Source organism: Rhodohalobacter sp. SW132, from assembly GCF_003390325.1.
In the GTDB taxonomy this organism is placed as follows: domain Bacteria; phylum Bacteroidota; class Rhodothermia; order Balneolales; family Balneolaceae; genus SW132.
Genome location: NZ_QUOK01000001.1, coordinates 461,369 through 1,110,707 on the forward strand (window position 1 = coordinate 461,369; position 649,339 = coordinate 1,110,707).

Consider the following 649,339-nt stretch of genomic DNA (forward strand, 5'->3'; position numbering starts at 1 on the left):
AGGCTTCAATTCAGAGTGGAGTTTGTTGCGCTATTATCTCAAAAATTTGAAGATCTGATATCAGCCTGGTCCTTTTATCTTAGCCGTGCAGTCAATGCACCTGCAGATCAGCGAGGTCTTCGAGAAACTTTTTGAAGGCCGGCGTATCATATTTGGCCATTCCCTGCTTTTCCATGGCTATTTTTCCGTCCGGAGTGATCACATAAGTGGTGGGCAGCAGATCACTCTGAAAAATGTCACGGTCCCGACCCCGGTAGTGATAGATCGGCAGATCAAGATCGCGGCTCTCCATAAATCTTTCCGCTTCAGAAAAATCTTCATCCATTGACACCAGGATAAAACTGTAGCCTTCCCGGTCTTTGAAGGTTGAATAGAGATTGGCAATCGACGGCATTTCTGCAATACAAGGGGGACACCAGCTTGCCCATACATTCAGAAAAACTACATTTCCCTTGTGTTCGGCCAGGCTTTGCGTTCTATGGTCTTTATCAGCAAAGTAGAACTCCGTACCGGCATCCCTCATCTCATCATAATCGATACTCAGAGAGGGTGTAATCAAACCTGTCGCCAGAAAGGCACGCTGTACGGTTCCGATTACCTGTGTATGATAGCCAGTGAGATAGAGCGTCAGTGCCGCGATCACTATTACACTCCACTCAATCAGTGATCGCCTGAAGCTCTTCTCTTTCTTTTCTGAAGATTCTTTATTAGCCATAATCTAATTTCCGGCGCACCGGGTTAATCCGGAATCAGGGGCGAATATTAATCTCTATTTTCTCGGGATCTTTATTTAGAGTAATCAGTGCATTTTTCACGCGCTCCCCAATCTGCAGAAACGATTTTGCAGCCGGCGAATCGGGCTGTGCTTCAACGACCGGCGTTCCGCTGTCTGATGTTTCCCGGATATTTTCCTGCAGTGCCACTTCCCCAAGAAATGGAACTTCGAGTTTCTGTGCTAATTTTCGTGCTCCGTGTTTTCCAAATATGTAATATTTTTTCTCGGGCATATCGGGCGGTGTGAAATAGGCCATATTTTCGATGATACCCAGCACAGGAACATCTACTTTACCAAACATTGCCACTCCTTTACGAGCGTCGTCAAGTGCTACCGTTTGAGGTGTAGATACAATCACAGCGGCGGTAAGCGGAACTGTCTGAACAATGGTAAGCTGAATGTCGCCTGTGCCGGGTGGCAGATCGAGAACGAGGTAATCCAGCTCCCCCCACTTCACCTCTTGCATAAACTGTTTTACTGCGCTCGTCACCATCGGTCCGCGCCAGATCATCGCCTGGTCGGTATCCACAAGAAAACCCATCGACACGAGGTGAACGCCGTGTTTATAAATGGGGACAAGTTTTTTATCTGTGGTGATATTCGGCCGTTCAGTTACACCAAACATCGTTGGAACGCTGGGACCGTAAATATCGGTATCAAGCAGTCCCACGGAATGTCCCGCTTTGGAGAGGGCAACCGCAAGATTTGCCGCAACTGTAGATTTACCAACGCCACCCTTCCCGGATGCCACAGCAATTATATTTTTCACACCCGGAAGTACAGGCTGCTGCTGACCTGCATTTTGTTGCTGAGGTTGAGGAGCTGCATCATCCCCATCAAGCTCACGCTTTTTGGAAATATTGATCCCCACCGTGATGTCGAGAACAGCCTCTTTATCCACAAATTTATGAACAGCTTCCGTGCACTGCTTTTTCAGATCAGCAGCAAGCGGTTTATTTTCGGAAGGCAGCTCCAGAGTAAAAGAAATATATTTTTCCTGGACGATCAGATCCTGGATCAAGTCCAGTGTGATCAGATCTTTTTCATATTCAGGATGCAAAACGTGTGTTAATGCGGTAATTACCTGCTCTTTTCGTATCGCCATCAGATTGTTTTCAACTTCAATTTCAGTTGCAACAAAAATAGGGAATATTCACGGTTTTATAAACGCGAGTTCAAACAGTTTGATTTGATTTATTTCTTACAGATGCAGTTTTGTATTGATAAATTGAGCAACTTGTTTTGTTAAGCAGAAACATTTTTGATTTACACATCAAATGTTCAATTAAGTATAAAATTGGTTAACTTTTGTGTTTAACCAATTTATCATTCGTATTGAGTAAACATCCCCAGAATTTTACACTGGTTACTGATCCGGCCATCATTCCGGTTCCGGGAAATAAGGTGATTGAAGAGTTCATCGGAAAGATCAATACCGGAACCGAATCTGTCTCTGTTGCACGGATGGAAGCTCCCTCCGGATGGGATGAGCCTGAACAGACACCGGAATTTGATGAAATCACCATCATGGTGAAAGGCCGTATAAATGTTCAAACAGAGCATGAAACTGTCACGCTATCAGAAAATCAAACGATCCTGATTCATAAAAACAGCACTGTGAGATATAGTAACCCTTTTGACGAAACTGCTGTATATTGGGCCGTTTGCATTCCCGCATTTTCAAATGAAATCGTAAATCGACGAACAGATTCACCCGATGTCTAAAAAGACCGTTTTCTACCCAAAACATAAAAAAGCCGGAGCAAAACTTATCGATTTCGGCGGATTTTTGATGCCTGTTCAGTACGCCGGGATTAAACAGGAACATCATGCGGTGCGGGAAAAAGCCGGAATATTTGATGTCTCACATATGGGGGAATTTTTTGTGAACGGTCCGAATGCGCTTCCCCTGATTCAAAAAATTTCGATAAACGACGCTTCAAAGCTGAAGCCGGGGAAAGCTCAATACACGGCAATGTGTTATGAGAATGGCGGAATTGTGGATGATCTGCTGGTATATATGCTCAATGATGAATCGTATATGCTAGTGGTAAACGCTTCAAACATCGAAAAAGACTGGGATTGGATCACAAGTCAAAATGATCTGAATGCAGATATTGAAAACCGATCTGACGATATTGCGCTGATAGCACTTCAGGGGCCGGAATCTGCAAACATTCTCAGCCAGATTACAGAAGAAGATCTTGTTAACATCGGCTTTTACAGCTTTAAAACCGGAATTGTTGCCGGAGAGAAAGATATCATTATATCAGCAACCGGATATACCGGTGAAAAAGGCTTTGAACTTTATATCGACACGCGCAGCGCAGATCCATTGAAAATCTGGGATGCAATTCTGGAAGCAGGGACTCCGCACGGACTGGAACCTGCCGGACTTGGCGCCCGTGATACTTTGCGGCTGGAAATGGGTTTCGCTCTGTATGGAAATGATATCACCAAAGACACACACCCTCTTGAAGCGCGTATGGGATGGCTTACAAAACTTGAAAAAGATTATTTTGTAGGAAAAGATGCGATCCTCAAAGCCAAAGATAACGGACTTCATCGAAAACTCATGGGATTTGAAATAAACGAACCCCGCAAGGTACCGAGAGCCGGGTATGACCTTGTTAACGGTGATGGAGATAAAATCGGTTATGTTACAAGCGGAACTCAATCCATTACCCTTGGTAAGGGTATAGGTATGGGTTACATTCAATTACCATATACTGAGCCGGGAACAGAAATTCATGTTGTAATACGGAAAGATCACGTTCCGGCAACAGTTACCAAACCACCATTTTTAAAAAAATAATCTGTAAGACAGCTACTAATGGCAAATTTGAAAACGTTAGATGTATTTTTTTCATCCCAGTCTTTTCACGAGGAAGAGCTGAGAAATAAAGTTGTGGTAGTGATTGATGTGCTGCGAGCCTCCTCCACAATTATTACTGCGCTTATGAACCAGGCGAAAGGAATTATCCCCGTTGAGGATATGGGTGAAGCGAGCAGAATCTCACAAAGTGTGGGTTCCGACAACCTTCTGCTGTGTGGTGAAAAAGACGGCATTAAAATTGAAGGCTATGATCTTGGAAACTCTCCTTTTGAGTACAACTCTGATACTGTAAAAAACAAAACGCTCATTCTAAATACCACAAACGGTACAAAAGCGATTAAAAAAGCGGTGGGATCAGCCGAACTCTACGTCGGTTCTTTTTTGAACCTTTCTACTATTGTTCAAACATTACACGAAGAGGAAAAAGATATTGTGCTTGTATGTGCGGGATGGAGACGCCGTATGGCAATTGAAGACCTCCTGTTTGCGGGTAACATCGTTCACAAATTAGGGAACGGTTCCCTGCACCCAGAGGCTCGTGATGGAGCAAAGGTAGCATTCGGTCTTTACGATAAGTTCCGGGATAATATCCCCGAGGTAATCCATAGTTCAAACCACGCCGTGCGCCTGAAAGATCTTACGGACGAAAAAGATGTGGATTACTGCTCACAAACCGATATCTGCGATATTTTACCTGTATTAAACGACGGGATCATCACAAATTTTTATGCCAAAAAAGAAGTCTAAAAATTCGTTTTTAAGTAATTTCGACACCACCCGAAAGCTGGAGGTGGCGGGCATTCTTATTATTTCAGTTGCGGTATTGCTGCTTTTGAGTATCGCATCATATAATCCGAATGATTACGGGATTGTTAAATCCATGAGTCCCGGTGCTATATTCTCTGTAGACCAGGGCCCGGCATTGAACATCAACAACTGGCTTGGTGTGGTAGGAGCTTATATCTCCCATTTTCTCGTTCATTCGCTTTTCGGATTCACCAGCCTGATTCTCCCTGTAATGATCGCCTCATTCGGCTGGTATCTATTCCGGCAAAATGACCTGCAAGAACTCGGATGGCCACTGGCCTATGGTGTTTGGGTTATGCTGCTCTTTTCCACACTGTTTGGCTGGTTTCATAATGAACTTGAGCTGCTTACGACCATTTGGAGCGGTAATTTCGGCCTTGGAACTGCGGCCATCCTTCAGAATATCCTTGGAATTGGTTCTATTGTCATACTTTCTGTACTGATTTTTGTATCTGCACTGATACTCGTTGACAGAGATTTACAGAAAACCATCGATACATTTAAAAGCTGGACCGGCGGCATGCGCGACGACCTACAGGAGCGCAAAGAGGAGAAGCAACGGAAAAAAGCCGCGCGAAAAGAACAGAAAGAGAAGGAGAAAAAAATTCGTCAGCAGCAAAAAGCTGAGCGGGCCATGAAGAACAGTTCGGCCATTAATGAGAACTCCGTATCTGAAGAATCATCCATTGATGATATTGTAGAACGTTCACAGCAAGAAGACCTCGAGCGCCGGGAGAACCAGAAAAAAGAGAGCGCCGAACTCGAAAAGAAACCACCTCGTGCAATTCTCGATAAGGGAGATTCAGCAGATATTTCTGAAGAAGATGATGATGTAGAAGTCTCTGTTTTTATTGGGGAAGGTGAAGAAGAGGCAAGTGATAGAGAATTGGATCGCCAAAACAGGAAGAAAGCCAGGGAAATTCCAGTCATCAAATATAAATTCCCGGGCATCGATCTGCTTGATTCACCTCCGAATGAAGGAAACGAAGTGGACCTGGAAGAGATCAAGCTCAACAAAAAAATTATTCTTGATAAGCTGAAACGCCACAAAATTGAGATTCTTTCAATTAATGCAATTGTAGGCCCAACAGTTACACTCTACGAACTTGAACCTTCGCCGGATGTAAAGATCAGCAAAATTGAAAGTTATGCCAACGATCTGAAAATGGCCACTGCCGCGCACGGACTCAGAATTATGGCGCCCATCCCCGGGCGGTCTGCTGTGGGTATTGAGGTACCGAACAGCTCTCGTGAAACGGTTTACATCAAGTCGGTTATTAATACCCGAAAATTCGTGGATACCGATATGGATCTGCCCGTGGCATTTGGTAAAACGATCGAAAATGAAGTCTTTATGATCGATCTCACTAAAATGCCCCACCTGCTGATTGCCGGTGCCACCGGGTCGGGTAAATCGGTTGGAATAAATACCATCATCACCTGCCTGCTTTACAAATGCCACCCGGATGATGTAAAGTTTGTGCTGATCGATCCTAAGAAAATTGAACTTTCGCTCTACCGAAACATTCAGAATCACTTCCTGGCCGTTTTACCCGGTGCTGAAGAGCCGATCGTCACCGATACCAGCAAGGCACTCGAAACACTGGAAAGTGTAACGCATGAAATGGACGAGCGCTATGAGCTGTTGAAGATGGCGATGGTGCGCGACATCAAATCGTACAATGAAAAGTTTAAAGATGGTGAACTGGATGAAGATCTTGGCCACAGACATCTCCCCTACATTGTTGTGATTATTGATGAACTTGCCGACCTGATGATGACTGCAGGTAAAAAAATCGAAGAGCCGATTGCACGCCTGGCACAGCTTGCCCGGGCGATCGGGATTCACTTGTGCGTGGCAACGCAGCGGCCTTCCGTTAACGTAATTACCGGTACCATCAAAGCAAACTTCCCGGCACGAATTGCCTACCAGGTAGCTTCAAAGGTCGATTCACGCACGATTCTGGATACCGGAGGTGCCGACCAGCTTGTGGGCCGGGGCGACATGCTTTTCACCAACGGAGCGGGAATGACCCGGATCCAGAATGCGTATGTATCCACAGAAGAAGTTGAGAAGATCACCCAGTTTATCGGAGTTCAGCAAGGCTTCAAGCAACCTTTTCACCTGCCCAGAGTAGAAGATGAAGAGTCGGGCATACCCGATCCGCTCGATGATATCGATGACCTGTTTAAAGATGCCGCTAAAATTGTAGTGCTTCACCAGCAGGGATCGGTTTCACTGCTTCAGCGAAAACTGAAGATTGGTTACAACCGTGCCGGAAGAATCATTGATCAGCTTTACAATGCGGGCGTAGTAGGGCCGTACCAGGGAAGCACCGCACGGGATGTCAAATTAACTGAAGAGGACGAACTCGAGGAGATTTATGAAGAACTTGGCCTTTAATAAACAACAATTACCGTTTGCCTTTATCCTCACCTTAATTTTTCTGGCCGGCGGATCTCTATTCGCCCAGGGGCAAAATACACCGGAATTTGACCGCCTGAAGGCAACTTTCGAAGATGGCCAAATTTTGCATGCTGATTTTTCACATCGCTACGAGGATTCATTCACCGGTGAAGTTCAAAGCAGCGAAGGTGAAATTTGGATAGGTAAAGAGCAGTACAAAATTGAAGGCTCCGGACAGATTATGGTAGTAGACGGCGACATTTCGCGCGTTTATGACAGTTCGAAAAACCGTGTGATTATCAGCGACTATATTGAAGAAGAGGATGATTTTGCCCCTTCCCGAATGCTACAGGGCGTGGATGAGAGCTATGTGGTGGAAGAATCCGCAACGGGTGATGGTCAGACTGAAATCATTCTGGTTTCTGATGATCCCTTTTCTATATTCGAACGGGTAACTATCCTGCTGAATCAAAGTGGCATGCCTGTAGAAATATTGGCTATTGACCAGGCCGAAAACAGGCTGATTACCCGCTTTTCCAATGGTTCATTTACGACACCATCAGACCAGCTTTTTCAAATTGATCCACCGGAAGACGCTGAACAGATCGATCTGCGATACAACTCACAATGAGTAAACGGGCGTTAAATGTTCTTATCTCACTTATTGTAGCCATATTGTTTATATGGCTTGCAGCCAGGAATGTAGATGCTGCAGAGTTCAGGGATCAAGTTGCAGCCGTTACTTTTTACTGGCTACCTTTTTTCATTCTTGCACTCTTGTTTAGTCACTATTTACGGGCTGAACGATGGCGGCTTCTGCTCAGCGAAGAAATCCGCGAGCAGACGCCACGATCTTCACTATTTGCCGGCGTAATGTTTGGCTATATGATGAACAATATTTTCCCCCGTTTAGGTGAAGTTTCCCGGCCGGTATACGTAGCAAAAAAACACGGGCTTAGTTCCGGTAATATGCTTGGTACCATCGTCCTGGAGCGATTGATTGATATTTGCAGCATGCTTGTTTTGATGGCCATTGTAGCGATATCGCTCAGCGCCGATTTTGAACTGCTTGAACAGTTGCTGGGTATAGACGGATGGGCCTGGTATACCTATTTAATCCTTCCGGCAATCTTAGCCGGTATTATTTTCTCGATCTGGTTTTTCTACAAAACACTAATGTATCTCGATCAAAAGAATACAATTTCAAACCCGCTTTTCCAGAAAGTTGTTAAATTAGGACGATCTTTTGGAGAGGGAATGATCTCCATCAGGCATATAAAAAACTGGCCGCTTTTTATTTTACTCACATCCGGGATCTGGATTGGTTATATCGCAATGACCTACATTCCGTTCTGGATGCTCAATCTGCAAGCCGATTTTGGACTTACGGTACAGTCTGCCATTGTCTTAACGATAGTTTCATCCATTGGAGTGAGTATTCCCACACCTGCAGGAATCGGATCCTACCACCTGCTGATACAGCAATCAATGTGGCTGCTGTATGGTGTGCCGCTCGCAACAGCACTCACATTTGCGACAGTTGCGCACGGAGTTACAATCCTGCTGATTTTTTTAATTGCACCTGCAGCACTCTGGTTTGATAAATATTATACACTCAAAACCGGGAACGTCCGTTGATAACCGGGAACATAACTTTCAGTTTCGGTACATGTTTTACGAACCTTTGATAAAACATCGCCTGAAAATTCATATTTTACCTTATTGTAACTTTCGATCAACCGCATATATGCTACGCACAGCCGCCACCGCATTTTTCTCATTATTTATTTTGTTTGGTACTGCATCAATCCTCCACGGGCAGGAGGCTGCAGAACAGGCACCGCAAAATCTACTCCCCGAAATTGATCCCCAGGATATTGAGATTCGCAGCCAGTTTCAGGCTCGGTTTCCCGGTTTAAGACGACAGCCTATTTTAGGTTTCAACCCAAGTCCGCGTGTCTTTCAAATCGACCCGAATCGCACCCCCTTTATTGAATCTGAAGAAGCTGTGGCTGCCTCGTTGCCCGTTGGCGAACTTGACCGGCCGGATGCCCCCGGCTACACTCCGCTCTCGTATGCTAACCCTCAGAGGGGATTTGCCCGTCTTGGAATCGGATCATACATCACACCCGAAGCTGATATTTACATGATCCAGGGACTTGGGAGCGGAAACTGGGTTTCCGGGAATATGAATCATCGCTCATCAAATGGACATTTGGATGATTTTAGCAGCTCATTTCGGGAGTTCGATACGTCGGTCCGCTCACAATTCCGGCCCACAGAACGTACCCAGATTCGATTGAATACCGGTGTGTTTTCTAATTTCAACTATCTTCCGCCTGACGAAGCGGACCTCGATCCATTTTCCCCGACTTCTGCACGATCCAGTTATTCCGGATTCAGATTGGGGGGGAACATGAATTATAACAGAACTGCAATTAGCGGATTCAGTTCGGTATTTAATTTTTATACCCATCAATTTGATATAAACAGCGGTGAGAGCGCCGTAACCGGAGGTGAGGCCGGCGAATGGGGCGGAAATATTGGATTAAACTACGCTTGGGCGGGTTCAAGAGTTGAGGAAGTTTACTCGATATCTGCCAAACACAATATGGGCGGTATCGAAATGATCGGAAGAGACCAGGATAATTGGAGTATCACACAAGCAGGAGTAACCTATGAACGGCTTCTGAACTATCAAACCGATATTGAGGCCTCTTTAGGAGGAGCTTATGTTTCGGATGCATTTGATGAATCAACCTTCTACATCACCCCTAAAATTGATATACGTCATACGCTGTTAGACGGGATTGACGTAAGAGGACGATTTTCAGGCCAGCCGGAGCATCGTTCATTAAAAACGTACAGGCAAATGAACCGGTTTATCGGGCTGACCGATCCGGTTTCACATCAGTACAACACGGATGTACGCGGTGAAGTAATCATGGAACCGCTAAACGGAACCATGTTTACCGGTGGCGTGCAATTTAAGCACATTCGCAATTATGCATATTTTACCAGAACCGAAGATTTGGTTACCTTTCCCGAAGAAACTGCAGAAGCCCGTTTTTCATACCAGCCAAACTTTGAAAATGCATCCTTCCTGAAGGTTTACGGTTCATTTTCACAACAGCTTGCTGCTGAAAAGTTCTGGGTTGGTGCCGATGCGTACTGGCAGCGTCCGCGGCTCTCAGGAAACAATCAGATTCCATTCGTTGAGGCTCTGGGATTGAAAGGAACTGCATCTTTCCGCCCGATTCGTGATCTTGTGGTTGAAGGATGGGCCGATTTTAAAGGCAGCCGTCACAATCCGAACGGATATGATCTCAGCTCTTTCTTGCTGATTGGAACCCGTTTCGAACTCGCACTCACAAGCAACGCGGGGATCTATGCCAAACTTCTGAATATCAATGACGTTAACTACGAGATTTGGCAGGGTTATGAAGAGCGTGGATTCCAGGCATACGTGGGAATTACATATCTATTTTAAACAAAGTTAATGGAACCACTTTTTATAAAAAAACTTAAGGATGTCATTCGTGAACAAGTGGCAATCGATAACAGTGTGCAGATTGATGGGATTGGTAAGTTTTATAAAGTCCATCACAATCAGACCCAGAAAAAAGCTGAAGATGGAAGTGTTGTGATTATGCCGCCAAAAGATTCCATTGAATTTAAATCTCAAATAAATCTGCCGCATGACGATTAACAGAGAAAAGCTGATAAGTCTGCTGGTCGAAAAAACCAAGATGGAAAAAGCTGACGTTGAAGCTCAGCTTGATGAGCTTACTCAGCGGATTATGGATGCGGCTAATCGTGGCAAAGCATTGGAAATTAAAGGGCTTGGCCTGTTCTATTTTGATGAGGATGGAGAACTCGCATTTAAAGCTTCGGACCAGTTAAATACAGAGATTAATTTTCAATATGCCGGAATGGAACCGGTGGAAATTAAGCCCTCAAAAAAACAGAACCTTCCTCCTGCTGATGAACCGGCAGATGATGAAAATGTTGAAGATAAAAAACCGGATATTGAACCCGACCCGGAGTCGGACGATGACGTATTCGGAATTGGCAAAACTTTAAAAGCGTCTGAGACAGAATCTAACGATTCCAGTGAAGGCGGTCCCCCCTCTGACCCATTTGGAAAGCTTTTCCAGAATCCGTCCGATGAAATTAAACCGAAACCTGAAGAAAAACTTACCAAAACGGGAACAACGTCCGATAAAAAGACTACAGGAACAAATCAGCCGAAATCGAAACCTGTGCGTAAAAAGCGCGACCCTATGGTAACCATTATCGTAGTGATAATGGCTGTTGTGCTTTTAGGTATCGGCTATATTGCAATTAATGAGTATCTTGTTGCACCGGAACCCGAATCGACAGTTGCAGAAACAGAACAGCCGGTTGAACTGGAGGAGCCTCCCGTATCAGCAGAACAGGATCTTACCGAACCCGAGGAACCTGAAACCCCCGATGAAGTAGAAACCGATGAATCAACTACGAATCTGCCTGATCAAGCGGATGAAACGCAAGATGCGACCGATCAGGATCGATACGGACTTTACGGTGAGTATCAGGAATTTACAGGCTCTGAATTTACCATTGTAGTACATTCCATTCGTAACAGAAACACCGCAGAACAGACGGCCGGTGAACTCGCACAAGATGGATATCGATCGAACGTTACTGAACGTACCATTGACGGACAGGTAGTTTACAGAGTTGGAATTGGTCAGTTTGAATCGATCCAGGATGCTTTAAATGAGGCAGAAACCCTGCCTGAACCCTATAGAAACCAAAACTTTATTCAACGCATACAGTAAATATCATCTACATGAAAATTAATTTAGGATTTCTCTTCCAGGACACCGACGCAGACACCCTGGCTCAAATGCTCGAAGACGACACATCAATGTCTTTTTTTGAAATATTAGCTCAGGGTGGTGTCCTGATGATTCCCCTGTTTCTTCTCTCCATTTTGGCCATTTATGTAATTGCTGAACGCTGGAGAACACTTGAAAACTCGAAGATGGATATTGCAGCCATGCTCAATAACATTGAGTCACTGCTTAAATCCGGCAGTCAGCAGCGTGCTATTCAATATTGTGAGGAGTTTGATAAACCACTGGCACGAATTCTGAAGTCTGGAATCCGCCGCCTGGGTCGCCCCATTCGCGATATCGAGGAGTCAATCCGGAATGCGGGGAAAAAAGAGATCTATATGCTTGAAAAAAGGATGAATTGGCTGGCAACTATTGCAGGTGTTGCACCGTTAATAGGGTTCACGGGAACGGTTACTGGTATGATTCGCGCATTTATGGATATCCAGTCGCTTCAGGGCAACGTTAATCCGAGTGTCTTGGCCGGTGGTATCTGGGAAGCATTGATCACAACAGCTGCCGGGCTTATTGTGGGAATCATTGCCTATGGATTTTACAATTTCCTTCTGGGCAAGATCAACCGAATGATTTTTGAATTAGAGAACGCATCGGCCGATTTCATCGACCTGCTGCAAACACCATCCCGCAAAAGAAAAGAGGATTAATAGATGAATTTCCGTAAAGACAGCAAAACGATGGAGCCACTGACGGATTTTTCGCAGTCAGGGCTGACCGACATCATTTTGTTGCTGCTGATCTTCTTTCTGCTGACTTCTTCGTTTGTATCGAATTTTGGCATCCGGGTAAATATCCCCCAGGCCGAAGCCGGAACAACCACAGAAGCTTTGCAAATTTCGGTAGCAATCACCAATGAAGGTAATTTCTTTGTAGATGGCGAACAGGTAGCTCGCGGAAATTTATCAAATGCTATACGACAGGCAGATCAGGCTCGCCCGAACAGTACCCTGGTGGTTCGAGCCGATCGCGATGCACGAGTGGAAGATGCCGTCCAAGCGATGAATATCGGCAGGGCACTTAATTTAAATATTGTAATGGCAACGGAGCAGCAACACAACTAAATGCTCAACTGGTTTAAAAATATCAATAAAGAAGATCGCTTTGGATTAAGCATTACGGGTGTTCTGCATCTGATTTTGCTGATTTTTGCGCTGCTGTACTATGTCAGTTTTGATGTAGATAACCGTCCAGCTTATATGGAGGTTACCCTCGGTGAGTTTCAGAGCGGTACCGTGGCTGAATATGCCGAGCAGCAGGTAGAAGATGTGGCAACACGGCCAAATCCTGCTGAAGAGCAGCCCGAAGATCCTGATCCTGAAATCACACAGCCTGCAGAAGAACCTCAGCAGCCTGAAGAAGAGGCTACGAAACCTGTAGACCTTACCGAACAGATTGAAGAGATTATTGATGATGAGGTAATTGAAACCCCCGAGACTGAGGTCATCGATCCACAGGCGACTGAAACAACAGAAGAAATTGAAGAGATCGACATCCCACCGCAAACGCAGGAAGATGAACAAGTTCAGGAAGGGGTTGCCGAAAGCGGTGATGAACGAGGTGCACAAGGTGATGTAAATGTCGATCAGGGTACGGGTGCGAATCCAGATAGATCCGCTCCATATGATCTTCAGTGGGAAGGTGATTTAGACCGCTCCCCGATGGTTCAGCCACTGCCTTCCAATCCAACAAATGAAGAAGCTACAATTACAGTACGATTCGAAGTAAATCCTGATGGTTCTTTGGGTCGTGTATTTCCGCTTAGAAAGATGAACCCCGAACTGGAAAGGGAAGTCATGCGAACTCTTCGCAGCTGGCGATTCTCCCGCCTCCCCTCAGGCGTGCCGCAAGAACCACAGTGGGGAACCATCACATTTAGGTTCGTTCTGGACTGATTCTACCCATCACATCGATTTACTTTAAAAAATCGCTCCACCCGGGGCGATTTTTTTTGCCTGAAAGTGCCGGTTACTGGTTTATTTAAACCGGTCATTTCTTCATTTCCATACTATTCCACCGAGTAATCCACTTACTGAGAGCTTTGAGGCAATACTGACCCGTCTGCACGCTGTTTTTGCACACGCAGACGGCAGGCGTGTATTTCCTCATGAGATGCTCTTGGCACAAAACCTTACTTACCTAATAGAAAAAATAGATTTTCCCAATATTGTGGCACGAGTAGATTTATAAAGCTATACTTGAAAAAAAGCTTTATGGCGTCAATTAAATTGTCATGTGTTGGATCATAGAAAACGGAATACATTTTGCCATTACGGCGTCATAGTGCGGGTTATTGTGGCTCATTTGCTCGCGGGGGCTCGTGCAATTGCACAAGATGTAAGCTTCCGATACCTCACCATGGATGACGGCCTCTCCCAAAATGCCGTGTACTCCATCCTGAAGGATAGCCAAGGCTTTATGTGGTTTGGGATCAGTGTTCAGTTTGTCAGAGAGCAGTGTGTCAGAGGGATGTCTGCCAAAACTTACAATCCAGAAGAGGAAAGGGGTGCAGGGGACCGGCTTGGGCTGAGTTTAACCATTGAAATTATTTAAGCCCACAGGGCCAATTCACTATAGAAACCAAAGAACAATATAAGACACCAAATATCCCATTGAATTGCCAATTTAACCAGACAACTATATTGTCACCTGCCAGGTGTTTGGGGATCCTGATGATACTCCTGCCATTGATTTTATTGGCGGCCTGCACCAAAACGTCCGGAGATCGGGACGCCTCGCTCCCACCACCGCTTTACCCTCAACCTCAAACGGTTGAACTAAAAGCAGGTGTTTCCATCACTGCCACACCAAAAATCATCCACCCCGACAGCGTAGCTAAACCCCAATCTTTTATAGTTGACCAAGCAGCATTAACCAGAATAAATGCCCATCCCAACCGGCGACAGATACCCAACGAGCTAACCACCATACCCATCGATCAAAACCAACTCAACACCATACCTTTGAGGAAAGGCAACCCCGATTTCGTCTTGCGTAATTCCATTGGTGACACGATACCCACCGGTGTTCCTATTCTCGCTAAGGGTAAAGTGGTAAAGGCTATTCGTTCTAAACCCACAAAAGCCTTGCCACCCGTTACCAAAGATGCCGCCATTGCCCACCTTCAATATTTAAATATGGAGCAAGGGTTGGCTTCATCATTCGTCAGGGCTGTTTTAGAAGACAGAAGCGGAAATATCTGGCTGGGGACCCGGAGAGGTGTGAGTGTATACAATGGAGAGAGCTTTACTCATTATAGTGAAAACGAAGGATTATCCAATAATTTCATCAGGGCCATCGCAGAGGATCAAAGCGGAAATATCTGGCTGGGAACCGAAGGTGGTGGGGTGAGCGTATTTGATGGAGAAAACTTTACCCATTACACTGAAAGAGAAGGCTTTTCCAATAATTTAGTCAGAGCCATCCTGGTGGACAAAATTGGAAATATTTGGTTGGGTACTCGGGGCGGCGGGGTGAGCGTCTTTAATGGAGAAAGCTTTACCCATTACACCGAAAACGAAGGATTATCCTATAATGATGTCATGTCCATCGCTGAGGATAAAAACGGAAATATCTGGTTGGGGACTTTTTATGGTGGGGTGAATGTATTTGATGGAGAAAGCTTTACCCATTACAGCGAAAACGAAGGATTATCCAATAGTAACGTCGTGTCCATCGCAGAAGATCGAAGAGGAAATATCTGGCTGGGAACTGATGGCGGTGGGGTAAGCGTATTTAATGGAGAGAGCTTTACTCATTATAGTGAAAACGAAGGTGTATCCAATAGATTCGTCTGGTCCATTCTGGAAGATAAAAACGGAAATATATGGTTGGGGACTCGGGGTGCCGGGGTGAGCGTATTTACTGGAGAAAACTTTACCCATTATACCGAAAACGAAGGATTATCCAATAATACCGTATTCTCTATCACAGAGGATCATAGTGGAAATATCTGGGTAGGGACCGAAGGCGGAGGTGTGAGCGTATTTACTGGAGAAAACTTTACCCATTACAGCGAAAACGAAGGATTATCCAACAATATCGTTAGGGCCATTTTAGAGGATCAAAGCGGAAATATCTGGCTGGGAACCGAAGGTGGTGGGGTGAGCGTATTTGATGGAGAAAACTTTACCCATTACACCGAAAATGACGGATTATCCAATAATGACGTCATATCTATTTTGGAGGATCAAAGCGGAAATATCTGGCTGGGAACTGAAGGCGGAGGTGTGAGCCTGTTTAATGGAGAAAACTTTACCCATTACAGCGAAAACGAAGGTGTATCCAATAGTTACATCAGGGCCAGTCTGGAAGATAAAAGCGGAAATATCTGGCTGGGCTCTCGGGGAAGGGTGACCGTATTTGATGGAAAAAGTTTTATCCATTACATCGATAAAGAAGGTGGATCCAATAGTGTTGTTTGGTCCATTCTGGAGGATCAAAGTGGAAATATCTGGCTGGGGACTGAGGGCGGCGGGGTTAGTGTATTTGATGGAGAAAACTTTATCTATTACACAGAAAATGACGGATTATCCAATAATTTTGTAAGAACCATAGCAGAGGATAAAAGCGGAAACATCTGGTTGGGGACCTGGGGTGGAGGGATAAGCGTCTTTAATGGAGAAAACTTTACCCATTACACCGAAAAAGAAGGCTTATCCAATAATACCGTATTCTCCATCATAGAGGATAAAAGTGCCCCTTTAGATGAAGTCATCGTTTATATCGGAACGGAAAACGGGCTGTCAAAAATTTCATTAAAAGAAGATGAAACTTCCGGGGATAAGGAATTTGCGTTTAGTATTCAAAACTTTGGCAAACAAGATGGATTGAAGGGCTTGAGATTTACAAAAGGTGCCACTATAGACAGTAAAAACCGCGCCTGGTGGGGCACCGGTAATGGGTTAGTAATGCTGGATTTGAATACACTTACATTTTCTGATAAAATACCTCAACCCCGGTTATCCCAATTAGAAATTAACGAGCAGTTTATAGACTATCGCAATATTCCAGATAGCCCCGATAGCGATCTGAATCAGATCACATTTAGTGGAGTGCAAAAATTTGAGAACTATCCCCTCAGTTTACAATTGCCCTACGATAAAAACCACCTCACCTTTTATTTTGCAGCCATCGATTGGGCAGCACCGCATAAAATCCGGTACAGTTACAGGATGGAAGGCTTACATACAAATTGGAGCCAACCCACCGCCGACCCGGTGGCCGATTACCGTAACCTGCCCTTTGGCTCCTACACCTTTCAAATCCGGGCCATAGGTGAGAGTGGAGTATGGAGTGAGCCGTTTAATTACTCATTTGCCATTCTCCCCCCCTGGTGGCACACATGGTGGGCGTATGGATTGTATGGTTTTCTGTTTCTTTCCGCCATCTATTCCCTGCGGCGTTACGAGCTGACCCGGTTTAATTTGAAAAATGAGCTGCAGCTTGAAAGAGTAGAAATTGATTCTCTAAGGAAGCTTGATCATCTTAAATCACATTTCTTTGCAAATATCTCTCATGAATTCAGAACGCCGCTGACGCTGATTATCGGGCAGATTGAAACCCTGCTTAATTCTGAAGATGACCGGAATAGAAAAAAGAAATTGATTTCCGTGAACAATAACGCCGAACAGCTACTTGCATTGATTAATCAGCTTCTGGACCTGTCGAAGCTGGAAGCTGGCAAAATGGAGTTTTCTCCTGAAAAGCAGAACATCGTTTCGTTTTTAAAAAACCATTTGTTTTCGTTTGAATCCCTAGCAGAGACAAAGAATATCAGCCTGAATTTTACGTCGGCCCGAGCCACAATACCGGTAGGTTTCGAAGCCGACAAAATGGAAAAAGTATTTTTTAATCTGTTTATGAATGCCTTCAAGTTCACGGAAGCCGGCGGACGAATCGATGTGTCTGTTGAAACTCCGCAGCCTGATGTTGTTGAAATACGGGTAAAGGATTCCGGGATCGGCATATCCAAGGATCGTCTGCCCTACATTTTTGATCGGTTTTACCAGGCTGACCCATCCAGCACACGAAAATATGAAGGAACCGGTATTGGGCTGGCACTGGCGAATGAGCTGATAACACTTCATAGTGGAACGATTGATGTGGAGAGCGAAGAAGGTGTTGGTACTGAATTTATCATCCGGCTTCCATTTCAGGAAGATCACGTTTCAGACTCTTATGATGCCGTTATGAATGAGCATGTAAACGGAGAAAACGTTTCGCCTGCCTCTGCCCTTCCCGATTTTGAAGCTCTCCTTTCAGATCATGATGAACTGGTTCTGATTGTGGAGGACAATGATGATGTGCGATCTTTTATCAGGGAACAGCTCGAAAACGATTATAAAATCCTGGAAGCCGCTAACGGCCTGGAGGGAATTGCCGTATCGCAGGGCACCATCCCGGATTTAATTATCACCGACTTGATGATGCCGGAAATGGACGGATATGCGTTCAGTGAGAAAATCCGCAGCGATGAAAAAACCAGCCATATCCCCATCATTATGCTGACTGCCAAGGCCGGGCTCGATCCCAAAATTGAGGGGCTGGAAGCGGGAATTGACGCCTGGCTGACCAAACCGTTTCATGTAAAAGAGCTGCAAATAAGGGTGAAAGCTCTCATTCAGCAGAGAAAGAATTTAAAGCAACAATTTAGTACGGCCACGTACTTTAAACCTTCGGTGATTGCGAAGACCCCTGTCGATCAGAGTTTTCTTGGAAAGGCCATAGAAATGATAGATTCTCATCTCTGCGAAGAATCTTTTCTGGTAGAAGATTTTGCAGCATCACTGAATATGAGCATCTCCCAGCTCAACAGAAAACTGAACGCCCTGGTTGATCAGCCGGCCGGAAACTTCATCCGGTCCGTGCGTCTGCAGCGCTCGGCAGAACTACTGAACCAAACCGATAAAACCATCGCCGAGATCTGCTACGACGTCGGATTCAACGATCAGGCGTACTTCTCTCGCGCCTTCAAAAAACAGTTTGGTAAGAGTCCGTCGGCATTTCGGAAGTTGTCTATTTGAGTAATTCCCCTCTGCCTGTGCATTTCTGGTCCCGACCCATCGGGAAGAGGGGACCGAATTGAGAAAGCATGCGAAGCGGGACTTTCGAGATTCAGGGGTGTGTTCCTCGAGACCTCGATTTGAGTTCGAAGCAGAACTCATTCTCCTGCCCCATTCAACACACCCCTCGGTTTGAAAATCTGCGATTTCGCAGTTTTCAAATCCTTTTCCCCTCTCAAGAGGGGATTAGTCAACTCAAGCTCTGCAATGTGCCAATCAAATTTGGCTCTCATTTCCCAAGAATCAATGAGGGTATTGAAAAACGTTGTTCAAGTTAGTTCTATGAACAGGGAGATTTCTCGACTCCACACCGGCACCGAAGGCATCCCGTTGGGAAAAAACCCCGGCGTTTCGCTCGAAATGACAGGGCTTTGGGTGTATTGGAGGGCGGCGTATTACACTCCCACTCTTGCAAAACGCCCTTTGACGCCGCCATCTTCGTTTTATTCGCGGCGCAGCAACAAACCTGGTTCGAAATCTGAGTTTTGCGCGCCGCGCTTCCTAACCGAATGCCCATTATCATCCTGACCGAAGGTGTGTATTTCACCTGAGCGGAAGGATCTCCTTGTTATCGGCAGGAGCTCTGAAAAGCATTGGTCTTCTCCGTTTACCATTTTTTGACCCAATAATCCAAATAAATGCGTGGTTTCTACAAGAGTTTGACTCTTCGCTGTCATAGTTTTTGAAAGGAATCATTCAACTATCAACCGGTACATCAATGAAAAGCTGACTGATATTCAAGGAAAAATCAGTTGTGCATAGGTAATCATTGTCACGTTTACAAAACTCAAACCCGGGGAAAACACACATTATGAAAACTAAGCCGACCAACCTCTTTTTAGCCTCTCTATTAATAGTTTCATTTTTAATGACATCATGCACTCAAACGCAAAATCAAACCCAAACAAGTAATCCAAATGTGGAGGTTGTTCAGGGAATATATGATGCGTTTGCAGCCGGGGATGGTGGGGCCGTACTGGCAACTTTTTCACCCGATATCGTTTGGAATGAAGCCGAAAGCAATTCCCTCGCGGATGGCAATCCTTATGAAGGCCCGCAGGCTGTTGCTGAAGGTGTATTTGGACGAATCGGCCAGGAATGGGAAATATTTACTCTCACCGATCAAACCCTGTACGGGGTTGGTGAAGATATGGTAATGGCTACAGGAAAATACCAGGGAACGCATGCTGTAACCGGAAAGTCGATCAATGCACAACACGTCCACATCTGGTGGTTTGAAAATGGACTGGTGACACAATTTCAACAATACGTGGATACCAAACAGCTTGCTGATGCGGAGTCGGAATAAATCAAGACAGAGAGAGCCCCGGAATGAAGTTTTTGAGAACAGCTTTGTCTCGGGGCTTTAATAAAGGTTCTAATGGAAAGTTTTGGGTTGTGTGTTGAACTGTCTAATTGTGAACTGTTGAATCGATTCTCCAACGACAAACAGATCCACAGCTCATCAGTTCAACGTGAGCCACCTGCGCTATAGCTACGGATGACAGGCGAAGCGAGCACTCGACAAATCAACTCGCGGCAAAAGCCCCAAAATCGCCCAAAAAGTCCAAACATTTGCGCGGATAATCCAAAAGTTTGACATCACCTTCAATTACATTCAAAGGAGCAGAAAAAACTTAACCATCAACAACAAATCTACACAACTATGAAAACAGCAGGCATTATTGGCGGTTCAGGATATATCGGCAGCTACGTCACGAAACGATTTCTCGAAGAGAACTACAGCGTGAAGGTGACTGCAAGAGATATCTCTAAAAAGAAAAAATACGAGCATTTAAAGCAGCTTCAGAGTGCAGAAAACCTGGCCGTTGTTCAGGCCGACGTAACGGACATCGATTCCCTGAGGGCGTTTATGGATGGATGTGATATTGTAGTTCACACCGGAACGCCGTTTCAGCTGGACGTAAAAGATCCAATCAAAGAGCTCTTTGAGCCCACCATCAAAGGCACCGAGAATTTCCTGGCGCTCATCCAGGAATCCGGCACGGTAAAGCAAGTGGTGGTTGTGGCGTCCGTTGCCGCATTTAATACAGGGTATCCGTTGCCGGTTGAAGGGCTCCCGGCCGATCATCTTTACACCGAAAGTGATGAACCACACCTGAATGAAGAGGGGCATCCATATTGTCAGGCGAAATATTACGCTGACCAGGTTGTCCGGAAATTTGTAGTCGACCACCCGCAATCCGATATCGACATTGTAAGCGTGTACCCAACAGGAGTGATGGGTCCGGCTCTTTCACAGCGGGATGATTCCACATCCATGGGCCTGCAGTATCTGTTTAAAAACAAAATTGCCCCCAACCCATTTATGCAGATGCTTTATGACAGCGACATGGAATTTGCCATCGTGGATGTCCGCGATGTAGCCGAGGGAATTTTCAGAGCAGCCACCAAGGGGGGACTGCACGGCAGGCAATACTACCTGAGCAACGAGAGCTGGAAGGTGTCGGATATTTCAAGAATGCTGAACAGCGCGCCGGTTCAGGAGAAATGCAGATTTGTGTACAGCGGCAAACGTGCAGAGCAGGAGTTGGGCATTACGTATAAAACGGCGGCGGCATCTTTTAATGATTATGCGGCGGGTATTTAAATCACTGTCAACCGGCCATTTTACCGAAAAGTGCAAACATTCGTGTGAAAAGTCCTAAGATAATACAGGTCTATTCTCTACACTTAAAAAGCTTAAAAGATGATTTCTTAAATATGTGTCGTATTAAAAAATTAATGCAATTGATACTGTTACAGTTTAAAAAAATAAATCATATTATGATATATCTTCCCTTGATTTTTATAAGATTTAAAACTATACACGCTGTGCTGCTGTATTTCATTCTTCAAATCAACAATCAGTAGATCCGTGGAGTCGATTTACAAACCGCATGTTGACTTTATAGTAGATTCATGAAACAAAACAATTCCCATAATATGCTGACGGACGACCAGAAACGTCTTGAAGAAGAAAACAGACGCCTCAGGGGGGCCGTGGATGAACTGGCAATCCTGAACGATCTTGCCCTGGCTATCGGGGGTAGTCTGGATAGCGAAAAAATTATGCGGTCTATCATTGGCAAATCAATACGGGCACTTGGAGCTGAACAGGGGGATATTACGCTCATTGACGAAAATCAGGCAAATCCAACACAGACGCTCGTCAGAAGCATGATTACCACGAGCGAGCATTCTCCCCTGCACCTGAATCAGAATCTTCTGGGCTGGATGCAAATCAACAAGAAACCGCTGCTAATAAACGAGCCGGAAAACGATTCCCGGTTTCGAAGCGTGGAGTGGGATAACACTATCCGCTGCCTGTTAAGTGCTCCCCTGATGGCGAGGTCAAAATTGATTGGAATTCTTACCGTTTACAATAAGCGTGCTGAAGGCGACGCGGGGTTTTCAGAATCTGACCAGCGACTGCTTTCTATCATTTCGGCCCAGTCGGCCCAGGTCGTTGAAAATGCACGGTTCTACGAGGAGGAACAGGCGTATCAGTTTATGCGGAAGGAGCTTGAATTGGCGTCATCTATTCAGAAAAAGATGCTTCCAACGGCCCCGCCTCAACTCGAAGGTTACTCTATCGCGGGAAAAAATGTAACTGCCCAGGAGGTTGGCGGCGATTATTTTGACTACATCCAAATGGATGAACACCGATGGGCGATTTGCCTGGGGGATATCAGTGGTAAGGGCCTGCCCGCATCACTGTTGATGACAAACCTGCAGGCCATACTCCGCGGACAGACCTTTCACCTGGTCAAACCGGGTGAAATTCTTAAAAATGCCAACAGACAGCTTTATCAAAGCACAAATACTGAAAAGTTTGCGACCCTTTTCCTCGCCATTTTGGATACTTCAAGCCATACGATTCATTACTCAAGCGCCGGCCACGACTATCCATTTTTGATGAAAAATAACGGCACACACCTGAGGCTTAAAACAGGAGGCCTGCCGCTCGGAATGATGGACGGAGTGGAGTATGAAGAAGAGACGATACACCTCGAGGAAGGAGACCTGCTGTTTATATTTTCAGACGGCGTGACAGACGTTTCTAATATGGAAGAGAAACCGCTGGGTGAGGAGTCTGTTTTTAAATTGCTTCAAAATTCACATAGGCTCAGTGAATCGCCTGACAGCCTCATCAAACATGTGGTAGATACGTGCCTGAACTACTGCGGAAAGGCACAGCTTTTTGATGATGTCACTGCTGTTGCATTAAAGAGAACTGTAACCGGATAGGAGGAATGCTATGCACTTACGAATGGTAGAAGCTGCCGTTAATAAAGATGGTGACCTGAGCCTGGAGCATCTTTATGCTGAAAAAATTATTCCGGCTCTTGAACATACGGCCGGGTGCATTTTTGCCGGACTGCTGCAGCGAGAGGACCAACCATCTCATTACATCTCTTTAACACTTTGGCGCAATGAAAACGATGCAGATAGCTATGTTCACTCCGGTGAATACCAAAAAAATTTACAGATAATAGAGCATACACTTGAGGAAAGTGATAAATGGAAAATTCAACTCTCCAAAGACAATATAGTCGAATACACCCCGGTAGAGATCGAACCGGAAGTAAAATCATTTACAGTCGCCAAACATCAGGATGTTCTGCCTCCCCATCTAGCGGCTAAGAGCAGCTACCTGAGAATTCTTTCTCTGAAAATTAAGTCAGGTCAGGAAGATGAGTTTAAAAAAATCTACAGTGATGAAATTTTGCCCCAATTGGAATCAGTCAATGGGTGTCAGTTTGCTTTTTTACTGGATAATTCCAGCCATAACGGGGAGATGATTTCCCTTACGATTTGGGATGATGCTGCTTCGTTAGATTACTACGAAAAAGAAGGGTTGTTTAATGCTTTTATGGGCCGGCTTAAGCACACGCTTGGCGACCTTTACAGGTGGAAAATGGCGCTCAAAAACCGCACGAAATCTGCTACAGCAGTAACCAGTCAGGATATTGGCGTGAGTAAATATACAATGATCACCGGCAAAAAATTTGAGTAATGGACTTGACTGACACAGCCATATCTCACTACACCATAACCGGAAAAATCGGTGCAGGTGGTATGGGCGTAGTTTACAAAGCGCGCGACACCAAACTCAACCGTGACGTTGCCCTAAAGTTTTTACCGGACACATCCACCGTTGATGCAGAATCCCAAAAACGATTTTTACAGGAAGCGCAATCCATCGCCCAAATCAACCATCCCAATATTTGCCAGATTTATGGTATAGAAGAGGATGACCACGGCGGCAGGTTTATCGTGATGGAGTATGTTGATGGCGTAAATCTTGACGAAGCCTTTATCAGTTCGTCCGGTCTCCAAACAAGGCAGCCGAAAGGAGGCTCAGAAAATACCGGCACGCAAAAAAAGCCTGAAACAAGATCTGAACTGATTCTGGATTTCGCGATTCAGATCGCTAGGGGTCTGGATGCGGCCCATCAGAAAGGAGTGATTCACCGCGATATCAAGCCGGCAAACATCATGATAACGGACACCGGTCAGGTAAAAATTCTGGATTTTGGATTGGCAAAACCTTCCGGAGTCGACGACATAACCCGGGTAGGTGCCACGCTGGGCACAATCTCCTATATGTCGCCTGAGCAGATTAAAGGCACCGGGGTTGATAAGCAATCAGATGTTTGGTCTTTTGGAGTTGTATTGTATCAGATGGTTACCGGGCGTCTGCCTTTTGGCGGAGATTACGAACACTCCATCATGTATTCGGTTATGAATACTGACCCGCCTCCCATACCAAATAGTGATCATCAGCTGTCCGAACAATTTATAAAGCTAATTGAACGATGCCTCTCAAAAGATGTGGAAGGCCGCTACCCATCAGCAACAGAACTGCTTGAAGAGCTGCTTGAGATTGCAGGTTATTCAACAGTGAATGTTAAGTTATCATCTAATGAACCGAAGAAGCCCAGTTCCGGAAAACCTGCTCTTCGAACAAGGAAAGTACTATTCGGATCAGGCGTTCTTGCAATTCTGTTTTTAACTGTATTTATGCTGTTCAATAGGTCTGACCTGTTGCAATCCGGTTCCGGTACACCCGGCACAGAGTTAATCCATGTGGCAGTTCTCCCTTTTTCCAACATTGGGGCTGATCCCGGACGCCAGGTATTTGCCGATGGTCTTGTGGAAACAATTACAAGCCAGCTCTCCCGTCTGGAACAGTTCCAGACCGATCTCTGGGTGGTGCCGCCCGGAGAGTTGCGAAGCCATAACATCACGAGCGCCGGAGAAGCCAACCGGATGTTTGGTGTGAACTATGCAATTGCCGGAAGTCTCCAGCCTATTAGTGATCGGCTTCGGCTGACAATTACGCTAATCGATTCAAAAAATCTTCGACAGATAAATTCGGCGGTTGTGGACGTTGATGCTTCCGAGGTTTTAGAACTGCATAACAAGTCTGTAGAAAACCTTTTGACTATGCTTAACCTCGAGCTGAACCAGGAAACCATCGGGGTGATAAACGAAGGTAAGACCACAGTCCCTGCTGCATTTGAACTCTATGTTCAGGGTCTCGGCTATCTTCAAAAATATGAGCAAAAATCAGAAAATATAGACAACGCCATCAATGCCTTCAATGAAGCTGTTGCGATAGATAACGATTTTGCACTTGCACACGCCGGTCTGGGACAAGCATACTGGAGTAAGTATGAAAATACCAGAGAGCGGACCTGGATTAACAGGGCTGTTGAGGTGAGTAAAATTGCCTATGACCTGAACAATAAACTCTTGCAGGTGAATATTACAAGGGGAATGATCAGTTCAGGAACAGGAAACTACGAAGAGGCAATACAATATTTTAATGACGCCCTGTCGACCGACCCCACCAGCGCCGATGCTCTTCTTGGGCTTGCCGAAGCTTATGAATATACAGGGAATTATGAGCAGGCCGAATCAACGTACAAGCGTGCCATTCGCCTGAAACCAGACTATTGGGCCGGATACAATTATTTGGGGGCTTTTTATTATCGAAACAGCAACTACGATAAAGCGAAGGAGCAGTTCAGGCGCGTGATAGAGGTCACACCCGATAATTACCGTGGCTATATGAACCTTGGCAGCATGCACTATTTTACTGAACAGCTTGAAGAAGCCCGGGCCATGTATGAAAAATCCCTTGATCTCGAAAAAACCTATAGCGCCGCTTCAAACCTTGGCACACTTTATTTTATAGAAGGGAAGTATCCGGAGTCGGCTGACATGTATACCACGGCTATTGAAATAAACGATGGTAATTATGTTTTGTGGGGGAACCTCGCAAGTGCCTACTATTGGTCTCCCGGTAAACGGAATCAATCGTTTTCCGTGTATGAACGTGCGCTTGAGTTGGCAAAAGAGCAGAATGAAATCAACCCCAACAATCCGGACATTATTATAAACATGGCCGGATACGAAGCCCGGCTCGGAAACAAGAAACAGGCAATAACACATGTGCAACAGGCACTTGAATATGCCCCTGAAAGTGCAACGATCATGTACCTGGCAGGCAGCGTTTATGAACAGCTGGGTGTTAGATCGAAAGCTCTGACATGGATCAAAAGCGCAATGGATGCCGGCTATTCGAGATCTGACATTGTAAATCAACCTGAACTTCAGGAGTTGATAAGAGATCCGCGTTTTCAGGAGATTTTAAAAACGGAGCCTCGCTGAAGAGGCAGAATGTATGTATACACATCAACTAAAACCAAGTCTAATGAGGAGAATGTTATGAAGATAAAATCGATAATTACAATTGCAGCAGCACTCGTGCTGTTTTTTATTTCCAACGTGCTATATGCACAGTCACCGCCTAATGATAATCGATCCGTTCTCCATGAAATGGTTGTGAAAATGGTTGACGAAGAGTGGCGGGTAGTTTACAAAAACGACGAGACGAAAAGCACTATTGTCGCGAAGAAAAATGACAGGGTCAGCTGGACTGCTGAAGGGTCCGATATCTCATTTCAGTTTGACGAGAGTCTCTTTGGTGGAAGTTCTTTTGAGATTGCGGACGGAGACTCACTAATGCGTCCGTTAGCACCCGGTGCCAAAGTCGGCGAGTATATCTATGCTGTTTTTGTTCGCGGTGCAGGAGTGTTTGCAAAAGGAGAATCGCCCCCGAGAATTATCATTGACAGGATGTAATTGCAGGCATGCTATTCGTTCTTTCAAAATGGCTATCTCATTTCATAATTATTAAGCCTCCGGCTCTGTCTGCACACTGTTAATCTTATTTTCCGGTAGGCAGTCCCGGAGCGATGGTTTTGGTTTCAAAGTTTATCAAACCAGCTGGTGAAAGACGCCAAATCGATATATACATATCCATTTTAGCTTTATGCTCCTCGAAGAGAGTATTACCAGCGTAAATAAATAAACAACGGATTTCGTGATATTCGGAGTAAAATGAAAAACCGGCTTTTATCAAAAATTCTGCCGTTTAGTCAAAGTGGCAAGGCGGAATCACAGCTTCTCGAACAGCGATACGTTGATTTGCATACGACGTATGAAAAAATCAGGCTTGAAGAGGAAAGGATTAAACAGTTTGCACCTTTAGTTGAAAAGATCGATAAACTTTTTGAACTCCCGAAAAGCTGGGACAATGCCAATCATATTGAGCAGTTTCTGGTTCCTATTTATACCCCACCCGAGCTGGATTTAGAAATCAAAGTGAAGCTTTTGCATGCGAAGAGAAGGCTTCGCGAAGATTCATGGAGGTTTTATGATTCTGAATTCGGTGAACTGGATGAAGAGCAGAAACAGAGTCTGCTCAGCAGATTATACAAAGATCTGCACTGGGCGTATGATGTTGAAGAACTTGGAAAAGATTATACAACGAAGACACGAATCAGAACCAGTATTCTATTTATCGTTTCAATCTTTATGTTTTTCATGATTGATCAGGTAACATTCATAGCTGATTTACTATCGATTACATCCGGTGACAGAGGTGATTTTATCGTGACTGCCATGGCAGCCGGCTGGATGGGTACTTCCTTCAGTATGCTAATCAGTTTAAAAAATCGTATCGAAATTAGCTCGATCTCTGACTTAAAAGTGATCCACCGTTTCGATTATCTATTATCGAGAGCACTAATTGGAATGGTAAGCGGCCTGCTTCTTTTTTACGCTTTTGAGTCAGGCATTCTGACCGGAATATTTTTCCCGGATTTTAGTACAGAGAATACCGACTTATTCAGCGGCGAAAGAAATGCTGCCCTTTTAATAGTCTGGTGCTTTGTCTCAGGATTTTCGGAAAAACTAGTGCCGGATCTTCTCAATAAAACGGAGCAAAACATCACTCAAAACAACATCAAATAGGTGTTCAAACTCAATTTGGGAGAACCCTCTGCAGATGCAACGATACTTCTACCGTCTTATCAGATACGAAGTTAAAGTTTAGTCTTGGCTCCGTAAAATATGATCCTTTATACTTTCCGGAGCCGGAATTGTTGGGTACCTTAGCAGAAACGCAGTCGGGGCGAGTCAGGAACTACCTTATAGCAGCTGCATACTTGTCTAAAATTCAGAATTTCCCTTCTCACAGTTCCTGGAAAATCCAGCAAAGTGGACCTTTTAGTAATTCCAGAGCTTTTTTGATGGCCCCGTGATCTTGAGTGTTTTGTGTAAATTACGCACGCTTTAGAGCATTCAATCCGGCATCTGTGTCAGACAGGCCCGGAAAACCAGAAAAGACAAATTGCTGACAGAGCATACGGCAGGCCAACTACCTTTTTTGCAACAGCTTGTAAAAAAGCACTTGCCAATTACGGCATCATTAGCCTTTCCGTCTCTTCTTCATCCAGTTCACGTTTTCTCATCAAAAATCACTATTATAGCCCCGCTTTACTTTCAGGAATTTTATTGAACCGAATCCAGCTATCTGCCTTATGAGTTTAGATTTTACGGATAAAGAATTTGAAAAGTATCTCCGGCATGCATCCGAAATTATCCAGGAGATCTACGCCGACAAACTCAACCGGTCAGTATTCGCGGGACAGACACCGGCTGATATTCAATCCGTTTTCAGTGAAGAACTGCCTGAACTGGAAGGAGACGTGGAGAGGATTCTTGAAAAAGTGAGGCGTGATGTTGTAGGTGCTGCAACGATGAATATCGGCCCGCGATATTACGGATATATTACCGGTGGTGGAAACCAGGTGGCCATCCTGGCTGATATGATAAGCACCGCACTCAATCAAAACAGTTTGAAGTGGCACTCCTCCCCTATCAGCACCGAATTGGAGAAACTGGTGCTTAAATGGGTATGCCAGTTTATTGGCTATCCTGACATTGCCGCCGGGGCAATACTGGATGGAGGATCTACTGCAAATTTCAACTGCCTTGCCGTAGCCAGAAAAAACATGGCGCCGGATCATATTTCTGAAGAGGGGTTATACGGCCAAAAACCGATGACCATCTATGTCTCTAAAGAGGGACACTCGAGCTTTGATAAAGCAGTTGACATGCTGGGGATCGGCAAAAAATACCTGCGTAAAATAGATACCGACAGCGAGTTCAGGATCGATCCGGTGAAACTTGAAAAACAGATAGTTGAGGACAAGAACCGTGGACTGCAGCCGATCTGTGTGATTGGAATTGCGGGCACTACCAACACCGGGGCTGTTGACGACCTAAAAACGCTTGCTGAGGTTGCTGAACGTCATCAGCTATGGTATCATGTTGACGCGGCCTACGGTGGCCCTGCAGCGGCGCTCAGCTCGGTTAAGGAGTTGTTCACCGGGCTGGAGCAGGCTGATTCCGTGGTTATCAATCCCCATAAATGGCTTTACGTTCCTTTTGAAGCTGCATGCATTCTGGTAAAAGATGCAGAACAATTAAGAAAAACGTTCAGCACCATCCCCGACTATCTCAAATCAGATGACAAGAGTGACGGTCGCACAGACCTGATGGAGTACCAGCTTCCGCTCACTAAAAGTTTCAAGTCGCTTAAGGTGTGGATGACATTGAAAGCATACGGAGCACAGCGCTTGCGAGAAACCATTCAGACGGATATCGACAATGCTCAATATCTGGTCAGGCTCATCAACAGCTCGGATCGTTTTGAACTCATGGCGCCGGTTCCTCTTTCTATTGCATGCTTTCGGTGCATCTCTGCTACAAAGTCAGAATCAGATACGGAGCAACTCAATAAAAAGCTGATAAAAGCAGTAGAGCAGGACGGACGTATCTTCCTTACGGGAACTCAGATTCATGGCAAAACAGCTCTCCGAACCTGTTTTATCAACCCCAGAACTACCCGAAATGATGTTGAGCGAATTCCCCGGGTGATTCTTGATCTGGCGGACACGCTTTAGCCCGGACTACAATCTCTCAGAGAGCATGCTGTATACTATTGAAGAATTTTATCCGTATTTTAGGAAGCTATCGAAGAAATATTTTGTTGTGTCGATATAATGCCGGTGATTTCTAGTCAGGTTAAGTAATGTTGATTTCTTCGCACAGTTTTTTTACAAAAAAAAGCATCACCTTCGGCTGACAGGTTTAGACCAATATTTCATATCTGACTTTACACAAGCTTGTTTGATCTAATAAAATTAATTGTCATCTAATAAGAGTCTCGGGTACAAACGTTATGTCGCTTAAAGAAGAATTTCAGTTCAAAGATCGGTTAATTAAAGGAATTGATCTGGATGGAGCTTTTAAAATATCGGTTGTGAAAACAACAGATGTTGTGAGAACTGCTCGCAAAAATCACAAGTTATCCCTTTTAAACACCGTGTTGCTTGGCAGGGCGCTGACAGCCTCCATGCTTCTGGCATCTGAGCTGAAGGGTGAAGAACGGATAAAGCTTCGCTTCGAGGGTAAAGGTCCATCTGGCATGATTATAGCCGAGGCTAATCGAGTGGGTGAAATCCGCGGATATGTCCAAAACCCGGCTGCAGAACTGATGTACAGCGAACCCGACACCCAGCTTGGCGACGGACTTGGTCTCGGTTTAATGACCGTATCGAAAATTCTGTATAACGAAGCCGAGCCAAAAACCAGCACCATTGAGCTCATTCAGGGTGATATTATTTCTGATGTGGCTCACTACATGGCGCAATCAGAACAGGTGCTTTCTGCGCTTCTGCTTGATGTATCCATCAACGATGACGGAAGCGTAAAAGAGTCCGGCGGAGTGTTGATTCAGCGATTGCCTGATGCAGAAGACTCCGTTATGTCTACACTGCAGGAGACGGTAGAAAAGCTGCCTCCCGTTGCCAAATTGCTTGAAGATGGTAAGTATATAGATGAGATTATGATGATGGCGGGCCGCCCCTATTCGGTAAAAGAGCTGGATCGCCAGCCCGTGGATTTTTTCTGCCGCTGCTCGCCCGAACGGTTCAAAGATGCGCTCTCTATGCTTAGCTATGAAGAGCTGAAAGATATGAAAGGTGAAAGCCAGGAAGTTGTGTGTCACTATTGCGGCAACCGCCTTACAATTTCTAAAGATGAGATACGTGATTTGGCAGAATCAGCAAAGGCAAAACTGAATTAACCGCTTGAAGATATATGGCCACTAATGGAGTCGGACAGGTGTTCTCATGCTAAACAGCGAACGATGAGCCGCAACCACACGCTTCACTTGCGTTTGGGTTTTCAAATGTAAATCCGCGAGCATCGAGACCGTCGGGGTAGTCAATTTGGATACCGTTCAGGTAGATGATGTGCTTCGGGTTTACGATCACCTCCATTCCCTGCGATTCGTACACATTATCTTCATCTGTCCTGACATCAAAGCCGAGCTTATAGCTAAGTCCGGAGCAGCCACCTCCCTCCACAGCAACACGAAGATAGAGTTCCTCATCTAAATCTTCATCAGACTGTATTTTGTTGATTTGCCGGGCTGCCCGTTCTGTCAGTTGAATCGGATGCTCACTCACCTCTCCCGAAACTTCCGGAAATCCGGGTAAACCTTCATGCGATTGCTGATCGCCATCCGGATCTTCATCGATTAGTGAGGAGATTACATCGTCTAAATTATCATCTTCAAGTGCCATTCTGTTCTTTACTCTTTTGTTCTGTTAGAAAACGTATAGTAGTCCACATCATTTTTGGTAAACAAGTTCAATACACCGGCACTAACAAGGTTTACCAAAATCCTGGATGCCCTGTATGAGGTTTGGTTGATCAGGTTCGCAAAGTTGGAAACCGTAATTTCGCCATATTCATTCAGATAACGAAACAACATCTGTTCATTTTTTCCATATTCAAATGTCACCCCTTCAGAAGAATACTGCTGTTTGAGAACTTCTGTAACTTCATCGCTGGCAACTACACTGGAATCCCCGCGTCGTACATACACAAGGCGCTTTTTTTTGTTTTTATTATAAACCGGCTTTACTTCTGCTTCCGGCACATGAACAACCATTACATCAACGGGTCCGGCATGGACGAGTTCAATTTTAATTTCAGCTTCCGGAACGCAGAGGTCCTGGGCTGCTTTCATCAGCAGAAATTCTTCCTCAAAATACTCCCTGATGCCGGGAATCGTACCGTTATCATCAACCCCAACCAATATGGTACCGCCCTTGGTATTTGCAAATGCTGCAATTTCACGGGCAATTTTTTCAGCAGTTGGGATGGTACGTTTAAATTCAAGAAAGCGCCCCTCACCGGTTTGAACAAGGTTTTTCAGGTCTCCGGGGGTCATTCGGGAGATCGCTATTTCACCATTTGGTAACTTCATCAATATGTGATTTGGTGTTTAAGATCCCTTCACAATTTGAACGCACTGTGAAGAATCTCAAATCATCTTCTCTTCTTTGGGATTACGTGTCATGAGCTCATATAGTGCATCACTTGGGTCTACATTTTCAAACAGCACTTTATGGACAGCTTTTGTTATCGGCATTTCCACGTTATTCTTTTCCGCCCATTGGTTCACCGAATCAGTAGTTTTAACCCCTTCCGCAACCATATTCATTCCATCGACGATTTCATCCAGTTTTTTTCCTTTACCGATATTGAATCCAACAAAACGGTTCCGGCTGTGTTCACTTGTGCAGGTAACTATGAGGTCGCCCATGCCGGTTAGCCCTGCAAATGTATCCTGCGACGCCCCCATTGTGGCTCCCATGCGTTTCATTTCGTGCAGACCCCGGGTGATGAGCGCTGCTTTTGCATTATCACCAAGTTCGGCGCCGTCCACAATTCCTGCAGCAATAGCCATAATATTTTTAAGCGCCGCGCCGATCTCCACACCCACAATGTCGTGATTCAGGTAAACCCTGAACATAGGGGTCATAAACGTATCCTGTATAATACGCGCCACACGCTTTGAATTTGCCGCTGCAACCACGGTTGTGGGTTTAAACTTACTTACCTCTTCTGCATGGCTCGGTCCGCTCAGAACGCCAATCTGATCTTCAAGTGTCGTACCATCCAGAACACTTACAAGGATTTGTGTTGGGGTTAAAAAGGTATCTTTTTCAATCCCTTTAGAAACGGTGACAACAATTTCCTTGCCTGTCAGGTGAGGCTTCACTTCTTTAGCTACAGAACGCAATGCGTGTGTTGGGGTGGCAAACAGAACAAGGTCTGCATTCTCTACGGTTGCTTTTAACGAGCTCGAAGCCTGTACAGATTCAGGCAGCGATACATCGCTGATATAAGAGGGGTTTTTATGACTTTTGTTGATCTTTTCAACAATTCTTTCTTCTCTCGCCCATACAGTTACCGGAAATCCGCCGTGCCCCAGTACAACTGCAAGTGCGGTTCCAAAACTGCCCGCACCTATTATTCCAATCTTTTTCAAACTACTCCTTCTTCGTTTAGTCGCCCTTTTGATGGTTTAAACGATTCAATTCTGTTTTCATTACCGTTCATGAGCCGGTTTATGTTTCCTTTGTGTTTTATAATAATACCAAGTGCAATCACACTGCTAAAAATGATAATACTGCCATCGATATGCCAATCAAATCCGTATCGCAAAATCAATTGTGAAAAAGGGTATACAAACGCGCCGACTATAGAGGCAAGCGATACGTACCGGGTAGAAAACATAATGATTAAAAAGAGTGCCAGTGTAATGGATATCGATAAAGGTTCAATTCCATAAAGCATACCACAAGCTGTTGCAGCACCCTTGCCCCCGCTGAAATTTGCATACACCGGAAACATGTGCCCAATAACAGCAAAAACCCCACTGAGAATCAACACCATTGAGTTTATGTCCCAATTCTCATAAAGTACTAATGGCCCGCTTCCCACATGAAACGCCAGCTGGCTCACAAAAAGGGTGCAGAAGAGTCCTTTTCCAAAATCAAAGAGCAGCACGAGGGTTCCTGCCTTCCAGCCAAGAATTCTGAATGTGTTTGTAGCACCGGCATTTCCGCTACCGTGTTCGCGAATGTCCACATTCCGGACAAATTTACCGTACCAGAGCGAGCTGGGAATAGCCCCGATCAGGTAGCTGATAACAATAACAGTAAGTAGTGATATCATTGAAAGCGATTCCAAATAGATTTCAATTCAACTACATTATAAGAAATTGCCGAATGAATCGAGAGATAAGTTTTACATACCGACTCATTTCAAAACAAAAAAACCGACACCTAAATGTCGGTTCTTATTTGTGAAATTTTAAACAACTGCCTAAACGTGTCGTTCTGCGTGATAGGATGATCGAACGAGCGGCCCGCTCTCTACGTGTTCAAGACCAAGATTTTCGCCGATCTCTTTATATTCGGCAAACTGGTTGGGATGCACCCACTCCACTACCGGATGATGCATTTTGGTTGGCTGCATGTATTGGCCGATCGTAAGCACATCCACATTGTGATCCACACAATCCTGCATCAGTTCAATAACTTCTTCTCGGGTTTCACCCAAACCTACCATAATCCCGGTTTTTGTCCGCAACCCCTGGTCCTTACAGCGCTGCAGAAGCTCCAGAGAACGCTCATATTTCGCCTGAGGCCGCACGGATCGGTAAAGGCGGGGAACGGTCTCGAGATTGTGACTCAAAACGTCAGGCGGAGTATCAATCACGATTTGTAGTGCGTCATCCCACGCACCTCTGAAATCGGGAATCAGTGATTCTATGGTTACTCCCTCAATCATTTCGCGAAGCACTTTATGACACTCTGCAAATATCGGTGCACCGCCATCTTTTCTCTCATCGCGGTTTACAGAGGTAAGCACCACATGTTTCAGTTTCATTTTTGATGCGGCATCAGCCACACGCCGCGGCTCATCCCAGTCGAGACCCTGCACCGGACGCCCGGTTTTAATGGCACAGAAAGCGCACGAACGGGTGCATATATCACCCAGAATCATAAACGTAGCCGTTCCGGCACCCCAGCATTCGCCCATATTCGGGCAGCGGGCCTCAGAACAAACGGTATTCAGATTGTTCTTCCTGATGGTATCGGAAACTTCTTTAAACTTCTCTCCGGATGGAAGTTTTACACGGAGCCAGTCCGGACGTCTCTGCCCGGGTGTGGAATCTTCTAATACGTTTAATTCTTTAATCATTACGCTTCTTTTAAAATTTGATCAGAATGATATTCTTTCTACCTGAAGATAGTGTGAATTTTGGAAAGGTGTTACCCAACCGTGCCGACTGATTATCCGAGTTGAACATATTACCCGCTTACAGCCACCGAACCTGATAGTTTCTGTTTGAGATCGGAGAGTGTCTTTCCGGAAACGGCATGTGCACCAAATTGATTGGCAAAGTGAACTGCAATTCGCTCTTTTACTTCGGTTATATCCAACGACCGACCGGCTAACTCGGATAACCCGGAAACTTTCTTGTCTGATATGCCGCACGGTACGATGTGATCAAAGTAACTAAGATCCGTGGATACATTCAGAGCGAAACCATGCATGGTAACCCAGCGCGAGCAACGAATTCCCATTGCACAAATTTTTTGCTGACCTACCCACACTCCGGTCAAACCATCAATTCTTCCCGCTTTAATACCAAAATCACTGCAGGTTTTTATGATAACCTCTTCCAGGTAGCGCAGATATTTGTGCACATCCGTAAAATGTCTGTCCAGGTCCAAAATCGGGTAGCCGACAATCTGTCCCGGTCCGTGATAGGTAATATCTCCGCCCCGGTCGTTTTCTATAAATTCTGCTTCAATCTCATTCAGTTCAGCGGCACTTTTCAATAGGTGGCCCGCATCGCCGCTTTTCCCAAGCGTGTACACGTGGGGGTGTTCTACAAACAGAAGGGAATCGGAGACTGGTTTTCCCTCCTCAGGTGCAGCTCTGAACCGTAGTTTTTGATCGATCAGTTGCTTTTGCAGGCGGCGCTGCAGATCCCAGGCTTCACGATATGGTATTCTGCCGATATCGAATATTTCTACCGATTTACTCATGCCTGAAGATAAGGAAAAGGAAGCATAATGCCCATACGCACACTGCCCGTCAAAGCTCAACGGGCAGTGTTAAAGGTGAACGATCTTACCGGGCTGATTGCCAGGTATTTATCAGCGAAGTGTAAAGGTAATCGGCATGGTATATTGAACCCGAACCGGTCGGCCGCGCTGCATCCCCGGCGTAAATTGCGCATTTCTTATAACCCGAAGGGCTTCTTCATCACAACCTCCTCCGATTCCCCGAATGACCTGGGGGTTTTCTACTTCACCCTTCTCGTTGATGATAAACTGCACAATGACCCGCCCCTGAATGTTCGCACGAGCTGCAAGTTCGGGATAGCGGACTTCCTGCTGCAGTGCGGAAACACCGCCTTTCAGCTGCGGCATATCCTCGACGAAAACGAAGAAATCCTCTTCCGGTTCATCCGCATCTTCACGTTGTGGGGGCGGTGGTGGTGGTAGATGTCCGTCACTAAAGAGATTCAGCTCTGAATCGATCATGATTTCCACATCATCAATAATCACATCGTTGGGCACTGCAACCGGAACCGGCGGCCGCGGTGGGGGTGGTACCCTCTCCTGCTGCCGGGTCTGTATAATCTCCTCCATCTCAATAATTTCCTGCTCGTGAAAAACAATATCCTGCTGGCCTGATGGCTTGATCGTAATTTTTGTGAGTCCAATCAAAATCGCTAACGAAAGTATCAATCCAATTTGTAAAAAAATCGTGTAATACCTCCGGAGATCTACTTCCGGTCTTCTCTGATTAGTGAATCTGATTTCGTTATTTTTTGTTTCTTTTTTCATAGTTAACCTCCCGTCACCGTCTCCTTTTATCTCGGTGTTTTCTTTATTAGAAAGCTATAATAAAATTATGAAGGAGATATGTTTTTTGGTGCAGGATAGAATTGGAAAAGCGCTTTATCATCAGATAAAAAAAGTGCAGAATAGAATCTTGCAGCCGTTTTTTAATATGGCAATATACATTTTATAATATTAGCCAGTGCACTACAATCTAAAACGTTGAGTCTGCTAACGAGAATGGATGAAGTGTATTTCTGCCATATATTTATTCGCGCAAAGTTTCTCTGATTGTAGCAGATAGTATTCTTTTTATTCAGGACTTATCAGCGAGAATCTGTAAAAAAAGAGGTGGATTGATTTTCCATTGTGAGAGCACAGCTTCTTTATTAAGGGGGATGAGTGGTTTGATTGCCCTCTCAATTTTATAGAATTTCAATGCAGCCGGACACAAAAAAGGCAGGTTTTCACCCGCCTTTTTTCACAATTCATCCGCTATGTAAATCGGTTGATTATTTCTTCTTCGGCTTTGAACCAAGATGTACTCCTTCGCCATACGCTTCAGCTACAGCTTCCATTACCGCTTCGCTCATCGTGGGGTGAGGATGCACTGCGCTAATGATTTCGTGCCCGGTGGTCTCGAGATCCCGCGCAACCACTGCTTCTGCGATCAGTTCTGTAACGTGTGAACCGATCATGTGGCAGCCAAGCCATTCGCCATACTTCTTATCAAAAACGACTTTCACAAAGCCTTCTTCATGGCCAAGGCCTGCAGCTTTACCGCTGGCTGAAAATGGAAATTTTCCAACCATAATATCGTATCCCTCGTCTTTTGCCTGTTGTTCAGTATATCCAACAGATGCGACTTGCGGCTCACAATAGGTACAACCAGGAATGTTATCATACTTAATCGGGTGCGGGTTTTCACCAGCAAGCTGTTCAACAAGAACAGTCGCTTCATGTGATGCTTTGTGTGCCAGCCACGGCGCACCGATTACATCGCCAATTGCGTAAATATTATCTGCAGAAGTTTTGTAAGTGGATTTATCAACTTTAATAGCACCTTTCTCGTGCTCAACACCGGCTTCTTCCAGCCCGATATCCTCCACATTTCCGGTAACTCCTACGGCTGAGAGAACAACATCCACTTCGATCTCTTCTTTGCCATTTTTAGTCTTAATCGTAACCTTCGCTCCTTTCCCTTTCTTCTCAACTTTCTCAACAGTGCTTTCGGTAAAGATATTCACACCTTTTTTCTTGTAAATCTTGCCCAGCTCTTTGCCAACATCCTGGTCTTCTACAGGTACAAGTGTTTTCTGCAGCTCTACAAGCGTTACTTCCGTGCCGATAGAGTTATAGAAATAGGCAAACTCAACTCCGATGGCACCGGCACCGATAACCAGTAATTTCTTCGGCTGTTTTTCGAGCTGCATCGCTTTTTCTGAATCGATGATCAGCTTACCGTCAATCTCCAGGTTTGGAAGCTGCCGCGGCCGGGCTCCGGTTGCGATAATAAAATGTTTTGCTTTTATCGTCTCATTCTCTTTTCCTTTATCATCCTGCACCGCAAGTTCTTTGGCTGATTTAAACACGCCGGTTCCTCTCAGAACTTCGATGTTGTTCGCCTTCATAAGAAACTGAACGCCTTTACTCATCTTGTCGGCAACTTTTCGGCTTCTTTTGATCATTCCATCAAAATTCACTGAAAAATCTTTCACATCCACACCGTAGTCGGAGGCGTGGGTGATCGATTCAAAAACCTCAGCGGATCGCAGCAGTGCTTTGGTGGGAATACAGCCAATATTGAGGCAAACGCCGCCCAGTGATCGTTTCTCTACAACAGCGGTTTTAAATCCAAGCTGGGAGGCGCGTATTGCTGCTACATAGCCGCCGGGCCCGGTTCCAATTACACAAACGTCAAATTCTTTAGCCATCGGTTCGGTGATTTATAATAGTTGGTTTACGATTGGCAGACATTCGTTGCTGTTTGTCTGCGTGATTTTCTGATTTAGTCTTTCAAAATAAGAGATTTACATCAGATAAGTAAATCTGCAGGGTGATTAGAACAACCGTTTATTTGGCTCCCTTCTGCGGATGCTCGTCCCGCTTTTTTGAGTCCACCGGAAGGGCTACGGACGATCGTACATGAAGATCGCGCTGGGGAAATGGAATTTCGATATCCAGTTCATCAAACTTTTTCACAATCGCCTGGTGAAGCTCGTTCCTTAAAATATACCGGTCTTTCACATTCGAGATCCAGGCCCGAAGCTGCATATCCCAGGAAGAATCTCCAAATTCAATCAGATGCACCTGGTGCGCGGGGATTTTCATCACCCGCGGATGTTCCTCAGCTACCTCATTCAGCGCTTTCAAAACAATTTCCAGATCAGACGAATATGATACACCCACGTTGATATCGAGCCTGAAAGTAGGCTCGCCGTGGGAGTAGTTGATTACGTTATTCGATACAAACTCCGTATTCGGCACGATAATCGACACATTATTGAGCGTGCGGATTTTTGTTGATCGAATGTTGATCTCCGTTACATCACCTTCAATTCCTGCAACATCCACACGATCTCCAACACTGATCGGCCGCTCAAACATCACAATCAAACCAGAAATAAAGTTTGCCGTGATATTTTGCAGGCCAAAACCGATACCCACAGACAGAAGCCCGAAAATAACGGCGAGGCCGGTCAGATCAATCCCAACGAACTGGAAAGAGATCAGCACACCAATGGTAACGATCAGGTATTGTGAAACCCTGGCCAGCGTATATTGAAGGCCCGGATCGATCTCAAACCGATCGAGCACTTTGCCGTGCAGTACTTTTCTGACGAATGCTCCCAGGAACAGAAAAAATATCAGAAATACCAGGAATATCACCATCGACATAATGGTGACCGGCGTTTCCTGCAGCTCAAATAGGCGCATATTCAGGAAATCCTGCAACGCCGTCAGAAATTCATTCAATTCCATGGTCTGATATTAAAAAACTCCGGCCGTGATGACCGGAGATAATTCTGCTATTGTTCAGTGAAAAGTCACCGCACGTTTTGTGCCAATTATCGATCAACTTTCACATCCCAGATCTCTTCAGCATAATCGCGGATGGTTCTGTCGGATGAAAATTTACCAACACGTGCCGTGTTAAGCAGTGCTTTGCGGTTCCACTCTTTCTGATCTTTAAAGAGTTCATCCACTTCCCCCTGCTCCTTAACATACGCTTCGAAATCTGCCAGAACCAGGAAGTAATCCCCTTTTTCGAGCAGAGACTCAATGATCGGCTGGAAAAGTTCTTTATCGGAATTAAAGAATCCATCGCGAATCTGGTCAATCGCTTTCTTCAGTTCGGAGTTGGAGTTGTAATAATCCCACGGGTTATACCCTTCGCGGCGGAGAGTGTCTACATCATCCACGGTATTTCCGAAAATAAAGATGTTTTCATCGCCCACCTCTTCTTTAATTTCAACATTGGCGCCATCGAGTGTACCGATTGTGAGCGCTCCGTTGAGGGCAAATTTCATATTCCCGGTTCCGGATGCTTCCTTCCCGGCCGTTGAAATCTGCTCCGAAAGGTTTGCGGCAGGAATCATTTTCTCGGCCAGTGTTACGCTGTAGTTCTCCAGAAAGAGAAATTTGAGTTTATCGCCCACATCAGGATCGTTGTTGATCTTCTCTCCAACATCGTTCATAAGCTTGATAAACAACTTAGCGAGCGTATACCCGGGAGCAGCTTTTCCAGCCACCAAAATGGTCCGCGGAACGAAATCTCCATCGGAATTTTCCTTTATCCGGTTGTACTGTGTGATCGCATAGAGCGTAAGCATAAGCTGACGTTTGTATTCGTGAATCCGCTTAATCTGGATATCGAACATGGATTCCGTATTGATTTTCACATCCCGCTTATCTTCGATGTAATCGGCCATACGCTGCTTGTTGTTCTGTTTAATCTGAACAAACTTTTTCATGAACGATTTGTCATCTGCAAACTTCTCGATTTTTTTAAGCTGATCGAGATCGGTTACCCAACCCTCGCCGATTTCACCAGTAATCAGATCGGCCAGTTCACGGTTACACTGCCGCAACCAGCGCCGGGGTGTAATTCCGTTCGTCTTGTTTGTAAACCGTTCCGGGTAGATATCGTGAAAATCCCGGAAGAGTGTTTTCTTAATCAGGTCACTGTGTAGGGCGGCCACACCGTTAATTTTGTGTGATCCGACGATTCCAAGTGATGCCATGTGCACCACAGGATCCTCGCCTTCGCCCACGATAGAGAGCCGGCTGATCTTGCCGCGGTCATCACCAATATCGGCACTTACTTTCTGCAAAAATCTTCGGTTGATCTCATAAATAATTTGAAGGTGACGCGGCAGGAGATTTCTCATCAGTGATACGGGCCATTTCTCAAGCGCTTCGGGCATGAGCGTGTGATTAGTGTACGCCATGGTTTTTACGGTGATATCCCACGCTTTATCCCAGTCGAGGCCCTCTTCATCAATCAGAATGCGCATCAATTCCGGGATTGCCAGGTTTGGATGGGTATCGTTACACTGAATGGCAACCTTTTCAGGAAGTTTCGTCCAGTCATCTTCCGTTTTTTTGAACCGGCGGAGGATATCATTCATAGAAGCGGAAACCAGGAAAAACTCCTGCTTCAGCCGGAGCTCCTGCCCCACAAACATTTTATCGTTCGGGTAGAGCACCCTCGAAATATTTTCATTCAGCTGTGTATCCCGGACAGCATCGATATACTGACCCTGGTTAAAGCTCTTCAGGTCGATTGATGAGGATGATTCCGCTTTCCAGAGGCGCAGGTTATTCACCACATTGTTTTTAAAGCCTGGAACGGGCGTATCGTAAGCCACAGCTTTCACGGGGTGCGTATTCTCAAGTTTGAATCGAACATTCCCGTTTTCGTTCTGATAAGCTACCGAATCGCCATAGAAAGGAACGGTATACTGAATTTTTGGGCGGACAACATCCCACGGATTTCCGTATTGCAGCCAAAGGTCAGGCTTTTCAATCTGGAATCCATTCTCGATCGACTGATAAAAAATCCCGTAGTCGTATCGAATTCCGTAGCCGATAGCTGGAATGCCGAGCGTTGCCATCGAATCCAGGAAACAGGCCGCCAGCCTTCCCAGGCCGCCATTTCCGAGACCCGCATCCCATTCAGCATTACGGACCTTATCATAATCGAGGCCCATCTCTTCCATTGCCTCGGCAGCTTCATCCTGCATACCCAGGTTCACCAGCATGTTATCCAGAAGCCGGCCGATCAGGTACTCCATGGAAAGGTAATAAACCCTTTTTTTATCCTGTTTGTAGTAGCTCTGCTGAGTTTCAATCCATCGGTCGTGCAGACGGTCCATCACGCTGAGCACCACGCTCCGATAATTATCCCATCCTGTCGTTGAAAATTCGTCTTTGGCCAGTGTGTACCTCAGATGCTGCTTGATATCTTCTCTGAAAGAATCCGCATCCATTCCGCTACGTATGTTACTCTTCGTTTTTTTTGCCATAATTTGAAAATCCTAAAACTATTCGGTTTGTGTGATGTATTCTTTTAAACTTTATCTGCCATCCAATTAATAAACAGGCTTATACCGGCCTGCAGGTTTTTGGCTACTCTTTAACATAAATTCCATAATCGGGCTGAAACTTAGGGCGGGTCAGTTTACTCGCCAAACCCAGTTCATGAAACGATTCATAGGCATTAATTGCAACAAAATCTTGGTCAAAAATGCCAAAAACTGTAGAACCGCTACCGCTCATGGCTGCATAATCTGCACCAAAATCGAGCAGCTGATCTTTGATGTTCCCAACCATTTCGTGCTGCGGTATCACCGCCTGTTCCAGGTCGTTCTGCAGCAAGTACTGCCACTCTTCCAGCGGCTCTTCCAAAAGAACGCCTTTCAGCGAAAATCCGGGGTCGGGATTGGGAGCACAGTGCCGGTACGCTTCTGCCGTTGAACTTTCAAATCCGGGAAATACCGTTACGATCCAGGCGTCGGGCTGAATATCCGCAAAATCAATATCCTGACCAATCCCGCTGCCAATACCTGTTTTTCCGTATACAAAAAATGGAATGTCTGCGCCGAGATCTCTGCAAAGATCTACAATTTCATCATCCGATAATCCGGCATCTTCCATTTTATTGAGCATCCTGAAGGTCAGCGCCGCGTTACTGCTTCCGCCGCCCAATCCTGCCCCGGCGGGAATCTGCTTCGATACGGTAAAATGGTAGTTTCGCTTCAGTCCAACGTACGTATTAAAAGCGTTATAGGCCCGGGAAATCAAGTTGGTACCGTCAGTTGGAATGTCCGATCCGGTTATTGTTAATTCGTATTCATCAGAAATACGAACTTCAAAGCGATCGCTCCATTCAATAAATGCAAACCCGGTTTCTATCCTGTGATATCCGGTCGGGAGTTTTTCAAGTACATGAAGACCCAGGTTTATTTTTCCGTACGAATCAGCAATCCAGCGTTTATTGCTCATAGTTGCGTTCAGACCTAATCTTTGAATGTCAGTTTAAAAAAGAGAATGCTCAGCGCCAGTACCAGGGTGACTACGTTGGTTAGAATAATCGGTAAATCACCAATCATAATTCCATAGGTTAGCCACAACCCAACTCCCGTACAAAAAATCAGGTACATGCCGAGTGAGATATCTTTCGCAGATTTTGTTTTCCATGTTTTCATCACCTGCGGAAGAAAGGCAACGGTGGTACAAAACCCAGCCATCAGCCCGATAATTGTAAATGTCTCCATAAATTTTTCGGTTTTCTTTCAGTTAATTGTGTTGGATGAACCTACTCTTTTTCCCCGACATCTTCTTTCAGTTTCAGAAGATATTGATATGCTTCATCCCGGTCATTCGGTATTTCACCGTCAAATATTGCATTTTTGATTTTATCTTTCACTTTTCCAACGATTGGGCCGGGTTTCACATCAAAAACCTCCATAATATCTTCTCCTGAGATTGGATTGGTCCAGTTCCGGATTTTGTCTTTCTTTTCAACCGTTTTAATCTTCTTTTCCACGCGGTCGAAATTATTACGGTATTTTTGCACCCGCCACTCATTTTTACTGGTGATGTCGGCCCGACAAAGCGTCATCAGATCTTCAATATCATCGCCCGCTTCATAGATCAGCCTTCGCACGGCGCTGTCTGAAACCTCATCGGAAACGAGAGCGATAGGTCGCAGGTGGAGGCGCACCAGTTTCTGCACATATTTCATGCGGTCATCGAGCGGCAAACCAAGTCTGCGAAATATTTTTGGCGTCCATTTTGCACCCAGTGCATCGTGCCCGTGAAAGGTCCATCCCGCCGATTTTGAAAACCGTTTTGTAGGCGGCTTGGCGATATCGTGCATGATTGCAGCCCAGCGAAGCCAGAGATTATCACTTACCGCTGCAACATTATCGAGTACTTTCAGTGTGTGCCAGAAATTATCTTTATGGCGCTGACCGTTTTTCACATCAACTCCCTGCAGCTTCACCATCTCAGGGAAAAATTGCTCCAGGAGACCTGATTTTAGCAGAAGTTCGAATCCGTAGGAGGGTTTATGAGTCAGAACTATTTTATTCAGTTCCTCAATGATTCGCTCTTTGGAAATAATTGAAAGCCTGTGGGCCATTTTCTGGATGGCACTGAACGTTTCATCCTCTATTGTAAATTTTAGTTGAGCAGCGAATCGCACAGCGCGCATCATTCGGAGCGGGTCGTCCTCGAAGGTCTTCTCCGGGTCGATTGGTGTGCGGATGATCTTATTTTTCAGATCCTGCACTCCGTGAAAGGGATCCTGCAGCAGCCCGAATGTCTCTTCGTTCAGGCTCCACGACAGGGCGTTTATTGTAAGATCCCGGCGGAGCTGGTCATCTTTCAGCGTGCCGTTTTCAACAATTGGCTTGCGGGAATCGCGCCTGTAGCTCTCTTTACGGGCGCCCACAAATTCCAGGTCGAGCCCGTTATGCTTTACCTGCGCGGTGCCGAACTTTTTAAATACGGTAACATCCTTTGAGCCGAGTTTTTTCGCAACCGATTTAGCGAGCTGAATTCCAGATCCGATCGTTACAAAATCGATATCGGTTGTATCATCTGTATCGAGCCTGCCCAGGTAAACATCCCGAACGTATCCGCCCACAACGTAAGCGGATTGATCGAGCTCATCCGCAGCTTTGCCGATCGTTTTAAAGAGAGTGGTATGTTGTTGAGGTATATCGATCTGAGTATTTTTATCCATCAAAAAATTAATACTGCTGAGAAATTGCCATTCTGCCGGCTGATGTCTGTAACGGGAAGGAGTTTATCAGAAAATGGATTCCAGCTCCCGGCAGATCTGTTCACATAGTTCTTTGTGTTTGGTAGTGATCGCGTCTTTGGTATGCGAATCGATATCGAGCTGGGCAACAAATTCGCCGTCTTTCATAATCGGCACTACAATCTCGGATTTCACATCCATGCTGCATGCCAGGTAATTATCCGCTTGCGAAACATCCTGCACAACAAACGTTTCGTGCGATTCGGCAACCTGTCCGCAAATCCCTCTGCCGTAGGGGATTTTTGTGTGATCTGTAGACTCGCCCACATACGGACCAAGCTCCAGCATGCGATCTTCCTCTTCCGATGCGAGATAAAATCCTGTCCAGTTAAATACATCTACATTACGATCGAGCAGCCCGGCTATGTCGCGAAGAATTTCATCCCGCTTTTTTCCGGATTGTATTGCAGATTTCGCCTCTTCTAAAATCGCGTTGATTTCCATGACTTCCGTTTTACATTATTTTTGCGATGCCAAGTCCCGGGACACGCAGATTCAAAATTCCTACAGAACAGTTAAAATACAAATTTTCACAAACCGATATTGACCATTTCAAAGTCAACCAAAGCTCTCTATCTTTGGGGCTATGTTTGAATTTTTTACAGATCTTAATCCGGAATCCAGCTCCTACTTTATTGGTGCATTTGCCTTGCTGGTTGCGAGCTTCACTTCATTATTCTCTGTTGTGAATCCGCTTGCCGCAATGCCTGTATTCCTGTCATTAACCAACCGATTTACTCATGAGGAGCGAAAACGCACCGCTTTTAAATCGTGTTTATACATGTTTGCACTGTTGGTTGTTTTCCTGCTGATCGGCACATACGTTCTCAGTTTTTTCGGAATCAGCCTGCCGGGTGTGCGAATTGCCGGCGGACTTATTATTATGAGAGCGGGATATTCAATGCTCAATCCAAAAGATCCGGGTAAAAAATTAACCGAGGAAGGTGAAGCCGCAGCGCTCGAAAAAGAAGATATCTCCTTCAGCCCTTTGGCGCTGCCTCTTTTATCAGGGCCCGGCAGCATCGCTGTTGTGATTGGGTTTGCATCACAGGCGGCTTCTCCAACAGATTACCTGGTAAACGCAATCTCCATTTTCCTGGTGGTGCTTACGACTTTTGGCTTCTTACGACTTGCTCCGATTTCCGCAAAATATATCGGGTACACAGGCCTGAATGTCATGACCCGCCTTATGGGATTCATCGTACTCGCTATTAGTGTACAGTTTATTCTGAGCGGTATTTCGCAATATTTTAACATCGGGGTCTAATTCTATGGATAACCGTCAGTCGATACAGCAGCTTTTTATTTTTGATCTGTGGTGCTCACGAAAACTAACCGACTTTATTCGTGAATCGGGTGAATTCAGAGAGCAGGCTTCAACAACAGCTTTTCTCTCGCATATCATCAATGCACAGCGCATCTGGTTCAACCGGGTGATTGATATTAAAACTGCAGATACCGATCCCTGGCATGAATACCCCATTGACGATATCAAACAGGAGGCAAAATCGGTTCACAAGCTCTGGATTGATCTCATTGGCGATCACGATATGGATATGGATGCCCGGATTGTATACCAAAACAGCGCCGGAGTGAATTTCGTAAACTCATTCTCTGAAATTTGCCAGCACCTGATACTTCACGGGCAGCATCACCGGGCGCAGATATCGCTGCTTCTCAGCCGCTCGGGCATCAAACCACCATCGATTGATTACATCCATTATTTGCGAACCTGATAATTTACAATTGAATCATCGCTGTCTAAAAAATTATTCAGGACGAAATACATCATCCATTTCCCAATTACAGAAACAGTTGCATTCGCATTTATACGATCAATCTCAGCTCTTTTTTTCGCAGATTTCCGCTGTGTAGACCGCGGAATATCGCTGATATGCCCTGACTGAATTGATTCCTTTTTGCGAAAATCAGCGGATTAAGGAAATTTCCTCATCCGCTGACTCCACGTCATCGGATGAGCGGACAGGGCTACATGTTATTCTATAAGATTATGAACTGGTTAATATAAAGGTCGGACAATTCACCGGATGAAACGAATTCATCCGGTGAAGAGATGCACTAAACATCTCCGTCGACACATTCATGGCACGACAGTAGGTTCCGAAAATAAATCAGCACAGTTTTTATTTGTATTAATCTTGGGGATTCAATTTCTTGATCACTTACGTTAACGAAACGGCACAGCTCTGGATTTACTCGAACAGATTTTAATTAATTTTGCCAACTATGCCTGGGGAACTCCCCTGCTCTTTCTGCTGGTTGGCGGCGGTATCTTCTTTCTTCTCTATTCCCGGTTTATGCCGTACCGGCACTTTAAACACGGCCTGGAAGTTCTCACCGGAAGATATGACGACCCGAATGCACCCGGTGACATCAACCATTTTCAGGCGCTTTCGAGTGCACTTGCTGCAACCGTGGGGATGGGTAACATCAGTGGTGTTGCGATTGCGCTCGGCGTGGGCGGTCCCGGCGCAATTTTCTGGATGTGGATTACCGCAATTGTGGGAATGGCCACTAAATTTTTCTCCTGTACACTCTCCATCCTCTATCGCGGTAAAGATTCCAGTGGTAAAATTCAGGGCGGACCCATGTACTACATCGTGGAAGGTCTGGGTAAAAAATGGAAGCCGCTTGCTATGTTTTTCAGTTTTGCCGGCCTCATTGGGTGTACTCCTATGTTCCAATCTAACCAGCTTACACAAATTATTCGCGACACCATTCTTGCCGATCGCGGCTGGCTCGGCTATGACACCATTTACCTGGCTGACTCCGCACTCACCGTAACAGGCTTCAGGCTCTCGGATATCATTGTTGGTATTATCCTGGTGATCCTGGTCTCTCTCGTAATCTTTGGCGGTATTAAACGGATCGGCCTCGTGGCATCACGCCTGGTTCCGCTGATGGTTGTAATCTACGTCCTCACTGTTCTCTATATCATTTTCAACAATCTTGTTGATGTACCGTATTATTTCTCGCTGATTGTGACGGATGCCTTTTCGGGCGAAGCGGCAGCCGGCGGCGTACTGGGTGTTGTGATTTCAAACGGAATTCGCCGAGGAGCTTTTTCAAACGAAGCCGGTATCGGGATGGAAGCGATGGCACACGGTGCGGCAAAAACCAAAGAGCCGGTACGCGAAGGTTTGGTAGCCATGCTCGAGCCCGCTATCGATACACTGCTTATCTGTACCATGACCGCCCTCGCGATCCTCATGACCGGAGCCTGGCAGCTCTCCGATGTTGACGGCATCACCATGACAGCCGTTGCTTTTGAACAGGGCGTTCCTGTTGTTGGAGCCTATCTGCTGATACTTTGTGTGCTGATTTTCAGTATCACCACCATGTTCACCTACAGTTACTACGGCTCCAAATGCCTCAACTTCCTGGCGGGCGCGCATAACAAGCACTACTACAACTACTTCTACATCTTCACCATCTTTTTCGGATCAATCACTACGATTGATATGGTCATCAACCTGATTGACGGGTTTTTTGCGCTGATGGCAATCCCAACCATGACCGCATCCATTCTGCTGGCACCGAAAGTGATGGAAGCCTCCCGCGATTATTTTGCAAGGAAAAATCGCGGTGATTTTGATCACTATTGATGGTGAACCATTTCAAGTAGTATACCAACGCACAGTAAATAAGTTTTTTAGCACAAAAACTTAAATAATTTTTGCCAAACCCCTTTGCAACCGCGTAATTACTTTAATCACCGGGGAAATGGAAGCGGTTTTACTTAATTATTTAGGATCCGGTATATTACTTTTTTACTGCGTTTCATCACCCCGAATTACTTTATTCAGAAGGTGAATTCCCTCCTTTTCAGCCGAAACCTTCCGTATCTTTAAATCGTTATAACAACCGAATTTAGAGGCCGGATAAATACAACAAAAAAATGCCTGAGAAAAACCCGGCATAATTTAATAATCAGGGAAAAATAAGAGTAAAAACAAATACAGTTATGAAAACGCTAACCGTAACAATAATCTCAGCCCTGTTTGCTATGTTTGCTGTTGTAGATACAGCACAAGCAGAAAACAGTGGAACAAACGAAGTTGTTGTTGCAGAAAATATCATCGAAGCAGTAAATAAAATCGACATTATCAGCCTGAATGTACTTCTCGCTGAAGGTGCCGCTATCGACACCGTTGACGATGCAGGAAATACACCACTGATGCTTGCAGCTAAGATCGGAAACCCAAGAATGATTGACATTATTCTGGCACACGAACCTGAAGTAAATAAGCGCAACGAAAGTGGCGTCACCGCACTGATGATTGCATCAGAAACCGGAATTCTCTCTATCGTCCAGGACCTGAAAAACGCAGGTGCTGATCCCGAAATGAGAAACAGTGCCGGGTACAGCGCAGCACAAATTGCTCAGCGAAACGGACACGGTTCAATAGCCGAATTCCTGAAAGTGAGTAACAGTGTATCATTCAGCAGATAATAACTGACTAAATACACCTTTCTAAAGCCTTGCCGCTTCATTGCAGCAAGGCTTTTTTATTTCCATCACCCGGATGGAACTCCATCTAAAACATCCCTTCTAAAATCTCTTTCCTTCTAACCGCACAATTTTGTTTCTTTTGGTCAACTCCTCAACATTACACCAGGCCCTATGAAATTAAAATTACTGCTGCTGCCCCTCCTGTTCTTACTCACAACTATCTCTTCACTTGCTCAATCGGACATCGATTCATTTACGAATGAAATGGATGCTTACGAAGGGTATTTTAATTTTTGGTGGGATGATGAAGCCGGAAAAATCTGGCTGGAGATCGATAAGCTTGATGAAGAAGTACTCTACGTAAATTCTCTTGCTGCCGGGATGGGTTCGAACGATATTGGACTGGATCGGAGTCAGCTTGGCGATTCGCGAATCGTTACATTCCAAAAAATTGGCCCTCGCGTGCTGATGGTTCAGCCCAATTACGATTTTCGCGCCAGTTCAGATAACGAGCTGGAACAAAAATCCGTGGAAGAAGCTTTTGCACAGTCTGTGTTGTGGGGTTTTGATGTTGAACATACAGACGGTGACCGGGTTTTAGTGGATGCAACGGATTTTCTGCTTCGGGATGCGCATGATGTCACCGGCCGGCTGCAAAGCCAAAATCAGGGTAATTACTCCCTTGACGGAAGCCGCTCGGCCATCTATCTGCCCGGTACCTTCAATTTTCCAAAAAACAGCGAGTTCGAGACGATCCTCACATTTACCGGAAGCAACCCTGGCGGCCAGGTCCGGTCCGTTACGCCTACACCGGAAACCATCACGGTACGGCAGCACCATTCATTTGTTGAGTTGCCGGATGATAACTACACCCCGCGAAAATTTGACCCGCGTGCCGGATTCTTTGGCATTTCGTACCAGGATTACAGCGCACCTATCGGCGATGAATTCACAAAACGCTACATCGCCCGTCACCGGCTTGAAAAGAAAGACCCGGATGCAGAAATGAGCGAAGCGGTTGAACCAATTGTTTTTTACCTCGATAATGGTACTCCCGAACCGATCCGTACAGCGCTGCTTGATGGAGCCCGCTGGTGGGCCGAAGCATTTGAAGCGATCGGCTATGAAGATGCCTATCGCGTAGAAATTTTACCTGATGATGCCCATCCGCTCGACATTCGCTACAACGTCATTAACTGGGTACACCGCTCAACGCGAGGCTGGTCTTACGGCTCATCTGTGATCGATCCGCGCACCGGAGAAATCATCAAAGGAAATGTGCTGCTGGGATCACTGCGGGTCAGGCAGGATTACATGATCGCCGAAGGGCTGCTTTCACCGTACGAAAACGGGGAAGAACCTGATCCCGAAATGCTTGATATGGCGCTCGACCGAATTCGCCAGCTTTCCGCCCATGAGATTGGCCACACTCTCGGAATTGCACACAACTTTGCCGCAAGTGTTGACGATCTCGCCTCCGTTATGGATTATCCGCACCCGATGGCCACCATCCGCGAAGATGGCACCCTCAGCCTGGAAAATGCGTATGATATCGGTATCGGGGAGTGGGATAAACGCGCTGTGGCCTACGGATACCAGGATTTCCCCGACGGAAGGGATGAAGAGCAGGAACTGAACAATATTATCGAAGAGACGCTCGATATGGGACTGATGTATATTTCGGATGAAGCGGCACGTCCGCAAGGCGGAGCACATCCATATGCTCACCTGTGGGAGTACGGCAGCGATCCTATTGCACAGCTCGATCACATTCTTGAAATCCGGGAAATTGCGCTCCGAAATTTTGGTGAAAATACAATCCGTGAGGGGCGAATGATGTCTGATCTCGAAAACGTACTGGTACCCATCTATCTCTATCACCGGTATCAAACCGAAGCGACTGTTAAACTGCTTGGCGGAGTGGATTACAGCTATTCTGTGCGCGGTGATCAGCAACCCGGTCCGGTTACTGTCGATGGAGAGATTCAGACGAATGCTCTTCAGGTACTATTGAAAACTTTAGATCCAGAGGTCCTGGCACTCCCCGAACATATTTCCGATTTGATTCCGCCGCGACCCGCCCGGATTCCGCAAACACGTGAACATTTCCGGGGTTACACAAATCCTATTCTTGATCCCGTTGCCATGGCGGAGGTTGCAGCAAATCACTCCGCTTCGCTGATTTTCAATGAAAACAGAGCCGCGCGGCTGGCTCATCAGCATGCCCGAAACAGTTCCTATCCCGGCCTCAGCGAAATCATCGACACTGTGCTGGACGCCACCCTTTTTGCCGACAATCAAACCGGGTATGAAGGATCTATCCAGCGGGCAATTAATGTGGCCGTACTGAGAAATCTTCTTCAGCTTGCCGGAAATACCGATGCCGCACCCGATGTACGGGCCATCACATCGCTTTATACCGAAGAACTGGCAACCGATCTGCTTCGAAAACGAGCCGATACTGACACCCGGGCCTGGGAAGCACACTACAAATACCTTGCGGATATGGTTGAGTCGTTTGTGTTTGACCCTGATACATTCGAACTGCCAGAAGCACCTTACACTCCGCCGGGAGCGCCAATCGGCAGCGGGGGATTCCACCTGCCCGTTTCGTGCACTTTTTGAAATGTATAGTACGGCATCGATGGTTCTTTGATTTGATGCGGATACAATTTCTGAGTAATGAAATACACCGAAACAGAGCCATCGAGAAATCAACTTGAAACCTATTAGTTTTTATCTGTATATGAATTTTTCAACAAGTGTCCCTTTTGAAGGCAATGTCACTAACTTTGATAACTATCTTCCAAATGAAACCTAATATACTTTTGCGCGATAGATATTGTGTCGATTGTGTAATTCTTCCGGCCTTTGATTACTGAAGGAGGTGCTTGGTTTGCGGGGAGTGCATGCGATGTTTGTAAAAACTACCGGCCAAATCGATGATTACTGTCACGAAGTGATATGGACCTTTGTTTTTACGTCGCAAAACGGACCGCAAATCCCGACTGAAGGAATCACCAGCCCGGCGGGTTTTGGATACTTTTGTCCGTTCAAAAGTATCAGGAGAATAAACCATTTATGATTAAGCAGCGCTAATGGCTTTTACATTTAAGAAAAATGAGCGAAACATATCGGGTATCACGTTTCCGTTTATGCGGAAAACCATTATCCCGGTTTCGCGTTTTCTTTTTTCACCTGTTGTTACCAACCCGGAAAACATGCCGCAAACCGGGCCCTGTTTTATTTATGGAAATCACAGCAACTACTTCGACCCTTTTTTCCTGAACCTGGATATGACAGCCGAACCGACCGCCGGTGTCATGACCCGCGATCAGTTTCACAAAACGATCCCAAGAATTTTCATGGACAGCATCGGGATTGTTCCCACAAGTAAATACGTACCGGAGCCGGGAATTGTGCGGGATGTAATCCGGATGATCGATAATCGTCGCATGATTGTCATTTTCCCGGAAGGCGGCCGGCGGTGGGATGGAAAACCAAAGCCGGTGATCGAAACCACTCTAAAACTTTTCTGGAAGATGAAAATCCCGGTGCACCCGGTGCAGATTCACGGATCATATCTCTCCTGGCCGCGCTGGGCGGACTACCTGAGAAAAAGCACCATCGAAATTCGCTGGATGAAACCGATGCTCCCCTCAGATTTTGATGACTACGAAACGTTTGCTGCATCCTGTAAAGAAAAAATCGCCTTTGATGAATATTCACCGCCTGATACAGTCCGTATTCACTCCGCTTACAAACCTGCATCGGGTATCAGCCGGTTTCTCTATCGATGCCCCGAAAGCGGCGTTTCCGGCTCGATTTTTTCACCCGACGGCAGATCAGTTTACAGCCGAACATCAAATCTCTCTTTTACGATGGATACGGAATCACGGCTGATCGACCCCCAAGGCATTTCTCATTCGCTTCCCGAAATATTTGCAAAAATTGGCAGGATGCCGATCGGGGCCGCCCGGGATTCTGTGATTCTGCAGGATTGGGGTTCCAACCTATTTAAAATCGACAAATCACATCAGCTCAAACACATCGGACGCGGATACACAGAACTGAAAGAAAACCATATTTTCATCTCCACCGGATCAGACCGATTTACCATTCCGCTGGAAGATGTTCAGTATCTATCCGTTGAACAGAATCATAAAATTACCGTTACATCCAGCCGGCATATTTTCCAGGTGGAGTTCAATGATACAAGCGCTTTACAGTGGAAAAACTATATCCTTCGGCTTAAAGAGGGTGAACAGACCGTGAGGGAGACTTTTTGATATTCTGGGAAGCTGATATATCCGCCGGCCGCTTTTTCCTCGATTTTGCCTGGCTCGGGCTGCTCCTGGTTGCCGGGTTATTGTTGAGAAACAGAATCTCTCTGTTCCGCCGATACCTGATTCCCGCCAACCTCATCGGCGGCGCGCTTGGGCTGGTTTTAGCCGGAAACGGACTCGGCTGGATCGATCTCACATCAGAGCGCCTCGGTATTTACGTTTACCATCTGCTTGCCCTGCTGTTTATCGGCCTCAGTCTTCGGGCACCCAGAAAAAAAATTGGGCTATCATCCGTAAAAACAGGAATTCTATTTATCTGCACATACCTTGTGCAGGGCATTATCGGTCTGATCATCGCATTTTTACTCATTTTCACTATTATGCCCGATCTCTTTGCCGGAATTGGTCTTCTTTCGCCGCTGGCATTTGGCATGAATCCCGGTATCGCTTATACAATTGGCCAGAACTGGCAGGCGTACGGATTTGAATCTGGCGGAATCGTTGGACTCACCTTTGCAGCAATTGGGTTTCTTTGTGCATATACCACCGGAGTATGGATGGTAAAAAACGGTATCCGAAAGGATCAGGCAGCCTATATTGACAAAGAATCATCTGAAAAACTACAGAAGTCTGATCCGGCAAGCCTGAAAAAAGATTCTGCTGATGCCGGCCGGCTGACGTCACACTCCGGCATTCTTGAATCACTCTCCCTCCACATAGGATTAATTGGAGGCACATACCTGCTCACTTACGGATGCATGAAAATTTTTGAAGCCGGCCTGGTTTTTCTCGGAGCTGAAAATGAAGCCTCAACACTCTGGTCATTTCACTTTGTTTTTGCAGCAATTATCGCACTTGCCGTTCGCAGATTCATCGATGTTACCGGACAATCCATACTCGTTGATGATATCACAATGACCCGTATCTCCAATTTATTTATGGATCTGATGATCGCCGCCTCCATTGCCGCAATCAGCCTGGCTGTCGTTGGGATGTACTGGTTTCCGCTGCTGCTGATTTCCATCAGCGTGATTGCTGCTACCTGGTGGATGATCCGGAGATTATGCAATTCACTATTTGCCGATTTTCAGCTGGAACGTACCGTAGCTATTTACGGGAATATGACCGGAACATTACAATCGGGGCTTCTGCTGCTGCGTATTTTGGATGAGCGGATGCAGTCTCCCGTCAGCTATAACCTGGTGTATGGAAGCGGCCTGGCACTTCTGCTCGGTTTTCCGCTTTTGCTGCTGATTAACGCGCCGGTGCACTATTTCAGCGATGTGAGCACAGGGTTTGGAATGGTTCTCCTGGCGATGGCTGCCTACCTGGTGCTCTTACTGACAGCATTATATTATTTGAATGGAGAGAAGTGATGAATGTTGAAGTGCCACATTCGAAATTCAGCGTTTGTCATTCAATATTCGATATTTCAGTAGTTTTGTAACTCGGACGTATCACAATTAATTTTCCATGTTTTTTAATGGCATCCAATATGGAAAACCATTCTCCGATGCCAATAAAAAAACCCGGATAGCTACTGCCATCCGGGCTTTAAATTGAATCTCAGTAAAAGTTATTATGGATTAGTTCACAATGAGCGTACCAACCATTCCGCCGCTAAAGTGGCCAGGGAATGTACAGATGTAGTCGTACTCACCGGTTTCATCCGGCACGGTAAATGTAATGGTATCTGATTCGCCATCACCAAGCATTGCGGTTGTTGCAATTACCCAGTCCTCATATTCCGGTGCGATATAATCGTTATCTCTGGCTTGGAGTGATGCCCTGGCAAAAGCTTCTGTATCCGCATCCAGTGTTAGAACTGCAAGGTTGTGCGACATTGCTGACGCAGGCAGATTACTTACCGTTCGAAGAGTAATTCTGATTTCTTCCCCGGGTGAAGCTTCGATTGATTCAAGTTGAATGTACTGTCCTGCAGCGCCACCAGTTACCAGGCCATCCTGGGCTTCAGCAACAACAAATCTCATATCATCAGTACCAATAACTTCAATGGTGCGTACTCCATCATCTGCAGCGGCGGTCTCCTGTGCTTGTTCCGTAGTATCTTCACCGCCGCAAGCGACAAGTAAAAACACCATAGAAAGTAGTAGTGAACTTAATATTACGTTTTTCATTGGTATGGTTGAATTTTTGAATTTGAGTTATTAGCTATTCCTGTGAAACTATTTAAAAACAGTGTTTTAATTTACAGAAAGGTAGTAAAAAGTTACCTTGTTTGTTCCCATCTTTCTGCTAAAACACGTTCTAATTTATCATCATTCACGCTAAACTATCAATTTTCCATTAACAGCGTGTGAATATCGTCAACAATTTCTTCGGTGTTCATTTCACTCCCCGGGTATGTATTCCGAATATTCCCGCTCCTGTCGATTAATGTCACTTTATCGGTGTGATCAATAAAATATTGCGGGCGTCCGTCATCGGTGAATCGTGTTGGAGTTTTCAGCGTTCTGATTTCGAGATCATTCAATGCCTGGTCGATCACTTTTCGGTCTCCCGTTAGAAGTCGCCAGTTGGATTGATCGAGCCTGTAATTATTTGCGTAATCGTACAGAATTTCAGGTGAATCACGTTCCGGATCAAACGAAATGCTCACCATCATCAGCTCTTCCCGGCCTTTAAATTCATCCTGAATATCACGCATATTATACGTGATCAAAGGACAAATATCCGGGCAGTGCGTATACACATAACCCACGAGCATTACTTTGCCCTGATATGAATCGGGAAAGCTGATCTTCTCGCCATATTGATCAAACATAGTATACTCAGAACCGGCCATCGACTTTTGAACCGATAGCCGGTCACAGGCTGAAATCAGTACAACCGGCACGAGAAATAGTGCCAGCTGTACCCGTTTTTTTAATTTTCGATCTGCATCAAAACTCATATCCTGCATCAATTATCTGAGTGGAACCGGACTATCTGGTGAATATGGAAGTGAACCGCCATAAGTTGCCTGCAGCACATCATAAATTACCGGCGCGTAAGACAGTACAATCAAAATAATTGCAATGATGATGTATGGCTTAAAGTTTCTGAGCCATTTTGCCTCTTCATCATGCAGCGACTCTGATATCGGGAAAGTCACTTCCACACTGCCATCTTCTGAAACCGTGCCGGGTTCACTCTTCGAAAACACCGTTGTGAAGAAGGATGCGATGAACATCACAATTCCGATGAACATAATCACTCCGCCGATAACGGTCAGATCGATGTACAACATCCAATCGGGCTGATACAGCAAACTATCAGGATTTGCATAGGAAGCGCCGGTGTTTGTTCGTCGCGGCATGCCCTTCAATCCGCCAACTTTCAAACCGTACGACATAATGAACAGACCAATTGTATAAATGTACGGCATGATCATCGCCGTGCCTTTCAGCCGGATTTTCTTATTCATGAACTGACCGATCAGGTATAAACTTCCCCCGAGAAATGCCAGCAGCACCGGTCCGGCAACCGTTAAGTGGAAATGACCCGGTACCCACGCCGTATTGTGAATTACGGTATTCATCTGGTAAGAAGCGTTGATAATCCCGCCGATACCACCAAATACAAAAATGAAAAGACCCGTAATCAGGTAGGCGAACAGCCATTTGTTTTTATCGAAATAGGGTAGTTTACCCATCCAGTTGAAGAGTCCTGTCGCTCCTTTTCGGCGCCCGGCATGTTCAAGTGAGGCTGCGATTGTAAATGCTGTGATCAAACTTGGAAGGGCCACTGCAAATGTAAAGATACCGTGCAGAAGTTTCCATTGAGAGCCGATAGCCGGATCCATGTACTGGTGATGCGTACCCACCGGAATGGAAAACAAAATGAACATCATAAAAACCAGACGGCCTGCCATATCAGAATAGAGTTTACCCCCGGCAATTTTCGGCATAAACACGTAGTACATCACATAAGCCGGTAACAGCCAGAAATATACCAGTGGATGGCCGAAAAACCAGAACAGCGTCCGGGCCAGCATCACGTTTATTTCATCTACGAGTCCGAGTGACCACGGCAGAAGCATAAACAGAATTTCAACGGCAACGGCGAGTGAAGCAATGAACCAGATAATAAACGTGGTAAACATTCCAACAACCGCCAGCGGCGTTTTCTTACCTTTGTTTTCGCGGCGCCATTCAAGATACATCGGCACCCAGTTATAGGCGGCAACCCACGAACCAACCACAAGCAGCGTCAGCCCCACATAAAACATCGGGTGAGCTTTCAGTGGCGGATAAAAGGTGTAAAGTACCGTTGCCTCACCCATCAAAATAAAGACAGCGGCAAGAACCGATCCAACGAGCATTAAAATACCCGATAACCAGGCTATTTTACTATTTAATGGTTTTCTGAGTGAATACGGCACGAGAGCATTTCCCAGTGCTACGGCAAAAAATGTAGTAAATACAATTGCGTTAAGTACCCCGTGGAATGTGAGCCCTTTGTAGTAATCTCCGCCCACGAACGGATCGCTCTGAACAATACCTGCGCGAAACAGGGTTTGCATTAAGCCGCCATAAACCCCGATAAACAGCAGAACCATCGGAATGATGAGCAAGACTGCATTCAGATATTTTGATGACTTTGTAAACCGAAAAGAGTAGTCGTTTGTAATCATTTATTTCCCCTAATCCTCAGTTTCAGGTTCGTCAATTCCTTCTTCGATAATAAATCTGCCGGCCATAGTGTGATGAGCAGCGCCGCAGAATTCGTGACAGGCAAACAGATATTCGCCCGCTTCATCGAAGGTTACCCGCATATAATTGATTGCACCCGGAACCGCCATAAGGTTCAGGTTTTTGCGTTCCACCTTAAATCCATGGATGATATCCTGTGAGGTTACGTATAAGTCGACAGTGGAACCCTTCGGAAGGCGAATTGTGGAAGGCGCAAATGCCCACATCCGGGCAACCATCTGTAATTCGTATGTATCAGGCCCGGTTTGAAACAGCGTATCGCGCAGAAACGGATCAAAATCGGTGATACAGGTTGGCACGTCGATATCTTTTGCTGTAGATGCATAGATGATTGACGCAAAAAACACTCCCAGCAGGAGAGCACTCAGGGTCAGGGCAAGCTTTTCTGATTTATCCATCCCTACCCCCTGCTTAACATTTCAAAATACATGGCGAAGTAGATCACCAAAAAAAGTATCATCAGCACGATGAAAAATGCTGTAGCTCCCTTCGGTTTAAACTCCTCCTCCGTAGTTTCATCCTCATTTACCATATTAAATCCCCCGTTAAATTGAAGTTACGGTTTATAATGAAGCGAAATTATATGGAAAAAGAAAGCCGGAAACTGTAATCATAAAACCTCAGGCCCGTGTAGGGGAATGCCCTACAGCTCAAAAAAAATTATATCAGCCAACTGTTTTGTAGTTGTGATCAAATTCTATGTTACCAGCCCGGAGTAGAACATTTTCAAATGTTTACTCAAATTTCCGGAAGGTTTTTTCTCATTGAAGTTCTATATTTAACTTTCCTTTATATCAACACCTCAACCACACGTTCTTTATGCCTTCATTTGATATTGTAAACGAAATCAACGCACAGGAAATTGATAATGCAGTCAACAACACATTAAAAGAGGTATCTACTCGATATGATTTCAGGGGGCTGCATACGGAAGTGGAATTTGCACGAAAAGAGAACCGGATTGATATAGTGGCTGCTGAATCTATGAAACTTCAGGCCGTAAGAGATATGCTGATTAAGCATTTCATCAAACGAAACCTGGAGCCAAAAGTACTCGAATTTGGAGATACACAGGGAAGCAGCTCTGGTGCGGTTAAAGTGAGTGCTCAGATTAAAGAGGGGATCGACAGGGAGACTGCAAAGAAGATTGTGAAGGAGATTAAAGCAACTAAACTTAAAGTTCAGCCGGCCATACAGGAAGACCAGGTCCGTGTTACCGGTAAAAAAATTGATGACCTGCAGGAAGTTATCCAGGTTCTGAAATCAAAGAAATTTTCGGTCCCGCTGCAGTTTGTCAATATGAAATAAAGGTCGTTTCACCCGGAAATCAAACACTGCAGTTTTTTTATGAACATATCCCGTTGCAAGCTACTGCAGTGCTTCCTGCAACCAGTTTTCTGGGTTTACAAATTCGTTGCCTTCCCGAACCATAAACAACAGCACTTCTCCCCGGATGTTATCTTCATCACCTGAAAGGCCGATTACATCGTTCTGGTTAACCACCTGGTTTCTGCGGACATAAATGTTGCTTAAATTTCCATAAGCGGTGTAATAAGAGCCGTGTTTTATGAGTACCACATCGCCGAAATCCGAAACCGGTACGATTTCAAACACGAAACCATCACTAACGGCTCTGACATTAGAACGTGGAGATGCGGCAATATCCACACCCGGTACGTTCGTACGGGTTCCAAACACAGGATGAATCCGTTCACCGAACCGCTCAGTAATCAATCCGTTATCCACAGGCCAGGGCATACGGCCTCTTAAATTTTCAAATTCCGACTCAAAAACAGCCAATTCATCGCCGGTAACCGGACTCACCCTGCCGATAGGTGCAGAATAGCGCGCTTCGGCGGCACGGCGCTCGTCATCATCTTCAATTCGGGACGCTGCCTCCAGCCTTCGCAGCCTTTCCGCTTCAGCTTCCTCAAGACGCTGCTCCTCGGCGATCAGTGAATTCAGAGTTTCTGTCAGTTCATCGAGCTGGTTCTGGCGAATCTGTACCTGGGATTCCAGGTTATCCCTGTCGCGCTGGAGCAATTCCACATTTCGTTTCTGCTGCTCCTCCTGTTCAAACAGTTCCTCCGTTTCCCGTTCGATGGAAACGAGCGACTCCCTGTTTCGCTCCCTGGCATTTTCTAAATCGTTGTAGGCCTGCTCCATTTCCCGCTGTGCATCTTCGATCTCTTCAGCCTGCTCCTGCCTGTGCTGATCAAACCTGCGTAAATAGTACGATCGCACCATCAGCTGGTTAATGGATGAAGATGTTAAAAGAAGAGCCAGTTCAGTAGTGCGGCCATGTTTATAGATATACGTTAGCGTTGATTTGTATTCATCAATCAGCGCAGTTAGCTCGGCCTCAAGTTCATTCAGTTCATTCTGGACCAGGTTAATCTCCTCCTGGATTTGTGACTGCTCACGCCTCATTTGCCGGAGTTTTTCCTCCTGCAGCGCAATCACACGGGTCAGCTCTTCGTATTGGCGATACATCTGATCGTATCGCTGGGAGGCATAACCCAGTCTCTCGCTGTAGTTTTCAATCTGCTGTTGCAGATCCTCAATCTGGCTGCGGGTTGTCTGCTGCTGCGTGTTTATGGTGGATCGCCGTTCTTCATAGTTCGACTGTGCCTCGCTCTCCAGGCAGAAAATCAGAATCAAAAAAAATGTTAGAAAAGTAGCTCTGAACATTATGGTCTCTGTATTGGAATTCCTTCGGGTAAATCGATTACAAGTGGTGGAAGTTTACCATTTACATGGAGCTGCTGGACCAGAAAGGTAGCCCTGGAACGGCCATCTGCACTATAAATGGTGATTTTTCTTGGCAATTGAAAGCCATTAATCTCGGCATATCCTTCGTATTCGATCGTGCGATACGGCACCGGGGGATCCGACCTGGAACGATCCACGCGGCGAATCAACCCGGTTGATTTTTCAAGTTCAATTGCTGCCTGGTTATCCAGCAGAACAATCAACGTGCTGCCGCTGTCAAATATTTGATTAATTTCGCTTTCCGTGATACGAAAATTAAACAAGTCGAGCATATTCAGCGAAGCGATGGAACCCACACTGCTGAGTGTACTTTGCTCAGGTGAAACTTTTTGGGCAATATTATCCACTTTGTTATAGATCAAGAGTGAATCGGAATCGATGAGAATTTGTCCACCCTCAATTCCAATACTGGTTCGTATCGTGAGCAGGCTTCGATCCCGGTCTGATTGGAAATCTACCGAAACCCGTTCGCTGTTTCCCGGTTCACTTACCAGGGCCCGCCCGTGACCGGTCATGGTATGGAGCTCCTCACTGTAATCCGGAATCAGCCGGATTAATGAATCCGGCGTGATTGCTGCCGGTTCCATTCCTTCAAAATCTGCCACTGTTTGCTGGGTTCCGCAGCTGATAATCATTATGGCGGAGAGTATTAGTAAAACAAGCGGCTTCAAAAATTTCACGACTGCGCAGATTGAATTCGTTCATTCAGATACTCTCTATCGGAGTCTTGATCCAGCGCTTTGTTCCAGTATTTAATCGCATTTTCGTTTTCGTTCAGCGCTTTATAGACATCGCCCATATGTTCATACACTTCCGCACTGGCGTCGCCCGTTTCAAGTGATCGTCTGATATACTCTTTGGCCTGCTCATACTCACCAAGTTTATAATAAATCCATCCCACGGTATCGAGGTATGCGGCATTTTCCGGTTCGTAGGAGATTGCTTTTTCAGCAAGTTCTTTTGCGTAATCGAGCCGTTCCTCCCGCACCGACATAAAATATGCGTAGTTGTTCATGGCATTGTGGTTGTTCGAATCCAGTCTCAGCGCCTGCTCATACGCGTCCCGGGCATCCTCCCAGCGGTCCAGATCCTGGAGTACATCCCCGAGCGTGCCGTTTATAACCGATCTGAAATTCCGGTTTGATGGCGCATAGCTCGCCTGTTCGAGCCATATTTCAGCCTCTTCCGGACGGTTATTCAGCATATAGGAAGCACCGGTAAAAAACTGAATGAACGCATCATCCGGGGCATGATGGTCTGCAGAATCGGCCAGTTCAATCACATCATCATACCTTTCCATTGAAAAAAGAACCTGTATTCTCTGGCGCCATGCTTCCGGCTGTTCGGGCATCACACGGTTTGCCTGCTCCAGCTTTTCAAGAGCGGCCTCAAGATTGTTCTGCTCAAGGAAAAATTCTGCTGCGATAATCTGCGCCGGCCCATAATCCGGTTCATTCTCGCTAAATGCCATCAGCACATCGGCCGTCTGTTCCGCGAGAGAGGATTCAGCCGGGTTTCGCTGATGCTGAATATAAATAAACCGAACCAGTTCCTGTTTTTGTGAAGGATAGATCAGCGGGTCTTCGAGCATGGTTACAAACACCTTACCAAGTTCCTCCCACTCGGATTGATTGACATATATTTCAGCCAACAGCAGCAGAGTTTGAGGATCGCGGGAATTTCTCTGTCTGGCATCATCCAGAACCTCCACAGCCATTTCTGTTTCGCCAAGTTCCATATAATACTGACTGATTGTACGGAGTGTGGTCAGATTTCCTGGATCAATTTCACGCATCTGTTCCAGCTCTACCAATGCTGAATCGCGCATCTGCAGTGCGTTGAAATTTCTGAATTTTCGAAGATGCAGGTTGAAATCAGAACCGCGCCGTTCCATAATCCGGTTGTAAATACGGTTTGCCTTCAGAAGTTCGCCATAATCCACATACACTTCAGCCAGCTGAAACAGCAGATCCGCATCATCGGGATGGTACTCCAGGGCATTGGTAAAGGCGTTAATTGTCGCCTCATTTCTTCCGGCACGATTGTAAATCTCGGCAAGTTTCAGGTGGTACCATTTATTTTCGGGATCCAGATCTACAGCATTTTTCCCGTAATACGCTGCGTTTGTAAGATCGCCGGTAACCAGGTAAACATCCGCAAGAGCAAAATTAACGCCCGGTTCTTCGGGCATTTTCATGTGCGCGTAGGTGAGCATATCGAGTGCCTGCTCGTACTCCTCCTCCTCAAAATGGGTTATCCCATCAATAAACGCCCGAGTGGCCGAAGCCTGATCTTCCGTCATATCTGATCTCTCTTGCGCAAGCAGAGTGTTGACCGGGAAAAGCATCAGGCAGAGCAGTATAAGCTTTAAAAAACATTTCATGCTGAAGAATTTTTATCTGTAATAACGTAATATACGATCTTTATGATACGATAGAGAGTTATTATCTGATCCAATTTTAAGATATCGCTTTTCTGAAAGCGTTTAACTTGCGAAATGAAGGAAGCATCCTGGAGCCGTACCAGCTAAACCATTCGCCATCCACCAAAAGCACACGGGCTCCCGGGTACACCTTTTCTATCTCTTTCTGATGTTTTTCTTTAAACGGATACGGCTCGCTGCTGAGCAGAATCCAATCCGGGTTTTTCTCCGACAGCTCATTCAAAGATGTTTTCGGATAGCGTGAATCCATTCCGTAGACATTTTCAAGATTCCAGAGATTCAGAACCGAATGAATGTAGGTATCATGGCCGATTGTCATCCACGGGTCACGCCAAATGAAATACGCTACACGCTGAACGGGTTCATCAGGGATCTGCTCCATCTCATCGCGAATTTTTTCAATTAAAAGAGCTGCTTTCTCTTCTCTGTCTGTGCATTTTCCGATTTCATACATCACAAGCAGGGCGTCTTCCACAGAACCGATATCTGTAAGCAAAATATCGCAACTCTCTTCCAGTATCTCGATATCTTCTTTCCGGTTTTCTTCACGGCTCGCAATGATAAGATCCGGTGCAATCTCCAGAATTTTTTCCAGGTTAGGATTTTTAGTCCCGCCAACTATTGGAACTTTGGAAACTTTTTGTTCAGGATGAATGCAAAAGCGTGTTCTGCCGCGTATCTGATCATCCAGATCCAGATCAAACAGAAGCTCTGTAAGTGACGGCACAAGACTTACAATCGTCAAAGAGTCAGACATCGTTTTGTCCTTTCATAATCAATATTTATACCCTTTTTTTTCTTCCCCGGTAAACTCAACATCCAGTGCAAGTACCATCCGGTTGACGAAATTAAAGTATGCAATCACCTGCACGGCATCTAAAACGGCCCGGTCATCAAAATGGTGCTGCTTCAACTCTGCCACATTCTTTGTAAAGCCTGAACCCGGTTTTACTGTTAATTTTTCAGCCAATTTACACAGCAGCAGATCTTTTTCAGATAATTCAGCCTCCCGAAAATCATTTTTCAGGGCTGATATTCGCTTTTCATCTTTCCAGTACGCCATTAGCGCCTGCTCATGATGTTCAATACAATATTGACACTCGTTAGCCAGAGATACCACAACAGCCATCATTTCCCGCTGATACCGTTTCAGCGGAGATTTACCAAACATCACGGTAAGATAGAACTCCATGTGAGTCAACAGAGCATCCGGGTTGAGGCTTTGAATTTTATGGACTTCAGCCAGTTTCCCCCGATCACTCACAACCTGGTCGTACACTTCCCGCAGGCGCCCTTCCGATTTTTCGTACGAAATCGTTTCAATATTTGGCATCCGTTTTATTTTTTAAGACCTGAATTCTATTTAAAACTATAATCTTATTAATCGAAATCAGGTTTAACCCGGATTATTCACCAAGAAATTATGTCGAGAGCAAGGCGTAGGGGAAAAAGCGACGGAAGAGTACTTGACGTACTCTGAGTACGCTTTATTTCCATACAACGAAGTTCTCGGTAGAATTTCGCCGCAAAACCTGTAGCTCAAATTTAGGCTCCTATCCATTTTATATATATGCAATATTTTTTTTAGTGCTTTACATTGATTCACACTTATCTGTGTGAATAATTCGGGTTAAGGGTTTATCGGCATAAGCTCAGAATTTTTTCAGGAAACGGCGGCAATCTAATGTGTAATGTCCGTCAAACAGGTTCACATGAACAAGCAGCGGGTAGAGATTATACACCTGGATTCTGTCTTTAAAATCAGCCTCAATCTCAGTTATGGAACCATATCCATCATAAAAAGCGGGATCAAAACCGCCGAACATTTTTGTAAATGCAAGATCCATTTCCGGGTGTCCGTAATAGACCGCCGGATCAATCAAAACTACCCTTCCATCCTCATCGAACAGGTAATTTCCACCCCAGAGATCGCCATGCAGAAGGGACGGTTCTGTTGGCGGGATGATCGCATCCAGTCTTTTAAGCAGCCCAAACCAGTTTTTCTGGATGGAAGGCTCCATTTTCCCGGAATCAACGGCCCGCTTGAGCTGTGGGCCAATTCTCTCATCTGCAAAAAAAGTAAGCCACTTCGCATGGTGCTTGTTAGACTGTGGCAGGCTCCCGATGTAGTTATCCGAATTCAGCCCAAAACGTTCTGCTTTGGTTTGATGCAGCCTTGCAAGTTGTTCTCCAAATTGAAAAGCATCCCCGGTACTGCCGGGATTGATCCACTCCATCAACAAAAAGCCCGGGCGGTCGCCGTGTGGAGCTGCTGATTGGATAACTTCCGGAACACGAAGTTCGGTTGATCCCGCTTTCAATAACTCCAGCCCTTCCGCCTCTTTCAGGAAAAAGTCATCCGGCGCGTTTGCATTCCACTTCAAAAATAATGTGCTGCTGCCACAATGCAGTTTCAGCGCATGATTTATACTTCCGCCAGAAACAGATTCCGCACTGTCCACGCTGATGTCACAGGATTCAATAATTCTGGTACGAATTGTTTCGGGGAGCATCGTATAAATATCAGGTTTTGTGAAGTATATTTTAAACAGCGTTTCTCAACTAATATAGATTGATAAGACTTAGAATTTCATCACTTAATCTGATTTTCCAATTCATCGAGCAAAGCCTCACAACTTCTGTAGACAATATCAAACACATTTCTGAAACCATCCATGCCGCCATAATACGGATCAGGTACATCGCCGTTTTCAGGCTGAGGATCATAATCACGCATTTTTATGATTTTATCACTGTAGCTTCCGTTATCATCGAGACTTACAATATTTTGATAATTTTCGCTGTCCATTGCCACCACGATGTCAAACTCATCCAGATCTTCCGCTTCAAATCTCCGGGCCCGGGATTTAAGCTCTACTCCGTTTTTTTCAGCGATCTGGCGGCTTTTACTGTTTGCTCTTTCTCCGATGTGGAAAGCTGACGTCCCAGCAGAATCGACATAAAAATACGGTTGCAGGCCCTTTTCGTTCACAAGGTGCTGAAATATTCCTTCAGCGGTAGGGCTTCTGCAGATATTGCCAAGACAGACAAAACAGATTTTGAATGGATTCTCTTTTGAAATGGTGTTTTTCGGGTTCATTTAGCTGCTGATTTAAGACAAATTTTCCGATATTATGATCGGCTAAAGATTCATTGAAATAAACGGATTTTCAAGAGAGTGTCGGTGATTATCCAAGAAACTCCCTTCTTTTATGAAACATAGACAATCCATCGGCAGTTACAGTTCGTATATCTAATTGTCCCCCAATTATTATGGGGATTACACGTAATAATAATTGAATACAGGATCCGTAAAAAAGCACTCAATGATTTAATATATCTGAATGTACAGCCGATAATACAGGTTACCGAATGTAGCGCCGCCAATAATAAATATTTTTTAATATTAATATTTTTTAATATTATTGATGACAAACAAATCAACAGAAGACATGAACAGCGACAAAAAAGGGAACATATTCATAGTAGAGGACGACATGCTGCTTTCACTCGTGGAAGAACGTCTGCTCATCAAGCTTGGATATAACGTTATTGGCAAGGCAGTTTCGGGAGAAGAAGCCGTAAACAAGATTAAATCTGCTAAACCCGATGTGGTTTTGATGGATATTTCGCTCAACGGCAGTATGGATGGTATTGAGACTATGACAGAAGTACGGAATTTTTCATCCGTACCCGTTATCTACTTATCGGGGAATTCTGACCAGCTGAATCTCGAGCGAGCGAAAAAAACCAGTTATGTGGATTATCTTGTGAAGCCGGTCACTGAACAGGATCTTGTAGATCCGCTGAAACAGGCAATGAACTCTATTAAAGGCGGGCGACGCCCCAGCCGGTCGATCAATCACGCAGGATAAGAACGACCCTGCCGGACTGATTTCCATTTAGAATCTTTTCGATTTCTGCAGGCAGCTCCTCTATCCTGCAAATTTTGCTAAGATTATGCAGCAGAGCTTTATCCGGTTTCCAGCTGCCGGAAAGTCTGTCCCAGATCCGTACCCGGTCTTTCATCAGGCAAATTCCCGAATCCACCCCCATCAACGCCACACCGCGCAGAATAAACGGGTAGATACTCGTATTCAGCTCTCCGCCCAGAATATTTCCGCAGCAGGCAACGGTTCCATTATGTGCCGTCTGGCGAATAATCGCATCGAGCATCTCTCCGCCTACGGTATCTATCGCGCCGGCCCAACGGGCAGAAAGCATCGGAGAATTGCCAACACCGGTAATCTCTTCACGCCCTAAAACCCTATCAGCGCCGAGCATTTTCAGAAATGGATGCTTCTCTTTTTTACCGGTCACCGCAATGACACTGTACCCGAGATGTGATAAAATTGCTACGGCCAGTGAGCCCACTCCGCCAGTCGCGCCGGTTACTAAAATTTTACCGCTGTCCGGCTGGAGATTCTGATCTGCCAATTTCTCTACTCCATAGGCAGCTGTAAAGCCGGCGGTACCAAGAATCATACTCTCCTTGAGTGTCAAACCTTCAGATAGAGGCACAATCCAATCTCCCGGAACAGAAATGTACTCCCCAAATCCACCCGGTGTATTTTGTCCGAGATCGTAACTCGTTACAATCACTTTATCTCCCTCAGAAAAGCGGGAGTCCTTGCTCCACTTCACCACTCCTGCCGCATCAATGCCGGGAGTGTGCGGGTACGCTTTTGTAACACCAGGGTTTCCGCTTGCAGAGAGTGCGTCTTTGTAATTCAGCGATGAGTAGTGAACATTTACAAGAACATCATGAGCCGGCAGATTTTGTGTATTCAGCTCTTGTACAGATAGTTTCATTTCACCGTTCTCCGGCTTATCTGCGACAAGCGCCCTGTATGCTATATCCGGCCTCTTCATCAACCTACCTCAACAGAAGTTTTCTCAGCAGAAAAAGTTTTTTGCCGTATGGCGGATACCGAAACGAGGGATCCGGCCACACATTTCTTCTCATTACAGCCTGTGGCCGGGTGAAGCACTCAAAGCTGTACTCTCCATGATACTGCCCCATTCCGCTGCTTCCCGCACCCCCAAAGGGAAGATTGGGATTGGCGATATGCATCACAACATCATTGACACACGCCCCGCCATGAGGCACGCTGGCAATCACACGCTCCACAAACTCATCGTCTTCAGAAAAAATGTAGAGAGCGAGCGGTGTCGGCATCTGGCGAAGCTGAACTCCGGGTGTTTTCTGATCGCCATATCCAATAATGGGCAGTACCGGACCAAAAATCTCTTCTTTCATTATCGGGTGGCCCCAGTCCACATCTCCAACAATTGTGGGTGCAATAAACCGTTCGGCTGCATTGAATTCCCCTCCATGCAAAACGGTCGTATCCGTCATCAGATTGGTGATCCGCTCAAAATTCTGCTGATTGATAATCCGTCCGTAATCGTCTGATTTTTCAGGGTTTTTACCGTAATATTTTTTGACCGCTTTTTTAAGCTGATCGATCAGTTCAAGTTTCGCTTCGTAATGGACGAGTACAAAATCGGGAGCGATGCAGGTTTGGCCCGCATTCATAAATTTGCCCCATGCAATTCGCCGGGCTGCCGTTTTGATATCGGCATCTTTATGCACCACAGCCGGACTTTTACCACCCAATTCCAGCGTAACCGGAGTTAGTTTTTGCGCCGCCTTTTCCATCACAATTTTTCCAACGCGTGTGCTTCCGGTAAAAAATATTTTATCAAACGGCTGATCGAGCAGCTCCTGGTTCACATTCACCCCGCCTTCAACTACGGTGATGTAATTCGGATCAAACGTTTTGCTGATCAGTTTCCGAAGCAACGCTGACGTTGCCGGTGCAAGCTCCGACGGCTTCAGCACAGCGCAATTTCCGCCGGATATCGCTCCGACAAGAGGCGTAAGCAGCAGGCCAATCGGGTAATTCCATGCGCCGATGATCAGTGTAACGCCATACGGCACCCGTTTCACCTCATTTTTTGACGGCATCGAAAGAAGATTTGCCCGTACCTTTTTCGATTTCGTCCAGCCATACACCTTCTTCAGATGAAAATCGATCTCCTCGATCACCATTAAAATTTCCGCACTCACCACTTCCATAGCAGGCTTGTGCAGATCTTTTTGAACGGCGGAACATAGCTCTTTTTCATTCTCCAGAAGCATATCCCGTAATTTCTGCAGATTCTCCTTCCGTGCGGTTACACTAAGGTGAGATCCCTTTTCAAAAAATGCGCGCTGTACCTGAACCAGTCTGTCGGTTTGCATAATCTTTCTCAGTCTGACGGTTATTGGATTAATTACATCTTATACAACGAATAGCAAAATCTGCCTCCGTCCGGGTTCCATTTTTTATGATTTAAATAATAATCACCCACCCTGCCGGCGGCCGGAAAAGGAATCCATCGAACGATAGACTCCCAGCACATTTCCTGCTACCCAGTCGAATGCACCGGCGGGAAGCAGAGCTTTAATCAGCGGCACAAAACGGACCATAAATGGTGCCTGGATTTTATTTTTCCGCTTCGATATACCCTTTATCATCCGCTCTACCATCTGGTCTGTCTCCAGCAAAGGAACCATCAGTGGCGGCTTCACACCATCAAACATACCTGTTTTGATGTAGCTCGGAATTACCGTTGTAACCTCAATTCCTGTCTTGAGTTTCTTCATTTCAAGCCTCAGAGATTCCGACCACCCGATCACCGCCCATTTACTTGCAGCATAGACGCTCATTCGCGGATTTCCGATATAACCCGACGCCGATGCCAGGTTCACCACGTGGCCCGTTCCCCGGGTGATCATCTTCTCCAAAAAAAGCTGAACCACCCACATGCTTCCCAGTGCGTTAATTTGCATAGTGTTTTGTGTATCCTCCAGGGTGTGTTCATGAAACATCTTGCCAACCACAATGCCGGCACAGTTTACAATCACATCCGGCACGACTTGCAGTTCGTCCAGCTCCCGGGCAGCGGCCTCCACATCTGACCGGTCCGATACATCCACACCGCGGGAAATAATCCGCACATCATCCGGCAGGCTGGCCCTGTTTTCGATAAGGGTATCCGGATTCCGGTCCCACAAAATCAGGGTCAGGTTTTTCGATCCGGAAATCATCTCAGCAAAACGTTTTCCGATCCCGCTTGCCGCGCCGGTTATCAGAACAGATTTCCCGTTAAAATAGTCGCTCATTACGTGTAGTTTGATTCAATCCGGCAACCTGAATTGACTGAAGATGACCGGCAGACATTTTCATTCATTTCCCGTATTATAACCGTTTTGCCACAAATATCAGAACCGAACATCAACCCTCTATAATTATGTTTAAGCGAATCAATTTCCTGCCGGTCGTAATAGTATTGATTTCCCTGCTTTTTTCTGCTTGCGATGATTCCTCAACCGAATCGTTCGACCGTGCGGAAGAGTCGATTACCGGTGAATCACTGCTGAACCACATCGAAATTCTATCCTCGGATGAATTTGGAGGTCGCGCGCCTGCCACGAGGGGTGATACGCTCACTGTCAACTACCTCGCAGACCAGCTTGAAGAGATTGGAATTGCCCCGGGGATGCCCGACGGCTCCTACACCCAGGAATTTCCGCTGCTTGGTCAGCGGGTTGATGGATCCTCCGCACAATTTAATATCCGCACAAATGGAAACATTGCGGATGAACTCCGTTACGGCACCGATTTCATGGCGTGGCCCAGCAATGAAGAAGAGCGCGTTCAGATTCAAAATGCCGAGTTACTTTACGTGGGATATGGAATCCAGGCTCCGGAATTTGGCTGGGACGACTACAAAGATGCCGACGTGGAGGGGAAAATCCTGGTCTACAAAAATAGTGATCCATCACACGATCCTGATATTTTCGATGGTGATTCACGACTTTATTACGGGCGATGGAGCTACAAATTTGAGAAAGCTGAAGAGATGGGAGCACTTGGCGCCATCATCATTCACACCACGCCAACTGCCGGTTACGGGTGGTCCGTTATTGAAACGAGCTGGGGCGGCGAGCGGTTTTCCCTGGAGGGCGGAGATTCAGAAAACGGTGATCGGCCAGAATTTAACAGCTGGCTGACCGAAGAGAGCAGTGAAAATCTGTTTGAACAGGCCGGGCTGGATCTGCACGAGATGCTGGATGCTGCCGCTGACCGTGATTTTGAACCCGTACCGCTGACTGGTGTAACCGTTGATGTGGATCTCACAGCAAGCTACAGCGATATGGCATCGCGAAATGTACTCGGCAAACTTGAAGGAAATGATCCCGAATTAAGAGATGAATACGTGATTTTTTCAGCACACCACGATCATCTTGGCATTGCCCCGGAGCCTGTGGACGGCGATTCTGTCTACAACGGCGCGTGGGATAACGCCTCCGGTACGGCTGCCGTACTCGAGATTGCCAATGCGATGAAACAGGTGGAAGATGATCTTCGGCGTTCGGTGCTGTTCATTTTTGTTGGTGCTGAAGAGATGGGGCTGCTCGGCTCACAATATTGGTCACAAAACCCAACCGTTCATCCCGGTAACGTATCCGCAAATTTCAACCTCGACAGCATGCAGATTTTCGGTGAAACGCGCGACATGACGCTCGTTGGTTACGATCGAAACACGCTCACCGATCTTTTCAGAGAACATGCTGAAGAGAGGGGACGCGAAATCACGCCTGATCCGCAGCCGGAACAGGGCTTTTTCTACCGCTCTGATCATTTCTCATTCGCAAGAGTGGGCATTCCGGCGATCTACCCGAATCCCGGCCGGGACTATATCGATAAACCGGAAAATTTCACGGAAACCGCTGACAGCGTAAGAGCAGCAAACTACCATCAGCTCACTGATGAAATCAATGAATATTGGGATATGAGTGGAATGACATCAGATACGCGCTTTATTTTCCGTACATCACTTGAAGCGATTAACCGCGATGAAATGATGGAATGGTATTCCGGAGATGAATTCGAAGCCGTTCGCGACCTGATGCTCCGTGAGGCAGAGTAATCTTTACCATCCGTTCATATTAAAAATGTAGCTTGGTCTCTGTCAAAAAATTGAATTATACATCACTCCAAACCCGATAAACACATTCTAAATGAGTCACTCTCAGTTTCCTTACTCACGTCCCCGGCGGCTTCGCGCATCTGAAAATATACGGCGGATGGTGTCGGAGCACAGCCTGTCGGCCAATGACTTTATCGCACCGCTTTTTGTGATGGAGGGGGAGAAGGGAAAAGAAGAGATCACATCCATGCCGGGGCAATTTCGTTTTACGCTTGATCTTCTTCTGAAGGAGATTGATGAAATTCAGAGCCTTGGAATTCCATCTGTGCTGCTGTTTGCGAAAGTTCCTGATGACAAAAAAGATAACAAAGGAACCGAAGCGCTCAATCCAGATGGGTTGATGCAGGTTGCGGTAAGGGCGATCAAAAAGGAATTCCCGGATCTTGTGGTGATGACCGATGTGGCGATGGATCCCTACAGCAGCTACGGACATGACGGAATTGTGGAAGATGGACAGATATTGAATGACGAAAGTGCGGAGCTGCTTGCCAAAATGGCGGTCAGCCATGCAGAGGCAGGGGCCGATTTTGCAGCCCCCTCAGATATGATGGACGGTCGCATTATGTTGATGCGTGAAGCTCTCGATGAGATGGGATATCACAACACAGGCATCATGGCGTACAGTGCAAAATATGCTTCAAGCTACTACGGACCGTTTCGCGATGCACTCGACTCCGCTCCCGGTTTCGGGGATAAAAAAACGTACCAGATGGATCCGTCAAACGTCACTGAAGCAGTAAAAGAGGCGATTTCTGATGAGCAGGAAGGTGCTGATATTGTAATGGTAAAACCCGGCTTGCCCTACCTTGATGTCGTTCGTGCAGTGAAAGAATCGGTGCATGTTCCGGTTTCGGTTTACAATGTCTCCGGAGAATATGCGATGATTAAAGCGGCTGCAGAAAAAGGTTGGCTGAACGAAGAGCAGGCAATGATGGAAGCACTAATTGCGTTTAAACGTGCCGGCGCTGATCTTATCGCAACCTATTTCGCAAAAGATGCGGCACGGTTTTTGAGGTCATAACATAAAAAAAATCCACACCTCAATCTGATATCAGTGCTCTGCACTGATACCGAGCAATTCGGAGCTCCGCTCCAGAAAATACATTGATACACAACACATAACGAATTACACAAATGAAAAGAATACTTCTGTTTTTAGCCACTAACTTCGCAATACTCATTGTTGCAAGTATTACGATGTCCCTCCTTGGAGTTGGATCCTTTCTTGACGAAAGCGGTACAAATCTGAACCTTCAGGCTCTGCTTGTTTTCTGCCTTGTTTTTGGTATGGGTATCTCTCTTGTATCACTCCTTCTATCCAAAAAAATTGCAAAATGGACGACCAAGGTTCAGATTATCAAGGAGCCCAGATCAGACCGGGAGCAGTGGCTGATGCGCACGGTTGAAGAACAAGCTCGCGCAGCTGGAATCGGGATGCCGGAAGTTGGAATTTTCCCTGCTCAGCAGGCAAACGCTTTTGCCACTGGTGCAAACCGGAATAAAGCACTTGTAGCGGTTAGTGAAGGGATGATGCAGCGGTTTGACCGCGAAGAGATCCGTGCGGTAATGGGACACGAAATTGGTCACGTTGCCAACGGCGATATGATTACACTGGCTCTCATCCAGGGCGTTGTGAACGCATTTGTGATGTTCCTGGCTCGGATTGTTGGATTTGCCGTTGACCGCATGATCCTTAAAAATGAGCAGGGGCTTGGAATTGGTTACTTCATCACAACAATTGTTGCAGAGATTGTACTTGCCTTCCTCGCCTCCATGATCGTATTCTGGTTTTCACGCCGCCGTGAATTTGTGGCCGATGAAGCCGGTGCCAGACTTGGCAGCCGCAACGGCATGATTGCCGCACTGCAGAGACTGCAAAAAGAGTCGCAGGTACCCAACCAGCTGCCCGATTCCATGCAGGCATTTGGAATTACCAGTGGAAAGAAAAAAGGCATTAAAGCACTTTTCACCACACATCCGCCTCTGGAAGATCGTATCGCAGCACTGAATAACATGACAGATTAAAAAAGATAACAAGTAGCAGGTAGTGAGTATTAAGTACCTACTACCTGTTACCCAATACCTGATACCTAATATTCACTATCCAAAATCATTAAAGATGCTTCTAAAAAGCGAATACCTGTACGAGAGAGCCAAAAAATTCATTCCCGGTGGTGTTAACTCTCCGGCCCGGGCATTTAAATCTGTAGGCGGAGTTCCGGTTTTTTTTAAGAAAGCGAAAGGTTCGATCATCACCGACGAGGATGGAAATGAATATATCGATTACGTAGGCTCGTGGGGACCGATGATCCTCGGCCACGCCTACTCTCCCGTTGTGAAAGCCGTACAGGATGCCGCTTTTAATTCAACATCATTCGGCGCTCCAACCATCACTGAAATTGAGATGGCCGAACTGGTGCAGCAAATGGTTCCTAATGTGGATAAAGTCCGCATGGTAAACTCCGGCACCGAAGCGTGCATGAGCGCCATCCGGATCGCACGAGGTTATACGGGCAGAGATAAAATTATTAAGTTCGAGGGAAACTATCATGGACATGCTGATTCGTTTCTAATCAAAGCGGGTAGTGGTGCACTTACCCTGGGTGAGCCGAGCAGCCCCGGCGTGACGGAAGGAACCGCTAAGGATACTCTTAACGCGGATTACAATGACCTTGAGAGTGTAGAGAAACTTCTCAAAGAGAATAAAGACAATGTTGCAGCAATCATTCTCGAGCCGGTTGCCGGTAACATGGGTTGCATCCAACCCGCGCCCGGTTTTCTTGAAGGGCTGCGAAAATTGTGCGATGAGCACGGTAGTGTATTGATTTTTGATGAAGTGATGACCGGATTCCGGCTTTCTCGCGGTGGCGCCCAGGAGCGATACGACGTCTGGGCCGACCTGATCACATACGGTAAAATCATCGGTGCCGGACTCCCCGTTGGCGCATATGGCGGTAAGCGTGAAATTATGGATATGGTTTCACCTGACGGCCCCGTTTACCAGGCGGGTACGCTGTCCGGAAATCCTCTCGCGATGAGTGCCGGAAAAACATTGCTGTCCACACTCGACAGGCATCCGGAATATTACATAGAGCTCGAAGAGAAAACCGGGTATCTCAAAAAAGGATTACGTGAAGTTCTGCTGAAACACAAAATTACACACACCATCAACCAGGTGGGATCGATGATAAGTATTTTCTTTACCGATCAGATGGTTACGAACTTCAAGACCGCCAATACAACCGATAAAGAATTCTTTGGCAAATTTTATCACCAGATGCTGGAGCGCGGAATCTACTTGCCGCCCTCACCATTTGAGAGCTGGTTCCTGTCTACTTCTTTATCCTATTCGATGTTAGACAAAACTATTGCGGCGGCGGATAAGTCGTTAGATGCAATAGCAGGGCATTCATAACACGCTTTTACGCTTTAGCAACACATACCTGCTGACGTCATTGCGGGCCATGACCCGCAATCTCCCATTTTGGCAATGAGAAATGCCTTGCCATTGGTAATGTTCTCAGATTGAGCATAAATGGGAGATGCCGCATCGGTGTGCGGCATGACTTCGACATCAACAAGTTCACATATCAAGCAGCGCCATTGCGGGAAATGATCCGCAATCTCCCAGCAGCCTTATGAATGTGTAATTGGGTTAAAGAGCAGAACTCCGGAACCAGATGTAAACCAGATGCATCGCGGGTCAGCGACCCGCGGTACGTTTCCTACTGCTTCAGAATGGAGTGATCGCCGATATGGATCTCCCCTTTGGCGCCGCTCGCATCTGCGTGGTTCCCAATCGTTGAGCGATTGAGATCGCAACCATCAAGGTTTGCATTGCTCTGAATAATTGAGTTTTTAAGCGTGCTGTTTTTGATCGTTGTTCCGGCTTCAACCGTCACGTTCGGACCAATTTCACTTCCGCTGATTTCCACGCCTTCTCCAAAATATACCGGCGGATGGATTGTGGTATTTTCATATTCCTTGTAGGAATGATCCTCTTTTTTCATGATCTCACCCGTAGTATCCAGCCAAGCCGGCAGGGTTCCGCAATCGAGCCATTCATCAACAGTTGCTTTCTTGAACACATTCCCATTTTTCAGGAGACGGTCGAGCGCATCGGTAAGCTGAAATTCACCGCCGTGTCCGCGCACATCGTTATCAATCAGGTACTGAATCTCTTTCATCAGTTTCTGTCCTTCGCTGAAATAATACACACCGATAATGGCAAGGTTGGAAATCGGTTCGCTCGGTTTTTCCACAAAATCAGTGATTTTATCACCTTCATGAACGGCCACACCAAACCTGGATGGATCTTCAACTTCTTTCAGCCAGATTACGCTGTCTGCTCCTTCAACGGATACGGTTTCTTTTGTATCGAAAATGGTATCTGCAAAAACGATGATAATCTCCCCGTTCAGGTGATCACCGGCACAGGAAACGGCGTGTGCGGTACCTTCAGCTTTTTCCTGAACACCAAATGACGCTTTTGCATCGTGCCGTTTACTCATTTCTGTAAGGCGATCTTTGATATCCTGGCTAAAATCCGGACCGAGAATGTATACAATCTCATCGATTTTTTTGTCAAGCGTGCGTGCAAATGTCTCTACAATCCGCTCAACAATCATTGTGCCGACTACCGGAAGAAGCGGCTTGGGAGTTGTATGAGAATGTGGACGCACTCTCGTGCCTCGTCCTGCCATGGGGATAATTAATTTCATATCTTGAATGCTATTTTGATTTTAAGAATGTTTGGAACCAATATAACAGATCGTTGGTAATGTTTCGAGAAGAACAGACAATTAGACCATTAAACCCCTTTAATTAATTGGATTTATACACTTTTTCCCTAAACAGCGCGATCGTGTTAATGTGCGTAATCTTTTTACGCCATTCATTCATTCGTTCACGTTACTTATTACAAATGTTTCAGCAGCATGGGTACAAAACTCATGAGTTCAGAAGCTGGGTTGCGACTCATTTTTCTTCAAAAATTATTACTGCTGAGCACTTGTTGTACAATACGGTTATCCTGGCAATCATCACCTTTTTTGCCGAACAGTTAACATTTTTGAGCGGCATCATCATCATGACTGTTCTTACCCTATTCTGGTTTGGTCCGGCCGGCAAGTTCAGATCAGACCGTGAAAAAAAACCGCTTGTTTTCACACCCAGAGTGAAACGTCTTACCGCAACACTTGCTGTCCTCATACTTCCGCTGTATTACTTTTTTGGCGGGTTCATTTTTTCAAGTGAACTATTTATTCTATCCCAAAATATCCAGGATCCTGCCGGTAATTTTTTCACCGCTGACCCTTATTTCCTCGGTTTTTTACTCTGTTTTGTTGATATACTCATCCCTTTTCTCATTTTTCCTGCAGCATGGATCATGAAACCTGTAGAAAACTCCATTCAAAACGGATTTAAAAAACAGGCGCGTGAAAAAATTGCGTCCATGCCTCACCTGAAAGTGATTGCCATAACCGGAAGCTATGGCAAAACAAGCACCAAGTTTGTGATTGATTCATTTTTAAAGGAGCGGCTGAACGTGTGCGTAACTCCCGGCAGCTACAATACCCCGATGGGAATCTGCAAGGTGATCAATAACGACCTTGAGTCGCATCACCAGGTTTTAATTCTTGAGATGGGTGCCCGGTATGAAGGAAACATCCGCGAGCTTTGTGCCATTGCAAAGCCCGATATTTCTGTGATCACCAATGTGGGGATTTCACATCTTGAAACGTTCGGAAGCCGGGAGGCTGTGGCGCGGGAAAAATCAACACTTGCAAGAGCGCTTGATCCCGGCGGAACCCTGATTCTCAACGGCGAAGATGAGATTGTGAAAGAGATGGGAGCCGAACGTTCTGAATTAAAACGTATTCTCATCGGTGAGAACCATCAGCAAGTCTGGGCAACAAACCGATCAGTTGACGCAGATGGAACCCAGTTTACGATGAACTGGCAAAATGGCAAACTCCAATCTGCAGATATAAAAACACGAATACTTGGAGATCATCACATCCAGAATGTACTGCTTGCAGCAGCTGTAGCCCGTGAGTTTGACATACGGATTGAGACTGTGGCAATTGCCGCATCAAATATGGAACCGGTGGAACACAGGCTTGAACTGAAAAAACAGGGTGACCTGACAATCATCGATGATGCCTTTAACTCAAATCCTGTCGGGGCACGAAACGCCGTGGATATTCTGGCATCGTTTGATACGGGCCGGAAAATTATCATCACGCCGGGTATGATTGAGCTTGGTGATCTTGAGGAAGAGGAAAACAGGGCGTTTGGAGAATATATCGGAGCATCTGGTATAGATCTGGCAATTCTTGTGGGTGAAGAGCAGACCCAGCCTATCCGGGAGGGGATCGAATCCAATCAAACCGAGTCAAAACCGGAAGTCAGAACTGTGCCTACACTCTTTAAAGCAAATGATCTGTTGAGTGAATACGCCCGCCCCGGCGATGTGGTTTTGTATGAAAATGACTTGCCAGACAGCTATAACGAATAAATCCGGTTACACCTGCACCATCTTCTGATTATTGCTGAACACGCTTTCAAGGCCTTTTTCAAGCTGGTCGAGCATATGCTCAAACTGGACCATATCCTGCTCAAGCAGTGTGAGCCGCAGACCTGCAACCGGAGTGTTGAAACCGCTTAAAGGCACTGTGCACACGCCTGTGCCGGCAAGCAGATAATAGGTGAGAAAAAGATCGGGATTGGCCTCTAAATTATCTGTCCACTTAAGATAAAGAGATCTCTCCACATCACCGAGTAATTCCGGTTTCATATCTGATTTGTGCAGTTCAGAATTAAAATGAATGGCCGCATAAAAAGCTCCTTGCCCGCCTTTGCACTCCACATTCTCCAATACATTGATGCGCTCTTTCAGCATGGACATTTTTTTTGCCAGGCTGGAAATCCTGCTATCAAGAAATGCGCTGTAGGCAGGGTTTGACATAATCCCCGGAATTACTTTTTGCGGAAGTGTTGTACTGCAAACTTCCGTCATTTTGCACTGATCAATCCTGTCGCAAAACTCACTGAATTCGTGATCGCTTTTCCGGTTATAGTATTCGAGCCAGCCGCAACGGCTTCCGGGCCAGGGAATCTCTTTGGATATTCCTTTCATCGCAATACCGGGCACATCACCAATCACTTCAGAGAGCCGGACCATTTTGCCATCGTAAACCAAATTTTCATAAATTTCGTCAGCAATGATGAACAGCTCGTATTCCCGTGCAATCTGCACCAGTTCCAGTAGAACATTTTTCGAATACACTACTCCCGTGGGGTTATCGGGATTCACAATCAGAATTGCAGAGACATCCGGGTTCTCTTCCACAGTTTTTCTGATTTCATCCGGTTGCGGTAACCACCCGCTTGAGGGATCCAGTGTGTAGGTTAGTGGCTGCTTGCGTATCCGGAGTTTTTCGGCCCCGGTATGGGCCGGATAAGCCGGTGACGGGAGCAGAACCCGTGCGTCATCTGATAAGAGGCTATATAACCTGGCAATTGCATCACCCAAACCGTTGAAAAAAGTGATATCATCAGCCGAAATCTGGCATCCGCCGAAATCATTCGTTCGCTGAGCCAGGTATTCGCGTGTATCGGGGAGCCCTTTGGAATCGCAATATCCAAATGTTGAATTATCCTGAATTACCTCGGTGATAATGTCTTTCATCCAGTCCGGCAGTCGCATACCTTTCTGAACAGGATCACCAATATTTTCCCAAATCACAGGATAACCAAGTTTCTCTCTTTCAAAACCCTTCCCTACAATTTGGCGGATTCCGTAGTTGATTTCCGGCAGTCCGGATGGCAAAAGTGAATTTCTCATAACGGGTCGTAGAATTACATTATTTATTTATGGCTACGGAAACCTCTTAATTATTTCATCAAAAATGAAATTAATAATTAGTAATTAATGAAAATAAATGAATTTGTATTAATTATATTCATTTCAAAACTTTTCTTCCTTAATAAATTTAGAAGAAAGGCTTCCTTCCATACATATTAATAGTATCGGCGATGGCAGAAGTTTCATAACCATAAAAAAATAGCCCGCAAAAGCGAGCTATCTATAAAATATAAACCATTTGCTGAGATCAAAAACAGATTAATTACTCATCATGTACAATTACAGTTCCTTCATACTGCTCAGCAAGGTGAACCGGGCGTGGAAAGGTAATAATGAAAGCGTCCCCCATCACAGCAGATGCAGTTGGCAGAATGTTTTGAGCGTTTGAGAATTCATTAAATACACCGATCAGCACTTCATAAAATTGTCTGCGCTGAATAATAAAGACTTCATCAGCCGCATCGTTCAAATCATCACCAAGTTGTTCACGGAATGAATTGCGAACCTCAATGGCATCGTTAAGGCTCATTGCTGCATAAACTTGTATATAATGACCCGCTGCAACCGTTCGTCTGATTTCACTTTCGGGGTAACTTACCTCTTCTTCAACATCTTCAACTCGTTCACATAAGCAGTTTGTTTTTGCTTCAAGCGAATCCACACGATCCTCAAGAGCTGCGAGACGTTCATTCATTTCTGCAAACCTGTCGCTATTATCGCTGTCCAACTGGTTGATTTGATTTTCGAGCGAATCCACACGATCGGAAAGGTTATCCACATCACGAGCACGGGCAAAAATATCCTCATATTCAGTATCACTGATAGTTCGGGTAGCCGGTCTCAGGTTTACTGGCCTGCGGTCACTGCGTCCAAAATGAAATCGAATACCACCCGAGGCCATCCCGATTTGGTCATACGGATAACCCTGATTCTGCAGATCGAGATGATTGGAGGAAAGTTTGATTTCGTGCTGGCCAAAAATCTCAATTCTGTCATTTAACCTGAAAGCGACTCCTAATCCACCAATCAAACTTGCTTCACTTCTGCTAAATTCATCAGCTGGTCCTTCAGCAGTAAACCAATCCTGTTCGACGCCAAGAATAACATAAGGGTTAACATATTCAGACAATGAACTTCTTCTGTAAAATCGGTTCAGGTTGAATGTATTTTTAATGGATGCTGTATGAATGGTGGTCTCAAACCCAACACCCTCAAGTGTTGTATAACGATAACCCGTTTCAAGGGACCAGAATGAATTTAGAGCGTATCTAATATCTCCACCGGCTGCCCAGCTTGGCTCAGACACCACATTGAAGCGACTTACAAAAATTTGAAGACCGCGGTCATTCTCTCCAAAAACATATCCGCCATACAGAGATGCACTCCAGCGGTTATACTCTTCAGTATCCGGAGTGGTGGGAACAGTTTGAGCAAATGAGATTAATACTGAAAATTGAAATATCGAAAGCAACAGTAGTATAATTTTCTTCATAGTAAATGATCATGTACATTTTTTGAGTTTCTTTTCAAAAAGAAACTTTCTTTATTTATTAGTAAAAGTACCGTCTATGTTTTATTTAAAATGTAGAAAAAAATAGAATTACTTCTTAGAAGATACTATTTAGATGTTCTAATTTTCACTGCATTGAAATCGTATTTTTTAAAATTTCTAATCTGATAAATTCTAATTAAAATATATCACTAACTGTTATTAAATCAGGATTTCAAAGTTCATTTATTAGAGTAACACTTTGCCAAAAATTCACCCGGCGACTTGTAACCACCCAAACATTAAGATTAATTAATTTTAAAACACCTGTTGATGCTCATACTAACGGCCTAACATCTCCATTGATCTCATATTTCTAAACTCTGCAGCGCATAGAGCTATCATTCACCTTTTTGAGATCGCCCTCCGTATTGCGATATTCCATTTTACATTTTGCAGAACAATGATCTACAATTAATTAAATGTACCGTATTTCAATAGCTCAACTTTACAAGGATATTGATACAAGCCTGAAATTTCTCAGGGAGAATTCTGCCACTGTAGCATCCTCCAGAAAACGCGTTGAGACTGCCATGGCCGACGGTAGCACCTATTATGGCATAAATACGGGATTCGGCGCTCTTGCCAACCAGCGAATCAGCAATGAAGACCTGAAGCAGCTTCAAAGAAACCTGATTCTTTCCCATGCAGTGGGTACCGGTGAGCTGATTCCCAAAGAGATCTGCCGGCTGATGCTGCAACTAAAGGTTCACGCACTCGGCATCGGAAATTCCGGTATCTCTCCGGATACCTTCAAACAACTGCTTCTTTTTCTTGAAAAAGATCTGATCCCGGCCGTTCCGGAAAAAGGAAGCCTGGGCGCATCGGGTGATCTCGCACCTCTTGCCCATATGTCGCTTCCACTGCTGGGATACGGCGAATTCTGGAATGATGAAGGAACCGGAACCCTGCCTGCAAGCCGCGTCCTTCAGGAGCACAACCTTGAGCCGATCGACCTTCAGGCTAAAGACGGCCTCTCACTGATTAATGGAACTCAAATGATGAGTGCCTACGGCGCCTATATTCTTGAAAAATCACTCCGTTTGCAGAAAATGGCAGACCTGATCGGTGCCATGAGCCTCGAAGCGCTTCAGGGGAGCATCACCCCGTTTGACAAAAGAATTCATGAATTGCGTCCGCATACCGGACAAAAAATAGTCGCCGAAAATGTAAGAAACTTACTCGAAGATAGTGAGATCCTTGAATCCCACCGTCATTGCGGCAAAGTACAGGATCCCTACTGCCTTCGCTGCATTCCACAAGTTCACGGAGCAAGCCGCAACGCGATCGATCACGCAATCAGCACGGTGGAGACTGAAATCAACTCCGTAACCGATAATCCGCTCGTTTTGGAAAATGGCGATATCCTCAGCGGAGGAAATTTCCACGGTCAGCCTCTCGCACTGGTTCTCGATTATTCTAAAATAGCACTGGCAGAACTGGCCAGTATTTCTGAACGCCGCACCTATCTCCTGCTGGAAGGGCACGACGGATTGCCCAAACTCCTGATGGAAAAGACGGGAATTAACTCCGGTTTTATGATTCCACAGTACACATCCGCAGCACTTGTTTCTGAAAATAAAGTATTGGCCCACCCTTCATCGGTCGATTCAATCCCCACCAGTCTGGGTCAGGAAGATCACGTGAGTATGGGGAGCATCAGCGCGCTGCACCTCTACAAAATTTTAGAAAATGTGGAGCAGGTGTTAGCGATTGAATTATTTACAGCTGCCCAGGCACTTGATTTCAGAAAACCGCTGCGGCCGGGCAAAGGAGTTGAAACTGCGCACGCTTACATCCGCTCTGCGATCCCGCACGCTACAGAAGATCACTTTTTTAAAGATGAGATCACTGTTGCTGCCGATATCGTATCCGGGGGCGACTTGTTGACAGAAATCGAAAATCAGTCCATTTCCCTGCGTTAATCCACGGAGATTTAGGTTTTTTTCATTATTCTGCCTTCAGCTGATAATATGTCTGATTGAGATCAAACCAACATGACCCGATTCCTTCTATTTCTCCTGCTGTCTCTTCTTTTTTCGGGCTGTTACTCTGCCGCTGACACAGAACAACAGAACCATGACCGGATGGTCGCTGTACTCGACAGCATTAACACCGATGCCAAAAACGATCCCCTGAAATATTTCTATGCCAACGAGTATCGAATCGCCTTCCTTGATTCCATTGTTCAGGCCAACCCGGGGGATGTCCGCCTGATGTATCATTTTGCTCTTGAGCATCAAAACTCCGCGAATGTTGAAAACTCCATCCCGATATTGAAAGAGCTTGAGGAGCTGGTTCCCGATCAGAATTCTCAGCAGATAATCTGGGAGGCACTGGCAATCAGCTATTTAAGGCAGGCTGAAGTTCAAAACTGCCTGGAAAATTACACACCTGCAAACTGTATCCTCCCGTTTGATGAAGATGCCATTCATGCAGAAAAAATGTATATCGAATCATCGCGGGAGTATCTCGAGAAGCTGCTTGATGCCGATCCGGAAAATTACAGCTATCACTGGATGTATAATATCGCACATATTGCCGGAGGCAGTTATCCGGACCAGGTGAATCGTGATTTTTTAATTCCGGGATTGCAGGATTCCGAAACTCTGCCGGATGGTTTAAATGCCCCGCAATTCAGAGATATTGGCATGATGAGCGGTTCGGGAGATAACCGGATTTCAGGCAGTTCATGTGTGGATGATTTCAACGGAAACGGCCACCTCGATATTTTTGCAACATCGTACGGATTTGGTGAAAATGTAACCCTGTATATTTCTGATGAAAACGGAAATTTTTCTGATCAAACTGCCTCTGCCGGCCTCAATGGCATAACAGGCGGACTTAACGTGGAGTGCGCCGACGTCAACAACAGCGGATTCACTGATATTTTAATCCTCCGTGGAGCCTGGCTCGGTGAGAATGGAACACATCCTAATTCGCTTCTTCGAAATAACGGTGACGGCACATTTACCGACATCACCTATTCATCCGGGCTTTTTGAAACATTACCCACCCAGGTCGCTGCGTTTGCAGATATCAACCGAAACGGGCACCTCGATCTATTCATTGGAAATGAATCAGCCTCGGGATGGCAAAATATTTTTTCGGGCGGAAGCGGACAATCTCCACCCTATCCTTCCGCAATTTTCCTGAATAACGGAAATGAAACCTTCACTCGTCACGATTCACTTTCCGGTTTTCACGTTGATGCATTCGTCAAAGGGGCTTCCTGGGGTGATATCAACGGTGACGGCTACCCGGATCTTTTTATTTCCGTGATGGGTGGCAAAAACCTGCTCTTTGTTCATCGCGGCTTAGATGAAAACCAGCTTCCGGTTTTTGAAGAAATTGGTGAAAAAGCCGGTGTTCAGAATCCTCAATTCAGCTTTCCAGCGTGGTTTTTTGATTTCAATAATAACGGCCTGGATGATCTTTTCATCGCCACGTATGATGTGAGGGCTATCAACCGGGTGGCAGATGAAGTCGCCCGTGAGAAACTTGGACTGGAAACATCCACGGAGTATTCCCGGCTCTACAAAAATTTAGGAGACGAAACCTTCCTGGATATCACCGAACATACCGGGCTAAACACAGTGATGTTCGGGATGGGCGCCAACTTCGCAGACCTGAACAACAACGGCTATCCTGATATCTACATCGGGACCGGCGCTCCGGATCTATCATCTATCATTCCAAACCGCCTTTTTCTGAATCACAACGGGGAATCATTTCATGAATCAACCGCATTGAGCAGAGTTGGGCATCTGCAAAAAGGTCACGGCGTTTCGATGGCGGATTTTAAAAACAATGGCCGGATCGATATATACACCGTTCTCGGCGGTGCGGTGGAAGGAGATTTTTATCACAACGCACTGTTTGAAAACAGAAGTGATCACGGCAACTGGCTGGCAATTGAGCTGGAAGGCACTTCATCAAACCGCCAGGCGATCGGAACAAAAGTTGAAGCGGTCATTTCTGATGGAAATGAACTTCGTAGTCTGCACCGTACCGTTTCTACCGGAGGCTCATTTGGAGCAAACCATACTCGCGTACATTTTGGGCTTGATCAATCGACTCAAGTCAATGAAATCATCATCCGGTGGGCTGGGTCGGATGATGTTCAGACAATCGACCGCCCTGAAATCAACACGCTTCATCATATTCGCCAATCGCATTAATCGTTTAATTTTAGGTGCAATGAGTAAGGTGTTTTGTGATTGACATCCCCTCTCAATCTGATGTACATTACTGATGGTATCTAAATTAAATCTATGGGAGCCATGAAAAAACCGGTCAAAAACATACGCGCACCACACGGAACTGATCTGAATTGCAAAGGGTGGCACCAGGAGGCCGCCATGCGGATGCTGATGAATAATCTTGATCCGGATGTGGCCGAACGTCCCGACGAACTGATTGTTTATGGCGGGGGCGGAAAAGCGGCACGAAACTGGGAGAGTTATCGCAAAATCATCGAAACCCTGAAGAGGCTTGAAAATGATGAAACGCTGCTCATCCAGAGCGGAAAGCCTGTAGGTGTGTTCCGGACGCATGAGGAAGCTCCGCGGGTGCTTTTGGCAAATTCACATCTCGTGCCGCGGTGGGCCAACTGGGATGAGTTTCGAAAGCTTGACAAAATGGGGCTGACCATGTACGGCCAGATGACCGCCGGTTCCTGGATCTACATCGGCTCGCAGGGAATTGTGCAGGGCACATACGAAACGTTTGCAGAATGCGCACGACAGCATTTTGATGGATCAATGAAAGGAAAACTCGTAGTCACGGCCGGACTTGGCGGTATGGGCGGAGCACAGCCGCTGGCAGCGACAATGAACGGCGCAGCATTTTTAGGAATCGAAGTGGATGAAAGCCGGATCGACATGCGGATCAAAACCGGTTATTGCGACCTGAAATGTACCGATCTGGATGAAGCTCTCGAAAAAGTACTGGAAGCGAAAGAGAAAGGTGAAGCCCTTTCAGTTGGCCTGTTGGGCAATGTGGCTGAAATTCTGCCAAAACTCCTCGAACGGGATGTCAATCCTGATGTGCTTACCGATCAAACCTCTGCTCACGATCTCCAGCTCGGCTACATTCCCGCCGGGTATTCACTGGATGAAGCCGCCAAAAAACGGGAATCGAATCCGGATGAGTATCAAAAAGATGTACTCGATTCAATGGTCACGCATGTGGGAACCATGCTGAAAATGCAGGAACGCGGAGCTGTCACGTTTGATTACGGGAACAATATCCGCGGCCAGGTTGCTGATCACCGTGGAATGAAGGAGGCATTCGACTTTCCTGGTTTTGTACCCGCCTATATCCGCCCGCTTTTCTGCAAAGGTTCAGGTCCGTTTCGTTGGGCGGCACTCTCGGGTGATCCGAACGATATCGCCGTGACCGACAAAGCCCTGCTCGAAACCTTTCCTGAAAAAGAAGCGCTGCATCGGTGGATTCATCATGCACAGGAAAAAATTCATTTCCAGGGATTGCCGGCGCGAATCTGCTGGCTGGAATATGGCGAACGTGCCGAAATGGGGCTCAAATTCAACTGGCTGGTCAAAAAAGGGAAAGTGAAGGCTCCGATTGTGATCGGCCGTGATCACCTCGATACCGGATCAGTAGCCTCTCCCAACCGCGAAACCGAATCGATGAAAGACGGCTCTGATGCCATTGCCGACTGGCCGCTGCTCAACGCCATGCTCAATACCGCAAGCGGAGCGAGCTGGGTGAGCCTGCATCACGGAGGCGGAGTTGGAATCGGTTATTCCATCCACGCCGGAATGGTATGTGTAGCGGATGGCACCAAAATGGCCGATCGAAGATTGGAACGCGTACTGACGAACGATCCCGGCAGCGGAGTCATGCGTCACGCCGATGCGGGTTATGAACTGGCAGAGCAGATCGCAAGAGAACGGGGTATAGATTTGCCGATGATTACGTAACGCGGATCGCCGATCCGCTAAAATAGAAAAGAAGCACCCTCTCTTTTTAGTTGTTTAGAAAAAACTTCATAACAAGTTGTGATCAAATTTGTAGATGATACTGTCACTTCTATTAATCAGAGTTCACATCAAAAACAGGGAGTTCAATTTCAACGATTTCGCCTGAAACCCGTTGAACCTTTGCCCCCAAACCGATCAGCCACTTTACCAGCTTGCGCCGTTCGGTGTGCAGGTAAATTTTAAATGAACGGATTCCGCGGTCATATGCCAGCCGGTGAAGCTCATTCATCAGGATGGTTCCGATTCCCTGCCTTTGATATTCATCGAGTACCGTGATGGCCATTTCAGCCATCGATGGATTTTGCTTCAGGCGAATATATCGCGCCACTCCTATTCCCGGTTTTTCATTGTTATCAAGATCAATCGCCCCGATCGCAACATGGTTTTCCTGATCAACTTCCGTAAAATAACCCAGGTCGTGTTCACTCAGCTCATACAATGGACTGTGAAACCGGTAGTAAGTCGATTGCTGAGATAATCGTTTGATTCCGCTTCTAAAGTGATATTTATCATCAGGTGTAATGCCCCGAACGAGCAGACGCCTGCCATTATGAAGCGTAAAATAGCGGGGTGATATTTCTATGTTTGTATCATGAGCCATCCGGTTGTTATGATAGATAAAATTTTTAAAAATTGAAGTCTCAACCTGAATTTACTCTATCCAAAATGCAGGTAAGGTTTAAATCTTAACTTTATGTTCAAGTTTTGTATAATTTGAATTCAATTGAAGAGTAAAAATTGGTTAGAAGCTCTCCATATTCAATATTTTCAGCATTGAAAATGATAGTAGTATAAGATGATAGGCGTGCATTTACATTGTCGAAATTAATCCCGGATCTGTTTTATCGCTGATTTACGCTGTGTATATCGCGGAGTGTCGCTGAAATATTCTTAACCAAAAAAAGTATTAACTGCGAAAATCAGCGGATTAATCAGCGCTACTCTGCGTGAATAAAATAAAAGCCGTAAATACAATTAACCTTTAACCTTATTGGAACCAACGTTTTCGGCCGTTGTGATAAATTCATGATAAACAGTTGTACATTAAAGTATTGAAATCGAGGTAGCCGGCTCGATCAAATATAATTTCATAAGCGCTCATGCCCATACTCAAAAATATATCCACTTTATATACCTGCCGGGATGAGGGCGGGCAAGCTGAAGTCCATCCGATTCACAACGCAGCCATTGCATGGGAAGATGATGTGCTTTCATGGGTGGGAAAAGCGAGTGATCTTCCGGAAAAATTTAGCGGCCAGGAATTTCAGGATGCCGGCGGAAAGATCGTCGTACCTGGCCTTGTGGATTGTCATACTCACCTCTGTTTCGGTGGGTGGCGATCCGAAGAGTTTGAGATGCGGATCCTGGGAAAAAGTTATCTCGAGATTGCAAAAGCAGGGGGCGGAATTTTGTCCACCGTAAAACATACGCGGGAAAGATCGGAGGCGGACCTGTACAAGAAAGCTGCCGGATTACTGGATGAGATTATCTCAACCGGTGTAACTTCCATTGAGTGCAAAAGCGGCTATGGCCTTACGGTTGAGGATGAACTGAAACAGCTTCGGGTGTATAAACGTCTGGCTCAAAATTATCCGATCCACCTGAAAGCCTCCTTTCTTGGCGCTCACACCATCCCGCCGGAGTATAAGGATGATCGCGACGGATATATTGATCTCGTAATCAACGAGATGATTCCGGCTGTTGCCGAAGAGAATCTCGCTCAATTTTGCGATATTTTTGTTGAAGACTCAGCTTTTACCACCGAAGAGGCCCGGACTATTTTTGAAGCCGGCAATAAACATGGCCTCACCCCAAAACTGCATGCTGATCAGCTTTCATCCGGCGGCGGTGCGGAACTGGCGGCGGAGGTTGGTGCAATCAGCGCCGATCACCTGGAGCAGATTTCGGAAACCGGCATTGAAAAAATGGCTGAAGCAGGAGTGATTGGCGTCACGTTGCCAATCGCCTCACTCTACACACAACAGCCGTACCTGAACTGCCGGAAACTTGTGGATGGTGGTGTTCAGGTGGCCGTGGCTACAGACTTCAACCCGGGATCCGCTCCAAGTTATGATCTCCGCCTGGCACTGATGCTCACCTGCAACCACGGACGCCTCACCCCGGCCGAAGTTCTGAAAGGAGCAACCATATACGCCGCCAAAGCAATGGGTGTTGAAAATCAAACCGGATCAATCGAGCCGGGAAAATCCGCCGATTTTTTACTGCTTGATGAACCTTCCGTCAATTTCTGGCTTTATCATCACCGGCCCAACTTGCCTGACACCGTTTTTCTGAAAGGCAAACAACAATCATCAAACCAATAATAAAATTTTTTATGTCTGATAAAAGACTGCGAGAGTTTATCAAACCGGGAGATATTCAAACCGGATCGGTTTACCTGGTTCGGTTTCCGTCTGATGAGGGAGTGAGCCGAAACAGCGGGAGGCCCGGAGCATCGGAAGCGCCGGAACAGATTTTGCAGCAGCTCTTAAATCTCACACCGCATCCCGCCTATTTTGACAGGCATACAGCGTTCCTGAAAAATGTAAAGATTACCGATTCGGTGCCGTGCAGCGGCGATGTGGAAGCGGACCAGCAGGCACTCGGCCGAATCGTAAAAGAAATTTTCAGCAATCAATCCGTACCGGTTATACTTGGAGGCGGGCACGAAACATCATTCGGACATTTTCTTGGGTATGCTGGAGCAAAACTCCCGGTTTCGATTCTCAACATCGATGCGCATGCTGATGTTCGTCCGCTGAAAGATGGGCTGGCACATTCGGGCTCCCCTTTTCGTCATGCGCTAGAACATCCCTCCAATTACTGTGAGAGCTATTCTGTTTTTGGCCTCAATCCATCTTCCGTATCGGCTGAACATTTTCGTTATGTGAACCGGCACGGCAAAGCACTATTTGACAGGGATCTGAAACTGAAAGCCGTCAAAACCTACCTGGATCAGTATCAGCAGAACATGATTATGGCTACAATGGATATGGATGTTGTTCGCCAGGCAGATGCACCCGGGGTAAGCGCTCCAAATCCATCAGGCATCAGCAAAAAAAAATGGCTGGATATTGCCTTTGAACTCGGTAAATCTTCATCTGTTCGTTCGTTTGATCTGTGTGAAGTGAACCCCCGTTTCGACCGTGACCAACAAACCGTGAAGCTGGCAGCTCTCACCGTTTGGTACTTTCTGCTTGGTTTATCGTTTCGGTGATGAAACAATCTAATGTCTGTTTTTGACTCAGATTCATGGTGGTTGGCCAGGCTTAGAATTGTTTTTTCAAAATATAACACCAAACAATACTAATAGAGATTTTGGTAAGGATCATAGCTATATTTTTCATTCCGTTTTCAATATTCCCGAACCTTAACGCATAATCTTAGTCTGAGTGGCGCTTACCATCTTCTGGTTTATAGCCGGACTCACATTACTCATTTTTGGTGCTGAATTGCTTGTGCGGTCTTCATCAAGACTGGCCGCATCTGTTGGAATATCTAAACTTGTAATCGGGCTTACCGTAGTTGCTTTCGGGACAAGCGCCCCTGAACTGGCGGTTGGTATCGAAGCCGGGTTAAACGATCAGTCGGATATTTTACTGGGAAACGTTATCGGCAGCAATCTTACCAATACGCTTCTTATTCTTGGCTTATCAGCCCTGATCATCCCGCTAAAAGTTCACAAAAACCTGATTCGCTTCGACCTGCCGGTCATGATCGGCTCAACGATTTTGTTAATTTTTCTGGCGTACAACAATGTTCTCTCTACCTTTGAATGCCTGGTACTCATCTTTTTCCTGTTCGCTTACCTTGTTGCACTCGTTCGGTTTAGCGGAAAAACCGATTTTACCAAAAAGGAAACACTTCAAGCCGGTTCTCCGTGGCTGAATCTTCTGTTTACTGTAATTGGTCTTGTTATGCTCATCGCCGGGGCACGCTGGCTGGTGGAATCCGCAACCATTTTTGCTGAAATGGCCGGAGTAAGTGAACTGGTGATAGGCTTAACGGTTGTTGCTATCGGAACATCTTTGCCAGAGATTGTAACATCGGTCTTTGCAGCCTTGAAGGGAGAAAAAGACCTGGCTGTAGGGAGTATCGTAGGAAGTAATATATTGAATATTTTATCCGTAATTGGCATCTCCGGATTGTTCATCCCTGAAATCCCCGTACAGGAAGCATTAATCCGGGTAGATCTGATGGTGCTGCTTGGCATTTCAGTTCTCTGTTTGCCGTTTTTCTACAGCGGGAAAATCATTAACAGAACTGAGGGAGCCATTTTATTTACCTCTTATTTACTCTATCTCGCTTACCTCTACCTCGATTCAGTTCAAAGCAACCTCTTGGAAATATTCACTGACTTGATTTTTTATGCAGTGATTCCAGCAGTAACCATTTACGCTTTAGGTGCGGTTGTATTGGAGGTGTGGAGGAGGGGAAAGGTGAGAAGTGAAAAGTGAAAAAACAGCTGCAGTAATTTCACTTTTGTGATGTGTCATCGGATGAGTTTTTTCGAAAAATCGAGTCGCTCTGAATCAATATTTGATTCCTTCATGACTCAATTCATTCATGACTCATCCGATGACTGTTCATGGATATTAACTTTTGACACAGTGCCAGTCTAAATCCTACTTTTCGATGAGGATCCAGCCATCTTCGTTTACCATTTTTTTGGCGTATTTCCACTTCACTTCTTTGGTTTCGCCGCTGCCCATATTCTGAACTTTCACGTAATCGTTACGGCCCGGTTCATCTTCTACAGTAACCGGCTGGCGTTTTTCACCGGGGGCACGTTTCTGTTGCTGATCGCCGTTGCTATCCTGTCCGGCTCCGCGGAAGCCCATGTTTGTGGCGTCTGCCTGCTGGGCCCTGGCCCGTTCGAGGTCAATCCGGCTCTTGGATTTCTCTGCCTGCTGCATCTGCTCGGCACGATCTTGCTGCATTTCGGGAATGGCCTTCCAGATCACAGAAATTGTATCCCTGTTGATTTCTGAAATGAGGTTTTTAAACATCTCAAACGCTTCTTTCTTGTACTCCATGAGCGGATCTTTCTGCCCGTATGAACGCAGCCCGATACCCTCTTTTACGGTATCCAGTTCACGAAGGTGTTCCATCCATTTGTTATCAATAGTGCTGAGGATGGCGGTTCGTTCGAGGGAACGCGCAACTTCACGCCCTTCATTATTCGACGCTTTTTCCACGTCAACAATTACACGCATACGCCGAATACCATCAGAAAAAATCACCTGGATTTTGGTCGGTTTTTTCTCTGAATCAGATTCCTGAATCTGTTTCACAATCCGGTAAAGCGGTTCGGATACAAGTTTCTCTTTCTTTCGGTACACTTCATACGCCCGCTCCAGGATTAAATCGATCATACCGTCATCGCCAAGTATTCCCCATTTATCTCTGTCAAGCTCAAGGTCTACCGCAAGCTGACGAAGCACATCATCACGAATCTGTTCATAATTGCCCTGAAAATAGTGTTCTTCAACAATTTCCACGATCAGGTCTTCGATCATATCAAAAATATCGCTCTGCAGCTGATCCCCAATCAGGGCGTGTCGTCTTCTTGAGTAGACTACATTTCGCTGATTGCTGAGCACATCATCATATTCAAGCTGCTTTTTCCGGATACTGAAGTTGTTCTGCTCTACTTTTTTCTGAGCCCGCTCAAGAGACTTTGAAATCCAGGGATGCTGGATCACTTCACCTTCGTCAAAATTGAGCTTATCCATAATATTGGCGATCCGGTCTGATCCGCCAAACAGGTCCATCAACTCATCTTCGAGAGAGACGTAAAACTGAGTTTCACCGGGATCACCCTGGCGGCCTGCACGACCGCGAAGCTGGAGGTCAATTCGCCGGGATTCGTGACGCTCGGTACCCAGAATTGCAAGTCCGCCGGCTTCTTTAACTTCCGGTTTCAATTTAATATCTGTACCACGGCCCGCCATGTTGGTAGCCACCGTTACGGCACCGGGGCGCCCCGCTTCTGCCACAATTTCACTTTCACGCGCATGCTGCTTTGCGTTCAATACGTTGTGCGGAATTTTCTGACGCTTGAGCATCCGGCTGATCTTCTCCGATTCATCCACGCTTACCGTACCCACCAGAACCGGCTGGCCGTTTTCGTGGTACTCTTTAATCTTGTTGATGGTAGCGTTGAACTTCTCGCGTTTGGTCTTAAAAATCAGGTCGTCCTTATCATCCCGGATGATGGGGCGGTTGGTCGGAATTACGACGACATCCAGGTTATAGATTTCATTAAACTCACCCTCTTCCGTAGCCGCCGTACCGGTCATACCCGAAAGTTTATGATACATTCTGAAAAAATTCTGAAGGGTAATCGTAGCGTAAGTTTGTGTAGCGGCTTCCACCTTCACATTTTCCTTCGCTTCAATCGCCTGGTGGAGTCCGTCGGAGTAACGCCGGCCGGAAAGCACACGGCCGGTATGCTCATCCACAATCTGCACTTTACCATCCTGTACGATATACTCATCTTCACGCTCGAAAAGAGTATACGCTTTCAGAAGCTGGTTAATCGTGTGGATTCGTTCACTGCGTTCGGCAAACACGCGGTGGAGTTCGTTGAATTTTTTCTCACGCTCCTGCTGAACTTCCTGCTTCGCTTCCTCAATTTTCTTCTCTTTATACTCTTCGCTGAAATCGTCTTTCGCCTTTATTTCTTCAATACGCTCTTTTTCGAGTTCTTTAATCTCCTCTTCAAGCTCCGAAGTTTCCAGGCCAAGATCAGGGATAATAAAAAATTCTGTGTCTTCATCACCTTTTGTGAGAAATTCACGACCTTTTTCCGTCATTTCGATCGACTTCATCTTCATGTCAACCGCATAAAAAAGGTATTCATCCACAAACGGCATGTTTTTGGCGTTATCTGCCAGGTAGATTTTTTCCGTTTTTTGGAGGAGCTTCTGCATTTGCGGCTCCTGCATCATTTTTTTGAACTTCGCGTTCTTTGGGAATCCACGATACGCCCTGAAAAATGCCAGGCCGGCGTCATCGTAATTATCCTCTTTCAGATGTGCTTCCGCTTCATTTACCAATTGTGCCACGAGAGATTTCTGTGCATTCACCAGTGATTCTACACGTGGTTTCATCTCTTCAAACTTCTGTTGATCTCCGCCCTGCGGAATCGGACCTGAGATAATCAGCGGAGTTCTTGCCTCGTCAATAAGAATAGAATCAACCTCATCAATAATGGCAAAGTGATAGCCGCGCTGAACAAGCTGCTCTTCCTCGGCCACCATGTTATCACGCAGATAATCGAAACCGAATTCGTTGTTCGTACCGTATGTAATGTCTGCGCGGTACGCTTTTCTGCGTGGCTCTGAGTTGGGATCGTAATGATCCACGCAATCCACGGTGAGTCCATGGAAATTAAAAATCGGCTCATTCCATTCAGCATCCCGTTTAGCGAGGTAGGTGTTTACTGTAACCACATGTACTCCGCGACCTGCGAGTGCATTCAGATAGGCTGGAAAAATAGCGGCAAGGGTTTTACCTTCACCCGTTTTCATTTCGGCAATGGCACCCTGGTGCATAGCAATAGCGCCAACAAGCTGAACATCGTAGGGAACCATATCCCACTCAATTTCGGTGCCTGCGACATCCCATTTTTTCCCGACAAAACGACGGCAGGTGTCTTTCAGAACGGCGAATGCTTCCGGCATAATCTCTTCGAACACCTCTTCGAGGATCTCAAGCCACTCCTCTTTCAATTCTTTTAGCCTGTCAGCCAGCTCCCTTCGCTCTTCGAAGGTGATCGATTCGTCATTTGAATCCATTTTTCGTTTCACTTCGGCAATCTGCTCATCCACCTCCGCGGTCTCATCTGCTATTTTCTGGCGAAAGGATTCCGTTTTTTGCTTGAGTTCATCATCACTCAAGGCTTTAATATCATCTTCGAAACTCTTGATTTCATCTACAATCGGCCAGATCTTTTTCAGATCGCGTTCGCTTTTGGTTCCAAATATAGATGTAAGAAACTTGGATATTTGATCTAACATGAAGGGAATTACTGCATTAAAAGTTTAGTCTAACAATGTAAGGCTTCAGCGGTGCCTGTTCAACAGTCCGGGTCATTCTTTTGTGCAATTATCATACCACGGTTATAAACCCTGACAATCTAACGATACAAACCGGGATTCATTGAATGCAGGCGCAGGATATTTTACCAAATAAATTCATTAGATTTTTACGGAAATCTTCGTATTTTTCGGGTCTATCAAAAAACTGATTTTATATTTTTGAATACAACACCAGGTTATGAAACGCACATATCAACCCAGTAAACGGAAGAGATCAAATAAACATGGATTTCGCAAGAGAATGAAATCCAAAAACGGACGTGATGTTCTGAAACGCCGGCGTGCCAAAGGCCGACATAAGCTTACAGTTAGTGACGCAGGAAAAGGCGCGAAATAGAGTAAGGATCCATCAGAATCCTGACCGTACCCTGCCCCGCTCAAAAATTTTGCGGGGCAAGCTAAATTTCCAGCGTCTTTTTGAGCGCTCCTCTGTCATAAAACAGTCTCCCCTTTTGTGCCGGTATCGCATCGACTCCAATATAGACTCAAGGTCGATGTTCGGATTTATCGCTCCTAAAAAAGTTTTCAGGCGGGCCGTAGATCGTAACCGCACGAAGCGACTTTTACGAGAGGCTTTCCGCTTAAACCAGCACCTGCTGCCTGAATCTGTCAGGAATAATAAAATCGGCTTTCATGCAGTATTTATCGCAACCGGCAATAATCTCTCCTTTTCTGATACCGAGAAACGGATGATCTCCATTTTAAATGAAATTTCACGAAGGTTAACGTCCGGCAGCACCTCTGAATCAGACAATAACCCACAAAAAACAGATTAGATTTGGACAGAAACACCATAACCGGGCTCTTACTGATTTTCTTGATTACCATTGCCTGGGCTTTTTACACGATGCCAAGCGAAGAAGACCTCGAGCGGCAGCGTGCAGAGCAAGCCCGGCAGGATAGTATTGCCGCAGCACAAGCCCAGGAACGCGGAGTTGACGAACTCCCCCCTCCCGACGAACCGCGCGAAACCGACCCTTTTACCGATCAGGTGGAGGATGAGGAAGAGGAACCTGCCGAGCTTGGCGCTTTTGAGAGTGCCGGGATAGCCGATACAGTGCGAACCATCGTTCGAACGCCTCTCTATGAAATTGAACTGACTAATCTTGGTGCAGGCCCATCCAAGCACACGCTGCTTGGACACAAAACCTGGGATCAGCACCAGATGCAGATGATTCGGGATACCACCCGGTCTACATATTCTCTCGGGTTTTTGTCATTCCAGAATTACAACATTGAAACGCAGGATCTCCTTTTTGAGCCGCTCTTTGATCATTCAGAGATTGAGCTCGATCTTGAAGAATCGGAACAGCTGAGTTACCAGCTGCAGCTCGATGAGAATTCGAGAATTGTTTTTACCTATACATTTTATGCGGATCGTTACCAGTATGACCTGGATATCCGCTTTGATGACATGATGGACTACATCAGCGACAGTAATGTCGATTTTATGTGGACATCGCCTCTAAATCTCTCTGAACGAGACATTGCCCAGGATGCCCAGAACTCAGCTGCATATGTTTATGCAGGTGGCGAACTTGAAAAATTTCAGCTTACGGAGACCGGCACCCGCGAACAATTTATAAACGGCACGATCGACTGGGTCACCACTCGTACACGTTTTTTCGGGCAGTATATCAAACCCACAGCCAATTCCAACGCAGCCATTTTACGTGGTGAAATTATCGGGACACCGGGTCAGCCCGACGCCATCCATCACTATCAAGCCGGTGTTACCTCAAACATTGCGACGGACAACACGCTTACCTACGAATTTTATTCCGGGCCGCTGCGCTATTACGACCTGCGTGAATTTGATTCAAGCGCATACGATGTGATTGAAATCGGGTACGCGCTGATTCGCTGGTTTGCCGATCCGATTGTGCGCTTCCTGGTTATTCCATTCTTCGGCTTTGGAAGTCTGTTTATTGCCAATTACGGCGTATTGATTATTCTTTTTGGTGTGATTGTAAAGCTCGTTCTCTTTCCCCTCACCCAGAAAAGTTTTAAAAGTATGGCGGCGATGAAAGAACTTCAGCCGCAAATGCAGGAGATAAAAGAGAAATACAAAGATGATCCCCAAAAGCAGCAGAAGGAGACGATTGCGCTTTATAAAAAAGCCGGTGTAAATCCGCTGGGTGGATGTTTACCAATGCTCCTGCAGTTCCCGATCCTTATCACGCTATTTTTCTTCTTCCAGAACTCGATGCTGATCCGGCAGGAGCCATTCCTGTGGGCAGACGATTTGTCTGCGCCGGATTATATCATCAATCTGCCATTCAGCATTCCGTTTTTGGGTGACCAGATTGCAGGTTTTGTACTGCTTATGACAGCCGCCATGTTTGTTCAAACCAAAGTAATGGGTGGAATTGGCGGCATGGGTGGAGGTTCATCACCAGCTGGTGCGCCTAATATGAAGGCATTTACCTATATCCTTCCATTTATTCTGCTCTTTGTATTTAATAACTTTGCAGCGGGACTAAGTCTCTATTACCTCGTTTACAATGTGCTTTCTGTTGCTCAGCAGGCGATTATCAAAAAGCAAATTGATCCGCCGGAGGTAAATACCTCAGGGAAAAAAGGATCTAAACGAAAAGGAAAGAAAAAGAGTAAGAAGTAATTTCTTTTAAGAACCAGTGATAGAAAAGGGGATTCAACATTTTGAATCCCCTTTTTTTATTTTTCCAAACATGCACACATTTTCCTGTACACATTTCCCGCAGATCCGGTTCAGTAACGGAGATAAGTTTCTTTATAATTCCATACTGAAAACACGGTTCAAGAATCGACCGGAGGAGCGCGTGAGGCTTCGTTATGTGGAATATCTTCTTAACGAGGCGGGATTCAGCAAAAACCGCATCGCTTTTGAAGCCCCGGTTGAAATCCGTCAATCGGAACAAATGCTCCGGGCCGATCTCCTTCTCTATAACCGGAAAATGGAACCGTTTGCGCTGATTGAGTGTAAATCAGAAAAAATTAAACTATCGGAGAAAGCGGCGGAACAGATCGCCCGGTATAACCAGAACTTCCGGGCTCCCTACCTGATGATCACCAACGGAACCGAATCACTCTGGTTTCATCACACCGAAAGTGAAATTAAGCCGATCGAATCACCAATCAATGGCGGTAACACAGCTGATATTACGCGCAATTCTGTTTATTGGGCCGACCGCGGATTTATAGCACCCGATTCCGCTCCGATCACCCGGCAGCTTGCCGAAACAGTTTTGAACAGCATAATTACAACGGCTGATCCGAAATCGATTCATTATCTGGATATTCCAGCCGGAATCACTCCGTTCCCTGCAAACCACTACTACCGGGTGTATCCTGCAAAATCAACCATGAAAGTCGCGGTTTCACTACTCAATAATGGGCTTGGTGATACACTCCTGACCTCACTGCTCAATCATAACGGGAAAACACGATCTATACTATGGATGCAGCTGGACGACCTCATTGAATCGAAAGATCAAACCTACATGCTTTTGACAGAAAATGGTCCACAGCAGAAACCACTGCCGGATCATTTTCGGAATCCATTGAAAAACAGAGATGAAAATTTCATGAAAAATTTGGCGAAAGAGCTTCTAAATTTTTTTGATTAAACCCATCATCTGCTAACTTCACTTCACTACTAATATAAATTTAATCCACGACTGATCATGCCGGCACAACTTCACAGAAAAAAACTACTCTCACTTTTTGATGAATCCCAGGAAGGTGCGGTATATATAAAAGGCGGTGAGTTAATGTACCGCTACCAGACCGACTATGAGTTTCCTTTCCGGCAGGAGAGCAATTTCTGGTATCTGACCGGCGTGGATGAACCCGATTACCACATGATTCTGGACCTGAAAACCCAGACCTATCACCTCTTTGCGCCAAAACGGGATGCACAGTTCGCAGTTTGGCACGGCCACGTAAAAACGATGGATGATATTAAAACCCTGTATGAGCCTGACGAACTGCATTTTGAAAATAAACTTCTCTCAGTGCTGAAGGATATCAATCCATCAACCATTTACTGCCTGAACGAAGAGCAGGCGGAGTTCCTGGAAGATCTCGATCGAAATTTCAGCGTAGATACGGAATCGCTCGTTGATGCGATAACATACTGCCGTTCGATTAAAACTGATGATGAACTGAATATGCTTCGCGAATCAGCATCCATCAACAATATATCCCACCGAAAAGTGATGGAATCTGTGAAGCCGGGAATGTATGAGTACGAACTGAAAGCAATTTTTGATTTCCATCAGCAATCGCGCGGTCTGCTTTTTGATGCGTATAACGGGATTCATGCAGCGGGCCGAAATAGCTCCGTTCTTCATTATACTGACTGTGACAGCCGCCTGAACAACGGTGATCTCTACCTGATTGACGCCGGTTTTGAGTATGAAGGGTATGCCTCTGACGTCACCCGAACCTACCCGTGCAACGGCCGATTCACCGGGGATCAGGCTAAAGTGTATCAAACCGTTCTGAATGCGCTGAACGAAGTGATTAAAGCGACAAAGCCCGGTGTAAAAATGGAAGATCTGCACATGATGTCTGCTGAAATCATTATCCGCGGACTGAAAGATATGGGGCTTGTGAAAGGGAGTGTGGAAGACCTGATGGAGAACGATATTTTCGCTCTCTTTTTCCCGCACGGACTTGGCCATTTTCTTGGGCTCGACACCCACGATGTTGGCGGATATCCCAAAGGAGTAGAACGAATCGACCGGCCCGGAATCCGGTTCCTTCGTGCACGGCGCGAACTGCAAACCGGTATGGTGATCACCGTGGAACCCGGCCTCTACTTTATCCCCGCTTTACTAAAACCGGCATTTGAGGATGAGGAAAAATCAAAATTCCTTAACCAGTCAAAGCTTGAAGCTTTTTTCGATTTTGGCGGTGTTCGGATTGAAGACAACCTGGTCATCACAGAGGATGGCTACGAAAATCTGACCGACGTACCTAAAGAAATCAAAGAAATTGAGGATCTGATTAAAGGATAAATAGTCTGATTTTTTAACTTTTGATATTAACTGGCGGACCGCATCTGCAGCCCGCCAGATTTCATTCTATTCACAACTCGGGCATATTTTGCTCAGCAGCGGATCTGTCGGGCAACCGTTCATATCCCCGGATTTTACCTGGTCAACCACCTCATCCCCGTGCTTTTTCCGGGCTTCGGCTTCGAGTTCAGCCACGGATTTTTCAGAGTTCACGGTCTTTTCGGCCGCCTTACCGAATCCTATTCGCTTTGCTGATCCGTTCTTCTCCTCAGCTTTACCTGCCGGTTTGCCAAACCCTTTCCGCGTTCCCCGTTTATTTACATTCGAGGTGTATTTCTCGCCTTTAATCACTTTATCCACAAAACAGTAGTAGGTTGATTTCAGCCTCTTTTTCCATGCGTAGATATAGATTTTTTCCATCTCGCTGCGGTACCGCTCATCCAGGTAGATCGATTTTGACACCGCCTGATCAATTGATTCCTGGAATGCTGCGGCGATATCAATCTGCCGGTTTGGGTGAATTTCATAGGCCGATTTATAGAGATCCTTATCGATTTTTCCATCCAGCTCGCGGATCGGCTGTATTGAACCGTTGTTGGCTTTGATCTCGTTCGCCATTTCTTCACTCCACAATCCTTTCGCTTCAAGATCACGAACCAGTTGCTGGTTGATCACAATATGCTTTCCGGAGAGTGTATCACGGGAATAGACATTGCTGAAATAGCTATCGATGGATGACGTGGTTCCGGCGATGATCGAAATGGTAGCCGTTGGCGCAATCGCCAGCAGCACCGCATTTCGGCGGGGCTTGTAGTCATACGATTTGCCGGCTGCTTTCATCTCATCATAATGAGCAAATGCGCCCCGCTCTTCCGCCAGTTTTTCAGACTGATCGTAGGCAATCTTTTTAGTAAACGCCCCCAGTTGCCGGGCGGCCATCACCGCTTCTTCCGAATCGTACGATATGCCGAGTTGAACCAGTGCCTCAGCAAATCCCATCACGCCAATACCAAGTGGGCGAAGGTCGGTGGTGTTTCGCTTCGATTCTTCGGATGGATAGAAATTTTTATCGAGGATCGTATCCAGCCCGGTTACCATCAGCCTGACAGACTCTTCCAGTTTATCCCAATCAAAACCCGAACTATCCTGTTTGATGTGTTTCGAAAGGTTGATCGATGCCAGCGTACACACAGCGGTGGAATCCGGCCGGTTGGGGATGGAGATCTCCGTGCAGAGATTTGAACTGTTAATGACGCTGTACTCCGGGCAGGGATTTGTATCGTTATGGCGATCTTTAAACGTAAGCCACGGATGGCCCGTTTTAGCCAGTTTAAAGAGGTATTTTTTGAAAAATGTACGGCTCTCCACTTTTTTAAACTGAACCAGTTCTCCATCTTCAGCCTGCTGAATGCGTTGTTCATATTTTTCTCGAAACTCATCTCCGCAGGCGTCCACCAACTCCGGACATTCGCCCGGATCAAACAGGTAGATCGGTTCATCCTGTTCAATTCTCCGCATCATCTCATCGGGCATCCAGAGTTTTGTATTGAGTGACGGCGTTCGGAAATAAGCGTTACCGGTGGTTTCGCGCAGATCGAGAAATCCATCGATATCGAGGTGCCACGGCTGCATCGACACAACCTGCGAGCTCCGGCGGCGGCCGCCCTGCTGGATAGAGTTGACAAGCGTATCAAACACTTTCAGAAACGGGATCACGCCGGATGACTTTGCATTCAGTGATCGGATCATCGACCCGGTGGATCGTATTCGGGTTACATCTGTCCCCACTCCGCCGGCATATTTCGCCAGGAATGCGGTTTCACGGGCTTTGTCCATGATCGATTCAAGCGAATCATCCACCACGCTCACGTAACAGGAGGAGTATTGCGAAACCGGGGTGCCGGAGTTAAAAAGCGTAGGTGTGGAGTGAAGGTATTCCAGGCGCGATAGTTTGTTGTACATTTTGATCACCTCTTCGTTGGATGATCCGATGCCCATCGCCACACGCATAAAAAACCACTGTGGTTTTTCAATGGTCTGATTGTCCCGGTTTTTTGCGAGATATCGATCCTTTAGCGTTGTGAGGCCAAAATAACCGAACTCGTGATCTCTGTCGTGATCGATCGCGGAACTCAGCAGTTCAATATCAAACTCTTTGAGTTCTTCACTGATGAGGTTCTGACCGATTGAGTGATCCAGGTAGCTGCTGAACGAATCCAGCCTTCGTTCGATATCGGTGTGAATCAATTTCAGAAGCTGACGGGTGGCCAGCGTATCGTAGATGGGATGGCGCGGAATGAGCTGCTCGATCGCCTTCAGCACAAGCTGATCCAATTCTTCGGATGAGACCCGTTCCGGCACTTTCAGGTCCAGTTCCTTCATAATCAGGAAAACCAGCTCGTAGTCATCTTCCACCTCAAGCCCCTGGATGATATTAAAAATTGCGTTGATAATTTTCTGTGTCTGGAAAGGCTCTTCCTTACCGTTTCGTTTAATGACCGTTCGTTTCATTTTGTTGGATATATTTTGTTTGGATTATGAATGAGTTGTTAGAGGGAAAAGTGAAAGGGCAAAAGTGAGAAGAAAAGTCCCTTACCCCCCGAGGGACGTGCCTTTGGCAAAAGGGGTGTCCAATAAAATCTTTCCAGATCTTGAAAAACATCCCCCTAAATCCCCCTTTAATAAGGGGGGACTTTTCACCTTTCACATTTGCCTTTTCACTTCTCGCCTCAGCCCTAATAATTTGTATACTCTGTCGAGGAGACCTCAAAGAAATTGATCAGTTTTTTCACGTCCTCTTTTTGCAGAAACCGGAGCGGATTCTCGGTGATATGAAACTCAGGCTCAAACCCAAGCTCCTGGAGCCTGCGATCGGTGATATATTTCAGGTAGCGCTCCAGCTCACCGAACGAGATTCCCAGGATGGTGTGATCTCCGAATTTGTGCTCTACATATTCGATTTCGAGTTCGGCGCCTTCCAGGATCAGATCCCGGATTTCGTTCACAAACGCCTCATCTTCTGTGATTTCCGGGTTTTCGTCCAGCATGATCAGGATCGCTTCAATTCCGTTCTGCAGGTGAAGGGATTCATCAATCAGCACCAACTCCACTCCGGAAACCACATTATTCATTTTCCCCATATCCTTGAGGGCGAAAAAATGGGCAAATGAGGAATAGAAAAAGATTCCTTCCATCACGATGTTGTTCAGCAGTATCGCTTTCAGTATCTGTTTCTGACCGGCAATTGTATCCGGATCGATCCCGTCCTGGCTGATTTTATCGATTGCATCCACAATCAGCGACTGCTTCTTGCGGAGAATCGGATCTTCAAACGCCACTTCATACATCTTGTCGCGATCCATGCCGAAGGATTGCAGCACAATTTCAAAAAAATCACTGTGGATATTTTCCATGAAGAGTTGTGTACTGAAACTCATTTTTGCGTGGGGATCGGTAAGCAGCGGGAAAAAGGTGTTCACCAACACGTTTTGCACCAGCAGTTCGGAAGAGCAAAAATATCCCACGGCAGTATCGAACAGATCTTTTTCATTCTCTGAAAGAGATTGGTAATCGAGAGCATCCTGCTGGATGTTCAGCTCTTCGGGAAACCAGATCGCTTTTTTCTGTTTTTCGTACAGCTCTTTGAAAATCGGGTAGGATGGATCTTCCGTGAGCTTGATGTTCTCTCGCACAGAGGTTTTGCCGGTTAATTTCATAAGTCTTCGTCTATTTTAATCAATTAGGCGGGCGCTAAAATAGAACAGGAGAAAAGTTAATCCGGGCGGGCTGATTCTACGAATACGGATACAGGACAGCCACAAAACGGGTTCATGATCTTTTCAACTGCACCTTAACTCCCGAAGGTTTGTTTACTTGATCTAAGGCAGGTCTCCTGGCTCATTGGAATCTTCGGTCCGCCTTCCCGCTTATTTTTGGGCTTAAGCAGTGGCACCGGGCCGAAGTCGTCAATTTACAGTTGCGGGTACAGCTCCCGTTTTTCACGGGATTCCCTTTTCATTCCGAAGCCGCACAATTGCCGGCACCGAAACACCTTATCTCACACGTATAACTTGATGAAAATTAAGTCGCTAAACAATCTTACTTTTCCACAAAATGGCGAAGTTGTCCACAATATTCAGGAGAAATAGGAAATTTCAGAGATCGAAAAAGCAGAAACCTACCGTTTGTGTTTCCTGAGATTGGTAAATATCAGTGATTCTCAACCAAGATTTTGCCCCCAGACGCTGACGATGAACCGCATTCATATGCTATGTTTTGGCCCTCGTGATGTAACTATGTTATAAGTGATAGCCATTATTCGGACAAATTTAATCAATCACCAAAATGATGAGGAAATTGAACGGTCTCATAGCCCTGGCGTTCATTTTTGTGATAAGCGCTCTTGTTCTTTCCTCGTGTTATACACAGGTGAAACCCTCGGTTTCCAAATTTAGTAATCCTGCCTATCCTCCACTGCCAGACCGTATTTTGCAGCTTGCCCCTGAGAACTCCGACCTTATCCAACTTGGAATAGAAAAAGAAAAAACTTTGAAAGATATTGCAATGAGGCTGGAATGGGAGGGATTTTCCATCTGCCATATCGATGAGGAGATTCAGACACTTGCCGCTCAGCAGCGATTCAGGAATGAACGGTTTACGCTGCAAATCAACCTTATTAAGTCAGGTGATATTTTAGAAGGCATTATCATCTGGAGTCCCCCACGGTCATTTCCACATCCTATGTCACCCAGAAAAAGTAACCCACAACGCTGGCACAAAGCTTATCGTGATAGAAATCTCTCGTCAAAGAATGCCAAAGCATTTGCAATTGGAACCTTTCACCTGCTGCACATTCCGCATCATTCCCTTACATTTGAATCAGGATATCAGCTAAACGTTGGCACCGCTGGTTTTTGCAGGTAATGCAAGATCATCGTTTATTACACAGATCAAGCTTTATCTATTCTTGCATCGCTTTCTTATATTTGGACGAAACAAATCGTTACGCGATCGATAAACCCATATCAGCTTATTTACCTAACTGAGATCGACCGGAACGGACAGAACATTTTTAGCCATATTTCATGTACCAGCAATTTCATATCAACATCCAGTATAAATCACGCGAACGCCGAATTCTGAATGCCGTGCTTGCGCTGGCTACAGGTGTACTGACGCTCATCTATCCCAGCTTTCTCTACCTGATTGCCGGCGGATACCTGATTGCTCTCGGTTTGATGTTTCTCTATTTTAAAATTCCTGCTATTATCGCCGCTTTCCCCATTCTTTTCGGTGCACTGATTTTTGCCATGCCCGACCTGATTCCGATCTCATTTGCCGCATTTCTCGGGCTTTTTGGCTTGCTGCTGCTGCTGAGTTTCGGATTTATGTTTATGGGGGTTCTTACCCTCATTTTAGCAGCGCTGATCTTGTCAAATCCTGATTCTGTCGCTTATTTAATTGCCGCATTTCTCCTGCTCTACGGTTTTTCAAACCTGATCAAGCTTTTCCAAAAAAAGAGCGGCGGCGGGCAAAATCCAAACAAGGGACCTGAACCCTTAAAACCCAGGGACAGGGAAGAAATTGTGATCGATGATTAATGTCGCCTTTTTGGTAAGCTATTCAGATTGTGTCAGCGGATGAGTCATCCATAAATCATTATTGATCCAGCGTGACTCGAATTTTTGAAGAACTCATCTGATGACGGTACGACATTTTATCGATCGCGCTACGCCAATGTCATGTAATTGATGTAGTTACGGATATGTTGGATGAGAATCTTCACCAGAGAAATTCGCTTCATCTGGTGAATTGTCCGGCCTTCACATTATTCATTGTATACCAGTATAAATTAACCTTTAGCCCTCTACACTCATCCGATGACGAGAAGTCATCGGATGAGGATATTTTTAAGCCCATAAATCAGCATTGAGATGACACTAATCTGAAACGTTTGCTCAGTTCAAATCATCCAGCAGCTCACGGGCCTCTTCCAGCTTACGGGGATCATCCATCGTCCGGGGCTCCATCTCAATAATTTTTTCGAGAACCTCTTTGGCTTTCTCATCCTCTCCCACTTCCAGGTAATATCGGGCGAGATCGAGACGAATGAGGATATGGTTATCATCAAGGTCAACAGCTTTCAAAAGATACTCCTCTGCTTTCTCATTACTTGCATCCGGTATCCCTCCGGATATAAATCTCGCAGCGATTCGTTCTGTCCGGCCGACATTTGCCACATCCCGGTGCCAGACACCCCAAAAGTGCCACACAGGAGCATAATCCGGTATTAACTCGGCAGCTTTTTCGATCACATCCCGAATTTCATGTGCTGTGCGGATCCGGTCACGGTTTCCCATAACATCGGTCATCCGCCCTTTTGCTACCGCATAGGCATAATGGGAAAAACCTTCATCCGGATGATGTTCAACTGCTTTTTCCGCAAGTTCCAGTGCCTTGTTATACTTTTGTTCCTGTTCTGACTCATCTTCCAGTCGAAATCCTGCTCTCGCATAGAGAAGACTGGCATTCCAGAGCGCATCAAAGTTTTCAGGATCCTGCTCCAGTACTCTTTCATACAATTCGAGAGCTTCAGGCTCATTACCGCTGTCAAACTTCTCTTTTGCCTCTTCATTCCACTCTTCTACAGAACTACTTTGTGCAATGGCTGCGGAATGGATCACAAAAAGAAGACACACCAAACAGTAAAATATCTGTTGAATTTTCATGGGATGGAACCTTGATTTTTAATTTAACGGCAGTTGACATCAGCCTCATTCTGTTGACATAACAGAATATACGCCAAATCCGTTGATCTTTATCGTAGGGTATGAACGTTTAACTCACAAATGCCAGCTATCCGGATTGATACGGAGGTTGCGCAATACGCCGAAATTCTCTTATTTCCATCAGAAACTCAATCGCTGGAATTTCGATTTCACTCAATCTTCTTGTCTTGCCATCAAGTATAGTTGCTGCACTTTCACTCCTTCTTTTTTTCATCGGATACCGATACTATTCGCGGTTTTTGGCAGAGAAAATCTATCAGCTCGACCCTGACTACATGACTCCGGCTCACCGGTTTAATGATGGTGTTGACTATGTTCCGGCCAATAAATTTGTGCTGCTGGGGCACCATTTCACATCCATTGCGGGTGCGGCTCCCATTGTAGGGCCGGCCATCGCGGTTTACTGGGGCTGGCTGCCGGCGATGCTCTGGGTGGTATTCGGAACCCTCTTTGCCGCCGGCGTGCACGATTTCGGAACGATGGTACTTTCGGTCAGGAACAGGGGCCAATCCGTTGGGATTTTGGCGGATAAGCTGGTGGGGCACCGCGCTAAGCTGCTCTTTCTCTTTATCATTCTGATCCTGGTGTTGATGGTAAACGCCGTGTTTGCCTGGGTGATCTCCAGCCTCTTTATCAGTTTTCCATCGAGTGTGCTCTCCATTTTCATTCAGATTCCTCTTGCTATCTGGATCGGTTTCCGGGCCTACCGAAAAACCGGCAGCATGGTGATACCCTCAGTCATCGTTCTGGTTGTGATGTACGCCACTGCCGTTATCGCCAGCTACGTGCCGCTGCTGCAGATCGACCTGGTCAGCTATTTTGGCGGCGAGGAAGCAACGTCATGGTTTGGTTTGTCGGCCACCGAGTGGGCTTTTCTTACCTGGATCATCATCCTGATGACCTATGTCTATTTTGCCTCCACACTGCCGGTATGGATGCTGCTGCAGCCGCGCGATCTGATCAACGCGTACCAGCTTATTTTTGGCCTGGTTATTCTATACCTGGCGTTGTTCATCACCAGCCCCGAAATTACGGCCCCCGCCACAAATCCCAACACCGGTGATGTGAGCTGGTTTCCACTGCTCTTTATTACCATCGCCTGCGGGGCGATATCCGGGTTTCACGGACTGGTCTCCTCAGGTACTACGGCCAAACAGCTCGACAAAGAGACTGATGCACGATTCGTTGGATACCTGGGAGCCATCGGGGAAGGATCGCTGGCGCTGATCACCATTGTGGCGATCGTCACCTATTTTAATACCACCGGTGAGTTCCTGGAACACTATCACTCCTTTGAAGCTGCCGGGGCAACCGGACTCGCCATTTTTGTTGAAGGCGCCGCGTACCTCGCAACAGGGTTGATGATTCCGCTCCAGGCTGCAGAAACGATTATTGCCGTGATCGTCATCAGTTTTGCCGCCACCACGCTCGATACCTCCGTTCGCCTGATGCGCTACATTATCAACGAACTGGGAGAGGAGTACTCCATCAAACCGCTGAAGCAGATGCATCCATCCACCATGATAGCGGTTGGTTTGAGTGCGGCTCTTGTTTTGCTGCCTGAGGGACCCCGCGGGCTTGGCTCGGGGGGATATCTCCTTTGGCCGCTTTTCGGCACTTCCAACCAGCTATTGGCGGGAATCAGTTTGTTGCTTGTCACCATCTGGCTGAAAAGAAAAGGGCGCAGCATCATATACACGCTGATCCCGATGCTCTTTGTGCTGTTTATGACCCTATGGGCGATGACCGAGCAGGTGGTGTTTCAGTGGTCGGGCTACGGAGAGGCGGACGCCAACCTGCTGCTCTTCAGCTTCGGGGCGCTTATTCTTGGATTTACAATCTGGATCTTTTTGGAGGCGATAAACTTATTCAGAAAAGAGAGCCAGCAGAACTCATAGCCCACATCTGCTCCCCCGAGCTTGTTTTGATTGCCTACGTCATCAAAACTGTACTTCCCCATCCGTGGAGGGTAGAAATCCCTGACCTACCGGCCACACTTGGTCCCGGTTTTATGGAAATGAGACACCTTCCAAGCGATTTCCGCAGGCAAAGCAGAGGTGGTGCGACCAAGCTTTAACTTGCTTATGATTTTCGAGCACCGTTCGGGAAGCTCGTCAATTACACTTCTCCCCTTCATGCAGCATGCTTTTCCCTGGAGGAACTGGAGGAAGGGGAAAATGAGAGGAGTGCGGCCCCAACTTACTCCTTCACCGCAAACGACACCAGCGTATCCAGGTCTACGATTTCCAGTGTTTTTTCATGAGTCGCTTCCAGTTTTACTTTCGGCGCTTTTCCAGCCCGATACGCCTCCAGCCATCTGGGAGCACATAAACACCAGCGATCACCCGGTTTTAATCCCGGGAAATTCCACTGTGGCTTTGGCGTTGACAGGTCATTACCTTTCGATTTAGAAAATTCCAGAAACTCTTCTGTCATTACCGCACATACGGTATGAATACCGTGATCCTGCGGACCCGTATTGCAGCATCCATCGCGATAAAAACCGGTCATCGGGTCTTCGCTGCAGGCGATCAGTTTGGTGCCAAAAATGTTTTTCTCAGGTTCCATAGGCTATTTCTTAGTCTGTCAATTTCATTATAAAAATTCGAAGAAGTATTTCTTCAAAGATGATCTGTTATACCAACATAATCAATTATCCTTTGGAAGAGTTGCCTGTCGACGTAATTCAGACGAACGTTGTCGCACTACTGACTCGTTACACTATTTCGCAAAGATCCGTAATTCAGAATCAAAGCAATTATTCGTATCTTAACTGTTTAGTCAACACTACATTTATCACTGCATGAGCAACCCCAAAGCGGAACCAGCTGCCCCATCAAAAAACGGAACTCCCGCACAAGAGCGGCCCATTGTTGTAAAAGGAGCACGTGTCCACAATCTCAAAAATATTGATGTTGAGATCCCTCGTAATAAATTAACCGTCATTACCGGCGTATCGGGTTCGGGTAAATCGAGCCTGGCATTTGATACGATCTACGCCGAAGGACAGCGCCGGTACGTGGAGAGCCTTTCGAGCTATGCACGTCAGTTCCTGGAGCGGATGGACAAGCCCGATGTGGACTACATGCACGGCATCTCGCCCGCCATGGCGATTCAACAGAAAACCACTTCCTCCAACCCGCGGTCAACAGTAGGAACCACCACCGAAATTTATGACTACGTCCGACTGCTTTTTGCACGGATCGGCAGAACCATATCCCCAAAATCCGGAAAAGAAGTTCAAAAAGATTCCACAAAAACCATCCTCAAAGAGCTTTATGAGCAGTTTGATGATGGAACGAAATTCTACGTTCTATTTCCGATCGATCTGCGCGAGGGGCGAAAAATAGAGGAACATCTCGCCGTTCTGAAAGAGAAAGGTCTCACGCGGATATTGAATGTGAAAGATGAATCCATGACCGATCTATCGCGTGATGAAGTGGATCCAAAAAGTATCAAACCGAAAACACACCGGGTGCTGATCGACCGGCTTGCGCTTAAGCAGGATGACGGTACCCGCAGCCGGATTGCAGATTCTCTTGAAACGGCCTTTCGTGAAGGAAGCGGGCGATGTTCCGTATTGATTCGCGGCGGAGAGGAACTGCCGTTCAGCGAGCGCTTTGAGCGCGACGGTATGGAGTTCCTGGAACCCTCACCACAGATGTTCTCCTTTAATAATCCATTTGGCGCATGTGATTCATGCGAAGGATTTGGAAAAGTATCCGGGATTGATGAAGACCTGGTGATTCCCGATCACGATAAATCACTACGCAATGGCGCCATCGCCCCGTTTGATTCGCCCAAATTCAGCAGCAACCTGAAGGATCTGATCAAAGTGGCGGCTAAGTACCAGCTGCCGATTGATGTTCCCTATAAAGATCTCGATAAGGAGACGAAGAAAATCATTTGGAACGGGAAAGATCAATACGTTGGAATCCGCGGGTTTTTTGAACAGGTGAAGAGTCAGTTTTATAAAGTTCACATGCGGGTTTTTTACTCACGCTATCGCGGATACAGCCGCTGCCCGGAGTGTGAAGGATATCGTGTGAGGAAAGATGCGCTCTACGTTATTGTAGGCGGACTCCATATCGGGGAAGTTACCGAAATGACGATCGGGCACGCCCGTGAGTTTTTTGATGATCTGAAGATCACCGATTTTGAGCAGGAAGTGGCAGGACAGATTTTATATGAGATCCGCAAGCGGCTGAAATACCTGGATGAAGTCGGGCTGGACTACCTGACGCTCGACCGGCTGACAAATACGCTCAGCGGCGGTGAATCGCAGCGTATCAGCCTGGCGAACTCACTCGGCAGCTCGCTTATCGGAAGTCTCTATGTGCTTGATGAACCGACCATCGGGCTTCATCCACGCGATAACGACCGGCTGATCAACATTCTGAAATCACTTCGTGATATCGGAAACACCGTTTTGGTGGTTGAGCACGATCCCGAGATGATGAAAGCCGCTGACAACATTATTGATATCGGACCATTTGCCGGTTCACACGGTGGCGAAGTTGTGTTTAGCGGATCGTATGAGAATCTATTGAAAGCCAAAACCCTGACCGGCAAATACCTGAGCGGACGGATGGAGATTCCGATTCCTGAGAAGCGCAGAAAAGGAAACGGAAAATCGATCTCTATTACCGGAGCAACCGAACACAACCTGAAGAGTATTGATGTGGATTTCCCGCTCGGGAAACTGATCTGTGTGACGGGTGTTTCAGGATCGGGTAAATCCACCCTGGTGCACGACACACTTTACGCACACATTCAGAAGCAGCTTGGCACATGGAAAGAGAAGGTTGGGCGAAACCGCGGAATTGACGGCGTTCGAAATGTTGAGGCTGTTGAGATGGTGGATCAAAGCCCGATCGGGCGTTCCACGCGTTCCAATCCTGCTACCTATACCAAGGCGTTTGATGGCATCCGTGATCTTTTTTCCAATACACGTCAGTCAAAGATCATGGGCTATACACCCGGTCACTTCTCCTTCAATGTGCCGGGCGGGCGATGTGAAAGCTGCCAGGGCGAGGGCGTTCAGAAAATTGAGATGCAGTTTATGGCTGACATCGAACTGGTGTGCGAGGAGTGCAGCGGCACACGCTTTAGGAAAGATATTCTGCAGGTAAAATACCGCGGACATAACATTCACGATGTGCTGGAGATGAGTGTGAGCGACGCGATTGAGTTTTTTGTGGATGAAACATCCATTATCAGTAAGCTGCAGCCACTTGAGGATGTTGGGCTTGGCTACCTGAAACTGGGTCAGAGTGCCACAACGCTATCCGGCGGGGAGGCACAGCGGGTGAAGCTGGCCAAATTCTTATCCAAAACGAACACCGATCAAACCCTCTACTTTTTTGATGAACCGACCACCGGCCTGCATTTTGAAGATATCTCCAAGCTGCTGAAATCGTTTAACGAACTTGTGAACCAGGGGCATTCGGTGATTATCATCGAACACAACCTGGATGTGATTAAAGCGGCCGACTGGCTGATCGATATCGGTCCTGAAGGCGGGTTCAGAGGCGGGCAGATTGTAGGTACCGGCACGCCTGAAGAGATTGCGGAAATTGAAGAGAGCCATACGGGACGTTTTTTGAGGGATGTTTTGGGTTAGGGGAAGGCAAATGAGAAATAAAACTGTACGGGTGGTGCTCGCAACGGCGCGAAGGCGCAGCTTGTAGATTGATGGATGTGACTTTATCTTCGCCATCGGGCTCGCGGCGGCGCAATGGCGCAGTGTTGGGGTGAGTGGGTATTCAATTCTGTTTTGATTAATGAAAGATTGATGTGCCTTTCATTAAATTACGTTCATTTTAGTACTTTAAATTAATTTGTAACAATCATCTTGCTAAAGCCTCTTGTAGTCAGGAGCATTCTATTAATCCGGCAGTCTTCTGCTCCGGGAGTGATGAACATGTGCCAGGTCGTTATGCCTTTTGGGGTGTTTCGGGTTGATTAAGCGCTTATCTCAAAATCGGTTCGGATTCTGCAAAAAAAGCTAACTGAAAAACCTTATTCAATTTATTATGATGAAAAAACTAACAACTGCTGTCCTATCGATCTTCGTGATCGTTTCATTCGGGCTTACACATCAAGTAAATGCGCAAAGTCCGATTGATTTTGGGGTCAAAGGCGGACTCAATTTTGCAACCTTATCCAGTGATGATGATGTGGACTCAAGGTCCGGATTTCATGCCGGACTCGTCCTGGACTTTTCCCTTCCCATGCTTCCTTTGGGAGTGGAATCGGGCCTTTACTATACGCAGAAAGGTGCGGAGTTTACAGAGGAAGGAATCACAATCACTGGAAAACTCGACTATATCGAAATTCCCGTTCTTGCTAAGATCAGTGTGGGCCCTCCGGGACCATTTAGTCCACATATAGTAGCAGGGCCATATGCTGCCTATAATATTAATTCTGAATTGGAAGCTTCCAGCGGATCCGCATCATTCTCTGAAGATTTTAGTAATGAGACAACCGATCTTGATTTTGGTGGTATCGTAGGAGTAGGTGCTGATTTCAATTTTGGAATCACCAAACTGAATGTATCTGCACGCTACAGTTTTGGGTTTTCAAACATCAACGACACTGAGTTTGAAGTAGACGACGAAAAAAACCGTGTCTTTATGATTTCTGCAGGAATCATGTTTTAAACTTCTCTCATATAAAGTGATAGGTTATTACTGCCGATAATAACCTATCTTTTTTATTGCAGTGCACTTCATTCTAAACCATGATCCCCCGACTCTTATACCTGAACTGGAAACTTTTCCTGGCTCGCTTAACACGGCTTCAGGCGGCGCTTTTTATCGGGTATACCCTTTTCCTGGTTGGCATGTTTATTAATATTCTTGGAACTGCGGTTGTGGTTATTTTTCTCGATTCCACCACCACTCAGCTTGAGATGGATCTCCCATGGCTTACGGCCGAGATGCATCATCTAATCTTACTTACATTTGCCAATGTTTTCTGGCTGATCCATTTTTCGTTCACGAACACCCGCCTCATCAACATCGAAGAGAACAGAAAGCTTCTCGCTTTCGGATATCCGTCCCGAAAACTGGCATGGCACCTCAACCTGATGAGCCTATATCACCCCGTGAATGTCATCTATAATTTCACATGGTTGGTTTTTCTGGGTCTGCAAATCCATTCCGGAATCAATATACCGCTGATGGTGGCCGCACTTCTGCTGAATTATGGTTTAATCTATTCCGTCAAACAACGTTTTCTCAGGCTGATGGAACAGAGGTTTCGGCTGATCATCGGCAGCGGACTGTTCATCTTTTTTGGAGTTATCCTCGCTGTAGCAATCATTTCACGCGATCCCGAAGCAATTCTGGGGCCGCTCGCTATTCAGCTTTCACAGGTGATGAACGTGCTTTATTGGCTCCCTGGCGGAATTCTCTATCAAACCGCAACCTATCCCTTTATTTTCACTGAAGCTGCTGCCATAATGCTTGCTGTTTTGGCTGCAACCTGGGTGATTTTTTTAGATCATTACCGGTTGACTCGCAGCGGTTTACAGAATCCATCGGCCAGAAAGAGCGGAAATCGTCAGTTCAGCTCATTGTGGGCGTTTCTTAAAAGATGGCTCGGTCCCAATGCCGGTAAATATTTATACTACGTGATCATTCACCCCTATAATAAACTTCAACTTGTAGCTATTCTGATCATCCCGCTTGTGTACATTCCGATCCTTCTGTTTATGGATTTTGGTGTGATCACACAGGTTTTGGTTCTCACAATGCTTGCGGCTATTCCGGTTGCGCTGCTTGCCATGGGAATGGCGAACATGTTCGGTTATGAACATCGCGAGATGCTGCTGCACCTTCAGTTTCCCGTTTCGCTGAAGCACCAGCTGCAAGAGCGATTTCTGGGCGTCATCACTCTGCCGATCATTATCTTCTTTGTGATTACGGTACTCGAAATTATCTATCTGCCGCAGCTCGGTACGGTTTACGGCATCTACATCGCCAATACCTTCTTTTTTCTCTGTTTTATGCTCTTTTTTATGTGGAGCTCCTTTTATCAATATCAAACCGCACAATACAGTACATTCAGTTATAAACACCCGATTGTGCCGCAGAAAGTTACATTTACAATTTCGCTGATGATATTTATTCTTGGCTATGCGGTTTTTATCCCGCTAGGAGACTGGCAAATTCACAGACTCTGGTTTATGGGTGCATTGATAGGAATTATCTGCGTATACCTGATGGCAAATATCGAACTGCTGGCCAACGCTTTTCGAAAAAAGATTCTGCTTCAACTTTGGAATGATTTTTAACCCGGCCGATGACCTATGCAAAACCGATCTTCAGATACCCGACATGCACTCCGCGTTACCGACCTCCGGAAAAGCTATGAAGGCGAACCGGTACTCCAGAACCTGAACCTTGATGTTCCGGCCGGTACCATCTTCGGGTTGATTGGTCCGAATGGCGCTGGAAAAAGCACCTTTATTGGTCTTTTAACCGGGCTTTTAGAACGAGATTCCGGAGATATTTTCATCAATGACCGTGAACTGACCCTAGACAACGAACTGGAAATTAAAAATGAGATCGCGTCTGTCCTTCAGCCGCCGCTCTTATTTGAAAATTTCACCAGTTACGAGTTTACCACCTATGTTTGTGAGATGTATGGAACGTCCGGGCCGGATCTTAATGATAAGATCAAATCGCTGTTTACCTATTTTGAGATCGAGGAATATCTCTATGTAAAAGTACGTCAGCTCTCCTCCGGAAGCCGAAAAAAACTGGCGTTCTGCACCGCCATTTTAACCGAACCGAAACTGCTTTTTCTGGATGAACCATTTGAAAGCGTGGATGTGATATCCATCGGTCGAATGAAAACCGTAATTCGAAAACTTAAGGATAAAGGGACCACCATTTTCATTACCAGCCACATCCTTGAGGTTGTCGAAAATTTGTGTGATGATATCGCCATACTGCACCAGGGAAAAATCCTCGCCTACCTCGACGCCAAATCACGACACGAACTTCAAAAAGACTCCAACCTTAACGAAATCTTCGAAAACTATATCGACATACACGATAAAGGAGATGAGTTGTTGAATTGGTTTTAGATAAGTCTCAGTTAGCTTTCCCGTTCGGTGAACCACGTACCGCGGTTCGCTGAACCGCTACTCAAATTTCAGCAAAAAGAGCAGAGTTAACTTAAGCCAAAACACCTTTTCCAGCCAACATCTTAAATCCATGTTGAAGGCATCCAAAAACCAGATGAATTCGTTGGTAGCAAAATTATGTATGAGTAAGTCTGTCTCCATTGCCAACTTTCAACCCTTCCGGTTCGGCGAACAGGCGTACGTACCGCGGTTCGCTGAACCGCTACTCACATTTTAGCAGAAAGAACAGAGTAACTTAAGCCAAAACACCTTTTCCACCCTACATCTCAATCCATTTTACAGGCATCCAAAAACCAGATGAGTTCGCTGGTGGCACGACGTTGAGTGAGTAAACTTGTCTCCATTGCCAGCCTTCAGCCATTCCCGGTTCGGCGAACCGGCGTATGTACCGCGGTTCGCTGAACCGCTACACAGATTTTAGCAGAAAGAGCAGAGTAACTTAAGCCAAAACACCTTTTCCACCCTACATCTCAATCCATTTTACAGGCATCCAAAAACCAGATGAGTTCGCTGGTGGCACGACTTTGAGTGAGTAAACTTGTCTCCATTGCCAGCCTTCAGCCATTCCCGGTTCGGCGAACCGGGGTACAAACGCTATTTGTATTGATTTAGGATCTCTTTGAGGCGTTCCCAGGATTTGTCTCTCGCTTCTTTGTTTTCGGGGGAAGCATCGGGGCTGTCACCACTGCGCATGTATGCGTGGCCGGCTCCGTCATAAATTTCATAATTGAATATCTTATCGAACTGATCCATCCGCTCTTCAGTTGCAGGGATTGTAGCATTTATCCGCTGATCGTTTTCCCCATAAAAGCCATAAATCGGAGCGTTGATATATTGATATACCTCTTCTTCATCCGGTGCGCTTCCGTAAAAAACGAGTGAAGCCTCAATGCCCTCGGTGTAGGTTGCAAAACGGAATGTTTGAGAACCGCCCCAGCAAAATCCGGCAACAATAACCTTCCCATTTGATGAGCTTAACATACCTGAGTAGTTCTGAACAGCAATCAGATCATTGATAATCTGATCAGGATCCAGCCGGTAGAGTGCATCACGGGCAGCATCTGAGTTTTCAAAATCGGAAGTGCGCGCATGATCCTCATCAAAACCTGAAAGCAGGTCCGGTGCGATAGCGATATATCCCGCTTCGGCTATTTGATCTGAAAAACTCCTCACCCAGTCCGTCAGTCCGCGGTTTTCGTGGATAACAATCACAACGGGTACATTTTCCGATACTTCCGGATAGGCTACAAAATTGTAGAGCGTGCGATCATTTATTCCCAGCTCAATCCACTCGTGATGACGGGGCGAGTTTTCGAGCTGCTGCACGGCAAAATCCTGGGCTAATGCTGTTTGAAACAGAAACAGGAAGCAGATTAAAACAGGGATGGTTTTCATATCAGAACTTTATTTTTTTATTCATGTCCCCAGGGCGCCGGCGGATTTTCTTCAAGAGGTTCAGTCAGGTCAAAATCTACGCGCCAGCTCCAGGTTGTATCGCGAATGGTGCCGTATGTGTAGCGCACTCCCGGCACGATTTCAATCCGCCAGCCGCGGAAATGCCCCATCTCTTCGCTTCTCTCGACCGACTGAAACTCCTGTCTCATCGCCGTTCCATCGCCAACAGAGTGGCCGCCGTACATCGTCAGGTCATCTTCGGTACCGTCCGGTTTTCGATGGTCGTGACGAATCTCAAGGCCGTCATCATGTCTCGTGTAAATCCATGTTCTGGACCGGTCCCAGTCGTTTTCATCTTCGAGCTCAATATGGAACGGGAGTTTTAGCTGATTTTCATCACATTCGCGGAAATGGACGATCAGCATTTCTGTTCCGGTCAGCATTTCATCGCCTTCCGGTTCTAGGGTCAATCCACCCGGATAGGCGTTGCCGCACTGTTCTGCCAGCTGATCAAAAAACAGATCGTAGGGTTTCGGTTCCGAATTGCACGCGGCAATAAATAATATCATCGAAAAAAGTAGAAAGGATCTATTCATACGTTTCAGAAGCTGTGTTAATTTTTTCCTGAACTAAAGTATCATAAAGAAACTCAATAATAAAACGATATTACGATAGCCCAGATATTGAAGAGTGATCGCAGATTATGCGGATGAATCAGCTGAGTTTCGCAGAGGGAAGATTCAGCATCAGCGAAAATCTGCGTGAATAACTGTAAGGTATTTATCTTTTTCAGATCGTATAAGTAAAACACCTATATATCAAAAAGAGAGGATACTATGCATGAAAATGATTTGAGCTACAGAATTCGAGGAGCTGCATTTACTGTTCACACCGAATTGGGTCCGGGGCTATTTGAATCTGTTTACGAAGTTGCGTTAGCGCATGAGTTACAAAAAGACGGATTGGATGTAAAAAGGCAGCTGGGCATTCCCGTACATTATGATGGTTTAAGGATGGATCAGGGATACCGCGCGGATCTTCTTGTGGTCGGAAAAGTAATCGTTGAAATAAAATCTGTAGAAACGTTACAGGATGTACATTACAAGCAGTTGCTCACCTATATTCGACTGGCCGATATACGTTTAGGTTTGCTGATGAACTTCAACTCTGTATCTCTTAAGGATTCCATTACCAGGATTGTAAATGACCTTTAAGGATAACTCGCAGATTACACAGATGAAACGCTGAGTTTCGCTAAGGGTAATCTCAACTCTGCGAAACTCAGCGGCATACTCGGCGAAAATCTGCGTGGTAACCAGCGTCAATCCAGGTGATCGGGAATATTATAATCCACTCCGTCTTCCCGGTAATCCAGCAGGTGTTCGGCAAAATAATCCCAGAGCATCCGTTCGAAGTAGCTGGAGTAACGGCCGAACCCATGGCGTGCTTCAGGGAAAATCATCATATCAAACCGCTTGCCTGCGCGAATCAGAGCATCTGCCATTCGATAGGTGTGAGCGGGGTGAACATTGTTGTCCATCTCCCCGTGAACCAGAAGCAATCTCCCCTGCAGATTATCAGCCAGTTCCTGGTTTGCAGGAATACGCGAACTGAACGTGGTTTTTTCCTCTTTCACCTCTTCACCATCCTCATTTTCCACGGTTACAGAGTCTGTCGATGCGGTTACGCCGTGATGAAATTCACTCCACCAGATGTTATAAACGTTATTGTCGTGATTTCCGGCAGATGAAACCGCTACTTTAAAAAATTCGGGGTAGGTCAGCAGTGCGGCCGTGCTCATAAATCCACCGCCGGAATGACCGTAAATTCCTACGCGGCTGAGGTCGATATAGTCACGGCGGGCACCGAGCTGTTCAATTCCGTAGCGGTTATCTGCCAGCGCGTAATCCCGCAGATTATCGTAACCATAGCTGTGATACCATTTTTCCCGCAACGGGCTTCCTCCACGGTTCCCCATCGCGATCACCACAAATCCAACTTGCGAAAGTGAGTGAGCTCTTGCTGCCGTTCCGCCTACCGAAAACCCTCTCGGATAGGGCTCAACCTGCGGACCCGGATAGACGTACGAAATGATCGGGTACGATTTAGAAGAATCAAAATCAGCCGGTTTCCACATCACACCGAACAGATCTGTGGTGCCATCTGCAGCTTTCACACTGAACTCTTCCGGCAGAGTGTAGCCGACCTCATACATTTTGGTGAGGTCCACCTCTTCAAGATCCATTATCGTCCGGCCCTGATTATCTCTCAACACAGCTTTTGTCGGCAGATCGGGACGTGAAAAGTTCTGCACAAAGTAATCCCGGGAATCACTCATACTCACGGAATGGTTTCCGTTTTCGGATGTGATGAGTTCCTGGCCTGATCCGTCAAATTCAACCTTGTAATAATGAGCATGGAACGGATTTCGATCTTCTTCCAGACCAAACCCTTCAAAATAGATGGTGCTCGCGGCCGTATCGATGGCAGCCACATCAGCTACCATAAAGTGTCCGTCCGTAATTCGGTTCACCAGGTTGCCTTCGCTGTCGTATCGATAAAGCTGTCCCCAGCCGGTGCGTTCGCTCCACCAGATGTACTCCTCGCCGTTGTTAATGACCCCAAGATAGGAGTTCATCACATTAAAATAGGGTTCACTTTTTTCCGACCATAACACTTCCGTTTCACCCGTTGTGGTATTGGCTTTTACGACGTCAATTTCATCCCACGTTCGGTTTCGCCGTAAAATCCACAGATAGTCCGATTCATCCGATGTATAAACTCCGCCGCCGCTGACGTAAACTCCGCCAAGGGACTGATCGGGCCATTTATCGGTATCGAGCCGGATTCCTTCGTGGGTTTCCATATCAAACACCATAATTTCATCCTGGTAATGATTTTCCTCACCCGGCAGATTGTATTTGTAGGTCTCCAGTTCCGGACGCTGCGCGATGGTGTTTATCACCCAAAGTTCATCCACATCGCGCCAGTCCTGACGCTTTACATACAGTTTTTGAGAATCTTCAAACCAGCTGGCACGGGATCGCAGTCTTTCTGTGGATGTTGTATCGCCGTGATCGGCCTGGTAGCTGTACCAGCGTTCCCCGTCGTTCGTCAGGCGGATTTCCGTACTATCCGGGTCATCGGCCTGCATCACATAGAGATCGTGCTCACGGGAAAATGCGATCCAGGTACTGTCGGGCGAGAAACTTTGCCAGCTCTCACTTTCATCCGGTTTCAGCGAATCACCCCGAACCAGCTCATCCCGGTCGATGTGATATTTGAATTCCAGGCTATCGATATGAAAGGTGAAAAAACCGCGATCGGTATCGTAATCAAATTCTTTGAGATCGAGGTCTTTTGCATTGAATCCCCGGCTGAACTCTTCAGAAAGCTGAGCGGCCATTTCATCCCGATCGAAAAGCGGGCGCCGGGTTTGGTTTCCTGCATCCACAAACTCCCATCGTTTCCCGTTTGTATCTTCCCATTCGTACCAGAAACGGTCTTCATCTTCAATCCAACGGGTACGCAAAAAAGTGTTGCCCGTCATTTTTTGCATTTGTTGAGAAGTAAACTGCTCGGCGAGTTCAAAGTTGGCGTCCTGGGCAATTGTATCAGATGAGAAGAGTGCAAATGTGATAAAAAGGGAGATTGAAATCGAAAGAGAGTAGCGTAAGATCATAAGACTGCGTAGTTACTTGTTTTAATAATCAGGATAATATCATAAAACATACGCACGGATGCACGGGCCTTTACAATATTTATCTCTCTCATAAAAAAACCGCCCTCATGTTAAAGGGCGGCTTTAAATAACGCGGTAATAAATAGTGACTACGTTTTATTAATCATCATCCTCAGGTTCTTCTTTTTCAATTGTGAGACTCAGATCTTTCAGATTGACTGCAGCTCTAAGCTCATTCCCATCCTGCAGCTCCAGTATGGTTGAGACGCTTTCACCATTTCCAATGTTTGACGCCAAAATTTGAACCTCCACAGTACCGCTGCTACTATTTGCAGGGATCACTACTTCATTATTTGAATTGAGGATTTCAAAATGCTGACCTTCTTCGGCATCTCCATCTTCAGAAACTGCAACACCAACTATACGGTCTGAACCGGTTTGTGCACCAATAAGCTGCACCTCCAGAGTTATCGTTACATTTTCTGACTGATCTGCTTCCAGCGTTGCCGTATAGGAAAGGGAGCTTGAGGATCGGTCTGGCGGAGCCCATTCTACCTGATTTACATCATCGAGATGAAATTGAGATGCGTGATCTTCAAAACAACCCCACAACAACAATGGAAGTGCGAGCAATATGAAAAGTTTGGAAATTGTTTGATATTTCATAGCTATTGTCAGTTTTAATTTTTTGATAATCTTGATTGAATTAATATCCGGGGTTCTGATCCAGATTAGGGTTATTATCTACCTCGGATTGGGAGATAATAGACAATAACCTGTAATCAGTATAGGGCACAGTTGTCGCACCCGCCTGTTTTGGAATATCCATCCCTCGACGCTTCAGATCAAACCATCTGTGACCTTCGAAATGAAGCTCACGACGTCTTTCAACCATGATCTCTTCAATGATCTCATCCTTGTCCGCAGACACAAATGGCGAGAGTCCCCGTGCTGTCTGAAGCTCTTCAAGATTGGAAAGAGCATCAGATAACTGATCGAGCTCGGCATGAGCTTCTGCCTTAATCAGATAGAGTTCGGGTAATCGGATAATCGGCACATTGTCATCAAACGGACCTGTAGAACATGCCCATTTCAAGGTATAAGGAAACCCATCCGAATGAACCGCAAAAAGATTCAACCGATAGTCATCCTCGTCAAATGTTTCCATCAGGTTTTCAGATATAGTAATGTCGAACCAGTGTGTTGGGTTGGTCCACGGACAAAGCCCAACATTTGACCCAAGGCTCTCTTCAACAGGATCTATATTGAGTTCCCAAAGAGATTCCGGGTTTGGAACACTATTGAATGGATTTGATTCGAAATCGGATACATCATCAAGAAGCTGAATACTTGTATTGGCAAGTGCTTCGTCAGCATATTCAATGGCTTCTTGCCAGTTTTCAAGGTAAAGGTGTACTCTTGCCATTAATGCATTTGCAGCAACATAATTGGCAAAATATACTCCCCGATCATCAGAGGATAGCAACTGAATTGCTTCATCAAGATCATCTACTACCTGCTGATATATAACGGTGTTACTTTCACGGCCTCTATAGTCAGCATCGTTCACATCACGAGTTGGTTCTGTGCGAAGAATGGCACTTTGCGTCCATCCATCAACTTCACGCCCAGGCTCATACCCGTACGTTCTTGCAAGGTCAAAGTAAGCAAGACCTCTTTGAAACAGGGCTTCGCCACGTAATCGGTCGCGTGTTGACTGTGGCACGTTTTCAACTTCTGAAGAACCTGCAATAACATAATTGGCCTCATTTATGGTAAGATATGCAGTGTTCCAAAAGGAGATGTGTGATCCCTGACTGTTCACTGCATAATTATCACCGCGACCGGATGTCGTCGGGTGCTGATCGGTATTATCTGCTAAAATATCCGGGGTGAGAACAAGTTCTCTGCCATAACGGAATTCGCTTTGCAATCGGTTGTAAACTGAGGTTAGAATCGCCTCAATTCCCTGGATATTCTCCTGTGCCGTTACCGGATCCACATTGGTGGTTGGACTGGTATCCAATAAACCGTCACAGCTCATAAACAACACCACGCCGAACAAAGCGATAGTAATTTTACTTGCTAATTTATACATAGTATTAAATTTAATTTTTTTAAAAATGATTTCTGAGATGGTTTAGAACCTGATTTCAGCCCCAAATTCTAATGAACGGGGTAATGGATATCGTGTCTGATTATGGGCGAATACCTCAGGATCGAGACCAGGGTAGTTTGTCCATGTAAGCAAGTTTTCCGCTCTCGCAAAAACTGAAAGTGAGCTCAGACTCATCCTTTGAACCAACCCTGCAGGTAAATTGTAGCTTACGTTAATGCTCTTCAACCTTATATATGAACCATCATACAGTCTTCTGTCAGAGAACAAGTTATGCCCTGTTCCTCCCGGGAAAGAAGACAAAGTGTATGGCTTTGGAATATCTGTAATGTCACCAGGTTGTTGCCAACGCCTGAACATATCAGGTGAAAGGTTACGACCTCTATGGGGAGCGAGATGGAAGTTGGAGTACTGTTCATCCAGAATACGGCTTCCGAATTCATACTGGAAGAAAATATCCATAGATACCGGGCCATAAGAAAACTGGTTACTCCAACCGCCATAATAGTCCGGTTCAATACTACCAGCGGTAAAGTAGTCACTGCCGCCAACTGAATAGGTTAGTTCCCCATCCGCGTCATAAAACAAAGCACGCCCATCTGCAGGGTTAACACCGGCATAATTACGTACCCACCACTGATGGCGCTGCTGGCCGACATAAATTCTGGAGGAGGTAATGTTCGGATCACTCATCCATTCCTGGTCTCCTTCAAGTGATAGAACTTCACTTCGGGGAAAAGTAATATTGAAATCGGATGACCATGAAAATTGTCCGTAACTCAGAACTACAGCTCCAAGCTCGATTTCAAGACCTTCGTTTCTTACAGATCCTACGTTTTCAGTGATACTGCTGAAGCCACTATCATTAGGCAGATTTCTGTTTAATAACAGGTTTTCATTATCGGTTCTGTAAGCACCAAAACTACCGTAAACCCGATCTTCAAACAGAGCAAAATCAACTGCGATATCGGTACTTCTTGCTTGCTCCCAGCCCAAATTGGCATTACCCAATTGAGAAGGTCTCAGGCCTGTACTGCCCATATATGTTCCGCCAGAACCAAAAAGCGCGAGGCTGGAAAAATCATCGATACCAGCATTTCCGGTAATTCCATAGCTGACACGAGGTTTCAATTGGTTAACCCAAGCGACATCCTGCAAAAAGCCTTCCCGTGCAGCATCCCACGCGAAAGCCATGGAGTAAAAGAGCCCCCACCGTGTATCAGAACCAAACCGGGAGTGTCCATCATACCTCAGATTAAAGCTGGCAAAATAGCGCTGGTCATAGTTGTACTGAAACCTTGAGAACGCTCCAGCTGTTTTATACTGTGTGGTACGTCCCGCAACAGCGGATGCAACACCAGCCAGATTTAATTGACCTAATAAAGGGTTTGGTATCATTTCACCTGTTGCTGAGTGAAACCGGTAATCGCGCACCCTGTACTCAGTGCCACCTACAACACTTATATTATGTACAGCCTGAAAGCTGGTAATGTAATCAGCAACAATGTTACCGCTGAAATTCTCATTCTCAGTTGTGCGCTCAAAAACAGACCCGCCATAGTTATTGTATCTTGGAATACTTGGATTATTATACCTGCGGTCCCGTGAGAGTCGAATATCGGTGTTAAATTGACCTCTGAAGGCGAGATTTTCATTAACATTGTATGTAGCAGCAAGGTTACCGATTAATTGGAATTCCCGGCCAATTCGTTCTTCTTCTCTAAGTACCTGCAGCATATTGTAGGTAATGGCAGGAATATCCTGATTATAGGTCCCGTCTTCATTGAAGATTGGGGTTGTAGGCCGGGTAGTAACCGCACCATGAAACGGACTATTGATAAAATTACCGCCGGTTTCACTTTGTCCAGTCATTGTTGAACGGGATAGATTAACATTGGAAGTAAAAGATAATCTATCTGATGCGTCGTGATCGATATTGACACGAAGGGTAGTTCGCTCATATGATGAACTTAAAATGGCTCCCTCTACATTATTATATCCACCGGAAACGAAAAAGCGAGTTGTTTCACTGCCACCTGCTGCAGAGAGATTATAGTTTGAATTTGTCCCGGTTCTCGTCATTGCATCAAACCAGTCGTAAGTACCCACTTCATCAGGATGTCCATATGTATTAATGGCACTTTGGCGTGCTGCTTCCGGATCATTTCCAAGATCTAAAGCCCGGTTTACAGCTGCTTCCTGCATAAATTCAACAAATTGAGGACCGGTCATGAGATCATATGTACTATTTAACTCTTGGGTGCCAAATCTTACATTTGCCGTGAACTGAGTAGCCCCCTGCTGTCCTCTTCTTGTGGTAATAAGAACTACACCATTGGCACCCTGAGCACCATATATAGCAGTTGCTTCAGCATCACGAAGAACATCGATAGATTCTATATCAGAGGGATTTAATCCTGACAATAATGCTGTATTGGTAGTGGCAATGTTAGAGCGAAAATAATCTTCGAGCGGAACGCCATCTACTATATAAAGAGGTGTATTACTGGAGTTGATCGAACCTGTACCGCGGATCAAAATTTCTGCCTGAGATCCGGGAGCACCACTCGAACCAACAAATTGCAACCCCGCTGAGCGTCCCTGAAGGGCTTGATCAGGTGTTTGAATAGCACGAGAAGTAATTTGATCAGCCCTGACCGAACTTATTGCACCGGTAACTTCGCGTCTTTGACGAATTCCATACCCGGTTACAACGAGTTCATCAAGCCCAATCTCTTCGGGTGATAGCTGGAGATCCAGCTGCAGCATTTCTCCGGAAGATACTGAAATTGACTGCTGGAGTTGATTATACCCGATAAAAGAAACTTGTATCGTGTAATCTCCGGGGTCTATTCCGGTAAGTTCGAATTCTCCATCGACATTTGTATTCGTACCCTGTTCGGTTTCCAGGATAAAAATTGTCGCTCCCACAAGGGATTCATTTGTGATTTCGTCCGATACCGTTCCCTGCAACCCGGTTTGTGCAGAAACTGCCAATGGGATTGACATGCAGAGTGCAATAAAAAGTGAGCAGAACCATCCTACTCTCGGTTTTTTAAATGTTGTATCTCTATTTATCATAGTTATCTACATTTAGTTGATTAGGTGAGGTTTTAATTCTGATTGAGCAATTGTGATTGTATTTATGAAAAGCGATAGCTTTACCACTTCGGTCAATGTAAGACAATTAAACTATTTGATCCAAGCTTAATTATTTGATTATTTTTGTAGGAGTAATGTCATATTAATTTCAAAAAATAAAGCTATTATTACGCTGATAGTTAAATTTTTAACAAATGAAAAGCTATGTATTCATTAAATTTTATTTGAGTTTGAACAACACGTATCGCCCCCTTTACCGTATAAAAGATCAACCATTAATTGGAAAATTAACTTCCAGAATACTTGTACGACTATATAGTTTAGAAGCTCAAAAATACGCCTCAACTAATTTAAACGAGCCTCGTGAAAACTATTAGAATAAAGTTATTCCAAAAGAACCTGGCATTTAGCTCACTTTCCAAATCAGGTTGGGTATCTTCTACAAGTCACATAATTACGCCTACATGTTTAAACTGGAAAAATCTGAATTTCAAATAATGGTTATGCTTGTAAGTGAAAGAAAAAGTGACCCAGATCGAATAGAGATTTCAAACCCTTTAATTAACGCAGAAATATGGATGAAATAGTTATATATAACTGATGAATTCTCAGGTAAAACATCAGTCATGCCTGATGGATATCTGGCTCAAAAAAATATTCTTAAACTAAAAATACCATTTATGAAAAAGTTGATACTGTTCGCAGTACTTTTTGCCATTCCATTTACTGCTTTATCTTTGCAAATGGAAACAAAAACGGATGACTATCGGGTAGCGGTTGTCCGCTTTTCTCATGAAACCTGCACCTTCTGTCCCGGGGGAGATCCGGGCATTGAAGACTGGACCCATCGCGGAGAGCCGGCCGTTGGGGAAGAGGTATTCGGTATGAGTGGATATATGCGCGGATTTGTTTCCCAGTCTGAAGAATTTGGGGATATCAACCTGATTGGCCTTTCAACCCCAAGAGGTGTTTTTGGCGGAACGTCCAGAAGCTGGAACCAGGAAGAGGCGTTCGACCACTTTGTAAATCTCATGCTGGAAGACCTGAAAGAAGCGATGCCGGTGGATGGGGTTTACCTGTCACTTCACGGAGCCATGGCTGTAAGAAATATCGAACGTCCCGAGGCAGAAATTGCGAAACGGTTTCGAGAGGTAGTTGGCCCCGATGTACCGATTGTAGGAACATTTGATCTGCACGGAAATGAAGATGAAGAATTCCTTAAGTGGGCAGACGGTGCTTTTGTGACCAAGCGCTTTCCGCACTATGATGCCTTTCGCCAGGGCCAAAGAGCTTCCCGCTATCTTCGAAGTGTAATGAGAGGCACCTATGAGCCAACAACAGCATCACGCCGCCCGCCAATTCTGACAGCAACCGTACTGCAATGGACGGGTCAGTCGCCGATTATGGATGTAATGGAACGTGCCCGCCGCTGGGAAGATCGCGAGCCGGGTGCATATGTAAATGTATTTTTAGGGTTCCCATGGTCGGATGCACCAACAGTTGGGACCAGTATCCATGTGATGACTAACAACGACCAGGAACTGGCCGATGAGATCGCCACCGATATGGCAGAGTTTATCTGGCGGGTTCGCAGCGACTGGGCTCATGGAGAATATCCCATGCCTGAAGAAGCTGTTCGGCTAACCCGTCAAGCCATTGCTGCAGGAGAAACACCTGTAGTATTGGCCGACTATTGGGATCGGCCCGGGGATGCTACCTGGACTCTTCAGGAATTGATTAACCAGAGCGTGAGTAATGTTCTTATATCTGCCCTGACAGATCAGCCCGCACTCGATTATATCTGGGAAGAAGACCTTCAGCCGGGCGATGCGTTCGACCGTGAAGTTGGGGGGTACACCGGGGAGCAGGCAGGCTCACCCGTTCGCATTCAGGGTGAACTTGTCTGGAGGGGTTCCCGGTGGGGATATGACCGGACAGCTGCCATTTCATTCGGTGATGGAAATATGCTTCTTCTTGCCCCAGGTTATCAGCAAAACAGCACACTCGCCAGTTCAAGGGTGGGCCCTGTTGATCCGTACGATTACGATGTGTATGTACTCAAAACGAGGGTGCATTTCCGCAGAGGGTATGATGAAACCGGGTATGCAAAAACCATCCACATCGTGGATGCACCGGGCGATTGGTTCGGAACCATCCGGCTGGAGGCTCTCGACTATCAAAATGTAAATATCGAGGAATTTTATCCCTTTGGAAATCCTGAATACGATCCTGCTGAAAAGTAAAATTTAAAGTCCCCCTTTGAAGGGGGAGAGTGAACGAAGTGAGCAGGGGGATGACGGTGATGAGTGTTGTTTTGATTCAAATAAATTATTTAAGCATGAAATACACTTCTTTTCATCCCCCATTGCCCCCTTCGAAGGGGGACACTCCTTAAATCAGCTCTTAACTCGAACTCACGTTATTTAACCATTACACTCAAACTCTTATGAAAACCCAAACATCTCTTTTAAGTAGTGCCATTTTTGCTGCCATTTTATTCGTCTCATGCACATCAACAGAAACATCAGAAATGGCTTTCCCGGGGTCAGAATGGGAATGGATGTCTGATGTAACAGAATATGGCTGGTCGGAAGAAGGTTTACAGGCCGCCCGCGATTTGACCGACGAGCTTCATACATCGGCCGTAATGATAGTCCACAAAGGCAAAGTTGTGGATGCCTGGGGTGATCTTGACTACAAACATCGATGCCATTCCATCCGTAAAAGTTTCCTGAGTGCTCTCTATGGTATACATATTGAAAACGGAACTATAAGCAGGGATGCGACTATTGAAGATCTGGGTATTGATGACAATGAAGGCTTGTCCGATCTTGAAAAGCAGGCAACTGTTCAGATGATACTGCAGGCCCGTTCAGGAGTCTACCATCCTGCACTTTTTGAAACGGCAGCAATGACTGCGGCCAAACCAGATCGCCATTCTGCTGCGCCTGGTGAGCAGTATCACTACAACAACTGGGATTTTAATGTCGCGGGGACTATTTATGAGCAGGAAACAGGTGAAGCAATTCACCAGTCATTTATGGATCGTATAGCAATGCCAATTGGAATGCAGGACTATGCCCCTGAAGATGGGCGCTATGTAACTGGTGAGGAATCTCGGCATGCAGCCTATCCGTTTGTGATGAGCACACGAGATATGGCACGTTTTGGCCACCTTTTTTTAAATTATGGTTTATGGGATGGAGAATATGTTTTACCGGAGGGCTGGGTTGAAGAAAGCACTGCTGTGCACTCTGCCCTGGAAGAAGAACGGACCGATCGAGGAGGCTACGGCTACATGTGGTGGGTTGAAGTAGATGGCCGGCATTTTGGCAGTGTGGATCGGGTACCGGAAGGAACCTACACCGGGCGAGGTGCCAGAGGGCATGTACTTGCAGTAGTACCAAAACTTGACCTTGTTTTCGTTCACAGAACCAATACGGCAGTTTCAGGTCAGCGAACTACCTATGATGACATCGGCAGGGTTTTTGAACTTGTTGTTGATGCCCTCGAAACATCCAATTAAACCGAATTACTAAATATATGTATAAGCTTTCAACAATCACTTCCTTCCTGATTTTCCTCTTTATATCAATGAGTGTACATCAGAGCTTTTCCCAGAACCTGGTGATTGCAGGAGGAGGAGGCCTTTCTGATGAAATTCGTCTCCATCTCCTGTCCCTTAGTGAAAAGGAACAGCCAAATGTACTGATTATTCCACATGCCACTGCTGAGGACAACTGGACTGCCCGCGGTGAACAGCAAACGGAAGTGTTCAACACATTAGGAGCTGAACATGTTTCGGTTTTGGAGCTGGATAACCGGGAAGAAGCGATAAGGCTGATTGAAAGGAGTGACGTGATCTGGATGCCGGGCGGAAGCCAGCAGCGGCTGATGAACGCATTGGTTGAAGCCGGTGTGGCCGATGCCGTGAGGCAGCATGTGGCATCGGGGATCCCAACGGGAGGAACCAGTGCCGGTGCGGCAATAATGAGTAAAACGATGATCGCCAACAGCGAGCGTGATGAGGAGACAGGGGCTCTCTTGCCAGTGATGTCGGAAGGGCTGGGATTTTGGGAAGAGGTGATCATCGATCAGCACTTTTCAGAACGAAACCGTCTCGAACGCCTGGAGTATGCTGTTGAAAACCATCCCGGGTATGTTGGGATCGGTATTGATGAAGGCACTGCTGTTGTGTTTGATGGAAGCCAATTTAAGGTGATTGGAGAAGGCACGGTTACGGTGGTTTCCAATACAGGCAGCAGTGTTGATGTCAGGGTTTTAGATAGCGGAGTAACGGTCAATACGGAAGGTTTTTCAGGGCTTCAAAAACCATTCAAAGATGAAGTTTTTGCTTTGGCCGACAAAGAGATAGTTCAGCAGGCATTCCGTTTTATAAAAGAGTATGACGATCAAACTGTGGCCAACCAGATTCACATCACGGAAATACCTGCACCCCCTTTTTCGGAAGAACGTCGTGCGGCAAGGTATGCGGAAATGATGCGTGAATTTGGCCTTACTGATGTAACCATTGATGAAGAGGGTAACGCCCTTGGCAGGCGCCCGGGCCGATCGGGTGACCGAACCATCGTCTTTTCTGCCCATCTCGATACTGTTTTCCCTGAGGAGACCGATGTGACCGTAACCGTTCGCAACGATACACTTTTTGCGCCTGGAATTTCCGACGATGGAAGGGGGCTTACTACGCTGCTCACTGTGCTAAAAACCATGGAAGAACTGGGTATCGAAACCGAAGATGATATCCTCTTTGTCGGTACAGTGGGCGAAGAGGGTCTCGGTGATCTGAGAGGTGTGAAATACCTGTTCAGGGAAGACGGCCCTCAAATTGATGCGTTTATTTCTGTGGATGGAAGCCACGGCACGCGAATTGTTAACCAGGCCCTCGGGTCGTACCGGTATCGGGTTACCTTTAATGGCACCGGCGGACACTCCTGGGGTGCTTTTGGCACTGCAAATCCGGCGCATGCCCTCGGTCGTGCCATACATCATTTTGATGAAATGGCATCCGAATATGTAGCTGAGGGTCCGCGCACAAGCTATAATGTGGGCCGGATCGGGGGAGGGACTTCCGTCAACTCCGTACCGTTTTCAAACTGGATGGAGGTGGATATGCGCTCGGTTGATCAGGCCCGGCTGTATGATATGGATGAAATTCTTAAAACAGCGGTTCAGCGTGGAGTTGATGAAGCCAATGAAGTTCGTACCCGGGGTGGTGAGTTGTCTGCTGATCTGGATATGATCGGAAAGAGGCCTTCGGGAGATATTGCCCCGTCTGTTCCATTTATCCAGAGAGCCAAAGCAGCAACCGTCTATTTTGGTGATGACTATGTATTACGCCGCTCTTCAACCGATTCGAATGTATCGATTTCTTTGGGAATCCCATCCATGACACTTGGCGGAGGTGGCAGCAGCGGTGGCGCTCACTCCCTTGATGAATGGTGGTACAATAATGAAGGACACAAAGGTATTCAAAGAGCCTTTTTGATTCTACTATCTGAAGTGAAATTGGCTGAATAATAAGATCATTTATGTGGGTAATAAATGAGTTACAGATACGATAAATAGGTTTTCCGCTAATTCTCTAAGGTCTGGTAATACAAAAAAAGTCCCTGAAACTAAATAATGATATCAGAACTGATTCTACTTTATGATATATATTTTTTCAAATAACCGAATGTATTTTAACTACTTTCTGAGAGTTTGAAAATGGAATTGCGTTAATTGTTTCTTTTTAAAACTACTTCCATTCACTTTCATTGGTTACAGAATACCGTCCTGATAAAGGATGAATCCCAGTTATAATTATCAACTTATTACTATAACAGATCATTGAAGAAATCCCGGCTTACATCCTACCTAAAATTCCTGCGCTTGCTTGCAATCGCTTTATGTTCAGGACTAGTTTTGACAGGAATTCTCTATTCAAACATACATGCCAAAACAGACCAATCAGAAAATAACACCGTTTATGATGAACCATTCGATATCCTCATCAAAAACGGACGAATCTTAGATGGCACTGGCAATCCCTGGTATTATGCTGATATCGGGATTAATGAAGACCGTATTGTTTGGGTTGGAAAGTCAGATGATGTAACAGCCAATGTAACTCTCGATGCAGAAGGACTTTACGTATCCCCCGGTTTTATTGATGTTCATTCACACGCAGGGTCCGGACTGGCATCGGAATCACTTAGCCATGGTCAGCCACTCCTTGCACAGGGTATTACTTCAGTGGTCGTCAATCCGGACGGCGGCGGAAGTATCGACATTGCAGGTCAGCGGGAAAGCCTTGAAGAACACGGTATCGGGGTGAATGTGATGCAGCTTGTACCCCACGGGACAATTCGGAGAGAAGTGATTGGCAATGATAATCGCCAGCCAACCGAACAAGAGCTTGAAGAGATGAAATCGATCGTGAAAAAAGGAATGCAGGAAGGAGCATTCGGACTTTCAAGCGGGCTTTTTTACACTCCGGGAGCCTACGCGGAGACCGAAGAGGTAATTGAGCTGGCAAAAGTTGCGGCACAATATAATGGCGTATACAGCAGCCATATTCGGGATGAATCGGATTATGATGTGGGGCTTATTGCGTCGGTTGATGAAGTAATTCGCATTGCTGAAGAGGCCAAACTTCCCGGGATTGTTTCTCATATAAAAGCGCTGGGGACCGGGGTCTGGGGATATTCATCGGCTGTGATTAATCGAATAGATCGTGCGCGCGATGAAGGAATTGAAGTTTTTGCTGATCAGTATCCATACCCGGCTTCATCTACAAATCTTACGGCTGTGCTGATACCGGCCTGGGCGCGTGAAGGCGGACGAGCAGACATGCTCCAGCGGCTGGATGACCCGGAGTTGCTGGAGGAAATAAAAACGGAGATGGTGGCGAACCTGGAACGCCGGGGCGGTGCGGAAAGCATTCAGATTGCTGACTATTCTGCCGATGTTGATCAGGAAGGAAAAAGATTGAGTGAAATCGCCGCGCAGATGGACGAAGATGCAATTGATGCCGCCATCAGTTTGATCAAAGTTCAGAACCCAAGAATTGTATCGTTTAATATGCTTGATGAAGATGTAAACCGATTTATGCAGCAGTCCTGGACGATGACAAGCTCCGACGGCGGCCTGGTTGAAATGGGGGAAGGCGTTGTCCATCCACGGAATTATGGTTCATTCCCACGAAAAATCCATCACTATGTTCAAAACGAAAATGTCATCGAACTGTCGTTTGCAATCCGAAGTATGACCAGCCTGCCGGCATCCGTATTTGGCCTTTACGATCGCGGGTTACTCAGGGCCGGTCAGATTGCGGATATCACCATTTTTAACCCCGAAACAGTCCGGGATCTTGCCACCTACAGCGATCCCCATCAGCTTTCTGAAGGTGTGGAGCATGTGCTGATCAATGGAAAGTTTGCGGTAAAAAATGGGGAATTCCAGAATGAACTCACCGGCAGGGTACTTTTTAATCAAAGAGATTGATCCTTTTCACTTCAGTAAAATTATTTCAGCACAAAATTATGCGATACCTCATACTGCTCACTTTTATCACTTTTTCCTTTTACTCCTGCGGCTCGGCCGAACCGGCAACGGAACCGGCTGAAAATGTTATAGAAACCAGGGTATCGAATAATGATCTTTCTGAACGGGTTGTTGTCCGCCGCGCTCAACACGGCGTACCTCATATTTATGCAAATGATATCGAAGCAGCCGGTTATGCGATGGGATATCTGCAGCTGGAAGATTACGGTGAGCAAGTTGCCGAACTGCTGCTGAAAGCGAGGGGAGAATGGGCAAAATACAACGAATTGTCCGGGCCGGAACGCACGAGTGCCATCAACAACGATGCCGTAAACCGCCTGGAATATCGCCGTGCTGTTGAAACGTGGCAGAAGCTTGAACCCGACACTCGCAAGATGCTCAGCGGATTTGCAAAGGGTGTTAACCGCTACATTGAACTTCACCCGGATGAGTTTGACGATTGGGTGGAACCGCACTACACCGGCTATGATGTCCATGCCCGCGATATCGTCTCTCCGAGCGGAGGATCGATCCGGAGGTTTCTTGCAGCCCATGAACGCAGAATGCGGGATGAAGATCGCAATGAATCGATCGGATCAGCAGAACAACAAAATTTTTATGAAAATCAAACCGTTTGGGCGAGTGTAGCGTCTGAAACAGAAGAGCCACATCACGACGCTGGTTCCAACGTCTGGGCTTTCTCCCCGGAGCGGACCACATCCGGAAATGCCATTCTTATGCGAAATCCGCATCTTTCATGGGATGCCGGCTACTACGAGGCAAGGATCCACATCCCGGGAAAACTGGATTTCTATGGCGATTTCAGGATTGGCCGAGCGCTCGGAATCATCGGCGGTTTTAATGAACGCCTGGGCTGGTCAACCACCAACAACAATCCGGATCTGGATGAAATCTACGCCTTCGAAGCTGACCCTGACCGCCCGGACCATTTCTTGCTGGATGGGGCTTCCATCCCGCTTACCCATGAATCTTTGCGAATTGAATTTAAACACGGCAGCGCACTCGGAACGGAAACCCGCGAGTTCTGGAGTACACCATTCGGACCGGTTATCCATCGCGGGGAAGGAAATATCTACATCATAAAATCTGCAGGTGATGGCGAATTCAGAACCGGAGAGCAGTTTTTTAAAATGATGAAATCTCAATCACTGGAAGAGTGGAAATCGGCGATGCAGATTCGGGCACGGATTTCATCAAACCTGACCTATGCAGATGCAGACGGAAATATATTTTATGTATGGAATGCCTCCCTGCCTGTCCGTCCCCATGAATCGGGAAATGATACAACCGCTATTTCAGTCACTCAGTCAGACGAAATGTGGCAGGATATTATTGATTGGGATGATCTGCCTCAGCTTTTGAATCCCGAAGGCGGCTACCTTAGAAACGAAAATGACACCTTCCACTTTACCAACCTGCACGAAATCCTTCACCCCGACGATTTTTCTGATGATTTTCCAGAGCCGCAATTCAGGCTCCGAAGCCAGCTCTCACACGAACTGATTCATAACAATCAAACCTTTTCCCTCGAAGATGTTGTGGAACTGAAACACAGTATGCGCATGCTGATGGCTGATCGTGTGCTGGAAGATTTGATTGATGCCGTCGAGAATACAGATCCACACGGCGAAATTGCCGACGCCCTGCAACTGATGAAAAATTGGGATAGTACCGTTGCCCGGGAAAGCCGCGGCGGCGTCCTGTTCAAAACCTGGTGGAGCCGGTATGTCTCCACTGCTGATACCATTCGTACAGATAGTTCTCCCGCTTCGGTTGGCTACTCTGCCGATGCCGAAAAGCTATTCCGTCAGCCCTGGTCATTCGAAAATCCTGAAACAACCCCTAACGGTCTTGCTGATTTCGATCGTGCTGCAGAAGCGTTTGAATGGGCTGTAGAAGAGGCAAAAGAAAGGTATGGTCACTGGAACCTCCCGTGGGGTGATGTTCATCGTGCAGTAATCGGGGATACAGATGTTGCCGTAGGCGGGTGTACCGGCCTTCTCGGGTGTTACCGCGTGCTTTGGTTTACGGATCATCGTGATGATGATAAAAAATATGAAGTCCGCGGCGGTGACGGTTGGGTATCTGCGGTAGAATTTGGTGAAACTCCCCGGGCATATACGATCCTTGCTTATGGACAAAGTTCTAAAGAAGATTCTCCGTTCTATAACGATCAGCTAACGCTATTCGCAAACAATGAAATGACACCTGCCGCCTTTTCCCTGCAAGAGGTAGAAAGTCAGCTGATCCGTGAATACCGGCCGGGAGCTGATCATTAACAAACCGCTGTAAATGGTAAATTTCGTATCCGGAATTTTAACCCGTATCTTTTGTGTTAAGCTATTGAAAAACAACCTACAAATAATCAAACGTTTATAATGAAATTAGTAGATCCATCAGGTAAAGAAGTAACAAGTAAAGAGAATAAAGAAGCCGGTCAGCTCGAAAAGCAGCTCACTCAGAAAATTGAAAAACTTCTCGAGCCGGTTATGAACAAAATTAAACTTGCCGGAGGACAGGTTCCTCAGCAACAGCTCATGCAGCTTTCATCTGCTGCACACCAGATGCTATTCAACCGAATGGTTTACAATCTGGCCGTTAAAGTAGGTGTGGAAGACATCAGTGAGCTGGTCAGTGATGATGATGTGGATGAGTTACAGACATCACTCAACAATCAGCTGCAGTTTGTAGATCAGCCCCAGGAAGGTCAGAATCCGGGACAAGCAGATAAGGATAATAAAGAGTAGAATTATTGGTGACATAAAAGTAGAATGGCTTAGAAGGTTTCAACCAATCTAACGGGCCCATCCGAAAAGGCAGCAGAAACAAAGGAACTGCTGCCGATGTCACACAGACTTAAAATTTGGTAATCACCAACCGATTTATATCCGGGATTCCAGACGAAATGGAAATTGATATCCTGTATGGCTCTTTAAAAATGTTTTTAATTCTTTGCGATGTTAATGGCAGAACCGGTTACATTTATGATTAAGGCAATCTGCCACCAATCAAAACAACCTATTAACCGGATTTTATTATGATCTCTTTCTTTCGTCATGCTGCTGTTGCACTGGATCTCTCCGAAGCGAGCGACCTGATTGTTGAGTGCGTCTCAACTTTTCATAATCTGGGAACGAAAAAAATTACGCTTGTTACCGTCCTGCCGGTGCCTTATGAAAAAGAGGGCACAGAACTGGATACAAGTAAGGAGAAGAATCAACTTGAGGAATATCAAAAAACGCTTGAACAAGCCGGTTTTGAAGTTGATATCCGCATTCGGTCCGGACTGAATTATTACCCTCCTACCGAGATTCTGACTGCGGCAAATGAGGTAAATGCAGATTTTGTTGTGATCAGCAACCGGGGGCAAAGCAAGGTTCTTGAGCTATTGTCTGGCAGTATCTCCACAGAGTTGCTGCAGCGATCAGAACTGCCGGTTTACCTGATTAATCTTGATTTGATTGAAAATCCGGAAAAATCCGGCGGCCGATCCCTTAAACTTCCACAGCCTTGCAATGAAGCTGTAAAACATGTTCTGTATGCCACTGATTTCTCAGATAGCGCATATAGAACTTATAAAGTCCTCAGAGATATGGAGGGCGCCGGAATTGTGGATAGAATTTCGATGATCCATGTACAGGGACATCATGCTATTGCGATTAAAGACCCGGTAAGCCGCGACCGGTTAACAGAGCAAAATCGTGAACAGCTCGATCGTATCCGCAATAAACTATCGGACCGGACGAGAGAAGAAACTGAACTGATTATAACATATGGCACCCCTGCAAAAGAGATTGTTAATACAGCCAAAGAAAGAAATGCTACCATGATTATGATGGGAAGTCAGGGTGAGGGATATGTAAAAGACTTATTCCTGGGAAGTGTCAGCAGTAAAGTCACCCGGCTTAGTGATATTCCGGTCTTACTGATTCCTGCAGAACGAGTAGATGAAGAATCCTGATCTATAGTTTTTCGGTTATCGCTGGAGTTCGCCTTCACTTTATCACATGCTGTATAACTTCACACTGATGCGATTCGGATTATCCCATTTCCTATGAATTTCCAACCGCTCAAAGATATCCTTGTTGTTAGCGTAGAACAGGCCGCCTCTGCTCCGCTTGCCAGCTGCAGATTAGCAGATGCCGGCGCACGCGTGATTAAAATTGAGCGGGATACCGGTGATTTTGCCCGACAATATGATGAAGCAGTAAAAGGGCTGAGCACCTATTTCGTTTGGCTGAACCGGGGAAAAGAGTCCATAAGGCTGGATTTAAAATCAGATGAAGGGAAAGACCTTTTTCTCAGGATTGTTGACAAAGCGGATGTGTTTATTCAAAATCTTGCTCCCGGAGCAATGAATCGCCTGAAACTGAATAGCGAAAGGCTCAGGAAGCGAAATGAAACGCTGATCACCTGCGACATCAGCGGTTACGGCGAGGAGGGTGAATACTCTCAGATGAAAGCGTACGATAACCTTGTGCAGGCGGAGTCAGGGCTAATCGATGTGACAGGGAGTGGTGATACCCGTGCAAAAGTTGGGATTTCCATTGCCGATATCAGCACAGGCATGCACGCTTATTCCGCAATTCTTGAAGCGCTCATTCAACGAGGGAAAACCGGTGAGGGAGTCTCCATCAAACTTTCCATGTTCGATTCAATGGCCGACTGGATGATGGTGCCGTGGCTGCATCAGGAATACGGAGGAGCAGCTCCAGAGCGCACCGGTGTTCATCACGCCTCTATCTCACCCTATGGATCGTTCAAAACGCGCGACGAGAAAGAGATCATGATCGGCATCCAGAATGAAAGAGAGTGGAAAAGGTTTTGTAAAGAGATACTCAACGGCGCGATCGCTGAAGATGATGATCGATTCAACCGGAACTCGAAAAGAGTAAAACACAGGAAGTTATTGAACCAAATTATTCAAAAAACGTTTATCAAACAGAGTCTTGATGAACTCGTTGAAAAGCTGGATGAAGCAAAAATTGCCTATTCAAGACTCCGGACCATTCATGAGTTTTCAAAACATCCGCAGCTTCGGTTAGCGGATCTTGAAACCGAAAATGGTACCATTCGGATAGCTGACCGGCCGGCCCGGTTTAAAGGTTTTGAATCTGATTTTAAGCCCGTTCCAAAACTGGGTGAGCACGATTATAAAATAAAAAAGGAGTTTACCTGATATGGACTACAACGAATGGATCGGAAAATCGATGACCCGCCAGGATTCACTGGCACCTGAACAGCTTCGCCGGTTTGAAGCGATGCTGAATCGGCGCCCTGATAGTATTGATGAAGGTTCTGAGCTAAGTATGTGCGCGCACTGGGCTTATTTTACACCGGTTCACACGCGGTCTGATCTCACCGTGCAGGGATATCCGCGTGAAAACACATTTCTGCCGCCTCTTGAGTTATCAAGCCGTCTCTGGACCGGCGGTAAACTCACATTCAAATCGCCCCTCACAATCGGAACTCCCGCCAAACAGTACTCCACAATTGTGGCACTGGAAGAGGCTGCGAAAGAAGGCCAGAATCGTGTAAAGATGACGCTTCAGCATCAGATTAGCACCAGGGGATCTGTTGCGATACAGGAAGATCAGAAATTCATCTACAGAAACCCCTCAGAAAAAGGAGCACATCCCACCCGGAACCGGGCCATGGATTTGGATCCCGACTGGGAGAAATCAACCAAACCGGACTCCATTCTTCTCTTCCGGTTTTCAGCTCTCACATTCAACGCCCACCGTATCCATTTTGACCAGGATTATGCGCGTGATGTTGAGGGATATCCCAATGTAATGGTTCATGGACAGCTGCTTCTTTTACTGGCACTCGAAGCCTTCCGCAGTCAGTTTGACGGAAAAGTTCTGGAAGAGGTGGAATACAATATCAGCGGGCCTGTCTACCTGGGCGAACAGATTTCGATTTCAGGAAAAAGCGTGGACAATCACCGGTCGGAGCTCAGAATATGCGGACATGAAAACAATATTGCGCTCAGTGCTTCGGTAAAATGGGGTTATAAATGGTAGACGTTTCGAGATAAAAGGCAGGGCTCAAGACAACCTGGCAGAGCACTGAGCGGAGCGAAGTTCCTGCCAGAGTTGGCGATTCAGGGTACCTCGGCGTTCGCCCAGACACCAATAACCTCAGCTTCTAGACCTTGAAACGCGGGTCAGCGACGCCGCGCTACATATTCCCTAAACTCTTTTAAAGATAACCCCCTCACCCGCCATTTCTTACCCTGTCGATGACTTCCATATTTCCGATGGTATCATCCAGTGAAATCAATTCCGGTTTGTCATCCAGAACGGATTCTGCAAATGAATCAGCCTGTAGCGAAAATTGATTGCACGGGGCAAACCGCTCTACTGTCTCTTCATCCCCGACAGACATTTGCAGGAGAGTCTCCTTATCAAAATCGTAGTTAAACGACCAATCGAGCTTTAACGCACCTTTGGTGCCGTAAATTTTCACGTATTGATCGTGCTGACTCTGTGTTGAACAGCTGAATACGGATGTTCCGGATCCAAAATTGAGCAATCCGGAGGTCAATCTGTCTGTCCCGAACTTCGGGTCTTCTTCTGAATATGCCGATACTTCATCCGGTTCACGTCCGTAAATCATTCTGGCTACCGAAATGCAGTAACACCCGACATCCATCAGGGCTCCGCCCCCCTGCTCCGGGTTGTTCCGATAGTTATCAGGATCATCATTATAGAAAGCAAAAAATGAGTGAACCGCTTTGATATCTCCCAGCCGGCCAGACTGAACAAGTTCTATTGTACGTTTCCATCTCGGGTGATGACGATACATGAACGCCTCCATCACCTTCAGATCAGGATATTTTTCTGACTCCTCTTTCAGTTTCCGGGCATCATCTGCGTTCATCCCAATCGGCTTTTCACAGAGTACATGTTTTCCCGCCTCCAGGGCTTTAATAGCCCATTTCACATGCAAATGATTCGGCAGCGGAATGTAGACGGCAGCGATATTTTCATCCTCAAGCAGTTCCTCATATGAACCGTACGATCTCTTAATTCCCAGTTCCCGGGCAACCTCACCGGCCCTATCCGCCTTTCTGGACGCGATCGCATCAACCACACACCGCTCTGATATTTGAATTGCCGGGATCACTTTTTCACGTCCGATTTTTGCAGTGCTAAGCACGCCGAATCTGAGCTTTTTCATCGTTTTAACCGATTGAAATTCAACATTTTAATGTATTAGATGATAACGCTTTGCCTGAATATATCAAGAGATAAACAGCGATAAATTTTGACCTAATCAGACGAATAACAGATCTGATTTCTGATATCTCCTTAAAGAGATTGGCATCAGGAATGTTCCGTGTGAAGCGAAGTCATGAAAGTCGAATCGAAAATCAAAAAGCGCGGTGCTGCCCGTTTTCTTCAGGGCCAATATAAAACAACAGTAACTTCTCGTTGTATTTCGTTTGATTTACCCCTAATTTTCAATTCTGTTAAAAACGGGACGTGGCTCAGTTAGGTAGAGCGCTCGGCTGGGGGTCGAGAGGTCGCAAGTTCAAATCTTGTCGTCCCGACTTAAAAAAAGCTCATCGAATGTTCGGTGGGCTTTTCTCATTTCTCCCCCGGACGAAATGCCTTACCATATTCCGGTTCAAACTCCATTCGCGGGCCTTCAATCAAATCAATACAGTAAGGAATTGCCCCCAAAACTCCATCCAGGCACTCGGCAATCGCTTTCGGCTTGCCCGGCAGATTGATAATCAGGCTGTTGCCTCGAATGCCGGCCGTCTGACGGGACAAAATTGCGGTGGGCACGTATTGGAGGGACACCTTCCGCATCGACTCGCCGAAACCGGGTAGCATCTTTTCGCACACCGATTCTGTGGCTTCAGGGGTTACATCCCGTTTGGCCGGACCGGTTCCGCCCGTTGTACAGATCAGCGAACAGCCGGATTCATCACACATGGAGATTATCGTTTTTTCGAGCATTTCCTGTTCATCAGGGATCACTTGCTCTACCCATTCAATCTTGTTTTGCAGTCTTTCGCTCCAGTATTTCTTAATCGCAGGGCCCGAGCGGTCTTCATACTCTCCCTTGCTTGCACGGTCTGATGAAGTTATTATGCCTATTCGGATTGTGTCCATTGTAATATTTATGTGGTAATTGAAGTTAACAGATAGAACGAAACGTGCTTGAACCAAGACGTTTACATTTCAACTCATATTTTCAGTTTGATGCCTCAATATTGAAAACAACTTTCTAAACTAAAAACCAGACTCTTATGGAAACCGTTAAGATTTCAGAAAATTTCGAGGTGAAACTACCTGACAAAATCAGAAAGGCGCTTAATCTGCAACCTGGACAAAAACTGAGAATTATTACCTATCAAGACCGAATAGAATTAATACCTGACATTGACACAAAAAAAACTCAGGGTATGTTGAAAAGGATCAACACAGATTTTGAAAGAGAAAATGATCGCGTATGAATGTATTAGATTCATCCGCGTGGCTCGCCTTTTTTGCAGATGAAAAAAACGCAGAAATTTTCAGACTGATTGTCTTGGACACAAAAAAATTATTCGTACCAACTATATGTATCTACGAAGTATTTAAAGTGATTTTACGAGAAAGTGACGAATCGTCTGCTCTCTTCTTTATAAGTGTCATGCAAAAAGCGAGGATCATTAATATAGATTTTGAAATTTCTTTGAATGCAGCAAAGTTAAACAGCTCGTTAAAGTTACCAATGGCAGATTCCATGATACTCGCATCGGCAAATAAGGTGAATGCAACTTTATGGACTCAAGATTCTGACTTTAAAGAAATTGAATCCGTTAGGTATTATCCTAAAAAATAAAAGTCTTCCGATTTTTATGAACTCACCCAAATCAAATCATTTCACCCCTGACGAACTCCGCCACTACTCCCGGCAGATGGCGATGCCGCAGTTTGGTGGAGAGGGTCAAAAGAAACTGAAGCGTGCAAAAGTTGCCGTGATTGGTGCGGGCGGTCTGGGTGCGCCGGTACTTCAATATCTCTCCGCAGCCGGTGTGGGAACCATCGGCATTTTTGATTTTGATGTGATTGAAGAGAGCAATCTTCATCGTCAGGTATTGTTCAACACGGAGGATATCGGCAAATCGAAAGCAAGAGTGGCATCGAAGCGACTTGAGAAACTCAATCCGCATATCAACATTATCGCAAACCAGGTCCGCATCACCCCTGAAAATGTGATAAACCAGTTTCGGCTCTATGATCTGATCGTTGACGGAAGTGACAATTTTCAAACACGTTATATCGTGAATGATGCCGCCCTGCTTCTCGATCTTCCACTGGTGTATGGATCTATCTACCGTTTTGAAGGTCAGATTACCGTTTTTAATTATGTTGATGAAGAAAAAAAGCGCGGTCCGGATCTTCGCGATCTCTACCCCAAACCGCCCGACACCGGGTTTATCCCCGATTGCAGCACAGCCGGCGTTCTTGGAGTCTTGCCCGGCGTGATTGGATCCATCCAGGCCACGGAGGCGATCAAAATTCTTGCTGACATTGGTGATGTGCTCAGCGGAAAGCTTCTTGTGATGGATTTGCTGAATATAGATACCCAGATGATTACGTTTGCGCAACCGGCTCAAAAAAGAACCATTGATCGCCCAGCAATTGAAGAGAGACTCAAAAGTTACCGGAATGATTATGATGCTCCCCGGGGAGTATCAGCCCAAACAGTTTCAGATTGGATAAATTCATCAGAAAAAATAAACCTGGTCGATGTTCGCTCACCTGAAGAGCACGAACGATTCAACATCGGCGGGACACTCATTCCATTGGACGAAATTGAATTACGGTCTAATGAGATTAACACCGAAACCAAAACCGTAATCTACTGCAAGAGCGGTCAGCGCAGTGCAGAAGCGATCCGCAGATTAAGTGATCATAAGGAGACCGATCTGCTATACAATCTTGATGGAGGCGTCGACTCGTGGAGAGATTTGTTTAACAGGAGGGAAAGGTGAAAAGTTGGAAAACCTCCCCTTTTGGGAGGGGAAAGTGAAGTCCCGATAGCGAAGCAGATCGGGACAAGCTCGGGGTGGGCCCGGAGTGTTGATTTGGTTTTATGTACTTTCGACGATCATAAACGTCACGGACCCACCTCTGGGCAGTCGCTTTCCGTCAGCCGACGGATCGTTTTGTGCTCTGCCTCCTCCGGCGGAGGAGAGTGATTCACGACGAGACCTCCAAGGTTTTCAAAACCTTGGAGGTCTTCGGAATCACTCTATCTTCCTCAACTTCCCTTTATTCATCATTCGCAGCGCGTGCTTTAATCCCGGAAACAGCGCATGTACACTCTCTTTTGCGCCTCGCGAACTGCCGGGCAGATTGATGATGATGGTTCCTCCCCGAACACCTGCAGCGGTTCGGGAGTAGTTGGCATACGGCGTCCGGTTTCGGCCAAATTCCCGCATTGCTTCCGGAATGCCGGGTACCTCATATTCGATCAGCTTTTTTGTGATCTCTGCCACAATATCACCATGGTCCAGCCCGGTGGCTCCAATCGTAAAAAGAAGGTGATAATCGTTGCTGTCAGCAAGTTCCTTTATTTTTTTTGCGACCTCTTCCCTGCCGGACCGTATCACCACTTCCTTAGCGACTTCCACATTGAAGTGATCTAAAACGTCCTCTACGGCGCTTGTACTGTTATCCTCCCGCGTTCCATCCGCAACATTGTCTGAAATACGAACCAGGGCTGCTTTTACGGGATGATCGAATTCATCATCAAAATCACTCTTCCCGCCTGTTTTCTCCAGCAGGCGAATCGAAGAAATTTCCATCTCTTTATCCAGCGGTTTCAGCATGTCGTAAATATTCAACAACGCAGTGCTGGCCGCAGTAAGCGCCTCCATCTCTACACCCGTTCGTGCGATTGCCTCCGCTTCTGCTTTTACGTGAATGGTATCTCCATCGAGATGAAAGGTTATATCCACCCACTCCAGGGGCAGATTATGGCAGAAAATCAGCAGTTCGGATGTCTTTTTTGCCGCCTGAATTCCTGCAACACGGCTGACTTCAAGCACATCTCCTTTTTCAATTTCATCATCCACAATCTTCCGGATAACATCTTCTCGTGTTTTTATCGAACCGCCTGCGCGGGCAAATCGAAGCGTGCTGATTTTGTTGCTTACGTTGATCATACAATCTCATTTAAATTAAACTATGCGATCACAATAGGAAGTTTCGGGCTGCAACTCAACAGAATTTCTATCTTCTTATTCTTTTCGTATTCATTGATTAGATTTGGCCCATCGATCCACAATTATGCTAAAAAAAGTTCCGTTCATTACCGGTTTTACCTTGTTTGCCATACTGCTTATCTGGCTTATCTGGCAAACCGTCTATCCGGATATTCCACGGGGCGGCCCTCTCCATATTTCCGGGCAACTCCTGGTTTTATCCGGACTTCTTACCGTCTCAATGTGGCTCTATCTCCGTTCAAGGCCAAAGACTCCTCTGCAAATGTCTCACCGGACAGAGTTCCAGGTCTGGGCATGGCTGATTTTAATCCTGATCCTCATCCAGGTATTCTGGGGCGGAATTACTTCCGGCCTCCACGGCGGACATGTCTATAATACGTTCCCGAAGATGAATCAAAACTGGATTCCGCCTGAGATTTTGATCATGGAACCGGTCAGGCTCAATTTTATTGAAAACGCAGCTACCGCACAGTGGATGCACAGAGTATTTGGAACGGTCTTGGGAGTGTTGATTGTCATCACCTGGGTTCGCTCATTTGTTGCTGAAACTCCATTCACCACTAAAAAATGGCTGCTGGCGATATTTGCACTTTTCCTGGTGCAGTACGCCCTCGGTGTGTTTGCATTAATCTATCACGTTCCCCCGTTAATGGGATTATCACACCTCTTGCTGTCGTTCCTGCTCATCGCGGTCTCAACGCGCCTGCTTTATCACGTCCAATCAAAACGATCGTAGTGAATCTCTCTGATTTTTAGAATCTGGTACATACGCACATTATAAAACGTCTCACCATCCGTCTTCAGGTGAGTTTGAACACGGATGATGTGACGCACAGGACATTAGCTTTCAAGCTCAATTTCGAGCTCAATCTTTGCTGCTGCCAGAACTTTCGATACCGGGCACCCTTCCTTGGCACCGTTCGCTATTTCCATAAATTCATCCTCATCGATTCCCGGCACGTTCGCTTTGGAAATCAACCGGATGGTTGTGATTTCAGGACCGTCATCTTTCATCTCCAAAACAACTTCTGCTTTGGTGTGAACCGATTTCGGATCGTGTCCGGCACTGGCCAGTTCGTTCGACAGCGCCATAGAAAAACAGCCTGCATGGGCTGCTCCTATCAGCTCTTCCGGATTTGTTTTGCTGCCGGTTTCAAATCTAGAGGCGGAATCATAATCTGTCTTAAATGCTCCGCTCTCAACTTTTATCGTTCCCTTTCCATTTTTTAAATCTCCTTTCCATTCGGCTTCTGCAGATCGTGTTGGCATAATATTTATTTGGTTTTATTGATGTTCGTAATTCATTTACCTCAATGCATTTATACGCATTTCCGTTCGTCGTGTCAATCAAACCACTCACTTTATTTTTATAAAAAATTTAAACTGATATGTTTGATCTTTATTATACGCGCGTCCACTCACAATATAAATTTCTGCATGTCAAAACTGCTAACAGTTCTACTCGTTTTTTTAATGATTACGCCAACTCTTGCCGCGCAGGATCTGGTTCACTGGCAGGATCTTCTTGATGCGGAAACCACACGATCTTTCGAACGGATTCAGGTTGGGACCGACTCTCTGCAATTTGCCGATCTCTGGCTGCCGGATGGCGAAGGGCCTCACCCGGTTGTAATCTTGATTCACGGCGGATGCTGGCAAAGTATCTACCCTGGTGTCGCTCTCACAAATCCGATGGCGGACGCACTTGCCCGAGATGGATTTGCGGTTTGGAATGTGGAATACAGACGGCTGGGAGACGATGGCGGTGCCTACCCCGGAACGTTTCTTGATGTGGCACAGTCAGCAGACTTTTTGCGGGAAATTGCCGAAATAAACCATTTAAACCTCGATCTCGTCATTGCTTCCGGCCACTCTGCGGGAGGACATCTCGCCACCTGGCTTGCTTCACGAAAAAATATCAGTCCCGAAAGTCCGCTTTATAAATCCAATCCGCTGCAAATTCATCAATCCATATCCCTTGCCGGAATCAACAACCTTGAAGAGTACGCCCGCTATGGATCAGCGCCATGCGGCGAAAAAACCGTTGAGAAATTAGTGGATTATCTGAACCGTGAATCCCCTTTTCTAGATACATCTCCAGCTGAACTTTTACCTTTCTCAGCATCCCATGTTGAAATATCTGCAGCTTTTGATTCACCTGTTCCGCCTTTTTTCGGACGCAATTTCGTCCGGCAGGTTCAAAACTCCGGCGGCAATGCATCATTAATTCTTCAACCCGAAGCCGGACACTACGAGATGACCGCACCCTGGACCCACGAATGGAACCAGGTTTTAGACCTCTTCAGACAATCAATAATTCCAATCCCTGAATAAAAAAATTTCACCCCTGTCCCCTGTCCCCTGTCCCCTGTCCCCTGTCCCCTGTCCCCTGTCCCCTGAAAAAATCTTTACAAAATTCACCTTTTATATCAGACGATCAGTCCTTAAATTTCCGAAACTTTAAAAACGACAAACGGGTGAACCACCAATCAGACGTTTTCACATACCAGAATTTCTTATCCAGATCCGACACGGTTTCCGTAGTCGGATTTTTTTTGGCCTCGCAAACCCGTTATTTAAATCCACATCCTATCCGTATTTATGAGTCCCGACACTAAAAAACCTTGTATCCTTGCTCTGTCAGATGGCACCGTTGTTCGCGGTAAAGCGATCGGAAAAATCGGCACAACCGGCGGTGAACTTTGCTTTAACACCAGTATGACCGGTTACCAGGAAATTTTTACAGACCCAAGCTATTATGGCCAGCTTATGATGATGACCTATCCCCACATCGGGAATTACGGCACCATGAGCCGCGATGATGAAGCCAACCGGGTAATGATTGCCGGACTGATTGTCCGGTCTTTTTCTGATGATTTCAGCAATCCCATTGCCGACGGAAGCCTGCAGGAGTACCTTGAACGTAATAATGTAGTTGGAATCACCGGGGTTGATACCCGGCGTCTTGTCCGCCATATTCGCACCGAAGGTGTGATGAACGCCGTCATCAGCAGTGAAACTACCGATGAAGATGAGCTGGTGAAACAAGCAAAAGAGTGGGACTCCATGATGGGCCTGGAACTTGCCACAAAAGTCACACGGAAAGAAGCGCAAACCATCCCATCCGACGGGCCTTATAAACTTGCTGTTTTTGATTACGGAGTGAAAAAGAGCATTCTCGATAATTTCGTTAAACGAGGATGCACGCTTCGGGTATTTCCCGCAGAAGCTGAGCTCGACGAGGTTAAATCCTGGGGTGCCGACGGTTATTTTTTCAGCAACGGCCCGGGCGATCCTAACGCTTCAGCAGATTACGCACTACCGATTATTGAATATGCTAAATCAACCGGCAAGCCGCTCTTCGGCATCTGCCTGGGACATCAGCTGATCGCAATGTCGGAAGGAATAGAAGTGAAGAAAATGTTTGTAGGTCATCGCGGGGCAAATCAGCCAGTCAAAAATATTGAAACCGGCCTCGTAGAAATATCCACCCAAAATCACGGGTTTGCAGTAGATGAAGATAAAATGGACGAATCAGTAGCAGATATCAGCCACATCAACCTTAATGATCAAACAATTGAAGGGTTAAAGTTCAAAAACTTCCCCGGAATGTCCGTTCAATATCACCCCGAAGCCTCCCCCGGCCCGCACGATTCACAATATCTGTTTGATCAGTTTCTGGAGATGGTGAAGGAAGGCGCAGGTGACAAGGTCCAAGGTTAAGGGCGCCGACTAATAAAAAATCTCAGACATACTCAACACTCCTCCTCACGCGAAATTCTTGCGGGGAGATTTACTCAACATTCAAAACTAACAACTCAATAGATGCCACGTCGCGAAGATATCAGTAAAATTCTCATTATCGGGTCCGGTCCAATCGTAATTGGCCAGGCCTGTGAATTTGATTACTCAGGAACCCAGGCATGCCGTTCATTAAAAGAAGAAGGGTATGAAGTGGTTTTGATTAATTCGAATCCCGCCACCATCATGACCGACCCGATGATGGCAGACTCAATTTACCTGAAGCCGCTCACTACCGAATCGATCAAAGAAATTGTTGAGATCGAGAAACCCGATGCCGTTCTGCCCACAATGGGCGGCCAGACGGCGCTGAACCTTGCCGGTGATCTGCAGAAGGAGAACTTCTGGGTGAATAACGGCATCAAAATCATCGGGGTGAACATGGACGCGGTGGAGATTACCGAAGATCGCCAGCAGTTCAAAGACCTGATGGATTCCATCGGTATTGACCAGTGCAGAAGCCGCGCGGCAAACTCACTGCTTGATGCTAAAGAGATTGTGGAAGAGCTTGGCGGCCTGCCTATTGTGATCCGCCCTTCGTTCACTCTCGGAGGGTCAGGCGGCGGCATCGTCTGGAATGAGGATGAATTTGAGCGAAAAATCCTGCGGGGACTTGAACTGAGCCCGGTTCACCAGGTGCTTATCGAGGAGAGTATCTTTGGATGGAAAGAGTTTGAACTGGAACTTCTGCGTGATAAAAATGATAACGTGGTGATCATCTGTTCGATCGAAAATCTCGATCCGATGGGTGTTCATACAGGCGATTCAGTTACTGTGGCACCCACCCAGACTCTAACGGACAAGCAGTATCAAAAAATGCGGGACGCTGCCATCAAGATGATGCGGTCAATTGGTGATTTTGCCGGAGGCTGTAATGTGCAGTTTGCGATGGAGCCCGGCAGTGACCGCCTGGTTGCCATTGAAATCAACCCGCGAGTAAGCCGCTCATCAGCACTTGCATCCAAAGCAACGGGTTACCCGATTGCAAAAATTGCCACAAAACTCGCGGTTGGCTACTCGCTTGATGAACTCCCCAACCCGATCACACAAGTTTCATCGGCCTGTTTTGAGCCGTCAATCGATTATGTGGTCGTGAAAATCCCGCGGTTTAATTTTGATAAGTTCTCTGCCGTTGATGAAGAACTGACCACGCAAATGAAAGCTGTGGGTGAAGTGATGTCTATTGGACGAAACTTTCCCGAAGCGCTGAATAAAGCGTGGCAATCGCTCGAAGTTGGCCGATCTGGCCTGGGTGCTGATGGATATGCAAACCCCGACCGAAAAGAGATTCGCCAGCGGCTGATGAAACCGTATTGGGATCGCACCATGCAAATCAGGAACGCTTTTAAGATGGGTGCCTCTGTTGAAGAGATTGCAGATATCACAAAAGTAGACCCCTGGTTTCTGCAGCAAATCCGGCACATGGTTACGCTCGAAAACCGCGCTGAAGGAGAAACTCTTGACAGCATCTCCCGTGAGTTGCTTTATGAAATAAAACAGGCCGGTTTTTCCGATGTGCAGATCGCCTGGCTGCTGAGTAAAAGCGGCAAAAAGTTTACAGAGGGTGATGTCCGCAAAAAACGTCATGAGCTGAATATGAAACCCGTATTTAAGCTTGTTGATACCTGTGCTGCTGAATTCCCGGCAAAAACACCTTATTACTACTCCAGTTACGAGTTTGAAAATGAGAGTGAAGTATCCGACCGCAAAAAAGTGATGATTCTTGGAAGCGGCCCGAACCGGATTGGTCAGGGCATTGAGTTTGATTACTCCTGCGTTCATGCCGTCTTTGCCGCCCAGGAGATGGGGTATGAAGCGATCATGGTAAACTGCAATCCCGAAACGGTATCTACCGATTTTGATGTAGCAGATAAACTCTATTTCGAACCTGTTTTCTGGGAACGCGTGCTCGACATTTATGAGCACGAAAAACCGGAGGGTGTGATTCTGCAGGTGGGCGGACAAACCGCACTCAAACTTGGTAAAAAGTTTGTTGAAGCTGGAATCAAAATCTTCGGTACAGAGTTCGAAAAAATTGATTTTGCAGAAGATCGCGGCGAATTCTCTCAGTTTCTCAAACGGCTCGATATCACCTTTCCGGAATACGGCACCGCACGAAATGTGGAAGACGCGCTGAAAATTGCTGATCGGATCAAATATCCTGTCCTGATCCGACCCAGTTATGTGCTTGGTGGACAGGGTATGCGAATTGCCGTGAAAGAAGAAGAGCTTAAAAAATATGTTACAAACATCCTCAAAACCCACCCGGAAAACGATTTCCTGATCGACAAATATCTGGATAAAGCGGTTGAGGTGGATGTAGATTCCGTTTTTGATGGCGAAGAACTTCATATAGCGGGTATTATGCAGCATATCGAACCGGCAGGAGTTCACTCCGGGGATTCAACAGCTGTGCTACCGCCCTACTCCCTCAGCGAGGAAGTCATTCGCACAATTGAAAGCCACCAGTACCGTATCGCAAAAGAGATGGGAATTCTCGGCTTTTTAAACGTACAATATGCCGTGAAAAATGAACAGGTCTATGTACTCGAAGCCAACCCCCGTACCACGCGTACCATTCCTTTCCTGGCAAAAGCCACACAGCGGCCCGAAGCGAAAATTGGTGTTAAAGTGATGCTTGGAGCAAAGCTGAGTGAATTTGACCTGGTATCAAAACTGGAGCACTGGGCGATTAAAGAGCCGGTATTCCCGTTTGATAAATTTCCGGAAGTAAAAAAGGAGCTCGGTCCCGAAATGAAGTCTACAGGCGAAAGCATCTACTTTATGAAAGATTTCAACGACGAGCGATTCAAGAAACCGTATGAGTTTAAGAATCTGTACCTAAGCAAGTAGGTCAAGTCAATTTTGATTTGTCAGGTGAAGGAAATAGCCTCATCCGCTGACTTCCCGTCATCGGATGAGTGGTAGGGCTACATGTTACTCTGTCATTTTATGCGATGAAGAATGTAAAGGTCAGACAAATCACCGGATGAAGCGAATTCATCCGGTGAAGATTTACACCAAGCATATTCGCCCCTACATCAATGACACGGCAGTAGTTCATAGATATGAAATTTTAGGTGAACGATAATAGATAAATGATAGCGGTATAAGCCACTAACTCTGTCTATTATCGGCTGATTTTCGTATTATACTATTCGACTTTCAACCGAATTCATCTATGAAAAAACCAACCGTAGTTGTTGCTTTTGGCGGTGTTTCTCCAGAACACGAAGTCTCTGTCTTAACCGGCGTGCAGGCACTTTCTGCCCTTGAAGATTCTGAGTACCACACGTTACCGCTTTATATCTCGAAATCTGGCAAATGGTTTACAGGGGAGCCTCTTCGTGATCTGAAAAATTACGAAAAACTCGATACACTCATTGGCAGCTCAACCCCCTGTGTGCTAACCCACAACAGAGACGGTGCACCGGTCATTAAAACTCTCCCGGATGGATTGTTTTCAAAATCATCCGAATTTCCTGTCTACGCCGTTTTGACCTCATTTCATGGATCAGCCGGGGAAAACGGTTCCTTCCAGGGAATTTTCGAGGCATACAATATCCCCTATACCGGCAGCGGGGTGATGGCATCCGCCATCGGCATGGATAAAGTTACAGCCAAACGATTATGCGCATCTGAAGAGATTCCGGTAGTTGAAGACATCGATTTTACTGAAAAAGATTGGATTGAAAACAAAGATGTTCTTCTTCAGAAAATCTCCGCTTTAGGGGAGTCTGCTGTTGTAAAACCGGTACATCTCGGCAGCAGTATTGGCGTTGAAGTGGTAAAAAGCACCGAAGAGACTATAACAGCTGTGGAGACCGCATTCAGGTACGATGACCACCTGATGGTTGAAAAAGCAATCTCCCCTCTCATGGAGATCAATTGCTCCGTTCTTGGCACTGCGGATAAGTGCAGGGCAAGCGTTTGTGAACGCCCGGTTGGACGTGAAGAACTCCTCTCATTCACTGATAAATATCAAAATGATGAAGCCGCGAAAGGTATGGCCGCGGCGGATCGCATTATCCCCGCCGATATACCTGATGAGCTCGCTGAAAACATCCAGGAAACGTCAGTTCGCGTTTTTAAACTGCTCCAATCCTCCGGGCTTGCTCGCCTGGATTTCCTGGTCAACGCAGATACCAATACCTTTTACTTTAATGAAATCAATACAATTCCGGGGTCTTTCTCCTTCTATTTGTGGAAAGAGAATGGAATTGATTTTAAAGATTTACTTGTGGAGCTCATTGAAATTGCGATTCAACAACACCAAAAAAAGAATGGGCGCGTTCAAAGCTACGAAACAAACTTACTGAGCCAAAAAGCCGTTAAGGGTATGAAAGGTTTAAAAAGATCAAAATAGCGAATGGCACATTCTATAAAATTTTCCGGAAATCTACTTTTATTCATTTTATCTCTTCTTCTGCTGACATCCTGTGGCACAACCGAAGAGGTTCGTACTATTGAGGAGGGGCCCAGAACGCCCGGCGATCGAACAGCCGAAGAGACAGATACGGATCAGCTCTTCCAGGAACTCACCGTGGGTATGATTGATCCCGTGGATAACCTGGATCCGCTTTTTGCAAACAATCTGAGCACTATGCGGATTCTGTCCTTAATATATGACGGCTTATTTACAATAGACCGTGATGGGGAGGTAGTACCCGCCATTGCCGACAGTGTAAATATTTCAGACGATGAACGAGTCTACACAATCACACTAAATAACGACCTGTTTTTTCATGATAGTTCCGCTTTCATGAGCGGTATTGGCCGGCGGCTGCAGGCAGCAGATGTGAAGTGGGCATTTGAACGCACCGCACGCGCAAATGTACCAACCCGGGCCTCTGAGCTTTTAAAGAACATTCAGGGATATGAGGAATATTTCGAAGATCAGCGTAATATATATGACACTGAACGACGCACACGCGGTGAAGTAACCGGGATCAGAGTTCTGGATTCCAGGACCATTGAATTTCGTCTTCACGAACCGGATTCCGATTTCTTAAGAAAACTCGCGTCACCCTATTTATTTATATATCCGCGGGAAGTTATCCAGCGAGATGGATTCTCTCTTAAATCGAACCCGGTAGGTACCGGCGCATATACATTTATCAATCGGTCTGAGAATTCAATCGAATTGTCAAAAGACAATTCAGACCGGATGGCCGACCGTTTAACCCAGCCGAATCTCAATAGAATTGAATTTGTGTACTACCCCAGTGAAAGTGATCTGTTCCAGGCGCTTGCCCAAAATAATATCGACTGGATCCCGGAAGTCGGTCCGGAAACGTACTATACAGCTTTTACACCAGAAGGTGACCTTGAACCCGGGTATCAAAATGAGTATGTAATTTCAAGCGGAGGGGAACGTCAGGTAGATTTATATCTCAATCAGACACGAAGAGTTAATATAAACTGGCTGCATTACCGCCTTTCAGAGATTGAAGTCGATACTGCTACAACAGGCAGATATTTAACCATCAATCAGCCACCTCCTGAGGTAGATTCCGATCAGATTGGTGAGCCCGACGACCGATACCTGGTCACATTTACGAGTGATCTGTTTGCAAGAAACCTTCTCTCTAATATTCAGGCTCAATATCTTGAACCGGACTCTGAATTTAATTTGTCTGATTTACGAACACCAGTATCACGTTCCTCAATTTACACCATCTCAACAGACTCTTTTCACCGACAGATTGTCCGTCCGCGTCCATCATGGATCACCTACGTTACCCCGGTTTATGGTCTTCACCATCAAAATATTGATGGAATCATTAATCATCAGACACCCTGGAAGTTGTTTGTTGAGGATATACGGGTTGAAAATGGAGATCAACCATGAAACTTGGTGTGATCGCCAATCCTGAAAAATATTCCATAAAAGAACCTCTGAACCGATTGCTGAACTGGTGTAGTGAAAATGATCACCAGATAACGGTATCCAAAGAATTCAAACAGTCTGTATCCGGCGTTGAATTTAACAGTGAACTCCATGTCGCTGAATCGGAAAAAGAGTGTATTTCCGAATCTGATTTTATCATTGCCATTGGCGGCGACGGAACCATGCTGCACACAGCCAAATATGTTCGATACTCCGATTCCCCCATCCTTGGCGTAAATACCGGAAAGCTCGGTTTTATGGCTAATGTTCAGCCCGACCAGATTGAATCCGCCCTGCACGACCTCCAAAGCGGCAATTTTGATATCGATAAACGAGCCATGCTTCAGGGGGTATCACGGGAAGGTGACATCTATTATGCGCTGAATGAATTTCTTTTTACCAAAAAGGATACTTCTTCCATGGTATCCCTGAAAGCATCTTACGACGGATACCTGCTGAACCATTTCTGGGCGGATGGCCTGTTAATATCCACTCCAACCGGATCTACGGCGTATAATCTTTCTGCAGGCGGTCCCATTGTAATGCCCGGCACTCCCGTAATGATCGTTACACCCATCAATCCGCATACGCTAACAACACGACCGCTCGTGCTGCCCTCCGATAAAAATCTGGTAATTGAAGTTGAAGACCAGCCGGATCATATCTTATTTTCAAGTGATGGCAGGATGTCCGATCAAACACTTTCAGATATGACCATCTCTAAGAGTGATCTGTCCGTAAATCTGGTGATGCTAAAAAATCAAAACTATTTTAAAACATTGAGAAATAAGTTGATGTGGGGTCTTGACAGCAGAAAAGCACCGGGGGATTCCTGAAAAATCTATTTTAAACGAAGAACAATTCATAAAAAGATAAATCAAATCAATACGTAGATATGAAAGTAACTGTAGTAGGAGCAGGTGGTAATGTAGGATCAACCGTGGCACTGAGCGTGGCACAACGTGATTTTGCCAAAGAAGTCGTAATGGTTGATATTGAAAGAAAAGAGGATGACAAAACATTTTACCCCTCAAAAGGACGTGCACTCGATCAGTGGGAAGCTTCTCCGATCCACGGATTTGATACACGCCTGACCGGAACGGTAGATTATGCAGACACCAAAGATTCAGATGTATGTGTAATTACAGCAGGTGTTCCCCGAAAACCCGGAATGAGCCGTGACGATCTCCTCGAAATCAACGCTAAAATCGTCGATTCAGTTTCAAAAGAACTGGTAAAGCATTCACCCGATACAATCATCATTGTGGTTTCAAATCCGCTTGATGTGATGACTTATGTTGCACATGCAGCAAGCAGTCTTGATGACAGCAAAGTGATGGGTATGGCGGGAATCCTGGATACGGCACGTTACCGGTCTTTCCTCGCTGAAGAGCTGAATGTATCCCCCAAAGATATTCAGGCGCTGCTCATGGGCGGGCACGGCGATACGATGGTCCCCCTGCCGCGTTACACCACTGTAGCCGGAATCCCTGTAACCCAGCTGATCGATTCCGATAAACTCGACGCAATTGTGGACCGAACCAAAAAAGGCGGTGGTGAGATTGTAGGGTTGATGGGTACATCAGCCTGGTACGCACCCGGAGCTGCTGCAGCACAAATGGTTGAGGCGATTATGCTCGATCAAAATCGCATTTTCCCATGTGCAGTGAAACCGTCAGGACAATACGGAATTGACGATATTTTCATCGGACTTCCCGTAAAACTGGGCCACGGCGGAATCAAAGAGATCATTGAGGTTGACTTAGATGAAAAAGAACGAGATCTTTTAGATAAGTCAGTTACTGCAGTCCGCTCCACGATGGGCGACTTCAACAAACTGATGGATAACTAAATCGCAAATAAACGAAGACTGGTTCTTCACTACTTGCACTTAACCCCGTTTCGGTCTCCGATTCGGGGTTTTTTATTGACTTTTCTTTTTTACGCTCCTCTGCCTCTCCCCATATTTTCTCTCCGCCGCACCGCAGAACATTAGGATTTGTAACAATGGCGCTCCTTTTTTCTCTTGTAAATAGGCGGTTAGCCAACCGGGCATTTTCTAATTCGTAAATATTAGAAAATTTTAATATTTTAATAAGACAACCCTTCTTAAAGGACTCTGATGATAGGCTACAGTGAGGTCATACAAACAATGGCGGCGATGATCATCTTCTCGATGATTCTGATTAATGCCAACTACATGATCCAGCGCAATTCTATAATGCAGATTGACGCGGAACTTGAGCAAGAGGTCATTTCTTTAGGCCAGGAAATTATTGAAGAAGCTCGCGCCAAAGCTTTTGATGAAGTGACCCAGGGAGAAATGCCTCCTACTATAATTCCAGGCGGCTTTACACCTACTTCTGCATTTCCTACCGAGGAAGAACAGCAATTGGCTATTCGGTCAAATTTTTTAGCTTTTGAAGATTTTCATAACTGGAGTGAGGTTATTACTACTCCACATGGTGATTTTCATATAAGCGTGGAAGTGTATTATGTAGACGATATCAATTTTGAAAGAGTAGAAGCTCAGACAACATTCAAAAAAATTGATGTAACGGTAAGAAGTGAATTTCTGAGGGGGATCAATGAGCCCCGAAATTATCAGTTAGAGTTTATTCGAAATTACTACGCTGAGTAGTGTAACAAGGAATACTGTCCATGAATTTAGGAATCGTAACAAGTTATATAGTAGCCGGGGTAATACTTTTAGGTATTGTTATGATGAATATACGCGTTCAAAACAGTGGTGCTGAATTGACTATCTCTCAAATGAACAGACAATATGTAACCGATATTTCGGACATGCTGAATGATGATTTATCTAATATGGGATATGATGTAAATAGAATCACCCGGGATCCCGAAACAGATGTAGTACGAATTATGGATTGTGCACAGTCTCACAGAATCAGGTTTTATAGAAATTTGTGTGAAACTGAGGCAGAGTGCAATGATCCGAATCGAATACCTGAACGTATTGAATGGCGATTTTTGCTTGATAATGAAATCTCTGCAACCAACCCCGCCCACAGGACATTGTTGAGAACGGTAACCGAATTTGACCCTTCTACCGGAGATCCCCTTGCCGTTAATACCCAGGAAATAAATGTAGGCGTAACACAATTCAATATCGAGTACTACGAGACGGTAGGCTCAAATAGCAATATATCACCTGGATGCGGGTCAAATGTGACAAATGTCAGACAGTTTAAAGTTACACTTGAAGTACAAAGTGCTGAAAAAATATATAGTCGTTCATTGGCTGAAGGTCGTTATGTCCGATCGGTTTGGGAAAAACGATTTACTCCTGCAAACTTGCAGATCAATACAAACTAACAGGCAGAGTTATGGGCAGAGCAATGTTAATTATTTGTGCAGGCGTTCTTGTATCACTGGGTATCACCAGTATAAGTACATCCAATCAAGGTAAAATGCTTAACCAAAGCACGGTTAATTACGCAGAATATACCATGGCCAAGAACTCGGCGCACACAGCTATCCAAATAGCGACACAACACATCAACCAGAATGAAGACTGGCCAAACCAATATAATAGTGAAACAAATTACTGGAATCCCACAATTCAGGGACTGGAAGTACGGCTACATACGGAATTCGAGGATAATGATTTCTGGGAAACAGGAGAGCACGACCTGCTCTGGTTTTATTCCAAAGCACAAATTGGAGAAGAATTTGGAAACAAAATTGTAGAAGTCATTAGTCATTATCGAAAACGACCATTTTTTGAATTAGTACCCGATTTTAGAGGAGCCCTTCAATTACCAACAGATATTGGAGAATTTAATGTAGATGGGAATGCTCACAATATTAGTGGAATTCCGCCCGCTTCAAGCGGCTGTGATATTGGTGATGTAAAACCACCTGTAGTTGTTAATTCACAGGAAACTAAAGATAAACTGATAAATGCCGGTGTAAATCTGGAAGGCAAAGAAGGAGATACAAATCCGGATGAGATTGAGGTAGATTCTGATTTGAACTACGAACCAACAGATGAACTCATTGAGCGCCTCTACCATGCAAATAATACAGTTACAGTTAATTCCGATTACAGTGCCACATTAGGTACCGCTCAGAACCCCGGCGTATTCTTTATTGAAGGTCATGTAAGACTCACCGGACAGCAAACTGAAGGGTTCGGAATTATGGTAATCAGAGCGGATGCCAGCATGGAAATGGAAGATCCCAGTTTAAGCGTTGCGGGTAACTTTGAATTTAATGGATTAGTTATTTTTGAAAACGCTTATGCTTTTGATGGCCGCGGAACACCAACTATAAATGGATCTGTTTTAGTTGGCGAAACACCGGATCATACCGGAGATAAAATCGACATCGACCTGGGTGGTAATATTAACATCAACTACGACTGCAAAGGCGAGATGTATGCTAAAATGGCCGCTGATAATGCCGTGCAGCAGAATAAGTACACTTTGGTGGTTTCATCAGAAAATCTCAAATTCAATTAACATATTTTTGAACCGGCAAAAAAATTGCAGATCGTTTTAACCTCATCTGCTATTTACTGATTTTTATATCCCTCTCTTTAAAATCGTCATCAAAATAGTTGTACCATTTTCTGAATGGCCGGAACGCATTATCTGCATTAAAGGGGCGCCGATATTCGCTGTTCATGCACTCTTCGCTGCAGCATCCTTTATATTTTTCGGCTCCCTCCTCGGAGCAGACAAACAGTTTATTACACTCCATATTGGCACAATTGATAAAACTGTCTGCCGGTTTTCCAGTGATCTCACAATGCGCAATCGGCTGCAGATCCCCTTTGTTTACAGGCACTACCAGCCGGTCATCAAATACAAAACATTTTCCTTTAAAATGCTTTCCATCTTCTTCTTTCGCATAATTTAAAATCCCGCCGTGCAGCTGATTCACGTCATCCCAGCCTTTCTGCTTCATCAAAACAGAAAATTTTTCGCAGCGAATCCCGCCGGTGCAGTACATCAGCACTTTTTTATCTTTGGGTATATCAGACTCATCAAGCCACCTTGGGAAATCATAAAAATTCTCAACCTGCGGTTTGATAGCTCCCTCAAAATGTCCGACTTCACTTTCATAGTCGTTTCGCACGTCGATCATCACATAATCCTTGTTCGACTCCATCGTTTCGCGCCACTCCGATGGCGACAGATGCCGGCCGCCCTCTTCCGGATTAAGTCCGTCGACATGAATCGAAACAATCTCCTCCCGAACTTTACAGGTAAGGCGCGGAAATGGAATCGTATCCGCTTCTTCGGTTTTAAATTCGGTCTCTTCAAATCCATCCAGCGACCACACATACTGCCTGTAGGCTTCCATCTGTTCAGGTGTGCCGCCGAGCGTACCGTTCAGGCCCTCTTTGCCGATATAAACCCGGCCTTTCACATCCAGATCCTGCAGAAATGCTTTATGCGCTTTACAAAACTGCTCAGGCTCCCGGATTTCTTTAAACTTGTAGTAGAGAATGACTTCGTAACTCATAAAAAAGAGACGATAAACTTTATTGATCCGTTATTTTTTGCTAACCCGTTAAATTACGATCTTTTTAACCCTTTTCGTACCCAAAAATATCCCTTTGTTTAGATTTCCCGCACTTTCCATTCTATTGGTTTTGATCTCAGTGATGATCTTTACCGATCGTGCATCCGGTCAGCAGAGTGCCTTTCACTCAGGCCACCCGGTGTTGGATCAGATTCGTGCAGCAGAATCAGCCGGTGAAATCAGTAAGGATGAATCGGTACTGCAGATGTTTTACGCAGGCTATAGCCCCGAACGACTGAATGACGCATTTACACCCGCTGATGGAGGTTCGCCAATAAAATGCATGGTGCCATTTTATCAGCACTATAACGAGGTGAAACCTGAACTCTCTTCAGCCACTATTGCAGAAATTGAAGAACTCACCTATCACTCCCGAACGGCAACGGAGTTCAGTTATGTCACACCATCTGGTAAGTTCATTCTCTATTACGATACCACCGGCACGGATGCTGTTCCTGCTGAACAGACATTGCAGGAAGCCGTGGACGAAAACATCCCCGATTATATATGGCATGCCGCTTTTGCCGCTGATTCATCCTACAGGCACCAGGTAGAACAGCTCGGTTTTACCGATTTTATACTCAGCTCTCCCTACGAAATTGATTTTCAAAATTTTGGTTTTTACGGAACGACAACACGGTCTGGCTCCACATCATATATCACCCTTCATTCCAACTTTAACGGATTTCCGTTGAATACGCACCCCCTTGGCAACCGGATCGGCGCACTGTATGCCACTATTGCCCACGAAATCAAACATGCCATCCAGTATGCAGCAAACCGATGGAGAGGCAGTGCCGGATCTTTCAACTGGATAGAAATGGATGCCACCATGATGGAAGAGATTGTTTTTGAAGATGTAAATGACTACTACAACTATATCCGATTCTCCTTTAATTCTGATCAGCCGAGCAACAATTCTATTTTTGGAAATCCACAAGACCCAACTCCCGGCGCCTACTGGCACGTAACCTGGATGCTCTTTTTTGCTGAAAAATTTGGCATGGATTTCTGGGTGGATGTCTGGGATGATGTGGCCCATCAGCCTGAAATTCTCTTTACGGATGCTATCGAACTTCAGCTTGGTTCCCGCGGCGAAACGTTTGAATCTAATCATCTCCAAAACTTAACGTGGCATCTGGGATCCGGTCAGCGTTTTGGCGGTGCTAATTTCGGTTTTGAAGACAGGGTGAATTATCCTATTCCGTTCATACAATCTGAACTATCTGCCATACCCGACAGTGCATCAAATACCTCACTTCGATCCCTGGGCGCCCATTATTTCCATGCGTCCGCTTCCGGACCCGCCCTTGGATCACCGCAAATTCTGTTAAATTCCCCCACGCCCGGAGTTGGTGTGGGCGTGATCGGTATTTTTCACGATGGTTCATCCGAAAAGCGAATAGCTACCCAGAGCAATCAAAGCACACCAACAAACCTCGAGCTTGTTACCGGCTGGAACTGGAGTGATCTGTCAGATCTTTATATATCCGTCGTGAACACGAACCGCACCCGCACGGCCGACTATACCGTTGAAGTCCGCTCAGCTCTCCCTCAGCAGTCTCTGCTTGCAAATAACTACCCAAACCCGTTCCGCACAGCAACAACGATCGAATTTTCACTGCTTTCAGAGCAAAAAGTTCGGCTTGATGTATTTGATTCTCTTGGCCGACGGGTTTCTACTCTACTTGACAGAACCCTGGATGAAGGTGTTCACCAGGCTGATTTTAACGGCTCAGGCCTTGCTTCGGGCGTTTATTTTTATCGCCTGATTACGGATAGTGATATTACTACAAATAAAATGCTGCTAATCAAATAAACCGGATTTCTCAATTCTCCCCTCTTGAGATCAGCTCAAGTACGATATAATCCGCAAGTTTAAGTCCCTTTTCAGTTAAACGAAGCTCCGATTGTTCGTTATCAATTTTCTGCATGAATACGCAGTTTCGCTCTTCCTGAATTCTCAGCCAGTCCCGCTGACGATCATTCAGCTTATAACCATATTTCCCACTCAGCTCTTCCGTCGTGATACCTGATACGGTTCGCAGCCCAAGCATTAATCGTTCTTCTGCCAGGGTGGTGAGAGTCAGATCTTCCACTTCATCCTGAAGTGAATCCCAATTCTTTTCCAGGTACGGTTTGATATCCGGTCGATTTCTCCAGCGCCGGGCACCATTTTTATTCCAAAGCAGAGAGTGAGCAGACGGGCCCAGCCCAAGATAGTTCACATGTTTCCAGTAGTTACTGTTGTGAACTGCCTCTTTTCCCGGTTTGGAAAAATTGCTGACTTCGTAGCGCTGAAGCCCGGCCATCCTCAGTTTATCCTGCACAAGCGTAAAATGAGCTTCTACAGTATCATCTTCCGGGGGCTGAATTCGTCCCAGTTCCACCTGTTTCCCAAGTCTTGTTTTCGGTTCAATTGTGAGGGAGTAAGCTGAAATGTGCGGCGGATCGAAACTTAGCAGCCGGTCAATGTCTTTCTCCAAAGCCTGCAGGCTCTGACCGGGGTTGCCATAAATAAGATCTGCCGTAAATGATGAGAACCCGGTTTCGCGGATCAATTCCAGCGCACGTACAGCCTCGTCCTTTGTATGGGCGCGGTTCATGAATGAAAGCAGATCTGGATCAAAAGACTGCACGCCCATGCTTACCCTGGTAAACCCAAGATTTTTCAGTTGATGCAGATATTCCTTCGAAACGTCATCCGGGTTCATTTCGATGGTCGTTTCGTCAGACTCAACATCAAAAACATCATCCAAAACAGTGAGAATATCGCTGAGCTGCGCTGAAGTGAGGAGTGATGGGGTGCCGCCGCCAAAGTAAATAGTTCGGATTTTTTGTGCGGAAAATGGTTTATCCCGATAAGATTTGATCTCTTCAATCAGTGCATCTACAAACGGCTGGCGGAGCTGATCGCGGGTAAGAAAGTAAAAATTGCAGTAGCTGCACGCCTGTTTACAGAACGGAATATGCAGATAGATTCCAGCCATACCGATTTGAATGAGATTTGAAATGGATCACTTAGTCAGGCAGGTTCAACATCCGCTGATGACCTCAGGATGTTTACGCCATCTATTTTGAATCGGCCTTCTCTTCAGGTGTGTAAAATGGATTCGATTCGTAGGTATCCACCTGCCGGTATGTTCGCTGATATTTCACATAATTTTCTGCGGATGTTTTGATCGACTTCATCTCCTCATCCGTTAATTTCCGTGCTTTTTTAGCGGGTGAACCCATGTACAGGTATCCCGATTCAAGTGTTTTACCGGGCGGCACAAGTGTTCCTGCGGCAACGATCACATCAGATAGAATAACCGCCTCATCAAGTATCGTTGCGTGAATTCCAATCAGTACCCGATCGTGGATTGTACAACCATGAACCATCGCATTGTGGCCAATGGTCACATCATCACCAATGACCGTCGGGCCGGTCTGGTTCATTACGTGAATAGAAGCGTTGTCCTGAACGTTCGTGCGCTCCCCGATCCTGATATAGTTAACATCACCCCGGATGGTTGAGTTGAACCATATGGAACTATCCGCACCGATTTTCACGTCACCAATGATATCGGCACTGGGTGCTACGAAAACCGAATCATTATACTCAGGGGAGCGGTCTAAAAACTGGTAGATCATCTTTTTTAGTTGGTGCGATACATTTGCAGCTCAACAATAGACTTAAACTGCTCGTAGCTTTGAGGGTTCTGCTGAAGTTTTCGTCCGTTCACAAAAAAGGTTGGCGTTGAATTCACTGTTCTCCGCAGTCCTTCCTGTCTTTGATATTCCACACGTTCTGCAATTTCATCTGACTCTACATCTTCGCGAAACTGATCCATATCCAGACCAATTTCTTCGGCATATCCTTGAAACAGCTCCCATGCATTACCTCGCGACCACTCCGCCTGGTTCTCAAAAATCAGGTCGTGCATATCGTAAAAATGTCCTTGTTCCCGCGCAGCTTCGGCAGAATGAGCAGCCAGACGGCTAAACTGGAATCCGCTCAGCGGAAAGTGACGGTAGTTAAATTCCACCATATCGCCGAACTCATCTTTCAGCCTTTGTTCTAAAGGCACAAAATCTCTGCATGCCGGGCATTGAAAATCGCTGTATTTCAATATTTCAACTTTTTGTGCTGTTCGCTCCCCTTGAGCAGAAGATGAGCTGTTATCGGAATTCCCGGACAAACCATAATAAAGTGCTCCGCCGGCGATGAGCAGAAAAGCAGCAAACAGAGCAATTTGTACATTTTTGTTATTCATAGAATCGATTTTTTAGAAAAAATATTAGATTTAAAGATACTCTGATTTCGGGTAAATATCACCGCCGATGTGGTATGATTTTATCCCGAAAATTACCTGCAGGTGCGTTAAAAGTTAACAGTCCTTCAAAGTCATCGGATGAGTCACACACAAATCGTATATTGATCCGGAATGACTCGATTTTTCGATAAACTCATCCGATGACTTCATAACATTTAATCGATGATCCACCACTACGCTTGATTTGCCAATTTCGCCTTGTAAGCCATAGCGTAAATTTTCATCTGTTTAATCATAGATGCAAGGCCATTAGATCGTGTTGGGGATAGATGCTCCTGCATACCGATTTTTTTTATGAACTCAGGATTGGTGGCCAATATGGTATCGGGTTCTTCACCGGAATAGAAATTAACCATCAATGCAACAAGGCCTTTCGTAATGGCAGCATCGCTATCAGCCCTGAAAATCACCTTACCTTCATCAAGCTCTGTAGTCAGCCACACTTGCGATTGACATCCACGCACAAGGTTTTCTTCTATTTTATGTTCATCTTCAAGCGGAGAAAGTTTTTGACCTGTTTTTATGATGTACTTATAACGTTCCTGCCAGTCGGACAGTGCTTGAAATTCCCGGATAATTCGATCCTGCTTTTCCTTTATAGTCATTGTAAAAAATCTGAACTGATAAAAATTGATTCCTTTATGGAAGATATAAAATATTACGGGAAATCTGTCCCATGATCTCAACCAGGGTATGTTCAGATATGATCAGGAATAGCCAAATCAGGGAAGCCCAAAACAGAAAACGCCGGGCTATACCGGCACTTTCTGGTGATGCTGTGATAAGAAAACTGGTTAATGGTTACGCGCGTTTTTCAGAAGATACTTCTGTTGAAGTTGCCCCTTTAATCGCTTTCACAGAGGTGCTTTCGGCATCCCAATCAGGCTTTGCGTAATCAATAACTTCAACATAATCGCCCTCTTTGGTTTTAATCCGGAATTGCTCCGTATTGGGTTTTCCATCCAATACCACTTTGAAATGGTTGATTACTTTTCCGATATCACTTTCGTGAATAAAGTCTGTGAGATCTGTTTTGTTAATCTCGGAACCTGTAATTCCCGTAATCTTGGAAAAATTGTCCGTAACGTATTCAAATTCAAACTGACCCTCATCAACAGGCACCAGTTTGTAGCTAAAATCCCGCGCCTGGTCAAACATACTTTCTATACCCTCACCCTTGCCAGACAGCATGGATAGAATTCTTTTTTGGAGTGATTTATTCTGAAACGCTATCCGAATTATTTTTTGCCCGTTTGCTGATAACAGACGTGCTTTCGCTTCTACTTCAATATTTGTTCCTTTTTTGTTGATAATTTCAAGATCGTAGGTCTGATCATCAAAATCACTTGGCTTAAATACATCAAATTTATGGCGAAAATTTTCTACGAGTTCATCCGAAAGAATCTCCCATATTTTTTTCTTCTTCAGCTCTTCTTCATCAAAACCTGTAAGATCACGAAACGCTTTATTTGAGGTTACAATATTTCCCTGCTCGTCGAGATCAACAAGTGTTTTCTTCGATTCTTCCGTAAGTTTATCAAATTCAACTTCGGTATCCACGATCCGTTTCTCTGAACGTTTTCGCTCTGTTATATCGTGCTGATAGGATACCCAGTGCGTGATTTCGCCATCGCGATTTGTTAGCGGATGAATATCCCACTGGTTGATGAATTCAGTTCCGTCTTTTCTGTAATTTACGGTGTGCCCAAAAAAGGATTGACCATCTTTAAGTCTCTTTTTCAGCTTATCAAGAACTGCGCGGTCTGTTTTTTCACCTTGCAGCATCCGTGGTGTATTTCCGATTGCCTCTTCACGAGTATAACCCGTCATACGAGTAAAACCATCATTTACGTAGACGATCTCAGGTCCCGGCTTCTCAAGATTCAAGTTTGTAATTAAGATTGAGTCATAATCACTTCGAATTGAATTTTCGAGTAGCTGCAGATGATTTTCAGCCTGTTCTTTTTTTGCTGTTATTTCCTCAAATAAAGCCTGTAGTTCTTCAGCTGATTTTTGATTTTTTGCATATTTCTGTATGGCATCTTTAATATGCTGATCCATAAAACTCTTCTTAGGTTAAAAATAAACTCACAGGAAGCTATAGCTTGTCACCTGCACAATTTTCTACATACTGAACACGACAGATTTGCGCTATAATTCCGTGTTTACTCAAATTTTTGAAATTATATATTTACTACACAAGATTAGTAGAAACAATAAGATAGCCTATGATATAAAATGAAAAATCCAATCTCTCCCGATATTTTAATCTTTTTAACCGGGAGCTCTGAGAAGGAAACTAAGATCAACCCTCCATAAATGTAAAAATGCCGGCATACTTTTTACCGGTATTTTTTATTCAAAGATTAGCGCAATATGATTTTAGCAATCGTATTCAGCTGCATATTGGAGGTGCCCTCGTAAATTTTCCCGATTTTTGAATCACGAAAATACTTTTCCACCGGGTACTCTTTTACATACCCGTAGCCGCCAAAAAGATCAACAGCCATTGAACTTAGATTTTCAGCTACTTCAGAACTGTAGTATTTAGCCATCGCTGCTTCTTTTAAAAAGGGTTGATTATCCTCTTTCAAACGAGCCGCATTGTAAACCAGAAGCCTGGCCATTTCAAGTTCAGTTGCCATTTTCGCAAGCTGAAACTGGACGCCCTGGAAGTCTGAAATTGCCTGATCAAACTGTTTTCGTTCTTTTGTGTATGAAATAGCCGCATCGAGCGATGCCTGGGCAATTCCAATCATTTGCGCACCAATTCCAATCCGACCCTCATTAAGAGTTTCAATGGCTACTTTATATCCTTTACCCACGGTTCCAAGTATATTCTCTTTCGGCACGCGAACATTTTCAAGCAGTATTTCACAGGTAGAACTTGCACGTATTCCAAGCTTGTTCTCTTTTTTTGATACCGAGAAGCCCTCCATATCCCGCTCAACTATGAATGCGGTTATACCTTTGTATCCGGCGGATGAGTCAACAGTTGCGAATACCAGAAAAATATCTGCCTCATTCGCATTTGTAATCCATAACTTGGTTCCATTCAGGATGTAATCATCACCGTCCTCTTTGGCCGCACATTTAAGAGCAAACGCGTCGCTTCCTGAACCGGCTTCCGACAGGCAGTACGCACCCACTTTTTCAGTTGCCAGCTGGGGTAAAAATTTCTCCTTCACTTCATCAGAACCCCACCGGATAAATGCGTTGTTCACCAATGTATTCTGAACATCCATAAAAACCCCCACGGATGCATCCACTCTGGAAATCTGCTCAATGGCAACAATACTCATCATAAAAGTGCCGCCGCCGCCCTGGTACTTTTCCGGAATTTCAATCCCCATCAGGCCCATTTCAAAAAACTGTTTGATCAGGCCCGGGTCAAGTTTAGCATTCTCCTCCATCTCCTGAACTTTCGGCTGAATAATGGTATCCGCAAAATCGGCAGCTGCCTCTTTCAGCATCTGTTCGTCTTCCGTGAGTTTTGTCAGGGGCGGCATTTTTGAGTCTTCGAGAGTCATATTCTTTTAATGCTTGATAAAATTTTCTTTTTTGAGCCGGGTACAGCTCACTGTCTGTGAATGTATGGATTTTGGAGCAGAGTCTCTTTCCGATACATGTCGCAAAGATAGTGAATAGGAAGCGCTTTTATTACCTGTTTCAAAATTTTAATGAAGTCGCCCTGTCGAAAATTACCTGTGACCGGAACGTTTTCTGCAGAATTGATTTAACACAATCATTGTTTACAAGCGGAACCCTTATGATTATATTAATAAGATATGTCAAAATTCAAACTTCATTCTCCCTGGGAACCTGCAGGCGATCAGCCAAACGCGATCAAAGAGCTCACCCAGGGCATTGAGCACGATGATAAATTCCAAACATTGCTTGGAATAACCGGTTCCGGCAAAACGCGTACAATCGCAGGTGTGATTGAAAACGTGCAGAAGCCTACGCTTGTAATGAGCCACAATAAGACGCTTGCCGCTCAGCTTTATCGTGAATTCAGTGATTTCTTCCCTGAAAACCGGGTTGAATTTTTTATCTCATACTACGACTACTATCAGCCGGAAGCCTACATTTCGAGCCAGGATAAGTTTATTGAGAAAGATTTATCGATTAATGAAGAAATTCAGCGGCTCAGGCTCCGGGCAACCAGCTCGCTGCTATCCGGCCGTAGAGATGTGATTATTGTCTCCTCGGTTAGCTGCATTTACGGAATCGGCTCTCCATCAGAATATGAAAAACTGATCGTAACTCTGAAGACCGGCATGGAGATTCCAAGAAACACACTTCTCTACGATTTTGTGGATCTGCACTACAGGCGAAGCGACCGCGATTTTACCCGCGGCACGTTCCGCGTACGCGGCGATGTGATTGATGTTTACCCCGCTTATTCCGAAGAAGGACTGCGCATTTCCATGTGGGGTGATGAAATCGAAACCCTGGAAGTTTTTGATATCGATACCGGGAAGATTCTGGACAGTGTTGAAGAGTTTCGAATTTATCCTGCATCTCATTATGTAACGTCCAAAGACCGCCTGAGTGATGCGATCGAACAAATCCGACAGGAGATGTACTGGCGGGTGGACATCCTGAGAGATGAACAGAAATTTCTGGAAGCCAAGCGGCTGGAGCAGCGCACTACGTTTGATATTGAGATGATGCAGGAGATCGGGTATTGCTCTGGAATTGAAAACTATTCCCGCTACCTGAGTGCGCGAAAACCGGGTGAGCGCCCCTACTGCCTCTTCGACTATTTTCCGGATGATTTCATGCTGGTTGTGGATGAGAGTCATCAAACCGTACCGCAGATCGGAGCGATGTACGGCGGTGATCGCTCCAGAAAAGTTGAGCTTGTTGAACACGGGTTCCGCCTGCCATCCGCACTCGACAACCGTCCGCTTACGTTTGAGGAATGGGAATCGATGATCAAACAAGCTATTTTTGTGAGCGCCACACCGGCTGATTATGAACTTGAACAATCAGATGGTGTCTACGTAGAACAAATTATCCGGCCAACCGGACTGATGGAACCCGAAATAGAAGTCCGTCCGCTTGGAAACCAGGTCGATGATCTTTTAGATGAAATTCAAAAGCGGGTAGAAAAGAATGAGCGCGTCTTATGTATCACACTTACAAAACGCCTGAGTGAAGAACTCAGCGAATACCTGAAAGGGCTTGGAATCAGCGCTGCCTATATGCACAGTGAGCTCGACGCCATGCAGCGGGTTGAAGTGCTGTACAAGTTCCGGCGAGGTGATTTTAGCGTGCTCGTTGGAATTAACCTGCTCCGTGAAGGAATTGACATCCCGGAATTAAGCCTGGTTGCTATCCTGGATGCTGATAAAGAAGGTTTCCTCCGATCAGAGACGTCGCTGTTTCAGATCGTGGGTCGTGCTGCCCGTAATGTTAAAGGGAAAGCCATTCTTTATGCTGATAAAATGACCAAAAGCATCAAAAAAGTTGTTGAAGAGACAGATCGCCGGCGAAAGATTCAAAAAGAATACAACGAAAAACATGGTATTACACCAAAAACAATCGTTAAAGAACTGAAGCCACTGGTTGATCCTTCTCTTATTTCCACTAAAGATTTTGATCTCGATTCAGGCGTAAAAACCGATGATGATTACCTTGAAGTTGTAAAAGTTGCTGAAGATGGCATCCAATACAAGCCAAATCCTGCAATGAAAGAAGTTACATTTGAAAGCAAGGATAAATTTATCGATTATTTGCGTGACTCGATGTTGCAGTCAGCGAAGAATATGGAATTCGAAGAAGCTGCCCGCATCCGCGATCAAATTGAAAAACTTGAAAAAGAACTCTGAACCCAACATACACCCATGAGTAAAATCGACTTTTTTAAAACCTTTATTAAAGATCGCGACGTAGCATCTGTTATTCCCACTTCTATGAGGTGCGTAAAAAAAGTGTGTACCCATATCGATTTTTCCCAAGATTTTACCCTTGTTGAATACGGCCCGGGAAATGGAGTGTTTACCAAATATCTTCTGGATAAGATGACAGAAGGGAGCCGCCTTATACTTATCGAAGCCAATGAAGATTTTGTGACTGAACTGAATGAAACCATTAAAGATCCGAGGGTTTCCATCAACAATGTACTTGCCGGTGATGTAGAAACCGTTCTGGATCCCGATCAGGTCGGAAATGTGGACTATGTACTTTCAGGTATTCCCTTCTCCTTTCTCAAAAAAGATCGTAAACGGGCGGTTCTAATTGCCACAAAACGAATTTTGAAGGATGGGGGAAAATTTATCGCCTATCAAACCAGCGGGCACCTGAAAAAACCGGTTATGGAGGTTTTTGGCAATTACGATATCGAATTTGAGATGCTCAATATTCCGCCCTACCTGATTTACGACGTAGTGAAAAACAGCAACGGAGCTGAATCAGCTGCAGGTAAAACGGGAAGCTGAACCTGGAATCTGTCACCATAAAAAAAGCCCTGAATGAATGTATTCTTTCAGGGCTTTTTTGTAGAAAATAGTTAGTACAGCTTCCTGCCTTTCACGATCCGATAGGATTGTAGAAATCTTAATTCTCTTCGTCAGGATCGTCCTGCTGAGGAATTGCCGGCTGTGACTGCGAAGGCGCCGTAAAATCATTCATTTCGCCAGGTTGTTCCTGCTGCAGGCCTGGTACTCCCTGCTGCTGGATTGTGCTTTGCCCGGATCCTCCGCGATCGATGGCAAAATTTGCAAGGACACTCAGTGCCAGAAAAAGTGTTGCAAGAATCGTTGTGGTTTTTGAAAGTAAATCTGCGGTTCGTCTGGCTCCCATTGCAGCACCACCGGCCATACCCGCGGCAAGACCACCGGTGAGCCCCTCTTTCTGACCCGGCTGCAGCAATACAACTACAATCAATAAAATTGCGATGAGCGTGATCAGTGATATGATAATTCCGTAAAGCATAGGTTTTTTGTAAATTTGTTGAACAATCTATAGAACCATAAAAATATCACTATTTAAGCTTTTAAAAAAATCGTATCTCACGAAAAGAATATTTCACAAATAATGAATCCTTCGCCAGTCACCCAATTCCAGCTATATGGATGATTTTCAGCAATATTTAGAGCAGCTTTTATCGCAAACACCGCTGCAGATGGGTAACATCATCGAAACGATTATAATTATCCTGGTTCTCATTGTGATTCGTTTCGTAATTGTTCGAATTGTATACCGGCAGGCAGAGGATACATCCACACGGTATCGCTGGCGTAAAAACGTTACATACACAATTGTATTCATCGGTTTTTTGCTGATTGGCAGAACCTGGATTGAAGCAATCGGTTCACTTGCAACGTTTCTGGGGCTGCTATCAGCCGGTTTAGCAATCGCATTGCGCGATCCTGTTACCGACATGGCCGGGTGGGCTTTTCTGATGTGGCGAAAACCGTTCAATGTCGGAGACCGTATTCAGATCGGGGAAAATAAAGGAGACGTTGTGGATATCCGTTTTTTTAAATTCACGATCCTCGAGATTGGAAACTGGGTACACGCCGATCAAAGTACCGGCCGGTTGATTCACATTCCGAACCACCTGGTGCTTCGGGACCCGATCGCCAATTACACCAGTGACTTTGAATTTATCTGGAACGAGATCGAGGTGATCTTCACCTTTGAGACCAACTGGCGAAAAGCGAAATCAATCATTGAAAAAATTACAAACGATCATCTGAAGGATTACGTGAACGACGCAGAACAGCAAATTCGCCGGGCAACGAAATCATATCTCATCCACTATCGTAACCTCACTCCCATTGTGTATACGGATGTGGTGGATGACGGAATCAAAATGACGATACGCCACCTTAGTAATCCAAGAAGCCGGCGCGGTATTAATCAGATGATCTGGGAAGACGTTCTGGATGCAGTAGCAAATGAAAATGATATTGATTTTGCGTATAAAACGGTGCGAATATATCAAAATCAGATCGAGGGTAAAGAGAAGCTGAAACCGGCAAAAGACGATTTAGAGCATTCATCAGAACAATCTATTTCGGGATCGGCTGAATAAGAGCAGGATCGTTTTTAGATTCGTCTTTCACCTCTTTTGTTACCCTGTGAACGGTGAGTTCGGTTATAATAAATTGTGCCGACACCTCATCAACAATCTCTTCCAGGTCCACGCCCTGCAGCCACTTTTTCCCAAGGGATCGTTTCATAATCATAGGCATTGCCTCGCTGATGGGCTTTATGAGCGTGTTCGATTCGGTCATTAACATTTCTGTATACGGTTCTTCATCACCCTTAAAAATGTGGGCGGCTGCATAGAGCAGCGTATTATCTATCTTTCGCACAAAAAATGGATGATCTTTCTTTTTCTCATCCTTCCAGATATAAAATCCACTCAAAGGTATCAGCGCTCTTTCATTTGCATCTGACTCAAGCTTTTTCAGCTCATCCAGATCTGTAATGCCGGGTGGCGCACTGCTCTTTTCCATGCTTTTCCCCCAGCGAACTCTTTTAATCACAAACTCATCTTCGCCAGATTTTGCAGTAATAACCGGGATATGATATCCCCGAGACAGATTGTAATGCGGATCGAATATTACCTCTCCTGAAGGTTCCAGGTTAAAGTGTTCCATCAGGATTTCCCCATCCGCAAAAAAAGCAATTCGGTTTGACATAAGTGTATCGGGCATTTATAGTTTTGTTCGAAGTATCTCTATATATACATTTATAAACAGTTCTCTTCAAGAAGCGTTCACATTCTCCATTGCAGAAAAATCTTATCCATTCAAAAGTGTACCAAGGCTGTTTTAATACCGTTACTAAATCGGTATGTATATATGCTACAGTTTATATATTTTACGTGAGTCTTGTTACTGTTCAACGAATGTGTTTCATTTATTTAAGGCGCCCGGATTATACCGGAATTTAAAACGCTTTCTTTTATGTTAACAGTAGTTTTTTGAACTGTTATTCATTGAACAGATCGGGCACACTTTTTTAGATATGCTTGTTCTTTGTTAATTGAAATATTGATTATTAAACGAAAGAGGTACAAAGTTGTCGTTTCATCAATTTCGACTAAGTTCTGATATTTTGAAGGGGTTAAAAGATGTTCAAATTGAAAGCCCCTCATTGTTGCAAAAGAAAATTTTTAATGAAGTTGAGACAGGAACTGATTTAGTTATCAATACCACCTCCGAAGATAAACCGGAGCTGGGATATTTACTGTCACTGTTAAATTCAATTTCAAAATCGGACCGGCGCCAGGGCACACGCGCTATCATTTTAGCTTCGGATGCCAAAAGGGCGAAGGAACTGGATGAGTGGGTATGGGCCATCGGCTATCATGCGGGTATTGAAAGTGCCTGCCTGGCGGGTGAAGGCGATACTAAAGAAGATCTGGCAAGTCTCTCTGCCGGCCCGGTTATCGTCATCTCCACGCCAAAACGGCTCGCGGATATTCTGGAGACCGGCCGTATGGTATTCCGTGAGGTAGAGAAGCTGATTGTGGATCAGGCTGATCAGATTGAGGATTGGGACCCGGTTGAGATTATCTCCAAAAGAATTATCAACAGTAAGTGCCAGAAAATTCTGGCCGCCGCAAAAGACAGCCAGGCACTTCGCGATGCCGAAGAAAATCTGCTTACCGATCCTAAGCTAATGACTCCATCTGAAAAGGCAGAGGCTAAAAAAGGGAATTTAACACAAGATGTGATCAAGAAAGATCTTACGCAGTACTACATCAATGTCCCACCTCGTTCAAAAATCTCGATCTTAATGGCTCATCTTGATGAGAATAAAAAAGATACGGTTGTGATTTTTGCTGCCTCCCGCCGAACTGCAGACAGACTCTACAAAATATTGAGGAAAAGCGGCCGCAGGGCTGTCAGCGTGCATGATAAGGTTGATGAGAATACATTTAAACAGCGCTTTGGAATGTTTACGGACGGAAATGTTCAGCACCTGATTGTAGGAGAACTTTCCGCCAATGACATCGATCTGGAACACGCCACAAAAGTAATCAATTACGATGTTCCTGAAGATGTTAATGAATATAAGCTCCGGGCTGAGCTGGTAGGTGATGGGAAAGCCACCAAAATCTTATCGCTTGTTTCCAAGCAAGACCGTGGGGATATAAAAGAAATTTGCAATTCTCTTGGTTATGCACCGAAAGAGCTACCCGTACCCAATGAGATAAAAGAGCAGCGCAGTAGTTCAAAAAACAACGGGCAATCGGGCAAAGAGAAAACGAAATCGCGAAGTAAAAGCAACCGGGGATCAAAGAAAGACAAATCGAAGAGCAAACAGAAAAAAGCGCCCCGCAGAAATAAAAAAAGTGAACCTGAAGGCCTGCCACGCCCTACATTCGATCAACTCAGCGGCGGCCGCAAAGGAAAGCAAAAAGAAGAAAAAAGCGGTGTGATTGGTTTCTTCAAAAAACTTTTTTCCTGAACCATTCTTTGAACGTGAGTTCGATTCTTAAAAACACCAGATTTCACAAATTACGAACCGGTCGATTTTTGATTGAACAGTCACCTGAAAAAATTCCGGGATGGTTACTTTAATGGATGAGGCGAATGAAGATTAACAGCGTAACCTATGCTCGATTGTTAAATTGGATGTGTAAAAGTACTGTTTCTCAGGGAGATGCAGTTCCGAATACATGAGAATATCTATAAAACGAACTGAGCAGTGAAGTATTAAAGCGAAGTGATCTAAAACGGATTTTCAGTGGTCAAAAAACGTTTTATACTGTCGGGATATTTGGAATTACTCTCTGAACCGGATATAAATTTGGTAACGGTATTTACTAATACTTGTATTGAAAATAGATAAGCGGCCCGACAAACGGGAAAAGCAGAAATACGAATACCCACCAAAGTTCAAATTTATCTCCCTTTTTGATCTCCATAAAAAGATCAATTGTGGCCCATATAGAGAGCACACATATGATAAGTAGTAAAAGACTGATTGCTGACATCGATTTGATTCCTTCTAAATAAATTGTAAAAGTCCTTGATTTCTCTACGCAAAATCCGGCCTTATCGGGTAAGATCCGAGTTAGAGTCTTCTTAATTTTGATGTACGCGTTATTCTGGCAGGTCACGTCCGAAAAGCATCCCGCTAAAACGGGTTCGTATCTCCTCGCCTGAGTCTCTGAAGTAGAGAAATGGAAGATGCGTATCGGTATTGGTAGTATCAGTTTCAACGCCCCAGAGTGGAATCAGTGAAGTGGGGAGCATAGAATAGCGGGCATCGCCAATCACATCCGGTTTATCCGGGTGACGTATGAGGTAGGCTTCAGATAGTCGTTCAAAACGCTGGAGGTCTGAATAGAGAGTTCTACCTTGAAATTCACTGAACTCATCTTCAATAAATACAAGCGGTTCACCCTCTCCGGGGAAAACGGTGATACCGGAAAAATATCCTGTTCGGACACCATCCGTAAAAACGGAATCTCCGGAAATGTAGGTTGTGCGCCATAAGACCTGGTTTCCTATGGTGGGTTTCACAACGGAGCGCTCAATGAAGTGACCGCGTTCAGCCGCAGTCTGAGTCATTGCGCCTTCCGCACGGTTGTTCTGCATCCAACCCACAGCCAGAATGATTGCCATCCAGGCCCAGGCTACATATATCAGCCATTTTTTGTTCAGCCCGATAGCAAGGGCGGTGAAAAGAATCAATCCGGCAGAAAAAACCGGGTCAACTACAGAGACAAGATTCCATGCAAAACGCGTATCCACAAACGGCCAGAAGAGTTCAGTTCCGTAGCTGGTAATCACATCCATAAACCAGTGCGTTGCATACCCCGCCAGGGAGTAGAGATAGAGATCCCGGAAAGTGAGGTGCCTTCGCAATACCCACCAAAAAAGGGCGGCTGCAATCAGGGCCCCTACAGGAATAAAAACCAGTGCATGGGTAAACTGGCGATGCACCTCCAGGTTGAAAAGAGGATCTGAGGGTAGATGGATAAAGGTCTCCACGTCGGCAATCAGCGCGGCCCCGGCCCCGGCAACTACAGCCGGTTTTCTGTTTTTTTCGCTCGAAACTGAGTAGGCCGCCATTGCGCCGACTACTCCGTGTGTTAACGGGTCCATCTGTTAGGAATGATCTGTTATTTTAGATTTTTATTTAAAGCTGGTATGAAAGCCACAACGTCTTTTGGCAGACATTGATCTGTCCTCAAAAACAAACTACCCTCAAATCCGCCGGATTTCAAAAGGAAGTTCGAGCTGTTCACCAAACGATCCGCCCTCGTGTAAATTGAGCGAAGAAACAGAAATGCCCAGAAGACGCACTTCACGCTCGCCGGCTTCCGTTTCGTCAAGCAGACGAATTGCCGTTTGTGATATTTCACTGGCACTGCTGACAAACTGAGGATATGTGTAACTGCGGGTAACCGTTTCAAAATTTTTATATCGCACTTTCAGTGTTACGGTTTTGCCGGCTGCGTTGAGTTTGCCCATCGAATTTGAAATCTTTTCAGAAAGTTCAGTCAAAAATGTGCGAATCCAGTTGAGGTCAGAAACATCCTCGGAGAATGTACGCTCTTTTCCGATCGATTTACGGGTTCGGTGGGATTTAACTTTCCGGTTGTCGATTGCACGTGCAATCCGGTAGTAGTGGTGACCCGATTTGCCAAATTGCTTCACCAGGTCAACTTCCTCCCACTTTTTCAGATCGGCTCCGGTACGGATACCCAGCGATTCCATTTTCTGCTTAGTGGCTTTGCCAACGCCGTAAAACTCACCAATTGCAAGATTTTCGATAAAGGCTTCGGCTTCATCAGGGTGAATTACACTGAGGCCGTCAGGTTTATCCAGATCTGATGCGATTTTTGCGAGGAATTTATTGAATGAAACACCTGCTGATGCAACCAGGCCGGTCTGCTCATAAATCTCTTTTTTGATGGCCCGGGCGATCAGTGTACCGGATGGAATTCCTTTCAGATTTTCAGTGACATCCAGGTATGCTTCATCAAGCGAAAGAGGCTCCACAAGTTCGGTGTAGCGGTAAAAAATCTCACGGATTTGGTGCGATATCTCCCGGTAGACTTCAAACCGGGGCTTTACGAAAATGGCGGACGGACACTGTTTGACGGCCCTTGATGCCGGCATGGCCGAGTGAATTCCATACTTTCTTGCTTCATAACTGGCAGCAGCCACCACACCGCGCCCTTGCGGCGAACCTCCCACCACTACCGGTTTTCCGCGATATTCCGGATGATCGCGCTGCTCTACAGAAGCGTAAAACGCATCCATGTCTATATGGATAATTTTTCTGGGGTCTGTTTGAATCACTTCAGAAATTTTTTGGCGCGGGGAAGCAATAAAAAATCATTTTTTGTACCTTTAGCCACAATGTAAGAATCTTGTAAAGACAAAATTGAATTATCGATGGAAGAATTGAATGGTGTAACGATTTACTGGTTAATTTCAATCGGGCTGTTGGTTGGGTTCATTATTGATCTTCTGATGATGAAAAAAGGGATTGGCATGATCGGCAATGTAGTTTGGGGTGCGATTGGTTCGATAATTGTGGGTGTTTCCATGATTCTTCTGGGTGTTTTTGCACCGCTCATTTACGCTACTCTCGGGTCCATTGCATTCCTGTTTTTAATCAATGTGTTCAGTTTTGATCAGGAGCACAAAAATTCTGCCCAGACAAGTCAATAATATATCCAACGTTTAAGTGTAGGGCCGCGCTATTCAACGATCAGAAAAGAAACTTCCGCCGCTATCCGGTAATGTGCTTTGGCTGATTCCATCTGATCCGGCCAGGCAGTTGTACCGGAATGCGATTGACCATTTTTCTGCTCTGTACGGTACTCCCGAATTTACTCCTCACCTCACGTTTGGCTCCCTGCCTGAAATCTCCTCAGAAAAACTGGAGTCAATTCTCAAAAAGTATTCTTCTCAAATCAACAGTCTTGAACTTGAAGCGGATTTCCTGCGATGCAGCAGCAATCCGTTTCGCAACCTGGTACATCAGCTTACTGTAAGTGACCGATATCGTGAGTTGGCAGAAGGATTAGTATCAGAAATCCCGGATTTTAGGCCTAAAAGAGAGCTGCATATTAGTTTAAAGTACGGTTATGATCATTGTGCAGAACTGGATCGGGTGTTTGGGGAATCAAATCTTCAGCTACCGGATAAAATCAGATTTTCTGCTATTGAAATGATCAGCCTTGGCAGTACTGTCGAAGATTGGAAGGTCCTCTTTCGCAAAACGATATAGAGATCAGGCGTGTTTCATTTGGTAGTGTCGGTCAGATTCACGAACCTTACACACAACCGTTAAATCACTTAATAAAATATAGAGCTATGGAAGGGTATAAATTTTTTGAACAGGTCAATAGTGCATTTGATCAGGCAGCTTCTTACACAGATTTTGATAAAGGGCTGCTATCACAGATGAAAATTTGCAATGACGTGCTGCATATTACCTTTCCTCTTGAGAAAGATGACGGAAAAATTGAGGTGATTGAAGCCTGGCGGGTAGAACACAGTCATCACAAGCTGCCAACAAAAGGCGGAATTCGATATAGTATGACGGTAAACGAAGATGAAACGATGGCGCTTGCCGCACTGATGACCTATAAATGCGCAGTGGTAGACGTGCCGTTTGGCGGTGCTAAAGGCGGAATCAAGATAGACAAATCAAGATATTCAGAATCGGAGCTTGAGCGCATTACGAGAAGGTATACGTATGAGTTGATGAAAAAAAACTTCATCGGGCCGGGAATTGATGTGCCGGCACCGGATTACGGAACCGGTGCCCAGGAAATGGGATGGATCCTGGATACATTTCGTCAAATGAGCACCGATATCAATGCAGAAGGGTGTGTAACAGGAAAACCTGTGGAGATGGGCGGAATCCGCGGACGTACAGAAGCTACCGGGCGTGGCGTTTATTTTGGAATTAAAGAAGCGTGTGACAATAAAGAGGATATGAAAAATCTTGGCCTCGAACCCGGTCTCGAAGGCAAAACATTTGTGGTACAGGGACTCGGAAACGTTGGCTATCACGCCGCAAAATATATGGCAGAAGCAGGCGCAAAAATGGTTGGCGTTGCTGAAATTGGCGGTTCAATCTATAGCGAAAAGGGTATCGACCTGGATAAGCTGATGGAATACAGAAAAGAGAAAGGGCTTATCGCCGGGTTTGAAGGAACGGAAACGCTTGAGGATAACAGTTCAGTTCTTAAAAGTGAGTGCGATATTCTGATTCCGGCAGCTCTCGAAAACCAGCTGAACGAAAAAAATGCGGACAAGATACAGGCAAAAATTATTGGTGAGGCGGCAAACGGTCCCACAACGGCAAAAGCTCATCAGATCATAAAAGACCGTGGTGCCCTGATTATTCCCGATAATTATCTGAATGCGGGTGGTGTAACAGTTTCTTACTTCGAGTGGCTGAAAAACATTCAGCACATGCGGTTTGGGAGAATGGGTAAACGTTTTGAAGAGAACAGCTACAAAAAAATACTATCGGTCATCGAAACCATATCAGACAGAAAATTTACGGATAAAGAACTTGGATTTTTAGCCCAGGGTGGCGGTGAATCAGAACTTGTGGATTCCGGCCTCGAGGAGACGATGATTAATGCGTATAATCAAATCAATGAAATTCGGAAAAAACATGGGGTTGATTTGAGGACGGCGGCATTTATCAGCGCCATTAATAAAGTAGGTATTATCTACGGCCGAATGGGAATTTTCCCGTGATAGGCAGGCATATAAAAAGACCTCTGCAGTCTTTCAAAACTGCAGAGGTACTATGTTTAAAAAGCATGATATTAACCAAAACATCATACAAAACGGTACGTGCCCACTTCAGGATTGTTTCAAAACTGTTAGCAAATTTTCTGTTACATCAGATGAGTTGAAACAAACTCAATCAAGAATGGATTTCACGCCTCATCTTTTACAGCTATAAATTTTTAATACCGCACAACCATGTGGTGCAGATGGTTGGAGTATTTTGAAAATTAGATAAAATCAAACTACACCAGCGACACCTTGAACAAGTGATCCTGGATAATGTGAGTGGCTTTTTATTTAATAATCAAATGATACTGATGGCTCCCCATGCGAATGAAATTGTAGTCGGTTTTGTGCGTACTGTAGCGCCTCTTCCACTGATTACAAACGATACGGAATCGATGCATGTACTGCAGAAAGAGAGATTTGAGTTAGAGCCTTCAAACCATGTTTCATCATCCAGCAGTAACCGTATAAGTATCGATGGGTTTAATAGCAGCGATCGGCTTGTTGAGCAGATCGCTGAAAATTCTCCCGATGTGTTAATCACGGAGTCTAACCTCAGCAGCCAGGATGACATAAATCTTCTTAAAAGATTGAGAACCTGCAGCAAATCCTTGAAAATATTGCTGATCGTGAAACGGTACAAAAGTAGTATTATAGAGAAAGGCAGAGAACTTGGAGTCAATGGCTATCTGCACTGCAGCTATAATGAAGCTGCTTTTAAAAAAGCAATTCACAGCCTCAATAATGGGATATTTTATGTTTGCCCAAAACTCAGGTCGCAGTTTCAACTGAATTGTAAAAACCCATTTGATAATCTTACAAAGCGGGAGAAAGAGGTGGTGAAATTATCTGTTGCCGGAATATCTGCCAGTGAAATCGGTGAAGAACTTTCGGTGAGCATGAATACCATAAAATCACACCGCAGACGTATTTATTTAAAACTTGGATTAAAAAATTTAAAAGAGCTTCTTACCTTAGCCGATTTCGCTGGAAACCCTTAGTGCAATCAGCCGATTGTTGATTGTACACTCAACACAAAACTAAATTTAAATAGAAGTAGTTTTTATCCTGTCGAATCGAAACTGTTTTATTCGTAATAGTCTGCAGAACAAGGATATCGAAGTGTTCGTAAAGAAGAGAGGGTAACACAGACATGGGGCGTTTCCTGGCGGGCAAAGTCGCCTGAGCCCGATATAGCCTTGATTATCGTGTCTGAATTGGTGCCGGGTAGTGTTAAAAAAATATAGGCCTTCAAATAAATTTTTCAAATGGTATGAACCCAAAATCAACCAAAATGCGTATGGATTCCGATAAAAAGCATGAATTTGAGTATTACTTTAAGAACCCAAAATTAACAGACGATGAAAATGATGATGATAAAGAAGAACCTCGGGATGTTGATATTCGGCATCCTGACCAGTAAGGTTGTTCGGGGCAAAATTTGATCTACCTGAAATCGAACGTGAATCTTCGGCCTTAATGAGTACATTTGAAGGATCAGTTAATCATTCAGAAAGTGATGATGACCCCATTGATGTTAATGTGAAACACCCTATTGAAGAAGGCTAATCAGTAAACGGGTTTTTTAGATTTACTGAATTGGTTACATTCGGGAATGCTACGAATTTTTATTGCACTATTATTGGCTTCAATTCCGCATCAGGTTTTCGGTCAGGGTGTGCCCCTGATGACTCATTTCAGCCCTGAGGAGTATGATGCACATCGTCAGAACTGGGCTGCTGCGCAAGGGCATGATGGCAAAATGTATATTGGAAATTCAGCCGGAATTTTAATTTATGACGGTTCCAATTGGCAGCATCTGAGTGTTAGCACTGGAAACATTGTGCGAACTCTTAAAGTGGCCTCCGATTCATTAATTTACTATGGGGGGCAAAATGAATTTGGAGTTGTTCAGCACGATTCACTCAACAACCCAATTGTGAGGAGTTTGCGGAACACCCTGGTTGCAGACACCCTGGAACTTGGTCCGGTTTCAAGTATAAAGGAACATGACAATGCGATCTATTTTCAGTCAAGTAACCATATCTTTATATATACTGAAAACCGTATCGATGTGATTGAGGCCGAGACCTCTTTTACACCTATGGTTACACTTGATAATGAGCTGCATGTCCACCAGCGTGGCATCGGAATAATGAGAGTGGATGGAGCTACTCTGTCAGCAATACCGGGAGGTGAACAGTTTAGTGGTAGTGAAGTATACGGAGGGGTGTCATTTGATGATAAAAATCTGATCTTTACAAGAGATTTTGGGATTACCGTTTATGAAAATGGAAATTTTGAAGATGCTGACAATGAATGGATCAGTCAGATTTCAGACCAACTGGTTTGGAGGGTAGCAAAAATAGATAGTGCTACATTTGCTATAGGAACGCTGTTAGGGGGAGTGTTTATTGCGGATAAGGATCTGAATCTGCTGAATGTTGTAAACGAACAGAAAGGGTTGCAGACCAATCTCGTCTATAACCTCTTTACCGATCACGAAAATAATATCTGGGCAGCACTCGATAATGGAATAAGCATTATTCATTATGGCCAGCCACTATCAACCTATGGTGAAAGGTCGAATTTATACGGCGGAGTAACAGGCCTCGAGAAAATCGGCAGCCGTATCTATGCCGGAACAACCGAGGGGCTGTTTGTGATGGATACTGAAGTGGAAGATGAGTTTCGACGGGTGGATAATGTCAGCCGGGTAGTGGGTATGGGCCGTATAGCGGATGAGATACTTTTATCAGAAAGTAACCGGACAATCCGGGTGTTTGATGAGCATACCGAAATTGTGAGTGATCAAAACTTTCACAATGTGTACTATCAGCCGGGACAGGATTCGGTTTATACAACAAATGGCAGTGGAATCTACAGATCACCTGTGAAATTTCCAGAGAGTACCGAATACCTTTTTGATGCAGGTTCAAGAATTGCAGAACTGCTTCTGTATCAAAATGAGATTTGGGTTCTGACGGATACAGAAGTACGAACATTCAGTAAACAAGGTGAGACTTTACATATATTTTCACTTGAGCATGATAGCGGGGTAACAAGATTTTTGAAAAATATTGGAGGCAGGATTGTAGCCGGAACAGATTGGGGGATGTATATTTATGATGAAAATGAGGGTTCTTTTATAAGACAGAGGCGTCATGATGGTTCGGGGTTTGGCCAGACTTATATGATGTCAGAGTGCCAGGAGCAGGATCTCTGGCTTCGGGCACGCGGAAAAATGATGAAGGCATCCCTGAATGATGACCCTTGGGAATTTACGGATACACCCTATCAGCTGATTGGCAGTAAAGCTAACGACACTATTTATAAAATTATTTGTGATGATGATAATACCTGGTTTGGCGGAGCATACGGACTATACTACATGCCAGGGAGGGATTGGAATTATCAGACCGAATTCAATACAAGCATCACTCGGTTCTACGTAAACAGAGACTCATTGATATATGGTGGTTTTGGAACACCTGAGGAGTCTATAGTTCTGCCGTATGATGATAATCAGCTGCGATTTACATTTGCGGGTGCAAGTTATATCAAACCGGGGGATACAGAATACAGCGTGATGCTTGACGGGTTTGATAACGACTGGGGGAACTGGACAACCGAAGATTTTAAAGATTATACAAATATTCGCGAAGGCTCATATACACTGCGGGTGCGAAGCAGAAATATCTATGGGATTGAAGGGAATGAAGCCTCATTCGCGTTTTCCATTCTCCCGCCATGGTACAGAACCTATTGGGCTTATTTTCTATATCTTATGGCCATCGGAGCGGTATTATTTACAGCTCACCACATTCGTGTACGCCAGATTTTGAAAATTCAGAACATCAGAAATCGGATCGCCGATGATCTCCACGATGAGGTAAGTGCTACTCTCAGTAGTATCAGTTATTTTGCAAAAGCCGTTGAAAGACAGCCGGCTGAAAAACGAGGGCGCTTCGTTTCACTGATTTCTGAAAGCGCGGATGATGCCAAGGATAAAATCACAGATATCATCTGGGCGATAAACCCCAAACACGATGACTGGCAAGGCTTGATGGCGAAGTGCCGGCGGTTTGCTTCAGACCTGCTGGAGAGTAAGGAGATCCGGCATCATATCGATATAACGGAAGAGTTGGTCGGCAAACCCGATGTTGAGGTGAGGCAGCATTTTTGGCTGATTTTTAAAGAAATTATCACAAACTCGACTCGTCATTCAGAAGCTACACAGGTCAATATTTCGATCAAAAAGACCGGGAAAAAAATTCTTTTGATCGTGCAGGATAATGGCAAGGGGTTTAATACGAACCTTGTCGAAAAAGGCAATGGTTTGCATACTGTATTTCAGCGCGCAGAAAAAATCGGTGCAAAGGCCGAGTTGAAAACTGAAGAAGAATTTGGTGTGCGCTGGTCTGTTCATGTTGATCTTTAACCACATGTGCATGTGGTGAGTAAGGGTTCAGAATGCCTTACATTTCATGGAGGGTAAAGAATGAGTCCGGAATAAAAAAAACGATCAACCTATTGTATCTAATAGCAAATCCCCGGGCTAAAGCTGCAAAATTTTAGAAAAAAATTGAATGAGTAAGGAACTGATTAAAGTATCGATCATTGAAGATAACGCCTATATGCGAGAGGGCTGGGAGACATTTATCGATTTCGAAAAAGATATGTGTGTTGTGGGATCGTTCGACTCGTGTGAAAAAGCATTCGAAGACAGTGAATTTCAAAAATCAGACCTGGTGTTACTGGATATTAACCTGCCCGGTATGGATGGAATTGAAGGTCTTGATCATATCAGGAAAAAAGATCCCGAAAAAATTGTAATCATGGTTACCGTACATGATGATGACGATCACATTTTTGCAGCACTGAAAGCAGGGGCGGTCGGGTATCTCATGAAAAAAGTAACTCCTGATGAACTTGTGGATGCAGTTCGGGATGCGTACAAGGGCGGATCACCTATCACACCCAATATTGCCCGTAAAGTAATTCAGACTTTTCATAGGTCGGAAAAACTTGAAGAAGAACTGAGTGACCGTGAACGCGAAATATTAACCGAACTCGCAAGAGGATTATCGTACGCTGCTATCGGTAAAAAAATATTTCTGTCGGTTGATGGAATCCGTCACCACATCCGGAATATCTACCGGAAACTTGAAGTGAACTCAAAGTCAGAAGCTGTTGCAAAAGGGTTGAAAAACAGACTGATAGATCTTTAAACCTGAGTTTGATGCACAGAGTAATACTCAGGTAGTTTCATTGAAAAAAGATTATTTAATCGTCGTATTTGTTTTTTGAGAGTCAAACCCAACCCGGGTCAATATACGATACATATCTGACTGACCCATTCTCCCCTTGAATAGTTCACCACTTACACGAAAGCAGAGAATCAATGAACAATATTTATGCCTACGCATATATACCTATGATTTTTTAAATACCACATGTTTATGCGGTGACAAACTCTCAGTAATTCCTGATATTATTGTGAGAGCTAATTAGATGTTTTAGGATTAGAGATGCCTAAAATGTGATAAGAGAGGAAAAGTGCTCCTGCTGTTAATCGGCAGGGGCACTTTTTGCTTATGAAAGATATTCGTAAAAATACTTAGATGCGGGTATTGCAAATTTCAGAATAATGAATAAAATTATAGGAAAGACTTAGTTTATTTTACTCAGGAATATTTGAATAGAGTTTAGGATTGTGTGGTGTATTAAATTTCGTTTGGTTCTGATGACTATTGAAGGACTGATCACCTTTTACACCACGCAGTCTCATGATCAAATCGAGAGGCAGAAAAACAGGTGTTCCGGCAGGCGCGGTGATGGTCGGCCGGGGCCCCTGTTTTTATTTTTAAAATGAACGAATCTTACCTTTAAGTAAGAAGCTACCGTCTTCAACTTGTTAAAAGCCAAAGTCTACTAAAGCGAAATAAAAAAGCCTGTAGTGATTGTTGCAGGCTTCGCAGAATAAAGTGCAGTCAGAACCTGAGCATTCGATTTAAAAAATAGCAAAAAGAAGTCCGATAAGGACGTCATCTCGCATTCCGAAGCCTCGGGGCGTGACCTACTATCCTTACCAAAAGTCAGGAGATGCCACACCGGGGCGGGGCATAACATAACTGTTGACAAGTATCCTTAACTGACGACCTTATTGAACTGCTATTGGTGAAATCTGACAAATTTAAAAATCGTACTCACGTTTAAAACTATTCTTCCCTCTGCATCGTCTTATCTGCAGAACATATAACTGCATTACGGATCCACGCCGATTATCCTTAATTACATAAATGGACGACGTTCTACTAATTAAAAAAGTACAGCAGGGTGATACCCGGGCTTTTTCCGAACTGGTGAACCGGTGGCACGAACGTATACATCGTTTTGCGTATCGATTTTTTTCGGATGAAGATGAGGCAAATGAGATCGCCCAAAAAACGTTCATAAAAATGTATCAAAATGTGAACGATATCGACAATCCGGAGAAATTCGGGTCGTGGATGTACCGGGTGGCCAATAATCTCTGTCTCGATGAACTGAAACGGGCCGGACGAAGAAAAGCCACTCCACTTGAAGCCTGGGTTGAGCAGAGTGGCGGTCTTGAATCGGATACAATTTCACCGGCTGCTGAACTGGATCGCAAAGAACTTGGGGATATCCTTCAGCAGGCGCTGATGCTGCTGCCGGATGAGCAGCGAACCGTCATTATCCTGAAAGAGTATGAAGGTCTGAAATTCAGGGAAATCGCCGAAATTTTGGAAGAACCCGAAAGTACCGTCAAATCGAGGCTCTATTACGGGCTTAGATCAACGCGTAAAATTTTACTGAAATGGAATATTCAACATCACTTTTTGAACAATGACTGAACAGGAAGCAAAACTAAAGCTAATGGACTATCTCTACGATGAGATGGACGAAGGCGAACGTATAGAGTTTGAAGAGGCGCTGATGATTAACCCGGAGCTTCAAAAAGAGCTCGATAGCCTTCGGTCTACCCGCAGTCTGCTCCAGACCGAATCAAAAGAGATACCGCACCGGGAGATGCTTCTGCTGAAAATTCCCGATGCCGGGACGGATTCAGCAAAAGAGTCGCATCAAACTCACAAAACAGGAGCCAAAAACTCAAATCGGCTTAGTTACACCATATTAGCTGCGGCCGCTGCACTACTCCTTACCACACTTCTTGTAACGTGGAGTAACCTGCACATTACTCGCACTGATACGGGAATGGAAATCACCTTTGGTCAGACTTCGGTTCAGGCTCCCGCTGATCGATCCGACTCCATTTCAGAAGAAGAAATCATCACGCTCATCACTCAGTTACAGCAGGAAAATGCCCTTCTGTTTTCTGAACTGTTGAACGAATCACGGCTTGAACAGCAGCAACAGCTCGAAAATGTGGTTACCGATCTCGCAACGTATTACGAAGAACAGCGCAGGCAGGATCTGATGCTGATTAGCGAAACACTGCTTCAGATGGAAGAAGAAACGTACTTCCGCCTGATGCAAACCGATGAAACCATTGAGGACCTGATATTTGCCCTCACATACCCCGCCAATCCATAAATTCAAAAGAATATGAAACGCCTTAATATAATTTTAGCTGTATTGTTTATTACTGTGCTGCCATTGCACGCATCGGCCCAAACCGGTATCGATAACGACCGGATGGACCGCGATCTGAGAATCATGGAAAATGTGCTTTCCGAACTATTTCAGGTTGACACCGGAGACGAGAATATCCGGATTCGGATTGCCGGAACTCAATTCAACAGAAGTTCCCGGGGGGTCGATGTATCGGGAACATACTATCCCGACTATGGCGTAGTATTTTCAATATCCAACCAGGCGCTGCGAATGCTTTCTGTCCGGTCAGACAACAATGATATCGATCTTGTTTTTCGATATGGAGCGGGAGGTGAAAACGGGTCCACCGAAATTACAGAAGAAAATGTAAGAGCCCGAATTTTGGAGTTTTTCAAGGAGTATGCACCAAATATCGGGCAGTTGCAGGATAACGACCGGGTAATGGTTGCAATTGGCCAGGCCCCAGCCAATCGTCCCAGAACTCCGGGTATTATGATTCAGACCAGCCGACCCGCCACCGACCCGATGATACCTGAAATGATAATCTGGACAGATGCCGTCTCACTGAAACAATACCGATCAGGAAGCCTGAGCAGCACTCAATTTGAAGATCTGCTGCAGACGGGAAGTATAAAAAGCAGATCTGAATTGAGAGATTTCACCATTTTTGCTTCTGTCATCAAAACTTCCCTTGAACATCCGGATTTAAAAAACATGGTCGTTCGGCGTGATCCGTCATTCCATTATCTGCCGGGAATGGGCGTGCATTTTAATGCTGAAATACGCACACACGGACTGGGCTCACCACAGGACAGGGATCAGATCTGGGGCCGGCTCGACTCGCTGTCCGGTAATTTTGAAATGCTGGCTGAGCAGCTGGAAGAGTCTCTTGCACCTCTGGTGGCGCGGCTTGACAGCAACTACAACTCCGTCCGATGGGACTTTGACAGGGATAGCCTTGCCGCTCTTTGGCGAGGTGACAGCCTGAACGTACGTATTCGGGAACTGCGTGACCAGGCGATGGACCATCATCGATCCCATAACCGGCAGAACAGACCGCGTATTAGTGCTATTGAAATTGATTTTAATGAAGAAGGTTCGGAAGAAGAGATTCAGGAGCAGATTGAAATCGTGCATCGTGAGATAACTGCCGCAATCAAAGATTACGCCTCCACACTACGTAACCTTCCGGATGATGAACTTCTGATTGTAACCCTTTACTGGAACAGCAGACACCCTGCAACCCCCTATCAATCGGAAATCCGAATCCGTAAATCAGACCTCCTGAATGGCAGTGAACCCGAAGTGGTGATCACCTCAAGATCGTAACTCCTACACATACAACACCTCAAATATGTAACCTAAAGCTGCACGGCCTGATCGCCGCTGCAGCTTTTTTATTTTGCCCATTTTGCAAAAATTTCTGTTCATGCAGTCTCAATCCTTTACCTTCATTAAAATCCAGTCACACCAACACTCTTCATGAAACATCTCCTCATACCGGTTTTCGTTCTTTTTGTTTTAGGTACTGCGTGCAGTTCTGACCCTCAGCCTGAATCAACCGCAAGCTTCACATTTGACTCCGTTTCAGCCGAACAGGCAGGCTTGCACCCTGACTCACTCCACAGAGTAACTGAGTTTCTTCGGGATGGTGTGGATACCGGAAAAATTCCAGGTTCTGTTTTGACCATCGTAACGGACGGGGCAATCGTTTACAGCGAAGCCGAAGGCATGGCCGACATTGAGGCTGAAATTCAAATGGATCAGCATCATATTTTCAGGATGGCATCCATGACCAAGCCGGTAACTTCTGTAGCTGTGCTTATGCTTGCCGAAGAGGGTAAATTGAGTGTGAATGATCCCGTTTCGAAATTTATTCCAGAGTTTTCAGAACCTGCCATTCTCGAATCGGTCGATTTGACGGATACAACCTGGAGTTCCAGGCCTGCGGAAAATGAAATTACCCTTCATCATCTGCTCACGCATACGTCCGGGGTTGCCTATGGTTTTATTGATGAAGAGCTTGGACCCATTTATCAAAAAGCTGATGTACCCGACGGAACCGTCATGGATGGCCGAACCCTCGAACAGACAATGAGCCGGCTGGGGGATCTTCCCCTGAAGCATGAGCCCGGCTCAGCGTGGACATACGGCCTCAGCACTGATATTCTGGGCCGGGTTGTGGAAGTCGCTTCAGAAATGCCGCTGGACCAATTTTTTCAAGAGAAGATTTTTGAACCGCTTGGCATGCACGATACCGGCTTTAACATTCAGCCTGAAGAACGGGAACGTATCGTGGCACTTTACCGAAACACCCGGCCAAATGAGCTCCAAAAAATTCCCCGGTTATCTGTTCAGAGTTCTGATACCCTGTCAACGGATACCGGGCAGATGCCGCACGTGGGGTATTTTTCCGGCGGATCCGGCTTGTTTGGAACTGCTGAAGATTACCAGCGATTTCTGCAGACCATCCTGAATGACGGGCAGCTGGGGGATGTCCGGCTTTTTAGTGAAGAGACCGCCCGTTACCTGAAAGAACATCAAATTAATGACCTTCGTCTTGGAAAAGACGGATTCAGTTACGCTTTCCAGGTAACGCTGCAGGATGGAGATTTAAAGAATAACCGTCGGCCCGGCAGGCTTCAGTGGGGCGGACTATTCCAGACCCATTTCTGGCTCGATCCAGCCCGAAATACCACCGTGGTACTCATGACGCAGGTGTACCCTTCCATGCACCAGCAGGAACTGTATGATGAAGTGGAGCTAAGGGTAAACCGCTCATTCACAGAATAACGTGCACTATTTTCAAGCCGGATTTTTTTAGATATGCTGACCGAAGTATGGGAGCGCTTGCAATACTGAACCCGTAGCGATATACTTATTTTAAGTGTGTTATATACACTCAGATCATATTTTTATGAAAGTTCGTTTATCACTTCATTTTCCTGCATCCGTTCAAATGTCACAACCATATAACCAATCAGCCTTAATCCTAATCCTGTTACTTTTCACATTCGCGTTGATTTCCGGTTGTGATCCCACCTCCTCCGACGAACCTGAACAGGAACCAGATGATCAGAATCAGCAATATGATCCGGGTGTTCCAGATGATTATTCCGATATTTCACATATCGACAATTTCTCGAGCTGGGGGCATTACAACGTTCACGACCCATCCATGATCAAATATGATGACTACTACTATATTTTTTCTACCGATGTGTTTTTTGGCGGCGGCGGAGTTGATGAAGATGATCCGCGGAGAGACCCTAAAATTCCGATTCGTAAATCTGATGACCTGGTAGACTGGCAGCCGATTGGCCATGTATTTGACGAAATGCCGGGTGATGTCATCGATTTTATGCGGGAGATTCAGCCAGATTATCGTCCGCTTGCCGTTTGGGCACCGTTCATCAAACAGGTTGGCGATGAGTTCCGGCTCTACTACTCCGTGCCCGCCAATAATGATTTGCAAACTGCTTATCTCGGGCTGGCTACAAGTCCGCATCCCGAAGGTCCGTGGGAGAATCAAGGGCTTGTTTTGGCAACGTATGACGGGGATGAACACAACGGAATTGATCCCGCGCTGATGATCGATCGTGCAACCGGCAGGCACTGGCTTTTCCACGGCTCCTGGCAGGCTGGAATTTTTGTTGTTGAAGTGGACCCTGAAACCGGGTTCCGTCTCGATGAGCAGGATAAAGGGGAAATCGTCGCCACGCGTCCGCTCTCCAACGGAAGTGCCGCAATGGAGGGCGCTGAAGTCCTTTATCGTCCGGAAAATGACATGTATTATATGTTCGTAACCTACGACTGGCTGATGGAGCCGTATAACGTTAGGGTGGGCCGTGCTGAACAACCGCAGGGTCCCTACCTCGATATGTTTGGGAAAAACCTGGCGGATCACACCAACAACTACCCGAAAATTACGGCTCAATACCGGTTTTCCGGTCACTACGGCTGGAAAGGAGTTGGCCACACCGGCCTGCTGAACGACGATGGCGACTATTATCTTGCGAGTAACGGAAGGCTTGGCGGACCGTCTCCAAATGAACACCTGATGCTGCTGCACCTGCGCCGAATATTCTGGACAGATGATGGCTGGCCAATTCTCTCACCACAGCGATACGCCGGTGTGCCGCAGATCGACCTTCAGAGTGAAGATGTGCACGGCCGGTGGGAATACATTTCATTGAATGAAACATTTTCAAAAAACGACCCGCTCTTTATCACCCTTTCATCTGACGGAACTGTAAATAACAATTCGAACAGCACATGGAATTTTGATGGAACTGATCTGATCCTGAATCTCGAAGGGAGGGAATCGTTTACCGCGAAAGTAATTCGTGGATGGGATTGGGAAAATGACCGGGTGACACTTCTGTTTTCCGGCTTGAGTTCGGACGGGATCGGGCAATGGGGTAAGAAATCTGACTAAATACCCTTTGTCGGATTACTGAAACTGATTCATGAAATGTTCATTGAAAGCGCCTATCTTAACCGGTCTTTCAACCCCCAAAACCATTCATGAATAAACCGGCTCTTGCGACAGTATTTTTGGTAGTGATGATCGACCTGCTCGGGTTCGGCATTGTGCTGCCGCTGCTGCCGTTTTACGCACAAGAGTTTGCCGCCTCAGCCGTGACCATCGGGCTGCTTTATAGCGTTTATTCCTTTATGCAGCTCATTTTTTCACCGATCTGGGGAAGCCTCTCCGACCGAATCGGGCGACGGCCTATCATGCTGCTGAGTACGTTCGGTGCCGTTCTTGCCTACATCATTTTTGGCCTTGCAGAAACGCTGGGCGTGCTCTTTTTCTCACGAATCATCGCCGGTGTGATGGGGGGTAATATATCAACCGCGCAGGCCTATATCGCCGATGTGACCGATAAAGAGAACCGCGCCAAGGGAATGGGGCTGATTGGTGCGGCGTTTGGTATCGGGTTTGTCGTGGGACCGGCATCCGCCACTCTGCTAATTCACTCCTCCTTTCACGATTTTATAGCCGGTATCGGGTTTGTGGAGTTTGCCGACTGGATGCGCGCCAATAAATTTGCCCTGCCCGGATTCTTTGCCGCTGCCCTATCATTCTGCAGTTTTCTGATGGTGCTTTTTAAGCTTCCCGAAACGGTGGATACGTCTAAAGAGAAACCCGCAGGTATGAGCCGGCCAAGTGTATTCACCCCGCGGTTCTGGCGTGAACTCTCCAGGCAGAAGAGCCTCACCTCACGCGGATTTCTGATCCCGCTGATCATCGGCTTTTTCCTGCTCTCCTTTGGCGAATCGAGCCTCTACAGCGCCTTTCCGCTTTTTGCCGAACAGGAACTAAACCTGACGGCCGAACAGGTGGGGATCCAGTTTTTCTATATCGGTATTGTAGCCGTTGTGATCCAGGGGTTTCTGATCAAACCGCTGACAAACCGCTTCAACGAAGAAAAACTCTTCCTGACCGGAAATATCCTGATGATCATCGGCCTGGCCTGTATTCCGCTCGCCGGCTCCATGACCCAGCTCGCCCTGGCGCTCTGCCTGATGGCGGTGGGCAAAAGCCTCAACACACCCACCATCACCAGCCTGATCTCCCAGGAAGCCGATGAAGAACATGTGGGCGCCGTAATGGGAACTGCCCAGGGGATGTCGGGCCTCGGACGGATGATTGGCCCTACCTGGGGCGGCGCACTCTTTGCGATCTATTTCGGTCTTCCGTTTGTCGCCACCGCAGCCATTGTTGGCGGAACCCTCTGGATCGGGTGGAGACTGCTCGGCACAGGAGACAAATAGGACGCGGAACTGTTGAGAGCTGACTTCGTCAGCGTGGAACTTTTGAATTGTCAAATTGCAGATATGAAAACTGCCTTTTGAGTAATAATCATTTTCGTAACGCTCCGAAATTAAAATTTTTACAGTTCAACATCACGTTGAGCGTAGTTAAAAGACCGCGGATCCCCCGCATAGATCCCTTTTTAAAAATCCTCGACAACTTTGCCGCGATTTATGGGTCCGTAATATAGGTTGATATCAATTTTTTCATTTAATTCGATTACTTATATCTAAAAATATCATCGGTGACACCGAATCATTTCATCTGCCATACGCAAAGAAGTCGTGGGGTTGATTAAATCCGGTAAACTCAGTAAGCGGCTTCTTCGTATTATTACCGGGTTTTAAAGATCACAATTTACCTGTTTGAAAATTTGAGTACATTTCACCCAGTCAACATACCCTAAACCACTGCGTGACGGTGCTTTTTAACTGAACGCAGCCAAAAAACTTTTAAAAAACTGATTATGAATAAAACTCTATTCGGCTTTGGCGTACTTCTTATAGTATTAGCAGTGGGCATGACAGGTTATTCCGAACAACAATCTTCAGCTGAGATCATCTATATCGGAACGTTCTCCGGCCAGGGCAGTGAAGGTCTATATGTGTATGAGTTCGACAGAAGCACAGAAAAAATGATGGAAATTCAAATCGTCAGTGACCGGGAAGGCCCAAATTTCCAGGCAATCCATCCAGATGAAAACTACCTCTATTCTGTCAGCGGTCAACCTTTTTCCGAAGATACAGATTATGGAACTGTATCCGCTTATGAGATTGATGAACATTCTGGTAAACTCACTCTGATAAATGAGCAATCTGTTGAAGGCAGGGGCACCGCTCATGTAAGTGTAGATCCAAAAGGAAGGTTTGTATATGTATCAAATTATGGTGAAGGAAATTTAAGCGTCTTTTTGATTAATGATGATGGCAGTCTCACAGAAGCTGTTGATGTCGTGCATCATGAAGGAAGCAGTGTAAATGAGCAACGGCAGAACAGGCCGCATGTTCATTCAGTCATTCCCTCAGCTGACGGCCGGTTTATCTATGTTCCAGATTTAGGAATCGATAAAATCATGATTTATGAAGTAAATGAAACCACAGGAATTCTAACACCTGCCGAAACACCTTATGCTGAAAGCACTCCCGGATCGGGGCCGAGGCATTTCACGATTCATCCAAATAACGAATTTGCATATTCAGCCGAAGAACTAAGCTCAACTGTGGCTGTTTATACCATTGACCCGTCTTCCGGGGCATTAAATGAAATACAGCGTGTGAGTATGCTGCCTGAGGGTTTTGACGAATCCAGTTCGGCAGCTGACATTCATATTTCGCCCGATGGACGATTTCTTTATGCATCCAATCGCGGGCACGACAGCCTGGTCATCTTCGAGATCGATTCCTCAGACGGAGAACTTTCCTTGGTCGGCCATGAGTCAACCAGAGGCGGGCATCCCCGAAATTTTATGATGGATCAGCATGGTGAGTTTGTTTTTGTAGCAAACAGGGATAACAATAATGTAGTTGTATTCGCAAGAGACAAAGAAACAGGTAAACTAAATTATACGGGTGAAGAAGCCTCTGTTCCCAGGGCTGTCTGTGTGACTCAGTTTTTTTTACGTTGAATTGGGAGATCGCAGATCGGAGTCCGCGATGACTTTACAGGTATTGATACACTCTCACTTTTCACTTCTCACTTTTGCCTGTTAAGCAATTCCCGATCTCTCTTCGGCATTCCTGCCACTACCAGGTTGTACGAATCAGTGATCCATTCTTTGATCAGCTCATCCGGCAGATTATCCTGCATACTCACTGTATTCCAGTGTTTCTTGCTCATATGATAGCCCGGAACCACCAGTCCGGGATACATCTCCCGAAGCTCTATCGCTTTCACCGGATCACACTTCAGGTTGATGCTCTCAAACTCTTCGATATCACAAATCGAAAAAATCTTGCCCATCACTTTAAAGCAGAGGGTATTTTCATCAAACGGCAGATCTTCCGCTGCGCCGGAGAATGAAAGGCAAAAGTTGCGATACTCTTCAATATTCATCTCAAATATGATATTTAGATTTTAACTTCTGACAATAATTAAGCAAAAAAAATGCTTCCCATGATTATACAATTCCTTCTTTATATTAATCACTTGAGATTCAGAAATTTCTACACATAAATCAAGCAGATCCAAAACATGAAAAAACGGCTGAAAGAGATTGTTGAGCAAGATGAAAGTTCTGCAGGCAGAATCTTCAATCTGTTTATCATCGCTTTAATTCTCCTTTCTGTTCTCAGCATCTCCATAAAAACACTGCCCGACCTTGATGAATCGATCGTCCGCTTTCTCGAAATTTTTGAGCTTGTGGTAGTGATCATCTTTACGGTTGAATATGTTCTACGCATATATGTTGCCGACAAAAAACTGGGCTACATCTTCAGTTTTTATGGGGTGATCGACCTGATCGCTATTCTTCCATTTTATATCGCCACTGGCATCGACCTAAGGTCGCTGCGAATTTTCCGCGTATTACGCCTGCTTCCAATTCTCAAACTTGTACGGTACAGCGAGGCTGCTTCACTCCTGATGCGGGTTTTTAAATCCATCAGACGAGAACTGATCGTTTTCCTGTTTGTAACAATTTGCATGCTGTATGTTGCAGCAATCGGCATTTACTATTTTGAAAATCCCGCACAGCCCGAAGAGTTCAGTTCTGTTTTTCACAGCCTATGGTGGTCTGTTTCTACTTTTACACTACTTGGTTATGGTGATGTTTATCCTGTTACCTTAGGCGGGCGTATTTTTACTTTTTTTGTATTGATAACAGGCATTGCTATGATCGCTTTGCCGACGGGATTGGTTGCTGCAGCACTAAGAAAAGAGATCGATCTTGAACCAGAGGAATAAAAACATTTGTACTTCAAATAAAAACACCCTACTCAATTGAAGCAAAACAATATCTTTAGTATTGTTAAGTCTTTGATAAAAACATTTTATTGATTCTGCATTCATCCTTTACCGGGTACATTATAACCATAACCAAAATCACTGCATATGAATTGTGATCGTAAAACCTTCCTGAAAATGTCTGGCATGATGGCTTCCGGGCTTGCCGTTGGAACTCTGCCATTCTTAAAATCATGCGCCCCTGCCGAACAACAGGCCGACACTGCATTTGGCCTGCAACTCTATACTCTGCGGGATGTCATCACTGACGACCCTGAAGCCACGCTGCGACAGGTTGCCGAATATGGCTACACCGAAATTGAAAGTTACGAAGGCCCGATGGGTATGTGGTGGAATATGGGAAATAACGGCTTTAAAGATTTGATGGATGAGCTGGGAATGACCGCCATTTCAACCCATGCAAATGTGTTTGAAGATTTTGAACGCAAGGCAAATGAAGCAGCCGAAATCGGCCTGAAATTTATTGTATCTCCATGGATTGGTCCACAGGACTCCCTGGACGATTATCGCGAAATTGCGGATCAGTTTAATGAGATGGGTGAGATTGCAAACAGCGCCGGCATACGTTTCGCCTACCATAATCACGCCTACACATTTGAAGAGCAGGATGGCCAGATGCCGCAGGATGTTTTGATGGAAAATACCGATCCCGACCTGGTAGAGTACCAGATGGACATCTACTGGGTTGCTCTTGCCGGTGAAGATCCCGCTGCGTGGATTGAAAAGTATCCCGGAAGATTTACAACCTGCCACGTGAAAGACCTGAGTAACGGTGCCAATCCGGAATCAACGATTCTCGGGACCGGTTCTATTGATTACCAGGAGCTTTTGCCCTTTTCAGCCGAGCACGGAATGGAAAATTTCATTGTAGAGCAGGAAGCATACACAGGTACCACGCCGATGGATGCCATTCGCGAAAATGCCGAATATATGCGCGGTATTGACATTTAACTCAAATATCTGCCAATCCTGAAACCGGAGTGGCTCAGTTTATATTTTATTTCACTGAGCCTTCCGGTTTTTTTATCAAAAAAAGATTCACATTCCGTTAACCGGCCGGATCAGCCATCGGTTTTTGGTTCCTTCTGTACTTTTTCTTCAGAGTCTCTCTTCAACTTCTCCCGATATCGCTTCAGCCTGAAACTTGCCCAAATCCCCACGATCAGAATAAAAGCGAGCCCCCAAAAAAGACTCCAGAAAAGCGACAAGTTCAGTGCGAAATAATTGAGCGCAAAAATAATCACAAAAGCTACCACCGCCTGGATGGTGAATATTAACTTTAACTGTGTGTTCATCAACTGTGAAAACCGGTTTAGCATTCTGGTTTATGCCCGCTTGTAGCGAACGGGCTTATTAAGTCTTACCTTCAAAAAATATGAAAAACTCAGCAAAATATATTGCAGATCGCATTCGGCTGATGATTGCCACCAAGCAGTTCCAGGTCGGAGAGATGCTGCCCTCCACGCGGGAACTCGGCAGGCAGCTTGAAGTCAGCTTTCACACAGTGCGGAAAGCGTACGGCCATCTTGAAAATGAGGGATTGATAACCGGCGAGCAGGGGCGCGGATTTATCATCAACCGGCAGAATACATCCTTAGATAAATCACAACGTCTGGAAATCGGAGCAGAAAAACTAAAGGAAGTTCTTGAGGAACTGGTCGGATACGGACTGGATGAATCTGAAATTGAAATGCTTGTTGCCGAACAGGTTAGCTACATGGAGTGGCCCGACAGAATTCAGAGCTGCGCCACGATCGGCGAAACCCGAGAGCTGGCAACCATTTTAGCCAAATCTATCCGCGAACAGGTTGGCGTAAAAAGCGACACGCTCAGCCTGGCCGACTACGACAAAGCGCTCACTTATGATGCGCTCTTCATCCCTATTCAGCTTGTGAGTGAATTTCACGGTGCATCCGACTCCACCCGGATTATGCCGGTGGTCTACCATTATGATGCCGATGTTCTCATCTCCATTGTTACCCGCGCATCGCTGGACGCCATTGGTCTTGTGACAGCTGAAGAAAATTCGATTCAGAAAATCATCAAACAGTTAAAATCTTCCATCAACTTTAGCGGATCATTCGTTGCGGGCGCTACATACGGAAAATCGCTGCCCCTCTTTGTGAGAAACACCGATCTTGTGGTTTACACTCCTGCGTGTGCCCGGCTCGTAGAACAAAAAGTGCCGGAAAAAAAGCGTCTTAAACTGAATTACATCCTCTCTGATAAAAGCGCTGATATGATACGTGCTGAACTTTGGGATCAGTAATCCATTTCAGAAAAAAATTTTCTGTTTTGGCTGATGTTGTCCGCCCTGATCTGATATATTTAAAACTGCCGCCTGGAAGATAGGACACACCAAACACACTGTGATCTGTTCCAGTATACTGTAAACCGAGGGCTGCACGACAAAAAGCACCGGGATTTTATTGCAGAAAAAAGTCGACAGTGCTTCATTAAAATCTTAATTTACTTTGTTTCTTTTCGCAATCGGGCAGCCGGAATTTGTCGATGCCTTCTGTAAATAAAAGTTATGTCAGATATTCACGATTTGCTGGACCGGGCCTATGAAGCTCTTGAATCGGAGATCAAAGCCGTTCAGGAGAAACCTTCGAGTGACCTGCTGTTTAACGGGGAGAAAAGCAGCGTTCAGCCGCCCGATAAAGAGGTGGATTACAAATTTGAGTCTCACCAGCCTTCCATCCGGTTTGCAGAAGAGATTCGTGCTAAAATTGATGGTAAAGAGTATACCGTTCATCCGATCTCATTTGAAAATAACGAGCTGATTCTCCGTTTTCCGGAAGATGCAGGGCCTTCGATCAGCGAGTGCAGCGTGGAATGGGAAAATGATTTTATCCTGAAAAAAACGCTGCTTGAAATTGAACGGATCACAGATGCGGGCAAAGGTGTGCAGGAGCGAATTAAACGTCTTTTTAAGCCTGAAGAAAATTCTTTACCTGGCGATACAGAAATCAAGGAAGATGGCTACCGCAACCAGGCACAAATTGACGCCATCAAAAAAACGATGGTAAATCGTACTGTATTTATCTGGGGGCCGCCCGGAACCGGGAAAACAGCTACCCTTGGCTACATCATCGCAAATTACCTTAGAAACGGTAAATCTGTCCTCTTTGCTTCCAATACCAACCGCGCGGTGGATGTTGGCCTGCTTAGCACGCTGAGCGCCATTCGGGAAGTTGAAACCGGAATTCAGCCGGGAGAAATTTCCCGGTTCGGCGAAATCGCGCTTCAGGATTCCGGCCTGGAACCGTACGTTTTTGAGGACCAGGTTGACAGAAAGGTGAAAGAGAAAAAAGAGTCGGCCAGTGAATGGGTGGATCTGCTTGAACGCCGCGAAAAAACACTCCGTGCAACAAAAGAGCGGCTTCAATCCGGGAAAAAACTATCCGGAAAACTGGAACTTGAACTCAAATTGATTGACCAGAAAATTGAAGATCTCGGCGGGCGGGATGAACTTGAAATAAAAATTGAAGAACAAACGCGCATCAGCGAACGGAATGAACTGCGCCAGCGCCGGCTAGTGGCAACAACACTTGCCAAAGTGTGCACTTCGGACCTCTTTTTCGATCTCGATTTCGACGCCGTAGTCGTTGATGAAGGATCGATGGCCTCCCTGCCTTACATGATGGCGCTCGCCTCGCACTGCAAGTGGCATATGGTGGTTGTCGGGGATCCGATGCAGCTCCCGCCCATTGCACTCACCACCAACCGGGAGTCTCGCGAGTTTCTCGAAAAAGATATTTTCACAACCGTTTCGGGGGCTGAATCTACCGAAGAGCTTTTCCGGTGGCATGACGAAAATCCCGGAATTACCGCTTTTTTTGATACTCAATACCGCCTCGAACAATCCCTTGCGGATGTGATCAGCACCGTTTTTTACGAGGGCAGATTAAAAACCGGGAAACAAAGTGATGAACTTCAAGTGAATCAAAATGGGAAAGCATTTCACCTGGTTGACAGCTCCCGATACGGCGCCTACCTGGAACAAAAATCCGGCGAACGCGGATTCAAACCCGTTAACCTGGTTCACCAGGAGGTTGTAGAACGCCTGATTCAAAAGCTTGCAACACGCGGAGTTTCCATGAACCAGATCGGCATCATTGTGCCGTTCCGCAGTGCCGTTTACGATATGCGAAACAGGCTCTATGAATCGGGGATCCGAAGCGTTGAAGTTGGAACCATCCACACGTTCCAGGGCCGGGAAAAAGATTACATCATTTTTGATACTGTGATGAGCGGTGAAAAACAGCGCGGCTCGATCCGCCACTACTCGGTCCGCCCGCTGGATGAAAGTAAGAACGGACTGAGTGTTCCGCGACTGCTGAACGTGGCGTTTTCAAGAAGCCGGAAAGAGCTGGTTGTAATTGCTGATATGACTCATATCAAACGCGTGTATGGCGGTAAATTCCTGGGCCGCCTGCTGGATAGAATTAAATCGTAAAACGACCGGGGTTTTACTTCGGCAAAACTTCCTATACCGCAATTTCATATACCCTGATGGAATCTCCCACCTCCGGATCTTTATGAATGGAGTAGATTGTATTGTTGATGATTTCCTTTACATCGTCAAATTCAGATAATAAAAATCGCCCAACGGGGTTTCCCTGCAGATCCAATATCACAAACTCTTTTCCTTCTTCACGGTTATCAGTATGTAGCCAGATCTTATTTTCTGATACCCATGCATCAAGAAATGGTGGTTTCAAATCGTGAACCCGCGGCTCTACACCGCGCCGGTCATCTCTGTCGGTATCCCTGAAAGCATAATCAAGATCCTCTGCCGTCACCGGGCGATCCTCGACATCAAGGGTGATTGTACGATCGAGTGAGTGGTTTAAATCGTAAAATTCAATAGTGGAGAGTCCGGGCCTGGCTACAAGGTATGTACCATCGGGCCTCACCAGAAAACGGTCTGTATTTCGGTACGGAATGGTATTGATCCGGAATCCTCCATTCATCATAACGATATGAGGATTGGGGTTTTGAAGCAATTGCAGTGAATCCCGAACAATCTCACCGTTGAAATCAGCAATTTGAATGGGATACGACCGGTAATCTTCCGGATTTGTTACCAGGCTCTGAATATCCCGAATGACATTTCTGGGAGTTACATAATATTCATTCTCTGGCCGATAGCCAATCACGTTATTCCCATATTGATCATTTTGATCCGTTGAACGGGTTGATTGATATCTGAAAATGGAATTTTCATCAGGGCCAAATATATCGCGCCGGGCTCCCTGATGCTCTACCATAAGCTGGCCCTGCCCCGCATCTTTAATGAAGAAAAAGCTGGAAAGCTCTCCGGGACCTCCCCCTTCCGTTGCCACAGTTTGAAGGTGTTCACCCGATGCTGAAAATTGCTCCAGCGTAACACTTCCCCAGTCAGATACAAGAATTGAACCGTCTGAAGCCACATACAATTCATTTAATTGAGCCGGAAAATAGTTCTCACTTTCACCGGCTTCCATAATAAGCTCGAAATCAATTTCCGGTACGTTCGAATAAATGAGCTGATCATCCGACGGCCCCTCTCCGCTGCAACTGATAAAAAGTGGAACCCATAGGAAAAATGCGATGACAGAATAGTTTTTCATATAAGTTAAATGGCTTTTTACTAAGTAAGTAGTGAGGTTGATTATACATCTATTCCATAATTTTTGCAATTGAAGAATTCTCTTCAACTATCATTAAACGATCTTTGAATTTCAGAATTAGCTCTGAATTCAGTTTCTTATCAGAACTGCATATCAAAACTGTTCTAAACTCTTCAACCATGAAATTTTTACTACCCTTCATTATGCTTTTTGCCCTCTCAATTGATCATTCCAGCGCCCAGGATCGTGAACGGGTTCGTGATCTTGGGATTTCCCCCGGTATTTTACCGACCGGCCCTTTGAACGCAATCACAGATGTTGAAGGCGTGAAAGTGGGGCATTCTACAAAAATCGAGGGAGACGAGATTCGTACCGGTGTTACGGCCATTCTGCCTCATAGCGGAAATCTTTTCAGAGATCGCGTTCCGGCTGCGGTGTATGTTGGGAACGGGTTTGGAAAAGCGCTCGGCTTTACCCAGGTGCAGGAACTTGGTGAGCTTGAAACACCGATCGGGCTCACAAATACACTCAGCATTCATACCGTTGCCAACGGAATTACAGATTATGTACTCAGTCAGCCGGGCAATGAAAATGTCCGGTCCGTAAACCCGCTTGTTGGTGAAACCAATGATGGATATCTGAACAACATCAGGGCACGGGCTCTCGGCATTGAAGATGTGCACAGCGCCATTGAATCAGCAGAAACCGGAGCTGTTGAAGAAGGCAACGTTGGCGCAGGTACCGGAACGCGTGCGCTCGGATTTAAAGCCGGCATCGGGACGGCATCACGCCAGCTCCCGGATGACAGGGGCGGATACACGGTTGGCGTTTTGGTTCAGTCAAATTTTGGTGGAATCCTTACTGTAAACGGGGCCCCGGTGGGCGAAGAGCTTGGAAACCATTACATGTCTCATAACTTTGATGAAACGACATCAGAAAGCTCCTACGCTTCTGATGAACGAGATAAAACCGGGTACGATTTTGATGTAGACGGTTCGGTGATGATTATAGTTGCCACGGATGCACCCGTCACTTCCAGGAACCTGGAACGGCTTGCCAAACGGGCTTTCCTCGGAGTTGCAAAAGTGGGCGGATTTGCATCCAACGGAAGCGGTGATTACGTAATTGCATTCTCCACCCATGATGATGTTCGCATACGGCTTGATGAAGATGGGCCTGCACTTCATAACAGAGAACTCAAAAATGCAGAGATGACTCCTCTCTTCCTCGCCGCCGTCGAAGCCACCGAAGAAGCCATACTCAATTCAATCTTTACAGCCGGGGGGATGTCTGGCCATAACGGCAGCGAAATGGAAGGAATCCCGGTAGATCAGGTACTTGAAATCCTGCAAAAATACTCCGCTGTTCGATAAATACTATCTGATTTTGAAACTATAGTTCGATTTAGCCATTGTTATACAGAATAATAACGGCAACCGGCTTACAAATGATTTGTCCGACCGGTACTCAGTGTGCTCCTCGGCGTTTCTAAGGTTGTCTGATCACGGTGTGAACTATAGTTTTAACATCCACGTCAGGGGCTTTTTACCATCAGTCTAATCTTTGCTTTTACGGATGAAAGCTGCCACCACCGCAGACGTTACCACACCCATAAAAAACGTACCGATCACGCCCTGAACCATATAATTCGTAAGGCTGAAATACGCCTCTGCTTCATCTCTTTCCAATACACCACTGCTTACTGAATATTCAATCATATTCTGCAAATAATCTGGTGTGATAACGGTATGGATAATAATCTGCGCGAGTGGATTAAGGAGTACAATCACTATTGTAATGTAAAAACCACAAATTACGCCCTGACGCCAGGTCATCACGCCGGAATACGCTTTTTTCCTCTTCTCCAACAGAGCCGCCACAAACACCGCGATAGCCGGGAGTGCAAAAAACAAGCTTGCCGTTGCGTGGTTTGCAATATTCGTAGTATGCCATCCCATAATCCGTTCAAACATCATCCAGATCAGCATAACGAGGGTAAAGATTGCCCCCCATTTCAATTCATGTTTAAATTTATCCATCAACTATAATCCAGATTTGATTTTCGGACATTCAGGTACAGGCACCTTTTGATCCACTTTCACATTACCTGCTAAATCCATTGCAACGTTAGTTACAGAGATTCTGCACGGCTGAAATATCCTCGTCTGTGAGCATCACTGCAGGATAGTACTCTTGCTCGCCCATCCGGTTGTGCATCACGGATTCCGGATTAGAGAGATGCCCGATCCCCAATGCGTGGCCCAACTCGTGGGCAAGAATCAGCCGTAATTCTCTTTTATTCATAAACTGACTGACCGTGATAACTCCTCCTCTTCCGATTTTTTGGAATGTGGCTTTCGTAAAACGTAAATCCCCCGCATACTCACTGTTATACTGTTCAATCAGTCGATTATTCTCGTTTACTTTATCATTAATGTCATCCATCTCTCGATTAATTCTATCAGCTTTTTCATCCAGCCAAGCCCGTTCATTCATCCCACGTTCCTGCAGTCGCTCCACATCACTTTTTCTCTGAGTGAACTGCTCATACTCCTCTTCAGTAAACCCTCCCGCCTCATTTTTATCTCTCACCCATTCATTCAAAGAGCTAAGCTCATCCGTTGTACGCCCGGTGAGGTTCAGATATTCAGCAGAACGGGCATCAAACAACTCCCTTTGCTGCTCATGCTGTGCCTGCATCCGGTCGATTTGAGCCTGACCTGATCGTATCCTCTCCCTGAACCGAAGCTCAGCATCCGTTCGCTCCTGGCGTTCATCATAGACAAACCGAATGATGATATCTGCATCCTCATCACCCGGTCCGGCAGGTTCAAGAAACGATTTACCTGTACTGTTCCATAACGAAGCGGCCTCAGTAGCCGCTGATTTGACCTCCCCGGGATCAATCGCAAATTGAGTGTCTACCGTTCCGAGAGAAAAGCTCATCGGTTCGCTGCACGGTTTCTGCTGGGTAAATGCCGCAACCCCTCCAGAAATTGGTTTATAGATGTATACTCCTGCTGCAAGAAATGCAGTTATCACAATCAGCAGAAGATATTTTAGGGATTTTGACATGCAAACTGGGGTTTTTAACGTCTATAACACTCTGTAATCCAAACTTATTTTATCGGCATTCCTGATATGTACCACAAGTTTATTCCATCGGCACCCGAAAATCCATCCTTACAAATCAGAGTCGGGCGGGGACAGTAATAGTCATTTCACCGTGATTCTCAAATGTAAGCGTGAGCTCAAAGGTGTCGCCATCCTGAAGCTGACGGGTGAGCTGAATCAACATCACATGGAGACCGCCCTGTTCAAGACGCACCGTAGATCCAGCCTCTATTTCAAGGTTTTGAATCTCCCGCATCCCCATCATTCCTTCTTCACTTTCGTACGATTCATGAATTTCCACATTCCGGGCAACATCAGACGCTACAGAGCGCAGAATATCTGTTTCATCATCAAAATTAGAGATGATGAAATAGGCGGCACTCATTCTTCCCTCGCTTCCCGGGCGTGCCCACGCATCTTCGATATGAATTCCGGTAGCATCAGAAAGTGCTGTATCGCCCGAATCATCACTGCTTCCGCCACAGCCGGCTATCAGAAGGAGAATCCCGGAGAACAAAAATAGTGTTGTGATGATTAACCTGACCATATTTTAAGTATTACTTTTCTGTTAAAACAATTTTTTAATCGGAAAGCTGCAATGAGCTGGCAAGGTCAAAGCTTTTCCAGATCTTCAGCGATCAGGTTTACCGGCGTCATACTTCCGCCATATTCAAAAACCAGGCGAGACCGGTCGTCAATAAGCAGAATTTTATCCGAATGGCTCATAAAATAGATCGGATCGCCCCCTTCCACTTCCCGTTCATCGCTGATGGATGTTCTGACTTTTACGCGCCTCATGAGCTCATCAATTGTCTCCGGATCACCGGTGAGAAACTGAAATGGTTCGCGATCCATCTCAAAAGCATACGCGTAGTGCCGAAGAACATCGGGCGTATCGCGTTCCGGATCAAAAGTAATCAAAGCAAACTGGGTTCCTTCGGGATGAACCCCTTCCTCATACACCTTTTTAATGTTCGCCGTAATGAATGAGCAGATATCGGGACAGTGTGTATAAACAAACCCAACCACCAGCGGAGCTCCGTTAAAATCATCAGGAAACGTAACCTGCTCCCCGTCCTGGTTGATCAATTCAAAAGATTGATCGCTGTAATCATCCAGACGATCACTGCCACAACCCTGCAGGATCAGGAGTATGAGAATTGTTGCTGCTATTCGAAAACCGAAACTATTGAAATACATATACACATTTATATTAAGTGAGGAACCGCAGATGCATCTAACGTTTTACCTGCATAAAAAATTTACTCTTATGCAATGAAAAACGTGTGAAGTAAAGATCTTGTATCTGCGGAAATATTGAAAATGAATTTAAGCTTAACGTACGTATCTTGTAATGATAAAATAATTACTATTTTACTTCGTATGTAGTTCTTACAAATTCGTGTTATGTCAAAGGTGAACTATCCAAGATGAGTTGCCGCATATTTTTTAATAGTCGGCGGATACAGGTTCAATATCTCCTTCAAGGATGACTCATCCGATACATTGAACATGATTATTTATCTTTAACAGCACCAGGTGGCTTACAACTGTTTAGCCATTCATATTATTCATTTGCTTTAGTGTTACCCGATCAGCACCGCTATTTCAAACTATCTATCTGACGCGCTTGAAATTTTTTACAACTCTTATAATCACAAATATTCTGTTAGTTGTGTTTTTCTGCACAAATCCGCTCCCGGCGGAGGCGGCCGAAATGCTGGACCGGAATGAGCCAACTGACCCAGTAATCTGGAGTGTTTCGTTTGAGGGCAATGAAAATTATTCCAGAATTGTGCTGGAAGAGGTTATCGCATCACGGAGTCCAAATCTGATACGAAAACTATTCCGGCGTTACAGCGAGTTCAGATTGAATGAAACAGAACTCCGGAGAGACAGAATTCGCCTGATGCGCTTTTACGAAAGACGGGGGTATGATCAGGTTGAGGTAGATTTTGAAATTACTGAGGGAAACAAAGAGTGGAAAAAAAATATCACGTTTAGAATTCGTGAAGGAGAACCCATAAGAATTTCTTCTTCGAATATCGTAATTGATGCCCCTGAGAATATTGCAGAATACATCGAGTCCCTCGAACAGTTTAATAGCGATAAAGACTCTCATGATCTCAGAGAAAGCCATCGCTATCAAACCATCCGAAAGCCTGATGTTGAAGGGCGTTTTAATGAAACCATGCAGAATTATGGATTTCCCTGGGCCGAAACAGAAGTTGTAGCAGATATCGATTCACTTGCCAAATCAGCTGATGTACAGGTTGTGCTTCGCCCCGGTGCGAGAAGTTATTTTACCAATTTTGAATTTGAAGGTATTGAATCCGTACCGGAACGCATTGTCCGGCGGGAAATGGGAATCAGGGACGGAGAACTTTATGACCGCCGTAAAATTCAGGAGGCACAACGGCAGATTTTCGGTCATCACCTGTTTCGATTTGCTACCATTACGCTGCCTGAGCAAGAACAGGATTCTACACTTGACCTGAGAATCAGGGTCCGTGAAAATCCGCTGCGGACTGTACAGGCAACTGTGGGTTTTGGCAGTGAGGAGCTGCTCCGCGGCCAGGTTTCCTGGCAGCACCGAAATATCAGCGGAACCGGACACAGGCTTGGATTTAATGCACGCGGATCTTTTATTGAACAGCGTTTAGGCGGTGATTATCTCATTCCCTATGTATTTAATACACGCAGCAGTTTCGTCACATCCCCATTCGGGCAGCGCAGGCTGGAGCCCGCCTTTGAACTGTTACGCGCAGGTATTACAAACAGTCTGGTCTACCAGATCGGAAGAACGCAAACAGCCACCGCCTCTTATGAATACACAATGAACGAAGAGCTCTCCCGGCGGCAGGATGTGAGCCTCCCGGATACCGTACTCGGCTACAATGTTTCGTCTCTTGTTTTCACCGGGTACTACAGCCAGAGTGTATCCCGTGAGCCCGAGGGGTGGGTGATTCAGCCATCAGCTGAATTTTCGGGAACGTTCGGAGAGGCTACCTATAAGTTTCAAAAACTCACCCTGGATGTACGTCATTATTTACCGGTTTCAAGCAGTACTACTATTGCAGGGCGAATCAACACCGGAACAATTTTTTACACACAGCCGGATAGTCTCCCCTCAAATATTCGTTTCTTTTCCGGAGGCACCAACTCCGTCAGGGGCTGGTCGAGGCAGTCTCTCGGGCCAAAACGCCCATCCTTTGATGGCGGAGAATTCGACGGATTTGTGCCGCGCGGCGGACGAGCCATGTTCACTTTTAATATTGAATTACGGCAGCAATTAAACTTCCTCTTTAATGGATTTGGAATGGGATTATTCCTGGATGGAGGCCAGGTCTGGCGTGCACTCGACAGAATGGACGAACGCCCCATTCAGTTCGGTACCGGTGGCGGGTTACGATATCAATCACCAATCGGCCCGATACGCATCGACATTGGGTATAAAATTAATCCCTTTGATGAAGACCTGAATCGTTATAATGACGTTGACAGGGGCAGTGAGTGGGACAGAATTGGAATTCACTTTAGCATAGGGCAGGCATTTTGACAGAATCAGAACAACAACCCCCCAATAAACGAAGGAGCTACCTGAAGTGGATGATCGCACTGTTTGTGATCATTCTCCTTATAGGTGGTGCACGGATGGCGCTGAAAAGCGACTGGCTGCTGGATTATGCGAGAGATCTGATTGTGGAACAGGCGAATCAGCAAATAAACGGTGAACTTGAGATCGGTACCATCCGGGGTGATCTGCTCTTCGGGCTCACCATCACCGATATTCGGATTTCAGACCTCAACTCCGATGAAATTCTTTCGGCTGATACACTTCGGGTCCGCTACACACTTCCCAGAGTTATCCGCACCCCTCACCGCCTTGATCTTCTCAGCTTAAACGGGGTTCAGGCCAACCTTGTGCAGGACGAGGATTCTGTCTGGAATGCAGAAAAACTAATTCCAGCCACCGAAGAAGATCCTGAAGAATCAGATCCTGTTTACTGGTCAATTGACAGAATAATTCTCGACCACACAAATGTCTCTGTTCGATCTGATATTCTTCTGCCCGACGGTTTCCTTGAGGTAGAAGATCTTGCATTGCAAACGATGGTAGAAATGTACCCCGACCGATGGCTGGTCTCCCTTGATGAGCTATCACTCACGCTTCGTGAAGGGCGGCTTCCGTCACCGATTGAACTAAATATGCAGGCCGTTGCGAGGGATGAACAAATTACGCTCGAATCACTGGTTGTAAACACCGGGCGATCACTGCTCCGTGCCCGTGCCTCGTACGACGACGGGGAAAGAATTACCGGTGAGGCTGAATTAGCCCCGATTGCACGAAATGATATCGAAGCGTACCTCGAGGAGTATCCTCTTAAAAAGGATCTTCAAATTGGACTCACCGCTGAAGGCAGCCTGACGGATTTGAATATCTCTGTAACTGCTGATGCCGGCACAGGCGGTAATTTTTCCCTCAGCGCCGGAACCGATCTGTCCGACCCTTATATTCTGCACTCTCTGGATCTTGAGGTCAACCAATTCAATGGCGTTGAACTTCTTGGTGATACAACCCTTCCAACCATTGAATACCTCACTTTTTCGGGTTCCGGGATGATCAATCCTGCTGAACCGGAGCGGGCAAACTGGAGCGGCGATCTTCTTGTGGATACCTTCTCGCTTGATGAATATTTTCTTGATCGTGCAGAATTCAGCTATTCTGTTGAAAATGAGTCTGCCTCTCTTACAGGTTCCCTCACCAAACAGAATGAAGAAATTGAGCTGAATGCTTCCGCTTCAGCCCTGTTTTCAGACGCTCCGCAATGGCGTGCCAACCTCTCCACTGCCGAATTGAATCTTGCAACCTGGCTGCAAAACCCCGATTTAGACAGCCAACTAACCATCAACCTGGAAGCCGACGGAAGCGGGATTGAACCCGAGGCCCTTCGCAGTAATGTAGATCTGCTCGTATCAGACGGACGATTTGGCGACCAGGAGTTTTCATCGGTTCAGTTTACCGGACACATCAACCCGATGGAAGTTACGGGTGATCTTCTTGCGCTGATTGATGAAAGCCGCTTTTTTGCAAACTTCACGATTGATGACTGGGCTGATGCACCAAACTATATTTTCGAACTTGGAATGGAGAGTGTAAACCTTGCCGAGTTAAACGGACTTGAAGAGCTGCCTACCTATCTGAACGGGACGCTACAGGGAGAAGGACGCTCATTTGACCTGGAAACTCTGCAAATGTCAGCTGTCGCCAGGCTGGATTCGAGTATTGTAAATGGAGAGCCTATTGATACCCTTCGGGCAGATCTCACTATCGAAAACCAGGCCTTATTTGTTGAAAATGCCATTTTGGAAAGTCCGATTGCAGATTTTGATTTTTCACTCCGTCAACACATTACAGATTTTAATCACCCACAGAACCAACTTCAGTTCACGGCTATCATCAAAGATCTTTTCCCCATTGCGCCGCTATTTGGATTAGATAATCTTGCCGCTGAAGGTCGTATTGAAGGAGAATTGGAAAGAAACGCTGAAGATATCCTGGAGTTCAGAAGCACACTCGAGCTCGAAAATATTGTAGTGGACACACTTTTTACTGCAGAACGAATCACAGGCGGGGCTACGGTCCGGCTGCTGGATGAAATTGAAGCCGAATCGAACGTGCAGATTTCACAACCTGAAGTTGCCGGACAAATGGTTCAGGATTTCAACATCACTGCCTCCGCTACGCTGGCTGAGGATGAAACTTTCGGAAATCTCGGTTTTGAGTTAATCAACGATGAGGAGAGCCGATTAGTCCACTCCGGTCGCTACAGTATCACGCCTGAACGTACGCTGCTCACCACTACCCAGATTGAGTTTGAAACTCCGGCAAATACTCTCTCTCTGCTGAGGCCCTTTGATATCACATTTGCTGATGACATACTTTCCGTAGATACCCTCAGAATTCAGTCGCCAGATGCTTCAACCTATATCGAATTCTGGGCTCCGCACGTGGATTCCCTGTCACAAAATCTCGGGCTCGATGCGAGCGAACTGAACCTGGGGGTTCTGCAGCGAACAACCATCGGGGAGGAATTTGTAGACGGATATCTTTCCGGTAAAATCCAGGTAAACAACAGCCCCGACTCTCTCAACCTTCAGGCTTCGGGCCTTCTCGAACAGCTTCAATTCGAAGATGGAGAAATGGATTCACTGCAATTCTCTGTTGATCTCGCCAATGAATGGCTCGGTTTAGAGTTAAATGCGTCACATGATGGATCCGAATTATTCAGCGGAAGCACAAGAGTTCCATTTCTGCCCGGTGATCCTGCAACCTTTGATGACCAGTTTTTTGATCGCGAAATTGAAGGCGATTTTGTCCTGAACAATACAGACATCAACTATTGGCTCTCTTTTGTGCCCGGTTCGGTGGCAGAAGAGACCGAAGGAACACTTTCATTTAACGGCCGGCTGGGTGGGCAGGCAGGCAGACCAGAATTCTCCGGTGAACTTGAATTCAGAGATGGCCGGCTTTCTGGCGTACCCATCGATGCGGTAGATATTGGAATTCAGTATGAGCACGATGAGCAGGAGGCTAGCTTTGACGGCAATATTATTTCCAGAGGTGATGAAATTCTCAGTTTCGATTCAAGAGTTCCATTTAAAATTGACCTGAGAGAGCTCGAATTGCAACTCCCATCCGATGATGACGACATTCACGTAGACATTCAGACAAACGATTTCAACCTGGCAATTTTTAACGATTTTGTGGATCGGGATGTCATCCGGCAAATTGCAGGGCGGGTCAACGGCAGCCTGAATATTTCGGGTACATTTGCGAACCTGGAGCCATCAGGTCAATTTCAACTCACGCGTGGATCAATGCGAATCGTGCCTGCGGGAATCACCATTGAGAGTATTGGCAGCCGCATAAGTTTCAGGTCAAACCAGCTGGAGCTCCATGAATTCTCTATGCAAAGCGGCCCTGGCCGTATCCGGGCATCGGGCACCGTTGAAATTGATAACCTCGTACCGGGTGAATTAGATATCCGGATCAGGGGAAATCAGTTCAGAGCTATAAATACTCCGGAGTATAACGCTATAATAGATCTCACCTCGAATATTACCGGAACCTTTGAAGAACCAAGCCTACGCGGGTCACTCACTTTTCTGAGCGGATATGTGAATCTGCAAAATTTTGGAGAACGAGCGGTAGAAGACGTCGCTTTGGAAGGTGAAGATGAGGTGGAACCGATGGCTTTTTATGATTCCATGGAAATCGAAATGGATGTGAATTTCCGGCGCCAATTTTTTATTCGGAACAGACAGTTCCTGGATCTTGAAATTGAACTGGGTGGTCAGGTAGATCTGCTAAAACGGCCCCAGGACGACCTGGAGATGTTCGGGCAGCTTGAAGGGGTTCGCGGATATGCCAGGCCGCTTGGCAGAAACTTCGAGATTGATGAAGCCTTCGTCACCTTTTCCGGACCTGTTGAAAACCCTGAGCTTAACGTTCGAACACAATATATACCCCCTCAGGCGCGAACCGATGTGGTCATTTATTACATCATCGAGGGCACAGCACAAGATCCGGAATTTCGTTTTGAAAGTGAGCCCCAGATGGAGCTGCAGGATATTTTCAGCTACACGGTTTTTGGGCGCCCATTTTATGAACTTGAATCCTGGGAACAGGTTGTAGCCGGCAGTGGCGGAGGACCATCTGCTGCTGATGTGGCACTTGATGTGCTGCTCGACCGTGTTGAATTGCTGGCTTCCCAGCGCCTCGGAATTGATGTGGTTCAGATCGATAACTCCCGGACCGGGTCAAACAGCACAACTTCTATCCTTACAGGCTGGTACCTGAACCGGAGAACCTTTTTTGCACTGATTAATGAGGTGAGTACTACTCCAAAAACACTCTTTTTACTTGAGTATTTGCTCACTGAAAACCTGGAGCTCATCATCACGCAGGGAGATGACAGCCGCGAAGGGGTTGACCTCAGGTGGAAATACGATTATTAAGTATTGACCTGAGGTCGATTTCAATGATGATTATAAACCTGAGTTCTTTTCTTAAATTTATCGTATATCAACAAAAACAGTCCAAAAAGGGCGTTAGTTAAATTAATTCGTCAACAATTATGTCATGCCGGACTCCGATCCGGCATCTCCTGCCTTGTTAAGGACGGGAGATCACGCATCGAGTGCGAGATGACGCCCTTTTTGGACTGTTTTTTACATTTTTAAATCGAACTCAGGTTATAAAACTAACACATCATTGAATGAAATCAGGCTATTGGTGCATACAGTAATCAAACCCAGGGAGACTGGTCCGAGGCCTGGGCAATTTTTGCCGTGTCGATAGCGATCACCAGCTCTTCGTTTGTCGGGATCACATACACCTCTGTTTTTGAATTATCGGTGCTGATTTTTTGAATCGCTCCACGGTCGGGCGAATCGTTTTTCGTATCGTCCACTTCAATTCCAAGATAGCTCATCTCTTCGAGTGATCGCTTTCGGATCAGCGGAGAGTTTTCACCGATACCGGCCGTAAAAATAATTGCGTCGCACCCGTTCATCGACGCAATATATGAGCCGATATACTGCTTGATTTTATAGCAAAACACATCAATTGCCTGCTGACAGCGCCGGTCTCCGTTCGACGCTTCTTCTATCAAATCCCTCATGTCACTGGCATAACCGCTGAGGCCCAGAAGCCCGCTATGACGATTAAGAAGAGCGTGTACGTTGGCAAGCGACAGCTCCTCTTTCTCAATCAGATAAAATAGAATAGAAGGGTCGAGATCGCCGCTTCGTGTTCCCATCACCAATCCGGAAAGCGGAGTAAAACCCATCGAGGTATCGATCGATTTTCCGCCATCAATGGCTGTGATCGACGCACCATTTCCCAGGTGGCAGGTGATTAATTTTGTATTCCCCGCCTTTTTTCCGGTCTTTTTGTAATATTGGCGGCTCACGAAGTAGTGCGATGTTCCATGAAATCCGTACTTACGAATTTTATATCGCCGGTAAAGCCGGTTCGGAATTCCATAAAGAAATGCTTTATTGGGTAGTGAGTGATGAAAAGCCGTATCAAATACAGCCACATGCGGAATATCCGGCAGGTTTTTTTTCGCTGCCTGTATACCGCGTAAATTTGGCGGATTATGAAGCGGGGCAAGGTCAAAAGCCTGTTCAATCGCAGCAAGTACGTCCTCATCAATCAGCACGGAATCTTTGAACATCTCACCACCATGCACAACCCGGTGTCCTACGGCCTCAATGTCTGATGGTGAAGAGATGATTTTGTTCTCCGTATCCAGCAGGTAGTTCATGATCTCCTGGAGCGCCTCGCTGTGATTGGCAATCGTTCGCGTGTTTTTTGTATGACGCCCTCCTTCTGGTTCATGTTTTACAATAGATGTCACAGCCCCGATCCTCTCTACAAGTCCCCTGCATAAATTTTTCTCTTCGGATGTGTCGATCAGGTTGTATTTTACGGATGAACTGCCGCAGTTGATGACGAGTATAAGCATCTGTTTTTATTTATTTTTATAATTGGCGTTCATTCTAAAATATGAAAAGACTTGGTGACATTCCTGAATCTGAACCGATCTTTTATCTGTTTCTCGGGCTGAAATATTTATCATCGGTAACATCTCATATACTTTCTAAATGGACAATCAAATCCGTCTTCAGGCAGCCTGTCATCACTTCTTTTACCGGTATAAATCTGCATAAATCTGAAAACATTCTCTCATGAAGTTTCGCATTCCAATTCTCACTTACATGGTCGCTTTCCTGGCAGGCGCGGCATTCAAACTGATTCAGTATATCATTCAGCCCGAAGCTGTTGCAGATTTCAACACGGTGATTGTGGAATTAACCATCGTGTCGGCACTGGTTGCTGGCGGTGTCTCCATTTTCTACGCATTTAAAGCGAAAAAAAATAACCCTGAGTAAGATTTACAATCTCCGTCATCTGTTAAATTAAATTAATAACTCCCACTAACTTTTAACATCTTCAGCCTTGATTGTTAGAGAGGTATCAGAGATCATTTGATACAAAATTAATACTAAAGATATATGCGCCCAGTACTATTTATATCGGCTTTAACGGCAACTCTTATTTTTGCCTGTACATCCGATCAAAACGGTTACGACTCTATTCTCCTCGATCATCTTGATCCGGAGATTACGGAAATGCTGGATCTGGTTTCGGCTGATACACTGGAAAAAAATATCCGCCACCTGGCCGATTTTGGAACTCGTCACACGCTATCAGAAACCGAAAGTGATACGCATGGAATTGGTGCAGCCCGCCGGTGGATCAAACAGGAACTGGACCGATACAGCCAAAATAGTGATAACAGGCTTGAAGTGGAATTTCACCGATTTATTCAGGATCCAACCCGCAGAATTCACGAACCTGTTGAAATTGTAAATGTTGTAGCTACTCTTCACGGTACAGATCCCAATGACGATCGTATTTTTGTTGTAAGCGGCCACTACGACTCCAGGGCCACGAGCGTAATGGATGCCGAAAGCCTGGCACCGGGCGCTAATGACGATGCATCAGGCACCGCAGCTGTAATGGAAATGGCGCGGATAATGGCCAATTACGAGTTTCCTGCTACTCTTGTTTTCATGGCGGTTGCCGGGGAAGAACAGGGGCTGCTTGGCGCTTACCGCTGGGCCGAGGAAGCCGCCGAGCAAGGGAAAAATATTGCCGGGATGATTACAAACGATATCATAGGGAATCACCAGGCCGAAGGCGGACAGCTTTATGATCCTAACCGCGTACGCCTTTTTGCACAAGGCGTCCCCCCTCAGCGCCGGCTTGATATGGAAACCCGCCGATATCTGCAGACCGGTGGTGAAAGCGACATGCCTACCCGTCAATTAGCGCGGACGATAAAAGAGACTTCTGAAAGCTACCTCCCCGAGATGGATGTTTGGCTCATCTACCGCCTTGATCGGTACCTGCGAGGGGGAGATCACAGCGCTTTTATTGACCAGGGATACCCGGCGGTACGATTTTCTGAACCGCACGAAGAGTTCGCCCACCAGCATCAAAACGTCCGGGAAGAAAACGGTGTACAGTACGGAGATCTGCCCGAATTTGTTGATTTTCCTTATGTAGGGCGTGTCACCCAGGTGAATCTGGCTGCACTTGCGAACCTGGCGCGATCACCCAAACCGCCTGCCAATGTTGGTATGAATATTTCAAGACTTGAAAACGATACGCGACTTCGCTGGGAGATGTCAGATTCGGAACACCTGGGCGGGTACGAAATTCTTTGGCGTGAAACGACTTCACCGGTCTGGCAGCATAAAGAGTTTGTGGAGGCCGGAGTTCACACATACACCGCGAAAAACGTCTCAAAAGATAACTGGATTTTCGGGGTCCGTGCAGTCAGCCAGAATGGTCATACCGGAATCCCGGTCTATCCAATGCCTTTCAGAGAGTAACAGAATAGCAGAAGTATCACACCTGACTATCCAGAAAGGGAAGGATGGTCTCTTCAAGAAAGTTAAACACATTTCTCTGGTAGGCTCTCGATCCGGAACCGCTCTCTACATCGGATGTAATACTGATGACAGCGTCCAGTTCAGGGATCATCAAAATGTACTGCCCTCCATTTCCCCATGCGAAATATACATATGTTTCACCTACCGGCTTACTCCACCACATGTAACCGAAATTGTAATCGTTGAAATTACTATGGGTATACACTTCAAGCGATTCCTCAATCCAGGATTCAGAAATCAGCCTGCGCCCGTTGTACACGCCGCCATCCATCACCAGTCGGCCCAGTTTTAATAGCGCTTCAGTGCTGATCGCCACGTTATTTCCACCCATATAATATCCCTGCGGATCTCTGTCCCAGCCGCCTACGGTTATGTTCATCGGCCCAAAAAGATATTGATTGGCAAACTGCAGTGTACTCATACCTGTGGCACGAGTTAAAATAACCGATAGCAAATGCGAAGTTCCGGTGCTGTACATCATTCTGCCACCCGGCTCCTCTTCAAAATCCCGGTTTAGCGCAAAACGGATCCAGTTTGAGCTTACAACCCACCGGCCGTAGTTATGAAAACTTGTGGTCTCCATTCCCGTACGCATCGTCAGCAGGTTTTTAAGTGTTAATGACTCTTTTACGGGATCAGGATGCTCATTAAAATAGTCCGGGAAAAACTCTCCTATCTGCTGATCCACTCCCTCGAGGTATTGCTGATCAATCGCTATACCAATTAGGAGCGAGAGTACACTTTTTGATGCGGATTTAATATTGGTCGTTCGATTGGCATCCATACCGCCGCGGAATTCATCAAACAGCAGTTCTCCATCCTGCTCGATCATGACACCATAAATTGTTCCTATATCAAATATTTGGCTCAAATCATTTTCTGAAGATGATGATTGCCCGTTTATGGATAATGGAATGCAAAACAAAAGTATCAGCAGACAACTGCGGTACATAGTTCGATGGATGGGTTAAGAATTGTCTGTGACTTAACGATTGAAATCAGCCGAATCATTCATGAAATACAAACTTTTACGCACTCGTGTCAGAGGAGCTCTTGATCACGTCTGTGAACCGTTCGGTACTTCTGCTGCGATTTTATCCACCCAAAAAAACTGGGCAATCATTTTGAAATCGTCAGTTAACATTGCTTGTTTTAAAGCTTGTTCAGTCCCTTTTTCAGTTCTACAAAAACTATTCAACTACCGAATTTACTTTCAAGCCTTTCTAAGTTTTTCCTTTGAAACAAATAAACGATAGGAGTAATGGATGGAAAAAATACCATAAAAATTATCCAAAATTTCTTGTGGTAAAATTTTCTGTATGCAATATCACCAATCACAATGAGCCAGGCAGATGCTGATAAAATCATTGCTGCATGAATAATGACCTTAGGAGCAGCCCCTTCTTGAAGTAAGTACATAAGTGCAACTATCGTAAGCAGAACACTACTTATGACAATGATCCAAACTAACCTGGAGTTTACTTTAAATGCGGAATATTCCATATCGCTTTAACTTTGTGTTAAAGATTAATCATACTTCGCTCTGAAACATTTCATGATCTGTCTTTTCAGATATGAAACTCACGTTTGGCAGGTTCTTCAACCACCTTACCATCGAACAGATGAATTTTCCGGGATGCATATTCGGAGTCGTGCGGTGAGTGAGTTACCATAATGATGGTCGTGCCCTGCTGATTCAGTTCCGTTAAGAGCTGCATTACCTCATCACCGTGATCCGAATCGAGATTACCGGTTGGCTCATCGGCAAGAATCAGGCCGGCATCAGCTACAACCGCACGTGCAATAGCCACTCGCTGCTGTTGACCGCCGGATAGCTGCTGTGGAAAATGATCCCTTCGTGGCATCATGTTCATTCGGTCGAGTGCAGATTCAACTTTCTCTTTTCGTTTAGCAGGGGGAAGACCGAGATACATCAACGGAAGTTCTATATTTTCAAAAACTGTCAGCTCATCAATCAGGTTAAAACTCTGAAACACAAACCCGATATTTCCTTTTCGAAGAGCCGCTCTTTCCCGTTCACTAAATGCGGATGTCTCACGGCCCATGAAATAATACTCTCCTCCCGAAGGTTCATCAAGCAGGCCAAGAATGTTCAGCAGCGTTGATTTGCCACAACCGGATGGGCCCATAACTGCTATAAATTCACCTTCAGCAACTTCAATCTCCACTTTATTCAGAGCTGTGGTTTCAATTTCTTCGGTTGTATAAAGTTTATTCAGTGCTTCTGTTTTGATCATTTAACGGTACCCGAACTTCAGGATGTGATATTCTGGACATTAGATTCATTATCAGAATCTTTATCTGATGAATGTGGATAACTTAACGATAATTTAACAACTGGTTCTATTTACTTTTCCGGCAGATGTTCAATTCAGGATTAGTACTTCTGAATTGCTGAAGGTGTCATACCCGGATGTGATGACTTTGTCGCCGGGGTTCAGGCCTTCCAGAACTTCAAAATATTGCGTATTTCCGCGTCCCAAACGGATCTGCTGCCGGTAGGCACGCTCCCCGGAGTCATCTACCCTGTAAATCCAGCTGCCGCCGGTTTGCTGATAAAATCCGCCCCGGGCAAGAAGCACGGCCTGTGTTTGATCACCGAGTTCAAGCCGGACCCGAACGGATTGTCCCCGACGGATACCCTCCGGGACTTCCCCCGTAAAATCCATATCCACCTGGAAACGTCCATCCTGTATCACAGGGAACAGCCGGGTAATCACCAGGTTATACCGGCTTCCGGCAAACGGAAAACTGCCTTCAAGTCCTGCAGTTACTCTTGAAAGGTAGAACTCGTCGATCTCTACCCGGATTTTAAATCCATCAAGCTGGTCAATTTGCCCCAGTCGTTCTCCCTGCGAAACCGATTGACCCTGGTTCAGTTCAACCGTGGAAAGCTGACCCGATATCGGGGCCGTTACCACAAGATTAGTCAGTATTTGCTGAACACCTTCAAGACTTTGCCACATTCTCTCCTCGGAATTATCCAGCTGCACCAATTGATTCTGCATTTGCAGTGAATCTTTTTGATACGACTCGTAATTCAGTTCATACCTGCGCTGCTGAAACCGGTAGTTGTGCCGCGTCTCTTCAAATTCTTGTTCAGATATCAGGTTGTTTTCGTAAAGCGCACTGTCTCTCCTAAACCTGGGTTCCAGGAGTGCCATTTGAGTTTCAGCATTTGCGAGCTCTTCCCGCAGCCGCAGATGATTTTGCTCGAGATTCAGTCTTGAATTTCGGACGTTATTAATCTGATCATAAATGCCCGCCTCCTGCTGCATAACACTGAGCTGAAGATTGGAATTTGAAAGAACAAGCAGCGTATCACCCTGTTCCACCATTTCCCCTGATTCCACCATTACTTCCTGTACAACTCCTCCCTCCACGGCATCCAAAATGGTTGAACGCAGCGGCTGTACCGTTCCCGAAACTTCAATAAACTCCTGAAATGCACTTTCCGTTACTTCATGGATTAGAATCTGGTCGGTGTTTACGGTCTCACTGGAACGAGAGTCCAAAAAAAACAGAGTGTATATCACAAAAGCCACGACCAGCAATACTCCGCCAATCAACACAAGTTTTCCTTTGCTGATCCTCTTTTTTTCTATTTTTCTGTCCATTCCCATAATTAAAACCTGCACTGCTTAACTTTAACTACTCTCTCCTCAAACTTTCTACGGGGCTGAGCAGCGATGCCCGTATGGAAAAAGAGCTGATCGCAAAAATACTGATTACTACAGATATTACTGAACTTGCAAAAAATGTAATGCCAAGATACCATAAAAGGTTGATCGCGTAGGGAAATTCTTTAAAACCTGTACTTGCCAGAAAATACACAATGGGCAGCGCAATCAAATGAGCTACCACAATCAGTTTAACATAATCTTTACTGAGCAGGTAAAAAATCTGTACCGCAGTTGCGCCCATCGCTTTCCGTATACCGATTTCCCGTGTTCGTTTGCTGATGGAATATGATGCAAGACCAAGAAGACCCAGGCATCCGATCCCCAGTGCTAAAATAGTAAACACACCCATCAGCGTGCTGAACTGCTGCTCTTGCTGGTACATTTCATCAATTTTACGGTCGAGGAAAAAAAAGTCGAATGGATGAGTGGGATCCAGATCATCCCAGACCGATTGTATATGAGCCAGGGCATCATCCGGATTGGTGCCGCTGAGCCGTATTTTTATATAATCGATATTCGAAACGAACTGCACTTCCGATGATGGCAGGTCCAATATCAAAGGCTCAAGATCGTACCGAAGGTGAGCAAAATGAAAATCGTCCGTCACACCCACCACGCTGCCGGTTTTGCCCGCGAGCTGAAACGTTTTACCCAAAGCTTCTTCCGGCGTACCCCACTCCATGGAATCCACCATTGCCCGGTTGATTATCAGGGCGTCCTCAGGATCCGTAGAAAATTCGGTTGAGAAATCCCGGCCTGAAAGCAGGTCAATATCCATCGTTTCCAGGAAATCGTGTGCCACAAAAAGTTTTGCAATCGAAAACGCCTCTTGTTCGCCATATCCTTCCGGCGCAATTTGATAAGTGTAATAGATATCGGAACCCAATACCGTTTTTGAGCCGGAAACATTATGAATGCCGCTATGGGTTAACACACGTTCTTTAAATTCATCGTAATACCAGATAGCGAGACTCATTGAAGAAGGGACTACAATGACCTGCTCCCGTTCAAACCCCATATCCATCCGCTGCATATGCTGATACTGCAGGTACGCGAGCGACGTTCCAATTAATAAAATAGCGGTAATGGTAAATTGAAATATAACCAGTGATTTTCGGAGTTTTCCTCCTTTTTGACCCTGGGTAAACGTCCCCTTTACCGCTTCAATCGGTTTATAACCCGATAAAAATGTGGCCGGGTAAAATCCCGCAAGCAGTGTAATCCCAGCAATTAAAAGGAGTGCCACCCCGGCAATGGTATATCCGCTGTATGCGGCAATTTCCACCTCTTTACCCGTAAACATATTGAAATATGGCATCGCTGTGATAACTATAAAAGCACTCAGCAAAACCGCAAAAACGGTGTATATGAGAGATTCGAATAAAAATTGCATTCTCAGCTGGTACTCATCAGCACCCAGGGTTTTTCTAAGCCCAACTTCTTTTGAGCGTGTTAATGCCCGTGCAGTAGATAAATTGATATAGTTGATACACGCAATCAGCAAAATAAGCACGGCGATTGCAGAAAAAATTACAATGTACAGAAAGCTGCTGGTTGGCCCTATTTCGTTATCTGCAGCGGAGTGAAGGTAAATCTCCTTTAATGGCTGCAGATTTAAAACGACTTCTTCGTTTTCACCAAAAAAAGATGCGTAGTATCGGTCGGAGAAGTCGGAGAGCTGTTCTTCAAGAAACTCTTTTTCCGTTCCTGGTACTGCCAGAATATATGTCCAGCTGGAGGCCCACAGCCAGCGTTCGGTAATCTGATCATAATTCCTCCATATATCACGAAGTGATTCGAATGAAGCGAGCAAATCGGCCCTGATATGACTCTGCCGCGGCCACTCTTCCATTACACCTGTAACGGTTAGAAAAGTCTGCCCTTCATAGAGTAACTGCTGCCCCATTGGATCTTCATCACCAAAATACCGGCTGGCAACTTCCGGGGTGATGACAACACTTCCAGGTTCTGATAATGCAGATTCGGCATTCCCCCGTATCAACGCAATATCAAACAGGGTAAAGACAGATGGATCCGTAAAAAAGAAATGTTCTTCCCGAAAAAAAAGCTCTCTCTCCCTGTTCCCGATAGATACATTTGGAGCTTCCATATCAAAAAAGCGGACGGATTCAGACACATATCCCTGCAGGTCGTTGTCTATCGCGCTTTTGAGTGGAAATGGCGTTGATGCAGACTGTGTTTCATCACCGTTGTAATGCGTCGTTTGGGTAACCCTGAAAATGTCGTCGCCTTTGGTGTGATGACGATCAAACCCGGATTCATCCCAAACATAGATCGCGATAAACACAAAACACGCAATTCCGATGGCTAAGCCGGCAAGATTGATACAGGTATAGACAGGTTTTTTACGAGCATTTCGAAATAAAATCAGAAAGTAACTTTTTATCATACGCACTTTACGACTCGTCTAAAACTGATCTGCAATTAACAAGAGTTTGAAGAAACGACATTGTTACATTTAATCTTAAATATTAAAATCTTTTAATTAAAATTTCCTTACAGCCTCAAAATCAAGTTGAGCACGAACAGTCAAAATTCTCTGTTAATAAGGCGCTAAATCTCTTTTTTTGATCCATCCACAGCTTGTATATTTGTTGAAACGAAAAACCCATATGATTCAGCCAAGTATCAAACTTTCAGTACTTCTTACAACTCATCTGCCGAAAGCAGATCTGCTCAACATTTTGCACTCTTTGCTCAGAATGTCGTCTGCCAATACAGAAATTATCATCATAGACGACCAAACATCCGCTGAGATCTCCTCTGAAATACAGCAGATTCTTCAAAATTACGATAATGACCTGGTATTTCTTCTTGAACATGAGAAATCTACAGGCAGAGGAAACTGCCTTAACGAAGCCGTTATGCAGGCTACTGGCAAATTCATCTGGGCACCGATTCGCGCCAATCGTTTTAATGTGAATTTGTTTAAACAGGCACTAACCCGATTTTCATCAGACCCTGCGGCTATTTGGGTGATGGATTTTGATTTGCCATCTTCCACCGAGCGCTGGCTGAAAGAAGTAGAGTTCGGGCATTTTCCGGATGACAGTTGTTTTATCTGGAACCGCTCTGTTCTGGACGGAGACCAGCTTTTCTTTAACCCGTTCATGACGCACCTCCATGGTGCAGAGCTCGCCATGCGGGTATACGAAAAGCACGTTTGGCACCGTACCGATCCCTTTTTCGTAATTGGTCAAAACCAGTTTCTTACGCCGGCCGGAACCAATATTGAAGAATTTTTCAGATCGGCTCATCGACTGGCCAAAACGCAGGAATCCAGGAAGGCAATTCTTGAGCATCTGTCTTCTGTAGATATTTCACCAGCTTCAAAACAAGACAGTGTTAACCTGCTTACTCAAAGCCGACAACTGCTGGCACAGGATGATGCAAAAAATGCCCTCGAACTCATCGATGCCTACCTAAAAAAGAATCCTGAAAACTTTGAGGCAGTTCAGGTTAAAATCTCTACACTCGAAAAACTTCGCCGGCATGTTGAAGCCGCCGAACTTAAACACGATTTAAAACAGTTTACGAAGAGGCAACTGAATGTTTCTCCCGAGAAAAAGTCTGATACACCGCAACTGTCTGATTCTGAAAACCTCGGCAACAATGATCGTGACCCACTGCATGATCATAATCATTCAGAAGTAAGAAACATACCAACCAATGAGTCCAGTTACAGTATTGTCATACCGACAACCGGAATTGGAAAAATCCATCTTGAACGCACCTTAACATCTCTTGAAAAAGTAGCTTCATCGGCAGAATGTGAACTTATCATCATAGATAATGCAAGCATTGACGATACTTTCGATTATCTTGAACAATTGGCAGAGTCAAATTTTTTCAACCTGAAAACCATTACCAACTCTTCCAATGCCGGTTTTGCTGCTTCTGTAAACCAGGGAATCTCCAAAGCAAAAGGAGATTTTATTCTTGTTATGCATAATGATGTTGAGCTGGAGGATGGCATTCTTGAAACATTATCGGAGGCATTTCAGCAAAGCAGCGATATTGCGCTTGCTGCACCACTTATTAATGATACTGACCTCACAGCCCAGCAGCCTGAACAGCAGCCCGGCGAGCAATACGTACAGACCGATACGGTTGACAGCTGCTGCTTTATGGTGAAAAATGGATTTTCATTTCAATTTGACGAGTCTTACGGTCTCGCTTATTTCGAGATGGACGATTTATGTAAGCAAATCAGAGAGAATGATTACCAAATAGCTGTTGCTTCAGGTGTTACGGTTACGCATCATAAAGGCACCACTATCCAAAAAATGGGGTTTACATTAACACCGCCGAGAAAGTGGAAAAACCGTGAAATCTTTCATAAAAAATGGAATCCGGAAAATGAATTTTCAATCCCTGATCAAGGCACTATAACGGATCGTCTCGAAAGATTAGAGCCCCCTGTAAATCCCGCTGATCCGCCCGACGACTGGGTGCATACTGTACACGATTTTCTTACCGATGAAATTCGTACACAAATCATCCGGTCTGATCTTACACCGCGCGAACTCTTTACAATTGTACCGGTGCTTCTGATGGCAGATTGCAGAGAGCTGCTTCGAAATCTTGAAGACAGGCTTGATGATATGGAGCTGCCCGTACCGCTGCTGATGCTTTTTATTCATTTTTATTACGAAAAAAACATCTTTTCAAGATGCAGGCATTATCTTGATAAAGCGGGTGACTCCCACCCTGCATTTGACCTGTACAGGCTAAAAATTCATGTTGATGATAAAGAGACAGATGAAGCCTCAAAACTTCTGACCCGGATGATAGATAAACACCCTGCGAGTGCCGACCTTTTTTCGCTCGCCTCTAAAATCTATTTGCAGGGTGGTGATAAGGATGAAGCAAATTCATTTGCCGCAATGGCCAACCAGCTTGATCCCGTGCAATATCCACCCGAGGAAACTGCATTTAAGGTTAAGTTTTAGCCTTGGTGAACAACGGGTCAATTTGCAGAGACTGCCAAATAGAGCATAGTATTGCAAAATAATTTATCCATTTCGTGATTCCGAAACCCGCATCAAGTACTGGATAACACTCTATTTTGATGGTCTAAACTACTTCTGCATTTCAGCAATAGAAAGAAGCTGCTTTAAATCAGTGACTTTTCGTTCATAGCCATTTTTGGCATAGCTGTGCATCAGGTTTCGGATGCAGCGGGTTAGAATATCGGATGTTTCTGCTCTCTCAAGATGTTCGGCCCGGGGCTCAATTCCATTTTTTTTCAGAAAATAGTAACACTGATCGTAGGTAACAATTGTACCCCCGTCGAAAGGATCAATCAGAATATTTTGCTTGTGCGTCTGGTAGATCAGCATAAAGTGAATCGGCATATTCACACCGTAAAACGGTAGATTTAATCTGCGTGCGAGCATCATCACTACCACACTTAACATGATTGGCAACCCTTTTCGCCTGTCAATTACGCGATCGAGAAATGCATTTTCAGAGTTGTGATAATTTTTGGAATCTCCCCTGAATCGAAGTTCCCGGAATATAAAGTGAAGTAAAATCCGCATTTTTTCATTTAACGAAGGAGTATATGCAATATCTCCGCCTATTTGCCGGGCCATGTCATCCAGTTTTTGTTTATACTCCGAAACCCTGAGTGTGGGGTTGCCAAATCGTGCTAAAACAAAGAGAGCCTCTTCAAGCGATCGGCGTCCCTGGATGCCGCTTTCAACAAGTGCCGAAAAATCTTCGAGAAGTGCTCCATACGTAATTTTATGGATGATTTCATTAATACTCTGCCGCTCCGAATCATGCACAGATTCGCTTTTATATTGGTCCAGAAGGGGCACAGCGTGCTCTCCCAGTTCATTCAATCGGTTTTTCACACCGGTCTGAACTTCGGGATCAGGATCCTCAAGCAGATAAATAAGTGATTCTATTTCTGATTTGTTTGTCATGATTCAAGCAACAATTATTGCAAATAAACTATTCCATCTTTTTATCAATTATCGGCGAGTTTAACCTAACAATAAAATGAATGATCAATCAACCTGTTATTTGTAGCTTCTGCTTGTCAACTTTCAAAAAGCGGTTTATAAAGGAGGTACAGAACACGTATATTGTCTGTTTAAATAAACGATGTTACACTACATGCAGATATATATCCCATCTGAAACCGCACCGCTAAAAAAAGTAATTGTTCATACACCGGGCCACGAGGTTTCGCTTGTAAACCCCGAACTGAAGGATGAGTTACTTTTTGATGATATTATCTTTGAGGAAGATGCCAGAGAAGAACACCTTGATATGCTGAAGGTGTTTCGTGCAGCTATGCCTGATGACGGTGAAATCCATGAAATTACCGATCTGGCTCTATATTGCCTGAAGGATGAATCAACCCGTAATTGGTTTGTAAACCAGCTGGTTGAGCAACTCCCCTACGAAAATCTCGCTGTGGTTCAGCATATTCTAAATGATTTGAATCCTAAACAGCTGCTTCAATTTGTGGTAGAAGGCACGCTGGATAACGAGAATCCGTTTTCTCTGCATCCCGCACCGAATCTTTTGTTTACGCGCGATCTTGCAGCTGTAGTGGGGCAGCAAATCATCCTTTCAAAAGCCGCCAAAAGAGCACGGGCCCGTGAATCTCTGCTGATGGAACTCATCTTGCTACACCACCCTATATTCACCGGTTCGGCGGATCACCTGATTTATACCGGTGGAAGCCAGTCTATTGAAGGCGGTGATGTTCTGGTCGTAAACGAAAAAATTGTGCTGATCGGGATGAGTGAACGCACATCATTCAGCGGACTGGTGGGGGTAGCCAATCAGCTCCTAAACGGAAATGTTGAACATGTTCTTGCTGTTGATATCCCTAAAAAACGGTCATCTATGCACCTGGATACAATTTTTACCTTTGCAGATGAAAATGAGTGCATTGTTTTTCCTCCTGCCATTGTAGAACAAACAAATAATGTGGTAGAACTCTACCAAAACGGCCATGATGATGCCATTCTTTCCCGACAACACTCAAGTCTGAAAGGTGCGCTTGAAACACTCACACAAACGTCATTTAATTTTATTCACTGCGGCGGTGAAAATCGGACCACACAATTTCGGGAGCAGTGGACGGATGGTGCAAACGTTTTTGCTCTCGCGCCAGGAATTATCGTAGGGTATGAGCGAAACACCAAAACATTTGAAGCACTCGCTGAAAACGGCTACCGGCTGATGACTCAGTTTGAGTTTATCGAAGAGTTTGCGGATAAACCGTTTGACCATAACGATTCAGGTAAAATTGCGATTAGCTTCCAGGGGCACGAGCTTTGCCGGGGACGCGGCGGCGCACGATGCATGACACTCCCAATACTAAGGAATTAATTTATACCGACAGATTTGCCTTATCCCCATTCGAATATTCCGGAAACCGAAACTGAACCGATACCTAAACAGGAAGAGTCCATCAACAGCCCGGGTACCGGTGAGATCATAAAACACTCGGCGCTCTTCATTATAACGTTTGCCTGTGTAACCTTTTTCGGAATTTTCTGGGTAGGTCAGGGTGAAAACGCAGAGAGCTACCTCGATATGTGGCCCGAGGGTGCACTTTTCGCAGCTCTTCTTCTCGGCTTTTTGGCAACCCACGAGTTCGGCCACTATTTCGCCGCAGTATATCATAAAGTTCGGGTATCACTGCCCTATTTTATTCCCTTACCATTAGGCATCGGTACGATGGGGGCAGTCATAAAAATCAAAGAGCAGATTCATTCCACGAAAAAGTTGTTTGATGTAGGCATCTCCGGGCCAATTGCTGGTTTCATTGCGTCTCTTTTAATACTCCTTTACGGATTTATCACACTGCCTGACCCATCTTTCATAGAGAATTTCAGCGGCCATGAGGAGATAACTCAGCATGTAGAACAAACGGGAGCATTTCCTGATGAACCGCCGGCCCCGCCTGAAGGTGCCGGGGTCATTATACTTGGTGACACGATCCTCTATTCCTTTTTGGCGAGCTTTTTTGATGACGTACCTCCTATGTATGAGATGTATCACTACCCATTTTTGTTTGCCGGATGGCTTGGCCTCTTTTTTACGGCCCTGAACCTGATGCCCATCGGGCAGCTCGATGGCGGGCATATTCTTTATTCGCTACTCGGGTATAAAAAACATCAAAACGTTGCACGGTGGTGCTTTGGAGGAATCACGCTGCTTGCGGGTATCGAAGCAATCCCCTTTTTATACCTGCAGTTTTCTGAATGGATTCCCGGCTTTGAAATCAGCTCTACCGTAATATGGGCGCTTGTTCTGTTTTTCCTGCTTCGTAAAGGTTTTCATGGCGCATATGAATGGATTGCGCCGGTATGGACGTTATCACTTATCGGTTCAGTTGGTTATCTTTATTTTCTGGGTGACGGACTTGACCAGGCCGGATCGCTGATATGGGTATTCTGGTCGTTTTTCCTGGTATATTTTGTAAAAATTGAACATCCGCCGGTAATTTATGAACAGCGTTTGAGTCCGAACCGGCGTCTGTTGGGCTGGATCAGCATGATCGTATTTATCCTCTGCATCAGTCCGTCTCCAATCAGTGTAATCAGTTAATCATTATTTCATTTAAAACATCTCAATGACTCGTATAGCAATTTTTTCCATCCTGGCGATATCTGTAACATTGATCTCATGCGGGAACGATTCTCCACAGCTCGACTCAGATTTGACGTTAGAACAACAGGTGAATATTCTTATTGAACAAGATGAATATGAAGATGCACTTGACCTTTTAGCGGACGAGGACGAAACTGATCCGGTGATAGCCGAACTGTTAGAAAAAACACATCTCAATTACGGACTGCACAGTATGAACACCTTCGACGCCGATGAGATGAGAACCCGAATGAATAATGCATTGATGCAATTTGCGGAGGTACTGAGAATCAACCCGCAAAACGCAGTCGCCCGGGAACAAATTGATCAAATTATGGGCGTATACGCTACAATGCCGGATCGCGGTCCGGATGATGAAGCGTTAGAAGCACTCAGAGATGTAGGCTACGAATATTAATCCGATGAAAAAGGCATTTTATGGCTAAAAAAACGGAGCAGAAAAAAAATCCGCCTCCAAAAATTGAAAACCGCAAAGCCCGGCACGACTATCATATCGATGAAACCTTCGAAGCTGGTCTGGCTTTAAAAGGAACTGAAGTTAAATCCATTCGTGCGGGAAAAGCGAGCCTGAACGAGGCTTTTGCATACCTTCAAAATGGAGAGGTATGGCTGAAGAATATGTACATCAAACCGTACGAATTTGGTTCTCATTACAACCACAATGAGCGCCGCGATCGTAAACTGCTGCTGAATCGGCGGGAAATTCGTGAGATTGACAAATATATCAATCAAAAAGGTTTTGCACTGATACCGCTGAAACTCTATTTCAAGCGTGGGTACGCAAAATTACTCGTCGGACTTGGAAGAGGAAAGAAGAGTTACGATAAACGAGATGATATAAAAGAGAAAGATGTACGAAGGGAGCTTGACAGAAAAATTAAGGGGAGCTACTCTGTAAATTTATAAACCCGAATTACAACATTGCACAAAATAAAAAAGCCGCTGAATTCAGCGGCTTTTTTTAATTGAATTTTATATTTCAGCTTTTAGCCTTGTGCACTTTCAAGTGCCTGCTGAAGGCGGGTCATGAGCTCTTGGTCTTGCTGAGCGCCCATCATAATTGCCTGATAACGCTCTACGTTGAGACCGTTCTCTTCAATTTTTTCGATGATTTCTTCTTCAGCTTTCATTTGAAGCTCAGAGAGTTTTGGCTGAATGCTCTGAATTTTTTCTCTTTCTTCGTCAGACATTTCAACCTGTTCTGCCATCTGTGGATTCTGCATGGCCATCATTAATTGTTGAAAACGCTCAAAAGCGAGTTCTTCTTCCTCAACGAGCTCTTCAACATCTGCCTGAAGCTCAATTTGAATTGGCTCAATTTGCGTGATTGTTGTAACAAACTGGTTGAGTTCTGTATCACTTACATCATCTGATGACGGCACATCCGGCATCTGCTGTTGTCCCTGGCCCATTTGTCCTTGAGCAAATGCTGCAGTTGTTGCGAAAAGTGCCGCAAAAAGCAACATAGCTGTGATTTTAAAAATCTTCATTATATCTATCGATTTGATTGTGTGAATTATTCAGTTATGTAACCAAAGATGGCTTATAATATTGCCACCGCTAATTATTTGTAGTAAAATCACCCTTTTTTGTTCCAATAACAAAAAATGGGCAATCTGTCTGATTGATATAAAGAATAGACATCTCCTATAAGCCGAATTCTGTATACCGATATTTCGGGATGGCAGCCATTTATCTGGCCCTGACATCACTGGCAGGATCGTAGCGTTCCACCCGATTGTATTGTGACGAACGGCACACAATCTGCGTGAACTTGCACCCCGTGAGGTTTGCCATGCGCCCGGCATCACTGCAGGGCCGGTGAGCTCTTACCTCACCTTTTCACCTTTACCCACGCCTGCGGCACGGGAAGTCTGTTTTCTGTGGCACTGGCTGTCTTTCCGGTCTTGAAACCGGAACCCCTTCCTGTTAGGAAGCACGGTGTTCGTTGGTGTTCGGACTTTCCTCCTTCCGATTGTATCGAAAAGCGGCTGCCCGGAGATGTCTGTTCTTTATATTCTATGATTCTATCTTCGGAAGAGTTTTCGAAACTTCGTGTAACTCTGTATCCATATCTGATTGACAGATAACTCCTCCGGTGACTTGAAACTAAATACTAATCTTTGGTTTAATACAAGTACCAACGTTTTAAGATACGACAATGTTTTGAGATAGACTCTTCAATTTTATTTACAGCCCAAAAGAGACTCACACCAATTAATCGTACATGTTATGCTGCCTAAAAACCGGATTTCACATCAAACAAGGATGTTGTCCTCAGTTTAGATATCAAGTTAGATATCAAGCTGTTTTTTTGCTTCCACAAAAAATGATGGATCAACTACTATCCGGCCGCTATTCTCATCGATAATAATTTTATTTTTTCGCCTTACTTCCACCTGCGCCTGTGGTGGCAATGCCATTCCGAGGGCTGCACCTTTCTCCATGGCAACAACCGCAATTCCATTATTGAGGCCGTCACGTAGCCGGTTGTAGCTGCGAACGTATCGCTTGTCGAGTTTTTGTTCGAGTTCTTCTCTTTTATCAAGAAGTTTTTTCTCTTCACTTTCAGTGTTTTCCACAACTTTGTCGAGATTTTCCTTTTTCTCTTCGTGGAGTTTCTGTGTGTCTGTCAGCTTTTTTTCATTGATTTCAATTTCGCCTTCCAGCTCATCCAGCCGTTTATCAATCTCTACAATGCGTTTTTCTGCATTTTCAACATATTGTTTCTGAGCTTCAATCTCTTTAGTGAGCGCATCGTATTCGCGATTATTGCGAACCGTCATCTGCTGTTCTTCGTATTTTTTATTCTTCTCTTTGGAAGTTTCAATACCAAGTTCCAGATCTTTTCTTTCCCCGGTAAGGTTTTTCTTTTCTTCTTCGAGCTGGCTGATTCTGGCTTCGAGACGGTTTATATCAGTTTCTATATCTAATACTTCTTCCGGAAGATCTCCCCTCAGCTGGTGGATTTCATCAATACGGCTGTCGATATATTGTAAGTTCGCGAGTTGTTGGAGTACCTCTTGCATAGTAGTGGTAGAAGTTTAGATGGTTTTGTTATTAAATTCAGAAACGTAAACTTTCATCGGATTCGTGACCTGCTCAGTTGCTTCAACCTGCAGATGTTCAAATGCCTCCGAAAGTTCTTTGCGGATTGCCTCCACTACGGGAAACTCACTTTCGTAATGGCCGGCATCAATCAGCAAAAAGTTATCTTTTTCGGTAAAGTATTCGTGGTATTTTATATCGGATGTTACAAAAGCATCGGCCCCGGCTGAAACTGCCCTGCTTTTCAGGGAGATTCCGGCCCCGCCGCAAACAGCTACCCGTTTAATCCGGGGAGACCCGCCGCTGTACCGTACAGCATCTACATCAAGTGCACGGCAAACCAGGTGTAAAAATTCATCCATGGCGATACCTTCATCCGGGTAACGCCCGATAACACCCATCCCAAAATTGTCGGATGGTGATGCCATATCCGTCACCTGAAATGCACCGGATTTTAGCAGACCTTCTTTGCGCAGAGCGTTCTTCAGCTGGCCCACATTGTGACGGTCGATAATCGCTTCAAAACATTTCATTCCATTTTTGCGGCCATCCACTTCATAAAAATAAGCCTCTTCAGCAGAGAAGTAGTTCAGCAGTTTCAGAACCGCATCGGAGTTTTCAAATACCGTGGTGAGGGATATTTTTTTACTGATGGGGTAATTTTTATCGAGAAACTGAAGGTTATCGAGGCCAAGATTATTGGCCAGAACAAACGAGACCCCATCAAGGGCAGCATCGAGATTTGTGTGAGCAGTGAGCAGTGCGATGTTGTTCCGAATCATTTTATAGATAATCCGGCCCTGCTCATCAGATGGATTGATACTTGAGATATTTTGAAAAATCAGGGGATGATGAGAGACAATCAGCTCGCACTTTTTGTCGAGCGCTTCATTTACAACCGCCTCGGTAACATCCAGGCAGACCAGAATTCTGGACACCGGCGAAGATGATTCACCTATCAGAAGTCCAACATTGTCGTAACTCATCTTTATTTCAGGCGGCGCCCACTGATGTATAAAATCGGTAATATGGCGGACCTGGGTACTCATCAGATAGTTCCCCCTCTCAAACACTGGTGAGCTTTGTGTTGAACCAACCGGGAGTTTCGTCCTGTGGATTTTCTTTTTAAAACGAGTTGCTGTTTTGTCATAAGCTTTTTCACAGACCTAAAAATACGATTATTTTGTTCCATTGAAAACCTTTTTAATTGTAAATTTGCCTTTTGGTCAAGTTTCCGGAATGTTTACAGCTTCATCTTTCTTACGGTAACTAATTCAAACTCTATCAATCATAATTTATGGCCATTGCAGAACAATTAGAACAGGTACAGAAACGAATTGCCGATGCGTGCGAAGATTGCGGCAGAGATCCTTCTGAAATAACACTGGTTGCTGTAAGTAAAACAAAACCAAACAGCGATATCCTTGAAGCGCGAAAAGCTTCACAAATCCACTTTGGTGAGAATCGTGCCAAAGAGCTTCAGGATAAAATGGAACAGATTGAAGATGATTCCATCAAGTGGCATTTCATTGGAAACCTGCAGACAAACAAGATAAAATATATGGCAGAGCGTGTGGACTGGATTGACTCCATCCATAAAAAGAAGGCGCTGAAGGAGGTTGAAAAAAGAGCATCCGCAATAGAGCGCCACATTAATGTTCTTATCCAGGTTAATATCAGTGATGAAGATCAGAAAAGCGGCTGCGATCCGGAAAAACTGGAGGGTATCCTCAAGTATGCACAAGATCTTAAATACACACACGTTCGTGGAGTGATGGGAATGGCTACTTTTACAGATGACCTCGATGTGGTTCGAAAGGAGTTTAAAATGCTGAAGAAACTCCGGGATGAACATCTGCATCTCAATGGGGGTGCCGTGGAACTGAAAGAGATCTCTATGGGAATGACGAACGATCTTGAAGTGGCAATAGAGGAAGGCTCAACAATGGTGCGTGTTGGAACCGCAATTTTTGGCGAGCGTAACTATTCGTAGTTCTGTTCGTTAAAAGAGGTGCGTTTTATCTCAATTTTTCTATTTTAAAAAGAAAAGAATATGTCAGCATGGATTTGGGTTTTAATCCCTCTTGTTGCGATTATTGGGGGATATATAATCGATTATCAAAAGAACAAACTGAAGTGGCAGAATCAGACCAGCAGTAACGAGTCTGAGCTGGAAGAGTTAAGAGGCATGGTGAATCAGATGGCCAGGCGCATTGAAAACCTGGAGGCGATCGCTGCAAATGAACCCTCCGATTTTTCATCAGCCAGGAAAAACGATTTTCATAAAATTGAAATCGATCCTTATGAGAGTCATGCTGAAGAAAACAGAAAAAATGTTGAACAAATGGCAAAAAAACAGGGAAATAAATCATGATGGGTGAAGATGCTATTATAGTGGCAATTGTTTTTGGAAGCGTACTATCTATTGTATTTTTGGGAGTTCTTGGCTCCATAATAAATAATTGGATCAAACGCGGTTCAAGCAGTAAAGACATTACAAAAAACAAAGAATTTCTTGCAGCACTTCGGGAATTCAAAGAGAAAACAGACAAACGACTTTCAAACCTGGAGGCGATTGTTTCGGAAGAACAGCCTGCAGACAGGATGGTAAAAAATCAAAAAAAGGAGAAGGAACCTCAGCGTTCAATTGAGATAGAACTGGATGATGAGCCTGAATCTAAATCTGAAAAATCTTCGAATTCGGGTAATCTGCGCAACATGTTAAATCAGTAACGGTTATCTTTACTAATCTAAAAAAATATCATTCCCCTATATGAAACTGACAGCCCTCGAAATTAAGCAACAACAGTTTGAAAAATCCCTGAGAGGCTACGACGTATCAGAAGTTCAGGCGTATTTGAATCTTGTTGCCAGCGAATGGGAGCATATGGTCGGTAAAATGCGCGAACTTGAGTCACAGCTCGAAAAAATGGATGAAAAGCTCAAACACTATGAACGTGTGGAGCAAGCGCTGCATGAAACCCTGCAAACCGCCAAGGACTCAGCCGAACAAAAGCTTGTTGGAGCCAAAAAGGAGGCGCGTAATATTATTGAGAAGGCTGAAATGGAATCAGATTCAATCGTGCGGGATGCCAATCAACAGCGTCAGCAGATCCGTCAAAGCATTCTTCGGCTGCTTGACAGGCGTGAAGAGATTATTGGCGGAATGAAATCCTATCTTGAAATGGCCCAGGAATCACTCAACCACTTTTCCCGTGACGATGCGAGCCTTTTCAGACTGCCAAAAGAAGATTCACGCTCTCAGCAAGATCCGAATTCTTCGGAAGATCAGCAGGAAGGCCCCTCTGAAAAACGCAGCAAGCAAAAAAAAGAACAGCCAATCCCGCCAGGGTCAGACAACCTGGATGATATTTTAGATGAAATCGAATAAATTAAAAACAACACCTTATCCCAAGCAGCTACATGGCATTTGATTCCGTTGAAACGTTCCGCAATAAAAGAAGTGAAGCCCTCAAATTTATTCAAAGTAAGACAGAACTCCGGCCCGATTATATGCTTATTCTTGGCACCGGCCTGGGACAGCTTGCTGATGAAATGGAGATTGAAACCAGTATTTCCTATGACAAAATTCCGCATTTCCCGGTTTCAACTGTAGAAGGGCACAATGGTAAACTTCTGTTTGGTTCGTTAGGAGGTAAAGATGTAGTAGCCATGCAGGGACGTTTTCATTTCTATGAGGGCTACACCATGCAGCAAATCGCATTTCCGGTGCGGGTGCTGAAAGAAAACGGAGCCGGAACGCTTTTTGTGAGCAACGCATGCGGCGGAATGAATCCAAATTACTCTCGCGGCGATATTATGCTCATTCGCGATCACATCAATATGCTGGGCGACAATCCGCTGATGGGACCGAATGATGACGATCTCGGCCCGCGGTTTCCCGATATGAGTGAACCGTACAGCGAACGGCTTATAGACATTGCAAAAAATGTTGCTCTCGAAAGTAATTTACAGATGCACCAGGGCGTTTACGTAGCACTCAGCGGACCGATGCTGGAAACAAAGTCAGAGTACAGGTTTTTAAGGCTGATTGGCGCTGACGTTGTTGGAATGAGTACAGTTCCAGAAGTTATCGCCGCCATTCATATGGGAATGGAAGTATTAGGAATATCTGCAATTACAGATGAATGTTTCCCCGATGCATTAAAGCCCGTTAACATGGAAGAAATTCTTGAAGCGGCAGCAATTGCGGAACCAAAAATGACCCGTGTAATCGTAAATGTGCTTAAGAAACTATAATGCAGTGCGCTGTTTTTATAACACGAAAAATAGTACTTTTATCACAAGACAATACTATTAAATCATTAGCACATCAAAAGTATGAGCTTTGACGATTTTGACAGAGATCCTGTCTGGAATGAACATCAATGGGAATCTCACCTTAATGAGATAGAAAAACGCAGTGAACAACTGCGTAAATTCATCACATCCGACCCAAACGAAGATGTACCGAGATGGATTACGCTTCTTAAAGAGAGTTTTGATGAGATGGATGCCGTAGAGGCTTTTATTGAAGAGGAATTGCTGTTTGATGAAGCTTATTTCCCTGAAGATGAAGATGACTGGGAAGACGAGGAGGATGAAGATGATTTTGATGATGATTTCTTCTTCCGGGATGAACTTCCACCCTTTCTTGAAACCGATGACGACGATGATTTCGATTACGGAGAGGATTGGAAAGAGCTGAGTGATGACTTTACCTACTCTGATTACGGATCGATCGAAAACCTCAAAGTTTACCGCGACTCTATAGACCTTGCAGTGGATGTCCTCAAATGGGGTGAATCTATTCCTGCACACTTAATGAATCAGAAGGTGCACGAATTTGTCAGTAATATCCTGAAAATCGGTGCTAAGCTGGCTGGCGGTTACTCATTCGGATTTGAAAAAGATGTGCTTGGCGGTAATATTGCCTATACCAAAAAAGCTCTGAACAGCTCCAATGACGCCCTGCTCAGGCTGCAGAACCTCAAGGGAAAATCCTATTTTCAAGGTTCCAGTTATATCGATTTTCATGAACGGCTTTTCGAAATCCGGAACGACATTGGAATCTACGTTCAGGAACTCAGAGATAAGTTCCGCTACGGAATAGAATAACTGCAACTGCCCGACAATCGCCGTATTGGGCCTGAAAAAAAAATCGTTACCTTCTCGCAATAGCGCTGCGGTGCAACGGTATTTTGAAGGCCTGCTTTTAAATTAAGAGACACACACTTCTTGACTCTGCTGTTTTATAAGAGGCTGCCCAAAAAGAGTTTCTGCATTTACTCCGCTTAAATAATTTAGAATCTTCTGTTCCGATTACCCCTTAGCGCCGTTGCGTAAGCCCTTACTAAAAGTTGTTATCTATTCATTCCTCAATCCAGATTTTCACTTCTTTATTTCCGCGTGAATCTATCGAACCGCGAAACATTCCCGGTGTGTTCATATTCATCACAATATTCCCTTCGCTGTCAACCGCAATAAATCCTGCTTCATCGGGCTGAAGGCGCTCTTCAAGCAAATAATCTACCGCTTCCTGCAGTGAATACCCCCCAAACTCAACCAGGTTCGCAATTGTATTGGCCGATACCTGCTGCATAATTTTTTCACCCCAGCCCGTCGCTGAAACAGCCGCTACATGATTGGCAAATGTTCCCGATCCGATAATCGGCACATCCCCCACCCGGCCAAACTGTTTGTTTGTCATGCCGCCGGTTGATGTTGCCGCCGCCAGATTTCCATTCATATCCAGAGCCACAGCTCCCACGGTTCCAAATTTATCTGCGTTTACAGATTCATAAATCGAACGGTACGTATCGGAATAAAGGTGCGATTGCTCCTGCGCACGCTGCCACTGCTCATACCGGTTTTGTGTGAAAAAATGATCGTTTTCAACTCGTTGAACATCGGTTTGATCTGCATATTGCTCTGCTCCCTGGCCTGAAAAGAAAATATGGTTCGACTGTTCCATCACAATACGTGCGAGAGAAACGGGATTTTTAACGGTTGTTAACCCGGTAAGTGCACCGGCCTCCATGGTGCTGCCGTCCATTATAGCAGCGTCCAGTTCGTGGGTTCCTTCACTCGTAAAGACCGAACCTCTTCCCGCATTAAACAGCGGGTTATCCTCAAGGTTTTTCACCACCTGCTCCACTGCATCGAGTGCGGAGCCTCCTTCCCGAAGAACGATCTGACCGGTTCGTACCGCCTGCTCCAGGCCATCGTAATATTGCTGTCTGACAGAATCAGGGAGATCCTGGGAAATCGTGCCCGCTCCGCCGTGCAGAGCCACAGCCCATTCAACCCGGTCCGTTTGCTGATCGCCTGAGCAGCCGGTAAATATAAAAATGGCCGTCAGAAAAACTGCAGATATTACGAAAAAAGAGGAGGTGAATTTGTCCATCGAAAAGTGATTAATTTAATATTCAAGAACTCAGTGAATGTAAGTGAGAATGGAGTAAAATAAAAAAACCCGGCTGTATTGGCCGGGTTTTTAGAAATAGATTAACGGAGTATGAGGTTAATCATCTCTCCTGTCCTTGTTCTTCTTTATTCCGAAAGATTCCAGGAACTCCATTGGGAATGGAATAAACGTAAAGGTAGAATTCTCCTCACTGATTTCGTTCATCGTTTGCAGGTAGCGAAGCTGCAGTGCGGTTGGCGTTTTTGCGATCATCTCACCAGCCTCAACAAGCTTTGCGGCTGCTTCGAACTCACCCTGTGCGTTAATAATCTTCGCACGCCGGTCACGCTCACTCTCAGCCTGACGGGCCATCGCACGCTTCATAGACTCGGGGAGGATTACATCACGAACTTCAACAGATACCACTTTGATTCCCCATGGGTCTGTCTGGCGATCGATGATATCCTGGATTTTCTTGCTGATTTTATCACGTTCGGCAAGAAGCTCATCAAGCTCAAACTGACCTAACACACTACGCAGAGTAGTCTGTGCAAGAAGTGACGTTGCTCCGATATACCGCTCAACCTGAATAACGGCTTTTTCAGCGTCTACAACGCGGAAAAATGTAATCGCGTCAACATTAACGGTAACGTTGTCTTTAGTGATAACTTCCTGCTTGTCCACATTTATTGTAAGTACACGAAGATCAACCCGTTCAATTTTATCAATAAAAGGAATCAGAATAATAAGACCGGGGCCTTTTGTGGCCACAAATTTACCAAGACGGAAAACGACTCCCCGCTCATACTCGCGAAGGATTTTGAACATCTGTGGCAGAAATACCGACAGAAAGATTACAATCGTAATCAGCCAAATAATTAAGTTTGATAGTGCACCTGGATCATCCATTAGATAACTCCTCGTTGTTTTCGGTTTGGTTTGTTTTTGATTTTACAAATACTTTAAGCCCTTCAAATTCAACAATAACACACTTGTCGCCTTCCTCGAGTACCTCATCACTTACTGCCCGCCAATACTCACCATTATGGAACACACGCCCTTCCATTTCAGGTGTAATCCGGTCGGATACTTCTGCAACACGCCCTACTTCCGACTCAATTCCGGAATATAAACCTCTGAACTGAGCTTTTATGCCGGATGATACGATCCATGCAAAAAATAAAACCGTTAATAACGTAGCGGGAATTAGCCAATACCAGGACACTTGCATTTCCTCCGGAAGGTCTTGAAATAACATTAATGCACCCAAAAAGAAAGATACTGCTCCGCCGGCAATCAGCAGACCGAACGCCGGGGTGAACGCTTCAGCCACAAAAAGCAGTATGGCCAGGCCGATCAGCAGAAAACCTGCAATATTCACCGGCATGGCAGCCACACCGTAAAGTAATAAAATTAATGCAATTGCACCCGCCATACCCGGCACAATTCCACCGGGGTTTGTAACCTCGCCTATGATTCCGTAAATCGCAACCAGCGTGAGGATTAGCATTACTTCGGGGCGAATTAGAAAACTGAAAAAGATTTCGGCAAAATTCTGCGGAATTCTGTTTTGGGCGGCACCTTCTGTTCTAAGAGTTTCCCCTTCAACCTCCATTCCGTCGATCTCCCGCAAAAGATCTTCCAGGTTATCCGCAATCAAGTCGATCACGTTGATTTCGAGAGCCTGATCTGCTGTGATCGAGTCACCGTCACGAACTGCTGATTTTGCCCATTCCGCGTTTCTTCCCCTGCGCTCGGCAATCGTTTCAATGTAACTCTCAGAAAAGTTGAAAATTTTCTGCTGTGATACGGTATCCATCTCACCGCCGCCCATTGCCACCGGGGAAGCTGCTCCGATATTTGTAGCCGGAGACATCGCTGCTATGTGAGCTGCAAGCGTAATAAACGTTCCTGCACTACCGGCATTCGCTCCCTGTGGTGTCACATAAACCACAATCGGATGTGATGAACCCAAAAGCTCCTGAACAATTTTCTGAGTAGAATCAAGGAGTCCGCCCGGTGTGTCAAGTTCAATCACCAGAAGTTCATCTCCGCGTTCCTGCGATTTTCTAAGTCCTCTTTGAATATACTGTGCCGTTGTCGGCCCGATTGTACCGGAAACGGATAGGATACTGACGGTGCCGGGTGCCCGATCCGCACTCTGGCTCACTTCATCATTATCCTGAAGTACAAAAGCGGTGCCTACCAGAAAAAGTATCGCTGATATAAGGTAGGTTTTATTGATTGATAAACTCATGTTGCATAATCTAAGGGTGATTCAAACCAGGAAATTCTTACACTGTAAGATACTCATAGTATTTCATTTAAAAAGAATTACCGAAACGGTAAGAAATGTATTTCATCTGCATATTTAAACTTTTCAGCCAACTGTTCTAACCAATAACAATTACAAATCTCATAAAGTTTGACTGCCGAAACAGGATAAACCATAAAAATGATCTAACCGAAAATTAAATTTGGAATTTAAAATCAATAGTCAGATCATTAGAGTATGAATTTTGAAAGACACAGCACACTAATTTTATCTCTCCGCCGTCGCCGCCGCTCAGGCGTGTGAAAAAGCTGTGTATACCAACCCACTTTCACAAAAACGCCTGCTTAATTTAAGATTAAGCAGGCGTTTTTTTTTGCCCCATTCTTAATTACGGGCATCAATTTTACTTCAAAATTCAACAACCCTCAATTATAGCTTAATATGTCTAATTTTCTAACTATCTCAGATTATGAGCCGGATGAAATCCAGAACATTCTCGACCTGAGCAGTGAGTTGCAAACTGCAGCCGAACCCGTTCTGGCCGGTAAAAATATCGCCTTTGTATTCGAGAAACCCTCCCTGCGAACCAAAGTGGGAACAGAAGCCGCGATTAATCATCTCGGGGGAAATGTCATCCATATCGATGCCGACATTCTCCTGAGCAGTGGCAAGGCTATTCCATTCACCAGCCGGGAGTCGCTCAAAGACGCCATGAAAAATGTTTCCCTCTGGTGTGATGCCGTTTTTGCAAGAGTCTATTCACATCAAACGCTCAAAAATATGGCAGGATACAGCTCCATTCCTATTATCAACGCCTTGTGTGATAAGCACCACCCGATGCAGGCACTGGCCGACCTTCATACACTGCAGCAGCAGTTTGGGAAGGATAAAAAACTGACCCTTGCATTTGTTGGAGACGCAAATAACGTTGCATTTTCACTCACTGAACTGCTCTTGAAATTCGGTCATACCGTCAATTTTTCCGGCCCTGAACAGTACAGCTGGACAGATGACAAACTGAGTTACTTTGCCTTGCTTGCGGTTCAGTATGGCGGTGAATTCAATACAGTAACCGAGCCCTCTAAGGCGGTAGAAAACTCCGATGCCATCTACACAGATACCTTTATCTCGATGGGGGAAGAGCACCTGTATGAAGAGAAAATCAAACATTTTGAACCTTACCAGGTGAATGAAGAGCTTTTTTCAAAAGCTGGAGAGCACACCGGTTTCATGCATTGTCTGCCGGCACACCGGGGTGTTGAAGTAACCGACGCCGTGATTGACCACCCGAACTCCTGGGTCTACAAACAGGCTGAAAACCGGATGATCGTGTCGAAAGGAGTTTTCGCCACCCTGCTCGATGGTGAAGGAAAAGCAACCAAAAAGCCTTCGGTGCCGCATCTGGATAAAGAATCGGTTAACGGAACCTGACCATGATTCATCAGCAATACCCAACCAATCCAAAACTGCCATAACACCAATCAGTCTACGTCCTGATTGATTTCAACCACCCAATTTAAATCTGCCATTAAACACTGCCATGAAAAATCAAACCACCTATAAAAAAGTTGCATCACACGAAGCCGAAAAAGGATCATTTAACACCTGTCTTCTTCTTTACTCCGGCGGCCTCGACACCAGTATGATGCTGAAATGGATTCAGGAGGAGTACGATTGTGATGTAATTGCCCTCACCATAAATATCGGCCAGACCGCGGACGATCTGGATGCCATTAAAAAGAAAGCCATTGACCTCGGGGCAAAAGACGCGATTGTTTATGATGCCAAAGATGAGTTTGCCGAATTATGTACGGAAGCCGTAAAAGCCAACGCCGACTACCAGGGCGGATATGCTCTCGGATGCCCGCTCGGCCGTGTGATGATTTCAAAACTTGCCGTTCAGTTTGCCGCCGAATTTGGGTGTGAAGTAATTGCCCATGGATGCACGGGGAAAGGAAACGACCAGGTTCGATTCGAAAGTTATATCACAACGCTGAATCCCGAACTGAAAATCATCGCGCCGGTACGGGAATGGAGCATGGGGCGGGATGAACAGATCGCTTACGCCATAAAAAACGGAATTCCTGTTCAGCAGACACAAACAAGTCCATATTCATATGATGAAAATATGTGGGCCAACACCGGCGAAGGCGGGGAGATTGAAAACCCGGAGCTGATTCCGCCGCTTGAAAATATCCTGAAATGGGCCAATACCCCCCAGCAGGCACCAGATGAAGCGGAAACTGTGAAAATTGGGTTTGAAAAAGGGGAGCCGGTATCTCTTGATGGAGTGGAGTATGACAAAAAAGAGATCATTCTTCTATTAAATGAAATCGGTGGAAAGCACGCCGTTGGTGTATTTCACCTGATTGAGGACCGGATTGTAGGGCTTAAGGTCAGAGGCGTATATGAAAATCCGGCAGCTACCATTCTGATTCAGGCTCATAAAAACCTGGAACAGCTCGTGTCCACCCGGGAAGAGAATGAACTGAAAGGGTTTATGGACCAAAAATGGGCTTATCTGATCTATGGAGCGAAATATTACGAGCCAGTGGTGGATAATATCCGGGCATTTATCAACGAGCAGAACAAAAAGGTAACCGGAGAGGTAACTCTTAAACTCTATAAAGGGAATTGTGATGTGGTTGCGCTCAAATCACCTTACTCACTTTTCGATGAAAACCTTGCTACATTTAATAAATCAGCCGCTTTCAACCAGAATGCATCTGCCGGATTTATTGAACTCTGGAACCTGCCGCAGAAAACAGCATATCAGCTGAAACAAACGGTTGAGAAAAGCGAAGCAGGCAGTTTGCCATCATGAATGTGTAGTGAAAAGGCAAAAGTGAGAAGTGAAAGGCTGTCAATTCCTGAATTAGGTTTTACCTTTGACAGATAGCATCCCTTGTTGGATTTGAGAATTTAAATCAGGGACATTTTTCACTTTTGCGTTTTACCTTTTCACTTTCCTGAAGACAAAAAATATTAATCTCGAAACAAATCGCATGTCCAAACTCTGGCAAAAGAGCTCTACCGATACCGAATCCGAAATCGCAAAAAAGGTTGAGGCGTTTACCGTAGGCAACGATTATCGCCTTGACCAGGCCCTTGTACCGTTCGACTTGAAAGCTTCTGCTGTTCACGCACGGGCACTGCATAAAGCGGGAGTTCTCTCTGATGATGAGACGAAAAAACTGACTGAAACGCTCTCTGAAATAGAACGGGTTTGGAAAAAGGGTGAGTTCAATATTTCTGTGCAGGATGAGGATATGCATACAGCAATTGAGAACTATCTGACGGAGAAGCTGGGTGACCTCGGCAAAAAAATTCATACCGGGCGATCGCGGAACGACCAGGTGCTCACGGCTATCCGGCTTTTTGAAAACGATGCCCTCCAACGGATTTTACCGGAGCTTAATGCACTTTCCGACCAGCTTGTAGAGTTTGGAAAAACGCATAAGCATATCCCAATGCCGGGATTTACACACACACGAAAAGCGATGCTCAGCAGTGTTGCCTTGTGGGCCGGAGGATTTGCGGAATTATTAAGAATGCAGCATCATGCATCGTCAGGAGTTGAAGCACTTATTGGCAGATCTCCGCTCGGCACAGCTGCCGGTTTTGGCACCAGTATTGATATCGACAGGGATGCTGAAGCTGCGGAACTATGTTTTTCTCAGCCGATGATCTGCTCCACTTCAGCACAACTGAGCCGCGGATGGGTGGAACTTCAGTTCGTGCAGTACCTCTCCGGCATCTCCGCTGTCTTGAACCGGCTCGCATCAGATATCATACAATACACCGGTGAAACGACTCCCTATTTTTCACTGGACGATGTTGTTTGCACGGGTTCATCCATCATGCCGCAGAAAAAAAATCCTGATCTTGCGGAACTCATTCGCGGCAGGCACTCCCTGTTTATGGGTTACGCTGCTACGCTGCAATCGGCAACCACCAATCTAACCAGCGGCTATCACAGAGATCTTCAGCTCACAAAGGAACCGGTTTTAAAAGCTGTCACTGATATCGAGGCGTGTATAGAAGCTGCGCAAATTCTCATTAGTTCTTTGAATGTTAATGAAAAAGAGATTACGGAGGCGTGTACAGTTGAACTGTTTGCTGCAGAAGAAGCGTACAAGCTTGTAAAAGAGAAAAATATCAGTTTCCGGGAAGCGTACAGAATTGTCGCGGAAAATCCTGAAAATGCCGAAGCCAGCGATCCGGGGCAAAAACTGACCGAATCAACCCATCTCGGATCTACAGGCAACCCAGGACTGGAGAGGGTTTAAAACTATTTACAAATCACAATAGTAACACCTAAGCCGTTGAGACACAGAAATTAAATTTATCTTCAACAATATAATTGCCTTAAATAATTAAGTAACTTTATCCATTTCACATATTTTGATTTGTGTTTTTGATTATCTATCCATTCTTTTCAGGTTCAATTATTTGTAAATAGTTGAAAACTGTCAGAATTGAATATCACTAACAAAACAAATCATATGTATGCTCATCTCTACTAAATTCCTTTTTTTCGCACAACTTCTGTTTCTGTTGACTGCCGGGAATCTCTTCGCTCAGCAAACGATTACCGGAACCGTTACAGATGCTGAGGGTGAACCATTAATTGGTGCCACTGTAGTTATTTCAGACAGGCCCGATACCGGAGCTTCGACAGATATTGACGGACGTTTCTCATTGTCAGCCGAACCGGGAGATGTTCTTCTCGTAACATTCATCGGCTATAGAACCAGCGAGGTTTTAGTAGACGAACGCACAGAATACGAAATCATCCTTGAATTGGATGATCAGCTTCTGGGTGAACTCGTGGTTGTTGGTTATGGTATTCAACAACGCAGCGATTTAACAGGGTCAATAGCCAGTATATCCGGTGAACAGATTCAAAATCAGCCGGTTGCAAGTATCGACGGAGCTCTCCAGGGCCGGGCTTCAGGTGTATTTGTAAGCACGCCATCGGGCACCCCGGGTGCAGGAATTACCATGAATATTCGGGGGCAAACATCAATTTCGGGCAGCAGTGAACCGCTTTATGTGATTGATGGCGTACCCATTATTTCCGAAGATCTTTCAGGTTTATTTTCTGGAGGCCAGGCCACAAACTCTCTTGCCGATCTGAACCCCAATGACATTGAATCCATCGAAATTTTAAAAGATGCCTCTGCTACGGCAATTTATGGATCCCGGGGTGCTAACGGCGTAGTATTGATCTCAACCAAACGTGGACAAGCCGGCCAGTCGAATATCGGGTTCAGTATGTATACCGGTTTTCAGCAGGTCACCAATACTATTGACATGCACTCTTCACAGGAATTTCTGGAACTGATGGATGACGCTGCCCGGCAGGATAACAGGGCTCTCGGCACAAATTACCCTGAAAACTATGTCTCCTCAATGTGGGGATATCCCGACCCAAGTGATCCGGATATTCAAAATACAGTATGGTATGATGAAATTTTCCGTACTGCAGCCATCTCAAATTATGAACTAAACGCATCCGGCGGAACCGAAAGTACACGCTACTTCACATCACTCTCCTATTTCGACCAGGAAGGAACGCAATACGGCACAGGCTTCGAAAGGATCAGTGCCCGATTAAATCTTGATACTGAAGTAACAGACTGGCTCGATTTTGGCGCAAGCGTAACGCTAAACCGAACACTGCAGGATCGTGTGATAAACGACAATTCTCTCTATGGTGTAGTGATCAATACCCTGGCAGGGGATCCCCTTATGCCTGTTTTTGAGGAAGACGGAAGTTACGCCGATCCCTTTGCTTATTTCGGGTGGTGGATGCTCGACAATCCGCTGCTCATTGCCAACGAATACCAGCGGTTCACAAACACCACACGCGGTATTGGTTCCATCTTTGGTGTTGCCAACATCAGTGAAAACCTGTCGCTCAGATCTTCCCTGAATATCGATTATACAAGCCTTGAAGATGAAGCATACACGCCGATCATTTCCCGTGAATCACAGAATGCGCAAAGAAACGGTTTTGGAACCTTTGGAACTACACAGGATTTTACCTGGCTGATCGAAAACTACCTCTCCTACGTAAATACGTTCGGAGATCGTCATAACTTAAATGGAGTTCTGGGAACTTCGTTTCAGCAATCGAACCGTGACTTCTCATCCATTAACGCCCAGGGCTTCCCAAATGATCAGTTTATAAAACTGAGCGCCGCATCGCAGGTTACCTCCGCTTCTACCTCAGGTACCAGCTGGGGACTTGCATCCTACTTCTTCCGCGGAAATTATTCATTTGATGACCGCTACCTTTTCACTGTAACCGGCCGGCTTGATGGTTCATCCAGGTTTGGTGATGATTTCAGATATGGGTTTTTCCCATCCGGATCATTTGCATGGAGAATGTCGAACGAAAGTTTTATGCAAAATCAGGACATTTTTTCTGAACTCAAGCCGCGAATTAGCTATGGTATCACCGGTAACCAGGAAGGTATTGGCAACTTTGCTTCCCGCGGTCTCTACGGAGTTTCAGACTACAGGGCGGAATCAACGCTCGTTCCTACGCAGATGATCAACCCAACGCTCTCCTGGGAAAGCACCAGGCAGATTGATGTCGGGATTGATATAGGCCTGTTTGATGATCGCATAAACATGAGTGCAGACTACTTCGTTAAAGATACCGATGATCTGCTTCTCAACCGGCTCGTACCGGGGATATCAGGGTTTTCATCTGTAACCGATAATATCGGCCGCGTTCAGAACCGCGGGTTCGAATTTGATGTTCGCGGTGTTGTATTTTCCCAGGCTGATTTCTCCTGGACTTCCAGTTTCAACATCTCGTTTATCAGAAATGAAGTGAAAGAACTTGAGGTTGATGAGCAGGTTTTGAGTGATTCTCACATTCTTGCCGAAGGCCACCCGATTGGTACTTTCTACCTGATTGACCACGAAGGTGTAGATCCTGAAACCGGAAATATGCTTTGGATTGACAGAAATGAAGATGGTGTTATTGATTCCGATGACCGCTTGATTGTGGGGAATGCTCAGCCTGATTTTTTCGGTGGATTCAGCAACTCATTTGCTTACAGAGGATTTGATCTGAATGTTCTTTTCCAGTTCACCTACGGAAATGACATTTTCAACCACAGCCGTGCATCTTACGAAAATCTTGGCTGGAGCCGGCTGGGAACCGGAGGCTTTATTCTTCCTGACGGTAACAACCACTCCCTTGCCGATAACCGGTGGATGGAACCCGGTGATGAGACCGATATTCCCAGGGCATCTTTAACGAACGACAACTGGAGAGAATACTCCTCACGCTGGCTGGAAGATGGCTCCTACCTGCGATTGAAAACATTGACTCTCGGATATAATTTTTCACCGGAAATAACGCAGCGGCTCGGCATGAGTAATCTGCGAATCTATTTCCAGGGACAGAATCTGCTTACGTTCACAAGCTATACCGGTTTAGATCCCGAGGTAAATCAAAATGCCAGGAATCCGCTGCTGGCCGGTTCTGATTTTGGAACCCTGCCGCAATCCCGCACAATCTCATTTGGCATTAACCTGGAATTTTAAAAAACCTGATCAATGAAAAATTTATTTAAAACAACTTTTTTAGTGCTTCTCATTGCGGGTTTAGCTTCCTGTGATGTTCTCGATACCGAACCGGCTACATCCATTCGTGCTGATGAAGCCCTGGTGGATGGTTCATCTGCCAATTCAATTTTGAATGGCGCCTACTCACGCATGCAAAACGATAACTATTACGGGGTTGAATACACCCTTAATATCGATCTGATTGCCGATAATGCCGTTGAGCAAGGGTTTTTCGATAATCAGCGTGAAATCGATTCAAGACAGGTTCCTATTGACAACAACTGGATTACGTCTGCCTGGCCAAATATCTACAGAGTGGTGGCCATTGCCAACCTCTTGATTACGGAAGCGCCTGAACTTGAAGATCCGCTCTTTACAAATCTCGATCAGGTTTTAGGGCAGGCGTATGCCATCCGGGCACTTGCTTTATTTGATCTGCTCCGGGTGTATGGATATCACTTCGATACGGATTCAGAATATGGTATTCCCCTGCTTTTGGAACCGATTGAGAATAATGATTTCACCAACATCCCAGATCTTGCGAGAAGTACAGTATCAGAAACTTATCTGCAGATTCAGAATGACCTGGATCTGGCCTTATCACTGCTTCAGAATTACGGCCCTGATAATACTGCCATGGATTACTGGAGTGCTCTCGCACTTAGAGCAAGAGTAAATCTCTACCAGGGAAATTATGATGATGCGTATGACGATGCTGATGAGGTAATTACTGAAGGTCCATTTGCGCTGATGGAGGACCTGAACGAACTGTACGGTAATGTCGGCACCTCATCCGAGTCAATTTTTGACCTCGTTTTCAGTGATCAGGATCAAAGCTCATACTACACATTTCTTATTCAAAGAGATGAATACAATGTGGATCCCAGCCTGTTTGATGCCTTTGAGGAAGATGATGTACGAAGTACTTTTGTCAGGCCTTCCGGCTCGGTAATTAAATCGGATAAATATCCTGACCCGACGAACGCCAGTAACGCGAAAATTTTGCGTTTATCTGAAATTTACCTGATTCGTTCTGAGGCTGCTGTATTCGCAGAAGACGACCCAAATGCAGGCCTCGATGACCTGAACACGATCCGAAACCGTGCCGGTCTGGATGATATTGGTCCTTTCAATAATACAGATGAATTTACTGACGCTTTACTCCAGGAGCGCCGTGTGGAACTGCACTTTGAAGGTCACAGATTCTTCGATCTCGTACGGTTCGACAGAATTGAGGAGACGCTTGGAATGAGCGAATTCAGAAAAGTTTTCCCAATCTCCCGGAGTGAACTCCAGGTATCGGAAAATATTCAGCAAAATCCCGGATACGCCACTAATTAACTTCTTGTCAGCCAATTTAAAAAGCCCTGATATTGTCAGGGCTTTTATTATTTTAAGCTCATTTCGAGTATCATTTCAGAAATAACACTCTGGTCAATGAGAATCATAAAACTGTGCATCAGCCTTTTACTGGTCATTATTCTTAGCTCTTGCAGCCATCCGGACGAAACGGTTTCTCTGGTTGAGCTACGCGATTCTATAGAATCCATTCTCGATAATGAAGAGGGAACTTATGCGGTTTACTTTTCAGACCTGGATGACTCTCAGATTGAACTCACCATAAATCCCGACACTCTTTTTCACGCGGCCAGCACGATGAAAACGCCGGTTATGATTGAAGTTTTCCGCCGGGCCGATGCCGGGGAGTTTTCGGTCTATGATTCAATCCGCATCGATAATCGATTTTACAGTATTGTGGATGGATCGGAATTTTCGCTGGATCTGGATCCTGAAAGCGATGATCCGTTTGAGAGAATGGAAGGTGAAATGGCGACTATTTATGATCTAACCAACGCAATGATCACCTACAGCAGCAATATCACTACCAACCTGATGATCGATCTTGTGGGAGCCGAAGAAACAACCCGAACGATGCGTGAACTCGGTGCTGAAAATATCGAGGTGCTTCGCGGTGTTTACGATATGAAAGCGTTTGAACAGAATTTGAGTAACAGAACCACTGCAAGGGATCTCGCCATCATATTCCGTAGCATAGCTGACGGTACAGCCGCCGACAGAGAATCCGGACAATTGATGATTGATATTCTTTCAGACCAGTTTTACAGGGATATCATTCCAAAATATCTTCCCGAAGAACTCATCATTGCCAATAAAACAGGTTCCATTTCCGGGGTTGAGCACGATTCAGGAATTGTTTATCTCCCCGATGGCCGGAGTTATCTGCTGATTTATCTTTCGAAGAATGTGCCGGACGACGAACACAGCCGGGATGTTGGCGCCCGCATATCAGAACTGATTTATGATTTCTATATGGCGAATCCAACAGGAACGGAATTATGATCTGAAACGCTTTTGCATATGGCTAAAAACCGTTTACTTTACAGTTCAGATTAATCTAAAAGCAACCTGATATGGCCCGCTACCTCTCTCTACTATTTATTGTGATTCTGTTTTATGCGTGTACTCCCGCCGGAGAAGAACCCCTCACCGACTATCCCAACTCACATCTTCTTCTTTCAGCCGATCAGCTTTCTGAAGATCTGCAGTCGAATAACATACTCTTAATTGATGCTCGCGATGAAATTGAAGATGGTGTGATTCCCGGCGCTGTTCATTTCCCCGCTATTTCCAGTCTTACTGATCCCGATCACTCCATTGAACATTTTCTTGTCGGTCCCGATCGTTTCCAGGAATTGATGCGTGAGCACGGGCTGAATAACGACAGCCGTGTTGTGATTTATGACGGCGGAAACGCACTCGCCTCTGCCCGGCTTTTCTACGCACTCGATTATTACGGTTTTTCTAATGCAGCGATTCTGAACGGAGGAATTCAGGGGTGGAATGATCACGGTTTTGAACTTGGTGAATCGCCTGCTTCACCCACTGCCGGAAATTTTCAGTTTCAAATTCAGGAAGGCCTGGCTTGTGACTTTGAATACATCACAGCAGCAGCGGATGCGGATGACAAAATTGTTTTTGATGCACGCAGCCGGGATGAGTACACAGGCGAAGATGAACGGGCACAGCTGAGTGGTCATATTCCAAACGCTGTTCACCTGGAATGGAGCAGCGTACTCGAACAAGATGGAATTCCCTACTTTTTACCACCCAGTGATATTCAGTCACAGTATACCGCCCTCGGCATCACCCCGGATAAGGAAGTCATTCCCCACTGCCACACCAACGTTCGCGGTTCACATGCCTATTTTACGCTTCGATTGATGGGTTACGATTCCGTTCGTCCTTATGAAGGGTCATGGTCAGATTACGGAAACCGGGAAGGAGCACCGATCAGCCGAGTTAACTGATCGTTTCAAATAGCCGATAAAAAGCATACCTAAATTATTAAAAATCGGTTATTTGAAATCACTCCTCATTCATGCAGCGAAACTTTTCATTTTTTTTGATACTGCCTGTAATTACTATTCTTTTTTTTGCTGCACCAGACCACCACGCACAGGCGCAACAGGCGGAAGATCCGGATGCTCTTTTTGAACAAGCCCGGACAGTCGCTTCTGATGGTAATCTGGAGGAAGCGAGAGAACTTGCTTTGCTTATACTATCTGAATTTCCTGAATACCATGATGTACGTATATTTTATGCGCGCACACTCGCCTGGGAACAACGTTTTAGTGATTCAAGAACACAGCTTCAAATTGTGCTGCGAGATGAACCGGAACATCCGGAGGCACTTTCTGCCCGCGCAGACGTAGAACTTTGGGATGGTAATTTCCGTGCCGGATTAGAGTATGCAAATCGCTCCATTGCTGTGCGTCCTGATCAGGCGGGTCTGTACGTTCAAAGAGCCCGGATTCTCATCGGATTGAACCGGTTTTCTGCCGCACTCTCTGATCTGGACAGTGCTGAGAATCTGGATGCCGAACATTCCGAACGGATACAACAACTTCGAAATGAGATACAGCAGGATCAGCATCGAAATATTGCGGTTTTTGGAATGTCATACGATCAGTTTGGGGATGATCTTGATCCCTATCAACGAATGTATGGCGAGTACCATCGGCTGACTGATTACGGACCTGTAATTGGCAGAATTTCGGTTGTCCACCGTTTTGATATCACGGACTGGCAGGCTGAAATCGATTCATACCCAATCCTGAGTTCAAACTGGTATGCCTACCTGAATGCCGGACTTTCCGGTGGCGAACTCTTCCCTGAATTTCGCTTTGGTGCCGAGCTCTACCGTTCACTTCCGCAAACTTTTGAAGGGTCTGCCGGCTTGCGTTACCTCAATTTTCGGGATGATGATGTAATCATAGTAACCGCATCCATCAGTAAATACTGGCGAAGCTGGTTTTTTACATTCCAGCCGTTTTTCACACCCGGTGATGCCGGCGTCAACACTGCATTCAACGGTATTGCCAGGAAGTATTTTGGAGACCCTCTCTCCTATGCTTCACTTGTTGGAGGGTTTGGATTTTCACCGGATGATCGGCGCATTATTGACGGCACGGCAGCTGAACGCCTGCTAAAATCGAGGTATTTTGGGGTGGATGCCAATTACCTGGTCCGCAATCGGCTCCAACTTTTTGGAGAAACGAAAGTAACCTTTCAACAATTTCCGTTTCTTACAGATTACACAAGGATCATCACATTAGAAACCGGCATCAGATACTCTTTTTAGATGGATCTCAATCAACTCGAAAATTCGTGCAAAACTTTTATTGAAAAAGATGTCTCGGCAGATGCAGCCCACGATGTTGCTCATATTCAGCGAGTGGTAAACAATTCGAAAATTATTTTAGATCAAACCACCGCAGATCGCCAGATTGTACTTGCAGCATCCTGGCTGCACGATTGTGTTGCACTGCCTAAAAATCATCCCGATCGAAAAAAATCCTCTCAGTTAGCCGCTGATAAAGCCGGTAAATTTTTAAAATCGATCTCTTTCCCGCAAGATAAAATTCCGGCTGTTTGTCACGCTATTGAATCCCATAGTTTTTCAGCCGGTATCAAACCACGAACACCGGAAGCAGAAATTGTTCAGGATGCCGACAGGATTGATGCGCTGGGGGCTATCGGCATTGCCCGCTGTTTCGCAGTCGGGGGGCAGCTTAAAACCTCGCTGTACAATCCGGATGACCCATTCTGTGAACAACGCATCCCTGATGACTCAAAATTTACGGTAGACCATTTTTTCACAAAACTTTTCAAGCTGCCCGAGACGATGAACACGGAACAAGGCAGGGCACTTGCCCGGGATCGAGCTAAGTACATGGAAAAATATCTGAGTCAATTGTCGGCTGAAATTACCTGAACAAGTATTTAGTATTTCACCAAAAAAAATTTATATCCATCAACTTTTTTTGACACTCATCATGTTCAAATAACGCTTACTGTAGTAGCCCTGCTATATTAAAACACTCAAGAGCAACTGGTTGCTATGGATGATGATCGGAAAAAACAGTACGAGAAAATTGCAGAGAAAATTTTCTCGAAACCACCTGCTGAAAGACGCAGATATTTAAAAGAGATAAAAAATAAAGATCTGGAATATTACGAACGTATCGAGTATCTGATTCGGTTTATGACCAGCCGGGAAGAGGATCTGGATGATTACGCTCACACTCAGATCAAACGCATGCTTGATGATCTCCACAGTGAAGATGATGATGAATGATCAGGTTATACCTTTTCCCCTAAAAGATTCCAGTTTTAAAAGGTTATGCAGAAATTCCCAGGGTTGATTCGCGAAGTGTAATAACCATTGTGCTTATCCATTCCCCTTTTCAGTAAGCCTTTCGCATTGAGTGGAGATCTACCCTCTTCTGGTAACTCCTAAAAATGAGCGGCTTAAAGTCCGAAGTGACTCTTTCTGTGCAGCTTGCCCCAAGAATTCGTGAAGGAAAAATATTAACTGCCCGGGAACAATTCTGATCTTTTGACGTTCATTTAGTTCATTAATTGTTGAACCTAATGAACTTTAGTTTTATCTTTCAGTATGAACAAAAAGAAATTGGAATACATAGAAAACACCGGGTTGATGTTCGAGGCTTTTGGCATGACGAGAATGTCCGGCCGTTTTTTCGGATATCTCGTTGTGAACGACAAAGATGCTGCCTCCTTTAATGATATTAAAGAAGCACTAAATGCCAGTAAAGGCAGTATCAGCGGAACTTCATCACAACTGCTGAATGCCGGGCTGATCGAGCAGGTTTCACTTCCCGGAGACCGTAAAACCTATTACAGGTTGAGTAAAGACAGGGTTGGAAGTATCCTGAAAGCCAGAACTAAATTATTCGAACAATTTGCAAAAACCCTCGTAGAAGGAAGAAGCCTGAAGAATCGCGAAGATGATGTTTCCGAATGGCTGCTTGAAATTTCAACCTTCTACAGCTGGATTGGTGATCAGATTGATGAGACTCTTGAAGAGTGGGAAAAGAATAAAAAAGAAATCATAAAAAAGAAGAGGTCTGAATATGAAAAGCGGGAGAAATAACGATGCGATTTTTGAGAAATTAGCGATGGTATTTCGGCAAATGGACCAGAAAATTGACACGTGGGTTCGGCATTTTATCGAGGAGCTCGATAACCAATACAAATAATAACCGCGATGTTCTTCCAAATATGGGGTGAAGGATATGAAATCAAAGCTGAGAGAATACTACCCGGCATTAATACTACTGTTCATATTTATTACGATAGGGCTCACCATACCCTTTAAGGCAGCAGCCCAAAATGCCACCGAAATCATTGACCGGATGGAGGAGGTAATGCGCGGTGAATCGAGCGTGGCCGAAATGACCATGACCATTGAACGCCCCCGCTACACCCGTGATATCAGCATGAAAGCGTGGTCGCTGGGCGAAGACTTTTCACTTATTCTGATAACCGCTCCTGCCCGTGATCAGGGCACAACCTACCTGAAGCGCCGGAACGAGATCTGGAACTACGTTCCCAACATCGACCGAACTATAAAGATGCCCCCGTCGATGATGTCCCAGTCGTGGATGGGCTCCGATTTCACCAACGATGACCTGGTTCGGGAAAGCTCCACAGTGGATGATTACGAACACAGAATTCTGCGCGAAGAAGAGTACAACGGCCGCGATGCCTGGGTTCTCGAACTCATCCCGAAACCCGACACCCCGATAGTCTACGGCAAGGTCCTGATGTGGGTCGATAAGAAGCATTATATCCAGTTAAAAGTAGAGAATTACGATCAGCGTGATGAGTTGGCAAATACCATAGAATTTTCGGAAATCGGGGAAATGGGGGGCAGGACATTCCCTGCAAAAATGACGCTCACCCCGGCCGACAAACCAGATCATCAAACAGTTATGGAATACCGAAACTTGGAATTTGATGTTGATTTGAGTGAATCGTTTTTTACACAGCAGAATATGAGGAGAGTAAGGTGAGTGAAAAGTAAAAACGGAAAAGTGAAAAATTTTATATCGAACATTTTTCACTTTTATCTTTTGCCTTTTCACTTGTAAATATGATGACACACTGAAAAACTGCAGCCCTGATATACTGAAACCATGTACCTAAAACTAGCCTGGCGAAATATCTGGAGGAACAAGCGGCGGACGCTGATTACCGTCAGTTCGGTGATGTTTGCCGTGGTTTTTGCCTTGTTCCTGGAGTCGCTCGAGCGGGGTGCGCATGATGTGATGATCGATAACATGACCCGCTTTCACACCGGCTATATCCAGGTACAGGATTACCGGTTTGAAGATGAGCCTTCTCTCGATAACGCTTTTTATTATGATGATTCTTTGTCAGACCAGGTAACCGGACTTGAACCGGTTGAGTATACCATCCCCCGAATTGAAACCTTTATGCTGGCCGCCGGCGCCGAGGTAACGCGTGGGGCTATTGTGATGGGTATTGATGTTGACCGGGAAGACCAGCTTAACGACCTGAAAGATCGCCTGACAGAAGGGCGCTTTTTTGAACCGGGTGATGGAACCGCGGTTGTAACCGAAGGATTGGCCAACCGGCTCAACCTTGCTGTGGGAGATTCCCTGGTTTTGCTCGGTCAGGGCCGGTTTGGGATGACCGCATCCGGGCTGTATGAAATATCCGGACTTCTGCGCCATCCCACCCGTGAGATGAACAACCAGCTTGTCTATCTCTCGCTGCCCGATGCACAATGGCTTCTCTCTGCAGATGATCACATAACCGCATTGCTTGTTACACCCAACCGCGTACGCGACACCGAATCGATTGCCCGCCAACTGAGATCCGAACTTGAAAATGAAGAATTAGCTGTTTTTACATGGCGTGAGCTGATACCGGAATTGGTGGAAGCCCTTGAGTTTGACCAGGCACAATCACGCCTGATGATGGGAATTCTTTATGTGGTGATCGGTTTTGGCATCTTCGGCACTATCCTGACCATGACCCTTGAAAGGATGAGGGAATTTGGCATCCTTTTGTCAGTGGGAATGCAGCGCATTAAGCTCGCATTCGTGGTCTTCATCGAAACCTTTTTTATCACCATAATGGGCGTGCTGGCAGGTTATGCTCTGGGCATTTTCCCCATTCTCTATTTTTATTTCAACCCGATTGAACTGGGAGGTGACATGGAAGAAGTGGTTGCCGAATTTGGTATTGAACCCATCATGCCGACTGCTATTGCTCCGGATATTTTTCTCTGGCAGGGGCTGATGGTTTTCATCCTTACAACCATCATCTGTTTATATCCCACAATTAAAATCTTAACCCTGAAAATTTTGGAAGCGTCACGAGCTTGATGTTATTAAAGATAAAACCTCGAAAACTCCCCCTTTGAAGGGGGCTGGGGGGATGATCTCCCGAATTTAGATTATTGGACAAATGAACAGTTCAAACCTGTATTACAACAAAAAATTAAAAGAATTTGCACGCCGGCTTCGTAAGCAAGCCACTAAGGCTGAAGTGAACCTATGGAACGAGGTTTTGCGTGGCAGGCAGATGTATGGGTATACATTTTTGCGACAACGTCCTGTTCTGTTTTTCATTGCTGATTTCATGTGTAAAGAATTGATGCTGATTATTGAAGTTGATGGATATACACACGAGTGGGAGGAACAATGGGTATTGGATCAATCAAGACAGAGTAAACTTGAAGAACTGGGCTTTATCGTTATTAGATTTACAGATGAGGAGATTTTACATGATATCAGGAATGTAGAAAGGGTCATTGAATCATGGATTGAGGATCATCCCCCTGTCCCCCTTCGAAGGGGGAACTCGCTGAATTCCTCTTCAACACGCTAAGCTAAAATATGAAAATGCTCTTATCCATATCATGGCGAAACATCTGGAGGCATCCGGCGCGGAGCGGTGTGCTGATCATGGCGATTATTGCGGGGCTTTGGGCCGGAATCCTGGTTTCGGCACTTACCAACGGCTGGATTCATCAGCGTTTTGTGAATATGATCCAGGAGGAAATCACCCATGCCCAAATTCACCATCCGGAGTATCTTACCGAAAGAGAACCATGGATGTATATTGAAAATCCGGACGATATTTTCACATTCCTTGATAGGGATGCTCGTGTGAACTCATGGTCGGCCCGCACACTGACTGATGGTATGATACAATCACCGCTTACATCTTCAGGCGTACAGATCCGGGGCGTGCAAACCGATCGTGAACGTGCAACAACCACCTTCCACGAAAACCTGACAGAGGGTGATTATCTCGACAGTGAACTCCGAAATCCAGTGCTGCTGGGGGAAAGGCTTGCTGATAAACTCAATGTTGAGGTTGGAAATCGTATCGTACTCACATTCCAGGATCTGGATAATGAGATCACCTCGGGCTCATTTACTATTTCGGGTCTGTTCCGCACGGCGTCTAATCCGTATGATGAACGGAATGTGTTTGTGCGTAATGAGGATTTACAGGAACTGCTCGGAGATGCAGTCTTCCATGAAATCGCAGTGATGCTTCAGGATGAAGATCTCAGTGATGCGGTTACCGGCGATATCAACAACGAATTCGAAAATATTACAGCGGAATCCTGGTATGAACTCTCTCCCGAGCTCCGGTATATCACCGATATGGGTGGCGGACTGATCGTGTACATCATGGCCGTAATTATGCTGGCACTTGCGTTCGGAATTCTCAATACCATGCTGATGGCCATCTTTGAACGCATGCGCGAACTTGGTATGCTGCTGGCCATCGGGATGAACAAGATGCGGGTATTTTTTATGATCATGCTGGAGTCTGTTATCCTGACTCTGACCGGGGCGGCCGGCGGGCTGCTTCTGGCCTGGTTAACACTGGAATACCTTGGAGAAAAAGGAATTGATATGACCGCAGTGGGAGGTGAATCTATGGCAGAGTTTGGTTACGATGCCGTCGTTTATCCCATCGCCTATACTAATGATTATATCACAACCATAACCCTAGTAGTGATCACCGCACTCCTTGCTGCTATTTACCCGGCGTTCAAGGCGTTGAGGCTGAATCCGGGGGAGGTGGTAAGGGAGTAAAAGTAGTGCAGTTTGTCAGTGTCAACAGTGTGTCAGAATCATTTACAGAGCTTCATGACACACTCTAAAATTGATGACACTGGCACACTGATCCCTGACACACTGATAAACTGTTGACACTGTAAAACTGAAAACCATGGCAATCATAGCAACCCACAACCTCTCAAAAGTCTACAATCCTGATACAGTTCCCGTGCATGCGCTTCGTGATGTGAGCCTTGAATTTGAAGAGGGCGAATTTACAACGGTGCGTGGACCCTCGGGTTCCGGGAAGACTACACTTTTGAATATGATCGGCGGCCTCGACGTACCCACTGAAGGGTTTGTAGAGATAGACGGCACACGAATCACCGGTATGAAAGACCGTGAGCTGATTAACTTCCGGCTGAATAATATCGGGTTTGTGTTCCAGGCGTATAACCTGATTCCGGTTTTCACCGCGTATGAAAACGTATCGTTCATTATGCTTCTTCAAAAGCGCGATAAAGCAGAGATGAAAGAGCGGTCGGAAGAACTGCTGACGGCAATGGGACTTAGTAAAAAATTCAACTCCCGTCCCAAGCAGCTTTCAGGCGGCGAGCAGCAGCGGGTGGCTGTAGCGCGGGCACTTGCTTCACGGCCAAAGTTTATTCTCGCCGATGAACCCACCGCCAACCTCGACACCGACTCCGCCATGAATCTGCTCGACATGATGGAAAAGATGAACCAGGAGGAAAACGTCACCTTTATCTTCTCCACCCACGACCAGCGCGTGATTGACCGGGCGAGGCGGGTGATTACGATGGTTGATGGCGCGATTGATAAGGATGAGAAGAAGAGTCCCCCTTCGAAGGGGGAAAGCGAGCGGAGCGAGCAGGGGGATGATTCACTGAGTTAAGATACGGCTGAAATATTCATTTTTTAGCTTTGTGTACCCAACTTTTCATCCCCCATTGCCCTCCACCAGCTGGCGGAGGGACACTCCTGAAGCAGTTAATATCCCGAACTCACATTGAATATTTCTCTCATAAATGAAATACCTAACCCTCATACTAATCCTCTCCCTCTGGGCCACAACCACACACGCCCAGACCGACAACCTGCGTATCAGCGGATATGTGCAGGGGATGCCCGTTTGGATCCATGCAGATCTGCCAGAACCTTTTGATCGCGACTCTTTCTGGGAATACCGCCTGCAGAACAGGCTGAATATTCGGTATGATGTTTCTTCGAGCTTGACGTTTAACTGGCAAATGAGAACCCGGTTTTTTGCCGGTGATCTTGTCAGCGACCTGAATGATATTCCGGGATTATCCTATGCAGATCTGATTGATATCGATGATGGTTATGCAGATTTATCATGGGTTATCGCAGATCAGGATAACTTTTTGATACACTACATCCCCGACCGCCTGAATCTCGACTGGTACAATGACAACTGGCGGGTAACGGTGGGCCGTCAGCGAATTAACTGGGGGATCAACATGGTGACCAACCCGAACGACCTGTTCAATATCTACTCATTTTATGAGTTTGATTATCCCGAGCGCCCCGGCGCCGATGCTGTCCGAATTCAGCATTTCATCGACTGGGCATCGCGTGTGGAGGTGGCGTTCAGTCCGGCGCGGGAGATGAAAAATTCTGTGGTCGCGGCACTTTATGGATTTAATACGAGAAGTTATGATGTGCAATTCATCACCGGCTACTACCGCAACCGGCTGGGGGTGGGCGGGGGCTGGGCCGGCAGTATCCGACAGTCCGGTTTTAAGGGAGAGGTGATGCTCTTTACGGACCTGGAAGAAAACCTGGCCGGTAATCGCAAATCCAATCTCGTTGTTGCACTTTCCGGGGATCATATGTTTGATAACAGCCTGTTTCTGGTTGTGGAAGGCCTCTATAACAAGGATGGCGGGCAAGATCAGTTTCAGCTTCTGGGTGAACCATTATCAGCCGACAATCCCTCCTTTTCACGATTTCAGTTCACTGGGTCAGGGAGTTATCCCTTTTCACCGGTCTGGAACGGAACACTGGCTACAATCTGGTATCCTGATGAACGGGCTGTTTTCATCTCACCATCGATCACACATTCGCTTACGCAGAATGTAGATGTGAACCTTCTGTCACAGCTGTTTATCGGCAGTGATGATTCCGTGTTTGCCAATGCCGGAAGTGTGGTTGCGGGCTCGGTAAAATGGAATTTCTAAACGCATTATTTCCCGTTATTCCGTATCTCCCTCTGCCTCATCGGCATACTGTCGATCCGTCCAAATAGCTGGTCAATCTCAACAATCTCGACGGCCCGAATTTTTACACCCCCGTCTTTCCCGAGTAAAATAAAAGTGAACGTATCAGATTCATCCCAGTATCTGTTTCGAAGCCGGTCTGCACTTCTGTCCGTGATTCTTCTCCCATCCAGGTGCGATTCCCCTTCTGTGAAAACCGACACAACCATCAAATCACGATCGGCCATTCCGGCCGTTTCAGATTTCAGAAGTTCAGCCTGTCGATGGTAATGCTCATCCGCACTGTCCGTTGCAAAGAGAAGTATCACCCGGTTTTCCCAGCGGTACTCACTCAGGTTCAAATCAATCGGATCTGTTGTTGATGATGACATCTCAATTGCAGATAATAATAGGATTACGATCAGGGCTGAACTTTTCACGGGCCTGTTGGTTTTCCTTCTTCAACCATAACCTATCATAAAACCATTCCTCCTTAATGAAAAACCGGATTTCGATACGAAAAGCAACGGCTGATGATGCCGAATCAATTGCAGAGTTTAATATTGCAATGGCGATGGAGACGGAACAGAAGAAGCTCGAAAGAGATGGGATTGAACCCGGAGTAAAAGCGTTGTTTGATCACCCCGAATACGGATTTTACCTTGTCGCAGAGTCAGGTGATGAAATAATCGGGTCATTGATGGTTACCAAAGAGTGGAGCGACTGGCGAAACGGACTCTTCTGGTGGATCCAAAGCGTGTATGTGATTCCGGAATTTCGCAGGCGTGGTGTTTACCGTGCGATGTACGAGAAGGTGAAACAACTGGCGGATCAGGCCGAAACCGTCTGCGGGTTTCGGCTATATGTTGAAAAAGAGAACACCGTTGCTCAGCAAACGTATCTAAGTCTTGGGATGAAAGAGACGCATTACAAAATGTTTGAAGAGATCACTTGAATTATAATCTCCTTTAAACTCAAAAATAGTAACGGATGCCAAATGCGCCGTTGCCCGCAAACTCGGTATCCGGAGTGAGATCCAGGATCGGTACCGCTTCAACAAAAAGATCGAACGGGCTGTTTTCGAATACGTAATTGAGGCCGAGCGGAATTCTTACACCGGCGGTTGGATCACCTGCAAATATCGCCCTGGCTCCAATACCGTAATAAAACCCAAGTTGCCCTCGATTAACATCCCCAAACCAGGAGTGGAACAGGTAATCGGCATGGAGGTGGATCGCCTCATTTCTGCCGGAAAGTGACCAGGCCGCACCAATATTCAGTGCTGTTCGGCTGCTTGTCCACGCTTTAACAGATAAGCCTGTCGGTTCACCGAACATAATGCCAATCCCAACATTCCCGCCGTTTCCAGTATCCGCCTGAGCGTGTGCTGAATTCAACTGCAGAAATGTTAACATGAATGCTAAAGTGAATACTGCGAGTAGTTTGTTTCTTTTCATTTTTGGCAATTTATTCTTGAATGGATGAATATCGAAATCATCAATTAATTTATATTGTGGATTCGGGAAGCATACTCATCTAAACCTTCAACTCCTGGCAAACTACTTTGTTTCAACCATTTTAGATATACGGTTATACAGATTATTTGCTCACGAATTCTATCCCTTAAAACCTTACTTCCGATACCTTAAATTTTTATTTCAAGACTCGTAAAGATTTGGATCGGATTTCATAAAATCGTTTACTCTACTTTGTTTTCACTCTTTTTAGAAAAATCATTTCCCCCAAGAACATCTAATAGGATCGCCTGCTCGATGTAACTCCGTTCTTCAAGTTTAGTGGGAATACGAATCACCAGGTGAATTTCGCCCGGTGCCGGCACTGTAATTCGAACCCGTGGCTCCACAGACGGGATATCGAGTCCCTTTTGATCACTGATTTTCTCCATGTATTTCCGGGCTTCCGAAATATACTCTTTGCTGTGGTCAACTGCAGAATTGTGAAAAGCCTCTTTTGCCTTCATCCAGTCGTCCTCGCGTTTAAACGGAACGGTAAATACATGCAGAACATAATCGTGTGTAAAACTCTCATTAATCAGTGGCTCCGAAACAAACAGTGCGTTTGGAATAACGGTCATCCGTCCGGTTCTCTGATGTGTGAGCTTTCCCGGACCCACTTCAAGAATCGTCGTAGCCAGAAGATTCTGATCAATTACATCCCCCCTGAAGTCTTTAATCTGTATTCTGTCACCGATGTTGAATGATCTCGCCCCCGACTTCAGAACCGACCCGGAGACACAAAGGATCAGCTCTTTGGTAGCAACCACAAGTGCAACTGCAATGGCCACTACCGACAGTGCCAGCGTGCGCAATTCTTCGCCCCAGATAATGATCAAACCCAGTACAAACAGAAGAATCAACCCGTTTCGGGATTGAACAATCCACTTTCTGCGCAGATCCTGCGATGGTACAGTTCGCCGAATGAACCTTCCGGTGACGTAGCGCAATATGGCTACAAGGAGAAACAGAATCACCGTACTGATCAGCAAATTAGCGATCGGGGCTGAGAAGGTGAACGCGTCAGGATTTATCTCTGATGTACCAAACATTTGATATCAACTCTAATTTGATTTAAAAAAGATCGGAAGCTTTTACGGCTGTTTTCGGCGGATGATCCCGGATGGCAGCTGATCGTTCCGCACACCCTCATCAATTACGGCTGTGCCGTTTACAAACACCCACTCAAATCCCTCGGCATATTGATGAGGATCTTCAAACGTGGCGTTATCCCATACATTGGCCGGATCAAAAATCAGCAAGTCAGCTGCAAAACCTTCACGAATCAAACCGCGGCGAATGTCTGTTTTTGATGAATCTGTAAGTCCCAAAGTTTCGGCCGGAAGTCCGCTCATTTTGTAGATCGCTTCTTCGAGCGGCATCAGGTTCTCTTCATTCACATACTGGCGAATAATTCGCGCAAAACTTCCATACCCGCGCGGATGACGCATTTCCGGGCCGCCGTCACTGCTTACCATCACGTAGGGATCGGTTAAAAATCGCTTCATCACCTCCTCATTCATCACAAAATAGGCAGCGCTTGCACCTTCCGGACCAATATCATCAATCAATACATCCTCAAACGGTTTGTTCAGTTCCTCTGCCACATCGGCCAGGGTTTGACCGATCCAGGGTTCCGTGCCAAAGAGTGTAGCTTCAGGGCCGTTTCTGAGATTCACCCGGTTTCTGAGATATTCAGCCAGCTCATCTCTGCGGTTTTCCACCACTTCACTGAATTCATTAGGCGGACGCGCCCACTCCGGAAAAATAATGCCGATTGTTGTAAAACTGGCTACGTAGGGATATAGATCCGCCGTGATGGTGAGCCCTTCATCCCGCGCTTCATTCATCAAGTCAAGTACATCTTCGGCCCGCTGAGGATCATCCGCATATACAATTTTCAGATGGGAAATGTTTAACGGAGCTCCGGATTCACGCGCAATATTCAAAATTTCGGTTACAGATGATTCAATTCGGTCATCATCCTCACTTCTTACATGCCCCATGATCATTCCCCCGTTTTCTGCAGCCGTGTTTGCGAGAGCCACCAATTCCGGCATCCCTGCGTAACTTCCGGGTTCAAACTCGAGTCCGTACGAAAGACCGAAAGATCCTGCCCGCATCGACTCAGAGAGAATTTCTTTCATCCGGCTCAGATATTCATCATTCGGTTCGGAATTGCGGGGTGAATCTGTAAGGTTTCGGAGCGTACTGTGCCCTGTTAAGTGTATCACACCGGGACCGGTTGATATGTCATCAACTTCTTCCATCCAACCGGCAACATCCTCTCCGCCCAGACTTCTGCCGATGAGCCCAAGCGTGATTGTAGTAACGCCCTGGGAAAGAAAATTATCAAACCGCGGTGTTTCCTGCGGCACCCCCCTGGAATGAACGTCCACAAATCCGGGCGAAACCGTACGGCCGTTAGCATCAATTGTTTGTTTTGCAGTAAAATCACCGGGATCAAAATCCCCAACTTTTTCAATTATGCCATCCTTTACAAGAACATGGCCTGAAAATGCTTCAGAGCCGCTACCATCGATGATTGATCCGTTTTTTATCAGCAGATCATATTCCTGGCCTGAACAGGAAACAGCAATCCACAGCAGCGGAATCCAAAAAAGTAAGCGCAGTGATGAGGTCATGATATCTTTTAATATGAGTTCGAGCTGATTTTTCGACGAATGACACCTGCAGGCAATGTTTGATTCAGCACACCTTCATCAATTACGGCCGTTCCGTTTACAAACACCCACTCAAATCCTTCGGCATATTGATGAGGATCTTCAAACGTGGCGTTATCCCGAACATCGGCCGGATCAAAAATCAAAAGGTCGGCAGCAAATCCTTCACGAATCAAACCGCGAGGAGTGTCTGTTTTTGAGGTATCCGTCAGACCCAGGGTTTCGGCCGGAAGCCCGCTCATTTTGTAGATCGCCTCTTCGAGCGGCATCAGGTTCTCTTCGTTTATATACTGACGAATAATTTTCGCAAAACTTCCATATCCGCGCGGATGGCGCATGGTTGGGCTGCCATCAGAACTGATCATTACGTGTGGATCAAGCATAAATCGTTTCATTACCTCTTCATCCATCACAAAATAAGCTGCACTTGCGCCGCGCGGGCCGATGTCGTCAATCAGTACATCTTCGAATGGTTTGTCCAGCTCATCGGCAACTTCAGCGAGTGTCATTCCCGCCCAGGGATCCGTTCCAAAAAGCGTAGCTTCCGGACCATTTCTGAGATTCACCCGGTTTCTGAGATATTCCGCCAGCTCACCTCTGCGATTCTCTACAACCTCATCAAAATCGTTTGGCGGCAGTGCCCACTCGGGAAATACAATTGCTATGCCGGTAAAACTTGCTGTATATGGATAAACATCTGCCGTAATTTGGACACCATCCTCGCGCGCTTCGTCCATCAGAGCCAATACCGATTCAGCCTGTCCGGGATCATCCCCAAATACAATCTTGATGTGGGATGCGTGAACATTTGCACCCGATCCGCGACCCTGGCTGATCAGTTCCCTTACAGACGCTTCAATTTCATCATCATCTTCGCTGCGCATATGGCTCATCACCAGGGCGCCTGCATCCGCCACCGGTTCAGCAAGCGCAACAAGTTCATCCATATCCGCAAATGTACCGTGATCGTACTCAAGTCCGGTTGTTAACCCAAAAGCGCCGGCTTCCAGCGCCCGCTGAAGGATCGTCTGCATTTCTTCGATGTATGAAGAGTCAAGCCCCGTTATTCGCGGCGCATCAACCGCTTGCCGGAGCGAATTGTGGCCGGCAAAGTATACGATATTCGGGCCGGTTCCTGTTTGATCCACCTCATCCATCCAGGCGTTTACATCATCGAGGCCGGGGCTGCGTCCATCCTGGCCCAGGCTGACGGTTGTAACTCCCATCGAAAGAAAATTATCAAAGCGCGGGGTATCAAGCGGATTTCCGTGTGAGTGTGTATCGATAAAACCCGGAGAAACGATTCGTCCATCCGCATCAATCACCGTTGTAACTCTGCTGCGATCGGGATCAATCTCACCTACTGCTTCAATCACTCCATTATGAACCAGGATATTTCCCTGTGTGATTTCTCCTCCCGTTCCGTCGGCGATAGAGGCGTTTGTTATTAGCAGATCGTAGGTGCGGTCATCTGCAGAGCCGGTACATGAAATGAGAAGCAGAGAGAGAAAAAGCAGAGCAGATCGCAAAAGATTTTGAATCATAATCGGGTAACTGGTTAAAAGTGATCGCTGGCAGGATAATACAGAAGCGGCTGAGCATCTGCAATGATACGGATTGGAAACCATTTTCAACAACGAGATGATTATTTGGTATATTTGTAAAAAAACAGTCCATGACTGAATCTGAGAAAAACGAGCTCAAGATCCTGATCGGTGAACACATCCACTCGATAAAGGAAGAGATCATTGAGCTCACGGAATTAACAAAGCCGGTTTCACTGGACGCCTCTATCGGCCGCCTCTCCCGGATGGATGCGATAAACAACAAGGCGATCAATGAGAAAGCATTACGCGAGAAAAAACGGACTCTGCAAAAGCTGGAGCGTGCGCAGGAGAGAGATGAAGAAGACAAACTTGGCACCTGCCTGAAGTGCGGAAATGAGATCCCGTTCGGGCGGTTAAAAATTATGCCCTATACCACACGGTGCGTTCAGTGCTCGGGGAGATGATGGTGCTATAGAGATCGCTGTCAGGTGATGGAACCGCAGTGTCGCGGGGCCGCTGATAGAATGAAAACCGTGGTGTCTTTAAAAACTTCAGTTGCAGAAATTGTTCGAGAGCTTAATGCATGCAATTGGATTTTTGTGACTTCCGGATGTTTGGGGCCGTAGAAGTAAGAATTCAATGTGATGAAACCATCAACCGGAATTCTTTGAAACGGGTGCTTCTCCATTTTCCATCTCCAGGTAGATTCGCTGCTTTACAGCATCACCCACAAACGAGATTCCTGCATTGATCGCCACGAGGCCAAACAACCCGATCCAGAACCAGAGTGCCATATGGCCAAGGTCGAACTCTGCCGGGCTATTCCCTTTGATGATTATTGCTTCCCCGATAAAATTGATTCCAAGCCCAACAAGCGTCACACCAATTACCGAGTGACGCCACCATTTCTTTTTATAGTCCATAACTATTTCTGTCAGTTTTGTTGATGAGTTTGCAGTGTGCTGCAAGGTCTTACTGCATATTTACAGAAACAGAATCGGTTTTGGACGTGCAATGGTTCCGTTGGTGAAATATTCCGGTTTGGGAGTGTTATGGTTCCAATAATTCCGGATCTGATTTTCTTGAGCACAAAAAGAAAACCAATTCATATTACCTCACTTATTCGCCAACCTCAGCAATCTCTTGTTCCGGTTTCACAGAGGTGGGGGTAAAGATTTCTGCTACCGCGTCGTGAAGTTTAACGGCGAGTTCTTTTCGGTCGTCTGACTGAATGGTCTCTTCCCGGAAACGGATGGTGCAGTCGGTTCGCCTGTTTTGTGCAAATTTGACTACATGACTGCCAAACGATTCACGTCCGCCGAAGAAGCAAACGCTATCCACAGCAGGAGGGTCTTTCGGTGCTGTTTCGTAGTGCAGGGAAGCGGCGTAAACCGGACGGTTGGTTGCCGCAGGATACTGTAGCAGTGACGCGTGGAAATCTTTTACTTCGTATCCGCCGGTAGACGTGCCTTCGGGAAATACAATCAGTCCCTGGAATTCATTCAGCGAATTTGTGATCAGTTCATTTACTCGTTTTACATCCGTTCGTCGATTTCTATCAACAAAAATCACACCGACAGAATCTACCATCTTTCCAAGAATCGGCCAGCTCCTCACCTCTTTTTTTGCTACAAACGTACAGCGCAATTGGAGGTAAAGCGGTATGATATCAAGATACCCCATATGGTTACACACTATAAAAAAAGGAGCTTTTGGCGGTTTTCCCTCGGCTTTTACACGAATATTAAATATCAGTGCGGCAGCACGGCTCCAGTTACGCATGAAGAAATTTCGCCATCTTTCGTAGCGGAAGGGAGTGAGTTTGATCAGTCCGAGAACTATCATGTAAATGGACCAAAATATCAGTGTAAAAACTGTAAGTGTTCCCAATTTCAGATAAGCGATAACCTTTCTCATAATACAATTCAGAATATTCCTGATTCTCTGTTTCAGCTGTATCCGGCAAATATAGCATATTTAGAGACCGATTGTCAGCGCTGGTTTACAGGATATCATAGTTGTCCAAAATAATTTTGAAGTTTGCAAAAGCATCTGTTTTAAGAGGATAATGACGGATTATATACCATAAATAAAATCAATCCTCATCATTCCATCGCAGAGGTTCGCTGATATAATCGCTGAGTTCCGCAGATAGGCTACTGTCCAAATATCGCAGCTCGGCGGAGTACTTTGCGAATCGCTACCGAGAATAAAAAAATCTAAATCATTTATATCGAAGTATTGCCAGGTTAGATTTCAGCATTTTGGACAGTTGTGACAGGGTATCATGGAGAGTTGAAAACATACATCAGCATGTTCACTCCAAACTGAAGCGCTGCATCTGTGATGTGCTGCGGATTGCTATGCTGATCGTAAGCCCAGCCGTCTGACGGATTCGATTCGTATGTGTAGAGCAGCACCATCCGGCCGTTGTGAAAGAGTCCGAATGCCTGGGGCGGAAGCCCGTCGTGTTCGTGAACTTTTGGCGGACGCCCCTCCGGGAATGAGTAAACATTGCTATAGATGGGGTGATCTGCCGGGAGTTCAATCAGCTCCTCATCCGGGAAAATCCGCTGTAAAATTGGGCGCACATACTCATCCATGCCGTAATCATCATCTACATGCAGAAAACCGCCGTTTTCAAGGTATCGGCGAAGATTTTCCATTTCGGAATCATTCACCGTGATGTTGCCGTGGCCGGTTATGAATAGAAATGGATAGTTAAAAATATCACGGCTGCCGAGCTGAACATCATCATACCGCGTGCTGATGCTGATGGGATGATTTTCACGGGCGTAGCGCGCGAGATTGGTAAGTGCTGTAGGTGAGCTATACCAGTCGCCCCCACCACGATACTGAACCCGCGCAATTTTGAAATCGCCGTTATCCTGAGCTTCAAGAATGGGAACAAGAACAAATGGGAGAAGAAAAACGAGTAGTGCTAAAAGGTTTTTCACGAACGTCAGGGGGTCAGAAATCAAAATTCAGAGATTGCTCGGCACTACATTACGTGCCATCCTTTAATATATTATTTTATCACAACAATGAACCGGAAATTGCTATTTCTTCTCTTCTGAAATCTGACTCCTGCATTCTGATCACGCAAATTCATCCAGGTCTTTCTTTTTGTTTGCCCCTTTCAGAATGGTATGCGATTCGTCATGCGCTTCGTCCGGTTCCAGGTGGATGGTGATGATGGCATCGGTCTTTAAGGAGTCAATCAGTTTTCTTTCAAGGATTGTGGCTTCATCGTGGGCATCTTTCAGGTTGATTTCATCATCAAAAACAAGATGAAACTCAATCCAGGTAGTGTTGCCGGATGTGCGATGGCGAAGATGGTGCCACCCGTTGGCTTTATCCGGGAGCTGCTCATTCAGTACGCGGGTCAGCGCACTATCGGCCGATGGGTTACGGGTATCCATCAGCCCTTTTACCGAGAAGCTGAGCAGTTTGTACGCCTCATACATGATGTATCCGGCAATCAGCAGGCTGACAATCACATCAATAAAAAGCCACCCGGTAAAATGTATGATCACAAGCGCTATCACAACACCGCCGCTTGTCCATACATCGGTAAGCGTGTGTTTTCCGTTACTGACGGCGATCATGTTATCGTGTTTACGTCCTATCCGCAGGACGTAGCTTCCAAGAACCAGGTTGATCAGCGCAGCCGCTACCAGCAGGATGATACCGGCGCCCATGTTCACAATTTCGATACCGGTGATCATGCTCTCGAACGCATGGTAGAGAATAGAAAGCCCGGCAACGATGATGATGGCTCCCTCCGCTCCGACTGATAAAAACTCCACCCGCTCGTGCCCGTAATGATGGTCTTCATCGGCCGGTTTAATACTCAAATAATACCCATACACCACAAATAATACGGCAAAAAGATGAACCACCGATTCGGCAGCATCAGACAACGCCGCAGTGGAATCTGTGATGACAAAAGCTGCAATCTTCAGGGAGAGCGAGAAAAGCGAAACAAACAGGCTGATAAGCAGTGCTCGTTTTACTTCGTCGAAAGTTGCCATCGGTTCTGAGAATCTTAGTGGATGAAAAGAAAATAGTACTCAGGCAGACTGTAAATTACCAATTTTATTCCGAAATAATGTAAATATCCCTACATAATTCCACGGACAGATGCTACGGCTACAACAGCAGCAAGAAGCCAGAGATAATATGAGAAGACACGGAACTGTGCTTTGTAGAGCAGGTGAATCACAATTTTGAGGGCAAAAATCCCGACAATTGCAGAAACTATAAACGCGGTGATTAATACGGGGGCAGAGAGCGTCAGCCCGCCAAGGCTCATCACCTCAATCGTTTGAAGCAGTGATGCGCCCAGAATGGTTGGAATAGCCAGGAAAAAGCTGTATTCAGCCGCCCATTTACGCTGCATACCGGCAAAAAGGGCAAACGCGATGGTCATTCCGCTTCGGCTCAGTCCCGGCATCAGGGCAAAAGCCTGTGCGGTTCCAATGATAATCGCCATTCCGATACCAATTTGGCGCAGCCCGATTTTCCGTGGCGGCAGTTTATCTGTAAACCAGAGAATCACGCCGGTCGTAGCAAGCGTACCGCTTATGATCAGCGGATTCGCAAACACCTGCTCGAACATCGCTTTCAATGGGAAGCCGATCGCGCCGGTCATAAATACAGAAAGCAGACCGAGAAACGTAAGTTTGCGGTATAACTCGCCAATGGGCGTGCTTTCACCGGTTTTTAGCTCATAAAACCCGGAGAGTGTATTTTGAATGAACTTGGATAGGCTGTCACGAAAAACGTAAGCGATGGAGACCAGCGTGCCTACATGCACAATCAGATCAAACAGAATCATCTCCGGCGAATCGGGATCGGGCAACACAACACCGCGGCTGATCAGAAAGTGCTGAACCAGCGCCAGGTGGCTGGTAGAGCTGACCGGGAAAAACATAAAAATCCCCTGAATGATACCTAATAAAATTGCTACCCAAATGGCCATTTGAAAAATAGAATAAAAGAGGATTAACCTGCCTTTTTAAAGGGGAATATGATACGGCTTTTATTATCGTATATAAATTTTAGATTTTAAGTGCTGAGTGAATGAAAATAAAGATCTATAGCTGAGTGGTTGTTTTTTTTAACTTGTCAAGATGAATAAACCAAATATGTATTTATGACAGAGGTGCTTCTTGTTGGATTGGGCGGAGCCATCGGCGCTGTGCTTCGCTACCTCACAGGGCTTGCTGCATTAAAACTTTTCAGTGGGTCTTCTGTCTACACCGGCACTTTATTCGCCAATGTAATCGGATGTTTCCTGGCAGGAGTTCTGCTCTCTTTTTTCAGCTTGTCGGTAAATGCCCCGGAAAGTATCGTTCTGTTTTTGACTGTCGGCATCCTGGGATCCTATACCACGTTTTCAACATTTGCCCTGGAAAATGGAAAACTTTTATCGGGGCCGGTCTCAAAACTGCTGCTCTACCTTTTCTGGCAGATAGCTGGTGCATTTGGTGCTCTTGTTACGGGATATGAACTTACCCGTTTGATGCTGGGGGCTGCCTGATGAAAAATCTTTTGTCATCAAACGTATTGTGGATTGCACTGGGCGGCGTTTGCGGAGCGTTACTAAGGCATGCTACGAATACACTTTTCGGCCTTCTTGCTGCGGATTCACACTTCATCACCGCAACAACAATTGAGAACCTACTCGGCAGTTTTTTGATGGGCGTTTTTTTTACGGTGCTTAGCCGCAATCCTGAAAAAAATATTCGGATAAACCTTTTCCTGCTCACCGGACTGCTTGGCAGCTATACCACCTACTCGGGATTTATGACGGAAGCCTTTGTTTTCTTCGGGGATTCATTCTATCTCTTTGCGGCATATCTTTTTTCTCAAATATTTGCCGGTGTACTGTTGCTGGCCGCCGGTGTGAAAATTGCTCAATTCATCAGAAAAGAGAACTAAAGACTACCGTTCCCCACACCTTTTTTATCTGATTTCTGAAACCAAAGACTGAATTCATGCCGGTTCGGATCTTCAGTATAACTATACTCTGCTTCCAGCTGCTTTGACAACACTTCAATGAGATGAAAACCCGCCTCGCTGATATCCTCACCCTCGATCCGCTCCCGAATCGACTGACCGTTATGCTGAATTGTGAGCAGAATACTCTCTTTATCCGTTGATTCGGTGAGCTCCAGGTGAAACTCCCCTTTCTCCACCGTTTTAAATCCGTGCTTCACCAGGTGAATGATCACCTCGTTTACAATCAATGAGCAGGGAATCGACTGATTGATACTCAAATCGGCATTGTCGCATGCAAAGGCAGCATTTACGTTGCTCGATGAATTCAGACTGCTTAGTGAACTAAGAGATACCTTCTCGATACTTTGGCCCAAATTCAGTCTCGAAAAACTGTCTGACTGGTAAAGCTGCTCATGTACCGTAGCCATACTTGAAATTCGTGCGACGTTCACCAGCAGTTTTCCCTGCACTCCCTCATCCGTTTCCATCATCGCCTGCATCTGGATCAGGCTTGATACAACCGCCATGTTATTTTTTACACGATGGTGGATTTCGGCCAGCAACGTGGTTCTCTCTTCGTGCATCCGGGCGTTGGTGATGGCAATTGCGGCCTGGTTAGCCAGCGCCTGGAAAAGCGGAACTTCTTCCTGCAGATACTGCCCTGCATCCTCCTTGTTTATAGCCTGCAGAACACCAATCACTTCCTGGGACTGGTTAAGCAGCGGAGCACAAAGTATGTTGCGTGTTATAAAAATTTCCGGGTTAAAATCGCCCCGAAACCGTTCATCAGCAGACACGTCATTCACAATTTGCGGTTCCCCGTTTTCGGCAACCCATCCTGCAATTCCTTCTCCCATGGGAAATCGTTTACCGGTGATGGAATCCCCTGCCGGACCTGTTGGGATGCTTAAAATCATCTCATCAGTAAGTTTATCCGTTAAGAATACTGAGCACGCTTCGCTGTCGGTAATAATTTTGGCCGCATCAATAATATTCAAAAGAACTTTATTGATGTCGAGATTGGAATTAATCTGCCCGATCAACCTCAGGAGCAGGTCCAGTTTTTCCTTGTGAAATGATTCTTGAATCAGACTATTCATACTTCTTACTGTTATTCGATACCCGTTTCATATAAATGATTGCTTTTCTACGGGTGTAAATGTCTATAATTAGATAATGATCAAAATGCAGAAATACCCTCATCTGCTCATTTTTTTATCGGGTCAGAGATAGAACAATCATCGCTTTATTTACCTGATTCTTAAGCATCCGGGCATTTATTAAAATAATTTAATGATTGATTTTTACAGATATATCTCGTCTTATCACCTCATATAATTCTTTTGAAATCACGATCAATACGTATATTTATCGACCGTTTACGCTTTTTACTCAACCCACATCCATTCTTCATGCTGAAACCAATTTCTATCACCCGGTTTTTCATCCTTACGATTTCAATTTTACTGCTTAACTCTCTTTCTGATGTACACTCCCAGGGACTTTCCCCTGATGATGTGGCATCTATTGAGACGGTTGGAGCTGTTGCAATGAGTCCCGACGGAAACTCGATCGCCTACACACTAAGTGTACCCAGGACGGAAGATGAGGATATTGGCAGAAATTACTCCGAGCTCTATGTTGTGCCTGCTGATGGCGGAGATCCCGTTCCGGTCATCCAGAAACCGAACAGCGCCGGTTCACCGCAATGGGGCGCTGACGGACGCCTCTATTTCACCACACGAAATACTGATTATCATAACCAGGTACAGGTTTATTCCGTTAACCGGTCAGGCGAGGATTTTCAGCAACACAGCAGTGCGGAACATGGACTCAGCAGTTTTTCCTGGAGTGATAATGGATCGTTTCTTGCCTATACGGCGATGGATCCTGTTTCCGATGAGCGGCGCGAAATGGAACAGAGAGGGTATGATATGATTGTGGCCGGGGAAAATCAGCGGTTCATGCGGCTATGGATTCAGCCTCGAGATGGAGATGCTGAAAAAATTTCTCCGGATGATCTCTACATCTGGGATTTCTCATGGGCACCAAACAGCCGTCAGCTTGCGATCCGGGTGAGTGATGAACCCGGTGCCGATATTGAACAGATGTATACTCGCTATGCTGTCATAAACCGCGACGGATCGGATCTGAATGAGATCATGACGGCACCCAAGAAAAAAGCGGCTATGAGCTGGTCACCTGATGGAAACCGGCTCGCTGTGTTGGCAGGCAGAGTGTATAGCGATCCGCTTCCGCAGCGAATCTGGGTGATGAGCTCAGACGGCACGGAAGTTGATGACCTCACCCCGGCTGGCTGGGAAGGAACCGTGGAATCGATCTCCTGGCAAAGTAACCGTGCACTGCTTTTTACAGCCGTAGAACGATCCAGCACAACCCTGAACCGAATGCGGATCGACCAGCCGGATATGACACGCATTGCAGGAGGTGAAGATGAAATTTTCCGCAGCATCAGCCTCGATGAACGAAACCGAACGTTTGCTGCATCTGTGAATACACGCGAACATCCCGGTGAAGTCTATCGCGGAACCATTCAGCGGGGAGAACTCAGCCGGATCACACATCACAACGAATGGTTGTCAGATCGGGAATTGGGTGAGCAGAGTTCCATCACATGGCCCGGAGCTGACGGACTGGAGATGGAGGGAATTCTGGTGAAACCGGTGGGATATGAAGAGGGAACGCGCTATCCGCTGGCGATTTTGCCGCATGGCGGCCCGGAAGGAATCAGTATGAACGGATGGAATACGCGCGCACTTTACCCGAGTCAGGTGCTCGCAAATGAAGGGTACGTGGTTTTCAAACCGAACTATCGCGGGAGCGGCGGGCGGGGAACCGTCTTTGCTTCGGCAAACCATCGCGACCTGGGCGGTAAAGAGTTTGATGATGTGCTGCTGGGAATCGAATCCCTCGACGATATGGGACTGATCGATCCGGAAAAAGTTGGTATTTCAGGGACATCCTACGGCGGATATTTTGCTGCATGGGCCGCCACCCGGCACAGCGACCGTTTTGCCGCCGGAATTACTTTTGCGGGACTCTCCAACTGGATATCCTTCATGGGCACGACGGATATTCCGCACGAAATGAGTGTGGTTCACTGGGATCTCTATTGGTTCGATAATCCAGGCCAGAACTGGGAGCGATCCCCTGTAGCGTGGCTTAACCAGGCCGATACTCCGCTACTGGTTGTTCACGGACTTGCTGATGACCGCGTTCACCCCGAGCAGTCGATTCAGCTCCATCAGTTCCTGGAAATGAAGGGAATTCCTACCGGGCTTGTGCTCTACCCTCGACAGCCCCACGGCCTCACGGAACGTGCCCATCAGCTCGATTTTATGAACCGTGTGATTGAATGGTTTGATGAATATGTGAAATAGTATTTAATCATACCTGAAATGCTGGCCGAAACCTGTCAGCCGCAAATGCAGCTTTAGTGGTACATCCACCGGATCTGCTTCTTGAAATCCCTTTTGGAGAGGAAATTTCTTAACTAATTCAGCCCAATGAGTTGAGCCATCTGTGATGAAAAATGATCTGTGCAACTGCTGACAACGTACCGGGTTTTGTAACCACATTTTATTTCCCTTGATTATCAAGGACTTCAGATCAAATGTTAATCCGGGAATATATATCTTTTGGTAAGAATCCGTAGTTGTTGCAATAATTAATTCAATCAGGAAATAATTAATCATATGCGCAAATTATCGACCGTTTCAAGTTGGTTTCTGAATCCTCAGTGCTGTTTACATGACAGATTGTTCTTTTCTCCCCGAATCTGGCCGTTGGTACTTTCCATTATCACCGCCGCCCTGTTTTTGTATGGCTGTAACGCCGCTGAGGAGACCCCACGTGAGCTTTCTCCTTTCCCACTATCGGCTGTAGATTTGATAGATGGACCTTTTTTGCATGCTCAAAACCTGAATGATGATTATGTTCTGGCGCACGATCCGGATCGGTTATTGGCACCATTTCTGATTGATGCAGGGCTAACTCCAAAAGCATCTCGTTATGGAAACTGGGAGAATACAGGGCTGGACGGACATACGGCCGGGCATTACCTGACAACTCTCGCCATGATGGTAGCCGCCTCTGGAAATGAAGAGGCCCGGGATCGTCTCGAATATATGGTAGATCAGCTTGCCATTTGTCAAGCTGAAAACGGTAACGGCTATGTTGGCGGGATACCGGGCGGGCAGGAAATGTGGGAGGAAATCGCTGCTGGCAACATCAATGCCCAGAGTTTTTCCCTGAACGGCAAATGGGTACCGTGGTATAATATTCATAAGCTGTATGCCGGTTTACGTGATGCATGGATTTTCACTGAAAACGAACAGGCACTCGAAGTCCTTATCGAGCTTACCGACTGGACTGTTGAACTGGTCAGTGATCTTTCAGATAATCAGATCCAGGAAATGTTGATTTCTGAGCACGGCGGAATGAATGAAGTATTTGCTGATGTGTATGATATCACCGGGGATGAACGCTATGCGGAACTTGCAAGGCAATTTTCACATCGTGAAATTCTGGACCCTTTATTAAATGAAGAAGACCGGCTTACAGGCCTGCATGCAAACACGCAGATTCCCAAGGTAATTGGGTTCAAAAGAGTAGCCGAAGTATGTGAAATACCATCATGGGATGATGCCGCTGCCTTCTTCTGGGATACAGTGGTTAATCACAGATCCGTGGCTATTGGCGGAAACTCGGTAGCGGAGCACTTTCATCCAAGAGATGATTTTTCTTCGATGCTCGAATCGCGGGAAGGACCGGAAACCTGCAATACGTACAATATGATGCGCCTTGCACGTCAGTTATATTTCACATCCGGCGATCTGAAATATATTGACTATTACGAGCGCTCATTATACAACCACATTCTTTCCTCACAACACCCCGAACACGGGGGGCTGGTTTATTTTTCACCAATGAGGCCGGGACATTACCGGGTATATTCAAACCCGGAGCATACATTTTGGTGCTGTGTGGGTACCGGAATAGAAAATCATACCAAATATGGTGAATTGGTTTACTCCCATGACGGTGAAAATCTGTTTGTTAACTTGTTCCTGCCAACCAGGCTCGACTGGGAAGAAAGGGGAGTAACTTTGACTCAGAAAACAGAATTTCCGGAATCGGATGTCACCGCCTTCACACTCAATATGGAGGAAGATCAAACCTTTGACCTGAATATTCGCCACCCTCAATGGCTGACCTCTGCGGGCATGTCTGTTGAAGTAAATGGTGAAAAATTTTCGGGTGAAAGTGAACCAGGAAGCTACTTTACAATTGACCACAACTGGCAGGATGGTGATCAAATTGAAGTGCGGATGCCCATGCACACGTACGGAGAGTATTTACCGGACGGAAGCCCATATATGGCTATTTTGCACGGCCCAGTAGTTTTGGCAGCCGATGTCGGGTCGGAAGATGTCAGCGGTCTGGTTGCCGATGACAGCAGAATGGGCCAGGTGGCACCGGGTCTTCTTTATCCGCGTCATCACATGCCAATGCTTGTGATTGATGATGAGCAGTGGACAGACAAATTATCCCGTAATACGGAGTTGCCACTCAGTTTCGATGTCTCTGAGTTAACCTATCCGCAGGAAGAACTCTCACTGATTCCTTTCTATCGGCTTCATGATGCCAGGTATATCATCTATTGGCAAACCGGAACTTCTGAGGAAGCAAGGCAAATGCGGGATGAGTTGGCTAAGCAGGAGGATGGCTTCATGGAACTTGAAAATCAAACCATTTCCAGGGTAGTGCCCGGTCAACAGCAACCGGAGTCGGAGCACAATTTTCAGGGTGAGCAAACCGAGGCAGGGGTTCATCAAAACAGGCACTGGCGCAAATCCGGAGCATGGTTTTCCTATGATATGCCTGACCCTGAGCATGAAGCCCGTGTTTTACGCCTTACCTACCATGGCGAAGATGAAGATCGCCATTTTGATATTTTACTCAATGACAATCACATTGCGGAGGTGCGCCTTGATGGTTCGGAAGGAGATCAGTTCATTGATATCAGCTATTCTCTCCCAACCTGGGTTGTGGAAGGACAGGAAGATGGTATCCACACTATTCGATTTGAAGCGAAAGAAAACTCAGAAACAGCACATATTTTTGATGTACGATTAATGCGATGATACTCTATCGGCGAAATAGGTACCACCTGTATTTTAAGCTACCGGAGTCAGATTGGTTTTAATAATACTCAAAGAATCGAAAGTAAAACACTTTGGTACGTGAATTCTGTCGCTATTGAGATAGTGTTGCCACGCTCTACTTCGCTAAAGCTTCGAAGAGTTTATATTCCGTAGCTTTAGCAAAGGTAGGCATGCTTTTCAACATTAGTGGCTTGACATGCCAGTAAATTAAATCAGGATTTATGAAAGAGAAAACCCGATTGCTGTTCGATCGCCTGGAAGCGAAACGCGGCCGAATTATCAAACAGTATGGCCGGCTCACACCTGCTCAGCTTCAGTTCAAAGCCGACCCTAATGAGTGGAACCTTCTCCAGGTTATGCGCCATCTCGTTACGGCTGAGCAGCAATCGGTTAAGCTTATCCTGAGAAAACTTCAACAGCAGGATAAAATTTCCCGAACGGGATTTGGAGCGAAATTTCGCCACCTGGTCCTGAAAATTGCACTTCGTCTTCCATTGAAATTTAAAGCTCCAAAAATTGCCGAGGTCCACGAGGAATCACCCGATTTCAACCAGATGAAATCGGAGTGGGAAACTGTTCGAGAAGAGATACTGACAATCATTGAGGAATCAACCAGCGAAACCCTTTCAAAAGCACTTTACAGGCATCCAAGAGCCGGTTATCTGAATGTAAAACAAGCACTTGAATTTATGGATGAGCATCTGACCCATCATCAAAAACAGATCGACCGATTGGTGGATCAATCAAATAATCTGCCCCATCAGAAATCATAACCGATGAAAACTGTTTCTCAAAAAGCTGCCGGTAACAATCAATTGATTAAAAAATGTTTGCCGGCTACGGGTTTATTGCATTTCTTTAGGCGATTCATCAGCATAAAATTTTTTTGCTGTGAACGCATCAGTCCGTTTTCGATCTGAATAGATATATTCTTCGGCACCGGGCTGTATGACAACCTCCCAACTTTGGTTTTGTACGGGTGACCTATTTAGATTTTTCCATTGTTGCAATTTACCTGATCTACATTCTCTGGAAAGGGCTTCGGCTGCAGGATAGCCAGACGACCACAGATGATTTTTTTCTTGCCGGACGAACACTGAGCTGGCCGCTGATCGGCTTGTCTCTTTATGCCACCAATATCTCCATCACCACCATTATTGGTCTGAGCAGCAGCGGTTACGAAAATGGAATTTCGGTATTCAATTACGAGTGGACCGGCACCATTATGCTGCTCATCTTCGCAGTTTTCATTGTGCCGTATTACCTCAGGCACAAACTCACCACCATGCCGGAATTTCTGGGTCGCAGGTTCGATAACCGGTCACGCTATTTCTTTTCCGTACTCTCCATAGCCATGAGCATTTTGATTGATATCGCCGGAGCGATTTATGTAGGCAGTATTCTGCTGAAGGGAGTTTTTCCGGAGACGGAGTTATACATTTTTATAATTATAACCGCTTTTATTACCGGATTCTACACCATATCCGGCGGACTGAAAGGGGTCATTATCACCGATTCGATCCAGGCGGTTTTACTCACAATTGGTTCCCTGATTGTGTCTGTTGTAGTATTTCAGCAGGTAGACTCCTGGAGTCAGGTTCAGGATACGGTAGGCGCGGATTTTTTAAGCCTGATTCAGCCTGCGGATGATCCATACATCCCCTGGCCGACACTCCTCATCAGCTTACCCATTCTGGGATTTTATTTTATGTGTTCGAACCAGCACATGGTGCAGCGGGTCCTCGGCGCCCGAACGTTGGATGACGGGCGAAAAGGAGCCATCTTTGCGGGCCTTCTTAAACTTCCGCTTCTATTCCTGCTCGTTCTGCCGGGAACGCTCGGCATTTTATTAATGCCCGATATCGACAATCCCAACCTGATCTACACCGAATTGATGTATGACCTGATTCCAGTCGGTGTATTGGGCATCATCCTCACCGGATTTGTGGCCGCGCTGATGTCGAGCATCGATTCTGCGCTCACGGCATCATCGAGTATCGCCACGATGGATCTTTACCGAAAATTCAGGCCCGGGGCCACTCAAAAAAACCTGGTGAATACCGGTAAAATCTTTATCCTGATCTCGGTTATCCTGGCATCTTTCTGGGCTCCATACATTGACCGATTCCCCACGCTTTGGGAATATCTGCAGGCGGTGCTCTCCTATCTGAGTCCGCCCATTGCGGCCTGCTTTCTGTTCGGACTGTTTTGGAATAGAGCAACATCCGACGGCGCATTCTATTCATTACTGGGTGGCAGCGGCATGGCGCTTCTGCTGATTCTGAATAACTATTTTTATACGATTCTCTTCCCGATCCACTTCCTCTATTCAGCTACCATCATCTTCCTGTTCAGCAGTATTGTGATGCTGATCGTAAGCCTGGCGAAACCCGAAAAAGAGGTCTCACCATTTTTTACGGCGTCAAAAGAACGCATTCCTGAAACAGAAGTGTCGTGGTATAAAAATTATCGATTTCACGCCCTGATCGTACTTATTCTTACGATAGGACTGGTGGCTCTTTTTTGGTAGAGTATTGATGTATGATTTGCTTTCAAAAAAATTTGAGCCCATCAATCATTTTACTTTACCTGAACTATCATTTATCACAACAAAAAATTACGATCTCTGCCTTAAACTGTTACATTGACTCAAAGTAATTTCAAATTTTCAATCCTCGAAAAATGAACTATCGAACACTTGGCAAAACCGGCTTTAAAATCTCTGAAATCTCCCTGGGAACCTGGCAGCTTGGCGGAAAGTGGGGAACGGACTTCGATGAAAAAATTGCGGCTGAAACTCTGGATACGGCGATTGAAGCGGGAGTAAATTTTATCGACACGGCCGATGTGTATAAAGGCACTGAAAGCGAAGTTGCCGTCGGAAAAGCGGTGAAGCGGACCGATAAACAAATCCACGTGGCAACAAAATGTGGCCGGCAGATCAATCCCCACATCAATGAAAATTACACTCCGGAAGTTCTCCGGGGATATGTAGAAGATTCCCTCCAGCGGATGAATCTCGAAACGATTGACCTGATTCAGCTCCACTGCCCGCCCACCGAGGTGTATTACCGACCTGAGATTTTCGGCGAATTTGAAAAGCTGAAAGAGGAAGGAAAGATTCAGAATTTGGGAGTGAGTATCGAAAAAGTGGAGGAAGGGATCAAAGCCCTGGAATATGATAATGTGACCTCCATCCAGGTGATTTATAACATGTTTCGGCAGCGTCCTCATGAAGTGCTTTTCCCGATGGCACAAGAGAAAAATGTGGGTATTATCGTCCGGGTTCCACTGGCGAGCGGCCTGCTGACCGGTAAGTTTTCGAAGGAAACCACATTTGGTGAAAAGGATCACCGCAACTTCAATCGTGAGGGAAAGTTTTTTGATGTGGGCGAAACCTTTTCAGGGATTCCATACGAAAAGGGAGTGGAAGCAGTGAATGAGCTGAAAGAAATTCTTCCGGATGATGAAAATCTTGTCCACCTGGCCCTTCGATGGGTATTGATGAGCGACGAGGTTAGCTGCGTAATTCCCGGCGCATCATCCGTGGATCATGTAAAGTCCAATGCTGAAGCAGCAGAAAAACCGCCGGTTTCTGATGAGATCATGAAAGAGATTGATCGGGTGTACAGTGAGCAGATCAAACCGCTTGTGCATCAGCGGTGGTAGCAGGAAGGTTTCCAGGTAAAATATAATCACTCCCGGTATAGTCCTGCAATTGCTGCAATTACAATCAATACGTAAAGCCTAATTCATCAAGACCGTTTTGGATATCTTCGTTGCTCATAAAAAGATCCCATAACAAACCGGAGCGGTGGTTTTCAATCATAACCACAATCGGGCCCTGATCAATTGCAAGATAGCGCTGAGGGAACCAGTTGTGTTCAAAGCTGAATGCGTCGAAAAATCCAAATTTACCAAAGGTCTTGTCTTTATGATTCTCGTACAGATTACGGATTACCTTCATCGATTCATCAGGGGTATAAGGGATAGATGAAAGTGCCGCAGTTGGAGTAATAACGCCAAAATCTACATCAAATGGCCGGTGTGCGGCATAACCATCGATCGAGTAGCTGGCCGTCAATCCCCAGAGATCCTCTCCATATCCTTCAAAACCTTTTGGGTTTTCAATAGCGTACTCATACTGAATCAAAGTATGATTGCGGTTATTTTCCCAGTAGTTGGCATATCGATCTTCAAGATTTCTCGGGTCGAGTCCAAGAAAAGAGTAGTGTGCCCAGAAAAGCGGTCCTCCATACTCCTGGGCTCCATTGTGGCGAAGCGGTAGGGAGTAACCATACGCTTCATGGCCTGTATACCTGATATTACCACCCCTGGCCCACCCTTCGTGATACACTTCCGGGTCGATTGAATAGGTGGGGGAACCTGCAGCGAGGATGTAAACAATCATCGCTTCGTCGTATCCCCGAACCTGATGGTTGATCGCCCAGCCGTGGTTTGGCGACCAATGCCAATAAAGTACATTTTCAGAACCGTTTTTTGTATGCCAGTTCCAGTTTACGTCTCGCCATAAAGTGTCGATGCGATCGGCAAGTTCCAGTTCCCGTTCATCACCCTCAAGCAGATACTGTTTTACGGTTAAAAGCCCCTGGATCAGGAAAGCAGTCTCTACAATATCAGCACCATCATCCTCCTGGCTGAAGGGGCTAACCCTGCCGCTGTTGCCTTCAAGCCAGTGCGGCCAGTGTCCGTTAAAGCGGTCGGCCGATTCCAGAAATCCGATTATCCGGTCAAAACGATCCACCGCTTCATCACGCGTAATATATTCCCGTTCGACACCGACAATAATAGCCATCAGCCCAAAACCTGAGCCTCCGGTTGTGACAATATTCCGATCTTCACCCTGTCCATCAAGATGATATCGTTCGCGAGCCATCCCGGAATTGGGTTCAGCTCCCTCCCAGAAATACTGGAATGTTGCTTCCTGAACGATATCCAAAAGCTCATCATCTGAAAGTTCTGTTGGTTCTTCACCATTTCCATTTTCCAGTGGAGGTCTCTCTTCCACAGAAGTGGTTTCACATGCATTAAACGTTGCTAATCCACTAAATAGCAGAAAAAAGATAAAGAGGTACTTGATATTTTTATCACTCATAACGCTTGATGATCAGGGGAAAAAAGGGTTACAGATCGCAACAGTAAATCAGTTTGAGAACACATAAATTCTATTAGCCGCTTTTTTATGCAATTTTTGCATAACTTATTTTTTTAAAAAACTTCACTAAAAATGGTTATCTAATTCAAATATACACCATTTAGCTTTATAATGAATGAATGTGGGGAATATAAAACTTTATCTGTATTTAGATGAGGTGTGCAACGCTGTGCAAAATCTTACGCAAGTCTGCACAGAATTTAATCAATGAAAAGGGACTGGAACAGAATGTGACATAAAACTACTGGCTTTGCAATGACTCTGAATTATGAATTAAGCTATCATTTGCCGATAAAGGGAAAATATAGACGACAATTGCTGCATTTAAGTGAATCATAAATCAATCAGCTACAATGAAAATAACTCTCAAAGATATAGCAGAGGACACCGGGTTTTCCATATCTACAATTTCACGGGTTTTAAATAATTCTGATAAAATCAGTTCTGACACTCGGAAAAAAGTTCTTTCAAGTGCAAAAAAGCTTGGTTATAAAATTGCAAAAAGTGGAGACTCTGCATCAAAAAAGCATCTTAATATAGCTTTAGTTGCTACCGGGTTTCATCAGGGAGAGTTTTATACAAGTTATTTTTATGGTTTGAATAAAGCAGCTCAACAAAATAATGTCCGCCTTTTTTTATCAGTAGTGATTGATCATCAGAAGGGCCTCGTAAAATTGCTGAAGAGTTTGGCATCAGAATATTATGATGGGATTGTGTTATGCATTCCTGAATTATTCAGTTCAGACCACGAAATCATTGCATCTGAACTGCCGAATGATTTTCCAGTGTTATCAAATTCATTAATTGAAAATCCGGTATTTCCTACAATTACTTTCGACAGTTACTCTGGCGGATATCTTGCCGCCAAACATTTTCAGGAACAAGGGTATAAAAAAGTTGGAATCATTCTTGGACCTTCGGAACGATCAGAATCCCGATTCCGGAAAAATGGATTTACAGATTATGTTACTCAACAACGTGGGATGGAGTTAACCTGGAGTTGTGATGGAGATTACACATTTCAATCAGGCATCAGTGCATTTGAAGATTTTCTGCAGAATAAAAACCAACCTGAAGCTGTGTTTGCTTCAAATGATACTATGGCAAATGGTTTTCTGCAGACAGCCAAAAAGAACCATTTTAAGATTCCGGAGGATGTAGCACTTATCGGCTATGATGATCTTCCCTACAATGAACATACTCAGCCATCTTTATCATCCATCCGCACCGATTACGAAAAACTGGGTAATGCTACAATCAAAGCTCTTTTAGAAACATTGTCTGAAAATAACTTCACATCAAATGTACTAAGCTTCGTGCCGGTATCTGTTTCTCATAGAGAATCATCTTAGTCTTATTTTTTGCAGTATTGGATGGTATGACTATGATTTTTGTACCGGTATAGCTGTGAGGCTGCAAAAAAAAGTGGCTTCCTGTAAATCATCGCCTAATTAAGTTTTTAAGTTAAATTTAAGTTCCCGGTCTTTTTGACCCACCCCCGACCCCTTCCTATGTCGCAAATACACTCTATATGGATGGGAGCACAATAAAATATTTACATTTTCTTACGGTATTTAGGGTCTGAGAATTCAGTTGACGCTTTTTGTAAATAGCCAGCCCCGGGCCGGAATTTCCGATTCAGTTATATATCAGCTTCCAGGTAAATTTTGTGCCATCTCACAACACATCTGATGGTTTGTGATTTCGCATTTCTCAGTAAGAAAAACCAAGTTTATCGAGTCCGTTCTGCACCTCATCGCTGCTCATGAACAGATCCCAAAGTAAACCGCTTCTGTGGTTCTCTATCATAACTACAATCGGTCCCTGGTCTATTGCAAGATATCGCCGGGGAAACCAGTCGTGCTCCGGGCTCATGGCATCATAAAAACCGTATGGGCCAAACATTTCATCATGATAATTTTCATACAGATTTCTCATAACTTTCATCGATTCCTCCGGTGTGTATGGAAAGGATGAAAGTGCAGCTGTAGGAGTGATTACGCCATGGTCCACACCGTGGGGCCTGTGTCCATCGTAGCCATCCATTGAATAACTTGCGGTTAAACCCCATAAATCTTCGCCATACCCTTTGTAATCAAATGGATTATCTATTGCGTACTCGTAATGAATTAATGAATGATTTCGATTATTCTCCCAATAATTGGCATACTGATCTTCAAGATTTCTTGGATCTAACCCGAGATAGGAGTAATGAGCCCAGAAAAGAGGCCCGCTGTATTCTATAGCGCCATTGTGTTTAAGAGGCAGTGAATATCCATACGCTTCATGATCCTCCAGAACAATATCACCACCCCGGGCCCAGCCTTCGTGGTATACCTCGGGATCAATCGAATAAGTGGGAGAAGAAGCTGCCAGAATGTATGCGATCATCGCTTCATCGTAACCCTGCACGGTATGATTCATGGCCCAGTCATGATTTGGTGACCAGTGCCAGTAGAGTACACTCTCTTCCCCTTCTTTTGTGTGCCAGTTCCATTGCACCTCTCGCCAGAGAGTATCAATCCGGCTGGCTATTTCCTGTTCTCGTTCATTTCCATCCTGCAGATATTGGCGCACGGTTAACAAACCCTGGACAAGAAATGCGGTTTCAACAATATCTGCCCCGTCATCCTGCTGGCTGAACGGTTTTGTCTCGCCGGTTCCACCGTCCATCCAGTGAGGCCATAAACCATTAAAACGGTCGGCTTCTTCAAGAAAATCAACGATACGATCAAACCTGTCAACCGCTTCGTTTCGTGTAATAAAGCCACGTTCAGCACCTACAATAATGGCCATCAAACCGAAACCGGAACCGCCGGATGTTACCACATTTTTGTCGTCCTGCGGATAATAGCCATCCACATGATATCTTTCACGTGCCATACCTGAATTGGGTTCTGCACCATCCCAAAAATACTGGAAAGTAGCATACTGAACCTCATCGAGTAACTCCTCATCTGAGAGTACTTCATCTGTCGAAATTGACGACGATTCAGGCTGTCGTTCAATATTTTTACAGGTAGAAAATAAAAAGATGCCTGCTGTAAGAATCAGAAGGAAATTGTATCGCTTTCTGTAAAATGCTTTCATTTATCTCTGCTTTGTGAGTTGAATTTGATTTCTGCAATAACCGGGAAATGGTCTGATGGATAATTTAATCCGTCATAACTGTCTGTTAACACTCCATATCGGTTTACCTCAAAATGATTGGTGAGAAATATATAATCGATGCGGCGATCGGGTTCCCTGGTGAAACTAAAGCCATTAAATGTGCCTGTTGGTCCATGCGGAGGTAGATTTGAGATGTGATACGTGTCTTGAAATCTGCCATCATCGATCACTTTTTTGTAAGCTTTGTTATCGGGTTCAGCATTTAAATCCCCTAAAAAAATTATTTTTGCATCCTCAGGGGTATTTTCTTCTATATGCTCAAGAATCATTCTGCTGCTGTTTTCACGGGCTTCCTGACTTTCATGATCAAAATGAACATTGTATACGTAAAACTCTTTTCCTGAATCCAAATGCTCAAATTTGCCCCAGGTACAAATCCTGTGAAAATTGACTCCCCAGTCCATCGAAGGCCGATCCGGGGTTTTTGAAAGCCAGAATGTATCGTGTTCAATTACCCGGAAAAGATCCGGGTTGTAAAATATAGCACTATGTTCACCTTCTGTGTCTCCATCATCCCGAGAAAACCCGATGTATTCCTGCCCAAGCATTTGACGCAAATCCTGCAGCTGATTGTGTTCACCCTCTTGAGAACCCCATAGCACGATATCGTGAAACCTGATAACACTTGCTACGTGGTGCTTGCGGGATTCCCAGCTATTTTCATGTTCAGCTGGGGTAAAGTAAAAAATGTTGTAGGATGAGATGTTAAATGGCTGAGCCGAAACGGTGGAAAACCCGGCTAAAAGGAACAATAGGACCGCAGAATAAACGATCACGCATACACCATTATGTACTTGCAGCCGGAGAAACATTTTTCGGGTTGTAATCTGATTCATCTTTTCTACAATTATGTGAGTTATCAACAGGCAATTCCAATCTGGAATATGGAGGAAATCTTGAATTGTCCGGACTTTGCTTATTCATGATGCCTGTTGAAGTGATACACTAAAAAAGAGATAATGCAAACTAAAGTGCAAACTATCAAATGTTAATGAAATTTTGCATAAAACCAATAAAAGTCTAAGACATAAATTTCGAAATACACTTTTTAAATTCACTTTTAAATGTTAAAATTATAAGTGTTTAAGTTAAAAAGCGTAGATAATAAAACGTACCTGTTATTTATGCAACACAATGCAAACTGATTTCTATTTTGCACTATTAAGTGTAACAGATGATGTAGATTCAACTTTTTCAACATCACGAATGCAATTTTTAAAAGATTATCAAAGAGGCAATCTATGAGAAAAAGGATACGATTTTGTAGAGATTTTACTTGTATCGCAGTGCTCATCATATTTTTATCTGGAAGCGCTTCTGTTGTGTTCGCACAGCATCAGGTCAGAGGTACGGTTACAGATAATGCTACAGAAGAGCCGCTTCCCGGTGTGAATATTGTCATTGAAGGCACTACCATTGGTACTTCAACTGGTGTTGATGGCCAGTATCAATTGAATGTTCCATCATCCGATCAGGTATTGATCTTCTCTTATATTGGGTATCAAACTCAGGAGATTGCTATTGATGGAAGATCTGAAATCAATGTAAGTCTATCAGAAATTGAGCTTGTGGGTGAGGATTTAGTTGTGGTTGGCTATGGAACCCAACGAAGAAGAGATGTAACCGGATCGGTTTCAAGAGTGAGCGGTGAAAGAATCAGTCGAATTGCCACACAGTCGGTAGACCAGGCGCTGCAGGGAGTGGCAGCGGGTGTGCAGGTCACCCCGTCATCCGGTGCGCCGGGAGCAGGTTCTGTCATTCGCATTCGGGGAGTCGGTACTCTCGGTGATGCATCTCCCCTCTTTGTAGTTGATGGAATGACCACAGATAACATCAATTACCTCAATCCAAATGATATTGAATCTGTTGATATACTGAAAGATGCATCAGCTACAGCTATTTATGGCGCCAGGGGTGCCAATGGAGTAATTCTGATTACTACCAACCGATCGAACCTTGAAAGACCCGCTGAATTTAATATAAATTACTACAGGGGATTTCAAAATGTGGCGCGAACTGTCCCCGTTACCAATGCCCGTGAATATGCCATGCTGGCAAACGAGGTAGCACTAAACGAAGGAGGCACACCTCCATTCAGTGACCCAGATCAGTTTGGTGACGGTACAGACTGGCAGGATGAGATCTTCAGAACGGCACCTATTCAGAATTTGAATATCTCCGCATCGGGTGGTACAGCCTCAACATCGTATAACATTAGTGGCAGCTACTCCTCTCAGGACGGTATCATCAGGGAGAACTATCTTGACAGGATCTCCCTGCGTCTAAATAACGAATATTACATTACCGATGATTTTCAGATCGGACATAATCTTGCCCTGGTCTACGAATCGTATCAAAATGCACCGGGAGTTGTGGGTTCGGCCTACAGAGGGGACCCAACCATTCCCGTATTTACTGAAGATGGAGCATATTCACCGACCGATGCGCGTGCTTCGGTGGGAAACCCGGTTGCACAATTCGAATATGACAGTAACAACGAAAATTCCCGTAACAGAATAATGGGTAATGTCTTCCTGAACTACTACTTCCTGGATAATTTCCAGTTCAGAAGTAATTTCGGGCTCGATACAAACCGCGTTGAAGGCCGGAGCTTCTCCCCCATCTTTTTTGTGTCTGCTATTCAGAATAGTGAACAAACCTCTTTAAATGTATTCAATAATTTCACAACGAATATTCTTTGGGAGAACACGCTTCAGTATCAGCAACAGTTTCAGGATCATCGGGTTGAAGCCCTTGTTGGGTATACGGTTGAAGAGTTTAGTACAGAAAATCTTGCCGGTAGCCGGATTGGAATTGTTGGTGATGATCCCTCACTCTGGTATCTCAATTCCGGTGATGATAGCGAAGGTGTAACGAATACAAACACAGCCGGAGAATGGGGGATGGAATCTCTGCTGGGCAGGATTAACTATAATTTATTAGAGCGATACCTGCTTACTGCCACCATTCGCCGTGATGGATCTTCACGCTTTGGCGCGGATAACCGGTATGGATGGTTTCCATCATTTGCATTGGGGTGGATCATTTCCGATGAACCATTTATGCCACAGACAAACTGGATAACACAGCTTAAAATCCGCGGAAGCTGGGGTATTACCGGAAATGATAAAATTGATTTTTACCCTGGCGTACCTACCGTTTCAGGTAATCTGAATGCTATATTCGGGCCCGGTGAAGACGTACATTTCGGAGCATTACCCATCAATCTGGCAAATCCTCAAATACGCTGGGAGGAAACCACACAATTTAATATCGGAGTGGAGCTGGATTTAATTGACAGCCGCCTGAGAGGTGAATTTGAATATTACGATCGGGTAACCGATGGCATTCTTGTACGAGTGCCTATTCCGAGTTATGTAGGTGCAACACCATCGCCATTTGTAAATGCTGCTGAGGTTAAAAATCACGGACTGGAGCTAACCTTAAACTGGCGGGATACCCACGGGGATTTTATGTACAGTTTTGGTGTAAATGCCACTACAATCAATAATGAAGTACTCTCGCTGGGAAGAGGCAACGAAGATATCTTTGGCGGCGGTGTGGGTGTTGGAGGCATGCTTGCTACACGCACCATTGTGGGCCAGCCCATCGGTTCTTTTTATGGGTACAAAATGGACGGAATTTTCCAGAACCAGTCAGAAATTGATGCGGGACCTACCATGGGTAATGAACAACCGGGAGATATCCGATTCACTGATTTTACGGGCGATGGCCAAATAACTACAGATGACCGAACATTCCTGGGCTCCCCCATTCCTGATTACCTGTTTTCTTTTAACATGGAGTTCGATTACAGGGGATTTGATTTCAGCGCTGCATTGACTGGGCAGTATGGAAATGAAATATACAATGCAAAAAAACAAGCCCGCTTCGGAACCCCGAATTTTGAGGAATCTGCTCTGAACCGATGGACAGGTGAAGGCACCACAAATTCATACCCAAGAATTACGAATGGCGGTCATAATTACAATGTCTCAGATTTTTTTATTGAAGATGGCAGTTTTTTAAAGCTTCAAAGCCTCACTCTCGGATACACACTGGACGCATCATTAACAAACCAGTTGGGATTGAGAAACCTGAGAGTGTATGCCAACGGAAATAATTTATTCACACTCACAGGATATGATGGCTATACACCGGAGATCACAAGTGGTTCTGTGATTGCTTCGGGTATCGACAGCGCATTTTATCCGTTTGCGAGAACCATCACATTTGGTATTAGTGCCTCATTTTAAAAAGGCTAATTGCATAGTAATAAAAGTTTAAGCCTCAAATAACGATCACATGGACTATTTAAAAAAACCTCATTCCAATTCAGTGCTAAGACTTGTCGGTGTTTCATTCCTTCTGGCAGTTTTCGCAATTGCGTCCTGCAGCGATGTGGTAAACAAAACCCCTCTTGTGGAACAAACCAGCGAAAATTTCTTTCAGAACGAGCAACACGCGATTCAGGCCACGAATGCAAGCTATCAGAAAATGAGGGATTGGAATGTTCACGTGTTTTCATTTATTGGGCTGACTGACATGATATCGGATGATGCAACAAAAGGCAGCACACCGACGGATGCTGCTCAGCTTCTTGAACTGGAAAACCTGACATTTGATGCTGGAAGTGGCGATGTAAGTGCCTGGTGGGAAGGCAATTACCAGGGTATTTATCGCACAAATATAGCCATCAAAAATATCCCCGGTATTGATATGAATACGGTGTTGAGAGACAGGCTTGTAGCAGAAAACAGGTTTCTGAGGGCGTATTATTATTTCAATCTTGTTCGCGGGTACGGAGGAGTACCTTTAATAACAGAACCACTTTCGCCCGATGAATATGAGCAGGACAGGGCATCAGCTGAAGAGATCTACTCACAAATAATCAGTGATCTCGAAGCGGCCGCTGATGACTTACCCGTTAAATCGGATTACCCGGCGTCAGACCTGGGTAGAGCTACAAAAGGTGCCGCGGATGCCCTGCTTTCAAGAGTCTACCTGTTTCGGGAAAACTATGAACTTGCCCTGCAATATGCCGAAGATGTGATCACATCTAATGAGTACCAATTGCTTCCGGATTATTTTCAAATCTTTACCAATGAGGGTGAAAATTCTTCAGAATCCATATTTGAAGTGCAGGCAACCGATAGCGAGGAGGGAGGCACCGGAAGCCAGTATGCCGAAGTGCAGGGTGTGCGCGGACAGCCAAATCTTGGCTGGGGATTTAACAGGCCATCGCGCGATCTTGATGCCGCCTATGAAAACGGTGACTTAAGACAACAAGCTACAATTTTATCACCATGGGAAGAACTTCCGGATGGATCGGGACTTACCGTGGTTGAAAACACCACTATGGTTGATGAACGCTATAATAAAAAAGCGTTTGCACCATCCGATCATGCAGGAGCGCGTGGAAACAGTCCGGTGAATATTCGAAGAATCCGTTACGCTGATGTACTTTTAATAGCAGCAGAAGCGAGCTATCGCACCGGAAACGAAGGTGATGCGCGTACGTACCTGAATATGGTTCGCGATCGTGCCAGGGTTGGAAATACAAATACCATGGGTGTAATTCCTGAAAATATGGCTCCCCTGGTGATAAATTCCCTCGACCTTGAAGGTATAAATTCACGTGTATTCGCAAGATTTGTAAATAGCGGCAGCCCTGCTGATGTTGCCGGTGCAGAACCGTTTGCCTATAGCTTTTCACGGGGCCGGCCGGTGGTTGAAGTGATGGATCTATTCACATCCATCAATGGAACAGAAGTGACCAACCGCACAGAGTTTTTAGACGCTTTAAATGCACAAACGTCAGGCTCAACAATTCCTGTTGAGATCATCAGAATCCAGCATACAGATAACGGCCAGGTTAATGAAGAGATAACATTGAATGTAGCTGTAGAAGAATTACTGCCAGACGTTACTGCATCAGGTCAGTCTCTGCTTGATGCCATCTGGCATGAACGAAGAGTTGAACTGGCAATGGAGCAAAAACGCTGGTTTGATCTCATCAGGCAGGGAAGAGCTGCAGACGTGATGCAGGCTCTTGGTAAGAATTTTGAAACAGGTAAACATGAGCTTTTCCCGATACCTACTAATGAAATTGATCTTAGTAACGGGAGGCTTCAGCAGAATCCGAACTGGTAGAGTGAAAAAGGTGATGTGTTTAAAAAGGATACGTTCTTTTTATTAAAAAATTAGCTGTGGCAATTGGCACATTGTATTACTGAGAGCTGAGCTATCCAAAGGGTGTCATCCCGCACTTTCCTGCGGGAGATGCCGGATCAGAGTCCGGCATGACGGAAGGGTAAGAAATGTTCGTTTTTCACGCCTTTTTGGATAGCCTTCCTCAGTTTAGATTGTAGAATCTTTAATTACAAATACCTCTGTATATGGAATTAAGAAATTTACCAGGTTTACTACTTTTCTCTGTATTGATTTTAGGTTCAACACTTTTAAGCACATCTGAAAAGCCGGTTGGCTATGAGGTTTATGAGGGAAAAGAACAGATTACCACAAATACTCCGGTACGCATAACACCTCTGCGGCATCCTGAGAAAGTGGACTCAGTACTTGCTTTAATGACTCTTGAAGAAAAAGTGGGTCAGCTGAATTTACTCAGCAGCGGATTTGCTGAAACAGGCCCTACTCTTAGCGAAGAGTATCGGGAAATGATTGGTGAAGCAAAATTGGGCGGCGTGTTTAACGCTCATACTGTTGAACATACACTTGATCTTCAGCGCATTGCAGTTGAGGAAACGCGGCTCGGTATCCCCCTTCTTTTCGCGTTTGATGTGATCCATGGTCATCGTACAATCTTCCCTGTTCCACTGGCTGAAGCGTCCACGTGGGACCCGGATCTTATCAAAAAAGCATCCCGAATTGCGGCTAAAGAATCAGCCGCTGCCGGTCTTCACTGGACATTCACCCCCATGCTGGACGTATCACCTGATCCGCGATGGGGCCGGATCGTTGAAAGCTCAGGCGAAGATCCGCTGCTGAACAAACGATTTGGAGTTGCGAGAATTGAGGGGTTCCAGGGAGATGACCTTTATGAGCTGGATACCATTATGGCTACTGCAAAGCATTTTGCAGCCTACGGAGCTGCTGAAGCCGGCCGGGATTATAATACGGTAGATATTTCAGAACGGACATTAAGGGAGATCCACCTGCCCGCATTTAAAGCTGCCGTTGATGCCGATGTACGAACATTTATGACGGCATTTAATGAATACGATGGAGTACCGGCTACCGGAAGCGATTACCTTTTCAACAAAATATTGCGGGATGATTGGGGATTTGACGGATTTGTTATCACCGATTACACGGCCATTATGGAGATGATCCCTCACGGATACGCACGTGATGAAGCTCATGCCGGAGAACTTGCCCTTAATGCAAATGTGGATATGGACATGATGAGCAACATTTTCCTGAATGAACTTCCCGGTCTTGTTGAAAGCGGACGGGTGAGTGAGGAGCAGGTTGATATGGCCGTGTCCCGGATTCTGGATATGAAATTTGAACTGGGCCTGTTTGATGATCCCTACCGCTATTCAGATTATGATCGTGAAGCGGAGACCATCATGCGGCAGGATTTTCTCGATTTTGCCCTCGAAGTTGCTGAAAAATCGATAGTGCTTCTGAAAAATGAAAACAACCTGCTCCCGCTATCCGATTCTGCTAAAAATATCGCCATCATCGGCCCACTTGGTGATAACCAATATGATGTGATGGGATCCTGGTCGGCAGCGGGGGAATCATCAGATAACGTCTCTCTTCTGGCGGGTTTGAGAAACGCAGTTCCGGAGGGTACAAATATACAATTTTCTGAAGGTGTACCTTTAAGTCTCGATGACCATTCTGCAGATGGAATAGATGAAGCCGTTAATCTCGCTGCCGAATCGGATGTTGTGATTTTGGCTCTGGGTGAAGGCCGGCACATGAGCGGCGAAGCGGCTTCAAGAACAACGTTGAATTTACCCGGTGCTCAGCAAGATTTACTCGAAGCGGTTCACGCTACAGGCACTCCGGTTGTTATGGTACTGATGGCAGGGCGGCCGCTTGACATCAACTGGGCAAATGAGAATGTCGGTGCTATAGTGAATGCATTTTATCTTGGAACTCGAACAGGAGATGCCATTGCATCGGTGCTATATGGAAATCACAACCCAAGCGGCAAACTGACATTCAGCTGGCCCTACACGGTGGGTCAGATTCCAAACGTATACTATCAAAAAAAGACCGGCCGGCCCATTGATCCGGACCAGCGTTATACCTCAAAGTTTATCGATGCACCGAATGATCCGCTGTTTCCATTTGGATATGGATTAAGCTACACATCCTTCGATTATAGTAACCTGACTCTTAGTGAAACTGAAATATCCCGCGATGGTCATCTCACAATATCCGTAGATGTGACAAACAGCGGAGATTTTGCCGGACATGAGATCGTACAGCTCTATACCCGGAAAATGGTTGCAAGTGTTACACAGCCGGTCAGATTGCTTCGCGATTTTGAGAAGATTTTTCTTGAACCGGGTGAAACTAAAACGGTTGAGTTCACTTTAAATGCAAGTCAGCTCACCTATTTAGATCAACAACTCAATCCTGTACTTGAGCCGGGAATTGTTAAGGTGTTTGTTGGTCCCAATGTTAGTGAGACGATGGAGAATGAATTAGAAATCATACAATAGTTGTATCGCAACAAGCTGCCCGGTTTTTTTGGAAAAATTCCAGAATAAATCGATGCAGTTTTAAACCTAACATGAATAAAAACAGGAGTACTATGAAAACCAAGCTACTACTATCGCTATTTTTAGCAGCTGCATTTACCTTGCAGCAGGCAACCGCGCAAAACTACATCGTTATAGAGGATTTCGAAGATCCCGAAGCACACATTCCATTGAATAACATGACGGATGGAGATGTGAGTGATGAAGAGGCATTTGAAGTCATTGAAAATCCTGATCCGGATGAAGTAAATGACAGTCAATATGTACTACAATACACCCGGGCTGCCAATGGTAACGTATGGGGCGGATTCTGGAGTGAGGTATTTGAACCATTGCAAATGGATGATATGAAATACACCCATTACCAGGTATGGAAACCTCGCATTAGTCCGCTCCGCTTCAAAGTTGAAGGGAGTGATGAAACTGAGGATTTTGAACATGAATCTATGGATGAACAGACAATAACGGATGGCTGGGAAAACATAACCTTTCACTTTCCGGATGCAGCCGGTGAATACCCTGTTATTGCTCTTATGCCAGACTTTTCTGATCCAGTAGATCTTGAGGAAAACATTGTTATCTACATCGATAACATCATCCTGAGCGATTCTCCCGATGATCCACTCGCAACAAGTATCGAGCAGGGAGAAATACCTGTTCATATGGCACTAAAGCAAAACTATCCAAACCCCTTTAACCCCGCAACAAATATTACCTTTGAGCTGAATAACCCTGGCCAGGTAACACTGAAGGTCTACGATATGCTTGGCAAAGAAATTGCCACAATTGCAGACGGGCACTATAATTCTGGGCAGCATCATGTGAATTTTAATGCCGATGGATTATCAAGTGGTATGTATCTCTACCGCCTGCAAACCGCTGATCGTTCAATTACAAGAACAATGACGCTGGTCAAATAAGCAGCGATTCACAATTCTAAAAGCGGGCTTTTCACAAAGAGAAGCTCGCTTTTTTTAATTCCGGGCTTAAATCGTATGCCAGACTTCCCCGCAATTGGAAGTTACTTTTGTAATGGATATAATTACGCGACGAGGTTAGCTGCGTGATTCCCGGCGCATCTTCTGTGGATCATGTGAAATCCAATGCCGAAGCGGCGAAAAACCGCCTGTTTCTGATGAGATTATGAAAGAGATAAATCGGGTGTACAGTGAGCAGATCAAACCGCTTGTGCATCAGCGTTGATAGTAAAATCAGGTTATTGGTAAATTAGGCTATTTGTTATCAGGATTATTTTTCCAGATTCTGTTGTTATAACCTGGAAATAATTATGCCGAAAGAACTAATGAATGAGACATCAAATTTCCTAAATGGACTGTAAAAAATCTGATTTCAATCTCGACACTTCCTACACCTACCTCAACTGCGCCTACATGTCTCCACAGCTCAACACTGTTGAGAAGGCCGGCATCGAAGGAGTTCGCCGGAAACGCAATCCATTCAAAATTTCGGCGGAACTCTTTTTTGATGAGACAGAGACATTGAGGAAAGAGTATGCAAAACTGATCAACGCATCAGAACCTCGTCGAATCGTGGTGATTCCCTCGGTTTCGTATGGGATGGCAAATGTGGCCCGAAATCTTCCGTTGTCAAGAGGAGAAAATATCATTGTGGCGGATGAACAGTTTCCGAGCAACATCTATCCGTGGCGGTCACTAGCTGATGACAAAAACGCGGAGATCATTACCGTTACGCCGCCAGCCGGTCCGTCGCGCGGTAAACGCTGGAATGAAATGATCCTGGAATCCATCAACCCAAAAACAAAAATGGTGGCGATCGGGAATGTTCATTGGGCGGACGGCACGCTGTTCGATCTGAAACAGATCCGAAAACGAACCCGGGATGTGGGTGCATGGCTGGTGATCGATGGCACGCAATCGGTCGGCGCGCTGCCAATTGACGTGGAGGAGATTGAGCCGGATGCGCTGATTTGTGCAGGCTACAAATGGCTGATGGGGCCATACAGCATCGGCCTTGCGTATTATGGTCCGGCGATGGATGATGGAAAACCGGTGGAGGAGAACTGGATCAACAGGTACGAAAGCGAAAATTTTGCGGGACTGGTGAATTACAGCGACCGCTATCAGCCCGGAGCCCTGCGATACGAAGTGGGCGAGCACAGCAACTTTATTCTTGTGCCGATGATGCTGACCGCCGTGAAACATCTCAACGAGTGGGGTGTGGAAAATATCCAGGCCTATTGCCGTGACTTGATTTCAAAACCAGTGAAGCAACTTCGCGAGGCCGGTTTCCGCATAGAAGATGAAAATCACCGGTCGGCACACCTGTTTGGAGTAAGACTTTCATCACACCACAATATGGAGGATATCAAAAAAGCCCTGGAAACGAACCATATCCTGGTGTCGGTCAGGGGAGATTCAATTCGTGTATCGCCAAATGTGTATAACACACAGAATGAGCTCCGTAAGTTTGCTGAAACACTTGTTTAAAGGTCGTTTTTGTAGATAGATTACAACTTTTGCCCGGGTTAAAAGTTGATAAATCTATTATTCAATGATGGTCGCTGCATTGTTTTTTACTCAATTTTAAGTTAAATAACGACTATGATTCTTAAGCTGAGTTTGTCTAATTATTAAACTGGAGATCAGGATATGAAACATGTAAGTGCACTTATTACTTTTTTAGTGATTGTATATAGTTTTACCACAGGGCATGATAACATCGATAAATCTTCAGATACAGAGTTAGTGTCCGATGTGATCCTTTCCGTTGATGAATGGAAAGTTCCCTTCGATGACACCCGCTCCCGTGATCCGTATGTAGCCCCTGACGGGACGGTGTATTTTGCAGGCCAGCGAGCCCATTATGTTGGACATTTTAATCCCGAAACGGAAGAGTTCAGAGAATTTCCACTTGAAGATGGAGCCGGGCCGCATACAGTAGTTGTAGCTGATGACGGTACAGTTTGGTATGCCGGAAACCGGGCACGTCATATTGGAAAAATGGACCCCGAAACAGGCGAGATTACAAAATATATGATGGATGATGATTATGCCCGTGATCCACACACCTTTGCATTTGACAAGGACGGCAATATTTGGTTTACAGCCCAGGGCGGTAATGGTGTGGGCCATTTTAATGTAGAGACAGGTGAAAGCCAAATCATTCCTGTACCAACCGAGCGTTCGCGTCCATACGGAATCCGTATGAGCCCTGATAAAGAACGGCCCTGGATTGCACTTTTCGGAACGAACAAAATTGCAACGGTAGATCCCGAAACCATGGAGCTTACAGAGATTGAACTTCCCCGGGATGAAATCCGCCCTCGCCGGCTGGATGTAACTTCTGATGGCAATGTATGGTACGGCGATTATGCCGACGGAATTATTGGCCGCTACAATCCCGAAGATGGTTCGTTTCAGGAATGGGATATGCCCGATGGTTCATCTTCACAGCCTTACGCGGTTCTGGCCGATGATAAAGACCGAATCTGGTTTTCAGCAAGCGGCCTGGAACCCAACAAATTAGTCGCGTTCGATACCCGTACAGAAGAGTTTGTCGCATCCCGTGAAATAGAGAGTGCAAGCGGCTCGATCCGCCACATGGATTATGACGAACGAACCCGTTCTCTTTGGTTTGGTACAGATACCGGACATATTGGTCGACTTGTTGTAAACTAATTTTTTTCTGGTGTAGTACCATTGCTAAAAGTAATTGGATGAGTTTTTTTTGAAAAATCGAGCATTGATGATTCAACATGTGATTCGTGGATAACTCATGCGATGACCTCGTTTTGGATAGCAACCACTTGAGATGATGCTGATATAAACGGCTGTGGAAATTTAATTCACGCGGCCCTCAAATTTCATATCTCTGCTAAATGAATCCTATTCTCAAACTCATACCAATCATTCTTGCGCCGTTCGTCATCGGTATGGTGTTGGCCGGAATGGAGGTGACTCCAAAGACCAATCCAATGTCAGAAATCAACCCCGATCACCTCGACGGGGCATTTACTGGTGGTTTTGGTGAACAGACCTGCCGGAGCTGCCACTTTGATTACGATTTAAATATGGAGGGAGGGAGCCTTTCAATCCAGGGACTGGACGAGCCGTACAAACCCGGTGGTGAGATTCCTATAACCGTTACAGTTCAGAGTGAACAGCTCGAGATCGGCGGATTTCAACTAACAGCCCGGTTTGAAGACGGCACGCAGGCGGGATCGTTTGCATGGAACGGCGATCGTCTGATGTTTACACCCGACATTGGCGGTAACGTTCAATACATTCAGCATTCAGAGGAAGGAACCAAACCCACCGATGAACGTGAAGTTAGCTGGTCATTCACCTGGACTGCCCCCGAGACCAGTGACCCAGTGGTCTTCAATGTGGCTGCAAACGCCGGAAACCACGATGACTCGTCGTTTGGCGACTGGATTTATATTGAGGAGATGAAAGTCGAAGGAATCTAATCTAATTATCCTGGTCAAATATCCGGATTATACGAGTTTCAACTCCCAAAGCTCCACATACTCACCTTCTCGGTTATCTCTTCGTTTCGTTTTCGAAGATGGACGGTCGGCTTTTCGTTTGATCAGTTTAACTTTGATATATCGACTGTTTTTGGAAAGCTCAGATTCAACGGGATGCTCTTGTTCAATTTCTGTAATACGGGCAACATTCGAAAAGAGGAAGACAATTCGCCCATCATCGTTGATATGATGCCGGGCTTCGTCAAAAAACCGTTCAAAAAGTATCGGTTTGTAATAGATTGCCGTATCCAGCCCGCCTGTTTCTTTTTGGCCGGGCAGCCAGGGCGGATTAAATACGATCAGGTCCGTTTTCTGGCGGATACGCTGAAACAGATCCGACTGCCAGGCCTTCAGACGGTCTTCCACGCCAACACGTTTCGCATCGTCCCTGACCGATGTGATGGCATTCTGGTTGATATCGGTGGCGTAAACTGTTTCAAACCCACGATCCAGGAGTTTAAAAGCCAGTACTCCGCATCCCGTGCCTATATCGAGGGCTGTAGATTTTGACCCGGCATATTTTTTAAGCCAGTAATCAAACAGGTAGAGATGGTCGAACCGCGTAGGAAAATAGGTGCCGTAATACGGATAAAGCTTGTTTTCTAAGACGGGATACTTTATGCCTTTCTGATACCATTGCCAGGAACTGTTGAGGCCCTGTACTTGTGGGAATGGAAGCAAAAAATCATCGATATCGGGATAAAGTTTTTTAAGCCAGCCGATGCCCGGGGCCTTTTCCAGGTCTATTTTGTTCTGCCTGATGGGAACAAGAAGCCGGTTTGATGCGAGATGATATTGACTCCTTTTTTCGCGGTATGCAAGAAAATCTTTTTTATCAGCTCCGCCAAACACCTGCTTTTTTAACTCTGAGAGAAATTTCAGTCCGGACGAAAATTTATCCCCAATCAGAACATAATTACCCTGCAGCAGTTTTTCTGCAACTGCGTCTGGGGATGTACTTCCGGTTACAGTAAACGGTTCTTCCCCCGGTTTAACGGGTTCGGGACGATCCGGGTTTGGGTCTTCTGAATGATCAATCATCTCGGCTGTGTATTCGTGGATTTTTTATTTTCTGTAAGAAAAATCCTGAGTTCGGTTTCACTGAGTAAATAAGTGACTGATACTGTCCAAAGATTTTTTGCGATTTAATAGTCACAGAAACTGTACAAAATTGGTGATTACCTGAAGATCGCTTTCGATAAATCCTTATTCTTAAATAAGGCTACCCAAAAAGTTTCAAAATTAAACTCACCTCAAATATCAATTGATAAACCTACCAGGCCGAAGTTTATCCAGGAGAAATTGTAGACTTCATCAACATCCGCGCCGCCTTCAAGAAAACGGTATCCGGCAGTTAGTTTCAAGTTTTCCATCATCCGAATATTTGCTGTTATGGCCGTATCAAATGCCCGTCCCTGCCCCATTGGAGAGGCAAGGCCTTCCGCATCAACGGCTAATGAAAAGCGTTCGCCAAACCGGCGCTCAGCGTAGAGGTGCAGCAACGGCACAAATCCAAGATCGGTATTTGAGGCGGAGTGTTCCGGCTGCGTAAGCCGCACTTCAGCATCCCGTATTAATCCTGCCACACCGGCGCCAAGGTTCCAGCTCTCGTTATCCAGAAAAGTAAACCGGTACGTCAGCCGATAGGTATTGAAACGATAGAGCCCGTCGGTCGGGGTATCGGGTTCAAACGTAGTATCCTCAAAAAAGACCGGTTCATCAAACATCGCTGTACCGATTTTTTGGAGCGGCGCATAGAGCACACGAAATGTGTGGCGATCGGCAATTGTTGCGCTAACGCTCATGCGGATGTATCTGGCTGGATTGGTGCTGATCAACCCGATCATATCAAACGTTGTTCCGCCATCATTTGGAATTCGGATATCATTCCGGTCAAACCAAAAAAGTCCCGCTTCAATATTTACGGTAAAATCAGCTTCAATTTCATCATCCCCGTTATCCTGTCCATAAACTGCACCGTTAAATCCTGCAAGTAACAGTATGGAGAGTGCCAGTAAAAAGATACAAATCAACCCATTTCTTGATGTGTTCATACGACTAAATAAAATCTTTTGATGTTACAACTGTCTGTTTTAAACTCCATAAATCTGGTTTTGATATATTTGGCATTCTGTTCTCTTACCACAGGTTACAAAATCAATACAAATGATCATGAAAATATTCCATTCTGTACTAATTTTTACACTTCCTTTTTTTCTGATGATAGGTTCGCCGGTCAATGCGGAACTCACCGATTGCAGCGATGAATCTCCGGCACTGAATCCTGCACCGCTTGAAGAGGAGTGGGCCATTGAGTGGTGGATGCCGCGCCATGAAGCGAAACTTGCTGAAGATGGACGCGAATCTGCACAACTTCTCTTGATCGGCGATTCCATCACACACGGATGGGAAACCACCGGCAGTGATGCGTGGGATGCCCATCTTTCGGACTATTCCGTCTATAATATCGGCTACAGCGGCGACCGGACGGAGAATGTTTTATGGAGATTTCAGCATGGGGAGATTGACGGCATCAATCCTGACCTTGCCGTTCTGATGATCGGAACAAACAATACCGGCCACCGGCAGGACCCGCCTGAATGCACTGCAAAAGGAATTGAAATGATTCTTGATGAACTGAGCGAACACCTTCCCGAAACCGACATCTTACTTCTCGCCATTTTTCCGCGGAGTGAATCGGCGAACGACCCGCTTCGGCTGCTCAATGAAGAGATCAACCAAAAAATTGAGCCGTTTGGCGAACGGGAACAGGTAACATTTGTAAACCTGAACAGCCATTTTCTCGATGATGATGAAAATCTGCCCGAAGATATCATGCCCGACATGCTTCACCCAAATGAAAAGGGCTACAATATCTGGGCAAAGGAATTGAAATCCTATTTTAGTACGATGCTGGAATAAAGCCATTAATCCTATTGGGATATTTCAGAAAAATCAGCTATTTACCAAAAAGAAGCAGAGCAAAATCGAACAACTTTAAGCCAGTCCATCTACCATTATGAAAAAAGATAAAGTAAACCAGGTTATCAAAGGAATCACCCGAAGAGATTTTTTAGGAAAAACAGCTGCAGCTGCGGCCGGAATTTCCATTCTGCCGAGTTATGTGGTTAGCGGCCTTGGCCACAAAATGCCGAGCGATAAACTGAATATCGCCTGTGTGGGCGTAGGGGGGCGCGGTTTTGGTGTCATTCGCCAGGTAGAGGAGACAGAGAATATTGTAGCTTTATGTGATGTGGACTGGCGTTATTCACAGGAAGCATTTGATCATTACCCTGATGCTCAGAAATTCTGGGACTGGCGGAAAATGTTCGATGAGATGGGCGATGATATCGACGCCGTGGTTGTGGCAACATCCGATCACACCCACGCCACGATTGCCGCACACGCCATGACAATGGGCAAGCATGTGTACGTTGAAAAACCACTCACGCATACAGTGTACGAATCACGGTTGCTCACAAAACTGGCTGAAGAGTATAAGGTTGCTACGCAAATGGGCGACCAGGGAGCGTCCGGCGAAGGGATCAATTTAATAACCGAGTGGGTTCAAAGCGGTTTGATCGGAGATGTGACGAAGATTGAGTCGTTTACCAATCGACCCATCTGGCTACAGGGCCAAAATCCACCCGAAGGGGAGCAGGCTGTTCCGGATACGTTAGACTGGGATCTGTTTGTAGGACCCGCGCAAATGCGTCCGTATAACGAGATTTATACACCCTGGAACTTTAGGGGCTGGTGGGATTTTGGAACCGGCGCACTGGGTGATATGGCGTGCCACATTTTGCACGCTCCGTTTAAAGCGCTTGAGCTCGGTTACCCAACCAAGGTTCAGGGCAGTTCTACGCTGCTTTTGAAGGATTCAGCACCGACAGCCCAAAAAGTTCGTCTTACCTATCCGGAACGCGAAAGTAGTTTTGGACATCTTCCGGAAGTGGATATTTATTGGTATGACGGCGGCATCAAGCCGATGAAGCCTGAAGGATGGCCCGAAGGTCGAAATATGAATCATCGTGGCGGTGGAGTTCTGTTCCACGGAACCAAGGATACACTTGTTCATGGCTGTTACGGATCAGACCCGTGGCTGCTATCAGGCAATGAACCCAGTGTTCAAAAGACGGAAAGAAGAGTCCAGGTTGGTGAAACAGAAGGTGAGTCTGCCCACGTAAAAGACTGGGCAAGAGCCTGCAAGGAGAGCCCGGAAAGCCGAACGGAATGCAAATCGTCATTTGGTCAATCCGGCCCGTTTAATGAAATGGTTGTAATGGGCGTACTTGCCGTGCGGCTCCAGAACTTGAATAAAGAGCTGGAGTGGGATGGCGAGAAGATGGAGTTCACAAATATTTCCGATACAGAAGAGCTTAGTATTGTGTTGAAAGATGAATTTCGAATGGAAGATGGAAACCCGTCCTTTTCGCAACAGCGCACTGACCCAATTAACGCGGCTGAATTTGCCAACAGTCTGATTAAAACAGAGTACCGTGAGGGCTGGACGCTACCGGACATGCCTGCGTAATTTCGCCGTAAAATAATCTGGTCTGACAATGGGTTGAGTGTAACAGTAAAATCCGCATATTGTGTAATATTTTTGGATTCAATGAGTTTCTGTCAGATAGTCACTATCCTAACATTGTGAAAAACACTTCATCCACATACCGCATTCTCACAAAAAGCACGGCTATCCTGCTTTTGATGGCCTTCCTGATTCCGGGGGGGCTTCATGCCAAGCAGCTGGTGGATTTCTGTAAGACTGAGCTTGGCAGCCACAACGCGACGGAAATGCCCCATCATTCGGATGAAATGGCCGCCGATCACAGCTGCTGTGAATCAGAAACTGAAGAGAAAGAGAAACAAACGGACAGCCATACTCATCACGATTGCGACTGGGGCTTTATCTGCGCCTGCAGTATCGGGCAGAGTCAACTTGGTGATGAAGAGTGGATCCCAACCACAAAAAATTTAGAAATTGCCCTAACCCAACAGGGTGATGTCCCACCATTTTTTACATCCGGCGATCACATTCTGGCCGATCAGCAAATCCGCATCGGCCAATACGACCCACCCCTTTGGCTCCTCTACGACACCTTTTTGATGTAGCCTTTCTTTTTTATTGGGAAGGATATACCTCTCCTCCCCGGAGGAGACAGAGCATAAAGCGTCCAGCGTATGCTCAGAGGTGGGTTGACGGAGCCCTGAGTTAGCGAAAGATCATTTCGTGACTCTAAGCCCCCACAAACCCACCCCCTCGCTAAACTCATCCGGCTTTGCCGTTTCGTTTACGCATTTCCCCTCCAAGGAGGGGAGGTTTTCTACCCTTCCCCACCAAACACCACAAAACCCAATAACCAACACAAAACCACTTTAAAGAGTCCTCCCTCTCTACGCGTAGAGAGGGAGACAGAGGGTGAGTCAAAAATGACAAACAAACTCATACGCTTTTTTCTCGAAAATAAACTCATCGCACTGCTGCTGTTTTTAGCACTTGCAGGCTGGGGAATTGCCACGGCTCCGTTCGACTGGGATATCGACTTCATTCCGCGTGATCCCGTTCCGGTGGATGCCATCCCCGATATCGGCGACAATCAGCAGATCGTATTTACCGAATGGGGAGGGCGATCCCCGCAGGATATTGAGGATCAGATTACCTATCCGCTGACCACCGAACTGCTTGGATTGCCGGGCGTCCGCACTGTTCGAAGTAACTCTATGTTTGGCTTCTCATCCATCAACATCATTTTTGAAGATGATATTGAGTTCTACTGGAGTCGGTCGCGTATTCTTGAAAAACTGAATGCGCTACCCGGTGGTACGCTGCCTGAAGGTGTGCAGCCCGCACTGGGCCCCGACGCCACAGCGTTGGGGCAGATTTTCTGGTACACGCTTGAGGGATATGACTCTGATGGTAACCCAACCGGCGGATGGGATCCGCAGGAGCTTCGTTCGATCCAGGATTTCCAGGTGCGCTATGCACTCTCGGCCGTGGATGGCGTGGCTGAGGTGGCCAGCATCGGTGGGTTTGTAAAAGAGTACCAGGTGGATATCGATCCGGTGGCGATGCGGGAGTTTGGCGTAAATGTGAACCAGATTGCCGATGCCGTTCGAAAGTCGAATCTGGATGTGGGGGCCCGTACGATTGAAATGAATCGTGCTGAGTATGTGGTTCGCGGACTCGGGTATATGGAATCACTTGAAGACCTGGAAGAAAGCGTGGTTGCCATGATGGAGAACACGCCGGTCCGTATTAAAGATGTGGCGCATGTTGCGATGGGTCCCGCACAACGCCGTGGTGCTCTCGACAAAGCGGGCGCCGAAGCGGTGGGCGGAGTGATTGTTGCCCGTCATGGTGAAAATCCGCTTGAGGTGATCAACAATGTAAAAGAGGAAATTGAAAATATTGCGACAGGGCTGCCTACCAAAGAGCTGGCTGACGGTTCCACCTCGCAGGTTAAAATCGTGCCGTTTTACGATCGTACCGGTTTGATCTATGAAACGCTCGGCACGCTGGAGGAGGCTCTTTCACTTCAAATTCTGATCACCATCATCGTCATTATCATTATGGTGATGCATCTTCGCACCTCGTTTGTTATATCGGCACTGCTCCCACTCGCTGTGCTGATGAGCTTCATCCTGATGAAATATGTCGGTGTGGATGCAAACGTGGTGGCCCTGGCCGGGATCGCCATCTCGATAGGTACGGTGGTGGATATGGGGATTATCCTCACCGAGAATATGCTCAAACATATCGAGGAGAAAAATCCGGGTGAGGATCTGCTCGAAACGATCTACCGTGCCACCGCCGAGGTGAGTCCTGCCGTGATTACCGCGCTCATGACCACCATCGTCAGCTTTCTGCCCGTATTTATGCTGGAAGCGCAGGAAGGACGGATGTTCGGCCCGCTGGCGTGGACCAAGACCTTTATTCTGATCGCTGCCCTTGTGATCGTCATCACCCTGATTCCTGCATTTTCTCACTGGCTCTTTTCGCAGAAAATCAGCAAACGTCGGTGGAAAATTTTCTGGAACGGTGTGATGATCGTCGCCGGACTGATTATCGCCATAACCCTCTACGGCTGGGGCGGTTTGATTCTGATTGCGCTCGGCATCAACAACCTGGTGTCGGTCTATCGTGAGGAGTATCAGGCCTGGTCACCGTGGGTGAATAACATCATTATTCTGCTGGGTGTTGCCTGGCTGCTGGCGGGACAGTGGCTCCCGCTCGGCCCGGAAAACCCGGTTACGTTCAGCCTGATTTTTATACTGTTGCTGGTTGGCCTGATATTCGGCCTCTTCTGGCTATTCATGAAATATTACGAGCAAATTCTCGACTGGTCGCTCCGAAATAAAGCAGCGTTTCTTGCTCTACCGATTCTTATTCTGCTCTTTGGGCTAATGAGCTGGCGCGGGTTTGATGCCACATTTAGTTATGTGTCTAATGGATTTAATGCAGTCGGTTTCGAGATTGAGGAGACATCATTTTGGTCTGCCGCTGATGAACGGTTTCCCGGACTGGGTCAGGAGTTCATGCCCACGCTGGACGAAGGCTCCTTCCTGCTGATGCCCACCGCCATGCCCCACGCCGGGATGGAGGAGTCCCTGCAGATGATGCGTGAGATGGATATGCGTATTGCATCCATTCCGGAAGTGGAAACCGTGGTTGGAAAAATCGGCCGTGTAGAATCGGCACTTGATCCGGCTCCGATCTCGATGTTTGAGACTGTGATCCAGTATAAGAGCGAATATAAAACGAATGAGCGCGGCCAGCGGGTTCGGTTCAAAACAGAAAACGGGGAGTTCGTTCGGGATGATAGTGGCGATCTGATACCCGATCGAAGTGGCCGGTATTACCGTCAGTGGCGCGATCACATTCAGAATCAGGATGATATCTGGACAGAAATTCTGCACGCCTCTGATGTGCCGGGAGTTACCTCTGCCCCGAAACTGCAGCCGATTGAAACGCGGTTGATTATGCTTCAGACCGGAATGCGTGCCAACATGGGTGTTCGAATCAGCGGGCCCAACCTTGATGTAATCGATGAATTTGCCACTGCGCTCGAGCCGGTGATCCGGGAAGTGGATGGGGTTCGTCCCGCCTCTGTTTTTGCCGACCGCGTCGTCGGGAAGCCCTACATCGAAATCGATATTGATCGCCGAGAAATTGGCCGGCATGGACTCACCATTCAGGATGTGCAGCAGGTGATCAGCACGGCTATCGGCGGACAAATGCTCGGCATGACTGTCGAAGGCCGCGAGCGATATCCGCTGCGGGTTCGCTATGCGCGGGAGTACAGAAACTCCCCTGAGATGATGGAGCGCGTACTCGTGCCGGCGCCGGACGGCAGCCAGATTCCGCTTGGACAGCTTGCCGAGATCCGTTTCGAAACAGGCCCGATGAACATCCGGAGCGAAAATACATTTCTGAGCGCCTACGTCACGTTCGACGGACAGCCCGGCCATTCGCCGGTCGACCTGGTGAATCAGGTACGTGAGTATCTGGATCATAACATCAGTGAAGGATCTCTAAACGTTCCCGATGGTATCAGTTACACGTTTGAAGGTGAATTCAAAAACCAGCAGCGGGCAACCGAGCGGTTATCGGTTGTGCTGCCCATCACCCTGCTGATCATCTTTCTGATCATCTACTTCCAGTTCCGGTCAGCGCCTACAACGATGATCGTCTTTTCCGGAATAATTCTGGTCTGGGCGGGCGGATTTATCCTGCTCTGGCTCTATGGCCAGAACTGGTTCTTCAACTTCTCGATTCTGGGCGTGGAGATCCGCGATTTCTTCCAGATGGGAGTGATTAATATGAGTGTGGCGGTCTGGGTTGGATTCCTGGCTCTTTTCGGAATCGCGGTGGATAACGGCGTGGTGATGGCCACCTACCTCGATCAGCTATTTGAACGAAAAAAACCGCAAGGTCGCGAAGGTATTTACGCCACAGCCATCGAAGCCGGAATGCGCAGGGTGCGTCCCTGCCTGATGACCACCGGCACCACCCTGCTGGCCCTGCTGCCAATCCTGACCTCACCCGGCAAAGGATCCGAGATCATGATCCCCATGGCGATCCCGATCTTTGGCGGGATGCTGATCCAGGTATTGAGCCTGCTGCTTGTGCCACTGCTCTACGCGATGTGGAAAGAGTTTGAGATGAGAAATGTGAATGAATTGGAGGAGAAAATATGAGTATTAAGTATCAAGTAGTGAGTAGTGAGAAATCTCCCCTCTTGGGAGGGGACAGACGATGGAGCGTTCAGCGGAATCGTCAGGGGTGGGTTGATGGGGCGTTGAGTGACGGTACTGCCCGTTCAGGGCGCCTTACCCCCGCAGAACACACCCCTCGCTCACCGAATCGCGCGTCGCGCTTTCGGTTTCGCATATCCCCTCTCAAGAGGGGATTTTTCATGGCCGTTTTAATATTGGTTGCCATTCTTATGGGAGCTTTCACGACCACGGTTTATGCACAGGGTACAGAATCATCGACAAACTCAGTGAACACCCCTCAGACAGAATCGGGAACTACCGATTCTGTCATCTCCCCTCCCCGAGGTGTCGGGACCAGGAAAGCACTGGCAGGGGAGACTGCTTACCCCCAACTCGAAAATTACATCCAGATCGCAATCGAGGAAAACCCCGAACTCCGTTCTCTGCACCATCTTTATGAAGCAGAAAAGGAGCGTGCACGGGAAGTGGGTGTGCTGCCTGATCCGGAGCTGAATATCATGTACGATTTCAACCCGATGATGTCGGAATCACAGCTGGGACGCTTTTCGGTGTCGGCGATGCAGATGTTTCCGTGGTTTGGATCGCTTGGGACCATGCGTGATGCGCAGCGGGCTATGGCGGAAGCTGACCGGGCGCAGATTGATGTTCGTCAGCTCGAGATACTTCGCGACCTTCAAATCGCCTGGTTTGAAATCGCTGATGTTGAGCAGCAGATACGAATCGTGAATGATCAGATTGAGCTGGTTCGGGAGCTGGAAACCCTTGTGGAGATCCGGTACGAAACCGGCGGTGCTGCACAGGCGGATATTCTGCGAATCCAGATGGAGGAAGCGCGACTCCAGAACCGCATTGAAAACCTGGAAGATCAGCTTATACCACTGAAGGCCGGCTTTAACGAATTTCTGAACCGGCCGGCTGATTCCGATGTGGAAACTACGGAGCAGACCGAAACGCAAGAGGTGCTCTACAGTGATGATCAAATCCACCGGATGGTGCGTGCGGAGAATCCCCGGTTTGACGGGATTGAATCCAGAAGTAACGCGCTCGATCAGCAGCAGCGGGTTGCTCAGCTTAGCGGACGCCCATCCTTCGGGCTGGGCCTGGAAGTGATGGGCCGCGATTTCGGTCCGATGTCGATGTTTCCGGACGCCCGGGAGAGCTTTATCGGCATGGCAACGGTTCGTCTGCCCATTTTTCGGTCCCGTACAAATTCACAACAGCAGCAGATCACCAGCCGAAAGCGGGCTCTAGACTCTGAACTCCTTCAGACCGAAAACCGGCTATCAAGCGAAGTGGAATCGGCATTGGAAGAGCTGAGAAAATCAGAACGAAATTTACGACTGCTGGATGAAGAGCTCGTCCCCCGCGCACAACAGGCCCTCGACATTCTCACTGATGAGTACACCGTAGGCCGTGCACGGTTTGATGAACTCCTGCAAATTCAGCGCGAACTGCTCGATTTCGAGATTGAGCGGATTGAAGCCGTTGTGGGGCAAAACAAAGCCGTTGTACGGATTATAAGTTTGATTGGGAATAGTCCCCCTTTGAAGGGGGAAAGCGCCACAGGCGCAGGGGGATGATGTGGGGGAAACAGGCTTAAATAAAATCTTGAATTGGATCAACGGCCAGTGATCATCCCCCGGCTCACTCCGTTCGCCACCCCCTTCGAAGGGGGACTTTTTATCACAGTTAAACAATAGCATTATGAACATCACAAAAACACAATTACTTACAGGCGCCGGACTCCTCATCACCGGGCTGTTGCTTGGATGGCTGATCTTCGGCGGATCCCATGATCATGACCCGCATGCCGGCCACGATCATGAAGTGACCACAGAAAACGGCGAAGAGGTGTGGACCTGCTCCATGCACCCATCCGTTCGCGAAGACGGTCCCGGCTCCTGCCCGATCTGCGGGATGGACCTGATTCCGGCATCGTCCGAAGAGCGTGAGGATGACTACAGCATGGTGATGACTGAAGCCTCCATGCAGCTCGCCAATATCCAGGCCACGCCGGTGATTCGTGAGCGCCCCAAACGTGAACTGCACCTGCCGGGACGTGTGGAGATTGATGAGCGGCGAATAAGCTATGTGACGGCCCACTTTGCTGGACGAATTCAGGATGTGGAGATCAATTTCACGGGTGCACCGATACGTGAGGGTGATGTGATGGCCACCATCTACTCACCGGAACTGGTTTCCGCTCAGCGTGAGCTGCTGGAAGCGGTGAAGGTGAAGGATCGAAATCCGGGCCTGTATGAATCGGCCGTGCGAAAATTCAGGCTGTGGGAGTTTACCGATGAGCAGATTCAGGAGATTGTTGACCGCGGTGAAGTGATGCGGAATATGGAGATTCTCTCTCCGGTAGATGGATTTGTTATGAAAAGAAATGTGGTGGATGAGCAGCATGTCACAGAGGGATCCGTCATCTACGAAGTGGCGAACCTCGATCAGCTCTGGGTAACATTTGATGCCTACGAGGAGGATATGGGTTGGCTGCAGGAAGGATCAGAGATCGAATTCAGAAGCCGATCGAACCCGGGAAGCAGTTATACCGCCAGCGTGGATTATATCGACCCGACTTTCAACCCGCAAAAACGGACTATCCGGGTGCGGGCAGATGTGGAAAATGCTGATCACACCCTGCGTCCGGAGATGATTGTTCGGGGTGTGATTCAATCCGAAATGCAGGAAGAAAAGCTGCTGGTTCCAGCTTCGGCTGTACTCTGGACCGGTCCGCGATCCCTTGTTTACGTGAAAGACACATCAGCCGACACCCCGAGATTTGAAGTGAAAGAGGTTGAGCTTGGCAGCCGAACCGGAGATTATTATATCATTGAAGAAGGCCTTGAATCCGGCCAGGAAGTTGTTTTCAATGGCGCATTCCGGATCGATAGTGAATTTCAGCTTGCCGACCGCTTCAGCATGATGAACCGTGAGCCCGGAACGGGAGCAGTACCCGGTGGTCATGATCATGGGCAGATGGGTGGTGATGATATGGATGACCATGATGAAATGGAGACGCAGCAGGAGACAGATGCCCACGATCATACAGGTGCGATAGATGGGGCTACTGATGATTTCCGGGAGGATTTCAAGGTACTTCTCACTCATTACCTGGATGGAAAAGAGGCATTATTCGAATCTGATATGGATGGAGTAAGTACGGCCTTTCAACAAGCCGCTGAAGAACTTGAATCGATCGGATTACACCGTATGCAGGGCGATGCTCATATGCGCTGGATGGAGCAGTATGAAGCGATTGAAGGGCATTTGAATCACATTTTAGAAGCCGAAGATATGGAGGTCCGGCGTGAAGGTTTTGCTTTGCTATCGCATGTACTCATTGAGGCTGTCAATAATTACGGTATTCCCGGTATGGTTTACCATCAGTACTGCCCGATGGAGGATGCGAACTGGCTGAGCCGTGATGAGCAGATTGAGAATCCATATGCACCCGATACAATGCCGAGCTGCGGAGAGGTGATTGAACGAATTGAATAATTATAACAAACAAAGAGACCTCCAGGATTTTTGAAACCTTGGAGGTCTGATCCGAAAAAATTAATTGAAAAATAAAACAGATAAACCCATGAAAAACTTAATCATAACATCTATATCAACCTTGGTTATAGCGGCACTATTTATGCAGCCCTCTATAGCACAAGATCATGCAGGGCATCATGACGAATCAGAAAAAGTGGAACAGTTTAATGATGTACCGGAAGAGTTTCAGGCAAGCTTTACCGAAGTATTTGAAGCTTATATTACCGGGAAGGATGCACTTCTGGAATCAGATTTAGAAGCTTCAATTACCAGCTTTGAGGAATTTATCAATAAGCTGGAAGCTATAGGAGAGCACGGGCTTTCCGGTGATGGACACATGGCCTGGATGGAATCCTATTCGAAACTGGAACGACATGTATCTACTCTTACAGCTGCCAATAATATGGATGAGGCCCGAATTGCCTTTCAACATCTTTCTGTAGAGATAACCGAAGCTGTTAAAACATTTGGAATCAATGGAGTGGTGTATCATCAATATTGCCCGATGGCTAATGACAATGATGGAGCAGTCTGGCTAAGTAGCCGGGAAGAGGTGCAAAATCCATATTCACCTGAAACAATGCCGGGCTGTGGACAGGTGATTGAAAGAATTGAGTCGTAGATGATAAAACCCTCCAAGGGTTTGGAACCCTTGGAGGGTTGGTAAAAACTACATAATTCAAAAAAAGGTGATCAACATGAAAGAAATCAAAGCGATGATTCGGCCTGAGATGTTTGAAAATGTTTATCAAGAACTGAGATCAGCAGGATACTGCTGTTTGACAGTGTATCATGGTGAGGGTATCGGGCGGCATGGAGATCCTGACAACCTTAATGCAACCCTGGAATTTCCCTTTCTTCATTCAAAAATTGTGAAAATTGAGATTGTTGCAGCTGATGAGCAGCAGGATGAGGTTGTTAATATCATCCGGCAGGCAGCCTGTACGAACAATAAAGGAGACGGGATCATCTACAGTTCAGAGATTGATGCAGCAATGAGTATAAGAACCGGTGAAACAGGAGAAGTAGTGCTGTAATCCTGCCAAAAATATTACACATTAACCATTTCTGGGAATAACGCTAAAGGCTTGTAAAAAAAGCTCTTTGCAATGAGCCCGGAGGTCTATTCACATATAATACGGAGACAAATTATGAAAGATCACAATCATCATTCACAGGATGAACACAGTCATGAGCATGATCATGACAATCACTCACACGAGGATCATGATCACGGTGATCACGATCATGATGGCCACTCCCATCACGAGCACCACAAGCAGATGGTGCAGGATTTTAAATTCCGTTTTTGGTGGGTATTAGCTCTTACGATTCCGATTTTGGCCCTCTCCCCAATGATTCAGGATTTCCTGGGTGTAGATTGGCGGTTTGCAGGTGACACCTGGATATTAACCGCCCTTTCAACCGTTGTCTTTTTCTTTGGTGGATGGCCGTTTTTAACAGGGCTGGTTGATGAACTGAAGAAAAAACAGCCGGGGATGATGACCCTGATCGGTTTGGCAATCTCAGTGGCTTACATCTATAGCGTGTTCGTTGTGTTTGGCCTTGATGGGCATCTGCTGTTTTGGGAATTGTCCACTCTTGTAGCCATTATGCTACTGGGGCACTGGATTGAGATGCGATCGGTGATGAGTGCTTCTGCTGCACTGGAAAAGCTGGCAGAACTGCTTCCCGGTAAAGCACATCGTGTTAAAGAGGACGGTTCTACCGAAGATGTTCCGGTTGAGGAGCTGAAAGTAGATGATCATATCCTGATTAAACCCGGAGAGAAAATTCCGGCCGACGGAATCGTGATCGAAGGTAAAACCAATGTCAATGAGGCGATGCTTACCGGAGAATCTCTGCCGGTAGAGAAAAATGTAGATGATGAAGTGATAGGTGGAGCAATCAACGAAGAGGGGTCCATCACCGTAAAAATTCACAAAACCGGCGATGAATCCTTTCTTTCGCAGGTGATTGATTTGGTTCGACAGGCGCAGGAGAGCAAATCGCGTACGCAGGACCTGGCCAACCGGGCGGCTTTTTGGCTAACAATCGTGGCTATAGGCGGTGGTCTTCTCACATTCTTTGCATGGACACTCTTTACAGGACAGGATCTCAGTTTTGCCATTAACCGAACCGTAACGGTGATGGTAATCGCCTGTCCACACGCACTTGGCCTGGCCATTCCCCTGGTTGTTGCCGTTTCAACAACATTGGCAGCTACGAACGGATTTTTGATTCGTAACCGTACGGCATTTGAAGAAGCGCGAAATCTGGGAGCCGTCATTTTTGATAAAACCGGAACCCTGACCGAAGGTACGTTCACGGTAACCGATATCCTGAATTTCAACGAAGAAATTAGTGATGAGGAGCTTCTGAATTATGCAGCGGCTGTTGAGGTCAACTCTGAACATCCGATTGCCAGAGGCATCCTTGAAAAAGCCGGTGAGACATGGAAAGTGGAGGACTTCAATTCCATAACCGGAAAAGGTGTGGAAGGGAATGTGAAAGGTAAATCGGTGAAGGTGGTCAGCCCGGGCTATGTTCGGGATGAAAACATGGAATATCCAAAGGACCAAGTAGAGGATATCTCATCGCAGGGTAAAACAGTTGTTTTTGTGGTTCTTGATGATGAACTGCATGGAGCTATTGCACTCGGTGACAAGATTCGACCGGAGTCAAGAGACGCGATTGACCAGCTTCACGAAATGGGAATTCAATGCGTGATGCTAACCGGAGATAATCGTCAGACTGCCGAATATGTGGCCAAAGAACTTGGCATCGACCAGGTGTTTGCCGAGGTGCTGCCGGATGAAAAAGCTGAAAAAGTGAAAGAGGTACAAGAGCAGGGAATGAAGGTGGCGATGACCGGTGACGGTGTAAATGATGCACCTGCACTTGCCACCGCGGATGTGGGAATTGCTATTGGCGCCGGATCAGATGTAGCCGTGGAGACCGGAGACATCGTGCTGGTTCGGGACAATCCGATGGATGTAGCTCATGTGATTCAGCTTTCCAAAGCAACGTATAGCAAAATGGTTCAAAACCTGTTCTGGGCCACTGGTTATAACGTGGTTGCCATACCACTGGCTGCGGGTGTGCTATTTGTCTGGGGCATTATTCTGAGCCCGGCGATGGGCGCTGTTTTGATGTCGCTCAGTACAGTAATCGTTGCGATTAATGCACGGTTTTTGAAGATGGAGGGAAGTGGTACTGAGTAGAAGGTATTGAGTATTGAGCACTCCCCTCTCGAGAGGGAAAATCGGAAAACTCAACTGTATTAAAAAAACTAAAAAATCAAAATGTACAAACCTAAAACAAGAGGTAACACAATGAAGAATTTTATCTTAACAACAATCGCACTGTTCACCATGATTCTATTTACGAATCCGGTGACAGCACAGGATCATCAACATCACGAGAAACATGAACAGATGATGCAAATGATGGAAGATTCAGAGATGCGAGCCATGATGATGGAACGTATCGCCGAAAATCCTGAAATGCACCGGGAAATGATGAAGCATATGAGAAAGGCCATGATGGAAAATATGCAGCAGATGGATCACTCTGAGATGATGGGCCAAATGCGCCAACGCATGAATGACCCGGAGATGAAGGAACGGATGCAGGAGCACATGAAAATGATGCAATCCATGATGGAAGGAGAAGTGATGGATCACTCGATGATGAGGGAAAAAATGCAGGACTCAGAGATGATGAGAATGCATATGATGTGCATGCAAATAATGCACGGAGATGATATGGACGGTGGCGACACTGAAGCCGGTGATCATGAAGAGCATCATTAGATAATTATTTTAAAGACCTCCAAGGTTTCCCGCAAAGCGATCCCTATGGGGCAAAACCTTGGAGGTCTGAATCTAACCCCCGACTCTATGGAATCATTGAACGAAATCTTAACCAACTGGTATCCGGTTTTTTTCATTCTGAGTGCCGTGATTGCACTCACTGTTTGGGCATGGGCAAGCAAAAAGAAAGCCCGGCTGGATATAGATAAGGCGAATAAACTGATTTTGAAACGTCGGTATCGAAATGGAGAGATTTCCAAAAAAGAGTATGAAACTCGAATCGGTGACACATAACACTAAATCAATCTGAGATTATGAAAAAAATCAACGTAGCAGTAAACGGATATGGAGTGATTGGAAAAAGGATCGCTGAAGCATTAGATCTGCAAGACGATATGGAATTGATTGGTATTGGGGATGTGGCTGCCGACTGGCGGATAAAAGTTGCAGCCCAAAAATATAGTGTATTTGCCAATACAGAAGAAGGCCGCAACGCGATGGCTCAGGAGAACATTCAGGTAGCCGGTGATCTTGATGATCTGCTTGATGGCGCCGATGTGGTTGTGGACTGTGCTCCCAAAAAATTCGGCGCACAAAATGCTGAAAAATATCGGCAAGCAGGTGTAAAATTTATCGTGCAGGGTGGAGAAAAGCATCAAACAACAGGCCATTCCTTCACCGCCGAATCTAACTACACCTCGGCTTTAGGCAGGGAGTCGACGCGTATTGTCTCTTGTAATACGACTTCCATCGTGCGTACGCTAAGTACGTTAAAACGTGCAGATTTATTAGAAAAAGCACGCGGTACGCTTCTGCGACGAGCCACCGATCCATGGGAAAGTCACAAAAACGGAATTATGAATACAATGGTACCCGAACCGGAGATTCCCAGTCACCAGGGGCCGGATGCTCAAAGTGTGGATCCTGATCTGGATGTAGTAACCGCAGCTGTGAAAGTGCCGCAAACACTTTCCCACCTACACTACTGGACTGTGCAATTGACCAGGGAAGCATCCAAAGAAGAAGTTCTGGAAGCGTTTGCGAGCTCTACCCGAACAGCATTCATAAAAATGAGCGATGAACTTTCTGCTAATAATGCTGTCAAAGAGTTGATGCTCGACCTTGGCCGGCCGCACGGAGATATGTACGAAGTAGCCATCTGGGAAGACATGCTTAAAGTAGAGGGAGATGAGCTGTACTACGCTTATTTGGTAGATAATCAAGCCATCGTTATTCCCGAAACCATCGATGCCATACGTGCATTAACGGAAGCTGAATCCGATCCCAAAAAATCGATTGAAAGGACAAATCAGTCACTGGGTGTCAGGCAACGGTTTGTATAGAGAACAAAATTATGAGTAAACACACATTTTGGATGATCATCGGATGCGGGCTTCCGCTGTTGCTGCTATTTCTTGCACCTGTTATCGGGCTTAGCAGTAATATCGCCATTTTCATTTTTATCATTGCTATGTTCGCCTGTCATCTGCTGATGGCGAAAAACATCACGGACATGACACTAACAAGCCAAATCAACACAAATCATAGAGGAGAACCCATGAAAAAATTAAACATTAAAAAACTCGGATTGGCCTTCGGTTCTACGACAGCGATCCTGTATCTGGGGTGTGTTCTGTTAATGATCATCGTAGGACAGGAAGGAACTGTTGCCTTCTTTAATACACTCCTGCATGGTTTCGATACATCAGCCATTATCCGGATGGATATCCCCTGGTGGGAAGCTGTGATGGGAATCGTTCAGATATTTATTTTGGGATGGTTAACGGGAGCACTTGTAGCGGCAATTTATAATGTTGGATCAGATCCAAATATAGAATGAGTCTTATCAATAAATCAGAAATTACATGTCCTAATTGCGGTTATAAGAAAACTGAGGTGATGCCAGTGGATGCATGTCAGTTTTTCTATGAATGTGAATCATGCCATACCATTCTGAAACCTGAAAAAGGCGACTGCTGTGTGTTTTGCAGTTATGGAACGGTTCCTTGTCCGCCGGTGCAGAAATCGAAAGGCTGTTGCTGATCAAGCCTAAGTCCAAATTTAATCCGGCCTGATTACTTCTAAAAATCCAATTAATCAATAACCATTACACTATTAACCATGTTACCTGACTGGATACCCAACATACACCCGTTCGTTGTTCACTTTCCCATTGCTCTGCTTGTCATAGCCGTTCTGTTTGATCTGGCCCGACTCTGGTTCAGGGAACAGAGCTGGCTGCAAAATGCAGTGATTACACTATATACACTGGGAACCGTTGGTCTGATCGCCGCATTTCTTTCCGGCCGGCAGGCGGTGGAGACCGTCTCCGTTACCGGTGATGCCGTTCCGGTTGTCACCTCCCACGAAGACTGGGCACTCTACACACTGATCTTTTTCGGAATATTCACCGCCATCCGCCTCTGGACCTGGTGGAAGGAACTGGAAAAAGGCTGGGTGCTTCCCGCACTGATTGTGCCTGCTTTGATTGGTACAGGAATGCTATGGTACACGGGTGAACAGGGAGCCAAACTGGTATATAAGCACGGTGTGGCTGTGGGCGAAATTGACCGGCTTGGTCAGCAGATTGAAGAGCTTGAGCAGCGACTTGCCGGATTCCGGGAAGAAGCCGGGCCTGAAATGCGGGATGACGGCTCATGGATCTGGAGAATCGGTGCCGGTGCAGACCAGGTAATCACTGAATCTTTCAGCACCGAAGGTGTGGAAACTGTTGACGCTTCAACCGGACGGGATGATGGACGTATTCACCTCGAACTATCAGCCACAGATGAAAAGGCGTTTCTTTATACCGAAGGCGATCTGAGTGCTGTCGATGGACGTGCTGAAGTTAATCTGACTGATTTCAATGGCGAATTTCTGCTGATCCATCACTTTACCGATAGCGAGAGTTATCAGTATATCCGAATCTCAGGATCTGAACTTCAGCAAGGCCAAATAGTAAATGGATCAGATAATGTTCTCGGTGCAGGCCGGGTTGAAACCGGTGGATGGACAACGTTTAGGGTAACTGCTTCTGGTCAACATTTTTACGGGTATCAAAACGGAAATACCATCGTCCATACCCATGCTGATGAGATGGAAGAAGGAAGAACTGGCTTTGCATTTACCGGTTCCGGAAATATTAAAATTCGGCTGATTGAATTTACTGCGCTTTAACTCAGGAATCTATCTGCATCTACAAAAGTCTGTTTTCGAAATACTATGAATGTATAGAGGGGCATAATTGTACTATTGGTAAATCAAACAAAATCATAAATTATGTCCTATACAGTCAAAATTAAAGACATTCAGAATATTACGCACGATGTAAAACAGCTAACGTTTGAAAAGCCGGGTGGATATGAATTTTCACCGGGGCAGGCTACAGAAGTGGCGATTGATAAAGAAGGATGGCGTGATGAGAAACGCCCATTTACTTTTACTTCCCTTCCCAAAGATGATTACCTGGAGTTTGTGATTAAAATCTATCCGGAACACGACGGGGTGACGGAACAAATTGGAAAACTGGAACCCGGGGATAACCTGATGATCGGTGATGCGTGGGGTACGATTCAATATGATGGTGAAGGTGTTTTTCTTGCCGGAGGTGCCGGCGTGACGCCATTCATCGCCATACTCCGTGATCTGCACGAAAAAAGTGAAATTGGAGATAATCACCTCATTTTTTCAAATAAATCACCTAAAGATGTAATTCTGAAAGAAGAGTTCGAATCGATACTGGGTATCCAATTTACCAGTCTGGTAACCGATGAATTCTCCAAAGATGACCTGTTCCTGGATGGCTATATTGATAAAGATTTTCTCAAAAAACAGATTACCGATTTCGAACAGCCGTTTTATGTTTGTGGACCTAAAGAATTCAATGAAGCGATGATGACCTACCTGAAAGAACTTGGTGCGGATCCCGATGCTCTTGTGTTTGAGGAGTGATCTCAGCATTTGCTCATTTATTCAAAAAAATCCTTTTTAAAATTTAAAAAGTGAGCATCAAAACGGGGATTTCCCTGCCATTGACGCTCACTTTTTGTATGTTCCATACACCATTAGGGGTGCCCCGTTCTCAGGGGCTGAAATAATACCCTTATCACCTGATCCGGATCATACCGGCGGAGGGAAATGGATTGATTCGCTCATATTCTTTAGTGAGTGAGTGAACCTGTTTTCTCTTCCCGCCCGTTGTGACCGATCTCGATCTGAAATTATCAAAAAAACTGCACAGCCATGAATGAAGCTGAACGTACATCAAACCACCTGCAAAATGTGAGAGAGACCGGGCCGCTGGTCCACAATATTACCAACTATGTAGTGATGAACAATACCGCAAACGCACTGCTCTCGCTGGGTGCTTCCCCTGTGATGGCGCATGCCAAAGAAGAAGTCGCCGACATGGCAGCCATCGCCAGTGCACTGGTTATCAATATCGGAACGCTGAGCCCGCACTGGGTGGAGGCAATGGAGATTGCGATGAAATCAGCCGCTGAAAACGGCGCGCCAATTATTATTGACCCCGTAGGTGCAGGCGCAACACCGTATCGCACAGATACGCTCAAGAAATTGATTGGTGCTACTTCGCCGGATATCATTCGGGGAAATGCATCTGAAATCGGCGCACTTTACACTGCTGATGTAAAAACAAAGGGTGTGGACAGCACACAGGAGAGCCACTCATCGGTTAACGCCGCTCACCACCTGGCCGGGGAATATAGCTGCGTGGTGGTTGTAAGCGGCGAAACAGACTATATCGTTTCAGAAAATGAAACGCGGACCGTACATAACGGGCATTCGCTGATGGGCCGCGTGACCGGAATGGGGTGTACAGCTTCGGCGCTCATCGGGGCGTTTGCCGGTGCGGGAATTGATCCCGTAGAAGCGTCACTCTCTGCCATGCGTGTGATGGGCATTGCCGGTGAGATGGCTGCTGAAAAATCGGCCGGCCCAGGCTCATTTCAGACCCACTTCCTTGATGCACTCTACGTATTGGACAACCAGGGAATAGAATCGCGACTGAAACCGGAGGAAACCCATGCGTAAGGCCGACCTGAGCTTATACCTGGTAACCGACCGGGAAATGATGAAAGAGAACAGTCTGCCCGAACTGGTGCAAATAGCAGCGGAAAATGGAGTAACGACAGTTCAACTTCGGGAAAAGAACGCTTCAACCCGGGAATTTATCCGGCTGGGATTTGAGCTGAAAAAAGTACTTGATCCGCTTCACATTCCTCTGATTATAAACGATCGGGTGGATGTTGCATTAGCGGTAGACGCAGCGGGCGTTCACCTCGGTCAGAACGATATGCCCGTGAGCATCGCGCGAAATCTTCTCGGCCGGGATAAAATCATCGGACTATCGGTGGAGACGGAAGAAGACCTGGAAACGGTGGATGCACTCCAGCCGGATTACCTGGGTGTGAGCCCTATATACAGCACGCCTACAAAAACCGACACCAAACGGGAGTGGGGACTCACCGGACTGAAAATGATCTCGGAGAGAACCAGTTATCCACTTGTTGCGATCGGCGGAATAAACATCGGAAATGCACAGTCCATATTGAAAAATGGAGCCGATGGACTGGCAGTTGTATCAGCAATTTGCGCTTCTGAAGATCCCGGCTGCGCCACTGCCGAACTCCGCAAACAAATTGATGCGATAATCAAACCTCAGGCGCATGGAATTTGATCTAAACCCTGAGTTCTATTTTAAGATGGAGTTAATTCGTGACTGATACTGTCAAGAAAGGAGATGCCTATAAATCGGCGCCTAATTAATATAAGTTTGTGAGTTAAATTTGAGCACCTGGTCTTTTTGACCCACCCCCGGCCCCTCCCTATGTCGCAAATACACTCCATATGGAGGGGAGCGCAATAAAATATTGATAGCTTGTTTAAAGTATTTAGGTTCTGAGAATTCAGTTAATGCTTTTTAACAGCCTCGGGGTAGTTCATTATGAAAGAGATCATTTCCATGCAGTCAATAACCTTTATAAATACACGAGACAATTATTGTGAGCGATAAATCACCTTTTAAAGGTTTCGATTCCCTTTCCGAACTCGGTGAGTTTGGTTTTATTGATCAGGTTGCGGCTCTTTTCGGCACGGAGAACAACTATGGTGAAACCGGGATCGGGGATGATTGCGCGGTATTGCCGTATGGCGAAGGAACGTCGCTGCTGGTCACAACCGATATGCTTATTGAAGACCGCCATTTCCGGCGTGAATGGATTTCACCGGAGGATCTCGGGTATAAATCCCTGGCAGTGAATCTGAGCGATATCTCAGCGATGGGCGGCAAACCGCTTTACGCATTTCTGAGTATCGGGTTGTCGGATGACCTCTCTGTTTCATGGATTGAAAAGTTCTTTCGCGGCACTCAGGAATTGACCCAATTGCACGATGTGCAGCTCATGGGGGGCGATACAACAAAAAGTCCCGGTCCGGTTGTGATAAACTATACCATTATCGGGGTGATGCAGACAGATTCAATCCTTTGGCGATCAGGCGCGAAACCGGGTGATCACATCGCGGTACTGGGCAATCCTGGGGAGTCCGGCGCCGGGCTGAAATTGCTTCTGGATGGCGCTCCTGCAGACGGTGAGGATGAACAGAAATTGATCAGCGCACATCATCGTCCCCAGCTATATGTTGAGGAGGCACAATTTTTGGCATCGTTTGGCGGTGTGAACTCTATGATTGATCTTTCAGACGGAATAGAGTCAGATGCACGTCATATTGCACAAAAGTCTGGCATCACGCTGCAAATGAAAGTCGATCAGATTCCCATCTCCCCAACCCTCCAACGGGTTTGTGATACCCGATCCTGGGATCCGCTGGAGCTGGCCGTTGCCTCCGGTGAAGATTACGGACTGCTGTTTACAGCAGGTGGAGAAAAAATTGATCATCTTCAGCAGGAATTCCACCAAAAATTTGGGTACAGTTTCATAACGATCGGTGAAGTAACCGAAGGACCAGCCGAATTACAATGGATGAAAAACGGTGAGATGGTTGATGTTGGGAAGAAAGGATTTGATCATTTTAAAAGTGAAAAGTGAAAAAAATGCCATGTTGCGAAGCTCTGCTTCGCAACGAAGAACAAGTCAGCTCTGCTGACGAATAGACGAATAAAGGAAAAGAAATCAGAAACTCTGCCTGAGTACGTATTACAAAAAACAATAAAGAAATTTAACCATGAGCCCAAAACAGTACACAAAAGCACTCACCATCGCGGGATCAGACAGCGGCGGCGGAGCGGGAATACAGGCCGACCTGAAAACCTTCTCCGCACTTGGATGTTACGGGATGTCGGTAATCACAGCGATGACGGCACAGAATACGCAAACGGTAGCGGGAATACAGGCTGCGGAACCGCAATTTGTGGCACAGCAAATCGATGCGGTGCTGGATGATATCGGGACCGATGCGATCAAAATCGGGATGCTCTTTTCCGCGGAAATTATTGAAGCGGTGGCGGAACGGCTGAAAGCGCACAAATCAGAAAACATTGTGCTCGATCCCGTTATGATTTCAAAAAGCGGGGCTCAGCTGCTTAAAGAAGACGCCATTGAGACGATGGTGAAACAACTTTTTCCGGTTGCTAAACTAATCACGCCAAATAAACCGGAAGCGGAAAAACTGACGGGAATCAATATCGAGACGGACAACGATATCAAACATGCCGCCGAAATTCTGTTCGATACCGGCGCCAAGAGCGTTCTGATCAAAGGAGGGCACCTGAAAGGAAAGCAGTCCAAAGATATGCTTTTTTGCAAAAACGGCGGGAAAACCGACACCTATGTTTTCGCATCAGCCCGGATCAATACAAAAAACACGCATGGAACCGGGTGTACCTATTCATCGGCCATCGCATCCTATCTTGCGCACGATTGTGACCTGGAGAGTGCTGTGAAATTTGCCAAACAGTACGTGAAGGGCGCGATTGAGGACGGGGCAGCCTACAAAACCGGATCGGGTCACGGTCCGTTAAATCATTTTTTTAATGTGTGGAATCGGTGAAAAATCCGGACTGCTTAACCACCTATCCTCATCAAACAAACAACTAATCAACAGTTATCTAAAATGTCATTTACCAATTCGCTTTGGGAGAAGATTTCACCGATCTACAAAGAAATCCTGAATCTGCCTTTTAACAAAGAACTCACGGTGGGTACGCTTTCAGAGGACAAATTCGCATTTTACATGAAACAGGACGCACTCTACCTGGCTGATTTTTCAAAGGCATTGGCGATTGCCGGCGCGAAAAGTCAAAATGCTAAGGAGCTGAAAGATTTTCTCGATTTTGCCACCGGCGCCGTGGTGGTTGAGCGGGCACTTCACGAAAGCTTTCTTCAAAAATTCGATACCCACATCGATGTGGGTAAATCACCCGCCTGTTTTTCCTATACGCATTTTCTTCTCTCAACCGCATCTCTTGAGGATTATCCGGTGGCGGTAGCCGCGCTGCTTCCCTGCTTCTGGATCTACCGCGAGGTGGGGCTGCATATTCATGAGCGATCTGCCGAAAACAATCCCTACCGGGAGTGGATCGATACTTACGCAGGCGAGGATTTCTCCGAAAGCGTTGATCGCGCAATTGAGATCACGGACCGGGCTGCCAAAACCAGCTCAGAGCCCGTTCGCCGGCGGATGACGCAAGCGTTTATTGATTCCACAAAAATGGAGTGGATGTTCTGGAACTCGGCGTACAAAGTTGAGCAATGGCCGGTCTGATTAAACCGCTGAGACGCTGAGTCGCGGATATAGTCGTAGCGCGGCGTCGCTGACCCACGTACTGATTTTATAAAAACACGGAATGTCTATTGCCAGCAATCAATCAGGACGCGAGACTGTCCAAAAAGAGGACGCCCATTATTCAGTGCCTAATTAATTTAAGTTTATGAGTTGAATTTGAGCACCCGGTCTTTTTGACCCACCCCCGGCCCCTCCCTATGTCGCAAATACACTCCATATGGAGGGGAGCTCAATAAACCATTCTTAGCCTGCTTAAGGTATTTAGGTTCTGAAAATTTAGTTAATACTTTTGGGACAGCCTTTCACGCTGATTACTCTATTTCAGCTCTTATCGAATCTAAGCTCTTGTTCTGATCCTCAATCAGATCATAATCTTGGCAGGTCAGCGACCTGCGCTACGCTGATGACATTGACTTCGATATTCAGTTTATTACAGTGGACACACAATCGAATTCAGCTGACTAAATCATCATCCTATGAAAAATCCACTGATACTTTTTCTGCTCTTACTGCTGATTCCGGGGACGGTTTTTTCGCAACAGGTTTACCTGCTGTATGATGAATCCGTGCCGCAGGCAGCCTACTCCGCCGATCGTCTCGGCAGTGCACTCTCCGATCAGGGCTACTCAATATCGACAAACCGATCGGAGTACGATCTGCTGATAAATATTGGCGTGAATGAAGTGAACCTGGATCCGGAAGCGTTCGAAATCATCCCTGAACAGGATCGGTTTCTTACCATTTACGGCGGGGATGAAGCCGGAATGGTGTATGGCAGTCTTGCTGTTGTGGAGAGGCTTGGAAACGGAGTGGCGCTTCAGGATATCGAACGGATCAAAGAATCTCCAAAATTTTCGTTCCGGGCAATTAAGCACAATATGCCCTGGGATACTTACCGGCCCAGCATGGCGCTCGATCAGCACTACGATACGGCACGCGAACTCGACTACTGGGAAGCCTTCCTGGATATGATGGCCGAGAACCGGTTCAACGCACTTTCTCTGTGGATGCTTCATCCCTTTACCTATATGATCATGCCCGAGAATTTTCCCGAAGCAAGCCAATTCAGTGAGGAGGAGCTGGATGAGTGGAGGGAACTGTTCAGCGGAATTTTCGGGATGGCTAAGGCCCGGGGAATCGACACCTACATTGTGAACTGGAGCATTTTTGTGAGTGAGGAGTTCTCTAAAGCGCACGATGTAGCCCACGATAATTTTTATCCCCATTATTATGTGGAAGGAGATACCACCGAGATTGTGAAAAGGTATACCCGCGAGAGTGTTACGCAGGTACTCAATGAATATCCCGATCTATCCGGCTTTGCAATCTCCCACGGTGAAGGAATGGCCGGTATGACTCCGCAGCAGCGGCAAGACTGGATGGATGAAACCATGATCGAAGGCATGCGGCTGGCTGACAGACCGGTAAAATTTATCCACCGGGTGCCGTTTTCGGCCGGTACGGGTTCTGAAGGTTCCACCAGTGAGCATGTTGAAAAGCTGACCCGCGAAGCGATGGAGAAACTGGACTATTTTGATGGCCCGATCTGGGTAGAAATGAAATTTAACTGGTCGCATGCGCACTCCACACCGGAACTGGTGAAGGTGCATGGCGGGGAGCTGGGTGATACCTATTTTGAGCCTGAACCGGAAAATTACAAAATCACCTGGATGGCTCGTAACGAGGATTTCTTTGCCCTGCGCTGGGGAGTACCAGATTTCATCCGCGCTCATATTGAAACCAATGACGCCTCATACATTGGCGGCTATTTCATCGGGTCGGAAACCTACATTCCGGCTAAAGATTATTTTACCAAAATTGATGATCCGGTTGATTGGGATTATGCATTTCAGCGGCAATGGTTGTTTTACAAGCAGTGGGGCCGCCTGCTTTATGATCCGAAAACTCCGGATGATGTATTCGAGAGAGAGTTCATCCGCCGTTACGGGGAACGCGGCGAGAACTTGCAGGAGGCGTTTGCACTGGCTTCATCCACGCCGCTTCGTCTGGCTTCGGCGTGGGATTTGCGCTGGGATTTCACGCTCTATAGTGAAGGATTTTTGTCACTGAATGAAAACGAAGACGACTACGAATCCTCCACCATGGATTACATTTCGGTAGACCGATTGATCAGCCGCCCGCCGCTGGATCCAAATTACGTATCGGTGAAAGAGTACGTGGAAGCGAACCTGTCCGGTGAATCATTTGGTGATGATGCCATCACTCCAACGAGACTAATCGACATGCTGGAAGAAGATTGCCGGCGTGCACTGGAACTTGTTGAAGGTATCGATACGGAGGACAATGCTTCTCTTATGTACGAAGTATCGGATGTGAAAACCTGGGCGTACCTCGGGCTGCATTTTGCGGATAAGCTGAAAGGAGCCATTGCATTGGAAACATTTCGGCAGCAGGGCGGTGAATCGTATCAGCAGGAAGCTGTCGGGCATCTTGAAAACGCCCTTGGCCACTGGGATGAGGTGGTGCGTATCACACGCCCTATCTATAAAGATATGCACCTGACCCACTACATGGGCGGCGGTTTTGACCGTGATGATGAACGCCTGTTTCACTGGGAGCACATTCGCCCCGAGGTGGCTGAAGATGTGGAAATTGCCAGGAATGCCGCAGCTGGGGAAACAGTTAGAAACGGAGATTAGTGAGTTGGTGAAGTTAACAAACCTGAAAAGGAATCAAGAGTTCACCATAAACTTCACTATTTTGATGCGTTTACTGAACCGAATCTATTAGAATGAACCTCCGTCAAATTGAAATTGTAATCCCCGAGGATGAAAGAGACTCCTGCAGCGAGCTTCTGTCTGATGAATCGGTTCTTCACTATTGGCGGTCGAAATCAGAAGGTTCCGGGTATATGCTTAAGGTTCTTGTTGAAGCCACTAAAGCCGAGCAGTTTTTGGATAAGGTAGAGCAGATGTTCGACAACCGTGATGACTTTCGGCTGGTGATGGTTTCCGTGGATGCAACGATTCCAAGGATTAAGAAAGATGAGGAAGAAGAGAGTGAGGAGAAGAAGGAAAAGGATAAAACATCGGATAAACCCTGGGAAAAACCGCTGCAGAAGGGTATACGAGTAAGCCGTGAGGAGCTTTATTCCGATATAGCTGGAGCAGTTGAACTCACCCGCGTCTACATGGCGCTTGTTATCCTTTCAACTATCGTAGCTACTTTTGGAGTATTACGCGACAACACGGCTGTAGTTGTTGGCGCGATGGTTATTGCGCCGCTGCTTGGACCAAATGTGGGACTTGCGCTCTCATCTGTCCTGGCGGATTTAAAACTTGGTATTGAATCATTAAAATCGAACATTACTGGTTTATTGGTTGCACTGTTTATCTCAGTAGCGTTTGGCGTGTTTATGGATGTGGATTCTGAGATTTACCACATCGCCAGCCGTACAGAAGTTCATATGTCCGATATTGCACTGGCCCTCGCATCAGGGGCGGCTGGGGTACTTGCTTATACAGTAGGTATGTCCACGGCTGTCATCGGCGTGATGGTTGCTGTTGCACTGCTGCCGCCATTGGTAGTGGCCGGGCTTCTGCTGGGCGATATGCAGCTTGATCTCGCCTATTATGCACTGCTCCTCACTCTAACGAATGTGATCTGCGTAAACCTGGCGGGAGTGGCAACATTTATACTACAGGGAGTCGGCCCGCGTACCTGGTACGAAACGAAGCGGGCTAAAAAAGTAAACCGCATCGTTCTGTTTATCTGGATCTTGCTTATTATTATTCTGGGTGCGGTGATCTATTTTGCCTGATTCAGGAGAAATCTGAAACCTGATGGAAAATTTATCCGGGGAAGAGTGCTTATAAAATCGTTCTCTTATACGATACCGGTACTTTTCAGAAGTCCCGCCCCCCCCTTTTTCGCACATTTCGTTCAGTCAGAGTCTTTATCTGCCAGTTCGAGCCACTCCATCGTTTTTTCGTCAATCTGATCGGATAGCTCTCCGTAACGAATGGACGCATCACGAAGTTCATCCCCCTCCAGGGTACCACCGCCCATTTTCTCTTCAAGTTCAGATTTGTCCTTTTCAAGAGCGTGAAGCTGTTTCTCCAGTTTTTTTAGCTCTTTCTGCTCCTTATAGCTCAGTTTGCTCTCCTTTTTTTTGGGTGCAGCAGGTTTTGTTTTTGGCTTAACCGTCTTTTTCTTCTCCCGTTCTATTTTACGCTGTTCAGCCTCACGCTGCTCGCGAAATTCACGATACTCCATATACGTGCCATGGTGGTCGTGAATCACGCCATCACCTTCAAATACAAAATAGTGCTGCACCAGTTTGTCCATAAAAAACCGGTCGTGAGAAACTACAATCAAACAGCCGCCAAAATTGACCAGGAACTCTTCCAGTTTCTGAAGTGTCATCAGATCCAGATCGTTTGTAGGCTCATCAAGAATGAGGAAGTTCGGATTTTTGATGAGCACCATCATCAATGCAAGCCTTCGTTTTTCACCGCCGCTTAATTTATGAACCGGTGTGTACTGAAGTTTGCCGGGAAACATAAAATGTTCCAGAAACTGCGAGGCAGAAATCTGTTTACCATCGGAAAGCTCAATCACCGAAGCCACCTCTTTCACCACTTCAATCGGCCGCAGGTTTTCATCAAAATTAATTTCCTGCTGGCGGTAGTGCCCAAATTCAATCGTTGCGCCCGTGTTAATATCACCAGAATCGGGATCTTCTTCGCCCGTAATGATTTTCAGAAATGTACTTTTCCCTACACCGTTTTTCCCAATAATACCAATCCGCTCGCCCTTATTGAACGAATAAGAGAATTCATCCAGAATTGTGAGATCCCCATACGATTTAGAGATTTTTTCAAGCTCCAGAACCTGCCCGCCGATCCGCCGCGAAGAAACATCCAGTTCCAGCTCGGCATCATCTCCGCCGGAATTGGCTTTCTTTTCGGTTTGATAAAAGGCGTCGATACGCGATTTTGACTTACTGGTCCGCGCTTTGGGCTGCCGCCGCATCCAGTCGAGCTCCTTTTTGTAGAGCTGACCCGCTTTGTGAAGCTCCGCCTGTTCCTGAGCCTCTCGTTCCGCTTTCTTCTGCAAATAATAGGCGTAGTTGCCGTTGTGGTGATAGAGATACCCGGCATCAATTTCAAGAATATGGTTACACACACGATCGAGAAAATAACGGTCGTGTGTCACCATCAACAGCGTTACGTTGCTTTTAATGAGATAACTTTCCAGCCACTCGATCATATCGAGGTCAAGGTGGTTAGTCGGCTCATCGAGGATGATCAGGTCGGGATTGTCGATAAGTACAAACGCCAGTGCAACACGCTTTTTCTCGCCGCCGGAAAGGGTGGCGATCGATCGGCTCAGATCGTTAATATCCAGTTTGCCGAGAATCTGCTCCATTCGCTGTTCAAAATCCCAGGCGTTAGCCGCATCCATGGCAGCCGTTGCCTTCATATATGCGTTTTGAGTCTCTTCGGTAAAATCCTCAGCCTGTTTTTCCACAGCCTCTTCATACCGTTTGATGATCGCTGTGACATCGGAATCTCCCTGAAGGATATACTCCCGGATGGTCATTTCCGGATCAAGCCGCGGCTCCTGCATCAGGTAACCGATCCGGATATCGTTCTGGGTCATCACCTCACCGGAATCCTGGCTTTCTTCTCCCGCAATAATTTTTAGCAGAGTCGATTTTCCGGTTCCATTCGGGGCAACCAGCGCGGTTTTATCTCCCTTGGAGAGCCCAAACGTAATATTTTCAAAAAGGAATTTTTCACCAAAACTTTTGGAGAGGTTTTCAACGGAGAGATAAGTCATTCAGGAAACAAAATTGTGAATCTGGATTGATTTGGAGCCGGTAAATATAGGGTGATTTTCTTTCAACTCATGATTTAAGTAGAAGAGATATTTAAAAAGCGTTACAGCTGACGAATAATCTCACCACAGTTCATCATTCGGTCACCGTGATACGGATTCCGGATCTGCTCTTCTCTGCTGAGCCAGTCTGCTGATCCGTCGCGCACCATAGGGCAGCTTTGGTGGTAGATCGTATATCCCACCGGATTAAACGACTCCACCATCTGGATCATCGCGTTGGATATGCGTTCAAAATAGAATCGCTGATCATCTACATCACTCTCCCCTGCGAGATTTGCGGTCTCGGTGCGAATAACCTGTGCAATTCCCAGCCATAGTCCCCGGTTTTCAGCTTCAAGAACTTCATCCATAACGTTATACGTTTCAGCCGAAAGCTGCTCTGCTTTTTCGGCACCCTGTTCACTATCTGAATCAACAAGTGCATTTTTCAGGTCAAAATAGCGGGTAAGCACGGAATCCATCTCCATTCTGAAATTGTATGGGAGGTCGGAGGCTTGCTGCTGCTGAAGCTCCATCTGGCGCTGCTGCTGTTGAGTTTGTTCCTCCTCCGTTGGGCCACACGCTGCCATAACCAGGATTCCAAGTAAAAACAATATCAGGCTTTGAAGTCTCATAAACAGGGTTGGTTAATTTCTTTCAAGACTATTAAGATAAGGATTCCACAGCGATTATTTAAAAATGGAAAAATGCTCGACAGACGGTAAAAAGTAATTAGAAGTTTAATGAACAGATACAGAACCAAAAATTTTTTGTGTACTGACTTAAATTCTATATTCTGATGGGGGCAGCAAAAAAACTTGAGTTAATTTCGTTCAAATGCCTTTTTGCTCTCATTTAAATGCTAAGTTTATCTGATCGATCTGCCATTCATAAAACGAATAACGATATGAAAATTCATACTATCACAACGGTTTTAACGGTACTTTTATTTAGTGTATTCAGTGCATCTTCGGCTTTGACCGGCCCCGACAAAACTTCAGGGGATCATAATTCTAATGAAGAGGAAACCCGGCACCTGGCGCTTGTGGCCGGATCTGCAAGTCACGATACAGGCCAGCATGAACACCGGGCAGGCGTACTGCTGATGGAACGGTGCCTTGCAAATGTCGATGGACTTGAAGTTAGCACACATTTTGAAGGGTGGCCGGAAGACGAATCGATTTTTGAAAATGCTGATGCGGCGCACTTTTTTATGGATGGCGGCGGAGGACACCCGATCGTTCAGGAAGATCGCCTGGATTTGATTCAACAGTATGTGGATAACGGAATAAGTATCGGTGCGATGCACTACGGAGTGGAAGTGCCGGCTGAAAATGGCGGTGATCATTTCCTGGAGTGGATCGGCGGATATTATGAAACGGATTACTCGGCCAACCCGATCTGGGAAGCGGAGTTTGATAACCTTCCGAATCATCCCATCATGCGCGGAGTGGAGCCTTTTACGGTAGAAGATGAGTGGTATTTTAATATCCGTTTCCGGGACGATATGGTTGGTATTACGCCGCTCCTGGTAACCAAACCGTCAGACGAGACAAGAGATGGCCCCTACGTATGGCCGCACGGTCCGTACGATCATATTGTGGAACGGAAAGGCGAAAGTGAAGTCCTTTCATGGGCAGTGGAAAGAAAAGATGGCGGACGTGGTTTTGGTTTTACAGGCGGGCATTTTCACAATAATTGGGGCAATGACGGATTCCGGACATACATGCTGAATGCACTGGTTTGGCTGAGTGGTGTTGATATTCCGGCTGAGGGTGTGCAGTGTGCGGTTTCGGATGCTGACCTGGAGGAAAATCTCGATCACTAAAGGCGGGTTCTATTCCCGGCCGGGGATCTCTACTTCCTTGCCTAATACATCCTGCACGTAAAAAATCCCTACAAAAACCATAGCAACGACTGCAAGCGGCGTGGCAAGTATAATGCCTGCGATACCAAATACAAGCCCAAATGCAACTACAGAAAGAATAACCAGTGCAGGCGGTATTTTAACCATTTTTTTCTGAATGATGGGAGTGAGCAGGTTCCCTTCAATTTGCTGTACGACCAGATATAAAAGAACAGTGAATAGAGCCGTCTGCGGACCATCGGAAAAAGCCAGCAGAATAGCCGGTATTGATGCAATGATCGGACCGATAATTGGCACAAAATCGGACACTCCGGCGATAAAACCAAGAATAAACGGGAGCGGCACACCAATAATCATCAGCCCTATCGTGATGGCTATCCCCACAAAAATCATCGCCATAAACTGACCGGTCAGCCACCGCCATAACGCATTTCCGGCAGTATCAAAAGCTTCCAGTACCCTGTCGGTTTTACTTTTTGAAAAAAGCAGGGCGACACCTTTTTTATAGATCGAAGGGTTTATGGCAAAAAATATCCCGATCATTAAAGTCAGGCCCAGCTTACTGAGCACATCTAAAAATGTGGTCCCAAAGTCGAAAATCATCCCCCCTGCTCCTTCCGGAAGCTCCGTTTCACTCTCTCCGTTCTCATCATTCTCTTCGGAATCAGATTCAGATTCGGAATCAGATCCGTTTTCACTGCCGACAATCTCTTCACCCATCGGCCAACCTCTTATGGTTTCCCGAAGTTCAGAAATCTGCTCCGGAAGTTTTTCGGTCAGTTCATCAAACTCACTGACAATCTGTGCTCCGAACAGAAAGCTGAAACCAGCAAACAGGATCAGTAGTGCTGTACCTACAGATACAAGCGACCATGTTCTGCTTAGCGGTGTTTTGTCCTGAACAATAGCAGATAATCCCCCCAGAATAATTGCCAGAATTACCCCGGCGAACGCCATCAGAAGTGCATCTTTGATCTGCCAGATGAAAAGTGTAACAGCAAGTATTGCCAATACAACAAGTGTGTATTTAGCTACACTACCCGATGTTAAAGATTTTTCGTTTTGTCCGGGTTGTGTCATAAAAATCCATGTAAAATCGTACTAATACGACTGTTTTGAGATGATTTCTTCAGACGGCTTTAATTCTTTGCAATGATGTAAACTGCGTGAATAATTCCGGGGATATAACCCAGGATAGTTAGTAAAATATTCAGCCAGAACGCTCCGGCAAGGCCCACTTCTAAAAAAACTCCAAGTGGCGGCAAAAGAATTGCAATAATGATTTTTAAAATATCCATAGATAAAATTCCTCTCGTATAATTAAATATTGCCGGATTTTTTACAAAAAAATGCACCTTAAAGAATATCAAAGCCGACTTCCTCTTTGCAATAAAAGAATATAGGGTGGATCAAATCAATATAAAACTATTCTTGAAAAAATAGCCTGATGCTAAGAATGAATGATATATTGAAATTTCGCAAGAAACGGGTTTAAAAAAGAAGGGAAAGGTTCGATCTTAAATGTATGGACAAAGAAAGCAGAAATATTCAGAATATACTGAATTATAACCGAATAGAAGGTGCTATACGGTATATCAGAACTCATTTCAGGGATCAGCCAACTCTCGAGGCCATTGCTTCAAGTGTTCATCTGAGCCCGCACCATTTCCAGCGAATCTTTACAGAGTGGGCAGGAACCAGCCCAAAAAAGTTTTTAAAATATGTAACAGCCGATTATACCAAAGAGATATTGAGAGAAAACCGGCAGCTATCACTTTTTGAAGCAGCCGGAAAAGCGGGCTTATCAGGAACCGGCCGCCTGCACGATCTGTTTGTTTCGATTGATGGTATGACACCCGCAGAATTTCGGGATGGCGGAAAAAACCTCGGAATCAACTACAGCTTTAATTCAACCCGTTTTGGGAATGTGCTGGTGGCATCTACGGGGCGAGGGATCTGCCACCTTTCCTTTACTCAAAATGAATCGTCATCCTTAAAAAAACTGAAAGCCTGCTTTCCAAAAGCAGCATATTCACAACAAACAGATATCTGTCAAGAGCGCGCTCTTACAATATTCCGTCGGTCGGATTCTTCTCTGGATACTTTGAAACTACACTTAAGAGGCACTGACTTTCAAATAAAAGTGTGGTCGGCACTGCTGAACATCCCATCCGGAATTCTGACCACCTATGGTGATATAGCAAAACAGGCCGGGAATCCGGGCGCGTCACGTGCAGTGGGTAGCGCCGTTGGCAAAAATCCCGTTGCCTATATCATCCCCTGCCATCGTGTGATCCGTTCCTCGGGAGATATCAGCGGATACCGGTGGGGAAGCGACAGAAAGAGAGTGATGATTGGCTGGGAAGCTGCCCAGGCAGATCAGAATTGAACTCTGCCCGAAAAGATCAAATATTTGTGTACGGCATAAACCGTCATATTTTCAAACTCATCTCATCATAAAGAGTGGCCCACTCCTGGTTAATCAGTACCGGTATACATGTATCCCCGAAATACAACGCTGCCAGGAAGTTACGCAGCAGAAGATATAAAGCTGATTTATTTATTGGGCTGGTGACACACGATTTCTTTACCCAAAAAAATATTCATTCTGATCCTGATAATAAATATCGATTTTCAGCGTACATTATCGCTTAACTTAGTTTGTTCTTTACATATCAGTCAAAAATATGTAAGATATATAACTCAATACGACTAAATAATTTACTATTACATATAAAGAATGAAATTTTTTAAAAGCAAATCTGAAAAACTACTTGAACGGAGAAAAGCCATTGTAGCCAACGGTGTTGGAGTTTTTAATACTGCTACAGTGAAGTCGGCCAAAGGGGCTACAATTATAGATTCAGACGGGAAGGAGTGGATCGATTTTGCCGGTGGTATTGGGGTGGTAAACGCCGGTCACTGTCCGAAATCTGTAGTGAAGGCCATACAGGATCAGGCGGCAAAGTATATCCACACCAGTTTTAATGTGGTTACGTATGAGCCCTACATTGAGCTTTGTGAAAAACTGGCTGAAATTCTACCGCACGGGGAAGAGACCAAAGCAATGCTTGTAAGCACAGGTGCAGAGGCGGTGGAAAACGCCATTAAAATTGCGCGCCAGGCTACGAAACGTCAGGCTGTTGTGTGTTACACCGGTGCGTTTCACGGCCGGACCATGATGGCGATGACCCTGACCAGTAAGATTGATTATAAGCTGAATTGCGGCCCGTTTGCTCCGGAAGTATATCGCCTGCCATTTCCCAACTACTACCGGTACAACCAAAGAGGGGATTTGGATCAGTTTGTGGAGTGGGAATTGAAGCGTCTGCACGAAAGCATGCGGAATATGGTGGACCCGGCTAACGTAGCTGCCATCATTATGGAGCCCATACAGGGAGAAGGGGGTATCAATCCTGCACCTGAAAAGTATCTGAAAGGACTGCGAAAATTTTGCGACGACCATGGCATTTTGCTGATTTTTGATGAAGTTCAGAGCGGATTTGGCCGAACCGGGAACTGGGCGAGCTGGCAGAACTACAGGGTCACACCCGATATCTCCACGTATGCAAAATCATTAGGTTCAGGGATGCCAATTGCCGCTATTCTGGGGAAAGCTGACGTGATGGATGCTGCTGCGCCCGGAACCATCGGCGGAACCTACATCGGGAACCCCGTATGCTGCGCTGCCGCTCTTGCCACCATTGCCTATATGGAAGAGATCGACCTGAATAAAAAAGGCATTAAAGTGGGCATATACACCCGGAACAGGCTTAAAAAGCTACAGGAAAAATGTCCGCAGATTGGCGACGTGAGAGGGCTTGGCGCCTTTCTTGCCGTTGAGTTTGTCAAAAACGGAGACCCCCGGCAACCCGATGGTGAGCTGACGGGTAAAATCGTAAAAGCCTGTGCAGAGCGCGGACTCGTTTTACTAAGCGCGGGAACACACAAAAATGTGCTTCGAATTCTGTCTCCGCTGGTAATTAGTGATGAACAGCTCGATCAGGGACTTAGCATCTTAGAAGAAGAAACGTTGAAAGCCTGCGGGATAGAATTATGAAACCATTTGCAATTGCCGGTGTTCAAATGAAGGTGTTCGCTACCCAGTCGAACGTGGAAATGATGAAGGTGAAGCTGGATATTCTGATGAATCTCTATCCCTGGGTGGAGATGGTGGTATTCAGCGAACTTTGTGCCTACGGCCCCCTTATTCATACTGCTCAGGAAATTGATGGCCCTTTCGAGCTCGAAATGAAGAGAATGGCCAAAAAGCACGGTATCTGGCTCCTCCCCGGATCTATCTTTGAAAAAAGAGGAGATGATGTTTACAACACGGCTACCGTCTATAATCCTGAAGGTGAGGTGGTCACACGGTACAGCAAAATGTTTCCATTTTATCCGTATGAGGTGGGTGTTAAGCCGGGCAGTGAATTTTGTGTGTTCGAAGTTCCGGATGTAGGAAAATTTGGTGTTTCCATATGCTACGATATGTGGTTTCCGGAAACCGTTCGCACCCTTACCGTGATGGGCGCGGAGGTGATTCTACATCCCACGCTTACAGGCACCATCGACCGGGAAATTGAACTCTCTATTGCCAGGGCATCAGCCGCCACAAACCAGTGTTACTTTTTTGATATAAACGGGCTGGAATCAGGAGGCAGCGGGCGTTCCATCATTTGCGGACCGGATGGGAGAATTCTTTACCAGGCCGATTCCACTGAGGAGTTTATTCCCATTGAAGTGAATATGGAAAAAGTGAAGCGCAGCCGTGAGCTGGGGCTGTTGCGGTTGGGTCAGCCCCTAAAAAGCTTCCGGGACCACATAGGAGATTTTACAATTTACAAGGAAGGAGCGGATCGTTCCTACCTCGATTCACTCGGCCCGCTTATTAAACCGAACCGCGTGGATGAATTGGCAAAATTGAAAATGCAGGAAAAAAATCTGGAGTCTCATGAATCCGGAACGGAATACAAGCGGAATTTGGGTGATGAGGTGTAAGATGTTAATTGTTTGGAGTTGTTTGAGGAGAATGACATCCCCTCTCGAAAGGGGAAATGTACAGACTCGATACGACGAAGTCGTGATTGGGTCAAACGAGGGGTGTGTTCGATGGGACCAAAAGCCTAACTCTAATTGGAAAGCCAAAACAACGTCTGGAAAACACCCCTGATTCTCAAAACAGTCCGCCAGTTGGCGGATTCTTTTTCAAATCTGTCCCCTCTCAAGAGGGGATGTTCTTTTACTTCAAAATGTCGAATCCTCAAACAATCCATCAAGAACCAACAATTTTTTAAAAGCCTAAAACCCACACACAAAACTGTAACCATCTTGTTATAACCCGTCCACCCAAAAAAATCCAAAGCCGATGACAGCCACTAAACTGAGCAGTACTCATCATTTTAATGTTATCCAACTGCGAATTGATTTATGGAACCAGCTTCGGACTCAGCTTCAATTTTATCAGAAAGAGGAGAACAAAGATATTGATTCAGAGAGTAACAAGAGCGTTTCTGAAATTCTTGATGACCTTGCCGTTATTGAACAGTATTACTCTTTTCCAGGGAAAAAAAGGGTTGTGAAACTACAGGAGTTTCTTAAAAACGAGGAATTTTATACAGCCTCTGCAAGGGTCAACGAAATTGTACGTCAGCTTGTAAGCGAATCATATCGAAGTAATCCCCGGCTGATTAAGGACGATTCCGAGGATGAGAATTCCGGCAACGAAAGTTCTTATCAGAAGCGCAAAAGCGGTAATAAGAATCACTTTGAAGTTCTTTTTCTGGATAATCTGTCGCGCCAGGAAGAGACGGCGATGAGATCCAAAATGGCTGAACTTAGTGAAGATGATGAACATCTTTCATACGATGTGGTTGTGCAGCGTTCATTTCAGGATGCGCTCATCGCCCTGCTGTTAAACTACAACATTCAGGCGGTAGTTATTCGGTATGCTCCACCATACGCTTCAAATAATATTGAATCACTCCTTAAACCATTCCTGGGATATATTCACGACCTCGATTTTTCGACTTTTTCTGAAGAGGACCTGGGCCCGATTCTGGGCAAAATAATTAAGCAGTTCCGCCCTGAGCTGGATATCTACTATGTGACAGATACTGCCCTTTTACAGCTTAAAGATTCAACTGTGAAAAATTTCCGAAGGATCTTTTATCGAAAGGATGATATCCAGGAGCTGCACCTGGCCATTCTTCGGGGAATCCGTGAGCGATATAAAACACCCTTTTTCACGGCTCTTAAGGAGTACAGTCAAAAACCGGTTGGGGTTTTCCACGCGATGCCCATCTCCCGCGGAAATTCAGTTTTCAAATCACGATGGATCCGGGATTTCGGTCAGTTTTACGGACGTAATCTCTGCCTGGCCGAAACGTCTTCCACAACCGGAGGGCTAGACTCTCTCCTTCAGCCAACCGGTTCGCTGAAGGAAGCACAAATGATGGCATCAAAGGCATACGGATCCAAATGCACCTTTTTTGTAACCAATGGCACATCGACCTCCAACAAAATTGTACAGCAGGCGCTGGTTGAACCGGGAGACCTGGTGCTGATTGACCGCGACTGCCATAAATCACACCATTACGGGCTGGTACTTGCCGGGGCTCTTCCGGTCTACCTGGATTCCTATCCCATTGAAAAATACAGCATGTACGGCGCTGTTCCGCTGGAAGAGATTAAACATACTCTGCTCGAACTGAAAAAGGCCGGCAGGCTGGATAAAGTAAAAATGCTGCTGCTGACCAACTGCACATTTGACGGCCTTGTCTATAATGTGGAAAGAGTGATGGAGGAAGTTCTTGCCATCAAACCGGATATTATCTTTTTATGGGATGAAGCGTGGTTTGCTTTTGCCGGATTTACCTATACTTATAAGCAGCGCACCGGGATGTTTGTTGCCAACAAACTGTATCAAAAATACCAGTCAAAGGGATATCGCGAAAAGTATAATAATCATATTGAATCTCTGTCTGATGGTGAGCTGCCTTCGATACCCGATCCGGACAAGGTAAAGATTCGTGTATATTCCACTCAAAGTACTCATAAAACACTGTCGAGCTTTCGCCAGGGTTCCATGATCCATATCTGGGACGAAGAATACAGGCGTCTGGTGTCCGACAGCTTCCAGGAAGCCTACATGACCCACACATCCACCTCACCCAACTACCAGATCCTGGCATCGATGGATGCAGGAAGGCGGCAGGTACAGTTTGAAGGATACGAGATGGTTGAAAAAAGTATTGAGCTGGCAATGTCGATACGCGCCAAAATACATGATCATCCGCTGCTTCATAAATATTTTCGCGTGCTGACCGTCCGGGATTTTATCCCCGATCAGTATCGGAAGTCGGGTCTGGATGAATATTACACGGATGATCACGGCTGGAACCGAATGGAGGATGCGTGGGAGCACGATGAATTTGTGCTGGATCCCACAAAAATCACGCTTGCGGTTGGCCTCTCCGGAATAGACGGAGATACTTTCAAGAATGAATATCTGATGGACCAGTATAATATTCAGATTAATAAAACGTCCCGGAACTCCATTTTGTTTATGACCAGTATCGGTACCACGCGCGGAAGCGTGGCCTACCTGGTGAATACCCTGCTGCAGATTGCTGAAAAACTGGATGAGGAGTACCCGGCCCTGAATAAGAAAGAGACGGAGATTCTGCAAAAACGGATTAAATCGCTTATGGAAGATGTGCCGCCGCTTCCCGATTTCAGCTGGTTTCATTCCTCATTCCAGGCCGTCCCGGGCGTGCCGGGTGGAGATATCCGCCAGGCCTATTTTCTTTCATATAAATCTGACAATTGTGAATATATTCCCCTCAAAGAGTGTTTAAATGTTATAGAAGGTGGCAGGGAACTGGTTTCAACAACTTTTGTGATTCCCTATCCCCCGGGATTCCCGGTTCTGGTTCCCGGCCAGGTGATCAGTAAGGAGATTATCAAATTCCTGCTTGCCCTGGATGTAAAAGAGATTCACGGATACCGTCCGGAACTCGGATTGAAAGTGTTCACTGAAAAAATTCTTAATTATCAGGAAGAAATTCCTGCCCGCGCTGAAAGAATGTCGGGTGAAAAGGCATGAATATTTTTAAAGAGTGTCCCCCTTTGAAGGGGGACTTTAACCCCAATTTTTAAAAATTGATATACCAGCCAATATCTCCTGAACTCTTTAAAGAGTCCCCCCTCTCTATCCCAATAGAGAGGGCGACAGGAGGTGAGTAGCAAACCGCCGGTAAAACTCTCAACTCAATAAAGACGTGACCATGAAAGACTCAAAAAAAGAAATAAAGACACTAAAAGGCTTATCAGATATTCGACGATTTTTTCACCGAAACGAAATGCCCGTCTATTTTATCAGCGCCACAAATTTCAATCTGCTCGGCGCTGATGAGTGGATTAAGAGTTTCAAGTTCATCTGCTACATTGAGTGTTTCGACGGGCAGCATCCCAATGTGTTTTCTCCGGATGAAGAGGTACCTCACGAAGAGTTCGAAAGTATTGAGGATATCAACAATTACCTTCTTGAGCATAAGGAGGTTGTGGATTATATCAAAAGCCGAAAGCAGAATGGAAAAGCGGGAAAGGCAATGTTTTTGATGTTTGATGAAAAAACGGAAAAGCTGGCCAAAAAGAACGGCCTGGAAGTCTGCTTTCCACCTGCAAAAATGCGGACATTTATGGACAACAAAGTGAACACCAACCGGATTGCCGAAAGAGCCGGTGTTGCCTGTGTACCGTATGTGCTATCGAGTGTCAAGAATTACGATCACATGCGGGAAGTTTCAAAAAAACTGGGGAATGACCTCGTTATTCAAACTCCATTTGGCGATTCCGGACACACCACCTTTTTTATCTCCAATGAAGAAGAGTTTAAGAAACACGAAGATGAGATCATCAGGGAAAAAGAGGTGAAAATCATGAAGCGGATTAACTGCCGGGGAGCCGCAATTGAGGCTTGCGTTACACGGCACGGTACGATTGTGGCACCATTAATGACAGAGCTGGTAGGCTTTCCGGAACTGACTCCCTACAAAGGCGGCTGGTGCGGCAACGAAATTCACGCTAACGTTTTTACCCGCGAGATTCGCCAGAAAGCCCGTGAATATACACGGCTTTTTGGCAACCAACTCCGCGAAGAAGGCTACAAAGGATATTTTGAGCTCGACTTTTTGATTGATCAGGATAACGGGGAGGTCTATCTCGGAGAGCTGAACCCAAGGATAACCGGGGCCAGCTCCATAACCAACCACGCTGTTTTTGCTCTGGCAGATGCCCCTCTTTTCCTCTTTCACCTCCTGGAATGGATGGATACCCCGTACGAGCTGAATGTAAAATCAATCAACAAAAGATGGGCACAGCCTGAAAATATCGATGACTGGAGCCAGCTTGTAATTAAGCACACCGAAGATACGGTGGAATATATTACGGAAGCACCGCCATCCGGTATCTGGAAGAAGCAGAAAGACGGCACAATTAAATATGACCGAATGGACACTCACCGCCGCGCCGTTGAAAAAGAAAATGAGGCATTTTTTCTTCGAATTACAGGGGAAGGAGATTATCTCTACGAAGGAGCTGATGTGGGAATCCTGGTAATGAGAGGCCGTCTGATGACCGATGATTTCAAACTCACCAAACGGGCCAAGAGCTGGATCACGGCCATACAGGATCAATATAAAACCACGGAACCGGCGAGTACAGAAGCTGAAAAGGAGAAAATCGCTGAGATTGCCGGGTTTAAAATGATGTAGGTTCTTCCCTAATCCTCCAAGGGTCTGAAACCCTTGGAGGGTTTTTATTAAATAGATATCCATCAATTGTTTGTAGATTACGATCAAATCATACAGCAGTACTATGTTAATTAAGATCAAATGTATTGACGAAGATAAACCCGGCAAAAAGTGGGCGAAGGTGTTTAACAGAACCTGGCCCTATTACCGGGCATGGTATCTTCAGGAGGGATTTACCTCCAGGCCGGGATATCTGAGCTGCAAAAATGCGCTGGACGAGTATATGCCGGAATTGTCGCTGATGTACGATCAGATCTGTGAGCTTGCAGGTGGCGGCGACGTGACCTCCCGGTATCTCTCTATGTGGAATCCTCCCGCTTTTATGAGCGGCTGCACACAAGTAGCATGGACCAAAAACACGCCGGCGCTAATCCGAAATTACGACTACAACCCAAAATGGTTTGAAGGCGTGATGCTGAAAAGCAACTGGCTGCAGCCGGTGATGGGCGTCGGTGATTGCAACTGGGGTCTGCTGGATGGAATGAACGGCAGCGGACTGTGCGCATCATTGAACTTTGGCGGGCGAAATGTAGTCGGTGAGGGTTTTGGTATTCCGCTGGTGATTCGCTACCTGCTCGAAACTTGTGAAAATGTTGAAGACGCAATAAGAGTATTGGAACGAATCCCGGTTCATATGGCCTATAATGTTATGCTTATGGACCGTAATGGTGAATATGCAACTCTTTTCCTGGGTCCCGACCGTAAACCAGGCCTGATCACAAAGCAGGCGTGCACCAATCACCAGGAAGATATTGAGTGGCCCGAATATGCCAGGCAAACCCAAACCATTGAACGGCAAAAGGCTGCGGAAGAGTATTTGAATGATAAAAAGATGGACCTGGACTCCATTTGCAGAAAGTTTTTACAGCCGCCACTGCACCAGTTTGATGTTAAAAAATCGTTCGGTACGTTATACAGTGCAGCCTGGTTTCCTGAGACTGGCGAAGCGAAACTGTTTTGGAAAGGAAAAGAGCTCAATCAAAAATTTGAAGAGTTTAACGAACAGCAGATTACTGTTCAAATAACCAAACAGGCCGAATCTTTGATTTATTGATATTTCGGTTACTATTTTTGCTTGAAGTTGAAAATGTAAATTTGATGATAAAAGTCCCCTCTCGAGAGGGTGTGAGGAAATACTTAATCAAAGATATCGGCCATTTATTTTTACCACGAAGACGCAAAGCCACGAGGGTACACGAAGTATAAAAAGATCAAATTACTAACCTTCGTGATTCTTCGTGTCATCGTGACTTCGTGGCCAAATAGAAGGAGTTTTTTAAATACTTGTTGATTTATTTTCTCACAGCCTTTAGAAAAGGGCATCTCTTTTATCCCGCACCAGCTGATGTTTTTCCAGTCCCGACTATTGGGGCGAGAATGAGGGGGATGTCCATCAGCAGCGACTAAAATCTTTGGACTTGGCTCATACAAAAGAGTCCATCCTTTGAATCCCTCAGAAAGCAGCGAAAGACCAAGAAAACTAACTCAACCATTTAAACCCAAATACACGCCATGGAATTCAAAAGCACCAATCCCCACAACGGCAAAGAAATAGCAACCTACAAAGAGCATACTGAAAAGGAAGTAAATGCGATTCTTGAGAAGTCGAAGGTAGCGTTTGAAACCTGGAGAGAAGTCCCGATTAAAGAGCGATGCAAGCTGCTGGTTAATGCCGCGGGCGTACTCAGAAACAATGTGGATACATATGCTGAAACCATGACCCTGGAAATGGGCAAACCGATCAGCGAGGCAAAAGGAGAGATAGAGAAATGTGCTTGGGTGTGCGAGTTTTATGCTGAAAACGCTGAACGTTTTTTGGCCGATGAGATTATTAAAACGGATGCTTCGGAGAGTTTTGTCAGTCACGATCCTATTGGAACCGTACTGGCTATAATGCCGTGGAATTTCCCTTACTGGCAGGTGTTCCGTTTCGCCGCGCCAACTCTTGCCGCAGGAAATACTGCTCTGCTGAAACATGCCTCTAACGTATTTGGATGCGCCACGCATATTGAAGAGATACTCCTGGAAGCCGGTTTTCCGGATGGCGTTTTTCAAAACCTGTTTATCCATCACGATAAATCAGAGAGCATTATTTCAAACGATATTGTAAAAGCGTTGACACTCACCGGAAGTGAGCGGGCCGGTAAATCAGTGGGTGCGCTTGCCGGGAAGTACCTGAAGAAATCAGTTCTGGAACTTGGCGGCAGCAACGCTTTTATCGTTCTGGAAGATGCAGATATGGATCAGGCCGTAAAAACCGGCATCAAAGCCCGGATGATGAACAGCGGACAGAGCTGCATCGCGGCTAAAAGATTCATCCTGGTGGGTGATGCGTACGACAAATTTCTGCCCGCTTTTATTGATGGCGTGAAGGATATCAAAAAAGGAGAACCGACAGATGATTCCACAGAAATCGGACCGCTTGCACGGAAAGACCTGGCGGATGAGGTTCATAAACAGGTTCAAAAGTCAGTTGACCAGGGAGCAAAAATTGAAACCGGCGGAAATCAGGAGAATGCTTTCTATGAGCCTACGGTACTGACCGGTGTAAAGCCGGGTATGCCGGCGTTTGATGAAGAAACCTTCGGCCCGGTCGCCGCTATTATCCGCGCCGAAGATGAGGATGAAGCATTGGAACTGGCGGCGAATTCCCAGTACGGCCTGGGGGTATCCCTCTTTACATCAGATATCGAAAACGCCCGCAGGCATATCGGAAGGGCACCTGACGGCGCATTTTTTATCAATGAACTGGTCAAATCCGATCCGCGACTGCCGTTCGGAGGCACCGGCAAATCGGGATATGGCCGGGAACTCTCCCGCGAAGGCATTCACGAGTTTGTGAATAAGAAGACGGTTTATATCAAATCAAACAAATAACCCATTTCATGTAATCCAGGAATGCGGATTGTATCAGTTGTGAACGGCATAAACACTCATATTTTCCGCATCATCAAATAAAATCACCTGGTATTCGCGATCCACGGGCTGATCCATTCCGGGAGCATTTGCCGGCATCCCTGGCGCTGAAATACCGATCGCATCTGGCCGTTCAGCGAGCATTCGCCGGATATCTTCCACCGGAACGTGGCCTTCAACCACGTAGCCGTCAACAATTGCAGTGTGGCATGATCGGAGCCTCGGGGGAATATTCATCTCGTTTTTTATGCTGTGCGGGTCATCAAGCAGTTCATCTTTCACAGTCACCCCGTTTTTCTCAAGGTAATCTGCCCAGCGCACGCAGCACATGCATCCCTCCCCATGGTACATGGTGAGTGTAATTTCACCGTCATATAATTCCGTTTCAATTGTTTCCGTATCCTGCGAACTATTCGTATCACCGGAAAACATGTAGCTCCAGAATACAAAGCTGACCAAAATTAATGCAGCGGCAAATATATAAAATGACTTGTTTTTCATAATCTCATTGAATTGGGTTAATTCATCAAAATAAGGGGAATTCGTTAGATTTATGTGAATTCCTGAAAAAAGAAATGTCTTTTAAAACAACGAAACGCTTTAGAATCAATTCTTCGTATACATCATATACATCTTAAAACTGAAAATTGTATTTCAACATAGTACTCATTAGAAGTGAAGCTTAAAATACAGTGTACGTGAAAAGAAATGGGTGCTGATTCTGTTTTCATACCCCCATAACTTTTTGGCTTATGAGGAGTGTATGTTAGGTTTTGGAGTATCCCACTTTTATCTATTTCAGAGAAATTTTCGACAATCCTATACAAGATTCAAAAGGGCTTTGCAAAACCAGGGATTTTATCATAGTTCAAGACCAGAGTGGAATCGGAACCGGAGCGTATGTACAATACGTGAGGATTTCGATTCCACGATAACGCCGAAATTTGACGAAAGCACAGTTTTGCAAAGCCCTCTTCAATTAAAGAAACAATTTATAATCATTCCTATATAAAAGGTTGTTGAATGAAAAACAAGACAGAACCGTTAAGGTAAACTAAACTAATCATTAATAATCAAACGGGAGCTAAAATGGCAATTACAAAAGTAATAGAAGTGATAGCAAGTTCAGAGAAAAGTTTTGACGATGCGACAAATAATGTCCTTAAAGAGGCGTCAAAATCGGTAAATAATATCGAATCGATCTACATTAAAGAGATGAATGCAAATGTAGAAAATAACAAAATCGTATCGTATGGTGTGAATGCAAAAGTTTCATTTAAAGTGAGCAAATGATTTGTGTTCTTCATCTAAATAGAAAGCTTTAAAATTTCCAGGCTCGGTGAGTTCTCACCGGGCTTTTTAATTTAAAAAGAGATTTTATGAAGATATATACAATTGGAGGGTACAACGAAGTTGGAAAAAACATGACCGCCATTGAGGTCAGGGATGAAATCGTCATCCTCGATATGGGATACGATATGGAAGAGCTGATTGACATGGAAAGCGAGGCTGAATCATCCGCTACGAAAAATTTGATCCACTCCGGAGTAATACCCAATGATAAAGAGATTTACCAACAGCGCGAGAAAGTAAAAGGGATTATTATTGGCCATGGCCACCTCGATCATGTTGGCGCCGTAGCTAAAATGGCCGGCTCGTATAATTGCCCGATTTTTGCCTCACCCTATACAATGAAGATCGTGGAAGAACAGATCAGGCAGGACGACAAGGGTGTAAAAAACGAAAGAGTTGTGCTGATGCCGGGAAACATTCACAATCTTACCTCGAACTTTGCCATTGAGTTTGTGAAAGTAACCCATTCAATTCCCGATACCATGCTAACTATTCTCCATACACCGGAGGGACGAGTTGCATACGGTCTCGATTTCCGGATCGACAGAAAACCTGTTTTGGGCGAGACAGTTGACTTTGACCGTCTGAATGAACTTGGCAGCGAGGGTGTAAAAGTTTTGATTGGAGATTCCACCCGTGCAGGTGATCAGGGGACAAGCTCCACCGAATCGGCTGTAAAAGAGCAGCTGTCCTATACACTCGATCAAATCTATGGGGAGCAGTCAGCCGTTGTGGTTACTACGTTTTCATCTCACATCGAACGGCTTAAAAGTATTCTGGAGGCAAATGCCGGACGGCGGAAGGTTGCCTTTATTGGCCGGTCATTAAAAGATTACACTCTGCCCGCCCGCGATCTCGGGTATATAGATTTAAAGAATGTTAAAATGGCCAGCTATCGCGATGAGGTGAATGATCTGTTTGAGAAAATTACCGAAAACAGGGAAAATTGGCTGATTGTGTGTACCGGCAATCAGGGAGAAAGCCGGTCTGTTCTCGAAAAACTTTCAAATGATCGTTATGAGTTTCGTCTTCAGGCCGGAGACCATGTTGTGTTCTCTACCTCAACCATTCCAACGCTGATTAACATGGCTGATCGGTACAGGCTGGAACGTAACTTGAAAAACAAAAAGGTAACGCTGCACATGGATATTCACGCATCAGGCCACGGGCACCGTGAGGATCTGCGTCTTCTAATACAGACACTTAAGCCGGAGATCATGATACCTGCTCACGGAGATATCCAGAAGCTTGCTGAGCACGCCACAATTGCGCAGGAAGAGGGGTACATTTTAAATCAAAATCTCTTTATATGTGAAAACGGAAACGTTCTTGAGTTTTAGTGAGGTAAGAATCAGCTTCCAAATCTAATCTTGAATACACCGTACGTTAAAACCATAATCTTTTTGGACCCGCCGCTGCCGGGTTTCATCACTCATGTTATAAATAGCCAGGTTCCAGGCTGATTCCGCCGGACCTGCAGTTTCATCCATTTCTGTTTCTGTCCCTGACCAATACACACCCACGTTCCCCACCTCCTCAAAGGATTCTTCTGTTGATCTGTAACCGCCTAATGCCAGTCCTAAATGTTCGCTTGATTTAAGTGCAGCCCCTGCATGTTCAATTCCACCAAGGTTATCAACCATCGTAGAGTTTTCCTGGTGAGTAGGTAAGCGCCAGCCATTGGGACAAGAATTAACTGCTGAATTCCAGTTGTACAACCTGCCAAATTCATCCGCATGTGCAGAGCTGTTTTCATAGCTCCAGCTACCATCGGATGCGAAATTCAGATTTTCTCCCATCCAGACCTGATTCCCATATTCGAAAAGTTGGTATGTTTTACCATCTCTTTCATCAGTAAAAGCAGTCATCTCATCATCCTTACTGCATGAGATGTTTATAACTGCCATAAAGAGAATAGAAAATACCAGTGTTGATTTAATCTTTTCCATAGAAACTGTGTTGAGTCAGCGCTCAATTGTCTTTTATTATGGATGGGCGGCGTGCCTTGTGGAAATGAAGTTCTAATGTGATTCATAGCCACGCGGCCCCTTTACTCATTAAAGGCTTTATCATTCTGCCCCCTGGGATCCGGGAAATCAAACATTTATCCGGAATAATCGGTTGACACGACAGCAGCCTTTGTTCTCTATAAAATCTACATGAGATTTGATAAAAAGCAAGTCCCGGGTATTTTCCCGCCTATTACATACACTAAAAAGCAGCCTCTCTATTTCACGGAAAATCCCCTGTCGATACCGAAGTAGTCGTAACGGGTGTTAAAGAGCAAAAAGCCTACGGCGATCACGTAGAGAAGGATATTGGCAACGGTGCCGTAACTCTGCTGAAGAAGCTGACCAAAGGTAAGGGATGCCAGCAAAATTCCCATCGTAAGCAGCGCCCAGCGGGTTTTCCAGCCGAGGACAAGGAGAACGCCAATAACCAGTTCAGTCAGTACAACCACAAACCCGAAGATGTAGACGAACGGACCGGGCAGAAAGGTGTCGGCAAAACCGTCTGCCATTCCGGAAGCAAATTCATTGATTTCGGGGAGCCGAACCAGGCTTCGTCCCAGCATATTAATACCGAGAACAAAACGGAGGATGGCAAATCCCATTCGGCGGTCAAGAGTTGTGGCAGAATCTGGTTGAGTAAGTTTCATAAAAGTTTAGAACTTTGGTTGGGTTGTTCTTTGTTGCCAGATAAACGTAGTAAATGTAATAAAAAAAAGATGTTAATTATCGTCACAAATCCCGAACCTCCAATAATCAGACTTCTAATTCTTCAATTTCAAAAAGGTTGGGAGTCTTTACATCCCAGCCGTACGTATTCGTGAGTATGGTTTTTAAAGCACGGCGAGCTTCCTGTTCACCGTGTACCAGGTAGACGGCCTGCGGTCTGTTTTTGAGCCCTGATACCCATTCTGTCAACTCCTGCTGATCAGCGTGGCCCGAGAGGCCCTGAAGCATTTCAATCTTCGCATTCACACGATGCATCTTTCCAAAAAATTTAATCTCTTTAGCTCCATCCAGAAGTTGTCGTCCCCGTGTTCCCTCTGCCTGGTAACCCGCAAGCAGCACTGTGGTCTCCTGTTTTTTGAGATAGACTTTCAGATAGCTGAGTACACGTCCGCCGGTTACCATACCGCTTCCGGCGATGATGATTTTCGGCTCCGGGTTTTCAATGATCTCCCAGGTTTCGCGGTAGGATTGTACCATATGAATCCTGCGGGAGATCTCCATGCAGGTATCTTCATCCAGTTTATGCCAGTCGTGATATTTTCTGAACACAGAATAGGCATCAATCCCCATCGGACTATCTAGTATAACGGGAAGTGAACCGGGAAGCTTTCCTTCTTTGTGTAGCCGCCATATCAGGTAAATCAACAGCTGGGCCCGCTCCACAGCAAAGCTTGGAATGATTAGTGTGCCGTTTTTTCGAACCGTTTCTTCAATGATACTCAGTAGTTTTTCAGAAACACTGTTTTCTGAATGGAGCCGATCACCGTAGGTGCTTTCCAAGACAAGAACATCTGCTTTGTCCGGTTTTTTGGGATCAAACAGCAGCGGGTCAGCAGATCTGCCCACATCACCCGAAAAAACAATTCGCTTACCTGATATCTCAAGCTCAATAAATGTGGCACCAATTATGTGGCCGCTATATTGAAACCTGATGTTGATTTGGTCATCAATTGTAATCCATTCACCTTCCGGTTTTGGCCGGAACAGGGGAAGTGTCTTCTCCACATCAAGAAGATTATACAGAGGTTTGGCCGGTTTGTGTTTTGTAAAGCCATCTTTGTTGGCCCGTTCAGCATCCTCCTCCTGAATTTTGGCGCTGTCGTGCAGGATGATTTCAGCAATGTTCAGCGTAGGCGCAGTAACCCAAACCGGTCCTCTGAAACCCATGTTTACCAGACGTGGAAGAAAGCCGATGTGATCTGCGTGCCCGTGTGTCAGCAGCACGATGTCGATGTCGGCAGCATTCACCGGAAGCTGCTGCCAGTTCAGCTCGCGAAGCTCTTTAATGCCCTGAAACATACCGCAGTCGATCAGGATTTTTTTGTTAGGCAGTTCAAGCAGGTATTTGGAACCGGTAACCGTTCCGGAAGCACCGAGGAAATGGATGTTTGCTGAAAAACTCATGAATTGTTGGAATGGGATTTGCAGATTGCCCGGGCTTCTTTTATGACCCGATTTGCCTTACGCTGGTCGATACCGATCTCTTTCAGTGCATTCTTGTTTTCATAAAGCTGTACTGTAAGTACAATCCCTTTTTCCGTTAGCTGTTCTTTATCAGTTTTGGTGAGCGTAGAGAGGCATGTGATCGGGTGCAGATTTAGCCGGCCAATAACATCCTTGAGTCCATTATCTTTTGGATAATCCCAACTTAAAAGATTTAACCCGATGCATTTTCCATAATCGAGGGCGTCTTGTGTGAACCGAGTGTTTGTGACCACATAACCTGTATGCTTTTTCCCGGCGTGACCCGGCTGCCGGGTCCAGTTATTTTTTACATCAAGAAATCTCGATTGTATATACAATGGAACTTGAACGTTACAGCTGTTCTCCTTCTTGTTGTGGAATTTGCACTCCACCATGTAGTAGTGATCGTCCTTTATAGCTATCACATCAATTTCGTGGGTAACACAATCGCCCTGAACTTTTACGCCCACTTCTGTTTTATACCCAATCCTGTTGAGTATTTCAGCCACAAAGCATTCAAAAGGGAAGCCGGTCGGGCCCAGTTCCAGGATGGCCTCTTTTAGTTTATAGCGGCCTGCTACGCGCTGTGATTCGGCTCTGAGTTGCCGGAATGCTTCACGGTAGATTTTCCGTGTACTGATACCTTCAAACAAATGATTACTTACCGATTTTGTGATCATATCAATCAGATCATCGGATGCACCGGCGCCTTTAAGAGATTTACGAAGTTTGGATTCATCAAACAGTTCCTGTTCGCCGGATGCTTTGGTTACATGAATTTGAGGCATAAACGAATGTGTTTGGTGAAGGATTATCCAAATAAAGAGAAATAATTAGTGTCAAGTCAATTTTGATTTGTCGGGTGAAGGAAATAGTCTCATCCGCTGACTTCACGTCATCGGCTGAGTGGATTGGGCAAAATATTACTCTGTCAGCTTATGTAATGGATAATGTAAGGGCCGGACAATTCACCGGATGAAGTGAATTCATCCGGTGAAGATTTGCGCCAAATATTCCCGTCGATACATCAATGACACGGCCTTAGTGAAATGACAACAATCGGCATATGGAACAACGGCTTCGCAATAAAAAAGAAACTACTTTCCGTAATTGGAATGATCCCTATCGTACAGTTCGCACAACTAACTCATCATCCAGTTCAACAACAGTCATACCAATGCCCACCGCCATTTCCTGATCGGGTTGAACATAGCGAAGATCGCGGACAATTACTTTCCATCCGTCATCTAACTGCTCCACCTCATAGGCCGGAAAACGCATCCAGTTGCGAAACCCGCGGACATCAGGTGAGTTCAGGGCCGCTTCCACAATTGAGTCAGGTGCCTCAATGGAAATCGGATCACCGATACGTTCAAAACTCTCCGGACGCAGCCAGTTCATTCTAAACCTGAAATAATGGGTATCCGAAGCCGCAACTCCTGTCCGGAGAAGGGCGCGTGCCGGAAGCGGGTTTGCCATCACCTGTTTGATGTCTGCCCCGTCTTCGTTTAGCTGGGCACGGGCGTGTGAGGCGGTCATTTTCGACCCGGCAATCATGAAAGCAATGTAAAACAACAATAGCGCCAGAAGCGTAAATGCAATGGGCTGTGTGGCTCCCCGATGCCGGCCCGACCAGCGGAGAATGATAATTGCGGAGAGGCCAATCAGCCAGATCCCTTTCAGGAAAAATGGAACCACTTCAGCTGTGGTAATCAGGGCCGTAACAGCCGTGCCAAGCAGAATCCATCCGCTGATGCCAAACCACGATTCTGATCTCGCCAGAACCACACCTGCACCCGCAAGCAGCCAGAACCACGGGTCAATGATAAAGAGGGTATCACCGTAGAACCATGTACCACTGAAAGGCATGAGCAGGCGTACGCCATACGTGTTTAGCAAATCCAGAAGCGGGTGACTCCAAACGCCGAGAAATGCAATACCCAGAAGCTTTAAAGGGCGCATTTGCGGACCTTCTCGCATGCGGTTTTTTCGTCGCATTCGCATTCCGATTAAGCGATCAATACCAATCATGATACCGGTCAATAGAAAGGGCCAGATCATCAGGGCCAGGATTCCGTGGGTCCATCCCCTGCGAAACCACAGAGCATAATCTTCACTGACAAACATCGCTAAGGCATCGATATCAGGAATGTTCGCCCCAATAATTAATGTGGCCGTTGCAAGCGCAGTTTTTCGCTTGAGTCCGGCTTCGGCCATCGTAGCACCAAAAAGTGTATGCGCAAGTGGGTCCATGAATGCAGATATTGACGATGTTGATTAAATGAATATCAGGAAAATAGAGAGTAGCATCTGATTGCCTGTATAACCTTATTATAAAGAACAGACGGATGATACCAATAGAAGTCGGTTTTAAAAAAATTAGAACTGTATTCAGCTCAGGAGAGAATCAAATATCTGTGTTATCCATGTCGATTTGTGTAAGTTCGGGTTATTATTTCGCAGGCATGTAACTCAAGCTCCATTTTTAATCTGCTAAGACCTAATTCACCACCAAAAAACGGCACATGAGCCAACCGTTTCCAAAAAAAGAAACACCACTTTTCAAAGAGCTGATGATATGGCTGCTGATCGCCACCGGTCTTGCGCTGATCAACTGGTTTTTTTACCAACAGCCTTATCCTGAAGAGCCGGGCAGCAGCCTCAACCTTCTGATCGTTCATCTTGCCTACAGCTATTTTGTCTTTTTACATATTCTTGTCCTGATAGCCGTTTTCCGAATGTTGTTTTGGAAGCGCATCAAATCAGCAAACCGAATCATACAGGAAGCAACCGGCCTTGTTTTCGCATTCATTGGATTTTCGTTAGGCTTGTTTAATATGCAGTGGTTCGCGGATTATGCACATAGCTTACTGTTTCCCGATCAAAGCATCCAGTTTACTGTTTCCGACTCTTTGATCTATTGGCTGGGAACTTTTGTCGCCATCGGGATTATTGGCATTTTCGCAGTCTCATATTACACAATGCGTTTAAACCTGAAAGAGAGTTACCGAATACACCTCGAGCGGGAGCGGCTGCGCGGAGAGCTGGAAACTGCCCGTGAAATGCAGATGGGAATCATGCCATCAATAGCACCTATCATTTCCGGAATTGACATCGCAGGGATCTGCCTGCCGGCCACTGAGGTTGGCGGTGATTACTTCGACTATTTTCCTGAAAACGGAAGTCATCACGAACTCGGCTTCACTGTAGCGGATGTAAGCGGAAAGGGGATGAAAGCGGCTATGACGGCGGTCATGGTCAGCGGGATGCTGCATGCCGAGGCGGCACGGGGACTTAAGTCGGACGAAATGCTCACCCGGATTAATGTGCCTCTCTACAAAAAAAGCGATCGCAGAATGTTTACAGCCCTTCTCTTCGGGATTCTGAATATGAAGAAAATGCAGTTCACCTTCACAAATGCCGGTCAATTACCCCCGCTTCTTTTGCGTGACGGTACAATCACTGAACTGAAAGCGGAGGGTCCCCGCCTGCCGGTTGGGATTACGAGTCAGGTAAATTACACCAGCGAATCCATTCAGTTGAAGCCGGGAGACCGTCTCTTGATTTACACCGACGGCATTAACGAAGCGATGAACCAACACCGGGAGCAATTTGGCGATCCCCGTCTTCGTGATACCTTTTCTGAAACAGAAGAGATTAAATCTGCTGAAGAAGCGATAGCATTCATCCGTTCAAAGGTTAATCAATTTGCCGGCAGTGAACCTCAGCATGATGATTTAACCATGGTGTATATACAAATTTCAGAGGGCTGAAGATTGATTTATGCAGAGCAAGTAACTAAAAACACAGTCAGGTTTTAGATTTAATCTACATGTCACGCATCATCTGCATGCAATTCATTTGCTTTCCCATCACAGGGGATTGTTCCATCATTACACGCATCTGTTCGCGGTCAAATTCTTCGTTTTCCATCATGGCCAGCATTTGCTGCATATGAGTTTTCATCTGTTCTCTTTGTTCCGGATCATTCATCATCGTCTCCACCCGGTCGAGCATCATGTCGTGATTCTCGTTCATCATGGATGAGTGCATTTGGTTCATAAACTCGTGACGCATTTCTGTATCTTCCGCCATTTGCCTCATCATCTCCTGCCGGTGTTCACGATTCTGCATCATTTGAGTCGTCATTGCCTGACGCTGCTCCGGATTATTCATCATCTGACCCACTTGTTGATTATCCATCATGTGGTCGCGTTCTTCATCCTGCGAGTGATTACACTGTGCAAGAATAAAAGGGAGGCTCAGTAGTAGCATAAACAGCACTGTCTTTTTCATAGTATTTCTCCTGTTATTGATTGATGTAATGGTATAATAAATTCATTAAAGTCCACTTCGCGCAGACTGTGTAAAAGAATAGTGAAAAGACTTTTTCACATGAACAGAATTTTCAGATGTTATTAATCACTTTTTTAAGCAGGTCGCGAACCTGAGTCGCAATCTCTGTCAATTCCTTATTGTCAACGGCCTGCATGGAGGCGCTGGGATCAACCGCAGAAACTTCAACCGTACCATCATCATGCTCTTCCACGATAACGTTGCACGGCAGCATTGCTCCGATTTTGTCCTCTTTTTGCAGCGCCTGATAGGCCATGCCGGGATTACACGCTCCGAGAATTCTGTACTTTTTAAAATCGACATCCAGTTTTTTCTTCAGAGTTTCTTTTACGTCGATTTCAGTCAGAATTCCGAACCCTTCTTTTTTCAGTTCAGCAGTTGCTTTTTCGATCGCTTCATCGAAAGTACCTTGATAAATGGTTGAAATGTAGTAATTCATAATTTCGTTTTTTTACTTGGTTATACCCGTTATAATTAAGAATTGAACACGGGTTGAGAATCTATTGCGGGTACTGCGCAGCTAATAAAGGTGCCCTTTCTTTTGAAAAGATGAGGAACACATTTACTTTAAAATATTACACATATCACTGATTCGGCCTGATTCAGTTTATTCTAATAATATTTCTCACCCTACAGATCCGGTCGGCACAGGCCGTGCTCCGGACGAGGAGGTTGTTCAATCCCCCATCTTCAACAGCCGTGCGTTAATCGCCACTATCACCGTACTGGCCGACATCAGTACCGCTCCAACGGCCGGACTCAGAATTACGCCCCAGGTGTACAACACACCGGCAGCCAGCGGAATCGCTATCACGTTGTAGCCGGTTGCCCAGGCGAGGTTCTGCACCATCTTGCTGTAAGTGGCTTTGGAGAGCTTGATCAGGTTCACCACATCTTCCGGATTGTTTTTTACCAACACTACATCACCGGTTTCGACGGCTACATCCGATCCCGCGCCGATGGCGATTCCAATATCAGCCTGTGCCAGTGCGGGGGCGTCATTTACGCCGTCGCCAGTCATTGCAACCAGTTTGCCCTGGCCCTGCACCTCTTTCACTTTGTCGGCCTTTTCATCGGGCAGCACTTCGGCAAACACCTGATCGATATCCAGTTCTTTGGCTACATATTCGGCGGTCTGCTGATTGTCGCCTGTCAGCATCACCACCTCGAGTCCCATCTCGTGAAGTTTCTTGATGGCGTTTCTGGAGGTTTCACGAATTTTATCTCCCAGTGCAATCGCACCGCATAGTTCATCATCAACCACCACAAACACCACGGTTTTTCCCTGAGAGGAGATATCCTCTACTTGCTCTTTCGGATAGTCGAAGTCGTTTTCGCGTACAAATCCGGGGCTAACCACCTTCACCGCTTTGCCATCCACTTTTCCTTCGATTCCTTTCCCGGTAATGGAGTTGAATTCATCCGGCTCCTGAACGCCTTCTCCTGCTTTCTCCAGAATGCCTTTCGCGATCGGGTGCTCGGAGTTGGTTTCGAGTGAGGCAGCGTACTTCAAGATTTCATCATCACTAAACTTATCGTTAAAGTTCAGAATATCGGTTACGGTGAACGTTCCTTCGGTGAGGGTTCCGGTCTTATCAAAAATAACCGCCTGCAGTTTGCGGGCCTGCTCAAAGGCCACGCGGTTGCGGATCAAAAAGCCATTGGTTGCAGCCAGGCTGGTGGAGACCGACACCACGAGTGGAATAGCCAGCCCGAGGGCGTGTGGACAGGCGATGATCATCACCGTTACCGTCCGGTTCATGGTGAAGCTGAGATCCTGCCCGGTGAACAGAGACCAGGCCATAAACGTAAGGGCACCGGCTGTCAGGGCAACGATCGTGAGCCAGAATGCGGCGCGGTTGGCCAGATCCTGGGTTTTCGATTTGCTATCCTGCGCCTGACGGACAAGATTCATCACCTGTGAGAGGAAGGAGTCATCCCCGGTCTTATTGATCTCGATCGTGAGTGATCCCTCGCCATTCACCGCCCCGCCGATCACTTCATCATCTGTGGATTTGGACACCGGTTTCGATTCACCGGTCAGCATCGCCTCGTTTACGCTTGATTCGCCTTTGACGACCACCCCATCAGCCGGAATTTTCTCCCCCGGTTTGATGAGCACTTTGTCCCCTTTTTGAAGGTCTTCAAGCGGAACTTCTTCCGTTGAGCCGTCCTCATTAACCCTGTGCGCCTTGCCGGGCAGCAGTTCAGCCAATTTTTCCAATGCGGCGGAGGCGCTCATCACCGAACGCATCTCCACCCAGTGGCCCAGCAGCATAATGCCGACCAGTGTGGAGAGCTCCCAGTAGAGCAGGTGTCCGTCGAACCCGAACACCACAGCCGTGCTGTATACATAAGCAACGGTAATGGCCAGGGCGATCAGTGTCATCATGCCCGGCTGCTTCTTTTTCAGCTCATCAATCAGCCCGGAGAGAAACGGCCATCCGCCAAAGAAATAGACAACGGAGGAGAGGGCGGCAAGGATCCAGGTGTCGCCGGTGAAGCGCCACTCCACATTCAGGAACTCCTGGATCATTGGCGAAAGCGCAAGAATAGGGATCGTCAGCCCGAGCACCCACCAGAACCGCCATTTAAAATCTTCTACCATCATTTTGTGATGTTCATGATGGGAGTGGCCGGAGTGCTCCTCATGATTGTGATGTTCGTCGTGGCTGTGGTCGTGATGATTGTGATTTTCCATGGCTCAATCCTCTGATTTTCAGGTTATGCCTTAACTTAATGGAATACATCAACTTTGGCGTTATCGCATCTATCGCTTTTTGTGTAGAATTTTTGGATCCCCGAAGAATCAATTGACATTATCAATCAAAAAGAATTACTCACATACATCACGCAAAATGAAAAGAAAACAGATTTACATGTCAGTCTGAACGTTATAAAAAAACTCACCGGATGAATTCGCTTCATCCGGTGAGTTGCCCTGACTTTACATTATCCAGTGCATAATCTTATAGAACCTGAGTTCGATTCTTAAATATGACGGATATTATAAATTCAGTCCAACAAGGGCGTCATCTCGCACTTGATGCGTGATCTGCTGTCCTTAACAAAGGCAGGAGATGCCGGATCTAAGTCCGGCATGACATAATTGTTGACGAATTAGTTTAACTAACGCCCTTGTTGGACTGATTTTGCCATTTTTTAATCGAACTCAGGTTATAGAATAATTTCTTACCCCTATCAACTCATCCAATGACGCGAAGTCAGCGGATGAGGGTATTTCATTAACCCGACAAATCAAAATTGACTTGACACTGGATTTTCCCATTCAGACAATTCTCTATACAAAAACAATTACCATTAAAGCATAACTGATCATCGCCAGAACTCCGGCCAGGATGGCAAGGGGAAACTGGGTGGTGACGTGATCCATCAGGTCGCAGCCGGTGGCCAGGGAGCTGAGGATGGTGGTATCGGAAATGGGCGAGCACTGATCCCCAAAAACAGCGCCACCAATTGTGGCTGAGAAGCAGAGTGTAAGGAAAAACGGATCGGGAACCACGGCCCAGGCCAGCGGAACAGCTACGGGAAAGACCACGGCGTACGTCCCCCAGGAAGTCCCGGTGGAGAATGCTATAATCATACATAAAACCATCAAAATACCTGGCAGCGCCATCGGAGCTACCACATCACCTACAAGATCTACCACGTAAGCGGCCGTCCCCACCGCATCGGCTACCTCTTTCAGCGATACGGCAAGAGCCAGTATAATCGCCCCGATGGTAACTCCTTTACAGCCGTCAATAAACCCGTCGATCGCCTCCTGGAGCCTCATTCCCTTGGCTATGGCAATTCCCAGCCCTGCAAGAACGGCAAGAACAAATGCTTCAGCGATTAGCAGTGTGGGGCTATCTGTCTGTCCAAGAATAACATAGGTATAAACATACGGGATGATGGCTACGCCAAGCAGCGTGCCGATCGGCCCGAAGAAATCGATGAGCCCGGGATTGTAGTCTTTTGGCACTTTGTTCTGTGTCAGCTCGTCGGCTGCCATCGGTGTCGCGCCATCGCGGTCGAGCTTACCGGTCTCGCGGGAACGTTTCATGGCTGCCCGCATTTTTTTGCCCGGCACCCAGGGAAGCCATTCCCACGCAAAAAAGAGCGTGATGAGAATGGCGAAGATCGCGTAAAAATTGAACAGGATGGCGGAAATGAAAAAAGCAACGCCATCAAGTTGCGTTTCAAAAAGCGGCAGTGTGCCGATCACCAGCCCGCCCACATAAAAAGGCCATACGTTAAACGGGATAATCGTAGCAGCCGGTGACGCCGTGGAGTCAACCATGTAGGCCAGCTCTTCGTGAGAAACATTGTGTTTGTCTGCAACCGGGCGAACGGTAGCGCCGGTCAGCACGGTACTGATGGTGCCGCCCTGGTGAAAGATTAGCCCCATCATCCAGGTAAAAAATTTCGCTGATTTCGGTCCGCTTACAATCAGGTTACTGGCCCATGCTGCAAACTTCTCAGCACCACCTGTTCGGGTCCATATCCCGATCAACCCGCCGAGTGCCCAGAGGTAGACCAGCAAAATCATCGCAAAACTTTCGGTTCCGATCGAGGGGATCAAAAAAGCTTCTACCACATTAACGTTGCCGGCAATCACTCCGCCCAGACAAATCCCGATAAAGAGTGCACTCACCACCTCTCGCGTCCAGAATGCAAGCACAATGGCCACCAGCGGAGGCATGATACTCCAGATGCCGTAGTGATCATCCCGCTGGGGAAAATCTCCGGCAAAGTAGATTCCCGCAATCACGAGAGCTAAAAATCCGCCAAAGTAAATTTTTCTGCGGGTTTTGGGATCACCGAAAGTTCTGGAGATGTAGCCGGACTGTTCGTTCATGTAAACCGATGTCTTATAATTTGATTTCGTGGAAGATACGAGTTGTGGCAATTAATCAAAGTACGGACGTGAAGTGGATCGGGCAGAGAATAATTTTTAAAAATATCGCCCGATCCAATCCGCGGGGAGATTTACATCGTATGAATGAGCAGAGTCTAATTTAACCGCAAAAAATTCAAACGACGTATGTCATTACAAAATAAACTCAAACTACCCTGCCTGTTTTTCATCGCAATGATCGTATCCTGTTCTGATACTACCAGCTCATCAGAATCTTCTGAACCCGTTCGCGAAACAACCATCACAATGGAAAATATGGGCGCATCGGCTTTTGTTTTTATTGGGATTGACGGGTCCGGTGCAAATGCAAATCTACAGAAAGAAAACGCTGAAATTGAACTTCGTGTGGGGGATCGGTTTACATTTGAAAATATGGCTGATGCATCCAGGCATCCTCTCGATTTCAGAAATAATGATGACGAAAAACTATTCGGTCAAAGCAATTCTTCAGGACTTTTTGATGATATCGACGAGATTGACCTTGAAATGAATGGAAATGCCATCACATTTACACTATCGCCGGATCTTGCTTCAGTACTGAATGATTATATCTGCTCCTTTCACCCCGGAATGCGCGGTAATATACGTATGAACAATTAATCAGCATATCCTCTTGATGAACAATTCAGATCCCGTCATCAATTAAAAATAAAAAATAAAAAATCCAATCCGATCTGGAAATCACTTCGTACCTCTTTCTGACGGCCGGTTATCAAACCACTTTCACCGGTTCAAAATTTCTATCAATCACTAACTAAATCTGGTAATTATGTTAACCATTCAAAAATTATTTTCAACCCCTACTCTTCTGCTGGCGATTGCTGCCACCGTTCTGTTTACAGCCTGCAGCGACGATTCGCCCGTAGCACCCGATGATGGTGAGCTCCGAACTGAAACCTACACCTACGCTTTCAATGAAGGCCAGGCGCTGGGTGATAACGAAACGGCTTACAGAGGTGAACATGTCAGAAATCTCTCCGCAGAACTTATCATTGAAGAAAGAGAAGACGGTAACGCAAATGTTACTGTCAGATTGAGCAATACCGCAGATGGCGAAACCTATCCTGTTCATGCCCACGATTCTGCAGATCCCAACACAACGCCTAACGGAACTCCGTACGATGAAACGCCAAATGGCGATGTGTTTGCCGGCGGAATTGACGGCAATGGCGGCACGGCAAGCTCTACTAATGAAACCTCAATCTCTTATGACGAGCTGATCAATAGCTACGACGGCTTTTTAGTAGTTCACGACCCGCTGCAGGATTTAAGCACCGTAGATCTGACCACCTACCTTGTGCTTGGAGTGTTTGGTCAAAGTCTCAGTGCAGGAGATTCCAGCCTCCGTTCGGAGTCATTCACATATGGATTCAATGAAGGCCAGCTGCTTGACAATCCCGATACTGCGTATGATGGCGATGGGGACGGAGATCACGCCAGAAATCTTACCGCAGAGCTGATGATCGAAGAGCGCGGGGATGGAAATGCGAACGTTACAGTTTCGCTTATGAATACAATCGACGGCACAGACTACGCTGTACATGCTCACGACATGGCTGATCCGTCCGAAACTCCAAACGGAACTCCGTATAACGAATTACCAAATGGTGATGTATTTGCCGGAATGATTAGCGGAAATGGCGGCACGGCAACCTTGACAAATGAGACTGAGATGAGCTATTCCGATCTGCTTGAAGAGTACGAAGCTTTTCTTGTCGTTCACGATCCGACTCAGGAATTGAGCACTGTAGATCTGACCACTTACCTCGTGCTTGGAATATTTGCCGAATCCCTCGATGAAGCGGAACCCAACCTGAGATCTGCAACCTTTATGTACGACTTCAACGAAGGTCAGCTTTTGGATGATTCGGATACTGCCTATGAAGGTGATCATCAGCGAAACCTGGCTGCAACAATCGAGCTGAATGAGCAGATTGACGGAACCACGGAGTTCATGGTAACACTCACTAATACCGTTGATGGCGAAACCTACGCTGTTCACAGTCATGATGCAGCCGATCCGAACGAAACACCAAACGGAACCCCCTACGACGAAACGCCAAACGGTGATGTATTTGCCGGCGGAGTTGAAGGAACCGGCGGAGAAGCAATGGGAAGCAACATGTCACCCATGTCCTTCAATCAGCTTACCCGGGAGTACGACGGATTTTTTGTAGTCCATGATCCGCTTCAGGAAATAAGCACGGTTGATTTAACAACCTATCTCATACTTGGAGTAACTGCCCGGTAACACACAATATCCATACCCTCAGTGATTACAGAAAGCCGCGTTTGACCACGCGGCTTTTTTTGTGTCTATGTCATTTCTGCAGATAACCCTCCATTCGCGGATCGGCGATCCGCAGTACGTAGCCCGGATCGCTGATCCGGGAAGGCAATGTATCTGGCACAACCACAATTTCATCCATCAAAGCCAGCAGCAATAATACCGGGGCGGATTTATGTTACGGGTTCGAATTTGAGTTTTCGTAGCGGATCGGCGGTCCGCAGTACGTAACCCGGATCGCTGATCCAGGAGGGCGATGCATCTGGCAAAACCACAATCCCAACCATCAAATCCGGCAGCAATCATACCGGGGCGGATTTATGTTTCGAGTTCTGTTTTTGGGTTTACGTGGCGGATCGGCGATCCGCAGTACGTTACCCGGATCGCTGATCCGGGAGGGCGATGCATCTGGCACAACCACAATTCCAACCGTCAAAGCCGGCAACAATGATACCAGGTCGGATTTATGTCACGAGTTCGAGTTTGAGTTTACGTGGCGGATCGGCGATCCGCGGTACGTGGCCTCAACGTAAAAGAATTTCCAGAAGCGGAACGACCAGTGTGCTTCTGAGCTGATGTCAAAACCACTCCCCGTAAGCAACGTTTTCAATTCAGACAGCGACCGGGTATTGATGTTTTCCGGCGAAAGCAGGGAAATAATCTTGTTTGGCAGATGGAACCACCCTTCCCGGTTCCAATCGAGGATTTTTACTGTGCCTTCAGGCTTTAGGACGGTTCGCATCGATTCTGTTACAAGGTGCTGATCTGTATAATAATGAAAGGAATTCAGGCAGGTGATGTGATCAAAACGGTTCTTTTCAAAGGGTAATTTTTCAGCCGGGTGACTGGTAAATGCAACATGGTTAAACTTCTTCAGCCTTTTTTTTGCAATCTGCAGCATTCCATCTGACGGATCATTCAGAGTAATTTTCACATCTGGAAATTTCAGGAGTATTTGTTCTGCAAGTATTCCTGTTCCGCCACTTATGTCCAGAATATGATCACCCGGACTAAAATTCAGCCGATCCATAAATTTATCATGCGTATGCTTCAGGTAGGCAGAATAGCCTTTATCATATTTTTTTGATAACCGATCATAATGACCTACCGTTTTTTGAATGTTTTTATCTGATGAGTCAGCCATCACCTCTCAATTTACAATTATCGAATAAAAGAACTTCCGCTTCCTTTGGCGTCCGTAATCGAAAATTTCAGTGTAAAGAGTGTGCCTTCACTGCTTGATGAGTACGTTTTTTTACCTTTAAGTTGTTCGGTAAGCAGGTCAATCAGCTGAAGCCCCATCGAGCCGCCATCGATTCGATCAAAGTTTTCCGGAAGTCCGATACCATCGTCCTCTATCTGTAAAGTCACATTATCGCCGTTTTTTTGGAGTATAATCGTAATTTTACCGGTTTTACGGCCTTTATACCCATGTTTTAAAATATTTGTGATAATTTCATTCACAATCAGCGAACACGGTAATCCCTGGTTAATACTCAGTTCCACCTCTTCCAGTTGAAATATCAGTGAGATATCCACATCAAACTGCATGGTATTTACAATACTGTTTACCAGCCGCTCTAATCCTTCGGCAAACCTTAGCCGGGAAAAACTGTTCGATTTGTAGAGCTGTTCATGAATTGCGGCGATCGATTTGATCCGCATCACATTACTCATGAGCTGATTATTCAGTTCCGGGTCACTGCTGTTCATCGCCTGGATTTCCATCAGGCTTGAGACAACTGCCAGGTTATTTTTCACCCTGTGATGAACTTCCGCCAGTAGAGTTTCTTTCTCTTTGAGTGAGTCAAGAATATTTTTCTCCTGTATTTTCTGTTCGCTGATGTCTCTTCCAATAAATACCCAGTGTGTATATTTTCCATCCCGATCCTGTACCGGTACACTGGATGAGAACAGCCAGAACGGGTCCCCATTTTTTCTATAGTTTATAATTTCGATATCTGATGTTTCATACCGTCTCATTGACTCCCGAAGCTCCTCAATTTTTAGCTGATCCGTCTTCGGGCCATTCAAAAATCCGAGTGTGCTGCCCACAACTTCATCCTCAGGATAGCCGGTCATTTCTGTAAACGCCTGGTTAACATACAATACTTTGCGGCCGGGCAGATCATTGGGCTCCGCTTCCGTAATCACAACAGACTCATTGGTGTTGGTAATCACCGATTCCATCAGTTTAAGCTGTTCCTGTTCTTTCACTCTGCTAGTTACATCCTGCATCGCGCCGATCATCCGCTGCGGTTCGCCTTCATCATCTTTAATCAGAAATGCACGGTCGTAGATATGTTTAAAACTTCCATCAGCCGTGCGAAACCGGTATTCCATCTGGAATCTGTTTTTTCGATAGGCGATGGCGCTGCGCAGCTGCTGACTGACGTGAATTAAATCATCCGGATGAATTTTATCCCGCCACCAGGAGGCCATATTGCTTACTTCGGCCATATCATACCCGAACATCGAATGGATATTATCATTGTAGATCATCTGATCACCTGAAAGCTCAAAATCCCAGATGGTATCACTGGTTGCACGTGATACAATTTCATAGCGGTCGACCGTATTTTTGAGCTTTTCGTTTGCCGAGAGCATACTCTCTTCAAAGTATTTACGGTCGGATATATCTACCATCATTACGGTGTTCAAAATATCACCGCTGTTATCCTGGAAAACGACAGATGAAAATTCGCAGGGAATACGCGTACCGTTTTTATGGATACCATACAACTCCCCTTTCGTACGGCCCTTAGCATCTCTCTCTTCAAGCTTATCTTTCAGCCCCGGACTTTTCGGATCGATAAACCCCTGCCGGCCAATTTCCCGAAATTCATCAACCGTATATCCAAACAGAGTACACGCCATTGGATTTGCCTCCAGTATGGTACCATCCGGACGTGAAACGAAAAATGCTACCAGTGAATTTTCAAAGATCGAACGATATTTTTCCCGCTCTGCAAGTTTTGCCAGCTCTTCTCGCTTTCGATCGGTTATATCGATCATAATTCCGCGCAATTTCGACGGTTTACCGTCTTCGTGAATCACGGTCACTACATCTTTCAGCCAAACATATTCCCCTGAGGCTGACCTCATCCTGTATTCAAAATCGTGGTTTCTCCCCTCCTTGGACTCGCTTTTACAATACGACACCACATGATCCACTTCATTGGGATGAATATGATTTTGCCAGAACTCCGGATCTGCAAGCCACTCTTCGGGCGAATAACCAAGAATTTCTTTTGATTGCGGGCTCACATAGCTGAAGAGAAAGGTTTCGGCATCTGCTTCCCAAGAAATTCCGTCCAGGGTTTGAATAAGCGATTGATACAGCTCTTCCGTCTGGTTAAGCCTCTGTTTTATCGCAACTTGTTCGGTGATTTCCCTGAAATTGTCCACAATCCCGTTAATATCGGGATCGTGCAGCATATTGGTGATGGTTCCGGTAAACCAGCGCCAGCTGCCATCTTTGTGTTTCATTCGGGCGGGAGTTACCTCAATCGGTTTGCCGGGATGCTCCATACATAGTTGCAGTTCCTCACCAACGTGCTGCATGTCATCTGGATGAATCGAATTCATCATATCGAGGCCGAGCGCCTCCTTCTGCGTGTACCCGAGAATTTTTTCTACTGTGGGGGAAACGTAGCTGGGTTTTCCTTCCGGCGAAAGAATAAAGAGCACATCGTTTCCGCGTTCCACAAGAGCACGAAACCGGGCTTCATTTTTTCGCATATCCTGCTGGGTCTGTCCGGATATCTCCCGAACGGTTTGCAGAATAAATTCTACGTTGTTTTCTTCATCAAAAATCGGTGTATGATGTGGATGATAATAGTTCTTTTGGAAGGTCCCGCTCTCTTTATCAAAAAGATCGTAGCGCTGTATCGATACTGAATTAGGCTCACCGGTCCGGATTACCTCATCCAGAAGTTTTTTGAGATTTTCTGCACTGTTATATTCATCATCAGCCGGATTATCCGGGAAGATGTCAAAGTGACGGTGCCCGATCAATTCTTCGCGGCTTTTGCCTGAAAGTTGGATAAACGCCTCGTTCGCATCCGCTATTTCAAAATCCGGACTGTTCGCACGGATAAGAACTGCCGGCTGGGGCAACGATTGAAATATTGAGAGATAAGGATTTTCTTTTCCCATATTCGATTTCTGAGAGCTCCTTTAGACTTTCATATTTTTAATAACCAGATTGGAAAACGATCACATATCGTCCGTCATTTCCCCAATAACGCGTAATTTCGCTTCAACTACAACGTATGTCCTTATGTTCTCAGGTATCCTTAGTTACCCCGACTTACTTGTTCACACAGACACCTGAAAATTATGTACCTTTAATGGCTGATATTTATCACCTTATCGGCACACACTCCCATCTCATTAACAATTATACATGCAGATCTTACAACCCCGGAGATAATTTCGATATCTTTATGTTTACCTTTCTTCGATCCTAATTTTAACATTTAAGAGAACACCTGATGTCATCCTGGACCCTGAAATCCACACCGCCGCACGACTGGTTTATCTGCCTCGATATCGATCCCTATTTTGATCACGAGCATGAGCCGGTGAAGATTTTTGAAGAGGGATTTACCCGCCCGCTGCCGCTGAAAGAGCGTGATGTGGTAGTGACCATCTTTTTTAACGGTGATCCTGAAAACCCGGAGTTCCATATTGAATCGCCGGAAGATCTGTCGAAAGAGGAGGTTTCACAGGCAAACGAAACGCTGGCCCGAATTTTAGGCACCGGTCTGGATCTGCGTCCGCTTTATGAAAAGGCTGAAAATGACCCTGTACTCGGACCAAAACTGACGGAGTATTACGGATTGAAACGGATGTCGCGCGGAACACTGCTGGAAGATATTATCTACCGCATTGTGCAGATGCAGCTCTCTCACAAACCCACAGCCAAAAAGATGGCGTTTAAAATGCGCGAAGCGTACGGCACACACCTGACCCACAACGACAAAACCCTTCCCGCCTGGCCGCGCCCGTTTCAGCTGGCCAAAGCCGATCCCGCACAGATTCGTAAAATGGGTCCTACGCTGCGAAAAGGCGAATACCTTGTGGGCCTTGCACAGGATATTCTCGCCGGCGAAGTGAGTATGGAGTGGCTTGATAAAGAGGCGAGCCCACAGGAGTTTTTCGATACCATCTCGAAAGTCAGAGGCGTGGGCCCCACCTCAGCCCAGGACCTGATGCTCTTCCGCGAACGGACCGATGCCGTGTTTCCGAGCAACATCAAAAAAGGCGAAGAGAAAGGCCTTCGCAAATGGATCATCATGAGCTACGGCGGTGATCCGGCTAATACATCAGAAAAACAGTTCCGGGAGATGATTTCAACCTGGAAAGGTTACGAAGCTGCCGCTATTGAATTTCTATTTGTGGATTATATGATTGGGCGGAAGAAGAGGAGTAGTTAAACAGATGAATAGATGAACAGATGAACAGATGAATGTCGAACTGTTGAAATTTATGAAACAGATTCTACTTTCTCGGTTCGTTAGTTTTTTCCCTGCGGGATTTTTCTGTGGACCTGAATAAATAACCATTCACTTCCACTCAACAATTCAACTTCGCACGTAGTGCGAAACTCAACAGCATGCGCAGCATGCCCCCTCAACAGTTTAACCCAAAACAGTTCCTTGCTCGGAAATTCATCGGATGAAAAAGACAATCATCCGATGAAGACACAAAAAAAACCCCGCCCTGCTTTCACAGAACGGGGTTTTTTGATTTCATTCGGCTGATGCCAAATGGGTCAGTTTAAGCGGTGATTTACATCATTCCGCCCATGCCTCCCATTCCGCCCATGCCGCCGGGCATTCCACCGCCGGGCATGCCGCCACCGTTGTCGTCATCATCATTCTTTGATGGTTTCTCAACAACAACTGCTTCGGTTGTCAGCATGAGGCTGGCAACAGATGCCGCATTTTCAAGTGCGGAGCGTGTAACTTTGGTTGGGTCGATTACGCCTGCTTTAATCAGGTCTTCGTAGACACCGGTTCTGGCGTTGTAGCCAAATCCATCTTTGCCTTCGAGTACTTTCTGTACTACAATCGATCCTTCAACGCCGGCATTGTTAGAGAGTGCGCGAAGCGGTGCTTCGAGTGCACGTTTCACAATGTCGAAGCCTACTTTCTCATCTGCAATATCAGACTTCAGCTTGTCGAACACTTTCAGTGTTCTGAGGTAAGCCACGCCGCCGCCGGGAACAATTCCCTCTTCAACAGCAGCACGTGTTGCGTTCAATGCATCTTCCACACGGGCTTTCTTCTCTTTCATTTCTACTTCAGAAGCAGCGCCAATATAGAGCACGGCAACACCGCCACTCAGTTTAGCAAGACGCTCCTGCAGTTTTTCACGATCATAATCAGAATCGGTATTCTCAATTTGAGATTTGATCTGGTTGATGCGTGCTTTGATATCATCATTCTTGCCTTTACCGCCAACAATAGTAGAATCATCTTTTGTGATGTTCAGTCTGTCAGCCTGGCCAAGGAAATCAAGCGTTGCGTTTTCAAGCTTGTAGCCACGCTCTTCGCTGATTACGGTACCGCCTGTCAGAATTGCGATATCTTCGAGCATCGCTTTTCTGCGGTCGCCAAAGCCGGGAGCTTTAACTGCAGCTACTTTCAGTGATCCGCGCAGTTTGTTCACTACGAGAGTTGCCAGCGCTTCGCCTTCAATATCTTCTGCGATAATGAGGAGAGGCTTGCCGGTTTGAATCACTTTCTCAAGAATAGGAAGCAGATCCTTCATGTTCGTGATCTTCTTGTCGAAAATCAGGATGTATGGATCTTCCATTTCGGTCGTCATCGTTTCGCTGTTTGTCACGAAGTACGGTGACAGGTAACCGCGATCGAACTGCATACCTTCTACAGTTTCGAGATAGGTTTCGGTTCCTTTGGCTTCTTCAACGGTAATCACACCATCTTTACCCACTTTTTCCATCGCTTGTGCAATGAAAGAACCGATCTCTTCGTCGCCATTGGCGGAAATCGTTCCAACCTGCTTGATGCTGTCGAGGCTGTCGCCTACAGGCTTGCTGAGGTTCTGAAGCTCTTTCACAACTTCAACAACTGCCTTGTCAATGCCTCTTTTGAGGTCCATTGGATTGGCACCGGCAGTCACGTTTTTCAGGCCGGTCTGGATGATAGACTGCGCAAGTACGGTTGCTGTAGTTGTTCCGTCACCAGCATTATCGTTGGTTTTGGAAGCCACTTCACGCACCATCTGTGCGCCCATATTTTCTACTCTGTCGGAGAGTTCAATCTCCTTGGCTACTGTAACACCATCTTTGGTTACGGTTGGCGCACCAAAAGACTTCTCAATAACAACATTACGTCCGCGTGGGCCTAATGTAACTTTTACTGCGTTTGCAAGCTTATCAACGCCGCGCTTCAGCGCGTCGCGTGCATCCGCATCATAATGAACTAATTTACTCATATCTTTAACTGATTTAGTTAGTGTTTAAAATTGTGTCGTTCAGAATCTTGATATTTTTTGTTACGAGACAATTCCGAGGATGTCGGATTCTCTCATAATCAGGTACTCTTCACCTTCCAGTGTTACTTCGGTTCCTGAATACTTTCCGTAAAGGATCTCATCTCCTTCTTTTACGGTGATGTCAACTTTGGTGCCATTTTCAACTTTTCCGGGTCCCGCAGCAACTACAGTTCCTCTTTGTGGTTTCTCTTTTGCTGTATCGGGAATAATGATTCCGGAACTGGTTTTTTCTTCAGCTTCTATCGGGCGTACAAGCACGCGATCGCTTAAAGGTTTAATATTCGCCATTGGTATGACTCCTTATGATTTGAGTTAATGGTTATTTATAAAGTCTTGCGCGCATTTAATTCAAAAAGCGCTTGCTTAGGTAAGTCATTTCGCAACATCCGTACCAAACTGATTGTTTGTGGCAAAGAGGCGATCAAAATCTCTTTATGGCAAAATAGAGGGGCGTTTTGGCCTGATTTTATGCCATTCCCGGCTCAAAGGTGCCAAGTTGTTCAAGACGGGCTGTCAACTTTTCATACATGGCAGGAGCCAGCGCCTCGGCACGCAGGTTAAAATCAAATTCATCGGCCGGCAGTTCTGTATTTAGCCGCTTAAGGGCATTGCTCAGTTTTTTTCTGCGCTGGTTGAACGCCATCCGAACCACTGTTTTCAGATGATCGTCGCTGCAGGCAAGGCTGGGTTTGTTGAACCGAAGCTGAACAACGGCGCTCATTACATTTGGCGGAGGGGAAAAAACCTGCGGCGGCACATCAAACAATATTTCAGGTGTACACATCAGCTGTGTCTGAACGCTGAGAATCCCGTACGTTTTATTTTTCGGCTCGGCCACAATTCGCTCGGCCACTTCTTTCTGCATCATCAGTGTTGCGGTTTCGAGGTGCGAACGATAATGGAGCAGTGAAAAGAGAATCTGGCTGGTAATGTAATAGGGCAGGTTCCCAATTACATGAACAGGCCGGGTATTGTCAGACAAGACATCCGACCAGTCTACTTTCAGAATATCATTTTTGATGATATGCAGATCTGGCAGGGTTTGCTGCAGATGCTCCACCATCACCGGGTCGATCTCAATTGCGGTCAGATTTGGATACACTTCAACCAGCTGCTCCGTAAGCGCGCCGTCGCCTGGACCAATCTCCACAACCCGATCTTCCGGCTCTGCAGGAATGGAACCGGCGATTTTTGAAATCATATGTTTATCGCGTAAAAAATGCTGACCAAGGCTCTTCTTTTTACGGGGTTGATGATTCATGAGCTGAGTTTAGGTAGAGAATTATTTTTTTGATAGTTTATCCGGTTCTGTCTCAAAGGTACGAAGTCTGCAAGTATCACAAAGAGTTTGTTGCAAATTATCTCTGAATGTGATTGCCACTTATTTTGATCTAAAATTCTCCTATTTTCCACCCCACACTTGCAACTCAACCCTTTTTATGTAGTTTACAGGGTTGTTTTCTATCAGAAACAAAATCTTCACTAACCGACCGCATTACCCAGCCTCATGGAACTTAATCCACTTGATACAGAGCAGATCGGAATTCAGACGCTTGAAAAAAGCCTCATGAAATCTTCAACCAGCCGGTCGCTGAAAATTGGACTTCCAAAAGAGATCTCAAATGATGAACGGCGGGTTTCGCTCACTCCCGGGGGCGTATCCACCTTGGTGGCCAACGGTCATGATGTATGGATCGAAAAAAACGCGGGAATTGACGCCCACTTCTCCGACCAGGAATACGCTGATGCCGGCGCTGAAATTTCGTACAGCGCGGAAGAGCTATTCAGCCAGTCTGATCTTATAGCCAAAGTGGCTCCTCCCACAATGAACGAGCAGGAGTGGATGAAACCAAATCAAATCCTGGTTTCTGCCCTGCATCTGGGTCACACTCGATATGAATTCCTGAAAAACCTGATCGAAAAAGGTGTATGTGCGATCGGGTACGAATTTATAAAAGGAAAAGATAATGAATTCCCGATCGTGCGGATGATGCATGAAATAACCGGATCGATGGCGGTTCAGATTTCCACTCACTACCTGGAAAACAACAGCGACGGGCAGGGAATTATGCTTGGCGGAATATCGGGCGTGCCCCCGGCAACCGTTGTGATTCTGGGCGCCGGAATTACGGGCGAATATGCTGCGCGAACAGCTCTCGGCTACGGTGCACAGGTTTTTGTGATGGACAATGACCTCGCAGCGCTTCGCCGGCTCGAAAATGCTCTCGATCGACGGATTGTTACCGCAACGGCCAATCACCACTATCTCACCAAAGCGATGGGATTTGCCGATGTTGTGATCGGTGCTGCAATGACCGAAGGAGACCGTGCACCGTGCTGGGTTACGGAAGAAATGGTTCAGAAAATGAAACCGGGAAGCGTGGTTGTCGATGCAGTAATAGACCAGGGCGGATGCATCTCAACGAGCGAGCCAACTACACATTCAAACCCCGTGTTTACAAAGTATGATGTAATTCACTACTGCGTGCCGAACATACCATCAAATGTAGCGCGAACCGCAACCTACGCACTAAACAATGTTTTGGTGCCGTACGTACTGGAACTCGGATCCGCGGCCACCATACATGAATGTCTCTGGCACCATTCTGCTCTCCGTAACGGCACTTATATTTACAAAAAACATCTCACCAAAAAATCACTCGCCAAACTTTTTGATATCCCCTACCGCGAAATCGATATGCTGATCGCTTCACAAATTTAAAGCGGCAACCATCGCTATGTTCAAAAATCTTTATTCGCTTCCAGCTTATTTATCGACAACCGTTTTCCTTCTTTTTCTCTTTCCTGCATTAACCCTGTCGCAGGATCTGCAGCGATACGATTTTCAATCCCGCCATATGGGTTCTCAGGTTCAGATTATGCTCTATTCTGCATCGGAAGAAGAAGCTGAAAACGCGGCGAATTCTGCGTTTGACCGTATTGAAGAGATCAATCAGAGCATGAGTGATTATATTGATGAGAGTGAGCTAAACCGGCTATCGCGATTGTCGGGTTCAGGAGAGTGGATGGAAATCAGCCCCTCTTTTTTTGATGTATTGAAAATGTCGGTGTGGATATCCCGTAAAACCGACGGGCTGTTTGATGTAACGATCGGCCCGATGACGCATACCTGGCGATACATTCGCAGGCTGCCTGATCCGGAACTTCCTGACAAAGACGAAATCAAATCAATGCAAAAACGGGTTGGGTTTCACCACATCGAACTGGATGAAGAAAATTTATCGGCTCGTCTGATGGCTGACAATATGCAGCTCGATTTTGGCGGCATTGCCAAAGGTTATGCAGCGGAAGAAGCGGTTCGTGTGATCAACTCTTATGGAATCCATTCCGTATTGGTGGATGCCGGCGGAGATATCAGCGCTGGAGATCCACCGCCCGGACGCTCCGCCTGGGATGTTGCCGTCCCAAAGGGCGGGATCAGCGAAACATCCGATTACATAACTCTGAGTCTGTCAGGCAAAACCCTCACCACGTCCGGCGATATGTACCAGTTTATGGAAATTGACGGCACACGCTACTCCCACATTATCAATCCAAAAACCGGGATCGGGTCTGCTGATCAGATTCAAGCTACGGTTATATCATCCAACGGAATGTATGCTGATGCGTTCGCTTCGGTACTTACCATGATGGCCCCGGAAGATGGAATTGAGCTGATTGAAAAATTTGAAGAAACAGAAGCGATTCTCTTTATGGAAGAGAATGGTGAGATCCGGGAGTGGCGCACATCGGGGATTTCTGAAATTTTGAAATAAACTACCTCGCTGCAAGCAGACGAGGTATCAACTTAAAACCCATTACTTTTTTTCAATATGGAGTTTATTCAGGAGTGCCCCCCCCCTTCCCCCGCAGGGATTCCTTCGGAAGAAGGGGGCAATGGGGGATGATATTTTGTGCTTATGCATCAAGTTTTGAACCATGCACGATTAGGATGATCATCCCCCTGCTCACTCCGTTCGCTCTCCCCCTTCGAAGGGGGACTCAATCACGAGCCTTTGCAATTCTTTTCACATTTCCGGTGTTTAGTTTTACAACTCTCTAATCTAATGAGGACGACTCACGCCGGGCACCGGAACAGGATAATATCCGTTCTCATCCGGAAGTACGGGTGGTTCCATATCCCATGCTACATAATCCGGCATCAGCTGCGCATCGGAATTCATCGCCTCCTCCCATGTTATCATTTGGCCGGAATACGTGGCCATTCGTCCCATGATTGCCGCAAGCGTTGTTTTCGCCCCGTAATCAATATCATCAATAACCTCTCCGCTGCGAATGGCAGCAAATAGCTCATCATGCTCCTGCTGGTACGGGTTCGGATCATTCATTCCGTCATGGTCGAAGTGTACGGTTCCGTCTCTGCCGCGGATCTCCGCCCGGTTGTTAAAATCCACATAGATATTGGACCGGGTTCCCTGAAAGTTTTCTGCCACTCTTGAAAACGTATTCTGCTGATGACGGCATTGTGCTGAAATCACGGCACCACCGGGATATGTATACTCTACGAAGTGGTGATCGAAAATCTGGCCAAATTTTTTGTCGGTTCTTACTTCGCGGCCGCCCATCCCCTGTGCGGTTTCGGGATATTCACCGATATACCAGTTAGCCACATCAATATTGTGGATATTCTGCTCAAGGATATGATCTCCGGCCAGCCATGTGAAGTAAAACCAGTTTCTGACCTGGTATTCAACTTCGCCCATGTCGGCTTCCCGCTCACGAACCCACACGCCGCCATCATTCCAGTAAACCTGACCGGAAACAATATCACCCGCGATTCCATCCTGAAGCCGCTTGTACGTTTCCCGGTAATTGTTCTGATATCTGCGCTGCAAACCAAGCACCATGTTCAGATTCTTTTCCCTCGCCTCTTTTGCCGCCTCAAGAACGCGCCGTACTCCCGGAGCATCGGTTGCCACCGGCTTTTCGATGAACATATGTTTGCCTGCTTTTACAGCTTCTTCAAAGTGTGCCGGCCTGAACCCTGGAGGGGCAGTTAAAATGACAACATCAGCCAGTGCGGTTGCTTCTTTGTAGGAATCAAAGCCTGTGAATTTATGCTCTTCGGGAACATCCAGGCGGCCGGTTTCAAGGTGATGCTGAGAAAGTGCATCATAACATTGGTCAATCCGATCTCTGAACAGATCCGCGAGTGCCACGATTTTCACTCCTGGATCCGCATTCAGTGCCTGATTTGCAGCCCCGGTTCCCCTTCCTCCGCACCCGATAACCGCAACTTTAAGCGTGTCATTACCGGCTGCGTATGCCGAAACACCCACTGGTAAACTGCCGAGCAGAAGCCCGCCGCCAGCAAACAGTGATGTCTTTTTTACAAAGTCTTTTCTTGAAATATTGGTGCTCCAAAGGTTTTTATTTTCCATATGCTTGATTGTTTTTTAGTTGTAATATTTAATAATAATCCTGAATCGCATCAATCCAGTATCTCTCCATCTCTTCAACCGATTCCGGCTGGTCTTTTGGCTTTACGACTCTGAACCCGATGAAAGGAGCATTAGTATGCCACCACAAACTTTTAGGGAGCTGTGGATCATTCATTTTCCACCTCGGGTTGGATGCACGCCGGTTCAGACAGCTCGCCGCTTCAGCGCCATCTGTCCACGATCCGCCTCTTGCAGCCCGCGGATAGAGTTCATCAGGAATAAACAATGGGTTGATTGCGGGGTCTCCCTCAAGCCGGTCAAAATAATCATCATGGTATTGATCTGTTGTCCATTCAGCCACGTTGCCCAACATATTATAGATACCAAATGCATTTGGCTCTTTACTGTCAACTTTGCCGTAACTCCTGTTGCTGTTCCCCCTGTGTATGGCGTAATTATCGAGATTCTCGGGTGGCTGATACGCTTCATTATCTCCTGCACGGCAGGCATACTCCCATTCAGCTTCCGTTGGCAGCCTGTAGAATTCTCCCGTTTTTACGGTAAGCCATTTTGTGAACATTACTGCCGCATAGTGCGTCATGTTGATTGCAGGATATCCGTCAGCTCCCATTCCAAGCGTTAAATCCCCGTAAGCAGGTGATGGAGTGGAGATCACGTCTGCGGGAATATCCGCTTCTCTCAGCACTTCAAGTACATCGTCTGTCAATGTTGGAGAGGAAATAGCATCAGCATCTATATCCACACCATAAAAAACCTGATAGAGCTCTCTTCGGATATTCTCAATTGATTCGTTTGCAAACAGATTGTACTGATTCCATGTAATTTCGTATTTGCTCATCCAGAATGGATCAACCTGTACGGAATACCCATCTTCTTGCTCGCCAGCCCCCATCAAAAATGTACCGCCGGGAACCGGTACCAGCTCAATAGATTCTGACTCCCCAGGTATGCTCTTCGTTACAGGTGTGAATTCTTCAGATGAAGTAACTGAATCAGACATCCCGTCAGAATCAGTTTGTACAGAATCAGCTGGCGTTTGATTTGAAACAGTAGCACACGAGAGAAAAATTACCGTTAAGAGAACAGTAAGATGAATGGATTTCCCACGGAAAGAAAAAAATGATACAAGTGTTCTAAGGGAGATTATTGTTTTCATAATTGTACAACCCTTTACGTTTATTCAAGCACAGCTATTTTACCGGCAATCTCTTGATTAACCTGTTTCTATCAAGATAAATTTTTAGAGTGAATATTTTATTAAGGCGGGTATGAATTCTCTGAAATAATCTTCACTGAATTCGAGAATCGGGTTTCTCCCCCACTGGAATTCAAAATGAAATATTTGTATCGATACTCACTCTCTTAAAGACAGTAGATTAGATTGATAGGATAGAACAGTTTCATGAATTAAATCGCAGATGACCTTATTCATCAACGCTGACTGCAGAGGACACTCTGTTTTTGATCAGTTCTCCATCTTCATCCCACTCTCTGTAGAGACCTGCATGCGGATTATTTTCAAAATGTGATTCGGCTTTTAATTCGCCGTTCATATACCACGTCCGGGCTATCCCCTGCTCTCCGTCATCTTTTAGAAGTATTTCCATTCGGAGCTGACCATCTTCATACCAGGTTCTCGTGAAATAAGGATTGCTCGCGACTACCGGGGTTCCGTTTTCATGCCAGACATGGAATTCCGTTTGATTGTTGTAGTTCCCTTCATACACAACCATCATCTGCGGCTTCCCATCCGGCCAGTATTGCGTATGATAATACAATCCATCAGCTATAGAATAATCGGCATACAGAGTACCATCCTTCAGCCGGATCACTCCATCCGTAATCAAACCGTCAGAAAATGTCAGGTCGGCACGCAGATTACCATTTCTATAGTTCCTTGACCGTTTACCGTTTATCTTTTTGCCGTCACTATCTATATAGATTCCTTCATCCTCGGAAAGATTAATTTCCGGAAATATATCAACCAGCTGAACTCTGTCCCGTTCCTCTGAAAAAATGCTGCAGGAGGAAAACAGCATCAATAAAAAAAGTATATAGATTGAACCTTTCACGATGGCTCCCTGTTTTTTTCTCTTTACTATACTATAACTATCGGTCAGAATATCAGGATCTTAACCATCTGCCTGTTTTTCCATAGAAACGATTATAACCATGTTTACAAATGAGCTATAAAATTGCAGCTGTAACCGGTGCAAATTCAGGGATTGGAAAAATCACATCACAAGCACTTCTGAATGAAGGATATCGCGTGGTAATGATTTGCCGAAACCTTGATAAAGCGGAGACGGCCAGAAAAGAAATTATTGAGAAAACCGGCAATGACCGTGCCGATATTTTGATTTGTGATTTGAGTGAGATGAGCCAGATTCGTGAAACTGCAGCCAAAATCAGGCAAAGGTACGACAGGCTCGACCGCCTTGTGAACAACGCCGGATTTCTGCCGGATGATAAGCGAAAGGAGAGTCCGGACGGCATCGAGCTGACGGTTGCAGTAAACCACCTCGGCTATTTTCTGCTGACCCGCGAGCTGATGCCGCTGCTGGAGAAGACGCCACAATCGAGAATCATGAATGTGGCTTCTGAGGCTCATCGCTATGGTGAGTTTGATCCGAAAAATATCCAGCTTACGGAAAGGTACTCCGCCTCAAAAGCGTATGGAAACTCCAAGCTTTTCAACATTATGTTTACGCATCACCTGAATAAAAAGTTGGAGGGTAAGGATATCACAACTTACAGCCTGCATCCCGGCGTGGTGAACACCAACTTCGCTGCTGAATCGGATTCCTGGTTCGCAAAGCTATTCAATCTCGGCCGGTTTTTCATGAAATCCCCGGAACAGGGCGCTCAAACGACGATATACCTCTGCACGGAGCCGGGAATTGAGAATCTTTCGGGCCGATATTTCAACAACTCAAAGCCCGCAAAACCGCAAAAAGATGTTGCCTTGGATGATGAGGCGTGTAAGAGATTGTGGAAGATGAGTGAGGAGATGGTTGGGTAATTTGTTGCAAACAATGGATTAACAACTATCAAAATAAACCATAGTGAAGAATCCTTTGATTTGACGATCTGCACACCCATCGGAACCTATTTCAAAACTTCAATGAGATCATCACCGAGGGTGTATTTATTGTCCTTCCAAACCCGGGGCGATGCCCCGAGAGACCTCCAAGGTTTTTAAAACCTTGGAGGTCTTATTAAATCAACTTTCCAACTTCCAAAAATAACTCGTCACACCCGCCATACCATAAAACAGCAGTCCCAGCAGAATGACGTTGGTGAACCCGAATGACATCGAGAGGATGATCGCCAGCGGGGCGGCGGCTACAGAAGCGAAGCCATCCACCCCCCACGCCCAGGGAATCAGGCTGCCGTCCGATTTTTCGAGAATGTGTACGCCGCTGGGAAACATCCACCCAAAAAAGAATGAGACCGGCATCAGCAGCAGTATGGTAATGAGAAACCTCCAGGCCGTACCCGCCCCGATAAAAAGCTGAAGCAGCGGATCGACGGTCAGCAGGTAGATCAGCGTAATACCGATGATGGAACCCGCGGCGATCCGCATTCTCCGGCCCGGCTCCATCCCCAGCTTTTTCTGCACACCGCTCCCGATACCCGAAAAGACCAGGATCGACGACAAGATCGCGGCCACACTGAAAATCGGATCACCCAGGAAGAGGGTGAAGGTCTGGATGAAGGTCATTTCGATAAACATAAATCCGGTGCCGATGCAAAAAAAGTAGATGAGTGTGGGCAGCTTGTTATTTGTGCCTTTGTAGTATTTTCTACGAAACAGTAACGGAGCAATAATCAGCAGAAAGCCGACTATCGAAAGCTGCAGAAACGTAATGACCAGGATCACATACCCGAGCTCCAGCCGCTGAAACCACTGATCGCCGTAGGTTTCCAGGAACCGGTCGAGCGAGCTCCATTTGAAGAAATCCTGGAAATAGGGGCTGTCGTCTGTGGAGGACCGAACCTGATAGGCCCAGTCGTCGTAAAATGCATCCGCATCATCAAACAGTATCCGGTTAATGGCGTGATGAATGTACGAGTAGTTCGTTTCGTCGGGGCCATCAATGATGTTGATTTGATCGATCTCTTCGCTGACAATTCCGGGATAAAACTCACGATCGAGCTGTAGTTGACGCGCTTCCTCAACAAAACGCTCCACGCGTTCCGGCGTGATTGGGCTTTTGGTGAGCAGCGTGTTTGCCGCCAGGTAGTTGCGGCTGATAAAAAGATGCTCTTCAGGCCGGTCACTGCTGAAATTCAGAACGGCATCGCGGAATATAGAAAAGATCTTGAGGTTGTCTCTCGGAGGGGACTGAATCTCGCGTGTGATGCTGATCATTCCATCCGGACTCAGCCGGTCGCGCGCCCGGGCGATCGATTCAACGGTGAGCAGGTAATCCTCGCTGAGCCCCTGGAGCCCGCCGCTGCCTGTGGTCAGCACTTCGCCCTGCACAAGCTGGATCAGATCAAAAGTTTGATCGGTCTGTTCCAGAAAAAGCCTCGGGTTTTGTGCGATCACCTCTACCTGTTCATCCCGGTAGATCGAGCCTCCCAGATCAGCAAGATCGTTTTCGATTAGATCCACAAGCTGCGGATTGTTCTGAACCACCGTGATTCTTTCGGCTCCCATCCGTTTTGCCATCCAGACGTTCACTCCGCCAGTTTCACCGAGCAGCAGTACATGCGGATCATCCAGCAGGCGATAGGGAAGCGACTGCGGGGTGAAATCCATGATAGCGGCTTCTTCGGGATCATCAATTGAGAAAATCGCGCCGGTAAGCTGACCGTCCAGCATCAGAGCAAGCTGATCAGGCGGCGTAGTTGTTGCCATTGCGCCGGCAAACAGGGTATGATGAAATGTAGGTGAGGCGTAAACATTGATCTGTCCGCGCGGTCCAAAACGTTCCTGAATCTGCTCGGCATCACCCTGCCGTTCAAGCTGTTGGAAATGGGCAAGAGCTTTGTATTGATCGATCGAGTGCGGAGGCGCAATCAAAACGGCTGCAAGCGTTGCAACCGCGCCAATCGATCCGATGATGACATCCCGCGCGTGATTTTTTCCGGGTTCGAATCGAACGGAGAGCCAAAAGCAGACCATCGACAAAAACGCCACCGGGGTGATCATTACCGGAAGTTTAAACGCGGGCACGAGAAACATCAGCCCGATGGCAAACACACCGCCGGCACCACTCCCAATCAGGTTGGCCGCGTAGAGCTCCGGCACCTCCCGCTTGAAATAGGAGATCATAAACCCAACGATGGTACCGCCAAAAAAGAACGGAATAAACAGAAGCACATTATAGGTAACCAGCAGCATGATCTGCTCACCGCTATGGAGCAGGTACTGCGTATCGAGCGGCAGGGATTGGGTGATCCAATAAGTGATGGGAATGGAGAGGGTAAATCCCAGGAAAAAGAGTAGGTTCCAGAGTTCGAACCGGGATTTCAGTTTGTCATAAAACAGCGCCAGGAATGTACCGCTTGCGCCAAACCCGAGCAGGGCCGTGCTGATAATCAAATAGGAAAAATGGTAGTAATGCGTAACCGACATCGCCCGCATAATCATCAGCTGCAGCGCAATAATCGCAACCGATACAAAGAAGACCGATGCGGCGGACCAGTAGTTGTAAAAGGGTTGGCTGTTTTTCATTCTTGTAAAATAGAATCAACTACAGTATATAACGTTATGAATACGATTTTGAAAATTTTGGTTGGACAGGTAATTTTATTGAGATTTAACGGATGATGCTATGAGTACAAAAGAGCTATTTAATGAAGCAATGAAGCTAAAGCCAAAGGAACGTGCTTTGCTGGTAGAAAACCTTATTAAAAGTCTTGACCAGCCGGATAAAGAGCTGGATGAAATATGGGCGGATGAATCAGAAAGAAGACTCCGGGCATATAGAGAAGGGGAACTCGAGGGAGTACCAATGGATGATATTTTTAAGGAATCGTGAAGCAAGTTAGGTTCTCAAAATTCGCAGTATTAGAGCTTTATGACGCTGTAGATTACTATAATCAAGAGTATCCCGGGCTGGGAGACAGGTTTAAAATTGAAATCAAAAAAGCTGCCGAAAGAATTTCTGAGTATCCCACATCTTGGTCTGTTGAAAAAGGAGACGTCAGAAAATATCTAATGCACAAATTCCCTTACAAACTATTGTATTCGATAGAAGAAGATCATCTGTTCATTATCGCAATTGCCCATCAGCACCGCAGACCTGATTATTGGGTTGATAGATAAATAATTATCCCCCCTTCCTTGTCACGCTGCTTTTCGTGACAGGGAAGGGGTCGGGGGATGGGTCAATCCTGCGCCTCGCCCGTCATCGGCACAAACCGCACCGGCAGCATCCGTTCCGTGCGAACTTGTCCGTCTTCTGTCTTGGTCACTTTCATAAGAGTTTGCGTCTGGTAGGGACTCCCGATGGGGATCGCCATAATTCCACCCGGTTTGAGCTGATCCATAAGGGGTGAGGGAATATGTCCCGGCGCGGCCGTTACAATGATTTTATCGAATGGAGCGTGCTCTTCCCAGCCGTAATAGCCATCGCCGACTTTAGTTTCGATGGTATGATATCCCAGCTCTTCATATCGATTTGCCGAGAGCTCACCAAGCGGTTCGATAATTTCAATTGAGAAAACGTGCGGCGTAAGTTCTGACAGTACCGCTGCGTGATAACCGCTGCCCGTTCCGATTTCCAATACTTTATCGCCCGGCTCGATCTCCAGCATCTCCGACATGTAAGCTACAATATATGGCTGAGAAATGGTTTGTCCGTGGCCAATGGGAAGCGGGTTGTTTTGATACGCTTGCCGCTCCTGACTCTCATCAACAAACCGGTGGCGTGGTACATTACGCATCGCTTCAATGACGGCTTCATCCCGAATATCCTGCCCGATGATTCCGGCCTGAACAAGGTTGTTCCGCTCCTCTTCATACTCAGAAAACCGGGGGCGATCCCACTCTACGGTATCTGCCTTGGTATACGTGATTGAAATCTCCGTGTATATCGCAGACTTGGCAGCTTCATCTCCTGACGGGCCTGATGCCAGTGATATAGAACTTATTCCAAAGGCTAAACTGATCAGCAAAAAAGCAATGTTTTTCATAACTGCATCCATAAATCTTGATGTGTATTAATCAGATGATTAAACCATGTAACGAGATAAATCAGCTGATCTTTCATTTAATCAGCATCTTCTCCATAAACAACGTCCGGGGATCTCCCTCAGAAAATCCAAATCGCTCGTAAAGATTCTTCGCCCTGTTATCTTCCCGTACTTCAAGCGTGACCTTACAGCATTTCTCTTCCTTCGCCCTTCGTTCAATTGCTCCCAGCAGGGCCTCACCGATTCCATTTCCGCGATATTTGGCCCTTACAACAAGGTCGTGTACGTTCAGTACTTTGGACGCATAAAACGTTGAAAATCCAAATACACAATTGGCAATACCAGCCGGCTCATCGTCCATAAACGCGACGAAATGAATGGAGTTCTTGAATTCTTTTAATTTCTTTATCAGAGATGATTTCACATCATCAGGCAAAGGGTGCCCCATCCCCATCGGATCTCTCGCATATTCATCGGTGATTATCAAAATCGCCTGGCAGTGGGTTTCATTATCCAGGTCGGCTGTTTTAATGGTAAGTTTTTTCATGGTTACTTGTACTTTAATGCCATTTTTAAAGAAATATGTCAAATTGCCGAAAAAAAAGTATTGCGCTTAACTTCCCGGTGCTCAATTAGCGGCGGTATTCTATGAAAGAACACACTTCATAAGGCATTGTTAATGTTCGGCAATCCAGCTATTTATAAACAACATAAAATTACAGAACGGAACAAACAGATACATATTCCGGTACCTGATTTTTTTAGTTAATCACAGATTCATCCAGTATGAAATTTATTGGTTACAGTTTTCTTTCCACATTTATTGCCATTTTTGTATTCATAAGCTGTAATGATCAGACTACCGGTACAGATTCGGATACTAACGGCGATTCGGGAAATGGCCCCCACCCTTCGCAGTTTAATCACACACTATCGCCGGGTAGCTCAAACGAGGCGTTTATTACCGACACTGATTTTGATCAGCTTATCGTTGAGGTTCAATATATGCCGGGTTCAGCACCAACAAATGGATCTCTGGATAACCTGAAAGAGTTCCTTGAAACACATCTCGATAAAGCATCTGTTATTCTCCTCGATCCCGTTGAGATTCCATCCGGAGGACAGGATGCCTATTCGGCCGAAGATGTGAGAGACCTTGAAAAACAGCATCGTGAACAGTTTACTGATGGATCAACACTGGCATCCTACGCAATTTTTCTTGACGGGGAATTCAGTACAAGGAATGTGCTTGGCATCGCCTACTATAATACATCAACTGCCTATTTTGCTGAAACAATTCACAGGATAAGCGGAGGGATAGGGCAGCCGTCACGTTCAGCGATTGAATCCACTGTTTTCAATCATGAATACGGCCACCTGATGGGGCTGGTTAACAATGGAACTGATATGCAGCACGATCACCATGATAGTGATAACGGTGCGCATTGCACGGTAGAAGAGTGCCTGATGTATTTCAGCGTGAACACCACCGATTTCTTTGCGAATCTTTTTGGTGGTTCCGTGCCGGAATTGGATGAATTTTGTGTAGCGGATATTAATGCGCTTAAATAATCCGGTATAAGTTTTTTAATCCTGCTTGTATTTATGCAGATTCTCTGCCCCTACTTTCTCCTCGGCCTGGCTGAGGGCGTAGGCGCTTTCGAAGAGGACAATCGGGTTTTCATCCATATCCCGCGTGATATGGGTGGAGTAGCTGTTTTCCAGTTTAGCGGCGACTTCATCCGCATTTTTGTTAGACAGCCATCTTGCCGCATGATATGATACACCCTGCTGATGGAGTTCCACGCCATATTCAGCACTCATCCTGTGTTCCACAACTTCAAACTGCAGCGCGCCAACCGTTCCGAGCAAAAGTTCGTTACCCACACCATTCGGTACTTCAAAAACGTGCACCACACCCTCTTCCGCAAGCTGTTTCAACCCTTCCCGAAGCTGTTTTCTTTTGAACGGATCCTTGGTGGATACCTTCATAAAATGTTCCGGAGTAAAGAGAGGTATGACGTTAAAGTTCACGGGTTCATCAGCGTGAATCGTAGAACCAATTTTGAAAAAACCGGGATTGAACAGGGAAACAATATCCCCGGGATAGGCTTCGTCCATGATATGTCGCTCATCCCCCATTAGGGTGTGGGGTGTTGACATCTTAATCTTTTTTCCTGTACCTGTGTGGGTGACTTCAAGTCCGCGTTCAAAACGCCCGGAAGTAACCCTGATAAAAGCAGCGCAGTCTCTGTGATCGGGATTCATATTAGCCTGAAGCTTGAAGATAAACCCGCTGAACGGCTGTTCAATCTTCCGCGGAGTACCGGTTTCATCTTCATATTGCTGCGGGGTAGGTGCCAGCTTTTCGAAATAGTTCAAAAATACATCAAGCCCGAAATTGTGCAGGGCTGATCCAAAAAATACCGGCGATGCTTTCCCAATTTTAAAAGCATCCCGATCCATACTGCTGAACATATCTTCAATCAGCAAGATTTCTTCTTCTACCTCTGCCTTTTCTGATTCGGACAGAGTGCACTTTGCGAGGCCTTCTTCAAGGTTATAAATTTCAGTTTTTGCTTTCTTTGCTCCATGCTCTTCCTTCACATAAAGATGCATCTCTTTTCCAATCAGGTCATAAATTCCCTGAAATTTCTGTCCATAACCAACCGGCCAGCTTGCGGGGATTGCCTCAATACCGAGCTTGTTTTCTATATTACTCAATATTTCGAGCGGCTCCATCCCGGGACGATCGCACTTATTCACAAACGTAATAACGGGCACCTGACGCAATTTGCAGACCTCAAATAGTTTTTCAGTCTGGTCCTCGACACCTTTCGCAACGTCAATCACCATCAGGCCGGAATCAGCTGCTACCAGTGTTCGTAATGTATCCTCAGAAAAATCTTTGTGACCGGGTGTATCAAGCAGATTGTACCGGATTCCATCTTTTTCAAAACGCAATACGGAAGATGTAACAGAAATCCCCCTCTCTTTCTCGATAGACATCCAATCAGATGCAGCATGCCGGGTTGCTTTACGCTGACGGATAGAACCCGCCTCGTGTATGGCCCCGCCATATAGTAGTAGCTTTTCTGTTAATGTAGTTTTACCGGCATCAGGGTGGGAAATAATAGCGAAGGTTCTGCGCTGCTTTGCCTCGCCAACAATCTGATCTGCAATGGTTGCTGTTTCTGCTTTAGCCATGATAATATCTTAAAAATGTTAAGCCTTCAATATACGTTTTTTTCATGGATATTTCACCAATAGCGTAATGGTCCGGCAACCCCGCCAAATAACCTGTATTATTTTTTGATATAATAACTGTTTAATAGCAAAACTGATTTCATATAAATAAAATTGGATTATTTCGGAACAATATCTCAAATAAACCCTTTATAGTAAGTGAACAATGTGCGTGAACAGCGCTTTGCAATTATAATTACTACAAATCCCAACAGAATAGATCATTATGAAAACTTTGAAGAAAGCTTCCTCGGTATTTTCAATTTTCGCCCTCATGTTTGCTTTTGCATTTACAGCAAATATTGCTCAAGCGCAGGACGGGAACGTAGTTGATGTTATTAATTCAAGTGACGATCATACCATTTTTGCTTCTTTGCTTGAAGAGTCAAACCTTGATGATGCTATTTCAGATCAAGGCCCCTTTACAATTATTGCACCCAATGATGAAGCTTTTGAAGCGATGGGAGAAGAACTGGACCAGTTGAGAGCCGACCCTGATATGCTTCAAAATATGTTGATTGGACATCTTTTCCAGGGTGAAAACACTGCAGAGGATGTAGAACCTGCACTTGGCGTGGAGATTATCGAAGGTGATATTCCCGCTTCCAATGGATTAGTGCATGTGACAAATGAAGTGCTGAATTAAATAGCCTTCATCATTAAATTTGAGAAAGTCGCTCCCGGTCTATTCCGGGGCGGCTTTTTTTTATGTCTGGATTTATTGGATCAAAACAATCCAAGTTGCTCGTTTTGTCGTTCCTTCGGAAATTTTTGCAACGGCTCTAACTCCACAAACCCTGAAAGCAGCCTGTGAAATTCCTTAGCAATCGCGGGTGCATGCAGAGTATCCGGCGCATGAATAAATATATATGGATGAAGCCCGTCATTAATCCAGTCCGCAGTGATTATCGCCCACTCTTTCAGCCAGGTCTCATTATTTAACACATCGTTTGCGCCAACATAACGCACAAACGGTCGGGAGCTGCTTGCATCAAACCGAACCGGTGTTTTTGGTTTTTTCTTCTGTGCCTCCCTGATGCTCTCATCACCTCCCTGAATAGAGTGCAGTTTTCGAGTATCGAATGTAACACGATCTATTGAGTTGGCTTTTAGAAGTTCAAACAGCCGCCGCTCTTTATCTCCTTTATCGTAAAAATCTTCGTGCCTCACTTCAACTGCATATTTTAAGTGAGGGGGTAAAAATTCACATAACGCCTCAAGTTTCGAAAATTCTTTAAATGAAAATTGCGAACTCAGCTGGATGTGGAAAGGCCCGAGTTTGCCCCGAATGGGTTCAAACAGCTCCAGAAATTCCATGACATCCTGCTCCACTCCGCTCAGCCTTTTGTAGTGTGTGATACCCTGTGGAAACTTGAAGCAGAATTTAAAGCCATCCGGCACCTGGGAAGCCCACTTCAATACGGTTTCTTCTTCGGGCACCCGATAGAATGTTGTATTTCCTTCCACGCTGTTAAAAACAGAGGAATATTGTTTTAAAAACTGGCTCTGGGCGACATCATCCGTATAAAAAGTGCCTTTCCACTCTTTCAAACCCCACTGTGTGAGCCCCAGGTGATATTTAGTTATTGCCATAATCTGCCTCGTTTAGGGATTTTGCCCGTCATTTTATAAGAGATCTGTTTTATTTAATTACATAATTAAATTCAATACCGTCCAAAACATTCAGAAAATTCATCAAATATCTTCGTTTATGTTCATTCGGAATAGATATTTTTATAGATCGAAAATCGATCCCCTGCTTTTTTATCGCAGAGTTATGAGGATGAATTCGCTGAATCCCGAAGATTTTCTGTGTATATCTGCGCATTTTTGCGGTAAACTCAACGATAATCTGCGAAAAGAAGAACAGATCGTATTCAGGGTTTCAAACTTCTTTCAAATTCATATATCGTTTTGGACAGTTGTGATTTAAGTTTTCTCTTCATACAAAACCATCCGTTTGTATTCATCATTTCTACTTCTATATTTCACGCTGCTTCAGATTAATATACAATCTGATCATAACATTCGCCCGTTCAGGACTGATCCACAAAATTCGCCGGTACACCAATGCCTTTTAGTTCACTCGATTATCTCGTTATTATTGCCTACATCCTCCTGATGGTCGTGGTGGGTTACTACTCGCAAAAGCGTGGACAGAAAACACTTCAGGACTATTTTACCGGCGGGAAAAACCTGCCCTGGTGGCTGATTGGAATATCAATGGTTGCCACCACATTCGCTGCTGATACTCCGCTGGCCGTTACCGGTATTATTGCCAGCGACGGAATTGCCGGCAACTGGATCTGGTGGAACTTCATGTTTTCCGGCCTCATCACGGTTTTTCTATATGCAAAGTTGTGGAAACGTGCCGATGTGATTACCGATGTTGAGTTTATTTCCATCCGGTACTCCGGAAAACCGGCCCGTATTTTACGTGGCTTTCGATCGCTTTACCTTGCATTCCCGATCAACTGCATCATCCTTGGGTGGGTTACGGTTGGAATGGCCAAAATCCTGACTGTCTTGACCGGCGCCGGCCAATGGGAAATTATTCTTGGAATGTACCTGCTGATCGGGATTTATATCGCTTTTTCCGGAATTTGGGGTGTGATTATCACGGATTTCATCCAGTTTATCATTGCCATGGGCGGCTCTATTCTGCTCGCTTATTATGCTGTCAGCCACATCGGCGGACTCGATCAGCTTCAGGCGGAGCTTACCAGTCTCTTCGGCAGCGATCACTCCATGCTCTCCATCAACCCGCTTACCAGTCCCGATATTGCCATTGCAACAGCTCTGGTTTGGGTTGGAATGATGTGGTGGGCTTCATGGTATCCGGGTTCGGAACCCGGCGGCGGAGGATACATTGCCCAGCGGATGTTCTCTGCCAAAGATGAAAAAAATGCAGTAGGCGGAACACTTCTTTTCAATGTTGCACACTTTGCGCTCCGTCCCTGGCCGTGGATTTTGGTTGCACTTGTTGCAATGGTTGTATATCCCAACCTGAATGATCCCGAAACCGGCTACCCGCTGCTGATGCTCAAACTGCTGCCCTCCGGCCTTCTTGGACTTTTGGCCGTTGCTTTTCTGGCGGCATTTGTATCCACCGTTTCCACACACCTTAACTGGGGAGCGTCCTACGTAGTGAACGATTTTTATAAACCCTTTCTGAAACCGGAAGAGCAATTTGAATCAGAGGAGCAGGCACAAAAACACTACGTTCGTGTTTCACGGTGGACCACCATGCTGATGATGGTAGCGGCCGTGGGTGTATCCCTTCTGTTTGATACGGTACGGGGCGGATGGGAGGCCATTCTCTCTATTGGTGCGGGAACCGGCCTTGTATACATGCTCCGGTGGTTCTGGTGGCGGATCAATGCCTGGAGTGAAATATCCGCAATGGCTGCTGCCGCTACAGGGTTTGCCTTAACCAAGCTCCTGGGATATGATGATTTTGCCCAGCAAATGATCTTCACAACTATTTTTGCAACAGTGGTTTGGATAACCGTCACATTTTTAACCAAACCGGATGATGAAGTTACGCTTCAAAAATTCTTCGATCGGGTGAAACCCGGCGGGCCGGGCTGGAAACGGTTTATGACTCGCGGCGAAGCCACCTACTCGCTATTGCCGGGTATCGGTTTTGCAGCTGTAAGTGCCGTTTCTATCATTGCACTGCTATTTGGAATGGGGCAAATCTTTTTCGAGTCAATGGCGCTCGGTCTGGGCTGTTTTGTGGCAGGAATTGGCGGTATCTGGTACGTAGTACAAAAGATTTAATCCGCCTGTTCAGATGATTTTTCGGTAAGAACCCTGTTACCAAATTCAAGAAGTTTACCCACCGTATCCATAAATTTTTCGCCAAATCTCTCTTTTAACTCATTCACGGTTTCAGCGTAAACAACCGACATTTTATCTGATCTTTCAACCCCTTTATCGGTTAGCTTTACGGCTACTTCCCGGCCGGTACGCTCTTTTTCTACAAGATTTTGCTTTGCCAGTTTTTCAATAAAACGTGTGATGGTTGATGGAGCAAGAGAAAGATTTTCGGCAAGTTGCTTTTGAGTCTGTCCGCCTCCTCTCTTCAGCAGTAGAATCAGCTCAACATACGATGTTGCCATCCCGAACTCACTCAGTTTTTCATCAAAATATGCGGTCAGATTTCTCGAAAATGTGTTGGCTTCACTGTGGAAAGTATTCATGAGAGTTACAATAGGTTATTGTATATACAAGTTTAATAAGCAAAAGAAATGGGAATTAGTCAATTCTGTTTCCATTTGGGGATTCAAATCCCGATCTTCATGAAACCTATTTGTAACTATGTATAAAGTTCAGCTTAAAAATTTCGAGGGACCGCTCGACCTCCTGCTCTTTTTTATCAAGCGGGACGAGCTTAACATCTACGACATCCCTATCTCACACATCACCCGGGAATTTCTCGAATACATCCGGATCATGGAAGAGCTCGACCTCGAAGTTGCCAGCGAGTTTATCTATATGGCCAGCCTGCTTATGTCCATCAAAGCAAGGATGATGCTTCCCCAGGAAAATGAGGAGGATGAAGAGCTGGATGAACACGACCCCAGGTATGAACTGGTTCAAAAACTGCTTGAATACAAGCGGTATAAGGAGATGGCCGAAAAACTCACCATTATTGATGAGGAGACCCGTCAAAAATATTTTCGCGGTTATAAAGACGGTGACACTGTTGAAGCACAGGCATCCGGCGAAGCGTTGAAGGATGTAACCATTTTTGATCTGATGAGCGCCTTTCGGAACGTCCTCAGCGACATCAAAAAACAGAACGTTTACCACCGGGTTGAAAAGGTAGAAACCACTATAGAAGAGCAGAGCGAATATGTTCAGGACCTGTTGCGGGAACGTGGCAAAACATCCTTTCGCACGATTTGTACAGAAGTGGGCAAGCGTATCCTGATTGTTGTTATTTTTCTGGCCGTTTTAGAACTTCTCAAAGAGCAGCAGATTAACCTGTTTGTTGAAGATGATCCAACTGATTTTTATATAGACCTGAAACCTGTGGAAGAGATTATTGGCTCTGACACCCAAAATGAAAATGTATCATATGAATAATAAGCGGTTCACACTATCAATACTCATTATCTTATTCATCTTACATGGATGTGCCGGCACCGGTGAGCTTCAGGAGGCGGATGAACATACCTTAGACGATTTTATTTCGTATTCAGAAACCATCACACCGGATTACCTGCGATCCCACCTCGAAGTTATTGCACACGATTCCCTCCAGGGCAGGGATACAGGAACAGAAGGTGAGCGAGCAGCTGCCCGGTACATCATAGATCAGTATGAACGGCTTGGAATAGCGACCAAAGGAACCAATGGAACCTACCTTCAGCCATTTATGCTGAATGCTGAACGAACAGACAGCCTGGTCTACGAAGTTTTTCAGGTAGAAAATTCGGATACGCTGGTTCACACCCGATCCGTGGTTGCCAACAACTCTCCGGGGGATTTTATACGGTTGTTTGGCGGAGCAAGTCCCTTGAAAGGTGAAATTATTTTTGGCGGCTTTGGCGTAGACGATACTTTAAGAGGCGTAAATCACCTGAACCCGGAACTTATGATGGATAAATGGGTGCTGATTTTTGCCGATTTCCCAACCGTTGTAGCTGGCGACACGCTCATCAATCCCGCTATAACCAATAATCAAAGAGTTGGCAATCTTTTCGGAGAAGTCGATGCAGGCGGTGTTCTTGTGGTTTCTGCGAGTGAAAGCAGCCAGTTCAAGGAAGCTGCTGATTTAAATTCACGTCTGATCGATCAGCCTAACAACATGCGCCTTCAGTATCTCGACGACTCATCTGCGCAGGGAGGCTTTCCAAAATCTTACACCCAGGTAAGTCCTGAACTTGCAGTTGAAATACTGGGGTTGAACTCAACCAGGGAGCTGTTCACTTTGCGCAAACAGATTGCTGATAACATCACGGAATTTGAACCTGAAGCCACCGGCTACCACCTGGAGTATATTCCCTACGACGGAACCGTTGAAATTAAGTCAAATAATGTAATCGCCTACATCGAAGGGAGCGACCCCTCCCTGAAAGATGAAGCTATAGTTTTGCTGGCGCATTACGACCATATCGGCCTTTCCATGCCGGATGCCCGGGGGGATATTATCAACAACGGAGCTGATGATAACGGCAGCGGAACTGTTGCACTGCTTGCGGTTGCCGAAGCTCTGCAAAATGCTAAAAATGACGGGTTCGGGCTCGACAGAAGCGTGCTGTTTCTGCATGTAAGTGCCGAAGAGAAAGGACTTCTCGGCTCACGATACTACTCTGATCACCCGGTGATTCCCATTGATCAGACCGTTACGGCATTTAACGCTGATATGATCGGCAGAAGCGACCCGGAGAATATTGAAGCCGGCACAACCGATTACGTCTATCTGATAGGCGGCGAGATCATCTCCTCTGAACTGGACAGCCTGGTGACGGTTTCGAATGAAAAGTCAACCAATATGCGGCTGGACCGAAAGTATAACGACCTGACAGACTCAAATCAGTTCTACCGAAGAAGCGACCACTGGAACTTCGGCCGCCTGAATGTGCCGTTTGTCTTTTTCTTTACCGGCGTACATGAGGATTACCATGCCCCCGGTGACGAGGTAGACAAAATTGAATTTGATAAATATTCCCGAATTGTGCAGCTTATCTATGCTTCAACGGTAAATGTTGCCAATTATGAAAAGCGTCCCGAAGTGGACAATGAAGAGTTTTTAAACATTACGCGGCAAATGCCGCGATAACGCAAATCCGGTTTAATGAAACAGCTACTTCTCTTTTGTTTGATTGCTATCCTGGCACCGCTCTCTATCCCGGAGCGGTCGTCAGCTCAAACGAGCCAGGAAGGGAGCTCCCTTCTGCCAGATCCCGGTGTGGTATCCTACACCTTCAGAAATCAATTCTCTGAAGATGTGCCCGGAACCCTGGATATGATTCAGGAAATGGGGTTTACTAACATCGAATTCTCAGCGCTGTTTGGCAAATCTGCTGAGGAGATCCGGATGCTGCTGGATGCACGCGATATGATATGCACCTCGTACGGTGTAGGGTACGACCGGCTAATGGATGAACCCGAAGAAGTTGCTGCTGAAGCCGAAATTCTTGGCGCTGAATTTGTCCGGGTTGCCTGGATCCCCCACAGCGCCCCTTTCGATATCGATGATGCTAAACGGGCTATAAGTGAATTTGAGTCAGCCGGAAAAATATTGCGCGAAAAAGGAATCCGGCTCAATTATCACAATCATGGGTATGAATTTCGCCCATACGAAGACGGTACTCTTTTCGATTATATGGTTCAGAACAGCAATCCCGATTACCTGAATTTTGAACTCGATACATTTTGGGTTGCCCACCCCGGCCACGATCCTGTGGAACTTTTAAAAACCTACCCGGATCGATTCAATCTTGTACATCTCAAAGATCTGGCGAAAGATGCAGAGCATGACTATTCCGGCCGTGCTCCTTCGCATTATGATGTACCTCTGGGAACCGGACAGATTGACTTTCATTCCTTCCTGATTGCCGCCGAAAACTCTGCCATCGAGCATTTCTACATCGAAGATGAGACGGAAGATGTAGTGAACCGTGTTCCGAAAAGCCGGGAGTATATTATTGGGTTAAGCAAATAGCCTCATCCGCTGACTTCCCGTCATTGGATGAGTAGATAGGGCAAGATATTACTCTGTCAGCTTATGCAAATGGATAATGTAAAGGCCGGACAATTCACCGGATGGAGCGAATTCATCCGTTGAAAATTTGCACCAAACATGCCCGTCGATTCATCAATGACACGACAGTAGCTCTGTTTTTCACAGATTATCGCTTACATATCGTGGATAAATATTGACACGCCCTGAATGGATAGAATATTATCTGCGAAAACAGCGGATTCATCAGCGAATCTCTGCGTGAATAAACAAATGGCAGCAACACAGTTAATCTGCTCTCCTTATTCGAATCCCGACTTTTTTCATGGAACTGGGGTCTGATTTATCACCAGCCTCAATCATACTTCTTCCCTTTTAGCTATCTTCCCTGCAGAATAAACGCTGCCCAGTTCACCGGATCGGCCATATGCGGCCTGCTGATCAGGTTCAGTTTTGCCTGCCTGAGTGCTTCATTGTAGCTGTATCCGTTGCGGATATGATCATAAAAATCGATCATCAGGTAGGCGGTCGGCTGATCATTTACTTTCCACATGGATACCATAAGATTGGAAGCGCCCGCGTAGATAAAAGCCCTTGTAAAGCCGATCAGCCCTTCTCCCCGAAATGTAGTGCCGAGCCCGGTTTCGCACGCTCCCAGAACAACAAGATCAGCATTAAATTCCATATTGTAGATATCGCCGACGTACGCAATTCCCGCCCCTTCCGCTTCGGGATACATCATGATCCCGGAAAATTCAGGATAATCTTCATTTACAAACGCATGAGTGGCAAAGTGTACAAAGTTATAATTTTTCAGATTCACCTGGCTGAATCGGTTTAAGGTAGCCTCCTCGCCGGCTAAAATTTTTGTTTGCTGAGGACGAAGATACTCCATCCACGTTCTGCGCTCACTGAAAAGCCCGGAAATTGTACTTGTTTCGTAGTTTGTCAAAAGCAACGGCTCCAGGGTGCTTGCATACTGTACCTCAACCTCATCGCTCTCAGGCCGGATGATTTCGCTGTTAAATGGCGCAACAGCCAGCAGATTTCGCGGATTTTCCGGCCTTCTCTGCTGCATAATATCTAACATAGTGCCCGACGGAATGTAACTGATTGTGTAATCTTTCAGCAGGTACGGCATGTTATGATATTCCTGGTGATCCGGCAGATCGGTAAGCAGCACTTCAAACGGCAGATAATGCAATTCCTGGTCGGCCATAATCATCACATTCGTACCGTTCAAATACGGCTCTACCGGTTCAATAAGTTTTTTATACAAGGTGTGGGATGTATAAATATACTCCTCGGTAGTTCCTTTAGTGATAATATCTCTTGCCCCTTCGATATATGGGGCAGCATCTTCTGTCATCCCCAGGTCAACCACATGGATCTCTGATTCCGAAATCACCATGGCGTACATGTTTGATAATCCGAGTACGTAACTGACTACAGTTTCTCCATCTTGCAGCAGCCCCTGAAGCTGATCTACAGACAAAACCGACTGATCATATTTTAACCTGTAGTATTCGGGATAATCCTGTTCGAGCTGGCGGGTAAACTTTTCGAGCTCCCTTTTTTTGGTAAACAATGAATCCTGAAGAGCATTAATAAACTCTGAACCGGCATTTCCTTCCGCCTCCCTTTCATTGAAAATTTGCTGCTGAACCGATGTAATATCGCGGTTTAACTCAGACTCCAGTTTAATAATTTCATCCGGAACTCCGCCAATCGTCATGGCAGAAATATCCTGTATAAGTTCTAAAGCAACACGAGCCCGGCTTTTTTCTATATAATTGAATATCTCGTTTTTGTACTCAGGATCACCAAGTTCAAAATATAGTTCTGCAAGTGTTTCAATTGCTCCAGTATAGATTGAGTAATTATGATCAACAAGCCTGAGTTTTGAGGCTTCATTTTTGTAGGATTGCTGAAGCATGTCAACCAGCGCTGAAGCCCATTCCAGGGCCCGAAGAGACATTTCGTAATCGTCTCGTTTAAATTCATCAGACCGAGTCCTGTAGAGCAAGGATTTACTTTGAAGCACTTCCACAATTTTAACCGGATCTCCCATCGGGCGTTCAGTATCAGGCAGGCCGGTAAGAGTGTAATCCCCATATAACATGTTCACTGCTTTTTGATACAGCTCCAGCGCCCTGTCATAATTTCCGCTGATTTGGTATGTCTCTCCCTTCAGATAATGTGCATCTGCCATGGTGGGATTGTTCTCCCCCAGGCGAGCTTCACCAATAGCTATCGCCCGCGTATACTGTTCCCTGGCACGTTCATTTTCATTGGTGTGATAGGCATATAAACGACCAAGAAATAGCTTCGGAGAGATCAGGTGGGGGTGATCATCACCGTAAATATTCTTTCGCACGGAAATCGACCTCAGGTAATTCTCTTCTGCAGACTTGTAATCTTCATTTTGAATATGAATTGAAGCCAGGTTTGAATAGCCGATTGCCGTTTCCATGTGATCCGGTCCGAAATTCTCCTCTTTTACCCGCTGAGCCCGTTCGAGATATTCAGCTGCAAGCTCATAATTTCCAATAGAATAGTAACAAAGTGCCGCGTTATTCAATATTGCCCCCATCTCTCCGTCATTCGGCCCAAAAATCGACTCAATAATACCGGCCGAACGCCCAAAATATTCCGCCGCCTGCCCGAAATCCTGCATCATATAGTAGATCGTCCCGATGTTATTATAGGCTTTGCCCATTTCCAGGTGATCATCTCCATGCAGCTCTTTGATAAGATCGATGGATAGCCTGTAATGCTCCATCGCAAGATTATAATCCCCTATGCGTCGATATGAAATTCCCACATTATTATGCGCATTAATCAGCAGCCTGCCGGATTCTTCAATATCATCTATTTTTTCGGCTAACGATAAGCTCTTAGTATAATACTCAACCGACTTATTGTAATTTCCGGCTGTTGATTCAAAGCGTGCAATACCAGAGTAAGCCCGGGCCTCTCCAAGCAGACCGAGTGTGTGATCGTTTATCATACTCTGCAGTTCCTTCGCCCACTTCTCCGCCTCCTGAAGGTCTGACATCTGTACGAAGAGAAAAACTTTTTGTCTGATCACCAAAACTTTTTTATCCCACGCATCATCAAAGGTCTCTTCGACAGATGCGTTCAATTCTGATAAAAGAGTGGAAGCTGTGTCATAATTTCCTTTACTGCGCTCTACAATTGATAAGAATATATGTGACTCAAAGCAGATTTCTTTGTATTCAGCCAGGCTACAGTAATCATCGATCAGTGCTGAAAATTTAGTTTGGGCATCCGCATACTCCTGCAGATCATATGCTGCGACCGCAGCATTGAACCTTTCATGTACGCTGCTCTGATTTTGAGCAAAAAGCAACGAACCCGAAAGAATTACACCAAATAGGGTTACACTCCAGAGCCGAAGTGCCGAATAGATTATATTAACCACGTTTCAATCCTTTAATTGAAGCGTATTTTAACGAACAGGTGCCAATTTGAAAAATTAAATTAAATTATTTTCCAAAAAGGGCGTTTACAAATGTGGTTTTTTCGAATATCTGCAAGTCTTCAATTCCTTCTCCCACACCGATATACTTCACCGGGACTTTCAGTTCATTAGAAATCCCGATTACGATCCCACCCTTGGCAGTGCCATCGAGCTTGGTTAATATCAGGCCGGTTACATCCACAACTTCCGTAAATGCGTTTGCCTGCTGCATAGCATTCTGACCAGTTGATGCATCCAGCACAAGCAGAATTTCGTGCGGAGCGCCGTCCACTACCTTACCCATTACCCGTTTGATTTTACCAAGCTCGTTCATCAGGGATTTTTTGTTGTGCAGGCGGCCGGCGGTATCTATAAACGCGATATCCGCATTTTTTGCAACTGCTGAAGAAACCGTATCGAAAGCGACTGCGGCAGGATCGGCATTTTGTCCCTGGTGGATAAGCGGAACTCCTGCCCTTTCACTCCAGATCTCAAGCTGATCCACAGCAGCAGCCCTGAAGGTATCAGCGGCTCCAAGCATTACGTTTTTTCCTGCCCGCTTATAGAGATAAGCCAGTTTGCCGATGCTGGTGGTTTTCCCAACGCCGTTCACGCCCACTACCAATACAATGTGAGGTTTCTGTTCAAATTCTGCATTGAACTCCGCAGGCCTGTCGGAACTATTTTCAATCAGCAAATTTGCAATTTCTTCTCTCAGAATTTTTTGCAGATCTCCCTGGGTAATGAATTTATCGCGCGCTACACGATCCTCGATACGGTTGATGATTTCGATAGTAGTTTTCACCCCAACATCGGATGTAATCAAAATATCCTCGAGTTCATCAAGCGTGGCGGCATCTACTTTATCTTTGCCTACAAATGCTTTCCCCAGCTTCCCAAGCAAACCATCCCTGCTTTTTTCAACCCCCTGTTCGAGTTTTTCCTCTTTTTTGAGCCCTAATTTTTCAAAAATTCCCATAATTATTTACAAATGATTAGTTAAAATCAGCACCGTCCAAAATCAATTTATATCGGTAAAAATAGTGAACAAACGATATAGCCATCATAATTAATGAAACGATCATTAATATACTATGAATTGTTGTCGCCTCCCGGAAGAAGAATACAGCAATCCAGTAGAGAGCCAGAACGTTTACGGATATTTTACCGGACATCGTAGACATTGCCACTTTCCCACGTTTCGATTTAATGTATCCGGAACCTATCATAATCAGCACATCCCGCACCACGCCTATTGCAAAAAACCAGAGCGGAATCCAGCCGAGCCAGACCGTATAGAAAAACAGAAAAAATGCCATCACTTTATCTGCAACGGGATCAAGGATTTTACCAAGCTCACTAATTTCATTTCTCAGCCGGGCAACAAGTCCGTCAAGGTAATCCGATATTGCACCGTAAAAAATCAACAACGTTACGATTAACGAAATTTCTCTGTTATTTTCGTAATGAAGATAAATTATTGGTATCGTTACAAGTACACGCGATAAAGAAATCAGGTTTGACCAGGTAAAAACATCATTCCTGACCAAGACTTTTTTCCCATCAACGTTCATCACTTCCTTCATGGAGTGAACCGATTATTTAAAATTTATTTAAAAATACACTTTTTACACTCGTAATCTATAGATGAATACAGGCAAAACCCACCCTACCACAGACGCTTACGAAAAACTGGCAGAAAAAAAGATCTCATCTCAACAAGTGTTCAACGGACGGCTGCTCCAGGTATATGTTGATGAAGTTCAGCTTCCTGATAACACAACCTCAACCAGAGACTGGATTAAACATCCCGGCGCAAGTGCCGTTGTTCCCGTATTTGAAGATGGCACAATTATGCTTCTGAAACAATTCAGATATCCCCCGCGAAAAGTGTTTATTGAAGTGCCGGCAGGAAAACTTGATGAAGGCGAGCCGCCTGTAGAGACCGCAAAACGCGAACTGCTTGAGGAAACCGGTATCCGCTGTTCTTCGATTTCTGATGCCGGATCGTTTTATCCTGCCATCGGTTATGCTGATGAAGAAATTTTCGTATTTGTAGCCTGGAACCTTACTCTGGAGAACAAAAAAGAGGATGACGATGAGTTTGTGCTTAATCACAGGATTTCTTTTGCCAAAGCGTTGGAAATGATCGCAACGGGGGAAATCACAGACGCCAAAACCATCTGCTCTATTTTAAAGGCAAAAATCTGGTGGGAGCAAAACCAGCCGTTTCCGGTCAGTTTTTCCTGATTATTCCTTCGGCTGCTGCGAGCCGGACCAGCGACTCGTGTATTTGATCGCGATCAACATCCCCGCGGCTGATGAGGGACTCTATTTCATCACCGGTAAACATCATCAGGCAGCCGTTCTCTTTCAATACCTGGTCGAAATTCCGGGGATCGCTGAGTTTTAATGATGATACATCAAGGCCGTCCGGGCTCACTGTTGTATCCACAAGACAATAGAAAATATCTTCGGGCTCATCGCCAAATTCTATAACTTCAAGTATAGTATTATTCATTCTCCGTAAAATATTTTGACTTAGGTGTGCCGCTCTACAAAATCACGGCCTTTGATAATTTCCACGATTTCGTCTGAATCTGTATCCACAATTTTAACCTGAAACAAGCTGATAATTGCCTGACTTTCAAGTGATTCCAGGGCTTCATCAACTGTAAAACACTCGTCGGTTTCGCTAACCAGGTCGTTTACTCCCTGCACGATGTACTTAAATTTCCTTTTTTTCGGTTTCGGCTCATCTTCAGGTTCTTCAAAATAGTTTCGAATAGCTTCTTCCGTAACATACCACTGCACCCCCAGTTTCTTCCCTTTGAGCTTTCCTTCGCGCAGATAAGCCCGGATGGTCATTTTACTCATTCCAAGCAGCTCATGGAGGTCATCAACCGAGTAGAGTGTTAAAGAACCAATTTTCTTCGGCATAGTACTGCAGTTATCAGTTATAAATTCATTTCCAAGCTATCATTTATCGAATACTTATACAACGGTTCACGATTATCAAATCGTAGCATCACTTAATCTCACTTTTCTGTAATTCTCTTGTTTGATGTACGCGTTCGCTGCACAAACTACCCTCGATCAGTATACATTTAAAACTCTATTAATAACATAAAAAATGCATATAAGTTATTATTAATTTATTATTAGTTATACATCTAAAATTGGTTTTGGATATGTGTGCCCAACACCCCTATCTTGGTAACAATTGATTCAAACAAACCGCTCTCCTCCCTCAATCGTTTTTCTACTCTCATCTTCTTTACGAAATCGTTATTCCCGATGGATAAAAATAATATGGAATGATAACTCGATTATTTCACCGGTCCGGATAGTTCCTAAAAGCGCTCTTGGCGGATCGATGCCAAAATTTGTCATATCAATATCCAGGCTCCCCATCGACTCAATCTCATTCTCATTTAGATGGGTAATCTCAGTTTGAAATGTAACTTCCCGTTCTTCACCTGCAACCGTTAGCATTCCGGCTACATCCGCGAGCTTTCCGTCCTCCAATTCGCCCGTAAACTTCATGGAGTTTTTGCTGAAGGTTATCTCAGGATTTTCTTCTGCATTCAGCGCATCTCTCAAATCGCGATTCATACGGCTTCTGCCCCCATCAAGCTGACCTGCAGGCACTTCAACATATAGTCCTTCAATTTCAGACGCCTCCCATCTCTCAACTCCTTCAAGCCAGTGGTCCGGTACCTGAAACTCGACATGAAAATCAGTAACCTCTACATCCCAGCTGTGCAGCGTTGATGTGCCCTCGAACATAAGCATGCTCCGTTCACTATCCATTTCAAGAATCTGCGCATTTCCCACGGATATAACCGAAATACTTATCAACAGAAGAATAGGGATGATAATTAACCGGTTGTAGATAATTTGCTTCATGGCATGCGGTATGAATGAACCTTCACCAATACAATCGTTTCCTGGCCATTTCCATTCTCTCTGATAAGAGAAAAGCCGCTTTGGGTTTGGATTCCAAAGCGACTCTTTTTTACTCAAAACGTAAGTTTATCAAGCGGAATTACTGTGCCGATGCAGGTTCTGGTACAGTATCCCGCGAAGCGATGAATGCCGCTTTTTTCTCGGTGATATATACTTTTATATTATCTGCTGTGATATAGACAACCGGTATGAGCACCAGTGTGATAAGTGTGGATGCCGCGAGGCCACCGATTACAACCCGTGCTAATGATGCCTGGATCTCCGCGCCGGCACCCCATCCAAACGATAACGGAAGCAGACCGAGGATGGTAGTGAGCGTGGTCATTAAAATTGGCCTCAGCCTCAGTTTACCAGACTGAACAACCGCCTCGTACACACTCAGATTTCGATCCCTTCTCATCAGATTGATGTAATCCACCAGCACAATGGCGTTATTCACCACAATACCGATCAGCATAATCAGCCCCATTACACTCTGCATATTCATGGTGGTACCGGTGAGAAGCATCGTTGGAATCACACCAATAATAGCCACAGGCACGGAAAACATCACAATCAGCGGATCGAGGAACCGTTCGAATTGTGCGGCCATCACCATGTAAATCAAAATAAATGCCATGATGATTGAGATCAGGTAATCCATCTGGGCGCGCTGTTGCTCCTCATACTCCCCGCCGTATACAATAGAGAAACCTGTTGGCAGTGAGAGCGTTGCGAGTTCAGACTGGATTGCACTTACAGCCTCCCCAAGCGTAGCTCCGCTTTCCAGGTTCGCGGTGATGTAGGTTACACGCTGACCGTTTATTTTGTTGATGCTCACCGGTCCGCGTGCCGACTCCTGCTTGATGACGGTTGAAACCGGAACTGTGGCCCCGGTCGCCGTTCGAACGGATATGTTATCAAGATCAAGAGTACTCATACGATCACTTTCGCGAAGCCGCACCATGATATCGAACTCATCACCGCCATCACGATATACACCCGCTCGTGTTCCGCCAACATTTGCCTGAATGGCCTGCGCGATATCCCGGCCGGTTAATCCAAGTTCAGCGATTTTTTCACGGTCGAAAACAATATTCTGCTCCGGACGGCCTTCCTGCCGATCGGATCGTGCACCACGGACAGCAGGAACACGCTCCATTCGGGTTACAATTTCGTCTGCGATTTCCTCAGCTCGTTCAAGGTCGTGACCCCGCAATTGAACCTGAACCGCTTCTTCCCCTCCGGAACCAAAAATTCTTCTCAGAATCCACAAGCCGGTCTGAGCTCTGACCCGAAACGATCCACCCGGAATAGTACCTTCAATTTTATCACGAATCTCATCAGCAAGAGCGTATGTGCTGACGTTCCGTTCACTTTGATCAACCATGGTGAGCTCCACCTGCGCACGGCCATTCCGTACTTCGGTCGTCATATATTTCACCTGGTCCATCGGGGCAATTGCTTTAACTCGCGTTTTCAGCTCTTCCAGGTATTGATTTGCCACGGCGATATTCATGCCGTCCGAAAGGTAGAAATCGATCCGGACCTCATCTGCTTCCGTTTGAGGTGCGAGTTCAGCGGAAATAAATCCCCATCCATACACGGCACCACCCAAAAGCAGGGCTGTAACACCAAAAACAATCGCTTTTCGCCGGATTGCGGTTTTCAGAACATCACTATAACGATTCTCCACTTTTGCGAACATTCGCTGAAACCGACCCTTCTCTTTTTCAGTGATCTCACTGTCCGGTTTAATCGACATAAATTTACTGGCAAGCATCGGTACAAGCGTAAGAGCCACGAAGAGTGAACATATCAGCGCAAACACCACAACAAGTGCCAGTTCCTGGAACAGTGCTCCCGTAATGGTTTGCATAAACACAACCGGCAGAAAAATGACCGATGTTGTTAATGTGGAAGCGATAATCGCGCCGGACACTTCACTTGTTCCCTGTAATGCGCTCTCTTTCAAAGATTTTCCATTGCCCCTGATCCGTACAATATTTTCGAGAACCACAATGGCGTTGTCAACAATCAGACCCACCCCGAGAGCCAGTCCGCCAAAACTCATCTGGTTCAGCGTAAGACCTGAAAAATAGAGCAGGCCGAACGTGGCGATGATCGATATGGGAATTGCGAGGGAGATGATAAACGTAGTGGAGCCGTTTCTAAGAAACAGGTATAGCACAAAGATTGCGAGCAGCCCACCCCAGATGGCCGATTGCTGCACATTATCTATAGAGTTCTGAATAAAATCGCTTTGATTGATTACGATCATCAGGTTCAGATCTTCCCGTTCGGAGTTGATCCGTTCCAGTTCACGTTCAATCCCGGCAGATACCTCTACCGTATTTGCCCCGGTCTGTTTCCGGATTCCCATCCGGATCATCGGTTCATCGTTGATACTCACCAATCGCCCGATATCCTGATAATCATCCACAACATCGGCGACATCACGAACACGAACCGGCTTTCCATCCATCACGGTTATGATGGTCTCGGCAATCTGTCCCACGTTGGTATACTCGCCCAGCGTTCTCACATAGAGTTCGCTAAATCCGTCACGAACATTCCCGCCCGGAAGTGTATTGTTTTCGGCAACGATCGCATTACGCACATCCTGCGCAGTCAAACCGCTTGCGGTCAGGCGATCCCGTTTTAGATCCACACGTATTTCACGGTAGACGCCGCCCCAGACATCAATCGCGCCCACGCCCGGAATTTGTTCGAGACGTTTTGATATATCACGCTCCAGGATCCGTGTAAGTTCATCCAGCTGGCGGGTGGATTGTGCTCCCACAATGACAATCGGGGAGTCGTTCGGATCAAATTTCCGCACCCTGGGCGGATCGGCCTCTTCGGGTAAACTTCGCCTGACCCGATCCAGCGCCGCCCGAACATCATTGGCGGCCTCATCGAGGTTGGTGTTTCTTGAAAAATTAAGATTTACGCGCCCCTGCCCTTCAGATGACGTTGAGGTTACTTCTTCGAGGTTTGCAACACCAGACAGCGCATTTTCGAGCTGATCGGTAATGATGGTTTCGATCTCTTCGGGACCTACATTCGGGTAGTCTACTGAGACGGAAAGCCGGGGGTATTCAATTGGCGGCAGAAGATCAACCGGCAGATATCTGAAGCCGGTAATTCCAAGCACAATTACAATCAGGTAGACCATCGCCGTAGCGATGGGACGTTTTACGGAGGTTTCTGTTATTCCCATTTTATTTCCTTACGATTGTGTTGACAGATCTTCGGATGACCGGTTTGCTGCGCGATCATTCATAATATCCCGCAGTAAATCCTGGGGCTGCATTTGCTGCATGTGCATGATTCGATTCCATGATACAGCCCGGATTCGTGCGCTTTCACTTTCATTATTGATCAGCATGTTCTGCCCAACCGTAACGACCCAGTCGCCGCTTTGTATCCCGGCCACTCCTGCCGATTCCCGGCCCTGCGCAATCACATCTATCGGCACAAACTCAACAGGCATTGGCTCACTTAAGGGAGGTGGGTTTGCGCTGTCAACCTGCTCCACCGGCTCCGACTCTGCCCCAAATTGCGGAACGATATAAACACCGGTTTCCCCGGTTCTTGGATGCCTGTAAATCGCACTCAAGGGAATAATCGTTGCCTGCTCACTTTCTCCGTAAAAAATATCAACGGTAACGAACATCCCCGGCATAAGCAGATCTCGCGTATTTGAGATATCAATTTCAGCTTCGGTGCTGAATGATCCGGCACCCAAAAAAGGAGAGATTCGGGAAACCGTCCCTTCCAGCATGCGATCGCCCATATATTCTGACTGCACACGTACGGTCTGCCCCTGGTTGATATAGGTAAGCATTCGCTCGGTGAGGTTCACCGTTATTTTTGCATCGTTCAGGTTTCCTACAATAAACATTCGCGTAGTGTTACTTACCTGCATGCCGATATCCGCATTTCGCTGACCTACGGTCCCATCAATTGGAGACCGGATTATCGTTTGGGCCAGTAAATCTTTTTGTTCTTCTACATTCGATTCAGCCTGCTCAACCTGTGCCCGAACCAATTCATGATTGGCTTCGGCAGACTGTTTTTGCGCCTCCAGCCGTTCCATTTCGATCTCACTGCTCAGTTCCCGCTCAGCCAGAATAGTCTGTCGCCGAAGCTGAGATTCCGCTTCATTTAACTCTGCAAGCGCTTGCCGTTCACGTGCCCGGTTGATCCTCAATTCGGCTTCAGCCTGCCGAAGGCGCTCATTGTATTCGTTATCACGCAGGCGCACAAGAGGATCTCCGCGGTTAACCTGGTCACCATTTTGCACATAAACCTCTTCTACAGGTGCTGATATTCGGGGATAAATTTCAACCTGCTGCTGCGCCCGAACAGAACCACTCAGCCGTTCTTCAAGCGGCAGCGAGCCAAACTGTGCCTGAACCGCTTCCACAGATGGAATTGAAAGATTATCCCTTGAATCGGCTTCGTTCTCTCCTGAGCAACCTGCGATAATAAGAGTGGTAATAACTGTAGCTGTAGCGAGTATTTTTTTCATAATAAAATAAGTGTCATTTGATCATCAAGATAACGAGTTTATCGGCAGCGTAACGCTCAGCCCTTGTTAAAGCTTTTAAAACGACGTCAAAACTTTGAAAACAGAATGTTCATATCGGACAACCCCGAACATGATTCTGTTCTCGACACTTTGTAAATAGATAATAAATCGATGGACTCTATTACTCAGGCTACCCTGGGCGCTGCCGTTGGAGAAGCTTTGCTTGGAAAAAAAGCAGGGTACCGTGCAGCAGCGTGGGGAGCCGTATTGGGAACCTTGCCCGACCTGGATATCCTGATCGACCCTTTTGTTGATGCGGTGAACGAACTTTATTTTCACCGCAATTTTACCCATTCGATAATTTTTGCTTTAGCCACTGCTCCGGTATTTGGATGGCTCATCGACCGGTTTCACATAAAACTTGAAGTTGGGTGGCTCCGCTGGGCAAACTTATCGTTCTGGGTGATTTTTACACATATACTGATTGATCTCCCAACAACATATGGAACGCAAATTCTGCAACCGTTCACAAATCACCCGTATGCCCTCGATTCTATATTTATTATCGATCCGCTGTTTACACTTCCGCTGCTCACCGGCCTGGTCGGGGCTCTCGTGCTTCGGCGTTCAAGGCCCGATACTGCCTCGCTTCTCAACCAGGCCGGGTTAGCAATTGCCACGCTTTATATGCTTTGGGGACTCGGGATAAAATCGCACGTTCATTCGGTTTTCCAGGAATCCTTTAAGAACCAGTACGGATATTTCGAACAGATAAAATCTACACCCAACGGCCCCACCACTTTTCTCTGGAACGGGTATATCATCAAGCAGGATACTCTCTACCATTCTCTCTATTCAATATTTGATGAGTCAACCGATCTGCAGTTCGAAAAAATTCCCCGCAACTCACACCTGATTCAACCGTTTGAAGGCGACCGCGCCTATGAAGCACTGATGTGGTTTTCGCGAGGATATTATTCTATGGAAGAAACCGATGAAGGAGATCTCATACTCTACGATTTGCGGTTCGGAAGGGATGATTTATGGCTGAATGATACCGGGGATTATGTGTGGGGAAACAGAATTATTCTCGATGAAACCGGAGATGCTGAAATGTTTGAAGCGTACCTGCCTTCTTTTGATGTGAGGTCACGAAATCTTAAGGCGTTCTGGCATCGCATTTGGGGCAAATAAATTCGTATTTTTACTCGTTGATTACTGAACCCGAATATTTCTATCCAAATACTTTTACTTTATTGATATGAAGCGTTCACTTGTTATTACAGTATTTATAGCATCTTTTCTTGGAGTATTTCTCTATTTCGCATTTTCACAGATTACACCCGAAGAGATTGAAAATGCACCCGACTGGCTCACCATTGAAGAAGCGATGGAAAAAGCGCAGGATGATGGCCGCCTAATCGTTATTGATATTTTTGAGGTGGGATGCCAGTTTTGCCGCGCCATGAACCGGGATGTTTACCCCGCACCATCTACACGCGCTGTGATCGACCGTGATTTTCATCCTGTTAAAATCAACGGAAATTCCGATGATATGATCACATTCATGGGTGAAGAAATGACCGAAAGTCAGTTTGCAAACAGCCTTGGCCTCACCGCATTCCCGTTTACCGTGATTCTGGATGCCGAGGGTAATGTAATCGACCGGCGAAGAGGGTACCTGGGGGTAAGTGAAATTACGCGCTTCATGAGAAATGCACGCGAAAAAGTAGCGGAAGGGTAGGATTGACAAATATTGAATATCGAATATTGAACGCCAAACGCTGAATAATGAAGTGAAGGGTTCGAAATTTTAATCATTCCTGCAGTTCATACAGACCGATACCTGATGTGATCTTTGGGTGAATAAGCCATTCTCCCTTATTTTTGAAATTGTTGTTTTCACCCAAAAATCAATCCCGCAACTATCAAATCTCTGCTATCACCTATTCCGCGTGTCCTGATTTTTCTTCTGTTTCCGGTTTTTGTATCGGGACAAAGCCTCACTCCGAATTTTTCCCATGAGCCCGGCTTTTACAGTTCAGAGATTATACTTCACATCGAAGCAGATCATCCGGATGCTATGATTTACTATACAACAGACGGGTCTGTACCGACTCTTCTCTCCCAGCCATACAACGAGCCGCTGCTTCTGGGACAGAGAGACGGGGATCCGAATGTTATTTCGGTAATACCTACCAATAATTTAGCCAGTGGTCATCACTACCGTGAAAACTGGCAATCTCCTGATGGCGAGGTTTTTAAAATTCATGCGCTTCGGGCAAAGGCTTTTTTACCAAATGGTGATTCAGGTTCTGTGAGTACTGCATCATACATCATAGATCCGGATGGATTGGATCGCTTTTCTATGCCGGTTTTCTCAATCATTACCGATCCGGATCATTTATTTAGTGAAAACGAAGGAATTTATGTGCCCGGTAATACCGGTGGAAATTATTATGAACGCGGACGGGACTGGGAGCGTGAAATTCACCTGGAGTTTTTTGAGAATGATGGAAGCCGGGTAATAGCACAGGAAGCGGGTGTTCGTATTCATGGCGGGTCAAGCCGAAACCGCCCTCGAAAATCCCTGCGGTTCTATGCCCGGTCGGATTACGGAACGAGTTGGTTCAACCATCAACTTTTGCCCGATAAACCTGTAATGCGATATAAAAGATTTCTGCTGCGTAATTCAGGGAATGACTGGAGTGAGTCCCTGTTTCGCGACGCCTACCTGCAGAGGCTCATCCAGGGAAATACAGACGTTGACCTTCAGCACTCGCGCCCTGCAATTCTGTTTATTAACGGTGAATACTGGGGAATCCACAATATTCGCGACCGCTATGATAGCCGTTATTTACAAGCAAATTACGGCCTTGATAATGACCGGGTGATTATAATGGAGAACGATTCAGAATTTGATGATGGAAACGAGGATGGGATTGAAAGCTATCATGAGCTCTATAATTATGTTACGGACAACTCAATGTCTGTGGATGCAAATTTTGAACATGCCTCCCTCCTGATGGATATGGAGAATTTCATCGATTACCAAATTTTGCAGATCTATGTAAGAAATACAGACTGGCCCGGTAATAATGTGCGGTTCTGGCGATATCTTGATGGTACCCCTGACAACAATCAATCTCCAGCAGAAGATGGGCGGTGGCGGTGGATGATTTTTGATCTCGATTTCGGGTTCGGTCTCGATTTCGATTATGTCGAAGACCGTGGCGCTTTGTATGGCGGAAATGATCCGCAACACAATACTCTTGATTTTGCTCTTGAATCCAGCAGGCTGGCATGGCCAAACCCGGGTTGGAGTACAGCATTATTTCGAAATCTCATGGAGAATGATGAATTTAAAAATAAATTCATCACCCGTTTTACAGATCTGCTGAACAGCTCTTTAAAATCTGAACGGGCTGAGTCTCTTCTCAATACCATGAAATCAACATACCTGGTTGAAATCGATGAGCATATAAGTCGCTGGCGGGAACCGACCAGAGATCACTGGGAAAATGATATTGAAACCATGCGTAACTTCGCAAAAGAACGCGAAAATGCCGTCCGGTCCATTCTGGATGACAAATTTTCTCTGGGTGAATCAAATCAGATCACTCTTTCCGTCAATCATCCGGGAATGGGAACCGTTAAGGTAAATTCACTTCGGATTGAACACGACCTTCACGGCACAACGGATGAGCTTTTTCCCTGGAGCGGCAGCTATTTCAGCAATCAATTGATCCGGCTGATCGCTATTCCGGAGGCGGGTTATTCGTTTTATGGCTGGCAGGGTGATCTCAGCTCAGCTGCAGATACCGTTGAGATAATCCTGTCATCGGCGATGGAACTTACCGCACATTTTACTGAAGGCGAACCGTTTGATGGGGATGAAATGAACCCATCGCCATACCGAATCACCAACCAGGCGTACATTTTTGATCACTGGAGTGAAGATGAACCGGAAGGAAGTTTTCCGCCACACATGGTTTTCCAGCAAAGTTCAGTTGACGATCCCGGTCTGGATGAAGAGATGACAGCGCCCTATTTCATCCCTTTCGCTGATGAAAACGACAACGACTATCATGCAGATGATCAGGATAAATTCGGGTTCCCCTACAAACTTACCGGCCGCACGCGGATTAATGGCCTGGGGAATGATGGCATTTCGATGATCAACACAGGCAGGGGGCGTGATCTTGGCGCCATTGTGCTCGCATTAGATACACGTGAGATTGAAAATTCATCCTCCATCATACATCAAATCGAATGGGAAGCGCAGACACTCGAAGCCAACAGCCGGGTATATCACGTGCGTCCTCAGTACAGAATTGGACTGAGCGGTGAATGGACAAACTTTTACGAAAACGGAGAACCTGTAGAGTACGAAAGAAATGAAAACACTTCCGAAACAAGCTATTTCCAGCATAATTTCCCGAATGAAATAACGGGCCAGCCTTATGTTCAGGTTCGCTGGAAATATTACTACACAGGTACTCGGTTGTCAGAAGAATCCGGACAACGCGACAAAATACGCCTCAATAATATCTCCACCATGGCTTACGGGCTTTCCACAGAACGTTCTGAAAATCCGGGTGGTTTTGAGCTCAAACAAAACTATCCGAATCCGTTTAACCCTGGTACAACTATAGAATTTACAACCCATCAAACTATGGATGTCCGACTGGAAGTTTTTGATGCTTTGGGAAGGCAAATTGCAGTACTGGTTGACCAGCGCCTTAAGGAAGGGATTCACCAGGCATACTTTAATGCATCAGGGCTGTCGAGCGGGTTGTATTTATACCGATTGGAATCAAATGGCGGCCAGCACGTGCGAAGGATGACATTGATTAAGTGAATTGCACATGCAACTGTTAGTGTATATCCTATGCCTGCTATTCATTTAAAAACTTCAGCAATTCAGAATGAAATTCTTCAGGGGCTTCCAGGTGCGGATTGTGGCCTATATTTTCCAGGAGCCTGAGCCGGCAGTCAGGAATAGCATTACATGTAGTTTGCGCGTGTTCAGGGAAATCAGTCCCGTCTTTTTCACCGGAGAGAATTAATGCAGGCACTTCGATATGCGGAAACTCATACACTACCGGCTGGGAATATACCATCTGCCGGTTGATTGCCCTTACTTTTGCCAGGCGCGGCCATTCGGGGCTAAGCTGCCATCCATAATGAATGCGGATATATTTTTCATATTCCTGATCCCAATTCACATAGTAATTTTCCTGTTGTTGCCTGATGTCCTCATACGTCCGATTCATTTCTCCTCTGTATAATTCTTCAGTGCTTTCCCATTCCCTGAGTTTTCTGAAATCCTGTTTACCGATCATATTCACGAGAACCAGTTGCTCGGTAAAATTTGGGTAGGAGAATGCGAAACGTGTGGCAAGCATCCCGCCCATAGAATGGCCAATGATTACGGCATGATCTACGCCGATTTCATTTAAAAGCGTATATGTGTTCGCCGCTTTTTTTTGAAAACTGTATGGAATAATCGGTTTTGATGAACGCCCAAACCCAATTTGATCGGGCACTACCACGCGAAAGCCTGCATCAGATAACACTGCAATCGTCTCATCCCAGTATTCCCCAAAAAAATTGAGGCCGTGAAGTAAAACCACGGTTCTGCCGTTCTCTTCGCCTGTTGGCGCCACATCCATATACGCCATCCTGACATCTTCTCCAAGAATGGAAAATTCGAAATATTCAACGGGATGGGGGTATGGAATATCCTCAAGTGATATGCTTACCGGGCCCCATTCATCAGGCGGTGAGCTCGTATCCTGCGCAAAATGCTTTTCCGGCAAGAAAAAAATGAAGACTGCTAACAGCGTCAAACCGACTGTGAATTTATACCAATAATTTAAAGACTGGATCATAATTCGTACTGTTTGCTTATCAGTTTATTAATTTAATAACCTCCGGTGTTGCATCCTGAACCTTGAACCTTGCATCCTGCCCCTTGTCAATACCCCGCAGCCTGTCCATCAAACCGGGATTCACTTGCCCCGTAATAGACGCCTTTTTCGTGGTCATACATAATTCCCTGGTAGCGGCCAAAGAAGCTTTCTCCAATGCGCACAGTGTGGCCGCGCCGGCGCAGTTCACGTACCACATCGTAATCGATTCCCGACTCGACATTCAGAGTTCCGCCATCGTCCAGTGAAGCATCTCCAACTTCTGTCGGTTCAGTGGAGCCGTTATGCATCCATCGAAACGCATCCCCTGCTTCTTGTATATTCATCCCAAAATCGATCACATTGGTGATGATACTTACATGACCAACCGGCTGATAGGCTCCGCCCATATTCCCGAAGCTGAACCACGGCCGCCCATCTTTCATCGCAAAACCCGGAATAATGGTGTGAAATGGCCGTTTGCCCGGCTCATAGACGTTTGGGTGATTCGGATCAAGCGAAAAGAGCTCACCCCGGTTCTGAAAACTGAATCCTGTTCCCGGCACGACAAACCCGGTACCCATGCCCCGGAAATTACTCTGAATCAGCGAAACCATATTTCCCCTGTTGTCGGCTGTAGTTAGGTAGATGGTATCCCCGTCCTCCATCACATCCACGCCGGTGGTCACATCATTCATCGCCCGATCTCCGATGAGTTCCCTCCGATCTTCTGCATACACTTTTGAGAGCAGGTGATCCGTGGGCTGATCATAAAAGTCGGAATCTGCGTAATGTTTTGCGCGATCTTCATACGCCAGTTTTTTGGCTTCAGTCATCAGGTGCAGGACCTCGGCAGAACCAAACCCTTTTTCTGAAAGATCATATCCCTCCAGAATATTGAGCATCTGCAATACGGCCGTGCCCTGGTTATTGCCGCCAATCTGGTAGATATCGTACCCGCGGTAGTTCACTGTAACCGGGTCTACCCACTCGGATGTGTGCTGCTCAAAATCTTCGAAACGGAGATAGCCTTCGTTTTCAATCATCCACTCATCAATTTTCTCCGCAATCTCACCCCTGTAAAACGCATCGCGCCCCTGTTCGGCGAGAAGGCGAAACGTATTTCCAAGATCGGGATTTCTGAACATTTCTCCTTTTTCCGGTCCGCGCCCATCTATCGTAAATGTCTCTTCAAACGCGCCCGGCTGTTCGCTCAAAAAACCGGCAGAGCGCTGCCAGTACATTGAAATGGCTTCACTGACCGGGAACCCCTCTTCGGCATAATAGATCGGCTCGGCGAGAATTGTACTCATAGGGACCGAACCAAACCTGTCGTGCATCTCAAACCATCCGTCTACCGCACCGGGCACCGACACCGAAAGCAAATCATAGGCCGGGATGCTTTCCTCACCTTTATCATCCAGGATCTCCATCAGTTCATCATACGAAAGGTTCCGGGGTGATCGTCCGCTCGCGTTGATTGCATAAAGCTGTTCACTTTCAGCATGCCAGATGATGGCAAATAGATCTCCGCCAATTCCGTTGCCTGTAGGCTCCATCAAACCAATCGCTGCATTTGCCGCGATCGCTGCATCTATCGCGTTACCACCCTGACGAAGTATATCAAGCCCAACTTGTGTAGCCAGCGGCTGGCTTGTCGCTACCATTCCACGATGCCCAATCACTTCGGAACGGGTTGCAAACGATTCGCCAGCTTCACGGTCGATTTGTGCGTGGAGGATGTCAGTAAAAACAAGAAGTGAAATGAGAGCAAACAGCGGGAGTATTAGACGTGATTTCATAGTTCAAAAATAGTGAAGTTGAAATTGAGCGTGGCAGAGGATGATACAGATTAATGTAAAGCAAAAGGATAAATAGAGAAAATCTATTCCGCATGTTAGTCCAGACAAGACAGATGGTTTTGGTGAAGTGATCTCATGACCTGCCAGAGTGCTGAACGGAGTGAAGCTCCTGGTAGAGTCAGGAAGGAGTGTTGTACGGTTTTGAACCGATGAACTGACGAACAGAAGAACAGAGAAATGATAAAGTTGAGACTGAGCTTACCTATAATCTATTTGTCCCATCGATCTTTCCAGTATCTTGGGTTTCTTCGCAGATGCATTACCGCAACAATATAGATATGGGCCGATTCCGGGTCATAATGATAGAGTAAACCAAAGGGAAATCGCTGTACTAAAATTCTGCGAATGGCTCCGCTCACTTTTGTCCACGAACGGGATTTTCCTTTACCCTTTGAACCGTTTTATAAACTTCCACAGAAAATTCAAAACCAAGCTCTCTCTGTTGATCTTCAAAATAATCGATAGCCTTTGTTAATTCGTTTTCAGCTTCAGGATGAAAACTGTAGTTCATTCAGAAAAGCGTTTTTGAATTCTTTCAAATACATCATCTCCTGGAATGGGTGAGGTTTTTCCCGATTTTAAATCAAGAAGGCGATTTTCTGCCACTTCTATCCACTGATCTTCAATCTCCTGATCCACCGGGTTTAACGTTTTTAAAACGGAATCGGCAACCCGGATTCTTTCGTCTACTGGTAGTGATTCTATCTCTTTAATTAGTCTGTTCGTGGTTCGATCACTCATGGCAGCATAAAAATTGAAATTGATTAGAAGTTATCTCAAATAACGACTATATCTGTGAATTATTCAAAATCTGTTGATTCTGTTAATTGCTCATCATAATAATTTACGTTATATCTGCTGAACGGTACCCTGCAGATTGACGGTTAAAGAACTGCCATTTACTTACTATCTTTCTTATTCACTTTTAAGCTGTAAACATTTTAAAGATCGTTTTTTCATGATCCAGGAATATTTAAACTCTGTTGATAAATTTATCATTATCGGGGATCGGGTCCTCATCAAACCGCGTGATATGGAAACGCACACCAAAAGCGGACTGGTGCTGCCTGCCACGGTGAAAGAGAAAGAGGAAATTCAGAGCGGTTATATTATTAAAACCGGGCCCGGCTACCCGATTCCATCGCAGGATATCGAAGAGCCATGGAAAGATTCATCCAGCGACACAAAATATATGGGGATGCAGGCTGAAGAGGGCGATCTTGCCATTTTCCTGAAAAGCCGCGCTCATGAAATCGAATTTGAAAACGAGAAGTTTCTGATTATTCCCCACGCCGCGATTTTATTGCTGATACGGGATGATCATCAGTTGGAATGATGTAGCACGTCATCGCGAAATACAGTCATCCCGGGCTTGACCCGGGATCTCCCATTTTCGCTCCAGCCTGGGATTTGAACATTGGCAAAACACATAGTTTTGCATGAACGGGAGATACCGTCCCGATGCTTCGGGACGGTATGACCCCTCAACGAGCTTTTACACTTATCAAACAAACCCCAATCACCATGAACCGATCCTCTTTCCTCAAACATCTCGCACTGCTTTCTGCAGGTACTGCACTTCTGCCACGGCTGAAGGTTTTTCAAAACTCTCCATTTACTGAAATAAGAAACGGAATCGGCACATTTAGCATGCGGGGCGGCACGATTGGCTGGATGGCACGTCCCGGTTTTACAGTTGTAGTGGATTCGCAATACAGTGATACAGCCTCCGATTTTCTTGAAGGAATTTCGCGGTTTGATAGCGGCCCTGAAACCGTTCTGATTAATTCGCACCATCACGGGGACCATACTTCCGGAAATGGTACATTTCGCGAAGCGGGATACCGAATTTTTGCTCATGAGCAGGTTCCGGTCCTGCAGCGCCGCGGTGCCGATAATCCTGATGAAGTTGTAGCCGCCGATGAAACCTACAGCGAAAACCTGGAGCTGGATGCCGGCAACGAAACCGTTCTCCTGAAGTATTACGGGAATGCACACACTGGCGGCGACTCGGTCACCTGGTTCGAAAATTCCAACATCGCGCATATGGGCGACCTGGTGTTTAATCGTCTCTATCCATTTATCGACCGCGACGGCGGTGCTTCGATCGAGGGGTGGATCAATCTCCTGGAGCGTGTAAGTGATGAAGCAGATTCCGACACGATATTTATCTTTGGACACGGAAACCCGGAATTCGGTATCACGGGCAGTTCTGCTGATCTGCTTCACATGCGCGATTTCCTCTCCAAAGTTCTTGAACACACACAGCAGGGCATTTCAGCCGGACGCAGCCGCGAAGAGATTACGCAGATTGAGTCGTTTGATGAATTTCCAGATTACATCAGTCCAAGCGATTTTCTTTCACTCCCCCGCAATTTAAATGTTGCCTATCGTGAACTCACCGAATAAAACTGACGCCAGAAAACCAAAAGGTACTGAATGCTCCGTCAATCGCCGCTGCCTCTATTGCGGTCAGATAGCCGGAATGGTGTGGGTTCACGGCCACGGTCAGTGCGCATCGTGCGGCGTGAATGTGGATGAGTGCTGCCGGGGGGAGAACCAGATACAAGATAAAAGGTGACAGATGTTAGGTAGTTCGAGCATAATTTCACTTCGTTTAACAGCAGAAGTTTGATTACATTTTTATCCTGATTTCTAACCACCGTTTTCGAAGCCGGATTTTCCTATTGAATGAATGATATGCATCAAAACAGATCTCTCCCCTTCCTTTTTGCTCTTTTAATTTCACTGTCAGCCTTTCCCGCTTTTGCGCAGCAGATCAGCTACGATCATGTGGATTCCAAAGATGTGCACGCCATTTTTATGGATTACGATGAAACCACCGGCGGATGTGTAATTGGTATTGCGGATCATGGTGAGCTGATTTTTTCAAATGGCTACGGAATGGCCAACCTTGAGTATGGAATTCCACTCGAATCCGATTCGAGACTGATGATCGCATCAATATCAAAACAATTTGCCGCAGCTGCAATGCTCATGATGGAGCAGGAAGGAGTGCTCGATCTGGATGAAAACCTTCAAACCTACATCCCCGAAATTCCCGATTTTGACGAGCCGATCACCGCCCGCCAGCTGATCCATCACACTTCCGGCCTGCGCGATCTTTTCTCACTGCTGCACCTGAAAGATCTCGGACTCGATCCCACCACAACCACCGAAGACGCTCTTGAGCTGATCAGAAATCAGCAGCGGCTGAATTTTCGTCCGAATACAAATCACGTCTACAGCAACAGCGGTTACGTACTGATGTCAGTTCTGACTGAAAACCTCACGGGGATGACGCTCAGAGAGTATACAGACAAACATTTTTTCAAGCCCCTGGGGATGAACGCCACTCACTTTCATGATGACCTGGAGATGATCGTGCCTAAGCGGACCGACAGTTATCGGCCGACGGATAATGGGCCCGGACGTTTTTATCGTGACAATATCGACAGAGTGGGTGCGCGCGGCCTGTTTACCACTATTGAGGATTTTGCGCTTTGGGATGCCAACTTCATCGATAATCGCACAAACCTGGATCAGTTCACCGAACGAATGACCGAAAAAGGAGTGCACAATAACGGAAGATCGCACAGTTACGCCGCCGGGCTGAGAATCGGCACGTATCGCGGTCTTGAAACCGTTGGTCATGGCGGAAACTATATGGGGTTTCGATCCAGCTACATGCGATTCCCTGAGTATGAACTGGGAATCATGGTTTTTTGCAACATGAGTGATATAAACCCTGCAGCGCATGCGCGTCAGCTTGCTGATCTCTACCTGATGGAGTTTTTCGAGGAAACATTCAGCGAGTTTGCCGGCCGATACCGAAACGAGGGATTTGCCCGTGAATATGATCTGCTGATTGAAGATGGTGATCTCTACCTGAAGAAATCATCCCGCGATAAAGAGCGCCTGATCTGGCAAAACGGCGACCTTTTCAGCGCCGGCGGTTGGACACTCGAATTCACACGTGAAGATGAATCCATCACCGGGTTCACCGTTGAAACTTCCCGTACCGGTAAAATCACTTTTAACAGGCTGTAAGTCCATCAAAAGCTGTATCTCTATCTTAAACAGACCGAATCCAATGAACCGAACCATTTTTATCACACTTCTGATTCTCATCTCCGCTTTTTTCTGGACAGCAAACATGAACGCTGCCAGCAACGACAATCCGGAAACAGTTCAGGGTGTATCCACCGAAAAAATTGAAGAGATTTTTGCGATCTATGAAAGCTCAGATGCGCCGGGATGCGCCGTTTCGGTTTACAGTGAAGGAAACGAAATCTACAAAAATACGTTCGGCCTCTCCAATCTCGATTATGGAATTGCGCTTAGTGACTCCTCTGCGTTTTACATGGCTTCGGTATCCAAGCAAGTGACTGCAGCAGCGGCAGGCCTGCTTGTGATCCGCGGTGAACTTGATGACACTGCCCCGGTCTCCGATTATATTGAAGAGTGGCCGGATTACGCCTCCGATGTTCAGGTTCACCATCTATTCAGTCACACTTCCGGTCTGCCCGATATCTACGGTTTGATGGAGATTGCCGGTGTGCCGGTCAACAATCCGATGGATATTGAAGATTATATGGAGCTGATCCGCCATGGGGAGTCACTGAAATTTTCGCCGGGAACTGACTACGCCTATACCAACAGCGGATACACAACTCTGGCTCACCTTGTGGAGATAATCTCTGAAAAACCGTTTTTTCAGTTTGTTGAAGATGAGTTTTTTAAACCATTAGGTATGAGTTCGACTCATTTTCACAGTGACCGCCTCAGGGTGATTCCCAACCGGGTAATCAGCTATCGCCCCGGAGAAGAGCAGTTTCGGCGCACCTATCTCGGGATGTTCCAGGGCGTGGGTCCGGGCGGGCTCTATTCCACATTGAATGATTGGGCAAAGTGGGAAGCATTCTGGTACGGCAGTCTTGATTGGGATGGCGGAATTACGGTTGAAGAGGCTTCGGAATTGAAATCTTTGATGGTCACTCCTGCAATTGCGGATGGCGAAGAGCTTGACTATGGCTGGGGCCTCCACATCGAAAAGAGAAAAGGACAGCTCATGATCGGGCACGGCGGTTCTTTTATGGGTTTCCGTACCGACTACCGTCGTTATCCGGATCATGGATATTCGTTCTTAACCCTTTGCAACCGCGGCGATGCCGAACCGCGCGATTTCAACGACCGGCTCGCAGATCTTTTTCTGCAAGATGATTTTGAGGCCTACCTGGCTCCTTATGGCGGAACCTACCGAAATGATGAGCTGCCCATTGAGTATGAACTTACTGTGGAAGAAGGGAATCTAAATCTGATCAGAAGAAACTCACCCAACGGAGCGATGACGGAAGACGCAGAAGATATCTGGCGCGCCGGTTCATGGGATTTTGTATTCGAACGCAGCGATGAAGGGCAAATAACGGGGTTTGTCGTATCAACCGGGCGTGCCCGTGATGTGGAGTTCACAAAAATCAATGGGGATCAGTTATAGAAATTCTTCTCCGGTGTTTATCGATGCTCTGTGCGACATCCTTGTGGAATGATATACTCATCACTCAATCAGCAGATAGGAAACCGAACGGCCCGGCACCCGAAGCTTGATTCCGCCATCTGTTTCTGCTGAAAACGCCTCCATCTCTTCATAATTCAGGGGACCACCGGATGCGTATTCCGGCCCGATATTATTTATTTCGACCTGACGCGAAAAATCGCCGCCCTCACCTCCTGTGATTGTATACCAGTAGTATCGCTCACCCGGGTCGGCATCAATCAGGTCGACTTCCACAATCCTGGGAAACCCGCCGGTATTCGCTATCACCATACCGGTGTGGCCTGAACTGTAACGGGAAGCGTAGCTGTGGATATCTGGTGCGTTCAGTCCCTGCTCCCAGGAAAAAATCATCGTATCTCCGAATATTCTTTGAAAAAAGTAAAGGTGGAAAAAATCGGGCCGGGGATGCCAGCGGGGAATCCCGCCGGGTTCGTCGCCTGCGTTAAACATTCCATGATCATTTCCATCTTCCCAACCGTTTGCCAGATTCCACCGGGCAGCCATGCCATAGCTGTTTTTCATCATCTCACCCACAACCATGGTGGCGTGCATGCCCGAGATATCCGACACCATCTGGCTGGATCCTGTTGCAAAAATGTTCCACTCCGTAAAAGCGATCGGTTTTGTAGTTGCTCCATGCCTGCTGAACGTTGTATTCATCCACTCCATGACATCGTGTGTAACCGGTTCGGCACTTGACAGGATCGCATCCGGGGTTGAATCTTCATCATACTCCGTGAAATAATCATGTACGATGTAGTAATCAGCCGTATTTCCGGCGGATTGAAAATATCCTTCGTTCCAATCCCGGTCGGCCGGGTTCCAGGAGTTGGCTGCATCAAAATGGATGAGCTGTGCCCCGATTTTGATATCGGCCCCGATTTCATCGGCAGCAGCTCTCATGGAGTCGGCAAAAACGTTAAAATGTGATCCGTACAGAGCCCCGGTAATTCGTTCGGGCTGGCCATCCTGGTTTTGATCCGTATCAATCAAATACCCCGCCTGCCACGGCCCTCCGTTTTCGTTACCAATCTCCCAGTATCGTGTGCGGCCGTTATCATATCGAACCCAGTCTGCTGCAAGTTTTGCTGCCGTTTGCAACGGGTTAGGGCCTGTGCCGTATCGGGCATAGCTGTAGTTGACCGTAAACATGCCGGTGCTTCCGGTTCGGTTTAACACTTCGTAAAAATTATCGAGTGATATCGTCCAGCTTTGCGTGTTATTCCCATACCAGTAACCCGCATCGTACGCATTGCCGCTGTTTCCATCGATGAGCTGATCCGGGGCGTCATCCGGCGGATTTCCGGGATCGGCATTCCAGAAATACATATTGCTAAGATTTCCGCCGGGAAACCGGATTACATTAGGTGAAAGACTGCTAATGTAGTGCATCAGGTTCGGCTGATCAATCATCTGTGTCATATATGTGTTGGCATTATTGCCAAACAGGTAGGGTGATACCCGGGTGATTTCATCATCCGGATCTGCATAGATAAAAACTGAGGCATCAGCCTGAACTTTTTCTACAGGCCGATGATCAGGTATCACCGCATCTTTTGGCTCCCAGCTATCCAGAAAGAATCCCGGGTTACCGCTTTGACCATCAAATGGTGGCTTGACGATCTCTCCTTTAGTGCCGTTTTCATTTGGGTCCCGGTCATTTGAATCCACACCTGAAGTACTATCACTACAGGCATTAAACAGACCAATGAACACTACTGCAGTGATCCAAAGTATGGAGGACTTCGTATGACGCATGTTCATGGCTAACCTTAAATTGCGGGAAAAAATAGTGAGCCTGTTTTCGTGACAACGGTGAGCTACTCCAAGAAAATCATCGGGTGAGTCATCAATGATTCATTTATTCAACCTGCTTAACTCGATTTTTCGAAAAACTCATCCGATGACGCTCTTCAGATAAAATATCCGGCCTTTTAACAGGGTATTCATTAAAAGGCCGGATAAGCAAAAAAAACAGAATTGTTAGTTAATCTGTACGATTCTGAAGTTATCGTAAGCCACACTCAGTTCATCTACAGGTACACCGGTGTCTGGATTAACATAGAACATGTGCATGTTCACAGCTATATCGGCATAGGTGGTTGCGCCCAGATCGTAAAGAACTTCCAGAGGGATGGTGAAGGTTTCCCAGCCATCGGTTTGAATGGTAATGCGCTCATCGTTACGGGTAACAAACGGATTCCAGTCGTACTCAAAGTTCCAGTTGAAGTTGAATTTGATCCAGCCGGAATTTAATCCGTCGGGAATATTCATTTCAAACCGAAGTACCAGGTTTTCTAAATCTGTATTCGGATCGATATCGGGCCAGTCGGTTTCAGCTTCCATCGGCGTTGCCAACTCCTGCGACCACCAGAGTCCTGCTGGAATATCGGTCAGATGCCAGTGCAGGTAATTTCCATCCACCGGCTCAATTCCTTCGACATCATTGGTCACCACCGGAGTATCGCCCCAGGGTGTAAACGGGTTTTTATCATCAAAATTGACAAATATTCCGGTGGTATTGTTAAACATATTCCGGTAGGAGTTATATGTTGTACCGCTTGATGTGGTTACATTCACAAATCCCTCTTCCGTTATGCCGTCCGGCACGGTAACGGTCATATAACTGCCGTCGTCGGATGATTCAAAATCAGCTGAAACTATTCCCCCGGGAAATGTAACCTCTGTAACGAGGTATAGATAATTCCCTGTAATCGTTAATGTTTCACCGCTTTCAGCAAATTCCTTATTGATGTGCTGAATGTTTGGCATAGGCGGTAAAATTGGAAACTGAAAGACAATTTCACCGTAGGATGATTCCAGTTTAATGGTGTTCATCTCCTCTGCTTCCGGATCAAGTGTTCCAAACGGCATATTTCCCGGAATGGTAACGATCATATTTGTATTGGTTACCAGAACGGGGTTGAAAGATGCTTCAATTCCGTTAAAAAACACTTTTGTTGCGCTTTTCAGATTTCTTCCCGTGATGACAAATGTTTCACCGGGACCAACCTTTTCAAGCTGCATTGTAGCGGCTGAATCCGGATGGATATGCCTGACGCCTTCAATTTCCGGCATGCCGCCGCTATCACTATCACCGGCCAAATCGCAACCGGTATAAAGGGCAAAGATTCCGGCAATGGCAACCAGATAAAGTAGATGCCGAAGTGTAAATATCTGCTTTTCCATATCGCTTGTTCCTACGTTCTTATTAATTGACAATTGATTCATAATTCCAGCTCCTATTCATCAAAATTATATGGAACCGGACTATCCATCAGGTTCGGATTGGTAGATACTTCTGCTTCCGGATAACTGAGCCGGAAATCAGACTCATTTACCGTAATGGATGCGGACGGAGGTTCAATGATGTATTCTCCTTCACCCTCAGAATACTCTAAATTTGAGTTTCTCTGCTGGTCGTTGATCAGGTTCATCGCCATTTGCGGCTGCCAGTTGTAGAGTCGTACCAATTCAAACCAGTTCTGCCCTTCGTAGGCCAGTTCCTTCCATTTTTCTTCAAACAGGTCCATGTAGGAAATAGAGTCAATTGCCGGGAGTCCCGCCCGTTCGCGCACCGCATTCACGTATCCTACTGCTTGTCCATTATTTGTGGAATTGTCGTTCCCCAGGACGGCCTGTGCATAGCTAAGGTATACTTCTGCCAGGCGCAGCATGTATGTATTGATGTCTGTTTCCATAAAACCGACCCGTCCTTCATTATCCCCCGGAGTTCCGATGACATACTTTTTAATAGGAGCGCCGGTGCCCTCATACGTGTAGCCGCCATCATTTTGCAGAAGCTCGGGATAGTGGTCACCCCGGGTCATAAACGTTGCTTTGCGGCGCCGATCCTGTGCATCTGAGCCGCCATAGAGTTCATACAACCAGGCAGAAACACTTGTACCGCCTCCCCAGCCATCTCCTACTCCGGTCAGACGGGCTTCAGGAGCATAATAGGCCTGAAAGGTGTTTTGTACACCCCACTCATCGGCACCATACACCCACTGAAGTGCAAACAGACTCTCTGAATTATTATTAAACTGCCGTTTGAACAGATCTGCAAAGTTATCCATCAATTCCGCGCCGCTGTTCAGGATTACATCCTCGGCATACTCACGGGCAAGATCCAGATCACTCTGTACCAGGCTTCCGCCCTGGCTGTTAAAATGCGCCCGGGTGAGATATAATCTTGCAAGCATTCCTTTTGCAGACCAAGTATCCACACGCCCTGCGGGATCATCCAGAATCAGGTGCTCCTCGGCATAAAGCAGGTCATTGATTGCAAAATTCAGTACATCTTCACGAAGATTACGCCTTACGTTAGGATTTTCGATCAACGCGGTAGTATTTGTGATAATCGGCACATCGCCCCAAAGCTGCGCAAGATAGGAGTAAGCAGTCCCGCGCATAAACCGTGCTTCCGCAACACGATGGTTTTTTACTGCCTGGGGAATCGCATCCGAAGAGTTCACATTGATATTGTGAATGTGAGTATTCGCATGAGCGATCACAAGGTAGAGCGATCTCCACAGTTCGTTCAGCCTTGTATTGGCAGCCGTAGTGCTGAAGATCACAAATTGCTCCCGGCCTCCATCCGTTGTAATCAGGTTTCCGGCTCTTGCATCCCCGATTTCGGTTTTAGCTTTGTCGTTGAAATCAAACCAAACCGTATTGTACAGCGAACCGGTTGCCATCGCCAGATCCTGCTCCGTCTGGTAGAAGTTGCCTTCCACAATCTGGTCCTGTGGCGGGCGGTCGAAAAAACTATCTCCGCATCCGGCCAACAGAAAAACTGACGCGAGGACAGTGCTCATCATTAATTTTGTACTTACTGCTTTCATGATCCTGGGTTTTAAAATTATCAGTTATTCTTTATTACAGCCCGATGTTAATACCGAATGTAAAGATCCGCTGGGAAGGGTATCGCCCGTTATCAACCCCGATGAGGAGCGGATCCTGGATCTGTGATCCAACTTCAGGATCATACCCTGAATACCCGGTGATCGTGAAGAGGTTTTCTCCGCTGAAATAGAGCCTCACGGTTCTCATATTATATCTGCTAAGCAGACCGACCGGCAGCGTGTACCCTACCGTGAGGTTTTTCAATCTCATATAGCTTCCATCCTCTACAAATCTGTCGGAGATTCGCTGATTATTGTTTGGATCAGATGAGGTGATCCGCGGAACAGTTGTTCCGGGATTTGTGACCCGAACGTTTGTAATATCGTTTGGTGAGCCTGCAGGATCAATCAGTTCAATTCTGGCATGTTCATTAACAGATGCCAGAAGCCCGAAATTACTGGAAGGATCTTCATTCTGCCGTTTCACCTGGTTGAAGATGTCATTCCCGTAACTGCCGTTGATAAACACGGACAGGTCGAAATTCCTGAAATAGAAGTTGTTGGTAATACCAAACTGAAAATCCGGGTTTGGATCTCCGATTACCGTTCGATCCTGCTCATCAATGATGCCGTCTCCGTTCAGGTCTCTGAATTTCAGATCTCCGGCCCAAACACCCTGGGTGGGGTGAACGTTATTATTTTGCTGTGCGTGATTCTGAATATCTTCGGCATCTTCAAACACACCATCCACCACATAACCGTAGAACTGCCCAACCGGCTGACCCACAATTGTTCGCGAAACCGGATCAAAGAAGTTAATCTGACGCTCGATGAAGCTCGTCGATTGGTCCATCTCGGTCACCTTGTTTCGGTTCATCGAATAGATAAATGTGGACTCCCACCGTAGGTTTCGGTTCACATTTACCGTGTTGAGGGCAATTTCAATTCCCCTGTTCTCAAGCGACCCGATATTTACCGTTGGCGCACCGATAGCCCCCGTTCCGGATGTTCCGGCATAGAGCGGCAGCGGCTGTCTGAGCAACAGATCGTTGGTCCATTTTTGATAGACATCCGTCGTCAGGCTAATTCTGTCATTCAGAATGGTTACATCAAGCCCCAGATTGATCGATTCTGTAGATTCCCACCGAAGCGCAGGGTTTGCGATATTTGCGGGACGTACACCGCTTCCCCATCGTGTGGCTGTAACGTTCAGTGCAGAACCGAACAGGTAATTCCCGATATTTTGATTCCCTACAAAACCATATCCTCCTCTTAAACGCAGTTCATTAACCAGGTCGATATTAAAGAACGGTTCATTCGCAATTCTCCATGCTGCTGCAAAAGAAGGGAAATACCCCCAGCGGTTTTCAGAGCCAAATCGCGAAGAGGCGTCTGCCCTGATTGTACCGGTGAGCATATATCGATCGCCGTAATTCAAATTCACGCGGCTGAATAGCGACTGCATGGAATTTGAGCCGGCCCAGCTGTTGTTGCCTGCAGTGGCGGCATCTCCTGCTGCAAGTTCCTGGATATTGTTTCCGGGAAAGTTTTGCCTTGATCCGCTTAACCCTTCAAACTCAAACACTTCAATTTCATGACCCAGAACCGCATTCATAGAGAGCTGTTCACCAAACGGCTGAACGTAAGTCATATACGTCTTTGATTGCCAGTATTCAGAATTACTCCTGCTTCTTGAGGATTCGTTCAGTTCATTCGTACGGGCATTAAATTCGTATGTAGGCGTAAACTGATTACGGTTTGTGAAATTGTACGATACATTCAGCTCACTACGGAGTGACAGATTATCCAGGAAATTTATGTCTGCATAGATGTTTCCAAGAACCTCACGGCGGTGGCGGGTATCATCCACGATTTGCGCCATCGCAACGGGGTTTTCCAGTGTAAATTCTGATTGTGTAGGGCCTCCCCAGCTACCGTCCGGTGATCGCACGGGAATATCGGGGGACTGGCGAATGGCCAGGTTTACAAGATCTGCCTCTGAAACAGTCAGTCGCTCATCGGCCCGGCTAAGGTTAAGGCTCGTTCCCACCTGCAGCCATCTGGTCGGGTTGTTATCCAGGTTCAGCCTGGCAGAGTACCGGTTGAAATTGGAACCGGTGGCGATACCGTCTTGTCCAAAATATCCTGCTGATAACCGGTACCTGGTATTCACGTCACCGCCGCTGATCGCAAGTGTATGATTTTGCATCGGTGCCGTCTGGAAAAGCTCATCCTGCCAGTTGGTGCCATCACCGAGAATCGAAGGATCCTGGAATTCTGCCCGTTCGCCAAATCCAACAAGTTCAGCCTGACGATTGCGATACTCTGCATATTCAGGCAGATTCATCACATCAATCCGGCCAGGAAGCTGCTGAAACCCTACGTACGCATTGTAATCAACATGAGTTTCCCCGGCAGTTCCCCGCTTTGTGGTAACTAAAACAACACCGTTTGCAGCACGTGCACCATAAATCGCGGCCGCAGATGCATCCTTCAGAATATCAATCGATTCAATATCATTTGGATTCAATGTGGCAAGCGCGTTGGTTCCGTCACCGGTTTGCGCTGATACCGGGATTCCGTCAATCACATAAAGTGGTTCTGCATCACCAGTTAAACTGTTTGTACCCCTGATTCTCACGGAAACACCGCCGCCAGGCTGACCGGAGTTGGTCATCACCATTACGCCGGCAGCCCGTCCCTGCAGAGCACTATCAAAGGAACTGGTTATACTTTTATCAAGGTCGTCTGATCGCACGGACGAGATTGACCCTGTAACATCCTGACGCCTCAGATTTCCATATCCAACCACTACAATTTCATCTCCTACAAGCGCCATTGGCGTTAAGGTAAGGTCAATCTGAGATCGGCCGCTTATCGGTACTATCAGTTCCTGATACCCGATATAGGAGGCAACAAGTGTATCTGACAACGACGGCACGTTCAGGCTAAATTCGCCATCTACATTCGTGCTCGTTCCAATTGTGGTGCCTCTAACTAAAATATTAACACCCGGAAGAGTTGAACCGGTCTGCCCGTCGTAAACTACTCCGGTCACCTCTTCAGACTGATCTTCTTTTGGTATGGTCAATGGAGCATTTGTTCGCTTTACAACCACCTGACCGCCCGGTGAAGCAAGCGCTTCCAGTCCCGTGCCGTTTACAAGCTCTCTAAACGCATCGATAATGGTTACATCTTTCATTACCATGGTGAGCCGTCCTTCCGGAAGATCTCCTGAATCGTATGATAATCTGATTTTCCCTTCTGTTGCAATCCGATTCAAAGCCTGCTGATAGGTTGCGCTGCGAAGCTGCAGATCAATCTTTTCTTTGTAAACCGATTGGGTCCCCGGGTGGTTGTACCAGCTGATCGGTACAAAATTACTTCCCGTGCCAGAATTATATGCGTAATCCTGACCTGATACCTCTTCGTGAGCCATTATTGACAAAACAAAAACAGCAGATAAAGATAGCAGAAACAGCCTGAAACGCTGATGTATGATCGATTCTGTATCTAACTTCATGTATTTCACCTTTCGTGTTGATTATTGTAAAATGTAAACGTGTTTGCCAGGTAGGAGTGGTGCTTATATTCAAAATCAAGCACAAGAGAGATCGACTCTAAAACCTCACCCAATCGCTGCCTGTCCGTGAATGTAGCCGTCAATCTTTTGCCTGAATTTTCTTCCGGTTTTATTTCCAGTTCGATATCAATTCCGTACCACCTTTCCAGTTTCTGGATTACCGCAGCCAGTGAATCCTGTTTAAAAACCAGCTCGCCGTTTGTCCATCCAATAAATTGAGACAGATCAGTCAACTCCGCTACGTGCGTTATACCATCCTGCGAAACCGTTCCAATCTGGCTTTTATTGATCGTTTTACCAGAAACCATGTCGTCACCTGCGCTTTCAAGAGAAACGGCTCCATCAGCCACCGCCACCAATACCCGATCTCCTTCGGAATAGGTGTTAACGTTAAATTTTGTACCTAAAACTTTTGTAACCGCCCATTCTGTGGTCACCACAAACTGTCGGGTCGGGTCGTGTGTCACTTCAAAATAGGCCTCACCTTCCAATGTAACTTCGCGGCGTTCATTTGAACCAAATGTTTCCGGCACGAGAAGACGGCTTCCGGCATTCAGGTGAATCGTACTCCCATCGCTCAATCGCAGACGGGTTCGCTGCCCTTTATCCGTTTTCACTTCCCTGTACTCAATTTCTTCAGCAATCTCCGTTACATCAGACGAAAGATCGATATCGGCAAACTTTATCGACATAAACACGATTAAAGTTACAGCCGCTGCCACTGCACTCCAGCTTAACCAATGCATAGAAACCGATTTATGTTGCGATCGGTTATAATTTCCGGATGCTGCTTCCTTAATACCTGCACCGGTTTGCTTATCGTCCAAATCGAACTGATTATTAAACCTCAGCCAGGCCGAATCAACATCCTGAAATTTTTTCTTCTCGGTTGATGTATCCCAAATTTTCTTTACAAAAAGCAGAAACTCTTCATTTTCAGAATCTTCCTGCATCCACTCCCTAAGCTGAATTTCTTCATCCATAGAACAGGTTCCGTTCAGGTAACGGATAATAATTTGAAGATTGATTTTGCTGTAATCCATTCAGTTTCGTTTAATCATCAACATGATTTTTGCCTGCGTACTCTTAATACCCGAAATGATGGTTTTACCCTGACAAACTTTTTTTATTTTTTTGAATTCCATCAAACCATGAATGCAGAATTCTTCAAAAATTACGTCTTGGAGAGTTTCAGAGGAGTTTTTATCCGAAATCAGAGATGTTTATTAACTGCACAGTGGAAGGAGAAAGGAACAGGCCGAAATGCCTGGCACAAAAATAACTTTACCTAAATCGCGATAACTGATCAATTAAAAACTTCATGGAACGGCTGATTTGAGTCTCTACAGTTTTGATAGAGATATTCAGTACTTCGGAGATTTCCCTGTAGGTGAGGTGATCTTCACGGTGCATTAAAAAGATATTTCGGCGCTTTTCCGGTAGTTTTTTTAATGCGTACCTGTAGGCTTCTTTGAACTCTTTTAACTCCAGAATTATTTCGGGATTGTTGTCAGTATCTGACTGGGTGGTTTTATCAGAAAGTTCAACCGTATTTTCACCTTTATTTTTCGCCAGGTATTTAAACGCCTGATTCTGCACGGCTTTAAAGAGATATGCTTTTAAGGTTCCATCAGCCCGAAGCCGCTCGCGATTTTCCCACACTTTATAAAATACGTTGTGAATAATATCTTCAGCAACCTTTTCAGAATTTACATAACGCAATAAAAAAGGCCCCAGCTGAGGATAGTAGCACCTGTAGATTTCCTCAAATGCTTTACGTTCTCCTTTGTTTACACCTTCAACCCATTGGTTGTCACGAATGGCTCGTTCATCCTTCCCCAAAGAAAGACCCACACCCCCAATGCTATTGAGTTTTTGCTCTAATGCCATTCCTGACTGGTTATATGATTCATTTCACTTCTTCGAAATTCTGCAGCGATTGGATGTGCTGAGCAAAATGAGAAGTCTGAGTTGTGATCGCGCAAATTAAAAGCGCTTTTTTAACCTGGAGTAGCTTACAAATAAATTTCCAAAAAGAATAGGTATTTCTTCAAATTGATTGATTAAATCAGTTTGACATCAAACCACCCTCAAATACCGAATACATAAATATATGCTAAACAATTACTTACCTCTTGAATTGTGAAGTGTCAAATACGATCCGGGAAAAGAGGAATCGAAATAGTTCAGGGCAGAAACAGAAACGGACCGGTTTTTTACGCCGGTCCGTTCAAGAAGCATTTGATGAGCTGCGCTGATTAACTCACCCCTCCGCATACGCTCTAACATCCGTCATATCCACCATCAGATCAAACAGAGCGGTGTTGCGCACAAAGGTTGGGATGCGGTCACTGCCCGGGCCCCAGGCGGCAATTTCCACATAGTCCGCCGTGTGGCTGGTGCTGATAAAATTGATACCGTTGTAATTAGCAAGAACACCCGACATCACCCCGGCCGGTGACTGACGATTTCTGAATGGCGACCTGAATTGTCCCTGAAAAGCCCGCTTCACCATAATCGCCTCTTCATTTGTAATCTGGGTATTAGTGGCATACTCAAACAGATCCTGAATTTTTTTCACCGTTACACCTTCGAGCGAATCATCCGACCAGTGAAAACCAAGTTCACCGTACATCCACTCAAAACTGTGCTTGTAATCGTACAGAGTAGCCATCATGCTGGGTGAATCACCATAGGCGCTCCCCAGTCCGCTCAGGCCGGGATTCGCATTTCCGTGATCCGTTGTAATAATCACAAGCGTATCATCGCGTCCGTCGGTGAAATCCATCACTTCTTTGATGGCATCATCAAAAGCGATCTGATCGTACACGAGTCCAGATGGGCAGTTTCCGTGCGCAGCGTGATCCACCCGGCCGCCTTCGATCTGCAAAATAAATCCATTTTCGTTTTGATCCAGACGCTCAAGCGCCGCTTTCGACATTTCAGCCAGTGTAGGAACATTTTCCTGCAGTTCAGGCAGTGTTTTATGATCGACCGTATAGGGCAGATGGGAGTCGTAAAAAATTCCCAGCAGCTTACTGTTTCTTGTGGCCCGGTTCAGTTCCGGTTTTGTTTTCACAACCGTGTATCCGTTGCTTTCAAACGCGGAGTAAAGATCTTCGCCGTCGGAACGCCGGTCTGCCCGGAAGTGCCGGTCACCTCCGCCCATCAGTACATCGTAATCCCGCTCGGAGTACTGTTTTGCAATTTCATCTTCCATTCCCCGCTGAGGCATGTTTATCCCAAACCCGGATGGTGTGGCGTGGGTGATACGTGTTGTAGTTACAAGGCCTGTCCCCTTCCCGGCATCACGAAATATTTCGCAAATTGTTTTGTATTGCTCATCATTCGGCCCCCAGTTTACCGCTCCGTTGTTAATTCTGTGTCCTGATCCCCATGATGACGCTGCCGATGCAGACCCTGTGACGGTTGAATTCAGCGATGCCATATCCATCAACCCGCGGTGGTACTCCCGGTCCGATTCATACAACTTCACCCAGTTTGTCTTTTCGCCATACTGATCCTGTTTCACGAGGTCAGCAATTGCAAGAGTTCCCGCACTCATCCCATCAACCACCAGAAAAATTACATTTTTGGCATCACCATATTGGCTTTTGATTTTTTTATCGGCTGCAGAAGCGCGCCCGGCCATTCCTCCACCAAGTGCGAGGGTTGAGAGGGCTCCGGTTTTCAGGAAATCGCGTCGGGAGAAGTTGTTTTTACTCATAATTTCGGGAGGTTATATCACAGTTTATGCTTTTTGACAGGCCAAGATACAAACTATATGTTGAGAATTGTATCCTGCAGGCGCCCATTTAAGTTTCATTACAAAAATAAGCGCCAAAAGAGTATTTTCAAGACTGAAAAGAATGAACTCTTCTTCAAAAACGCTAATTATCTTTATGTTACCGGTCTGATTATCAAGACGTGAACCAATCAGATCGCCTTAAACCCATATTAATCAAACCTTTCTTTATGATGGATAAAAGAATGCGACCTTTTCTAAAGACGGCCTTTTCGGCAATTCTGCTGTTAATGATTGCCATTCCAATGGTTTTTGCACAAGGCGTAACACCCGAACACGTTGCAAAAACTCAAAATGTGACCAGCTCTCTGATTTCTGATGATGGAAATTATGTTGCCTATACCGTAAGTATTCCGGCTGATCCATACGAGGAGAATGCCGGCAACCGCACCGAGCTGCACGTTTTGAATGTGGAATCCGGTGATTCGAAACCCTACTACTCTGTCTCCGGCATTGGCAGCCTGCAGTTCCGCCCCGGCAGCAATAGCGTGACGTTTCTGACCAGCCGATCCGGAGATGCCACTCGCTCCCTCTATGAGCTTCCGCTGGACGGTGGCGAAGCGACTAAAATATTCGAATTTGAGCGGAATATATCAGACTACAAATGGCATAATGATGGAAACCATATTGTTTTCTCATCATTCTATAGCCCGGAAGAAACCGAATCTCCGCTGCCTTACCAGGCCGATGTGTATGAAGAGAATCAAACCCAGCGCCCGGCATATATCACCAATGTATCGCGCGAAGGGCACGAGCCGCATAAAATTGATGTAGAAGGAACCGTTTACTCCATGGAATGGAGCCCGGACGGTAGTAAAATTGCCCTTTCGGCAGCCCCGACTCCCGGCGTGGATGATTCGTTCATGGCTCAGAGCATCTACATTGTAGACTACAGAAGCCGTGAAGTTGCCGCAGAAGTGAATAACGAAGGGAAACTGGGACAGATAGAATGGAGCCCCAATGGTCAGCGAATTGCCATCCGTGCCGCTGCCAATATTAACGACCCTATTGACGGCCGCATCCTCATTGTTTCTGCCGATGGCGGAACTCCCGGAATTATTGATGAAGATTTTGAAGGTAAATATGAACAGATCAAATGGACATCAAACAACGAAATTCACTTCCTGGCAAGTGAAAGCACATCGTCCGTTATCGGTTCGATCCGGCCCAACGGTTCGAATAAGCAGACGATCTTTCGTTCTGATGAACATGCCATCAACTCTTTTTCCCGTTCCGGCAACGGAGTGATCTCTTTTGTAGCGAGTAGCCCTCAGCATCCCGCTGAACTATTCGTGAGAGGATCCGGCCGCAATGCGCAGCCTGAAAAAATGACCAACCACAATGAATGGCTTGAAGGTGTGGAATTGGGTCGTCAGGAAGTGATCACCTACACCGCACGTGATGGCGAGTTTGATATCGATGGCATTATGATCTACCCGGTAGGATACAATGATGGAGATCAAATTCCGGTGATAACGATGGTTCATGGCGGACCCGAAGCGCATTACAGCAACGGATGGCTCACCGGATATCAAATTCCGGGGCAGATGGCCGCCGCCAAGGGATACGGAGTTTTCTACCCGAATTATCGAGGAAGCACAGGCCGGGGCATTGAATTCGCCTTTAGCAGTCAGGCCGATCTTGCCGGAAAAGAGTTCGACGATATTGTTGATGGTGTAGATTACCTGATTGATCAGGGGATTGCAGATGCAGACCGTATCGGTGTAACCGGCGGATCCTACGGCGGATACGCCTCTGCATGGATGAGCACTTACTACTCCGATCGCTTCGCTGCATCGGTAATGTTTGTGGGCATCAGCAACAATTTGAGTAAATGGGGAACCAGTGACATACCGGAAGAGCTCTACCTGGTACACTCCCGTGAACGAATGTGGGAATCGGACGAAAAATGGATGGATTACCTGAAACGAAGCCCGATTTACTGGGTGGATCGTGCCGAAACTCCAATCCTGATCATGCACGGTGCGGAAGATACGCGTGTTCACCCGGCGCAGTCTCTTGAGCTTTATCGCCACATTAAAGTACGGAAGCCCGACGTACCGCTTCGTCTTGTCTGGTATCCCGGTGAAGGGCACGGAAATACCAGGGCCGCCTCCCGGTTTGATTACACCCACCGGATGCTGCAGTGGTTTGATACCTACCTGATGACCGGGGATTCATCCGCGGAAATTCCCCACTGGGATGCCCCGGTTCCGGAACGCGAATAGGGTTTACTTCTTTTTTGCTTTTGATTTAAAAACCCGGCCTTTGAGCCGGGTTTTTTTATAGCTGTTTTCAATAATAAACTCAGGAAAAAATCTCAAACAACCCGCGGATGCGCGTGAAAAACTGTAGGTGTCTATCCAAAAAGGACGTCATCCCGCGCTTGATGCGGGATCTCCCATTTTTGACACAGTTAGGAGATACCGGATCGGGGTCCGTCATAACGATTCAATAACACCTACCCACTGACATAAAACCCGTAATATAATTTGAAACAGATCGATCGTTGGGGAGTTATAGAAGTATGGAACCTGAAAACAATGTACAACCTCAACAAAAACCGTTTTATAAACGGCCGCGCGTTTACCTGGTCTCAGCGCTATCTGTTGCAGCAGGAATAATTCTGCTGATCATCCTCACCGTATTTGCACTTCGTTGGGTCAATCCATCTGTTACAAGCTTTACGTACCAGGAAAACTGGGATGAACTGGAGACAGAGCGATACAGCTTAACCGACTACTGGGTTCCTGCAGATGACATACCCGAACATATGAAATGGGCGGTGATCGCTTCGGAGGATCAGCTTTTTTATGAACACTGGGGATTTGACCTTGAATCGATCCAGGAAGCGTGGGATGAGCGTCAGCAGGGCGAACGTGTTCGGGGGGCAAGCACGATCTCTCAGCAGGTTGCAAAAAATCTGTTTCTATCACCGGCACAATCGTTTTTTCGAAAAGGAATTGAGGCTGGTTTCACCGTATTGATTGAGTTATTCTGGCCTAAAGAGCGCATCATGGAGGTGTATCTGAATATCGCGGAGTTCGGCCCCGGTGTATTCGGCATCGGAAAAGCCGCTGAAGTGTTTTATGATCTTCCTGCCGCATCACTCGACCCTGAAATGTCAACCCGTCTTGCTGCCGTACTGCCCAGCCCGAAGCGGATGCGAGTCAATCCGCCCTCCCCTTACGCAGAAGAACGCAGCGGCTGGATTCTTCGCCAGATGACCCAATTGAGCGGCATCGCCTACTATCAGCCACCCGCACCGGAACCGGACGAGCTGGGCACTTTGCATGAACCGATTTCCGATTCACTTTCAACACCTGAGAGCAATTGGAATGAAGAAGAGTTCCACATCAGCAGGCTCGACAGCCTCATTTTCGCATTGGAAGAGCCGGAACCATTTGCGGATGTGGATTCACTGCAACCACCAGCATCCGCAGCTTCTGATACATTACAGATTGAACAGCAGGAGTATTAAATCAGGTTATGAAGAAGCAATTGAAACCGGAATCAGTCGGTTTAACCGTATGAACTTCTTTTACCGGCTGCTGACTGCCTGCAAAATTGATTCATAATAACTCGTTCGCTCCTCACGATCTGCCGGAATCATGAATTCATCCAGCACATCGCCATTCATGCCAAATGCGGTAATTCCTATGTGATCTTCATTAAACTCAACAAAATGAACATTATATGCTGATTTTGTCATTCCGGGTGATTGCAGGTACCAGCGATCTGACACCACTTCCCGGGTTGAAACGCCTAAACCACCATCACCGATGTAAACGATACCGTTGGGATCTGCTTTTTCATTTAAAATCGGAACTGTTCTTTTGAGGGCGTGATCATGTCCTACAGCCACAAAATCTACACCGTGCTCTTCAAGCAAAGGCCCCCATGCTCTTCTTCGTCTTTCCGATCCGTCATAAGCTCTTACACTTGGATATAACGGTTTGTGAAACATTACCGCGACATTCCGGTTGTTTGGTCTTACCTCTTTCAGAGTTTGCTCCAGCCAGTCCTTCTGATCACCCGAAATACTAATTTCCGTATTCAGCACAATCATAACCGTTTCAGAATTTATCTGAGTCGCGTAATAAAAATCGTTTTCCCGATTGGGCCAGTAAAATTTCTCCTCAAATCCTACATCCAAATCGTGATTACCTCTCGACGGAATGATGGGCAGCAGCCGGTTATCTGATGCGGTGGTCGTTTCATAGTGATCTTTCAGCCACCAGTAAAGTTCCGACCAATAGGCCCGGTTGGTGTAATCGGCTGTATGGGCCAGTGCAAGTATATGCGGATGCTCTTCAAACAGCTGTTTCATGCGTTCATTCATCTTTCGGCGATTATTATCCTCCTCTATCCGGGAATGACCTACTCTTGAATCTCCACCCATCAGAAGTGCCACCGATCGGTCATCATCCGGCGCGGTGATAAAGTAGTATTCGTCAGATTTTGATTCGTCTGTTTCCACCATCACGTAATATGAAGTGTTCGGTTCAAGATTACTCATGTAGGCGTGATGGTACCAGGAATCCATTCCTTCTTCCTCCGGCCTCAGGCTATATTTTCCGGAGTGAATATCCTCACTGCTGAAACGATAGGCCGATGCCTCTCCCCCTCTCGGCTCTGTATCAAAATAGAGAATATGGTTATCTCCTTCCGCGGTTGTAGTCCATGATACCTGTGCTTCCGTTGCCGGATTCTGCTCAAACAGCACCCTGATATGAATCGGTTCAGAAGATGGTTCAAGCTGTATAACATGTTCCGGGATCTCCTCAGACGAACCCTTTGCCAGCAGCACGATTACAGTGATTGTCAGCAGTGCCATTGCGGTGAGTAAAACTATTCGAATATAATTTCTTTGCATACTGTTTTTGTGATATTGATTAGGTTTATAGTTGCCCGTATCAGGTAGAGAGTTGATGTTTTTTGCCCCGGCTTACAAGGGATTGAATTGGAACAGCCTGAACGATCCACGCTGGTTGATACATAATGGCCCACAAGGCAAACGGAGCCAGAATATGGGATGCACGCAGCAGCACTTCGATGTAGGCTGTACTTCCAATTGCTGTAATCCTGGAAAAGGCCGTTAGTGCACCCCAGAACAGCGCCCAAAAAAGCACCCCTTGCAATGGCTTGAATAAAAGGCCCAGAACCACTATTAAATCGAGGATTCCAATCCCTTTCATTATTTGAACAGCCATACTTTCCGTTATTCGCACACCTGCAAGATTGTTTGCGGAACCGATAATCAGATCGGCAAAAACCGGGTGCCCAAGCCAGGCTTCCAAACCGTGTATGAAGAACAGTACAGCCAGCGAAATACGCAAAAGCCACTCAACGGATAAAAGCCTCGCCTTTTCTGATAGTATTTTTCGGAAAGGAACGGTACACAAAACAACAAGTACGACCGGCGTCATATACCTCATGACATGTGCATATAGAGTAAATTCGCTGTATCGATACGCGGCTTGATAGTAACCTGCCCATGCCTCAAACAAAATGTAGGCTGCAATTGGCAAGAGTGTGTACATCCTTGTATGAAACAGATTCACCAGGCACAAAAAAAGAAAAGCCGAAACTGTGATTCGCTCGTAAAATAGCGCATCGCCATGCGGCATTCCCATAACCATGAAAAGGTAGTTGCCAAATTGCGTTTGCCGCATTTCAAAAACAGTGGCAAACAGCCCAGCTGCATGGATCAAAATAGCGATTGAAAGTATCCATCGGATAACTTCAATCAGCTTTATGTGATAATTTTTGTTATGCATATTCAATTACTGTTATTCACGTAAATGATGCCGATTTCAGATTAACAGAGTATTACTCAATCGTAATTTTATCTGCATGATAGTTCGGCTTCACAGCTGTTGAATGTAGATGGGCTGGGTGTAGATTTTTATCGTCTCTCCGATAATTTCAACACGTATAAACCTGAGTTCGATTTTTAAATTATTTAAAAAAAAGCCCCCCTTAGAAAAGGGCTCCTCTTTTATCCCGCGCCAACTGGCGTTTTTTCAGTCCCGATTATCAGGGCGAGATTGAGGGGGATTTTCATCAGAATTTGGAAAATAACGATGCCCCCTGTATCTCCCCTTGTTAGTAATGTCAATAACATTAGCCAATTATGGATTATTCTCCTGATACTTTTGAACGGTCAAAAGTATCCAAAACCCGCCGGGCTGGTGATTCCTTCAGTCGGGATTTGCGGTACGTTTTGCGATGTAAAAACAAAGGTCCACATCACTTAGTGACAGTAATCTTAGATTTGGCCGGTAGTTTTTACAAGCATCGCATGCACTCCCCGCAAACCAAGCACCTCCTTCAGTAATCAAAGGCCGGAAGAACTACAAAATCGACATAAGATCTATTGTGCAAGAGTTTATTAGATTTCGTTTGCAAGCTAGTTATCATAGTTAGTGGTATTGCCCTTTTTAGGCGCCTTAATACCGAATAAATAAAATTATTTATAAATCGAAATCAGTTATAAAGGTTGCGTATGAGGGGGGGGTATATATTGTGGGTTCAATTTCGGGTGAGTGGTAGCTGTATCAACACGCCTCCGGCTTGATCCCGGAAAAACAGCGATCATTATATACGATGATGATGATGCGTCTCCCGAATCTGAAATATCTGTATGGCTCGCCGATGTTTCCGCTTGGGAACGGGGAATTTAAGCAAACTGCAAATGCAGAGGTGATTTTTGAGATTCAGGTTTTTTTGTCGATTTGAACCTGTTCAAGAATCTAAATATTTCACGCAAAAAATCGTGGTTTAAAAAAAGATCTCAGCAGTGATCTTATTCTAAAATTATATCGGAAATTACCGGTAGGTGATCGGATGGAAAACGTCCATCATAGCGATCATCAAGAATTCTGTGATTGAGAACACGAACGCCATCAGATACAAAAATATAATCGATTCGTGATTCCGGCTCACGCAGTTCCTCCCAGTCGTTAAAGGTAGCTGTTGGACCTTCGTGGCCCGTTTCCGAAGCGTATCGAGCATCATGAAGATTGTCGGCTTCACTTAATACGTTGTATGCATCATTCCGTTCGTTGATATTTAGATCCCCGGTTAAAATGACGGGGATGTCAGGATTGAGTGAAGCAATCTTATCGATTATAATTCTGGAACTTTCATAACGAGCCTGCTGACCCTGATGGTCAAAATGGGTGTTCAGCACATAAACGTCCTGCCCTGTCTGTTTATCTGTGAAACGCGCCCACGTTACGATTCGGGTAATCGCAGCATCCCAGGACTTGCTTCCCGGATACTCTGGATTCTCCGACAGCCAGAATGTATTGGTTGCAACAAGGTCAAATCGATCTGCTCGATAGAAGATGGGCGAAAATTCACCCTGATCTTTGCCGTCATCCCGACCTACGCCCACCCAGTTATAGCCAGGCAGACGGTCCTGCAACTCTTCGATTTGGTGCAAGAGAGCTTCCTGCAATCCAACGATGTCGGTGCTATATTTATCAGGCCCCATCATTTCGGCTACATGATCTTTGCGGTGCGGCCAGGCATTGATGCCGTCATTTGGATTGTCGAACCGGATATTATAAGACATAACCGTAATTGGGTTATCCTCATTGAATTCCGGAGAGACACTATCAGCCTGGGTTGAATTGCCCAGGCTAAACGTTAAAAACATGAATACAATCAGCATTTTTGCCACCCTGAATTTTGTGAAAGATTAGGATTTCTGAGTATATGAACCTGTGGCACCGGGTAAAGATAATTTTTTTGGATTTAAGCTTCTACACCAACACCCAGACCATAATTTGTATGGTTATCAAACCGGTAATACCCATGATCAGTGTAGCGATGGTGTGAGTTTTAAGGGCGGTTGAGGTCTCCATGTCAGAAAATTTGGCTACTACCCAGAAGTAGCTGTCGTTCAGGTGAGATACGGTTAGCGAGCCGGCTCCGATTGCCAGTACCGCAAGTGCTGTGCCCATGGATGAATCGAGGCCGAGCGGTTCAATCAGCGGAGCGCAAATAGCCGCCGCCGTGATGATGGCAACTGTGGATGATCCCTGCGCCGTTTTCAAAAATGCGGCGATCAAAAATGGAACCAGCACACCCAACCCGCCGATAGCCGCAAATTGCGATGCAAATTCTCCGAGATCGGTCTCCCGAAGTACCTGTCCGAATGCCCCGCCGGCGCCGGTAATCAGAATGATAATCCCGGCTTTTTTCAGACCATCTTCCAGCCACTCGTTTTGAATTTTCTTCCGGCCGCCCGTTACCATTAAAAATGCCATTCCTACCCCAATCAAAAGTGCAATGATCGGATCCCCAAGAAAAACCGATGCACTGAACACCCATCCATCCCCAAAAGGAGCCGTTGGATACTCGGCGATTGATTTCAGAGCAATGAGGATAATTGGAGTCAAAATTGGAGCAATCGCCACTTTAAATGACGGCAAGGGATAATCCGGAGTTTTTGAAGCCTGGTAGGAGTCTGTATCCGTGTTCTCGTAATTACAAAAGAGCACCGCCCATGCGAGTGCGGCTGCCATCACCGGGATCGAGACAATGAGGCCCAGGATCAGTACCAATCCGATATCAGCATTCAATGTTGCAGCGGCGGCCAGGGGGCCGGGCGTAGGCGGGACAAAAACGTGTGTGGCGTAGAGACCCGATGCTAGTGCAACAGCCAGTACCGTCAGTGAGATTTTTGTACGTTTTGCGATCGCCTTATTCAGTGCCGAAAGTACGATAAACCCGGAATCGCAGAAAACCGGGATGGAGACAATGTACCCGGTCAGGCTCATAGAAAGCGGCGCGAATTTCTCTCCCGATTTATTCAGAATCTTGTTTGCCAGCACCCTGGCGCCGCCGCTTCGATCGAGATACTCCCCGATAATAGCTCCGGCTGCGATGACAATACCTATACTTTGCAGTGTGGACCCAAAACCTCCGGCCAGGGATCCGATCAGGGTTTCTGTATCCAGACGTGCAAGAAACCCGATCCCAATCGCCCCGAAAATCAAGGCAAGAAACGGATGCACTTTCCACCTCGCCGTCATCCAGACAATGGCAGCAACTACCAGCAGTAACCAGAAGAAAATGATCATTTAATTGTTTCCGGCTTGAATAACGCGTTTAGTATCTGAAATTTTTAAGAAGTGTCCCCCTTTGAGAGGCTGTGAGAAAATTGTTTTCCAAAGAAAATGCACTTAAATAAAGTAAGATTTCTGCCATTCTCGCGGCTCCCAGACTTTCTGACCCACCCCCGTCCCCTCCCTATCGCGCCCTAACGGGACTTGATAGGGAGGGGAGCTTCAACACAAGCTTACACTCCTAAAAAAATAAATAATGCCCACGAATGAGAGTGTAAATTCTCACAGCCTCTCGAAGGGTGTAATGGGGGATGACCTTCCGTGCTTAAGAACAAAAAATGGACACTTCCGAATACAGAGAGTCATCCCCCTGCTCTCTCCGTTCGCTTTCCCCCTTCGAAGGGGGACATCATTCTTTTCCGGCCCAGAGGGGCGGAAATTAAACCACATCATGATTAAAACACTTTTATAGCAAAATCTCTCACAATTCCCGCACCCAGATATTCCGGAAGCTCACGTAATCGCCATGATCCTGTAACCCGATCGGCATTTTAGAATCGTGTGGCACATATTCCGGCAAACCAATATATACCGTTGGACCCTGCAGTTTTTGCCGGTGATGAATCAGCACATGGTTATGAAGTACCGTGATATAGGCCGGTTTGATTACAGTGCCGTCCTTATCAAAATGCGGTTGCTCAAAAAAGATGTCGTACGTTTGCCATTCCCCCGGCGGCCGGCTGGCATTTACCATCGGGGCTTTCTGTTTATAGATGGATCCCGCCTGGCCGTTGGAATAGGTTGGATTTTGCCAGGAATCGAGCACCTGGATTTCGTAGAGGTTCATCAGAAAAACGCCGCTGTTTCCCCGGCCCTGCCCGTTACCGTCAATCTCTTCCGGTGTTCTCCACTCCACGTGCAGGTGAACATCCCCAAATCGCTGGCGTGTCATAATATTACCGCTGCCCGGCACTACAGTCATCGCATCTCCTTCGATTTGCCAGGACGCTTCTTCTTCATGCTGCGGTATTTCTTCAAGATAATCCGGTACCCTGGAAATATCCGTAAAATAGCCGGGTGCCGTGGTCCATTCCGAAAGGTCGGTTCCATCAAAAAGAATGATAGCGTCGGATGGCGGTTCTCCATAGGTGCCCGTTGCAACAGAGTCTTCAACGGGCGTCCAGTCATCCGTAAGATCAGGATGCCACTCGGGGCCATCGTTCTGATCTTGTGCAGAGAGATGATCTGCACAAAGGGCAATTACAAGCACAGTGAGAAGCATTGAGAAGATGTTTTTCATAACGGTTGTCCCATTAGATTTTGTGTTAATAGTTCATCAGAATAACAAATTGATCATTTTCTGTAACTTGAAATTCATGATTTTTTGATGGATTGAGAATCAATTTTTTTGTGCCATTTGAACTAAAATAGTTTTTGTAAATACCCATTGCAGTCTCACCAGAGCCAGATGCAATCTCTTCAATCCTGGAAAACTTGAATGTTCCCGCAGATAAATTGTACTGATTCAGGCTCCTGAACTCTATTTCAGCACCTCCCACTGTAAATAGCTCTGTATAAATAGATTGAAGTTCCCTCCTCAACGCAACCTGGGCTAAAAGGTGACTGATAATCACCGGACTGATGATGACTTCCGATCCCGGACTTTTGATTAGATGGTTATTGTCGGCATTTGCAAGTTCCAATAAAACATGAGGACTGTTTCCGGCTTGATTTTCAATAATATTCTCAAGCATAATTTTACCCACAATCGTACGTGCATCAGCCTCTTCTCCATCTGACAACAAATCAGAACTCATAAAAAGGATGTGGTTGAACGTTTGTGGCTTAACGGACCGGAGTTCGTTTTCCTCCATAAAATCGGCTTCAACATGTATACAGCTAATTTTTGATGCTTTTTGGCTGTAGTCAGATATTCTCTTTTTTCTGATCTTTTCCGGGATGATAGATATAATCGTTATTTCAAAATGCACATCTTCATACGTACTCAACTCATGTATTAATGCGGGAATTCTCTTATTCCAGCCAAGAATCAAAACTTTTTTGATCTGAGCCGAAGAAGTTGACCTGTATTTTATTTTCTTATCATCAGGAGGTGAGAAAATTGCTTTATGTTGAACCGAGCTCTCTTTTCGGGGATTGGTATCATCATGAGAATTTGCGAGGAAAATAATTCTGTCATTTTCCTGGATTTCTGCATCATGCCTCACATTCAGCATGGGTATAAACACTGAATTTTCTGTACGGACAAGCCCCAAAATGATACAATTTGGGAAACGGGGTTCGATTTCATAGATCTTTTTCCCGATGAACTCTTTATGCTCCCGAGTGTATAAATCGGATTTTATTCCTCTCGACAGGAGTTCCCTGTACACTTCAGATAACCCGATATGCCGGATATTCTGGGCGATAAGCCTGCTGATAATGGAATCCCCGGAAATAACTTCCAGCGGACCGGGATAGGACCGTTTCGCAACCGTAAGCTTTTTTTCATCCTGAATCTCTGCAACCACATAGGGCAGCTGATTGTTTTCCTTCAGCTTTGGATTATTGCTCAGTGAAAGAAGGGTTTTAACGGTTTCTACATCCGCTGAAACCAAATCCTGTCCGCCTTTTTTACTGCTTGGAATGATGATGGCTGATGCGTTGTAGCAATCCGCCCTCAGCAGATGTTCGGTTTGAAGGGGGTTCCCGGTTCGTAATATGATCTCATCAGCCCGTTTTCCAATGAATCGGTCAGCTTTAAGCTCCCGTGTAAGTTTAGCTGATGAGTTTTCAGCCAGAATCACAAGCTGAAGTTTGGAGGTGCCAAACCGGGCTAAAAACCGTTTCAGTTTGCCCTCTGACTGAAACAGTTCAACGACAATAGAATGAGTCCGGTCGGTCCATCCCAGAATAACGATATGATTTTTTACTGCAACAGGTGTTAACCCCTGTTCCAGCTCTGCCATTTTACTTGTGAGCCACTGTGTCATAATGGCGACGAGCGCCCCGAGAAAAACCACATATCCGCTGACGGTAAGAAACGTTGAGATGATGCGTCTCATGGTTCCCTCATCATCACCGAGATAGCCGGGGTCAGTGAGCCTCAGAAACGCCCACCAGATTGATTCCCCGACTCCATCAACATCTCCTCCTGTGGGAAGGGCCAGTATGCCGCCAATGAGTGATATGAACCCGATCAGTGCAACAACTGCAAGCAGCTGATATTTTGCACCCTTTACAAACTGACGCTCAATAAAGAACTTTATCGGGTGGGTTAATCGAAATCTGGATTTTGCCATTTAAAATATACGTCTGGTTTTAGTCCGCTAACCGGGTCATTTCCGCCCTGAATCTCGGCTCTTCATGCCGTTCGAGATAGTACACAAACATTTCGTTTTCAAGATCCATATCCATCATCCAAACGTTTGTGACGGCTTCGGGAAGGATTTCTGCAGTGTGATCATCCGCCGGAAAGTACTGCCGGGTAGCCGATCCCCTGTCATCCGCATAGCCGCCATAGCCGGTGTTCGGTTCTTCGCCCTCTTCATACACCTTATCGCCGATATGTTCGTGATAGAGATGCAGGCCGTTTTCCCGCTGCTCCACAACCCAGGTTGCGTGCCAGGTATCACCGCCTTCACGGTAGAGATCAACCTCAATAACATCGCTGCTGCATGATGAGATGTGTGCCCTTAACTCGGTATCCACCAGGGTGTGATCCGGATCATCGGGATAGGTTGCAGCGCCGACAAACGTTTCCCCGCAGAGTGAACCTAAATTCGCAAAAAACTGGTTGTGATAGGAGTCATTGGCGCATGAGGAGAAGAGTAACATTGCAATTATAAGAGAACCCGCGTATTTCATTGAACGATTGTTTTATTGTGATTGAGAATTTGAACTAAAATCATCAATCGCCACTTAAATTCAAAAACTGTATCTTTAATCTTTTCAATCCCCGTTTCACCCGGTATACCCTTTTTATGAGCCGCACAATTGAATCTTACAACCTTGGAAAAGTAGAAGTTGTCATCTCAGAAACCGACAAAAAAGACCGGCTTCATGTAGACTGCAACGACGGCAACTATCACTCTGAATTTACGGTCCGCCGTTACGAGTACGAGAATTACAAACGGCACATGAATCAGAAAATCACCCTCGCCTACAACAAGCAGTACGAAAAAGAGAACTGATTTTTATGGAATGTCCTTTTTTAGAGGCAATACCACTAACATTAGTATTTATTCTTTTCTGTTTTTTTACAATGTGACTCATGAACTAATTGTTTGTCAATAATTCACCGGCCTTTGATTACTGAAGGAGGTGCTTGGTTTGTGGGGAGTGCATGCGATGTTTGTAAAAACTACCGGCCAAATCTAAGATTACTGTAACGAAGTGATGTGGACCTTTGTTTTTACATCGCAAAACGAACCGCTAATCCCGACTGAAGGAATCACTAGCCCGGCGGGTTTTGGGTACTGCCGCCTGCCCCGAGCGCTTTTGTCTCGGGGACCGTTCAAAAGTATCAAGAAAAAAACTCATAGTTAGCTAATATTGTTGAAAGTGCTTTCGAAAATGGACTATATCCTGTTTTCCGATCCAGAAAGTCTCCAGAATCCCTCACTACAAATTATAAACCCTTTCAAAATCCCTAGAACGCAAACTTGCACTTATACGAAAGGGATAGTATCATATACTAAAAAATTAGTTATGATATACCGATACGCATTTATTCTCCTCCTGATGCTGATAAGCGCCTGCACTCAAACGGCAGATGAACCTTCCTTTACGATAGAAAACCACACCGTTGATACCGCTGATCTTTTACTTTCACCCGAAACGGTATCCGAACTCGGCATGCCGTCGGGACTTCTTTCTGATGAAGACCGCCTTCTTGTTTACGATTCACAAGCCGTTTCCATGATGGTGTTCGACAGCAGCGGAGAAAAAGAGTTTCAGTTTGGCCGGGAGGGAGACGGCCCAGGGGAGTTTCGTTTCATCCCCGAATTCTGGCTTTTTGATGATACCTACGTGCTTTATGACCGCTCTGCCGCACGAATCCTCCATTTTACAAGAGATGGTGATTTCATTGAAGATTTTGCTGTTGAGACAGGCAGTCTTGCCATATCCATTGCCACTCGTTCGGCGACGGAGTTTTATCTTCCCGCCGGGGGAGAAGGGAGCGCGCTGATCCAGTTCAGTCATCTCACGGATGATGAGGAAAACCGGCGGTTCGGTGAAAAATTTGCGCAATCAGATGGTGATATTGATATACAACAGGCCCAGAGCGATGCCATTTCGGGAAGAGTCCCCTCATTTATGCAGAACCAGATTTTGCTGAGTAGTAATGAATCCGGGCTCTACTCTTTTCAGCAGAGCACCGGACTGTTGCAAAAATATTCTCACGAAGGAGAACTGGAATGGGATCAAACCCTGGAACTTCCCGCATCAGACGGTATTTTTGATCAATATGTTGAAAATAACCAAATGATGTCGGAACGGGGGCAGGGAAATGTGATTATGCTACAGTACGCCACACAAATTGAAGCCGATGAAGACGGCGTTGCCATCCTTTTGAGCACCCTTGAGCCAAACCCGGTAACCATAGCCTGGCTACCCAATGACGGATCATCCATGCAGGAAATCCAGTTTCCCGGACTTGACGAATATGAAGCCCGCCCGAGATCGTTTACAATTTCAGATGACGGGAGTACCATCTATTTCACTGCCGCAATGGATGGATCGGTTTACAGTGCAAACTGGCCGTTGTAGAATGGGGTGATTAGAATTTCATATTCAGTTCCACATATTACATCCAACCATCCATCACTCATGATCAGAGATTCTTTCATAAAAATACTAACTCTACTCCTCACTATTTCATATGCGATAATCCTTTTCAGCTGCAGCAGTGAGGAGATTAGGACACCACCAGTCACCGAATCCGAAAATCTAAATACACTGCTCAACGCTGCCCCGATAAGCTGGATTGATTTAGATAATGCAGAAGTTGATACTTTGGTTATACCTGAAAATTCAATTTTTGAAGAGAGGCTTTTTGTAGATGAATCGCTCTATGTTCGACTTCCGATTCAGATGAAAGCATTCCAGGATCATTTAATCACCCTCGAATTTTCATCCGGAAATGTCGTTGCGTTAAGCAAAGAGGGTGAACCCGTTCAAACCATTGGCCGCAGCGGACGCGGTCCCGGCGAATTTGAACGTCCAATTGCAGTAATGGCCGATAGTGAAAATCTTTATATTTATGATGATGGTCTCAGAAGAATGAGTGTCTTCAATTCCGATTTATTACTCCTGGATACCTTCGACTTCAAAGACGCCGTATATTCTGAAAACAAAATGAAAATGAATGACAGATATCTTGTCTATCAAAATTCAAATGCTTCGGGGTTTCATGCACCTGATCCGGAATCATTTCTGTTAACTGTACGGGAAATTGAAAATCTGGACACAGTGTACTTTGAAGCTTTACCCAGAATTGTTCCTTCAGGCAACCATCCCGGAGCATACAATAACCTTGGGCTTTCCATTAATTCTAAAAATAAAATCTTGGCCGCTTTTCCTGGCGTACCCTACCTGTACTTATACCGTGATTTTGAACACGCAAGAACGATTGTGCTTGAATCCGTTTATTATGACACCACCGGCAATCCCTCACTACGACCATATCCTCCGGTTGATAATACAGGTGTAGGTGTAAGTAATATTTTGAGTAACATCTACTTATTAGAAAACAGTGATATATTAATTGCAAGCTTCGGGCTCTTTCATCATTTGAAATCTAATTCCAATGGCGAATACGACCATCACCGATCATATTATCTTAAAAGAGAAGACACTGGTGAACAAATTATGATCTTCAGGGATATCGATTCTTTTCCAGATGATCCTTTCCGATTCTTTGCTTTAGGATGGGGCTTTATTTTTGAGCTAACTTTACCTGATTAAATATAAACCGAACCCAACCGTCTTTTCTGAGCAGATTATCAACTCTTCTAACCATAAATTGCGAATACGTTCATACTTCACAAAATCAGCATAGCATCACCAAAAGAGTAGAATCGATAGTTCTGTTGTATCGCGTGCTGATAGATTTTTTTCATCTCATCAAATCCCGTAAATGCCGCAATCAGCATTAGAAGTGTGCTTTTCGGCAGGTGAAAATTGGTGATCAGGTGATCCACCGATTTGAATGTATATCCCGGCGTGATGAAAATATCGGTCTCGCCCGAGCACGGGATAAAACTACCCTCCTCTTTTGGCGCTGATTCCAGCACACGCACACTCGTGGTTCCCACCGCTGTAACCCGTTTCGTTTTATTTAGCGCATCTGCCTGCTGCTGCGAGATTTGATACCATTCGCTGTGCATGATATGATCCTCAATCCTGTCAGCCTTTACCGGCGCAAACGTACCCAGCCCAACATGGAGCGTAACCTCGTTTTTACGGATTCCCTGCGCGGCCAGTTTTTCCAGCAGCTCCGGCGTGAAATGAAGGCCTGCCGTAGGTGCAGCTTTACTCCCTGAATCTTTTGCGTATACGGTTTGATATCGCTCCGAAAGAGATTCGTCCCGTTCAATATAAGGCGGAAACGGCGTGTGTTTATACGGAGTTACCACCGGGTGATCCAGCGGGTGGCTCAGCTCAATCGTGCGAATTCCATCGTCAGCTATACTGATGGTTTTTGCAGAAAGTTCATCAGTTAAATCCACGGTTTTTCCCGACCGAAATTTCTTCCCGGGACGGACCATCGCCTCCACCACACGATTATTCACCGCCCGGGTGACAAAAATCTCCACTTTCCCGTCATTAAACAGCAGGCGGCATTTTTCAACTTTGCTGTTGTTTACGACAAGAGATGTATCAGGCGGCAGATAATCACCGATGTTGTAGAAATAGTCGTCGGTGATTTCACCTGTTTCCCGGTTGTAAACCAGCAGTCTTGAATGGTCACGCGGGGTTGCCGGTTTTTGGGCGATGAGCTCTTCCGGGAGATTGTAGTCAAAGTCGTCTAATGTAAAGGACAAAATTCTGTGTTTTTATGATCTGTGCTTTATAACCTGATGAAAATAGAGAAATCCATAGAAACCTTTTGGGAGAAGCACAATTCATAGCTGGTCAAATTATAATTCTACCCCCTACTACAGAAACAGCTCTGTTTTTTACAGATTTTCGCTGTGTATATCGCGGAATATGCTGATACCTCCTGAATGAATAGAATACTTTCTGCGAAAATCAGCGGATGAATCAGCGCGTCTCTGCGTGAATAAATATATGGCAGAAATACAATTTATCCATTCACCTTATTGGAATCCACGTTTTGGACAGTTTTGTGAACATCTATGTAATAGCCCACCTTTAATCAAATAGCATGCAACAATCATGTGCCGGTTTTGTTACATCATATGATATGAATAGAAGTCTTTAAAGAATCTAATTGGAAGAGATTTTATTCTTTCATTATTTCATAAACACCTTAAACCTGATACCTCACTCTTTATAAAAGGGAAAACATATTATGAAAAGAATTTTGGTATTGCTGACGATTATACTGGCTCTGTTCATCTACAGCTGCGATACTACTGAATCTTCATTTGATGATACGCTACCGGAACAGTTAACCCTTTCCTTATCCGCATCCCCGGATGAGGGTGGAACGTTAACCCCAGCGGAAATCGAGTATGTAAAAGGTCAAGAAGTGCAAATAGAAGCTGTCTCATCAGACGGGTTTATATTTGAACGATGGACTGGCGACTTTGAAAGTGAAACCAACCCTGCGACCCTGGTGATGACTGAAAACAAATCGGTCACCGCCCTGTTCAAAGAAATCAGTTCACTTATCGCTATTGAAACCACGGGGGAGGGAACTATTGAAACCGATTTTGACGGTCAAACCGTATCTCTCTATGCGGTGCCGTCTGATGGATGGACATTCATCCGCTGGGAGGGCGATTTGTCGGGAAGCGAAAATCCTGAATCACTATTCCTGGATGAAGATAAAAGCGTAACCGCACATTTTGAACAGCGGTTTGATCTTTCCGTTACTATTGACGGCAGTGGAAATGTAGAGATAGATCCGGTGAAGGAGTTTTACAATCACGGCGATACTGTAACCTTCACGGCAACGCCCGAACCGGGATATCGTTTCTCTCATTGGGAAGGAGATCTTTCGGGGAGTGAAAACCCTATTCAAACCACCATGGACCGTGATAAATCTGCCACAGCCGTTTTTGTATGGTGCATATTATGCTGATAGATTAAATGAGGGGTTTCCTGAGGTTATTCAAAGTCACGGCTTGAAAAAGCCGGCTCTTAACTCATTTACCCTACAAAAATACCCAGCCTTTTTCGTACTTCCTTCACAATCCCATCCGGCCCAAGTCCCACTTCGTCGTGCAGTTCTCTTTGGGTGCCGTGTTCGATGATGGTATCGGGTGTACCCATTATTTTTACAGGAACGCCCACACCTTTCTCTGCCACATATTCTGCCACGGCTGACCCAAATCCGCCGAGCTTTGTACCATCTTCAATGGTGATGATCTGATCGTATCTGGCGAGTACATAATCGATCATCTCCGTATCCAGCGGTTTGGCGTAGCGCATATCAAAGTGGCCGGTTTCAATGCCTTCTGCAGCGAGTGTATTGGTGGCTTCAGACACATAGTTACCGATCGGCCCGAAACTGAGTACCGCTACTTTTCCACCTTCCCGGATAACCCTTCCTTTTCCGATTTCCGTTTTCTTGAATTCCTCACGGACCTCCATACCGGTTGAGCGGCCCCGGGGATAGCGGATTGCCCAGGCGGCATTTTCATATTCAGACGCCGTGTACATCATATCACGAAGATCCTGCTCATCCATCGGGGAGGATACAATCAGGTTAGGCACCGCCCTCAAATAACTTACATCATAAAGACCGTGATGCGTTGGCCCGTCAGCGCCCACAAGTCCGGCACGATCAATACAGAAAACAACAGGAAGATTTTGGATCGCCACGTCGTGAATTACCTGGTCGTAGGCGCGCTGTAAAAATGTGGAATAAAGTGCAGCAAAAGCTTTTTTCCCCTCTGCTGCAAGTCCGGCCGCAAACGTAACGGCGTGCTGCTCGGCAATACCTACATCAAACGCTCGATCCGGAAATGTTTTCATCATCGGCCAGAGGCTCGATCCGCTGGGCATAGCGGGTGTCATCGCCACAATATTTTCGTTTTTCGCCGCAAGCTCAACAAGTGCTTCACCAAATACATCCTGGTACTTCGGCGGCTGATTGCTGCTTGTGGTTTTTTGGGGCAGCGATTTGCCGGTAATCTTATCAAACGGACTGCTCTGCGCGTGCCATTTGGTCTGTTCGCGTTCTGCAGGGGCAAACCCTTTCCCTTTCACGGTAACAATGTGCAACAGTTTCGGCCCGGATACGGTTCTGAGATCTTCAAGATGGCGACGGAGTGCATCCACGTTATGGCCGTCTACCGGACCATAATATTTAAATCCAAGTGCCTGGAAGAGTGCTCCGGGGGTAATTGCAGCAGTAGCGGCGCGTTCCAGTTTTGATGCAACTTTCCGCATCTTTTCACCCGCGCCTTTCAGGTGCCCGAGAAGATCATAAATCTCGTCACGCAGCTTGTTAAATGTCTTCGTGGTAGTGATTTCTGCCAGATACTCTTTCAAGGCTCCTACATTCGGGTCGATCGACATATTGTTGTCGTTCAACACTACGAGCATGTCCGATTTGAGAGCACCGGCGTTGTTCATCGCTTCAAATGCCATTCCGCCCGTCATGGCACCGTCACCAATTACAGAAACAATTTTTTTGCCTGATTTATCAAGATCGCGGGCAATTGCCATTCCGAGCCCGGCAGAGATCGATGTACTGGAGTGACCCACACCAAACGCATCATACTCACTTTCGGAGCGGTTGGGAAAACCTGACAGGCCTTTATATTTTCGATTTGTATAAAAATCCTCGCGCCGCCCCGTTAAAATCTTATGTCCGTATGCCTGGTGACCCACATCCCAGATCAGCTTATCGGTTGGTGTGTTGTACGTGTAATGAAGGGCAACCGTGAGCTCAATCACACCCAGGCTGGCACCAAAATGGCCTCCATAGACTGATACCGTATCAATGATAAACTCACGTAGTTCATCGCACAGATCCTGAAGTTGTTCAGGTTTCAGCTTTTTCAGATCATCAGGAGAGTTGATCTTGCCAAGCAATGGGCCCGGAACCGGTTTGTAGCTTTCCATATATGGGGTCTTTATTTCTTCTTCTCGATCTCCTCGATCTTTAACTCTGCGCTTTCCAGCGTTGCACTGCAGATTTTGGAGAGTTTTAAGCCTTCTTCGTAAAGTTTAACGGATTCTTCGAGTGTTATCTCCTCGTCATCCAGCTTTTCGACTATGGCTTCCAATTGTGTTAAAGCTTCTTCAAAGCTCGGGCGTTCCGCTTCGTTCATTTATTCTGTTTGTGAGACTCTTCCGGCAGGCGGGATTTCATTTGAGAACCGCAGATACCTTTTGTTTTATTTCTTTTTTTCTGATCTGTTCACCATCCGAACTAAATATAAGGGCTCCCGACAGGCTTGTGAAATATTTTTTTGCCCCGGCCTGTTTAACGTTTAACACTGCATCCCGATTTGGATGACTGAAACGGTTGTGAAAGGCTACAGACGTGACCGCAATTTCAGGTCGCACCTGCTCGATAAAGATGGGTGTGGAGCTTGTCCGGCTTCCGTGGTGGCCGGTTTTCAGCCAGTTAACATCAAGAAAATCTCCATATCTTTCAGCCAGTTGCCTCTCCTGGTTTACTTCCGCATCGCCTGTAAATAGAAATGACGTTTCTCCATATTGCAACCTAAATGAAAGTGAATGGTTATTAGGATTGCGATCCGGCGGCACATCTTTTTCCGGGCCCAACACAAAGATCCGTGTCAGCGGGTCAAGTTCGATCATATCGCCTGATAAAACATCAACTATCGGAATTTCTAATTCGTCAGCCAGCCGGTTATACGTTTCATACAACCTTGAATCATACGGGTAATCACTGTGATATATTGCGTCAATCGGAAAATGGCGCATTAGTGAGGGTAATCCGCCTATGTGATCAGCGTGAGGGTGAGATAAAATTACACCATCCAGTTTTCTGATTCCATAATGTTCGAGGAAAGGAATAAGCACTCTTTCCCCGCTGTTTCCCATCGGGTTCCATCTGCCGGCATCCACAAAATAATGCCTGCCCCCCGGCGTCTGTATATGTACGGCATCCCCCTGCCCCACATCAAGTACGGTAACAATCAGTTCCGGTGTGGAGGTTTTTACTTTGATTTTCTCTATCAAAAATAAATTGATGGAGAGCAGCAGCAGAATCAGCATTTTCCATCGTACGCTGGGATATTTTATTCCTGCACAGCCCAAAATTCCTGTTATCCATATCATAAACAGCCATATTGATGGATTTTCGATCGATACATATCCCGTCAATTCATCTCCGAAAAAGAACGCTACCGAACCGATCCACTGCAACACCCATTGTACCGGCACGATCATCCACTCCGATATGCCCGGCAGCACGCCGTACAAAAAAGAGCCTGCCAGGCCAACCGGCACTGCGATAGACAGAAGAGGTACAACGGCTGCATTTGCGGCAGGACCGGCAAAAGAAAACTCTCCAAAATAGAGCGCCAGAATTGGTAACAAACCCAGTTGTACAATCACCGATATCCATATCACAGATAATAATCCGCCTTTCCAGGTATACCGGATTTTGAGCGGGATTAACTTTTGTGCTTCCGGCATAATCAGCAAAATGATCATTACAGCAGAGAATGAAAGTTGAAAACCTACATCAAAAAGTTGTGAGGGCTGTATAATCAACAGAATAATGGCGGCTACGGCAAGCAGATTCACCGAGTGGCGCAGTTTGTGATACAGTTTTCCATACGTGAGCAGCCACGCCATGATGGATGCCCTGCATACGGAAGCGCTGAACCCGGTTAACCCGGCATAGCCGATCAGAAGCAGAGTCATTGCAATCAGTCCGCATAATTTCCCCCATTTCCATCTCCAAAACCAGGGAATCAACAGCCAGAACGGAGCAATGATAAACCCTACATGCATCCCGGAAACCGCCATGATATGCGAAAGGCCGGATCGTGAAAACGAAAGCCTTTCTTCATTGGTAAGCTCCTCTTTGTAGCCAATCATAAGCGCTTTTGCCAGGGGAGCACGTTCCGCATCAAACATCCGGTCGATATTTCCCTGAACATAGCTTCGAATCCCCTCCCATCCTATACGACGGTTTTCGCTTATGCTGTGAATCGCCTCAATTTCACCATGACTGGTTATACCCCGACCATGCAGCCACCCACCGTAATCAAAATCATGCGGATTCCGAACTTCTGGAAATGCATAAAGCCGGACATCCGCAACAACCATCGTGCCCGGTGTTAATTTAGTGGTATCCTCATCACTTCCATACAGCCTGATTTTGTACGATTCATACCACAAAGCGCCTTCTGGAAGAACGGTTTTTGATACGCTGGCTTCATAAACATCTCGTCCTGACTGGCTTCTTCCGCCTGACTTAATTTTTGCACTCACCTGAACCGTTTCCCATTCGTAGAGCGTCAGCGGATCGGATTTTGTAATGGTTTGATGTAACCTTTCCTGAGACACCTGGTACATCCCCGCACCGAAGAGAACAACCATCACCAGGTAAAAAAGCGTGCAAACCGTTGATCTCCAGACCGTTAACTTTCTGGAAAGCAACAGTTCCGCGCCTATCCACATAAAACAGGCAGTGGTGAATACGCCGAGTGTTTGCCATAGGGTGAGGCTATCGCCCCAGAAATATGCAGCGATGATTCCTGCTATCATCAGCAGAACAATTCTCAGTGCCGGCAGTGACGCGAAAGGAAATTGATATGTAGTACTGGAATCCATTAACTGTATGACCCAAAACCGGGGGATCACTTACAGTTTTTTTTCAGAATAGATAGAAAAGCTGGTGTTGTAAGAGTGGTGAGCAAAAAAAAGTCCCCTCCCCGAAGGAATCGGGACCAAGTGTGACTTGGGAGGCTGTGAAAAAATACGGAAACAAATTTCGATTCAGTTAACCTTTTAAGGCAAATAGATTTATGTCGAAGCTCCCCTCCATATCAAGTCCCGTCAGGGCGCGATAGGGAGGGGACGGGAGTGGGTCAGAAAGACTGGTAGTGTTGAAATTGACAGAAACCTTAAATTAATTAGGTGCATTTTCTTTGGAAATCTATTTCCTCACCCCCTCTTGAGAGGGGATTTAGGGGTGTGTTCACCGTAGCCTCGATCAAAACCGGTTTCGCATTTTGGCTCATGTCCCTATCAACACACCCCTCGGTTTGAAAATCTGCGTTCCGCAGTTTTCAAAACCATTTCCCCTCTCAAGAGGGGATTTTTCTTCAATATTCCTACGGCAAGCGTGCATTCTTGAAGAAAGAGCACGATTTAATCCCAACCCGGCTACTCTTCCTCTTTTACTCCCAGCTTTTTGCAGATTTCTGCAAGCGTGTTTTTCTCCTCTTCGCTAAGTACGGAGAACTCCTCTTTAATTTTTTCAAGGTGTTTTGGGAAAAAATCGGCAATAAACTTTTCGCCGCTTTCCGTGAGATGAATTAATACTGCGCGGCGGTCATTCGGGTCTTTCTGTCGCTCCACGTGGCCGCATCGCTCCAGGTTGTCGATCACCATGGTAATATTTCCACCGCTTTTCAGAAGTTTTTCACCGATCGTGCGCTGGTTAAGCGGCCCGAGATGATGAAGCACTTCAAGCACACCAAACTGGCTGACGGTCAGGTCGGCTTCGGCAAGGTGCCGGTTAAGCCGGTTGTTCAGAGATTCTGTGGAACGCATCAATTTTATGAATGCATTCAGTGTGTTCTCTTCACTTTTATTTCCTTTAAAGTGTGTGCCCATCTTTTTAAAATTTAAATAGTTATGGCAGACAATATCGGCAATTCAATATACATATTGAAGTGTATTACTGACTAATTAATTTTGCGAATTTTCGCTTACCTACCTTCAGGTTCAGCGTTTCACCTTCTGAAAACGTGATTTCATGGTTGATATCATCCACTTTTTCATCGTTGATGCTTACCCCGCCCTGTTTGATCATACGCTTGGTTTCGCCGTTGCTCTGAGTCATCCCGGCATCAGATATAATATCGAGTAAGCGGTGAGTTGTTCCCGCATCGAATGTAATCTCCGGTGCGTCATCCGGCACTTCTTTGTTGATGACTGTCTGTTCAAAATGTTTCCTTGCAGCTTTTGCCGCTTTTTCACCATGGTACATCCGGGTAATTGTAAACGCCAGATCGTGTTTTGTATTCCGCGGATCTTTGGCAACTTTATCGAGAATGGATGGTAACTCATCCGTCGGCAGATCGGTAACAAGCTCGAAGTAGCGGTAAATCAGGTTATCAGGAATAGAAAGCACTTTTCCGTACATATCATTCGGCTCCTCGCTGATCCCGATGTAGTTATCATACGACTTACTCATCTTCAGCGTGCCGTCTGTACCTTCCAGAAGCGGCATCATGAGGCAAACCTGGGGATCCTGACCATCAATTCGCTGCAGATCACGCCCGACAAGCAGGTTGAATTTCTGATCGGTTCCGCCAAGTTCCACATCTGATTTTAAGTGAACGGAATCCTGCCCCTGTGCCAGCGGGTAGAGAAATTCGTGGAGTGAAATCGGCTCGTTATTGTTAAATCGCTTTGAAAAATCATCCCGCTCAATCATCCGGGCAACGGTAAGTTTTGAGCTCAACTTGATTACGCCTTCAAATGAAATCGGCCCCAGCCAGTCGGCGTTGTATACGATTTCGGTTTTTTCACGATCCAGAATTTTACCGGCCTGGTCGAGGTACGTTTTGGCATTTTCCTTAATATCCTCTGCTGAAAGCGATGGGCGGGTTTTGTTTTGGCCGGTCGGATCGCCGATCAGTGCAGTAAAATCCCCGATAATCAGAATAATATGATGCCCCAAATCCTGGAACTGACGCATTTTTCTAAGGATCACTGAATGACCGAGGTGGAGGTCGGGGCGGGTGGGATCACAGCCCAGTTTAATTCTTAGCGGCTTTTCTGTTTTACGCGATTTTTTCAGTTTTTCAACCAGTTCCGGTTCCGGTACAATTTCAACGGTTCCGCGTTTAATCACCTCAAGCTGTTCTTCTACTGTAGGAAAACTCATAAATCTAACTGTTCAAAAAATGGATTGTTTCGGATTGGGTTATCCTCCTGAATGGCTGATTCAAGAGTATCAATAAAATTTTCGATTCCCGGCACAACAGCAGCGATCATGTTATAAGCTGCAGGAGCGAGAGAAATGACAACCGGATAGGTTAGCGATTCATTTCGTGTTTCTTCTGCCGGCATATTAAAACCTGCAAAAAGCCACAAAAAAGCACTGATAACGATAGCTGATTTCAACGCTCCAAACAAAAGCCCGGCAAGACGGTTGATAAAATTCAGGCGGATCATCTCCAGAAACCTTTTTGCCGCGTAACCAATTGCCTGCACAATGGCGATCGTACCGATAAAAAGGATCAGCCCGGCGATAATGGTGGGAGTATCTCCCCCATCAAAAAGGGGGGCGATGATGTCGGACACTGGTTTCATGTAGGCAAACGTCACAAATACGGCAAGAATTATCCCGGCAATGCCAAGAACCTCCTGTATAAATCCTGCGGTAAACCCTTTGTAGGCAAAGTAGGCAACCGGCAGAATAATCAGAAAGTCGAGGACATTCATACGGTCAGGATAGTTCCTCTTTTACAACTTTACTCACTACTGATCCTTCGGCTTTTCCTTTCAGTTTACCCATCATCACGCCCATTACTTTGCCCATGTCGGCCATGGATGATGCGCCCATACTTTCAATTTGGTCTTTTACTTCAGCACGAACTTCTTCTTCGCTCATCATTTTTGGCAGAAACTCTTCAATAATTTCCAGCTCGGCTTTCTCTTTTTCTGCGAGATCGCCCCTTCCGCCATCTTCAAACTGCTCGATCGATTCTTTACGCTGTTTTGCCGCTTTCATAAGCACTTCAATAACCTGCTCATCAGAAAGCTCAGCTTCGCCATCTTTTCGTTCGCTGATCTCCTTTTCAAGAATTTTAGCCTTTAGTGACCTCAGTACCCTGAGCCGGTCGGCCTCTTTCTGCTTCATTGCGGTTTTAAGATCATCCAGAATCGATTGTTTGATACTCATAACTGATGTTGTTTTGATTGAAGATATCGTTCAGGAAACAAAAATTCTGAATCCGTTCCAAAATGGATTCACATAATAGTAATCATTTCCTGCTTTGTATATGATAAAAGCTTCACTCCGCCTGATTGATAACAGATGCACAAAAAAAAAGGCTCCACTCCGTAATGTACGGAATGCAACCTTTACAATTTGTTTGTAAAACCGTTTATCCCTGATTACTTATTGTTCTGGATATACTCTTTTACATTGTCCTGGTCCATCATCACTTCTTTATAAGCGTATTTACCACGCTCATTTTTTGTAGCAATAATCACCTTAGCCATCTTACGCTGAGCATCTTTCAGCGCTTGTGCTTCTTCACCAAATGCCTGTTTCTTAGCCATAACTTAGCCCTTATTTGATTTCTTTATGCATGGTGTGCTTTCGCAGCACCGGGTTATATTTTTTCAGTTCAATACGCTCGGTGGTATTTCGCCGGTTTTTAGTAGTTACATACCGTGAGCTGCCCGGTTTTTCGGTGCATTCGAGTATAACCTGTATACGATTGCCTTTTGCCATAATTTATACCTCTTTTAGTAAAGTACCTTTCTTTCTTGCATCCTCAAGCACAGCAGAAATTCCCTTCTTATTGATTGTGCGCAGAGTTTTTGCCGATACTTTTAACGTTACCCAACGATCCTCTTCAGGAATAAAAAATCTTCTTTTCTGAAGGTTCAGCTGAAATTTGTGCTTCGTTTTATTGTTGGATTTGGAAGACCTGTAACCGTTCAGTGCACCCTTCCCTGTAATATCATCCTTTCTTGCCATAACAAACTGGTTTTATCATTTTTTGATAGACTTCAAAATTAAGCCTATTTGATGATTATATCAACATTCAATGCATAAACAATTCCACTTTCTTTTATCCCCGGCAAAACCTGCCCTAATCGGCTGTTAAGACTGATTCTAACATTCTCAGCCTGTAGCAAAATAAGATCTTAGTTCTCCGATTATCAACAATCCATAAACAACCCGGCGTCTAATTTTTCAGTCTGCTATCTATTGCGGCATTTTTCAAATTACACCCCCAAATCGCCCACAGCGCACAATCTCTCGTTACGGCAATAAATATGTCTGCTTTTTTTGATTTTGCACGCACAAGCGGTATTTTTGAGCATATTAGAGGCTATCTTAATTTACACTCAACCCCATATATGGCAAAAAGTAAAGGATCTGACTATAAAGCGTCGAATATTCAGGTATTGGAAGGTCTTGAGGCCGTTCGGAAACGTCCATCCATGTATATTGGTGATACCGGGCAGCGCGGACTTCATCACCTGATTAACGAAGTTGTTGACAACTCTATTGATGAAGCACTCGCCGGTCATTGCGACTGGATTAAATTAATTATTCATGAGAACGGTTCGATCACCGTTTCTGATAACGGCCGCGGGATTCCCGTTGATGAGCATCCCAAGTTAAAATTGCCCGCCGTTGAAGTTGTGCTTACCAAACTCCACGCGGGTGGTAAGTTTGATAAAGACTCATATAAAGTCTCCGGTGGTTTGCACGGAGTGGGTGTGAGTTGTGTGAATGCACTCTCCTCAAAATTCCGCGCTGAAATTCATCGTGATGGTGAAATTTATGTAATGGAGTTTGAAAAAGGTTTTACCACCACCCCCCTTCAGAAAAAAGGGAAAACGGATGTAACAGGAACCACCATCAACTTCCTGCCTGATGCGGAAATCTTTAATCAAACTACTGAATTCAAGTACGATATTATTGCGGACCGGATGCGCGAACTGGCGTTTCTGAATCCGGAAATCACCGTTGAAATTATCGACGAGCGTGAAGAGGATCCGGAAGACAAAAAAACAATTTTCCATTATGCCGGCGGCGTGAAAGATTTCGTCTCTTTTCTCGATGAAAACCGCGAAGCACTGATTGATACGCCTATTTTTATCAGTGGCAATTCAGATGATGTCCCGGTTGAACTGGCCATTTCTTATAACCAGTCTTATACCGAAAATGTGCACTCATATGTGAATAATATTAATACACGCGAGGGCGGAACGCACATTTCCGGATTTCGGCGCGCACTCACCCGCTGCATGAAGAATTATGCAGAGAAGAATAACATTATCAAATCAAAAAGCACCATAGCCATTTCCGGTGAGGATTTTCGGGAAGGAATGACCTGCGTTTTGAGTGTGAAAGTTGCCGAGCCTCAGTTTGAGGGCCAGACCAAAACCAAGCTGGGTAATTCAGAAGTCCAGAGCGCAGTTGAAGTTATTGTTTACGAACAACTTAACGAATACCTGGAGCAGAACCCCAAAACGGCTAAAAAGATACTTGAGAAAGTTATTGTAGCCGCCGAGGCGAGAGAAGCTGCACGTAAAGCGCGTCAGCTTATTCAGCGCAAAAGTGTAATGAGTGGCGGCGGGCTGCCGGGCAAACTGGCTGACTGCTCCATCAAAGATCCCGAGCATTGCGAAATTTACCTGGTTGAGGGTGATTCCGCCGGCGGATCTGCCAAAATGGGCCGGAACCGGAGTTTTCAGGCAATTCTTCCACTTCGCGGGAAAATTCTGAACGTTGAAAAAGCGAAGATCAACAAAATCCTCGAAAATAAAGAGATCCAGGCGATGATTACCGCCCTGGGGACCGGCGTTGGAAAGGAAGAAGATTTTGAACTCGAAAAACTTCGCTATCACAAACTTATCATTATGACGGATGCGGATGTCGACGGATCTCATATCCGGACTCTGCTCCTTACTTTTTTATACCGTTATATGCATCCGCTTATCGAGCATGGACACGTATATATCGCCACACCTCCTCTGTACAGAATTACATCAACCCGAGGCCAGATTGATTACGCGTGGGATGATCCAACCCGGGACAAAATCATCAAAGACCTGAAAAAATCGAAGAAAAAATTCGATGTTTCACGCTACAAAGGTTTGGGTGAAATGAATCCGAGTCAGCTTTGGGAAACTACAATGGACCCCGACACACGAACACTCCAGCAGGTTACAGTTGAAAATGCCGCAGCCGCTGATAAAATGTTCTCTACTCTTATGGGCGGCGATGTTGAACCCCGGCGGGAATTTATTGAGCGTAACGCAAAATATGCTAAGCTCGATATCTGACCCATACTTCAAACAGAAATACGTTTACCTTTAATCCAGTTTTCATAGATGGCAAGCGAAAAGATTATACCAATTACAATTGAAGACGAGATGCAGTCTTCCTACATCGATTACTCGATGTCGGTTATTGTATCAAGAGCGTTACCTGATGTGCGCGACGGACTTAAACCGGTTCACAGACGTGTACTTTATGGGATGAGCGATCTTGGAATGCTCCACAACAGAAACTATAAAAAGAGTGCCCGTATTGTGGGTGAGGTTCTCGGTAAGTATCACCCTCACGGTGACTCTGCCGTTTATGACTCCATCGTTCGGATGGTTCAGGACTTCTCACTGCGCTATCCGCTTGTGGATGGCCAGGGGAACTTCGGTTCTGTGGATGGCGACTCTGCAGCAGCAATGCGTTACACTGAAGTTCGCATGCAGCGAATTTCCGAGGAGCTTCTCGCAGATATCAATAAAGAAACGGTTGATTATCAAACCAACTTTGATGATACGCTTGAAGAGCCGACGGTTCTGCCATCGATGCTCCCCAACCTTCTGCTGAATGGTGCCTCCGGTATTGCCGTAGGGATGGCAACCAATATGGCTCCTCACAACCTGAAGGAAGTTGTAGATGGTGTAATCGCACTACTTGATGATCCCGAGATTGATGCATCCGGGTTGATGGAACATATTACAGCCCCTGATTTTCCTACAGGCGGGATTATTTACGGATATGAAGGAGTAAAAGAAGCGTATGAAACCGGCAGGGGTAAAGTTGTGATGCGGGCCCGCGCCAATGTGGAAGAACTTCGTAACAGCCGTGAGCAAATCGTTGTTACCGAAATTCCCTACCAGGTAAATAAAGCCACGCTGATCGAAAAAGTGGCTTCGCTGGTCAACCAGGAAAAAATTACTGAAATCAGCGAAATTCGTGATGAGTCTGACCGCGAAGGCATGCGTGTTGTCATTATTCTGAAACGCGGATCAAACGCCGGAGTAGTGCTGAATCAGCTCTACAAGTATACGCAGATGCAGCAGACGTTTGGTATCATCAACCTGGCGCTGGTGAAAGGCCGGCCAAAGGTCATGGCTCTGAAAGAGCTGATTGAGCGCTTCATTGAGCACCGGATTGATATTATCATCCGGCGTACTATGTATGATCTGGATCAGGCCGAATCCCGTGCTCATATTCTCGAAGGTCTCAAAATCGCCCTCGACAACCTTGATGAGGTGATCAAAACGATCCGCGCATCAAACAGTCCGCAGGAAGCGAATGTAGAACTTCGCCGGAAATTTGCGCTTACAGATCTCCAGGCAAAAGCCATTCTCGATATGCGTCTGCAGAAACTGACTGGCCTCGAACGTGAAAAGGTCGACCAGGAGTACCGGGAAATCGCAGATCGTATTGAAGAATATCGTAAAATATTGTCGAACAGAGATGAGCAAAACGCCATTATTAAAAATGAGCTGCTTCAGCTGAAAGACCGCTATGGTGATGAACGCCGTACCGAAATTGTCTACTCCGCCGATGATTTCAACATCGAGGATATGATAGCCGATGAAGATGTGGTGGTTACCATTTCTAACAAAGGTTTTATCAAACGAATGCCTGTGAGCGGCTACAGACGTCAGCGACGTGGCGGTAAAGGGATGAAGGGAACCACCACGAAAGATGATGAATATGTAGAACATCTTTTTGTGGCCACCAATCACAACTATATTCTTTTCTTTACGGAGAAAGGAAATTGTTACTGGCTTAAAGTTTATGAAATTCCGGAAGGATCACGCCTGGCCCGCGGCCGTGCAATCGTAAACCTGATCGACATTGAAAAGGACGATTCGATTCAGACGTTTGTGCCGGTGAAGACACTTGATGATGAGGAGTATATAAAATCTCACTCTATTATCATGGCAACAAAAGGAGGACTGGTAAAGAAATCCTCACTTGAGGCGTATAGCCGTCCGCGTCGTGATGGAATTATTGCAATTAACATCAAAGAGGGCGATTCACTGCTGGGTGCCGCACTTACAGATGGTGAAAGCAATATTATTCTGGCCAACAAGAAAGGCCGTGCAATTCGGTTCCACGAATCAGATGCACGTGAGATGGGCCGGAACACGTCAGGTGTGAAAGGAATGACGCTCGATAAAAATGATGAGCTGGTGGATATGGTTGTGATCAAAAACACACATGAAGCCACAGTACTTGCAATCTCCGAAAACGGATACGGCAAACGCTCCCTTGTAGATGATTACCGGGAACAGAGCCGTGGCGGTAAAGGAGTCATTACTCTCAAAATCACTCCAAAGACCGGAAATCTTGTTGCACTGAAGGAGGTCTCAGATAAAGATGATCTGATGATCATTACCGAACGCGGAAAGGTTATCCGAATGCAGTGCAAAGGTTTACGGACTATGGGACGTAATACTCAGGGTGTTCGGATCATGCGATTAGACGAAGATGGTAAGATTGGTGGCGTCACCCGGGTTGTAAATGAAGATGACGATGATGCAGAAGCACCTGTCGTTACCTAAACGTTTCACACGTCAACACACTTGTAATAAAAAAAGGCTCCGGAAACGGGGCCTTTTTTTTGAATCTAAAGGAAAATTTGTGGGTGAAAATCAATTGAGGAATTTTCCTGACTTCGATATTGGGACACCCAAATTCGTGATTATGGGGCACCTAACGTATTGTTAGTATTTAAAAACGGGTCTACTGTGGAAAAGTGTCGGACTCAGTAAAAAGTCACGCCGTACAATGATGCAGCCCTCCTAACTTTGATTTGAAAAGCATAGCTTTGTAGGTAAGCGTTCCGGTCCAGAGCACCGAATCGAGGAAAGGAAGTAATGAAATTTGATCATTGGCAATATACTTTGCAGTGAGGAGGATGGGAGATCGCGGTTCCCTTCGGGAAGAGTCCGCGATGACGTGTAAGTAAAATATGTACTTGTTATAAATTCCAGTCTTTTCGATTCGGCGAACCGAGCTACGATGGATCCAACATTTTCTTGAGAAGATCTTGCCGTTTATCTATTAGCTTCTTAGGAGAGAGAATTTTGATCTTATCTCCAAATTGAAGCAGCCACTCGTTGATGTAATCTAAATTTTCAAATCTGAATGAAACTTTAATTATTTTATTTTTGACTGCCGATTTCTTAATTATTTTAGTCGGCAGATTTGCCGTAAACGCGCGATCTGCCGATTCCTGTACATGCACCTCTATTTCATGACCCATCTCGTTAGAACCGAAAATAAGTGCCTCTGCGTTAATTTCTTCTGATGCAGTGAATTCTTCATCCAAAATCTTCACATTTTCCATTCGGTCGAGCACAAAATTCCGAATGGCTTCTCTTTTTTTAGAAAACCCTATGACATTCCAGTGGTCGCGATAAAAAACGAGAAGGTATGGTTCGATTTCGCGATCTGTTTTATTACCGTCAGATTTTGCGGTATAGCGAAACGATATTTTTTTCTTTTGAGAGATCGCGCTGCTGATCAGGTACCAGTTTCCACCGTCTGTTTTTTCCGCTCCAAAATGCAGAAACGGATCCACAACCGTATGCTTGCTCAGAGACTCCATAAATGATTTCAACTCATTCGGAATGGTGTTTTTAATTTTCAACTCCACTCCCCTGGCGTCTTCAACCATTGAACTGTCTACCTGCGACTTCACAAAATTCAGCCCAACCATGATGGTTGCAAGTTCTTTTGACGTAAACATTAGCGGCGGAACTTTGTATCCTTCCATCACCCCGTAACCACTGTACTTATCCCAGGTAACCGGCACGTTAATTTCTGATAAGACATTGAAATCCCTGAATATAGTGCGCCTGGTTACACCGAATTCCTCAGCTAACTCATCAACGGTCAGCCTGCGTTTTGATTCCTGTAGCATTAGGATCAGTTTCATTCGGCGTTCTGAACTTTTTAATCGGGACATTTTCGAAGTTCTTTGGTTCTGGTTGATTTAGAAGGTAAGAAAAGGAGTCCCTTTGGTCACATTTATTCTGATTTTAAAACGGGGTGAAATCTCTAATACAGCTCATATTTTAAGCATATATGTATGTGATTCTTACACTCACTCTCTTATAATCATCGATTTTACCCAAAACACAACACCCATCCCCATTTCAAAATAAGTATCACACCTTCTCTATCTTCTCTTTTTTGTGAAGAGTTACTTTTTGCCATATCACAACTCCATAACACCCCCCGCCTTCGCCATGCTTCGGCACTCCCCCTGAAGGGGAGAACTATTCCCAAATCACAATCACCTCTTGAAATATAGCATTTATCATCGCACTCATTAAAAATGATACCCCGCTTTGTGTAAGTAATAGAAGCAACAATTACTCTCTTTTTTAAAAAGGGGAACTGAGGGGGATTTATTTAATGAACTACCTCGGGGCAGAGCCCGCGAGGTATCAACTAAGAACCCTTAACTTTTTGGTCGATATGGAGTTTATTCTTGAGTGTCCCCCTTTGGCGGAAGGGGGCAATGGGGGATGATTTGTAGAGTTTTGAGATCCTAAAATGGTTATTTATTTGAATCAGCGCCTGTCAATTCATCCCCCTGCTCACTCCGTTCGCCTTCCCCCTTCTAAGGGGGACTTATTTCTCCGACATAAATGACCAGAAAATTAAATCATTTAAAGTTCAAATCCGGTAACGCCGAATTATCTTTCTACTTTCAGCAGCCCTTTGCCGACATAAAATTCTTCGTTCGCGCCAAAATCAAATTCAAACAGCGTATACCGAAGCTTCTTTTTTGACTGCGCAATTTCATCAAGCGCACCATCAACTCCCTTCCACATGATGATTGTTTTCCAGGGTTTTGATCCAAGAAGACGAAGAAGATCATCCACTTTGAATGCATGTTTGGTTACGATTCCGGTCCCCTTTTTTAAATCCACAAGCGAGATGCTTTTTGCAATCACCTCCGAATTTTCAAGCCCTGTTTTCTCGATGATACCTGAAAGCGCCCTCATCTTTTTCTTCACGTTGTCGTTGAGCAGCCAGTGTTTTTCCGGTGCGCATATAGCGAGCGGCACCCCGGGCAGTCCGCCCCCGGTCCCGGTATCAATCCAGGAATCATGATCATCAAGTATGCCGAGAACATGTGGAATCAGAGAATGAACGACGTGTTCACGAACTGTTTCACGTGAAACACTCCGGCTCACAAGATTTATCTTCTCATTCCAGTCGAGAAGATTGTCGAGGTATTTCTCGAGATGAACTTCGTTTTTTCGGTATAATTCACGTGCATCTTCCAATGTTTCACGTGAAACAGAATGTTTTTGAATGGATTGTTTCACGTGAAACCTATCGTTTTAAATAAATCATGAGAACAGAAAGATCGCTTGCGGACACTCCGCTGATCCTCGACGCTTGCCCGATCGTTTCGGGTTTAATTTTTTCAAGCTTAGAACGGCCTTCTGAAGAGAGACTTTTTATTCTCTCGTACTGAATATCCATCGGGATAGGCGCCTCCTCTTTCTGTTTAAGTTCTTCTACCATTTCAAATTCACGCTCGATATATCCGGCATATTTAATCTGTATTTCAACCTGCTCCAATACACGTTCATCGGATGAAATATTTTCTACCTGAGATTTCAACTCTTCATCCGCATCCAAAAGGTGTTGCAGATGAAGTTCCGGTCGGGGTATTAATGATTTTGCTTTTACAGGCTGACTCAGAACAGATGTTCCCTGCTCTTTAAGCATCGGGTCCATTTTTTCTGGCCTGACCGTGTAGCTGCTGATCAAATCATACAGGCGATCGATTTCGTCTTTTTTCTTTTCGAACTGAGCAAAACGCTCTTCATCTATCAATCCGAGTTTACGGCCGAGTGGTGTCAGGCGAAGGTCCGCGTTATCCTGACGTAATAAAATTCGGTGTTCAGCACGCGAGGTAAACATCCGGTACGGCTCTTCTGTCCCCTTGTTGATCAGGTCATCAATCAGCACCCCGATGTACGCTTCCGAACGTTTTAAAACAAAGGGATCTTCATTATGAACAAATCGGGATGCGTTGATACCCGCAATTAATCCCTGGCAAGCCGCCTCTTCATACCCGGTAGTTCCGTTAATTTGTCCGGCAAAGAAAAGTCCGTTAACTGCCTTCGTTTCCAGGCTTCTTTTTACCTGGTATGGCGGAAAATAATCATACTCAATGGCGTAACCCGGCCGGAGCATCACAGCATTTTCAAATCCGGGAATGGTTCGGAGTGCGTGGTACTGAACATCTTCGGGTAAGGAAGTGGAAAATCCATTCAGATACATCTCATAGGTATCCCACCCTTCCGGTTCCAGAAACAACTGGTGACTGTCTTTATCAGAAAAACGATCAATCTTATCCTCGATACTCGGGCAATACCTGGGGCCAACAGATTGAATCCGTCCATTAAACATAGGACTTCGATCAAAACCGGTTTTAAGCACATCATGTACTTTGGAGTTGGTGTAACCGATCCAGCACGTTAGCTGTTCATCTTTCGATGGGAGTGAATCCGTAGTAAATGAAAATGGATTGGGGTCTTCATCCCCGTACTGAATTTCAAGCTGACTGTAGTCAATCGAACGGCCGTCAATTCGGGGTGGTGTTCCGGTTTTTAAGCGCCCGACTTCAAACCCAAGTTTTTCCAGGGAAGCAGAAATTCCAACGGACGCCCTCTCCCCTGACCGGCCGCCGCCATGCTGACTCTCCCCGATATGAATAAGCCCATTCAAAAACGTACCGCTTGTAAGAACTACGGAAGATGCCTCAAACGTCTGGCCGGTTTGCGTAACCACGCCGGTAACCTTATCCCCCGAACTGTTAGTGAGAATATCCACAACATTATCCTGGCGAAAATGAAGATGATCAATCTGTTCAAGCTGACTTCTCATCAGTTTAGAGTAGAGAGAGCGGTCGCTTTGGCAGCGCGGACTCCACATTGCCGGACCCTTACTCAAATTCAGCATCCGAAACTGCACCCCGCTTTGATCGCTAACAATGCCGCTCAATCCGCCAAGTGCATCAATCTCACGCACAAGCTGACCTTTGGCAACCCCACCCATAGCCGGGTTGCAGGACATCTTGGCAATGGCATCCAGGTTCATTGTAATTAGCAACGTTTTAGCACCGCTTTTTGCAGATGCGGCCGCAGCCTCACTGCCGGCATGGCCCGCACCCACTACAATAACATCGTAGGCGGGATATAAACTACTCATATCTCTTTGTTTTTATTCACTTTATAAATTTTTATACAAACACTGCACAGAACTGCAAAATACCGTTTATTTTGCAATAGTTAAACGCTTGAAAAAACAGAACATTTTTAGTGAATAATCCAGGTTAAATTAAAATATGTGGTTCAACAAAAAAGAAACGAAATCAGACACAGACTACTTTTCAACCCAATGGATGGAATCGTGGAAAGAGTCGATCAACCAGAGCGAACATTACAAAAAAACCGCTGCTACGTGGAATGCTCCGCTGATCCTGAAAATCGAACCCAGGCCTGAATCTTTTGATGACGATTCCGCAATTGGACTTTACATGAACCTCGCTTACGGTGAATGCCTTGAAATGCGGTACGCCCATGAAAATGATACGGACACAACCGACATCATTCTGAAAGCAGATCGTGATACTTGGGTGAAAATGATTGAGAATAGTAAAGATCCAACTATGGCAATTATGAAAGGTGATATTTCCATAGAAAAAGGTAGCCTGATCACTCTTTCAACTCAGCGAAAGGCAGCCTCTGCCCTGCTCAAAACTGCGCCATCCATTTACAAGGGCGTTCCGGTTCCGTCAGAAAACATAAGCCCCAAAAAAGAGGCTCCCGATCCAACCCATAAAACATTTGTCACAACCTCACGCGGACTGAACCATGAAAGCTTTCCTATGAAGCTGTTTCAAAAATCCAAGCAGTTTGGGATCTGGAACCCATCAGATATTAACCTGGATGAAGACCGTAAACAGTGGCAAACATTTTCGCCTGAGGAAAAACAGATCATCACGCATCTCTCCGCTCTATTTATGGCCGGTGAAGAAGCCGTTACCCTCGATCTGCTTCCGCTGATACAGGTGATCGCAAAAGAGGGGCGCATCGAGGAAGAAATCTATCTTACCTCGTTTTTATGGGAAGAAGCAAAACATACCGAGTTTTTCTCCCGCTATGTTCAGACCGTCATGACCGGAACTCCTGACTTTGAGCAGTTTCATAAACCGATGTATAAAATTCTGTTTTATGAAAAACTTCCAAAAGCGCTGCACGCCCTCTCGTCCGATTCCTCACCTTCGGCTCAGCTCCATGCCGCCGGAACCTATAATATGATCGTTGAAGGAACACTCGCAGAAACCGGATACGAAGCCTTTTCCAAAATGCTTACAGAGAATCAGCTTCTTCCCGGAATGCAGGAAGGGATTCTGAAATTGAAGCAGGATGAATCGAGGCACGTCGCCTACGGTATCTACCTGATCAACCGGCTGCTTGATGAAAACCGGGGCCTTGCCGACGGTTTTGAAGAAACACTGGAAGAGCTGTTGTATGATGCCACCAATATCATCATGGAAATTTTTGCTCAGTATGAAATTGTGCCGTTTGGTTTGAAACAGGATTGGTTTTTGGATCACGCCGTGAAACAGTTTCAGCATCGGATTCGAAAATTGAACCTCTGACCGGGTCAAGTCAGGAATTCCTTTCCAGAAAGTGGGTGTTTCCCTTAACACGCACCATGGTGTTTGCTTTTGTGATGTACTGCCGCCCAAACCGGTTTTTAATTTCATCCACCGCCCTGCAACGGGCAACGTGTTCTTTTTCATCAGAAAAAAAGAGGTTCATCTGGCTGGTTTTATCTATTTGATGTGTTCCGATAACCAGGTTCCGAATCTCCATATTCTTCTCCGCAGCACTTCTGATGATCGGCATAACCGCCTCCATACAGGCCGAAAAAATATAATCATCAATATTCGTATGGGCGTCAGTGATAAACCGAAATCCCACATCGGGCAGTTCCTGTTTATTAAACCCAACAATGCCGGAAAAACTATTGGCCCGGATATTGTATGAGCGCATCCTGTAACAGATCTGCTGGATGGCAACCACAAACTCACCCCGAATTCGATCTACACTGACAGATCCCTCCGAAAATGTGTGTCCGTAACTCACGCCGTGTTTCGGTTTATAATTTGCTGAAATTTCATCCATCACCCGACCCTGGTCTTTTCCGGTAATGGTTTGAAAAAGCATCTTGCCAAAATTAGCGCCAAACAGCCGGATAAACGTTTTCACATTTCCTTTCTCCACCACATCACCAATCGTACGATACCCCTCGGCAAGAATATGCTCGTATCTCCTTCTCCCTACTCCCCACACTTCATTCAGCAAAAGCGGGTGAATACGGGCTTTTTCATCTTCATCCGTAAGAACAAGAGTAACCCCTTTTGGTTTATGCAATCCGCTGGAAAGTTTTGAATACGTTTTGGACCGGGCCACACCAATCGCGCCGACAAGACCTGTAACATCAAATATTTCCCGCTGAAGCCGATCGGCATACGCTTTTATCTCGCTCCGCGGGGCATCTTTCATGAACGTTAACTCAATAAAATATTCATCCATTGAATACCGCTCTACAACCGGCGCAAATTTCTTCATCACCAGGTGTACTTGTTCAGATATAGCTGTGTATGCTCCATAATCCACCTGAAGCATGCACACATACGGACAGAGCTGATACGCTTCGAGCGCACTCATACCTGTTTTTATGCCAAACGCCCTCGCTTCGTACGATGCCGTGGCGACAATCCCCTTCACGGTACCGTTTTCTTTTCGCCATCCGCCAATGATGAGCGGAAGCCCGTAGAGATTTTTCCGAAGCTGTTCCACCTGGGCATAGAAACAGGCAAAATCAAAATGGAGATAAAGCCTCTCCTTCCGTGATTTGTACTGATGCTCCGGATAAACTGTACTGTAGAGCGTAATACGGTGAACATCGCGTTCCGGCTGATATGAATGCTGTTTGTGTTTCGACATTTCGGAAGTTTAAGATTGATATGTACAATATATGTGCATAGTTTGGAATGACCAACAGGAATAAGGTCATGAATACGTTTCCGATTATTGAAATGCTCGCATTTTACAGCAGGTATCAGCGGCTTGAGAAGCCCTCCTGGAGATCTGCATGCACCCGCCAGCTCCACCGGGTGCGTTCCTGCCACTGTAAAACAGACGGGGGAGTTCGAAAATCGTATTACAGTATAGAAACCAAATCGGGTGAAATTATTGACCTGGAGTATAACGAAGAAGAGCTTGTGTGGAACCTCGTTCCATCAGACAGTTACCCCGATCATGTGGTTGATAAAGTTCTGGTGCTGATTAAAAGGCACAAACATACTCCATCAAGAGCACACCGTGTGATTCCGTACCGATTTGAAATTTTTCCTGAGTCTGAGCTTCATCAGACAGACAACAGGCCCGCACCCGCACTGGCTCAGCGGGTGGAACCCTTTCGATTTCAATCCGGAAAAATTCCCTCCTCACAAATAATCAAAATTGTGACGCGTCACTTGGAAAATGTGATGGTCACTAAACACCTGCACTACGTTGTGGAAACCGATCAGCACAGATTTTTCCACCTCGTGTATATTTTAGATGAAGCAGATTGGAGGCTGATGAACGAGGTTGATGAGCAGTTCTTTTTTGTAAAGTGATAGTCACTGAATGAATAAATGATCTGAAGCACAACGATCAGGGAATATTTTGATATGTATAGAACGTAAAAAAATAATTTAGGGTAAAAAAACTGTAAGGGATATCGCTTTTTTAGATCATACGATTAGAAAGGAGTAACTATCACTAATTAGCCATCACGACAATGACCGAAGACATCAGAATGACAAAAGAGATTGACAATTTTGTACGGGGTGATATGGATATAGATAACGCAATCCTGCTGCTGCAACAAATATCTAAATCCGATAAGTGGATTGATCATCTTTTACTTGAAATGGAGCTTTCCGAGTATTATACGACTTCAACAAGAAAAGTGTATTCATCATTGAATTGAATTAAATCCAAAACAGAATCAGAGCTTCCTCTGAACGTAAGCTTATATTGGCTTTGTTTTTTTTGGATTTTAGATACAATTTTTTGAAGCGGTTTAACGCAACCTTGCACCCGATTCAGAAGGGTCTTGCCGAACATGCCATACGGTCTGAATATAGATCGTGGCCTCTTATATACGTATCCGGTATATAACCCGGTAATTTCCGAGCATCAGTTCACGCAAGTTCGGGTCATTATATTCTGGCACAATTCTTCCTGATTCCGGTTGATCAATAAGCTGATCGGTTTTCTCAATAACCTGAGTTCTATTCTAAAATTGAGTAAAAAAAGTGGTTGATACGGCCTAAAAGGGCGTGCAACAAAGAATATTATCCTCAATACTGTCATACCGGACTTTGATCCGCTCATCTTTTCCCCGCGAAGCGATATCTCTTGCCAACGAACGAATCCGCACTGCCTGCCCCGACCATTCGGGGAACCGCTGGTTAAGCCTGAACAGCCTTAAGAGATTTGATATGCCTTTCTGGACGATTTAATGACAAATCGTGCATAGATTGCAAATTCAGCCAGAATTCAGGGGAGGTATCGAATGCCTCTGACAGCAACCAGGCTGTATCCGGTGAGATTCCCCTTTTGCCTCTTACAATTTCGTTAATCCGCTGAATGGGGATTTCTAAATGGTCTGCCAATGCCTTCTGGGTTAGTCCCATTGGCTCAAGATATTCTTTGAGCAGGATGGTTCCGGGATGTGTTGTTACTCTGTTTTTTGGAATCATATTGATTCACCTGTTCTGTTTAATAGTGATAATCTACAATGGCTACATCATGAGCACTGGAATCCTGCCAGCGGAATACGATTCTCCATTGGGCATTGATTCGCATACTATGATAGCCTTTATAATCTCCACGCAAAGCTTCTAATCGATTTCCTGGTGGTGATCGCAAATCATCCAAGGTGGTAGCCGCATTCAGTATATCCAGTTTATAAGTGGCGGATTCAAGAATTTGGGTCGGAAGTCTTCTGACCTTGCTGCTTGAGTTGCCATGAAACAGATCTGATGTTGCCTTATCTCCAAATGATTTGATCATTCTTTAAATTAATGGATTAACGGTATCCATGCAACTCTCTTGTTTTTAAGGGCATAACGTCCCAGCATTTAAGCGGCGAGTCAAGTTGTTAAAATTAAGGTTTCGAACCGTAAACGAGTCCGCTTGGAATGCCTTGTTATAGGGCGCTTTTTGGGATTGGTTTGAAATTATTCTGAGTCTCCGCTATGAAACGTGTCCCGAAGGGCATGTTTTATAACGAATGTTGTGCTTTCGTGATTTTTATTCAATTTCTCTTTCAAGATTTACTATCATTGGTAAGTTTGATCGTATCGCTTTTCCTGTTACAATTGCGTGATATTGCTTCAGATTGGGCAATGCTTGAACTAAATTTTTGCCAATATAATTACCTAAAAAGGTAAAACTAGTTTCGTCAAAAGCCTGGAAACAAATAATTGAATTACATTGGGTAAGCACTGTCTTTGAAACATTAGCTGTTCTTTGAGCGATAACCATTAAACCAACTCCATACTTTCTTCCCTGTAATGCAATTTGAGACATCTTATTTACTAGCGCCTTAGAACTACCATAATCTCCTAAATCTCCTAAAAAATTTGTCTCTGGAACTATAGTGTGTGCTTCTTCTAGTACCAAACACACCCGACTTCCTTTATTTTCTTTTGCATAATTAAACACGCTCTCTATAAAAAATTGAGTAAACTCTAAAATGAACGAAGTGTTTGATAATGCAGGTAGTTCAAATAAGCCCAGATTTTCTTCTCCTTCAATGAACTCTTTTACATACTCGTCAAGTTGACCTTGAATCTTTTTCTTTAATGCAAGTTCTTCCGCGGGCCTACGATTTAGAGCCTTTTCATGTTTATCCGCAAATGTCTCTTCGAGAGAACTTAATCCCTCAACTTTTATTAATTCAACTGGGTCTAATTCTTCTAAGTCAGTCTTGTATTCACCCGTAAAATCAATACAAATTACATTTGTATCTGTTTTTAATGATTTAATTATTTCTCTTGCTAGGAAGGACTTTCCAGAGCCTGTAACTCCTAATAACGCTAAATGATGGCTAACTGCTTCATTTAAGTTGATGATTGAAGGTAGATTTGTGTTGGGAATAGTACCTAACTGGAATTCAGGATATTTGTACTCTTGAATCTCGATATTACTTGTATCAGCTTTAAAAATAGGAGTGTTAATAGATGGAACCCAACCAAACTTTTGGAAGGAAAGAAGGTCATTTTGCCATTCTCCTAGTTGAATTGCTTCTCCTTCGATAAATCCCGTCTCATTTTTACTTTCTAATTTTTCAAGTTCTGTTGTCCCACTGATTACCTGATAAAACAGTCTATGACTGCCTACTTTTAGCTCCAATAAATCGCCTTCCTGAATGTCATCAGTTTGTTTTGAATATTCAAACTTTATAGAGCCAATAGATGATTTTTCAATGACCACACCAACGAAGTCTTTTACTCTAAGTGAATTAGACAATTCTTGTATTTCGCCAGGCTCAGTAATTTTATAGACTACATTAGGCTTTAAGCCTGATAAATCATTTTTGATGGTTCCTAACTGAAGTACTTTGATCCATTTTTCCTGATTTAATAAATAGGTATCGAATACAATGCCTGCAATAGCATAAGCATCTGAGTCCTGCATTGAATACTTAAAGTTTAGAATATCAAATCGTTTAATACTCTTACTTCTATCTTCAAAAAGTTTAACTAAGAATATTTTCTTTGCTTGAACTCCGAAAATTTCTCCAACTGCATTTGATTGGACTTTCGATTGCTCTCTGAAAAAAGAATTATGAAGTGATTTTGAGTCGATAATTAAAACTAAGCCCCAAAGAATTACCATCGTAAAAAGATAGCTATCGCTAACTTGTTCTATTATTTCTGCTTTGTAAAGGATGAGAACAGAGATAAAAACAAAAGAGTAGAGAACTTTGCCCCGCCCGAGAAAAACTGCAATATTTTTAATGCTATTTGATAACTTATTCCTTGCTGATTCAGGGCTTTCATTATCTGATGTGAGTGCAATGGCAATTATAGATAGGATGATTAAAATTCCGATTAAGGTAATTGTAGAATACCAAAGAGTATCGTTAGTAAATGAATCTTTTATTGACACATATACAAGTAGTATAGGAATGGAATTAGTAATTACATTTTTTGGGGATGAATAGTATGGCTCGATGAACAGAATTGAGAAAAATAGCATGAATAGTCCTGAATAAAACCAAATGTTTCTGGTTGAAGTGTCAGGTAGAAAGGAGTCAGTAAGCAGATAGTGAATTCCTATGAATAATACCGCACTAATTAAGAGAAGAATGAATCTATTGGTTATGAAGAACTTCAATTTAGCCATTTTATTTAGTCTTTAGATTCACTGTTCATTTCGATTTGAATCGTTTTCATTTTAGTCTGTTCGGTTTTTATGCATGAAGCACAACGTTCTGTGTATAGTATCGTAGTATCCCGAGGGTGCTATGCGCTATACGCATTTTTGTAGTCTGTTTTTTTAATATTTTATTGTTCCAAGGATAGTCATATTTTCAAAAAGAGAAACTGAAATCTTATTTCTTGGTATTCCTCAGATTGAATGTCATAAATGAAATTTACCCTATAAAACGGTCTTACGTAGTGATCATACAACACGTTGATTCCGTCAGTTTCTTGATTGTAAAGACTACTTAAAGAAGTAATTAAATCTTTGTGAGATTCATACTCATCCCTTGTAATTTTTAATTTGAGAACTGAGTTTCTAATGTTAAATAGAGCATCAATTCCAATAGTCCCATCATTTATTAGTTTGATTGATTCTATGTTTAAATCTTCGAGGCCTCCCATGGTGGATGCCCCAATACAATCAAATAATTTTATAGTTTCAGTGTAATCCTTCTTCATTAGTGCTAAATCAAATGTTTTTTTATCAACGCTTGATAAGTAATTAAGTCCTTCTTCTTCTAAGAAATCTTCAAAATTATCGTATGAATAGTCATGAATATCATAATCATCAGTAGGAAATTTGATTCCCGCACTTTTCAATACTGACAACATTGAATCTGAACTTTGCTCTGGAAACTTCACCTTATATGAGCCTTCATCATCAAATCTCGCTGAGCCAATTAACTTTGCCCCGTTCTTTTTTATTGCAGTCTGTATTCCTGCGAGATTCTTTGGCCAATGATTTTCAGGCCAAGGGGAGTAAACTGTTGATGTTAGTGATGTCCAGATTAAGGAAACATAAGTTGGACTATTATTACCATTGTCATCTTCTAGACTTGAAGAAATAACACCCACAATTCTTCCTTCATCATTAAAGACTGGGCCCCCACTCATTCCTCCGAAGGCTTCCATTGCAACTTCTATACAGGGTCCATTTATATGGCTACCTCTCCCTTGTAAATATTGCTCGGTAACAAGCCCAGAAGTGACGAAAAAAGATATGGTAGGAATACCATCATTGTGCGTTTCTCGATATCCTGTAGCCCAAAGTCGTTCATTGATTTTAGGTGCTGAAGCTTCTAAAGGAGCAAAGAAATAATCTTCCTTATCTGTAAACTTTGACAAGGGGGAATAGGATAAAATTCCAACATCGGTATATTTAGAAGGAGTGTTTTGAAAAGGAATTATTCCTATTGATACTTTTTCTTGAGTGTGAAAATCTATAGGAGTCCATATTCTCATACTATTTTCACTAGGGATCGAATATAGTAAAGCGCTCAAATTCTTCGTTTCTTCAATAACATGGGTAGCAGTTATACAGAGGCCAGGCGCTATCATTACACCACTACCAATAATTTTTTGCTTTTCATCGTCAATAAAACCAATAGCAACAATTAGCCCTTTTAATGTCCATAGTTCGTGTTCACCAATACCATCAATTGCCATGAATTCAGGGCGAATCCATTTACACTGGCGATCAAGAGCCATGGTTTCAGGGTGTTCAATTTTTTTTTGAATTGACTTTTCCATATTTGACAATAGACTGCAACATTGGCATATGACCAACACTCTTGAGGTTATCCTAGCTTCTTACACAAGTTTTATTCATGTTATTCTTGAAATATTGAGGATAAAATGAAGAAATGGGAGTCAACATCAAAGTATGAACATCAGCTTATCCTTGTGATAATTCAGCTTTTGGTTTTGCATTAGCTCTATAACATGTATTTCTCTTAGAGGCTCTCAGCCCTCCAATTAGTCGAATAGTAAGCGAATTATCTATATCCTACAAATCGTGACCAAAAAAAGTCCAGGTACTGTTTATCGGCAGATTCAGAATGTTTAAATAAAACGCGTTATAAAATTGAGGGAGTCATCAACTCAATTTTTTCCCTGCTTGCCGACAGCAGAAAAATCCATATAGATGGGGATTGTACCGGAAAGTAAATTGGTCAGTAAAAGAAAACTCAAAGGGCGAATAATTTTACACAACGCTTTCCACACCATTACGGGTTTCATGGGATTGGCTAAATAGGACAGCGGAGTTAGTGTGGGTTGAATTCACTCAATAATTTTAAACACAAAATAGAAGTCCTGCGCTCAAAAAAAGATCCAAACTTGAAAATAGTATGATTTTTGAGTCTGAAGCTATAAGCTTTTTAACTGTCCCCTGCCTGTCCCTGGATAATTAAAGAGAATATACACAAACAAAAAAACCCAACCACTTGTAAGTAATTGGGCTTCAGTGCGATCCGGACGAGATTCGAACTCGCGACCTTCCCGAAGCATCGGGACAGGCGTTCTAACCGCCAAATTCTGACTGTTTAATCGGTTACCTCTCGCAAGTTAATTTCACCTGAAATCACCTTTTCAATTACTTTCCTGCTCTTCATCCGCTTCAGCCAGTTTTCAGCTTTCATTGCTTCACTTCGGGTGCCGAAATCAATTGCCTTCTTCAGCTCCCAGGGAACACCTCGCTTTGTTGCCAACGATCTCCCCTCGTTATGCCTTCTACACCGATCTTTCAGATCCTGGGCATGCCCGGTGTAATATTGATCAATCCGTTGGCTATAAAGGATGTAAACTGTATACATGATAATTCTTCCCCTTGATGGATACCCCACAAACAAAAAAAGCCACCCACAATGTGAGCAGCTTTTTATGCGATCCGGACGAGATTCGAACTCGCGACCTTCCCGAAGCATCGGGACAGGCGTTCTAACCGCCAAATTCTGACTGTTTAATCGGTTACCTCTCGCAAGTTAATTTCACCTGAAATCACCTTTTCAATTACTTTCCTGCTCTTCATTCGTTTCAGCCAGTTTTCAGCTTTCATTGCTTCACTTCGGGTCTCAAAACCAATTGCCTTCTTCAGTTCCCAGGGAACACCTCGCTTTGTTGCCAATGACCTTCCCTCGTTGTGCCTTTTAAACCGATCTTTCAGATCCTGGGCATGCCCGGTGTAATATTGATTAATCCGTTGGCTATAAAGGATGTAAACTGTATACATGATAATTCTTCCCCTTGATGGATACCCCACAAACAAAAAAAGCCACTCACAATGTGAGCAGCTTTTCAGCGATCCGGACGAGATTCGAACTCGCGACCTCCTGCGTGACAGTCAGAATAAAGGCTACTCCATTGCATATCAATTAGTAACTTTCAGTAACTATAAATTATTGTCTAACAACGATTTAAGCGTTACTTTGAATAACGATAATTAACAGTGTACAACTGACTTACACTGTCCCCTGGCTGTCCCCGGAAGATTGAATTCGTAAAGTTAAACACATAACATATTAATGCCGATAAAGAAACTTAGTCATACTTTTATAAAGAAACTGAAAAACCCAAGGACAAGAATCGAGTATTCTGATACGGTTGTCGATGGATTAGTTTTAAGAGTTACAAAGACTGGTCACAAATCCTTTTGTTTTAGATATGGTGCGTCTGGTAAAAGATATACGATAGGTAAATTTCCAACTCTTGGTTTAGCAGATGCAAGAAAGGTATCTAAGAAATTAGCTATAGATGTGGCCATGGGTATTGACCCCATGAAGAAAAGAAAACAGAAAGAGCGAGATGACAAGAACACTTTTAATAATCTGACAGCAAATTTCATCAAATATTACACACCATCGCTTAGGCCAAAGACTAAATATGAATATGAAAGAATTATTAATAAAGAGCTTATTCCTGAATTTGGTAGCTCCAAGTTAAAAGACATAACTAGAGCTGAAATCCAAAAGTTTTTAGATCGTGTTGCCGATAAAAGAGACAAAGCAACGATGTCAAACAGAATAAGGTCTGTTTTATCAAGATTATTCTCTTATGCAATTGACCGGGGGATGACTGAAAACAACCCGGTTATATCAATACCGCCGCGAAAAAAAGGTGAAAATAAAAGAGAGCGTTATTACTCAGAAAAGGAAATAAAGAAACTGTGGAGTGCTTTTGAACAAGAATCTGAACCCATACAGTCGCTTTTTAAAATATTACTGCTGTGTGGACAAAGAAAGGGCGAAACCAGTAGAATGAGATGGAGTGATATAGAAAGTGGTGTATGGACTATTCCCTCCAAAGATTCGAAATCGAACAGGGAACACCGTGTACCATTATCCTCAACTAGTAAAAACATAATAGGTTCACTTAAATCTCACAATGGACATAGTGATTATGTATTCAAATCGCCTGTTATGGAGAACGACCCAATACAATGGTTTAAACGAGCTGTGGATCGAATTCAAGAAGAATCAAAAGTATCCGATTTCAGAATACATGACTTGAGAAGAACTGCAGCCACTTACATGGCACAATTAAAAATCGACAGAACTGTTTTGGGAAAAATATTAAACCACAAAGGATTATCTGGTGATAGCCAAATCACAGCTATTTATGACAGATATTCATATATGGAGGAAAAACGAGAAGCTATAGAATTGTGGAACAACTACTTATTAACAAAAATCCTTACCAAGAATTAACTGTATGCTTTTAGAAAAACACGACTACAATGAAATCCTTCAACACTATTACGACGAATATAAAGAATCATCAGACTTTAAAAACGATAATGTTCTCACTACGAATTACAAGCTTCTTAATAATAGAAACTATATTGATGAACAAATTAAAAACAAATTAAGCGAATTCAACGAGGAGATAGAACGCTTTGAAAATATTTATTTAGATGATTTGCTTACTATACCATTCCAGAGAAATAAATATAAATTAGATAATAGAGATTCTATAGACTGGTCAGCAAAGCAGTTTATGGAAGATTTCACTTCAATTACACTTAACAGCGAGTATTTCTCTCTACTTTCCAGAATTCATAATTCTATAAAAAAAGTAAAACGTAAAATTGAATACATAGTGGAGGAAGGTACTTTTATATCAATAAAACATGAAGTAGAGACTCTCAGGGATTTATTTAATGAAATTTCAAATATGGAGATAGATCCAATTTGGTCTCATGAAACGCTTAAAATTAGTAAGATCTCATCGGTAGATCTTCATCATTTTTCTTTAGGTTCAATAACAAGTTTATATGACGACCTGGTAGATCTAACATTAAGATGGTGGGCGCTAAAATTCTTACTAAATTTTAATTTCGAATCAATTTCATTCATAGAGAATAAACGCAATATCAATCTTTTAGAAATGGGTTCTCAACTCCCTGAAATGAGTGCTTTCGATTTACATAAGCGTAAACTTATGCCTTGGCTGATAGAATTACTGATCGAAGAAAATACTAATCCAAAGGTACTTGTAAACTATGACTTGTATAAAAAGGATGGTTCTTTAAATATATCTGGAATTGCTGGATATCTAAAAGAAGATAATGCGGACGAAATCGAAGTATCTGCCGACTATATAAGAACAGATATCTTGCCAAAATTATTAGATCATAAAGAGTTCAATCATTTAGTAAGAAACTAACTATTTGGTGATGGGGGGAGATGGGTTTTACTCAAATCCCCTGTTCTTCTGACTTCCGCATTGGGACACCCTGTTCGAATGTTTAATACTTCAGCAAATGTTTCTTACTCTCACTCAAGTTCATTATTTGCTGAATTCCATCATATTTTAACTGTGTGGCCATATTTATGGTAAAATGGTTAATTGATATTAACGGCTAAATCAAGATATCTCTCCAGTTAGCTTGCTCACCAAATAGCACAGCCTGGACAAAACCAGGTTGTGAAACAGCTTATCGTCAATTTGGCTAAAGCCAACTTGTTAAAAGAGTTTACCAATCAACAGCTCCAGTTCCGGCCCCCTATTTTTTATAAGTATTGAATGCAAATGTATTTCATCGTGACAAATCGAGTTCAGATTGCACTGCATTATGGCTGAGCCACTGATGATACCGTCGAACAAACTGATCTACTTGTTCAGAATCCGCCGAACCTCCTGGGGTTTTATGCCATTGTAGCTACCATAACTATTGTCAATGAACTGAATGAAAACAGATGCATCCATTTTCAATGGATTTTTCGCGTGTAAACATATCCCATAAATACACTAAAAGGTGCGGACGTCATGAAAGAAAATATAGGAGAAGAAAACAAAATAGGTTTCGAACATCTTAGAAGAGATATCTCCAAGAAAATTATATCATGAAGAGTTCAACAATATAGAAAGAAGCTAACTATTTGGGGATTGTGGAAGATGTGTTTTTACCCAAATCCCCTGCTCTTCTAAATCACATGAAATACCTTTGTATCAACTTATAACACAAACTAAAATGTTGATACAATGAGAATTATTAGAAAAGCTGAGTTAGCAGATATTTTAGGCATATCGATTCAGACAATTTGGAGAATGACAAAGAGGGGTGAGTTACCTCCCAAAAGACAAATCTCTAAAGGCTGCGTTGGCTGGCTCGAAGACGATATCATCAAATTCCTTAAGAGCAGACCCATCGCTGACGGGGACCTTGATTCAAAAAGAGAAAACTCTGAAGCAAAACCATCCTATTCAAGCAATACTGATTAATAAATCAGTAGCCCCTTAAAAACAAATTCCCAAAACTCTGAGCCATACTCAATAGTTGAGATCGGCTCAGAATTGAACATGATGAACTGCAATTCACCATGCCATGGGATTGCTATAAATATTAATCAATCAATAATTAACACATGTATACTACTAAATTTTCTGACAATTACATAACGCATAACGATGTAACCCATCGGCCTCTCTATAACTTTGCATATGCAAATCAAACTATTCAGGGAGGCAGATCGTGAAGAAGGCTTATTTCAATCCGTACCGATTGTTCCACGGCGTATTCATACCAGACTGGCTTCTCAACTGTGAATCTTGTCCATCTAAGGCAAAATTGCTTTATGGTTATTTAGCAAAACGTGCTGGCAAGAGTGGTGACTGTTTTCCAGGCCAGAAAGATATTGCCATGAATTTAAACTGCTCAACACGACATGTTCGAACGCTTTTAGATAAGCTTGTAGAATTAGACCTTATCGAGATAAAAAGAGTCGGGTTAAACAAAAACAATGAGTATAGATTTATCTTTAATGAAGAGATTATCCCTGCCAATTCCTTCAGAAGTGAACCTTTCATTAGTACTTCAAACGAAAATGTTGACGGTAATACGGATGATAAGGACAATAGTAAAGGGGGTGGTAACAAGCCAGGTAAAGGAAAGAAAGAGGGAGACAAGGAAGATGAATATCCATCTATAACCTACTGTTCAGAAGGTGTTACTGTCTCAAAGGCTACCAACAATCAAAGGAATGAATTGTCCTGTCCAGACGAGACTGATTCTTCCGGTCAAGAAGCAGAGGTACAGTCCGGTCATGAAAAAGGGAAATTGTCCGATCCTATATATAAACCGAGACCTTATAAGAAGAGTCCTCCCCTGAACACAAATGACACGGCATCGAAGCATCAAAAACATACTGATAACCAATACTCCTCAGGTGATGCACACACACCTACTGCTTCGGGGGGTGGGGAATTAGTTTCTTCTCTTAGGAATACCATGCAAGTGCTTTGCAATTTGAGGCGCGATCAAGTCGATAGTGTTTGTAGCTGGCTAAAGGATAATCCAGATAAGCTCAAATCATTCAATCAATGGTTTTACAAAAATATTACACTAAAATTTTTCGATGATAATTTTGTCATCAGAACTTCAGCCGGGTTTTCATGGGCTGAATTAAAAAAAGTACTGGAGGACGAGATTACAATACCGAGAGATGATGACTCCAAAAACGAAGTAGACCTCTTTTACCGATTAAAGTACAAAGAATTAGAGCCAGATACAGAGGGGTTAAAGCAGATATCAGGCCTCTTAAAGAATCGTGATTTAAGAAAGTACGCTATACAGAGGGCAGGCCAATGAAAACGAAATCGTGGTACTCTGCACGGACTCGGGTATGCTCCCCAGCCCGACGCAATTCGGAGGCTCGTCCTCTTATCGGGCCAGTCGATGCTAACGGTGACTTTGTCGCCGGCAGACCCTCCCCTGCTCAAGAGCCTTGTGGCCCGATGTTTCCGGGTAGATGGAGTGATGGGTCACTTCCGTATGTCCCGTGGCTTCCGTGGAGATGTGGGCCAATTGATGGTCTGCCAAGCAGGAAAGCTTCAACTCATCCAATCGGCCTATGACATCCAACTACCTAAGTACTCACAGACAAATTAATCTTTTCACCAAATCTATCATGATGAAAACCATATCGATTACGAATCAAAAAGGAGGTGTCGGAAAAACGACGACCGCCGTGAACCTGTCGGCCGGATTGGCCCGCAGAGGCTTCCGGGTGCTGCTGGTCGACTCCGACCCTCAGTGTAACGCCTCCACGCATTTGGGTGTGACCCATGAGGATGAAAAGCGAACGCTGGACGATCTCTACTACCAGCCGGAGCTTCAGACGGGCGAGATTATTCAGCCAGCCAGAGGATTTGACCTGCTGCCGGCCGGAGAAGCGCTGGCGTACGCCGAGCAGAAACTGGCCGGGGTGCCGGGACGGGAGATGATTCTCTCGGAGAAACTGGCGGGTCTATCGGCCCGCTATGACTTTTGCATTATCGACTGCCCGCCAAATCTTGGCTTTCTGACGATCAACGCCTACACCGCCTCTGACGGGCTAATCATCACCGTCAAACCGGAGTATTTTGCACTGGAGGGCCTCAAGCAGATCCACTCGATCCTTGGTTTTATCCGTAAGCGGCTGAACCCTGACTTGGATGTTCTTGGCTATCTGATCACGGACTTTGACGCTCGAAAAAACCAGCACAAAGAGATCCGCGAGGCCATGGTTCACACCTTCAACGGCAAGGTGTTCGATACGACCATCCGCACCAACTCCAGGCTCAGCGATTGCTCATCGGCCGGGAGCAGCATCTTTGAATTCGCTCCTAAAACCTACGGGGCGATTGACTATCTGAACCTGGCCAAAGAGCTGGAGGTACGTCATGGGCAAGCCTGATTACGAGGAGTTTTTAAGTGGTATTTCAAGCCAACCGGAAGGCCCGGAAAAACCTAACGATCAACCAATGTCGAACCCGTCTGATCAGCCTGACACCAATGACAGGTCAGGCAAAACTGAACCTTCGAATTTGTCAGATCCGCTTGACCCTTCAGAAATTTCAGAACAACCTGATCCGCCGGAAACTACAAAACCGTCTGATCAATCAAGTCGGTCAAAACAGGCAGATCAGGCAAGTACGTCAAAGCAGGCTGATAATGTGAATCAGTCAGATCAGCCAAGTCAGCCTGAACAGTCCAATCAATCAGATCCGTTGAAACAGTCGGATCAACCTGAACAGCCGGAGGAGCTGATCACCTTTTCGGTGCGCATGCCAACCGGCTACATTGATCGCATCAAAGCCATCACCTGGTGGGAACGCTGTACACACCGCACCTTCCTGGAAGAGGCGGTCGACCGCTATCGGGAAACCCACGGCCAAGCGCATCTGGACAAGATTCTGACCGATTACAACAACCATAACTCCTAAACACGACACAATGGATATACAAAACCTTGACAAATCGCTGTTAAAACAGCTCTACGCCGCTCAAAAACCTCTCTTTGATGAGATAATTCGTGAGCACAATGCTACGACCCTTGCCCCACTCTCAGCCCTTGAACATGAGGATCTTCCGTGGAATGCTCCAAGAGTCCGAGACGATGTGAACGTCTCCTGAAGATTACGTCTGCCAGAACCACGAAAACTCCAGCTAAAATGGATTTATCGAACTCACGAGGTCAGCATGAATCAGTATGTCGTGAAGGCCCTTGAGGCGCGTATGATTAGCGATATCCGCCGGGAAATCAGCCGCCGTGGTTTAGCGACCGGAGGCGATGCAGGCGAATGATATACCTACTCCCTCTCTCCCCTTTAAAAACAATCCTAACCTAAATAGCCAGGTCTTATGATGAGTACCCGAAACCGTTCGCCGCCAAAATCCTGATTTCACGATTGATGAGACCCTACAGCGAATCTTGAATGATCTTTTATACAAAAAGATAAACTCTAATGGATAGCCGGCTCATTACGATTACTTGTTCCAATGATTTCAATCATGGAAAAGGCGTTTGACCCGGCATGAAAGCAATCATGAGCCCAGTAACTTGATGTATTACACTACGCAATGCACTACGTATTACACTACGCATTGCACTAAACGGAGCATGATAAAGTGGAGCAAGCAAGTGGTTATGTAATACATAATGCGGAGCGCATCATGAACCATAACCAAAACTTGGATTCGCCCACCAGGGACTCAACATGTCAGATCAAATAAACCGTCTTAAAAAAACTTTCAAATATCAATGATTTCACTATGAAAAAAGAATACAGAAAGCCGCTTTCAGTTAGACTTTCAAAGAATGAAAAAGCCATTTTAAAAAATTGGGCTTCTGAGAAAAATGTGTCTCTTAGCCGGTACATCCGAAAAATTGCTCTCGGGGAGCTGCCCCAAAACAGCAGAATTTTCAAACGCGGAGGGATCAGTGAAATGGACCTTTGGGAACTACGAAAAGAGCTGGCTGCTGTTGGGAACAACATCAACCAAATCGCACACCGGTTGAACAAGCGGCATCTTCAATTAATGATGAAGCAGAAGAATGGAGAGAGGGTGTTGGTTCGACTGGAAGAAGATGCAGAAGCATACTTGATTCAGGAGCTACGGAAAGTGCGGGGGGTAAACTCCAAAATTCTAAAATTACTGATCCGGGCCTTGAAATGATTGGAAAAATCAGTAGCGGAGCTTCTTTTGGCGGGCTGATTCGGTATATCACAGATCCGGAAAAACAGCAATGGATAGATAGCCGTAATCTTTTAGTAACCCGCCCACCGGATGTTATTCAAGAAATGGATATGGTAGCAAACCGCAGCCGGGCAACCAGTCCTGTGTATCACATTTCTGTGAGCTGGAATCCCAACGATGATCCATCCAAATTTGACATGATGGAGGTGGCCGATCGGGTGTTATCAGAATTGCAAATGGAACGGAACCAGACGCTCATTGTCTCTCACAAAGACACCGGCCATCCGCATATTCATATGGCTATTAATCGGGTGGATCCGGAAACGTTCAAAGCTGTTGATCGTTGGAATGATATGGGAAGAGTGGAGGGGGTACTGCGAGAGATTGAAAAGGAAAAAGGATGGCAAGAAACCCCGGGCTTACTATATGGGGACCCAAGCAAAGTAAAGTGGAAAGGAGAAAAGCTTTGGGAAGCCGAGCAACGGGTACGAGTGAATGAGGCGCTGAAAGGTGTGGGAATCGGAGAACCTGAATATAAAACGGTTCGGGTGATGGCGCTTGAGGTGAAGAAAAATCTTTACCATGCTAAAAACTGGAAATCATTTGATGACATACTTGCCGGTCAAGGTCTTTGGGTGGAAAGCAAGGGCGCGGGTATGGTTGTTACCGATGGAGCCATGAGCATTAAAGCCAGCAGCGTAGGCCGGGATTTTAGCCGGGGTAAGTTGGAGAAAAAGTTTGGGGAGTCTCTGTCCAAGTATGAGGAGCATAGAGAGCTTAAAGTGGACGTAAAGAAAGGTATTGGAGAGGTCAACAACTGGACAAACGCCATTGAACGAATCAAGTTGGAAGCAACGGAGACGGATCTGGAACGAAGCAAAAAGTTTATAGACGCTGAGCTGCGGAAGATTGATTACTACGATACACACCTGAAAATTCTGAAAGATCGAATCCAAGAGGGGTTTGAAAAAACGTTTGATGATCCGGATAAGGCGCAGCAAGAGTTGGCCAGGGTCATAAATGAGGAAGGTTTGGAGAATGCCGGGGCAGAGTTAGTGTCTGACCCAAGGAGATTTGGTAAAGTAAAATTGGAAGGGTGGATGCTTCAAAAGCTTGGGAATGATATTTCAGAGATGAATCAGAAGTACAAGGAATGGGAAACATACCTCGAAGAGAAGATTATTCGTAATCCGAAAGAACTGAGCCAAAGACGTAAAGAGCTTAAAGAGAAGCAGAGCCATTTATCTAACGTCAAGCTGCCGGGCATCAGGCAGGCGTTACGGAAAAACATGCGGGAATCAGAGGCGGGCTATACCTTGAGCCGTGGTGCGGAAGAAGTGATTGCCGTGAGCCGGGCGATCTCTGCCATCATGAAGAACTATCAACCGCTGGCCAAAAAGGTGGCCGGACGCGGGGTGGCTGCGTTCAAAAATGATTTAGCCAAAGAAACAGAAGCCGGTCAGGCCCTGGTCCAGATGAGTGACCAGTCGATGAAGGCGACCCGTCTGTTCCTGCAAATTGCAACCGCACTGAAATCCGGTGGCGTGTCACTTGCCCAAAGCGGAATTCGCCACGCCGTGCATCAACACCGTTACACCGCTATTCAAAAGCAACTGGAGCGTGAACGTGAAGCCCAGCGCGGGGATTTTAGCCGGTAACCGTCTGGAAATGATCCGGCCAAATGGTACATTTCCCTTCCCATTTGCAATTCAACCATTTCTCAAAAACAAAAAACAGGCGACATCTATGAGCCATTAACCAATCAAAGAAGATTACATCGGCGACCTGAGTGACCTGGAACCAAAACGCAGTATTTCAGACAACTGGGAATTTTATGGATATTTGGTACTGACTTTTATTGCTGGGATAGGGATTGGTGTGGCTTGGATTTTATCTACATAGTAAGTCCACACACCTCATTATTGACGCACTGTTTATAAGATCAGAATTGAGGCGAAGTATGAATTTTATATTTCCAGACTGAGAAGTTTAATGAGTCAGAATGGTGATATTTCCTGTATGCCATTCTCTCAGGCGAATTTTAGATACGATTACTTTCTTTCCAATATTTTTTTATTCCAATAAGCTTCACTATTGAGTGGGTATATGCGAGCTTGACTTGCCTTATTAGTCTCATGGGAATGATTAGTAGACTCAGATTTGCTCATCTTAAACTTGAGACTAAGCTGTTCCTTGGAGTTTTTAAAACCTTTTTTATTCTGTGACATCAACTACCCTTTTTTCTTTTAAAGTTTGAGTAATCATTTGTTCCAAGATAGGTACCGCACGTAAACTTACTGATTGTTTTGGCGACTGATCCCTCGAACTGTATCGAATCATTTTACCTGCTGTTTTATCTTTACGGGGCTTATTATTCTTGAAAAAGTGTAAATATTTTTTTGGTGAAATGCCATCATAGTGTAAGAATTTGACTTTGTCAGAACCATCATCTTTTTCAATGATTGAATCAAAATGTAATTTGGTTGCCAAACTTTTTCGATACGGTTCTATGAAATAAACCTCTTTGATACCGGCCAAAACAATGTGGCGGGCACAGTTATGACAAGGATAAGTAGTACAAAATAGTTTCCCATTAATCATTTTATCCCCAGATTTTTGTGCCCCTTTTATTATTGCATGCATCTCAGCATGCACCGCCCTGGAAAACTCTATCAATGATTTGATCTTAGACTTCTTAATAATTTGTAATGCTTTTGTCTTATTAAACTCGGAAATAACACCACCGTCAACTAAATCACCTAGTAATTTATCCGAAATTATAGCCTTCTCTTCATCATTAAAACATTTACCTCCTTCTATGTGCATGCACCGGCTATCATTCACTTTATCTTCTGAATAATAAACCCCTCCTCCATATTTTGGGACGTCATTCCAGCCAACTGAAAGAACATCTCCTTGACTACTCATTACAGATGCCCCAACTTGTCTACTTAAACATGCAGAGTTACCAGCTGCTGCATATGCTAAATACATGGCTTTTTCATTTGCAGTTGGAGTCACGATACTCGTTTCAAATATCAAGCTGCAAAATCGAGATATTTTATCCTGTAAAATTTGTCTATTAGTAATATTCAGTCTAATAAAAATATCAGATTCAGTTAAGCACTTAGATACTTTCTGTCCATGATCAAATTCTTCACCTGAATCCCTATCAATCAATTCAAAAATTTCAGGCTGTTCTAATCTCTCTTGAAGCAAATTATTGGTTCTGGTTTCAATATCTGATAGGACACCTACGAAATAAACTATGTTACCATACACTAAGTTGAAAAGCTCAAGTTCTTCAATGTTTTTTATGGAATCAATTATGAAACACTTTCTAAGTGAGTGGAAATCATCATCAGGATGATCTTTACTTTTTTCTCTTACTTGGGCAATTTTATTGATTGCTAATTCGGCTAAAATTGATGCACCATGTTCTTTTCTAAGTTCATTCCCAGCATCAATAATTCTGTGATAGTACTTACCCTTACTCTCAGAAGAAGGGTCAAATTTAGCAACACTTTTATGCTTCTTTATATATTCACTTAATTTTATTATTTCAGTCTCGTAAGAAAATTTTGAATCTAAGATTTCTTTAAATTCTGAAGCTGTATTGTGAAGATCCACACCTATAGGCCCACAGAGGCAAATTATTAATTCGTCTGTATATGTATTTTTAATTTTCTGTTGCAGACTTCCTTGTTCTACTTTTGATTTTAATACTTCTAATTGTTTTTCACCCATGACTAAAGTTGTTAGTTTAGATTATTATTTATCCCACCCTCTCCCTATACAACCACTCCTGAAATCCAACAAATGTCTCCCGGATCGATGGGATATCTCCAAGTTCTCGCTTGGCGTCTGCTATGGCCCTATATTTTAGCCTGAGCAGGTTGCCGAGCTTATCATCGTCCAATTCACCTACACCGTCTTTTATGTACTGCGCAAGGACAAAATTGATAAACTCCTGCTGTTTGGGGTCGTATGAGTCCAGGTGAAGCTTTGCGCGGTTCGCGCGGTCTGTGCGAGGAACAATATCGGAGTGGTAGGCCACGTAGGAGAGCACATCAAACAGGTCGCTGTCTTGACCGTGAATGGTATTGCGAAGATCTTCAAGCTGCGGGCCGGTATAACCTCGGTCGCTGAGCTCCTGAAGGAGTTGCTTTCGGGTGCCGGGTTTGCTCCATATTCGCCGAAGCTCATCTTCGCTTTTGATCAGGTCGGGCAGCTCGCCAAACAGGTTCTCAATGAACTGTTCTGCCGATATCGGCGTACCATCGGGACTCCAGAATGTGGTTTTCACCATCGAATCCAGCTCCCGTACCTTGTTATCGGATAGCTTCACCCGGACCATTCGTCGGGGTGACGTCTCACAAACACAGGGGTATTCACCGCACACCCGACAAAGTACAGGTTCGTTTATACACACACACGGCGATTGGCCGCAAACGGAGCAGAGCTCAGGACCGGGCGGGGGAACCGGAGGCTCCGGTTCAATCGGTTCGCCATCCCACTCCGGATCGTTGAAGTGTTCGTGTGCGTTCACAAAGTCGTAGATTGTAAAGTAGTCTTTACCGTCAAATACCCGCGTGCCGCGACCTACGATCTGCTTAAACTCCACCATGGAGTTGATCGGGCGCATCAGCACGATGTTTCGAACCTCCGGGGCGTCAACACCGGTACTCAGTTTTTGCGACGTGGTTAAAATCGTGGGGATGGTTCGCTCATTGTCCTTAAACTCGTTGAGGTGCTGTTCTCCCCGCGCCCCATCATCAGCCGTTACCCGGTGGCAGTAGTTGGTATTGGTACTATCGGCAATTTGGTTGATCAGGTCACGGACGGCAGCCGCGTGGATTTGAGTGGCACAGAATACAAGCGTTTTCTGATTCTGGTTCATCATATCCATGAATAGCTCAACCCGGTACCTTTCCACATCCATCAGTTCGATGATGCGGTTCTGCTCTTCCAGCGAGTATTCCTTCTCTTGGTCTACTTCACCCTCCAGTACCTGGTCATCGGGTGTGTAGCGGTATTGATCCCCTGTTGTGGAGATCTCCTTCACTTTAAACGGCGTTAGGAAGCCATCATTGATCCCTGCCTTCAGCGAATAAGTGTAGACCGGCTCGCCAAAGTACCTGTAGGTATCCACGTTGTCATTGCGCTTGGGGGTGGCGGTAAGCCCAAGCTGCACGGCCGGACTAAAGTACTCCATGATGGCCCGCCAGGAGCTTTCGTCATTGGCTCCGCCGCGGTGACACTCATCAATGATGATAAAGTCGAAGAAATCCTCCGGGTACTCCCCGAAGTAGGGGGAGTCGTCCGGACCGCTCATAAAGGTCTGAAAAATTGTAAAGAAGAGGCTGGCGTTGGTCGGGACCTTGCCTTGTTTTTTGATCTCATCGGGGCGGATGCGAATAGTTGCATCGTCATTAAACGCACCAAACGATTGGATTGCCTGGTTGGCCAGCACATTACGGTCAGCTAAAAAGAGTATGCGCGGTCTTCTCTGGCCATCCCTGGAGAGATTCCACTTGGCCTGAAACAGTTTCCAGCAGATGTGAAAGGCTGTGGCCGTTTTACCCGTCCCCGTGGCCATAGTGAGTAGCAGCCGGTCTTGCCTCTCTGCAATAGAGTTAAGTACAGCATCCACGGCATTGCGTTGATAGTACCGTGGGAGATATTTGCCCATCAATAGCTCGTAGGGTACAGAGTTAAATCGCTCTTTCCAGTTCCATACTTCGGGGTTTTGCCGAGTCTCTTCCGGTGGATAGGTCTTTAGCCAAAGCTCTTCAGGAGTAGGAAACCGGGAAACCTCTTCTTCACGAGCCTCTTCCATATCAATGCTGTAAATCCGGCCCCCGTTGGTGGAAAAAGTGTGGCGAATGTGGAGCCGTTCGGCGTAATCTTTTGCCTGTGCTACTCCGTCCGTATAATATTTTTTTCTCGCTTTGGCTTCAATGACGGCAAGCTGACGATTTTTGTACTCAAGAATATAATCGGCGATGAGCGGGGGTGTCCGCCTGCCATTTCCAATCAGCCGTCCATCTGTAATTTGAACCTCTACGCGGATGCGGCTCTCCTCAACTTCACCCCAGCCAGCTTCTTTCAAAGCAGGTGTAATCAGCTCCAGTCTGGTTTGCGCTTCGTTCATTCTATTAGATTCTATTGAGTATTCTATTTAGCAATTATTCATTTTCTTGCACTTTTTACTTAATAGAATATCGGGTCCATCTTTTCTCGCCTTTTTTCTCAAGACTACCTTTATCAACCATGGATTTGATGATTCTTCTTACTTTGTGCTTATTGATTTCCTTTCCAATTCTTTTGTGAATGTCACCAAAAGCACTTTTAGGATAAGCTTTTACATCTTTGTAGATCAATTCTTCCAATCGGTGATCTTCGATATTCTTTAGGCTGGTTTTACCTTTGAATTGGGACTGCCGTATAAATTCGGGATTCACTGCATATTGAGTTCCTTTCCCTCGGCCAGATTTTACGACTAAGTCATAATCAAGTAATCGGCCAAGCCAACTCCTTAATCCATGTTCTTTATCTTGAGTTAAAATCTTGGATAATTCAATAGCCGTATATGATTGCTGTTGAGCTAATAGCCCAAGCGTTATAAGTTCACGTTGTTTCAGGTTAAACTCCGAGCTTGCTTTATCCATTAACCGGATAACCTGTTTGCTCACGAACTGCTTTTTCACAATCACTACAACTCTGTCATCAAGATCTTTAACCTCCGGAATTGGTTTACCTGAGGCAAGTAAATTAGCATACACTAAATCATAGCCACTTCCTTCTTTTTCCATTAACCCTAAATCATAAAATACTTTTGAAAGGTGTTCATTGCGCCTTACCGATTGACTCAGGATGTTTTTAGGAGTTACGCCAAAAGGCAGGCGACCCGGACTGTGGATTTCTAATCTGTCTGTAAAAATATTGATAAAAATATCGCCACGCATGGTATAGGTTCGATGTACTAAAGCATTTACAACCAACTCTCTTACCACTTCAATGGGGAAGAATTGGATGTTCTTTCGAAACATCCCTTCTGAAACTTCGATGCTTTCCTGCCAATCGGGAACATCGCTTAGAACACTGTTTAGCAGTTCTTTGGGATTTCTAAAGTAATCATCCAGCAACAGCTTCCATACCTTTTCATCACTTTCGTTGTAGCGAATAACCTGTATAGCTGGCGGATATAAAAGGCTTGCCCTGTCCTGCCGGATACCAATCCAAAGGATACCTAAATTGGTTAAAAAGCCTTGTTTTTGGAAAAAATAAAACTCAAAAATTTCTTCATCAGGCATTTCTTTAATAAAATCACTGACACGAGCCGAATTGCGGATGTCATTCAAGAATACTTGCCTTTTTTGTGGATCAAAACGAGTGGCCGGTACCCGCTTGGTGATTTGTTCCTCCCACACATAGGCATTTTTCTCGGCTGCTAAACGAGCCATTTCATCAGGCGGAACCGGTGTGCATTCATCATGTACGCGGGTATAGTAACGGCCATCGGTGGTAGAAGCGATGGTTTGTGCATTACGGAAGATTTCCAGCCGAATATACTCTGCCTTATTTTCGGCAATCTCAATAGTTACTGCGATACCGACATTTAAGGTACGGTGAGCAATGTTTTTCTGTATCTTCTCCGGGAGATGAGGGTCTTTTATCGATTGGTTCTTGGGTGGTGAAGAATCCCCATCTTCAATACCGATAAAAATTATTCCACCACGTCCATTAGCAAAGCACACACAATCTTTAGCCAATTCATCCCAATCGGTATTGGCACCTTTTAAAAAGCGAAGAGATTTTTTGTCGTTATTTTTACCTTCTTTCATACCGTTACAGTTTCATTCGCTGTAAGTTCTCCGGAGAAGGCTTTTTTTAATATGGATTTTTTGAGTTCTTCAAGTTCAACGCTCATTTTTTTATAACTCTGAATAAGAGCAGCACTTCCCTCTTTAATCTTGACTAACTCATTAACAATTTTTTTCTGAACAACTATATCAGGCACGGGAATTTCAAATTGTAGAACATCATCCATATTTGCTCTTGGCATTCTTGCACCAGTTGAAGTATTGTTAATATTCTGGACAGTGCTTGGCTTTAAAAACCAGTAAAATATATATGTATTTAAAATTCTATTTGATGTTTTTACAGGGAAAATTTCTGTTGAGCAATGACCTTCGAAAGAAGGGATTAAAATTTTATTTAAGTAAGGTCGTAATCGTCCATACAACAGGTGGTTTTCATTAAAGTAAAATGTCCGACTTTTCATCTCCTTAGGGGTTAAATCACCAATGAATCGTCCTGTATTTGATTCGATATCTGCTAAACCCACATAAGGTATTCCAGTTTTTTCGTTGGTTGTTTTATCGTATTCACATACATCCTTAAGGTGAAATATATTTTTGTCATCTTCTGATAATTGGTCAAATGCTTTCTCCATCTTACTCTGAAACAGCTCCTCCGCATTTTCAATATTCCGCTCAAAGTTCGCTTTCGCTTGATCAATCGCCTCAAACGCTTCATCCAAAATAGCTACGATGCGCTTTTGTTCTTTAGTGTTCTTAGGAAGATTAATTTTCAAATCTTCAAAACTGTAATTATTTATTTGAGGTATTGAGCTTCCATTGGATATGTCCAACAAATCAAAGCTTAAAAAATAATAGAAGAGATACTGTGAGAGAATATTGTCATGGGGAATTACTCCCATAATATTAAGATCTACGCAAGCCGGTGTTTTTAAAACCCTTTTTTTATTCGTTGCTATTGCCCCGCCTCGCTTTGGAAAAATTACTGTACCAACCGGTAATATTTTACTTGGCTGTATATCATTCTTGTTAAGATGTCTTGATGAAGTAGTTACTGAATGTTCATTTTCAGGCAAGTTCATATCAGCGACCTTTAAATAAGGAATGTCACCAAATTCCTGCTCCAATTTTTTAGAAACTGTAGTACCACTTTTAAGATTTACTACATCTATCAAATTTATTTCATCCCAACCATCCCTCATACCAACTCCCGTACTGATTGCATAATCCCTCGTGTTTCTACATCCAACATCTCCATTTCGTCCAAAATCTCTTGTGGGCTTCGGAGCGGACCTTCTTCCGGTGTATTTGGATTTGCAGGACTGAGATCAAATGTATCCTCTGGCACATCTTTGATCTCCAGATTCCAGGATTGTTCGGTTTCCGGCTTCTCTTTCTGTAGCTCTACAAACTCGGCCAAGTCCTCATCATTCAGAGGATTCGTTTTTCCTAAGTTTCGTTCCGGCCTGAACTGGTAGTACCAGATGTTTTTTGTGGGTTCGCCCTTTTCAAAAAAGAGCACAACCGTTTTCACACCCGCTCCCAGAAACGTACCTCCCGGCATGTCCAAAATAGTATGGAGGTTACAACTTTCGAGTAGTCGCTTCCGGAGGCTGATGGAGGCGTTATCAGTATTGCTCAAAAAGGTATTCTTAATTACAATTGCTGCACGTCCGCCCGCTTTCAGGGACTTGATGAAGTGCTGCAAGAAAAGGAAAGCTGTTTCACTGGTCTTTATATCAAAGTTCTGTTGTACCTCTTTGCGCTCTTTTCCGCCAAAGGGAGGATTGGCCAGAATCACATTGTGCCGGTCCTTTTCCTGTATGTTCCGGATGTCTTCAGCCAGCGTATTGGTATGCACGATATTGGGTGCCTCAATTCCATGCAGAATCATGTTCATAATCCCGATGATGTAGGCCAGGTTTTTCTTCTCCTTCCCGTAAAACGTACTCTCTTTAAGGGTCTGAAGGTTCTCGGTCGTTTTCTCCATCCGCTCGTACATGTAATCGTAAGCCTCACACAAGAAACCGGCAGAACCAACGGCACCATCATAAATGGTCTCACCAACCTTTGGATCAACAACCTTGATCATGGCCCGGATCAGCGGCCGAGGCGTGTAATACTGTCCGCCGTTTCGCCCGGCATTGCCCATGTTCTTAATCTTGGTCTCATAGAGGTGGCTGAGTTCATGTTTATCTTCCGCTGAGAGAAACGGGAGCTTATTCACCTCATCAATCACATCCCGGAGCACGTACCCGCTATGCATCTTATTTTTCAGCTCCGAAAAGATCTCCCCGATCTTGTACTCGATGGTTTGCGGGTTATCAATATGATCCTGTCTGAACTTCTTGAGGTAGGGGAACAGCTTCTCATTTACAAAATCGATCAGGTCGTCGCCGGTCAGTACCGCGTTATGGTTCAGCTCACCCTCCTCATTCAGCGGATAAGCCCAGCTTTCCCACCGGTACTCTTCATCCAGTATATAGTTGTAACTCTCACCTTTTAACTGGGCCTCATCCGACTTTTCCTTCTCCAGATCGTCCAGATATTTCAGAAAAAGTACCCATGAGGTCTGCTCAATATAATCGAGTTCACTATCGCACCCTGCATCCTTCCAGAGAGAATTATCAATATTGTTAAATGCCTGTTCGAACATAGACTTGATGTGTATTTAGCCGGTTTGCAGTTTGATGAAGCCCAAAGCCTTTTTTTGGGAGTGCCTGAATATTTCGAAAATTCGGCTGAAAAGCTACTTTGATTAATTGGGGGATAAGGGAGTTCTTAGAGGCTATTAGAAATTAGATTCTAATTTGGGTGAATTGACCCAGATAACTCTATTCTTTCCGCTGATTCGGTGAAATAGGTTGCGCTGAAATGATTTTGAGAAGGTCCGTCGCTGTTGCAATTAGTGTAAGCAATACTTCCGAGTCAACCCTAAAATGCTTATCACTTACTACCCGGCTTTTTATCTTCCAGAAGGTTTTGAATGCATCCTGAGTTTCAGCAGGCAATAATCCTAACTTTACACCTTGATTAAGGCTTTCCTCTAATGATGCAAATCGGCCAACTTCTGGACCAAGACGCTTCCGGAGTGCCTCCTCAAGCATAGAACACAGGGCAAGAACAACAATACCTGGCCTGTCCACAGAATTTTGGAGTAACATCGATACGCGTTCAGAAATCTCTGACGGAATAACCATATCTTCTTTCAACAATGCATTTTGTGCTGCCCCGATTTCGCGGCCAAGACGTGTAAGTTCGAACTCGATCTCAACATCACCCATTTTGAAGCGCTTCATAGGTTGATAGGTGATGAGTACCGCGACAGCACCCACCACAAAAAGAATCAGTGAAATTTGGTCTAAGTACAGCAGTATCGGATCTAGAGCGCGCGTGATTACAAGGCCACCGGCGACTATCGCTACAATCAAGAATGGTAAGCGTTGCATAATTTTTACCTACTGATTAGATACGGTTCATACTTCTGATCCTGCCCACGTGAATCAATTGAATTAAATGACAGACCGAATATTGTGTCTTTATTAGCTGATGATCAAATTCAACTAATCCAATTATTCCTACAGAGTCCTTCTCTATTGACAAAAAGTGTTGCCAATGTGGAAATTTCATTATTTCTTGGATCGCAAATTTAATGTTGGAATTATTAGTCTTATAAAACGAACTCCTGCTGAATAACTAGATCATGAATAAGTGAAATGAGACGATGAATACAAAGCTTATAATGACGGCATATAATGACGGCATATAAAGTAAAATTACTCAAAAATTTATCACCTATTGTATTAAGATTAAATTACACGTGGCATTAACTGCAGCCCAATGCTAATAGGTGTAGATGTAAGTGACTTAGGTCCGGACAGACCGTTTCTTATTCGTAGACGGTATTGACTCGCAATATCAAGAGCAATTTCTAACCTCAAGTATCCGAAAGGACCAGCTGTTCCCATTGCTTCATAAAAATCAGATGAGCCTATGGCATAACCTGTTCTCAATGCACCTTTAATATCAAAAATACGTTCGAAGGAGAGTACATCTAATCTTATATCTGCTGCCAAATCAAAATTGTATGAATTACTATTAGTTGATGTATTCAGACCTGATACTGTTGTAGAAAATCTTGGTGCAAGGAGTACATCCAAAACAGATGACCTACGCATGCCACTAGGTCCATTACGCCATGAAACTACAGGGGCTGCATAATAAAAGCTGATATTCCCACCGCCATCCATGAATTGGGCATTCGCAGCTGACTGTGAAAGCGAATCCGCTTGACCTCCTTGTACAAGTAAGCCAACACCATATCGACCATACCCGAATAGCTTGCCTATTATCGGTATTCTACCAACCACTGGTAGCGCTCCTATATCACTAAACGTTTCAACACCCAATATTGCTGTATCGTCCTGAAAGAATAAAGCCGCAGATCTTAGAATACGATCTCTGTCTCTAAAATAACATTCTGCATATTTTCTAGTTAGTATAGGTCCGATTAAAATTGGTTCTTTTGTTGTTGCGTCATATGTAGCTCTTTGTGTATTTATTATAATACTATCACATTCAGCTTCTATTAGATTCACATCAAGCTTGTCCATATCAAACACGGCCTGTAGACCATATTGTGCTGACGCATGATTCACTACAAAACTAGAAATGACCATTAATAATAGAATACGCATGGCTTTAAAGATTAGATTACAAGGGTTTGTTAACCACTGCGCCACAAATCAGTGGAATAACGATCCAGTTCAAGACAGAAGAGATGCTAATCGATTTTAAAAAATATTATAACTTCTAGCAATATCTGTGGGATATATATTTTGTATACTTTTCTCTAATTCAGTTATTATCACTGTTTCAACCCAATTTTATGTGCGGACGTTACACACTTACCAGTAAAGAACTGAGGGAACTCGAAGAGTTTTTGAATACTATTGATAGAGATTCTAGTTTGAGTGACTCAAAAGCTCCTATCAATAACTACAATGTTGCACCCACCCACGAAATGCCGGTGGCATATGTAGATGTAAACGGAAAACGAACACTGGAAACGATGCACTGGGGGTTTATGGGGTGGAAACCAAAGCCAGGCAAAAAACTCTTTCTGCCAATCAATACTCGCGATGATTCTATTGTCGAGAAGCCAATGTGGAAGAAGCCTTTTCTCACAAGCAGGTGTATCATACCGGCAAGTGGTTTCTACGAATGGTCAGGTAAAAAAGGAAATAAGACGCCACACTATATCTATCCTGTAAATGAGAAGTTCATCGGGTTTGCTGGAATTTTCTCTGATTTGGCTCCTGAAGATATTTCTTCCAACAGGTCTTACTCGATTATCACAACCAAGCCGAATAAGGTGATGGAGAAGATCCATGATCGCATGCCGGTCATTTTGCATCCATCGGAGTTTAGCGACTGGCTTGATCCGGATAATGAAGACCCGGATTATTTAACAGATTTTCTACGTCCGTATTCCGATGATGGAATCGATGAATATATCGTCAGTAAAGCTGTCGGAAATGTCAAAAATAACAGTGAAAATCTTATTCAAAAGGCTGACTTATTTGGTTAGCGTACAAACAGATACTGTTCATCTACCTCCTGCATAAACCGCCAGTCCATCTCGTCCAAAATATAGACCAGGTGAAAAAACCGGTGTTGATCGGTTTCTGCCACGTAATTTAACTCTTTGGTGATCATCGTGTTTTCAAGGTGCTGGGTTGGAAGCCCAATGACTTGAGAGGAGGGTATCTTACCGGAACGGAACCGGTATGGCTGCATTCTGTGAATCAATGATTTTTCGGTACCGTCATAGGTTTTCTTGGCTATCTCTTCTGGAAGCAGCTCAAACCGGTACGGGATGATTCGGTGCGCCCGTGATGGTTTATGTTTATGACGGTCTACAAGGGCTAATACCCGGTCAATCGCCATATCTTCATAGCCGTTTGTTTTATCGAGCGACCAAAACAGTTCCTTTTCGTTTAACACCAGGTCAAACCGCTCACCCTGCTTGGTGTCTATCGTGTAAAATGATTTTTGAATCCCTCCCTCTTCTTTGCTGTGGCAAGAGCGCACTCGCAGAAGGTCACGGCGATACGGCAGCCTCCAATCTGCATTAGGACTGGCTTCATATCGGGTAAAAAATGCCAGCATTTCTATAAGTGGAAATTCATTCATGACCGTAATTCTTTTTGGTCAGATCAAACTACACACATATATTGCACATATCAATAGAAGGAAAAAAATTGATGTATGAAATGCCTAAAAAAAAGACATATGCCTATCAGCCCGAACACGATGTTCACCGGATCACCCTGTACAATACCATCTACCCGGAACACCAACACAGTTCGCGAAAAGACAGGCTTTATCTCCACTTTGATTTTGCCTGTTTTTATGCGCAGGTAGAACAGCTTCGCAAGAATTTATACGGGCTGCCGCTGATAATAGGTGGGTGGCGCAAGGAGAATGGTCAGGTAAAAGGAATTGTAGCCACGTCCAGTTATGAGGCTCGAAGCTTTGGCATTAAAACGGGCATGAGCGCCTTTGAAGCGTGGCAAATCTGTCCGCATGTTTGCATGCTCCAGGTGGACTATGACTCCTATACTGCCATCTCCAAGCAGGTACACTTCATTTTTAAGGACTTTGCCCCTGTTGTGGAGCGCTACAGTATGGATGAGTATTTCATGGAGGTAGATTTTCTGAAGGAAAAATCCCGAAAGGAAATAGACGACTTTGCAAGGCGGCTGCAGGAACGGATCTTTGAATCCACAAACCTGGTGGGCGCTGTGGGCATTGCCCGCTCGAAGACCTACGCCAAGCTCTCCAGCAGCTTAGACAAACCAAAGGGTCGGACGTTAATATTAACGACCGATGATGAACGAACAGAAATCTGGCCACTGGATCTGGATGAAGTCTGGGGTGTGGGCAAGAGAAGGTATGAGCATATCCTGGCTGAAGGCTACAAAACCATTGGAGATGTAGCTCAGCGCGGAAATATCAAGACCTTCATTCGCCTGTTCGGTGCCAACTTTGGCAGAATGCTCTATCAAACCATTACTGGGAAAGACCAGGGTCGCGTAATGGAAGAAATCTCTGAGGACTACAAGCCAAAGCAGGGCATCAGCTATGGGCACACCTTTTCAGAAGGCTCTGCCGATATGGATCGGATAAAGGGTGAGTTTGCCATTGCCGTCCAGCAGGTATGCTACCGGATGAGAGCCTATGGCATCCGTGCAAATTCGTATTGGGGGATGTTTGGTTTTAATGATCCTACTAAACCCGGAGTTGGATTTCGATTTGTCACCCCCGCTCATACAAGCATTGATGATTATGTATTCGCGGAATTAATGAATCAAATTAAACCGGCCCTACAAAAAGCGAGCAGGGATGGCATTGAAATCCGGAACATTGGCCTTGGAACCCATAAGATTGATAAGACGAATCAGCTCAGCGTATTCTTTCAGGATGATGAAGATAAAACAAAACGGATAAAAGCTATGGACGAAATTAAGAATCGGTTTGGGCCGAAGGTCATTACCAAAGCAAATACTCTTCACCGGGTCGAAGGTAATACCCACTTTTTAGATCGTAACGTATAGTTTACCTCTGCTTCATCAATTTTTATGATCAACGCACAGTTAAATTCTCACTCAATCTCTGATTGATGCCTAATCTGGATAGTAATTGATTTAAGTCTCATTTCATTTCTCATCTGTAGTCACACAAAAAATATTCCAATAAAACTGTAAGGGATCGATAGGATTTAGATCATACCGTTAGAGAGAATCTTCAATCATAAATTAAATATCAGGACGATGACAGAACAAATTAGAATGACGAGAGACATTCACAATTTTGTGCAGGGTAAAATGGATTGGGAGAATGCTGTAGAGTTGTGGAGAAGGATATCAGAATCGGAAGTGTGGATTGATTATTTATTGATGGAGATGGAACTGTATGAGTATTTTGAAAATTTCGAATAATGCTCACCTCTGACCGACAAGCTAACATGGAAAGCTGCAATTTCTCTAAGATGAATACCTAAATCTCACAATCGAGCTTATCTAAGATTTCCCATTCCCAAAAACGATCCCGTATGGATCTAATCCCCCCTGAATTCAAAAAAAGGAGATATACCTGTTTAACCTGTGAGTTGATATAAGTGATATCAGCCATCACCTACTAAGAATAAAATAAATTCTCTTTCGGGATCGCCGGCAATGGCTGCGTAACGTTCGATATCATTTTCCGGATCCTTTGATGGAATAATTGGGTAGAAGCTAATAGGCAGGTATACATTCGCGTCCGGGGGCATTGACAATACTGGCCATTCTCCTTTCCCTTCAGCTACCATCTCATCAATGTGTTTTTTCAAATCGTTGAGAGTCTCTACATGACGTACATCTGAATCTCCACCTTCTAGGTAGAAAGTTTTAAAGTGCATTCTGTCATCGACTTCAAAATCAACACCTTTTGATGAGAGCTGTGCTACTTCAGTGGCATGATCCTCCCAAAACTCTCTCGATATTACAACCTTTGGGTACACTCCGTAAGTGGAAAAGTGATTTTCAACAGCTTCAAAAAGATTATCAACTGGTTTCATGGCCTATCTCATAATTGATTCAGTGTATGGAGAATTTAGAAAAAAGGAAGGAGAATCAATTGATATTTTAAAGCGATCTCGCAGGATAGAGCTATTGAGTCTGAAAGAGTCTGGATTTATATGCACCGGCAGGCAGGGAGGGAGGTTGAATGGTGCGGAGAAATTGAATGGGTTTACTGAAATCGATTCTTTTCTCGCTTCCTGAAAAGAGTAAATCATTCAGAAAAACTTTTTTTTAACTCTTGAACTTCTTTTTCAAATTGGTCTCCAGGAATAGCTTTTACCTTGCCTTCTTCGAATTCATTCAACCGTCGCCGGGCTTCTTTGGCCCAGGCTTTTTCAATATCCGGATCGATCTGGTGAAGAGATTGAAGAATTTGATCAGCAATTTCAATTCGCTGATCAATTGGCAAATCGTTGATAAAGGAAATGATCTGGTCTTTATTCATGGGAGTAATTTAAATAATTAAATGTCGATAAAGTCAGAAAATTTTTCCGGAAATCAAGTATGCAGCTTCATATGAACTGCATCTTGTAGTCGAGACCATTATCCCAGAGTAAAGGATCTGAGGCGTTGCATAGCCTGCTCCCCGGGAACCATTTCGACTTCCCCTGAGTCAACTTCTCTGGCCCTCCGCTCGACCTCATCCATCCAGGCTTTTTCTACATCCTGATCTGGTTGATGGAACTTTTGCAAGATCTGATTAACTATCTCTGCTTGCTGATCAAATGGTAAATTGGATATTATAGATATGATCTGTTTTGTGTTCATGGAAACAAAAATATATCAATAATTATGAGTGAATTTTCGATGCCATTGAATTGGATCTATTTACCCGAAATACCGGGTGTTTGGGCTTGCCCCTTCTCAGAGACTTGCCATAAATGAATGAGGCCAAGAAAGTTTAGCCTGCTGCTTGATTGTCCAGTATAAAAATACACAACATATTCTATTGTCTTCTAGACTGTCATGGATCACGAGGCAGAAGCCTGACTGACCATATCGTGGTTTATCAGTTGAAAACCGTTGAAATGCTGTGTGGCTCTACGGTATATAACTTTTTTAAACATAATAACTTGTAAAATACAATCCTGTAAGCGTTTAACAAGTCTCTTAAAAATTAAGGTACATAACGGCTTCCAACCCTTAAAGCGCTGATCATGCGAATATGTGTGCAAATTTAATAAAGAATTTCTTTAATTATTGGATACCTGTACTAATTGATCGTCGTTTAATTCAAATTCTTGACTTGGAGACTTAATATTTGAATCATCAAGTGAGTATAAACCTAATTTTACGATTATTTCCCGTAGACGGATACAATCTTGGATCAATTCTTTAATTGTCGTGATTGTGATTGGAGTTCTATTTTTAGAAATCCCTTTTTTGGGGGAAGATGTATTTCTAAATCTTAATGCATCCGCCTCATCTGAAATGGGAGTGTTTGGGTGACCTAAAGACCAAATGTCATGAGATATTCTATTACGCTCCTCAATTAATTTAATAATCTCTTTTCTTATTGAATTAATTACATTCTTGTCTTCTGAACTCCAAACATCAATTTTTTCTTCCATTAGTAGTGAAAATAGTTTTGACATAACTGGATAAGTCGTCTGATCGCTTACTAAAATCCAAGCCTTATTTCTTGAACTGGAGGAGCCTGGGTTTGAAATCATATTTACCGACATTAATTCCATCATGCTATGAAGATGTGAGAACTCAACCACAAAGTGTCCAATTGCGTTGTACACTCCTTCCTCATTTTTTGACCTATAATTTTTCATATCGTTTGATTTTTTTTGGACACAATTTTATTCGCCTAACGGCCCACAGCTTGTGCAGCCTGCCAACTATTTTAATTGTCAAATTTTTAAAACTGAATAGATCAGTATGAAGCCATAGTTATTTTCCGTGCCTGTTAACGTGCTGAAATTAGTCATTGCTTTTTAAAACCCACTCACCACGAATCCTCCTCTTTACTTTCTCGTGATCAAAACTTGGGGGTGAGGGTTTATACACTTTAGCATCCTTTTGATCCTCATACCCTACCTCAAGATATTCCCGGAACTCTTTAAGATCGATGGTCGCAATGATAACAAGGTCATTTTCACCGCCATCCAATCGAATCAGGTTTTTGTAAATAGTTTTTGCCGGACGAGTCAACCGATTATCACCATATTCTGATGAGTTCACTTGTGCAACATACATATTCAAATCCCTGGCTGTTGAATCGATGATGTTTGAAAAATAATTCACATCCTTATTTAGTTCTGAAGCAATCAATAAGTCTGCTTTTGATCTGAACCAGGATCTATGTTCAATATCCGCCAACTCAAAACAGTAAAATGTTGTGAAGTACAGGTCTCTCCATTTGAGCAGATGGTAGAAGTGTTTAGTATTATTTACTGCCTTTACATGATTTGCCCGAATCTTCGACAGTTCTTCGTGGCTGTAATGATTTTTTATCCTTGGAATAAATATTGCATCCTGTCTCTTTTTTAGCTTAAACGGCAGCACTGTTGCTATGAAATTGTATGCATGTGTTCCCGTATTTATGTGTTCAATCCCAAAAACAATACCAAACTGGTAGTTTTTTGCAAACCACAAAAGGCGCGAAGTGAATGCATGCGGAATGGATGTTTCTGGGAAGATGGCCAAATCTGTTTTTAACTCATCGATTCTGAATTTTTCCAGTATTCGATAAATTCTGTCTAATCGGTCGAGATTGACAAGTGGCCTTCTTCTTAAACTGTATTCTGCTTCGTGCTCCCATTTAACTTTCATATTGACAAGGCCGATTCGGATTTTAAGCTTTTCCTCTTCGTCCATTTCAAAGTCATCTGGGAGGATATTCTGAATATGAATTTCTTGGAGGTGTTCGGGGTTTTCAATCTGATGTTCATCCACCTCTTCAGCCAAATCTCGTATAGCCTCCTTCACGTCCAATTCATCAGCAGGGATGTTATTCCACTCTATATACTTATCTATTGCCTCATTAATGAACCCATGCATAAAACTGCGGGTTCTAAATTCGTCAGACTGATGATTTGCTATGATTTTTGATAACCATAAATAATGCGAAACCTCATAAAGGTTGAAAAATCTGGGATATGGATTTGGTACTTTTGCAAGATCAAATGTTTCCCTATTCAGGTGTGGCCAGTCTAATTCCAGTTCAACAAGCGACTTTAAAGCTGAAGTATCCTTAGATTGTGCCCAGTTGGTAAATTCCAATAACGGGTAAGTAACATACGCCGAGCGTACGAACCAAGTATTGCGAATGGCCAGCGTGGCCTTTATTAGTTTTCTGATCCAGTCGGATTTTTCTCCGTAAATGCTTTCCAGTCTGCCAGTAAACCACTTATCATTTAGAATTCCGGCTTTTAAAGCAAATGATTGGGCTAGTGAAGTACGTACATAATCTGACAAGGTCAGTTGAACTGTCACGCGAGTTGATATAAATGGTTCTTCTAACTCAAGGGATTTTATTTCGTTATGAATACTTTGTAAGAGTGATGCCAGATCCCTTTTCCGGTCAGCAACCACCAATAGAGTAAAAAGCTTTTCCCAAAGCTGGTAATAGGTAATGAGATTGCTTCCTTTGAAGAAGACACGCACTTTTTCCATCTCATTTTTTAAGCCTGTTCCATCTTTCCAGATCGCTAATGAGGTTGCCTTATACAGATACGTGGAGAGACCTACACGGTTTTCCTTATAATTCTTAAGTGTGCGGGGTTTACCGAAACTATCATCATATAACAATTCATACACTTCTTTATCAAAGTCGAGTCGTTCTTCCGTGGGAAGCTGTCTAAATTCACTGCTCCGCTCTTCGATATCTTTTTGAATTTTGTCTATGACGGATTGGGAATAACCAGCTTTGAACTCATAAACCATTACCTTGCGTTGCTGTACATGCAACAGATTATATTTTTGTTTTCTGAATTTATAAATCTGGGTATTCTCTTTTTCATCCTGCTCCACTTTGAACAGCAAAGAGAAATTTTGAATGATACTTATACTGTTAGGGCTAAGGTTGTCAATCAGATTGATAAGTCGTTTATCGTGCCGATACGTTTCGATGAGCTTGATAAGAAGTTCCTCGCTGACTTCAGCAGTTTTCGTATCAGCTAATACAAATACTATATCATCCACATATCGGCCATAGTAACTGGTGTTAACTAAGTTCGACACATCATCATCGAAGACTTTTAGGTAGTGATTGGCAAGGATGTAAGAAGAGAATAAACCAATAGGCAGGATGACTTCACTTTCCTCAAATTTACTGCTGTGTGATTTTTCGGCGACTTCCTTCAGTACCTTTCGGGTATAAGCCTGATGAATCCTGAACATCATCTCATGAATCAATTCATCACGTTCATTGTTTCCGACAAATTCTTCCAATTCCTCCCAATTCAGCCGTACGTTGTAGTAATAACTGCTGATATCAAGGTTCACAAAGGTAGCGTTGTTCCCTTTTTCCAGCTCCTTTTTGGCTTCTTCAATTCCCTGATCGCGCCATAACTGATACTGTCGATAATAAGGCTTTAACAGTCCCCGGCCGGTTACAATACCGGTACCTTCATCATTTAAAAGCAGTCGATTGCCGTAACATGAATTGGGTAGGTTTTTTTCAATCTTATATCCAATTCGCATCAGCCATAAAATACTCAGTATGTGTATTTCCAGCGGAGTATCAATGATCAGGTTAATATCTTCAATGACTGTCTTTTTTTCTGCTTTGTAATTCGTGATGAACTGTTCAGATGAATAACCATTCTTGATACGTTTGGGAATAACGACATAGGAAATTTTCTTTAAAAAGGGCTCAATTTCATCTCGCCCCATGAGTAGCTTATACACAGAGTCTTCCAACTTCTTTTTTCCGTTTTGATCCAGATACGTAACTAGCTGTCTACGCAGGTGAAGATTGGTGTTGGATTTATCGTAGTAAACCTGGCTTTTGAGCTTTTTAAGGGCTTGTCGTATAAGGTCCCGAATATTTTCTGCCATGTTGAGCTTATACTCAGCTTTTAAAGAAGATCTAAATACATCATTCTGTTCATCATTTTTTTGAATTTCGCCATCATCCCCGAATACGCTCTTATCAAATTAACGAACTAAAGTAGTCTCTAAATTTTCAATATTATTAAAAAAATTGTGTATTGCTACCAGTTCAAATTTGTCAAACGCACGATGCCTGTCCTCCCGTCATGGGAATAATTCTTATTCAATGTCGATAGCGGAGATGTTTGGTGCTCCAAACCAACCCTCAAGTATATCCAGTGCATCCTGTGTAAGCTCTTGGGTAAAAAACAATGCGAGGTTCTTCCTTGAGCGTGAACAGGCTACGTAGAACAAATTTCTGTTACGAATATAACTATCCTCCTTGTTACCTGGATAACGATCGGGAAACCACTCGAGAAATTGATTCCAGTTGTAATGATTCCAACCTCTGCCAAGTACAACGAGAACATTATCAAACTCCGCTCCCTTTACTCCATGTTTTGTCGAAAATGGTGTGTTATCATTGATGAACTTCGCTAGGTTAATTAACTCTGAATAGGGAAGTGGGCGGAGCCTATCGATTTGTGTCAGCGTCAACGAAGCGTCGATCTCCTCTCGCGTGGCATCGGCAAGCCGCCTTTCGGTTTTGAAAACAGCCTCCGGTAGCCTTGGTCTCTGGGTCTCCCTCAGGAGATCGATGACTTCTCCGATTGTCCCAACCGCCCGAAGCTCAATCAATCGTTGCATGTCACGCGCCCATTCTTGCTTCTCAGCGTGGGTCGAAAGACTTCCAACTTTTTTCCCAATCACAGAAAACATCTCTCCAAACTTTCCAGCAGAATATGCTGTACAAGCAGGTTCTACTGTGTCTGCCAAAAAACTTATATGGGGATCTTCCTTCTTAATTAGAGAGTCGTTGAATTGGAAAACTCTTAGAATCTGGCTGTAATTCTGCTCTGCTGCTAGGACATTGTGTGTGAGCATCAGGATCTTTGTTTTCTTCGGAGAAAAATCCCAACCGGTGTTAGTGAGCGTTTCGCGAAGTGCAGAAAGGTAGCAATGCGCCTCTTCAGGGGGCAGGTCTCCACCCCAATGTCCTCCTGTTTGTCGCTGACCATTGAATCCGTTAGAATGGTAAACTCTGGCGGATCCCACTGCCATCGGATCGCTTACCTGTTGTGTAAAGTCCGGACGGATTCGATTCAAGATATCTACGACGGCTGGAACTGATCGGAAGTTCGCTCCATTCCCGATCAATTGCAGGTGATCATGATTGATGGGACCTGCGCCGGTTCGATAGATTTTCTGCCAACTGTCCCCGAATAGTCCTATGAGTGGGCCGTCCATAGTTTCAACAAAGTTCCGAATCAAACTTTCCGCGAAGGCCGCATCAGTGTCTTGATACTCATCGATAAAGAGGATAGGAAATTTTGCTGTCAAAATTCTCCGAAATTTGGAGCGCTCCATAAGAGCTACCATTATCTTCAAAACATCATCATGATGCAATAGGACCTCGGTATCTGTGACTCGCCGGTGGCCTAGTTCGTAGGCAATTCGTCGTATCCCTATTCCACCCACTTCATTAATTTTCTCGACCAATTGGGGGATGTTCATTACTTCCGAACGGAGCACCACTTGAAAGCTCTTGCACAGCTCCCAACAAAACGAGTGGATTGTAGAGGCTTGGACAGCAGGATGACCGTCAGTGCGCTTTGTTATTTCATCAGTAGCGACATTGGTGTATGTAATACACGCCACCTTTTGGTGGCGACGGACGAATCGGGTGCCTTGCTCTTCAATGATTAGTTGAAGCGCTTTAACAAGAGAATAGGTTTTTCCTGCTCCTGCTCCGGCTTCTAAACGAAAACTTTGCTTCTCCCGAATACAGCGATACACTTCGTCAAGGGCTCTCTGTGCTGCTATTTCAGCTGGATTTGATACCACTGTGTTAGACATCTGCAACATCCTCCGCTGAGTTTTCGATCTCCTCGTGCGCTTGTGCAAAATCATCAAGCTGTACGAGCCAACATAACCCGTCGTTAATATATCGAGGAATTGCCCATTCTGTGTCATTGATCGCATACCGAAGTGCAAAATCACTTTTCTTGACGTCCTGTGCGAAGTCCCACGCTTGAGCTTCTCTTTCAGTAGCAGTTCGTCCATCAACATCGAATTTGATCGGATTTGCCAATATAAACGCATCCTCAAAGCTGCGTCCACATGCGTCGCCGTCAGTGTGGGGGATCTGGTAGGCGATGTGTCGACGATTAATTGATTTCTCATTGACGGTCTTAGCACGAAGATCTTGAAGCGTAGGACTGTTATCCCCGGCTGGATCAAACCACCTGTTGACCGATGCATTGCTAGAGTGGGTTCCAGCAGACACTCTGCATTTTGTCCTATTGTTCGTTGCATTAACTGAATCCAAATCTGTGACAACCAGAGTCCGAAGATCAAGGAAATCGACAAGATTGTAGAACAGGTGTGCATATGCTCCACCTACCTCCATGATCGAAAGATATTTTTTCCCGAGATTGGTGCCGTTTTGCTCATCAAACTTCTCAATCGCCTTTGGAATAAGAAGTCGTTCCGTTGTTCCCTCAACGAATACTGCTCCATCAGCAAATAATAAGTCGCATCGGGTCAGAGTCATATACTGGTGAAGGAAGTCGCGGTTCTCGGGTTGTTCTCCACTCAAACCGGCGCGAAGGTCTTTCGATTGAGTGCTTAAAATTGAAGATCCATCCTCCCGAGCTCTCGCTAAAAAATACCGCATAGCGTCAAATGACGCTTCATTCGCGATGTGCGACGAATGAGTTGTTACAACGAATTGAACTGGCCAAGTTTTTCCTTGATTGTAGGTTACTTCAAATAACGCTCGGATTCGATTGAGCTGACGAATGAAGACCGATTGCATTTGCGGGTGCAGGTGTGCTTCTGGTTCTTCGATGAAAACGAGATGAACCCCTGATTCATGATCGCGAGTCGTAAATTCTCGAAAGAGCTCGAATAATTTTAGCAGGATGAAAATCAGATTTCTCGATCCGAGTCCGTTGTAAGATTCTGGCAGATTAACCCCTTCAGGATTCGGGCCCAAGTAAGTCACATTTGTATGATTGGAAAGCAACTGGTGTACATCGAGCTGGGTTTCTGTTCGAAGTTGAGGATCGGAGAGGCCGGGATAGCCAAAGAGCTCAAACGTTGGAATGAGGGCACTTAGTTGATCGTTAAAGTCGGTATCAATTTGGCTCTGTACTTCTTCAACTGCAGTTTTTAGAGCCTCAGCCCTCGCTTGGTCATCTTCTCCGGCCCCGGAGGATGATGCTGACGTAAACAAGCGTTCAAAAACTTTTCCCAAAACCGCCTTTTCCTTATTTGCTGCATCATCTAATGCCCGTTGGGCATTGATGAATCCAAATTGAAGGACGGCTCTTAAATTATTACTTTCTAAAATTTTTGTGTTTGATGGGTCATTCGGATCTTCTGCCATAATTCGGGCCTCGAACATTTTAGGCACACGCTCGCGAAGTGCTCGAAAGAAAGTTTGACGGTCGTTGTCAAGATCAGCAAATAGTCTGCTAATTTTCCCATCACCAATTGCATAAGTGACAACGATCTTTGTCGTTGTGCACTCCTCATTGAGATCGACGATAAAGTCGGAGAGTGTCCCGAGCTCCTCTTCAGCTGAATATTCAACAAATAAGGAAATTGAAATCGCAGGCAATCTCTCCCGAATTACGTCCTCATTTTCTTGATTTCGAAAAAGCTCATGCGCCTCCCAGAATCGCTCGTGAATTCCGAGCGAGAAATCTTCAAGCCTGAATTTAGGTGAACTGTCGGCCAAGAGGCGACGGAACAATTCGGTTAGTGAAGTCTTACCAGTATTGTTTCTACCAACGATCAATGTCGTGTCGATTTCAAGATTTAGTTCAACTTCTTCGAGAAGACGAAAGTTCTTAATTGCAATTTTTTTAATTTGCATTTTTGGCGTTATCCTTGTGTCAAGATATCATTTTGTGCGTGTTCTGTACACATAACGGTGTGGCGTTTAACCGGTTTGGCAATTGCTGGCTTTTTAAAGTGATAAAAAGAGAGGTATACCGCAACTATGAAAATTTCATTATCAGAACTGAGCGACCAAATCCGGTTGAATCGCTGATTATACTGCTGAACCCACTTTTTTGGTAACTGTTTACAAATTTTGAAATTGTCAATCTATGACTTACAATCTGCGTAGTTTTGGAAAATTCCTGCTGTCGGAGAGGTAAATATTGCCCTGATGATCTAAGTTTAGAATGGATACACTCAGTCTTTCCATCTTGTCTATATATGCAATTCCAATAAACTCTCCATCAATTTTTAAATATCAGATCGTAATTCAAGTTTTGGGTTGATATCAAAAATCCCAACTTCAAATTCTTGTCGGTAGGTAAAAAATGGATTGGAAAAGCAGGGTGGATTTCAATCTCCTGCCTGTTCTGTCAGCTTGCGCAACACATGGTTTGAATTTCGCTCCTGCATGGCGATTTACATCTCGGACTTGGGTTCAATTCCCGGCACCTCTATACCAGGTTTCTGTAGTGAGAGAGAGATTCGAACCCCCGACCCTCCCCGCAGCTCATCCGAATTCCATGTTTATATTATATCTTTCTTGAGCTTTTCAAATTCACTATCAGTTATAACATTGTTTTCTCTTAGCTTCTGAAGCTTTTCAAGCTTGTCGAGTTTTGAAGATGTTTTGTCATTAGTAAGACTTTTTTTTATTGATAAAAGTGATTCCCTTAATTTTTGTGTGCTACTGGGCTTACTGGACCGTTGTTTTTTGATTTTGTTTACCTCACCTATAACATTCTCCGTTGTGACTCTGAAATGCTTTTTTTTACAGTTCGAAATCGCTTCTTTATATATGTCAGGTTCTTCAGTTGCAATTCTGTTTAAGTATTCCTGTCGATTTAAACGATCACTTTGAGCTTGTCTAGCCTCTACAGGATGATAAAATGTCGCTCCAAAAAATTTTGCCATGACCCAAAAGACGCCATAAAAAAACGTCAAAACTATTCCTATCATTAAAAGAGTAGTAATAATTTCCATAATACAAAGTATTAATTGTTCAGGTTAGCCTTTCTAATTGTCGAATAGTAGACGAATTTCTAACTCCTACAAATCGTGCCCTTTAAATTTCAATCACTACGATACCAGGTTCCGGAAAGGGAGGGATTCGAAACCCAGACACTCCCTGGACCCGATCATCTAAAGTTGTGAAAGGTATTTTTTGCTTCAAGTATTAAATCATGTTCTGCTCTTGAATAATCTTTAAAACCAGTCTCTTCAAGTTGTCTAATTAAGTCACCGAGAACTGCCATCAAAAAGTGTTTATCTCCTTTGATTAAATCATTTCTGTTAACACTTTCAGAAAGTGAAGAAATGATCACGGTGTTTGTATTTGGTTTACCACCAAGCTCGCCATCAAATAATGATGAGTTCTTCTCCCATGACGATGAGACCAAATCACCGGCAAGTTTACCGTTTGAAAAATTTGCCGGCATTTTTCTTGTATATGCATCGAGAATCATTTCGAGTTCAGTGGCATATTTCGCCTGATTAACAGTTTTTTTTAATCTACTGAAGAGACCCATTGAATTCCTTATATATTCAGATAATGATTAGTTATTTCTTTCAAATGCTCAACTTCTTCAGAGAGTAGTGAGTTGGAATTTGAATGTTCAACCTTTATTCGATAGATAACAAAATCGCTGATTTCTGTCGGAGTTATACCAAAACCAGAATTTGCCTTCGAACGCATCGATTCAATTTTAGAAATTGCATCTTTTTCATTAATACCTTCAGATACTAAAGATTTAAATTTGTCCAAAATTGTAATTACTGTGGCTTCTGGATAGCGCATCAGTTGCATTACTGAAGTATCATCTAAGGTAGATTTCGGAACCCCCCGAGCCATAGCATACCGCTTTATGCTATCAACTTTCTTTCTATTTAGTGCTTTCAGAATAGAATTAAACATAGACAAAGTTTTTTGTTAAAAACGTAATGTAGTTTTTTTAAAGGCTCTCAGCACTGAATTTTGTAGAATAGTAACCGATTTTTCTTATTCCTACAAATATTTCCAAAAAACGGTCTTTAAATTTCAATCCTAACTATATCAGCTCCTAGAGAGGGAAGTACTAAACCTTCGGTACCTGTTGGGCGGAGAGAGAAGGATTCGTACCCCCGCAAATTCCCTGCCTGCCCAGTGCAGAAAAAATCCACCTATAGGAAGATTGCACTGGAAAGTAAATTTGTTAGAAAAAGAGATCTCAAAGGAAGAGAATTTTACAAAACGACAACCACAAAAATGTGAGTTTCATAAATCTGGTTAAATAGGGTGAGCATGTAGAAAACCAAAAATACTTCGAACACCTCGATTCAGCGCACAAAATAACCGGCTTTGTAAGAAAATAGTTTGACCTTTGAAGCTGAGCCACTATGATTTTTTACTGTCCCCTGCCTGTCCCTGATCAATTTAAGAATAGATACAGAAACGAAAAAAGCCCTTGGATTGAAACGTAAGTCGTTACAAAACAAGGGCTTATTTCAGCGATCCGGACGAGATTCGAACTCGCGACCTCCTGCGTGACAGGCAGGCGTTCTAACCAGCTGAACTACCGGACCAATTTCAATAAGTTTCTAAAATTTCAGTCTGTAAATAAGCTTCTTGCCTGCCGTGGCAGCGCGTTCCCCCGAAGGGATGCCTTTGGCATAACCAGCTGAACTACCGGACCAAAATTTGATAGACTTAAATATACCACCCGTTTCGGCAGCTTGTCAAGAGCAGATGTGATTTTATTTGACAAAAAAATGAGGGGCACAAAATCAATTGTACCCCTCTTATCGGGATGGTGATGGGATGTAAGCTCGTACTATAAAATTTCTTCTATGGAAGACCGTATTTCGTCTCCCATTGGTTCTTCATTACTCTTAAATCTTCTCAGGAGATTTCCGTTCCGGTCAACCAGGAATTTTTCAAAATTCCACCCGATTTCGCCCGTAAAATCAGAATTTTCCATAGTTGTCAGGTCAGCAAAGAGCGGATGTATTGAATCACCTTTAACATCTGAGCGGGCAAAAAGCGGAAAGGTTACTCCAAAATTCACTTCGCAAAACTCCACGATCTCCTCTTCAGTGTCCAATTCCTGGCCTCCGAAATTATCTGAAGGAAAACCAAGTACCGTAAAGCCCTTCTCCCCGTAAGTTTCGTACAGCTTTTGTAACTGTTCATACTGAGGGGTGTATCCGCATTTGGATGCTGTGTTTACGATCAGCAAAACATCCCCTTCGTATGCCTGAAGAGTTGTATCTTCTCCACGGATAGTTTTCAATTCATAGTCGTATATTGAAGACAGTGTGTTTAAATCAGCTGCCATGAATAAAAATGGAATTAATGTGAATATTTTTAGTTTCATATCGTTGAGTTGTTACTTTCAGTTGTAACGATAATTTACCTTTAATTCATTCCATCGTTTTGAAAAAATTACTCCTTGCTGTTTTTCCAATTCTGCTGCTCGGTCCCACCGCCATCCAGGCTCAAATGTTTTCAGTGGGAGACTCCAACGACCGCCCTGCTTCAACTTTGTCATATTATAGTACCCTCGGTGTAACCTGGGAAATAGCGGATTTTGAATATACCGGTGATGCCCTTTCCGCTGAAAATCGTGCGGATTTTCAAAACAGTGTGATACGCTTTCGCTTTGAAAACCCCGGAATAAACATATCCGCAGGCTTTGGCGGTGCGTTAACCGGAATGGAAGATCGGTCGTACGTAAATGTGAATGCACAATTGTACAACGATATTGCATTGATCCGCTCCCAACGATTTGTTCTCGGCCTGCCGATACAGATTTCAACTGATCTGCTAAGTGTTGCCGCCCAGCAGCAAACCGGTAACAGTTTTCAGCAAAGCTCACTCGTTTTCGGAACCGGGGCCAGCATGAGATACCGTATCAATCAGCGGGTGCAGATGGGGCTCCGGGCAACCCCGAATATTGGGTTTAGTTTTTCACAGGGTGCCCTTTTCGGGGGACGTCTGTTTACAACCACCTCCGGTGCCCGGCTCTATTTTTCAGACATTCTGGGCTCGAACACTCTCGTTTTTGGGTATGACTTTGATTACAGAGATTACAATATTGAGGGTGATCAAAACGACTACCAATATCTTTCACACGCATTTACATTAGGCATTGCATTTTAAATTTCATGAAAACAGAAAAACTGATTCTTGAACTTGAGACTCTCTGCGAAAAACTGGGTTACGTCATCAGAAAAGAGAGAGGCAGTTTTCGCGGAGATCAGTGTGTGATTGAAGGGGAAAAACTGATTGTAATCAATAAAAATAAACCACCCGTTTCACAAGCCGGAATCCTTGCCAAAGTTCTTCGTAACGGCAAGACAGACGATATGTTTATCAAACCGGCTGTAAGAAAAGAACTGGAGGATCTGTGGGTGCGAATCGACCGGTTTAAGGAGCCAGCCGAGGAGATTTCTGAATGATGAAATGCACTTTTTTAGGAACCGGTACATCCATGGGCGTTCCTGTAGCCGGCGGCTTTGGCAGTGAGCGAATCAACGGGGATCCCCGCAACCAGCGCTATCGCTGCTCCGTGTGGCTGGAAACGGATCAAACATCCCTCATCATCGATACGGGACCGGAATTCCGTCTGCAGACCATCCGCTCAGGTGTCAAAAAAGTAGACCTTGTTCTCATCACTCATGAGCATATGGATCATATCGCCGGTCTTGATGATCTCCGGGCATACAACTACGTTCAAAAATCCCCTATCCCGCTCTATACCAGCGCTCGTGCTGCAAAATCGATCCGGGAGAGATTCTGTTACATGTTCGGTGAAAATAAATATCCCGGCTCCACAAGCATAGACATCCGTGAAACAGATCAACCGTTTACTTTTAATGAGCTCACAATCACTCCGCTCACATATAACCATGGTTCCATTACGGTTCAGGGATACCGAATTGGAAATTTTTCTTATATGACCGACGTGAAAACAGTGCCTGAAGAGACTCAAAAAAAAATTACAGGCAGCGATGTACTTGTTCTAAGCGGATTGCGATGGGGACCGGAGCATCCCACACACCTGACGATCCCGGAAGCGGTTGAATTTGCCACAAAACTGAATATCCCAAAAACCTACCTGATTCACATGAACTCGTATGTGGATCACAAAGAGACAAACAAAAAGCTACCCGATCACATCCGGCTCGCTTACGATATGCTTGAAGTGAACATTCCTGCTTCCGATTGATTCCGGAGCTTGAGGCTATCCAAAAAACATGAACTGAATTCTCAGAGCCTAAATACCTTAAGTAGGTTATGAATATTTTATGGAGCCCCCCTCCATATGGAGTGTATTTGCGACATAGGGAGGGGCCGGGGGTGGGTCAAAAAGACCGGGTGCTTAAATTTAATTCAAAAACTTAAATTAATTAGGCGCTGACTCATAGGAATCCACTTTTGGACAGCCTCCGGGCTGTGCTACCACTCAAGAGTCACCATCCAGTATATGATCCGCCCGGGTGAGAGTAAAGCTGAACGTTGATCCTCCTTTACCGCTGGTAATAAAAAGTGTCTCCCCGTGCGCCTCTATGATATGTTTTACAATCGAAAGCCCCAGTCCGGTACCGCCTTTTTCTCGCGAGCGTGATTTATCAACCCTGAAAAACCGCTCGGTCACCCTGCTGATATCCTTTGGATCGATACCGATGCCGGAATCTTTTACGTACAACAATATTTTCCCCGCCTCCTTTTTTACCGGGCCTGTACCAATTTCTACAACACCATTCTGCACGTTATATTTAATGGCATTCTCAACCAGGTTGATCAGCACCTGTTTGATCTGGTTGCGATCCGCTTTGATCTGCAAATTCTTATCAAACGGCTCAACGCGAATTTCTACTTTCTCTTTTTGTGATTTATACTGAAGGTTTTCAATCACATCAAACACCAGGTCGCGCAGGTAGATATCCTGAACGTTGGTTTTCAGTTCACCGGTTTCGAGCCTGGAAATTTCCATCAGGTCTTTGGTGAGATAGGTGAGCCGGTTGACGTTTTTCATCGCTTTCTGCAAAAATACCTCGTTCACCTCGGGATCGTCCATCGCACCGTTCAGCAGTGTTTCGATGAATCCCTGGATGGCAAAAATCGGGGTTTTCAGCTCGTGTGAGATATCCCCGATAAATTCTTTTCGGTAATTTTCAATTTTGTTGAGCCGCATGATCTCTTTCTCAACCGTCTTGCTGGCCAGGATCAGCCGTTTGATCAGCAGGTCGATTTCATCCCGGCTCTGAATACTCACATTATCGTATTCCCGAAATATTTTTTTGGTGATGTTTTTTGCGATGCCGTGGAGCATATCCACCCTCTTTTTGTATACACACACTGACCAGCCGTACAAAAACAGGCCTAACGACAGGGCGCCGAAAAGAGCGTATACAAAAACAACCCCAATGGGCAAATCGGTTGCCATTCGCAGAAGCAAAAACTGTATCACCAGGCTGCCTGTCAATCCAGCCACTGCCGTTTTCAGTGCAAATCTGGAGAGCAGTGATTCGCTGATTTCAATTTTACTCATTCTTTAAATCTATAGCCCACACCCTTTACGGTTTCAATGTAGTGATCACCGAGTTTCTCCCGAATTTTGCGAACGTGAACATCTACCGTTCGATCCACCACGTAGATATTATCGCCCCAAACTTTATTGAGCAGCGTCTGCCGGTCCCGAACTTTTCCTTTTCGTCCCGCCAGGTAGTAGAGCAGTTCAAACTCTTTTCGCGGCAGCTGAAATTCTTCCTCTCCGCGGCTAACAATGTAGCGGTCTTTATCGATTTCCAGATCGTGAACAACCAGCCTGTTCACCTCTTCTTCCGTTTCGCTAAACCTGCGTAGAACAGCCCTGATTCTGGAAATCAGTTTGGTTGTGCTGATCGGTTTGGTCACATAATCATCTGCACCGAGATCGAGGCCTTCCACCTCGGTTTTTTCGTCACCCCGGGCCGTTAGAAAAATGATCGGGATGTGGCGAAGTTCGGCATCAGAACGCATCTTTTCACAAACTTCGAGACCGTCCATTTTGGGCATCATAATATCCAGAAGCAGAAGATCGGGGTTTTGCTCCCTCGCGGTGTTCAACGCTTCAAGGCCGTTTTCAGCTTTTAAAACTCTGAACCCCTCTTTTTTCAGATTATACTCAATCAGATCTAAAAGATCCTGTTCATCGTCGACAACTAATATGGTGTGTGCTGACAAAATTCAATGGTTTGATTCATTCAAAAAAGTAATTCCAGCGCGAAGCTGTTACACACACATAATACTAACTTCATATTAAGAAACTATTACCGTTTTATTTCGCTCAACGCACGCTTCACAATATCAGAAACGTCTGACTTTGGGTTTTCTGCAATGATAGACCCCACAATTTTTCGGGCATTCTGCTTTTTAAATCCGAGCGCAAGCAGTGCTGAAACCGCCTCCTCTTTGCGGTCGAGTTTCTGGCCGTCTTCCGATACAATTGAAGGCTCCGACTCATCAAACAGTTTATCCTTCAGCTCGAGCACCATTCTCTGGGCCGTTTTCTTGCCGATCCCCGAAATTCCCGATAGCGCCGTTGTGTTTTGCGTAACAATCGCTTCAATCAAATCGGCGGCCGGCATTCCGCTTAAAATCGTCAACCCCAGTTTTGGACCGATTCCTTTTACCGTAATCAGCCGTTCAAAAAGGTTTTTCTCTTTTTGTGATGTAAACCCAAACAGCCGCTGATCACTATCTATGATGTGATGATAAATCATCAATTGAATCTGCTCACCCCGCTCCGGCAGTGTTTCCAGCGTTTGTGTGGAGATGCCAACCATATATCCAACACCCGATACATCAATAATCAGCTGTTCATTCTGTTTTTGATGAAGGGTTCCTTTGAGGTATGCAATCATGAATTAATGTTTTTTGATGCGATCAGGGTTGTCTTGAACAAAAGCGGCCCAGCTCGATTTTCGGTTATTCTGGTGAGATGGTTTTTTTCCTGTGGCAGGTGTAGATAAACCCGATTTGGTGTGATGACACCACGCCACGGCCAGTGCGTCGGTAGCGTCGTTCCCGATTTTCTCCTCCGGAAGATTCATCATCCGTTTCAGCATAAATGCCACCTGCTTTTTGCTGGCATTGCCATTTCCGGTGATCGCCTTTTTTACCGCCTTGGGATAGTACTCTTCCACCGGCAGTTTTTGATTGGTGATGGCGAGAATAGCGGCGGCCTGGGCCCGGCCAAGTTTCAGCATGGCAAGCGGATCCACACCGTAAATCGGTGTTTCCACAGCGCATTCGTCGGGCTGCTGATCTTTTATGATCGCCGTAACCTCCTCAAAAATATATTGAAGTCTATCTGTTTGGCTCTCCATCTTGTCCATCCGAAGCACACCAAACACATCAGAGCTGTAGCGGGTGCCCTCAATGGTTAACACAGCATACCCGGTGTGTCGTGAACCGGGATCGATTCCAAGAATTTTTCGGGCCATAATATTTGGAAATCAATTGAATATCGAAATGCAAAATTTTCAGAATTCTACATTCGATATTCAATATTTGTTATTCACCTATTCTTCGTCGGCGTAAAGCTTCACCAGTCCGTCGATCATCTCTTCGGAAATTCCGGAGGTAACAAACCCGCCGTCGTGATAAAGATTCTGCATCGTTACTTTTTTCGTAAGGTCTGAAAAGAGCGTCACGCAGTAATCGGCGCATTCATCCGCACTTGGATTTCCTAACGGTGCAATTTTATCAGCGAAGGTATACATGCTGTCAAATCCCTTAATACCGGTTCCCGCACTTGTTTTGGTTGGCGCCTGCGATACGGTGTTCACCCGGATCCCGCGACCGGCAAGCCGGCTTCCGTAATTTCTCGCAATACTTTCGAGCAGCGCCTTGGCATCGTTCATATCGGAATATTTGGAGAAAATCCGCTGTGCACCGATATAGGAGAGCGCAACTACACTGCCCCCATCATTCAAAATTCCCTCTTTATCCGCAAAATGAAGAACTTTATGCAGGGATATTGCTGAAATATCGAGCGTTTGGTTTAACCAGTTGTAATTCAGATCGGTGTACTCCCTCTTTTTTCTCACATTTGGTGACATCCCGATTGCGTGAAGAATAAAATCTACACCGCCCAGCTCCTCTTTCACCTTCTGCATCAGCTTTTCAACATCTTTCTCATCTGATACATCGCATGGAATAATCGGGGCGTTGGTCTCTTCACCGAGCGCATCAAGCGTACCCAGGCGCAGGGCAATCGGTGCGTTGGAGAGAACAAAATCAGCTCCCTCACGCTTACAGGCCAGAGCAATTCTCCAGGCGATGCTCCGCTCATCCAGCGCGCCAAAAATAATCCCCTTTTTACCTTTTAATAATCCATATCCTTTAGAGTCCGACATATTCAATTTTTTTATGTGTTCGTTTTAACAGATCTGACCGAAAATAACACCTTCGCCCGTCAGTTCGAAATCTATCGTGTTGATTTACTCTTTCACCACGCGAGCAAATTTTCAGCAGGCCAATCCGGAATATACCTTCTCCCTGATACGGAGCCGCCTGCTGACTCCTTTGTATTAATTATCCAACATCATATGAATAATATTTTTTCTTGAATATCTATACTCAGGACCGTTAAACGTCATTTTAGCAGGTACCCAATGAGTACCTTGAAAAATTATCCACATCTGTTGTTGATAAGTAGGTTGGCGCTCCGTATTTTTGGAGACTCTGCACCTGTACATACATACTTATTGACTCGTTATGTTTGAAGATTTGTCTTCTAAAATAGAATCCGCCGTTCAGTCACTGAAGGGTAAATCCAGGATCACGGATGTCAACATCGCCGAAACGGTGCGTGAGATCCGTCGTGCTCTGCTTGATGCAGATGTGAACCTGGAAGTTGCGCGCAAGTTCACAGATGATGTGAAAGAACGCGTTATGGGGTCCGATGTGCTTACCAGCGTAAATCCCGGCCAGCAATTCACGAAGATTGTCTTCGATGAGATGGTTACCATGCTTGGCGAAGAGCGCGTGGATCTGAATGTCTCCTCCAAACCTCCCACTGTTATTCTGATTGCAGGATTACAGGGATCCGGAAAAACAACGTTTGCCGGTAAACTTGCCCGATATCTTAAGGAAGAGAATAACAGAACTCCAATTCTGGCCGCTGCTGATGTCTATCGTCCGGCCGCCATCAATCAGCTAAAAACGCTGGCTGAATCCATTAATGTGCCTGTCTACTCCATCCAGCAAAAAGATCCCGTTCGTGTAGCCCGCGAAGCTGTATCCATGGCGAAAAGCCTTGCGCTCGACACCGTTATTATTGATACCGCAGGCCGTCTGCACGTGGATGAAAAGATGATGGACGAGGTAGAGCAGATTAAAAAAGCGGTAGATCCAGACGAAATTCTTTTTGTAGTGGATTCCATGACGGGTCAGGATGCCGTTAATACCGCCAAAGCATTTAACGACCGCATTGATTTTGACGGTGTTGTGCTCACCAAACTTGATGGTGATACCCGAGGCGGCGCTGCTCTTTCTATCCGATCGGTTGTAGCCAAGCCTATTAAATTTATGAGTACCGGTGAGAAGCTCGATGCGCTCTCCCCGTTTTACCCCGACCGGCTTGCACAGCGAATTCTCGGTATGGGCGATGTAGTGTCGCTTGTTGAAAAAGCCCAGTCGCAGTATGATGAAGAGCAGGCACAAAAGCTTCAAAAGAAAATAAAGTCTGATAAATTTGATCTGGAGGATTTCCTCGATCAGATTCAGAAAATTAAGAAAATGGGGAACGTATCCGACCTGGTCGGTATGATTCCCGGAGCTGATAAAGCGGTTAAAGATGCCGATCTCAGCGACGAATCGTTCAAACCCATCGAAGCGATCATCCTCTCGATGACACCTGAAGAAAGACAGGACCCATCTCTGTTGAACGGCAGCCGGAGACGCAGAATTGCAAAAGGATCCGGAACCACTGTTCGTGAAATCAATGAACTGATGAAGCAGTTCACCCAGATGAAGAAGATGATGAAGACAATGTCGAAAATGAACAAAATGGGCCGTGCTATGGAAGGGCTCAAAAACTTGCCGTTTGGCAAATGAAAATCCGATTATAAAAACTAAAAACCAACCTGGAGTAAATCATTGATTACGTTACGTCTACAAAGAAAAGGAAGAAAGAAGAGGCCATTTTACCACATCGTGGTAGCTGACAGCCGTGCACCGCGTGATGGACGCATAATTGAAAAGCTCGGACGTTTTGATAACGTCAGTGAGAACAAAGAGCTCACATATGATGAAGAGCGCGTCATTCACTGGCTGAAAACAGGCGCACAGCCCAGCCACACCGTCAGAAATATCCTCAAAAAAGAGGGTATCATGTACAAAATGCACCTGATCCGATGGGGCAAGAGCGAAGAAGAAATTGAAGCCGCTCTAACAGAATGGAAAGAAGCACGGGAAGAAAAATCCGGCGAGAAAGAGATCAGCCGTAAAGCGCAGCAAAAAGAGTTGCTGAAAGCGGAAGAAAAAGAGTACAAAAAGCAGGTAGAAGAGAAAGCCGCCGCTGCCGCCAAAGAGCTCGAGCGAAAGAAAGCTGAAGAGGCACAAGCAAAAGAAGAAGCTGAAAAAGCTGCAGCTGAAGAGGAAAAGGAAGAAAAATCTGAAGCAAAAGCAGAGGAAGAGCCTTCTGAAGAAAAAGAGGAAGTGAAAGCTGATAAGCCGGCTGAAGAAGAATCCGCAAAGGCTGAAACTGAAGAAGTAAAAGCGAAAGAAGAAGAACCGGCAAAAGCGGAAGAAAAAGCCGAAGCGAAAGAAGAAACTCCTAAAGAGGAGAAAAAAGAAGAAGCACCGGCTGAGGCAAAAGAAGAAACAAAAGATAAACCTGAAGCAGAAGCTGAGGAAGAGAAAAAGGCAGAAGAGCCTGAAGAAGAACCCAAAGCTGAAGCAAAGGAAAAGGAAGAGCCTGCCGGGGAAAAAGCAGAAGCTTCTGAAGAGAAGGAAGATAAGAAGCAGGTTTCAACAGATATGAACGCCAACGAGGCGATTGATCATATTAAAGATACTCCGCTTGAAGATCTGGAAGGATTCGTACCTGAAGATGAAGACCGTGTTACCGTTCAGCGCGCATGGGAAAGCAAACAGTCTGACGAAGATTAATCACTCTGAAAACCGGAGATTTTTATGACATCCCGGTTCTTTGAAATCGGCCGTATTGGCCGTGCACGCGGACTCGATGGATGGGTCCGCTTTCTGCCTGAAAATTCTCTTGTAGATGAGTTTCTCTCAGAATCCCCGATTGTCTATTTCAAAAATGACCGGGGTGGTTTTCAACCGCTGAGAATTGAAGAGTTCTACACGGAAGAAAAAAAAAATCAGGTATCGTTCTTTGTAAAATTTGATATGATCACCAATCGCACGGATGCTGAGTCGCTTAACGACAAAGGAATCTACTCCGACCGATTCGATCCGCTTGCTGAGCTGGAATCGAACGATTCGGATACAGAAACCGATCTAAGTGGTTACGAAATCCAATACAAATCGGAAGTTCCCGGGTATGTGCTTGATACATTTGAAACACCTGCACATACAATCCTGGAAGTGAAAACCGACAGCGGTTCGCTGCTGATTCCGTTTGTGGATGAATTCATCGAACAGGTAAATCACGAAAAAAACGCGATTATCTGCCGAAATCTTGATCAGCTAATGGATGAGTAACTGCTTATGATGCGAATCGACATTATATCCGGTGTACCTGATCTTCTGCACAGCCCGCTCGATCACAGTATTGTGGGCAGGGCCCGAAATGACGGCCATGTAGATATTCACGTTCACGATCTGAGAGATTATTCTGAGGATAAACATCTTAAAATTGATGACTATCCTTATGGTGGCGGAGCCGGAATGGTACTCTCCCCCCAGCCGATTTTCTCTTGTATTGAAAAACTGAAAAGTGAACGTGAGTATGACGAGATCATCTTTACAGCGCCCGGCGGAGAAACGTTTGAGCAATCACATGCCAACCGGCTCTCCATCAAAATGAACATTATAATTCTTTGCGGGCACTACAAAGGTGTGGATCAGCGGGTGAGGGATCAGCTCATTACAGCCGAATTCTCTATCGGGGATTATGTGTTGTCGGGCGGTGAACTCCCGGCACTGGTAATGACAGATGCGATTGTGAGGTTAATTCCCGGTGTGCTGGGTGATGCCGAAAGCGCCCTTTCCGATTCATTTCAGAATGAACTGCTGGAAGGTCCCATCTACACACGGCCGGCTGAATTCCGCGGACTTAAAGTTCCGGACGTACTCCGGTCCGGTGATCATAAAAAAATTGAACAGTGGAGAATGGATCAGTCGATCAAGCAAACGAAAGAACGAAGACCTGATCTTTACAAAAAATTTGATAAGAATAACTAACGCCAGTAATAAGAAATAAACCAATGGATAAATTAAGATTAATAGAACAAACCGTGATGCGTGATGACCTGCCTGAATTTGTTGCAGGGGATACCGTGAATGTTCACTATCGTGTTCGTGAAGGTGAAAAAGAGCGTATACAGCAGTATGTAGGCGTTGTAATTAATGAACGCGGAAGCGGTGCAAACAAAACGTTTACTGTTCGCAAAATATCGGGTAGTGTGGGTGTTGAACGTATCTTTCCGCTCTATTCACCTTTCATCGCAAAGATTGAAGTGAAAAAGCGCGGAAGTGTTCGCCGTTCCAAACTCTTTTATCTGCGAGAGCGTACTGGTAAATCTGCCCGTATCCGCGAGAAAAAAGCTGTGGAAGCTCCAAAGGAAAAAAATTAACCGACTCCTGAACGGATTTTCAATAATTGAAAATCCGTTTTTTTTTGGAACCCCGTCAGAAGCTCAAACCGATCTTTTACGGGTTGATTACGTTAACGTCCTAAAATTCTGATTTATCCATGAAATTAATTTTGTTTGGCCCTCCGGGCGCTGGAAAAGGTACACAGGCTGATAAAATCAAATCTCATTACGATATTCCCCATCTCTCAACCGGAAACATCTTTCGGTATAATATTAAAAATGAGACAGAGCTCGGTAAAAAGGTAAAATCGATCCTGGATGCCGGCAAGCTGGTGCCGGACGAAACGGTTGTAGACCTGGTTGTGGATGAAATTCAAAAGCCGGAATACAAAAACGGGTATATTCTCGACGGTTTTCCCCGAACCATCCCCCAGGCGGAAGCACTGGATGAGTATCTCGCCTCAAAAGAAACATCCATCGACCTGTTTCTGAATCTCGAAGTGCCCGAACAGGAACTGATTGATAGAATTCTTTCAAGAGCTGAAGGACGATCTGATGATACCCCTGAAAAGATTAAAACGCGCCTGAGCGTTTACCATAATGAAACTGCTCCCGTGCTCAATCACTATGAAAAAAAGGGAAAAGTTCAGAAGATAGATGGTGTTGGCTCGATTGATGATATTTTCGGGCGAATTAAAGATGCGCTGGATGAGCTTTGAGTGTTAAGTAAATAGTGCTTGGTTGTGAGTTATTAGTGTTTAGTTGCTTTCTTTCAGCAGCTTAACGATTCCAGGGGTTACATCCGCAATGCTCTCCGCATTTTCAAAATAGGATGTTTCTCCTTTCACCAGCAGCGGAACCGGGTTTCTTGTATGTGTTTTTATGGAGATATCTTCCAGATTCCCGTGATCACTGCTGATAACCAGCGTATCGTTTTCGCTGATCGATTCGGCAAGATACTTTAAAAAGGGGTTCAGCAGATCACGAATTTCATCTGCATAGGCCCGGTTCAAACTGTGGCCGGCTTTATCTGTCAGGTAAAATTCATACAATACAAGATCTGACGTCTCACCTGCCCGAAGAAGCCGTTCAGCTGCTTCTATAACCGTAATTTCAGGCACATCTAACCCCAGTTGTTCTCTCCATATGTTCTGACGTATTTCAGCCGTAACAGCTTCTCCTTTTAAAATATCTTTTGTTGTTTTTAATTCGATCCCTGCCGACCGCGTCATCAGAGTAGTTGCCGTCCAGCGATCTCTTTTTGCTGCTTTTCTAAAAAATATTTCCGGGTAGGCGTTCATAAAAACAGGCAATTTTCCCATTTCAATCACTTTATGAAAAAGACTCTCTTGTTCAAGAAGAAAGCGCGTAGTTGAATAAGGAAAAGGTCCGTAATGTTTTCCTGCAATCTTTGACGCATTAACACCACTGAACAGGGTTGTTTGTCCCGTTCCGCTTTGAGGAAGTCCTTCTACATCAAGGTTCGCATCGATCGGTTTGTACAAAAATTTATCGGTTTGAACCGGATCATTACTTTCATCGAGCCCGGCAGTACCCGTGAATTCAGTAAAAAAACTCCACCCGTTTTCTGATAATGGATTATTCGGATTTTTTTTTCCAACACCTACTCCATCAATAAATATAAAAATAACCAACATCAGCGCTCCATCACCAAGGTTACGGGGCCGTCGTTAATCAGCGACACATCCATCATGGCTCCGAAAGTTCCGGTTTCAACCAGACCATCAAAATCTTTCTTGAGTGTATCAACCATGTAATCATAAAGCGGTTCAGCCAGGTCCGGCTTTGCAGCCTCTATAAAACTGGGCCGATTCCCTTTTTGAGTATTCCCATACAGTGTAAACTGCGAAATAACGAGCAATCCGCCCCCGATATCGGTGACCGATCGATTCATTTTTCCATCCTCATCCTCAAAAATTCTTAGCTTACGAATCTTTCTGCAGCACCAGTCTACTTCTTCTTTAGAATCTGTTTCGTGGATGCCTGCAAGAAGTAAAAGGCCGCGTTGAATCTTGCCAACTGTTGAACCATTTACATCAACCGACGCAGATTTCACTCTCTGAATCACAATTCTCATATGTTGATAAACTTGTGTAAAACTTTCGGGTTTTGTGTGGACAACAAAATTCGAAAGAAAATTGATTTCTTTATCCACACCGTTCCACAAAAGATAGTAATTATGAACAGGGAAGAAGAATAACTTTTGATGTAGAAAACAGAAACTTAATTCTATGTAGGATATATATAGATATGTTGAAAACTAATTCTATACTTTTCTAAGTAACTGTTTTTTATCAATAATTTATGCACATTTTTATCCACAAATGGGTAACAGTGATATACCTGAATCAGGACAAAAAAGTTATGCACTTATCCACACGCTCTATTACTATACTACAAAAATTAAAATTCAGTTCTATTCGTTTACTCCTGTGGATAACACCTGATATTTCTCCTTAATCCTCTCTTTGTTTCTTTCTATCTTAGAGCTTAATTGAATATCAAATAATCTGTACTTCCTTGAACAAAAAACAATTTACATATAAAGATTCCGGAGTAGATGTTGAAGCCGGAGAAGAGCTTGTTAATTCGATTAAAGATGTTGTTAAGGAAACACACAATGTTTCTGTTTTAAGTAATATAGGTGGTTTTGGAGCTTTGTTTCAGCCCGATTTTTCATCCATGAAAGAACCTGTACTGGTAAGCAGTGTGGATGGTGTTGGAACTAAATTGATCGTCGCTTTCAAATCAGGTAAATATAACACGGTAGGGCAGGATTTAGTGAATCACTGTGTAAACGATATTGCCGTTTGCGGTGCCACTCCCCTTTTCTTTCTGGATTATTTTTCGACCGGATCTCTTGAAAAAGAAGTTGGGTTCCAGGTGATCAGCGGTTTCGCAAAAGCGTGCAGGGAAAATGGAGTGGCTCTGATTGGTGGTGAGACAGCCGAGATGCCCGATATTTATCAAAAAGGAGAATTTGACCTGGCCGGAACAATTGTTGGGGCGGTAGATAAATCAAAACTGATCACCGGAAATAAAATCCAAAAAGGTGACCTTGTTCTTGGTTTCAAAAGCAGCGGACTGCACACCAACGGATATTCCCTGGCACGAAATGTACTTTTCAGTGAATTTGAACTGGATGATTCACCTGATGAAATTGAAGGAACCATTAGTGAAGAGCTTTTAAGTATTCACAAATCATACCTGCCGTTAATCTCTGGATTGAAGAAGATTGAAGGTGTAAACGGCTTTTCACACATTACCGGTGGTGGTTTGATTAGCAATACGAATCGTGTGCTGCCTGAAGGCCTCGAGCTGAATATCAGCTGGGATAGCTGGGAGCGGCCTGGAATTTTTAAGCTGATTAAAAAAACCGGAAATGTACCGGAAGATGATATGAGACGAACATTTAACCTTGGGATCGGCCTTGTTTCGATTATCAATCCGGAAGTTAAAGACCAGGTCATTGAAGCCGCAGAACGCGTAAACGAAACCGTAATTGAGATTGGAGAAGTAGAATAATATGGCAAAAGTAAAATTATTGGATATCGCACACGGAAGAAGCGGAGATAAAGGGAATGGAAGTAATGTTGGAATTATCGCCCGGCACCCGGATGTGTATCCATTTCTTAAAGAGCATTTGACTGTAAAACGTGTTAAAGAACATATGAGCCATATATGTAAGGGAGAAGTTGAGCGTTATGAAATGCCGAATATCGGTGCGTTGAATTTTATTCTGAACGAAAGTCTTGGTGGCGGTGGTACCGTTTCACTGAAACTGGACGCCCAGGGAAAAACACACGCTTCCACCCTGCTTCGTATGGAAGTAGAGGTACCAGACGTGCTTCTGGAGTCTGTTAAAAACAAATAGTTTTTGAAACGATCTGAGTTTTTATATCTGACCGGTGCTTTTGCATTCACAGCAGGATGCTCTACCCTTGCTGCACCCATCACACGATTTGGTCCAGACTCAAGGATTACCTTCTACAATGCTCACGGTCACCAGAATGGAAATGGTGAGTGGGAAATACCGATGCGCATTTACGCTTATGATCGAAGAAATAGCGTCGAAAGGCTGACTACCCGGATGGCCCGGGGCCGCTATAATCTAACTCCGGAAGAGGCAGACCGTTTTAGAAACAGAATCAGAGGGCTGGTTGCCGACAGTGAATCGCGACAAACAGTTTCGTTTGTGTTTGATAACGATCCCGAAAATGAGGAGTTCTTTCTGCAGAACGAAAGTGGAAACCGTGCCCGAACAGATGCAAATGGAATTGCTGAGGGAAAAATATCACTAAGTAGCGAACGAGCCGAACAGCTGATGAATCTTCAGCGTTCTGATAAAGGTTGGCTCAGTTTTACTGCTGCATCCGGTCACAGGGGAAGCGGCCGGGCCCAGCTTATTGAACCGGAAGGGCTATCCATAATATCAGATATAGATGACACTATTAAAGTTACAGAGATTCCTGCCGGTTCAAGAATTGTGGTGAGAAATACATTCTTTAAAGCGTATACAGATGCACCCGGTATGCAAAATATGTATCAGCAATGGGCTGATACCGCAGCTTTTCATTACGTGTCAGGTTCACCCTGGCAGCTTTATAATTCTCTGAGCAATTTTTTAATTGAGGAAACCGGGTTTCCTGAAGGAACTTTTCACATGAAAACAGTTCGGAAAAATCTACTGAATCTGAATTCCTGGAGAGATTTAAGAGAGTTGGCTACAAACGAGCTGATTACATACGAGCAGAAAATCTCGCAGATTGATCACCTGATGAATACCTATCCCAACCGCCGATATATTTTCATTGGAGATTCAGGAGAAATGGATCCGGAAGTGTATTCCACTATCCGGGAAGATCACGCCGAAAAGATACAGGAAATTGTCATACGAGATGTTATTAATGCAAGAGAACTACAGCCTGAACGACTGGAGGGAATGCGGGTGATAAATGCACGAACGGTTACTCCCGGGGTGTCGCAGTTTGGTTAGAGCTAATTAAAGCTATAACCAATTTTCTGAAATAACCATACCTATTCTTTGAAAGGCATTTTCGGCATCACTTAGCTGATTATAATCTTTAGCACAAACCGAGACAACAATCGGTTTTTGATCCTGTTGAGGATAGATAACACCAACATTACATGCACGGCCAATAAGAGTCCCGGTTTTCTGAGCAAACCTGATACCTTCTGGCAGTCCCGCCTTGATTCGGTGATCCCCGGTGGCAATTACTTCCATAATTTCAATCAGCAGATCAGTATTTTCTTCGTTCAAATACTCTCCCTCAACCAGGCGTTCAAGCATTACGCTCATGGCTTCCATAGTGCCTGAATTTAGGCCGCCATCATAATATTTATAGAAAGCATCTACAATATTTTCTGCATTCAGTTCATCTCTGTCGACGTCCATTATTCGTACTAATTCATCGAGTCTTTCAGACATGTTTGATATGCCACGAAGACGGATAATATCGAGGTTAGTAAGATTTTCAGCATTTTCGTGCAATTCACCATAGGCTTCGTACCGTACTTGTAATATGGTTGTTATTCTTTCTATCCCTTCACTAACCAATTCATCCTGAATAAACTGATTCAGTTCCTCCTCCCCAATATACCGAATAAGCATATCTGTAGCGGTACTGTCGCTATCCTTCATCATTTTCTCGAGAAGTGTTCTTATAGTATAAACAGAACCTGCATCCTGCCAGTGCATATCACCAGCTCCATCTACCTTATCTGAATCCTGCAATGTTAATTCATCATCCAGGGATAATTCTCCATCTTCCACTTTTTTTAGGATTGCAATCGCTACAGGTATTTTTGTGGTTGAAGCCAGGTACCAGCGCTGATCGCCGTTATGATTAACAATTTGCCCATCTTCCAGATTTTTTATGTAAACGCCGACATCACCTGAAAACTCATCATCAATTTGTTGAAGTTTTTCCTGAAGCCCGGAGTTTAAAACATGGACGGGTGAAACTAAAAATAGTATGAAAGGAAGTACTATAAATTTTAACATAGTAGGTAATTTTGATATGACCGCTCTCTATGTAATAGGTAAAAAAATAATTAGAGTTCCCTTTTTTTCTTGTTACTCAGTAAGCGGCCGTATGTTAAAACTCTCCAGATCCACTCGAGTGGTCCATATTTAAATTTCATTAACCAGAGGGAACTGATGAGAATCTGAAAAACAAAAACTACAAAAACAGCAAGAGTCAGATAAGCAGAGCCTAAATACTCGCCCAATCCTAATCCAATACCGTAAAAAAGAAATATTCCTATGAATGACTGGAGTATATAATTGGTAAGTGCTGTTTTGCCTACCGAGTTAAAAAGTTTAGTAAGCACCTGCCTGAAACGTGTAAGATAAAGGAGCATAAAAGCTGCAACATAACCGGCTGTAAGAAAAAGGTATCCGATAGGCTCCAGCATTTCTTTGATAAGCTGAAACGTGGCATTATCTAAACCTGCCGGAGCATCCATCACAAAACCAATATTTAAAATTAAGCCAAATATAAAACCTGTTACTGCAATTTTAATTAAAAGTGACCGATTCTCGTGTAACTTATGGAGCATAAGCTGTCTGCCGGTCCACAGACCTATAATGAATACTCCTAATACATTAAAAAAACGAGCATCCAGGGCGTAAATATAACCACGAAGCAGCGGGCCAATATAGTTGAAGGTCAAAACTGTACTCCATGAAGAGCTTTGAATAATCTCCACCACATCTCTCATCTGAAAATAATTGTTTTCATTTGAGTGGGGTAAATCAAGTGAATTCCATTGTTGATTTAAATATTCATAAATATGATTCACATACCCACCATCATTTGTATTCAGGTACCAGATATATAATCCCGGAATACAAAGTGTAAGGAAGCCGGCCCAAAGCAATGCACGATTGGAAAAACTCTGGAAAAAAATCAAAACATAGCCACAAAGTGCATATAGAACCAATATATCACTAAACCATATCCCCCATAAATGGATGACACCAATAATCAATAAAATAAATAGACGGCGGCTGAAATGGCGGTTAAAAGACTGATCAGCAGAAGATGCCCGAATAAATTGAATGGCGAAACCGATCCCAAACATCAGTGAAAAAAGTGTGTAGAATTTACCACTGAAGAATACGGTATGAAAAATATCAAAAACTGGATTCCAGTCAGCCAGCAGCAGTTCATTTTTTTCATCACCAAGCATATACGCATAACCGCTGAATACACGGGCATTGATCATGAAAATTCCGAAAATAGCAAACCCTCGCAAAGCATCCAGCACGTGTATGCGTTCATTGCTTCCAACAGGATTGAATGATGATTTTTTATTCATCAGTAACTCTATATCATGTTAATGAATAATTGATATTTGGGTTATGCTAACCTTTCCCTGTTTCCCTCCTGCACTGTGAAAGAAATCTGTTAATCAGATTTCAAATACGTATAGGTTTTTTAAAATGTATTCGATATTCAAACAACCGATAAAGCTGCCATTGGTTAAAAAACCGGTTTTGCAAAACCATCTATAATTATCTGTTTTAGAAGGATTACAGCGTATTGTTTATCACATTTAAAATTAATCCAGGTATGTTTTCACTCAGTATTACTCTGATTTAATAGCTGGGTTCCTCTGATGATATAGTGCCAAATTATCCGTATATTGTGAGATTACTGCCGCAAATATAAAGCGGTACTTCCCCACAGATGAATATTGCTCGTATCGTTTCCCTTCTTTTTTGAATAAGTAAGAGAGCTGAATTCCGGCAACATTAATGAGGGAGATGATCTGTCTCGAAAAACGGGCGATCGATCCGGCTGAAATGTCCGGTATTCTATAATCATTCAAATCGTATACAATTTTGGAATCAACTTCATTTACTGATCTTGGCATCAGTGCACCTATTTTAAAAGCCATCGAAGAGATGGGTTTCGAAACTTCAACAAAAATTCAGGCTGCAGCTATACCTGCAATCATGCAGGGCAGCGATTTAGCCGGACAGGCGCAAACCGGAACCGGGAAAACCGCAGCATTTGCGATTCCGGTATTAGAAAAGGTCGATCCGGAATCGAAAAATGTACAGGCGATTGTGATGTGTCCGACTCGTGAACTTGCGGTCCAGGTAACCGGTGAGTTCATTAAACTCGCAAAGTTTATCAAGGGTGTGTATGTAACTCCTGTTTACGGCGGACAACCCATTTCTCGCCAAATCAAACAGATCAAATCGGGAACACAGATTGTTGTTGGAACTCCTGGCCGGGTGATTGATCACCTGAAACGGGGAACGCTGAAACTGGATCATCTGAAAATGGTGATTCTGGATGAAGCCGACGAAATGCTCAACATGGGTTTTCGGGATGATATCGAAACCATTCTCGGGTATTCATCGGAATCGGAGAAAAGACAGACAATTATGTTTTCCGCTACGATGTCCAAAGATATTAAACGGATTATGAACCGGTTCTTTACGGATCCCGAGATGATCAAGGTGGAGGGCAAAGCGCCTGCTGCCGACGGAATTGAGCAGTACATTGTTGAGGCCCGCGATTCGATGCGTACGGAAGGAATTTGCCGGCTGCTGGATATTAACGATTATAAACTGGCACTGATTTTCTGCAACACCAAACGAAAATGTGATTCTCTTGTAGGTGAAATGCAGTCAAGAGGTTACTCCAGTGATGCGCTGCACGGCGATATGAGTCAAAATGTTCGCGACAAAGTGATGAGCAAATTCAGAACCGGAAAAATTGAAGTTCTGATTGCCACTGATGTTGCCGCGCGCGGACTCGATGTGGATGATGTTGAGGTGGTGTTTAATTACGATGTTCCACAGGATCCTGAATATTACGTTCACCGGATTGGGCGAACTGGCCGTGCCGGTCGAAAAGGAGTAGCATATACATTCTCATCAGGCAGAAAAAGTAAAAACCTCAGGTTTATTGAAAAAAATCTGAAAATTAATCTGAAAACGATTCCTCTCCCGTCCATGGAAGATGTTCAGAACTCGGTGATGGACAGTTTTCACAATGAGATCAAACAGACATTGGAAGCGGGTGGACTTCGTACGTATATCGAACAGATTGAATCACTTGCAGGCGACCAGTATACACCTATCGAAGTGGCTGCTGCAATTTTGAAACAGGCTCAGGGAAAAAAATTAGCACAACCTAAAAAATCATCTTCAGATACAGGTTCAAAACCAGATCGGGATCAATCAAACCGTAAACGGCCTAAAAAAGATAAAACGGATGAACCGTTTTATAAACCGTTCACAGGTGGTAAAACAATGAGAGGCAGGAAAAAAGGGAAAAAGAGATAGACAGACTCAAATATCGTATAGGATAATTGAGGCTATAAAAATTGGATTGATCCAAAAATCAACTCCATAAATATTTAACGTATTTATGTACGATTAGAGTTGTACTAGATATGTGTATTTAGTAGACTTACAGCCGATAAAAAAAGGGGTAGGTTAAATATCAACAGTGATTTATAACGGGTCTGCCTGATCGCTTTCAGAGGGTTGACCCGTATATAAAATCAGGGGCTGTATTATACCTTAACATCGTGAGTTAAAATGCCGATAAAGATATATGTGTAAAGAATACGGTAGATAAAAAAAGCTCTCCTGCGTGGCAGGTTTAACTGTTGATCCTTTAAAATCCGGAATAGAACTACGTGTACTCTGTTGGCAAACATACTATGTCTGAAAAACGTCTGCCTGTTCCGCTGAAGAAGCAAGAGAGAGCACATACTTTATCGCAATACAATCTATTGGACTTCCTTCCGGAAGAAAGATTCAATCGTTTGACAAAAATCGCTTCTGCACTGTGCGGCACTCCTATTTCCATGATTACGATGATGGATAAAAACCGTCACTGGATTAAGTCAATCCGCGGGTTGGATATTTATGAATCGTCATTCGAAGATCCGTTTTGCCACTATACAATTATGCAGGATGGAATCTTTGAAGTTGAGAATATTGAGACGGATAAGCGATTTTCAGTTTACCCGCCTTTTTCAACGAATTTTACGATCAGGTTTTTTGCCGGTAAAGCATTGATAGATCCGGACGGATTCGCCCTGGGAACATTATGTGTGATGGATCACAAACCACGCAAACTTACTGATCAGCAAAAAGAAGCGCTGAACGATCTCGCCGATGAAGTGATGGATACAATTCTCGCCCGAAAAGAGAAGGAAGAGCTAATAAAAACCAATAAATTTCTCCAGCAAAGCAATGAGGCCGCTAAAGTTGGGGGTTGGGAACTGGATCTCCGAAATGACAGACTGGAATGGACTTCTGTAACAAAAAAGATTCATGAAATAAATGAAGATTTTGTACCGGATGCGGAGTTCGCTGTACGTTTTTATAAAGATGAAGAGAATCGCGATATAATTCGGGAGTCGGTTAGTCGCGTAATAGAAACAGGCGGACAGTTTTCGCATGATTTACAAATCATCACGGCACAGGGAAATCATAAATGGGTTCGCGTTAACGGTAATGCAGAATTTGATGAAGAAGGCTGCAAGCGGGTATATGGAACATTCCAGGATATAAACGAACAAAAACGGAGTGAACTGGCTCTGTTTGAAGAGAAAGATAAGCTCGAAAACGTTTTGATAGGAACTCACTCGGGAACGTACGAATGGGATGTGCAGCCAGATCATATGTATGTGAATAATCGTCTGGCCGAAATGCTCGGATACAAAGCTGAGGAGATCAATCCGCTCACAAAATATACCTGGATCAAAATGGCTCATCCGGAGGATCTGGGTGAAGTTGAGCAGGCCCTTACCAAATGTCTGAACCGGGAAAAAGACCATTACGATTGTGTGTTCCGGATGAAGCATAAAGATGGACACTGGGTTTGGATTCGCGATCGCGGAAAAGTGAGAAGCTGGTCCGGGGATGGGAAACCACTGAAAATGTATGGCACCTATGTAGATGTGTCGCTCAGAAAAAACGCGGAGATTTCATTGATCGAAAGCCGGGATCATTTCCAGTCTTTAATTACAAACGTACCGGGAGCTTCATACCGGTGCGAACTCTTCCCCGATGGTACCATTCTCGAATCTCCGCTTAAGTTCATGAGTAAACAGGTAGAGGATATTACAGGATATCCCTCATCGGATTTTATAAATGGCGAAGTAAGAAATTTTTCTGATGTCATCCATCCCGATGACCTTGATCATGTGATTGAAAATGTGCAAAAAGCGATCACCGGAATAGAAAAAGATTGGGAAATGGAGTATCGGGTGATCCATAAAAACGGTGAGGTAAGATGGTGCAGTGAACGCGGCCGATCATACCGGGATCAGCTGAGCGGTGTAATTTATCTCACAGGTCTGATTTTTGATATAACCGACCGCAAAAAAACAGACCAGGCGCTGATCGAGAAACAGACATTACTCGAAACCATTCTCGAATCGATTGATGTTGGGATTGCATCCTGCGACTCCAGTGGAAAACAGACACTCCTTAACCGGGCGGCACGTATTTGGTACGGTAGATCATCAGATAATCTTGAGCTGGACTCTTTCCTGATAGATTTTTCACTCTATCAGGCCGACGGGAAAACGCCGCTTGAAAATCATGAAATTCCGCTTGTACAAGCATTGAATGAGGGTAAGTCCGTACGAAAGGAGATTGTAGTAAAATCGGAAGGTAAACCGTCCCGGACAATCAACACACATGGCACGCAGCTAAGAGGTCCGGACGGAGAGCTTTTCGGGGCCGTAACCACGATGCAGGATATTTCCGATCGAAAATCTGGTGAAATTCGAATTCGCCAAAGTGAAGAGCAGTTCAGAAAAACATTTGAATATGCAGCAAACGGCATGGCTGTACTCGATCTTGACGGAAAATGGCTGAAAGTGAATAAGCAGCTTGGAGCAATTCTGGGCTATTCTCAGAAAGAACTTCAGGGTATGAACTTCCGTGATGTTACCCACCCCGATGAAATTGAAAAAGATAACCGCCTTCTTCAGGAACTGATTGACGGTAAGCGGGAATACTACAATGTAGAAAAACGGTATATCCACAAAAACGGAGATGTGCGTTGGGTGCTCACAGCTGTTTCAGCACTTGAAGATGAAGAGAGTGAAAAAACACGGTTTATTTCGCAGTATACTAATATCACGAGCCAGAAAGAGGCGGAACAACAGCTTCATGAAACCCTGAAAAAGCTGGAAGGAATACTGGAAGCGAGTACACAAGTTGTGATTGTAAGTACAGATCCCGATGGAGTCATCACCTCGTTCAATGCAGGAGCGGAAAATCTTCTCGGATACACCGCAGATGAAATGATAGGAAAAGAAACCCCGCTTCTCTATCATCTCGAAAGCGAGATAGAAGAACGAAGCAGGGAGCTTGCCAAAAAAGTAAATCACCCCGTTGAAGGGTTTGATCTGTTTCGTGTGAATAAATGCAACGAAACGCACGAAACCCATGAATGGACACTCATCAAAAAGAATGGCGATACATTTCCGGTCCAGCTCACCGCTACGGCTATAAGAAACAGCCGGGGTGATACCATTGGCCATTTAGGTATTGCTACAGATATTAGCGAACTGAAACGCTCTGAAGAAGAGATGAAACAGCTTTTGGAGATGAACCAGGATCAAAATCAGCGGCTGCTTAATTTTGCGCATATTGTGTCGCACAATCTCAGGGGGCATGCTACCAATTTCAGTATGATTACCGAAATTTTAAGCTTTGAAGAAGATCCCGAAGAGATAAAACAGTTACAGTCAATGCTGAAAACGGCATCGGACAACCTGAGTGAAACGGTAGAAAATCTGAACGAGATTGTAAAAATAAACACTTCTACCAACCATGCTCTGAAACCGGTACATATTAGAAAAAGGCTCGAAAAAGCGATTGAAAATAATCGCGCATTCATCTCAGAAACCTCTGCCCGCATTGAGATTGGTGATTCTATTGATGAAAATCTGAGTGTTCAAGGCGTACCGGCCTACATCGACAGTATTCTGATGAACCTGATCAATAATGCAATCAAATACAGGCGCCCGGATCAGGATCCTGTTGTAAAAATCAACAGCCGGACGGCAGATGATGGCAATGTTGTAATTTCAGTAGAAGATAACGGTCTGGGTATTGATCTGAATAAACATGGTGACTACCTCTTCTCACTCTACAAAACATTCCATGGAAATCGCGATGCCAGGGGTGTGGGCCTCTACATCACCAAAAACCAGGTAGATGCAATGGAAGGAAAAATTGAAGTAAAAAGCACAATAGGGAAAGGAACTAAATTTGACGTGTACCTGGCTAAGAGCAGGGAGTAGTAAACGGGTTAAATCTAAAGTGGTTAAATTTCCCGACCTTTTGGGTCGGAAAGGATAAAATTCCCCCTTTGAAGGGGGAAGCGAACAGAGAGAGTTGGGGGATGACTCTCTGAGTTCGGAAGTGCCCATTTGTAGTTGTTAAACATAAAAGGTCATCCCCCATTGCCCCCTTCGAAGGGGGACACTTCAAAATAAACTCGATATTGACCAAAAAGTTATGGATTCTAAGTGGATACCTCGTGGGCTTTGCCCCGAGGTAGTTCATTTTTGAGGAAACTTTACTTTCGATTATTCGTAGATGAAATTTACTGCTAACCTTAGTGGAATTTCATCATGGCTCAACATCGTATATTCATTGTTCTCTTTTTTACTATTCTCTTTTCATCAGCAGTTCCAAACGCTCTCATCGCTCAGTCAGATCCTGACCTTGAATACAGAAAGGTTCGGGTTACGTTTGTGCCCGGCCTCAGCACCAACGGTATAGAAGCACCCCAATACAGCGCGAAATACTCGCTCAATATCCTGGCGGGGTATCACGGCGGTCTGGACGGTTATGAGCTCGGTATCGTAAATATCAACCGATACTATTCACGTGGAGTGCAAATCGGTGTGTTGAATGCAACGGGGGGTGATCTTGCGGGAATTCAAATGGCGGGGTTGTCGAACTTTTCGGGGGATGATCAGGAGGGAATCCAGTTTTCAGGTTTAGGAAATATCTCCGGAGGCACAATGCAGGGAATTCAGTTTTCCGGTTTATCCAATATTGCGGCTGAAAGTTTACAGGGACTACAATTTACGGGAGGTATAAATTTGTCGGATGAGATGCAGGGGCTGCAGTTAGCAGGGATCGGAAACATAGCAGGCGGTTCCATGGAGGGTCTTCAATTTGCCGGAATTGTAAACCTCGCTGGCGGATCATCCCAGGGGCTTCTTGTATCGGGTGGAGCAAATATTTCGGGAGGTGAAATGCAGGGCTTGATATTTTCCGGGGCAGCCAACATCTCAGGAGGTGAAACTCAGGGGTTGATTTTATCAGGCGGGGTGAATATTACCAGTGAGATGCAGGGGATTATTGGATCGGGAATCCTGAACACCGCATCACGCATGCAGGGAATTCAATTTACAGGGGGAGCCAATATTTTTAATACCGCGCAGGGAGTTCAAATCGGACTGGTAAATGTGGGGCGCGAATTCCGGGGAGTTCCCGTCGGGCTCATCAGCTTTTATGGCAATGGCCGTAAAAATGTTGATTTTTGGTTTAGTGATGGCGGCTTTGCACATCTTGGACTGAATCTTGGCACACACGAAATCTATAATAAAATTTTTGCCGGATACAACACTCTGATCGCTGAACGTGATGTGTGGACGCTCGGTTGGTCTATCGGTTCATACCGAACACTGGATGAAGCCTGGAATCGTCCGCAACTGGATGATTACTATTCAACACACGATTTCACAATTAAAAACATATTTGATTCCGAATGGTCCCGAACTCCAAACTGGATATATAGCTACAGCTACCTGCTGGGTCGAAATTTCAACAACGGGTTGTCGGTCTACGCCGGTCCGTCAGCTAATCTTCAGATTTCATCACAAGAAGGAAACAGCGATTATACCTGGTATTCACTGATAGAAAGGAGCCGTGCCGAACGGGATATTCGATTTTGGATTGGAATTAATGCCGGTATTCGTCTATTTGGTCAGTAGAAAAACGTTATGAAAAAAGGATATGGAAGGTAGCTCAGAATGCCTATTTTTAGAGTAAATCTGTTTCTTTGCTCTAATTGCTATCTTCCGCTATGAAAATAAATACCTCCCGCCTTTCGGTACTATTGTTTCTTGCTATCTTGTTATCTGCCTGTGGATCAAAGGAGGAAGATCTTGGCCCGGCGCCGGTATCAGACTCTTATGAGCAGGAATTGCAGCAATGGATTGATGAACGAATAGAAACCCTGAAAGAACCCACAGGTTGGCTTCGGCTTGCCGGAATGCATATTCTTGAGGAAGGCGAAAACCGGTTTGGAAGCGGGAGCGATCAGGATATTCAATTTCCCGATCGCACGATTGCCGAACACGCAGGTATCTTTGATCTGCAAAATGGTCAGGTCACGATGGAAGCGGCAGACGGTGTTGAAATCACAACCGATGGTGAAGCCGTTCAGCAGATGACAATTTATGATGGCGAGGATACTCCGGAGATTGAGCATGGTTCACTTGTGTGGCATGTGATCGAGCGCCAGGATTTGATTGCAATCCGCCTCTACAACAAAGAGAATGAAAAAGCTGATCAGTTTGAAGGATTTGACCGCTTTCCCGCCGATACCGAATGGCACCTGAAAGCGAGGTTTGATGAAAACCCCGAAGGAACCACAATATCTGTAACCAATGTTTTAGGACAGACCGATGAAGTTTCCAATCCCGGCGCGCTTACTTTCAAAAAAGATGGAGAGTACTACACTATTGAAGCACTCGACAGCGCAAGCGGACGCCTTTTTTTGATTGTAGGAGATGAAACCAATCGCACCGAAACCTACCAGGCTGGACGGTTTATGTATGTAGATTATCCGGATGAATCGGGGCATACAATTATTGATTTTAACAAAATCTACAACCCGCCGTGTGCGTATAACCTCTATACCACATGCCAGCTGCCACCCGCGTCAAACCGGCTCGACCTTGAAATTACGGCCGGCGAATTACGCCCGGTTGACTGGGAAGGATTATAGTTTCACAAATTGATGAATAGATTTACACTTATTCCACTTCTTACGGTATTAACCCTCCTTTTGATTGGCTGCAATCAGCAGGAACTTGGCCCTGAACCGATACCCGATGATTACGATCAGGTTTTTCAGGATTGGCAGGAGCACAGAATTGAGGTTCTCACCGATACCACCGGCTGGCTGCGTCTGCTCGATCTGGCCTGGCTGGATGAGGGCCAGAATAGTTTTGGGAGCGGAGACGATCGGGATGTGCGGTTTCCGGAAAACTCCATTGCCGAACATGCCGGTACATTTACTCTGCAAAATGGCGAAGTGTGGATGGATGTTGCTTCAGGTGTGGAAATCGTTCACCGCGAAGAGCCAGTCGATTCCCTGATGATGTTATCATACGATACTGAAGAAAGAATTCACGCACATCATGGCGAGCTGACCTGGTTTATCGACAGCCGCGGAGATCAGCGAGGAGTGAAAATTTTCAGTATGGACACACCTGCTGCAGATCAGTTTGAGGGTTTTCCACGATATGATGTGCAGGAGGAGTGGCATCTGCGCGGTCGATTTGTGCACCATCCGGAAGAGACGGAGGTTGAGGTTGTTAATGTTTTGGGTGAAACCTCAGGCCGCAGCTCACCGGGGCGGGTTGAATTTCGGGCAGGCGATCAGAAGTATTCCATCGATGCATTTGAAGCTTCCAGCGGTCTTTTTCTGATGTTTACCGATCTGACCAATCAGGATGAAACCTATCAGGCCGGGAGATACATGATCGTGGATTTTCCTGATGATGACGGGTTCATTACACTCGATTTTAATAAGGCGTATAATCCGCCGTGTGCATTCAATAAATTTACAACCTGTCAGCTCCCTCCTCCCCAGAACCGGCTCGATCTTGCTATACCGGCCGGAGAAAAACGCCCCGTTGATTTTGAAGGGATTTGATTATTTTCCCCAAAAAGCATGGATGGCAAAACAGAGCGTCTAAAAATATGGGAAATGGATTTTACCACGAGTGCACCAGGGCTCGAAGTGCCACGAAGTGTATATCTATCTGGAAACCTGAGTTCTATTTATCAATTAGGTGTTATTTAAATGTTAAAAAGTGGCTTATACGGCCCAAAAGGGCGTGCAACAAAGAATATTATCCTTAATACTGTCATACCGGACTTTGATCCGGTATCTCCTGCCTGTATTAGGGATAGGAGATCCCGCATCAAGCGCGGGATGACGTCCTTTTGGGCACAATCAGCCACTTTTTTACTCAATTTTAGAATAGAACTCAGGTTGGAAACGATATGGTGCAGGGCTCATGTTTTAGATGATATGAAATTCAAAATTCCATCTATACTCCTGCTACTCTTTTCTCTATCGTTCTTTTCCTGTGCATCAGCGCAGACATTTACCACTGAAGCGATCATCCATCAACCTGCCGGATCGAGTATTACGGTTGAGGTTGGAAATCAAACCGAATCCGCTGAAAACAGGGATCAACCGCTATACAGCGGGGATGATGTGCTGCTCTACCTCCCCGCTCCTGCCAATATCGGGTTCATTCAATCACCGGGTGGTTCTGTTGAAACCGTAATCCTGGCACCGGCCATTCGTGCCGATTCTGAAATTGAAATCATTCCGATTGCGATGATGGAATTTGGTGCCTCCGATCGTATCCAGCGAGTGATTCTGTCTATTCCGGCAGACCCATCTCTTCAGGTGATCAAATCACCGAGCATGCAGCAGCTTCGGCTGAACTATCCCGGTGTGATTGAAATTCTCACAACCTGGTTTACAAATGCATACAGTGATCGAATTACGGAATTACTGGATGTGAAAGATGAGAAGAAAACTGTTCAGTATCTCAAAAACCATTCGCTGTAGCCAGATATATTGGATTGATCGACTACCTGCGCGGGAATAAAGAGTAGGGAACTATGGTGCGTAAAGGTGTAGGATCCTGATCTCATCCTTAGACAAGTCCTCTCAGAACAGCGTGCAAGGGAACAATTACTGTTCTAACCTATTCATAATACATGTATCCGTAACCGTATACTACTTATAATAAACGGTTTAGGAACGAATGGAAGTGAAGTTATTTCCGTTGTCATTATGAACTTACACAAAAAAAAATGCACCCATGTCTGAATCAAAAGAAAAGTATAGGACTCATCTATCCGATGAAGAGTTGGATCACTTTAAAAAGAAATTGAAAGAAGAAAAATCGAAAACAGAGGATGAGATTGAAAATCTAAAATCATCAGCTGAGTCGATCCAGAGTGACGCAGATGACGTTCAATCGGGTGTGGACCATCACCCCGGCGATGTGGCATCTGATCATCAAAATAAAAAAACGACACTCACATTGCTGGAAAAGCAGCGTGAAAAACTGAAGCTAATTGAGTCAGCATTTGAAAGAATTGAGTCCGGAACGTATGGAATCTGCACCGTAACCGGGAAACCAATCCAGAAAGAGAGACTGGAAGTAATGCCTTACGCCATGCATTCAGTTGACGCCAAATCTTAATCACTTTACTTCGCATAAAATTATGGGGAAAAAAGGATCACAGGAAGACCAGCTTCGGGATATTATATCAAATATTGAAGAACTAAATGAGGGTCAGACAGAGTTTCTGCAGGCTGTCCGGGAAGTGTATAACACGCTTAACCCGTTGCTTGAAGAGGAACCGGAGTGGATCAATAAAAAAATTCTGCAGCGGATCAGTGAACCGGAACGACAGATCATTTTTCGGGTTCCCTGGCAGGATGATGATGGAGAAATTCATATAAATCGCGGATATCGTGTAGAATTTAATAGCGCACTGGGTCCCTATAAAGGTGGTTTGAGATTTCACCCTTCTGTAAACCTGAGCATCATCAAGTTCCTGGGATTTGAACAGATCTTTAAAAATGCCCTTACAGGAAAACAGATTGGTGGCGGTAAAGGGGGATCTGATTTCAATCCTAAGGGACGTTCGGACGATGAAATTATGCGGTTTTGCCAGAGTTTTATGACGGAACTCTACCGCCATCTTGGAGAAAATCGCGATATTCCGGCCGGTGATATCGGTGTCGGTACCCGGGAAATCGGCTATCTGTTTGGTCAGTATAAACGAATTGCGAACCGGTATGAATCGGGGATGATAACCGGCAAAGATCCGCAGTGGGGCGGAACACTGGTTCGAAATGAAGCTACGGGATACGGGCTCGCATATTTTGTGAGGGAAATATTGAATGAACAGGATGATGAAATAGACGGGAAAACATTTGTGGTCTCTGGTTCAGGTAACGTGGCAATTTACGCAATTGAAAAAATTGAGGAGCTGGGTGGCACAGTAATCGCATGTTCAGATTCTGATGGATTTGTGCATGATAAAGATGGAATCGATATTGATCTCGTGAAAAAAATCAAGCAGGAAGAGCGCGGCAGAATTAAAGAATATGCTGAAGAGAAAGGTGTTGATTTTCATGATGATAAATCGATTTGGACACTCGAGTGTAATATAGCTCTCCCCTGTGCAACACAAAACGAGCTGCAGAAAGAAGATGCAGAGACACTGGTAAAAAATGGATGCAAAATTGTTGCTGAAGGGGCAAACATGCCGGTTACGCACGATGCGTATGAAACTCTTCGTGATGGAGATGTTCTGTTTGGCCCGGGAAAAGCTGCAAATGCCGGCGGAGTGGCGGTTTCAGCACTCGAAATGCACCAAAATGCAAGCATGGACTCAATGACGTTTGAAGAGACAGATGAAAGATTGCAGGAGATTATGAAAACAATTCATAAAACCTGTAGTGAAACTGCAGAAGAATATGGGAGAAAGGGTGATTATGCAAGCGGTGCAAATATTGCCGGCTTTAAGAAGGTTTCCCGCGCAATGATCGCTCAGGGATTGATTTGAGCAGGCCTGCAGATTGTAGATAACCTTATAATTCTATTTATGATGCGGGAATTTGGATTTGATCGGATTCCTGAATAAAATGGTATAGGCGTTCACTAATCGCTGTGCTATGAAGATTTACTCTGCCATATCCCTTCTTCTGATCCTGATCTTAACCAGCTGCGCCACGTCCAGAGATCATCCCGTTAAGACCTACTACCCTTTCGAATATGAAGGTGTGATATACGAAATTCTCGGTCACCATGGAGATGATGCCCCCGCAAATTTTCTGATCTACCGCGTGGATGACCGAACCATTTTCAGAGCTGTTGACCGGAATCTGGACAGTACCATCGATTTTGTGCTCACCGGTGATATTGATCTGATCAAAGCTAATGAAATCTACAGAGAGGGAATCCGCCAGGCCCAGGCGGCTGATAAATTCCAGGAATCGGATCGTGTTCGTGAGTTTATGACATTATATGAAGAGTACCGGCTGGTAATTCAAACCATACTGGTTGACAGAAACCGTTATCTGAATCGTTTTACGGTATTTGACATGCAGTGGAGGCCGCTCGCCCAGTTTATAGATGAAAATGGAGATGGAGAACTCAATCGGATGGAGATGGGTGAAATAGATCTGGAAGAAGCGAATCAATTATACCAGATTGCAGTTGAACGAGCTGCTGATGAGAACCGGTTTGAAAGCGATCACCAGGATCGGTTTATTCTGACGTTAGACCAACCCATCGAGGAGATCAATCGTAACAGGGATATCAGTATGTCACGATAATCGTTTTATTTTACCCCCCCCCCTCTCTCTTAAAATCAGAAGCTCATTCTTCCGGATTTTAAACTCTTTTCTCCCTTCGGATAGAAAAATTATAAACTCTATATACTCATTCTATATACTCATACTGTTACCGCTGTCGTCGGGGGGGGGTATAAGAAGCTGATTTTTTGATGAATGAAGACGTACCAGGCATCGGTCAAACTATATTTTAATGGAAAGTATCCGGGAGTCTGCCAAAAATCGATTCAGGAAGAGGATGAATTCTTTTCAATAAGCGGGAATGCTTTGGAAGTAAAAAAATTCGTGATTAAAAATGGAATGATAAAACAATCAGTAACATTCATATAGTAACTTATTGCAACCCAACATTTTACTTTTAAAAAAGGCATCAAACGATTATGAAAAATAAAGTAGCGCTATTGGGCTGGAGTCTTCCAGCAATAGAAAGCATGCAAAAAACAGACCGACCCTTTGTTGTGGTTAGTTTTCCTGAATTTGAACAGACTGCCAAAGAGAATGATATTGAGTTTGTGGGTTGGAATTTCAAGGAGTGGAATGAGAAATCAAACAGTCTTCAGCTGAAGGAGTTGCTGGATGAACATAATGCAGATTTTGCAGTTCCGCTGTATGAAGAAACCGTGGAGTGGGCCGGCGCTCTGAACTCAATTTGGCGGGATGATCCCCGGCTGCTGAACAGAGCGTATCTTTTTCGCAACAAAGCCATAATGAAGCGGAAGGCGCTCCTGGCAGGTCTCAGAGTGGGATTGTTTGAAGAGGTTTATACAAAACAGGGAGTTCACGATTTTATGAGTCGGCTTAATGAAGCCAACCTTCAGCTTTCCGGTGAGGAAGATGCATGGGTACACCTGAAGCCGTTTAGCGCGGCCGGTACCGTGGGGCACAAACTTCTTCGTTCAAAACAGGATATCGAGGATAAAGTGATCGACAAGGATTTTCCCTGCATGGTTGAAAGTCATTTGCCGGGGAAAGAATTCTCCTGCGAAGCGTTTATTCACAACGGTGAAATCCGGTTTCTGAACATTACTGAATATGTGAAACTGGGATACTCCAACTTTGTGCCTGCCAGTCCCGAGCTGGAAGCAAAACGTCCTCTCATCCGCGAATCGATGGAGAAACTGGTGAAATCGTTCGGTATTGAATATGGAATGATTCACCCGGAGTGGTTTCTTACGGAAGACAATACACTCAGTTTTGGCGAAGTAGCCTGCCGTATTCCCGGGGGACATATTTTTGAGCTGATCGAAAAAGCGCATGGTTTCGATCCGATTCAAGCGCTTGTGCTGTGCAGTGATCCATCAGCAACAGACGAGGAGATCAAAGACTTCTTCCCCAGCCAGGATATTGATGAAAATCAGGAGTATGCCGGCAGCGTGATGGTATATCCCAAGCCAGGGCGAATCACCAAACTGCAGATTCCAGACGAATTGAAGGAAGATTCGTTCTTTGAAGATCATACACTTTACGCACCTTCAGAGCATAAGGTATCTGACCAGCGGGAAGGATTCGGAAACCATTATGGAACCGTATTTTTTAACGGCAATGATCCCGATCGAATGCGCGAACTTTTGCGCCATTACCAGGATGTGGATTTTTATGCTTAAATATTTTCATTTAGGGTAGATAAAAGTCCCCCCTTCGAAGGGGGAGAGCGAACGGAGTGAGCAGGGGGATGATCAATGCAGTTATGCATGGTCCAAAATTTGATTTCTGAGCACAATTAATTTGATCATTGTGTAAATGGAGAACACCCCTCAAGAGAAAAGCTGAATGCTTTTCTCTATCTCCCCTCGAGGTGAGATCTAACTAAGTCACCGCAGACCTCCAAGGTTTAAAAAAACCTTGGAGGTCTATATTACCCTAAAGATATTTGAAACAATTGGGGGCAACATTAACTTCACTACAGCAGTACCAAAAATTTAAAACCCCGAGAAAAAGAGTCATTTGAAAAAAAACAGTAAACAAATACCCAAGGGCGTACGAACTAAATTTTATGAAACGCTTGAAAACTTCAGGGAAGCTACACCCCTGTTAGCTGAGGGACACAAAAAGAAACTACTCAGCAGCCTCGATCTTTTGACAGATACAGAGGATGGTGTTCAGTTTTTATACGATAACATCAGTGACCTTGTCGATGCCGGAATATTTAAAGATACGATGTGGGATGATCCTGCACGTTTGGTGCCTTCTCTCGTAGGCGGTACGCTGAAAGCAGGGGATCATACTACCATTGTTGAAGTATTAAGTGAGCTGCGAATGCTGGCGATTGCTGAGGGAACCATCAAACAGAAAAGTTTCTCTGCTGGTAAAGCCAAAACCTTTCTTGAAGAAGCACTGGTAAATAATATCGACCTTATTTTTCCGGGCGGATCGGAGGAGGACAGAAATCTGGATGCCGATACGAGGAAAAAAATAAGTGTACTGTTTCATTATTTAACGGATCAAATCTCCATACAGAAGATTAAGGGTAGGCTTGCAAAAGAGATTGAGCTGATTTGTGCACAGCGTCCCGTGGTAACAGGCCGTGTTCTGGAGATCATCTCCACGGTGAAAAACGAGATGGAGCTTTCAGCGGAAAGTGACGACGACCGGCGACTGAAATACTACGTGAACTCGGTTTACAGCCCTTCTGAAAAAGCGGGAGAGCTCGATCCTGATGAGTACAAATCTTACCTCGAACAGGTGAAACGAAAAGAGATTGTCCATGAGTGCGAGCAGCTGGCCGATACCATGCATGAAACGGGCCTGGCCACGGAATATCACGCACTATTACTGAACCATGTGGCGAATGAGGGATCTCTTGTGAAGCTTGCACTGGGTCTTGACAACGTTGGAAAAGCAGAGCTGGACAAACACCGAAAATTTGTGACTGAGTTGATCCAGAGAGTGATTCATCCCGAAACGGCACGATCCTGCTATGGACTCGCAAAACTTCTGGAACGCTCGCTGTTGTCTCATCAGCCGGTAAAAAGCGGGTTGCAGCGAATTATGGGAATGGAACTTCATAAAGAAGTTGCGAAAAATATTCGTAAGTCCCGGGAGAACAGTACGCTTGATCCCTCCCATATTTTAACAGCTGAATGCCTGGGAATTTTAGGTCAGCCGCTTGGTGTGGGTCAGGGCTGGAACCCGACCTGCCAGTCGGCCCGGGGCATCAGTTTATGGAGCAGTCACGCTCCCGGAAAACTATTAAGAATGGTGGAAAGTGCAGCGAAATCAAACAGCCTGTCGATGCGGTTCGAGGGGGATGTGATCAAATCGGAAGAGCAAATTCTTGGACTCGTAAAGGAGCTGGATTACAACCTGGATGCTGTGTCGGTTGTGCTGGTTCCTCATCTGGATAAAATCTACAACGAAATGATGCGGCGTGCGGCAAACCGGGCGGATGACCCCCACAAATGGGTGAACCCGGCGATGTATGGTCACTGGATCCCTACAGGGTTTATTTCCGCATATGATTACCTGACCAACTCGATCAAAGAATATGAAAAATTTATCCGGACGTTTTACATTACACATCACCCCGAATATAATGGAGGCAACGACCTTGCTTATCCAAACCCGGTGGGAATTTTTCTGACGTCATCCACAGGAAAGCTGATTGGATTTCACGCGGTCTCCATTCTTCGTGTTCGTAAAGTGAAGGGACAGGTGCGGGTGTTTATTCTGAACCCCAACAATGAGGGGCGCCAGCGGTGGCAGGAGAATATGAGGCCAACCGTTGCCGGGAACGGGGAGCGTGCCGGGGAATCATCCCTGCCGTTTCATCAGTTTGCATCGCGTCTTTATGCATATCACTTTAACCAGTCTGATATCGACGATCTAAACAAAGTGAGCAAAGAAGAAGTTGATAAAGTAACGGAGCTGGCAAAATCCAGCTGGGGCGAATCCTATCAGTGGATGGAGCCGGCGGGTATTAAGTTGTGAGATTCTACCCCCCCCCCCCCCCCCCCCCAAAAAAATCAAGTCCCGTTAGTGCGCGACAGTGAAGGGGTGGGGGGCGTAACACGTTCAGTGATTGAGCTGGGAGGAATAACTCTGTATACTTTGATATATTTTTGAAACCTTGTAAAGCTTATAATCATTACAAAACATCCCCCGGCTCACTCCGCTCGCTTCCCCCTTCGAAGGGGGACTTTCCTAATAGAACCCATAAACTAAATCATACCACTGAAAATGGTCCGTCACTCTTCAAGAATCGAACTGAGCCTGGCGGCTCTGAAACAGAATATAAATTTCATACGAAAGAAGATCGGTACGGATGCCATCTTTTCCTCCGTTGTGAAGGCAGATGCGTTTGGTCACGGGATCGGCACATTTGTACCCATGGCGGAGAAAGCCGGCATCAGGCATTTTTCCGTGGCATCGAGCTACGAGGCGTGGGAGGTCAGCGAAGCCCGAACGAAAGAGAGCACAATCATGATCATGGGAATTTTGTATGATGATGATATGGAGTGGGTCATCAAAAATGAGGTTGAGTTTTTTGTGTTTGATCTTCCCAGACTGAAAAAAGCGAAAGCTGCGGCCGAAATGATTGGTAAAAAGGCAATTATTCATCTCGAAGTGGAGACAGGCGGAAACCGGACCGGTTTGGAGGAATCAAAGCTTGATGAGGCCCTTGAATATATTAAGCAACATTCTGAGTGGATCCGGTTTGAAGGATTTTGCACGCATTATGCTGGGATTGAGTCTCTTTCAAATCAATTTCGGACCAGGAAGCAGCTGGACAAGTTCGAAAAGCTTTATGAGCGGACAACGCAGAGCGGTATTGAACCAAACCTGAAACACACAGCCTGTTCAGCCGCAGCTCTTGCTTTCCCGGAAACGGTGATGGACCTCGTACGGATCGGCACAGCACATTACGGTATGTGGCCCAGTCCTGATATTTACAACGTACACTTGCAGCAGACAGGTAAAAAAAGGGATGCCCCGTTAAAGCGCGTACTGACCTGGAAGACCGATGTGATGCACATCAAGGAGATCAAAAAAGATGAGTTTGTGGGATACGGAACGAGCTACCAGGCTCCCCGCGATATGAAGATTGCCGTGCTGCCGCTGGGCTACAGCAACGGCTACCCGAGAACGCTTTCCAACCGTGGAGAAGTGATAATTCGCGGTAAAAAAGCTCCGGTTGTTGGGCTGATCAATATGAATGTGTTTATGGTGGATGTAAGCCACAATGAAAATGTTGAAGTAGGCGATGAAGTGGTACTGATCGGCCGGCAGAAAAATCATGTGATCAGTATCCGGTCCTTTTCAGAGTTTACCAACGCTATTAACAATGAGCTGGTGAGCCGGCTTCCGGATGCAATACCGCGCGTTGCGGTTAAGTGAGTACTATTTACTTTCAACTACAATAGGTATTAACCTCAGTTCGATTATAGATAAAAGTCTCCCCTAAAGAGGCTGTGAGGAAATTGTTTTCCAAAGAAAATGCACTTAAATAAATGGTTCTACAGGAATTCTTGTGGGTTAATTTTGTCGGCGAAGGAATCCCCTCTTGAGAGGGGTATGTGAAGACAAATATCCGCCGGCGGCGGAGGATTTGTCAAACGAGGGGTGTGTCCCGGAATGCCAGTATTAAGTAACAAGATGAATCAAATAGCGAACACACCCCTCGTCAGTCAACAAATCACGACAAGTCGTGTTTTTGACTAACTTTTCCCCTCTCAAGAGGGGATTCCGTTGCTACTACTTTTGATTTACCCACAAAAATTCCTGTAGAACCTATTTATTAATAGAACTCAGGTTATTAGTTTTTTATATCAAGAAGCCGGTTTTTTTGCATATGCAACCACAAACTCTCCGGGAACCTCATATCCGCTTCCAACCCGGAACGGTTCAATAGAATCGAGGTACTCCTGGTGAATTTCCGCTTTGATTTGATCATCGAACTTCTGGTAGGCCAGGGCAACCGCTCCCCCATCAAACGCCGCCATCAGGGCTACTTTATCATTTGGATAGTCAAGGGTGACGCTCATCCGTTCAACTTCAATTTTCTCAAAACCGGCCGATTGTAATGAGTTTCGGAGTGTATCACCGGTCCCCTGTTGGAAGAACATCGGGCAGACATCCGAGGCAACGCGCTTATCCACAATCGGGAATAGTTCTGCCCAGCCGCAATTTTTCCGTTCACCCCAGATAGCCACAACTGCCCTTCCTCCAGGTTTTAATACTCGATGCATCTCTTTTAAGGCCTTTGCGGGAAACGGAAAATACATCAAACCGAGGCTGCAAATGGCCGCATCGAACTGGTTATCTTCGAAATCGAGCTGTTCGGCATCCATTCGCTGAAATTGAATATTTGATGATGAATTCCCATTGGTCAGCTTCCTCGCCTCATCGATCATCTTTTCGGAAAGATCGGTTGCGATCACTTTGCCTCCATTGGCAACCTGACGAGCAGCGCGAAGGGTAACCAGTCCCGTTCCGCAGGAGGTTTCCAACACCTTTTCTCCTAGTTGCAGGTCAGCTATTTCAAGCAGCTTATCTTGTGCCGGCTTTAGCTGAGCTTTCCAAGAATCGTCATAAAATTTCGCGGCTTTGTCCCAGCCGTATCGTTGAACGCGTCGCTGTAATTGTGGTTCCATGTTGGTTTAGGGTTGAGTTGTAAGTGTTGAAAAGTGAGAAGGGAAAAGTGAAAGGTGAAAAGTGAAAAAAGTTTACCACTCAAAAAGTGTATTTCAGGTGCAGCTGTGTCTCCTTTTAGATATTTATCACTCATAATTTTTATACGCTACGAAATTTTTTGCCTTTTCCCTTTTGACCTTTCCCTTTTCGCTATTTTTACTTCCCGTTCAATTTTCATAGGCTTCCTGAAATTGGCCAGGATCGGGCTGTGATCATCTGCCGTTTTAATCATTTCATGAATGTCATCTTCCGAAGCCGGACTTTCGATCGTAACGGTATATCTCATCTCTGTATATCCCGGTTCAGCGTTATCGATTCCAAAGTTACCCCGTGCATCCACATCGGCTTCCACATCCACCTCCAAATGATCGATCCGTATATCCATCTGTGCCGCCCAGATTGCGTATCCAATAGCGAGACAACTTCCAAGGGATGCTCTGTAGAATATACCCGGCCCGGGACCTTCATCATTCCCGCCCTGCTGTTTGCCAACATCGGCAGTAAATTTCCAGTGTTTGTGTTCCACTTCGCATGACGTGCCGTTTGTGAGCCGAATCTTCGTTGATGTTGTGTACTGACCTTTTTCAGGTTTCAGGTTCAGTAGTTTAACATTGCGTTCAAAGGCGTTTTTGATGGTTTTTGTATCTGCCATAAGTGACTGTTTGATGATGTTTTGTAACGGAATTGCCGATTATGTAAACCGACATGCATCTACTTATAAAAGCCGAAAAAATGGAGGGGTTCTATCATCAAAAAGACACCGATGGCACGAATATGTATATCAATGATTCTTAACAGGTGATTGGTTCAGAAAAATACCGCATGTTATTTATGAGCAATAATCATGAAAGTCTCCATCGGAAAAACCACTCCCTGGTCGTCTGTATAGGACTCGAGTGATCTGTTCAAATCAGTAACCAGCTTCTTTCGCCTCTCCGAATCCATCGTTTCGATTTCCTCGGCGAGTGGTGAGCTGGCGGCTTCGCGTCTCAAAAACTCTTCGGGTGACGGATATAGCATGGAGATGATGTCAAGATGGATTTGTAAGTCCACAAATCCTGCTTCTGATACCATGTTTCGTATTGTTTTTTGATTCCAGTCAGGGAACGGCGATCGCATCATGGTTCCGGCTGTTTCTCCGGCATGTTCTTCCAGTTCATCAGCCAGGATTTTGTAAGCCGGATTGAAATGAATGGATCGCAGGATGTTGAGCGCTAACGTTCCTCTTGGTTTGAGAACCCTTTGCATCTCCAATAATACTTGTTGTGGTTCCGGAAAAAACTGCATCGCCTGCTGGCAGAACAGGTGGTCGAAACGATTATTCTCAAACGGAAGTTGGCCAGCATCACCCTGTTTCCATTCGATCTCCAAACCTTCCTTCTCCGCCATTTCGGAAGCTTTGTTGAGCATCTGAGGGTTGATGTCGAGTCCGGTTACCCCGGTATCATTCCCGGCTTTTGCAGCCGCTGTTCGGGCAACAATTCCCGTTCCGCAGGCGACATCCAGGATGGTGCTGCCGGGTGCGGGTGATGAAAGGGTCACAAGTTTTTCAGCCCACGGTTTAAAGAAACCGGGCACAAGATATTCTTCGTAAGCGGCCGGACTGTCACCGGCTATTTGCCAAGAATCTATTTCTGTAGTTTGCATAATGTTCTTCTGTGTTTTATAAATTATGATTTTTATTAAATAATTATATTTCAAACACTTAGCGAGTTTATTTTCTCTACATTGGATAGCGTATCATCGGGAAAAGCGGCGGTGAGTCATCGACCTGTATAACGCCGAGCACTTTAAATCCGTGACGTTCATAAAGAGGTTTGTTCTTAGGATTCGTATTCTCGAGATAGGCGATGCTTCCCTGCTGGTCGATGAGTTCAAGGCCGTATTGAAGCAGTGCTGTTCCATATCCTTGGCCCTGTTTTGCGGGGTCTGTACCAATCAACGGCAGATGCCAGTGCGGCTCATCAGGCTGATAACGCTCCATCTGCTCAAGTACAGCCATTACGGTTTGGATTTTTGATTCATCAGCACTTTTATGGATCAGGTTCACCAGGTCTTCTTCATTGGGATGGAAATCAGGAGGCAGCCACAGAGCGACTCCCGAATAACCGCCAGCCTGGTGGGCAGAATTTTGTTCAAATGCATTACCGCCAAAAGCTTTAAAAAAATCAAAAGCGTAGGTTTGATACTGTAGTGGATCGGGATACAGGAATCGCAGTTGCGGATCAGAGGAAAATGCCAAAACAATCGTTTCAATCGCCCTGGTACGGTCTTTGGCATTCACTTTCTTGATTTCTGAACTGCTCAGCTCTTGTTCTATCAGTTGTTCTTTCATTTTTCTGTATGAGTTGTTTTATTTTTCAATTGAATTTCATTGCTCTTGCTTGTTACAAAGTATAGGAAGATCAGAATCACAAATCATGAGTGCCAGCACGTATTTTCAACACGCAGACACGCAGCAGGAGAAAAGGTGAGAAACTTAAAGAAAGTGTGCGAATCCCTTTGAGGTGTCAGGTACAGAGTTCATGGCAGGCATAGGTTAAAGCAAGGCTCACGTATGTGAAAAGTGGTCGTGAAATTGTAGTCGAATCCTCCTATAATAGAAATCCATAGGGGGCAAATTACAAATTCATACTTCAGCTGTTCCGTAACTCTTAAAAGGTCAGATATATTCTGTCTGTAAAAACATCAACACAAAATTTCACCATTATGAAACGACGTACTTTTTTGAAGAAATCTGCACTCGGAGCTGCAGCAATGGCAGGCTCATTTTATATGCCGGCTTTTGGGAAACAACAAAAAATTAAGGTTGGCTTAATCGGTGCCGGATGGTACGGCATGGTAATCAGCGAAGCTGCACTGGATGTTGGCGGTGTGGAAATTGTTGCGGTTTGTGATGTGGATACGGAACATTTGAACAACAGTGCCAGCCGGCTGGATGAGCTTCAGGGAAGTCGCCCACAAACCTTCGCAGATTACAGGGATTTGCTCGAAGTTGATGGTCTTGAAGCCGTGTTTATTGCCACACCACCGCAGTGGCATGCGCTTCAGTTTATAGATGCATGCGAAAAAGGCCTCGACATCTTTCTCGAAAAGCCACTGAGCTATGATCCGATGGAGGGAGTCGCGATGGTTGAGGCGGCTGAAAAAGCAGACAACATTGTAGCGATCGGTTTTCAACGCAGGCATAGTGCAGCTTTTAAACACGCTCAACAGTTTATTCAGGATGGAAAAGCCGGGGAGATTCATAAAGTTGTAGCCCAGATACATTATCGTGCCAATGCGGGCGATACAACTATTCAGGACCCGCCTGAGTCACTGGATTGGGATGCGTGGTGCGGACCCGCTCCAAAATTATCCTACCGCCCAAGTATCGGTCATTTTAACTGGAGGCTGGAGAAAGAGTACGGCAACGGCCATTTGTCAGATTGGGGTATTCATCACATCGACATTATCCGGCGAACGCTCGGGCTTTCAATTCCCGACCGCATACACGCAACCGGTGGCATCTATGCACTCAAAGATCAGATCACCACTCCCGATACACTGAATGCAACCATGCAGTTTGGAGATCTTCCGGTTGTATGGCAGCACAGAATGTGGGGTTCACTGGAAGAGAATCCGGATTACAACAACGGGATTTTTTACCACGGTGACAAGGCAAGCCTGTTTGTTTCGGATAACCGGTTCATTACCTGGCAAACCGGTGATGAAAACCGTAAAAAAGAGATGCAGATATCAACTGAAGGTGGTATGCAACAACTTCACATGAAAGAATTTATTGATGCGGTTAAAAGTCACGATGAATCTGGACTCAGTAGTAAAGTGCAGGATGCGTTCTTATCGTCAGCTACCGTACAGCTCGCGGCAATCTCTTATGAAACCGGGAGCGTGGTGGAATGGGATCATCAGGAAAAAACGATTCGAAACAATCCCGAAGCTGCCGCTCTGCTAAAACGCGATTACAGAAGCCCCTGGCAGCATCCGGGGTAGTATAATTAAGTTTATAATTACCCGTCAGTTCGAGCCGCTAATTTTTTATCTGTAACCGGTACGAAATCGAGAATTCATCCGAAGATCAGATTCAATTCTCAAAAAGTCTTTGAGGGTGGTTATGTTTTTTTTGGTATATAAAAGTGCTGGCAACGTTAAAACCTAACATGACTAAGTATGGAAATTAAAGTAAACCAATCGCGACGTGACTTTTTAAAAACATCCGGATTGGCTGCCGCTGCCATTGGCCTGGCAGGGCCATCCGTATTTACAAAATCAAAAAGAAGAGTAAGCATACCGCAATGGAATGGTTTTAACCTGCTCGATTTCTTCTCGCCTGATCCGGCAAATCCGAGGCCGCCTTCAAAAGAAGAGTATTTTAAATGGATGAAGGACTGGGGTTTTGATTTTGTTAGAATCCCAATGGCCTATCCCTATTATGTGGAATTTGACCGGAGCAGAAATATCACCCCGGAAGAGGTGTACAATATCAGCGAAGAGAAGGTGGAGAGAATTGATGAGCTGGTAGCTATGGCACACAAATACAATTTGCATGTGAGCCTGAACCTGCACCGTGCACCGGGATATTGCATAAACGCAGGCTTCCACGAGCCTTACAATCTCTGGCTTGATGAGGAAGCGCAGCAGGCATTTAATTATCACTGGGAGTTTTGGGCAAAACGGTGCAGAAACACATCACCCGATAAAATCAGTTTTGACCTGGTGAATGAGCCGGCCATGAGAGATGACCCAAACGATCAGCATTCACCCATTTCCTCCATTCCCGGCGATGTGTACCGTAAAGTGGCAAAGGGAGCCAAGGAGGCGATTCATTCTGCGAATCAGAATCATCTTGTGATTGCCGGAGGCAACGATGTGGGTACCACCGTAGTACCGGAACTGCTCGACCTCGGCATTGCGAAAAGTAACCGCGGTTATTATCCGGCACAAATTTCACACTACAGGGCTCCATGGGCATTTTCCGATATCGATGCCCTTCCCGAACCCAAATGGCCGGGACAGGTGGGCGACCGCTATTTCAATCGTGAAATGCTCGAGGAACATTATGCTCCGTGGATTGAAGTGGTAAACCAGGGAATCGGAGTTCACTGCGGTGAGCTTGGCTGTTACAATGAAACTCCTCATGAAGTTTTTCTCGCCTGGTTCGATGATACGCTGGATATCCTAACTTCTAACGGAATCGGATACGGACTGTGGGAATTTTCCGGCAGTTTCGGGCTTCTTAACTCCGGCAGAAGTGATGTGGACTATGAAGACTGGTACGGCCACAAACTGGATCGCAAGCTGCTGGATTTACTGATAAAATATCAGTAGCGTAGTGTCACGGATGTAATGTCGTGTAGCTCCGAAAGCTATCGGGGTGAGTTTTTCGAAAAGCCATCTGGATTGCAACATGATAATCTTGAAACATTCAATTCGGACTACCTGATTGAATATTCTGATTTTTAAGAAGACCATTTTTGTGCACATAGGTAATTGCATCTGCCCGTGCGGACCTGCCCGAAATACCCAGTTTTGCATATATATTTGAAACGTGCCGCTCCACCGTACGAACACTAATAAAAAGATCAGATGCTATTTCAGGATTACTTTTCCCCCTGGCCATTTCACATAATATTTCCATTTCCCTGCCGGTAAAGGTATCAGGTGTTAATCCATCTGTTTGGCCTGATGGAATACTTTTTATCTTTTTCAGAACGGTTTTTGCCCGCTTTTCTTCAGGCAATGCTCCAAGTTTATTAAATGTTTCAAGGGCGGAATGGAGCACATGTAAAGCAGGTTTTTTTCTGTTCAAATGGTGCAAAGAGCGTGCAAGGCCGACTCGGGCGCGAGAAGCTTGAAAGGGATTTTCATTCTTTTCAAACAGCTCAACAGCACGTTCAAATTTTTTACAGGCGCCTTTATAATTTGCGGTTCCCAGGCAAAGCATTCCTTCAACAAAGCATGCTGAAGCATGCAGAGGCTCGGTCCCGATAAATTCTGCAATGGATCGCAATTCATTAGCCGTTTCTGATGCTGTGTTTAATTCTCCCAACTCAACCCTTGCCAAAGCAAGGATCTCCAGCCCTTGGGGTAACACCACCCGGCATTCACTGGGTGTGTTTTCAAGATATCGTTCAGCAAGGCTTTCTGCGGTTTCAAGCTGACCGCGGTCATAGGCAAGAGCAGCTTTTGCCAATAACTGAAAGTTTGCGCCCAGCATTCGAAAAGGTTTTTTCCCAGCCTTTTTCAGAAGTGCAGCTGCTTCATCAAATCTGCCCCGTCGCCGGTACAGGTCCGCTCTTCTTACCATACCTTCGGCCGCGTGAGCCGGCCGAGTAGTCATCAAGCTTTCAGATGCTTCGATCAGCAGCTCTTCAGCCTCATCCCAATCTCCCCGCCAAATCAGCACTGACGTATAATGGATTTGGCAAAGGAAAAACATCAGCGGATAGGTTCCGCCACTGGTGGTTTTTTTCACATTATAACACCATTGTACGGCACGATTGTAATCCTGTACCCTCTCACAGGCTGTAATCAGGTAGCAGCACACATTTACAGCAACTTCCAGCTCTGATATTTCTCCGGCTATTGAAGCTGTAGCAGCTTCATCCAGCCGTTGCATACCGGCATCCACATGGCCGGCGCAGACCATCGCCAGACCTTCCAGGGCAATCCCCATCATTTCCAGGTCAAAATCGTTCAGCTTTTTTGCAATTTCTACAGCTTCACTGCCCAAGCGAAGTGCTGTTTCTGGGTCGTGTTCCACTTCTATGGCAACATTTCCATCCCATTCTTTCACCCATCCATGTTCAGGCGACAGTTCCACATCTTCAAGCAAGCGTTGTGCCCGGCGGCTCCAGCCGTTGGAAATAGCATATTCCCCACGAAAAGAATGATAGTCGTAAGCAAGAGCAATGGCCACACGTGCGGCACATCTGGAATCACCACGCTCACGATAAAGTTTGTATGCTTTTTCCCTGGCTTCGAGGGCCGTTGAGGCATCATCCAGCCACCAGGCGGCCCGGCCCAATAGTTCAAAAGCTTCGGGAATCTCTTCTTGACGAACCACCGATTGAAAACAGTCCCGGGCCAGCGTCCACTCGGTTTGTTCGAGGGCTTTTTGGCCTTCTTCTAACTTGTCATAAATGGTGCCGGAAATGGATTCCATTATAATTATATATGCATATTTAGGCAATTAAACCCTTGTTTAGTAAATATATAACTAAGGGGAGGTTTACAAATTATGCTTCTGATTGTTTGGCGGCTATTTTCACTTTTTGAATTGCAACACTTTTCTAACCGTTTTACAGGATATCTTAATTGCCCGTTCAACTATAATAAAACAGTAATAATGATGTTTTGGATCAGTTATCACTGAGTCTTTTGCTAAAAATTATTTATGATATACAGTATTCTTGCAGATATCGTCGTTTTTATCCACTTCCTTTTCATTGTTTTTGCTGTAATCGGCGGCGTATTAGTATTAAAGTGGTGGTGGGTTATTTACCCGCACCTGATCTCGGCATTCTGGGCCGCTATGGTAATTTCAATGGGATGGATCTGCCCGCTGACACCGCTCGAAAACAGCCTGAGACAATCTGCCGGTGAGGCCGGCTATTCTGGCGGTTTTATCGAACACTATTTTCTGCCGATTATTTACCCGGAAGGCCTCACCAGGGAAATACAGGTATGGCTCGGGGTTGGCGTTATTTTGATTAATGCAGTTATCTACTCCATTATACTTTATAAGCGATTTAAATCGGCATAACATGCGTTATAACTCAGCTGCAATACATATCGATTCGAGCCTGATCACCTTTCCACTCTCCTCAAATCCGGGATCTGTTTTTTGATATGTGTTTTTTATTGTAAAGCCATTATCCTTTAATAAACTGCTCCATTCTTCCACGCTGTATAGCTTGAAACCAAACTTTGTAAACGGCAGCTGAAGCATAGTTTCTTTTGATCTCATGCCGGTATAAAATTTCCCTGTGGATTTCATAACTCTGCGGATTTCTTTCAGGTGAACTTCCGGGTTATCCCAAAAATAGATCACCATATTGCAGAATACAATATCGAAAGTATGATCTGCATAAGGCAGCCGGTCACTGCCCCCTTCGGCAAGAAACAGCTGCCCTTTTTTAATTAATTTTTTATTTCGGCCCGCTGCCTGCCTCACCATATCCTCAGAATAATCGATCCCATAGACAGTCAGGCTGTCTTCAAGCGATAAGAGTTCAGGAAAATGAAAGCCATTACCAAATCCAATTTCCAGGATAGTATCCCCTTTATTGAGATCGAGTCTGTTGAATGTCAGATCGTAGAGGGGCTGATTCCCTTCATTCATCTTTTCCGCGATTGTGGCTGCAAAATCGCCTGATGGTTTCCGAAGCTGACTGGCTATGAATTCAAGGTCTTTCATATCTTTTTCTCACTTTATATTCGGTTATTTGATGGGTACTCCGTTTAAATAAAGCTTATTTAAGAGCTGAAGTCTATCAAAAGAGGAAAAAACGATTTAGCAGTCTGGCGTTAATTCATAATCTATTTTTCTGTTTCTGATTTTTCCAGAGTTATTTTCTCAGCAAACTCCGGTGTACCAAACGCTTTGTGAAGGGTGGTTTTTATTCCGGGTATCGCTTCCTGCAGCATGAATAGCGGTTTCATCGGCAGCGGATTAATGATCAGCTCAGGTATATTTTTCTTGATGCAGCGAACTACACCTTTGGCTACTTTTTCAGGGGTGGTCGGTTTCAGGATTTTAGGTGCCGGACCGGCGCGTTCCTCCATCCGGGCGTACATGCCGTCATCCGACACAAAGCCTGGACAAACAACCGAAGCACCAATCTGTGTATCACCCAGCTCAATCCTCAGGGAGTGGGTGAACATAATCAGCCCCGCTTTTGAAGCCGCATAGGGTGTTTGGGTTGGGAATCCGGTTTTGCCTGCCAAAGATGAGATATTTACGAAATGGCCCCGGTTTCGCTTCAGCATTCCGGGCATTACAGCCCGTGTCAGGAGCATCGGGACAGTTAAATTCAGGGTGATCATCTTCTGTATGTCATCCGGAGAAAACTTTTCATACGGAGTTGATATCTCAATTCCTGCATTGTTCACCAGGATATCGATCGGGCCCAGTTTCTTTTCTGCTTCTGCGATGAGCGAATCAAAATTGCCCGTCTCTGTAAGATCTGCCGGGATCACCACAGCTTTCACGTCGTAAGTCATCATTTCATCCCGAACTTTTTCAAGGGCATCAGCAGAACGTGCTATCAACACAAGATTTACTCCCTCTTTGGCCAGCGCCCTGGCGATGTGCACTCCCAGTCCTTTTGAAGCTCCGGTGAGGATTGCGTTGTTCCATGAAAGATTCTTCATAAAATGTTCTGAAAAAGGATGGAAATTTAGGTTTTAGCTACCACCCGAACTGTTTATGATGGTGTGGACTGAAATTGTTTTAGTATGATAAAATACCGGAGTCAATGCAACTATTCAGACTTGAATATCCCTGAAATTCCTCAAGTTAATCCATTTCAGTTGCATCCACGGGTTCTTCAAATGCGATAAACAGCAGGCAAGGCTCATCAGATACGCAGCTTGTTGTATGAGGGAGTTCTGCCGGACCATAAGCATACGTTCCGGGTTTCATCACAACGGGATCTTGTCCTTCATAATCCACACGCAGCTCTCCGGAAACCAGGATCATTCGCTCAGCAGATGTATGCCAGTGATTGGCAACATCGCTGTTTCCCTGCAGCTTAAAGAAAACATCAGCATTAGGTCCGGCAGGATCACCCTGCAATACAGCAAGCCGGCAATCATCGGGCATAAATTCGGGACATGAGGCCCATTCAAGGCCTGCATCATTTTTATGAAAAATAAAGGCCTCTTCATCTCCTGATATATTCTGGGCTTTCAGAGGAGAGTAGCAGAGTATGAGAAACGAAAAAATTAGTGGCAGAATCGATGTGATTTTTAATATTGTCATAATTTCAGGTTTAAACTTGATGGCTGGTTTGGAAAAAGACGGTTTCATTCCTAATAATCGGGGTTCAGGTGAATGGCATTAATTTCAAAACCCTTTACTAATAAAAGCCGAAAATTGTAGCTCTCTCTATCAAAAGATCTGTAGTGATCAAAGATGAATTATTGCTTGAAGATAGGTATTCTATGCAATAGCAGATCCGTCATCCGACCAATTGTAGAGGGCTTTCAGGTTGGAGCCAAATCAAGTTTTGAATATCTCCAGAGCAGGATCGGTTGATAAGTGATGCTTCAGAGATTTCCCCTTTTCACCTTCGAAATGAGGGTTTTTAATATGATTCCTTTAGTTAGATGGTTCTGATTTTAGGAAAAAGTAATGAGAATAGCCTACATTCCTTTAAAGCAGTTTACCATCAAAACCATCAGCCGATTATGCATTTTCGATCTTCACCTGTCTTGATAGTGCTTACCGCTTTACTGATTGCCACTATATCATCAGAAGCCCGTCAATCAGACTTAATGGATACGGATCTACTAAACAAAACCTGGGATGCTCATTGGATTATGCATCCCTCAGCATCAACCACTGATTTTGGAGTATTTCATTTTCGCCGTTCCTTTGAACTGGATACAATCCCTGATTCTTTTGTAATTCACGTTTCCGGCGATACCCGGTATCGTCTGTTTATTAATGGGAAATCCGTATCGAAAGGGCCGGCTGTAGGGGATAAACATAACTGGCGTTTCGAGACAGTGGATATAGCAGAGTATCTGCACGAAGGTAAAAATATAGCTGCGGCAACGGTTTGGAATTTTGGAGAACATAATGCTATATCACACCACAGCTACAGAACGGCATTTTTACTACAGGGAAATTCTGAAAATGAATCCATCGTAAATACCAACAGCTCCTGGTTTGTAAAGCAGAATGACGGCTACAGCCCCATCCCTGTGAGTTATCAAACTGTGGCTGGATATTATGCGGCTCCACCGGGTGAAAAATTTGTTGCAGAACATTATCCACATGGGTGGATGGAAACCGGTTACGATGTTACGGAGTGGGAAACTGCACGAACTTACCAGCAGGGTCAGCCGCGCGGCACTAACCCATACGGCAATCTTTATGGCTGGAACCTGGTTCCGCGAAACATACCTATGATGGAAGAGCATAAAGAACGCATTCTGGAATTGCGGCGAACGGAAGGTATTGCCATGAACGGTGGTTTTCTGGAAGGAACCGAACCCCTTGAAGTTCCTGCTGACAGCCGAGTTGTGCTGCTTGTTGATCAAACATATATCATAAACGCCTACCCGGTGCTGATAGTGAGCGGCGGACGCGATGCAGAGATAAGGCTGATTTATGCCGAAGCCCTACGCGAAGCAGACAATACTAAAGGAAACCGTAACGAAATTGAGGGAAAAGAAATCCTTGGTTTCCACGATTCATTTATTTTAAATGGCGGTCAAAACAGAACTCTGCAGCCGCTTTGGCTCCGGTCTTACCGCTATATTCAGCTTGAAATAGAAACGGCTTCCGATCCTCTTATCCTGCATGATATGTACGGAATTTTTACCGGCTACCCGTTTGAAGAGAACGCACGGTTTGCGAGCAGCGACGAAAGCCTTGATGATATCTGGGAAGCCGGCTGGCGAACGGCCCGGCTGAACGCGTTTGAGTCGTACTGGGATTGCGCGTATTACGAGCAGCTGCAATATGTGGGCGATACCCGGATCCAGGCTTTGATTTCTTTATATGTTTCGGGTGATGACCGCCTGATGAGAAATGCCATTGAGCATTTTAACGATTCCCGAATGCCCGATGGAATAACCATGAGCAGGTATCCGTCTCATCATCCGCAATATATACCACCGTATTCACTTCTCTGGATTTCTATGGTGCACGATTACTGGATGCATCGCGATGATGACGAGTTTGTAAAACAGTTTTTGCCCGGTATTCGAAGCGTAATTAACTGGTATGAAGAGTACCTGGATGATGAGCTTGATCTGCTGGGACCGATGCCGTGGTGGAATTATGTTGATGCCGCACAGGGATTTGACCGCGGAACCCCACCCGGATCTGACGACGGTAACTCAATCGTGATTTCTCTGCAAATACTCTATGTTCTTGATTATGCCGCCGAACTTGCCGAAGCATACGGCAACTACCGTGATGCCGGTCATTACCGTGAATTGATGGAGCGCCTCCAGAAGTCAATCCTAAAATATGGCTGGAATACCGAACGGCAGCTGATTGCCGATACTCCCGATCAAAACGACTACAGCCAGCAGGCAAATATTCTGGCGGTATTGACCGGTGTCGTTCCGGAGGATCAGCAAAAAAATCTGATGGAAAGAATCCTGGTCGAAGAAGACCTGGTACAGGCAACGTACTATTTTCGGTTTTATCTTTTCCGGGCGATGCGAAAAGCTGGTTTGGGCAATCAATACCTGGATCAGCTTGACCCTTGGTACGATGCCCTTGCACTCGGAATGACCACTTTCCCCGAGCATCCCGAGCCCAGCAGATCGGATGCCCATGCGTGGAGCTCCAGTCCCAATTACGATTTTTTTGCCACCGTTGCCGGTATCCGTCCTTACTCTCCCGGATTTAGCCAAGTACTCATCGAACCTCAGCCCGGTGCCCTCGAATGGATTCAGGCTGCCATTCCGCACCCTAAAGGTAACATCAGTGTTGATTTTAGTTTTGATGAGGATTCAGTTAGGGGTGAAATCAACCTTCCCGATGGCTTAACCGGACGATTCACATGGAATGGCCGGGAGATTGAGATAGGCAGCGGGTTGAATCAAATAGAAATGAAGTGATTTTGTCTATGTAATACTTAAAACCACAGTTTAAATCCAATCAGGTCATTATTTAACAAACTCAGGTCTAAAAGAATCACAACTACAGAACCCGAATCAACTACCTGAAAATTATGGATTGTAGATAAAGGTTTTCGACTATGGCTGTTCCATCATCTGCAATATTATACCGATCGAAAACAGTTTTCAGGTCTCTTAGTAAATCTTTTTTCTGATCTTCATTTATTTTTTCAAGGGCATTCAGGGTTGGGCCGAACCAGTTGCTGAAAACCTCTACAGCATGATCTGTTGACAGGTAATATTGAAGTGCTTTCCGATTTTCACTTTTGATCGATTTTGCGGTATCACCCAGCAGTTCATGGAGGCCTACTTCTGTTCCCCATCGCAGCGGTGGTTTCACACCGGGAGGCGGTGGTACATATCTGCCGTGAGTGGTAAAGAAATCGCCGCTCCAGCCTTCCGGGATGGGGCTGGCCAGGCCAATTTTCCCGCCTGGCTTGCAGACCCTCAACATCTCCGCTGCTGCTTTCTCCTGATTTGGCGCAAATTGCACGCCATATACTGATAGAATCACATCGAAGCTGTTATCGGGAAACGGCAGATCCTGTGCGTCTGCTACAAGAAATTCAGAAGACAGACCGCCTGCTTCCGCTCGCTTTCGGGCCCTGGTAATCAGCTCCGGTACGTAATCAATGCCTGTAACATCGCAGTACCTGCGGGCGGCTACAAGCGCTGCCGTTCCGCTGCCGCAGGCCAGGTCCAGTACCTTTTGCCCGGGATGCGGGTCCACGGCACTTACAAGCTTTTCGGCCATCACCACATTCTGGCGGGCAATTTCATTGAAATCGCCTTTGCTCCAGGTTTGCTTTTGATTGTTGGTGATTTCAAGGAACTTGTCTTTAGATTTAACTTTTTTCATAATCGGTCACTTGTAGAGTTTTGAATTGATGGTGACTATAAAAACCTGTCAGGTTTTGTGTGGTTGAGATTTCGGATTCTCCCAGAATGTTCAAACCTGACAGGTTTGTCCATCTTAATCGCGTTATTCAGACCTGAATTCCTTCAGGCAGCCCGATGGCGTGTTCGGTAAGCACAGGGAAGTACTGCTGTGTACTGGCCGGATTCAGTTTTTGGTCCAGGTATTCGCTCAGCCTCTCGATGGAGGGAGCTTCGTAAAGACAAACCGCACGACTCATATCTATTGCTGGAAAGAACTGATGTACGTGCAGGTCATCCGGCAGAGGAAAAACCTCTTCTGCACATTGTTGAAATTTTTCAGGATCACGGATGGTGTGTTCGATGGCTATAAACATGGGTATCACCTTTCTTTGATTTAGGTTTATAATTAGACTTGTCAGCATTCCGCCGGATGGCGTGTTCTGACAGCGTCGGTGCTTCGTTTGTTGAACTCTGCCAGGTCCTACCGGACTCTTGCAGGTTCAGCCGTAACCTAAACCATGCTTATAAGCCCTGCTTTGCTTAAACGTTCAAAGGTTTTGCTCAGACGTTTTTTTAGCCTCAACCGGAGAGATTCCATACTGATCTTTAAAAGCACGACTGAAATGTGAATGATTTTTCAATCCACAATCCAATGCAGCCTCAGTTACCGATTTATCGGTTTTTTGAAGCAGATACCGGCCATACTCAATCCGTTTCCGGGTCAGCCATCTGCCGGGGGTGGTATTGTAGATCTTTTTGAAATCTCTTTTGAAAAGTGAAAGGCTTCGCCCGCTCAGGCGCGCATACTCCTCCAGCTTCATCGGGTAGGTGAAATTTGACTCCATGACAGACTGCAGCGGTGGCCGGGATCTGTTGCAAAGTTCATGGAAATACAAGGCAACAGCCGCATTTTCCCTCATGGTTGCCACAATCATGATTAACTCTCTGAATTTGAGCTCTGCAAGCTTCGCATCCGGTTGTCCGCTGGTGGAAATGTATGACAAAAAGGATAGAAAGTAGGATTGGAGAATTTCATTATTCTGTACCCGAAGGATTGGCGCGGGATAATACTCACGGTCATTTACGGAGATTTCAATCCGGTTACTGATGACGGTTTCTTTAATGAAATGATCCGGTACAAACATAAACAGCGAGCAAAATTCATCATCAAAATATTGATAGATCGAATGAGCACCCTTTTTCACAAATATACAATCTCCCTCACCAGCAATCACCTCTTTATCTCCTGCAAACCATTTCTTCTTCCCCTTCATCACATACACAAAGTAGTTGTGATGGGTCCACATATCGAACCGGGAGTGACTTAGCGGACACTTGTAGTCAGCAAACAGGAGATCGTTTACGATGAGCCGTTTGCTGGCCGGAAGGTCTTTCATGAAGTCGTATACATTGAGCATGAGGCGGCGTTTAAAACGTTATACATTAATGCCGGTGGCTTTAACACACACGAATTTCCTATAATCTGTTTTTTATCCCTGACAGATAACGAACCAGATAAAAAAAGAGCTGCACATCCGGTTAAATCCCGGAAGAGCAGCTCTTGATCTGATCATGTAAACCGTTTAACCAATTCTTTCTAACTGATTATCAAAAATCTCTGTGAGCCGTTCTTGTTAATTCCGGTTCAAAGTCATCAGGAAGATTACTCTTCATCAATTTTTCAAAATAGGACCTTGCCATTTGCTCCTCACCGATCATTCTGGCCGCAAGAGCAGCGCCCATAAGCGTATTCATTCGGCCCGGCCAGATTTCATTCGATTCCTCATACGCTTCCATCGCATTTCTGGGCTGATCAATCGCCATGTAAAGATCACCTAAAGCTTCACGCGGTGGCTGCAGGGCACCCGGTGTTACGGGGTGTTTTTCTACAGAAGCTTCCAGCTCTGTTGCTTTTTGAGTCAGCTCAATCGCTTTATCTTCATCTCCTTCCTCCAGCGCAATTCTGCCAGCCAGCACGTGGCGTTCCGTATCAATATAGACGACCATATTATCATCGCCTCTCTCCATAGCGACATCCCGAAGTTCGGCGAGGCGTTGTTCGGCTTCTTTTGCGAGTTCAAGATCACCGGTGTGAATGGCTCCCATTCCTTTGGCATACCAGGTTAATCCTTCTGCCCAGGGAGATGCATCCCAGGGTAAATAATCAGGCGTTCTCGGTTCAAGGTTAACAGCCCGCTCCCAGTCGCGCTGTTCCACGGCAAGGCGTGCCGGAATAGCTGAAAAGTGAAAAGCACTGACAAACGTTTGCTGATGTTGATCCCGGGTCAATGCTTCCCTGTAAACTTGCTCAGCCTTCTCATCATTACCGCTTTGAAGATAAGCGTATACCATGTAATCAATGGCGTGAATGTAGTGGTGTGATTCTGCTCCGTTTACCGGGAAGTTGAGAGCAGCATCGGCTGATTGCTGGTTCCAACTGATCACCTGAGGCCAGTCGCCCAGGCGGACATAGATATGCGACGGCATATGGAGCGCATGAGGAACCTGTGGCGCGATTTCGGCATACGCTTCTACGATATCGAGCGCATTCTCTGCACGGCCATCTACATCCGTAGCGTGAATGCTGTAGTGGATGGCACCGGGATGGGCTTGTTCGCGGTTGTAAACATCACGAAGAATTCGTTCCGCTTCGTCGAAAAGCGCATCTCTTTCATCGGTAAACTGTGCCTGGGTCATGAGTGAGAGGCCATAGAAGGCGGCTATATCCAGGTCATCGGGATGGGCACGATACGCCTCTTCAACTCCTTCTGTCCACCGGTCGATTCGGGTTCGGAAGTCCGCGGTTTCAGGTTCTTTGAAGAATTGGTAGGTAGATTTTACCAAGAGCTCTTCCCTGTCGGAATTTACCTCTTCCATCGCCCGGTTGATCATCTCCCAACCCCGGTTCAAATCCTCTTCACTGGGCCGGGTTCCCCAGATTGGCTGGAAAAGTGTTGTAGCAGCACCCCAGTAGGCCATTGCACAATTGGGATCTGCGCCGATGATCTCTTCGAATTCTTCCCGGGCTGTCATATACATCATATGATGCAGCATCCCAATCGCGTGATCTACATCATCGCGCACATCCTCTGCGCAGTTTACCTGAAAATTGATCTCGCCAATGGACTGCCCTTCAGGGACCGGGTGATCGTCGTGCATATTGTGATGATCCTGAGCCGTTGTGGATACGTGCATCAGGCTGATTAGCAATAGCGTAGCTGAAATGATCAGAAGTAATTTTTTTAGAAGTATTTTCATGACAGAATAGGTTTAGTCAACATTTGTTTGTTTCAAGTCGTATTGAAAAAGGTGTTTAGGCACCTTCAGAGCTGGTGATTTCCAGCACGTAATCGATTTCAAAAATATTGGTTATCGGTGCATCGGCGTGGTCCGCATGCTTTCTTACTAAGTCGATATTATCCGCGACATACACACAGTGTGATTTATCTTTACTGATGTAGGAGTGAATCCAGTGAATTTCAGGGCCGATTTCTTTTGCTGCCCTGTATGAGTTGAGGGCAGCGGCTTTTTTATCCCTCTCATTCAGGGCGTGAATTCCGGGAAGATCTCTTTCAATTACAAATTTTGGCATAACATATATTTTCGGGTTTTGAGGGACTTTTTTATTAGAATACTGTTTCAGTGGCAAATAAATTGGCATTACTTTTTGACAGAGAGGGTTTCGGACGTTAGATTATATGTATTGATGGATAGTAACGACTGAAAACAATCCACCCTCTGATTATTTAAAGCCGAAAAAAAGGGAAGTGTCTATCACGGGCGGAGAAGTTTTCAGGCGAGGGGTCACAAATTGTGGAGTTTTCACGAGTAATTGACGGGAGGTAAACATGGGTAATCCCCGTATTACGAAATTACTTCAAGCTCATAAATCGGGTAAGGAGGAGGCTTTGGATCAGTTAATCCCTCTCGTGTACAGCGAAATGCAGAAGATGGCAAAGGGGCGAATGAGAGGTGAAGACCCAGACCATACGTTTAGCGCAACAGCTCTTGTTCACGAAGCTTATCTGAAGTTAATCAATTTCAACCGGATCGACTGGCAGAACCGGAACCACTTTTACGCCATCGCCTCCCAGGTGATGAGGAATATTCTCGTAGATTATGCTGTAAAACAAAATGCCCAAAAACGTGGCGGCAACCGATACAGGGTAACACTCGGCCAAGAACATGTGAAACATGAAGTTAACCTGGAGGAGATTATTTCGGTTGACCAGGCACTGAAAAAGCTGGAAAATATTGATGAACGACAGGCCCGGGTTGTGGAGTGCCGTTTCTTTGGGGGATTGACGATTGAGGAGACCGCAAAAACACTGGGGATCTCGGAGCCAACCGTCAGCCGTGACTGGAAAGCCGCCCGGGCATGGCTGAACAGGGAGCTCGGGGAGGAGGGCTAAGCGCATTACGCATAGGGCATGGCGCATGGCGAAAAAAAGTGTAAGGGTTTGTGATATTTTGGTTCATATAGGTATGTAATCAAACTATAACTTATATGGATATTTTTATGGCAAAGTTCAGATTTGAAGATTTAGAAATTTGGGAATTGGCAATTGAAATCGCTGATCGACTTTTTGATATAGCAGATGATCTTGAACGGAGAAGGCTATATCGATTTGCGGGTCAGTTAAGAGGAGCTGGTATGAGTATGTCAAACAATATTGCTGAGGGTTCGGGCTCAAGGTCGAATAAAGTATTTATTCAATATCTGGAATACGCAAGGAATTCAACTTTTGAAAATGCAAACATACTGATATTAATGAATCGAAGAGGATTAGTTTCTGATTCTCATAAAGAAGTGATCTCAGAGGAACTGGATAAACTCTGCAGGAAGATAACAAACTTTCAAAAATCATTAAAACGCTAAGCGCTAAGTGCTTAGCACATAGGGCATGTCGCTCTGCCCTATGCGCTCTGCCCAAAGCGTCAAGCACTCTGCCATGAATAATTGGGAAAAAATAAAAGAGATTTTTTCCAACGCCCTTCAATTAAAGGGCGACGAGAGAGAATCGTATATGCAGCAGGCTTGCGGCAGCGACGAAGACCTATACCGGGAAGTACGCTCGTTAATTGAGGCTGATCAACAGGCAAGCATCCTCGACCGGCCGTTGGATCGGTTCACCAGAGAAATTTTTGACAGCACTCGTGAACCGGGTGAGATTATCGGGAGATACAAAATTTTGAAAGAGCTTGGTGAGGGAGGGATGGGTAGTGTATACCTTGCAGAGCGGGCAGATGGACAGTTTGAGCAGAACGTAGCGATTAAAATTTTAAAATCGGGTTTTCATACCGAAGATCAGCTGAAGCGTTTTATCGCAGAACGTCAAATTCTGGCAACCCTGAATCACGAACATATTGCCAGGCTTTATGATGGTGGGGTTACAGATAATGGGCAGCCCTGGTTTGCTATGGAACTGATCGAGGGAAGTCCAATCGATGAATATTGCAGGAAACATCAGCCAAACCTGAAAGAGAGACTTTCACTTTTTATGGAAGTGTGTGATGCTGTTCAGTATGCACACAGAAAGCTTATTGTCCATGGTGATATCAAACCGTCGAATATCCTGGTAACAGACAGCGGTCAGGTGAAACTGGTCGATTTTGGTATATCAAAAATACTGAAATCGGGTGAGGATCTGGGTGATGACAACGAAAAAAGCGTATCGCAGTTCATACCGGTTACACCTGCATATGCCAGCCCGGAACAACTGCAGGGCGGACAGATCACTACATCTTCTGATATATATCAACTCGGGCTGGTTTTGTATGAATTAATTACAGGAAGAGGCCCTTTTCAGCTTGATGAACTAACTCATCAAGAGATAAAGCAGGTGATTTGTAACACCTCCCCACCTGCTGCGGGTGACATTCTGAGCGAGAATGAAAAAAGAGATGAACTTGAAAAATGGCCTGTCAAAGCCAGAGACGTTCGCGGTGATCTGGATGCCATTTTAATGAAAGCGATTGATCCCGAACCAGATCAACGGTATCACTCGGCTGAACAGATTGTGGCTGACATTCAGCGCCACTTTCAGAAACAACCGGTCATTGCACGTGATCAAACCTGGACGTATCAATTAAACCGATTTTTTGCCCGACATAAAACTGGTACAGCATCAATTGCAGCTGTGTTAACACTTTTAGTTGTATATGCAATTTCTGTTACTTCGCATTCTAAACAGACAGAAGAAGCACTCGAGCAAGCACGTTTAGAAGCGGAAAAATCAGAACAGATTGCCAATTTCATGATGGGTATGTTCGAAGCCGGTGATCCTTATGAAAATCTTGGGGATACCGTAACTGCCCGTGTATTGCTTGATCGGGGCATACAATATGCTGAAGAACTTGATAGTCAGCCGACTGTACAGGCCAGGATGTTCAATGTGGTTGGGCGTGTTCACCGAGAGCTTGGGGAGTATGAAAAAGCTTACCCTTTATTGAAAAAATCGTTACTACTTAAGAAAGAGCATCAGCCGTCAGAAGAAATTGCAATTGCCGATAGTTACTACAGGCTGGGTACTGTGATGCACCATATGGGAGAGTACAGAGAGTCGAACGAATACTTTGAGAACGCGCTGGATATTTATGGGAAGCATCCGAAGCACGAATCAGCAGAGTACGCCAGCTCACTATTTGCACATGCAAATGTTCGGAATGTCCACCGCGATCCGGAGACAGCTCTTAAACTGCACAAACAGGCTTATGAGATGAGAAGAAAGCTTTTTGGCGAATATCACGCAGATGTAGCGGCAAGCAGCCGGTCACTCGGCTTCACCTACCATCTGTTGGAGCAACCGGATACGGCAGACCACTTCCTGAAGGAATCATATGATATCTATCATGAAATATACGATCCACATCATCCTTCAATAGCGGAACTGTTAACCGTATATGCCCGTGTGGTTGAGCGGAACGGAGATTCACAGCGGGCGATTGAAATGCTGAAGGATGCCGTTGAAATCCGTAGCCGGGCATTTGGAGAGTTTCATACCAAGACCGGTACGAGTCAGAAAGCTCTTGCGGATCTTTACAGAAACAACGGAAATTTTGAAACTGCTGAGGAGATTTACCTTGACCTTCTGTGGGCGATCGAAAACAGGCTGGGTGGAAATAATCCGCTGTATCGTCCGGTGGTGCAGGCGCTCGGAAAATTGTACCTGGAAACGGATCGCTTTGAGGAGGCAGAGCCGAGACTTCGTCAGACGGTGAATTTGCTTGAATCGGTGCTGAATGAATCACACCCACGGGTACTATCCGCACGGCGTGACCTTGCAGGCTGTCTGATTGAACTGTTTCGGCTGGATGAAGCGAATGAACTTCTCGCTGAAAACCTCAATGTACTTACCCGGCAGGAAGATGATCAGTACCTGGACGAGAAGGTGGAAACGCTGCGGAAACTTGTGAAGCTGCATCAATCGTGGGACCGGTTTGAAGATGCATCCGAATATGAAGATCAACTGGAACAGGTCGCATTGGCAGCCCGCAATTAATAACCTGAATTCGATTTTAAAATTGAGTAATAAAATGATGATGCCCTAAGGGTCTCATCCCGTGCTTGATGCACTGATTTTTTGAACGCGAAATGAGATCTCCCATCCTCAATACATACAGGAGATACCCTGCCGAGGCGTGGCATGACGGTACTGATGAAAAACATCACACCTGCCCCATTTCAACGGACAGGTGTGGTAAAGCTTTCAACACCTTTCTATATCGTAACCTCTGTTACACATCATCAGAGTTGATATCCACGGTAATCATAAACCCGTTGGTTCCGGATGATTCAAAGCTGTTTTCACCTTCATGATAGCCCTGAACTTCATTCGGCATCATTACGAATCCATCGTGGCGTGGTGCTCCCCAGTAGATAATATTCGTGAGAACTGCGGGCTCATCGTTCATTGCGGTAGGCGGATGAATCAGCCGCATCTCAGCAGAGTTTCCGCCATCCAAAAGTGCGGTTGCGCGGGAATTATCAGCAGTCCATGTAATCGGTTTGTCTTCTTTTATTTCGAAAGAACGCCATTCAACCGGGACAAGGTGCTCAAGTACGGCAGCAATTCCGGCACGCTGTTCATCCGTAACCGAGGGATCAAAATGGATAACGGCCCAGTCCATCGTGCCATCTTCCCATCCTTCCCCGAGATCACCGGCAACCCAGTATGTAGCACCGGAAAGGTCGGTGTCACCATGATGTCCCTCATTTACCTGCCAGGCGATGTTAAATTTGCAGTAGTGCTCCTCTTCCTCATCATGTGAGTGGCTGTGAGAAGCGGGTTCCATATTAAAGTAGCATTGACAAAACATCGGGCAGGTGCAGGCTTCGATTGCAGTGGCGTTTAGCGACCATTCTGTTTGATGAACTTCCGGATGAGCTTCATCGGGCTGGTAAATCAGAAATGCTGTTCCAAACAGAAGTATAACGAGAGATGCTGTAATTATGGTTCTGTACATGAGTAAACCTCCTTTAGAGCTGATCCGGCCGGAGGCTAATATTTTTGAATGGATAAACACCACCCGGCTCAGTCAGCTGCTTGATTAAAATTATATCTTGTACTCATGTAAGCTGAAAAGCGGGAAATTATTTATCATAGTCACACGCGCATTTCACCAGTTCTTTAAAAAGCCGCCTCTGCCTCCTCACCTGGATCAGATACTCAGGATGCCACTGTACGCCGATCACATAATTGTATCCGGGATGCTCTAATGCCTGGTTTATCTCGGTATGCAGCTCACGGGCAACAAGCTTCACTCCTTCGCCGGGAGTGTCGATCGCCTGGTTGTGCAGTGCATTCACATTACAGACCGTAGTATTCAGAACCTCATGCAATTTTGATCCTTTTTCGATCTGGATTCTTTTTTTCGGGAAGATAGATGAGACTTGCGGGGTTTCCTCGTAATACCCGCTGATGTCCTGGTGAAGATTTCCCTGGAAGTGGACATTCATAAGCTGCATTCCGCGGCAGATGCCAAGTACCGGTTTATTCTCAGCCAGGGCATCGTGCAGCAGTGTAAGTTCCAGTTTATCACGATCTGTGTCGATTGGTGCAGATTTCGTATGCTGAAAATAACGGGCCAGCCAGTAGATTGGGAAAAACAGGATAGACAACACCCACTCAAAAATGGTGCGGCCGTCTTTCGCCAGCTTCGCTTTTTCAACTCTCTCCTGGCCATAACGGAGTGGCTCAACATCCGCCCCTCCGCCGATAATAAGGCCGTCAATTTCGGTGATCTCTGCAGGATTTTTCACGGTAATTCGCTGCGGTTTTCCACCAGCAAGACGAATAGAAAGCGCTGTAAATAACCATGCACCGGTCCCGCCTTCATCCGGGCCGGTAACTCCAATTACAGGTCGTTTACGAATCATTTTTTACCCATCTGTCCATAAATTGAATCCATTTCTGTTCAAATCGTATCAGTGTACCTTTCTTGATTTTAAACCATGCGCTGCAGTACTGGGAGAGCACCCTCTCATCATGAGCAAGCTTTTCAACCAGTACCCAGCGGTTCCATTCATCGGCGAGTGTCCATCCCGGTTTTTCGATAGAGCAGTTCGGGAGCCTGTAGTGATAGGTGGGACGACTGCTGGTCAGAGTATCATCGAGCAGTTTGGATGTGTAATCGGGGTCGAGGTGCATAAAAACCGGCAGCATATCGAGCGGACGATTCCTGGAGTTTTCAAACCGAAAGTAATCACGGATCAATCCCCGGAGGTCCGGAGTGTAACTTTCATTTAAAATCAGATTCAGGTATTCCTCTTTATACTCATTGATATAGGGAGTAAGGCGCCGGCTGATATTGATGTTGGCATCTTTACGAATCCAGGGGTCCAGCAATACATATGCACGTAGATGATTCAGAAGGCTTTTGGGTGAATCGTCTGGAATTTCAGGGTTGATGTGCAGGCCAAATGCATAAAAAACAGAACTGCCTGTACCCTTCGCCTTCCATATACGTAGTTCATCAAGCAGCCGGTTGAGCTGTTCCATTTCTGACAGCCGCACGGGAGGAGTGATAATTTCGAAGGGGACGACTGAAGAAGCCATCTGCTTAAGGCGTTCTTCAATTGTAGCAAGATTTTTAAATGATTTGATATGAATGCCGATCGTGTCCAGGTACGATTCATACTTTTTATCCCGAAGTAACTGCGCATCCAGTTCCAGCTGGAACAGTCCTAAAGTGGTATCCACCACCAAATGCTTATAGGTGCTCACCCGCTGGATCGTTCCGCCGTACAAATCCTGGATCACACCGGCAGCATCCGACATCTCCACACCTGTAAACTCAAATTCATACCCTGCCGATCGTTCATCTCCGGCAGGATTTGTTGTAACAGGAGGTTGGTTAAATGCCTGTTTGGCCATTTTCTTTCAAACGTTCAGTTAATCGGTTTTTGCAGATGGATATTATGTATGAATTACTAAAGGCATGAACGTCAATACACTGCAAGAAATTCAATAGCTAAAAAAATAAATCAGATGTAAGTTGTTTTGATGGGTATTCGATCAGTATCAAATAGAAAAACTTTATACTGATTTGTGTGGAATCAATTCTTTCCAGATTATCTTGTATTGCACACGTCAGCTCCAAAGGAGCGCCGGTCAAAAACATCGTGCAACGCGCGATGACATTTAAAGAATCCAATTCTTAAAATCAGAAAAACTGAACGAATTTAGTGGCAGTGCTGATGCGCATCAGACCATACAGTTCCGGGAGGGCAATCGACGGGACTTCCGCCTCCGAATAGTGACATGGCAACCAGGATCAAAACAATAAAGACGACTGCAGCTACGCCGATCATTGCTATTTTTGATGAACGTCCGGCTTCATCATTTTTCTGGCAGCAATTTTTATACTTTTTCCCGCTTCCGCAGTGGCACGGTTCATTACGTTTTGGTCGGTCAGCCATAATCTTCTAATTCTGTTTAATGAAAGTATTGGATAAAATGCGCAAGATTGTATCCAAGTACAAAGCAATACTTTTATCCCCAGAGTTCAGGCGAGAAGGGGTGAATTCCGTTCTCATCAAAATGAAGCGGGTGATCGCGGTCTTCAGCCAGCAGGAGCGGCCCGTCGAGATCCACGATTTCAACTCCTTGTGCAACAAGGAGCGCCGGCGCCATGGCAAGTGAACTCCCAACCATGCAGCCCACCATTATTGAATATCCTTCCTTTATGGCGGCATCACGCAGGGCGAGAGCTTCGGTCAGACCGCCCGTTTTATCAAGTTTGATGTTGACCATGTCGTAGCGGTCTTTTAGTGCCGGAAGACTTTGACGATCGTGGCACGATTCATCTGCACAAACCGGCAGAGGTCGTTCGATCTCTTCAAGAAGTGCGTCATCACTGGCGGGCAGCGGTTGTTCCACCATTTTTACCCCGAGACGGAGCAGGTGGGGTGCCAGCTCTTTGTAGACATCAGCAGTCCAGCCCTCATTTGCATCTACAATTATATCAGATTTTGGTGCGCCCTTTCTTACGGCTTCGAGGCGGGGCATATCATCCGGCGTTCCCAGTTTAATTTTTAACAGCGGGCGAAACGAATGTTTTTTGGCCGCCGCCTGCATTCGTTCGGGAGTGTCGAGCGATAGCGTGAAAGCGGTAATTTGCGGAATTGGTTTTTCAAGGCCGGCAAGCTGCCATACCCTTAAATTTTTGGATTTTGCTTCGAGGTCCCATAGAGCGCAATCAACCACATTCCGTGCAGCTCCGGCCGGCAACAGATCCTGGAGATCAGTGCGTGTAAACATTGACGGCAGAGATTGAATCTGTTCGGTAACGCTCTGCAGTGTTTCATCATAACGGGAATATGGAACGCACTCACCCCTCCCGATGATGCCATCTGCTGTGATTTCTGCGGTTAATACTTCGGCATGCGTTCTGGAACCGCGTGCAATGGTAAAAACTTCAGCGAGCGGAAAAGAATCTGTCCATACGTTAACCTGAAAGTTTGCCATTAAATCTCCTCAAGTGCATCTACAAGACGCCCGGCACCGTGGCGGTATGGATCAACAGTGGGAAGTCCCATCCGGGATTCAACTTCTGCCAGGTATTCATTCGCCTCCTCATCAGAAAGAGCGGCTGTGTTAATCGAGATGCCTGTAACTTTGCAGTTACCGTTCACAATTTTAGCCATCTCCAGTGAGAGGTCCCGCAGGGCTTCGAGTGAGGGAAGCTTGTAACCGGGAATTCCGCGCATATGCTCACGGGTCGGTTCATGACATAAAACGAGAGCGTCCGGCTGCCCCCCGTGAATAAGTGCGAGTGTTACCCCGGAAAAGGATACATGGAATAGTGAACCCTGTCCTTCAATAAGGTCCCAGTGATCGTCATCGTTGTCGGGCGTGAGCCATTCAATCGAACCGGCCATAAAATCGGCTGCAACTGCATCCAGCGGCACGCCTTCTCCGGTGATCAAAATTCCGGTTTGTCCGGTGGCACGGAAATCTACATTCATCTCGCGTTTTTTCATCTCTCGCTCCATCGCAAGTGCGGTATACATTTTCCCAACAGAGCAGTCAGTACCCACGGCGAGACACCGTTTTCCGCTTCGCTTTTCACCGGTGGCGATCGGGTATTCGTGCTGAGGCACGCGTACATCAATCAGCTGTCGGTTGAGTTTACCCGCTTTTTCTGCCAGAACCGGATCATTACGGAGCAGTTTATGCAGTCCGGACGCGAGATCAAATCCTTTATCAAGAGCTTCCAGCATGATCTCTTTCCATGATTCGGAGATCAAACCTCCGCGATTTGCCACCCCGATGATCATCGTTTCAGCTCCGGCCTCTTTCGCTTCATCCAGCGTCATATCGGGAAGGCCGAGATCGCCTTTACAGCCGGGTAGCCTCAGCTGGCCAATTGCATATTCGGGTCGCCAGTCACGGACGCCTTTGGCAACTTTTACAGCAAGCTGGTCGTGGGCATCCCCTAAAAAAAGTAAATATGGGGTTTTAATCATTTCGTGCAGAGTGTTTAAAGGTAACAGGTTAAGCCGCTAATGATAGGAATAAAACGATCAACTTCCCACTTCAAGGCCGATCTCATTGAGCTGATTTACCGAAAAACCTGACTTTGATTGTTGAATTTTAAAAACAAAAGTCCCCCTTAAAAAGAGGGTGTGAGGAAATACTTAATCAAAGATATCGGCCATTTATTTTTACCACGAAGACGCAAAGCCACGAGGGTACACGAAGTGTAACAAAATCAAATTACTAGCCTTCGTGATTCTTCGTGTCATCGTGACTTCGTGGCCAAATTGAAGGAGTTTTTTTAATGCTTGTTGATTTATTTTCTCACAGCCTCAAAAAAGGGGAATGAGGGGAATGAGGGGGATGTTCATCAGAGTATGGAAAAATTCGATGGACACCCCTCTAAATCTCCCCTTGTTAGGGGTTGTGAGTAAATTATTTTCCAAAGAAAATGCATGTAAATAAAAGAAGAGTTCTGCCATTTTCATAGCTCTCAGGCTTTCTGACCCACCCCCGTCCCCTCCCTATCGCGCCCTAACGGGACTTGATATGGAGGGGAGCTTCAATACAAGCTTCTACACCGTAAAAAAAATATTGCCAACGAAGTAGAGTGTAAATTCTCACAACCTCGTTAGGGGAGACTTAATACCTAATAAAGGACATTATTTAGGAATCGAAGTGAGGTGAAAAAGACTGATCGATCAGAACCGTCAAAATTTCGTTACGGGTTGATTCAATCTTTGTATACTAAAGATCTGAACTTCGAATAAAGCTGAATCAAAAGATTAATACTAAATATTCTCCCTCATGCACGGAAAAAAGAGATACATCCTGATTCTCCCATTTCTGCTGATTCTCTTAACTGTGAATTTTTACCCGGAATCCAATCATCAAAATTCGGATGTGAATACGGTTAGCATCACTATTGATCTCTCATCGGAACAGCAAACGATTCATGGATTTGGAGCCTCAGATGCGTGGAGCACCCAATTTGTAGGTAAAAACTGGCCGCTGGAAAAGAGAGAGCAGATTGCGGATTACCTGTTTAGCCGGGAAACTGACCGGGATGGAAATCCGGAGGGGATTGGCCTTTCGATCTGGAGATTTAACATCGGCGGAGGAAGTGCGGCCCAGGGTGAGGAGAGTAAAATCAGCGATGAATGGAGACGGGCGGAAGGATTTTTGCAGGATGATTTCAGCTACGATTGGTCACAGCAGTCGGGTCAGCAGTGGTTTTTGCAGGCAGCAAAAGAGCGCGGTACTGAAACATTTATCGGGTTTTCAAACAGCCCGCCGGTTCAGCTTACACGCAATGGGCGGGCCAACGGTGAAGGCGGAAGCTCCGCAAATCTTGCCGAAGAGTACTACAGTGATTACGCTGAATTTCTTGGAAATGTGGTTCAATATTTTGAAGAAGAAGGGATATCGTTTCACTCCATCAGCCCTATGAATGAGCCGCAATGGGACTGGGCTGAAGGAAATAACCAGGAAGGGAGCCGGTGGCAGAACCATGAAATTGCCGGAGTTGTACGTGCAATTGATAGCCATTTTACGGAGGAGGGAATCCAAACGAAAATTGAGATACCGGAAGCAGCGCAGATCAATTTTCTATATTCTGACGGCCCCGACGGGCGCGGGCACCAGCTCGATTATTTCTGGGGTGATGAGGAGACTCGAATCGACGATCTGACGAAATTATCTCCAACGGTAGCAGCCCATAGTTACTTTACCACATGGCCGGTATCCGACTTGATCCGCCATCGCAAAGCACTTCGTGATAATATAAATGCGATGGACAACCCGCCCGAACTCTGGATGAGCGAATATTGTATTCTGGAAGATAATGAAGAGGTGCAGGGTCCGGGAAGGGATACCGGGATGGATCCGGCGCTCTACATGGCCCGTGTGATGCATTATGAGCTGACCATCACAAACTCAGCAACATGGCAATGGTGGCTCGGCGTGAGTCCATACGATTACAACGACGGACTGGTTTACATTGATCACGACAAATATGATGGCCAGGTGTACGATTCGAAAAAATTGTGGGTGATGGGAAACTTCAGCCGGTTTATCCGTCCGGGTGCAGTTCGTCTGGATCTATCAACAGACGATGGACTTACCGAGGAGGAGCGCGCTGAACAGGTGATGGTTTCTGCCTACAAAAACATCGATGGAAGTATCGTTACTGTTGCGATAAATTATTCCGAAGAGGAAAGGGTCCTTCAGGTAAAGACCGAAAATGGCGACGGGCAACCTTTAGAACAGACGGTATATACCACTTCATCACGCCACAACCTGGAGATTACAAATTCCGGCGATTCCGATAGCCGTATACAACTTCCTGCCCGTTCTGTAGTAACACTTTTTATGGATTGAGTGATGCATTACAAGAAAAATTAATGGCATTAAATCTCTGATTTTTGCATAATCATTCAGAGAGAGGTTTAAATACCAATAAGAGACAAAAGATTTATGCAAGTTGAGATTACGACAGATCTAAAATTAAAAACGTTTTACCGCTCCGGCCTGATTCTACTGTTTTTCCTGATAACGATCCTTTTAAGTCTTCAAAACATAAATAGACCGATATTTGGATTTTACCTCCCTGATTTAGTTACAGGCCTTTTATCCGGGCTGGCAACGGGTGCATTCGTGGCGGGACTATTTTCACCGCGCTTTCCTGTAATCGTACTGGATGAAGACGGGATCTCAACAAAAAACAGTCTTTGGGATCAGTCCGCAAAATGGGATCGGCTGAGAAATCTGTCCCTCCATACCAATAAAATCGTGATAACCTACAACCAAACCGGCGCAAGCGATACGATTCGGATACCGTGGCTTCTGCAAAAGAAATTAGATGAAATCGATGAAGCGATATCCCACTTTAGCAGTCTGCACAATCTGCAGTATTACTCAAAACGGACTATATGATTGACGGAGAAAAACCATGCTGTCTGAAGAGGTATTAAAGCAATTTTTTGATGAGCACTTTAAGAAATCATCCGGGCTTTTTCTTTACAAAGATAAACAGTTGCTGAAACAGAAAGATTATTCGGGATTCGCAGAACATCAGCTGAAAAAATCACGCACTATTTTCAGGGGCGCAATGCTGGCCTCTGTAGGACTATTCACCTTCGGTTTACTCTATTTTTTCGCATACATGACGGCCCCTAAAGCCGATTCCTTCAATCTTTATATTTCATTCGCGTACATCATCGGGGCACTCACTTCATTAACTTTCTCTGTAAAAGAGCATTACAGCATCAAAACCTCAATGAATCTGCTTCTGATGATTCTTGATGCGGAGAAAGCCACTGAACCTGATGGTGTTCAGGTTTTGGAAAGTCAATGAGAAGTTTGTCGCCTAAATATCATCAAGAGAGCGAGTGCAATTACCTTCTTCTCCTTTTTGGGTGCCTGATCTATGCAGCTGTACTTCTGTTCTGGCTTTTTGGTTATGGCGATACAACATTTATGATATTTGGCGGGATTTCAGCGCTGATCACGATTTTAAACAGTTATGATTCAGGAGGAAAACCCCCAACAGGTACGGTAGTTGAGACTGGAATTGACTGCGAATCCATTTAGCCCGTCAAAATGACTCATTGAACAGTAGCTGCATTAATGAATCTGGTTTTGTTTCAAGCCTCAGCATCCAAGTCTCGAAGAGACGACAGAATGTAGCCCCACAGTTCACTGTGGGGCGGGTTGGCCGGCAACGAACCTCATCAGTGCCGGGACTCATTGGTTACCGGGTTTTCTGTTTTACTCCGAGGTATAGTATGGGCTACGGTCTTTGGTATCTGCAAGGATTATGTTTGTCAGCTTAGCCATTCTTTAATCAGACTTCTGGACTTTGTTAGGAATGGATTTGGCTGATTTTTTGCATCCTTTTTCATTCAATTTCGTGTACATTCTACCGTTATTCATCTATCCCTAAACCGATCTTCTTTTAAATGAAACGCACGTCTTTTTCTTTTTTGATTTTCTTTGCCGGTCTGATTTTATCTGCAGCCTGGAACCCATCCTATGGTCAAACTGATTTTTCTGTTGAGTATGAAAAATTTACGCTCGATAACGGCCTGGAGGTAATTTTCCACAAAGATGATTCAAATCCTGTCGTGGCAGTAGCGCTCACCATCCACGTGGGTTCGGCCCGGGAGCTGCCGGGACGAACCGGATTTGCTCACCTGTTTGAACATCTTCTCTTCCTTGAATCGGAAAACCTGGGGCGTGGCGGACTCGATCAAATGAGCAGCCGAATTGGCGGATCAGGGGCCAATGGTTCCACCAGCCGCGATCGCACCAACTACTTTCAAACCGTGCCGAAAGACGCCCTCGAAAAGATGATCTGGGCGGAAGCTGATAAAATGGGCTTCTTCATCAACACGGTAAGCAGCGAAGTTCTGGAGAAGGAGAAGCAGGTTGTGAAGAACGAAAAGCGTCAGGGTGTGGATAATGCGCCTTACGGTCATACGAACTTTGTGATCCATCAAAATCTCTACCCGGAAGGCCATCCGTACAGCTGGCAAGTGATCGGCTCGCTGGATGATCTGCAGGCCGCTACGCTGGATGATGTGCGCCAGTTTTACAACAACTGGTACGTGCCGAACAACGCAACTTTAGTAATTGCGGGCGATTTCGATTCGGACCAGGCCCGCGAGTGGATTCACAAGTACTTTGATGAAATTCCGCGGGGCGATGAGATCGAGGCGATGGATAAAAAGCCGGCCAATCTTTCCGAAACAAAGAAACTCTATCACGAAGATAACTACGCCCGCCTTCCTGAACTGCGCATGACGTGGCCGGGAGTGGAGCAGTATCACCCTGACAGCTACCCGCTTCAGATCCTGACCCAGCTCCTGGCCGATGGCAAAACGGCGCCGCTTTACCAGGTGCTCGTGGAAGAGGAAGAACTGACGTCCGGCATCAGCATGTTCAACTCAACCTCTGAACTCGCCGGTGAAATCGGGCTGCGGGTGAGAGCGTATCCAAATACCGATCTGAATGCCGTCTCCGAAGCAATTGGCAGTGCCTTTGAAAGGTTTGAAACCGACGGATTTTCTGATCGCGATCTTGAACGGGTGAAAGCGGGTATTGAAACGAGTTTTTATAACGGGCTGACCAGCGTGCTCGGCAAGGCCTTTCAGCTTGCGCAATACAACATTTTTGCCGGGGATCCGGGCTACATCAACCGCGATATTCAGCAGACACTCGACGTCACACGCAAGGATGTGCTGCGGGTGTACGAGCAGTACGTGAAAGGCAAGCATTATGTAGCTACCAGCTTTGTGCCACGAGGCCAGGCTGATCTCGCCCTGGAAGGCTCAGAGGAGGCCGAAGTGGTCGTCGAAGAGATCGTGGAGGGAGCCGAGGAGGAGATTATTGAACCGGGCGAACCCGACTTTGAACGCACCCCATCGAGCTTCGACCGAACGGCGGAGCCGCCTTACGGGGAAGCACCGCAAATCACCCCGCCAAATGTTTGGACCTCTGAACTCGGCAACGGTATGAGCCTGTATGGAATTGAGGATTTTGATCTTCCGCTGGTTCATTTTGATATTCGGATTCGGGGAGGATTGCTGGCTGAAGATCCCGAAAAAACAGGGGTTTCAAATCTTCTGGCCGGCGTGATGACCCGCGGCACAGAAAACCGCACGGCGGCTGAACTGGAGGAGGCGATCGATCTGCTTGGCGCAAGCATCAACGTGCGATCCGGGCAGCAGGAATTTGTGATCTCGGGAACAACGCTTTCGCGAAATTATGAGCAGACGATTGAGCTTGTGGAAGAGATTCTGATGGAGCCGCGCTGGGATGAGCGCGAATTTGAGCTGGCGCGCCAGAGTGTGCTCAGCCAGATCGCCCAGCAGAGCTCCAATCCAAACAGCATCGCCACAGCAGAATTCAATAAGCTGCTTTATGGCGAAGGGCACATTTTATCATTCAGTTCACTCGGTACTGAGGAAAGCGTTGAGGCGATTGCAATGGACGATTTGAAGGCATACTATAATGAGTATATCGCGCCGGAGCTCTCCACATTTCACGTTACAGGAGCGATCAGCCAAAACAATCTGGTCAGTTCGCTGGATGGAATTAACAGCCGGTGGGGAAATCGCGGAGCGGAAGTTGTCAATCCGGATATGCCGGAACCGGTGTCAGAATCCCGGGTCTATTTTTACGATGTGCCAAACGCTTCGCAGTCTGTTTTGCGAATCGGGTATCTCTCACTGGAAGAGACGGCTGACGATTACTACCCGGCAACCGTGATGAACTACATCCTGGGCGGCGTCGGGTTTGCATCCAGGCTCACGCAGCAGCTTCGTGAAGGACAGGGCTATACATATGGCATTCGCTCCGGTTTTAGCGGCTCTGATATTCAGGGGCCGTTTACCATCAACAGCGGCGTGCGAAGCAACGTTACGCTCGAAGCGACGGCGCTGATCCGGGATATTCTCGCCGACTATCCTGATACTTTCACCGATACAGATCTGGAAAACACAAAAAGTTTTCTATTGAAAAGCAATGCGCGCGCATTTGAAACGCCGGGTGCCAAACTTGGTATTCTGCGCACAATGAGCAGCTATGGCTGGAGCGCCGAATATATCCGGGAGCAGGAGCAGGTTGTGGAGGATATCACCATAGAAGAAATTCGAACCCTGGCCCGCCAGTATGCCGATCCCGACCGGATGATCTACCTGGTAGTTGGGGATGCGCGAACCCAGTTATCCCGGCTGGGCAATCTCGGTTTTGGTGATCCGGTTTTGCTGAATGATTGATTAATGAAGATCACTTGAGCGGGCAACCCCATTTAAAAGATGACAGTTGGATAAATCCCCACTCGAGAGGGGATAGAATTGAGAAAGCGCGCGAAGCGAGGCTTTCGAAAATCAGGGGTGTGTTCCCAAAAGCTTTGATCAAAACTTAACTCTCATTGTGGCTCCTGGCCATTCCAACACACCCCTCGGTTTGAAAATCTGCGTTCCGCAGTTTTCAATTCCATTTTCGCTTGCGCGGGTAAAAAGAGGAACCCTCTCAAAAAGGGGATTTCCTTCAAGGAATAAATCTGTCATCAGCAGCTGCTAATTTCGCCTAAAAGCAGAGCAACACCATTTTTGAGGCAACAGTACAAAAGTCCCCTCTTGAGAGGGGATTTAGGGGTGTGTTCGTGATGGCAAAACACTTCGATTGAAGCCTGTAAAAAGCACATTTTACAATCTATCACCGTTAGGCTGTCCAAAAAGGTTGTCAGCTTCCCCATCACTTATTAGACAACCTCTTATCATTCAAGAATTGAACCCGGCTCAAATTGCCTTTAGTTTGGTAAAACAGACAATTCCTTTGTTGAATTGATCTTCAACTTTGAACCCTGCCCGTTCAAAAAGTGCGTTGCTCTCTTCAATCGTCCAGAATTGTAGTCCTCCAAATCCGGCCGGTCCCTGTAGCAGTTTGCCGGCAATTGAGCCTGCTTTCAGGAGGTGCATCATAAAAAACAAACCGTCTTTTTTGATAACGCGCCGGCATTCATACAGAACTTTCAGCTCATCGGTGAGTTCATTGAGGGTGCCGCCCATCATCAGTCCGTCAAACGTGCCGGCAAAAAACGGCATCTCGCGGGCATCGGCACGAATCAGATAAAGGTCAACGGATTCTTTCGCTGCTTTTTTTCGCGCTTCCGATAGCATCGGCCGGGAGAAATCAATGGCTGCGACTGAGGAATCCGCACTGATTTTTTTTACCGTTCGGGCATAAAGTGCTGTTGAACAGCCCACATCGAGATACAAACCGCCCGGTTTAGGTTCCAGCCAGTCGGTCAGAAGCTCTTTCTCTTTTTCGATAGGAAATGATTCGCCGGTAAGAATAGAGATCGACTGATTCCTCCAAAGATCTTCATAAACAGATGCGGTGATCCCGAAATGATTGCTTTGCTGGGCCAGGGAGTAGGAGTGTTTTTTTGTAAACAGATCGGCAATGTTGCTTTTAATCACGTACTCCTTTCCATTACCTGATGTGAGCGTTCCGGAGTAAGGTTCCGACAGTTTTGAGGCGGCTTCCGGAAGAAGAATGGAGTGCTGGTCGCTGTCGGGTGCACGTAATTTAAGGTCCATAAGGCATTTTGAGTCTAAGGGTTAGGCCATGTTACGGCACAACACCGGCGGAGTTACAGGGGTTCTTTTTTCGGAAAGGAAGATTAGAAAAAGAAACGAAAAAATCGCTTATGAAAGATAGAAACCGCCATTCGCTCTGTGTGCCTTACTTCTGAATCACAATCGATATTTGTGCTCCTTTTTCCACGCCCAGCATCTCGTGCGCATCACCTTTGTTGATAGCGATCTCCAGCATGCCCGCGCTTCCGATGTAGGCAGCCGGTTCGCCTTCGGTTACCTCTCCAAATGTATTCACCAGCCGGTCAAGTATGGTATTTCCCACGTAGATTTTGATATTGGGATCCTCACCGGCTTCTTCAATCATCTCTTTTGGAATATTACTGATCAGGTTGCCGAATCGGTCGATATGCACAATCCATCCCTGGATACCATCTTTATCTGATATGGGTACGGCCCAGCGGTAGGTTTCCAGGCTCTCCAGCGGCTTCCCCAGTTCATGGATATCTGTTCCGTTTGCAAGATGAGCGGCTACCGGCGCAAAAATATCGCGCCCGTGAAAAGTATTTGACGGGTTTGGCCGCCAGAATTTCGAATTTGTCAGTTCCACCGTGTGATGCTCATATTGATCGGCAATCAACGAGAAGATGCCGTTATCGGGTCCTACAAAAATCTGGTCCTTAATCTGCATGGCAATCGGTTTCCTCTGCGTGCCCACACCGGGATCTACAACTACCAGATGTATGCTATTTGGAGGAAACAGCATAGCCGAATTTCGCACAACCCATGCTCCGGCCATAATATCCTGCGGGGGAATTTCGTGAGAAATGTCGATCATCCTCACCCCGGGCGCGATTGAAAGAATCACTGCTTTTAACACTCCGACATAGTGATCCTGAACTCCGAAATCAGTTGTAAGAGTGATCAGTGGCAACATCAATCAGGCATAGCTGTTCAGCATCACGGGCATTACAAGCATCAGCATTTCTTCCCCTTCCGATTCATCCGCAGGTTTTACAATTCCCGCACGATTAGGAGTTGAAAATTCAAATGTGGCTTCATTACCATCTACATTGCTCAGAATGTCGGCGAGATATTTGGCATTAAACCCGATCTCCATCTCTCCCGCATCGTATTCACAGCTGATGGTCTCCTTTGCCTCGCTGCTCATATCAATATCTTCTGCGCGGATTGTGATTTTATCACTGGAAAGCTGCAGACGAATCTGGCGTGTTGTAGTGCTTGAAAAAACCGCTACACGTTTCACAGTGGAGAGCATCTGGTCTTTTTCAATACGGAGAATTTTGTCGTTATCCCGTGGAATTACTGATTCGTAATTTGGGTACTGCTCATTAATCAGCCGGGTGATGATGATGGTGTTGCCGCTCTTAAACTGAACGTGATCATCGGAGATAGTCAGGTCGCAGTCGGCACCGTCGAGTGCTTTCGATACAAGGTTGAGTGCTTTTTCGGGTACGATAAAACTGAGAGGGGTGTCGGAGCTGAGGTTTGAGTTGACAAACCGTACAAGACGATGTCCGTCGGTTGCTACGAACTTGCTGCCAGATGTGCCGATATCGAAATAAACACCCATCATGGCCGGACGCAAATCATCCGTGGATACCGCAAACATTGTGCGCTGGATTGCGTTAACGATCAGATCGGTATCGGTATTCAGATGAACTCCCTCATTCATATTTGGAATCTCGGGGTACTCATCAAAATCTTCACCAACCAGCTTATATTTCCCCTTATCAGTGCTAAAGGTTACGTTATGATTCTCATCAACGGTAAAGAAAACCGGGATGTTGGGAAGCTGGCGAAGCGTCTCCTGCAGACGTTTGGCAGGAATGGCAACGGCACCCTCTTCTTCGATATCCGCTTCGATGTACTCAACAATTGAAATCTCGAGGTCGGTGGCCGTTAATTTGAGCCGCCCGTCTTCGCATTCAAATAAAATCGTTTCGAGAATTGGCAGGGTTGCCTTTGAAGGAACCGCTCCGATGACGGCTGAAAGCCCTGCGTTAAGGTCACTGCTGGATACATTAAATTTCATAGCCCGGGATCAAAAAGTTGATAAATAACGGTCGTGTTTGATCAAAAAATACACCTTTTATAAGACAAGGTATACTAATAAATCTTACCTCCTACCGCAACAAGTATTGAAACCAAAATTTAAATTCTGATCAGCTTATTCTATCGGTTAAAAATAATTCCTGAGCTGACAAACAGAGCCACTCAATCGAAACGTGTCTCCCGGATAAATACAAAATAGTAGATAATGGCAATCATCACTCCGCCGCCGATAATATTGCCGATGGATACGAAAAACAGGTTGCTGGATATAGACCAGAATGTGATTTCCGACGGAAGTTCCAGGTCTATATCATCCACTTCGGTAATCAGCGCAAAAAAGAACTGGAACATGTTCCCCGTGCTATGCTGAAAATTTAGTGCAGGAACAGCGGCAACAGGAACGAGAAGAGCAATAAATTTATCTGTTACCGTGCGTCCGGCCATTGCGATCCACAGCCCGGCACAAATCAGAAGGTTCCCGAAGATCCCGATCACCATCGTCTCCAGAGGTCCAAACGATAATTTTCGGGCAGATATGGTTTTGGCGGTTTCTATAAATGCATTATCGAGCTGGTTGGCAAGGCCCGAAAAGTAGAATAGTGTTACAATAAACATTGCACCGAACAAGTTTGCCAGCAGAACCAGGCTCCAGTTTTTTGATATCTCGAGCAGGGACAGTTTTCCGGAAGCCCAGCCCATGGCCGACAAATTGTTGGTTGTAAAAATTTCTGCGCCCGATATAAATGCCATAATATATCCCACAGCGTAAAAGAAAGGGGCTATAATCAATGCCGTGCCGACATCAATTTCGGGATGAGCCATGATAAAAAGTTCATACAGGGCCCCGATTGATATAAACGCACCTCCCATCAAGCCGAGAGTTAAAGTTTTATAGATGGGGTAGCGCGTTTTTTTTACACCAACATCCATCACATGACGCGCAACCATATCCGGCCGGTACGCTTCCATATCAATCGGACCGGTCTTGCTCTTACCGGATGTTTTATTCGCGTTTGTTTCGCTCATTACTGCTCAGGATAATTAAATAGTTTCGCGTAAATGCCATTAAAGGGAATTCAAACTTCAAGCGTTCATCAAAGTAGATTCCTTTGCACGTTCAGCGTGAAAGCGATAGGTATGGCTCGCTTAATCAGATTCGTTAGGTGAGCGGATTCTTTGCAAATATATACTCTTCTACAGGCTCACCCTTGATCAGGTGTTCCTGAATGATTCGCTCAAGAACTCCCGGGGTACAGGAGTGATACCAAATCCCCTCTGGATAAACCACCGCAATCGGTCCGCGTTTGCACACCCTCAAACAATTCGCTTTTGTTCTGAATACCCCGCCGTCGCCATCAAGATCAAGTTTGCGCAGTCTCGATTTTAGGAATAGCCAGGATTTTAATCCATCTTCGTGGCGGCAGCATTTCGGATTGGTTTGATCCGCACAAATAAAGATGTGCCGCTTGATCCCGGAAATTTTAAGTTCGTTTGCCTTTTTTTGAAGTCGTTTTAAACTGCTTTGCTCCATAGTTTTTATCTTCTCACATAATCAGGTACATCGAATAGATCCGGATCTGATAGATCATGGGAACGTAACTCTGACTGAAATATAAATTGAAAATCATTCATTCATGACCGATTCATCCGATTATTTGTCACAGATCCGAAAGCTCACGGCCAATCAACTGCGTGAAATCTTACAACAGCTGATTCACCATTCTGATGAAAATAAACAGATTTTACAGCTTTATCTCGAAAAAGCACAATCTTCCGATAAATCAGCCCGGTTAACACTCACGGATGTTAAAAGAGAACTGAAGGAGCACCTGTATGGAAGATCTCACTTTCCTGTGGTTAACTTTAAACAAGCACGGCAAACGGTGGAAAAATCGTGCATAGCATTTGAATCTGATCCAAAACAAAGAGCGGATGCACTTCTCTTTTATGTTGAGCTGGGTACAGAGATTTCCGCATCATTTGGTGATTTCGGATCGGATTTCAACGAATCACTCATGCAAACATTTGATCAATTCTGTGATCACTTGAAAGAAAACCGGCATCTTTTAGTCCACTTCCAGGAAAGGCTGAACCGCGTATTATCTGATGCATCCGATTCTGCCGAAGAGGTTGAAACCTTCTTCAAAAACCGAACTCTTGAACTTGCATCTTCTTCCGTGGGAGATGAGCCGGGATCCTGAATCCGGGTTTCCAGCCAGTTTTTCTGTAGATCTAATTTATTTATCAAAATATGCGGCAAGTGTGGTTGCCATCACCTCTTTTTCATCTTTCAGATCTTTTCGGATTTCGCCATTTTCAAGCAGAAGAATTCTGTTGCAAACATCGGTGACGTGAGACAGATCATGGCTGGAAATCAGGAACGTAGTCCCGTTCTGCTCACGCTCAAACTGGATCACCCGTTTCAGGCGGTTTTGAGAAGTTGGATCGAGATTTTCAAACGGTTCATCGAGTATCACGACCTCCGGATTACCAATCAGCGCAGCTGCAATTCCAACTTTTTTGATGTTTCCTTTCGACAGTTCACGGATATATTTCTTCTTTTCGGTGATCTCTCCGTTAAAAAAATCCTGAAAACGAGCCAAATGCTCTTTTAAATCACCCTCGGTGAGGCTATAGATATTCCGGAGTGTTTCAAAATATTCGTCGGGGGTTAGAAACGAGAGCAGCATATGTTCATCCAGGTAACTGCCCACATATAATTTCCATTCCTCGGTTTGCCTGACGTTTTCTCCCCTGAAAAGCACATGGCCCCCGGTAGGACGAATCAGATCGAGTATAAGCTGAAAAAGGGTTGTTTTACCTGCACCGTTGTTACCCACCAGGCCGAAACATTCCCCCTTTTCAATCTCGAGTGACGGAATGTTTACAACGTACCCATCGCCATAGGTTTTGGTCAGTTCTTCAATTTTAATCATAATTCATTACGAAATGAGGTTGAAATGGGGTGTCGGTCAGAGCGGAGTTTATCAGCAGAGATTTTCAGAAGTTTATCCCGGAACAGAATTCCGGCAAAACCAATCCCGCCAAGAATAAACAGGGCCGCATACATACCTGCAATCACATCAAAAATAAAATAGATGATGTACATCAGCAGTATGTATGGAAAGATCATTACAAATTGGGCAACTCCAACTCCGTCGTAATTAAACATCGCTCCCTTGTTGATATCCATCGGTTTGGGCTGCCACAAAGCGAGGTAGATGATAATATGAATCCCAATTCCGATGTTGTAAAATAAAGCTGCAGTGTGGATAGCCAGGATTTCCCAGCCGTAGTATGCATAGGGAATGGTGAGTATAAAGGCTACAACAATCGACCCTGCCAGCAGGAGATATTTCCCTTTCATAAGTGCAAACAGTCCGTTTCGGCGCGTCATATAAAAATCGAATGAGGCAGAGTTCCAGCTCAGTAAAAGCTGCCCGTATTGCAGCAAAAACGAACCGGTGATGAACGCCCCGATGAATAGTGAAAAGTAGACGGCGCCGCGGGTAAGTTCTTCATCACCACTGCTGTAAAATAGCATTCCATAGAATAGAAAAAGCACGCAAACAATCAGGTATCCGCGGCTTTTTTTGTGTCGTAAAATCAGCTTCAGGTCCGTATTTGCGATGATACCCGGCAAACCAAATCTGGAGAGTAATCCCACATCTCCCCCCATAAACCGGGCCTTCTCCATGCCTGCTGAAACAGCCGGAAGTTCTGTGTATGCTGATTTTTTGTAGATGCTATAAGCTGCTGCAATTGATATGAAACATAAAATAACGGCAATGATCATCGACAGCGGACCGTTCATGGCCAGGGCAAAAAATGGCTCGGTGTAGGCTCCGATGTTGATCATATCAAAATACAACAGGATGAAGGGGACTAAAGGCAGTCCTACAAGCAGAACGGCTTTCAGCAGGCCACCGCCCGAGCGCTTGATGCAAAGAAGTAGAAAGTGAAGGGTCATACTCAGAAAAAAGAGAGTTCCGAGCCAGAAGAAAGCCCCGGTTGCGCCGTATACGGGCAAAATATCCGAGAGCGTAACCGGCATCAGTAACACGATAACAGCAAGCGAAAAAAGGGAGACCAGGGAGCGTACAAACATAAACTGCACGATGGCAGATTTTCGGATCGGAAGGTGAAGGTATTTTTTTAGGTCGACCAGCGGCGGACGTTGTAGAAAAAACCTTGAGATGAATTCAAACAGCAGGTAATAAAGTGCTGCCATATTCAGAAAGGCGGGAATATCCGGTATATCAAAAACATTGCGGAGAATTGGCCCGAGAAAAATAGCGATGCCAACAAATTGCACAACAAAATACCCGATGATAAGCAGAACAAAAAAAGCAGTGAGCAGGTTTCGCTGAAGGGAAACGGATCGCACCATCTCGCGCAGAGAGAGCTTCAGCAGAGGAAAAATGATTTGTCGTCCGGTTTTAAGCATAGTTCGTTATAGCAGGGTTCAAACCGTTCATCAATGAATTGTATGGTGAATGGTACGGCTGATTTCCGGTGTTCGAAAGTTAATGATTAGATCCTATCTTATATTGAGTACGAAGAAATATTGAATGATGACTATGAATGAATATCAGCCCGGGAAGAAACCGACACCGGAAGAGCTTCAGAATCTTGAAAGATTTACAAAAGTTGAAGATCTCGATCATAATGAGATGGTCCCTTTTATCCTGGAAAACCTAAAAGCCCGAAACCCGGTTACGGCTGTTTTTAAACACGGCACGATGATTCTGATTGCCGTTGTACTGTTCACGTGGATTGGCCGGTGGGATACATCAGCTTTTTTCATTGGGCTTGGAGCCGGAATTCTGTTTACGTTTACAATAGGTGTTTTAATTCATGAACTTTTGCATCTGCTGGTCTACAAAATTCTCGGCGCAAAAAAAACGAGGTTGAAACTGCTGCTCGACCAGGGTGCTGTAGCAGCCGTTGCCGACCATTTTGTGGTGTCAGAAAAGGAATTTTACTGGCTTGCATTCACTCCTTTTGTGGTACTCACTGCGGCCGGCCTGGCAGCGTTATTCACCACTTACGGATGGATCTTCTATGGAGTTTCAACATTTTTGGTGATGCACGCAACAGCCTGCCTCGGGGATTTTTCCCTCGCCGGATTTATGTACGAACACCGTAACGAATCAATCTACACTTTTGATGATGTGGAAAATGATAAGAGTTTTTTTTATAAGATGAATTCCACCGGTGAAGAGGGTGACGGTTGATGAAATTCAGGTGAGCACTCAACAACCTCATCCACATCCTACATCGCGGGAATTTGTCCCCGGATCTCCCCGTGCTGAAAACGGTTTGACGCGATATTTATATAGAGCCGTCCCCGGCGAAGGGCATCACGAACGGCATCAGTAAGCAAAAATGCATTCTCCTCACGTTTAAAAACTCCTGAATTTCGGTTTTCGTCAAGAGTGGGCTGCAGCCGGAGCAGGCGGTGTCCCGTTTTACCAACTTCGCCATGATGAATGTAGCCTGACCAATACACGCCGCGCAGCTCTTCGAACTCGCCCTCAACAAAAAGAGAATCTCCCTCTACTGTCACTTTCATGAACCCGATGGCCGGTGTTCTAACCATGGGCCGGTGATTATATCCACCAAGCGTAATTTCTGTCGTTCTCTGAGCATAAACCGGCTCCGGATTTGCTGACAAAACGAATACTATTCCCAATATGAATGCAATATACCTGAACATTTTACCTCATCTGTTTAGAGTCATAATATAACGCAGATCTTTCGATTCCATGATAGATGATCCCGATTTTTTTCTCTGCTGATCTTTATAGAAATTAGCTCTGTCGGTTCTGTTATCACTCATTTCATCCGGATTATGAAAAATTTACTGATCCTTCTTCTTTTTTCCCTGTTTGCTGCTGAAATTTACGCGCAGGGTTTTAATGCAAATAACGGCAGAAATCACCCGGAAATAGACTGGAAAGAGGCTGAAACAGAGCACTTCCGGATTATCTACCCGGCACATCTATCGGGAATTGAATCCGAAGTGGCGCCAATCGCGGAGGAGTCGTACCGCGTGCTTGCTGCAAATTTGAACGTGGAGTTTGAGGATAAAATCCGGATCTATCTTTCTGATGAGGATGAAATTAACAATGGTTTTGCCGTGCCAATCGGCAAAAGCTACACTAATATCTGGGTCAATACGAACGATTACAGTGAAATCTGGACCGGCCGTGAAAAGTGGCTCCGAAAGGTTGTGGCGCATGAACTGGGGCATATATTTCATTTCGAGGCAACGCGGTCGAACATGGGTATGTGGCAGTTTGTGGTTGGAGAGCCTTTTACCCGGGCGTGGACGGAAGGACTGGCGCAATATCAAACCGAACAGTGGGATTCACAACGGGGCGACAGGTGGCTGCGCAAAGCGATCTTCGACAGCCGGCCCAATTACAACGACGGCCTGTCGATCGAAAACGGCCGGCTGCTCTATGCTACCGGCAATTCTGAACTGCGCTACTTTGCCGAAACCCGGGGCGACTCAACTCTTGCTGAACTCTTCACCCACAGAAACTCTTTTCTTGGCATCTGGAACTACCACGACTTCACACGGGCGTTTCGTGAAATCACCGGAGATTCCTACTCCGATTTTCGTGAAGAATGGCGAAAACACATGAACATATACTACAATACCATGGCTTCGCAGATGGAGCGTGTTGATTCTCTGCAGGCCGATCCGTTCTCTCTTCCCGGCCAGTTTTATTATGATATGGCCGTCAGTCCGGACGATCAGAAAATTGCTGTACTATCCCTGGCATCCATGCAGCGGCCGGTTCGCAGACTATTTTCTGTTCAGAACGACTCCACCCGCAAAACTGAATTCCTGGCGGAAGGGAGTATTAACACCGATCTTTCATGGAGCCGGGATGGAGAAACGATCTACTATTCCAGAAAAGTCCGGGGAGGACATTCATCCATTGTGAATGATATTCATGCATTCCACATCGAAACCGGCCGCGAAGAGAGAATCACACACAGCCGCCGCGCCCGCTTCCCGGTTGACGGATTTGATGAACAAACCATCGCCTATATCGTCAATGAAGACGGTACAGGAAATCTCTTTCAGCTGAATCTGGAAACGGGTGAAGAAAGCCGGATCACCGCATACCGGGGCGATGTACAGCTTCTCTGGCTGATACGCGTGCCATCACAAAATAGCTGGCTGGTCCATCGGTTTGATGAAAATGGGGATAGAAACCTTGTGTTGATTCATCACGAAACCGGCAGCGAAACTGTAATTGATGACGCTCTGCATGACAACCGGAAACCGGTACTAAGCCCCGATGGCGAATCTGTTGCCTACACGTCACTTCGCGATGAAGTGCCGAATGTTTTTGTGTACAATTTCAGCGATCAGTCTGAGCGACGGGTAACGAATTTATTCACTGGCGGTGAGCTTTATGGCTGGATTTCCGAAAGCGATACCCTTGAATCCCCGAAACTTCTTATCAAAGCAAGCGAAACCAAGCGGAACGACAGCGCATTTTGGGTTGATGCGGACCGAATTCCACACGAGCCGGATATTCAAATCGAACAGAGTTATGCAAGCTGGCGCACACATACACCACCGGAAGAGATTCCGTCATTTATCGATCCCGACCCCACGCTGATTCAGTCTCGTTCAGATTACCGTTCGTTCAGAAATCTCTCACACGCAGCCTCCATAGCCCTGCCGTATTACGCCGGGGATGATTACGGAATTTTTGCTACCACCAACTGGGTTGAACCGCTCGGTAAACACACGGTTTCTGCGCTGGGTTGGGTGTCGGCCAAAGATCCCGCCCGGAACTCATTCGGATCGCTCACGTACCTGAACAATCAGCTTTATCCATTCCTTGGTTTTTCGATCTACAGGCTGCCTGAAAGCGCACGGTTTTACGGGGATCGATTTTTGATTGAAGAGATGACCGGCGGTGACATCCAGGCCCGCTGGCCACTCGACCGGCTTGAAGCTCCCTATCAGTCGGGCTCTCTTTTCGGGCGATTGCGGCATGTTCTTGTTCGTCCGTATGAGCGCGGAGAGTTCAGCGACACCTTTCAGGCCCCTGTTCCCGAAAAAGGCCGGCAGACTGACCTCCGTCTCGGCATTCAGGTGAAAAAGCAGCGACCCTGGCGGGATAACCTGATCCATCCGCTCGACGGCACCGGTTTCCGCGCATCGCTCACGGGCGCTGAACAAATCCTTGGGTCTGATGTGAAATTTCTCACTGCTGAGCTAAATGCCTACACAATTCGCCCGGCCATCGGCCTGCACCGGATCTATTTACACGGACGATTCCAGGCGCAGTGGGGCGATCCGCTTGCCCAGGATTTTATCGGGTTTAGCCGGTATGATAACATCAACCTGAACCTGCCGACGGAAGTGCCGTTTACACTTTTCAATGAAGCAGACCGGGTTCGCGGCTATCGCAGTTTTGTGGCCGGAAAACAGGTGGCGTTTGGAAGCGTGGAATACCGGATGCCGTTTCTGCCATCATTAAATACGCAGATTCTTGGGCTGATCCGTTTCGGATCCACATCGCTCTCCCTGTTTTCTGATGCGGGTACGGTTTGGAACGCCCGTTTTGCGGATGGAACCACCGGCACGGAAACCCGCTGGGGTGCCGGCGCTGAAATCAAAAACAGGGTAGTGCTGCTGGGTGTCGGGTTTACGCACTCTCTTGGAATTGCCCAGCCGGCGCAGGAACTCTTCACTGATGCCGATTACGATTTTTATTACAGGGTTCGGGCGGTTGTACCGTTTTAATATGAGTTAAATTTGAGTATCCGGCCTTTCTGAACCACCCCCGGCCCCCTCCCTATATCGCAAATACACTCCATAAGGAGGGGAGCTTTAAAAAACATTCATACCCTGCTTAAGGCATTTAAGCTTCTGAAAATTTTACACAATAATGTCTTAAGATTAATCACTCGTTTACGAACGAATATGCAGCGGATCACCCACGCGGATTGTTTCGCCGGTGCCGGATGTGAGGATAGAATTCATCCCGAAATACGCTCCTCTGCTTTCCGGGATGGTTTTCATTCGTGTGAGCGTACGGAGCGGCTCTTTTGGGTTTTTGATCGCTCCCGTAATCTGATCAACCGTGGTAACTTTACACCGTTTGCACGGCTTCCGCAGCCCTAAACTGTATCTCTCATCACCAGACGTGAGTGTGTGGATCTCATTTTCCTGGTAAGACGGGAGGCCATCGATCACAATATTCGGGCGAAACCTGTCCATGGTTACCGGTTCTGCCCCGGTTTCAATGAGGTTTTGGTTCAATTCATCCAGTGAACGTTCGTTTGTAACCAGGAACGGAAAACCATCCGCAAAAGCAGTGTGAGCCTCTTCGTCTTTCAGAAATTCCGGATCAACCGGCCGCTGGAATGAGTCACGGATTCGCACCAGGCGGTAGGTTTCGCTCTCATCTGTATCAAGCCGTTGGGTAAGCCAGTTCGCAACATCGTCCCCTTCATCAAATGCTTCACACCGGTCGCCCCATATCTCGACCTGAAGTTCAGGCTTATGATCTGTTGAAAAATCAACGGAAATCTGGCCGTCATTACTGTCGGTAAGAATCAGTTGTTTATTCTGCAGGTTTGCCGATAATAAAGCCATCGCGGGCTGAGAACGCTGAGAAACAAACGTACCAGTTTCGTCAACGATCATCCAGTTGCGGTCGAACTCCAATCCGCGTACGGTTAGTTTCGATTCCTGCAATTTCAAACCGCGTAACGATTTAACCGGATAACTATAAAGCTGAGAGATTTTTAAATTCATCGTTTAAAACTACTGCATTTAATGCTTCAATATTTGTTTAACGGGCTATTTTAAGCTAATTTCTATGTTAAATTTACAGATTTAAGATGATTACCAAACACCTGAACCCGCTTTACTGGAAAAAATCGTTCTTAATTGGTCTATTGGCCGGTTTTTTTATCCTGTGGTTTACTTTTTTTGATACTTATAGTTTATCTACCCGGTACCAGCTGGAAACTCAAAAAAAGAACCTGGTTGAACGAACACAAGAGCTTGAAAAAAAGAGTGATGAGCTGAAACAGAAGATATCAACTCTTGAGGATAATCCGGATCTGCTTGAAAAAATAGCAAGAGAGGAGTATGGCATGCGCAAGCCCGGTGAAACGGTTTATCGCATCAAACCAGCGGAATAGAGATTGGATGCCGTTGTTTACCTCTTTTTTCACTATTTTCGCGTCAATCCTACAATAAATAAACTTTAGCGATGGTTTCAATTGGCATCGATTTAGGTGGTACAAATATTAAACTTGCTCTTGTTGACAGAGACAAGGGCTTTATCACAAAAAAATCTGTACCTACCGAAGCAGACCGGGGCAAAGTTCACATTTTTGATAGAATCGCCTCGGAAGTAAAAGCTATAATTAAAGAAGAAAATGCAGAACCTGTAGGTCTTGGAATGGGCTTGCCGGGAATGGTAACTCTCGACCGAAGAACAGTTAAAAATCCGCCAAATCTCCCCGGCTGGAAAATTGAAAATGTGGCTGATGAAATAGAAAGCCGGCTTGGTTTGAATGCTGTCATTGATAATGACGCAAACCTGGCTGCACTGGGTTCTGCCCGTTTTGGAGTAGGAAAAGATATCAATGATTTTATCATGATAACGCTCGGAACAGGCGTTGGCGGGGGAATCATTTATGATAATAAAGTTTATCGGGGCACTACCGGTTCGGCCGGTGAGCTCGGCCATGTGATCATCAATTACCACGGTCCGCATTCCAACAGCAACACCCGCGGAGGCATTGAAGCGTACCTGGGGCAGCGGTTTTTAAGCCGTTATGCAGCTGATAGAATTCGGCAACATACCGACAATCCGCTCTACGAAAAATTTCATACAGACTTTGAGAAGCTCGAGCCCGTTGACCTTTCTCGGGCGGCTGATGATGGGAATGAGCTTGCCGTTGATATTCTGAAAAGTTCCGGTGAAAAACTTGGCTACGCGATCGTAAACTATATCCATATTCTGGATATTCGCAAGATTGTGGTAAGTGGCGGCGTTGCAAAAGCCGGCCACTGGATTTTAGATCCCGCTAAAGAAACCGCCGAAAAGTTTCTGATGCCCCCGTTTCTGGAAGATTTTGATATAATTTATGAATCACTCGGTAATGAAGCCGCACTGCTTGGCGCTGCAAGTCTTGCATTTGAAGCGCTAAGCTGATCTAAATTGAGTATATGCAGCACCCTCTACGCCCAATTTACAGTTTGCTATTCGCCTTCTTCTTTTTGGGTTACGGAGCTGCGCAAATTCACGGTCAAGCGGTAACGGATACACTTCAGGCGGCTGTAAATGATACTATTCCACCCGTCGTTTCCGATACCGTTTCGGTAGATGAACCCATTCCAACAGATGCAGATACTGTTCAAACCCGCCCCGATCTGGACGAACTTATGCAACAGCGTCAGCAGCAGCCGGGGCAGGTTGACCAGCGACCGCAAGGTCAGGGTCCCGGTTCACGCGGGGAGGCCACCGGTGATGTGGTTCATTTTCAGGCACGCGATTCGCTCGTTTTTAATTTCAGAGAACAGAGAAAAGGGTATCTCTACGGATCAGCAAATGTAACACACGAAAGCGGCGCTCTTGATGCGGGCAAAATCGATCTCGATCTGCGTTTGAACCAGGTGGAAGCGCAAACTCAAACTCCTGAAGATACCCTTTCATATCCCGTCCTCAGACAGGCCAACCGCGATCTGAAAAGCACGCGGATTCTTTTCAATTACGAGACAGAGAAGGGTAAATTTGAAGTTGCCGAAATTGAGGTGCCTGATGGTTATGTAATTGGAACACAGGTGAAAAATGTGTCCCAGACTGAAGTGTTTATTGAAGACGGAATCTATTCGAGCTGTCCGCCCGATCATATGTATTACTACATCAGGGCAGAGCGGATGAAGGTTGTGGATGAGGATGAAATCTTTTTTACCAATGCCCGTCTCTATATTCTTGATATCCCCTACCCGCTGGTTTTCCCATTTGGTTACGTTCCCGCCGGAATTGACAGGCGGCAGTCGGGATTGCTGGAACCTACATATCTCTTTCAGAATACCGGATCGCGCGGGCTTGGATTGCAAAACCTTGGCTGGTTCCAGATTTTTAATGAGTATCTCGTAGGTGAAGCGTCTGTTGATATTTTCACATCCGGTACTTTTTTCAGCAATAACCGCATTCAATATCGCAGAACAGGTCAATATAACGGGAGTATCACGTTGGGTTATTCTCGTGAACAGGGTTTGGAACCCACAGATTTGAATTTTGCTGAAACGGTCAGTAAAAGACTTGCAATTAATCACGACCAGCAGCTCTCTCCCTATGCCAATATTTCTGCGAATATTAACCTGAATACATCAAACTATTTTCAGCGCAACTCACTGGATATTGATGAAAGGGCACAAACAAGCAGTACGTCACGGGTCAGCTACCGGTATAATCATCCTGAAGGAAATTATAACTTTTCGCTGACGTCCAATTTAAATCAGCAGTTCAATACCAATGTAGCAAGGCTGACCGGCCCGGAAATGAATTTTTCAATGCGGCAATTTTCGCCATTTGAAACCGATCGTCCCGGCACAATGGATCAGCGATGGTATGAGCGGATTACGGTGAGCTACCGGAATAATTTCAGGTCGAACTTTAATTTTACGCCAATCGCCCGGGAGGAGGCCGAAGTGAATTGGTTTGAAGCACTGCTCGATCCCCAAAAGTACCGTGAGGCAACAGGCGATGATCGCCACATTCAGTATGGATTTGTTCAGCGGGCACAGGTGAGGGCCGGACAGCTGGTACCAAGCCAGTTCATCAATGTAAGTGCAAATTTGGATTTCAACGAGTATTGGTACCCAACAACAACAAGGCGTGAATTTAACCCTGAAGAGAACCGGGTTGAAGAATTTCGTGAGATGGGATTTGCAACCGCACGTGATTTTAATACCAGCCTGAATTTTTCCACCACATTTTATGGGATTTCACAGATGTCAATTGGCAATTTCGAAGGGCTAAGGCACACCGTTCGTCCCAGTGTAAGTTTGAGTTACCGCCCCGATTTTTCAGATGATTTCTGGGGATTCTATCAGGAAGTTCAAACAGATACTACAGGTACAACACGGCAGTTTTCACGTTTTGATCGTGAAGTTTTTGGAGGTCCGGCAAGTGGTGAGCAGAGAACGATTAATTTTGGGGTCACTAATATTCTTGAAACCAAACGTGTTCGGCGCGATTCCACAGGAGAAGTTCAAACCACAAATCTCCGGCTGATTGATAATCTTTCAATCAACTCGAATTACAACTTTGCGGCTGACAGTCTGAAATTCGGAAATGTGAATGTCTCGGTAAGTTCGAGGGTGCTGGAGGGAATCCGGTTACAAGCGAGCGCCAATTATTCACTGTATGCAAGAAATGAAAACGGCCAGCAAATCGATACATTTATATGGAATGCCGGGGATAAATATTTGCAGCCGCTCAGTTACAGCCTGAGCGCTTCCACCAGTTTTAGCGGAGGTGAACGCGGGCCGCGTATATCGACACCTCCCTACCGGCCGTATGATCCGTATAACCAGCAGTTTTTCAGTCCGATCGACCAGTATTTCAACGATCAGCCTGTTCAGCCCATTCAATCCACGTGGAGTCTCGGACTGGATTTCAGTTATCGCTGGAACTACAGGTTTGGTCAGGATGCCAATCAAACCGCTACGCTGAATGCTAATAATATTCAGTTTAATCTTACCCCAAAGTGGAGTGTATCTACACGTCTTGGGTATGATTTTATCGAAAAAGAGCTTACCCCGGCCCAGTTTCGGCTGAACCGGCAGATGGTCTGCTGGAATCTCTCGTTCCAGTTTAACCCATTTGGAGATAATCAGTACTACTCATTCAGGCTCTCTTTATCGAGCGGTCAGATTTCAAGTCTGTTCCAGAAACTGCCGGGCCTGAACAATCTCGAAAGAAGCTCAAGGGAGGCAGGACGCCCGCCTCCACGCTTCTGATTTGTCTGATAAAGAAATTTTCCTCATCCGCTGACTTCACGTCATCGGATGAGTGGATAGGGCAAGATGTTAATCTGCCAACCTGAGTTCGATTAATAATATTTTTGAATTAGCCATGAAGAAGTCTCCCCTAACAAGGGGAGATTTAGAGGGGGGTCCATTGGTTTTTACCAAGATCTGATGAACATCCCTATCAATCTCGCCCCGATAGTCGGGACTGGAAAAACACCAGCTTGCGTGGTATAAAAGTGGTATAAAAATGGTGCCCTTTATTAAAGGTGGGTTACATTCATGATTTAACAATCGAACTCAGACCAGAATGTAAAGGTCGGACAACTCACCGGATGAAGCGAATTCATCCGGTGCGGATCCACACATCCCACACCCCTTTCGCTTCAATGATGACACAACACTCGTGGCAATGGGTTTTAGAATATAGATATCCTTTTGGTATCCTACGGCTGCTAATCTCCGTTTGATGTCTCCCGTCTTTTTAGGTACTGTACGATATATTTTCCAAAAATGTCGAACTCAAGATTTACGGGGTCGCCCTCTTTTTTTGAAGAAAGAGTTGTGAAATCCCATGTGTAAGGGATGATGGCAACCGTAAAGCGGTTCTCCTCGTTTCGCGCCACGGTGAGGCTGATACCGTCAATCGCAATACTGCCGCGGCCCACGATGTAATCGATATACTCTTCAGGATACTTAATTGTAATTAAGATATCGGCGTCGTTTTGCTGGATTGAATGGACCTTACCTACCGTATCCACGTGGCCCTGGACAATATGTCCTTCAATCGCTTTTTCGAGTGTTAAGGATCGCTCAAGGTTAACCCTGCTCCCTTTTTTGATCGCGCTGAATGAAGTTTTGCGGAGTGTCTCTTCCACACACTGAACCGTAAACGTATCGTTATCAAATGAAACCACGGTCAGGCATACGCCATTTACCGCAATACTCTCATCAATATGTGTATCTGTGGAGAAACTACAGGCGATAGAAATTTGCACGCCGCCTTCAAGTGGCTTGACGTCGGTAACTTCACCCACTTCTGATACAATTCCAGTAAACATAATAGTTCCTGTATAATTTATAAATCTGCTGTTAATAACATATCGGGGCCAACACGGGACCAGTTGAACTCTCTGAATGGAACCAGATCTTCCATGCGGTTCATTCCAAGTCCCTGAATACTTTTTGTTCCGCCGCCCAGGATTTTTGGAGCGATGAACAACTGAAGCCGGTCAACGAGTCCCGCTTTCAAAAAGGCTGTGGAGAGATCTTTTCCACCCTCAACCAGGAGTGAAGTAATCCCCATATCACCAAGTTTCTGCATAGATTGTCTGAGATCCGTGTGACCCTCTTTTTCGTCTACAATTAAAACTTCACCCCGGAAATAATTTTGCTTAAACATTTTGAGCATCGGGTCGGCGCTGGATTCCGCTTTCTTCCGATTGTGCGTTAACACAATGGTTTTCTCCTCATATTGATCCGTAAAGAGGTTCAGGTTTTCCGGCAGTGCAAAGGGGCCGTCGATCACAACACGCCGCGGCTGTCGCCCTTCTGTGAGCCTGACTGTCAATGAGGGGTTGTCGGTCATGGCTGTATTTCGGCCAACCAGCACGGCATCCTGTTCGCTTCTCCACTGATGAACCAATGTCCGTGAATCTTTCGAAGAAATCCACTTGGAATCTCCATTGGGCGCAGCGATGTATCCATCTGCGGTCTGTGCCATTTTCAGTGTTATAAACGGCCTGCCAAACTCCACATAGTGAAGCCACGCTTCGTTTATCTCTTTCGCCTTATTCTCAAGCAGGCCTACATCAACAGCAATGCTGTTCTTTTTGAGAGTTGAGATTCCTTTGCCGTTTACCTCAGGAAACGGATCCTTCATAGCTACTACCACCCGTTCCAGGGGAAGATCTGCGAGCATTTCTGCGCACGGCGGAGTTTTGCCGTGGTGGGCACACGGTTCAAGCGTAACATAAACCGTAGAACCCTTTAGTGCGGATCTGGATTTTACGGATTTGACGGCTTCAACCTCGGCATGAGACTCCCCGTATCTCCTGTGGTATCCTTCACCAATAATATCTCCGCTCTTTGATATAATCACACAGCCTACCATGGGGTTGGGGGATGTGTAGCCTCTCCCTTTACCGGCAAGCGTGAGCGCCCGCTGCATCCAGATTGTATCTTTTTCTTTGTTCATTCAGAGAAGCTGAGGTTAAAATAAAAAAGGGCAAGAAGATGATTCTCGCCCTTTTTTGAAAATTTCATATCAGGTATACTGTGTTATCTGCTCATCACACGGTTTCTGTTGTCGCGGATGGTTGCTTCTTCTTTCAGCTTATCAATAAAAATCTGGCTGAAAGCAGCAAATTTCTGCTGCTCGAGCTGGTTTCGTATTTGAGTACGATTCGCATTTGTCATCTCATCGGGGTTTGCCATGGTAATGTCGTTTACACGAAGTACAAATACGGCATTTTCACCTTCGATCGGGGCAGATACCTGTCCCGGTTCCATACCGAATGCACGCCCGATAACACCCGGTTCGCGTCCTGCGCCCGGTATTGAATTAGCGCTCATGCGCAGATCTTCAGCAATCTGGATCTCTTTTCCGGCTGCTTCAGCAAGATCTTCCAGTTCCGATGCGGATCCGTGAAGATCTCTTACACGCTCAAGCATCGCAGATTTTCGTTTGTTGTTTCTTACAATGTTTTCAAGCTGTGAACGAACTTCCTCAAAAGGCCGTGTTCCTTCCGGAATTCGTTCCTGCAATTGAATAACAATAAACTGGTCATCCAATTCGATAGGATCGGAGATGGAGTTTACACGCATGCTCTCAAGCTCCATCAGTGTCTGCTGACTTTGCCCCAGTCCCGGAATAAAGTTGTTTCCTTTCGTCGCTGTTGCAGTTCTCACTTCGTACTCTCTGCGCTCAGCTTCTTCCATGAAGCCTTCGTCTTCAGCGTAGAATTCAAAATCGCGCGCACTTTCTGCCCGGCGATCGATAGTTGCAACCGGATCAGCTTCAACCGGGTATGAGAACGCAGCAAATTTAATTTCACCGTTACGTTCGTCGATTTTCTTCAAAATATGCGGAGCGTCATCAATCATAAGCACTTCCGAAACTTCCCCTACTTCAAGATCAAGAACGGGACGATATTCATCCCGGATACTTTCGGGATCAACAAATGCTCCTCTGAAAGGTGTTGCTGAGAAGTTTCTCTCGAAAAACAGGGAGTCGTTCTCTGCTTCGGCGAAACGCGGCCGCATCTCTTCAACATCGCGGATTGCGTTTGCAGTGTCTGCTGAGGTTGGTGTGATGTCCCAGCTCACATATCGAAAGCGGTAGGTTTCACTTCTGCGAAATTGATCGGGGTTATTCCGGAGATAACTGCGCATTTCGTCTTCTGAAACAGAAATCTCGTCGTCAGCCACATCGGCATAAGGAAATCGAATAAATTCAATATCCGCAAAGGAGTTATTTCTTATGTATTGGTTCCTGATATCGAGATTACTTACCCGCATGCCGGACCCGATGTAGTTGTTCATCTTCTGTTGCCGCCTGTCGTCACGCAACTGCTGTTCAATCATAATCCAGATCTCACTGTTTTCAGGTGCGTCAATTGCGGCCTGAAGTGCAACTCTGTCGATCGTGCCATCCTGCTGCTGAAATTGCTGCCGGATAAAAGGCGCGGGATTGTCACCGGTAACCATATTAAGCAGTTCTCTGTCGGTTACCGAAATTCCCATTTCATTCATTTTCTGTTGCATCAGCCGTGCAGCAACCAGGTCATCCCAAGCCTGTTCTTCGAGTGCGGCACGGGTTTCGGCTGTCATAATTCCATCCTGAGTCTGGTTGTACTCATCCGTGTAGAAACTTACCCGCTGGTTGTACTCCTCAAAAGAGATTCCATCACCATTTACAGAACCCATATTAGAGGGTCCGGCGGTAATCCCGCCAAAAAAGTCCACATCAGCAAGTACCCAAAGTATTCCGAAAGAGAAAATCAGTATCCACAAAATGGATGCGGTACTGTTTCTCATTTTTTCCATTACTCCCATAAAAATTCCTCTAATACAGCTTTGTTAACAGTTGATTACGTGTTATACAATTTCGTTATTTGCAATTCTGCAGCCTCTTGCAGATTTATGCAGACAGCCTGAAAAGTTACGATAACCTCGTAATAATAGCAACGAACAAGGGAATTGAAAATTGAGCGGTGATTTTAGAAAATTTCAATGATACTCATGTGCCTCAGGTACCGGCCCGGATTTTCATTGATACCTTTTACCAGCTCGTTTAGTTCTTTGGTCAGCTCATCCAGGTTATCGTATACAGATGGATCGTTCACCATTTTACCCAGTGTGCCGTCGCCATTATTAATTTTCTCGATGATTTCATTTAAACCGGTTGAAGCGCCTTCCAGTTCGATTCGAATCTGCTCAAGGTCGCTGATATTTTTTTCAAGAGTTACCATAAGTGAATCGATTCGAGGACGACTTTCCGAGGCAAGGGTATCGAGATGAGCGAGCATGGAGCTCCCTGATTCGATCGCGAGATCAATTTCGGTCTGTTTGTTATCCAGAATTTCCGCAATTCGCTCGGTTGCATGGGAAGTACTGCGCAGCGTTTGATTCATCGAAACCCTCGCATCGTCGTCGAATGTTTCATTGAGCTGAGCAAGAAACTGGTTCAATTCTGTAAATGTATTCGACAAGTCATCACCGAGTTCATCCCCCCGGCTGCCCAGTGTCTCCAGCATACTTTCAACATATACACCTTCAATGCTCTCTCCAAACTCCACGGTTTCTGATGATGAGCCGAGCTGAATAACAATTGATTTACCTTCGATTAAGCCCTGCGATGTAAGATATGCAACCGAACCGCGCGGCAGGGGTCGCTGCATATCGAGGCGCATGGTAATCTCAACGCTGTCCGCCTCAGTAAGCTGCACATTGCTCACAGAGCCTACTTTAACCCCGCGTACAAGAACCTGGCTTCCTGTCCCAAGGCCGTCAACGCGCTCGAATGTAGTTTTTACATCCAGAGACTGCCGGAGTATAGGTACATCCGACATAAACCGGAATCCAATTACGGCCGCAATGGCTGCAAGTAAAACTGTTATTCCAACTTTCGCTTCGCTGCTGATATTCAATGGTTACCTCAATGAGTTAAATTTGATATTCGCTGGCCCGAATAAATGTTTCGAGTTCTTTATGCTCGCTCTTTCGCATGTCTTCCACACTTCCAAACCAGCTTAGTTTTTGTTGATCTAAAAAAGCCACCTTATCTGCAACTTCCAATACACTGTGCATATCGTGGGTAACAACAACGGATGTGATTTCGAGCTCATCTGCCATCCGGATAATCAATTCGTTAATTTCATCTGATGTTTGCGGATCAAGCCCGGATGTTGGTTCATCATACATGATATATTCCGGCTCGAGAATGATCGCACGTGCCAGCCCGACGCGCTTCCGCATACCTCCTGAAAGTTCAGAAGTTTCCTTATCGTGAACGTTCTCAAGGTTAACCTGCTTAAGTGCGTTCATTACCATTTCTTCAATCTCTTCTTCACTATAATTGGTAAAGTACCTGAGCGGAAATGCGATGTTCTCAAACGTATTGATGGAATCAAATAGTGCAGATCCCTGGAAAAGTATACCGAACTTTTGCCTTAGTATACGCTGACTAACATAATCCATATCATGAATATTGTTGCCGTCAATAGAAACAGTACCGGTATCAGGGTAAAGCAGCGCGTTGATGTGTTTCAGCAGAACCGACTTACCGCACCCTGATCTGCCGATAATTGCCACGGTATCGCCATCTTCAATCGTGAACGACACATCCTGCCAAACCAGCAGATCACCAAAACTTTTCGAAAGATTTTTTATCTCAATCATAATAATGATTTACAAGAGGAGTGCAGCCAGCAGAAAATCAGCCAGCAACACTACCATACAGCTTAATACCGTTGCGTTGGTTGTGCTTGTTCCCACTCCTTCTGCGCCACCGGTTGCAAAATATCCCTTGTAGCAGGAGATGGAGGTAATGATAAAACCAAAAACGAACATTTTCACAAACCCGAAGATAAGAGTCCACGGACTGAAATACATGCGGGCTCCCTGCAGATAATCGGTTGCCGGTACGGTATTTGTGAATACTCCGGCAAGAAGTCCGCCACCTACTCCAAACACGCTTGCCACGATATACAATACGGGAAACATCAAAATACCGGCAAGCACGCGCGGAACCACCAAAAAAGAGACCGAGTTAAACCCCATCGATTCCAGGGCATCAATCTGCTCGGTTACACGCATGGTGCCCAGTTCAGTTGCAATTCGTGCGCCCACCTTACCTGCCAGTACCAGGCTCGATATAACGGCAGCGAGCTCAATCAGGATAGATTCTGAAACAATGGCCCCGATCGTCGAAAGTGGTATGAAGGCCGAATCGAGCTGGTAAGCGGATTGAATCGTCATCACCGATCCGGTAAAAAATCCAGTAAGCATGATGATCGGAACGGAATCGTACCCGATTTTCACCATCTCATGGAAAAAACTCTTTCTGTATGTTCCAAACTCTGTTGATGAGCGAAGGGACTGATACAACAGAGAAGTGTATTTACCTAATTCTTGAAATGCCTTCATCCGATGATAAATAAAATCTTCAGGCGATATGCCCGTTTATTCTTTCCGGTGGTTTGATTTTAGTTATATTACGAAACATTTTTTCCAATTGTGGTTCTATTTCCGTGACGATTTTCAGGCTTATTTTACCTCTTACCTTTTTTCTGCTTTTCTCTTCTGCAGCAACAGCTCAGCAGACCGGTGATAGTGTGTTCCGGTTTCTTGAACTTAGTGGTGATGCGCGTTCAGCTGCTCTCGGAGGGGCTCACGCTGCATTTATTGAGCCGCAATCCTCGCAATTTATATCTAACCCGGCAAATCTAAGCCGTTCCAAAACTGATGAACTTCACCTTTCGTACCTGAACCATCTCGGCGATATAAGTTTTGGAACAGCAAGTTACGCGTTTTCGATCCCCGGCTACGGTACGGCTTCCGCTTCTATACGCTTTTTGAATTATGGAAACATGACCGGTTACGATCAGTTTGGCAATGAAACCGGTTCAGCTGCGGCAAACGATCTTGCATTAACTGCCGGTTTTTCTGATCAGCTGTCGGAGTCGTTAAGCTACGGGGTTTCCGTCACCGGAATTTACTCTTCCTTAGCCGGATATCAATCCTCCGCGGTTTCCCTTTCCGGAGGCCTGCTCTACAACTTTGCAGACAGGGAAACTTCTATTGGCCTTTATTTGAATAATGCCGGTACCCAGCTGTCTACCTATAACGGAATATCTGAACCTTTACCACTGAACATTGCAGCTGGTGTGGTTCATCGGTTTGAATATCTTCCCGTGCGTCTACACTTAACGCTCCAGAGACTCAATAACTGGAATCTTGATAATCCCAATGATGTAGAGGACCCATCATTTTTTCAAAACCTGTCACGCCATGTGCTGGGCGGTGCAGAGTTTTTATTCGGGGAACGGATCACCGGGAGAATTGGCTATGACTACTGGCTTCACGGGCAAACCCAAACCGGAAAACGGATTGATGGTGCCGGGCTGAGTTTCGGTGTGGGAATTCATCTTAACAGAATGGATATTGATTTTTCACGAACCAGTTTCAGTGATATGGGCAGTGTTGTACAGCTTGGAATCGGGCTACCAATTCGCCAGTTTCTATGATCTATTTTCGATTTATTCCCACCTTTACTCTTTATATCTTAATTGCTCTAACTCAACCAAACGCAGATTATGTTTCGATATTTTACATCCGGTGAATCACACGGCCCATCTTTGACCGGTATTGTTGAAGGAGCGCCAGCCGGGCTTGAAATTACAGAAGATGAAATTGAACAACACCTGGTACGCCGTCAGAAAGGATATGGGAGGGGCGGACGCATGGCGTTTGAAAAAGATCGCGCCACATTTCAATCCGGTGTTCGTTTTGGCAAAACTACCGGCGCCCCGATTGCACTCACCATGCCCAATCGCGCCTATGAAAAGGATAAAAGCAACTGGCCTGTAGTAATGGCCAAAGAGGGTCCGCGGGGTGATGTTGAAAAAATCACACTACCGAGACCGGGACACGCTGACCTTGTGGGTACACAAAAGTATAATTTTGATGATATCCGGCCGGTGATTGAACGATCGAGCGCACGGGAGACAGCCATGCGGGTAGCATGCTGTTCGGTGGCAAGAAAATTTCTTCGCGAACTCGGAATCCGGATTGGCGGGCATGTGATCCGAATCGGAAGTGTAGGCTACAACTCCTGGGAAGATGTGCGCAAAATTGCGGATCCCTATCTCGATAAAGATGCTGAGGAGATTTATCATGCAGCAGATGAATCTGATGTCCGTTGCCTGGATGCCGACCTGAGTGCAAAAATGCGTGAAGAGATCAAACTTCGCAGAAAAGAGGGTACATCACTTGGCGGAATTTATGAAATCCTGGTGACAGGTCTGCCCGCCGGACTGGGCAGCTATGTGCACTGGGACCGGAAGATTGACGGACAGATTGCCCAGGCGATTGTGAGTACCCAGGCGATGAAAGGGGTTGAAATCGGGCTTGGTTTTGAGGCGGGGCACAGGCAGGGTCACGATGTGCACGACGAAATTTACTATGACAACCGCTTCAAGCGGAGAACCAATCGCGCCGGAGGAGTGGAAGGTGGAATGACCACCGGAATGCCGATGATTGTGCGTGGCGTGATGAAACCGATTCCCACGATGATCAAACCACTGAAGACGGCCGATCTGGAGACTAAAAAAGTGGAAGACACCCGTTATGAACGCTCGGATGTTTGTGCGCTTCCAAGAGCTGTTGTTGTGGCCGAAAGCGTCATAGCACCGGTTCTTGCGAATGCAATTCTCGAGCGGTTTGGCGGCGACTCAATGGATATTATCCGTAAGCGATTCAGTGAAGAGACCGGGTATGACCTCAAATAGCAGTAAAAGTAAAAATAACAATCGAATTAAACATCTGGCTACAGCTGTACAGCAGAACCCCGATGATACATTCTCAAAATTTGCACTTGCACTGGAACTCTTAAAGGAGAACCGCGTTGAAAAAGCGCAACTTCTTTTTGAGGCGGTTTTAAAGCAAGATCCTGAGTACCTGGGCGTTTACTACCATCTCGGCAAACTTTACCAGTCACGCGGATTGTATGATGAAGCTCTGCAACTATTTCGTGACGGAACAGAGCTTGCCGCCAAAAAAAATGATCTCAGAACAAAATCTGAACTTCACGAAGCAATTTTGCAGCTTCAATTTGAAATGGACGATTAACCCATGCTACATCGAATTTTACTGATACTCTCTGCAGCGATCATCGCTCTCACACTTTCGCTATACGCCGATACTGTATACGCCCAGGAAGCCGGACAAACCCATACCGTTCAAAGCGGGGAAACGTTATTCAGTATCTCGCGCGAATATGATGTAGCCGTTGGAGACTTAAGGCGCTGGAACGACCTTGATTCCGACAATTTGAGCCCCGGGCAGGAACTTCTTGTTGGTCCGCCTACCGATCAGGATGCCATTACTCACACGGTTCAATCCGGCGAAACACTGTTTGGTATCTCACGGCAGTATGGAGTGACGATTGCTGAGATTCAAACCTGGAATAATTTAGAAGCCGTACAGGTTAGTACGGGGCAGGAACTCACCATTTATCAGGCTGAACCGGCTGATGAACGAACGGAAACTCTGCCCGACCCGTCAGAGATCGATCAGGCAGATGAGGAAGATCAGGCGCGAGAGTCCATTGTCAGAGACAGAAGTGAGGAGCGCGGCACTGCTTATTACACTGTTCGCAGCGGTGATACGCTTACCCAAATTGCACGCGAACACAACATGACTGTGGCTCAGCTGCGAAACCTAAACAATCTTCAGTCTGATGTAATTAATGTTGGTCAGCGGATTACAGTCCGGGATGTTCAAACGGCACCATCTATTGCAGAAGGAGCTGAAGAGTCCACACCACAGGGTAAATTTGTTAATTACCACATTGAATCGGGTGAATCTTTAAAAGACATTAAAGAAAAATTTCGGATGAGTGAAGATGAACTGAGTGCTCTGAATCCGGACCTGAACATAAGTTCCCTCTCTTCAGGCCAGAGCATTACCGTTTTGCTGCCGCCATCGCGGTCGTTTGAAAATCCATATCGGAAAGGAGCTTCACTCGACAACCTTGGGGAAGTACCCGTAACCGTCTACAATGACTCTGACAAAGCCGGACCCACTACCAGCGGAGAATTGTATAACCCTGATCATCTGACCGCAGGCCATGCGAATATGCCTCTCGGAAATGTGGTGTATATCGAAAACCCGGATAACAATCGTGGCGTATATGTTCGGATAAACGACCGGACCTCTGGCAGCGGGATCAAACTATCGCATAAAGCATTTAGCATGCTTGGATTTTCCTCTATTCAACAGGCGAACGTTGTTGTCTATCTCGATCAGTAGTAAAGAAATATCGAATTGAAAAATTACGCTGCGCAAACCTACTTCAGGCAAACATCAGGGATTTACTACAGCTATATTTTAGCACTCCCGCTATTTTTGCTGTATGAACTGTTGATCAGGCTATCACAAGCGGGGCAGGAACAGATGGTTCGCATCTCTGTGGATATCTGGTTCCAAACATTTTTCGCTTACTTTGGCATCAACGGACTGACAGCAACTTTTGGCCTTGCTGCTGTAATCGGAGCCATAATCATTTTCAGAAAACGCGGATCACTCCCCTCTCTTAAAAGGCGCTATTTCTTCTGGTTAATTGTTGAAAGTTTTCTGTATGCCGTATTCATCGCACTGTTAATTTCACAATTTTTAGAGGCTCTTCTCAACATGAACCTGCAGGGGAATCTGCAGCAGCTATCAAAACTTCAGTTGTATGCACTCTCACTGGGTGCCGGGCTCTATGAAGAATTATTCTTCAGGGTGATTCTTGTTTCGGGCCTTTTCTACATTTTTCAACTTTTTTTTAAGACCAAAAAAAGCTCATATATACTCTCCGCAATCATTGCGGCCGTTATATTTAGCGGAGTGCACTACGTAGGTGATTTTGCCGATACCTTCACTCTTAGCAGCTTCTTATTCCGCTTTTTGTTTGGCTTAGCCTTAAATGTTATTTATGTTATGAGAGGTTTTGGCTGTGCCGCCTGGACCCATGCTCTCTATGATCTTATCGTGGTTTACAATCTTTAACTATCTGGGAACAAAAAAGTTACTGTTCATTAAAACCTACTCATCGTATTGAAACAATCAATTTGATCCGTTGAAGCCTGGTTTCTACATTACTGAATGATTTAGGAGTTATCACGGTTAGACTATCGGTAATTTCCTTTATGTATTTAATTTTTCACTCTTGTTCTGGGTAACACGGGATGGCAGAACTGACAAAAAAAGAACAACGCAAACAGGCTGATTTTAATGAGGAAATCATTCCTCACCTTGATGCTTTGTACAATTTTGGTTTGCGATTGACTTCAGATCCGAATGATGCTGAAGATCTGGTTCAGGATACCATTGTTAAGGCCTTTCGGTTTTTTAGCAGTTACGAGAAAGGAACCAATGCTAAAGCGTGGCTTTTCCGGATTTTGAAAAATTCATATATCAATAACTACCGGCGCAAATCAAAGAGGCCCCAGCAAGTTGATTACGATGAAGTGGCCACCTTTTACGAAACCATCCGGGCTGAACGAACCGACACTTCCGACCTGGAAGATACAATGTACCGGGAGCTGATTGATGACGATATCACCAAAGCACTCGATCAAATACCGGAAGATTTCAGAACTGTAGTTCTTCTGTGTGATGTTGAAGATTTCACGTACGAAGAGATTGCAAACATGCTTGATGTACCCATTGGAACCATCCGGTCAAGATTACACCGGGGTCGAAATCTGCTGAAAGCGCAGCTGCTGGAATATGCCGAAAATCGCGGGTATATCGAAGATTGAACGATAAAGAAGTCTGATCGACTTTCAATCTTTGTCAGAGCGGAAGAGTGATTCGAATGGTTGTCCCCTGATTCACTTCCGATTTCAGTACAAAAATCTTTCCGCCGTGATATTCCTCGATGATGCGTTTCGTAAGGCTTAGCCCCAACCCCCATCCTCTCTTTTTAGTACTGTAACCCGGCCTGAATATTTGATTGATGTACTTTCTGTCGATTCCCATGCCTGAATCTTCCACATCAATGATTAGTCTATCCCCATTTTCAAAAACGTTGACCGATATAAAGGCGTCACTGCTCGACTCTTTAATTGCATCCATCGAATTTTTGATGAGGTTTTCAATCGCCCATTGAAACAATTCGGGATTTAAGCGTAGTTTTGCAGTCGTTTTTATAGATTTCTTTACTTCAACATTTTTTCCAAGCTGAGGCAGCCGCCTGACCATATAATCAATCACCTGGTCCACTATAGGTTCCACCCGTATATTTTTCAGTTCCGGTTCCGACCCGATTTTGTTGAAGCGTTCTGCAATTCCTTTAATCCGCCCAATATCTTTCTCAATCTCATAAACAATCGTGAGCGTTTCATTATCCTCCTTGTTATTCTCCTTGAGCAGCTGAACCCATCCGTACATACTCGACAGCGGCGTACCGAGCTGATGGGCTGCCTCTTTTGCCATGCCCACCCATAAATTCGATTTTTCTGAACGATTGATGCTTCTGTATGTCAAATATCCAATCCCGATCAAAAGAGCAAGAAATCCAAACTGCAAAAATGGAAAATAACGAAGATACTGCACCGTCTGGCTCTCCCCGAAGTACACAAAATTCACCATCCCCTGGTCCCCTTCACCGCTGGATATTACAATGGGATCATTTATTTCAGCAAACTGTTCAACCATGCGGGGATCGATTTCACCATCAATAAATCGCTGCTGAACCACTGTGCCTGACTCATCTGTGACAATAGTCGGGATCGTGAATGGGGTATCTACAACGAGCTCATCCGAAACAAACTGCAGGGTGGGCTGGGTGGATTCAACCTCTTCAATCATGCGAACCACGCTGTCGGGCACCGCATCTATCTCTCTCAACACGCTGATGGATTGCAGCAGGTTATTTGTGAGACGGTCGTGAACCGGATCGAGATTAAAGGCAAGTGATTTTGCCCACAACTCCACGCTGGACCGTTCGTGCTCAAGGAGTTCCTCAACAAGCATCCGGTTATAAAAAAAAGAGGCTGCCGCAAGGAGAATGAGCAGGGCAACCAGTACAATTTTAATCCAGTTTAAAGGCAATAAATTCTGCATAGCCGTGTACGGTCGTTTTGGTCGGAATGAATGATGGATTAATATCAGCAAACAATCAGGAGTTTGCGAATAAAATATCAGTTGCTAACGTGAGTGGGTGGCGGGATCGTGCGGAATAAAGTATCAACAAAAAAACCCGGGCTTTATCGGCTCGGGTTTTTTTAATTCTTTCGTAAGATTGATATGCCGTTAAGCAGATGCTTTCTGCTTTTCGTACACCGGCGGTGCTTTCTTTTCGATGGTTTCTTTTGTAATGATGCATCGCTTCACATTCTTCATTGAAGGGATGGTAAACATGATATCGAGCATTGCATCCTCCAGTATGGAGCGAAGGCCCCTGGCGCCGGTTTTGCGTTCCCGTGCACGATCAACGACCGCTTTAAGAGCATCCTCTTCAAATTCCAGCTCTACATCTTCCATCTGGAACAGTTTTTTATACTGTTTGGTGATGGCATTTCTCGGTTTGAGGAGAATATCGATCATCGCTTCATCAGAAAGCTGCTCGAGGCCGCAGATAATTGGAATACGGCCGATCAGTTCGGGGATCAGGCCAAACTTTTGCAGATCTTCCGGCTCTACGCGTGTAAAGATGTCGGGATCATTCTTGTCGAACTTTACCTGGTCTTGTGATTGAAAGCCCATCGATGAAACAGAAAGGCGTTGTGCGATCACTTCCTCAAGTCCGCTGAATGCACCGCCGCAAATAAACAAAATTTCAGATGTATCAAGCTGAATGAAACTCTGCTCCGGATGCTTCCGGCCGCCTTTGGGGGGAATATTTGCAGTCGTTCCTTCCAGAATTTTCAACAGCGCCTGCTGGACGCCTTCTCCCGAAACATCGCGTGTGATGGAGGGATTGTCGCTTTTACGCGAAACTTTATCAATCTCATCAATATAAATAATTCCGCGCCTTGCGCGATCCACATCGTAATCGGCCGACTGCAGCAGGTTGCTGAGTATGCTTTCCACATCTTCCCCAACGTAACCTGCTTCGGTAAGAACGGTAGCATCGGCAATAGTGAAGGGCACATCAATCACTTCTGCAAGAGTTCGGGCGAGAAGGGTTTTCCCAACGCCGGTTGGGCCCATCAGGGCAATATTGCTCTTTTCAATTTTGGTGTCGTCACCGGAAATAGATTTTGAGCCTGAGATTCGTTTATAATGATTGTAAACCGCCACAGAGAGAGCTTTTTTAGCACCCTCCTGGCCAATCACATATTCATCCAGTTTTGCTTTAATCTCAATAGGCTTAAGCATCGGTTTGTACTGACGCTCTCTGCGCCGGGAGAGAGAGGATAGATCGCTCTCGATTATACTGGATGCATCTTCAACACAGTGGTTGCAGATAAATACTTCCGGACCCGCAACCATGGAGTCTACTTCCCGGCTTGAACGCCCGCAAAAGGAGCAGTGTACCAATTCGCCGTCTTTCTTTGCCATGATGCCTTTACCTTTAATTTTTATTTCTCATTTGATGAATTACGTCGCATAACAGTATCTACCAGCCCGTAATCCACGGCTTCCTGGGCAGACATCCATTTGTTACGATCGGAATCTTCTGTGACTTTTTCTGGGCTTTGCCCGGAATGATCGGCGATGATTCCGGTTAGTTCTTTCTTGATGCGTAAAATTTCTGCCGCTTCAATCTCAATATCACTCGCCTGACCCTGAACTCCGCCCAGCGGCTGGTGAATCATCACACGTGCGTGAGGCAGTACATTTCGTTTGCCTTTTGCACCAGCCGTTAAAAGCACAGCCCCCATGGATGCGGCCATTCCCACACACGTGGTGGATACATCACACCGCAGATATTGCATGGTGTCGTAGATGGCGAGCCCGGCTGATACCACTCCGCCCGGACTGTTAATGTAAAGATTGATGTCTTTTTCGGGATCCTGCGACTCAAGGAACAGCAGCTGAGCTACAATTGTACTCGCTACCGTATCATTCACAGGAGTACCGAGAATAACAATACGATCTTTTAGCAGACGGGAATAGATATCGTATGCGCGTTCACCGCGGCTTGTGGTTTCCACCACCATCGGTACAAGATTGTTCTGAACCTGGGCGATATCACCCATCGTTGGGATTTCTAAAATTGGTTGTTTCACAGTCTTTGACCTTTTTAATTGATTACGATTCTTTTTCTTCTGACTCTTCTTCTCTCTTCTTACGAAATTCGTCTTTTGAGAGTTCATTTATAGTAACAGCATCGTTCAATTTATCAAAAACTTTGTTTTCGCGTATGCTGTTTCTCAGATTTTCGAGCTGACCTGGATTCTGCGCGTAATAGCCTTTCATCTGGTCAACCGGTACACCATGGCGCGCCGATTCCATTCCGATAAACTCTTCAATATCTTCAGGGCCGATTTCGATGTCATCGAACTTCTCCTGCAGTTTTTCGCTGATAAAGACCCATTTTCCTTCACGGGCCGCCTGGTCTTTCAGATTCTCCTTATACTCCTCTTCGTTGAAGTTGGGAGGGAGCTGACCGCCGGTTTGTTGCTTGGCGTACTCAACGTATGAGTTTTGAATCTGGTTTACCATCACTTCGGGCACTTCAAAATCGTGCGCTTTTGTGAGCGCCTCCATGGCATCCTGACGGAACATGTCGTCCGCTGATTGATCGTAATATTGCTGCATACGGCTTTTCAGAAAGCTCTTGAACTCGTCGACGTTTTTCGCTTCGCCGTTGCTTTGTTCTTTCGCCAGTTCATCCGTGAGAGTGGCTTTCTCCATCTTTTCCACTTTTTTCACATGAAGCTGGAATTTGTCAGTTTTATCCTCATCGCCAAAAGAGACATCCACCACATCGCCTTTTTTCTTTCCGACAAGGTTTTCACGAAAATCGGCGGTACTGTCGTCGCGAAGATCAAGTTTCTGATCTTCATCTTTCTCGCCTTCAACCGGGTTGCCATCATCATCAAGAGTAACGGCGTCAACAGTAACGCGGTACTCTTCGGTGATTTCACCTTCTTCAACTTCTACCCAGTTACCTTCGCGTTCAAGTGTTCGTTCAAGCTCCTCTTCAACTTCTTCGTCGGTTACATCATGCACCATCTTGTCCACCGTGATGGATTCGATTTCAGCAAGTTCAAAGTCCGGTTTCGCACCAACTTTGAAGGTAACTTCGAGCTTGTCGTCTTCCCAGGAGAGATCTTTCATCTGGGTTTCGCCAACCGGTTGGTATTCAGGAACGATATCGTTCTCATACACTTCCTGAACGTATGTGTTGATCTCTTCCATTTCGATCTCCTTGCCAAACCGCTTCTTGATCAGGCCGACCGGAACATTGCCCGGACGAAATCCCGGCATCTGGATCTCTTTTTTGTACTTTTTGTACGCTTTGTTAAACTTGGGCTCCAGATCACTGCGATCTGCTTTAATGGTGATCTCTTTATCTACGGAGGTGATGTCCTGAACCGATAGTTCCACTTGTGTTTAATTTAGGTTGGTAAATTTTCGATGAGACTGGATAATAAAACGTAAACGTACGAGAGGGGGGACTCGAACCCCCACACCGGTAAAGGTACTAGATCCTAAATCTAGCGCGTCTACCAATTCCGCCACTCTCGCATTCAGTAAAATAATTCATTTTGAATCAGAGCCTATCAAGTTAACGCTATTTCCGATTTAGTTCAACAACTGCAGGCACTTTAATTAAATGTCATGGTTGTTGAACTTTTACGCGACTTCATTATTATATCACACAACGCTGAAACAAAATTCTATTTGATATGGATGAACTCAGAATGCTATATGTTACAACAGGAAACAGAGACGAAGCCCGGCGAATCGGCAAGGTTCTGGTGGAAGAAAAGCTCTGTGCATGCGTAAATATCCTCGATCCCATGGAGTCACTTTACTGGTGGAATGGTGAAGTTCAAAATGAAACAGAGACGGTTCTGATTGTGAAAACCACGCAAAAAATGGTTTCTGAGGTAACGAAAAGAATCAAAAAACTTCATAGCTATGAAGTTCCGTGCGTGATCTCTCTTCCGTTATCGTCTGAAGAAGGGAACCCGGAGTATATTAGCTGGATCCGGAAATCTGTTCTCAGCCAGAATTGAAACTTTCTTAGTCTATGGCACTGAATATAGAACGAAACAAATACGTCATCAAAGCCAGCGTAAACCGGCCCGATGCGCTGAACGCCGTGAATTTTGAGCTGATGGACCGGCTTGAGCAGCTGCTGGATGAGCTGGAGAATAACAGGGAGGTCAGACTTTTCATCCTCACCGGTACGGGCAGCAGTTTTATATCCGGCGGAGATCTTCGCGAGTTTCATCAGCTAAAAAAAGCAGATGAAGCGAAACGAATGACAAGCCGGGTAATCAATATTCTCAAACGGATCGAGCAGCTTCCGTTCTGGACTCTTGCCGCAATTAACGGATATGCGTACGGCGGGGGCTGGGAGATTGCCTCTTATTTTGATTTCAGAGTGGTGAGCCGTGATGCTAAAATCGGTTTCACCCAGGGAAAGTTCTACCTGCCGCCGGGATGGGGCGGTGTTTCGGTGCTTTCGAAACTTGTGCCTAAAAGCCGGGCGCTATACTGGCTGGCATCACAAAAAGTAATTACCGCAGAAGAAGCTGTGGAGTCTGGATTCGCCGATGAACTTTTTGAGAGTGAATCGTTTGATGAATCCCTCGAAAAACTGTCTTCAAAACTGACCCTCAATGACAGAACCTTCATCGAGTACCTGAAGCGGAGTCCCGAAATGAAAGACGCATCAGAAGAGATTGAGCCGTTCAGCCGATTCTGGGAGAGCGAAGAACATCAAAAACGGGTCGATGCATTTCTAAAGCGAAAATCATAAAATCTTAAATCTTTCATCTACCATCTCTTATCAAATATCTATCACCTATAACATCACATTCTGTCCGGAGCGGTAATTCCGAGGATTGTCAGTCCGTTAGCCAGCACCTGAGCGGTGGCTTTTGCCAGTTCTGCCCGGGCTTTCATCAGGGCTGGTTCTTCGCCAATAATGCGGCAGTCGTGGTAAAATGATGTGAAATCAGAAGCGAGTTCGTTCAGGTACGTAATCACACGGTGCGGCTCTTTATGATTTGCTGCGATGGTAACCGCTTCGGGAAACGCCAGCATTTTTTTGATGAGCGTAATCTCCGTTTCGTGATCCAGCAGTGAAAGATCCAGCCCTGCCTTGTTCTCATCGAGCTCCTCAATTTTTCGCAAAATGGATTGAATCCGGGCGTGTGCGTACTGAAGGTAGAAAACCGGGTTTTTATCCCCCGCCTCTTTCGCCCTTGCGATATCAAATTCCAGGTGGGTGTTTGGCGATCGCATCAAAAAGAAAAAGCGGGTTACATCTTCACCAACCTCATCCATCAGCTCATCCAGAGTGACAAAATTGGCCTTTCGCGTACTCATTTTGAACGGCTTGCCGTCATGGACAAGCGTAACGAACTGGTAAACCAGTACATCTACTTTCTCCGGATCATAACCTAAAACGCTGATGCCGTTCATCACATCGGGGTACGTGTCGATATGATCGGCTCCAAACACATCTATGCAGAGGTCGTAGTTTCGGTCGAGTTTATCAGCGTGATAGGCGATATCGGGCAGGCGGTAGGTCGGTTCGCCGGTACTTTTAATCAGAACAGTATCTTTATCTTTCCCGAATTCGGTGGTTTTAAACCAGACGGCGCCATCATCATCATACGCCATCTTTTTTTCTCGAAATGTGTCGATCACCTTATCGATCGCCCCGTTTTCGTAAAGTGTACGCTCGTTAAAAAACGAATCCATTTTGATGTTCATCCGCTCGAGTGTAGCCTGAATCTGGTCAAAAATGACTGATTCAGCCTCTTCTTTAAACACAGTTTCATCTTCATTTCCGGCCAGGCTGTCGCCATGTTTTTCCTGAAGAGTACCCGCAATTTCACGGATGTATTCACCTTCGTACCCTCCTTCGGGAAGTTCAGCATCACGGCCGATCGCCTGCAGGTATCGAGCCTTCACGCTAAGGCCGAGTTTGCGCATCTGCCGGCCGGCATTGTTGAAATAATATTCTCGATCCACATCAGCGCCGGTCCACTCAAACAGGCGCGCAACCGTATCTCCCAGGACAGCATTTCTTCCGTGACCAACCGTTAGCGGACCTGTAGGGTTCGCGCTCACAAACTCAACCAGCACCCGTTTTCCCGCGCGTTCATCCGATCTGCCGAATGATTTTCCGGCATCCATCAGCTCCTGCAGCGAATCGGTTAGATACTGCTCCGCGTACCGGAAATTGATAAATCCGGGTCCGGCCACTTCGGCTGACGCCACTTTAGCAGGGTCCAGTGTGATCCGTTCAACAATCTGTTCCGCAATCTTTCGCGGATTTGTACGAAGAGGTTTGGCAAGCTGCATCGCCACATTGGCTGCCACATCGCCATGGGAGGGATCGCGAGGGGTTTCCAGGTGGATTTCGGGAATCTGTCCCGCCTCGATATCAAATGTTTCGAGTGCTGCGCGGATCTGTTGTTTTAAATAGGATTCAATCTGCATAAATGGATCATCTGTCGCTTTTTAATGAGAGTGGCAAAGATACGGCTTTTGCCAGCGGAATCGCTACCTGATTTGGAATCTTTACACTTCTCTCAGCTGTGATGGATAGACGACAAATGCTTCATCACGAATGGCTTCCTTTTCAGGGTTTACAGGTTTTGTGACGATTTTATCGAAATTCGACTATTTTGAAGTCTATAAACCCGAAACCGAATGACGTCACAACATGAAAAGATCTCTACCTTTTTTCCTGTTACTTTTATATCTGACTATTTTTTCTTCACATCTGCACGCCCAGGAGGTCACTCTCCAGTTTCAGGTAAATATGAGCTACCAGATTGAAGCTGGTAATTTCGACTCTCAATCGGAATTTGTGGATGTGGCGGGTACGTTTAATAACTGGGGAGGTGACTTAATTCAGCTCCAGGACGAAAACCAAGATTCGGTCTACTCGGTAACGGTTGATGGGTTTACAGTCGGTGAAACGATTGAGTACAAGTTTCGGATCAATGGCCAGTGGGACGGCCGAGAGGAGTTTCCCGGAACCGGCAATAACCGCAGCTACACGGTTGAGCCCGGGGAGAACGTCATCTCCGTCTGGTACAATAATGAAGTGGATCCCGATGGACCACCGGCTGCCGATTTTTTCACCCCGTCACGAGACGTGTTCACCAACACCGTTGTTCAGTTCGATAACCGCTCTACCGGCAATATTACGTCCTGGAAATGGACCTTTGAGGGTGGTGTGCCAGCAACATCAGGTCAGGAAAATCCGGTCGTCAGATACTCCACAACCGGAAGTTTTGATGTGCAGCTTGTCGCATCCAATGAAAGCGAGAGCGATACGCTTCTGGTTGAAGATTACATCACCGTTTTAGAACGCGAGACCGGCGACACCCACTGGTGGAACAAAACGGTGTTTTACGAGATTTTTGTCCGCAGTTTTTACGACTCCAGCGGTGATGGGATTGGCGATTTTAAGGGACTCACTCAAAAGCTGGACTACCTGAACGACGGTGATCCCAGTACAGACAGCGATCTTGGTATTACAGGTATCTGGCTGATGCCGATTAACGAATCGCCCACCTACCACGGGTATGATGTGATCGACTACCGTTCCATCAATCCGGATTACGGCACGATGGAGGACTTCAAAGAATTCCTGGATGCAGCTCACGAACGTGGCATTAAGGTGATCATCGATTATGTGATGAACCACACCTCTACCGAACACCTGTGGTTTCAGAAATCTGCGGCAGGTGATCCCCACTACCGCGACTTCTACCGCTGGAGTGATACAAATCCCGGCTACAGTGGACCGTGGGGACAGCAGGTGTGGCACAACAGTCACGATGGCCAGCATTTTGATGAGTACTACTATGGGCTGTTCTGGAGCGGTATGCCCGATCTGAACTATGACAATCCCGCGGTGAAAGATTCGATGTTTGCCATTTCAGATTTCTGGATCAATGAGATTGGCGTTGACGGTTTTCGGCAGGATGCGGTGATCTACATCCACGAGGATGGAGAGATCCTCAAAAACACCCCTGAGACGCTTCAGTTCTGGCAGGATTTTAACGCCAACCTGAAGGCGGCCAATCCTGAGGCGTTTGCTGTGGGTGAAGCGTGGGAGCCGACCGACATCGCCCTGCAGTATGTAACCGACGACCGGCTCGATTACGTATTTGAGTTCGACCTGGCGCAGGCCATTCTGAACGGCGTAAACAACGAAAATGCGGAGCCGATACTCTCGCACATGCAGGTAGTGTATGATGAATATCCCTTTTTGCAGTTCGGCACCTTCCTGACCAATCACGACCAGGACCGTGTGATGAACGTGCTTGGTCAGGATATTGACAAAGCAAAGGTAGCGGCTTCGCTCTACCTCACGCTGCCGGGCATTCCCTATCTCTACTATGGCGAGGAAGTGGGCATGCTGGGTCAAAAGCCTGATGAAGATATCCGCCTGCCGATGCAGTGGAGCAGCGAGCCAAATGCGGGCTTTACTGAAGGGTCGCCCTGGCGGTCGCCCAATTCCAACTTTGCGGAGTATAATGTTGAGGTTATGGAGGATGATGAGAATTCGCTGCTGAATCACTACAAGGAGTTGATCCGTTTCAGGAGCAACCATCCTCAAATGCAGACCGGCGAGTATGAGGCGGCAGTAACATCCCGAAACGATGTGATCGCTTTTTTCCGGTATGATGAGAACCTGGATGACACCAAACTGATCGTCATTAACCTGGGCGATAGTGAGATTACCGATTTGTCCCTTGATCACTCCAACAGTATGCTGGTTGAGAGTGATGCAATCTACAGCTACGATAATCTTCTAACGGGCAATCGCAATTCCGGAAACGCGGGCCCTTCCGAGGCCGGGTACACCTCTCAAATTCTAAACATCGAACCACGCTCTACAAATATTTACAGTCCGGTTGTTTTTTCGTTGTCGACAGAAGAACCCGAGCAGGTAAGAGACTTTGAACTCCATCAAAACTACCCCAACCCGTTTAATCCGGCTACGACGATCTCATTTTACCTGCCGCAATCCGAAGAGGTCACGCTAACCGTATTTGATATCACGGGGCGCCGTGTAGCAACATTGGTTGATCAGCCGATGAATGCCGGAATCCACAATCAAACCTTCGATGCATCCGCACTTTCCAGCGGTATCTATTTTTACAGGCTCGAAGCGGGTTCGTTCAGCGATGTTCAAAAGATGACGTTGATTAAGTAGGGGTCAAGCATTTCGAGACCTTCCAGAGTGCGAATGTTAATGAGCTCCTGGAAGAGTCTCGTTTATAAGTAACATAGTGTACTAAAAGAAAATAACACAGGGCGTTATTGGTGCAGCGGAGCTCTTGAACAAGATGCATAGTGTGCCTGCCACCAATCCGCAACTCTTCCAGGAACCTCACTTCGTTCGGCACTCTTGAAGGTTGCTGTGTTCCTCTACTTCTTCGCCAGCCGCTTTAGTTCGCTCAGCAGCAACAGTGCTTCAATCGGGGTCATCCGTTCGGGGTCGCTGGCATCGAGTTTGTTGAGCAGGGTTTCCACGTTGGGATCCATCTGTGAGCCGAATAGGGTCATTTGGGGCGGCAGGCTCTCCTGTTTTTCCAGTTTTTGCGTTGCATTCTGAGCCGCTTTCTTCTTGGTTGCGGTCTGTTTTACCGCACCGTTTTCTTTTCCGTTTCCGCTTTGGCTCACATCCAGCGTATGGCTTTCCAGGTTGGATAAAATCTCTTTTGCGCGTTCAATGACTACCGACGGCAGACCGGCCATATTCGCGACCTGGATTCCGTAGCTGTGATCGGCCCCGCCGCGGACCAGCTTGCGCAGGAAAATCACTTTACCATCATGCTCTTTCACCTGCACGCTGTAGTTTTTGATCCGTTCGTACCGGCTTTCCAATTCGTTTAATTCGTGGTAGTGAGTCGCAAAGAGTGTTTTTGCGGCCACCTCCGGCTTGTTGTGCAGATATTCGGAAAGAGACCACGCGATACTCAGTCCGTCGAACGTGCTTGTTCCGCGTCCCACTTCATCCAGCAATATTAATGATTTTGGCGTAGCATTGTTCAGGATGTTAGCCGCTTCGTTCATCTCTACCAGGAACGTACTTTCACCGGCTGCAAGATTATCGGAAGCTCCCACGCGTGTGAAAATTTTATCCACCAGCCCGATGGTGGCTTCCTCGGCAGGAACAAAACAGCCCACCTGGGCCATCAGTACCAAAAGCCCGGTCTGACGCAAAATGATACTCTTACCCGCCATATTCGGGCCGGTGATGATCAGGATCTGGTGCTCGCTGTTGTCGAGGTAGATATCGTTGGGAATAAAAGGATCGCCGGCATCCAGGGTTTTCTCTACCACGGGATGGCGTCCCTTTTTCACATCAACCACATCCTCCGTGTTGATCTCCGGACGCGTATAGTTGTTTCGGTACGCCACTTCGGCAAAACTCTGCACGCAATCCAGCTCAGCCATCGCTGCGGCAATCTGCTGCACATCATCAGCATATTCCGCCACGTACAGACGCAGCTCTTCAAACAGTTCTCCCTCCAGTGTTTTGCTGCGATCTTCAGCAGAAAGGACCTTCTCCTCCACCTCCTTCAGTTCTGGCGTGATATACCGCTCGGAGTTAACCAGCGTCTGCTTTCGGATGAAATGCTCCGGTACTTTATCTTTGTGCGTGTTGGTCACTTCTATATAGTAGCCGAAAACCTTGTTGTAGCCGATCTTGAGCGACGGAATGCCCGCTTCCTTCGAAAGTTTGTCTTTAATCCGGGCGATATACTCTTTGCCATTTCGCGCGATATCGCGCAGCTCATCCAGATTTTCGTTGAAGCCATCGTTGAAAATTCCGCCATCGCGGATGGAGGCCGGCGGATCTTCTTTGATCGCCTTATCAATCCGTTCCTGAACTTCCACCAGCATTTTCAGCCGACCGTTGATCTCATCCAGGAGTTCATTATCGGTATCGGCAAGCTGCATTTTGACTCGCGGGATCTGTCCCAGTGAAAGCTGCAGCTGCTTCAGGTCGCGCGCGTTGGTCCGCCCCACACTGATCCGGCTGATCAGGCGCTCCAAATCTCCAACCTGGTCCAGCTCTTCGCGCAGTTTTTCACGCCGGGTGTGATCCGACACCAGCAGATCCACCGCTTCCAGTCTTTTGCGAATCGGTTCCACCTGTTTGAGCGGACGCATAATCCATTTTCTCAGCAGCCGGCCTCCCATAGCTGTGCAGGTATCGTCAAGAATCGAGACCAATGTTCCCTCCGTGCCGCCCTCCTGCATACTGGAGGTGAGCTCCAGGTTCCGCTTGGTGGATCCATCCAGCGACATGTAATCTGCGTTTTCGTAGGCGTAGAGGCGTTTCAGGTGGCCGAGCGACGATTTCTGAGTTTCCTGCATATAGTGCAGCAGTGCGCCGGCTGCAGGCTGGGCGATCTCCAGTTCCTCCACACCAAATCCTTTCAGGGAGTGGGTTTGAAAATGGTCCGTCAGAAGGTTGTAGCCGTAATCGCCCTCGTACACCCAATCTTCGATAAACGTAGTATTATATCCCTGGAGATCCTCATCCAGGCTGTTTTTCAGTTTCTTTCGGATCAGCAGTTCGGCGGGCTGAAGGGATTGAAGCAGGCTGTCGAGCTGGCCGCGGGAGACCTGGCTAAGGCCAAACTCCCCGGTAGAGATATCCGAAAAGGCCACTCCCGCTGTTCCGCCTGCAAAATAGATCGAGGCGATGTAGTTGTTCCGTTTGTGGTCGAGCAGCTTTTCGGAGAGCGTCACTCCCGGAGTTGTGATTTCTGTCACCTCCCGGTTCACAATTTTTCGGCCCGCATCTTTTGCCTCTTCCGGATTTTCGGTCTGCTCACAGATCGCCACGCGGTAGCCGCGCTTCACCAGCTTCGGCAGGTAGGTATCGAGCGCATGGTAGGGGAATCCGGCTAAAGGTGTCTGATCGCCGCCATTATTTCGCTTTGTGAGCGTGATGCCAAGCTCCTTGCTGATCAGCACGGCGTCATCGGAAAAGGTTTCGTAAAAATCACCCACGCGAAACAAAAGAATGGTTCCGGGGTGCTTCTCTTTTACCTCAAAATATTGCCGCATCAGCGGCGTCTGTTTCTTCTTTTTGGCCATAAATTACTGCGGGTTTGCTGCTGCGGATCGGTCGTTAGGCTAACCCTCAAAGGTATTGAAAATTTTGTACTGATGTGAATGATTTGGGTGTGGCAGACGAAAAGAAGAGAGGACAATACTGCCATGATAAACAGATCGGGTGAGCGTGATGATTTCAAGAAACCGGGAATTGAGAAGTATAGAGTTTACCCATCACTCACGGCTGAGTCATCAGGTATCCAAAAACAGAGTTATTAGATTTAACACGCAACCTGCTAAAGGAAATAGCAGTTTACTCAGTAGTTTTCGATGATTACGGTTCCGCCTCCGTTTCCGTTCTGCTCAATGATGATCGGTACGCCGCCTCCGTTTCCGCTTTCAAAAACCTCCATAGAGAGGCCGTTTCCGTTCTGAAAAAACTGCTGATTGTGAGCTGTCCCTATAATATCGAGACGCAGCCGGTTTTCATCCCCAACCTGTTCACTTGATAGTGCATTGAATCCGCCCTCCAGGTTCAGAATAAACTGGTTGCTGTTACCTGATTGCAGGACATCAGCGGAATTTTCATGCCCGAGAATATTCAGCCTTGCCATATTGCCAATGCCGGTCTGCAGCAGAAAAGAGCTGTTGCCGCTGCCAAACTGGTTTATGATTCCTACATTTGCATTGACGTCAAATTCATCAAACGAATCGAAATCCATGGAGAAGGTGGTTGCAAAATCGCTTGTAAACTGCTGAACCGCTTCATTATGCTCCACATTCGCCTGCTGGATAAAAGCTTCGCCGGGGTTTTGGGAGACTTGGGCGGAAACAGCCCCTCCAAATAATACCATTATTAAACTCGAAAGAAAATATTTCATACATCATTGATCTGAATTGATTGATATATCGTAATTATAATCTTTTAATTATTATTAAAGAAAATTCCGACACCATATTTCTGTTTATTATGATGTCGGAAACATGTAATTATTAATCACACTAAATTTTAAAGTCAGTTCTATTGTTTACATTTAATTTTGAACAACAGTAGAAGTATTACGATTACCTGTTTGAGTAACTGCACTGTTGTTATCTGCTGAACTCTGTGTTTGGGATGACCAGTTATCCAGGCCTGTTTGGGAAAGTTCTGCGGTATTGTCTGAACCAAACTGCAGTTGCTCCCCCCAGTTATCATCACCAGTTTGGTAGATATCTGCAGAATTTCCTCCTGCTGTAACTTCCTGGTTTGCCCAGTTTTCGTTACCGTTTTGTTGGATCATTACAGTTCCGCCACTATAACTAAAAGTTTGTGATTGAAAAGCCTGATTATCGTTACCGTATTGATCAATATCAGCTCTCACACTTGAACCGGTACTTTGTGTTTGAGTAGCTATGTTGTTATTTCCTAATTGATCGATAAATGCTCTGTTCGTGTTATGAGCACTCCAAATATTTTGGTTTTGAGTTGCACTATTTTCATCACCTTCCTGATCAATTTCACCAATATTGGTTCGGTTACCTGAACCGCCTTGAGATTGCTCTATGATTGCCTCGTTTTGATTTCCAATTTGAAGAATATTAGCAATATCATCATCACCTGTTTGGTCGATGATAGCGTCATTGCCTTCACCTAATTGCTCAATATCAGCGATGTTATCGTCTCCTATTTGATCAATTGTAGCATCATTATTCTGGCCAATCGCCATTCCTGCCGTATATAGCAGTATAACGAGTAGTGTTGTTAGCTTTTTCATGGTTGTATCATTTAATTTGAGTTGTTTTGAAGACCCAATTCCCACACATTACGTATAATGTGCGGTGTCGGGTGCAGTGTACATGTTTAGTTTTGGGTAATCGTTGCGTTGTTATAATTACCGGATTGAGTTGACTCAGCAATATTTGATTCAGAGTACTGAAAGATCTGAGCAGTACTATTGGATGAAATTGCCCCATCCCCTTCACCTTGACGTAAATTTGCCAGGTTATAATCGCCATGTTGTTCAATTAGAGCGGTGTTACTAAAAGCTTCACCGCCATTTGCACCCTGAAAGATACGAGCAGCGCCAGAGTCCTGGGTGCCATCACCGGACCCATTCTGTAAAACGGCAGCTGTATTGTATGCGGCAATTCCAGCACCTGAACCAACACCGGTCCCCCCTAAGTCGGCACCTTGGTAAATACTACCAGCCCAATTATTATTGCCCGTCTGAGTTACAGTGGCTGTATTATTCTCTGAAGCGGACCCGCCACCAAATCCCTGAAATATGGAGCTGAAGTTTTCGCTGCCATTTTGTGTAAGTGAGGCCTCATCTCCGTAACTGATAGCATTTTGAGCTTGTCGAATATTGCCATCGTTGTTGTTGCCAATCTGTACGACGTTCGCTTTCAGGTCTGTGGCATTTCCACCTCCAAAAATACCCTGGAAAACGGTAACATAATTATCATTACCATCCTGATTTACAGTAGCATTTGAATTAATGGCCGTACCCCCATCGGTTCCCTGATAGATGTCAACGCCCTGAATTGGGCCGCCTGCAGGCATTCGGTTATCACCGGATTGCACTACAGTGGCAGTATTTCCAGAAGCAGTTCCAGCACCACCACCAAAGAAACTTGACGTTCCCTGAAAGATAAAGGCATCGTTGTCACCCACTTGGGTTACATTGGCAGTATTATCTCCAGCTTGATCAAGATAGGCGACGTTGCCCTCGTTCACAGTACTTCCCGATTGATTCACTATTGCGCTTGCTCCATCCGCCTGAGAGATTGATGCTTCGTTGTCAGGACCTATCTGCTCGATGATCGCTTCATTGTTCTGTGCAATAGCCATGCCTACTGTAAATAACAGTATCACGAATAGTGTTGTAAATTTTTTTAGAGTTATCATCTTAATTTTTTGAATTGAACTATGCTAAAAATTTAAATACCCGGCATAATGAGTATGCCGGGCTTTTTAGATTACTAATTACTTTGAGTTACAATCGCTTCATTCTCATTACCGGATTGGGTAATTTCAGAAAAGGATCCGTTTCCAGTAGTTAAAATCGAAGCTTCATTCCAGTCACCTGTTTGGAAAATGTTGGCAGTATTGCCCCCTGAGCCTAAGACAGACTGACCATCATCTATGAACGCTTCGTTATAATTTCCGTCTTGTTCAATCAAAGCAGTCAGTCCCCCGCCGTAATTATCTACAGTTGCAAGGTTTTCATCACCCCACTGAAAAACAAGAGCACTTGATGCTGAAGTAAGGTTTTGATAAATATGCGCTTCATTATCATTGCCCTCTTGATAAATATCAGCGTCATCAGCCCTGCCTCCACCTAATGATTGAACCGTAGCTAAATTATCATTTCCAATCTGCGTGATGTCAGAATACTTAACATTAGCTTGCTCCTGCTCGATTGAGGCCTCGTTATCATTGCCTGTTTGATTTATTGAAGCTGTTGTACTTTCGAATCCACCAGAAACGTCAGTTTGCTGAATTGTTGCTTCATTGATATCACCCAATTGATCAATAGTAGCAATTCCACCAGCTCCAGTTTGATCTACTGACGACTCATTAGCCTCACCAACTTGGCTTATCGTTGCTTCATGGTCATCACCATCTTGGTCAACAGTTGCGGTATTACTTTGTGCGAATGCCATTCCTGCCGTAAAGAACAGCATGACGAGTAGTGTAGTTAACTTTTTCATCGTTGTATCCTGTGTTTTGTTTATGGTTTATTAAATAGCCTCGATCATTGTTGAGAATTGAATTGAGGCCGTCTCACATTGTTCTGCGAGATCATTTACAGGAGAGAAAAGCGCAGGTAGATTACTAACCCTCTATTGATTATTTTGGGGATTAGCAAGGCAGCGTTGTGGATTATGGTTGGTCGCCTCCTTACGTTTTACGTAAGGCTCCGCAGCGTTGCTTTGCGCTTTTATACTCCGGTTGTAATATTCAATCAGTTTCTGCCGGTTTGTATCTCCATTTTTCTTAAGATTTCAGTTGTACCCCGAAAGCCATCCGGGTTTTCTTGTGATAAACATTCTTCAATAAATTTGTACATGATGATCCCCGGTTAGCAGGTGCCTGTATGTTTGTCTCACCGCATATTCCCCCGCCTGCTGAATAAAATCGTACCGGGGCTGCAATCGCATCCGAAAAGTCTCGGTATCATTCACTTTAACGTAGATTATGGTACCCATAGACGGACTTGGCTGCTCAGATACGTTTATTGTAAAATTTCGTGCGTCTGGCGGAGATTGCCAGTTTGAGTAGAATACGTTGTAAAAATCGCGCCCGATTTTTGAACGTGTTTCATCGTGGATCATCCCATCAATTTCCAGCATAAGCTGCATTTCCGATTCTCTCTGGGCATTTTCAGATTCCGTTGTGCCCGACTGCTCATCAATGACAGCTTCAAACGCATCACGAAACGTATCTAATACCGAGGATGAATCTATATCAGAATCAGAAGACTGGGTTTCGGCAAGCAGTTCATCTTCAGGCGGCTCCGCTTTTTGTTTCAGCTCGTCGATATTGTAGAGAAAAAGGTGTGAGGGATCAGCTGAAGCCAGCGGGAGGAGAGACAGATCACAAAACGGGTCATCCAATACAAGGTTGCTGTTTTGGCCTGATGATGCGAAATTTGCGATTCGGGCTGGAATTCTAAGCGTTTGACCTACAAAAATTAGATTGGGATTCCCGATCTGATCGGCATTGGCAATGTAGATCGCTTCCCAGAAAAGGGGATTTCCGTAGTGGGCACCGATCTCATGCAGCTTATCGCCCGGCTGCACTGTGTAGCGGTGACTATCTTCCTCGCACCCGGATAAACTATCCTCCTGTGGCCCTGATAAATAATCAGACTCTGTTGATGGAAAAATTATCCCTAAAGCAAGTACGAGTATTATAAATGAATACTGCAACGTAACCCCTGTCTTTACTCCTAAACGATGAACTTAAACCTAAACCCGAAAGCGGTTGTTTCAGGATCTTGATTTCTGAAACCGCTTTTTATTGTCTGCTTTAAATTAAATCATTCAAATATTGATAGTCAAAACCCGGGAAACTGTTACTTTTAACAAATCTACCACTCCATTGAATTCTATAAGTCACTGCGTACCTTATGTTTAAAAATTTAAACTGTTTAATATTAACCTGTTTAAGGTGAAGGTTATAATTTTCTAACCAAAAGGTTTTTGGTAGCGGAGTTGCCAATAAAATTATCAAATTGCACCTCAGTTTTAACGGGTAAAAGGTTGTTCCTGTTTGATATGAAGTTCCTGCGAAACTCCTCAATTTGCCCGGTGGTATCGATGAATTTTAAAAGATTAGAATTTGCTTTATTCAGCCGATCAAAGCCGAACCTCTCCTTTCAGCCCAAATGTAAATCCTTCCCTGACCGCCAGCGGATGGGGGAAATAATCACGGTTCAGGAGATTTTTCACCATCACAACAGCACGTATTCGTTGGTTCCAAAACCACTTAGCCGCTGACATGTCGATGTTAAGGTGTGATGGAGGAGAGCTCGTAAATGTACCATAACTGAAAGGGTATTGAGTATTAAAACTCCGGTACGTCTCCCCTTCAATTGCATCAAACTCTTTCCAGCGTGTTGATGAACGATACCGGATTTGCGCGCGCAGGTCCAGGTCGTGGAATGGAGAATAGTCTGCCGAATATAGAAGCCACACATCCGGAGCTTGTTTCCAGAAATCATTGTACGCCTCCGTTCCCCCGGCCGTATAAGAAAGAGTGGTTTTGAATCTGTGCTGGAACTGGTTTGACAGATTATGATCCGCCCCCAGTGAAAACTCTATTCTGGTGCCCGATTCGTTTTCCAGCAGCTGATACATTCCCGGCCGGGTGTGGAGTGGTGCATCATACACAACCGGCTGAAACGGAATGTGGAGCGCCCGATGATGAATCAGGCTCAATGTTTGTGATATTTTCAGATCCTCGTCCGGTTCTATTTCGTTGAACAAGAAGGTCGTCCACACCGAACTGTTTCCGGGGTCTGAACTGCCAAACGAATCCCATGATATTCCGAACTGATCCTGCAGATCATAACCGCGAATGACCAGGTAATCCATAGGATTTGAATCACGGAAAAGCTTCTCCTCATATTCAGTTCTGATTCCAGTTTCCCATCTTTCAGTTGGCTGAAAGCTGAACTCTAAATCGGTCTGAACTCCCGGGTCACCTCCGTGAAGTGTCAGAGCTGTTGATACATAAAGCTGTGAACGGGTTCCAAGAAGCTGGCGACTATCAAGCATCAAATCTGCAAACCGGTTCTGTTCATTTTGCAAACCGGGTGCTTCTGTACCGATATCCCGAAATGAAGCGCCAAACCCAATGTAATTATCACCCGTCCGATATTGAAAATAGGAGTGCAGGGTAACTTTCTGTTCACTCCATCCGAACTCATGCTCAAACTGGTTTCGCCGATAGCCGATCTCCCTGTGATGAAGCTGAACATAGGATTGCATATACAAGTCATTACTCAGACGAATATCGGCGGCAACTGAATATTGATGCTGTTCAGGTTTGGCAGGGACTTCACGTCCGAGCTGACGAAAGTAGAGGAACTCATCGCTTTTTGCCGTCATAAATCGTCCGCGAATGTGAAGATCCTCACTTTTATACCCGGCTTCGGCTGCACCGCTCAGAGTTCGTGCCTCAGCCTGTAGCCACTCACCCTCGGCAGGAAATGCGACCATGTTTTTCATTCGCCGCTGAACAGATAGGTTGGTATTCATATGCCGGTGAAAACGAAAGAGTCCGCGCCCATAATAATGTCCGCGTTTGTATGTGGATTCGAGATCCACTCCCGGGCCAAACCGTTCTACATTTGGTGTGATGCGCTCCGGGTCGTACACCCATGGCCCGGGCTCACCCGCTTCATTGGTGATGATTGAAGAGCCTGTGAATGAGAATCCATCCTGTATATCTGTCGTCTGTATGGAGATATGATCGTTCGTATACCAGGGTTGGTCTGTTTCCTCCATCCGGTCGATCGAAGTCAAAACAGCTGGCAGATGAACCGGGTTTGTGATACCGAAAAAATCCACCTGCGAAGGAATACCATCGATGATAAAATCCGGCTGAGGGCCGAAATATCCGTATTTAGGTGAGTAAACCGTAAAGGATAGCCTGTCGACAGAGATATAATCGCGCCCAATCCGGTTCATGAGATCATCGGTGCGGATAATTTTATTTGATTCCAACGAATCGGGATCGGTATGAGTGATATGAGAATCAGAATATTCAGCCGGCAGGATCGAAAAAAGAAGGATAAGAAATGGTATCATCGCAGCAAGTTTTGAAGCCAGTTCGGCGATTGAAATGTGCGTGAAACGCCAATGGTTGCGTGTACAACTGAGAATGGAATCTCCAGAATTGTACGGTTGTAAGAAGCTGAGACAAACAACCTGGATTGATCTGATAGCCGATATTCAAATCGTGCAATAAATTCGTAGGCAAATTCACTTTCATTTTCATGAAATATAAACGGGTCGCCGGGCGGATCAGCATAATACTCTTTTGCGTGATCCTGGTATAGAAAATGATTTCCCAGCCGAAAGCCCGGAACGAATTGTATCCGCTCATTAAGCCCGATAGGATAGTGCCAGCCCAGGTAAACAAACGCCGACCGGAAGCCGGAATCGGGAAATGAATCTTTATTATAACGTCTGTAGCGAAGTCCCGCCTCAAATTCACCGGAATAATAGGGCGTCCTCAGTTCAAGAGTGAAACCCGGAGTATTTGACCAGTCATTCAGTATACTATTTCCGCCAACCACCACATCTCCACCCGCTGCAACATCAATTGTATGAAACGCATTCTGTGCAAGTACGGCAGAGCTGCCGTAAAAAATGATCAAAATAGTAAAGGTTAATGATCTGGGCATACATTATGTGTATGTACAAATAATGAGTACTACGTAAAAAAAGCCTGTCAGATTGTTGAGCTGATTCTATTTAAGACCTCATTCGGTCGAACAAAGCTTTTTTTTGAACTAAATCAAAAACTGTAGTCGTGATTATTTTGCAAGATCGTATACCGCTTTTGCAACGGCCGGAGCCACGTTTTTATCAAACGCACTGGGTATAATTTGCTCCTCGGTTGGATTTTCAACCTGGTTGGCGATCGCTTTAGCTGCGGCTACGTACATTTCCGTTGTAATTTCAGATGACCGTGCATCGAGCAGGCCGCGGAATATTCCGGGAAAAGCCAGCACATTGTTGATCTGGTTTGGAAAATCAGACCTGCCCGTAGCAATAATCCGCGCACCGGCTTCCATTGCGTCATCCGGCATAATTTCTGGAATAGGATTCGACATCGCAAAGATTATCGGATCGTTGTTCATGGAACGAACCATCTTTTTTGTAAGCACATTTGGCACCGATACGCCAATGAAAACATCACAATAGGAAACGGCATCTTCCAGACCGCCTTCTGTGTTTTTGATGTTCGTCAGATCCGCAATTTCTTTTTTGATCGGGGATAGATCGGTGCGGTTTTTATGTATGGTTCCCCGGCTGTCGCACACCACAATGTACTCCACGCCAACATGACGAAGCAGGTAAATGATCGCCACACCGGCCGCACCTGATCCGTTGATCATCACTTTGAGGTCCTTAAATTTCTTGCCTGTCACCTTTAAAGCGTTAAACATTCCAGCGAGAGTTACCACAGCCGTTCCGTGCTGATCATCGTGCATAACCGGAATCGAGAGTTCATCCTTCAGGCGCCGTTCTACTTCAAAACAGCGGGGAGCCGAAATATCTTCGAGGTTGATGCCTCCATACGTCGGTGCAATCATTTTCACGGCCTGAATAATCTCCTCGGTATTCTGTGAGGCGAGCACAACCGGCACCGCATCGATATCGGCAAATTTTTTGAACAGCACAGCTTTGCCTTCCATGACCGGGAGTGATGCCTCCGGACCAATATTCCCAAGTCCAAGCACGGCAGATCCGTCACTTACCACAGCCACTGAATTACTTTTCCAGGTGTAATCGTAAGCAAGAGATAGATTTTTAGAAATCTCAAGACAGGGCTGGGCTACACCGGGTGTGTAGGCAAGACTCAGGTCTTCATTGGTTTCAAGCGGCATTTTTGATGTGATGGCAACCTTGCCGCCATACTTCTTATGTGCCTCAATTGCTTTTCTTCTGTAATCGTGCTTTTTATCTGAGCTCATTCTGATAGTTTAGAGCAAAATTTTTGTAAGGATCAAAACTACGGGGATTTTTACTTTGATGCGGGTTCAATCTCAGAAATTTACCACTACAATTAAAGTTTTGTTTATAAGATAAATACGGAGCCTATTATAAAACAGTTAATTGTCTTTATATGCATCCTATAGATCTTATTTGCCAATTGAGGATGCGGAGAACGGAGTTGGAAGAGAAACTAAAACTTTTTCGAAAAATCAATAGGTATACACAAAAGTTGGTTTGTATAGATAATAAATAAACGAGGAAATACCCATAAAAAAATATTTCTATTGTCCATACATACTTTGGAGGAGTCTTATGACGAAAGTGCAACTTTACATTTCTCTGTTCTGGTTTGTTCGCTCCTTGTGACTGGATGTGATACGCTGAAGCCTAATAGCGAACCTGTTTTATTTGAAATACATCTGCAAGAGCGTTTTAAAAATGATAATGTACGAGTCGAACTCAATGGTGATTTGATCTTTGAAGAGGAAATCACGTCAAACCGGGCAGGACTTGCCAGGATATTGATCTTTAACCAAGAAGTACCTTCTGATCCAGAAGGTGTAATTGTAGCGGTATAAAAGCAGATTTCAAAGGGTGAGCATGATCTTCATGTCTGGATAGATGGTACCATTACAAAGGATACAACACTCACCTTGGCAGATACATCGTTTATTGGCATTCGATTCGATATGGACTTCGACAACAAAGTTGAAGTATATCTCAGCAAAAAAAGATTTACCTACCATTAAATGAATCATGAATAAAATAGAAACAATCGATAGGTATACACAAAAGGAATAGTACAATGAAACCACACTTCGCCACAATCGCCGTGCTTGCATGGATTTTCTTCCAACTGCTGTTTGTCTCCTGCAGCAATCCGACGGACATCACAGACACAGATTCTGCACGCATCGTATGGGGCGAGCATATCGAAGAGGTGCGCATCGGCGACGACTCAACCACAGTCGTTCAAAAGCTGGGGCCGCCAAGCTATATGATTGGAGGTGATTTTAGTGGCTGGACGTTTTACTATACTGAAGATACAGATTACCATTCGATGACGATACGAATCTCACAAGACCCTGCTTTGCATCCTGGAGTATTTTCTTTGGAAGTCTGGCGACCTTATGATGGGACCACAGAGGAGGGAGTAGGACTCGAAATGCGGCGGAAAAATGCCTTGGAATACTTGCCACAACCCGATTCCACGCAATTTCGCCCCGGTGGTGATATCTTTGACTCTTTTTTTTATGAAAAGAATACATTTTTTACAAGATATAACGAAGCGGAAAAAATGTATATGATAGGGATGGGAATCGCCCTCCCTTATCATTGAACAAATAAACCAACAATGGAGGATTGCGTTATGGAAAAAGTTATGAGTAATCTTATCACAAAGAAGGCATGGATTTGTTTCATATTCCTTCTGCCAAACATCACAATGGCTCACGACTATCTGGCCCAGAGCCTGGAATCGATCATTCAACGCTCTACCGTAATCGTAGAAGGTCAGGTATTGGAACTTCATTCTGAACGCAGCCGACACCATACGACTATAGAAGTGGTAACCATTTCGATTCGTGAAGTGATTAATGGCCAATTGGAGGATAGAACCATTGAACTGCGGTTGACCCGACTGCCTTATGAAGATCCAAACCGTCCTATCTTTCCACACTTCGAAATAGGAGAAAACGTAATCCTGCATTTAAAGAACATTAATAGCCGCTGGATTCCAATAGGGCACGATCAGGGCAAGTTCAGCATAATCGATGGCAGAATCGGTCAAAGTCAAGTAACTGTGGCCGAGTTTAAGGTCTCTATCAAAGAGTTTGCAACAGGAAAAACCGACTCGGCACCTGTACCGGAATTAGGGTGTGCCCCCTAATCTTAATCTTCAACCGGCCATTCGTTATTCCCCCGATCCACATCAGACATCCTTCGGGTCGGGTCTATTTCAATCCGGGCGATATCCTCATTCGGAATATCGATCAGGAAATCATATTCGGGAAATACCCAGGGCCAGTCGGGCAGTGTGTGGCGCTCAATACCGGGATTTTCATTCTCTTTTTCTCCCCACATAATTCGCATCGGAATGTAGTAGTGGATGATCGAGCCATCCGTCAATTCAACTTCCAGGTCAATCGGCATCGGCATCAGGCCGATACGCTCAAGAGTAATTTCTGTCTGTCCGTTTTCTGCAGGTTCAACGGATGAAACTCCGTAATCGATCGTACGCGTGGTTTCAATCCAATACTCGTAGTACCAGTCGAGCACCATTCCTGATTCACGCTCCATAATCCGAAGAAAGTCGCGTCCTTTTGGATGTTTGAACTTCCATTCTTCATAAAAGCGGTTGAGTCCGCGCTTGAGCACATCATCTCCGACAATATACCCGAGCTGATGCAGGAAAATCGCCCCCTTGGTGTACGATGCCACGCTATAGGCAGAATTTCGGTGGTAATGATCCGCATGAATGTGCATTGGCTCTTCAATGCCTGCATTTACAATATTGAAATACCCCTGGTGACGGCTCACCATCGGATCTCCTTCACCATCATTAAACAATTCATTCATAACCAGCGCAGACAGATAAACCGTAAACCCCTCATCAATCCACTGTTCGGTGGTCTCGTCATTTGCCACAACTCCTTCATACCAGGCGTGGATCAGCTCGTGAACTGTAACCCCAACCAGGCTGCCAAAATTACGATTCCCGGTGATCAGCGTACCCATGGTGTACTCCATACCGCCGTCTCCACCCTGGATCACTACATATTCATCGTAGGGATATCTGCCGTAATTCTCATTCATATACTCAAACGCCCTTGATGTGTATTCCGGCAGACGCTCCCAGTTTTCCAGAAGCTGAGCCTGGTCTTCATCTTCGGCATTTGTGGCTACGGGATCAGTCTGGTAGAAAAATCTCAGGAGCGGCCCATCGGGAACCTGGTAGGTGGTGTGGGTATAATCAGGATCCGCAGCCCACATGACGTCGTGCACATTTTCTGCCCGGAAGTTCCATGAGAGTTTTTCACCATCGGGAATGTTCAGATCACTTTCGGATTCTTCATACCCAAAACCGACTTCCTGCGGATTTTGCAGGATTGATCCTGATGCAACAACATAGTCGCGATCGATGTGAATGGTGATGTCAAAGTTCCCGAACGGAGCATGAAATTCTCTTCCGATATAGGGATTCGGATGCCATCCGCGCTCATCATACGCCGCAATTTTCGGGTACCACTGCGCCATCGAAAATCGGATTCCTTCCAGGTTATCGCGGCCGGAACGCCGGGTTTGATACGGTACCTGTGCTTCAAATTCCATCTCAAACACCACCTCTTCGCCCGGCGCAATTGGCTCAGCCAGGTGAACTTCCATGATGGTGCCCTTGATTGTAAAGTCGATCTCTGCACCATTCTGTGTCATCCACTGGATATCCTGAAAACCGATTTCAGTCTCATCGTAATGATAAATCCGGTCACGCACACGGCGGTCAGGATCATCAATTGTTCGGGATCGCTTGTCCATCATGCTGTTTGGCTGAAACGCATTGAAAAAGAGGTGATAGAAAACGCGGTCGAGCGTGTCAGGTGAATTATTGGTATAAACCAGCGTCTGGTGTCCATCAAACCGATTGGTCTCCACATGCATGTCAATCTCCATCGTATAATCAACCGCCTGCTGCCAATAACCCGGTCCCGGCTGAGATACGGCTTTGTCGGTTAGCGGAGTAAGGAGAAACAGAAAGATGAGAAGCGGCGTGATTCGTGTCGATGTGGGCATAATAATCGGTTAAATGATTTATGGGGAAGTATTCCGGATGATCATTGATTTCTTTATACAGCCGCTTAATGTAAGCAAAAAGCGGGACTCCGGTAAACCGGGCACAGCGATTCAACAGGTTTTGATGTTAAAATATTGTATCTGTACCAAGTTGGTATCCAACAGACATGGTATTTTTGTTAACGTAAACCCGCACCGGGTATCATCTAACAACGGAGAATGGATTCTGTTCGGAATGGTAGCCCTGAAAAATACCATGTCTCAGGGGTACTGGTTTAAAAGCTGGAGCGACTTGCAAATGCGCGGCTCAGAGTAGCTTCGTCGATGAACTCGAGTTCCGTTCCCATCGGGATTCCGTAGGCGATCCGTGTGACGTTAACGTCGTAGCTGAGCAGCAGTTTGTTGATGTAATAGGAGGTCGCTTCGCCTTCGGCATCGGGATTCAGGGCCAGTATCACCTCTTCAATCTGTTCATCCCCGGTGCCGATCCGTTCCAGTAACTGTTTGATGCGGATATCGTCCGGACCCACATTTTCGAGCGGAGATATCACTCCGCCCAGCACGTGATAACGGCCCCTAAACTCATTGGTTTTTTCGATGATGTAAACATCCTGAAACTCTTCAACCACACATACAACGCCATTTTGACGCTTTGGGTTGCTGCAAATTCTGCAGGGATCGCTGTCAGTAATGGTTCCGCACACGGAGCAGCGCTGCACAGATTTTTTGAGCTGAACCAGCGCATCAGCCAGGCCAAGCACCCGTTCATCGGTTTGTTTGAGCAGGTGAATCGCCATTCGCTGTGCTGATTTTCTTCCGGTACCGGGAAGTTTTGCCAGCTCTTCAATCGCGCGTTCCAGCGCCTCAGAGGTGATTTGCATCTAAATGTATCGTTAATTTAAATTACTAACGGGCAAACTGTGCACTGATGATCAGCCTTTGTTTGCCCAGCGGTTTCCGTGATTTTACAGGCCAAATTTACTGAGATCCATTCCGCCGGGAAGTCCGCCTCCGGGCATCATATCTTTGTAAGCATCCTGCATCTTCTCCTTTGCCGCCGCTTCAGCTTTGTCGAGCGCTTTATTCACACCAGCCACCACAAGATCTTCCATCATCTCTTTATCGTTCGGGTCGATGACGTCATCATCCAGGTCAATCGATACGATTTTTCGATTTCCGTTGGCCTGTACTTTCACCATACCGCCACCGGCTTCGGCATCAACGATCAGCGTGCCGAGTTCATCCTGAATCTCTTTCATCTTAGATTGCATATCCTGGAATTTGCCGAACATATCGGCCATATTAAATTGACTCATAAGTCTTAAAATTAAATGGTTTAGAATTCAGATCTGTCCGGTTTTTAAAAAACCGCAAAACCTGTTTTCGATTGATAATTATAAAGTGTGTTCAATTGATTAGTAGTCGAGCTCAGCACCAAACAGTTCAACAACGCTTTTCAGGTGCGGATCTTTCCTTTGCAACTCCTTAAATCGTTCATAGGGACTCAAAGTTTCCTTGTTTTTCGATTTTCTCTCCGCCACGCACTGTATCCGAATCCGAATTCCAACGGTCTTCTTCATCAGGTCGGAAAGTAGCTCCTGGTTTTCATCAACCATATTTGTAGCGAACTCACTATCTGCCGTTACCGTTAACCGGTTTCCGGACAGATCTTTTAGCTGTACGCGCATCATCTGGTAATAAAGCATCTGGGGGGCATCATCCTTCAATTTCCCTAAAAACTCTTTCCAGTACGGTTCAAGGTCGGAAGCCTCTGAGAGTTCAACCGGTTCAGGAATTTCCTCTTCTATAGTTGCGGTGGCCACCTCGCTCTCATCCTCCTCTTGATCCTGCGATGAACTGATTCCTTTTGCGAATCCAAGAGCCGGTTTTACCAGGTCAAAATCATCATTTTTCCGTACCCGGGTTTGCGGTTTGGACTCATCTGCGGGAAGTGCAGACGTTTTTTCTTCTTTCTGATCGATGTTTTCGTTTTGTGGGCTGACTGACTGCTCACCCCGATTCTCTGAGTGATCTTTTCCATTCGATGGATGTTCAGCTTCGGCCGCAATTTCTTTTCCTTCATCAGTATCATCATCATCGTCATCCGCAGAGAATTCATTCTCTTCATTTGTTTCCTGCACGGCAGGAGATTGCTCGTCGGCAGATTTTTTTTCGGGGGATGATGGCGCCTGCTCTGAGGTTTTTTCTTCAATTTCAGGCGATGAACTTTCAGCTACCGGAATCCCGCCGTTTTTTTTTAACCGGTTCAGGTCTTCAAGCAGGCTGTTCAGCTCACGGCTGCGGTTCATGTGGATGAGTTTCAGCAGCAGAATCTCGAAATGAACACGCGGCTGCTGTACGTCGCGCATTTTTAGCTGAGCTTCACTAACCATGTGGAGCATTCTCATCAGGTCTTCGGCTTCAAAAGCTTCTGCTGTTTGGCGGTATCTTTGTTTTGTTTCTGCTGTAGCATCCACCAGGTACATTCGCTCTGAGTTCAATGCTACATAGAGATTTCTCAAATGTTCGGTCAGCGCAGCCAAAAACTCCTGGATATCCACACCGCCCTGTATCAGGTCATTCACAAGCTGCAGGCCGGTATCAGAATTTTTCTTCTCCACAGCTTCCATAAACCGGAATAGCTGATCACTGCCTACCACATTCAGGGCCTCAACAAGATCATCATACCGTATGGAATCCCCGCAAAATGCGATCGCCTGGTCCATCAGCCCAAGCGCATCACGCAGTGCGCCATCCGCTTTTTTGGCGATAACGTGGAGAGATTCATCATCCATATCAATTCCCTCTTTTGCACAAATATCACGCAGCCGGGATACAATTTCATCTACGCTGATCCGCTTAAAATCAAACCGCTGCACGCGGGAAAGAATGGTGGGCAGAACTTTGTGCGGTTCGGTAGTGGCAAAAATAAAAATAGCGTGGGCAGGCGGTTCTTCCAGTGTTTTCAACAGGGCATTGAACGCCGCTTTACTGAGCATATGCACTTCATCCACAATAAATACCTTGTAGCGGCCATTTTGTGGGGGAATCCGAACACTCTCTCTCAGGTGGTGAATGTCATCCACTTTATTGTTTGATGCGGCGTCAATCTCCACTACATTCAGCGTTTGATTGAGCGATTCCCCGTCTACATCGGAACCTATCGAATTGATGGTTCGGGCAAGAACGCGGGCCATTGTAGTTTTCCCGACACCCCGGGGACCGCAAAACATGTAGGCGTGTGAAATACGATCCTGTTTAATTGCGTTCTTAAGGGTGTTACTGACATGTTCCTGCGAAACGATGTCATCAAAGCTCTGGGGACGGTATGTTCGAGTAAGTGCTCTGTAGTTTTGAGGCATAAAATCTGTTCTTTTATAAACCGAAAGGTACTAAAAAATGACCTTCATTTTGAGCAGAATTCTGTAAAAAGGTAATCGATTTACTGAATTACTGTTCGTTTTATCAGGATCGTTGTATTTTGGCCTAAACATAAATTTGCTGATCATACAGCTATGGCGCGCTATTGCATACTAATTATTGCAGGACTTCTAACCTTCACCACTCTCGGGCTGCCGCTGAGTGCGGAAGCTCAGCCGCAATCTCCTTATCAAAGAGGGCTGGAACAGCTATATCGCGGGCAGGTTGAAGACGCACTGTCTACCTGGGAAGAGAGTTATGAAGATTCGGAGAGGGTGGATTCCCGGATTGGATTTGAATATATCCGGATTATTACCGAGCGGGAGTTTGATGATCATTTCGAAACCGCTACCGAAATGTATTACAAAGCGGTGATGAATGGCTCGGGTGTGAATAGCCGGATCGCCCTGAGGCAGGAGATCGAGCGGCTGAAAGCGATCGTGGGAGATGGTATATACCGGCAGTGGACCGAGTGGTGGGAAGCCCAGAATAACGAACTGCGCACCGACATTCGCGGCTACTGGATTCAGCTCGATCCCACTCCCTCACGCACGGTGAATGAAAGGCTGATTGAGCACTGGCAGCGAATTGCTGAATCCCGCAACCGGTTTACGAAGAACAACTCTACCATTTATGGCACCGACGAACGCGCAATGATCTACGTTCGCTACGGTGAACCCGACCGCGTTCAGACAGGAATTCTCACCCTGCAGGACCTGAACGTGAAACCATGGCTGGAACGGCAGATCGTGCTTCGCGAAGACCATACCGGCGATGATGTTGAAGCCCGTCAGTCACGTGACCGTATGGGCGAAAGTGGTTCAGGAGCCTATTCAGCTATGCAGACAGATGCGTTAGAGTATGTAATTTATGACAATCACCGATATCCCGAATATGAAATCTGGTTTTATGATGATATTACCACAACCGGAAACGAGCCGGTGCCGTATATCTTTGGGACAAACATCCGGACCGATCAGTTTGAGCTGCGGTCAGGAATAGAGGAGTTTATACCGGAGCGGGCGTATAATGTAGATGCATTCGGCGAACGGGAGATCACTGACTTCACCCGATCGGGCCTCACGCCTGCGCTGATGCTGCAGATGCTATACTATGAACAGCTCAGTACGATCGACCCCT

544 protein-coding genes, 3 tRNA genes, 1 other RNA gene, 1 pseudogene and 2 riboswitches are annotated in these 649,339 nt (G+C 45.5%); of the genes and pseudogenes, 288 read left to right on the top strand and 261 right to left on the bottom strand.

Annotated elements, in window-relative coordinates; genetic code table 11:
• Positions 1 to 91: 91 nt before the first annotated feature.
• Entirely contained in the window at positions 92 to 715 is a 624-nt protein-coding gene (locus DYD21_RS02005) for a TlpA disulfide reductase family protein (protein WP_116031486.1), read from the bottom strand.
• Between the two features lie 34 nt (positions 716 to 749).
• Complete coding sequence (locus DYD21_RS02010; RefSeq protein ID WP_116031488.1) at positions 750 to 1,880, bottom strand: Mrp/NBP35 family ATP-binding protein; 1,131 nt, start codon at positions 1,878 to 1,880, stop codon at positions 750 to 752.
• 230 nt (positions 1,881 to 2,110) lie between these two features.
• On the opposite strand from DYD21_RS02010, the gene DYD21_RS02015 reads away from it, so the two are divergent.
• From DYD21_RS02015 to hslO, 23 genes are all read left to right on the top strand, one after another.
• Positions 2,111 to 2,500 carry a hypothetical protein gene (locus tag DYD21_RS02015; RefSeq protein ID WP_199535445.1) on the top strand — a complete coding sequence of 130 codons (390 nt, stop codon included), beginning with the start codon at positions 2,111 to 2,113 and terminating at the stop codon, positions 2,498 to 2,500.
• Positions 2,493 to 3,590 (top strand): glycine cleavage system aminomethyltransferase GcvT, encoded by a 1,098-nt coding sequence (gcvT, locus tag DYD21_RS02020; protein ID WP_116031490.1) that lies wholly within the window; start codon positions 2,493 to 2,495, stop codon positions 3,588 to 3,590. Before DYD21_RS02015 ends, gcvT begins: the two co-directional genes overlap by 8 nt.
• 18 nt (positions 3,591 to 3,608) lie before the next feature.
• Entirely contained in the window at positions 3,609 to 4,358 is a 750-nt protein-coding gene (locus DYD21_RS02025; RefSeq protein WP_116031493.1) for a 2-phosphosulfolactate phosphatase, read from the top strand.
• Positions 4,339 to 6,822 carry a DNA translocase FtsK gene (locus DYD21_RS02030; protein ID WP_116031495.1) on the top strand — a complete coding sequence of 828 codons (2,484 nt, stop codon included), beginning with the start codon at positions 4,339 to 4,341 and terminating at the stop codon, positions 6,820 to 6,822. Before DYD21_RS02025 ends, DYD21_RS02030 begins: the two co-directional genes overlap by 20 nt.
• Entirely contained in the window at positions 6,803 to 7,456 is a 654-nt protein-coding gene (locus DYD21_RS02035; RefSeq protein WP_116031498.1) for an outer-membrane lipoprotein carrier protein LolA, read from the top strand. The genes DYD21_RS02030 and DYD21_RS02035 overlap by 20 nt, the downstream gene beginning before the upstream one ends.
• Positions 7,453 to 8,463 carry a lysylphosphatidylglycerol synthase transmembrane domain-containing protein gene (locus DYD21_RS02040; RefSeq protein WP_116031500.1) on the top strand — a complete coding sequence of 337 codons (1,011 nt, stop codon included), beginning with the start codon at positions 7,453 to 7,455 and terminating at the stop codon, positions 8,461 to 8,463. Before DYD21_RS02035 ends, DYD21_RS02040 begins: the two co-directional genes overlap by 4 nt.
• A gap of 109 nt (positions 8,464 to 8,572) precedes the next feature.
• Positions 8,573 to 10,315, top strand: a complete 1,743-nt coding sequence (locus tag DYD21_RS02045) for a hypothetical protein (RefSeq protein ID WP_116031502.1) — start codon at positions 8,573 to 8,575, stop codon at positions 10,313 to 10,315.
• A gap of 9 nt (positions 10,316 to 10,324) precedes the next feature.
• Positions 10,325 to 10,534, top strand: coding sequence for a hypothetical protein (locus tag DYD21_RS02050; protein WP_116031504.1), 210 nt, complete (start codon positions 10,325 to 10,327; stop codon positions 10,532 to 10,534).
• On the top strand, positions 10,524 to 11,648 hold the full coding sequence (locus tag DYD21_RS02055; RefSeq protein WP_116031506.1) for an SPOR domain-containing protein: 1,125 nt from the start codon (positions 10,524 to 10,526) through the stop codon (positions 11,646 to 11,648). Before DYD21_RS02050 ends, DYD21_RS02055 begins: the two co-directional genes overlap by 11 nt.
• Positions 11,649 to 11,659: 11 nt before the next feature.
• Positions 11,660 to 12,370: a MotA/TolQ/ExbB proton channel family protein gene (locus DYD21_RS02060; protein ID WP_116031507.1), complete on the top strand. Its 711-nt coding sequence runs from the start codon at positions 11,660 to 11,662 to the stop codon at positions 12,368 to 12,370.
• 3 nt (positions 12,371 to 12,373) lie between these two features.
• On the top strand, positions 12,374 to 12,784 hold the full coding sequence (locus tag DYD21_RS02065) for a biopolymer transporter ExbD (protein ID WP_116031509.1): 411 nt from the start codon (positions 12,374 to 12,376) through the stop codon (positions 12,782 to 12,784).
• A complete protein-coding gene (locus DYD21_RS02070; RefSeq protein WP_116031511.1) occupies positions 12,785 to 13,615 on the top strand; it encodes an energy transducer TonB in 831 nt (276 codons plus the stop codon). It begins immediately after the preceding gene.
• A 343-nt stretch (positions 13,616 to 13,958) separates the two neighbouring features.
• Positions 13,959 to 14,273, top strand: a complete 315-nt coding sequence (locus DYD21_RS02075) for a two-component regulator propeller domain-containing protein (RefSeq protein ID WP_116031513.1) — start codon at positions 13,959 to 13,961, stop codon at positions 14,271 to 14,273.
• Between the two features lie 119 nt (positions 14,274 to 14,392).
• A complete protein-coding gene (locus DYD21_RS02080; protein WP_147303470.1) occupies positions 14,393 to 18,745 on the top strand; it encodes a two-component regulator propeller domain-containing protein in 4,353 nt (1,450 codons plus the stop codon).
• A gap of 850 nt (positions 18,746 to 19,595) precedes the next feature.
• The gene (locus DYD21_RS02090) at positions 19,596 to 20,093 is read left to right on the top strand and encodes a nuclear transport factor 2 family protein (RefSeq protein WP_199535446.1); all 498 of its coding nucleotides are present in this window, start codon (positions 19,596 to 19,598) and stop codon (positions 20,091 to 20,093) included.
• Between the two features lie 357 nt (positions 20,094 to 20,450).
• Complete coding sequence (locus tag DYD21_RS02095; protein WP_116031521.1) at positions 20,451 to 21,395, top strand: NAD-dependent epimerase/dehydratase family protein; 945 nt, start codon at positions 20,451 to 20,453, stop codon at positions 21,393 to 21,395.
• Between the two features lie 311 nt (positions 21,396 to 21,706).
• The gene (locus DYD21_RS02100; RefSeq protein ID WP_116031523.1) at positions 21,707 to 23,035 is read left to right on the top strand and encodes a PP2C family protein-serine/threonine phosphatase; all 1,329 of its coding nucleotides are present in this window, start codon (positions 21,707 to 21,709) and stop codon (positions 23,033 to 23,035) included.
• A gap of 10 nt (positions 23,036 to 23,045) precedes the next feature.
• Entirely contained in the window at positions 23,046 to 23,804 is a 759-nt protein-coding gene (locus tag DYD21_RS02105; RefSeq protein WP_116031525.1) for an antibiotic biosynthesis monooxygenase, read from the top strand.
• Positions 23,804 to 26,467, top strand: a complete 2,664-nt coding sequence (locus DYD21_RS02110; RefSeq protein ID WP_116031527.1) for a serine/threonine-protein kinase — start codon at positions 23,804 to 23,806, stop codon at positions 26,465 to 26,467. Before DYD21_RS02105 ends, DYD21_RS02110 begins: the two co-directional genes overlap by 1 nt.
• Before the next feature lie 57 nt (positions 26,468 to 26,524).
• Positions 26,525 to 26,941, top strand: coding sequence for a hypothetical protein (locus DYD21_RS02115; protein WP_147303471.1), 417 nt, complete (start codon positions 26,525 to 26,527; stop codon positions 26,939 to 26,941).
• 258 nt (positions 26,942 to 27,199) lie between these two features.
• Complete coding sequence (locus DYD21_RS02120; RefSeq protein WP_116031530.1) at positions 27,200 to 28,114, top strand: hypothetical protein; 915 nt, start codon at positions 27,200 to 27,202, stop codon at positions 28,112 to 28,114.
• 569 nt (positions 28,115 to 28,683) lie between these two features.
• The gene (locus tag DYD21_RS02125; RefSeq protein ID WP_116031532.1) at positions 28,684 to 30,111 is read left to right on the top strand and encodes an aminotransferase class I/II-fold pyridoxal phosphate-dependent enzyme; all 1,428 of its coding nucleotides are present in this window, start codon (positions 28,684 to 28,686) and stop codon (positions 30,109 to 30,111) included.
• Between the two features lie 278 nt (positions 30,112 to 30,389).
• On the top strand, positions 30,390 to 31,295 hold the full coding sequence (gene hslO / locus DYD21_RS02130; protein WP_116031534.1) for an Hsp33 family molecular chaperone HslO: 906 nt from the start codon (positions 30,390 to 30,392) through the stop codon (positions 31,293 to 31,295).
• A gap of 49 nt (positions 31,296 to 31,344) precedes the next feature.
• Here the strand turns inward: hslO and DYD21_RS02135 are convergent, their stop codons facing one another.
• The 14 genes from DYD21_RS02135 to DYD21_RS02200 all read right to left on the bottom strand — a co-directional run bounded on the left by DYD21_RS02135 (position 31,345) and on the right by DYD21_RS02200 (position 45,706).
• Positions 31,345 to 31,797, bottom strand: coding sequence for an iron-sulfur cluster assembly accessory protein (locus DYD21_RS02135; RefSeq protein WP_116031536.1), 453 nt, complete (start codon positions 31,795 to 31,797; stop codon positions 31,345 to 31,347).
• Positions 31,798 to 31,805: 8 nt separating this feature from the next.
• Complete coding sequence (locus DYD21_RS02140; RefSeq protein WP_116031538.1) at positions 31,806 to 32,486, bottom strand: helix-turn-helix domain-containing protein; 681 nt, start codon at positions 32,484 to 32,486, stop codon at positions 31,806 to 31,808.
• A 57-nt stretch (positions 32,487 to 32,543) separates the two neighbouring features.
• The gene (locus tag DYD21_RS02145; protein ID WP_116031541.1) at positions 32,544 to 33,554 is read right to left on the bottom strand and encodes an NAD(P)H-dependent glycerol-3-phosphate dehydrogenase; all 1,011 of its coding nucleotides are present in this window, start codon (positions 33,552 to 33,554) and stop codon (positions 32,544 to 32,546) included.
• A complete protein-coding gene (plsY, locus tag DYD21_RS02150) occupies positions 33,551 to 34,243 on the bottom strand; it encodes a glycerol-3-phosphate 1-O-acyltransferase PlsY (protein ID WP_116031543.1) in 693 nt (230 codons plus the stop codon). The genes DYD21_RS02145 and plsY overlap by 4 nt, the downstream gene beginning before the upstream one ends.
• Before the next feature lie 150 nt (positions 34,244 to 34,393).
• Positions 34,394 to 35,275 (bottom strand): lipoyl synthase, encoded by an 882-nt coding sequence (lipA, locus tag DYD21_RS02155; RefSeq protein WP_116031545.1) that lies wholly within the window; start codon positions 35,273 to 35,275, stop codon positions 34,394 to 34,396.
• Between the two features lie 110 nt (positions 35,276 to 35,385).
• Positions 35,386 to 36,129, bottom strand: a complete 744-nt coding sequence (gene lipB / locus DYD21_RS02160; protein ID WP_116031547.1) for a lipoyl(octanoyl) transferase LipB — start codon at positions 36,127 to 36,129, stop codon at positions 35,386 to 35,388.
• Positions 36,130 to 36,240: 111 nt separating this feature from the next.
• Positions 36,241 to 36,936 (bottom strand): energy transducer TonB, encoded by a 696-nt coding sequence (locus DYD21_RS02165; RefSeq protein ID WP_116031549.1) that lies wholly within the window; start codon positions 36,934 to 36,936, stop codon positions 36,241 to 36,243.
• 506 nt (positions 36,937 to 37,442) lie between these two features.
• Positions 37,443 to 38,864: a dihydrolipoyl dehydrogenase gene (gene lpdA / locus DYD21_RS02170; RefSeq protein WP_116031550.1), complete on the bottom strand. Its 1,422-nt coding sequence runs from the start codon at positions 38,862 to 38,864 to the stop codon at positions 37,443 to 37,445.
• A 139-nt stretch (positions 38,865 to 39,003) separates the two neighbouring features.
• On the bottom strand, positions 39,004 to 39,912 hold the full coding sequence (locus DYD21_RS02175) for a mechanosensitive ion channel family protein (RefSeq protein ID WP_116031552.1): 909 nt from the start codon (positions 39,910 to 39,912) through the stop codon (positions 39,004 to 39,006).
• Positions 39,913 to 39,998: 86 nt separating this feature from the next.
• Positions 39,999 to 42,458: a glycogen/starch/alpha-glucan phosphorylase gene (locus DYD21_RS02180; RefSeq protein ID WP_116031555.1), complete on the bottom strand. Its 2,460-nt coding sequence runs from the start codon at positions 42,456 to 42,458 to the stop codon at positions 39,999 to 40,001.
• 103 nt (positions 42,459 to 42,561) lie between these two features.
• On the bottom strand, positions 42,562 to 43,437 hold the full coding sequence (ispE, locus tag DYD21_RS02185; RefSeq protein WP_116031557.1) for a 4-(cytidine 5'-diphospho)-2-C-methyl-D-erythritol kinase: 876 nt from the start codon (positions 43,435 to 43,437) through the stop codon (positions 42,562 to 42,564).
• Between the two features lie 14 nt (positions 43,438 to 43,451).
• A complete protein-coding gene (locus tag DYD21_RS02190) occupies positions 43,452 to 43,709 on the bottom strand; it encodes a SemiSWEET transporter (protein WP_116031560.1) in 258 nt (85 codons plus the stop codon).
• 41 nt (positions 43,710 to 43,750) lie between these two features.
• On the bottom strand, positions 43,751 to 45,184 hold the full coding sequence (locus DYD21_RS02195; RefSeq protein ID WP_116031564.1) for a CCA tRNA nucleotidyltransferase: 1,434 nt from the start codon (positions 45,182 to 45,184) through the stop codon (positions 43,751 to 43,753).
• Between the two features lie 66 nt (positions 45,185 to 45,250).
• A complete protein-coding gene (locus tag DYD21_RS02200; protein WP_116031567.1) occupies positions 45,251 to 45,706 on the bottom strand; it encodes a GAF domain-containing protein in 456 nt (151 codons plus the stop codon).
• A gap of 142 nt (positions 45,707 to 45,848) precedes the next feature.
• Between DYD21_RS02200 and DYD21_RS02205 the strand changes: the two genes are divergently transcribed.
• The 7 genes from DYD21_RS02205 to DYD21_RS02235 all read left to right on the top strand — a co-directional run bounded on the left by DYD21_RS02205 (position 45,849) and on the right by DYD21_RS02235 (position 55,398).
• Complete coding sequence (locus tag DYD21_RS02205; protein WP_116031572.1) at positions 45,849 to 46,529, top strand: MarC family NAAT transporter; 681 nt, start codon at positions 45,849 to 45,851, stop codon at positions 46,527 to 46,529.
• Between the two features lie 4 nt (positions 46,530 to 46,533).
• Positions 46,534 to 46,998 (top strand): DinB family protein, encoded by a 465-nt coding sequence (locus DYD21_RS02210; protein WP_116031576.1) that lies wholly within the window; start codon positions 46,534 to 46,536, stop codon positions 46,996 to 46,998.
• Between the two features lie 471 nt (positions 46,999 to 47,469).
• Positions 47,470 to 48,888, top strand: a complete 1,419-nt coding sequence (locus DYD21_RS02215; protein ID WP_116031580.1) for a sodium:alanine symporter family protein — start codon at positions 47,470 to 47,472, stop codon at positions 48,886 to 48,888.
• 359 nt (positions 48,889 to 49,247) lie between these two features.
• The gene (locus tag DYD21_RS02220) at positions 49,248 to 49,736 is read left to right on the top strand and encodes an ankyrin repeat domain-containing protein (RefSeq protein ID WP_116031583.1); all 489 of its coding nucleotides are present in this window, start codon (positions 49,248 to 49,250) and stop codon (positions 49,734 to 49,736) included.
• Between the two features lie 171 nt (positions 49,737 to 49,907).
• Positions 49,908 to 52,361 carry a zinc-dependent metalloprotease gene (locus DYD21_RS02225; RefSeq protein ID WP_199535448.1) on the top strand — a complete coding sequence of 818 codons (2,454 nt, stop codon included), beginning with the start codon at positions 49,908 to 49,910 and terminating at the stop codon, positions 52,359 to 52,361.
• 473 nt (positions 52,362 to 52,834) lie between these two features.
• Entirely contained in the window at positions 52,835 to 54,025 is a 1,191-nt protein-coding gene (locus DYD21_RS02230; protein ID WP_116031586.1) for a 1-acyl-sn-glycerol-3-phosphate acyltransferase, read from the top strand.
• Entirely contained in the window at positions 54,022 to 55,398 is a 1,377-nt protein-coding gene (locus DYD21_RS02235; protein WP_116031589.1) for a hypothetical protein, read from the top strand. The genes DYD21_RS02230 and DYD21_RS02235 overlap by 4 nt, the downstream gene beginning before the upstream one ends.
• Positions 55,399 to 55,608: 210 nt before the next feature.
• Here the strand turns inward: DYD21_RS02235 and DYD21_RS02240 are convergent, their stop codons facing one another.
• The 5 genes from DYD21_RS02240 to DYD21_RS21430 form a co-directional block, all read right to left on the bottom strand.
• The gene (locus tag DYD21_RS02240) at positions 55,609 to 56,160 is read right to left on the bottom strand and encodes a plastocyanin/azurin family copper-binding protein (protein ID WP_116031593.1); all 552 of its coding nucleotides are present in this window, start codon (positions 56,158 to 56,160) and stop codon (positions 55,609 to 55,611) included.
• 158 nt (positions 56,161 to 56,318) lie between these two features.
• Positions 56,319 to 56,936: an SCO family protein gene (locus tag DYD21_RS02245; RefSeq protein WP_158551381.1), complete on the bottom strand. Its 618-nt coding sequence runs from the start codon at positions 56,934 to 56,936 to the stop codon at positions 56,319 to 56,321.
• A gap of 12 nt (positions 56,937 to 56,948) precedes the next feature.
• Positions 56,949 to 58,658, bottom strand: a complete 1,710-nt coding sequence (locus DYD21_RS02250; protein ID WP_116031600.1) for a cbb3-type cytochrome c oxidase subunit I — start codon at positions 58,656 to 58,658, stop codon at positions 56,949 to 56,951.
• A 9-nt stretch (positions 58,659 to 58,667) separates the two neighbouring features.
• Positions 58,668 to 59,135 carry a cytochrome c oxidase subunit II gene (locus tag DYD21_RS02255; protein ID WP_116031604.1) on the bottom strand — a complete coding sequence of 156 codons (468 nt, stop codon included), beginning with the start codon at positions 59,133 to 59,135 and terminating at the stop codon, positions 58,668 to 58,670.
• Positions 59,136 to 59,137: 2 nt separating this feature from the next.
• Positions 59,138 to 59,269 carry a cytochrome c oxidase subunit 2A gene (locus tag DYD21_RS21430; RefSeq protein ID WP_116031608.1) on the bottom strand — a complete coding sequence of 44 codons (132 nt, stop codon included), beginning with the start codon at positions 59,267 to 59,269 and terminating at the stop codon, positions 59,138 to 59,140.
• Positions 59,270 to 59,556: 287 nt separating this feature from the next.
• Here DYD21_RS21430 and DYD21_RS02265 point away from each other — a divergent pair, with 287 nt between their 5' ends.
• A complete protein-coding gene (locus DYD21_RS02265) occupies positions 59,557 to 60,045 on the top strand; it encodes a YajQ family cyclic di-GMP-binding protein (protein WP_116031611.1) in 489 nt (162 codons plus the stop codon).
• A 60-nt stretch (positions 60,046 to 60,105) separates the two neighbouring features.
• Here the strand turns inward: DYD21_RS02265 and DYD21_RS02270 are convergent, their stop codons facing one another.
• The 7 genes from DYD21_RS02270 to DYD21_RS02300 all read right to left on the bottom strand — a co-directional run bounded on the left by DYD21_RS02270 (position 60,106) and on the right by DYD21_RS02300 (position 67,052).
• Positions 60,106 to 61,398 (bottom strand): murein hydrolase activator EnvC, encoded by a 1,293-nt coding sequence (locus DYD21_RS02270; RefSeq protein WP_158551382.1) that lies wholly within the window; start codon positions 61,396 to 61,398, stop codon positions 60,106 to 60,108.
• A 29-nt stretch (positions 61,399 to 61,427) separates the two neighbouring features.
• A complete protein-coding gene (locus DYD21_RS02275) occupies positions 61,428 to 62,189 on the bottom strand; it encodes a DUF4292 domain-containing protein (protein WP_116031618.1) in 762 nt (253 codons plus the stop codon).
• Positions 62,186 to 63,892 (bottom strand): tetratricopeptide repeat protein, encoded by a 1,707-nt coding sequence (locus DYD21_RS02280; protein WP_116031621.1) that lies wholly within the window; start codon positions 63,890 to 63,892, stop codon positions 62,186 to 62,188. The genes DYD21_RS02275 and DYD21_RS02280 overlap by 4 nt, the downstream gene beginning before the upstream one ends.
• A gap of 76 nt (positions 63,893 to 63,968) precedes the next feature.
• Positions 63,969 to 64,709 carry a helical backbone metal receptor gene (locus tag DYD21_RS02285; RefSeq protein WP_116031624.1) on the bottom strand — a complete coding sequence of 247 codons (741 nt, stop codon included), beginning with the start codon at positions 64,707 to 64,709 and terminating at the stop codon, positions 63,969 to 63,971.
• An 18-nt stretch (positions 64,710 to 64,727) separates the two neighbouring features.
• Positions 64,728 to 65,285, bottom strand: a complete 558-nt coding sequence (locus DYD21_RS02290; protein ID WP_116031627.1) for a peroxidase-related enzyme — start codon at positions 65,283 to 65,285, stop codon at positions 64,728 to 64,730.
• Between the two features lie 319 nt (positions 65,286 to 65,604).
• Positions 65,605 to 66,465, bottom strand: coding sequence for a fructosamine kinase family protein (locus DYD21_RS02295; protein ID WP_116031631.1), 861 nt, complete (start codon positions 66,463 to 66,465; stop codon positions 65,605 to 65,607).
• Between the two features lie 80 nt (positions 66,466 to 66,545).
• Positions 66,546 to 67,052 carry a low molecular weight protein-tyrosine-phosphatase gene (locus DYD21_RS02300; RefSeq protein ID WP_116031634.1) on the bottom strand — a complete coding sequence of 169 codons (507 nt, stop codon included), beginning with the start codon at positions 67,050 to 67,052 and terminating at the stop codon, positions 66,546 to 66,548.
• Between the two features lie 352 nt (positions 67,053 to 67,404).
• Between DYD21_RS02300 and DYD21_RS02305 the strand changes: the two genes are divergently transcribed.
• Positions 67,405 to 67,827, top strand: coding sequence for a response regulator (locus DYD21_RS02305; RefSeq protein ID WP_116033420.1), 423 nt, complete (start codon positions 67,405 to 67,407; stop codon positions 67,825 to 67,827).
• Here the strand turns inward: DYD21_RS02305 and DYD21_RS02310 are convergent.
• The 3 genes from DYD21_RS02310 to DYD21_RS02320 form a co-directional block, all read right to left on the bottom strand.
• Positions 67,811 to 68,824 (bottom strand): YhdH/YhfP family quinone oxidoreductase, encoded by a 1,014-nt coding sequence (locus DYD21_RS02310; protein WP_116031638.1) that lies wholly within the window; start codon positions 68,822 to 68,824, stop codon positions 67,811 to 67,813. The two genes, DYD21_RS02305 and DYD21_RS02310, sit on opposite strands and share 17 nt — an antisense overlap.
• Positions 68,825 to 68,828: 4 nt before the next feature.
• Positions 68,829 to 70,199 (bottom strand): aldehyde dehydrogenase, encoded by a 1,371-nt coding sequence (locus DYD21_RS02315; RefSeq protein ID WP_116031641.1) that lies wholly within the window; start codon positions 70,197 to 70,199, stop codon positions 68,829 to 68,831.
• 102 nt (positions 70,200 to 70,301) lie between these two features.
• Positions 70,302 to 71,123, bottom strand: a complete 822-nt coding sequence (locus tag DYD21_RS02320; protein WP_116031646.1) for an SDR family oxidoreductase — start codon at positions 71,121 to 71,123, stop codon at positions 70,302 to 70,304.
• 128 nt (positions 71,124 to 71,251) lie between these two features.
• Here DYD21_RS02320 and DYD21_RS02325 point away from each other — a divergent pair, with 128 nt between their 5' ends.
• The 4 genes from DYD21_RS02325 to hemL all read left to right on the top strand — a co-directional run bounded on the left by DYD21_RS02325 (position 71,252) and on the right by hemL (position 76,409).
• The gene (locus tag DYD21_RS02325; RefSeq protein ID WP_116031650.1) at positions 71,252 to 72,934 is read left to right on the top strand and encodes a M28 family peptidase; all 1,683 of its coding nucleotides are present in this window, start codon (positions 71,252 to 71,254) and stop codon (positions 72,932 to 72,934) included.
• A gap of 91 nt (positions 72,935 to 73,025) precedes the next feature.
• On the top strand, positions 73,026 to 74,015 hold the full coding sequence (hemB, locus tag DYD21_RS02330; RefSeq protein WP_116031653.1) for a porphobilinogen synthase: 990 nt from the start codon (positions 73,026 to 73,028) through the stop codon (positions 74,013 to 74,015).
• A 113-nt stretch (positions 74,016 to 74,128) separates the two neighbouring features.
• Entirely contained in the window at positions 74,129 to 75,019 is an 891-nt protein-coding gene (gene htpX / locus DYD21_RS02335; protein WP_116031657.1) for a protease HtpX, read from the top strand.
• Between the two features lie 94 nt (positions 75,020 to 75,113).
• A complete protein-coding gene (gene hemL, locus DYD21_RS02340; RefSeq protein WP_116031660.1) occupies positions 75,114 to 76,409 on the top strand; it encodes a glutamate-1-semialdehyde 2,1-aminomutase in 1,296 nt (431 codons plus the stop codon).
• A gap of 310 nt (positions 76,410 to 76,719) precedes the next feature.
• Here hemL and DYD21_RS02345 read toward each other — a convergent pair whose 3' ends face one another.
• Entirely contained in the window at positions 76,720 to 77,715 is a 996-nt protein-coding gene (locus DYD21_RS02345; protein ID WP_116031663.1) for a sugar nucleotidyltransferase, read from the bottom strand.
• Positions 77,716 to 77,918: 203 nt separating this feature from the next.
• On the opposite strand from DYD21_RS02345, the gene murF reads away from it, so the two are divergent.
• Positions 77,919 to 79,514, top strand: coding sequence for a UDP-N-acetylmuramoyl-tripeptide--D-alanyl-D-alanine ligase (murF, locus tag DYD21_RS02350; RefSeq protein ID WP_233505462.1), 1,596 nt, complete (start codon positions 77,919 to 77,921; stop codon positions 79,512 to 79,514).
• 6 nt (positions 79,515 to 79,520) lie between these two features.
• Here murF and DYD21_RS02355 read toward each other — a convergent pair whose 3' ends face one another.
• Both DYD21_RS02355 and DYD21_RS02360 read right to left on the bottom strand, forming a co-directional pair.
• On the bottom strand, positions 79,521 to 80,843 hold the full coding sequence (locus DYD21_RS02355; RefSeq protein ID WP_116031672.1) for a pyridoxal phosphate-dependent aminotransferase: 1,323 nt from the start codon (positions 80,841 to 80,843) through the stop codon (positions 79,521 to 79,523).
• 283 nt (positions 80,844 to 81,126) lie between these two features.
• Positions 81,127 to 82,356, bottom strand: a complete 1,230-nt coding sequence (locus DYD21_RS02360) for an outer membrane beta-barrel protein (protein ID WP_116031677.1) — start codon at positions 82,354 to 82,356, stop codon at positions 81,127 to 81,129.
• Between the two features lie 479 nt (positions 82,357 to 82,835).
• On the opposite strand from DYD21_RS02360, the gene hutH reads away from it, so the two are divergent.
• From hutH to hutU, 3 genes are all read left to right on the top strand, one after another.
• Entirely contained in the window at positions 82,836 to 84,338 is a 1,503-nt protein-coding gene (gene hutH, locus DYD21_RS02365) for a histidine ammonia-lyase (RefSeq protein WP_116031681.1), read from the top strand.
• A 72-nt stretch (positions 84,339 to 84,410) separates the two neighbouring features.
• Positions 84,411 to 86,594, top strand: coding sequence for a CRTAC1 family protein (locus tag DYD21_RS02370; protein WP_116031684.1), 2,184 nt, complete (start codon positions 84,411 to 84,413; stop codon positions 86,592 to 86,594).
• 102 nt (positions 86,595 to 86,696) lie between these two features.
• Positions 86,697 to 88,358, top strand: coding sequence for a urocanate hydratase (gene hutU, locus DYD21_RS02375; protein WP_116033422.1), 1,662 nt, complete (start codon positions 86,697 to 86,699; stop codon positions 88,356 to 88,358).
• A gap of 112 nt (positions 88,359 to 88,470) precedes the next feature.
• On the opposite strand, the gene DYD21_RS02380 is transcribed toward hutU, so the two are convergent.
• Complete coding sequence (locus tag DYD21_RS02380) at positions 88,471 to 89,019, bottom strand: GNAT family N-acetyltransferase (RefSeq protein ID WP_116031688.1); 549 nt, start codon at positions 89,017 to 89,019, stop codon at positions 88,471 to 88,473.
• Between the two features lie 499 nt (positions 89,020 to 89,518).
• Between DYD21_RS02380 and hutI the strand changes: the two genes are divergently transcribed.
• The 3 genes from hutI to DYD21_RS02395 all read left to right on the top strand — a co-directional run bounded on the left by hutI (position 89,519) and on the right by DYD21_RS02395 (position 92,875).
• Positions 89,519 to 90,742 (top strand): imidazolonepropionase, encoded by a 1,224-nt coding sequence (gene hutI, locus DYD21_RS02385; RefSeq protein ID WP_116031692.1) that lies wholly within the window; start codon positions 89,519 to 89,521, stop codon positions 90,740 to 90,742.
• 11 nt (positions 90,743 to 90,753) lie between these two features.
• Positions 90,754 to 91,635, top strand: coding sequence for a formimidoylglutamase (locus DYD21_RS02390; RefSeq protein ID WP_116031696.1), 882 nt, complete (start codon positions 90,754 to 90,756; stop codon positions 91,633 to 91,635).
• Between the two features lie 175 nt (positions 91,636 to 91,810).
• A complete protein-coding gene (locus DYD21_RS02395) occupies positions 91,811 to 92,875 on the top strand; it encodes a calcium/sodium antiporter (protein WP_116031700.1) in 1,065 nt (354 codons plus the stop codon).
• Between the two features lie 168 nt (positions 92,876 to 93,043).
• Here DYD21_RS02395 and secA read toward each other — a convergent pair whose 3' ends face one another.
• A complete protein-coding gene (secA, locus tag DYD21_RS02400) occupies positions 93,044 to 96,430 on the bottom strand; it encodes a preprotein translocase subunit SecA (RefSeq protein WP_116033425.1) in 3,387 nt (1,128 codons plus the stop codon).
• 271 nt (positions 96,431 to 96,701) lie between these two features.
• Between secA and rpmH the strand changes: the two genes are divergently transcribed.
• The 5 genes from rpmH to DYD21_RS02425 all read left to right on the top strand — a co-directional run bounded on the left by rpmH (position 96,702) and on the right by DYD21_RS02425 (position 101,526).
• Entirely contained in the window at positions 96,702 to 96,860 is a 159-nt protein-coding gene (rpmH, locus tag DYD21_RS02405; protein WP_116031703.1) for a 50S ribosomal protein L34, read from the top strand.
• Entirely contained in the window at positions 96,835 to 97,299 is a 465-nt protein-coding gene (gene rnpA, locus DYD21_RS02410) for a ribonuclease P protein component (protein WP_233505463.1), read from the top strand. The genes rpmH and rnpA overlap by 26 nt, the downstream gene beginning before the upstream one ends.
• 2 nt (positions 97,300 to 97,301) lie before the next feature.
• Entirely contained in the window at positions 97,302 to 99,143 is a 1,842-nt protein-coding gene (gene yidC, locus DYD21_RS02415; RefSeq protein ID WP_116031711.1) for a membrane protein insertase YidC, read from the top strand.
• Between the two features lie 70 nt (positions 99,144 to 99,213).
• Positions 99,214 to 100,131, top strand: a complete 918-nt coding sequence (locus tag DYD21_RS02420) for a type I restriction enzyme HsdR N-terminal domain-containing protein (RefSeq protein ID WP_116031715.1) — start codon at positions 99,214 to 99,216, stop codon at positions 100,129 to 100,131.
• Between the two features lie 57 nt (positions 100,132 to 100,188).
• Positions 100,189 to 101,526, top strand: coding sequence for an aminopeptidase P family protein (locus DYD21_RS02425; protein WP_116031719.1), 1,338 nt, complete (start codon positions 100,189 to 100,191; stop codon positions 101,524 to 101,526).
• Between the two features lie 66 nt (positions 101,527 to 101,592).
• Here the strand turns inward: DYD21_RS02425 and DYD21_RS02430 are convergent, their stop codons facing one another.
• Both DYD21_RS02430 and DYD21_RS02435 read right to left on the bottom strand, forming a co-directional pair.
• A complete protein-coding gene (locus tag DYD21_RS02430) occupies positions 101,593 to 104,037 on the bottom strand; it encodes a ribonucleoside-diphosphate reductase subunit alpha (RefSeq protein ID WP_116031723.1) in 2,445 nt (814 codons plus the stop codon).
• A 224-nt stretch (positions 104,038 to 104,261) separates the two neighbouring features.
• Positions 104,262 to 105,242 carry a ribonucleotide-diphosphate reductase subunit beta gene (locus DYD21_RS02435; RefSeq protein WP_116031726.1) on the bottom strand — a complete coding sequence of 327 codons (981 nt, stop codon included), beginning with the start codon at positions 105,240 to 105,242 and terminating at the stop codon, positions 104,262 to 104,264.
• 148 nt (positions 105,243 to 105,390) lie between these two features.
• A riboswitch (cobalamin riboswitch) is annotated at positions 105,391 to 105,596 on the bottom strand.
• 274 nt (positions 105,597 to 105,870) lie between these two features.
• On the opposite strand from DYD21_RS02435, the gene DYD21_RS02440 reads away from it, so the two are divergent.
• Together DYD21_RS02440 and DYD21_RS02445 are read left to right on the top strand one after the other, a co-directional pair.
• Complete coding sequence (locus DYD21_RS02440) at positions 105,871 to 106,449, top strand: hypothetical protein (RefSeq protein ID WP_116031729.1); 579 nt, start codon at positions 105,871 to 105,873, stop codon at positions 106,447 to 106,449.
• Positions 106,450 to 106,610: 161 nt separating this feature from the next.
• A complete protein-coding gene (locus DYD21_RS02445; RefSeq protein WP_116031733.1) occupies positions 106,611 to 107,126 on the top strand; it encodes a hypothetical protein in 516 nt (171 codons plus the stop codon).
• Between the two features lie 357 nt (positions 107,127 to 107,483).
• Here DYD21_RS02445 and DYD21_RS02450 read toward each other — a convergent pair whose 3' ends face one another.
• Positions 107,484 to 108,254, bottom strand: coding sequence for a lipopolysaccharide assembly protein LapB (locus tag DYD21_RS02450; RefSeq protein WP_116031737.1), 771 nt, complete (start codon positions 108,252 to 108,254; stop codon positions 107,484 to 107,486).
• 227 nt (positions 108,255 to 108,481) lie between these two features.
• On the opposite strand from DYD21_RS02450, the gene DYD21_RS02455 reads away from it, so the two are divergent.
• Positions 108,482 to 110,212 carry a carbon starvation protein A gene (locus tag DYD21_RS02455; RefSeq protein WP_116031741.1) on the top strand — a complete coding sequence of 577 codons (1,731 nt, stop codon included), beginning with the start codon at positions 108,482 to 108,484 and terminating at the stop codon, positions 110,210 to 110,212.
• 301 nt (positions 110,213 to 110,513) lie between these two features.
• Here DYD21_RS02455 and DYD21_RS02460 read toward each other — a convergent pair whose 3' ends face one another.
• Positions 110,514 to 110,882 (bottom strand): DUF2237 family protein, encoded by a 369-nt coding sequence (locus DYD21_RS02460; RefSeq protein ID WP_116031744.1) that lies wholly within the window; start codon positions 110,880 to 110,882, stop codon positions 110,514 to 110,516.
• Positions 110,883 to 111,117: 235 nt separating this feature from the next.
• On the opposite strand from DYD21_RS02460, the gene uvrA reads away from it, so the two are divergent.
• The 4 genes from uvrA (at position 111,118) to DYD21_RS02480 (ending at position 117,411) form a co-directional block, all read left to right on the top strand.
• Positions 111,118 to 113,937 carry an excinuclease ABC subunit UvrA gene (gene uvrA / locus DYD21_RS02465; RefSeq protein ID WP_116031748.1) on the top strand — a complete coding sequence of 940 codons (2,820 nt, stop codon included), beginning with the start codon at positions 111,118 to 111,120 and terminating at the stop codon, positions 113,935 to 113,937.
• A 412-nt stretch (positions 113,938 to 114,349) separates the two neighbouring features.
• On the top strand, positions 114,350 to 114,976 hold the full coding sequence (locus DYD21_RS02470) for a porin family protein (RefSeq protein ID WP_116031751.1): 627 nt from the start codon (positions 114,350 to 114,352) through the stop codon (positions 114,974 to 114,976).
• 80 nt (positions 114,977 to 115,056) lie between these two features.
• Positions 115,057 to 116,613, top strand: a complete 1,557-nt coding sequence (locus DYD21_RS02475; RefSeq protein ID WP_233505464.1) for a hypothetical protein — start codon at positions 115,057 to 115,059, stop codon at positions 116,611 to 116,613.
• 15 nt (positions 116,614 to 116,628) lie between these two features.
• Complete coding sequence (locus DYD21_RS02480; RefSeq protein ID WP_116031755.1) at positions 116,629 to 117,411, top strand: ABC transporter ATP-binding protein; 783 nt, start codon at positions 116,629 to 116,631, stop codon at positions 117,409 to 117,411.
• A 654-nt stretch (positions 117,412 to 118,065) separates the two neighbouring features.
• On the opposite strand, the gene DYD21_RS02485 is transcribed toward DYD21_RS02480, so the two are convergent.
• Together DYD21_RS02485 and DYD21_RS02490 are read right to left on the bottom strand one after the other, a co-directional pair.
• The gene (locus DYD21_RS02485; RefSeq protein ID WP_116031758.1) at positions 118,066 to 118,866 is read right to left on the bottom strand and encodes a dienelactone hydrolase family protein; all 801 of its coding nucleotides are present in this window, start codon (positions 118,864 to 118,866) and stop codon (positions 118,066 to 118,068) included.
• A gap of 17 nt (positions 118,867 to 118,883) precedes the next feature.
• Positions 118,884 to 119,462, bottom strand: coding sequence for a hypothetical protein (locus DYD21_RS02490; protein WP_147303473.1), 579 nt, complete (start codon positions 119,460 to 119,462; stop codon positions 118,884 to 118,886).
• Positions 119,463 to 119,702: 240 nt separating this feature from the next.
• Between DYD21_RS02490 and DYD21_RS02495 the strand changes: the two genes are divergently transcribed.
• Positions 119,703 to 120,080 (top strand): GxxExxY protein, encoded by a 378-nt coding sequence (locus tag DYD21_RS02495; protein ID WP_116031765.1) that lies wholly within the window; start codon positions 119,703 to 119,705, stop codon positions 120,078 to 120,080.
• A 107-nt stretch (positions 120,081 to 120,187) separates the two neighbouring features.
• On the opposite strand, the gene DYD21_RS02500 is transcribed toward DYD21_RS02495, so the two are convergent.
• The 4 genes from DYD21_RS02500 to DYD21_RS02515 all read right to left on the bottom strand — a co-directional run bounded on the left by DYD21_RS02500 (position 120,188) and on the right by DYD21_RS02515 (position 127,745).
• Entirely contained in the window at positions 120,188 to 122,548 is a 2,361-nt protein-coding gene (locus DYD21_RS02500) for a DPP IV N-terminal domain-containing protein (RefSeq protein WP_116031769.1), read from the bottom strand.
• 159 nt (positions 122,549 to 122,707) lie between these two features.
• Positions 122,708 to 123,214 carry a DUF4843 domain-containing protein gene (locus DYD21_RS02505; protein ID WP_116031772.1) on the bottom strand — a complete coding sequence of 169 codons (507 nt, stop codon included), beginning with the start codon at positions 123,212 to 123,214 and terminating at the stop codon, positions 122,708 to 122,710.
• Positions 123,215 to 123,254: 40 nt separating this feature from the next.
• Positions 123,255 to 124,646, bottom strand: coding sequence for a RagB/SusD family nutrient uptake outer membrane protein (locus DYD21_RS02510; protein WP_116031776.1), 1,392 nt, complete (start codon positions 124,644 to 124,646; stop codon positions 123,255 to 123,257).
• Between the two features lie 42 nt (positions 124,647 to 124,688).
• On the bottom strand, positions 124,689 to 127,745 hold the full coding sequence (locus tag DYD21_RS02515; RefSeq protein WP_116031780.1) for a TonB-dependent receptor: 3,057 nt from the start codon (positions 127,743 to 127,745) through the stop codon (positions 124,689 to 124,691).
• Between the two features lie 701 nt (positions 127,746 to 128,446).
• On the opposite strand from DYD21_RS02515, the gene DYD21_RS02520 reads away from it, so the two are divergent.
• The 9 genes from DYD21_RS02520 to DYD21_RS02560 all read left to right on the top strand — a co-directional run bounded on the left by DYD21_RS02520 (position 128,447) and on the right by DYD21_RS02560 (position 141,358).
• Positions 128,447 to 130,009, top strand: coding sequence for a M81 family metallopeptidase (locus DYD21_RS02520; protein ID WP_158551384.1), 1,563 nt, complete (start codon positions 128,447 to 128,449; stop codon positions 130,007 to 130,009).
• A 203-nt stretch (positions 130,010 to 130,212) separates the two neighbouring features.
• Positions 130,213 to 131,292: a serine hydrolase gene (locus tag DYD21_RS02525; protein WP_199535449.1), complete on the top strand. Its 1,080-nt coding sequence runs from the start codon at positions 130,213 to 130,215 to the stop codon at positions 131,290 to 131,292.
• Positions 131,293 to 131,309: 17 nt separating this feature from the next.
• Positions 131,310 to 133,304 (top strand): cyanophycinase, encoded by a 1,995-nt coding sequence (locus DYD21_RS02530; RefSeq protein ID WP_116031787.1) that lies wholly within the window; start codon positions 131,310 to 131,312, stop codon positions 133,302 to 133,304.
• A gap of 387 nt (positions 133,305 to 133,691) precedes the next feature.
• Complete coding sequence (locus DYD21_RS02535) at positions 133,692 to 135,272, top strand: amidohydrolase family protein (protein ID WP_158551385.1); 1,581 nt, start codon at positions 133,692 to 133,694, stop codon at positions 135,270 to 135,272.
• 38 nt (positions 135,273 to 135,310) lie between these two features.
• Positions 135,311 to 137,611 (top strand): penicillin acylase family protein, encoded by a 2,301-nt coding sequence (locus tag DYD21_RS02540; RefSeq protein WP_147303474.1) that lies wholly within the window; start codon positions 135,311 to 135,313, stop codon positions 137,609 to 137,611.
• A gap of 99 nt (positions 137,612 to 137,710) precedes the next feature.
• Positions 137,711 to 138,079 carry a hypothetical protein gene (locus DYD21_RS02545; protein WP_116031798.1) on the top strand — a complete coding sequence of 123 codons (369 nt, stop codon included), beginning with the start codon at positions 137,711 to 137,713 and terminating at the stop codon, positions 138,077 to 138,079.
• Between the two features lie 290 nt (positions 138,080 to 138,369).
• Complete coding sequence (locus DYD21_RS02550) at positions 138,370 to 139,293, top strand: universal stress protein (protein WP_116031802.1); 924 nt, start codon at positions 138,370 to 138,372, stop codon at positions 139,291 to 139,293.
• 93 nt (positions 139,294 to 139,386) lie between these two features.
• The gene (locus DYD21_RS02555; protein WP_116031806.1) at positions 139,387 to 140,511 is read left to right on the top strand and encodes a CaiB/BaiF CoA-transferase family protein; all 1,125 of its coding nucleotides are present in this window, start codon (positions 139,387 to 139,389) and stop codon (positions 140,509 to 140,511) included.
• Between the two features lies 1 nt (position 140,512).
• The gene (locus DYD21_RS02560) at positions 140,513 to 141,358 is read left to right on the top strand and encodes a hypothetical protein (protein WP_116031809.1); all 846 of its coding nucleotides are present in this window, start codon (positions 140,513 to 140,515) and stop codon (positions 141,356 to 141,358) included.
• 193 nt (positions 141,359 to 141,551) lie between these two features.
• On the opposite strand, the gene DYD21_RS02565 is transcribed toward DYD21_RS02560, so the two are convergent.
• Positions 141,552 to 142,517: a Gfo/Idh/MocA family protein gene (locus DYD21_RS02565; RefSeq protein WP_116031812.1), complete on the bottom strand. Its 966-nt coding sequence runs from the start codon at positions 142,515 to 142,517 to the stop codon at positions 141,552 to 141,554.
• A 299-nt stretch (positions 142,518 to 142,816) separates the two neighbouring features.
• Between DYD21_RS02565 and DYD21_RS02570 the strand changes: the two genes are divergently transcribed.
• A tRNA-Pro gene (locus DYD21_RS02570) sits at positions 142,817 to 142,890 on the top strand.
• 37 nt (positions 142,891 to 142,927) lie between these two features.
• Here DYD21_RS02570 and mog read toward each other — a convergent pair.
• On the bottom strand, positions 142,928 to 143,461 hold the full coding sequence (gene mog, locus DYD21_RS02575; RefSeq protein ID WP_116031816.1) for a molybdopterin adenylyltransferase: 534 nt from the start codon (positions 143,459 to 143,461) through the stop codon (positions 142,928 to 142,930).
• Positions 143,462 to 143,598: 137 nt separating this feature from the next.
• Between mog and DYD21_RS02580 the strand changes: the two genes are divergently transcribed.
• Genes DYD21_RS02580 through DYD21_RS02590 form a run of 3 tightly spaced genes read left to right on the top strand, consistent with a single transcriptional unit; the run spans position 143,599 to position 145,332 of the window.
• A complete protein-coding gene (locus DYD21_RS02580; RefSeq protein WP_116031820.1) occupies positions 143,599 to 143,805 on the top strand; it encodes an AbrB/MazE/SpoVT family DNA-binding domain-containing protein in 207 nt (68 codons plus the stop codon).
• Positions 143,802 to 144,176, top strand: a complete 375-nt coding sequence (locus tag DYD21_RS02585; RefSeq protein WP_116031824.1) for a type II toxin-antitoxin system VapC family toxin — start codon at positions 143,802 to 143,804, stop codon at positions 144,174 to 144,176. Before DYD21_RS02580 ends, DYD21_RS02585 begins: the two co-directional genes overlap by 4 nt.
• 16 nt (positions 144,177 to 144,192) lie before the next feature.
• Positions 144,193 to 145,332 carry a ThiF family adenylyltransferase gene (locus DYD21_RS02590; RefSeq protein ID WP_116031827.1) on the top strand — a complete coding sequence of 380 codons (1,140 nt, stop codon included), beginning with the start codon at positions 144,193 to 144,195 and terminating at the stop codon, positions 145,330 to 145,332.
• 255 nt (positions 145,333 to 145,587) lie between these two features.
• Here DYD21_RS02590 and moaCB read toward each other — a convergent pair whose 3' ends face one another.
• Positions 145,588 to 146,508 carry a bifunctional molybdenum cofactor biosynthesis protein MoaC/MoaB gene (gene moaCB, locus DYD21_RS02595; RefSeq protein WP_116031831.1) on the bottom strand — a complete coding sequence of 307 codons (921 nt, stop codon included), beginning with the start codon at positions 146,506 to 146,508 and terminating at the stop codon, positions 145,588 to 145,590.
• 124 nt (positions 146,509 to 146,632) lie between these two features.
• Here moaCB and DYD21_RS02600 point away from each other — a divergent pair, with 124 nt between their 5' ends.
• The gene (locus DYD21_RS02600; RefSeq protein WP_116031835.1) at positions 146,633 to 147,304 is read left to right on the top strand and encodes a COX15/CtaA family protein; all 672 of its coding nucleotides are present in this window, start codon (positions 146,633 to 146,635) and stop codon (positions 147,302 to 147,304) included.
• Positions 147,305 to 147,408: 104 nt separating this feature from the next.
• Here the strand turns inward: DYD21_RS02600 and DYD21_RS02605 are convergent, their stop codons facing one another.
• Entirely contained in the window at positions 147,409 to 147,837 is a 429-nt protein-coding gene (locus tag DYD21_RS02605) for an OsmC family protein (protein ID WP_116031838.1), read from the bottom strand.
• 168 nt (positions 147,838 to 148,005) lie between these two features.
• On the opposite strand from DYD21_RS02605, the gene DYD21_RS02610 reads away from it, so the two are divergent.
• From DYD21_RS02610 to DYD21_RS02655, 10 genes are all read left to right on the top strand, one after another.
• Entirely contained in the window at positions 148,006 to 148,902 is an 897-nt protein-coding gene (locus tag DYD21_RS02610) for an alpha/beta hydrolase (RefSeq protein ID WP_158551386.1), read from the top strand.
• Positions 148,903 to 149,169: 267 nt separating this feature from the next.
• Entirely contained in the window at positions 149,170 to 150,291 is a 1,122-nt protein-coding gene (carA, locus tag DYD21_RS02615) for a glutamine-hydrolyzing carbamoyl-phosphate synthase small subunit (protein ID WP_116031845.1), read from the top strand.
• A gap of 102 nt (positions 150,292 to 150,393) precedes the next feature.
• Complete coding sequence (carB, locus tag DYD21_RS02620; RefSeq protein WP_116031848.1) at positions 150,394 to 153,222, top strand: carbamoyl-phosphate synthase large subunit; 2,829 nt, start codon at positions 150,394 to 150,396, stop codon at positions 153,220 to 153,222.
• Positions 153,223 to 153,550: 328 nt separating this feature from the next.
• Positions 153,551 to 154,735 (top strand): D-alanine--D-alanine ligase, encoded by a 1,185-nt coding sequence (locus tag DYD21_RS02625; protein WP_116031852.1) that lies wholly within the window; start codon positions 153,551 to 153,553, stop codon positions 154,733 to 154,735.
• Between the two features lie 3 nt (positions 154,736 to 154,738).
• Positions 154,739 to 156,220, top strand: a complete 1,482-nt coding sequence (locus tag DYD21_RS02630; protein WP_116031856.1) for an ABC transporter substrate-binding protein — start codon at positions 154,739 to 154,741, stop codon at positions 156,218 to 156,220.
• Positions 156,217 to 157,095, top strand: a complete 879-nt coding sequence (locus DYD21_RS02635; protein ID WP_116031859.1) for an NAD(+)/NADH kinase — start codon at positions 156,217 to 156,219, stop codon at positions 157,093 to 157,095. Before DYD21_RS02630 ends, DYD21_RS02635 begins: the two co-directional genes overlap by 4 nt.
• A 59-nt stretch (positions 157,096 to 157,154) precedes the next feature.
• Positions 157,155 to 158,111 (top strand): malate dehydrogenase, encoded by a 957-nt coding sequence (mdh, locus tag DYD21_RS02640; protein WP_116031862.1) that lies wholly within the window; start codon positions 157,155 to 157,157, stop codon positions 158,109 to 158,111.
• 270 nt (positions 158,112 to 158,381) lie between these two features.
• Positions 158,382 to 158,900: a hypothetical protein gene (locus tag DYD21_RS02645; protein WP_116031866.1), complete on the top strand. Its 519-nt coding sequence runs from the start codon at positions 158,382 to 158,384 to the stop codon at positions 158,898 to 158,900.
• A gap of 20 nt (positions 158,901 to 158,920) precedes the next feature.
• Positions 158,921 to 159,598, top strand: coding sequence for a hypothetical protein (locus tag DYD21_RS02650; protein WP_147303475.1), 678 nt, complete (start codon positions 158,921 to 158,923; stop codon positions 159,596 to 159,598).
• Between the two features lie 11 nt (positions 159,599 to 159,609).
• Positions 159,610 to 160,746 carry a hypothetical protein gene (locus DYD21_RS02655; RefSeq protein ID WP_116031873.1) on the top strand — a complete coding sequence of 379 codons (1,137 nt, stop codon included), beginning with the start codon at positions 159,610 to 159,612 and terminating at the stop codon, positions 160,744 to 160,746.
• Positions 160,747 to 160,795: 49 nt separating this feature from the next.
• On the opposite strand, the gene DYD21_RS02660 is transcribed toward DYD21_RS02655, so the two are convergent.
• The gene (locus DYD21_RS02660) at positions 160,796 to 161,755 is read right to left on the bottom strand and encodes a rhodanese-related sulfurtransferase (RefSeq protein WP_116031877.1); all 960 of its coding nucleotides are present in this window, start codon (positions 161,753 to 161,755) and stop codon (positions 160,796 to 160,798) included.
• Positions 161,756 to 161,849: 94 nt separating this feature from the next.
• On the opposite strand from DYD21_RS02660, the gene DYD21_RS02665 reads away from it, so the two are divergent.
• The gene (locus tag DYD21_RS02665; protein ID WP_116031880.1) at positions 161,850 to 163,634 is read left to right on the top strand and encodes a T9SS type A sorting domain-containing protein; all 1,785 of its coding nucleotides are present in this window, start codon (positions 161,850 to 161,852) and stop codon (positions 163,632 to 163,634) included.
• Between the two features lie 10 nt (positions 163,635 to 163,644).
• Here DYD21_RS02665 and hemW read toward each other — a convergent pair whose 3' ends face one another.
• The 6 genes from hemW to DYD21_RS02695 all read right to left on the bottom strand — a co-directional run bounded on the left by hemW (position 163,645) and on the right by DYD21_RS02695 (position 169,664).
• The gene (hemW, locus tag DYD21_RS02670) at positions 163,645 to 164,805 is read right to left on the bottom strand and encodes a radical SAM family heme chaperone HemW (protein ID WP_116031884.1); all 1,161 of its coding nucleotides are present in this window, start codon (positions 164,803 to 164,805) and stop codon (positions 163,645 to 163,647) included.
• An 82-nt stretch (positions 164,806 to 164,887) separates the two neighbouring features.
• Positions 164,888 to 165,451 (bottom strand): gamma carbonic anhydrase family protein, encoded by a 564-nt coding sequence (locus DYD21_RS02675; RefSeq protein ID WP_116031887.1) that lies wholly within the window; start codon positions 165,449 to 165,451, stop codon positions 164,888 to 164,890.
• 5 nt (positions 165,452 to 165,456) lie between these two features.
• The gene (locus tag DYD21_RS02680; RefSeq protein WP_116031890.1) at positions 165,457 to 166,074 is read right to left on the bottom strand and encodes a thioredoxin domain-containing protein; all 618 of its coding nucleotides are present in this window, start codon (positions 166,072 to 166,074) and stop codon (positions 165,457 to 165,459) included.
• Between the two features lie 233 nt (positions 166,075 to 166,307).
• Positions 166,308 to 166,739, bottom strand: a complete 432-nt coding sequence (locus DYD21_RS02685; RefSeq protein ID WP_116033432.1) for a SufE family protein — start codon at positions 166,737 to 166,739, stop codon at positions 166,308 to 166,310.
• Between the two features lie 196 nt (positions 166,740 to 166,935).
• Complete coding sequence (locus DYD21_RS02690; protein WP_116031894.1) at positions 166,936 to 168,195, bottom strand: PAS domain S-box protein; 1,260 nt, start codon at positions 168,193 to 168,195, stop codon at positions 166,936 to 166,938.
• A gap of 305 nt (positions 168,196 to 168,500) precedes the next feature.
• A complete protein-coding gene (locus tag DYD21_RS02695) occupies positions 168,501 to 169,664 on the bottom strand; it encodes an acyl-CoA dehydrogenase (RefSeq protein ID WP_199535450.1) in 1,164 nt (387 codons plus the stop codon).
• A 258-nt stretch (positions 169,665 to 169,922) separates the two neighbouring features.
• On the opposite strand from DYD21_RS02695, the gene uvrB reads away from it, so the two are divergent.
• Together uvrB and DYD21_RS02705 are read left to right on the top strand one after the other, a co-directional pair.
• Complete coding sequence (gene uvrB, locus DYD21_RS02700; protein WP_116031897.1) at positions 169,923 to 171,971, top strand: excinuclease ABC subunit UvrB; 2,049 nt, start codon at positions 169,923 to 169,925, stop codon at positions 171,969 to 171,971.
• A gap of 15 nt (positions 171,972 to 171,986) precedes the next feature.
• On the top strand, positions 171,987 to 172,580 hold the full coding sequence (locus tag DYD21_RS02705) for a class I SAM-dependent methyltransferase (RefSeq protein WP_116031901.1): 594 nt from the start codon (positions 171,987 to 171,989) through the stop codon (positions 172,578 to 172,580).
• Positions 172,581 to 172,698: 118 nt separating this feature from the next.
• On the opposite strand, the gene secG is transcribed toward DYD21_RS02705, so the two are convergent.
• Positions 172,699 to 173,076 carry a preprotein translocase subunit SecG gene (gene secG, locus DYD21_RS02710; protein ID WP_116031904.1) on the bottom strand — a complete coding sequence of 126 codons (378 nt, stop codon included), beginning with the start codon at positions 173,074 to 173,076 and terminating at the stop codon, positions 172,699 to 172,701.
• Positions 173,077 to 173,212: 136 nt separating this feature from the next.
• Between secG and DYD21_RS02715 the strand changes: the two genes are divergently transcribed.
• Entirely contained in the window at positions 173,213 to 174,181 is a 969-nt protein-coding gene (locus DYD21_RS02715) for a mechanosensitive ion channel family protein (protein ID WP_116031908.1), read from the top strand.
• Here DYD21_RS02715 and DYD21_RS02720 read toward each other — a convergent pair.
• Positions 174,159 to 174,809 (bottom strand): SOS response-associated peptidase family protein, encoded by a 651-nt coding sequence (locus DYD21_RS02720; protein ID WP_116031912.1) that lies wholly within the window; start codon positions 174,807 to 174,809, stop codon positions 174,159 to 174,161. The genes DYD21_RS02715 and DYD21_RS02720 overlap by 23 nt on opposite strands.
• A 445-nt stretch (positions 174,810 to 175,254) precedes the next feature.
• Here DYD21_RS02720 and DYD21_RS02725 point away from each other — a divergent pair, with 445 nt between their 5' ends.
• Complete coding sequence (locus DYD21_RS02725) at positions 175,255 to 176,571, top strand: DEAD/DEAH box helicase (RefSeq protein WP_158551387.1); 1,317 nt, start codon at positions 175,255 to 175,257, stop codon at positions 176,569 to 176,571.
• Positions 176,572 to 176,929: 358 nt separating this feature from the next.
• Here DYD21_RS02725 and DYD21_RS21435 read toward each other — a convergent pair whose 3' ends face one another.
• From DYD21_RS21435 to dinB, 3 genes are all read right to left on the bottom strand, one after another.
• Positions 176,930 to 177,100 (bottom strand): PLDc N-terminal domain-containing protein, encoded by a 171-nt coding sequence (locus tag DYD21_RS21435; RefSeq protein WP_116031919.1) that lies wholly within the window; start codon positions 177,098 to 177,100, stop codon positions 176,930 to 176,932.
• A 109-nt stretch (positions 177,101 to 177,209) separates the two neighbouring features.
• Entirely contained in the window at positions 177,210 to 178,217 is a 1,008-nt protein-coding gene (locus DYD21_RS02735) for a metal-dependent hydrolase (protein ID WP_116031922.1), read from the bottom strand.
• A 102-nt stretch (positions 178,218 to 178,319) separates the two neighbouring features.
• Positions 178,320 to 179,381, bottom strand: a complete 1,062-nt coding sequence (dinB, locus tag DYD21_RS02740; protein WP_116031925.1) for a DNA polymerase IV — start codon at positions 179,379 to 179,381, stop codon at positions 178,320 to 178,322.
• Between the two features lie 135 nt (positions 179,382 to 179,516).
• On the opposite strand from dinB, the gene DYD21_RS02745 reads away from it, so the two are divergent.
• The 14 genes from DYD21_RS02745 to DYD21_RS02805 all read left to right on the top strand — a co-directional run bounded on the left by DYD21_RS02745 (position 179,517) and on the right by DYD21_RS02805 (position 196,933).
• Positions 179,517 to 179,795, top strand: coding sequence for a GlsB/YeaQ/YmgE family stress response membrane protein (locus tag DYD21_RS02745; protein WP_116031929.1), 279 nt, complete (start codon positions 179,517 to 179,519; stop codon positions 179,793 to 179,795).
• A 73-nt stretch (positions 179,796 to 179,868) separates the two neighbouring features.
• Positions 179,869 to 180,357, top strand: coding sequence for a hypothetical protein (locus tag DYD21_RS02750; RefSeq protein ID WP_158551388.1), 489 nt, complete (start codon positions 179,869 to 179,871; stop codon positions 180,355 to 180,357).
• Positions 180,358 to 180,443: 86 nt separating this feature from the next.
• Positions 180,444 to 181,847, top strand: coding sequence for a Glu/Leu/Phe/Val dehydrogenase (locus tag DYD21_RS02755; protein ID WP_116031937.1), 1,404 nt, complete (start codon positions 180,444 to 180,446; stop codon positions 181,845 to 181,847).
• Positions 181,848 to 182,200: 353 nt separating this feature from the next.
• Positions 182,201 to 182,890, top strand: a complete 690-nt coding sequence (locus tag DYD21_RS02760; RefSeq protein ID WP_158551389.1) for a response regulator transcription factor — start codon at positions 182,201 to 182,203, stop codon at positions 182,888 to 182,890.
• Positions 182,891 to 183,162: 272 nt separating this feature from the next.
• Positions 183,163 to 183,312: a hypothetical protein gene (locus DYD21_RS20955; protein WP_158551390.1), complete on the top strand. Its 150-nt coding sequence runs from the start codon at positions 183,163 to 183,165 to the stop codon at positions 183,310 to 183,312.
• 192 nt (positions 183,313 to 183,504) lie between these two features.
• On the top strand, positions 183,505 to 186,330 hold the full coding sequence (locus tag DYD21_RS02765; RefSeq protein WP_116031944.1) for a triple tyrosine motif-containing protein: 2,826 nt from the start codon (positions 183,505 to 183,507) through the stop codon (positions 186,328 to 186,330).
• Positions 186,331 to 186,478: 148 nt separating this feature from the next.
• Entirely contained in the window at positions 186,479 to 187,120 is a 642-nt protein-coding gene (locus tag DYD21_RS02770) for a response regulator transcription factor (RefSeq protein WP_116031948.1), read from the top strand.
• Between the two features lie 1,071 nt (positions 187,121 to 188,191).
• On the top strand, positions 188,192 to 188,767 hold the full coding sequence (locus tag DYD21_RS02775) for an RNA polymerase sigma factor (protein ID WP_116031952.1): 576 nt from the start codon (positions 188,192 to 188,194) through the stop codon (positions 188,765 to 188,767).
• Entirely contained in the window at positions 188,760 to 189,467 is a 708-nt protein-coding gene (locus DYD21_RS02780; protein ID WP_116031955.1) for an anti-sigma factor, read from the top strand. The genes DYD21_RS02775 and DYD21_RS02780 overlap by 8 nt, the downstream gene beginning before the upstream one ends.
• A gap of 12 nt (positions 189,468 to 189,479) precedes the next feature.
• A complete protein-coding gene (locus tag DYD21_RS02785; RefSeq protein ID WP_116031959.1) occupies positions 189,480 to 190,817 on the top strand; it encodes a hypothetical protein in 1,338 nt (445 codons plus the stop codon).
• A 153-nt stretch (positions 190,818 to 190,970) separates the two neighbouring features.
• Complete coding sequence (locus tag DYD21_RS02790) at positions 190,971 to 192,281, top strand: serine hydrolase (RefSeq protein ID WP_116031962.1); 1,311 nt, start codon at positions 190,971 to 190,973, stop codon at positions 192,279 to 192,281.
• 124 nt (positions 192,282 to 192,405) lie between these two features.
• Positions 192,406 to 193,926 (top strand): arabinan endo-1,5-alpha-L-arabinosidase, encoded by a 1,521-nt coding sequence (locus tag DYD21_RS02795; protein WP_116031965.1) that lies wholly within the window; start codon positions 192,406 to 192,408, stop codon positions 193,924 to 193,926.
• 89 nt (positions 193,927 to 194,015) lie between these two features.
• Entirely contained in the window at positions 194,016 to 195,269 is a 1,254-nt protein-coding gene (locus tag DYD21_RS02800) for an MFS transporter (RefSeq protein WP_116031968.1), read from the top strand.
• Positions 195,270 to 195,775: 506 nt separating this feature from the next.
• Positions 195,776 to 196,933, top strand: a complete 1,158-nt coding sequence (locus DYD21_RS02805) for a lactonase family protein (RefSeq protein ID WP_199535451.1) — start codon at positions 195,776 to 195,778, stop codon at positions 196,931 to 196,933.
• Between the two features lie 68 nt (positions 196,934 to 197,001).
• On the opposite strand, the gene DYD21_RS02810 is transcribed toward DYD21_RS02805, so the two are convergent.
• The gene (locus DYD21_RS02810) at positions 197,002 to 197,361 is read right to left on the bottom strand and encodes an MmcQ/YjbR family DNA-binding protein (RefSeq protein WP_116031971.1); all 360 of its coding nucleotides are present in this window, start codon (positions 197,359 to 197,361) and stop codon (positions 197,002 to 197,004) included.
• A gap of 138 nt (positions 197,362 to 197,499) precedes the next feature.
• Here DYD21_RS02810 and DYD21_RS02815 point away from each other — a divergent pair, with 138 nt between their 5' ends.
• Together DYD21_RS02815 and DYD21_RS02820 are read left to right on the top strand one after the other, a co-directional pair.
• The gene (locus DYD21_RS02815) at positions 197,500 to 198,210 is read left to right on the top strand and encodes an ion transporter (protein ID WP_116031975.1); all 711 of its coding nucleotides are present in this window, start codon (positions 197,500 to 197,502) and stop codon (positions 198,208 to 198,210) included.
• 147 nt (positions 198,211 to 198,357) lie between these two features.
• Entirely contained in the window at positions 198,358 to 199,221 is an 864-nt protein-coding gene (locus DYD21_RS02820) for a sugar phosphate isomerase/epimerase (protein ID WP_116031978.1), read from the top strand.
• Positions 199,222 to 199,331: 110 nt separating this feature from the next.
• Here the strand turns inward: DYD21_RS02820 and DYD21_RS02825 are convergent, their stop codons facing one another.
• Entirely contained in the window at positions 199,332 to 199,565 is a 234-nt protein-coding gene (locus DYD21_RS02825) for a hypothetical protein (protein WP_147303477.1), read from the bottom strand.
• A gap of 80 nt (positions 199,566 to 199,645) precedes the next feature.
• Here DYD21_RS02825 and DYD21_RS02830 point away from each other — a divergent pair, with 80 nt between their 5' ends.
• Together DYD21_RS02830 and DYD21_RS02835 are read left to right on the top strand one after the other, a co-directional pair.
• The gene (locus tag DYD21_RS02830) at positions 199,646 to 200,539 is read left to right on the top strand and encodes a GntR family transcriptional regulator (protein WP_116031986.1); all 894 of its coding nucleotides are present in this window, start codon (positions 199,646 to 199,648) and stop codon (positions 200,537 to 200,539) included.
• Positions 200,540 to 200,803: 264 nt separating this feature from the next.
• Positions 200,804 to 202,732: a DEAD/DEAH box helicase gene (locus DYD21_RS02835; RefSeq protein ID WP_116031989.1), complete on the top strand. Its 1,929-nt coding sequence runs from the start codon at positions 200,804 to 200,806 to the stop codon at positions 202,730 to 202,732.
• 31 nt (positions 202,733 to 202,763) lie between these two features.
• Here the strand turns inward: DYD21_RS02835 and DYD21_RS02840 are convergent, their stop codons facing one another.
• Positions 202,764 to 203,888 carry a hypothetical protein gene (locus DYD21_RS02840; protein WP_116031993.1) on the bottom strand — a complete coding sequence of 375 codons (1,125 nt, stop codon included), beginning with the start codon at positions 203,886 to 203,888 and terminating at the stop codon, positions 202,764 to 202,766.
• Positions 203,889 to 204,067: 179 nt separating this feature from the next.
• On the opposite strand from DYD21_RS02840, the gene DYD21_RS02845 reads away from it, so the two are divergent.
• Positions 204,068 to 205,261 carry a P1 family peptidase gene (locus DYD21_RS02845; protein WP_116031996.1) on the top strand — a complete coding sequence of 398 codons (1,194 nt, stop codon included), beginning with the start codon at positions 204,068 to 204,070 and terminating at the stop codon, positions 205,259 to 205,261.
• Between the two features lie 183 nt (positions 205,262 to 205,444).
• Here the strand turns inward: DYD21_RS02845 and DYD21_RS02850 are convergent, their stop codons facing one another.
• The 4 genes from DYD21_RS02850 to DYD21_RS02865 all read right to left on the bottom strand — a co-directional run bounded on the left by DYD21_RS02850 (position 205,445) and on the right by DYD21_RS02865 (position 208,202).
• Positions 205,445 to 205,927 carry a DUF4199 domain-containing protein gene (locus tag DYD21_RS02850; protein ID WP_116032000.1) on the bottom strand — a complete coding sequence of 161 codons (483 nt, stop codon included), beginning with the start codon at positions 205,925 to 205,927 and terminating at the stop codon, positions 205,445 to 205,447.
• An 88-nt stretch (positions 205,928 to 206,015) separates the two neighbouring features.
• Positions 206,016 to 206,963 (bottom strand): matrixin family metalloprotease, encoded by a 948-nt coding sequence (locus DYD21_RS02855; RefSeq protein WP_116032003.1) that lies wholly within the window; start codon positions 206,961 to 206,963, stop codon positions 206,016 to 206,018.
• 115 nt (positions 206,964 to 207,078) lie between these two features.
• Complete coding sequence (locus DYD21_RS02860; protein ID WP_116032006.1) at positions 207,079 to 207,549, bottom strand: copper chaperone PCu(A)C; 471 nt, start codon at positions 207,547 to 207,549, stop codon at positions 207,079 to 207,081.
• A 65-nt stretch (positions 207,550 to 207,614) separates the two neighbouring features.
• On the bottom strand, positions 207,615 to 208,202 hold the full coding sequence (locus DYD21_RS02865; RefSeq protein ID WP_116032010.1) for an SCO family protein: 588 nt from the start codon (positions 208,200 to 208,202) through the stop codon (positions 207,615 to 207,617).
• Positions 208,203 to 208,632: 430 nt separating this feature from the next.
• Here DYD21_RS02865 and DYD21_RS02870 point away from each other — a divergent pair, with 430 nt between their 5' ends.
• Both DYD21_RS02870 and DYD21_RS02875 read left to right on the top strand, forming a co-directional pair.
• Positions 208,633 to 210,561 (top strand): autotransporter assembly complex family protein, encoded by a 1,929-nt coding sequence (locus tag DYD21_RS02870; RefSeq protein WP_116032013.1) that lies wholly within the window; start codon positions 208,633 to 208,635, stop codon positions 210,559 to 210,561.
• Positions 210,558 to 215,024 (top strand): translocation/assembly module TamB domain-containing protein, encoded by a 4,467-nt coding sequence (locus DYD21_RS02875; protein ID WP_147303478.1) that lies wholly within the window; start codon positions 210,558 to 210,560, stop codon positions 215,022 to 215,024. Before DYD21_RS02870 ends, DYD21_RS02875 begins: the two co-directional genes overlap by 4 nt.
• Before the next feature lie 290 nt (positions 215,025 to 215,314).
• Here DYD21_RS02875 and DYD21_RS02880 read toward each other — a convergent pair whose 3' ends face one another.
• Positions 215,315 to 216,538 carry an acetate/propionate family kinase gene (locus tag DYD21_RS02880; RefSeq protein WP_116032022.1) on the bottom strand — a complete coding sequence of 408 codons (1,224 nt, stop codon included), beginning with the start codon at positions 216,536 to 216,538 and terminating at the stop codon, positions 215,315 to 215,317.
• A 223-nt stretch (positions 216,539 to 216,761) separates the two neighbouring features.
• On the opposite strand from DYD21_RS02880, the gene DYD21_RS02890 reads away from it, so the two are divergent.
• Both DYD21_RS02890 and DYD21_RS02895 read left to right on the top strand, forming a co-directional pair.
• Positions 216,762 to 216,965, top strand: coding sequence for a hypothetical protein (locus DYD21_RS02890; RefSeq protein WP_116032027.1), 204 nt, complete (start codon positions 216,762 to 216,764; stop codon positions 216,963 to 216,965).
• Positions 216,966 to 217,088: 123 nt separating this feature from the next.
• Positions 217,089 to 218,474 (top strand): M28 family metallopeptidase, encoded by a 1,386-nt coding sequence (locus tag DYD21_RS02895; protein ID WP_116032030.1) that lies wholly within the window; start codon positions 217,089 to 217,091, stop codon positions 218,472 to 218,474.
• Positions 218,475 to 218,490: 16 nt separating this feature from the next.
• On the opposite strand, the gene DYD21_RS02900 is transcribed toward DYD21_RS02895, so the two are convergent.
• The 5 genes from DYD21_RS02900 to DYD21_RS02920 form a co-directional block, all read right to left on the bottom strand.
• Positions 218,491 to 219,405: a serine hydrolase gene (locus DYD21_RS02900; RefSeq protein WP_158551391.1), complete on the bottom strand. Its 915-nt coding sequence runs from the start codon at positions 219,403 to 219,405 to the stop codon at positions 218,491 to 218,493.
• A 323-nt stretch (positions 219,406 to 219,728) separates the two neighbouring features.
• A complete protein-coding gene (locus DYD21_RS02905) occupies positions 219,729 to 219,953 on the bottom strand; it encodes a PLDc N-terminal domain-containing protein (RefSeq protein WP_147303479.1) in 225 nt (74 codons plus the stop codon).
• A gap of 149 nt (positions 219,954 to 220,102) precedes the next feature.
• Positions 220,103 to 220,792: an ABC transporter ATP-binding protein gene (locus tag DYD21_RS02910; RefSeq protein ID WP_116032042.1), complete on the bottom strand. Its 690-nt coding sequence runs from the start codon at positions 220,790 to 220,792 to the stop codon at positions 220,103 to 220,105.
• A 129-nt stretch (positions 220,793 to 220,921) separates the two neighbouring features.
• Positions 220,922 to 222,172 (bottom strand): efflux RND transporter periplasmic adaptor subunit, encoded by a 1,251-nt coding sequence (locus DYD21_RS02915; protein ID WP_158551392.1) that lies wholly within the window; start codon positions 222,170 to 222,172, stop codon positions 220,922 to 220,924.
• Between the two features lie 34 nt (positions 222,173 to 222,206).
• Positions 222,207 to 224,648 (bottom strand): ABC transporter permease, encoded by a 2,442-nt coding sequence (locus DYD21_RS02920; RefSeq protein ID WP_116032049.1) that lies wholly within the window; start codon positions 224,646 to 224,648, stop codon positions 222,207 to 222,209.
• 223 nt (positions 224,649 to 224,871) lie between these two features.
• Here DYD21_RS02920 and DYD21_RS02925 point away from each other — a divergent pair, with 223 nt between their 5' ends.
• Positions 224,872 to 227,211: a glycosyltransferase family 2 protein gene (locus DYD21_RS02925; RefSeq protein ID WP_116032051.1), complete on the top strand. Its 2,340-nt coding sequence runs from the start codon at positions 224,872 to 224,874 to the stop codon at positions 227,209 to 227,211.
• Between the two features lie 129 nt (positions 227,212 to 227,340).
• Here DYD21_RS02925 and DYD21_RS02930 read toward each other — a convergent pair whose 3' ends face one another.
• Positions 227,341 to 228,192, bottom strand: coding sequence for a transglutaminase-like domain-containing protein (locus DYD21_RS02930; protein ID WP_116032055.1), 852 nt, complete (start codon positions 228,190 to 228,192; stop codon positions 227,341 to 227,343).
• A gap of 193 nt (positions 228,193 to 228,385) precedes the next feature.
• Between DYD21_RS02930 and DYD21_RS02935 the strand changes: the two genes are divergently transcribed.
• The 4 genes from DYD21_RS02935 to smpB are packed head-to-tail and all read left to right on the top strand — an operon-like array spanning position 228,386 to position 231,808.
• The gene (locus DYD21_RS02935; RefSeq protein ID WP_116032058.1) at positions 228,386 to 229,615 is read left to right on the top strand and encodes an arginine deiminase family protein; all 1,230 of its coding nucleotides are present in this window, start codon (positions 228,386 to 228,388) and stop codon (positions 229,613 to 229,615) included.
• Positions 229,616 to 229,630: 15 nt separating this feature from the next.
• Entirely contained in the window at positions 229,631 to 230,839 is a 1,209-nt protein-coding gene (locus DYD21_RS02940; protein ID WP_116032061.1) for a site-2 protease family protein, read from the top strand.
• A 25-nt stretch (positions 230,840 to 230,864) separates the two neighbouring features.
• Positions 230,865 to 231,299, top strand: coding sequence for a hypothetical protein (locus DYD21_RS02945; RefSeq protein ID WP_116032065.1), 435 nt, complete (start codon positions 230,865 to 230,867; stop codon positions 231,297 to 231,299).
• A 20-nt stretch (positions 231,300 to 231,319) separates the two neighbouring features.
• Positions 231,320 to 231,808, top strand: a complete 489-nt coding sequence (gene smpB, locus DYD21_RS02950; RefSeq protein WP_116032068.1) for an SsrA-binding protein SmpB — start codon at positions 231,320 to 231,322, stop codon at positions 231,806 to 231,808.
• Between the two features lie 80 nt (positions 231,809 to 231,888).
• Here the strand turns inward: smpB and DYD21_RS02955 are convergent, their stop codons facing one another.
• The 4 genes from DYD21_RS02955 to DYD21_RS02970 all read right to left on the bottom strand — a co-directional run bounded on the left by DYD21_RS02955 (position 231,889) and on the right by DYD21_RS02970 (position 234,999).
• Positions 231,889 to 232,392 (bottom strand): DUF4168 domain-containing protein, encoded by a 504-nt coding sequence (locus DYD21_RS02955; RefSeq protein ID WP_116032071.1) that lies wholly within the window; start codon positions 232,390 to 232,392, stop codon positions 231,889 to 231,891.
• Positions 232,393 to 232,536: 144 nt separating this feature from the next.
• Positions 232,537 to 232,909: RNase P RNA component class A (rnpB, locus tag DYD21_RS02960), an RNA gene on the bottom strand.
• Between the two features lie 287 nt (positions 232,910 to 233,196).
• Complete coding sequence (locus DYD21_RS02965; protein WP_116032074.1) at positions 233,197 to 233,931, bottom strand: zinc ribbon domain-containing protein; 735 nt, start codon at positions 233,929 to 233,931, stop codon at positions 233,197 to 233,199.
• Between the two features lie 15 nt (positions 233,932 to 233,946).
• On the bottom strand, positions 233,947 to 234,999 hold the full coding sequence (locus tag DYD21_RS02970) for a Nif3-like dinuclear metal center hexameric protein (protein ID WP_116033440.1): 1,053 nt from the start codon (positions 234,997 to 234,999) through the stop codon (positions 233,947 to 233,949).
• Between the two features lie 248 nt (positions 235,000 to 235,247).
• Here DYD21_RS02970 and DYD21_RS02975 point away from each other — a divergent pair, with 248 nt between their 5' ends.
• From DYD21_RS02975 to DYD21_RS03000, 6 genes are all read left to right on the top strand, one after another.
• A complete protein-coding gene (locus tag DYD21_RS02975) occupies positions 235,248 to 235,943 on the top strand; it encodes a YggS family pyridoxal phosphate-dependent enzyme (protein WP_116032078.1) in 696 nt (231 codons plus the stop codon).
• Between the two features lie 60 nt (positions 235,944 to 236,003).
• The gene (locus DYD21_RS02980; protein WP_116032081.1) at positions 236,004 to 236,324 is read left to right on the top strand and encodes a hypothetical protein; all 321 of its coding nucleotides are present in this window, start codon (positions 236,004 to 236,006) and stop codon (positions 236,322 to 236,324) included.
• Positions 236,321 to 236,683: a hypothetical protein gene (locus DYD21_RS02985; protein ID WP_116032083.1), complete on the top strand. Its 363-nt coding sequence runs from the start codon at positions 236,321 to 236,323 to the stop codon at positions 236,681 to 236,683. Before DYD21_RS02980 ends, DYD21_RS02985 begins: the two co-directional genes overlap by 4 nt.
• A gap of 40 nt (positions 236,684 to 236,723) precedes the next feature.
• On the top strand, positions 236,724 to 237,341 hold the full coding sequence (locus DYD21_RS02990) for a DivIVA domain-containing protein (protein ID WP_116032086.1): 618 nt from the start codon (positions 236,724 to 236,726) through the stop codon (positions 237,339 to 237,341).
• A gap of 32 nt (positions 237,342 to 237,373) precedes the next feature.
• Entirely contained in the window at positions 237,374 to 238,210 is an 837-nt protein-coding gene (locus tag DYD21_RS02995; protein WP_116032088.1) for a purine-nucleoside phosphorylase, read from the top strand.
• Positions 238,211 to 238,291: 81 nt separating this feature from the next.
• Positions 238,292 to 239,068, top strand: a complete 777-nt coding sequence (locus tag DYD21_RS03000; protein ID WP_116032090.1) for a hypothetical protein — start codon at positions 238,292 to 238,294, stop codon at positions 239,066 to 239,068.
• 253 nt (positions 239,069 to 239,321) lie between these two features.
• Here the strand turns inward: DYD21_RS03000 and DYD21_RS03005 are convergent, their stop codons facing one another.
• The 3 genes from DYD21_RS03005 to DYD21_RS03015 form a co-directional block, all read right to left on the bottom strand.
• Positions 239,322 to 240,356 (bottom strand): isoaspartyl peptidase/L-asparaginase family protein, encoded by a 1,035-nt coding sequence (locus DYD21_RS03005; protein WP_116032093.1) that lies wholly within the window; start codon positions 240,354 to 240,356, stop codon positions 239,322 to 239,324.
• Between the two features lie 117 nt (positions 240,357 to 240,473).
• Entirely contained in the window at positions 240,474 to 241,265 is a 792-nt protein-coding gene (locus DYD21_RS03010; protein WP_116032095.1) for a slipin family protein, read from the bottom strand.
• Entirely contained in the window at positions 241,258 to 242,613 is a 1,356-nt protein-coding gene (locus DYD21_RS03015; RefSeq protein WP_116032099.1) for a nodulation protein NfeD, read from the bottom strand. Before DYD21_RS03015 ends, DYD21_RS03010 begins: the two co-directional genes overlap by 8 nt.
• Positions 242,614 to 243,072: 459 nt before the next feature.
• On the opposite strand from DYD21_RS03015, the gene argF reads away from it, so the two are divergent.
• From argF to DYD21_RS03100, 17 genes are all read left to right on the top strand, one after another.
• Complete coding sequence (gene argF / locus DYD21_RS03020) at positions 243,073 to 244,062, top strand: ornithine carbamoyltransferase (RefSeq protein WP_116032102.1); 990 nt, start codon at positions 243,073 to 243,075, stop codon at positions 244,060 to 244,062.
• Positions 244,063 to 244,171: 109 nt separating this feature from the next.
• Positions 244,172 to 245,455 (top strand): argininosuccinate synthase, encoded by a 1,284-nt coding sequence (locus DYD21_RS03025; RefSeq protein WP_116032106.1) that lies wholly within the window; start codon positions 244,172 to 244,174, stop codon positions 245,453 to 245,455.
• 181 nt (positions 245,456 to 245,636) lie between these two features.
• Entirely contained in the window at positions 245,637 to 246,920 is a 1,284-nt protein-coding gene (gene argH, locus DYD21_RS03030; RefSeq protein WP_116032109.1) for an argininosuccinate lyase, read from the top strand.
• Positions 246,921 to 247,140: 220 nt separating this feature from the next.
• On the top strand, positions 247,141 to 250,200 hold the full coding sequence (locus DYD21_RS03035; RefSeq protein ID WP_116032114.1) for a TonB-dependent receptor: 3,060 nt from the start codon (positions 247,141 to 247,143) through the stop codon (positions 250,198 to 250,200).
• Between the two features lie 12 nt (positions 250,201 to 250,212).
• Entirely contained in the window at positions 250,213 to 251,562 is a 1,350-nt protein-coding gene (locus DYD21_RS03040; protein WP_116032118.1) for a RagB/SusD family nutrient uptake outer membrane protein, read from the top strand.
• Positions 251,563 to 251,658: 96 nt separating this feature from the next.
• Positions 251,659 to 252,582, top strand: a complete 924-nt coding sequence (locus DYD21_RS03045; protein WP_116032122.1) for a serine hydrolase — start codon at positions 251,659 to 251,661, stop codon at positions 252,580 to 252,582.
• Positions 252,583 to 252,653: 71 nt separating this feature from the next.
• The gene (locus DYD21_RS03050) at positions 252,654 to 253,550 is read left to right on the top strand and encodes a sulfurtransferase (RefSeq protein ID WP_116032125.1); all 897 of its coding nucleotides are present in this window, start codon (positions 252,654 to 252,656) and stop codon (positions 253,548 to 253,550) included.
• A gap of 71 nt (positions 253,551 to 253,621) precedes the next feature.
• Positions 253,622 to 254,884 (top strand): YaiO family outer membrane beta-barrel protein, encoded by a 1,263-nt coding sequence (locus DYD21_RS03055; protein ID WP_116032129.1) that lies wholly within the window; start codon positions 253,622 to 253,624, stop codon positions 254,882 to 254,884.
• Positions 254,885 to 255,517, top strand: coding sequence for an HD domain-containing protein (locus DYD21_RS03060; RefSeq protein ID WP_116032132.1), 633 nt, complete (start codon positions 254,885 to 254,887; stop codon positions 255,515 to 255,517).
• 126 nt (positions 255,518 to 255,643) lie between these two features.
• Complete coding sequence (locus DYD21_RS03065; protein WP_116032136.1) at positions 255,644 to 255,880, top strand: hypothetical protein; 237 nt, start codon at positions 255,644 to 255,646, stop codon at positions 255,878 to 255,880.
• Between the two features lie 321 nt (positions 255,881 to 256,201).
• Complete coding sequence (locus tag DYD21_RS03070; RefSeq protein WP_116032140.1) at positions 256,202 to 256,699, top strand: GbsR/MarR family transcriptional regulator; 498 nt, start codon at positions 256,202 to 256,204, stop codon at positions 256,697 to 256,699.
• Positions 256,700 to 256,841: 142 nt separating this feature from the next.
• Positions 256,842 to 257,621 carry an outer membrane lipoprotein-sorting protein gene (locus DYD21_RS03075; RefSeq protein WP_116032142.1) on the top strand — a complete coding sequence of 260 codons (780 nt, stop codon included), beginning with the start codon at positions 256,842 to 256,844 and terminating at the stop codon, positions 257,619 to 257,621.
• 123 nt (positions 257,622 to 257,744) lie between these two features.
• On the top strand, positions 257,745 to 258,962 hold the full coding sequence (locus DYD21_RS03080; RefSeq protein WP_116032146.1) for an FtsX-like permease family protein: 1,218 nt from the start codon (positions 257,745 to 257,747) through the stop codon (positions 258,960 to 258,962).
• 82 nt (positions 258,963 to 259,044) lie between these two features.
• Positions 259,045 to 259,467, top strand: coding sequence for an endonuclease domain-containing protein (locus DYD21_RS03085; RefSeq protein ID WP_116032150.1), 423 nt, complete (start codon positions 259,045 to 259,047; stop codon positions 259,465 to 259,467).
• Between the two features lie 8 nt (positions 259,468 to 259,475).
• Positions 259,476 to 260,693, top strand: a complete 1,218-nt coding sequence (locus DYD21_RS03090) for an FtsX-like permease family protein (protein WP_116032155.1) — start codon at positions 259,476 to 259,478, stop codon at positions 260,691 to 260,693.
• Positions 260,694 to 260,829: 136 nt separating this feature from the next.
• Positions 260,830 to 261,570 (top strand): ABC transporter ATP-binding protein, encoded by a 741-nt coding sequence (locus DYD21_RS03095; RefSeq protein ID WP_116032158.1) that lies wholly within the window; start codon positions 260,830 to 260,832, stop codon positions 261,568 to 261,570.
• A gap of 133 nt (positions 261,571 to 261,703) precedes the next feature.
• Complete coding sequence (locus DYD21_RS03100; protein WP_116032162.1) at positions 261,704 to 262,876, top strand: hypothetical protein; 1,173 nt, start codon at positions 261,704 to 261,706, stop codon at positions 262,874 to 262,876.
• A 5-nt stretch (positions 262,877 to 262,881) separates the two neighbouring features.
• On the opposite strand, the gene DYD21_RS03105 is transcribed toward DYD21_RS03100, so the two are convergent.
• On the bottom strand, positions 262,882 to 263,334 hold the full coding sequence (locus tag DYD21_RS03105) for a DUF4174 domain-containing protein (RefSeq protein ID WP_147303480.1): 453 nt from the start codon (positions 263,332 to 263,334) through the stop codon (positions 262,882 to 262,884).
• 56 nt (positions 263,335 to 263,390) lie between these two features.
• Here DYD21_RS03105 and DYD21_RS03110 point away from each other — a divergent pair, with 56 nt between their 5' ends.
• The gene (locus DYD21_RS03110; protein ID WP_116032169.1) at positions 263,391 to 263,849 is read left to right on the top strand and encodes a GNAT family N-acetyltransferase; all 459 of its coding nucleotides are present in this window, start codon (positions 263,391 to 263,393) and stop codon (positions 263,847 to 263,849) included.
• Between the two features lie 19 nt (positions 263,850 to 263,868).
• Here the strand turns inward: DYD21_RS03110 and DYD21_RS03115 are convergent, their stop codons facing one another.
• The 4 genes from DYD21_RS03115 to DYD21_RS03130 form a co-directional block, all read right to left on the bottom strand.
• Positions 263,869 to 264,351, bottom strand: coding sequence for a hypothetical protein (locus DYD21_RS03115; RefSeq protein WP_233505466.1), 483 nt, complete (start codon positions 264,349 to 264,351; stop codon positions 263,869 to 263,871).
• A gap of 242 nt (positions 264,352 to 264,593) precedes the next feature.
• Complete coding sequence (locus DYD21_RS03120; protein ID WP_116032175.1) at positions 264,594 to 265,460, bottom strand: mechanosensitive ion channel family protein; 867 nt, start codon at positions 265,458 to 265,460, stop codon at positions 264,594 to 264,596.
• A gap of 42 nt (positions 265,461 to 265,502) precedes the next feature.
• Positions 265,503 to 267,053, bottom strand: a complete 1,551-nt coding sequence (locus DYD21_RS03125) for an amidohydrolase family protein (RefSeq protein WP_116032178.1) — start codon at positions 267,051 to 267,053, stop codon at positions 265,503 to 265,505.
• An 8-nt stretch (positions 267,054 to 267,061) separates the two neighbouring features.
• Positions 267,062 to 268,636 carry an amidohydrolase family protein gene (locus tag DYD21_RS03130; protein WP_116032182.1) on the bottom strand — a complete coding sequence of 525 codons (1,575 nt, stop codon included), beginning with the start codon at positions 268,634 to 268,636 and terminating at the stop codon, positions 267,062 to 267,064.
• A gap of 131 nt (positions 268,637 to 268,767) precedes the next feature.
• Here DYD21_RS03130 and DYD21_RS03135 point away from each other — a divergent pair, with 131 nt between their 5' ends.
• Entirely contained in the window at positions 268,768 to 269,103 is a 336-nt protein-coding gene (locus tag DYD21_RS03135) for a TraR/DksA C4-type zinc finger protein (RefSeq protein WP_116032186.1), read from the top strand.
• Between the two features lie 189 nt (positions 269,104 to 269,292).
• Here DYD21_RS03135 and DYD21_RS03140 read toward each other — a convergent pair whose 3' ends face one another.
• From DYD21_RS03140 to DYD21_RS03160, 5 genes are all read right to left on the bottom strand, one after another.
• The gene (locus tag DYD21_RS03140) at positions 269,293 to 269,562 is read right to left on the bottom strand and encodes a hypothetical protein (RefSeq protein WP_116032190.1); all 270 of its coding nucleotides are present in this window, start codon (positions 269,560 to 269,562) and stop codon (positions 269,293 to 269,295) included.
• Between the two features lie 196 nt (positions 269,563 to 269,758).
• A complete protein-coding gene (locus DYD21_RS03145; RefSeq protein ID WP_116032194.1) occupies positions 269,759 to 270,556 on the bottom strand; it encodes a 1-acyl-sn-glycerol-3-phosphate acyltransferase in 798 nt (265 codons plus the stop codon).
• A 368-nt stretch (positions 270,557 to 270,924) separates the two neighbouring features.
• Positions 270,925 to 271,620 carry a DUF4159 domain-containing protein gene (locus tag DYD21_RS03150; protein ID WP_233505467.1) on the bottom strand — a complete coding sequence of 232 codons (696 nt, stop codon included), beginning with the start codon at positions 271,618 to 271,620 and terminating at the stop codon, positions 270,925 to 270,927.
• 117 nt (positions 271,621 to 271,737) lie between these two features.
• The gene (locus DYD21_RS03155) at positions 271,738 to 272,673 is read right to left on the bottom strand and encodes a cation diffusion facilitator family transporter (protein WP_116032198.1); all 936 of its coding nucleotides are present in this window, start codon (positions 272,671 to 272,673) and stop codon (positions 271,738 to 271,740) included.
• 89 nt (positions 272,674 to 272,762) lie between these two features.
• A complete protein-coding gene (locus DYD21_RS03160) occupies positions 272,763 to 273,623 on the bottom strand; it encodes an undecaprenyl-diphosphate phosphatase (RefSeq protein WP_116032201.1) in 861 nt (286 codons plus the stop codon).
• 174 nt (positions 273,624 to 273,797) lie between these two features.
• On the opposite strand from DYD21_RS03160, the gene DYD21_RS03165 reads away from it, so the two are divergent.
• Both DYD21_RS03165 and DYD21_RS03170 read left to right on the top strand, forming a co-directional pair.
• Positions 273,798 to 274,184, top strand: a complete 387-nt coding sequence (locus tag DYD21_RS03165) for a CrcB family protein (protein WP_116032205.1) — start codon at positions 273,798 to 273,800, stop codon at positions 274,182 to 274,184.
• Positions 274,184 to 274,585 (top strand): CrcB family protein, encoded by a 402-nt coding sequence (locus DYD21_RS03170; protein ID WP_116032209.1) that lies wholly within the window; start codon positions 274,184 to 274,186, stop codon positions 274,583 to 274,585. The genes DYD21_RS03165 and DYD21_RS03170 overlap by 1 nt, the downstream gene beginning before the upstream one ends.
• On the opposite strand, the gene DYD21_RS03175 is transcribed toward DYD21_RS03170, so the two are convergent.
• The gene (locus DYD21_RS03175) at positions 274,582 to 275,745 is read right to left on the bottom strand and encodes a histidine kinase dimerization/phosphoacceptor domain -containing protein (RefSeq protein WP_116032213.1); all 1,164 of its coding nucleotides are present in this window, start codon (positions 275,743 to 275,745) and stop codon (positions 274,582 to 274,584) included. The genes DYD21_RS03170 and DYD21_RS03175 overlap by 4 nt on opposite strands.
• A gap of 312 nt (positions 275,746 to 276,057) precedes the next feature.
• On the opposite strand from DYD21_RS03175, the gene DYD21_RS03180 reads away from it, so the two are divergent.
• Positions 276,058 to 278,046: a S9 family peptidase gene (locus DYD21_RS03180; RefSeq protein ID WP_116032218.1), complete on the top strand. Its 1,989-nt coding sequence runs from the start codon at positions 276,058 to 276,060 to the stop codon at positions 278,044 to 278,046.
• A gap of 3 nt (positions 278,047 to 278,049) precedes the next feature.
• Here the strand turns inward: DYD21_RS03180 and DYD21_RS03185 are convergent, their stop codons facing one another.
• The gene (locus DYD21_RS03185) at positions 278,050 to 278,361 is read right to left on the bottom strand and encodes a hypothetical protein (RefSeq protein ID WP_116032222.1); all 312 of its coding nucleotides are present in this window, start codon (positions 278,359 to 278,361) and stop codon (positions 278,050 to 278,052) included.
• Here DYD21_RS03185 and DYD21_RS03190 point away from each other — a divergent pair, their 5' ends adjacent.
• The 4 genes from DYD21_RS03190 to DYD21_RS03205 all read left to right on the top strand — a co-directional run bounded on the left by DYD21_RS03190 (position 278,362) and on the right by DYD21_RS03205 (position 284,502).
• A complete protein-coding gene (locus tag DYD21_RS03190; protein ID WP_116032227.1) occupies positions 278,362 to 280,812 on the top strand; it encodes a glycoside hydrolase family 127 protein in 2,451 nt (816 codons plus the stop codon).
• 242 nt (positions 280,813 to 281,054) lie between these two features.
• Positions 281,055 to 281,606 carry a DinB family protein gene (locus DYD21_RS03195; RefSeq protein ID WP_116032230.1) on the top strand — a complete coding sequence of 184 codons (552 nt, stop codon included), beginning with the start codon at positions 281,055 to 281,057 and terminating at the stop codon, positions 281,604 to 281,606.
• Positions 281,607 to 281,812: 206 nt separating this feature from the next.
• On the top strand, positions 281,813 to 283,363 hold the full coding sequence (locus DYD21_RS03200; RefSeq protein ID WP_116032233.1) for a sodium/solute symporter: 1,551 nt from the start codon (positions 281,813 to 281,815) through the stop codon (positions 283,361 to 283,363).
• Between the two features lie 152 nt (positions 283,364 to 283,515).
• A complete protein-coding gene (locus tag DYD21_RS03205; RefSeq protein WP_116032236.1) occupies positions 283,516 to 284,502 on the top strand; it encodes an aldo/keto reductase in 987 nt (328 codons plus the stop codon).
• 64 nt (positions 284,503 to 284,566) lie between these two features.
• Here DYD21_RS03205 and DYD21_RS03210 read toward each other — a convergent pair whose 3' ends face one another.
• On the bottom strand, positions 284,567 to 285,949 hold the full coding sequence (locus tag DYD21_RS03210) for a glucoamylase family protein (RefSeq protein WP_116032238.1): 1,383 nt from the start codon (positions 285,947 to 285,949) through the stop codon (positions 284,567 to 284,569).
• Positions 285,950 to 286,362: 413 nt separating this feature from the next.
• Between DYD21_RS03210 and DYD21_RS03215 the strand changes: the two genes are divergently transcribed.
• Complete coding sequence (locus DYD21_RS03215) at positions 286,363 to 287,361, top strand: LacI family DNA-binding transcriptional regulator (RefSeq protein WP_116032241.1); 999 nt, start codon at positions 286,363 to 286,365, stop codon at positions 287,359 to 287,361.
• Positions 287,362 to 287,722: 361 nt separating this feature from the next.
• Here DYD21_RS03215 and DYD21_RS03220 read toward each other — a convergent pair whose 3' ends face one another.
• Together DYD21_RS03220 and DYD21_RS03225 are read right to left on the bottom strand one after the other, a co-directional pair.
• Positions 287,723 to 289,099, bottom strand: coding sequence for a glucoamylase family protein (locus tag DYD21_RS03220; protein WP_116032245.1), 1,377 nt, complete (start codon positions 289,097 to 289,099; stop codon positions 287,723 to 287,725).
• A complete protein-coding gene (locus DYD21_RS03225) occupies positions 289,096 to 290,016 on the bottom strand; it encodes an endonuclease/exonuclease/phosphatase family protein (RefSeq protein ID WP_116032249.1) in 921 nt (306 codons plus the stop codon). The genes DYD21_RS03220 and DYD21_RS03225 overlap by 4 nt, the downstream gene beginning before the upstream one ends.
• A gap of 486 nt (positions 290,017 to 290,502) precedes the next feature.
• Between DYD21_RS03225 and DYD21_RS03230 the strand changes: the two genes are divergently transcribed.
• From DYD21_RS03230 to DYD21_RS03260, 7 genes are all read left to right on the top strand, one after another.
• A complete protein-coding gene (locus DYD21_RS03230; RefSeq protein WP_158551393.1) occupies positions 290,503 to 293,436 on the top strand; it encodes a TonB-dependent receptor in 2,934 nt (977 codons plus the stop codon).
• Between the two features lie 49 nt (positions 293,437 to 293,485).
• A complete protein-coding gene (locus DYD21_RS03235; RefSeq protein ID WP_116032256.1) occupies positions 293,486 to 295,333 on the top strand; it encodes a RagB/SusD family nutrient uptake outer membrane protein in 1,848 nt (615 codons plus the stop codon).
• 245 nt (positions 295,334 to 295,578) lie between these two features.
• On the top strand, positions 295,579 to 297,882 hold the full coding sequence (gene bglX, locus DYD21_RS03240) for a beta-glucosidase BglX (protein ID WP_116032259.1): 2,304 nt from the start codon (positions 295,579 to 295,581) through the stop codon (positions 297,880 to 297,882).
• A 92-nt stretch (positions 297,883 to 297,974) separates the two neighbouring features.
• Positions 297,975 to 298,841: a T9SS type A sorting domain-containing protein gene (locus DYD21_RS03245; RefSeq protein ID WP_158551394.1), complete on the top strand. Its 867-nt coding sequence runs from the start codon at positions 297,975 to 297,977 to the stop codon at positions 298,839 to 298,841.
• A gap of 408 nt (positions 298,842 to 299,249) precedes the next feature.
• Entirely contained in the window at positions 299,250 to 300,389 is a 1,140-nt protein-coding gene (locus tag DYD21_RS03250; RefSeq protein ID WP_116032268.1) for an aminotransferase class V-fold PLP-dependent enzyme, read from the top strand.
• Positions 300,390 to 300,551: 162 nt separating this feature from the next.
• A complete protein-coding gene (locus DYD21_RS03255; RefSeq protein ID WP_116032272.1) occupies positions 300,552 to 301,580 on the top strand; it encodes a lyase in 1,029 nt (342 codons plus the stop codon).
• Between the two features lie 200 nt (positions 301,581 to 301,780).
• A complete protein-coding gene (locus tag DYD21_RS03260; RefSeq protein ID WP_116032275.1) occupies positions 301,781 to 302,371 on the top strand; it encodes a choice-of-anchor V domain-containing protein in 591 nt (196 codons plus the stop codon).
• Between the two features lie 27 nt (positions 302,372 to 302,398).
• On the opposite strand, the gene DYD21_RS03265 is transcribed toward DYD21_RS03260, so the two are convergent.
• Positions 302,399 to 303,472, bottom strand: coding sequence for a methyltransferase (locus DYD21_RS03265; protein WP_116032279.1), 1,074 nt, complete (start codon positions 303,470 to 303,472; stop codon positions 302,399 to 302,401).
• Between the two features lie 212 nt (positions 303,473 to 303,684).
• Positions 303,685 to 304,485 carry a hypothetical protein gene (locus DYD21_RS03270; protein WP_116032282.1) on the bottom strand — a complete coding sequence of 267 codons (801 nt, stop codon included), beginning with the start codon at positions 304,483 to 304,485 and terminating at the stop codon, positions 303,685 to 303,687.
• A gap of 118 nt (positions 304,486 to 304,603) precedes the next feature.
• On the opposite strand from DYD21_RS03270, the gene DYD21_RS03275 reads away from it, so the two are divergent.
• The 23 genes from DYD21_RS03275 to DYD21_RS03385 all read left to right on the top strand — a co-directional run bounded on the left by DYD21_RS03275 (position 304,604) and on the right by DYD21_RS03385 (position 331,576).
• Positions 304,604 to 305,353 (top strand): GDSL-type esterase/lipase family protein, encoded by a 750-nt coding sequence (locus tag DYD21_RS03275; RefSeq protein WP_116033445.1) that lies wholly within the window; start codon positions 304,604 to 304,606, stop codon positions 305,351 to 305,353.
• A 97-nt stretch (positions 305,354 to 305,450) separates the two neighbouring features.
• Complete coding sequence (locus DYD21_RS03280; protein WP_116032286.1) at positions 305,451 to 306,965, top strand: Gfo/Idh/MocA family protein; 1,515 nt, start codon at positions 305,451 to 305,453, stop codon at positions 306,963 to 306,965.
• A gap of 116 nt (positions 306,966 to 307,081) precedes the next feature.
• Positions 307,082 to 307,546, top strand: coding sequence for a hypothetical protein (locus tag DYD21_RS03285; protein ID WP_147303481.1), 465 nt, complete (start codon positions 307,082 to 307,084; stop codon positions 307,544 to 307,546).
• A gap of 318 nt (positions 307,547 to 307,864) precedes the next feature.
• The gene (locus tag DYD21_RS03290) at positions 307,865 to 311,632 is read left to right on the top strand and encodes an efflux RND transporter permease subunit (protein WP_116032293.1); all 3,768 of its coding nucleotides are present in this window, start codon (positions 307,865 to 307,867) and stop codon (positions 311,630 to 311,632) included.
• Entirely contained in the window at positions 311,629 to 313,251 is a 1,623-nt protein-coding gene (locus tag DYD21_RS03295; RefSeq protein WP_116032296.1) for a TolC family protein, read from the top strand. The genes DYD21_RS03290 and DYD21_RS03295 overlap by 4 nt, the downstream gene beginning before the upstream one ends.
• A 124-nt stretch (positions 313,252 to 313,375) precedes the next feature.
• On the top strand, positions 313,376 to 315,175 hold the full coding sequence (locus DYD21_RS03300; protein ID WP_116032300.1) for an efflux RND transporter periplasmic adaptor subunit: 1,800 nt from the start codon (positions 313,376 to 313,378) through the stop codon (positions 315,173 to 315,175).
• Positions 315,176 to 315,263: 88 nt separating this feature from the next.
• Complete coding sequence (locus tag DYD21_RS03305; protein ID WP_147303482.1) at positions 315,264 to 315,839, top strand: DUF3347 domain-containing protein; 576 nt, start codon at positions 315,264 to 315,266, stop codon at positions 315,837 to 315,839.
• A gap of 76 nt (positions 315,840 to 315,915) precedes the next feature.
• Complete coding sequence (locus DYD21_RS03310; RefSeq protein ID WP_116032308.1) at positions 315,916 to 316,254, top strand: P-II family nitrogen regulator; 339 nt, start codon at positions 315,916 to 315,918, stop codon at positions 316,252 to 316,254.
• A 114-nt stretch (positions 316,255 to 316,368) separates the two neighbouring features.
• Positions 316,369 to 318,441 (top strand): heavy metal translocating P-type ATPase, encoded by a 2,073-nt coding sequence (locus DYD21_RS03315; protein WP_116032312.1) that lies wholly within the window; start codon positions 316,369 to 316,371, stop codon positions 318,439 to 318,441.
• Between the two features lie 111 nt (positions 318,442 to 318,552).
• Positions 318,553 to 319,032, top strand: coding sequence for a hypothetical protein (locus DYD21_RS03320; RefSeq protein WP_116032316.1), 480 nt, complete (start codon positions 318,553 to 318,555; stop codon positions 319,030 to 319,032).
• Between the two features lie 87 nt (positions 319,033 to 319,119).
• On the top strand, positions 319,120 to 319,326 hold the full coding sequence (locus tag DYD21_RS03325; protein ID WP_116032319.1) for a hypothetical protein: 207 nt from the start codon (positions 319,120 to 319,122) through the stop codon (positions 319,324 to 319,326).
• A gap of 20 nt (positions 319,327 to 319,346) precedes the next feature.
• Positions 319,347 to 320,375, top strand: a complete 1,029-nt coding sequence (locus DYD21_RS03330; RefSeq protein ID WP_116032323.1) for a type II glyceraldehyde-3-phosphate dehydrogenase — start codon at positions 319,347 to 319,349, stop codon at positions 320,373 to 320,375.
• An 11-nt stretch (positions 320,376 to 320,386) separates the two neighbouring features.
• The gene (locus tag DYD21_RS21185) at positions 320,387 to 320,872 is read left to right on the top strand and encodes a DUF5676 family membrane protein (protein ID WP_199535452.1); all 486 of its coding nucleotides are present in this window, start codon (positions 320,387 to 320,389) and stop codon (positions 320,870 to 320,872) included.
• On the top strand, positions 320,869 to 321,075 hold the full coding sequence (locus DYD21_RS21415; protein ID WP_116032326.1) for a GDCCVxC domain-containing (seleno)protein: 207 nt from the start codon (positions 320,869 to 320,871) through the stop codon (positions 321,073 to 321,075). Before DYD21_RS21185 ends, DYD21_RS21415 begins: the two co-directional genes overlap by 4 nt.
• Before the next feature lie 78 nt (positions 321,076 to 321,153).
• Positions 321,154 to 322,209, top strand: a complete 1,056-nt coding sequence (locus tag DYD21_RS03345; RefSeq protein ID WP_116032330.1) for a DUF2231 domain-containing protein — start codon at positions 321,154 to 321,156, stop codon at positions 322,207 to 322,209.
• 102 nt (positions 322,210 to 322,311) lie between these two features.
• On the top strand, positions 322,312 to 322,983 hold the full coding sequence (locus tag DYD21_RS03350; RefSeq protein ID WP_116032334.1) for an FAD-binding oxidoreductase: 672 nt from the start codon (positions 322,312 to 322,314) through the stop codon (positions 322,981 to 322,983).
• 105 nt (positions 322,984 to 323,088) lie between these two features.
• Positions 323,089 to 323,185, top strand: a riboswitch (TPP riboswitch).
• Positions 323,186 to 323,274: 89 nt separating this feature from the next.
• The gene (gene thiM / locus DYD21_RS03355) at positions 323,275 to 324,084 is read left to right on the top strand and encodes a hydroxyethylthiazole kinase (RefSeq protein WP_116032337.1); all 810 of its coding nucleotides are present in this window, start codon (positions 323,275 to 323,277) and stop codon (positions 324,082 to 324,084) included.
• Complete coding sequence (thiE, locus tag DYD21_RS03360) at positions 324,077 to 324,730, top strand: thiamine phosphate synthase (protein WP_116032340.1); 654 nt, start codon at positions 324,077 to 324,079, stop codon at positions 324,728 to 324,730. The genes thiM and thiE overlap by 8 nt, the downstream gene beginning before the upstream one ends.
• 325 nt (positions 324,731 to 325,055) lie before the next feature.
• Entirely contained in the window at positions 325,056 to 326,099 is a 1,044-nt protein-coding gene (thiL, locus tag DYD21_RS03365; RefSeq protein ID WP_158551395.1) for a thiamine-phosphate kinase, read from the top strand.
• A 136-nt stretch (positions 326,100 to 326,235) separates the two neighbouring features.
• Complete coding sequence (thiD, locus tag DYD21_RS03370) at positions 326,236 to 327,060, top strand: bifunctional hydroxymethylpyrimidine kinase/phosphomethylpyrimidine kinase (RefSeq protein ID WP_116032348.1); 825 nt, start codon at positions 326,236 to 326,238, stop codon at positions 327,058 to 327,060.
• A 63-nt stretch (positions 327,061 to 327,123) separates the two neighbouring features.
• A complete protein-coding gene (tenA, locus tag DYD21_RS03375) occupies positions 327,124 to 327,774 on the top strand; it encodes a thiaminase II (RefSeq protein WP_116032351.1) in 651 nt (216 codons plus the stop codon).
• Positions 327,775 to 328,271: 497 nt separating this feature from the next.
• Positions 328,272 to 330,455 (top strand): hypothetical protein, encoded by a 2,184-nt coding sequence (locus tag DYD21_RS03380; RefSeq protein WP_116032355.1) that lies wholly within the window; start codon positions 328,272 to 328,274, stop codon positions 330,453 to 330,455.
• A gap of 92 nt (positions 330,456 to 330,547) precedes the next feature.
• On the top strand, positions 330,548 to 331,576 hold the full coding sequence (locus tag DYD21_RS03385; protein WP_116032358.1) for a TIGR00341 family protein: 1,029 nt from the start codon (positions 330,548 to 330,550) through the stop codon (positions 331,574 to 331,576).
• A 122-nt stretch (positions 331,577 to 331,698) separates the two neighbouring features.
• Here DYD21_RS03385 and DYD21_RS03390 read toward each other — a convergent pair whose 3' ends face one another.
• Both DYD21_RS03390 and DYD21_RS03395 read right to left on the bottom strand, forming a co-directional pair.
• The gene (locus DYD21_RS03390) at positions 331,699 to 333,600 is read right to left on the bottom strand and encodes an ABC-F family ATP-binding cassette domain-containing protein (protein WP_116032362.1); all 1,902 of its coding nucleotides are present in this window, start codon (positions 333,598 to 333,600) and stop codon (positions 331,699 to 331,701) included.
• Positions 333,601 to 333,701: 101 nt separating this feature from the next.
• Positions 333,702 to 334,274: a DUF3347 domain-containing protein gene (locus DYD21_RS03395; RefSeq protein WP_116032365.1), complete on the bottom strand. Its 573-nt coding sequence runs from the start codon at positions 334,272 to 334,274 to the stop codon at positions 333,702 to 333,704.
• A gap of 272 nt (positions 334,275 to 334,546) precedes the next feature.
• On the opposite strand from DYD21_RS03395, the gene DYD21_RS03400 reads away from it, so the two are divergent.
• Positions 334,547 to 335,467 (top strand): ThuA domain-containing protein, encoded by a 921-nt coding sequence (locus tag DYD21_RS03400; protein WP_116033450.1) that lies wholly within the window; start codon positions 334,547 to 334,549, stop codon positions 335,465 to 335,467.
• 9 nt (positions 335,468 to 335,476) lie between these two features.
• On the opposite strand, the gene DYD21_RS03405 is transcribed toward DYD21_RS03400, so the two are convergent.
• Together DYD21_RS03405 and DYD21_RS03410 are read right to left on the bottom strand one after the other, a co-directional pair.
• Positions 335,477 to 336,586, bottom strand: coding sequence for an AI-2E family transporter (locus tag DYD21_RS03405; protein ID WP_116032368.1), 1,110 nt, complete (start codon positions 336,584 to 336,586; stop codon positions 335,477 to 335,479).
• 59 nt (positions 336,587 to 336,645) lie between these two features.
• Entirely contained in the window at positions 336,646 to 336,804 is a 159-nt protein-coding gene (locus tag DYD21_RS03410) for a YqaE/Pmp3 family membrane protein (protein ID WP_116032371.1), read from the bottom strand.
• 227 nt (positions 336,805 to 337,031) lie between these two features.
• Between DYD21_RS03410 and DYD21_RS03415 the strand changes: the two genes are divergently transcribed.
• The 7 genes from DYD21_RS03415 (at position 337,032) to DYD21_RS03450 (ending at position 348,195) form a co-directional block, all read left to right on the top strand.
• Complete coding sequence (locus DYD21_RS03415) at positions 337,032 to 337,895, top strand: methylated-DNA--[protein]-cysteine S-methyltransferase (RefSeq protein WP_116032374.1); 864 nt, start codon at positions 337,032 to 337,034, stop codon at positions 337,893 to 337,895.
• Between the two features lie 351 nt (positions 337,896 to 338,246).
• Complete coding sequence (locus tag DYD21_RS03425) at positions 338,247 to 339,566, top strand: aspartate aminotransferase family protein (RefSeq protein WP_116032382.1); 1,320 nt, start codon at positions 338,247 to 338,249, stop codon at positions 339,564 to 339,566.
• Positions 339,563 to 340,504 carry a carbon-nitrogen hydrolase family protein gene (locus DYD21_RS03430; protein ID WP_116032386.1) on the top strand — a complete coding sequence of 314 codons (942 nt, stop codon included), beginning with the start codon at positions 339,563 to 339,565 and terminating at the stop codon, positions 340,502 to 340,504. Before DYD21_RS03425 ends, DYD21_RS03430 begins: the two co-directional genes overlap by 4 nt.
• A 367-nt stretch (positions 340,505 to 340,871) precedes the next feature.
• Complete coding sequence (locus tag DYD21_RS03435) at positions 340,872 to 343,610, top strand: aminotransferase class I/II-fold pyridoxal phosphate-dependent enzyme (RefSeq protein ID WP_116032389.1); 2,739 nt, start codon at positions 340,872 to 340,874, stop codon at positions 343,608 to 343,610.
• Positions 343,611 to 343,791: 181 nt separating this feature from the next.
• Positions 343,792 to 345,279 carry a biotin carboxylase gene (locus DYD21_RS03440; RefSeq protein ID WP_116032392.1) on the top strand — a complete coding sequence of 496 codons (1,488 nt, stop codon included), beginning with the start codon at positions 343,792 to 343,794 and terminating at the stop codon, positions 345,277 to 345,279.
• Between the two features lie 103 nt (positions 345,280 to 345,382).
• Positions 345,383 to 346,372: a C45 family autoproteolytic acyltransferase/hydolase gene (locus DYD21_RS03445; protein WP_116032396.1), complete on the top strand. Its 990-nt coding sequence runs from the start codon at positions 345,383 to 345,385 to the stop codon at positions 346,370 to 346,372.
• Positions 346,373 to 346,830: 458 nt separating this feature from the next.
• The gene (locus DYD21_RS03450) at positions 346,831 to 348,195 is read left to right on the top strand and encodes an NAD-dependent succinate-semialdehyde dehydrogenase (RefSeq protein WP_116032400.1); all 1,365 of its coding nucleotides are present in this window, start codon (positions 346,831 to 346,833) and stop codon (positions 348,193 to 348,195) included.
• 33 nt (positions 348,196 to 348,228) lie between these two features.
• On the opposite strand, the gene DYD21_RS03455 is transcribed toward DYD21_RS03450, so the two are convergent.
• Complete coding sequence (locus tag DYD21_RS03455) at positions 348,229 to 348,735, bottom strand: DUF411 domain-containing protein (protein ID WP_116032403.1); 507 nt, start codon at positions 348,733 to 348,735, stop codon at positions 348,229 to 348,231.
• 588 nt (positions 348,736 to 349,323) lie between these two features.
• Here DYD21_RS03455 and DYD21_RS03460 point away from each other — a divergent pair.
• Together DYD21_RS03460 and DYD21_RS03465 are read left to right on the top strand one after the other, a co-directional pair.
• Complete coding sequence (locus DYD21_RS03460) at positions 349,324 to 349,527, top strand: dodecin family protein (protein ID WP_116032407.1); 204 nt, start codon at positions 349,324 to 349,326, stop codon at positions 349,525 to 349,527.
• A gap of 86 nt (positions 349,528 to 349,613) precedes the next feature.
• Positions 349,614 to 350,927, top strand: a complete 1,314-nt coding sequence (locus tag DYD21_RS03465; RefSeq protein ID WP_116032410.1) for an RNase J family beta-CASP ribonuclease — start codon at positions 349,614 to 349,616, stop codon at positions 350,925 to 350,927.
• Between the two features lie 24 nt (positions 350,928 to 350,951).
• Here DYD21_RS03465 and DYD21_RS03470 read toward each other — a convergent pair whose 3' ends face one another.
• The 5 genes from DYD21_RS03470 to DYD21_RS03490 form a co-directional block, all read right to left on the bottom strand.
• Positions 350,952 to 351,536 (bottom strand): FISUMP domain-containing protein, encoded by a 585-nt coding sequence (locus DYD21_RS03470; protein WP_116032414.1) that lies wholly within the window; start codon positions 351,534 to 351,536, stop codon positions 350,952 to 350,954.
• 278 nt (positions 351,537 to 351,814) lie between these two features.
• Entirely contained in the window at positions 351,815 to 352,246 is a 432-nt protein-coding gene (locus tag DYD21_RS03475; RefSeq protein ID WP_116032417.1) for a MauE/DoxX family redox-associated membrane protein, read from the bottom strand.
• A 106-nt stretch (positions 352,247 to 352,352) separates the two neighbouring features.
• Positions 352,353 to 353,729: an MBL fold metallo-hydrolase RNA specificity domain-containing protein gene (locus DYD21_RS03480; protein ID WP_116032420.1), complete on the bottom strand. Its 1,377-nt coding sequence runs from the start codon at positions 353,727 to 353,729 to the stop codon at positions 352,353 to 352,355.
• Positions 353,726 to 354,577, bottom strand: coding sequence for a restriction endonuclease (locus DYD21_RS03485; protein ID WP_116032424.1), 852 nt, complete (start codon positions 354,575 to 354,577; stop codon positions 353,726 to 353,728). The genes DYD21_RS03480 and DYD21_RS03485 overlap by 4 nt, the downstream gene beginning before the upstream one ends.
• Positions 354,578 to 354,911: 334 nt before the next feature.
• Positions 354,912 to 356,042 (bottom strand): metal-dependent hydrolase, encoded by a 1,131-nt coding sequence (locus DYD21_RS03490; protein ID WP_116032429.1) that lies wholly within the window; start codon positions 356,040 to 356,042, stop codon positions 354,912 to 354,914.
• Between the two features lie 272 nt (positions 356,043 to 356,314).
• On the opposite strand from DYD21_RS03490, the gene DYD21_RS03495 reads away from it, so the two are divergent.
• Positions 356,315 to 357,562 carry a PP2C family protein-serine/threonine phosphatase gene (locus DYD21_RS03495; RefSeq protein WP_116032433.1) on the top strand — a complete coding sequence of 416 codons (1,248 nt, stop codon included), beginning with the start codon at positions 356,315 to 356,317 and terminating at the stop codon, positions 357,560 to 357,562.
• A gap of 55 nt (positions 357,563 to 357,617) precedes the next feature.
• Here DYD21_RS03495 and DYD21_RS03500 read toward each other — a convergent pair whose 3' ends face one another.
• From DYD21_RS03500 to DYD21_RS03515, 4 genes are all read right to left on the bottom strand, one after another.
• Entirely contained in the window at positions 357,618 to 358,085 is a 468-nt protein-coding gene (locus DYD21_RS03500; protein ID WP_116032437.1) for a hypothetical protein, read from the bottom strand.
• A gap of 112 nt (positions 358,086 to 358,197) precedes the next feature.
• Entirely contained in the window at positions 358,198 to 358,584 is a 387-nt protein-coding gene (locus DYD21_RS03505; protein ID WP_116032439.1) for a DUF302 domain-containing protein, read from the bottom strand.
• A gap of 237 nt (positions 358,585 to 358,821) precedes the next feature.
• Entirely contained in the window at positions 358,822 to 360,846 is a 2,025-nt protein-coding gene (locus DYD21_RS03510) for a heavy metal translocating P-type ATPase (RefSeq protein ID WP_116032442.1), read from the bottom strand.
• 600 nt (positions 360,847 to 361,446) lie between these two features.
• Positions 361,447 to 363,006 (bottom strand): Na+/H+ antiporter NhaC family protein, encoded by a 1,560-nt coding sequence (locus DYD21_RS03515; protein ID WP_116032445.1) that lies wholly within the window; start codon positions 363,004 to 363,006, stop codon positions 361,447 to 361,449.
• 186 nt (positions 363,007 to 363,192) lie between these two features.
• On the opposite strand from DYD21_RS03515, the gene DYD21_RS03520 reads away from it, so the two are divergent.
• Entirely contained in the window at positions 363,193 to 363,666 is a 474-nt protein-coding gene (locus DYD21_RS03520; RefSeq protein WP_147303483.1) for a hypothetical protein, read from the top strand.
• A gap of 169 nt (positions 363,667 to 363,835) precedes the next feature.
• Positions 363,836 to 365,317, top strand: a complete 1,482-nt coding sequence (locus tag DYD21_RS03525; protein ID WP_116032453.1) for a hypothetical protein — start codon at positions 363,836 to 363,838, stop codon at positions 365,315 to 365,317.
• Positions 365,318 to 365,387: 70 nt separating this feature from the next.
• Here DYD21_RS03525 and DYD21_RS21360 read toward each other — a convergent pair whose 3' ends face one another.
• The 3 genes from DYD21_RS21360 to DYD21_RS03535 form a co-directional block, all read right to left on the bottom strand.
• Positions 365,388 to 365,510: a hypothetical protein gene (locus tag DYD21_RS21360; protein ID WP_255415896.1), complete on the bottom strand. Its 123-nt coding sequence runs from the start codon at positions 365,508 to 365,510 to the stop codon at positions 365,388 to 365,390.
• 312 nt (positions 365,511 to 365,822) lie between these two features.
• Positions 365,823 to 366,497 carry a class I SAM-dependent methyltransferase gene (locus DYD21_RS03530; protein ID WP_116032457.1) on the bottom strand — a complete coding sequence of 225 codons (675 nt, stop codon included), beginning with the start codon at positions 366,495 to 366,497 and terminating at the stop codon, positions 365,823 to 365,825.
• 17 nt (positions 366,498 to 366,514) lie between these two features.
• On the bottom strand, positions 366,515 to 369,511 hold the full coding sequence (locus DYD21_RS03535; RefSeq protein WP_116032461.1) for a PAS domain S-box protein: 2,997 nt from the start codon (positions 369,509 to 369,511) through the stop codon (positions 366,515 to 366,517).
• 338 nt (positions 369,512 to 369,849) lie between these two features.
• Between DYD21_RS03535 and DYD21_RS03540 the strand changes: the two genes are divergently transcribed.
• Entirely contained in the window at positions 369,850 to 370,794 is a 945-nt protein-coding gene (locus tag DYD21_RS03540) for a DNA-3-methyladenine glycosylase (protein ID WP_116032465.1), read from the top strand.
• A gap of 355 nt (positions 370,795 to 371,149) precedes the next feature.
• Here the strand turns inward: DYD21_RS03540 and groL are convergent, their stop codons facing one another.
• From groL to rsmA, 3 genes are all read right to left on the bottom strand, one after another.
• The gene (gene groL / locus DYD21_RS03545) at positions 371,150 to 372,820 is read right to left on the bottom strand and encodes a chaperonin GroEL (RefSeq protein ID WP_116032470.1); all 1,671 of its coding nucleotides are present in this window, start codon (positions 372,818 to 372,820) and stop codon (positions 371,150 to 371,152) included.
• Between the two features lie 60 nt (positions 372,821 to 372,880).
• Complete coding sequence (gene groES / locus DYD21_RS03550) at positions 372,881 to 373,168, bottom strand: co-chaperone GroES (RefSeq protein ID WP_116032473.1); 288 nt, start codon at positions 373,166 to 373,168, stop codon at positions 372,881 to 372,883.
• 178 nt (positions 373,169 to 373,346) lie between these two features.
• Positions 373,347 to 374,141 carry a 16S rRNA (adenine(1518)-N(6)/adenine(1519)-N(6))-dimethyltransferase RsmA gene (gene rsmA / locus DYD21_RS03555; protein WP_116032477.1) on the bottom strand — a complete coding sequence of 265 codons (795 nt, stop codon included), beginning with the start codon at positions 374,139 to 374,141 and terminating at the stop codon, positions 373,347 to 373,349.
• Between the two features lie 246 nt (positions 374,142 to 374,387).
• Between rsmA and DYD21_RS03560 the strand changes: the two genes are divergently transcribed.
• Entirely contained in the window at positions 374,388 to 375,602 is a 1,215-nt protein-coding gene (locus tag DYD21_RS03560) for an alanine dehydrogenase (protein ID WP_116032481.1), read from the top strand.
• 16 nt (positions 375,603 to 375,618) lie between these two features.
• Positions 375,619 to 376,656 (top strand): FAD:protein FMN transferase, encoded by a 1,038-nt coding sequence (locus tag DYD21_RS03565; RefSeq protein WP_116032484.1) that lies wholly within the window; start codon positions 375,619 to 375,621, stop codon positions 376,654 to 376,656.
• A 288-nt stretch (positions 376,657 to 376,944) separates the two neighbouring features.
• Here the strand turns inward: DYD21_RS03565 and DYD21_RS03570 are convergent, their stop codons facing one another.
• From DYD21_RS03570 to DYD21_RS03580, 3 genes are all read right to left on the bottom strand, one after another.
• A complete protein-coding gene (locus DYD21_RS03570) occupies positions 376,945 to 378,282 on the bottom strand; it encodes a Gfo/Idh/MocA family protein (protein ID WP_116032488.1) in 1,338 nt (445 codons plus the stop codon).
• Positions 378,283 to 378,310: 28 nt separating this feature from the next.
• Complete coding sequence (locus DYD21_RS03575) at positions 378,311 to 379,303, bottom strand: SUMF1/EgtB/PvdO family nonheme iron enzyme (RefSeq protein ID WP_158551396.1); 993 nt, start codon at positions 379,301 to 379,303, stop codon at positions 378,311 to 378,313.
• A 424-nt stretch (positions 379,304 to 379,727) separates the two neighbouring features.
• A complete protein-coding gene (locus tag DYD21_RS03580; protein WP_147303485.1) occupies positions 379,728 to 380,375 on the bottom strand; it encodes a toxin-antitoxin system YwqK family antitoxin in 648 nt (215 codons plus the stop codon).
• 110 nt (positions 380,376 to 380,485) lie between these two features.
• On the opposite strand from DYD21_RS03580, the gene DYD21_RS03585 reads away from it, so the two are divergent.
• Entirely contained in the window at positions 380,486 to 381,325 is an 840-nt protein-coding gene (locus DYD21_RS03585; RefSeq protein ID WP_116032497.1) for an SDR family oxidoreductase, read from the top strand.
• Between the two features lie 201 nt (positions 381,326 to 381,526).
• Here DYD21_RS03585 and DYD21_RS03590 read toward each other — a convergent pair whose 3' ends face one another.
• Entirely contained in the window at positions 381,527 to 383,989 is a 2,463-nt protein-coding gene (locus tag DYD21_RS03590) for a hypothetical protein (protein WP_116032501.1), read from the bottom strand.
• A 100-nt stretch (positions 383,990 to 384,089) separates the two neighbouring features.
• On the opposite strand from DYD21_RS03590, the gene DYD21_RS03595 reads away from it, so the two are divergent.
• Together DYD21_RS03595 and DYD21_RS03600 are read left to right on the top strand one after the other, a co-directional pair.
• Positions 384,090 to 384,296, top strand: coding sequence for an addiction module protein (locus tag DYD21_RS03595; RefSeq protein WP_116032505.1), 207 nt, complete (start codon positions 384,090 to 384,092; stop codon positions 384,294 to 384,296).
• Positions 384,293 to 384,583, top strand: coding sequence for a type II toxin-antitoxin system RelE/ParE family toxin (locus DYD21_RS03600; protein WP_116032509.1), 291 nt, complete (start codon positions 384,293 to 384,295; stop codon positions 384,581 to 384,583). The genes DYD21_RS03595 and DYD21_RS03600 overlap by 4 nt, the downstream gene beginning before the upstream one ends.
• A 62-nt stretch (positions 384,584 to 384,645) precedes the next feature.
• Here the strand turns inward: DYD21_RS03600 and DYD21_RS03605 are convergent, their stop codons facing one another.
• Positions 384,646 to 385,452 (bottom strand): protein-L-isoaspartate(D-aspartate) O-methyltransferase, encoded by an 807-nt coding sequence (locus tag DYD21_RS03605; RefSeq protein WP_116033453.1) that lies wholly within the window; start codon positions 385,450 to 385,452, stop codon positions 384,646 to 384,648.
• A gap of 73 nt (positions 385,453 to 385,525) precedes the next feature.
• Positions 385,526 to 385,999 carry an N-acetyltransferase gene (locus DYD21_RS03610; RefSeq protein WP_116032513.1) on the bottom strand — a complete coding sequence of 158 codons (474 nt, stop codon included), beginning with the start codon at positions 385,997 to 385,999 and terminating at the stop codon, positions 385,526 to 385,528.
• A gap of 239 nt (positions 386,000 to 386,238) precedes the next feature.
• Here DYD21_RS03610 and DYD21_RS03615 point away from each other — a divergent pair, with 239 nt between their 5' ends.
• Positions 386,239 to 387,024 (top strand): hypothetical protein, encoded by a 786-nt coding sequence (locus DYD21_RS03615; protein ID WP_116032516.1) that lies wholly within the window; start codon positions 386,239 to 386,241, stop codon positions 387,022 to 387,024.
• Positions 387,025 to 387,039: 15 nt separating this feature from the next.
• Here DYD21_RS03615 and DYD21_RS03620 read toward each other — a convergent pair whose 3' ends face one another.
• A complete protein-coding gene (locus DYD21_RS03620; RefSeq protein ID WP_116032520.1) occupies positions 387,040 to 388,659 on the bottom strand; it encodes a peptide chain release factor 3 in 1,620 nt (539 codons plus the stop codon).
• 265 nt (positions 388,660 to 388,924) lie between these two features.
• Between DYD21_RS03620 and DYD21_RS03625 the strand changes: the two genes are divergently transcribed.
• Complete coding sequence (locus DYD21_RS03625; protein WP_116032523.1) at positions 388,925 to 389,344, top strand: fasciclin domain-containing protein; 420 nt, start codon at positions 388,925 to 388,927, stop codon at positions 389,342 to 389,344.
• Positions 389,345 to 389,424: 80 nt separating this feature from the next.
• Here DYD21_RS03625 and DYD21_RS03630 read toward each other — a convergent pair whose 3' ends face one another.
• Positions 389,425 to 390,291, bottom strand: a complete 867-nt coding sequence (locus tag DYD21_RS03630) for a DUF72 domain-containing protein (RefSeq protein WP_116032526.1) — start codon at positions 390,289 to 390,291, stop codon at positions 389,425 to 389,427.
• Between the two features lie 477 nt (positions 390,292 to 390,768).
• On the opposite strand from DYD21_RS03630, the gene DYD21_RS03640 reads away from it, so the two are divergent.
• Positions 390,769 to 392,481, top strand: coding sequence for a sodium:solute symporter family protein (locus DYD21_RS03640; RefSeq protein ID WP_116032533.1), 1,713 nt, complete (start codon positions 390,769 to 390,771; stop codon positions 392,479 to 392,481).
• On the opposite strand, the gene DYD21_RS03645 is transcribed toward DYD21_RS03640, so the two are convergent.
• The gene (locus tag DYD21_RS03645; RefSeq protein WP_116032536.1) at positions 392,478 to 392,903 is read right to left on the bottom strand and encodes a MarR family winged helix-turn-helix transcriptional regulator; all 426 of its coding nucleotides are present in this window, start codon (positions 392,901 to 392,903) and stop codon (positions 392,478 to 392,480) included. The genes DYD21_RS03640 and DYD21_RS03645 overlap by 4 nt on opposite strands.
• Positions 392,904 to 393,021: 118 nt before the next feature.
• On the opposite strand from DYD21_RS03645, the gene DYD21_RS03650 reads away from it, so the two are divergent.
• The 3 genes from DYD21_RS03650 to DYD21_RS03660 are packed head-to-tail and all read left to right on the top strand — an operon-like array spanning position 393,022 to position 396,376.
• Positions 393,022 to 393,792 carry a ScpA family protein gene (locus DYD21_RS03650; protein WP_116032540.1) on the top strand — a complete coding sequence of 257 codons (771 nt, stop codon included), beginning with the start codon at positions 393,022 to 393,024 and terminating at the stop codon, positions 393,790 to 393,792.
• A complete protein-coding gene (locus DYD21_RS03655) occupies positions 393,785 to 395,491 on the top strand; it encodes a M28 family peptidase (RefSeq protein ID WP_158551397.1) in 1,707 nt (568 codons plus the stop codon). The genes DYD21_RS03650 and DYD21_RS03655 overlap by 8 nt, the downstream gene beginning before the upstream one ends.
• Positions 395,492 to 395,506: 15 nt before the next feature.
• Positions 395,507 to 396,376 carry a sugar phosphate isomerase/epimerase gene (locus tag DYD21_RS03660; protein WP_116032548.1) on the top strand — a complete coding sequence of 290 codons (870 nt, stop codon included), beginning with the start codon at positions 395,507 to 395,509 and terminating at the stop codon, positions 396,374 to 396,376.
• Between the two features lie 397 nt (positions 396,377 to 396,773).
• Here the strand turns inward: DYD21_RS03660 and DYD21_RS03665 are convergent, their stop codons facing one another.
• The 3 genes from DYD21_RS03665 to DYD21_RS03675 all read right to left on the bottom strand — a co-directional run bounded on the left by DYD21_RS03665 (position 396,774) and on the right by DYD21_RS03675 (position 401,464).
• Positions 396,774 to 399,839 carry a CHAT domain-containing protein gene (locus tag DYD21_RS03665; protein WP_116032552.1) on the bottom strand — a complete coding sequence of 1,022 codons (3,066 nt, stop codon included), beginning with the start codon at positions 399,837 to 399,839 and terminating at the stop codon, positions 396,774 to 396,776.
• 64 nt (positions 399,840 to 399,903) lie between these two features.
• Positions 399,904 to 400,857 carry a signal recognition particle-docking protein FtsY gene (gene ftsY, locus DYD21_RS03670; protein ID WP_116032556.1) on the bottom strand — a complete coding sequence of 318 codons (954 nt, stop codon included), beginning with the start codon at positions 400,855 to 400,857 and terminating at the stop codon, positions 399,904 to 399,906.
• 16 nt (positions 400,858 to 400,873) lie between these two features.
• The gene (locus tag DYD21_RS03675) at positions 400,874 to 401,464 is read right to left on the bottom strand and encodes a CDP-alcohol phosphatidyltransferase family protein (RefSeq protein ID WP_116032558.1); all 591 of its coding nucleotides are present in this window, start codon (positions 401,462 to 401,464) and stop codon (positions 400,874 to 400,876) included.
• Between the two features lie 61 nt (positions 401,465 to 401,525).
• Between DYD21_RS03675 and DYD21_RS03680 the strand changes: the two genes are divergently transcribed.
• Complete coding sequence (locus DYD21_RS03680) at positions 401,526 to 402,128, top strand: NUDIX domain-containing protein (RefSeq protein ID WP_116032562.1); 603 nt, start codon at positions 401,526 to 401,528, stop codon at positions 402,126 to 402,128.
• Here the strand turns inward: DYD21_RS03680 and DYD21_RS03685 are convergent.
• From DYD21_RS03685 to DYD21_RS03705, 5 genes are all read right to left on the bottom strand, one after another.
• Positions 402,115 to 402,399, bottom strand: coding sequence for a hypothetical protein (locus DYD21_RS03685; protein WP_116032565.1), 285 nt, complete (start codon positions 402,397 to 402,399; stop codon positions 402,115 to 402,117). The two genes, DYD21_RS03680 and DYD21_RS03685, sit on opposite strands and share 14 nt — an antisense overlap.
• Positions 402,400 to 402,419: 20 nt before the next feature.
• Positions 402,420 to 402,818, bottom strand: a complete 399-nt coding sequence (locus DYD21_RS03690; protein ID WP_116032569.1) for a helix-turn-helix domain-containing protein — start codon at positions 402,816 to 402,818, stop codon at positions 402,420 to 402,422.
• Positions 402,819 to 403,166: 348 nt separating this feature from the next.
• Positions 403,167 to 403,904, bottom strand: a complete 738-nt coding sequence (locus tag DYD21_RS03695) for a YceI family protein (RefSeq protein WP_147303487.1) — start codon at positions 403,902 to 403,904, stop codon at positions 403,167 to 403,169.
• 22 nt (positions 403,905 to 403,926) lie between these two features.
• Positions 403,927 to 407,049 (bottom strand): efflux RND transporter permease subunit, encoded by a 3,123-nt coding sequence (locus DYD21_RS03700; RefSeq protein WP_116032576.1) that lies wholly within the window; start codon positions 407,047 to 407,049, stop codon positions 403,927 to 403,929.
• Positions 407,050 to 407,058: 9 nt separating this feature from the next.
• Positions 407,059 to 408,363, bottom strand: coding sequence for an efflux RND transporter periplasmic adaptor subunit (locus tag DYD21_RS03705; RefSeq protein ID WP_116032580.1), 1,305 nt, complete (start codon positions 408,361 to 408,363; stop codon positions 407,059 to 407,061).
• A gap of 171 nt (positions 408,364 to 408,534) precedes the next feature.
• Here DYD21_RS03705 and DYD21_RS03710 point away from each other — a divergent pair, with 171 nt between their 5' ends.
• From DYD21_RS03710 to DYD21_RS03720, 3 genes are all read left to right on the top strand, one after another.
• Positions 408,535 to 409,557, top strand: a complete 1,023-nt coding sequence (locus DYD21_RS03710) for a metal-dependent hydrolase (protein ID WP_116032583.1) — start codon at positions 408,535 to 408,537, stop codon at positions 409,555 to 409,557.
• 67 nt (positions 409,558 to 409,624) lie between these two features.
• Positions 409,625 to 410,107 (top strand): thioredoxin fold domain-containing protein, encoded by a 483-nt coding sequence (locus tag DYD21_RS03715; protein ID WP_116032587.1) that lies wholly within the window; start codon positions 409,625 to 409,627, stop codon positions 410,105 to 410,107.
• A gap of 228 nt (positions 410,108 to 410,335) precedes the next feature.
• Positions 410,336 to 413,224: a CotH kinase family protein gene (locus DYD21_RS03720; protein WP_255415900.1), complete on the top strand. Its 2,889-nt coding sequence runs from the start codon at positions 410,336 to 410,338 to the stop codon at positions 413,222 to 413,224.
• Positions 413,225 to 413,261: 37 nt separating this feature from the next.
• Here DYD21_RS03720 and DYD21_RS03725 read toward each other — a convergent pair whose 3' ends face one another.
• The 4 genes from DYD21_RS03725 to DYD21_RS03740 all read right to left on the bottom strand — a co-directional run bounded on the left by DYD21_RS03725 (position 413,262) and on the right by DYD21_RS03740 (position 416,878).
• The gene (locus DYD21_RS03725; RefSeq protein ID WP_116032595.1) at positions 413,262 to 414,257 is read right to left on the bottom strand and encodes an alpha/beta fold hydrolase; all 996 of its coding nucleotides are present in this window, start codon (positions 414,255 to 414,257) and stop codon (positions 413,262 to 413,264) included.
• A gap of 86 nt (positions 414,258 to 414,343) precedes the next feature.
• The gene (gene ggt, locus DYD21_RS03730) at positions 414,344 to 416,077 is read right to left on the bottom strand and encodes a gamma-glutamyltransferase (protein WP_116032598.1); all 1,734 of its coding nucleotides are present in this window, start codon (positions 416,075 to 416,077) and stop codon (positions 414,344 to 414,346) included.
• Between the two features lie 415 nt (positions 416,078 to 416,492).
• Positions 416,493 to 416,648, bottom strand: a complete 156-nt coding sequence (locus DYD21_RS21190; protein WP_199535453.1) for a hypothetical protein — start codon at positions 416,646 to 416,648, stop codon at positions 416,493 to 416,495.
• Positions 416,645 to 416,878, bottom strand: coding sequence for an addiction module protein (locus DYD21_RS03740; RefSeq protein ID WP_116032602.1), 234 nt, complete (start codon positions 416,876 to 416,878; stop codon positions 416,645 to 416,647). The genes DYD21_RS21190 and DYD21_RS03740 overlap by 4 nt, the downstream gene beginning before the upstream one ends.
• A 217-nt stretch (positions 416,879 to 417,095) precedes the next feature.
• Between DYD21_RS03740 and DYD21_RS03745 the strand changes: the two genes are divergently transcribed.
• The 4 genes from DYD21_RS03745 to DYD21_RS03760 all read left to right on the top strand — a co-directional run bounded on the left by DYD21_RS03745 (position 417,096) and on the right by DYD21_RS03760 (position 421,634).
• Positions 417,096 to 417,473 (top strand): co-chaperone GroES family protein, encoded by a 378-nt coding sequence (locus DYD21_RS03745; RefSeq protein WP_116032607.1) that lies wholly within the window; start codon positions 417,096 to 417,098, stop codon positions 417,471 to 417,473.
• Positions 417,474 to 417,661: 188 nt separating this feature from the next.
• Complete coding sequence (locus DYD21_RS03750; protein WP_116032611.1) at positions 417,662 to 418,546, top strand: MBL fold metallo-hydrolase; 885 nt, start codon at positions 417,662 to 417,664, stop codon at positions 418,544 to 418,546.
• Positions 418,547 to 418,828: 282 nt separating this feature from the next.
• A complete protein-coding gene (locus DYD21_RS03755) occupies positions 418,829 to 420,187 on the top strand; it encodes a serine hydrolase (RefSeq protein WP_116032614.1) in 1,359 nt (452 codons plus the stop codon).
• Between the two features lie 43 nt (positions 420,188 to 420,230).
• Complete coding sequence (locus tag DYD21_RS03760) at positions 420,231 to 421,634, top strand: serine hydrolase (RefSeq protein WP_158551398.1); 1,404 nt, start codon at positions 420,231 to 420,233, stop codon at positions 421,632 to 421,634.
• A gap of 60 nt (positions 421,635 to 421,694) precedes the next feature.
• Here DYD21_RS03760 and DYD21_RS03765 read toward each other — a convergent pair whose 3' ends face one another.
• From DYD21_RS03765 to DYD21_RS03800, 7 genes are all read right to left on the bottom strand, one after another.
• Positions 421,695 to 423,452, bottom strand: a complete 1,758-nt coding sequence (locus tag DYD21_RS03765; RefSeq protein WP_147303488.1) for an alpha-L-arabinofuranosidase — start codon at positions 423,450 to 423,452, stop codon at positions 421,695 to 421,697.
• 225 nt (positions 423,453 to 423,677) lie between these two features.
• Positions 423,678 to 424,883, bottom strand: a complete 1,206-nt coding sequence (locus DYD21_RS03770; RefSeq protein WP_116032625.1) for a glycan-binding surface protein — start codon at positions 424,881 to 424,883, stop codon at positions 423,678 to 423,680.
• 53 nt (positions 424,884 to 424,936) lie between these two features.
• Positions 424,937 to 426,538, bottom strand: coding sequence for a RagB/SusD family nutrient uptake outer membrane protein (locus DYD21_RS03775; protein ID WP_116032627.1), 1,602 nt, complete (start codon positions 426,536 to 426,538; stop codon positions 424,937 to 424,939).
• Between the two features lie 34 nt (positions 426,539 to 426,572).
• A complete protein-coding gene (locus tag DYD21_RS03780) occupies positions 426,573 to 430,061 on the bottom strand; it encodes a SusC/RagA family TonB-linked outer membrane protein (RefSeq protein WP_116032631.1) in 3,489 nt (1,162 codons plus the stop codon).
• A gap of 5 nt (positions 430,062 to 430,066) precedes the next feature.
• Positions 430,067 to 431,164, bottom strand: a complete 1,098-nt coding sequence (locus tag DYD21_RS03785; RefSeq protein WP_116032635.1) for a FecR family protein — start codon at positions 431,162 to 431,164, stop codon at positions 430,067 to 430,069.
• A gap of 241 nt (positions 431,165 to 431,405) precedes the next feature.
• Entirely contained in the window at positions 431,406 to 432,011 is a 606-nt protein-coding gene (locus tag DYD21_RS03795) for an RNA polymerase sigma-70 factor (RefSeq protein ID WP_116032641.1), read from the bottom strand.
• A gap of 373 nt (positions 432,012 to 432,384) precedes the next feature.
• On the bottom strand, positions 432,385 to 433,848 hold the full coding sequence (locus tag DYD21_RS03800; protein ID WP_116032644.1) for an alkaline phosphatase: 1,464 nt from the start codon (positions 433,846 to 433,848) through the stop codon (positions 432,385 to 432,387).
• A 248-nt stretch (positions 433,849 to 434,096) separates the two neighbouring features.
• Here DYD21_RS03800 and DYD21_RS03805 point away from each other — a divergent pair, with 248 nt between their 5' ends.
• On the top strand, positions 434,097 to 436,154 hold the full coding sequence (locus DYD21_RS03805) for a S9 family peptidase (protein ID WP_116032647.1): 2,058 nt from the start codon (positions 434,097 to 434,099) through the stop codon (positions 436,152 to 436,154).
• A 299-nt stretch (positions 436,155 to 436,453) separates the two neighbouring features.
• Positions 436,454 to 437,407, top strand: a complete 954-nt coding sequence (gene mtgA / locus DYD21_RS03810) for a monofunctional biosynthetic peptidoglycan transglycosylase (RefSeq protein ID WP_116032651.1) — start codon at positions 436,454 to 436,456, stop codon at positions 437,405 to 437,407.
• Positions 437,408 to 437,467: 60 nt separating this feature from the next.
• Here the strand turns inward: mtgA and DYD21_RS03815 are convergent, their stop codons facing one another.
• From DYD21_RS03815 to DYD21_RS03850, 8 genes are all read right to left on the bottom strand, one after another.
• Positions 437,468 to 438,802, bottom strand: a complete 1,335-nt coding sequence (locus DYD21_RS03815; protein ID WP_116032654.1) for a metallophosphoesterase — start codon at positions 438,800 to 438,802, stop codon at positions 437,468 to 437,470.
• Positions 438,803 to 438,842: 40 nt separating this feature from the next.
• Positions 438,843 to 439,706, bottom strand: coding sequence for a hypothetical protein (locus DYD21_RS03820; protein ID WP_116032659.1), 864 nt, complete (start codon positions 439,704 to 439,706; stop codon positions 438,843 to 438,845).
• Positions 439,707 to 440,734: 1,028 nt separating this feature from the next.
• Positions 440,735 to 441,592 (bottom strand): endonuclease/exonuclease/phosphatase family protein, encoded by an 858-nt coding sequence (locus DYD21_RS03825; RefSeq protein ID WP_158551399.1) that lies wholly within the window; start codon positions 441,590 to 441,592, stop codon positions 440,735 to 440,737.
• A gap of 8 nt (positions 441,593 to 441,600) precedes the next feature.
• Positions 441,601 to 441,690 (bottom strand): RagB/SusD family nutrient uptake outer membrane protein, encoded by a 90-nt coding sequence (locus tag DYD21_RS21440; protein ID WP_116033456.1) that lies wholly within the window; start codon positions 441,688 to 441,690, stop codon positions 441,601 to 441,603.
• A gap of 8 nt (positions 441,691 to 441,698) precedes the next feature.
• Positions 441,699 to 443,021: a GntP family permease gene (locus DYD21_RS03835; RefSeq protein ID WP_116032666.1), complete on the bottom strand. Its 1,323-nt coding sequence runs from the start codon at positions 443,019 to 443,021 to the stop codon at positions 441,699 to 441,701.
• A 466-nt stretch (positions 443,022 to 443,487) separates the two neighbouring features.
• Positions 443,488 to 444,306 carry a DUF1080 domain-containing protein gene (locus tag DYD21_RS03840; protein ID WP_199535454.1) on the bottom strand — a complete coding sequence of 273 codons (819 nt, stop codon included), beginning with the start codon at positions 444,304 to 444,306 and terminating at the stop codon, positions 443,488 to 443,490.
• Positions 444,307 to 444,331: 25 nt separating this feature from the next.
• Positions 444,332 to 446,308, bottom strand: a complete 1,977-nt coding sequence (locus DYD21_RS03845) for an ion channel DMI1 (RefSeq protein WP_116032670.1) — start codon at positions 446,306 to 446,308, stop codon at positions 444,332 to 444,334.
• Positions 446,309 to 446,327: 19 nt separating this feature from the next.
• Complete coding sequence (locus DYD21_RS03850; protein ID WP_116032673.1) at positions 446,328 to 446,873, bottom strand: hypothetical protein; 546 nt, start codon at positions 446,871 to 446,873, stop codon at positions 446,328 to 446,330.
• A 116-nt stretch (positions 446,874 to 446,989) separates the two neighbouring features.
• On the opposite strand from DYD21_RS03850, the gene DYD21_RS03855 reads away from it, so the two are divergent.
• The 3 genes from DYD21_RS03855 to DYD21_RS03865 all read left to right on the top strand — a co-directional run bounded on the left by DYD21_RS03855 (position 446,990) and on the right by DYD21_RS03865 (position 449,975).
• The gene (locus tag DYD21_RS03855) at positions 446,990 to 447,199 is read left to right on the top strand and encodes a hypothetical protein (protein ID WP_116032677.1); all 210 of its coding nucleotides are present in this window, start codon (positions 446,990 to 446,992) and stop codon (positions 447,197 to 447,199) included.
• Positions 447,200 to 447,716: 517 nt separating this feature from the next.
• Positions 447,717 to 448,778, top strand: a complete 1,062-nt coding sequence (locus DYD21_RS03860; protein ID WP_158551400.1) for a 6-bladed beta-propeller — start codon at positions 447,717 to 447,719, stop codon at positions 448,776 to 448,778.
• 60 nt (positions 448,779 to 448,838) lie between these two features.
• Positions 448,839 to 449,975, top strand: coding sequence for a 6-bladed beta-propeller (locus tag DYD21_RS03865; RefSeq protein ID WP_116032686.1), 1,137 nt, complete (start codon positions 448,839 to 448,841; stop codon positions 449,973 to 449,975).
• Between the two features lie 77 nt (positions 449,976 to 450,052).
• On the opposite strand, the gene queA is transcribed toward DYD21_RS03865, so the two are convergent.
• Complete coding sequence (gene queA, locus DYD21_RS03870) at positions 450,053 to 451,054, bottom strand: tRNA preQ1(34) S-adenosylmethionine ribosyltransferase-isomerase QueA (protein ID WP_116032690.1); 1,002 nt, start codon at positions 451,052 to 451,054, stop codon at positions 450,053 to 450,055.
• 491 nt (positions 451,055 to 451,545) lie between these two features.
• On the opposite strand from queA, the gene DYD21_RS03875 reads away from it, so the two are divergent.
• On the top strand, positions 451,546 to 452,280 hold the full coding sequence (locus tag DYD21_RS03875) for a hypothetical protein (RefSeq protein ID WP_116032694.1): 735 nt from the start codon (positions 451,546 to 451,548) through the stop codon (positions 452,278 to 452,280).
• Between the two features lie 68 nt (positions 452,281 to 452,348).
• Here the strand turns inward: DYD21_RS03875 and dxs are convergent, their stop codons facing one another.
• From dxs to rpmB, 10 genes are all read right to left on the bottom strand, one after another.
• Complete coding sequence (gene dxs, locus DYD21_RS03880; protein ID WP_116032698.1) at positions 452,349 to 454,271, bottom strand: 1-deoxy-D-xylulose-5-phosphate synthase; 1,923 nt, start codon at positions 454,269 to 454,271, stop codon at positions 452,349 to 452,351.
• Positions 454,272 to 454,282: 11 nt separating this feature from the next.
• Complete coding sequence (xseB, locus tag DYD21_RS03885) at positions 454,283 to 454,480, bottom strand: exodeoxyribonuclease VII small subunit (RefSeq protein ID WP_116032702.1); 198 nt, start codon at positions 454,478 to 454,480, stop codon at positions 454,283 to 454,285.
• A 37-nt stretch (positions 454,481 to 454,517) separates the two neighbouring features.
• Positions 454,518 to 456,965 (bottom strand): DNA internalization-related competence protein ComEC/Rec2, encoded by a 2,448-nt coding sequence (locus tag DYD21_RS03890; protein ID WP_116032705.1) that lies wholly within the window; start codon positions 456,963 to 456,965, stop codon positions 454,518 to 454,520.
• A gap of 555 nt (positions 456,966 to 457,520) precedes the next feature.
• Complete coding sequence (locus tag DYD21_RS03900) at positions 457,521 to 457,973, bottom strand: MarR family winged helix-turn-helix transcriptional regulator (RefSeq protein ID WP_116032709.1); 453 nt, start codon at positions 457,971 to 457,973, stop codon at positions 457,521 to 457,523.
• Positions 457,974 to 458,037: 64 nt separating this feature from the next.
• Positions 458,038 to 459,252: a tyrosine--tRNA ligase gene (gene tyrS / locus DYD21_RS03905; RefSeq protein WP_116032712.1), complete on the bottom strand. Its 1,215-nt coding sequence runs from the start codon at positions 459,250 to 459,252 to the stop codon at positions 458,038 to 458,040.
• Complete coding sequence (locus DYD21_RS03910; protein ID WP_116032716.1) at positions 459,249 to 459,812, bottom strand: CvpA family protein; 564 nt, start codon at positions 459,810 to 459,812, stop codon at positions 459,249 to 459,251. Before DYD21_RS03910 ends, tyrS begins: the two co-directional genes overlap by 4 nt.
• 4 nt (positions 459,813 to 459,816) lie before the next feature.
• Positions 459,817 to 460,272, bottom strand: a complete 456-nt coding sequence (locus DYD21_RS03915) for a GatB/YqeY domain-containing protein (RefSeq protein WP_116032719.1) — start codon at positions 460,270 to 460,272, stop codon at positions 459,817 to 459,819.
• A gap of 215 nt (positions 460,273 to 460,487) precedes the next feature.
• Positions 460,488 to 460,655 carry a DUF4295 family protein gene (locus DYD21_RS03920; RefSeq protein WP_116032723.1) on the bottom strand — a complete coding sequence of 56 codons (168 nt, stop codon included), beginning with the start codon at positions 460,653 to 460,655 and terminating at the stop codon, positions 460,488 to 460,490.
• A gap of 10 nt (positions 460,656 to 460,665) precedes the next feature.
• Entirely contained in the window at positions 460,666 to 460,830 is a 165-nt protein-coding gene (gene rpmG / locus DYD21_RS03925; protein ID WP_199535455.1) for a 50S ribosomal protein L33, read from the bottom strand.
• Positions 460,831 to 460,833: 3 nt separating this feature from the next.
• The gene (gene rpmB / locus DYD21_RS03930) at positions 460,834 to 461,079 is read right to left on the bottom strand and encodes a 50S ribosomal protein L28 (RefSeq protein ID WP_116032730.1); all 246 of its coding nucleotides are present in this window, start codon (positions 461,077 to 461,079) and stop codon (positions 460,834 to 460,836) included.
• A gap of 386 nt (positions 461,080 to 461,465) precedes the next feature.
• Between rpmB and gyrB the strand changes: the two genes are divergently transcribed.
• Together gyrB and gyrA are read left to right on the top strand one after the other, a co-directional pair.
• Positions 461,466 to 463,403, top strand: a complete 1,938-nt coding sequence (gyrB, locus tag DYD21_RS03935; protein ID WP_116033463.1) for a DNA topoisomerase (ATP-hydrolyzing) subunit B — start codon at positions 461,466 to 461,468, stop codon at positions 463,401 to 463,403.
• A 48-nt stretch (positions 463,404 to 463,451) separates the two neighbouring features.
• Positions 463,452 to 465,923 carry a DNA gyrase subunit A gene (gene gyrA / locus DYD21_RS03940; protein ID WP_116032733.1) on the top strand — a complete coding sequence of 824 codons (2,472 nt, stop codon included), beginning with the start codon at positions 463,452 to 463,454 and terminating at the stop codon, positions 465,921 to 465,923.
• Positions 465,924 to 466,378: 455 nt separating this feature from the next.
• Here gyrA and DYD21_RS03945 read toward each other — a convergent pair whose 3' ends face one another.
• The 3 genes from DYD21_RS03945 to mnmG form a co-directional block, all read right to left on the bottom strand.
• The gene (locus DYD21_RS03945; RefSeq protein ID WP_233505469.1) at positions 466,379 to 467,302 is read right to left on the bottom strand and encodes a YafY family protein; all 924 of its coding nucleotides are present in this window, start codon (positions 467,300 to 467,302) and stop codon (positions 466,379 to 466,381) included.
• Positions 467,303 to 468,068: 766 nt separating this feature from the next.
• On the bottom strand, positions 468,069 to 468,707 hold the full coding sequence (locus DYD21_RS03950) for a 16S rRNA (guanine(527)-N(7))-methyltransferase RsmG (protein ID WP_116032741.1): 639 nt from the start codon (positions 468,705 to 468,707) through the stop codon (positions 468,069 to 468,071).
• A 7-nt stretch (positions 468,708 to 468,714) separates the two neighbouring features.
• Positions 468,715 to 470,604, bottom strand: a complete 1,890-nt coding sequence (gene mnmG / locus DYD21_RS03955; RefSeq protein WP_116032745.1) for a tRNA uridine-5-carboxymethylaminomethyl(34) synthesis enzyme MnmG — start codon at positions 470,602 to 470,604, stop codon at positions 468,715 to 468,717.
• A 136-nt stretch (positions 470,605 to 470,740) separates the two neighbouring features.
• Here mnmG and DYD21_RS03960 point away from each other — a divergent pair, with 136 nt between their 5' ends.
• Positions 470,741 to 472,060: a R2-like ligand-binding oxidase gene (locus tag DYD21_RS03960; protein WP_116032749.1), complete on the top strand. Its 1,320-nt coding sequence runs from the start codon at positions 470,741 to 470,743 to the stop codon at positions 472,058 to 472,060.
• 10 nt (positions 472,061 to 472,070) lie between these two features.
• On the opposite strand, the gene DYD21_RS03965 is transcribed toward DYD21_RS03960, so the two are convergent.
• The gene (locus DYD21_RS03965; protein WP_116032752.1) at positions 472,071 to 473,414 is read right to left on the bottom strand and encodes a hypothetical protein; all 1,344 of its coding nucleotides are present in this window, start codon (positions 473,412 to 473,414) and stop codon (positions 472,071 to 472,073) included.
• Positions 473,415 to 473,482: 68 nt separating this feature from the next.
• Here DYD21_RS03965 and DYD21_RS03970 point away from each other — a divergent pair, with 68 nt between their 5' ends.
• The gene (locus tag DYD21_RS03970) at positions 473,483 to 474,091 is read left to right on the top strand and encodes a hypothetical protein (RefSeq protein ID WP_116032756.1); all 609 of its coding nucleotides are present in this window, start codon (positions 473,483 to 473,485) and stop codon (positions 474,089 to 474,091) included.
• A gap of 164 nt (positions 474,092 to 474,255) precedes the next feature.
• On the top strand, positions 474,256 to 474,447 hold the full coding sequence (locus DYD21_RS03975) for a hypothetical protein (protein WP_116032760.1): 192 nt from the start codon (positions 474,256 to 474,258) through the stop codon (positions 474,445 to 474,447).
• A gap of 168 nt (positions 474,448 to 474,615) precedes the next feature.
• On the opposite strand, the gene DYD21_RS21445 is transcribed toward DYD21_RS03975, so the two are convergent.
• The 7 genes from DYD21_RS21445 to DYD21_RS04010 form a co-directional block, all read right to left on the bottom strand.
• A complete protein-coding gene (locus DYD21_RS21445; protein WP_116033466.1) occupies positions 474,616 to 474,741 on the bottom strand; it encodes a type II toxin-antitoxin system RelE/ParE family toxin in 126 nt (41 codons plus the stop codon).
• A 190-nt stretch (positions 474,742 to 474,931) separates the two neighbouring features.
• Complete coding sequence (locus tag DYD21_RS03985; RefSeq protein WP_116032764.1) at positions 474,932 to 475,222, bottom strand: HigA family addiction module antitoxin; 291 nt, start codon at positions 475,220 to 475,222, stop codon at positions 474,932 to 474,934.
• Between the two features lie 19 nt (positions 475,223 to 475,241).
• On the bottom strand, positions 475,242 to 475,535 hold the full coding sequence (locus DYD21_RS03990) for a type II toxin-antitoxin system RelE/ParE family toxin (RefSeq protein ID WP_116032767.1): 294 nt from the start codon (positions 475,533 to 475,535) through the stop codon (positions 475,242 to 475,244).
• 240 nt (positions 475,536 to 475,775) lie between these two features.
• On the bottom strand, positions 475,776 to 477,638 hold the full coding sequence (locus DYD21_RS03995; RefSeq protein ID WP_158551401.1) for an ATP-binding protein: 1,863 nt from the start codon (positions 477,636 to 477,638) through the stop codon (positions 475,776 to 475,778).
• Between the two features lie 416 nt (positions 477,639 to 478,054).
• The gene (locus tag DYD21_RS04000) at positions 478,055 to 479,485 is read right to left on the bottom strand and encodes a serine protease (RefSeq protein WP_116032774.1); all 1,431 of its coding nucleotides are present in this window, start codon (positions 479,483 to 479,485) and stop codon (positions 478,055 to 478,057) included.
• A gap of 794 nt (positions 479,486 to 480,279) precedes the next feature.
• On the bottom strand, positions 480,280 to 480,549 hold the full coding sequence (locus DYD21_RS04005) for a GIY-YIG nuclease family protein (protein ID WP_116033468.1): 270 nt from the start codon (positions 480,547 to 480,549) through the stop codon (positions 480,280 to 480,282).
• Between the two features lie 146 nt (positions 480,550 to 480,695).
• Positions 480,696 to 480,965 (bottom strand): GIY-YIG nuclease family protein, encoded by a 270-nt coding sequence (locus DYD21_RS04010; protein WP_116033471.1) that lies wholly within the window; start codon positions 480,963 to 480,965, stop codon positions 480,696 to 480,698.
• Between the two features lie 292 nt (positions 480,966 to 481,257).
• Between DYD21_RS04010 and DYD21_RS04015 the strand changes: the two genes are divergently transcribed.
• The 9 genes from DYD21_RS04015 to DYD21_RS04055 all read left to right on the top strand — a co-directional run bounded on the left by DYD21_RS04015 (position 481,258) and on the right by DYD21_RS04055 (position 490,351).
• Positions 481,258 to 482,439, top strand: coding sequence for a site-specific integrase (locus tag DYD21_RS04015; protein ID WP_116032778.1), 1,182 nt, complete (start codon positions 481,258 to 481,260; stop codon positions 482,437 to 482,439).
• Between the two features lie 4 nt (positions 482,440 to 482,443).
• Complete coding sequence (locus DYD21_RS04020; RefSeq protein ID WP_116032783.1) at positions 482,444 to 483,397, top strand: hypothetical protein; 954 nt, start codon at positions 482,444 to 482,446, stop codon at positions 483,395 to 483,397.
• Positions 483,398 to 484,216: 819 nt separating this feature from the next.
• Positions 484,217 to 484,456, top strand: coding sequence for an AlpA family transcriptional regulator (locus DYD21_RS04025; protein WP_116032786.1), 240 nt, complete (start codon positions 484,217 to 484,219; stop codon positions 484,454 to 484,456).
• Positions 484,457 to 484,706: 250 nt separating this feature from the next.
• Complete coding sequence (locus DYD21_RS04030; RefSeq protein WP_158551402.1) at positions 484,707 to 485,822, top strand: helix-turn-helix domain-containing protein; 1,116 nt, start codon at positions 484,707 to 484,709, stop codon at positions 485,820 to 485,822.
• Positions 485,823 to 486,141: 319 nt separating this feature from the next.
• Positions 486,142 to 486,909: a ParA family protein gene (locus tag DYD21_RS04035; RefSeq protein ID WP_158551403.1), complete on the top strand. Its 768-nt coding sequence runs from the start codon at positions 486,142 to 486,144 to the stop codon at positions 486,907 to 486,909.
• Entirely contained in the window at positions 486,896 to 487,438 is a 543-nt protein-coding gene (locus DYD21_RS04040; protein ID WP_116032798.1) for a hypothetical protein, read from the top strand. Before DYD21_RS04035 ends, DYD21_RS04040 begins: the two co-directional genes overlap by 14 nt.
• A gap of 10 nt (positions 487,439 to 487,448) precedes the next feature.
• Positions 487,449 to 487,628, top strand: a complete 180-nt coding sequence (locus DYD21_RS04045) for a hypothetical protein (RefSeq protein WP_116032801.1) — start codon at positions 487,449 to 487,451, stop codon at positions 487,626 to 487,628.
• A 639-nt stretch (positions 487,629 to 488,267) separates the two neighbouring features.
• Complete coding sequence (locus DYD21_RS04050) at positions 488,268 to 488,672, top strand: DUF6290 family protein (RefSeq protein WP_116032804.1); 405 nt, start codon at positions 488,268 to 488,270, stop codon at positions 488,670 to 488,672.
• Positions 488,669 to 490,351: a relaxase/mobilization nuclease domain-containing protein gene (locus tag DYD21_RS04055; RefSeq protein ID WP_116032808.1), complete on the top strand. Its 1,683-nt coding sequence runs from the start codon at positions 488,669 to 488,671 to the stop codon at positions 490,349 to 490,351. Before DYD21_RS04050 ends, DYD21_RS04055 begins: the two co-directional genes overlap by 4 nt.
• A 556-nt stretch (positions 490,352 to 490,907) precedes the next feature.
• Here DYD21_RS04055 and DYD21_RS04060 read toward each other — a convergent pair.
• From DYD21_RS04060 to DYD21_RS04090, 7 genes are all read right to left on the bottom strand, one after another.
• A complete protein-coding gene (locus tag DYD21_RS04060) occupies positions 490,908 to 492,440 on the bottom strand; it encodes an anti-phage dCTP deaminase (RefSeq protein ID WP_116032812.1) in 1,533 nt (510 codons plus the stop codon).
• 28 nt (positions 492,441 to 492,468) lie between these two features.
• Positions 492,469 to 494,847: an EcoAI/FtnUII family type I restriction enzme subunit R gene (gene hsdR, locus DYD21_RS04065; protein WP_116032816.1), complete on the bottom strand. Its 2,379-nt coding sequence runs from the start codon at positions 494,845 to 494,847 to the stop codon at positions 492,469 to 492,471.
• A 55-nt stretch (positions 494,848 to 494,902) separates the two neighbouring features.
• Entirely contained in the window at positions 494,903 to 496,540 is a 1,638-nt protein-coding gene (locus DYD21_RS04070; RefSeq protein WP_116032820.1) for an ATP-binding protein, read from the bottom strand.
• Positions 496,537 to 497,718, bottom strand: a complete 1,182-nt coding sequence (locus DYD21_RS04075) for a restriction endonuclease subunit S (RefSeq protein WP_116032824.1) — start codon at positions 497,716 to 497,718, stop codon at positions 496,537 to 496,539. The genes DYD21_RS04070 and DYD21_RS04075 overlap by 4 nt, the downstream gene beginning before the upstream one ends.
• Complete coding sequence (locus tag DYD21_RS04080; protein ID WP_116032828.1) at positions 497,715 to 499,172, bottom strand: type I restriction-modification system subunit M; 1,458 nt, start codon at positions 499,170 to 499,172, stop codon at positions 497,715 to 497,717. The genes DYD21_RS04075 and DYD21_RS04080 overlap by 4 nt, the downstream gene beginning before the upstream one ends.
• A 178-nt stretch (positions 499,173 to 499,350) precedes the next feature.
• A complete protein-coding gene (locus DYD21_RS04085) occupies positions 499,351 to 499,965 on the bottom strand; it encodes a hypothetical protein (RefSeq protein ID WP_116032831.1) in 615 nt (204 codons plus the stop codon).
• Positions 499,966 to 500,325: 360 nt separating this feature from the next.
• Positions 500,326 to 501,213, bottom strand: coding sequence for a hypothetical protein (locus DYD21_RS04090; RefSeq protein ID WP_116032835.1), 888 nt, complete (start codon positions 501,211 to 501,213; stop codon positions 500,326 to 500,328).
• Positions 501,214 to 501,404: 191 nt separating this feature from the next.
• Between DYD21_RS04090 and DYD21_RS04095 the strand changes: the two genes are divergently transcribed.
• Complete coding sequence (locus DYD21_RS04095) at positions 501,405 to 502,106, top strand: SOS response-associated peptidase (protein ID WP_116032839.1); 702 nt, start codon at positions 501,405 to 501,407, stop codon at positions 502,104 to 502,106.
• Here the strand turns inward: DYD21_RS04095 and DYD21_RS04100 are convergent.
• Positions 502,103 to 502,711 (bottom strand): hypothetical protein, encoded by a 609-nt coding sequence (locus DYD21_RS04100; protein ID WP_116032843.1) that lies wholly within the window; start codon positions 502,709 to 502,711, stop codon positions 502,103 to 502,105. The two genes, DYD21_RS04095 and DYD21_RS04100, sit on opposite strands and share 4 nt — an antisense overlap.
• An 80-nt stretch (positions 502,712 to 502,791) precedes the next feature.
• Between DYD21_RS04100 and DYD21_RS04105 the strand changes: the two genes are divergently transcribed.
• Both DYD21_RS04105 and DYD21_RS20960 read left to right on the top strand, forming a co-directional pair.
• Positions 502,792 to 504,135: a hypothetical protein gene (locus DYD21_RS04105; protein ID WP_158551404.1), complete on the top strand. Its 1,344-nt coding sequence runs from the start codon at positions 502,792 to 502,794 to the stop codon at positions 504,133 to 504,135.
• 234 nt (positions 504,136 to 504,369) lie between these two features.
• On the top strand, positions 504,370 to 504,519 hold the full coding sequence (locus DYD21_RS20960) for a hypothetical protein (RefSeq protein ID WP_158551405.1): 150 nt from the start codon (positions 504,370 to 504,372) through the stop codon (positions 504,517 to 504,519).
• Between the two features lie 185 nt (positions 504,520 to 504,704).
• On the opposite strand, the gene DYD21_RS04110 is transcribed toward DYD21_RS20960, so the two are convergent.
• Positions 504,705 to 505,139, bottom strand: coding sequence for a hypothetical protein (locus DYD21_RS04110; protein ID WP_116032850.1), 435 nt, complete (start codon positions 505,137 to 505,139; stop codon positions 504,705 to 504,707).
• On the opposite strand from DYD21_RS04110, the gene DYD21_RS04115 reads away from it, so the two are divergent.
• Positions 505,138 to 505,344 carry a hypothetical protein gene (locus DYD21_RS04115; RefSeq protein WP_116032853.1) on the top strand — a complete coding sequence of 69 codons (207 nt, stop codon included), beginning with the start codon at positions 505,138 to 505,140 and terminating at the stop codon, positions 505,342 to 505,344. The genes DYD21_RS04110 and DYD21_RS04115 overlap by 2 nt on opposite strands.
• Before the next feature lie 10 nt (positions 505,345 to 505,354).
• Here the strand turns inward: DYD21_RS04115 and DYD21_RS04120 are convergent, their stop codons facing one another.
• From DYD21_RS04120 to DYD21_RS04170, 11 genes are all read right to left on the bottom strand, one after another.
• Positions 505,355 to 505,588, bottom strand: coding sequence for an addiction module protein (locus DYD21_RS04120; RefSeq protein WP_116032856.1), 234 nt, complete (start codon positions 505,586 to 505,588; stop codon positions 505,355 to 505,357).
• Positions 505,589 to 505,686: 98 nt separating this feature from the next.
• Positions 505,687 to 505,911, bottom strand: a complete 225-nt coding sequence (locus DYD21_RS04125; RefSeq protein WP_116032860.1) for an addiction module protein — start codon at positions 505,909 to 505,911, stop codon at positions 505,687 to 505,689.
• A gap of 425 nt (positions 505,912 to 506,336) precedes the next feature.
• Positions 506,337 to 506,924, bottom strand: a complete 588-nt coding sequence (locus tag DYD21_RS04130) for a hypothetical protein (protein WP_116032864.1) — start codon at positions 506,922 to 506,924, stop codon at positions 506,337 to 506,339.
• Between the two features lie 148 nt (positions 506,925 to 507,072).
• Positions 507,073 to 510,153 (bottom strand): reverse transcriptase domain-containing protein, encoded by a 3,081-nt coding sequence (locus tag DYD21_RS04135; RefSeq protein WP_116032868.1) that lies wholly within the window; start codon positions 510,151 to 510,153, stop codon positions 507,073 to 507,075.
• Positions 510,154 to 510,366: 213 nt separating this feature from the next.
• Positions 510,367 to 512,103 (bottom strand): UvrD-helicase domain-containing protein, encoded by a 1,737-nt coding sequence (locus DYD21_RS04140; protein ID WP_116033473.1) that lies wholly within the window; start codon positions 512,101 to 512,103, stop codon positions 510,367 to 510,369.
• The gene (locus tag DYD21_RS04145) at positions 512,096 to 514,129 is read right to left on the bottom strand and encodes an ATP-dependent endonuclease (protein WP_116032871.1); all 2,034 of its coding nucleotides are present in this window, start codon (positions 514,127 to 514,129) and stop codon (positions 512,096 to 512,098) included. The genes DYD21_RS04140 and DYD21_RS04145 overlap by 8 nt, the downstream gene beginning before the upstream one ends.
• A gap of 653 nt (positions 514,130 to 514,782) precedes the next feature.
• Positions 514,783 to 515,238 carry an SHOCT domain-containing protein gene (locus DYD21_RS04150; RefSeq protein ID WP_116032875.1) on the bottom strand — a complete coding sequence of 152 codons (456 nt, stop codon included), beginning with the start codon at positions 515,236 to 515,238 and terminating at the stop codon, positions 514,783 to 514,785.
• A 155-nt stretch (positions 515,239 to 515,393) separates the two neighbouring features.
• Positions 515,394 to 515,783 (bottom strand): hypothetical protein, encoded by a 390-nt coding sequence (locus DYD21_RS04155; RefSeq protein WP_116032879.1) that lies wholly within the window; start codon positions 515,781 to 515,783, stop codon positions 515,394 to 515,396.
• Between the two features lie 8 nt (positions 515,784 to 515,791).
• Positions 515,792 to 516,169, bottom strand: a complete 378-nt coding sequence (locus DYD21_RS04160) for a hypothetical protein (RefSeq protein ID WP_116032882.1) — start codon at positions 516,167 to 516,169, stop codon at positions 515,792 to 515,794.
• Between the two features lie 573 nt (positions 516,170 to 516,742).
• Positions 516,743 to 516,816 (bottom strand) — tRNA-Asp (locus DYD21_RS04165).
• Between the two features lie 248 nt (positions 516,817 to 517,064).
• Complete coding sequence (locus DYD21_RS04170) at positions 517,065 to 517,568, bottom strand: glutathione peroxidase (RefSeq protein ID WP_348636175.1); 504 nt, start codon at positions 517,566 to 517,568, stop codon at positions 517,065 to 517,067.
• Between the two features lie 98 nt (positions 517,569 to 517,666).
• On the opposite strand from DYD21_RS04170, the gene DYD21_RS04175 reads away from it, so the two are divergent.
• Genes DYD21_RS04175 through DYD21_RS04185 form a run of 3 tightly spaced genes read left to right on the top strand, consistent with a single transcriptional unit; the run spans position 517,667 to position 519,461 of the window.
• Positions 517,667 to 518,392 (top strand): hypothetical protein, encoded by a 726-nt coding sequence (locus DYD21_RS04175; RefSeq protein ID WP_116032889.1) that lies wholly within the window; start codon positions 517,667 to 517,669, stop codon positions 518,390 to 518,392.
• Between the two features lie 5 nt (positions 518,393 to 518,397).
• On the top strand, positions 518,398 to 518,691 hold the full coding sequence (locus DYD21_RS04180) for a hypothetical protein (RefSeq protein ID WP_116032894.1): 294 nt from the start codon (positions 518,398 to 518,400) through the stop codon (positions 518,689 to 518,691).
• A complete protein-coding gene (locus DYD21_RS04185) occupies positions 518,688 to 519,461 on the top strand; it encodes an MBL fold metallo-hydrolase (protein WP_233505470.1) in 774 nt (257 codons plus the stop codon). The genes DYD21_RS04180 and DYD21_RS04185 overlap by 4 nt, the downstream gene beginning before the upstream one ends.
• A 237-nt stretch (positions 519,462 to 519,698) precedes the next feature.
• Here the strand turns inward: DYD21_RS04185 and DYD21_RS04190 are convergent, their stop codons facing one another.
• The 5 genes from DYD21_RS04190 to DYD21_RS04210 all read right to left on the bottom strand — a co-directional run bounded on the left by DYD21_RS04190 (position 519,699) and on the right by DYD21_RS04210 (position 523,638).
• Positions 519,699 to 520,787, bottom strand: a complete 1,089-nt coding sequence (locus DYD21_RS04190) for a cell wall metabolism sensor histidine kinase WalK (RefSeq protein WP_116032899.1) — start codon at positions 520,785 to 520,787, stop codon at positions 519,699 to 519,701.
• On the bottom strand, positions 520,784 to 521,461 hold the full coding sequence (locus DYD21_RS04195) for a response regulator transcription factor (RefSeq protein ID WP_116032902.1): 678 nt from the start codon (positions 521,459 to 521,461) through the stop codon (positions 520,784 to 520,786). The genes DYD21_RS04190 and DYD21_RS04195 overlap by 4 nt, the downstream gene beginning before the upstream one ends.
• 86 nt (positions 521,462 to 521,547) lie before the next feature.
• Positions 521,548 to 522,141: a Holliday junction branch migration protein RuvA gene (gene ruvA / locus DYD21_RS04200; protein WP_116032906.1), complete on the bottom strand. Its 594-nt coding sequence runs from the start codon at positions 522,139 to 522,141 to the stop codon at positions 521,548 to 521,550.
• A gap of 3 nt (positions 522,142 to 522,144) precedes the next feature.
• Positions 522,145 to 522,723, bottom strand: coding sequence for a crossover junction endodeoxyribonuclease RuvC (gene ruvC / locus DYD21_RS04205; protein ID WP_116032909.1), 579 nt, complete (start codon positions 522,721 to 522,723; stop codon positions 522,145 to 522,147).
• A 78-nt stretch (positions 522,724 to 522,801) separates the two neighbouring features.
• Positions 522,802 to 523,638 carry an enoyl-ACP reductase gene (locus DYD21_RS04210; RefSeq protein ID WP_116032913.1) on the bottom strand — a complete coding sequence of 279 codons (837 nt, stop codon included), beginning with the start codon at positions 523,636 to 523,638 and terminating at the stop codon, positions 522,802 to 522,804.
• Between the two features lie 361 nt (positions 523,639 to 523,999).
• Here DYD21_RS04210 and ffh point away from each other — a divergent pair, with 361 nt between their 5' ends.
• From ffh to DYD21_RS04245, 6 genes are all read left to right on the top strand, one after another.
• Positions 524,000 to 525,340, top strand: coding sequence for a signal recognition particle protein (ffh, locus tag DYD21_RS04220; RefSeq protein WP_116032921.1), 1,341 nt, complete (start codon positions 524,000 to 524,002; stop codon positions 525,338 to 525,340).
• Positions 525,341 to 525,382: 42 nt separating this feature from the next.
• Entirely contained in the window at positions 525,383 to 526,396 is a 1,014-nt protein-coding gene (gene rpsP / locus DYD21_RS21450; RefSeq protein ID WP_116032925.1) for a 30S ribosomal protein S16, read from the top strand.
• 24 nt (positions 526,397 to 526,420) lie between these two features.
• Positions 526,421 to 526,954 (top strand): ribosome maturation factor RimM, encoded by a 534-nt coding sequence (rimM, locus tag DYD21_RS04230; protein ID WP_116032929.1) that lies wholly within the window; start codon positions 526,421 to 526,423, stop codon positions 526,952 to 526,954.
• Positions 526,955 to 526,963: 9 nt separating this feature from the next.
• Positions 526,964 to 527,656 (top strand): tRNA (guanosine(37)-N1)-methyltransferase TrmD, encoded by a 693-nt coding sequence (gene trmD / locus DYD21_RS04235; RefSeq protein ID WP_116032933.1) that lies wholly within the window; start codon positions 526,964 to 526,966, stop codon positions 527,654 to 527,656.
• 23 nt (positions 527,657 to 527,679) lie between these two features.
• Positions 527,680 to 528,048: a 50S ribosomal protein L19 gene (rplS, locus tag DYD21_RS04240; RefSeq protein ID WP_116032936.1), complete on the top strand. Its 369-nt coding sequence runs from the start codon at positions 527,680 to 527,682 to the stop codon at positions 528,046 to 528,048.
• Between the two features lie 119 nt (positions 528,049 to 528,167).
• Positions 528,168 to 528,728 carry an adenylate kinase gene (locus DYD21_RS04245; protein ID WP_116032940.1) on the top strand — a complete coding sequence of 187 codons (561 nt, stop codon included), beginning with the start codon at positions 528,168 to 528,170 and terminating at the stop codon, positions 528,726 to 528,728.
• 39 nt (positions 528,729 to 528,767) lie between these two features.
• Here the strand turns inward: DYD21_RS04245 and DYD21_RS04250 are convergent, their stop codons facing one another.
• Together DYD21_RS04250 and dtd are read right to left on the bottom strand one after the other, a co-directional pair.
• Positions 528,768 to 529,667 (bottom strand): hypothetical protein, encoded by a 900-nt coding sequence (locus tag DYD21_RS04250; RefSeq protein ID WP_116032945.1) that lies wholly within the window; start codon positions 529,665 to 529,667, stop codon positions 528,768 to 528,770.
• Entirely contained in the window at positions 529,667 to 530,107 is a 441-nt protein-coding gene (gene dtd, locus DYD21_RS04255) for a D-aminoacyl-tRNA deacylase (protein WP_116033478.1), read from the bottom strand. Before dtd ends, DYD21_RS04250 begins: the two co-directional genes overlap by 1 nt.
• Positions 530,108 to 530,550: 443 nt before the next feature.
• Between dtd and purM the strand changes: the two genes are divergently transcribed.
• Genes purM through DYD21_RS04270 form a run of 3 tightly spaced genes read left to right on the top strand, consistent with a single transcriptional unit; the run spans position 530,551 to position 533,026 of the window.
• Positions 530,551 to 531,555 (top strand): phosphoribosylformylglycinamidine cyclo-ligase, encoded by a 1,005-nt coding sequence (purM, locus tag DYD21_RS04260; RefSeq protein ID WP_116032950.1) that lies wholly within the window; start codon positions 530,551 to 530,553, stop codon positions 531,553 to 531,555.
• Position 531,556: 1 nt separating this feature from the next.
• Positions 531,557 to 531,904 carry a hypothetical protein gene (locus tag DYD21_RS04265; RefSeq protein WP_116032954.1) on the top strand — a complete coding sequence of 116 codons (348 nt, stop codon included), beginning with the start codon at positions 531,557 to 531,559 and terminating at the stop codon, positions 531,902 to 531,904.
• 3 nt (positions 531,905 to 531,907) lie between these two features.
• Positions 531,908 to 533,026, top strand: a complete 1,119-nt coding sequence (locus DYD21_RS04270) for an App1 family protein (protein WP_116032958.1) — start codon at positions 531,908 to 531,910, stop codon at positions 533,024 to 533,026.
• Positions 533,027 to 533,038: 12 nt separating this feature from the next.
• Here the strand turns inward: DYD21_RS04270 and DYD21_RS04275 are convergent, their stop codons facing one another.
• The 3 genes from DYD21_RS04275 to DYD21_RS20965 form a co-directional block, all read right to left on the bottom strand.
• Positions 533,039 to 534,055: a serine hydrolase gene (locus tag DYD21_RS04275; RefSeq protein WP_116032962.1), complete on the bottom strand. Its 1,017-nt coding sequence runs from the start codon at positions 534,053 to 534,055 to the stop codon at positions 533,039 to 533,041.
• A 50-nt stretch (positions 534,056 to 534,105) separates the two neighbouring features.
• The gene (locus DYD21_RS04280; RefSeq protein ID WP_116032967.1) at positions 534,106 to 535,374 is read right to left on the bottom strand and encodes a DUF418 domain-containing protein; all 1,269 of its coding nucleotides are present in this window, start codon (positions 535,372 to 535,374) and stop codon (positions 534,106 to 534,108) included.
• Positions 535,375 to 535,644: 270 nt separating this feature from the next.
• Positions 535,645 to 535,932: a hypothetical protein gene (locus DYD21_RS20965; protein WP_116032970.1), complete on the bottom strand. Its 288-nt coding sequence runs from the start codon at positions 535,930 to 535,932 to the stop codon at positions 535,645 to 535,647.
• On the opposite strand from DYD21_RS20965, the gene DYD21_RS04290 reads away from it, so the two are divergent.
• From DYD21_RS04290 to alr, 12 genes are all read left to right on the top strand, one after another.
• Positions 535,901 to 537,358, top strand: a complete 1,458-nt coding sequence (locus tag DYD21_RS04290) for a DEAD/DEAH box helicase (RefSeq protein WP_116032974.1) — start codon at positions 535,901 to 535,903, stop codon at positions 537,356 to 537,358. The two genes, DYD21_RS20965 and DYD21_RS04290, sit on opposite strands and share 32 nt — an antisense overlap.
• A gap of 383 nt (positions 537,359 to 537,741) precedes the next feature.
• A complete protein-coding gene (locus DYD21_RS04295) occupies positions 537,742 to 541,350 on the top strand; it encodes a PAS domain S-box protein (RefSeq protein ID WP_116032977.1) in 3,609 nt (1,202 codons plus the stop codon).
• A 333-nt stretch (positions 541,351 to 541,683) separates the two neighbouring features.
• A complete protein-coding gene (locus tag DYD21_RS04300; RefSeq protein ID WP_116032982.1) occupies positions 541,684 to 543,057 on the top strand; it encodes a hypothetical protein in 1,374 nt (457 codons plus the stop codon).
• 92 nt (positions 543,058 to 543,149) lie between these two features.
• Positions 543,150 to 544,076 carry a DUF1684 domain-containing protein gene (locus tag DYD21_RS04305; RefSeq protein WP_116032986.1) on the top strand — a complete coding sequence of 309 codons (927 nt, stop codon included), beginning with the start codon at positions 543,150 to 543,152 and terminating at the stop codon, positions 544,074 to 544,076.
• 12 nt (positions 544,077 to 544,088) lie between these two features.
• Positions 544,089 to 545,009 (top strand): DUF1684 domain-containing protein, encoded by a 921-nt coding sequence (locus DYD21_RS04310; RefSeq protein WP_116032990.1) that lies wholly within the window; start codon positions 544,089 to 544,091, stop codon positions 545,007 to 545,009.
• 381 nt (positions 545,010 to 545,390) lie between these two features.
• Entirely contained in the window at positions 545,391 to 545,942 is a 552-nt protein-coding gene (locus DYD21_RS04315) for a hypothetical protein (RefSeq protein WP_116032994.1), read from the top strand.
• Between the two features lie 256 nt (positions 545,943 to 546,198).
• On the top strand, positions 546,199 to 546,585 hold the full coding sequence (locus DYD21_RS04320; RefSeq protein ID WP_116032999.1) for a TraR/DksA C4-type zinc finger protein: 387 nt from the start codon (positions 546,199 to 546,201) through the stop codon (positions 546,583 to 546,585).
• Positions 546,586 to 546,607: 22 nt separating this feature from the next.
• Positions 546,608 to 547,960: an NADP-specific glutamate dehydrogenase gene (gdhA, locus tag DYD21_RS04325; RefSeq protein WP_116033003.1), complete on the top strand. Its 1,353-nt coding sequence runs from the start codon at positions 546,608 to 546,610 to the stop codon at positions 547,958 to 547,960.
• A gap of 109 nt (positions 547,961 to 548,069) precedes the next feature.
• Complete coding sequence (locus tag DYD21_RS04330) at positions 548,070 to 548,732, top strand: hypothetical protein (RefSeq protein ID WP_116033008.1); 663 nt, start codon at positions 548,070 to 548,072, stop codon at positions 548,730 to 548,732.
• Positions 548,733 to 549,130: 398 nt separating this feature from the next.
• The gene (locus tag DYD21_RS04335) at positions 549,131 to 550,354 is read left to right on the top strand and encodes an acetyl-CoA carboxylase biotin carboxylase subunit family protein (protein WP_116033012.1); all 1,224 of its coding nucleotides are present in this window, start codon (positions 549,131 to 549,133) and stop codon (positions 550,352 to 550,354) included.
• Positions 550,355 to 550,694: 340 nt separating this feature from the next.
• A complete protein-coding gene (locus tag DYD21_RS04340) occupies positions 550,695 to 552,677 on the top strand; it encodes a hypothetical protein (RefSeq protein WP_116033016.1) in 1,983 nt (660 codons plus the stop codon).
• Positions 552,678 to 552,926: 249 nt separating this feature from the next.
• A complete protein-coding gene (gene alr, locus DYD21_RS04345) occupies positions 552,927 to 554,084 on the top strand; it encodes an alanine racemase (protein ID WP_116033021.1) in 1,158 nt (385 codons plus the stop codon).
• A 431-nt stretch (positions 554,085 to 554,515) separates the two neighbouring features.
• Here the strand turns inward: alr and DYD21_RS04350 are convergent, their stop codons facing one another.
• The 4 genes from DYD21_RS04350 to DYD21_RS04365 all read right to left on the bottom strand — a co-directional run bounded on the left by DYD21_RS04350 (position 554,516) and on the right by DYD21_RS04365 (position 557,715).
• Positions 554,516 to 555,340: a class I SAM-dependent methyltransferase gene (locus tag DYD21_RS04350; RefSeq protein ID WP_116033025.1), complete on the bottom strand. Its 825-nt coding sequence runs from the start codon at positions 555,338 to 555,340 to the stop codon at positions 554,516 to 554,518.
• A 146-nt stretch (positions 555,341 to 555,486) separates the two neighbouring features.
• Entirely contained in the window at positions 555,487 to 556,032 is a 546-nt protein-coding gene (locus tag DYD21_RS04355) for an OsmC family protein (RefSeq protein ID WP_116033030.1), read from the bottom strand.
• Between the two features lie 173 nt (positions 556,033 to 556,205).
• Positions 556,206 to 557,027: a class I SAM-dependent methyltransferase gene (locus DYD21_RS04360; RefSeq protein WP_116033034.1), complete on the bottom strand. Its 822-nt coding sequence runs from the start codon at positions 557,025 to 557,027 to the stop codon at positions 556,206 to 556,208.
• Between the two features lie 76 nt (positions 557,028 to 557,103).
• A complete protein-coding gene (locus tag DYD21_RS04365; protein ID WP_116033038.1) occupies positions 557,104 to 557,715 on the bottom strand; it encodes an N-acetyltransferase in 612 nt (203 codons plus the stop codon).
• A gap of 374 nt (positions 557,716 to 558,089) precedes the next feature.
• On the opposite strand from DYD21_RS04365, the gene DYD21_RS04370 reads away from it, so the two are divergent.
• Positions 558,090 to 559,373, top strand: coding sequence for a Gfo/Idh/MocA family protein (locus DYD21_RS04370; RefSeq protein ID WP_116033481.1), 1,284 nt, complete (start codon positions 558,090 to 558,092; stop codon positions 559,371 to 559,373).
• A gap of 177 nt (positions 559,374 to 559,550) precedes the next feature.
• Positions 559,551 to 560,708 carry a glycoside hydrolase family 5 protein gene (locus tag DYD21_RS04375; protein WP_116033043.1) on the top strand — a complete coding sequence of 386 codons (1,158 nt, stop codon included), beginning with the start codon at positions 559,551 to 559,553 and terminating at the stop codon, positions 560,706 to 560,708.
• Positions 560,709 to 560,805: 97 nt separating this feature from the next.
• Here DYD21_RS04375 and DYD21_RS21365 read toward each other — a convergent pair whose 3' ends face one another.
• Complete coding sequence (locus DYD21_RS21365; protein WP_255415897.1) at positions 560,806 to 562,572, bottom strand: LuxR C-terminal-related transcriptional regulator; 1,767 nt, start codon at positions 562,570 to 562,572, stop codon at positions 560,806 to 560,808.
• 204 nt (positions 562,573 to 562,776) lie between these two features.
• On the opposite strand from DYD21_RS21365, the gene DYD21_RS04385 reads away from it, so the two are divergent.
• Positions 562,777 to 563,145 carry a DUF2784 domain-containing protein gene (locus DYD21_RS04385; protein ID WP_116033052.1) on the top strand — a complete coding sequence of 123 codons (369 nt, stop codon included), beginning with the start codon at positions 562,777 to 562,779 and terminating at the stop codon, positions 563,143 to 563,145.
• 6 nt (positions 563,146 to 563,151) lie between these two features.
• Here DYD21_RS04385 and DYD21_RS04390 read toward each other — a convergent pair whose 3' ends face one another.
• The 3 genes from DYD21_RS04390 to DYD21_RS04400 all read right to left on the bottom strand — a co-directional run bounded on the left by DYD21_RS04390 (position 563,152) and on the right by DYD21_RS04400 (position 565,365).
• The gene (locus DYD21_RS04390; RefSeq protein WP_116033056.1) at positions 563,152 to 563,799 is read right to left on the bottom strand and encodes a class I SAM-dependent methyltransferase; all 648 of its coding nucleotides are present in this window, start codon (positions 563,797 to 563,799) and stop codon (positions 563,152 to 563,154) included.
• A 122-nt stretch (positions 563,800 to 563,921) separates the two neighbouring features.
• Positions 563,922 to 564,755, bottom strand: coding sequence for an SDR family oxidoreductase (locus DYD21_RS04395; RefSeq protein ID WP_116033061.1), 834 nt, complete (start codon positions 564,753 to 564,755; stop codon positions 563,922 to 563,924).
• 145 nt (positions 564,756 to 564,900) lie between these two features.
• The gene (locus DYD21_RS04400; RefSeq protein ID WP_116033483.1) at positions 564,901 to 565,365 is read right to left on the bottom strand and encodes a cupin domain-containing protein; all 465 of its coding nucleotides are present in this window, start codon (positions 565,363 to 565,365) and stop codon (positions 564,901 to 564,903) included.
• A 428-nt stretch (positions 565,366 to 565,793) separates the two neighbouring features.
• On the opposite strand from DYD21_RS04400, the gene DYD21_RS04405 reads away from it, so the two are divergent.
• Complete coding sequence (locus tag DYD21_RS04405) at positions 565,794 to 568,187, top strand: alpha-L-rhamnosidase C-terminal domain-containing protein (protein WP_158551406.1); 2,394 nt, start codon at positions 565,794 to 565,796, stop codon at positions 568,185 to 568,187.
• A 100-nt stretch (positions 568,188 to 568,287) separates the two neighbouring features.
• Here the strand turns inward: DYD21_RS04405 and DYD21_RS04410 are convergent, their stop codons facing one another.
• From DYD21_RS04410 to DYD21_RS04430, 5 genes are all read right to left on the bottom strand, one after another.
• A complete protein-coding gene (locus DYD21_RS04410; RefSeq protein ID WP_116033069.1) occupies positions 568,288 to 569,106 on the bottom strand; it encodes a class I SAM-dependent methyltransferase in 819 nt (272 codons plus the stop codon).
• A 127-nt stretch (positions 569,107 to 569,233) separates the two neighbouring features.
• Positions 569,234 to 569,500 (bottom strand): hypothetical protein, encoded by a 267-nt coding sequence (locus DYD21_RS04415; RefSeq protein WP_116033072.1) that lies wholly within the window; start codon positions 569,498 to 569,500, stop codon positions 569,234 to 569,236.
• A gap of 174 nt (positions 569,501 to 569,674) precedes the next feature.
• Entirely contained in the window at positions 569,675 to 570,523 is an 849-nt protein-coding gene (locus DYD21_RS04420) for an AraC family transcriptional regulator (RefSeq protein ID WP_158551407.1), read from the bottom strand.
• Positions 570,524 to 570,734: 211 nt separating this feature from the next.
• Entirely contained in the window at positions 570,735 to 572,384 is a 1,650-nt protein-coding gene (locus DYD21_RS04425; protein WP_116033079.1) for a tetratricopeptide repeat protein, read from the bottom strand.
• Between the two features lie 55 nt (positions 572,385 to 572,439).
• Positions 572,440 to 572,718, bottom strand: coding sequence for a nickel-binding protein (locus DYD21_RS04430; RefSeq protein ID WP_158551408.1), 279 nt, complete (start codon positions 572,716 to 572,718; stop codon positions 572,440 to 572,442).
• Positions 572,719 to 572,974: 256 nt separating this feature from the next.
• On the opposite strand from DYD21_RS04430, the gene DYD21_RS04435 reads away from it, so the two are divergent.
• The 3 genes from DYD21_RS04435 (at position 572,975) to DYD21_RS04445 (ending at position 576,628) form a co-directional block, all read left to right on the top strand.
• Positions 572,975 to 573,538 carry a sigma-70 family RNA polymerase sigma factor gene (locus DYD21_RS04435; RefSeq protein ID WP_116033086.1) on the top strand — a complete coding sequence of 188 codons (564 nt, stop codon included), beginning with the start codon at positions 572,975 to 572,977 and terminating at the stop codon, positions 573,536 to 573,538.
• A gap of 95 nt (positions 573,539 to 573,633) precedes the next feature.
• Entirely contained in the window at positions 573,634 to 574,005 is a 372-nt protein-coding gene (locus DYD21_RS04440; RefSeq protein WP_199535456.1) for a four helix bundle protein, read from the top strand.
• A 73-nt stretch (positions 574,006 to 574,078) separates the two neighbouring features.
• Complete coding sequence (locus DYD21_RS04445) at positions 574,079 to 576,628, top strand: serine/threonine-protein kinase (protein ID WP_158551409.1); 2,550 nt, start codon at positions 574,079 to 574,081, stop codon at positions 576,626 to 576,628.
• A gap of 235 nt (positions 576,629 to 576,863) precedes the next feature.
• Here DYD21_RS04445 and DYD21_RS04450 read toward each other — a convergent pair whose 3' ends face one another.
• The 6 genes and pseudogenes from DYD21_RS04450 to dgcN all read right to left on the bottom strand — a co-directional run bounded on the left by DYD21_RS04450 (position 576,864) and on the right by dgcN (position 582,096).
• Positions 576,864 to 577,592: a DUF1326 domain-containing protein gene (locus tag DYD21_RS04450; RefSeq protein WP_116033094.1), complete on the bottom strand. Its 729-nt coding sequence runs from the start codon at positions 577,590 to 577,592 to the stop codon at positions 576,864 to 576,866.
• 127 nt (positions 577,593 to 577,719) lie between these two features.
• Positions 577,720 to 578,505: a gamma-glutamyl-gamma-aminobutyrate hydrolase family protein gene (locus DYD21_RS04455; RefSeq protein ID WP_116033098.1), complete on the bottom strand. Its 786-nt coding sequence runs from the start codon at positions 578,503 to 578,505 to the stop codon at positions 577,720 to 577,722.
• The gene (locus DYD21_RS04460; protein WP_116033102.1) at positions 578,495 to 579,502 is read right to left on the bottom strand and encodes an amidoligase family protein; all 1,008 of its coding nucleotides are present in this window, start codon (positions 579,500 to 579,502) and stop codon (positions 578,495 to 578,497) included. Before DYD21_RS04460 ends, DYD21_RS04455 begins: the two co-directional genes overlap by 11 nt.
• A 467-nt stretch (positions 579,503 to 579,969) precedes the next feature.
• Positions 579,970 to 580,053 (bottom strand): annotated as a pseudogene (locus DYD21_RS21455) (SEC-C metal-binding domain-containing protein); the annotation flags it as partial.
• 67 nt (positions 580,054 to 580,120) lie between these two features.
• Positions 580,121 to 581,095 carry an N-acetyl-D-Glu racemase DgcA gene (dgcA, locus tag DYD21_RS04470; protein WP_116033112.1) on the bottom strand — a complete coding sequence of 325 codons (975 nt, stop codon included), beginning with the start codon at positions 581,093 to 581,095 and terminating at the stop codon, positions 580,121 to 580,123.
• The gene (dgcN, locus tag DYD21_RS04475) at positions 581,095 to 582,096 is read right to left on the bottom strand and encodes an N-acetyltransferase DgcN (protein ID WP_116033116.1); all 1,002 of its coding nucleotides are present in this window, start codon (positions 582,094 to 582,096) and stop codon (positions 581,095 to 581,097) included. The genes dgcA and dgcN overlap by 1 nt, the downstream gene beginning before the upstream one ends.
• Before the next feature lie 817 nt (positions 582,097 to 582,913).
• Between dgcN and DYD21_RS04480 the strand changes: the two genes are divergently transcribed.
• From DYD21_RS04480 to DYD21_RS04500, 5 genes are all read left to right on the top strand, one after another.
• A complete protein-coding gene (locus tag DYD21_RS04480) occupies positions 582,914 to 584,485 on the top strand; it encodes a glycoside hydrolase family 30 protein (protein WP_116033120.1) in 1,572 nt (523 codons plus the stop codon).
• A 96-nt stretch (positions 584,486 to 584,581) separates the two neighbouring features.
• Positions 584,582 to 585,040, top strand: a complete 459-nt coding sequence (locus DYD21_RS04485; protein WP_116033124.1) for a hypothetical protein — start codon at positions 584,582 to 584,584, stop codon at positions 585,038 to 585,040.
• 16 nt (positions 585,041 to 585,056) lie between these two features.
• Positions 585,057 to 585,461: a hypothetical protein gene (locus DYD21_RS04490; protein ID WP_116033127.1), complete on the top strand. Its 405-nt coding sequence runs from the start codon at positions 585,057 to 585,059 to the stop codon at positions 585,459 to 585,461.
• Positions 585,462 to 585,466: 5 nt separating this feature from the next.
• Positions 585,467 to 585,697: a hypothetical protein gene (locus DYD21_RS04495; RefSeq protein ID WP_147303491.1), complete on the top strand. Its 231-nt coding sequence runs from the start codon at positions 585,467 to 585,469 to the stop codon at positions 585,695 to 585,697.
• Positions 585,698 to 586,065: 368 nt separating this feature from the next.
• On the top strand, positions 586,066 to 588,885 hold the full coding sequence (locus DYD21_RS04500) for a pitrilysin family protein (RefSeq protein ID WP_116033134.1): 2,820 nt from the start codon (positions 586,066 to 586,068) through the stop codon (positions 588,883 to 588,885).
• A gap of 525 nt (positions 588,886 to 589,410) precedes the next feature.
• Here DYD21_RS04500 and DYD21_RS04505 read toward each other — a convergent pair.
• The 5 genes from DYD21_RS04505 to DYD21_RS04525 all read right to left on the bottom strand — a co-directional run bounded on the left by DYD21_RS04505 (position 589,411) and on the right by DYD21_RS04525 (position 593,818).
• The gene (locus DYD21_RS04505) at positions 589,411 to 590,214 is read right to left on the bottom strand and encodes a class I SAM-dependent methyltransferase (protein ID WP_116033139.1); all 804 of its coding nucleotides are present in this window, start codon (positions 590,212 to 590,214) and stop codon (positions 589,411 to 589,413) included.
• Positions 590,215 to 590,359: 145 nt separating this feature from the next.
• Complete coding sequence (locus DYD21_RS04510) at positions 590,360 to 591,148, bottom strand: S-adenosyl-l-methionine hydroxide adenosyltransferase family protein (protein ID WP_116033144.1); 789 nt, start codon at positions 591,146 to 591,148, stop codon at positions 590,360 to 590,362.
• A 3-nt stretch (positions 591,149 to 591,151) separates the two neighbouring features.
• Entirely contained in the window at positions 591,152 to 592,267 is a 1,116-nt protein-coding gene (gene dnaN, locus DYD21_RS04515) for a DNA polymerase III subunit beta (RefSeq protein ID WP_116033148.1), read from the bottom strand.
• 182 nt (positions 592,268 to 592,449) lie between these two features.
• Positions 592,450 to 593,313 carry a formate/nitrite transporter family protein gene (locus tag DYD21_RS04520; RefSeq protein ID WP_116033153.1) on the bottom strand — a complete coding sequence of 288 codons (864 nt, stop codon included), beginning with the start codon at positions 593,311 to 593,313 and terminating at the stop codon, positions 592,450 to 592,452.
• A 133-nt stretch (positions 593,314 to 593,446) separates the two neighbouring features.
• Positions 593,447 to 593,818, bottom strand: a complete 372-nt coding sequence (locus tag DYD21_RS04525; protein WP_116033156.1) for a ferredoxin — start codon at positions 593,816 to 593,818, stop codon at positions 593,447 to 593,449.
• Between the two features lie 103 nt (positions 593,819 to 593,921).
• On the opposite strand from DYD21_RS04525, the gene DYD21_RS04530 reads away from it, so the two are divergent.
• Positions 593,922 to 594,488, top strand: coding sequence for a hypothetical protein (locus DYD21_RS04530; RefSeq protein WP_116033161.1), 567 nt, complete (start codon positions 593,922 to 593,924; stop codon positions 594,486 to 594,488).
• A 36-nt stretch (positions 594,489 to 594,524) separates the two neighbouring features.
• Here DYD21_RS04530 and DYD21_RS04535 read toward each other — a convergent pair whose 3' ends face one another.
• Both DYD21_RS04535 and DYD21_RS04540 read right to left on the bottom strand, forming a co-directional pair.
• On the bottom strand, positions 594,525 to 595,223 hold the full coding sequence (locus DYD21_RS04535; protein ID WP_116033164.1) for an ABC transporter ATP-binding protein: 699 nt from the start codon (positions 595,221 to 595,223) through the stop codon (positions 594,525 to 594,527).
• Complete coding sequence (locus DYD21_RS04540) at positions 595,220 to 596,734, bottom strand: DUF5687 family protein (protein WP_116033167.1); 1,515 nt, start codon at positions 596,732 to 596,734, stop codon at positions 595,220 to 595,222. Before DYD21_RS04540 ends, DYD21_RS04535 begins: the two co-directional genes overlap by 4 nt.
• Positions 596,735 to 596,861: 127 nt before the next feature.
• On the opposite strand from DYD21_RS04540, the gene DYD21_RS04545 reads away from it, so the two are divergent.
• Complete coding sequence (locus tag DYD21_RS04545; RefSeq protein WP_158551410.1) at positions 596,862 to 597,524, top strand: DUF3267 domain-containing protein; 663 nt, start codon at positions 596,862 to 596,864, stop codon at positions 597,522 to 597,524.
• A 38-nt stretch (positions 597,525 to 597,562) separates the two neighbouring features.
• Here DYD21_RS04545 and DYD21_RS04550 read toward each other — a convergent pair whose 3' ends face one another.
• Positions 597,563 to 597,964 (bottom strand): CHRD domain-containing protein, encoded by a 402-nt coding sequence (locus tag DYD21_RS04550; RefSeq protein WP_158551411.1) that lies wholly within the window; start codon positions 597,962 to 597,964, stop codon positions 597,563 to 597,565.
• 177 nt (positions 597,965 to 598,141) lie between these two features.
• On the opposite strand from DYD21_RS04550, the gene DYD21_RS04555 reads away from it, so the two are divergent.
• Positions 598,142 to 601,069 carry a BamA/TamA family outer membrane protein gene (locus DYD21_RS04555; protein WP_116033180.1) on the top strand — a complete coding sequence of 976 codons (2,928 nt, stop codon included), beginning with the start codon at positions 598,142 to 598,144 and terminating at the stop codon, positions 601,067 to 601,069.
• Positions 601,070 to 601,237: 168 nt separating this feature from the next.
• Here the strand turns inward: DYD21_RS04555 and DYD21_RS04560 are convergent, their stop codons facing one another.
• On the bottom strand, positions 601,238 to 602,086 hold the full coding sequence (locus DYD21_RS04560; RefSeq protein ID WP_116033184.1) for an MOSC domain-containing protein: 849 nt from the start codon (positions 602,084 to 602,086) through the stop codon (positions 601,238 to 601,240).
• Positions 602,087 to 602,172: 86 nt separating this feature from the next.
• Between DYD21_RS04560 and DYD21_RS04565 the strand changes: the two genes are divergently transcribed.
• From DYD21_RS04565 to DYD21_RS04575, 3 genes are all read left to right on the top strand, one after another.
• Entirely contained in the window at positions 602,173 to 602,478 is a 306-nt protein-coding gene (locus DYD21_RS04565; RefSeq protein ID WP_116033189.1) for a septum formation initiator family protein, read from the top strand.
• A gap of 71 nt (positions 602,479 to 602,549) precedes the next feature.
• Complete coding sequence (locus tag DYD21_RS04570; protein WP_116033193.1) at positions 602,550 to 603,500, top strand: ROK family protein; 951 nt, start codon at positions 602,550 to 602,552, stop codon at positions 603,498 to 603,500.
• A 14-nt stretch (positions 603,501 to 603,514) separates the two neighbouring features.
• Complete coding sequence (locus DYD21_RS04575) at positions 603,515 to 606,316, top strand: putative LPS assembly protein LptD (RefSeq protein ID WP_147303492.1); 2,802 nt, start codon at positions 603,515 to 603,517, stop codon at positions 606,314 to 606,316.
• 464 nt (positions 606,317 to 606,780) lie between these two features.
• Here DYD21_RS04575 and DYD21_RS04580 read toward each other — a convergent pair whose 3' ends face one another.
• The 6 genes from DYD21_RS04580 to DYD21_RS04605 form a co-directional block, all read right to left on the bottom strand.
• On the bottom strand, positions 606,781 to 607,386 hold the full coding sequence (locus DYD21_RS04580; protein ID WP_116033203.1) for a riboflavin synthase: 606 nt from the start codon (positions 607,384 to 607,386) through the stop codon (positions 606,781 to 606,783).
• A 17-nt stretch (positions 607,387 to 607,403) separates the two neighbouring features.
• Positions 607,404 to 608,522: a bifunctional diaminohydroxyphosphoribosylaminopyrimidine deaminase/5-amino-6-(5-phosphoribosylamino)uracil reductase RibD gene (ribD, locus tag DYD21_RS04585; protein ID WP_116033208.1), complete on the bottom strand. Its 1,119-nt coding sequence runs from the start codon at positions 608,520 to 608,522 to the stop codon at positions 607,404 to 607,406.
• Positions 608,523 to 608,605: 83 nt separating this feature from the next.
• On the bottom strand, positions 608,606 to 610,381 hold the full coding sequence (locus tag DYD21_RS04590) for a SurA N-terminal domain-containing protein (protein WP_116033211.1): 1,776 nt from the start codon (positions 610,379 to 610,381) through the stop codon (positions 608,606 to 608,608).
• A 164-nt stretch (positions 610,382 to 610,545) separates the two neighbouring features.
• The gene (locus tag DYD21_RS04595; RefSeq protein WP_116033215.1) at positions 610,546 to 611,475 is read right to left on the bottom strand and encodes an MlaD family protein; all 930 of its coding nucleotides are present in this window, start codon (positions 611,473 to 611,475) and stop codon (positions 610,546 to 610,548) included.
• A 16-nt stretch (positions 611,476 to 611,491) separates the two neighbouring features.
• Positions 611,492 to 612,226, bottom strand: coding sequence for an ABC transporter ATP-binding protein (locus DYD21_RS04600; protein WP_116033220.1), 735 nt, complete (start codon positions 612,224 to 612,226; stop codon positions 611,492 to 611,494).
• Between the two features lie 9 nt (positions 612,227 to 612,235).
• Positions 612,236 to 612,973, bottom strand: a complete 738-nt coding sequence (locus tag DYD21_RS04605) for an ABC transporter permease (protein WP_116033227.1) — start codon at positions 612,971 to 612,973, stop codon at positions 612,236 to 612,238.
• A 104-nt stretch (positions 612,974 to 613,077) separates the two neighbouring features.
• Here DYD21_RS04605 and porQ point away from each other — a divergent pair, with 104 nt between their 5' ends.
• The 6 genes from porQ to DYD21_RS04635 all read left to right on the top strand — a co-directional run bounded on the left by porQ (position 613,078) and on the right by DYD21_RS04635 (position 618,354).
• Entirely contained in the window at positions 613,078 to 614,073 is a 996-nt protein-coding gene (porQ, locus tag DYD21_RS04610; protein ID WP_116033231.1) for a type IX secretion system protein PorQ, read from the top strand.
• Between the two features lie 69 nt (positions 614,074 to 614,142).
• Complete coding sequence (aroC, locus tag DYD21_RS04615; protein WP_116033236.1) at positions 614,143 to 615,336, top strand: chorismate synthase; 1,194 nt, start codon at positions 614,143 to 614,145, stop codon at positions 615,334 to 615,336.
• Positions 615,323 to 615,676: a tetratricopeptide repeat protein gene (locus tag DYD21_RS04620; RefSeq protein ID WP_116033240.1), complete on the top strand. Its 354-nt coding sequence runs from the start codon at positions 615,323 to 615,325 to the stop codon at positions 615,674 to 615,676. Before aroC ends, DYD21_RS04620 begins: the two co-directional genes overlap by 14 nt.
• 3 nt (positions 615,677 to 615,679) lie before the next feature.
• Positions 615,680 to 616,858 (top strand): LysM peptidoglycan-binding domain-containing protein, encoded by a 1,179-nt coding sequence (locus DYD21_RS04625; protein ID WP_116033244.1) that lies wholly within the window; start codon positions 615,680 to 615,682, stop codon positions 616,856 to 616,858.
• Positions 616,859 to 616,873: 15 nt separating this feature from the next.
• Complete coding sequence (locus DYD21_RS04630; protein ID WP_116033248.1) at positions 616,874 to 617,599, top strand: CPBP family intramembrane glutamic endopeptidase; 726 nt, start codon at positions 616,874 to 616,876, stop codon at positions 617,597 to 617,599.
• Positions 617,600 to 617,778: 179 nt separating this feature from the next.
• Positions 617,779 to 618,354: a sigma-70 family RNA polymerase sigma factor gene (locus DYD21_RS04635; RefSeq protein ID WP_116033251.1), complete on the top strand. Its 576-nt coding sequence runs from the start codon at positions 617,779 to 617,781 to the stop codon at positions 618,352 to 618,354.
• Positions 618,355 to 618,388: 34 nt separating this feature from the next.
• Here the strand turns inward: DYD21_RS04635 and DYD21_RS04640 are convergent, their stop codons facing one another.
• The 5 genes from DYD21_RS04640 to DYD21_RS04660 form a co-directional block, all read right to left on the bottom strand.
• On the bottom strand, positions 618,389 to 619,660 hold the full coding sequence (locus DYD21_RS04640) for a HAMP domain-containing sensor histidine kinase (RefSeq protein WP_233505472.1): 1,272 nt from the start codon (positions 619,658 to 619,660) through the stop codon (positions 618,389 to 618,391).
• A gap of 189 nt (positions 619,661 to 619,849) precedes the next feature.
• Positions 619,850 to 621,100, bottom strand: a complete 1,251-nt coding sequence (clpX, locus tag DYD21_RS04645) for an ATP-dependent Clp protease ATP-binding subunit ClpX (protein WP_116033255.1) — start codon at positions 621,098 to 621,100, stop codon at positions 619,850 to 619,852.
• Positions 621,101 to 621,120: 20 nt separating this feature from the next.
• On the bottom strand, positions 621,121 to 621,741 hold the full coding sequence (gene clpP, locus DYD21_RS04650) for an ATP-dependent Clp endopeptidase proteolytic subunit ClpP (protein WP_116033259.1): 621 nt from the start codon (positions 621,739 to 621,741) through the stop codon (positions 621,121 to 621,123).
• Between the two features lie 52 nt (positions 621,742 to 621,793).
• Positions 621,794 to 623,095, bottom strand: a complete 1,302-nt coding sequence (gene tig, locus DYD21_RS04655; protein WP_116033263.1) for a trigger factor — start codon at positions 623,093 to 623,095, stop codon at positions 621,794 to 621,796.
• Positions 623,096 to 623,152: 57 nt separating this feature from the next.
• Positions 623,153 to 623,236 (bottom strand) — tRNA-Leu (locus DYD21_RS04660).
• Positions 623,237 to 623,397: 161 nt separating this feature from the next.
• On the opposite strand from DYD21_RS04660, the gene cutA reads away from it, so the two are divergent.
• Together cutA and DYD21_RS04670 are read left to right on the top strand one after the other, a co-directional pair.
• Entirely contained in the window at positions 623,398 to 623,730 is a 333-nt protein-coding gene (gene cutA / locus DYD21_RS04665) for a divalent-cation tolerance protein CutA (RefSeq protein ID WP_233505473.1), read from the top strand.
• A gap of 14 nt (positions 623,731 to 623,744) precedes the next feature.
• Positions 623,745 to 624,479 carry an enoyl-CoA hydratase/isomerase family protein gene (locus DYD21_RS04670; protein WP_116033268.1) on the top strand — a complete coding sequence of 245 codons (735 nt, stop codon included), beginning with the start codon at positions 623,745 to 623,747 and terminating at the stop codon, positions 624,477 to 624,479.
• Positions 624,480 to 624,532: 53 nt separating this feature from the next.
• Here the strand turns inward: DYD21_RS04670 and argS are convergent, their stop codons facing one another.
• Positions 624,533 to 626,173, bottom strand: coding sequence for an arginine--tRNA ligase (gene argS / locus DYD21_RS04675; RefSeq protein WP_233505474.1), 1,641 nt, complete (start codon positions 626,171 to 626,173; stop codon positions 624,533 to 624,535).
• Positions 626,174 to 626,399: 226 nt separating this feature from the next.
• On the opposite strand from argS, the gene DYD21_RS04680 reads away from it, so the two are divergent.
• A complete protein-coding gene (locus tag DYD21_RS04680) occupies positions 626,400 to 628,910 on the top strand; it encodes an alpha-amylase family glycosyl hydrolase (protein WP_116033272.1) in 2,511 nt (836 codons plus the stop codon).
• A gap of 215 nt (positions 628,911 to 629,125) precedes the next feature.
• Here the strand turns inward: DYD21_RS04680 and mutS are convergent, their stop codons facing one another.
• The 9 genes from mutS to DYD21_RS04725 all read right to left on the bottom strand — a co-directional run bounded on the left by mutS (position 629,126) and on the right by DYD21_RS04725 (position 640,968).
• Positions 629,126 to 631,813, bottom strand: a complete 2,688-nt coding sequence (mutS, locus tag DYD21_RS04685; RefSeq protein ID WP_116033275.1) for a DNA mismatch repair protein MutS — start codon at positions 631,811 to 631,813, stop codon at positions 629,126 to 629,128.
• A 275-nt stretch (positions 631,814 to 632,088) separates the two neighbouring features.
• Positions 632,089 to 632,652 (bottom strand): hypothetical protein, encoded by a 564-nt coding sequence (locus DYD21_RS04690; RefSeq protein ID WP_147303494.1) that lies wholly within the window; start codon positions 632,650 to 632,652, stop codon positions 632,089 to 632,091.
• A gap of 153 nt (positions 632,653 to 632,805) precedes the next feature.
• Positions 632,806 to 633,528, bottom strand: coding sequence for a hypothetical protein (locus DYD21_RS04695; RefSeq protein ID WP_116033282.1), 723 nt, complete (start codon positions 633,526 to 633,528; stop codon positions 632,806 to 632,808).
• Positions 633,529 to 633,614: 86 nt separating this feature from the next.
• The gene (locus DYD21_RS04700) at positions 633,615 to 634,604 is read right to left on the bottom strand and encodes a hypothetical protein (RefSeq protein WP_158551412.1); all 990 of its coding nucleotides are present in this window, start codon (positions 634,602 to 634,604) and stop codon (positions 633,615 to 633,617) included.
• A gap of 131 nt (positions 634,605 to 634,735) precedes the next feature.
• On the bottom strand, positions 634,736 to 635,467 hold the full coding sequence (locus DYD21_RS04705) for a hypothetical protein (protein ID WP_116033291.1): 732 nt from the start codon (positions 635,465 to 635,467) through the stop codon (positions 634,736 to 634,738).
• Between the two features lie 342 nt (positions 635,468 to 635,809).
• Complete coding sequence (locus DYD21_RS04710) at positions 635,810 to 636,688, bottom strand: CsgE family curli-type amyloid fiber assembly protein (RefSeq protein WP_116033296.1); 879 nt, start codon at positions 636,686 to 636,688, stop codon at positions 635,810 to 635,812.
• A 429-nt stretch (positions 636,689 to 637,117) separates the two neighbouring features.
• Positions 637,118 to 639,073, bottom strand: a complete 1,956-nt coding sequence (locus tag DYD21_RS04715; RefSeq protein WP_116033301.1) for a hypothetical protein — start codon at positions 639,071 to 639,073, stop codon at positions 637,118 to 637,120.
• Complete coding sequence (locus tag DYD21_RS04720; protein WP_147303495.1) at positions 639,070 to 639,672, bottom strand: hypothetical protein; 603 nt, start codon at positions 639,670 to 639,672, stop codon at positions 639,070 to 639,072. Before DYD21_RS04720 ends, DYD21_RS04715 begins: the two co-directional genes overlap by 4 nt.
• Positions 639,673 to 639,804: 132 nt before the next feature.
• Positions 639,805 to 640,968 (bottom strand): NADP-dependent malic enzyme, encoded by a 1,164-nt coding sequence (locus DYD21_RS04725; protein ID WP_116033310.1) that lies wholly within the window; start codon positions 640,966 to 640,968, stop codon positions 639,805 to 639,807.
• A 306-nt stretch (positions 640,969 to 641,274) separates the two neighbouring features.
• Between DYD21_RS04725 and DYD21_RS04730 the strand changes: the two genes are divergently transcribed.
• The 3 genes from DYD21_RS04730 to DYD21_RS04740 all read left to right on the top strand — a co-directional run bounded on the left by DYD21_RS04730 (position 641,275) and on the right by DYD21_RS04740 (position 642,878).
• On the top strand, positions 641,275 to 641,568 hold the full coding sequence (locus tag DYD21_RS04730) for a hypothetical protein (protein ID WP_147303496.1): 294 nt from the start codon (positions 641,275 to 641,277) through the stop codon (positions 641,566 to 641,568).
• Positions 641,569 to 641,795: 227 nt separating this feature from the next.
• The gene (locus tag DYD21_RS04735) at positions 641,796 to 642,329 is read left to right on the top strand and encodes a hypothetical protein (protein ID WP_116033319.1); all 534 of its coding nucleotides are present in this window, start codon (positions 641,796 to 641,798) and stop codon (positions 642,327 to 642,329) included.
• 30 nt (positions 642,330 to 642,359) lie between these two features.
• Positions 642,360 to 642,878: a hypothetical protein gene (locus DYD21_RS04740; RefSeq protein ID WP_147303497.1), complete on the top strand. Its 519-nt coding sequence runs from the start codon at positions 642,360 to 642,362 to the stop codon at positions 642,876 to 642,878.
• Positions 642,879 to 642,880: 2 nt separating this feature from the next.
• Here DYD21_RS04740 and DYD21_RS04745 read toward each other — a convergent pair whose 3' ends face one another.
• From DYD21_RS04745 to dnaX, 4 genes are all read right to left on the bottom strand, one after another.
• Positions 642,881 to 644,779 (bottom strand): M1 family metallopeptidase, encoded by a 1,899-nt coding sequence (locus DYD21_RS04745; protein ID WP_116033328.1) that lies wholly within the window; start codon positions 644,777 to 644,779, stop codon positions 642,881 to 642,883.
• A 275-nt stretch (positions 644,780 to 645,054) separates the two neighbouring features.
• Positions 645,055 to 645,660 carry a recombination mediator RecR gene (recR, locus tag DYD21_RS04755; protein WP_116033336.1) on the bottom strand — a complete coding sequence of 202 codons (606 nt, stop codon included), beginning with the start codon at positions 645,658 to 645,660 and terminating at the stop codon, positions 645,055 to 645,057.
• Between the two features lie 84 nt (positions 645,661 to 645,744).
• Positions 645,745 to 646,095 carry a YbaB/EbfC family nucleoid-associated protein gene (locus DYD21_RS04760; RefSeq protein WP_116033340.1) on the bottom strand — a complete coding sequence of 117 codons (351 nt, stop codon included), beginning with the start codon at positions 646,093 to 646,095 and terminating at the stop codon, positions 645,745 to 645,747.
• Positions 646,096 to 646,194: 99 nt separating this feature from the next.
• The gene (gene dnaX, locus DYD21_RS04765) at positions 646,195 to 648,141 is read right to left on the bottom strand and encodes a DNA polymerase III subunit gamma/tau (protein ID WP_116033344.1); all 1,947 of its coding nucleotides are present in this window, start codon (positions 648,139 to 648,141) and stop codon (positions 646,195 to 646,197) included.
• Positions 648,142 to 648,294: 153 nt separating this feature from the next.
• Here dnaX and DYD21_RS04770 point away from each other — a divergent pair.
• Positions 648,295 to 649,339, top strand: a 1,045-nt coding sequence (locus DYD21_RS04770; RefSeq protein ID WP_116033347.1) for a GWxTD domain-containing protein, incomplete at its 3' end; no start/stop codon positions are given.

Bases quoted from the DNA above. Each gene is read 5' to 3' on its own strand.
- DYD21_RS02005 (WP_116031486.1), bottom strand. From the start codon at position 715: ATGGCTAATAAAGAATCTTCAGAAAAGAAAGAGAAGAGCTTCAGGCGA.
- DYD21_RS02010 (WP_116031488.1), bottom strand. From the start codon at position 1,880: ATGGCGATACGAAAAGAGCAGGTAATTACCGCATTAACACACGTTTTG.
- gcvT (WP_116031490.1), top strand. From the start codon at position 2,493: ATGTCTAAAAAGACCGTTTTCTACCCAAAACATAAAAAAGCCGGAGCA.
- DYD21_RS02025 (WP_116031493.1), top strand. From the start codon at position 3,609: ATGGCAAATTTGAAAACGTTAGATGTATTTTTTTCATCCCAGTCTTTT.
- DYD21_RS02030 (WP_116031495.1), top strand. From the start codon at position 4,339: ATGCCAAAAAAGAAGTCTAAAAATTCGTTTTTAAGTAATTTCGACACC.
- DYD21_RS02035 (WP_116031498.1), top strand. From the start codon at position 6,803: ATGAAGAACTTGGCCTTTAATAAACAACAATTACCGTTTGCCTTTATC.
- DYD21_RS02040 (WP_116031500.1), top strand. From the start codon at position 7,453: ATGAGTAAACGGGCGTTAAATGTTCTTATCTCACTTATTGTAGCCATA.
- DYD21_RS02045 (WP_116031502.1), top strand. From the start codon at position 8,573: ATGCTACGCACAGCCGCCACCGCATTTTTCTCATTATTTATTTTGTTT.
- DYD21_RS02050 (WP_116031504.1), top strand. From the start codon at position 10,325: ATGGAACCACTTTTTATAAAAAAACTTAAGGATGTCATTCGTGAACAA.
- DYD21_RS02055 (WP_116031506.1), top strand. From the start codon at position 10,524: ATGACGATTAACAGAGAAAAGCTGATAAGTCTGCTGGTCGAAAAAACC.
- DYD21_RS02060 (WP_116031507.1), top strand. From the start codon at position 11,660: ATGAAAATTAATTTAGGATTTCTCTTCCAGGACACCGACGCAGACACC.
- DYD21_RS02065 (WP_116031509.1), top strand. From the start codon at position 12,374: ATGAATTTCCGTAAAGACAGCAAAACGATGGAGCCACTGACGGATTTT.
- DYD21_RS02070 (WP_116031511.1), top strand. From the start codon at position 12,785: ATGCTCAACTGGTTTAAAAATATCAATAAAGAAGATCGCTTTGGATTA.
- DYD21_RS02080 (WP_147303470.1), top strand. From the start codon at position 14,393: ATGATACTCCTGCCATTGATTTTATTGGCGGCCTGCACCAAAACGTCC.
- DYD21_RS02090 (WP_199535446.1), top strand. From the start codon at position 19,596: ATGAAAACTAAGCCGACCAACCTCTTTTTAGCCTCTCTATTAATAGTT.
- DYD21_RS02095 (WP_116031521.1), top strand. From the start codon at position 20,451: ATGAAAACAGCAGGCATTATTGGCGGTTCAGGATATATCGGCAGCTAC.
- DYD21_RS02100 (WP_116031523.1), top strand. From the start codon at position 21,707: ATGAAACAAAACAATTCCCATAATATGCTGACGGACGACCAGAAACGT.
- DYD21_RS02105 (WP_116031525.1), top strand. From the start codon at position 23,046: ATGCACTTACGAATGGTAGAAGCTGCCGTTAATAAAGATGGTGACCTG.
- DYD21_RS02110 (WP_116031527.1), top strand. From the start codon at position 23,804: ATGGACTTGACTGACACAGCCATATCTCACTACACCATAACCGGAAAA.
- DYD21_RS02115 (WP_147303471.1), top strand. From the start codon at position 26,525: ATGAAGATAAAATCGATAATTACAATTGCAGCAGCACTCGTGCTGTTT.
- DYD21_RS02120 (WP_116031530.1), top strand. From the start codon at position 27,200: ATGAAAAACCGGCTTTTATCAAAAATTCTGCCGTTTAGTCAAAGTGGC.
- DYD21_RS02125 (WP_116031532.1), top strand. From the start codon at position 28,684: ATGAGTTTAGATTTTACGGATAAAGAATTTGAAAAGTATCTCCGGCAT.
- hslO (WP_116031534.1), top strand. From the start codon at position 30,390: ATGTCGCTTAAAGAAGAATTTCAGTTCAAAGATCGGTTAATTAAAGGA.
- DYD21_RS02135 (WP_116031536.1), bottom strand. From the start codon at position 31,797: ATGGCACTTGAAGATGATAATTTAGACGATGTAATCTCCTCACTAATC.
- DYD21_RS02140 (WP_116031538.1), bottom strand. From the start codon at position 32,486: ATGAAGTTACCAAATGGTGAAATAGCGATCTCCCGAATGACCCCCGGA.
- plsY (WP_116031543.1), bottom strand. From the start codon at position 34,243: ATGATATCACTACTTACTGTTATTGTTATCAGCTACCTGATCGGGGCT.
- lipA (WP_116031545.1), bottom strand. From the start codon at position 35,275: ATGATTAAAGAATTAAACGTATTAGAAGATTCCACACCCGGGCAGAGA.
- lipB (WP_116031547.1), bottom strand. From the start codon at position 36,129: ATGAGTAAATCGGTAGAAATATTCGATATCGGCAGAATACCATATCGT.
- DYD21_RS02165 (WP_116031549.1), bottom strand. From the start codon at position 36,936: ATGAAAAAAGAAACAAAAAATAACGAAATCAGATTCACTAATCAGAGA.
- lpdA (WP_116031550.1), bottom strand. From the start codon at position 38,864: ATGGCTAAAGAATTTGACGTTTGTGTAATTGGAACCGGGCCCGGCGGC.
- DYD21_RS02175 (WP_116031552.1), bottom strand. From the start codon at position 39,912: ATGGAATTGAATGAATTTCTGACGGCGTTGCAGGATTTCCTGAATATG.
- DYD21_RS02180 (WP_116031555.1), bottom strand. From the start codon at position 42,458: ATGGCAAAAAAAACGAAGAGTAACATACGTAGCGGAATGGATGCGGAT.
- ispE (WP_116031557.1), bottom strand. From the start codon at position 43,437: ATGAGCAATAAACGCTGGATTGCTGATTCGTACGGAAAAATAAACCTG.
- DYD21_RS02190 (WP_116031560.1), bottom strand. From the start codon at position 43,709: ATGGAGACATTTACAATTATCGGGCTGATGGCTGGGTTTTGTACCACC.
- DYD21_RS02195 (WP_116031564.1), bottom strand. From the start codon at position 45,184: ATGGATAAAAATACTCAGATCGATATACCTCAACAACATACCACTCTC.
- DYD21_RS02200 (WP_116031567.1), bottom strand. From the start codon at position 45,706: ATGGAAATCAACGCGATTTTAGAAGAGGCGAAATCTGCAATACAATCC.
- DYD21_RS02205 (WP_116031572.1), top strand. From the start codon at position 45,849: ATGTTTGAATTTTTTACAGATCTTAATCCGGAATCCAGCTCCTACTTT.
- DYD21_RS02210 (WP_116031576.1), top strand. From the start codon at position 46,534: ATGGATAACCGTCAGTCGATACAGCAGCTTTTTATTTTTGATCTGTGG.
- DYD21_RS02220 (WP_116031583.1), top strand. From the start codon at position 49,248: ATGAAAACGCTAACCGTAACAATAATCTCAGCCCTGTTTGCTATGTTT.
- DYD21_RS02225 (WP_199535448.1), top strand. From the start codon at position 49,908: ATGAAATTAAAATTACTGCTGCTGCCCCTCCTGTTCTTACTCACAACT.
- DYD21_RS02230 (WP_116031586.1), top strand. From the start codon at position 52,835: ATGGCTTTTACATTTAAGAAAAATGAGCGAAACATATCGGGTATCACG.
- DYD21_RS02240 (WP_116031593.1), bottom strand. From the start codon at position 56,160: ATGAAAAACGTAATATTAAGTTCACTACTACTTTCTATGGTGTTTTTA.
- DYD21_RS02245 (WP_158551381.1), bottom strand. From the start codon at position 56,936: ATGAGTTTTGATGCAGATCGAAAATTAAAAAAACGGGTACAGCTGGCA.
- DYD21_RS02250 (WP_116031600.1), bottom strand. From the start codon at position 58,658: ATGATTACAAACGACTACTCTTTTCGGTTTACAAAGTCATCAAAATAT.
- DYD21_RS02255 (WP_116031604.1), bottom strand. From the start codon at position 59,135: ATGGATAAATCAGAAAAGCTTGCCCTGACCCTGAGTGCTCTCCTGCTG.
- DYD21_RS21430 (WP_116031608.1), bottom strand. From the start codon at position 59,269: ATGGTAAATGAGGATGAAACTACGGAGGAGGAGTTTAAACCGAAGGGA.
- DYD21_RS02265 (WP_116031611.1), top strand. From the start codon at position 59,557: ATGCCTTCATTTGATATTGTAAACGAAATCAACGCACAGGAAATTGAT.
- DYD21_RS02280 (WP_116031621.1), bottom strand. From the start codon at position 63,892: ATGAAATGTTTTTTAAAGCTTATACTGCTCTGCCTGATGCTTTTCCCG.
- DYD21_RS02285 (WP_116031624.1), bottom strand. From the start codon at position 64,709: ATGTCTGACTCTTTGACGATTGTAAGTCTTGTGCCGTCACTTACAGAG.
- DYD21_RS02290 (WP_116031627.1), bottom strand. From the start codon at position 65,285: ATGCCAAATATTGAAACGATTTCGTACGAAAAATCGGAAGGGCGCCTG.
- DYD21_RS02295 (WP_116031631.1), bottom strand. From the start codon at position 66,465: ATGCTCCCCGAAACAATTCGTACCAGAATTATTGAATCCTGTGACATC.
- DYD21_RS02300 (WP_116031634.1), bottom strand. From the start codon at position 67,052: ATGAACCCGAAAAACACCATTTCAAAAGAGAATCCATTCAAAATCTGT.
- DYD21_RS02305 (WP_116033420.1), top strand. From the start codon at position 67,405: ATGAACAGCGACAAAAAAGGGAACATATTCATAGTAGAGGACGACATG.
- DYD21_RS02310 (WP_116031638.1), bottom strand. From the start codon at position 68,824: ATGAAGAGGCCGGATATAGCATACAGGGCGCTTGTCGCAGATAAGCCG.
- DYD21_RS02315 (WP_116031641.1), bottom strand. From the start codon at position 70,199: ATGCAAACCGACAGACTGGTTCAGGTACAGCGCGCATTTTTTGAAAAG.
- DYD21_RS02320 (WP_116031646.1), bottom strand. From the start codon at position 71,123: ATGAGCGACTATTTTAACGGGAAATCTGTTCTGATAACCGGCGCGGCA.
- DYD21_RS02325 (WP_116031650.1), top strand. From the start codon at position 71,252: ATGTTTAAGCGAATCAATTTCCTGCCGGTCGTAATAGTATTGATTTCC.
- hemB (WP_116031653.1), top strand. From the start codon at position 73,026: ATGAGTCACTCTCAGTTTCCTTACTCACGTCCCCGGCGGCTTCGCGCA.
- htpX (WP_116031657.1), top strand. From the start codon at position 74,129: ATGAAAAGAATACTTCTGTTTTTAGCCACTAACTTCGCAATACTCATT.
- hemL (WP_116031660.1), top strand. From the start codon at position 75,114: ATGCTTCTAAAAAGCGAATACCTGTACGAGAGAGCCAAAAAATTCATT.
- DYD21_RS02345 (WP_116031663.1), bottom strand. From the start codon at position 77,715: ATGAAATTAATTATCCCCATGGCAGGACGAGGCACGAGAGTGCGTCCA.
- murF (WP_233505462.1), top strand. From the start codon at position 77,919: ATGTTTCAGCAGCATGGGTACAAAACTCATGAGTTCAGAAGCTGGGTT.
- DYD21_RS02355 (WP_116031672.1), bottom strand. From the start codon at position 80,843: ATGAGAAATTCACTTTTGCCATCCGGACTGCCGGAAATCAACTACGGA.
- DYD21_RS02360 (WP_116031677.1), bottom strand. From the start codon at position 82,356: ATGAAGAAAATTATACTACTGTTGCTTTCGATATTTCAATTTTCAGTA.
- hutH (WP_116031681.1), top strand. From the start codon at position 82,836: ATGTACCGTATTTCAATAGCTCAACTTTACAAGGATATTGATACAAGC.
- DYD21_RS02370 (WP_116031684.1), top strand. From the start codon at position 84,411: ATGACCCGATTCCTTCTATTTCTCCTGCTGTCTCTTCTTTTTTCGGGC.
- hutU (WP_116033422.1), top strand. From the start codon at position 86,697: ATGAAAAAACCGGTCAAAAACATACGCGCACCACACGGAACTGATCTG.
- DYD21_RS02380 (WP_116031688.1), bottom strand. From the start codon at position 89,019: ATGGCTCATGATACAAACATAGAAATATCACCCCGCTATTTTACGCTT.
- hutI (WP_116031692.1), top strand. From the start codon at position 89,519: ATGCCCATACTCAAAAATATATCCACTTTATATACCTGCCGGGATGAG.
- DYD21_RS02390 (WP_116031696.1), top strand. From the start codon at position 90,754: ATGTCTGATAAAAGACTGCGAGAGTTTATCAAACCGGGAGATATTCAA.
- rpmH (WP_116031703.1), top strand. From the start codon at position 96,702: ATGAAACGCACATATCAACCCAGTAAACGGAAGAGATCAAATAAACAT.
- DYD21_RS02420 (WP_116031715.1), top strand. From the start codon at position 99,214: ATGCACACATTTTCCTGTACACATTTCCCGCAGATCCGGTTCAGTAAC.
- DYD21_RS02425 (WP_116031719.1), top strand. From the start codon at position 100,189: ATGCCGGCACAACTTCACAGAAAAAAACTACTCTCACTTTTTGATGAA.
- DYD21_RS02430 (WP_116031723.1), bottom strand. From the start codon at position 104,037: ATGAAACGAACGGTCATTAAACGAAACGGTAAGGAAGAGCCTTTCCAG.
- DYD21_RS02435 (WP_116031726.1), bottom strand. From the start codon at position 105,242: ATGAAATTAACCGGCAAAACCTCTGTGCGAGAGAACATCAAGCTCACG.
- DYD21_RS02440 (WP_116031729.1), top strand. From the start codon at position 105,871: ATGATGAGGAAATTGAACGGTCTCATAGCCCTGGCGTTCATTTTTGTG.
- DYD21_RS02445 (WP_116031733.1), top strand. From the start codon at position 106,611: ATGTACCAGCAATTTCATATCAACATCCAGTATAAATCACGCGAACGC.
- DYD21_RS02450 (WP_116031737.1), bottom strand. From the start codon at position 108,254: ATGAAAATTCAACAGATATTTTACTGTTTGGTGTGTCTTCTTTTTGTG.
- DYD21_RS02460 (WP_116031744.1), bottom strand. From the start codon at position 110,882: ATGGAACCTGAGAAAAACATTTTTGGCACCAAACTGATCGCCTGCAGC.
- uvrA (WP_116031748.1), top strand. From the start codon at position 111,118: ATGAGCAACCCCAAAGCGGAACCAGCTGCCCCATCAAAAAACGGAACT.
- DYD21_RS02470 (WP_116031751.1), top strand. From the start codon at position 114,350: ATGATGAAAAAACTAACAACTGCTGTCCTATCGATCTTCGTGATCGTT.
- DYD21_RS02475 (WP_233505464.1), top strand. From the start codon at position 115,057: ATGATCCCCCGACTCTTATACCTGAACTGGAAACTTTTCCTGGCTCGC.
- DYD21_RS02480 (WP_116031755.1), top strand. From the start codon at position 116,629: ATGCAAAACCGATCTTCAGATACCCGACATGCACTCCGCGTTACCGAC.
- DYD21_RS02485 (WP_116031758.1), bottom strand. From the start codon at position 118,866: ATGAAAACCATCCCTGTTTTAATCTGCTTCCTGTTTCTGTTTCAAACA.
- DYD21_RS02490 (WP_147303473.1), bottom strand. From the start codon at position 119,462: ATGAATAGATCCTTTCTACTTTTTTCGATGATATTATTTATTGCCGCG.
- DYD21_RS02495 (WP_116031765.1), top strand. From the start codon at position 119,703: ATGCATGAAAATGATTTGAGCTACAGAATTCGAGGAGCTGCATTTACT.
- DYD21_RS02500 (WP_116031769.1), bottom strand. From the start codon at position 122,548: ATGATCTTACGCTACTCTCTTTCGATTTCAATCTCCCTTTTTATCACA.
- DYD21_RS02505 (WP_116031772.1), bottom strand. From the start codon at position 123,214: ATGAAATATCAAACAATTTCCAAACTTTTCATATTGCTCGCACTTCCA.
- DYD21_RS02510 (WP_116031776.1), bottom strand. From the start codon at position 124,646: ATGTATAAATTAGCAAGTAAAATTACTATCGCTTTGTTCGGCGTGGTG.
- DYD21_RS02515 (WP_116031780.1), bottom strand. From the start codon at position 127,745: ATGATAAATAGAGATACAACATTTAAAAAACCGAGAGTAGGATGGTTC.
- DYD21_RS02520 (WP_158551384.1), top strand. From the start codon at position 128,447: ATGAAAAAGTTGATACTGTTCGCAGTACTTTTTGCCATTCCATTTACT.
- DYD21_RS02525 (WP_199535449.1), top strand. From the start codon at position 130,213: ATGAAAACCCAAACATCTCTTTTAAGTAGTGCCATTTTTGCTGCCATT.
- DYD21_RS02530 (WP_116031787.1), top strand. From the start codon at position 131,310: ATGTATAAGCTTTCAACAATCACTTCCTTCCTGATTTTCCTCTTTATA.
- DYD21_RS02540 (WP_147303474.1), top strand. From the start codon at position 135,311: ATGCGATACCTCATACTGCTCACTTTTATCACTTTTTCCTTTTACTCC.
- DYD21_RS02545 (WP_116031798.1), top strand. From the start codon at position 137,711: ATGAAATTAGTAGATCCATCAGGTAAAGAAGTAACAAGTAAAGAGAAT.
- DYD21_RS02550 (WP_116031802.1), top strand. From the start codon at position 138,370: ATGATCTCTTTCTTTCGTCATGCTGCTGTTGCACTGGATCTCTCCGAA.
- DYD21_RS02555 (WP_116031806.1), top strand. From the start codon at position 139,387: ATGAATTTCCAACCGCTCAAAGATATCCTTGTTGTTAGCGTAGAACAG.
- DYD21_RS02560 (WP_116031809.1), top strand. From the start codon at position 140,513: ATGGACTACAACGAATGGATCGGAAAATCGATGACCCGCCAGGATTCA.
- DYD21_RS02565 (WP_116031812.1), bottom strand. From the start codon at position 142,517: ATGAAAAAGCTCAGATTCGGCGTGCTTAGCACTGCAAAAATCGGACGT.
- mog (WP_116031816.1), bottom strand. From the start codon at position 143,461: ATGGACACAATCCGAATAGGCATAATAACTTCATCAGACCGTGCAAGC.
- DYD21_RS02580 (WP_116031820.1), top strand. From the start codon at position 143,599: ATGGAAACCGTTAAGATTTCAGAAAATTTCGAGGTGAAACTACCTGAC.
- DYD21_RS02585 (WP_116031824.1), top strand. From the start codon at position 143,802: ATGAATGTATTAGATTCATCCGCGTGGCTCGCCTTTTTTGCAGATGAA.
- DYD21_RS02590 (WP_116031827.1), top strand. From the start codon at position 144,193: ATGAACTCACCCAAATCAAATCATTTCACCCCTGACGAACTCCGCCAC.
- moaCB (WP_116031831.1), bottom strand. From the start codon at position 146,508: ATGATCAACGTAAGCAACAAAATCAGCACGCTTCGATTTGCCCGCGCA.
- DYD21_RS02600 (WP_116031835.1), top strand. From the start codon at position 146,633: ATGCTAAAAAAAGTTCCGTTCATTACCGGTTTTACCTTGTTTGCCATA.
- DYD21_RS02605 (WP_116031838.1), bottom strand. From the start codon at position 147,837: ATGCCAACACGATCTGCAGAAGCCGAATGGAAAGGAGATTTAAAAAAT.
- DYD21_RS02610 (WP_158551386.1), top strand. From the start codon at position 148,006: ATGTCAAAACTGCTAACAGTTCTACTCGTTTTTTTAATGATTACGCCA.
- carA (WP_116031845.1), top strand. From the start codon at position 149,170: ATGAGTCCCGACACTAAAAAACCTTGTATCCTTGCTCTGTCAGATGGC.
- carB (WP_116031848.1), top strand. From the start codon at position 150,394: ATGCCACGTCGCGAAGATATCAGTAAAATTCTCATTATCGGGTCCGGT.
- DYD21_RS02625 (WP_116031852.1), top strand. From the start codon at position 153,551: ATGAAAAAACCAACCGTAGTTGTTGCTTTTGGCGGTGTTTCTCCAGAA.
- DYD21_RS02630 (WP_116031856.1), top strand. From the start codon at position 154,739: ATGGCACATTCTATAAAATTTTCCGGAAATCTACTTTTATTCATTTTA.
- DYD21_RS02635 (WP_116031859.1), top strand. From the start codon at position 156,217: ATGAAACTTGGTGTGATCGCCAATCCTGAAAAATATTCCATAAAAGAA.
- mdh (WP_116031862.1), top strand. From the start codon at position 157,155: ATGAAAGTAACTGTAGTAGGAGCAGGTGGTAATGTAGGATCAACCGTG.
- DYD21_RS02645 (WP_116031866.1), top strand. From the start codon at position 158,382: ATGATAGGCTACAGTGAGGTCATACAAACAATGGCGGCGATGATCATC.
- DYD21_RS02650 (WP_147303475.1), top strand. From the start codon at position 158,921: ATGAATTTAGGAATCGTAACAAGTTATATAGTAGCCGGGGTAATACTT.
- DYD21_RS02655 (WP_116031873.1), top strand. From the start codon at position 159,610: ATGGGCAGAGCAATGTTAATTATTTGTGCAGGCGTTCTTGTATCACTG.
- DYD21_RS02660 (WP_116031877.1), bottom strand. From the start codon at position 161,755: ATGAGTTACGAAGTCATTCTCTACTACAAGTTTAAAGAAATCCGGGAG.
- hemW (WP_116031884.1), bottom strand. From the start codon at position 164,805: ATGGCTGGAATCTATCTGCATATTCCGTTCTGTAAACAGGCGTGCAGC.
- DYD21_RS02675 (WP_116031887.1), bottom strand. From the start codon at position 165,451: ATGATCTACCAGTTTTTAGACCGCTCCCCTGAGTATAATGATTCGGTT.
- DYD21_RS02680 (WP_116031890.1), bottom strand. From the start codon at position 166,074: ATGAATAACAAAAATGTACAAATTGCTCTGTTTGCTGCTTTTCTGCTC.
- DYD21_RS02685 (WP_116033432.1), bottom strand. From the start codon at position 166,739: ATGACTATAAAGGAAAAGCAGGATCGAATTATCCGGGAATTTCAAGCA.
- DYD21_RS02690 (WP_116031894.1), bottom strand. From the start codon at position 168,195: ATGGATCAGCATATTAAAGATGCCATACAGAAATATGCAAAAAATCAA.
- DYD21_RS02695 (WP_199535450.1), bottom strand. From the start codon at position 169,664: ATGACTCTCGAAGACTCAAAAATGCCGCCCCTGACAAAACTCACGGAA.
- uvrB (WP_116031897.1), top strand. From the start codon at position 169,923: ATGTCAAAATTCAAACTTCATTCTCCCTGGGAACCTGCAGGCGATCAG.
- DYD21_RS02705 (WP_116031901.1), top strand. From the start codon at position 171,987: ATGAGTAAAATCGACTTTTTTAAAACCTTTATTAAAGATCGCGACGTA.
- secG (WP_116031904.1), bottom strand. From the start codon at position 173,076: ATGCTTTACGGAATTATCATATCACTGATCACGCTCATCGCAATTTTA.
- DYD21_RS02715 (WP_116031908.1), top strand. From the start codon at position 173,213: ATGGATGATTTTCAGCAATATTTAGAGCAGCTTTTATCGCAAACACCG.
- DYD21_RS02720 (WP_116031912.1), bottom strand. From the start codon at position 174,809: ATGCCCGATACACTTATGTCAAACCGAATTGCTTTTTTTGCGGATGGG.
- DYD21_RS21435 (WP_116031919.1), bottom strand. From the start codon at position 177,100: ATGTCAGCAATCAGTCTTTTACTACTTATCATATGTGTGCTCTCTATA.
- DYD21_RS02735 (WP_116031922.1), bottom strand. From the start codon at position 178,217: ATGGACCCGTTAACACACGGAGTAGTCGGCGCAATGGCGGCCTACTCA.
- dinB (WP_116031925.1), bottom strand. From the start codon at position 179,381: ATGGATGCGTTTTACGCTTCTGTAGAGCAGCGCGATCATCCGGAATAT.
- DYD21_RS02745 (WP_116031929.1), top strand. From the start codon at position 179,517: ATGGAAGAATTGAATGGTGTAACGATTTACTGGTTAATTTCAATCGGG.
- DYD21_RS02755 (WP_116031937.1), top strand. From the start codon at position 180,444: ATGGAAGGGTATAAATTTTTTGAACAGGTCAATAGTGCATTTGATCAG.
- DYD21_RS02760 (WP_158551389.1), top strand. From the start codon at position 182,201: ATGGCTCCCCATGCGAATGAAATTGTAGTCGGTTTTGTGCGTACTGTA.
- DYD21_RS20955 (WP_158551390.1), top strand. From the start codon at position 183,163: ATGAACCCAAAATCAACCAAAATGCGTATGGATTCCGATAAAAAGCAT.
- DYD21_RS02765 (WP_116031944.1), top strand. From the start codon at position 183,505: ATGCTACGAATTTTTATTGCACTATTATTGGCTTCAATTCCGCATCAG.
- DYD21_RS02770 (WP_116031948.1), top strand. From the start codon at position 186,479: ATGAGTAAGGAACTGATTAAAGTATCGATCATTGAAGATAACGCCTAT.
- DYD21_RS02775 (WP_116031952.1), top strand. From the start codon at position 188,192: ATGGACGACGTTCTACTAATTAAAAAAGTACAGCAGGGTGATACCCGG.
- DYD21_RS02780 (WP_116031955.1), top strand. From the start codon at position 188,760: ATGACTGAACAGGAAGCAAAACTAAAGCTAATGGACTATCTCTACGAT.
- DYD21_RS02785 (WP_116031959.1), top strand. From the start codon at position 189,480: ATGAAACGCCTTAATATAATTTTAGCTGTATTGTTTATTACTGTGCTG.
- DYD21_RS02790 (WP_116031962.1), top strand. From the start codon at position 190,971: ATGAAACATCTCCTCATACCGGTTTTCGTTCTTTTTGTTTTAGGTACT.
- DYD21_RS02795 (WP_116031965.1), top strand. From the start codon at position 192,406: ATGAAAGTTCGTTTATCACTTCATTTTCCTGCATCCGTTCAAATGTCA.
- DYD21_RS02800 (WP_116031968.1), top strand. From the start codon at position 194,016: ATGAATAAACCGGCTCTTGCGACAGTATTTTTGGTAGTGATGATCGAC.
- DYD21_RS02805 (WP_199535451.1), top strand. From the start codon at position 195,776: ATGAATAAAACTCTATTCGGCTTTGGCGTACTTCTTATAGTATTAGCA.
- DYD21_RS02810 (WP_116031971.1), bottom strand. From the start codon at position 197,361: ATGAATATTGAAGAGTATCGCAACTTTTGCCTTTCATTCTCCGGCGCA.
- DYD21_RS02815 (WP_116031975.1), top strand. From the start codon at position 197,500: ATGAAAAAACGGCTGAAAGAGATTGTTGAGCAAGATGAAAGTTCTGCA.
- DYD21_RS02820 (WP_116031978.1), top strand. From the start codon at position 198,358: ATGAATTGTGATCGTAAAACCTTCCTGAAAATGTCTGGCATGATGGCT.
- DYD21_RS02825 (WP_147303477.1), bottom strand. From the start codon at position 199,565: ATGAACACACAGTTAAAGTTAATATTCACCATCCAGGCGGTGGTAGCT.
- DYD21_RS02830 (WP_116031986.1), top strand. From the start codon at position 199,646: ATGAAAAACTCAGCAAAATATATTGCAGATCGCATTCGGCTGATGATT.
- DYD21_RS02835 (WP_116031989.1), top strand. From the start codon at position 200,804: ATGTCAGATATTCACGATTTGCTGGACCGGGCCTATGAAGCTCTTGAA.
- DYD21_RS02840 (WP_116031993.1), bottom strand. From the start codon at position 203,888: ATGAAAAACTATTCTGTCATCGCATTTTTCCTATGGGTTCCACTTTTT.
- DYD21_RS02845 (WP_116031996.1), top strand. From the start codon at position 204,068: ATGAAATTTTTACTACCCTTCATTATGCTTTTTGCCCTCTCAATTGAT.
- DYD21_RS02850 (WP_116032000.1), bottom strand. From the start codon at position 205,927: ATGGATAAATTTAAACATGAATTGAAATGGGGGGCAATCTTTACCCTC.
- DYD21_RS02855 (WP_116032003.1), bottom strand. From the start codon at position 206,963: ATGTCAAAATCCCTAAAATATCTTCTGCTGATTGTGATAACTGCATTT.
- DYD21_RS02860 (WP_116032006.1), bottom strand. From the start codon at position 207,549: ATGGTCAGGTTAATCATCACAACACTATTTTTGTTCTCCGGGATTCTC.
- DYD21_RS02865 (WP_116032010.1), bottom strand. From the start codon at position 208,202: ATGTATTTCAATAGTTTCGGTTTTCGAATAGCAGCAACAATTCTCATA.
- DYD21_RS02880 (WP_116032022.1), bottom strand. From the start codon at position 216,538: ATGCTTATACTCGTCATCAACTGCGGCAGTTCATCCGTAAAATACAAC.
- DYD21_RS02890 (WP_116032027.1), top strand. From the start codon at position 216,762: ATGAAGTTTCGCATTCCAATTCTCACTTACATGGTCGCTTTCCTGGCA.
- DYD21_RS02895 (WP_116032030.1), top strand. From the start codon at position 217,089: ATGCGCCCAGTACTATTTATATCGGCTTTAACGGCAACTCTTATTTTT.
- DYD21_RS02905 (WP_147303479.1), bottom strand. From the start codon at position 219,953: ATGTACTTACTTCAAGAAGGGGCTGCTCCTAAGGTCATTATTCATGCA.
- DYD21_RS02910 (WP_116032042.1), bottom strand. From the start codon at position 220,792: ATGATCAAAACAGAAGCACTGAATAAACTTTATACAACCGAAGAAATT.
- DYD21_RS02915 (WP_158551392.1), bottom strand. From the start codon at position 222,172: ATGGACAGAAAAATAGAAAAAAAGAGGATCAGCAAAGGAAAACTTGTG.
- DYD21_RS02920 (WP_116032049.1), bottom strand. From the start codon at position 224,648: ATGATAAAAAGTTACTTTCTGATTTTATTTCGAAATGCTCGTAAAAAA.
- DYD21_RS02925 (WP_116032051.1), top strand. From the start codon at position 224,872: ATGATTCAGCCAAGTATCAAACTTTCAGTACTTCTTACAACTCATCTG.
- DYD21_RS02930 (WP_116032055.1), bottom strand. From the start codon at position 228,192: ATGACAAACAAATCAGAAATAGAATCACTTATTTATCTGCTTGAGGAT.
- DYD21_RS02935 (WP_116032058.1), top strand. From the start codon at position 228,386: ATGCAGATATATATCCCATCTGAAACCGCACCGCTAAAAAAAGTAATT.
- DYD21_RS02945 (WP_116032065.1), top strand. From the start codon at position 230,865: ATGACTCGTATAGCAATTTTTTCCATCCTGGCGATATCTGTAACATTG.
- smpB (WP_116032068.1), top strand. From the start codon at position 231,320: ATGGCTAAAAAAACGGAGCAGAAAAAAAATCCGCCTCCAAAAATTGAA.
- DYD21_RS02955 (WP_116032071.1), bottom strand. From the start codon at position 232,392: ATGAAGATTTTTAAAATCACAGCTATGTTGCTTTTTGCGGCACTTTTC.
- DYD21_RS02965 (WP_116032074.1), bottom strand. From the start codon at position 233,931: ATGCAAGAGGTACTCCAACAACTCGCGAACTTACAATATATCGACAGC.
- DYD21_RS02970 (WP_116033440.1), bottom strand. From the start codon at position 234,999: ATGAGTACCCAGGTCCGCCATATTACCGATTTTATACATCAGTGGGCG.
- DYD21_RS02975 (WP_116032078.1), top strand. From the start codon at position 235,248: ATGGCCATTGCAGAACAATTAGAACAGGTACAGAAACGAATTGCCGAT.
- DYD21_RS02980 (WP_116032081.1), top strand. From the start codon at position 236,004: ATGTCAGCATGGATTTGGGTTTTAATCCCTCTTGTTGCGATTATTGGG.
- DYD21_RS02985 (WP_116032083.1), top strand. From the start codon at position 236,321: ATGATGGGTGAAGATGCTATTATAGTGGCAATTGTTTTTGGAAGCGTA.
- DYD21_RS02990 (WP_116032086.1), top strand. From the start codon at position 236,724: ATGAAACTGACAGCCCTCGAAATTAAGCAACAACAGTTTGAAAAATCC.
- DYD21_RS02995 (WP_116032088.1), top strand. From the start codon at position 237,374: ATGGCATTTGATTCCGTTGAAACGTTCCGCAATAAAAGAAGTGAAGCC.
- DYD21_RS03000 (WP_116032090.1), top strand. From the start codon at position 238,292: ATGAGCTTTGACGATTTTGACAGAGATCCTGTCTGGAATGAACATCAA.
- DYD21_RS03005 (WP_116032093.1), bottom strand. From the start codon at position 240,356: ATGGACAAATTCACCTCCTCTTTTTTCGTAATATCTGCAGTTTTTCTG.
- DYD21_RS03010 (WP_116032095.1), bottom strand. From the start codon at position 241,265: ATGGATGATCCAGGTGCACTATCAAACTTAATTATTTGGCTGATTACG.
- DYD21_RS03015 (WP_116032099.1), bottom strand. From the start codon at position 242,613: ATGAGTTTATCAATCAATAAAACCTACCTTATATCAGCGATACTTTTT.
- argF (WP_116032102.1), top strand. From the start codon at position 243,073: ATGTCTAATTTTCTAACTATCTCAGATTATGAGCCGGATGAAATCCAG.
- DYD21_RS03025 (WP_116032106.1), top strand. From the start codon at position 244,172: ATGAAAAATCAAACCACCTATAAAAAAGTTGCATCACACGAAGCCGAA.
- argH (WP_116032109.1), top strand. From the start codon at position 245,637: ATGTCCAAACTCTGGCAAAAGAGCTCTACCGATACCGAATCCGAAATC.
- DYD21_RS03035 (WP_116032114.1), top strand. From the start codon at position 247,141: ATGCTCATCTCTACTAAATTCCTTTTTTTCGCACAACTTCTGTTTCTG.
- DYD21_RS03040 (WP_116032118.1), top strand. From the start codon at position 250,213: ATGAAAAATTTATTTAAAACAACTTTTTTAGTGCTTCTCATTGCGGGT.
- DYD21_RS03045 (WP_116032122.1), top strand. From the start codon at position 251,659: ATGAGAATCATAAAACTGTGCATCAGCCTTTTACTGGTCATTATTCTT.
- DYD21_RS03050 (WP_116032125.1), top strand. From the start codon at position 252,654: ATGGCCCGCTACCTCTCTCTACTATTTATTGTGATTCTGTTTTATGCG.
- DYD21_RS03055 (WP_116032129.1), top strand. From the start codon at position 253,622: ATGCAGCGAAACTTTTCATTTTTTTTGATACTGCCTGTAATTACTATT.
- DYD21_RS03060 (WP_116032132.1), top strand. From the start codon at position 254,885: ATGGATCTCAATCAACTCGAAAATTCGTGCAAAACTTTTATTGAAAAA.
- DYD21_RS03065 (WP_116032136.1), top strand. From the start codon at position 255,644: ATGGATGATGATCGGAAAAAACAGTACGAGAAAATTGCAGAGAAAATT.
- DYD21_RS03070 (WP_116032140.1), top strand. From the start codon at position 256,202: ATGAACAAAAAGAAATTGGAATACATAGAAAACACCGGGTTGATGTTC.
- DYD21_RS03075 (WP_116032142.1), top strand. From the start codon at position 256,842: ATGAAATCAAAGCTGAGAGAATACTACCCGGCATTAATACTACTGTTC.
- DYD21_RS03080 (WP_116032146.1), top strand. From the start codon at position 257,745: ATGTACCTAAAACTAGCCTGGCGAAATATCTGGAGGAACAAGCGGCGG.
- DYD21_RS03085 (WP_116032150.1), top strand. From the start codon at position 259,045: ATGAACAGTTCAAACCTGTATTACAACAAAAAATTAAAAGAATTTGCA.
- DYD21_RS03090 (WP_116032155.1), top strand. From the start codon at position 259,476: ATGAAAATGCTCTTATCCATATCATGGCGAAACATCTGGAGGCATCCG.
- DYD21_RS03095 (WP_116032158.1), top strand. From the start codon at position 260,830: ATGGCAATCATAGCAACCCACAACCTCTCAAAAGTCTACAATCCTGAT.
- DYD21_RS03100 (WP_116032162.1), top strand. From the start codon at position 261,704: ATGAAATACCTAACCCTCATACTAATCCTCTCCCTCTGGGCCACAACC.
- DYD21_RS03110 (WP_116032169.1), top strand. From the start codon at position 263,391: ATGAAAAACCGGATTTCGATACGAAAAGCAACGGCTGATGATGCCGAA.
- DYD21_RS03115 (WP_233505466.1), bottom strand. From the start codon at position 264,351: ATGAAAAGAAACAAACTACTCGCAGTATTCACTTTAGCATTCATGTTA.
- DYD21_RS03120 (WP_116032175.1), bottom strand. From the start codon at position 265,460: ATGTTTGGTACATCAGAGATAAATCCTGACGCGTTCACCTTCTCAGCC.
- DYD21_RS03125 (WP_116032178.1), bottom strand. From the start codon at position 267,053: ATGACCTCATCACTGCGCTTACTTTTTTGGATTCCGCTGCTGTGGATT.
- DYD21_RS03130 (WP_116032182.1), bottom strand. From the start codon at position 268,636: ATGATTCAAAATCTTTTGCGATCTGCTCTGCTTTTTCTCTCTCTGCTT.
- DYD21_RS03135 (WP_116032186.1), top strand. From the start codon at position 268,768: ATGACTGAATCTGAGAAAAACGAGCTCAAGATCCTGATCGGTGAACAC.
- DYD21_RS03140 (WP_116032190.1), bottom strand. From the start codon at position 269,562: ATGGACTATAAAAAGAAATGGTGGCGTCACTCGGTAATTGGTGTGACG.
- DYD21_RS03145 (WP_116032194.1), bottom strand. From the start codon at position 270,556: ATGAGAAAGGTTATCGCTTATCTGAAATTGGGAACACTTACAGTTTTT.
- DYD21_RS03155 (WP_116032198.1), bottom strand. From the start codon at position 272,673: ATGGCAACTTTCGACGAAGTAAAACGAGCACTGCTTATCAGCCTGTTT.
- DYD21_RS03160 (WP_116032201.1), bottom strand. From the start codon at position 273,623: ATGGCCATTTGGGTAGCAATTTTATTAGGTATCATTCAGGGGATTTTT.
- DYD21_RS03165 (WP_116032205.1), top strand. From the start codon at position 273,798: ATGACAGAGGTGCTTCTTGTTGGATTGGGCGGAGCCATCGGCGCTGTG.
- DYD21_RS03170 (WP_116032209.1), top strand. From the start codon at position 274,184: ATGAAAAATCTTTTGTCATCAAACGTATTGTGGATTGCACTGGGCGGC.
- DYD21_RS03175 (WP_116032213.1), bottom strand. From the start codon at position 275,745: ATGAATAGTCTGATTCAAGAATCATTTCACAAGGAAAAACTGGACCTG.
- DYD21_RS03180 (WP_116032218.1), top strand. From the start codon at position 276,058: ATGCTGAAACCAATTTCTATCACCCGGTTTTTCATCCTTACGATTTCA.
- DYD21_RS03185 (WP_116032222.1), bottom strand. From the start codon at position 278,361: ATGATTAATTATTTCCTGATTGAATTAATTATTGCAACAACTACGGAT.
- DYD21_RS03190 (WP_116032227.1), top strand. From the start codon at position 278,362: ATGCGCAAATTATCGACCGTTTCAAGTTGGTTTCTGAATCCTCAGTGC.
- DYD21_RS03195 (WP_116032230.1), top strand. From the start codon at position 281,055: ATGAAAGAGAAAACCCGATTGCTGTTCGATCGCCTGGAAGCGAAACGC.
- DYD21_RS03205 (WP_116032236.1), top strand. From the start codon at position 283,516: ATGAACTATCGAACACTTGGCAAAACCGGCTTTAAAATCTCTGAAATC.
- DYD21_RS03210 (WP_116032238.1), bottom strand. From the start codon at position 285,949: ATGAGTGATAAAAATATCAAGTACCTCTTTATCTTTTTTCTGCTATTT.
- DYD21_RS03215 (WP_116032241.1), top strand. From the start codon at position 286,363: ATGAAAATAACTCTCAAAGATATAGCAGAGGACACCGGGTTTTCCATA.
- DYD21_RS03220 (WP_116032245.1), bottom strand. From the start codon at position 289,099: ATGAAAGCATTTTACAGAAAGCGATACAATTTCCTTCTGATTCTTACA.
- DYD21_RS03225 (WP_116032249.1), bottom strand. From the start codon at position 290,016: ATGAATCAGATTACAACCCGAAAAATGTTTCTCCGGCTGCAAGTACAT.
- DYD21_RS03235 (WP_116032256.1), top strand. From the start codon at position 293,486: ATGGACTATTTAAAAAAACCTCATTCCAATTCAGTGCTAAGACTTGTC.
- bglX (WP_116032259.1), top strand. From the start codon at position 295,579: ATGGAATTAAGAAATTTACCAGGTTTACTACTTTTCTCTGTATTGATT.
- DYD21_RS03245 (WP_158551394.1), top strand. From the start codon at position 297,975: ATGAAAACCAAGCTACTACTATCGCTATTTTTAGCAGCTGCATTTACC.
- DYD21_RS03250 (WP_116032268.1), top strand. From the start codon at position 299,250: ATGGACTGTAAAAAATCTGATTTCAATCTCGACACTTCCTACACCTAC.
- DYD21_RS03255 (WP_116032272.1), top strand. From the start codon at position 300,552: ATGAAACATGTAAGTGCACTTATTACTTTTTTAGTGATTGTATATAGT.
- DYD21_RS03260 (WP_116032275.1), top strand. From the start codon at position 301,781: ATGAATCCTATTCTCAAACTCATACCAATCATTCTTGCGCCGTTCGTC.
- DYD21_RS03265 (WP_116032279.1), bottom strand. From the start codon at position 303,472: ATGATTGATCATTCAGAAGACCCAAACCCGGATCGTCCCGAACCCGTT.
- DYD21_RS03270 (WP_116032282.1), bottom strand. From the start codon at position 304,485: ATGAACACATCAAGAAATGGGTTGATTTGTATCTTTTTACTGGCACTC.
- DYD21_RS03275 (WP_116033445.1), top strand. From the start codon at position 304,604: ATGAAAATATTCCATTCTGTACTAATTTTTACACTTCCTTTTTTTCTG.
- DYD21_RS03280 (WP_116032286.1), top strand. From the start codon at position 305,451: ATGAAAAAAGATAAAGTAAACCAGGTTATCAAAGGAATCACCCGAAGA.
- DYD21_RS03290 (WP_116032293.1), top strand. From the start codon at position 307,865: ATGACAAACAAACTCATACGCTTTTTTCTCGAAAATAAACTCATCGCA.
- DYD21_RS03295 (WP_116032296.1), top strand. From the start codon at position 311,629: ATGAGTATTAAGTATCAAGTAGTGAGTAGTGAGAAATCTCCCCTCTTG.
- DYD21_RS03300 (WP_116032300.1), top strand. From the start codon at position 313,376: ATGAACATCACAAAAACACAATTACTTACAGGCGCCGGACTCCTCATC.
- DYD21_RS03305 (WP_147303482.1), top strand. From the start codon at position 315,264: ATGAAAAACTTAATCATAACATCTATATCAACCTTGGTTATAGCGGCA.
- DYD21_RS03310 (WP_116032308.1), top strand. From the start codon at position 315,916: ATGAAAGAAATCAAAGCGATGATTCGGCCTGAGATGTTTGAAAATGTT.
- DYD21_RS03315 (WP_116032312.1), top strand. From the start codon at position 316,369: ATGAAAGATCACAATCATCATTCACAGGATGAACACAGTCATGAGCAT.
- DYD21_RS03320 (WP_116032316.1), top strand. From the start codon at position 318,553: ATGAAGAATTTTATCTTAACAACAATCGCACTGTTCACCATGATTCTA.
- DYD21_RS03325 (WP_116032319.1), top strand. From the start codon at position 319,120: ATGGAATCATTGAACGAAATCTTAACCAACTGGTATCCGGTTTTTTTC.
- DYD21_RS03330 (WP_116032323.1), top strand. From the start codon at position 319,347: ATGAAAAAAATCAACGTAGCAGTAAACGGATATGGAGTGATTGGAAAA.
- DYD21_RS21185 (WP_199535452.1), top strand. From the start codon at position 320,387: ATGAGTAAACACACATTTTGGATGATCATCGGATGCGGGCTTCCGCTG.
- DYD21_RS21415 (WP_116032326.1), top strand. From the start codon at position 320,869: ATGAGTCTTATCAATAAATCAGAAATTACATGTCCTAATTGCGGTTAT.
- DYD21_RS03345 (WP_116032330.1), top strand. From the start codon at position 321,154: ATGTTACCTGACTGGATACCCAACATACACCCGTTCGTTGTTCACTTT.
- DYD21_RS03350 (WP_116032334.1), top strand. From the start codon at position 322,312: ATGTCCTATACAGTCAAAATTAAAGACATTCAGAATATTACGCACGAT.
- thiM (WP_116032337.1), top strand. From the start codon at position 323,275: ATGAATGAAGCTGAACGTACATCAAACCACCTGCAAAATGTGAGAGAG.
- thiE (WP_116032340.1), top strand. From the start codon at position 324,077: ATGCGTAAGGCCGACCTGAGCTTATACCTGGTAACCGACCGGGAAATG.
- thiD (WP_116032348.1), top strand. From the start codon at position 326,236: ATGAGCCCAAAACAGTACACAAAAGCACTCACCATCGCGGGATCAGAC.
- tenA (WP_116032351.1), top strand. From the start codon at position 327,124: ATGTCATTTACCAATTCGCTTTGGGAGAAGATTTCACCGATCTACAAA.
- DYD21_RS03380 (WP_116032355.1), top strand. From the start codon at position 328,272: ATGAAAAATCCACTGATACTTTTTCTGCTCTTACTGCTGATTCCGGGG.
- DYD21_RS03385 (WP_116032358.1), top strand. From the start codon at position 330,548: ATGAACCTCCGTCAAATTGAAATTGTAATCCCCGAGGATGAAAGAGAC.
- DYD21_RS03390 (WP_116032362.1), bottom strand. From the start codon at position 333,600: ATGACTTATCTCTCCGTTGAAAACCTCTCCAAAAGTTTTGGTGAAAAA.
- DYD21_RS03395 (WP_116032365.1), bottom strand. From the start codon at position 334,274: ATGAGACTTCAAAGCCTGATATTGTTTTTACTTGGAATCCTGGTTATG.
- DYD21_RS03400 (WP_116033450.1), top strand. From the start codon at position 334,547: ATGAAAATTCATACTATCACAACGGTTTTAACGGTACTTTTATTTAGT.
- DYD21_RS03405 (WP_116032368.1), bottom strand. From the start codon at position 336,586: ATGACACAACCCGGACAAAACGAAAAATCTTTAACATCGGGTAGTGTA.
- DYD21_RS03410 (WP_116032371.1), bottom strand. From the start codon at position 336,804: ATGGATATTTTAAAAATCATTATTGCAATTCTTTTGCCGCCACTTGGA.
- DYD21_RS03415 (WP_116032374.1), top strand. From the start codon at position 337,032: ATGGACAAAGAAAGCAGAAATATTCAGAATATACTGAATTATAACCGA.
- DYD21_RS03425 (WP_116032382.1), top strand. From the start codon at position 338,247: ATGAAATTTTTTAAAAGCAAATCTGAAAAACTACTTGAACGGAGAAAA.
- DYD21_RS03430 (WP_116032386.1), top strand. From the start codon at position 339,563: ATGAAACCATTTGCAATTGCCGGTGTTCAAATGAAGGTGTTCGCTACC.
- DYD21_RS03435 (WP_116032389.1), top strand. From the start codon at position 340,872: ATGACAGCCACTAAACTGAGCAGTACTCATCATTTTAATGTTATCCAA.
- DYD21_RS03440 (WP_116032392.1), top strand. From the start codon at position 343,792: ATGAAAGACTCAAAAAAAGAAATAAAGACACTAAAAGGCTTATCAGAT.
- DYD21_RS03445 (WP_116032396.1), top strand. From the start codon at position 345,383: ATGTTAATTAAGATCAAATGTATTGACGAAGATAAACCCGGCAAAAAG.
- DYD21_RS03450 (WP_116032400.1), top strand. From the start codon at position 346,831: ATGGAATTCAAAAGCACCAATCCCCACAACGGCAAAGAAATAGCAACC.
- DYD21_RS03455 (WP_116032403.1), bottom strand. From the start codon at position 348,735: ATGAAAAACAAGTCATTTTATATATTTGCCGCTGCATTAATTTTGGTC.
- DYD21_RS03460 (WP_116032407.1), top strand. From the start codon at position 349,324: ATGGCAATTACAAAAGTAATAGAAGTGATAGCAAGTTCAGAGAAAAGT.
- DYD21_RS03465 (WP_116032410.1), top strand. From the start codon at position 349,614: ATGAAGATATATACAATTGGAGGGTACAACGAAGTTGGAAAAAACATG.
- DYD21_RS03470 (WP_116032414.1), bottom strand. From the start codon at position 351,536: ATGGAAAAGATTAAATCAACACTGGTATTTTCTATTCTCTTTATGGCA.
- DYD21_RS03475 (WP_116032417.1), bottom strand. From the start codon at position 352,246: ATGAAACTTACTCAACCAGATTCTGCCACAACTCTTGACCGCCGAATG.
- DYD21_RS03480 (WP_116032420.1), bottom strand. From the start codon at position 353,729: ATGAGTTTTTCAGCAAACATCCATTTCCTCGGTGCTTCCGGAACGGTT.
- DYD21_RS03485 (WP_116032424.1), bottom strand. From the start codon at position 354,577: ATGCCTCAAATTCATGTAACCAAAGCATCCGGCGAACAGGAACTGTTT.
- DYD21_RS03490 (WP_116032429.1), bottom strand. From the start codon at position 356,042: ATGGACCCACTTGCGCATACACTTTTTGGTGCTACGATGGCCGAAGCC.
- DYD21_RS03495 (WP_116032433.1), top strand. From the start codon at position 356,315: ATGAGCCAACCGTTTCCAAAAAAAGAAACACCACTTTTCAAAGAGCTG.
- DYD21_RS03500 (WP_116032437.1), bottom strand. From the start codon at position 358,085: ATGAAAAAGACAGTGCTGTTTATGCTACTACTGAGCCTCCCTTTTATT.
- DYD21_RS03505 (WP_116032439.1), bottom strand. From the start codon at position 358,584: ATGAATTACTACATTTCAACCATTTATCAAGGTACTTTCGATGAAGCG.
- DYD21_RS03510 (WP_116032442.1), bottom strand. From the start codon at position 360,846: ATGGAAAATCACAATCATCACGACCACAGCCACGACGAACATCACAAT.
- DYD21_RS03515 (WP_116032445.1), bottom strand. From the start codon at position 363,006: ATGAACGAACAGTCCGGCTACATCTCCAGAACTTTCGGTGATCCCAAA.
- DYD21_RS03520 (WP_147303483.1), top strand. From the start codon at position 363,193: ATGTCATTACAAAATAAACTCAAACTACCCTGCCTGTTTTTCATCGCA.
- DYD21_RS03525 (WP_116032453.1), top strand. From the start codon at position 363,836: ATGTTAACCATTCAAAAATTATTTTCAACCCCTACTCTTCTGCTGGCG.
- DYD21_RS03530 (WP_116032457.1), bottom strand. From the start codon at position 366,497: ATGGCTGACTCATCAGATAAAAACATTCAAAAAACGGTAGGTCATTAT.
- DYD21_RS03535 (WP_116032461.1), bottom strand. From the start codon at position 369,511: ATGGGAAAAGAAAATCCTTATCTCTCAATATTTCAATCGTTGCCCCAG.
- DYD21_RS03540 (WP_116032465.1), top strand. From the start codon at position 369,850: ATGTCATCCTGGACCCTGAAATCCACACCGCCGCACGACTGGTTTATC.
- groL (WP_116032470.1), bottom strand. From the start codon at position 372,820: ATGAGTAAATTAGTTCATTATGATGCGGATGCACGCGACGCGCTGAAG.
- groES (WP_116032473.1), bottom strand. From the start codon at position 373,168: ATGGCGAATATTAAACCTTTAAGCGATCGCGTGCTTGTACGCCCGATA.
- rsmA (WP_116032477.1), bottom strand. From the start codon at position 374,141: ATGAATCATCAACCCCGTAAAAAGAAGAGCCTTGGTCAGCATTTTTTA.
- DYD21_RS03560 (WP_116032481.1), top strand. From the start codon at position 374,388: ATGGAACTTAATCCACTTGATACAGAGCAGATCGGAATTCAGACGCTT.
- DYD21_RS03565 (WP_116032484.1), top strand. From the start codon at position 375,619: ATGTTCAAAAATCTTTATTCGCTTCCAGCTTATTTATCGACAACCGTT.
- DYD21_RS03570 (WP_116032488.1), bottom strand. From the start codon at position 378,282: ATGGAAAATAAAAACCTTTGGAGCACCAATATTTCAAGAAAAGACTTT.
- DYD21_RS03575 (WP_158551396.1), bottom strand. From the start codon at position 379,303: ATGTCTGATTCAGTTACTTCATCTGAAGAATTCACACCTGTAACGAAG.
- DYD21_RS03585 (WP_116032497.1), top strand. From the start codon at position 380,486: ATGAGCTATAAAATTGCAGCTGTAACCGGTGCAAATTCAGGGATTGGA.
- DYD21_RS03590 (WP_116032501.1), bottom strand. From the start codon at position 383,989: ATGAAAAACAGCCAACCCTTTTACAACTACTGGTCCGCCGCATCGGTC.
- DYD21_RS03595 (WP_116032505.1), top strand. From the start codon at position 384,090: ATGAGTACAAAAGAGCTATTTAATGAAGCAATGAAGCTAAAGCCAAAG.
- DYD21_RS03605 (WP_116033453.1), bottom strand. From the start codon at position 385,452: ATGAAAAACATTGCTTTTTTGCTGATCAGTTTAGCCTTTGGAATAAGT.
- DYD21_RS03610 (WP_116032513.1), bottom strand. From the start codon at position 385,999: ATGAAAAAACTTACCATTAAAACAGCCGACCTGGATAATGAAACCCAC.
- DYD21_RS03615 (WP_116032516.1), top strand. From the start codon at position 386,239: ATGAAATTTATTGGTTACAGTTTTCTTTCCACATTTATTGCCATTTTT.
- DYD21_RS03620 (WP_116032520.1), bottom strand. From the start codon at position 388,659: ATGGCTAAAGCAGAAACAGCAACCATTGCAGATCAGATTGTTGGCGAG.
- DYD21_RS03625 (WP_116032523.1), top strand. From the start codon at position 388,925: ATGAAAACTTTGAAGAAAGCTTCCTCGGTATTTTCAATTTTCGCCCTC.
- DYD21_RS03630 (WP_116032526.1), bottom strand. From the start codon at position 390,291: ATGGCAATAACTAAATATCACCTGGGGCTCACACAGTGGGGTTTGAAA.
- DYD21_RS03640 (WP_116032533.1), top strand. From the start codon at position 390,769: ATGCCTTTTAGTTCACTCGATTATCTCGTTATTATTGCCTACATCCTC.
- DYD21_RS03645 (WP_116032536.1), bottom strand. From the start codon at position 392,903: ATGAATACTTTCCACAGTGAAGCCAACACATTTTCGAGAAATCTGACC.
- DYD21_RS03650 (WP_116032540.1), top strand. From the start codon at position 393,022: ATGTATAAAGTTCAGCTTAAAAATTTCGAGGGACCGCTCGACCTCCTG.
- DYD21_RS03655 (WP_158551397.1), top strand. From the start codon at position 393,785: ATGAATAATAAGCGGTTCACACTATCAATACTCATTATCTTATTCATC.
- DYD21_RS03660 (WP_116032548.1), top strand. From the start codon at position 395,507: ATGAAACAGCTACTTCTCTTTTGTTTGATTGCTATCCTGGCACCGCTC.
- ftsY (WP_116032556.1), bottom strand. From the start codon at position 400,857: ATGGGAATTTTTGAAAAATTAGGGCTCAAAAAAGAGGAAAAACTCGAA.
- DYD21_RS03675 (WP_116032558.1), bottom strand. From the start codon at position 401,464: ATGAAGGAAGTGATGAACGTTGATGGGAAAAAAGTCTTGGTCAGGAAT.
- DYD21_RS03680 (WP_116032562.1), top strand. From the start codon at position 401,526: ATGAATACAGGCAAAACCCACCCTACCACAGACGCTTACGAAAAACTG.
- DYD21_RS03685 (WP_116032565.1), bottom strand. From the start codon at position 402,399: ATGAATAATACTATACTTGAAGTTATAGAATTTGGCGATGAGCCCGAA.
- DYD21_RS03690 (WP_116032569.1), bottom strand. From the start codon at position 402,818: ATGCCGAAGAAAATTGGTTCTTTAACACTCTACTCGGTTGATGACCTC.
- DYD21_RS03700 (WP_116032576.1), bottom strand. From the start codon at position 407,049: ATGGGAATAACAGAAACCTCCGTAAAACGTCCCATCGCTACGGCGATG.
- DYD21_RS03705 (WP_116032580.1), bottom strand. From the start codon at position 408,363: ATGAAAAAAATACTCGCTACAGCTACAGTTATTACCACTCTTATTATC.
- DYD21_RS03710 (WP_116032583.1), top strand. From the start codon at position 408,535: ATGGACTCTATTACTCAGGCTACCCTGGGCGCTGCCGTTGGAGAAGCT.
- DYD21_RS03715 (WP_116032587.1), top strand. From the start codon at position 409,625: ATGAAGCGTTCACTTGTTATTACAGTATTTATAGCATCTTTTCTTGGA.
- DYD21_RS03725 (WP_116032595.1), bottom strand. From the start codon at position 414,257: ATGATCCAGTCTTTAAATTATTGGTATAAATTCACAGTCGGTTTGACG.
- ggt (WP_116032598.1), bottom strand. From the start codon at position 416,077: ATGAAATCACGTCTAATACTCCCGCTGTTTGCTCTCATTTCACTTCTT.
- DYD21_RS21190 (WP_199535453.1), bottom strand. From the start codon at position 416,648: ATGAACTACAGTTTTCATCCTGAAGCTGAAAACGAATTAACAAAGGCT.
- DYD21_RS03740 (WP_116032602.1), bottom strand. From the start codon at position 416,878: ATGAGTGATCGAACCACGAACAGACTAATTAAAGAGATAGAATCACTA.
- DYD21_RS03745 (WP_116032607.1), top strand. From the start codon at position 417,096: ATGATCCAGGAATATTTAAACTCTGTTGATAAATTTATCATTATCGGG.
- DYD21_RS03750 (WP_116032611.1), top strand. From the start codon at position 417,662: ATGAACCGATCCTCTTTCCTCAAACATCTCGCACTGCTTTCTGCAGGT.
- DYD21_RS03755 (WP_116032614.1), top strand. From the start codon at position 418,829: ATGAATGATATGCATCAAAACAGATCTCTCCCCTTCCTTTTTGCTCTT.
- DYD21_RS03760 (WP_158551398.1), top strand. From the start codon at position 420,231: ATGAACCGAACCATTTTTATCACACTTCTGATTCTCATCTCCGCTTTT.
- DYD21_RS03765 (WP_147303488.1), bottom strand. From the start codon at position 423,452: ATGCGTCATACGAAGTCCTCCATACTTTGGATCACTGCAGTAGTGTTC.
- DYD21_RS03770 (WP_116032625.1), bottom strand. From the start codon at position 424,883: ATGGAAAAGCAGATATTTACACTTCGGCATCTACTTTATCTGGTTGCC.
- DYD21_RS03775 (WP_116032627.1), bottom strand. From the start codon at position 426,538: ATGAAAGCAGTAAGTACAAAATTAATGATGAGCACTGTCCTCGCGTCA.
- DYD21_RS03780 (WP_116032631.1), bottom strand. From the start codon at position 430,061: ATGAAGTTAGATACAGAATCGATCATACATCAGCGTTTCAGGCTGTTT.
- DYD21_RS03785 (WP_116032635.1), bottom strand. From the start codon at position 431,164: ATGGATTACAGCAAAATCAATCTTCAAATTATTATCCGTTACCTGAAC.
- DYD21_RS03795 (WP_116032641.1), bottom strand. From the start codon at position 432,011: ATGGCATTAGAGCAAAAACTCAATAGCATTGGGGGTGTGGGTCTTTCT.
- DYD21_RS03800 (WP_116032644.1), bottom strand. From the start codon at position 433,848: ATGAGTAAAAACAACTTCTCCCGACGCGATTTCCTGAAAACCGGAGCC.
- DYD21_RS03805 (WP_116032647.1), top strand. From the start codon at position 434,097: ATGATGGATAAAAGAATGCGACCTTTTCTAAAGACGGCCTTTTCGGCA.
- mtgA (WP_116032651.1), top strand. From the start codon at position 436,454: ATGGAACCTGAAAACAATGTACAACCTCAACAAAAACCGTTTTATAAA.
- DYD21_RS03815 (WP_116032654.1), bottom strand. From the start codon at position 438,802: ATGCAAAGAAATTATATTCGAATAGTTTTACTCACCGCAATGGCACTG.
- DYD21_RS03820 (WP_116032659.1), bottom strand. From the start codon at position 439,706: ATGCATAACAAAAATTATCACATAAAGCTGATTGAAGTTATCCGATGG.
- DYD21_RS03825 (WP_158551399.1), bottom strand. From the start codon at position 441,592: ATGTTTTTAACGTTTAGCCTGGGCAATTCAACCCAGGCTGATAGTGTC.
- DYD21_RS03835 (WP_116032666.1), bottom strand. From the start codon at position 443,021: ATGATCATTTTCTTCTGGTTACTGCTGGTAGTTGCTGCCATTGTCTGG.
- DYD21_RS03840 (WP_199535454.1), bottom strand. From the start codon at position 444,306: ATGAAAAACATCTTCTCAATGCTTCTCACTGTGCTTGTAATTGCCCTT.
- DYD21_RS03845 (WP_116032670.1), bottom strand. From the start codon at position 446,308: ATGGCAAAATCCAGATTTCGATTAACCCACCCGATAAAGTTCTTTATT.
- DYD21_RS03850 (WP_116032673.1), bottom strand. From the start codon at position 446,873: ATGAAATACGCGGGTTCTCTTATAATTGCAATGTTACTCTTCTCCTCA.
- DYD21_RS03855 (WP_116032677.1), top strand. From the start codon at position 446,990: ATGAGCCGCACAATTGAATCTTACAACCTTGGAAAAGTAGAAGTTGTC.
- DYD21_RS03860 (WP_158551400.1), top strand. From the start codon at position 447,717: ATGATATACCGATACGCATTTATTCTCCTCCTGATGCTGATAAGCGCC.
- DYD21_RS03865 (WP_116032686.1), top strand. From the start codon at position 448,839: ATGATCAGAGATTCTTTCATAAAAATACTAACTCTACTCCTCACTATT.
- DYD21_RS03875 (WP_116032694.1), top strand. From the start codon at position 451,546: ATGAAAAGAATTTTGGTATTGCTGACGATTATACTGGCTCTGTTCATC.
- dxs (WP_116032698.1), bottom strand. From the start codon at position 454,271: ATGGAAAGCTACAAACCGGTTCCGGGCCCATTGCTTGGCAAGATCAAC.
- xseB (WP_116032702.1), bottom strand. From the start codon at position 454,480: ATGAACGAAGCGGAACGCCCGAGCTTTGAAGAAGCTTTAACACAATTG.
- DYD21_RS03890 (WP_116032705.1), bottom strand. From the start codon at position 456,965: ATGGATTCCAGTACTACATATCAATTTCCTTTCGCGTCACTGCCGGCA.
- DYD21_RS03900 (WP_116032709.1), bottom strand. From the start codon at position 457,973: ATGGGCACACACTTTAAAGGAAATAAAAGTGAAGAGAACACACTGAAT.
- tyrS (WP_116032712.1), bottom strand. From the start codon at position 459,252: ATGAGTTTTCCTACAGTAGAAGAACAGCTTGAGGTGATTAAACGCGGA.
- DYD21_RS03910 (WP_116032716.1), bottom strand. From the start codon at position 459,812: ATGAATGTCCTCGACTTTCTGATTATTCTGCCGGTTGCCTACTTTGCC.
- DYD21_RS03915 (WP_116032719.1), bottom strand. From the start codon at position 460,272: ATGAGTATCAAACAATCGATTCTGGATGATCTTAAAACCGCAATGAAG.
- DYD21_RS03920 (WP_116032723.1), bottom strand. From the start codon at position 460,655: ATGGCTAAGAAACAGGCATTTGGTGAAGAAGCACAAGCGCTGAAAGAT.
- rpmG (WP_199535455.1), bottom strand. From the start codon at position 460,830: ATGGCAAAAGGCAATCGTATACAGGTTATACTCGAATGCACCGAAAAA.
- rpmB (WP_116032730.1), bottom strand. From the start codon at position 461,079: ATGGCAAGAAAGGATGATATTACAGGGAAGGGTGCACTGAACGGTTAC.
- gyrB (WP_116033463.1), top strand. From the start codon at position 461,466: ATGGCAAAAAGTAAAGGATCTGACTATAAAGCGTCGAATATTCAGGTA.
- gyrA (WP_116032733.1), top strand. From the start codon at position 463,452: ATGGCAAGCGAAAAGATTATACCAATTACAATTGAAGACGAGATGCAG.
- DYD21_RS03945 (WP_233505469.1), bottom strand. From the start codon at position 467,302: ATGAAACTGATCCTAATGCTACAGGAATCAAAACGCAGGCTGACCGTT.
- mnmG (WP_116032745.1), bottom strand. From the start codon at position 470,604: ATGAGTAGTTTATATCCCGCCTACGATGTTATTGTAGTGGGTGCGGGC.
- DYD21_RS03960 (WP_116032749.1), top strand. From the start codon at position 470,741: ATGTGGTTCAACAAAAAAGAAACGAAATCAGACACAGACTACTTTTCA.
- DYD21_RS03965 (WP_116032752.1), bottom strand. From the start codon at position 473,414: ATGTCGAAACACAAACAGCATTCATATCAGCCGGAACGCGATGTTCAC.
- DYD21_RS03970 (WP_116032756.1), top strand. From the start codon at position 473,483: ATGAATACGTTTCCGATTATTGAAATGCTCGCATTTTACAGCAGGTAT.
- DYD21_RS03975 (WP_116032760.1), top strand. From the start codon at position 474,256: ATGACCGAAGACATCAGAATGACAAAAGAGATTGACAATTTTGTACGG.
- DYD21_RS03985 (WP_116032764.1), bottom strand. From the start codon at position 475,222: ATGATTCCAAAAAACAGAGTAACAACACATCCCGGAACCATCCTGCTC.
- DYD21_RS03990 (WP_116032767.1), bottom strand. From the start codon at position 475,535: ATGATCAAATCATTTGGAGATAAGGCAACATCAGATCTGTTTCATGGC.
- DYD21_RS04000 (WP_116032774.1), bottom strand. From the start codon at position 479,485: ATGGAAAAGTCAATTCAAAAAAAAATTGAACACCCTGAAACCATGGCT.
- DYD21_RS04005 (WP_116033468.1), bottom strand. From the start codon at position 480,549: ATGTATACAGTTTACATCCTTTATAGCCAACGGATTGATCAATATTAC.
- DYD21_RS04010 (WP_116033471.1), bottom strand. From the start codon at position 480,965: ATGTATACAGTTTACATCCTTTATAGCCAACGGATTAATCAATATTAC.
- DYD21_RS04015 (WP_116032778.1), top strand. From the start codon at position 481,258: ATGCCGATAAAGAAACTTAGTCATACTTTTATAAAGAAACTGAAAAAC.
- DYD21_RS04020 (WP_116032783.1), top strand. From the start codon at position 482,444: ATGCTTTTAGAAAAACACGACTACAATGAAATCCTTCAACACTATTAC.
- DYD21_RS04025 (WP_116032786.1), top strand. From the start codon at position 484,217: ATGAGAATTATTAGAAAAGCTGAGTTAGCAGATATTTTAGGCATATCG.
- DYD21_RS04035 (WP_158551403.1), top strand. From the start codon at position 486,142: ATGATGAAAACCATATCGATTACGAATCAAAAAGGAGGTGTCGGAAAA.
- DYD21_RS04040 (WP_116032798.1), top strand. From the start codon at position 486,896: ATGGGCAAGCCTGATTACGAGGAGTTTTTAAGTGGTATTTCAAGCCAA.
- DYD21_RS04045 (WP_116032801.1), top strand. From the start codon at position 487,449: ATGGATATACAAAACCTTGACAAATCGCTGTTAAAACAGCTCTACGCC.
- DYD21_RS04050 (WP_116032804.1), top strand. From the start codon at position 488,268: ATGAAAAAAGAATACAGAAAGCCGCTTTCAGTTAGACTTTCAAAGAAT.
- DYD21_RS04055 (WP_116032808.1), top strand. From the start codon at position 488,669: ATGATTGGAAAAATCAGTAGCGGAGCTTCTTTTGGCGGGCTGATTCGG.
- DYD21_RS04060 (WP_116032812.1), bottom strand. From the start codon at position 492,440: ATGGGTGAAAAACAATTAGAAGTATTAAAATCAAAAGTAGAACAAGGA.
- hsdR (WP_116032816.1), bottom strand. From the start codon at position 494,847: ATGAACGAAGCGCAAACCAGACTGGAGCTGATTACACCTGCTTTGAAA.
- DYD21_RS04070 (WP_116032820.1), bottom strand. From the start codon at position 496,540: ATGAAAGAAGGTAAAAATAACGACAAAAAATCTCTTCGCTTTTTAAAA.
- DYD21_RS04075 (WP_116032824.1), bottom strand. From the start codon at position 497,718: ATGAGGGATGGTTGGGATGAAATAAATTTGATAGATGTAGTAAATCTT.
- DYD21_RS04080 (WP_116032828.1), bottom strand. From the start codon at position 499,172: ATGTTCGAACAGGCATTTAACAATATTGATAATTCTCTCTGGAAGGAT.
- DYD21_RS04085 (WP_116032831.1), bottom strand. From the start codon at position 499,965: ATGCAACGCTTACCATTCTTGATTGTAGCGATAGTCGCCGGTGGCCTT.
- DYD21_RS04090 (WP_116032835.1), bottom strand. From the start codon at position 501,213: ATGCGTATTCTATTATTAATGGTCATTTCTAGTTTTGTAGTGAATCAT.
- DYD21_RS04095 (WP_116032839.1), top strand. From the start codon at position 501,405: ATGTGCGGACGTTACACACTTACCAGTAAAGAACTGAGGGAACTCGAA.
- DYD21_RS04100 (WP_116032843.1), bottom strand. From the start codon at position 502,711: ATGAATGAATTTCCACTTATAGAAATGCTGGCATTTTTTACCCGATAT.
- DYD21_RS04105 (WP_158551404.1), top strand. From the start codon at position 502,792: ATGCCTAAAAAAAAGACATATGCCTATCAGCCCGAACACGATGTTCAC.
- DYD21_RS20960 (WP_158551405.1), top strand. From the start codon at position 504,370: ATGACGAGAGACATTCACAATTTTGTGCAGGGTAAAATGGATTGGGAG.
- DYD21_RS04115 (WP_116032853.1), top strand. From the start codon at position 505,138: ATGGCCTATCTCATAATTGATTCAGTGTATGGAGAATTTAGAAAAAAG.
- DYD21_RS04110 (WP_116032850.1), bottom strand. From the start codon at position 505,139: ATGAAACCAGTTGATAATCTTTTTGAAGCTGTTGAAAATCACTTTTCC.
- DYD21_RS04120 (WP_116032856.1), bottom strand. From the start codon at position 505,588: ATGAATAAAGACCAGATCATTTCCTTTATCAACGATTTGCCAATTGAT.
- DYD21_RS04125 (WP_116032860.1), bottom strand. From the start codon at position 505,911: ATGAACACAAAACAGATCATATCTATAATATCCAATTTACCATTTGAT.
- DYD21_RS04130 (WP_116032864.1), bottom strand. From the start codon at position 506,924: ATGAAAAATTATAGGTCAAAAAATGAGGAAGGAGTGTACAACGCAATT.
- DYD21_RS04135 (WP_116032868.1), bottom strand. From the start codon at position 510,153: ATGGCAGAAAATATTCGGGACCTTATACGACAAGCCCTTAAAAAGCTC.
- DYD21_RS04140 (WP_116033473.1), bottom strand. From the start codon at position 512,103: ATGTCTAACACAGTGGTATCAAATCCAGCTGAAATAGCAGCACAGAGA.
- DYD21_RS04145 (WP_116032871.1), bottom strand. From the start codon at position 514,129: ATGCAAATTAAAAAAATTGCAATTAAGAACTTTCGTCTTCTCGAAGAA.
- DYD21_RS04150 (WP_116032875.1), bottom strand. From the start codon at position 515,238: ATGGAAATTATTACTACTCTTTTAATGATAGGAATAGTTTTGACGTTT.
- DYD21_RS04155 (WP_116032879.1), bottom strand. From the start codon at position 515,783: ATGGGTCTCTTCAGTAGATTAAAAAAAACTGTTAATCAGGCGAAATAT.
- DYD21_RS04160 (WP_116032882.1), bottom strand. From the start codon at position 516,169: ATGTTTAATTCTATTCTGAAAGCACTAAATAGAAAGAAAGTTGATAGC.
- DYD21_RS04170 (WP_348636175.1), bottom strand. From the start codon at position 517,568: ATGGCAGCTGATTTAAACACACTGTCTTCAATATACGACTATGAATTG.
- DYD21_RS04180 (WP_116032894.1), top strand. From the start codon at position 518,398: ATGAAAACAGAAAAACTGATTCTTGAACTTGAGACTCTCTGCGAAAAA.
- DYD21_RS04185 (WP_233505470.1), top strand. From the start codon at position 518,688: ATGATGAAATGCACTTTTTTAGGAACCGGTACATCCATGGGCGTTCCT.
- DYD21_RS04190 (WP_116032899.1), bottom strand. From the start codon at position 520,787: ATGAGTAAAATTGAAATCAGCGAATCACTGCTCTCCAGATTTGCACTG.
- ruvA (WP_116032906.1), bottom strand. From the start codon at position 522,141: ATGATTGCATACCTCAAAGGAACCCTTCATCAAAAACAGAATGAACAG.
- ruvC (WP_116032909.1), bottom strand. From the start codon at position 522,723: ATGGCCCGAAAAATTCTTGGAATCGATCCCGGTTCACGACACACCGGG.
- DYD21_RS04210 (WP_116032913.1), bottom strand. From the start codon at position 523,638: ATGTCGGACTCTAAAGGATATGGATTATTAAAAGGTAAAAAGGGGATT.
- ffh (WP_116032921.1), top strand. From the start codon at position 524,000: ATGTTTGAAGATTTGTCTTCTAAAATAGAATCCGCCGTTCAGTCACTG.
- rimM (WP_116032929.1), top strand. From the start codon at position 526,421: ATGACATCCCGGTTCTTTGAAATCGGCCGTATTGGCCGTGCACGCGGA.
- trmD (WP_116032933.1), top strand. From the start codon at position 526,964: ATGCGAATCGACATTATATCCGGTGTACCTGATCTTCTGCACAGCCCG.
- rplS (WP_116032936.1), top strand. From the start codon at position 527,680: ATGGATAAATTAAGATTAATAGAACAAACCGTGATGCGTGATGACCTG.
- DYD21_RS04245 (WP_116032940.1), top strand. From the start codon at position 528,168: ATGAAATTAATTTTGTTTGGCCCTCCGGGCGCTGGAAAAGGTACACAG.
- DYD21_RS04250 (WP_116032945.1), bottom strand. From the start codon at position 529,667: ATGTTGGTTATTTTTATATTTATTGATGGAGTAGGTGTTGGAAAAAAA.
- dtd (WP_116033478.1), bottom strand. From the start codon at position 530,107: ATGAGAATTGTGATTCAGAGAGTGAAATCTGCGTCGGTTGATGTAAAT.
- DYD21_RS04265 (WP_116032954.1), top strand. From the start codon at position 531,557: ATGGCAAAAGTAAAATTATTGGATATCGCACACGGAAGAAGCGGAGAT.
- DYD21_RS04275 (WP_116032962.1), bottom strand. From the start codon at position 534,055: ATGTTAAAATTTATAGTACTTCCTTTCATACTATTTTTAGTTTCACCC.
- DYD21_RS04280 (WP_116032967.1), bottom strand. From the start codon at position 535,374: ATGAATAAAAAATCATCATTCAATCCTGTTGGAAGCAATGAACGCATA.
- DYD21_RS20965 (WP_116032970.1), bottom strand. From the start codon at position 535,932: ATGCCAAGATCAGTAAATGAAGTTGATTCCAAAATTGTATACGATTTG.
- DYD21_RS04295 (WP_116032977.1), top strand. From the start codon at position 537,742: ATGTCTGAAAAACGTCTGCCTGTTCCGCTGAAGAAGCAAGAGAGAGCA.
- DYD21_RS04300 (WP_116032982.1), top strand. From the start codon at position 541,684: ATGGCTCAACATCGTATATTCATTGTTCTCTTTTTTACTATTCTCTTT.
- DYD21_RS04305 (WP_116032986.1), top strand. From the start codon at position 543,150: ATGAAAATAAATACCTCCCGCCTTTCGGTACTATTGTTTCTTGCTATC.
- DYD21_RS04310 (WP_116032990.1), top strand. From the start codon at position 544,089: ATGAATAGATTTACACTTATTCCACTTCTTACGGTATTAACCCTCCTT.
- DYD21_RS04315 (WP_116032994.1), top strand. From the start codon at position 545,391: ATGAAATTCAAAATTCCATCTATACTCCTGCTACTCTTTTCTCTATCG.
- DYD21_RS04320 (WP_116032999.1), top strand. From the start codon at position 546,199: ATGTCTGAATCAAAAGAAAAGTATAGGACTCATCTATCCGATGAAGAG.
- gdhA (WP_116033003.1), top strand. From the start codon at position 546,608: ATGGGGAAAAAAGGATCACAGGAAGACCAGCTTCGGGATATTATATCA.
- DYD21_RS04330 (WP_116033008.1), top strand. From the start codon at position 548,070: ATGAAGATTTACTCTGCCATATCCCTTCTTCTGATCCTGATCTTAACC.
- DYD21_RS04335 (WP_116033012.1), top strand. From the start codon at position 549,131: ATGAAAAATAAAGTAGCGCTATTGGGCTGGAGTCTTCCAGCAATAGAA.
- alr (WP_116033021.1), top strand. From the start codon at position 552,927: ATGGTCCGTCACTCTTCAAGAATCGAACTGAGCCTGGCGGCTCTGAAA.
- DYD21_RS04350 (WP_116033025.1), bottom strand. From the start codon at position 555,340: ATGGAACCACAATTACAGCGACGCGTTCAACGATACGGCTGGGACAAA.
- DYD21_RS04355 (WP_116033030.1), bottom strand. From the start codon at position 556,032: ATGGCAGATACAAAAACCATCAAAAACGCCTTTGAACGCAATGTTAAA.
- DYD21_RS04360 (WP_116033034.1), bottom strand. From the start codon at position 557,027: ATGCAAACTACAGAAATAGATTCTTGGCAAATAGCCGGTGACAGTCCG.
- DYD21_RS04365 (WP_116033038.1), bottom strand. From the start codon at position 557,715: ATGAAAGAACAACTGATAGAACAAGAGCTGAGCAGTTCAGAAATCAAG.
- DYD21_RS04370 (WP_116033481.1), top strand. From the start codon at position 558,090: ATGAAACGACGTACTTTTTTGAAGAAATCTGCACTCGGAGCTGCAGCA.
- DYD21_RS04375 (WP_116033043.1), top strand. From the start codon at position 559,551: ATGGAAATTAAAGTAAACCAATCGCGACGTGACTTTTTAAAAACATCC.
- DYD21_RS04385 (WP_116033052.1), top strand. From the start codon at position 562,777: ATGATATACAGTATTCTTGCAGATATCGTCGTTTTTATCCACTTCCTT.
- DYD21_RS04390 (WP_116033056.1), bottom strand. From the start codon at position 563,799: ATGAAAGACCTTGAATTCATAGCCAGTCAGCTTCGGAAACCATCAGGC.
- DYD21_RS04395 (WP_116033061.1), bottom strand. From the start codon at position 564,755: ATGAAGAATCTTTCATGGAACAACGCAATCCTCACCGGAGCTTCAAAA.
- DYD21_RS04400 (WP_116033483.1), bottom strand. From the start codon at position 565,365: ATGACAATATTAAAAATCACATCGATTCTGCCACTAATTTTTTCGTTT.
- DYD21_RS04405 (WP_158551406.1), top strand. From the start codon at position 565,794: ATGCATTTTCGATCTTCACCTGTCTTGATAGTGCTTACCGCTTTACTG.
- DYD21_RS04410 (WP_116033069.1), bottom strand. From the start codon at position 569,106: ATGAAAAAAGTTAAATCTAAAGACAAGTTCCTTGAAATCACCAACAAT.
- DYD21_RS04415 (WP_116033072.1), bottom strand. From the start codon at position 569,500: ATGTTTATAGCCATCGAACACACCATCCGTGATCCTGAAAAATTTCAA.
- DYD21_RS04420 (WP_158551407.1), bottom strand. From the start codon at position 570,523: ATGAAAGACCTTCCGGCCAGCAAACGGCTCATCGTAAACGATCTCCTG.
- DYD21_RS04425 (WP_116033079.1), bottom strand. From the start codon at position 572,384: ATGAAAATACTTCTAAAAAAATTACTTCTGATCATTTCAGCTACGCTA.
- DYD21_RS04430 (WP_158551408.1), bottom strand. From the start codon at position 572,718: ATGCCAAAATTTGTAATTGAAAGAGATCTTCCCGGAATTCACGCCCTG.
- DYD21_RS04435 (WP_116033086.1), top strand. From the start codon at position 572,975: ATGGGTAATCCCCGTATTACGAAATTACTTCAAGCTCATAAATCGGGT.
- DYD21_RS04440 (WP_199535456.1), top strand. From the start codon at position 573,634: ATGGATATTTTTATGGCAAAGTTCAGATTTGAAGATTTAGAAATTTGG.
- DYD21_RS04445 (WP_158551409.1), top strand. From the start codon at position 574,079: ATGAATAATTGGGAAAAAATAAAAGAGATTTTTTCCAACGCCCTTCAA.
- DYD21_RS04450 (WP_116033094.1), bottom strand. From the start codon at position 577,592: ATGTACAGAACCATAATTACAGCATCTCTCGTTATACTTCTGTTTGGA.
- DYD21_RS04455 (WP_116033098.1), bottom strand. From the start codon at position 578,505: ATGATTCGTAAACGACCTGTAATTGGAGTTACCGGCCCGGATGAAGGC.
- DYD21_RS04460 (WP_116033102.1), bottom strand. From the start codon at position 579,502: ATGGCCAAACAGGCATTTAACCAACCTCCTGTTACAACAAATCCTGCC.
- dgcA (WP_116033112.1), bottom strand. From the start codon at position 581,095: ATGGCAAACTTTCAGGTTAACGTATGGACAGATTCTTTTCCGCTCGCT.
- dgcN (WP_116033116.1), bottom strand. From the start codon at position 582,096: ATGATTAAAACCCCATATTTACTTTTTTTAGGGGATGCCCACGACCAG.
- DYD21_RS04480 (WP_116033120.1), top strand. From the start codon at position 582,914: ATGCACGGAAAAAAGAGATACATCCTGATTCTCCCATTTCTGCTGATT.
- DYD21_RS04485 (WP_116033124.1), top strand. From the start codon at position 584,582: ATGCAAGTTGAGATTACGACAGATCTAAAATTAAAAACGTTTTACCGC.
- DYD21_RS04490 (WP_116033127.1), top strand. From the start codon at position 585,057: ATGCTGTCTGAAGAGGTATTAAAGCAATTTTTTGATGAGCACTTTAAG.
- DYD21_RS04500 (WP_116033134.1), top strand. From the start codon at position 586,066: ATGAAACGCACGTCTTTTTCTTTTTTGATTTTCTTTGCCGGTCTGATT.
- DYD21_RS04505 (WP_116033139.1), bottom strand. From the start codon at position 590,214: ATGGACCTTAAATTACGTGCACCCGACAGCGACCAGCACTCCATTCTT.
- DYD21_RS04510 (WP_116033144.1), bottom strand. From the start codon at position 591,148: ATGTTGCCACTGATCACTCTTACAACTGATTTCGGAGTTCAGGATCAC.
- dnaN (WP_116033148.1), bottom strand. From the start codon at position 592,267: ATGAAATTTAATGTATCCAGCAGTGACCTTAACGCAGGGCTTTCAGCC.
- DYD21_RS04520 (WP_116033153.1), bottom strand. From the start codon at position 593,313: ATGAGCGAAACAAACGCGAATAAAACATCCGGTAAGAGCAAGACCGGT.
- DYD21_RS04525 (WP_116033156.1), bottom strand. From the start codon at position 593,818: ATGGAGCAAAGCAGTTTAAAACGACTTCAAAAAAAGGCAAACGAACTT.
- DYD21_RS04530 (WP_116033161.1), top strand. From the start codon at position 593,922: ATGACCGATTCATCCGATTATTTGTCACAGATCCGAAAGCTCACGGCC.
- DYD21_RS04535 (WP_116033164.1), bottom strand. From the start codon at position 595,223: ATGATTAAAATTGAAGAACTGACCAAAACCTATGGCGATGGGTACGTT.
- DYD21_RS04540 (WP_116033167.1), bottom strand. From the start codon at position 596,734: ATGCTTAAAACCGGACGACAAATCATTTTTCCTCTGCTGAAGCTCTCT.
- DYD21_RS04545 (WP_158551410.1), top strand. From the start codon at position 596,862: ATGACTATGAATGAATATCAGCCCGGGAAGAAACCGACACCGGAAGAG.
- DYD21_RS04555 (WP_116033180.1), top strand. From the start codon at position 598,142: ATGAAAAATTTACTGATCCTTCTTCTTTTTTCCCTGTTTGCTGCTGAA.
- DYD21_RS04560 (WP_116033184.1), bottom strand. From the start codon at position 602,086: ATGAATTTAAAAATCTCTCAGCTTTATAGTTATCCGGTTAAATCGTTA.
- DYD21_RS04565 (WP_116033189.1), top strand. From the start codon at position 602,173: ATGATTACCAAACACCTGAACCCGCTTTACTGGAAAAAATCGTTCTTA.
- DYD21_RS04570 (WP_116033193.1), top strand. From the start codon at position 602,550: ATGGTTTCAATTGGCATCGATTTAGGTGGTACAAATATTAAACTTGCT.
- DYD21_RS04575 (WP_147303492.1), top strand. From the start codon at position 603,515: ATGCAGCACCCTCTACGCCCAATTTACAGTTTGCTATTCGCCTTCTTC.
- DYD21_RS04580 (WP_116033203.1), bottom strand. From the start codon at position 607,386: ATGTTTACTGGAATTGTATCAGAAGTGGGTGAAGTTACCGACGTCAAG.
- ribD (WP_116033208.1), bottom strand. From the start codon at position 608,522: ATGAACAAAGAAAAAGATACAATCTGGATGCAGCGGGCGCTCACGCTT.
- DYD21_RS04590 (WP_116033211.1), bottom strand. From the start codon at position 610,381: ATGGGAGTAATGGAAAAAATGAGAAACAGTACCGCATCCATTTTGTGG.
- DYD21_RS04600 (WP_116033220.1), bottom strand. From the start codon at position 612,226: ATGATTGAGATAAAAAATCTTTCGAAAAGTTTTGGTGATCTGCTGGTT.
- DYD21_RS04605 (WP_116033227.1), bottom strand. From the start codon at position 612,973: ATGAAGGCATTTCAAGAATTAGGTAAATACACTTCTCTGTTGTATCAG.
- aroC (WP_116033236.1), top strand. From the start codon at position 614,143: ATGTTTCGATATTTTACATCCGGTGAATCACACGGCCCATCTTTGACC.
- DYD21_RS04620 (WP_116033240.1), top strand. From the start codon at position 615,323: ATGACCTCAAATAGCAGTAAAAGTAAAAATAACAATCGAATTAAACAT.
- DYD21_RS04625 (WP_116033244.1), top strand. From the start codon at position 615,680: ATGCTACATCGAATTTTACTGATACTCTCTGCAGCGATCATCGCTCTC.
- DYD21_RS04635 (WP_116033251.1), top strand. From the start codon at position 617,779: ATGGCAGAACTGACAAAAAAAGAACAACGCAAACAGGCTGATTTTAAT.
- DYD21_RS04640 (WP_233505472.1), bottom strand. From the start codon at position 619,660: ATGCAGAATTTATTGCCTTTAAACTGGATTAAAATTGTACTGGTTGCC.
- clpX (WP_116033255.1), bottom strand. From the start codon at position 621,100: ATGGCAAAGAAAGACGGCGAATTGGTACACTGCTCCTTTTGCGGGCGT.
- clpP (WP_116033259.1), bottom strand. From the start codon at position 621,741: ATGGGTGATATCGCCCAGGTTCAGAACAATCTTGTACCGATGGTGGTG.
- cutA (WP_233505473.1), top strand. From the start codon at position 623,398: ATGGATGAACTCAGAATGCTATATGTTACAACAGGAAACAGAGACGAA.
- DYD21_RS04670 (WP_116033268.1), top strand. From the start codon at position 623,745: ATGGCACTGAATATAGAACGAAACAAATACGTCATCAAAGCCAGCGTA.
- argS (WP_233505474.1), bottom strand. From the start codon at position 626,173: ATGCAGATTGAATCCTATTTAAAACAACAGATCCGCGCAGCACTCGAA.
- DYD21_RS04680 (WP_116033272.1), top strand. From the start codon at position 626,400: ATGAAAAGATCTCTACCTTTTTTCCTGTTACTTTTATATCTGACTATT.
- mutS (WP_116033275.1), bottom strand. From the start codon at position 631,813: ATGGCCAAAAAGAAGAAACAGACGCCGCTGATGCGGCAATATTTTGAG.
- DYD21_RS04690 (WP_147303494.1), bottom strand. From the start codon at position 632,652: ATGAAATATTTTCTTTCGAGTTTAATAATGGTATTATTTGGAGGGGCT.
- DYD21_RS04695 (WP_116033282.1), bottom strand. From the start codon at position 633,528: ATGAAAAAGCTAACAACACTACTCGTTATACTGCTATATACGGCAGGA.
- DYD21_RS04700 (WP_158551412.1), bottom strand. From the start codon at position 634,604: ATGGCTATTGCACAGAACAATGAAGCGATCATCGAGCAGATAGGTCCT.
- DYD21_RS04705 (WP_116033291.1), bottom strand. From the start codon at position 635,467: ATGAAAAAGTTAACTACACTACTCGTCATGCTGTTCTTTACGGCAGGA.
- DYD21_RS04715 (WP_116033301.1), bottom strand. From the start codon at position 639,073: ATGATACCATTTCTTATCCTTCTTTTTTCGATCCTGCCGGCTGAATAT.
- DYD21_RS04720 (WP_147303495.1), bottom strand. From the start codon at position 639,672: ATGCCCAGATCATTAACCTTTACTATTTTGATCATTTTTTACGGCAGC.
- DYD21_RS04725 (WP_116033310.1), bottom strand. From the start codon at position 640,968: ATGAGCTCAGATAAAAAGCACGATTACAGAAGAAAAGCAATTGAGGCA.
- DYD21_RS04735 (WP_116033319.1), top strand. From the start codon at position 641,796: ATGAAACCACACTTCGCCACAATCGCCGTGCTTGCATGGATTTTCTTC.
- DYD21_RS04740 (WP_147303497.1), top strand. From the start codon at position 642,360: ATGGAAAAAGTTATGAGTAATCTTATCACAAAGAAGGCATGGATTTGT.
- DYD21_RS04745 (WP_116033328.1), bottom strand. From the start codon at position 644,779: ATGCCCACATCGACACGAATCACGCCGCTTCTCATCTTTCTGTTTCTC.
- recR (WP_116033336.1), bottom strand. From the start codon at position 645,660: ATGCAAATCACCTCTGAGGCGCTGGAACGCGCGATTGAAGAGCTGGCA.
- DYD21_RS04760 (WP_116033340.1), bottom strand. From the start codon at position 646,095: ATGAGTCAATTTAATATGGCCGATATGTTCGGCAAATTCCAGGATATG.
- dnaX (WP_116033344.1), bottom strand. From the start codon at position 648,141: ATGCCTCAAAACTACAGAGCACTTACTCGAACATACCGTCCCCAGAGC.